Genomic DNA, 922,746 nt, shown 5'->3' with positions numbered 1-922,746 from the left:
CGGTGCGAGAGGTATTCTCTTCAAAGTCGAGTACACCGTCGAAATTAATGTCAGGCGTGTCCTCAAACTCACCAATAAAGCTAATATTTAGGTTGGCATCAAACGCGCCTTTTGACCACGTTGTAGCAAATAACCAGCGATGTTCTGGGTAGCCGTATTCTCCTGTGAAATCTAGATTGTTTCGCTCAAAGTTGTTCAGATAAGACCAATCTAGGCTGAAACGTACATTGCCATACTCGTTCATATCCATACTGTAGTTAGCATTGAAATCTATGCCCGATGCTTCTTGCGATGATACGTTTTGGTATGTGTTAAATATTTTTTGGATTACGCCGAGAGACTCTCCTTGCTGAGGCGCAAGGCGCACACAAACCGTACTGTTCTGATTATTACATTCAGCGTCGTACACTAGGCCGAATTGCTGCTCATCAATCTTGTTGTCTTGCGTAATACTCCAAACATCAATACTTAAGCCCAATTCTTGAATGGGTGCATAAATGACACCTACGTTCCACGATTCAGATTCTTCGGCATCAAGATTTGGGTTACCCCCAAACTCAATGTTGTAGTCGAGTGAATCACAATCTTGTCCTGTGGCATCACAACGATATTGGTCAACAAAGAAAACACTTTTTTGTGAAGGACCTAGGCCAATCTGTGCCAATGACGGCGCACGGAAACCCTGTGCCCATGAACCTCGAACAGTAACTTGATCACTGGGTGCCCAACGAAGTGCAATTTTAGGGTTGGTGGTGCTACCAAAGTCACTAAAGTGGTCGTAGCGACCCGCTAGTTGTAACTCAAGTTGTTCGGCGAGCGGAATTGAAAGTTCTAGATACGCAGCGTATTGATCTCTCTCTGCTGCGGCAGATACAGATTCAGTACCAAAGATTAGCCCGCGTTGAAATTGAATGTCTGGTACATCAGACACTTCTTCTTCTCTATATTCTACACCTGCCGCCATCATGACGACGTCGTCGCCAAAATCGAAAGCCTCACCCGAGATATGCGCATCGAAACTCGTCATGCGCGACTCGCCGCGACGAACTAGGCTAGTCGTAATTTCATCAATAACACTTTGTGGGTTGGTCACGCCACCAAAAGGGTTGTAGTTGCCAAGATTGATTTGTTCTTGGAGCCAGTCTACACGAACCCAGCCTTGTGATTGGTCACCGCTTTGTTCTGAGCGGCTACGCCCTTTTTGCACTGATGCTTCCCAGTCGTAATCTGCAATTTGGCCACGAAGACCCGCCACAAGTCGAAGGGTGTCTGACTCTATATCCCAGCGACGAGGACCCGCATCTACCGGACGATAGCGACCAATATCAATGTCTTGCCCGAACGGGTTATTAGGATGAGACCCCGGCACTGTCAAACCTGCATCTTCATCTAGAGGTGTGGCTGCACCACCTGCTTCTGATGTGTTGTGTTGCATGGCAACTTCTAAAAATGCTGTGGTATCAGAAGAAATTTTATAGTCGAATTGCCCGATAAAACCAACGCGTTCAGAAGCTGGGATCGTCAATCCAAATGGGCCATAGTCAAATAAACAACTGCCCGATGCAGTTGCATTTTCAGGTGGACAATCTGGGTCGATAGTTTTCACGCCATCTACATAAAAATAACCTGGGTAGCCTCGTGATGAACGAAAGTCCATACCGCCATAAGGTGACTGGTTGGCCGTACCAAATCGGCCCATCTCATCAGCACCTAATGTACTATTATTAAAATAGTCGATGATTACTGTCGCACTGCTTTTTTCGCTTTGCGAACCCCATAGAATACTGGCTGTCGTTTCATCATAGTTCGGGCCTGTTGTACCGCCGTAACCGGCATTGAGTTCAAGGCCGTCAAAGTCTTTCTTAAGCACAATATTCACAACGCCTGCTACCGCGTCAGAGCCGTAAATAGCGGAAGCGCCATCTTTTAATATATCAATACGCTCAATAGCTGCTACAGGAATTGAGTTAATATCAACAAATGAATTGGTGATACTTTCTGCAAAAGAGCTTATCGCGACGCGACGTCCGTTGATAAGTACCAGTGTTGCATCTGGCCCCATACCGCGAAGCGATACCGCCGCAGCACCATTAGCCGTTGAGTCTTGACTGTTATTTCGTGTTGAGAATGTACCTGCGCCAGTCGCAGGCATACGCTCAAGAAGTTGTTGGAGGTTTTCATAGCCCATGCTATCAATCATGCCAGCATCAATAGATTGAACAGGCGATGGGCCTTCCATATCAGTGCGCTTAATGCGCGAGCCTGTAACCGCAATACGTTCTAAATTATCTGCTTCTTCGTCAGCTTGTTGCGCGTAGGCAGGTGTCAGTGTAGTTAATCCCGAAAATGCCAATCCCACTGCGATGGCACTTATTTTACAACCATGTTTCATTATTATTTCCTTATTTCCATTTACTTGTTGTGTGTTTGCAAGCAGTGTTCTGTTGCAAATTTATGAATAGCATTGGTTACACTTAAGTTGCAATAGTGAAAATAAGGAAAGATGTGACACTTAGTTACAAAGTGTGTAAACCATGTAGTACTAAGTAGAAGGAAAGAAAGTATTTGAGTAGAAAATAGCAGGAGTAACGAAGGTTACTCCAATGCAACGAAAAAGCGTTCTTTACGCGGTAGGTAAGCATTTTCTTTGTCTACGGAAAAGGCGATTGAAGTGGCTTTACCCCTAATCTCTGAAAGTGGAATAAAGCCATAATAGCGAGAGTCTACACTGTTATTTCTATTGTCTCCCATTGCCACTACATAACCTTCAGGCACAATAACGTCGTCGAAACTTGAAGCAGGACTGTTAATTGGGCTTAAGGCAATGGTACGGGAACTTGCCAGGATGTCCTCGCGAAATACGTGTTCATTAAGCGGTGTAAGCTTCGATTTCTCTCCATTTATATGAAGCACATTATCATGCAAAGCGATATTGTCTCCTTGTACTGCAACCACGCGCTTAATCAAACGAGTTTGTGCTGCTTCACTGTCAATAATGATAATGTCGCCACGTTTCACTGAGCCAGTATTTGCAACGCTGATGTCAGTAAAGGGAATATCAAGTGTATACGCCATTTTGTCTACCACGACGCGATCGCCTACTTGGATAGTGGGCTCCATTGAACCTGACGGAACGTGATACCAATCTGCAACACTGCTTCTAAAGGAGAACATCAAAACAATAAACAATATAAAGGTGAGGTTTTCTTTTACGTATTTTTTTACGTTCAACATTTAAATGCAGCCTTGTGTAATAGGTAATCTCGATGTACGACGTCAATTGTGTTTATCAGTTCATAGCAAAATGTAAGGATATGTTTCGTGTCAATGTCCCCAGCTGTCTTTAAAATGACAGCTATAAACGTACCAAGAAAGTTAAAATCTCATTGAAACAATGGGTTAATGATGGAGTCTTTAGTGAATATCGGTTCGAACGTGTATAGGAGAGTGGCTTAATCATTATTGTCAATGTAGCTTGCTACAAGGCTTTGTGGTAATTCTTAACGCTTTTATGGACAAAAGAAGCGGAACCATGTTTAAACGCTCAAAAATTTTTACCGGGCTAGCGGCTGTTGCATTAGTAGCGTCAATAGCTGGCTGTAGTCACTCAAATACCTCTAAACCATTAACCTCTGATCAATCACGGTCTAAAACCACAACCTCGCAAGTGGACACCACCGTTGAAAGTTCAGCGACGTTCAATGTCGAGTTTGAACGATTTACTCTTGATAATGGCTTAACTGTACTTCTACACGTTGACCGTTCTGATCCTGTCGCAGCCGTGGCATTAACGGCGCATGTAGGCTCTGCTAGAGAAAAAGAGGGAAGAACGGGGTTTGCACACTTGTTTGAGCATCTGTTGTTCTTGGAGTCAGAAAATTTAGGAAAAGGCGGACTAGATAAACTAAGTGCGCGCATTGGCGGTTCTGGTGCTAACGGGTCGACTAGTAGGGACAGCACTAACTATTATCAAACTGTGCCTATTGATGCCTTAGAAAAAATGATTTGGGCAGAAGCCGATAAGCTTGGTTATTTCATTAATACCGTGACAGAGCCTGTACTTGCGAAAGAAAAACAGGTGGTCAAAAATGAAAAACGTCAAAGTGTTGATAACCGTCCTTACGGCCACAATCAATATGTCATTGATAAAAACTTGTACCCCAAAGGTCATCCGTACAGTTGGCAGGTCATTGGTTCGCTAGAAGACCTTCAAAACGCCACGCTAGCTGATGTGAAAGAATTCTTTAATCAATGGTATGTGCCCAATAATGTAGTGCTAACCATTGCTGGGGATATAGATATTGCTCAGACCAAGGCGTGGGTAGAGCATTATTTTGGTGAAATTCCTGCTGGCAATAGTATTAAGCCCTTAGCACAGCAACCTGCTGCGTTAACTCAAACAGTGAAACGCTTTCACGTCGACAACTTTGCCCAAGCGCCAATGCTAACTATGGTGTGGCCAACGGTGCCAGAATATCACCCTGATTATTATGCATTAGAAGTCCTATCCGAGTACTTAGCGCAGGGGAAAAACGCGCCGTTAAACAAGGTGCTAATTGATGAGAAAAAACTCACCAGCAATGTTTATATGTATGGCTATGATTCTGAAATAGCAGGTCAAATGCAGCTACAAGTCATGGCGTTCAATGACACTGACTTGAATAAGGTTGCTGAGGCGATTAACCATGCATTTGCAGCGTTTGAAAAAGACGGTATTGCTGAAAAAGATTTAGCTCGTATCAAAGCTGGGCAAGAAACTGGGTTCTATCAGGGGCTATCAAGTGTTCTTGGTAAGGGATTCCAACTGGCCCAATACGAAATTTTTGCAGGTGGGGCACAGTACATCAGTGAAGATGTGCAGAAGATATTGTCAGTAAGTGCTGACGATGTTATGCGTGTTTACAGCACATATATAAAAGATAAGCCGTTTGTTGCAACAAGCTTTGTACCAAAAGGCCAAGAATCTCTGGTGCTTAATAACTCGTTAGAAGCGGCAGTGGTTGAAGAGCAAATTGTGGCAGGTGCAGAAGAGAGCTTTGATGCGTCTATCACTGCTGACTACGAACGTACCCCTTCTAGTTTCGACAGAAGTAAAGAGCCGCCATATGGTGAGCAAGTTACCATTACACCGCCGGTGGTGTGGCAAACTACGCTAGACTCTGGCATTCACGTAGCGGGCATAGAAAACGATGAAGTGCCGCTGGTTGCGTTCGAGCTTAAGATTGATGGCGGCATGCTGCTTGACCCACAAGATAAAACAGGCGTCGCTAATCTACTGTCTGGTATTTTGCTTAAAGGTACACAAAGCAAGGCACCTGAAGTGTTAGAGCAGGAAATAGAGATGCTTGGCGCTTCACTTGACGCACAAGCGACCGATGACGCCATTGTTATCAGCGGTACTTCACTGTCAAAGCACTTTGATAAAGTGATGGATATTGTTTCTCAAGTCATACTTACCCCACGATTCGACGCGACAGAGTTCGATCTTGCCAAAGATGATGTCATCAATGAGATTAAACAGATTAAAGCAAATCCAGGTGCAATCGCGTCGGTGGAGTTTGGTGAGCTTCTCTATGGTGAAGAGCATCCATTGGCGCAACCTGTTATTGGTTCAGTCGAAAGCGTAACCGCCATTGAGGTGAGTGATTTAAAGCAGTACTTTGAGCGAAACTTTACGCCTACTTTAGCCAAGCTTCATGTAGCTGGGGATATTTCCCAGTCGAAGGTAAGCAGTGCACTGGCTAAATTAAACACAAATTGGAAGGCAAAAGCGGTAACGTTACCTGAAGTATCTCAAGTTGCGCTAGCTGAAAAAGCCAAGATTTATTTTTATGACGTGCCCGATGCAAAGCAGTCAGTGCTATATTTTGGTCATCCAGCACCACCTGTGTCTCACCCAGATAGTTATGTTGCCAGTGTCATGAACTACCGCTTAGGCGGTGGTGGTTTTGCCTCTCAACTAATGCAGGAATTACGTGAAAACAAAGGGTATACCTACGGAATCTATTCTGGATTCTCTAGTGATAAGAATACAGGCGTATTTGCATTAAGAAGCAATGTACGCTCAAACGTAACGTTGGAAGCCATTGAAGCCATACGCGATATTTTGTTGTCTTTCGGAAACAACTATTCAGCAGAAGATTTGTCTGTGACAAAGGGCTTTACGCTTAAGTCTAACGCGCGTGCCTTTGAAACATTGGGGGCAAAACTAAATGTAGTGGGTAACATTAGCGACCTTGGGTTTGCTGACGATTACGTAATGCAGCGCGAGCAGCAAGTTAAAGCGTTGACGGTTGACGATATGAAGCGTTTGTATCAAACCTATATCCACCCAGATAACATGATTTATTTGGTGGTTGGAGATAAGGCTACACAATTTGAGCGTCTGAAGGCACTCGGATTAGGAGAGCCTGTATTGCTAAACGAAACTGAAGAGTAAAAGAGCATATAAGGGCTTGCTCAATAACTGCACTTTAGCACATGTCGCAATTGTGCACGTTTAATTGAAGTTGCAAGCCTTTGCTTAGCCAGAGCGTGTTGACCACTGCAAAAACGTATTGCAAAGGGCAACACGCTGTTCCTTCAATGGGCAGGTAGGCCCATTTCGTGTTGCCACATCTTCCTTTTTAGCCAATTGCAGAAAAGCGTTATGCGTTTGTGCTTAGAAGAGTGTTCAAGATAAATGATGTGTGATTTCCACCTGACCGGGTGAGGTATATCGACAGGCACAATAAGTTGGCCAGACTTGATGTATTGCCCAATCATCATATCAGAAGCCAACATAACGCCTTGGCTCGACAGTGCTGCACTCAGCGCCAGATCACTTGAAGAGACCTCGGTTTTGTTGAGAGGCTTGTTCATTGTATCTACTTGAACGTGTTCAAAATACGTCTCCCAATTTACCTTGTCACTCATGGGCAACGCCAGCAAACGCGTTTTTACTAAGTCTTCAGTGCTATGTATTTGCTTGTCTTTTGCAAATGACGGAGAGCAAACTGGAACGACGCCATTCTCACCAATTTTCTCAACAATTAACCCTTCTTTCTGAAGTGCCGAAGTAGAAGTGCTAAATCGAATGGCGACATCGACGTTACCTTCATGTAAGTCTTCACATAGATTTGACGCTTGCACGTTGATGTTAATTTCGGGGTGAATGTTAAAAAAGTCGTAAAGATTAGGCAGTAACCACAACGCGCAATAGGCTTGTGTTGAGCTTATGGTCAGGCTCCCTTGAATAGGCTCTTCCTGAACTTGGTTTAACCCATTAACAATTTCTGAAAAGCCCGCCTGACAGGCGTGAAGTAATGTCTTACCTTGTGAGGTAAGTACCATTTTTCGTCCTTGTCGTCTAAATAAAGCCGCGCCAATATTTTCCTCGAGCAAGCGCATTTGTTGACTTACTGCGGCTTGAGAGACAAAGAGTTCTTCAGCGGCTTTACTGTAACTTTGATGCCGCGCTGCTACTTCAAAGCACAGTAAATTGTTTAACCATCGTAGACGTTTGTCCATATGAGTTTTTATATAAGTTAATCTTATATAAAAGGTTAGGTTTTATCGTTGGTGAAGTAAAGACAAATCAAGGATGCTGAGCACTCGATGAACAGGCAAAAGGTAGGTGTGACAATGTTAACTAGTGTGCTGAGTGGTATGAAAAGGAAGGTAGGCGGGTTTAAAGGTGCTAAGCGTTTTATTGCGCTTGTGAGCGCGCAAAGAATTAAAGTTAGACAGCGTATGAGTGATTATTTAGCTCATATTGGAAATAAGCTAAACTTATCTATGTGGAGTGCGTTTAAATAATGCTGCGGGTAACGTTGTTAGCACAACCCTGTAAAGGCCATCGTATATGCTTACCATATGGCTGTACAAGGTTGTGCTAGGTTAAGCCTTTATTTATGACGCTCGCGAAGCACATTAAGTGCATCGTTTAGCGACATATCGCTAGCTTGAAGTAGCACGGTTAGGTGATACAGCAAATCGGCGGCTTCGTTTTTCAGTTCTTCTTTGTCGTGTACGGTGGCAGCCAATGCGGTTTCGACGCCTTCTTCACCCACTTTCTGTGCTATTCGCTTAATGCCTTTGTTGTATAGGCTTGCGGTGTAGCTGCTTTTGGGGTCGGCATCTTTGCGGGCAGCCAATACTCGCTCTAAGTCTGCAAGAAAGGTAAATGCCGGAGTGTTCCCGTCAAACCAGCAGCTTTCAACGCCAGTGTGGCATGTTGGGCCATTAGGGTTAGCAAGTACCAACAGTGAATCTTGGTCGCAGTCGCAGGCAACGCTCACTAAATCTAGCGTGTTACCTGACGTTTCACCCTTTGTCCAAAGGCGCTGCTTTGAGCGGCTGAAAAAGGTCACTTTACCTGTCTCAAGGGTTTTTGCTAGGGCGTCTTGGTCCATATAACCCTGCATCAATACCTTGCCTGATAGTGCGTCTTGCACAATGGCAGGCAACAGGTTATCCATTTTGTCCCACGCTAGCTTATTGCTATTGTCATCAGTAATGATCACGGGTTTACTCCTTCTGCTTGCGCCGTTAATCCGTGACGCTTACGCATGGCAACGCCATTGCTGGTTAATTCTGCTTTTAGCTCATCAATATTGATAATGCCTTTGTGAAATACCGATGCCGCTAGTGCGCCATCTACGTCAGCTTGTTGAAACACATCAGTAAAGTGGGCAATTTCACCTGCACCACCTGATGCAATTAGCGGCACTTCACATACATCGCGTACGGCTTTCAGCTGCTTTACGTCGTAGCCTTTGCGCACGCCGTCTTGATTCATGCAGTTAAGCACAATTTCACCTGCACCGCGTGACTGTACTTCTTTAATCCAATCGATGGTTTGCCATTGGCTTTTTTGTGTACGGGCTTCATCGCCGGTGAATTTGTACACTTCGTATTGGTCTGTGGCTTCGTTGTAAAAGCTGTCGATGCCAATCACTACGCACTGTTGACCGTAAACATCGTGCAGTTGGTTAATAAGGTCTGGGTTGTTAAGGGCAGGGGAGTTAATCGAAATCTTATCTGCACCCATTTCCAAAATGCGCCCAGCGTCTTCGATGCTCTTAATGCCGCCTGCAACGCAAAACGGAATATCAATAACCTGTGCAATACGGCTTACCCAGCTTTTATCCACTACGCGGGCATCAGAGCTTGCAGTAATATCGTAAAATACCAGTTCGTCGGCCCCCGCTTTTGCGTATTGCTCGGCAAGAGGCACAATGTCGCCAATGATTTCGTGGTTTCTAAACTGAACGCCCTTAACGACTTTGCCGTCGCGTACGTCTAAACACGGTATTATGCGCTTTGCCAGCATGCGATAGCCTCCTTAACTGTAAACTTTCCCTCAAGCAATGCGCGGCCTAAAATAACGCCGCCAACGTTTGTGGGTTTGAGCGCTTCAATGTCAGCGATGCTACCAATACCGCCCGACGCTTGCCAGCTAACATGTGGGAAGCGCGCTGCCATTTCTTGATATAGCTTGGTGTTGGCGCCTTGAAGCGTACCGTCGCGGCTGATGTCGGTGCACAGTACGTGCTTTGCGCCAACTGATGCGAAGTTTTCTAATAAGCCTTCAAGGGCGACACCAGAGTTTTCTTGCCAGCCGTGCGTGGCAATAAGCTTTTCGCCGTTGTCGCTAATATTTATATCAAGGGCCAATACAATGTGCTCTGGGCCATATTTTTCTACCCAAGACTTCACTAGCTCAGGCTGTTTCACCGCCAATGAGCCAATAACCACACGGCTTACGCCAGTCTCGAGCAGTTGCGCTACTTCCTCTTCGCTACGAATGCCGCCGCCTGCCTGAAACTGCATGCGCTTGGTGTCGACCATAGACTTGATAAGTGAAAGTTGGCGTTTAGTTGTGTCTTTAGCGCCAGTTAGGTCAACAATGTGCAACCAGGTTGCACCTTGGTCAGCATAGTCGTGAACCACATCTACTGGGTCCAGTTCGTATTGGGTTTTCTGCTCGTAGTCCCCTTGATAAAGGCGCACTACGTGTCCGTCAATAAGATCAATCGCTGGAATAATCATTATAGGTTCACAAAGTTAGTCAGTAGTTGTGCTCCGGCTTCGCCAGAACGCTCTGGGTGAAATTGCACCCCGTAAAAATTGTCTTTATTTATGGCGGCTGAAAATGCGTTGCCGTAAGTACAGCTTGCAAGCGTGTGCTCGTACTCAGGTACAGCAAAGCTATGCACAAAATAAAAGTACGTATCTTTTGGGATGCCTTTGAACAAGCTTTCATTGTTATGCGTCACCGTGTTCCAACCCATATGCGGTAAGCGCACGCCTTTCGATTCCATGCGCGCTACGTGCCCGGGCATTAGGTTTAAACAGTCGATGTTGCCTGTACCTTGAAAGCCACCTTCGGCGCTGGTTTCAACCATAAGCTGCATGCCTAAACATACGCCTAGTACAGGTTGGGTCAGCGATTGAAGAGTTTCCACTAACGCTTTTTGTTTAATGCTTGCCATGGCAGCAGCGGCGGTACCTACGCCGGGTAAAAACACTTTGTCAGCGTTTTTTATTACGTTTACATCGTCAGATACCTCTACTTCAACACCCAAGCGTTCAAGCGCAAAGCGTACAGATGAAATGTTGGCGCAGCCGGTATTCACTATAACGATTTTTTGTCGCTGGCTGGTATTTACCACTGACATTACAGTGCTCCTTTACTGCTTGGTAGTGCATCGCCTTGGCGTGTAATAGCTTGACGAAGTGCGCGGCCAAATACTTTAAATAAGCTTTCTACCTGGTGGTGTGCATTGCCTTCGCTGGTGGAAAGATGCAGCGATAACCCCATGCTTTGCGCAAGCGAGTAGAAGAAGTGAGGCACCATTTCTGTGGCCATTTCGCCTACTTGGTCGCGGCTAAATTCAGCATCGAATTTAAGGTGAGGGCGGTTAGAAATATCCATGATACATTCCGCACGACACTCATCCATTGGCAGAGCAAATCCAAAGCGACCAATACCTCGTTTGTCGCCCAAAGCTTTTTTTAGCGCCTCACCTAGTGCAAGCGCGGTATCTTCTACGCTGTGGTGGTCATCAATGTGCAAATCGCCATTAGTAGTCAGATTTAACTCGAAACCACCGTGGGTAGCAATTTGGTCAAGCATGTGGTCAAAAAAGCCCATGCCGGTTTGAATTGTCGACTTAGCTTGCGAGTCCAAATCTACGCGAACGCGAATATCGGTTTCAGAGGTGGTACGCACGACCTCTGCAATGCGTGAAGACGCAAGCAAACTTTTCTGAATATCGTTCCAGTTCAAGCTCTCACGGTTGTACTGGAAGCTGCGAATACCCATGTTTTCGGCAAGCTGAACGTCGGTAATTCTGTCACCAATCACAAATGAACGAGTGAAATCCACCTTGCCCTGTTGCAAGTATTCTTGCACTAGGCCGAGCTTCGGCTTGCGGCATGTGCAGTTGTCTTCGTCAAAATGCGGGCAAATTAACACGTCGTCAAACACGACGCCTTGGCTTTCAAATACGGCCATCATGGCGTTGTGAGGCTTGTCGAAATCTTCCTGTGGGAAGCTGTCTGTGCCCAACCCGTCTTGATTACTTACCATCACAAGTTTAAACCCAGCTGCTTTAAGCTTAAGCAGCACAGGAATAACGTTTGGTTCGAAAACAAGCTTTTCTAAACTATCTAACTGCTTATCTACTGGCGGCTCTTCAACAAGTGTGCCGTCGCGGTCTATAAATAAAATGGCTTGCTGACTCATGCCGCGTCCTCATTATTTTTAAATTCGTTAATTAGCTGCATTAAACGCTGGTTTTGCTCTTCAGTGCCGATGCTTACGCGTAAACAGTTTTGTAAGTTAAGCTGTTTTGATTGGTCGCGAATCAGCATGCCTTGGCTTACTAGGTATTGCATTAAAGCCGGCGCCTTTTCATAGCGGAACAAAATGAAATTCGCTCTTCTATCACCTACCAATTCAATGCCATCTACAGCTTGAAGTGCTTCTGCTAGCGCTTCTTTTTCACGATTAATAGTAGCGACTTGAAGTTCAAGTAACGCTAGTGATTCTTTTGAAAGCGCTTGGGCGGCAATTTGCGCGACTGGCTCTGGAATAGGGTAGGGTGCAATTACCTTTAAAAGCGCTTGAATAACCGGTGCTTGGGCAAGCGTAAATCCGCAGCGAAGGCCAGCTAATGCAAATGCTTTAGACAGCGTGCGAAGCACTACTAGGTTCGGGTAATTGTTTATTTCATTTGCCCACGTATTATCTGCATCGAACTCAATGTATGCTTCATCCACCACAACCAATGCTTTATCGGCAAAATGATTGAGCACGGCTTTAATGTCTTCGCGAGCAACAGGCGTACCGGTTGGATTATTGGGCGCGCAGATAAAAATAACGTTAACGTCTTCTTCAGCGCAAACTGCATTTACGTTAAGGCTAAAGTCGTCATTAAGCGGTACTTTTTTGATGCCGATATCACAGGTTTCAGCACTGATTGCATACATGCCATAGGTTGGCGGGCAGATAAGAATGTTATCTTTACCCGGCGTACAGAAGGTACGAATTAGCAGTTCAATCCCTTCATCAGCGCCGCGGGTAACAATAAGTTGTGACTTATCAAGCCCAGCATAGCTTGCGTAGCCATTGACTACCGCTTCAGGCTGACACGATGGATAACGGTTAAAGTTACTGCTATGCACACTGTAATCGTTTGCATAGGGTGACTCGTTGGCATTAAGCCAGTCTTGACCACCAGAGAACAAGCGACGTGCCGACTCATAGGGCTTTAAAGGCACCAAGTTGTCGTTAATAAGGTTATCGATAAGCGTCGACATTAGGCGTCTCCTTGCTTAAGCGCTTGCATTCGAAGTGCAACGGCCTGTTCGTGTGCGTCTAAGCCTTCTGCTGCAGCGAGTGCCATGATCGCAGGGCCTAAATTACGCATACCATCTGCACTTAGCTCTTGAATTGTGTAACGGCGCATAAAGTCCAAAAGGCCTAGGCTAGAATAATTCTTCGCATAGCCGTAGGTGGGCAGCACGTGGTTTGTACCTGATGCATAATCGCCGGCAGATTCAGGTGACCAAGGACCTAAGAAAATAGAACCTGCGTATTTGATTTTGGGCAAATAATCGCGAGCGTTTTCTATCTGCACAATCAAGTGCTCAGCGGCATAAGCGTTACTTGCTTCAATGGCTTGTTCAACAGAGTCGGCTAATATATAACGCGCATTTTGCATAGCTGGGCGTGCAATCTCTGCTCGTGAGAGCGTTGACAATTGACGTTCAACGGCAGCTTTGGCTTCTTCAATAAGCTTGGCACTGTTTGATACCAAAATCGCTTGTGAGTCTGGACCATGCTCAGCTTGAGAGAGCAGATCAGCTGCCACAAATTCTGGGTTTGCGTTGTCGTCAGCAAGTACCAGCACTTCTGATGGGCCCGCCGGCATATCAATAGCGGCACCATCAGCGCGCTGGCTTACTTGTTGTTTAGCTTCTGTTACAAAGCTATTACCAGGGCCAAAAATCTTATCGACCTGAGGAATGGTCTCTGTACCAAGAGCCATAGCGGCAACGGCCTGAGCGCCACCACACAAAAATATCTTGTCAATACCGCACTTTCTTGCCGCATAAGCAATTTCAGGCGCGATAAGCTGCTCTTTGTTTGGCGGAGTGCACAGCAGTTTATTTTCACAACCCGCCACCAATGCAGGCACGCCTAGCATTAATACTGTAGACGGTAATGGCGCGCTTCCGCCTGGAATATAAAGTCCTACGGCATCAAGAGCCGTAAAGCGAAGCTCGCATTTAACGCCTGGTGTCGTGGTTAATGCGATGTCACTTGGCATCTGTGCTTCGTGAAACGTTTTTATGTTGTTAAACGCTGTGTCGATGGCGCCTGCTACCTCAGGTGTCACCTTAGCAGCAAGGGCATCAATATTATCTTGCGAAAGCACCAAGCTGGTGAGTTCTGGGCAGTCAAATTTGCGCGTGTAATCAAGTACAGCTGCATCGCCTTCTGCTTCAACGCGGGCGATGATGTCGCCCACGGTTTGCTTTAACTGTTGGCTATTGGCCATAGCCGGGCGGGCTAGCGCCTGTTTTTTCTCATTTGCTGAAAGAGATGACCAAGTAATCATAATTGCCTGCCTTTTAGCCCATCATTTTTTCGATTGGCATTACAAGAATCGAGCTACAACCAAGGGACTTAAGCTTTTCCATGGTTTCCCAGAATAACGTTTCTGTAGACACCACGTGGATAGCCACTTGTTCGTCATTTCCAGCAAGAGGTAATACGGTTGGGTTTTCAGCTCCTGGAAGTAAGCTTTTTACCTGCTCCAAATAGGCTTTTGGTGCGTGTAGCATGATGTACTTGCTTTCTTTTGCTAGCAATACACCGTCAACACGCGGCATTAACCGATTAACCAGCGTTTCTTTTTCGTCGCTTAGTTCGCCGTCAGCGCGTTTAATTAATACTGCTTTACTGCGGAAAATAACGTCTTTCTCAACAAGGCCGTTCGCTTCTAGCGTTGCGCCTGTTGATACCAAGTCACAGATAGCGTCAGCTACACCAGCACGCGGAGCAACTTCTACAGAACCTTGAAGCATGACGGCTTTGGCATTAATACCCTGATCTTTGAAATAGCGCTCAAGTAGGTAAGGGTAGGTGGTGGCCACTTTTTTGCCCTCTAAAGACTGAATGCCTTCATATTCCATTTCATTAGGTACCGCAATTGATAGTCGGCAGCCGCCGTAATCTAAGCGACGTAGTACTTCATACTCAAATGGCTTGCCGGCTGCTTTACGTTCGAGCATTTTTTCTTCAAGCTCGTTTTCGCCGATAAAACCAAGGTCAACAACGCCATCCATAACAAGGCCTGGAATATCGTCGTCACGCACGCGAAGTAAATCGATAGGCTGGTTCGTTGAATGCGCAATCAGCAGGCGATCACGAATGTTTAATTTGATGCCAATAGCTTTCAGTAAAGCGATGCTGTCATCGCTTAAACGGCCTGATTTCTGTACGGCAATTCGAAGTCTTTTGCTGTTACTCATTGAAACGTTCCTTACACGTTGTATTTAAACTTTTGATTGCGCCTTAAACGAAAAAACCCTCGGAAGTTTCCTTCCGAGGGTCGAGAATTTGTTCTATCTGCGCCACTGGAAGGAGTCATAGACCTTCCAGCACGAACCTGAAAGGTTATGCTTTGTGGTGATGGTGATGAATCGCTGCGCAGTTAATCATTTCTAAAAAAATTACTTCCTAATTCTGAACGGCTGAAACATTATCGTTTTGACATACGATTTGCAAGGCTAAAGTGAACTCTTTTTAGTCAATGGGTCTAAATAAAAGTATATATAGTAAAACTTTTCGATATGAATGATTGTGATTCTAATGTTTTTGAGCTATTCAGCAGATATAAAGATTAGGTTAAAAGGTCCCATTTAACGTTGAGGAATGTATGAGTAACGATCTTTTGTTTCCAATTTTACCGCGCAACACCAAGGTGCCTGTTGAAGTTGATGAGCGCGTGAAAAAAGTGCAGAAAACAAAAAAGTCTGACCATCTTTCAGAAGAAGATCGCGATCAACCCCAAGATGTGAAGCATGCTGAAGCCATAGAGAGAACCTCTAAAAAATCGTATGACAGCGAAAGCTCGCAGAACGAAGACGGTAGCGGGCTTAAACATATCGATATTGACGTTTAGCGACTGGTATATAGCTCCTCAAAAAGTGCGGCGATCTGATTACTGACCTTATGATTGGGCAAGTATAAAGGCAGAGGAATGCGTTTAGAATGTGACTCTTTTATTTTTACAGTCGCGCTTATGTAATTTTCCAATACCGGCAGACCTTGCTCTTTTAACTGGTTAACTAACTGGGTGGGCAAATTGGCTTGGCTGTTGAATTGGTTTATTATCACACCTTGAAATATAAGCTCTGGATTGTGATCACTTTTCAATTCCATCACGTTTTCTAGCAAGCGATGGATAGCTTGTGCTGAAAAGTCATCGCAATCAAACGGGACGCAGAAACCATCCGCCGCAATTAGTGCTGCTTTAGAGTAAAAATTAAAATTGGGCGGCGTATCAATAAATATGTAGTCAAATTTGCTTCGCAATTCTTTAAGTGCATCGCGAAGCTTAAAAATCTTGTAGCGTGTTTCAAGCTCTCTCTCTACTTCCGCCAGCGCGGGTGAAGAGGGCATTACGTACAAGTTATCAAATGCCGAGGAGTGAACAAATTCTATTGGTTTCTTAGGTGTTCTAAAAATACCAACGACTTGCTTGAACATATCCGTGACAGTCAACGTGTTTTCGCTGACATCAACCCCCACATAGTGTGTGCTATTGCCTTGGGCGTCTAGGTCTACCAGTAGGGTTTTGTAACCCAGTTTGGCACTTTGTGCGGCCAAGTTCGTACTAATCGTTGACTTGCCTACACCACCTTTCTGATTGAACACTACACTTATCATACGAAGTCCTTTTAGCCGTGTAGTATAAAATATGCCCAAGTAACTAATGATATGCAAAAGAAAAATGGCGCAAAAATAAGCGCCATTTATCGTGAGTATCAATTTAGTTCTTTATCTACCCAAAATTTCGTGCCTTTTACCGTTGCTTGTAGTGCAAGGCCGCTTTCGGTCATGGTGTAAACGGTGACATTGCCAAGGTAGCCTTCACCTTCCGCTGATGCACCTTTGTTACCCGCCTTTGCTGCGGCGTCAGCGTTGCCGCCCACTGTCCAGCCATTTTCTATGAAATAACGCATCGCCTGCGGAGTGTGGAAGACCATTACAATACGATAATCTTTTGCACCCAATCCAAGGCCTACACCACCTTCTGCCATGTTCATGTAGGTTTTGGCACCCGTTGTATTATTATTAACGACGCCGTATCCCGTGCCTGCCGCAAAGAAAATGACATTAACGTTGGCATTAGTGAAAACGGCATAACCGGCTGCGTCTCTAATCTGCGAGCGGGTGTCTGGTTTTTCGGTGTAAAGTCGCGCTAACGCATTATCTTGCATATCAAGGATAGCTTGTCGTTTTTCTGCGACAGTGCCGTTGCCCATAGATGCACACGCAGCAAGTGTAAGAACCGCTGCTACGAAAAGTGTTTTTATTGCTAACTTGCTATTTTTCATGCATTTCTCCTTAGCATGTGAAGTAAGTCTATGGCATAGCATTTTGCTCTGTTGATGCGATGGCCATGCCCAAACTGTTGCTTTCTTAAGGATATACGCAATAAACGTGCAAATTAGTTTTGTTGGCAATGAAATTACGTCAATGTAAATGCAGATTTGCTACCATTCAATTTCAAGGTCCAAAGGACTTGGCCGCTCGTGTTGACCAACCATTTCTTCGTAAGGTGTATTTTGGCGAAGCCAAACATGATCGAATGACTCGCTGTCGAAATGCGCTCGAATTTCATTAAGACAATGAAATGTCTTTGGCTGTGCTTTATTGTCTCTCACTAAAGTACGCGTTGCGCCCATTCCGGTAGATGCTAAATAGTTACCACCTTCTAGCGATTCAATATATAAATTCATGGTTGTGCCCTCATTAGTCCCACTTACATTTTTAGTTCAATGGCGAGGAAATGATCATTAATTTTGTGTCATGCATGCCCGCTTAGCCATTCCACCATTTGTTTTTGCACACCATAATCCCTGCCTCAGAGAAGTGATGCTGTAATAGTGATTTGTCTTTTTCGTTCAAAAACGCACCTATTTCACACTTCGCCTGGGTTGTGGAAAAGACCAGTTTGGGTGTACGCCTGTTGTGAATATCTTCGATGAAAAACAAAGAGGTCTGAACTCGCTGAAACACAAGTTGCGTGCCCTTTGAATTTATGATTCTTATCGTGTCTTTATTAATGACAACCTCTTCCCACTGGTAAGTCGCTCTTGATACTAAGTACATAATGAGTGACAGTGCTAACACTTCGAGGCCCGCAAAAGGAAGAATGACCCATGCGCCTACAAGCGTCCAAGCTACTGCGATAGAAACAACAAAGCAGGTAAAGCCAAGCATTAGTAGCTTGGTCTGTTTCCATGTCGCGGAGCGGTTTGGTGATAATCGAAGCTGAGTGCTATCGTCAAATGTTGATATTTCTATCATCTTAGCTCTTTAAAAAAGCGTAGTATAAATAGTGAGCCATCAGCGACTTTACTGTGCATTAGAAGCTCACTTCTTGGTACCCTTAAACATAGTATTGACCTTATACGAATGATAGGTCGCAAAAAGATTGAAAATTACTCAGTGTTAGCATTGAGTGAAATAGCAAAGAGGACGTTGAGTGGCACTAGTTGTAAAGCACTTATCGAAGAAGTCGGTAACCATATTACTGGTATTAGTTTGGGCGAGTGTGTGGCTTTTCCAGTCCAGCCCTCTCGATTTGGCGAAGGGTTATGGGCTTTTTTCTCTACTTGGTATTCTTGGTGCTATTTTTGCCAACTCTACTGGCGCGGGTGGGGGGGTTATTTTCGTTCCTTTTTTTAACTATTTGTCATTCTCCCCACAAGCCATAGTCGCCACAAGTTTCGCAATACAGTGTTGCGGTATGACTGCGGGAGCAATTACCTGGTGGCATTACTATCGAAGCCAACATCAGTTTGATGGATATTGGAAAGCACTGCCTAGCACCTTAGTGCTTTCTATTCCTGCTTCTATTATCGGTATTTTGTTTTCGCAATTTTCAACGCAAGGCAAGGCGGTACTTAACAACTTATTGGGTGGCGCAAGCAATTTGCATATGTTGTTTGGCAGCTTTTCCGTACTTCTGGCGGTCGCCATATTCGCCTCGATCCCAATGATGAAACGGTCTCATTTTAAAAAAGATATCACACGTAAAGATGTTCTCGTTCTTCCTGCAATAGCTTTTATTGGTGGCGTTATCACAGCGTGGCTTTCTGTAGGGGTAGGCGAACTGGTCGCCGTATACCTGATAATTCGAGGTTTCAACGTTACTATGTCTATCGCTGTTGCCGTCATTTTATCTGCGTTTACCGTTTGCTCGGCTCTGCCATATCACGCTCTCATAAGTGATACCGTTGTATGGGAAGTGGTGTTATTTGCTGGCATCGGCGCTATCGTTGGAGGGATGTTAGCGAAATATTTAGTCCTCGCATTTTCTGTACAACGACTGAAACTATTCTTCGGTTTCTGGGTATTAATACTAGGCATATCTAGCTTACCCGTATTTTAAATTCAACCGCACTTCGCGTGCGCACGCCATTCTTTACATCAAAACGATAAAGGAGCGCTTATGCAGGCACAGTCGATAGAACCTCAAAATCTCTATTCCATTAAGCAACCGTCGTGGTCGTCACATAGCGTTATTTATCAAGTAAATACAAGACAATTTTCAGCATCAGGCTCCTTCTCAGGCGTTACCGAACAACTTGAGAGAATTAAGGCGTTAGGGGCAGATATACTGTGGTTGATGCCTATTCACCCAATTGGTGAAAAAAATAAAAAGGGTAAATTAGGTAGCCCTTACGCTGTAAAAGATTATCTCGCCATCAATCCCGAATTTGGTAATGAAGAAGACTTTCGAACATTGATCAAAAAGGCGCATGAACTTTCACTTAAAGTCATTATAGATTGGGTTCCCAATCATAGCGCGTGGGATAATCCGCTAGTGGAATCAAATCCCCAATGGTACGCCAAAGACTACAAGGGCGATTTCAGGCCATCTCCCTGGTGGGACTGGAGCGATATTATCGAGTTTGATTACGGTCAAGTTGGGTTGCGCGAATACATGATTGACGCAATGAAGTACTGGGTCGAAACGTTTGATATCGATGGTTTTCGCTGTGATGTGGCAGGTTATGTTCCCAATGATTTCTGGCAACAGGCAAGAACTGCACTCGATTCGGTAAAGCCTGTGTTCATGCTAGCTGAGTGGGAAAATAGAGACCTTCATGAAAAAGCGTTCAATATGACATACGCGTGGAGCTGGAATGAAACCCTTCACGAGCTAGCCCATGGGAAATGTTCACTAGATAGGCTGCGCAAATATTATTCGTGGAACGAGCGCAGTTGGCCCTTAAATGCCTACCGTATGACGTTTGTAAGTAATCACGATAAAAATGCGTGGGATGGTACCCAGCGAGAACAATTTGGCGATGCTCTTGAAGCTTGTATCGCGCTGTCGGTAATCGGTGAGGGTATGCCGCTCATTCATAATGGCCAAGAAGCTGGCGAGACCAAACGCTTGGCGTTTTTCGAGCGTGATCCAATCAATTGGCAAGAGCATGCCATAGGCACTTTGTACCGCAAACTGATATCGCTTAAACGGTCTAAAACCGTATTAGGGAATGGCGAGTATGGAGCAAGAATGATTCAAATACCCAATTCAGATATGGATAGAGTATTTAGTTTTGTGCGCCATAACGAGAAAGAGAAAGTGTTTGTTGTCATTAATTTCTCGAGTGACCACGTAGAGGTAGCGTTTGAAGAGCCATTGTTTGAAGGTGAGTATACGCAATGGGCCAATAATGAAAGTAGGGTGTTTAGCGCAGGCAGCGTGTCTAAACTAGCGCCTTGGCAGTTTGAAATTTGGGTTAGGTGAATCCTAAGTTGAAGTTACACCTTTAATTGATTGTTAATTCTTTATTAAAATATATTTAATCTTTTGTACAGGTCCTTCGTACCAACTCGTTAATAGGTGGAGTTTAAAAGTGTAACTGTGAACTGATTTATTGTTACGAACGAAGGATTGGCAATGAAAAAGCGAAATGTATGGATAGTTAAGGGCATAATGGCGGTGCTTTTTATTGCCGCAGTTATTCTGTTGTGGAAATATGCGGTCACCCGAGAGCAAGTGTCAGAGGCTGTGGACTATATCCGATCATTTGGCGTTTGGTCTGTCATTGTTTATTTCTTCGCTTATACAGTTCTGGTGGCACTCTCTTTCCCTTCTACAATTCTAAATATTGCTTCAGGTATCTTGTTTGGGCTTATTGCAGCAATGACCGTCTCAATATTAGCGGCTTTTAGCGGCGCGTGTATTACTTTTTTATTTGCAAGGTATTGGTTAAAGGAACGTGTCAAACACAAACTGGAACGCTATGAGAGCAGTAAGGAAGTGCTGTCTTTGGCCAAAGACAGTGAGTGGCGGCTCGTTGTTTTACTCAGACTTAACCCATTTATTCCTGCCGTATTAAAAAACTACGGCTTCGGCATAACAGAAATTTCTTTTAAGCAATATGCGTGGGCTACTTTAATTGGGCAACTACCTTTAGTTAGCCTCTACACATATCTTGGTTGGGTTGGCGGAAACTCCATGTTGAACAGCGATGCTCATCCGCCCACTTATCAATGGGCGATCCTAGGAGGCGGTTTGCTCGTTAGTATAATAGTAACTTACGTTGCATACAGGCATACAAAGAAGAAGCAGCGTGCCTCGGCAACACCTGCATAAGGAGCAATACAGGTGAATGTGAAAAGCTTTATAAAGCCCGATATAACTATGGTGCTAGGCGGATTAATACTCGCGGGATGCCTATGGGCATTTTTGGAATTAGCAGGAATGGTGGTTAGTGGTGGCACCGCAGCAGTTGATGAAAAGCTATTATTGTTGTTTCGAACCGCTGATGATCTCTCTGACCCTGTAGGTGCGCATTGGGTTGAAGAACTGATGAGAGACATCACAGGTTTAGGCGGGGTCGGTATTCTCACCTTTTTTACGCTGGCGTCAGCTGCCTATTTGTTGTTAATTAAGAAGCCAAAAATGGCGCTTTTTATTGTGGTGGCCATAGTCTCGGGTACTTTGCTGAGTTTTGCGCTTAAATATGGTTTTGATCGCCCACGTCCCGACCTTGTGCCACATGGCAGCTATGTATACACCCACAGTTTTCCGAGCGGACACTCGCTTATGTCGGCATTAGTCTACTTTACCTTGGGTACTTTACTTTCACGCATTGAAGGCAGAAAGCGCGTAAAAGTATTTTTGATGTCTGTCGCTGCTCTTCTTACTGTCAGTATTGGTATTAGCCGTGTTTATTTGGGGGTGCATTGGCCGTCGGATGTACTTGCAGGCTGGACGGTAGGGATATTCTGGTCAATCTTATCGCTTATGATAGCCGCTTCCTTGCAATCTTCCGGCACTATTGAGCAAGAAACTGATGACAATGATATGTCTCACGACAAGTCGGCGTTGCACAACATTTGAATGGCAACGCGTCTTGTTGCACTTTCAAAAAAGTGCTTTTTTGCGGCGAGCTTGGTGAGTAGAGAGGAAAATGGAACGCGAGATAAAAGGGCAAGTATTTCAACGTCTCACTGGCAAACTAACCAACATTTTCCGATAATCATAGTTTTACGCTATTTGAATTTATCATGGAAACTCGACTTCCTTTATATAAGAAATTGTTGGTCATGTATCGCATAGAACCTGGATGTCTTGGTCCACAAGGCGCAGACTTTGTGGAAGACTTTTGTGTGTTTGCAAAACAAAAGCTTAAAGACACACATGGTCACTGTTTGCGCTGGACAATTAAACCGCGGTATGACAAATCGCTGCCGGAGCTTGAATTTCAGATAAAAAACGCAGTGGTGTCTCGTGAAAATGCAACTAAGTACATGGGAAGTTTTGATATTGATATTGATGCCTTCGAAGAAAGCTTAGATGAGACATTGGCCGATTTGGCGGATGCGTATTTCGAAAGATAGAGAGACCTTGCCAAGCAAAGGCAAGGTCTCTACTCATTAAGTATTTTCTAGTCAATAGAGGTTAATTTTGCGTAGCCCTCTGATTCTAGCTCGTCATTTACGCACTCTAAAATAAATGCCTTTATCGGCTTGCCTTGCGTACCTTCATCTTCAGCAACTTCTGCACAATATTGCTTTAGTTCAGCAATCAGCTCAGCCGGGGCTTTCTCAGATTCGGTTGCCAATACCGAAAACGTCAGTGCGCTTAAACCAATCAACAACAAACCTTTCATAACCACCTCTTACATTGAGTTAACGATTAACATTTACGCGCTGAATATTGCGCCTAGTTGCTGATATTAAAAAGCTAATTTTTTTGTTCTAGAAGACAAATTCTTTTCATCATTGCGTATCGCTCAATGGGTATAAACTGAATGCTCTTGAGGGAAATGCAAACCTTTAATGGGCATTCAAAGCGCTTTTTGGCATAATGCGCGACCCTAAGTAAAAAGAAATAACAGCATTAAGCCATGCCCACAATCAACAATGTTTTCTCATCAGACGGTCTACTTGCTAGTGCCATCAAGGGATTCGTGCCGCGTGAAGCACAAACCGAAATGGCAAAAGCTGTAAAGCGTGCCATTGACACGACCGGTAGCCTGATTGTTGAAGCGGGAACAGGTACTGGAAAAACCTTTGCCTATCTTGCACCTGCGCTATTAAGCGATGGCAAAGCAATTGTTTCAACCGGAACGAAAAACCTTCAAGAGCAATTGTTTCATCGAGATCTGCCTTTGGTAAAAAAAGCGCTAGGCAGTAAGCGTAAAACGGCGTTGCTAAAAGGGCGAGCAAACTATCTGTGTTTACACCGCTTAGCACAGCATGGTGGTAACTCTACACTGGTGGAGAAAGATGTTTTAGGTCAGTTATCCGAAGTGAAACGCTGGTCTAGTACCACGAAAACAGGCGATATGGGGGAACTTAAAATGCTGCCAGAAGATGCGCGCGTTTTACCTATGGTTACGTCAACGGTTGATAATTGCCTTGGGCGAGATTGTCCAGATTATGAGGACTGTTATCTGGTGAAAGCGCGCCGTAAAGCGCTTGATGCTGATATTATCGTTGTTAACCATCATTTATTTTTTGCCGACATGGCACTAAAAGATACAGGGTTTGGTGAGCTAATTCCTGAGGCTGATGCCATTATCTTCGATGAGGCACATCAAATTCCTGACATCGCTAGTGATTACTTTGGCGAGTCTTTGTCTACACGCCAAATTCACGATATGGCAAAAGATATAACACTGCTATTTAGAACTGTGCTCAAAGATGCTGGACAGCTTGATAAAGCAGCGGACAAATGCCGCATGATAGCGTCTGACCTGCGCTTGCTGTTTCCTGATAATCCTGAACGTGGCAATTGGGCTGAAGCCCTTGATAGAGATGATGTGAGGTTGCAAGTTGGCAAGCTTGCAGAAGCCTTGGGTGTGCTTCACGAGGTGTGTAAGCTGCATATCGGTCGTGATAAAGACTTAGATAATATGTATGAGCGCGTGGTAGCCGCGCGAGAGCAGCTTGATGCGCTGAGTGATAACCAACAAGAAAATGTTAGCCTGTGGTATGAAACTACGCAGCGTCATCTGATTATGCACTTAACGCCACTATCAATTGCGGCAAAGTTCAGACGTTTTGTATCATCTCCCCCACGAGGTTGGATTTTCACCTCAGCAACGTTAATGGTGAATGGTGGCTTTGAGCATTTCCAGCGACGTATGGGGCTAGAAGAGGCAGAAACGCTAGGGCTCGATAGCCCGTTTAATTACCCTGAGCAAGCCATGCTATGTGTACCACGTTACTTGCCAGAGCCTAACAGCTTTAAGATGCGAGAAACGCTTTTAGAGACCGCTAAGCGTTTAATCAAAGCCAGTCGCGGACGTTGCTTTTTGCTATTTACTAGCCACGCGATGCTCCGTGAGATTGCTGAAAGGCTTGAAAATGAGGTTGATAACCCTTTACTGGTGCAAGGAACTACCACAAAACAAGCGCTGCTTGATGCCTACCTTGCTGATGAAAAAGCCGTACTCATGGGCACTGGCGCGTTTTGGGAAGGCGTAGATGTGCGCGGCAATGACTTGGTTTGTGTGATGATTGATAAGTTGCCCTTTGCTTCTCCTGATGATCCATTGCTGCAAGCACGCATGGAAGATGTAAAAAAGCGCGGAGCAAATCCTTTTGGCGTCATTCAGATCCCACAAGCAGTAATTACGTTAAAGCAGGGCGCAGGACGATTAATACGAGACCCGTCGGATAAGGGCGTGTTGGTTATCTGTGATAATCGCCTTGTGACTAAGCCCTACGCAAAAACATTTATTGGTAGTTTGCCAGATATGAAGCGTACAAGAAGCCTCGACGAGGTAGAACGCTTCCTTGCTAACATCGATGAAGACTAATTTTGTAAGAGAAAATTATGAAAATTCTAGCTATTGATACAGCTACAGAAGCATGTTCAGTTGCTCTGCAACACAACGATGTTGTTACATCGCGATTTGAGGTGTGTCCTCAGCAGCACAGCCAACGTCTACTTCCTATGGTAGACGAGGTGCTAAAAGAGGCGGGCGTGGCGCTAGGCGAATTGGATCTACTTGCATTTGGGCGCGGGCCGGGCAGTTTTACTGGCGTTAGGATCGCAACGGGCATGATTCAAGGGTTAGCGCTTGGAAGTGGCCACAAAGTTGCTGGCGTGAGTACGTTAGAAGCCATGGCGCACGAAACTGCCACAATAAATAGCATCGACAACCTAAATGCAAATAAAGACTACTACATAGCGGTGGCTTCAGATGCGCGTATGGATGAGGTTTATTTCGCGGTGTATAAGTATTCAGGCAATGCCATTTCGTTAGTGATAGAAGAGCAGGTGTGTCCACCTAATGTTGCCATTGAACAATTAGATGCACTTGATGACGCTAACGATGTTGTTGCAGCAGGAACTGGCTGGACGGCATATGAAGAATTGACGCATTGGCTAAAAGACAATTCGAGTCAGGAGATGGCGACGGTGACGTTACCCAATGCACGCTTTATGCTTGAGCTTGCTGCCGTCGCGTTTGAACAAGGCAATGTGTCAGATGCCGTTGCGGTTGAGCCAGTCTATTTACGCGATAAAGTCACATGGAAAAAATTGCCTGGTAGAGAGTAGTAATATCGATTCACAGCGTCGTAACAGCGGCGCTGGTATAAATATTGCGTAGCCATACCTTGTATGAACATAACTAATAACTTCTCTATACCGTCATCAGGCTCTGAACAAGGGCGTGTTGGCAGGATAAGCAAAGACCCGCAGCAACAAGAAAAGGGGCAAGAACAGTCGTCATTAAAGGCGATGGTTGTTGCGCCTGACGAACAAGGCACAGACAACGCCAAAGCCTATCAGCAGTTCATCAGAGAAGATGGGAATGCGTATTCTCAGCAGGCTATTGCCTCTTATACGAGCTTCGAGAAGCTCAAGCAGCGAGAATCTATTCAATCTATGTTTGGTGTGGATATTTACGCATAATTACGTTCTGCGCGGTATATTGCCATTTGATGGTGAACAATTTCTCTATATTGTGCTCTAACATCCATGCGGCACTCTCTATTACAAGTGATTGTTGAAGTTCTAAAACCTAAAGCCATTTTACGAGACGTTCAAGTGAGCTCGGCTATGTAAATTATCGTTTTGTAATAGAACGTTAGTGGTGGTTGTCGCGTAAAAATGCTACTGTCAGTAAACTGAATTGGCGCGTTGTTTTGCATTACCTCGCATTACCTCTTGATAGGTGCCAATGAAACGGACAAGCATATGATGTTGTTTTAGGGAATTCTTAGGAGCAGTAAAATGTCTCGATTCTTGTTGCTACTCGCGGTTGTTGTTTTTTCTGGTTGTGCCATCGTTCCAGAGAGTATTGATGTACCTGAGGGTACTCAACTTGTTAGCTATTCAAAAGCAGTAACCTCAGGAGCCAACGCGCAAGGGCAGAAAGCGCGATGGGGTGGACTTATCGTAGGTGTCGAGAATAAGCCCAATTTAACCTTGATTGAGTTAGCTCAATTTCCGCTTAATCACTACGGTAAACCCAATACAGGTGGCGAAACTGCCGGGCGCTTTAAAGTACAGATTGATGGATTTGTTGATCCCATTGTATTTGAAGAAGGGCGAGCTGCGACGTTTTTAGGTACCTTAACGGCGCCAACGGCAGGGATGGTTGGTGAGCAGCCTTATATATATCCGACTATCGTTGCTGATGACTACCACATGTGGCGAAAGCGAGATGTTTACGAGGTAGATACCTTCTTTTTTAATTATCATACAGGTTGGTACTCACCATTTTATGGGTTTTACAGCCCGTTTTATCATCCTTGGGGACATCCCGGTTTTAACCGCACACGAGTCATAAGATATCGAAGCGCACCAAGTAAATCCGCAATGCCGAGCCGTTCTCAAGGTAGAATTATGCAAAGCAATGATGCCGGTCGCTCTGGCGAGCAATCAAACTACAAACGAAAATAACAGCAAATAAAAGAAGGCGGCATATAATTGCCGCCTTCTTCGTATGTCATGGCAATAATTGGTCGTTGTTATATGCTAATAGTTGCCGCAAAAGGAACTGCCAATGTTGGAAACAGAATTTAATGCTGGACCGTTGCAACTCGCTGCATTAGATAATCAAGGAAGTGGACCTGTTGTTGTTGGTCTTCATGGCTATCTAGATAATGCCGAGAGCTTGCGCCCTCTTTCTCCCTATTTGCAATCGTACCGATTTATTGCCTTAGATCTTGCTGGACATGGCCGTTCACAGCATCGGCCGATCGGTGCTCAGTATAATCAAGCTGACTATATTCAAGATTTGTATGCGCTTATTGAGGAAAATGGATGGGAGTCGGTCATACTATTAGGGCATTCATTGGGGGGAATATTGGCAACGATGTTCGCAGCTTTATTCCCAGAAAAAGTGTCAGCAGTAATCAGCATCGATGCGTGCGGCCCGCTCACTCAGCCTGTAACTACGACCTCTGAGCAAATGCGTGAGGCTGTGCTAAGTCGACACACAAAACGCCGTAACAAATTGCGAATTGTAGATTTGGACGAGGCGGTGAAGGCGCGATGCAAAGTCTCTGACATTCCACCTGACCACGCGCGAGTGATACTCTCACGTAATCTTACGCAAGATGCGGGTGGACATTGTTTTTGGTCCTCTGATCCAAGATTAAGAACTAAGTCGGTGCTGCGTCTTACTGAAGACCAAGCTGAAAACTTAATGAGAGAGATTCGATGCCCTGTACTATTTATCGGAGCATCGAACAGTTTTAAGCATTTAGAGACTGTTTTTCCTAAAAGAGCCCCGTGGTTCAAAAATGCACAATATGTGCAATTCGTAGGCGGTCACCATATTCATATGGAAAATACTGACGATGTAGGCCTACTAATTCGGCAATTTGTTGAGCAATTGTAAATTGGGCCGTTTATTTTTTTTTACACATCCTATACTATTCGCAAGTTATCAGACCAGTTATATGAGACGCGGTCTCTTTGCGCTCATAAAAGTAGTATAAGAATAAAGTAGAGGAGGTTTTGGTGGAAAAAACCTGGCTTAAGCATTATGACCCTCGTGTATCCGCAGAAATTGATGCAGATCGCTATGCGTCTGTTGTAGACATTTTCGAGCAGTCGGTTAAAAAGTTTAAAAATAAAGAAGCCTTCATTAACATGGGGCATTCTATTACCTTTGAAGAACTCGATACGTTGTCGGCGCAGTTTGCGGCTTATTTGCAAGCAAGTGGATTAAAGCGTGGCGATGCTGTGGCAATCATGATGCCAAACCTTCTTCAGTATCCTGTGGCTATGTTCGGGATTTTGCGTGCAGGTATGGTGGTTGTTAACGTAAACCCGCTTTACACTGCCCGCGAATTAAAACACCAACTTAACGATGCAAATGCAAAAGCCATCGTTATTGTTGAAAACTTCGCGTGTACATTAGAAGAAGTTATCGCAGAGACTAATCTACAAGAAGTCTTTCTTACTGCACTAGGTGACATGTTACCAGCGCCAAAACGCTGGATTGTTAATGCCGTAGTGAAGTACGTGAAAAAGATGGTTCCTGCTTTCAACTTGCCAGAGACTACATCTTTCACTGCTGCCGTTAAGAAAGGACAGTCGCTGGAATACAAGCGCCCTGAAATTGCAAATACTGACTTAGCATTTTTGCAATATACCGGTGGTACAACTGGCGTTTCAAAAGGCGCAATGTTGACGCATCGCAACATGGTAGCAAACCTTGAACAGGTTTCGGGTATTCTAGAAACAGTTATCGAGGAAGGGGAAGACTTTGTTGTTACGGCCCTGCCTCTTTATCATATATTCGCTTTGCTCGCGAACTGCCTAATGTTCGTAAAGTATGGTTGTCGCAACCTACTTATTACTAATCCGCGCGATATGCCAGGGTTTGTAAGCGAACTGAGCAAATACCCATTCACCATTTTGCCAGGTGTAAACACATTATTTAATGGCTTGTTAAACACCCCAGGGTTTGACGAACTTGATTTTAGCAAATTTAAGTTTGGTCTTGGCGGCGGTATGGCAGTCCAGCGCCCTGTGGCTGAAAAATGGGAAAAGGTTACCGGAACGGTATTGCTTGAAGGTTACGGCTTGACTGAGTGCTCTCCTGTTGTGGCGGTAAACCCTCCACAAATAGAAGCGTACAAAGGCGCTATTGGCATGCCTGTACCGTCAACGGATATTAAGCTGCTTGATGACGACGGAAACCCTGTTGAAAAAGGTGAGCCAGGCGAAATGTGGGTGAAAGGCCCACAAGTAATGAAAGGCTACCTGAATCGCCCTGAAGCAACAGAGGAAGTGTTGAAAGACGGTTGGCTGGCAACTGGTGACATTGCAACGATTGATGATGAAGGTTATCTGTATATTGTTGACCGTAAAAAGGATATGATCCTCGTATCGGGCTTTAACGTGTTCCCTAACGAAATAGAAGAAGTGGCTGCCATGCATGAAAGCATTGTAGAAGCTGCTGCAGTTGGGGTTCCACACGAAGTAAGTGGTGAAGTTGTTAAGTTATTTGTAGTACGCAACAATGAATCACTGACTGAAAAAGAGGTAATTGCGCACTGCCGTAATCACCTAACAGGTTACAAAGTACCTAAACAAGTTGTTTTCAAAGATGACTTACCTAAAACCAATGTAGGAAAAATTCTGCGTCGGGAGCTTAGAGACTAATCAACTATTTTTAGAATTAGTTTTTTAAAGCCGGCGTGAGCCGGCTTTTTTATTACTGTGCAAAACTATGCAATATCAATTAATAACGACATTTGAACAACTAGAAAAAGTATGTACTACAGCGCAGCGTCAAGAAGCAATAGCCCTTGATACCGAGTTTGTAAGAACACGTACACTTACTCCCCACTTAGGACTCATTCAACTGTATGACGGCCATCAGTTGGTGTTAATCGACCCGATCGCTATTGAAAATATGCAGCCATTTGTTGCGCTGCTTGAAAATACTGATGTTGTTAAGGTATTGCATTCGTGTTCCGAAGACTTAGAAACGTTCTTAACTGCATTTGATACTATTCCAACCCCCATTTTTGACACGCAATTCGCCGCAAGCGTACTTGGAAAAGGGCCAACGCTGGGTTACGCAAAGCTCGTTGAAATGCTTTGTGACGTAGAGCTGGACAAAGGAGAGTCTCGAACAGACTGGTTAGCCCGTCCGCTGCGAGAAGCGCAACTAAGCTACGCAGCTAATGATGTACTGTATCTACTGCCGTGTTATCAGCAGTTAGCCAGTGAAATACAGGCAGTAGGTAAAGCAGACTGGGTGTTTGAAGAAATCGCGTTGCTAGGTGCAAAAAAACGAGCGCAAATGCCTGAAGACTTCGCATACCTACAAATTAAAAATAGCTGGCGTTTAAATGCAGAGCAGTTAACGGTTTTACAAGCGTTAGCTGCATGGCGCTTGAATACTGCAAGAAAGAAAGACTTAGCGCTTAACTTTGTGTTTAAAGAAGGGCACTTATTTGAAGCGGCACAGCGTTTGTCAGATAGCAAATCTGCATTATCTCGAATCAATGGTGTTAATCATCAATCGGTGCGCCGTTATGGCGATACCATTGTTGCAATTATTGAAGAAGCCCGTACTAAATTCGCGCAAACGCCTGAAAAGTTCAGGTTGCCTGTTGTACTGCGTCTAATTGATATTCCTAAATATAAAAAGACGCTGGCTGAGTTAAAGAGTGTTTCTGAGCAAATTGCTGATGAAAATGGTGTAAGTAGCGACGTTATTGCCTCTAAAAAGCAGTTAAATCAATTGCTAAAATGGTACTGGTTTCAAGTTGATGAAACGCGAGTGCAGGGGCTTAAGCCTGACGTGTTGTCTACGTGGCGAGCGCCGTTATTTCAACCTTATGTATCAAAACTGTTGGGCGATGCCCCATAACAACGAATAAAATTTACCTCTAACACAAGGCGAGACGTATTATGCTATGTGCGGTATATAAAACCCGAAGAAAAGAAGGTATGTATTTATACGTACCTAAAAAAGGTGACTTTAGCGATGTGCCAGAGCCTTTGATGGCGCGCTTTGGTTCACCAGAATTGGTGACCATATTAGCGTTGGAAAAGCGCGAACGTTTGGGTCTTGTAGATAAACAGAAGTTGATCGATGAGCTCAATGACAAAGGTTTCTATTTACAAATGCCGCCCAAAGAAGACAACTTGTTAGAGCAGTATCGCGAGTCACTTGGCCTGTCTAAAACGCCTGACAAAAAGTTCTAAGTTATCCATGTTACATTATCTAATTACCAGTCTTAAACGCTGGCAAAGTGCATTGTGTGCAAAGCAAGTACATCATTATTCAGGTGCAGGGGTATGCATTTTTGTCACTCTGCTTACCACTTTCTCTGTCAGTGCCTATGCGCTAGACGATAGCGCGGAAACCGAGGCTGCGTTTGCCAATTATGTTTCGGCTTTAAAGAGTGAGGCTGCTACCAAAGGCTTTGACCCTGCTATTGTAAACGCCGCATTTGCAGACATTCGTTTTCGTCCAACTGTGGTGAAATCAGACAAGAATCAGCCTGAACGAAAAATTACCTTAGACAGTTATCTTGCTACCCGTGTGCCGGATTGGAAGGTTAATCAAGCTGTCACACTTTATCGTGAAAACAAAACACTGCTCGATAACATAGCTAAAGAGTATGGCGTACAAGCTCGCTTTATCGTGGCATTATGGGGTAATGAATCTAACTTCGGCAAAATTCAGGGCAACTACAGCGTGTTATCGGCCCTTGCGTCACTGGCATTTGAAGGTAGAAGAGAAAAGCTTTTCAAAGACAACTTCTTTGCAGCACTGAAAATACTTAATGAGGGCCATGCCGATGTGACTGCTTTTAAAGGGTCGTGGGCGGGCGCGATGGGGCAAACACAGTTTATGCCTGTCTCTTTTCTCAACTATGCTGTCGATTATGACGGCGACGGCAAAAAGGATATTTGGCAAACGAAAGCTGATGTATTTGCCTCTATTGCGAATTATCTTTCGTCAGAGGGCTGGAATGATCAAGGCACCTGGGGACGACAGGTCAAACTGACTCAACCGGTAAAAATATCAGGCCTGTCAAAAGCAAATATGAAACCCTTGTCATTTTGGCGCGACCAGGGAGTAACGCGATACGACGGTCGAGATTTACCCAATGCCGATGTCAATGCGTCACTCATTATGCCCGATGGTGAGAATGGCCGGGTGTACTTGGTCTACGACAACTTTCATACACTCATGAAGTGGAATCGTTCTTCTTACTTTGGTGTGTCAGTGGGCTATCTTTCTGAGCGTATAAAGCGAGGTTATTAATGACTTATCAACATATTGACAATCACGGTAAGCCTATTGCACTTCCAGTAAACAAGGTGGTGTGCATTGGTAGAAATTATCTCGACCACATCAATGAGATGAACTCGACAATTTCAGAAGCACCGTTGTTGTTTATGAAGCCAAAAGCGGCAATGTGTAATATTGCAAACGACATCGCTATTCCTACTACACTAGGTCCTTGTCATAACGAACTTGAAGTATCGGTGCTACTGAAAAAAGGACTGAAAAATGCCACTGAGCAAGAAGCTGCTGAAGCCATTTGGGGTATAGGCTTAGGCCTTGACTTAACGCTTCGCGAGGTACAAGGGGCACTTAAAAACGATGGTCAGCCTTGGGAGAGAGCAAAATCGTTTGACAATAGTGCTCCATTGTCTCAATTCATTCCAATTGATGCGTTTGGTGATTTGGACGACCTTAAGTTTACACTTACGATAAATAACGAAGTGCGTCAAAGCGGGCATACAGCATTAATGCTACACAAAATTATCCCGTTAATCGCTCATATGTCGACTATATTTACGTTAGATGCTGGTGATGTTGTACTCACTGGCACACCCAAAGGCGTTGGTCCACTGTTTGAAGGTGACATTGTGTCTATCTCATTACATGACTATTTTACACTAGAAACAAAGGTAACCGGGGAATGACGACCGCTTTTTGGGAAACTAAATCATTAGAAGAAATGACTCAAAGCGAATGGGAGTCTTTGTGTGATGGTTGTGCAAAATGCTGCCTTCACAAGTTTATTGATGATGAAAGCGCAGAAGATTATTCGCCTACCGATCACATTAATACCAATGAACAAATTCATTACACGAACATTGTATGTTCATACCTGAATACCAAAAAGTGCGAGTGTACTCAATATGCTAAGCGTACAGAGCTTGTGCCAGACTGCGTAAAGCTAACAAAAGACAATCTGAAAGATATCTTCTTTATGCCCCCCAGTTGTGCTTACAGACGGTTACACGAGGGAAGAGGGTTACCCTCATGGCACCCACTTTTGAACAAAGGGAAAAAGCACGCTATGCATGCAGCGGGCATGTCGGTGCGCAACAAGACGGTATTTGAAACCGATGTCGACTTAAATGATTTTGAAGATTACATTGCAGTTTGGCCGCTTGAAGACTTGGATTAGTCTTGCATTAAACGCTATTTTTAGTCGTTGACGATAGCGTAGAGTAGGGCATCTCTGCCGAATACACGTTTACGGCATAGCCCTTCTTTATTACCGCCAATACGTTCGGCAACTCGAATGCTAGCCTTGTTATTAGGCTCAACAAAGCATTCTAAACGGTGTAAGTTCATCTGAGAGAATGCGAGCTTCTTAAGGGCTTCGCAAATAGCGGTTGCTAAACCTCTACCACACGCATCAGGCCTAAGCCAGTAGCCAAGGTTTGCAGTTAGGTGGGTGTGGTTGATGTAATTAATAATCCCCATCCCCAAACACTTTTCATCGTGCATAAGAAGGTAGGTCAAGCCATAACCTGTGTCCCGCGCCTTTTCCATATTCTCGATACATTGTTTTGCCAGCGCCGGAGTTACCGGACAAGTCGATGCACCAAACCACGGTTTGACGTGGTGAATAGAGTGTTGACCAGCTTCACACAACGCATTGCAATGTTTGTGTGCAATGCGTTGGATAGTGACAGGCCCTTGCTCGGTGTGAATGGGCGGGAGCCTAGAAGGAAGTATGGACAGGTCAATCAAAAGGGTTTCTTATCCAACAAGCGGCTGCAAAAAACAACAACGAAAACGACAAAGTAGGCCGCAAAGATAATTTGCATCCACTCAGCCATGCCCATTGATAAAAATTGCCAACTGTCTTCTAGGCAGTCGCCTTCAGCGGCAAATACAGCAGGTATCCACTCGTGAAGCTGTAACCAAGACGGAAAGTTCGGCACAATTTCGCAGGTAGCAAAAAATGGATTGGCTGCGTTTAAAATACCGATATGCTCTTTAGCAATTAAAAAGCCCCATGCACTAGACACTGCCCAACCTGCAAAGCCCACCATACGAGTGAGTCCATTGTTTTTAATCAAAACAACAAGAGCAGATATAACAATGCCATACATTGCCGTACGCTGATAAATACACATAATACAAGGCTTAAGCCCCATACCATATTGAAAATACAGCGCGGCTATTTCGAGGGCCAGCGAGGTGGCGAAAAGCACAAGCCACGATGACTTATGCTCTGCCCACTGACTAATATTGTGAATAAGTGAACGCATGGCTTAGTGGCTTACCGTACCAGTGCCAACATCCGTCACACTGTGATGTTCAATCAAGTGCATGTCGTATAACCATTGCGTTGCATCTGCCAGACCAAGGTAAGTGGCAAGCAAACCTACAATTGTAAGTACAATAGTGTAGGGTAATGCCATCATTACCATCTTGCCGTAAGACAAACGAAGCAAAGGCGCTATTGCCGAGGTTAGCAGGAATAGGAATGCGGCTTGTCCATTTGGTGTTGCTACACTTGGTAAGTTAGTACCCGTGTTAATGGCAACGGCAAGCATATCATATTGGTCACGGGTGATTTGCCCAGACTGTAGAGCAGCAGTGACTTCTGTAATGTACACTGAGCCTACAAACACGTTGTCACTCACCATAGAGAGCACACCGTTTGCGAGGTAGAACATTACCATTTGTGTTTCGCCCTCGAACGACAGAACCCAGTGGATAACTGGTTGGAACAATCCTTGGTCGATAATAACTGCAACCACGCCAAAGAATACGCACAACAGCGCTGTAAACGGTAGGGCCTCTTCAAATGCTTTGCCAAGGGCGTGCTCTTCAATTACACCACTCATTGAGGTCGCAAGAACGATAACTGATAAGCCGATAAGGCCCACTGATGCCATGTGAGTCGCTAGACCAACAATTAACCACACGCCAATCAGTGCCTGAACAACAAGCTTAGCGGATTCTCGCTTGCTGCGCCCTTTGTCCATGTGGTCGTTGTAATCTACAAGAATCTGACGCACTGCAGAAGGCAGCTTGGCGCCGTAAGAGAATAGACCGGTTTTTTCAAGCACTACGGTGGTCAGTAGGCCACAAACAAACACTGGGATAGTTACCGGGGCCATGCGGATGAAAAACTCAACAAAGTTCCAGCCTGCTTTATCAGCGATAATCAGGTTTTGTGGTTCACCTACCATTGTCATTACGCCGCCCAGTGCTGTACCAACAGCTGAGTGCATCATTAGGTTACGCAGAAACGCCCTAAAATCTTCCAAATCGTGGCTACCAAGCTCATCGTCGCTGGTGTGGTCATGGTCAGAGTGAAATTCTTTGCCCGATGCGACCTTGTGGTAAATTGAGTAAAAACCCAAGCCCACGCTGATGATTACTGCAACTACCGTTAATGCGTCGAGAAACGCTGATAGGAACGCTGAGGCAAAAATAAATGAAAGCGACAATACCAGTTTATTTTGCACCTTGATCACAAGCTTTGTGAAAAGGTACATCAACAGGTCTTTCATGAAGTAGATGCCAGCCACCATGAAGACTAGGAGTAACAGTACTTCAAGGTTGACTTCGATTTCGTGCATCATATGTCCCGGCGATGTCATACCGATGAACATGGCTTCAATCAGTAACAAACCTCCAGGCTGTAAGGGGTAACACTTAAGTGCCATAGCCAGCGTGAATATGAACTGAATAACAAGCGTCCAGCCTGCAATGTAAGGGTCCACCATAAAGAGGACGGGGTTTACAATGAGAAAGGCAATAATCGTTTTTTTATACCAGTCGGGCGCGTGTCCCAGGAAGTTCTTATAGATCGCCGCGATCATTGAGGTTTGCATGAGTTCCTGTTCCTTTTACAACAAAGCGCACGTTTTTGCGCACTTTCATACTGTGTAGTTCCGGGTATTGCATACATAAACTGCTGTTAGCGAAAGAGGTTCTCACTCGCTTTGCGGTTTTGCTGCTGTCATTATAGTCGGAAATTAAGCGTACATGATATTAACGCCTTGAGAAAGCAAATCACAGACCCCACCCTGTGAAAGTCACTGAATATTTATCGATTTTTCCTTGATGTTTATTATTTAAATTCAAAATAGAACAATGTTGCTGGTTTTGTGAGCAGCGGTTTGTTCTTTTGCTCCTGCTAGCGGTCATTTTTTAATAAGTTGTTAAAAGCTTTACTGGACGCGGCATATTTCAGTGTGATAATAAATGAGCATCTGGTACAATCAGTTACAAAATAACAATAACGTGCAGGCGATTAGTTATGATTTATAAGGCTCAGAGTCCAGCTGGATTCGCCGAAGAATATATTGTTGAATCAATTTGGAGTGGACGTTTTCCACCAGGCACTATTCTGCCTGCAGAAAGAGAACTTTCTGAGCTTATCGGTGTGACAAGAACCACACTACGAGAAGTGCTTCAGCGTCTAGCGCGCGACGGTTGGTTAACAATTCAGCACGGTAAACCCACCAAAGTGAATAACTTTTGGGAAACGTGTGGTTTGAACATTCTTGAGACACTAGCTCGACTCGATCAAGAGGGTATTCCTGAGTTAGTTGATAATTTGTTAGCAGCGAGAACGAATCTTAGTGCCGTGTTTATCAGAGGTGCGATCCGTAACAACCCTCAAGAGTCAGCAGAGATTATTGCTCGATACAAAAACGTTGAGCAAGAAGGTTTAGCATTTGCTCAATTTGACTATCAAATGTCGCATGACCTTGCATTAGCTTCTAACAATAATGTGTTTGTATTGATGATGAATGGCTTTAGAGGTTTGTATTCGCGAATTGGTGGCTTTTTCTTCTCTTATCAACAAGCCCGTGACGTTGCAAATAAGTACTACGCAGACTTATTAGAAGTCGCTGAAAAAGGTGAGTACGACCGCGTGCCGGTTGTTGTGAGAAAATACGGTATTGAAAGTGGTAAGGTGTGGCAAGAAATTCGAGATGAAATGCCAAAAGACTTAGTAGACTAAGTCAGTACTCATCGCCCTCAAGTAACAAAAAAGCGCCGTTAAGGCGCTTTTTTGTTACTTGAGTCATAGAAGCAGAGCCTCAGTCAAATATCTTGTAACACTTTTCACATACTTTGCCCCGTGCGCAATCACATAGCGTGTAGACCAAAAATTCCAATTGGATATACTCAATAGGTTGATAAAAACAAACCTTACAATTGGGAATAAGAATGAAATATGTATGGATTGCACTAGCTGCAGGTGGCCTATTATCGGGTTGCAGTGCCGATAGCGAGGTAGCAAAAACGCCGATGGAAAAACCACAAAGTACGGCATCTAGCGTGGTATTAAATACGCAAGCGCAAGCGCCGGTCGCCAAAAAAGTGCCTTACGAGATGACAGCGCACGGCGTCACACGAACCGATAACTACTATTGGATGCGCGACGATTCGCGCACCGATGAAGCCATCCTAGGTCATCTAGAAAAAGAGAATGACTATGTTGAAACGGTATTAGCGCCGCTTAAAGAAACCCGTGAAAAGCTGTATGAAGAATTAATAGCGCGTATTGAAAAAGATGACTCTACTGTTCCGGCTTTTTCAAATGGCTATTGGTATTACACGAGCTTCTCAGGCGAGAACGAATACCCAATTTATTTGCGTAAACCGTCGTTAGACGCTCAGCCTGAAGTGTTGCTAAACGCGAATGTTATGTCTGAAGGGCATGAATATTTCAGCATTGGTGACTATGAAGTTAGTACGAATAACAATCTTATTGCTTACTCGGTAGATACCTTGAGTCGTCGCATTTACACCATCAACATCAAGAACCTAAAAACAGGTGAAATGCTTGCTGATGAGCTAGAAGGTACGTCGGGACAAGTGGTGTGGGCGAATGACAATCAACACCTTTTTTATGTGAAAAAAGATCCACAAACGCTTCTGGGCTATCAAGTTTATCGCCACAAGCTGGGTTCACAGCAAAGTGAAGACGTGTTGATGTATGAAGAAACTGACCCTACGTTTTACACCTTTATCGGGAAAAGTAAGGATCATGAAGACATCTACATTTACCACAGCAACACTGATAAGAAAGGCGTAACACTGATTGACGCAAACGAACCTACAAGCGGTACAAATGTCTTTCTACCGCTTCAAGACGGTCAAGAATACAGTGTTGAAAAGTTAGGTAATGCTTACTTCGTCTTAACGAATATTGATGCAAAGAACTTTAAGGTAATGAAAGCTCCAGCTGACGCTACCGATGATGTTTCAAAATGGGAAGAGGTGGTTCCGCACCGCCCAGATGTATTTGTTCAAGACATTGAAGTGATGAACAACCATTTGGTTGTAAAAGAAAAAGAGAACGGCATGTTGCGTCTTGTGGTTCATAACTTAACTACGGGCGAGCAAAAAGTTTTACCTACACAAGATCCCATTTACGGCGCATTTTTTACAGGTAACACACAGATAGATACCAACAAGCTGCGTCTTTACTACAGTTCTTTGACCACGCCAGCGTCTATCATTGACGTAAACCTTGATACCTTCGAAACTGAAGTTATGAAGCAAACGAAAGTATCTGAGACATTTTCATCTGCTGATTATGCGTCTGAGCGCGTTATGATTGAAGCGCGCGATGGTACTGAAGTCCCTGTTTCGTTGGTATACCGCAAAAGCCAGTTTAAGAAAGACGGTACGAATCCACTTTATCAATATGCCTATGGCTCTTACGGCGCAACTATTGACCCCACTTTCAGAAGTAGCTGGATTTCGTTGTTAGACAGAGGATTCGTTGTGGCTATCGCACACATTCGCGGCGGTCAGATGATGGGTAGAGAGTGGTATGAAGACGGTAAAATGGATAACAAAGTGAATACTTTCACCGACTTCATTGATGTAACCAAAGGCCTAGTTGCAAAAAATTATGCTGACGAGTCACGTGTTTTTGCTATGGGTGGAAGCGCTGGCGGTTTATTAATGGGGGCTATCGTCAATATGGCACCAGAGCTCTATAGAGGTGTAAGTGCACACGTCCCATTTGTTGATGTGGTCACTACTATGAGTGACGCCTCTATTCCTCTAACTACTGGTGAGTATACCGAATGGGGAAATCCAGCCAATAAAGCTGAATTTGAATACATGTTGTCATACTCACCTTACGACCAAGTAGAGGCGAAAGCATACCCCAACATGCTTGTTACAACAGGTCTACATGACTCACAAGTACAGTACTTTGAGCCAATGAAGTGGGTGGCGAAGCTAAGAGAAATGAAAACAGATGACAACCTCCTGCTTTTCAAAACTGACATGGAGGCTGGTCACGGAGGCGCTTCGGGTCGCTTTAAGCGCTTTGAGTCTACCGCTTTAGAGTACGCATTTGTACTGCATTTAGCAGGAGTTTCACTGTAGCGAATACAATGTTTGCTAGAGCGTAAAACCTCACATCAATACAAAAGCCCGACATTGTTTCGGGCTTTTTTTATTTTTTTTAGTTTTTAGTATGCGGTTTCTAATTGTTGAGCGTAAATTGAACTCATGGTGTTGAAGATACACTCACATTTAGCATTCATAGGAGCTGAAAATGACTACTACAGATACAATTAAAGGCAAAATCAACGAAGCTGAAGAAATGGCTCGTAAAATTTGGTTAGCGGGTCTTGGCGCTTATGGAAAAAGCGTAGAAGAGGCACAAGGTCGTTACGAAAAGCTTAGCGAAGAAGCGAGCAAAATGTTCGACGAACTTGTAAGCAAAGGTGAAACACTAGAAGACGATGCGCGCAGCAAGTTCAAGTCTACTACTAATGATGTTGAAAACCGTGTTGCTGACGTTCGTAAAAAGCTAGGTTTAGACTCAGAGCCAGCTGACCAGCGTATCGAAGAGCTATCTGCAAAAATTGATGCACTAACTGAAGCGGTAGCTAAATTAGCTGCAAGCAAGTAAACGTTGGCGTATAGCAAGTTTACAACAACTGCGTTAGTGACATCATATAACACATCAACACTTGATGTGTTGGGACTAGGGCCAAAAACGATACACGTTTGGCCCTTGACCATTCCTACAAAAATCTCCTCACAAGGAGGCATCATGAGTAACAAAAATACGCCAACAACGACAAATACTGGCGAAACCGTGACAGAGAATCCTCTCGTTACGATTAACGGTACTTCATCCTCTTCATTAAAATCGTCACCGCTCTTCGGATGGTTGTTCGCAGGTTCTGACTTGCTTTCAGCAAAACTAGACCAAGCAGCTGGCATGGTGAGTCAAAAAATAGACGACACACATGAGACTATTATGGCGATGCAAGCAAAGGGCATGGAAGTGGAAAGTGAATTGAAACGCACACTTAATCCGTTTTCGCTCGTTGATACCGCGCAAAAGCTTGTTACCGCCAATCCGATATTTAGCGTACTTTCGGGTGGTCAAAAAAGACAGCAAAAAGAGCAACAACTCGCGTTGCTAAATGCAAAAGTAGATTTATTGGTCGAGCAAGTGGCATTACTTGCGGCGAAAGAAGCGGCGGCTAAGGTCGAGAAGTCAACGACAAAAGAAGAAGCGCCGAAAGCGTCTGCTACAAAGCGTGCACCGGCTAAAGCCAAGACGACAACTCGCACAAGGGCGACGGCAGCCAAAGCGGCTACGCCTAAAGCGAGCACAAAAACAGCTGCGTCGAAAGCGTCTACTAGTACATCTACAACAAAGCGAAAAGCACCCGCAGCTAAAGCGGCGCCGTCAACAACTGCTACAACGAAAACGTCAAAAAGTGCTGACACTAAGACGGTTTCAAAGGACAGTGAAGACAATTAATGCGTTAGCCTAGCGTCCTTATCAAATAAAAAAGCAAACAGAGGTTTGCTTTTTTTATTTATTCTTCGCCCAAATGTTTTGGTGGTTTTTAAAACTGAAGAAGTCGTAAGGTTCCCAATAGCTAGGAACAAGATCGTCAAGTGCATCGGGTGTGAAATCGCTGGAGAGTTCTCTCATGATCTCCATTAGCCGCTCCTTACCAATACGCATTAGCTTCTTTCTGTTTGCGGGGAAATATAAATTGCGGCTTTTAGGGACAACTTCATTGCTTCCACTGGAGATATACGTCAAATTTCGAGTAACCACTCTACACAAAGGTTCAGCAGGGTTGGACGGGTTCAGCCCTGTCACAACGGCGCATTCATACTGATCTTTCTCTTGGTCATTTTCGTTGGTAGGAATGAAGGTAATGCCAAAGCCTTGTGGAAAATAGCCAACAATACTCAAAAAGTCTTCAGCAAGCTGTTTGTTCAAGCTGCCTTTTTTGGCCAGTTGCTCAATGAGCATATACCCTTTGGGCAAGCTTAATCTAGAGTAGTCAGACTTTGTGGAAAACACGATTGAGGCGTAAATCTGCGGTATTTTAATGACTTCCCCTAAACCTGTTTTTGAGATGAAGGCATCTTTAACCAGCTGAAGTATAAATGCGTTGGCGTCACGGTGAGTTTGCACAAACTTATCACGTTCTAAACGGTCATTACCTACATATTTAGGCAGCCCCAAGCCTTCAGATAAATACTTTAGCGTGTGGTGATAATTAAGTTTAAGTAAATCTTTTCGTTGAGATTCTTCTAAAAGTCTAAATTCATCTTCATCGCCATTATCGCCTTTTAAAATGCGCAATGCAGCAGGGCACTGTAATCCAATATCCTGTAACAGCGAGGCCGTAATTAACGGAACGCCTAACTCAACTTTCCATTTCTCGCGCCAGTATTTATCGTTCTGAAAACGCGCCGACGACTCACGGTACTTAGACAAATACTTATGCGCGATAGTGTCGTGCTCTAGTAATTTGTCAACTAGTCTTAGCGTAAGTACTGCTTTGTAAATTGGCTTGAATCTTTGATGGATACGCGGCGATTTACGACCAGAACCCGGCGTCAACAACATAAGCGTACCCAAAAGTTTACCACTTAAATGCTGAGTTTCTTGCCAGTTTTCACCTTCGCACAGTTCAATAAGTTTTTCGCTGACTTGTTGTAAGCGCTCTAGGCGAGACAACCGTTCTTCTTCTAGTTTTTCTCGGTTGTTTTTGATTTGGTCAGCAAGCTGCTCAGCCAGTGTTTCTTTATTTTTTTGCGCTTTAATCTTGTCGAGTTGCGCAACGAGGTCAAGTGTATGCTTTTCAAGCGACGGAGTAAGGCTAAAATAATGATTAGCATCCTCAAAAACAGAGCCGTAGCCTATTTCGTGAGGATAAACCATGTTTATCAGTTGTTTTACTTGCTGCGTGTAAATGCTGTCGGGGTTTGGGCTTTTTGCGCTCACCGTCGTCCTTACCAATCTAACTGGGCGTTACCGTCTAGCTTTAACCATTCTTACGATAACTAGGGGCGATGAGTTTGCTTTTTGGGCTAACGAACAAGGTGTCCTAATTCCACCGCCTCGCGTTTTTTCAATTGTGCCAGATGATACCTCAAATTTTCACTTATTTTGGTATTTCTTTTTATAACGTGCAGTTGTGGCCACGAAGCGCGTTCACCACTCGCTATGAGTTGTTGAATACTTTGTAAAGTCGGGTTAGACAATACCTGTGACAAGTTTCTAATTTGTCGCTTAGGGAGTATGTTGATATTGCCAACATATTGCTGATCAATAATAGAGCGTACTTTATGGATTGCCAATTTAGCCGCTTTATTTCCAGTTAAGCGTTCAATGATATCTATGGCAAAAATGCTATTAGTCTTAGCAAGTTGACCAATGTGGCGTGCAGACATGTCCCACAAGGAATTAGGATCAATGCGATTAGATGAAATAAACGGAACCGCAAGCGGGTTAGTTTGACTCACAATGCTATGGTTAACGCCATAAAGCCTTGCGAGACGGTCAAATGGTAAGTCTGCCATAAGTGAACCATCTGCGAAGCGTCTGTTCGGAATGTAAGGCACCACCTCACCACTTAGTGTCTTTGCACGTAATTGAACTGGGCTAAAAATAATTGGCACGGCGCACGAGGCGCGAACCGCTTGGGTAATAATGGCATTTGGCGATGTTTTAGCATTGAGCAAACGCGAATGTTGATGAAGGTCGGCAGGTGATACCGTGATGGTGATGTGGCGACCCGTCTTTTTAAAGGCCTCCTCGAAGGTGGTTAAGTCGAACAGTTCGATAAGTGCGTTCTCTAGCACTGAACTGTCGAATAAACTCTTTTTGCCGAGCCCAGCAAAGCTGCGCCAGTGTTTAAAGGTCTCGTAAATAAATTCGGCGCTTAACGACTCAAGTAATTCGTCGTGATCGCGCGTGCCAAGCATAGCGGCAATAATAGAACCCGCACTTGCCCCTGACACTACAGTGGGCAGTAAATTTTTCTCGTTAAGCGATTTCACCACGCCGGCGTGAAAAAAGCCAAGGCCTGCACCGCCTGATAGCATTAGACAACTGCGACCAAACGCATGAGCTGTTTCTTCAAAGAATGATAGCTTTTCGTAGAAATCGACGTCGTTTTCGTCGGCGTGATAAATTTGCTCTAGCGCAGTGATAACCTCATCAATAAACTGCTCTATCAGGTATTTCGTACCGATTTTGCACTTACTAATTAGTACGGGGTTGGCGATATTGCCCAGATTGCCATGGAGCCCTTCGTGAAGAATTGACATAAGCGCATGTATGTCTCCTTTGCCGCGGGCTAGCTGCAAACGTTGAACACGCTTTCTAATTAATTTGTAATCGTAGTCGTCACAGGCATCTTTCGCTTTCCATTCTTCGGCACCAGAAAGGGCATCATGTGCAAGACATGCTGCTTCGTATTCATCACTACTACTAGCATGCTCAATGTCATGTTCTAGTTTTTTTAAACGCAAATCGAATACTGCCATGGCAACTACCTATTCAGTTTGAAAGACTGAGCAACGCGCTTTTTAACCAGCAGACACGCTACTTTTATGTCAACATAGTTCAGTGTAAGTCTGAATTTTAGAATCTACTACCTAGAAAATCAGAATTTGTTGAGTGTGTATATATTCCACTTTTTAGCCGCACATTCACTTGTTTTCAATCAACAATTAGCACTAAATGTCACTTTTACATTGACCAAATCCTATGCACTCAGTAGCCTGAGAAAGAAAATAATAAATCGGACCACTTACTCGCAGTATGGAATGGAATTTTGAAACGCTCACTCTGCTATCTATCCCGCTGATAAGCGCCATAGTAGGCTGGCTAACAAACTATTTAGCGGTAAAAATGATGTTTTACCCTATAGAGTTTGTTGGCATTAAACCTATATTTGGATGGCAGGGACTAATACCCGCCAAACGCCGCCAAATGGCAGAGATTGAAGTTGAATTGGTGTTGGGTAAGCTACTAAGCGTTGAAGAATTAGCGCAGCGTTTAGACCCCGACGAGCTCACTAAGGCAATGGAGCGTCGCTTAAGCCAAGTGATACGAAAAGTCGTCAATAATGTGATGGCTGAGTCTGCCCCTCAGCTTTGGGCAGCGTTGCCTGTACAAGGCAAAAATTTGGTATACCAGCGAATCGAGAATGACATACCTAATGTGGTTCACAAAATGGTGGACGACTTTCAGCACAATGTGTCTGAAATTTTGGACATTAAAGAACTTGTTGTTGAACAACTGGTTAATTCTCCTGAACTGATTAATGAAATCTTTTTGACCGCCGGCAGTAAAGAATTTCCGTTTATCGTTCGCTCGGGTTTTTATTTTGGTTTTCTGTTTGGTTTGCCAACCATGCTGTTGTGGTATTTCTATCAGGCATGGTGGATATTGCCGTTAGGCGGGCTCCTGGTAGGGTATGCGACGAATTGGATTGCCATCAAAATTATCTTTGAGCCGAAGCGCCCCAGAAAACTCGGCCCTATGACCATACAAGGCATGTTTCTCAAACGGCAAAAGGAAGTGTCTGAGGTCTATTCATCAATTATCGAAGAAAAGCTGATAACCCCTAAAAACATTACTAATATTATTTTACATGGCTCTGGTTCAGCACAACTGCTTGAGCTTATTGAGCTGCATGTTAACGATGCCATCGAGCGTTATGTTGCCATAGCTCAGCCGTATTTTGCCCTTGGGGTAGGGTCGGAAAATTACCATAAAATGAAAGCATTGGCCGTGCAGCAAATCTTTGACAATTCAGACAAGTATCTTATGTATGCGTTTGACTATGCCAATGGTGCTTTGCACGTAGGTCAAGACTTGAGTGAGCGCATGCAGGCACTTTCTGCTGAAGAGTTTGAAGGCGTACTGCGCCCAGCTTACCAGCAAGATGAATGGAAGCTCATTGTAACAGGTGCAATATTGGGCATGGTGGCAGGCTTCGCGCAGTTGTACTTTGTTTTTATGTGATAGTGAGAAGTTGAGCATCCAAGCGAGATAAGTTAGCGGTACGATTGGATGAATAAACACAAGTAAAAAAGCCTCCTATGAGGTGCAATAGGTGTTGAATTTGTATATATGAAAACCGCACAAAGGATTTTATTGACGGCTCTTACCCTGTTTAACGAACATGGTGAGAATACCGTAACCAGTGTTGATATTGCCGTTGAGCTGGACATCAGTCCGGGCAATTTATATTACCACTTTAAGGGCAAGGATAGCCTTGTGACAGCGCTAATGAAAATGCACGAACAGCAAATGCAAAAGCTGCTTGTGAAAGACAAGCTCGACACCTTGCACGCTGAAGATATTATGTATTACCTGTATTTGCTGGTGGATAGTATTCATGTGTTTCGGTTTTTCTATCGCAGTCCAGCAGATTTGGTTGAGAAATACCCCTCAATTATTCGCTCCCGCAAAAACATTCTATCGAGTTTACGCTCGCAGCTTACTTACCTTTTCGATTCGCTTCGCCTGCGTGAAGTATTACTAGCGAACAAATCCGACAGTACGTTACTTGTAGACTTGGTTGCTCTTATCATCACGCAATCTTGCCAATTTGATGAGCTTAGCAGTCATCTTGATGACACCTTACAGAAGTATCACGCTTTGTCATTAATGATGGTAGCCATTTTGCCAAGGTTAGCGTTAAGTGACGATGAAAAGCTGAAGTTGGAGCAAACGCTCAACTCGCACGATTTTGTAAAAGATTTCAAAACCCAGTCGCCCCTCGACTTTGCTTAAAGGAATAATGATGGCAAAAACGCTCAGTTTCTTAGATAAGTCTTTTTGGATAACCGAGTCTGATGAGAACCCAAAACACGTTGCATGTTTGCAGCTACTTGCCATGCCGAAAGGGGCCAAAAGCACTGAATACGTACCTGAACTCTTTCAGGAAATTCGAGGGTTTGCCCGTGCGACATCGCCGTTCAATTGTGCCATTAAAACCGTACTTGGCTACCCGGTTGGCTTCTCGCCAGTTAAAAAACTCAACATGGATTACCATGTGCAAATTCACAAAGTGGCTGATGTGACTAACCGCGAAGCGCTGGATGCTTTTGTTGCACGTTTGCACGCTTCACGCCTTGACCCTGATAAGCCACTCTGGCAGTACCACTTTATCTTCGACGAAAATAGCGACACATTTGCCATTTATGCGCGGGTTCATCACATGTATGGCGATGGTGCGACATTGGTGCGATGGTTTCAATCAGGCTATGTGCCGCACTCTCACGACACCAAATTTACGCCTGTGTGGGCCGTTAAACGCCTAAGACATAAAAAGCGCGACCCAATCAGTTTTTATAAACGTTTGGTGGGCGTGGGGTATGCGCTAAAAACCGTACTTGATTTGTGTATTATCTTTTTGCGGATATTCATGAAACTTCTTAGAGTTAACCCTCACTATATGCCAATTCCCTTTACCGGCACGAAAACGGTGCTTACAGGGCAAGTTAAAGCAGGCAGGGCAGTCGCCACGATGGACTTAGACTTTACACGTGTAAAACAGTTAGCCCGCCGTACGCGCTCTACAGCCAACGAAGTGCTGCTTTGCGCGTTTGATATTGGGGTGCACAAGTTGTTGCAAGACCATGGACAAGTGTTCAAAAAAGCCCTTTTTACCAACATGCCTATTAACTTAAGAAAACCTGGCGAGAAAACCACAGGCAATAAAATTGCCATTGTGCCAGTCCAGTTAGCCCATGGCGAAACCGACCCGTATCTGCGTTTGCGACAAATAGTGGTAAATCACCGTATAGTGAAACACGCAGCGCAACACGCAAGGCCTGCTGCGTTTAGTGGCTATACTATTGCCATTCAGTCATTGGCCCTTGTATTTGAGTGGCTTAGGCTATCAAGTGTGGTTAAGCCTATCGCCAATATTCTGATATCTAATGTACCAGGGCCTAAAGATACCCGTTACTTGAAAGATGCAGAGTTACTTGCGTGTTATCCCATATCAACCATGACGCCCGGAGGCGGTGTTAACATTACCCTTATGACCTATGCTGGCACGGCTAATGTAGGTTTGGTGTGTTGTAATAAGAATATTGAGTCTTTGCAGCCTCTAGCTAAATACGTTAGTGAAGCATTCGATATGCTTGAAGCCAGTGTTGATGATCCTCGATTAAATATAGAGGACATTGGTGAACAAGTAGAGGTGATGCCGGTATCTATTGTGAGTGATCATTAAGGTAAAAACGAAGCACGTTGTCTTCGACGCGCACGTTTTTACCCAGGCGAGCAAACAAGACTTCTCGCCATTGGGTATCTCGCATGCGGTGGCTTAAATCGTCTTGAGTGAGCTGTCGTGTAATGGCGTTATCTATTTGTGGTTTGTGGTAATCAAGAATAGCTTGTTTTGACCCTGAAAGATAAAGCTTTAAATACTCTGATGCCATATCTGACGTACCTGCCGTAAACAATGATAGGGCAGAGCGCAAAGGTTTGCCCAATAGCGAGTTTAAGCTTTTTGGAAAAAACTTAGACAACAGAAATTGCGTATCACGAATAAACGCATAGTCGTCGTTAATTAACGTGAGCGTGTCCGTAGTTAAATTAGTGAGGTACAGGGTTTCAGCATTAGCGTCGTAGTGCGGAGTAGCACTTAATGCAAATACGATGTGGGCACGATAAATAGTGCTTGCAGCCACTTCAATATGAACGGCAGCTAAGCATTGCAACCCAACGCGATTGGCGGCGTTATCCAGAGTCACTTTGCCTTCAAGCACATTTACTGTACCTACGCCAACTGGAATATCGAAAGTGAATTGGTAAGGAAAGGCTTCTTCGATGAGTGCTTGAAGCTCAGGTTGGGTAAAGTCGTCGTGATTGAGTTTTCCAAATTTTACCAACCATGTGGCGATAAAGAGTGTTATGCGGTCTTTAAGCGTTAATTGCGTTGTTATCATAGTTATTTTGACCGCTGTCCGTCACGAGGTTGTATATAAGAGGGTAAGTTGAAACGTTACCAATGTACTACATAAGAGCTACATAAGAGCACGTATACTTAATAGTTCATTTTTTTGAACGTATAGCTTCTAAATTACCAAGATTATTAGATTTTTTAAAACTTACAATATAAAACTTTTCTCGCTGTAGTGTTATTTGGTAATCTGGTCGTACCACAACATTTTATTAACAAGTTGATGCCCTAAGTATATCACTACTATTTAGTGGCAAGGAGTAAGCGTAATGAGTGAAGTACTAAATAAATACGATTACATCATCGTAGGCGGCGGCTCAGCCGGCGCAGTACTTGCCACGCGACTATCTGAGAATCCAGCGCTAGATATTCTGCTTCTTGAGGCTGGTTCAAAAGACACCAACCCGTTTATTCATATTCCCTTTGGCCTATCATTGCTTAGCCGCTTTGAAGGTATTGGGTGGGGTTATCATACCGCACCACAAAAAGAGATGTATGACCGTGAGCTGTTCTGGCCGCGTGGAAAAACCCTTGGCGGTAGTAGTTCCGTTAACGCTATGTGCTACATACGGGGTCAAAAAGAAGACTATGACCGGTGGGCAAATGAAGAAGGGGCGACGGGATGGTCATTTGATGAAGTCTTGCCGTACTTTAAGCGTGCTGAAAATTTCGAAGAAGGCGCTGATGAATATCATGGTACAGGTGGCCCTTTAAATGTCAGCAAATTACGCCATACCAGTGTGCTGTCAGATGCCTTTGTGAATTCAGCGTCGTTTGCAGGGTACCGACAACTTGATGATTTCAACAGAGATGACCGGGAAGGGCTGGGCTATTACCACGTAACTCAGGTTAACGGTCAGCGTTGTTCAACTGCAAAAGGGTATTTGACCCAAGCTAAACATCGCAACAACTTAACGGTACTTACCAAGGTAGCCGCTGAAAAAGTTCTGCTGAAAGAAGGTAGGGCAATTGGTGTTCAGGTAAGAGAAAAAGGCGCTGTTAACCGCTATTTTGTCAAAAGCGAAGTGATATTGTGCGGAGGCGCTATCAATTCACCGCAACTTTTAATGCTATCTGGCATTGGTCCACGTGCCGAATTAGAAGAAAAGGGGATCTTTGTACAACAAGATTTGCCGGGCGTAGGCCAAAACTTACAAGACCATCTAGACGCGATTGTCCAATACACCTGTAAAGCCCGCGAAGGGTACGCAGTTGCAGCGGGTGCACTACCGTCTTATGTTAAGGCTACGGCTGATTATGCCTTTAAGCGCAAAGGTATATTCTCTTCAAACATTGCCGAGTCTGGCGGGTTTGTGAGTTCTAGTCTTGCAACACAAGGGCCGGATATTCAGTTCCATTTCTTGCCCGCTATTTTAAATGATCACGGGCGACAACTGGCCTTTGGGTATGGATACGGGTTACACGTGTGCTGCTTGTACCCCAAAAGTCGCGGCACAATTTTGCTGCAGAGTAACCATCCTGCAGATCAAGCTTTGATTGACCCTAATTACCTTTCTGCTGAGGAAGATCAGCAGGTAATGATTGAAGGTGTGAGAATTGCCCGAAAGTTACTTTCAGCGCCAGATTTTGAGAAATTTGGTGGCAGTGAACTGTATCCCGGTGAAGACGCGCAAACCGATGAAGAGATTCTCGACTTTTTGCGAGAGCGTGCAGAGACGATTTATCACCCCATAGGCACATGCAAAATGGGCAGCAGTGATGATCCAATGGCGGTTGTGGATAATCAATTAAATGTGCGAGGCGTAAAAGGGCTTCGTGTAGTGGATGCCTCTGTCATGCCAAGCTTGATTGGTGGCAACACCAACGCGCCTACCATCATGATTGCTGAGCGCGCCGCTGAATTTATTAAAGCGGCACACGAAGGGCAACCAATACCCATCGCAAGCTAAGGTGTGAAAAACTCACTGCAAAAAGCGCTAGGGTTTTTGCATAAACAGATCGGCGGCACAGTCACACATTTCTTCAATGTGACTGTTGTCGGCGTAAATACCATCTATAAGAAGTCGCGCAATACCGTGTAACGTGCCCCAGGTTACCTGGGCCAATCGCAAGGCATCTTTATTATCTGGCAACAAGCCTTTTTCTTGCCAGTAGCGTGTCATGGTGACCTGGAATTGAAAGCACGGAAAAGCCACCTCTTTTAAATCATCTGTCGCAGCGTTGTTGCGCCAGATGGTGCGACCAAACATCAATTCGTACATTTCAGGATTATCTGCCGCATACCCGACATATTCGTGTACAAACTCTCTAAAACGCGCCTGTGGTGTTTTGTCTTCTTGTTCAAAAATGCGTTTTGCAGCGTTATGCCAATCACTAAAGCCTTTGGCGGCTATTGCGCTTAGCAAAGCACTTTTGTCTTTAAAGTGATGATAAGGCGCCGTGCGTGAAACGCCTGCATCTTCAGCAAGTTTTCTCAATGAAAGACTGTCTACGCCTTGGTGTGCAAGGCGCTTTGTTGCAACCTCTAGAAGTGTGCTGCGCAAATCACCGTGGTGATAAGTTTGTACTGCTGATGCCATAAGTAAACACGAATTCCGAAAACATTGACTACACTATTGAGTCCATAGGCAGTGTTGCGACTACCCTAGGTGCACGGACAATGCCTCTTAAAAAGCACAAGGTCAATACACCGCACCCCAATACCTTACTTTTTATCTTGACACTGTCAACATAGCCTTTTATCTTGACGCTGTCTAGTTTGCAAAATTGTTAATAGGAATTCGCCATGGAGACAGCGCAAACCATGCATTACTCTACGTTAGAGATTACAACCGAAGGTCATATTGCCCATATTGTGTTAAACCGCCCAGAAGCGATGAACAGTATGAACCCTGCTTTTTGGACCGAATTACCGGCTGCGGTGCGGGCCATTGACGATGCCGCCGAGGCAAGAGTTATTGTGATTTCCTCTACAGGAAAGCATTTCTCAGCGGGTATGGATCTATCCGTCTTTTTGAATATGAAAGAGGATTTCAAAGGCGATCCCTCACGTCGCGCGGAACGCATGCGCCGCATGGTTATGCTGCTTCAAGATAGCTTTACTGCCATAGAGCAAGCGCGTATGCCCGTTATCGGTGCTGTGCAAGGTGGTGCAATTGGCGGTGCGGTAGATTTACTGAGCGCTTGCGATATGCGCTACTGCACTAACGATGCGTTCTTTACAATCAAAGAGACTCAGCTTGGTATGACCGCGGATGTAGGGACGTTACAACGCCTTCCAAAACTTATTCCCATCGGCATCGTAAAAGAATTAGCGTACACCGGGCGCAACTTTGGTGCACAGGAAGCGCAGCAACTGGGGTTTGTTAATCGTGTCTTTGACGACCAAGCCAGCATGCTTGAAGAAGTCATGACCATTGCTAAGCAAATTGCGGCCAATTCGCCACTCGCCGTATCGGGTACCAAAACTATGATTAACTATGCGGTAGAGCACACCGTGGCAGAAAGTCTCAATTACATGGCGACATGGCAAGCGGGCATGTTTCAAATGGAAGACGTATTTAAGGCCATGGAAGCACAAAAGACAAAAGTGTTACCCGATTACCCACCGCTACATGGCGCGGTAAAAAAAATGAATTCATAACAATAAATATTAACGTTGTCGCGTTAAAGCGACATCACATTTAAAAATACAACGTTATAAAATTATCAGGTATTTCTCATGAACCAGACCGTTACTGACCACTCTGTTTATCCGCATTTATTTCGTCCACTCGATCTAGGTTTTACGACGCTTAAAAATCGCGTGTTAATGGGCTCTATGCACACAGGCTTAGAAGAATTGCCAGACGGCCATAAGCGAATGGCGGCATTCTATGGTGAACGTGCCAGAGGTGGTGTTGGCCTTATCGTTACCGGTGGTATCGGCCCCAATGAAGAGGGCGCTACGCACCCTTCTACATTTCGATTAGATACTGACGAAGCAGTAAAAAATCACAAAGAAGTGACCGATGCCGTGCATATTGCTGGCGGCAAAATTTGCATGCAAATACTGCATACCGGTCGTTATGCGTACAGCCCAAAACTGGTTGCACCATCTGCAGTACAGGCGCCGATAAACCCATTTAAGCCTAAAGCACTTGAAGCAGACGAGATTGAAAAGCAAATTAAAGATTTCATTACTGCAGCGACTCAAGCGCAGCGCGCGGGTTACGACGGCGTTGAGATCATGGGCTCAGAAGGGTACTTCCTAAACCAGTTTATTGCTAAGCGCACCAACCACCGTGATGATGAATGGGGTGGTGAATATGAAAACCGTATTCGACTGCCTATCGAAGTGGTTCGCCGTGTACGCGAAGCGGTAGGTAAAAACTTTATCATTATTTATCGCCTATCAATGCTGGACTTGGTAGAAGGGGGCTCGACGTATGAAGAAGTGGTTCAGTTAGGTAAAGAGATTGAGCAAGCGGGTGCAACTATTATCAACACGGGTATTGGCTGGCATGAAGCGCGAATTCCTACTATTGCGACCAAGGTACCTCGTGCGGCCTTTACATGGGTAACGGCGAAATTTAGAGAAGCACTGTCTATCCCCGTAATTACGTCTAATCGTATTAACACGCCGGAGGTGGCTGAAGAAGTACTTGCCCGCGGCGATGCAGATATGGTTTCAATGGCGCGCCCTTTCTTAGCCGACCCAGAGTTTGTGCGCAAAGCGCAGCAAAATAAAGCAGATGAAATTAACACGTGTATCGGCTGTAACCAAGCCTGCTTAGATCACGTATTTAACGGCAAAATGACAAGCTGTTTGGTTAATCCTCGCGCCTGTCATGAGTTAGAAATTAACATTAAGCCTGCTGAAACGAAAAAGCGTGTCGCGGTTGTCGGTGCTGGACCTGCGGGGCTAGCGGCAGCAGTGACTTCAGCCCAGCGAGGCCATGACGTTGTTGTTTATGATGCAGCCAGTGAAATTGGTGGCCAATTTAATGTGGCTAAACAAATTCCAGGTAAAGAAGAGTTTTATGAGACGCTGCGTTATTTTGCCCGTCAGATAGAGCTTCACAAAAATATTACGCTTAAGCTCAATACCTATGTCGATGCCGCTGCGCTAAATGATGAAGGGTTTGACGAGGTGATGGTTGCAACAGGCATTAAACCACGTACGCCTGCTATCGAAGGTATCGAGCACGAAAAAGTACTGACTTACCTTGATGTATTAAAAGACAAAAAGCCGGTAGGCAACAAGGTAGCTATTATTGGCGCTGGTGGCATAGGGTTTGATACCGCTGAGTATTTATCTCACGGAAAAGAAACGCCAAGCCAAGATATTCCTGCGTTTATGAAAGAGTGGGGTATTGATATGACATTCTCTGCTCGTGCGGGAATTGAAGGTGTTAAACCTCAGCCAGAACCATCGCCACGAGAGATTTTCTTATTACAGCGTAAATCATCAAAAGTAGGCGCTGGGCTTGGTAAGACAACCGGATGGGCGCATCGCGCAGGATTATTGGCGAAAGGCGTTACTATGATCCCAGGTGTGTCGTACGACAAGATTGATGATGAAGGCTTACATATTACGGTAGATGGCAATAGCCAAGTATTACCCGTAGACAACATCATCATTTGTGCGGGTCAAGAACCAATGCGAGACATTGTTGAAGGCCTTAACATGCCATACCACTTGATAGGTGGGGCTGACGAAGCACTAGAGCTTGATGCTAAGCGCGCTATCGATCAAGGCACGCGAGTGTGCGCAGCGGTTTAATTGCCTAGTGCAAACGTGCGGTTAGAAATATAAGCGCCTTATCAATAGGTGCTTCAGCTTCATTGTAAACCCCTCTTTTTCGGAGGGGGTTATTTTATCTAGCAGCCGAAGGCTACTATTTTCTATGAAAATAACGAAACCAGACTTGTTTCAGTCTGTGATGGCAGCTTAGACCTGCTATTATCGTTTATTTTTGAGATAAACATGTCATACAGCAACACCCAAGACTTAGTTCAAGCAGTTACTAATTCCCCAGATACTATCGAATTTAACGATGTTGTTGCGCTTATCGATAGCGCATTTACTTTCACGCCCACTACTTTCACAAATGGTGATGTGTCAAACGAAGCAAACCAGAACAACGGCTCTTGCAAACTGCTCGCACTGGGTCAGCATTTAAACCTAAACCAAGCGCAAACGCTGGCCTTATTTGGACGTTTTTATCGATAAGATGTACTCAGTAACCCTAACGGCGACGACCATGCTAATATCCGCAACTTTATGAAAACGGGTCATGAAGGGGGGGCTTTTGAGACGTTTCCCTTAAAGGATGAGTAGTTATGACTACAACGCTTCACACACCAAAACAATAGACGCTTAAAAAGAATCACGTCAAACACCGCATATATTTCTTTGTGATTTGTTAAAAAAAGAAAACCATATCAGTGCAAATGTAAATTTGATGTATACATATGATGTTTGTTTATGTAGTATCAATTCGGTGTTTTTGAACTTGATAAATTGATGTACGTCGGCGCGCAGCATTTTGCAAATGAGGCTTAGCCAACGTGCTGTTAACCTGGGACTACATTATGAAACGTCAGTTTAAGGTTGCCGCTCTGGCTCCACTTATAATGATTGGTGCCGCGTGCACGCAGATAGAAATTACAGAAAGCAGTACTTCTTCAGTAAATCTAAGTCAGCAAGAGGGGGCAAAAAGCTCACTTGAAGCGACAGCTCGCGGCAAAATTAACGTACTTCAAACAATGATGGACGAAGCAAAGTCAAAAGGCATAGATGTAACGCGGGAAGAAGCCGTTGTTTGGTTTTCTAATGAGTTCCTAAAATTTGCAAATTGGGACGAAGCAAATCCTGAGGCTATAGAAGCTGCTTTTGGTTATGAACGACATTTTGCTCCTAATAAAGCACAGCTAGCAGCAGAACTTCCAGATTTCGAGCGCAGAAAGGTGATAGATATTCTTGACGCTGGCATAGAAGAATTAGGCAAAGAGCTTCGTGGCGAAATAAAACGTCGCCCAGTTGTTAAAGTTGACTGGCAAAACACTAAAGCTACTGAAGATATGTTTGTGAGCAACGGCAAGCCTATATTCTTATACGACTACTTTTCTAAGTCTGTAGGTCAGCCTTTGGGGCAGCCTGATATCTATAACGACTATTTAGGTGCACTTTATCACGGTGGCGAAAATCTTTATCCCGTTGATCATGACCGCGCTATCAACTCTTTTTTAGTTAAGGAAGACGGTACGTTTGATGAAGCTTTGCTAAAGGAACTTACAGACATTCCCGATGACAATATTGGCTACTTAGTTGCATGGCTGATGGGCATTCCTGAGTGGGTAGAAGCAAAAGAACCAGAAATTAGAAAAGGGCGATCGCTTTTTCAGGGGTTTGATTTGGATAACCCACTTGCCCGGGAAGTATGGAGCAAGATTCTTCGTAAAGCCTCCGAAGTGACCAAAGACAAAAAAGTCATTGAGCTAGGTTTTGTGCTTGCCAATGAGCCTCATTGGTATTCAGAAGCAGGCCACTGGACAGGTAACTACAAGGAAATGCAAGGAATCTCATCATACACGTTAGCTGAATTCCAAAAATGGCTCAATAAAAAATATAAAGGCAACGTAGCACAGCTCAACGATAACTGGGGAACTGAGTTTGCTAGCATCGACGATGTTGAGATAGAAATCCCTATCAATGCAGAGTTACGCGGAAAACCAATTTGGTTTGATTGGAATCGCTACAATATGCATCGAGCAACATCTTGGTTCACATTTATGCAAAATGAACTACATGCAGTAAACCCTGATGCAAACACCCACATAAAAATTTTTCCGCGTACGTTTTACGAAGATTCTCGCTCGCACGGTATAGACTTAGAAGCCTTAACCGAACTTACTACTATGATTGGGCATGATGCTAAAGCACTAGGGAGCCCAAGTATAAGACCACATATTTCCTCAGACTGGTGGGAAAAATACACTTATAAATGGGATGGTATGAGTATGATCCACGACTTTACAGAGTCGGTGTCGCCAAACAAAATCAACGTAAATTCAGAATCTCATTTCTTGTCGTCTGGTCAGTGGAAGGTAATGGACCCACGTGAAAGTTACGTGAGAAACGTATATTGGTTAGCCACGCTACAAGGGATGGATGCGAACATGGGCTGGTTTTGGATGCGCGATCCAGATGGTTCCCCCGAAGATCGTTTAGAAGGTGAACTTAACTTTTTCGACCCTGGTTTAGCGGGCGCGTTCGCAGGTTCAATTAATATGCAGCCTCACGTTTCTAACGAAGTAACGCAGGTCATGTTCGACTTAAATACCTACTCTGAAGAAATTATGGCGCTTAGAAAGCAGAATAGGCCGATACGTCTGTTCTACTCAGAAACGTCTGCTATCAACGTTAGTGACTACATGAGTACGCAAAGTAGGCTCTATAAGTCTATGTTTTTTGAGGGCTTCCCGCTTGGCTATGCCACTCAAAACATAATTGCAAAGCAAGATAACTCTGCGTGGGATACTATAGTGGTATACAAAACGCCAAACGTTACCGATGACGAGTTTGACGCGTTACAAGGATACTTAAATGCGGGGGGCTCTGTGGTAATAGATAGGCAGTCTCTTCGTTTTAATGAGTACGGGCAGCTTCGAAAAAACACCTTGAAGGCACATAAAGGTAGGCTAATAATACTTGATAAAGACGCTGACATAGAAAAGCTTCGTCAAACTGCATTAGCTGAAATAAAACTGAATAGTGAAAGAGATATTAAGTTTAAAATTGATAGCCCAGTTGAGCATAAGACTACAATCACGAGGGTGGTGAAAACAGACGACAATAAATACCTCGTAAATTTATTAAGCGTGGGTCATGAAGCTGTTCAAATTGGCCTTTCACATGAAAGTGGGAACAAGCTAAAGGTAACAGATTTGATAACAAGTAAAAGTATGAACAGCGTTTTTGAGCTAGGCTCGGAAGAAGTGTTATTACTTGAAGTTGAAGTAAAATAACCGCCTAGCTGTACTAACTCAACCTAGCGCCATATAAAGAAGCTGGTCAATTGACCGGCTTCTTTATTTAGTTCACCAACACCTCCTCAAATTTTTACATAAATATAAATTTACATCTTGTTAAAATAAACATCATATGTTTATATACATCCAACTTGATTTGTTAACGCAGTGTTGGAGATAGGTATGAAAGGTGTTTCTATAAAAGATGCGCTTTTATTTGCGGGATTTTCTCTGAGCCTAGTTGCTCAGTCAGTTAGTGCACAAGAAACGGTGCAGTCTGAAAAAGAAGAGAAAGATGTTGAGGTGATTTTGGTATCGGCACAGAAGCGTGAGCAAGCGCTTAAAGAAGTTCCTGTATCAATTGAAGTTATTCAAGGAGACCTGTTAGAGCGTTATAACGTTCAAGATGGTTTTGATCTTATCAAATACCTCCCTGGTTTCGGCATCGATGATAGCACTGAAATTCGTACTACAACATTGAAAACCCGTGGTATAGGCACTTTCACCAACTCTATCGGCCTGCAGTCTTCTAACCTTGTTGTTATTGATGGGGAAGTGTTACCTCGCCAATCAATGTTAAACCTTAGCGTTTCTGACCTACAGCGTGTAGAGGCTTTGCGTGGCCCGCAAGGCACGCTTTTTGGCCAGAATACCTCTACAGGCCTTTTGCACTATGTAACTAAAAAGCCTAACCTTGCAGAATTTGGGGGGAAGGCAAGGTTAGAAATAACCCAAGACAATGGAGTAGAAGTTAGCGGGCACGTTAACGCACCGATAAACGACAATTGGGCAATGCGTGTAAATGCGCAATATGAAACCATCGACGGATGGATTGAAAATACGATGCCTGGCGCCGAAGATTACGATATCGGTGAAGTCGATGCTTATGGGCTTAGAGGCCAGCTTTTGTATGACAACGGTTTAGATCTAGAAGTCTTGTTGAGAACAGAATATTCAGAACGAGAGACTAACTGCTGTGCCTTTACTCGAATTGGAGGAATAAATCCTGACTTCGGTCCACGGCCAATTATCAATGTTCGCGATGATGGTACTATTGAAGGAACCACTTACAACCGCGTGAATCCAGAGTCTTTTTTTGAAGAGGCTGGGAACCCCGTGACAGCGCGTAATCCTGAAGCCAACTATGGAGAGACTACTAATGCTGGCGCTTCTATAGAGGTTAATTATGATATAAGTGAAGACAAGACACTTTCTTATATAGGCTCATATCGCGACTTCGAGCTTTTCAATAGCTCTGGCTTCTTCACTGTTAACTTTCCTGTGGAGCGTTCTGCGTTTGGTGGAAATGAATCCGTTGAAGTCATTCAACAAGAAATTCGCCTGAGTTCGTTCGGTAACGAAAAGCTCGACTGGATAGTTGGTCTTTTCTTTCATGATACAAAGGGCCAGCGTTCTGAAACCCGAGACGGTTGTATCGCAGGTCGTCGAGGGTTAATCGAAAATGGTGTACTTGCAGGTTGCTACTCAGGTCCGTCAACCAATGCGTTTTTAGCTAATTATGCTGAAACAGGCATAGATGACCGATCATTATTGGAGCCTAGTCGATTGCTAAATGGTGGTGACTTCACGACTCAATTCACCAACTACGCTATTTTTGGTCAGCTAGAATATCAAATAACAGATGAATTGGACGCTACTTTCGGTTTTAGAGCTCTGAAAGAAGAAGGTGAAGCTAGCTTCTCTCGAACTGACCTAAGGACTCCCCAAGATGGTGTTGGTCTCGATACCTATGAAGAAGTTTTTGTTCGTGCACTACAAGATGAAAGCTTGTTTATAAACCGTACAGAGCCGACTAAGTTTTCCGACTCTGACACCCATGTTATATATAAAGCGGTATTGGGGTATGATTTTTCCGATGATTTCCGTGGTTATGTAAATTATTCAACAGGTTATAAAGGTTCATCGTATTTCGTTACCAGTAATACTAACCCAGACGATGTAGATAATTTCCCTACTAAGCCTGAGCAGTCTACCAACTTCGAAATTGGCGTAAGATCAAGTTTCTTGGACAATCGTTTGTTGTTCAACTTAACCTATTTCGATATGCGTGTTGAGGACTATCAAGTTCGTGCCGTAAGGATTCTCGACGAAGACGAAGGCAATACTTTTGCAGGCTATGTAAATGCAGAAGAGGCTCGATCTCATGGTTTTGAGGCAGATATGATTTTGGATATCACCGAGTCGCTTCGCTTTATTACTAGCTACGCTAATTACGAAGCGGTTTATGAAGATTTTTCCAATGCGCCGGTAAATTGTCCTCGTAGCGGGACCGATCGCTCCGGTGGTAATTTAGCCGACCGTTGTTCTGAGGTAGCAGGTGCTCCGCGCTTAGATTTGAGTGGCTTACCGTTCCCGAACAACGCCGAAGAGCAATTTTTAGGTACGCTTGAGCAAAAATACGAGCTAGGTAGTTGGGATGGAAATGTTCGTATTGTTTATCGGTATGAAGGTGAAGCAACGCAGACAGTCAACGAACTTGCTTTTGATCAACGCTCAAATCCATCGTACGGCATATGGGATGCGTTTGTTGGTATTGGAAAAGATAATTTACGGTTCAACGTTTTCGTGAGAAACGTACTTGATAAAGAATACACAACCCGCAGAAACACAAACACTGAAGGCTTTGGTAGCGGGTTCTATCCTCGTGATTACTCTCGCTTTATCGGTGGAAGCGTGACCTATACTTTCTAGTAGATAAAAAACAACGAAAAAAGCCTGATTCATCAGGCTTTTTCGCTCTATAAGAGATTACTTTTTAAAGATGTTAGGTGAGAGTGGTCAACTGGACTGTCGTTTTACTAGCGTTGGCCGAAAATCACGAGTACGTATTTTCCCTTTTCCTATTCGATACACTACTTCGTTCAACATTTGGTTGAATGGGTATTGAACTGTGGTTAACTTCGGGTAGCTCAAAGTAGATATCATATGGTTGCCGAAACCTATTACTGATATCTCGTGAGGAATCCTGAGTCCCATCGTTTTGAGGGCGTTAATTACACCATAGGCCGCAAAGTCGTTCTCAGTGATAATGAAGTCGGCCCTTTTGAATAAAGCATCATTTTCAGTAACTAAGTCGAAAGCACTATCTATGTCAGACTTTGTTAAAGACAAGGTTTCAACTTCCAATGGTCCTTTGTGACTACTAAGAGTTCCGATAATCCCAGAAAAGCGCTGGGCACTGGCATGATTGAACAGTACTGAATAGACAACTATTCCAAATCGCCCACCATTTCTAAGGGCTTCTTCAGCTTGTAGTATACCTGCGTCTAAATGATTAAAGTTAACACTCTGAAAGGACGAAGAGGCCAATTGACGGTCAATACAATAAAGATAGGGTAGCTTTTTCACCCAGTAATTGAGCTTTTGCGCAGAACTTCTAGAATGGCAAAGCACAATCCCAGGGCATCCGAGAGCGTCTAATTCTTCAATTCGCGCTTTTTCTTCATCTTCCGAATGTGCCGTTTGTGCTAAGTAGGGTGGGAGTGGGGGGCCATTATTGGCTTGACTTAAACCATTGAACTCATGACAGTCAAACGAGAAATGCGGATAAATAACACCTATTGATGAAGCACGACTTTTCACCAAATCTCTGGCATACGCATTCGGTTTAAAGTTCAAACTGTCTATTAGTTGTTGGATTTTAGTCTTGGTCGAGCTTTTTACTTTTCCATTTTCATTGATAACCCGAGAAACTGTTGCAATCGAAACGTTTGCTAGTTTCGCTATGTCTTTAATAGTTACGGGGTGGGTAATCATATACATCTACCTTTCAAAAGCACTGATCATTAAAACATAATACAAAACGGTATATCCACTTAGTTAACATGCACTGAAGTCGCTAAAAGAAGCGCTAGCACTTCTTTGTTTACATTAATTTAACAACCAGATTCATATAGAAGCAAACATATTATGTTATAGAATATATTATGTATTGGAGCAAGATCTTTAAAGCCCCTATACCGAAATTGCTTGAGGACTTTTTCTTTCATAGACGCGAATTAGCCTGTGGCGTCGTAGCAATAAGCATTAACCGTTGCGTCACGTAGCATTATGAAAAACGAAACGTTAACAAAACGTTTATATTCAGGTTGCAGAAACCCTGGTTTAAACATACTATGTTTATATTGGTAGTATATTTTGAATGAGGAAGTTGTGAGGTTACCCATTAGATTTAGCTCATCGAGCGTGAATGTTTCTTTTTTCGCCCTTGTTGCCGCATTTGGTGGCTTCGTATTTGGGCTTGATGCAGCAAATATATCAGGCGCACTCAGGTTTGTAAGCGCAGAGTTTGAATTAGATTCAATGCAACAAGGTACGCTTGTAGGCTGTGCACTGCTTGGTGTTATTCTCGCTCTTTTCTTTACAGGCACACTGTGTGAAAAGTTCGGGAGAGCAAGAATATTGCTCGCTATCGGTTTTACCTACTCGCTGTCTTCTCTGTTGTCTGCATTCGCGGTGAGTTATGAAATGCTTCTTGTGGGCCGTTTTATAGGCGGAGTGGCGTTCGCATCAATCACGGTTTCTGCCATGTATATTGGAGAAATTGCTCCTGCGCACCAACGAGGCAAATTCGTTTCAATTAATCAGTTTATGATTGGACTCGGTCTGCTATGTGCCTTTGTAGTTAACTACATTCTTGTTAAATCACTTCCTACATCTACTTGGTTAACTAACGAAAATATTTGGCGCGTTATGTTGGGCGCTGAGCTGATTGCCAACGCGATTTGGATTGCCCTAATTTGGTGTATTCCTGAGTCGCCTCGATGGCTAGCTAAAAAGGGAAAAGACAACGAAGCATTGTTTGTTTTCGAAGTTATTGCCTCTGGTGAAAAGGCGACAGCGTTATTAAAAGATGTAAAGCGTTCACTTACTAGCAATAGTGAACTAGACACCCTTTCTCAACTTAAAGCGCTCTTTAGTCCTGGGCTTCGTTTTGTCGTATTTATCGCAGTTGCGTACGCATTCGTTCAAGGGGCGACTGGCATGAACGCAGTACTGTTCTTCGCGCCAATGGTGTTTGAACAAATTGGTATGAGTGTCGAAGATACTTTCATGCAAACTATTTCTACAGGTGTAGTAGGGCTTGCTGCAACGCTTGTTGCTATTGGGTTTGTTGAAAAGCTTGGTAGAAGGACACTTACCATAGCGGGTCTTTTACTCGTAGTTGTTGCTCACGGTTCAACGTTCTTAGGGTTTAAACAAGCAAGCTATGAATTTAGCGAGACTGCTATGGCTGAGCTTACGTCACATTTTGAGCAAAATGCTTTACCCGTAATGTCGCTATTGCCGTTTACCGGAGAAAGTTTCGATAGCGATGTGGAATTGAAAACTGAACTAACCAAACACTTTGATAAAAAGACACTGCCGTTGGTAAGTGGCACTATTATCGAAAAAACAATTATCGGTGTTAATGCACCACTCGTCTTATTCGGTATTTTTGCATTCCTTGCTGCATTTAATTTATCAATAGGACCCATTATGTGGGTGATATTCTCAGAGATTTTTCCTAATAAGGTACGTAGTGTGGCGCTACCTTTCGCTGCACTTGTTCAAACTATTTCATCGTGGTCAATTCAACAGTTTTTCCCTTGGCAACTAGATAACATGGGCGTAGCAAACATCTTTTTACTGTATGCCGGTATTGGTTTATTTGGCCTAGTGGTTATGTACCTTTATCTACCTGAGACAAAGGGGAAAACGATAGAAGCGCTAGAACTCGAGCTAACAAATCAAAATGTGTTAGGGGCTAAGTGATTTAGATGAACAACAACAGCATAGCCACGTTTGTCGTCGACTGGGGCACAAGTAACTTCCGGCTTTTTGGATTAGATAGTAATGGGGCATTAATTGACACCATAGAGGCGCCTTTGGGCCTTCTACAAATAAAAGAGGGTAAGTTCGCTGAAGCATTAGAGCCGAAATTAAAAGCAATGACATCAAGCTACCATCATATCCCAGTACTAATGGCCGGGATGGTTGGCTCTGCGTCGGGATGGAAAGAAGTGCCTTATGTTGCAGCACCAGCATCAGTATCTGATGTTGCGCATAATGCGGTTCGTTTTGAGCTACCCTGGGGGGCGCTAGCTAGAATTTTACCTGGAGTGAGCTATAGGTCAGCTGAACTCTATTGCGACGTTATGCGTGGTGAGGAAGTCCAGGTGTTTGGTTTACCACTGCTTACCGATTCAAACAATATGCGCGTTGTACTGCCGGGTACTCACAGTAAGCATGTCGATATTAAAAGCGGTGCTATCTCAAGCTTTTCTACATATTTCACAGGTGAGCTTTACGCTTTACTAAGTCACTATTCATCAGTAAAGCCGCCATTACCAGCACAGGAAGTTATTAATGAAGGTGCATTTATAAAGGGGGTGAAAAGGACTGCTGAGGGGGCTTTGCTCAATGACATCTTTTCTGCCCGAGCGCTTAGGCTATTTGGAGAATTAGCCGATCACGAAGTGGCTGATTACCTGTCTGGAATTTTGATTGGTAATGAACTTCACAGCTCGACACAAAGAAATATCTACTTGGTCGGCGGCAAAGCATTGTGTGCACGGTATGAGTTGGCTGCTAGAGAGTTGCAAATAGAAACATACACGTTTTCTGGGAACAACTGCTTCCTTAATGGCATAGCAAGAATTATCAAGGAGATTGAGAATGAACAGTGAAAAGGCCGCTGAAGTACCTCTTATTGCCATTTTGCGGGGCGTAACACCTCAGAAAATTTTGGATGTCGCAAACGTACTCGTGACGACAGGATTTACCAAAATAGAAGTTCCCTTGAACAGCCCTAATGCGCTTGAAAGTATACGTTTACTTATTAATGAGTACGGTACTAAAAACTTCGAATTAGGTGCAGGAACGGTAACGAGATTGGATTTGGTTGAACAAGTGTTAGATACCGGTGCAAATCTTGTAGTAACACCGAATTGCAATGTAGAAGTCATTAAAACAGCTGTTGATGCTGGGTGTGTTACCTATCCTGGTGTTATAACCCCTACCGAAGCATTTAACGCTGTGCATGCAGGGGCAACCAATTTGAAATTATTTCCAATCTCCATGGTAGGCTTGGGGGGGATGAGCGCGATAAAAAGCGTTTTGCCGCCAAATATATCGTTGTTTCCCGTTGGCGGTATTGACGCAACTTCTGAGTCCATGTCTCCTTATTTGAGCTGCGGAGCTAAAGGTTTTGGTTTAGGTTCACAGCTTTATAAGCCGTCTATGGCTTTAGAGGAAGTTAGACAGAAAGCGAAAATGTTCGTGAAAACATATAAAGCACTGTCAAGCGAACAAGGCGCTTAAATCTCTGCTTAATTGCATTTCCTTACGCTAGGACATTTTTTCGGTAGTGAGTTACGATAATACACTTGGTCTTTGCAGTAGTTTAATATAATGTTGAGGAGATATACGCATATCGTAGTGGTCTAGAGAATTTGCCTTGCGGTGGATGCTAAAGGTTAACCTAAGAGTTCATTGGCTACAACAATAAGCTGGCGTAAATACAACTGATGGCTCAAAGACCCTAGCGCAATGGCGTGACTCAACTAAAGGTGTTATGATTTAGATTGTCATATGTTTAATGTAATCGGGTTCGATTAAATGAATGAATTAGTTTATTACGACTTAAAACGCGCTGCTAAAATGACGCCAAGCCTGTCTGTGCAAGTGGCGAAAGAAATTGGCCGTCGTATCGTTGCTGGTTCTCTAGAGCCAGGTACTTTGTTAGAAGAGGAAAACTCGCTTGCAGAGCGTTATCAGGTTAGCCGCGTAGTTATTCGCGATGCGGTAAAGATTCTGGTTGGCAAAGGGCTTTTGGATGTCAGACGTGGGATTGGCACTAAAGTTCGCCCGCGTAGCGAGTGGATATTGTTAGATGATGACGTGCTTGCTTGGCATATCACAGCGCCACCTAATGAACACTTCATTAGTCAGTTAATGGATGTAAGGCTAGCATTTGAGCCTAAAGCCGCGCGTTGGGCTGCTGAACGTGCTGACCCTGAAGCACTTAAAGAAATTGAAGATGCTGTTATTCGGATGGAGCAAGAGTCAGGTTCTTTAGAAAAGTTCATTGTTGCTGATGCTTTATTTCACCAAGCGGTATTACGTGCTGCACACAATGAGTTTTTGACCGCTATGGAGGGTATGATTTACTCGGCCCTGCTAGTAAGTGTTCGCATTACTAACCAAGATCCTCGTAAAAACAGCGACTCAGTTAAATTTCATAGAGATGTTTATGAAATGATTGCAAGCGGGGACGGAGAGGGTGCAGAGGCCCTTACAGAGAAACTTCTCAAAGATGCTATTAGAAGGTTGAAAGAGGCTTTCGGCGATAGCTTCAGAGAAGAATAAGGAAATTAAAATTGATAAAACCAGTGCCTATTTTCTATAGCCACTGGTTTTCTGTTTTAAAGGGCTATAAAAGCCGTAGTTAACCTCATTAAATCTAGCCACACTCTCGCTTTCAAATATAATGCTCAAATAACATACTAAGTTATGCGCGCTATCTCATTCCAGCTTCACTTTAAGTAACTTTTCATTAACAAGCGCTCAAGTTTGCTTTACATTTAAACATAATATGTTTAAATTCGTTATACTATTTAGTGCGTTCATTCGAATTCGCGTAGATTAGGTAACTATTTTGGAATTAACTGTGTGATGTGATTCAAAGCAAAATGTCTGGTTAGTAGTGATAAATGCGCTTTAGAAAGCAAGCTAACACATAGCATTCTCCGGAGGTTGTCCAAGCGGATATGGGCAAATGCAATCAATTGATATCAGCATTCAAAGAGGTGAAGTAAATGCCACTATCAACACTCTTTAAAAAAACAATGTGTGTGGTCTTAGGCAGCATGCTTGGTTTTAGTGTGAGTCAAAGCGCAGTAGGCGCATCTTCAATGAAAACTATACCCGTTACAGAAGTAACCGGCACTGAGAAGCGTGCCAACGTGCTTGTCTTGATGTTCGATGATATGCGTTTCGATACGTTTTCTTACAGAGGAGGGCCGGTGGATACGCCTAATATTGACGCGCTGGCAGCTGAAAGTACCCGTTTCGATAATGCGATGTCGACTACGGGTCTTTGTTCACCTTCTCGTGCTGCGTTTTATACAGGGAAATGGGGACACAAAACTGGTCTTGATGACAACGTAGAGCTTTATCATACCCGTTTAGCAGAGTTAGATTTAAACGAAGGTGGGCTCATCAAAAAAGCATCTGAGGCAGGATATCTTGTCGGCCACGTAGGAAAGTGGCACCTCGGTGCACGAGGTACTGAGCTTCGCGGTGCTGAAATAGACTTGGCACACGGCCATGAACCAAGGGAACGTTTTACACGAGTTTTTACGCCTAGAGGAAAAGTTAAGCAAGTTGAGGGTTATTATGAAGGTAAACTCGATTCAAACGGCGAAAAACATGAGTATTACAGAACTCTTCTTGGTTCCTATGAGGATACTGAAGCCTATAAAAAAGTGGTAGCAGGTAAGAAAATGCTTTCGCAAATGGCAAATGATGAACGTCCGTTTTTCGGTGTTATCAGTTTCAATCAACCTCATCCTGCCTATCGCGTACCTGAACCTTACGCCAGTATGTTTAACCCATCAGAACTCGAGCTTCCAAGTAATCATCTCGTCAAACGCATTAACAAGCCTATGGCGCAAGGTGCAGTCTGGTGGCCTTGGCATGATGTGGGTCATATGAGTGATATGGACTGGCGAAAAGCACGCGCGCATTATTACGGTGCTATCGCCATGGTGGATCGGATTATTGGTGAGTTAATTCAACAGGCGAAAGAAGAAGGCATTTACGATGACCTACACATTGTATTGTTGGGCGATCAAGGTTCTATGCTTGGTGAGCATACGCTTTATGACAAAGGGCCCTATGCTTATGACGAGCTCATGCGAATGCCGCTTCTCATTAAGGACCCTGATATTGCACCTAGGGTGGTTAAGCGCCAAGTATCGCTGATAGATGTAACGCCAACCTTAACTGAAATGATGCATTTGGAAACAGAAGAAGACTACGATGGTCATAGCTTAATTCCGCTCATGTTAGAAGGTGATAAAGCGGAAGAAGGGCAGGCTGATACAGCACTTTACGCCTATGAGTGGTACAACGGGTCATGGTTCGGTATACGTGCAATTCGCACACCCGAATACAAATTTGTATGGAACCCTGGTGAAAATCTAGATGAACTTTACGACCTTAAAAAAGACCCTGGTGAGGTCGCCAACCTTATCAACGATCAGCGTTATGCGAACGTGCGCTCAGATATGGTTAAGCTACTGATTTCGGAACTAAAGCGCACTGAAGACCCAGCATTAACAAAATTAGAATATCACGCTAATCACTATTTAAAGGACGCCAGATATGAAAAAACAAGTCACTAAGCTTTTAGCGGCACTGAGCTTCTTATCCGCGCTGCCTGCTGTAGCGATAGAAGCAGAAAGGCCAAATATTTTGGTTATTATAACCGACGACCAAGGTTACGCTGATGTTGGTTATCACGGCTTCGACAATGACGTTAAAACCCCCAGTTTGGATACCCTTGCCAACGAAGGAGTGCGGTTCAGTTCAGGTTATGTAGCACACCCATTTTGTGGACCAAGTAGAACTGCGCTTATGACAGGGCGCTACCCTCATAAAATTGGTGCTGATTTCAATCTTCCGGTCGATGGTTCGAGTACGGGAATTGATACTAATGAAATATTTATTAGTAAAGCATTGCAGCAGGTTGGTTATCATACAGGCGCCATTGGTAAGTGGCATCTAGGTGAGGAAGCACCTTATCAGCCAAATAGTAGAGGCTTCGACGAGTTTTATGGTTTTTTAGGTGGTGGTCATAAGTTCTTCCCAGATCAATATCGTGCTCAATATGAAAAGGCCAAAGCATCGGGTGTTAAACGTTTTAACGATTACATTACGCCACTAATGCGTAACACAAAAGAAGTGCGAGAAACCGAATACTTGACCGATGCATTTACTCGAGAAGCAGTTGATTTTATTGATAGGTCGGGACAGAACAAGCAGCAGCCTTTCTTTTTGTATTTAGCGTACAACGCGCCGCACGTACCGTTAGAAGCGAAAGAAGAAGACCTCGCTCTCTTTTCGCATATTAAAGATAAAAAGCGTCGTACGTATCTGGCCATGGTTTACGCCGTAGACCGCGGGATTGCGGAAATAGTGGAAACACTTAAAAAGACAAAACAATATGACAATACGCTGATCGTCTTTGTCAGTGACAACGGTGGTAAGCGCAAATGGGGAGGGGTCAATCTACCCTTGCAAGAAGGAAAAGGTAGTGCAAGAGAAGGCGGGCATCGCGTACCTATGTTTTTTCACTGGCCAAAAGGTTTGAAAGGCGGTAAACAGTACGATGCACCAGTTTCAACGTTAGATTACTACCCAACATTTCTGGCGCTTGCTCAAAGTGAGGCTCCAAGAAGTAAAAAGCTCGATGGTAAAAACATTCTTCCCCACATTATTGATAACACAAGTGCTCGCGAAGGGGAGAGTTTGTTTATAATGCGACACCGTAAAGGTGCGCACGATGTTTCTGTTCGTCGTGATGACTTCAAAGCGGTTCGCACTACCTCAACGGGAGGTTGGAAACTGTTTGATGTTGCTAAAGATATTGGCGAAACCAATGACTTAAGTGCGCAATACCCGCAGCTTTTAGCTGATATGGTTAAAGATGCTGGTCATTGGGCATGGTCGAACAAACCTCCCCAATGGTTCCATATTCATAAGGAAGGAGACGAGTGGCGCAGTGAAGATATGCCGCGTTACGGTGAAACCTTTGAGTTAGATTAACGTTTTTAATGTTTGCCCAACCAAAAAACAGACGTCTAGATACGTCTGTTTTTTGGTGCACTCGATTTGCAAAACGTTTACAACATTTATTTTATTGCGAGTGATTCGTATATGAATCTAGCGACAAAGTTACTGGCCCGGCTTTTCGTTTGAATTATTTGGTAGCCAAAATGAAAAGTTAATTTCTACTAGCTTCAGCTGAAACTACTTTGGGAACGCAAGTGAGAGAAGAGGTTCTAGAACGGCTAATGCAACAAGCATAGAGTCGAGTGCCTCTGAAAAAGTTGAGCTATAAGGACAAGTATATTGCATAGCAATAAATACGTTTTTGAAAACTACAGAAGATTAGTTATTGGTAAGTAAAAAAGCCTGCGAATCATACACATCGCAGACTTTATTTCCTATACAGTGCTTACTGCTGCCAAATAACCGGTAAGAACACGCTCATTTCAGCTTCACCGCGGTTACTCCACACAAAGTAGGGTACGAATTGTGTATGCATGCTTTCAAAATCTGGCTGCGTAACATCGCGATACATACCCTTACCTTTGTCTTTGCGCAAAAGTACCTCACCGTCGATGGTTGTGACACCACCTAAGAATGAAGGCTTCCTATTTACCGTTAAGTTGGATTCACTTGGTAAATACACATCAGTAATGCTCGCTGACTCAGGCAAATCAGGAGACTCAACGCAATAAACTATCGGGCCGCGCTTAACGGCTACCTGATTGCGTACTTCCTCAATACGCTCATGACCTTCAATTAATTTAATATGCATTGGCATATCTAGTTCAATCACATCACCGGCTTTCCATTGTCGAGTAATTGTCGCGAATTCACCTGGAACAAGCGCAATATCGAGGGTTTCACCGTTAATTTTCAACGTGTTTTCTTTCGACCACTCCGGAATGCGTAGCATGATGTCAAAAGCGTCTTCTTTGCACGCATCAATAGTGATTTTTACCAAGCCTTCCCAGGGATACTCAGTGCTTTGAGTAAGCTTAAGTTCTGTGCCGTCGAGTAGTGTAGTTTCTAATGTGTTACCGCCATATAGATTCACTGATATGCCGTTGTCTGAACGGTTGTAGGCCCATAATGAAGACTTTGCAACAGTTCTCACCAAGTTAGGAGGGCAGCAGAAGCAGAACAGATAGGGCTCGCGATCTGGCGATTCTGTATTCATATTTTCGTAGTCGCGGGCATCGTTAATTTTACGCAGAGGGTTAGCGTAGTAGTACTTGGTACCACATACACTAATACCAGACATCATAGAATTGTGCATAACTAACTCCATAATGTCAGCGTATTTTGACTCGCCGTGAATACCCAGCATTCTTTGGCTAAACATGGCGTTGCAGATGTTCGCACAGGTTTCGTTGTAAGCGGTTAAGTTAGGCATCATATATTCGTCAATGAAACCTTCTTCAATCATATCCCTACGCGGAGACGCACCGTAGTGGGTTTGCCCTACGGCGCCGGTGGCGTACATTTTCTTCTGCGTGACATTTACCCACAGACGATCTAAGGCATCAATAAGCGCTTTTTCACCTGTCTCTGCGTAAACATCGGCTGCACCAGCGTAGTAATAAAGCGCCAATACAGCATGACCAGCAGCTTCAGTTTCTTCGCGAAGTGGTACGCGCTCTTGCACCATATCGCCGATAGGATAGCCAATAGTTGTTGAGTCATGCACCATTTCTGCCTGGCCGCGATTGTTGATAAATTGCTCAGCAAGCTTAAGGTAATCTCCATTCCCTACAGTTCGATAAAGCTCAACAAGACCCATAATTTGGGTTTGATTAAAACCAAAACGACGTAACTCAGGTGGGTTAGGGCCGAACTTTGATACCAGCAAATTAGCATTTTTAAGGGCAATATCTAAAAAGTTAGTTTTACCCGTCATTCGATAATGAATACATGCAGCGGTATAAAGGTGACCACAGTTGTACATTTCGTGATACTTGCGGTTTGAAAAATGTTCAATGCCATGGATTTGAATATAGGCATGAAGGTAACCGTCATCTTCTTGTGCTTTAGCAATGGTGGCTATAATTTCGTCCATTTCTTGCAGAAGCTTTTGGTCATTGTTCAATCCATACATGTAGCAGGCTGCTTCCATCCATTTAAAGAAGTCAGCGTCATGCCAGTACTCACCATCGAACTCGCCATCAAAATCTCCCGTTACGATTTTGAAGTTATTTAGAGCATGGCCAATTTCACCGGTAAGTAGGCTTCCCATATACGGAATCATAGATTCTTCACAAAGCTTAGTTTTTTCGGCCCAAAAACCGTCCTTCCATTTACATTCGCCCATGGATATAGGTTTGAGCTTTACGTTAGGGCTTTTAGACGTATCAACTTCTGTCTTATTGCGCGTTAAATTCTCTGGCATGGAAAACCTCACTACCGATAACTAAATTCATCATAAAAAAACCAGCGCATTTAGCGCTATAAAACATGCGCTTACCAAGCACTGTTTACTCTATGTTTTACTTTTTTTGTTTCGTATCTTTTCGCTGTCTTGTCATTCTCTTTTTAGCTCTATGTACTTTCTAATTGTGAAAACAGAACATGGGAGAATTAAAGTAGTGGCTCAGATATAACAACCACAGCGTTACTGACAACACAGTTTTCAACTGAGATCAATGTAAACATATGATGTTTGAGCTTTCAAGAAATATTAACATATTCACTGTTATATTTTCAGGTCTGATAGGCGTAATCCCGGAGAAGATGCGCGGGTGGTTACATATCACAAATCCTATGTTCAACTATTTCTTGTTACAAATCTGTAAATGTAGTTGAAATGCAAACATCATATGTTTATATTTGTTAGATAATTTGGTGGCGACTCAGAGTATGCCACTATGGCTGTCGTGAAAATTGAGTCTTAAAATGAAAATTGAATGTATTAAAACCTACCATCTTCGGTGTCATCTCGAGCAGCCTTTCGGTTTTTCTCAATGGTTTTACAATCAACGAAATGTACTTGTCATAGAAATCATTACTGATGACGGTATCAGCGGTTGGGGAGAATGTTATGGCCCGGCGGATGTTATTCAGGCAGCAGTAGAGAAATTCTACGCGCCTCGCATTATTGGACGGGAAGCACTTTCAACAGACGCATTGTGGCATTATATGTGGCGCGCTTCTCTAGACTTCGCAAGAGCTGGCGTTATGACAGCAGCAATGTCAGGAATTGATATGGCGCTTTGGGATTTAAAAGGCAAAGCGTTAGGCCAGAGTGTAAGTACATTAATGGGCGGAAAATGCCGAGATAAAGTACCTTGCTATGCCACGGGCATGTATTACATCAATTTACCCGAAGATAAACTACTTCCTCATCTGCTCGAAGAGGCCCAAGGCTATGTAGATGAAGGTTATAAAGCATTAAAAATTAAAGTGGGAAAGAACCCTGACTTTGATATATCTTTTATTCGCGCACTTCGCAAGCGTTTTCCTGATACGATTTTAGCCGCGGATTCAAACCATGCATTTGATTTAAGCGAAGCTATTAAAGTGGGGCAGGTTCTAGATGAGTGCAATTATGCTTGGTTTGAAGAGCCTCTATCCCCCGAACATGCGGCTCAATTCAGACAGCTAAGCGATAAATGTGTAACGCCTATTGCTACTGGTGAATGCGAGCAAACCCGCTTCGGTTTTCAAAAGCTACTCAGCGCCGGTGGCGTACAGCTAGTGCAAGCCGACTTAGGTTATTGTGGTGGACCAAGTGAAGCGCTTAAAATCAGAACATTAGCGTCGTCGCAAGGGCTTAATATGATCCCTCATGTTTGGGGAACACAGCTTAATCTAGCTAGCGCTTGTCACTTCCTTGCTACTGCTTATCACGAGCCAGGTCGAGCTGAAGAGAAGCCACTTTTTTTAGAATACGATCGCACTGAAAATCCTTTACGCGACGATATATTTTCACAAAAAGTAATTGTGGAAAATGGCGACGCTTACGTGCCTTCTGGAAATGGTTTAGGTGTTGAAATCAATTTAGACGCAATGAAACCTTATGTGTTTTGCGAAACGGAGACAAAATGAACCATACATTTAAGATGCTAATTAATGGCGAGTTAACTGGCGCAGATAAAACTTTTCCGGTATTTAACCCCTCAACTGGAGACGTGATTACCGAAGTGCCGGATATTTCAGAAAATCAAGTAATTGAAGCGTTGGGCTTTGCTAATGACGGTTTTAAACAGTGGTCTTCTACGCCGCTGGCTAAGCGCGCTGAACTTATTCTAGACTATGCTACGCTTCTTGAAGAAAACGCGGAAGATATTATTGCAATACTTATTGAGGAAACGGGGAAGCCTCGAGACAATGCAGAGTATGATTTCGGTATGCTCACGAATTGTCTTCGCTTTTTTGTTGAGGAAGCTAAGCGTATTGAGCAGCCCGTTATTGTTGATCCTGACGAGCGTTTTCACCATTTCATTCAACGTCAGTCCTTAGGCGTAGTGGTGGGGTATCTAGCGTGGAATTTTCCACTTCTTAATTTAGGTTACAAGCTAGCTCCGTCTTTAGCCTCTGGCTGCAGCTGTATTATTAAACCTTCACAAGTGACACCACTTGCCACTCTTAAGTGCGCAGAACTTGCTCATCAAGTTGGTTTCCCAGCAGGTGTTATTAATATTATTACCAGCAATAACTATGATAATACTAATCCGCTGCTGACAAGCGACACAACCGCATTGTTCACTATGATCGGCTCTACCCGGGCTGGCGTTAATGCAATGAAGACAGCGTGCACCAGCGTTAAACATTTCTCGGTAGAACTTGGTGGCAATGCTCCTGTAGTGGTTTATGATGATGCAGACTTAGATAAAGCCGTGACTGATATCGTTAACCTTAAATACGGTAATTCTGGCCAAGTCTGTGTATCACCCAACCGTTGCTTTGTTCATGAATCACGAGTCGCCGAGTTTATTAACAAGGCAGTTGCCCATGCAAGTGGCATTCAGTTAGGTACAGGTGATGACGCAGAACGTCTCATGGGCCCGCTAAGTAGCGAAAAAGAACGTGGTCGTATCCTCAAATTAATTGAAGATGCGGTAAATGATGGCGCGGAAATTGTTTTAGGCGGTGGCGTTCCTAGTGACAGAACCTCAGGTTTTTACATGGAACCGACTATTCTTACTAACGTAAAAGAAAAAATGGAAGTAGCGCGTACTGAAGTTTTCGGTCCCGTACTGTCCATTATTCCGTTCTCCGAAACTGATGACATCATTGCTAAAGCCAATGATACTGAGTTTGGTCTAGCGGCGTACGTCTATACAACGAACTTAAGCAGAGCATTTAGCGCAGCTAAAGGCATTCAGGCTGGCAGTGTGTGCATTAACGAAGCGCACTATTCTGTGCAATTACCCCATGGTGGTCTTAAGCAAAGTGGCGTGGGTAAAGACTGTTCGAAATACAGTTTGCAAGAGTTTTACACGACCAAGCGCGTCTCTATACTTATGAGTTAACCCTTGCGTAGAGAGTAAAAACCTTAAGCACGGAATTGACATGAAAACCTCCTATTTAGGAGGTTTTTTGTTATGTAGATTACTTAGAAACGTTAGCGCTAGATATGCCATTTCCTTCAACGCATTGTCCGCTTTTCAGCCTCTATAACTGATAGCTAACCTTTCACGGATTAAAGTTAGTTATTTATTGGTCCAGGGGACAGGCGACTGCGTTGAACTTTATTTCAAAGTGCTAGGCTTAACAAGAAGGAAAAAGACTCAAGTCTTTAGGACAAGCCGTATTTCCTTTTTCTGTCTCATATAACTATTCTTCCCCCAAGTTTCAGATCTCAGCGAGCTGGTGGAGCAGAAGAAGGCACTGCACTAATGTTACTTTTGATAGATACAAAAACGCGGCCCTGTGGCCGCGTTAATATCAAACAAATGTTTTGGTTTTATTGAACCTCTACCGATGAGTATTCATCAATGAGTACTTTAGCGCCCACAGGGAACCCAAGAAATTCATAGAATACAAATACATCAGTTACCACAGTCCAGTTTTCAGGGACTGACCATTCCCGATTGCCAGTAGCATCGTCGATGAACTCAACAAGCTGCCACTCAGTTGTAGGTCGAAGTGTGGACGTGAATATTCCTGCTGCTTCCAGCCTTCTGTCAAAACCTGGTCCTGTGGGGCCGTCTTGGTAAGCAAAAGGAAGCACAACGTGTCGAAGCTGAACTTCTGTTTCTGGTATTTCCTGCAATTTAACCCACATGGCAAATTTATAGGTTTTACCCACACTCGCCCCACCAAGTCCATAGGTAGAGCTATGCCAGTTGCGCTGCTTATTAAAGACTTGCTGCAAAATACGAGTAAACCCGTTATTTACATTCGTCATGGTCACTTCCAGAGCCCTTCCTGACAAGGAGTCGTCCACAGTAGATACTATGCCATCAGGTTTCCAGGGCGCGCCTTCACCATCTAGATTAAAGTCGGTGTTGAACCCTGCTGGGTGTGCCGATGTTCCTGGGTCACACATCAAGTTCTTTTCGATAATAACAGTAGCGCTTTTACTCTCTACCTCATCGCTAGGGAAAGAACCGGTATCGCCAGATAAATAGGCAACGCTTGCCTCAAATTGTGAACCTTCATTGTTTATATCGCCCGTGCTAAAGCGACCAATCCCATCTTCACCGAAATGTATTGCTTCGGCTAGAGGAAAATCAATTTCGTTAGCTGAAGACCACTCATAGGTATATTCCCCAGTAAGCGCTTCGCCTGAAGCTGGCTGTGGCTCAACATATAAACCTGCAGAAACACAAGATGGGGTAGTCTTAAAGTCGGTTGTTAAACCATTTTCATCAATGTCTTTGTTCGATAGGTTTAATGTGAACTCAGAAAACACTTCCAAGGTTACGGTTGTCGACAGCTCTGGATTGCTTAAACTTGTTACGGTTACCGTAGTTTCCCCTATGGCTAGGGTGGTGATATTGCCGTTGTCATCTATCGTCGCAATATTATTATCCGCTACGCTATAGGATAAACGTTGGTCGCACGCCTTTTGGGGCAGTACGGTGGCAAATAACGTGCCTTCTTTACCAAGAGAAACTCTAATGGGTTCCGCTGTAACGCTTTCTACGTCATCAAAAATAGCGTTCACTGTTAGCTCAAGCGTTCGTCGAGGTAAAGCTTCCCCTGGCTGCAAGTTAAAACCATTATCTACGGCAAAATCGATGGTATAGGTGACCGACGGTGGGTTATCTAAAAGGCCGTCTGGTTCAGAGCCTGGTGTCGAACCGAAGTTGTCACTGGTATCGCATGTGCTTAATCGATCAGCAAATAAATCCGTATCTACAACTAAGTTTCTACCATCTATAGTAAAAGGGGAAATGGTTTGATTGGGCTGACCTATAGAAGGGGATTGAGGGGTTCTATATAAGGGGGTAGTGCTGAACTGTAAGTCAGAAATATTGACATTCCCCTGTACTGGTTGGCCATCAACTGTCACACCTTCCACTAAGTCGATAGTTTGTTCACCCGACTCTTCTGTCATTTCTGCCATTAACACCGGCATAGATATTACAAGGGGGGAGTCTGCACTAAACTTGGGGTCAAAGCCTTCGTCCGTTCCACCACCACATCCTGTGAGTGCAACTGTTACTGTAGCAGCAAGAGCAGATATTTGTAGTAAGTTTTTCTTCATCTTACTTCTCCGAAATATGAAATTGGCCAGAATTGAATCTGGCCCAATAAGTTAAATGATTAGAATGTACCGCGAAGACCGACTCGGAATTGACGACCGAATTTAAATAACGATGCTGTACGCTCTTGAGGAATACTGCTGTCTTCGTAGACGCTGCCTTCATCAAGTACAATTTCATTGCTATTAACATTATTTGGATTGATGGCGTTTGCAGCGGTTACAAAATTTCTTCTTGTATCGTCTGTAATATTCAGCGCGTTAAACGTGACAGTCAGGTTTTTGTTGATCGCATATGAAGCACTGAAATCCAATCTATGAGAATCATCTTGCCAAAGCGATACACCCGACAACCCGCGGTTGACGAGTTGTTGGCCGGTGTAACGATGAGCTAGCCTTAACTGAATTCCATCTTTCTCATAAAACAGCGTTGCGTTTGCCGAGTGCCTAGGTGTAAAAGGTTGGGGCAGTGGTTTTAGGAAACGTCCAGAATTGCCAATTTCTACTGGGTCAGATTCTGACTTCTGGTAGGTATAGTTAATCGTTGCACCAAAACCAGACCAAATTCCAGGTAGAAAATCGTAGTTCTGAGTATAACCAAGCTCTAAGCCTTCGATAGTGGCACCTGAACCATTCTTTGATGTGTTGATATTGGCAACGTCACACTCAATTCTCCACTGTTCGAAAAATCCGGCTGCAAGTCGAAGTGGGTGGCAGTCATCTTCTCCTCCAGGGGTACGGTTTTCATCAAAATCAAGAAGAAGGTCAGAGCTTTGAAGATCAATTTCATCTCTCACGTCACGATAATGGAACGGGGTAACCACGGTTTCTTCAAAATTATCCATATCTTTGTAGAAAATAGCTGCTGACAGCAATCCAGTATTGCTGAAGTACCACTCGTAAGATAAGTCAATGTTATTTGACGTAAGCGGTCTAAGTGCCGTATTACCGGCGTTGCCCGATGCTAACCCGAACTGATTTTCACGGATAAAAGCAGAAGGATTTAGGGAGTCAAATCGCGGACGCGTCATGGTTTTAGTTAATGCGAATCGTACGATAGTGTCTTCGTTCAGCGCATAATTTAAAGTCAAGCTAGGTAGCCAAATGGAGTTTGATGCTTCATCTGACACTGGCGCGGTTCTAACTTGAACTTCTTGGCCGGTACCATTTGGACCTGTGAACGATGTACTTCTATCCAAGAAAGGCCATACAAAGCCTGTTCGGTTAAATCTCGCCCAACTGGCGGCGTTAGTTGGTACTAGATTCCCGTTTGAGTCGTAAATTTGGCCAGGTAACTCGTTAAAAACAAAGTTGCCATTTTCATCTTGAAATACCAGTCGGTTGACGTCTAGGCCTGTTTGACCGTCAGGGCCTACAACAAGAAATTGACCCGTGTTTACGTCGAACGGTATGGTCGCTGCGTTATTAAAATTGTATCCATGGGTCAACTGCCATGCCCAACAGTTACTTAATTCCGCTTCGTTTTGCGGCGCGTAACGGGTATCGCCATTGGCGATGGGTACGCCTAGAGGGCAAGGTGCAAGACTAGTGTTACCTAGATCTCTCTCCACAAATAAGTTGTACGGGTCGATAACTTGAGGGGCTCTTATATAGTTGATGCCGCCAATACCAGACGCTTCGTTTTCATCTTTTACGTAACGAATACCAATATTTCCGGTGAGACGGCCGTCCATAAATTCAAAATTAGCCTTGAAGTAGGCCGCCATAGTTTCAGTGGTGATTTCGCGAGTGCCTTGGTCGCTGAAACGCACACCAACTTCAGACGCGTCTTTACCGGAAAGTAGTTCTAATGCTTTTTGAGCGTCAAGTAATGGCCAACCTCCCCAAAACGCATTATCCCGATTAGCTTGCAAATCCTCACCGTAATTGTCATAAGGAAAAGCGTCTCCAGACAACATATCAGCAACGCGGATAGATGCTAAGCCTCTCACTTCAAATTCAGCATCAGGATCATCGAGTGCAATAAGGTCTTCACCGTTAGTAATAGCAGTATTTTTTATCGAAACGTCACGGTTTCTATGGGCATATTTTCCGCCAAATTCTATGCTTGTAATGTGATCATTGTTGAGAGCATAATCAAAGTCGATGAACAGCGACTTATTCGTATCTTCAAATTTATTTTCTCTGAATGCTAAATTTCCAAGGTGATTGTGTTGTAAATCAAACGGGTTGAAACGACTCGTAACACTGTTAGCACTCCCGTCAAAGGCATCGAACTCCGCTGGTGTACTTCCAGTAAAATATTCGCAGTCTGACAGAGAACCTTGAGTACAATCGTAGCCTACGAGTTCAAGAATATCCGACGGCATGGCCTCAACAACATTCCGACCGGCAGTTCCCCATGTTGCTGTGCCAATCGTAAAAAATGCGTCTGGATCAGCTCTATCAGGAGTTTCATCTTCAGAACCGGAATAACCCGCTCTTAGGTTCATGGTTAAATCGTCGGTAATGCTGTGAAATAGATCTAACGTAATTACATTAGTTGTAAGTTCCCGTAAGCCCTTTGCTCTATTGAAACCACCTGTAATCGAGCGACTAGTCGAGCGTTGTAATGTATTAGTTGAAAGGTCAACGACATTCAATGCGACGTTATTGTCTTCAGGGTGAATAAGAGGAGTTAACGGCGCGATGTTCATAAACATGCGATGGTTATCGGTAAACACTTTCTGGTTCGTATGTGTAATATCAACCTGAAGCATAGTGTCGTCACTTACTTCATACTGAATGCCTGTGGAAATAGAAAGTCTGTCGCGCTGGTCGGTATTTAAGTTGTAATTGATAAATTCACGACCCATCACAAATAAATCACCTTCAACCAAGGTCTGGGTTGAAGGGTCGTAGTTTAAAAGGCTCTCTATCGGGTTCAATAGTGGCTGGCCGTCTTCGCCAAGGATAAGCTCACCACTGTTGTCTCGCTGATAGCCAAGAACGCGAATTGGTTGGCCTGTTGCTAAATCCGTGGCTGGACGAGCTCGGCTGCCTTCATCAAATGCATCTGCTATTTGTATAGCTTGATTTGCCCAATCTGTGTCTATTCTGTCAACGCGAGTGTTTTGTCTATCTTTTGTGGCAGTAATAATGAAACCCAAACGGTCATTAAATAACTTCTCTGAAAAGCTTCCCACAATTCGATAGTCTTCATCGTCAGCAAATTCGTTATGCCTCCCTTCGAAAGTAAAAGAGCGACGGGGTTTGTTTAACGATAAGGGACGTACGGTTTTTAGTTCGATATTAGCACCAAGAGAACCTTCGTCTTGGTCGGCCGCAGCTGTTTTTACAACATCAATAGAGGATAGAATATCTGCCGAGAAGGAACTCAAGTCAACACTGTTATTATTAACACCATTGCCTCCACCTCCGCTCAAACCGCCTGTTAAGGCCACACCGTTAATAGACACTTGGTTTAAAGAAGGGCCAGCACCGCGTACCGATATTCTGGTACCTTCTCCCGCTTCTTCTTGTACAGTAACACCAGTAACGCGAGAAAGGGCATCCGCTATATTTTGGTCAGTTGATTTACCCACATCTTCTGCATGTATCGAATCAGAAACGCTGTCGTTAAAACGTTTAGAGTTGACCGATTTCTGTAAACTTCCTTTTATCCCCTGAACTTCTATAACTTCAATATCAGACTCTTCGTCTTTAGTTACGGCACGTTCAACCAATTCTTCGTCCGACTCTTTGGGGGCTTCTTGTGCCCACAAAGGCTGACTCAAACAAGACGCGACCACCACACTTGTGATCGCATTAAGCTTAAATTTTCTATACATATGGTTTCTACCTAGTTTGAGCGTTCCAATTTTTATCGAACTAACAACAGTCAAGTTCCCCAGATTATCTCTTCGCGTACCGCTGCTTGGAAATACAACGTCATTGTGAAGCTGAACGGGCCTGAAGACTTGATCGGTACCCCTTCGCACCTTCAGGTTCTAACTATCGCTAGATGTTACTAGTTTAAACATATGATGTTTAATATTTCAATTTTAGTTCACAATTTATTAACCGTTTTTTTAGTTGGACTATTTATCGTTCTGATAAATATAGAAATTAATTTTTTTATGGAAAGACGGTTTGATGATGGTTTTGTTAAGTAAAAACGTAAGAGCAAGCATTTGGGCAAAGTGACAACGTAATTCTTTAACCCTAAAACGAAAAATCATGTCAGTTACTTGTTGAAAAAATGTTAAACAAATGATTATATCAAACATGATATGTTTAAGTTGGGTTACTCAAAAAAGGAAAAAATATGCTGAATAAAAAACAAACCACAGTGGTGTACTGGTGTTGTATCACCCTATTAATGCTCGCCTTATCTCTTTCAAGTAAAGCTTCAGCCACGCTGATAAATAGCAATTTCGACAATGCGCTTGACGGATGGCAAGGGCAAGTCGACATTTTCGATGGGGCAAATGAATTGTTTTTCGTTGATATAAATAATTTTTCCGATTTTTCTAATAACTTCTCTTCGAATGCAGGCACGCTCTCTCTATCGACGGACTTTCAAGGAGCCGATGAAATTTTTGGAGTGTACCTTTTTCAGTCATTCACGGTAAGCGCTTCAACGCACTCACTCTCACTGGCATTCAGCGCAGCTGCTGATTTCTTTCAGGTTGCATTGTTCGACAGTAGTAGCAATCTTCTGCATGACTTCAATACCGATGGAGCAACTGCTGATTTATCAGTGCTGCGTGGACAACAGGTTTCTCTAGAGTTTGCAGTGGGTGACACGAACTTTTCATTAGGTGATACGCTAACTGTTTCTAATATTCAACTGGCTGATTCCTCAGTAGCAGTTTCAGAGCCGGTTAGCTTCTCCCTATTGCTAATAGCCTTCGCTGGGCTGTGGGTTCGCCGCAACTTTGTGACATCGACTTGGGTGGAAATAAAAAAAGAACTTCGAGTCAAACACTTCGCTAATTTGTATCAGGGAAAATACCATGTTTAATCAACAGCCAACTCTTAGCAACATTGTGTCTAAGAAGCTAAGTATTTTTAATAAAAAACTTATACAAAACTTCATTGGTAGATCTCTTTACCACGCCTCCTCACGTTCAACACTGTCTTTGTTAAGTGCTATACCCGCGTTATTAACGTTAAATGTCGCGCAAGCCCAAGTGGCGGAAGTCATGCAGTGGGAAGTTATAAGTGACATCGTTGTGGAACAAAGTGACCGATATGTTGAGCGAGGTGTAGGTTATTTTACTGAAAACACCTTTACTTTATCAGGGGCGGTTAGCCAAAGTGATACGTTACGCTTGGTCGTCACGCAAAGTAGCCATGAGGTGATAGAGCCAGACGGATACAACAACCTCAATCAACCATACTTTCGTATAACGGGTGCTCAGAACAGCCACACTATTTATTTTGGCCCAGCCCGGAAAGCGTTTTCCTATGACGTTGAGCTTCAACAACAAATTCAACCGAGTAATGCTCTGACATTTGCCTACGATTTTAATATTGACCAAGTACAGCTTGAAAATAACAACTGGGAGGGTTGGGTGTATCCCACGCGTAACCGAGGTGAAATGGTATTTGAGGCTGAAATTGGAAAAGATCAAACAGGAGCAATTAGCTATACAGACACAAGTACTAATGTAAATATCACACAAAATGGCATTAGATTTAACAACCGTACAAATCAACCCAATATCAATCCATGGACTACCTTACTGGAAGGTGGCATAGGGAAAAATATCAATTCAGTCTCGCTGTGGGTGAAGGTTGCAAAAGCGCAACCTGGCAATGTAACGGTAAGGCACAATCTTATTCCCTTTCCCGTGATTGATGACAAGAAAGGACCAACCATTAATGCAGGTTTAGATATCGGCCCACAATACGAAATGATTATTCCGGGTTCCGAAAATGGCAACTGGGTGCAAGTTGAATTTATTGATACTAAAACCGGCTTACGTAGTTTTACTATTCCTGATACGTGGCGTCACTTTGATGGCGAGTCATCTATTCAGGTTTATCCTCAGTTTTTGTTTGACGGATTAGATGTGGGTGACAAAGTCACCATAGACAACTACGCAATAAACGAAGTGCCTTTGGAGGAGGCTTGCTGTGAACCAGTGAATGATAGTGACAGCGGTAATGGTGAAGGCGACTCTTCAGGAGGAAGTGGTAGTACACCAGACACTAACGAGCCAGATTATCAACTCGGAGATATGCTTAACTTTAACTATACGTTTGATGAGAATAACTTGGCGCCAAACCAAGGTAGTCAAGGCTGGGTATATTCTGTTATCGACAGAGGAGCACTTAGTTTTGCCGATGGAGAAGGGAGAAATGGCGCAGCGCTTGTCTATGAAGATACAAGTGAAAATGTGAATCCAGAGCAGAACGGTTTTTACCTTCAGCAATGGAATAATAGTCCGTTTACCGCCAGGTTTGATAACCACGGTCACATATTAAAAGAAGTGTCTTTGTGGGTAAAAACTGACTTAGTGTCTGAAAAGGACATTGAACTTATTCACTACCTCCTTCCTTATGGGTTGGTTTCAGGTAATAAGCGTAATAATTATCCTGCTGCAGTTGAAGCGGCGCCACGTTATACAGGGACTATTCCAGCGAACAGCAGGGGCTGGGTTCAGTTAACATTAACGCTCACTTCCGATTCAGAAGGCGATTTTATTATTCCATCCACGTGGTCGGGCTATGAAGGGGACGAGTTCAATATTTACCCTGAATTTAAATTTGCTGGCACCGAAGTAGGGGATAGAGTTTATCTAGATGACTATTTTGTTTTATCAGAAGTCGGCGAACCGCTACCCATCCCCACAGATTTCACTATTGCATACGACTTTGAAGAGGCAACAGTTAGCCAAACCAACGGATGGGGTTTTGTACTTGCCGATTTTGGTAGTATTAGCCTAGAAGATAATGGTGGTGTGAATAGCAGTAGTGCTATCAGTTATACCGATACCAGTGTCAACACAGATATTGTTAATCAGTCTTTATTGTGGCACAAATGGGGCAGCGCTAACCCGTGGAGTCAGGCTTTAGGTGGTGGGGCTGTTGACACAGAAATTCAGTCTGTAAGTTTAAATGTAAAAGTCGTAAAAGGCGTAGGCAATTCTAGTATAACCCCAGTAACGGTAAAGCATCACTTGTTACCGTGGAATGTAACGTTAAGCGGCGGCAAGTCGGGCAAAGTTGCTGCGGCGCAGGCTATAACCGCTGACTACACTGCGACGGTTGAACCTGAGGATTTCGGTGACTGGGTAACAATAACCTTTATAAATGCGAACAATAATGAACCTAGCTTCTCTGTTCCGGAAAGCTGGATCCTCACTACGGGTAAAGATATTACTGACGTTCTTCCATCCTTCTATTTTGGTGGGTTAGAAGAAGGGGATAAGATAATTATCGACGATTATCTGCTAGTGGGTGACAACGCGCTAGCCAGAAGCGGTGAAATTGAAAATGACGTCCCGTTGCCTGAATACGGCTATCATGATGGTAGCGGCACTTACACGGTAACCCCCAGACCTGAACCTATCAGCTTTGAAGACTCTAGATTCTTTACGCCGCCATCAGCAATAGGTGTTCAGCGTGATTTGCTAATTGATTATGCAGTTAATAATCAGGATTCAATTGATGATACTCAGGTTCTGCAGGAAGCGCTTGATGACATAAGTAACAATTTAGGTGGAGGTACACTCTTAATTCCTGCCGGCGACTATTACTTTAGAAGTGTACATCTACGGTCAAATGTTCAAATTGAGGTACATGAAGATGCACGTTTCTATATGGCACCTGGTGGTGGCTACAACACTTGGATGTTCGAAATGGGGTTTGGGGACCAGGGTAAAGCAGAAAATGTGAGCATGGTTGGCCTTGGCGAAGGTTTTACTATCGATTTGTCTATCGACAGAACGCCAGAACCCAATGAGCGCATCGCTGTATTTAGAATGGGTGACATAGAAAACTTCAGGTTTGCTAATTTTACAATTGAAGATAACAAGACTATCTTCGCTTCCTTCTTGGTTGGCGTAACACAGCGAGATAACGACCTCCACTGGCCTGTAAACGGTATTATTGAAGACATCACTCAGCACAACTCATTGTTCGGTTACGGGCTAGTTCAGACTTATGCTGCCGATAATATTCTGTTCAGGAATCTTCATAGCGAAGGCGGTATTACGCTAAGAATGGAAACAGATAACTTAAGTATGAAGGACTTCGGTAAAGGCGGTATTCGAGATATTTTTGCTGAAAATATTCAAGGAACAGATTGTTTAGCCCCCGTTATGTTTGGCCCTCATTTCCAAGAAAATGGGTCGGTACAGGTCAATGGTGTTGTCTCCAACGGTTGTGGTTTTGCCGTAAGGGTAGACGAAGGGTTCGTTGAACTGTTTAGCCCTCAAGGTGAAAGTTATACAAGGAACCAATGGCGCGATGAAGTTAACGCTACTTATGGTGATGGCTGCGCTGATGTGACTTATGCTCGTGGTGCAAACCAATGGGCTACCCGAATTACGCCAACCAAAGTGTGTTTAGATGCAGTGCATAATCGAACTAAACTCAAACCAGGGTGGTTTGAAGAGTCTTATGTTTATAACGTTACGGCTAATTTCGATATCAATGCTCACTTGAAGCTAGATAACTTAAATTTCATAGCTAACTGCGACAATATCTGTATTGCTTCGCCTGAGCAATGGTCGAGAAGAGGACAAATTTTCCTCGGAGATTCTGTCGCCGCTATCGTAAACGAGCAAAAAGAAGGTGTGGATTATAATTTCAATATTAATATTGATGACCCCTCATTTAACGGCTTTCCTAATGCGCATTACGAAAAGCTAGACAGCCTTTCTGTGCCGTTATCTTCGTGTCGTTCTAATTACCAAACCGCATTATCAAACTGTAGTGATGTAAGGTGGTATTAAAAGATAACCACTTAACAAATGAAATAGACAAGGGGGCTTAATTGCCCCCTCTTTTTATATTGAACAAGCATAAATGTTTAAAAATACTTAACATTCATAAAACATATGATGTATATTAAGGTCGTATTTTATCCGTGGTGGCGGTGGGTTCTTTTCATCGCAACGCATCTCATAGAGAAGAAGATAAATGTTTGTTAAAAGTCAATTCATCAGCACTGCTATAGGCGGCGAGTACTATAAAAACAAAATATCTAAAGTGCTCTTAGCTGTACTGACTACTAGCGCTTTCGCATGTGCAAATGGTGTGGAGCAAACCAAGGTAGGCTTTAATAGCGAAAATATTAGTAATGAGCGCATCTTATTTAAGCAGGAGGGAAAACATCTACCTCTAACAAACAGCAGTTTGCGCAAGTGGGATGTAGCTACAGTAGCTGACCTTGACCAAGATGGGTTTCCTGATCTTTTGCTAAATGACCATGGTTTTAGCTTAAAAGTGTTGTGGAACAACAATGGCCGGTTTGCAAAACCGTATGACCTAATAATGGGGGATATGCACGGTATTACAGCAGGTGATTTTGATAAAGACGGCAGTATCGAAATAGCTGTTTCCAGAGGCGGAGGTTCAGGGAGTAACGCCAGAAATACCAAGCTTTTTCGGGTAGAGAAAAACCGTGAAATTACAACGGTGCCAAATTTAGAACAACCCATGCCTTTTATGCGTGGGCGAACGGTGAAGTTTGTCGACTTAAACCAAGATGGGTGGCTAGATTTACTTAACTTTGCATTTCCTTCTCGAGAGATGCAGGGAAAAAGTGAAAGCTATATATTTAAAAATATCCAGAATGGCCAGTTTGTTGAGGAAACAAAACTGCCCGCGGTAAGAGGCGATGGTCAGAAAACACTCATCACTGACTTCAATAACGACGGGTTACCCGATTTAATTGTATACGGTAACGATGAAGCCAGAGCTTATCAAGCGAATGATGCGTTCGAATACAAAGATGTGACGAGCAGCGCTTTTCCTGTTTCGATAAGTAATGTCACAAGTATCAACGAATTTGATTTTGATAATGATGGCGACTTTGACCTATTTGTAACCCGCTCAGTCGAGTATCAACCAGGGCAAACATTTTACGATAAAAAACTTCAATTATTAGGCTACTACTGGTTGCGAGGAGCACATAAGTTTCCTCCTTTTCATGCAGGTCCAGTAATCGAATTACTTAACTTTCAAAGTCAGTGGCCAACTAAAGACCTATTTATTGGAGAGTCAGCTTACCCCTTTGCGTTTGAAGGTGAGACCCACATTGGACGAGACGTTCGTCTTGTAAATAGCGATGCACTTGGGTTCCCAGATATATTAGACAAAAAGGGCGCTTATATTGGCTACATTGGGAATGGGCAATGGCAGTTCGCCACGGCAACGTTTTCAATTTCTACTGGGGTAATTAAAGGGGTTACCGCTTACCCTGAAATGCCAAAGCCAGAAGCGTTAAGCGATATGCTGCTTTTAAATACCGGCGGTACATTTGTTGATAACTCAGCACAAGCGGGAATTACCTATCAAGAAAATACGGTTTCGTCAGCGGTAGCAGATATCAATAATGATGGCTACAGCGACCTTGTTATAGCTAAAAAAGGCGACCTCATTCACTCTAATAATGCGCTCACTTTTCTTAATGAAAAAGGAAAAGGTTTCCAGGCTATTACTGCTCACGGTATTACCAGTGAAGAACTAGGTGCACTAGGTCTTGGAATTGAGCCATTAGACTACGACTTAGATGGTGCTGTTGACCTAATAATAGGTAATGAGCGTGGCAAGTGGCACCTATTGCGCAACACCAAACCACACAATAACTACATTGGTATACACGTTCCACCCTCGCCAAAAACAAACGCTAATTCAGGAGGTGCGGTAGTAGAAATAGAGGCATGCGGAAATAAGCAGAAAAAGAAAGTAGGGCAAACCTCAGCAGCATATTCTTTGAGTTCAAACACGGCGTTACACTTCGGTTTAGGTAAGTGCACTGGACCGGTTAAAGCAAAGATTTCATGGAGCAACAATGAGCAATCTACACGAACCTTTACCACGGCAAATACCTATGTTGGTTGGTGAATTCTAAATACGGCATGGAAAATAGCTTGACTAAATTATTACGCTTATCGCGAATCAATTAAAGGCATCGTTATAATGGATAAAAAGAAACATATTCTGATTACGGGAGCCTCATCGGGGATTGGACAAGCGCTAGCCCAACAGATAGCAAACGAGTCTTTCTTATTAAGTTTGTGTGGTCGGAATGAAGAAAAACTACAGAAATCGCTAGCTGCGTTGCCAGATAAACGCATATACAGTGAGAGTTTTTGCCTAACAAATAAAAAGCAAACAGAAGGTTTTATTAAACGGGCTATCAAAACACACGGCGATATAGATGTTTTGGTTAACTGTGCCGGACTGAACAATGTTAGAAAGACCGGAATTGAGACAGAGCTTTCAGAGCTAGATTGGTTGATGGAAGTTAATTGTTATGCGCCTATTCATTGTATGCAAACCGTCGTTCCTGTTATGCAATCTCGTAAACTTGGAACAGTAATTAACGTACTTTCTACCGCCTGTCATTTTTCAAATCCAGGCATAGCCGCTTATACGGCGAGTAAAGCCGCTCTTGATGCCTATACAAAGGTAATGCGTAAAGAGCTTCGAAAAGACAACATTAAGATGTTATCCGTCTATCCCGGCGGTGTCGATACTCCATTTAGAGAAGCTGAACGCCCTGAATATCTAAAAGCCGAAGACGTAGCTAAGGCTATTTTTAATTTAATGCTGACTGCCGAACATGCTCACGTGCATGAACTCATTATCCGCCCGCAGTCAGAAGAGAATTTTTCTTAACGTTTTATATGCATATTTTTGTTTAAAAAGGACAGCGAAATGGCGTCGCGAAATCATAAAACTCTTAATGTATTGGTATCGTTTTTATTAATGATTACCTTGGCATCACTTGCCCATGGTACTGAATCGAAAGAGGGAAGGCCCTCAAAGGAACATAAAAAACCGAATATCGTTTTTATCTTTTCTGACGATGCAGGCTATGGTGATTTTGGCTTTAACGGTAGTAAGGTAATGAAAACGCCCAACCTTGATCAATTAGCTGCCGAGGGAGTTCGGTTTGAACAGGGCTATGTTTCAGACCCCACGTGCGGACCTTCTAGAGCAGGCTTACTGACGGGGCGCTATCAACAACGTTTTGGTTTTGAAGAAAACAACGTTCCTGGCTATATGAGTAAAAATTCTGCGCTGGATGGCGATCAAATGGGCGTTCCTGTTGAAGAAAAAATGATGTCTGACTACCTAAAAGATCAAGGCTATACATCTGCCTATTATGGGAAATGGCACTTAGGTGGGGCAGACAAATTCCATCCCCTCAATCGCGGCTTTGATGAGTTCTATGGTTTCCGAGGTGGCGCGCGCAGTTATTTTGCTTATGAAGAAGGCAAAGCGCCTTCAAAGCTAGAATTGATGGAGCGCAACTTTGCCCAATACCAAGAGCCTGAAGGGTATTTAACGGACGAACTTGCCGATGAAGCGATAGATTTTATCGAGCGTAGTACAAAAGCGGACAAGCCATTTTTTGTTTTCCTTTCGTTTAACGCGCCTCACACACCGATGGAAGCAACAAAAGAAGACTTAGCTAAATTTCCTAACTTAACGGGCAAACGCAAAACGGTTGCAGCCATGATGTATGCTATGGATCGGGCATCTGGAAAGGTACTAGACACGCTGGAACGCTTAGGTATTGAAGATAACACCTTGGTAGTTTTTACCAATGATAACGGCGGCCCAACAGATATGAATGCTTCGGACAATTTCCCGTTTAGTGGAACGAAATCTAATCATTTGGAAGGTGGTGTAAGAGTCCCATACGTTATGAAGTGGCCAGGCATATTCGAACAAGGTACTAAGTATCCACATCCGGTTAGTACCTTAGACTTACTTCCTACGTTCTATGCTGCTGGTGGTGGCGATACATCAACATTAGAAAATATAGACGGCGTTAACTTAATCCCTTTTGTTAAAGGCAACTTGCAAGAGCCCCCGCATGAGTTCCTTTATTGGAAAAAAGACACGCGGGCAACTGTTCGGGCTGGGAACTGGAAATTAATGCGCTTTCCTGACCGCCCCGCAGAGCTTTACTACATCAATAACGATGAAAAAGAGTTCAAAGACGTGGCGAGTGAAAACCCAGAACTAGTGAAAATGCTGTTTAAGAAAATATTCGAATGGGAATCTACGTTAGAGCGACCTCGTTGGTTACTTGAGCGCAAATTCGAAAATTACGATATCGATCGCATGGACCATTACTGGCACAAGCCAACTGACGAAAATGAGTCAGAAGGTAAGCTGTTAATTCGCCCCGCATCTGCGCACTAGAGGTAAATATGAGCAAGGCACATTGGTACAAGGAAGCAACACTGAAGCGTTTTGCCGGTTTGATGCTGTGTGCAATCGCTATTTTGGGTTGCACACAACTAAAAACAACGCCAAAGCTCTCCAATTTCGAGAATAACAATACGCTTTTTGCTAGAACTAGCGACGTAATCCCTTTCACTACGTCTCTTCAAAGAAAGTGGGGCGCTGCGGTTACCGCAGATGTCGACCAAGACGGGTGGGATGATGTAATAACAACGCAACACGGTACGAATGCACTTATTTATTGGAATAATGAGGGAAAATTTTCCGAACCTGTTGTATTAGTAACAGGCGACACACATGGCTTGGGAGTGTCGGATTACGATGGCGACGGCAATATAGATATTGTTGTATCTCCCGGTGGTGGCGATGGGGGAAATCCTAGGCGACCTGTATACTTTAGTGTGGATACGCAGCGAAATATCACTAAAGGTGGCACGTTCTCACACTTTAGTGCCAGCAGAGGGCGAGCTATTAAGTTTTTAGAAGCCAATAGCGATAACAAGTTGGACTTATTCACAACGGGTTTCGCGCCCAAACGGGTGAAGTCGTTAACCACTAATCAACTGTATCTGAATTCAGGGACAAGCTTTTCACACCCATTAACCTTGCCTATCCCTCATGATGCGCTTTCGGTAAAAGCGCTCGTTACTGATGTAAATAACGACAATATTTCCGATGTCATTACCTTCGGAGGTAAAGACATGACGCTATCTGTAGGCCAAGGAGACGGAAACTATGTCGATAAAACAAAGGAAGCTTTAGGTGATTTGGCTAATACCGACAATGTGATCAATATTGCAGAAATAGACTATGACAACGATGGGGACTTTGACCTATTTCTCGCACGCAGTCCTTATCAATTTCAACAAGAATCTTACTATGACCCTAAAGCTAAAAACTTTGCGTTTTTTGTGTTCAGGGACAGCTTTATGTTTGAAGATATCACCATTGAAGATGAAAACCTTATCCTGGAAAACATCCAAGAAACCTATGCAACTTATGATATTCAACTAGGCAGCGAACGGAAGGTTGTTGAAGCAGAGCGTACTGCGCACTATATGGATGGACGCCTTGAGATTACACCTAGCGATGCGATGGGGTGGCCAGAACATGAAGTACTTAAGGGTATGCATATTGGCTATATGGGAAACGGTAAATGGCGTGTTGGTGGCGTAGTTAAGTCCCGCTTGTCGGCGGTAATAAAAAATGTTGTTGATCACCCTGGGGAGATTAAGCGAAAGCCTATGCCAGCACTTTTACTCGAGAATCGTAGCGGTAAATTTGTGGATGTTACTGATAGTTTAGGTATTGATATCCAAGAACAAACTACGAGTGTTGCTGCGGCCGATTTCAACAATGATGGCTTCATGGATTTAGCCATAACACCCTATGGGAACATGGCGCTGCCCGTTGAGCATTACGTATTGATGAATAAGCAAGGTAAAGGGTTTAAAAAGCTCCTACATGTTGGTTTAACCTCTGATGAAGTTGGTGCTACAGGTGTTGGAGTAACCGCCTTTGACTACGACCAAGACGGCCGTATGGACTTGGTTTACGGCAATGAAAGAGGGCGCTGGTATTTAGCTCAAAATCAGATGCCGGAAAATGCTTTGGGTAACTTTATCAAAGTAGAAGTGGGGCCATCTGCCATCCAACAAGCTCAGCCAACAGGTGCAAAAGTAACTATTATGGCTTGTGGGAATCAGCAAACTCAACGTGTAGGTGCCACTGGGGATGGCTTCCACCATATGCTAAATAGCAAAATGCATTTTGGTATTGGTGAATGTAATGGTGTTGATAATGTGCATGCCATCTGGGCGAATGGTGAGAAAAAGTCAGTAGGAAACATCGAAGCCGGAACAAATATTAAGCTTTAGAGAATGGCGTACATACCTTCAATAACTTGAACAGCTATAAAAGATAAAGTTAACGGTATTTCATAGTAGGTAAAAGTGAATGTTTGAGCTGCTTTGGATAAAAGGGTATTCAAAGCAGCTGCAGAGTTTTATCCACTAATAAATATCTTCAGGCTTTTGCCATACGCGAATATACTCAATTTCAAAATCTACCACACCATCATGCTTTTTGCCTTCAGGGCTGTTCCTTTCTAAATCCTCTAGACTATTTGGGTAACCATGCCATGGGAAGGTTTCCATATCGAGCCACAAATTAATAGGCCGGGTGGCAACGTATCCATTATAGTCATCAGGAAGGCCTTCTCGGTTTTGCTTAGCCCATGCAGTCGCTTGTTCTGGCGTCACAGATGAAAATAGCTCTCCATCAATATAGTAATTTATGCCGTCCTCGCTCCATTCAATACCGTAAACATGAAAGTCATCAGCCATTCTAAAGCCGAGTTGTTTTCGTTCTGTGTAGCTGGGTTTGCCGCCGACAGGTTTTTCCCAGTCGCGAATAGACCACCATAGTTCGCTGTCTAAATGGTCTTTGTTAGGGTCTTCTCGGCTGTCGCCAAACGACTCGAAAAAGTCGAACTCCATTTTTGGTCCCATAGACCAAAACGCACTGGTGACTTCCGCATCGGCAGACTTACTCTTAATTTCAATATAGCCATAGGTGAATGAACGGCGACCTATAAAACACGGTGTGGTGATATTTTCGTGCTTCATGGGTTCACCAAACGTTGGCTTTCTAATCTCGTCAGTAAATGGGAAGTCAGGCTCCCAGCGCGCTTCAAGCATCAGCTTGCCATCTTCTAAGCGATAGTTACGGCCTGAAAACTGTGAAGGAGCCCGACCTTTCCACACCCATTTATCTGGGTCGTCAGGATGAACATATTGTGGTTTACCGTCTTTAAATTTGCCAACAATAAACCATCTGTCTTCATCTACTTTATCAGCATCAAATTCATCACTTACTTCTTTATTTAGTACCCAACCCCCTTTGTTCATAGGGTCGGAAAGGGGGAGTACGGTGTTTGCATTTGTGCTGCAAGTGACACCTGAACTTAACAGACATATGCTTAAAAAAGTGATTTTGATATTTTTAGTTTTCATTAATGGGCTTCCTGCAATTAGCGCTTTATCTATTCTTTCGGTTCAAAGAAACGAACATAGTCAACTTGTACTTGCTCGGGTAGAGCGCTGTCGTCTATGGCGGGAGTATTGCCTAGAAAAGTGCCTAAGCCAGTGAGCCAAATGTGCACGTCATTATGCTTATAGCGAGCAGCAGGAAACTGGGTTTCACTTACCATTTTTCCGTCAAAATAGTAACGAACATGGGTTTCTGTAAACTCCATGCCATAAATATGAAAGTCGGTAAGTAATGTGCCTTCGTTGAAGCGTATTTGTTTAGTGCCTACTTTATTCTGAGTACGGCCTTCATCTTCGGTACCTGGCTCAGGTTTCCATTGGTGTGCATCCGTTTGGTAATGCTTAGGATCGATAGAGTCATTCTCGAAAGGATCGAGCTCGATATGGCTCTTAAGGGTCGGGTCATCCAATGGATTGAACGCAAGACTGTCGCTATTTTCATGATTTTGGAGATATTGCATCATCCAAAAAGAGGTATGCCAACCTGCTCCACTTGGAGTTTTCAAGCGTGCTTCATAAAAGCCGTAGCGAAAAATGCGTTTAGAAATTATGCCTCCGCCCGTGTATTGCACGACTTCAGCAGGTGCCTCACCTTTCTTTTGTCCAGGTTGAAGCCATTTATTGCCGGGGCATTCTACGCGCTCCTTCTTTAGTAAAATACGGTAAATCCCATCAGACACTACATTGTTTGCTTTTTCTTGTTTACTCCAATGTTTGCAATCTAAGCGGTATTGCCATTTACTTTCATCAATTGCGTTACCACTGAATTCGTCATGCCAAACTAATTGGTAGGCACGGACTCTATTCTCGTTGAGAATAGGAGAGACCTCAGGCGCATGTTCAATTGAGCAGGCATTGCAGAAGCCTGCTACTACGATTAAAGAAGCAATTCTATTTTTTTTCAGCACCACCACCTCCGAGGTCACTAGGACTACACTTTTGATTGAAATAAAAACAATTCTATTTAAACATAATATGTTTGTGTTTGTAATATTATTTTAACAGAAATGCACACGAGGCAAGAAAAGTTACTTTCTAATCGCAACGTGTTTTGAAAAGCTGTGATGGATGAATCTAGCGTAAGGAACAGAGCGTTTAGTAATTAGCGAGAGATCTGAAATATGCGAACGAGTTTCTATCCCCTAATTTTTGGGAAAAGGACATACCTAATTCAATTAGTCTTCTCTCTTTTACATAAGAAAGACCTTCTTTTAGGACGGTAATTGCGCGGTGTGTTTTACCTATATTGTCAAGAGCAAGGGCATAAATGTACCAGTTTTGAGTATTCGTCGGTGCTAACTCAGAAGCTTTTTTAAATAATTCAACTGCAGCAGGTTTGTTCTGCTGGCGAATATTAAGCATTCCAAGTGAGTAGTACACGATATCACTAGTAGGAACAGCCTTTACCGCATCTTCCAGGGTTTGTTTTTCAAGCTTTGCTTTATTTTGGCTGCGGTACAGTTCGGCAAGATTAATGTAATTAGCTTCAAAGAAGGGGTCTACTTCAATACCTTGTTTTAAAAGCGCCTCTGCTTCTTGTGCGTTCCCTAGCTGGTATTCAACTAAACTCTGATTGAGATTACCTTCGCCACGCCACTGATTAATAGCGTTAGATGCATTAAGTTCGTCGAGCGCTTTTTGAAACGCAGCCGAATCGATCCCAAGGCCAATTAAATTATTAACCGCGGCAACGCGAACACTTTTATATTTATCGTTTAGTAAACCTTTAAAGGATTTCAGCCGTTCGCCTGTTGGAAGAGCCCTGCCAGCTTGGGCCGCTGCAAGTCGCAGTAACGGTTCTTTATTTCTAATAAATGGTCTAAGATCTTTATCGCTCAGCGTCTCAATACGACTAGGTAGCATTGTGACCACTGTCGCACGCTTTATAACGGGCAGCGTTTTAGCATGGGCAAGTCTTAGCACTTCGTTTTTACTCATACCCTCGCCATGCATAAAAGCAATGTATTTTTCCTCATCACTATTTAATGTTGAATCTCTGCCGTACCACCTATTTAATTGCTTTGATACCCAATTATTGTCGTTTTTATGGCAGTTAAGGCAGGCGTTGGGCGCGCCCGTTTGTTCTGATACATGTGGGGTAGGTATGCTAAAGCTGTGGTCCCGTCTGGCGTCCACGCCCATATAGGTGCGCGTCGGCATGTGGCAATTTACACACTGGCTTGCTTCACTGTCACTAGGATGTTTGGTGTGCTTTTCACCTTCGTATGCTTGTGCAGAGTGGCACTGCAAACACAGCCCGTTACCTTCTACTTTCAGCTTCATTGTGTGTGGATTGTGGCAGTCAATACAATTTACTCCTGCTTCATACATCCGGCTTTGAAGAAAAGAGCCATACACATACACTTCTTCCTTTATTTGCCCGTCAGCAAAGTAAAGTGGGGAAATGAGTAACGAGGGTGTGAACTGATCTAGAAAATGGTGCTCAGGATTTATGCCGTCAGTTAAAGGAGAGCGCAACGAGTGGCAGCCAAAACAAGTATCCATAAAACTATTGTCTCGTTTCGCTGGAGTATACTTGCCATTTTCTAGCTTTTGCCACTTTGCAATTTTGTCGCCTTTTTTGAGAAGCCATTGACCGATTGCCTGCTGCTCACTAGGTGACAACGAGCTATGAGAATGTTCTTTGCTAGAGTTGACTTCCGACGATTCAGAGTCATGCGAAGGATAATGGTCCGCCATATTGCCGTGGCATGAAGCACATGACACGTCTATCGTATCAAAATGACTGCTAAAGCTTCTAGAATCTACGTCGAAGTTTCGCTTTAAACCTGTAGAATGGCAGTCAGCACACATACCATTCCAGTTTTGCATAGGTTGTTTCCAGTGCAATCTGTCGTTAATACCTATATCTTCTTGATAATTTGCGTACCAGCGCTGTCCACCTTCTAGTTTACTCCTCGAGTCCCACGCAAATGGCAATACTTGAAACTCCCCTTGTTTTGTTTCAACGAGGTACTGTTGTAGAGGGTAGTGGCCAAAAACGTAGACTACTTGATACTGGGTTGTCGTATTGTTTTCTTCAAGTGAAACAAAATAGTTATTGTCTTGCGTTAAAAAGTGAGCAGTTTGAGAAAAATGTTGAGCAACAACGCCATCAAAGTCACCTAAAACTGTACTTGAGTTTGCATAGTCCATCGCTTTGCCATGATCAGATGCTTCCCAATTTTTAACCTCATATTCATGGCATATTGTGCAGCGCGCATCATTGATTTGTGAAGCGTGTACAAATTGAAAGACAGTTATCAATAAAAGGGTAAGGGTTCTGAACATGGCAACCATTTGTTAGACAGTAATCTGTTTAAGCGCTAGCATATCGCAAACTCCATATATTAACACTTTAAACATGATATGTTTAAAGTGTTATTCATTGATTGTTTCGTTTCGACAGCCAAAGCTCGCTAGATTGTGGCTTAATGGAGAAGTCGAATTCGCCCAATACATTCATACCTAGTAAACCATCGGTGTCAGGCAGTGCCGCTTCTGGTAAAACGATGGCTGATACGTTTTCAAATTCATAACCTGCAAAGTAAAAGCGCGGTATTTGCACTAAGGGGGCTTCAATGGTGCCCGATGCCGTACCAACGTTAAAGATACCTAAAAAGGTAAGCCTGCGCGTACGGCCTAGTCGCGCGTACAACCTTGATGAAATTGCGGTTGTCGTGGCGCCTGTATCTAAAATCATCACCGCTTTCTGATTCAGCGCTTTTGCCTGAACACGGTATTGGTCACCTACGCGAGTGAGAGCAATGCGTTTTTCACTGCCTTGCATGGATGGCGTTTTAAAAGGTGACGCTTGTTCAGGCTCTTTATTGTTTGTGGCATAAGCTAAATCTCGAATGGCCTCTGCTTGAGCGTCAAAGCTAGGTAACGCGGCAAGCGCGTCTTCCATTAGCGTAAGTTTTTGTTGATGAGCGTAAGCCTCGGCCAGATTAAGCGCAAAAAGACGGACATCAGGTAAACGTTGGAACAAAGGCTCATTGAGCATGGCCACAAGCTCCCACTGGGCTTCTTTACTTAACTGCGCTTGGGCTTGTTGGTACAGCTGTGTCACTTTTGCTCTTATGTCGTCTTGAGCTTCAAGTGAAAGGGGAAGTTCCAGTAGGTCGTAGTAGTGAACCAATGCCGTCGGTAGCGGTTTGGTGAGCTTGATAAGCTCAGCTTCCATTAGCAATAGCGATTCGTCAAAAGGGGAGGCTTTTAGCTGTTCTGTTAGGTATTGAGACAACTGTTCGTAGTCGCCGTCATTCAGCAGCGTTTGCATCCATTGCTTTTCATTTATTTGTCTTGTCGTTGTGGCTACGTCTGTCTGCCAACTCGTTTCACCACTATTGTTGTTTACTTCTCGAGGTATCGTCGGAGCGGTGCTATTTTCTGTATGCTTTGAGGTGGGTAGACGCGAGATACTGTCACTTTGATTTAATGCAAACCATAAATAAACGTTAAGCCCAAGTGATAGCACCAAAAGACCGATAAGTAGCACTGCCAGCGTGGCCCTCATTAAGGCTGCTCCACATGGATACAAGCCTTGCCGTAGGCCTCGGTAAATTGTGCAGGCATACGCTTGGGGGCGCCCGTATCTAAACTTACACATACAAATGTGGTAACCGCGTCAAACACGGTTTTCATACGCTTGGGGCAAATAAATTGAAATTGTCGTTTAAGGGTTAGTTTTGAATCACAGTGCACAATCCACGTTGCACAATATAAGCTATCGCCTAAATGGGTGGGCAAGTGATAATTCAGTTCGTGGCGCTTAATCACCATGCCGCGATTGAGTGACTGGTAGTCTGAAAAGTGAAGGCCGAGCGCGTTTGAATGAGCCCACGCGAGTTTTTCAAGTTGCGTTAAATAGGCCACATTATTCACGTGCTGATAGTGATCAATATGGGTCTCATCTATATGCCACTGCTCGATAAATGGCGCATCATGCATCCAAGGTAACGCTAGATCGGTCAATGTGATTCCTTAAGGTTATAAAACGTCAGGCAGCGGATTGTCATCCGGCAGCGTTATTGTGTCATCAAACAAGCGGTGCATTAGCGCGCTTTCACGTTCAAGCACAGGTTGAATAAAACTCTGCACATCGCCAATGGCTTTAAACGCATTAAACCCTCTTTCGAGAAACTCGTGAAGTGCTAGCAAGCCTGCCAGCTTTGCCGGTCGGCGAGACAACGAAATCAGCATACCAATTCCTCGAATCTTGATGACATCGGCGAGTTGGTCACCAAGGTGTGAGATAATTTCAATTTGATGTTGTCGGTCATCGCGTCTGCCTACATGGCGATACGCTTCGGCGTAGCTGTGTCTATTTATTGGTTGGTCTGCAAAATGCGCATTGAGATATTGCGCCATTGCCATATCAAGGTCGAACGACAGGGCATTTAACGACAGTGCATCGTCCATGGCGTTCATAGCTTTGTCGGGCAATACTTTGGCTAATTTGGGGATAACACGCACTAGATCAGCATCTCGTTGACTGAAATCTTTTGGCCCATATAACTCTTCAACAAAAAACGCCATGGCTTTTTGATATCGCTTTTGTTGGGCTAAATCATCATGACTAACCAACAGTCTCTGGCACTGCCAATGCTGTAATTCATGAATCTTGTGCATCACATCTAACTTAGTGGCAAGGTCGCGAAGTGCATTCACTCTGTGGATGTGTTTTATGATTTCTTGTGCCAAAAATAAGCTCCGACGTGAAAAAGAGTAAACCTAGATTGACCCAACCAGCTTTTGCTTTCAAGGGACAAGTTTAATCCCTTTGGCTTTTACTGGTATACTTCGCGCCCAATCTTAAGCAGTACATTGATAAGGTTAACACCACGTAATATGGAACCAATAGGTAGTTCGTCATTGCAAAGCAGCATTAGTAATAGCATTGGTATTGATAACGGGCCAATGGAAGTAGACCGTGACGTCCCCGCGCTTATTTCGCTATTCAATGATACGTTTTCAGACTTTAATACGCGCTTAGTATTGGGAAGCGACGAACCTATTTATCTGCCTGCTAACGAGACATGTGCCTATAACCAAATTGTGTTCGCTCATGGGTTTTTCTCAAGTGCGCTTCATGAAATTTCGCATTGGTGTATTGCTGGAGAAGCGCGTCGTAAGCTAGAAGACTATGGATATTGGTACTGTCCTGATGGACGCGACGAACAGCAGCAGGCCGATTTTGAGAAAGTGGAAATAAAGCCACAGGCTATCGAGTGGGCTATGACAGAAGCGGCTGGGCGTACCTTCCAAGTCAGCACCGATAACTTAAACGGCGCAGAGCCTGACAGAGAAGGGTTCACACGCAACGTAGCTGCGCAGTTGCAACGTTATAAAGCCGAAGGATTTCCACCGCGAGCGGCGCGCTTTATCCGCGCATTAGAACAAACATTCTTATCTAAAGCGCCTCACCACGCTCAAGACTCCGCACCTAATCAACATACAAGCACGCCAGTAGGAGGGAATGCTGCATGACTCAACCCTTGTTTCGACTAGGTATTATTGTCAATCCTTTTGCGGGCATTGGCGGTGCACTAGCACTTAAAGGCAGTGACGGGGCCGAAATAAGAGAAAAAGCCTTAGCGATGGGCGCTGAAAAAAAAGCCAACGAAAAAATGGCGCGCGCATTAAGCATACTTGATGCATTGTCTGGGCAGTTTACCGTTGTCACCGCTGCCGGCGACATGGGCGCAAGTGTTTGTGAGTCGTTGGGTATTCCGTTTGAGGTCATTTACGCGCCAGAGCAGGAGCAAACTGAAGGGGAAGATTCAGAACGCGCGGCCAAGGCGATGGTTGAGGCTCGTGTCGACTTACTGCTATTTGCGGGCGGCGATGGCACTGCGCGTAATATATGCCGTATGGTAGGCAACGACGTACCCGTGTTAGGCGTGCCAGCCGGCTGTAAAATTCACTCGGGCGTTTATTGTGTTTCTCCCTCTGCGGCTGGGCAGGTCGTTAGTCAAATGATTGCGGGTGAACTGGTCAGCGAAATGGATGCTGAGGTGAGAGACATTGATGAAGACGCATTTAGAAACGGCAAAGTCATTGCAAAACACTATGGTGAAATGCGCGTCCCTGCCGAACTCAGTTACGTACAAGCCGTTAAAATGGGCGGCAAAGAAGATGAAGCCTTGGTACTTGACGATATTGCAGCGTACATTAGCGAAATAATGGACGATGAGCCAGACACCTACTTTGTAATGGGCTCTGGGTCGACGGTTGGCGCTGTGATGGAATTCCTTGGGTTTGATAATACATTGCTGGGTGTCGATATTGTCAAAGGCGGCGAACTTGTGGCCAGTGACGTTACGGCGCAGGCACTTATTGATATTACTAAAGGCCATCCAACAAAAGTGGTATTGACCGTCATTGGGGGGCAAGGACATGTGCTAGGCCGCGGCAACCAGCAGTTAAGCCCCGCATTTATTCGCCAAATTGGCAAACCAAACATGCTTGTGGTTGCCACCAAACAAAAAATTCAGGCGCTTCAAGGAAAGCCTTTACGTCTAGATTCTGGTGACGGTCAGTTAGATGAAAACCTTGCCGGTGCCTTCACCATTATCACGGGTTACAAAGACAAAGTGCTTTATAACGCGGTTTAGCCACAAGCACCTTATTAAATTGTTTAAAAAGAAGAGTTAGGAGAAAACCTTGTTACCACCTGCTGCTGCGCCACAAGACGTGGTTGATGCTATTGCAAAAGTTGAAGCACTTCTTGACGACGTCGTTAACCACGGCAACGATGACGAGCTCTTTATCGCCAGCTATTTGCAAGGTCACTTTGCTGTTGAGGCGCGTCAATTAGAAATGGTTGAAGGAGCAAGTTTGTCGATGCTAAACGACAAGATGACTGACAGTCTTCAGCGGGCTTTTGACAACAACGAGCTTGACCCGCAAGACGCAGAGTTAGTTAAAGCGCTGTGGAGTAGGCTTTTCGAAGGGGCTAACTAAGTTCTTACTTACTAATCCCCTAAATTATAAACGGCAACTTCCATACGCTTTGTCAGTGAGTTGCCGTTGGTACCTCTAGGATAAAAAATGCGTTACCATGCAACAAGTTATTAACATGTTGCGAGTGAGTTATGCTAAATCGTGCGTCTAAGCCATTTGTTAAGTTAGTCGAGCGCTATCTACCTGACCCTTTCATTTTTGTTCTCATTTTAACACTGGTCACACTCGTCGCTGCAGTCATTGTCGAGCAGCAATCGCCCGTTACGGTTATAGAGCAATGGGGCAGTGGCATCTGGGGACTACTTACCTTTTCGATGCAGATGCTGCTTGTGTTGGTCACAGGCTTTATGCTCGCCAATACGCCGTTGATGAAAGCGCTTTTGTCGCGACTTGCTATGCTGGGCAATACGCCCGGCAAGGCAATAGTGCTTGTCACTATAGTGTCGCTTACCGCGAGTTGGATAAACTGGGGTTTTGGGCTTGTCGTGGGGGCATTATTCGCAAAAGCATTAGCGCGTAATACTCGAGTTGACTACCGTTTGCTGGTGGCAAGCGCCTATTCTGGGTTTGTGGTTTGGCATGGTGGCCTGGCAGGTTCTGTTCCTCTTACTATCGCGACCGAGGGGCATTTTGCCCAAGCTCAAATAGGCGTTATCTCTACCAGTGAGACGATTTTTAGTGCATTTAATCTGTCTTTGCTGGCGATTTTGTTTGTGGTTATTCCGCTGGTTAATAGGCTAATGCTACCCACTGAGCATGACAGTGTATTTGTTGATACAGACAAGCTAAGCGAAACACAAGCACCTGTTACAACCAACCAAAGGCCCGCAGACAAATTAGAAACCAGTAGAGCGCTTTCTTTGTTAGTGGGAGCGTTGGGGCTTTTTTATTTGGTCAGCTATTTTATTCAAGAGGGCGGGCTAAACTTAAACATTGTCAATATGCTCTTCTTGTTTTTAGCTATTGTGTTACACGGTACACCAAGAAGTTTGCTGCACAGCTTACAGCAGGCAGTACAAGGCGGTAGCGGCATTATCATTCAGTTTCCGTTTTACGCTGGCATTATGGCGGTTATGGTGCAATCTGGTTTGGCACAATCAATGTCGCAATGGTTGATTAGCATGGCAAGTGCTGACTCTTTGCCAGTGTGGAGTTTTATCAGTGCAGGCATTGTTAATATCTTCGTGCCTTCTGGAGGCGGGCAGTGGGCAGTTCAGGCCCCCGTTGTTTTGCCTGCGGCCATGGAGCTTGGCGCTGATGTTTCTCGCGTTGCTATGGCGGTCGCCTGGGGAGACGCATGGACAAACTTGATTCAACCCTTCTGGGCATTGCCTGTTTTGGCTATCGCTGGGCTTAAAGCCAAAGACATCATGGGATTTTGCCTATTACAGCTAGTTATAACAGGTGTGATCATTGCGTTGGTGCTTAGATTTGTTTAAAGCTGTTAAACAAAAACGGCTTACGCTGCTGTTAAGGCAGCGTAAGCCAGTGGATAACATTACATAAACGGTTTTAGTGCCTCAACCTCTTTTAATTGTGGCATCACGCTTTCAGTGTCGCCAACAATGGTCAAGTGCATTTTATTCACGTCCAGGTATTTCGCGGTGACCGCTTTTATCTCTTCTGGTGTGATAGCGTAAATGGTTTTCACATAGTCAGCTAAATAACTCTCGTCCAAACCATGTAGCTCTGTAAACGCAAGTTGAGAGATAATGGCAGTACGTGATGAGTTTCTTAGCACAAAAATACCAGCCATGTAGTTTTTGATCCCTTCGAGCTCTTCAGCAGTCGGTGCTTCGGTTGCGAGTAGATTGATCTCTTTAATGATCTCGTCAAGTGCAGCGCCTGTTGACTCTGCCGTAACATCGGCTGCTTCATACCAAACACCCGTACCAACGCGGTCTACCATTGAAGAACGAGGAGAGTAAGTGTAACCCTTATCTTCGCGGATATTTGATGTAATACGGCTTGAAAATGCGCCGCCAAGTAACGTATTCATCAGGCTCATTTTCATATAGTCGTCGTGCGCGGGTGAAAGTGTTGCTAGACCAAGTCTCAATGTTGACTGCGGCGCACCTTCGCGCGCGAGTATCTCAAAAGACGGCCCAGTTTGCGTCAACACCGTCTTGCGCTCAACGGTTTCACCTTTCTCCCATTGACCAAATGAAGCTTCTACCGCCTTAGCCACTTCATTTTTATTAAACACGCCTGACACATAAAGGTGGCTGCGATTAGGTACAATATTTGTCTTAACGAAATCGGCTGTATTTTGTGCTGTAAGTCCAGAAATACTCTCGCTTGTAGGGTAAAGTCGACCGTATGGATGATTACCAAAAACCGAGTTATAGAATGCTTCATTTGCAATTGAAGAGGGGTTTGAAAGTGAAACGGTTAGACGTCGCTGAGTATCTGTTTTAATGCGCTCAAGGTCATTGGTTTCAAACTTGGCATTCATAACCATATCAGCAATTAATGCCACAGCGTCGTCACCAAATTCAGATAGTACACTCATACCGATGAAGCTTGAATCCATACCCACTGAAGTATTTACTTCACCCCCCATGCTCGCTACTGACTCTGCTAATTGTTTTGCTGTGTAAGTATGGGTGCCTTGGCGCAGCATTTCATAGCTGATATCTGAAAGCCATATGCTTTCGCCATCGTCAATGTTGCCCGTGCCGGTGCGTAACTGCAATGTCACTTTGGGCGTTTTACCATAAGGAATAAAGGTAACTTTTAAACCATTATTGAGTGTTACTGTATCGGTTTCGGGCACAACAAAATCTTTGGGCTGCCCACCTACAGGCGGTGTCTCTTTTGCTATAGTTGAAAATGCGCTCAACGTGCACAATGCTGTCACCGCGGTGACGAGAAGTTTTCTCTTAAATTTCATGGTTACTCTCCTTGTTCCGCGGCGTCAGTTGTCGTTTCAGGTTTGGCTCTAGGGTCTTCACCTGGCGTGACGGTTAAAATGGTACGGTTCGTAGGGCGAAGATACTCTTTAACCGTTTTAGCAATGATTTCGGGCGTTACTTTCTTAAAGTTTGCTTCTAATTCATTAATTTTACTTGGGGCATTATCAAACAAGGCAAAACTTGCTAACAGATCTGCGCGACCAAAACCATAAAATCCGTCTACTGCATCAAATAGGCTAGAGCGTATCTTAACAATTGCGCGCTCCATTTCTTCTTCACTCAGTGGCGTTTCTTGCAGTTTGTTAACGACCTTGTCGATGGCTGCAGTGATGGTATCGCGGCTAACGGTATCGTCATGGGTAAACGAACTCATCCAAAGCATGGGCCCGTTATAGTTGAACATGTTGCCAAGCAAGTAGTTGATACCACCATTTACACTTCCCGTGATTTGCTGATTTTTAACAAGTTCTTGATACAACAAACTGTCTTCACCTTGCACTAAAATTTGGTCAATGATGCCCATTGCATAGTATTCTGGTGTGTTTCTCGGTGGCATTTTATAAGCAAAAGCATACGCAGGTTTTGGTGCAAGCTTGTCGAACTTATTAAACACCTTTTCTTTTTCTTGGCGAAGTTCGGTAAGGTCAGGTTGAGGGGCTAGTTCAGTCGACGGTATTGCAGCAAAGTATTTTTCGACCAATTGCTTAGCTTGTGCAACATCAATGTCGCCAACTACGGCTAATACCGCATTGTTAGGAGCGTAGTACATATTAAAAAACGCGTCTACGTCTTCAAGGTTTGCAGCGTCCAAATCGGCAAGGTCGCCGTAAAAATTGTGCGCATTGTACCAGTTGTTAAACGCGTATTGAGGCATATCAAGCCATGGGAAACCACCGTAAGGTCGGTTAAGCACGTTAACTTTAACTTCGTTTTTAACCACACCTTGCTGATTTGTTAAATTTTCTTGCGTTATTGCGAGCCCTTTCATTCTGTCGGCTTCGGCCCAAAGAAATGTTTCTAATTTATGCGCTGGAATAATTTCAAAGTAGTTAGTGAAATCAAACCGTGTCGAGCCGTTTAAAACGCCGCCATTGTCATTGACCAACTTAATAAATTCCATCTTTCCTAAGTTTTCAGAGCCTTGAAACATCATGTGCTCAAAAAGGTGGGCAAAGCCTGTGCGGTCTTTAGGCTCATTTCTAAAGCCAATATTGTAATAAACAGCCACAGTGACCACAGGCGCAGTGTCATCTTTTGATAAAACGACCTTAAGTCCATTGTCTAACGTGAAGTATTCGACGGGCACGTTATAGCCAACGTCCATTTCAACGTTACTTGCAGCCTCAACTATTTTTGAGGTTTGATCGACCGAGGTTTCTGATTGTGAGCGCGTGTCTTGACCACAGCCACTCAACAATACCGACAGAACACCTGCCGCAATTAAGGAAAGTTTTTTCATCGTTCTCTCATTCTTTTATCTAGGTGATACCGTGCACATCAACATCCTTGCCGACCAAACACCAAACGGAGCGTGTAAAGATGGGATACGGTGTGAGTGGCGCGCTCTTTGACATTCAAAATAAGAAAAGAGGGCACCTTAACTTAGAATGCAGGGAGGTATTAAAAGGGTCAACAGAAATTCGTAACACTTTGTTAATTGCTCAGACTGTTGAGAGAATAGGTCCGTAGTCTTGCATATTCAATCTGTTGGGAATGCTTGGTAGGCACTCATCCTCGTGATGTGTCACATATAGCACCGTACTTGTTTTTGCGTTAGCGACTATATCGATGAACTTCAGTATTTTTTGCCGATTAAATTCATCTAGTCCGTTACACGGCTCATCGAGAATGAGTAGTGTGGGGTGTTTAACCATTGCTCTTGCGAGTAGTACTAACCGCTGGTCGCCAAAAGAGAGCGACTGAAATGGAGTATGCTTCTTATCTTCCATACCCAATACGGCCAGCCATTCTGCGGCGCAGGTTTTCTCTTCTTGGCTTGCTTTCGCATAAAGGCCAATACTGTCGTAAAAGCCAGAAAGTATCACATGTTCTAGGCTTGCATTTACCTTGTATTGCATATGCAGCGCATTGGACATTATGCCAATGTGCTTTTTAATATCCCAAATGCTTTCACCCGTTCCTCGTTTTATGCCGAAAAGGGTCAGTTCGTTGGTGTAACAATGAGGATTATCGCCTGTTATCATTTGTAGCAAACACGTTTTACCAGAGCCGTTAGGGCCAACAATTTGCCAGTGGGTATGTTGTGTTACCGTAAAATCGAGATTTTCAAATATGGTTCTGCCGTCGTATCTCACATAGCCCTTTTTAAGGGAAATAAGTACCTGAGGTGACGCCTTGTCTTCCACTGTATTTGAGGTAGTGATTTGATGAGAAAGCAGCGCCTGCGGTAGCGACACCGCATTGTTGCTTAATGCAAACCATGTGCTGAGCTCGTCAATGATACTCTCATAACTGATGGCTTTTTCAGAACGCCACGTCACCGCGAGATTTTCCATAACGATGACATAGGCGAGTATTCCCTGAGGAATATCGCTCAGTTTGTTGGCAGTTATTACAAGTGTGGCTTGTTGTTGAGAGGTGAGAAACTGACTAAACGCTTTTGCAGAATCAATATCTAGCCCTTCGAAAGGTTCATCGAGCACGATAAGTTTGGCATTGCTAAGCCATGCCATAACGATAATGACTTTGCGTGTCTCGCCAGTCGATAATGCAAGAAACTCGGCATCCAGCAAATGTTCAATGCGAAGTATTGTGACTAATGTGTTGAAAAAAGGGTGGTTGATATAGTCGGTATTAGTGCGAGTAAAAAGCTCTCTGACTCTAGTTGGTGTAGCTATAACATCAAGTATATCAGCGCTGTCTTTTCGTCTCTCTTCCTCGATCAACGCTTGTTGTGCGGCTATCGACACTTGCGCTACTTCTGAGTCGAACTCCCGTTTTCCAGCTACGGTTTTACCATCGCCAGCAATAGCAGATAATAACAGTGATTTTCCGGCCCCATTTCTGCCCGCTACAATATAGTGAGTTGGCTTTTCGTGACCGCAGGGGGTCTGAATATCGATTGAGAAAGCGGGTGTTTTAAACCCTGAAGGCAACGAAAGAGCAAATTCAAAAAGCGATAGCATGTGATGATAAATGAAAGCTAATATGTCGCCTCATTGTGAGTGAAAATATGCCGCTGTCAATGGCGCAACGAAAAGTGTGTCACAGTCACTGCGCTTGGATGGGAAAAGGATTGCGCTTAGGCGGCAAACCTATTCCGCATTTTGTAGAATATAAGACAAGTTCTTTTGCGATGGGTAGCGCTTCTGTAGGTTAAGCTTAAGAAACTACTTTGTGGTGCAATTATTGCAGTGTTGAGCGTAATAACACAAGTATGGGTGATTTTTTGACCCACGTCGTCGGTTTGATGGCACTTCAACTAGCATAAAACTGTCAGCCGAATTTTTGTGTGACTTCACATTCAATAATGACGGACTGTATTTGGAATCGAAAAATGAATGGCGCTCAGTGTAAACCTAATTCGAAATCGTTGACTATCGCTGTTAGGTGGTTAGCAGGTATTGCCGCAGCAATAAGTGTGATGACAGGGTGTACTGCTTCACAAGAAACGCAAAGCCAACTTGCTCAAACTAATTCATCAACGATAAATGCCCTTGGCAACGTTGAATATTATACCTATTTGCTTGCCAATGAGCTTTTTGCTGATGCGGGCCCATCACGCCAGTCTCGTTATGCAGTAGTGGGCTTTGTACCCGCTGATACAATGAAATTTGATGCTAATCATCAGCATCCACTGATGCTGCTTGGCCATCAACTAGAGCAGGGCATGATTACTGAGGCGACAAAACGGGGTTTTTCTACTCAAGAATTTAAGCTATCAGACGATATTATTGTTAGTGACGAAAGTGACAGAATACTGACGCGTGAAATTGAACGACTGTCTAATATTGAGCGTGTCGATTTTTATATTACTGGCACTATGGTGTATCAGGAATCTGGAGCAGTGGTAAATGCACGTATTATCAACGCGCGAAACAAAGATATTGTTGCCGCTGCCACGCGTTTTTTTCCAGCAGAATTGTTTTGGCAAGAAGAGCGCGTAACCACGCGTAACGGCAAGTTATACAGAACCGAGAGTTTGAGGTAATTCATGACAACTAAATATAAATTGGCAGGGCTCATGCTATCGGCTTCACTACTTACGATAAGTGGTTGCTCGATGATGATGGAAGAAGAACAGGTAGCCGAGCAAGCTCCTCAGCGTCCAGCAATGAATGTGATAGACGTTACCGCTCAAGATCGTGCCCCGAGCAGACCTCAAGTGACAGAAGATGAACAAGAAGTGAGGGGAATGGATGCGTATGGAGCAATTGGGCAACCGCCATTATATTCAAGCGTTCAAGGGGCATATAAGGGCAGGCCGCTAACCAAACATATTGGCGATTATGTGAAAAACATGACGCAAGACCTCATTGCTAACATGGAATATGTTAATGACAAAACGCCTATCGGCGTAACACATTTCGCGTTACTAGATACCAACTTACAAAAAACTGATTTGCTCGGCAGGCAAATGGCGGAATCGTTTGTTCACGAACTTCATAAGTTTCGTGTGCCTGTTATTGATTTCAAGGCGACAGAGTACATTCGTATTACCGAAGACGGTGACTTCGTGTTAAGTCGAGATTACTTGGAGTTAAGCAGCAGTCTTCCTATCGAGTATGTACTGACAGGTACAATGACAAAGCACCAAGGTGGCGTTTTGGTAAATGCGCGAATATTGGGTATGGAATCACGCGCGGTTGTTGCTAGTGCACAAATGCTTGTACCATTTTATGTCGTAGATGCACTCATACCGAGTGATGGCAGTGAACAAAATGGTATGCGCGACGGTGTAAAACTAAGCCGAGGTTAAGAGGTCTCTCATGCTAAAACAGTTTCCATTACGCGCGTGTTCTCTTTTGGTAGCGGGCGTAGTTGTGATGACATTGAGCGGGTGCACAAGCACAGATTCTATTGGCTCTTTTTGGCTTGGTGAAGATGGTGAAATTACCCATGACGCAGAGCCTGTTCCAGTGCCAAGGCGTTCAGGTTTAGTGTACACACCAGATTCAAGAGACCGCGAGTATCAACAACACGTTGCGGTGGAGCCTGGCTATAAAGATCCACTACACCAAGGCTTTTTCCCTTCACAAACCCATAAAAGGCTGAACGATTATGCGTCTCAGCTGGCAATGAAATTAATGGACAATGCAACGCGACTGACCCATCAAGATATGGTCGGGGTCGCCAGTTTTGTGCGTCTAAATCATTCGCTTAATGAAAGTACTGTGCTTGGTAATCAACTATCAGAGTACTTAATTGCTGAACTACAAGATTTTGGGTTAGCCATTGTCGACTTCAAGCTGGCCGGTGGAATTACCGTTACGCCAGTGGGGGATTTTGTACTTACGCGCAGTGGAAAAGCGCTTGCAAAGCAAGTAGAAATGGACCATGTGGTTACAGGAACTATTATCGAAGATGACAGGGGCGTGCGAGTTAACGCACGCATTGTGTCACTTGAAAATAAACAGGTGGTGGCGAGTGCCGATGTTTATATACCCGCTTTTATCGTAATGGACCTGAACAAAATGGCCAGCGTACGCACGCCTTAATTCGTCTAAATACCGCGAATAGCCTCTCGAGTCATAAAGCGGCTGGTATTAACCGCATTTAGCAAGTCGTTGCTCATTGGAAGGGGTTGATTACACAAGCTACTGACTAATACTTCAGCCATCAAGGGTGCAGTGGTCAATCCTCGTGACCCCAAGCACGTTAAAGCAGATACTGCGCTAGCAGGCAGTGTGGGTACTGTTTCCAAAGGTCTACCGACACCGAGATCGCTGTAATGTGCTTTCAATAGTGTAAAGTCATGAAGTGCACCCACCACAGGCTGATGATCCGGTGAGCCCAATCGTGTAGCTGCCCTTGCCATGCCGTCATGTTTGAGTTGGCCGACAATGTCTGTGTTGGCTAGTGCTTGGGAGTGGGTAGCCAAATTTGTATCGGTTTCTTCACCACGTATATCTGTTGCCATATCATTTTTAACATAGGTTGAGCCAAGTGCATGTCGTTCATTTAAGCTAGGCGTCATATAGCCTTTGTGACAAAGCACTGTTTGTAGTGATGCAATGGGGGCTTGCGTCGGTATGGCTTCAACCTGGCCGCGAACTGGTCTAAGCGATAAGCTATCAAACTCGGATAAACCAACCGCGCCAGCACCTGGAGCTAATATTATGTGGCTGGCGCTTTGTGTGGTTTCACTCGTGTCATGAATAAAATGTGCATTAACGCTTTCTGTAACGCTTTTGGGGGTGTCGACTACGCTGTGACCCACATAGCGATGTCCTGCTTTAATCGTGAGATTACCCGTCTTTTTAGCTTGGCGTACCATGGCATCAACGAGATGCGGGGGAGACAGCCAACCACCTTCTTTTATTAATAAACCTGAGTATGGAAGCGCGATATTGGCTATTTCACTAACCGTGTTGCTGTCAATCTTTGCTACCAAGTCTTCGGGCCACACGTCTGAATCTGCGAGCTTATTTTGACGCTCGGCTACCTTATCGTTAAAGCTAAGCTGAATAACGCCACAAAATTCATGTGCTACCTGCGGGTATTCTTGGACTATGTGTTCATAACACTGCTTGGCATATAAAAAACTATGGGCTTGAATTCGGCTGGCAATGCTTGCTTCACTATGTAACTGAGGGTAGAAGCCGCCTTGTGGATTGCCGGAGGCGCCCGCGGCCAATTCTGCCTCTTCAAAATACAAGGTTGTCGCAATACCTCGGTTGGCAAGCGATAAACATACACTTGCAGCGGCTAGCCCAGAGCCTACAACAATCACGGAACTTTCTGTTGTTAACGTTGTGTTGCCGTAGCGATAAAAAGGCCCTTGGGGCTGCCGAAGCTTATGGGGAACGTTTTCGCTCACCTCACTGAAAACACCGGTTAACATATCGCGCTTGCGCCCAAACCCGTTCCTTTTTGCGATGGTGAACCCTACATTTGCTAAACCTCTTTTTACGATACCCGCTGCAGTAAAAGTGCCAAACGTGGTGCCTGTTTTTGATAATCGAGCCATTTGACTGAACAAGGCGTCAGTCCACATATCAGGGTTCTTACTTGGCGCGAAGCCATCTAGAAACCATGCATCCACCAATCCGTTTCGAGGAGAGTGCCACTGGGGTAGAAGCGTGTGAACATCGCCAATCCACAAATCCAGTGTGGTCGAAAATGTATCGAACTGAAGTCGGTGACAGCCTTCTAGACCCATAGGATACACATCAGCTAACGCAGTGGCTTCACTAAGTAGCGCGGGAAATGCCGCTAATGCTCGTTGCATATCTGACTGCGGAAGAGGGTATTTTTCGGTTGTTAAGAATACGAGGCGCTTTAGAGGGTGACTCGGATTTGCTTCTCGAAACTTTTGAAATTCGTGCATCGCAACTAAAAAATTTAAGCCTGTCCCAAACCCCGTTTCTGCAATAACAAACGTGTATTCAGTCCAGTTTTGCCAACGCGTTTTAAGGTCGTTACCATCAACGAAAACGTGTTGAGTTTCATCTATACCACTGTCATTGGAAAAATAAACATCGTCAAAATGATCGGCCACAGGTGTACCGCTGTCATTAAAATGTACCTGTGCGTGCTTAGATTTCAATTTTTCTGGTTCTCCGCTTAGCTCAACTTTTCACTACCAATGCGCTATAACGCGCTGTGACACCGTTTGACCACTCATCATACCGCCAATGGTAACCCATCGGCCTTTAATTTGGATGAGTCCTCGGTGATCCATCGTCGGTGTTGGGGAAGTCGTGATAGACCATTTACCGGTAGCGATATTATATACCCAAATATCAGCACTGGGCTCGGATGGTTTGCCGTTATACCCGATGCCGTTATAGTTGTAAGGATTGTTAGAGCCGCCAACGAAATGTATACGGTTCGACTCCGTATCACCTGCACTTGCCATGCGATACCGAGCTGTTCCTGTTGGGTGCTGAACAATCCTCCAGTCTATTTTTAAATGGTTGGCAGTATCGATAACGCCCTTATAACAGGCTGTTTCTGCGTGAAAAGAACGACGCTTATCTTCGTTTGGGAGCACGGCTACGCCGTCGCATACAAGCATAGTATTTTGAACTAGGCCGCCAGCGTGACCGAACACAGGTTTACCTAAAAATGGACTAGCTTGATGCCACGTATTGGTTTGCGTATCGAATACTTGCACTAAGTTTACGTTGCCGTCATTGTGCCAACCAGAAATCAAATACACGTAGCGAGATTGGTACACAAGGGCAACGGCGTCATCCACAGGAATTGGCATAGGGGGTAACAGTGTATATTTCTTCTCGACAGGACTGTATTTGTACACATCCGGTGTGCTTATTTCAGTGTGATCTTCCGCTACTGTGTAGCCACCAAAAATGTAAACCGCATCATTAACACCAACGGCAACGGACGCTAATCGCCCTTTAAGCGGCAAGCTGGACGGTACGCCAGGTATTGCTTGCCATTGACCAACATCGCCATTAACTATCTCTATCTGCCATGCGTTGTTATGAACATCGTTGTGAGTTTTTCCATTACTCAAGCCCATAAAGCTAAACAAATACACGATGTCATCAATATTTAACGTTGCCACCGCATTGTTAGATGTGCCTTCGGGTAAAGAGGGGATTGTTATAGAAGAATGCGCGGCATTCGCTTTCTCTGTAACTACGCTTGTTTCATTAGCACTCGCGCTCATTGGCTTTGATTGTGCGCTCATGGGCTCTGATTGTGCGCTCATGGCTGTCACACAGGCAAGCAAAACGATAGCTATGATGCGAAGGCGGCGGGGAAAATGAGCGTACTGTTTTTGTGTATTGAAAGTAGTTGGCATATTTTTCGCTGCTTTCTCTAATTAGGTATCACAATGTTTGGATAATAAAGGGGGCATTGTAGCGATCATTAAGCATGTTTGCTTGGGAAAGTCGGCAGAAGCGTATTTTGCCTTATGGCGCGTTTTCTCAAACGGCATCTCCATGACATCACATATGCCAAAAAAGCGTTGTGCTATTGCACCAAATAGTGGGTGGTCCAAGCACACTTTGGGGTCATTGATTTTGTTTGCTTACACGTGTACGCTGAGTTGAAATAATTATATAAATTGCCGTTGTGCAATGATTTAGTGGAAACGCATTTTGAGATATGCGCTAAGCAGACCACTTTATGATTCAAAATCGTTACCATAAGCCGCACTAACGCAAAGGGTAAACTATGAGAAGAGCAGTCATCACCGGTCTTGGCATTGTATCAAGCATCGGCGTAAATAAAGAAGACGTACTCGCTTCACTAAAAGCGGGCAAGTCTGGTATTACATTTTCAGAACAGTTCGCCGAAATGGGCCTAAGAAGCCAAGTTTGGGGCGATATTAATATTGATTTGAAAGACCACATCGATCGTAAAGCAATGCGCTTTATGGGGGATGCGGCAGGCTACGCTTATGTTGCAATGCAACAAGCTATCGTAGACTCAGGCTTAGAAGAAAAAGATATTTCTAACGAGCGGACTGGTATTATTGCAGGTTCTGGTGGTGCGTCCTCTGAAAACCAAGTGTTATCAGCTGACATTCTTCGCGAAAAAGGCGTTAAACGTGTTGGCCCATATATGGTACCTCGCTGCATGGCGTCAACCGTATCGGCTTGTTTAGCGACACCGTTTAAAATACGTGGCGTTAATTACTCTATTGCCTCAGCATGTGCTACAAGCGCACACTGTATCGGTAACGCTCTAGAGCTTATCCAGTTAGGTAAGCAAGACGTTGTTTTTGCGGGTGGCGGTGAAGAACTGCATTGGTCGCTATCTAGCCAGTTCGATGCGATGGGTGCGTTGAGCTCGAAATATAACGACAACCCATCAGTTGCGTCTCGTACGTACGATGCAGCACGTGATGGATTTGTCAGCTCTGGCGGTGGCGGTATGGTTGTCGTTGAAGAGCTTGAGCACGCATTAGCTCGCGGTGCCAAAATCTATGGTGAAGTTGTTGGCTATGGCGCAACGTCTGACGGTTACGACATGGTAGCACCGTCGGGTGAGGGCGCTATTCGTTGTATGCAAATGGCGATGCAAAACGTTAATGGCCCGATTGATTACCTCAACACACACGGCACATCAACGCCTGTGGGGGATGTCAAAGAGTTAGCTGCTATCCAAGAGGTGTTTGGTCAATCAGGCGTGCCAATTAGTGCAACTAAGTCTCTAACAGGTCACGCACTGGGAGCTGCGGGTGTAAACGAAGCAGTTTATAGCCTGCTAATGATGGAAAACAGTTTTATCGCGCCATCGATTAACATCGATACATTAGATGAGGCGGCTCAAGGCCTAGATATTGTAACTGAAGCACGCGATGCTGAATTAAACACTATTATGTCTAATAGCTTCGGTTTTGGTGGTACTAACGCAACGTTAGTAATGCAAAAATACAAGGGCTAGCGATGCCTGATTAGGTAGGCAACGATGTTTGTCTAAATAGTCATACATTGAAACTAAAAGCGCGCAATGCTTCTGCATTTCGCGCTTTTTTGTATTAGTTGTACTAGAGCGTTATATAAATTGATACTGACGAAACAGGAGGTCAGGGTCAGGAATGGTGAGTTTCCCATAATGACGCTTAAGAAGTCCCTCTTCCTGAAGCTCACCCAGAAGCTGGTTCACTGTCTGACGACTACTATTGATCATCTGCGCGAGAGATTCTTGGGAAAGCGTGAGTGTAATGGTGTCATGCCGCGGCAAGTGCTGACCGTAGCTGGTAGTTAGCATAAGTAAGCGTTTCACTAGCTGGTGCTTTAAACTCAATCCAGCACTTGAGTCGATAAATTGAAATGCACTGCGCACCCGTGTGCAGAGTAAACGTGTGAAATGTGGGTATAATTCAGGGTGTTTTTCCAACAAGGCCTTGAAGGGCTTCTTTTGAATTATTGCTACGGTACAATCGGTCTCGCAAAAGTTATCATGGGTGCGAGGAAGATCATCAAACATGGATATTTCACCAAACCACGTGCCTGGCCCCAATAGCGCAAACAGCATTTCTCTTCCATCTATGCCAACCGAAACAACCCTAAGTCGTCCTTCGCAAACACCGTAAAAGCCCACGCCTTGTTCGCCTTTTGCGTGCAATTGTTGGCCCGCTTTAAGGTGCTTTATTCGCATGTTGTCAAACATGGCTTGTTGCAATTTTTCTGGTATGTCACTAAACCAGATGGAACTGGCAAGGATTTCTTTATAGTTGCTCATTTAACAAATTCATTACATTGTCGGATATCCGACAGTGTATAGTAGTTGTAACGCGTATTGTAGCTTCATAATTGATGTTAAATGATAAAAGTGGAGTGGGTTATGACACAGTCTGTAAAGTCGCAAGTTAGTGAACAGGAATGGCAAACACGAGTCGATCTTGCCGCATGTTATCGTGCCGTAGCCATGTATGGCTGGGACGATCTCATTTTTACACATATTTCAGCCCGTATTCCTGGGCCTGAACATCACTTTCTGATTAACCCCTACGGCATGATGTTCGACGAAGTAACTGCCTCAAGCTTGGTAAAAGTAGACCTAAATGGCAACAAGGTGATGGACAGTGAGTTTGACATTAATCCTGCGGGTTTTACAATTCACAGCGCCGTGCACGAGGCAAGGGATGACGCCAAGTGTGTGCTGCACTTACACACGGCAGAAGGCGTTGCTGTCTCCATCTTAGAAGATGGTTTGCAACCCTATTCCCAACAGTCTTTGTTCCCTCTTGCATCGCTTTCGTACCATGCCTATGAAGGCGTAGCGCTGAATCCTGAAGAAAAAGCGCGCTTGGTAAGAGATTTAGGTGATACTCAGTTTATGATTTTGCGAAATCATGGCCTACTAACCTGTGCTGATAATATTGCCGATGCATTTTTGTTTATGTTTATTTTACAGCGCGCATGTGAAATCCAACTGAAAGCACAAGCGACTGGTCAGCCACTTATTCCAATTCATTCTGCAATACTGCAAGGCATTCAAGCACAAGCTTCTGAGGTAACAAAACAGGCCGGTGGTGCGTTGGCGTGGCCGGGTATCAAGCGTCGTCTTGAACGCCGCTTTCCTGGCTTTGATCAATAACACTGTCTAATTTTAAACAATCTGATTGGCGCTAGGTTACTCATCGCGTAAGTTGCGGTACACTTAGCGCCATGAAAATACTCCTCGAAGATACTATTCCATTTGGTAGTGATTACCTCAACGACCTTGCTGAGGTAACCACTTATGCGTGGCAATCATTGCAGCCAGAGATGCTAAGCGATATTGATATCTTAGCGTTGCGCTCGACAACAAAAGTCACACCTCAGCTACTTCAGTATGCAAATAAACTCAAGTTTGTGACCACTGCTACAGCGGGCACTAATCATTTGGATAAAACATTTCTTGATAGTGCAGGCATTAAGCATAGCTCAGCCGCGGGGTGTAATGCAGTAGCGGTTGCCGAATACGTATTGAGCGTATTATTACATGCACACAAAAACCAAAAAATATCACTGGCCGATGTGACGGTTGGCATAGTGGGCGCAGGTAATGTGGGGAGTGCGCTTTCGGCCATCCTGAAAACACTTAATATCAACTATAAGTTGTGCGACCCGCCCCTTGCTAAGTCAGGCGACTCACGCGATTTTGTATCAATGGGTGAAATTGCACAGTGCGACGTTATTTCGCTGCACGTGCCATTTATAAAGAGCGGGCCTTTCGCCACAGAAACGCTTATAGATAACGCTTTTCTTGAGCAGTTAAATGCAAATCAACTACTCATAAACGCATGCCGCGGTGAAGTAATCGACGAAAATGCTTTAGTCACAATGCTAAACGGCAACAATGCGCCAACTGTTGTGCTCGATGTATTTGACAATGAACCGAACATTAACACCGCGCTTTTTGAACACGCGTGGTTTGTGACGCCTCATATTGCAGGTCATTCTGTTGAAGGTAAAGTGCGTGGCACGCAAATGATCTACGAACAGATTTGTGAGGTACTGGGAAAGCCTGTAGAAAAGCGATTAAGCGATTTTCTCTCGCCAACACAACCCATTAAGATAACGCTTAAACAACCACAAGCACGTTCTCTTTCATATGATGATTTAGCCACAATTTTTCTGAAGGTCTACGATGTGGCGATAGATGATGCTAAAACGCGAGAGACACTACTTCCCAAAAAAGGGGGAAGTGGCAAATTAAGTGAAGCTGATGTCGGCGATAGGTTTGCGCAACTTCGTAAACAATATCGAATTCGAAGAGAGTGTAGTGCATACACGTTGCATACAACGCAAGAAGTTAGCACTCAGGTAGCGCAAACTTTAAGGCAGTTGGGCTTTACTATCAAACACGCAGACAAAATATTGGAGCAGTGAGATAGGCTGTGAAAGGTTGGCACAGTAAATTTACTCGCTACTTGAATCTTTAAGAAGTAATACAACCATAGATGAGAAGTTTAAAAGCAATGTATTCTCATTTTTTTAATTAGGAGCACAAAACATTATGTCACAAGCGTTTGACGTCGCGGTACTTGGCGCCACTGGTTTAGTGGGGCAAACCATGATTGAACTATTAGAAGAGCGCGATTTTCCAGTTAATAAGCTGTATCCGCTTGCCAGTAAACGTTCAGCAGGGAGCACCGTTTCGTTTAAAGGTGAAGACATTGAAGTGTTAGACGCCGATGAGTTTGACTGGTCACTCGTTCAGTTTGGTTTTTTCTCAGCTGGCGGCAGTATATCCGAAAAGTTTGCGCCACTTGCCGCAGACGAAGGGTGTATTGTTATCGACAATACTTCTCACTTTAGATATGAGCCAGACATTCCGTTGGTTGTACCCGAAGTTAATGCTCATGCGCTGGCCGATTTTCGCAATCGAAATATTATTGCAAACCCAAATTGTTCGACCATTCAAATGTTGGTTGCATTAAAGCCTATTCAAGATGCAGTAGGTATTGATCGTATCAATGTGTGCACGTATCAATCTGTATCAGGTGCAGGCAAAGAGGCGATGGAAGAACTCGCGAAACAAACCGCTGGCTTACTGAATGCACGTGAAGTTAAAGCAGAAGCATTCACGCGCCAAATTGCATTTAACGCTATCCCACAAATCGATGTTTTCCAAGACAACGATTACACTAAAGAAGAAATGAAAATGTTGTGGGAAACACAGAAAATAATGGGTGACCAAAGTATTTTAGTTAATGCAACAGCGGTAAGAGTACCTGTTTTTTACGGTCACGCAGAGGCTATACACCTAGAAACGCGTTCACCCATAGATGCGCAACAGGTCAAAGAGTTACTTGCCAATGCGCCTGGAGTGACAGTGTACGAAGGCAATGAGCAATTCCCTACGCAAGTTGGTAACGCAAGTGGTAATGACATAGTTCATGTTGGCAGAATTCGAAATGACATTACGCATCCTCGTGGCCTTAACCTTTGGGTTGTTTCTGACAATATCCGAAAAGGGGCGGCAACAAACAGTATTCAAATAGCAGAAACGCTTATACGCGACTATTTGTAAGCAAAACAGCTGTTGGTATTGAATGCGGTAAGCACAGAAAAAGTAAACATATTTCTGTGCTTGCCGATAGAAATGATAGTTGGCGAAAAGCGTAAATCGATGACACAAACTAGATTGCCTACCACAACTGGTTTATAGTTTGTGTAACGCTATTGTTTTATTGCTTGTGGTATTTGAAAAAATAACCAGAGGTCAGTGGTTTATCTAGTTTAAAAACAACAAAAGAACACGTATCGCGTACGTGTTGCACTGACCACAATTGTCACCGCAAAATGTTAGGAATGCGGGTGATTTAAGAACAAAAATAAAAGCCAATAAAGTTATCATAATAAAGATTGGCTCAAAATCCGCTTCGACGTCACAAGCGGTAAAGACGCTTGAGGGCATATAGGACTGCTATGAAATTGCATTTGACGGGCTTACTTTTACTTACACTTTGTTTGTCTGCCCCTATCGTTTCTGTCGATGCACAGGAGCGTTCCACGCTATTAAAGGGCCCCAAAGACGCCAGTAATCAATATTCTGGATTGGAATATGGTCCAATAGACTCTAGCGATACCTTATGGCGCATAGCGGAGCGTTACCGCCAAAATAATAACCTGTCTGTTTATCAGGTTATGACCGCTATCTATGAACTCAATCCAAATGCCTTTGAAAATGGCAACCTCAATTTGCTCGTTGATGGCGCGGTTCTCAAACTTCCCTCAGAGCGCTATATCGCGCGTATTGATAAACAAAAAGCGCAAATGCGTGCAGAGCAAGATGATAGAGCGTTTGCGGAGCTTCTCAACAAACCTGGTAGCAGTGTAAGAAATATTAAGCCAGCTTCACCGCTGGTGAATCAAAATGATCTTACACAGACCCAAAGCGATATCGAACAGAAAATTACACGTTTAGACGAAGAGCAGACGCGCCAGTTCGATGAACTTCGCATGCAATTTGCGGCGTCACTTGAAAACGTGCAAGCCATACTGGATGAAAATCGACGCCTATACGAGCGCGTTGAAGCCGTAAACGGTGAGCTTGAGACCTTGCGCGGTCAAGTTGAAGGTGATGTTAAGTCTCAATTGGATATGCAGGTAGCGCTTCAGCAAGAATTGCTCGATATGATCAGAGCCGAACAAGCGCAAAGAGAAGCTGAAAAGCAGGACTCCATTTTAAACGCATTAACCAGCCCAATGAGTCTAATTATAGGCACGGGCGTTCTCACGTTACTTTTAGTGGGCGGTCTAATTACTTGGCTATTAAAGCGCAATAGCAGCACTGAAGAAGCACCAGTAACTACACCACCTATTACCTCGACTACTGACGACGTACCGGTTCCTGATGAAGATATTGGAGACCTCTCTAGCGCGCTAGCACCAGATTTGGGTGAGCAAACGGAATTGTCAGATGATGATTTGTTTAACGATGATGATCTTCTAGATGACGTACTCACTTCTGATCTTGAAGATACCCTTGATGACGAATTAGACACATTTGCCGATCTTGAAGATGACATGCTGGTGCCAGACGAAGGCACAGATGATCTTTTCGAAGAGGGTGCTGATGAACTGGACCAAGATGAATTAGATAGCCTTTTCGACGATGACGACCTGTCTGATAAGGTACTGAGTGAGGGTGAAACTGATGACCTCGAAGGTTTCGATTTATCTGGTGATGATGATGTTTTTGAAGAAACTGAAGATACCACAGATAGTGAGACGAGCGAACAAGCACTAGACGAAGTTTCAGATGATGATTTTGATATTGACGACTTACTCGACGATGTTCAAAGTCAGGGCGACGCTGAAAGTGAGGATGAAGAGACACTGGGCACAAATGAAGATATTGGTGCACCCGACGATAATGTTGATGACGATGATATAGATGCTCTGTTGGCCGGTGCATCGCTTGATGATGCTGAAGAAGAAAGTGAGGATACTTCTCCTAGCTTGCCTGCGGTAGAAGATGATGATGACACGCCAGAAATCAGTATTGACGATTTATTAGAAGAACACGGCGTAGATGCTGGGTTGACTGATGAGCTTGACAGCAATGATGATCTCATCAATGAAGAAATGCTGGAAAAACTCGACGACGAAATAAACCAGCAAAATAAAGAAATAAACAAGATTACAGACGATTTGCTTAATGAAATAGAGCAAATTGAAATGATGGGTGGTTTAGGCGACGAGTTCGCTGAAGACGACGAAATAGAAGATGAAATTACAACAACACCATCACCTTCGCCACAGTCTATTCAAAGCTTAGATGACATTGCCGATGATTTGGATGACATCGATGTTGGCGAAGACGTTGATGGCGTAGCTGATTTTTCTGACCCGTTATCTGATGATCTTATTGCTGAGTTGCAAGCTGAAGATGAAAGTGAATCCTTTGATAGTACTAGCGAAGTAGATGAAGAACTAGCTGCTGTTGAAGAAGCTGAGGACAGCGAACCGTCTAGCGAAATTGAATCAAGTGAAGATTTTGAAGATCCGTTTACCGACGAATTATTAGCTGAACTTGAAGCTGATTTAGAAGTAGAGCCAGAAGAGCCTGAATCAGTACAAGAAACCAACGAACTTCAAGATGAAGAAGACTTCAGTGATCCCCTTACTGATGAGCTTCTTGCTGAGCTGGAAGCTGAGGAAACTGACTCCGCAACCGACGCTGATTTATTAGCAGACGAGCTGCTATCGGAGCTTGAGGCGGAAATCGAAAACGAGTCAGAAATAGATCAAGTCGACGATATCAATGATGCTTCGCCTAGTGATGATGATGAGCTAGCACAAGAAAATGTTGAGCAAGGTGCTGATTTAGATGAAGAAAATCTTGACATCGAAAGTGCTCTAGATGACGCTCTTGCAGAAGCAGAAGCAGAAGCAGAAGCAGAAGCAGAAGCAGAAGCAGAAGCAGAAGCAGAAGCAGAAGCAGAAGCAGAAGCAGAAGCAGAAGCAGAAGCAGAAGCAGAAGCAGAAGCAGAAGCAGAAGCAGAAGCAGAAGCAGAAGCAGAAGCAGAAGCAGAAGCAGAAGCAGAAGCAGAAGCAGAAGCAGAAGCAGAAGCAGAAGCAGAAGCAGAAGCAGAAGCAGAAGCAGAAGCAGAAGCAGAAGCAGAAGCAGAAGCAGAAGCAGAAGCAGAAGCAGAAGCAGAAGACCCTTCTTCCGATCCGTTGGATGATGCCATTGAGGATTTCGATCAACAAATGATGGACGATATTCCATCGTTTGGTGAAGTAGATACAGACGCGCAGCCGTCTGAAGCACAAGCTCAGTCCGATGACGATTTCGATGACAGCATTCTCGACGAAGCCTTTGATGACGTAGACAACTTTGAACTAGAGCAGGAAGTCGACGGCGTCGACGCATCTGAAAGCCAAAGCGAAGAAAATCAAACTAAGGCCAACGAAGAATCAGATATCGACGAGTTGGACGATGTTCCTGGTTTAGATGACTGGTTATCGAGCAGTGATGACGAGGGGAACGACAGTCACGCAATCCTCAATGATTTGGACAGCGCTGAATTTGATGAACTTTTACAGAGTTTAGAGTCTGAAGAACCTGTAGATACAAGTGAGCTAGAACCTGTCTCTGAAAGCGAACAATCAAGTGAAGAAAATACAAACTCTGACGAAGCCGACGAAGCCGACGAATCCGACGAAGCCGACGAATCCGACGAAGCCGATGATGATGTATTTGAACTTGATGACGCAGAGGAAGTGGAAGAAGAAACAACTGTTGCAGATGCTTCAGATAACGACGAATCTTCCTTTGCACAAGACGACGACTTTGAACTAGAAGATGACGACCTAGAATCATTTTTTGAGTTAGGCGATGAAGATGAGTTAGAAGACACGTTTTCGTTGGAAGAAGACGATGCCCCTCTAGACAATGTTCCTCTAGAAGAAGCAACGCTAGTTGATACTGAGCATAAAGATTCAGACGATGAACACAATGAATCTGTATCTTCAAGCGCTGCAAGCGACGTAGCCAAAGAGGAGTCGCTTCAACTGGATAACCCTGATTTGGATTTGGCGGCGCTTTTAAATGATGGTAGTAACGATGCTTCTAGCGATGACCTAACACCGCCTGAAGATTTTCTTGATGTCGAGGCGCTTATGGATGACGGAGACGACACCATTGACCCAGATAGCCAAGAACTCGACTTAGACGTCAGTTTGTCTGAGTTCACGGGAGTTACTGACGAAGATACGGTTATTGATATCGACAAGGATGCTGGCCAAAACGCCAATTTAGATCTTGCTCGTGCCTATATCGAAATGGATGATGTAGACGCTGCAAAAGAGCTGCTTGAAGAGGTTATGGTTGAAGGTAGCGATGAGCAGAAAGCAGAGGCGGAATCGATATTGAAATCTATTCGCTAATTGCATGTTGGGTGTGACATGACTACACTTAGCGCCTTTTAGCATAGAGGTATCACAGAGATGGGGCGAATTGCCTTAGGCATAGAATACGATGGCGCTGCGGTTTATGGCTGGCAACGTCAGCGTGAAGTACCTAGTGTCCAAGAACATCTAGAAAAAGCACTTTCTACAGTAGCTAATGAGCCTATAGAAGTTCAGTGTGCTGGTCGAACAGATGCGGGTGTTCACGCGACAGGACAAGTCGTTCACTTTAACTGCGATGCGCCAAGAAATGAACGAGCATGGACATTAGGCGTAAACGCTAATCTTCCTGACTCGGTAGCTGTAACCTGGGCAAAGGTCGTGCCTGAAGATTTTCATGCTCGTTTCTCTGCCACACATCGACGCTATCGTTATGTGATACACAATTCGAAAATGCGTCCTGCTATTTTGCATCATGGCGTCACCCACATTCATCGCCCGCTTGATGAAGCAAAAATGCATGAAGCGGCTCAAGCACTTCTAGGCGAGCAAGATTTTACTTCATTTAGGGCGGCACTTTGTCAAAGTAATACGCCGTTTCGAAACGTAACTGACGTGAGTGTATATCGCCAAGGGCGTTATGTTGTTATCGACATACGTGCCAACGCCTTCTTACATCATATGGTACGGAACATTACTGGCGCACTTGTAGAAATTGGTGCGGGAGAACAGGGTGTGGATTGGATTGCATACCTTTTAAGCCTTAAAGACCGCAGTCAATCTGCCGCGACTGCCAAACCAAATGGTTTGTACTTAGTTGATGTAACCTATCCCGACACTTATGGCTTGCCAAAGCCGCCATTAGGTCCTTTATTCTTGCCTGACCTATAGCGAAGCATGTTGACAAACACGGTCTGAACTTATTCCACTTTCGGGTTCCACTTTCGGGCCGTTTGCGACGTTTTAACGAAAATACTGCAATTTAACCACTCTTTTATTTGATAACACGAAGTTGTTTTCTATATTTAAGATACAGGGTTAATTGAATGCTATGAGGTTTTTGTTTAGGGAAGTCGATTATGGTGACAGTGAAAGCATGCCTTAAGCAGGGAGCGCTTTTTATAGCGAGCCTGTCAGTTTTTTGCACTCTGATTACTCATTCTGTAGCCTCTCCAACTCAAGTGCGTTTTGCCATAAATGCACCGGGTTCACCACCATACCTTTTTTATGACAAGCTTTCACAGAGCTATCGCGGCGTAGTTGTAGACTTCTTTTCGTTTGTAGAGGCACGCGGCGACTACGTTGTGTCGTATTTAGATTCAAACCGAGTGCGCAGCGAAAACTTCTTGCTGCAAGGCGAGGCGGATGTCTTTTTATCTGCTGTTGAGTGGCTTAATAATCCCGAATCATTTGTGCTTAGCGATACCTTCATGAAGCATGCTAGTTATATGTATTCAACGTCGGCGTTTTATGGGCCTTTTGTGCCCGCTGATAATCCAAATGCCAGTATTTGCACGCGCTATGGATTTATTTATCCGGTACTGCAAGAGTTCTTTTACAAAAATAGTGGCGGATTAGTCAGAGTAAACTCGAACAGTCAAACCACCATGGCCATGATGTTGGCTCGCGGAAGGTGTGATTTTACAATTATGAGCGAGCAGAACGCGTTGTCGATTATGTTTGAGGAGCAATTTTGCGACACAGCCTTTTACCAATCATCAAATGTTATTAGCGATGTTGAACTGGTTTTTGTAATACGCCCTGAGCTTGCAGCGCTTCGCGACATTATCAAACTAGAGTTGAAAAATTTTACTGATAGTGGTGCGCTTCAAGAGTCTATCAACCGGCATTCGGGTATCCATCGATTCCCCAAGCATAAATGTCCAGCGTAATGTAGCAATGCGGTATTTTGCTATCATTGCTGCGAGCCTCATGCGGTTTTACCCGTTGCTAATTTGGAATAACCAAACCACCTAAGTCGTTCATAGCCTGATACTCGCTTGGCGTGGACGAAAAGTGTACCGCAAAGATCAACACGCTTTGGTCTGTCCTAACTTCTTAGACCAGTTTTGTTTTTTCCATTTCGTTGTATTGTGGTCTAATAGCGCGCTATATTAGGTAGCTGTTCTACTGAATTACGACTTTTTTCTTGGTAATTCAGTATGAAACTTAAAAAATTAATGTGTGACTGGCCATCATGTGAACAAATATCAAAAACAATGGCGAGTAACCAAAAACAAAGGATTCAATTTCCATGAGCTGGATTCAAAAGATTCTTCCGCGTACGCAAACATCGACCAAGGGCAATGTGCCAGAAGGTATCTGGACAAAGTGTGGTTCTTGTCAGGCGGTTTTGTATAAGAGCGAGTTGGAAAAGCTTCAGGAGGTTTGCCCTAAGTGCGACCACCATATGCGTATTACTGCACGTCGCCGCATCGACGCATTTTTGGATGATGGTGATCGCGTTGAATTAGGCGCTGAACACGAACCGCAAGATATTCTTAAATTTAAAGACTCTAAGCGTTATAAAGACCGTATTGTAGCTGCACAAAAGCTAACAAATGAAAAAGATGCGCTAGTTGTAATGCAGGGTAAACTTAAAGGTATGCCTGTCGTTGTGGCGTGCTTCGAATTTGCTTTCATGGGCGGTTCAATGGCGTCTGTAGTTGGCGCTCGCTTTGTGGCTGCAGTCAATGCGTGCCTTGAAAACAACACGCCGCTTATTTGTTTTTCAGCAAGTGGCGGTGCGCGTATGCAAGAAGCGCTTATGTCTTTGATGCAAATGGCAAAAACATCAGCTGCTTTGGCCAAGATGAGCAAGAAAGGACTACCTTATATCTCGGTGTTAACTGACCCTACAATGGGCGGTGTTTCAGCGAGCCTTGCAATGCTAGGTGACGTCAATGTGGCAGAGCCTAAAGCACTTATTGGCTTCGCTGGTCCTCGTGTTATTGAGCAAACTGTTCGTGAAAAACTACCAGAGGGCTTTCAGCGTAGCGAATTCTTAGTAGAAAAGGGCGCAATAGATATGATTGTTGACCGCAGAGAAATGCGTGATAGATTACATAGCCTGTTGGTTAAGTTACATAATAAGAATTAGTGAATAACAAAAATACTACTACCATCGGCTCAGAAAGTGCGCCTGCACTATCCCCTAAGAGTCTGAGCCAATGGCTATCTTACCTCGAATCTATTCATCCTAACGCCATCGATATGGGGTTAGACAGAGTGAAAGCGGTGGCAAATGCCATGTCACTCGACCTAAACGAATCTTTGGTCATTACCGTTGCCGGTACAAATGGTAAAGGCACTACGTGCCGTTTACTTGAGCAAGTATTTCTGCGTCAAGGCAAACAAGTTGCGGTTTACAGCTCTCCTCATCTAACAGATTACCGTGAGCGCGTTAGACACAATGGTGAACTCGCGTCAGAAAAGGCGTTTGTTGAAGCCTTTGAGTTTGTGGAAGCGTCACGTGGTGATATTACTTTGACCTATTTCGAGTTTGGCACTTTAGCGGCAATGAAGATGATGCAGCAGTGGGGTGTTGACGTTGCTATTTTAGAAGTAGGTTTGGGTGGAAGGTTAGATGCCACTAACATCATTGATGCTGACCTTGCCGTGATTACCACTATCGACCTTGATCACCAAGATTGGTTGGGTAATACGCGCGAAAAAATTGCCCGTGAAAAAGCAGGTATCATGCGCAAAAAGGGGAGCGCTATCATCGGCGAACTGTTCCCTCCTTCGTCACTTTACGATGTGGCAAACGAACTATCTGTTAATGCCCTATGGGCAACACAAGATTTCAGTGCTGTAGTGGCAGATAACAATCAATCGTGGTCTTGGAAAGGCAAGCGGAACGAATTTACAGATTTACCTTATCCACGTATTCCATTGCAAAATGCCAGCACCGCATTGGCGGCGCTAGAGTATCTTGACGCGCTACCTGAATCTGAGGTGTTAAGCGAAATATTGTCGAACACAACGATGCCTGGGCGTCAGCAGACTATCAGTACTAATCCGTTAGTGGTGGTTGATGTTGCGCATAACCCGCAGGCAACTGAAGCGATGAAAGCATGGCTTTCGCGCTATGACGTTAATAAAATTCGCGTTGTTGTTGGCATGCTAAAAGACAAGTCTATTGCACAGACCTTGGCACCATTAAGTGCATTAAATGCAACGTGGTATACCGCTACTACATCTGGCCCTAGAGGGTGTAAAGCTGAAGTTCTTGAAAATGCACTTGTTAATGCAGGCACAAGTATAGAGAATATAGCGACTTACGACGACGTAAAAGCAGCTTATCAACGCGCGCTTGCAGATTATCAAGACGGTGAACTCGTTTTAGTGTTTGGTTCATTTGTTACCGTAGCAGACGTGCTTGACGCATAGTAATCAGATACTCATAAACGAGTAGTAACGCATTTCAAGCAGGAGAGAATAGTGACATCGGCATTAAAGAATAGACTGGTTGGGACCATTATCGTGGTCGCCCTTGCCGTTATTTTTTTACCAGACTTTCTTGATGGCAAGAAACAAACGAACAGAGAGCCATTTGTTTCTGTTCCTGCCAATCCGCCTAAGAAGCCTATCGTTGAGCCTGAACCATTTCCGAGTGAGCGTGTCGCTAAAGCGGCGGTACCCGCTGTGGAAATTGAAGACGAGCCTGCGCTCGATGATGTGTTAACTTCGAAAACGCCGAAAGAGACCTCGGTAGAAGATACTTCAACAGCAGCTGTCGCTCAGCGAGAGGAAAAAGATGACCTTGCTAGTCAAACCGTTGTAGAGGCAAAAAGCGAAGCGGCTGATGATGCAGGGTGGGTGATTCAACTTGGTAGTTTTAGGCACGAGAAAAACGTAAAAGTGCTCTTGGCGAAACTAGAAAAAGCCGGTTATCGAGCGTTTAGCCGTAAAATTCAAACCAGTTCAGGCCCACTTAATAAAGTATTTATTGGTCCGGATTTGGAAAAACAAAAATTGGATGCCGCACTTCCACACCTAAAAGAGCTTACTGGCCTTAAAGGTAAAGTAACGACATTTAAAGTGGAATAAAGGAGCGTTTTCGCTCCTTTTTTATAAGTACGAAGGCAACACAAATTTATTACGCACTAGTAATATTTTTAGCTTCTGTTAGAATGCGCGCCATCTCGCCAAAGGCTCGTTGCTTTTATTTTTTAAGCAGCACTAACGCAACAAAGAGACGATGAACTGGGTAGACTTTTCCATACTGGGTATCATTGCGGTATCTACCTTAATAAGCCTAATAAGAGGGTTTGTTAAAGAAGCCATTTCTTTAGTGGTATGGTTCGCTGCACTCTTCATTTCAAGCAACTTCTACGCTGATCTCGCAATCTACTTTACAGCCATTGACGATCCCTATTTAAAAAATGGCGCAGCTATTGCGGCATTGTTTGTCACTACGCTTATACTTGGTGGCATGATCAACTTTGCAATAAGCCAGTTGGTTCAAGCCACTGGCCTGTCAGGTACAGACCGAGCGCTCGGTATAGTTTTCGGTGCATTGCGCGGCGTATTAATAGTCAGTGCATTGCTCTTTTTTATGGACACCTTTACTGGCGCGGCTTCCGCTGCTTGGTGGCAAGCGTCGGTACTCATACCTGAATTTGGTGTCATTATTGAGTGGTTTTTCAGCTATGTGAAAGACTCCTCCAGTTTCTTAAATCCCGCTTGAAATAGGTAACGCACATGTGTGGTATTGTCGGAATAGTTGGTAAAACGCCCGTAGCTCAGTCTCTGTACGACGGTCTAACGGTTATTCAACACCGTGGACAGGATGCTGCAGGCATAATGACTATCGACCAAAATATGTTTAATTTGCGTAAAGCAAATGGTTTGGTTCGAGATGTTTTCCATACGCGTCATATGAAAAGGCTCTCTGGTAATATGGGCATTGGTCACGTTCGCTATCCAACAGCGGGTACGTCGAGCTCGGCAGAGGCGCAGCCTTTTTATGTTAACTCACCGTTTGGTATTGCTTTCGCGCACAACGGAAACTTAACTAACGCACATGAGCTGCAAGAAGAAGTATTTCGCATTGCTCGTCGTCATATTAATACCACCTCAGATTCTGAGTTACTGCTAAATATTCTTGCTCATGAGCTTCAGCAAGTAGCGGGTCTTAGCGTAAGCGCTGAGCATATCTTTGAAGTCGTTACCAAAGTTCACAAAAAAATTCGCGGCGCATATGCTGTTGTAGCGGCCATTATCGGTCAGGGCATTGTAGCGTTTCGTGACCCCCACGGCATTCGCCCACTAGCGCTAGGTAAGCGTATGACGGAGCTTGGTGAAGAGTGGATGGTAGCATCAGAAAGCGTGGCACTCGACGCGGTAGGCTTCCAATTTGTACGAGACGTAGCGCCAGGTGAAGCCGTATTTATCACCGAAGAAGGTCAATTGCATACGCGTCAGTGTGCTGAGAACCCGGTGACGTCACCATGTATATTTGAGTTCGTTTATTTCGCTCGTCCTGATAGCTTTATTGATGGCATTTCAGTATATGCTTCACGAGTAAATATGGGCCGTAAACTCGGTGAGAAAATTAAACGCGAGTGGTCTGATTTAGATATTGATGTTGTGATTCCTATTCCAGAAACGTCGATGGATGTAGCACTTCAAATTGCCAATACGCTTGACTTACCATACCGCCAAGGCTTTGTTAAGAACCGCTATATTGGTCGTACTTTCATCATGCCTGGTCAAACCATGCGTAAAAAGTCTGTTCGTCGTAAGTTGAACGCGATATCGTCAGAATTTAAGGGCAAGAGCGTGCTACTCGTTGATGACTCTATCGTTCGTGGTACAACATCAGGTCAGATTATAGAAATGGCACGTGAATCTGGCGCGAAGAAAGTGTACTTTGCTTCAGCCGCACCAGAGATTCGTTTCCCGAATGTATACGGTATTGATATGCCATCGGCTAACGAACTCATTGCGTATGGCCGAGAAATAGACCAGATTGCAGAACTTATTCAAGCCGACGGTCTTATCTTCCAAGATATTTCAGACTTAGTTGAAGCGGTTCGAGAAGAAAATGAATCTATCCAACGATTTGAAACATCTGTATTTGACGGTAATTACATTACTGCGGATATCGATCAAGAGTACTTAGAGCGCATCGATATGTCTCGCGGTGAGAAGTCGCGCACGGCACCTGTTGTTCAGGCTGAATTGAGCAATCTTGATGTTCATAACATTGGCGCTGCAGACGATTAATACGTAATAGGTCAGATTGAAACAAAAAGCCGCTTCGAGAGCGGCTTTTTTTATGTTTAATTGCTATGTACTTAAGTGTATTGACCTTAGCTGCAAAAATGCACAGCAAACGTATACAGTCTAATGTTAGTGAACAAAAACGGGACCACCGTACAATCCCCATACTAAAACAGAGCCTGTCATAAGGATAACAAGTAGAACCAAGCCGCAAGTCACTACTGAGCTAGAATAAATAAACCCCTTATCTTCTGGCATATGCAGCATAATAGGCACACCAGAATAAAGCAGATAAACCGAGTAGCTAATACCAACAAGCAGTGCGGTCATTACAACCCAAAGTTCAGGGTAAAGTCCGGCAAACCCCACCATAAATAAAGGTGTTGCAGTATAAGCGGCCAGTTCAAGCGATTGCGTATAGGTAGGGGACGCTTCAAACGCTTTCGCAAGTTCGTGAATCAGTACAGCAAGTGCAATCACACCAGCAACAAGCCCAAAGTACATACCTACACCCATCATGACGGCGCTTGTTTCGCTCAGTCTTATTACATCGCCTGCGCCAATGCTCCAGCCGGTATGAGCGCTAGAGTAATAGGCAACCAATGACGGGATCAGTGCAATGAAAGCGATATGAGTTAGCGCGTAGAAATAGGTTTCATGTTTGATATCTATAGTTTGCCACTCTTCTTTAGGGTGCGTATAGATACCAATCAAATGGTTTAAAATCATAAAATCCTGCCTTATATAACCATGGTTATTTGTTGTTATGGATATATTGTTCTAGGCAGTGAAAACACGAGGAAACGCTTAGTTTGCAAAAAATGACACAGTTATTTGCGCAACTATAACGATAAAAGCAAAGATGCATAGCATCACAGAACTGCCGTTAACAATATCTTTACAATTTGAGTGTGCAGTAATAACTATGATGCGTCAATAAATTTGATTAAATAATGATCTGTTAACGTAAGTGCCACTTGCACTCATGCGGCAACAGGTGAGCCAGAATGGAAACGAAAGGTATCATCATGACTTTGAATAAGCGTTTTTTCCACCGCGCCAAAGTGTGCAACCCGTTCAGAAATATCTACGGGTGATATTGCAGCAGCAAGGGTTAAATAGTCTTCAAAATGGCGAGCCTCAGAACGCAACAAAGACACATAAAATTTGCCGAGAGCTTCTGAAACGTGAGGCGCAAGCTTTGCAAAACGTTCACATGAGCGAGCCTCAATGTAGGCACCACAAATCAGTTTGTCTACTAGCTTTTCTGGCTCATAGGTTCGTACGTGTTTAAGCAGCCCATTAGCATAGCGGCTAGAGGTCACCGACTTATAGTCAAAACCAAGTTCATACATAATTTCCAGCACTTGGTAAAAGTGGTGCAGTTCTTCTTTTATTAACATCACCATTTTATCAAGCATGTCTTTTTTGAACGGGTCTAGCCCTTCAACATTGAACACATTTTTAGAAAGGTGTTTAGTATTTAGTGATTGCCAATCACCTTCATGGCGATAGGTGAAATCTTCGTAAGGTTTTAACCAACCCAGCAGTACTTTACTGGTTTGTTCATCTGCTACATAACGGCGTAACAAATACATGGCGCTTTGTGCTGCTTTTAGCTCACAAATAAGGTGATCGGTTAGCAAAATTCGCAGATTTTCTTCTTTTCTTGCTTCATCTATCCAAGCTTGTGGGGTCTCAGAGTGCAAAAAGGCATTGATAGGTTGAAGAAGAGAACTGACTTCAGAAGAAGAAATGACTGACATTGTGTTACTTATCCCAAAATTTTTTGTAAGCTTGCGGTGTGCGTTATAAACGCGGCGGCAATACTACCTGATAGGTGATGTGGCATACAACTTAAAAAACTAACAGGCAACCCAATATGAATTACCTCGCACATTTGTTCTTTGCTCAAGCCACCGAAGATTCACATTTTGGCAATTTGCTGGGTGATTTTAGGCGAGGCACAGCAACGTCGCAGTTTTCAGATGCGGTTCAAAGAGGGCTTGCCAATCACTATGAGGTTGACAAATTTACCGATGCACACCGAAGTGTAAGAGAAGCCAAACAGCTTTTTGCCTCAAGTCGACGTCGGTTTGCACCTGTCGCACTTGATATCTACTTTGACCATTTACTCATAAAGCACTGGTCGCGATTTACGCAAGAAACTTTTGACGCGTTTACCACGCGAAGCTTCACGCTTTTAGAGCGACGTTTGCCCTACATGCCACGTTCGATGCAACACAGTATTGGCCATATGATTACCCATAATTGGTTTGATGATTACGCTAAAGAAGAGGGTATTGCAAAAGCCATTTCAGTAGTGGCAAAGCGGATACGATTTAAGAATAACTTTCATCAAGCGGTGGATGATATTGAGAATAACCAATGCGCCATTGAAGCGCACTTTCTAACGTTCTTTCCAGAACTCCAGCAACACATAAACCAATATGGTCCTGAGAATGTGTTTTTACAACGCTAAACGATTTACACACAGCGAAAATGGTAAAGGTGAGCATGAATGTCGACGATTATCGAAGAAATTCGTTAGTTTATCGCGCAATTTTCAGAGAGTCGCAGAGTGGCGGTATAGTGTACAACGTAAACACCATGTTAATTACAAATAACTAGAAAGACTTTAAAAATGATAAAACCACGCTTAATTTCAAGGAAAGGCGCAGCATCATTGGCATTAATAGCTTCGTTATCATTAACGTTGATAGGTGTCCCCGCTTTCGCTGATACTAACTCAAGTGCCCACAATCGCAGTATACCAATAGACAGCAATGTGATTACACAGCACGAGACGAAAATTCTCGGCAAGCGCGTAAAATATAGCGCAACCACAGGTACACAGCCCGTATGGAACAGCGAAGACGAAGCTGTGGCTACGTTGTTTTACACTTACTATCAACGCACTGACATTAAAGATAATGCCAGCCGCCCGTTAATAATATCTTTTAATGGTGGGCCTGGCTCTGCCTCAGTGTGGATGCATGTTGCTTACACTGGCCCTCGCATTCTTAATATTGATAGTGAAGGTTTTCCTGTTCAACCTTACGGTGTGCAAACCAACCCGTATTCTATCTTAGATGTTGCTGACATCGTTTTTGTTAACCCGGTCAATACGGGTTATAGCCGAGTTTTAGAAGATGCAGATGGCAAAATGCCGTCAAAAGACGAGCAGCAGAAAATGTTTTTTGGTGTTAACGCTGATATCAAATATCTAGCTGATTGGGTAAACACCTTTGTTACCCGCAACAATCGCTGGCGTTCACCTAAATATTTAATCGGTGAGAGTTACGGTACAACTCGAGTCTCTGGTCTAGCCTTAGAATTACAAAGTCGCCAGTGGATGTACCTTAATGGCGTGGTACTGGTATCGCCAACTGATATTGGTATTGAACGCGATGGTCCAGTGAAAGCAGCAAACCGCCTGCCATACTTTGCAGCCACTGCGTGGTATCACAAAAAGCTGGACAGTGAATTGCAGAATAAAGACCTTACTGAGCTGCTCCCCGAGGTAGAAGATTTTACCATTAACACCCTCATTCCAGCGTTAGCGAAAGGGGGCTTTATTGGGCTTAAGGAAAAGCGTGAAGTGCTTGCTAAAATGGCTCGCTACTCTGGTTTGTCTGAAGAAGCCATTGCTCAAAATAATCTTGATGTTAGTACCTCTTTCTTCTGGAAAGAACTGTTAAGAGAAGAAGGTAAAACCCTTGGTCGACTTGATAGCCGCTATTTGGGTATGGATGAAAAACAAAGTGGCGATCGAACCGATTATTATGCAGAGCTGACTTCGTGGCTTCACTCATTTACGCCTGCTATTAACTATTACTTACGTGAAGAACTTAACTACAAAACTGATACCAAGTACAACATGTTTGGCAATGTCCATCCTTGGGACAGAACCAACAACAAAACCGGTGAGAATTTACGTCTAGCGATGGCTCAAAACCCGTATTTGAATGTGATGGTTCAAGCAGGTTACTACGATGGTGCAACTAATTATTTCGATGCTAAGTATACTATGTGGCAGCTGGATCAAAGCGGCAATATGAAAGATAGATTGAGCTTCAAAGGGTATAGAAGTGGTCACATGATGTATCTACGTCGCGACGATTTAAAACAGTCGAACCAAGACTTACGCGAGTTTATAAAATCTAGCACGCCTGAAAAAGGTGAGCCTGCAATGTATCGGCGCTAGGCACAAGGCAATATAGTAAAAACATCACACTTAATAATGGCGGTTTTACCGCCATTATCTTTTGAATCATCCGCCTTCTTATACTTTTAAACTACTTTTCATACAGAAAGATCGCTTAATGTCTTAATTACGACTACGCTTTCAAAGAGCAGTGGTACGCCTGTTTTCTGCGATAGCTCGTCTTACTCGCAACAACATCCTCAGCAGGAACTTAAGGAAAGGGAATGGCCACAAAATTACGTGAAAACCCACTTCAAGCCGCTAACACGCATACCCAGTCAAAAACCTGTTACGCCGTATGGAGCGCTGGCAATGGTGAATCCATTGCTGCTGCAGAGTCAGGAACTTTCTTTCATATTAACGATAGTGCGGTTAAACCAATAAAAGTGAATTCAACTTCAGACTTTTATGATGTTCATGGATTTGCGCCTGATGACGTGTGGGCAGTAGGCACGTTCGGTGCAATCTGGCATTTTGATGGTAATGAATGGACCGAAGTAGAGAATAATCCCACAAAGAATACCTATGACCCTACATGGTTTGAAGCGGTGTGGGGAAACAGTTCAAATGATCTGTATGTATGTGGCGATAACTCTGAAATATTGCATTTCGATGGTAATAAATGGACCTACCTAATGAAATGGGACCGTATTAGCCATAACCCTTATCCCGATAGATGGTACTCGCTAGCGGGATTAGAGGACGGCACTATCTATGCGGTAGGCAGTCCCTATAAAGCAAACGGCGTCTTCAAAGGCGGGGTGGTGCGTATTCAGCCCGGTCAAGCGCCTGAGCTACTCGATGCACCAACAAAAACACCATTTATTAATGCAATAGCCAAAATTCCAAACACTAACGAATTACTACTTTGTGGCGGCGACGGTACGCTTTGTCGAATCGTTGGAAATAAAATTACCAAAGAAGCAACAGATGTTGTGAAGAAAAATGACAAGTTCTATGCCATCCACGCCATTGACGAAAAAAATATCATTGTTGTTGGCTGGAGTACGCTTCTTCAATTTAAAGACGGGCAATGGTCACGGCTTTATGTCGCGGGAAGGCCCTTTCTTGAAGGTATTGCCTATAGCGGAAACAATCAGCTAGTTGCAGTGGGGTGGATGGGGAAAATACTCAATTATGACATATCGCAAAAGAGGTGGTCGTGTTTGCACAATGGCAGAGTAGATGAAACCCTTACCATTGCAAGGTCGAACAATGGCGGCTTGATTGCCTCATGTGATGGAGGAAATTTGATAGTCGCCTCGCCAAGTGGAACTTTTAGCCAACATTTGCCTTGCAGAAGTGATGTTAAACTGTCATTTGGCCTGTCTAATGGAAATATTGTGCTTGCAGGAGGAAGCGGATATATCGCCGAAGTCATCGTGCAAGAAGATGGCGACTTACACTATCACTTTGAAAATCAGAACAGTGCAGACTGGAGCGCTGAATGTGGCGTTTCAAAACACAATGAAGTGTATTTAGGGTGTAGTGATTTGGCCGTTAGAAAATGGTCAAACGGTAACTTGTCTGAAATTGAGGGTGTTGACGCTTTACTCGAGGCAACTGACAGGGGTGAAAGGTTAAGCTTTGAAGCCATTTTTATTGTTAGCCATACACAATTCTTAGTGAGACTAAGTAGTGGTTACCCCAAAGTGCTTAAATCCTATTTTGTCGATCTTGAAGAAAATACGGCTGAACGTTTGGATATATCCGTTGATGAATTAGTCGCGGTGTCAGAAGACGAAATATTCGTTATTGATCTTGCGTCTGTCTATCGGGTGACAGATCTCTTTAAGCGATATTCGTGGACTAAGATTGCGGATATTAAAGACCATTGGGTTTCCTCTGATGAGACAGCCAGCAGTGCATTATTTTCTGATGGTAAAATTATAGTAGGGGGCAGTCGAGGTAGTGTACTGCTTTGCGATAAAGATAAGACTGTGTCCACGCATCATACGGGTTCGTATAGCAAAGTAACGTGCTTTTCTACGCTTGATGACGGTGTACTTCACGTGGGTCACCGGTGGGGACGGATCAAGAAAATTAAGCTTACCTGTAGCGAAGTATCAGGTTATTCCATTTCTGCACCAACGTGGTGGAGTGCTTTGGCCATAGAGTCAGGCACATTAATGTGTGGTCAGGATGGTGCAATAGGGTTACTTGAAAAAAGCAGTGTAACCGCCGACATAAAACCCAATAGTCACCAAAAAGACTATTTGTGCAGCGTAGAAATTGACGCCGAATTAGTATGTTTAGCAGGGGTAGAAAGCATAGTACTGTGGCGTAAGGCAGAAGAAACACCGGTTACGTTTGCAATTGCTAACTATGTTTTTACAACGGCTAATTTTCATGACTCGCGCCTTTACCTTGGCACCAGCGGGGGAGAGGTACTCGTCATTGAATCTACCCAGCTACAGTCAAGGCAATTGACAAAGCGAGCCATTTCTAAGCTATTTGAAAAACCGCTACCTTCGCCGGTCGTTGATTTATCCATACTGGAAGGTGGTGTACGCATTGTGTGCGAAAATGGAAAGGTTTATTTTTCAAATAGTAGCACGTCGCTACTGTTTGATTTTCACGGTGTTCTTAAGCGTGGGGCTATTTCGCAAAACTGCGAAGCAGCGTATTTTGCTGGGTATTTAATTCGTACTTTCTCTACCCCCCCATACGATAGAATGGTGGTTGTGAAATTTAATTCTATTTACGATGTTGATGAGTTGGAATTTCCCACCGGATATAATGGCAAGTTATTAACTCGCGAAGTTAGCGCCTATGCTCCTGACGATAAAAACGGTTTTTGGTTTGGTGGGCAATCAGGGGAACTCGTGATTACTGTCGATGGGAACTGGTATCAGGTATCAACAGGTATAGGAAACCACTTGCAAAGCGTAACGTCCAAGCATGATCGCTTAGTTGTGTGTGGCCGGTTTGGGGCTGTACGCTTTGGCGATATGACAATATTTAGAGCCCGAATAGAAGAACTAAACCAACATGTCGAACTGCTTGCTGAAGTAGCTGCTACTGTTGCTATAAAGCCAGCGTCCAACTTGGGCGTAGTAGAAAGACGGGTTTACGATATGCTTGAGCAAGACGAAGTTGAAATGCATTGCCTTCCCATTGAGTAGGCAATGGCTCATATTTGCTTTTCGTTGATAATGCCTTGTGTCACCAATGACGAAAGGAGCATCTCACAGCGTGTTTTTAGCATATCTCGCAACAAACGCACTGCGGGTGTAATAGATTGGCGGCTTGGGCAAATTAGCCATAGTTGGGTGGGTTTTGGCGTGTAATCAGGCAAAAATGTTACTAACCGGCCATTTAAAATATCGTCACATGTATCCAGACTGGACTTTACCGCCACACCTTTACCTGCAACTGCCCACTTTCGCACAACTTCACCGTCATTGGCGGTGCGGTTTCCCTGCATCTTAATTTTCAGCTGTTTCTCTTGATGTAAGAACTCCCATTCTTTGTACACTTTATCGTGCAATTGATAAAAAAGCCCATTGCAGTCGCGCAGTTCATCGATGTTTGACGGCGTGCCGTTATTTGCCAAAAAAGACGGGGAGGCCACCAGTAAACGAGGAACTTCGCAAATTTTGAAGCCGTATACGCTGGCGTCGTCGGGCGATCCATAGCGCAAGGCTAGGTCGATAGGGTCACGATAAAAGTCTACATTGCTGTCACTAAAGTGAAGCTTCACGCTCACCTTTTCATGTTCTTCCATAAACGAGTCCAGCCATGGAACGATTATGTTTCTTCCTAAGTCAGACGATAATCCCAGACGCAATTCACCTTCTATTTCCCCTGTTTCACCTTTAAGGTGATGTTGAGCGTTGACTAATAACCCCATTGCTTCTTCACAAACAGGAATAAAGCGTTCACCCGCCGCAGACAAACGTAATGAACGTGTAGTTCTCACAAATAATTCTGCCCCTAGGTGCTGTTCCACGCGCTTAATGGCAGCACTCGCAGTAGCACTGCGCATATTTAAGTGAGTAGCCGCTGCGGTAATATTGCGAAACTCCGCTACCTTTAAAACAACATTAAAATCGTCTAGTAACATGATTTTCAAATTTAAGTTGATAATGTTTCTTTGATTGTGCTGTTTATCTCAAATTAATCAAGCGTATGATAGCGATAACGTTGAAGAGGAGAGCTAAAAATGAAAGCTGTTGGATATACCCAGTCACTAGCAATTAATGAGAATGATGCACTAATTGATGTAGATATTGAAAAGCCGTCTGCATCCGGACGCGACTTATTGGTGAAAGTAAACGCGATTGCGGTTAATCCAGTAGATTATAAAATTCGTCAGCGCGTCAATCCTGAAGCGGGCACTCCCAAGATACTAGGGTGGGACGCTGTTGGAGAAGTTGTTGAGATAGGTGCTGATGTCTCTGAGTTCGCTGTCGGTGATCGAGTGTATTATGCAGGAGATCTCACACGCCAAGGTACGAATGCTGAATACCAGTTGGTGGACGAGCGCATTGTAGGACATGCGCCTAAAACTCTGTCAGATAGCGAAGCTGCAGCCCTACCTTTAACAACTATTACGGCGTATGAATTATTGTTTGACCATTTGGCGCTAGTACAACAGCAAGAAAAAAGTGACGAAGTGGTTTTGGTCGTTGGGGCTGCTGGTGGCGTTGGTTCAATAATGCTTCAGCTACTAAAAACGCTAACAGGGGCAACAGTTATCGCGACAGCCTCTCGCCAAAGTTCAAAAGACTGGGTGGTCTCATTAGGTGCTGATTACGTTGTTGATCACAGCAAACCGATGGCGCAGCAAATTGAAGCACTCAACATTGGGCAAGTTACCCACGTAGCTAGCTTAAATAACACGGGGGCCTACGTTGAAGCCTTTGTTGAAGTCATGAAGCCTAAAGGTAAACTTGCCCTAATTGATGATCCTGAGTCTTTAGATGTGAGCAAACTCAAGCAGAAGAGTTTATCGTTACACTGGGAGTTCATGTTTACACGCTCGATGTTTGAAACAGACGATATAGTTGAACAAAGTCACTTGCTAAATCACGTTGCTAATCTAATTGATGAAGGCAAAGTGAAAACCACAGTGGGAAAACACCTGGGCAAGATAAATGCGGCTAATTTGAAAAAAGCCCACCAAATATTGGAAGAGGGTAGTGCTATTGGCAAGCTAGTGCTTGAAGGCTTTTAAGTTAATAGCGCGGACAGAATACAACTACTGTGCTAGTGCTTTTTGGCCTTAGCATTATGATGGTTTTGGACGTGTGTGGAAACTAAAATATCAAGCTCCTCTTTCCAGTGAGGAGGAGTTTCATTGATAATATATGAACGGATAGCAGCTTCATCGTTTTTATCAGGTAAATCAAGCGCTGCCGATGCGTTAATCCAGAGATATGACTTTGCAAGAAAGCGTTCATTTTCTTGTTGGCTCGTGGTGTACAATTCCCAGTATAGTGCTGCTAAGGGTAGATAGGCTTCGCCCAGTCCCTGTGCGGCCGCTATTTCATACCAATAAGCAGCTTGCTTAACGTCTTGTTGTACACCATCACCCTCATCAAACATCTTGGCTATATAAAGTGCAGCAGTGGGTTGTTTGTCAGGAGACGCAAGCTGGAACAGTTTGATTGCAAGAATAGGGTTTCTATCTACAATTTCGTCGCTGTAATAAAGTTCCCCAAGAAAAAGAGCGGCTTCTATACTGCCTTTTTCAGCTGATATTCTGCAAAGATCCAATCCTTGTTCAATGTCTTTCCTGCTGTCTTTGCTATTTTCAATAAGCAGTTTACCCGCTGAACAAGCAGACTCGTAAATACCGTTTTGAAAAGCCATTTGATACCAATACAACGCGACGTCACCATCACTTGGTGCAGTAATGCCTTCATTTAAACAATCTGCATATTTCTGCATTGCCAATGGCATATTATTTTTGGCTGCCCGCTCATACCACAAACACGCATTTGCTTGGTTGCGTTTGCGAGACCAGCCTAAATCGTGGTGTAGCGCCAAATTAAATTGCGCTAAGCCATTCCCTTTGTTTGCAGGTTCGCGCATTAACTCGTAAGCACGTACGTATTCACCTTTGCTCTGCAATTCGATAGCCTTAAGCAAAGGTGCAGCCCAATCTTCTGTTTTCGCATTTACTGACGTACTGGGCAAAATTGCCCAGTAAGCCATTAATAAAAATACAATACGCATACCGTTAGCTTCGAGAAGGGAATATTCCCTGTGTAGCAACTAGCCAATTCATACCTAAATAGGGGCTGCGTATATTAAATGGAACCGACCCGCCCGCTGGCAACACCGTGGTAGTCGCATTGCTGCTTACTGATACTTGCACATCTAACACGATAGCATCGGCACTCATATCGACGTTAGGCGTTCCTGAATTATATATATTTTCTCTTCTCGGGCTGTTCGCGAGTACACTCCCTGTTGGTACGTTGGTATCTGCATTTGCCGCCAGCGCTCGCAATGTGGCGGAACTGGCTGACGAGTCAACATTGTTCACAATTGTTGTAGACGCTGCGTGATTATGAGAAGGCATTTCTAAAACGCTGAGAGTATGAGTTGTAGACCCACCACGCTGTCCTAGTCTAATGGTATCCAGACCAGGACCCGTTCCTTGTCCTATGGGAGATCGGCCGCGTAGGTCAGGGAGCGCAAATGTTGTTCTTCCATCGCCGCCATAGGTGGTACCGAACAACGAAAACAGAGCGGTGTTTTGACTTATAGGGAGTAATTGCCCTTGGGCAGAAGCATAACCTCTAATTGTAAAATTACCACCGAATAGGCAAAGCGTTCCCAAGTATACATCGGTTGAGCATGCGCTAGCGGTAGTGGGAAGTAACATTGAGCTTAACGCTAAACTTGAGATAGCAACTAATTGACGTTTATTTGGCTGTTTCATTTCTTATTCCTTTATCTTTTTTGTCTTACAGCGAAGTACATCATTACTAAAATCAAGACGGTTAATGTTGGGGGGGCCGGCACTTTGTTCACCGGGGGAGTGAGATTCTCGGTACCGACAACTCGAATAAATGCAGATGTATCAGCAGAAAATGAGCCGCTTCCATCAAAATCTATTCCTTCGAGTTTAATCTCTGTGGTGAATGAGTTACTGCTGTTTGCTGCAAGAATAAAGTTGAATAAGAAAGTACCAGAATCGCTTAGCGTCGCGCCTTGCGTTGGGAGTCCGCTTCCATTTTTTTCGTCACCAAAAAGCGTGTCAGATGTCAAATCAGAAAAGAACAACTCATTGTTGAGTTCATCCTCAAGTATTATCTCAGCATCAGCATAAGCGTCAGCACCGCTTGCAGAGGTTGTATTAGTAAAAACAAGCTCAAAGAATATTTGAAAGCTATCTGTCAACGACGTATTTGTCATAGAAAACAGAAAATCAAAAAAGAAACCTTCAGTGCTGCCGCCTGCGCTTCCTGATATAGAAGCGTCTGCGCCTACACCATCATTAGTGTTGAGCATAAGCCCACCTAACGGATTCGCGCCGGTAACCGTCAAGCCACTTACTGTAGTAATGCTGGAACTGCCACCCAAAACGCTCTCTAGTGTTGCAGTTTGTGATGCATTACCTGATGCGGAGACTGAGTCAACGCCAAAAGAGACGTTTCCAGTTACTTCCAAATCGCTAGGGATCAGCGCTGCAGAAGCGTGGAATGATACAAAAGTTATTAATAGGATTGCGAATGAAACTGTGCTGACGTACTTCGTTTGGTCCTTCATGATGTACTCTTGTTGTTTATTTTGATTGGTTAATTTTTAAGCATCTACTGCGCCAAGTTAAATAAACGCCTAAAAAACAAGAGTATAAAAATTTGCAATATTTATGTTGGAGGAATGTGTAAATTTTGTTGACGTTTTTTGGGCAATCAATGTGCTCTAAACTTATTACTTGCCAGTTTTGTTTTCTCGTTTCTCTTCTATTGCTTTTTTGGCTTCTCGCCACTTTGCCAGTTTTTCATAATATACATCCCAAATGCATGGACAACATGAACCGCCTCCACAGCAATCGTCTCGCAATGGCTTCTCTGGCTCTGGAGGGAGTGCTTGGCCTTCTTGGGTTGTGGTATTAGTCATGTCATCAATGTCAGTCTATTACTTCAAGCAAATACTAACCAGTGAGGGGGCACTATTCAAATAGTTCACGTGTATGGCGTTTATAGTGCTATTTCACGGGTGTTTCACATACGCCCAGCTATCGTGCCTTCTATCGTTAATCAATACGGTCTACACCCTTGAGAATACCTTTTTTTCACTCGCCATTTTCTACCCGTGTAATAGGATTGGCGCTACTTGCTCCTTGTAACGCACTGGGTGTCGACGAGGTGACCAAAAGCGAGTTTTCACCTTTGCCTGATAATTACAAAAAGGCGATAGCAGAGGCTATTACCAACTTTGAAAATACACCGATTAACCAATGGGCATATCGCGTGACGCGCTACGAAAATGAGGAAGGCAAAGTAACGAGCAGCGTAGAAGCGTACTCGCCAAATGAGATGGGCTCTGCTCAATGGACGTTACTGCAAAAAAATAAACAAGTGCCAAGTCAGAAAGCGCTAAAGGCATTTGAAAAACAAAAACAAAAACAAAAGCAAAACACAAATATTGCATTGAAACTCAGCGAGCTCATTAAATTAGATAGCCTTTTAATGTCGTCTGCCAGTGAAAGTGAGGTATTGGCAAATTTTGATGTGAATTTTGAAAAGCTCGGTGAAGATGCGTCAAAGCTTCTAAATGGGCAGCTCACTTATAATGTCACCAATAAGTTTATCAAGAAGATAACTATTACTAATACGGAGAGCTTCTCACCAGTGTTTGCTGCGACCATTAACACACTGAAGGTTGATATGACATTTTTTAAAAATGGCGAAGCGATACTGCCTGAAAGCATCACTATGACCATGCAAGGGCGCTTTGCTGTATTTAGTGAGATTAACGAGGTGTCTTCTGATACGTATTCTCACTTTCGCTATGTCGGCAGTACGTCAGATTCACACAAAGGTCTTAATGAAAGCGCAAAGTGATTTCTGTGCCAGCAGTATCAGAAGGGCTGCAAACGGTCAGCGCAAGGCCTTGATGTTCACAAAGTCGTTTTACAATCGATAAACCAAAGCCAAGCCCTGTACTTTGTTCGCCCTTCACGCCCCGTTGGGTAACCAAATGAGCGATATCTTGTTGAATTCCCGGGCCAGTATCTTTGATATAAAGAGTACCGTTTTTTACCGTAAACAGCACACTACCTTGAAGCGTGTATTTGAACGCGTTACTCACAATGTTATCAAGAATAACTTTTAGCACATTGGGCTCTGCAGTTACGTCAGTGTTACAACTGTCATTAATTTCTACTTCGACAGGTTTATGTTCAAGTAGCAAGCGGTTATCTAATATCGATTGTTCTAAAAGTGGCATTAGTTTCACAGAAGTGCTGCTAGATGGAGTGTGCTCCTCACGCGCTAACATCAGAAGGGTTTCTACAGTTCTTTCCATCTGCTCAGCGGCATTGGCAATGCGCTCGAGCACCTGCTCATTGTGAACAGTTTTATTGCTGCTTTGCTTCAATTGAGCCACTTCTACAGCATTTTTAATAACCGCGAGGGGCGTTCTTAACTCGTGACTCACATCTCGAGTAAAACTTTGTTCACGCTCCATCGCCATTGCAATGCGTTTTAGCGTTCTATCAAAAGCGCGAGCCAATATGCCAACCTCGTTGTTGGGGTAGTGGTTTACATCGGTATAGGAAGAACGCTGTTCAGCAAACTGTGTTGATAGTGTGGTGATATCTACGCCATCTACTGCGCTTGCCAGTTCATTAAGTGGACGCGTGGTGCGACGCCCGATTAGCCAAGCGATCAAACAGGCAATCACGGTTACTGTCGCAGCGCTTATCACTAGAAACTGAATGACGCCACCACGTATTGGGCGTACAAGTAATTGTTTGCTTACTTCGGCAACAAGATATGTACCGGGGTGATCATTAAAGCGATACAAATGATAGTGACGTCCATTTTGACCAAAGAATTCTTTCCTTTGAGGCTCTTCAATTGCAAGGGCTCTAATGTCGTCAGGAAGGTCGCTTTCAGAAAACACCAGTTGCATGTCAGGTGTTCTTGGTGAAGGCCACTGACCCGTGGTGCCAAATTGTGCGTTTAGATAGTCAGCTTCTTGTGCCACGCCTCGTTCAATGAAGCTATCCTCTATCGTATACATCAAAGACAGCGTAATAAGACCGTAAATAGATGAAATGATGAGCGTGAACAAGCAAAAGCGCCAAATAATACGACGGCTTAAGCTGTGAAATTTACGTTTAGCGAGTTTCATAAGTACTGATCACCCCTTACACTGCGTTGTTATCATCAACGGACAAAGCAAAGCCTGCACCAAATACGGTTTTAATTAAGGGCGAGGAAAAGGGTTTATCGACCACATTGCGCAACTGGTAGATGTGAGAACGCAACGCATCAGATTCGGTAGGTTCATCACCCCACAGTTGCTGTGTTAACTGGGAACGACTTACCACTTGTGGATGGGCTTCGGCTAAAATTTGTAAGATCCTAAATCCCATTGAACTTAATGATAGAGACTGCCCATCACGACTCGCAGTTTTGCTTTTACGGTCAATGGTTAGCGGCCCAAGTTCAATTTTATCGGTAGTTTGAAGTAAGTGGCGTTTTGATAATGCAATACAACGTACTTCAAGCTCTTGTAACGAGAATGGCTTAGTAAGGTAGTCGTCTGTCCCAACGTGAAACCCTGACACTTTGTCATCAATACTGTCACGAGCGGTAAGCATTAGAATTGGAACATGGCGTTCAGACTTTTCACGAATTGTTTGGCAAACATTCAGTCCGTCCATGCTAGGCAGGTTTAAATCAAGGATGACAACGTCATAGTAGGCATTGAGTGCTAAATCGAGCCCTTGGTCGCCACGTACCGCAAAATCAAGTACATGCCCTTTGTGCTCCATGTATTGTGCAATGTTTTTTGCAATACTGACTTCGTCTTCTATTAACAGTATGTGCAAGCCTTTAGACATTGTCATCTGAGATTTCCTTATTGCGAAATTGTCGCTAACAATTGCTGCGCAGGCTCAAAATCTGGATGCTGCTTAAGCGTTTGCGCCAACGTTTGCCTACTTGCCATAGTATCACCCAGTTGATATTGAGTTTTAGCAATTTGCACATCTAACGCAGGATTATTAATTGCCTCTTGTGCGAGTAACATTAGGGCCAGGGCTTGGCGTTGCTTGTGCTCGGTAGGGGCAAGCTGAAGATAGTAATAGCCGTACATTCCCACAAGGGCCATATGGTGCGTTTCCGGTGACGTGGTAATGTGTTGTAGCGCAGCGTCGTCACCATCAAGGTAAGCAGCAATTTGCGCAAGGGTGCGGTCATCCTTATACACGGTAGTTGGCTTTACTTTGATATTAAGCGCCTCAAGCATGGCATTCGCCACGCCTATGGTAGACGAAGGATTTTGTCCAGTCACCAGGTTGCCATCTACGGCAACATGTTCAAGCATAATATCCGAGGACTGAAATTTTGCGCCATTGGCAATGAGTTTATCTTCAAGCATGAAATCGAATTGCGGTGCCCACTTTTTACCAAATAGTTGTTCTTCATCATTAGTAAAGCCGTTTATGGTTTTGCCTGCAATAAGGTATTCACCGTTAGACAGCTTTACGTTTACCAGCGCAGCTGGCCCGTGACAAACTGCCGCTACCACACCTTGTTTTTCGTAGATGCTTGCAATGAGGTTTTGCAGTGGCTCATTGTAGGGAAGGTCGAACATAGCACCTTTGCCACCCACGACAAAAATACCTGAGTATTGCGCTGCGCTATGGTCACTAAGGTCACGAAGGGCTAGCGTGTTATTGAGCTTGCGCATAATTGCGTCATCAGCCAATACTTCACGATTATACGCTTTGTTCGGGTCGTATTGGTCGGCCTCAACAGCGCCACCATTTGGGCTGGCTATATCCACCATTATGCCGTTAGCTCTGAATACCAAAAAAGCCTTGGCAAATTCATCAAACTCAAATCCGGGCTTCTCTTTGCCCTGAGCTTGTCCATAGCCGCTGACAACCATCAATATACGAGTCTGCGCATCACTACTCGACGCTAAAGCCGATGATACTGCGCTACACAAAAACACAATCGAAAAAATTCGAGTTAATATACGTTGCATAAAGTGTCTCCTTTAAAATTACATGGTCACTTTATGCAACTCAACGTGAAACGAATGTGAAATGGTACTAATCGGTAAGTAACTCTCGAATTGTGCTTGAAAGACTGCGCTTACTTGCAAGGTAGCCTATAAGTACAACGGTTAAAACGATTATACAAAGCGTTGTAGCTAGCCAGCCAAAATCGGGTTGATAAGTCATAGAAAACTGCGACTGATAAATGAGGACTCCCGCCAACCACGTACCGAACATAGCGCCGAAAGCTGCAATGGAGCCAGTTATTACCCACTCTATAAGATTAAGCGTAAGGCATAACCTTCGCGGTAAGCCAAAGCTCATGATCACACTATTTTTCTTGCGTTCTCTTTGTTCATAGGTAAGCACTGAAGACACAATAACGATACAGGCCAAACATACAATAATAAGCGCAAAACCGCTGATGATTTTTGTCACAAGGGCAAGGGTGTCATCAAAACGCTGGGTCATTTCTCGAATTGAAATCATACGTAGTGAAGGGTGTTGTTTGTACAATATGCCGAGCGAAGCTAAGTTAGCTTCGCTCACTTCTAGGCTCGCCATAACGTAGTGAGGAGCCACAATGTGTGACATAGCTGACGCAGGCATTTGCACCCAAAACGTCATAGAGCCGGCCCCTGGAATGTAGGCATGACTTGCGGCGATGGTAAATTCAACTGCCCGCCCTGCAATAGCAAATGTGAGTACGTCACCGATGTTAAGTCCAAGATCTGTTAATACCTCCTGCTCAACAGAGACTTGTTGCCACTGCTGTGCGTCATCGCTCCACCACTGGCCGCTGATAACCTTATTGTTTGCAGGTAGGTTGTCTGTCCAATGTAGCCGTATTGCTTGTTTGAAGGTTGCTAAGCTCTCGCTTGGTCTGGTTGCAAAATCGTCTAGGCGCTGTTGGTTAATGCGAGTTAGTGTGGCGTATACAAAAGGCTTTCGTTGACGTAGTTGCGCGTCATGCGCGTTTGCCCATTGCATTACAGAATCCATCTGTTTTTCGTTCGCTTGCGAAATCACTAAGTTGCCATCGAACTGGCGGTTATATGAGTGCATCGTATTGCCAAGGTCACGCAGCAACATCAACGTAAACAACAGCAAAAATGCGCACAATCCCACACCCATAATTTGTGTAGATTTGCTAACCAACCGTTTTCTCATCATGAATGTCGTGAAGGGAATAAGACCTGAATATCGTTTTGTGATTACTTCGCCTAGTGCGAGGCTTAACCAGCTGACAATTGCGATAAGGAAAATACAGCTCGCCATAGAACCTAATACCATAGTGGTTAATAGGCCGTTGTCTGAGTATGAAAACGCAACAAAGGTAATGGCAACGAGAGTACACAGAACACCTAAAAAACTGCGCTTTTTAGTGGGAAGATTAAAAACAAGTTGTCTAACAGAGGCGTGTTTTAACGATAGCCAAACGGGTAGCTGAAATAATGCTACAAGTAACGCACAGCCTATAAAGGAAAAAACGGTTGTTGCGATATTAGGCTTCCAGAGTAAAGACGGCAACGAATCAGAGAGCCAACTTACCAACGCCCAATGACTCCACGTAGCGACAATTAACACTACTGGAAACAATAGAAGTAGGTGAAGTACCCACTTAACCAAAGATATATAAAAGCCTTGTGCTCGCGAAGCGCCTACGCTCATGCACACGGCAGCGAAGAATTGCTCTTTTTTTATTTGAAGGCGAGATATTTGAAAGATAGCGATAGACGCCATAAACAGTAATAGCACCGATGCTAAGCCTATGAAATTCTCGGTGCGTTGCCAAAAAAGGGCTAATGGATGCACGCCATTACGATGGCGTAACTGAGCACTTAATAAGGTGCTATTTTGATATGCGACAATACGTTTAAGCTGTGCATCGTTGGCATTCATCTGATAGCGATACTCAATATTGTCATCACTGAACCCCAGTTTATTAAAGTCGTCTTTGTGAAGTAGCGCACGCATATCCACATTGTGATCCTCTAAAAGTCTGTCGGGCTCATGCTGCACTATATGTGAAACGACTAACGACAACCGGCTGATGGATAAGCGTTCTCCAACGTCAACGCCTAGACTTGAAGCTAGACGAGAGTCAATCCATAGGGTTCCAGGCGTTGGAGGTGAAAGCGAAGGATAGGGGGCTTGAGCCAAAGCGTCAGATACTTGTAATTGCCCCTTAAGTGGATAGCTATTACCTACTGCTTTAAGCGTTACTGACTGCCAGCGCTCTTTATAGGTTAACGTTGTCTTTATACTTTGGGTGAAAATGAACGCATTGCTCTGTGCTTTCAACTGTTCAATGTGTGAATCTGGCAGTGCACCAAACGTTGATATGACTGCATCTGCACCAAGTAAGTTAGCCATGTTGAGTGACAAATGGTTTTGCACTGATTCACTGGCTAAGGTTAGGGTGATAATAAACACCATCATTATTGCTTGGGTCATCTGTAGCAAACGGTAATGCGATGATGCGATATCGTCTAAAAATAGGCGCCATGCTAGAGGAAAAGTGAGTTTACGCACAATGCTCTCCTTGTATTAAAGGATTTTTCCATGAGCATTTGCCTTCATTAAACTGCAGTTGATGCATAGCCTTATCGGCTAACTGCCCACTGTGCGTTACCAATATCAAGCTTGCGCCATTGTCTTTACAACACGCAAAGAGTAGATCTGCGATTTCCTTTGCACTTTGTGAGTCTAAGTTTCCTGTAGGCTCGTCAGCAAAAATAAATTTAGGCGAGAATGCTAACGCTCGCGCTATTGCAACACGCTGTTGCTCGCCACCACTCAGTTGAGAAGGCTTGTGAGTCGATCTGTGTGCTAGTCCTACTTTTTCCAGCCATTGTTTAGCAATGTCGGTTGCCGCTTTATTGCCTCTAAGTTTAAGCGGAAGGGCCACGTTTGTAAGCGCATCAAGTTCAGGAAGTAGGTGAAATTGTTGAAAAATAAAGCCAATTTCTGAACGCAGTTCATTTATGGAGTAGGTCTTGGTTTCACTGCAGCCTACCACGCTTCCTTTGGTAGGTGTCTCAAGTCCTGAAGCCAGCATCAACAAACTTGACTTTCCTGAACCTGATGGGCCAGTGATGGCATACGACTCGCCTTGTCGGATGCACAGATTTATATTTTTAAACAGAACAATGTTTCGCGATTCGGCGCGAAACGATTGTGAAACGTCTCGCAGTTCAATCCATGAGTTGTTGTGCTTTGACATAATATCTACCCCAATCAATTTTGACGTTAGGGTAAACGGGTAAGCGTGAAATGGATGTGAAAGCACACATACTGGCATTTCACATTTGCTTCACAGCTAAATTGGTAGCGTTAGGGCACGGTAACGAAATAAATGGTTATTATCATGTTCAATAAAACTAAACGCTCTATAGTGTGTATCGCACTGCTATGTTCCAGTCTCTCTGGCTGCCATGTTTTTAACTCACTTCGAATGATGCAGATTAACGACGATGTTGAACCTGTTTACACTGCACAGTCAAAAATTACGCTAGATGCAGAATATGCGGGGGAAAAACCTTACGTCTATGCAACTGTTAATGGAGAGAAGCTATTATTCTTGTTAGATACAGGCGCGCGCTTTCTTATCTTAATGGACACCCCAAAAGTTCAGCAGCTCAATTTGCCTCGCGGATTTGACCTGGCGCTTACTGGATGGGGCGAAGAAGGCAATAGTCAAGCTTATCAAACGGATATTGAGCGCATCGATTTAGGTGGGGTGTATTTCGATAATATGAAAGCGGCTATGATCCCCGTATCCCAGACACATTATTATCTGCGAGAGGATGAAGCCATTTACGATGGCGTGATAGGACACGATATGATGCGTCATTTCACATGGGAATTTGACGCAAACGCAAATACTATTGTGTTGTCACAAAACGCTTACCAGCCCAGTGAAAAGGCGACTCGATTAGACATGAGCAGCTTTTTAAATAAGATCTCTGTAGATGGCGAGCTTGCATTTAATGACACTGTGAGGGTAAACGAGCCCTTCATCATTGATACTGGCAGCCGTCACTATGTAAAACTTAGTACCGCCTATGTTGAGTCTAATGACATCAGTATTACTTCAAGGCGCGTGCGAGCCGCTGATTTTGGCTTAAGTGGTAAGGTAGAACACGATAGAGTAACGTTACCGCAACTAGCGCTTGGCAATATCAAGATAGATAACGTTAAGGTGAATCTTATTCCAAGCGATGATGAAGATGACTGGTGGGTATTAGGTAATGCGCTAATGAACCAATTTAAAACAGTTATTGATTACAACAACAACGCGTTTTACTTAGAGCCACAAAAGCCATTTGTTACCGACTACAATTTACTGGGGTTAGAGTTACGAAAAATACGCAGTGGCGATTTTGTAGTGCGCTACGTGTTCCCAAATTTACCTGCTAGTGAAACTGATTTGCTGGTGGGGGACATCGTAACCCATATTGATGAGAAAGCGGCTGCTTCAATTTCGCTTAGTGACTACAACGACCTTGCGTCGATGTCTGGTGCGCATCAGGTGTGTATTTCGCGCGATAGCGCTTGCTTTACTATTCAAGCTACATCTATTGCTGGTTACTCCACTGAGCATTAGTTGAATGTATACCCGCGCCTTAACCAAATAAGAAAGCCCCTACAAAAGGGGCTTTCTTGGTTTCCTACTATGCGTTTTAGTTACTCGGCAGGAGCCTCATCTTTTGATGAATTGCCGTTTAAGTGCATAGGTTCTGTGCTTACTGGCTTAGGAGCAACATTGGTGGTGCGAGTAATAATGTCACTCTTGCCGGTAACCAAGTCTTCCAATGTACCGTTTTCTGCATCAACCAAACCTACTTCGCGAAGCATGGAGTCAACTAAAGGCGCATTTGCGCGGTAGTTGAGGGCCGCTTGCGTAACTTGGTCAGCAAGTCCCGTTCCAGCACTTGCAACGCTGTGCTCACCGTTAGCTGAGCCGCCAGTGCCATAGCCTTGCAGAATCTTGATACCTTCAATGTTTTCGATAGGTTTAACCGCTTGGGCCACAAGTTCAGGCAATACTTTAAGCATTGCCAATGCTTTTTGTAGCTCAATTTGCTCATTCTTAAGCGTATTTTCGGCTTCGTATAGCGCCTGTTTACCTTGTGCTTCAACGGCTAATACTTTTTCATCAGCTTCTGCTTGTAGCATTTTTGCATCAGCAGATGCTTTTGCTTCGGTCAAAATGGCCGCTGCAGAGTTTTCTGCCGCTTCTTTCTTCGCCTGTGCTTCAACTGTAATACCTACCGCTTCACGCTCAGCTTCTTTGCGGGCATCAATAACTTCAATTTGTTTTCTACGCTCTGCTTCTGCCACCGAGCGCGCTGTTTTAACCGCTTCTTCCTTTTCTACTTTTTGCTTTTCGGCATCAGCCGCTTTGGCGCGTGCAGCAGACTCTTCTTCTGACTTAACGGCAACGGCAATTTGTTTCACCTGTTCAGATACTTCAACTTCTTGCTGTTGGCGTATACGTGCTTGTTCTAGGGCCTGACGCTTCGCAATTTCTTGAGTTTCAATTTCACGAGATTTCTCGATTTCTGCCGCTTCGATAGCGCGGTTTTTCGCTATTTCAGCTTCGCGCTCTTCACGCTCTTTCATTTCACGCTGTTTCGCAATTTCTGCTTTCTGCTCTTGGCGCTTAAATGCCAACACTTGTTCTTGCGTTAGGCGAGCTTCTTCTTCATCACGTTTCACTTCAAGCGACTGCTTTTCTGCAGCAAGATTACGTTGTTCAATAAGAATACGGTTTTCTTGTTGAATATCGTTGGTTTCTTTGCGCTTTTCTTCAATAATTTTAGCAAGACGGGCACGACCCTCTGCGTCGAATGCGTTGTTTTCATTGAAAAATTGTAGGTCTGTTTGGTCAAATCCAGTCAAGCTTACTGATTCAAGCTCCAAGCCATTCTTTTCCAAATCGTTAGCGACACTTTGTTGTACTTTTTGCACAAAATCAGCACGCTGTTCGTGCATTTCTGTCATGCTCATTTCTGCTGCTACTGCGCGTAGAACGTCAACAAACTTCGACTCCATCAGTTTTTTAACTTCTTCTGCACGTGTAGTCCGAGTACCTAACGTTTGAGCGGCCATCGAAATACCATTGGTATTAGGCGCTACGCGCAGGTAAAAGTCCGCTTTTACATCAACGCGCATTCTGTCTTTGGTAATAAGCGCATCTTTTTGAATTTTCTCAACTTCAATACGCAAGGTATTCATGTTAACCGGAATAATTTCATGCACTACTGGCAGTACAAGTGCACCGCCATCTTTAATGACTTTCTCGCCGCCTAAACCCGTTCTTACAAAGGCAGTTTCCTTTGTTGCGCGTTTGTACAATTTGGCAAAAATAAGCCCAATAACAATAAGGCCTATTACAATGGCACCGGCAATAAAGAGTATTGACGGCAAGCTAGATGTTTGAAGAGTATCCATACTTTTATCTCTTTTTAGGTTATTGGTAGCGCGTTGCTAACCAGCTTCGTTCATTTTTTTGAACAAGAATGACACGCTCGCCTTGTGCAAAGAGCTCTTTTTCTTCAAAAGGTTCAACAAGCACAAAATGAGGCTGTGAATAGTTATCTGTAAATTTTGCTTCTGCGGGGTTTCCTCGTGAAGCACGGCCAATAGTGATCTCGGCAACCGCGCCAACAAATTCGTCACTGCTAATTGCGCTCGATTCGATAGAAGGGAGGATGTGAGCAATAACTAATACGGTTTTTGATGTCACTAACAAGCTCAACACCAAAGATACTGGAACAGAAATAAACCCCGGTAACGCGGAGGATATGAGTAGTGACGTTACGCCATTTAGAATGAAGCCTACAAGGCTGAATAAGGTTAACAGTACAATTAACCACACCAGAAAAGGAACGCGATTTATGTTCAGCCAACTTGCGAATTCAGAGCCCAGTACACTGTCGCTATCCATTTCGCCTAAATCGTCGCCCATACCTAATAAGCTTATGCCAAAGAGCATACTGACAAGCTCGAGAAACAGGACGATAAGCACTGCACACAGCGCAATACTGAACCAAAAGTTAGCGGGGGAAAGAAGGATATCTGTCATTTACACCGTCCGTGATGTGCAACATTGAAGCTCTTTTATACCACAGACAGATATTTTAGCCAGTGATAAACTTTAGAACTTTAGCATTGTATTCGCGCACATCTTACCAACTGTTTAGCCTACAAAAATAAAAAGCAGCAAGATTAAATGCTGCTTAATATTTAGGTTTGTACGTACAGGTTCTTGTATGCAAACACTGCATTTACTAAGTTAATTTAACCGCTCACAATAAATCAATGAGTATGTGCTTCGCCGATAGCATGGCCATCCGTGTCGTAGTAGCCACTAGCTCCCGCTTCAATAAAGCCTTGGTTTACCATATTTGTTAAAAATGGATCGGTGTGATCATCGCCAATGTCGGCATAGTCAGTTGACTGGTATGCGTCTCTTTTGGCAAAAAACGCAGCAGCATCGATGTTGTAATCCACTGTTTCTAATGACCACGTTCGCGTGCTGCGCTGCGAGGCTACCGAAAAGTGCTTAATCAATTTTTGATGAGGTAACCATGAGAGTGAATATACCGTTTGCCCTTGTTCAAGGGTATAGTGTTGTACTGTGTTACAGCCTTTTTCGTCTGTTTTGGTTAGCGTCATTTTTTCTATAAGGGTGTCGCTAATAAGCTGGTAGCGGTACGAAAAGTCATTTTCTCGCACACCGTGAATGGTTTCACCGCTTTGATATTCGATGGCACGCTCGTGTGCATCAAAGAAGCGGGTTGGTTTTATTAACTTGTTGCGCACGAGTGTCCAAGACTCTGTAATTTTTGTCGCGGGGTACTCGTGTGCTACCTTGTTGTCATTACGCCACAGCTTCATGCTTGTTGTGCGAGGGAACTTATTCACTTGCTCAAAGTTAATGTTGTAAGTCGCCATGAGATTTTTCATGTCGTTTTCACAAGACAATGATGTTGCGTTAGCAAATAATAGTGTTTGAATGGTTAAAAGCGCCAATGAAACGATAAGTGCTTTCATAGATTACTCCAAGGGAAAGGGGCAATTGGTATTGCCCCTTGGTCTTACTGTTGTGCGGCCTACTTACCGCTAAAACACGTAATGAATGTGTTTATTCCATTGCTTCTTCAGCTTTTGATACAAAGTCGCCGGCAAAATCCATGACATGGAAAATAACACTTTGCTCGTTCGTACCATTCACTAGGAATGCGCCAGGGCCTTTCGCATAAATACCAACGTCTTCACCCGAGTGGGTTTCAGAACCTAGTGGTATAAGTGCTTCTTGGTGATAACCTGGTGTAGTGGTATCGACATCGGTGATGTCTTTACGACCAGTATCAGGGCCATCAAGATACGAGGCGTCAGAGTTGGTAACATCACCTAGGTTTCTAAAGCCCAAACCATTGGTATAACCCAACGTTGTATAAGGAGTACCGTCTGCCGCCGTCGCTGCTTCATCTGCACCTACGTTAACGACTTTACCCAAAATTGGGTTACCGCGCTTAGGGTAGCCTGCGATAGTAAATACGTGACCGTGGTCAGCAGTAACAATAATCAGCGTATCTTCATCATTGGTGAGTGCGTCTGCCGCAGCAATTGCTTCAGCAAAAGCAATGGTATCGTGCAGCGCACCGTAGGCGTTACCGGCATGGTGTGCGTGATCAATACGTCCAGACTCAACCATCAAGAAGAAGCCTTCATCGTTGTTATCAAGGATGTTTATAGCAGCACTTGTCATCTCTGCAATTGAAGGTTCACCTGCAATGTCGTTCTCACGATCTGCAGCGTATTGCATGTGAGATTCGTTAAACAAAGCGAATACCCGTTCTGTGGTTTCTGTATCAATACCATCAAAACCACTTTGGTCGTAAACATAAACACCATTGGTGTACATTGCTTGCCACTCTGCCGTAAGGTCACGTCCATCAGTACGATCACCTTCAACAGTGCTTGCTGCATCAGGGCTATTAAATGCGGCATCTTTGGGTAAGAAGTGACGACGTCCACCACCCATAACAACTTCGATTCCATCTACATCAAGGCCTTCAAAGTTTGCTTCTAGATTCGCTTCAAAATTAACAAGCTGGTCTGCGATATCGGTGCAACCCGCAGTAACCGCAGCTTCCGGCATATCTGAAACGTCTTCCCAGTTGCGATCGGCCGATTTCGCATAGGTTGCCGCAGGCGTTGCATGAGTGATACGTGCAGTTGAAATTATCCCAGTTGATTTGCCCGCGATTTCAGCCAATTCAAGTGCAGTTACCAACTCATTACCTGCAACCGTGCTGCAATCGCCACGTTCAATATCTTCATCTACACCGATAACGCCTACATCGGTTTTGATACCACTCATCATCGCGGTCATCGTGCCAGCAGAGTCAGGTGTTTGCGCATCAACGTTGTAGGTTTTTGATAGTCCAGAGAATGGGAAGCGGTCAAAACTAAGTTGGTTTTCTTCACCCGCCAGACCTTTCATTTGACCATCTAAAATGCGTGCGGCAGTAACGGTTGAAACACCCATGCCGTCACCCACGAAAAGAATAACGTTTTTCGCTGTACCGCGAAGGTTTTCAACCATTGCGTTTAGTTCTTGTTGTGAACTTACCGTTGCTACCTCAACGTTTGACGAAGCCGATGCGCTACCTGAGGTTGCATTCATCCAAACTTGCTTATTGTTTTCAACTTCAGTTTGCGCCGCCACGAACCAATCGTTGTTCAAGCTGGTCAGTAGTTCACTGCTACTCACGCTGCTTACGCCCGGTACACATACATAGCTTGTTGCAGTGATTTCCGCTTCTGCCAATGTACCATCGCTATCTGAATCAACACCAGAATCAATGCGAAGACCGCTGTTAGGGCAGTTGGCATCGCCAACAGCAAGTTCAGTTTGTACAGTTAGACTGGTTAAGCCGTTTGTACCGTCAACACCATTTTGGCCATCTACGCCATCTTTACCGTCATCGCCTTCAAGAAAGCAACCAGAAAGACCCGCTACCGCAACTGCAATTACACTTAATTTAAATACATTCATTGTTCTTCTCCACTTACTCGTTCACAAGGCCAAGCGCTTGATTAATTAAGTGGAAAACAACATTTTGCTCTACCACGCCTTGCGCAAGTTGGCTGCCAGGTCCTGTAGCATGTAACGCTATATCTTCACCCGAGTGGGTTTCTGAACTTAGCGGAATAAGTGCTTCTTGGTGATATCCTGGTGCGGTTGTATCAACATTTGTTAAATCTACGCGTCCCGCTGCGTTGTCTAAACCATAGGTAACGTCTGAATTCGTTTCGTCGCCAAAATCACGAAAGCCCAAACCATTGGTGTAACCTAGTGTTGTATAAGGTGTGCCATCAGATGCAGTAGCAGGTTCTTCTGAGCCTACATTCACCACTTTGCCTAAAATGGGGTTACCACGTTTTGGATAGCCAGCGATAGTGAATACGTGACCGTGGTCGGCGGTAACAAGAATTAAGGTTTCTGATGGATCTGTGTTTTCTACCGCAGCCATTACTGCTTGTTCAAACGCTAGGGTATCGGTAAGTGCACCGGCAGCATTACCAGCGTGGTGCGCATGGTCAATACGGCCAGATTCAACCATAAGGAAAAAACCGTTTTCGTTGTTATCAAGAATGTTGATAGCGGCTTCGGTCATTTCGGCTACTGACGGTTCACCAGCAATGTCATTAGCGCGGTCAGCTTCGTATTGCATGTGAGATTCGTTAAACAAACCAAAAACACGCTCTGTGGTTTCAGTGTCAATTGCATCGAAACCGGCTTGGTCGTAGATATACACGCCGTTTTCGTACATGTCTTGCCATTCAGCTGTGAGGTCGCGAGAGTCGGTACGATCGCCTTCTACATCGCTTTGTGCATCTGGACTGTTAAATGCTTCGTCTTTAGGAAGGAAGTGACGACGGCCTCCACCCATTACGACTTCTATGCCATCTACATCTACGCCTGTGTAACGCTGTTCAAGGTAGCTTTCAAAGTTCACTAGCTGGTCAGCAATATCTTTACAGCCGCCAGTTACTGCTTCTTCAGGCATGTCTGAAACATCTTCCCAGTTACGGTCGGCTGATTTTGCGTAAGTTGCAGCAGGTGTTGCGTGAGTTATACGTGCTGTAGAAACAACTCCCGTTGACAAGCCTTTAATTTCAGCAAGCTCTAGAGCTGTAATAACTTCGTTACCCGCAACGGTTGCGCAATTCCCGCGCTCAATGTCTTCATCAACACCAATTACGCCTACGTCAGTCTTAAGACCAGACATCATCGCAGTCATTGTGCCCGCTGAGTCTGGTGTTTGCGCATCTACGTTATAGGTTTTTACCAGAGCAGTGTGAGGGAAAGTTTCGAAGCTCAAGTAACCTTCTTCACCAGGGTTACCCGCAAGCTGACCTTTGTGAATTCGCGCTGAAGTAAGGGTTGAGATCCCCATACCATCACCGACAAAAAGAATAACGTTTTTGGCTTTAAATTTATTATTGGTTGCTAATTTCTGCGTAATTTTTGTTTGCGCGTCTGTGAACCAAGCGCTATTGGTTTGATGCTCGGGTAACACTGAGGCTTGCAGCCCAGCTGATACCGCAAAAGCAACTGCGGTGCATGCCACTTTCCAGTTACGATTCATGATTGTTTCCTACACGTTTTTATTAAAATCGGATATGGGTATGTCTAGACGTAGGTTTCTAGCTAAGTGCATTCGTTATCCGTGAAGCCTCAACTACAAAACGACAAAGAGCGTAGGGAGATGTGGTGACACTTCTTTGACAGATATATTGCTAAACTGTCACAAATGTCACATAAGTGTAAAACTATAACGTGTTTTTATTGATTGCCTGTTCAATAAAGCTAGTAAATTAAGGACTTAGCGTTATGGTGAGTGATAGGACGAACACATTCAATTGTCATAAAAAAGTGGTCTAACCTGTTGTAAGTGTCAGATTTTCTTACGTAAAATTGTGATGTTGTAACATAACTTCTGAGGGAGTGACCTTCAATACACTGCCTTGATCATACCAATCGCCTAATACAATACGAGACGCAGGCTTTCCATTGGCCGTGAGTGAATGAATATTTGGACGGTGAGTATGTCCGTGGATCATGCGCTGAACCCCCCATTTTTCCATTACTTTAATTACTTCTTCTGGCGTAACATCCATAATCTCAGGCTTGAGGTTCTTTTGGTTGGCTTTACTTTCGGCGCGCCCATTATCGGCAACACGTTGTCGATACCATAAAGGTAGGGCTAGCATTAATCTAGGCCACCACCAACCACGGGACTTCTTGCGAAACTTTTGATAGGCCACATCTTTTGTGCACAATTCGTCACCGTGAGTAAGTAGTGTAGGCGTGCCATAAAGGTCTATAACTTCTTGCTCATTAAGTAACGTCATGCCTGCTTTATTCAGCCATGTTTCGCGTATCGCAAAATCGCGGTTACCGTGAATAAAGTAGATAGGGCAGTGGGCACTTACCTTCTTAAATGCAGCTGCAATTTCGGTGTTAAACGGTGTAACGTTGTCGTCTCCAATCCATACTTCAAATAAATCACCCAGTACATAAAGTGCGTCACCATTAATGGCATCTTCACGTAAAAAACGCATTAAGCATTCGGTTATATCCGGGCGGTCAGCACTTAAATGTAAATCGGCGATAAAGTAGGTAAACGACATAGAAATTCTTTAACTGATCAGATTTTACTAAAGACGAAAAAGCCGTATCCATTGATACGGCTTGTATACTACGTATGGGCAGTGAATTATTCAGATACTGTTGCAGATTCGATTACAACAGGTTCTACCGGTACGTCTTGATGATAACCGTGGTTGCCAGTCTTCACTGCTTTAATTTTTTCTACAACGTCCATGCCTTCTACTACTTTACCAAATGCACAGTAGCCCCATCCGTTAACACTCTTGCTTGAATGGTTTAGGAAGTCGTTGTTATTTACGTTAATAAAGAACTGTGCCGTCGCTGAATGTGGGTCTTGCGTACGTGCCATTGCAATAGTACCTACTTCATTAGCAACACCGTTGTCTGCTTCATTTTCAATAGGTGCTTTAGTGTCTTTTTGATCCATGTCAGGGGTGAAACCGCCACCTTGGATCATGAAGTTATTGATAACGCGATGGAAAATAGTGTTATCGAAAAAGCCGTCTTCTACATAAGAGATAAAGTTAGCCACTGTTTTAGGCGCTTTATCTTCGAATAGCTCAAGTTTGATGTCACCAAAGTTTGTTTTTAGTGTAACCATTTTGGTTTGTCCTGTGTGTAAATGTAAAAGTGTGCGTAATAGTATCGTAAAAAGTACTGTAAAGAGTAGCGCAAAAGCGAACATAGGGGTAAAAGGCTTGCCATTTGCAATACCATTTATATACCGACAGTGCTAAACTTTGCGCCCCAAAACGACATATACAGGAAATATAGACATGCTACATCTTTACAATACCCGAACCCGTGAAAAAGCGAAGTTTGTTCCGCTTGAAGAAGGGAAAGTGGGTTTGTATGTGTGTGGTATCACCGTATATGACGTGTGTCACATGGGTCATGCAAGAACGTATTTAAGCTTCGATACGCTAGTGCGTTACATGCGCCACTTAGGGCTTGACGTTAAATACGTACGAAACATTACTGATATTGACGACAAAATTATTGCGCGTGCCAATGAAAATGGTGAGAGCTTTGAAGCATTAACTAAGCGCACCATTGCAATGATGCACGAAGACTTTGCAGCCATTAACTTGCTGGAGCCCGATGTTGAGCCAACAGTGAGTGGCCATATGGATGAAATTATCGCGGTTATTGAGCGTTTGGTTGATAAAGGCTATGCGTACCAAGCAAAAAGCGGCGATGTGCTTTTCGATGTAAGTAAGTTTGATGATTACGGAAAGTTGAGCAAGCAAGACCTTGAACAGTTAAATGCTGGCGCGCGCGTTGAAGTTGCTGCAGGCAAAGATGATCCATTAGATTTCGTATTGTGGAAATCGACGAAACCAGGTGAACCCGCGTGGGCATCACCATGGGGAGAAGGCCGTCCTGGCTGGCATATCGAATGTTCTGCGATGAATCACAAGCATTTGGGCGCGCACTTCGATATTCACGGTGGAGGTTCTGACCTTATCTTCCCACACCATGAAAATGAAGTTGCACAGTCATGCTGCGCGTATGACACGCCGTACGTGAACGTGTGGATGCACACAGGCATGGTGCAAGTTAACGACGAGAAAATGTCAAAGTCGTTAGGTAACTTTTTTACATTAAGAGATGTGTTAAAAGAGCATGACTCAGAAACGTTGCGTTTCTTTTTGATGTCTGCACACTATCGCAGTCAGTTAAGTTACTCGCAAGACAACATTACGCAGGCGAAAGCTGCCCTAGAACGCTTGTATACGGCATTGCGTGGCGTAGACATTGATGACACGACTGATTTGTCTTATGGCGGTTATTTAGCCCGCTTCGAGGCGGCAATGAATGATGACCTGAACGTGCCAGAAGCCTTTTCAGTGTTGTTTGAAGTGGCCCGTGAGCTTAATCGTCAGAAAGATAACCAGAGTGAAGCTGGCAAGTTGGCTGCTGTATTAAAAGGCTTGGGTGCAATTTTGGGCATGCTACAAAGCGACCCTGATGCGTTCTTGAAAGGCGGTGAAGGTAACGACGACGAAGTGGCAGAAATTGAAGCGCTTATCAAGCAGCGCAACGATGCACGTGCGGCAAAAGATTGGGCTGCTGCTGACGCTGCGCGTGATGCGCTAACAGCGAAAGGCGTTGTATTAGAAGACGGCCCAAGCGGAACAACGTGGCGAAAAGCGTAGCAATAGTTGTTGTATTTTGAGTCGAGAAAGCCCACTTATTGTGGGCTTTCTTATTTTATACTTTAAAGTTATTGGTTTACGATGTTCACACATTGCAATTAGTGCGGTACGGGCGTTTATGTTGAAGGTGAATGCCAGCCACCATGCAACGAACAGAGCCTCCTCCCATTTCAATAGTAGGAACAGCGATGGGGAGTAGAGTAAGAGCACCAGGTAGTAATGCTAATTGCGCTTCATTCAATGAATCGAAAGCAGTTTTTGACAGAAGTAATAAGCGTTTTCCACTGCTATTCAAAAGTTCTAAGCAATTTCCTGCAAAACTATTCACTTGTTCTTCGCTGATATCGATAACTATTTTACCTGTCTTCTTAAGCGTTGAAAGCACCATATGTTTGTCGTTTTTTTCTATCATGCTGGTAGCAACAATGGCAAAGTCGCTGCCCACACACATTATTACGTTGGTGTGGTAAACAGCCGTACCCAAAGTATCAAACGCTTTAAAACATATGGGCGTTAAGCCAATGGCTTCACAAGCCAATGTTACAGCTGTTTTATTGGCGCGCTGGGAGAGGCAAGCATAGGCTAGCGCGTTTACGTGATCGATAACCATCGCCCCTGTGCCCTCAACAATGTGTCCGTCTTTTTCAAGAAAAGACAAATCTATAGCTTGCTGCACGTTGTAGTGCTGATGCAGATAACTGACAATATCGTCACGACGCTCTGCTCTGCGGTTTTCACAGTGCATTGGATACGTAATTAATAAACCATTGGGGTGAGTGCTAAGCCAGTTATTCGGAAATACCGAATCAGGCGTATTTTTTTCTTCGCTATCAAAAACCTCTACGTTTATACCATTTCTACGTAAGGTGCTTACCATGTCGTCAAATTCTCGCTTCGCATCTTTTGAAATTTTCGACGTGTTCGCATTCACTATATCAAGAGGCGCCTGAAAGCTATTGTCTTTAGCCGTTTGCTCGTTGGGGCGGAAGGCGTTAGGGCGCACCATTAGTACAGTGTTCGGTATAATTGACTTGGTAGATACGGCGTAATTGGTTTGCATAAATTTCTAATGGCCTTAATAACTTGTCTACTACATAGCTTGGCTATTTTATGCTTTGAAGTACGATTTCAGCCATGGTCAACGTGTTACAATCTGATATTTAAGTTGAGCATATTGTACAAATTGAATTACATTGTGCGTAGTTTATGGTTCTGTATTGTTAAGCATGTGTTTTCCATAGTGTGAGGTTAGTCGTGTTTGTTGATTTGGACGCAAAAGATAGAGAGCTACTTGATATATTAAAACGGGATGCTCGTACGCCTGTGACGGTGCTTGCTGAAGTATTATCTCTTTCGCGAAATACAGTACAAAAACGTATAGACAGGTTAGTTAATACGGGCGTGATCGAAGCATTCACAGTGCGTGTTAACGAGCAGTTGCAGCCTGACAAAATAAAAGCACTAATGTCGGTCGAACTAGAAGGGCTAAGCACCACTAAGCTCATTAGCAAGTTAAGAACGTTAGATGGTGTAGAGCGTTTTCACACCACAAATGGCAATTGGGATGTGTTAATTGTAATTACCGCCGAAAGCCTGGCACACCTAGATAGTATTCTAAAACAAGTGCGTGACACTGGCGGCGTGTTAAACAGTGAAACCAGTATTATTCTGTCTACCACACAGAGATAGGCTACCTAATTAATATCAGGCTTATCTGTTGGAATTGCTGATTCTTTCTGCATAAGATGCGATTTCCAGCGCTGTTGGGCGACATGAGCTTTGACCAATTCCAAGCATTCATTCACCACGCTCAGCACTTCTTTATCTAGTGCATCTGCAGAAGGGGTGTAGTCACGCATACCCACTGAAATAAAGTGATCAATGCGTTCTGAGTCTAAATCGCTGAGTAAATTGACTAACGATGATGTCACTATGTCCGTTACCGATTCTTCTAAGGTGTTTTCAATAGTTCGCCCAATCACAGGAAGATAATTCAGCGTCGACACCTGTGCATTCGCACGTACCGCTTTGCCAACACTTTTTCTAACATGCTCTCTAATAGCTTCGCCATGCTCATCACTGCTTATCGAGTTGCCTAAGTGATTAACGACGCCCGCAAGCCACTGTGTAATAACAGGGCGTCGTGGGGCGAGTACCTGTTCATTAATATCGTCTAGCAGAGGAGAGCCTGCTGAGATATCTTTTTGTGCATCGCTTAATACTTTCACTACAATCCGATCACTCAGTTCTTCTACAAAAACATCGGCGTAGAAGGCGAAAAAGCGAAAAATCGCGGTTTGGTTAAGGTCGATAATCTTAAACTTATGCAGGCGATGCAGTATCGAAAATATACGTAGGAAACGAAATAGTCGGGTGGCACCTGTAGGTATTAGGCCGATAATGTCGTACCAGTGTAAGAACGGAAAAAAATACCAGCGCAGGTGCTCTTTTCGTACGATGGCCACTATCCATCTGAAGCAAAACTCAGTGAAGAAAATGCCTATGAATACTAGGTCTACTAGCAGGAAATTGTGGTGAATGGGATCGTATGCGCTAATGAGGGCAGGGAAGTAAACTCCCAGCTGGCTATAAACAAAATCAGTGGCATACAGAGAATCAAAGATGAGCCATGCTAAGTTGACAAAAAGCACACCTAGCATGACTAAATCTAAAATTAACCAAGGGGTTTCATGGCTGTTGCGCAAATTTGCTCGGTTAATTTTTAGCATGTCCGTATCCAGTTTTAACGTTATGGTTGGCGTTTAGCCTGAAGAGTTTAAACGTGTTACATCAACGTAGAGCTTAAGCTTTTGACCCGGTTGTAAGTAACGCTTTGCATTCAAGCCATTCCACTTACTAATATCGGCGACCTTAATATTGAACTTGCTCGCAATGCGTGACAGTGAATCTCCGTTTCGAACGGTATAAGTTAACTGCTTTGTAATACCACCGTCAGATTTTCCTTCAAGCCATACTACCAGTGTTTTGCCCGGGTGCAGCATGTCACCTGGCGCCATGCCGTTCCATTTGGCCAGTTGCTTCGTACCGACTTTATACTTACGCGCAATATCCCAAAGCGTATCACCTGATTGAACCGTATGACGAACCTTTTGTTTTGACGATGAGCTATTTTGCAAGCTTGCCAAGCGTTGCTCTTGAGATAAAGAGTAGCTATCAAGTTCTTGCAGAGCCACAGGCACCATAATGGCTTGCCCAACACGGATCATCGAGCCATCGAGTTCATTGACTTGCTTAATCACCTTAACCGTGGTGTGGTATTGCTTTGCGATTTTTATAAGGCTATCGCCGGATTTCACAGTGTGACGAACCCAATTGAGACGTTCTTTTTGGTCTATTTTGGCAAGTGCCTGAGAGAACGCGTCAGCCTTATCAAGGGGCAGCACAAGACGGTGAGGGCCTTCTGGTGAGGTAGCCCAGCGGTTAAAACCAGGGTTCAAACCGTGAAGTTCTTTTAGCGAAAGGCCCGCTAGGTCAGCCGCAAATGCTAAGTCGACTTGTGAACCAATATCCACAACTTTAATAACGGCAACATTTTCAACTTCGGGCCATGCAAAAGCATATTCTTCTTTGTGCTTTAAAATATCGGCAAGCGCGAGCAACTTAGGAACGTAAGCGCGAGTTTCTCTTGGAAGGCTTAAGTTCCAAAAGTCAGTAGGCTTACCGGCACGCTTATTACTTTTAATCGCGCGCATAACTCGGCCTTCACCACTGTTATAGGCCGCTAAGGCATGTAACCAGTCGCCGTCAAACATCTTGTTAAGATAAGTGAGATAGTCAAGGGCACCTTGCGTAGATGCAATTACATCGCGTCTACCGTCATACCACCAGGTTTGATCCATACCAAAGCGCTTGCCTGTTGCGGGGACAAACTGCCACATACCTGCGGCTCGACCATGTGAATAGGCAAATGGATCGAATGCGCTTTCTACAATGGGTAGCAGTACCAACTCCATTGGCATGTCGCGTTTTTCAATTTCTTCAACAATGTAGTACAAAAATGGCTTGGCGCGTTTTACTACACGAGACATATATTCAGGGTGTTTCAAATACCACTTTTTCTGTGCTGTGACGCGAGCATCATCGGGAATAGTAAGTGCGAACTTTGCACTGGCACGCTCCCATACGTCTGTGATCACCACTTCAGTGATTATCTCGGGAGTTTCAGTGGCATCAGCCACGTCTTCTAATACGTCGTCGTTTGGATGGACGACATCAATAACGCCATCGCGTGCAACTTCACAATCGGCAATTGCATCTTCGGTGGTGTGGAGGACCGAACAGGCTTCTAGCGCCGCTTTTTCGTTGCTTTCTAATTGTGCGTTTTCAGCGTCATTGTTAGTTAGCTGACAACCCGTTAAACCTAACGCCAACAACAAAGGCGAAAGCGGAAAAAACTTCAACTGCATAAATGAAGAAACCTCTTGGAGCACTGCAAACCTGCCATATTACGGCAACTAGCTTGCTTTTGCATCAAAACTCATCTTTCCAGCGACGAACTGCAGCAAATACGGCAACATCATCAGCTAGGCTATTTTCGCAATACGCTTCGGCTGCTGTTTTTACAGAAAGTTCATGAGAACGCAAAAAAGGATTAATGGCCTTTTGTTCTTTAAGCGTTGAAGGAAGTGTGGGTTTGTTCTTATCTCGGGTAGCTTGTACCCACTGGGCATAATTCACAAGTGCGCTATTATCTGGCTCTACCGCAAGCGCAAAACTCACGTTAGCTTGCGTGTATTCATGCGTGCAATACACCTTTGTGTTATCAGGAAGGCGTTTTAATTTATTGAGCGAATGCAGCATTTGTTCTGGCGAGCCTTCAAATAACCTGCCGCAGCCCGCTGAAAACAGCGTGTCGCCACAAAATACAAGGCCGTGACCAAAAAAGGCAATATGATCTAATGTATGCCCTGGGACTTCCATTACCTGTAGCGCCATTTTTAGCACCGGTAAAGTGACGGTATCACCCTGTGAAACCGACTTGGTTAAGCCGCGAATATGCCCGCCTCTTGGACCAATAACGGGGAGTTCTGGGTGTGCCGACACCAATTTGGCAATACCGCCAGTGTGGTCTCGATGATGGTGAGTAATAAGCACCGCAGACAGTGTTAACCCATTGGCTTTTACATATTCTAGCACTGGCTGTGCATCGCCCGGGTCAACCACCACAGCATTTGATTTATTGTGTATACACCAAATGTAATTGTCGGTAAAAGCGGGAATGGGGTGAATTGTTAAACCTGACGGTAAGGTGTCTTGGGTCATGATGTACCTGCTTGTGTAGGTAGAATTATGCGTTACTATAGGAGCTTGTGAACAGCAGAGCAACAAAAGAGCGCGCTAAGTGATTATCAAATCGGCGTTTAAAGCCAAGCCTTTGCGCTACCCAAATAGCTGGGAAGATTTTCCAGCAGGGGAGCATATACAACACGCCGTTAGCGCGGTGTGTAATGATTATGCTGAGCGCATTTTCGGGTATCACTTTGCCAAACTAGGTACGTTAAGCTCTGCCATTACGTTAGATAGAAGCCCCATCCGTCATCATATTAATCACGTCCCTACCTTGCCTGCGGATAAGGCTGGCATATCATTACATTCTAACCTCGTTGTGGGGCAGTCTCATTGCCTGCCATTTTCTGAGAACAGTATTGATGGCTTTTTGTTAGCAAATGAGTTGGATTTTGCGCAAGATCCGCACGAAATATTGCGTGAAGTTGATAGAGTTATTACCCATAGTGGCTATGTCATTATCAGCGGATTTAACCCACTTAGTTTGGCCGGAATCGCAAAATTCTTACCGGTAAAAAGAGGCAATGTGTTGCACGATGCGCGTTTTTTTACCAGCTATCGAATAAAAGATTGGTTGCAGTTGTTGGGCTTTGAAATTGTAGAGCAGCGGCAAGTACTGTTTTCGACCCTATTTTTTCAGCAAAAATGGAAAGGTGCAGCAAAGTTACAGCAATACCTGTCTTCTTACCTTCCTTGGTGCAGTGCGGTTTACGTGATATTAGCGAAAAAACGTGTGTTTCCGATGACTGCTATCAAGCCTAAGCGAAAACTCAAGCCACAGTTCTCGGCCGTCGGCGCTAGCGCTCGAACATCTGCACTAAGTCGGTATAGTAGTGAGTAGGCAAGCAATAATGAACGTGGCTAAATGCCGACTGAAATGCGAATTACTCACTGAAGTATACAAAAAAGCCATGATAGGTTTCCCTGTCATGGCTTTTGCATTTTTTGCACTAATGATATGCGTGTTACTTAACGCGCATACCAGGCTTAGCACCTTCATGCGGCTCTAAAATATAAAGTTCATCACCACCAGGACCGGCGGCTAGTACCATACCTTCACTCATGCCGAAACGCATTTTACGTGGCGCAAGGTTTGCTACCATTACGGTGTGTTTATCGATAAGTGCTTCAGGCGAGTAGGCCGACTTGATACCAGCAAAAACTTGCTTGGTTTCGCCGCCTAAATCTAGCTCTAGGCGTAAAAGCTTGTCAGCTTTCTCTACATGTTCAGCCTTAGCAATACGCGCAATACGTAAATCTACCTTGGCGAACTCGTCAAACGAGATAGTGTCGCTGATAGGATCTTTTGCAAGCGGGCTATCTGGGTCGATTGCCGGTGCAGCTGGCGCTAGGCTTTCTTTTGAATCTTCAACCATGGCGTCGATTTTCTCCATTTCTACACGCTGCATCATTGGCTTAAATTTGTTGATGGCGTGGCCTTTTAATAGGGTTTGCAGTGAATTCCAGTCGAACGTGTCATTTAAGAATTCTTCAGCTTTTACTGCTAGCACAGGAAGTACTGGCTTTAAGTAAATAACCAATAGACGGAACATGTTGATACCTAGCGAGCACACATCGTGCGTGAACTGCTGTTTAGTTTCGTCTTTAATAGTTACCCAAGGTGCGTTGTTGTCGATAAACTGGTTGGCTTTATCAGCAAGGGCCATAATTTCGCGCACAGCTTGGTGATACTTACGTTTCTCAAAAAGTGCAGCAATGCTGTCTGACGCATTTTGGAACTCAGCAATAAGCTCTGGCTCAATCACGTTGTCTGATAGCTTGCCGTCGAAACGCTTGGTAATAAAGCTTGCACAGCGGCTAGCGATGTTTACTACTTTACCCACTAGGTCTGAATTCACCTTTTGAGCAAAGTCAGTAAAGTTAAGGTCGATATCTGTAACACCATCACTTAACTTAGACGCGAAGTAGTAGCGTAGGTATTCTGGGTTCAGGTGGTCTAGGTAAGTTCGGCCCTTGATAAACGTACCGCGAGACTTAGACATTTTCGCGCCATTTACCGTTACAAAACCGTGAATGTTTACGCCAGTCGGCTTACGGTATCCCGCACCTTCTAGCATCGCAGGCCAAAATAGGCAGTGGAAATACGTAATGTCTTTACCAATAAAGTGGTAAAGCTCAGCGTCTGAGTCTGCTTTCCAGAAATCGTCGAATTCTAGGTTGTTTTGATCGCAGAAATTTTTGAAACTTGCCATGTAGCCAACAGGTGCATCTACCCACACGTAGAAAAACTTGTTAGGAGCACCTGGAATTTCAAAACCGAAATACGGCGCGTCACGGCTGATGTCCCACTGCTGAAGACCTTCAGTGAACCACTCTTGTAACTTGTTTGCCATTTCTTCTTGAAGAGCGCCAGAACGGATCCATTCTTTTAGCATGCCTTCAAACTTTGGCAGGTCGAAGAAGAAGTGCTCAGACTCTTTAAGTACCGGGGTTGCACCAGATACAACGCTGCGCGGGTTCTTTACTTCTGTTGGGCTGTAGGTTGCGCCGCACACATCACAGCTGTCGCCGTTTTGGTCTTCTGCGCCACAACTTGGGCATGTGCCTTTTACGAAACGATCCGGCAGGAACATTTCTTTTTCAGGGTCGAAAAGCTGATTGATGGTGCGCTTACTGATGTAACCGGCGTTGTCTAAACGCGTGTAAATTTCTTCACACAGCGCTTTGTTTTCAGGTGAATGGGTTACATAGTAGTTGTCGTAATCAACGTGAAAATCAACAAGGTCTTGGTGATGTTCAGCGCGGGTTCTTGCCACCATTTCTTCTGGTGTAATGCCAAGCTCTTGAGCTTTAAGCATAACCGGAGTGCCGTGTGCATCATCGGCGCAAACACTGTAACATTCGTTTCCGCGAAGGCGCTGAAAACGAGTCCAGATGTCGGTTTGAATATGTTCTAGCAAATGCCCTAAATGAATAGAGCCATTTGCGTATGGCAACGCACTGGTTACCAGAATTCGGCGTTTTTCTGACATAATGACGTTATTGATTCTTTGCGTTTCAAAATGGGTGCAAATACTAGCGGAAAACCGCGTTTTTTGCATTACGTAATTCACACAATTGTACTACTAGTAAGGCTTTTTATGTTCTTTTCTCGCAAAGCAGAGCCGGTAACGCACAAAGTTGCTGCTATTTTGGCCACGTATTTTTCGCTCGATGTGGAAGATACCTTGCCTTGGTGTGCTTTTAGCCAGCCTGAAAACGAAGATGCGGGTGTGACGGTAACCTTACCGTTTTGTATCGCCACGCAATTACAAGTGCTTAAAGAAGAAGTCATTAAACAACTTAAAGGTAAGCTTGATGATGCCACGCTTAGCTTTAAACAACATATTGCCAGCGGTGAAACTGAGGTTGCGCCCGTTACCAATATTAAAAATATTATTGCCATTGCCTCAGGCAAAGGTGGGGTAGGTAAGTCTACTACTAGTATTAATCTTGCATTTGCACTTATGCAGGAAGGCGCCAAAGTGGGTATTTTAGATGCCGATATTTACGGGCCCTCTGTTCCTATCATGTTGGGTAACCCTGACGCACACCCTGAAAGTGAAGACAACAAGCACATGCAGCCACTAAATGCGCATGGCTTGGTGGCGAACTCCATTGGTTATTTAGTGCCACAAGAAGATGCAGCAGTATGGCGTGGACCTATGGCGAGTAGGGCGCTTAAACAGCTATTAGACGAAACCTTATGGCCAGTGCTCGACTACCTCATTGTAGATATGCCGCCAGGGACAGGTGATATCCAGTTAACTATGGCACAGCAGGTGCCGTTAACTGCGTCAATTGTGGTGACTACGCCGCAAGATTTAGCGCTCGCCGACGCGCAAAAAGGTATAAGCATGTTTGAAAAGGTCAATGTGCCTGTGCTTGGCCTAATCGAGAACATGAGCTATTACCAGTGCAGAGCCTGCGGTACAAAAGACTATGTGTTTGCTAAAGATGGTGGTGAGGCGCTTGCCGAACGTCATGGCTTACCGCTTTTAGGTCAACTGCCTCTTGATATTCATATACGCGAGCATGGCGATGCCGGTACGCCGTTATTGGTGGAAACACCTGATAGTCCGCTGAGCGAAAGCTATCGAGAGGCTGCCCGCGCCCTTTCTATGCAATTAGCGTTGTCGGTTGCTCCTCGAAAAGGGGGTGTTAGCCATATCAAAGGAGAGCCCATTGGAATTGTTGGAAAGTCTGATTGATGCTTTGCACTGATAAATAGTTAACCACTTCGCCATAAATAGGGTGAAAAGCGCATAAAACCTTGCGTTGCACAGTTGATTGGGACTAACGACATACGCATAATAGCGGCCTACAAAATAGAGGAATACACCATGCGTTTGTGCGATCGCGACATTTATCAATATTTACAAGACGGCAAAATCAATATCGACCCAGCTCCAAGTTATGACCAAATAAGCGGTGTTACGGTAGATATTCGTCTTGGTAACAAGTTTCGCGTGTTTGAAGACCACCAAGCGCCGTTTATCGACCTAAGTGGACCAAAGGCACAAGTGCAAGAGGCCCTTGACCATGTAATGAGCGATGAAATTGAACTGGAAGAGGGTAAAGCATTTTTCTTACACCCTGGTGAGCTTGCTCTGGCAATCACGCACGAATCAGTAACGCTGCCAGATAACATTGTTGGCTGGTTAGATGGACGTTCGTCTCTTGCGCGCCTTGGCCTTATGGTACACGTTACCGCGCACCGAATCGATCCAGGTTGGTCTGGCAACATCGTATTGGAATTTTACAACAGCGGTAAACTACCTTTAGCACTTCGCCCAAAAATGAAAATTGGAGCACTGAGCTTTGAGGTGTTATCGGCACCAGCTGAAAAACCCTACAACGCTCGTGTAGATGCTAAATACAAAGGCCAAGCTGGCGCAGTAGCCAGCCGTATTTCATCGGATGACGAGAACAAATAAATTTCCAATTGCCTAGTGCGTTTTCCCTTCATTACTGGTAGAAAATATAAGTTAAAACAATAACAACTTATAAACGCTATCAGTAAAGGGAAGCGCGATGCAATCTCACTCTCAAACGCATGCGGCTATGCCAAGCAAGCCACCAACACGCAAAAACAGCATTATTCTTTTCGCGTTTATTGTGTCGGTATTAAGTGGCCTAGGGCTTTGGGCTGTAGGACAACCCAGCGACATATTTTTTACCGCATCCATAACACTATTTGTTGCCATTTTGTGGGTAACCGAAGCACTCCCTATACCCGCTACCTCACTTTTACCTTTTGCATTATTTCCCTTGTTCGGTGTGCTGTCGCACAGTGAAGCTGCGTCGTCGTTAGGTAGCCATGTCATTATTTTACTTATGGCCGCCTTTATGTTGTCGAAAGCGTTAGAAAGGGCCAATTTGCACAAGCGATTCGCCATATACATGCTGCGGTTAACAGGGAGTGGAAGCCCCCTTAAGCTTGTGCTTGGCTTTATGTTAACTACCGCTGTTCTAAGTATGTGGATTAGCAATACCGCCACAATACTCATGATGTTACCTATGGCAATTGCCATTATTAATGCCGTAGATAACCCTCGATTTGGTGTTGCACTTATTCTTGGCATTGCGTATTCAGCAAGTTTAGGAGGCGTTGGCACACCTATAGGCACACCACCCAACATTATCTTTATGAGTGTTTATGAAGAAACGCAAGGTGTTGAATACAGCTTTATAGAATGGATGAAAACGGGCGTACCTATCGTCATGATCGGCGTGCCGATAATGGCACTTTGGCTTGCCCGTGGTATTAAAGAAGTCGGTAATATTAATTTACCTGTACCTGGGGTGTGGAGCGTGGCTGAAAAGCGCGTATTGATGATTTTTGGTACTGTGGCAATGGCATGGATATTCCGCCCATTTTGGACCGCGTGGATTGGCGTGACTACCATTAGTGACAGTACTATTGCTGTGGCCGGCGTTGCAGCAATGTTTTTGACTAATAGCGGTAATGATAACGGCCAAGTTGATGCCAAGGGCAACAACGACAAGCTCCTTGATTGGAAGACAGCCAATGATATTCCATGGGGCATGCTTTTGCTATTTGCTGGCGGTATATGCATTGCGAAAGCTTTCACTGCGTCGGGCTTAAGTGTATTAATGGGTACATGGCTAACAGGCCTTTCGACACTTCCTGTGATATTACTTGTGTTGGGTATTTGCTTGTTTGTTACTTTCTTAACTGAAATTACGTCGAACACCGCAACATCAACACTATTAATGCCTATTTTGGCTGCGGCAGGCTTGGCAGTAGGCGTAGATCCTAAACTGCTAATGATACCCGCGGCAATCAGTGCCAGCTGTGCTTTCATGTTACCCGTCGCAACAGCGCCGAATGCTATAGCCTATTCAACAGAAAAGTTTGATATAAAAACCATGGCGAGAGAAGGCATTGTACTGAATGTATTGGTAGCGTTGGTGGTTACAAGTGTGTGTTATTTAACGTTAACGTAGTAAAAGAGCCGGTAAAACTTTAAGAACTGGTTAGCAATTAAGCGCTTAAGTAAGCTAATTGCTAATTCTCGTTGCAAAGTGAATAAATTTAAGTAGACTTACTCGCTCTTTCGGTCGGTGTGTAGCGCAGCCTGGTAGCGCACTGTCATGGGGTGTCAGGGGTCGGAGGTTCAAATCCTCTCACACCGACCAATTCCTCATCCCATAAAATCAAATGTTTATGTCCATTCTTCGAATAGTCCATGCAACTTTGCACGCAGAGTTATTGTAAATTACCAACACCAACCCAACACATAATTTCGGCTCTTTTACAGTTAGCAAAGCTGTCTTTCTTAATTGTTTTAATCGTTGCGAACTCTTTCAGTTTGGGATGACTGTCCACTTTGAGCGAATGCGGAATTTAGAGCGAAAGATTACCTTTGTCCGCAAAAGACAAAGCGGACATTCAACGCTGCTTAGTTAGCTCTTCTCTATTGCTGCGAATCTTACTTCGGGCAAGGAATCAAGTTTAGCTTCACCTATTACTCTTTCAAGTTCACCATGAGTTGAAACATCGTTTAAACTTCGTGCCAGTTTTACAACCTCAGCTCTTAACAAAGATACGTTTGTTAATTCATTTAAAGTAAGTCTCTCAATGTTATAATTACAATTGTCAAACAGTGTTGGTATAACTTCCTTAAGCAAAATGACTTGATTATCAAGTAGGTAGTTGTCCTGCAATAGGCGATTGATACTCGATAGAACACTTATAGCGCTAGATTCCCTGTTTAACGTGACCATTGTAATCAGTGTTGCAATTAGATTTTCGTTTGATTTACATCTATATAATTTTCGCCATTCTAAAATAGAGAACGCGGAATATGTAACACTCTCATTGTTTGAGCTATGAAGAGATATTCTGAGAATTTTCTCCAAATCGCCCTCAAGGGCTGAATTATGTTGTGCAAAGTAAGGCAACGAGATTAAAGCTTGATTACAGTGAGTCTCATTAACGAAAGCATTTACTTTATAATAATTTAACTCGGTCAAATCATTTTTACTTAATGCCGGAACAATACAACGGCTCAATGCTTCAGCAATATATGGCCCGATTAAGCCATCGTTACTAGTTCTAAAGAAGTCTAACTCGTCAACTCTTTCTACTTGGGGAGACCAACTAACAAGCTTTTCAAAGCACTTTATTGCTTCTTCTTGTGAAGGCGATACGTCTACAAACCTACAGTTAATTATGTCCAACAAACGGGTTTCACTAAAAAAGTCCGTAGCTTCTGTATCGAAGACATGCTCTTTGAATTTAGTGATCAGCATATCAGGATTATTGGAAGGCAACTCTAGCGTAACCCAATTAAGTAGTCCTGTTACTGGTAAACTTTTGTTAGCTGTATCATGTTCCCAAATTTGCTTTCGTAATTTTTCTTTTTCACTCTCCTTTAGAAAATTGCACTGTAAAAGAGGCAATAATCTTTGTATCCCAAAGCGGGATGTACTCGAGTTTGGCTTCACCTGGTCAAGTATTTGGTCTATCCTATGGCTTAACTGATAGTTATCGGTCCTTTTCAGTGTCCCTCGAATAACAGGGTTTGGCCACTCAAAAGAATTTGTTTGCTCAGAAGGTTCTAACTCTGTAAATAAAGGGAACTTTAGAGCATCCAGAAGAAGTTCACCCTGCTCAGAGCAAGGAACTGTACTCAAAGAGTAATTTATCAAGTGCTTGAGTGAGTTCCTCAACCAAATATGCCTAAACATTCGGTTATGTCCCCAAGCCATAGCTAATTGGAAAATTCGCTTTGCGTTTGTCGTTGATGCTCTCACAGATAACCTTGCAAGGATTTCGACTAGAACTCTTGTTTTTGTCAATGCAGTTATAAAATGAGCACCAGAATTATTGGAGAGTTTTTCACTCCAAAACGAAATTGCATCGATACACCATTCAATTAACTTTTCACAATAGTCATTTGGCAACTTGGCCAATTGAATTCTTGAGAATGTCTTTTCAAGAATACTGTCGTTCTCGCTATTTGCAGTAACAACAGTTAAATAAAGTCGATGGTGAAAATCTAGATCTTGTAGTTGAAGCAACTTAGTCGCTGCGTTACCCATGATGTTGAAGTTGTCCCAACGTACAGGGATACCAATTTCGCTTGTCATTTCATAAAATGTAACTAAAGGGTGGACATCATTTCTGAAACTTTGTTTTGCTGAGTTATCTCTGTATTTTCCAGGCTCGAATAGAACCTCTATACCAGTATGGCTTTCTTGACTCTCAATCCTCTCTTGAACGATGTTTCTAAAAGCTTCTATATGCCTCCAAAAGTCGCATTTTCTTACTCTTGATACCTCACCTAATATATTTGTGTCGACACGTCGGAGCTCCATGGTTCCTAACAAACTGTCAACCAAACTTAGTCTAGATAGCACGTAAACGGAGTTCTCGTCTGTTCTATACTTTTCGAGTAAATATCGTCGAGCATCGGATAATAACTTTTTACCCTCATCATATTGGCCGAGTTCACCACATAAAGATGCTTTCTTAATTTTCCCATCAGGAGAGTTAGCTTTAATTTTAGGTATTAACAGTTCTAGCTCTGAATAGTTTAGATTTATCTTGGCTTCAGTTGCTTCGCAAAAAATTAACGTGTCTTCATATTCTGGCCAGAACTTTACATTTTCTTCTATGAAGGATTTAGCATGGCTTTTTAATATACACCCCTCTTCGCCATACCAGCGACTTACTTTTAAAACGTAAGCAGCGACCTCTAATCTTTGCTTTTTAGATAGAGGGTTGACCTGCGGATGTATCGCGTTAGTTAGCATTTCATTAGCTATCCATTCTGGAGCTAAGCAAAATGATACGTTGTAGTGCCACGCTACTTCGTAAAGCAGCATTGCAAGTTGGTCTTTTGGGAGGCTATCAATAGCCTTTTTGTTAAGTAATTTATGATCAAAGCGTGAATGAACGAAAAACCTTAAATCGGAGGGGCAAATAATCCACCCAGGATAATCTTCACGATCTTGTTTTAATGCTTCCAGCTGAGACTCAAAAGGCTCATCACGCTCCGATAGCTTTGGGAACCATTCCCAACTTGGTTTAGGTTTCAATTCATGCAATGCACTAAGAAATAGTTCAGTTGCCTTTTGATGCTTCAAATCTGGATCTTCGTACTCTTCAACTAAGATTGCCAAGTCAATTGGTGCTACGTTAATCGATTCTAGATACTTCCTTTTTGCCGCATTTAAGCCTAACGCGCCAACCAAATAGATACGCCTTGCACTTGTAGATAAGTGATCTCTAACCCATCCTGCCCACTGCAGAAAGTTGGGATCGTCTCCAGAAAAACCTAGTAAACAAAGCTCATTTTCAATGAATACTTGACGAGCAAAATTTACAAATGCAGCGTGCCTCACTGGGAAAGTTCGGTAATCCTCCTGAGTGAAGGTAAGATCATTAGTAACATTCAAAGTACCGTGTAACTTAACAACTCTAGGGGAACAAGCATGAGATAGATCCTCTTGTTTATAGACCACACTGTAAAATGCTTCATGTATCTTCTCAGAAGCTCTTTCCAATAAAGTATCCCAATTTGTAGTCAAAACTTCAGTCCAAGGAAGGCGAAGTAGCAAACTATGGAGCTCTCCAGGCTCCCAATTGGCATCATTAATCTCTTTTTTGATTAATTCATTGAGGGCCTGTCTGCCAAAGTAGGCGGTATATTCCTCTGCTATGCGAAGTGGATCCGTATTTCCTTTAGTTCCAAGTTCGTTTTGTAAAGTATTCGAAAAATTACTCCATAATGGCAGTTTCTTACTAGAGTCAGCCGTTGTAGAAGAACAACGACTAAAGCCTGCACCAACCATTATGGCTGCTCCATGATATGAGTTATCTTGTTTCCAAAGTACAGAAGCAAATCTTTGCAGTGTAGGAAAATCTGAGATTACCCGAATACAGTCTAAAGCGGGGGTTTTTGACATATTCAAATTAATTCATGGGCTTATGTATCAGACTATACTCCTTCAAACTCTACTGTAAATCAATCCCTGCAATTTACTTAACAGCCAGTAAGTGTAAAAGCGGCTACTCATTCTCAGTTGTCGCTGAGCCGATAACTATAGAATAGCTGTTTCTTTTGCTAGCAGTATACAAAGTGGTCAATGGCCGGAATGGCTGTAGTGCGGCAATCTAAGTTAAGGGGTTTGATGGTCCGTATTACTTACAAACCAGCCATTGATATACAAATGACTAGTTGTCCGCTACTGTTTGAAAGCAGTCTTTGCTGTTTTATAAGAATGTTGAGACTTCTTGCTCTTTTGATGCGCCTAATTTTTTCTCAGAGTTCCGTTCAAAATCATCGTTTGCCAACTCGTCGAGATATTCTGAAGCCATAACCTTGTGTCGATTCGATTTCATGTTTCGAGCTAATAAGTCTAGTCGTGAGGCTTTATTAGAAAATTTTTCACTTTCAGATTTTCCGCATTGTGCATCTAGCTCTTGGCCATTGACAAAAAACCATGCCTTGTCTTTAGCACGAGAGCCTTCAACGTAGCTGGCAGATCTGTCCATGGCTGTGCTGTAGTACGTGAAGGTATCACCGTCAATTGTAGTTCCCTGGGCACTGTAGACTGTAGAAGCATAGGCTTGCACCACATGAAATCGCTTCTCATCATCACAGTATTCGGACTGTTTAATAGTGACGGTGCGCCCGTCATCTAGAGCAATGGTTAGAAGCACATCTTCCTTTAGCTTCTAATCTCCAATTCTTTCGTTTAGATGTGCAAGTAAATAGTCTGCAAATACTTTTACCGATTTAGGTTGGCCTTTGCGCGAGGGCATCATCAAACTCAATTGGGCTTTTCCTGTCGTCCAATCAGGCAACACCCTTACCAGTGAGCCTTCAGCAATTTCCTGACGGCATACGTAGGCTGGTAGGCTCACTAAACCGAGCCCTTCTATTGCCGCTTGTTTTAACGAGCCCATATCGTCACTGCAATATTGGGGAGAGAAGGGAACCGTAGTTTTTACACCTTCTTTATTTTGCAAAGTCCAATGGCCCGTTGCAGGCTGCCAACCCACTTTCAAACTGCGCCGCTTAAACAGATCGTACGGCGACTTAGGAACTCCTGCCTTCGACAAATACGCTGGGCTTGCAAACAAGTGCCAAGAAACCTTGGCCAAATGTCTTTGAATGATGCTTGAGTCGGGTAAGGCGTCGATATGCCCCCTTATTGCTAAGTCGATGCCCGATGACACTAGGTCGATGGCTTCGTTAGTGACTTGTTGTATTACCTCAACGTTGGGATTTTCATCTAAGAATTCGAGCATTAAATCTCTTATTGCAAACTGTGCAACACCTACAGAACAACTTAACGTAACCCGCCCACTTAACGATGCACTTCTTGTTTGAATAGCAGCTTCAGCCGCTTCCATTTCATCGATAAGTGCGCGCGCGTGCCGATAAAAAATTTGACCTGCTTCTGTGACGTTAAACTGACGTGACGTTCTTTGAATTAACTTTGTAGAAAGCCTTTCTTCTAACTTTGCAACATGACGGCTTAGGCGCGATTTCGGCATGTTGAGTGCCGCTGCAGCCGGTGAAAATCCACGTTTTTCGACCACGTGAACAAAGTAAAAGTAATCATTTAAATCAATCATACAACATTTTTCTAAAGGCTTTATTGTTCTAATTATAGAACGCTGATTTCAAATTATGCCACTACAAGAGTTAATCGTTCTACTGCTAGTATCTAAATCGTGATAGCACAACACCAATCTGGAGATAGCGCAATGACCACACAGATGTCCACAGTAGTAACAGGCAATACGTTTAAAATTGGAAATGCTTTTAGTGCATTAGCTTTTAGAGAAAAGGACTTCTTTGGCGCAATGGACCCACTTGTAATGGTTGATCATTACACGATGACACAGCCGACTTTTGGTGCTCACCCTCACGCAGGGCTATCAGCAGTATCTATTCTTTTTGAAGATAGTGTGGGGGAGTTCCATAACCAAGACTCACTAGGAAACGATTTCGCGCTTATGCCAGGCGACCTGTATTGGTTGAATGCCGGTTCAGGTGTTGTACACGATGAAGCGCCACGCAATAGCGCGCGTATTCACGGGTTACAAGTGTTCGTTAATTTACCTGCGTCACTTAAAAGAAATACCCCCTCAGCACTTCATGTTAAGTCAAGCACCATGCCCGTGTATGAAAATCAAGGTACACGAGTTCGTATTGTTCTAGGCGAAAGTAACGGCCTAACGGGGCAAAGCGCACCTACATTACCAATGACAATACTGGATGGTAAGTTAGCGCAACAAAGTACTTTCTCTCATCAGTTAAACGAACGTGAAAGTGCGTGGGTGTATGCCATTAAAGGTGAGCTTACATTGAGTATCAATGACGAACAAATCACGCTTTCTGAAGGTCAAGCGATAGCAGTATCTCAGTTGAATAACAAAGCACTCAGCCAACTTTTGCTAACGAATACGTCCGCCAAGCCAGCACATTTTGCACTTTTCGCAGGTGAACCTGTAAAAGAGCCTTTTGTTCAAAAAGGGCCCTTTGTGATGAATTCTCAAGCCGAGATCGAAAAAGTAGAAGCTGAATTTGCATCGGGCAAATTTGGAAGCCTTGAATAGTTTGCTATCCCCATTAATCGTTCAATCTAACCATTCGTAAGGAATAATCTATGAAAATTCTCGCCATTCCCGCAAGTAACAGTAAGAAGTCAATTAACAAAGCGCTCATTAACTACGCTGCTTCATTGCTTCCTCAGCATGATATTGAAGTGATAGATATTAATGATTATGAAATGCCTATTTACAGTGTCGATCTAGAAGAGGCTTACGGGGTACCTGACGCAGCGTCGCAGTTTTATCAAAAAATAGAGCAAGCTGACGCCCTAATTATCTCTTATGCTGAGCACAATGGTAACTACACCGTAGCTTACAAAAATCTTTTTGATTGGACTTCGCGGGTTAATATGAAAGTTTATCAGGGCAAGCCTGTTGTGATGTTGTCTACTTCACCTGGTCCGGGCGGCGCAGCAAGCGTATTGAAATTGGCGGTAGAGTCGGCCCACTTTTTCGATGGGCACGTAAAAGCGTCACTTTCAATACCGAGTTTTTATGACAATTTCGACCAAGAAAAAGGGGAGCTAAGCCACCCAGAATTGATCGCCAAGCTAAAAGCCGCCTTGTCAGAAATAGAAACCAATTAACCGATATTCACAACAAAGAGAAGTGCGAAGTATGACTATTGGCATACGCGAGCTTCTCTTAATTGCACAGCCTGCACAATATTTTGTACGTAGGGTCAAGCAACCACCGCGCTGGCGGTGATACCTTCTTTCCCCCGAATAACTATGTAGCAATTCACAGGTGTCGGGGTGAATGTTACTGGTCTAATGCTCACTACTAAGAGGTAAATTCATGGCGTTACAACGAGACAAGTCTGGTCTGTTAGAGGTCACGATTTTTGTGGTATTTGCACTTACAACTAAGGCTTTGGCGCTGCAATGGACCCCGAAATATGCTGGCCCCGTAACGTTACTTCTTACTTTGGCATTACTGACAGGCTATCTGCATCGGCAAGGCAAAACGTGGAAGCACTACGGACTAAAACCGTTAACGGGTTTAAAAGCAAAATTGCTCGTGTTGCCTCAAGCGATATTGGTTTCTATCTGTTTTGCTATATCGGTGGGGTCAGTAATAGCGTTGGCAAATGCCTTTGAAATAAGCGCGCTGCTACAGGTTTCAGAAGGTGTTGAATCGCGCTTTGGCGGGGTGAGGGGGAATTTACCTAACTTTATAATGTGGTTAGGTATTATTTGGGTCTCTGCTGCGTTTGGTGAAGAAATGTTTTTCCGTGGATATCTGGTTACAAGGCTACAAGAAGTTTTGCCCAGCACGCGACTAGCAACCGTTATGGCTGTGTTAATTCCCGCACTAATTTTCGGCTATGGACACTATGACTATCAAGGAATAAGAGGCCTTGTTATGACGGGAATGATTGGAATTGCCTTTGGCGCTTCGTACCTTTTATTGAAAAAAAGCCTGTGGCCAATCATTTTGGTGCATGGAGCGATGGACTCAATAGCATTCACGGCCTTGTATATTGGGGCTGATTAGGCAGGATAAGTTATGCAGAGTGCGCTTATGATTCAGGTGTAGACGGTAGCTAACCAACCTCTTTTGGGCTATCTTTTAGCCATCGACCTTTTGCAGTCTTGACACGAAAACGATTATGAAATGGATTTTAAGTCTACTATTTTTTGTTATGTATGCGACGTCAGTATTCGCTAGCACGTCCGTTGATACTAGCGGAGCCCCCACGATTGAACGTCATATCGCGAATAAGAGCGAAAGCAACCTAATTAGCGCAACTTCAATTAACAACGCTGAGCATAGAAACGCTTTTGAAGGCATGGATGGTGAGCGCGTAGAAAGAATAGAAGTGCTTGGTGCTAAACCTTTACGTTTTTTGTATAAAATACGTGAAGAAAAGCGATTCGCCTTTATGGAGGAGTTTAACAACGCAATCAAAGATACTGACTTGCACTTTAAGTGTAAAAACCAAACTGCCACGGGTTCTCATGTAAGAAAAAACGTGTGTAGAAATCAATTTGATTGGCGAATAATACAAGAAATCGTAGAGGACGAAGTTCGCCGAGGAAATATGGTGGGTGCTTATGCCATTGCTCTTATGGGAAATAAAGAGCAAAGAGATAGAAGAGAAGATTTATTGGAAACGATAAACCAGCTTATCGTAGAAAACGAAAGTTTCGCTGAACTGTATGGCGAGTTTAACGAAGCTAATACTGCTTACAAAAAGGCCCACGCTAAAAAGTTTGGTGTGTTCAGTCAGTACAAAGAGTAGTCGCCAAGTATTTCAATATTCGCTTTTTGCAACGAAGGTTGACAAAAATGCTGCAGGTTATATTTTAAGCTATAGGTCAAAATATAATCGGTTGGGATATGTTCTTAAAAAGGATTTTGGTTTTATTCTTGTTAGTTGTTTTCGTGCATTCGGCATACGCTCAAGTTTCCATAGAAATACCTGTGGATGCCTTTTCTGAGAACTATGCAGAGAATGTAGAGGTAAGCGGCTCAATTTTAGCTTCCTCTTCAGTAAAGGGAAGCTTGAAATTCGTCGCCCCTGAAATGCTCTTTGTCTTTGTGCCGCGTCCTACCTCCACTCTACAAATTGTACTGTCGAGCATTGATGGAAAATACAGTGCAGATGCTTCAATAGAATTAAGTGAAGACCAGGTTGGCTGGGTTCAGTTGAAAGTGCCTACCAAATATCAATCTGAGTTTATTAAATACCTTCCTAACCGATTAGTTGCGTTTGTGTTTGTCGACAGCCAAGATATGTTTGGTAACTATGTTCAAGAAGTCTACCCGACATCTTGGGGTGAACCCGTAGAAAACCAGATTAAATTGTTCGTAAACACTTCGGGTGGAAACCCTAATATTACTTACAAAATAGCTTCAGGTGATGTCGTGTCACGAGATTGTGCAGCGCTAGACGACAAATACACTCGCGTTTACAACCACAGGTGTGAATTTGGCAGCGATGACATTGCAAGTAATTTAATAGTAACTATTAGTCCAGAGTACGACAGTTTAGGGAAGAATTACGTTATTTGGACTCCAGATGAACAGTGAGCAAGATAGCGTTTCGCTAACTGATAAAATACTAAAACACCTTACCGCTAAGCGTTTAGTTGGTCCTGCAATATTTTTAGGTTGTATAGCGTCACTCATATTCGTTCTCCTTTTGATAGCGCTAGCTCATGCGACACTCGCAAAACTGGATGCGAATACCGAGTATGCCATTAAAGCAACGACTCAAGTTGTCAGGTACCTACCTAATACGTCTTCGATACCCGTCGTAAATTTAGCAGAGTTTCATGTGGTGAGAGAGGTCAATAGTTGCCCACAATTGAAGCGTGCTAAATGGCAAAAACACGGTGAATTGAAGTTCTATGACAATGCTATTGTGACCACTCGGCTGATGGATAAGTCCCTAATTCAAATAAATATACAGCCAATAGTAAAAGAAAAGAGAGTTGCTGAATTTATATTTTCGGCAGGGCGCTGCGTGCTAAAAGAAAAAACAGTATTCAACATAAGACTGAGTGCCGACCATCCAGACTTCATGATGATTTTAGTGGGCGACGTAACAATTGGTAAACAGTTGAGTTACGACACTCGGACAATGCCACTACTACTTCAATCTGGGCAGATACGAATTAAAGATAAGAGCTTTTGGTTTGAAGATACTATTTCTTTGCCCGATGTTGAGCTAAGCATGGGAGATACGGTAATTATTCCGGCTGATGACTCAAATGCAACCAATGGACTGCTGACAGTAACGCTTGGTGATACTGCTTTTGACGGCGTTTTCTACAAAAAAGGGGGGCAGTTAAGAATCGTCAAACCTTTTGCTGATAACGACGGAGACCCGATTGAAATCAGCTTTTTTGAACGCCTATATAGCGACAATGCTTTAGCGATAGCAATAAGTGCAAGTTTCATCATTATTCAGCTACTGATGTATGTAGTTAACACATTAATCAGGTTGACACTAATTCCTAAACCGCCAGCTATTGGGGTTAGCGATTCATTAAGTCAAAAGAAAGAGCAAACTGAAAAACACTCAGCAATGCAGCCCGACGCGACGACTAAAAAGGATACTAACAATGCTTAATTTAAAAGGAATAACAGTAACGTTGCTTTGTGTTCTAGTGTGTAAATTTAGTAATGCGTCTGACGCCTACGTTAGAACTGTCCATCAGGAAGGACAGGGGATTCTTAGACCCATTGGTGAGTCGTGCTTTTTGTATACACCTGCACATGTGGTTACGAAGTCGCAAGGGGTGTTAGTAGAAACTCGTTTGAGAAAAAACTTAAGAGGGGAACTTATCAACACGTACCCGCAAGATCTCGCATTGGTGAAACTTGATGATAGCTCTGCATGTCAGGAAAGTAGTTGGAAAGATGGCGGTGAAAGAGTAGAGGCTATAATCAGTGTGATTTCTAGTGGTCGCATGAACTATAAGCATCAACAGGGCCGCACTGAAGTATATGATGTCGAAATAACAGACAAGGCAGTAGACAGCACTTTTTCATTAAAATTGAAAGATGGAAAGAAATTCCGCAAAGGGATGAGCGGCTCAATCGTAACTGTTGGAGATTACCCAATAGGAATGCTGCTATCTGTTGAAGGTGACACAGGCACAGTACTAAGAATGGATACCATGGCCGACTTATCTAGGCGGGTAATTTTGCGATATGCCACAGATAAAGAACGCATTGAACTGGGCGATCTTAGCAATAGGGAAAGCCAAGTCTCGAATACTGAAGCGAACACTAAACCTTTATTGAAGACTAATGGCCCAGCGCCAAGTATTCAAAACACGAGTAATGAGTTCAAAGGCTCATTGTCCGAAGGAATGAGTGTAGACCACGTGTTTCTGGCGCGTGGTAACACTGCGTATCGAATAACTAGCGAGCCTCAGCGCGATAAAGTGCAGTATATTGCGCGTATTTTTGATGATGCTGGCAACGAATTGTTTAGTACGGGCTACAAGTGGTCTAGCAATAAGCTCGATTGGGGGGTAGGAGTTACTCAACCAGGTGAATACATATTAAAAGTTTCGGGAACAAAAGGAAGCGGAAAGTATCAGTTTACGATGCACACTATTGCAGCACCTGAAGAACTGACTTCTAACAGTAATATTATTGGAACAAACGACACGATTTCAGGATATTTATCAGATGGAACTTTTGCTGAGTATAAATTTCTAGCGCGCGGAAACACTGCATATCGTGTAACGAGTGAGTCTCAGAGAGATAAAGTGCAATACATTGCACGTATATACGATGATGCTGGAAATGAGTTGTATAGTACCGGTTATCAGTGGTCCAACAACAAACTAGATTGGGGCGTAGGTGTCACGCAGCCAGGGGAGTATACCTTATTAATTTCTGGTACAAAGGGCGCTGGGAAGTATCAGTTTACAATGAATACGATTGCGACACCTGAGGAGCTTGCTTCGGACAGTAATATTATTGGAGTCAATAGTGCGGTTTCAGGTTATTTGTCAGATGGAACGTATGCCGAATACAAATTTTTAGCTCGTGGAAATACAGCTTACCGTATCACAGGAAAGCCTCAGCGCGATAAAGTACAGTACATAGCAAGGATTTTTGATGATGCTGGTACCGAGATGTTTAGCACAGGTTATAAGTGGTCTAACAAAAAACTAGACTGGGGAGTGGGGGTCACACAGCCAGGGGAATACACCCTAAAAGTCACAGGTACAAAGAGTGCTGGTAAATACCAGTTAACAATAAATACCATAGCGACACCCGAAGAGCTTGCCTCTGATAGCAATATTGCTAGCGTCAATGATGTTATTTCGGGTGACTTATCAGATGGAACATTTGCCGAATACAAGCTTCTGGTGAGCGGTAATACTGCCTATCGTATTACTAGTGAACCTCAACGCGACAAGGTGCAGTACATTGCGCGGATTTTCGATCAGGAAGGCAACGAATTGTTTAGCTCAGGTTATAAATGGTCGAATAAGAAATTAGACTGGGGGGTGGGCTTTTCACAAACTGACGAGTATTTCTTAAGAATATATGGCACGAGAGGTGCGGGTAAATTCAGTCTGCAACTTTTGGAGGAGTAGAGGGCCATAACATAAAACGCGTCAGTTGGTTGAATGAGAGTTTACTTGTACATTAAATCTCCCTTGTTGGTGCCCACTAAACGCTACTACATGCGTAACGTTTCCTAACAATTAAACCACTATCGACGTACTGATTTTGTGATATAACATGCTAAGAACATTGTTGTATTAACATCCTAGGAGTACGTAAATGGAATTAGAAACACTACTCGATTACGTGTTTTCGTATCAGATTATCCTGCTAGTGCTGATTGTTATTGGCCTTAAATCGTCTATTAACTTTGTTCCGCAAAACCGCGCATTCATTATTGAGCGCTTTGGCAAATACAATACAACCCTTGAAGCAGGTTTAAACTTTATAGTGCCGTTTATCGATACCGTTGCGGCGGATCGTTCGCTTAAAGAGCAAGCGGGTGACGTACCAGAACAATCTGCAATTACCAAAGACAATATTACGCTAAGCGTCGATGGCGTGTTGTATTTCAAAGTTGTCGACCCTTATAAAGCAACTTACGGTGTTGAAGATTACGTGTTTGCTGTTACACAACTGGCTCAAACCACCATGCGTTCTGAATTGGGTAAAATGGAGTTGGATAAAACCTTTGAAGAACGAGATTTGTTGAATACTAATATTGTGTCGGCATTAAACGAAGCGGCAGCGCCGTGGGGCGTGCAAGTATTGCGTTACGAATTAAAGGATATTAATCCACCTAACTCTGTTCTAGATGCGATGGAACAGCAAATGAAAGCGGAACGTTTAAAGCGTGCACAAATCCTAGAATCAGAGGGTGATCGTCAAGCGGCAATTAACCGTGCAGAGGGTGACAAACAAGCCATAGTATTGGCCGCTGAGGCAGATAGAGAGCAACAAATACTTAAAGCTGATGGTGAAGCCCAGGCCATTATTCGCGTTGCAAAAGCCGAAGCCGAAGCTATTGAAACAGTGGGTAAGGCAGCAGCGACCAGTGAAGGTCAAAAGGCTGTTCAGTTAGATTTAGCAAAAGGCGCTATTCAGGCTAAAGAGAAGATTGCAAAAGAATCTTCTGTGGTGTTGTTACCGGATAGCAGTACCGAAATTGGTAGTGTTGTTGCACAAGCAATGACCATCGCGAATACCATCGGCAAAAAGGGCTAGCTATGGATAATATGCTAACCAATCTACCTCATTTTTTACTTGGCGTGGGGTTGGTGCTCCTCATTCTTGAAGTGGTGATGGGGTTTACGACTATATTGCTGTTGACGCTAGGCATATCAATGATGATAACGTCGGGGCTGATGTATAGTGGCATTCTTGATGAGTCGTTACTGTCAGCATTTGTGGTAATTGCGGTTGTGGATGCACTACTTACCCTAATAGTGTGGCGACCGTTAAAAATGTTACAGCGAGACCGCTCTCCGAAAGAAGTGAAGTCAGACTGGATAGGCACCACGTTCGATGTTGAAACGGATATTACTCCAGGCACCCCCGGTTCTGCGCGTTTCTCAGGTGTAATGTGGAAGGTGAAGTCCACCACAACAATACCGCAAGGGACAACGGTGGAAGTGATTAGAGTTGAGGTTGGCATTTTACATGTTCAACCTACCAACTAACCTTCTATGTAGAAGTTGGGTTTAAAAAGCACCTAGTTGGCGCTTTTTTGCCAGATGTTTAGTGAAACAATACAAACGCTAAATTAAGCATTTGGCTTTGCTTATTTTGCTTTAAAATAGGTAAGCTCAAAGAGGGGTTCAAACCCTAAACTGCGATATAGCGGCAGGCCCATCTCAGACGCTTGTAACACCATGTATTCTGATTGCTGCTTTGCGCGGTTAAGCAGGAAATGCATAGTCTTTTTGGCTAGTCCTTGCCCTTGGAAGGCCTTGCTAACCCCCATTTGATGGAGGCCCGTCACATTTCCCGTTTTGAAAAGTAGAGCGCTAAGTGCAGGTTTACCATCCACTTTTCCAATGTAGATTTCGATATCGGTATCATGTAGCAGAGGTGTAAACACCTTTTCATCTATGCTGTACTTAAATGCTTCGCTACTTATCACTAGCCAATCATTAAGCTGCATTGGATTAGTCACTCGCTCGATAACAAAGCTTGGATGTTGGGTATCAGGTTCCTGATAGGAAGAAAGAGGTATGCTCATGGCAGTTTGTTCAAACTCTACCAGCCAATGCTTTTTGAGTTGTTCTAGAGCTTCTGCGTTTTCGTTGTCTTTGGTAACTTCAAACCAAGTACACAAACGATGTGTTTGTGGTGTGTGCTTTAACTGGAGCTCAAGATTTGATTTGCCCTCAACCCAAGCGCGATATGGCCAGCTTTTCGATACCATTAAGCGACTATTTTTTTCACCTGCCACAACATCTGCGCCATATTTTTTCCACAACGAAGTAAGGTTATGAATGTTCAATTGATTAATGTGCATCTGCTGTGCCTCCGTTAATAAAAATGATACCCAATACCATGGCTAACAATCCAACTATTGTTTTCATCGTAATGGGTTTGATGGGCTGTTCAAACCAGCCAAAATGACCTGCAATTACCGCTAATATTAATTGCCCAGACAGGGCAAAAGACATCAGGCTACCCACGCCCATTTTGGGAATGAGGTAGTAGTAACTGCCTACACCGAACGCACTTAATATTCCGCCAAACCAAAGATAGGTGGGCACTGCCTTGATATCGCTCGCGATGGGTAGTTGTCTATGCGTTGCCACCATAAATATCAGCGTAAAAATACACGCCAACAAAAAAGCGATGGCGGTAGCAAGCAGTGGATTTTTAAACAAGACACCAAGCTGCGCATTCATACCAGCTTGAAGTGTAATGGCAGCACCTGCAAATACGGCAAGTATAGGAAAGGCCCACATGTTACTGCTCCATCACAAGGTGGTTTTTATCAAAACGGACTTTTTCGTAATGTCCATACTTATCGCTTGGATCTCGCCTGCCAATAGGACAGATCACTGTTGTGGTGAGTTGTTGCGCTTCTAGTCCCAGTACGCGGTCGAATGCGTCTGGCTCAAAACCGCCAATAGGGCAGGTATCTATTTCCATCATAGCCGCACTGGTTAGCATGTTCCCTAGCGCGACAAATGTTTGTTGTTGGGCCCACTGTTCGCGTTGTGCTTTGGTCATGCCGTTTATTGCACTTTTGGCCATTTCAGCGTATCCGGCTAGCGAGTCAGGTGATGCTCCCTTCTTCGTTGAGGCAAGGGATACATACTCATCAACAAGCGAGGTATTGATATCAGTTCGTGTAGCAAAAACTAAAAGGTGTGAGCTCGATGATACCTGCTGTTGGCTAAAAGCGAACGGTACCAAACGTTCTCTTAAAGTTTGTGAGCTAATCACTAGAATTTTATAAGGTTGCAAGCCATAGGACGATGGGCTCAACCTCGTTGCCTCAAGCAGCTCATCTAACTGCCACTGACTTAACTTGTGGTCTGAGAACTGTTTTACTGAATAGCGCCAATTAAGTGCTTTAATGACATGCATAATTCTACCTCGATAGTTCGTGTTTGCCTTACGTTGGTTACAGATTATCGAGATGAAAGCGTCGCTTCCTTAACATAGGTTGATTTTCAAAAGAATCTTTGCCACGTTTTCAAGGTGTGGCGAGTTTTGCGCGTATTCGACTTAGTTGTGTGGGTGTTATGCCAAGATGTGAAGCAATGTGGTATAGGGGCAACCTATTAACTAGTAGGGGAAAATCTTTGGTGAATTGTAGGTAGCGCAGTGAGGCATCGTCTTGAACCAGCTCTATTTCTCTTGCATCTTTGTGAAGTAACCAGTTCTTTTCTAAATAATGGATTTGGAACTTCATTAATTCGTGATTAGAAAATAACAGCTTTCGAAAGCCGGCAAACTCTATTTCCACCAGTAACGTGTTTTCAATCGTTTCGAAGGCTAAGCGAGAGGGGGATGCTGTGAGTAGGGCGGTCATTGGACCTGGAAACTGTCCTTCACAGAAAAAATTCTTGTTGTACTCATGACCACTCTCATTGCAAGTAAACCCTCTTACTAGGCCCTGTACGATAAAAGAGAAACTGGTTGGCATTTCACCCAATTTATATAAGTAGGTATTTTTTGGAATGTATCGTTGCGTGCAAAAGGGTAAAAACGCATTCCACGTTTCGTCGGAAAGCGGGAAATAAGTCGCCATAGTAGCCCTTAATGCAGAATAGCTATTTTCTTTATTTTCATTTTCCATTTTTTGCTTTCCGATAAAGTTGGCGTATAGGGGCCTCTATTTATACACTAAATTAACACTGGCTTTTATAAGAGCCGATAGGGCAAATTATTGCCGTTTTATTCATCGCACCATATGGCTTGTTTTTGTCACCCGATTTTATTGTTCGAACCTGTCTGTTATTTACTAAACCACACGTCCTAATTTTTTAAAGCTATTTATTTTTATCTCTACGTCTGACATCGCCTTGGTCGTACTCAGTACAAGCTTTCATAAAATTTTGTATTTAGATCAGTGCTATACCAAACGTCCATATTATTCAATTGTCACGCTGATATGAGATGGAATGGTACATCAATTGTAATACAGGCATGAACCTTTATGAATGAACGCGCAATCTCATGGACAGCTTATGAATATTACAGCAACAACTCCTCTTACTTACTCAGCTCTTTACCCGACTACATCCGGTAACGGACATGTACAGGCTACCCACGCTAATAATAATGGCATCCCAATTAGCGAAGGAGAGAGTCTTATGCACTTGGTCGATTTACAGAACTCCAGAAAATTTGCTCCAGCTCCGTTAAAAGAACAGCTCCAACTCTCTTCGCCAGAAAGTATTCGAAAATTTCACGAAGAAAATGGCAACCAGCGAGACACAACCGCCATTGTATACCTTGATGATGCACCGATTATGCTTGTGGGGAAATTCACGACTTCTCGCAATAGTCTCGGTGATATTATGGCTCGTCACAACGGTGACGCACAGCGCGCTATTTCTGAATTGGAAGCGCGTTATGGAAATAGAGTTCAGGTAGAGAGGTTCTCAGACAACAACCGTCCAACTAATGCAGAAGCTTATGAACTTTTTCATAAGAAATCTTACGCAGAATTTATCGCTGACAGTTACGCATCTATGGTTGCATCGCAAGCTCAGCAAGAAAGAGAATCCTTAGCCTTTAAACAGCAGCAATTAGCGTACGCGAATGCGCCAATTGAACATGTGTATAAAGTTGAAGGCAAAATTATAGCCAGTCAAGGCAGTGATGGGATCGCCGAGTTTCAATTGGGAAATTTGCTATCAACATTGGATCAGCTGAACATTAGTAGAGATGAGGCAAAATCCTTGTTTACCGAAACTGTTGGTAAATCGGTATCGCACGACGAATTTAACGCAATGCTTAAAGAGGTTGTTGGAGAGGGGGTTACCACTGATAGCTTTAGTGGCGATGAACGTCCAACAAGACAACATGTCTCGGCCACTGCACGTGTACAATATCAAGCTCACGCCAACTATTTGTAGCAACTCGCTTATTGTAGTTTCAGGCAATGAGCTTTAACGCCAATTGCTGTGGTCATCACAGTGACGTGAAGACCACAATAACGTGATGACCAAAGATTAATGGAAACTCATGGTTGAAGGCGCAAGTCGTGTTGCACGGTTAAATCACTAACGTGATTAGAACCCCAAACCCTTTGCTATTCGATTCCAGCTGTTAATTTGCAATATAACCGTTGTTAACGCCATAAAGCGCTGCTCGCCAAAGGCTTCTAGAGTGTCTTTGTATTCATCGGCTATATTATTGTTTTCGTGCAAAAGGGTTAGGGTTTTAGTCCATAAAAGCGCCTGTTTCTCTTGCTCGGTAAAAAGCAGGCAGCTTTTCCATGTGGGTAGCGCATCTATTCGTTGTAGAGTATCACCGTCTTTCAGCGCTTCTTGAATGTGCATGTTTTGGCAGAACTCACAGTTATTTATCTGTGATGCGAGTAATCTAACTAGGTGTATGAGCTTAGACGGGAGTGCGTCACTGGTGTGTTCGCTCACCAAGCTTGTTAGGCTGGTGGGAATGTTGGGGTAATGCTGGTACAAATAATTAGGTGTAAGTGCGTTAGTCATTGGGCTCTCCTTATTTCAGCTAAGAAAAGCATAAATCAACACCCGCAACCTTAATTGGAAATTTGCGACAATTTTCGTTTGCGGTACCGTTGTGGCGTTTCTAACGTACTAGCGCTAAATGCATTGGTAAAATGTGATTGGTCGTAATAGCCGCATTGTAACGCAATATCGCTTAGGCTATTGCTGCTTACAATAAGTAGCTTTCTTGCTGTGCTAATTTGAGAAAACTGCAAGAGCTGATGTGGCGTTACATCAAAGTATTTACGAATGTATCGTTCTAATGTCCGTCTACTCATGGTAGCGTCGTAAGCCATTTGTTGTGGCGATAATAAGCGCTGGTTTACTCGTTGTATAAGGGGTAACCACGATAAGCTGTTGTTGTCTGCTTGAGCGAATATATTAACTAACCAGTACTGAATTTCACGTAGCTGTCTATCGACGTTGTTTCCTAATTGTGCGCTTTCTGAAAACGGAATGTCAGCTATCATATCGCATAAATGGTTAAACGAGTCGTAGTGTAAAAAGTGCTGTTGTCGAAGGCTGAAAGGTACACATTCCTCACACTCTATAGTCTCCCCAAACAGCGCTTTTGCGGCACCGGGCTTTAACACAACACTGATATAGTTAGCATCTAACCGCCAGTGTTTACTTACAACGCGGCGATGTTGCAGTATGCTGGCTGTGCAACCATTGTCACTAATACGAAAAGTTAAACTGCAACCCGCATCAGGGTACAGTTTTTCGGTAAACTCGGTCAGGTTCGGCTTTTCATTAGTCATATACCAAATAGCCTGAACGTAAGGCTGCAATTCAGCTGTCACGGTGATAAAGCGAATATCAACATGGTCAAAGCTGGCCGCCGGAATGATGTTGCAGCGCTTAGCGAGTATGTCATTTTTATTGTCTACCCTTTGAGTATTCGCAGCTAAATGTTCGCATCTACTCATTGGCGCCACTTTCTCTTTCACAATGCGTATTTGTTTCCAAGTAGCGCTTCATTTCCACATAATAAGGCATGGCTTGCTCGGCAACCTGGTTTAATGCATCGTTTAGTATAGGTAACGGTTTTTGCGGTGAAGCGATAAGGCCAGTGCTTTTCCAAACCGACTCATACCAGTGCGGAGCCCATGCGCCATCGGCTGCATTGCCTCCAGCAGGCCACGACAACATACTAGGTTGAAAGTCGATACCTATTGCGCAGCATAGTTCGCGTAGCGCCTCTTTTGGGTTTTCAAGCAATCGGTCGCTATCAACAACAATAGGCGTTTGCCCCAAGTTATCTCGCACATAACGCAATAGCCGTAGCTGTTGAATAAAACCTATATCCTCAAGAGTAGGATTTTCTCGTTTGGCTTGATAACTCGCTACCACGCGCGCGGGGTGACGTATCAGAAATACGTTGGTTAGTTCACTCAGCCAATCAAGTTCAATGGTTTCAAGCATGTGATGGGTCATGTGCTTCTGATAAAAATGTGGCTTGTTGTTAGGAGTGTCGCCCAAACACTGTTTGATAACATCCTTTGCATTGCAGGGCTGAGAATCTAATATGGCTTGCTGCATAGGATGAACAAGTCCGGTCTCAGTCAAATAGGTTGCATAAAAAGGCTCATCGATAACCGCACAATCGCTACGCGCGGAAAATGCGTACATCATCGCGGTAGACAAATTTCTGGGCCCAGACCACATTGCAATGCGCATTACAAATTCCTTGTTTATTCAGTTTGGTTAACGAGTTCGAAATACCACTGCCTTATTCGTGTGGTCATGGGGCCAGGGTGAGACGTGCCAATTTGTCGTCCGTCGATATGCGATACCGGTGTTTGCGCCCCAAAAGTTCCGGTCAAAAACGCTTCATCGGCGCCATAGGTTTCTACTAGCGAATAATTTTTTTCTCGCACCGTTATGCCATTTGCTCTGCAAACCTCAATCACTTTTTGCCGTGTGATACCATTCATGCAGTAATCGCCAGTCGACGTCCACACTTCATCATTTCGCACAATAAAGAAATTGCAGGCGTTAGTGGTATTTACAAACCCATTAATATCTAACATAAGCGCTTCGTCGGCACCGCACTTTTCTGCTGCAATACAGGCCAAAATACAATTTAACTTACTGTGGCTATTAAGTTTAGGGTCTTGCGTCATTGGTAGCCCTCGTAGATGGGGCACGGTAGCAAGTTTTATTGGTCTTGAGATTGCGGCCTTTGAATGTTCGCAAATAATAACCAGTGTCGGGCCTTGTTGCGAAAGCGCAGGGTGTTGAAATGGCTTACTTTTCACGCCGCGCGTGAACATTAAACGTGCATGTACATTGTCATGCATGTCATTCGCTATACGAGTTTGCTCTAAGGCTGCTATCACGTCTTGTTTAGACATACCCAAGTCTAAATCAATGGCTAACGAGGCTTCAAATAACCGGTTAATGTGCTCTTCTAAAAATGCCCATTTGCCATCGTATAAGCGCAGGCCTTCCCAAATGCCATCGCCTAACATAAAGCCGCTGTCATATACCGAAACCTTGGCGCTGTCGCGATGCACAATATCGCCGTTAACGTATATGAGGATATCGCTGTTTCGTGGGTCTTCAAGCGCAGTATGCGTACTTACGTCTTCCATAACCATCTCTTATTAATTGTTATTGTGTTAACACACCATGTGAACAGCTTGCTGTTGATAAAGTAAGCTGATTGCATTGTTATGGTATTCGATTGGGGATGTCAACTTACGCAGTAATTTGGAATAAGCACCGATATACACGTACCTTTATTGACATCTGATGACAAAGAAACGTCACCTCTGAGTTTTTGCGTAACAAGGTTGTACAAAATATTAAGGCCTAGACCTGTTCCACCTTGTTCACGTGCGGTTGTGAAGAAGGGTTCAAACACCTTTCGCTGCAAGTCTTTGGGGATCCCTCTACCGTTGTCTTTAACACTAAGCTGAATACCAGTTTCAACTCGCTTGCATTCAACGTTTACGGCGTTCTGTTTATTATCTACACCATCACCGAATGCATGGCGCTGCGAATTAGAAATGAGGTTAGTTAATAGTTGCGCGATTATGCCGGGGCAGGTTTCAACACGTAAATGCGGCGTTATGTCCAATGACAGTTCGATGTTTTCTTTGCGCAGCATCGGCTTGAGGGGGTTACAGATTCTAGGGATGTATTCATCCAGATCAAACTCTTCAACTTCCATCGTGGTTTGATCGGCCGATGTTCGCTTAAAATCTTGAATTAACTGTGCCGCGCGCGAGAGGCTTGATTCAGCTAGATGAAGTCCTTCAGCGCAAACATGGGTGAAGTCCTTGAAGCCTTGCTCGGTTAAACTTTGATTTTCGAAGTCTCGATTTATCGCTTTGAGCTCTTCCTGACAATTACTTACCGAAGTCAATGCGATGCCAAGAGGCGTATTCACTTCATGAGCAATACCTGCAACCAAGTTACCCAACGCTGCCATTTTCTCTGACTCGACGAGCTTTTCTTGGGCGGTTTTGAGTGTGCTTAGCGTTATTTCTAGCTCTTGAGTACGTTCTTGTACGTTTTGCTCTAATGTTTGATTTGCCTTTAGCAACTGAGCTTCATAATCGGCACGCTCTTTCGCACTTACAGCCCGCCCGTATAAGTCGGCTAGTGATGCGGCAAATACTATTTCATCACCCAGCCAATGCCTAGGTGCGCCTTGATGTTCACAGCAAATAATGCCAATCATTTTTCCTCTGTGGCGAATGGGAACATCTAGCATTGAGCTTATGCCTAATGGACGTAAATAAACATCGGTAAATTCAAATGTTGCGGGGTGAGTATGCGCATCATCCGCTGCAATACTGCGTTCTGTATCAAGGGCCTCAAAATAATGAGGAAAGTCTTTTTTACTAAGTTTTAGACTTTCATCATCTAAATCATTACCCTTATCTATCAATAGCTTGCAGATAATCAGCGACTGGGTCTCATCATATAGCCAAATACCAGCACGTGTAATCGCCAACCCTTCACATACTGAGTTAATGATAAGGCGCGATGCAATTGATAATTCGCCTTTATCAATATCGGCGCTTTGACTAACCCGCAGTAATATCAACTCTAGTGCATCTTTCATTCTTCACAGTCCGGAGCTTGATTGCGTAGTTCTAAGATACGGTCAAAGTTTTCTAACATGATATGAGTGATAACGGGGTCAAATTGCTTTCCTGCATTCTCGCGCATGTAAGATTTGACCTCTTCAACCGTCCACGGGGTCTTGTAACAACGTTTAGATAGCAATGCATCCACAACATCCACAATGGCCATGATCCTACCTTCAATAGGAATATCATCACCTGCAAGGCCTTCAGGGTATCCTGAGCCATCCCATTTTTCATGGTGGGTTTTGGCAATAACGGCGCCCATTTTGGCAACAATACGATCAGTCCCTGAAAGTAAGTCATAGCCCTTTTGGGCGTGCGTTTTCATGACTTCCCACTCATCCTCTGTGAGTTTACCTGGTTTGTGCAATATGGTTTCAGGAATACTAATTTTACCTACGTCGTGTAGTGCGGCTGCGTAGCGAATGGTTTCAATGAACTCTTGGCTCATAAAGAGCTTTTCCGACAAGAACTCAGTCATTAAAATGACGCGTTTTACGTGGCCACCCGTTTCTTTACTTCTCATTTCAATGGCGTCGCTAAGCACCATAATGAGCTCTTTTTGAGTCTGTTGAATGTCCTCTTTTTGCGTCAAGTTTTCAAAAATAACCGACACGTTTGACGCAAACATTTCCAATGTTTTGCGTTGTAAATCATCCAACGGGCCGTCTAACTCAATGTACAAAATATTGTGACTTACTTTGCCTGTAGGGTAGTAACCAATAAAGCGATTTTCTGATTGATAATGAGCTTTGCTTTTAAGTACTTTTTTTACTTCATCTTCAATGGGTTTGGGTATCTCTGCTGAAATCCCCGGCGTGCAAAGCCCTACTAGGTCGCCGCTTGCTCCTAGTACGGTCATTTTGGTGTCACCGTAAAGGTCAGTATGTTGTGTGGAAAGATAAAGCACTGAGCTATTTAAATTCAGCAGTGTGAGTATTTGTTTAAGCACAGCTGAACCAAACTGTGCTAGAGACTGGCTTTCAAGCACAGAGGACGATGACTTCAATACGTCCTCCATTCCCTGTTTACTTTTCTCTATCGTTTTTATGTCTCGGTATGAACGTATAGCGGTATAAACGCACGATTTGAGCTTCATGGAAGATAGCTCAGTTTTCGCTTTGTAATCGTTAATATCGTATTGCCTGATAACTTCTTCTTCGGGGGCTTGGCCAGGCTGACCTGTACGAAGAATAAGTCGTGTACTGTGGTTGTTTAGCTCATTTCTAATTTGGTCTATGAGCTTTAGCCCCGCATCATCAGTTTCCATGACCACATCCACGAAAGCGAGGGCGATGTCAGGGTGTTCCTTAAAAAGCGCTAATCCTTCCTTTGCGCTATATGCTGAAACGAAGGTAACACCACGTCTTTCAAAATTAAATTTTCTTAGCGTGAGTATGGTGACATCGTGTACACCGCTTTCATCATCAATTATGGCAATCTTCCACGGCGCTAGATTTGACTGTGTTGTACTGCCATCTGACTTCTTAAAAAGTGACATAGAAAACAAATGCTAAATAAACAGGTTAATTAAAACGTATGCCACAAAATGAAAAGGCGCAAATTCAGGAGTCGAGTTTTTTGTTACCTATTAAAAAAGCCTTACTGCCCACTCAATGGGCAATAAGGCTTTACTTGATGCCATTATTCTGGATTAGTTATCTTCTATTGGGGTATTTTCCGTAATTGGAACTGTGTTTACATCTGTATCAAGAGACTCTACTGCGTTTCTCACACCTGCAGCATATTCCGAGGAAACTTTTTCCAAAACAGCGTACCATCTCTCTTTAACGCTATCTGAACATGGTCCCATAGCGGCTGCGTAGTTTTTATATAATCGCTGCTTTTGCTCGTCAGAAAAAAGATTAAACAACTTTCTTGGCTGAACATAATCAACGTCAGCGTCTTCTTGATTGTATCGGTTGGCATCGCCATCAATGCTTAGCGGAGGCTCTTTTACGGAAAAGTCGGCGACAGGCCCATTGTGCTGATTGGGCTCATAATAGGCGTCCGGGTTTCCAAAATCATTGGTAAAGAAACGCATTGCACCGTCTTTGTGGTAATGATTTACATCGCTTTTCTTTGGAGCGTTAGCGGGCAGGGCTTCATAGTGCGTACCTAATCGATAGCGATGGGCATCTGCGTATGAAAATATACGCGCTTGTAACATCTTGTCAGGACTAAATCCGATACCTGGAACCACATTAGACGGGCTAAAAGCGGCGTTCTCTACCATTTGAAAGTAGTTGTCTGGATTGCGATTCATCTCTAGTTCGCCCACTTCTATTAGTGGGTAATCGTCATGAGGCCACACTTTAGTTAAATCAAAAGGGTTGTATTCCTGTTTTCCTGCCTCTTCTTCAGGCATAGCTTGAATATACATGGTCCACTTTGGGAAATTGCCTTCATCAATTGCACTGTAAAGCTCTTCTTGGTACTTCTCTCTGGTGCTACCGATGATTTTTTCAGACGTTTCATTGGTGTAATTTTTGATGCCTTGCTGCGTTTTAAAGTGAAATTTAACCCAATGACGCTTTCCGTCCTTATTCCACATACTAAAGGTATGGCTGCCGTACCCATTCATGTGCATTGGCGAGACCGGAATGCCTCGGTCTGACATTAAGATAGTTACTTGATGTACACTCTCAGGTTGTGCGGCCCAAAAATCGAACATGGCTTCCGGTGAGCGTAGGTTAGTTTTTGGATGACGTTTTTGGGTACGGATAAAATCGGGGAACTTGTAGCCATCGCGAATGAAGAATATAGGCGTATTGTTACCAACCATATCCCAATTGCCTTGCTCCGTGTAAAACTTCAAACTAAACCCACGAACATCGCGTTCTGTATCCGCGGCACCTGATTCACCCGCAACGGTAGACCAACGGCTGAGTACTTCTGTTTGCTTGCCCACTTCACTGAAAAGGTCTGCACACGTATATTGAGTAATGTCGTGTGTTACTGTAAATGTGCCTTGTGCACCCCAGCCTTTAGCATGTACAACGCGTTCTGGAATGCGTTCTCGGTTTTGGTGTGCGAGTTTCTCGATAAGTTGATAGTCTTGTAGCAGGGCTGGTCCTCGTTCACCCGCCGTTTTTGTGGTTTCGTTACTGACCAGTGGGGCACCTGCTGAGGTGGTTAGTTGTGGTTTCTTCGCCATTGTAAACTCCATTCGCGCGCTCTGAATTCAAGCCAAATTCCATTAACTACATGTGTGTTTGACTCATGTGTAGCCATTGCTACGGCAGCGGCAAGTAAAGGGTTTAGTTCGCGCTATACATATCTATAAAAACAAACAATCCTAATAGTACACGATGCACATTGCATCAAAGAAGGGGGCTGTTTACTCTACGTTAACAATTGAAGTTAAAAGACATTAGGAAAGGATATGAATTTTGCTGAGTTTGCCGCTTCGCGTAAAAGTGTTCGTGGATTTACCGACCAACCCGTTACAAAAGATACGGTAGAAGCCATCATCAATGCCGCAAAATGGGCACCGTCTTCATACAATACACAAACTTGGAAAATTCACGTTGTAACCGGAGATGTACTAGACAACATCAGAAAAGGGAACACTGAAAACACCCTAGCCGGTAAGCCACATGTTCGAGACTTCCCATATAAAGAAGATTATCAAGGTATACATCGTCAGCGCCAAATAGATGTGGCAATTCAGCTTTTTGACGTAATGGGAATAGGGCGAGAAGACAAAGAAAAACGCATGGATTGGATGATGCGAGGCTTTCGGCAATTCGATGCTCCGGTGTCACTTGTACTTACATACGATAAATCACTGGAACCTGCAGGCATCACACAGTTTGGGTTGGGCTCGCTTGCCTATGGCATAGTATTGGCTGCATGGGATTTAGGATTAGGTTGCGTAATTAATGGGCAAGGAATCATGCAGTCTGAGGTAGTACATAAATACGCAAATATTCCCGATGATGAAGCTATTATGATTTGTATTGCACTAGGTTATCCCGATCCTGAATTTCCCGCTAACGACGTTCGTTCAACACGCGCTGACAATAGTGAATTTGTTACTTATCACGGCTTTTAGCAGGCTGGTGGGTTAACGCGCTCTTTAATGAAGTTATTCACTATTAGCGATAAGTAGTGCTGCCATTTCGTCGCCAGGTATTGGTTTACTCCAGTAATAGCCTTGACCAATATGGCAGCCTAATTCAATCAGCTTGCTCAAAGCAGCCTCATTTTCGATACCTTCGGCCACGGTAACCATACCTAAGCTTTCGGCCATGTTAATAATGGCCGATACAAGGGGTTCCTCACTTTCATTTACGCCTAAAGTACTAACAAAGATACGGTCTATCTTCAGTTTTTTAGCGCTAAATGTACGCAGATAATTTAGGTTTGAATAACCAGTACCGAAATCATCAATGGCGAACTGTACTCCTAGCTGTTTGATCGCTTGTAATTGCTGTGCAACGTTATTTGTCGACTCTGCTAAGATGCTTTCGGTTAACTCTAACTCAAGGCATTCAGCCGCCAAGCCACTATTTTCTAGCGCCTGAGAGACCACTTCGGGCAAGCTCCCGTCTTTAAACTGTGCAAAAGATAAATTCACCGCAATACTTAAATCTGTATTGCCTAACCGATGTTGTTCTGCACAAAAATGACAAGCTTGGCGTAATACCCATTCTCCTAGCGGTGCGATAAGACCGCTGCTTTCCGCTATTGGAATAAACTTATTGGGAAAAATCATGCTGCCATCTGCTTGGGGCCAGCGCACAAGCGCTTCCATAGCGCAGATTTTTCCCGTGGTTAAATTCACGAGTGGTTGATAATAAACGTCCAACTTATTGTTATTGATGGCTGGTCGAAGCTGTTGAATAAGCTTGAATTTCTCATCGCTCTCTTCATCAAGTTTGGCATCGTAGTATTCAAAGCGATTACGCCCATTGCGTTTTGCCTCATACATTGCAATGTCAGCTTTTCGGCAAAGCTGCTTAAACTTAACACCATCAAAGGGAGCTTGGGAGATACCGATAGAACAAGACACGACTATTTTGGTCTGTAAAACTTCAAATTCTGAAGAGCACCATGTAATAAGGTTGTCACAAAGTTTATCTAACTGCTTTTTATCGTGTATTTCAGACGCCAATACAATGAACTCATCACCACCAAAGCGAATTAGATTCTCCTTAGCAGTTAGGTTGTCGGTAATAGTTTGCGAAATTTTCTGAAGAAAGCGATCGCCAGCTGCGTGGCCTAAAGCGTCGTTTACAGGTTTGAAGTTGTCCAAATCAATAAACAACAAAGCCAATTGAAGTCCTTTTTCTTCACACTCTTCGAGCTTTTGAACGAATAGTCTTTCTCCCAGTATTCGATTGGGCAAATTAGTAAGTGGGTCGTGATGAGCAAGGTGCTGGATGTGAATGCGGTTCTGTTCTACTTTGGCGTTTTCTTGCTGCAACGACTGCATCAAGCGGCGAATATCCTGCACCAGCACATACACACCAAATCCGGTAACGCAGAAAATCACCATAATAAAAACAAGATGAGTCCAGCTTAGATAGGGGCTTTTAGGTGCTATAGTGCCGCTCATGATTAACCACGTCATGAGTGCACATAGGGCTAATATTAAAGAGAGTACGCCTATAAATAGGCCACGTCCGCCAAGAAGAGCTGCGAAAATAATAATGCCGGGGTAGCCCAACATTGCCATGTCGAAGACACCCGCACCAGTAGCTGCTAGAGCGAACAACATGGAAGACAGTGAGCCCAGTAGTACGTAACTACTCAAGGCCATTACTTTCTTATGGGCCAGAAAAGCTGCAATGAGAATACAAAAAAGACTGATCGCGAAGATATCAAACGTTATGCCACGAGAAACAAACAAACACGCAATTAGACCTAAGCTCGTTACATTGCTTATTTGAAATATCCGCTTTCTACGCAATTCACTAAGCTCATCGCGTTTTGAAGAGGGAAGCACAGATTCACTATCCAGCATACGTTACTCTTACCGCAGTGTTTAGAAAACCATACCGCCACTTTGGAAAAAAGCAAGTTATCGCATTGAACTAAAAAAAACGACTTCATAGTGAAGTCGTTTTTCTAAAGTGTAACACCATCAGTAACTGTCGTTCATCGGATGCGTAAAACAACAGCGCTAATGTGCACATGTCACCGATTACTATTGCCCAAAATGGAAAAGTAATCGGCATTTAGCAACGGGGCTTATGCCGCGAGAGTCAGAATTTGGCGAGCTTTAGCGAGGTCAATATCGCCATGTTCGCCCAATGCAGTTAACCCATTGCGTTCCAAGTTGCCAATTAGGCCATCAATTTCAGACTTCTCGATACCGTGATCTGAAAGTCTTGTCTTCACTTGCATTGTTTCAAAGAAGTCTTGAACCGCTTTTATGGTCAAGTCGATTGCTTTTTCTTTGTCGCTCTCTGTGATACCAAAAACGCGCTCGCCAAGCTGAAGAATTTTCTCTTGCTTTTTGTCGCGTTGAACAAACATTAACGACGGCAATACGATAGCGAGTGTGACGGCATGATCGAGCCCGTGCAAAGCAGTTAGCTCGTGCCCAATCATGTGTGTAGCCCAATCTTGCGGTACACCTTTACCAATTAGACCATTCAGTGCCATTGTCGCTGACCACATAACATTGGCGCGAACATCATAATCTTGTGGTGTCGCTAGCGCTTTTGGCCCTTCTTGAACTAGCGTTTGCAAAATACCTTCTGCAAATCGGTCTTGCAGCGGCGCATTAACTGAATACGTTAGGTATTGTTCAATTACATGTACAAACGCATCTACTACACCATTTGATACTTGTCTTGGCGGTAGCGAGAACGTGAACTCTGGGTCCAGAACAGCAAAAACAGGCTGCACAGTTTCAGACGAGAATGCACGCTTCTGCTGCGTTTCTTTGCGATTTACTACTGAGTTACCATTGCTCTCCGAACCTGTTGCAGGAAGCGTTAGAACGGCACCAATAGGTAGCGGATTGCTAAATGCTGCTCCCTTGATAAGAATATCCCAAGGATCGCCCTCAAAATTAACCGCAGCAGCCACAAATTTGGCACCGTCAATTACGCTACCGCCGCCCACAGCAAGGATGAAGTTAACCTTATTGTTACGCGCTACTTCTACTGCTTTCATCAGCGTATCGAATTCAGGGTTTGGCTCCACACCTGAAAACTCGATCACATCTGCACCTTCTAGTGACGTTACGACTTTTTCGTAAATACCATTTTTCTTAATAGAGCCACCGCCATATAGAAACAGCACTTTCGCATCTTGGGGTAAGCGAGATGAGACTTCGCTTAGTTGGCCTTTACCAAATAAAATTTCGGTTTGGTTTTTAAACGTAAAATTAAGCATAGTTATTTCGCCTGTCCTTATTGAGTTATAGCGTTAAGTTGTTGAATCAATTTTTCTGCCAACAAGTCGTCTGAAAAAGGGTTCTGGCCCGTGATGAGTTCGCGATCCACTACTACATTGGGGGCCCACATCGCTTTGTACTGCATGTTGCCTCCGGCGCTAGCCATCGCATCTGCCGGATAGTAGAGCAGTGTTGCATCATCAAGCGTACTCTCAAAATACTCTTCTTCTGGTGTTGAGAAGATGGTCATTCTATATCCATCATAAATCCATTCTTGTGATGTGGCTTTGTCACCGTTTTTCAATGCTAACTCAAAAGATTGTGGGTTGAGTTGAGCAGAAAGTAAGGCGATTGGACCATGACATATCGCTGCCGTTGGTTTTACCGTCGCATCAAATTGTGCAAGCATCGTAAGGGATTTGGTTTGAAGGCAGAAGTCAGATAAGTTTGCATTAGTCATCAAAAATCTGATGGGTTGAAGAAATGTCCTACCTAACACAACTTAAAACATTCGTTGAGGTATATCGCAGCGGCAACATAACCCGCGCAGCCTCTCGACTTCATATGTCACAACCCGCGGTAACGTCGCATATCCAAGCGATGGAAGCTATTGTGGGTAAAGAACTCTTTGTAAGAAAGGCAAGAGGCGTTGAGCCCACACCGATTGCAGATGACCTAGCGTTGCAGGTAGCGGGTCACATTGATGTTTTAGAGCAAAAAGTCGCTTCAATTCGAAGTCGGGCGTCAACAGACCATGGCACTTTACATCTAGCGGGTCCTGCCGAATATTTGAGTGTTGTTGCTGGTCCTGCGTTGGCTAATTTACTGCAAGCAGATAAAGTGAATTTAGTTATGCATATAGGTAACAAGACAAGCACCTATAGTCTGCTAGAGGATGACGTTGTTGAACTTGCTATCACCGCATCAGAGCCTAGCGATGCACAATATGAATATTTAAAGTTAGATCGCGAGCGTCTTGTTTTAGTGATGAATAGAGTGCAGGGAAAACTTTTAGGCGAACGGGAAATTACTGCGCATTTGCTTAATCAATATAAGGTTGTTACATATGATGAGCAGCTGCCACTTATAAGGCGTTACTTCTCAGAAGTTTTCAATGCACCGTGCGAATCGCCAGTAGCTGCCGTGTGTCCAGATATTCGAGCCATTAGCACCATAATCAAAGCGGGAATAGGGTACTCGGTCTTGCCTGATTATTTATGTAAAGAGAGTATTGCAAAAGGCGAGCTAATTCCCTTAGGGCCACTAGGGCCTGAAAATGATATTTATTTAGTATGGAAAAAAGGCGCGCTGCGCAACCCTCGAGTGGACTTTGCCAAAGACGTAATCATGGCCTTTGCCAATCTCAATTATTTATCAGCACTGCCCGATTAATGCTTAAATAGAAAAGGAGGGCATAGGCCCTCCTTTCTATCCGGTAATTAATATGGCTAATTTGATTGCTTATCCATAGTTTTTAAAAGCTACCGACAACTTTTACTGAATCATTCACCAAACTTTCGTCTACAAACCCAATGGTATTGGGATTAGTGCCTACAAGTTTCACCATCTCCTCTTGAGAAGCTACCATTTCCGGTGGTGTACCACGTCCAGTAAAAACAAGTTTCGACCAAAACGCAGAGTATTGGCTTTCAGATTTACCTAAAACAGAATTATTAAAGGCTTCTCGCGTTCCATCTCCTTGTTCGTAAGTAAGAGGAAGTGCTTTACTGCCATCGGGAAACGCTTTTAACTTGCCAAGATATATACGCTGAATAGTATCCATATCAGTGGCAGACGCATTGTTAGCGTTGACGATAACAACATTGGCTGCGCTCACCGGCATTGCAAGTACAAGGCATAAAAGTGCTAGTTTTTTCATAATCATCACGCCTTAAAATACGAGGTCTAAAGAAATCGCCACAGCGGTAGCGTCAGTATCACCGTCTTGGTCTTCATCAATATAAACCGCTGCATCACCATCATCATTGAAATCAGTAATTTCAAATTTTAATGCTGTACGCGGATTTATATTGTATCGCACGCCTATGCCAATTGAATTATAGTCGTCATCTAGCGACCCTGTAGCACCATCTTCAAAGCCTGCTGATATACCGCCTGGCGCAATGAATCTGAATTCACCTTCGAAGTTCGAATAGAATACATAGGGTGTCCAATCACCAAATGTTTTGGCTAACGATGTAAACCACGATGTATAAATATTGTCGTACTCGTTCCATTCAGCAATAAAGAACCAATTGTCATAATCGATAGATGTAGACACATCGATAAATTGTGTGTCTACCCACTCGTTACCAAACAATGGTGTGGAAGGGTAATCGCCCTCTGCGTAAAACGTGAAGTTTTCTTTACCTTCCAGATATGAAAGGCGAAGGTTAAACCAATCAATTTGGGTGTCTACAACAATACCCTTCATGTCTTCGTAATCTTTGGTAGTTCGGATACCGCGCACGCCGCGAAAACCACCGTTCTCGTTATACAATTGCTCAGTTTTATATTGCTCAATGGTGGTAATTAGATCGTTTGGATCTGTGTCTTGTTGACCGCCATAAAGCAAGAAGTTAGTAGTACCTGCATCCCAATCGAGCATATAGCGTAAGCTAATGCCGTGATAATTAGTAACTGCAAGTGAATAAGCATCAGATGGGACACGCAACCACGGGTAAGCAATACCCACGTCCATATAATCTGAAAAGTGATAAACGGGCAGGCGCATGCGGCCAGCGTTAAGCTCTAAACTTGGGGTGATTTCATACGATGCGTAAAGCCACTCTAAAGTCGGTTCAAAATCGTTGATGCCTCTAAATATGGCTTGTGCCGTCAATGAGAGTTTGTCGCTAGCCTGATAACGCCCTTGTAAGCCTAGTCGCGACTCGGTCTGAAACTCTAAACCCGTGTCGTATTGACCCGCTGCCTCGGGAAGTCGCGCCCAGTAACCGTCTCCATCAATAACAGTGCCGCCAACCAGAGAAGCGAAACCTGAGATACGAAAATCATCATTTGCATGTACAAATGTAGGCAGACCGGTTAGCACAGCAGCCGCCGTACAATATGTTGCCAGTTTTTTCATGTGTGTTTCCTTAGACATTAATTACAATGAATGAGCTTTGTTGTAATAGTACTTTTGGTTAAGCTATTGCCCTTTAAAAGAAGTCGATGCATTAAAAATTGTCAAGATTTCAGGCATGTGACACTGATTAAATTTAATTTTTTTGAAAATTTTGTAAATCTCAGCAAGGAGTACTATGGCGAAGCCAAATGCCAAAGGGCCTGTCAAAACGGTACAGATTTTTTGTGCTAGATGTCGATGCCAACTTTACAAATACCGCAAAGGAGGCAAAGGGGCGCTGGTCAAATGCTTCAAGTCCCGAATTGTCGAAGATTACACTGATGAAGAAGGCATCTGCCCTTCATGCAATAGTCAGTTTGCGCGAAGCGCAATGATAAGGGGCGAACCTTCTTTAAAAATTGTGGGTGGAAAAGTGCATATGAAATAAGTACTAAAAGTTGCGCTTGTGTTTTTTTGACCTAAATTTATTGCTAAGGGATCCTCCACCTAATCACATGGCTGTGCTGGCGATATTACACTTGTTGAGTTAGTGAGTAGAGTACATGTCAATCCAGCGTAAATTTCTAATATCAGTGACCGCAGTTATTACGTTTTTTGCTGTAATAATCGCTGTCATTACTGTCTTTACAACCTCTTCATCTGTAAATGAAAAAATACAAACGCAGAAAAAAGAAACTGCTGACCGCCTTTCAAATATTCTCACTGTGACTGACGCCATTATGCTTGAAAGAGTAAAAAGTAGTATGGCTTTGCTAAAGCAACGAGGGGCAGAACTGGGCGCACCAAGTCAGGCTTCAAGCGTCATGGTCAAATCAACGCCAGCTACTCAGTTACTATTGGGAAATACACCGCAGGCTAATAATTTTACACTAGTAGATGGACTCACACAGGTAATGGGGGGCACCGCCACCTTATTTAGCAAGACAGGTGATGACTACATTCGCGTGAGTACCAACGTGATTAAAAATGGCGAAAGGGCCATAGGCACTAAATTAGCCCCCTCAGGTAAAGCCATTAAACAAATTCAAAATAAAAATGCCTATTACGGCGCCGTAGACATTCTGGGAAGCCCATACTTGACAGGGTACGAGCCCATGTTTGATTCATCTGGAAACGTCATTGGAATTTGGTATGTAGGGTATTCTGCAGACCTAAAGGTTCTTGAAGAAGCCATATTGCAAAGCCATTTACTAGAAGATGGTTTTGTCGCTCTTAGAGACGCGAAAGGGAATATTCGAATGCACTCTTCTCATGTGAGCGACGCCATTGTGCAAGAGGCGCTTGCCAATGACAAAGACTGGTTAGTGACCGTAACGCCATTCGCGCCATGGGGTTATGACATTATTTTAGCTGCATCTTCCTCTGAAAAGTCGGCGCTGATTGGTCAAGCGGTGTTCGCAGTATTTATAAAAATTGTGCTGGCAAGTGCAGGAATACTTTTAACTATTTGGTTGCTTGTTAAGCATATTGTTGGCAAACCATTAGATGAGTTTATAGGTGTTGTTAGTAACTTATCCTCAGGCGAAGGAGATTTAACGTTTCGGTTTGAAGCAGCAAGAAGTGACGAGTTCGGAACAATGGCGAAAGCATTCAATCGCCTTTTAGGACAGTTACAAGAAACATTGCAGTGCGTAGATGAAGCCACAGACAGAATGTTGGCCAAGTCTGAAACATTAAACACAACAGCAGGTAAATCTAAGGCGACCGTTGCTGAACTGGCGAAAGAAACTCAAAACATCGACGATGCAATTGTGCTGCTTCAACAAAACGCAGACACAGTGTCGGGCACTATTCAAAGTTCGAGTGAGGCGGCTAAGGTGGCAGACTCTGACACGCGAAACAGTGTGAATGTGTTAGCGCAAACTATTCACGATATTGAACTACAGGCCAACGATGTTGATACGTCTGTGAAAGTTATTTCAGAACTTGCGCAAGCCAGTGAAGAGATTAGCGGCGTAATGGAAGTTATTAGAACCATAGCTGAGCAAACGAATTTACTAGCACTTAACGCAGCCATCGAAGCTGCGCGCGCTGGCGAGCAGGGCAGAGGGTTTGCAGTGGTTGCCGATGAAGTCCGGTCGTTAGCCAGCCGGACACAATCATCGACTGAAGAAATTAGAAATATGATTGAGCGTCTACAACACGGTAGCCGTGTAGCGTCTGAAAAAATGCAGCAAAATAAAGACACTGCCTTCAAGACGGTCGACATTACTCAGAAAGCGGGTGATTCACTTCATCAGGCTTTAAATGCTGTAGCGCGCATCACTACACTTAATCAAGATGCAGCCACTATGGCGGAAGGGCAAAAAGGCGTTGCCGATGGCGTTAAAAAAGGGCTGGCGACCATCCACGAAGTAGGCAAGGCCAATACAGATTACGCCAATAATGTCGCAATAAGTTGTGGAGCATTAGTAGAAGAGATTAAGCAAATGCAGATGCAACTTCGCCGATATCACTTCTGATTTTGTGTTTTTTATACGCGATAGGCTGATTTTGAAATGATTAGTAACAATTTGTGTGGGCGACAATTGCCCGCTTCATTGCCATAGCACGCAGACCTATTTATCCTTATCCGTGGATAAAAATAGGGATTATTTCCCACTCTACGGATAAAAAACACCATGAAACGACTTACTGCGCTCTATGGAGCGGTGGTGACGCTGTTTACCTTTGCGTCGCTGCTTGGCACATCTGCATACGCAGCAGATGTTGACTATCGATTACCTAAATCTGTTACACCGACTTTCCAAAAAATTCACCTTAACATCGATCCAGATAACCCTGCCTATTCAGGAACCACTGAAATAAACGTCACAGTAAACACAGAAACAAATAAAGTTGGGTTTTATCAGCAAGATTTGACCGTGACTTCAGCCGTGTTGATTGCTGGTGGTAATGAAATTGCTCTGGATGTAACCGTTGGTGAATATGATATCAATTGGGGCATGGCAAAAGAGGCTATTGAGCCGGGCAAGTACACGTTGCGGATCGCGTTTGAGGGCAAAGTGAATACCTCATCAGACGGCATGTATCTGTCACGCTTTGAAGACAGAAATTATATTTTTACGCAGTTTGAAGACATGCATGCTCGTAAGGCTTTTCCTAGCTTCGACGAACCCATTTTTAAAATCTCGTATCAGATGTCTATTAGCGCACCTGAGCATCAAGTTATTGTAGGTAACACGCCTGTTGAGAAGCAATCTGTAGAGGCGGGCGTAAAGACTGTTTTATTCGAAAAAACAAAACCTATGCCGACCTACTTGATCGCATACACAGTAGGACCATTTGATAGTGCAGAAATGACAGGCCTTCCTGTTCCTGGTCGCATCTATGTGCCAAAAGGGTACGCGGATAAAACCAAATTTGTTATCAAGCATACGCCAGAGATTTTGGCATCGCTTGAAAACTTCTTCGACATTAAATATCCATACAAAAAAATGGACTTTGTTGCTGTGCCAAACTTTACTCACGGCGCTATGGAAAATGTGGGGTTAATTACTTATCGCGACAGTTTGTTGTTACTTGAAGACAACCCTAGTGTGACAGAGCGTTCACGCCCATTAAATGTTATTGCGCATGAGCTTGCACACCAATGGTTCGGAAACCTAGTTACTATGGCGTGGTGGGACGATTTATGGCTAAACGAAGCTTTTGCTTCTTGGGCAGCAAGTCATACTATGAAAGAGCTGTATCCTGAACTTAATTATGCAGATCGCATTGTGCAAGAAGGTGCGTTTGGCGCAGATGCAAGCCCTACAGTGAAGCCCGTTAAGAAAGTAGTAAAGAGCCAGCCTGACGTGATGGATGGTCTTGGACTTAATTACTCTAAAGGCGAGTCAATTTTGCAAATGATTGAGTCTTTAATTGGTACGGAAAAGTTCCGTGAAGGCGTGCGCAATTACATGAATAAGCACGCATGGGGAAATACTGTGGCTGACGATTTATGGGCTGCACTTGACGGCGTATCAGACTTCAACCTTAGTGCTATGATGAAAGCCTATTTAGAGCAGCCGGGCTATCCTCTAATTCATATTAGCAAAGATGGCAAAGTAACTCAGACTCGATTCCATTTGGCAGGTGCGGAAGTAGAGCAGCAAACGTGGGCTATACCACTTAAACTGACCTATCAAGTTAACGGGAAAATCAAAGATGACGTTGTCTTTATTGACAAGAAAACCACTTCACTACCGCAACTAGCAGAAGCACAGTGGGTATTCCCGAATGATAACGCAACAGGTTACTTCCGTTGGTCAATTGAGTCTGGGCAACTCAATGCATTGTTAAATAATATTGATGCGTTGAACAAACGTGAAAAGAAAAACTTACTATACAACTACCAAGCACTGCTTAATGCAAATGAGGTTGGCGTTGATAGCGTAATGAAAGTGTTGAATGCCTTGGCGAAAGATAATGACGCTGAAGTGATTCGCGCTGCTGTGGGTGTATTAGCTGAATTTGATTATTTGGTCAATGAGGGCAATAAAGCGCAATTTGCGGCATTGCTAAATCAAGATTATCTACCACTACTTAACAAGTTATCGCTTGAGCAAAGTGGGAGCGACTCGACCGACGTGATCCGCTTGCGTAACCAGTTGTACACGTTGTTAGGCATGCACGCTAATAACAGCACGCTTGTTGAGCAAAGTGAAGCCATTGCGAAGCGTTACATTAAAGATACTACTAGTGTGCCATCAGGCATAGCGGGGACCGCAATTGCAATAGCAACTAAAAATAGCCAAGGCGCAAACAATGCAAAATGGTTTGAAAGCTTAGAAAAAGCGTTCAATGAAGCTCAGTTGCCGAACGTGAAAAATACGCTTATTTATTCAATGCATTTTAGCGATAAAGAGACGGTGTTTAAGATGCTTGATTTGGCGCTGACCGACAGCATTACGCCTGCTAACACGCTATATATGGTAGTGCGAGTAGCGCGTAATTTAGACGACCATACAATGTTGTATGAGTGGCTGTCGAACAACAAGACAGCTTTGATAGCAAAAATGCCTGATTATCATGTATCTCGCATGCCTGAGTTTGTCTCAGTAACCTGCTCAGCGGATAACCTCAAGTTAGCGACTAACTTCTACGCCACTATAGCAGATGACCATCAGGGTATGCCTCGCGGCGTAGAAATAATGAAAGATGAGTCTATGCAATGTATGCGGTTGAAGGAGGCGTTTCAAGCTGACTTTGATGCGTTTTTAGCAAGCTACGCGCAATAACGCGCAATAAGGTACCGATTAGGTAAATAAAAAGAGCACCATTTGGTGCTCTTTTTTTGTGCAGAAGTAAATCGCGCAGCACCATCTTAGGTCGCTAAACACCTTCTATTTTTCTTCAAAACACAAGCAACCGCGCTATGTGACAACTCAACTTTCCCTGACCCGAAGTACAGTGGAGTTAATTAATAAATAAACTTATTTTAAAGCTGTAAGTTGCTGATTAATAAGAAGTGTGACGTTTATATTATTATTTTCGTTAAGTGCTTGCTGTGTATACGTATGTATAAGATTTTATACCTTCCTATAAATCGGAAGATTAAAATAATGACTATCCAGAATAACACACACAACCTCTCACTGAGAAAGACGGCAAAAGTCGTCAATGCGCTTCTCACCGGCGCTTTTTCACTCAGTGTTCTCTCTTTTAACGCCGCGGCTACCACGCTATGGGAAGAAAACTTTGAAGCCGCTGAACTTCAGGGTAAAGGAGCAACAGGCCCAATTCCTGTAGGCCAAAATGTTGTAGTTGACGGTGTTGAACGTTGGTCAATTGACGTTAGCGGCGCACAAATTACCGCTACAAGCGATTGGTTCAAAGTAAACAACAATGCTATGCAGGCACGTGATGTTGACGGTGACGTTGTATGGCAGACCGAGACAATTGATATTAGTGGTCAGGGCGACATTACGTTAGAAGTAGCGCTTTCTCAAAGTGGTACTTTTGAAAATGCTGATTACATCGACGTGTCGTACGCGATAGACGGTGGCGCTTTTGAATTAGTAACCTTAAACGAAGGCGACAGCAGAACAGTATTCGATGATTTTGGTAGTGCATTAGTAACTGCCAACATAGGTTCTGGCGCTTCACTCGTAATCAAAGTCGCTATGGCAAACAATGCTGGTAGCGAATATTCAAACCTAGACAGCGTTAAAGTAACAGCGTCAGGTTCAACTGGGGGCGATACTGGTGGTGATACGCCTGATGAGGGTGATAGCCCATCAAATGAGCTTCTTTTCTTGTCTGGCACGTGCTTCAATTGCCCCGATTTACAAGCAATTAATTTAGCCAGCGATTATGTTGAGTCAGACTATTATGCAGCGCTAGAAACTGCAATTGCTAATAATGAGAATGCGGTCACTCTTAAAGCAGCGGCTCACGATATTATTGAAAACGGTCATCGCACACTTAGCTATTCTGAAGTATGGACAGCACTTACTTATACCGATGAAGACCCTGCAAATACCGATAATGTTGTGTTGTTCTATAAGGGTGTTTCTCAAGCTAAGTCAACAAATGGAAGCGGTACACAAAGCTCAAATCCAGACAATTGGAACCGCGAACATGTGTGGGCGAAAAGCCATGGTTTCTCTAGCTCGAGCCTAACGGCGTACACAGATATTCTACATTTGCGTCCTACTGACATTTCGGTCAATAGTTCTCGTGGTAATCTCGATTTTGATTTCAGTGATAGTCCGTTAAGCGAAGCGCCAGCTAACCGCGTTGACAATGATTCTTTTGAACCTCGTGATGCGGTGAAAGGGGATGTTGCCCGTTCAATGCTTTATATGGATGTGCGCTATGATGGAAATACGGCTGGCGATACTGAGGAAGACCTCGTACTTCTAAACCGTTTAACTACGACGGAAGAAGCCGCTTTCGGTAAATTGTGCGTGTTACTACAATGGCATGAAAGTGATCCTGTAGATGACTTTGAGCGACGTCGTAACGAGCGCGTTTTCGAATTCCAAGGAAACCGCAACCCATTTATTGATAAACCTGAGCTTGCATCGCTTATATATAATGAGAGCTGTGATGGCAGCGGTACTGATACAGGTGGCGACACTGGCGGTGATACTGGCGTTGATACTGGCGGCGACACAGGTGGCGATACTGGCGGTGACACAGGTGGCGATACTGGTGGAAATACACCGCCTTCATCTCACAGTGTTTACATTTCTGAGTACATCGAGGGAAGTAGTTTCAACAAAGCGATTGAACTGTTCAATAGCAGTGCTGAAGCTGTCGACCTTTCTGGTTACTCGTTAGTACTGTTTTCAAACGGCGCCTCAGGTGAAAATGACGGCAAAGTACTTGCCTTAGAAGGCTCAATACCGTCAGGTGGCGTGGCGACATTTGCTAACAGCCAGGCTGATGCATCACTTACTTCTGGCTCGACCATTAGTGATTTTGTTATCAATTTTAACGGCGATGACTACATAGAGTTGACGTACAACGGCGACGTTGTGGACTCTCTAGGGACGTTTGGCGTTAGAACTAATTGGGGTAAAGACGTAACGTTAGTGCGTAAAAGCACTGTAACCGGCGGTAACACGTCGCGTAGTGGAAGCTTCGATGCAAGTGTTGAGTGGGACAGCTTCGCGCAAAATACATTCAGCAATTTTGGTGCCCATAACGGTAATGTTAGCGGTCCAACAGACCCAACAGACCCAACAGACCCAACAGATCCTACTGACCCAGTACCTGAAGTAGTGCTTATCAGCGCTATCCAGGGAGCGTCTGCAGCGTCTGAGCTAGTTGGAAGCGACGTAGTTGTAGAGGCAGTAGTTACTAAAGTTGTACCAGGTATGGATGGCTTCTTTGTACAAGAAGAAGCCAGTGACTCTGATGACAATACCGCTACTTCAGAAGGTGTTTTCGTTTACGTCGGCGCATACAACGAGATGCCACAAGCTGGCGATGCAGTTCGCTTAAATGCGACAGTTGGCGAGCGCTATGGTGTTACTCAATTAACGCTTACTGCAAATGCCGAGGTACTGGGCGCTGGTGAAAGCGTACTGTATTCAACGTTGTCATTGCCACTGAACGCAGAAGTGGATCTGGAAGCCTTTGAAGGTATGCAAATTAGCTTCGAGCAAACTCTAAAGGTTTCAGATATATACAACTTAGGCCGTTACGGTCAATTCACTGTTTCATCGCAGCGTTTAATGATCCCAACAAACCAATATGAAGCAAATTCTGAAGCGGCGCTGGCATTGGCTGCGCAAAACGCAGTAGATTCACTTTTGGTTGACGATGGATACAGCTCGCAAAACCGCGATGGTCTTGAATTCCCGGTGGGTGGTCTTTCTCATACTAATTCGCTTCGTTTAGGTGATAGCGTTGAAAGCTTAGAAGGCGTACTACACTACGCGTTCGGTGCGTATAATCTTATCCCTGTAGGTGATTTGCAGACCACCCGCACTAATCCAAGAACACGCGCGCCAATTTTACGTGCACAAGGCGACGTGAAAGTAGCAAGCTTTAACGTGCTTAACTACTTCAATGGCCCAGAGTTCCCAACGTCTCGCGGTGCTGATAGTGAGCTAGAGTTCAACCGTCAAAATGCGAAAACGGTTGCCGCTATTGTTGCTATGAACGCTGATGTTTTAGGTCTTGTTGAGATTGAAAACGACGGTTATGGCAATGACTCAGCGATAGCGACACTTGTCGATAGCGTAAATGCCGAGTTGGGTAGTGATGAATATGCTTATGTGGCACTTGAGTCGCTATTAGGTGGCGATGCTATTGCGGTAGGCATGCTATACAAGCAAGCGGTCGTTACGCCTGTCGGTAATCCAATTACCTCAAATGCTGCGCCTTTTGATTACGGCAATAGACAACCACTTATTCAAAACTTCAGCGTAAACAGTAACGGCGAAAGCTTTGCTTTTGCTATCAACCACTTTAAGTCGAAAGGAAGCTGTGGCAGCGCTACAGGTGACAACGCCGATTTAGGTGATGGTCAAGGTTGCTGGAATGCACTTCGTACCGAAGCAGCACAAGGTTTATTGGCACTTATTGAAGCAAACAGCGAAGTGCTTTCAGACCGCGTACTGATTATGGGCGATTTGAATGCTTACGCGAAAGAGTCTCCAATTTTGGCATTGGAAGCAGCAGGTTATACCAACGTTGTTAATCAGTTTGTAGGCGCTAATGCTTACTCGTATAGCTTTGGCGGTGAAATGGGTTACCTAGACCATGCACTAACAAGCGGCACGCTAACTGAGTATGTCGTTGACACATCAGTGTGGCATATCAATGCTGATGAGCCTCGCGTATTTGACTACAACGTTGAATTTAAATCGGAAACGCAACTTGCTAGCTACTACGGCGCGGACGCTTATCGCTCTTCTGATCACGACCCTGTAGTGGTAGTGATGAACTTCCCTGAAGAGGTAGTAGTGGGTGATTTAGATGGTGATAACGACGTTGATTACAACGACATTATGGCGTTTTACCAAGCCTTCTTATCTGGTCAAGCGACTGATGCGAGCTACGATTTTAACGGCGACGGTATGGTTAACTTCTTTGATATTCAAGCGCTGATGGGCATGTGCTCGCGCGCTGGTTGTGCAATTTAATTTTTGGAAAAACATAATGAAAAAGCTTATTTTAGTATTTTTGGCAGCAATGACATTTAATGCAAACGCTGCATTTATCACACTGACTACTGACAAAACTGAATATAACGTGGGTGACACCATTAGCGTGACAGTGAGTTTGACTGGCTTAGTTGAAAACGGCACGCAAACATTCTTTTCGTCATATGTAACGGCATTCAACTTTGATTCAAGTGTACTCAGTGCAGTTGAGCCAAGCCTAACTAGTTTAATGGCGTTTGGCCCTTCTATGGCGCCTGGCATATTTCCATCTGAGCTATTTGCCGGTAGCGTTACAGGGAATATGGTATCAGGTTCTTCAATTGCTTCTCCGATGGCAAATCCGTTTTTCCAATCGGGTATGACAACGGTAGGCTTGTATACGTTACAGTTTATTGCTACTGCTGCGGGCGATAACATCGACGCGTTTAGTTTTACGCAAAGCGATTTTTTTGATGCTGCTTTGGGCTCTACTCAAACTGCTGATGTTGAAACTGCGCGCTTTACTGTAAGTCAGGTTCCTGCGCCAAGCACAGGAATACTGGCACTGCTAGGTTTGGCTGCATTGGTGTATAGCCGTAAGCAAAATGCAAAATAAATAAACTTGCAGTGTAGTGGTAGCCCGGTGGCTTGATAACAAGCACCGGGCTTTTTTTTAAGCTGATAAACGCTAAGAAAATGTGCGCCAAGTTGAAAACCACTATTTACATACGACTTAAAATAAACCACACTGAAGAAAAACAACCAGCGCTTTGTATGTTAGATTCAATTTCATTTTCACAACGCCAGCGTTTGGCGTATATCGATTTTTGCCTTTTGTTTAAAGGTGCTATCCATCGTCAGGATCTCATCAACCGGTTTCAAGTAGGGTTATCTGCGGGGTCGCGAGATTTCACACTATACAAAGAATTAGCACCGGATAACCTGATTTATGATCCGCGAGAGAAACGGTATTTTCAAACCGAGACTTACTCTCCCTTATTTGAACATGACGCTAGGCGTACGCTCGTTAAGCTGGCTAATGATATATCGGATGGTTTCGACGCTATCGGTGATATTCACTTTCCTGTGGAGAGCGCGTCGTCATTAAACGTACCAGACATTTTTGTTGTTGCTAAGGTTGTTCAGGCCATAGTTAATCAAAAGGCTATTAGCATTATCTATACGTCACTTTCCAGTGGTAGCGGCGCACGAGAGATAGTTCCTCACAGCATTGTTGATAACGGACAACGGTGGCATGTTAGAGCATTTGATAGAAAATCGCAGAGCTTTAGAGATTTTGTATTAACGCGCATCAGTAAAGTTACCGTTAAATCCGCGCCAGAGCCTCATGAATGTATTGACTGTGATGAGCAGTGGCAGCGCTTAATTCCACTAGAAATTGTACCGCACCCCAAGAATATAAAATTTCCTACGGCGATAGAATTAGATTATGCGATGGAAGAGGGGGTATTGACTTTGCAAGTACGTGCTGCAATGGCGGGATACCTATTACGCCGTTGGAATGTAGACTGTACCAAACACGCCAGCTTGAAAACGGGGGAGTATCAGCTGTGGTTGCGCAATCAGAGCTCGCTTGCTAACACAGATAATTTGGCCATTGCACCTGGCTATATCGGGCAACAGGTGCCGTTTCAATAAGAGTTTGCTATTGACTAGTGCTTGGTGTGCTTGTTAATACAAGCGAGTAAAGTTGCTTTGTCTAGTGGTTTGGTAAGGAAGTCATTCATGCCAGCGGCTAGACATTCCTCTTTATCTTCCAAAAAAGCATTGGCAGTAAGCGCAGCTATTGGAGTGTTAATACTCAGTGTATTTCTTAATATACTCGATGCTTCAAGGCCATCCATAATTGGCATATTGCAATCCATCAGGATGAGGTCAAAGGTATGTTGTTTACAGGCATCTACAGCGTCCTTTCCATTCTTTACGTGTAAGCATTTGTAACCTGCACTTTTCAGCATTGTTTTCACTACTTCAGCGTTAATCTCATTGTCTTCGGCCAGAAGAATACGCACATTGTCATTACGCGTGTGAGCAGTATCGTTTTTATTGTCTTGAACCTGAATGAGCGATGTTAAGTCGTTTTCTAGTTCGCGTCGATTTATAGGCTTAGCATGTGTCTTCCAAATCAAAGAAGAAACGTCGTCTTCGTATTCTAATCGCTCGAGTTCCGCAGATATGAGAATGACGCGAGGAAAGTTGATGGGCTCTTGGTTTCTTAGTTCCCGAAGCAACTGAGGCCCGCTCATTTCAGGCATAGCGATATCGAGAATAATAACATCGAATGAAAGTGGATCATCAGCGAGAAATGACTTAGCGCTGTAGTAGCACGCGCTTTCAATCTGTAAGGAAGAGACCACGTGATTGATATATTCTCTGCTAGTTTGTAGGTCATCTACAATTGCACACCGAATGCTGGAATTAGGTTTAACAGTTAATACTGGAAGCGTCGACTCTTCAACTTGAATGGAAAAAGTAAACGTGCTTCCTTTGCCATACGTTGATCGCACAGAAATGTCACCTTTCATAAGTTGGGCAAGTTGCTTGGCTATACTTAACCCCAATCCAGTACCACCATATGAACGGGTTGTTGAATTGTCTGCCTGCTCAAACTTGTTAAAAATATGCGCCAATTGCTTTTCTTCAATGCCAATTCCTGTATCGGTAATTTCAATAGAAAGCACATTGGATTTCGACTTGCGAAGGTACGACACTTGAAAGGTCACACTACCTTTTTCGGTAAACTTAATCGCATTGCTGAGTAAGTTATGTAACACCTGAGATAATCGAGTGATATCTCCGGTTATAACATGCGGTAAAGACGGATCTTTATAATAATGAAACGTTAGCCCCTTGCGCTGACATGCCACGCGCTGTAGCGACACAACGTCATCGAGAACTTGTAAAATATCCACAGGCGCTTGCTCAACAATTATTTTGCCAGCTTCAATTTTCGATATATCCAGAATATCGTTTATTAACACGAGGAGCTGGCGACCAGATGCCCGTGCTTTCTTTAGGTAAACATCGCTTTTACTTGGATTGTCTAGCGCCAATTCAATCATGCCAAACAAACCATTCATTGGGGTGCGTAGTTCATGACTCATGCTAGAAAGAAATTCGGACTTTGCCTTACTGGCTTTCTCAGCTTGCCGAGCTAATGCTTGTGCCTCGTTTCTGAGTATAATTTGCTTATCAAAAGCGGCTTTAATTGTTTTTTCCAGAGGCCAAAAAATAACAAAAGCTTCAATCGTCAGTAATAGCAAAGTGGCTAGCCAAATAAATATTTCAATCTGAGCGACATCACTAACGCGCGTTGAAGCTTCTTGCTCGAAGAAATTAACGACATTGTCTAATGCAGTGAGTAAATCGGTGACTTGCTCAATAGACAAACTCAAACCCTTTTCGCACATTGGGCTTTCCAGTATATTTTGCGCTTCGTTGATGTAGTTTCTTACGTGCTCGTCAAGTTGGCCATTACCAAAATAAGCGTCTTTTACATTAACAGGAAGGTTAGGGAGTGAGGTAAGTCTGTAATGATTTACTTTAAAGGTTTCTAGTGTTGCCTCTAGGTATGTCTCTTCTAATGAGCCTCTACACGCAGCGCCTGTAGAGCTCAATAACGCAATACGCTGCGATAGCATGCGTTGTTGCCCTGCAATATTGATGATTTCTGCGTCGTATTTTTGCTCATCAATCAGACTGTAAATAATAAAAAAGGACAGTGTGACAAGCGTTGCTGTTAGCAATAACGCGACGATGTATCGAAAGCGTAATGACATATATGTGAGCATGAGTTAGCACTCATCTCAAGATAATAGATGCCACGGCGTAACGCAAACGCCTAACGGTGTAATTGAAACATTTATTGCGGATTAAGCAATGGGTTCAAGAGCCCTCTTGGAAGTGGGTGAAATAGTGACTTCGTTCTGAGCAGTATGGTGAAACTTTTTGAAACGGGCACGCTTTTCTTTTGATGAGGATCGCATCTCTTCCTCTGAAGGAAGATGTTTTACATGCAGTCCCTGAGTTTCGAAGTCATTATTAATGTAGCCTAGTGCCGCATAGCGTTTTAGCACCGCGTTGCAAGGGTAGAATCCCCATTTGTGGTGAAATCGCTGCGCGTTAGAAACAAAATCCAACAAGTGATTTAGTGGACATCGGTAAGTGAGTCTTTCTGGTACAAAGGTGACTGTCTCTAGCTGCACAAGCTGCAGTCTGAGATGTCGACATGTGGTGAAAAAGTCTTCGTCGTTTAATCCGAAACCTGTGTAACTTTCATCGAAACCGCCGGTTTTTTCAAAGTCTGTCTTACGAATAAAAAACACTGTAGAACAAATACTATCGTTACTAAACTTTCCATAGTTAATTTCCTGATTTTGTTGATTGCCAATTACGTTTTCAAGGAATGTCATGTCATCATTGCTCGAGCGGTCGCCCGTTGATAGTGCAATATGGCTGCGCTTGAGCTGGTTGTACGAGCTTCGACATAAATCCTCAGGTACACATTTTACTGACGTAAAAACAATACTGTTTGATGCCAATTTACGTACACCATCACCCACTAACGTTGGCGCGATAATAGCCTCAACATTTACATACAAAATCGTGTCATATGTTGCGGCTAACATGCCTTTGTTTCTTGCTCTTGCAATGGGTAATGTCTGTTGCGTTGTGAACTTATGGACAATGTCGAAGTGATCACTTTTCATCAAAGAAAGTTCAGACGGTGGTGCCATCCAAACTACAATCAACTCCGAAGGCTTGTCGGTGCCTGCCTCTAATTGCGAAATAAGACGGCAAAGCTTATCGGTACGATTTTTGACAATAGTCACTACACTCACTGGCATGTGCATGAAGGCCTCCCTCGCATGTCGCTGTCTCAACATTCACTTGTACGACGCATAACTTTTGATAGCTATTAAGCAAAAAATAGTCCTAATTGATTAACTATCTGTTTAATAATGTTTTTTATTGTTTGGTGAACGTGGGTGACAGTGTGTGTCGTTGCTCATTGGGTAGATAGGCTATGACAGTGAGAAAGAGTTACACGCGTAGCCAAACGTTTCTACTATGCGCCAGGTTAGAGATTTGATATTCTTACCTTCAGTAATATAACTCTTTGTATTGTAAAGGTTCACATCGAGTGTTCTTCGGTGTTCCGCAATGTGAACTTTGGTCTAAAATGTGGATGAATTGCATGCCACACTCTGCAATATGTACTATGCTCGTTAATGTGAGTCCATGGCTTTACTTTAACCGTATAAGTTGTTGGTTATTAAATTTTCAAGTGGTGTAAAGGCTGTGTCAGTACAATCTTCAGTAGTCGTTCGTCAATATGACAAACAGTCGTTAAAAACAGTCGACGTTATCTCCGGTATCTCTCCAAACGCAATGAGGCGGGTATTTGGCGGCTGGATATTTTTCGCTGCAGTAGTGGGTATCATTGTGGCAGTAGCGCCAGACTTGAGCGCTCAGTTCATCGGATTAACGCTTTTTGTGTTGGTCGCGTTTACATTGGTAATGTTTGGCCAAAGCCGTATCTCGGAAGGTTGGCCAGCTATTATCTGCGACCAGAACTTCATTGGCGTTGTAAGAGATCCAGTTGCTCGAGAGTACATATGCGTCGACTCTTCATTAGTCGTCGATGCAAAGCCAACACTTATCAAACCCAATAAAAAAGCTGTTGAGATTCAATTGGACTATGAGAAGCTTTCAGAGCAAGACATAGCGCTACTCAAGCAAGCAGTTTGGCCGTACAGCGACAAATTGGTGGGGTTAGCCCATTTCAAAAAGCGCGAAGAGGCATGTGAGAGCGTTATGTGGTGCGTTCAGCATCGTTCATCTCATTAACTAGGGCGTATTAATCCCGGTTGGGTGGTGCAACAAGTGCTAATTGAGTGAAAAGAGGGTAATGGTCAGAGCCAATATCACTTAGTCTCTCAATACGTACTAATGAAAAGTGCTTCGAGTGAAATACGTGGTCAAGCGGCCACTTCACAAGTGGATAGTGTGCATGGAAGGTGTTAAAAAATCCTCGTCCCTCTCGCGGGTCAAGCAGGCCACTTATCTTTTTAAAATGGCGCGTGGTGGGTGACCAGGCAACATCATTTAGATCTCCTGCAACAATAACAGGGCCGCTTTGCTTCGAAATTTCCTTTCCAACCACATGTAGTTCAACATCTCTCGGTTTTGCATATTCGTTTTCGGTTGGACTTGGTGGTTTAGGGTGTAAAAAGTATAAGGTTACTTTTTGCCCATCAACATTAATCGTTGCTCTAATCGACGGTACGTCATCCTCAATCAAAAAGCGTAAGGTCACATTTTCAAAAGCATACTTGCTGTAAACATGCATGCCGTATAAGTTCTCTAATGGGCAAAATTTCTGATGGGGGTAATCTTTTTCAAGCTCACTGAGGTGATCTTGCCATTTTTTATTGGACTCAAGGGTAACTAAAAAATCAGGTTGGGTGGTATGCACATGGGATAGTAGCTTTTGATAACCGTCGTTCGGCATATAAACATTGCTTGATAGGATGCTCAATGTTTCTTTAGGCTCAGCCGCTACACGACGTACCTCGCGCTTGTAAAGTGGCGTATAAGGGATAATCCACATGCATTGATAAAGCAAACTGACGGCAAGCCCTAGCACTAATACAACATCAAATGCTGATAAAGTGTAAGAGATTGCTTTCACTGTATAGGCCACAAGTAACACTGCAAGCAAAGTCGCTATTTGTAATCTAGGAAATTCCCATACTCTAATTGTCCAATGCGACGAGGGAAGTAATGGAATAAAAGATATCGCTATGAAGATTACAGAAAAAACCGACAACACTATTTCCATTTAGATAGCCTCCCTGAGCCATAGAACTCGCCATTAAGCCTAGCGAGCAGTTTTATTACGGTTACGCGGTTAAGAATTGTTAATGATTACGCCGGCGAGAAGAGAATAGTTTAGATTCAATGTAGATGTGCTAAATAAGAATTATTATTCTTTGGCGAGTAAAAATTGCTGCAAAGCAAGCAAACTTTTCATCTTAAACATTGCTTGTAGTGTGAAGTTTTTAATATTTTATACTTAAATCAGTACGTTATGCCGTTGGCATTATTTTGGCATTACCCCATTTGAGTTTCGACAAAGGAGAAATGTTATGAAACGCACACTACTTTCTATGATTGTTGCTACATCGTTGACTACTGCAGCTTATGCAGGTGATATGAACTCTGACAACAAGTGGGAAAAGGGCGCCAAAGACGCATGGATTGATGGCAAAGCTGAAGCTACGCTGTTGTTCAATGGCAACCTAGATTCATTCGATATTAACACCGATGTTTCAAACGGCAATGTTGTTCTTACTGGTAAGGTGGATAACTCTGTTGAGAAGAAGCTGGCTGAAGAGCTAGTGTCTAACATCGATGGCGTAAAGTCGGTAGACAACAAACTAACGGTTGTTGCAAGAGCTGACATGGATTCTGATATGTCAGAAGACATGGAAGAGACGTACGACGAAGGTACGAGTGAGTTAACTGACGCGAAAATCGCTACCGTAATTAAAACTCGCCTTCTCATGGATACGGATATCTCTGGTTTTGACATTGATGTCGATGTAGAAAACGGCAATGTAACCCTAACGGGCGATGTCGATTCTGATGCTGAGCGTGACCTTGCGATTGAGATTGCAAAAAATGCATCTGATGTAAAAGATGTCGAAGATAACTTACGTGTGGTGACTGAAACAGCAATGAACTAATTGCGTTTAATCACTGATAGAAAAAGGGGCCTCGAGCCCCTTTTTTGTTTTAATCGACAACTTGTTTTCAACCTCATTTCCCAAACTCTGCTCGACAAACACATCTTTGTTTTGTCGTAGCGTGAAATATTCAAAGCGCTGTGTACAAAATTCCCAACCTTCATTATCAATAAATAGCTAAAATTGCATATATCATTGTTTTATATGGATTTTATTGTTGGCTCGATAACTGCAATCTATCATTAACTAGACGCTTCAAGGAGAGTGGCATGAATATTTTACGCTGGGTTGTTTCGGGATTGGTTGTATCTTTTTTTGTAGTTATCGTTGGAATGGCGAGTAACGGTAGTACTTTTGTGAGTCAAGCGACAGCGGATGATCAAGAGCGTGAGCTTCATCCAGATATTGTGAAAATAGAAGGCACGTATTCGCAAGTTAAATTCGATTTAAGTAGAAAGTCTCATTTGCTACGCAAGATGCGTATGGACCATTACATTGCACAAGCAAAACAAGCTGACTTGCGTGGGTGGGACCATGAGCGCAAAGATTTGATTGAACGCGCTGAAAACATTTTGTCGCATCATTTAACCCAATATGCGGTTAGTGTTCAAAACGATGCAGAATCGTATTCTGTATCTTCAATCTAAATAAAAAAAGCGAAGCCTGACGTCAGGCTTCGCTTTTATTCTTTTAGCGCTCTATGCCATTCTTTAAATTATTAGTCTTACTCTACATCGACAATTTTAAGCGTATTGGTTGCACCTACTTTTTCCATCTCGTCACCGTAGGTCAAAATAATGCTGTCACCGCTTTTCACTAAGCCTTTCTCTTTAAGTGAAGCAATAACGTCATACTTCAAGCGACCTGGCTCACTTTGTGATGAGTCAAAGTAAACCGGCTTGACGCCGCGGCAAAGCGCCATCGTATTTAGTGTTGTTTCGTGACGTGACATTGCAATTATTGGCAACGATGTCGTGATGCGTGACATCAGCGTTGGCGTGCTTCCGCTTTCGGTCAAACCAACAATTGCCTTAACACTTGGCAGGTGGTTTGCTGCGTAAACTGCTGAAAGTGCAATTGACTCACTGGTAGACGAGAATTGTTCGTCCATGCGGTGCTTTGAAATTTTAACACTTGGATGTGTTTCTGCACCTTCACAAACGCGCGCCATAGCCGCAACCGTTTCAATAGGGTAGTTACCCGCGGCTGTTTCAGCAGACAACATCACCGCATCGGTACCGTCAAGCACTGCGTTAGCTACATCCATAACCTCTGCGCGCGTTGGCATTGGGCTATCAATCATCGACTCCATCATTTGCGTTGCGGTAATGACCACTTTGTTAAGCTGACGAGAGCGCGCGATAAGCTTCTTCTGTACACCTACAAGCTCGGCATCGCCAATTTCAACCCCTAAATCACCACGAGCAACCATTACGGCATCCGATGCACTAATGATATCTGTCATAGCTTCGTCAGTTGCAACGGTTTCAGCGCGTTCTACTTTGGCACAAATTTTTGCGTAGCAACCTGCTGCTTCAGCCAGTTCGCGAGCATAATTTAGATCTGCGCCGCTGCGTGGGAACGATACGGCAAGGTAATCTACGCCAATCTTAGCGGCTGTTTTGATATCTTCTTTGTCTTTTTCAGTCAACGCATCGGCAGAAAGGCCACCACCTTGGCGGTTGATGCCTTTATTGTTTGATAGCTTACCACCTACAGTTACTTCGGTGATGACTTTACGACCTTCTACACCAGTCACTTTAAGCTGAATACGGCCGTCGTCTAGCAATAATATATCACCCGCAGAAACGTCGTCTGGCAGAGCTTTGTAGTCGATACCCACTTGCTGGTCGTTACCTTCGTCACGTCCAAGCTCTGCATCTAAAACGAATTTAGCGCCAATCTCTAGATGAACAGAACCTTGTGCAAAACGTGCAACGCGAATTTTAGGGCCTTGGAGATCGCCTAAAATTGCAACGTATTTGCCTAAGTTTTTGGCCGCCTGACGAACGCGTTTAGCGCGTTCAATATGGTCTTCTGCTTGACCGTGAGAAAAATTCATTCGTACTGTATTTGCGCCTGCGGCAATCAGTGCTTGAATTTTTTCTAATGAGTCGGTTGCTGGACCTAAGGTGGCAAGAATTTTCGTTCTTCTAGTCATGAGATTCCGTCGCTGTTTCTGTAGTTAGAAATGACAAAGAGTGTTAGGTGAATATTATTAAAATAGTCACCTGTAATCGCTTTACGTAATTTTATTACAGAATAGTAGTTGAATTTGACAAAAATGTGAATGAAAGAAAGAAAAAGTCATAACTGGCTCGACCAGTTAAGCGGCTTTAACTTACAATGTGAACAAATAATAGACTAAGTAAGGTGTGGTTGCTTAATAACAAACGCGGTTTTCTGGTATTGGGGTCAAATTATCAAGTGAAGGCAAGCGAATGATGAAATCAACTCGCTTGCCCTGTTGCAGCTGTTAGTCGTTGCGTTTCTCATACCGAGAACCGCGAAGGGTATCTTTAACGCGCTTCAGGTTTTCTCTGAATTTGTTTCCGCGGCGCAGTGTAAAGCCAGTAGCTAACACGTCTATAAGCGTAAGCTGTGCAATACGCGATGCCATTGGCATGTACATGTCGGTATCTTCAGGTACTTCAAGCGATAAAACGTAACTGCACTCTTGTGCCAACGGGCTATCTGCCGATGTTATTCCAACGACAGTAGCGTCATTCATTCGCGCTATTTGTGCAATCTCTACCAAGCTCTTTGTGCGACCGGTGTGGCTTATAAGCACTACAACGTCACCATCTGAGCAATTCATACAACTCATGCGTTGCATCAAGATGTCTTCAAAATAAACAACGGGTACGTTAAAACGGAAGAATTTATTTAGTGCATCGTGAGCGACCGACGCTGATGCGCCGAGTCCGAAAAATGAGATCTTCTGTGCTTGTGTAAGCAAATCTACCACGCGATTGACGACATTGACATCGACAGACTGTCGCGCAACCTCAAGTGACGCCATGGTAGATTCAAAAATTTTATTGGTGTATTCGTCTGGGCTATCGTTCTCGTCAACATGGCGATTAACGTATGGCGTACCATTGGCAAGGCTTTGCGCTAAATGTAATTTGAAATCGGGGAAGCCTTTGGTGTCTAGTCTTCTGCAGAAGCGGTTAACCGTTGGCTCACTTACATCCGACATTTTAGCAAGTGTTGCTATACTCGAATGAATGGCTGTTTGAGGGTTCGCAAGAATAACCTCTGCCACCTTTTTCTCAGATTTGCTAAACGCCGCTTTATTTTGTGTAATTTTTTCTAAAATGTTCATACAGATATAGCAATTAAATAACGCAAGTTGTTGTAAGGTACATCTGTAATAGTACCCAATGTGACGACTGTGACAAGAAAAATGTAATTTTTTGACATTTTTTATTGTTTTGGCGAGGTTAAATCAGGGTAAACTGAGGGAAACAACAAAGATTCAGATCCTGTAGTTGGTTCAAGTTGTAATTTTACTACATTTGGTGTTAACTATACGGTAAAAATAGTCGTTAGTGTTGTAAATAACTGTACAATACGCCGCGGACACATACATTTAAAAGGTCGACGAATATGGTATTGGATAATTCCTACGATCCCTGTGATTTTGTACTTTTCGGTACATTGGGTGATCTTTCACGACGCAAGTTATTGCCTTCATTATATCAGCTTGAAAAAGCAAACCTGATGCATCCAGACACCACTATTGTGGGTGTTGCGCGTCAGGAAATGTCTTTAGATGAGTACGTTGAAGAAGTTCACACAAACCTTATTAAATTTGGTGAAAAGAACTTATGTGAAGAAACATGGGCACGCATGAAAGCGCGTTTACATTATGCTTGTGTTGATATGAAAGACGTAGAGAGCTATTGCGTTCTTGATGACCATGTTGACCCTACGCGCACCATGGTGTGTTACCTTGCTACACCACCGGCGATTTACGGTGATATTTGTCGTGGTTTGCACAGCTGCAAGATTATCGACTCAAGCGTGCGTGTAGTGCTTGAAAAGCCAATCGGACACGATTTGGCATCGTCAAAAGTTATTAATGAGCAAGTTGCTGAATACTTCGACGAAAAACAAATCTATCGAATTGACCACTACCTTGGCAAAGAAACAGTACTTAACCTGGTTTCATTGCGTTTTGCGAACTCAATTTTTGCGACGAACTGGGATCATAATTGCATCGATCACGTTCAAATTTCAGTTGCTGAATCGGTTGGTATTGAAGGGCGCTGGGGTTATTTTGATGACGCAGGTCAAATGCGCGATATGGTGCAAAACCACTTGCTACAAATCCTTAGCTTGGTCGCAATGGAGCCGCCGACAACACTTGACGCTGACAGCATTCGCGATGAAAAACTGAAGGTACTTAAAGCGCTGCGTCCTATTAACTCATTCAACATCAACGATAGTACCGTGCGCGGTCAGTACACATCGGGATTTGTTAAAGGTGAAGAAGTGCCTGGTTACCTTGAAGAAGAGGGCGCTAATACACAAAGCAGAACGGAAACGTTTGTGGCTATCAAGGCTGAGATTGACAACTGGCGTTGGGCTGGTGTGCCATTCTACCTTCGTACAGGTAAGCGCATGCCAACCAAGGTCAGTGAGGTTGTTATTTACTTTAAGCGTCAGCCTCACAACTTATTTGGCGACAGCTTCAAGAACCTTCCACCTAATAAGTTAGTAATCCGCTTACAGCCTGATGAGGGTGTTGAAATCACGGTAATGAACAAAGTACCGGGTCTTACGAGTTCAGGTTCTATGGATTTGCAAAAATCTAAGCTTAACTTGAGTTTCTCTGAGGCATTTGCAGACGAGAGAATCCCTGATGCCTATGAAAAGCTATTACTAGAAGTCATGTTGGGTAACCAAGCGCTATTCGTTCGCCGCGATGAAATTGAACAGGCGTGGACGTGGGTAGACTCTATTCTTGAAGCGTGGAAGCAATCAAGCGAGCCACCAGAGCCGTATCAAGCTGGTACATGGGGACCTGTAGATTCAATTGGTTTGCTAGCGCGTGAAAACCGTAGCTGGTATGAAAGCAAAACAGCGAAGAAGAAATAAGATGGCGTTAACAACACTTTCATTTGAAACTCCTGATGCGCTGACCAATGCGTTTGCAGAAGACTTAGTAAGTATCCTTAAAACGGGCATTAAAACCCGTGGTCGCGCTTCACTTGTGGTCAGTGGTGGACGTACTCCATTGGCGTTATTCAAGCAACTCAGCGAAACCGACCTAGAGTGGGATAAAGTTGATATTACATTAGCTGACGAGCGCTGGGTTGAAGAAAGCCATGAGGCGAGTAATACCAGCTTAGTAAAGCAGAACTTAATTCAAAATAAAGCCGCGGCAGCTCGTTTTATCGAGTTAAAAAGCGAAGCAGAAGATGCAAAAGACGGTGTGAGCATTGCAGAGAAAAACCTTGAAGCAATGTCTCAGCCTTTCGATGCGTTAATTCTAGGAATGGGTGAAGATGGCCATACGGCGTCACTTTTTCCATGCTCAGAGCAAGTGCTAGACGGCTTAAATATGGACAGCGGCAGAACGTGCATTGCTGTTCAACCTACAACAGCACCTCACCAACGTATTTCATTGACGCTACCAGCGTTGCTCAATAGCCGTAATATCTTTTTGCACCTTACAGGTGAAAAGAAGAAGCATGTCTTGCTAGACGCTATTGAAAATGCCACCGAAGCGCAAAAGCCCATCACTGCCGTTGTGAATAGAGCACCGGTAACTTTGATGTGGGCGCCATAGGAGACGATTATGAACCCCAAAATTGCTGAAGTTACGCAACGAATCATCGAGCGTAGTAAAGAAACCCGTAAGGCGTACCTAGAGAAAATTGAACATGCACGACGTCAAGGTCCGCACCGTGGCGCATTGTCATGCGGTAACTTAGCCCACGGCTTTGCTGCCTGTGGTACAAGTGAAAAAGCAGATCTTCGCTCTATGACAAAAGCCAACGTGGCGATTGTTTCTGCATATAACGACATGCTTTCAGCTCACCAGCCTTATGAAACTTATCCAGCGCTTATCAAAGAAGCGGTGAAAGAAGTTGGTAGTGTAGCACAGTTCGCTGGTGGTGTTCCGGCAATGTGTGATGGCGTAACGCAAGGTCAATCAGGTATGGATTTAAGCCTGATGAGCCGCGATAACATTGCGCAGGGCGCAGCTATTGCGTTGTCTCATAACATGTTTGATAGCGCGTTGATGTTGGGTATCTGTGACAAAATCGTACCAGGGCTACTAATTGGTTCTTTGACATTTGGCCACCTTCCAACAGTTTTCGTTCCAGCAGGCCCAATGCCTTCTGGTTTGCCGAACAAAGAAAAGGCACGCGTACGTCAGCAGTTTGCGGAAGGCAAAGTAGGTCGCGACGCATTGCTAGAAGCTGAGTCGCAGTCTTATCACTCAGCGGGAACCTGTACGTTCTACGGTACAGCTAACTCTAACCAGTTAGTGGTAGAAATGATGGGCTTACACCTGCCTGGCTCGTCGTTTGTAAACCCAGGCACGCCATTACGTGATGCATTAACAAAAGCCGCTGCAGTGCAAGCAACACGCTTAACTGATTTGGGTGATAATTACACGCCAATTGGCCACATTGTAGACGCGAAAGCGATTGTAAACGGACTCGTAGGCTTGTTAGCTACAGGTGGTTCAACAAACCACACTATGCACTTGATTGCCGTTGCTCGTGCTGCTGGTTATATCGTGAACTGGGATGATTTTTCAGACATTTCAAACGCAGTGCCACTACTTACGCGCATTTACCCCAACGGGTCTGCTGATATCAACCACTTCGTTGCCGCAGGCGGTATGTCTCTCTTAATTAGACAACTACTTGATGCCGGTCTACTGCACAACGATGTGAAAACCATTTGCGGTGAAGGCTTAGACTTCTATACCAAAGAGCCAGTGCTTATTGATGGCGAGCTTGAGTGGCGTGATGGTCCTACTGAATCATTAGACAAAGACGTATTGGCAACCGTGGAAGCGCCATTTAAACCAGACGGTGGTTTGAGCGTTCTTGACGGTAATTTAGGGCGTGGCGTAATTAAGACATCTGCACTTCGTACGCCTCACTGCACCCTCAAAGCGCCTGCAGTTGTATTTGAAGACCAGTTTGAACTTGACGAAGCATTTAAATCTGGTGCGCTCGATAAAGATTGTATCGTAGTAGTTCGCTTCCAAGGGCCTTCTGCCATTGGTATGCCTGAGCTACACCGATTAACACCGCCACTTGGTGTACTTCAAGATCGCGGCTTTAAAGTTGCATTGGTGACAGACGGCAGAATGTCTGGTGCATCGGGTAAAGTACCAGCTGCAATTCATGTTACGCCAGAAGCTTACAAAGGCGGTTTGCTTGCAAAAGTACACGACGGCGACTTAATAGAATTAAACACCGTGACTGGCGAATTAACACTACATGTTGATGATGCGACATTAGCGGCACGTGAAGCGCAACCTGCCAATCTTGCAAAGCATCATGTCGGTATGGGACGTGAAATGTTTGCAGGAATGCGCGCGATGCTAACGGGTGCAGAAGAAGGTGCATGTTCACTGTTCTACACACAGGAGCAAGCATAATGGGGCAGAAATTTGTCGCAGATGTAGGCGGGACTAATATACGTCTAGCGCGTGTGACCGAATCTGGTGTGGCTGATATCAAAAAATACATGTGTAATGACTTTGCCAGTATCGATTTGGCAATAGCACAGTATTTTGCTGATATGCCCGAATATGCTTTTACCGAAGGGTGTATTGCTATCGCGTGCCCGGTACTTGGCGATCAGGTAGAAATGACCAACCACAGTTGGGCATTTTCACAAAACGCGCTTCGTTCTCAATTAAAGTTGAACGCACTGTATGTCATCAATGATTTTACTGCAGTGGCGCACTCATTGCCTGTGCTTGGTGACGAGCAAGTTGTCCAAATAGGTGAGGGTAACGCAAAACCTAACGGTAATATTGCGGTATTTGGCCCAGGTACAGGGCTTGGCGTTGAACATATCACAATGACAACGTCAGGTTGGCAAACCTTAGACGGTGAGGGCGGTCATGTGGACTTTGCCCCTGTTGATGAGACCGACATCATTGTTTGGCGCCATCTACAGTCAACGTTTGGTCGAGCTTCTGCTGAAGAAGTTATGTCTGGTCGAGGCCTACATAATATCTATACTGCACTCGCTAAACATGCCGGTGAGCCGGTGACGTTCACCGAGCCTGCGCAAATCACTGAAGCGGCATTGTCGGGAAGCTGTAAATTAGCTGAAGCCACATTGACCCAATTTTGCCGCATTATGGGTAGTTTTGCGGGTAATCTGGCGTTGAACATGGCGACAACGGGCGGCATCTTTATTGGTGGCGGTATCGCAAATCGTTTCCCTGAGTTTATCCAAAACAGTGACTTTAGAGCACGTTTTGAAGCAAAAGGGCAAATGAAACATTACGTCAAAGACATTCCTACCTATTTGATAGCAGAGCCTGACCATGGTCTTCTTGGTGCTGCTGCTTATCTGAACCAAAATACAGCGAGCTAAATTATGACAACGAAATGGAAATACTCACCAGAGGAAATTTTTGCAGCCGGTCCTGTGGTACCTGTATTGGTTATCAACGATGTTGAAAAAGCTGTACCTTTGGCAAAAGCGCTAATGGAAGGTGGAATTAAAGTACTGGAAGTGACACTGCGTACGCCTGCTGCAATAGATGTGATTAAACGCATTGCACAAGAGGTGCCAGATTCACTTATCGGAGCAGGCACGGTAACCAATGCTCAGCAGTTGAAAGCAGTCGTAGAAGCAGGAGCGAAGTTTGCAATCAGCCCTGGTATGACAGCTGACTTATTGAAAGCGGGTATGGATGCTGAAATTCCGCTTATTCCAGGTATTTCATCTACGTCTGATCTAATGAAAGGCAAAGATGCAGGCTACACACATATGAAATTCTTCCCAGCAGAAGCGTCAGGTGGTGTGAAAGCCATAAAGTCAATCAGCGGTCCTTTCCCTGATGTGACATTCTGCCCAACGGGTGGTATTGGTCCAAATAACTACAACGATTACTTAGCACTAAATAACGTTAAGTGTGTGGGCGGTTCGTGGTTAGCACCAGATGATGCCATTGAAGCGGGTGATTGGGCACGTATAACGCAATTGGCAAAAGAAGCGGTTGCTGGCGCTGCTAAGTAATATCAGGTGTACTGATTTTCAAAAAAACCTGCCATTTGGCAGGTTTTTTTATTCCTATAAAAAGAGTGGATTTGCTTAGAGGGGAACGATAACTTGCGTCAGCGCGTGGCGCTCACCAGGGGCAAGCGTTTTTCCTTTTGTAATCGCCGATTCTACGCATAGCATATGCTTGTAACCAAATGGATCCATATCTGAGATAGAGGCTGCGCCTTGCCATGGATTCCATACCACGACAGAGTCATTGCCTTGAGAATTTACCGACGTAAATGCTTGATTGCTCACTTCAATCGTTGCATTCTCAATCGCCTCTACATGGATACGATCTGTTTCCCCTGTAATTAGATAGGGCGAGGGCGTAGGTTTAAGCCCCCAATCATCCAACTTATCTTTAAATTCTCCATGCATACCTGTTAACTGAGTGTCCTGAATGTGGTCAACATGGAAATAAGTATGCAGTGCACAGTTGTAGTCAAAGGGCACTACACCTGTGTTCTGAGTTTCCAAAGAGACGCTTAGGGTGTCACCAACCTGTATAACAAGTTGTACCGCACAGTCATATTCAAAGCCTTCTGCACGTGAAAAACTTGGAGAAAGTGTAATTTCAGTACCTGATTCAGTATCTCTAGAATCAATTAATTTCCATACTTGTGTACGCAAGAAACCGTGAGCGGGCAGGGCGCCTTTTTCTCTACCGTGGTCGTCGCTAAACCATGGCCAGCAAACAGGAATACCGCCGCGAATCGGGCGCTCTCCATTCAAGTAAGCGTGAGGGCTCACCCATAAACGTTCTTTGTTGTCCTTTTTAGGTACATACGACAGCACATGACCGCCAAATAAACTAATTCGGGCTACAGCGTTACTATTTTCAATATCTAAAAAAGTCAGTCCGTTAGACTCACTAACGTTCACTGAATTAACGGGCGGCATAAACCCTCCTTGGACAAACGTTTTTAAAAACGAAGTGACAGAGCACAAGTGATTGTCACGGAAACAAAAGGCGCTAGCGTTACTTTATATTATAGAAAACTAATAAGTATTTAGCGCTCGGAAAACAAAAAAGGTGCAAGCTTATTGCTTACACCTTTTAGATTAACTCAACTTTACAACAAGTTAATTAAATATTTGTTCTAAATGATACTTTTTATTTAGAAATATGGGCAACTAGGTCTAATACCTTGTTTGAATAACCCCATTCGTTGTCGTACCACGATACTAATTTAACAAAAGTATCAGTTAGCGCGATACCAGCTGTTGCGTCGAATACCGATGTGCGAGCGTCACCAATAAAGTCATTAGAAACTACCGCATCTTCGGTGTAACCCATAATGCCCTTTAGTTCGCCTTCAGACGCTGCCTTCATCGCCGCACAGATATCTTCGTAGCTTGTCGGTGTTGCAAGGTTAACCGTTAGGTCTACCACTGAAACATTAGGCGTAGGTACGCGGAATGCCATACCCGTTAATTTACCATTAAGCGCTGGAATTACTTTGCCAACAGCTTTCGCTGCACCTGTTGAAGAAGGAATGATGTTTTGACCTGCACCGCGACCGCCGCGCCAATCTTTCATTGATGGACCATCAACGGTTTTTTGCGTTGCTGTTGTAGCGTGCACTGTTGTCATTAGGCCATCAACAATACCAAATTTGTCATTCAATACTTTTGCCAGTGGTGCAAGACAGTTCGTTGTGCACGACGCATTAGAAACAATTGTTTCGCCAGCGTAGCTATCTTGGTTAACACCCATAACAAACATTGGGGTGTCGTCTTTAGAAGGTGCTGACATAACAACTTTCTTGGCACCTGCTTCAATATGCTTAGCAGCCGTTTCTTTGGTAAGGAACAAACCTGTAGATTCAACAACTACATCTACGTTCACTTCGTCCCATTTTAGTGCTGCTGGGTCTCTTTCAGACGTAATGCGGATAGTCTTGCCATTTACAACAAGGTTATTGTTGTCTACGGTTACATCACCGTCGAATAATCCGTGTGTCGAGTCGTACTTCAATAGATAAGCAATGTAGTCCGTGTCTAGTAAGTCGTTAATAGCTACAACTTCAATGTCCTGACGCTCTGCTGCTGCGCGCATTACTAAACGTCCAATACGGCCAAAACCATTGATACCGATGCGAATTGTCATAACGTACCCCGATTATTTAAATAAAATGAAAATAAATTACGTAAAGTATGGATCAAAATGCCATAATTAGCAAAATAAAAAGCTAAAGTGTTGCAAAATTACGAACAATGGCTTTTGCAATCGTATTCAGATTTCGCCAAAGCCTTGTTTCTAGAATAATGTTAAAAAATTGTTTGTAGACGCACTATGCTTTCTCTTTGATGCGTTTTTCACCGAATAACAGGAATGACACACAATGACACAACAACTTCTGCAGCAACTGGTTGAAATGCGGGGAATCGAAACCCAATATGTTGACGCATGGGGTAAACCTGCAACCATCGCAGAATCAAGCAAAGCTAAGTTGCTTAACGTATTAGGTTATGACACCTCAAGTGACGAACAAATTCAGTCTCAAATTGCCAAAGACATTCAATCAGTCTGGCTTTCTGTGCTTAATCCTGTTCAAGTCGTTCGTGCTCACGAAGACATTAACCTTGCAGTTCGACTTCCAATTGAATTAGTTAATGACGAACATGTGCTTGTTGTGACTTGTGAAAACGGTGATGTACTTGAACATCGTTTTACGCCGGTTGACCAAGAAATGACGACAATGGCACACATAGACGACGTAGAGTTTCATGAATACGTTGTAACCCTGCCTTTGGATTTACCACTCGGTTACCACGATGTTGTGTTGATGGCTGATGATGACCAGTTAGGGACATCACGCATAATTCGTGCACCACAGGCGTGTTACACCCCACAAGAAATTAAAGACGGCAAAAAAATTTGGGGCCTTAGCGTTCAGCTTTATTGTGTGCGTAGTGAGAAAAATTGGGGTATTGGTGATTTTTCTGACTTAGCATTGCTTATCGAAAAAGCAGCAAGCGTTGGTGCAGACTTTATTGGCCTTAATCCCATCCATGCATTGTATCCTGCTAACCCAAATGCCTGCTCACCTTATGGTCCAAGTTCACGCCGCTGGTTAAACTATTTGTATATCGATGTAACCGCAGTTGAAGGTTATGACGATAAATCGGTGCAGGATGTCGTGACAGGCGATGACTTTAACGCAACGCTTGCCCATGCTCGAAATGTTGAGCATGTTGACTACGAAGCCGTTGCTCAATTAAAACTTGCTGCACTTAAAGCAGTATTCGATGTTTATGATGCCAAATATCTACGCAAAAACACAAAGCAAAACAAAGCGTTTAAAGCGTTTGTTGAAGCAGGTGGCGAGAGCCTAGACATGTTGGCAGTGTACGACGCGCTGCAGTCTCACCTAAAAGCAGAAGGCAAAGAAAGTTGGGGTTGGCCAGTATTTCCAAAAGAATACAAAGACTACCACAACCCAGCGGTTGCTAAATTCAAGAAGGCCAACGAGCAAGACGTTAAATTTTATTTGTTCTTGCAATGGATTGCTGCACAGCAGCTCGAGGCTGCTAGCAACAAGGCTTCTGAAGCTGGCATGACCATTGGTCTGTACCGCGACCTTGCGGTAGGGGTAAGCGAAGGCAGCGCTGAAATTTGGGGCAATAAAGATTTGTATTGTACAGATGCAAGTGTTGGTGCACCGCCTGATATTCTTGGCCCTCTAGGTCAAAATTGGGGCCTACCTCCGATGGACCCTCGCAAGCTTTACGAGCAAGGCTATCAACCCATTATCGACCTCTTTGCTTCAAATATGGCATCGTCCGGATCACTTCGTATCGATCACGTAATGGCACTTTTGCGCTTGTGGTGGGTTGTGAAGGGCGACAACGCTAAAGACGGTGGCTATGTTTATTATCCGGTAGACGATCTTCTGGGAATTTTGGCGCTTGAAAGCGTGCGCAATGAAAGTTTAGTCATTGGAGAAGACCTCGGAACAGTACCAGAAGAGATTCGTAGTAAGCTGGCTGAAAACGGTGTTTACTCTTACCGTGTATTCTTTTTCGAACAAGCGGAAGATGGCGGTTTCTTCTCGCCAAGTCATTACCCAGTACAATCAATGTCTACATTGACCACGCATGACATGCCGACATTAATTGGGTATTGGCATTGCCTAGACTTAGAGTTAGGCAAAGAAATTGGGCTTTATCCAACAGAAGAAATTTTGCAGACACTTTACGCAGATCGACATGAAAACAAACAAGCCATTCTTGACACGCTTCATGGACACGGTTCTGTAGCAGAACATGTAGGTCGCGATGTGAATTACACCGGCATGAACCGAGAGCTTAATAACGGAATGCAAGTTCACATGGCGGGAGGTTCAAGTGCGCTGTTGAGTTTACAACTTGAAGATTGGCTTGAGATGGATAAGCCTGTAAATATTCCAGGTACGTTCGATGAGTATCCTAACTGGCGCAGAAAGCTTACTGAAAACATCGAATCGATGTTCAACAGAGATGACATTAACGATTTGGCATCTAAGCTTACACACGCTAGAAAGCAGGCGAGCGGCAACAAGTAGCGCGTCTTAAGGCCGGTAAAAATTAAGGAGTGACGAAAGACTTCTTAATCGAGTAAGATAAAGCGTCACTATTGACACTTTACTAAAACAAACCCGCTTTAGTGCGGGTTTTTAATAGGAGTAGCGAATGCAATTAGCGCAGCAGTTAGAACAGGCATTATGTTCACAGCCGTTTTCTCAACTAGGTGTTTTAGAAGACAAAGGAGAGTACTTACTTCGCGTTTATCGTCCAGACGCAAAGTCGGTGACAGTCAAGTGGGAAAGTGCAGCGCTAGCAGACGTTACTCTGCAATCTAACGGTGGTGGTCTTTACGAAGGGCGTATTTCACAGCTACAAGCGAAGACCCTGTATCGCGTTTTTGTCGACAGTGACAACGCGCAATTCGATTATGTCGATCCTTATCAATTTACTGACAATGCCTTTCATGCTGTTCATTATATCGATGCTAGTCCCGCAAACTTGTATCAACAAGCTGGTGCACAGCTAATCTCGCTTGGTGACGAACAGGGCACCACGGTAGCCGGTGTCAGATTTTGTGTGTTTGCGCCAAATGCCTCATCGGTATCTGTTATTGGTGACTTTAATGGCTGGGACGGGCGCTTACACCCAATGGAAAAAACCTCAATGGGTTACTGGGTTTTATGTGTTCCAGAGCTAGCTGAAGGTGAGCGGTATAAATACCAAATTAAGGATGCGAGGGGCCATGACCTACCGCACAAAGCTGACCCGTTAGGGTTTAGCGCTGAGCAGTATCCCTCACACGCGTCAAAAGTGTACAACCACAACAATTATGAGTGGGGTGACAGCACTTGGATGTCAAAGCGTAGCGTTAATAAGTACGAAACGCCAATGAGTGTTTATGAAGTGCATTTGGGGTCGTGGAAGCGTCCTGGTGATGACAGTGACGCGCGCTATCTCTCTTATCGCGAACTCGCTGACGATCTCATTGGTTATGTCAGTGATATGGGATATACCCATTTAGAATTACTCCCTATTTCTGAGTTCCCTTTTGACGGTTCTTGGGGCTACCAACCCGTGGGTATGTTTGCACCTACAAGTCGCTTCGGTAATCCAGACGAATTTAAGTACTTTGTTGACCGATGTCACCAAGCCGGTATCGGCGTTATCATAGATTGGGTGCCTGCGCATTTTCCAGAAGATGGTCACGGTCTTGCTCGCTTTGATGGTTCGTGTGTTTATGAGTATGAAGATCCTCGCAAGGGATGGCATCCCGATTGGAACTCGTGTATTTACGACTTTGGAAAAGACACCGTCCGTCAATTTTTAGTCGCTAATGCGCTGTATTGGTTGGATAAATTCCACGTAGATGGTTTGCGTGTCGACGCAGTCGCTTCAATGCTATATCTGGATTATTCACGTAATGACGGCGAGTGGATCCCGAATGTAGATGGCGGCAACGAAAACTACGAAGCGATTAGTTTACTTAAGTGGATGAATGAAGAAGTGTACAAGCATTTCCCTGATGCAATGACCATTGCGGAAGAGTCCACTTCTTTTCCTAAAGTATCCCGTCCTGTATTCGACGGTGGGTTAGGGTTCGGTTTCAAATGGAATATGGGGTGGATGCACGACTCCCTTCACTATATCGCCAAAGACCCTGCTTATCGCAACTATCATCATGGCGACATTACGTTCAGCATGGTGTATGCCTTTGACGAAAATTTTGTGCTGCCCATTTCTCACGATGAAGTCGTTCATGGAAAGGGGAGTATGTTGCGTAAAATGCCTGGTGACGAGTGGCAACAAGCCGCAAACCTTCGCTGCTACGCAGGCTTCATGTTCGGTCATCCAGGTAAAAAACTCAATTTCATGGGCAATGAGCTTGGACAATCACGCGAATGGAATCATGATGCGAGTTTAGATTGGCACTTACTTGACTTTGATAAGCACGCGGGAATACAAGCACTTTACAGAGCGCTAAATCATCTCTACAAAAATACTCCAGCGCTATATGAACAGGACCATAATCCTGCAGGGTTTGCGTGGATTGATCACAATAATGCAGAGCAGAGCGTAGTCTCTTTTGTCCGCTCTGCGAAAAACGGCCGTCAAAAGGTATACGTAGTATCGAATTTCACGCCGGTGCCACGCAACAATTTTAGAATTGGCGTGGATGATGCTTGCCGTTTGACGTTAGCACTTAATACTGATGATAGTGCTTATTGGGGGAGCGGCTACGCGGTTGTGGAACACGTAACATCGACACCAACACCGTGGAACGAAAGACAGCATTCAGTAGAGATTAATTTGCCGCCGCTTTCTACTGTGTTTTATGTCACAGACGCTCAATAAATTTCACACAATCACATAGTTTAAGAGAGACAAGTGAACGAACATCGCAAAAATTTGCTTGCTGCAGAACATAGTGTGGGTGAGGCGTTTCCTCTTGGAGCAACGCCGACACCTGATGGATGCAATTTTGCAGTTTATGCGCCCGATGCGAAGGCCGTTATACTGTGCTTTTTTAACAAAGATACTGAAGAAGCGACCGTTGAGCATGTACTGCCTGAGAAAACCGGTGACATCTGGCACGGCTATTTTAGCGGTGTAAAAGCAGGGCAATATTATGGGTATCGCGTAGAGCGTGGCGAGGGCGGTCTTCATGCTGCAAACACGCATAAACTGCTCATCGATCCTTATGCTAAAAAGCTTAGTCGCCCGATAAAGTGGGATGCCAGACAATACAAGCATGATTCTCAATTTATGATACCTAAGTGTATCGTTATTGATGATGAAAACTATGCCAAGCCAGTCATAACCTCACCTAAGGTACCCAAGCACAAGCGTATTGTTTATGAAGCGCATGTCAAAGGACTTACAAAGCTACACCCGGACGTACCAAAAGCGCACCAAGGCAAGTTTCTAGGCGCTGCTCATCCCAGTGTTATTAAGCACTTGAAGGCATTAGGTATAACAACAGTGCAGTTCATGCCACTTTGTTCGTTCATGCCTGAGCCCTTTATTACCGAGAAAGGATTAACCAACTACTGGGGATATAACCCAGTAAACTTCTTTGCTCCAGAGCCGCGCTATGGCGTCAGCGACGCATTAGCTGAATTGCAAGAGATGGTGGCAGCATATCACCGCGCTGGGCTAGAGGTTATTGTGGACGTTGTGTTTAATCACACCGCTGAAGCAGGGAAGGGAGGGCCGATACTGTCATACAAAGGCTTTTGCCCTTATCAAGCTTATCTCCTAGAGCAAACTAAAACGGGTGAGTTGGTTTATTCGAATCATTCAGGCTGTGGCAATACAATTAACACCGCACAACCTTTTATGATGGGACTGATTTTAGATGCAATGCGCCATTGGGTATCGGTTATAGGCGTAGACGGTTTTCGCTTTGACCTTGCTGTAAGCCTAGGGCGTGAACCTCAGCAATACAATAAAAAATCCGGACTATTGCGTGCTATTAGCAGTGACCCTGTGCTGAAAAATAAAGTGTTGTTGGCTGAGCCTTGGGATATTGGACCAGGTGGATACCAGGTTGGCAATTTCCCTTCTCCATGGCTTGAGGTGAATGATAAATATCGCGACACCGTGAGAGCGTTTTGGCGTGGTGACGACGGCGTAACAGCTGACTTTGCGACAAGGTTGATGGGGTCGCGGGATATCTTTCATAAAGGTCATCGCCATATCAGCACGTCAGTAAATAATATCTCGTACCACGATGGTTTTACACTTCACGACATGGTGACCTACGCAGAGCGTCATAACCTGGACAATTTGGAAGAAAATCGCGATGGGCACGGGCACAACCTGTCAGCCAATTATGGTGTTGAAGGGGAAACATCAAACCCAGACATTATTGCCATGCGCGAGAGACAAAAACGCAATTTGTTTGCCACACTGATTTTCTCTCAAGGTACGCCGCACGTTCTTGGTGGGGATGAACTAAGTCGTACGCAAAAAGGTAACAACAATGCTTATTGTCAAGATAATCCCATTAGTTGGTTTAACTGGGAGCTTAATAAGCGAAAGCAGGATTTCTTGCGTTTTTGCCAGTATGTCATTCGATTGCGGCAATCGTCGTCTTTATTAAGCGAGCTCAAGTTACACGATGATACTTATCATTTGTCGCGAAACGTTAAGGAAATAAATTGGTATAAACCAGACGGCTCCGATAAAGCGTCAGAAGACTGGAATGCTTTGCACAATAAAGCGTTTGGTGTAGAGATTAAAGGGTGTGCTTCGGGAACACAAAAGCCAGAGCATTGGTTTTTATGCGTCAATGCGAGCGAAAATGATGTACGCTTTCACTTACCGTCTGTTTTACCACGAGGTGGATGGACGATGCATTTAGATACGCGTTATGCGTCACTTGAAGAGCAGCCTTCAATTTGTATCCAGAAAGTATTTCTTCAGGCGAGTTCGTCGTTGACATTGTTCAGTTTCGCCAGCTTTGACGCATAGCACCAAGCTTAATTACGCACCGTTTTAGGTATGACATACCTAAAAATAGTAAAAAACGTGGCGAATACATTTACCATTGGCGACAAATACGGCATACCGTACTAAATTGTTGATGTTTGGCTGTTCTTTATTAGTTCAGGTGGTATCATGCGCTCCCATCTGAAATGTGAGGGTGTTCCTATGCAAAATAAAGGTGGTAATTCGCACGATGATAATGCGTGCGACATTGGTTTTATCGGTTTGGGGGTGATGGGTAGCAACCTAACCATGAACCTCGTTGATCACGGATACCGCGTAGCGTGTTTCGATTTAGATCAAAACAAAGTTGAATCCATTCTAGCAAAAGACGCAAGTGAAAGAGGTGAGGACACTGAGCCTCGCGTTGAAGGCTGCAGTTCTTACACCGAGCTTTTGAGCAAATTAAAAGCCCCTCATCTTATCATTATTTCTGTGCCAGCGGGCGACCCGGTAGATCATGTTTGCAACCACCTAATTGATGCGGGCATTCACGCTGATGACATTGTCGTAGATACCGGCAACAGCTTATGGACAGACTCTGTTGCACGTGAAGAGCAATATAAGGGTAAGTTTATTTTCTTCTCTACCGCTGTTTCGGGTGGCGAAGTAGGTGCACGTTTCGGTCCTTCATTAATGCCGTCGGGCAACCCGTATGCCTGGACACGCATTGAACCCGTTTTAAAGTCAATTGCCGCTAAAGTTGATCCTGAAACAGGCAAACCTTTAGAAAGTCACACACCAGGAAAGCCGGTGTTAGAAGGCGAGGCATGTGCAACATACATAGGGCCTGTTGGTGCGGGACACTATGTGAAAATGGTACACAACGGCATTGAATATGCTGACATGCAGCTTATTTGTGAAACGTACCACGTAATGCGCCAAGCATTACACATGGCGCCTGCTGAAATAGCTGAAGTTTTCCGTCGTTGGAATGAAGGCAAACTAAATAGCTACCTAATGGAAATTAGCGCCGAAGTTCTTGAGCAACTTGATCCAGAAACCAAGCAGCCCCTTGTTGATGTTATTCTCGATAGAGCCGGGCAGAAAGGCACAGGGCTGTGGACCGCAGTGAGTGCGCTTCAAGTTGGTAGCCCTGCGCAAACCATTACCTCTGCTGTATTTGCTCGTAGCATCTCAAGTTTAAAAGAGGAGCGCATAGCGGCAAGCAAAGTACTAGCTGGTCCTGATGCCCCAGTGTTCAATGATGAACAGAAAATGTCTATCATTAACAAGCTTGAACAAGCGTTATACTGCTCTAAAATTTGTGCCTATGCTCAAGGTTTCCAGCTTATGGCAATGGCAGGCAAAGAGCACGGCTGGACGTTGGAGTTTGGTGAAATCGCAAAAATTTGGCGCGCTGGTTGTATTATTCGCGCCGTATTTCTTCAGTCGATCTCTAAAGCGTACGAAAACAATGAAGACTTGGCCAACCTGCTTATGGATCCGTATTTTGCAGAGCAAATCACTCAATACCAAGCAGACTGGCGTGAATCAATAGCACAAGCAACGCTAGCTGGAGTGCCGTGCCCATCGATGATGTCGGCGTTGAGCTACTACGATTCATATCGTACTGCTGTGTTACCCGCTAATTTGCTGCAAGGGCAGCGTGATTATTTCGGCGCGCATACTTATCAACGTATAGACAAGCCAGCTGGTAAGAAGTATCACATCGAATGGAGTGATCCTTCACGTCCACAAACTGCTATTAAAAAATAGTACTCGAGCTTGAAACAAGTGACGCGCTTAGATAATGAATTTTAGGCGTAACAAGACCATTAAAAGGTGTATTTGGCAGCAAGTACACCTTTTTTCATTGTAAGAGGTAATGTATGTCAAAAACGAATACCCAATGGCGTGACACGCTCAGTGAAGAAGAATACCGTGTATGCAGAGAGGCGGGCACAGAGCGACCATTTACGGGCGCGCTGCTTGATGAAACGCGAAATGGCCTATATGTGTGTAAGTGTTGCGAGGCACCATTGTTTCCGTCGGATACCAAGTTTGATGCTGGTTGTGGTTGGCCATCTTTTTACAAACAGTTAGAAGATGGAAATGTTGATTATCGAGAGGACTTATCTCATGGCATGCGACGAGTAGAAATTTTCTGTAAGCAATGCGGTTCGCATTTAGGTCACGTTTTTCCGGACGGTCCTGAGCCAACGGGGCAACGTTACTGTGTGAATTCAGTCTCAATGACCTTTAAGGGTGAAAATAACACCGTAGTAAAAGGCTAGCGCCACACAGCCTGAACAGAAATAAGGTAAACATCTGGTTAAAAAGTGAGCGCTTTTCGTAGCCACTTTCAAAATGATATAAAAAACCGCCTATAAAAGGCGGTTTTTTTGTTTTTGGTAATGAATTTTTGTGAAAGTTACTTTCAGAAATTAGAGTTTATTTAGCTTAAGTTTTTCGGCATTGAACGTGTTGCTGTTTAACGCGCTTGTGATGTCATCAATAATGTTGTTCAGAATATCAACAGGGAGATCATAAGTTTTGCCTAGTTGTTCGCGCTGAATACTCGGTAATGCATCATCAAACTCTTCTGCAACGCCATACCATACGTAAGCCAATCGATAGTTTTCGCTATCCATGCCAATGCTTGCTAGTGAATGGTAAATGCCGATATCAATATTGTCGCTGTCAGTGTATAGACCTAGCGCTCGATACAGGGTTGTTAAGGCACGCTGTTGATCAGTTTTAATTTGCACAGAGGCAAGAGAAACTAATAGTTCGGGGTCGGTCACGCGGTCACTCGCGGCAAAGCGCTCAAAGCGATGAAACGCATCTTGGTCGTTATATCGTGTCCAGTGGTAATAAGAAAGGTAAGGGTCAAGGGAGGTTTTAGTCTCTCTGCTTAACCGTTTTATTTCGTTGCGTGCGGTAATAACGCCTTTTAAGCGTGTGGCTTCTTTACCTTTGCGTTTAACATGTTCTATATGCTGTACCTCTTCGACACATTCTAAATACTCTTCAAAATGCAATAACAGAGGATACTTATAGGCATCGTCTTTATTGTCTTGATTGTAATAGCGAAGGCGAATGATATCGGCACGCTCAAAACGGCACCGTGCATCTAAGCTTAAGTCTAAGCATAGCTCACTGTGCGTTTCGCAAATCTCGCTGATTGTCGGTTCAAATAAATCACCGCACCCCGCTAAAAGGGGCACTGTTAAAATACCTGCCAACACCGTTCTTATTTTATTGCGCCAGTTTGTTGGAAACTTACTAAATAATGCAGCGTTCAACGCGCTTTTTATGGGCATTATGAAACTTATCAACAATTTGGTCATCCTTGTGTGTTTATTTAAGATACTGCTCGTCACCGTCAGACGAAACCTCACCTAGTGTACCCTAAAAATAATAAAAAGCTGACGTGCAACTAACGCAATTTTTTATCGATGAAGGCAGAAGCATGAATCAACAGTTTGAGCAGGAATTACAAAGCAGCTGGCAAGAGCGTCAGGAATACGCGGAAATGATGTTGCCCCTTATTGGTAAGTTATACCGAAATAAGGCAGTAGAAATTTCAGTTTATGGCCGCTCGCTACTTAACGCTAGTGCCATTGATGTTATTAAAGCGCATCGTAAAGTGCGCCTGCACGAAGGTATTAAACTACGTTTACGTGAAAGCTACCCAATTTTAGAAGCATTAAGCAATATGCAACTTGCGCCAGCGCAAATTGATATTGGCAAATTAGCCTTCGATTTCCATTATGGTTCTGCGGTTGACAACAACGACCTTACGGCCTACCTCAACGAAAAACTAAATGACGTTGCCGGTAAAGAGGACGATCAGAAGCCTCAAGACGTTGTACTATATGGTTTTGGCCGTATAGGTCGTTTATTAGCGCGTTTGTTAATTGAGCGCCAGGGTAAAAATAATAAACTTCGTTTGCGCGCTATCGTAGTGCGCGGCGGTCGCGATGGCGATCTTGAAAAGCGTGCAAGTTTACTGCGTCGCGATTCTGTACATGGTCCATTCAACGGCAGCATCACTATTGATCACGAGCGCAACGCACTTAAAGCAAACGGCTCGTACATTCAGGTGATCTACGCTAACAGCCCTGATGAAGTAGACTACACGCAATATGGAATTGATAATGCAATCATTATTGATAATACAGGTATCTGGCGTGACCGCGATGGTCTAGGTCTTCACCTAAAAGCGAAAGGCGCTGCAAAAGCAATTTTGACTGCCCCGGGCAAAGGTGACATTAAAAACATCGTTCACGGTGTAAACGACGAGGAAGTTACAGCTGAAGACACCATTGTTTCTGCTGCGAGCTGTACAACCAATGCTATTACGCCAGTGCTTAAAGCGCTTGACGAAGAGTACGGTATAGACAACGGTCACGTTGAAACCGTGCACTCTTACACTAACGACCAAAACCTTATCGATAATTATCACAAAGGTGACCGTCGTGGTCGCAGTGCGCCATTAAACATGGTTATCACTGAAACAGGGGCGGCAAAAGCTGTGGCGAAAGCGTACCCTAAGTTGGCAGGAAAGCTAACGGGTAATGCCATTCGCGTACCTACCCCTAATGTGTCATTGGCTATCCTTAACTTGAACCTTAAGACATCAGTAGACCGCGTTGCAGTCAACGAGTTCTTGCGCGATACGGCGTTGTTCTCAAAACTTCAACACCAGATTGACTACACTGCAAGTAAAGAGATTGTATCAACAGACTTGGTTGGCTCTCGCGCTGCATCGGTAGTTGATTCTCAAGCAACAATCGCAGCAGATAACCGCCTTACACTTTACGTGTGGTATGACAATGAATTTGGTTATAGCTGTCAGGTACTGCGCGTTGTGCGCGATATGGCTGGACTAAGCTTTCCTACACTGCCACTTTAAGCAGCAAAAGGGTTCACCCAACGCGGTTGTAAACCACTAAATTGTTCAAAAAACCGACCCAATAGGTCGGTTTTTTATTGGTGTAAACAATTTGTTTACTTTTAGTGTGATAAAACCCTCTTGTCCGCGTGGTATTTGTATTGGTGTCTATGCTAAATTAGCGCACAAATAATGAGGAAAACGACAGTCTATGCATATCTCAAGTCAATTCGACAGCGGCAACATTGAAGTTGTTAAGGCGCAATCACCAGAAGACATTCGTCTTGCTATTCCCAAAGACAATCAGTCAGAGTTTGCTCAGTGGTTCCATTTTCGTTTAGTCGGTGAAACCTTTGTTACTCACACAATGACAATCGAAAATCTAGCGAAATCTGCTTACCCTGAAGGTTGGAAGGGGTATAACGTTCTTGCATCTTACGACCGTCAAACATGGTTTAGAATTCCAAGTGATTTTGACGGCGACAATCTTTCATTCTCACTAACGTTAGAACAGCCTAGTGTCTACTTTGCGTATTTTATTCCGTATAGCTACGAGCGTCACTTAGACCTTGTGCACGATGCGCAAATGTCACTGTTATGTGAACATCGATTCTTAGGTCTTACGCTCGATGGCCGCGACATGTCATTGCTTGTGATTGGAGAAGAAACACCTGAAAAGAAAAAGGTGTGGATCACTGCGCGTCAGCATCCCGGTGAAACAATGGCTGAGTGGTGCGCGGAGGGCATTATCTATCGCTTGCTCGACGAGCAAGATGGTTTGGCGCGACAGTTGCTTGATAACGCTGTATTTTACATTGTGCCGAACATGAACCCTGATGGAAGCGCGCGAGGTCACCTTCGTACTAATGCTGTAGGCACTAATCTAAACCGTGAATGGGCAACGCCGAGTGCAGAAAAAAGCCCAGAAGTTCTTTATGTGCTAAATGCTATGTCTGAAATTGGTGTAGATATGTACCTAGATTTGCACGGTGATGAGGCATTGCCGTACAACTTTGTTGCGGGCAGCGAGGGGAACCCTAGTTACAACGACGATATTAAAGCGCTAGAAGACACCTTCAAATCAGCACTGTTAAATGCTACGCCTGAATTCCAAGATGAATTTGGTTATGACAAAGATGAGCCGGGTAAGGCAAACCTTACCGTGGCGTCAAATGCGGTTGGTGAAAAGTTCAAATGTATGGCATATACCGTTGAAATGCCATTTAAAGATAACGCTGATGTACCGGATGATGTTTACGGCTGGTCTGTTCAGCGCAGTCGACAGTTAGGTGAAGATTTACTTATTGGCGTTAATGCGGTAGTAAAAAAGCTGAAAGGCTAAGAAAGTATAGTTAGAAGCACGAGCTTCTGTTAAAAAGGCCTCTTTAAGAGGCCTTTTAGTGCGTTCAAAGTCGCTTTTTGTATTGCAGTTGGGTTGCCCTAAACGCTCTCGAATCAAAAAGCTACGACAATAATCACAATAAATAAGTAATCATAATAAAAAAGGGGAAGTACCTTGGAAGGGTTATACGGTTTTCTAACGATGTTAGATGGCTTTCTAGGAGGCGCGTTTTGGTTTCCTTACGTGCTATTAGGCGTCGGTCTATTTTTCACTATCTATCTTAAGTTTCCACAAATTCGTTTCTTCAAGCACGCGTGGCAAGTTGTTACGGGTAAATTCGACAAAGAGAGCGATCCAGGTGACACCACGCATTTTCGTGCGCTAACCACGGCATTATCAGGCACGGTAGGAACCGGTAATATTTCTGGCGTAGCTTTCGCTATCTTTTTAGGTGGCCCAGCAGCATTATTCTGGATGTGGGTTACTGCATTTTTAGGTATGACGACCAAATTTGTTGAGGTTACGCTTTCCCATAAATATCGTGTGAAAACAGAAGATGGCACTATGGCTGGTGGCCCTATGTATTACATGGACCGTCGCTTAAACATGAAATGGCTAGCGGTTGCATTTGCCATCGCTACGGTTGTTAGCTCTTTTGGTACGGGTAACCTTCCTCAAAGTAATGGTATTGCGCAAAGTATTGAGGCGACATTTGGCTTTGAGCCTTGGATGGTAGGGAGCGTGCTAGGTATTCTACTGGCGCTGGTTATTCTTGGTGGTATTCAGCGTATTGCCGCGTTTACCGCGCGAGTTGTGCCTGTGATGGCAGTGATTTACCTAATTGGTGCGCTGGCCGTTATCTTAGCGAATTTAGAAAATATTGGTCCTTCGTTCGCAAGTGTAATTGGTGATGCGTTTACTGGGTCCGCAGCTGCGGGTGGCTTTTTAGGTGCGTCTCTAGCTTACGCATTTAATCGTGGTGTAAACCGTGGTCTGTTTTCTAACGAAGCGGGTCAGGGTTCAGCGCCAATTGCTCACGCAGCCGCAAAAACCAAAGAGCCAGCCTCTGAAGGTATGGTGTCGTTGCTTGAGCCTTTCATCGATACGATTTTGATTTGTACTGTAACGGGCCTTGTTATTTTGTCTTCTGGCGTGTGGAAAGAAAAACACGAGAATGTCTTTGACCGCTCGGATATGTTCTTTGTAGCGGGTCAGTATGATGACACCAAGCAGGCCGACGTCGATAAGCTATACGGTTACCTTAATGAAGTTGAGGGCAATGCAGTAGAAGCTTATACGGGGTCAATTACCGTAGTTAATGGCACAGCAGTAAGCGATGGCTTTACGTTGCTAAATTCTCGTTCAGTAGCTGAAGATGTAAAATATTCTGTCGGTAGTGAAGATCTTTTCACGGGTACGTTGAAGATTGTCGATGGAAAGCCAGTTAAAGAGAACTTAGAAGTAAGCGGTAAGTCTCTGGTACATTCTGCTGCGTTGACTACTATCGCGTTTACTCGCGGTTTCTTTGGCGATTTTGGGCAGTACATTGTGTCAATCGGCTTAATGTTGTTTGCGTTCTCAACGGCTATTGCTTGGTCTTATTACGGTGATCGCGCTATGACTTACCTACTAGGGCCGCGTTCAGTTATGCCATATCGCGTCATTTATGTTGCCGGTTTCGTTTGGGCAGCGTTCTCTGATACTACCCTTGTGTGGGCGTTGTCTGCTGTTGCTATTGTGGTAATGACCCTACCGAACCTTTTTGGCATTATGCTACTGTGCAAAGAAATGAAAGAAACGGTAAACGATTACTGGAGCAGACATAAGAAGTAGATTGTCTATACAGTAAAGGGCATTTGCCCTTGCTAAATGCGTGTTCAAGCCTTCGATTCTGTTGTGCTTAGCACGCATTTTTTGTTTTTAAAACGGTGTAATCGACTTCATTGTTGCCATTAAGTTAAGTATGATACCCGTCCGCGTAAAAACGAAGAGTGCTAGGCACAACGCGTTTATCTCTCGCACCTAACAAACAGGAGCAACATATGGCATTAGTTGACTGTCCTTCATGTAATAAGAAAACGTCTGATAAGGCGAAAACATGTCCTCATTGTGGTTTTAAGATTGGTGATGCAACATCTGAAGATATAGAGCGCAAACAAAGCTTACAGCGATTTCAGAAGTTACAAAGCATTCAAAACCAGTCGCTACTTGCAATGTTAATTTTTGTAGCGAGTTTCGGTTTTATGTATTGGGGTGGAACCCGCCCTGGTGATCTGCAACACAACCTAGCAATTTTAGGTGCGGTAGTGGGCTTTGTATGGTACCTCGTTAACCGCGCACGTATTGTTTACATTAAGCGTTTTTCCTAAATGAATATAGATGCATTATTAGCCAGCATGACGCCTGAGATTTTCGAGCGTTTGCGCAGTGCCGTGGAAACTGGAAAGTGGCCTGATGGCACGCCACTAAGTGAAGAGCAAAAGGCAAGCAGCATGCAAGCTGTCATGCTTTACCAGTCAAAAGTTGAGAAGTCTTCTGAGCATATGACCGTAGGTGAGAGTGGTGAAATTGTCCATAAAAGTAAGTCGGACTTTAAGCGCTCTTTAAATGAACCTCAAGATGATAAAAATACTATAGCGCGGTTTAAACAGGATGATATTTAGTCGACTATTTGCGCCTGCACATGCAAGCTCAAAGCCTGAGAAAAGGATTCAGGCCATAGAAAGCCTTTCACCAGAAAGGGCAACAGAGAAAACAATTCTTCATGAGTTGGCATTTAACGATGATAATGCCGACGTAAGTTTAGCAGCGCTTAACAAGCTAAATGTGTTTGCACTTTGGCTGAAAATGTCGCAAATCGCTAGATCACCAAAGGTAAAGCGAGTTTGTGAGCAAAAAGTGAACGACGCTATTTTGGGGCAAAGTGACATCGCCCTTCGAGCTGATGAAAAGGCCAGTTTCCTTACAGAGTCAGCCAATAGTGAACTTATTATTCAGATTGTACAGCGCGATCCCAGTTTGTTAGATGACGATGAATTGTCTAAACAACTGATGACTAAAATCAGTAAGCCTTCGTTCACGCAGTTCGTGTTTTCAAACACAAGCAGCGAAGCACTTCGCCAACATATCGTTAACGAAGAATCTGATGTAAATGTGCTTCAAAAGTTAACTAAGAAGGTACACGACGAATCCATACGAGCGCAGATAGAAGCACGTATAGACGCTATCAGATTGGCTGAGCAAAAACCTGTAGAGCTAAAAAAGCAGCTCACATTATGCTTGTCCAAATATCAGGCGTTACTGGATAAACCTGATGTGCAATTTGTTATTGAACAACAGGCACATTTGGAGAGTGAGCTCAAAGGCCTCATGTCTCAATGTGATGTGCTTGATACCCAAGACAAAGCGTTATTTGAAGAAAAGCAGGCACGCATTGCAGATCAAGTCGAGCGCTATCTAGCGCGAATACGTCCAGCATGGGAAGAACAGCAAAAAGCGTTAGAGATAGCCAATACAAAAGCGTTATGTGACCAACAACTTGACTACGCCACGCAGCAAGTGAATTGGCTTTTCCAAGAGCGTTTATGTGATGCAACGTTAGCTGATGTGGCGACCGTAAACGAGAGCGTTCGTGGACTTGAGGCAACCATTGAGCAATTGGGACGTTTAATGGAGGGCGGTATTAGCGATAAACGCCTTCGTGCATACAGTGATGTTGTTGCAGGGCTCAATGAAAAGCTCGATAGCTTTTCAATGCAACAGCAATATGGACAAAAATTGCTAGTCCGCTTGCAAAGTTTAGAGGAACTTGCTTCGAAGATAGATGCACAAGACGGTGACGTTGAATCGACACTCTTGAATGAATTTAATGAATCCAAACAAGGTTATAACGAAGTAAAAAGCGCGCTTATACAACTGCCAAACACGTTTGCACAGCGATTTAATACAGCGAATAAACGCGTAAACGCCAAAGCGAAAGCGTTTAAAGCAAAACAGGCATCGTCGATCAATGCCATTAAAAAGCAGCTAACACTTATCGATAACTTGATTGCGCAAGGCAAGTTTCGCGTTGCTATGGCAAAGTTCAACAAGTTAAAAGTGAGTTTTGAAACCTTGTCAGAAAGTGCAAAGGGGTCATTGGAGAAGCGTTATCAAAAAACCTGTGAAGATGTCTCTCGTTTAGCTGGTTGGCAAGATTACCTAGCAGCACCTAGGAAGCCCGCTTTGGTTGAAGAAGCGAAAGCACTGGCTGAGACACCTGCCGAGAACATCAAAGCCCGCAGTGATGCAATCAAGTATCTTCGCCAGCAATGGTTGTCGCTTACCAGCATTCAGAGCGAAAACAGTGAAGATGACACGCTTCAGCAAGCGTTTGATAATGCGCTAGAGCAAGCATTTGAACCGTGTCGTGTATACTATGCAGAGCTAGATGCGAAGCGCAGTGAAGCACTAGAAACACGCCAACGTATAATTGAAGCGGCACAAGCGCTTGACGTTGAAATGCCAGCAGCGGAGCTTGCCAAAGCGTATGACAAATTATCAAAGCAGTGGCATTCGGCAGGACAAGTTGAGCGTACTGCGTATGAAAACCTAAAACACGAATGGAAAGCAGTTTCCTCAGTGTTGGTTGATAAGGTCAACGCGTGGCAGCGCGATAATCAACAGCAAAAGCGCGCGCTAATTTCAAGTGTAAAGGTGCTGTTGGACAATGAAGACATGGCTAATGCAGCGACTGAAGCGCAACAACTTCAGGCTCAGTGGAAGCAAGTTGGTCATGCGGGTAAACGCGAAGAGAGTAGGCTCTGGGCTGAGTTTAAAGCGGTTAATGATGCTGTTTTTGAAAAGTTGAAAGCACAGCGACAATCGCAAAGCAGTGCGTTTGATAAACAAGCCAGCGAATTGGATGCAGCCATTGCTGTAATTGACATCCACGCCCATGACTTTGACGAGAGAATTCATGCGTTGTCAGAAAATGCGCAGTCGCTGCCTAAAGCGCTGCGTACTAAGCTAGAAAAGAAGATCGCGCGCCTTGAGACTAATCGTGACGAAGCAGAGCTAAATAAGCAAGAGCAAGTGCTCAAGCAAAAAGTGAATGCACTTGTCTCACTGGTACAATCGAAAGTAACTGATTTAAGTGAAGATGAAGCGTCACTTAAAGCCACGTTAGGTAAACGATGGACTTCCCTATTAGAACAATCTACTCAAGTGGATGACACATCGAACACTTTGCATGACAGGCAGTGGCTTACTGTTGCGTTAGAAGTGAGTACAGATATGCCTAGCCCTGAACAAGATGCCTCTATACGTTCGAGTGTACAGCTTAAGATGATGACAGCAAAACTTGAACAAGGTGTGTCTTCAACGGCGTCCGACATTTTAGCCGATTGGTTAACGGTGGCGACGATAACCGAATCTGATAAACCGTTTATACAACGATTAAGTGCTGTGCTGAATGCGCATCCAGAGGTGCTGGCATAAATGGAAAATACGGTAGAGTTTGAATTCGAAAGCGAAATGTCAGCGTACCGATTTCTCAATACTGTAAAGCATATCGATGCTGAAGGGTTAAAAGTGAAATTTGGTCGCAGCGATCACCACGTGAGTGTTAAGTATCGCTATATACTCGGGCAGTTTGATATTACGTTAAGCACCTTAGATGATCTCGCACGAGAATTAGGCGGTCAGGAAGTGTAGTGGAAGCTTGCTTTACAGACAGGAACAAAAAAGCCAGACAATGTCTGGCTTTTTCATCGGTGATTGTCTAGCAATCTTTATCTTCAGCGTCTACGCCTTCTTTCACATCTTCACAAGCGTCTTCTACTGCGTTACCTGCATCAGTAACGATTTCGTCTAGCTCTTCACCTGCGTCTTCTGCTTCACCATCACCACATGCGGCGAGTGAAAGAGCAAAAGCTGAAGCAACTAGTACCTTTGACAAATTTTTAAATGAAAACATATCCTTACTCCTTTTCCTTGAATTAAATCTTATCTAGACCTTAGGCGATCGACCACGTAGCGCATTTGCGATAAGTGAAATTACTAGCAGCGCGATAAACACAAAGAATAGAAACTGTGCGATACCTGTTGCTGCACCTGCGATGCCTCCAAAGCCAAAAACTGCTGCAATAATGGCGATAATAAAAAATGTAATTGCCCAACCTAACATAGCTAATTCCTCTTATTGCTTCCGTTACATTCACAATAGGTAATGCTAACTTTGTGCCTCTTTGCTATCTGTATGTTTTATAAGTAAAAACTTGAGTTTCTATTTTTTTAAGTACGTGTTGTTGTCTCCAAAGCTATTCGGCTTTACAGTATTTTTTGCACTTTTTACACAGCTCACTTAACGTAGTAGTTTTACAGGTGAACGTGGTAATAATAATCACGACAAGGAGCGCGCTATGGCAAATACACACTCAGCTTTTATTGGTTTGATGCAACGAGCGAAAAACGTAAAGCGTTGGCCGCTAATGGCGCAATTCCAAGACGAGATGCTTTCTACCCACATTTACGAGGCATCTGTCGTTGCGCATATGTTGGGCGCGATTGCGTGTGATGTGTTTGGTGAAGACATAAATCCTGATCGCGTGGCGGCGATGGCGATTTTTCATGAGGGAAGCGAAATTGCAGGAATGAGTGATATACCAAGCCCCGTCAAGTATCACGATCCAGAAACTACAGCTGCAATAAAAAAGCTTGAGCGCCGTTTTGAAGCGATGTTAATAAAAACCTTACCCGAAGCATTACAGGCTAGATACACACCGCTAATTGAGCAAGACAAGGACGATGAGCATGTTGTACTTGCAAAAGCCGCTGATGTGCTTTGTGCTTATCTTAAATGTGATTATGAACTTGCAAAATCGAACTGTGAATTTTCCAATGCTATGCAAGAAATGGAAGTACAGTTAAAGGGCTATAGAGATCGGTTAAAAGCCGTAGATTACTTTTGCCAAATCTTCTTAGAAGATGCTAAGGGCACGCTCGACGAACAGACCAAAGACCTTGAGTGGATTGAACGGGCGAATACACTACATTTAGACAGTAATTAGCGCTGTTTTTTGTTACCGCTGGAACACCGCTATTTCACGATGTTCCAGCGGTCGCAACGCATTATGCTCAGATTCATTGCTCAGATTAATTTGAAGCGGGGTTGTAGGGTAAAGACGATTGGTGAGCAACGATACGCAAATCTCCATCGCTGTCTTTCACATAAGCAAAGGTATACTCAACCTTAGTCTCACCGCCAGAGGTGTCAGTAAAAAAATAATTGCCCATGGCTACTGCCATACGACAGCTATTATTGATAATGCCCACATTATCAAACTTAACATTGGTATAGGGCTTAATTGCAAAACCTTTGTCTTCAGCATATGCATCGTTGCCCCCAACAAAGTAAGAGAGTGCTGCGTCGAAACTAGAGCGAAACTGATCATTAGCTGCCAATGTAGGTTTAAATAGTACGCTGCTTAGATCGTATCCGTACATGTCTTGAATAAAATCAGCGGCCTCTAGGGCATAATCCCCGTTGTTTGAATATACGCTACCGATCCTAACAATACCGTTGCCCCACATTTTTTGTGCATTAACGACTTCTCTTTCCGTAATACACTCATCTGAGTAGAGAAGCGCATTATCTATTGCCTTTGCTTGTAAGGTTGAATTTTTATTTAACTTGGAATCAGCTACCTGAGTCTTAGCCACCGCACTGCATCCCGTTGTCACGCATACTGTTGTCATTACCAAGGCTATTTTCGTAAATTGTGTTGATAGTGTTTTCATCGCTGGACTCCTTAAGTCTGCAAATACGTAAAACCTACTTCACTACCAACTCTTTAAGAAAGGAAGAATCGTAGTGACATGCTTTAAGGATATACAGCGTTGATGACATGCGCTTTCATGCAAGATTAAAAGCAGATTAACAGCGCATGAACCCACTTTTAGCTAGAGCCTGTCAATAAGTGATAAAAAAAGCGCGATTTCACAAGTGAAACGCGCTTTACAACACAAGAAATTGGTTTAATTTAACGGTGCTAGTTTTTCGGTTTGAGAGGTTTTGCAAGTAGCTCAGATACACTTAATGCGTTTTTGTGAAGCTCATTGGGACTATTTGCCATTTCTATAGTAATTGTGTAGTAAATGTTATTTATCTGAGTTTTCACTACGTCGTTGGACGTTGCGCCAGCCATGGGCTGGGCGACGTTGTCACAGCCAGACATAGTGCATTGTTTGTCATTTGGTAAAACTACAGGTTTATCATTAGTAGCCACAATTTCTCTTGCGAGAACAGGTTTTTTGTCAACGTTAGTTTTTTGTACCGCAAGGAATGTAAACCCTTCTTGCTGGGCAATTTCTGCCGCGCGATGTAAGGCGTATTGCTGAACCAAGTCTGCCGGGGTTTTGTCTGTTGCTTTAAATCGCACTTGATAGGTATTGCCTGAAATCTTCTCACTTGAATAGCCATAGCCGCCCTTAGTTGTCGAAGCTTTATAAGGGGTAGGGGCTGCCACAGGCGTTGATGAGCATGCTGCGAGTCCTCCCAATACAAAAACGCTCGCGCAAAGTGCGCAGGCTCGCTTAGTGAAATTACGTTTTCTAGTGACATTGCTCATCAGACAAATTCCTTGTACTTCGTGCTGATTTTATTGAAATAGCGATAGTAGCGCCGTGCGGCTAATCGCCATAAGTGCTTGATTTCGTCTTGCTTTAGGTTTTGCATCGCTGGCGCCTTTGTACGCGCCAACACCCGCGATACCTATGATTGTTTCGGGTTTACCCATTAATAGTTTACATTGCCTCTTTGCTTGGGTAAGTGCAACCTCGGCATTGTGTTTTTGTACAAAGTAAGTATGTTCCTTTTCGGCAATTTCGCGAATATTTGACTTGATAAAAACATTCATTTTTCACTCCTTACTATAGTTAAGCAGTTTATTTGGCCTTTTGTGCTTGCAGCACCAAAGCATTACTTAGTGCCTACTACTCGCTCTAAAAGCTTTATAACACGAGAAAAACTTAAGTATCCGTATGCGTTCTTTGCTAAGCGAAATAGGCCCCAGGCGGTGACCGCATTAAGCAGCAGTAAAATAAGAGAACTAGCAATAAAGTGAATGCCGAGTTCGTGAAAAATAGCAGCCAATGCAATGTTGAATATGAGCCAACAAACGGTTCCTACAGCAAATGCAGAAAGTGCGGCAAAAACAGTGACGAAAAACGACTTTTTAACGAGCACAAGCTCGCTGTTGACAAGTTCACAAAAAGCAAAGTATTGAGACTTTTTCTGATTCAGGGCGTTTTGCAATGAATCGAAAACATCGTTAAACGTAGGGTCAGGATAGGGCTGATTAATCCTATCTTCAGTTTCCGCCTCTTTCTCTTCAGCGAAAAAGAGCGTGCTCGCCCTCGGAGCAGTTAACTGATATGGATTTGCCGGGCTCAATATAAATTGAGCCCGGCGGAAGTCAGGTGCAAAGGCCATGACTATTTTTTGCGTAGTAGAGACGTTACTAGCATACCTGCGGCAAATGCAATACCCGCAGTTGCTACTGGGTTTTCAATCGCATATGCACGGACCTTAGACGCATGCCATTTTTTCTCTGCAAGGCGTTTTCGCGCAGACATGTTCTCTGCAGAAGACGCTGCGGTCTTGCGAATATTCTCTTCAGCGATACCTGCGCTGTCAGCTAATTTATCCACCGACGCATGTAGTGTCGCTTGTAGACTATCTGTCACCGGATGTGCAGGCTCTTTAATGCCATTTGTCTGCGCTGCACCGTTTGATTTACCTGCATGAGAGCGAGTAGAAGTTTGCGTAGCCATAATATTCTCCTTAAAATTTATGGGTTCACAGTAGGTGCTGCAACGCTTGTACCAAGCTTTTGTTGTATTTAAGTGTTTGAATTATATGGGGTATGTCTTTTCGTAAGGAGCGGGGAGGGCGTCGCTTTGAAACAGTCACACAGTTTTGTTTCATATCTCTGTAATATTTTCTCACTCTATAACGACCCGCCAAGCGTGAAAAAAGCGGGCCTTAATGTTCTACTTTTATCTCCATTAACATCTTTTTACTTTAATACTGATGCGAGGTCATCTTTTGTCACTGGTTTTAACAGTGCACTGTCAATGCCTATTGATTTCATACGGCCCTCATTAGCTTCATGACCGCTGACAATGGTGATTGTCGCCTCTGGTACCGCTTTTCTAATTAACCCAGCCAATTCATAGCCGTCATAATCTGGAAGTGTCAGGTCCATCAATACATGGTCAAACTGCTTATCGTTAATTAACTGCAGCGCATCAGCCCCGCAGTATTCTACGTGAACTTGATTTCCCAAGTGAGTTAGGAAGAGTTGGAGTAACTCAGCAGCATCTTCGTCGTCTTCAATAACAAGCACACTTTTCGCTTTATCGCTTACTTCTTCTTTGCTTGATGGCGACGATTTAATTGGCGCTTTAGAGCACTCAGTGAAGCGAACATCTTCAGGCACATAAGGTTTTTTAATTGGCATGTTACTTACATGCTTCTCTACATTAGAAAAGGTATCTGGATGGCTACCTGACAGGTACTTACCTAAAAGCTTAGCTAACGCGAGCTTATCGATAGGCTTGCCAATAACATCATTAAAGCCTTCGTCTATTAGAGAGTCTCTAAGTCCTTTGCGACTAGCCGCTGTAACTGCAACCACGGGTAGCTTTTGACCGTGGCGTCGTAGCGCATGCAATGCTTCAATGCCATTCATAACCGGCATGTGTATATCCATCAGAACCAAGTCAAATGGCGTGTCACTTTCATCGGCTTGAAGTACAGCTTCTAGTGCTTTAACACCATTTTCAGCGAAACTAATATCAGCTTGAGACTGACTAACCAGGTGCCCTGTAAGTCGGCGTATTTCTCGCAAATCATCTACAATGAGTACACGTCCGCTAAGTTGTAAATTTATTTGTCCTGATTCAACAGGCGCGATTTGCCCCAAAATGAGTTCAACTTTCGGCTGTAATGAGATATCGCCTGGGTCTATATCAAACACAAAGGTGCTGCCTTCACCAAGCTTAGAGCTAACGGCTATGTCACCACCTAGTTTTGTGACCAGTTCCTTGCAGATAGCTAGCCCAAGCCCTGCGCCGCCGTGATTAGCTCTCATCACATCTTCAATTTGCTCAAATGGCTGGAAGATATTTCTAAGCTTATCGGGTGGCATGCCTATCCCCGTGTCTGTAACCGAAAAGCGCAGCTTAGCGTTTGATTGTGCATCGCTTTCGTCTAACGAAACAGTCAGCGTAATACTCCCTTTATCAGTAAACTTAACTGCATTAGAGATTAGGTTTAGCAATACTTGACGCAAACGAGTAGGGTCTGTTTTTATAAATTCAGGGACTCGAGTATCTGACACAAGGTCGAGAAAAACACCTTTGTCTTTGGCGTTGAGTCGCATGAGCGAGTGGATGTCGGTCAGAAATGCCGTTAAATTGACATCTTTTACATTTAGTTCCAATTTTTCGGCCATAATTCGCGACATATCCAACAGATCGTTTAACAAACTAAGTAGATGTTTGCCGTTGGAATGAATAATCGAGAGTTCTTGTTGTATCCCTTGATTTTTTGCGTCGTCTATCAGCAGTTCTGTATAACCAAGGATAGACGTGAGTGGAGTGCGCAATTCGTGGCCTAGATGGGCCAAAAACTTGTCTTTCGCTTTGTTCTTTTGCTCAATTTTATTGCGTTCAAGACGCTCGTTTTCAATATCTCTACGCACCATAGCGTAGCGAATAGTGCGCATAAATCTCGGAGTTTCAATTTCTGACTTCTGTAAATAGTCAGCAGCCCCTGCACGCATGACCATTTCGTCAACGGCGGTATCCGACTGGCCAGTTAATATAACAACGGGTAAATTAATTTGATTAGATTTTAACGCGCCAAGTACATCAATGGCATTTTCCGCACCTAGTAGGTAGTCTAACAAGCACAAATCGAAGCTGTGAGTCTTAAGCACGTCAAGTGCATCAGCGCTGTTTGTCACCCAAGTTAACTCAAACTTAGGCGACTCACAATTTGCTAGATAATCAGAGGTTAAGAAGTAATCATCTTCGTCATCCTCAACTAACAGAATTTTTATAACCTCTGCCATCTAGAACCTCTTTACTCGTGTGGCAACTCTACAAACTCTATCCAGTAACGTCCGAGTGCCTGCATTAGTTCAACAAGGCCTTCAAAATTTACTGGTTTAGTAATATACGATGCACAACCTAAATCGTAACCTCTCAACATGTCTTCCTCTTCTTTCGACGTGGTAAGAATAACAACCGGAATACTGCGCAACTTAGGGTCGTTCTTTAACTCTTGCAACGCTTCGCGACCATCTTTTCTTGGCATATTTAAATCAAGTAAGATTAAAGAGGGGCGAGGTGCTGCCGCAGGGTCAGTATATTTCCCTTCGTGTCTTAGAAACTCTAAAAGCTCGACACCGTCTTCAACACAAAAAAGGTTATTTAAAACGCGGCTTTCTTTTAGTGCATCAACTGTTAGTAGGCGATCGTCCTCGTCATCATCAGCCATAAGAATATTTATTGGTTGGGTCTGTTTACGCGTCATTGTGCTTTTCTCCGTTATTATTAGAGCCAAAAGGCTCGCTGTCTTTCGGTACTAGGATGGTGAATGTAGCTCCTTCTCCTTGTACGCTCTGTGCGGTAATTTGGCCGTTATGTCTTTCTACTATGCGTCGACATACCGCTAAACCAATACCCGTCCCTTTATATTCAGTTCTTCCGTGTAAGCGCTGAAATGGCGCGAATATTTTTTCAGCAAATGACTGGTCAAAACCAATGCCATTGTCAGCTACCTTAATCTTCACCCAGTCAAACTCATCTGACATGACAATCTCGGCCAGCTCTGCTTCATCAGGCACTGAGCACGTCACGTTTACCTCAGGCGCTACGCCTTCGGGCTGAAATTTGAGTGCGTTGGAAATTAAATTCAAAAATAATTGTTCTATCTGAGTTCGGTCGCCGCGAATGATTGGCAATTGGTCCATGTTGACCTTTGCTGACTTCTCATCAATGGCAATTTCCAAATCACTTAGCACGCTGCTAAGTGCCTTATTTAAATCAACGTCGCCAAAGTCTTTGCCTCTTGTCGATACGCGTGAAAATGCCAGTAGGTCTGAAATGAGCATAGACATTCGCTCTGCTGCGTTTAGCATCCGAGCGAGAAAATCTTTACCTCTTTCGTCAATAACATCGGCGTATCCCGACTCTAACCGGTTGCCGAATGCGCGGATTTTACGCAACGGTTCTTGTAGGTCATGAGAGGCCACAAACGCAAAGTCTTCAAGCTCTCTATTACTGCGAGAAAGCTCATCTGAATATATTTTCAGCTCTTGCGTACGCACTTCAATGCGAGATTCTAGCTGCTCATTAACTTTTTCTAGGTCATCGAGGTACTTTTCGTGCTCACGAGTATTGATTTTGAGTAGGAGAAACACTGTAATGATTAACAAGAGCGTGGTTGCTGACGAAATTATCAGTGTATTGACTGAGTCTCTGCGTAAACTCATCAAATTTGCTAAATGCGTACCCTGCATGTCTCGTTCAGAGTCATCGATTTGCCTAAACAAGGCTTCAAAGCGTTTGTAGAGCTTAAAGCCTTTATCACTATTAACTAGCGCCAGTGCTTGGGTGTTGGCACCGGACTTAGTCAATTCAACCGCTTCAATCATTTCATTGATTTTTAGTCGCGTAAGCTCAAGAAGTTCTGATATACGTGCAGGTTGTTCTTCAATATCGGATGAGAAGGCGCTAACCTCAACCTCATCAATAAGTTCGGTTAACACACTCAACGTTTCGGTGTAATCGGTTAGATAGTCTTCATTGTCCGTTAGCATATAGCCACGTTGGCCGGATTCCACTCGCAGAACGGCAACGTGTAATCTGTTAACGGCATTTATCACTCTGTTAGTAGTAAATAAGCGAGCTTCAAGTGCTGACAAGTCATTTAGCGTACTAACCACGTAAAACGAGTTTGCGGTCATCACAACAATCACAAGTACAACGATAATAATCCAACTGTACAAGGATGAGAGTAATTTGGTGATCATCCATTTATTCCGAAATGTTCACACTCATCGCTGAAGTAAGTTCAGCAAGAGTGTGACTGCAGTCTTTCGCACTGCTTATAATTTTATCTAACGCGGCTAGCGCTTTTTCTGTCGGCACTTCGCCATTAAGTGCCATTTTTACAAGCTCTGCTTGCATAGAAATACGATTTAAGGGTTTACGCGCATCGTGTACGAAAACACTAAGTTGAGAAAACTCGTCATTAGTCATACTGATTACCCCTTGGTAACGGTTAATGCTCTAATCATCTTTGCTTAAGTCGCCGTAGGCGTGTAAACGGTTGTACAACGTTTTAGTACTGATCCCTAGCATTTCTGCTGCCATGGTTTTGTTGCCGTTTACTTTATCGAGCGTCGCATAAATCAACTCTTTTTCAACGTCTTCAATTGTCCGTCCTGCTTGCAGTGCTGGTGTAGTGCTTTGCTTTTGTGCAAAAGGTGACTCTATGGTTTTTGGCAGTTCTACGTTTTGCTTTTCCGGGTCACTCATGATGGCGGCACGGTGAACAAAATGGCGTAATTCTCGAACATTGCCTGGCCAATCGTAGGCTTGAAGCGTATCTAATTGAGACTCTTCCCATTTAAAATTGGCACCATTGTCTTTGTTAAACTCTTCGATAAAGGTTTTAGCTAGCAACGGGATATCTTCTTTGCGCTCTCGTAATGGTGGAATAGTGATAGGAAATACGGCAAGTCTGAAGTAAATATCTTCGCGCAGCACCTTACTTTGGGCAATTTCTTCCATTGTTCGGTTTGTCGCTGAAACGACCCTACAATTTACTGGTATAGTTTTTGTTCCACCCACGCGAATGACAACCTTATTTTCTAACACTCGCAACAAGTTAGGCTGCATATCAATTGGCATTTCAGTGATTTCATCGAGAAATAATGTCCCGCCTTCTGCTTGTTCAAACACGCCTTCCTTTCGACCGACTGCGCCAGTAAACGCGCCTTTCTCGTGCCCGAACAATTCGCTTCCAATCAGTTCCTTTGAAAATGCACCGCAGTTGGTAGCAATGTAAGGCCCCTCACTTTCTGAAGCGCGATGTATGGCGGCTGCAACCACTTCTTTACCTACACCACTTTCACCTAATAGCATTACGTTTGCACTGGTTTTACTCACTCGAGAGATCAGTTTGTACAGTTCCTTCATAACTGGCGACTCACCAATTAGAAGGTCAAAATGCTTCTCTATTTTATCTTCTGGTTTTACTTGAGCTTTGGGTTTTTGGCTTAGAACTGCTTCTATTTCTTCGCGCTGAATGGGTTTGACGAGATAATCGATATTTGGGCCGCACAACCCTTTGATTACACCTTTAACAGAAGGGTGGCCGGTGATTAGCGTTACGCGTGGACGCTTCGGCAACGCGTCAAGTTCATTAAACAAGTGTGCGCCGCTACCGTCGGGCAGCATAAAGTCGAGCAGAATGTGGTCGAAGGTTTCTTTTTCTAACCAACTGCGCGCCTCTTCGAGCGTAGCAGCAGTCAGTACTTCGTGACCAAGAAATTCAATTATCGTACATGCCACTTCAGTAAATTCAGCGTCATCATCAACGAGTAAGATAGTTAGCACTTGGATGTCCTTCTCTTTTTATTCCATACATAAAAATTATGGAACAATATCAACAAATTATTCTTATCATACGCTAACACAATCCGGTGGGTTAACGTATTTTATATTTAGCGTTTGACACTCTTGCCTAGCGAAAGAAAGGTAATATAAACCACTTTTTTGCCATGATTTTACGATTGTTTGCCGCCAAAACGCGCTAGGCTCTAGTTTTATTGTAGGCACTATTAGCCAGAATTAGTTATTGCAATTAGCATTTTCCATTTCTAGTCTTTAGCGCTTACCTTTAGCAATTTAGCAATTACCATTCCTACTGTTGTACGAAAGAGTAAATTAAGCAAATGGCATATTTTTCGCACAATTAATTCAAATGTTAATGAGTACCTGTTCAAAGGATGCAATGAGATAAATACTCGAAAAGGGGAGACGGTAGTGTCTTAAATGTCTCATCTAGTGCCATTTTACAGGTGTGACTATACTCAAAGGAATTGAATATGTGGGCGAAAACAGCAGTAAGATCAATGACGTTGTACGAGATGCTTGGAAAAATGCAGCCTCGTCGCAAACAAGACGTTTTTGAGTTTGGCGAATTTTGGGACGTGATGGAAAAGCGTGGATTCGGTCCAATGCTTGCGCTGCCATCTTTTATCGCGTGTACACCTATTGGCGCCATCCCCGGTGTCCCGTCAATCGCAGGTGTGACAATCTTACTCATCTCTTTGCAAATATTACTTGGTCGGCGTCATCCATGGTTACCACAAAAAGTAATGGAGCTAGAGTGTGAGGCAGATCAATTGCGGGTTATTGTTGAAAAAGTAAAACCGTATGCCGTCAGAGTAGATAGATTCTTAGTTCCTCGGTGCTTTTTTATGCGTCAGACCGTTTTCCGCTCGCTAATTGCTTTATGCTGCGTAGGTTGTGGTTTAGTAATGATTCCTCTGGAACTCATTCCATTTATGGGGCTAATACCTGCATTTGCGGTATTTATAATGGCAATTGGTATGGCCGCAGACGACGGTGCGGTGGCCCTTATTGGTGTATCAATATCGCTATTTGGTTTCGTTTTGGGCGGCGAGCAGCTCGCTGCTATCATCGCATAGTGATTCAAGCGTGCCACAAATATACGTACGCACATCCATACAGTATTAAACCTAGAAGTCGCAAGTACGTGGTTATTGGTCGCCAGTTAATATGTTCATGTGTCGTGAATGAAATCACTAGACGGAAGATTCATGGTCTGATAACGAAGTTCACCCATAAATGCCCTTGCTGCGGGGCCTAGCGAGTCACCGTCCTCAAATGACAGGTACAGCAACGCTTTGCGCAGTGCCGCGTTATTGTCTAGGGGGAGGGGTAACAAGGTTCCGTTGTCCAACTCTTCTTGAATAATAGCGATAGGGAGCCAAGCAAATCCCAAGCCTTGTGCAATGATATCAAGAGACGTTCGAACATGGCCTACCGTCCAGCGTTGCTCGGCACCCAACCAGCCCACATCAGCTTTGCGTTCAGCAGACGAATCTCGAACTACAATTTGTCTGTGTGCTTTTAAATCTTCCAAAGTCAGTGTTCTATTGAGCTGGTGCAGTGGGTGGTCGACATGCGCGACAGCAACAAATTCTATTTCACACAAGTCTTCGCTAAACCCTGTGGGAAAAACAAATGGTGAGATCCCTAAGTCAACTTTGCCATCATTAAGCAGTGCATTTGCGCCACTTAACACAGTTTCTTCAATCTCAATTCTGAGCAAAGGAAATTCAGCTGATACCTTCGCTAGCACGTTATACAAAAGCTCAGAAGGGAAAATAATGTCAACTGCAATACGCAATGTTGTTTCAGTACCCGATTGCAGACTACTGGCAACTGCTTCAAGTTTTTGCGCTTCATTCAGTAAAAACGAGGCGCGGCGATACATGAGTTCGCCCTGAGGGGACAGTTTGACCTTTCTTCCTTCATTTTCAAACAGCACAACACCTATGGCGTTTTCTAGTTTTTGTACGGCATGGTGCACACTAGACTGGCTCTTGTGTACTTCTGCTGCAGCTTGGTTAAACCCTCCGGCATCAACCACTGCTTTGAACATGCGCCATTGCTCTAACGTTGACTTAAGCATGAGTGACCTTTTTTCAATTTGCTATTATCGCACTACATTAATGGGTCTTATAGCACAGCCTTAAATCAAATGTCAGCTTGGTTGATGTCTGTGATAGGGCATGTCACAACACTCACATTCTCATAACCAATATTAATTAGTTGCTCTGCTGCCAGCTTAGCGCGCATACCCGATGCACAATGAAGATATATTGGTGTTGACGCTTCTTTGACTTGTTCTAGCATTTTCATTTCAAGCACGCCTCGAGGAATATTGATGGCAGCTGAAACTGGCTGGCTGCTGACTTCGCCGGGTTCCCTCACATCTATCAATAGTCCTTTGTTTTGCTGTATTTCTTGCGAAGCTTGTTGTGCAGTGACCATTCTTAAGTCGTATTCAATGTTCTCAATACGTGATTTCAAATCTATTAGCATGTTGATTCCTTAATGGATAGCATAAATATACATTAGTTCATCCTAATGTATATTTGAGACATTTCCAAAACAATATAAACTATGGTTTTTCGTCGTATATATTGGCAACTTAGCAGATTGTCTTATACTTTAGTATAATAAGTGGCTAAGTTGAGCCGAGTTCACACAAATTGAGAGTGATTATGTCCGAGGATAGGGTTATTGGTTCAGACAATATGATGGAGCATGCATCAGAAGCTGAGATTTTTCTTAAGCAATTCGCCAACAAAACACGTTTAATGGTGTTGTGCTCTTTGCTTAAGGAAGAAAAGTCGGTCACGGAGTTACTTGATGTGGTTAGCGTGTCTCAACCTGTCATCTCCCAGCACCTAGCATTGCTTCGTGAATCAAAAATGGTGGCGACCAGAAGAGACGGTCAAACCATCTACTACCGTTTAGCCGATGAGCGGGTTAAGCGTCTTATCGCACTTATGTATGAATTTTTCTGCGAATAAAAAGGAGAGTATCAACAACTCTCCTTTATTCTTGTCTCTTTTTACTGAGAGACATTGCTTATCTCTTTGCACAGTGCATCAATATAACCTGTCTCTGCCAACCTATCTTGATCGATCTCTGGCCTTTCGAGTAGTTCGTCATGGGTAAGTGAAACAGAAACATGATGTGCAGCCCAGTCAATTTCGTTGATATCTTTCGGTAGTAGTGCAAGGTGTTTACCACCGGGCAGCCAATTATTGGTATCAACTACAATAGCGACAATTTTCCAACTAGCGTTGTCAATAATGAAATTGCTTATGTGACCTACATTGTCGCTTTTGGTAGCCACCTCATAACCAACAACTTCGCCACATGCTCTTAGATGATTCTCTTGTTTTTCGCTCTGTTGCTGTTGTTCTTCAGCGTGTTGCAGTTCAACCAGTTCATTTGGATGAGCAAACTCTCCCCATGCGCCTGGGCCAATCCAATAATAGCCGTAACCAAAATACTTAAAGAGGTTTTCTTCATACTCTCTTGAAACGGGCTTGTGCTCGTCGATAGAGGGACTATTCTTTAGCGTTTCTACTGTCATATCGATATACACACTATTGTTTTCTGTATCGAGATTGACAACTGATATTGGTGAGATAACAACTTTTCGGCTAAGGGGAAGCCAAGTGTTTGTATCTGCGACGAGATATCTTACGGTGTATGTTTCATCATCGAAAAGTATGTCGCGTACTCCGCCAATTTTGTCATCAGTGGCATGGATAGCGTAATGGGTAAGTTGTTTTGAACTGGTGATCATGCTGGCAGTCTCCTTTACGTGACTTTTCATACAAGAGAGTGATGCTCTATGACAAGACAGCCACTTATACTTCACTCAGGCAAACACAGTCGCGCTGAATATAAGTGATAAGCAAACACACTCTAAGTGTAGACTTTCCTTAAGTTTTCACCATTTTGTTCGTGTTAGTTTGTGATATAGATCATAATCCCACAAACAAAAACGCCCACAAAACTGTGGGCGTTTTTTTGAATTGTTGTCGTTGCAACGCATAGCTTCCGTTGCTTAAAACGGGGCGTCCAACGCTTACTTTTTATTAATCAAGCCACATCAAACTCTTCATCTGTATAATCATCATCAAAATCAGACTGATTACTTGCGCTACTGTGAAGCGTGTAAAAATGCTTTTTGCCTCTAGCAAGGCGAACATACTTCGTCCATGCTTTTTCTACACTATTCTCAGCGGGGACTTTACCGCTTATAAAGTCAACGAAATGACTTTCGTCGTCGCTTTCAGGACTAAGTTCTCCACTTTCAAGGCCCAATAAGGTTTTTCCATATTTCGTTAGCAAGTCTGCTTCTGTAATACTAAAGTCACCAGACTTTCGAAAGCCATAAGGGAACTTAAGACGATCGATAAATGGTTTTACTGAGAGTCGAATAGCTAAACTTTTCATGATGTACCCAACGTGATTGAATGTTCAGCGCACTTTTAAGTGAAATCCCAACGAAGATAAAACAAAAGATTTTTCTCTTATCAATAAAAAATTTTTAACTGTTTAATTTCTATCAATATTGTGTAGTTAATCGCGTTGAGTTGACCGATGTGTAGGCATTTCGCTTGCTTGATAAGCGGTATGAATTTTTGCTCGAACACCACAATTAAAATTTCTTATCGCTACGATGATTAAAATTCGTTTTCTATTTTTTTCGTTAGGTCAATAATTGAGAGGTGTTTACAACCCTTACCAATTAGAGAAATCAATGAGCAAAGACTATCGTTACCAGCGTGATGAATGGGACTCGGTAGAAGAGGACGACCTCCACGCTAAAAAGCCTAATGCAAAGCGTCAAAGCAGTGTGAAGGCAAAGCAGAAAAGAGATTTGCAACGCCGTGATAAGCAGCGTCGTCTGCACCAAGAAGAGTACTAATTAGCCGACTTGGTGAAATTTTGATTAAGCGTACCGTTTATGACGGTGCGCTTCTGTGCTTTTGTGTTTACTTGCCGTATCATCTGTGTCACTTTAAAAGTACCTTGATTCGGTTGTTATACAAGCATGGATATACGCTTTCTCACCACCTTTATAGAGGTGGCTAAAACTCGTCATTTTGGCAAAGCCGCTGAAAATTTATATCTTACTCAATCTGCGGTAAGTGCAAGAATTAAACTTCTTGAAGAGTACTTTCATACTACGCTATTTATTCGACAGCGAAACAGTATTCAACTGACTCAGTCGGGTGAGAAGTTACTCCCTTATGCAAAACAACTTTGTTCGACATTAAATGAGGCAAAACAAGAGCTTCAAATTCAGTCGTCTGAATATGTGGTGTGTGGTGCTACACAGTTAGCTAGTGAGTTGCTTCTTCCTAAAATGCTAAGCCACCTTCACAGTCGCTTTCCAGATTGGTCAGTCAAAGCTGAAGTACTCACGTTAGACTCCTTGTCTAGACAATTGCACGAGCGTGTAACTGATATTGCGTTTTCTAGTGAGCCGTTAAAATCCGAAGAAGTTAACAGCGAGGTCATGCTAGAAAAAACACTTGCGCTTTATCGAGTAGGCGAAGTATCGAGTGAAGTGGAAGCGCAAGATTTTGTCGCTATAGATTGGGGGACCAAAGCGCGTGATTGGCTCTTAACTGCCTATCCCCAGTTAAGAGATGCTAAGTTGCGCACTAACTCTTTAAACTTGGCTATCAATAACTTGACGAGTGAGGGCGGTGTAGCTGTGCTGCCGGTGGGGGTAGAGTCTCAATTTCCAAAAAATGCGAAAGTTACTTTACTGCAAACACTAGACAGCATTTCATTTAGTGTCTATGTACATACCATGAAACAAGTAAGGCGAGTTGGATTGCCTGAAATCATTGAAAGCGTTACCCAACATCATTAATAGGAATTCTATGTCTGATTTACACCCGTTGCTTGAAAAGAATGCGTTTCAGCGTTTGGAAGCGAGCTTGGCGACTATCAAAAAAGAACAAAAGTTATTTATCCTTAAAGACGAGCATGGCTGCGTCATGCTTACAACAGACGAAGAAGATGGTGTGCCGGTATGGCCAGATGCTGAACTGGCTCTACTATGGGCGACGGATGATTGGGAACATTGCGAGGCCATGGAGCTTTCTAGTGAGGAATTTCTTACTAAGTGGGTTCCCGGTATGACTCAAGACGAGCTTATGGTTATCGTCTGCCCAGTTCCTGCTGAAGAAGGTGAGGTGATAACCCCCGAAGAATTCGCAGAATATTTGTAAGGTGATCCCGATGACGTGGACGGCGTTTAAAACAAGGTCTACGTTATCGTTTAAACTAAACGGTAGACATTGAGAACCCGTTCAAAACGGAGCTGACTAGTGTTTACTGAGCCACCATCGATGAATAGTCTTTTTGCACTCAAACCCAAGCCGCATTCCTTAAGCAAGCCATTGACGAAGATGCTGATTGGGCCGAGATTATTGATCAACTTAATGCTCAACTGCATGCCGAATAAGTCACTACGATGTCGCACGTTTAATGATTTTGTGAAAATGGAGTAATTAAGGCTTGTTGTCCCCCAGCGCTGATGATTTGTGGTTTGTTCCACTTGGTGGAACAGGTGAGATTGGTATGAATCTCAATTTATACGGTCATAACGACAGTTGGTTGATGGTGGATTGTGGCGTGTCATTTGACGAACCGCTAACACCTAAACGCACAAATGATAATGTGACCTCAAGTCATCAAAGTACAACGTCCAGTCAGGTCACGCATAGAGTAGTAGCACCCGATCCGAGTTTCATTGCCAATCAGAAAGACTCACTTGCTGGCATTGTTATTACCCATGCCCATGAAGACCACGTGGGGGCAATACCCTATTTGTGGCAGCGATTTCAAAAACCTATTTATACCACAGCGTTTACCGCTGAAGTGCTACGACGAAAGCTTGCGCGCAGTAAACTCGCCAACAAGATACCAATCGTTGAGGTGAGTGCCAACGAGACGGTTAATATAGGACCGTTTTCCGTTACATGGTTAGCCATTACCCACTCGTTACCAGAGCCATTTGCACTTAAGATCAACACGACGGCGGGTACGGTATTGCACACTGCTGATTGGAAAATTGATGCCAATCCCATTACCGGGGAGCCTTTTGATGCAACGCTCTATAAGCAACTTGGTAAAGAACGCATGTTAGCACTAGTCGGCGATTCTACTAACGCACCTAAGCCTGGCTTCTCTGTTTCTGAACGTAGTTGCTATGATGGTCTGTTAAGTACTATATCAGCGAAAAAAGGAAGGGTAATTGTAGGCTGCTTTGCAAGTAATGTCGCAAGGCTTATTTCTCTAGCCCGCGTTGCACAAAAAACAAACCGGTACCTCGGTCTATATGGCCGCTCATTATTGAACATGTACGCAATAGCAAAGCTTCAGGGTATTTGGCCCGACGATCTTTCTATTGCAGATCCTCAACATCTTGGCTATTTACCCGCCAATGAAGTGCTTGGCGTGGCCACGGGGAGTCAGGGCGAAAAAAATGCCGCATTGGCACGATTAGCCAAGGATAACCACCCTCATTTGCAATTGGAAAAGGGCGATACGGTGATATTCTCATCAATTGTCATCCCGGGGAATGAGGAAACAGTGGGCCGTCTTACCGCGCTTCTTGAAACTAAGGGCGTTGAGGTGATTCACAGTGAAAACAGTACCTTGCCAATTCATGCAAGTGGTCACCCTTGTGCTGAAGAAATAAAGTTAATGTATCATTGGGTGAAACCTGAAATAGCGATACCCGTTCACGGAGAGCACGAGCACTTACAGGCGCATGCTAATATTGCTCGCGAATGCGGTATACAAAAACATTACGTAGGGCGTAACGGCGACCTTTACAGACTTGCTCCGCAACCCAGCATTCGAAGACAAGTAATTAAAACAGGAAGGATCCCTCTTGCCCAAGACTAAGTTGGGAACTTGCGAGTTTACGCGACAGGAGGGCAGGCGTTATTTACAATAAATCGCTAGCAATCATAGAGTTAAACTTACTATATGCTGCGTAATTTTGATTGCTTTCTTTTCTGCCCAAGTCAAAAACATTCTGTTACACTTGTACGCATAATAACAATTCAATTACGTCGACTTTTGGTATGAGCCGTTTTATCTACCTAATTCTTTTACTTTTTTTAGTTGTTCTTAGTGCTGAGGCATCGCCGCGGCTGTCAAACCCTGTCTTTCAATCTTTATCGACTAAAAACGGTTTGCCACAAGATGTGGTGAACGACATCGTGGTAGATGATGACGGCTTCGTTTGGATAGCGACGGAAGGAGGCGCTGTAAGATGGGATGGCGTTAGAACGAAAAGAATAAAAGGGCCTAATAATACGCTTATCGACTCATCTATTTATAAACTCACGTTGCAAGGTGACAAAGCGCTATGGTTTAGCGTTTACGGACAAGGTGTTTTTTACTTAGATCTTAAAACACAAGACATCGTTCAAATTGAACCTAAATCATACCAAGAACTAGAAGAGTTTATTCAGCACGCTGAGTTTTTTCATTGGCAAGATGAAAACAATCTCATCATTTCTTTGGGGGAAGAGGTCCAGCGTTTTAATACGAAAACTAAAACTGTCGAGACTATTGCAAAACTCAGCAGTACTGCCATTGAAAACTACCATAGCATCAGAGCAGCCATCACTCTCGACAATACATTGTTAGTTGCTACTACAACGGGACTATTTAGTAACGACTTAACCAATCCAGATTTAACCTTAGTACCAGTAGAATATCTCAATGGTATTTCCCCAACATTGGATAATGAAAACGCTAAATTTCTGATGTTAGATAGCAGTGAGCGCGTGTGGCTTACTACCGTTGAAAACGTGTTTGTGGCTGATAAAAAAGCATTGCTTGAGCAAATTAATGAAGGTCAAAACAACGCATTTGAACTCGTTATCGATCAGCTGAACGTGTGGACGATGGAGCAAGCTAAAGACGACAGCTTTTGGCTTGGGACTAACAGGGGGCTATATTCACTTACCAAGACAGCGAGTGGATGGGAGCAAGTTCATATTTTAGAGCCACACAATGGTTCAACATCTATTTCAGATAAAAAGATTACGTCGATCGCAAAAGACGAGACAGGTAATATTTGGTTGAGTTCTATCTATGCTGGCGCGCTCTACTTTGGCGTAAAAAGCGCAGATATTTTTACTATTCAAAATGAGCGTCATGCAAAAGAGCAATTGCTAACCAGTCACGTTACTTGGGCGTTTGCGGAAACTGAGCCAAATAAATTGTGGATTGGTACCTCCAACGGTTTAAATCACTACGACTTCGCTACTGGCAAGTCAAAGCAATACTTAACGAGTGACTCTCCTTTAAGTTATATAGGGGAAGGCTCAGTTGAGCGAATTATCCCGACAACTGACGATAAGCTATTTTTACAAACTTATGACGGAATACGCCTGTTTGACCCTTCAACGGGCGAGTCGCAGCGCCCACAGGTGTTAAGTGGTGGCGAAGAAGAGGTTTTTGATGCTTACAGTGCGGGAACGACACTAGCAAGCGACGGAACTCTGTATTTTGTGGGCAACGAAGACTTTTTGGCCTACGACACAGCGTTAAAGTCGTTGCGCGACATGGAGTTAGACCCTCGTGTTTTTGATATAAACTTTACACAGGGCTTTTTGGGCGAGTCAGTTTATCACGGCGGCAGATTGTTCTTATCAACCGAAGGGGGGTTGTGGCTTATTGATCCCAATACCTCTTCCCATGAACTCGTTTATCGTTTTCCTGAATCACAACGTGGGCGTGACCGCTCTATATCATCATGGGTAATTGATGACACTGGTGTATTGTGGCTTGCCTATAATAGCGTTGGATTAGTAGGACTTGATGTCGATACATTTGAGCCGCTTTATAACCTAAACGATAGCAACCTTTTATTATCCAACATTGTATATGGGTTACAAAAAGACGACGGTGGAAATATTTGGTTCAGTTCGCACAAAGGACTTCACAAATATGACCCTGCCACAGGTCAAATTAAGAACTTTATCTATGGTCGCGAACTCAGTGTGTCTGAGTTCAACCAAGGTGCGTCGCTTAAGCTGAACGATGGGCGTTTGGCGTATGGCTCAACCAGCGGTGTTGTGGTGTTTTCGCCTGCACAACTAGAAAGCATTGAAGCCAGCCGAGGCCTTATTAACAAGCAAACCGCCATTACGCAAGTTTCGGTAGATAATCGAGAACTAAGGCAACCGCTATTGAATTTGAATGGACATCACTTCGACCTTGAACACGAAGATTTTGGGCTTACTATTCATTTCTCATCCCTTGCAATGTCGGGAATTGGAAAGGTAAAGTACTATTATAAATTGCTTAAAGATCAGCGGATTGTAACTGAAGGTATTACAGAAGACGCTAAAATTACATTTGCGAATATTGAACCAGGCGACTATGTCTTCTCAGTGTCACCGACACCGGGCAGTTTCGATTTTACCGTGCTTCCCGCCGAAATTTCAGTGTCTATGCCTTACGCACCGCTTCGTTCTCCTTTGGCTTACGGAATTTATACCGCGCTATTAGTTGGGCTGTTCGTAGCGTATTTATTATCCCGTCAGCGTCAACTATTCAGACTTCACAAAGCCCAACATCAAGCCACATTATTTAGCGATGCGTTTAGGCAGACCCGAGATTGGGTGTTAATTTTCGATGCCGAGAAGCGTTTGGTTGCGGCTAACCCAGCATTCGAGCAAGTATTTGGTTTCAACAAAAAAGAGCCATTACCTAAACAACTTGCAAAACTCTATTTGCGATATCCTACGCTTAATCGCCAACTATCAGCCAAGCTACCGGATTTACAAGGTGGCGACTTCTGGAAAGATGAAGGCGTCATCGATGGTGCAGATGGCAAGCGCTATGATGTATTAATTGATATCACCGCAGTAAGTGGTGAAAGTAATGTGCCAGAGCACTATTTAATTGTTATCTCGGATATTACTGAACAAAAGAATGCAGAGCGTAAGCTACTTAAAATAGCGACTTATGACAGTTTAACTGGATTGGTCAATCGTACTTTACTATTAGACCGGCTTGAACATGCTATCGCGCTGGCTCGCCATCACGAGCATCGCGTTGCGGTCATGTTTGTAGACTTGGATAGATTCAAGGGCATAAACGATTCTCTTGGTCACGATTATGGCGACAAATTACTGCGAATTGTGGCAAACCGAATGCGTAATTTAGTCGCTGACTCCGGTACCGTCGCGCGTTTAGGTGGCGACGAATTTGTTATCGTTATCGAAGAAGTAACCAACGAAGATGACTTGAGTTCTTTCGTTGGGCAAATTATAGAGTCAGTAGAGACACCTATTTCACTTGCTGAAGAGGTGCTGCGCGTATCTTGTAGTATTGGTGTTGCGTTTTACCCTGACGATGCATCTGAACCAGCAGAGCTGATTAAGCAGGCTGATGTGGCGATGTACACAGCCAAAAAAGATGCATTGAGTGGGTTTACTTACTTTACGCGAGATATGAATGAGCGTGCAAAAACACGTCTGCAGTTGGAAAATAAAGTAAAGCGCGCGTATTCAGACGATACTTTTTACAATCATTATCAGCCTATTGTCGATGCACGCACGAACAAAACGGTAGGGGTAGAACTTCTCTTACGGGGAAGGTTGGACGATGAGCCGTTGTTCCCTGACCAGTTTATTCCCGTGCTTGAAGAGCTAAAGTATATAATTGAAGTGACTCGCAAAGCCATGCGTCGTGCAGCCAGTGATTTATCACAGTGGTATTCAAGTGGTTTTGATGGGTATGTTTCAATCAATCTTTCGGCCATGCACTTCAAGACCGAGTTTGATTTAAATAGTGTCTTTGGATTGTTGCAGGAATTTGACTTACCTAAAGAAGCGTTTCGTTTTGAGATCACCGAAGGTGTATTGATGGATGACACTGACAATGCGCTTAGGCAAATCCAGCGTTTCGTTGATGAAGGATTTATATTGGCACTTGATGATTTTGGGACGGGATATTCCTCGTTGAGTTATCTCAAGCGCTATCCGCTTTCGGTACTAAAAATAGATAAAAGCTTCGTAAATGAAATGGCACCGGGTAATGCCAATGAAGCACTTGTAGCAACAACTATTTCGTTAGCGAGCAGTTTAAATATGAGTTGCGTAGCGGAAGGCGTTGAGTCGAAAGACCAAGTTGAGGCGCTTTTGCGTAAAGATTGTTACTTCCATCAGGGCTATTTTTATGCGAAACCCTGCTCGGCAGAAGACGTCACGCCTCTACTGTTTAAGCAGTGGACTTGAGTAAGCCACAAGGGTGAATCAAGTGATAAGACCATCATGAAACAAAAGCCGAAACTATAAAAAATTTAAATTCTAGCCGTTAAGCCACGTTATTCGTCGCATAGAATGTAAACGCTTGTTTAAAAAGCTTGTCATTCAAAGAAAAATAAGGCTTATTAGAAGTCTGTGAAATCATTGTAAAAATGAGCTACATTATAACAACAAATGAGTGACCTATGCCGCTAGATATGACAGCAAATGCCAACAGCACGGAAGTAATTAAATCGCCATTGACTATGTTGTACCACTGGGAACAAACCCGTGGTGACGACGTCTTCTTAACACAGCCCATAAAGGGCGAGTATCATGACTTTACATGGAAGCAGGTAGCAGAGCAGGCACGCACAGTCGCGGCACGTTTGCGTGAAATGGCATTTCCTGCTGGAAGCCGTATAGGGATTTTCTCGAAGAACTGCGCAGAGTGGTTCATTACTGACCTTGGTATCATGATGGCAGGTCACGTTTCTGTACCTATTTTCTCTACAGCCGGTCCTGACACAGTGCAATATGTGTTGAAACACGCTGACGTGAAATTATTGTTTGTGGGTAAATTAGATAACACTGCAGAACAAGTCGCTTCAATTCCATCTGAATATTTAACCGTTGCTTTCCCTTATCCGAATATTGCTACAAAGCAGCAGTGGGACGAGTTTATGGCTATCGCGCCTATCACTGACTCGCCGGTGCAAGATATGGATGACATCATGACCATTATCTACACCTCGGGCAGCACTGGTCAGCCTAAAGGTGTAGTCCATAGCTATAATACGGCATGTTGGGCAGCACGACGTTCGTTAGACCAACTGGGTATCAATGAAAGCGACCGCACTATGAGTTATTTGCCGCTAGCGCATATTACCGAGCGTGTGTTGGTTGAACTGTCGAGTTACTACAGCGGCGGTAAAATCCATTTTGTAGAAGACTTGTCGACGTTCCAGCGTGATGTTGGTCATTGCCAGCCAACGCTATTTATTTCTGTACCGCGTTTATGGACGAAGTTCCAAATGGGTGTATTGGCGAAGATGCCACAGAAAAAATTAGATACGCTGCTTAAAATTCCATTTCTTAACAAGATTGTAGCGAAGAAAATTCGTAATGGGCTTGGGATTAACAATGCTCGCTTATGGGCAAGTGGTTCTGCGCCACTAGCGCCAGCGGTTATCGAGTGGTTTGCAAAAATCGGTATTAATATCTCAGAAGGGTGGGGTATGACTGAAAATAGCGCCTATGGTACCGGCAGCGTTCCGTTTAGACACGACAAAATAGGCTGCATTGGCAGACCTTATGACGGCGTTGATATTCGCACGTCTGAAGAGGGCGAAATTCAAGTTAAGTCTCCGTGTAACATGCTTGAGTATTACTTAGAGCCAGAAAAGACAGCAGAAGTCTTTACCGAAGATGGCTACCTTCGCACTGGGGATAAAGGTGTTATTGATGCTGACGGGTATGTGAAAATAACGGGTCGTCTTAAAGATATCTTTAAAACGGCAAAGGGCAAATACGTGACGCCAGCGCCTATCGAAGCTAAGTTTATGGAAAACCCAGTTGTTGAGCAGGTGTGTGTAACCGGTACTAACCTACCTCAGCCTGTCGCATTACTTGTGCTAAGTGAGGAAGCGCAGAAGAAGGACAAGGCTGAAATTGAAGCGAGCCTGAAGAAAACATTTGAGGCAATAAACGCTAAACTCGAAAGTCACCAAGTTATGGACCGCGTTGTGGTAATGAAAAATGAATGGAGCATTGAAAATGATCTACTCACTCCAACGCTTAAAGTTAAGCGACACGTGCTTGAAGAGCGCTTTGAAGACATTATTCAAGGAACATACAGCGACAAGTTAGTTTGGGTTGACGCCTAACACAGTACTTTGGTTAAAAAAGGCTCTACAAATGTAGAGCCTTTTTTTTGACTAAGCAGTTAGGGTTTAAGCCGCAGGGTAGCGAGACTTCAGCCCTTCGTAAACCAGGTCGCTAAATTCAGCCTTAGACAAGTCCAATTCATCCATCACTTCAACAAGGTGTTCGTTGTCCTCTCTGCCTTGCCAAACTTTAATATAACTTCCCTCTTTATAGCCGTTGTCTTGGCGGAAGAAGTTCAACACGTTTTTACCCACGTATTGACGATAAAGTTCGTCAGCAGACATGTCGCATTGACCAACGATAAACATAAAAAGAGGAACACTAAAACGTTTAGCAGCACACAAGCCAGTCATTAGCTCTAGGTTATCAAGCAACGATTGGTTCGATGCATCGTAGTCTTTACCATCAAACGTGACAGTGGTATTGCCACTTGCTAACTGGGCAGCAATGCTCTGTGCTGAAGCCGAAATGTCACCTTTGTATTCTATGATGCAAGCGCTTAATGCGAAATGCCAGATATCAACAAGTTCCATCTGAAGTTGTGGCAAATCTTTTTGCTGCGCCTTCCACCATTTCCAACCGTGATGTTCTATTGCTTCTACAGACTCCACCATTGCGGCACGCAGATACCCATATCCTGCGTTCAGCCAATCAGGATTGACTTTAGAATTCATTTTATCTTGTAGGTTTAACATTGTCGCAAGCTGTTGTGCGGTTAACATCGAAACTCCTGAGTTGATGGTTAGAGCAAATTAATAAAAGCAATTGTACTGTAATGGTCGCGTTGGCAAAAGCGCTTTGCCCAACCCATGTCGATTCCATGTTCAAAGAGTGATTCTAAATGGTGCACTTGCACCAAAGCAAATGAGAAAAGGCTTTCTTTAAATAAAAGGGTGGATGTAAGTTATTGATAATTAATTCTTTTAATGTTGGCATTGTTACTGCAAAACCTTTTTTGTTAACTGTGCTGAGTAGTAGCGCTAACGTGAATGAGTGCCAGGCAACGCTTATTCACGTTGTTACTGGGCAGCCCGTAAACCTTACCCATACAGATTTTTCGTGTCCTGAGGTCTGTGTGGGTTTTTTTTGTCTGTATCCTAGAGCGTGATGATGTAACTGTGCCCGTCATTGCGATACACTCATAGTCCTATAACTGTGTCGATATAAAAGCTCGATTTATAAAGGATTTTGAGATTGCTTGCCCTTTACCCATCAAACAAACTAGAGCATTTAAGTTTTCTTCTTACCACATTGCTTCAGCAGCAACCCAATGGCGTGTTTACGCCTGAAACTATTTTGGTTGAAAGTCCTGGTATGCAGCACTGGGTTAGCATGCAGCTAGCCCATGCTCAGGGCGTGGCAATGAACATCGACTTTCCCTTACCAGTACGTTTTATGTGGAATACAGCTCGCACCGTACTCGGGAGTGATAAAGTCCCCAAGCAATCACCTTATCGTCGTGAAGTACTTACTTGGCGAATTGACAATTTGTTGCAAGACGCTTCGCTTATGGAAACAAGTGCATTTGAACAGGTTAACAAATACTGGCGTAGTGCTGGTAATGAGTTAGAGCAGGGCGCACAACGCTTGCAACTAGCTACCGCGCTTGCGGATGTATACGAACAGTACTTGCTTTATCGCCCTGACTGGCTGTTTGCTTGGGAGCAAAATCAGCGCGTCGTTTTTGATGATATGGAAATATGGCAAAGTGAAATTTGGCGGCTTTTGGTAAAAGAAGAGGCTCTTCACCCTGCAAGGTTGCATCAGCTTACGTTGCAAGCGCTGTCAGAAGGACAAAGTACAAGCGCTCTTCCTTCTCGAATTATCGTATTTGCCATTAACACTATGGCGCCGCAGTTGATATCGTTTTTCGATGCCCTCGCTGAGCATATTGATATTCACATATTTCATTTGAACCCCAGTGTGAATTACTGGGGCGACGCAAAAAGTGGTAGTGAGCAAGCGAAACAGTTGCGTATGGAGGGCCTTGAGAAATGGATGAGTCAGGAGCAACCAAACCCATTACTGGGAAATTTAGGTAAGCAGGGAAGAGAGCTATTTAACCTGCTAACCGAGCTTGATACCTTTGAAATAAGTGCATTTGATTCCCCAAAAATTCCAGACATAGCCTCAATAGAGAGTGCTGAAAAGGCTGCTATGGACAGTGAGCAAAGCGCGGAAGAAACCTACTCTCTGCTTGATTACATTCATAACGATATTCTCAAAGCAGAAGCGCCGTCTACCCTTTGCAAACAAAGTGAGCACCACACTATTAAACGCGAAGATGACAGCGTTACTATTATGTGCACGCACTCGGCGCTGCGTGAAGTTCAGGTGTTGCACGACCATTTATTGCATTGGCTCTCGCAGGATAAAACCCGTACGCCTTCCGATATTCTGGTGATGTGTCCTGCTATCGAAAATTACGCGCCTTTTGTTGATGCTGTGTTTCATCGTGTGGGCACGAAAGCGATGATAGATAATGGACCTGTCAGGTTACCTTGCTCTATCGCAGATAGAAGTCCCATGGACGCTGAGCCACTCATAGCGGCGTATATGGCATTATTGCAACTACCAGATAGTCGCTTTGGTGTATCTGATATTATGGATTACCTGCAGCTGGATGCGGTGCAAAAGCGCTTTTCGGTAAGCCAGGATGATATTGACCAAATGGTTGTGTGGTTGAAACAGGCGCATATACATTGGGGACTTAATAGTACGCATAAAAATGTGGTGTCAGAAGGTGTTACAGACCAAGATACTTACAGTTGGTGGTGGGGTATTCGACGGCTATTAATGGGTATGTTAGCACCTGATCACGAGATGGTTGTTGACAACCTTCTCACTATTCCCGATGTGGAAGGGCAACGGGTACTTACCTTAGGCAAACTCATTGAGGTCATTGAATTACTGGGTAACTACGCTCGCGAGCTTACGCTACCAAGAACGCCTCAAGAATGGGCAAAGGACCTGATAGCACTTAGAGATGCGTGTTTTACGCCAACGCGAGATCAAGAGCAAAGCTGGGACCTTATTGCTAAAGTCGCTGCAGATTTATCTGCACGTTGTGATGAAGCCAACTATTTCCACGAACTGAGTTTGCGCCAGATAAGGGAGTTGTTGCTCAACCGTTTTTCTTCCCCGGATGCTGGCAACCACTTTATGACAGGGCAAGTAACAGTGTGCTCTATGCTGCCAATGCGCAGTATCCCTTTTAAGAAGGTGTGTATTTTAGGCCTTAATGACAGTGAATTTCCACGTAAGTCGACACCGCTTGGACTCGATTTAATGGCTGGGCCTGAGCGGCGAATAGGTGATCGCTCTCGTCGTCTAGAAGACCGCTATTTATTTTTAGAAGCGATTATATCCACTCGTGAAAGCTTATATCTTAGCTATCAAGGGAATGACGTGACCAATAATAGTGAGCGGCAGCCAAGTCTAGTCCTCGCTGAGTTTATGGATATGCTGTCAGTGGGCTATGGTGTGCCACTTTCTGACTATGTTATACAGGCACCGCTTCACCCATTTAGCGAAAGCGGCTTTACTGGTATGTTGCCAAGTTATGAAACGGGATGGTTGAGACTTGCTGATGCATTAAGGCGCACGCGCATTGAAAACGTCAACGATAGTGATGACGTTTCTAAAGACACGCAGACACAGTCACCGCACAATGAAGCCTTAACAATCGACATGCCCCGCTCACAAAATGGCACATCAGATGTGGCAGAAATGCGACTATCTGCCATGCAAGTTGCAAGGGCATTTAGCGATCCATTAGCCTTTTTCTCGATACAGCGCTTAGGTGTGAACTTAACCCAATCATTCACGCTGTTAGAAAATAGCGAACCGTTTGAAACTAACGCGCTTGTTCGCTATCAAGTGCTCGACGCTATTTTCTCGTCACCTGAAAGGGCTCAAGCAACAAACGATGAATTGAGCACCCAAGCTTATAGCCAACAAGTCATTGAATTTGCAGCGCTTAGAGGAGATATTCCCGATAACCCAGTCGCAAGAGAAGAGCTTGAAATGTGGAAGGCCGGTGCGCTAGCCTTAAATCAAGCCATGGGACCTCATGACGCCGAACCCAAAACAGCCAGTTTTAAGGGACGCCATCTTACGTTTACCGCCTCGGCTTTTGAAGCAAGTGGCGCGCTTGTTGAACTGTGTGCGGGGAAAATTAACGATATTCGTGCCCTTGGCTTTTTTATCTCGCAACTCGTTTTTTCCAGCAGTGATGAAGCGACAACGTATTCACAGTACCCATTGGATATTTTCTATTGCGATTGGGAAAAGGGCGAAACAACGCTGATAAAAAGGCGTTTTGCAGCGCTAGAAAAAGAAACCGCACAGCAGCTTCTGTTGTTCATTGAATCGCTGTTTGTCACTATTTACACAGCACCTACACCACTTTATGCAAGTTTGATTGCTGAACTAGTGCCAGGTAAACGCAAGTCAGATTCTGCCGCTATTGTTAGTCAGGCTAAGCCAGAATATTTCAACGAGATCGCCAGTGCGCTGTTAGCATGCGCTGAAGAATCAAGTTCAACGAGTGAGCATGTAACCAAACTCATTGTTGAGGCAACAAAGCTCTTTGATGGCCCTGAAGGCCAACGTGCGATAAGAAACTGGCAACAGTCTTCGGGCCCTTTTAGTGCCGATATGGCTAACAATCCTTATCTTAAGTGGTTATTTCCACAAGGTGTTTCTTGGCGTGATATTCCTAATGTGCAAGGCCTTTTGTTGTTTTCGATGGTAGCCAATGCCAGTGTGGAGGAAAAACTATGACCACACAATTATTAGATGTCGTAGCCATGCCGCTTTATGGCAGGCATCTCATTGAAGCGAGTGCAGGTACAGGAAAGACGTTCAATATAACGCGTCTTTACCTACGGTTCTTACTTGAGAAAAAGCTTACTGTTAAAGATATTCTGGTAATGACCTTTACCAAGGCGGCAACCGAAGAAATTAAGGGCAGGGTAGCAAAAACGCTGCGGGAGGCTACGCAAATATGGCAACACGCTAAAGACAATGGCGGCGTAATTGCAGATGATTGCGATCCTGTCTACATCCACTTATTTAACAACAACGATGTCGATGAAAGTCTTGCACGTCTGAAAGCTGCGCAATTAGAGCTTGATGAAGCGTCGGTATTCACCATACATGGTTTTTGTCAGCACGTTATTGCTCAGCTGGCCTTTAATAGCGGATTTGCAATGTCATTGAATTTAGGCAATGACACCAGTGAACTTTACCTGCAAGCGGCCGAGGATTACATTCGAAAAGTCTCTGTGAACGAAGACGACTTTCTGCTACTCGCGCAGTCTGGATGGCATGTTCCTGAACGGTTGTTGTCAGAATTTAATACTAGCGTGAGAAGTACGCTAACGCCGTTATTGTTAGATGAAGACGCCATCGAAGACGCATTCATCAATACATTACAAGATAGTGATGAAACCGCGTTATCCCAATTTGCTTTTCATTTTCGTCAGATAGAAGACAATGAAGAACTACTGGTTGAGCAGTTAATAAAAACACCTGCCCATAAAAAAGAGCGACCACAAGAACTGGCCGCACTGAAAGCGTGGCTGCGTAGTGTTATTGACGAAAAGATTTATGTGGCAGCACCGCCCCAAGCGCAGGCGTTTTTGGATGGCAGGCGTTATGCGCGAAACAAGTCAGGGGTTAAAGAAATACTTAGTCCCATTAAGGATTTAGCCAGAGCGATTGACGAAGCGGTGGCTGACAAAGAAGCGGCCATTGCACAAATACCGGTTTTTCGCTTAATTGAAGACGCTATTGGTTTTATCAAAACACGTGTGGCACAACAGAAAAAGCAATTAGGTATTATCGACTTCGATGATTTAATCCGTATGTTAGCCGAAGAGGTGATCAAACCCAACAACACGCTGGTGCCTGAATTGCGAAGGCGCTTTCCTGTTGCCTTAATCGACGAGTTTCAAGACACTGACGCTAAACAATACGCAATCCTTGATGCGGTCTATCCAAACGCCAATGCAATGCAAGTAAACCTGGATGAAGGAGTAGAAAAAATTGAGGCGTCCGCGTCTTTAAAAGTCGATAGCGCGCTATTGATGATAGGCGACCCTAAACAGGCTATTTATCGCTTTCGAGGCGGTGACATATTCACCTACCTTAAAGCGGGAAGGCAAGCGGATTTTCGCTGGGTAATGAATACCAATTGGCGTTCGGTAGAGGGTATGGTTAAAGCGTATAATCGTCTGTTTTATGGTGCACCTGTGGCTACCGGTGAACCTAGTGATGTGTTTGGTTTTGGCATTAATTACAACCCAGTGGAATTCACACCTAAAGCAAGTGCAGCCAATACTCCGTTATTTGACCCTTTGAGTGACGGTAACTCACCACAAAGCGCGACGCGAAGTGCGATGAATTACGTCAGTATGCACATGGACGACAAGCAGGACGCCACCTCTATGCGTCGTAATATGGCCAGTTGGATAGCGCAAGAAATTTACCGCTTGCTAAACGAAGCGTATTTCGTAGAGGGGGCTTGTCAGCGCACAGTAAGACCAGCAGATATCGCCATTTTGGTGAAAGATAGAACAGAAGCAAATATTGTTAAGTATGTGCTCGGTCAAAAAGGGATCGCCAGTGTTTACCTCAGCGACAGAAGTAACTTATTTGCAACGCCAGAAGCCAAAGATGTCTTGCGCTTATTAAGTGGCATCTGGCACGCAACAGACAATAACAAAGTGGCTTCGAGTTTAGCGTCGCCATTATGGGGTTATAGTCCACAGACACTTATTGAACTGCTTTATCATGAGAACGATACATTGTGGGATCGCGCGTTCGACAAGGTAATGACGCTGCGCGAGATGTGGCTGCAAAAAGGTTGTATGAGTGTGCTGCTGTATCTAATGCAATCTAGCTACCAGCCCTTTGGTAGTGATGTAGAGCGCGCACTTACCAATTATCAACATCTTGCCGAAGTGCTTGAAAAAGCCAGTACCACCCACCAACGTCCTGAGCAGCTTTTAGATTGGTTGAACCATCAAATACACCAGCCTGATAGCGACGAAGAACTAACGCTGCGCTTAGAGAGTGATAGTCAGCTTATACGACTTATCACCCAGCACGGGTCTAAAGGGTTAGAGTATCCTATTGTATTTATTCCTTTCGCTACAGGGTATAAAGATGCCGCACGAAATGGTAAATCCATGTCGAACATCTTTACTTACTATGATGAGCAAAAAGAAGATTTGCAGTTGCAATTAGGGCAAACCAAACAGGCTATTTCACGGGTGCGCGCAGAAGGCGCGGCCGAAGATATGCGGTTAGCCTATGTAGCGGTAACCCGTGCTGCACATCGCTGTTACATGGGAATATTGCCATTAGATGGCAATGAAAAAAGTGCTTTGGCCCGAGCGATGAATATTGATAATGGGCAGCTGAACTGGCGAGATGCGCTTGAAGGTATTGCCAAAGAAAATGAAGCGTTTGCTTGTCATATTAACGGTGATGATGCCGTGGAAACCTACACAGCGGTCAGTAATAATGACGTGGCACCTGAGCTGTATGCACTACAGTTTACTGGCATCAGTAGCGAAGAGTGGCGGTTATATTCATTTTCAGCACTAAGCCGTTTAACAACTTATATCAATACCCAAGGTCAACATCCTAGCAACATTGATAACGGCATAAGCATGCCAAGTATTCCCGTGATGCAAACGGTACGCGACGAAGAAGTAGTTACAGAAAACACGCTATCCAGTTTTGATATTGACGTACATGAACCCGATACACTTTTAGATACAAATGCCTTGCGATTTACGTTAGCTAAAGGAGCAAGTGCTGGTAACTTACTGCACGATTTACTAGAGCAAAATGATTTTAGTGAACCGCAGTGGGAAGAAACAGGCACAGAAATGATTGCGCGTTTTGGTCTAGATGAATCGCAGACGCCGGCGCTTTATGAATGGCTTGATGAAGTTTTGCAGACGCCCTTATTTCCTAACGTGCAACTTTCGCTGTGCGATTTGACCTTACAACAAACCCTGCGAGAGGCTGAATTTTATTTTCCATTGGCAAAGAGCCAATGGAGCGCGTTGCAAGATATCCTTACCCAGCATCGCCATTCAGTTTTTGAAAAAATAGGCGGGCAAGCGCACGCAGTCCCTTCACTAATTACTGAGCAGCTCGAAGGCATGATGCATGGTTTTATCGATCTTATTTTCGAGCATGAAGGTAAATTTTATGTCGCTGATTATAAGTCAACGTGGCTAGGTGACAGCGTCTCTCATTATAAACCTGAGGCGCTGTTCGAGAACAACCAACACCATTTGTACGACTTACAGTATCTTATCTATTGTCTTGCGCTGCACCGATACCTAGGTAATACCCTTAACAACTATGAACCAAGCGAACACTTCGGCGGTGTGTATTACCTCTATTTGCGTGGGATGCACCCCGGCAATAGCGCGGGGGAGGGCGTCTTTTACTGCGAAATTAGTACTGAGCTATTACTGAGATTAGACGCCGTATTCGGTGCAGTTACCGATAGTGTCACAGACAAAAACGACACCAGTGCAGCGTTATTAGACGAGCCAGATCATTCTGCTCGCGACAAAAGTGCAAGCCAAACGGTGTCAGCTCAACAGCAATTTAGCTTCGACGATGATTGGGAGTAGTACATGAGTCATCTTCAAACGGTACAGGACGTGCTAGAACAACTCGCAGGTATCGAGGCAATCGATAAATTCATTGCAAGAGAGTTCGGTGTTATTGAAGGACTGGATGAAAGCGACGTAAAGGTTTGGACGGGGTTGTTGGTATGCCTTTCGTTTATGCAGCGCAATGGGCATAGCTGTGTATCTCTTGCTGATATTGCCAATCAACGACTATTTGAGCACGTATCTGCGACAGACGAAGAAAGGAAAGAGGGGCAAGATAAACATGGCATCCATTTTCCTTCGCTAACACCGCTGCTGCGCATAGTGAAAAAAGCATTTGAGAATGAGCGAGTTGCTCAGCTATTTGTTTATGATAATGGCCGTTTTTACAGTAAAAGGTATTTTGAGTTTGAACAAGAAATTGCCAAAAGTGTGGTTCAAAGAACCGCTTTTGACGCGCTTGATGAGCATGCAATAGCAAGAGTAAAGGCCATTTGGCCGGCTTTGTTTGATGTGCAATCTGTGCAAGAGCAAGATTGGCAGCAAGTGGCAGTGGCAAAAAGCCTAGTACAGAGGTTTGGTGTTATTAACGGCGGGCCGGGTACGGGTAAGACCTATACTGTGCTGCGCTTGTTACTTGCACTACAAGCGGTAGATAGCTCGCTAAATATTGTGTTAGCCGCGCCAACGGGTAAAGCTCAACAGCGAATGACAGAGTCAATTGCTAACAGCATTGAAGCACTTCGAAATAAGATTGACGATGAGATATTGTCAAGGGTGCCAACGAATGCAGTAACGATTCACCGACTGTTGGGACTTAGAGAGTATACTGTAAGCACGCAATACCATAGACATCACCCATTAAATGCCGACGTACTTATTGTTGATGAAGCAAGTATGGTCGACTTAGCACTTATGGCTCGTATTATTCGAGCGCTCCCGCCTACAGCAAGGCTTTACTTTATTGGTGATGCTGACCAGTTACCTGCCGTGGAGTTAGGTAACGTCCTTGAACAACTTGTACAACGTGAACACACATTGAATGATGATACAACGACACTAGGGGCTGTGCCCACAATCATGCGACAACATGTCGCTACCTTGTGTCCTCATCTACCGCTTTTACCACTTGATGAGAAAGCAAAATCTTGGGTTGCTACGCTACAAGCACCGCAGCGTTTTAAAGGACAAGTGGCAGAGGTAGCAACAGCTATTAAATGTGGCGACGCTGATAAAGCAATACAGGCCATGGACCTGTTTGCACTAGATGTTAGCGCGGATGGTAAGAATGAGAAAACCGGCTTCTTACATGAAGGTGTTCATTTGTTTGACGCTCCTGTACTTCGCAAACAGGATGTGATCGCACTTGCCAAGGAGTGTTTTATACCGCTTTTAGAGGCATCTGATGTTGCCTCTGCTATGGCACAGTTAAACCATGTTCGGTGGCTAACGCCTATTCGAAAAGGTGACTTGGGCGTAGAAGGGCTCAATGAGCGAGTCTTTGATGCAATAAAGCATAAAATAAGGCGTAGAGAAGGGCGTTTTTATCAAGGTCAGCCCATTATGATCCTTAAAAACCATCACCCACAGCGTCTTTCTAATGGTGAAGTAGGCATTATTTGGCCCGATAGTACTGGTAAGCTTTACGCGTGGTTTGATTCGCAAGAAGGCGGGTATAGAAGTCTCGCATTATCGCGTATTCCTCAGTTTGAAACCGTGTTTGCGATGACTATTCACAAATCTCAGGGCTCAGAGTTTTCTCAAGTTGTGCTGATCCTACCTAAACCTGAAAGCGAAAAGGCGGCAAACTTGTTTCACCGCGGATTGGTTTACACCGGCCTTACCAGGGCGAAATCAGGGTGTTTGATTATTTCTGATGTTCCCACGTTTAATGACATGGTTGGGAAGGTTGATAAACGTTTTTCTGGTTTATCGTCTGCAATAGATTACTTATCAAATTAGTAGGCGCTAAACCCTTCTTTTGAAGCATTTGTTCAATAGCAAATATTACAGCGGAGAGAAAAAACACAATCCATGCTTATGTATGTCAATTGGATTTCTCGCTATGAGGTAAATTCGTGTATCACTACACACACGTAAAATGCCACCATCGTTGTTCAAGAATTGAGAAGGCAGAAGTGTTGATGTGGCGACATCTGAGGAGTCAGTTGGGCCATTGCTCACGCAGAAATATGATAGGCCTCCATGATCTAGCCAACCAATAATGTTATCAGGTTTCGCAATAAAGCTAGCGTGGGTCAATACGCTCTCATGAAAGGTAATGTTGGCGCCAAATACAGGCTTAGTTTCTACCGCTATCTGTGTATCAGGCTTGATGTACAACCTATAAAGTCCGTGTTCTTCTGGATGAATGTCATCATTGGTATTGGTGTTGTTTACGAGGGTGAGCATACGCAAATTCATACACAAGTTTAGATGACTTTATTGTGGGCAAAGCCATGCCGGTATGCGTTGATGTGGATCAAGAGGTTTTTAGATAGTTATACCAATCCACATAGGAGTTTACCCTCCAAGAGTGGGTAAACTTCTGCGCAGTCTGGTTGTATTTCATGTCGTATTTGTAACGTTTTTTGTTATAGTAACACCATGAAATTATAATAAGTATAAGATAATTAATGATTTATGCTGCTCTGGTTGTTGTGCTGAGTCTGCTTGGCGCCTTCACGTTTTTTCCGCGATTCAAACCTACAATTGAACGCTATCAAACAGGGATAAATTTTTTTCTGACGTTGCTTGCTACCTTGATAGGCGTCATTCTGGCGATTTCTATTTCAGAATATGAGGCTAAGCAAACAGAGAAGGAAAAAGTGATAAAGCTGCTAAGTGCAGCAGTGTCGTCGGTACAACAAAGTCGTCAGTATACGTCTGAAATTATACGTTACTTTGATTCACTATCTGACGAAAAACCAGACGAAGAGACGTTTTATGAAAGAAATAGGCCGCCTTTTCCTGAGTATCTCGATGTGTTTGTGTCTTATGAAATAGTCAGTACAAACTTGTCAGGCACAACGTTGAGTGATTTAAACGAAAACCTGATTAACTTAAAACGCAGTCAGTCAATAGATGCCCACGTCTATTTAGATGTGCTTGATAAAACCCAGCGTTTACTTTTATTGGAAATAGATTTTCAAAAAGGTGCAATTAGCGCGCTTAAATTAGAACGCGAGGCCGACAAGTTAACTGAGAGTATAAAAGCGGGTAAATAACGCTTACGCTGGAACCTAAAAAAGCACAAACGCACTTGCACGCCTAGCGCGTTTGATTAATGCAATTTCTTTAAGTTTTCAGCGACTTTATTAATATTCCTAGCTGCTTAATGGCGTCGCTTCGTTGCGCCGATGTACCGTCGATAAAATTAAACCTAAGGCAATGGCGATACTTTCCGGTTGCTGAGAATAGCTGCCCCGGCGCAATGAAAATACCGTATGACTTTGCATTCTCTGCCAGCTTTACACAATCGTATTTTGCATTGAGCTCTACCCACAATACATAGCCTCCCTCGGGATAGCTAACACAGGTGTCTGCTGGAAAATACTGTTTGATATCTTTGAGGAGTGCATCCCGGGCTAGGCGATAATCTTGACGCATTGCGCGCAAATGACGGTCGTATCCACCCTGTTCAATAAAATCTGCAATGGCAAGTTGGGGTAGTGTGGGGCACATTGAGCTTGTCACATATTTTACGTGTAGCACTTTGTTTCGAAAACTCCCTGGAGCAATCCATCCTACGCGAAAACCAGGTGCGAGAGTTTTTGAAAATGAAGAGCAAAGGAGTACGCGGCCATCTTCATCAAAAGATTTAATAGTGCGAGGCCGAGGGTAGGAATAAGCAATGTCACCATAGATATCGTCTTCTATAATCGCGATGTCATATTCTCGGGCCAATGCATACAGCGCTTTTTTCTTTTCATCCGGCATTACAAAGCCCTGAGGATTGTTTACCGTAGGTGTGACAAGAATGGCTTTTACCGGCCACTGATCGACGGCAAGCTTCAACGCCTCTAAACTCAGTCCCGTATGTGAGTCGGTAGGTATTTCCAATGCTTTTAAGTTGGCGCCTTTAATCGCCTGCATAGCCCCATAAAAACCCGGTGACTCAACGGCAATGATATCGCCAGCCTCGGCAACTGCACGAAGGCACACTGACAATGCTTCCTGGCATCCTGAAGTCACAACAAATTCATCAAAATGCAGGTGGCAACCAGACGCTGCTACAACGCGGCTAAGTTGCTTTCTAAGTGCCACATCGCCTTTAACATCGCCGTATATCATGCCGTCCAGAGCTCTATTCTTATTTAGCTCATAAAGGCGCTTAGTTAGTGGTTTCAGTGTTTTGGCATGCATGTTTGGCATAGCGTGTTGAAACTGACAACGAACGTCAATATCACTGTCTTTGGAAAACGTATTAAGTAGTATGTCTAACACATCTTCCCATTGAGAGACATCCATAGGGCGCTGAGGTGGTTTGGTCATTTTAGGAAGGTTTTCACCCGGCATGGTAGCGGGCACAAAATAGCCAGATTTAGGCTTTGCTTGTGCATAAAGCTCGGCTTCTAATACGCGATAGGCCTCTTGTACCGTAGCAATGCTTACATTGTGCTCCTTAGACAACTGCCGGACTGAGGGTAACTTGTCGCCCGCGGTAAAACGTCCGAGGTTGATCTGAGCTTTAAGGTGTTCTGCTAAGTCTATATATAACGCCATCAGTATTACGCCTGTCCTATTTAAACGGCCTTTTTTGAGCGATTATATTCGCTGTGTAATGTGCCTTACACATGAGTATATCCTGCAAGTTTTGGTTATGTAACCATACAGATTGGATGGGTTTTGACCATACAGTTGCACTTTCATGATAACTGTATGGATTTATATTGTGCTTTGTGAGTATGTTTAATACAGATTGAGTGCGTTACCTTTATCTGCAATGTCATCATATTTATTTAAAGGGGGCTCAATCTTATGGAATTCTCGATTCTTTTGGCACTTTGTACGTTTGCATTTATTAGCACAGTAACGCCTGGTCCAAACAACATGATGTTGTTGGCATCAGGTGCCCAGTATGGTTATGTGAGATCGTTGCCACACATGTTCGGAATAGTTGTTGGGGTGGCGGGTCTAATGATCAGTACACTGCTTGGCATTGGTGCGCTATTTACCGTGTTTCCAGCACTGTATACCATACTAAAAGTATTAGGTATTGCTTATCTTCTATGGCTGGCGTTTAAAATAGCTACGGCGCCCGTTACTGAACTGGAAGTGCAAAAAGCAAGTACAAAAGGCCCACTAGCGTGGTGGCAAGGTGCATTGTTTCAACTCGTCAATCCTAAAGCATGGATGATGGCCCTTGCCAGTGTAGGTACGTTTTCATCGCCCACAGAGCATTATTTTGAATCTGGCGTTGCCATTGTTGTCGCGTTTGCTGTAATAGGATTCCCATGCATTTCAATATGGGCAGCTGCAGGCGCAAAAATGCGTGTGTGGTTGAGCTCTCCATCGCGGCGCAAGACATTTAATTTAACCATGGGCGCGGCGACTGCTGCTACCTTATTTCTTATTGTGTAAAGCCAATCTGCCTTTATTGTTGATCTTTGCGGGAATTTTGCAAAAACAGTTTGTAGCAAAGGTCAACACGTGCCCAAAAGTGCGTTATTATTTTCAGCGCACTCATGCATGAAAGGAATCCACGATGGAACTCAATCAAATTACGCTGCCGGTTGATAATATGGAAAAAGCGGTGTCGTTTTACCTCGCACTGGGGTTTACCCAAATTGTCGATACACCACATTACGCGCGTTTTAGTTGTCCGGTGGGAAATGCCACATTTTCACTTTCATTAGAAGATGAAAAGGTAAGTAATGGGTCTGTGATCTATTTTGAACACGAGGAGTTGGACTTACTGTATGACACTTTAGTGCAACAGGGAATTGAATTTGAACAAGCCCCTACACTTGAGCGCTACTTGTGGAAAGAAGCTATATTACGAGACCCTTCTGGCAATAAAATTAAGCTGTACTGGGCTGGAGAGAACAGGCTTAACCCTCCTTGGCGAGTAAATGTAACTAAAGCGTGTTGAGCTTTGCTGTGAAAACGTACGGCAAAGGTTAACGTGCTCTAAAGACAATTAATGTAAAAATAAGGCTTATTTGTTGTGAAAACGCCACATGTAAAAGTCAGCTTTCGTTTGCTTAATTTAGATATGATGCAAGCTTACACACTGAAAAAAGAGATAGCTGGGGCAAGCTTCTATCCTAGCAATAATCAAGGCGTCTTTATCGGAGAAGTACCGCTTGAAGAGTCTTTATTCGACGAACTGAATGATTATTTCATTCGCCAGCAAATAAAATACGATGAGTGTGATATTTTCGTGCGCGCGCATACTGATGGTGGCATTCAAGAGGTCTCAGTACCCAGAGTGGTCAATAAAATATTAAAGTACATTGATTGTAAACTTACCTATGCCTTTGATGTTAATTGAGACGAGGAATTTAAATTGGTTACCCTTCGTGCCTTTTCAATGGACGACATCCCCCAACTGGTAAGTATACTGAACGACAGTGATGTGACTCGTTACTTGTCTACCAAAATACCCATGCCATACACCGAGTTAGATGCAAAATGGTGGGTTGAAGAGGGCTGTCAGCAAGGGCTGGTGCGTGCCCTAGTAGTAAACAATAAGTGCGTTGGTTGTATAGGCGTGATGCCAGGAGAGTTCGAATATTCCCGTTCTGGCGAGATTGGCTATTGGTTGGCTAAATCAGCATGGCGTCAGGGTTTTATGGCAGAGGCTATCGAACAGTTATGTTGTGAAGTATTTGATACAACAGACATTGTGCGTATTCATGCCGCTGTGTTTTCGGGTAACGTTGCCTCTATGCGCCTATTAGAAAAGTGTGGCTTTTCACAAGAAGCTGTACTTAAGCGTGCTATCGTTAAAGCGGATGTGTTTTACGATAAATTTGTCTATGCGCTTTTAAAAAAAGACGAATAGAAGTGTACGCGTGCTAACTAATAGCACGCGTTACGCTTATGCCTAAGCGGTTCGCTAGGCGCGCTAAATTGGCTCTGTCTAAATTAAGTCGTTTGGCCGCTCGCGTCCAATTTCCTTGCTCTTCGGTTAATATTTGCCTGATGATATTGCGCTGAAAGTTATCTACCTCTTCTCTTAGTACAAGTTCACTTGCTAAACGAGACGGTTGCGAACTGCTTTCACTTTCATCATGCTTAGAGGTAGCTTGGCCCTCAGCAAGTGCCTCGCAGTCATCCAGTTTAATGGTGATGATATAACTGTTTTTCTCAGATGACGCCTTTATTGCGGCCCTGGTCAAAAAGTGCTCTAGCTCTCGAACGTTACCAGGCCAATTGTAGCGCTCCATACTCTCAAGCACCGGTTGTTCAACACGCAATTGCCTAAGCCCTAACTTGCGCCGAAGCTTTTCAATAAAAAATCCAGTGAGTAGTACAATATCACCGTTACGTTGTGAAAGGCGCGGGATCGCCAGCGGGTAAACATTTAGTCGGTGGAACAGGTCGGCGCGAAATTGGCCTGCTTCAACCTCTTTTTCTAACTGACGATTGGTCGCTGCGATGACGCGCACATTAACTTGCTCAATTTTGTCTTGCCCCAATGGTTGGATTTCTTGGCTTTGTAATACTCGAAGCAGCTTTGCTTGAGATGCCATAGGGAGTTCACCTATTTCATCAAGAAACAGCGTGCCGCCATCAGCAATTTTAAATTTACCCGCTCGGTAGCTTTGTGCACCAGTGAAAGCACCTTTGACGTGACCAAAGAGTTCACTCTCTATAAGATTTTCGGGTAGTGCAGCACAGTTGACGTAAATTAAAGGTTCAGCATTTCGGTTGGATAGCCTATGAATTTCATGGGCAACGAGCTCCTTCCCTGTACCACTTTCTCCAACGATAAGTACTGCAAAGTCAGTGGCCGCCACCATCGCTATCTCTTTTTTTAATGCCTGCATTTGGCGGCTTTGCCCTACGAACTCATTGACGTCTGTTAAGTTTTCGGGGCGACTTAGCGCTGCTTTAAGTTGTGCAGAATGCTTAACTTGAATTTTTAAAGTATGCAACTGCATGTCAGCGATGAAAAATCCGGTTAATGCAGTAACCAGAATTTCAAGCAACCTTTCATCAATAGCGTCAAAAGCACCTTGGTTTAGGCTGTCAAACGTTACGACACCAATCAAGGTTTCATTGTGTCGAATGGCAAATCCCATACACGAATGCACGGGAAGATTGCCTTCTCGACCTAATAAAAGACCGTCGAATGGATCGGGCAATTCACATTCATCAGGAAACTTTACAAACGTCGAGGCATGGACGATTTGTGAAAAACGGGGATGAGATGAGATATGGAATTGACGGCCCATAGTATCAAGGCTCAGTCCTTTCATCGCTGCTGGTATTAATACATCTCCTTGGCGCTTTAGAAAAGCAATAGTGTGGCAGCTAAGTAATAACGATAATCGTTCTATACAGTCTTGATAACAGGCAGGCGTTCCTAAAAGAGCTGGTAACTCTGCACAGAAAGTGAGTAGGTCGCGTTGTGAAAGCGCCATAAAGAACTCTCCTTAATTCACAGTGTAAAAGCCACTGTAACGCAAGTTGGGTCATATTGCATGTAATGTGTCATAAAGACCTAATTTAAAGGTGTGTCGTATTGACTTCTTTGTTTGTGTTTGTTTCGTAAGCTTCTGATTTATATAAATATAAAAAGTGGCATTTAACTTGATTTGTCTAGTTGTAAACGTGGTCGCAACAAGGCGGTTAACGTTAATTAAAAGAAGGAGTCGCATCGTGTATCAACCTATCAATCAGACAGAAAACTGTAGCATACTCACCGTCACTCAAGCCCATAAGTGTGTAACTGCTGGCAACATCTTGCTGGCGGTCAACTTAGTAATATTTTTGGGGTGCATAGTGTTGGCGTATGGCGTAGAAGAACACTTTTCGTTGTTCTATCAGGTGCTTGCACACATGCTAACCATTATTACCGCGGGCTTTTTTAAAGTGGGCTATGTCGTGCGCTGTATCGGTATGCACAGCCTGGGCAAAGAGACGTTTTAAGCATACTCCCTTCTCTTAATTATCGCGCCGTATTTACGACATTCATTGCACATTACATCATTCTACAACTTTAAAAGGAGCACGTTATGCTTTCTCAGCAAGACATAACAATTGTGAAGAGCACTATCCCCGTTCTAAATGCTGCGGGCACTGCAGTTACCGAACATTTCTATGCACGTATGTTTAAACACAACCCAGAGTTAAAACATACATTTAATATGACCAATCAAAAAACAGGGAAGCAAAAAACAGCACTGTTTGACGCTATTGTGGCCTATGCAAATCACTTAGATAATGTTGCTGTTCTAGAGCATGCTGTTAACCGTATTTCAAATAAACACGCGAGTTTACATATTCAGCCCGGTGACTACGACATAGTGGGACATCATTTGATAGAGACATTTCGCGAGCTGCTAGGTGCTGACTTCACACCTGAAATTGAAAGTGCATGGGCCAACGCATACATCCAGTTAGCTAATTTGTTTGTTGATAAAGAAGCTACCTTGTATGAATCTACCGCGCAACAAGAAGGCGGTTGGAAAGGTAAACGCCCCTTTGTGGTATCAAGAAAGCAAGATGAATCTTCGTTGGTCACAAGTTTCGAACTGTCACCAAAAGATGGCTTGCCCATTATAGGTTTTAAAGCGGGGCAATATATCGCTGTGGAAGTTGAGCCAAAAGATAATGAATACCGTGAAATTAGACAGTACTCGCTTTCAGATGCTATGCGCACATCACACTATCGCATTTCAGTTAAGCGAGAGTCTGTCCCTTTTTGTGGCGTAGTATCGACTCACCTTCATGACAACGTTAGTGTAGGCGATACAGTAATGCTGTATGCACCAAGGGGAGACTTTTTCTTATCAGAAGATGATAAGCCAGTAGTGCTTATTTCTGCTGGTGTGGGAGTCACACCCATGATGGCAATGTTGGAAACACTGCATCTAAAGAACAATACTTGTGCTGTAACCTTTATACATGCCTGTGAAAACCGCTCTCAGCATTCGTTCGTTGAGCGTGTTTCCGCTATTTGTAATGAACATCAGTGGCCTAATTTCACTTGGTATCAACACAAAGAAAGCAATGACAGTGAACGGGTTAAAGCTGGCCTTGTTGACTTGAGCACCATTACACTACCGTTTGAAGAAGCGAACTTTTATGTTTGTGGTCCAGTTGGGTTTATGGCTTTTATAAAGTCGCAACTGCATGCAAACGGCGTTTGCGATTCACGTATTCATTACGAAGTGTTCGGACCCCATGAAGGGCTCTAGCTAACGTGTATTGAAAGTATAAGAAGGGCATCTCTCAAATGAGTGCCCCGTTATTGCGTGTTATTACGAACTCGTCTATTACTAATAGGTGTTAAAAAACAAAAACGATTAAGGATAATTGCGATGCGTAAATGCGTTCAGGTTACTTTGGCCTCATCACTGTTTATGTTTTTTGGTGCCGCGCTTGCCCATGAACACGGAGCTAAATCACCTCAGTACACACCCAAGTTTTCGCAGCTAGGAGAGGGAAGGTCAGTAGATTACAACGGCAGGCCCATTTACCACCACGTGTCTAATGATGATCTTCCTTCGAATGTGGCTCTTTTCGAAGAAGTGTTGCCTGCAAAGAGTTTAGGGGCACCACCTCATACACATGAAAATGAAGACGAAATATTTGTTGTTTTAGATGGTACGGTGCATTTCCTTAACGGAAAACAAGAGGTTGTGGCAAAAAGCGGTACAGTAGCGTCGTTACCACGTATGAACCAACATGGCTTTTGGAACCCTTATGATGAGCCTGCTCATCTACTTGTGTTCGTCGCACCGGGACATTTTAGTACGTTTTTTGAAGCAGTCCAAACTGCAGTAATGGATGCGAATGGAGCCACACCAGAAGAGGTGGGGGGGATTATCGCTCAAGAGGCTGAAAAACTTGGCGTGGAAATCGATATGAGTCAGCTACCAGCATCAGCACTTTCCTTACTCCAGCCGAACCCTTAAAAAATTAAAAGGGACAAGAAAAGCTTGTCCCTTTTGGTCTAGTTGGAACTTAGTTTTCAACTTTAAAGGTTAAACCTGCGTTGGCTTCTAAGCGACTTATTAATTTGTCGCCTAACGCCGAAGCAGGGGTATAGAAACCGCCTTTTAAATCAACGTCTTTACATAAACACAGTGCTGACTCAGCAATCATTTTGCTGGTAGAGCCGTAGCCAGGATCTTTGTCGCCTTTTACCGATACTGATAGCATCTCGCCGTTGACCGCAGTGCCCACGAATACAACATCATAAAAACCCGCTTCTCGCTCTTCTTTGCTGGGGCCTTCACCAGGTTTTGGGCCATCATCGCTAGCAAGTGACTTGTCTTGTGCGACATGCTTGGCCATGGCTTCACCTTTTTCGCCCGGACCTGTCATCATCATCTCATCATATTGGAACGACTTACCATAGGCGTATTGGCTCAAGTAGTTAGAGCGGTGTACATTTTTGGTATTAATAGCGGCCATGATGAAAGGAGCAACCCACGTACCAAGTTGCTCATCGAAATAGGGTTTGTTGCCATCGGGTTGAGGTTGAATTGCCTCGTTGCCCGCCAATGAAAATGGGTTGATAAGTGCAGCCATAATTGACTTGTCTTTGTGAGCGGCCGCCATTGTCGCTTTAAGGCTTGCCGCTGTACCGCCAGAAAAGGTGCCTTTCATTGCACGCACACGGCCTTTGACGTAGTTAATCACGTCGCCGGTTTTTGCCTTAGCATGCGATTGTAAAAAGTGAACACCTAAATCAAAAGGCACTGAATCAAAACCACACGAAAAGACAATGTTGGCGCCACTTGCTTTTGCCTTGTCTTCGTACTTGTTAATCATCTGGTGCATCCAAGCAGGCTCTCCACATAAATCAGTATAACCAGTGCCGTTGTCAACACAGGCACTGAGTAATTTCTCGCCGTAAATTTGATAAGGGCCGACAGTAGTTAGTACCACTTGAGTACGCTTAGTCATGGCAGCTAACCCTTGGGCATCGTCGCCATCAACTATAATACTCGCTACACTGTCACCTATGCCTAGTTCTTTTTTGACATCATTAAGCTTGCTTTCATTTCGCCCAGCGACTGCCCATTTTACGTTGTTATTATTGCCATACTGCGATTGAAAGTATTCCGCCACTAACTTGCCGGTGAAGCCAGTCGCACCGAAAATAACGACATCAAATTCACGCTCATTACTCATTGTTTTGTCCTGTTTTTCTCAACGTTCTTTCAATATACGCACAAGCGCGTTTGTGTATCATTTTTTTAGGTAATGTTTGTGTATTCATGAAACCGTTTCAAGGCGACTGACAAACGCTGAGATTCTGCGCAATCCTTCGGTCAATTGGCATTCCTTGGTGGCAAAAGACAAGCGTACATAGCTATCGGCGCGGTGGTTGCCGAAATCATTGCCAGGGGTTAATGCTACGTGAAAATCTGCCAGTAATTGGTTACAAAATGCGGTGGCCTTAAGGCCTGTTTTTTCGATATTAATATAGGCATAAAATGCACCTTCTGGTATGGCATCAATTGCTAAGCCCATGTTTTCAATAGCCGAAAAGACCAGACGAGCACGCGCACTAAGCGTCGCGCGATTTGCTTCACATTGAACAAGAGCTTGCGGAGTAAAGCACGCGAGCGCCGCTTTTTGCGACAATGTAGATGGGCATATAAATAAATTCTGCGCTAATCGCTCCATTATTGGCAGCATAGCAGGCGGGACAACACACCATCCTAAACGCCACCCCGTCATGCCAAAGTATTTCGAGAAGCTGTTTACCACAATCACAGTGTCTCGAAAATCTGTGTGCTTAAGAATGGTTTGGAGACCTTCCTTAGGGGACGCATTAGTAACACTTCCCGACTGCTCAAGTGCTAAATCAAGGTAGATTTCATCGACAATCAAAAAACCATCGTGCTGTTGGCAGTAGCGCGCTATGGCCGCGAGTTCATCACTTTTAATTGCTGTGCCGGTTGGGTTTGCCGGGGTCGCAATGAGCACACCTTTTGTGTTGGACTTCCAATATGATTGAACGTCTTTAAGAGTTAGTTGGAAATTATCCTCAGCGCGGGTGGGGACGAGGGTGACATCGCCACCAAATGCATTTAAAAAACGACGATTGCACGGATATGAGGGGTCGCCCAATAGAATATTGTCACCTTCTTCTACAAGGGCTGCACTGGCAAGGAGAAGCGCGCCCGACGCCCCCGCTGTTACGACAATTGTATCTGGGCAAACAGTGCATTGATGTTTCTCAAGATAAAAGTTACTGATCGCTTGACGGAGTTGTGGCAAGCCAAGGGCCGACGTATACGGATAGTCTGGTTTGTCTAACGATGTGCTTAAAGCGTCAAGTACTGCGTCTGGCGCACCAAAGTCAGGCTCGCCAAGATTAAGACGTATAACGTTATGACCTTGTTGTTCAAGCTCTGTTGCTTTTTCGCCGTAGGCCATGGCGAGAAAGGGAGATATGGCAGTAGCGCGTGTTGCAAATTTCACGTTTATTCCTTAATGCGGAAAGTTAATCGCTACTGCACAGACTACCACGAGCCCGAGTCGTTATTTCAACTTTTGGTATAGCACGTCTTTTAGCGCGGCTCTGTCGTGTTTTAAGGCGTGAAGATGCTCATCGGTTGTTGGCGAGCCTAATTCTTCAAGCTGCCTGATTTCCTCATCTAACGCATGATAGCGTTTTGCCTGCTCAGCAAACTCATTATCTGTAGCATTAAGTTGATTAATGGTGTCTTTGTGCTGAGGAAAGTCGAACATAAGAGAGTGGTTTTCGCCTAACATAATAAGCTCCTGAACTGTTGTAAATACATGAGTTAAGACCTTATTTAAACTAGCAGTTTATGATTTTTTGAAAATGATGATTGTGATTGATGGAGTTTCACTTTTTTATTGATAATCGTTGCGATGAATGGTCATAGGCAAATGGCATATCTTGGGTTAGGCTAAAGCAGGTGTTAATACAAACTGACTCAACTTGTTGTTTAACAATGTCAAATTGACGTTTTGAAAGAAGAGTGGAGTAGATGTACGTTAATGCTTTAGCGTTTAAAAAAAAACTATAAGGAACCTACTAATGCTGCATATAAAGCATGCTTTTAGTCCTACAAACCGCATGCTGTTACCCATAAGGCGTCTGTTACAGCTATTTACGGTAATGCTGGTTTGTATGTTTTCTCTTCTACCTAAGGCGTATGCACAAACGCCAACTATCGCTGAATTCACTGAAGGCATGACTGAAAAAAGTGGGTTGATCCCCCTTTATTACAGTAGCAATGAAGACAAAATCTACCTAGCCGTGCCCAATAATAACGCGCAATTTCTTTTCCAAAGTAGTATGCCTTATGGTGTTGGGTCTAATGATATTGGATTAGATCGCGGACAGTTAGGGCAAACGCGGTTGATTAGCTTTGAGCGCTTTGGTAATAAAGTATTGCTCAAACAACACAACACGGAGTTTCGCGCAACGCGTGGTAGTGAGGCGGAAAAGCAAAGTATCGATGAAGCGTTTGCCGATTCAGTTATTGCCGGCTTTACGATAGTGGCTAAAAACGACTCAGCTAACTTGATTGATTACACCCCATTTTTACTGAGCGATGTTCATGGTATCTCAAACCGTTTGGCAGGTACTAATCAAGGCAACTTTAGCGTGGATAAAACGCGCAGTGGCGTTTATTTGCCAAAGACGAAAGGTTTTGTAAAAAACACAGAGCTTGAAGCATTAGTCACTTTTGCTGGGAAGTCACCGGGTGATTATTTGCAGCAGGTAACGCCGGATGCAGAGAGTGTAACGGTGCATCTTCACCATTCTTTTGTGGCCTTGCCAGATGATAATTACACGCCGCGTGTATATCATCCTTACTCTGGCTATTGGAAGTTTAGGTACTTTGATTACTCAACGCCTATTAGCGAAGCTACTGAGCAGCGCTTTATTACTCGCCATCGTTTACACAAAAAGTCACCGCATGCGGCAATGAGCGAGGCCGTTGAGCCAATCGTGTACTACCTCGACCCAGGTATTCCCGAGCCGGTTATGTCGTCACTAAAAGAAGGCGCGAGCTGGTGGAATCAGGCTTTTGAAGCAGCAGGCTATAAAGATGCGTTCCAGGTAAAAGTTCTTCCTGAAGGTGCTGACCCAATGGATGTACGCTATAACGTGATTAATTGGGTGCACCGGGCGACGCGTGGTTGGTCATATGGCTCATCAGTAGTCGACCCTAGAACGGGGGAAATCATTAAAGGTCATGTCACATTGGGGTCGCTGCGAGTGCGGCAGGACTACTTAATTGCACTCGGTCTCATGAGTCCATTTAGCGACGGTAATACTGACACCTCAGTACAACAGGCCATGGCGCTTGATAGAATAAAGCAACTTTCTGCTCACGAAGTAGGGCATACATTAGGTATTGCACATAACTTTGCCGCCAGTGAAAACGACCGTGCATCTGTAATGGATTATCCCCATCCCAAAATTAGTTTAGTTGACGGAAAAGTGTCACTTGTCGATGCCTATGATAAAGGCATAGGTGTTTGGGATAAACATGCTGTTGCATATGGCTACCAAGACTTTGGAAGCAGCAACGCTCAGGATGCCGTTGAAGTTGAGGGCCTTGCAAAACTGATTGTACAAGCGCGAAATAAAGGGCTTAAGTTTAAATCAGACTCTGATACTCGTAGTTCACGCCACGGTTCATCTAACGGACACATGTGGGAAAATGGCAGCGATCCATTAACGGCATTTGACGAAATTTCAGCTATTCGCCGCGTTGCATTGTCTAACTTGGGGCTTAATACCTTACCTGAAGGCAGCAGTCTTTCATCGCTTGAAAATGCTTTGGTACCTATCTATTTGCTCCATCGCTACCAATTAGAAGCTGTGGCAAAACAAGTGGGTGGTCTGCACTATGAATACGAAAGAAAAGGTGATTACACCACACCACAAGGGCAGCAGTTTGTAGCGCCTTCTGTGCAACAGCGTGCCATGGAACAACTTATTAACGCTTCAACATCGCAGTACTTGGAGTTGCCGCAATCGGTGTTAAACCTTATTCCACCTAGCGCCTACGGTGACGATATTACGCGTGAGCACTTTAAAGGCAAGATGGGGTTGATGCTAGATCCTGTGTCTGCAGCTGGTTCTGCGGCCAACTTTGCGCTTGAGTTACTGCTTCACCCAGAGCGATTAAATAGGCTGCAATGGCAAGCGCATAACAGTAAAGACCGTCGTCGAAAGGTGGATGTCACATTGTTGGTAAAACAAATTTTGACCGTTCACTGGTATAAGTCATCATCGGCGAGTCCGTTGGACGAACGTCTCAAATTAGTCGCGCTAAATGCAATAATGCGCGCGGTTGAAGATAAAGCGCTTGCCCCTGAAGTGAAGTTGGCTGCACAAGATGCACTAGTCGAGTTTACTCAGTGGCTAGAAAATGAAGCTGATGACGGGCGTTATGAAGTGATCTACGACCAATTTAAAACCTACTGGAAGTACGGAGAATACAATGGTGGGTTTGACGTAGAGCCATTACCACCGGGGTCGCCTATTTGATAAGCGTCATTCGGTTAGTGTACCAATCGTTATAAGAACATGCCGCTAGAGTTACTAGCGGCATGTTGCCATTGTCTATTCGTTAAAGCTCGACATAATTGGTGAACACTTTATACAGCTGTGTACCACTTAACACAGACGCTGAAGGGAAATGCAAAATGGGGATAAGATCGCAGGGGGCATACAATGTCCTACTGCCCTCATCTGTATCCAAGTCGTCTATGTTAAGCACTTGCGCTAACGGCTCGCCTTTTTTGACAATTTGACCTGGCTTGGCAATGTATTCAACCATGCCCCCCCAGTCAGTGAACATGGTTTTGTAATCTTTCAAGTAAACGCCTAACCGAGGCATGGGTTTAGGCGATATGTCACATTCGTGCAGCACCCCTTTAGCGTTTAAATAGCTAAGGATACTGGTGGCATCAATATCACCCTCTTTAAAATCGATGACTTCTTGGCTTCCCATTTCAAGGGTAAAGGCTTCAACGCTGAAATTAACGTCACGACCAAGGTTTTCACTAATGCAGTCTTGCAAAGTCCACCATGGACAGAAGGTGGCTTCATCTAACGCACCAGCAAAAACGTTTGGAATAAAAATGCAATGGGGAATATTAAACAGACTGGCGCTTTCTTTCGCATATTCAGGGATATAAACGTGTCTTGTCGAAACCGGACCATTGTGTAAGTCGAGCACATAATCGGCATTAACCGCCATTTGTTGCAACTTCAAGTTGAGCTGCTGTGCAAGACCTAGTCCCCACGGTTGCGCAAGCTTGTTGTCAATGGCGCGGCTTAAATGAGCACGGAAGCGTTGCTTAATACCATCGATTGACTCTTCTCGTGTCACCGTTTTAGCAAAATGTGCAACGGCCTCCTTGTCAAAAAAATAGCCGCGATTCCAATTTGTACCGTTTACTGGGTCGAAGCGACCGAGAGTATATTCACCCGCTTTGATGTTGGTCCCGATGGGATTACAGTTGGGGACCAATATTATTTCACCACAGATATCCATCTGCTTTAGGCGTTGTATCAAATGATAGATTACAACGTTGCCCTGAACTTCCGCTCCGTGAATAGAACTTTGAATATAAACCGTAGGGCCGGGCCTTGTACCTTTCATTCTGTAGATAGGTACGTTCATATTACGACCCGAGGCGTTTTGCGCCACGACCATGTGTTTTTTAACTACTTGCGTTGTCATGAATTAAACCTGAATTCTGTCGTTTTATTAAAATTCTGTTTACGCATTATTAGCGTGGCTTACATAGCTCGCATGATAAATTATCCGGTAACGTCCATTGTTGCCACTGGTGCTGCAAACCATCAAAGGTAATAAGTTGATTGATGGGAATATCCTCAAATTGCATGACAATTTGCATGGCGAGCATGGCTTGGTATGTACCTATGATATTCACAACTGGCGAGAAAATTCCGGCTTCTACACAGCTTAAATCTGGCGAAGCAAAGAGCGTGCGTAAGCAGCCGTAGCAACGGCTTTTACCCGGGATTGCAACAAACAGCTGCCCCTCAAAACGAATGGCTGAACCTGAAACTAATGGGGTATTGTGTCTAAAACACATCGTATTGATAAGATCTCGACTATCGGTGTTATCAGTACAATCTAATACAATGTCTGCATTTATAATGCAGTCTTGGTGTGCCTCAGAAAATGGTGATTCTACAGTGGTAATATTGCACTCACTGTTAAGTGACAATAAGCGGGCTTTGGCAGCAACCGCTTTATTCTCTCCCACATTCGCTTCACTAAATAGCGTCTGACGGTGCAAATTGGTGTTTTCCACTTTATCAAAATCGATAAGAGTAATGTTGCCTATTCCACTTGCACATAAACTGGTTGCTGCGGCGGTGCCTAATCCGCCAACACCGACAATACAAACATGTGCATTTAGCAGTGCTTCTTGACCGTCTAAATCAATTTTAGGCAGAACAATGTGACGATTGTATCGCATTGCCTGATGATGAGATATTGACTGTGACATAGGTTATGCCAACTTAAATGTTGAATTCATGGTATGCACCCCTATAAAGTGGTAACCAATAAGTATTTTGTGCGGGTACTTTAGCAAAACCTGTCAAAATGTCGCATATCAAATTAGGATTTTATATGTCAGTTGTTAGCCAACCTCTCAATATCGCTGTTCTTACTATTTCGGACACCCGAACGCTAGACACCGATAAATCAGGTGATTATCTGCAAAATGCTCTAGTGACAGCAGGTCACACGCTTAAAGATCGTGCATTAGTTAAAGACGACATATATCAGCAAAGAGCCGTTGTTTCGCAGTGGATTACTGATAGCGAAGTTCACGCAATATTAATTACTGGCGGAACAGGTTTTACGCATCGCGACTCAACACCAGAAGCAATTAGTGTGCTTTTCGATAAGGAAGTGGATGGTTTTGGTGAGCTCTTTCGTCACATTAGCTTTCAAGAGATTGGAACGTCGACTATCCAGTCTCGTGCAATTGCTGGTTTTGCAAACAATACCGTTATATTTTGCCTGCCTGGTTCCACTGGCGCCTGCAAAACAGCGTGGGAGAAGATCATTGCCAGCCAGCTCGACGCTGACTTTAAGCCCTGTAATTTTGTAAAACATCTGGTGCAAGCATGAGTACCTTTAGCCACTTGAATGCTGGCGGCGAGGCCAATATGGTTGACGTCAGTGATAAGGCTGTTACTAAACGAGAAGCAACTGCAGAAGGTTATTTGTATGTCAATGCGTCAGTAATCACGCAAATCAGCGAAGCGACAATTGCTAAAGGGGATGTGTTCGCCGTGGCTCGTGTTGCAGGCATTCAGGGCGCGAAGCGATGTAGCGATTTAATACCCTTGTGTCACCCTCTAGCGTTGTCGAAGGTCGATATCAATTTTGATGTGGATAGCCAAAATAACCGTATAAAAGCGACTTGCTATTGCAAGTTAAGTGGCAAGACGGGTGTGGAAATGGAAGCGTTGACGGGGGTCAACGTGGCCTTGTTAACCTTGTTCGATATGTGCAAGGCGATTGACCCGTCGATGCACATGGAAGGCATTCGTGTGCTAGACAAAAAAGGTGGCAAAACTGGTCACTGGACCAACGAACAATAGCTAACGAGTAGAACATGCACATTACCGTAAAAACCTTTGCACAAACTCGTGAAATAACCAACGAAGACAGTATTGCGCTTTCGTTGGATAAGGGCGTTACCATTGGCGAACTCATTATGATGTTGAGCCAACGAAGCGAAAAATGGGATTTAGCGTTATCTGGCAGCGTACTAACCGCACGAAACCAACAATTGTGCGATGCTAGTACTGTAATTGAACATGGTGATGAAATTGCACTATTCCCACCGGTTACAGGAGGCTAGCGGTGTTTGCACGCGTTCAGCAAGATAACTTCGCCTTTGACGAGCTGTACAATGAACTCGTTGAACATTCTTTCACAATTGCGCCTGGTAACACGGGAGCCATTGTTACCTTTACTGGTTTAGTGCGCGATTTTAACAATAGTGGCGATATTGAAGGCATTGAACTAGAACATTATCCAGGTATGACTGAAAAGGCATTGTTATCGCTTGTTGAACAAGCCTGTGAACGTTTTTCGTTAAACGGTGCAGGCGCGGTGCATAGGGTCGGACGTTTGTATAATAATGAACAAATTGTCTGGGTAGGGGCTGCTGCACCGCATAGACAAGCAGCGTTTGAAGCGGCTAACTTTTTAATGGACATGCTCAAGCAGTCGGTTCCACTGTGGAAAAAGGAGTTTAAAGGTGATTCTGCGACATGGGTTGAAGCTAAGGCGTCTGATGATAAAGCCGCGTTGAAATGGATGCGTGAAACCCCGCGAGCAAATGAAAAGTAATGAGTCGCTTTTTAACCGCAGTCATTTTTCTAACCACTATTTTGGCAGTGCTATTACTGGGTAAGCCTGCTTTGTCAGCAGAAGAGCGTAGTGTAGATACACTCAATGTGGCGGTAGCTGCTAACTTCGCTAAGCCACTGCAGTTCTTTGCTAACCAGTTTTCACAGATAACTGGTATTGAAACGCGGATTACCGTGTCATCGAGTGGAACGCTTTACGCACAACTGCAACACGGTGCACAGTTTGATGTTTTTTTATCTGCAGACAGGCAGCGCCCTATCGCTCTAGCTGAAAGTGGGGTGGTGCATACAGAAAATGTTGTTAATTACGCACAGGGGCAGCTTGCTTTTGTGTATCGAACGTCTGATTTTACACAAGTGCCAGATGCATTGTCTGAGTTAGTATTGTCAGCCATGTCTATGGGGAAAGTGGCTATGGCTAACCCAAAACTTGCACCCTATGGCGATGCAGCAAAAGACGTATTAAACGCCCTGAATCTCTACAATGATATGCAAACGCACCGTGTAATAGGTAAAAATGTACTTCAAACTTATCAGTTTTTTACCACGAATAACGTAAGCGGGGCCTTTGTTGCATACTCGCTGACACCAGTCGTGATGCAGGAGCAAGATGAAAATATAGGTACATTTTTAGTACCGTCTTCATTGCACAAGCCCATTGTGCAGTCATTAGCAATAAACAGTAGGGTAAAAGCACAACTTGTCCCGAATAGGTTTAACGAGCAACCTTTCAATAAAATTGACGCGCTAATGAGTGTGTCTGCTAGTAATTTATTTGTTCAATACCTTTTGTCTGACAAAGTACAAGCGCAGCTAAATGAATGGGGATATTTGCCCGCAAAGAAGACCGACATTGTAGGCCCTCCTGAAGTAGAGCTAGTACAAAAATGACTGAAGTATTGGACTATTTTACACCCTCAATGTTGGATGCTATCGCGTTAACGCTCAAGCTTGCATTAGTAACAAGTGTCATCTTGTTGCTTTTGACTTTGCCTATGGCTTGGTGGCTAGCCAACTGGCAAGGCCGAGTTAAACCATTGTTTATGGCAATTTTTGCCTTGCCTCTGGTGTTGCCACCCACAGTCCTTGGGTTCTATTTGTTGATCGCATTCTCACCTCAGGGTGGGCTTGGACAAACTTGGCAAGCATTAACTGGGCAAACCCTTGCATTTAGCTTTGAAGGCTTAGTGTTAGGCTCGCTTATTTACTCTTTACCTTTCGCTCTACAACCTTTGTATAGCGGATTTACTCAGTTAGATAAACGCTATTTGGAAGTAGCGACAACGATGGGTTTTTCTCCGCTATCATGTTTTATCAAAATTGTAGTGCCTATGTGTAAGACGCCAATATTGGTCGCCTTCGCATTAAGTTTTGCACACACCATTGGTGAATTTGGGGTGGTGTTGATGATTGGTGGCAACATACCGGGCGAAACTCAGGTTTTGTCAATTGCCTTGTATGAGCATGTGGAGTCGCTGGCGTATCAGCAGGCCCATGTGCTTTCGTTTAGTCTGTTAGTCTTTTCGTTTTTATTGCTCGCTGCTCTTTATCGCTTAAACGGCGACAAACTTGGTGGTTTCAATAATAACGCGCAATCGACGTCTCGGTATAAGCCTCGCTAGCATGGAATTTTCCGTAACACTACCTTCGCGAATTACTGCAGACGTCTCGTTTAATGAAACGGTACGTTTTGTTGGTATTACAGGACCCTCTGGCGCAGGAAAAAGTAGCTTGTTGCGCGCGCTAGCAGGTGTTGAGCCAAAGTCTGATGTTGTCGTAGATTGGGGCGGGCGTACTAGCAAAATAGGTATAGTATTCCAGCAGCCCATGCTGTTTCCCCACGTTAATGTTAGGGGGAATTTTGCGTTGGCAACGCGCTACGCCTCAGATAATGCTATGCAGATAACTGAAGCGCTAAAGGGTTGTTGTTGTGAGCATTTAATTGACAAAGATGTGTCAACGCTATCTGGTGGGGAAGCGCAACGAGTGGCCATAGCCCGCGCGCTTGTTAATGGGCCTGATGTCTTGTTGCTAGATGAATCGTTAAGTGCCATCGATGTCAATACTCGCCGGAAAATCTATCGTTTCCTTAAATCGCTTTGCGACAAGCAAGACTTGATCTGTATGGTCATTTCTCACGACCTCGATGATTTGGCCCTGTTTAGTGACGAAATGCTCTATGTTGCCGACGGTGCAATTGCTGCTCAAGGTAATATAAACGCGCTAATTGAACACAATGTGTCAAAAGGCGAAGTCGAGAGTTCTACTGCGATGTTATGTGGGGTGCTGGCCGACGACCTCTGTGATAATGCTACAAACGGCGCGTTTGATACTGGTATTGTAGGCGTTGAACTGGGTGACACAGTAGTTTACGTATGTCGCGACAATATTGCGCCTGGAAATGCGCTTGATCACCGAGAGAAGCCTAGTGACAAAAAGTGGCCCAGTGACAAAAGGTGGGTTCGTTTTGCTGTTAAAGCCTGCGATGTGAGTGTTGATACTAATACGCAGGCAATCGACAAAAACACGACTTCCAGTATACTCAATGCGCTTAAATGCACTATCACCGCTATAACAGAAACGCCAAATGCTGAAGCGCCAAACGAAAGTGCAATGAAAAAGGGGAAGGTACTACTTACCTTGGCTATTGACGAAAATAGCCACCCCACTTCATATAACAGCGACGTGACTCAGTTTATTTATGCAAGTATTAGCGTAATGTCTTTGAAGCGCCTAAATTTAGCTGTGGGCACGCAGGTAATCGCACGCTTTAAACTGGCTTAGTATCAAATAGCCTTAGAATACCGCGTCAGCACAGCATCTGTATTCAAATAAGCATCGAAGCGCGCGCAAATCGCACGTATGTAAATGCGAGCATGCTCGGGCACATAAATACATTCACTGCCTAATTCAATGAGTCCGTCTTTTTCTAAGGGTAATAGGTTTTCCAATGCATCAGCAAAATAGTTATCAAAACTAATTGCATATTTGTCTTCGACAGCGCGCTTATTTAAAACAAGATTACACATTAAGCTTGAGATAATATCGCGGCGAATCAGGTCGTCTAGACTCAGTGTTAACCCTATGGTGGCAGCTGGTAGGTTAGCCTCTAACCGTTCATAATATTCTTTTAATGCTTTGGGGTTTTGGGCAAACGCATTACCTATTGTACTTATTGACGATACACCTAGACCAAGTAAATCGCTACCACCGTGGGTAGTGTATCCTTGAAAGTTTCTGTGCAGCTCCCCTTTATTTTTGGCGATTGCCAGGGTGTCGCTCGACTTTGCAAAGTGGTCTAGTCCAATCATCTCATAGCCTACGCTTTTAAAGCTATCTACTGCAAAGTTGTACAGCTCTGCTTTCAGTTCTGCGCTTGGGAGTATTTCGTCGCCAAACTTGCGTTGAGCTGCAAAACGTTCTGGTAAGTGCGCGTAGCTAAACAGCGATATCCTATCTGGCTGCATGGCTTTAGTTGCCGCAATGGTGGTTTTAAAGGTATCGCGGGTTTGGTTGGGCAAACCGTAAATTAAGTCGAGGTTTATGGACTTAAAACCCAGTGTTCGTGCTTCAAAGACTAAATCGGCAATATGAGCAGTACTTTGCACACGATTGATTGTATGTTGTACTTTATAGTCAGTATCCTGCAAGCCAAAACTTAATCGCGTGTACCCGAGATTTTTAAGTGTTTTTAGATAAGCGGCGTCTACGTTTCTAGGATCTAATTCAATAGAGAGTTCCGCGTCAGCGGAAAAAGCATAATGCTTTTTCAATATGTACATCAAAAACGTATGTTGTGTCGCGCTTAGAAAACTGGGGGAGCCGCCGCCGAGGTGAAGTGCAACCACCTTTTTGTTGGCAGAAATTACCTGTTTTGCGACCATTTCTTTTTCTAAATAAGCCAGATAGTCGTCAGCTTTTTCATTATGGCGAGTGACTAACTTATTACAGCCACAGTAATAGCAAAGCGTTTTACAAAAAGGGATATGAACATACAAACTTAATTCATCTGTAGTGCTTGAGTCACTTGCAAGTGTCAAAAGGTCACTGTCGATGGGCTCAAATTTTAATGCGGTAGGATATGAAGTATACCGTGGCGCATGTTGAGCATATTTCGTAATAAAAGATTGAGTATTGTCTTTGTGTTGTAGTGTTGTCATCTTAGTAATCTTTTTGCACTTGGTAATAGGGTAGGCGAGGCACAGGGTCAAACCTGTGAATAGTGTATACAAATAATGGAGAGGGGCTTTGATCTACTTCAACGTTTTGGTGTTAAACGCATTCATTTTACTGCTGATGCCAATTCTTGGGATACAAGCGATATGGGTGAGAAAAAAGGCACTTCGTTTACCCGAACCTGAAGGACAGCGTGAGTATGATTTTAACACTGACTTGCTGCACTGTACTGACTCAATGGCCAAGAGAACGTTAATGATTGTGGGCGATTCCGCAGCAGCCGGCGTAGGCGCAAAATCTCAAGATGAAGCGCTCAGTGGCCGTATTTCACATCTAGCGCCCAAAGGGCTGCTTTCACGAGTGTCATTACACGCAACCACTGGGCTAACCAGTGGCGATGTCGTTAATTTGTTAACACAGATTCCAGCAAAGTCTTATTGCACAGCACTGGTGTCAATGGGCGTAAATGATGTGACTAAATTTGTCTCTTTAAACGCGTGGCGAATAAACATAGAAAGTATGGCATCGTTGCTTAAGCACAAGTTCAATTGCCAAAATATTATTTTCACCGCTTTACCGCCGATGCATTTGTTTCCAGTTATTCCGCAACCTCTGCGCACAATATTAGGGATTCGTGCCTACCTTTTTAACAAAGTGTTACAACGCTATATTGCGAAAAGTGATAGCGCACAAATTTTGCGTATCAACATAATGGAACAAGGCTCGACAGCAAGGTCGATGAAAGACAGTGGGGTGATGGCAGAAGACGGCTTCCATCCATCGAGTAAAGGTTACGCCGTTTGGGCAAATCAAGTGGTGCAGTTGATGATTAAAGATGAAAGTGGGGCGTAAAAGTAAATAAGGGTAAATTTGCCCCGTACTTTGTACTATTTGTCGCTGAATGCCTCGAAACACTTGAAGTTTCTTTTTGTAACCTTATGTTGTGATGTAGTACAGTTTGCGATGTTTAGCTTTTTCTAAAGCTGAGCAAACGCGGTGAATTCATACCACGTATAATGCGTTGGTTTCCAATAAGTGAGTGAGCATGCAAAAAGTAACGGTTAATATGGTGTCGGATGTGGTGTGCCCATGGTGTATCGTGGGTTATGAACGTCTGCAAAAGGCCATAAAACTTGTCGACGGCATAGAAGTAGACATCAAGTTTCATCCCTTTGAGTTAAACCCCAATATGGACCAAGCAGGGCAAAACTTGCGTGAACACATAATGGAAAAGTACGGCATCAGTGAGCAGCAAAGCGCAGACAACAGAGCAAGGTTAGTGCAAGCGGGTGAAGCATTGGGCTTTGCATTTAACTTTTCTGACGACAGTCGAATGCAAAACACGTTTAAAGCGCATCAACTTATTCATTTTGCGGCATCGCTAGGCGCCGAAGAGGCGATGAAACTGCGCTTGTTTAAAGCGTATTTTACCGAGGGTAAAAATATTAACGATATTGATGTGTTGGTTGAAGAAGCTACTCAAGTTGGGATAGAACCAGCCAGCGCACGAGAAGTATTAATGTTAGAACAGTATGCACAACAAGTGCGACAAGAAGAGAATTTGTGGCTTCAACGCGGTGTGCAGAGCGTACCTACATTTGTTATTGGCAATCAAGGTGTAGCTGGCGCGCAAGAACCTGAAACGCTTGCTGCGTTTATTAAACAAGCGGCAAACGCACAGTAATATTTGACAGGGCGTGTATGAGTAATCACATAAATCACTTACTTAACCAGTGGGCTGCGCTTAAAGACAAGCATAAATGGGTGTTGGGCTTTATCTATAAAACAGAGGGCTCTTGCTATCGCAAAGCGGGCGCTATGATGTTATTTAGTGACGCTGGCCATCAGTTAGGCATACTAAGCGGCGGCTGCTTGGAAAGTGATATTGTAAAAAAAGCTCACCGTGTAATGACTGATGGCGTTAGCCGAACAGCAGTTTATGACGATGAAGATGAAGAGGATATTGCTTTTAAGCTTGGCGTTGGTTGCGGCGGTGTGGTCTATCTAGCACTTGTTCCGCTTAACGCATCAAATGGCTATCTTGCCTTGGATGAGGTTAATAAACGACTTTGTGCTGGTCTGCATTGTCAATGGCAAACGAATGTAGCGGGCACTAAAGGCGTATGTATTGCCTTTGAACAAGACGACGAATTGCCAAGTAAAGCGGTGTTGAATGACGAACACGTGTTGAGTGTGCCTATGCAACCGCCTGTTCACTTGTTAGTTATTGGTGGTGGGTATGACGCTACATTTATGGCACAACTTGCTAATCATCAAGGTTGGCTAGTGAGCTTATGGGATCCAAGGCCAGCACAGGCGCGAGTGGAACACTTCCCAACTGTGAACTATCTCATCGACGATACCAGTGCAGAGGGCTTGTCATTACATATGGCTGAGCACAATATTCAGGCCGCAGTGCTTATGTCGCATCACAGAGAAGTTGATGCTAAAGCACTCAAAGTATTGAGTGGGCATCAACTTACTTATGTGGCTATGCTCGGACCATTACACAGAAAACAAGAGATAATTGATCTCGCCGAGATAGAAAATACGGATTTTTGTCACCATTTCGCCAGCCCAGCAGGCTTTGATATTGGTGGTGAACTGCCCGAGCATATAGCGCTGTCGGTAGTGTCCCAATGCCATGCTGTGTTTCATGGTAAACCAGCGAATTTAATGAAGTCGTAAATGTGCCAACACCATTTCAGAAAGCGCGTTTAAAAGCGCTTTCTGAACGTGACACCAACACTTTTAGGTGCACCCGGATAAGCCATTATTTTTCCTGTTTGCACAGGCACATCAAATCCGCTTCTGGCGACATACTCTTCGTCAAACACGTTTCGTGCCCACGCAATAATTTCACTATCCCATTGTGGAATTTGCATGCTTAATCGAGCATTGAACAACCCATAAGAACCCGCATATTTGTATGGATCATTGGCATCGTCTAAAAACACATCGCCCGTATATTGATAATCAACACTTGCTACGAACAGTAAACTGTCATAGGAAAAATGGTGATTTAGCATAATGGCCAATGTATTTTCAGGTTCAAAACCCACGCGGTCGCCTTTGCGAGAACAGAAAGGAGCACTAGGGGTTTGACGACCCGGATCATCGATTTCAGTATGCCATGTATAAGCCACCCAACATGTACCTTTTTCAAATTCATCAAACCGTGCGAGGGTACGTGCCGCATTAATATGAAGCTCTGTATCGCTTGTAATAAGCCACGTAGTCTCAACTTCAAGACCTTTTATTACAATATCCCCCGCGTTTTGCAGATTAAAGCCACTCCCTGTGAACGTTGTCGCTTGAAAATCACTAATGCGCGTGTAGTGAGCGGCTGCATTTATGCGCAGACCATACTGCGGAAAATCGTGTTTTATGCCTATTTCAACACTACGCGATTTTTCCGCATCAAATAACGGGTCGAGCGATGGCAAAATACGGTCTGTATTTGTACCTCCCGCTTTGTAACCTGTCGCCACGCTTGTGTAGGTGAGTATGTTCTCATAAGGCGTGTAAGCAAGTTTGAGCGTACCGGTTAATTGATCATCTTCTATACGCGCATCCAGTGCAGGTCGAGGTAGCACCGCTGCAGATCCCAAAAAGAAATACCCCCATCCGGCTTGCTGAAAAGGTTCAATAGTTGATAATGCGTCGCTAGACGGTATGTTACCACTCAAGAGTGCGTTACCAATTGCGTCAAGGCCCTGTATTGCTAATGGTACGTTAGGCCACAGAGCAGGGTCTTGTGGTAGCCCATTTATTTCAGGGCCTTGCTCAAAGTACTCGCCGTCAATGCGCTTTTCTTCGTGCGTGAAGCGAAGCCCGGTAGTGAGTGTAAATTCATCTGTAATTGTCCAGTCTGTTTGGGCGAATAAAGCAATGCTATCTTGCTCTTGGTCAGCATTATGCCTAAATGCAGTATTCGCAGGTGCAGGCATAGCTGCTGGCGCAATTAAGCCACCACTTAAGTTACTTAATTGATTGATAGCGTTAGCTAAAGGTAATAGTTCGTTGCCAACAGCATTAAAAAATGATGGGAAATCACTTTGGGTTGTAGTGTCGAAGGTGAGGTCGAGGTTTTGTGTAAAATAGTATGCGCCTAGTATTGCTTGTAAAGCATCACTTTTAAAATGTAATCGCAATTCTTGAGAAAATGATTGCTGCCTTGCATCATTCGTCGCGGTAAGTAAGTCGGCGTTAGAAAAATCAGTATCAACGGTATCTAGGCTATCAAAAGCCCGATAGGCAGAAATACTGACAACATCCCATTTTTCATCTAACTCAACATCAACTTGCAATGAAATGCCTTTGTCTTCCATTTTAGATAAAGGCGTTTGCGATAACGATGTTTTATAGTCAAAGAATTGGTTCTTACTGTAAATCGTTGCGTTAAACGGTGGTTGAGATAATAGGGCATCGGTGCCAAATTTGCCTGTGACATCGTTTGCTTGAAGGTTATTTTGATAAGTAAGCGCACCACAGCACCGCTCGTCTAACTCTCCATAATCAGCAATTAGCCGCATACTAATAGTGTTGCTAGGGGTATAAAGCACTTGGGCTTTAATAGCTGAACGGTTGCGATTATTGAGCGGTTGGCCAGATACCTCTTCTTGGATAAAACCGTCACTTTGGGTAGTAAAGCCTGAGAAACGCAGCGCCAACACATCGTCGACCAACGAAAACGACGAGGCAGCACTTAGTCTTAGCAAATCATCATTACCCAACATGACTTCCGCAAAGCCGTTGTGCCCATCATGGCTTGGAGCAACAGAGGTTACTGTCATAGCACCAGCAGCTGTGTTCTTGCCAAAGAGGGTGCCTTGTGGTCCCCTCAGTATCTCTACCGCACTTATGTCAACTAAGTCATTTATTAACGCATTTTGTCTTGAACGATACACCCCATCTACATAAAGTCCGACAGACGATTCAAAGCCGAAATTCTGTGCCGATGTTCCAATGCCGCGTATAGAGAAACCAGAATTAGTCACACTTTGGCTTTGAAAAGCGGCAAATGCTGGAACGTAATTTTGCAAGTCAAAAATGTCCCGAGATGCTGTTTGTACTAGGTCCTCGTTTGAGAGTGCGGTAACGGCCACGGGAATAGCTTGTAGATTTTGTGGCGTTTTCTGCGCTTGAACTACTATGCGTTCAAGCGTAGCGGTTTCATCGATATTTTGTTGTTGAGCTGCACTTGGTAGTGAGAGTAAGCAGCATGAAAGCGTGCCAAATATTACTGTAGGGTGAGTCGATAACTTCATTGTTTTTCTTTTTAATTTGCATAACCGTTCACGCCTTAGATTCGCGACCGAGTACGCCTTTTCCATAAGTAAAATCGTGGGAATTTCACGAAAACCAGTTTGTGTGCGCAGTAAATATACATTAGGCGCTATCCTTATTGCACGAATTTGACGCAAACATGTCAAATTTTGTACGTATCGTGTCGAATACAACAACAAGTAACCGATGAATCGCGACTTTCATAGTTTCACATGATGCACACCTATTCAAAATATCAATTAAACTTATATTTCAACTTTCCTTAGTATGGTTTTATTACTTAACAAATTGATAACATCAGGGCGTTGAATGACAGATATCTATTTGGTGCGCCACGGCCAAGCCTCTTTTGGAAAAGAAAATTACGACAAACTCAGTGAGTTAGGCGCTCAGCAAGCGCACTGGCTTGGCGACTATTTCAAACACCGTGACGTTACTTTTGATGCGGTGTTCATGGGGGACATGGTTCGCCATCAAGAAACAAAAGAGGGGATAGCTGCAGGTATTGCTTCTGATTCTCATAAACTGCCAGAAGCAATCGTAAATAGTGGGTTGAATGAATTTAATTTTCAAGCAGTTGCAAAGGCATACTTGCATCGCTTTCCTGACGAAAAAGTGCCAGAAGGGGCTTCGTCTTCTGAATATTACCGTTTACTAAAAAAAGCAATGCTAGCGTGGTCTCAGGATGCCCTAGAACATGCCCACCTTGATGAAACATGGAAAGCATTTGAGCAGCGGGTAAGTAACGTATTAGGCGCACTTCAGCAGTTGGATGCGAAGCGTATATTGGTTGTCAGTTCCGGTGGCGCTATTGCCATGATGTTAAAACAAATATTGGGCTACAGCGATGCGAAAGTCGTTGATATGAATTTGCAGATCCGCAACGCCAGCTTTTCACAATGCTTCGCTAATCCGCGAGGTATACATCTAAATAACTTCAACAGTGTACCTCACTTAGATGTGATAGACAGGTTACACGCCATTACCTATAGCTAAATGGGGCCGTTATGAATTTTGAATACAACGAAAAGACACAAGCGCTCTTAGACAAATTGAGAGCTTTCATGGAGCAGGAAGTATATCCCATCGAAAAGGAATATATTCATGCGGTAGAGAATGCCAGTGGCGAAGCGCGCTGGAAAACACCTGAAATGATGCAAACGCTAAAGCAAAAAGCGAAAGATGCAGGGTTATGGAATTTATTCTTACCTGAAGAGTATAAGCCGTATGGCGCGGGTTTAACCAATGCTGAGTATGCGCCACTGTGTGAAGAAATGGGGCGTGTGTTGTTTAGTTCAGAAATTTTCAACTGTAGTGCACCAGATACCGGCAATATGGAAGTGCTTGCAAAATATGGTAGCGATGCACACAAAAAGCAGTGGCTAGAGCCTTTATTAAACGGCGAGATACGTTCAGCGTTTGCAATGACCGAGCCTGCTGTTGCGTCAAGCGATGCAACGAATATTGAAACGTCAATAAAGCGTGATGGTGATGAATACGTTATCAACGGGCGTAAATGGTATACCAGTGGTGCAATGAATGAGAACTGCAAAATCATGGTGGTGATGGGTAAAACTGACTTCGATGCACCCCGCCATCAACAGCAGTCGCAAATATTAGTCCCTATGGATACAAAAGGCGTGACCATTGTGCGACCTATGTCTGCAATGGGATATTACGACGAGCCAATCGGGCACGCAGAAGTGCTGTTTGAAGATGTACGCGTGCCTGCTGAAAATCTACTGTTAGGTGAAGGTCGCGGTTTTGAGATTGCGCAGGGTCGTTTAGGACCGGGTCGTATTCATCACTGTATGCGTCTTATTGGCTGTGCACAACGCGCGCTTGATATGGCGTGTGAACGTGTTGAAAAACGCGTTGCCTTTGGTAAACCATTAAGCAAGCAGCAGTCTGTAAGAGAAAGCATTGCCAAAATGTATTGTGACATTGAGCAAGCAAGGCTACTTACGTTAAAAGCGGCAGATAAAATGGACCGCTATGGCAACAAGATATCTCGCGACTTAATTGCAGCCATTAAAATTGTTGCGCCCACCATGGCCTGCAATGTTATTGATGAAGCTATTCAAATGCACGGTGCAGCAGGTACAAGTCAGGACTTTGTATTATCGGCGATGTACGCCTATGCTCGTACCATAAAGCTGGCAGATGGCCCTGACCAAGTGCATATGATGCAGTTAGGCCGTAACCTGATTGCAGAAAAGAACGCATAAGGAGAAGGTGTGTCTAAGGAAACCGCAAAAGCGGCGCATGCCATTGATTTATCTGCGCTGAACGAATACTTATCAACGGCGTGCCCAGAGGTGGGGCACGCTACAGCCGCCGACAAGTTTGCTGGCGGCCAGTCAAACCCAACGTTTAAACTTACGACCGACAAGGGCGTGTTTGTTTTACGCCGTCAGCCGCCGGGCAAGCTGCTTAAGTCTGCCCATGCGGTTGACAGAGAGTTTCGTGTTATTAACGCGCTGCAGGGAAGTGATGTCCCCGTACCTAAAGCGTATCACTTGTGCGAAGACACCAATGTAATAGGCAGTATGTTTTATATTATGGCCTTTGTTGATGGGGCCATTTATTGGAATAGTGCGCTGCCGGAAATTGAATCAACACAGACGCGCACAGCAATGTACGATGAAATGAACCGGGTGTTGGCAGCACTGCACAGTGTTGATATTGAAAAGGCGGGTCTGTCAGATTACGGCAAGCCGGGAAGCTACTTTGAGCGTCAGTTAAGTCGTTGGACTAAGCAATATCGCGCTTCAGAACTTGAGCATATCGAAGAGATTGAATCGCTTATTACCTATCTAGAGAACAACTTGCCACAAGACGATGGTCAGGTGTCGTTGGTACATGGCGATTTCCGTCTAGACAATATGATGTTTGACATGAGCGATGCACTTCACCCGCATGTTGTTGCCGTACTCGACTGGGAGCTTTCTACGTTGGGTCACCCCTATGCCGACCTTGCTTATCAATGTATGCAGCTACGCTTGCCCAGTGATATTGCTCATGCCGCTGGGCTAGGTGGGTTAGACAGGGCTGCGTTAGGCATTCCAAGCGAAAAGGCGTATATCGAAAGTTATTGCCAGCGAAGAGGTATCGTTGGCATTGAAAATTGGACGTTTTATCTTGCCTTTAGCTTTTTCCGTTTAGCGGCTATTTTGCAGGGCGTGGTAAAGCGCGCCCATGACGGAAATGCATCGAGTGAAAAGGCAATGCAATTAGGTGCAATGGTGCGCCCACTGGCGCAAATAGCGAATCAAACCATACATCAAGATGCATAACAGAATATGAGCGCAATTAGCGCATTAAATTTGTAGGGAGAAAACATGAAAGCAATCGTATGTGAAGCCTTTGGCCCAATTGATGAACTTCAATGTAAAGATGTACCTGATCCGGTAGTTAAGAAAGGCCATGTTGTTGTTAACGTGCAAGCGGCAGGTGTTAACTTTCCCGATGGCCTTTTGGTACAAGGCTTGTATCAAATGCAGCCTGACTTCCCGTTTATACCCGGCAACGAAGTAGCCGGTACCATCGCTGAAGTAGGTGAAGGCGTCTCACATTTAGCAGAAGGGCAGCGAGTCATCGCGTTATCCAATCTAGGAGGATACGCACAAAAAGCATTAATTCCTGCCACACACGTAATGCCGTTACCCGATCCCATTGATGTTACTGAGGGCGCGGCGCTAGTTACTGCCCATGCAACTGCGCACCACGCGTTAAAGCAAAGAGCCAAGCTTCAGCCAGGCGAAACCTTAGTAGTTACTGGTGCCGCTGGTGGCACGGGTCTGGCTGCGGTGCAAATTGGCAAAATTATGGGAGCCAAGGTTATCGCGGTGTGTTCAACAGAAGAAAAGTTGGCTTTGGCGAAAGAACACGGCGCAGATATCCTAATTAACTACAAAGAGAAAGACTTAAAAGAGACGCTTAAGGAAGTGACTGGCGGTAAAGGTGCTGATGTGGTGTATGAGTGTGTGGGCGGTGACACGTTCCATGCATGTAGCCGCAGTATGGCATGGGAAGGACGTTTACTTGTTGTAGGCTTTGCTGGTGGCGAAATACCTAAATTCCCTGTCAACCTAGCGCTAGTAAAAGGTTATTCGGTAATGGGTGTTTTTTGGGGTTCATTCACTCAGCACGACCCAAAAGGGTTTGCTGACAATATGAAAGAACTGCTGACATGGTACGTGCAGGGCAAAGTGAAAGTTGTCGTTGACGAAGCCCTACCTCTTGAACAGGCCACAAAAGCCATGGCAAAAGTCATGAACCGCGAAGTGAAAGGCAAGATGGTGATATTGCCGTAGAAAGAGCACCTTAGAAAGAGCACCGTAGAAACAGTGCCCTAAAACGCTGAGCAAGTGTGAAAAACAAGAAAGCCCGATGTGAATAATTTCCATCGGGCTTTTTTCTGCTGAGCTCAGCGTGAGTTATTCCATAAGCCACATGCGCGCACTGCGTCCGGGAACATAAAACTTGTGCCATTGGCTTGTAATGGTTTGTACGTCATTGCTTAACGTGTCACGGTAGTTTCTGTACCACCAAAGGTTATCGGTCGCCGTGTTAACCCATACGTCTTGTCCACTGCCGCATTTATTAATGCCTACCACACCTTTGTGATCGCGCTTGAACAAGATTAGACAGTCATTGTAATTAATGACCTGCATACCGCTTCCCTGTGTTCCATTATGAAACTTGATCATGCCTTTAATATCATCACGCTCATACAAATCGACCCAGCGGTTATCACCACTTTCATTGTTGTCAGAGTACATCAGAGGCACACCGCCATTTCGACCAAGCACGTACGCATTGGCAAGAAACTCATCGGTTGGATCCATTAATTGATAACGAAAACCATCGTTTAAGGGAATGTCATGGGTAATGCTAAAAGTAATGGCTTTATCACCCGCGAGAGCCTGTCCGTATGCGCCAGGGTCGACCAGTGAATTCATAGAACCGCCGAAACTAAAAGCATTCCTGATTTGTGCAAACAACGGAAAGTCGTACGCAGAGTGTCCAGTGTCAGATAGGTAGGGGGCAAGAAAGTTATCGTATTCGCTACTGCCAGCACCACCTGTTGTTATTATTTCGCCAAAAACATGGACGCCGTTTTTGATAGTGCTGTCGAATACGGCATTAATGTGATAATTCGTCATGTGTTTTGCGGCGTCGACACGAAAACCAGTGACGCCCATATTTTTTAGCATCTGCAAATAAGCCTTCTGCTGACTTACTACCCAGTTGTTTGGGTCTAAATCAGGTAGACCTGGATCAGGTGGGGCGCCGCAAAGACGGTTGTATTGTACATCGCCTACGTCACTGTAATTACTGATACATTTGGGGCCACCTTGGTCGAATGTGCCGTGAAAGTCACCCCCACCAAACAGGCCATTACTTACGTCACCAAATAAGGTAATGCTATCATAGTATGTCTCGTTGGCAGCATATTGGGCCAGCACTTCACTACCAGGGTAGTTTAAATCTGAACGTTTCCACGCTTCATTTGCCATATGGTTAAATACAATGTCAGCGTATGTTTCGACGCCAACTGCTTTTAGCGCATTGACCATATCGCGAAAATCATCCGTGTCACCCAATGGGTTGTCGATAACGCGGTAGTCTTGTGGCTGATACCGTGCCCACCATTGATCGCCTGTCGATTTATAAGCCGGTGAGACTAGAACTTTTTTATAGCCTAAATCAGCAATTTCTTGGGCTCTTGCGGCAACGTCATCATATTGCCAGTTAAAGGCGTGCAAAATGACATCTGCACTGCTTTGGAAACTAAGGGTACTTAATAGCAAACTGGCGGCAAGCGCACTTGGTGAGCATGTTTTGATACGTTCAATGTTCATTGATGTGTCCTGTTGAAGTAAAAATTACATCAACATAATGTTTACATTCTGTTTTCAAATTTGAAACGCAGTGCATACGTATTCAATAAAATTAGTAAGCGTATATGCAAAAAGGATGAAGAAAAATGAAGTGAAAGTTTTCGGCGGCATGCGTTTGATGAATTTTAGTCTAATCTCATGATTTTTTTTAGGGTATTCATGTCAATGTTGCTATACCTATAGGTTGAAGCGTTAAAAACGAGTGTTGTAATAAGTCTCTAAACCGAGGTGTAGAATGTTCTCACTACTAAAGCGAAAAAACGAATCGGGCTTTAACTCTGATAGGGCGTTAACTCAGGCAATTAATCGCTCTCAAGCAGTAATTGAGTTTACTGCACAGGGCGATATCGTTAATGCAAATAAGAACTTTCTTGACGCTATGGGATATACACTTGCAGACATAAAGGGCAAACATCACAGAATGTTTGTCGAACTCAGTGAACAATCATCATCGTCGTACGCTGAGTTTTGGCAAGAGCTCTCCAAGGGCGAATTTAGGGAAGGCGAGTTCTGTCGGCTTGATAAAAATGGCAAGTCAGTTTGGCTTCGCGCTACGTACAATCCCATATATGACAAAGATGGCCACGTAATTGGGGTGGTAAAATTCGCTATTGATATCACCAAAGAAAAAGAATTAAGTATTGAGGCCCAAGGAATGGTAGACGCCATCAATGAGTCTCAGGCTGTTATAACACTTGATACCGCCGGTCACATTTTAAATGCAAATAGAAACTTTCTGGATGTCATGGGGTACCGACTTGATGAAATCGTCGGTAAACACCATTCGATGTTTGTTTCTGAAGAAACACGTAAAAGCGATGATTATGCTGATTTTTGGAAAAAACTACGTTCTGGCGAGTTCCAACAGGCTCAATATCTCCGGTATGGTAAAAACAACAAAATTGTGTGGGTTGAAGCGGTCTATAACCCAGTAAGAGATGCACAAGGGAAGGTTTACAAAGTTATAAAAATTGCTAGCGATATTACGGCTCAGGTTCTAAAAAATAAAGAGTTTGAAGTACTCTCTTTAGTGGCAAATAACACCGACAATTCGGTGATCATTGCAGATAAAGACGGAGCAATTGAGTATGTTAATAACGGCTTCACGCAATTGACTGGCTACAGTTCAGAAGAAGCCATGGGGAAAAAGCCTGGCGCTTTATTACAAGGAAAGCACACATCAAAAGAGACAGTTCAGCGCATTTCGCGCAAGCTCAAAGAGAAAAAAAGATTATACGAAGAGATTCTTAATTACGATAAACAGGGTCACTCTTATTGGGTAAGTCTAGTTATCAATCCCATTTTAGATAAATCGGGCAATGTCGCTCGTTTTGTGTCGATACAATCGAATATCGATAAAGTTAAAAAGCGATCTCTGGAAGACTCTGTGCGACTAAACGCTATTAATCAAGGTAATGTGGTTATGGAGTTTAACGCGAATGGTCAACTTGAACTTGTCAACGAACTAGCAAAGAAAGCGTTTAAAACGGATAGTGTTGAGCACATAAGTGAGCTGTTTGGCTCCCTATTTCACAAGCTAAGTGAAAACGAGATAAATGGTGTCTCTCAAGGTGAGGTCATTGAGAAGGAAATGCGATGTACGCTTCACCAAGGTGACGGGGAACTGCGTTTATCTATGCACATTACAGGTATACGAGACGACGATGGGGCACTCAAAAAATTTATCGCCTATGGCAGTGACGTCACACAGAGAAATGCAGTAATCGCTGACACGCACACTGCAATGTCTCAGGTACTCGATAGAATCAATAGCATAATCCAATCCATCAATGGCATTTCCGATCAAACTAATTTATTGGCTCTTAATGCTGCAATTGAGTCTGCAAGAGCGGGTGAAGCAGGAAGAGGGTTTGCTGTTGTCGCTGACGAAGTTCGCACGTTAGCGGGTAGGACGACCGATTCTGCAAAAGAGATCAGTGATATGATTGTCGAAACAAAAGAGTACGTAGAGCGATTGTCAGCTTTTATGTCAAATGATTAGAGAAGACTCTGTGCGTCTATTTCACAATGCCCGTTCGCGTACCAAACTCTGCCCGCCCAAGAGATAAGCCATGATTTAGCAAGGCGTGTAAAGCTACAATTATTGAGCCGCTGTTTGCTCGTTAGGAAGCATCGAGTGAACAAGACGAACGGTATTGCCTGTGCTCGAAAGTGATAATTGAGAATTGCGCTTGGAAACTACCAAAGAAGACATTCTGTCGTTACGTGCTTTTTTGATAGTGTGCTTTGATTTCAATGTTTTGACGTCGCTATTGTGTTTAACTTCTTCAGCAATAACACCGGTTGGAGCGACCGCCAGCCCGAATGAGCACACCAATGCATAAAAAAGTGGTTTTGCGTTTTTCATGCCGTTCACCTCATAATGCTTGTGTTAGAGAAGTTAAGATGATTGAGGCGGTTGCACTCGCCTCGTTCATCGGTTTTGTTTGTTCCTGCTCATTACACCGAATGTAACCTGTGAACAAAACATGCCATCTCATACAAGGGTATGAAGGTTTATACCTTTAGAGTTACCAGGCTGTCACACCGCCGTCGACAGCGATGGTTTGACCATTCATGTAGCTGTTTCCAGGGGATAAAAGCAGCATCATTGTATTGACGATTTCCTGTGGTTCACCCAATCGCTTCATTGGGCTTCCTTGTCCTAATTGCTCTCTCGCCTCGGGCGTATTATAGCCGTCCACGTTTAAAATGTTGGTAGGGCTATAGAATGGGCAGATTGCATTCACGCGCACGTTTTTCCTGCCGTATTCCACAGCCGCTGTGCGAGTTATTCCCGACACAGCATGTTTTGCTGCAGCGTAAGCGCCACCCTTAGGTGCACCGCCTAACCCTGCGAGTGAACTAACGTTGAGAATGTGACCTTGTTTTTGTGCCAGCATCACGGGTACTTGATACTTCATGCCGAACATAACACCTTTTACGTTTACCGCAAATTGCGTATCCATTATCTCTTCTGTCATTTGGTGCACGGGAGCAGGGTTGTGGGCAATACCTGCATTATTTACCGCAATATCCAAGCGGCCGAAGGTATCCATTGCCAGTTCGACGAGTTTTTGATTGAGTGCTTCGCTAGCAATATTACCTGCAAGCGATACGACGTCAGTAAGGCTACTAACGTCATTTTTTGTTGCTTCTAGGGCTGATTCATTGATATCGGTAATCACAAGCTTAGCCCCACGATTGGCAAGACCAAGTGACAAAAGTCGTCCGAAGCCGCTTCCTGCCCCCGTTATTAATACTACATTGCCGGTAAAATCTAAAAGTGCATCCATTGGTCAGTTCCTATAAATTATGCGTGTCTCTAATGAAATGTTTAAGCAATTCGGCCAGCTCTTCGCCTTTATCTTCTTGAATAAAATGGCCACCGCCTTTGATAGTGACATGCTCAATGCCTTGGCAGCCGGGAATGAGTTTTTGGAAAATGCGGTCTCCTCCTGCAGTTACAGGGTCGCTATCCCCAAAAGCAGTCATAAAGGGCGCGCCAAATTGCTTCAAACTTTCCCATGCGTTTCTGTTTGCCTGCGCTTCAGGGTTGTCAGAGCTCGCTGGAACCAACAGAGGGAAGATGCGTGCTCCTGCTTTGTACTCTTCGTCAGGAAAGGGCGCATCGTAAGCATCCAGTGTCTGTTGCGATAACTCAGTAACGGTGGCGCCTTGTATAATGCTTGATGTCGGGAATACCGGGACGTCTTGGGAAAAGCGGCGCCATTTAATGAAAGCATCGCTTGGTGTTTGATCCCCTGTAGGGAGGCCCGTGTTTGATACCATAACGCCGGCAAAACGTTCGGGCATATCTGCCACAAGTCGAAGGCCAAGCAGTCCCCCCCAGTCTTGGCAAAACAAAGTAACAGAACCTTTTACAACCTGATTGAACCACTCTTTTACCCAAATAACATGACGCGCGTACGTATAGTCCTCTCGTCTTGTAGGCTTGTCAGAGCGTCCAAATCCAATGAGGTCGGGGACCAATACATTAAATCCTGCGTCAGCCAAAACCGGCATCATCTTTCGGTACAAATAGGCCCAAGTGGGCTCTCCATGCATAAGTAAAATAGTATGACCGTCTTCGGGGCCAGCTTGGTAGTAAGCCATGGCAATCTCACTACTCACCGTATCTGTCACATGAACATATTGAGGCGAATAGGGGAAATCAACGATTTTGGAAAAAGCACTTTCAGGCGTTTTTAACACTTGCATAGCAAAATGTCCTTTGTAAGCAAAATGTAAATATTTGTATGGTTCAGTTAACAAAAACACTGGTTGGATTGGGTGTCAAATATTCGTTAGCCGAGGGAGGGCGCAGTGTTCAAGTGAAAATGAGGTGTTGAAAGGCTTTGCGGTCAATATTAAATATTGTGATAAATGTCTATAACACCAATAAACTTGGATGATTGACAACACTGCAATAACATCCGATTAACGTGATAAACAGGACATGGTTATGACACAGACGGAAAATCAAGCAGTGGCGTACAGCGTACAAGAAGGCGTAGCTACGCTGATGATGCAAAGCGCGCCAGTTAATGCCTTATCTCGCGCACTACGCGTTGGTCTTATTGACGGAATTGAGCAAGCGCTAAACGATGATAGCGTTAGCGCTATTGTGATTTCTTCATCATTACCCATTTTTTCAGGCGGGGCCGATATCAGTGAATTCTCTGGCGGTGATCTATCGCCCATGCTCCCCGAAGTGTTAGATAAAATTGAAAACGCGACAAAGCCTGTTGTAGCTGTTCTTCCCGGGCCTGCGTTTGGTGGCGGCTTAGAAGTGGCATTAGCGTGTCATCACCGCATTACGTTTGCTGAAAACAAAGTGGGTTTACCCGAAGTTAACCTAGGTATTTTACCTGGTGCGGGTGGAACACAGCGTTTACCACGACTGGCTGATGCACAAACGGCGCTTACCATGATCGCAAGTGGTAAGCCGACGTCGGTACTAAAGCTACCAAACGTTTTTGATAAGATTTCAGACAAACCAGAACACTTGCTTGAAGACACCAAAGCATATTTAGCGTCGTTAACGCCAAGTAATGCCATTAAGCGCACCTGCGATATCACACTGTCTATGACCGATGAGGTTCAAGCGGTTTTTGACGCTGTCACAGCGCAAACGAAAAAAGCAGCAAGAGGCTTTTTTGCACCTCTGAAATGCATTGAAGCTGTGCATGGTGCTTACACGCTAGATTTCGATGCTGGCCTGAAAAATGAAGGTAAGCTTTTTATGGAGTGTATGAATACTCCACAAGCACGTGCTCAACAACATTTCTTCTTCGCCGAGCGCGCCGCAGGTCACGTCAGTGATTTCGACAAATCAACGCCTGAACGTAGTATCGAGAAAGTCGCTATTATCGGTGCAGGAACCATGGGCGGTGGTATCGCCATGAATTTTGCCAACGCTGGCATTCCTGTCACTATGCTGGAGCTAAAAGAAGAGGCGCTTGAGAAAGGCTTGGCGCTAATTCGCAAAAATTACGAAAACTCAGCTAAGAAAGGAAAACTAACGCAAGAACAAGTAGAAGCGCGTATGTCGCTTCTGACAGGGACTACATCGTATGACGATCTTGCTGATGTGGATTTGGTCATTGAAGCTGTGTTTGAAAAGATGGAAGTGAAAAAAACAGTCTTCTCAACGCTAGACAAGGTATGTAAACCGGGCGCGATTTTAGCGTCGAATACATCAACGCTCGATATCGATGAGATTGCCACGGCGATATCACGCCCTGAGGATGTCATTGGCTTGCACTTCTTCTCACCTGCAAACGTCATGCGCTTGCTTGAAGTGGTAAAAGCAGACAAGACGTCACCTGAAGTCATCAAGACATGCATGAAAATGGCGAAGCGAATTAAGAAAGTCGCAGTACTCGTTGGCGTATGCTTTGGCTTTGTCGGTAACCGTATGATTGAGCCATACGGCCGCGAGGCAAACAGATTACTACTTGAAGGTGCAACGCCAGAGCAGGTTGACAGAGTTCTCACTGAATTTGGCATGCCAATGGGGCCATTCACCATGGGTGATATGGCAGGCTTAGATATTGGTTACTATGTGCGCCAGTCTAGACAAGAGCACATTGCTCACGACCCTGCCTATGGCGCGGTAGCAGACCGCCTTGTTGAGAAAGGGCGTAATGGTCTTAAAACGGGGCGTGGTGCATATAACTACGAGCCTGGCAGCCGTGTACCCATACCTGATCCTGAAGTACTTGAAATTGCTAAGCATGAAGCTGAGCGATTAGGAGTAGTTCAGCGCAAAGACATTAGCGACGAAGAGATTTTGGTGCGCGTAATGTACTCACTTATTAACGAAGGTGCAGCCATTCTTGAGGAAGGTATTGCCGCTAAATCAAGTGATATTGACGTGATTTATGTGTATGGCTATGGCTTCCCAGTGTACCGCGGTGGCCCAATGCAATATGCCGACGAAGTGGGGTTGGGCACCATTTTAGACAAGCTGACGACTTATCGTGATCAGCTTGGAGACTACGGCAAAATGTGGTTAGAGCCGAGTGAGTTATTGGTGAAACTGGCGCAAGACGGCGGCAGCTTTAAACATTATAAAAAATAAGCTAACGAAAAGGATAAACCCTATGCGTGATGCAGTTATTGTAAGTACCGCTAGAACGCCAATTGGCCGCGCTTATAAAGGCGCACTAAATAATTTACCAGCCCCATCTTTGGGTGGTCATGCGATTGAGCATGCCGTTGCACGTGCCGGTGTTGACCCAGCAAGTATTGATGACGTCATCATGGGCGCCGCGCTAACGCAAGGTAGTGGCGGCATGAACATCGGTCGTCTTGCGGGACTTGCTGGTGGTTTACCAGTCACTGTGGCGGGTATGACGCTAGATAGACAATGCAGTTCAGGTATGTACGCTATTGCCACCGCAGCGAATGCCATAAGAACCGGCGACACCAACATTATGGTTGCTGGCGGTTTAGATTCAATCTCGCTTGTTCAAAACAAAAACATGAATATGTTTCGCGCGGTAGACCCAGCTTTGGTGGCTAAGCATAAAGATATTTACATGCCTATGCTTCAAACTGCTGAGGTAGTCGGCAAGCGCTACAACATTAGCCGTGATGTGCAAGACGAATATGGATACCAAAGCCAGATGCGCACAGCAGCCGCGCAACAAGCAGGCAAGTTCGATGATGAAATTGTGCCTATTACTGCCGTACAAGCTGTATTCAACAAAGAGACCGGCGAAACTAGTGAGCGCGAAGTAACCCTATCAAAAGACGAGGGTAACCGCCCCGAAACTACCTTGGAAGGGCTAAAAGGCCTTAACCCAGTAATTGAGGGTGGTTGCATTACCGCGGGCAATGCAAGTCAACTCTCTGATGGCGCAAGCGCTACGGTAATCATGGACGAGCAATCAGCCGCGAAGGGCAGTGTGCAACCACTTGGTATTTATCGCGGTATTGCGGTAGCAGGTTGTGAGCCAGATGAAATGGGCATTGGCCCAGTGTTCGCTATTCCTAAATTATTAAAACAACATGGATTGACCATGGACGATATTGGTCTGTGGGAACTCAATGAAGCGTTTGCAGTACAGGTATTGTACTGTCGCGATAAGTTGGGCATTCCAGATGAATTATTAAACGTAAACGGCGGGGCTATTTCAATTGGTCACCCCTATGGCATGAGCGGTGCTCGTATGGTGGGTCATGCACTCATCGAAGGTAAACGACGCGGTGCGAAATATGTAGTTTGCACCATGTGTATCGGCGGCGGTATGGGCGCTGCTGGTCTATTTGAAGTTATATAGTAGGTATTAGTATGGAAGGTTATAAAGCGCCTCAACGTGACGCTATGTTCGTTACGCATGAGTTACTAGATTATCAAAGTCACTATCAAAAACTGGGCTTCGATGAAGCCTCTGAAGACTTAGTGACAGCAATTTTCGCAGAAGCCGCTAAGTTTTCTGAGAATACCTTAGCGCCAATTAACGCCTCTGGTGATGAAGAAGGCTGTAAGTGGGTAGATGGCGAAGTCACCACGCCCAAAGGCTTTAAAGAAGCATACCAGACGTACGTGGAAGGCGGCTGGCCTAGCATGTCTCATCCTGAAGACTTCGGTGGTCAGGCGCTCCCTTACTCGCTCTCGTCAATAATCGCTGAATGGTTCTCGGGTGCTAACCACTCGTGGGCAATGTATCCGGGCCTCAGCCAAGGTTGTATGGAAACGTTGAAAGCGCACGGTACTGAGCTTCAACAAAATATGTTTCTACCCAAGCTAATTAGCGGAGAGTGGACAGGTACAATGTGCTTAACTGAATCGCACTGTGGTTCAGACCTAGGTATGTTGAAATGCCGTGCAGAGCCTCAGGAAGATGGCAGCTATAGCCTAACCGGTACAAAGATTTTCATCTCTGCCGGTGAACACGATATGTCAGATAACATCGTCCACATTGTGCTTGCGCGTTTACCTGATGCGCCAGAAGGCACAAAAGGCATTTCCTTGTTTGTTGTACCTAAGTTTAACGTAAGTGAAGACGGCGAGAAGCAAGACAGAAATGCAGTAGCGTGCGGCAGCATTGAACACAAAATGGGTATCAAAGCGAGCGCGACGTGTGTAATCAATTTCGACGGCGCAAAAGGTTACTTGATTGGTCCCCCAAACCGTGGTCTTAACTGCATGTTCACGTTTATGAATACTGCGCGTATCGGAACTGGCCTTGAAGGTTTGGCTGCGTCAGAAGCATCTTTCCAAGGTGCCCTGCGCTATGCAAAAGATCGCATTCAGTTTCGCTCACTAACAGGTCGTAAAAATCCAGAAGGTCCGGCTGACCCTATTATCGTTCATCCTGACGTGCGCCGTATGCTTCTAACGCAAAAGGCGTTTGCAGAAGGTAACCGAGCGCTTGCGGCATATTGCATGAAGCTTGTCGATGTAACGCTTTATGGTGATGATGCAGCAGAAAAACAGCACGCGGAAGCAAAGCTTGCATTCCTGACGCCTATTGTTAAAGCGTTTTTGACTGAGACTGCGCAAGAGTCAACCAGCTATGGTATGCAGGTGTATGGTGGTCACGGCTTTATTAAAGAGTGGGGCATGGAACAACTTGCTCGCGATACGCGTATTTGTACTATGTATGAGGGCACAACAGGTATCCAGGCTGTTGATTTGCTTGGCCGCAAGGTAATGGGTTCTAACGGCGAGTTGCTTAACGTGTTTGTACAAGAAGTGCGTGATTATTGTAATTCACTTCGCGACAACGCGCAGTTTAGCGCTTGGACGAATGCATTGAGTTCTCATCTTGATGAGTGGCAACAGATAACAATGGATATCGGTAAGGCCGCCGCGTCTAACCCAGATGAAATTGGTGCAGCGTCTGTTGATTATCTGATGTACTCTGGCTACGTGACAGTGGCATACTTCTGGCTGAAAATGGCAGTTAAAGCGCAAGAGCAGCTTGATGCAGGAAGCACAGAAACTGAGTTCTATAAGAGCAAAATTTTGACAACAGGTTTTTATTTCGACCGCTTATTAACTCGCACTCGTTCACTTGTATCTGCAATGCAATCAGGTGCTGACAACCTTATGTCTATGCCAGAGAGTATGTTTGCAATTGAGTAATTGCCAATTACACAAATAACGCACTTGTGTGTATAAGCGCGTGAATAAGCCGGGCTGCTGACGATGTTTTGTCTTAAGCGCTCGGCTTTTTTTGTATCTTGAATTTACTTGTTTCTGTAGTACGGAAACATTTATATGGGAAAGCGGCATATGGAAAAGCGAAAATTATACGATCATTTCTTAGAAGTTCAGGGCCATAGTATTCATTATCTCAGTAATACCTATGAAAATGCTGTCGACACTGAAAGTACGCGCCCCTTATTAGTTTTTTTACATGGCTTCCCCGAAAACGCACATGCTTGGGAGGAGCTTATTGCGCATCTTCCTAAGCGTTTCGATGTCGTTGCACCAGATTTACCTGGTTACTACAAATCTGAACCACTTTCCTCCATAGAAGACTATAGCGTTCCCATGCTGCTAACGCGCATTGCTGCTTTCGTTGAATTAGTTGGGCGTAAAAGACAAGTTGTGCTTGTAGGTCATGACTGGGGCGGCGCCATTGCATGGCCTTTAGCCGCTTTTCATTCACAGTTGTTTTCGAAACTTATCATTATGAATGCCGCACACCCTTCTACATTTACATCACTTTTAAAAACAAGTAGAACGCAGCGACTAAAAAGTCAGTATATACAACAACTTATTGCTGATGATGCTCATGAAACGCTAGTGCAGTCAGATTTTTCGTTGTTACGAAACATGCTAGGCGATGCCTTGTTTTCAAGCGACAAACGCTATGCTGATACATTGTTATCTGGCTGGAAAAACAGCGATACGTTAAGAGCAATGCTCAATTACTACAAAAATATGCCGCAAGCTATTCCATCAACTGATGCTGATGACAATGAGCTTGCTGCTTTACGTGTTCCGAATATTAGGATTGTGATACCGACGCTGGTGTTGTGGGGCAAAAACGACGACGCATTCGATATAAGCATTCTTGATGGTTTACCCAACTATGTGGAAGAACTTACTGTTCACCAACACAATGAAGCAACGCATTGGATCCATCGGGAGCAGGCACAGTGGGCTGCAGGTCATATTAATAAATTTGTTGTTTAGAGAAATGTACAAAGAAGGGGCGAGAAAGCTAGAAAAGGGAGAGGCCTCCGAAGAGGCCTCAGAGCGGCATCCTGCCGCTACCATGTTGAACTGGTGTATCACATGGCGTGACAATACATATACTATTTCTTAGATTCGGCCGTTAAGTTCTGCCGCAATCGGTGAGCCCTGTAGACCCTGCTCGTCAATCCAAGCAGATAATGTTTTGCCATCTGCTTCAGGTGCTTGTAAATCTTTACTTGGCATCTTCTTAACCAAAAGTGTACCAACTTCTACTGCGTTGCTTGACAGCGCTGTGCGGATCAAGCTTTGACCGTTGCATGAAATGCCAGAGTAGTAATCGCGTAGTTTCATTTTATAGTCAGACTGTACGCTACGCATTTTCTTACGAAGCTCGCCTTTGTCATCTGCTTGAACGATGGTGCAGATATTTGCTAGTGCTTCGTTGATGTCATTGGCCTGCGCCGCGTTAGAAAAAGCTAAAGATGATGCTGCAATTACTAGAGAAGTTTTAACGATTTTCAACATGGTTAAATTCCTTCGGTTGTTAAGAGGTTGTGTTTGTTCGTTGAGATGTATTAAACACCAACCGAACAATGTGAAAAACATGCGTTAAGATAATGGGGTATGTGAACGAATACCTATTGCTGTGTAGGAGAGCTGCAGAGTTAAATTTAGGATGCTTTGTTTTAGTATTAACTTTTTGAAATAATTGCAAATAATTTGTATTTAATAATGTTTTACACTTTTGAGATAACGGAAAAAATTATCAATAGTAAGATAAGGATAATCACAAAAAAATCGCTTTTAATTGCAAATGCTGCAATAACATTTGAGAAACTTTGATTGAGAGTTGTCAGTCATCACGCGAAATAGAGCTTTTGTGTTGTAAATGAGTAAACGAGGATTGCATGAAGGGAAGATGTCATTGTAATGCAGTGAAGTTCACAATTTCAAAAAATATTAAGACCATTCTAAATTGCCACTGTGATCTTTGTAGAAAGGCGAACGGAAGTGCATTTTCAACTTATGTCGTGGTCGCCAGTAATGAGTTTGTAAAGGAATGTGGTGATCTGAAAGCGATTCAGCTTTCTGACAATGCTAGTAAACACGTGTGCTTAAATTGTGCTACGCCTATTTTTAACGAAAATCCTAAGTATGCTGGTCTTAAGATCGTTTATTTAGGTGCGTTGGATAAGGCAAACCAATTAGTACCCTTAGTTGATACCTATTGCGAATCGCAACTCAAATGGCTAAGTGAGTTAGGAAGCTTGAGAAAAATGGAGAAGGGTTTCGGATAGCATTTTGTGGTGTTTTTCTGCTTACATATATAAGGCTGACAGTAAAGTGGAGCTGCAACACAAAATAGGTTTGCATACCGGTTTTATCCGTAAAAAAGAAAAAGGCCCCTAGAAGGGGCCTTTAGTGCAGCTTTCGCTGCCACCATGTTGAAAAGGTTCACATGGTTATGTGAATACGTTTTAGATACGCTCGTTCAGTTCCGCTGAAATTGGCGAAGACTGAAGTCCTTGCTCAGCAATCCAGGCTGATAATGTTTTGCCGTCAGCTTCAGGCGCTTGTAAATCTTTGCTCGGCATTTTCTTAACGAGAAGTGTGCCTACTTCAACTGCATTGTTTGACAGCGCAGTCCTAATAAGGCTTTGGCCACCACATGAAATGCCTGAATAGTAATCGCGAAGTTTCAATTTAAAATCCGACTGTACACTACGCATTTTCTTGCGCAGTTCACCTTTGTCATCTGCTTGTACGATAGTACAAATGTTAGCTAATGCTTCGTTAATGTCGTTAGCTTGCGCTGCGTTAGAGAAAGCTAAAGTAGATGCTGCAATTACTAGAGAAGTTTTAACGATTTTCAACATGGTTAAATTCCTTCGGTTAATTTATCTGTCTGTTCGAGATGTATTAAAAAACAAAAATGCTGTGCGAAAAACATGCAGTGGAATAACAGGGTATTGGTTTTAATACGGATAGTGTTAAGTAGTGACGATAACAAAACTAGACCAAAGTGCAGTTTATTGCGCTGTAATTCAGAGTTGATTTGGTGTGTAATATAGTGTCTTTAGACTATACAAAAAAACAACCTTGTATTGATAGACCGAGACAATTGCTATGGATGCTTCTGTTTATTTTGAATTAAATGGATTTACTTTTAATCGAGTTGAAAACACGATTGAAAAAAGTGGGGCGGTCGTAAAACTAACCAACAAAGTTTCAGAAGTACTTGCATTGTTGTTAAACGCCAATGATGGGGTGGTTACGCGAGATAAATTGCTAGAGGAAGTTTGGCCTCAAAGGTTCGGCGCTGATGAGTCGCTCTCTAGGGTTATTTCTGATCTCAGAAAAAAACTTGAGTCATTAGAGCCAGGTTTGAGCTCTGCTGTTGAAACTATTCCTAAGCGAGGCTACAAATTCAATACTTCAGTTATCAATCCAACGCAGTGTAAAACTGTTATTGCGAAGAAGCCTACTTCATTAGAGTGGCTTCGCTACACAGCGTATATTGTAACTACGTTTCTCATAGTAACTTTACTGAGTGTCTATTTTTATCACGAAACTAAAGAACCTGAACTAGCGCTTGATGGTGTTGCGGTGCTCACGTTTGATGACCTTTCAAATGACCCTAATTTAAAGAGTCTACCGATTGGGATTACAGAGGAAATACTTCATATACTCGCGAATGAGACTGGCTTGCGCGTCATAGCTCGAAAATCATCGCACTACTTTTCGGAAAAATCATTACCTGTCAATGAGATAGCTAGAGAGTTGAGGGTGCGCTTTATAGTGCAAGGGACCATTCAGTACCAAGACAATATTGTGAAAATATCAACAAGAATAATTGATGGTAAAAATGGAGAACTCATATCCAATGCGGGCTTTTCATTTAATGGTACGAACATCTTCAATATTCAACGTGATGTCGCCCGAAGTATTGCGATGACAACATCGTCATTATCGATCGCAGCTCAGCAGACAAATGAACAATACAATATTGAATATAATGACCAACTGCAATTTTTGTCATTGAAGGCCAGCCTTCTTAACTTAGCACCTGAAAACCTTGAAGCTTTACAAAACGATGTTCAGCAATTGGTAAACAGAAATCCTGATTTCCAAGATGCACAATTTTTACTGTCTAGTATTCTTAGCATACGCGCTAACTGGGTACAGATTGAAGAAGCTGTCGCGCATGAGGTGTCATCAACAATTTTAAAAGGTAAAGAAGAGTCAAATGAGTTAAATGCACTTTTTTGGTTTGCCAAAGCCATGATGATTAGCCCAAGGGCCACAACGCCAAGAAGTGGAGATGCTAAGCAAGCACTCAAGTATTTTGACAAAGCCTATCGTTTAGAACCACATGATACCCTTATTTTGGAATGGTACATACTAATACTGCATATGGCAGGACAAGCGGATTACGCTAAACAACTCGCTGAAGATAAACTAGAACGCGATCCGTTCAACAGCACACTGCTAGATGGGCTTGCAATGTATCACTACGCACATGGGCAGTATGATTTATCTAGAAAGTACGCATTGCGATTAAGTGCCGTTGACCAGCTAAGCCCAGAGGGTCCAAATCGGTTGGCCTATATCCATATAGTGAAAAATGAAATCGTTGATGCAGATGTTCAAGCACAAGAGTGTCTTGAGCGCAGTATACGATTCATGAATTGTTGGGTACACAAAGCAGAAGTTCATGAAAATGCCGGTGAAAAGCAAATTCTCAATCAAATTTACGAAGTAATGAAAAAACTCGCACCACCGGTAACAAAAGCAATGACTTTGCATCAGCTCAATCACAGTGAGTCAGTAGATAAAATCAAGCGTATTGAAGCGTATTTAAGTAGTGTTAAAGAATACGACTTCAATGTTGGCTTCTTTTCTCAAGTATATCTTTATGCGTTAACACAAGTTCCTAATGGACAACAAGCTCGCTATGTTGACCTTGCTTTGTCAAAAGTATCAGGCGGTCAAGCGCTCTTGTTCAGAAGACTACTTTATCCTAATGATGTCAGCAATGAATTACCGATAGTCGAAGAGGTTACGCGAGCGTTGGAAAACAAGCAACGAAGTCGCTATTACGACTATTACTTAGCGCAGCTTTATACTCAGATGGGCCAATATGATGATGCGCTTAACATATTGGCAAACTTGATAAACAACAGCGCTGTTCCTGCGAGTTTTGAACGTTTTTATGGTATCGAGAGCGACCCGTTCTTAAAAAGAATGAAAGAAATACCGAGGTTTAGAATGCTCTTAGAAAAACAAGAAGAAAATAAACTCGCACTGAAGCTGGCTATCTCAGATACCAATAAAACGACTAACCTTATAGAACGCGCCAAGGCACTATAAAGCGTATTATTTAATAGCGCTATGCTGGCTGATTTGTCTACTCGTTAGCCCTAAAAATTTCGCAGCGTTATTATAAAAAATGTCGGCTTTTTGCTGAAGCGATAGCGCTTTACTCTCGTTTATTGTTGCTATTGCATCATCAATGATATCGGGCCACACCATCTGATCACTCCCGTACAAGATACGGTTTCCAAAACCCGCATCAGTTAGTGCTGTTATATAATTAATAACTTCTTTTTCTGGAAGGATCCAATTAACAACAGCAATATCAACATAAACGTTGGGGTGCATGTATAACAGTGACTTTAAGTCTTCAATAAAGGGCCAACCTCCGTGCATTATGTACAGCTTTAATTTCGGGTAGGCCACTAACAATTTTTCTATTTGCTTTGGAGATGCATTAAATGCACGCATACCTTCTAGCATTTCGGGTAAATAGTGCAAGCCAAAGTTAGGACCTCCAGGAAAAATATGCACTCCAATTGGAATACCAAGCGCTTCTGCAAGTTTGAAATAACCCTCAAGTGAAGGATGGTCCAGTCTTTTGCCCTCATAAAACGGTGCTACTTCAGCGATAACATCCAAATAACCAAGCTCATGCTGTTTCTTTAATATTGAAATTGGTTTTGCAGCATTAGCAACCAAGATAGTATCTGGTGCATCGCCTAACCACAGTTCACCTGAAGTCACAATTGCTTTTACGATATTGTATTTATGAAATCGCTTCAGTACCTCTTGTTTGAGGTGTAAAGCGCTTTTAGCTGGTTGGTAGGTTTTGCCTCGGAGCGTAGGAGGGTGTTGTAAGTCAAACAACGGGCTGCCGTCCTCATAGGCGTGAATATGTACATCAATGATAGGTCCCGTATATTGTTGTGAAGAAAATACTGATAACGGAAACATAGTGAGTGTTAAGGCGGTCACCAATTTTATACGAAGAGTAGTCATAGACTTTCATCCAAATAGGTTTTACTAGAGAGAAGATGTACAAATGAGCTTTGAGACGATCTATTTCATCGTCTCGAAAGCATTTTAGAATCTGTATGCTATTGAAGCCGACCAAGTCGACAAATCAACTTCACCAGTACCGCCCCAATCTCCATTAGAATATTGGAAGTACTCAAGTCCAACCATGAAGTCCTTAGATAAATTCCAGTTTACTCCTGCACCATATGAGAGCTCATTACTGTAATTTTCCCTTCTAAACTCAGGACCATCAGGCATAAATGCTGTTAAAACAATATTTGTAGTTGTGCCCAGCATTACATAGGGCGAAAGTGTTTGATCAGCAAAGAATCGATAGCCAATGGAAGCGTTAGTTAACCCATCAAGTTCTATGTCCAGGCCCCTTGTTGTTTCACCACCTCGTGGTGTTACTTTACTTTCCGACTTTGAAAATCCCATTCCATGACGAAATTCGACAAAAATGCCATTGTCGAAAACGTAACGCAATTGAGCTATCGCCAAATCGATATCTACCTCTGCTTCAATATCGGTTACTGCTCCGTCAGTTGCGCATGCGCATTGATCGTAATTCTTGGGTTTGCTTGTACCTAAAGTTAGCCCTATTTCTACGTCTGCTAGAACATCAAAAGAAGAAAGCGCTGTAAAAGCAAATAACGTAGTAAATGTTTTGTTGAGTAAAGTTTTCATTTTAATCTCCATGAATGAATTAGCCGTAAAGGCAACAAAATCATGGATGCTAGCGACTACGAAAACCTTCGCTTTTGCGGAATAAAATATGAGTTAAAGCTGATTTACTTCTGATAGATAAAGAAAAAGGCCCCTAGAAGGGGCCTTTAGTGCAGCTTTCGCTGCCACCATGTTGAAAAGGTTCACATGGTTATGTGAATACGTTTTAGATACGCTCGTTCAGTTCCGCTGAAATTGGCGAAGACTGAAGTCCTTGCTCAGCAATCCAGGCTGATAATGTTTTGCCGTCAGCTTCAGGCGCTTGTAAATCTTTGCTCGGCATTTTCTTAACGAGAAGTGTGCCTACTTCAACTGCATTGTTTGACAGCGCAGTCCTAATAAGGCTTTGGCCACCACATGAAATGCCTGAATAGTAATCGCGAAGTTTCAATTTAAAATCCGACTGTACACTACGCATTTTCTTGCGCAGTTCACCTTTGTCATCTGCTTGTACGATAGTACAAATGTTAGCTAATGCTTCGTTAATGTCGTTAGCTTGCGCTGCGTTAGAGAAAGCTAAAGTAGATGCTGCAATTACTAGAGAAGTTTTAACGATTTTCAACATGGTTAAATTCCTTCGGTTAATTTGTTTGTCTGTTCGGGATGTATTTAAAAACAAAAATGCAGTGCGAAAAACATGCAGTGGAATAACAGCGTATCGGTTTTAATACTTTTGAGCCTTTCTAACCCAGTGGTATGGCTGGCTAGCCTATATTAAACAAGGTGTTAGGCGAAGTTTTAGTGTTTTGATGGATAGGTATTATTTGTTTGTTTTATGAGTGAATTGATAAGAACTCTTCAGAGATGCGTTGTCCTTTGCACGTAATTTAACCCAAAAATAATGGCAATTTTTGTGCTTTTGAACATAAATAGATGGTGAGGGTTTCCTTTAATTGCGGTGGGGGAGTGATGTGATAGACCCGTTTACAGAATTAAGTATGACATTGGCTAATCCTGATGTTGCATTACCTGATTTTTTAAAAGCAGTATGTCTGGCGGTAAAAAAAGCGATCCCCAACGCTGACCGTGTTAGCCTTTGGCAATTCAACGAAGGAAACGAAAGTATTTCTTGTTTGGCCTTATTAAACGCTGGAGGCTTTTCTCAACCCACAAATTTAGTCTATCAGCGCAGCGATTATCCTGCTTATTTCGATGCAATTTTGGAAAAACTCTCTATTTTGGCACTTGATGCAAGAAACCATCCCGACACTTCTTGTTTCGCAGAGGGGTACTTTGAGGAAGAGTCAGTTCATTCAATGATGGACTATGTATTTGACAATGCCTTTTCTCCATTTGGCATAATATGTTGTGAGTCAACGGGGCAATGTGCATTGTGGGGCGATGAAGAGGTAAATGAGCTCAAACGTATAGCGCGTATTGTTTCCATCTTTTCAAACATTCGTCACTTAAGTAATTAAAATAAAAAAGCGACCCGGAGGTCGCTATTTGTCACTGCAGATTAACCTGCAACCATGTTGAATCCGCTCACATGGCTATGTGAATTTCGTTTTAGATTCGCTCGTTTAACTCAGCTGAAATTGGCGACGATTGTAAACCTTGCTCTGCAATCCACGCTTGTAGTGTCTTACCGTCAGATTCAGGCTCTTGAAGATCTTTACTCGGCATTTTTTTAACAAGAAGTGTTCCTACTTCAACGGCATTGTTAGTTAATGCTGTTCTTATCAGGCTTTGACCGCCACATGAAATGCCAGTGTAGTAATCGCGTAATTTCAACTTGAAGTCTGACTGTACACGACGCATTTTTTTGCGTAATTCACCTTTGTCGTCTGCTTGTACGATGGTGCAAATGTTTGCTAGTGCCTCGTTAATGTCATCAGCTTGTGCTGCATTAGAAAAAGCTAGAGTAGAAGCGGCGATTACTAGAGAAGTTTTAACGATTTTCAACATGGTTAAAGTTCCTTCGGTTGTGATTAATTTGTCTGTTCGCAATTAATTAAAGAATAACTAATGTGTTTAAAAAACATGCTGAAGGATAACTGCGTATTTTATTTGATACGTTTTTGTGGGGTTAATATACAGTGTTTTGTTATTAACCTATTGTTTTTATTGATTTATATAGGGATTTTGCGGGTTCTTTGGCAGGTTGAAAAATAAGCAAATAAAGCGCAAAAAATGTGCTTTATTTGCTTCTGTTCAAGTTTTTTTCTTTTGAAAGTCTTAAGTTTTGTTGCCTTTCTTTGTCTTCCAGTTGCTCATTAATGCGTCAATAAATAAGTTATCTTTACCTGTTGAAGAGTAAACATAGAGTAAGAAATCGCTGTCGTCTTCTCGTACTATTTTTATAGTGGTGACTTCAAGCTTATCGTCGGAATAGTCTACCTCGATGTCTTTAATATCTTTGTAGGATGCAAATTCTGATACTAAGCCCACTTCGTCATCAATCCAGTAAGAAAAGACTTTTTTGTCGGTATAACCATTTCCATCTAATTGGTTTAAAAGTATTGCGTCACTATAAAAATACTGAATTTGCTCTGTTCCCTCGATAAGATTTTCGCGATACATAAAGGCGATATCGTGAGACCATAAATCACTTCCTTCAACAACATCACCTGAAGGGAGAATATTCAATAATTGCCCCATGCTAAGCATAAGAAATGGAAAGCATATAGCGCTAATCAACACATGCCTAAAACCTATTTTGGCTCCGTTTTTACAGTCTTGGTTGTGTGATGCGTATACTTTGTTGATATAGCGAATATAAGGTACGAAAGGTAAGGGAAGCAGCATTGATAAAATGATACTGACGCTGAGTAGGTCTGTCTCAAGTATAACCGCTCCAGCTGCGTCTATCGTATTTACTGTAAAATACATAACAAAATAGAGCGCCGCTGTAAGTATGCCAATATGAGTTGGAAACAATGATGGTGAATCTGACTCGTTATCAGCATGTTGTTTCAGTTTACAGTAAAGAGGATATAGCCAAAACGGTGCAAATATCCCTCGAGCAATTGGCCAGGTGCCTTTGTTATCTTGTTTTTCTATTAAAAACCAATTCCTATAAACCCAATAGTGACAATATAAGCCAAACGTAAATATGCCCATTAGCAAAAATTTGGGAAGTGGAACGACTTGAAACCGCAAGTGCTCACTGTCATTGCGAGATGTGGCTGCTAAACGCCAATCAATAAGCATTAAAATGAAAAGTACAATAAGCGCGATGGCGAGGTAGCCTAAGAATGCAAACTCATCAAAGGTGTTTGTGTTTTCAATGGTTGAAGAGGGCGCTGTGTCGGAAGAACTGTTACGCTTATACCAAATAATACTATAGCTTGAGTAGTCTCTAGCTCGGTCTCTCGCTGCGAGATATTCTTCTATTTCATCGGCAGGAACGTGGTCTTTTTTAGCACTGTACTGATACGAAAGCGTAAGGGTTTTATCTTTGTAAGTTGCACTGTATTGATAATTAAAGTACGGATTATCTTCAGAGAATTCCTCGTCATCAAATGCCCACGAGTCGTCAGCGAATTGTAATTTTATCGTATTAGCAACGTCCATTGGAAATGAGCGAGCGTAGGGAGCGTTGCGGTTTATCACTTTAGGTTTAGTCAGTTGATTACGCACGTCGGTTGCGTAAAAATCCATTTCGAAACCATGTTCACTTTCTGTAAAAGCGTTTTCAATTACATAGTGCTCATTGAGCGTCGCCCTACCGTTTTCGGCGTTGACAACCAAAGAAAGTGGCGTTGCCACGGCTGCGTTAGGAAATGCACGTTGATAGTACTCAAGATATTGCTTTTCTAGGCTTGCTGCACCGTCTTCCTCATAATTAGAAACAATGCGCTGCGCTTGCCAGCCTAAATACTGTGACTTTACATATAATTGTGCGTTCTCTTTGATGTCTTTTGGAATAACGTAGGTCTCTATAACATCAATATTTGAAATGCTTGTGGCATTCATTTGTGTGAGTGATTTTTCATTTTCTCTCACTACCAATGCGTACCCAAAGTCAGGTTGATAGAGGTTATCTAATGGCCCGAATTGATCTGTCATTGTTGGGTCGAGCCAAAGTGATTTATCGTCAATAATTGCGTTGACAATAACATGGTCAAAGCGCGTCACTGCAGGGGGGAGCGTATCGAGGGACTTACCTATTTCGGTGTTAACCAATGCAGGGAATCCAGTAATACCAAGCTCACGCATAATGGCAAGAAGCAATACTGACTTGTCTTTGCAGTCGCCATATTTTAGACGTAATGTGTCCTTCGATGGTGTCGGTATGTGAGAATTTGCACCTATCTCTATTCCTACGTAGCGTATGTTGTTTTGAACGTAGCTCAGCGCTTTTGCTAATTGCGCTTCTGTGGATGCAGTCTGGTTTTTAATGTCTTGTGCGATTGCTTTGACAGAGTCGTCCACACCTAAATCTTGATACAAGGTCATGGCCCACTCATTAACGGCTTGCCAGCTGGGCATCTCGGTATAATTTATTTGATGGCGCGGTAAAAACCAATCAGGTGACTGGTTGTCGAATTGCTGTGGAGGCACCATTTCGATATGTACGCTGTAATCGGTGAAACCGTCGCTTTGCGTTTTCGTAACTGGGGTCTGTCCGTTTCGCTGGCTTACGTAGAGAGGGGAGGATTTACCCCACAAAACACGATGGTATTGGTCTTCTACCGGAATATTCCATACTAGTGTGCGGCCAGTTGAAAAAATACCTCGATAGACGGGGTTACTGCCAATAATTGAATAGCTAAAGTCAACCGTATCGCCAACTAAAACATCGTCTAAAATTGCATTGTAAGTGATTGTGCCATCGTAGATGCGACGCTCAAAATCTTGCTCGCTGTTGAATAAAGAAATATCAGCACTTTCTAATCGACTAACACGTTCACCGTCTCTTACAACGCTAATATCGTGGATCAAAAGTGATTCATAAGTGGGATCAAAGTGAATTTCAATCTGCGAACTGCCATCCAACCCTTTTGCGTTAGCGACTGTTTGTGCAATTCGCGTGTAGTATTGCTTTTCTCCCTCGCTTGTTACCTTTATTTGATCGTCAACCACACGATAGAAAACGCCGCTAGAAATAAGGTCCACAGGAATTGGCGTGGTGGTGTCAAGCACGCGTTTTTTTACCCAGTCTGGGGTAGGGGTATTGCGATAACCTTCAGTTTCTGCGCTTAACGCCCCAAACGAGAATAAACCAACAACAATAACAACAAAGGTAAAGACTGATTTCATAAAATCCATTTCACACAGTAAATTCAACCAAGCAATATACCTAAAATATGACTTGAGTTTTAGTAATAATTAGTCGCAATGATTGGAGCAAATTAGGCATCATAACACAAAGAAAAAAGCGGCCCGTGGGCCGCTTCTTGAAGTGCAGATTGCTCTGCAACCATGTTGAACTGATTTCACATGGCGTGAATATGTTTATAGACGGTCGTTAATTACCGCTGCAATTGGGCTGTCTTGCAAGCCATTTTCAGCCACCCATGCTTGTAGTGTTTTGCCATCTGCTTCAGGTGCAGCTAGGTCGCTTTTAGGCATCTTTTTAACAAGCAGTTCACCTGCTTCTACTGCGTTGCTCAGTAGAGCCGTACGGATAAGGCTGTTACCTCCGCAGCTTACGCCTGAATAATAGTCTCGCAGCTTCAAACGATAGTCCGACTCTACAGCACGCATTTTTTTACGTAGTTCGCCTTTGTCGTCTGCTTGAACGATAGTGCAAATGTTGGCTAGTGCTTCGTTTACATCTGCTTGTGCCATACCTGACACACCTAGTGTTGCTGCAATAACAAGAGAAGTTTTAACAATTTTCAACATGGTTAAATTCCTTCAAAATTTGGTTAACGGATACTTACTCGACCCCTGTATTAAAGTAAAAGATTGGCCACAGAAAAACATGGAAGGTGATAACCGCGTATTCGATTTAATACGTTAAAGACGTTATGTATTTGATAGGTTGAAAAAAAACCGTCTTTTTGTTGATGCTATTTCAAGCTAAATGAGAAATTTGACAGAGTGAAAAAATAAAAAGCGACCCGAAGGTCGCTTCTTACCGTGCAGAGATACCCCTGCAACCATGTTGAATTGACTTCACATGGCGTGAAAATTATTACAGACGAGCGCTGATAACTGCCGCGATTGGACTATCTTGAAGACCATTCTCCACTACCCACGCTTGTAGCGTTTTGCCATCAGCTTCAGGTGCTTCTAAATCGCCTTTTGGCATCTTTTTAACAAGTAGTTCGCCCGTTTCAACTGCGTTACTTAACATCGCAGTGCGGATCAGGCTATTGCCGCTACAACTGATACCTGAATAATAATCGCCCAGTTTTAAGCGATAGTCGGCTTCTACTGCACGCATCTTCTTGCGCAATTCGCCTTTGTCATCTGCTTGCACAATAGTACAAATATTTGCTAACGCTTCGCTTACATCGGCATGAGCAAAATTAGAAAGTGCTAATGCACCAACAACAACTGAAGTTTTTACGATTTTCAACATGGTCAATATCCTACAATCAGCATAAGAACGATTCTTTGCTTGATAATAATTAAACGTTAAAATTCGAGGGTAGAAAATAATCAGGGTAATACACAGGTATTAAAGTGGATACTAATTAAGAGGTTTTTTTGCTGAAAAATCTATAATAATCAAAGTCTTGGTTTGGTTGTTGGCGGTGCGCGCTATGACGGCAAAGCGATACTAAAAGGCGCCTTGTAAGGTGTGTCACTACAAGGCAACCGTTAACATTTTAGTGTGGCTTGAAGTTGCTGGCGACTTCCATAATTTGTTCACGCATCCACATATGCGCGTAATCGTGGTCTGCACTTACGTGCCAGTAAAGGAAGTACTCAACAGGTTGAAGGTCAAACGGCATCTCGTAGATTGCCAGGTCGTAGTGTTTCGCTAAATGAAACGGTAAGCAAGCGATAAGGTCAGTCTTCACTATAGTACTGGGAACCGTTAAGAAATGTTGGCCTCGCATTACTTCTTTTCTACGTTTACCCATTTTATCCAATGCGATATCGATTGGACCCGCTCCAGATTTACGTTGAGATACATTGATATGGCCTAACCGTAAAAAAGTGTCTAAGTCGAGGCCATTTTTAAGTGCTGGGTGATTTTTTCTTGCAAGGACAACAAATCTGTCTTGAGCGATTTTTTCTTTGCACAGGTGTGGGTCTGTGAACGTTGAGGCATCAGCAAAAAAGTCGAGCGTGCCAGCTGCCATTGCCGAAACCACCTGGCTCCTTGGAATTTCATAGTTGGTCAAAGCAATATTGGGTGCCAAGTTTTGTAGTCGCGCAACCAGACGAGGCATGATACTCGCTTCTAACAAATCTCGGCTTGCAAAATTAAATGACTTTTCTGCAGTAAGGGGGTCGAAAGTATGGCTTTCTTGTACGCTTTTTCTCAAAAGCGCTAACGCTTGTCTAGCAGGGACGATAATGTTTTGCGCAACGGGTGTTGGCGTCATGCTATGCCCGGTGCGAACAAATAGCGGATCGTTGAGCATTTCTCTTAGTCTCGCTAACGAATTGCTTACCGCAGGCTGAGTAATACACAATACGTCAGCGGCTTTCGTGAGACTGCCTGCTGTATAAATAGCGTCAAATACCGCGAAGAGATTTAAATCGATTCTATTGAGATTCATAACTAATCCTTTAAGCGCGAGTGCTCTGAATAAGCCAATAGACACTGAAGCTTTGGCGCTCGCCTAAATGCTACATAGCTTCTACGAATAATTTACGTTAGTGTAACAAGAATATTTATAAATACCTATTATTAAAAGTTAATTGAAACATTCAAGCTAATAATAGTAGTTTTGTCTTAGATTAATGTTCATTGGACTGAAATATGAAAACTCTCATAGATTTAGCTGTAGGGGATGTGCTTACACAGCCCGACTGGTTAGAAGTAACGCAAAATATGATTAATCAATTTGCTGATGCGACAGGTGATCATCAGTGGATTCATCTCGATAGTGAGCGATGCAAAAGCGAAAGTCCTTTTGGCACTACGATAGCGCATGGCTTTTTGACCGCTAGTCTTATGCCAAAAGCATTTGGTGAAGTTATCGCGCCAAGCGAAAAAGTGGCTTCTATGATCAACTATGGAATTGATAAACTGCGCTTTTTAGAGCCTGTCAAAAGTGGTGATGCAGTGAAATACACATTCACGCTAAGTGAGACTGTGGAAAAACCACAGGGGAAACTATTTAAAGTTGATGGCAAGTGTATATTGAAATCGTCGGGCAACGCTGCGCTTGTGGGAAGTTTTTTAATGTTGGCAGTGCTTAGACCTTAAATTTATCATGCTGAGAAACTAAGAGACCAAAAGAAACGTGATGCCTCTTTTGGTCTTTAAAATGACGGCGATAAATGTGAAGTCTAAATTAATTAGAAGCTTCTTCTGCACCTTCTTCAATGGCTTCGCCTGCACTTTGTATGTCTTTTCCTGCACCTTCTACAGTAGCGCATCCGCCTAAACCACCAAGACCGCTAGCAAGTACCAACATAAAAAATACATTCTTTAGTTTTGACATCTTAATTAACTCCATGTGTTGCTCCTTTTATTACTCTATTGTTTAGTCATTCATTTGGTGCGAAAGCAGTTCTACATTCATGACATTCACACTTTTTATTCCTGCACAGTAGATGCTTTTCCACCGTTTCCATCTTGATGGGAGCGTTCTGCAGCAGAGGATTGCTTATTGCTATTGCTCTCAGAATCAGATGTACTGTTTTCTGATTTAGCTAACATAGCATTGAGTTTGTCACCACCCTTGGCATTAAAGTCCAGCGTTCTGATGGGGAATGGGATTAATATGTCGTTCTCTTCCAGCACGGTTTTTACTGTATTGATTGCATCGTGGCGAACAAACATAAAGCCGGGATCACCGGGATAGCGGATCCAAAACCATAATAATAAGTTAATTGAAGAGTCTCCGAACGACTCTGCATATACCGCCGTTTCATCTTTCTTGATAACGTAGTCTTTGTCGTTCATGGCATCAGTAATAACGCTTGCCGCAGTTTCGATGTCGTCAGCGTAGGAAATACCAACTGGTATTTCTATTCTGCGATAACCTAAATACGAATAGTTGGTAAGGATATTTCTAAAAAGGATCTTGTTCGGAATAACTTCTAATTGACCATAGAAGGTTTCAACTAATGTATTACGCAGATTTATTTCTTTAACGTTACCGAATACGCCTTCAGCTTCAATAACATCTCCGATATCAAAGGGCTTGCGAATGCCCATAGCGACGCCGGCAATAAAATTTTCGGTCATGTCTTGGAAGGCAAAGCCAATTGCCAATCCCACAATACCTGCACCTGCTAATAAAGAGGTGACGGTTCCTTTAAGCCCAACAAAATCAAGCGCGATAAAAATACCCGCTACAATGATTATTGTTTTAATGATTGAGGTTAGTAGCCCCGCTATTTGCCGTGACTCAAAAGTACGTCGCATGAGTTTTCCAACGACATTGCCTATGATCTTAGCGAGTACGCCGAATACAATTGCAATCAAAAATGCGACAACAATATTCGGCAAAGTCGTTATTGCACTCTCTACCCAAGTTTCGAGCTTTTCACTCAACAGCTTGTAAATCTCATCAACTTTGGGAAATTCCATAAACACCTTAATGCAATGACTTATTCAATGAGTAAGGGTAATCAAGAACTATTCCTGCCTTTAATGAGTTTTAAGTTGCTGAAAATATTGTCTATTTATGTTTATTAAGTGCATTGGTAAACCGACCGATGGGAAGATATTTCATGGTTTTGGCAACATATTCACAGTAACAAGAGTTACTGAACGCGTGTTTAGCATTACTTCACCATAAGTATGTCTGGTCTGACCATGTGTAAAATTGATGTAAACATATTATTCACAATAAATTTACAAACTTAAATTTCAAGCATAGTATCAATTGTGTAGGTTTCCGATGAGCGGTGCCTCACACAATAACAACACGAAATCGAATAGCCTGTTACTAGCGGAGCGTGTGTGTAGTAAAGCCGGTAGTGATAAGCCCAGATTTGGAATCACACTATGAAATTGAAAACGCGTAAGACCGCAGTTGCTGCAATGGTTGGCACTGCACTGTTTTGTTCTCCTTTTCTTGCAACGGCTCAGGATGCTGATACAGAAAGCGAGAAAGAAGCGAAAAAGGATGTAGAGCTTATTCTCGTTACCGGCAGTTTCGTACGCCGTAGCGAAAACTTTGAATCTCCTTCACCACTTGCTGTGGTAGACAGCGTGGCGATTGATGCCATTGGTGCTAAAAATATCGCTGATATCACACAAACACTCACAATTAATACTGGTGCTGAGAATAACCCTGATGCGTTTACGCAAAACGCAACCGCTGGTACATCTAATATTAACCTTAGGGGCTTGGGTGTAGCATCAACGTTAGTACTGCTGAACAACAAACGCCAAGTAGTTAATGCACAGCCGACTAATGAAGGCTTAAACTTTGTTGACACCAGTTCACTTGTGCCAATGATTGCCATTGACCGAATGGAAGTTGTTAAAGACGGTGCTTCAGCGCTGTATGGTTCAGATGCCGTTGCTGGGGTTGTTAACTTTATCACCAAGCGCAATTACGACGGTGCCATGGTTAGCGTTGATTATCAAGATGGCGCGCATGGCGATAACAAAGAGTACATTCTTCAAGGTCTTTGGGGAGCAACGGGAGACAAGGGGAACGTAATTGCTGCGATAAGCTACACAAACCGCTCACCGTTGTTTATAAATGATAGACGTTTAAGTCGTCCCCAAGACGACACGAGTGCACTAGGTAATCCAGCGAGCTTCTTTATTGCACCAGGCGTTCCCGTAATTGACCCATATGGATGTGAAGAATTTGGGGGCTATCCACAAGTGCTTGCGCCAGAGGGTACGGTTCCTGGTCTTGATGTTGGTTTGTGTGGATTTGATTTTGGTCCATATTATTCATATGTTCCTGACGAAAGTCGTATAAACGCGTATACACGTGCAGAATACGAATTTACCGACGATATTACGTGGACAACTGAAATAGGCATGGCAAGAAACCGTGCTGAGCGTGGTGGTGCACCAAGTTTTCCAATTCTTACTGCGCCTGTCGTACCTGATTATCACCCACAAAATCCATTTGGTCGTTCAGTAGCGTTTTTTGGACGTGCTGAAGGTAACGGTCAACCTGGTGATGCAGCAAATACCGAATCGGATACGTTCCGTTTTAGTACTAATTTGCAAGGTGTCACTGACTCAGGTTTCTGGGAAGTGAGCTACACTCGCGCGGTGAACGACTTCTTATTCTCGGTACCTGATGTGCTTAACACTGAGTTCCAGTTAGCGTTACTAGGATTTGGCGGTTCAGACTGTAATCCGGTATTAGGTGCGCCTGGTCAAGGAAGCTGTGAATTCTTTAATCCTTTTGCAACCTCATATACAAGCGCGCCGAACTCTGACTATGTAATTAGTTCATTCACGGGTAAGCAAGTTATCGATTCGAAAGCCGATCTTGAAGTGTTCGAGGCATTTACGTCATTTGATACGTTTGAAATGGGTGGGGGCTATGCAGCACTGGCACTTGGTATTCAGTATCGAGAAAATAAGTTGTCGCAAGATTACGACGAACTGTCTAACCAAGATAGCTTCACCTTTGTTATCGGTAACCCTGATTTAGATGGAAGCCAAGATGTATGGGCTGCTTTCGGTGAATTAGCGTTGCCAATAAACGATGAATTAGATGTGCAAGTTGCTGTCCGCTATGAAGATTATGGCGGCAATATTGGCAGCACAGTAGACCCTAAACTTGCGGTTTCTTGGCGCGCATCAGATGAATTCTCGCTACGTGGTTCAATATCAACGTCGTTTAGAGCGCCAACGGTATTCCTTGCACAGGGGGGAGCCACGTCATTACAGCAGGTGGTTGACCCTGTTCAGGGGGCACAAGCTTTTGTGGCGGTTCGCACGGTGGGTAATGAGGATCTGAAGCCAGAAGAGTCTACGGCATATAACATTGGCTTCTCTTACGAGCCATTTAGAGACTTGTCGGTAGAGGTTGACTATTGGAACTTTGAATTCGAAGATTTGATCATCCAAGAAAATGCACAAGCACTGCTTAATGCAGACCCAACAGATACCGACAGAATTGTTCGTGCTGGCGACCCAGTAAGTGGTCCTGTACTTCAAATTAACAATACTTATGTAAATGCAAGTTCACTTGAAACGTCAGGTATTGACTTTGTCACTAGCTACAAGATGGAAACAGAGTTAGGTAACTTTACGCCGTCAATACACGCAACGTATATCACTAAGTATGACTTGATGGATCCACAAGCGGGTAATGTTGACGGTGCCGGTCGCCGTAACTTCAATAACATCGGTGTATCGTCACCAGAGTTGCGAATGAACATTGGTTTGGCTTGGCAACATGATGTACACGCTGCAAATCTATTTGTGCGATACATTTCTTCGTACGATGATGATCAAAACTGCGCAGATGGCACATCCAACACAGGCGGTTGCGCGAATGGTTTCTATGAAATTGACAGCATAGTTACCGTTGATGCGCAGTATAATATCGACTTGGGCAGTGTGTTTAATACTGAGCAAAGCTATGTATTAACTGTGGGCGGTATAAACTTGTTTGATGAAGAGCCACCGCAAGTATTTACTAACAGTGGTTTTGACTCAAAAGTTCACGACCCTCGTGGACGCCAGATATATGCACGACTGGCTGTAGAGTTCTAAAACGCTTTCACTCTAGTGTTTGTAAGATAAAACCGACCTTAATGATAAGGTCGGTTTTTTTGTAAACTTTAATCACCACAGGATTTTTTGTTTTATTCTTTCTGCTGCTTTTAATCTTTTCTGTATCTATTAGAGTAACCACAAATAACAGTAATAGGGGATCTCATATGCCAGATAAGTTGTCTAATGCAGAAATTCAAACCAAGCTTCAAGCATTGAACGCCATGATTAGTGATGACGTAAAATGGGAGCAAGACGGTGATGCTATTAAAAAGACGTTTACGTTCAAAAGTTTTATTAGGGCTTTCGGGTGGATGTCTCAAATTGCCATTTGGGCGGAAAAGCTTAAACATCATCCAGAATGGTTCAATGTATATAACAAAGTGGAAGTTCGATTAACCACTCATGACGCTGATGGCCTTAGCGAATTGGATTTTTCCTTAGCAGAAAAGATGGAAAAATTTAAATAATTGGTTAGCCCATATTTCGCTTTTCGTCACAATTAGGGGCTAATTCGTATTAACTTTGTACACATTGGTTAAATTAACCGCGAACAGTCAGAAATTTGAAATATTTCGGTGTTAAGCACTTGTGTTAGTAAAGTCCCTATGTATAATACGCACCACGTTGAAGCGAGGCACTAAACGAATCGCTTTGAACGGTAATTTTCTGGCGCGGGATGGAGCAGTCTGGTAGCTCGTCGGGCTCATAACCCGAAGGTCGTAGGTTCAAATCCTGCTCCCGCAACCACAGAAAATTAGGTGAATTTTTTAAATGTGTAAACAACACGTTTAAACGTACAGACGCGGGATGGAGCAGTCTGGTAGCTCGTCGGGCTCATAACCCGAAGGTCGTAGGTTCAAATCCTGCTCCCGCAACCACATTAAGAACCCAGCATTTGCTGGGTTTTTTTGTTTCTGCCATTTACTCAATCTAACTGCACTTGTAGCCAATTCCATATACCGCGTGGATAAGTTCAACACCGTCGGTCGCCTGTGAAACTTTGTGGCGCAGGTTTTTCATATGACTGTCTATGGTACGTGCACTGACAATGCGCTGGTCTTCATAACAGATGTGCATGAGTTGATTCCGCGACAATACCCGTTCAGGCTTTGCGACAAGGGCCGTCAACAACTTGAATTCAACCGGCGTAAGAACCATTTCATGGTCATTGATGGTGCATTGATGCCGGTCTAAGTCGATAGAAACGTTTTTGTACCTGAGCACATTGTCTGTGTCGGGGTCTTTGTTTTGTGTTCGGCGCAGAATAGTTGATACACGCAACACTACTTCCCGTGCAGAAAATGGCTTGCATACATAGTCATCTGCGCCAAAACCCAGACCCATCAATCGATCGATTTCCTCGACTTTTGCTGTCAGCAAAAGAATGGGAACATCAGAAAACTGACGGATCTCTTTGCAAAGTGTTAAGCCATCTTTATTTGGCAACATCACGTCGAGGATCACAAAGTCGGGTCGGGCAGTTTTTACGGTATCGATAACATGGATACCGTCATGCAGGACCTTGGTCGCATAGCCTTCAGTGGAGAAGAAATCGACCAATATCTGCGCAATTTTGGGTTCGTCTTCAACGATGAGAATGCTGGTATCTTTTTGCATTAATGCACCTTCGTTAAGGGAATGACAACTAACATCGCGATGCCACCGAAATCACTTGGTTGAGCGGTAATACTTCCCTGATGAGCTTCAACAATGTTTTTACATATTGCTAAACCTAAACCAGCTCCACTGCCTTGACGTGTACGGGCCCGATTTCCACGAAAAAGAGGCTCAAACAGCTGGTCATAATCATCTTTAGCTACTGCAGGAGCCGTATCTTCAATCGTAAAGTGAATCGCTTCTTTTTGTTTTTCCAAGGCAACGTATACATCACCTGGGCTGTCGGTATACAACAGAGCATTGGTAAGCAGATTGAGAAATAACTGAGATAAACGATTGGCATCTACTTCGAATACGATGGACGTTGCAATGTTCTGATGCAAGCGAATATTCTTGTCGGCATATCGTTGTGCCACAGATTCGCATGATTGCACTAAAACCTCACTGACATTGGTATCGGTAAACTGGTAACTCAGTCCACCCATATCAGAGAGCGACAACTGGTAGAGGTCATTGATAAGGTGCTCCAGCAACGCGATCTCTTGATTTAATGAAATCAAGCTTGCCTGATCAAACGGGCGAATCCCTGCGTCTAGCACTTCTAACTCGCCTTTTAAAACGGTTAACGGGGTGCGAAGCTCATGCGAAATAGCGGCGAACCACTGGTTTTTGGCTTCACGGGTTTTATCCAGAGTATCGGCCAATTGTTCAACGTTTTGCATCAACTGGCCCATCTCATCGTTTCGCAGGGGCGACTTCTCAACCTTATATTCGCCCTTCGTCAAGGTAACCACCTTGTCATGAATCAGCCGAATAGGCCGAATCAGTTGCTTCGTTAACATCCAGGCTGCAATGATTGCCAACAGTAAGCAACCCAGTCCAATTAAGATGCTTTGATTGAGCTGTTTTGCGATGAAATCATTGGCAACGCTATTTGCTGCCACCGGAGACGGCCAACTGCGTAATTCTGCGACCAGGTTTCCGTTATCGTAAATCGCATAGCTAAACTGATGGCGCGCTTCACCTTGCCAGGGAACACCACCGATTAGGGTACCATCAACAGAATAAAGAGCGGTAGGCGGTGAATTTTGGCGACCAGCGCGGTCTGGATGTCTGGGCATACCCGGCGGCGGTCGTCGACCTTGCTGCTTTAACCTGTCAGGTGGCCTGCGAAATTCCAGAGGTTGCCCTTTCAAAAATTCCCAATTATTTCCATTGGCCTGATAATCAGCCAATATTGACTCTGCCAAAACGCTCATGCGTTTTTGTTCCAGATCGGCAATAAAATCCAGGAAGCCTTGCTGAAAGCTCCATCTTACCAGTATCAAGGTAATCAGCAGAATTAACGCTGTCAAACCTGTCAGGGTCAAAAATAGTTTGGTTGAAATTTTCATTCGGTGATTCTAGCTAATGTCAGACATCAACACTATATCTGCGCTCTAAATCCTGCCAATATGCAGCAAAACTCCACCAAAACTGCACATTTCATCGATAACCTGAAGCTCACAAATTATTGTTCAGGTGAGGAAAGATGGTTTTGAAAAAGATCTCCCAGTGTTTGTTATTTTGTGGATTATTATCAACAGGTTTTGCGAGTTTCGGAGCGGAAGAAGATGTGCATCGCCCACGAAAGCCCCCTAAGGAAGCGATAGAGGCATGCACAGATAGAGCAGAAAATGACACCGTTACCTTCATAGGACGCTTTGGCGAAGAGCTTTCCGCGTCATGTCGATATATCGATGAAATGCTCATTGCTGTACCTAATGCTCAGCCTGGAGGCGGCAAAAAACAACAAGGATGAATTACTAGGAGGAAGGTTTTTACCTTCCTTTTTTCGTTTTGCCTTGTTGGAAGTGAGGCATCTGCTTTATTCCTAGACTTTCCGGATGACATTTTTATCAGAGCTAAAAACCTGCAAAAACTACGTTTTTTCTCCACCGCTTCTGCACATTTCATTCGTACTATGCCCATAAGTTCAACATTTACTGACTAGATAGTGGCGGTACTCCATGACTCAACTTCGTTTTTTCTCCGGTTCTTTGTGTGTGCTTGCGGTGTGTACGTTATTAAATGCTTGCGGTGGCGACTCTTCAGAAGATGTGGTTGTTTCAAACGAACAACCCACAACCGATCCTGTCTCAAGTGAACCATGTGTAAACCCAGTTACATCGCTTCCCCCAATTTTTCTGGAGTTTAATTATTCTCCCAATGTGACAGCTGTGCTTTCTTCGGATGGATGTTCGGTGGTCATAGAATCAAATGGTAAGCCCGATCACACCTCATCCTATTGGGATGCTGACAATGCCAGTGGCCTTTATGTGGCTCCTGAAAACCCTGAGTTATTCACCCAGCAGCGCTCGCCAGGCGACATTGAAGATTACATTAATGTGTACGAACTGACCGTTCCAATTGAGCCTGAGCTGGCAACAAACTCTTCTGCAACCCCTCTTGGGGCGATAGGTATCGCTACAAGTGGGGCGCCTATTTTTAATGATTCCGAAGGCAACGGAGATGTCTCACTAGGTGTTATTCAAGGGTTTGATCGAAATGGTGCGCACACGGGACCTGAAACATACCACTATCACTTGGAGCCACGCGCTATTTCATATGATGATGACAAACTCGTAGGCATTATGTCTGACGGATTTTTTATTTACGGCAGGCGCTGTTATTCAAGTGATGGATATCCAGAAGGTCTAGATGCTTCAAATGGGCATATCGCCGTAACTCAGTTTACAGACTCATCTACAACGGATGGTGAGTATCATTACCATGTGTCGGCTGAACAATATCTTAATGGCGATTACTACTTGATTTTTCCTGGCAACTTTCAAGGTACACCCAGCGGTGTTAACTGATGCAAGTCATGCGGCGTAAATTTACATTTTTTGGCTTGCTTTTATTGGTTTGCCTGGTGTTTTTATTCAGAGGTGAAGTGTCGCGCGTTGACTCATCGGAAATCTCAGTCAATAGCGCCGGTTTGAGGGTTTACAATCATACCCCATTTACAGGCGAAGTCATTTCGTATCACAGCAATGGAAACGTATCGTCACGGGAAGATTTCGTTGAAGGGCGCCGTCAAGGGGTGGCCCGCAAGTGGTTTGCCGATGGCACCTTGGCATATGAGGCACATTACCAAAATGGCATTAGAGAAGGCTACACCCGCAGCTGGTGGTTTAATGGAAATCAGCGTTCAGAAACCTTTTATGAAAGCGGTAAAACCCAAGGTCAGGCCTGGTTGTGGTACCGGAACGGCAACAAATTCAAACGTTTTAATTTCGAGGCCGGCCAACCCTCCGGATTGCAGCAAGCATGGCGTCTAAACGGTATATTATTTAGCAATTTTGAATACAAGAATGGTCGAATTTTCGGCCTCAGAAAATTGAACAATTGTGTGGGATTAGAAGATGAAAAAATTTCAGTGGATTATTATCGCAATCAGGCTGGCAACTCTTAGCATTGTATGCCTCAGCAGTAATGCCGTTAGTGAAGAGTTGCCTTATTATCAAGACCCTTCATTTGCACCTTACTGGTTGTCGGAAAACACCGTCAATCTGGAAACGTTTCATAAGATTCCAGCGTTCAGTTTTACCGATCAAAGCGGTACAAACATTACTGAAAAAGATGTTGAGGACAAGATCTATGTCGCAGGCTTTTTCTTCAGTACCTGTCCAGGTATCTGCCCGGCCATCCGTTCAAAACTGATTAAAGTTCAGGAGACGTTTTTAAACGACAGCGACGTAAAGATATTGCAGCACTCGATTCGTCCATCAACCGACACCATTGAGGTGTTGCAGGCCTACGCTGACAAAAATGGCATCGACAACCAACACTGGATGTTACTCACCGGGGATAAAGAAGCGATTTACTCCATCGCAAAACAAGCCTATTTTGCCAGTGAAGATCTTGGCAATGTGCAGAAAAATAAGGATTTTCTGCATACTGAAAGCCTTCTTCTTATCGATAAAAACCGGCACATTCGAGGTATTTACAATGGGCTGAATGCCGCCTCGGTTGATTACCTTATTGAGGATATCAAAACATTGAAAAAGCAAAGCATGAATTGAATTGAACAGACAATCCACATGCACTCATCTGAACTAGTCTCTATATTTCTTCACAACATCCTTGATTTCAATGTGTATATACGAGGTGTTGCGCGCTCCCGCAACCACATTAAGAACCCAGCATTTGCTGGGTTTTTTCTTTTCAGCGTGAAAATAAGCTTACGTATCTCATTACCCTCGAAGGTAGTATGTATTTACGAATATACTTCGTGCACTTCACAACACTCCACCACTTTGTAAGTATCGCACCACGCTTCGTATAGCTTTTGTATAGTTAAATCACATTGCAACTTGTGCTAATTTGGGTATATCGAAGTAATGATGTATACGATAAAGCGCAATATGCTTCGTCTATTATTGCGTGCCCAAAAGACAAAAATTTATATGTTTGTGTGCAGTCTACTGAGTAACTAAGGCTTAAATATGGTGTCTCAATATTTTAATTTTGAAGAACAAGCTAGGCTCATAGAAGGATTCTATAACTTACCTCTGGTGCTTTTATCATTGATTGTCGCCATTTTTGCGTCATTCATGGCATTTAATGTGGCGGGGCAAGCCGCGGTAACAGAAGAGAAAAGTCGCAAAAACATTTTACTGGGTACGGGAAGTTTAGCCTTAGGCGGCGGTATTTGGTCGATGCACTTTCTGGGTATGACTGCCTTCGACCTATGCCTCCCCGTCGACTACAACGTTTCTATTACTGCACTGTCTGCCTTGCCCGGTATTGCCGCTGCGTGGGTCGCGTTAAATTTACTGATAAGAAGCAAAATAACAGTTCATGAAATTGTCATTGGAGGGATTCTGGTTGGCGCAGGTATAGGTACCATGCACTACAGCGGAATGGCCGCAATGGAAATGGCACCTCTATTGCGTTATGACCTCCCTATATTTTTATTGTCAATTGTTGTGGCGGTTGCGTTGGCCATGCTGTCGTTATGGATAAAGTTTGGCATTACAGCAGCAACTAGATCAAAAGACCTGTTGGGTAAACACGTTGTTTTGGCCAGTGTTGTCATGGGCTTAGCCATTGCAGGAATGCATTATACGGGCATGGCAGCTGCACGTTTTGTATTACCTCCGGGCTTAGAAACTTCAAATCAGACGTCCGAAGTTGCGGCTGTTCTGGCAATTTCCATTGCAATTTTTACAGTAACGTTAATTGCCATTGTGTTGGGTATAACACTGCTCTTTAAATATAAAGATGTAATGTTGCGCGCGGTCGAAAGTGAGAGGATCCAAAGTGCTATTACCGACACCGCGGTGGATGCCATTCTTACAGTAGATAATAAAGGGATTGTACGCACGGCAAATCCTGCAGTTGCCGATATCTATGGATACACACAGAGCGAGATTATTGGTATGCATGCATCTGCTCTCGTTCCGCCCGAGCGTCGGCACATGTACAATGATGATTTTTTTAACCAGCGCGTCGTTCCGACTGAACAAATCATTGGTGCGGGACGGGAAGTTGAAATATTACGCAAAGATGGAACGCGGATACCTGCTCGAGTCGGAATAGGGTATACAAAGGTAGATGATAAACCTGTTTTTGTTTCTTTTGCTTCAGATTTACGTGCGCGCAAAAAAATGGAAGACGCGCTTAGGGAAAGTGAAGCAAAATTTAGAAGCTTAATTGCTAACATTCCAGGTGCTGCTTATCGAGCGCTATGTAAAGACGGTTGGCCAATGGTATTTATTAGCAACGCCATTAAAGAGATAACCGGCTATCCTCCCGAAGATTTTGTATTGCCTAACCCCAAGCGACACTTTTCAGAACTTTATCACCCTGACGATGCGGCTGCATTAAGCGATATATCGTCATTTCAAGACACCTTTACCATTGAATACCGTTTAATTGATAAAGCGGGAAATACTCGCTGGGTTATTGAACAAGGTACGTGCGTAAAAGCTGATGACGGTGAATTACTGTACATAGATGGCTTTATTACCGACATTACCAAGCGTCGTCAGATGGAAGAAGAGTTAAAAATCGCAAAAAATAATGCGGAGCAGGCAGCAGCAGCAAGAACGGCGTTTCTTGCCAATATGAGTCATGAGATCCGAACACCAATGAACGCCATTATTGGATTTAGTGATCTCATGCTTACAGAGGCACTTCGAGAGGAACAGAAGTCTCATCTCACAACGATTAATCGCTCAGCGCGCTCTTTATTGCATTTGCTCAATGATATCTTAGACAGCGCCAAATTAGACAAAGGTAAACTAGAACTAGATTATCGAGATTTTTGCTTACGAGAGGAACTGGATTTAGTTATTTCAACATTCTGGTTGGAAGCAAAACGCAAAAAAGTGACGCTATCTTTAGACGTTGATGAATCTGTTGCAAAAGGCTATCACGGTGTCCCGGAAAGGCTAAGGCAAGTCCTAAATAATTTAATCGGTAATGCCGTTAAATTCACTCATGAGGGTGAAGTGCAAGTGCGCGTGCACAGCGATGGTAAACAGGTTTATTTCGAAGTTTCTGATACAGGAATTGGTATGACGCCTGAACAGGTGGAAAAGGTGTTTGATCCATTTTCTCAAGCGGATGCGTCAATGAGCCGAAAATACGGTGGTACAGGGCTGGGGACGACTATATCCAAACAATTAGTGGAGTTAATGGGCGGAAATATTTTTGCCCAAAGCGTTATAAATCAAGGAACAACGTTTACCTTTAGACTTCCACTCGAACCTGTTGAATTGAAAAGTAGAAGTGAGGCTGAAAAAGTGCATCACAATGTATCATCGCTTTCGCCACTTCGCGTATTGGTGGTTGACGATGTACATCAAAATATCGAGTTGTTGTCATTGCTGCTGAAGCGAACTGGGCACAGTGTTGACAGTGCCTCTGACGGTGAAATTGCTTTACAGAAAATGCAAGATTGCAGTTTCGATGTAGTGCTAATGGATTTGCAAATGCCGAAAATGGATGGCCTCGAAGCTGCAAAGCAAAGGCGTGCCTATGAAAAAGCTGAAGGCTTGTCTCCACTGCCGATAATCGCACTTACTGCTAGTGTGCTCATACAAGACAAGCATGCTGCGCAAAATGCGGGAATGGAAGGATTTGCAAATAAGCCTGTAGATTTCCCTTCGTTAATGGAAGAAGTTGCCAGAGTGCTTAATATTAGTACTAGTGTAATAACGGGCAATGACCTTGTTGAAAAGGCTAACGTACTTGACGATAACGAAACAGACAATGACACAGCTGTTATATACGATTCCCATATCATTAATATGAATAAAGCGGTTGCATTGTGGGGGAGTGAACTTGTTGTATTACAAGAGATTGATAAGTTTGTCGTTGACAGTAAAGAAAAAATTGACGATTTAATGAGTGCACTTATCGCAGAAGACTATAATAAGGTAGTTGCTGTTACGCATAATTTGAAAGGTACGTCAGGTAACTTGTGTTTAACCGCATTCTTTAAAACGACATTATTGCTAGAAGCCGACGCTATTAAAGAAGAAGTCGATATAGAACAAGTGAACCAATTGCGTAATGCTATTGAAGCGATAGAGCAGATGTTAAGTGAATCGCCACTGTATGGTGAACAAGCGATAAACGAAAGTATTGATAGCGACTTATTACTTGCGCACTTAAAACAAATGCTAAAAAGTGTCGAGCAGAATATGCTGGATGAAGAAGAATTGACATTCTTGCGTGACATTGGTTTAAGCAAGTTTAAGGATGATGTCGCCCAAATTTTGTTAGATGTTGATGATTTTGAATTTGAATCTGCGCAGCATGGAATAAAAGCGCTGATAGATGAGTTGGAGCAAGTGCGAGCGTAGTCATGTTAGATAGTGAAGTAACAAAACCTACATTGTTATTGGTCGACGATGAACCCGTCAACTTACGCGTTTTAAAGCAGTTGCTCGCTGCTGATTATCAACTGATCTTCGCTAAAAATGGTGAAGAGGCCCTGAAATTAGCGCCCGCTAGAAAACCAAACCTGATTCTTTTGGATGTAATGATGCCCGGTATTACGGGGTTTGAAGTGTGTCGACAACTTAAAGGTTTGCCTGAAACAAAGCATATCCCTATTATTTTTGTGACTGCGCTAAATGATGATCACGATGAAGCGGAAGGTTTTGATGCCGGTGCCGTCGATTACATTATTAAGCCCATATCACCCGCTGTAGTAAAAGCCAGGGTGAAAACGCATTTAAGTTTGGTGCAAGCCGATGAGTTACTCGAAAGCCGATTACAAGTTGTGCAGCGTTTAGGGCGAGCAGCTGAGTACAAAGATAACGAAACGGGCATGCATGTAATGCGCATGAGCCATTATTCAAAGGTATTGGCAGTTGCATATGGGCTATCGGATAAACAGGCAGAAATATTACTGCATGCTGCTCCAATGCACGATATTGGTAAAATCGGTATTGCCGATAGCATTATGCTTAAACCCGGCAAACTAACCGAAGAAGAGTTTGCGTTAATGAAGCATCACCCTGAAATTGGTGCTGAAATCATTGGTGATTGCGGCGACTCTTTGTTACTTAATGTGGCAAAGTCGGTGTCACTGACTCATCATGAGAAATGGGATGGCAGTGGCTACCCCCGTGGCTTGTCAGGGGAAGATATTCCTATCGAAGGGCGAATTTGTGCTATTGCCGATGTTTTTGATGCATTAACCAGTAAGCGACCATACAAAGAAGCTTGGAGTATAGAAAAAACAGTCGATTTCCTTAAAGAGCAAAAGGGAAAACATTTCGAGCCCAAGTTGGTTGATTTGCTTATCGAGAATTTACAGCAAATTCTAGAAATCAAAGCTACGTTTAAAGACGAAGAGTAATAGAATACACTCTCGCGGCTATTGGCTGTTGCTTAATGCACCGCCTATCAGTATAATGTGCGCATTCAATGATGAGCGCGGGCTCCCTCAGTGTTTAGGAAAGTAACGCACTCGTTGTTAGCAAGCTATCACCTTGTGGTGGTTTTACCCATAGGCTTGCAACTGCCCTTGTTGGCAGGTATGGGTTCAGAATTTTAATAAAAGCCCCGCTAGTCCGGGGCTTTTTGTTGTATTAAAACCTGGAGTCAGCCTCGCTGAGCCGGGTGATGACAGGTGGGCTTTAGGCCCTTTTTTCGTTTTTGGAGGTTTGCATTGGCAAAACTTGAAGAGAAACTAACCGAAATGCTAGAGCCAGGCGTTGAAGCGCTTGGTTTTGAGTTGGTTGGCATCGAGTTTGTACGAGCGGGGAAACATTCGATTCTTCGCGTTTTTATTGATCATGAAAACGGTATTACCGTAGATGATTGTGCAGATGTAAGTCATCAGGTTAGCGCAATTTTGGACGTTGAAGATCCAATTAGCACTGAATACAACTTGGAAGTGTCATCACCAGGTATGGACAGACCGCTTTTCAAAGAAAAGCACTACATTGAGTCTGTGGGTGAAGTGGTTCAAATTCGTTTGTCTATGCCGATGGGCGACAGACGTAATTTTAAAGGCAAAGTACTCGCGTGCGAAAATGGCATGGTAAGTATTGAAGTGGATGGCCAGCAGTTCCAGTTAGCTGTGGCGAATATCGAAAAAGGTAACGTTGTTCCCACGTTCGATTAACGGAACAGCTCTGCTTTCATCGACGAAAGCAAAAGAGAGGCGAAAATGAATAAAGAAATTTTGTTAGTGGCGGAAGCCGTTTCAAATGAAAAACAAGTGCCTAGAGAGAAGATTTTTGAAGCGCTAGAGTTCGCAATTGCTAGTGCAACCAAAAAGAAAAACGAAGGCGAAATTGAAGTTCGTGTAAGCATCGACAGAACGTCGGGTGACTTTGATACATTCCGTCGCTGGCTAGTAATTCCTGACGATCAAGAGCAGGAGAATCCATTTGCTGAAATTACTTGGTCTGCGGCACAAGTTGACGAACCAGAGATTCAACTAGGCGATTATGTGGAAGAGCAGATTGAATCTATCAAATTCGACCGCATAACTACGCAAACCGCTAAGCAAGTTATCGTACAAAAAGTACGTGAAGCTGAGCGTCAGCAAATGATTGCTGAATACGAAGACAAAGTGGGTGAGCTGGTTACAGGTACAGTTAAGAAAGTTAACCGCGACAATATAATCATCGATTTAGGTAACAACGCTGAAGGCGTTATCTACCGCGACGATATGCTTCCTCGTGAAACTTTCCGTCCGGGCGATAGAGTACGTGGTCTTCTTTACGTTATCCGTCCAGAAGCGCGTGGCGCACAGCTATTTATTAGCCGTACTCACCCAGACATGCTCGTTGAGCTATTCCGTTTAGAAGTTCCAGAAATCGCGGAAGAAACACTAGAAATTAAATCTGCGGCTCGCGATCCAGGCTCACGCGCAAAGATTGCGGTTAAAACTAATGATAAGCGCTTAGACCCAGTGGGTGCTTGTGTTGGTATGCGTGGTTCTCGCGTACAAGCAGTATCTGGTGAACTTGGCGGCGAGCGTGTTGATATCGTGCTTTGGGATGAAAACCCAGCGCAGTTCGTTATCAATGCAATGGCACCTGCTGAAGTTGCGTCAATTGTTGTTGATGAAGACAGCAACAGCATGGATGTAGCGGTTGAAGCTGACAACTTAGCACAAGCAATTGGCCGTAGTGGTCAAAACGTCCGCCTAGCTAGCCAGCTTACTGGCTGGGAACTTAACGTGATGACAGTTGACGACCTCAACAAGAAGCACGAAGAAGAAAATGCGAAGGTACTTGATCTGTTTACTGCAGGTCTTGATATTGACGAAGAGTTTGCATCTGTACTTGTAGATGAAGGCTTCACCACACTTGAAGAAGTGGCATACGTGCCGGCAAGCGAACTTCTTGCGGTTGAAGGATTAGATGAAGAAACCGTAGAAGAGTTGCGCAACAGAGCGCGCGCTTATCTTACTACTCGAGCGCTAGCAAACGAAGAGTCGCTTGAAGGTGCAGAACCTACAGAAGCCTTATTAAATCTTGAAGGTATGAGTAAACACGTGGCGTATGTGTTGGCCAGCCGCGGTGTTACCGACCTTGAAGAATTAGCAGAACAAGGTACCGATGATATCAGTGATATCGATGAGCTGGACGAAGAAACTGCAGGCGCCCTTATTATGGCTGCCCGTAATATCGTTTGGTTCAGTGAAGAAGAGTAAGGTCAACAGGGGGAAAATTACGTAATGGCAGATGTATCTATTGAAAAGCTCGCCAGCGACATTGGTACGACCGTTGACCGATTGGTTGGCCAGTTTAAAGACGCGGGTATCACAAAGAGTGCCGGCGATCAGGTAAACGAAGACGAGAAACAAAAACTATTGGATCATTTAAGTAAGCAACACGGCAGTGCAGCCGAACCGACGCGTATGACACTTAAGCGCAAAACGACAAGCACACTAAGCGTGGGCAAGTCGAAAGAAGTTAAAGTAGAAGTACGTAAAAAACGCACTTACGTGAAGCGCAGCGATATTGAAGAACAGCAGCGTCAAGCGGAAGAAGAGGCGAAGCGTCTTGAAGAAGAAGCACGTCTTAAGCGCGAAGCGGAAGAAAAAGCAGCTGCAGAAGCGAAAAAAGCGGCTGAAGAAAAAGCGCGTAAAGCTGCAGAAGCGAAAAAAGCAGCTGACGAAGAGCGTGCCCGTCGCGCTGAGCAAGCAAAGAAAGAAGCTGAAGCACGCAAAGCAGACGAGCCTGAAATGACAGAAGCTGAAAAAGCGGAAGCCGAAGCGGCGCGTCAAGAAGAAGAGCGTCTTCGTAAAGCGCAAGAAGAAGAAGCGCAGAAAAAGCTTGAAGAAGAAGCGAAAAAAGCAGCTGATGAAGCGCGCAAACTAGCTGAAGAAAACGAGCGTCGCTGGAAAGAAGAAGAAGAGCGTCGTAAGAAAGCGGAAGCCGAAGAAGTCCACTTGCACTCAAACCGTTATGCTCAAGAAGCAGAAGACGAAGAAGATATGCAGGTTGAGCGTTCATCGCGTCGTCGTCGCAAGTCGAAGAAAAACGCGGGTGAGCACCTTAAGCAAGGCTTTAACAAGCCTGCTGCACCTGTAGAGCGTGTAGTTAAGCTTGGCGCAACCATCACCGTTGGCGAACTTGCAAGTAAGCTTGCAATTAAGTCTAACGAAGTTATCAAAACGATGATGAAGATGGGTGAAATGGCAACCATTAACCAAGTACTAGACCAAGATACTGCGGTACTAGTGATTGAAGAAATGGGCCATAAATACGAGCTTGTAAACGACAACGCACTTGAAGATGAGTTGTTGGCAGATGGCACTGGCGGTGAAAGAACCACGCGTGCACCTGTTGTAACCATTATGGGTCACGTTGATCACGGTAAAACGTCATTGCTTGACTACATTCGCCGCGCGAAAGTAGCTGACGGTGAAGCCGGTGGTATTACCCAGCACATTGGTGCTTACAAAGTTCAAACAGATAACGGTGAAATCACGTTCCTAGATACACCTGGACACGCCGCGTTTACTGCAATGCGTGCTCGTGGTGCTACTGCGACGGATATCGTTATTCTTGTAGTTGCTGCAGATGACGGCGTAATGCCTCAAACGAAAGAAGCGGTACAGCATGCTCGCGCTGCTGGCGTACCTCTTATCGTTGCAGTGAACAAAATGGATAAGGAAACTGCAGACCCAGACCGCGTTAAAACTGAGCTATCTCAATTAGAAGTTATCTCAGAAGAGTGGGGCGGTGAACATCAATTCTGTAACGTGTCTGCCAAAACAGGTATGGGTGTAGACGAACTACTTGAAGCTATCGTTCTTCAAGCTGAAGTTCTTGACCTTAAAGCCGTTGCTGAAGGCCCGGGTCGTGGTATCGTTATTGAATCTCGCCTTGATAAAGGCCGCGGTCCTGTTGCTTCTGTACTTGTACAGGAAGGTGAACTACGCGCTGGCGATATTCTACTTTGTGGTGAAGAGTACGGCCGTGTTCGTGCTATGCGCGACGAAAACGGTAAAGAAATGAAGATTGCTGGACCTTCGACACCTGTTGAAGTACTTGGTCTGTCTGGTGTTCCTGTAGCGGGTGAAGATGCTGCCGTGGTTAAAGACGAGCGTAAAGCGCGTGAAGTTGCCGCTAAGCGTCACCAGAAGAAACGTGAACTTAAACTTGCTCGTCAGCAAAAAGCGAAACTTGAAAACATGTTTGCTAACATGGAATCAGGTGACGTTAGCGAACTAAATATCGTACTTAAAGCTGACGTACAGGGCTCTGTAGAAGCGATTTCTGAATCACTTGTTAAACTTTCAACGTCTGAAGTAAAAGTGAACATTGTAGGTAGTGGTGTAGGTGGTATCACTGAAACTGACGCAACCCTTGCGGCTGCATCAGGCGCTATCGTACTAGGCTTTAACGTTCGTGCCGATGCAACAGCGCGTCGTGTATTGGAAGCAGAAGAAATTGATCTGCGTTACTACAGCGTAATCTATAACCTCATTGATGAAGTGAAAGCGGCCATGAGTGGTATGCTTGCACCTGAATTTAAACAGGAAATTATCGGTCTTGCAGAAGTTCGTGACGTGTTTAAGTCACCGAAACTGGGTGCAATTGCAGGCTGTATGGTTACTGAAGGTGTTGTTAAGCGTAGTAATCCAATCCGTGTTCTACGTGATAACGTAGTAATTTACGAAGGTGAGCTAGAATCACTGCGTCGCTTTAAAGACGACGTACAAGAAGTACGTAACGGTATGGAATGTGGAATTGGCGTTAAGAACTACAACGATGTGAAAGTAGGCGACCAAATCGAGGTCTTCGAAATCGTTGAGGTTAAGCGCGAAATTTAATTGCCTTAGTTAATTCGGCATGTGAAAAACGGGGGCCGAGTGCTCCCGTTTTTGTCTGTATTTAGTCAATAAAATTAAAACATGCTCGACGTTTAAATAAGGAAAGGAGAGTACAATGGCCCGTGAATTTTCACGTACCGACAGAGTCGCTCAGCAAGTTCATAAAGAAGTGGCGAGCATTCTGCAAAACGAATACAAGCATCGCGTTGGCGATATGCCTTTGATCACAGTGTCAGATGTAGATGTATCGCGAGATTTGGCGCATGCAAAAATCTTTGTGACCATATACAACAGCACCGAGGAAGAAGGCAAGTTACAGATTAAACAACTTGTGGAATACAAGAAGTTCATTCGTAGTATATTAGCGAAGCGCCTTCGTATGCGTTCAGTACCAGACCTTCACTTCTTTGAAGATAAGTCGATTGTCGAAGGTATGCGTATTTCTAATCTTGTGTCACAGACTATCGCTAAAGATGAGTCAAAGCGTGATAAAGACGACCCACAAGAGCAGGAGTAGATGGCAAGACGTCGTAAAGGCCGTGATATAAACGGCATAGTGTTGCTTGATAAACCGCTAGGTGGTTCATCAAATCAGCTATTGCAAAAAGTGCGCTGGCTGTATAAAGCAGCCAAAGCAGGTCATACAGGTGCACTTGACCCACTTGCAAGTGGCATGCTTCCACTTTGTTTGGGTGAAGCAACTAAGTTTTCTCAGTTTCTCCTTGATGCGGAAAAAACCTATGAGGTTACTGCAAAACTTGGTATTCGCACCACAACTTCTGACGCGGACGGTGAAGTAGTTGAAGAAAAGCCTGTTGAAGTAAGCGAAGAACAAGTACGTGATGCGTGTTTGGCGTTCTTGGGTAAGAGCAAACAAATACCATCCATGTTCTCAGCGCTTAAACACCAAGGTAAACCGCTTTATCATTATGCCCGTCAAGGGATAGAGATTGAGCGAGAGCCCCGTGACATAGAAGTCTACGAGCTTGACGTGTTACGCATTGAACTTCCTTATGTCGATATGCGCATAAAGTGTAGTAAAGGAACTTATATTCGTTCTATTGTCGATGACTTAGGCCAGAATCTTGGGTGTGGTGCATATGTAACGCGCTTACATCGCACTGAGGTCGCCGATTACCCTACTGATAAGATGGTGTCTCTAGAAAGGTTAATTGAACTTCAAGAGTCGTTAGAAGAGGGAGACTTTGATGCCCTTGATGCACTGCTGATTCCAATGGACACTGCAGTGAGTCGCTTACCGTTTGTTACTATCAACGATGAGGAACGTAGTCGGTTTGACAATGGCCAATCGGTGAAAGGAACCTGCAATGTCGCGTTAGAAACGGGTGTAGCGTATCGCGTTTATCATGGGACAGACACTTCTGGCCTATTTTTAGGCGTTGGGGAAGGCGTTCTTGATCCGAAAGATCAAGGTACACCTAAGAACGAAGTATTCTTGAACCCCAAAAGGCGAGTCGTTTACGCTTAACGCTTTACAAAGCTCGCTTGTACGTGTGAGCGAGCTTTTCATCTTTTACTATCTCTGATAATTTACATTTCATTAATGGCTAATTGAAAAACGTGAGCCATTACGTGTACTGCTTAACTCATCACACTCACTAAACGCTGTGTAAGCAAGGATGGTTACATGAAGAAACGTTATATTCCCCTCTGGTTAGCAAGCCTTTGCATGGCATTTTTCCTCGGCATGTTGTTTAAAAACGACGGCACTGGTTTACAGATTTATCCTATTAACACAGAAGTATCGCTTGAACAGCAGGAACACGAACGTGCCATTTCGCAAGATGACATACGCGAAAAGAATGGCGGGGGCGATTCAACGCAATATGCTGAAATAGACAAAGAGTCTGTCCAAGACCCAAAACAATGGCAGCGGTTGAGTTCACAACAGTTACGAGGTACTGAACAGCTTAGTGAGATGATTGCACTTATTGTAGATGCAGACACTACAACGTTAAAAAGCATAATCGATAATTGGAAAATGGAAGATAGCGACCTTATTGGGCAGATGATTGTTTTTGCTGCGGCAGTAAGGTTTTCAGAGATTGAGCCTGAATCCGCCCTTGAATACTTAAATAGAGGACAAGAAGACGATGGATATAAGTATTTTCTTTCCGTTTCCGCACTTGAGAGCTGGGCTGCCCGAGAGCCCGATGCAGCTATTGATTGGTATTTGGCACAAACAGAAAACGAAGAGAGTGAAGTCAATAGCTCTCACTACGTAACCCGGATTTTCGCGAGCTTGTCTCAAATAGGGGTAGATAAGGCGCTTGATGCACTCGTGCGTATAACGTCAGAAGACGACAGAGCAAGTGCTATTTTTCAAATTACGCAATCGCTCAATTCACCAGACGATTTTGAGCAAATGTTGTATGTCATAAATTCACAGAACAACACCAGCGTTGACCACACTTTTTTCGCTCACTGGGCAAATAAGGATTTAACAGCGGCATTAGATTGGTATGCCCTTTCTGCCGAAGGCGAGCGAAAGCAAAATGCCCGTAGCGCTATTTTTAATACCTATATATACACTAACCCCGAACAAGCTGCCGTTTGGTATGTTGACGGCGCATCTGCCGAGAATTATGAGAGCGCTGTTAATGAAGTAGTTCAGCGCTGGGCAGGGCAAGATACCGAAGCAACTCTGCTATGGGTGAAAGAGCAAAGTGGTATCAATACCGATGAAGCGGTTTTTAGAACCTTAGAGCAAGGCGCTTTTCATTCGCCGGATTTTGTAGAGCAACAATTGAGCACCATAACCAACCAAGAAAAAAAAGAGAAGTTGGCACTTTACGTGTACCGAGGCTACCTGATGAGCACGGAAGGTGATATTAGCGCACAAAAATTTCTAGAGCGCCTACCTTACAGTGATGCGATAGAAAAACGGTTGGCAGAGGAAGAAAATTATATCGATGATTTTTGCTATTAAAATACTTTGCAGAGATCCTTGCTAAGTACGCAAACGTCATTATAATACGCGGCTCATTCCGCTTTGCTGAATTAGTGATCGGCGAAGCATTAATTAAGGAGAATGATATGTCACTAACTAAAGCAGAAACCGCACAAATCATTGCTGAGTATGGCGTTAAAGAAGGCGACACTGGTTCACCAGAAGTTCAAGTTGCTTTGCTAACTCACAACATCAACAAGCTTCAAGGTCACTTTGCTGATCACAAGAAAGATCACCACTCACGTCGTGGTCTTCTACGTATGGTTAGCCAACGTCGTAAGCTTCTAGACTACCTTAAAGGCAAGAACGCTCAGCGTTACCTTGACCTTATCAAGCGTCTAGGTCTACGTCGCTAAGACTAGGTTTCAAGAAAAGCGCCCAATGGGCGCTTTTTTTATGCGCGAGATAGCGGTTAGCTTGGTTGCTATGTTATCTAACTTTTGCGCCTGACACGCCTTTATATTCAAACATTCTTTCGTCAGCTATTCGAATGAGCTCATCTAAGTTTGACGCTTCATCTGGGTAGGACGCATAGCCTATACTTGTGCCAATATTTACGAAGCCGATACTGGTATAGATAGGTTGCTTTATGGTGTTTTGTGCTCTGTTCATAAGCTCAGAAAGCGAAAAATGCGCATCTACATCGGTCACGATAATAACAAATTCATCACCACCAACCCGTGCTGCTAGGTCAGATACTCTGCACAACTTTTTCAGTCGTCGAGCAACTTCAATTAATACTTCATCACCTACATTGTGACCATGCAAGTCGTTAATAGGTTTGAATTTATTCAAATCAAAGTATAGACAAACACACTTCATGAATGTGCGTTCTATACGCAGAAACTCTTGTCTTACGAAAGATGACAATGCATGTCTGTTTGCCAAGCCTGTAAGGGTATCGTGATTAGCCAGTTCGGTAATTCTTAGCTCTGCTTCTACTTGCTCAGTAATGTCGACGTTAATGCCAAACATTTTATTGCCTTCTATGCGACCGTCAGCGCGAATATGCCTTACCACATCCATGGTTAACCTGATCCTAAATTGGGCATGAAACTCTGTGTGATTTTTTATGGCATAGTCTATTTTTGCTCGAACAGCAGCAAAGTCATCTGGGTGCACAGTGTCAGCCCACACTGAGTAGTTATCCTCAAACTCATCTTTTGGGATACTGTATATCCTATGCATCCAGTCATCCCAAATTAGCTCATTAGTGTCTAAATTCCATTCCCACACACCAATGTGCGCGGCATCGGCAGCCATGGACATTCGCTTGTTTAGTGATTCTAGTTTATGTTGAGTTCGTCGTAGCTCAGTGACGTCTTCCGATAGTGATAATATATAGCGAGGTTCATCATTCGCATCGTTTATAACCACTTTCTTAGTTTGTAAATAACGCTCCTCACCATTGATTGTGAACTGATGCTCATCACAGCTTTCTTTCTTATCTTGGGTCAAAATGTTGAGATCAGAGGCGATAATTCTCTCTGCTGCATCGCGTTCAAAAATGTCAAAGTCGGTAAGTCCAACTAATTTTGATTTTGCAATTCCCAGTACTTTGCTACCCATGTCGTTCACGTGGGTAAATGAAAGATCTTTGGCATCTTTTACGAACAACATATCTGGCAATGTGTCGAAAACCGTTTGAGCAAACACTTCCTGATTGCGCACGTCAGAAAGGTCTTTTACAGTGCAGACGAACGCTTTGTGGTTACCAGGCAATTTGTTGACCAACAAAGATAGCGCAAATGTGGTCCCATCTTTCTTTAAGCCTTCTATGCGAATGGGAGAATTGCGTGGTTCACTCGAGTTTGTCGCTTTGATTACTTCATTGAGCAGAGTCGATAGACCATCTTTATTAGGGCTGACAAGTTCACTCGCGCGCTTGTCTTTTACTTCGGCTCTGCTATATCCAAACATTGCAAGTGCGGCTGGGTTAACAAATTCAAGTCGACCATCAGTATCAAAGGTAAATACGCCTTCTTGAACGGTGTTAAGTACCGCTGTAAAGCGGTCAGAAGACAGTGTTCTCGCTCGTAACTCAAAGAGTAAAATAAAAATGATAGAGAAAAACGCTACCATAAATACAACGAGGTAAGCGAGGTCTTCATGATGAGGGTTATCAGAGTACACCGTAGAGGAAATAGGAAAAACATGCATGGACACCATACCGGTATAATGCATTCCAGCAATGGCACAACCCATCGCGATGGCTGGAAGTAACTGTTTAGCAATACCGAGTTGCCTACGCATAACATTGTGATGTATATGTAGAGAAATGCCAGATAAGACTACGGCCACAACGACAGATAGAAGAAAGAGCCAGCCGTTGTAAACCATAGCCGCTTCCATTTGCATAGCCATCATGCCGATATAGTGCATACTCCCTATAGCTAAGCCCATTAAAATACTATTTAACCAAAGCTTTTTTTGTTTTTTGGGGTGATAAGCAATTACCACCAGGCTACCCAGAATAGCGGGTACAATAGAGAGAACGGTAATCGTGGGATCGTAGGTTACTTCAATAGGCAGCCGATAGGCGAGCATCCCTACAAAATGCATTGCCCAAATACCAAAACCGAGAAAGCAGGAAGAGGCGATAGACCAAAATACGCGCTCATTTTTAAAGTCTGCTTTTGCGGTACGCGCAGACAGTGAAAAGGAGACGAGCGAGGCGCCTACCGCAATCAAAATTGAGATGACGACAAAGGTTATCTCGTAAGAAGCCAGTACTTCTGTATTGGCATCGTAGTGCGATAGTGAAAATGAATGATAACTATGGTCCACAAGAAAAAGTGATAATGGTGGCTACATACTATAAATGTAGTCTATCGCTCCACTACCAACAAATAATCAGTGATTTTCAATGCACTCAAAGAGCAATGCGAGCCGCAATAAAGCTCACATTCTCTGATAATCTAAGCGGTTTTGCTGGAGTGCCGAACGGCATTTTGCAATGTTGTAAGTTCTTTTTCCGTTAGATTGCGCCACTGGCCAGGCCGCAATCCACTCAATTCTAAGTGCATTATGCGCGTGCGCTTTAGTTTTGTGACTTCGTAACCCAAGAATTCACACATTCTGCGTATTTGTCTATTGAGACCTTGAGTCAAAATAATAGTAAATTTGTTTTTCCCTGTAGGTTTGACCACACACGGTTTAGTTACTGTACCAAGAATGGGAACACCGCGTGACATGCGCTTAACAAACCTCTCACTAATGGGTTGATTGACCGTTACTTCGTATTCTTTGTCATGAGCATTTTCTGCACGAAGTATCTTGTTAACGATATCACCATCACTAGTGAGAATAATGAGTCCTTCAGATGGCTTATCGAGTCTACCTACTGGAAATATGCGGGATTTATGAGCAATAGCATCTATGATGTTACCTTTTACATGACGCTCGGTAGTGCATGTAATTCCTATGGGCTTATTATAGACAATGTAAACGCGGTCCGATTTATCAGCGGCCACTGCACCGATAACTTTCCCGTCTACTTTTACTTTGTCATCGGGGCCTACTTTAGTGCCAAGCTCAGGGGCTTTGTCGTTGATGGTAACGCGGTTTTGCTCAATAAGTTTGTCAGCTTCTCGGCGAGAACAAAGGCCTGTATCACTAATATATTTATTTAAACGCTTGAGCGTGTTTTCACTCATTGAGCAAAGTGTCCTTGGGAATTAAGAAAATTGTTGTGAGATGGTAACACGACAATAAGAAAGGGGCGATAAGCCCCTTTTTATTTTATTCGTTATTTGTAGTTTCATATATAAACTACGGATTACTCACGGCTGAGGGCGATGAAGGCGTTGAGCCAGCGCCACTTGTACCTGAACTACGAGAGACGACCTTTGTTGCTATGTCGCGGATCTCATTTTCAAGGCTGGTAATTCTACCTGAAAGCGTTGTGTTGCGCTGTTCAAGAACCGACAATTTATCACTCAGGTTTCTTACGCTTTGCTGGGCATTCTGCTTGTCGTTAAGCGCTTGTTCAAGTTGAACGTTTACCGCAAGAAGTTCATCTGCGAGCGATGCTAGCTGGTTTTTCAGCGAGCCAATCACAGCCGTTTGCGATTTCACATCATTGGCGACGGTATCAATATTCTTGTTGAGAGCCGTTTGGACATTACCTACGCGATCACCCAGGTCAGCAATTTCTTTTTGATTTCTGCGCCACGCTGAAGCCCATAGCTTATCCATTTGCTCCCACAACTCATTGGTTTTATTGCTAAGTTCAGTCACTTTGACTTGCAAGGCAACAGTCGATTCACCAATTTCTTCGCCGGTGGCAGACAGTTTGTTTTCGAGTTGCAATATACGCTTGTCTGCTTCTTGAGCGATAACTTTTTGTTGCTCCAATAAGGTATACAGATAGTAACAACCACCACACGCGGTCAGGGCGACAAGCGCAACCAACGTTATCCAAATACCATTACCACTGCTGCTAGCGCTAGTGTTTGAGGTATGAGAAGTTTGTGAAGATGAAGAGGGGGGCGTGCTAGTTACAGACGCCTGCCTTTTTGTTTGATAGTCGCGACGGTCTTCTTCATCCAATCGAATGGTCGGGAACTCGTCGTTTTTTGAATTGTTTGCCATAGCTAATCGGTATTCTCGTTTGGTGGTTTTTCGCGTATTTCATGCACTTGTTTGCACGGTTCAATCAACGCTAGATGTCACTTACACCTGTGACAGATAACAAGACGTTGCGGTAAGAAAAACCTTTTTTATTTTCGCGCAACGCCATGTTATCGCTAATTGGTAGCAAATGCCAAATGTAATCTATTCGACTAGCTATCTCCTAGCCATTCTACGCGATATAAGTCTCTTCTACGGTCCAGGTAATTTCTTACCGAACCTTCATTTTGCAATTTTGTGAGCTTGTCTAAGTCTAAATCGACAATGAGTGTCATTTCCGTATTTGGCGTGGTTTCAGACACGATGGCATCATGTGGAAACGCAAAATCACTTGGCGAGAAAACGGCTGTTTGGCCGTACTGAATATCGACATTGTCTACTTTGGGAAGATTGCCGACACTTCCGGCAATGGCGACATAGCATTCGTTCTCGATGGCACGCGCCTGCGCGCAGCGTCGAACACGTAAGTAACCATTTTTGGTGTCAGTCCAAAACGGTACGAAAAGTATTTGCATCTCTTGGTCAGACAGCACGCGTGCAAGTTCAGGAAACTCAACATCGTAGCAAATTAGCACACCAATTTTTCCGAAGTCGGTATCAAAGACTTTTAAGCTGTTACCACCTTTCATGATCCAATCTTCTTTCTCGTGAGGGGTAGGGTGCAACTTGTACTGGCTTTCAATGGTGCCATCTCTGTTGCATATATAACTGACGTTAAACAGTTCTTCCCCTTCAACGACAGGCATTGAACCTGCGATAATGGTGATATTGTATGACACGGCTAGGTGCGATATCGAAGTAAGAATTTCATCGGTATAAGTGGCCAGATGCCAAATTGCGTCGATTGATGAGTCAGACGGGCTCAACCCCATCAAGGGAGCATTAAAAAACTCAGGAAAAAGTGCTACATCACACGAATAATCTGAAAGTGCATCTACAAAGTATTCCACCTGTTGAAGTAGCTCTTCTACGTTGTTGAAGTAACGCATTTGCCACTGAATACAGCCAATGCGAGCACTCGATTTGCGACTGGCAATAAGCGAAGGGGTACCGGGCTCATAATAGATATTGTGCCACTGAAGCAACGTTGCGTAGCCTTTTGAAGCTTCATCTTCTGGTAAATAGGCCGACATGACCTGCTTCACCTCAAATCCATTAGAGAGTTGGAACGTTAAGATAGGGTCGTATATATCTTTAGATTTTACTTGCTCAATATACTCGTATGGCGATATTTCTTCGGCATAATTTTTGTAGTTGGGAATACGTCCGCCAGCCATAATTGATTTTAGATTCAAATTACGACACAGTTCTTTGCGCGCTTCGTAAAGACGACGTCCTAGCCTAAGTCCACGATATTCTGGCGAGACAATAACTTCAACACCGTACAAAACATCGCCATTTGGATCATGAGTCGTGAGATATGCATCACCTGTAATTTCATCATAAGAATGTTTGTCACCAAATTGGTCATAATCAACAATTACTGAGATAGCAAAAGCAACGACCTTGCCTTTATCTTCAATACATATCTGGCCATCGGGGAATGTAGTCACTTGTGCTTTGTAGTTGGTATATGGCCATGCGCCCCCTACATTCACGTAAACTTCGTCCATCAATGCTTTTACGTCGCTGTAATCGTCTAAGCGAAGGTTTCTCAAATCTAAATGGTGTTCGGTTTCTTCTATCTGTGTCTGATCTTGGCTCATGAATTACTCGCTACTTTATTTTTGTTTACGCTTGTTGCGGAACAAAGGTCACTTGTTTTTATAAAATTTACTGCTTATCACACACTTGCGCGTGCTTACGTTGTTTTTAGATAAGTATAGTTAAGCAAAAAATATGCGACTTTTTATGTGATGAATATTTTTTCTTATCTCGACAAAAAAATAGCGGTGATTGGAAAGCCTAAAGATATTGCGACTCCATACTTCAAGCGGTATAACCCTTTCAAATTTTGTTAAAACCCAATTTTATCTAGGCACCACTTAATACAATGAATCGAGACCTCTTAGCTTTACATCAACCGCTGCATGTTTTTGACGAAGCATTATTTGAAAGTGTTGTGACTGATTTGGTAGAAAAAGGGTTTTCTATTCAAGAGAATGGCTTGCCTCAGTTCGTCGTCGACGCACTTATCACGTGCCAGAACACGCTGAATAGCCGTGAATATAAAACCGCAGGCATAGGAAGGGCTGACGATTTTCAACACGCTAAATCGGTTAGAGGAGATCAGATATGCTGGATTACTGGTTCATCTGAAGAAGGTGCATTGTGGCTTTCTTGGTGTGAAGCTATGCAACAGTACGTAAATCGCTCTCTTTTTATGGGGTTGTTTTCTTTTGAAAGTCACTTTGCATGTTACGAACCAGGTAAATTTTACAAACGCCATGTAGATGCGTTCAGAGGACAAAGTAATCGTGTTCTTTCTTTAGTTGCCTATTTAAATGACGAGTGGCAGCAATCTGAAGGGGGAGAACTCGTTTTATATCGTGATGAACTTGATGATGAGGGTATTTCAATACTGCCTAAAAAAGGGACGTTCGTGGTTTTTCTTAGTGAACAGTTTCCCCATGAAGTGCTTCCTGCAACGCGCGCTCGTCACTCAGTTGCAGGATGGTTTAGGGTCAACGGCAGTGTGAACGATCATATCGATCCCCCTAAGTAACCCTAGCGTTCTAAGGCGACTAAGTGCTACTATTTAAAAAGCAGGATTTAAAGTAATAATAAAAGTCGCCTGTATGCACGCTAGTATCAACTAACACCTTATCTGTAGCGGTGTGCTAGCCTTCCTTTAGCGTGCAGTTAAGCTTATGGGGTCTGAAATTTTCTGATTTCAGTAACAGAGGCTTCGGGAAGACGCATAAAGTGATTGGTAAATGTCGCAAAGAATACCTAGTCCCACTCCACGGGAAGACCTTCATGTATTGGTTATTGATAACCAAGGATTAGTGCATGAAGTGATAACATCAGCATTACATCAAATTGGCATAAAGCACGTTCGCAGTGCATTTAATGCATTTCATGCAAAAAGAATGTGTGAAGAGCGTCAGTTTGACTTTGTACTTCTAGCGTTCAATGTCAGCCATGACAAAGATGGTTTTCATTTGTTTGAAGAACTCAAGCACCTCAATCACATTAGTGATACCACCACGGTTATTTTCTTAAGCGCTGAAACCTCGCCAGAACTGGTTAACTGTATTGTCGAATTGCAACCTGACGACTTCTGGGTTAAGCCTTTACAGCGAAACAAAATAGAAACGCGCTTTGAACACTTGCTTCAAATTCGATACAAGCTGCATAAAATGCTGTATTGCATGCAAACGTCTGACTATTCAACGGCAATGTACTATGCAGAACGACAACTAAAAGATATGTCGTTAGTAGAATATCATCCTCGCATAAAGCGTCTTATTGGCGACTGTTTACTGCAGTTACGAGACTACGAAACGGCAGAAAACTATTTTCGCGAGTTGCTACAATGCATGGACCACGCGTGGGTTCATATAGGTTTAACTAGAGCGTTGCTAAGGCAAGACGAGCTTGAGGAAGCGCAGCTACTCGTTGATGATTTGCTAAAGCGACATGATACGCGTTTTCCTACTTACGATTTGCTTGCACAATATTTTATTGAAAAAGAGCAGTTTGACGTGGCCTATGAGCAAATGAAAGAAGCGAGTAGGTTAGCGCCGCGTAACATAGAGCGAAACAAGCGTTTATGGGATTTGGCGCGCCTGAATCACGACAAAACAGGGCAATTAGCCGCCGTCCAAAATATGGCAAAATACGCCAAAAATTCTATACATGATTCTCCCCAATTGGTACTCAATGTTATTCGTTCAACGATAGATCTGGCGACGAGTTTAGGTGGCGCCGAAGGCGAGAAGTTTATTAAACGCGCCGAGTCGGAGCTTGAAGAACTGCGTGTGCAGAAGGGTATTCAAGGCCAGTTAGATAGCCAAATGGATGTCATAAAAGCAAGAGTGCTTTGCTTGAAGGATGATAAACGGGCAGCAGAAACGCTAATGAAAGCGCAGAAGGTGTCCATAGATGGTTTGTCATTAGAAGACAGCTTAGACAAAATGAAAGCATTTCACGAGCTTGGGATGCGTGAGCACTGCGTTAAAATTCTAGATAAACTTAGGATGCAAATTGAAGGTGATACGTTCACTTCTCAGGTGGTTAATGAGTACCTGAATCAAGAGTCAATTGAGCGTAGTGAGATTCAATTCACAACAAAAGAATTGAAGCATATGGCAACGGTAAATTACAAAGAAAACCGCTTGCTGCCCGCTTTTAATAACCTGCGTCAAGCATTCACATTGTCTCCAAAAGATAAGCAAATAGCGCTTAGCCTATTGAAAGTCGTAGCCCAAATACATCTAGCTGATGATCTAACCGATGATCAAATAGAATGCGCTCAACGCGCTGCAAAGGTATTGATGCAAAGTACTTTATCACCTACTCAAACGAGCAAGCGCGACCAGTATATTAAACGAATTGGCATTGAAGTAGATGAATCTGACGTGTCTGACTTAGTGGGTGTGGTCGCCGCAAAAGCGTAAGCAATTCTGTGACCTTGCTCTAAAGTACAAAGGCCCACTCAAGATAATGCGTGGGCCTTTTGCTTACTACCTTTTTGTTATTAAGTCGCTAGATACTAGAGAAGTGCCTTGTTATCTTGCCCTACCTTATGTCTGTAGCAAGATATGATTAATTATTGTTACTACTTAAATGAAAAGTGGCTATGAACGGGTCATGATCTGAACTTCTATAGGGGCCAACCTCGGAAAAGGCGTATCCTTTTTCGTTACTAAAATAACGCAACGCTTGGTTGTATTGTAGCTGGTAAGCTTCAACCGAGTTAATGTTCCAATGTGTAGCATCTATAGCATGTTTTGCCATTGAGCTACTGACAAGAACGTGATCAAGGCTGCCTACTTGCTCTGAACCATAAAACCAATAAGAGAACCCATTTTTATCATACCTATCAGCGAGATTAATAAAGTGGTAAGCCTTGTTAATAGCTACTGCTTTACCTGAATTTAAGTGCGTATTTGTAGCGGTTTTTATTGGATACCCGCGAGTTTCGCTAGAATAGTCAGTCAGCACTGCAATTGGATCCTCAGCGCTATAAGCATTGAAATCGCCCATTATTATCTGCCGCAAGGGCAGAGTACTATCTCTCATTGCTTCGCCTAAAGTAACTGCGGCTGAATTACGCAGTGCATTGCAGCTACCTTGAATAATATCTTGCTGAGAAACCTGCGAAGATAAATCTTCGGCGCACTTTGACCCTTTCGACTTAAAGTGATTTACCGCAACGACAAAATCAATGTTCGAATCAATGTGTGTAAAGCTTTGAAGGAGAGTGGGGCGCATGCGCGCGAACTTTGTAGCATTAATCTGCTGTTCTGGCATGGGTATCACTTGGGCCGTCCCCGAAGGCAGTACCACTGATTCTCTATAAAGTAGCCCCACGGTTATTGCATCCGTACCAACAGGTGTTCCGTCAGTTGTACTAATAAATCGATAGTGTTTGTCGCCATCTAGTTGTGCGTTAATTTCATGGGTCAGTGAGGCAATAGCACTATCGGCTGCAAATCCATCATTTTCAACTTCCATCAACCCTATTACATCAGCGTTCAATGCAATGATGGCGTTTACGATTCGGGCTTGTTGTAATAGAAACGCACTATAGTCTTTCGCACCACGATTGCCGTCATAATTGAAATTAACATTGCCCTCTTGGTCTCGTTCACCGTTAAAATAATTCAGTACATTGAATGTTGCCACCGATAGGTTGCCCCGCTCAATAGTTGGCAGCGCTTCTCGCGTTGAGTTAATTTTAATTGGTTCAATCGGATTTATTCGAAAACTTCCGTTAGCTTCGTTTACTGTCCCAACAACGTCGAGGGAATCACCAATACGAATTGGATTATCATAACTAAATGCCGGATAGAAACTTAAAGAGCTAGGGTGCTTAGCATCGCTGTTGTCTTCAATGATAATTATATTGTCAGCAGACTGTTGTTTTGCCGCGAGATAAGCTTCACTGAGTGGAATGGCTGTATCAGAGGGCTGTCGTTTGAGAGTGTTACTCACAGCAAGCTCACCAAAGCGCCATAAGTTATTAGTATTCACCACAGTTGCACTCTTGATTTTGACTTTCATGCCCTCGACCGTCTCCAAATCGAGGGTCAAAGGCATATCCAAAAAGATAGGTTTAATGGAAATGCCAGTGCCGCAGTCTATGACATCATCTACACTCGACATAAGCGTAGTCATACCGCTTAGTTCATTTACCACTCCCTTAACCATGACTCGATGACCAATGGGAACTTTAAGTGGGGCAATGACAAATAACCCTTCGGAGGTCGTTGCGTCATTATCAATGGTACTTTCTGCTTGCTGAATGAAAAAGCCATTCTCACGTTGTGCAGTAACAATTGCATCGACGATATGTTGATTGCCAACCTCGGATGAGCGATTGCCGGTTCCTTGAATTTTGTTAATTGACGTTACATAAGCTTGACTGTTGTTACACGTTAAGCCTGGTGGCAATTTCTTATCTTCGCTGGCAGTGCTTGTGATATCTCTAGCATCGCTGGTGTTTATTAGAAGGCTAGCGAGCAAAGTTGTCGCTAAAAGCGTAAAAATACCTTTCACGTTTGTCATTCCTTTATCTCGTTTGTTCATATCGCCATCAAACGATGTGTTTCAGTGCAGATTATCGCGAGATAATAAATCGCTTTTTATCGGATAGACATGACTTAACGCTATTCAGTATGTTTTAGTAATTATTTATATAAAACAATAGGATAGATTTTACAGGTAATTTTATTCATAGGGTTAAGTCACAAAAGATACATGCTTTATATATTTACTGATCACTACTTAGACTTAATTGCGTCGACAAACCAGTTGTAATCCTCAATAACTTGGTTTGCATAGATGTTTGCGCTGCTTACTAAGCTGTTTTTGTTTCTATCTAGATAGTTAACGGATGCCGCTGCGAATCGCGTACTTCTTCTGTCGCCACGGCAATGAGCCAGTGCAAGTGTATAACCACAAAGTTCAGCGAAATAAACAAAGCCTCCAGCGACGGCTTTTTTTCCTGTCGCAATATCTTCTGGGTCAATCCCCACTTTCGCATGATGGCGAGAACGAATAAGGTAGTGTGCATCCTCAAAGCGAGCTTCATCCAAGATAAGGTCAGGATTTCGCTGCATGCGTCGCTGACTGCGGGCGGTGAGGTGCGCTGCATTAAGTCTATTTACTGGGTTAAGCGATGGAAAATAGTGCAAGGGAGCCGCGTCACGTTGTTGTTTCACCTCAACAATATGGCAAGAAGCAAAGTGAGTTTCGTTGTGTGGCTTTGTTGGCCCAACTAGAAAGTAGTAACGCGCTAAATTAACCGAGCCAGTACCCGCATTGATGCGTTGAACGATGTCGACAACGTTGTCATCCATGTAGGGCGCAAACGCAGCATAGAGGTTTTTGTAGCTATCAGGCGAGAGGGGCGTAAATTTGCTTCTATTTTCTCTAAACGCTAGCGTACCATCATTAAGCTGGACTGCTCTTGCCAGAGCACTCTTGGAAGTAAAAGCTGAACCGCTTGCACTGCGCGCAACGGCTTTGTCAAAAAGTTTAGCTAGTTTGCTTGGCGTTTTATCGGGACGAGTATCCTGCGCTTCTCTGATAACTGATGGTGCTAATAGTACTCGACGACAAGTGTCTACATATTGGTCTAAAAATGCAGACTGTGCTCGTAACACATCAGCGGTGTTGATCACAGGCTTCAAACGCACGTCCTCATCTACGTGACTAATGTTCTCGCTTGGCGTTTTGCAATGCTCGTACACTAGATGTAGCGACGTCATAAAACGTAGGATATCCCAGTAACTGCGTCCTACACAGGCATCGTCAAAATCGTTAGGAGCGAAAATTACTGTATCACCGTGAGAGCCTTCTTCAGTAAGAAAGCCGAAGTTAGCAGCATGGCAATCGCCAACAACACTGGTTAAAGGAATTTTATCCAGTTCACTAGGTTGCGTGATGACGCCATTTCTTAAGTCGGCGTAAAATAATTGAGCCGTACCGCGATAAAATACAAAAGGGCTCGTTGCCATTTTGGCGTGCTTACCTGTTGAGGAAAGCGGTGGTGTACCGTCAACTCTCGCTATTTCTGATGCTAAAATATGTTCACGCATAAGTACCTCGATGATAAAAATTAATCGTTCGATTCAATAACCTGATTAAGCGATTCATTTTTACCAATTAGTTTTTTCTACAAGCCCACGCTATTCTTATTTCCAGTTTCAAAAGACAAAATTTTGCACGTAGTGATAACCGTCACTTAAATGTAAAACCAAGTCTTGATAATGACCGTACAGTCTATATTCGTATGCGTGCCGCTTGCGAATTTAATTTAAAAACCATAAATGGAGAATTAAACATGGCATTGATTAATACTGCTATCAAACCTTTTAAAGCAACAGCGTTTAAAGACGGCGAGTTTGTAGACGTAAGCAGCGAAGACATTAAAGGTAAATGGGCAGTTTTCGTATTCTATCCAGCTGATTTCACGTTTGTTTGCCCAACTGAGCTTGGCGATATTGCTGATAAGTACGAAGAACTTCAATCGCGCGGCGTAGAGGTATTTTCAGTATCTACAGACACGCACTTTACACATAAAGCATGGCACGATTCTTCAGACACAATCAACAAGATTAAGTTTGCAATGATCGGCGACCCTACAGGCGAAATTACACGCAACTTCGATTGCATGCGTGAGAACATGGGTCTTGCTGACCGTGCAACGTTTGTTGTTGACCCTGAAGGTATCATCCAAGCGATGGAAATTACCTCTGAAGGTATTGGTCGTGACGCAGATGACTTAGTGCGTAAAGTTAAAGCTGCACAATATGTCGCGAACAACCCAGGCGAAGTATGCCCAGCTAAATGGAAAGAAGGCGAAGCAACGCTAGCGCCTTCACTTGACCTTGTAGGTAAAATCTAAGCGACAGGCTTAACATGCCTCACGCATAGTTTATCTCATTGTCGTGAGGCATATTCCATACTAGGAGCGGGTATCCGCTCCTTCATTAATCAATCCCAATTTCCGCTTTGTTGTTGACCACAATTTGGTTGGCGGGGATCGGCGTGTCGAAAATAAGGCAGAACAACCGTGTTAACTAAAGAAATTTTACAGGCATTGAAAGGTTATACCGAAACAATGCAAAAAAACGTGACCTTTGTCGTACAGACCGGTGAACATAGCAAGCGCGCAGAGCTTGTGAAGTTTCTGTCCGACATCGCAGGTGTAAGCGACAAACTCAGCGTTGAAGAGCGTGAAACAAACGGCGAACTTCGCAGTGCAATTAGCTTTTTAATTGAAGCTGACGGCGAAGATACAGGAATCCGCTTTTCGGGTATTCCTGGCGGTCACGAATTCAACTCACTCATTTTAGCAATGCTTCATAGTGCTGGCACTGAACTTAAACTTGATGACAGTGTAAAAGCCATGGTGAAAGCTGTTAATGAACCGCTTAATTTCGAAGTGTTCATTAGCTTGAGCTGCCATAACTGTCCTGAAGTTGTTCAGGCGTTGAACCAGTTTGCATTGCTTAATCCGAACATCAAAACAGAGATGATCGATGGCGGTCTGTATCAGAATTTGATTACAGAACGAGACATCCAAGGTGTGCCAAGTCTTTATCTCAATGGCGAACTGTTCGCAAACGGTAAAGTGGACGCATCGGTACTTATCAATAAATTGCTAGAGCGCGATCCAAGTTTAAAATCTGCCAATAAAGGTGATGCTTTGCCGTTGCAAGATGTAACTGTCATCGGTGGTGGCCCAGCAGGGGTTGCGTCGGCTATTTACAGCGCGAGAAAAGGCTTGAAAGTCGCGATTGTAGCAGAGACATTCGGTGGTCAGGTTAAAGACACTATGGGTATCGAAAACCTAATTTCTGTGCCGAAAACCACTGGTCCAGAACTTGTTGGCAATCTGATGGAGCACGTTCGCGATTACGATATTACGTTAAAAGAGCACGTACGTGTCGATAGCATCGAAAAAGGTAATGTTAAGACTATTACGCTGTCATCCGGTGAACAAATTAAGACCCGTTCTATCATTGTGGCCACTGGTGCACGTTGGAGAGAACTTGGCGTTCCTGGTGAACGTGAGAACATAGGTAACGGTGTAGCGTACTGCCCACACTGTGATGGTCCTTTCTTTAAAGGAAAAGATGTTGCGGTTATCGGTGGTGGTAACTCAGGTATTGAAGCCGCGCTTGATTTGGCGGGGATCGTTAAGTCAGTTACAGTATTCGAGTTTATGCCTGAGCTCAAGGCTGACCAAGTGCTGATTGACCAAGCTGAAAAGCGCGACAACATCACCATTATCAAAAATGCGGCAACCCGTCAGATAACGGCCGAGAATGGCAAAGTAAATGCGATTGAATATCAAGACCGCGCTACTAACGAGATTCACACTCGCGAGTTGGCAGGAGTGTTTGTTCAAATCGGTTTAGTACCTAATAGCCAGTTTATGGAAGATACTGTAGAAATGACACCTTATGGCGAAATTGTCATCGACAGCAAGTGTCATACATCAGAACCAGGCATCTTCGCCGCGGGAGACGTAACCACAGTGCCATACAAGCAGATTGTGATTTCAATGGGCGAGGGGGCTAAGGCATCACTGGCAGCTTTCGAATATCTGCTAAGTCACGATGTTGGCGAAACTGAGAGTGAATCAGAAGCTGCGTAATAACAGCGGTATCAAGAAAAAAAGAAAAGCCGAGTGTTTAACCGCACTCGGTTTTTTTATGTTTCTTTATTGCTAATCTTTAATTTTAGTGTCAGTAAAATTTACACACTGTTGAGAGTTTTATAAAAACTATAATTAAATCAATTTGTTAATTTTTGGCTAGATTTGTGCTTACGAATCACTCGAGAAATGAAAGGACTTAAGTCTCCGCTTAATTCATAAAGGGATATATAAATGAAACTAGCAAAGTTATTCATCACAGCATTCGCGTTGATAGCATCGGCTACAGCAAACGCGTCCATCATTACATTTCAAGGTTCAAGCGTTCAAAACAACGGCGTCACTATGACGTTGGCAGAAGCGCGCGCAGCATGGGAAGCAGCCTTGTATTCTTTCACGGTAGACACTATTGACGGCGCCACAGGCACGGGCGCTACCGGAATTACCACTGCTGCGGGAAATACTTACTCAAATGTAGGTAATGGTAGTTCAATTAGTATAAGTTCTAACTCTGTTCTCGGTAGTGCTCCAGCAATTGGTGGTGACAGAAACTCTGCGTCACTAATTAGCTTCGACGTTGATTTTGCATCACCTGTAAATGCGGTTGGTTTTGATGTTTACGATAATGATGGTGGCGGTATGCAGCTAATATTGACCAATGCGGATACTGGCGTTGAAACAACGTTTGATTTCAATTCATCATCTGGTACGGGCCATTCAGAGTTTTTTGGTATCGTTTTTGACCCAACAGTATTCGTTTCATCGTTGCGCGTTGGTGGCACTGATCCAGGTGGCATCACTACATGGGATAACTTTTCTTTTGGTATAGGTCAGCAAGCGGTTGATATATGCGTACAAGACCCTTCTCTTCCTCAGTGTAGTGCGATTCAAGCATCAGAACCGGCGTCACTTGGCGTGCTGAGTCTGCTTTTCGCTGGCTTGATTGCGGGTCGTAGAGTAAAAAAGTAAACCAACACAATCACTACACTGATAAATGAAAAAAAGTGGCAACTAGCCTTTCAGCTCTCAAACAAAACCCACTCCTTGTAGTGGGTTTTTTATTAGCTAGTCCTAGTTTATAAAATACAAATGATAAGGGTTATCATTTGTATTGTGTTTTGTTAGGATACTGGTCTATTAATCAATGACAGATCATTAATTAGCCTTTATGAACACACAAGCATTAACGTTGCGAGCACTGACAAAAGCCATCTCCGCTACTTCATCTATAAAGGTGAACGAACAAGATGGCACAATCGAAGTAGAAAAAACTCCTATCGAAAAAGTAGGCATTGCCACAAGACACTCGCTTTTTGGTGTTAGGCGAACAGTCAATGCATCTTTGACTTACTCTTTCTAGGAACTTTCATGCTAATTGTTTCAGCTATTGTTTTTACTTTTTTTGCCATTGCTTTGCTCTATAAAAGCTGGCGTGCTCAATCGACTACTCATTTTGTAGTAGCCCTACTGATATGGATAGCATCAGGCGTAATGTGGTCTTATGCGCTAGGGTGGGAGTTTGGTGTATTTTACACCTTATGTTTACCTGGCATATTGGTATGGCCTTTCATTGCCAGAAATCAGGTTATATTGCCGGCACCGAGAAATATTCCTCAACCTAGGCCCATTAATTTAAACCTTCGAAGCACCGCAACTCATATTGGCCACACAGTAGTGGTACTTGTTTTGTTAATGCTTGCGAGTGTCCTCGTAACCCTTGCTTTGTGCGCCATTTTTCCGTTTTCTATTGCAGGAAAGTTAGGCCTAGGTGTTGTTCTTCTTCCCTTGTTGTGGGGAGCTGCAATTTATCATTATCTGGCTACAGCGAATAAAGGCGTAGCGTTAGGCATTTATGCTCTCGCATCATGTCTTAGTGTGCCTGTTCTTTTTCTTTTACCCATGTAGGGAAAGGTGTAATAAAAATAATGGATAAGATGACTAAACAAAGCGCACTTCAAGCACACAGCTGGGCAGGCATATTTTTAAGTGTTCTACTATTTCTCGTGTGTTTATCAGGCACCATTGCGGTATTCCACTTGGAATTCGAACGATGGGAGCAGCCGCATATTCAAGAGATGGAGAATGTAACTCCAAGCGCCATAGAAAAAGCGATGGACAGTTTCTTGGAAAACAATACGCAAGAGACTCATCACTTGTATGTCGTTTTGCCTACGTCGGATATTCCTCGTTTAGTGGTAGAGAACGATCATATAGCGTTTTTTGCAGATACAGAGGGAAACTTACTTGAGAAAGAAGATGTGGGATTTACCCAAATGTTGGTCGACCTTCACCTGTATCTTAATTTGCCGCATAGCTGGGGAATGATACTGGTGAGTGCGCTCGGCGCGGTGATTTGCGCGTTGATATTCTCAGGTATTGTGGCACACAAGCGGATAACGAAAGACGCTTTTAAATTGCGCCGCAAAGGTAACGGACAGCAGGCACAAATCGATTTACACAACCGCTTTGGGTTGTGGGCGGCACCATTTCATTTGCTCATTGGTGTAACGGGTGCCTATTTCGGTATGGCAGGAATCATTCTTGTTACAGTCGCTACTATTAGTTATGAAGGAGACCGCGAAGCAGTTATCGATCAGATATTTACGCCTGATCCAGTGTTATCACCCCAAGAAGGGAAGCCAGCCATTGGCAAAGCGTTTGCGCAAATGACGACGTTAGCACCTGAAAAGTCTCCTATATTTCTTACTGTGCACGAAGTCGGAGAGCCTGAACAGTTTATTGAAATATATGCAAAAGCGCCAAATAGAATGATTTATGCCGAAGGCTACCGGTTTGATACTGCAGGAAATTATATTGGCGTTGCGGGTTACGAGCATGGAGAGTGGGGTAAGCAACTAGCTTGGTCTATGTATCGACTTCATTTCGGTGACTTTGCAGGTCTTGTCAGCAAATGGCTCTACTTTGTGCTTGGTGTAATGCTCACTATGCTTTGTGTCTCGGGAGTGGAAATATGGCTAGCTAAAAAAGCACATCCACCTTTAGCGTCGCGTTTGTGGTATGCCACCGTATGGGGAAGTGTGAGTGCATTGGCCTTTACTGCCATAGCCGATATGCTGTCTGCATCGTCGTTGATTGGCATATTCTGGGGGATAATGGTACTTAATGTTGTTCTGACAATCCTAATCAAAGGCTTATCGAAAGCCATATGGCTGCTATTGTCAGGCATTAGCGTTTTACTTTTGCTCATTACTTACGCCGTAGTGCATGCAGAAGCATTCTTCACCGTATCTGCGCTCCAGCTCAATGGTCCCATGGCCGTATTTGTACTGTGGAGTTTTTGGCGAGCCAATCGCTTGATTAAATTCGAAGACACAGTGCGTCAACACAGCGACGCTACACAGCATAATGCGCCGCAACCAGTGACACAGGCTTAGTTACGTTTCTTTTGCTTCCAAGTACCACCATAAACATAGTTTGGGTGGTGCTTGGCATTGGATTGGCAAGACTTACACACAATGAGCCAGCCATCTCCTACATTTATTCGATATTGAACGGATGCCAACACGCCACAACTGTCACATGCTCTTGCTTCTTTAAGCCTTTCTTTCTTTCCCATACGCCTCGTTTGTATTTCTATCCAACGCCAAAACCTTATTACTGTTATACGGTAAAAAGACTAAGCACCGCCGCACGGTAAACAGAAGCTAAACAAAACGTAATGAAACGAAATCGATATCAGGCAGGTCATAATTAAGAGTTCAACCAGCAATAAAGCGTTACGCTTTGCTCTAGCGTAAACACATTTAGAAACATTTTAGCTAAAAGCTAAGTAGAAGCGTCAAATTCCCTGTGGCACTATCTGGCAAGATTTATGGTATTGACGAGTGTGTGTCATTCAGTAACAAAACATTAAGGACGTTTTCAAATGATAAAAGTGTGCAAGCTTTCTTCAGTCGCACTGGCGGTAACGGTTTCTCTTCTCGCGGGATGCGGAGGAGGCGGTGGCAGTAGTTCTACAACGCCTACCACTCCGACAACGCCAACCACTCCTACAACGCCAACCACACCCGAAACCGGTGAGTGGGAAGCAGGTGTTTACGAAAGCCAGTCAAACTTCATTGCAAAATGCGCGTCACCAAGAACTGGCATCGACCCGTTTTCTGGCGAACCATATCCTGATACTCAAGGCACAGCCATGGATGAAAAACTGTGGCTACGCTCGTGGACCAATGACACATATCTTTGGTATGACGAAGTTCCAGACAACAACCCTGAAAACTTCTCTGTACTTGGCTATTTTGACCAGTTAAAAACCACTGAGTTAACGCCAAGCAATACGCCAAAAGACAATTTCCATTTTTCTCAGGCTACTGACGAATATAATCAGCTGTCACAATCGGGCGTTTCTTCAGGTTATGGTTTTGACTGGGAATTTGTAAACAATACGCCACCGCGTGAGCTTGTAGTGAGATATACCGAAGATAATTCACCAGCAGCACAAGCTGGTGTGCCCCGCGGTGCCAAGTTAACGCGTGTTAATGGCGTTGATTTTGTGAACGATAATACCCAGTCTGGCGTGAACCTTATAAATGCTGGGTTGTTTCCTGAAAATGCTGGCACAACCGTAAGTTTCGAGTTTGAATTGCAAGACGGTTCGACCTTGTCTACTGAGATTACATCAGGTGATATAGTGGTTTCTCCAGTACAAAACGTAAAAGTGCTGGATACCGCCTCAGGCAAAATGGGCTATTTTCAATTCAATACCTTTATTCGGACTGCACAAGAAGGGTTGATAGGGGCTTTCAATCAATTTGTTGATGAGAACGTAACAGAACTTGTCATTGACTTACGTTATAACGGTGGTGGTTTATTGGCTTTGGCATCTCAGATGTCGTATATGGTTGCAGGCCCTAGTCAAACTAATAACGCCACTTTTGAAACCTTAAGATTTAATGATAAGAATCCGACAAGAAATCCTGTGACGGGAAGCACTATTAGACCCACGCCTTTCTACTCAAACGAAATTGATTACGTGGAAGGCGTGTTAACTGATAACGTACTACCTAGTTTATCGTTAACTCGTGTTTACGTTATTACCACTGGCGCCACATGCTCTGCCAGTGAGGCGGTTATGAATGCGCTAAGTGGAATAGATGTTGAAGTGGTTCAAATTGGTTCAACGACATGTGGTAAGCCCTACGGTTTCTATCCCACTGATAACTGTGGTGAAACCTACTTTACCATTCAGTTTCAGGGCGTGAATAATAAGGGCTTTGGCGACTATGCCGACGGCTTTATGCCCACAACTACGCCTAACTTTGGTTTTGAACTACCTGGATGTGAAGTGCAAGACGATTTCACTAAAGGTTTAGGCGATCCTGAAGAAGGGATGTTATCTGCGGCGTTACAATACTCAGAAACAGGTACATGTCCAGTAGTGGCAACGTCGGTCCAGCCAATTGAACAGCGTGCTTCAAGTCATTTTCAGGCAGAAAGTTTATTGTCAATACAAACGCCTGATGAAAGAAAAGAAGCCTTGTTTTTACACAACAAAATTAACGAGCCAATTATTTCGGAGCCCAAGTAATGAGATACGCAGCATACGTTGGAGCATCGCTACTTACGTTATCGTTAATGGGAGGATGTATGCTGACGCAATCTGATGAGGCAACTCCTGCAACGCTTACCTCGGTTTCGTTATCGCAAAAGGCAGGTATCGCAGAGGTTATTAGCGCTTGGTATGGCGGTATTGATATCACGCTTGCTGATAATGTCTTCACAGAATCCTCTGAACTTTCTATCGAACGAAAAGTGCATAAAGATGATAGGGGGCTGCCAATAGAAGGGCGTCACGATAATCCTGTGTTTACATTTAGTTTGCTAAAACAGGGTGAAAAATGTGTTTTGCGCAATAACCAAACGGGTGAAACGCAAGTTATTGAAGGGCTTTCTTGTAAAAGCAGTGATGTTTGAGCGCGCCTTTTGATAAGCTGGAAACAACACCAAGCCCCATAAAAAAGCGCCTCAACGGCGCTTTTTTTATCAAATGTTGGACTAGCCAAAGTAACGTTGGGGTTTTTCTAATGTTTGTTACTCGGCTGTTTTGGTCTTGAAGTGTTGCTTCTAGATGCAGAAGTCCCTGACCGGCCATTCTTATTGGCTTGCCCCGCACTATTGCGATTTTGTTTTGACCCGTTCCTGCCTTTATTCGTATTTTTGCGTTGAAACGACGGCGGAAGGCCAGTGTGTTTAGTTAGCGCACGTTCACCACGTCGACCTCGAGATGCTTTTTGGCGCTTCTCATCGGCTGTCTCTGGTGGCACAAGGTGTTGCGAGCCGCGGCCAATTAAGTCTTCACGTCCCATTTTTATCAAAGCCTCACGTATTTGAGCGAAGTTCTTCGGGTCGTGATAACGCAGCATCGCCTTGTGTAGTCTTCGGTGAATTTCCCCTTTAGCAGAGGGCACTTCTTCGCTGTCTTTGGTGACCTTACGCAACGAATTCACTTCGGTATGGTACATAGTGGTCGCAGTAGCCATAGGTGACGGATAGAAGTTCTGTACCTGATCTAGCTTGAATTTATTTTCTTTTAGCCAAATGGCCAGACTCAGCATATCTTCATCGGTTGTTCCCGGATGAGAAGCAATGAAGTAAGGAATAAGATACTGCTTTTTACCTGCTTCTTGTGAGTATTTATCAAACAACTCTTTAAAGCGATAGTAGCTGCCCATTCCTGGCTTCATCATCTTAGAAAGCGGCCCTTCCTCAGTATGTTCTGGTGCAATCTTCAAATAGCCGCCTACGTGATGAAGCGCAAGCTCTTTCACATATTCAGGGTCTTCCACGGCAAGGTCATAGCGTACACCCGATGCAATAAGTATTTTTTTGATACCTGGCAGGTTACGCGCTCGGCGATACAAGTCGATGGTAGGCTTGTGATCAGTATCCATATGCGCACAGATACTGGGGTAAACACAAGACGGGCGCCTGCAGGTTGCTTCGGCCTTCGGGCTCTTACAGCGCAATCGATACATGTTTGCCGTTGGGCCACCTAAATCAGAGATAACACCAGTAAAACCAGGCACAGTGTCGCGAATTTGCTCAATCTCTCGAATAATAGAATCTTCAGAGCGGCTTTGAATAATACGACCTTCGTGCTCGGTAATAGAGCAGAATGTGCACCCGCCATAACAGCCACGCATAATATTGATACTAAAACGTATCATGTCGTAGGCAGGAATTTTTGCATCGCCATAAACAGGGTGAGGTACGCGTTGATAGGGTAAGTCAAACACCGCGTCCATTTCATCTGTTTCAAGTGGCATGGCCGGCGGGTTGATCCAAATATGTCTATCGCCGTGGCGCTGCATCAAGGCTCTTGCACAGCCAGGGTTGGTTTCTTGGTGTAAGATGCGCGACGTATGGGCGTAAAGTACCTTGTTATCTTTTACTGTCTCATAGGCTGGTAGTTTTACGTAGACGTTTTCCCACGGCTTGCGTTTCTCTTTTTCCTTTTGAGCAGGTTGAATGACAATAGGCGTGGCTTCTGGCGCTTCACTGCTTTTAGCGTCTTTGTCTTGAGAGTCGCATTCAGGTTCCATTTGATACGGACTAGGGATCGGATCTATTTTTCCGGGCCTATCTAATGATGTCGAATCAACTCCTTGCCACTCTGGCAATGCTTCTTTTACGATAATGGCCGTGCCGCGAATGTCTCGTAAATCGGCAATATTTTCGCCTGCTGCTAATCGGTGTGTAACTTCAACAAGCGGGCGTTCGGCATTACCGAAAAATAGCATATCGGCCTTTGAATCAAATAACACTGAGCGGCGTACTTTCTCGCTCCAATAGTCATAGTGAGCAATACGTCTTAAGCTTGCTTCGATACCGCCAACGATAACAGGTACGCCCTTAAATGCTTCCCGACAGCGTTGTGAGTAAACAGTTACCGCGCGGTCTGGTCGTTTACCGCCAACATTCCCCGGTGTGTAGGCGTCATCATGGCGCAACTTTTTATCTGATGTATAGCGGTTGATCATTGAGTCCATATTGCCCGCAGTGACACCGAAATACAGGTTGGGTTTACCCAACTTCATAAAGTCATCTTTACTGGTCCAGTCGGGCTGAGAGATGATGCCTACGCGAAAACCATGTGCCTCAAGTACCCGACCAATAACAGCCATTCCAAAGCTTGGATGGTCAACATACGCATCGCCGGTAACCAAAATTACGTCACAACTGTCCCAACCTAGAGCGTCCATCTCTTCCTTCGACATTGGTAAGAAAGGCGCTGTCCCGAGGCAGTGCGGCCAATATTTTGGGTAAGAAAACAGACCGCGGTCGGCTTTTATGGTGGCTTGCATAGTATTCACATCTAGATAAAACAGAAAATGGCTGAAATGCGCGTGAGCAGAATTCAGATTTGAGGGGTAATTATAACAGTCTTATTGGATAGACGGTATAGCACTGTCATTAAATTACAGCGCTTTGTTTGCCAGAATGCTTTCACATTTACGCTAGATTTTGTTTACCATAAACTCGTTTAGGAAGTGAATGAGGCGTGTGATTTGGTTATTCCAAATAAACACCGAGTAAAGTAGCATGTATCGTGTAGACCTACCATGTTGTTGAAACGTATCACAAAAGGTCGACACGCAAGAAAAATTATAATGTCTTGAATGCATTCTAAGGCTGACAGAACGATTTTCGCTTAACACACTTTTTATCACTGGGGCTATTATGGCTTATTGGTTATTCAAAACAGAACCTGACGCGTTTTCCATTGACGATTTGGCCAATAGAGAAAACCAGACCGAACCATGGGACGGTGTGCGAAACTATCAAGCCAGAAACTTTTTACGCGATGATGTGGCGCTTGGTGATCGCGTGTTTATTTACCACTCTAGCTGTAAACACGTTGGTATTGCGGGTGTCGCTGAAGTTGTTAAAGCAGGTTATCCAGACGCCACGCAATTTGACCCTGAGTCTAATTATTACGATCCCAAATCACAGCCAGAGTCACCACGCTGGTTTCGCGTAGATGTAAAATTTGTCGAAAAATTTCACGAGGTATTGCCTTTGGCAGAAATAAAGGCGATGCCTGCTATTGTTGAATTGCCGTTAGTTAAGAAAGGTGGCCGTTTAAGTATCATGCCGGTGAGCGAGAACGAATGGCAGCAGCTCTATGCCGCTGCCAAATAGCGTAATCGCATTATTTTATTTTGAAAGTGTAAAGCGGGTATCAGCATCGCGAAGTAGATAAAGGGCAAAGCACGCACCCCACATCGGCCATGCAGCGAAAAATAACAAGTTATTGAATGCATCAATGTATTGTGGGAATGACGATAACGTTGACCCACCGTGAAGCAGAAATATAAGGCCGTAAGTGTAACGTTTAGCAACGCCTGCTAAAAATGCCAATACAAGGGCTAGCTGAAGTGCCCCCATAATGTAAACGGCCGTTTCAGCTAAACCACCAATGCCGTAAAAGTGTTCAAAAATTTTCATGCTATGAGCAGGGTTAACGAATTTATCGAGTGTCCAGACAAACATGACAATGAAAATGGTGATGCGCAGTGACAGTAGCGCCCAGCCTAAACGATTAGAAATATCTGATTGAGTGTTTTGCATAATAGCTCCGAGTTTTAATTATGTGACACAATAGAACGAGTGTTCAAAAAAATAATTTCAAAAAGTTTTTTGTTATTGAAAATAAATATGTGCTGAAATTTTTCAGAGTACGTATCGGTCTTGTCGAACAAGAAATAAAAAATTGGATTGGTAAATGAGAAAAGTAATTGGCGTAGCCGCTAGTGCATTAGCGCTTGCTGTAAGTCAGGGAATTGCGGCGCAACAAATATCAGATATTGAAGTGGTTGAAGTGAAAGGTGATAAGCAATCACTTGATACGCTCTACCCAGGTGACAATACCTTAAAAGGGCTATTTGGCAATGGTTTAACCGCAGCAGAAACACCGCGTTCAGTGACCTCATTATCTGCAGAGGCTATAGAAGCGCTCAACATCAACGACTTGCATGATATTGTGAAAGCTGCGCCAAATGCCTATGCTTCTAGCGGTTTTGGTACGCCTAGCTTGCCTAGTATCCGCGGACAGTTGGGAGAGCTATTTCAAGACGGAGTGCGTCGACAAGCGGGTAATAATGGTTTTGGTTTACCACTATCGTTTAACAGTGTTGAACAAATTGACGTTGTAAAAGGTCCTTCACCTGTGTTGTTTGGTAGCACGCAGCGCAACGGCGGCTTTGTTAATTTACAAACCAAGGTAGCGCCCACTGCAGAAAGTCAGGGCAAAGTAACGCTGCGCGCTGGACGCTGGGACCAATACTCTGCACAGGTTGATTATGGCACTGCCCTAGAGGAAGGTAAAAGTGGGGTTCGCGTAAGTGCTGAGTACCTAGACCATGGTAGTTTCTATGACTTTGCAAATCGCGAAAGTACCAATGTGTTTGTAGCCTATCGCTATACGCCAAGTGACGTGCTGACGTGGGACGTTAGCGCAGAATTTTATGACACTGATTACCCAGACAATGCTGGTATTAACCGCCCAACACAAGATTTAATCGATAACGGTATTTATATTACTGGGCAGGGCGTACAAGCCAACGGTAGCAGTGTCCCTGGAGCTGGCGCTATTATTTCACCTACCGGCGAAGTGGTTATCCCTAGAAATCGCGTTTTTACTAATCCAAACGATATCAATGGTGCTGAAACGACCATTTTGCGCAGTAACGTCGAGTATCAATATTCTGAGCAAATAGCAGTGCGCAATGTGTCATATTATCAGTATCTAGAGCGCGAAGAAATTGCACAAAATAGCTTTGTAGAGATTATTGATGGTGCGGACACTTTTGAAAACCGCACTGAAGTGGATGTAAAGTGGGATAATTCGCAACTTACGACATTTGGTTTGGCTATTCGCTACAACGATGTGCTTGGCTACAGTCAATTTACAACTGAAGCTGACAACCCGATTGATTTAACAGGGCCGCTATCTAATCGTGTTATTGAGCTCACCGATGCGCAAAAAGCCCGTTTGGTAGAGTTGCGTCCGGGCGTGTTTGTATCACCTGGTGCGCAATACGATCTTGATGGGGATGGGGCTGGCGATTTTAATCTTTCAGATACAACCGATTCCACAGCATGGCAAACAGGTTTAGCGTTGCAGCAACGCTCAACGTGGACCGACAGGTTCTCGACAATTGCTGGTGTTCGCATAGATTACTACGATGTTGAAGCACGTGATCCTCTGGCGCCAGAAGGGGTAGAAGCGGCGTCAGACAGCTATAGTGATACCCTCACTAGTTACCAAATAAGCGCATTATATAAGCTCAACAATGCCGTAAATGTTTATGCTGCTTTCTCAGAGAATGACGCTACGTCTAATAGTATGGCGGGCGGAACTGTGCTTGGCGGCAACAACGAAATAAATCCGTTGAACTTTGCTACTGAAAATACCCTGTACGAGGTTGGCATTAAATACGCCCCGAGTAACAATTGGTATGCCGAGGCGTCTGTTTTTGACCAAACACGTAGCTTGCGAAATCGTGACGGCAGTAATAGCGGCGTCAAAACACAAGGGGTAGAACTACAACTGTTCTATCAAGCAGATGATTATTGGGTTAATGCTGCGTACAGCTATCTTGATGCACGTTTTGATAATTCAGCGGCATTTCAAGGTACTTCACAAGTTGCCGATGCGTTTGACAACAGTCGCCCTGATATAATTGAAGGCAATGCTGTTGGATCGCCGTCATTTACGGCATTCGCACCATCTAGTTCACGTGTACAGGGAATTCCTCCGCAAATTGTGTCTATCAATGCTGGGTGGCAGGTAAGTGATGACGTGCGTGTAGGAGCAAGTGCTTTGTATACCAAGTCATTCCCGCTTGATTTCTTACAAACTGTTAAAATACGCGACCAATATACAATAGACTTAAATGCAGACTATTTTGTGAACGACGATTTGCGCCTGCGTTTAGACATTATTAATGTCACTGACGAAGAGAACTGGCAACCATTGTTCGAAGGCGGCTATTTTGGCGCTACCTTGGTAATGCCGAATGTGCCAAGACATGCACAAGTTACCATGCAGTATGCGTTTTAAGGGGTAAGAATCACAATGTTTAAAAAAATAGCGCTTTTGGCAGTGATTGCTGCCGCTATCACAGGCTTCTTCTATTTCGACTTAAATAGTTATTTAACCTTGGAAGGTATGAAGGGATCGCTGACTACTTTTCAACGTGAAATAGAAGCGAACCCAGTAGTCAGCATTGGCGTATTTTTCGCAGTTTACGTGGCTGTGACTGCGCTGTCTTTACCAGGAGCTGCTATTTTGACTCTTGCGGCTGGCGCGTTGTTTGGTCTAGCGCAAGGGCTTGTCATTGTCTCATTTGCCTCAAGCATTGGTGCTACACTTGCTTTTCTGGTGTCGCGTTTCATATTGCGAGATACGGTGCGCAATAAGTTTAAGGACAAACTTAACAAGATTGATGAAGGCGTTGAAAAGCAGGGCGCTTTTTACTTATTTACGTTGCGCTTAGTACCAGTATTCCCTTTCTTTCTTATCAACTTATTAATGGGTCTTACCTCACTTAAGACATGGACATTCTATTGGGTTAGCCAAGTGGGTATGCTTGCGGGGACCGCAGTGTATGTGAATGCCGGAACGCAGTTGGCGCAAATTGATAGCTTAGCTGGCATTGTCTCTCCGGGTCTTATCTTTTCTTTCGTGTTGCTCGGTATTTTTCCCTGGATTGCGAAAGCTATTGTTGCGGTTGTAAATCGTCGTCGCGTTTATAAAGGCTACACCAAACCAAAGAGCTTCGATCGCAACTTGGTTGTGATTGGTGCAGGCGCGGGTGGCTTGGTGACAAGTTATATTGCAGCGGCAGTAAAAGCAAAAGTAACCCTTGTTGAAGCTGGCGAAATGGGCGGCGATTGCCTTAATTATGGCTGTGTGCCAAGTAAAGCTATTATTAAATCTGCAAAAGTTGCTACTCAAATGCGAAATGCAGACAGCTATGGTCTAGATGCGGTCACGCCCACGATGTCTTTTAAAAATGTTATGGCTAGGGTCCACGACGTTATTGCGGCTATTGCGCCAAATGACAGTGTTGAGCGCTACACTAATCTGGGCGTCGATGTAGTTAAAGGCTACGCCAAAATTATCGACCCTTGGACGGTAGAAATTAAGAAAAATGATGGTGGTATTCAAACCCTAACAACGAAGAATATTGTTGTAGCTACGGGGGCCGCGCCTTTTGTACCTGATTTGCCGGGGATTAAAGACAGTGGGTATGTAACTTCTGACACACTTTGGGCAAAATTTGCTGACAAAGAAGATGCGCCTAAAAAGCTTATTGTGCTTGGCGGTGGGCCGATCGGTTGTGAATTAGCACAAGCATTTTCTCGTTTAGGAAGTGACGTTACACAAGTTGAGCTGGCGCCACGATTGATGGGTCGAGAAGATGCTGACGTTGCCGAATATGCAGAGTCAGTGCTGCGAGAGAGCGGTGTAAATGTGCTTACATCGCATAAAGCACTTCGATTTGAACACGATGACGGTGTGAAAGTACTTATCGCTGAAAAAGAAGGGCAAGAACTGGCTATCGAATATGATGAAGTCATTGTGGCGGTTGGTCGCAAAGCAAGGCTCACGGGCTTTGGCCTTGAAGATTTAGGTATTCAGTTTGACCGTACCATAGAAACTGACGAGTACTTACAAACATTAATGCCAAACATTTTTGCAGCTGGTGACGTGGTAGGCCCTTATCAATTCACTCATGTTGCAGCGCACCAAGCATGGTATGCAGCGGTAAATGCTCTGTTTGGCACCTTTAAGAAGTTTAAAGTCGACTACCGCGTAATTCCATGGACAACATTTATTGACCCTGAGGTGGCGCGTGTGGGTCTTAACGAGCGTGATGCTAAAGAACAAGGTATAGATGTTGAAGTAACGCGCTATGAATTTGCCGAATTAGATAGAGCGGTTGCCGAGAGTGCGCGCAAGGGCTTCATTAAAGTGCTCACGCCACCAGGTAAAGATAAAATTCTAGGTGTAACGATTGTCTCTGAACACGCTGGGGATTTACTTGCTGAGTTTGTCATTGCTATGAAATACGATCTGGGTCTTAATAAAATTCTTGGTACCATTCACGCGTATCCTACATGGGCTGAGGGCGCGAAATATGCAGCTGGCAATTGGAAGCGCGCTAACGCGCCGGAAAAGCTACTAAATTACGTAGAAAAGTATCACACGTGGCGTCGCGGATAATTCCTATGGTTCATGCCGCGGTTGGTTTGAGTTAATGGAAGTTCTGGTTAAAACTTGGCTAACTGCGGTTGCTGTGTGTTTTTTATATACGTGTAGCGCAAGTGTGGCGGCACAAGATACTAATCTTGTAACTCACTCATTAGCGCGAAAAGGTAACAGCGAAAAACAAGATACCGAAACCGTGCACTTTTATGCATGGGGCGGTAGTGCTCAGGTAAATAGCTATTTGCAGTGGGTAAGCGAGCAAGTTTCGCAACAGTACAATATTCGCTTTCAGCATGTGAAACTTGCTGATACAAGTGATGCAGTATCACGCGTATTGGCAGAAAAAGCCGCGGGAAATCATACAAACGGCAGTGTAGACCTTATTTGGATCAACGGTGAAAACTTTGCTGCAATGAAAGAGCATGAGTTATTAACCAAAAACTGGGTATCATCACTTAGATATTTCCCTTTGACCAACCCACACGAAAATACAGCAATGGTGACGGATTTCGGGGAATCAACACTCGGAATGGAAGCGCCTTGGGGTAAAGCATCATTAGTCTTTTATTATCGCCAGCAACACTTACAACACTTAGCAATTCCACCACCACAAACTATTCATGAGCTGCTTGATTTTGCGCAACGGTCCCCCGGACGATTTACTTATCCTGTACCCAGTGACTACCTTGGAATTACTTTTCTTAAATATGCCATCATTGCCCTAAACGAAGATAGACAAAATGTGTTCTATCAACCCGTTAGTGAAAGTGCGCTTAAAAGCGTACTTCCCGCACTTTGGCAGTACTTAGACGCGTTGCACCCTGTCATGTGGCGACGTGGTGAAACCATGCTAAGGCAAGCATCGCAGCTACAACGGTTAATGGGCTCTGGCGAGTTGTCGATAGCATTTTCATTCACTGCGGCTGAGATCCCAAGTGCAGTAGAACGCTTTGATCTTCCTAAAGACATACGCACCTATGTTATGCATGACGGCAGTCTTGCCAACGTACATTTTGTAGGGTTGACTTACAACTCTTCAGTAAAAACCGCGGCGAAGACCGTAGTAGATTTTTTATTATCACCCAAGGCACAAGCGCAAAAACAAAAACTAAAGGTGTGGGGAGATGAGTCTGTGCTTGATTTATCGCTACTTAGCCCAAGCGATAGGGCTTTGTTTGACCAAGAGGGGGGGCACCCTTCAGCACTGGATAAATCACAGAAGGTTAAGCTGATAGCAGAGCCTCATTCAAGTTGGGCCGACGCTATTCGTAATGCTTGGTATGAGCGCTACGGAGTGCGCTACTGATGTTTACCTCTTTCACCGTTACCGCTAGGTGGCTTTTGTTATGCATTTTGTGTGTGCCGGTTGTGGGTGGCTTTGTGGGCGTTGTATTTCCAGCTTTAGGCTATTTCCCTGCAATAGGCGCAACGCAATTCAGCGCTCAACCGTTTGCAACCTTGTTCGCAACAACCGGTATTGCCAAAATGATGTTGCTATCGCTATTCACCGGCCTTGGCTCTACATTGTTAGCCTTTATTGGCGCGTGTTGTCTTCTCGCGTGGTGCTATCAAACTCGCTTTGTCGAAAAATTGCAGGCATTGCTAAGTCCATTTTTAGTCTTTCCTCATGCAGCAGCGGCCATTGCATTGCTTTTTGTGTTGAGTCCATCGGGCTTTTTCGCCCGTTTATTCACTACCGACAACGATATTTTGGTGACAACGTCAGCACATAGCTTTCCCCACGACCCTTATGGTTTAAGCGTGTTGTTTGCGCTTGCACTTAAAGAATTACCGTTTATTTTGCTGATGGCGCTTGGGGTGATGTCTCAGCCGATTGTGGCCAAAAAAATATCTGGGTACAGCAAGGTAGGCGCATCGCTAGGTTATTCCAGCGTAGCGCGGTTCTTTTTGTTGGTCCTGCCAACCATTTTTCCTCAAATTCGATTACCATTGCTTGCGGTATTAGTATTTGCAACTTCAAACGTAGAAATTCCATTGATTTTGGGGCCGAATAATCCAAGCACGCTTGCCGTAGCCGTTCTACATTGGTTCAATCATATTGATTTGTCGATGCGATTGTTAGGTTCTGCGGGTGCTGTTCTGCAGGTCGGTATATCAAGCGCAGCACTGGGGCTATTTGTTGTTGGTGAGCGTATTGTTGTGGTACTAGGGCGAGCGCTTTTAGTAAATGGTAATCGCCGCTTGTTTGATAATGCCGTAGTGGTAACCGGCGTGTCTATATTCGCTGTTTATATGGTGCTAATAGGCACCATCATGTATAGCACTTTTGCTTATTCAGTGGCGTCCTACTGGGTATTTCCGAATTTACTCCCTGAAGATACGACATGGTTGCATTGGCAAACAGTAGTTAACGCTATTGAAAAGCCATTAAGCAACACACTCGTTCTTGGTGGTCTAGTAAGTACTTCGTCTGTGTTACTGGTGTTGTTTGCACTGGAAAGCCAGATGCTAAAACCGACAAAGCGTGTAATGTCATTCGTCTTTTCCGTTTCAGTGTTTTTACCACTGCTTGTTCCAGGCGTTGCGTTTTTGTACGGGTTAGTATGGTTGCAACAGTTAGTGCTTCAATCTGCCACATGGTTTCATACGTACATAGCCCATATGGTTTACGTTGTGCCGTACGTTTATTTGTCGCTTGCGGTAGCGTATCGTAAATTTGACGCTCGCTATATTGTGGTAGCACAAAGCCTTGGTAAGTCACCGTGGCAAGTATTTGTGTATATCAAATTACCATTGATGCTGGGAGCTATCCTTATTGCGTGGGCTTTAGGCCTTGCTATCAGTTTCAGCCAATACTTACCAACATTATTGGCATCGGGTGGCGTTATTCCTACAGTAACTACTGAGGCAGTAGCATCGGCATCAGGCAGCAGTACACGTCTTAGCGCTGTTTACGTCATCATTCAAGCCACATTACCACTAATAGGGTTTGTATTAGCGTGGACCTTGCCTCGTTTCATGTTCAACCCCAAACAAGGTGTTTCATGAGTATCAACAATGATGGTCGCATAAAAAGGGTGAGCGATGTCAAAGGATAAAAACGTGCTTGACCTACAACAATTAGTTATCTCAAATGGTGACGCTGAATTAGTAAAGTTAAGTGCGCGCGTGAATGCAGGTGAAGTGTTGACAGTAATGGGTCCAAGTGGCTCTGGGAAATCAACGCTATTACAAGCCATAGCGGGGCAACTGTCTGCGCCGTTTGATTTTACTGGGCGTATCTTGCTTAGCGGCGAGGACATTACACACAAACCTGCGCATCGTCGACACATTGGGGTGATGTTTCAGGATGCATTGTTATTTGAGCATATGACCGTTGAAGAAAATATTGCCTTTGCCATGCCAAAAGGTAGGTTTGCCAATAAACAAGCACGAATGAATGCTATTGAAGTTATGCTTGAAACGTTCGAGCTTAACGGCATGCAAAAAAGATCGGTGAGCGCTCTGTCGGGTGGTCAGCAGGCGAGGATATCGTTGTTGCGAACCCTAAGTTCACAACCAAAGGCAGTGCTGCTCGATGAGCCTTTTAGTAAATTAGATGCTAGCCTGCGTGAGCACATTCGTACATGGACGTTTGAGCAGTTAAAAATTCATAATATACCTGCGGTTTTGGTCACTCATGACAAAGAAGACGCCATTGCAGCAGGTGGCGAAATAATAGAGTTATCAAAATGCTAGACGCCAAAATTACGCCTTTTATTAAACCTGTACTAAGGCCTTTAATTGTAGGCCTAGATAAAATTGGGATAACGCCGAATCAAATAACTGTCGCGGGCTTCTTGATAGGCTTATGCGCCGTTCCCTTTATTATTCTTAACTGGTGGGGGGCCGCGCTGGGTTGCATTATAGGAAATAGGATTTTTGACGGTATTGATGGTGAACTTGCTCGTTATCAAAAAAGCAGTAGTAGCGCGGGTGGTTTCCTTGATATCTGCCTGGACTTTTTATTTTATGCCGCTATCCCTCTGGCATTCGGAATAGCAAACCCCGCGTTGTGGGGTGTACCTGCAATGGTATTGCTGGCAACTTTTATAGGGACAGGTAGTAGCTTCTTGGCGTTTGCCATCGCAGCTGAGAAGTTTCAAATAGACCGACCTCAGTTTCAAAATAAGAGTTTTTACTATATGCAGGGGCTAACTGAGGGAAGCGAGACCATCGTTGTCTTCTTAGCATTTTGTATATGGCCAAGCTACTTTCCAGTATTGGCTTATTTGTTCGCAGCAGCGTGTTTAATTACGTTAGTTACTCGTATTGTTGGGGGCTTTTTCACACTTAAGCGGGTAGAGTCAGAAAACGGTAGTAGGTAACGTTTATCATGGATAATACGTCAATTATTAGACTAGGTGTGTTTTTAGGGGTTTTCACTGTTATGGCAGTGCTTGAAGCCTACAAACCTGCACGGCAGGCGGTGTTAAATAGAAAGACCCGCTGGGTAGGTAACCTTGCTATGGTGGTATTCGGTGCCGTCGCTGCAAGAGTGCTTTTACCTACTACATTAATAGGCGTGTCAGCGTGGGCTCAAACCAATGAAATTGGCCTATTTAACGTTGTTAATACACTTCCTGCTACATTGGTAGTAGTGCTTTGCGTGGTTGTGCAAGATGTGATTATTTATTGGCAGCACAGACTGTTTCATTCCATACCCTTGTTGTGGCGAGTGCACAAGATGCATCATGCCGATAGCCATGTGGATACCACCACGGGCCTTCGTTTTCATCCTATCGAAATTGCAATTAGTTTGGGGGTAAAAGCCGCTGCGGTAGTGGCATTTGGCATACCTGCAATGGCGATTGTTATATTTGAGGTAGCGCTCAACGGATTCGCGCTTTTTAATCACGCTAATATTCGTTTGCCACAAAAGTGGGACGACAGAGTAGGGCTAATCCTTATCACACAGCGATTGCATCGAATTCATCATAGTCAGACCAAGTCTGAGTCTAATTCTAATTTTGGCTTCAGTGTGACTTGGTGGGACAGACTATTTAACAGCTTCAAACCGCGCGCCGCGCACAGCGATGAAACCATACCTATTGGACAGCAAGATGTGCCTGCGCTAAAAGAAAATGCAAGCGTTATAGCATTATTGCGGCAACCTTTTAGACGTGGTGGATAAGACTACGCCACGTTCATGACATTATCTTGCAGTAAGCGTTTTAAAAAGCGTAAAGCACAAGGTAATTTACGTCTGCAATACGAAAAAGATTACATTTGTTTTAGGTTGGTGTAATTGCTCAACTAGATAAGACTAATCTAGCGTCAACACCAATTTGCCAGTGTGTTTTTTCAATTCGAAATCTTGCTGAGCCTGCTTTATCTCTTTCAATGGATACGTTGCAGCGACAATCGGCTTAATGCTTCCGCGCTCAATGTGTTTAACGAGACTGGCAAAAACGCCTTCTTGCAATACAGTACAACCTATCAGTTGTAAGTCCTTTAAGTACAACGTTCTAACATCTAATATAACGTCGTGCCCACCAATAGCGCCAGAGGTAGCGTATCGCCCAAATGTTGAGAGTAACTCTAGTAAGTCTGGCCAACGCGCGCCTGCGACCAGGTCAATCACAACATTGAACGGTTTGTTTTTATAAAGTGATTTCCAGTCTGCATCTCGGGTAACAGTTTCGTCAGCGCCCAAAGCGTTCACTTCGCCTTGCTTTTCTTTACTGGTTACCGCCACTACATACGCGCCGCGTGCCTTAGCTAGTTGTACTGCCGCTGAACCAACACCACCAGAAGCGCCTGTAATAAATACGCGTTCGCCTTTTTGAACATTTGCTCTATGCAAAAGGTTTTCCGCGGTCGAATAGGAGCATGGAAAAGAAGCAAGTTCAGTATCTGTATACGATGATTTTACGGCGTATGCATGCTTACTCGCTACTTTGGTGAATTGAGCAAACCCGCCGTCGCACTCACTACCAAAGTACCAGGGTGATGGTAGACGTTGGCTGTCCGCCTCAGTTAAGCATGGTTCAATAAGTACTCTTTCTCCAATTCGTGATGACGATACATTTTTTCCAACCGCGACAATGTAACCACAAACATCAGCACCTTGAATACGGGGAAATACCAGCGCAGAGCCTGCCCAGCTCGCATCATTGGCATTGTTTCCCTCTTTTGAATACCACCCTTTACGTGTATTTAAATCAGTATTGTTAACACCAGCCGCCGCAACTTTAACAAGTACATCATTGTCGGTGAGATAGGGCAGTGCGATCTGCTCATTAAAGACAAGGGAATCGATGTCGCCATGCTTGGTAAGTTGTACACCTTTCATGGTTTTGGGTAACTGATTCATTCTTACTCCTAGTTGGGTTTGTTTGTAAAGTAGCGTCATCACCTTTTCTAAGGTCAGTTGTAGGCCTACTTTTGGGTTAACTGCTCGACCAGTATGGAAATAGCTTGATGTGCTGCTTTTAAAGCAGCATGTTGAGAGCTAGGCCATGCGGACGCCATGCCTTCATGTAAAATAAAAATGGTTTCTACAAAGTCTTTTTTGGAAGCAGCAGTTGCTATTGTGAGATCGTTAAAATTTTCAGTCAGCCATTGTTTGACCTCTAATTTATGTGATTGAACTGCATTTTGGATTTTTTCATTATTGGGGTAGCAGGCGAGTGCTTGAAGAGACATACAACCCCGTGGAGCATAGGTTTCAAGCCATAGTGCTAGACGTGTGAAAATATGCAGCAACAATGTGTTTGCGTCGTGTACTGACGTGATTTTGTGATTTATAGGGCTATCTTGCTCTAAAAACGCGATGTACCGCTTATGTCGGTAGTGTAGTGCGCCTATGACCATGGCTTCTTTCGAAGGGAAATATTTGTAAAGCGTTTTTAGTGTTGTGCCTGAATGCTCTTTAAGCGTTGCCACGTTTGGCGTCGCAAACCCATATATAGCGAAGGCTTGTTCAAGTTTTTGTGCAATGGCGTCGTGGGTAGCACTAGGCGTAGCTGTCGAAGTTTTTATTAGCTCTTTGGTCACCAAAACCTCATTAATACCGTGGTAGAACAAATGTTCTACCTTAGGGTAGAGTAAATATTCTACCCTGACAAGTGCTTCGTGTGACCAGCATAGCTATACCTGCGTCAATACTTTCTATTTTGTTACTATTTTTAATCACATTTAGGAATGTGATTATTTTTGGTGTTATTTCGAATTGTGTGTATATTATGTAACTTATGCGGGTTATTGTAGGCAAGCAAATACATTGAGTCATTGAGCATTGCATAGACTCAATATTGTGTGCGAGGAAGCAATTCATATGAGTAGACAAAGGGGAAACGTTGAAGAGTGCAATGCTGCTGTCATAACCGGTGACATTGTCAAATCACAGTCGTTATCGGATGAAGATTTTAGTCGCATTATCCAAGCGTTAAAGGCCCAGTTGACGACCTATGCACGTTCATATGACGGGCATTTCGACGTTTTTCGCGGTGATGCTTTTCAGTTTGTGACATCGCATTCGCAGAACGTAATGCACATAGCACTGGGCATTCGCTTGGCCTTAAAAGCGATGACTCCCAGTAGCGATATCAGAGTGAGCTGCGCAGTCGGTGAGGTAACCTTTAGACCGTCTGAGGTAAAAACCGGTACGGGGCAGGCATTCGTATTGTCAGGAAGAGGGCTTGATGAATTGAAAGGACAATATGTGTCGTTTCAGTGTGAATATGGGTCATTGGCTCGACATACTTCTTTACTTACTCGATTTGCCGATTCACATATAGCAGGGTTAACTCAGACACAATCTGAAACCGTACTAGCCTACTTAGTTTCAGAAGATAAGAACCATGACGCTGTGGCGACATCTTTGGGCAAAACAAGAAGTAACGTGACGCGCATTTTGAACGCAAGCAATTACAGGTTGATAGCCGAGTACTTAGCGTTTATGGAGCAAGAAATAAGTACAGTACTAAGTGGAACTACTATTTAAGGAAAAACATGCAGGAACTTGTGTTTAAGGAAACCTTACTACTTGTCGCATTGTTGCTAGCGCATTTACTCGCAGATTTCTATTTTCAACCTTATTCGTGGGTGGAAAGTCGCAACAAACGGCACGTTCTAGCACCACATTTGTACCTACATGCGCTGCTGCACGGCTTACTTGCAGGCATTGCTATACTTGTTTTCGCTAGTGATCTTCAGGGCATGACGGTACTTTGTGGTAGCGCGATTATCGCCGTAACTCATTTTAAAATTGACGTTATTAAGTCTTATTGCCCGCAAACCACCACTTCTTTTATCGTTGATCAGTTGGCACATGTGCTGGTCATTATTGCTGTATTTCTTTTTATGACCAGCCAGTTCAATACATTTATAACTGTCTTAAAAGCAATTAATGTACAACACCTTACTATTGTCTTAGCGTATTTAGCTGTTTTAAAGCCAAGTTCAATCATAATTAAGCAGCTACTTTCTCCGTGGAGTGCAGAAGTGACTTCTGAGCGCCCTAAACATTCCCATGCAAACGACGCGTTAACTCTTAGCCTAGAAGCCCAACAAACATTGGCGTTGGCGGGGCAGCGTATTGGCTACCTTGAGCGGACACTCATGCTTACTTTTGTCTTGCTTAACCAATTTGCTGCTATTGGCTTTTTGATTGCCGCTAAGTCTATTTTTAGGTTTGGTGATTTAACAAAACATCAAGATAGAAAGCTTACCGAGTACGTCCTGTTAGGCACATTCTCAAGCGTTGTTATTACACTTCTCATCGGATTAGCTTGCGCCTATTTATTAGGAGAGTTTCCTATTAAGCGTTAGTAAACTGCTTAGGCGTGACCCCAACATGCTGCTTAAATACGCGATTAAAGTGAGACTGGTCATTAAAACCCATTTGATGGGCTATCTCACTAAGTGACAACGAACTTGTCAGCAATAACCGTTTGCTTTGTTCAATACGATGATGGGTTATGTATTGATAAGGCGTTTCACCTACACTTTTTTTAAATTCTCTCAAAAAGTAATACTTACTACAAAACACCAGGTCTGCCAAGGCTTCTATGGTAATGGCATTGCCGATATTGCGTTGTATGTAGTCATCAATCTTGGCGAGATCAGATTGTCCAAATTTGGCATTAGCCGCCGTATTTCCTTTGACGTCTTCATAGTTTGAATAATTCTGAATGTAGTGGGCCGACAATGCCGACACTAAGTTTTGCAAATACGGTTTGCCGTTGCGCCCATTAGCTTGAGTCTCTAGCAGCAATAGCTCAATTATGCCTTTGATGGTCTCATCTTCAACGTTGTAATTATTCAGAAATTCAAGTTGGGTTGCTTCAACCTTATAGGGGCAGGCATCAAAGAGAACATGTTCTTCAATGGCCAAAATAACGAAATAGCAAGGCTCAGATATATTATGAGTAAACGGAGTTTTTGGCGGATTTATCCATATATTGCCCGGTGCGGTTTTTAAGGCAATCAGTTCGTTATCAGCTTTTACAGACCAACTGAGATCTTTGTCTAGCGCCAACGCGAAATAGAAGTAGGGCGTGTATACCTGTTTGGGGTAGAAATACTCAGAGGAGCCTTTTTCAAGGATGATGCCTTGCCAATCCAATGCTTCGTTTGAAAATGTAATATCCAGCACATTGCCACAACTTGACGGCTTATGCGTTTGATAGTCAAAAAAAGCCAGTCTTGATTTCACATTATTCCTTACTTTTAAGCGTCATTGATCTCAGTAGTTCAAAACAAAGGTAAGCGCAATTTCATACAATAAATACAGCAGTTATCTTCAATATTTTGATGCTGTTGCTTTCTATTATGTCGCTACTGACTTCAATTGGTAAAGGACAACATAACTATGCAAACACTTAAAGCACTCAGCGTAGCGGTACCTCTAGTATTTCCTTCATTAACCGTTTCAGCGCTCCCAAACGACATAGAAACGCTTAAAACGGTTATGCCACAGTCAACGCAAACACCAAACTTTAATTATCAAATCGAGCAACAGCATGCAAAGGAGATCACTATGCAGTCTATGACATTAAATACACAGGTAGGTCAAATCGCGGCAAACCTTTATTTACCAGAAGGTAATAATCAGGTGCCTTTAATTGTCGTCACTGGCGCTTGGACATCGGTTAAAGAGCAAATGCCCGCAGTCTATGCAAAAGCATTGGCAGACAAGGGTTATGCGGCGCTGACTTTTGACTTTAGAGGGTGGGGAGAAACCCAACGAATCCACAGTCAAACTCAGCCCTTTGTTGAAGACCCAGCTATTAAAACACAAGACATTATAGCTGTTTTACAAGCAGCAAACCGGCTTGAAGGCGTTGACACCTCACGTATTGGAGGCCTTGCTATATGCGCTTCAGCAGGCTACATGCTTGATGCTGCGCTTGAATCATCACACTTGCAAAGTGTAGCTGTCGTCGCGCCATGGCTACATGATAAAGCGATGGCGGCAGAGATTTATGGTGGAGAAGAAAGCACATCGCGCTTAATAGCATTGGCGCGCGAAGCAAGACAGCAAAATGAGCCGCAACTTATAGAGGCCGCTAGCTTAGAAAATGATAATGCTCTGATGTATCAAGTGCCTTATTACACCGAAAATAATCGCGGTCTAGTGAAGGAATATGATAACCAATTCAATGTAGCTTCATGGGAGCAATGGCTTACCTACGACGCTCAACAAAGTGCCTTAAAACAAGAAAAGCCTGTGCTTATGGTAGCTTCAGAGGCGATGGCTTTACCGCAAGGTGCTCACCAATACTTATCAAACGCAGGTGACAATGTTAAAGCCATATGACTTGAAGGCATTACCCAATTTGATTTTTACGACCAGCCAAAGGCCGTTAATTCAGCAGTTCAAGCTGTTAGCGAGCACTTCAATCATCACCTTTAGAAATAGAAGGACAAAGCGCCGCGCTAACAGTTCTACGATGGATTAATTGGGTGTTTTTCAATTAAAAAGTCGATGAACGCCCGCACTCGTTGGGCCTTTTGACTGTGCTGTTGAAAATAGAGGTAAAGGCCGGAATACGGATACCAGTGCGGCATTAAAACGGGTACTAACTCTTTAGAGGCAAAGTACTTATCCACTATAGGCGCGACAATACGCCCAATACCTAGGCCACGTTTTGCTGCATCAATCATCAGATCTGTATCATTAACAACAAGTGCGTGGGGCATTGAAACGCTTATCGATTCTCCTTTTTGCCATAGTGTAAGCGGCGCGAGTTTGTTTGACGTCATAAAGCGATATTGAATCAGCTTATGATTTTTAAGGCTCTCAATATTCTCGGGAATACCATAACGCTCGGCATATTCAGGTGAACAAAACAGACATTCGCGCGTAGGGGAGGTAAGTTGTTTCGCAACCATACCGTCTTCCACTCGATCACCAAATCTCACACCTACATCCATACCCTCGGTAACAAGGTTAACTGTTGCATCGTTAATCGAAATCTCAAGCTGAATGTCAGGGTAACGTTGACAAAACTCTTGGTAATAAGGGGATATAAGCTGTTGAAATGCGAATCGAGGAGTAGTCACTTTAACTACACCAGTAGGCATATGGCTTAATGCATTGACTTCCTCAAATGCAACATTCAGCGTGCCTATGGCTTCACGAGTTTGCCGTTGAAGTAATCGTCCCGCCTCGGTAAGTTCAACACGCCTAGTGGTTCTGCTGAAAAGCGGAACGTTCAATAACTGTTCTAATAACTTTAATGCGTGGCTCACCGACGGTGAGGTCATTTCCAATTTTCTTGCTGCGCCGCTAATACTGCCTTCGTCAGCAATAGCATGAAAAACAATAAGTTGTTGGAACGAAGGCCCAGAAACGGACGAAGATGATGTATTTTTCATATAACCAGCGCTTATTGTTAGTTTTAATCTAATAATTTATGAGAAAAGTGTGGTCTAAAACTAATTATCTATCAAGCGTAAAGTATCCGTGTTTTCTTAATAAACAACGCAAAGGTAGCAAAATGAGCAATGTACTTATTATTTCGGGTCATCCAAATCTGGACGAATCAAATGCTAATAGCACAATGTTAAAAAGTATTGCTGAACGTTTAAAAGGTGTGTCAGTGCGCCGTTTAGATACGCTTTATACCGCAAATCCTATTGATGTAGAGGCGGAACAAGCTGCACTACTTGAAGCTGATGTAATTGTGCTTCAATTTCCATTTTATTGGTATTCAGTGCCTGCGCTGCTTAAGCGTTGGATTGACCAAGTGTTTACCTACAACTTCGCATTTGGCCCTAAAGGCGATAAATTGGCTAACAAGCATTTTATGTTGTCTATTTCAGTGGGTGGCCCTCAAGAATCATATGGTCCACTGGGTTACAATCACTTTAGTGTTGAGGAGTTTCTTAGACCTCTTGAGCAACTAGCCTATTTGGCAAAAATGCAATATCACCCGCCTGTGTACACCCACAGAATGGTCTACATCGAAGGCGTTTACAATGAATTGTCAGACGTACAAGCGCGTGCTGAAGAACATGGAGAACGCGTAGCAAAGGCCATCGATGATTTGTTCGCATCGCCTGAGCTGAAGATAAAGCGGTTTGTGCAAGCATGGTTTGACCGCTTTGACGCAATGCCAGCGTCCAGCGATGGATTTTTACCTCATTTGAGTAAGGAGGTTCTCTGGCAGTCACCAGAGGGAGAGTTTCGCGGTCACGCGGGGTTCAACGATTGGTATGCATGGGCGCGCAAGACGTTTAAACCAGGTTGTGAGCACCGAATAGATCAAGTCGATATCACAGGTAGCGAACGTGGCTTTGAGGTTTCATTGCGTATAAACCTAAGAGCTGAAACGTTCAGAGATTCAGACTTTTTTGGTGAACACGTTGAAGTGCAAGTAAATGAACGCTGGCAGGTACACATTGAAGCAACGGGCAACGTGGTTATCGATGAATATGTGGTAATTCCGTTAGACAACTAACACGTATAACCTCAATAAAAGCAAAAAAGCGCAGCATTATGCTGCGCTTTTTCTGACATTTTTCGCTTTGCTTATTTAATACTAAGCGGTGCGTTAGTGCGAACATACAAGGTTACGTCACTGTCGCTGGAATTTTTGATATGGTGCACCGATGGCGCGTCCGACTCAATATAACTGCCAGGGAGCAGTGATTTTACGCCGTTACGCTTCTCTTTCAGCGATACTTCACCTTGAATAACCACGCTGCGAAACTCATTGCCGGTGCTTTCAAGTACACCATCAAAACCTTCTGGTAGTTTTATCATAGTGCCGTATTTAGCTTGCGTGTCACCCCAAAGATATACGGCTTTCACACCGTCACTCTCAACGTTTATGAGGTCAGTGTTGTGAAGCCAAACTTGGTTGTCTCGATGCAAGTTGATTGGGCGTTCACCGTTATCAAAGTGTTCCGAAGACGGCTTTACCAAGTAAGGTCCTTCATCTATTTCAAGGTAAATCATATTAGCTTTTTGATTAGCCGCGGTAATGTGCACTTCACCTGCTGGCTGTGTCCAATACGAATTTACTGGCATCCACATGGCTTTGGCATCGGGGTCGTCGTTATGCATTTCACCATCGATAACAATACCGCGATATGTGATGTTATGAATATGTGGAGGCGAAGAAAAACCTTCTTTGAAGCGCACGAGCATGCCGGTAGCTGTGTTTTTAGTGCGGTCTCCCCATAGGTCTGCCGCTCCAGGGCTCTTATCGCCTCGCGCTGGATTTAAATACCCCCAGTTTACTTCATCAGCGGTAATGACTTTGGTTGCCGCCTGAAGACTAAATGATGATGAGACAAATGATAGGGCGATTAAACCAAGAAACGTTGAATGCGTGTACTTCTTTAAAGCCATAGTGGCTGGCGCTCCTTTTCTACAATGCTTGACCACTCATATACATCATGGCGCGTACTGTAGCGCTAGCATATGACATTTGTCTTTAGTCTATAGAGGGCAGGGGAGTTTAAAAAGCACAGCGCCGTTGAGACTCTTTATAGAAAATATTGATAATAAAAAGGCTCGCAACGTAAAACGAGCGAGCCTTTTGTGCTAAAGAATAAGCGATTAGGGCTTAGAAGCTGTAAGCCGCTGTAAGCCTAAAGCGTTGAGGTGCACCTGGCTCTACCCATACATCAGCAAAGGAGTTGGTGTAGAATTCTTTGTCAAAAAGGTTATCTACCGCAACGCGCACAGTTAAGTTGTTAACTGGCTCAATCTCAGCGAACGCGCGAACAGTGGTGTAACTTGGTAAGAAGAAGTCTGTACCTGTTTGTCCAAGACGCTCATCAACATACAACAAGCCAGATCCAATACGCACAGGCATATTAGACACTGAAAGTCCTTTACTAAGCTGTATGCTCAACTGGTTTTCTGGCACGCTGATAAGTGGGTCGCCCGCTTCGATAGCGGCAACAAAATTTGGATCAGACGTGTTGTTTGTGCTTTCTGCATCAACAAATGAATATGACACCCAAAGCTGAATGTCATTTTCGAATTCTGCATTTACGTCTAGCTCCACCCCTTGGCTACGCGCTTCACCTGCTGGGGTTAAGAAAAAGCCATCGGCGGCCTCAGGGCTATCGTCAAATACAAGAATATTGCTTTGTTCAATGTGGAAGATAGAGAACGTGATGTCACCACGAACATTATCAAACATTGACGTTAGGTCAGCTTTAATACCAATTTCAGTCGACTCAGACTGGTTTGGTTCAAAAGGGTTGCCTGCAAAGTCAGACCCAGTAAGTTGGCGGAAGCCTTCGCCATAAGTAGCGTAAATGCTAGTGCTGTCGTTGAACAAGTATACAGCACCTACCTGCGGTGAAAAGCGTGTATCGTCTTGCTTGGTGGTGCTAACTGGATCAGCTCTGCGGTTATCTATTTCCTGCTCAAACTTGTCAAAACGCCCGCCTAAGCGAAGTTGGAACTTGTCTGTAATGTTAATTTGGTCTTGAAAATACACGCCCCAAGCCTCTTGTACTTCCAACCTGTCGAGGTTGTCAGAGAGCGGTACATCAGGCAGAGGGGAATAATCTGGGTTGAAAATATCAACCACAAGATACTGGTCTAGGTCCAAATCATTAATGTCGGTATCTGCCGAGAAAAACGGCGGGCGATAGCGCAAAATAACTTGGTCGTTTTCAAATTTGTCGTAATCTGCGCCAACAATAACGCGGTGTGTTAGTGAGCCGGTATTGAATTGGCCCGCAATTTCACCGCGCAGTACAAGGTAATCTGTTTCAAAGTTACGGTAGCGCTTAAAGCGCGACAGTAGCGCTTGGTCAGGGTCGATGAAAAGTGTTTGTCGGCCACCGAAATTGTTCTCAAGTGCATTACCTTCAAACGTGGTGTCGCGAAGGCCTGCACCTAACAAAAGATTCCAATCTTCACTTAGGCTGTGTGAAATTTCTAACTGGTGACCAACTACTTCTGTGTCAATGGTGTCGCCATTGGGATCGCCGGTAAAGGTCTCAATAGGTTGATGACCCAATTGGCCGTCGATAGCGACAACGCCGCGGTCAAAAGGAATTTTTTGTTCAGTGTACTCAAGCTCATATGTCACTCTAGTATCATCTGATGCTTCCCACGTTACAGAAGGGTAGAAACCAAAGCGTTCTGTCTCTACCGTATCACGAAAGCTCTCAGCATCCTCATAGAAACCGACTAATCGTACGCCAACATTTTCTGATCCACCGGTAACGGTTTGTACATCAGCTTCTAAACGTACTTGTTCCCAGCTGCCGTAGGTAGCCTTGACTTCGCCACCTTCGCGAAACTGTGGTCGCTTAGTCACTAAGTTAACTGCACCACCTGGTTCGCCACGACCAAATAAAGCTGCTTTTGGACCTTTCAATACCTCTACATGATCAATACCAGAAAGGTCACGAGGACCACCAAAACCTCTACCTGCGTTAAACCCGTTTACCAAGAAACCACTTGGCAGGTTTTCGTCACCCGCAAAACCGCGGATAGCAAAGCTGTTCCACAAACCGCCAAAGTTGTTTTGTCTGGCGACTGACGCTGATAAATCAAGCGCATCGTTAAGGTTGATGGCTCCCGCATCGCTAATTAAGCCCAAATCGATGTCTTGTGCTGCGGCAGGCACTTCTTTGTACTCAAAGGCGCCCTGATACGCTCGGTGCATACCGTGTACAGTGATTTTTTCAACGTCCGCTTCTTTATCACTGTCACTGCCTTGCGCCATTGCTGGAGCGTGCAAAAGTGTAGCAATACTGATTGCGAGGGTAGACTTTACCCAATTAGTTTTCATCGGTGTGTTCCTGTGATGTTGTCTTTATTGTTGGTGTAAATTGCGGTAATTGATCAAAGCGCGTGGGTGAAAACTCAGGCGTTTTGAAAAACAAGGGATAGTAAAACTGGCGTAATGAAGCATGAAATTCGCGCACGCGATTTTCATAGCCCACCATGGCATCGACGTTGGTATCAGCGATATCTGAGAGTAACCGTTGTGTAAGCAGTGACGGAGACAAAAGGGCGATGTAGCCTGCAAGTTCATCTTTTTGACGCGTAGCGCGCTGGTAATCGCGAGATAGCGCTTCGGCCATTTGGTCGCCAACTTGTTGAAAAGCGTAGTACCATTTCCAATTAAACGAACTATCGCGTTTAGGGTCGTATTCTGTGTAATCAGCCCATTGAGGGTGCGTTGCCACAAAGGGCGCCCACGTATCGTATACAGGTTTGTCCCACGCGCTATTCACCGCCTCACGCTGTGTAAGCACAATATCACCACCTTGTGGCGTTTCTACTGTATTGTTCACCACCGTGTGTCCTACAACGGGAACCATTACGGTACTTAACAACCAAATACCCAACATGATTGACGCTAAATGGGTTGCGCTAAATGAAGCAAAACGAGATGCTGCACCTATCATAAGTACAATAACAGTCCACACAATCACGTTACCTAGAACAACGCCGCAGGCCGCTAACACTGCGCCCCAAGAGGCACTATTTATTGCGGCAAAAACGACGAAGGGCACCAAAGTGGCAAGCACAACTGGTACCAGGGTTACCAATACACGGGTTGTCCATACCGCGTGGCTGTCTGGGGCCGTGACGTTGAGCAACTCAAAGCGCTTGGCTTCTCGTTCTTTTGCTTTTAAATCATAAAGAAGCAATATGATGAAAAGTGGAAGTAGGACGCTAACTACAAACGCAAAATCAAAACGCCCCAAAAACGCGAGCTCAGGGTTGTCGGTATCGCTTTCGTAAATTTGTCCTTCAAGCGCGAGCATGCGAATGCGGTGCTTCCATGGAAATACATCACGCTCACCAATAGCTGCAAACGCAAGGGGGGATGGTGGCGCATAGGTAAGATGGAACGTGTAATAGGCTGCACTACCAAAGTCTTTTTGGTGGGCAAGTGCGGCCTCGCGCTCTACACGGTCTTTTTCTAACAAACGTTCAATAGTGGCGCGTTGTTCCTGCATTTCAGCATGACCAGACCACAACGCTGCTGTGCTTAGCAATAATATTACCACTAGTGTAGAGATAAACTGCCTATGTCCAAATACAAAACGAGTTTCGCGTTTAATGTCTCTCAAACGGATCATGGGTGCAGCCTCCTTACCGCCAACTGAAGAAGCGCAAAGGATAAACCGAGCCAAAGTAGCAGCTGAAAACCATATAATGTTGCGCTGTGGATGCGTGCACTCGGGCTTTCAGGTTCAAATTGAAAAGAGGATAAAATGGCCCAGTTACTAGCATTTACCACCGCTTTATCAGCAGCTTCTTCGCTTTTATTGCGATTCATATCAAGTTTAAAATCGAGTTTTTCAGCGTGAATTTTGTTTAGCCCTTGAACGAACTCAAGGCGTAGCGCTTCTGCTTCACGCAAAAATCGGTGGTGAGTTTCTATACTGGTACCAGCAAGTAAGGTAGAGAACGCGCGAAGGGCGACAGTAGGAGATAACCAACCAAATTGACGAGCAATTTGCGCTTGGTCTAGTTCTTCTTGCATACGCTTTTCAGCAAATTCATTGAGCACTTTAGCCTGACGACCTTCAGAGTATTGGGCCACTATCCCTCTGAAGTTAACAGGAAGTTCGTCTACAGAAGAAACGTTATACTTAGCGAGTAAGTCGCTGTGAAGTTTCTTAAAGGCTGGGTCGTTGACATCGTGGCCATCGCCTAAGCTGCGTAGCTTTTCCTCAACCTTAAAGTCAGACTCAAGCTTCCCAAGTGAAGGTACCGCGTTAGTTGCCACGCTGCTACCTAAGCGTGGAAGCAGCACACATGTCGCCATCCACACCACAATGAGCACGGTAAAGCTTACATTACTGCGGCTGAAAATAGCGGAAGATGCCGTTACCAATGAAGCCCAAAAAAGAAAATAAAGCACATAGCCCACGCAAAACAGCGCAACAACAGCTGCACTTTCGCTGGAAACGGCAACATACAAACTTGCAACAAGCAGCGGAAGAAGTAATGCGGCATTGGCTAGCGTAAGGGCAATAAGTTTTCCGAAAACTAACTGTTGACGCGTGGCGCCTTGTGACAGCAATAATGTAAGCGTACCGGCTTCACGTTCGCGAGATACGCTGCCATAACCAATAAGAATGATAAAAAGGGGCGCGAGTACCAAAGCCAAGAAGCTAGGTGTAAGACTGCTAAAGCGCGTTAGGCCCGCTGACTGACGTTGTTCAGCAAACATTGCACTGTTTTGTCTGTGCCCTTCAAGAAAAATGGCGTTGCCGGTATAGGTGTCGACACCGGGCTCAATCACGCTAAGCGCAGTAGGTGTGCGAAAAACATAGTGCCCATAGTGAACCATTCTATGCGGATGTTTATCTGGCTGAGACAAAAAACGCTGTTCTGCCTCTTGCTGCAGATGTTCTCTGGCATGGGTAGTTTCATGAATATGAAACGCATTTACGACTAACGCTGCTAAGGTCAAAATAGCACCGAACAAGAGAACGGTGGTGGCCACTTTTGTTCTAAGCCAATAGCGCCATTGGTCGGCGCAAATCGTTGTTACTACGCTGTTGCTCATTGTGCGCGCCCCGCAAAAGCAGCATGTACTGCCTCTGTATCGATAGGCGTATTACCTTCGCGTTCAAACGAGCCAGTCAGCGCACCATTACTTAACAACACAATGCGGTGAGCAACTTGGCAGGCACCGTATACGTCATGGGTCACCATAAAAATGGTGGCGCCGTTATTGGATAACTCTGACACTAAGTTATTAAACTCATCAATGGCGGCTGGATCTAAACCCGATGTAGGCTCATCCAAAAACAGCACGGGCGCATTGCGTAGTATGGCAAGGGCAATCGCTGTTTTTTGACGCATACCTTTCGAGTAATTACTAAGGTGAGAATGCCATGCATTTTCTTGTAGTTTTACTTTCTTTAATGCATCAAAAATTGATGTGTCGTCCCTTTCCATACCTGCAACAGACAAGAAGTAACGTATGTTTTCTACGCCAGATAAGTGACCGTAAAGCGTTACCGATTCGGGCAGGTAAGCCACTGATTTACGAACATCGTTAATGTTCTTGGTAACGTCAAAGCCCATTACTGATGCTTGTCCGTTACTTGGCTTCATAAGCCCTAAAAACGTTTTGAGTGTAGTTGATTTACCCGCACCATTACCGCCTAGCAAAGCAAACACTTCGCCTTTGTTTACGTCAAAGCAGAGGTTGTTCAAAAGGAGCCGTTCATCTATTGCGACAGTAAGATTTTTTGCGCTTATTACTTGGGGATTTGTCATAGCTTATTGTATTTTCTTGGTATGTTATATTATATCATTTAGCTAATGTTATAATATAACAATTGGGATTGGAATGGCTGGTTCTACATTTTCTTGCAAAGTGGGGTCGTTAAAAAGTGATGTCGTTAAAACGGTGGTGATGAAACAGAGAACTAGCGTGTTGATCAAGCATCGAACACAAAAAAGCCGCTTGCGCGGCTTTCAGGCTTAATACAGATTATTCGTCAGAATCTGTCATTGAGATACTTTTAAATTTCGAGTATTCAACGCGAGAGATAAGCTCATCATCGTTCATATCAATTTTGTCGAAGTCTTCAGTAACGCCGCTTCGAGATGCTTCTGCCTTGGTTAACGCACCGTCATTGTTCATATCCATTAGATCGAACTTACTCTTTGCGATAACCGTTTTTTCAGTTTTTACTTTCACTTCCTTCTCAACCACTTTTTCGCTGGTTTGCGCGTTTGCCTTTGCATGGAGCTCGTGCGTTAGCTTTTTATCTTTTACTGGCACTGCAGTAGTGTCTTGTGGCTCACTCATGCTGTGCTGCATTGACTTAACTGAAGCAACCACATCTCCGTCAAAATGCTGCGGGTATTTAGTTACATGGTCATTGAACTCTTTGATTGACAGACGCACATCTGAATTCACGTCAATTTTAGAGAAATGCGCAAATACCTCATCATCGTCAGCTTCTTCACGTGAAATGTAACCATTGTCATCGTTATCTAAATCGGCGAATGTCGTATCAATTTTCTCTAAACCTTCGCTTGCAAATGCACTTGCTGATAGAGCTGTACCAATTAACGATGCTAAAAATAACTTTTTCATATCAAACTCCTTGATGTGTATACCTCTGTACAACCTTTAACAGAGGTGTGGATTCACTACTACCTTTACATTTCACATGCCATTGTTTAAAAGTCTATGATTTACAAATACTTAAGTGTTTTTTGTGAATATGGACAAGAAGTGAGATGTGAGTTATCTATAGAAAAATATGCAAATGTTACGCAATGTTTTTAGTAATGCTCAGATAAAAAATAATTACTTGAACCTGTTTATTCCGATTATGAAATTCAAAGCCAACGATATTATCTATTGGCAAATTTGGCTGAACAAATGTGCATTCATTATTTTCTAATTTCTCTAGTGCTTGCCTTGCGCTTTATACAATGTCGTGCGGTATAGAAAACAAAACATAAATGCTCAAATCTATACGCAACCACTACGTATTGGTAATGGTTATGTGCGAGAATAATACTTTTACCGTTGTGACGGATCACCCGTGATTTCTTTAATGATGTTTTTAGTGTTTGCGTCTTTGACGGTAAACATTGCAGTAGGTTGTTATTTTTTTGCACTTGCCAAGAGTCAAATTGAAAGCCGTGTATTTTCTCTTTGGGCGGCATCCTGCTTTACATACAGCTTGGGAATGGCCTTTAATGTAACAGGCCTATTATCTGATATAGCGAGCCTGTTTTATTTCGTTGCCAGCTTTCTACTGCTAGACGGTTTTCTTTTACTTAATGATAGTGCTATTGCAGCGCGATTGAAGGTGATGAGTCGTTATGCACTGGGTGTAGGCACAGTCGCCATTGTGCTGGCGATACTTTTTTCTCGACATCATCAAGCGGTAGCGTCTTTCGCTATTTCTATAATGTTTCTATTGTCATCAGTTAGCTTTAGCGTGCAGCAAGGACAGACATTGCACGCGGTTCGCAGGTTTTTTAAAGCGCTACTGATGGTTCACGCCATCGTTATGGTATGTCAATCTGGATTGCTTGCTTTTGGTGAAAGGGTCGTTATAGAAAGTACGCTTCATGAAATTACCGGGGTTGGTATTGCAGCGCACATTGCGCTTTGCATTATAACGTCAGTGGTTCTGCCGTTTATTGTTGTGTTGCAACAAAAAGAAAAGTGGCAGAACTTAGCCAACTACGACGGTTTGACAGGCCTATATGGTAGACGAGCATTCATTAGGCAAGCACTTGAACAACTAGCACAGCGAGATGAAAGCCCCTGTACGCTTATGGTCATTGATGTTGACCACTTCAAAACAATTAATGACAAATACGGTCATCCTACAGGTGATAGGGTGCTGAAGGTTATTGCTAATGAATTAAGAAATGAAGTGGAAGACACACATATTGTTGGTCGGCTAGGGGGGGAGGAGTTCGCCATATTGGTTTCAAATGTATCGAAGCTCCAAACATTTAAGCTGGCCGATGTGTTACGGAGAAAGGTTGAAGCGCTGGAAATAGCAGCAGATAATGAAATCATAACGGTAACTATTAGTATAGGTATGACGTTTTCAAGTAATGTAGAGGAAACATGGCATACCTTATTTAACCGCGCAGACACTGAGTTGTACAACGCTAAAGCCCGCGGGAGAAACCAGATATCCCCTAGGCTTCAAGTGGTGGCATAAAGAAAAACCCCATACCTTGCGGTACGGGGCTCTTTAGGAATTGGTGGAGCTGGCGGGATTTGAACCCGCGTCCAGAAAATGTCTACCTTTGGTACTACATGCTTAGTTTGTCATTTATTTAACTGCTTGGAACTCCGACAAACAGGATTTCCTTGCAGCTGGCCTGATACTGTTTCGCGGTTCACCCTCAGACAAGGTTCCCTCGCTATCCTACTTGGATGACCTTCCGAATCCCCGCTAGCAGGAGAAGACTAGGGTGGAAGGGCCTATGCCGGTTATTAAGCGGCTAGTGCGTAAGTTTCGTCGTTTGCGACTATTTAAATGCGGCTTTTTAAAGAGGCAAACCGCACCTCTGCATGCACCTCCGGCTTCCTAGATCCTGTCGAATCCTAATCAGCCCCGAGTGTGAGAGCGGATTATACCACAACTCTTTATTTGTTAAACGTTTCTTTTATATTTTGCTTTCAAAAGATGCATTTATGCGCAATAACGATTAAAGTACACGCCATCATGAATAGGCTTGTTGTGTAAATGTCTTCAGATTCCATTTTGTATTCTCCTTATACCTTGCCGTGTGGCGTAACTGTGCGTAATCGCTTAGTAAAAGCTGCTATGGAAGAAAATATGTCTAGTCTTGGGAATGTACCCGGCGAGTCACTGTATTCTCTATACCGGTATTGGGCACATGGTAATTTGGGCATGATCATTACAGGTAACGTAATGGTTGATAAAGGCGCCATGACAGGGCCCGGTGGCGTGGCGCTTGAAAAAGGCACAGACTTAGCTCCATTCAAAAAGTGGGCGAAAATCATCAAATCAAATGGTGCGCTTGGAATTTTGCAAATAAACCACCCAGGACGGCAGGTTTTTAAGGCCATGAAGGGCAAAGCGATTGCTCCTTCAGCAGTGCCTTTAGATATGGGTAAGCACTCAAAGCTGTTTGCTCAACCAAAAGAAATGACGTGTCAGGACATTCACGATGTATGCAAGCGCTTTGTAGAAACCGCCAAGCAAGCTGAGTTGGCGGGGTTTGATGGCGTGGAAATTCATGCAGCTCACGGTTATTTGCTTACTCAGTTTCTTTCGCCGCTAACTAACCAACGTCAAGACGAGTGGGGCGGCTCTATAATTAATCGCGCACGTTTGTTAATCAATATCGTTAGCCAAATACGAGCAGTCTGTGCCAAAGACTTTATTGTTATGGTGAAGCTAAACTCAGCAGACTTTCAAAAGAATGGCTTTTCATTTGATGATGCTTGTGAAGTGGTCAATCGACTGGAAGCACTGGGTGTGGATGTGGTTGAACTGTCAGGCGGTAGTTATGAAGCGCCCGCTATGCAAGGGCAAACACGTGATAACACCACGCTTGCGCGCGAGGCTTATTTTCTAGAGTTTGCTAATGTACTTGAAAGTAAAACCGACATTCCGCTGATGACAACCGGTGGTATAAAGCGCGCAGAAGTGGCAGAACGGGTTATTGAACAAGGCTGTGTTCTCGTTGGGCTTGCCAGTGCACTGGCAGTTACTCCAGATCTCGCGAAGAAATGGCAACAAGAATGGACTTACTCCGGTGTTATCCCACATTGTACTTGGAAAGATAAATCGTTGGCGAGTCTGGCCAATATGGCAATGGTTAGGAGGCAACTACGCCGATTGGGCAATAATTTAACGACGCTGCGTAATCCGTCGCCATTGTGGAGTCTACTTTTAGATATGATGCACCGCAATAAAATGACAAAGCGGGATGTGGGTTAAGAACACAGCGCTACACGCTGTGTTTCATCATTCTTTCTTTCTGGCGCTGCCAATCTTTGTCTTTCAAGGTATCACGCTTATCGTGGGCGTGTTTACCCTTCGCTAAGTGAATTTCAAGTTTCACCCAGCATTTTTTCCAATACATCGACGTAGCCACAATAGAGTAACCTTGACGGTCTCTTGCACCCATTAGCCTGTCTATTTCGCGTTTGTTCAGCAACAACTTACGCGCACGTTCAGGCGCAGCGATAACATGTGTAGATGCTTGATTCAGCGGGCTTATGCGACAACCTACCAAATACGCTTCGGCATTTTGAATAATAATGTACGCATCGGTAATGTTTACTTTACCAGCGCGAATACTTTTAATTTCCCACCCCTGAAGCTCAAGGCCCGCTTCGAACTTGTCTTCTAAGAAATAGTCGTGACGCGCCTTTTTGTTTTGCGCGATATTTCCCGAGGTGTTTTTGTTTGCTTTATTCTTTTTCATACTCGCTATTATACTGATAGTGTGGAGAAATGTCTTTATGCGCATCGCACAATTTCGCACTTCGTCGGTGCTTTTTGTTAATAGCACTAATATGTGGACGAATTAGCAAAAAGCGAATAGAAGCGAGCTAAATTTTCTGTGTTACAATGCACGGTAAGAGTAATTGTTATAGTGGAATAAATGCCAAGTATTCATCGAAGTGCGCTGGTCGCTCACAGTGCAGAAGCCATGTTTAACTTAGTCAACGATGTTGCATCTTATCCAGAGTTTTTACCTGGCTGTACCGACAGTAAAATTCTTGATTCTTCAGCGCAAAGCATGAAAGCGTCATTGCTGGTAGCAAAAGCGGGTATCAAGCAGTGGTTCACAACGCACAATGCACTGATCCCCGGTCAGCGTATTGATATGCAATTAGTCGATGGCCCATTTCGCTCTTTAACTGGCGGGTGGACGTTTTCGGCGTTGTCTGAAGATGCGTGTAAGATTGAGCTTAATTTAGAATTTGAGTTTACTAACAAGCTAGCTGAAATGGCATTTGGGAAAGTATTCAATAGTTTGGCAAGCAGCATGGTAGCAGCGTTTACAGAGCGAGCCAGGAGTGTATATGCATGAGTGAAAAACTCATTAATATTGAAGTTGCCTATGCACTACCCACCAAGCAAACCATCGTTGATATTGCGATAAAAGAAGGGACGACGGTTGAAGATGCAATTAAGGCATCTAATATTTTAGAGCAATTTCCCGACATAGATTTGAATTCAACCAAAGTGGGTATATGGAGTCGCGTGGTTAAATTGCGCGATACACTTAACGATGGTGATCGTATAGAAATTTATCGTCCACTTATTGCCGATCCGAAAGAAATTAGAAAACGTCGAGCGGAAAAAGCCAAAGAAGAAGGGCGGGCCGATAAGATAACGGGTGGTAAGCCAAATCCGTTGAAAGCGAAAGAGTGACTACACAAGCGTATTTAGAAAATAGCAACTCGCATTAACAATAAAAAAACGGCCTATGAAACGGCCGTTTTTTATTAAAGGTTTGTATAGGCTGTAAACACATCCCAAAACACCTTTATATGTTTTTGTCAGAGATACTTCCTAACTCTAAAAAGGGTGAAGCGTCGATATCTTCAGCATCCATCATACTAGCGATACGCTGCACTGTAGCAACCATTTGACTTTGTTCCCATTCCTTTAGCTGAGAAAAGCGCTCAACAAAATGCTCTTGTAAAGGTCTAGGAGCATCAACCACCGCTTCTTTGCCGCGCTCTGTAAGAAATACACCTACCTTACGCTTATCTTGAGTACTTCGAATTCGCGTCGCTAGGTCGCGAGATTCAAGGCGGTCAAGAATATTGGTGACGGTAGCGGGGCTCAAATTAATGTTCTCTGCGATTTCTCGCACCATTATGCCCGGGCGCTCTTCAATATTTTGCATAACCAACAATTGCGGGCCAGTAAGGCCCACATGTTTGCTAAGTTGCTTGCTGCGTAGGTCTACGGCGCGAATAACGCGTCGCAATGCCACTAATAGTTCTTCTTCTTTTCGCATTCTTATTCCAACAAACGCGTAACGCGTACGCTATTTAAGCAAATGAATAAAATGTTGGTGTTTGTGATAGTGATCTATCACGTCATTAATCACCGAAATTTTAGACCAGCCCATAATATCATAGTTTTGACCACCCTCACTGAGGTGTACTTCGGCGCGATAGTACGTGGCCTTTTCGTTTTCGTCCAGTGCTTGTGTTTCACTTGGGCCAAATTCTGGTTGTTCCGTTGGCATAGGGTACACTGCATATACAAAATCAGGATCGTTCCCCATGCCCACCGTAAGTATTAATGCTTCATTTTCTTCATTAATGTCCACATCAAACTGTTGTGCTTTGAATTCTTCACCCACTTCGGTTACTGCAGCTTTTACCACTTTGCCAATGTAACGCTTAACGGCGTTTTCATCGGGGAACGTGACTATGTTCTCAAGGCGTTCTTTCCAATTTTTGTCTGAGTCGTTGTGCTGAGGCGTGCCAGCGAGTACTTGAAGGCTCTCGCGTTTGTAAGCTTCTACACGTAATGCCTTTAGCAGGCCCGATATTGCAATAAGTAAGACGATTGCAAAAGGCAGTGCAGCAGCAATTGTCATGGTTTGAAGTGCGCCAAGCCCCCCTGCATAAAGCAGAACCGAACTCACAACGCCGACGCCCACTGCCCAATACACTCGTTGCCAAAGCGGCGTATCATTATTACCGTGTGAACACAGCATATCCACCACCATGGCACCTGAATCACACGAAGTCACAAAAAATACTACAACCATCAGCACTGCAATAAAACTCAGTACTGAAGAAAAGGGAAATTGCTCTAAGAAAACAAATAACGCTACTGAGGTATCTTCATTCACCATATTGGCAAGTACATCTTTTCCTTGCACTAATACTTGATCAATCGCACCGTTTCCAAATACCGTCATCCAGAAAAGTGTAAATGCTGAAGGAATAAGTAATACACCTAGTACGAATTCACGAATTGTACGTCCATATGATATACGAGCGATGAAAAGGCCGACAAAAGGTGCCCACGCTAGCCACCAGCCCCAGTAAAAAATTGTCCACCCACCAATCCAGTCGGTTTTTTCATAGGCAAAAAGGTTGAACGTGTTGCGCACCAAATCAGACAAATAAGCGCCTGTATTTTGCATAAACGCTTGAAGCAAGAAAACGGTAGGGCCAAGTACTAGCACAATAAGTAGTAATAGTACTGCCAGTATCATATTGGTTTCAGATAAACGTCGAATGCCTTTTTCTAGTCCAGTAGTGACCGATATCACGGCAAGACCTACCACACCAGCCATAATGGCAATTTGTACACCAGTGTTTGACGGTAGACCGAATAAGTAATTAAAACCAGCGTTTACCTGCGAAGCACCAAATCCCAAAGAGGTAGAAACGCCGAAAACGGTAGACGTTACCGCGAAAATATCGACTACGTGTCCAGGCCACCCATAAATCTTGTCACCGATAAGAGGGTATAGAGCTGAGCGCAAGGTTAATGGGAGATTTTGTCTGTAAGCAAAGTAGCCAAGAATGAGTGCCACTACAGCGTAAATTGCCCAAGCGTGAACGCCCCAATGGAAAAACGTGGTTTTCATTGCTTCGCGAACCGCGTCGATGCTTTCAGCCTGTGCAGTGGGCGGTGCTAAAAAGTGCATAAGTGGTTCAGCAACACCAAAAAACATAAGTCCAATGCCCATACCAGCAGCAAATAGCATGCTCAGCCACGTTCCAAAGGTAAATTCAGGCGATGCGTGGTCCGGCCCAAGCTTTATCTCGCCATAGCGAGACATTCCTAGAAACACCACAAAGACAACAATAACGGCAACAGTAAACACGTAGAACCAACTGCCGTTGGTTACGATTGCGCTTTGGAGCTTCTGAAAAATAGCATCAGCGGTTTCGGGAACACCTGCTGCGAATATAAGCAAGCACAGGATTAATGCTGATGATGTGTAAAACACCGGTTTATTCAAAGGTGACGAATTTTGACTTTCACTCACGCAGTTGACTTCCTTTCACTAAATTGAACAGGTTTTAATACGTAGAAATATACCTTATGGAGCATTTTTTATAAACATCAGCTGAAATAATTAGAAATGTTCGTGGTTATTGTGGGTTGTAAGTGGTTTTTATGTTTTTTAATTCGTATGTGTGTTGATTATATTGGTATTATTAGTTCGTTTTAATTCATTTGTTCAATAGTTAATCGTTTGAGTAGTAATTATTTTTTCATGGTGTATCGTTATATATGATCCTTTTGATATGTATTTAGAGTAAATACTGTCCAAAGAATAAAAAACCAAATAAAGGAAACACACAAAATGCGAAAAACTCAGCTTAGCTGTGCGATTGTCGCTGCATTGGCGTCTTCTTCTTTGCTCGCACAGGAAAACGACACTCCCGCGAAATTTGAAAATATCGAAGTTACTGCCACCAAACGTGCTGAATCAATTCAAGACGTACCTGTTGCCGTAACGGCGCTAAATGGTAAAGCCCTTGAAAACCTTGGGATTGATAACTTCCAAGACTATGTAGAATTCCTTCCAAATGTAGTATTCCAAGGTACTGGTCCCGGCCAAAACGAAATTTATATTCGCGGTGCTGCGACAACGCAATCGAACATCATGCTTTCGTCAGTTCAAGCACTGCAGCCATCTGTTGCCTTTTATTTAGATGAGATGCCAGTATCTATGGCGGGGCGTAACTTAGATGTATACGCCACAGACGTTCAACGCGTGGAAGTTCTACCTGGACCACAAGGTACATTGTTTGGTGCAAGTTCTCAGGCGGGTACCATTCGTTTAATTACCAATAAACCAGAGCACCTTAGTTTTGCTGCTGGATTCGATACCAATATTGGCTTCACTAAAGATGGTGAGATGAGTAATGCTGTAGAAGCTTATTTCAATATGCCGCTTTCAGACAGCCTTGCAGTGCGCGTTGCCGCATACAATGATAAGCAAGGTGGCTGGATAGACAACGTCATGAACGTACCTGGCGAAGGTGGCTATATCGGTAGTGCGGTTGTTATTGATAGGATATCAGGTGGCCCACTTGCCGATCCTGTCGCGATGGATGCAAATCGCATCACTAACCCAAATATATCTTCTAATACAGAAGCGGCGGTGGTTTCACCTCAAAATGATGCATTAGTTGAAGAGGATTTTAACGATGCTACATACACGGGGGCCCGTTTTGGCTTGTCTTATTTGATTAATGACGATTGGGAATTACTTGTACAGCATACTCAACAAACGCTCGACACAGAAGGTGTTTTTGCTTATGACCCGACGTTAGACGGTGAAAGTTCAGCACTTCGTTTTCAACAAGAAGAAAACAAAGACGAATTCGGTTTGACTACGTGGACCGTTGAAGGGCGTCTTGAAAAGCTCGATGTTGTTTACACGGGTGGTTACCTAGACCGCGAGATTGATACTTTGGCCGATTATACCGGGTATACGAATGGTGGCTTGTTTTCAGCGTATTACGTGTGTAACCACTACGACACACCAGACAATGCAGCCGATGAACGCTGCTTAGACCCTACTAAATATTACAAAGAAGATACCTCAACCACCCGTAATACTCACGAGATACGATTCAACACAACCATGGATACACCGTGGCGAGTTACTGCAGGGTTGTTTTACGACGAGCAAGAGGTGTCTACAGTAGGTCAGTTCAAGATCGCTAACACCGAAATGACAACGTTTGGGTTTGATAATCTTCAGCGTACGCTTGTGGGTAACGAAGGTATAAACAGTGACGGTGGGCCATTCCCATCAGAAGTAAGTTTTATTAACGATATTACCCACACCATCGAACAGATTGCAGTATTTGGGCAGTTCGAATACGACATTACCGACACGCTAACAGCTAGCATTGGTGCTCGTTGGTATGAAATTGACGATATTTACGTTGGTTCTACATCGACGGTAGATGTTACAAGGCGTATTCGCGCATTCGGTACGCAGGACCCTGACGAACTCGCTGCTGTGGGTCTGGACCCCGATGCGGTTGCAGCCGCCATTCAAAGCGGTCAGCTTGAAGTCGATTTGTTAGCCGACAACGGCGTGTTAACCGTAGACGATACCATTTTCAAATTCTCAATTGATTGGAAAGTTACCGACGATGTATTGCTGTTTGCGAATTATTCCGAGGGTTTCCGTCCGCCAGTTACTAACCGTGTAGGCGGTGGCTTGGCTACCAACCAATCAGGTAAATTTGAAAACTTCCGTATTCCAGTGTACTCAACAACAGATACGTTGGATAACTACGAGCTCGGCTTGAAGGGTGATTTCTTTGATGGTCAGGTGCGCGTTAATGCAACCGCCTATTACTCTGAAATAGAAGAGTTACAAACATCGCGATTTGACCCAACGAATATCTCATTCTTGGTGTTCACAGATAACGTTGGTGACGCAGAAATAAAAGGTGTTGATGCAGACCTAACATGGCTAGCAACTGACGATCTTGTTATCAACGCTGCCTTTAGTCTTTTAGATACTGAACTAACGCGAATTAATTCAGAACTAGAGGGTATTGCGGCAGGTGTTGGCTCTGAGCTTCCTTATTCTGCTAAGTTTTCAGGCAATGTTAACGCACGTTATTTCTTCGAGCTTGAAGGTGATAAGCGCGGTTATGTAAACGGCTCAGTCAGTTACACGGGTGACCGATTTGCAGGCATGATCATGGATGCCTACGTGATGGAAGATGCCACACAGCTGATTTACGGTACGGGCTCAGGTTTGAAAATTGAGCAAGAGGCCGCCGTGTATGAAGGTGTGACATATACCGATTCGAATGGTGATACATTCCGTGGTGGTCGTTACGTACAAGAGTCTTACGTATTGGCTAATTTAGCGGTGGGTGTGACTAACGATGTGTGGAAAGCTGAGCTGTATATTGATAACGTATTTGATGAGCGCGCAACGCTTAACATTGATACACAGCAGTTTACGCCTAAAGTTGTGACAAACAGGCCTCGTACAATCGGCTTCCGTTTCTCATACGACTATTATTAACACTAGACGGCTTCTCGGTTTTTCGGAGCCTATCGTTTAGTTAAGAAAACGGCGAACTCGCAGGGTTTGCCGTTTTTTATGCCTTATGTAGTAACAAGTAATTAATAGATGAATTCACAAGTACAACAGCAGCTTCAAAATGCAAAACAGTTGCTGATGCAATCGCAGCATCAAGCAGCTATTAGCCAATGTAACCAGATAATTAACGCACTTAATGAGCAGCAGGTGAATTCTGAAATAGGGCGGGAGGCACAGTACTTAAAAGCGGTTGCCTATCGACTTAAAGGTGATTCTGTTCAAGCGATTGGCGTGCTTAATGCTTTGCTTAGCCAGTTCCCAGATTATGCCCGTGGGTATCAGGAGTTAGGTTATTGCTGTGCTGATACCGATAAACAAAAATCTGCGCACAACTTTTATCAGGCTACACGCTTCAATCCAGCGTTATTGAGTGCTTGGCAACAATTAGAGCGCGTGTACAAACAAGATGACCAACACCAAGCACTTGTACTTTGCCAGCAGCAATTAACCTTTTTACGCTCATTACCAAAGCCCATTTTAGGTGCAACAGATTTAATGCATGAGGGGCATTTGCACAAAGCTGAGCAAATCTGTCGGCAGTTTCTTGCCAACAACAAACATCACCCAGAAGGTATGATGTTGTTGGCGGAAATTGGCGTTCAACTTAAAGTTTATAGCGACGCGGAATTTCTATTAGAAAGTTGCGTTGCACTCTATCCAGATAACGATCGCGCCGCTGCTTCCTATCAAAGCTTATTGGCCAAATTAGGCAAATTTCCTCAGGCTGTTGAGGTGGCAAAGCAAAGGCTTAGTCATAACCCTGACAATTTTACTGTGAGGGTAGGGTTAGCACATGCATTAGTAGGCGTTGGTGATTTGGATGATGCTATTCGCATTTACAAAGATTTGCTGGAAGAAAATGAAGATAGGCCGGCCATTTGGGTTGCCTTAGGCCACGCATTGAAAGCCAAGGGGGATACTAATGATGCTGTTTCGGCATACAAAAGAGCGACGTATTTCTCGCCAGATTTTGGTGATGCTTATTGGAGTTTGGCTAATACAAAAACTCATCGATTCGAAGATAGCATGCTCACTACCATGCAGAAGTATGCTGACTTAAGCACAACAAAATTAGAAGACATAATTCACCTTTGTTTTGCATTAGGAAAAGGCTTTGAAGATAAGGGGGAAGCAGATACAGCGTTTAAGTATTATCAAAAAGGCAACAAATTAAAAAAACAAACCCTAAAATTTGATATCGCGCGCACTGAAACCGCATTAAAGGCACAACAAACCGCTTTTACACAGTCTAGCTTCGACAGAGCGAAAGGGTGCCAAGCACCAGATCCTATTTTTATCGTCGGTTTACCTCGAGCGGGTTCTACGCTACTTGAGCAAATACTGGCATCACATTCACAAGTAGATGGCACGATGGAGCTCCACGATATTTTGGGGATAGCGTCGTCATTAAGTCATGCTAAAACGGCTTATCCATTCAACGTGGACAAATTGGACGACAGTGCATTACTCGCACTTGGTGAGCAATACTTATCGCAAACTGCGGCCTACCGCCAAGGTGCGCCGTATTTTATCGATAAAATGCCTAATAATTTTATTCACATCGGCTTAATTAAAAAGATATTACCCAACGCAAAGATTATAGATGCACGCCGAGCCCCGCTGGATTGTTGCTTCAGCGGCTACAAGCAATTATTTGGTGAAGGGCAAGAGTTCAGTTACGGTCTAGCTGATATAGGTCGCTACTATAACGCCTATGTTGAATTAATGTCGCATTGGCACAGTGTGTTGCCAGGTGAAATTCTCACTGTGCAGCATGAAGATGTATTAGACGACTTGGAAGGGCAAGTCAGGCGAATACTTGCCTTTTGTGGACTTCCCTTTGAAGCGCAGTGTCTTAATTTTCATCAAACAAAGCGTGTAATAAAAACGCCTAGCTCTGAACAAGTAAGGCAACCTATTTACAAAACGGGTATGGCCCAATGGAAACCGTTTGAAGCGCACTTAGATGAGCTTAAAGCGATAGTTGCTCAGCATCGGTAAAATCTGTTGTCGTGTTGCTAATTTAACTATTCGGCTAATAGCGACTTACGCTAGCAATAGGGTATACTCCACCGCAAACCGTCATTATTGCTTAAAATTACAAAAAAGATGCAATACGCTTTGCTTAAAATGCCGTGGATTTGGCTTTTTCTTACATTGTTATCAGTACGTGCTTATAGCACTGACTTTGATACATTGTGCAACCAAAATCCCACCTCTTGCCTTACGCTACTAGATGAAGAGCAAAGTCAGCTTGCTGTTGGTTCTGATGCGTGGTGGCAGTTAGAAACGGTTCGACTTACCTGGCTTTTCGAATTTCATCGCGTCGATGATTTATATGCTGCGCTTCGTCCTTGGGTTAATAATCCAACGGTGCCTTCGGCGCACCAGCCATTCATTGCCATGCTTCATGGAAAGTGGCTGATTATCAAAGGACGCACTGAAGAAGCAAAAACGACGTTTACTCAAGCCTTTGAAGGGTATCTCGCTGCCTATTCAAAGTCACCAACACAACATACGGCGCTTAAGGTATTAAACCTTTTAGTTGCGCTTAATCAGCTTAAGCCTGCCGAAGACTTCGTTGAACAAGTGGTAGAGCAGGATTACGATGACCCTGCGTTCTACAGAGAAGTGTACGCAGAATTAGGTCATATAGCGCATAGAACTGATGACCATATTAAGCATGTAGAATATCGGTTGGCCTCGCTCAATTGGGCAAAGCAAGTTGATGATGAACAGCAAATTGGTGTGGCGCTGAATAATTACGGTGTTGCGTTACGTAACAGTGGGGATTACAAAAAGGCACGTGAAGCCTTTCTTAACGGATTAGAACGCGCTGAAATTGCATCTGATACTGTGAGAATTCATCTACTTCATTTGCGACTGGCCGAGGTGGCCTTCAAAGAAGGTGATTTAGAGCAAACCTTTAGCTGGTTGAACAAAACCGATATTAATCAACTTCCCGCTGCCGAGTTTAAGCGCTTGCGGTCGCTCACTGATAGTGTCAGGCAAGCAAAACAAGACTCAGGAACAAGTAAATAGCGCGTTAAATACATTGCTGTTCTGGTTGCCAGTTTCTGAAACCAAAACAGCAACGCGTTACATAATTAGTATTTACGACGTTTCAAACCGGTTTCAGCTAAGATCTTCGCTGATATTTCTTCAATTGAATATTTTGTGCTGTTTAAAAAAGGTATCTTTTCTTTTCGATAAAGATTTTCTACTTCTCTTAGTTCCATTCTACATTGAGGTAAAGACGCATATTTACTATTAGCACGACGTTCAGAGCGAATCTGGTGTAACCGGTCTGCTGCGATGGTTAAGCCAAACAATTTGTTTTTGTAACGTCGAAGTGCTGGGGGAAGTTTTAGCATGTCACCCATGTCTTCTTCAGTAAATGGGTAATTGGCCGCTTTTATACCGTATTGAAGAGCAAGATAAAGACTGGTTGGTGTTTTACCTGAGCGCGACACACCCGTAAGAATGATATCGGCTTCATCATAGTCTTTTAAATTCGAACCGTCGTCATTGGCAAGTGCATAGTTCACCGCTTCGATACGAATATCGTAAGTGGTTTCATGGATACTATGTGTGCGATGCTTTTCTGGTTTAGACGGTACACCCAACACTTTTTCAAGTGGTGCCACGAATTGGTCGAGAAAATTGTAATTAATGCCGACCGATTTAGAGATAATTTTGCGAATATCTACATTCACAATTGTATAAAAAACGAGCGGCCTCTCTCCTGTGTCTTGAAAACTTTCAGAAATTTGCTCTAGAACTCGGTGTGCTTGTTCCTCAGTTTCAACAAACGGAATTGTGTTGTGATTGAAAGAAACGGGGAACAAAGAAAGCAGGGCGTGGCCAAACACCTCTGCAGTGATGGCTGTACCATCTGAAATATAAAAAGCTGTACGCACAACATATCCTTAACATTGTTGTAATTTTATTACAAAAGTAATAAAGAGTTTACTTTCTGAATTTCCCCATTCTAAGATGATTTCGTCGAAAAGCTATACGGTTCTTGTGATTGGCAGTAATTAGCTATACTTAGCTGTCAAACGTAATGGACAACAATGAAAGTGGTAACGTCCACAAATCGACATAAATTTGATGTGTTTCAGGTAATAATTAGCACAAACCTGAAACGTACCTCATACCCTACACATAAAAAAAGCTGGAGGCTTGGGCTGTGCAAGAATACGTACTTTGGTATCAAGAACTGGGCATGCATGATGTGGGTCGCGTAGGCGGCAAAAATGCATCATTAGGCGAGATGATTTCAAACCTGGCTAACGCCGGTGTGCAGGTGCCAGGTGGTTTTGCTACCACCGCCGAAGCATTTAACGAATTTTTAGAGCAAAGTGGGCTAGAAGCTAAAATACATGACGTATTAGATTCTTTGGACGTTGATGATGTAAATGCACTTGCCGAAGCGGGCAAGGATATTCGTCAATGGATCATCGATACGCCTTTTCAACCGCAACTAGAAGACGCTATCAAAGAGGCGTTTGTTACCTTACAGGGTGATGCAGGTGAAGAAGCGTCTTTTGCAGTACGTTCATCGGCAACAGCAGAAGACATGCCTGATGCTTCGTTTGCAGGCCAACAAGAAACATTTCTTAACGTTAAAGGCTACGATGCGGTATTGATAGCCATTAAACACGTATTCGCTTCATTATTTAACGACCGCGCCATTTCATATCGTGTACACCAAGGTTATGACCACAAAGGTGTAGCCTTGTCTGCAGGTATTCAGCGCATGGTACGCAGTGACATCGCGTCGTCTGGCGTTATGTTTACCATCGACACCGAGTCAGGTTTCGAAGACGTTGTGTTTATTACCAGCTCGTACGGTTTGGGTGAAATGGTTGTGCAAGGGGCAGTAAACCCTGATGAGTTTTATGTGCACAAGCCAACCTTAGACAAAGGCCTACCGGCTATCGTGCGCCGCAACTTAGGCAGCAAGCTAACTAAGATGGTGTACTCAGACGATGAGTCACATGGCAAGCAAGTGTCAATTGTGGATATTGATGTGGCTGACAGCAAAACTTTCTCGTTAACTGACGAGGAAGTAATGGAGTTGGCAAAACAAGCGCAAATTATCGAAAATCACTACAAACGCCCGATGGACATTGAGTGGGCGAAAGATGGCGCTGACGGTAAACTTTACATTGTGCAAGCACGTCCAGAAACCGTGCGTAGCCGTGAAGACTCGCAAAGCATCGAGCGTTTCCAACTGAAAGGGCAGAGCAACATTGTTTGTGAAGGTCGCGCAATTGGTCACAAGATTGGTGCTGGAGTTGCAAAGGTACTTGGTTCAATTGAAGAAATGGACAAGATCCAAGCAGGGGATGTACTGGTAACAGACATGACTGACCCTGATTGGGAGCCAATCATGAAAAAGGCATCTGCGATTGTAACTAATCGTGGCGGTCGTACTTGTCACGCGGCGATTATTGCTCGTGAATTGGGTATTCCTGCAGTGGTGGGCTGTGGTAATGCAACAGACAGCATTGCGACTGGCGACAAGATTACCGTATCTTGTGCCGAAGGTGACACAGGCTATATTTACGGTGACGAGCTTGAATTTGACGTAGTGACGTCGCGTATTGATTCTATGCCTGATCTTCCACTAAAAGTAATGATGAACGTGGGCAATCCAGATCGCGCTTTCGACTTTGCTCGACTGCCTAATGCTGGTGTGGGTCTTGCTCGTCTTGAGTTTATCATCAACCGTATGATTGGTGTTCACCCTAAAGCGCTGCTTAACTTTGATAGTCAGCCTGAAGAGTTGAAAGAAGAAATCAGCGATATGATCGCTGGTTACGAGTCGCCAACAGAGTTCTATATTGAAAAATTAGTCGAAGGCATTTCAACAATTGGGTCGGCTTTCTCGCCAGAGAAAGTAATTGTTCGTATGTCTGACTTTAAATCTAACGAGTATTTCAACCTCGTTGGTGGCTATCAATATGAACCTGATGAAGAAAACCCAATGTTAGGTTTCCGTGGCGCTAGCCGTTATATTTCTGAAGATTTCCGCGACTGTTTTGCCCTTGAATGCGAAGCTATTAAACGTGTTCGAAACAAAATGGGCTTAACTAATGTTGAAATCATGATCCCATTTGTACGTACCCTTGAAGAAGGCCGTAAAGTCATTGAGTTGCTAGAAGAGCAGGGCCTCAAGAAAGGTGAAAATGGTCTACGTATCATTATGATGTGTGAGTTACCGTCTAATGCATTGCTTGCCGATCAGTTCCTCGACATTTTCGATGGCTTCTCAATTGGTTCGAACGATCTTACCCAACTTACCCTAGGTCTTGATCGTGACAGTGGCCTAATTGCGCACTTGTTTGACGAGCGCGATGAAGCAGTAAAAGCGCTGTTGTCGATGGCTATTCAAGCCGCTAAGAAACGAGGGAAGTACGTAGGAATATGTGGTCAAGGCCCGTCTGATCATGAAGACTTTGCAGCGTGGTTAGTTGCTGAAGGTATTGATTCAGTGTCGCTTAACCCTGACACGGTGGTCGAAACCTGGCTATACCTTGCTGAGAAACACGGCTAACTGATAGTTTGTTTTTCACTTAATTGGTAAAAAGAGACCTAAAAGGTCTCTTTTTTTGTTTATAACAGTTATGTGATTAAACCGTAAAAAAGTAACTCTGTGTATTGTCTACAATATTTGCCAAATACATAGTGATTATTGAGCGTATGAAATGACTTTGTGTAATTAAAAGTGTAATATTACAGGGTAGGTTGCAAAATGATTTCATTACTCACGACTAGCACGGTTGAATTATTATGGCACATAACGATAATACTGTTTCGGTAAATAATAGCGAAGAAAATACACTTCAGCAGCGCTCTGTGGTAGAGCAGCTGGCGGATGCGCAAAAAGAGATACTTGATCTTAAAATGAAGTTGATGTGGATGGAACGCAATTACGAATAGTAAAACATAATGCGCGACGCCTTTTGTAAATAGTAATATTGGCGTTTTTAATTTGTAATATTACAAAGTAACTTTCAAATTGTCGTGCTAGTTTATAGATAAAAAAGGGAGGCCTCTAAGCCTCCCTTTTCATTTCATCCAACAGCTATTTGCTCTCAGTCTGTTAGCGCCTTGTACACCATTATGCTTTGAGCTGATTGCCAATGGGTAGTTGTCTAATGCGCTTACCACATGCGGCAAAAATGGCATTGCATAACGCCGGCGCGTACACCGGGGTGGCGGGCTCACCAACACCCGCTGGGGGCGCATCGCTTTTAATTATTTCCACATCCACCTCTAGCGGAGAGTCACTCATTCTTGGTACGCGGTAGTTGTGAAAGTTACTTTGTTGAACACGGCCTTTATCAAACGTAATACCGTCGCTAATTGCTGTGGTAATACCGTAAATCGAACCACCTTGGGTTTGATTTTTTACCGTGTCAGTATTAACAACGGTCCCTGCATCAATGGCAACCCATGACTTAATGACGTCCAAATCACCCGTTTCTGATACTTCAACTTCAACTACTGTGGCTACATAAGTTAAGAAACTGCGGTGAGCCGCTATCCCTAAACCTCGACCTTTTGGCATACTGCGACCCCAGTTTGCCATTTTGGCTACCGTCTCAATAGTATTGCGCAAACGTCCAGTATCGAGTGGGTACACCGCTTTGTCTCCCCAGTAATTCAAATACTCAGCATTTTGCTCCGTTACATCAACAATGCGATCTGGACCAATGACTTCAAGCAAGTAGTCTTTACTGTCTTTGCCTGCCTTGTGAGCAGCTTCATTAATAAATGACTGAACTGCAAACGCGTGAAAAATATTCGATACTGAGCGCATCCAGCCAATACGCGCTCTGGCTGGCGCTTCTCCGCGCTCTAATTTCATATTGGGTGTTAATATTGGATTGTCCGTAAAGCCTAAGTCTAGTTCAAAGCTAAACGGTGCATTAGCACCTTCTTGGAATGTTGAGGCAATTGGAGAAAAGGCTGTTCTGTGGAGATACGCATCAATTTTGCCATCATCACCTAACGCCGCTTCAACGTGCTGCGCGGAAACTGCGTGATAAAAACCGTGTTGAATATCGTCTTCTCGCGTCCACTGAACGCGAATGGGTTCGCCTGTCTTCATTGAAAGAAAAGCAGCTTCGGCAGAAAAGTCTGGTTTTGATTTTCGTCCAAAAGCGCCGCCTAACATCGTAACGTGAACATTAATGTTGGCTTTATCCATGCCTACCATAGCACCCACTGTTTCCATGTCGGCTTGCGGATTTTGCGTTGCTGCCCATACGTCTACACGGTCTTGGTAGTACATTGCTGTTGCGCAAGGGGGTTCCATTGGCGCCTGTGCTAAATGGGGAACATAATAGTCAGCCACCAGCTTATCGGTAGCCTTTGAAAGCGCCGCTATGGCGTCGCCTTTTTCACGCACATGAGCTTGTGGCGCGTTTACCGTAGCAATTAACTGCGCTTTAAATTCTTCGGAATTGTAACTGGCATTTGCGCCGTCATCCCAAGTGACATTAAGCGCTTTTCTACCTTGCCACGCAGCCCACGTGTTCTTAGCAATAACTGCAACGCCACCTTTAGGCTGAAATTGCGGAGCACCTTTAGGCGATGGAATTTCAATAACGTCCACAACACCTTTTATGGCCTTTGCCGCAGTCGCGTCAACACTTTCAACTTTTCCACCTACAACAGGAGGGCGCTCAATAATGGCAATTAGTGCTTTGGGTTCACGAACATCAGCGGCGAACGTGGCTTTTCCAGTTACTATGTCTTTAAGGTCGACATGGGCCATGCCTGTATTGATGTAACGCCAATCGCTACGGGCTTTGAGCGATAACTCAGCAGCTGGTGGGGGTGTTATGCTCAGTGCATCTGAGATTAGGTCTTTGTAGTCTAATGTTTTTCCAGAGCTATGTGTGACAACATGTTGCTTGGCAACGCAAGTGTCGGCATCTACTCCCCAGCGTTTTGCTGCGGCATGTTGCATCATATAGCGCACGCTCGCACCCATTTCTCTGAGGCGTTGCATGTTGAAACGGATACTGCGCGAACCGTCGGTATTCTGATCTCCATAAGCAGGGTCACCTTTGCCTTGGATGACAATAACCTTGTCCCATGCTGCTTCCATTTCATCTGCAACAATTTGTGCGATGGCAGTACGAATTTGTTGTCCCATTTCTGAGCGGTGGCAGGTTATTTCAACCATACCATCAGGACGCAAGGCAACAAACAGGTTCGCTCGCACAGCATTGTCAGATGACTTAGTTAATACACCCGCCATAGCCCGCGATGTGCTGCCCATAAAGTAAGTGCCCAACACAAGCGCGCCAGCCGCCGCGCTGGACTTTAAAAAGCCACGACGATTCATGTCAAAGTAAGCGGTGGTAGTCTTCATACTTCTTCTCTCGCACGTTGTGGTGTGAAGTAGTGAACTCCTGCGTTCGCAGACATAGATTTAGCTGCCGATTTTATCGCTTTATGGATACGCGGATAGGTACCGCAGCGGCAAATATTACCCGACATGTTCTGCACAATTTCTTTGTCGGTTGGGTTTGGATTTGACGCTAGCAGACTTGCGGCTTGCATTATTTGGCCGCATTGACAAAAACCACATTGAGGGACTTGGTGCTCTATCCATGCTTGTTGAACAGGGTGATCACCGCCTTCGCTTAACCCTTCTATAGTAGTAATGTTTCTGCCTTGAACCGCAGAAACGGGTAATACACAGGAGCGCTGGGCCACGCCGTCAATATGTACGGTGCATGCGCCGCACTGGGCCATACCACATCCAAACTTGGGGCCTGTTAAATTGAGTTCGTCGCGCAGGTACCACAATACTGGTGTGGACGAATCACCAGAAAACTCGTGTTTGATGCCATTTACGGTAAACGTGATCATGGTCTTGTCTCCATAGGTAATCGATAGTTCATGACCTACTCAAGCTGCACAACAATATTGTGCGCCATGCGCTAAAGACTACATTTGCCTGTTTTTGCTTGATGCACTCATGGTGCAGGAGCCACTATTATTGTTATTTAAGGCTTCACATTAACTAAAGCGTTTTAATCGTTGTTTTAATAAGCGTATCGCAAAGGTCAACACAGTTTAGCGTTTATTTACGTTAACATGTGAAACAGCCATGTGCATTGACTTAAGCTTAAATGCTTAACAGCTGCGACGGTTTTTGGTTTAACGCCTTGTGCGATGATGATGGAGTATTATGAATGTGACTGTATTGTGCTGGAACTAATTCCAATAGAGCAATGTTTGCATTGAAGTGCAAGCCCTGTCAAAAACAAGGCCTTTGGAATTAGCGTAGTTTTCTCATCAATAAGAAACGGTCTAATTTTCGTGCGCCTGTTGTCATCGTTCGTTGGCTATACTTGAGCCAAGTGCGGGCTCTTGGCCAATCGTAACTAAGCAGTACTAGGCCGCTAATGACCAGTAAAATTGAACCGGGAAGCAGTGTTAAAACAATACCGCTAACGAGCAAAAGTGCACCTAATGTTAGTCTAATTGTTCGCATTGTTATCTTGCCTCTTATACTGTTGTTACTTGTTAAAGGTATTCGATACTACATAGTCAGTGTTATATATTCGATGCTATATATTCGATACTTCAGCGCGCTGGTTTTGGTGTAAACGTCTTTACTTACGAGCAAGGACCTCTAAGTATAATGGTTGAATGTTGCGATAAAACCAACTTTTAAAATGTAAAAATTTGTCTATGCATGCGGTTTTCGATGCAATCGTATTGCAAAGGGGCAATAAAACAAAGTATTTAACCCCGCACTTTTTTGACTATCAGCGTATTGATGAATAATTGTGCATTCGGCGTGTGTAATTACCGTCTTTTCTGTTTATCGCTAGATCAGCGCTTCGAAATGAAGTACAAAGACAGTAAGCAAATTTAGCGCAGTTGTATCGATTCTGTTCAAGAATACCGAAAGAAATAGCGCTATCTAAAATATAGAGCAATTGCTCAAATGTATAACTATAAGAAAGAGAGTGGACATGGCAGAACCTCAAAACCAACAAATTAGCGAAGAGCAACGTGCCGAGTGGGTGAGAGAGCAGTTTCAGCGTGCTAACAAACACCTCGCCGAAAATGGCGTTTTATTTGATACTGTTGTGGCCTCTGAAAGTCGCTACCTTGTTCCTTACGTAGCGGTATGGAAAATTAAGGCACAAGACAATAAAAAGTATTGGGTAATGAGCGGCGATTTGCCGGCTGACTTTACGCAAGAGGGCAATGCGCCAAACGCACGAGAAGCCATTAAGTACTTTTCTATGATGTGGCAAATGAAAGCCGCTAACCTACGCGCAAGTTCTCCTACAGATAAAGCAGCGAATGATCTGGCGACAATGCTAGAAACCCGCGCTGAAGGCCTTTATCGTATTCAAAGCTACGATGAGTTATGGGCTGCTCAAGAGCAAGTATAGTTCACTTTTTGTAAGCGTCAGTGAAGTTGTGTTACGTCGGGTAGAGGAAAACGCTCGGCGGAACACTTTAAACGCTGGCGTGGCACGCCAGCGTCCATAAATACTTGTCCGTCTGGAATAAACCCGATGGAACGGTGGTAAGAAACGCTATCTAAGTTACAAATGACTTTTATGGTAGGGACATCATTTTGTTTTGCAGCGCTAAGAAGTGCGGCGAATAAGGCGCGGTAGACCGGAAGCGTTCTATGATTGCGTTTTACTGCAATTCGTCCCAGTTCGCCTTTTTTGGTCAAGCGACCTGTAGCAATGGGTTCATCGTTATCACTTAAAATAAGTATGTGACAAGCAGAATCATCCTGCTCGTCAAATTCGCTGGCCTCAGGCACTCGCCATTCTAAGACGAAAACATGCTCCCTCAGTGCTTTAAGTCGATGTTTATCCTTTTCCCAGTCGACCCTTATGACCGTGAACGCCATAGGCTATAACTATTCCTCAAACCATTCCCAATAACCGTTATTTATGAGTGTAGTCAAGGTTTCTAAAAATGTAAAAGAGGGGGCTTCTTCACAAACGGTAGCGTTCAATACGTCACCACTTGCAAGCGCTTCAAACCACTCTCGATCTGAACTGGAAAAGTCAAACTGCGTACCATTTACGAATAATGCCTTTGGCATGCCTTGCTTACCATAACTCACCAATGCCCTTACTCCGGCAGCAGGCACAAAGCTAATGCCGGCAGCAAACTCATTAGATACTTGTTCAAGAGATACTTCTGGCTCTAGCGGATATTCGGGTATACCTTGCTCGCTCATTGCTTCTAGCAAGCTTCTCGTAAAGCCTTCGCTGTTGATTGCTTCAATGAGTTGTAGCTTTAGTGCAGCCACATCGTGAGGTGACACAACGAAAGGTGCTGATTGCGTTGCTCGATTGGGATCAGAAAAGCGAATGTTATGCTCACCTTTGTCTAACATCATCGCTAAGCTTTCGGCGAGTTGAAGGTTATCAGGTGCGCGATAGCCTACAGAATAGGTCAAACTGTCTTCAATGGTTTGTCCGTCATGAGGCCAGCCTGGTGGTATATAAACTACATCGCCTGGCTCAACAACAACATTGATAATGGGATCGAAACCTTCAATTTGCCGCAATTTAGGATGAGGAAACACTTCTTCATAATTGTCGGGCTTACCCACGCGCCAGCGTCGCTTACCCTTACCTTGTACTAAAAATACATCGTATTGATCAATATGCGCACCAACGCCAGCGCCTTCTATCGCATAGCTCACCATTAAATCGTCTAGTCGCCAGTGAGGAATAAAAGAAAAGGGCGTAAGAATTGGCGCTACATCTTGTATATATTTATCAACGCCTTGTACCAGAAGCGTCCATTTCCCTTTGCATAGGCGCTCAAAGTCATCTATCGGGCCCTGTTCTACGTGCCAGTTCCCACTAATGTTGTTCACAATACGAGAATCAACATCGGCTTCTTGGGCTAAACCAGCTAGGTCATTTTCATCGATCGGATCTTCAAACGCCTCAAAGAATCGTTTTAGTACTACAGGCTTTTGCTGCCAGTATTCTGCGAGAAAACGTTCTGCGTTGAAATGGTCAAGATAATATTCGTTCATGTAGTCTCAAAGGTGGGCTCGATAAGCGATGTATTATCAGTGATACACGCGGTATTTTCCAGTCATGCAAGGTCTACATTTAGTGGTTGAGTCATTGGCAGCTTTACCTAAAATGTTTTTTATATCAATGTTTGAGGGAGAAGGGGCTTCAACGTGTTGGTAGCAGTAGGCTGTTACTGTGCCAATCTTGGTGTTTAGCTGGGTTTCATTAAGCTCAACAGATTGAACGCAGGGTAGCGATGCCATCGCGCGCTTATCTAAAGCCGTTGAATTTACTTGTGTATGCCGCTCCAACATAGCGGCACGATTAACCGTATTTCCCCATATGTCTATAGCGCCTGCACTAAGAAAGCTTTCACTCAGTAAAACATTGCCTTGGGCGATGCCTATTCTTAAACCGCAATTTAGATTGGTTAAATGTACGTGCTCGCTTGAAATGGACAGCATTGATTTTGCAAATAATAGCGCGCGTTCACTTCCTTTTTGCTTTTGCTCAATTCCTGTCTGTGTAACGAACGGACCTTCAGCGTACGAGTTTAAGCAAAGCCCAATGAATTGATCACCGTTGGTTTTAACTGGCTGAACATGGTAGAAACGAGCAATTCGTTCAAATTTTGAAAATAAGGTCGTGACAATAGCAAATGTACTTTCGTCGCCATAGCGTAAATTAAGCCCCTGAAAACCTGATATATCGCAAAAGATGACGACGGCATTACTGAGGTGAAAATAGCGTTTGTGTGACTGCTCGGTATTCCTTGTTTCTTGCCATACCATAACCCATTTCCTTTTGCGTTAAATCAATCATTTGTTCTTCACCTGTTCTGGTGCAACATTTTCTGCACATATAAAAAAACGCGGCTCAATGACCGCGTTTTTAATGTACTAATATTACGTTGGCTTTATAACTGATCTACCAGCCTAATTGCATCGCCAATGTAGCTTGCTGGTGTAAGCGCTTTAAGTTCTGTCTTTGCCGCTTCAGGCATATCAAGATTATCGATAAATTCAGCAACGATTTCTGCGTTTACTTTTTTACCACGCGTCAATTCTTTCAGCTTTTCGTATGGCTTTTCAATCCCATAACGACGCATAACGGTTTGGATTGGCTCTGCAAGCAGCTCCCAGTTGTTATCTAGCTCGTCTAGAAGGCTCTTTTCATTAACTTCAAGCTTGCTAATACCTTTTAAAGTAGCTTGATACGCGATTACCGCATAACCAACACCTACGCCCAAATTGCGCAGTACAGTTGAATCGGTAAGGTCACGCTGCCAGCGAGAAACCGGTAGTTTTGCCGCAAGGTGGTCAAATATGGCATTAGCCAGACCCAGGTTGCCTTCAGAGTTTTCAAAGTCAATCGGGTTAACCTTGTGTGGCATGGTTGAAGAACCAATCTCGCCAGCAACGGTTTTTTGCTTGAAGTGACCAAGCGCAATATAGCCCCATACATCGCGATCAAAGTCGATAAGAATGGTGTTGAAGCGCGCGATGGCATCAAACATTTCGGCAATATAATCGTGCGGCTCAATTTGTGTGGTAAACGGGTTCCACGTTAGGCCTAGTGAGGTGACAAAACGCTCTGAAACGCCGTGCCAGTCAATATCTTTGTAAGCAGATAGATGGGCATTATAGTTACCGACTGCACCGTTAATTTTACCAAGTAGTTCTACGTTGGCAATTTGACTGCGCTGACGCTTAAGGCGAATAGCCACGTTAGCCATTTCTTTACCCATTGTGGTAGGAGAAGCCGGCTGGCCGTGGGTACGCGCCATCATAGGCACGTTTTGATAACGCTTTGCAAGTTCAATCAATGCGTCAATCAGCTTGTCACAATATGGTAGAATTACTGTCTCACGTGCTTCGCGAAGCATTAATCCGTGTGAAAGATTGTTAATATCTTCAGACGTACATGCGAAATGAATAAATTCGTTTACCGCTGACAGTTCGCTGTTATCAGCTACTTTTTCTTTAAGGAAATATTCTACGGCTTTAACGTCGTGGTTAGTTGTACGCTCAATTTCTTTGATGCGCATTGCATCGTCGACGCTGAACTCACTTACAATGCTGTCTAATAGCGCATTTGAGGTATCAGAAAAGGCAGGAACTTCTTCAATTTGTGGGTTAGTAGAGAGCATTTGTAACCAACGTACTTCTACTTCTACACGGTATTTAAGTAAGCCGTACTCGCTGAAAATGCTACGTAATTCTACGCTCTTGCCAGCATATCGACCATCGACAGGGGAAATTGCAGTTAACTGACTCAGTTCCACCTTAAAGCTCCTCACTAGTTTATTAATCGTAGCGCCTTAACGGCACTGTTTAGAATGTGTTTGCGTTTAAAAAGAATATTTCTTCGTTTGCCGCCCATTTGACGCCACATCACCGCCGCTCTTACGCCAGCTAAAAGTATAGCGCGTACTTTGTGTTGCGTTGCGGGTTGGCTGAGATAGTCAGGATTACCTGCTACCTGAATGCGAGGGGCAAGAGGACTAATAATGTCGCTGTAAATACTTGCAAGAGATGACACTATTTGTGGGTTTTGAAAATCGATATGGGCGAGTTGGCGTTGTACATGCGAGATGCGTTCAGCGAGTTCTTGCATGGCCTTTGGCTTTTTCGCTAATTTTCGTTCTAACCCCAATATGCTTGCGACATACCGAGTAAGCTCGGTATCTTTTGTTGCTTGCTTGTCAGATAGTTGCGTGGCAAGGGTAGTGTACCCAAGTTTAAGATTATCCAGTTTACCAAAGACTTGCTGAGGTGTTTCAGGGTCGGTTACCAGAATGCTCGACAGGCTTGCTTCTATTGCTTCATTATCTGCACTACCTCGGCGTGCAAGCTGCTGAACTAAAGCGGCAGCTTGGCATACACCAGCAAGTGCTAAATTGTTTTCAATGTCTGCGTCTAACATCAACGGATATAGCTCTCTATGATACCGCCACCTAGGCAAACTTCATCTGCATAAAATACTGCAGATTGCCCTGGGGTTACTGCTTTTTGAGGCTCGTCGAAAATCACTTCGATTGTGTCCTCGCCAGTTGGCGAAATAGTACACGGAATATCAGCCTGACGGTAACGGGTTTTAACAACGGCGCGCATTGGTTCAGTAATGGTTTGTCTGTCGACCCAATGCAGTTGTTTTGCCACCAAGCCTTTTGAGTATAAGCGCGGGTGGTCAGCACCTTGACCTACGATAAGTACATTTCGTGCAACGTCTTTATCAACCACATACCATGGCTCGTCACCGTATTTGGCAAGGCCACCAATGTGCAGTCCTTTACGTTGTCCCAGCGTGTGGTACATTAGGCCTTCGTGTTGACCAATTTCTTCGCCTTCCGCCGTTTCAATGACTCCCGGCTGAGCAGGAAGATAACGGGCTAAAAAGTCTTTAAACTTACGTTCACCGATAAAACAGATACCTGTTGAGTCTTTCTTATCGTGGGTGATTAGACCTTGCTCTTCAGCAATTTTACGTACTAGTGGTTTTTCGATATCACCCACGGGGAATAGCGTTTTAGCAACATGCTCTTCACCCAGCGTATACAAGAAATAGCTTTGGTCTTTGTTGTTATCTAAACCACGTAGCATTTGCCATTTGCCATCTACTTCACGACGACGTACATAGTGACCCGTCGCAATGTAGTCAGCGCCTAAATCTTCGGCAGCAAATTCTAAAAATGCCTTAAATTTAATTTCTTTATTACACATGATATCTGGGTTTGGCGTGCGTCCGGCTTTATACTCTTCTAAGAAGTATTCGAACACGTTGTCCCAGTATTCTGCGGCAAAATTAATAGTGTGTAGCTCGATACCAAGCTTGTCGGCAACGGCTTGAGCATCTTTTAAATCTTCCGCAGCAGCACAGTATTCATCATTGTCGTCTTCTTCCCAGTTTTTCATGAAAAGACCTTCAACCTGGTAACCCTGTTGTTGTAACAGATAGGCTGAAACAGACGAATCGACGCCGCCGGACATACCGACGATTACTTTCTTGCTTGCGTTAGAATCAATATCACTCACTACGTATTGCACACTCATTAAATTAAAAGGAATTGAGAAGTAAGGGCCAAACTAGCATTTTCAAGTCACAAAAAAGCCTACTAACGATTAACGTTTTAAGTGTTTTGGCTAGCGCCCGTTTTGAGGTCGCGGATTTTAACAGATTACGCGGGGTAATTCACATGTTATCTCTTTACTTAAAAAGAAATGTATTTTCCATTTTCAATTCCGTCGATCGTCCAGTTTCCTACGCGGTAGCGAATCAAACGCAAAGTGGGGTAGCCCACGTGCGCGGTCATTCTGCGTACTTGCCTATTTCGACCTTCGCTTATTGTGATGGAAAGCCAGCTTGTAGGAATTGACTGTCTAAATCTTACTGGAGGATTGCGCTCCCAAACGGCGGGTTCGTCCATGCGTTTAACTTTGGCTGGGCGGGTCATACCGTCTTTGAGTTCAACACCATTTCTAAGGGCGTTTATTGCCGCATCATCAGCAATGCCCTCGACTTGAACCCAGTAAGTCTTGCTCGTTTTCGCTTTCGGGTGGGCCAACTTGTGCTGAAGTTTACCGTCATTAGTTAAAACCAACAGGCCCTCAGAATCTCTGTCTAACCGTCCAGCAGCATATACATCAGGCACATCAATGTAGTCTTTCAACGTTTCTCTGCCGTCTGCATCGGTGAACTGAGAGAGCACTTGAAAAGGCTTATTAAACAAAATTACTGTGGAAGGTGAAGCCATTTAAATTACCGAATATTAACCAAGAACGTACCTATTTTAACATGCACTCATGAGTTTTTGCGCACAGAAATCTGACGGCTTGCAGAAGTCGCAAAATGCAGAGTTTGTCGATAAATTCGGTGATCTTATATGTTAAGACAATGGTATGACTTGTAACTGAAACTTTCGACCCTATACTAATGGACGCAGTCGATACTATAAGGCTGAGCATTCGTACGTTTATTAAGCAGTTATCGGTAGGGAACCACGTTTCACGCGCCAGAATTGGCACACATGAGACGTGAAGCAGCGATAGAATGGAGCGTAGTAAAGTACGACGACGAAAACAGCAAGTGGCTAGGTACTGAGGGTTTAAACACCAAAGGTATTTAGTGGAAAGCATCAATTACGTATCGCAATGACTATGGGCGCAATATAAATATATTGCGAGTTGTTGCGACCCAATGGACTAAAAACGGTAGTACGCTGCCGACAAAATTGAGGTATATAATGACCAAGTCTAAGATCATCTACACGAAGACTGATGAAGCGCCAATGCTGGCGACTTATTCATTGCTTCCTATTATCCAGAAGTTTGCTGCAGCCGCAGATATTGACGTTGAACTAAGCGATATCTCGCTAGCTGCACGTGTATTGGCAAATTTCCCTGAGTATCTTTCTGAAGAACAAAGAGTGCCAGACGCGCTAGCTGAACTGGGTGAGATGACCCAAGACCCAAATGCTAACATCATCAAGCTTCCAAACATCAGTGCCTCAATACCTCAGCTTCGCGCAACAATTAAAGAATTAAACGCCAAAGGCTTTAACGTTCCTGCGTTCCCTGATTCACCAAAAACTGCTGAAGAAGAAGACATTCGCGAACGTTACGGTAAGGTACTAGGTAGTGCGGTTAACCCTGTACTGCGTGAAGGTAACTCAGACCGTCGTGCACCGACAGCGGTTAAGAACTATGCCCGTAAGCACCCGCATTCAATGGGTGAGTGGTCTCAAGCGTCTCGTTCGCACGTAGCGCACATGCGCGGTGGCGATTTCTACTCTGGTGAGAAATCTGTGACGGTTGAGAAAGACGGTCACGTTAGCATCGAATTTACGGGTAAAGATGGAAGCAAGAAAACGCTTAAACCGCGTGTAGATTTACTCGCTGGCGAAGTTATCGACGGCATGTTCATGAGCAAAAAAGCGCTTTGCGAGTTCTTCGAAGAGCAAATCGAAGATGCGAAGAACACCGGCGTTCTATTCTCATTACACGTAAAAGCGACCATGATGAAGGTGTCTCACCCAATCGTATTCGGTCACTGTGTAAAAGTATTCTATAAAGACCTATTCAACAAATGGGGTGACCTGTTTGAAGAGCTTGGTGTAAATCCAAACAATGGTCTTGGCAGTGTTTACGACAAAATCGCAAGTCTGCCTGAAAGTCAGCGTTCTGAAATTCAAAAAGATATCAACGCATGTTATGCAGACCGTCCGCCAATTGCGATGGTTAACTCTGACAAAGGTATCTCTAACCTTCACGTACCAAGTGACGTAATTGTTGATGCATCTATGCCAGCAATGATCCGTAACTCTGGTCAGATGTGGGGTCCAGATGGTAAAGCGCACGATACCAAAGCGGTAATTCCTGAAAGTACGTATGCAACCATTTATCAAGAAGTTATCAACTTCTGTAAAACACACGGTGCGTTTGACCCAACCACTATGGGTACGGTACCTAACGTTGGTCTAATGGCGCAAAAAGCAGAAGAGTACGGCTCGCATGACAAAACGTTTGAGTTAGAAGCAGATGGTACAGTGTCAATTGTTGACCAAGACGGGAACGTACTTATTTCTCACGATGTTGAAGAAGGTGATATCTGGCGTATGTGTCAGGTGAAAGATGCACCTATTCAAGATTGGGTTAAGCTAGCGGTAACACGTTCACGTCAATCTGGTATGCCTGCAGTATTTTGGCTAGACGACGAGCGTGCTCACGATGCGCAACTTATCAAGAAAGTTGAAAAGTACCTTCAAGACCACGATACAAATGGTCTAGACATTCAAATTATGTCTCCTGTTCGTGCTATTCGTTACAGTATGGAACGTGCAATTCGCGGTCTAGATACTATTTCAGTAACCGGTAACGTACTTCGTGACTACCTGACTGACTTGTTCCCAATTCTAGAGCTTGGTACAAGCGCTAAAATGCTGTCAATTGTTCCATTGATGGCGGGCGGCGGCCTTTATGAGACAGGTGCAGGTGGTAGTGCTCCTAAGCACGTTCAGCAATTTGTAGAGGAAGGTCACCTGCGTTGGGATTCACTGGGTGAATTCCTTGCACTAGCGGTATCGCTTGAAGATGTTGCTATTAAACACAGCAATACAAAAGCAAAAGTGATTGCTACAGCGCTTGATAAAGCTACAGAAAAACTGCTTAACAACGGTAAATCGCCGCTTCGTAAAGCTGGTCAGCTAGATAACCGTGGTAGCCACGTTTACCTAGGTTTGTATTGGGCTGAAGAAGTGGCCAACCAAACGGTAGATGCAGACCTAGCTGCGCAGTTTAAGCCTATGTTTGATGAGTTATCAGCGAAGGTTGATGACATCCTGGCTGAGATTGATGCAACACAAGGTAGTGCGCAAGAAATTGGTGGTTATTACTACCCAGATGAAGACAAGCTTTTCGCTACTATGTCTCCAAGCAAGACATTAAAAGCTATTCTTGAAGCTTAATGGTTACTGAGTTCATGACTACCTTAACGTAGTCATGCTCATTGCAAGGTAGTTATTGCAAAGTAGCTATTGCAAAAAAACTATGAAAACCCTGCGGTTGAAAAACTGCAGGGTTTTTTATTTCCAACAAAAACCTTTGATAACTTATATAAAAATATACGCACACGTGATTAGAACGCACTGTAATTGCAGTAAACGCTTTATCTAACGTTACTTATTTTGGTTGAGTTGTGTGCTTTTTTTGAGCGACATTAGGTAATGATAAACAAATTTGTACCATTAAATTAAATTTAATAACTACCGAAATGGGCATCGATGCAGATAATGCTGATAGGGAAATTTAGAACAAACAAAACCTATGGCACTTAAAAACGCCATAAATAGGGTGACAGAAAAGCAAAAGCCCGGCTTAGAAAGCCAGGCCTTTAAAATTCTTTCTTAACGCTCAGGTTCTTCTTTGAAGCCAATGTTCTCAGCATGCAGCCCTTTAGGGCCTTGCTGTACTTCGAACGTTACTTCCTGACCTGCTTTCAACGAACGGTAACCTTCCATTTGAATCGTTGAGTAATGAGCAAAAATATCTTCACCACCGTCCTCTGGTACGATAAACCCAAAACCTTTCGCGTTGTTAAACCATTTAACTTTGCCAACCGCCATACTTCGACTTCCTCTTAATCCTTGAACTCACACGTATATGCCCCCATTATAGATCCAGAGACACAGTGGCCAGACCGTTTATGAAAATTCATACTCAAGGCCACTATCAAAATGTAGATTTTTTAACCATATTATGTCAAGGACAAATGTGAATAAATTTATTCAAAAGTTTGTACACATATCTGTCATGAAACCACTATTATTAAGTTATGAGTAAAGACAACGCTATTAGTATCGAAAAGGAAAAACAGAAAGACGCGCAGCGACAAAAGCCGCAGCCGCCTCCCATGTATAAAGTGTTGTTGAACAATGACGACTATACACCAATGGATTTTGTCATTGAGGTACTCATGCAGTTTTTCAATATGGACGCTGAGAAAGCCAACCAACTTATGCTGACCGTTCATTATCAAGGAAAAGCCGTGTGCGGCATTTTCACTGCTGAGATAGCAGAGACGAAAGTAATGCAGGTAAATCAATATGCACGCAAGCATCAGCACCCGCTGATGTGTACGATGGAGCAGGCATAAGGTATTTTGTAGAGGGCGAGCAATATGTTAAATAAAGAATTAGAACAAACGCTAAATAGTGCGTTTGTATTTGCCAGAGAGCACCGTCATGAGTTTATGACGGTTGAGCACTTGTTGTTGGCACTGCTTGATAACTCAGCTGCTCGTGATGCACTCAAAGCTTGTGGTGCGGATATAGAAGCGATTAAAAGTGAGCTTCTCTCTTTCGTGAAAGATACCACGCCACTGATTCTAGATGACCAGATTAACGAGCGTGAAACACAGCCAACGTTAGGTTTTCAGCGCGTACTTCAGCGTGCTGTATTCCATGTACAGTCGTCAGGCAAAGATGAAGTAACGGGTGCTAACGTACTTGTTGCTATCTTTAGCGAGCAAGAATCGCAAGCGGTATACATTCTCAAAAAAGCGGATGTTACTCGTTTGGATGTTGTTAACTTTATTAGCCACGGTGTAAGTAAAGCCGACGATGATGAACCTGTAAATCCAGAAGCCTCTGAAGAGGGCGAAGCTGGCGAAGAAAGTGGTTCAGCGCTTAGCAAATACGCCACTGACCTTAATCGATATGCTAAAGATGGAAAAATTGATCCGCTCATTGGCAGAGATTCTGAAGTGGAGCGTACTATCCAAATTTTATGTCGCCGACGGAAAAATAACCCGCTATTGGTGGGTGAAGCCGGTGTGGGTAAAACGGCTATCGCCGAAGGGTTAGCGTATCGTATCGTCAATGACGATGTGCCAGAAGTTATTGCAGAAAGTACAGTGTACTCACTGGACTTGGGCGGTCTGTTAGCGGGTACAAAATATCGCGGTGACTTTGAGAAACGTCTTAAAGCTATTTTGAAAGAGTTGGGCAAAGACAAAAACGCTATTTTGTTTATTGATGAAATCCATACCATTATTGGTGCTGGTGCCGCATCGGGCGGTGTAATGGACGCATCGAACTTGCTTAAACCGAAACTTTCTAGTGGCGAATTGCGCTGTATTGGTTCAACGACTTATCAAGAGTATCAAGGTATATTTGAGAAAGATCGCGCACTCGCTCGTCGCTTCCAAAAAGTGGACGTGACTGAGCCAAGTGTTAGCGATACGACGAAAATTTTGTTAGGACTAAAAAGTCGCTACGAAGAGCACCATAATGTGCGTTTCACACAAAAGGCGATTCAAGCTGCTGCTGAATTGTCAGCTAAATACATCAATGAGCGTCACCTCCCTGATAAAGCAATAGATGTTATGGATGAAGCGGGTGCCAGTCAGCGCTTGTTGCCGCCGTCAAAGCGCAAGAAGACAATTGGGGTAGGCGACATTGAGCAGATCATAGCTAAAATGGCGAGAATTCCAGAGAAGTCTGTATCGGCGTCTGACAAAGAGGTACTTAAGAACCTAGGGCGTAACCTTAAAATGGTGGTATTTGGCCAAGACAAGGCCATTGAGACCCTTAACGATGCAATTTTATTGTCTCGCTCTGGTCTTGGTACAGAAACTAAGCCTATAGGTAGCTTCTTGTTTGCAGGTCCAACGGGTGTGGGTAAAACCGAGGTCACACAGCAGCTCGCTAAAATCATGGGCGTGGAGCTCGTTCGCTTTGATATGTCTGAGTACATGGAGCGTCATGCGGTGAGCCGCTTAATAGGTGCGCCTCCTGGCTACGTAGGATTTGATCAAGGTGGTTTGTTGACGGATGCAGTCATTAAAAACCCGTATTCTGTGGTGCTTCTAGATGAAATTGAGAAAGCGCATAGCGATATTTACAATATTCTTCTTCAAGTTATGGACCATGGTACGTTAACCGACAATAACGGCCGAAAAGTGGACTTCAGAAACGTAGTGCTTGTTATGACTACCAATGCTGGTGTTCAGGAAACCGTACGCAAGTCTATTGGCTTTAAACAACAAGATCATAGCCACGATGCAATGAGCGAAATCAACAAGGTATTTACCCCTGAGTTCAGGAACCGCTTGGACGGTATTATTTGGTTTAATCACCTTGACTCAGAGGTTATCCTGCAGGTTGTAGATAAGTTCATTATTGAGCTACAGGCGCAGTTAGATGCTAAAGGCGTGTCGTTTGAAGTAAGCAGTGCAGCAAGAGCTTACCTTGCTGAAAAAGGCTACGACAAAGCGATGGGCGCAAGACCTATGGCGCGTCTAATTAAAGATGAGCTTAAGAAGGAACTGGCCAACGAGTTATTGTTTGGTGAACTGGCGAAAGGCGGAAACGTTAAAGTTGATTGTGTAGAAGACAAACTGACGTTTGAATACGCAGGTGTGGATGCTACTTCAGAAGAACCTGAGCCGAGTTAATCGCCACAGCAATGCAAATGTATAAAAGGGGCTAGCGTTTGCTAGCCCCTTTTTTGTGCATTTCACTATGCACAAAAAAGCCCGGCAATAGACCGGGCTTTTAACAATGCGTTACCGCTTCAATGGCTCATTATCTTGCGCGATAAACGATACGACCTTTGGTCAAATCGTAAGGAGTCATCTCAACGGTGACCTTATCGCCAGTAAGAATTCGGATATAGTTCTTACGCATTTTACCAGAGATGTGCGCAGTCACTACGTGACCGTTTTCTAGTTCAACGCGGAACATAGTGTTAGGTAGTGTGTCTAACACAGTACCTTCCATTTCAATACAATCTTCTTTTGCCATGTAAAGCAGTTACCTCAGTAATTCAAAATTTTTGCCGCGCAGACCTTACCCAATCTTGGGTTCAGTGTAAAGTAATTAATGTATTTTCAGCTAAATAGTTTAGAAAAGCACACTAATCCGCGCTTGGTCAGGGTTATGGGTTTGTTGTTGAAATAAGCTGCCATTGATTATCAACAAATTGCTCAAATGGCAGAAACTTGTGTTTGTACGACATTTTTTGGCAACCTTCCACGTAATATCCTAGATAAAGATACTGATGCCCCAACAATTGCGCCTGTTCAATTTGCTGCAATATCATCCAGGTACCTAACGAATGTCGCTCGTAATCAGGGTCGAAAAATGTGTACAGTGCCGATAATGCCAGTAGTTGATTGTTTTCGTCGATAACGTCGGTCACAGCAACGGCAATAAGCTTGTCTCCATCATACGCTTCTAGAAAGTGCGTCTTCATCCAATCACACAACACGAAATTGTCGAACTGGTCCTGCGAAGGAGGGTACATACTTCCGTCAGCGTGACGCTCGGTGATATAGCGTTCATACAGCGGATAATATGATGCTGCTGGTGTGTTGGCGAACTTAACCGAAAATGGTTTGTTGCTTTTCAGTATGCGCTTTTGACTGCGAGAGGGGGTAAATGCATCTACTGGAATTCGCACTGATTTACATGCTTTGCAGCTAGGGCAATGTGGCCGGTAAATTTGTTCACCGCTGCGTCTAAACCCCGCTTGAATAAGTTGAGCATACCGCCACGATTGAAAATCATTGTTTTCAGCATACACAAGTAATTGTTCTTGCTCTTCAGGCAAGTAACTACACGTAAATGAATGTGTAATACCGAACTTCATGGCGTAATAACCTTTGGTTGCCACCTTGCTAGGTAATCAGGCGATAGTGCGCCTTCTTCAGTTAAAGTGTGGTTGTTCTTCTGCAGTTTTTCAACAAACTGACCCCGCGAAACACTTTTTGCACCCAAAGACATCAAATGCTCCGTTGGCAACTGACAATCTATAAATGCCATGTTCTGCTGTTTCATATGTTCAACTAAGGCTAGCATGGCCAACTTAGACGTATTGCTCTTTGCATGGAACATTGACTCACCACAAAAGACTTTGCCTATTCCTACGCCGTATAAGCCACCGACCAGATCATCGCCATCCCATACTTCTACAGAATGCGCTAAACCCAAAGTGTGTAAATGCTTATACGCATCCACCATATCCTCTGTAATCCACGTGTCGGTTGATAACCCATCATTATTAGGGCTTTTGCGTGAAATAGACGAACACGCTTCAATCACTTCTTCGAAAGCATGATTGAGCGTCACAGGATATTGTTGCTTACGAGCCAGTTTTCGCAGACTCTTACTAGCAATGAAATCATCCAAGTCAATGATTGCCCTTGGATCGGGCGACCACCACAAAAGTGGTTCATCATCGCTAAACCAAGGAAATATGCCTTGAGAGTATGCTGAAAACAACCGAGGGGGACTAAGGTCCGCACCAAACGCTAGCAAGCCATTTGGATCGCTCAAAGCAGTGTCTACAGGAGGGAAGGGAGCACCTTCTTCAATATAATGTAAAGCGATCATAAGTCGGTAGGGGCCCTGCAAACTACAGGGCCAAATTACAGTTTTTAACCTTGTTCTGGCATAAATCCATCAAGGAATTTTTCTGCGTCAAGCGCGGCCATACAGCCCGTTCCCGCAGATGTTATTGCTTGGCGGTAAATGTGATCACTCACGTCACCAGCGGCAAATACGCCCTCTACACTGGTTTGCGTTGCATTACCGTTTGTACCGCTGTTAACCACGATATAACCGTCTTTCATCTCAAGCTGACCATCGAAAATGTCGGTGTTCGGCTTGTGACCAATCGCTATGAAAAGACCCATTACATCAAGTTCTTCAGTGGCATCGCTGTTTGTGTCTTTAATGCGGATCTTGGTTACGCCCATTTCATCACCAAGTACTTCGTCAAGGGTGCGATTAAGGTGTAAAACAACGTTACCGTTCTCAGCTTTGTCACGAAGACGCTGCTCAAGAATTTTCTCACTTCTAAAGCTATCTCTTCTGTGGATCACATGAACTTCAGAGGCAATGTTTGATAAATAAAGCGCTTCTTCTACCGCTGTATTCCCACCGCCCACAACGGCTACTTTTTGATTGCGATAGAAGAATCCATCACACGTTGCACATGCAGACACACCTTTGCCCATGAACGCTTGCTCTGACTCCATACCAAGGTATTTCGCCGAAGCACCTGTTGCGATGATAAGCGCATCACACGTATACGTACCACTGTCACCGTACAAGGTGAATGGACGTTTGGTTAGGTCAGTCTTGTTGATGTGGTCAAAAATGATTTCGGTATCAAATTTTTCGGCGTGCTTTTGCATGCGCACCATTAGGTCTGGACCAGTAAGTCCTTCCGGGTCGCCTGGCCAGTTCTCCACTTCAGTAGTGGTAGTAAGCTGTCCGCCTTGTTGAATACCAGTTAGAAGTACAGGTTCTAAGTTAGCGCGTGCCGCGTAAACTGCAGCTGAATAACCCGCAGGGCCTGAACCCAAGATAAGTAGACGGACGTGTCTGCTTTCTGCCATTTTCGTCTCCAAATAATTCACCCAAGCGGGCTACTTTATTAAATCTCTTAGAACGCTAGGTAAGGGCAATCATGATTAAATCAACCTTATCACTACGTTTCTTTTTGTTGTTATACATTAAAGGCAGCTATGATGCCTTTTAGCGATGAAAATGTCACTCAAAGAGTAGTTTCTCTTTTAGAGCAAGTTAGTCTTTGATGTATGCTTTTTTGCTAAAACAATTACCATTGCCCTTATTTTTACGACGAACAAACGGCGTTAAATGATACGCTCACCAATGAAATTAAACTTCTGTTAGGTTTCTGTGTCTTAAGATAAGTAGGCGTATAAAACCCACAAACAGTCTTGTATTAGCCCAAAAGACGATTACAATTTGACTTAGGAATGGTGATAATAAATTACGCATTCTTTTTGGTTATGCATGATTTTAGGCGCAGAGGTGAAGCATGTCTCAATCGGTGATGACGTTGTTAAAAGATGGACAGCAATACATGAAGACATGGCCTGTAAAGAAGGAGCTATACGCTTACTTCCCTGAGTGTCGAGTGATTGCAGCAACCAAGTTTGCCATTAAAACCATGCCGCCGGTTGCCATTGTGTCCTGTGCGTTACTATTGCAAAATCTTGGTGTGGAGTATTTGCCGCAGACAATCGCGATTGGTGCGTTTTTTCTAAGTCTTCCCATGCAAGGATTGTTGTGGCTTGGGCACCGTTCAGACCAGTATCTACCGCCCCAGCTTAAAAGTTGGTATCAGGATATTCATTCCAAAATGCGATCTCAGGGATGTAATGTTGCATCAATTAAGTCTAAGCCAAAGTATAAAGAGCTGGCTCACCTGCTAAAAACGGCGTTTAACGACTTAGACAGTGTATTCACTAAACACTGGTTCAGCTAAAGCGCTCAACAATGGCCAATATGGTTAATTGTGTGTCGCTTTAAATGCGCGTTTATCAGGCGCTCGTGCGCTTAAGTATACCGTTGCATTTTTTACAACGATACTGAGCACCCTTAAGAATCTTATTATGCCTTCTAATAGTAAGCGCGTAGTTATCGCATAAGCAGTGGTATTTTACTGTATTGGTTGTGTTTCCTATATCAAAACTATGCGTCGTATTTGGCATGCACCCGAAAACCTGCTTCATGATAGCTTGCCACTCGATGCCGTGAGGTTTAACTTTTCCATATAATTGCCAAGTTAACAAATGGCTTACTTCGTGAGGAACAACATCGCGCAAAAAAGCGCTGGTATTGTCTTTGTAAAGTAGTGGGTGAAAGTTAATTCTGTTTTGCTGTAAAAACGCGGTACCTGCGTTCTTTCCAGAGCGTCGATAGCTAATCGATGGGCGAGGGAAGTGTTTGTCGAAGAATCGTTCTGCACGCTCGTAACAAACAAAAACAGCGTCTTGTATATCTTGACGCTGCTCTGGTGATAAATCATGTGTTGCGATGTTTTTTTACTCTACAGATTAGGTCTATTGGGTAACCGCTAGCTGATAAAAGCTTAACGGTTACCCTTTTTAAGGCGCTATTTTACATCGCAAGGCAAGCAAAGCACATAGGTACCTTTCGGATCGTTTAATTTGGTCACTGTGCTTACTTCATTGAGAACGCGTTTTAGTTCATTGACCAACGCAGTGTCTGTATTTGCAAACTGCCATTTACCGACTACTGCCATTGCTTGTCCGAAAAATTCTTTCCAGAATATTTCCTGAGCAGAAAGAGTACGCTGTACATAGAAAGTATCGAAGTTTTCAAGTTCAGCCATTTCTGCAGCGGCGGTAACGGCATCATCTAAAGTGCCTAGTTGATCGACAAGTCCTAAGTCAATGGCATCACTACCAATCCATACGCGGCCTTGTGCTACCTTATCAACCTCTTCAACAGGCATATTGCGTGCGTTTGATACCAGTGATAAGAAATTGCCATAGGTGTTCTCGACATTGCGCTGAAGTATTTGACCAAACTCTGGCGCAAGGGGGCGGGCCGCAGAAAAACCAGTAAGTTCTGTAGAGCCTACGCCATCACTGTGGATACCTAAGTAATCCAGTGAATTTTCGTAAGTCATAAACATGCCAAACACACCAATTGAACCGGTAATGGTGCTAGGACTAGCGATAATGCGATCGGCACTTGCTGCAATCCAATAACCACCTGATGCTGCGTAGGTGCTCATTGAAGCAATAACCGGTTTGCCAGCACGCTGAAGCTCAAGTACTTCCTGACGTATAATCTCAGAAGCAAACGCGCTGCCTCCCGGCGAATCGATTTGTAGTACGACAGCTTTAACATTGTCGTCAAAACGCGCTTTGCGCAATAACTTCGCCGTGCTGTCACCACCTACCGTGCCCGCTTTTTGGTTACCATCTAAAATAGTACCTTTGGCGACGACAATCGCGACTTTATCGATATCGTTGTTAACCACTGGCATCGGTGGGTTAACCACCTTCAAGTACGTGTTGAACGCGGTGTAGTTAATACCAAGTTGATTTTCATCCTTGCCAACTAACTCAACAAGTTCTTGGCGTACTTCTTCACGGGTTTTAAGTGCATCTACCCAGTTGTATTCAAGCGCGTACTGAGCAAAGTCGCCGCCGGCCGCTTCGAATTTATCCAACAAGCCTTGTAGCGTTTCGTCAAAGTTAGCCTCGTCGATACCACGAGCTTTCGCAACGTCTGCTTTATACTGTGCCCAGTAGCCGTCTAGCCACTGCTTTTCGGCACGCTTAGCGTCTTCTGACATGTCGTTACGCATTATTGGCTCTACTGCCGACTTATAAGTTCCTACACGGAAAATGTGTGTAGTAACCTTGAGTTTTTCCAGCATATCTTTGAAATACATGCCATAACGACCGTAGCCTTCAAACATGAGACCACCCATAGGATTTAAATAGATATGGTCGGCGTGGGCAGCAAGATAGTATTGGTCCTGAGAAAAGTAATCACCAATTGCATACACTGGTTTCTCAGACGTTTTAAATTCATCTATAGCGTTGGCAACAGTGCGCAATTTATCTAAACCACCGCCACGAAGACCCTGAAGGTCAAGCACTAACGCTTTAATACGGCGGTCTTTCTGTGCATTTTCTAGTACTTTTACTACATCGCGTACGAGTACTTCCGGGTTTTCAGGTTGGTCACCCAACGACTCTTGAATGAATTGCTCGAAAGGGTCAACGCTTTCTTTTTCAATTACCAATTGGCCATTGAGTGTTAGAAATAGCGCGCTGTTTGATTTCACGGTGAGTTGATCACCATCTTGGCTAGTAATGGCGATGATAAGACCAACAAAAATAACCAAAAAGATGATGTTAAAAAACAGTTTGCGGGTAAAGTTTAGCACCGTCCACAAGCCAATAAACAAGGATTTCGTCCAACTTCCTTTGGCTGCCATAAATCACTACCTTTTCTAAATTTAATCAATGAACTCTTGCTGCTTTGGCGCAACGCGTTCAGCGTATAAACGTATATAAGCCTATTATGTTACCGAAAACGAGTAAGATCGCGAATTTAATTGTAACTTTTTATTTGGCGCTATTACTTTTCTCTCTTTTATCCTCAATCCATTTGGCGATGAGTTGTGCAATACGTTTGTGGTCGTTTTCGCTTAGCGTTAACAATAGGTTACCTGATGTTTTTTTATATCCTGTTTTTTTGTGACCTTTTTGCATTATTCGCAAAAACGGTGAATGCTTATCGTTTTGAGATGAAAGATTTTTCATAAACCACCGTTCTTTTAAAGTATAAATACTTATAAGGATAACAATAATGATAGGCCTATATACACGAGTAGTTAAAAGTTTACGACACGCAGACGGTATACCACTCCTTTTGTTGCGACTTTATTTAGCACCAGTAATGATTCAAGCGGGTTGGAATAAAGCTTCAAGCTTTGAAAGTATTGTAGAGTGGTTCGGCAATGAGGACTATGGTTTGGGCCTGCCTTTTCCAATGGTGTTAGCATTTTTGGCCACAGCTGCTGAACTTGTAGGTGGCGTGCTAATTTTATTTGGTGCATTAACACGATTAGTCTCTATCCCTTTAATGATAACGATGGTTGTTGCCATGGTGAGTGTGCACGCAGAAAACGGCTGGTTAGCAATTGCTGATGCGTCGTCGTGGCTTGCTGACGGTACCATTCTTCACAGCGAAAGTATTTTATCTGCACCCGAAAAACTCGCGGCGGCCAAGTCATTGCTTCAAGAATACGGAAATTATGACTGGCTGACTTCCAGTGGTAACTTTGTAGTGCTAAATAACGGGATTGAGTTTGCTGCAACATATTTTGTCATGCTGCTTGTTTTGTTTTTCTACGGTGGCGGTAGGTACGTTAGTGTTGATTACTTTTTTACACCACCTAATAGCGAACGCTTCGAATAGATAAACCTTGATAAAGACCGGAAATTTCTGGTCTTTTTTATTGTGCAGTCGTAGGATCATTACAGCTAGCGCGAGTAAACCTTTGCGGTACGTCCTTAACGCAAAGCCCAACATTCGCGAATTTAAATTACACTATTTTACAGCTGGAGGTTGCACGTGGATGCATTAACCCTACTACTTAACAGAAGCTCTCAGCCCAGATTGTCAGCACCAGCACCGAGCGGTGATGAACTTGAAAATATTATGCAGGCAGCGCTTAGAGCGCCTGATCATGCGTGTTTAACGCCGTGGCGATTTATTGTCTGTGAAGGAAAAGGGTTAGACAAGTTAGGTGCGCTCTACGAGCAATCTGCTATTGAAAACGGAAAGTCACAAAAAGAAATTGATAGGGCTGTTCAGTTACCTCATCGTGCACCTATGGTGATAGTGGCTATTGCTAAGTATCACGAGCATGAAAAAGTACCTCGCGTCGAGCAGATAGCATCGGCCAGTTGCAGCGTAATGGCAATGCAAATGGCAGCTGTAGCGCAAGGTTTTAATGGCATGTGGCGCACAGGTAGCTACGCGCAATGCGATACCGTAAAGAACGGTTTTGGTTTGGCAGAAGACGATGAAATAGTTGGGTTTTTATACCTAGGTACGCCAGCATTTGAGCCTGCCCCTAAGCCACAACGAAATACACAAGACTATTTTGAATATTGGCGTTAAGTTTTTTTACATGTAGTTTTAGTTGCAAAGTGCGCCGCTCTTAAGCGGCGTGTTTTTTACTGTCACGTTCTATTAAGAAATTTTCTTAAATCGACTCGGCATAATGGCGTAAATGACCGAACATATTGTTATTACAATGAACGAATGAATAATAAGGCCTACTGAATTTAACGCGTCAGGCTCACATTGTGTTTTAAGGACAGAGCAGAAAAGAAACTCCACAGTAAACGTAGACATGATAGCTAATCCGACTATCGCTAAGTAGCTGAACAACTCTCTTAATTTTAGGGTCACGATGACTAATAAAATGACTATTACTGGCACACCCATAATTAATAATGTTTGCATCTTCTTTCCTTAGCTTGTTATTTCACCGGCATTCCATAAGCTTTTGATATTAACTTTTTATATTCTTCCAATGAAGGTAGCCCAACTTCGGCTCTTCTACTGTCTACGTTATCAATATCGTAAATTGGGTCAAACACTAACTCACCATTTTCAATATTTAACTGAGTACCATACATTTGTTGTTTGTCTTGATGAACCAAAACTCGGTCTGTTAAAAGCGCAAGCTCTTGACCTGAAATGCCTTCACCATTTAAGTATGAACGTTTTATCAGAGGGAGCATTTCTTCTTGAAAAGCAAAATCAGGCGAGTGTTGAACAATCAGAAAAGCAGCGTTAACGCCATCTTTGCCTACTGATTTCTCAGTTACCCATGAGTGCTTTTTAACGATAGCTTTTAGTCTTGCGGTGTTTTTGCTGTCAACTGAGCGCATCTTTTCGAGTAGCTCAAAAGGTGCATTTTCCCACCCTATGCGAGTTATCTCGTTCCTCACTGTTTTATCTGCTCTGGCCATGGATTGAAGTTCTTTTTGCAATGGAACATTCAATGCACCTAAACAATTAAATGAGAAAAAAAGAGTGAGAAGAAAGATACGCATTGCTAAAGTCCTTTTTTAGTACGTCGTTAATCGGTCGGCTACACAATGCACAAAAGAAAGAAGAAAGGGAAACTTTGTTTAGTCGTACAATCAAAAAGCGAGGTAATGGCGGTCACATAAAACCTCGCTTTTCTTGTTAGCATGTTAGCGTAGCGTTGTAGCCAGCAAACTTTCTAATGTTAATAACTCTATCGTTATCAAGTAGCCAGTATTGGCCTTTTATGCCTTTTAATACACCTGAAAAGCTTGGATCTTTGTCCAGGTTAAGTGATTTAATTTTTACCGGATAATCATTAACAGGGTAGTGAATATCATGGGTAGTGGTTGTCACTTCGCTAACAGCTTGTAAACCTTTCTCTTGCTTTAGTGCGTCTAAATTGGTAGCAATTTTTTCAAGTAATTCTTGTTTTACTTGCAGCAAATCTACATCTTCCGGCTTACCTTTTAGCATTGTTCGCCAGTTTGTTTTATCTGCAATATGCTCTTTACACAGCGTCTCAACAAGCCCGCTGGTTAATCTGTCAGGTACGCGTAACATTACTGTTGCCTGTGTTGCGCCTTGGTCCATCCAGCGGGTCGATACACCATCGGTGATTTGTCGCGTAATTCCTACTTTAACCGTGCCAGTATTCGCCAAATAGACAAAATGCTCGTTAAAACAGTGTGCTTCGCCCCATTCAGGTTCACGGCATGTTCCTTCATGATAGTGGCATTTCTCAGGCTTGATGATGCAACTGTCGCATTGTGCGAGTGAAATTAGGCAAGGGTAACAATAGCCTTGGTTGAAGCTTTTTTTGGTCTTGCGGTTGCAATGTACACAGTTTATTTCGCCGTTGTACGTGAGTGATATTTCATTGCCTATTAGTGCATTAATATCAACATTCTCATCGCCTATGGGCAGTGTATAGTGCACGTTATTATTATCGTCTGCGTGAGTGTGCATTTTACGCAATACGCCAGTATAGGTTGTTGTCACAGTATTACCTTCGTTATTCGCTTAGCTCGCCGCGCAAGTTTTGCGTGAGCTTTTCAATGATTTCTTCAAAAGACAAGCCTTTGCTGAGTAAGTAATGCAGCTTCGCCAATGCTGCCTCTGGTGTCATATCGCTGCCTGACAATACGCCGACTTCTTGTAATCCATGACCCGTAGCATATCCCCCCATATTTACGCGACCACGCATACATTGGGTGCAGTTAAGTACAGGTATTTCGCGCGCTTTCGCATACTTTAGCTGTGCAATCAACTCAGGGTTTTGTGGTGCATTGCCTACACCATAACTCAGTAAAATGAGTGCATTGACAGGTTGCTGCAGCGTATTTTTAATTACCTCTGGAGCAATGCCCGGGTAAAGACTTACCATTCCAATCGGTTGTGCTTTAACGTTAGACACCGTGAGTGAATTGGATGGGGTAGTGGCTAGCTTTCCCGATTTAATGCGAATGTTAATACCAGCCTCGAGCAATGGTGGGAAGTTAGGTGAGTCAAATGCACTAAATCCATCGGCGTCCACCTTTCTACTGCGGTTTCCGCGTAGTAAACGATTGTTAAAAAATAGACCGACCTCAGCAATAGGGTAGTTCGCTGCGACATAAAGCGCGTTTAATAAATTAACCTGACCATCTGAACGCAGTTCGGCAAGTGGTATTTGCGAGCCTGTCACAATAACCGGTTTTGAAAGGTCTTCTAGCATGAAACTGAGCGCCGATGCGGTATATGCCATGGTGTCAGTACCATGCAAAATGATAAAGCCGTCATAGGCATCATAGTTTTGCGCTATGTCATCGGCAATACGCTGCCAATCGGACGGGTCCATATCAGACGAGTCTATGAGATTGTCATACTCATGAAGCGTAAACAACGGCATTTCTGGGCGATGGAATTCAGGCATGTTTTTAAGAGTATCTGCCAAAAAGCCAGCAGCAGGGACGTACCCTTGCTTCGAAGGCTTCATACCGATGGTACCGCCAGTATAAGCAATGTATATGTGTTTGCGCATTGAATGCCCTTAGCGTTAACGAGGGAATAAACTTTTAAGACGGGCATTCTAACAACCCGAATTAGTTTGTCACGCTAATAGCGTTAATTTCGACAATCGAAGTAATCCGATTTAAAGACACAAAAAAAGCGGTGATAGCACCGCTTCTTAATTAAACACATACCGCAAAGGCAATCATAGTAAAGAAAATGACTTACTTAACTTCTTTACCTGCTGCTTGTTGGTCTGCATGATAACTTGAACGAACCATGGGGCCACATGCTGCATGGGTAAAACCAATTTCTTTCGCATAGTCACCTAGTGCGTCAAACTCTTTCGGGTGCACATAACGCTTCACAGGATAATGGTGACGGCTTGGCTGAAGGTATTGACCAAGGGTTAACATGTCTACGTCATGTGCCCGTAGGTCACGAAGTACGCCTTCAATTTCTTCATTTTCTTCGCCCATACCCATCATTAGACCTGATTTCGTCATCACATCCGGGTGTTGCGCTTTAAACTTCTTAAGTAAATCTAGCGACCACTGATAATTAGCCCCTGGACGACATTCACGGTACAAACGTGGAATGGTTTCAAGGTTGTGATTGAACACATCAGGAACACCATTTTTGAAAATCTCTAGCGCACGGTCCATACGACCGCGGAAATCAGGCACTAGCACTTCAATGGTGGTCGATGGACTATGTTCACGAATAGCATTAATACAATCAACAAAGTGTTGAGCACCGCCATCGCGTAAGTCATCGCGGTCCACAGAGGTGATAACCACGTAACGAAGATTCATTTCAGCAATCGTTTTAGCGAGTTTTTCAGGCTCTTCTGCACTTGGTGGTAACGGTTTACCATGGGCAACGTCGCAAAACGGGCAGCGGCGAGTACATATGTCACCCAAAATCATGAAGGTTGCAGTGCCGTGATTAAAGCATTCTGCTAGGTTAGGGCAGCTTGCTTCTTCACATACTGAATGCAGATTGTTTTTGCGAAGTGTTTTCTTGATGTGATCAATTTTTTCAGTTGTTCGAGGCAACTTAATTTTGATCCACTCCGGTTTACGCAGCATTTCTTCCTTTTCAGTAGGAATAATGGTGACGGGAATATGTTTTACTTTTTCATCATCACGGAGCTTGACCCCCGCTTGTGGTCGTGCGTTACTCATCAAAACCTTCTTTGTAAGTTGTTTGGGTAATGGACAGCGCTTCTAACAATAAGTCAGTTAGCTCACTACCCGCTATTTCAAGCGACGTGGGGCCGTTTAGACGAGCAGTATCAATCATTTCCATACCTGCATATCCACACGGATTAATTCGCTGAAACGGCGATAAATCCATATTAACATTTAACGCCAAGCCATGAAATGAGCAGCCATTACGTATTCTTAAGCCAAGGGAGCAAACTTTTTTCTCATCCACGTACACGCCAGGTGCGTCGGGCTTCGGGTAAGCTTTTACACCATATTTTGCAAGTAATCCGACCACTGCTTCTTCCATCGCAGTGACTAAATGACGTACACCTAACTTTCTGCGTTTGATGTTTAGCATTAAATAAATAACTTGCTGACCTGGGCCGTGATAAGTTACCTGACCACCGCGATCCACTTGGACTACTGGGATATCACCGGGCATAAGAATATGTTCAGCTTTTCCCGCTTGTCCTTGGGTGAATACAGCGTCGTGTTCCACTAGCCAAATTTCATCTTCAGTGTCAGCGGTTCGCTCATCAGTGAAGCGTTGCATAGCCTTAAAGATAGGCTCATATGATTGTCGGCCTAACTGACGAATAATCACGTTGTGATCACTGCTGATAGTTGACTGCTCGTTCACTTATAGTACAACCCTAACTAGCTCAAGCTTTGCCAGTTCTGTATAAATGGTTTCCATATGCTCTTTGCTGGTAACACGCACGCTAACAGAGATAGAGTGATAGCTACCTTTGCTGCTTGGTTTAACCGTTGGCGAGTAGTCGCCAGGGGCATGTTGTTGTAGACACGTTACCACTTGCTCAGGCAAGTCTTCATGAGCAACGCCCATTACCTTAAACGTTTGGTGTGTCGGAAAATCAAGTAATTCGTCGAAACGGGTATCCATGCGATATCCTCGGTACAGTAAATCTCATATAAAAAAACGGCCAGATTGTAACAAATCTGGCCGCTTCACCACTAGGTTTTTGACGTATTTTATACGTCGCTACTCATCATCAAAGCCTAGCTGAAGCATTATGTAGTCTTTCATGCGGTTGAAGAAGCTGCCTTCTTGCACTTCCTGAAGTGTCACAAGCGGGTAACTCGCTACATCTTCTCCTTCAAGTTGAAGATAAAGTTTACCAACTACTTGGCCCTTCGCCAGTGGTGCCTCGAGCTTTTTGTCTAGCTCAAAGTTAGCTTCTAGGTTAGCCGCTTGACCGCGTGGAATAGTAATGGGGGTAGATTGGTTAATTCCAAGGTCTACTGTTTCTCTGTCACCCATGTAAATACGGTGAGCAACAAAGCTGTGTCCAGCCTCATAAGGAGTCAATGTTTCGTAGAAGCGGAAGCCATATTTTAACAACTTCTTGTTTTCTACTTTTCGTGCGCGTTCGCTGTCTGTACCCATCACTACCGAGATTAAGCGCATGCCGCCTTGTTCTGCTGAAGTAATTAAGCTGTAACCCGCATCAGACGTGTGGCCAGTCTTAATACCGTCAACGTTTAGGCTCTTGTCCCACAACAGACTATTGCGGTTGTACTGCTTAATACCGTTGTAGGTGAATTCTTTTTCGCTGTAAATCTTGTACATTTCAGGCGTCTCTGAAATAAGTGCGCGAGAAAGCGTGGCCATATCACGTGGAGTGGTGTAATGGTCTGGGTCGTGTAAACCATGTGCATTCACCCAATGAGAGCCAGTTAAACCAAGCGAAGCTGAATGCGCGTTCATCATGCTAGCGAACGCAGATTCTGAACCTGCAACGTGTTCGGCCATTGCTACACAAGCGTCATTACCCGATTGCACTACAATGCCGCGTAGAAGGTCGCGTACTGATACTTGAGTACCAACTTCAATAAACATTTTTGAAGAGTCAGGAAACTTCTTAGCCCACGCATTTTCTGAAATGGTAACTTCGTCGTCTAAGCTAATATTACCAGCTTGCAACTCTTTGCCGATAACATAGATGGTCATGATTTTGGTCAAACTTGCTGGCGCAAGCTGCATGTCTTCGTTTTTAGACGCGATAATATGACCGGTTTCAAAGTCGGTAAGAAGAAAGCCTTCTGCCGCAACGGTTGGCGCTGGTGGTGTTACCACTGCAGCGTTAGCCATTTGCATTAATGCGCCAAGCATTAAAAAGGCAAAGGTGAGGAATGACGGTTTAGCGCGTTTAATTGTTTTTAGCATGGTTCTAATTTCTTTGACCGTTGTGTCCGTGTATTTGTGAAGCTTACTCTAACAGGTATTGAACTACCTAAAGAGCGACCCAATTTTAGCTTTTCTGTTCAACACCGTTTTTTTAGTGTTGATACTGTTATTATGATCCTATCGAAAGGCTTAGTAGAAAGCTAGCGATATAAGAATTCTAGCGATTTGCATTCATCGCTCAGCGATAAGACTAGGTTTTATCAAAAAAGTTTAGTGAAGAGTAGGGACAAGGCGAAGAAATACGGATATTGCCTGTTGAATGACACATTGTTGCCACATTTGCGCTGGATAAATCACCAATATATGTCGTGCTAGCTACAAAGTTTGAGTAACCGTGTATGCGTTGGGATAGCCATTTTGTTTTAACTGCTCAAGTACTTCTGCTGCAACTGCTTCTTCAAAGATAGGACCTAATTGCAATTTGTAGATATTGTTCGACATAGGTAGATGGGCTGGAATTTGATAAAGCGCCGACAATACATTCGAAATAGACTTGGCTTTCTGTGCGTCAGAAAGTGCTGCAACTTGGATATAAATTCCATTTGCATCATTTGCCGTTGTTTTGGCTAGTTGTTTATCTCCGCCCAATTCTTCTGCCTCAAGATGCTCACTGTGCGGGGGACTTGCTATTTGCGGGGAAGGTACAACTGCGATACCAAGATACTCATCGTACGAAACCGTAGGTTTATTACCCACTGTCACGTTGTTGTTTTCATCAAAGTGAATAACTTCGAGTTTTACTTTAGCTGTCCCTTTGCTGTGATAACCCAGTTTTACCGCTGCGGCATACGATAAATCAATTATGCGATTGTCGTGGAAAGGCCCTCTATCATTTACTCGCACAATAGCTTGTTTGTTATTTTCAAGGTTTGTCACGCGCACATATGACGGCAATGGTAGGGTCTTATGTGCAGCACTCATCGCGAACATATTGTACGTTTCGCCATTTGACGTTAAGTGCCCATGAAATTTTTGACCGTACCAGCTAGCGTAGCCTTCTTCTTCGTAGCCTTTGCCCGTGCTCATAGGGGTGTAGTGCTTGCCTAATACCTTGTAAGGTCTACTGTTAAACATGCGGTAGGCCTCGTATTTTGGCACTGCATCTAACGTTTCAGGCGTTTTGGCAACATGACGCGGGGCAGAGTCTTGTTTTTGTGTATAGCGGCTTGGTGCAGTGCTACTACAGCTAAACAAACACAAAGTAACCAGCGCGGCTAATAGCGCGTTTAAATACGTCTTTGACAAAGACGCAATGTGTGTAGGCTTCTTAATTAGACCATAGCGCATAGTGTTACCGGGACATCAGCCTTTTCTGTGTAGCAATTGACATAAGAATGCCAAAACCTGCCATCAAAGTCACCATAGAGGTGCCACCATAACTTACAAGAGGTAAAGGTACGCCTACCACGGGTAACAAGCCAGACACCATTCCCATGTTTACAAAGACGTATACAAAAAAGGTTAGGGTAATACTGCCACCTAATAATTTGGCGTAAGCATCCTGTGCGCGGCTAGAAATAATTAAGCCACGTAAAATGATAAAAACGTAGATAGCGAGAAGACCAACAACGCCAGTTAACCCAAATTCTTCACTGAAGACCGAAAAGATAAAATCGGTATGACGTTCAGGTAAAAACTCTAATTGTGACTGGGTTCCCTGAAGCCATCCTTTTCCGTCTACGCCACCCGAGCCGATGGCTATTTTAGATTGAATGATGTGGTAGCCAGATCCAAGCGGGTCGCTTTCTGGATTTAAAAACGTTAACACACGTTGTTTTTGATAATCCTTCATAAGGAAAAACCACATTACCGGCGCAAAAGCGCCCACCATAGCGCCGACAATTGAAATTAATCGCCAACTCATCCCGGCAAGAAAAATGGCAAAAATTCCTGAGCTTGCAATAAGCAAAGACGTACCTAAATCGGGCTGTTTGGCAATAAGAATTGTGGGCACAACAACAAGAGCGAAACCCACTACAATATGTGTTGTGTTGGGCGGCATGGTGTACTTGCTAATGTACCAGGCTACCATCATAGGTACAGCAAGTTTCATTAGTTCAGAAGGTTGAAAGCGCACAAATCCCAAATCTAACCAACGCTGGGCACCTTTACCCATGTCGCCAAAAAGCAGTACTGCTACCAGCATCAGCAAGCCCACTACATAAGCATAAGTGGAAAGGCGTCGATAGAATCCAGGAGGGAGTTGGGCTAGCACTAACATAACAAAAAAGCTCAAGCCCAAGCGGATAAACTGGCGCTGCATTTGCCCCATATCTTGTCCTGACGCAGAGTATAGCGTAAATAGACCAACGCCACTTAGTACCAGTAGGCCAACCAACAGCCATCCGTCAATATGAATTCGCTGAAGAAAGCTTATTTTGTTTGGGTTTAGCGTGGTCCGTTTCATGGTTGGGTCGTATTTACCTGATTTTGTGCTATTTCGGTATCGTTAGTCACCGTCTCGAAGACGCGATCTCTAAAGTAGAAATCCATAATTTGTCTGGCAACAGGGGCGGCATTTTTACTACCGCCACCCACGTTTTCAAGCACTACCGTTACCGATATTTCAGGGTCGTTAAATGGAGCAAAACCTACGTACATAGCATTGTCACGTAAACGCTCGTCAATTTTAGTGGCGTCGTATTTTTCGTTTTGCCCAACAGAGAACAACTGCGCCGTACCTGTCTTACCTGCTGAATCGTAATTTGTATCAGCAAATGCGTGTCGCGCACCACCTTCTTCACCGCTCACCACATCGTGCATAGCGTTTAAAATAACGTCTAAGTTCTCTTCGTTTTTAATTTCAATGGGACGTAACGATTTAAGGGGAATAAGATCTACTGAGCTATCTACATTCATGTAACCTCGAATAATTTGAGGTATATAGCGTTCACCACGGTTAATCAGTGCATTCACTGAATGATTTAACTGAATAGGGGTAGTTGTCCAAAAGCTTTGACCGATTCCTACAGGAATTGTATCTCCGATATACCACGGCTGATTAAAGCGAGCTCGTTTCCATCCGCGACTGGGCATGTTGGCATCAGACTCTTCATACAAATCTATTCCCGTAAAGTCACCAAAACCGAATTCGTACATGGCTTCACTGATTTTGTCGATTCCTAATTTATAAGCCAGTTCGTAATAAAACGTGTCGCACGATACTTCGATAGCCTTAGATACGTTAACTTTACCGTGGCCCCAACTGCGCCAGTCGCGCCATACGTGATTAACATTGGGCAACCGGTAGCGACCCGTATCATTAATGGTATAGTCGGCAGTTATTGTGCCTTCTTCAAGACCAAGTAAGCCCAAATGAGGCTTGACCGTTGACGCGGGCGGATATTGCCCTTGTGTTGCTCTGTTGATAAGTGGTCTGTCAGGAGAATTTAATAGGGCAGAATAATTCTTACTACTTATACCGTGAACAAACAAATTGGGGTCATAACTTGGATTTGAATACAGGGCTAATACGCCACCTGTTTTTACATCGGTGACCACAATGGCGCCCCGAATGCCTTCTATAATACGTTGAGCTTCAAGCTGTAACTCAAGGTCAAGGTTTAAAACAATGTCTTTACCCGGCGTTGGTGGTTCAACGTTGAGAACGCGTATTATTCGCCCCTGATTATTTACTTCTACTTGTTGGTAACCCACTTTACCGTGCAGTATTTCTTCGTGGTATTTCTCAATACCTAGCTTACCAATGTCATGAGTTGCAGCGTAATTGTCTTCAAGGCCTGCTTCTACTAACTTTTGTAGGTCTCGCTTATTAATGCGAGCAACATAACCTAAAGCGTGGGTAAGGGTTTCTTTATAAGGGTAATAGCGAGCAAGACGCGCTTCTATTTGAACGCCTGGGAATTTGTGTTTACTGGCAGAGAAAAGCGCAACGTCTTCTTCGCTTAACTGTGTACGTAGTGCCACAGGCTTAAAACGACGAGTTCCTTTCAAGGTTGATTGGAAGCGTTCAATCTCGTCACTTGTTATACCCATTAACTGCGTGAGTTGCGCTAATGTGGCGTCAATGTCTTCAACCTGTTCTGGGATAATCTCAAGACTAAACACAGGACGATTTTCGGCCAGTAAAATACCGTTTCTGTCGTAAATTAAACCGCGATTGGGCGCAACCGGTAGCACTTTGATGCGGTTGCCATTGCTGCGGGTTTGATAGTCTTCATATTGTGTCACCTGCAATGAATGCAGGTTGTTGAGCACTATACCCAGCATGGCAATTACAATGATAAACGCAATTGTTGCTCTTCGAGCAAACAAGTTCGCTTCAGCAGAGTGGTCGCGAATTGCTTGGCGTTTTCGGTGCATTGACGTTCTTTGCATAGTCCAGTTTACGCGCTATTCGCGATGGTATGGATGATTTTGGGTAACAGACCACGCGCGGTATAAACTCTCGGTGAGAATAATACGCACAAGTGGGTGAGGTAATGTTAAAGCAGAAAGCGACCATTTTTGTTCAGAAGCCGCAATGCATTCTGGGGCTAGGCCTTCTGGACCGCCGATAAGTAAACTAACGTCTCGTCCGTCCATCTTCCAATTGTCTAGCTGTTTGGCAAGAGTAGGGGTATCCCACGCCTTCCCTGTAACTTCTAACGTTACAATTCGGTTCCCTTTTGGAATTGCCGCCAGCATCAGCTCGCCTTCTTTTTCTAAAATACGCTTGATATCAGCGTTTTTGCCGCGTTTCCCTGCTGGTATTTCGGTAAAGCTTACTGGCATGTCGCTTGGAAAGCGTCGAATAAATTCGTCGACTCCCGTATTAACCCAAGCGGGCATCTTAGTACCAACGGCGACAATTTGTATACGCACTGCGCTTTCCTTACTGCTTATTCACTTTTAAACGGCTGAATATCTTGCGATATCCAGCCGTTTAAAGACGTTACAAAAATATTTACTCGTTGGCTATTAAGACCACAACTTTTCTAGTTGGTAGAAGTCGCGTGTTTCATCTTGCATAACATGCAAAATAACATCACCGAAATCAACCAATACCCATTCACCGGTCTCTTTACCTTCCACACTGCTTGGCGCGTGTCCCGCATTCTTTGCTTCAACCATTACATTCTCAGCAATAGATGAAACATGGCGCTTTGAGTTACCAGAGCAAATGATCATAATATCAGTGATGGTAGATTTGCCGCGAACATCTAATTCAATGACGTCGCGTGCTTTCATATCGTCAATTTTGTCTTTAACAAACTGTTTGAGCTGTTGACTCTCCAAGAGTTTTCCTCGCTTACTTAACTTTTATATAACTGGTTCGCATTAATGTAGTCTAGCACCCGACGAGGAACCCATTCATTAATCATGGACATGGCATGCGTCGAGTTGCTGCTTTTTCTTACACACAATGCGTTACGAATATCAGTGGATGAAACGGGATAGAGTGGGGTGTTTATCAGTATTACTGCACCGTGAGACTGCTTGTGAATTACACTCATGTCTTGAGTAACATGTTTGTTCAGCCAATTCCTTATTTCACTACCTGGCGTAAAGTTTTCGCCATCGCGTCGCATTACCACAAGGTGGCAGTAGTTTAACAGTTGGTCCCACTCGAACCATTTGTTGAGATTATACAGGGAATCCGCACCAATGAAAAAACAGATTGTGTGTTCTGATTTTTCTTTAAGCTCGCTAAGTGTTTTGACCGTGTACGATGGAGAAGGCAGTGATAATTCTATGAGCTCTGGTACAAGACGAGATTGTCCCTCACAACAAAGCTCTATCATGCGTACGCGATGGTCTTCTGATACTTCAACAGGCTTATGCGGTGGCACTTTACTTGGCATAAGATGTACGGTTTCAATACCTAATTCACTTGCTGCACTAAGTGCCGCATTAATATGCCCCATATGAGGTGGATTGAACGTGCCGCCTAAAATAGCTTTAATGGGAGTGCAACGGGCTGAACTCGGCACTGCTAGGCCTCCAAATAGGGCACAGCGCGAAGATCAATTCCCATAAACATCATGCACAAATGGCAAAGTTCAATGTAAGGCCGTGCAATCACATTTTGTTTAAAAGCGTGGTCAGCCTTAGTCAGTGCGTGTTGGATTTCTTCTAATTGCTCAAGACTTAGTCGGTTTAATGCGTTTTGATAAAAACCTTGTCTATTGCGCCATATCCCAAACTTTTGCCACTGAATGGGCTCGCGATTGACAAGCGCCGACTTCAACTTCCATAGTTGTTCCCACTCGCGTATTAGAGCCCAAATTACGATGTTGGGTTCTAACCCTTCACTTTCTAGTCGATATAGCATTTTGATACAGCGCGTGCTCTCACCGTTTAGCATAACGTCAACTAACTGGAACACGTTATAGCGGGATTGATCCACCATGGCTTGCTCAATCTGCTCCTCAGAGACTGATTGATTGGGGTACAACAGCGCTAACTTATCAATCTCTTGTTTTGCGGCGAGCATATTGCCCTCGCAAAAATCAGAAATCATTTTAACACCACCAGGTGTGACGCTTAATTGATGAGACTGGAGTTGTTGGTTTATCCACGTATTTAGCTGCTTACCTTCTAGAGGATAGCAGAGCACGGATACACCTAGGTCGTCGAGAACTTTAAACCACTTTCCACGTTGAACATCTTTGCCAATTTTAGGGCCGTGGACCAACAGCAATATGTCGGGGTTGAGTGATGCGGCAACTTCTTGAAGCATTTTGCTACCTTCCGTGCCGGGCTTTCCTGTTGGCAGTTCTAGTTCAATAAACTGTTGGCTAGAGAACAACGACATACTTTGCGTTGCTTCAATTAACTGATTCCAAGAAAATCCAGTTTCTGCAACAAGTACAGTGCGCTCTTCAAATCCATTGGCTTTTGCTGTTGCACGAATTTGCTCAATTACATCAAACTTTTGTTGAGGCTCGTCACCAAAAACCAAGTAGCAGGGACGTAAGCCCTTTTTGATATCTTGAGAAAACTGATTGGGATAGATTTGCATAGCCGTTTTACTGAGCGTCTTGTGCCGCTACAGCTTGGCTTGAAAGTCGTCTTACTATGATATCAGCCGCTTCGTTACGCATTTCATCTAGCATCAATTCGAGCTCCCGCGATTTAGCTAGTACTTGGTCTGGGTCGTCTTGATAATCGCGCACCACTTCAAACTGGGCCATTAGAGGCTCTTTATCTGGGAATTGGACACGGTAGCGCACGATATAGATAAGCTCGTATTCGGCAACTTGTCCAGAAGGGTAGACTGAGAGCAGTTGGCGCTCTAATTGCTCGGGCAACAGATAAATATGGATGTTTTGACCCGAATCTCGAGCGCCTTGTGACACACCTTTTAAGCCGTAAACATTAAGACTGTCATCCAGCGCACGCGCCAGCGGCGCGTGTGCTCTCGCACTTTCAATAGCAACCGTGTTGATGTCGTTAGGCAAGCTTGGGCCACTACGCAAGTGAAAGCCACAGCTTGCAACTAACAGCGGGCCAATCAAAACAATCGCTATTTGAAAGTACTTTTTCATGCCGTTTTACCTAGTTCGCTACAATATTAACAAGCTTGCCAGGTACAACGATTACCTTGCGGATCGTTTTACCATCAATAAATTGTTGTACATTTTGTTGGCCTTTTGCCGCTTCCTCAATGGCTTCTTTTGAGGCATCCGCTGCAATAGTCATTTTTGCACGAACCTTGCCATTCACTTGTACAATGATGAGTTTTTCATCTTCTACTAGCGCAGCTTTGTCAGCCGTTGGCCAAGGTGCCACATCAATGTCTTGTTCATGGCCAAGCACTTTCCACAGCTCATGGGCAATGTGAGGAGTAATTGGGTTAAGAAGCAACAATACTGACTCTACGGCTTCACGCATAATTGCGACGTCTTGCTCGTTTTCTTGTGGCGCTTTTTGAAGATGGTTCAATAACTCCATAATTGCGGCTACTGCAGTATTGAAAGTTTGGCGACGACCAAGGTCATCTGACACTTTTTCAATAGTCTTGTGTACTTCTCGACGTAGTGCTTGCTGGTCTTTTGACAGCGCTTTAACGTCAAGCGCTACAGGCGCACCTTTTTCAACATGTTCAGTAACAAGCTTCCAAATACGACGCAAGAAGCGGTTTGCTCCTTCAACACCTGAGTCAACCCACTCAAGCGTTTGCTCTGGTGGTGCTGCAAACATAGTAAATAGACGCACTGTGTCGGCACCGTATTGGTCGATAACCTCTTGTGGGTCAATACCGTTATTCTTTGACTTTGACATTTTTGTCATACCGCCGTGAATAACTTCTTCACCGTCGGCAGTTAGCCACGCTTTTACAATGCGACCTTTGTCATCTTTTTCAGTACTAACTTCGGTCGGTGAGTACCATGTTTTCTTACCAGAAGCGTCTTCACGATAATACGAATCTGCTAATACCATGCCTTGACACAATAAGCGCTTAAATGGCTCATCTGAGTTCACAAGGCCTTCATCGCGAAGTAGTTTGTGGAAGAAACGCGAATACAACAAGTGCAAGATAGCATGCTCAATACCGCCAATATATTGGTCAACCGGCAACCAATAGTTAGCCGATTTTGGATCAAGCATCGCGTCGTTATTTGTTGCACAGGCATAGCGTGCATAATACCAAGACGACTCCATGAACGTATCGAAGGTATCAGTTTCGCGAAGCGCAGCTTCACCGTTGTACGTGGTCTTTGCCCACTCAGGGTCAGCTTTAATAGGCGAAGTAACGCCGTCCATCTCCACGTCTTCTGGTAACACAACAGGTAGTTGATCTGCCGGAACAGGTACAGATTCACCGTTTTCCAAATTAAGCATTGGAATAGGTGCGCCCCAGTAACGCTGACGGCTTACACCCCAGTCGCGTAAGCGATAGTTCACTTTACGCTTACCACAACCTTTACCTTCAAGCTCGTCGGCGATACCGTTGAATGCCGCATCAAAATCTGCGCCATCAAACTTATCAGAGTTAATTAGGCTACCTTTTTCCGTATAGGCAGAAGACGTTAGATCACACTTGTCTTCGTCACCCGGTATAGGTGCAATAACTTGTTTAATAGGTAAATCGTACTTTGTCGCAAATTCCCAGTCGCGTTGGTCGTGCCCAGGAACAGCCATAACTGCACCAGAGCCATAATCCATTAGTACGAAGTTGGCTACCCAGATAGGTAATGTTTCGCCAGTAAGCGGGTGAACAACTTCAAAACCAGTCGCACAGCCTTTTTTCTCCATTGTTGCTAGTTCAGCTTCTGCAACTTTGGTGTTTTTGCATTCTTCTATAAACGCGGCAAGCTCTGGATTCGACCGAGCAGCAAATTCAGCAAGAGGGTGCTGTGCAGCAACCGCCACATAGGTAACACCATAGAAGGTATCTGGGCGAGTGGTGTATACTGTCAAGTCATTGATATCATTGACCGGTGCTGAAAGGTTAAAAGTAATTTCTACACCTTCAGAACGACCAATCCAATTTGCCTGCATGGCACGCACTTGATCAGGCCACTCTTCAAGCTGTTCTAAGTCTTTCAACAACTCTTCAGCATAATCAGTGATTTTGATAAACCACTGAGGAATTTCTTTCTGTTCAACTAAGGCACCCGAGCGCCAACCACGACCGTCGATAACCTGTTCGTTTGCAAGTACAGTTTGGTCAACAGGATCCCAGTTAACCGTTGAATTTTTCTTGTAAACGAGACCTTTCTCGTACAAACGTGTGAAGAACCATTGCTCCCAGCGGTAGTAGTCAGATTTACAGGTAGTAACCTCACGGTCCCAATCATAACCAAAACCCAAAGAACGAAGCTGGTTCTTCATGTAATCAATATTTGAATACGTCCATTTGGCAGGTGCAGTATTGTTATTAATTGCAGCATTTTCTGCCGGTAGGCCAAAAGCATCCCAACCCATAGGCTGCATCACGTTTTTACCCTGCATGCGCTGGAAGCGGCTAATTACATCGCCGATAGTGTAGTTGCGCACGTGACCCATATGGAGACGGCCACTTGGGTAAGGGAACATCGACAGGCAATAAAATTTCTCTTTGCCTTCTTCATCATTTGCTTTGAAAGATTGATTGTCTTCCCAGTATTGCTGAACGCGTTGTTCTATATCTTTAGGGTTGTACTGATTATCGGCCATGAAACTTAGGCTTCCGCATTAAGAGTTAAAACGTTTTTATATCGATGGTCTTTAAGCACTTTGCAGCATTTTATGCTGAAATGTTGGCGCAATGACCCGATTGAACATATACATAGCCCATTAGAATACCCCAGCGCGAAGCCATGCCTCAATAGCTTAACACTAGGTTAGGACATTTTTATTGTTAGTTGCTGGAAAAGTAACCATGTTTGCGTGTGTCGGCTTAGTTTTTGTCACTAAATGACGTTAAGGCGCTGAGTTGTTGTGCTTGGACTTGGTCTACAACCTTTACCAAACCCTTTGCTTCGTCTAATGATGCGGGTTTGCCGTTAAAATGAATATGCCCTGACGCGGTGTATGTGAGAGTCACTTTTGTTCCTTCACCGTTTTCTTGCTCATCGAACTGCCAAGTCAGCGCGCCGAACATGCCCATTTCCTGAAGTGGGCCCAGTCCCCCGGTCAAAACCACTTTTTTGTTGGGCTCTATGTAGCTTACTTGCATGTGCTGGGCACTCGCGTTGTCTTTCTTTTCACAAAAGCAGCCGCCTGCGCGCTCATCAATGCTAAGTGTACCTTTCCACCAGGTATGATCTTTAGGCCACCACATGTCAATGTGCTGCACAAAATGTGAATACACGGCCTCAATAGGCGCGCTGCTCTCGCTCACATTAGTGATTGAGAAACCTGTTTCAGTAGCAAATTTGACGTCAGCATGGACATTACTACTACAAGCTAGGAATAATGAACCTACCAGTACCGAGCGTAAAACGGCCGATTTTAAGAATGTTGGACTGCAAGGGGCACGGCGCGCGATGAGTTGAGAAGTAAAGTCTGGTGTTGTCATAGTTTGCAATCCTTTTTTTGTTGTTAGTGAGTTATTCGTAAAACGTTGCTTTTCCATACTAGTGTGATTTAACGCTAATCACCATAGCGCTTCGGCCTTTAGTAACAAGTTGTGCTCGATTCTTGCGCAGTTGAGTGCAATAAAGGGGGATATGAAGGATAAGCGTTTGACACAATTGTTAATTAGGGGTTCACTTACTTTAAAGCAACAACGATAGAAAAGCATGTCTGTAGACACTACCTTGTACGCGTTAGACGTTGACGCATTAACGCCTACCATAAATCGCCGAGCCATCAACAGTGCGTTGAAAGACAATGAAGCACTGAATGCCACTTTTATTGGACAGGAGCGCGCGCGCGAGGCGCTAACCTTTGGCTTAGGTATTAATACAAAAGGTTACAACCTTTATGTGATGGGCGAACCCGCCACAGGTCGATTCACGCTAGTAAAAGATTATATTGAGCGTCAAGTGGCTCAATTGCCGGCACCGGACGATTGGTGCTACATCAATAATTTTGATGAAGAACGCGAGCCGATCGTGTTGCGTTTCCCGCCGGGCGGTGGCAAGGCATTTCATAAAGATATGGCAGCATTGATTGATGATGTGTTGGACTCCTTACCCATTGCTTTTGATAATCCGGGTTACCAACGCAGACGCACATCGATTTCTCGAGAGTTTGAACAAAAATACGATGCTGCTATCGATGCTGTAGAGCGTTATGCGCAAGCAAATAATGTGGCGCTGTATGAGGAAGGTGGCTCAATAACGTTTTCGCCCATTATTGACGGTAAACCAATAAGCGATAACGATTTTGCCAGTTTAAGCGACAGTGAACGAGAAGGTTTCTATGCGCTTATAGATGAACTTGAAAACAGGCTTAGCGAAAATTTGTTGAGCTTACCTACGTGGAAACGTGAAAATTCAGAGCGACTGCGTGAATTAGACAAAACAACGGCAGAGCAGGGCATAAAACCGCTTATCAAGGTACTCGAGCACAAGTATTCGTCAGACCTTGGTGTTATGAAGTTCTTAAAGCAACTAAAAACGGCTTTAGTCAATGCCGTGTTAGTTATCCATAGTGAAGAGCAAAAAGAAGAAAAAAGCGACGACTTTGATAAAAAGATCTTCCTAGAAGAACAGTTTCTTCCGAACGTACTTGTATCAAACAAACTTGATGATGCTGCGCCTGTTATCTATGAACCCAACCCTACTTACCAAAACCTGTTTGGCAAAATTGAGTATACCAATATTCACGGTAGCGTTTTCACTAACTATCGCATGATTCAAGCTGGGGCATTGCACCGTGCTAATGGTGGCTATTTGTTGCTTGATGTTGACCAACTTATTGAACAGCCGTATGTGTGGGACGCCTTAAAGCTGGCGATAAAGTCTACGCGCTTACGCATGGATTTGCCTCAACAAGACGTTGGTATGGTAAATAACATTACGCTGAACCCGCAACCTATCGATTTAAACGTGAAGATAGTGCTGCTTGGTTCGCGAGACTTGTATTACACACTGCAAGACTACGATGATGAATTTGATGAGCTTTTTCGGGTACTGGTTGATTTTGATTTAGAAATTCCGGTGACGAGACAGGCGTTATTTGATTTTGTGGGCAAAGTCAGAGCGCATTTGCATACGTTGGGCCTAGAGGGCATAACCGCAAATGCCATGTGCCGTTTAGTAGAATACTCATTAAGAATGGCAGAGCACAAAGAAAAACTGTCTGCGCATTTTGCTGAAGTGATTGAACTGGTGAACGAGGCATTTTACTTTTGCCAAAAGTCAAACGCGCAAATGTTAGAACTTGACCATCTTAAAACCGCGCTAAGCGCGAAGAAGCGTCGTACAGGCAGGGTAAGTCAGACGTTACTTAACGATATTAAAGAAGGTCATGTGCTTATTGCCACTGAAGGGAAAGCAGTGGGTAAAGTAAATGGTCTAACGGTATTAGATATTGGTGACACAGCCTTTGGTACACCTGCACGTATTACATCTACCGTGTTCGCTGGCGCGAGCGGTGTTGTGGATATTGAGCGCGAGGTAGAACTTGGCCAGCCAATTCACTCAAAGGGCGTTATGTTGCTAAACGGATATTTGGGCAATAAGTATGCGCAACACTTTCCACTTACGCTTTCAGCAAACATTGCCCTTGAACAGTCGTACGGACACATCGATGGTGATAGTGCGTCGTTAGGTGAATTGGTCGCACTCATTTCGGCACTTACTGAAATTCCTTGTCTACAAACACTGGCTATCACTGGCTCAATTAACCAATATGGTGAAGTACAAGCTGTTGGAGGCGTAAACGAAAAAATAGAGGGCTTTTTTGACCTTTGTCAGCATCGCGGATTAACCGGTACGCAAGGGGTCATTATTCCCAAATCAAATGCGATCAATTTAGTGCTAGATACAACCGTAGTAGATGCCGTTAAGAAAGGTTTGTTTCATATCTACACCGTCGAAACGGTTGACGATGCGTTAACTATTTTGATGGAACAGGAAGCGGGTAAAATTAGCTCTAAGGGGCGCTACCCTAAAAACTCTATCAATTACCATGCAGTAAATCGCTTATATAACATTGCGTTAATTGTTAATGGTGGCGATGGCGAATAGCTAAGCCGTAAAACTCAAAGTGCGTATTATTGCACAATGTAATGTGTGCAAAAGTAAGAATAATTTTCTGCTTTGATAATTTCTTAATTTTAGCTTTATGACGTAAGTGATTGATTTTTAAGGACGGCATTGGGTTTGCATTAAACATTGTTGAATGGATAACAAATATGCCTTTAAGGAGGTCACAATGTTTAACGCTAAACAAACAATTACGGCAACAATGGTTTCAGTAGCAATGATGGGGTCATCGGCGGTAGCTAATACCACAGTTGACGACCACAAGGTGGCTAAGATGCAAGCATCATCTAAGTCAGTGCAGCCAACTTCTCGAACTTCGCTTCCGGGTAATACATGGATAACGTTGACGGGAGAAGTAACCGCGGTAGATTCTCAATTCTTTACGCTTGACTACGGCGATGGGCAAATTTTTGTTGAGCTAAGAGACACCGATCTGGATACGAAAGCGTATGCCGAAATGGATGGTGAAGATGTGATGGTAACCGCACGTCTGGGCGAAGGCATGTTCTCTAACGAGAGATTAGTAGCGCAGAGCGTGATTGTGGAAGATATGGACACCGTATATTTAGCAGATTCAGTTGACCAAGCATCTGCAGATTTATATTTGAGTACGGCAAGCAACATCGAATTTGATGACGAAGAAATGGTGCTAGTTGGTACAGTGAAATCAATCGGTAAAGAAGCGTTACAAATTGAAGTTGGCGACGCCACGCTGACAGTCGAACTTGACGAGCTAGAGAATGCCCCTGTTGATGAAGGCGGTTATCTTTCGCTTATGAAAGGCGAGCGTGTTCGCATTACCGGTGAATTAGAAGATGACTTCTTTAACCGCTTTACGGTAGAAGCTGACACATTGATGAAGATGAAAAGCTAAAGTCATTCTAGATTAATTATGTAAAACCCGCCAGATGGCGGGTTTTTTATTTTACGATATTATTTAGGCGGCATGCGCAGGCCACCGTCTAAACGAATGGTTTCGCCATTTAAATAACTGTTGTTGGCCATGTGAATAACGAGTTTCGCAAATTCTTCAGGGAAGCCTAAGCGTTTTGGAAATTGAACATTGGCAGACAGTGCATCTTGCACTTTTTCTGGCATCGCTAATAGCATAGGCGTGCCCATTACCCCTGGGGCTATCGTGTTTACTCTAATGCCGAGAGGCGCTAGATCGCGTGCCATGGGAAGCGTAAGACCGATTATTCCACCTTTACTTGCCGCATACGCAGTTTGACCAATTTGCCCTTCGTATCCCGCAACTGATGCCGTATTGATAATAAGACCGCGCTCACCTTCGTCGTTAATGGGCGATTGCTTAGCCATTGTTGCTGCAACTAAACGAGCTACGTTGAAGCTACCAACTAAATTAATATCGATGGTTTTTTGAAAATCGCCAAGTGGGGCAGGGTTGCCTTCACGATCTAATAAACGCTTGGCGGGCGCTATACCGGCACAGTTGACGACCAATGAGATTGTGCCAAATGCCGCTGTTGTAGCGTCGATTGCGTTTTGAACTTGTTGTTCGTCGCGCACATCAACTTTTGTGAAAAGTGTGTGGTCTTTGCCTAGTTCTTCAACGCGCTGTGCGCCTAGCTCTTCATTTAAATCAAAAAGACTCACCTTGGCGCCTGCATCGCGAAGTGCAATTGCAGTGGCATGACCAAGTCCAGAGCATCCGCCTGTTACAATAGCGGTAAGATTGGTTAGCGTCATAGTTAATTCTTACTCCCGTAGTATTCACTTTATTAATGTGATGTTAACGGGAAGTAAGAAGAAACACTACGGTGCCGCAGGTTATCGACACCTAATGAGTAACTATTTTGGCAACTGAATTTTACAGTCTTCGCTTTGACGATAGATTATTAGCGTGTGGCCGATAACCTGAAGCTTAACTGAGTTTGTTTCACGAACAATGGCATCCATGATTAGCGCTTTCTCTTCGCGATCATCGGTTGGCACCTTAACTTTAATTAATTCGTGATGGTTAAGGGCGTTGTCAATTTCTGCTACTACCCCTTCTGTAAGGCCGTTTGCGCCTAGTTGCACAACGGGTTTCAGTGGGTGTGCAAGGCCTTTAAGAAATTGTTTCTGTTTATTTGAAAGTTTCATGAAGTAATAATTCTTACAATTAATCTGTTAGTTTATGCTTGAAATAACGTATTCTAACGCCATCTCGTCTACAATCCTAATGACATTGTATTGGAATGACAAAAAAGAAACACTCTGCCAGTAGTAAACGCTGGTTACAAGAACACGTCAGCGACCATTATGTGCAAAAAGCACAGAAGGAAGGTTGGCGCTCGCGAGCTATCTACAAACTGGAAGAAATCCAGAAAAAAGATAAGCTTATAAAACCCGGTATGACACTTGTGGACCTTGGGGCTGCGCCTGGTGGCTGGTCTCAGTTGGCTGCACAACTGGTTGGTGACAATGGTCAAGTTATCGCATGCGATATATTGCCCATGGACCCTATAGTTGGCGTAGACTTTCTGCAAGGTGATTTTCGAGAAGATGCCGTTCTCGAAGCACTATTGAACAGAATTGGTGGGAACACCGTAGATATAGTGTTGTCTGATATGGCACCAAATTTAGCGGGTAATGCTTCTGTTGACCAATCGCGCTCGATGTATCTTTGTGAACTCGCGCTCGATATGTGTCATCAAGTATTAAAACCAGGAGGGGCTTTTGTTATAAAAGTCTTTCAAGGGGAAGGTTTTGTTGAGTACATGAACGCACTTAAACAATCTTTCACCACCATAAAGACACGCAAGCCAGACTCGTCCAGATCACGTTCTCGTGAGGTGTATTTGGTGGCTTGTGGGTATAAAGTGTAGTAGGCTTTGGGATAAGCGGTTTTCGTTGCGAACGAGTTTGGTTGTTCAATAATCAAAGTGTTGAATATCCCAGCAGTTCGGGTTTATAGAGGTTAGTAGCATTGAGCGATATGGCAAAAAATTTAATCTTATGGTTAGTCATCGCCGTTGTTTTAATGTCGGTTTTTCAGAGCTTTTCACCTAGTGAATCAGCTCGTTCACAAACCGACTACACAACGTTTTTGAGAGAAGCAGAACAGGGAAATATTCGTGAAGTTCGCATCAATAATAATGGCGAAATTCGCGGTACAAAGCGTTCAGGCGACACTTTTCAAACTTTCGTACCTTACTTCGACGACAAGTTGATTTCTGACTTGGTTAAGAATGACGTAAGAGTGTACGGCGAACCACCTGAAGAGCAGTCTCTTCTTACATCTATTTTTATTTCATGGTTCCCCATGTTGTTGCTTATTGGTGTGTGGATTTTCTTCATGCGTCAAATGCAAGGCGGTGGTGGCCGTGGTGCAATGTCATTTGGTAAGAGCAAAGCGCGCTTACTGGGTGAAGACCAAATTAAGACAACATTTGCTGATGTCGCTGGTTGTGACGAAGCCAAAGAAGACGTGTCTGAACTGGTAGATTTCTTGCGCGACCCATCTAAGTTCCAAAAACTTGGCGGTAAGATCCCGAAAGGCGTATTAATGGTGGGGCCTCCTGGTACAGGTAAAACCCTACTTGCAAAAGCAATTGCTGGTGAAGCAAAAGTGCCTTTCTTTACCATCTCAGGTTCTGACTTTGTCGAAATGTTCGTTGGTGTTGGTGCATCGCGTGTGCGTGACATGTTCGAACAAGCAAAGAAAGCAGCCCCATGTATCATTTTCATCGATGAGATTGATGCAGTGGGTCGTCAGCGTGGCGCAGGTTTAGGTGGTGGTCACGATGAGCGTGAGCAAACCCTTAACCAAATGCTAGTTGAAATGGATGGCTTCGAAGGTCACGAAGGTATTATCGTTATTGCTGCGACAAACCGTCCAGATGTCCTTGACCCTGCATTACTTCGTCCGGGTCGTTTTGACCGTCAGGTAGTGGTAGGTTTGCCAGACATTCGCGGTCGTGAACAAATACTTAAGGTGCACATTCGCAAGGTGCCAGTGGCTGAAAACGTAGAACCTTCTGTTATTGCCCGTGGTACACCAGGTTTCTCTGGTGCAGACTTAGCGAACCTTGTAAACGAGGCTGCACTCTTTGCTGCTCGCGGTAACAAACGTCTTGTTTCTATGGAAGAGTTTGAAAAAGCCAAAGACAAAATCATGATGGGCTCTGAGCGTAAGTCAATGGTTATGTCTGAGCCTGAAAAAGAAATGACAGCGTATCACGAAGCGGGTCACGCTATTGTGGGTCGTTTAGTACCAGAGCATGATCCTGTTTATAAGGTATCTATTATCCCTCGTGGTCGCGCGTTAGGTGTTACCATGTATTTGCCTGAGCAGGACCGCGTAAGCCACTCTAAACAGCACTTAGAAAGTATGATCTCTAGTTTGTTTGGTGGCCGTATTGCTGAAGCCATTATTTATGGTGACGATAAAGTAACTACCGGAGCGTCTAACGATATTGAACGTGCAACTGAAATTGCGCGCAAGATGGTAACGCAGTGGGGCTTATCGAGCAAAATGGGTCCAATGCTTTACGCTGAAGATGAAGGTGAAGTTTTCCTTGGTAAGTCTATGTCAAAGGCAACAAATATGTCTGATGACACAGCGCGTGCCATTGATGCGGAAATTAAGTCTTTAATTGACCGTAACTATGACCGTGCTCAGAAGATCCTTGAAGAAAACATCGATATCTTGCATTCAATGAAAGACGCACTGATGAAGTACGAAACCATTGATGCTAAACAAATCGATGATTTAATGAATCGCACTGACGTACGTCCTCCTGCAGATTGGGACGACAGCAGACCTTCTGACGGCGGTAAACCAAGTGGTGGTGCACCTGTTCGCGAAGGCGAGATTAAAAATGATGGCGTTGATAAGCCGTCTGTAGGTAAGCCTGGAGATATTCCAAGCTAACCACACCTAAATAGTGAAAAACGCCAGTTTATCTGGCGTTTTTTATTTGTACTGAATTAGGTAGACTACACCTAGTGAAACCACGTTCTTTGACTTTCTTAGTTTGAACATCGGTATTCTACCTGAGCCACTTTTTTAACGATGAGCCTATCATGCAGTTCGGTAATCATTTTATTAGTCTTTCTCAGCCCCACGTAATGGGCATATTGAATGTCACTCCTGACTCATTTTCAGATGGTGGTAAACACGCTTCTGTTGAAAAAGCACTGAAGCGCGCGCTTGAAATGGTTGAACAGGGCGCAACCTTCATCGACATTGGTGGTGAGTCCACGCGACCGGGTGCGCCAGACGTTTCGTTGCAAGAAGAATTAGATAGAACAATTCCCGTTATTGAAGCCGTAGCCCGTAATAGCGACTGCGTAATTTCTATTGATACAAGCAAAGCTCAAGTGATGACTGAAGCGGTAAAAGCGGGGGCGGGCCTGATAAACGATGTTCGTGCACTTCAAGAACCTAATGCACTTGAAGCCGCAGCAAATGCGAAAGTGCCTGTATGTTTGATGCACATGCAAGGTCAGCCACGCACAATGCAAAACAATCCAAGTTACAATGATGTTGTCGCAGATGTAAGCGCCTTTTTAAGCGAACGCGTTAAAGCGTGTGAAGCTAAAGGGATTGTAAAAGAACGGGTGTTACTTGACCCGGGTTATGGCTTTGGTAAGTCACTTGAGCACAATTATGCATTAGTAAAACATTTGCCAGAAATTATGGAACTGGGCTATCCGGTGTTAGTCGGCATGTCACGAAAGTCTATGATCGGCAATCTTCTTAACAGAAAAGTAGATGAGCGCTTGGCTGGAAGCATAAGCCTCGCTACAATTGTTGCCCAAATGGGCGCACATATCATTCGCGTACACGATGTTGCCGAGACTGCTGATGCAGTAAACATCGTAAAAATGCTGAATACAATCGAATAAGGAATAATAATGACTCAGCGCAAATACTTCGGTACGGATGGCATCCGCGGTAAAGTAGGTGAAAGTAACATCAACCCTGAATTTGTCACCAAGCTTGGTTGGGCCGCAGGTAAAGTACTTGCAGGAAGAGGGACAAACAAGGTACTTATTGGTAAAGATACACGTATATCGGGGTATATGCTTGAATCGTGTCTTGAAGCAGGATTGTCTGCAGCGGGTATCGACATTGGTTTACTTGGACCTATGCCAACACCGGCGATTGCTTACCTTACCAAAACCTTCCGTTCAGAAGCGGGTATTGTGATTAGTGCATCACACAACCCGTTTTATGACAATGGTATAAAGTTCTTTTCTGCTCAAGGTTTTAAGTTAGATGATGACATTGAGCTTGCTATTGAAGATATGCTTGACCGACCGATGACCTGTGTTGCGTCAGACAAACTGGGTAAAGCAGTACGTATTAACGACGCGGCTGGGCGTTATATTGAGTTTTGTAAGGGCACATTCCCATCAGAGCTTTCACTAACTGGCCTGAAGATTGTTGTGGATTGCGCACACGGCGCGACTTATCACATTGCGCCAAACGTACTGCGCGAGCTAGGTGCGACCGTAATAGAATTGGGTACGGCACCTAATGGCTTGAACATCAATGAAGGGGTAGGCGCTACCTCGATGGACAGTATTGTTGAAAAAGTAAAAGAAACGGGCGCTGATTTAGGCTTTGCATTAGATGGTGACGGTGACCGCATTATGATGGTTGACCATTTAGGCAATGTGCTAGATGGAGACCAAATTGTTTACATCATTGCTCGCGATGCGCTAAAAAATGGAAAAATGCAAGGTGGTGTTGTTGGCACACTAATGAGTAACTTGGGTCTTGAAAATGCATTAAGTAAGCTTGGTGTTCCTTTCGCACGCAGCAATGTTGGTGATCGCTATGTAATGGAATTACTTCAACAAAAGGGTTGGAGTATTGGTGGCGAAAACTCAGGTCACGTACTTAACCTAAACATGTGCTCGACAGGTGATGGTATTGTTGCCGGGTTACAAGTGCTTGCAGCTATGTTGCGCTCTGATATGGATCTCAACAAGTTGGCAAGTGGCTTTGAAATGTATCCGCAAACGCTAGTAAATGTTCGTTACGCCAATCAAGATGAAGATTATCTCGCCCATGAGCAAGTGCAGGCAGCTAAGCTTGAAGCTGAAGCTGGTCTGGGTAAAAACGGGCGTGTTCTTCTGAGAAAAAGTGGTACAGAGCCTTTAATCCGTGTGATGGTTGAGTCTAACGATGAGCAGCAATCAGCGAAATGGGCAGAGCACATCGCTGAAACTGTTCGTAAACTCGCCAATTAGTTGGCGTAGCAGGATTTTTCACTTTTTGTGCTTGTATCTTACCGATTAAATAGTTAATATCACGCCCGCTTGAAAGACAGGGCTAAGGTCTGCGTTGTGAGTAAAATAGAAAGACAGCCATTTGTGGCTGGAAACTGGAAAATGAACGGAAGTTTGTCGCTTGTAGCAGACTTCAACAAAAAGCTCGCTGAAGTGAAGTGTGATGCACAAGTCGTTGTTTGTGCGCCATCAGTTCTACTTCACGGATTTGAAAAGGTTGGTTTTTCAATTGGTGCTCAAAACGTCAGCCATCTTGATAACGGCGCTCATACTGGTGAACTATCAGTAGAGATGTTAAAAGAAGCAGGGTGTGATTATGTAATTGTAGGTCACTCTGAACGTCGTGAAGATCAAGGTGAGTCGAATGCTTTGGTTGCGCAAAAAGCGCAAAAAAGCATAGCGGCAGGTCTTACTCCTATTATCTGCGTAGGCGAATCGCTTGACGTTAGAGAAGCTGGAGACGTAGAGTCTTTTGTTGCTGAGCAGTTAAATGCGCTAACATCACTGATGACAGTTGATGAGCTTAAGCGAAGTGTTATTGCCTACGAGCCAATTTGGGCTATCGGAACAGGTAAAACAGCAAGCCCTGAACAGGCACAAGAAGTTCACGAATTTATCCGCGGTTACTTTAGTAAAGTAGACGCAGAATTGGCGCAAGGCCTTCGTATATTGTACGGTGGTAGTGTTAAGCCTGATAATGCGGCAACCTTGTTTTCGCAGCAAGATGTCGATGGTGGCTTAATTGGCGGTGCCAGTTTAAAAGCTGAAGATTTTATTTCAATTTGCCAAGCGGCAAACTGACGAGGTATTTATGATTTACGAAGTGCTATTAGTAGCATACCTTATCGTTGCACTTTTATTGATTGGATTTGTACTTATCCAACAAGGTAAAGGCGCAGACATGGGCGCTTCATTTGGTTCAGGTGGTTCAAACACTGTGTTTGGATCAACAGGTTCAGGTAACTTTATGACGCGTACAACTGCTATTTTGGCAGGTTTGTTCTTCTTTATTAGCCTTATGCTAGGTGCATTGTCTGCAAACCGCGAAAGTGCGGAAGACGAGTGGAACAACCTTGAGGTACCTGCGGCAGTTGAAGCGCCTGTAGAAATACCTGCTGACCAAGATGTTCCAGTAGCAGACGACGCTAGTCAGTCGGATGTACCTGATACAGACGGTAGCAACTAAATAATCTAATTCGCGGAAGTGGTGGAATTGGTAGACACGCCATCTTGAGGGGGTGGTGAGCATAGCTCGTGCGGGTTCAAGTCCCGCTTTCCGCACCAATTAAAAAACCGTAGCTAATGCTACGGTTTTTTTGTTTGTTGATAAACTAGCAATACAACAATACTTCACTGCTGTTGTCACTTTAGTTTCGCTTCTACTTCTACTTCTGCTTCTGCTTGTGCTTCTTCTTTTCCGATATCCCCACACTAACGATTTGAGGGCTGACGCCCAAAGCCCAATGCCCAACCTAAAGCGCGACTAAAAAGCTACCATACACTGTCTAATAGGAGCGTGTGATTGACCTTATTATGTGTGATTTATGCAACGTTCAGAGTATATTGCGCTGCTATGAAGAAGATAGTTAGAAAGCCACTACTTTTTAAATAGTGTCGCTCTGTTTCTTCCATTTCGCTTAGACTCGTAAAGCGCCATATCTGCGTTAGCTAAGTGTTTAGAAAGTTGAAGCGATGTAGAGCCTGCTGTCACACCAAAACTCGCAGTAAATGTAATAGTGTGGGTGCCGTGTTTTACGTTACCGCGTTCTACTTCACGGCGCGCTTTTTCAACGAGCGCCATACAGTTTTGAGCGGTTATTTCAGGGATAAGTAATACAAATTCCTCTCCGCCCCAGCGGCATACTGTATCCCCGTTGCGAAGTATATTAGTTAAAACGTTTGCTGCTGTGCGCAGTACTTCGTCACCTGCACCGTGACCGTATTGGTCGTTAATCTGCTTAAAATGGTCTAGGTCGACCATGACAATACAAATATTAGCGGAACGCTTTCTTAACTGCTGATAACGACGTTGCAAATAGCTACGATTGGCAAGCCCTGTAAGCGCATCTGTTTCCATACGCTTTTCTAGTTTGCGCTTATAGCTAATAAATACAGCGAAAATACCAGATATAACAATGATGATAACCGATGAAGCAAGTAAAGCGTTTATCGCAAAGGTTTTTGTTAATTGTGCTTGCCTTGTCTCCAATGGCGTTAGAAGTAACAAGCGCCAATTAAGTTGTGGAATACTTATTTCTGAAATTAAAACTTCTTTGTCATCATTCTCTACAATGACATTGCTTAAATCATTGAGGTTTACAGTGGCATCGTCGAACCATGGCAAGCTTTTAAGATCAGGTACGTAATCATCGGTTACTACATAATCTGGCACAGATGACAGAAGCACTTGATTGCGCTCATTAACAAATAGAAAATCGTAACCGTATTGCGCTTTGTATTTGTTAAGTGACTCAATAAAAGATTTGATGGGCTTGCCGACGCCGACAAAGCCTAAAAATTCGTCGTTATCGCTGTATATTTTCACATCAAAAAAGAGATGGACATTACCCACTTGGCCTAGGTCAGCGAGGATACGTTCTTTGGTGTCTAGCGCTTCAAAATACCAGTAAACTTCACCCTCAATCAGATCGAAACTGCGTCCATCTGACATGAGCTGTCTACGTTGTTTTTCTAACGCGACAAAAAAAATTAAGCCTAGCCTTTCTTCCATTCTCGCTAATTGCGCAAGGAGAAACGATTCATCAACGTCGTTCTTGAGAATTTGTTCAAACGTGATTGTTTCCGCGAATGTCTCTGCAATATGAAGGGGTTTTAGCAACTCGCGATTAACGAGTGAGTAGACGGGGCTGACGGCTTGTTGTTGAATGCGACTTTGTTCTGAGACAATATTGTTAATGGCGACATAACCTGTAACCGCGAACACGGATAACAGAGTAATGAGTATTAATATAAGCAAACTTTGATAATGCTTGCCCACTAACGCCTTGAACATTAATACCTCTTTACAGCCCGATCGGTCATTGGATGCGAATAGTACCAGATATTATTGCGTATTTGTTTAACTATTGCAGGTATCAATTCGGCTATATTAGGTCCTTACAAATTTTAAGCTGACCGTTTGAGTCTCTAGGGCTAATTTGTAACAAACATTTAAATTTGTGGAAATACAGCGTCTTACTACTGTCAGAAAAAGTGAGAATCAGCTATTCTTTAGTCGAAAGGTAGTAGTGGTTGTGTTAGCGAAATACAATAAGATGCATCGAGAGGCGCTATAGTGCAGAAAACGCTAAGTCAAAGCTTGTTCCAAACCCTGTTTTTGGGAATTGTAATAGCATCATTGTTAATTATTGGCGCGGTTTGGAAATCTGCTAATTCGTTAGTCGTCGAGAGCATTGACAAAGATATTGCATTAGCAGAAAAAGTGTTTGATAAAGTTGTAGATGACCGCCAAGAAGTCATACGCAGCGTTTCAAATGTTTTATCTCGCTCATTTGATTTTAGAAGGGCAGTGGGCACAGAAGATCTTCCTTCCATAACTGCGGCATTTACCAGCTACGCTCAACGACTTAACACTAATATAATAGCGCTAGTCGGTCTCGACCATACCGTTGTCGTGTCTCACTCATCCTTATTTGAAGAAGGGCAACAACTCGACAGTACACTTCAGTTAGCGGCAAAAGGCGTAGATAGCGGTTTTTTCGTTGTCGATGGCAAGCTAGTGCAGTTGAACCTTTATCGTGTAGAAATTCCCACACTACGCTACTACATGATTATCGGTATCGAATTCGACCAAACGTTGTTAGATGAATTAAAAACACTTGTTGATGCTGAAATCATAATCTCTGAAAAGCAGTCAAAACAGGTGTTGACCACAACGCTTGATGAACCTGTTGCTAATTCTATCTTAGCGCTCGAAGATGACCCCTCGTGGTTAGAAGTGACATTTGGCAGTGAACACCACTATTTCGCTCGCAAAGTGAATATCTCATCTGAGACTAGCTTGCCCGTTAATATAACCTTAGCGTTGGACACCTCTGACTCGTTTAATGCGTTTACGAGTATTCAAATAACAATTCTTGCCTTTACAGTAATCGCAATTTTTATTGCATTAGCGCTTTCCATGCTGCTGTCACGTAATGTAAGCCAACCCGTTTCTAATTTGGTTGCGGCGGTGAATAAAGTGGCGTCGGGTAATTACGGTGCCACCCTTGAAAAACCCTCGAAACTTAAAGAAATTTCTGAACTCGCCAATGCCGTTGATAGCATGCAAGCCAGCATTAAAAGTCGTGAAAAGCACATTCGTTATCAGGCACAGCACGACGTACTTACCGGATTGTACAATCGCAATTTCGTAGAAGATTATTTTGAAAATCAAATGGCCGAGAAAAAATCTGTTCAGGTTATTGCTATCACGGTGCTAGGTTTTCGAACGATCAATGATTTGTACGGCTATTCAAATGGGGATAATACGCTTAAAACATTGGCTATTAGGTTGCAGCGTTGGCCAGGTACCTCAGCGCGTTTGGCAGGCGGCGAGATCTTATATATCACTGAACAGCACCTAACCGAAGACCAGCTCAATACATTAAGACATATTTTAGAACAGCCGGTTGAAAGTAACCTTATTGCAATTCCAGTCAAGGTAGCGATGGCTATTATCAATTGTCCTCAAGATGCCTCTACCTCTGAAGAATTGTTCAGAAAGATGAACATTGTTACTGACGAAGCGATTCATTCGGGGAATTGGTGTGTTAATTATCGCGCTGAGCTTGAGGACAAATACTCAAGAAGGCTTTCGATAACGACGGAACTTAAACGCGCGCTTTCAAGCCAACAAGATGAACTTTCGATGGTGTATCAGCCTAAAGTTGACCTAGCTAGCATGAGAGTTTCCAGTATGGAAGCGCTGATAAGGTGGAACAACAGTGTACTAGGATTTGTTCCGCCAGATGAGTTTATTACTATTGCAGAGCAAGCCGGTCTTATTGAACAGGTTACGACATGGGTAATGCAACAAACTATCACCGACTTGGCGTACTTTAGGAGTAAAGGATATCACTTTACTGTTGCAATGAATCTTTCGACTCAAGATATTCAAAACAAAGTTTTGCTGAATAAATTGGTTCAGAAGCTCAATGATGAAGGCTTGTCTCCTGAAGCCCTTGAGCTTGAAATAACAGAAAGTGACTTAGTTGCAGATGCGTCGTTGGCTATTGAAAACTTGTCTGAGCTCACTGCACGAGGGTTTCATTTTGCAATCGACGATTTTGGAACAGGGTATTCCTCACTTGCCTACCTTAAGAACTTACCTGTTAAAACCATTAAAATTGATAAGAGCTTTATATTATCGCTGGCAAGTGACGAAAACGATCAACAGATCGTCCATACTGTACTGCGCTTAGCCAGTGCGTTTCATCTAAAGGTAGTGGCAGAAGGTGTAGAAGACAAAGCCTCACTAGAAATTTTGAAAGAGTGGGGATGTGATGTGGTTCAAGGTTACTTTATTAGTCGCCCGCTAAATAAAAATGATTTGGAAGCGTGGTTGCAACACACGCCGTTTGGCGCTTAGTCTCTTTTATTGATACCCGAATGTATTACATTTACGAATAAAAAGTAGTAAGTTCATGGTTGTATGTTCGTTTTCAGTTGTCTTTGTCGACATAAGTGGCACTTAATGTGCAGTAAAAACAGCGTAATAAATAAAGACGTGAATTGTGCCAGTAGATGCATTACATAATCACTAAAGTGTGACAATTTTGCTCACTAGATAGTGAAAATAATTCAACAACAAGGAATTTACTATGGATATTATTCGTATTTTATTGTCGATTTTGCTTCCGCCGCTCGGTGTATTTTTGCAGGTAGGAATTGGTGCTCACTTTTGGATAAATATTCTTTTAACGATCTTAGGGTATTTTCCTGGTGTAATTCATGCGGTATACATCATCGCTAAAAAATAGGTGAACATTACAGGCGTTGTTTTTCTTTACTGCAAAAACGCAGTGTCGAAGTCGACGCCTTTCACGATTTTGATTATAAAAAAATGCCAGTGTTTAGCTGGCATTTTTGTATTCAATTCGCGCAGTGCCACTTTTTTGGGGCTAGGGTTAATTGACGTTCCGTGTATTGTTTGCCGACTCACCATTAAGCGGCAGTGGTTGCTGATTCCACCGCTAGTTTCATTTCTTCACGGTATTCATCGGCAAGCTTTGATTTCTGGCGGTCATTAAGTACTTTACCCGCTACTTGAAAGAATTCCTGTTCTTCATCAGCAAGGTGATGCTCTACTTTATCTTGCAGGTTTTTTAGGTGACGCAACCAACCTGGTGAACTCATGTCGGTTTCGTCCAGTTTTTCCAGTAGTTCATCAATTTCATGATGTTCCGCTATGCCATGTCGAGTTAAATCCACAGTGGCATCTTTCTCAAGTAACTGTGAATAGAAATGACGTTCTTCCGCTACTGCGTGACTTTCTAGCTGTACTTTCAATTCTTCATAGTACTCTCGTCTAGCAGCAGTGTTTCCACTGGTTTCAGCAAGGATCTTCAATAGTAGACGTTGTTTTTCATGATCTTGACGTAGTGCTTCAAAAATTTGCATATTATTTTCCTCAGGTAGTTTCGAACGCTTTTACTAATGCGAGAACTATTCCAATCGGGAAAACAATGCTTACTCTATGTTTTTATGGGCTTTTTTTGTCTATGCCATGCGAGGGTGTTAGAGGTAAATATAAAGCGAAGAAAAAATTACATAACTCTTGGAAAAATAGTGCTCACCCTTGTGGTGCAAGGTGCTAAACACCTTGCGCCACTATTGCGTCAGCGAGCTTTCTAAAAGCGGCGACATTAGCGCCTTTCATGTAGTTGATGTAAGTTTCGCCGTCGTGCTTACCTTCGGTAACACAAAGGTTGTGAATATGGTTCATAATGGTTTGTAACTGCTCATCTAAGGTGTCTGCGTTACGTTGACTAAACATTGCATTTTGCGACATCTCAAGACCAGAGAGCGCGACTCCACCTGCATTAGATGCCTTTCCTGGAACGTAAGTCACTTTGGCATCAAAAAATACTTTTTGTGCTTTGTCAGTACAGGGCATATTTGCACCTTCTAAAATCATTGTGCAGCCTTTCTCTATGAGCTTGCGAGCATCGCTCTCGTCTAACTCATTTTGCGTAGCGCAGGGCAGAGCAATATCGCACTTGATATGCCATGGGGTTGCATCGGGTTGCCATTTACCCATCCCTTCATCTGCCATATCAAGTAAAATGTTATCGCGCTGGTTATGATTTTCGATGGCCCAAGTTATGTCGGCTTCGCTTAGACCTTGCTCGTTATACAAAAGGCCACGACTATTAGAAAGCGTCACTACTTTAGCGCCTTTTTCACTGGCCTTAAGTGCAGCGTGAAGCGCGACATTACCAGCGCCAGAAATAATTACGGTCTTACCTTCAACAAAGCTATCCTGAGCGCGGCAAACAGCCTCTAAAAAATAGATGAGACCAAAGCCCGTGGCTTCAGTTCTTACGTAGCTACCACCGAATTCTAGTCCTTTACCCGTTAGTACACCTTCAAACCTGTTATTAAGTCGTCGGTATTCACCATAGAGATAACCTATTTCTCTTGCACCTACGTTAATGTCTCCTGCTGGCACATCAGTATTTGCTCCAATATGGCGTTGGAGCTCTCGCATGAAAGCTTGGCAAAAAAGCATGATATCTCTATCACTTCTTCCTTTGGGGTTAAAATCCGCACCTCCTTTACCTCCTCCCATGGGGAGGCCAGTAAGGGCATTTTTAAAGCACTGTTCAAAGGCAAGAAATTTTAGTACTGATAAGTTCACAGTTGGGTGAAACCTCAAGCCGCCTTTGTAGGGCCCCATTGCTGAGTTGTGTTGAACCCGCCAACCTTGGTTTACCTCGATATCACCATCACTGTTCATCCATGAAATTGTGAAGTAGATAATGCGCTCAGGCATACAAAGCCGCCGTATTACGTCCAAAGATTTGTATGCTTCGTTAGCATTGTAGATAGGCACTATATCTTGAAGCACTTCATGTACGGCCTGAAGATACTCTTTTTCATTTTCAAAGCGCTTATGCAAAAATTGATATATTTCATCAAAGTTACTAAGTTGTGGCATTCGCTTAACGCTCCTTTTTTTCGAAATTGGTCAGTACCGTCAAACTGCGAGGACGGGATGTGATCACAAGTTTGTCACTTTCATAAATCTCACCGTCGACGGCGTAGGGGGTAACACTGTCGAAGTGCAGTGTTATTTCGCTACCTTGCTTATGCTGAATTGAGTCACTTTGCTTTTTTGCCTGTGCGGGGCTAAGCACAAGCTCTGCAAGCGAAAGAAACTGTCTATCTGAATTCGTTTGCGGTGTTAGCCATGTTAAATCGAGCTTTCCGTCAGTGATATCGGGGGGCTCAGAACCCTGGGCAAGTGCTGTTGTCATCGGCGCGGCATTGGCAATAACTAAACTTGGGGTTTCTAATGTTGTTTGCTGTTCATCGTCTATAGTCATAGAGAAAGCCATATTTTCGTTGTTGGATATGGCATTCCAAAGGCCTTTTAGGTAGGCAAACTGACCGCCCATATTCTTTTGTTCACGGTCTGCTGCAGAAATCATTTTTTCCTCAAAGCCTACAGCTGCAACCAGTAACATGACGTGGTCGTTACATGTTGCTGTATCGATAGCCATGGTATCGCCCGCTATAATGACATCACACGCGGTACTGATAGGCATTACCTTGCTCAAGTAACCATGCAGCACTTGGCTTAGCGCATTTGCGGTGCCGAAGGGAATTATACCCATCACCACATCACTATTTATCAATGCACTTGCAACTTCAGTTAGCGTGCCGTCACCGCCACACGCTACAACAATTTTTGCCCCTTTATTACGCGCTTCTTCGGCAAGTGTTTTACCATTGATATCTGGCGTGGTTTCTTTCACTGTAACGCTAAACTTTTCATTAAGCCTTGAAAGTACTTCGTCTCTATATTCATCCCACTTTCCACCGCCTGCAACAGGGTTCACAATGAGGGTTAATTTTTGTTGCAAAGACAGTAGACCACCTTCTTTTACTTTCTCAAGTGCCGCCAATTGGCGCTTGTTGAGTCTAGCGGTTTGGCGAATATCATTAATTTGAGAAAGTGCTTCATTTACTGAAAGGCTAGGTTTTTTCGCGAGTAAAAATGCGGCCACGACTAACACAGAACGCCCACGCCCTAACGCACAATGCACTACAACATTCTTGTTTTCGTCTATTTGCTGTTGTAGCCAGTTTATTGCCATTACAAGTTGCTCTGGCGTGGGACTGGTGTGATCAAGCACAGGAATATTCAGATAGCGGAAGTCTTCTTGGTAAGCGGTCCAATCTAGACCGTCAAATTCGGCCGTGACATCTAAAATGGCATCGATATTATTGTCGTTTAATATTTCTACGTGCTTCGATGACATGCGACATGCCAGAAAAAGCTGAGGCTCAATTTGTTGAAGAGGAGGGACTTTATCAGTTCTTCTTGCATACTCGTTATATAACCAAGAGCCCAACAAAAAAGGAATAAAAATCCACCGAATGTAAAAAGGAATTGACCCATCTTCACGTTTGCGAAATAAGCTTGGATAGTTCAGCAGATAAGCACTGCTTACAGCAATTAAAGAAAATGCGGTCCATGCAAAAAGCACCGCTAATAGCACATTAGGTGCCCACACCGTAAGCAGTAGAGCAATAATAGCGCCAAGCACGTAGTATTTAACCATTTTCACGTAAAACATATCCTTTGCTACTTTCTATATGCTTCTATACGTGTTGTCCTTCATTTCGATTACTTTCATACCCGTCGCACCGCATCAGTGGGAATGTTTCTTAAAATGAACTTACTTAAAATTGGAGACGTACTCCAATTGTATAAACGCGTGCAACATGTTGATTTAAGAATATGTGTATCTGCACGTATTGCTGTTTAAAAGAGTAGGGCTGATGAACCGAAGTACCGTTATCAAAGTAGGCAATTTCGTCTGGTTTCAAACTATCTGGTGGTTAGTTATTCTTTTTCAGAATGACGCGGTAATGCCCGTTATGTTACTGATTTTGGCATGGATATCGGTGTCTCCTAAGCGCCTTGAAGATGCCAAACTGATGGGTACGTTATTCTTACTGGGAACAATAGTTGATGCTGCTTTGACAAACGTAGGGCTTTTTATCTTCAATGAAACAGAAGTCTTATTGCCTGGTTGGCCCATACCTATCTGGCTCAGTCTGCTGTGGGCAGCTTTTGCGGGTACTGTTTATCACAGCATGACGATGTTTCAAGGCCGGGTGTTGTTGGCCGCGGCGGGCGGGGCAATCTTTGCGCCGCTAAGTTATATAGCCGGTGCTAAGTTTGGCGCCGTTGAACTAGGTCTAAGTATGACGTGGGCGTACGCGGCGATAGCAGTAGTTTGGAGCGTAGTATTTCCGTTTAGCTTTTTCTTATCGACAAAACTTGATCGACAGCCAATATAAACGTACTTGCAAGGAGTGTTAATACAATGACAAAAAATGTCTTAGTAACAGGTGGAAATCGTGGTATCGGCTTAGAAGTAGTAAAGGGCCTTTTGCAAGAGGGTTATAAAGTCTTGCTGGCTTGTAGAGACGAAGAGTCTGGTTTAGAGGCCAAAAAGGATATTGTTGGTGGCGACCTTCACGTTATAGAAATGCCGCTAGACAACGAAACCGCGATTGTTGATGCGTTTGTAAGAGCTGAAGCGGTTTTTGGGCCAATAGATATCTTGGTGAACAATGCTGGCGTGCTTGATGATACATACTGGCGCGATGTCAGTGCAGAACAATTCGCCAAATCGATGCAAGTAAACGTGAATGCACCGCTTACGTTGATACAGCAAGCACTACCGCAAATGATCGAGCGCAAATTTGGCCGAGTTATTAATGTGAGTTCTAGTTACGGAAGCTTTAATGATCAGTTACAAGGGCCATTGTGCTACGCCATCTCCAAAGCTGCGTTAAACGCATTAACGGTGAAAATGGCCGCTGTGGTAGACGAAGCTGCTAAAGACGATGATATTGACGTTATGGTAAATAGTATGACGCCAGGTTGGGTTCATACTCGTATGGGGGGGGCTGATGCACCGAAAACACCAGAAGAGGGGGCCGATACCATTATTTGGTTAGCTATGCACAAAAAAGGAGGCCCCAATGGAAAGTTCTTCAAAGACAGAAAAGCAATTAATTGGTAATTTTACAGTGAAAAGCGCTCTCTAAGAAAGCGTGCAATGCCATCTTCATCATGATGACCGATAACTGATGTTGCGGCTTCTTTAATCATTTGCTTCGCGTTAGATGGCGCATAAGCTTCATCAGCAAATTGAAACATGCTGATATCATTGTCGCTATCGCCGAAGCATATAATATTAGTAGCACCCAATTGAGATTTTAGAATTTCAACCGCACTGCCTTTATTCGCTAACTTATGGTGCACGTCCATCCAGCGATACTCTTCGCCTTCTATTGCCGGTCCTGAATAAGCGATAAGGCCTTCTGTAGCGTTTAGCTGCTGATACATCTCATAAATTACTTTGGCATCTCCAATCATGCTTATGTTGGTAATGTGAGCATGAAGCGGGAGGCGTTCTGCACTTTCTAGTACCGCCTTAGTACGCGAAAAATACTTGTCGATGAGTTCACGCTCGACGCGATGCATTGGTGCAGAATGGTAAATAACGTGTTCGTGATTATCACTCGCCAAATCAACGGTGTTGATAAAAGGCGTAATATTGTTTTCCTTTGCACAGGATAAAATAGTATTTACTTCGTTCGGAGCCAGCAAATTTTCGAGAGTAAGTGCCTTGCCAGTTGGGTCCCAAATGGCAACACCATTATTATAGATGTGAGGCAATACAAACGGCGTATCTTGAATAACATGCTGAGCAGAGTGCATGGTTCTACCTGTTGCAACGGTATATGCAATATCATTTTCAGCAAGTAGCCCAAGGGTGTCTTTTGTGTATGACGAAATTTGCGAAGACTTATTGAGTAATGTTCCGTCTAAGTCGAAAAATATAAGGTCCATGATGTGCCCAACCAACTTCAAAAAAAGGGCCAATAGAAACGGCCAGAAAATAAAACGGCAATTAAGCATAATACGCAATTATTGCCGTTTTGTTTACATTCCTTTTATGATGTCGTACCAGAACCAACCGTTATAATCAGTAGTACCGAAAAATGCTCGGTAGATTACTTTTATCTAACCGACTCAACAACATTGCCGGCATGTCTATCTAATACAGTGATCACATCATCAGATGATTGTGATTTGCGCATATTTATCACCATGGCGACTTTGCCGTAGCGTATCGCATGTTTGACTGACTGAATGAGATGGTCTCTATCAGGGCGCAACCCCATCAACCCTGCAATAAATAGCCCTACAAATATTCCTGGACTGATAAGTGCGATATAAGTGAAGAGGACATTTTGCTGCGTAAGTGCAGGGCCAAACTGCGTAAGCAAGAACGCGGCAAACATTCCAAAAAGAAAGCCAACGCTACCAAGCAACAAATGTGAAGACCACAAACTGCGCCCAATTTTATTGCTGCTTTTTTCAAGTTTTTCGCTAAAGTAAGGATCACCCGCATCAATCAATTCGATTTGCGACGGCTCAACCTCAGTATTATCGCGAACAATCTCAACCATTTGTTGAGCACGTTGTTTTGACTCGAAAATAGCAGCCACTTGTAGCTTGTTACTTGAAATAACCGCCCCTCGCAAATTATTGTGATTTGAAAATGTAGTAGACATCTTAGCACCCTAAATATCCGTGTTTGACTCAACGAGAAATACGTTTCTCTAATCTATGGTAAAAGTGTATTCAAGTTACGTTCCGACCCCATTTGGGCACTACAGAATTTGGAAGTATGGCGTATCCCAAGCTCGTTATTTAGTTTTTATGTCATTGAATTTTATAGAGTAGTGGCGGTCATTACACCTGTTTAATCTTCTTTCAACCACCAGCTATTATTAAAAAAGAGGCAATATTTAAAACGACCTTAGTAATAGCAGCTATCCCCCGGACTTACATGGTGTGTGTAATTTACGCATACCTTGCGAAAGCCTTACAGACCCTGCTTTGTATCAATAATGGTGATCATTGTTGAGGTGTTGTCTGTAATCAATAGGGAATTGAAGCGCGATAATGGAGTGTTGCAGTGGAAAAAGTGGGGTTGTGTTATCACTACGGCGACGACAAGCACCTGTCAATAAGCAGAATAAAGTGCGGTAAAAAACGCTTTTATTACCGCTATGCAAGTGGCAGAAAAGTAAATAGTAAGCGTGTGCTCAATCGTATTAAGGGTTTGGCCGTGCCGCCAAACTGGCATGACACGAAAATTAGTAAAGACAGTAAAGCGAGTATTCAAGCAATTGGAATAGATGAAAAGGGACGAAAGCAATACATCTATCATCAACACTGGCATGAGCATCAGCAAGCGGTAAAGTTTTCTCGCTTGTTGGAATTTGGAAAACAGCTTCCTCAGTTTCGGCAGCGCTGCTTGGAGCTGGTTGAAAAAGAGGCATGGAACTACGAGAGGGCTTGCGCGCTGGTTTGTCTTTTACTCGACTACACAGGTGCACGTGTCGGTAACGTACAATACAGCAAGCAGAATAATACGTTTGGACTTACAACCCTACGTCGTAAACATCTTCAAAGTTTTTGTGAAGATGGTGTGGCGCTCTCTTACATTGGTAAGCATGGTAAAACACGTAATCTGAGTATTGACGACCCTGAACTAGCTAAGCTTATTTGCGAAAGTGCGCAGCAACAAGGCTACAGCCTATTTCGATACAAAGATGAGTCATCACGATGGCACGATATAACCAGTGAAGATGTTAATGCGTTTATTCACGACAAAATGAGTGAAGACTTTAGTTGCAAAGATTTTCGAACATGGGCAGCAAGTCGCTTTGCGTTAATGTGCTTAGGTGATACATACCGCGAAATACAAGAGTCAACAAATAAGAAATGGCAGAGCACATTAAGTAAACGCGTTGCTGCTGAAATAGGAAACACGCCCAGCGTCTGTCGCCAGTATTACATTCACCCGAAGCTATTATGTTTGGATGACGCCCCTCAACAGCTTCAAGATACGCTTTCCAAAATCGACTCATTTTCTCTTGATGCCGAATACAACCTTGAGGCTCTTTCACCTGTTGAAAAGGTTCTTATGGACATTATTTCGCCTCAATGAGTTAAATAATGCTTTCTTTTTCAAAATGATTTTAAAAGCACTTACTTTGCATAAAATATAGTTCTTTGTACCGTTTTAATTGTGTTTCACGAATCTTTTGGTTGTGCCTTTGTTATTGATATCAATATAAAATATTTTAATTTAAACGCCGTTTCTTCGTGTGAAACAAGAATGGTTAATAATTCGTATTAAAGCGGTTTAAGACCTGTTTGAACAATAATTGAACTTGAAATAAATTATAAAACCTTTATATTGTTAGAGCTCTAATGATTATTGCTCTACTTAAATAGTGCTTATTATATGAAGTTCTGTGAAGAGATAAGAGCTTGCATGACGGATTCGTGAGATCAGTCGTGTGTACATTTAAGAACGCTTGAATGTCGAGAACAGTAATCGTTACTACTATGAGCAAAAGAGGATTAGTTCTACGTTATGCCATTAGAAAGTTACTTGTCGCTATCGGTTTATTTTATAGCGATGCTTGGGATAGGTCTTTTCGCCTACCGCCAGTCCACAAGTGATATTTCGGGTTATATTTTGGGCGGCCGACAAGTAGGTCCGCACGTCACCGCGCTATCAGCTGGCGCGTCAGATATGTCTGGTTGGATGTTGATGGGGCTACCAGGTGCAATGTTCGTATCGGGGTTTGATGCGGTATACATTGCGATAGGCTTAGTGGCTGGTGCCCTTGCCAATTATTTATTAGTAGCGCCAAAACTGCGTGTTTACACTGAAATCGCAGATGACGCACTTACGGTACCTGAATTTTTTGCAAAACGATTCAATACGCCAAATGCTAGTTTACGCATAGTGTCAGCTGCCATCATCGTTATGTTTTTTACGCTGTATACATCTGCAGGGCTGGTAGCAGGCGGGAAGTTGTTTGAAAGCGCATTTTCAGTTGATTACCAGTTGGGGCTTTTCATCACACTCGGTGTAGTTGTTTCTTATACCTTGTTAGGTGGCTTTCTTGCGGTAAGTCTTACTGACTTTGTACAAGGCTGCATTATGTTTATCGCGCTTGTTCTGGTTCCTATCGTTGCCTTCAGTGAGTTCGATAGTGTGACCCAAATGACGTCGGCAGCGTATAAATCCGTGCCGAGTTTTTCAGAATCGTTAGAAACACTAACGGTTGTAGGTTTACTGTCGAGTTTGGGGTGGGGCCTTGGGTATTTTGGTCAGCCTCACATTATTGTTCGATTTATGGCGATACGTTCAGTGAATGCTGTCAGTACGGCCCGAAATATCGGTATGTCGTGGATGACTGTGACTATTATTGGCGCGTTAGCGACAGGCTTTGTTGGTATTGCATACGCTAATCAATTTAATTTGGCAGTGGATGATCCAGAAACAATATTTATCGTTTTTTCACAATTATTGTTTCACCCGCTCATTAGCGGTTTTCTAATGGCAGCTATTTTGGCAGCCATAATGAGTACGATTTCGTCACAATTGTTAGTGAGTGCAAGTTCACTTACGGAAGACATTTATCGTGTAGTGACGAAAAAAGAAGTAAGCGAAAAGCAAACAGTGACCATCGGTCGTTACGGCGTAGCAGGCGTTGCAATTGTAGCTCTGCTACTGGCGTTGGATGCCTCTAACACGATTTTGTCACTGGTCAGTAATGCGTGGGCTGGATTTGGCGCAGCATTCGGGCCGTTAGTACTCTTTTGTTTATATAAGAAGGATCTTACCGCAAAAGCGGCACTTGCAGGGATGATGGGCGGTGCAATCACCGTTTTATTTTGGATTTACGCTCCGGTGCTTGATGGCGGTGAAACGTTGAGCAGCGTGGTATATGAAATTATTCCTGGTTTTGCAGTGAGCACATTGTTGCTTTATGGGGTAAGTCGATTGGATGAAAGCCCTTCATTAAGTGTTCAACAAACATTTATGCAAGCCAGTAAAGAATTAGCGAATCAACAATCTTAAGGTTTAAAAGTTTATTATGAGTAACCCTAATTGGAAACGTGTAGTGATAAAGGTAGGTAGTGCACTGATATCGCCCAATCAACAAGGGTGCAGTAGTCATTATCTATTGAGTATTGCTCAATTTATCGTACGTTGCAGAGCGAATGGTACCCAAGTGGTGTTAGTTTCTTCTGGTTCGGTAGCTGCAGGCGCACACCTGTTTCCAGAGCAAGAAAAATCAGACATAGCGGTTAAAAAAGCAATGGCTGCCGCAGGTCAGACTGAAATGATAGCGACGTGGGATAGACTGTTTGATTTTCCTTCGGCGCAGATGCTACTTACACACGCGGACTTGCGTGATCGTGAGCGTTACGTAAGTATTCGCGAAACAATTTTCAGTCTGTTGGATAACAATATCCTACCTATCGTTAATGAGAACGATACGGTAACAACCGATAAATTAAAGGTTGGAGACAACGATAACTTGTCTGCAATGGTGGCATCGGCCGCAGAAGCAGACGCACTGATTATCTGTTCAGACATCGATGGACTGTACGACAAGAATCCGCATGAACATGATGATGCGACCTTGCTGAAAACAGTAGATCACATTGATGAGTCTATATATGCCATGGCAGGTGGTGCAGTGAAAGGTGGTGTGGGTACTGGTGGTATGCGCACTAAAATAGAAGCGGCTGAAAAAGCTGTTTCGCATGGTATAGACACATATATTATTAACGGCTTTACTGAGCTGTCGTTTAATATGCTGCTAAATGGTGAAAACCCAGGCACGCACTTCAAGCCCCACGCGAAACCGATGCAAGAAAATGTGCATTGGATGCGACATACGTCGAACGCGCAGGGCGAGGTAATTGTAGAAGGTGACTTCGATGCCTCACTCGACAGCAATGCAGACCAACTTACCAGTAGCGAGATCGTTGACGTAAAAGGTGAGTTTTCGGTAGGCGATACCATTTTGGTTCGTAAAGAAGATGGAACCAAGTTAGTGAAAGCTAAATCGAATTACAGTAGCTGTTTATTGAATTTTATTGCTAATCAGGAAAATGAAGAGTTCGCCAACGAATTCGAAGAGAAAACAGGACCGATTATTTCTGATCAGCACATAGCAAATCTGGAGAAAGAATGAGTATTATTACAGAGTTAGCACAACAGGCAAAACAAGCTGCACGTACATTGGCTATTTTAAGTGAAAGCCAAAAAAACGCGGTGTTAACTGACATGGCGGCAGCTATTCGCGCAAACAAAGACAAAATCATTGCGGTTAATGAGAAAGAAGTAGCACGAGCAAAAGAAAACAACCTTGATGCTGCCATGGTAGACCGCTTGATTTTGAACGACGAGCGTATTGAATCTATGGCCGAAGGTATCGAAGTTATTGTTGAACTTGACGATCCGGTTGGTAAAGAGCGTGTTATTGGCACTCGCCCTAATGGGATAGAAATTAAGAAGATGCGTATTCCATTAGGGGTTGTGTGTATGATTTATGAAGCACGACCTAATGTTACCGCAGACGCTGGCGCGCTGTGTTTCAAGTCTGGTAATGCGGTTATTTTACGTGGTGGTAAAGAAGCGTTAGACACAAGTTTAGCGATTGCTGAGCTTATGCAGGATGTACTTGAAAAGCACAATCTACCAAAAGCATTGGTCACTGTAGTGCCAAATCCAGATCGCACACTAATGCAAGAGCTTATGGAGCAACGCGATTACATTGACGTAATTATTCCGCGCGGTGGCGAAGGGTTAATTAACTACGTTACCGATAACGCGAAGGTGCCGGTTATCCAGCACTTTAAAGGTGTGTGTCACTTGTATGTAGACCAAGACGCTGACCTTGATAAGGCAATGGGTTTATTACTTAACGGTAAAACGCAACGCACAGGTGTATGTAACGCCCTTGAAGGGTTAGTGGTTCATTCTGCTGTTGCAGGTGATTTCCTTCCTAAAGTAGCTGAGGCGTTTAAAGAGAAAGGCGTTAAGGTACATGTAAATGAAAAGGGCAGTGCCTATTTCACTGATGCTGACATCATCGCGGAAGACGCTTACGGTGAAGAGTATCTAGGGCTTGAAATTGCTATTCGCGTTGTTGATGACTTCGATGCCGCAATCGATCATATTGCGCAATTTGGTAGTAACCATACCGAAGTTATTTGTACCGAAGACGCAGAAAAGGGCAAATTGTTCCAGCGTGCTGTTGACGCAAGTGTGGTAATGGTTAACGCGTCATCGCGTTTTTCTGACGGTAGCCAACTTGGACTCGGTGCAGAAATTGGTATTGCCACAACCAAGTTACATGCGTATGGCCCAATGGGACTCGAGTCGCTGACATCTGAGAAATATTTAGTCAATGGCGAAGGTCAAATTCGCGAATAACGTGATTGGCTTATAAATGAGGCTGCACACTAATTACCCGGTCTAACTGGTCGGGATTGTGCCTCAAGTCTTCATGCTTCATAATGCAAAGCGCTGACAGTAGTCGGCGCTTTTTTATGTTTTATCATAAGTTTATTGTTACGCATCACTAACAATAACTGCACTTCGCAACAAGATGGAGCCGACATGGAGATAGTGATAGACCCAGCGCAGTTGTGGCAACAACTCATTGCATTTGCCAATGAGTATAAGCTGCTCACATCTTTGGTGCTTTTGGTCATTCTGCACTACATCAAGAAAGGCATTTTGCGCCTTATCAAACGGCGAAGTTCTCGTCGCGGTGAAGACCGCCGCAATCAAATAAACATCCTCGAACAGCTCGGCAACGCATTCATTATTATTTTGTTGATGATGGTGTGGTCGTCAGAAATTCAAACCTTAGCTATCTCTATTGCGGCGTTCATGGTAGCAATTGTACTGGCCACCAGAGAATTTATTCAGTGCTTTATGGGGTTCATTTACTATTTGGGGGCAAGGCCTTTCAGGGTAGGTGATTGGATCCAAATGAACAACGTGATTGGTGAAGTGGTTGAAATGGACTGGGCCAAAACCGCGTTGCTAGAAGTTGATGCAGAGACATTCAATTACACAGGTAAGCACGTATATGTGCCAAATAGCCAATTGGTGACCCAGACGGTAAGAAACTTAAACTTTATGCGTCGCTACCGATTACATTCGTTTGAAATTGTGAACGAGCCAACCGTTAATGCTTATAGCTTGTTACCTGCCTTCCATGCAAGAGCACAAGCCCATTGTGAGTATTTTCGTGATGTGGCAGAGCGCTATAAAGGCTTGATAGAACGCCACTTAGAACAAGAGTTTATTCGAATCGATCCTGAAGTAGAAATAAAGACCAACGAACTTGCCAAAGTGGTAGTTAAAGTTAGTCTGTTTTGCCCAACTGCTGAGGCTCACGAGTTAGAGCACAAAATGTGTTCCGATTGGCTAAGCCTATGGTTTAAAGCAATGAAAGAAGAGCAAAAGCAGATTGAATCGCAACAGGTTGACCAATCAGCAGCGCAACTTCCTCACAGTGTTACAGCCAGCAATAGTAGCCTTTAAACATTGCAGGCCCAGCGGCGATTGCTGGTAAAGTGACTTTGCAAAAATGCCATTTGGTCAGCCAGTATTCGCCTGTTCATAAGGTAAAAGCGTTCATAAACGTTGGGTCTAAATGGTACGGCAAGCAATGGCATGTTTGCTTCTTCTGGGGTTTTTGCGCCTTTGGCGTGATTACAGCGCTGACAAGCCGTTGCTACATTCGTCCACGTATCTTTGCCACCTCGTGAGCGGGGAATAATGTGGTCGCGAGTTAATTGTTTTGGCGTGAATTGATGGCCACAGTACAAACAAAGGTAACTGTCTCTTCGAAACAGATATCGATTGGTAAGTGCCACTTTGCCAGAAAGATCAGTTACCTTGCCATCACACGCGATTATGCTCGACAGTGTAAGTTGGCTTTGAAGGCCCTGATGATTCCAGCCACCTTTCAAGGTAATAGCATCACTGCCTAGCTCAAACAATACCTTATCTTGGCTATAGAGCTTTGCAGCTTGTTCAACATCTATCCACTCTTGTGGCATGCCTGCTTTATTTAATCGAAGTACCAACATGGTAACCCCCTTAGCACACTTATTTTTAGACGTTCTTTTTGACTTGTTTTCGCTTTTGTTTACTTGTGAAAAGTGAAGACGACTTGTTTCCTTTTTGTTCTAGCATACGCTTTTTTGTGTCAGTATGATGAAAATATAGTCAATAATTGAAATTTCACAGATATTTCATATAGTCATGGTGCGATAGAGCATTACGATAAAACACCCAATAACACGACAAATTCTTCGCGGGGCTGCATTTGACCATGGTATTAATTCCACTTCATGGCTATACTATGCGCCGCGTTTAAAAGCGATAAATAAAGATTGAAATTAAAGGACAAATAGTGACTCCTATTACTAAATCATTTCAGTATGGACAGCATACTGTAACTCTAGAGACGGGTGTAATTGCTCGTCAGGCAACAGCTGCGGTTCTTGCGAGCATGGACGACACGTCTGTACTGGTAACAGTAGTTGGTAAAAAAGAAGCCAAAGCAGATCAAGACTTCTTCCCACTAACTGTTAACTACCAAGAAAAAGCGTACGCTGCGGGTAAAATCCCAGGTGGTTTCTTCAAGCGTGAAGGTCGTCCATCTGAAGGCGAAACCTTGATTGCACGTCTTATCGACCGTCCAATCCGCCCTTTATTCCCAGAAGGTTTCAAAAACGAAGTACAGGTTGTTGTTACTGTAATGTCTGCTAACCCAGATATCCCTACAGACATCATCTCTATGATTGGTACTTCTGCAGCCCTTGCTATTTCTGGTATTCCATTCAACGGCCCAATTGGTGCGGCACGTGTTGGTTTCAGCAACGGCGAATACATTCTAAATACACGCAACGAAGAGCAAGCTGAAAGCGAACTTGACCTTGTTGTTGCGGGTACAGAAGGCGCAGTACTTATGGTTGAATCAGAAGCAAGCGTGCTTTCTGAAGATACTATGCTAGGTGCGGTTATGTTCGGTCACGAGCAAATGCAAACAGTAGTTAACGCGGTCAACGAATTTGCAGCCGAAGTTGGCACTGAGAAGTGGGACTGGGCGCCAGAAGCAGAAAACACTGCACTTAAAGATAAAGTTAAAGCACTAGCTGAAGCAGAAATGACTGCGGCTTACCAGATTTCTGACAAGTTGGAGCGTAAAGACGCGGTAACTGCAGCAACTGAAAAAGCTCTTGAAGCTATCCTTGCTGAAGACGAAGATCAAGACAAGAAAGAAGTTCTAGACCTTCTTCATGACCTTGAGTCTGACGTAGTACGTTCACGCATTCTATCTGGAGCGCCACGTATTGATGGTCGTGACCCAGCAATGATTCGTGCACTAGACGTAGCGACAGGTATTCTTCCGCGTACTCACGGTTCTGCACTATTCACTCGTGGTGAAACGCAGGCACTTGTAGCTGCTACGCTTGGTACAGAGCGTGACGCACAGATGATTGACGAGCTTCAAGGTAAGCGCGACAGCCGTTTCATGCTTCACTACAACTTCCCTCCATACTGTGTTGGTGAAACCGGTATGATTGGTTCGCCTAAGCGTCGTGAAATTGGTCACGGTCGTCTAGCGAAGCGTGGTATTCAAGCAGTAATGCCAAGTGAAGAAGAATTCCCGTATGTAGTTCGTGTGGTTTCTGAAATCACAGAATCAAACGGTTCTTCATCAATGGCCTCTGTTTGTGGTACTTCACTAGCGCTTATGGATGCAGGTGTACCAATTAAAGCGTCTGTTGCGGGTATCGCAATGGGTCTTGTTAAGAGCGACGACAATTTTGTTGTACTTTCAGACATCCTTGGTGACGAAGATCACCTTGGCGACATGGACTTCAAAGTAGCAGGTACTACCGAAGGTATTACTGCACTTCAAATGGACATCAAGATTGAAGGTATCACTAAAGAAATCATGCAAATTGCGCTTAAACAAGCAAAAGAAGCACGTTTGCACATTCTTAAGACCATGGACGAAGCCATTGGCGGTCACCGTGAAGAGCTAAGTGAATTTGCGCCACGCATCTACACAATGAAGATTGACCAAGACAAGATCCGTGACGTTATCGGTAAAGGCGGCGCGATGATCCGTCAAATTACTGAAGAGTCTGACACTAACATTGAGATTGAAGACGACGGTACTATCAAAATCTTCGCGACAGAGCGTGCGAAAGCAGACATCGCTATTAGCAAGATTGAGCAAGTAACGGCTGAAATTGAAGTCGGTAAGACTTACAACGGTAAGATTACACGTATTGTAGACTTCGGTGCGTTTGTAGAAGTACTTCCAGGTAAAGAGGGTCTTGTTCACATTTCACAAATCGCTCACGAGCGTGTGAACAAAGTAACTGACTACCTAGAAGAAGGCCAAATGGTTGACGTTAAGGTTATGGAAATTGATCGCCAAAACCGTGTACGTTTAAGCATTAAAGAGCTTCTAGAAAAGCCTGCGCCTAAGTCTGACGACGCAGAATAATGGCAATTAGGTTTTAAACCTAGTTAGTCACATATAAGTAAAAAGGGAGCTTGGCTCCCTTTTTTCGTTTTTGGGTTTAAAGAAATAATAACGGGTTGGGTTTTACCCGTTTACCCACACTTTTAAGCCATAACGAAAGCGCTTTTTAAGAGGTAATTAATAATGGATAAGCAAACGCAAACTGAAGTAGAAGCCGCGGTATTCCGCCGTTTAGTAGAGCACTTAGACGCGAACAAAGACGTTCAGAACATCGACCTGATGATTTTGGCGGATTTCTGCCGTAACTGCTTGGCAAAATGGTATTCTGCGGCTGCAAGCGAGCAGGGCGCCGATATAGACTACGAGGCTGCACGCGAAGTGGTATACAAAATGCCGTATTCAGAATGGAAAGAAAAGCACCAGCTTCCTGCCACTGACGAGCAGCTTGAAAAGCTTGCTGCTAGACAGAAAAAGTAACAGTTGCTATGTGTTTAAGAAGCCAGCGAAAGCTGGCTTTTTTGTGTTTGGCTGCGTGAAATACACCAAAATCACCTAAACACCGATTTGTTGTTTTTAATATATGAGCGAAAAACGACAACACGGTTTTTGCTTTATTTCTCTGTCGGTTGTGGTTTAAAGTAGTGAGCAATTAAATGAGCAAATACCCTAAAGTGGTGTGGATTAGCATGACGGTTTGGGGACGAGTAAGTTGTTAGCTGCAAATATGGAAACATTAATCTCAACAGTTGTTTTAATTTCTATTCCGTCTTTTTTTGCTGTGCGTCATTTCAACGAATATGGCACTTTTGACGACCCCAAGATTTGGGGGAGGGCTGAAAAAATAGCCTCTTTATTATTTGCGCTTTATTTGGGAATGATTTTAGTTTTGGGTAAATCAGGCATTTATTCCTTCTATGAACCAGTTTCGACTATTCGCGATCCCCGCTTTATGTTTTTCTTTTTGTTTCCAAGCATTGGCTTCGGTATTGCTATGTTTCCACGTGTAGCAGCAGAGTTCAGTCAAAACTACTTGCCTATGTTGCAATCTGATATGCTCAAGTACTTTAGTATTTACGGTTGGCTAATTATTGTCTGTTTAACATTAATAATTGCGGTTTAATCAGCATGTGCAGCTAACAAACAACTGTTGGCGCTCACTGCGTTCGCTGGGACACAAACACATGGGCTCCCTCGCTTCGCTCGTTATTTTAGCCCATGTATTTGTGCCCCAAAGTTGGGGCGTTATACACCACCCATTCTTTAGTAAAAGTCAGGCCGAAGTTCATTACTTTTTTACAACGGCTTTGGAGGTTCGTTTTGGTTTTCGGTCAGCATCGAAGGAAGCTTGAAAGCACCGCTTTTCAACTCAAGCAGCTCTCTTCTTTGGCAGCAAGTAAAAGCTAAAAACGTTGGTTGTTTTATTCAGTACTTTTACCCTATTTTCTTCAACATGCTGGCAGTTAACATACGGTTTGTGTATAACAAAAAAATTAAGTCGTGGGCTAAAGCCCACTGGGACGCTAACACGCAGGGCCGCTTCGCTATTATGCCCTACGCGTTATCGCCCCTTATTTAAAAGTTAGGTGCTTTGAGGTAAATGGATGGATCTATACATTGGCAAAGGAATAGACTCACTTTTATTCGGTATCACTGAAAACGAAGCTCAAAAACTTTTGGGGAGCCCAGATAAAAGTTACTTTACCGATAGTGGCTGTAAGCGTATTCAATACAACGAACTGGAAATTGAGTTGTCATTTGAACCAGACAGTGACAATCGACTTGGGTGGCTAGAAGTTCATAATAAAGAGGCCAAACTGTTTGGTAGTAGTCTCATCGGGCTAAGTGAAAAAACTGCTGTTGAACTTCTAAGTTCAATGCTTAACTCCAAACCAAAATATGATGATTTTGGTGGCTTTACGTCAATCAATTATGAAGATGAGTGGCTGGAGTTACAGGTTCAGTTTGGTATCGTTAAATGCATTAATTTTGGCGTTTTGTTTAGAGAAAACGGTGCTCCATCTTGGCCACGCACCTAACAATCGCATAAACTCGCTCGCAAGCTCGCTGGGACAAAAACACGTAGGCTCCCTTCGCTTCGCTCGGTATTATAGCCTACGTATTTTTGCCCGTTATGCGGGCCGTTAGGTGCTACAAGTGAAATGTCAGTGTCAAAGCATGGATATAAGAGTTATTGGTTGGAGAAATGATAGTTACTTCAATTCAATGCCTGAAATGCAAAGTTATGGGAATGGTTGGCAATCTATTCTCAAATGTTCAACTTGTTCTCAACATTGGTTAGTTGATCACTTCGACAAAGTACAGTCACTATTTGCTGTGAAAATTGACTCTCCAACTGATGTCAGCAAAGATCATCTATTGAGGAAACACGTAAGTGCGTTACTTAAAAAGTACAATGGTTATTCAACTAACAATTGTCAATTTGCTGACTGTAATGAATTGGCATTAAAAGGTAAGGCTTTTTGCCCTAGATGCTTGATTACAAAGCAAGGGGTCTATGAATAAGCTCGCACCTAACAAAAAAATTAAGTCACTCACTTCGTTCGCTGGGACGCATACACGTGGGCTGCTTCGCATTATAGCCCACATGTCTGCGCCCCTTATTTAAAAGTTAGAAGGCGTCAGCCTAAACTTCGTTTGGCTCTATAAATTTATCAGTGCAACTACCCTTACCTGTCTTCAATAGCATCGCTCTGGCTTTTGGTAGTTTTAATGTCGCCGCATTAAATTCAAAGGTTGCGCATTAGGCGCTTTAACACCAAGTTCTTATTTTCAGCCAGCAAGCGCCAATGCGTTTGTTAGTTCAAATGGCGGCTTGCTTCAGTTAAATCAAAAGCATCATCGCGCTGTCGTTTCTCTTGTTTGCGTTAACAATCAATCGTATGCTGGCTTCATTAGTTTTTAAAAAGGCCAACGGAACAGGTTCTGCTTCTAACAAAGCGCTAAAGTCGTTCCCTTCGGTCACTGGGACGCTTACACGCGGGGCCACTTCGTTATTATGCCCCACGTGCAATCGCCCCTTAGCTTAGCGTTAGGTAGCAAGATGGAATTTGAAACTTGGGAATCTCCTTTTGAAGAAGGAACTGCTTGGATCGTTGATGTATCGTGGAGTATCGATAAATGGTCACTGACAAAATCTTCTGGCGCAAAAGTTGAAATTCTCGGCAATCCCAAACATAAGCACATCGACTTGATCGCTCGTATTTTCCATGAAGAAACAGAAACGCTTTACGAGTTAGCCTTTGAAACGGTTAATGCATATCGTTTATTAGATGAGCATGGTCTTCTATATCTGTGGTCATCTGAACGCCCTAAAAAGAATACTTTTAAGCTAAAAGGTCACCCATGGCACGAAGAGAGTCCGCTTTCATTCGCTATGGGAAACAGTCAGGAGTGGTCACATATGCTGGTAACAAACGATGAATGCTTGGAAGTCATCTGTAGTGAAAGTCCCAAGATTACGAAAGTTGAAAATGTCCATTTTTCCAGCAATGCTACCTAACAAAAAAATTAAGTCACTCACTTCGTTCGCTGGGACGCATACACGCGGGGCGGCTTCGCCATTATGCCCCACATGCCTGCGCCCCTTATTTAAAAGTTATAAGCCAAAAGGAATTTGAATTTGCTCTTCGATTGGTTCAACTCTGAAAAGCCAAATGTATACTTAGGTTCATTGGCTGTAGTTAATGACAGCAACATATCTAAAATAGAGTCGTTCTTTTCTATAAGTGGAAATTCACTACAAGATCATATGCGTAAAAAACTCGAAGAGATTTTTTGCCTCCACAGTATTTCTAACATTAATGAACCGAAGAAATCTGACATTGGCTTGGATGTCGTTATAGTCACACTACACGGTGGCGAAGCTTTTACCGTTAATCTAGGAACTTCTGGCATACCAATATTTTGGCGTCCAAAAATTAAGTTAGTTTCGCGGCTATACAACATTAATCACGGTAAGACCGTAAAAACATTCAGTGTGTCTAAATCTGTAACATGGCATGAATTCATTGCAAAGCAATTTAGTCTCAGAGGGCTATTCCGCTGGGGACCTCTTTACCATAATGAGGACATGGAAATCTTGCTTTATCAGGCATGTCTTGAGTTAATAGATAAAATGCGTAAGGCTATTTAAACAGTGGCTTATAACAAACGACTATGGTGTCAACTTAAACATTAAGCCGCTTTTTCTTCCCACATAACGCCATTTCTAACCATTGAGTTTAGTATGACAACCATCTTCCTCACACAGGCAATGATGGCGACTTTCTTAGGCTTACCAGCGGCAACCAACCTCTCATAGGTGGCTTTAAACTTAGCGTTACACTGCATCGCCGACATCATGGCCATAAACAAAACCGTTCGGACTTGGTGACGTCCTCCTTGAGTCACTTGCTTACCTTTGTATCGGCCACTTTCTTTGTTCATGGGGGCTACGCCAACAAGGGCGGCTACCTGTTTGCTATTCATCAAACCAAGTTCTGGTAAATAGCTGATGAGGGCCGCAGCCGACACCTTGCCAATGCCCGGCATACTTTGAACCAGTTCACTTTTTGCCTGGTATTCTGGGCAGCTTTGAATTAAATCGGCTAATTCGTCGTCCATCTTTTGAATTTGCTTTTTTAACACGGTGAGCATTGCCTTTATACTTGATTGAACAGTTTTTGGCATAATTTGAAGGCGGTTTTTCTCACGGGTCTGCATCTCTAAAAGCTGATTTCTGCGGGCTACCGCGTCAGCCATCTTCTGAATGTTCTCGGGTTTTAGTGTCGACAAGGCAGGTTGAATTACCTCACTAAAATGCGCTATCAACGCCGCATCAAGTTTGTCCGTTTTAGCTTTACGGCCAATCGCACCAGCGAAGCGTTTAACATGAACAGGATTGACGACACTAAAAGGTAATGCTGCTTTCGCGCAAGCAGATACAAACGCCATTTCATAGCGGCCTGTCGCTTCAATAACAATGCGCTCAACCGTTAATTGCCTTAACCTTTTTAACGCTTCACCTATCCCTTTCTTGTCGTTGCTTACTTTTAAATATTCCTCCAACGGACGAATATGTATATCGAGACAATCTTTGCCTACATCTACACCCACGTTTATGTTTTGCACTACTGATTTTTTCATAATAAGCTAACTCTGGTTTGCTAAATGCGAGCTCGGGGCCCAGTCGACTATTCGAGTATGTTGCTTGGAGCACTGCGTGGTGTTCATGTTTGTTATCGGTCTCTCAATTGAGGAGCCTGCACTAAATCGAACTGCCACACAGCCAACTTTGGTTGCAGCCAAAGTCTGGGCCTCACTTTACCCATCTTTGAAAAGGAAATGTGGTGTATTTAGGGAAAAATTATCCATACAAACCACTGTAGCTATTCGCAGGCTCGGTGTGACAGTAACACGTGGGCTCTGTCGCTTCGCTTGGATTTTAGCCCATGCGTTACTGCCCCTTATGTGGGTAAGACCAACTTCGAGGATAGATATGAGAAGGTTTATACTTCTAACGTTAATAGCATTATCAATGAGGTCGTTTGCAACAGAACAAATTCCCGAGCTATTCGTTATAAACGGTCAGGAGTACGAGATTAACTCCTATCCACTTGAAGCCCTATACGGATATGAAGAAATAATCCTAATGCTAGATAACAATATGCGTTGCAGTGCGAACTGGAGAGGCTACAGGGGAGTTTGGGAGTTAGTTGACAAAGAATTAACATTAAATTCATTGGTGAATGGTGCATGTGATGCAAATGCGCCTTCAGTGAACCCTGAGTACTTTTTTGGAGAAAAATCATTCCCAGTTAAGTTCGTCTGGTTCAGCGGCAAAATTGAAGTTAGAACATCAGAACGAATTCCTATTTCAAAAATAAACTCCGAATCTGGAAAACAAGCTCACGGCGAAAAATACCAAGCTACTGTATATGTGTTTGTCTCCGGCGAGCTTATTTCAAATTCAGAAGAAGAGATTGAGCATTGGTGGTATTGAAGCATAGCAAGGCGCTTAACACGTGTGCCACTGGGTGCCACGCTGTCACAGTAACGCAGCGGCGCATCGCGATTATGCAGCTACGTCACTGTCGTTAGCTTAGCGTAAGGCATCGTTTTGAAATCACTTATCCTTTTCTTTCCTATTTTACTCGCTGGTTGCGATAAGCAAGTCTTACCTTCGGGTTCATATGAGTTAAACTTTGTATCTTCTGTTTGGAAAAAATCAGAATCTGCCAAATGGAGAGAAGGAGAAGATTCAGTCAGACAACAGATGCTTGGAAGCCTAATAAATGAAAATCTCGCCGGCAAAAGCAGAGAGCAAATAATTAATTTGCTAGGTTCGCCCTCTACAAAAATGGACCCTGACGGAGAAGGTCCGAGTTTGTCCTACCCAACGGGCCCGCAAAGAGAAAGTTACTTTGCTGTTGACTACGAATGGTTAATAATTCAATTTGATTCTAAAAATAACTATAAAAGCTATTATCTGGCATCTGATTAAGATGTCGAACGATATGCTTGAGTCGCAAACCGTTGGTGCAACCTGCTTGGACACAAGCATGCAGGCTGCTTCGCATTTTAGCCTACATGTTTCTGCCCCTGTTATTGGAAAGTTATATGCCTATGCAAAGATTACTTCTTCTATTTATCTTGGCGTGCTCGTCGTACTTTACACAAGCAGATCAAGTTATCTATGAGCTTGGTTCTTATCGGGATAAATCGCTACTTACTTATTCTGAAAGCTCGCTAAAACTCACTACTATCAAAGATGGAAGTGAATCAGTTCTTTGTTCTAGTGTAATTTCAGAAGATACGCTTGCTCACTCATTAGAGTTTTTCAAAGAGGCGGGTATCATTAGCTGGGAACCAACGTATTTTTCGGAAAGTAAAATGGATGGCGTAGTATTTAAACTATCGGTCGAAATTAATAACGTTAGTATTTCAAGTATGGGGCATTTAGACAGTGCCCCAAAAAAACACTGGCAACTAATGCGGTATTTTAATCAATTATTGGTTGTAAATAGCTGCTCAAAAAGCATATAACAATCAAATTAAGTCGTGTGCCAGAGCGCACTGGGTCACAATTACGCGGGCGGCTTCGCAATTTTCGCCCTCGTGTCTGCGCCCCTTAACTTGACGTTAGCCGCCAAATCAATTGATAAGGAAATTCTATGCATATTATTTTAGGAGTTTTAGGTGTCGTCGTTACGATTCTCGTGTTGCTTAATCGACTTCAAGAGGGTGGTATCGATATTGGTTGGCTAAATCCATTCAGTTGGCATCGTAGAATAAAGTTCAGGCTGCAATACGAAACCCCTCCTGCTTACTCACTTGATTCCCCAATGGATGTGGTAGCATTATTTATGCTCGCTATTGCCAAAAGCGACGGAGAACTCACAAAGGAGCAGAAAGAAACGCTCCTCGGGTTATTTCAATCAGATTTTAAGTTGTCCGCGTCTGAAGCTAAGAACTTACTCGGTTCAAGTTCGCATATATTAGGAAATGGACAAGATGTAAGAGCTAATCCAAAATCCGTTTTAGCTAAAAGCATCGACTCGTTTACTGACGCGCAAATTTTCTCAACAAAATCACTTTTGGAACAAGCTGCAAGAATAGAAGGTGAACCTTCAAATGAACAAACTAAACTCTTAAATTCAATCATCGCAGCGCTGCCTTCTTCGAGTAAACAAGAGTGGTAGCGTTCTACATTGGGCTATGTCAGTCCATATGAATACGAAACGGCGTACGCTTAACATGAATATCCGCTTTTAGTGGGGAAGACCAATTTCTCGAAAAGTATGCGTAAAATTTTAGTTGGGATTTTATTATCAATAAGCTGGAATGCTATGGCTTCTTATAGTCTATATATTGAGCGCGATAACCCGATTTCTGTAAGAGAATGGTTAACGATTTGCGAAAGCGATTCTTCATTAACTGTGCAGCACGCTGCTAAAGTAATGAACCCGGAAACGGGTGAAACCATTGAAATCCAAACTCCAAATGGTTGCGTTTGGACTAGTCCAATTTTACGCAGAAAATATTATTTCACATTCTCAAATGGCAGCATTACTTCCGGTAGCAACAAGGCCCAAATAAGGAAAGCCAAAAAGTTAGCTAAATTACTTGGGGCCAGACTTGTAGGGGATGAGGGTGAGGAGTATTAGAAACATAACAAGCCAAGCAAGAGGGACAATTACATGTGGGCTCCCGTCGCTTCGCTCCGTATTTTAGCCCACAAGTAATTGCCCCTTCTTGGGGTGTTAGGCTTCTAAAGAACATGAAAAAATCATTTCTATTTTTCACATTAATATTTTTGCAAATTTCCGGCTGTGACAGTTCTAGCAAATATTTTGATGTACGTGAAGGCGAGGATATCAGCACCAATATATCACCGAACGAGAATTACAATGCATTAATTAGAAAGGTAGATATAAGCGGTTCCGTTATGGTTTCTCAACCGTACCAAGTTATCGTCGAAGATAAATTTGGGAATAGTCAGGTTATACTCTTAGCTGACAAAACGCCGGGCGTAACTATTAAGTGGGTAGACCTCAAAACTTTAAGTATTTGCTATGAAAAAGAAACCAAAATTAGAGAATTTCGGAATTCATTTGGCTTTTATCGTGAAAATGCTCCCTATGTCGAGGGCGAGGTTATCCTGAATAGAAAAGAGCTCTTCGAGGAATGCAGTGAAGCCTAACAAAGCGCTGTTGGCGTTCGATTTCGCTCACTGGGACGCATACACGTGGGCTGCTTCGCATTATAGCCCACGCGCCTGCGCCCCTTATTTAAAAGTTATATTGCATAGAATGAACAGACTCCAAGCACTAAATGAAATCATCAATTTTGGCTCGAATTTAGAGCTTGCTGCAATTAAGATCCATGAGTTTCCCTTTGATACAGATGAAGAACTAATAACAATCAATCGGCACCATGTAGAAAAAGTCCTGAAAATGTTTATCAGTGGCGAAATATCTGATGAACAAGTAGAACAGTGGGCAAATTTCATTGAAGGACGCGAGGATTTAGATTACGACGTATTCGGAAACCTAATATATATCCTTGCAAACCCTGTCTTAGAAGGTAAGTTAAGTATCAGTAAAGCAAGGAAGTTTTTAGATGCAATATAACAAACCGCTGTAGACGCAAGCGGTGCATGTTGGGACAAAAACACGTGGGCTGTCCTTGCTTCGCTCGTTTTTATAGCCCACTTATTTTTGCCCCTAAGCGGGGTGTTAAGAGCAAAGCATGGACAAAGCCAAAATCAAAAAAACAGCTAGTACAATCTCTTTGGTGTTATTTTGTGTGCTACTAAACTGGTATCTAACGGGGAGCAGGAAAGCACTAGAATATAAAGACTATATAGAAATAGTTGAGGCAATAGGAAAGGCTAGTTTTGAGAGTAATTGTATTATAGATCTAAAAATCAAAACTGAAAGGCCATGGGGTTGGACTCCTACGAGTACTGAACTGTCAATTGTGAAGGATGGAGTTACTGTAACTACTTCTACAAGTAAATATTTCAAATCTGATCGAATTGAGCAATCACATGGAACATTCTATCACTACTTCGATTGGTCCAAAGATACTAGTAGAGGCCTAGTGGCTTCATATTTAGAGTTAGAGATCTCCCGAGATAATAAGCTAAATTGGATAAAGGTCGGCGAGTGTATGCCAATTAACAGAAATGAGTATTTTCCTAAAACCTATAAAGGTTGTAAGAATATAGAGCACCGTGCGGTAAAGTGCTCTTAACAAAGCCATCAAAAAATGCGTTTTCAACGCTGGACTCGCAACAAGTTGCTCGCCTTTTATGGCGGCGTTAGGGCTCCCGAGAAATGAGCATGAATAAACTGAAAAGCAAGAATACTGAATACTTAAGCTCAATTGGCATTGAAGTGCCTGAGCATTTACCTCAGATCGAAAGCCTAGATGAGGTAAATCCTAGAACAGCTCAGGATATCGCTGGCAGATTATGCGCCTTGGCATACGTTATTGGTTTGGGATTCGACGCAAATGGCAAGGAGCTACTCAAGCAACTTAATAAATACGATTTGATGCCTTATGTCAGCGGGTATGAGAATGGCTTGCTTAACCAAGACATAATCGGAGACCAAGATAAAATAAATATGTCGTGGTTAACCGAATGTGCTCAGGCGTTAGCTTGGTGCATTGGTTTAGTGGGGCTGGATCACTTTAGGCATTGTGATAATGATCTGGCCCACAAGATACCTTTTAAAGCTGACCCTAAAGATTTCATTCAAAAGGCCAAGCTTCGCCCGATTTGCGAGATCCAAGAACAGTCCGACCTTTTGTATAGAATGCACTGGTATGCAAGAAACTGTGGTTTAACTGGGCAAGAATGCGAGTTAAGCGAGGGTATTGTTTCAGAGCGTAGAAAAGCAATTGATTGGGCGTATGGTGTAGAGGAGGACTGGGATACAGTACCAATGGATACCTAGCCCTAACAATTGGCGCAACGCAGCTGTCTCCCATGACGCATGAGTAAGGATTCATCGTAGTGCGACTATTTATTTTTATATTATTAACGTTTTTTTCTAACATTTCCTATTCAGAGATAAGCATGGAACAATCGTCAGATTCATGGATTATGATAGAAGTTGATGACTTCTTCTTGTCATCTAGTGAATTAGAAATCGAAGAAAAAGTTATTGAATTAGTAGAGTCGAATAATCTAGGAGAATTCGACGGGCATTCTAGTGGTCAGTATCAGTTTGATATGAACTTATACGATGTACCGGTTTTCGAAGAAGCTAAAACTCAAATCTCAAGAATGCTTAAAGCTGAATACCCGAAGTTGAATTTCATAATATCTGATGAATACGAAACAATATTTGATAGTGTAGAGTAAAATGCCTAACAAACAGCACTACGCGCAGCAGCATAGCTACTTGGACCTCCGTTACGCAGCAGTTTCACTTCCGCTCGACTCCTCCGGCCCGTGAGCTCAGCGTTAGTTGCCTAAGAAAAACCAAAGGAAGAGCATGAAACAACAAAACCGAGTTCAACTAAGCTTTACTTCTATACTAAAAATCTTTGGTATTTATGCACTTGCTCTCAACGTGTTTTTCACAATCATGTTTTTACTGTTCTTTCTTATGGGTATAGAAACACCAACTCCTTCAAATTTCATAGTTTCGATGATTGTTAGCCCATTCTTATTTGTTCTCTTTGCCGTGTTTGGATATCCATTCTTTGCCTTATTCAATCGTGTTCGTGGTGGACTACTATTAAAAGTTGTTCGAGGTAGTGTTAAGAATGTCAACTAACAAGGCGTTTAAGGCGCTCACTTCGTTAGCTGAGGCGCAAGCACATTGGGCCGCTTCGCTATTATGCCCTACGTGCTTGCGCCCCAAAGCTTAGCGTTAGGCACAGGAATAAATATGAATCCCATACAGCAAGCATTTAATTACGATAAGATTGCAGAGCATTGGAATAGCGATCGCTTTAATAGAGAAAATGGTAATTCAGAGCATAAAAGAGCGCTTAACTTTGCTCCGAAGACTGGGAAAGCTATTGATGTAGGTTGCGGCAGCAGCGGACGTATAATCGATTTATTATTAAAGTATGGATATGATGTTGAGGGGCTGGACCTTTCAACCGAAATGCTAAGGCTTGCAAAAATAAGGCATCCTAAAGTCGTATTCCATCACGCAGATATTTGCAACTGGGTTCCAAGTAAAAAATATGCGTTCATATCGGCCTGGGATAGTATTTGGCATGTTCCCCTCGAAAACCAAGAAAGTGTAATTGGTAAACTCCTAGAGCATCTGGAAGTGAATGGTGTAATAATTTTTACAAGTGGGGCGGTCGATGAAAAGGGGGATGGTAGCAACCCATTTTTGGGCCAAGACTTATACCATGCAGCTCTTGGTATTCCAGCAATTTTAAAGTTATTGGAAAGTCACAATTGCGTGTGTCGGCACTTGGAAAACGATGACTTTCCAAACAAACATTTATACGTGGTCGCACAAAAACGTGCCTAACAAAACACGGTTGGCACTCCCCTCGGTCCCAAAGCTTAGCGTTATGAACAGGACTTAAGGGAAATAAGGAAATTCATATGAGTAAGTGGGAAACAATTGGAATATGGGTCATGATAGTTGTTGCCACAGTTGTTATAGCTAGGGCCATATTTACTTTAGGCTCAATAATGGGGAGCGTTTTTATTGAGGGTTCTGCTGAATTCTCGTTTCTTCAATTTGGAATTATCGGTGGTGGCATTGCTTCTACCTTTTTACTCGTTCGCAACGCAAATCAACTAAAAAACAGTGCTGACCATGCACGGCCATAACAAGCTGCTTCGCGTTTAAGCCCACATGCCCGCGCCCTTTACTTAAAAGTTAGCGACAAGGAGAAGTTATTGAGCAAGCCGAATTTCTCAAGCTATTCAATTGAAGAATTGCTGGACTGTAAACAGAATATTGATAAAGATAGGTATCCTGGACGCTATAAAGAAATTCTTGATTTAATTGCCCTACGTACCCAAGACCCCAACATTAAACGCTCTCACGATGAGATTGTTTTCATAGAGTTTTGTGAAGCACTTAGAGATGACTTAAGAATTACATTAGACGATAACTTTTGGCCCATCCTTAAGTTATTTTCAAAGCGATTGAGAGATAGCGTACCAAGTACCTTTCAAGAACAAGTTTGTCCAGTATGCTCAGGGGATTTACACATTACTCAACGGTTTAGCGCTTGGGATGTTGAGTGCCAAACCTGCGATATGGTTTATTCTGTAGTTGAAAGATATTCGTCATTTTAAGCTTTGCAGATAACAAGCTACTAAGAGCGCTCGCGCTGCGTGCTGGGAAGTTAGGGGATAAAGGAATATGAGCTTCGAAAGATTTCATCAACATCGACATATCGTAGGTGGGAATTCAGTTTGCTTTTCCTACGACCGTTTTAAGACTAAATTTGAAGTCAAGGTGGGAGACTCTATTACTTATTCAAAGTACTTGTTATTCTGGCCTAAGCATAAAGCAACTGTCCAAATCGGATCTAGTTCATATGGCCTCTGCGTGTACTCGTTTTTAATATGGAGATCATATTTAAAAAAAGACAATTCAGTGGTTGTAAAAGAGCTACTTCCAAAACGTCGTAGACGCTCGCTAATACTCTTCGGCTATGGTGTTTTTATTGGTTTACTTCGGGCTGCATTTGTTGTTTTTAAACCGTAGAATCTAACAAAAAACTGTAGTCGTTCGCTAGCGCTCAACGGGACAATAACACGTAGGCTCAGTCGCTTCGCTCCCATTTAAGCCTACGTGTTATTGCCGCTTATTTGTGAGTTAACTCAACAGTATGTTCCGACACATTTCAACCTATAAGGATATTAAAATGAATAAAATGATCGGGTTAAGCCTACTTACAATAGGCTGTTTTATTTCAACAACATCTTTGGCTAACCAGCTATCTTCTGATTTTCTAAAAAATGAAATTGAATTAGCCCACACTCAATACCTGAACGGCTCACCTGAAAGTGGGCTTTACGCACTTCAAGCCTTAGCAAGAATGCTTGAGTCAGATGATTCTAGTTCCAGTCTAGGCCCAAATAATTTGTCATTTACTTACCTAAGAATAGGTTTGCTATACGAACAGGCAGGTAGCCAAGCTAAAGCAAACGCGTATTTCAACAAAGCGTTAAGTGCTTATATCGGTGAAGATATTGAAATTGCTCACTTGAAAGAAGCTGTTTCCAAATTAGACGAAAAGCGCAGCTAACAAGTTTCTCTAGTTCGTTCGCAAACTCACCGGGTTAATTAACAGTGGGCTAGGTGCTTCGCACAAGTATATCCAACTGCAATTTGCCCCCTTGATATAACTTATTAACACCGATGATGGCTCATGAGGAAGCTTTATGAATGAAGCAGAGATTAAGATTATGGAAAACATTTCAACGTACGGTTGCCATGTCACCTCTGTGTTTGACCCTAAACAACAAGATCCTAATTTCACATATACTACCGGTATAAATAGGCAGGAAAGTCGTCCAGAATTGATCATTGTTGGACTAAGAAGTGAATTATCTTCGTTGATAGCAAATGAATATAATCGTCGTATCCAAGAAGGTGAAGTTTTAATGGAAGATGGTTTTTATGAAGGGTTTCTCGATGGGTTTGAAGTTTGCTTTAAACCTGTAGCAAATAGATTTAAAGAAGAGTTTATGCTTTCTTGCAATTGGTTATATGAGGGAACCACTTACCCAGCGCTGCAGCTAGTCTATCCCACAGTAGATGGCATCTGGCCATGGGAAGCAAAAGCATCAGATAGCTTCAAACTATTACAACCAAGTTTTCAGGAAACGTCGGCATGGTAAGCTCCAACAAAGCGCCGGTAGCGTCAATGAATATTTAAATGGTGTTTTAATTTTGAACAACTCACAAAACTTCACAGGTCCTTGGTCCCTTTCACCAAAAAGTACGGTTGTTATTCAGGCAAACAAGTTATGAAGAAAATATCAACATCTCCATTCTTTTTCAAAACACTCTTTCCCACATTTTGGTTCGGTTTTCTAGCCATATTTTTTGTAATTGGCGTTTCGTTTGGCGCATATGAGCAGTCCATAATGTTTTTAATCATGCCAATAATAATGATTGTTTTTGGTTTCTTCTTATTCAAAAACTTCGCATGGGATTTGGCCGATGAGGTTTTGGATAATGGAAATGAATTATTGGTTACCCGAAACAATCAGAATATTCGGATTGAATTAAAAGATATAGTAAACATAAATCATCAAAAATCATCGCCGGAACGAGTTGTTTTAACAATACGAAACAAAGATATTTGGGGTGGGGAAATAGCTTTTATTCCGCCGTTTAGGTTTAACGTGTTATCAAAGAATAAGTATGTAGAGGACTTAATTGGGCGAGTGGACAAAGCAAGGAACACCTGACAAAACGTTGTGTTACTCGCTGGGGATTAAACACGTCGGTGGCTTCGGCGTTAGTGCAGTATTATTTGCGCTGCATATTTATAGTTTTAATCCTTATTGTCGCGCGCTTTTGTGCTCTATTAAAAATCAAGGAAAATAGATGAATAAAATTATATGCGGATTACTATTTTTGATATTGGCAGGCCACAGTAATAGTTGGGCGCTATCAGCGTTACCCATTGCACAAGAACTGGCGATTGATAGTACTGTGCTTGGTGAAAAGCGTGATTTAGTTATTTACTTGCCTGCTGGGTATAAATCTAGTCAGGCTCATTATCCGGTTTTGTATCTCACCGATGGTGATATTCAGGGGCCTCATACCGCTGGCACAATAGATTATCTGGCTAAGTTTGAGCAGATGCCGCAAATGATTGTCGTCGGTATTGTAAACCCAACAAAAACACGTGTTAGAGATTTAACAATTACCCCTCTAGAGAAGCTAATGCCAAATCAACATGAAAATGCGGATAGATTTTTAGATTTTGTTGAGAATGAAGTTATTCCCCTTGTGAAAAAGCGCTACCGAACTCTGGACTATCAAGTTCTATCTGGAACGTCGCATGGAGGGCAGTTTGCTATTAATGCCATGGTTAGGCGCCCAAACTTGTTTGAGGGAATCATCGCCATCAGCCCGTCGTTATATTGGAACAACAAGCAACTGTTGGTATTAGCCAAGCAGGCTTTAGAAAGTAAACAGTTACAAGGGCATTTGTATGTGTCTATTGCTAACGAAGAGCCAACTATGACAGACGCGTATCAAGAATTTCTAGATTTGCTTTCTGGGTATTCAGTTAACGGACTAGTGGTCAAGTCTGAGACCTTTAGTAATGAAACACACAACACAACTGTGCTTCAAGGGCAGTATGCTGGTTTGAAAAACTTGTTTTCCGAATGGCCTATTCCAGAAGGTGAACCTAAAACTTTAGGTGACTTGCAGGCGAAATTTGCCAGTCGCTCGGCTTTACTTAATACAGAAATGAAAATTCCGGAAGATAAAGCAAACGGATACGCACAGTGGTTACAATATTTGAATCGTCAAGATGACGCGCTTGATCTACTCAAATGGAATCGAGAAAATTATCCTCAATCTTTAAGTGCTCATTCCGCATTAATCAAAGCATATGTGAATTTCAATATGGCAGAAGAAGCACAGTCAGCGCTTCAATACGCACTGAAGTCAATTGACAAGCTTACCCCACAACAAAAAACACAGCTAAATAGCTTGTTTATATAGCTACCACATACGCTAAAAGTAACAGCAAGCGAAATTAAAAAAAAGGCGGGGAAACACACATGGAAGTAACCAAGGCAAGTCTGCAACGAGCAGTATCAAGCGGCATAATTTCTCAACATCAAGCAGAGTCTCTTCACCACTTTTTTCAAGCCGACATCGCTCAAACACCTAAATTTAGTTTTACTCATATTCTTTATTATCTCGGTGGGCTCATTGCGATAGGGGCTATGACATTATTTATGACATTGGGATGGGAAGAGTTTGGTGGTGCGGGTATCGTGTTGATTGCTTGTATTTATGCAATTGTGGGTATCATGCTAGCCAATAGAATGGCTAACAAAAACTTACCGATCCCCGCAGGAATTTGTGCCACGTTTGTTATATGCATTACACCCATTGCAACCTACGGCATTCAGCAATGGCTGGGTGTGTGGCCTGAAGAGGAGGTGGTGTATAAGCAATATCATTTATATGTGAAGTGGCATTGGTTGTACATAGAACTTGCAACATTGGTGGTTGGTATAGTGCTGGCGTGGTTGTATCGTTACCCCTTCATGGTAATGCCTATTGCAGTAACGTTGTGGTATCTCACAATGGACTTAACGTCAGTGTTAGAACCGAACGGCTACACGTGGGAGCTTCGCTCACTTGTCTCTATGTATTTGGGCTTGCTAATGACGCTACTTGCGTTTTGGACTGATATACGTTCTAGAACATCAGCTGATTATGCATTCTGGCTTTATCTATTTGGGGTTATCGCGTTTTGGGGCGGGCTCTCTAGCCAAGACTCAGACAGTGAATGGTCAAAGTTCATGTATTTCACTATCAACATGGTAATGATAGGTGTTGGCGCGTTATTAGTGCGGCGAGTATTTGTTATCTTCGGCGGTATTGGATGCTGTATTTATCTGGGTCACTTAGCTTCAAATGTATTTAAGGACAGTTGGTTGTTTCCATTTGCACTTACCGCGATAGGGCTATTAGTCGTATACCTGGGCATTCTGTGGCAAAAGCATGAGTCTGTTATTACGCGAAAAGCGAGGTCAATTATGCCAACAGCGTTACGTGAATTGCTGGATGCCAAACAATAGTGTTCGAATGATTGTGCTTTCTTTATATAAATCAAAATGTGGGGCGGTAAATGTTAACACTGCGTAAGGTGAATGAAGACGATGTGTCGTTCCTGGTTGAACTTCGGCTGTCTACTATGGATGAACACATGATTAATGCTGGCTTAGTGCTATCTGTCGATGAGCACAAAGAGCGCGTACTTTATCAATATGAGCGTTTCCATTTAGTGCTTGATAACAAGAGTGTCATTGGCGCTGTGAAGTTTGAAGATACAGACTTGTGTCTTTACATACATCAGATACAAGTTATGCCAACGCAGCAAGGCAAAGGCTATGGAAGACAAATAATTAGCCAATTGATACAAGGGACCGTGCACGATACCGTAGAACTTAAAGTGCTTAAACAAAACCCCGCATTTAGACTCTATACTGCCATCGGTTTTGAAGTAATAGGCGAGGACGAATTTGAATATCATTTACGCAAAGAATTGATGATATAGATGGATATTGTAATTGTTAGTGATATTTTCGGGAAAACACCTGCGCTTGAAGTACTGGGGGCATCACTTGATGGCAATGTGTTTATTATCGACCCTTATGACGGCATGAACATGCAGTTTGTGAGTGAATCAGAGGCGTACGACCATTTTACTCAAAACGTGTCTCTAGATAGCTATCAGGAACTAGTGAGTTCTTTCGTGAACAATCTCTCAGCCCCCGTCGTCGTAATTGGTTTTAGCGCTGGAGCATCAGCTGCGTGGTTGGCGTCTGCTAGTTTCGGGCAACATGTTGTTTGTGTTTACGGTGTGTATAGTTCGCAAATAAGGCATCATTTGTGGGTAACGCCAGTGGTGCCAACGTATTTAGTGTTTCCCAAACAGGAGAAACACTTCAACGTAAACACGGTAATGAATGAACTTGAAGGCAAACCAAATATAACGCTTATTCACACAACCTATCTTCACGGTTTTATGAACAAGTTGTCAGTAAATTTCAATCAGCAAGGTTACGATTGGTTCAAAGGGCTTATAAACCATCATTTAGCAGAATTAAGATCATTGTAGATGGTTAAGCACATAAATGTAGTGGAGCAATAGGTTGCAGTAAGTCGTACTTAAGTGATCGGTATTAAATACTTTGATGGTATAAATCACAGTGGTATGGATGTATTTATGTGCAACGCAACGTAAAGGACTTAATATGAATTTCTTATTTAATGTTTTGATGTGGGTCGGCGTGGTGATTTTCGTTATTTTTATCGTGGGTTTCATGGCCGCAGCCAAAATGAATAGGCGACAAGACAGCGCGCGCGACAAAAAATAAATTTTTCATTTTATTTCACCCCTTTTGTATTTTTCCCTCGTTAAGTAGAAAAACGGGAGAAAAAACATGCAAACCATATCAATTACAAACCCGCTACTTCACAGCCAATCGTCATCGCAGTGGTTAACGCCAGTAAAAAAAGCAGGGAAGGCCACCTTGTTGCTGGGGGCTGGTGCCATAGTAACTTCAAGTTTGTTTGTTATGATGGCAGAACTGATAAAGCAGGACCAAGTTCAGGTTACTAGCACGCCAGTAGTTACAATAGACCCAATTATTTACCAAGGTGAAGAAGAGAAAACCATTGTAAGGCCCAAGATAAAGCCAATTGAAAAGGTGATTAAGACGCCGCCGACAAAGGTTGAGCCGCTTGAGCCGAACAATAATAGTACGGGAAATGAATACACGTTTAATACAACCGTACCTTCAAACGAATTAAATGTAGAGATTAATCTGAACTCAACCCAAGGCGATATGCAAGCAACGCCACAATTTAGAGTAGACCCAACATATCCAGTGGAAGCAAGCAGAGACGGTATAGAAGGGTGGGTTAAACTAGGGTTCAGTGTTACTGCTAGTGGCTCAGTGACTGACATTAGCATTATTGATTCAAAGCCTTCGAATGTGTTCAACCGAGCAGCCCGCAGAGCATTGAAAAAGTGGAAGTACAAGCCGCAAATAGTGGATGGCAAGCCTGTTGCTCAAACTAACATGGTAGTAGTATTAGATTTCAAGCTAGAACAATAAGGAATAGCCTATGAGTATAGGCGCAAGCTTACAGGGTATTTTTCGACGTTCAGTAAGAAGCGTTAATAACAAAGAAAAAAGCGCATCGAATAACGTAGTTAATGTCGATTGTAGTAGTGAACAAAATCAAATTGGTTTAAGCGAGCGTCTTATGCTTCAGTATCGCGATACGGCGAGTGATCAGGCGCTCTCCTCACTGTTTGATTTGCACAGCACAAAGCTGTATTACTTTTTAATGGTAATGTCAGATAAACAAACTGCTGAAGATATCGCGCAGCGAACCTGGATATTGGTTATCGAGAAAAGAGCCAGTTTTACTCATGCAAATAATTTTCAGGCATGGTTGTTTACTATAGGACGCAGAGCGCTTATTGACGAGTTTAGACGTACTTCAAAAATGACTTATGACAGTGAAGCAATAGATAATACCGCTACCTGTGATAATTCCAGTCAGCAACGAGACTATGATGAAGAGGATTTGGGGCGTTTGTTGTGCCAGTTACCGTACAAGCAAAAAGAAGTGCTTTCACTTCAGCTTGAAGGGTTCTCGTTAATGCAAATTAGCGAAATTTGTCGAGTGCCACAGGAAACGGTAAAAACGCGACTGCGCTATGCCCGTGATAACCTTAAATCATTAGTGGAGCGTGCATAATATGTCTATGTCAGATAAAGAGCTGCAAGACGCCTACAAGCAAAGCCAGCAGCGTCATGCGTTAAATAGCGATATGAAACAGCGTATTTTACAGCATAACGCTTTACACAAAACCCAAAGCGATTGGGGCATAAGCATCGAGAAATTTATAGCGTTGTTTGACTCGTCTGCGTTTAAGTTTAGTGCCGTTGCTTTTGCACTGATCGTTATGTTTGGCGTTTACAACGTAGGTAAATGGCAAACACAGCGCTTGGATACGCAAGGCACAGGAGACTTGGTGGTAAGTATTGTCAATTACCACGGGTTTGAGGGAGAGGGAGCGCAATACCGCACTGATAAGCATCGCGCTAAGTTTAATACCTACACCCAGAACTACTACGCCAGCCGCAGTTTGGCGCAAGCGGTAAGCGTGCAAGGTGCAACACTTTATGCCGATGATGGCAATTGGTTACTGATAAATTGTAAAGATGAGCAGGTGGTTGTTTCCGAAGGTCTTTTGGCGTCATTAAATACGCTAAAACGTATTGAAGGGGATATTAAAATTGGAACGCAAGTCGCTTTAGCGTTTGACGCTCAAGGCAAAATACTGGGTATTCGCCCGGCAACTAAGTCATTGATGTGTTGAAGATAAGGAAAGGAAAAACAAGGTGATAGCAAATATCACCTTGTTTCTCTTAAGCTAAGACCGTATTTGGCTAAGGCTGTATTTGGTCAACCGCTTTTTTTAAATTCGCGACTTGTTGGGCTACAGCCTTTTTGTTTAAGAAGTAACTTGTTAACTGCTGGCGCTTTCGATGCCAAAAGCGGCCAGATTTTTCTACCTTTCTATCAGCTATAGTGCTTTGATACGACAAGTCTTGTGCTACCGGATAGGGAAGTAGCGACAATACATTGACTCCGGTCTCCCAAAAATGCTGTATATCAACGTCAACCGGTCTACCGAAAGACTCAGATGACTGCAGCAATTTTTTGGCTGCCTCTTTTGTAATAGCAGATGCAGCGCAACCCGTCATTGGCTTAGTGTGAACCGTTAGGTTAAATTCATGACTAACCTTGACACTAAAGGCTTCTTTTCGTTGACGATCTTTATAAGCTGATAATTTTATGACGTCCCAATCAATGGGTAAATTATTAAGTGTGTCTATAGCAAGGTTTAAGTCACCAACCAGTTTAATGTCATCTTCTAACACAATGCCATAAGGTGCATCGCCCGACGCAATTTTCTCCCACGCTTTACGGTGACTTAAATAGCAGCCTATCTCGCAATCAGACAGTGCATGATGGTACTGCTCGTGGTTTAACGGTGTACTGTAATGTTTTTGCTTTGCCGCTTCAGATAGATCACTACCATACACTGCTGAAAGTCGCGTAAGTGTAAGATTTTGTTCGTTTAATCGACTTGTGCAGTTGTTTAAACGTTCTGTGCATTTATCCAAATTGATAAGGTAAATTGGCGGTTGTGAATTGGTTTCACTCATATGAGTTCCGTTTTTATTATTGTAATACTCAAAGTTATCGTTCATGGAAAAGTGTTCTGCGCTGCTTTTGCCGATGTACTACTTTTCTAAATCATGGGCTCTAAATGCATTGGGCAGTAGTTCCCCAATGGTGGTTTCGTGAACTTCACCACTTTGAGTAACCATGGTTACTTGCGTTTCATCGGGGGCAAATTCTGCTATTTTTTGTCGGCAACCACCACAAGGAAAGCAAAAATCTTCATTTGGGCTTGCAATTACAATGTGACTAATGCGTTTGTGACCATTGCTAACCATATTTCCAATAGCTGTTGCTTCGGCACACTGACCTAATGGGAACGCTGCGCTTTCTACATTACAGCCGGAAAAAACGTCGCCCGTTGGGGTAATAAGCGCTGCACCAACTTTAAAGTTAGAGTAGGGCGAGTGGGAGTTTTTTTGGGCTTGAAATGCGAGTTGAGAAAGTGAGTTGATATTATTTTTTGTCATAGCTACCTTGTGAACCACCTATTACGCTTTACTTTTATCATTAAATGCGAGAAGGTTGGCGGCATTCGAGCCGCGACACGCGTATACTTTGTAGTCAGGCGGTTTTTCTTTTTCTATAGAATACATTTTTTACCATGTGCAGAAACGTTAGTCTCATCTTTTTTTTCTTATTTGTTGCTATTTTGACCGGTTGTGCGCAAACACCGTCAATTGCCGAGCGTCCCCAAATGGGGAATTTGCTTTTAGCTGAACCAGCACCCATAAACCCCCGTTCAGAAATGGCAATTGCGCGCTACAATCAAGTATTGATGAGCCCAGCGCTTTCAGATACAGACAAGGCTGAACTGCATTTTCAACGAGGCATGCTGTATGACAGTGTAGGGCTCTCTGGATTGGCTCAGTTCGATTACACCCAAGCAATCAATCTTAAGCCCGATTTAGCAGAAGCGTATAATTCGATAGGCATACATTACATTCAGCAAAACGACTTCATTCAGGCGTACGAAGCGTTTGACTCTACCTTAGAAATTAATCCAGATTACGACTTCGCCTTTTTAAATCGCGGTATTGCGTTGTATTACGGCGGTCGCTCTGAACTGGCAACTTCTGATCTAGACACGTTTTTTTCCAAAGACGAAACAGACCCGTTTAGAGCACTATGGGCTTACTTTGCGCATCACGACATGTCAGATGAAATGGGAATGACATACCTTGCTACGGTTCGTCCTTCTCTTGATAACGAACATTGGGCAACCAGTATTGTGGATTTGTTCTTAGGTACTGTTGATGAAAATACGGTACTAAACTCGCTGCTTGATGGGGTCAGAAGTCAAAAAGGGCTAACAGACAGGTTGTGCGAGGCCTATTTCTATTTGGGCAAATATCATTCTCAAATGGGTAACAGAGGGATCGCGTCTAACTACTTCAAATTGGCCCTTAGCACTAACGTGTATGACTATGTTGAACATCGTTACGCCAGATTAGAGCTTAATCGTCTTCGTGAGCAAGCTAACGACGTGTCTAGCGACGACGAGTAAGCTTTAAGTCTTATGCGTGGTTTAGTATTGGCAGTTTTAGCACTGCTCATTGTTGCGGGGGATAGCGGTCGCTATGCCCCGCAATTAGTTTCTAATGGCTTAAGTGTTTTTGAGCCCCATGATGCTATTGACAGCAGCACACTCAAACATAGCGCTGGTCATGTCAATGCCGCCTTATCGCTATTGTGGGACGCATCTAATCAGGGAAATGAAAACGCCCAACAAGCCTTCCTTAATTTATTCAACAACGCATTCGAAAGCGATTTCTCAAACGGTACGGTAGAAAAAGATACCGCGACATATTGGCTTGAAAAGCTAGTAAAAATTGAAAATGCCGATGCGGCGTGGTTGTTGTATCAGATTTTGGGTGAAGAAGGCGCGTCGCAGCGTTTTATGCGCCTGGCGGCGATTGGTGACGTAGCGGAAGCGCAGCTCGCATTCGCAATGTCGAGCGAATCACCCGTAAAGCGTGAAAAATGGCTGGTGCGTGCAGCGTCGCAAGGTTATGTCCCTGCACAGGCGGCACTGGCCGACTGGTATTTACTGCACGGCCAGCAAGAGCTAGCTAAACCGTTACTTGAAGCTACTGCTACGCTCGATATGCAAAGCGCGTTTAAATACGGTCGCTTGTTGTGGGGTGAAGGCGCATACGCCGAGGCTAAAGTGCATATAACGCGAGCCGCGACACTTGGCCATGCACAAGCTAAACGAGCCGTGCATGTAATAGAAAAGTACAAACCAATATCTACAGATGAAGCAACCCGATATTCTTGGCAGCGAGCGAGCGCCAGTTCTAAGGCTTGCTTACAACGAATACAGCCGTTTGCGACGAGTTTAGCCACTATTATTCGCGCAGACTCGATATATGCAGATTTCACGAAAGACAACAGGCTAGATAACTTATCGTTGTGCGTAGCACCGCCTATCTGGTTAGCGCAAAATGTACTCGATTGCGACAAAAACTATAAAAGCAGTGGTGTATTAGGCTGTGATATCACGCCTTTGGCAACCATGGCGAAAACGCGAGAATTCAGTCACGCGGTGGTTTTTGCAGAGCAAGGTAAAGCCAATGTACAAAATGGTGTTATGTATCTTGATATTAGTGATGCTTACTCGGTGTTTGTTCATGAGTTAGCGCATTTTGCTGGCTTTGCTGATGAATATCCAATGGGTAGACGCATGGCTAATCGTTTGTGTGACGCACGTCAGATTGAGGATTTTGCGCCGCCAAATGTTGTTGTTGATAGCGAGTATTGGTATGCACCGCACAACACCGTGGCTAATTGGCTTGAGATCGATCCTGCTACTATCATAGCACCAGCTAAAACGTGTCTAGTTAGTGGTAAACAAGCTTACAAGCCTAGCCGACGTATTACGTTTATGGAGCACCACGACAGTGGGGTAATACCACCGCTTTACATTGTGCTTTGGGAGCAACAACTCAATAAGCAAAATGTGCAGCGTCCCATCTCGATGAACTTCTTTCAAGCGTTCCACAAAAGTGGTAATCAAGTGGAAGCGGCGCATTGGCTTTCAGAGTATGAAGCATACGTAAATGGTAGCCAAGCGGGCGATGAGACGGCAGATGCTGACTGAGATGAGGCTCTCTAGGCATCCGTAAACAACGGACTCAATACACTGATTGAGTCCGCTTGAAGTTGTTGACCAAAGTCTTCTACATGTAAGTGTGCAGAACTAAATGCTTTTGCAGAAAGTACCAAAAGTTAGCGCTGCTGATGTAATGTTGGTTTTAATTCATTTACCCACATCGCCGTTGCGCCGCATATGGCGACCGGCATCACAATGAAATTCACCACCGGGATAAGTGAAAAAACATTTACCATCATCCCAAATGTCATCGCCTTACCTTTGTGCTGGCCAAGGTGTAAGCGCATTTTAGTGAAGTCAACCTTATAATTGTCATAGGGGTAATCGCAGTATTGTATTGCCATCATCCATGCGTTAAAAAGAAACCACAGTATCTGGCCAATAACAGGCAAAAAGAAAAATAACAGTAAAAAGCCAATTGCCCGTGGCAAATACCAAACGAGTTTGGTGAGCTCTCTGCCAATGGTTCTGGGAATATCTTTCACCAGCGCCATCACGCCCTCGTCACCTAAATCTTGGCCTGTAAGGTGTCTCTCTACTTTTTCTGAAAGCACACCATTAAATGGGGCTGCTATCCAATTGGCTAGCGTGCCGAATATTAGCGCGAAAATGAGTAATACACTAATGACAGCAAGGGGCCAAAGGAAGAAACTAATGGCGGTTTTTACCCAACCCAACCATTCAGGCACAAGATCTATCACGTAGGCGATAGCCAATTCAATTTGACCAAACAGAAAATAAAACGCTAACGAAAACAGGATCAGGTTGATGGCAAGCGGCACAAAAACAAAACGCTTCAGGCCTTTTGTCTTAATCAATGAAAAGCCTTCGAAAAAATAATGTACACCACCTTGACTCATGCGCTCTCCCTACAAAGAATTGGTTAGTTATTGGGTGCTTTTTATCCCATTTTACGTTGACTGCGTCAGACACTGAAATGGTAATTGTTACAAGCTGTTAGATTTGGTACAGTCAAACGCATAATAACAAAAGAATAACCCCCGTGATTGTATCATTTTCAATTCGTTACCAAACACGCAGAAAAGCAAACGCTTATTTATTAAGGCGGGTTTGTGCGACTTAAAAAGATCAAATTGGCTGGCTTTAAATCCTTCGTCGAGCCAACTTCAATTCCTTTTCCTGGTGAAATGACCGCTATTGTCGGTCCAAATGGCTGTGGCAAGTCCAATGTGATCGACGCTGTGCGTTGGGTACTTGGTGAGAGTTCTGCAAAGAATTTGCGCGGCGATGCGATGACAGACGTTATTTTTAATGGCTCATCTTCTCGCAAACCGGTTGGACAGTGCAGTGTGGAGTTGGTATTTGATAATAGCGCGGGGCGAATAGCTGGTGAGTTTGCCAACTATAATGAGTTGTCGGTGAAGCGTCTTGTTACACGCGACGCGCAATCTACTTATTTCCTAAATGGCACAAAATGTCGTCGTCGTGATGTGACCGATTTGTTTTTAGGTACGGGCCTTGGCCCTCGTTCTTATGCCATCATAGAACAGGGCATGATATCGCGACTTATAGAGTCTAAACCGCAAGAGTTACGCGTGTTCATTGAAGAAGCGGCGGGTATTTCAAAGTATAAAGAACGGCGTCGCGAGACTGAGAATCGCATAAAGCATACCCATGACAACTTAGAGCGTTTAAACGATGTTCGCGATGAACTTGGTAAACAATTAGAGAAACTTCAGCGTCAAGCTGCAGCAGCAACTCGGTATAAAACGCTGCGTGCTCAGGCCAGAGAGCTTAAGGGACAATTAGCGGCTATTCGTTTTTTGAAAAACAGCGAACATATAGAGGCGCTACAAAAGCAGCAAAGCGCACTTCAGTTAGAAGTCGATGGGTTAGTGGCCCGCTTACAGGGTGATGAAGCTGGGTTAGAACAGTATAAAACCAAGCAAGTTGAAACTAAGCAAACCATCGATGATCTGCAACAACAGTTGTTCAATACTGGTACCGCAATAACTCGCTTAGAGCAAAATGCACTGCATGCAAAGCAACGCAAAAGTCAGATTGAACAAGAATTGGCAAGAGTTGATGAACAGCAGCAACTACTTAATGACTCTCTTAAGGAAGCGTCAGAGGCGTTAGCGGTATCGCGTGCAGAGTTAGACAATATTGAGCCGGAGCTGGAATTAAAAACTGCTGAACTTGAGCATGCAAGAGAGCGGTTTGAGGATGCAGAGCAAGAACTTCGAGAGTTTAACAGCCAAGCCCGCGACCAAGAGCAGGCGTATCATCAGCTAAAAAGTAACGTGCAACAATGCCATAGCCAAATTCAATCAACCATGAGCATGCAGCTACGTACATCTCAGCGAATAGGTGAGTTACAAGAAGAGCGCAATCAGCTAAATGAAGAAGATATCGTAGGCGACATTGAGCTTCTTGAAGAACAGTTCAATGAAGCTGAGTTGCAGGTTTTGGCGCAACAGGAAGCCGTCAGTAAGATAACAGATTCCCTTGCGTTACAGACCGAACGGGTTAAATCGCTTGAGAAAAACGCATTGGCCACACAGGGTGAATATCAGACCGCTCAATCCACCATTAAGGCCTTAAAAGCTCTGCAACTTGATGCAGCACAACAAGACGATGTGCGATTAGTTAATGTAGAAAGGCTATGGCAAAGTATTAATTCACCGTCGCATCTCGCACCTTGTGTTGAAGCAATTCTTACACATTTACATCAACCTTATGTGAGTGCGGTTCATTCGGCAGGTGATTTGCTTTCGCATTTAACTGCTATGCCAAGTGGAAGTCGTGTTTATGCGCAAAGCGCTTTTATCAATGAAGCACAGCCAGAAACCCTTGCGCATGCGCTACTAGAACATAATGCGTCTGTCCCTGCATTTTTTGATGAAATTGTCCTTTGTGAAAATGATGAAGCACTTACTCAAGTCATCGAAGGAGAACTTGAAAATACAAGTAGTTCCGGCGCGTCAACATGTAAAAGTGCGATTTCGTTTACCGGGCTTTGGGCAAGCACACAGTGGGTAGTAAGACCGGGTGCATTGAATGACGGTGTACTTCAGCGTAGCAATAAAATTGCCTTGCTAGAGTCTGAATTAGAAGAGTTAGAAACGCAAAAAGAAGACATTGAACAACAGCTCGATAGCGCAAAAGCTGCGCTTAAGCAATGTGAAGAGCAAAGAGGGGCTGCTCTGCGTGCACTTAGTGATGCTGAGAGCGGGCGCGATCAACTTCGAAACAAGCTTTCGCTTTTACAGATGCAACGACAACAGCAATCTCAACGAGCGCATAAAATTGATGAAGAGCTTGAAAAGCAAAACGCACTATTATCCAAAGAAGAAACACAACTTGCACAACTTTCAGAAAAGCTGGAGTTTCAGGAAGCGCAAATATTAGAGCATGAAGTACACATTGACGAAGTCAATGATAAGCGTGAATACAAAGAGCGGCAGGTTGGTGAATTACGTGCTTTGGTAGAATCATTAACCACCAAAAATCATGAGCTTGCGCTTAAAAAGCAACAATTAGAAAACCACCAGAATCTTTATGGTCAACAGGTTACGCGTAACGGTCAGCAGCAGGAAGAATACGGTAATGCCAAGATTCGTCTTACACAAGAACTTGCCCAAATAACGTCACCGCAAGAAATGCAGAATGCTGAGTTACAAGCAATGCTAGAAACCAAAGCTGAGCTTGAACAACGTAAAAGCGAGCTGCAAATTGTGCTTGAAGATATTGAGCAATGGCTTAGAGAGGCAGAGAAAGGCCATCAATCATTAGGTAAAGATATACAAGCAAGACAAACCAATATCGACAAACTCAATATTGATATTGAAGGCTACCGCGTTAGAGCGAATACCATTCTAGAGCAGCTAGATGAAACGCAGCAGTCGCTTAAGTCAATTTTAGAAACACTGCCCGAACATGCAGAAGAGAAACAGTGGCAAGAAGATTTAGAAAAGACACAGTCAAGTTTGCAACGTTTAGGTGCAGTAAACCTAGCTGCAGTGGAAGAGTTTGAAACGCAATCAGAGCGCAAGTCTCATCTTGATACGCAACACAACGATTTAACTGAGGCACTTGAAACGCTTCAATCGGCTATACGCAAAATAGATAAAGAAACGCGCACGCGGTTTTCAAGTACATTTGAACAGGTGAATGAAGACCTCAAAGCATTGTTTCCAAAAGTATTTGGTGGTGGTTCTGCGTATTTAGCGTTAACCGATGATGACTTGTTAGAAACAGGTGTTACCATTATGGCAAGACCACCTGGTAAGAAAAATAGCACTATTCACCTCTTAAGCGGTGGAGAAAAAGCATTAACCGCTTTATCATTGGTATTTGCTATTTTTAGATTAAATCCAGCGCCATTTTGTCTGTTGGATGAAGTAGATGCACCATTGGATGATGCAAATGTAGGGCGCTTTTGTAACTTGGTGTCAGAAATGTCACAAACAGTGCAGTTTATTTATATCACCCACAATAAAATAGCGATGGAGATGGCAAGCCATCTGACCGGTGTCACAATGGCGGAACCTGGCGTTTCGCGCATGGTCGCGGTAGATGTCGACGAGGCTGTAGCCTTCGCAGAAGCATAACAAAGGGCGAAAGAAATTAAATGGAAGATGAATTACGTCTATTTTTACTCCTTGGCGGTACCGTTTTTATCATTGGTGTTCTCGCCCACGGTATTTGGAAAATTCGCAAAAACAGCAAACCAGAAGAAAAAACACGTTTAGAGCCTAGGCAATGGCAAGAAGATGACGTGTCTTCTGAACAAGGGAATAGCGAAGGATTTGATGAGTTAGGCCTTGGTGAAGTACGTGTTGTAAATCGCACACCTGCAAGTGAAGTGTCGTATGACAACGACGAGCTTGTAGAAAGTGATATCGAAAACGTTGAGAAAGACAGCGATAATGCAACGATAAAAGAAGGGGCAGAAGGGCAAGCTGTTTCAAATAACAGCGGCGGCGATGATAGCCAATTGCACCGTGCGGATGAAAGCGATGTGCAGGCGAAACCCACTCCTGAACCAAGCCCTGAACCTAAATTGTACGGTTCTGTCGTATCTAACCCTAAGCCACATATGGCGGGTAACGCACGAAACGTAAACGACGCGGGGTCTTCTTCTAGTAATGTTGCAGAATTTCCAGAGCCGCCAGGGTTCCTGCTAAAAGAAGGTATTGACGAAGAGACACAAGAATCTCGTAGTGCTGGCGCCCCAGATGAAGGTGAATCGCGTCAAGAGCCCAAACTTTATGTAGATCCAACATCGCAGGCAAGCGTTGACGAACAGAGCGATGCACAAGTACGCGAAGTTGCCGACTTTAGCTTAGATGCACCACAGCAACCAGAACGTGTTGAGTTAGAAACACCTGATAGCCATCAAAAGCGTTTTTCTCGAACAAAGCGCACCAAGCCTGCATCGCGTAAGCGTGAAGAGCCTAATTTCGGCGACGATCAAATGCGCATCGATTTCGATGAAAGCGGTGAGGATGCGTTTAGTGCAAGCGATGATACAGGTTCGAATAAATCACCTCAGGCTAACATCGAACCAGAGGTGTTAGTGTTGAATGTGCGTGCGCCAGAAGATGCGCCAATTGCCGGAGCAGCGTTGTTACCAATGCTTTTAACACTTGGGTTTAAATTTGGCGATCAAGATATCTTCCATCGACATGTAAACTCAAATGGTAAAGGCCCCGTTTTGTTTAGCTTAGCTAATATGTTTAAGCCGGGTGTATTTGATATCGACAACTTGGAGAATTTTGAAACTCAAGGTGTGTCGTTATTTATGATTTTGCCTATTGAGGGTGATCCACATCAAGTGTTCAACATGATGCATAACGCTGCCCGTAAACTCGCAGACGAGTTTAATGCACAAGTACTTGATGGTCGCCGCAGTGTACTTACCAAGCAGGGGCTTCAACAGTACGTCGAAAAAATACGTGAATTTGAACGCAAGCGGATGATTGCGCGTAGTTAAACCTATAGGTAAACACGCTCAAACAGTAACGAACCTTTTTGTTAGCAGCGCGTTATCCTTTTATCATCAAAGGGACGTAGCACGATACCGAACGGAGGACTTGGCTTAGCCAGGTCCTTTTTAGTTTACTAACGACCACAGTAAACTGAAGAAAGTGAAGCGCTTGTGTGACCAACGTATTCAATATTTATTTTATCTTTAAAAACCAATTAGCGTGAAAGAGACTCTATGTCTGATAATTTAGAACAAGCTAAGCAGCAAGTAGCTGCGCTACGCAAAACCATTAATGACTACAACTATCAGTACTATGTGCTGGATGACCCAACAGTGCCTGATGCGGTTTATGACCGCGATATGCAAACGTTAATTGCGCTTGAAAAACAGTATCCAGAACTTCAAAGCCCCAATTCACCCAGTCAGAAGGTTGGCGGCGAGGCACTTTCGGCGTTCGAGCAAGTGTCGCATGAAGTGCCGATGCTATCGTTAGACAATGCGTTTGATGAAGCATCATTATTAGCGTTTGAAAAAAGGGTAAAAGATAGATTAAACGACACATCTACGCTCACGTTTGGTTGTGAACCCAAACTAGACGGTCTCGCGGTAAGTATTCTATACGAAGATGGAGAATTAGTGCGCGCAGCCACGCGTGGTGACGGTCAGGTTGGCGAGAACATTACGGCTAATGTTAGAACAATAATGAATGTACCGCTTACGCTTCGCGGAGATAGCTACCCTCAGCGTGTTGAGGTACGTGGTGAAGTCTTTATGCCTCGTGAAGGGTTTGAAAAGCTTAATGCGTATCAGCGAGAAAATGGCGGCAAAGTATTTGCGAATCCGAGGAATGCCGCTGCAGGAAGTCTTCGTCAACTCGACTCTAAAATTACTGCCAAAAGACCGTTAATGTTCTATGCCTATTCTCTTGGTGTGGTGCAACCAGAGTCTTTTGATTTACCAGAAACCCACAGTGAACGTCTTGCACAACTCGGTGAATGGGGATTGCCACTGTGTCCAGAAATGGATATTGCGCAAGGCGGTGAAGGATGTCTGGCTTACTACAACCGCATTTTAGACGTTCGCGATAACTTACCTTATGACATCGATGGCGTTGTGTTTAAAGTTAATCGCATTGACCTACAACGTCGACTTGGTTTTGTTGCACGTGCACCACGCTGGGCGATAGCTCAAAAATTTCCTGCTCAGGAAGAGGTTACTCGGTTACTAGATGTCGAGTTTCAAGTAGGTCGTACTGGTGCTATTACCCCTGTTGCTCGATTGGAACCGGTGTTTGTTGGTGGTGTTACTGTCTCAAACGCGACCCTTCACAACCAAGATGAGATAAACCGACTAGGCGTGAAAGTGGGCGATACTGTCGTCATTCGTCGTGCGGGTGATGTGATCCCACAAGTTGTATCAGTGGTTGAAGCAAACCGTACGGGCGATGAGACCCAGATAGTATTTCCGGTTCAATGTCCGGTTTGTGACTCACAGGTAGAGAAATTAGAAGATGAAGCTGTAGCGCGCTGCACAGGCGGACTTATTTGTGCAGCTCAGCGTAAACAGGCGCTTAAGCACTTCGCATCGCGTAAGGCATTCGACATTGATGGCTTGGGCGATAAACTGGTCGATCAACTGGTTGATGCAGACTTAGTGCATAGTCCGGCAGATTTCTTTACCTTATCGTTAGGCGAACTCATTGGCCTTGAAAGAATGGCGGAGAAGTCAGCAAGTAAGTTGTTGGCATCACTAGAAAGTGCCAAAACCACTACGTTAGCCAAGTTTCTCTATGCTTTGGGTATTAGGGAAGTGGGAGAGGCAACCGCTGCTAATCTTGCCGCGCATTTTGAAACACTCGATGCCATTCGCGAAGCTTCATTAGAGGCACTAGTCGATGTACAAGATGTAGGTGAGGTCGTTGCTGCTCATATTTTCAATTTCTTCAATGAAAGCCATAATACGGATGTGATAGACGCATTACTTCGAGAAGGTGTGAATTGGCCAGCCATTGAAAAACCGAATGCTGACAATTTACCACTAGAAGGCAAAACCTGTGTTATCACAGGTACACTCAGTGAAATGGGCCGCTCTGATGCAAAAGCGCGCTTGCAATTGTTGGGTGCGAAAGTCGCAGGCTCGGTAAGTAAGAATACCGATTTTTTAGTGGCAGGTGAAAAAGCAGGCTCTAAGCTGACCAAAGCACAAGAATTAGACGTAGAAGTGTGGGATGAAGCGGCGTTATTGGCCTTTCTTTCAGAACATGAGCGTTAATTAGGTTCGCTATCTAGGGCGAGCCAGCTTAATCAAAAAAAGCGTATCATTTTAAATGGTACGCTTTTTTATTTCTGCTGTTTTCTTTCTATTTATTGGGCTGTTTTCATACGCAGTTGTCTTCTGCGTTCCCACGCCTTTCTTACTTGGAATCGCCACACCCAGTTAAGTGAAAAATAGCCTAATAGACCAAAGAATACTGAGCAAATTCCACACCCGACAAGAAATGCTGGGCCGATGGTGTTAATGCTCTCTACCACCCACTGCCAACTGAATTGGAATTCAAAATGTTCAGGTTTGGTCCCAAGTACAGTAGTGCCGACCTTGTAGGCCCCATAGAATATTGGAGGAATAGTAAAGGGGTTTGTTACCCACACGGTTGCAACAGATAAGGGTAAATTAACGCGAAATGGAATTGCCATACCTGCTGACAGCCACATTTGAAAAGGTACCGGCCAAAAGGCAAAAAATAGTCCAATACCAAAGGCGCCAGCTGCCGAACGACGATTGAGATGCCATAAATTGGGTTCGTGGAGTACGCTTCCGAAAATCTTTAAGGCTTTGTTTTGCTTAATGCTTTGGTGATCTGGCAAAAAGCGGCGAATAAATTTTTTAGGCATAAATCTCAATGCATATCGACGATAAAAACAAAAAGGCATTCAACACAATTCCTGTGTTTCTGCCCACATAATTACCTATTGCTACGTAACAACATGAGTAATCGTATCACAATTTGGCTTACTTGTTTTTGCGCTAGCGCAATCAGTGCAGTGTTTTGGCCGTCATTGCCCAGTCAAGCGAGTATGGCCGTTTTGCTGGCGATAATCGTGATCCTTAGTGCAATATTATTATGTAAAACACGCTGCGACTACCTGTCTGGATATCTACACCGGCTTGCGTTGCCATACGTAATAGCGCACGGGGTGTTGGCAGGAGTGCTATGGCTGGCGAGTGTAGGGCATTTACACTACGCTTGGCAACTGCCAACAAGTAAAATTCAACAAGATGTCACAATTTTTGCGCGGGTATTGAGCGGTGGCTGCATACTAAATGCCAATGGCAAAGCGAATGCATTTTCAGCTGAACATAAAACTCACACTTACACAGTCGAAATAATACGCATAGAGCGTCAGTCACCAATTCAATTTATTTTTGGTGGTAAGGCTCCATATACAGTTGAGCAATTTACAACACCAAGGGCTCGCTTAACCCAATCTTTTATTACTTACGATGGCGACGCGCATACTATAGACACTGTTAAGTGCCTACAAGACAACGATGTATTTTCTGCTCGGGTTAAACTAAAACCCGCTTACGGCGTGTTAAACCCAGTGGGATTTAACCAGCAACAAATGCTCGTGAGTCAGAACATTCATTTCACTGGCTATATAAAAAAGGGCAGTGTTGAGGGAGTCGTGTCTTCCCCTTCAATTAGAAGTACACTTGCAAACGCGTTAGTGTCACTAGAGCTTGTGAACACCAAATGGTGGTTAGCACTATTATTAGGAATAAGAAACGAGTTACTGCCTGAAGATTGGACTATGCTTCAACACACAGGAACAGGGCACTTATTTAGTATTTCGGGTATGCATTTAGGCGTTATTGCCGCCAGTACATTTTTACTCTGTCATGTTGCCGTATTTTTGCTTAAATGGCTTCACTCGACCATTACTAACCTGCTGCGTCGAAGCATTGATGTTGGCGAGTTAAATCTGACTTCACATCTCATTGCAACAGAAAAGACCAGCAAAGTAAGCCACGTAGTTGCGCCTATTCGAGTCGTTGTTATTTTTATCGTTCTATTGTGCGCGTTTGGGTATACGTGCTTAAGTGGGATGTCACTACCTGTTGTCAGGGCGTTCGTATTGGTCTGTATTGTTGCGGCATTTTCCACGTTTAAATGGTCTGTGCGGCCCGTTCATGTCGGACTTGTCATGGTGGCAATGTCGATTGTGCTTTTCCCTTTGAGCATATTAAGCGCAAGTTTTTACTTAAGCATCTTTGCTGTATTGGTTATTTGGTATGTGGTCGTACGGTTTAACCTTTCCGCAAAGCCGCGATATGCTGCCGCTTTTCAACTGCAATTTATTTTATCCATAGTGATGGTGCCGCTTACGGTATTGTGGTTTGAAAGTGCGAGTATTATCAGCATAGTGGCAAACTTGGTCGCTGTACCTGTTATTACATGCTTGCTACCACTTTGTCTTTTAGCGCTTATTGCAGTGGCGGTTACCCAATATACTCACCCCAGTATTATTCATCTAGCCCAACAGATTTTATTGTATGCTGACCAGTGTCTATCTTACTTGCTTGAACTATTACGTTGGCTATCAGCACAACATTTTGCATTTGTTAACGTCACCTTTTCGACGCCACAAGCATGGTGTTGTGTGTTGTTGACAGCGATAGTCTTAGCGCCACACTTTCGTTTTAAAACTGTCTACGTTGTTGTACTTACTTTTTCGCTGTTGTCTCGTTTTTTCCCCACACACCCATCCATGTGGCAGCTACATGTACTTGATGCTGGACAGGCCTCGGCAATAGTAATAACAAAGGGCAATAGGGCGGTAGTGATAGACTCAGGTGCATCTTTCAATGGCAACGCAAGAACGGCTGAAAATGTACTTTTACCACTACTTGATCAATACAACATTAATGCAATCGATCATGTAGTGCATACCCACAGTGACAACGATCATGCCGGAGGACAGCAAGTTATTGAACGTTCGCTTGTTGCAATAGATGCCATATACTATTCACCGCGTACGGGTTGTGAGCGCGGAAAAGTTATTTATTGGCAATCGCTAACAATCAGGTTCTTATGGCCGCTACCCGGGAATCAAGAAGACTCTAATGCTCAGTCCTGTGTGGTGCGTATCAGTGATAACCGTAACCATGTGTTAATCGCAGGTGATATAGAGCGCGCTTCAGAATACGCGCTTTTGACCTTGCATAAAGCATCACAGACTTTGCCATTACTTAAGGCCAATGTGCTCGTTGCTCCGCATCACGGTAGCAACACATCTTCTACCGATGTATTTATAAAAGCTGTTTCACCAAATGTGGTTATTTTTACTCAAGGCTATGAAAATAGATGGGCATTCCCAGATGAAAACGTGGTGACGCGCTACCGTGATAATGATGTATCACAGTACTTAACCAGTACGCATGGGTATATAAACGTTGAATTTGATAGCCACGATAGTGCGCTTTGTCAAAGCAAGAGCGATAACGTCCATTGTGCCAGTCAATGGACGATGGAAACCCAAAGAATGCACAGACAAAAGCGATGGTATTTACCGGCTTATCATCCTAGTCACCTTTCTTTGTTATCTTTAAAATCAGATTAAGTGACCCCACTTACTCACATCGGCATTTTATTCTTTCAACTAGCCACATAACCCAGACGCGCTTATATAATAATTAGCGAGTGAATTTTGCCACGCTGGTGTTCATTGACGAAAGATATCGATGCCATGGTGAAACTATAAGCAATTTTGTTGCTATATTAGTGAATTAGCGTTTTTACGAGTACAATAACCGTGTACTGCTTGTTGTCATTTTGTATTACAGATGGTTACTAACAATGACAGCGGGCCACACGCACCACGTGGTCGTGCACAAGATTAAACAGGTTAAAAATTCATGCAGCAAGCCGACAATTCGGACTTACAAATTAAACGCTTTTTAGAATATCTAAAAGCGTACAAGATGCCTTTCTTATGTGCCATTATCGGCATGATCGGCTATTCAGCAGTTGATACTTTTGTGTTTGCACAGTTGCAACCGATGATTGATGAATCGTTAGGTAAGAATGACCACGAATACCTACGTCTTGCGGCCTATGCCATTGTGCCGTTATTTCTACTGCGCGGCTTTTTCAATTTTATGGGAAGTTACACCCTTAGCTGGATTGGTGCGCAGGTAGTGATGCGTATGCGTCAGCAATTATTTGATAAATACATTCACTTGCCCGTTGCGTTTCACGACAACCACGCAGTAGGTGGATTAATTAGTAAAGTGACTTACGACACCGAACAAGTGGCAAACGCCTCTGGAAAGGCGCTATTGACCTTAGTGCGAGAAGGCGCATTAGTGATCGGACTTTTGTGTGTTATGTTTTATTACTCGTGGCAACTGTCATTGATCTTTCTTTTAATCGGACCTCTTGTCGCAATTATTGTTTCCTTTGTTAGCAAACGATTTCGCGTTGTCAGCAAAAACATTCAGCAATCTATGGGCAACCTGACTTCATCTGTCGAGCAAGCGGTGAGAGGACATAAAGTTGTCATTATGTTTGGTGGCCAAGAGATTGAACGTGAGCGATTTAAACAAAAGAATAATCACAATCGCCAGCAGACTATGAAGCTGAATGTCACCTCTATCTTAAGTGTTTCTTCTATCCAAGTTATTGCCTCTATTGCGCTAGCTGTAGTGCTTTATATCGCAAGTACGCCAGGTATGCTTGAAGAACTGACCGCGGGTGTGTTCATAAACGTTGTGTTTTGTATGGTTATGCTATTAAAGCCGCTAAAACAATTGACGACTATCAACAATCAGTTCCAAAAAGGTATGGCAGCATGCGCGAGTATTTTTGAGATACTTGATGAGCACGATGAAGTGGATAAAGGTCAACAGACCTTTACGCGTGCCAAAGGTCATATTGAGTTTGATGATGTTACCTTTTCATACCCGGGTAAACAGAGTCCAGCGTTAAGCAACGTTACCTTTAATGCCAAGCCGGGCCAATCGATCGCATTAGTAGGGCGCTCTGGTAGCGGCAAGTCGACAATTTCGTCGTTGTTAACGCGCTTTTATGTGCCGCAGCAGGGGGAAATTCGACTTGATGGCGCTGCGCTGAACAGTATAGATCTTAAATCGTTAAGAGCACAGTTTGCTGTAGTGTCTCAAAATGTCACTTTGTTTAACGATAGCATCGCAAATAATATCGCCTACGGTGCCAAACAACATGTTTCAAGAGAACAAATCGAAGAGGCGGCTAAAATGGCACATGTGGAAGAGTTCTTAGCCAATCTTCCCGACGGCCTAGATACGGTAATTGGCGAGAACGGCCTTATGTTATCGGGTGGTCAGCGCCAACGTATAGCTATTGCACGCGCTATTTTGGCACAGGCGCCAATACTCATTCTGGATGAAGCCACATCTGCCCTTGATACGGAGTCGGAGCGACTCATTCAAGATGCCCTAGAGACACTACAAAAGCGTTGTACCAGTATTGTCGTTGCGCACCGCTTATCGACTATTGAAAATGCTGATTGCATTATGGTGGTTGAACAGGGGCGAATTATTGAGCAGGGCAAACATGGCGAGTTACTTGAAAAAGGTGGCCATTACGCACAGTTACACGCGTTACAATTTGGTGAGGCTAAGTGACAGACAAGCGCGAACAAACCGTTCACGATAAATGGTACAACGGTCATGCGCTAGTGTGGTTGCTAGCGCCATTGGCGTTGCTGTTTTTCTTTTTGTCTGGCGTGCGTCGACTTCTTTTTAAAAGCGGTATTAAAAAGCGCTTCAAGGCATCTGTACCTGTCATTGTGGTAGGCAACATTTCAGTTGGTGGTAACGGAAAAACGCCGGTCGTACTTGCACTGGCTGAGTACTACAAAAGTCGCGGTTTGAAAGTAGGGATTTTAAGTCGAGGTTATGGTGCTAAATCGCCGCAGTACCCTCGTGTGGTAACACATAATGATCCTGCTAACGAAGTGGGTGACGAGCCTCGATTACTAGCAGGCCGCAGTGGTTGTATTGTTGTTATCGATCCGGTTCGTTCGCGCGGTGCAGCAATGTTACAAAATGAATGTGGCTGCGACCTGATAATATGCGATGACGGGCTGCAACATTACGCATTACATCGTGATGTAGAGCTAGTGGTAATGGATGAACGGCTTGTGGGTAGTGGTTATTTGCTGCCGATGGGCCCGCTACGAGAAGGGCAGTGGCGTCTCGCTAACGTTGATGCCATTGTGCACAATGCACGCTCTCTGCCTTCATTTGACCAGTCGGTATCGCCACAATTTTTAATGTCACTCGAACCAAGTGATTTTGTGAACGTTGCCGATAGTAATAAAACAGCGACCAGAAATGAAATAAGTACACAAAACTGCAAGGCGATGGCGGGAATAGGCGACCCAAAGCGATTTTTCAATCAGTTAAAAGCAATGGGGATTACGTTAAACGAAGAACGTGCATTAGCCGACCATTTTGCTTTTTCAAGTAGTGACATACCATCAGGTAGAGTGCTTATGACTGAAAAAGATGCGGTTAAAGCAAGGGCGTTTGCTCATGATGATTGCTGGTATTTGCCAGTTACAGCCCGATTGTCTCCCGACTTTTACCAATTAGTAGACGCAAAACTGTTACGCGCAGGTTTAGCGTTAGACAATAACCAATAAGGAATAATAATGGCTTTTGATAAAAAGTTGCTAGAGGTACTTGCGTGCCCTGTATGTAAGGGAAAGCTGGTTCTAGACGATAATAACAACACATTGATCTGCCGATTTGACCGTTTAGCCTATGATATTAAAGATGGTATTCCGGTATTAATTGAAAGCAAAGCCAGCACGTTGTCTTTAGATGACGTAGACGCTACTCGATAGGTACAACTATGTCTTTTACTGTTGTCATTCCCGCACGATTTGGCTCAAGTCGTTTCCCAGGAAAGCCATTAGCCATGATTAATGGCAAACCCATGATACAGCATGTGGTGGAAAGGGCTGAAGAAGCAGGTGCCGATAAGATTATTGTCGCCACTGATGATTCGCGTATTCAGAATGCGGTGAGCGAGTTTGCATGTGTGTGTATGACATCACCTGATCATCAATCAGGTACAGAGCGCATTGCCGAAGTGTTGCAAAAAGAAAAGGTGGCGCCGGCGAGTATCGTCGTTAATGTGCAGGGAGATGAACCTTTTATTCCCGCCCAAAACATCAAACAAGTGGCTGATAATTTGGCGAGAGCAACTCAGTGCCAAATGGCAACGCTATCGACGCCGATAAATGACGCACAGGACGTATTTAATCCTAATATTGTTAAGGTTGTTGTAAACAGCCTTGGTGAGTCTATTTATTTTTCACGTTCGCCAATACCCTTTGAGCGAGACAGAATGATGGCTGAACCAACGTCGGCAAATACAGCATTATATCAACGACATATTGGCATTTATGCGTATCGCGCTCAGTATGTGCAGCAATATGTTGACTACACACCCAGTGCATTAGAACAAATAGAGTCATTGGAGCAGCTACGCGCTATTTGGTATGGCGATAAAATTCATTGTGAAACTGCGATTGCGCCACCTCCAATTGGAATTGATACACCTGAAGATCTAGAACGTCTTCTCAGCACTATAAATTAACAAAGCGTAATGTTGGTTTTTGGCCATTTTTTAAAAGGGTAAAGACCGGCTTAAACGAGTAACAAGGGAATCGTTATGAATGTTGTTATTACTGGCGGCAATCGCGGAATTGGTTTAGCACTAACCAAGCAGTACAAAGCGCGTGGGGCAAAAGTTTTTGCTACGTGTCGAAATAGCTGTGATGAGCTCAACAGTGCCGGCGTCACTATTGTGAAGGGGGTTGATGTATCACAGCCTGATACGCTTGCTGAAAAGTTAGCGCCATTAATGGACATTAATATTGATATACTCATCAATAATGCAGGCGTGCTGGGCAGAGAGAATATCGAAGATTGGGATCCCAACACTATAGACTATCAGTTCCGTGTGAATGCACTTGGACCGCTATTGGTGACACAAACACTATTACCTAGACTGGCCGAACAGAGCAAAGTTGCACTGATTTCAAGCCGTATGGGCTCGATGGAAGATAATGGGTCGGGGGGCTATTACGGATATAGAATGTCAAAAGCAGCACTAAACGCAGCAGGGGTATCAATGGCGAACGATTTAAGGCCTAAAGGTATCGCGGTAGGTGTTTTTCACCCAGGCTTTGTTCAAACTGAAATGGTCAATGGCGCGGGCGACATTGACGCCGATACATGCGCTGAACGTTTAGTGGCACGTATAGACGAGTTGAATATTGAAAACGCTGGGCGCTTTATTCATTCCAACGGTGATGTTTTACCGTGGTAGATGGTTTGTCCAAATAAAAATAAAAAAGAGGCGCTTTCTAGCGCCTCTTTCCGTTTACTATTGTTGTTCTTCGTCGTCTTGATCTTCAGATAATACGGCCCATACGTCATGCTCGTTTGCATGAATGACTTCCGCCCAGACACGATCTCCCGGTTTTACATCATAAACACCATTTAAGTGCACCACACCATCGACTTCTGGCGCATCGGCATAAGTGCGTCCAACAGCGCCTTCGGCATCAACTGAGTCGATTACTACCTGATACTCATTTCCTATACGGGCTTTCAAACGTGCTGCACTAATTTCACCTTGTACTTCCATGAAGCGTGCTAAACGCGCTTGTTTAATATCTTCTGGTACTGGATCTGGCAGTTCATTGGCTTTTGCACCTTCAACTGGCGAATAGGCAAATGCACCTACGCGATCGAGTTGTGCTTCACGCAAGAAGTCGAGGAGTTCTTCGAATTCTTCTTCAGTTTCACCCGGGAATCCGACAATAAAAGTAGAACGGATCACCAGTGATGGACACTGCTCACGCCATTTCTTAACACGCTCAAGAACACGCTCTGATGAGCCTGGACGTTTCATTAATCGCAATATACGCTTACTGGCATGTTGGAATGGAATATCCAGATAAGGTAGTATTTTCCCCTCATTCATTAATGGAATGAGGTCGTCTACATGTGGGTAAGGGTAAACATAATGTAGGCGCACCCAAATACCCATTTCGCCTAACTTTTCACACAGTTGTTGCATGTGTGTTTTAACTGGCATGCCATTCCAAAAACCTGTTCTATGTTTAAGGTCGACGCCATAGGCGCTGGTATCTTGAGAAATGACGAGCAACTCTTTCACGCCCGCGTCTTTTAATCGTTTAGCCTCATCCAATACATTGCCTACAGGGCGGCTTACTAAATCACCACGCATCGATGGAATAATGCAGAACGTGCAACGGTGATTACAGCCCTCTGATATTTTCAGGTAGGCATAGTGTCTAGGTGTAAGTTTGACGCCATGATCAGGAATAAGGTCTTCAAAGGGATTGTGGCTAGGCTTAGGAAGATGGTCGTGAACTTGTTCAACAACGGTTTCATAGGCATGAGGCCCAGTGATAGCAAGTACATTCGGGTGAAGTTCTCGAATTTCGTCTTCTTTAACCCCAAGGCAACCGGTGACGATAACTTTGCCATTTTCTTTGAGTGCTTCACCAATAGTGTCTAGTGATTCTTCGACGGCGGCATCAATAAAGCCACAGGTATTAACAATAACTAAGTCTGCGTCATTATAGGTGGGTACTACATCGTAACCTTCAGTGCGCAGTTGAGTTAAAATACGCTCAGAATCCACAAGGTTTTTGGGACAGCCCAAGCTAACAAAGCCAATTCTATTTCCATTACTGGTGCTTGCATTTTGGTTTTCGCTAAGCACTTTCACTGGCGTTTCTAAGGTAGTCGTTTTGTTGGCTACTTTCTTCGGATCAAAGGTTTCAACTGTCATCTAAAATATCACCCGTAAATGACTGTGCATAAAATGGCCGCGGATTATACAGTAACTAGAGATATTTCGCAGTAGTTTACTTTAAGTATTTATCGAATAGAAATGTGAGGGTCGCAGGGGCACCACCTATTTCTCGAACAAGATTTTGCACACTCTCTATCTTTATTCGCTAGTAAATTGGATGAAATTTCATCATACTTTTATGTTGTTGCTCTCTGATGTCGTTTTAACTATCACTGTAGGTCAATGAAATTTTTCTCTTTAGCCCTTTTAATACGCTTTGTTAAGTGGTGCTTACTAAGCGCTGTAGTAATGTTATCTGGCTGTGGGAATACCAGTCGTTACTTTGATGCCATCCCAAATAGCTTGACGTTATCAGTGAACCAGTCTCCTCAGTTTGTCACAGATTTTTCTCACAAATCTACGGATGACCTTTATAACTACTGCTTAGGTGTGGTTCCACAAAGCACAGAGCGACTTGTAAATAGTATAGTGTGTACACATGCGCTGTTGGCGCGCGACGACGTTTCACTTTCTCAACGCCAATTTGCTCTGGGAAGACATCGCAATGCATTGATGCGATTGCTTATTTTAAAGCTTGAAGGGTTAGAGGATCGTGCACACCTTCATACTGGAATAGACTTAAATGTCCCCATCATCTTTGCTTCCCGAATAAAAGCGCGAGAACCTTCACTACAGCCAAAAGTGTTGGGTGACTATGGTATTGCGGTAGTAGTACGTAAAAATGATCTTCATCAACAAGTAGACTCAACAGACAATACCTTAAAGGGCTATTATCCGCAGGAAGGGGAGTTCCGTAGTTACACATTGATGTTCGATGGTATAAAAGTTGATGGCAAAGAAGTACTCATAAAAATCAGCAAACAGCCAATTAATGAAAGGACCACCATAAGGGTGGGGCGCAACGCTTACCTTGCACGTTACTCACCTTCAGCTGCTTATGTAGCACTACTTAATAACTCCACTATTGATGCGATGAGTTGGAAAGGCTTTGTTGGATCTGACCTTGCCGAGGAAAGGCGAGGTGTATACGCAATTGGTCCGCTTTCAGATACCAAAATACCACTTATCATGATCCATGGTTTGAATTCTGACCCGCTTGTTTGGCGCTATTTGTCAGTAGCTATTTTAAATGACGAGTGGTTGAACGAGCGATATCAACTATGGCATGTGCTTTACCCTACAGGCCAACCACCTTTTTATAATGCAATGAAAGTGCGCCGCGAATTAAACGAATTGCTCGATAGATTGGAGAATCCACTGTTAAAAAGGGAAGCGGTTTACATAGGGCATAGTATGGGGGGACTAATCTCTAAGCTTCTGACCACCGAATCGGGAAGTGATTTTTGGCAGGCAACCTTTGCGGTATCTAAATCAGACTATGAACGATATAGCACGGCAGATATTGATGAGTTGTTTTTCTTCTCGCCATTATTTGAGCGAAACACGGTATTTTTTCTTGATACTCCACATAAAGGTTCCGCGTTGGCTACCTCTACGATAGGTTATATTGGCAACAAGTTAGTTAGCTTGCCAGTATCATTGACCCACCTTTTTGATGGTATAGTCAGCGCTCTTGGCAACGACATTTTCACTCCCAGTATGCGCCCCTACATTGAAAACACGCGCTTTAAAAGTTTAGATGTACTCGCGCCAGGACATCCACTTATGGATGTTCTTTACAATAAACGCGTTCAAGGAGATGCCTATGCTGTTATAGGGTCAAGCTCTGAAATAGAATGCGACACACCAACGCTTTGTTCACTTATCAATGATGGTGTTGTTAACTATGACAGTGCATTTACACCTGATGCGTTAGAGACCATTATTGTCAATTCTCGCCACAATTCTTTTAAATCACCTCAAGCGGTAGATTTTATTGTGGAGCATCTTCGCAATTAATACCTTTAAAACGGTTTAATTGCCCCCACACTAACAGACCTTAATACGATTAAAACTTAGAACGCCATGTTAAAGCTGCCGCTTAAATACTACGATGAATCGGGTCGAATACTTCCCCCAAGTTGGTTATACAGCTTGCTCATCTTGCTTTGTATTGACTGGCTTGCGTTTATATTTTCACTAGCCTCACGAAGCCAAACCGACGCTTTGTTGCACTTCTTTTACCCTCAAAAAGAGAGTTTGGGATTGGGCTTAGCAGCAAGCCTACCCGTACTGGCGAGTTTGTTACTGGTTAGCCAGCGTGAACGTTTGTGGAAAAGAGAACTTATTGTATGGCGAAAGTCGGTTATCCCACTTTCTCAGCTTGGCATTATCTCACTGCTAGCCGTTCAGTTGTTCTATGCAATGCATCATCATTGGGGATTTGAATATGTGACAGGGGTGAAACTACTGATTTACAGCATTTCGCTGTATGCAATAACACGCAGTCGTCACCTTAAATGGATGATAGAGGATTGGGCAAATCCTCACCCCAAAGATGACGATGTGTCGTCTTAATTGGCGTTAGTGTTGTAACGATTTATGGTTATTTAGCGCTTGTTCATAATAGGCAAAGACGCTTACTTGACTATCGTTGACTAGACGTTCATAACAAATGCCTGCAAAGGCATAAGTGTTTTCACCTACCTTCAGAAACACCGTTGGTGCGTTAGGGTTAGATTGGTCGTACACCCATTCTCCCCCAATTTGTGTTTTAAGTACTTCACCGATATACGCGCCAAAGATGTTACAAATGGTGAATACGGCTTCGTCTTCAAGTGCTTGGTCGTGATATTTATCAATAAAACTCAGTAAAATGTCATCGACTAAGCGCACACTGTCAGGAGAATTGTCTAAGGTAATATCAAATTCCGTTGAAGAAGCGACTACAGCATCTTTAGCGCAATCGGACATGAGTTTATTTAGCTCTTCAGGTGACATTGTTCTTCTCCTTTTTCACCGTTGTTGGGTGTATCGAAATACTGCGAAAAAAGTATGCCAATACAGCTTGTTATCTTATTGTGCGCAACTTATTGGCTGATGTCTATTTTTGTCCGGTTAATCGGTTGATAACACTGGCGGCTGCAAACATACCAAAAGTGGCAGTTACGGTAACAACGGCACCAAAACCACCGGCACAATCTAACCTTGTTCCGCCTTCCATAGCTGATTTATTGTAACAAACAGAGCCGTCTGGCTGAGGGTAACGCAATTGCTCAGTAGAATAGATACATTCAACACCGAAACGTCGCTTCGGGTTTTTGCTGAAGTTATAATTGCGTCTTAACTCACTGCGCAGTTTAGCTGCTAGCGGGTCTTGTGTAGTTTTCGCTAAGTCGCCTTTTGTTACTTGGGTAGGGTCAATTTGACCACCCGCTCCACCGACAGTAACAATTGGAATTTTATTGCGCTTGCAGTGTGCGATCATTGCAGCTTTGGCGCGAATACTGTCAGTTGCGTCTACCACAGCGCTATGTTGCGAAGTAAAAAGTTCTGTTACGTTGTCCGGTGTAACAAAATCTTCAACGCAATGTACAGTACAGTTGGGGTTAATGAGTGCAATTCGCTTGGCGATGGCATCAACTTTGGCTTCGCCGATGGTATCTGACAACGCGTGTATTTGTCGGTTGGTGTTAGTAACGCAAACGTCATCTAAATCAATAAGCGTTAATGTGCCAACACCTGAACGAGCAAGCGCTTCAGCAGTCCAGCTACCCACACCACCAATACCAGCAATTACAACATGGCTATTGGCGAGGTTATTGGTTTGTTCAGCACCATACAAGCGTACAATGCCCCCTAAACGCGGATCATCTGACATGTGATATTCAATACTCTTAAGCTAAATCGGTTCTATGCAGGATACAACTGCGAGTTTGCGGCGCATGATCGCAAAAATCGCTAATAATGCAAGTTTTACTGTTGTAGTCTACAACGCTAGATGTGAGGGATAGTGTTTATAGTTAACAAATTGGGGCATTAATGCGAAAACATTATGATTTGGTGATAGTGGGCGCGGGAATAGTAGGGGCCGCCACGCTTAAGCATTTTGTGCAAGTCAATCCAACAAAAACGGTGTTGATGATAGAGAAAGAAGCACGCAGTGCACAACATCAGACTGGTAGAAACTCAGGCGTGATCCACGCCGGAGTGTATTACCCTCCGAATTCTTTAAAAGCCCAATATTGTGTGGCAGGCTTGCATGACACAATAGCGTGGTGTGCAAAAGCCAAGTTACCCTTTGAACAATGCGGAAAACTCATTGTGGCTACAAAAGAGAGTGAGCTTGAGCGATTGGAAACACTGTTTCACAATTGCACCCAGAATGGGCTTTCACCAGAGCGGGTGAATCAAGCGACACTGCATCGCCTTGAGCCAAACATCGTTGGTAAAGAAGCCATTTGGGTGAAGCTAACAGGAATAACCGATTACACGGCAGTATGCCGCAGCTTTATAAACGCAGCATTAGAAACCAACAATGTGGATGCTCACTATTCTACACGTGTTGCTCATATCAACGAAACACCCAACAACGTGCAAATCGGCCTTGCCCAGTGTGCTGACAAGAATTCTGAGCGCGTTACGCGATACGATGTCAGTTGTGATCAGCTGGTGTGTTGTGCGGGGGCGTACGCTGATACGCTAATTCGTGCTCAGGGTTTAACGCCTGATTTCAAGATTATGCCTTTTAAAGGTGTTTACTATCGCCTAAGTGAACAGTTCAATAATATAAGCGAGCGCCTGATTTACCCCGTACCAAATCCTGAAATGCCATTTCTTGGCGTTCACTTAACGAAAATGATAGGGGGATATACCACGGTTGGTCCTAATGCAGTATTAGCATTAGGAAGGGAGGCGTATACAAGCTTTCCCTCGTTTTCTGAAATGTACCGCACGCTATCTTATCGCGGTTTGCATAAGCTACTTTGGCAGTATCGCAAAAGTGTCGTTGATGAGATTCAAACCTCTGTTAGTAAAAAGCGTTATGCAAAACTAGTTAAGCAGTATTGTCCAGATGTATCACACGAACACTTTAGCTTTTATCGGCCGGGTATTCGTGCGCAAGCAGTAACGGACGATGGCAAGTTATTGCATGACTTTAAATTCGTACAAACCGATCGTGTATTACACGTGGGCAATGCTCCCTCGCCAGCGGCTACCAGTGCTATGCCGATAGCTCGCGCAATCGTTGAACAACTTTAGCCTAAGGCGCTACTAGTTTTATAGATTTTATAGAATGGTAAATCCGTTTAAAAGCAACATACGTTCTAGTTACTACATGCTTTAATTAACCGAGTAAATTTTAGTGAAAGGTGAGAGGAATAGCGGACATGGGCTTACTAGTAGACGGAAAATGGCAAGATAAATGGTACGACACCAGTAAAAACGGCGGAAAGTTTGAACGGCAAGCTTCACAATTTCGCTCAACTATTTCAACAGAGCAAGGTGCCGAATTCCCTGTAGAGTCTGGGCGATATCACCTCTACGTTTCATTGGCGTGTCCATGGGCCCATCGCGCGCTAATTTTTAGAAAATTAAAAGGGTTAGAGTCACATATCGAGGTGTCTGTGGTGTCTCCTGACATGCTGGACAAGGGCTGGGAATTTGATGAATACCCCGGCGCGACGGGCGATAAACTTTATGGTTTCGATTACGCGCATCAGTTGTACACCAAAGTAAAGCCTGACATTACCTCACGGGTTACTGTGCCAATTTTGTGGGATAAAAAAACGCAGTCGATTGTTAATAACGAGTCAGCTGAAATTATTCGCATTTTCAACACAAGCTTCAATGAACTAACGCGAAATGACGATGACTATTATCCAGAGGCATTACGTGAAGAAATTGACGCGATTAATGACATGGTTTACCACAACATCAACAATGGGGTGTACAAATCAGGATTTGCTACCTCGCAAGACGCGTATGAAGAAGCAGTAGAAGCGCTTTTTAACGCGTTAGATACAATAGAAGAACGATTGGGTAAGCAGCGTTACCTTGTAGGAAGTACACTAACTGAAGCTGACTGGCGGCTATTCACTACACTTATCAGATTTGACCCAGTTTACCATGGCCATTTTAAGTGCAATATAAAGCAAATTGCAGACTATCCGAATTTATTCGGTTACATGAAAGAGTTGTATCAACACCCGGGTATTGCACAAACGGTCAACTTTGATCACATCAAACGCCATTACTATTACAGTCACACAATGATAAACCCTACGCAGGTTGTGCCTGTTGGGCCGCAACAGGACTTGATGTCTCCTCACGGCAGAGACAAACAGTACTAAGGGGAAATGATAATGAGCGCAAAGGTAGTTAACAAAACTCTGAGCAAAAAAGTAAAAGGTATCGCAACAAGTGATGGGGCAGGTGTGTCGCTAACACGCATCATCGGACAACCCGCTTTACCGCGCTTAGATCCATTCCTCATGCTCGATTTTTTTGGCTCTGATAAGCCGGGTGAATATATTGCTGGTTTTCCCGCTCACCCACACCGAGGCTTTCAAACTGTAACTTATATGCTCGCAGGGAAAATGCGTCATAAAGACTCGGTGGGTAACGAAGGTGTTATTGAAGCGGGTGGTATTCAATGGATGAATGCAGGTAAGGGCATAATTCATGAGGAAATGCCTGAACAACAAGAAGGGCTGCTGCAAGGTTTTCAGTTATGGGTAAATCTACCCGCAGCTGAAAAAATGTCGAGTCCAAATTATCAAGACATACCACCGCTTACGGTTCCGACAGTGAATGTGGGTGATGCATCGATAAAAGTATTAGCCGGTGTATTAGGTGACGTAGTAGGGCCCGTTAAAACCACAGCAGTTGCACCTACGTTTATTGATGTGACCTTACATAAAGGCGGTGTCACTATACCCATACAACAAAGTCACGTAGGTTTTATTTACGTGTATGAGGGGGCGATAGTGCTTAATGGTGGAGAAAACAAAACCGTATTAGGAGCCTTAGAACTTGGCGTGCTAAGTAGTGAAGGCGAATTACTCGATATTACGGCTAGCGACAACGCAAAGTTTATTGTTGTGACAGGTAAGCCCATAAACGAGCCTATTGTGCAATACGGACCATTTGTAATGAATACACAGTCAGAAATTGTTCAAGCATTTAATGATTATCAAAATGGAACGTTAACCGCGTAACAGTGTTGATATTAGTTGGTGAAAGACAGTGCAATGGTGTCGTGCTACCATTTAGTAACGCATCCTAAGGAAAGGCATGGCACCTATGCACTTTGAACGCATTGACCCAAAGCACGTACTTTCGCTTTTAGATTTTGAAAATCGTAACAGGCATTTTTTCGAAACTTACATTGCCCCGCGTGATAACGCATTCTATTCCCTTGATGGTGTAGGAAACCATATCAGCGAACTTCAATACCTTGCCAAGTGCAATCGCGCACTAAGTTTTGTCTTGATTGAAAATAATCGTATTGTCGCACGCGCAAATCTTAAAAATATAGAGAGTAAATGCGCTGAAATTGGCTATCGCGTGTCTGAAGAGGCAACTGGTAAAGGGGTGGCGTCTTTATGCGTTGAATTCCTTATTAGTGAAGCTAAGCGTAACGGTATCATAAGCATTAAAGCTGAGGTCATGGACAATAATAGAGCTTCAGACAAAGTCCTGTTGAAAAACAACTTCGTACCTACGCTTTGCTACTTAAAAAAGTACCTTCACAATAATATTCCTGTTAACAGCGTACTTTATGAATTTTATGTAGAGCAATGTGTAGAGTAAAAAGAACAAAACGCCTTATTCGCTTGTTTAGCGCTTTTGCTTGCGCGTCTTCGCACTATATTCCTGTGCTATGTTCATGTCTTATTTTGTAGTGTTTAGCGAAGGGCGAATTAACAACACGCCCTTTCTATTCGATTAACAAGTTTTAATGTTTGTTATATTAAAATCAATTACTTGGTATGGTTATGCGTAACTTTAAGGTGGGTTTATTAGCTTGAAATCAGCCATATCATCCAAGCATGTGTAGCCACAACAACAGTGGTAAGTGCCATACGCAGACTTATGTAGCTGACAATCTGATCTTTTGACATGCTGAGCGTGAATTTATCGTAGAGCAGAATCCCAACATAACTTAACGATAAGATACCTAACACTTTTGCGTCGTAAGCGAAGACTAAACATAACCAACCTATAATCGTTGGTAACATCGCTATGTACATTTGCTTGTCATAACGTTGGTTACTTATCGCATCCCACCAATGAATGCCACCAAAAAACGATAACAAGACTGCTGAGTATTGGACGAAATACGCGACACTTTGGGCAAGTGACATTAGGTCTAACTTATACGCTATAGGCAGCCCAACAAATGGGATAAGACCCGCTACTCCTAAAATAACGACTGAATAGGGCATTGATACTCCTCAAACAAAAATAGCGCCAGTCAGGCGCTATTTTTACTACCAATAATAATACTTAGTTCAGTATTACTTAATCGGGCTATATTTACGCTGGTTATGACCAGTGTAAAGCTGACGAGGACGACCGATTTTTTGCTTCGGATCGCTCATCATTTCATGCCAATGTGAAATCCAGCCTACTGTACGAGACAGTGCGAAGATACACGTGAACATGTTGGTAGGAATACCAATCGCTTTAAGTACGATACCAGAGTAGAAGTCAACGTTCGGGAACAGCTTCTTCTCTGCGAAGTACGGGTCGCTTAGCGCGATTTTTTCTAGTTCCATTGCAACTTCAAGAAGTGGATCTTTAACGTTTAGTTCGCTAAGCACTTCATGGCAGCTTTCACGCATTACTGTAGCACGTGGATCGTGGTTCTTGTAAACGCGGTGACCGAAGCCCATAAGACGGAATGGGTCGCTCTTGTCTTTAGCACGTGCAATAAACTCAGGAATACGGTCAACTGTGCCGATTTCTTCAAGCATATTTAGACATGCTTCGTTTGCACCACCGTGCGCAGGGCCCCAAAGTGATGCTACACCCGCTGCGATACACGCATAAGGGTTAGCACCTGAAGAGCCTGCTAGACGTACTGTAGACGTTGATGCGTTTTGCTCATGGTCAGCGTGAAGCGTAAAGATACGGTCCATAGCGCGTTCAACAGCTGGGCTGATTTGGTATTCTTCTGCAGGAACAGAGAACATCATGTTCAGGAAGTTAGCTGCATAGCTTAGGTCGTTTCTTGGATATACAAACGGCTGACCGATGTTGTATTTGTAGCACATAGCAACAAGCGTTGGCATTTTCGCAATTAAGCGATGTGCGCTGCGAATGCGTTGTTCTTCGTTTGATACGTCAAGATCGCTATGATAGAAAGACGACATTGCGCCAACAGTACCGCAAAGCATCGCCATAGGGTGGGCGTCGTTGCGGAAACCATGGAAGAACATGTTAATTTGCTCATGTACCATGGTGTGACGTGTGATAGTGTCTTTAAATTCTGCGTACTGCTCTTTCGTTGGTGCGTCACCGTGAAGTAGCATGTGGCATACTTCTAAGTAGTCAGCGTCGCGTGCAAGTTCTTCAATAGGGAACCCGCGGTGTAGAAGTACACCTTGTGCGCCATCGATATAGGTAATTGCTGACTCGCAAGATCCTGTCGCCATAAAACCTGGGTCGTACGTGAAATAGCCGTGTTGGCCAAGCGTACGAACATCAATTACATCTTGTCCTTCGGTGCCAGACAAGATAGGAAGCTCGATTTCCTTACCGCCGGCTTTAAGAATGGCTTTCTGATCTGCCATAAAATGCTCTCCTCAGAATGGTTCTGTTTGCAGCGAAAACGGACGAAAATATCCGCTTCGTTGGGAAAAGTGGGCGTATTTGTACTTTATTATGCACTAACAAGTCAATTTAATTGCATATTTGCACAATAAATATTCCGAATTGCTGAAAAAAATAATTAGCAATCGGATAACGATTTTTTAACGCGTTGGGAATTCACTTTGCCCGATACGGTGCAATTATCAATGGCTTTTCGACAAAGGTAAACCACCGAACGATAATTATATTAGCACCTCAGTTTAAAAAGTAACCTTTTGATGTGGAATAATTACCCATCCAGATTAAAAGTCGTTAATTTCTGATGTATTCGCATAGTTATTAGTTTTGCGTACTGGTAAACTGCGCCCACTGTTTACACTGTCGAATACGTGAGATGTAGGCAATATTGATCTCTTTTTAGTCAATATTATTACAATATTGTGTTTACTGAGACTAAAGTCTTACTACGGCACAAAAAATTGTAATTATATACTACGCTGGATATACTCAGCGGTGCTTTGAATACGGAATAATTATTCTGTTAGAGGCATTAAAGAATAATTCACAAATTGTTAACAACTCAATGGATGAGGCAATTAACAGGTTAAAAATCGAATTGACTTACTCAGGACATAATAAGGTAAGAAATTCATTATCCCCTACGGATTAAACAGGCATACATTGTGAAAAAGCAAAGACCAGTAAATTTAGAACTCAATACTATTAAATTTCCGCCCTCTGCTATTTCGTCAATTCTCCACCGTGTTACCGGTGTTGCTATGTTCTTCGCGTTACTTTTTGTAATTTGGGCTTGGGCAGTATCTGTTCACTCGCCTGAAGGTTTCGCGAACGTGCAAGCAATCATGGACGGTTTCCTTGGAAAATTTGTCGCAATTGGCACAGCTTCAGCGCTGACATATCACATTCTAGGCGGCCTAAGACACGTTGTTATGGATTTAGGTCACTGGGAAGAATTAGAGTCAGGTAACACAAGTGCAAAAGCAGTAATCGCACTTTGGGTTGTTCTGACCGTAGTATTGGGAGTTGCACTATGGTAACCAACCAAGCAAGCATTAAGCGCGATGGCGTTCAAGATTACGTTTCATTACGCGCTACCGCAGCAATTATTTTCGCGTACTCGGTATTCATGGCGTGGTTTTTCATTACCACCGATAACCTAACCTTTATCGAATGGCGAGGGTTGTTCTCTGGCCTGGCTATGAAAGTTTTCACATTGGCAGCACTTATTGCAGTGATGATCCACGTACGTATCGGCCTATGGCAGGTACTAACAGACTACGTTAAAGCGGCAGGTCTACGTGCAGTATTACAATATGTTCTAAATATCATCGCGTTTGGCTACGTTGCTGTCGGCCTATTCGTATTGTGGGGAGTGTAAGATGAGTTTACCCGTTCACGAGTTTGATGCAGTAGTAATTGGTGCTGGTGGTGCAGGTATGCGCGCCGCACTACAGATTTCACAATCTGGTAAATCATGTGCACTACTATCAAAAGTTTTTCCAACCCGTTCTCATACTGTGTCTGCACAGGGTGGTATTACCGTAGCGCTTGGTAATTCGCACGAAGATAACTGGGAATGGCACATGTACGATACCGTTAAGGGTTCTGATTACATCGGTGACCAAGACGCTATCGAGTATATGTGTAAAACAGGCCCTGAAGCGATCATTGAAATGGAAAACATGGGTCTTCCTTTCTCTCGTTTCGAAAACGGTAAAATTTACCAGCGTCCTTTCGGTGGCCAGTCAAAGAACTTCGGCGGCGAGCAGGGCGCTCGTACGGCAGCGGCTGCTGACCGTACTGGTCATGCACTTTTGCACCTTCTTTATCAGCAAAACGTAAAGAACAAAACAAAAGTTTTCTCTGAGTGGTACGCACTAGATTTAGTGAAGAACCAAGACGGTGACGTTGTGGGTTGTACAGCAATCGACATCGAAACTGGCGAAGTAGTTTACTTTAAATCACGTGCTGTTGTTCTTGCAACAGGTGGTGCAGGCCGTATCTATGCATCTACAACTAATGCTCACATCAACACTGGTGACGGCGTTGGTATGGCACTACGTGCCGGCGTTGCGGTTCAAGATATGGAAATGTGGCAGTTCCACCCGACGGGTATTGCTGGCGCAGGTACCTTGGTAACAGAAGGTTGCCGTGGTGAAGGTGGTTACCTTCTAAATAAAGACGGTGAACGTTTCATGGAGCGCTATGCACCTAACGCGAAAGACCTAGCAGGTCGTGACGTTGTTGCGCGTTCAATGATGACAGAAATTCGTGAAGGTCGTGGTTGTGAAGGCCCGTGGGGTACTCACATTAAGCTTAAGCTTGACCACCTTGGTAAAGACGTACTTGAATCACGTCTTCCGGGCATCCTTGAGCTTTCACGTACATTTGCGCACGTTGACCCAGTGAAAGAGCCAATTCCAGTAATTCCTACTTGTCACTATATGATGGGTGGTATTCCTACAAATGTTGATGGCCAATGTCTAACCGTTGATGAGAACGGCAATGACAAGGTTGTTAACGGTCTATTCGCTTGTGGTGAGATTGCGTGTGTATCGGTACACGGTGCGAACCGTCTTGGCGGTAACTCACTACTTGACCTTGTTGTATTCGGTCGTGCGACTGGTTTACACCTTGGTAAGACTTTGTCTGAAATGGCACCAACACGTGACGCATCAGAATCTGATCTTGAAGCTTCAATGACGCGTTTCAATCGTTGGGAAAATTCAGAGAAAGGTAAGGGCGAAGACCCAGTACAAATTAAGAAAGACTTGCAGAAATGCATGCAGCTTAACTTCTCAGTTTTCCGTGAAGGTGAAGCAATGGCAGAAGGGCTTAAAGAGCTTAGCGAAATTCGCGAGCGTCTTAAGCATGCACGCCTTGACGACAAGAGCGCAGACTTCAATACCCAGCGTATTGAGTGTCTAGAGCTAGATAACCTTATGGAAACCGCGTACAGCACAGCAGTAGCAGCTAACTTCAGAACGGAAAGCCGTGGCGCGCACAGCCGCTTCGACTTCCCAGATCGTGATGATGAGAACTGGTTATGCCACAGCATCTACGATCCAAACACTGATAAAATGCTTAAACGTGAAGTGAATATGGCGCCAAAGCTTAGGGAAGCATTCCCACCTAAAGTGCGTTCATATTAAGAGAGGCAACGATCATGCAATTAACTTTTTCGATTTATCGTTACAACCCTGAAGTAGACGCAAAGCCTCGCATGCAAGACTACACTCTAGAAGTAGAGGAAGGTCAAGACATGATGGTGCTAGACGCGCTACTTGCACTTAAAGAGCAGGATCCGACGCTTTCTTTCCGTCGCTCGTGCCGTGAAGGTGTATGTGGTTCAGACGGTGTGAACATGAATGGTAAAAATGGCCTAGCATGTATTACTCCGCTTTCTGCACTGGGCAAAGGTAAAATAGTAGTTCGTCCACTTCCAGGTCTACCAGTAGTACGTGACCTTGTTGTTGATATGACGCAGTTCTACACACAGTACGAGAAGATTAAGCCATTCTTAATCAACGACAGCAAACAGCCGCCAGCACGCGAGCACCTTCAGTCACCTGAAGAGCGCGCGAAATTAGACGGTTTGTACGAATGTATTCTGTGTGCGTGTTGTTCTACATCATGTCCGTCGTTCTGGTGGAATCCAGACAAGTTTATCGGTCCTGCAGGTCTACTTCACGCTTATCGTTTCCTTATCGATAGCCGTGACACTGCAACAGAAGAGCGTCTTAACGACCTTGATGATGCGTTCAGCGTATTCCGCTGTCACGGTATCATGAACTGTGTAAGTGTTTGTCCTAAGGGCTTGAACCCAACGAAAGCGATTGGCCAAATTAAGTCAATGCTTTTACAACGGGCTGTTTAGTACTATATTCTGATAACTTCTTTTAGTTACAGATAGCGATGCTCTAAATAGCCATCCAACAGGATGGCTATTTTTTTATATATTCGTTGTTATAACACTTGGTTATGCTGAGAATAACCTTATAATACATATTGATTGTTAACTAGATTTTATAAAACGTAGCAAGGCAAATTAAATGCAAGAAAGCGTGATGAAAGCGTGGTGGGATTCCTCGCACATGGCAGGTGCCAACGCTGCCTATGTTGAAGAGTTGTATGAAGCATATTTAGAAGACCCTCAAAGTGTCTCTGAAACTTGGCGACAAATCTTCGATAACCTCCCCAAAGTCGATGGCGTAGAGTTAGAAACCAATCATACAGCAATTAAAAATCAGTTTAGGCAACTTGCTGCGTTAGGGCCTACTGCCCGTATGTCTAGTCCATCAGTGCCTTCAGCAAATGTTTCTGATGACAGGCAAGTTAAAGTTCTTCAGTTAATCAATGCTTTCCGTTTCCGCGGTCATCAAAATGCTAACCTTGATCCATTAGGTCTTTGGAAGCAAGAGCGTGTTCGTGACATTGAACTATCTCATCACAACCTTTCTGAGCAAGATTTCGATTCAGTATTTAACGTAGGTTCTTATGCCATCGGCAAAGACTCTATGTCTCTAGGTGAGTTGTTTAAGTCGCTTAATAGAACATATTGTGGGTCAATCGGTGCTGAGTATATGCACATCACCGATACTGACCAAAAGCGTTGGTTACAACAAAAAATTGAATCAGTGCAGGCAAAACCTGAAATCTCACGCGATGAGAAGCTAAGCATTTTGAAAGGTTTGACTGCTGCTGATGGCATGGAAAAATACTTGGGTTCTAAGTTCCCAGGTGCAAAGCGTTTCTCACTAGAAGGTGGTGATGCGTTAATTCCAATGCTTAAAGGTTTGATTACCAAAGCCGGAACCGCAGGTACGAAAGAAGTGGTTATCGGTATGGCCCACCGTGGTCGTTTGAATGTGTTAGTTAACGTTCTGGGTAAAAACCCATCAGTGTTATTTGATGAGTTCTCTGGTAAGCACGACGACTCGCTGGGCGCGGGTGACGTGAAATACCACGCAGGCTTCTCGTCAGACTTTGCGACACCAGGTGGTAATGTTCACCTAGCGCTAGCATTTAACCCGTCTCACCTTGAAATTGTAAATCCAGTGGTGATGGGGTCAGTTCGTGCGCGTCTAGCTCGACGTAATAACGACACCAATACTGTGTTACCGATTACTATTCACGGTGACTCGGCAATCGCTGGTCAAGGCGTGGTACAAGAAACCTTCAATATGTCACAAACTCGCGGCTTTGCTGTGGGTGGTACCGTACGTATCGTGGTAAACAACCAAGTTGGTTTTACTACATCTAAGACAGAAGACACACGCTCAACGCAATACTGTACTGACATTGCGAAAATGGTGCAGGCACCTATTTTCCACGTTAACTCTGACGACCCAGAAGCTGTTGCATTCGTAACTCAGCTTGCGCTTGAATATCGCAACAAATTCAAAAAAGATGTGGTAATCGACTTAGTATGTTACCGCCGACACGGTCACAACGAAGCTGATGAGCCAAATGCAACTCAGCCGTTGATGTACCAAAAAATTAAAAAACACCCAGTACCTCGCGCTATCTATGCTGACCAACTTATTGCGGAAGGCGTAATAGAGCAGCGTGATGCTGACCGCTATATTGAAGAATATCGCGCAGCGCTTGATCACGGTGCGTGTGTGGTAGAAGAATGGCGTCCAATGACTGAGCACAGTGTAGACTGGTCTCCGTACCTTGGTCACGACTGGGATACACCATATGATGGTGCTGTTAGCGTTGAAAAACTAAAAGCACTCGGTGAGTCAATTACAACAATTCCTGAAGAGCACAAGCTTCAATCGCGCGTTAACAAGCTTTACCAAGATCGTAAAGCAATGGTTGCTGGCGAGAAGCTACTCGATTGGGGTATGGCTGAAAACTTAGCCTATGCCACTATTGTTGATGCTGGCGAAGACATTCGTATTACTGGCCAAGACTCTGGCCGTGGTACTTTCTTCCACCGTCACGCTGTACTGCATAATCAAAAAGACGCTTCTACTTATATGCCGCTTCAGCACATTCGTGAAGGTCAGGGTGAAATTGAAATATATGACTCTGTACTTTCAGAAGAAGCGGTTATGGCATTTGAATACGGTTTCGCAACGGCAGAGCCAACGTGCTTAACTATTTGGGAAGCACAATTTGGTGACTTCGCTAACGGTGCGCAAGTAGTATTCGACCAATTCTTAAGCTCAGGTGAAGCAAAGTGGGGCCGTTTGTGTGGTCTTACCGTTTTACTTCCACACGGTTACGAAGGTCAAGGTCCAGAGCACAGCTCTGCACGTCTTGAGCGTTTCCTTCAAATGTGTGCTGATCACAACTGGCAAGTGTGTGTACCATCAACACCTGCACAGGTTTACAACATGCTTCGTCGCCAGGTTGTGCGTCCAATGCGTAAACCTCTTATTGTGATGTCACCTAAGTCATTGTTACGTCACCCGCTTGCTGTATCTTCAATGGAAGAATTGGCGGAAGGTAAATTCCACAATGTTATCGGTGAAATTGACGATATTGATCCGAAGAACGTTAAGCGCGTGGTGATGTGCTCAGGTAAGGTTTACTACGATTTGTTAGATCAGCGCCGTAAAAATGAGCAAACAGACGTTGCAATCATACGTTTAGAGCAACTTTATCCATTCCCACAAGAAGAATGCGCTAAAGTTGTGGCACAATACAGCCATGTTAAAGATTGGGTTTGGTGCCAAGAAGAGCCTCAAAACCAAGGTGCTTGGTATTGTAGCCAACACCACTTCTGGCAAGCAATTCCAGATGGTGCAAAATTAACATATGCGGGCCGTGATGCATCCTCGTCGCCTGCAGTAGGTTATGTTTCCGTTCACAACCAGCAACAGAAAGCCCTGGTTGAAGACGCACTCACAATTAAATAAGGAACAGTAATGACAATTGAGATAAAAGTTCCGGTTCTACCTGAGTCAGTTGCCGATGCCACCATTGCAACCTGGCACGTTAAAGCCGGTGACGCAGTTAAACGAGACCAGAACCTGGTTGATATTGAAACTGATAAAGTGGTTTTAGAAGTTGTGGCGCCAGCGGACGGTACAATGGGTGAAATCCTAAATGAAGAGGGTGCGACTGTTTTAGGCGAGCAAGTCATTGCTAAGTTAGAAGAGGGTAGCGCTGCTGCTCCTGCTGCGTCTAAATCTGACGAGTCAAAAGAAGAATCAAAAGCTTCTGCACCGGCTGCATCAGGCAAAGCGTCTGACGTAAAAGTGCCTGTACTTCCAGAGTCGGTTGCTGATGCCACCATTGCTACATGGCACGTTGCTGTAGGTGAACCAGTATCACGCGACCAAAACTTAGTAGATATCGAGACAGACAAAGTTGTTCTTGAAGTTGTAGCGCCTGCTGACGGTTCATTAAGCGAAATCATTGCAGAAGAAGGTGCAACGGTAACGGCTGAAGAAGTGATTGCAAAGTTTGTTGAAGGCGCAGCAAGCGGTGGATCTGCACCTGCGGCATCTGCAGAGTCTGACGACAACGACGACAGCAGTGATGCACTAAGTCCTTCAGTACGCCGTCTACTTGCTGAAAAAGGCGTAGATGCGGCGAAAGTGAAAGGTACAGGTAAAAATGGCCGCATCACTAAAGAAGATGTAGAAAAGTATCTTAAAGGCGGCGACAGCTCAGCTAAGGCAGCGCCTGCAGCAGCTGAAGCACCAGTGTCAGAATTGCCAACGGGTAACCGTACTGAAAAGCGTGTTCCTATGACACGTCTTCGTAAGACTATTGCAAACCGTCTTCTTGAAGCGAAGAACTCTACTGCAATGCTAACTACGTTTAACGAAGTTAACATGAAGCCTATCATGGACCTTCGTAAGCAGTATCAAGAGAGCTTCGAAAAACGTCACGGCATTCGTTTAGGCTTTATGTCGTTCTACGTTAAAGCGGTTACTGAAGCACTTAAGCGCTTCCCAGAAGTTAACGCGTCAATCGACGGTGATGACATTGTTTATCACAACTACTTCGACGTATCGATTGCCGTTTCTACACCACGTGGTCTTGTGACGCCAGTACTTAAAGATACTGACACGCTCGGCATGGCAGGTGTTGAAAAAGGAATTAAGGAACTAGCACTTAAAGGTCGTGACGGAAAACTGTCATTGGCTGAACTACAAGGTGGTAACTTCACAATCACCAACGGTGGTGTGTTTGGTTCACTAATGTCTACACCAATCATTAACCCGCCACAAAGCGCTATCTTGGGCATGCACAAAATCCAAGATCGTCCAATGGCAGTTAATGGCAAAGTAGAAATTCTACCAATGATGTACCTAGCACTTTCTTATGACCACCGCATTATCGATGGTAAAGAGTCAGTTGGGTTCTTGGTAACAGTTAAAGAGATGCTAGAAGATCCAACACGTCTACTACTAGACGTGTAAGACTTTCGTCTCACTTAATTGTGGTTGGGCGCTTTGCTTGTGTTATCTTGCATAGCGCCTAACGCAACGCTGATATTTACCCTATAATATCAGTCTAAATAATCAAGTCGCATATGCGGCTTTTGTCTTACTAAAAATCGGATAGAAACACCATGAATTTGCATGAATACCAAGGTAAGCAGCTATTCAAAGAATACGGTTTGCCTGTTTCTGAAGGATACGCAGCAGACACTGCTCAAGGTGCTGTAGAAGCCGCTGACCGAATCGGCGGAGAAGAGTGGGTAGTTAAGTGTCAGGTACACGCGGGCGGTCGCGGTAAAGCTGGCGGTGTAAAGCTAGTTAAAAACAAAGACGACATTCGCGCTTTCGCTGAAAACTGGCTTGGCAAAAATTTGGTGACTTTCCAGACTGACGAAAATGGTCAGCCTGTGAGCAAAATCCTTGTTGAATCTTGCACAGATATCGCTAACGAGCTTTACCTTGGTGCAGTAGTCGACCGTACAACCCGTCGCGTTGTATTTATGGCATCTACTGAAGGTGGCGTTGAGATTGAAACTGTTGCAGAAGAGACTCCAGAAAAAATTCTTAAAGCTGAAATCGACCCAATTGTAGGTCCTCAGCCTTACCAAGCACGCGAAATGGCGTTTGCTCTTGGTCTTTCTGGCGTTCAAATTAAGCAATTTACTCAAATCTTCCTTGGCCTAGCTAAGATGTTTGAAGAGCTTGACGTTGCGCTTATCGAAATTAACCCGCTAGTAATCAAAACTGACGGTAACCTACACTGCCTAGACGCAAAAGTAGGTATCGACGGTAACGCACTATATCGTCAGCCTAAGCTGAAAGATATGCAAGATCCTTCACAAGAAGACGCGCGTGAAGCACACGCGGCTCAGTGGGAGCTAAACTATGTTGCACTAGACGGTAACGTAGGTTGTATGGTTAACGGTGCAGGCCTAGCAATGGGTACTATGGACATCGTAAACCTACACGGCGGCAAGCCAGCTAACTTCCTAGATGTTGGTGGCGGCGCGACTAAAGAGCGTGTAGCTGAAGCATTTAAAATCATCCTTTCTGATGACAATGTTAAAGCGGTATTGGTTAACATCTTCGGTGGTATCGTACGCTGTGACATGATTGCAGAAGGTATTATCGGTGCGGTTAAAGAAGTAGGCGTAGAAGTACCAGTAGTTGTACGTCTAGAAGGTACCAATGCAGAGCTTGGCCGTGACGTTCTAGCGAACTCTGGTCTTGATATCATCGCTGCTGAATCGCTAACTGATGCAGCACAGAAAGTTGTTGCTGCAGCGGAGGGCAAATAATGTCTGTATTAATTAATAAAGATACTAAAGTAATTTGTCAGGGTTTCACTGGCGGTCAGGGTACATTCCACTCTGAACAAGCAATTGCTTACGGTACGCAAATGGTTGGTGGTGTTACACCAGGCAAAGGCGGTACTGAGCACCTAGGTCTTCCAGTATTTAATACTGTACGTGAAGCGGTAGAAGCAACTGGTGCAACTGCAACAGTTATCTACGTACCAGCACCTTTCTGTAAAGATTCAATTGTTGAAGCTGCAGATGCGGGTATCGAGCTAATCGTATGTATCACTGAAGGTATCCCAACGCTTGATATGCTTTACGTTAAAGAATACGTAGAAGCAAAAGGCGTTCGCATGATTGGTCCAAACTGCCCAGGTGTTATCACTCCTGGAGAGTGTAAAATTGGTATCATGCCTGGTCACATTCACAAGCCTGGTAAAGTAGGTATTGTTTCTCGCTCTGGTACACTTACGTACGAAGCGGTTAAGCAAACTACTGACGAAGGTTTCGGCCAGTCTACCTGTGTTGGTATCGGTGGCGACCCAATTCCTGGTTCAAACTTCATCGACATCCTTCAGATGTTCCAAGACGATCCACAAACAGAAGCTATCGTAATGATCGGTGAGATCGGCGGTACAGCTGAAGAAGAAGCGGCTGCATTCATCAAAGCGAATGTAACTAAGCCTGTTGTTTCCTACATTGCAGGTGTAACGGCTCCTCCAGGTAAGCGTATGGGTCACGCTGGTGCAATCATCGCAGGCGGTAAAGGTACTGCTGATGAGAAATTTAAAGCACTAGAAGACGCAGGCGTTAAGACTGTACGTTCACTAGCTGACATCGGTAAAGCACTACGCGAAACTACCGGTTGGTAATAAACGTTAGCAAGCAAGATGTTAAAAGCCCGCTTTAAGCGGGCTTTTTTGTAGGCATGGTGATGCCATATGCAAACGTATTCAGTTTGTAAATATAAGGTTTGTTAGTACCATGACATTAAAATTTTTCGTTAAAAAAGTATAAAGACAATGATAAAGAAAACGGCCGTTGCTTGCTTTGCCTCTTTTATTGCCTGCGCATCATTTGCCGATGAATACTTAACCTTTTTCATGGCTGGCCAATCAAATATGGACGGGTATGGCTACGTTTCAGACTTACCCAAAACACTTAATGGACAGCAAGATGTCATGATATTTCATGGAAATGGCGTTTTTGACAACCAAACAGGCGGCGGTGAAGGCGTTTGGGATTTACTTACCCCTGGTCACGGTACGGGCTTTTCATCAAATGGTAAGGACAACACGCTTTCCAACCGTTTTGGCTCTGAGCTGTCATTTGCTCAGCGAATTCAGGCGTTATATCCAAACAAGAAAATTGCGATAATAAAGTACGCGGTAGGAGGCACCGGATTGGCGCCTAATACTGGTTATAGCAATTGGTACCCAAACTTCAATGAGGGAAAAGGCCTAAATCAATATGACTTTGCGCTTCGAACTATTACAAATGCCTATGCTCATCACGATATCAATAATGATGGTAATCCAGATACATTGAAACCTATGGGTATTATTTGGATGCAAGGTGAAGCTGACGCGCATGCCAGTCCAGAATCTGCAAATTCTTATCTTAATAACTTAACGGCTTTAATGAACCTATTTCGCGCAGCGCTTAGAGTTGATGACTTACCTGTCGTTATTGGAAAAATTACTGATTCTGAACTCGGTGAAGAGGATATTATGCCTTACATAAGTAGAGTGCACCTCGCACAACAACTCTTTGTGGCCAAAGACACCTGTGCATTTTATATGACTAACTCGGACAGTTATACCTACGGTGATGATCCATGGCACTACACGAGTAAGAGCTTTATTGAAATGGGTAACGACTTTGCAAATGCTTATCACACACTAGCAAAACAGTGCAGTGTGGAAGGTAAGTAATATGTCTAAGAAAACCACTACATCGTATTTACTCATACCAGTATTAAGCCTTTTTGTAGCATTTTCGAGCTTTGCGTCTAAAGAAGTCCCTTATCAAAACGATTGGTTAAAAGCGCATTACCAGCACCGATTAGCGCTTTTCTCGACGCAGCCGGTAAATCAAGGCGATATTGTTTTTATTGGTGATAGCCTTACGGAGTTAGGTGCAAATTGGGCAGTCCGATTCGAGAACTTGAAAGTTCGTAATAGAGGAATACGTGGTGACACGACTTATGGTGTTTTAGCGAGATTGGATGAGTTAAAACAAAGCAAGCCGTCAGCTGTTTTCCTGTTGATCGGCATAAATGATATTTTCAATATAGTTTATGAAAATCAAATTGAGAAGTTATCGGATACTGCAACAAACATAAATAAAATAGCTAAGCAGTTGAAATCGTCTCTCCCTAACACTCAAATCTTCGTACTTGGCCTGCTTCCTGACCACCGCGACTTTATTACTGTGATGGCGAAAGAAGTAAATAATCAACTATCTTCACAGGAAAGTGAAAATTTCACCTTTATCAACTTCCATGATTTACTTTCCGTTGATGGGACAATGAATGCAAAACTAACGACAGACGGAACTCACCTAAACGAGGAGGGTTACAAAATTTGGAAGAAAGCTCTTCAACCTTATTTGGATAATCTAAAATGAAAGCTCACACAGTTTTGTTCATTGCATTGGCTTCATGTTTTCAAGAAGCCGGAGCCGACGTAACTTATCCAGATGGAAGTAAAAAGGCGGTAATTTTTAGTTTTGACGATGGGCTAGAACAAGACAAAAGGTTAGTAGAACTACTTAATCAATACGGCCTTGTTGGAACATTTAACTTGAGTTCTGGGTTATTTGCCCAAAACGCGCTCTGGTTAACAGATTTCCTCGGTGAACCTAGTCAGTATGTTGCTCGCGAACAGGTCGCATCATTGTATGTAAAACATGAGATTGCTAGCCATAGCCATACTCATCCTGTCCTTCCAAACCTAAAACATAGCGATGCAAAATATCAGGTTGAGAAAGACAAGACGTTATTGTCTGAATTAGCTTCGTATCCAGTCGTTTCCTTTGCATACCCGCTAGGTGCTTATGATGAAGCTACTATTGAAGTTGTTAAAGCCGCCGGATTTACAAATGCTCGAACGGTACAGAGTACAAACAGCTTTACTTTGCCAAGTAATTTATTCGAGTGGCATCCGACCGTTCACCACAGTGAAGCACTATCATTTGCAAAAGAGTATGTTGAATTGAATGAGGACGAGCTCACGGTTTTTATGGTGTGGGGGCATTCTTGGGAGTTTGATCAAAACCTACCAAAAAATAATTGGGATTACTTCGAAACTGTTTTACAAACGCTAGCCGGCAAGGACGATATTTGGTATACCACGGCAGGAGAGTTTGCTCTGTTTTACAATGCCAATTAGAGACTAGATACGAAGTTGGCCCTATAAACTTGCTAACACTTCTGTAACCTTCCTTCCTATATTTGTCAAAAATGTTACTCATCATTTATGTAATAAAATTTCATAAATGCGTGTGTTTAGTGGGTTTTGCACTTATTTTGTAAATTTCATTCAATTTAAAAGATCGGATTGTTAAATTGGTGTTGCATAAAATTTATTGAATACGTATGCAGGCAATTGTGCAAAAGGTAGGTCCTCTATAGCATTATCCCGACGAGATGTATTGTCATTTAATTGTCATAAGAACAACAAAAAGACAACAACTATAACCGTATGGGACACCCGTTTTATGAAACAATTTAAACCCAACTTAATTAAAGCTGCGCTTATTTCAGGCGGTGTAGCACTTGCTTCTACACCTGCTTTTGCACAAGAAGCAAATACTGATGCAGTTGATGAAGAAAACCTTGAAGTTATTCAAGTGAGTGGTATTCGTGGTAGCTTACAACGCGCCCAGGCGATCAAAATGGACAACACGTCTATTGTTGAAGCGCTTTCTGCAGAAGACATTGGTAAGTTACCAGATACAAGTATCGCAGAGTCAATTGCTCGTCTTCCTGGTCTAGCCGGTGAGCGTCGTAATGGCCGTACTAGCGGACTTTCAGTTCGTGGTTTCAATGAAAACTACGTTGGTACAACACTAAACGGTCGCGAATTATTAGGTATGGGCGATAACCGTGGGGTTGAGTTTGATCTTTATCCAACGGAAATTGTTTCTAACATTCTAGTTTATAAAACGCCTGAAGCGGGTCTTATGACTCAAGGCATCGGTGGTACTGTTGACATTCAAACGGTAAGCCCACTAAGTGCTCAGAAAACCGTTGCTATTAACGGTTCATACGAAAAGAACCAAGAAGACTCAGGCAACCCTGACTTCGATAATAATGGTCACCGCCTTTCATTTAACTATGTTGATCAGTTTGCTGATGACAAGATTGGTGTAGCGCTAGCGATTGCTGATATGGAATCGCCTCGTCAGGCTCAACATTTCCGCGGTTGGGGTTATGCGAATGCTAATCCAGCTAATGCTGCTGAGGGTGTTGAAGTACCAGAAGGCACAGTTATTCTTGGTGGTCACGATTCATTCACACGTTCAGCTATGCTAGAGCGTACGTCGATTGCCGGTGTTATTGAATATGCACCATCTGATAATCTCAAAGTTCAATTTGATGCTTTGTACATCGACTTCGAAGAAAACGACGTTCGTCGTGGTGTTGAAGAAGGTGGTGCAGAGTGGGGTACTGGTGCCTACACAATCACTGGCGTAGAAGACGGCCTTGTAACCTCTGGTTACTACGATGGCTTCTTATCAGTAATTCGTAACGATTCTCGTCAACAAAAAGCAGAATTGACCACTTTTGGTCTTAACGTTGAATATGTAATCAACGACAACTGGACAGCGACGTTAGATGTGTCGACAGGTGAAGTTGATAAAACAATCACTGATATCGAAAGTTATTCAGGTGTGGGTCGAGCTGGTATTGATGGTCGTCCACTTACGCCACGCGCTTGGACAATGACGTCTACTGGTGCGGTATATAGCGATCACCCTTCGCTAGATAGTGTTGATCTTGGCGACCCTAATTCAATCTATCTTGCAGGCCCACAAGCATGGGGTGGTTCACTTACTCCAGTAGAGCGCTTCCAAGGCGTAGAAGGTTTTGGTCCTGACACTGCACAAGATGGTTTCGTTAACGAACCTATTTTCGACGAGTCATTAGATGCTATTCGTCTAGACCTAGAAGGTTTTGTTGAGTGGGGTATCTTCACTAAACTAACTGCTGGTGTTAATTATCAAGAACGTGAAAAAACTAAGGACAACAATGGTGCTTACCTAACTGCACCTACTTGGCCTGACCAAGAGCTAGTGCCAAACCCAATTGGTACAGCTGATTTGAGCTTTATTGGTATCGACGGCGTAATTGCTTACGATGGTCTTGGTCTATATCAAAGTGGCTATTATATTGAAACGCCTGCTGAATTATTTGAAAACGGTCGTTTCGGTGACTCATATACCATTAAGGAAGATATTTTAACTGCATTTGCAAAATTAGATATCGAAACTGAAATTGGTGATGTTTTAGTATTTGGTAACCTTGGCCTACAAGTTGTAAATGTTGATCAGACTGGTTCTGGTTTCAATACAACGACTGGACCTACTGGTTTTACCGCAGTAACACCAATCACTGATGGTGATTCATATACTGACGTACTACCAACACTTAACTTAAGCTTTGAAATTGCTGAAAACCAGTTTATTCGTACTGCACTAGGCAAAGTAATTAGCCGCCCACGTATGGACGATATGCGCCCAAATAATACGGTAAGCTTTACGTTTAACGACCAGCAAATCATCTCTAGCGATATTGCAAATGGCCCTTGGTCAGCGAGCTCGGGTAATGCGCGTCTTAAGCCTTTAGAAGCCAATCAGTTTGATATTGCTTACGAAAACTATTTCGCAGATTCTGGTTACTTTGCTGTTAGCTTCTTCTACAAAGATTTAACTAACTGGCACGTAGCGGGTCAAACAGTAGGTGACTTTAGTGATTCTTATATTGAAGGTTTCCACCAGACTTCAGGTCAAACCGACATCAACGGTGATGGTGTACTAGATGCAAACGACATTGTACCGCCGGCAACGTTTAACGGTGTAGTAAGCTTCCGTGAAGACGGTCTTGAAGGGTTCGTTCGTGGTTGGGAACTACAAGGTAGCCTACCATTTGACATGATTCACGAGTCGCTAGAAGGCTTTGGTATGTTCGCAAGTGCAACATTCCTTGATGGTCAGCTAGATAACGGTGATGCTGTGCCAGGTCTGTCTGAAGAGACCTACTCACTAACTGCTTTCTATGAAAGCAATGGTTTTGAGTTCCGTATTTCTGGTACTAAACGTGACGCATTTGCTACTGAAACGCGTGCTATCAGTCTTTCACTAGCTCAAATTCAAGATTTGGGTGTGAAGCAAGTTGACGCACAAATTGGTTACGATTTTGATGAGTCGGGTATTGAAGCGCTTAAAGGCCTTCGCGTAACCCTTCAAGGCCAAAACCTAACTGATGAGCCTACAATTCAAGCGAACCCTGGCGATGGCCGTCAGATCACGCAATACGAAACGTACGGACGTAACTTCCTTCTAGGTTTCAACTACACATTCTAATAAGTGCTTTCGGCTTGGTGAAATCAAGCGTTAGTTTAAGAATGTTGTAACAGAAACACTAGTAAACATTATGTAGTATCAAAGCCCCAAGACAGTAAAACGTATTGGGGCTTTTTTGTTGTATAGCAATTCAGGTCATGTTATCTAAGTGTAGTAAGTCAGCCGTATAAAGTGATGACAAAAATATGAAAAACAAAACGGTAAAAAATGTAGTAATCGTTGGTGGTGGCACTGCTGGATGGATTTCAGCGGCAGTAATTAAGCGACTCATTGGTCATGGCGTAAATGTAAACCTTATAGAGTCTGAAGAGATTGGTACAGTAGGGGTAGGTGAAGCAACTATTCCTCCCATCATTACCCTCAACAATGTGTTAGGCCTCGACGAAAAAGAGTTCATTCGTGAAACCAACGCTACCATGAAGCTTGCCATTAAGTTTGAAAATTGGCGGGTAGAGGGAGAAAGTTACTTTCATACCTTCGGTGCACCGGGAAAAAGCTACGCGTTTTGCCATTTTCACCATTACTTTAAACGCGCTCAAGAATTAGGTGTAAAAGATTCCATTTGGGATTACGACCTTAATTATTTAGCTTGTCAGGCTGGCAAGTTTGCGCATATTAAATCACCCGATCCAATCATTGAAATGCCTTATGCCTATCATTTTGATGCTTCGCTTTATGCACGTTTTCTACGAAAAAAATGTGAAGAAATGGGCGTGGTGCGCACTGAAGGTATGATCACCAGTGTTCAACAAAATCAAGAAGATGGTTTCATTAGCGGTGTAACACTAAGCGATGGTCGCGAAATAAAAGGCGATTTGTTTATAGATTGTTCGGGCTTTAAAGGCTTGCTAACACAGCAAACATTGAACACGGGGTATGAAGATTGGTCCCATTGGCTACCGTGTGATCGCGCTGTTGCTATGCCCTCTGAGCGTTTAGAAAACACATTGCCGTATACGCGTTCAATAGCGCATTCTGCGGGTTGGCAGTGGCGTATTCCTTTGCAACACCGCAATGGTAATGGATTAGTGTACAGCAGCAACTACTATTCCGATGATCAGGCACTCGATATCCTTGCTTCTAATTTAGATACAAAACCGTTAGCTGAACCAAATTTCATCAAATTTAGAACCGGGCGAAGACGCAAGCAGTGGAATAAAAATGTGATTGCAGTAGGGCTATCTAGTGGTTTTCTAGAACCATTAGAATCCACCAGTATTCACCTTATACAGTCTGCGGTGGTAAGGCTTATTCATTTATTTCCTCATGAAGGCATTAAGCAAAAACAAGTTGACGAATACAACAAGCAATCACAACTTGAGTTTGAACAGATCCGCGACTTCATTATTCTTCATTATCATGTGAATGAACGTGATGATTCACATTTCTGGAAAGACCTAAGAGAAATGGAAGTGCCTGAAAGTTTAACTCATAAAATTGAACTGTTTAGAGAATCAGGCAATTTATTCAGAGAGCAAAATGATTTGTTTCTGGAAAGTTCGTGGTTGCAGGTGTTGATGGGCCAAGGTGTAACGCAGCGCGACTATCATCCGTTGGCCAAGTCGCTATCTGAGCAAAAAATACTAGACTTAATGCACAATATAAAACGCATTAAAAATGAACCCATTGGCAAAATTTCCAGTCATGATGACTTCTTAAAGCAGTATTGCGGTAATTAACACGTTATGGATAAACCAAAGCACATTGTGATTGCCGGCGGTGGTACTGCTGGATGGATGGCGGCGAACTACTTTGCCCACAAATGGCAAAGTGACGTTGTAAAAGTAACGTTAGTTGAATCGCCTGATATTGGCATCATTGGTGTAGGTGAGGGCTCAACACCTACACTTAAGCGCTTTTTTCACGAACTAGGTATTCACGAGAGCGATTGGATGGGGCGTTGCAACGCTACTTATAAGGTCAGTATTCAATTTAACGATTGGAGCCCTGCCTCAGGGGTAGACAGTTATCGTCATCCGTTCATTTCACAAACCGATACCTTTACGCAACGGGCGTTTGAAGTAAATTGTCGTACGCGCAGATTAGGTTTAGACACGCACGTTAAGGGAGAAGACTTCTTAATAAACGGTGTACTGGCCCAGCAACACAAAGCGCCAATTACCCCCGATAATTTTCCTTTTAGAATGGAATATGGCTATCATTTTGATAGTGCACTACTGGGTAGTTATCTGCGCGATCTTGCCGTAAGTCGAAACGTCAACCACGTTAGTGCAAACATCACTGATGTTGTATTACACGGAAACGGTGATATCCAGCAACTTATCACTGACAAGGGCAATATTGAGGGCGACTTTTTTATAGACTGCACCGGGTTCTCTTCAATGCTTTTGCAGCAAACCCTAGGCGTACGCTTTAATAGCTACAGCGATAATTTGTTTAATGATTCTGCGGTTGTTCTTCCTACCGACGTTCAGTCAACGATATCTGTAGAAACACAATCTACAGCACTCCGCAATGGTTGGTGCTGGACAATACCACTTCAAAGCCGCACTGGTAACGGGTATGTGTATAGCTCCGCACATTGCAGCAGTGATGAAGCGGAAGTGGAACTTCGCCAATTCTTAGGGCTTACAAACTCAGATGTTGATGCTAGACATCTAAAAATGAAAGTGGGTCAGGTTGAAAAGCATTGGTATAGGAATTGTCTTGCATTGGGGCTATCTCAAGGTTTTATTGAGCCATTGGAGGCAACAGCGCTACACCTTGTACAAATTTGTATTGAGCACTTTGCTGATCTCTATGAAAAAGGGCAGTTCACTAACGCGCAGCAGCATGATTTCAATACCTTCGCTAAAGAGCGCTTTGACCGGGTGCGCGATTATATTGTAGCGCACTACAAATTAAATACGCGCGATGATAGTGAGTATTGGCGCGATAATAGAAACAACACTAACTTGTCGCCATCACTGATGAAAATACTGCAATGTTGGTTTAATAGGGAAGATCTTAGCGAAGAGATAAAGCGGCAAAATATAGGAATGCACTGGGATTCTGTTTCTTGGCACTGCTTGTTAGCGGGCTATGGTGCATTTCCCGCGCTAGCGGCAAATCAACCGGGGAAGGGGGATCTTTATACCGAGCAAAATGTCGCGCAGTTTGTTCAAGGTTGTGCACTCAATTTTAAAACACATGAAGATGTACTCAAACGGTGATCGTGCATTTCTAAGCCTTTTTATACAGCGTATTTAACGATATGAATACGCCGGTTTACTTAGCAACGCCAATGGTTTTAATGTTGCTAATGCTCTCCTCGTCAGGCTTCCCACTTACTTAGTTAGCCTTCTCTTTATCAAATTCAAAACGACATTTTGTTATATTTATGTTTGCATAATGTTAATGAATACGTATGCAGTGCGTTGCTCTCTTTTTGTACAAAACTGTACTATTTGGTGTGAAACAAAAGTGACATTTTTGGGTGTGGTATTCCTGAAAGTGTTGATAATAAACAAAAAGTGGGACACCAATGAAAACATTCAAACCCAGCACTATCATGGCAGCGCTTGTCAGTAGTGGAGTGGCGTTCGCACCATTCTCGCTGTATGCGCAAGAATCTCCCGAGATAACCGTCGACGAAGTAGAAGTTGACAATATCGAACAAGACGCGGTTGAACGTATTGAAGTAAGAGGTTTCAGTACGAGCTTAATTCAGTCGTTAAATCAAAAACGCTTTTCAGATACGGTCTCTGAACAGATATCCGCCGATGACCTAGGTGGGTTACCAGATGTGTCGATGGCCGACGCACTTACTCGGCTACCAGGCATATCAGCCGTACGCACTGGCGGTCAAGCTGCGCAAATTAACATTCGTGGTTTGTCGGGAGACTTTGTGTTCTCTACGCTAAATGGGCGGGAACAGGTATCAACCAGTGGCAGTCGTGCCATAGAGTTTGACCAGTATCCTTCTGAATTAATAAGCGAGGCTGCGGTGTATAAATCACCCAAAGCGTCACTTATTGAAGGTGGTATCGCGGGTACCGTTGAGCTAAGAACGGCATCGCCACTTGCTATTGAAGAGCAGCACAAATTTAGTGCCAATGTACGTGGAATGTACAATGACAGGGCGTCAGAGATTAGTGATGCCAAAGAATATGGCCATCGAATCAGTTTTTCATACCAAGGTAAGTTTCTCGACGACACGCTAGGTGTTTCCCTTGGTTATGCGCGTTTGTTTCAACCAAGTGTGTCAACGCAGTTCATTGGCTTAGCGTATAACGGCTTAGTTGATGTTGATGGCGTTGAAGGTGATGTTCAAGGTCCTGAGTCTTGCCCTGAGTGTGAGTACATTTCTGAAGGTTTCGAAATGCAGCATAAAGGCGGTGAAGAGACCCGTGATGGTTATGTTGCGGCGTTTGAATGGGCCCCTATAGAGACCTTCACACTTAAAGCCGATGCCTTCATATCTAAATTTGACTCTGAAGCATTTGCACGTGGTTTCCGCGTAAAGCTCGGAGGAATTAACGCAGGTATCACTAACCCTGTAGTTGTTAACAACAGCGTAATAGGCGGTACCTTCTCGCGTACGGATAACAGCTTTACCCGCGTTGAGCTCGTTAACGATGATAACCAAGACTTCGACAGCGTAACGAATGTTGGCGTTAATGCGCATTGGGAAATTACGCCTGATTTGGCTGTTCAGTTTGATGTTTCACGTTCTAGCGCAGAGAGTGACTTTCGCAATGGGCTTCTTTGGTCTTTAGTTGGAGATGATGCCAACGCAGCCAACCCTGTATTTGATGAGAATGTACAAATCTCTTATTTATTAAATGGCTTGGACCTGCCTGATCTTGGTTTCAATCAAATGGCTGCCTTTACTGACCTAGACCGTGTAATGGTGAGTAAATACGGTATTTACCCTTATGAAAACAAAGATGAATTAGATGCCTATCGCGTAGATTTTCAATACTACGTTGATACACCTATTATTTCGGGTTTTGAGTTTGGTTATCGCTACTCTGATAGAGAGTACAACAATGACCGTTCTGTTTTTGAGTACGGAAACGATAGCGCGTTTTCAGTTAGCCAGCCTCCACTTAGACTCACAGAGGACATGGTGGAACAAATCGACTGGTCAGGCGATTTTGGATACTTCCCAAGTTATTTATCTATCAATCTAAACAGTGCCTTGAATGCGTGGTTTCCCGATGGCCGACCTATGCCGGTTCAAACATGGGGGCCTGGTGCAGCTGGTGTAATAAATGGTCCAGGTACTGGGCCCGCAACAGCATGGACACTTCAAGAAAGTGGCGATGTATTTGAAACAGTTAATTCAGCCTATTTGATGGCCAATATTAATACTGAAATTGGCGATCTTCCTATTACAGGTAATATTGGTGTTCGTTATGTTAAGAGCAAACAGAGTTCTACGACATTACAGCGTGCTACGCAACTCATTACTGACCCCGAGTCAGGTGTTACCGTTGAGCTTAGTGACCCAACTGCAGGTGCTCAAAACATTGCTGATGAAGTTGGGCTTATCAACAATTTTTATCGCCCGACGGTCATAAGTCACGAATACAACGACGTTTTGCCATCAATAAACTTAAACTTCAAATTGACCGATGACACACAACTTCGTGTCGCGGCGGCTAAAGTTATGGGGCGTGCTCCAATAAATCGTTTTGCGGCGAATGCATCAACAAATGTTGAAGTGGTAACAGCATTTCAAGATAGAGACTCTGGCGAAATTACGCTTTCAACACCTACCGCAAGAGTAAACGGAAGTGCCAGGAATAGCCCTTATCTAGAGCCGTTTTACGCGACGCAGTATGACGTCTCATGGGAATACTACTTTTCAGAAACCGAAGGTGCTTTGGTTATTGCTGGTTTTTACAAAGACATTGAGTCCTTTGTAGAAGACATTGAAATAGACCCTTACGATTTTGAAGCAAATGGCATTGTTACGCCTGACTCTGTTCAAGTGCCTGTATTTCTAACGCCTGAGTTCTCAGGACAAGAAGCTGAGTTAGCAAGGGATGAAAATGGCGATCCAATCTTTGTTACCGTACCAACGGAAAATGGAAGCTACAGCACCGCTGTTAACAATGCAGAGGGTGGTTATATTCGCGGTTTAGAAATTGCGTATACCCAAATATATAGCATGTTGCCAGGCATGCTCTCTGGATTAGGTGTTAGCGCAAGCTACTCCTATACAGAGAGTGAAATACAGCGAACGCTAGGTGATGGTGTTTACGCCGCTAACTTACCTGGCTTGTCGGAAAACGTGGCCACTCTCACCGTTTTCTGGGAATACGAAGGATTTGAAACCCGCGTATCGAGTCGCTATCGCGATGCTTTTGTATCTCAACAAGTTGCGGTTAATGACCAAGTAGTTAATTTCGATTCTGAGTTAGTTATCGATTATCAGGCGTCTTACGAAATTAACGATAACTGGAGTGTACTGTTTCAAGTCAATAACCTGACCGACGAACCAACTAAAAGCTATTTCTCATCGCCAGAGCAGACCGGCACCATCCAATACTTCGGTACGCAATACTTCTTGGGGATGACATATCAACTATGAAAAATCTTACCTTAAGAACAAAGCGCAATGGCGAATGTACCGAATTTAGCAGTTTTAGTCTGGAGAATACTATGTTTACTAAAATGAGACTTTGGCGGGCAGCCTTTCTCGTAGTAGGCGGTTTAACACTAGCAGGTTGTGGTGGTTCTGGCGTTGAGTCTGGAACTAACGAACTGCTTACCTGTGATGTACCTAACGTACCAAATGAGTCGGGTACGGCTTGTGTTCCACCACCACCCATTCAGTGTGATGCACCAACCGTACCTAATGAAACGAATGATGCGTGTGTAGTGGGTGCAGACCCAGCCCTGCCAGCCCCTGTTTTTACACCATCTGGCAACCAAGCGGTCTTATATTATAACCGCGCATCAGTTGATGCAGATAATTCAAGTGGCGACCCAGCTTATGAAGGATGGCGCCTACACACCTGGAATAATGATACCTGTGATGCTTATGCTGACCCAGATACTGACTGGGCGAATGGTCGTGTGCATACAGGCGTTGATCCGAACTATGGCGCTTACTGGGTACTAGACTTAAAAGACGGATACGGTGATTGTCATAACTTTATTATTCATAAAGGTACTGATGATGCGGGCAAAGAGATGGGAGGTGGTGACTTTAAAGGTTCATTAATACAGGACGATGAGACCTTTACGCGCATGAACTTCACGTTGTCAGGCGAGCCCACTGTCTTTGAATTTCCCATTCTTTCATTGGGTCCACAAGCAGTCGATATTGAGGGTTTTGGTGCACATTGGTTAGACAGCAATACGATTTTATGGGACGTTCCTGAGTCAGTGGTGGACGTTAAACTTCACTATTCCGCACAAGCCGACCTAGAAACGTCGCTCGATGATGGTATCAATGGCACATCAATAGAGCTTGTTGAAACGAGCTTAAGTGAAGCTCAAGCAGCGAGAGCGCCGCATTTAAGCGCAATGACTGCCTGGCAAGGTGACTGGTCAACAGATGATGCGAAGACAGTATTGACTACGCAAGCCGTCGTTGGCGGTTATGACGCAGAGGGGACTCTTGTCGCGGCCACTGGAATACAGATAGCGAATGCGTTAGATGCATTGTATACAAGTGGTGACAACGACGCCGATGAAGCCATGTTTGGCGCGATTTATACTGACAGTGGTATTACTGTAGCACTATGGGCGCCCACAGCATCAAACGTTGACTTATTATTGTATAACGCAAGTAAAAGTCTAACCGAGCGTCTTGAAATGACGCGAGATGATGCGTCAGGTGTGTGGCGTTATGAAGGGGACATGTCCCTTGATAGACAGCTATATCGCTATGAGATAACCGTTTATCACCCGGTTACCGGAAACATTGAAACGCTTTTAGTTACTGACCCTTATTCAGTTTCGCTAAGTACCAATGGCCGTTTTTCACGATTTGTCAATCTTGCTGATGAGGACTTAAAGCCTGAAGGGTGGGACACGCACGATATACCCACTATCGAAAACCCAGAAGATGCTGTTATTTATGAAGGACACATTCGCGATTTCAGCGTAAGAGATATGTCTACAAGCGAGGCAAATCGCGGTAAATATTTGGCGTTTACAGAAGAGGGAACGGCACCTGTAGAGCATCTTCAGAAACTTGTTGATGCGGGTCTTAATTACTTCCACATATTGCCTGCTAATGACATTGCGACCATCGATGAAAGCCCAAGTAATACCATAGACTTGTACGATACCGTTGGTGCGCTTTGTCGATTAAATAGTAGTGCGGCTGTTTGTGAAGAAGAAAATGCTTCTACGTTACTTATTGATGTTTACAATTCTTACGACCCATTAGCACAAGCTGCGAAAGCACAGGCGTTAACCAATGATCTTCGCGGTGTAGATACGTTCAACTGGGGTTACGATCCTCACCATTTCAATGCGCCAGAAGGAAGCTACGCATCGAGCGCGGAAGGGGTTGAAAGAATCATCGAAATGAGAGCAATGATTCAAGCTTTGCACGAAATGGGTCTTCGTGTCGCACTAGATGTCGTATACAACCATACTAATGCGTCGGGCGTATTTTCAAAGTCAGTATTAGATAAGGTAGTACCTGGGTATTATCACCGCTATGAAACAGACACAGGTGCTATTGTAAGAGAGACCTGCTGTGACGATACAGAGCCGCGCAACATCATGATGGAAAAGTTCATGGAAGATTCGCTGCTTATCTGGACTGAGCATTACAAGTATGACGCCTTCAGGTTCGACATCATGAGCCAAGCAACAAAAGATACGATGATTCGCTTACGCGACTCTGTACAAATGCTTGATGAAGATAATTATTTCTATGGCGAAGGCTGGACGAAAATTGATCGTGGTTACGAGCAAGCTAATCAGCTAAACATGGCTGGCACTGAAATTGGGACGTTTAACGACCGCATTCGTGAAGCAATTCGTCAAGGCAATATCTTTAACCCTGAATCAGATTCGCTGCTTTACGACCAAGACCGCGTAAAAATGGGAATGATAGGCACTCTAAAAGACTACGTGCTAGAAACTTCAGCAGGTAGTGCCGGTGCAACAAGTAATCTCGGCGGCTACGCCGAAGACCCCGCTGATATTATTAATTATGTATCTAAGCATGATAATGAAACCTTGTGGGATCAGCTCAATTATACCTTACCTCAAGACATAAGCTTGCAAGAACGCGTTCGAGCGCAAAACGTTGCAATGGGTATCAACTTAGTGTCACAAGGTATCCCGTTCTTACAGATGGGGGGGGACATGCTGCGTTCTAAGTCAATGGATCGCAACACATACGACTCTGGCGACTGGTTCAACTACGTTGATTTTACTTACCAGACCAATAACTGGAATGTAGGGCTCCCGTTAGCACAAGACAACGAAGGTCGTTGGGCTGAGATGGGAGAGTTTATCTACGACCCAGAACGTGCAGCGAGTATGGCAGACATTACGTTTGCTTCAGACGTTTTTGCAGAATTGCTCGCTACTCGTATGTCTAGCCCGCTTTTCAGGTTGACCAGCAGTGAACAAATTATTGACCGCATCGGGTTTCACAATATTGGCGCACGCCAACAGCGTGGACTGATAGCCATGAGCATTGACGATGGTTTAGCTTCAGAGGGAGAAACACCTCGTGAAGACTTAGACATGCTGAATGACGCAGTAATGGTTCTGGTTAATACTGGCTATGAAGAAAAATCCATCACAGTAAATACTGCAACAGGTTTTACGCTTCACGCTATGCAGATGAGTTCTGTTGATGAAGTTGTTCGCAGCGCTTCCTTTACTGAAGGCGAAGACGGAAACGGGATTTTTACCGTTCCTGCTATGACTATAGCTGTTTTTGTTAAACCTCAAACTGGTGCACAAGGTTACGGCTTATCAGCATTTGCAACATCAGGTGCACCAGATGTTGTGCCATATGGTGATACTACTGCGTATCTGCGCGGCGACATGAATGGCTGGTCGACTGACGATGCATTTACCTACCGCGGCAATGGTATTTATCAAGTTGCAGTAACACTTGAAGCAAGTACCACATACGCATTTAAGTTCGCATCTGAAAACTGGGATACCATTAACTTTGGTGCGGCTGACGGCGACAGTGGAGTGGTCGTTGAAAATGAAGAGAAAGTGTTAGCGCGTACCAATACTAACCTGTCATTCACACCAAGCATTGGTGCAACCTACTTGTTTATAGTAGACGCATCAGATAATGAAGCGCCAATTTTAACCATTGAAAACGAAGAGCCCTATGTTGGTACGTCTGTGTTCCTTCGCGGTGCAATGAATGGATGGGGCACTGACGAAGAGTTTGTGTATCAAGGTACTCGGATATACACCTTTGCGCGTGTTTTATCTCCAGGCACTTACGAGTTTAAAGTAGCGTCGGAGGACTGGAGCACGGTCAATTTTGGAGCACTTTCAAACGATGATGCAGACCGAAATATTGCGCCAGGACAAACACTTTCATTAGGTCGTACTAATGACAATATGGTGTTAACTATTGAAGAAGAAGACCGCTATGTATTTGTCTTCGATGTTGATGACCCTGATTCACCAACAATAGGCGTATTTAAAGAAGCTTATTGGGGCGACACTGATGTATATGTTCGAGGTGGCATGAACGGTTGGGGCGCTGTAGATAGGTTTAGTTATCAGGGGGACGGTATTTATACTGCTGAATTGGAGCTTAGTGCCGGAAGCGTTGAATTCAAAGTTGCTTCAGAAGATTGGTCGACTGTTAATTTAGGTAACCCAAATGATGCTGACTCTAATGTTGTCACAATTGGCGAAACTAAGATATTAGGCGCTAGCAACAATAACTTGATGCTTGAAGTCGCTGAAGCGGGCCTGTATGAATTTAAGGTAACAGGCCCCGATGGTAATTCTCCAATGTTGTCAGTGACCAAGCAGTAATATGTGCTATTAATACTGACTATAAAAACCGCGGTCTTTACCGCGGTTTTTTTTGGTATGTAATTTGATTGCGTTTTTAATTTGATTGTTAATTTTATTCGATTGTGCAATTTGATTATGTAATGAGTCAGTGAGATTAAAGCAACTTAAGGAGAAGTTATGAAAAAGGCACTGGTTGTGGAGGGAGGGGCGATGCGTGGTATTTTTGCTGCGGGTGTGCTTGATAAGCTTATGGAAGACGAAATCTATGACTTTGATTTTGCGATCGGCGTTTCAGCGGGGGCTACAAACCTCTCCACTTATGTTTCTCGTATGCCAGGACTGAGTAAAACAATCATTACTCAGTTTGCAACAAAACGTGAATTTTTTAGCCCTTTGCGATTTATTAAAGGCGGCCACATGACGGATGTGCACTGGTTGTGGCACTACGGAAAAAAGGCACTTTCGATACCCAGTATCAATGATCAGCAAACCATCCCTCTATTTGTGGGGGTTACTAATATAGCCAGTGGTGAATGTGAATATTATCGCGCTACAGCAGATAATGTTGACGAACTCATGGTAGCGTCTTGTGCTATTCCAACTGCATACCGAGAGTCCTCTTTAGTGAATGGTGTAGCCTATGTGGATGGTGGTGTAGCAGATCCGATACCTGTCAAAAAGGCTTACGACATGGGGGCAAGAGAAATTACCGTTATTCTCTCGCAGCCTTACGGATTTACTAAGCCTGAACTTAAATCTACGTGGTTACTTGAGAAGATGTACGCAAATACACCAGCACTTTTGGATAAAATGCTTAAACGTGCACATATCTACAATGAAACCCTTTCCTTTATAACTAACCCGCCTGCAGATTGTGAGATTAAGTTAATAGCGCCAAACAATGCGTTTGACGTGAAGCGACTCACCATGAACAAAAGAAAGCTACTAAAAGGGTATGCGCAAGGAAAACGAATGGGTAGAAGATATACCAAGTTTTCTAAACAGGAGTCGATACAAAGAAGTGCATAGTGAAGCGTGTAGAAACGTGTTGTGATGGGTGTAGCGATACGGCAACAAAACACGTTTACCGACATTTATTTACAGTGAATCGACCTGGTCATTTAAAAAATGCAATTATTTCAAGTGCATGCGGTGTTCCAAATCGCAGACGGTTAATTCCTCTGACGACATTGTTATACATCGAAGATGCATAACAAATTAAAATCATGGTTACGTGTAACTGATTTGTCTTTATTTGGAGATTATGGATAAAGAGATATTGATAATGGTGTTTTGATTGTAACTTACTGTATCTAGTGGATTTATATTGTCTCATTAACCTTCCATATCATCTCCCGTGTAAAAAAGGCACAACATCATCAATGTCGTGAAAATTTTACACAATGTTGGCCCTTTCTTTGCACAGAGTCTTCCCTAGCAATCAGTGCTTTTGGTAAATGCGCCGATAAACAAAATACTAGCGTTCGAACACCGCTATTGTGTTGCTCGACTAGAGACGTCCGTAGAGCCTGAAGCTGAATTATAAAAGTTAATAAAACTATCTGACTACTATCCGATATTAAAAAAGTGCAAGGAAAGCAATAAAACCTTGCCGCAATGGTAGATACAGATGTCATTAAATGGCAATATCGCTAACCATTATAAAAAGCATACATTCATTTACGTGCAAATTTTGAATCAGAGAGTATCAATAGGCTTAGTTAACCCTAAAAATCCGGTTAATGTGGCGTCAATTCTTCGTGCTGCAGGGTGCTATGGTGTCGCCAGTGTATTTTACACAGGTCAACGTTATCGTTTTGCTAAAGACTTTAACGCTGATACAAAGGCGTTTCATAAAAAAATACCGACAATTGGCGTAGATAATTTGAAAGATGTGATACCGAAAGGAGCATCTGTTGTAGCGGTTGAATTGGTTGAGGGTGCGACACCGTTGCCTGAGTTTAGTCACCCAGCCAACGCGTTCTATATGCTTGGACCAGAAGATGGCAGTATATCTGAAGAAATACTGCAATGGTGTGATCATGTAGTTTATGTACCCACATATTCCTGCATGAATTTAGCCGCTACGGCGAACGTACTGCTGTACGATAGGTTGTGTAAATCGGATTTTCAAAAGGGCGATGCGCTAATTAGAAGTAGCCGTGATAATAATAACAAAACAACAATTAAATCGAACTAAGGTGTTATTCAGACTAGGAAGTTACCCAAACGCCTAAAAATAATTAAATCAGGGGAACTTACATTGAAGCATAGAACAATAAGCGCTATCAAAGTGCTAAATAGTGTCGTGTCTAAAAAACTAAAAGAGTTACCATCTGGGTTTTCACCATTTAAAAAGAAGTTGTCGTTAGATCAGGCAATTACTCGGTTTTTCTTCAGCCGATATGAGTTGGTAGTAGCTAATGATAACGCTGATAAAGCAGTGAGCTACAAAACGCGTCATAAAGTTTATTGTGAGGAAATGAAGTTTGAACAAGAAAACCCTCAAGCTATCGAAAAAGACAAATTCGATGACCGCGCAATTAACTGCTACATAAAACATCTTCCGACAGGCGAATGTGCGGGTACCATACGGTTGGTTTTGCCCACAGAGCAGGGTTTGCTATTACCACTTGAAGAAAAATGTAGCGATGCCATCAAAGATGATGGATTACTACCTTCTAATTTAGTGCCAGACAGTGTATGTGAAATATCCCGCTTGGCGATACCTCGTGAATTTAGGGAACGTCAGTTGCGTACTAGCGTTTTTAAATTAAACAAGACTTCGTCGAAGTTCAAAGGCAGAACAAAATCGTCAAGTATGGACCAGCTACCGTACCTTTCTGTTGCGCTTTATTTAATGGCGCTAAGCCTTTGCTTGAAACTAGATATTAAGCACGCATATGTTCTTATGGAGCCCAAATTGGCCAGAAGACTAAGGTCGTTTGGTATCAACTTCACGTCTGTTGGCGACGAAGTTGAGTTTAATGGAAAGCGAGTTCCCTACAGAATATCTGCATCAAAATTAGTTGATAGTCTGACCAAGCCTCTAAACGGTTTCTATCGCGAAATAGACAATGAGTTACAAAAAGTTGCCGACTCAATTAGGGTTCCAAAAGCGCCAGCAAGAAATAACGTAGTGAAGATTGCTAAAGCCGCATAAGGGGCGTAAAAACAACAATTTGTAGCCTTTAGATTTTGTTACAAAAAATTTATTTTTTGTTCATAAAAGGCGCAATGCCCTGAAAATAAAGGGGCAAATTTACAATTCTTTACACTTTGCTAGCAATTAATTGAATTAAAAAGTGTTAAAGGATTGAATGCTGAAAAACATAGGGTTATCTTTTCTTAGCTTACACTCGTAAGCGAAAAATAATAAAAGGGAAACCACATGTTTAATAAAAGCTTAGTCAATACAGCTGTCCGAAACGCAACGCTTTTCGGATTAGTTGGTACTCTTGCTTTCCCGGTAATGGCACAACAGCCAACTGAATCCGAGGAAGAAGCGGTAGAAAAAATTCAGGTCACTGGCTCTCGTATTAAGAGATCAGAGCTTTCTACTCCTGCACCAATCGTTTCTGTTAGCGCAGAAGAAATCCAACGTTTTGGTACGCCTGACCTAGGTAGTATTCTTGCTGAATTACCTGCTATTGCGGCGGGCTCAACGCTAATTGGTAACAACAACAGCAATGCCAACGCAGGTTTGAGTTCTCCTGACCTACGTTCACTTGGTGAAAACCGTACACTGACCCTAGTTAACGGTAAGCGCCACGTTGCAGGTTCTCCATTCTCTAATGCAGTAGATACGGGTTCAATTCCAGCTGCAATGATTGAGCGAATTGAAGTAATCACAGGTGGTGCATCTGCGATTTACGGTTCTGACGCTGTTTCTGGTGTAATCAACGTAATTCTTCGCGATGACTATGAAGGCGTTGAATTGAACTTTGACGGTTCTGCAGATCTTGAAGATGTGGGTGCGCGCTCAAACAACTACAGTGCATTGGTTGGTGCAAGTACTGAAGATGGCCGTGGTAACGTAACCTTCTTCGCAGAAATGAACAACATCGCAGAAGTAATGGAGCCTGATCTTCAACAAGCAGAAGCGTGGGGCACTATCGTAAACCCAGATAACACGGGTGAAGATGATGGTATTCCAGACCGTCTTCGTCGTCGCTATGTTGGTTCAGAAATGATCAATGGCTTTGGTGTAATTAACCCATTTGGTGGTGGTCCGCGTATTACCTTTACGCCTGACGGCACGCCAATTGACCAAGTAGAACGTATCGGTACAAACAGCTTCGCGTTTGGTAATTTCGATCAGCGCTACGATACGGTATTCTTTGGTGAAGATTATCGTAACTATGTGCCTGACCAAGAAACATTGACGTTAGCCAGTACTTTCCGCTACGACATTACTGATAACATCCGCTTCTATGGTGATATCAAGTATGTAGACAAGAAAATTGAGCAGCAATTCCAGCCTTCGTTCCGTTTTGGCAACGTTTCAATCAACGTAGAAGACAACGCTTACCTTGATGATGTAACACGTGCACGTTTGCTTGACGGTGGTCAGTCTGTAGTTGGTTTCTCTCGTTTCTTCGACGATATTGGTAACCGTTCTGCATCGAACGACCGTAAGCTATGGCGCTTTGTTGGTGGTTTCCAAGGTTTCTTCACACTTAGTGATACAGACTTTGATTACGACTTGTATTACACCCGTGGTGAGGTTTCTAACAAACGTCGTACGTTAAACGACTTGATCCCAACCAACTTTGTAGCTGCGCTTGATTCTGTCATCGACCCAGCAACAGGTGAAGCTGCATGTCGTAGTCAAGTGCCTGATGCACAGGGCGATGATTACGAAGATCCAGCAGCAGTAAACGGTCAAAATTGTGTACCGTTTAACCCGTTTGGTTTTGGTCAAGCGAGTGCTGAAGCAGTAGATTTCGTATCTGGTGATGTTCAGCGTGAAGACGAAATCACACAACAAATGTTCGGTGGTACTGTTTCATTCGACTCTACAGAGTGGTTCGAGCTACCTGGTGGTCCAGTAGGTATCGCATTGGGTTACGAATACCGTGAAGAAGACGTAGTCACAACTACCGATGAATTCACTAAGCAAGGTTTCTTCACTAACGCGGCGACACCTGATTCATTCGGTGGTTACGACGTAGAAGAATTCTTCATCGAATTACGTCTACCGCTACTTGCTGATGTAGCATTTGCAAAAGAGCTATCAATTGACGCTGCATACCGTGCTGCTGACTATTCACACGCGGGTAGTGCTGATGCATGGCAAGTAGGCTTCATGTGGGCACCAATTGAAGACTTGAGAATTCGTGGTACGGTTGGCGAAGCGGTACGTGCGCCTAACGTAGATGAAGCTTTCTCGCCATTGTCTCCTGGTTTTGCTCGCGTAAGCGATCCATGTGACGCTGATAACATTGATGATGATCCGGATCGTCGCGCTAACTGTGCTGCGTTGGGTATCCCAGAAGGTTTTGAAGCGAACGATAACGTAAGTATCGAGATCCTGTCTGGTGGTAACCCTGACCTATTCTCTGAAACAAGTGAATCGAGAACAGTGGGCGTAGTGTGGACTCCTGAGTTCATTGAAAATCTATCGGTTACTGTCGATTTCTATGACATTGAAATCGAAGACGCAATCACAGAAGTTACTGCGCAAGATATTGCAGATAACTGTGTTGATGCGACAGGTGGTCCAGATGCGGGCTTCTGTGCGCAAATCGACCGTGGTGCTGATTTTGATATCGACCTAGTTCGTTCTGGCTTTATCAACGCGTCAGCAATCAATACAGCGGGTGTGGAATTCCAAATCCGTTACACAACTGAACTAACAGAGTTTGACCTTCCTGGTGAAATTCGCTTGAACCTACAAGGTAACAAAGTGAATGAGCTTGAAGTGTTTGAATTCCAAGACCGTCCAGATGAAATCAACGTTGAAGTAGGTGAGCTTGGCGACCCTGAGTACCAGTTCCGTACTATTGTTGATTACCGTATTGATGAGTGGAACTTTAACTACACTAGCCGTTATATCGACCGTGTAGCAACGTTTGACGTTTCACCAGGTGGTGGTTCTCCAGAAGATACTGATCCAGGTTTCGTAGGAAGCATCTGGACTCACGACTTCAGTGTTGAATATATGTATAGCGAAAACGTAGACATGTATGTTGGTCTTCGTAACGCGTTCAACAAACTGCCTCCAGGTTACACATTCGACCCACTTTACGACTTGTTGGGTAGACGTGTTACTGCTGGTGTAACAGTACGTTTTGACTAAGTCCATTCTCCCCGGACACAGCCACCTCATTTGAGGTGGCTTTTTTGTTTCTTGAATACGTATGCATGTTTTTTAACAATCGTTTAACGCGTATCCTGTTAAAACCTTGAATCAACAAAATGTATCCATGCGTACACTAAAGCATTCTTTTCGGTTTAAACCATTTACGCTTGCTATGCTATCTATAGGATTATTAGCATGCACCGACTCTTCAACTATGAACACCAACAAAGCTGAATCTGCGCCAGTAGCACAAAGCGTTGAACTAACCAATGACGATACTGTGCAGCACATAAGCGATGAAAGAATTGGTAAGCCTGTTGTGTATCAGGTGTTTACGAGGCTATTTGGTAACACCAATACGACCAACAAAGCATGGGGCACACTAGAAGAAAACGGCGTGGGTAAATTTGAAGACTTTACCCCACAAGCTCTTGCCGCTATTAAAGCGCTAGGTACAAGTCACATTTGGTACACTGGTGTTCCACATCATGCATTAGTAACAGACTATACTGAGTATGGTATTTCACAAGATGATCCTGATGTCATTAAGGGCAGGGCTGGCTCTCCCTATGCTGTAAAAGACTATTACAACGTCAACCCTGACCTAGCAACTGACCCAGCAAGGCGTTTAGAGGAGTTTGAAGCGCTTATCAAGCGTACTCATGACGCGGGTATGAAAGTGATTATCGATATAGTGCCAAACCACGTCGCTAGAGACTATCGTTCGCTTTCAGCACCAGAAGGTGTCGCTGATTTCGGTAAAAACGACGATACGTCTGTGGAGTATGCTAAGAATAACAATTTTTATTATGTCGTTGGCGAAGGTTTTAAAGTACCTACATCGGAAAGCTATAAAGTGTTGGGGGGCGAGCCACACCCGTTAAGTGATCAAAAATTTGATGAGTTCCCTGCAAAATGGACGGGAAATGGCGCGCGAGCTGCCAAGCCCGATATCAATGATTGGTATGAAACCGTAAAGGTAAATTATGGTGTAAGGCCAGACGGCACTTATGATTTTCCGTTATTACCAGCGAATTATGCTAACCAAGGTATCGAACAGCACGCTCAATTTTGGGAAGAAAAAGCACTACCAGATTCTTGGTATAAGTTTAGAGATATTGCGCACTATTGGTTAGATAAAGGTGTTGACGGTTTTCGCTACGATATGGCTGAAATGGTGCCTGTTGAATTTTGGTCATTCTTAAATAGCAGCATTAAACAAAAAAATCCTGATGCATTCCTATTAGCTGAAGTGTATCAGCCTGACAAATATCGAGATTACATTCATAAAGGGAAGATGGACTATCTTTACGATAAAGTAGGCTTTTACGATACGTTAAAGAAGATAATGCAAGGAAAGGGGAAAGTTAGTGAGTTGGTTTCAATTCACTCTGAGGTCAGTGACATTGCGCCTCATATGCTACATTTTCTTGAAAATCACGACGAACAGCGCATCGCGAGCCCAGATTTTGCTGGAACTGCAGAAAAAGGCAAGCCGGCACTAGCGGTAAGTGCACTTATAAGTGCATCACCTACGCTACTGTATTTTGGTCAAGATGTTGGTGAAGATGGCAGTGAAGAGACCGGCTTTGGTGATCCTACTAGAACATCTATTTTTGACTATGTAGGTGTTCCTGCCCATCAACGTTTTATGAATAACGGTAAGTTTGATGGCGGTGGCTCTACCAATGACGAGTTGGCACTACGTGAATTTTACGAAGACGTGATGGCTATCGTTTCTTCTAACTCAGCAATAAAAGGGGACTTCGTTAACCTTCACGACCTAAACCTTAGTGTCGAAGGTTCAGCTTATAGCGAACAGCAGTTTGCGTTTGCGCGAATAAACGAGCAAAAAGGGTTTGTGGTTGTTGCTAATTTCGAAGAGAGAGAGGTTAATAACATTACATTATCTATTCCCAAAACCCTAATCTCTGAGACGGCGCCCTCGCAAGTGCTAACAGCATTACTTCGCCACGAAGACGTTGTTATAAACGATAGCGGTAAGCACTTTACTGCTGAGCTAACCCTTAAAGGGCTTGAAACTAAGGTGTTTGCGTTTTAACACCACTTTCACTTTTAAAATGATTCGGTCAAGGCCAGGTAATTACCTGGCCTTTTCAATGAAGCCTTATAAATTCTACTCGCTGTGACTATAGGCTTGCTGCTTAGCACCGTGAATACGTATGCAGTGCATTGGTCTTACTTGAGAACAAAGGTAGTATCAACGTACCTTCATCTGCTTAACGTATTTTTAACTAGAGGTCACAGTGGCAGCCATAAATTTAAAAAAAGCTAACTTAATAAGCCGAGATAATCGTTTTTCCTCATCGGCGTGTTTATTGGTGATGACAAGTTTAGCGTTTCCCACGCTTGCCAATGAACTCACGGTTTCGCCGCCAAACTGGTGGGTAGATATGGCAGCTAGTGACGTAGAGTTGATGGTTTATGGCGATGATATAGCAGACGATACCGTAACGGTTTCAAAAGGCGCTGTAAGTATTACGAAAACCCAAGCACTAGATAGCGAAAACTATTTATTTGTAACGTTAAATACCGAAAAAGCCAAAGCAGGCGAAGTCATATTAACCTTTACCGACAGTGATGGAACGGTTCGCGAAAAATCATATTCTTTGCTTAAACGAAAAGCGGGTTCAGCACAGCGACAGGGCTTTAGTCCCAAAGATGCAATTTATCTAATAGCGCCAGATCGATTTGCTAATGGTGACCCGTCAAATGACAACGTCGAGGGCTATAAGGACACAGTCGATAGGGCAGAAAAAGGCGGTCGACATGGCGGTGATATCAAAGGAATAATAGATAACCTCGATTACGTTAAAGAGATGGGCTTTACCCAAATTTGGACGATGCCTTTACTTGAAAATGCGATGGATAATTACAGCTATCACGGCTATTCAACAACAGATTATTATCAAGTAGATCCGCGCTTTGGTTCCAACCAAGATTATGTCGAGCTTAGCGAAAAAGCGAGTGAAGCGGGTATCGGTATTATTATGGATATGGTCTTAAACCATATAGGCAGCACTCACCAATGGATGAAGGACAAGCCTTCGCAAGATTGGATTAACAATAATGGTATATTTGTCGGTACGACGCATAAGCGTGAATCGCTGCATGACCCTCACGCCGTAGAAAGCGATAAAATTGGGTTTAGCGATGGCTGGTTTGTTCCCACAATGCCAGACCTAAACCAGCGCAATCCTCATCTTGCTAACTACCTTATTCAAAACGCTATATGGTGGGTTGAGTTCGCAAATTTAAGTGGTATCCGCGTAGATACATACTCTTATCCTGATAAAGACTTTCTTAGCCAGTGGACTACACGTGTTATTGAGGAGTATCCAAACCTTAATATTGTCGGTGAAGAATGGTCAGTAAACCCTGCTATAACCGCATACTGGCAACGGGGCAGTCACAAACATGACGACTACGTCAGCGCCTTACCATCGGTCATGGATTTTCCATTACAAACTGCTCTGGTAAAAGCACTTGATAGTGCAGAGAGTTGGAATTCAGGTTTCATCAGTGTTTATGAAACACTGGCAACTGACTTTTTGTATGCTGAGCCAAATAATCTTGTTGTCTTTGCTGACAATCACGATATGAGCCGCGTGTTTACTCAACTTGGACATGATGTGCGTAAGTGGAATATGGCGATGACGTTTTTCTTAACAACGCGCGGTATACCTCAGGTATTTTACGGCACAGAAATCTTAATGCAAAACAAGGGGACAACAGACCACGGCGTTATTCGTACTGACTTCCCGGGGGGATGGAAAGAGGACACGGATAAAAACGCGTTCAGTGGTAAAGGTCTGTCTGAAGATGAGCGCTGGGCACAGCAACGAACAAAATCGCTGCTTTCACTACGCCGCGAATACCCAGCACTATTTGAAGGCGAGTTGAAACATTATGCACCAAAGGATGGCGTGTACACCTACTTTAGAGTGAATGAAAACGACAAATCTCGCGCATTGATGGTCATTTTAAATAAAGAAGAAACCGATGTTGCTTTAAGTCAGTACAGCGAACTGTTAGGACGCTACACAAAAATTACACGATTAGACGATGGCAAAGTTATGCGCACTTCAGATGTGCTATCTTTACCAGCGATGTCTGCCACTGTCTTTATTGCACAATAACTCGCAGTTTTAATATTAACAATAAATAGAGCAAACTATGCAAACAACACAACCTCGCCTGTCTTTTTGGCAAATTTGGAATGTCAGCTTTGGCTTTTTAGGTGTTCAATTTGGTTTTGCACTGCAAAACGCGAATGTCAGTCGAATCTTGTCAGATTTAGGTGCAGATCTACATTCACTGTCTTTGTTTTGGTTAGTCGCGCCTATTATGGGCCTAATTGTACAACCTATAGTGGGTTCAGCTTCTGATAGAACATGGAATAGGTTAGGGCGACGACGTCCGTTTATATTAGCGGGGGCGATTGCTGCGGTAATTGGTATGATCCTGTTGCCAAACGCGCCAATCTTTGTTGCCTTTTTAGCGCCTATGCTAATGGGAGCATTGATGGTGGCACTAATGGATGCGTCATTTAATGTATGTTTTCAACCATTCCGTTCGCTTGTATCAGATATGGTGCCTCCTTCGCAGCGCAATGTCGGATATTCGATTCAATCGCTCTTAATCAACATTGGCGCGGTTATTGGCTCTATTCTTCCGTTTGTGTTAACGAACGTAATCGGTCTTGAAAACACTGCTCAAATGGGAGAGGTTGCTCCTTCAGTAATGTGGGCGTTCTATATTGGAGCTACTGTTTTACTTGGTACCGTTATTTGGACGGTCATTCGCACTAAAGAGTATGCACCAGATGAGTACAATCGCTACAAGGGCTTAAGCGATGCCGATGTGGCTGAAATGTCTAAAGAAAAGGCACCACTTTTGAAGCGTTTGGGCGAGTTCTTTGACCTTGTTGTTAATATGCCCAAGACTATGAAGCAACTTGCTGTAGTGCAGTTCTTTTCGTGGTTTGCACTTTTTATTATGTGGGTTTACACCACACCTGCTATTACGCAGCATATTTGGAACGTGGATAAGCAGTGGTTTGACCCTGCGTTTATTGCTGCTGCACCTGTAGTGCCAGAAACTATCACAATGGCGAAAGGCGCTGCCGGTGATTGGGTGGGCATTCTCTTTGCTGCTTATTCAGTATTCGCGGCTATCTTCTCAATTTTTCTTGCGCGTTTAGCCGATAAATTTGGCCGAAAAATGGTTTATGCGGGGGCACTGGCGCTCGGTGGTATAAGCTACGTTAGTTTCTTGTTATTCCAAGATCTGACTATGGTTAACGTAAACTTACTTATCACTGAGGTTACTGTTCCTCTAGGCGCCGTAAAATTACTTATCCCAATGATAGGCGTAGGTATAGCTTGGGCCGCTATTTTAGCGATGCCTTATGCCATGTTGGCGGGGGCGCTACCAGCGAATAAAACAGGTGTGTACATGGGGATATTTAACTTTACCGTTGCAGCACCTCAAATTGTATCGGGTTTAACCGCAGGCTGGATCTTAAGCAGCGTATTTGAAAATGATGCAAAATACATCATCGTAGTTGCGGGTATCTCAATGTTAATTGGCGCAATAGCAGTATTCTTTGTGAAAGAAGCAGATACAAGCGCATTACAAGAAGCAAAAGGAGAGTAGCGCGATGTCTTTCAAGCTAAAAGCACTTGCAGTAACCTTGACCTCGCTATTAACTGGCGCGTGTTCAACGCAACATGTGCACAACGACAGCCAGTTACAAACTAATGAAACGGCAATTGTTGGAACTACTGTGCCTTTTGCCAGCGAAGCGGTTTATTTTGTCGTTACCGACCGATTTGTTGATGGTGATCCTAGCAACAACCATGAAGACCAGGGGGGCGACCATCCAACTTGGCAGCTACCACTTGAAGGGCCCGACGGAAAAAAAGCCTATGTGGGTTATATGGGCGGCGATCTTAAAGGCATTTTGAATAATGCAGATTATATAGCCGATTTAGGTTTCACCGCTGTATGGATGACACCAGTAGTAGATAATCCCGATTATGCATTCAATGGTGATGAGCCTATTACTTATGGTGGCGCTTTTAAAGATGGTGGTAAAACAGGTTACCACGGCTACTGGGCCACTAATTTTTACAAAGCCGATGAACACCTGGTAAGTGATGATCTCAGTGTAAAAGATTACACAACACAAATGCGCGAAAAACACGGTCTTAAATCGGTATTCGACATTGTTGCCAATCATGGCAGCCCTAGTTTTACCATGGAAAAAGATCTACCGGGATACGGAGAGCTGTATGATGCTCAGGGGAAATTGGTGGCAGATCATGGAAATTTAGCACCTGAAGAACTGGACCCAGAAAATAATCCACTACACGCTTTTTTTCATAACTACCCAGACCTAGTAAAGCTTTCTAACTTAGACGATGAAAATCCATTGGTAAGAGACTATTTGATTAATAGTTATCTGTATTGGATATCGCAAGGTGCTGATGCGTTTAGGATAGATACTATTCGCCATGTCCCACATTCATTTTGGCGAGAAGCTTCAGACCGAATCCGTGCAGAAAACCCTGACTTCTTTATGTTTGGCGAAAGCTTTGACTATGAAGCGAATAATATTTCGCAGCATACACTGAAGAAAAATGGTGGCGTAAGTGTTCTAGACTTCCCAATGCAAAAAGCGATGGTTTCAGTGTTTGAAAAGCCACTTGAAAGTGATTTTTCAGCACTTGAAAAGGTGCTATATCTTACGCACGGCCCTTATCAAAACCCTTATGAACTTACTACGTTTTACGACAACCACGATATGGCGCGTATGAATGCTACTGATGAGGGATTTATTAACGCACACAACTGGTTGTTTACGGTGCGTGGAATACCTGTTGTATATATGGGGTCAGAGGTAGGTTACATGCGTGGTACGGCTGAACATGCTGGTAACCGAAACTACGTGGGGCAAGATGTACTCGATAGTGCTATGTCTCACCCCATAGGTATCGCGCTAAAACGCATTGCAAACGTGCGAAAGACAACACCAGCGTTGCAGCGTGGCATTCAAGTTAATGTGGAATTAAATGGCCACAAAGCAATATTTTACCGCGTACTGCAAAATCAAGATAACGCACAAACAGCATTGGTGCTGTTGAATAAAAGTGACCAAGCAGACAATTTCACCGTGAGCAACTATTTGCAAGAAGGCGAATGGGTTGAGCGCCTAAGCGGTGAAAAACGCACTATAGAACAAGGACAAGCGTTGCAATCTCAAGTTGCACCTAATGGCGTACAAGTGTGGGTGTTAGAGGGGGCACCTTCTAATGAAGCATTACTAGAAGCTGTGCGCTTTCAGTTATCAAGACAATAACGAGAGCGTTACAAATATACCGGAAACTAAAAAGCGCCTAATTAATGGCGCTTTTTTTATTGATTATTGGTTTTTAGTTGCCTTGTGCTCTAAAGCTCTACTGCTTTATCGCTGCCGCAAGATTGTCGGATAATAATATCTGCTGGCATCAAGTAATCTTCCACGGCTTCATTATTAATTGCTTTTAGCAACGTGTTGACCAGTAGCTCTCCTGCAAGCTTGGTATTTTGTTGGACGGTGGTTAGCGCGGGCGTAGTATACGCAGACACAGCAATATTATCGTAACCCACCACAGCGACTTGTTCGGGGACATTAATTTTAGCTTGTCGCAGCGCTCGAAGGGCACCCATCGCAATAAGGTCTGAGGCGCACACGATAGCTTCTGGCAACTCATTGCTTTCAATAAGCGACTTCACTGCCAACGCCCCTGCATCTTCTGTAGAGATTGCATTGCGCTGTACACTGCGATGGCTTAACTTATTGGCACTTAGTGCGTGGTAATATCCATCAAAACGCGCTTTAAATTCAGGTGCGTGCTCCCCATTATCTCCTAGGAAGGCAAATGAAGTTTTGCCCAACGAAAGTAGATGCTCAGTAATACTTTGCCCACCTTGGAAATTGTCGCACCCAATACTCACCCCTGGATGAGCTTCATCTGGCGCGCCCCAGCGAACAAAATGGGTTCCCTGTGACTCTAGTTGAGCAACTTTTGTTTGGTAATCGGTATAGTCGCCGTAGCCGAGTAAAATAATGCCATCGGCTTTATTAGAATCCTCGTATTCTGCGTGCCAATCGTCCTCTAGGTTTTGAAACGAAACCAAAAGGTCATAATTTGCATGCGCACAGGCACGTGTAATACTTCCTAGCATCGCCAGAAAGAACGGATTAATCATTGAGTCATCAGAAGTAGGGTCTTCAAACAACAACAAGGCAATGGTACTGCTTTTTTGTTTCCTCAAGTTACTCGCGTTTTTATCTACTTTATAGTTAAGCTCGCGAGCAATTCGCTGCACACGGTCTCGTGTTTCTTGATTTACGAGCGGACTATTATTTAGTGCTCTTGAAACCGTAGACTGTGATACGCCTGCTAAGTGCGCTATATCGAATGAGGTTGCTTTTTCTTTCATAAACACCATATTTTGCTGCTACGACAGTGTTATCGCACGAATTAGATTACCACAGTTTTTTATTGTTACCTGTATTTTGATGTGTTTTACAAACGTTTCAGACCATTAGTGACCAATTTGTTACAACTTGTGCTCTTTATTCCATCAGTTGTTAGGCTTTACTTAATAAAACATGGTTGATCTAATTGTGACAGTGTTATACTGCAAAAAATTTTATAGATTTATTAGTGCATAAGGGGAACATGCGAATGGCCGAGACTGAACATCGTCCGACCAACTTTATCCGTCAAATAATTGATAAAGACCTAGCCAGTGGGTTACATGACGCTATCAAAACGCGATTTCCACCAGAGCCAAATGGTTTTCTTCACATCGGCCACGCAAAGTCGATCTGCCTGAATTTTGGTATTGCACAAGACTATACCGGTACATGTAATTTGCGTTTCGACGATACCAACCCAGCAAAAGAAGACATTACTTTTGTTAACTCAATTAAACAAGATGTTGAGTGGCTTGGGTTTACGTGGGATGGTGAGGAACGGTATTCATCAAACTATTTCGATCAGTTACACGCATATGCTAACGAACTTATCGATAAGGGCTTGGCATACGTCGATTTTTCTTCGCAAGATGTTATGCGTGAAATGCGCGGTACGCTAAAAGAGCCAGGAAAAAACAGTCCATATCGCGACACCGATGTTGAAACAAATAAGCGTGAATTTGCCAAAATGACGGCGGGCGACTACCAAGAAGGCGAGTGTAGTTTGCGAGCCAAAATTGATATGGCTTCACCATTTATGTGTATGCGCGACCCTGTGATTTATCGCGTTAAGCACGCACACCATCACCAAACGGGTGATAAATGGTGTGTTTACCCTATGTACGATTTTACGCACTGTATTTCTGATGCTATCGAAGGAATTACACATTCATTGTGTACCCTGGAATTCCAAGATAACCGAAGACTGTACGACTGGGTGATTGAGAACATTAGCATTGACTGCACACCGCGTCAGTACGAGTTTTCACGTCTTAACCTCGAGTACACAGTACTCAGTAAACGTCGTTTAATTCAGTTAGTTGATGAACAACACGTAAGCGGTTGGGACGATCCACGTATGCCCACAATCGCCGGTTTGCGCCGTCGAGGCTATACCCCAGGTTCAATTGTTGAGTTTTGTAAGCGAATCGGTGTAACCAAGATGGATAACATGGTTGAAATGTCCATGCTTGAAGCTTGCATTAGAGATGACCTCAATGTAAATGCTCCACGCGCGATGGCCGTACTCGACCCAATCAAGCTTGTTATTGAAAACTATGATGAAGACAAGCATGAAACTTTGGTTGCGCCAAATCATCCGAATGATGACGCAATGGGCACGCGTAATATTGGTTTTAGTCGCGAAGTGTTTATTGAAGCAGAGGACTTCCGTGAATCTGCTAATAAAAAATTCAAACGTTTGGTATTAGACAAAGAAGTACGTCTTCGCAATGCATACGTTGTTAAAGCCAATCGCGTCGAAAAAGATGCAGAGGGCAATGTTACAACTGTGTACTGTACGTATGACCCAGACACGTTAGGTAAAGACCCAGCGGATGGCCGCAAGGTTAAAGGGGTGATTCATTGGGTTGACGCAGCAACTGCACAGGCAGCGGAATTCAGATTATACGACCGTTTGTTTAATGTTCCTAACCCAGCAGCTGAAGACAACTTCACCGATGCGATAAACCCAGATTCTCTTGAGATTAAACAAGGTTGGGTAGAAGCAGGGCTTGTTAATAATGTACCTGAGGTAGGTGCATGGCAGTTTGAACGCACGGGTTACTTCTGTGTCGATAAGGACAGCACGGACGATAAACCTGTATTCAATCGCACAGTTGGTTTGCGCGATACTTGGGCCAAAATAGGCGAGTAGGGCAGCGTCAATTGCGTTAAAAATCAAAAAGCCGCTATTTTATTAGCGGCTTTTTATTGTGCGGCACTTTAAACTTCTTTTGCTTTAGTCTTCTACTTAGGTTGGCAATCTAAAGATTGGCCATTTACATTCACACTCTCGTTACCCATTAAATATAAATACATTGGCATAATGTCTTTTGGTGTTTTCAACGTTTCTGGATTCTCAGCTGGGAATGCTTGAGCGCGCATATGTGTGCGTGTGCCACCAGGATTAATACAGTTAAAACGCAGTGATTTGTTTTGATATTCGTCTGCCAGCGTTTGCATAACACCTTCTGTTGCAAACTTTGAAACTGCGTAGGTGCCCCAAAACGCGCGGCCTTTTCTACCAACACTCGATGTAGTAAAAATTACCGATGCGTTATCGGCTTTTTCAAGCGCAGGGATAAGCGCCTGCGTCATGTAAACCATACCATTGAGGTTCACTTGCATAACATCCTGCCATTCTTGGGCATCGATGTCTTTAAACGCACTTAAGTGACCGAGAATAGATGCATTGTGTAACACCCCATCAAGGCGACCGAATTGATCGATGATAGTTTGCGTCATTTGTTGGTAATGACTTGGCGTTGCACCTTTTAAATCTAACGGCACAATCGCTGGCTCTTCGCCACCCGCGGTGACTATTTCATCGTAAACAGCTTCAAGTTTAGCGACAGTTCGGCCCAATAGAATGCAAGTTGCACCATGAGCAGCATATGTACGTGCAGCTTCTGCACCGATACCATCTCCTGCACCAGTCACTAAAATAATTTTGCCCTTAAGTAAATCTTGCGGTGCATTATAGTCGTTCATGATTGTCCTTCGAATACATAGTATTAACCCGCGAATGTTTCGCGCTTTATATTGCACGAGATCATACTCAGACTGAGTCACAAGTAAAACATTCAATGAAAAATCTTAGTAAACGTAAAAAAAGTTAACAAAACTGGTTAACAAAACTTTGCAAAGTTGCAACAAAGTCAATAAGATTGAGGAAGATACAACTGGTCTAACATGTTTAAAGCACTTTTCTACGCTCGCAGGAACGAGGTAGAGAGAGCCAATTATCAAAGGCTTAGTTTTAGACAAAGAATAACAACAATGCTTGTAGGGAGTAGAGATGAGAAAACTCGTATTAAGTTCCAGTGTGGCCCTTGCGCTGGGTCTAGCAGGCTGTGGTGGCTCCGATGAAACCCTTTCTGACATTCAGGCCGAAACAGAAGTCCAAACGCCATTTTCACGTATCGTTTTTGATCCAGCTGCTGGCAACTTAAACGTTCCTAATGACCTTCTAATGCTTCCGGGCGATGATGGTTTCTTCGATTACACACTTAACATTCCTGTGGCTGATCCTACGGATTTTGGTGACCCTCAAAACGCACTGAACGTTTTGGACGGTTGGTCAACACAGCATCCATTTGTCATTGATGTACAAACGCCTCCTGGTACTTCATTAGACGCATCTTCACTTTCTGCGGGTGTGTTATTATTCGAAGCAACATTAGGTCTTGATCAGTCTGACCCTGACTGTGCACAGATTACTACACCATCTGCTGGTTGTAAGTTGGGCGATCAACTTACTTTTGGTGTTGACTACGTTTTGAGCCTAGTCGATAGCAATACTATTTCTGTTGTGCCGTTAAAGCCACTTAAGCCTGCTAAGGGTCACATGTTGGTTATGACAACGGCACTAAAAGATTCGTCAGGTAAATCTGTACAGGGTTCTACTACATGGGATTCTGTTCGCCAAGATATCAATACCAACCCACTTTCAAGTGATGCACAACTGTCACTACAAGGTTTAGTAAATTCATTGGTTAACCCGCTCATTGGCGCAGGTTATGCTCGCGAAGAAATTACTTATGTATCAGCGTTTACAACACAATCAGTTGCCAATTCACTGGATACCATCAAAAAAGTAATGGTAAGTGAATTTGCTATGCGTGCAGCTGCAGGTGATCAAACCGCAGGACAGGCACTTCCGGCCATTGTTGTTGGTGATGTTGATGTCGCGCCAACTGCAATGGAAGCACTTGGTCTAGTCAGCGCTGAAGCTGTTGCTGGTGCTATAGCACTTGGCAAACAGAACCTACCACCTGAAGCTGCGCCTCTAATCCCACTTATTGATGCAACTGATTTCAGTGCATTACAAACATGTGCTGGATTAACAGGTACGGTCACGGGCCAATTGGCTGGACAATGGGGTTTAGTAAACGACTTCGCAGTGGCGGTTTCAACCGGTATTCTTGCGCAAGCAGGCCCATTCTGTGCGGCACAGCGTTACGAGGGTAACATTGCACTACCTTATTTCTTGGGTGTACCAAGCGCTGAGAACCCTCTTGCCCCGGTAAATACTTTCTGGAAAGCAGCATGTGACAGCGGTATTGTGTTAGCAGGTACGCCACAAGAAGTACTGGCGAGCGAATCTACAACTGCAGGTCCCAATGCCGTATTGTGTTCAGGTTTAGGCTTAGCCGATGTCCGTGTAAACGGTGAAATGCTAGACAGTGCACGAAATATTACTAAGTTCAATCCTTTCCCTCAGCCAAATGGCGGGAACATGGGCAACGAGACTTTAGATGTGCAGGTAACGGTACCAAACCCAGCTGTTGCTGGTGCGCTTGGATTCCCAATTGCAATGCCTGAAGCGGGATGGCCAGTTGTTATCCTTGCTCACGGTATTACTAGCCAAAAAGAAGACATGCTTGCTATTACAGGAACCTTGTCTCTTGCTGGTATCGCAACAATTGCTATTGACCAACCGCTTCACGGCAGTCGTGGTTTTGATTTAAATGGCGATGGTATTGATGAGCTTAACGCAACGACAGTAAGTGCAACGCATTATATGAACCTTGCAAGCTTGCCAACTGCTCGAGACAACCTGCGTCAGAGCGTTTCTGATTTGCTTGGTTTGCGTTTAGGTCTAAACGCAGTGGTTGATACTACCGCAGCGCAAAACGTGAAGTTTGATACTAGTCGCGTTTCAATTATGGGTGTGTCGCTAGGTGCAATAACTGGTGGTAATTTCGCAGCGGTTGCTAATACGTCGATGGGTGGTGACCTAGCGGCGTTAGACGGCATGTTTGCTGTTAAGCAAGCATCGCTTGAATCACCTGGAGGTGGTATTGCACAGTTCCTTCTTGAGTCACCAGCATTTGGCCCACTTATTAAAGGCTTGTTGCTTTCTCAAGCGTCTGAAGACTTTGTTGCTCTACTAAATCAACTATATGGTACGACAGACGTATCAGAAGCGGAATTGGCGTCTGCGGTAGCAACGTTTGAAGCTAATTTAACGGCTGAGCAAGCGGCAGCGGTAAACGCAGTGTTCTCTCAATTCGCCTTTGCAGCTCAATCGGTGATGGATGCAGGGGACCCGACTAACTATGCCACTACACTGGGTGAGACAACTCCAGTTCACATGATGACTGTTGTCGGTGATGGTAGTGAGGCAAACCTACCTGATCAGGTAATTCCTGTAAGCACAGCGTTACCACTAGCAGGTCAGTTACCATTGGCACAGACAATCGGTCTAGAGCAAGTTACTACTACTCAGGGCCCGGGCACAGATCCTATCAGTGCGTTGGTGTTGTTTAATAGTGGCGCTCACGCGTCAAGCTTAAACCCTGCATCAAATGCTGCAGTAACAACTGAAATGCAAAAAGAGGTTGCGGGTTACTTGGCCTCTGATGCACTAGCACTACCAATCTCTGATGAGTCAGTAGTCGCTAATTAAAAGAAATATTAGTGTAAATTAAAAGCCGGCGTTTGCCGGCTTTTTTGTACGTAAATTATGATGTTGTTTGAATGTTTTATTATGTTAATGTAGTGTAAATTGGTCGGATCTGTTTGTGGTTAAGCCGCTTAAATATCGAGCGGTTTGCAGTGTTTGCAAAGGGAACGGCAAGTACATATTCATCTTTTAGGGACTATTTTTGATGAGAAAAAATAATAATTTCGCACCTATTCCAAGCGTATTAGCGCTTTCTATAACAGCACTACTCAGTGGCTGTGGTGACAACGATAATGATTTCAGCAATGTAACGCCAGTAACTCCTGAGCCTCCACCTACGGTAGCGCCCGCACCAACACCTATTCCTGCTTTCGACACTGATGGCACGCTAACAGCAGATATTCGATGGACCACTTATGGTGTACCACATGTAACAGGTGACAACTTAGAAAGTATGGCTTATGGCGTTGGCTACGCGTTTGCTCGCGACAATATGTGTGTATTGGCGGATCAAATTGTAAAATATAACTCTCAGCGCGCAAAATACTTCGGTCCAGACTTAGTACCTGGCAGTGGTGACTCGGCACACGTAATTAACGACTTTGGCTATCTTACGCTTGGCATCCGAGAAATTGCTGAAAACAATTTAGCCAAAATGTCGGTAAATTCGCGTGCTATGTTTCAAGGATACACGGCAGGCTATAACCGTTATCTGAGCGATACACCCGTAGAAGAACAAGACCCCAGCTGTGCTGGCCAGCCATGGGTAAGCGACATTGATAGTGTAGACTTGTTAACTTACTCATTAGGTGTAGCGCTTTTGCCTGGCGCTTCTAACTTCTTAGGTCCAATGTTTCTGGCAGCGCCAGAGGGACAAAGCTATTTACCTACTGCGGCTGAGTCTGTGCCGGATGCGGTTGCTTCATCACTTAAGTTTAACCCTACAGTAACGATGCCCGAAAGAAACCCACAAGAAATGGGCTCAAATGGATGGGGCCTTGGCAGCGACAAAACAACTAATGGCAAGGGTATGGTGTTGGGTAATCCACATTTTCCGCATACTGGAAATCTGCGTTTTTGGAATTTTCACGCACAAGTTCCTGATTATATGAATGTTACGGGAAGTTCGTTGGTTGGCCTTCCTGGTGCTGTTAATATTGGATTTAACGAAAACGTTGCGTGGACACACACGTTTTCAACCGCGGAACATTTCGTGGTGTATCAACTGACGCTCGATGAAGATGATGCAAGCGGCCTCACTCACATGGTTGATGGCAATCGACGCACGATTTATGAAAAGCCTATGCAAATTGATGTTGCGGTTGCGCGTGGGCAAACAATTAAGCTCAATAAAACGGCGTATTACACCAACTATGGCCCAATGATTGAAGTACCCGGTAATTTTGAGTGGGATACTACCAATGCTTTTGCGATAAAAGATGCGAACTTACCTAATCTAGATATTGTTGACCACTGGCTAGCTATGAATATGGCCACATCAATGGATGAGTTTAAACAAGCCTTTAAAGATTACGACGGTGTGATCTTTAACAATACAATGGCAGCGTCAAGTGATGGCCAAGTGTTTTACATAGATGATTCAACGGTGCCTAACTTGACTGAAACGGCAATTGAACAACTAACGACTAACCCGCTACTGATACAAATAAAGGCTGCGGCCGGATTTACTGTATTGCCAGGTAATATTTCGCAGTTTGATTTTGATGGACCAGTGCCATACGAAGAAGCGCCAAAATACGAAGGGACAGATTCGGTTCAAAACTCTAATGACAGCTATTGGCTCACCAACCTTTCATCGCCTATACGTGTAGCTAACCCAATGTACGGTAACGTCGACTACCAGCAAACGCTTCGTTCTCGAATGGGACAGAAGTTCATAGAGACTGAAGCGGGTAGTGATGGTACTTTTACACCAGAAGAAGTTGAATCACTGTTACTCAATAACAGAAGCTACCTTGCTGAAGATATATTGCCTGATTTACTTCAAGCGTGTGCAGCACAGGGCGACACACCAGTAAACGTTGACGGTACTGATGTGTCTATTGCACAAGCGTGTGATGCGTTGGCAGATTGGGATGGAACAATGAATACTTCAAGCACAGGTGCACATGTATTCAGAGAGTTTGCTTTCCAATTCAACCAGGCTCCACAGTGGGAAGTACCATTCTCTCTTGAAGAACCTGTAACCACGCCATCAGGCTTGGTTCAAAACACGGCTACGCTTGAACAAATGGCGCGAGCAGTACAAGTTATTGAACAGGCAGGTGTAGACTTTGATGCACCATTTGGCGAAGTTCAGTTTGTTGAAAGAAGTTTGCCAAACGGAACTGCTTCTGGCGAGAAATTACCATGGGGTGGGGCACACAATATAGAGGGTGGCTTTAACGTCTTTGATAGTATTCGCAGTCGAGACGAAACCTTGTTGCCAAGACACAGTTATAACACCATCAATAACAACACAATTATGAGTGCTGAAGCGCAGGGCTATCATATCAACTATGGAACCAGTTGGGCGATGGTTATTAACTTTACTGATGAGGGCCCGAAAGGAAGAGGAATACTGACGTATTCTCAGTCACGCAAGTTTGGTAGTGAGCATTATACCGACCAGACTCGACTGTATTCTCAGCAACCGACGTTGCGTGACATTTACTTCACTGAGCAAGAAATAGACGACAATACGATAGAACAAGTATCACTATCGTCACAGCAGTAACAAAGCTGGTATCATTACGTAAATGCATCAGTAACCTGGATAAGCCATGTCGCTTAACCAGGTTACTTTTTACGTATAGTCGCTTATTGTTGTAAGCGTTGTAGTTTACTAGGAGTAGAGTTTGGAGTTTTTGTACGAATATGGTTTGTTCGTTGCCAAGGCAGTAACACTTGTTGTGGCTTTTGTCGTAGTTGTTTCAACGATTGTGGGCGTTGCGAGCAAACAAAAACCAGGAAAAGGGCAGCTTGAGATAACGTCAATTTCAGAGCAGTTGAAAGATGTAACGCAGTACGCAAAAGAAGTGTTACTCGATAAAGATGCGCTTAAAAAGCTTGCGAAAAATCAAAAGAAAGAAGATAAAGCAAAAGCGAAAAACAAGTCTGGTGAATCTCCTCAACCTCGTTTATTTGTCATTGATTTTAAAGGCTCAATGGATGCGTCTGAGGTAGAACACTTACGAGAAGAGATCACCGCTATCCTTTGTGTTGCTGAGCAAGATGATGAAGTGTTGGTGCGCCTTGAAAGCGGTGGTGGTGTTGTTCATGGGTATGGATTAGCCGCTTCGCAACTTCAACGAATTAAAGAAAAAGGTCTTAAACTTACCATCGCAGTAGATAAAGTAGCGGCAAGTGGCGGATACATGATGGCATGCGTTGCTGATAACCTTATCGCTTCCCAATTCGCTTATATTGGAAGCATCGGCGTGTTAGCACAGTTACCAAATTTCAACAAACTTCTCAAAAAGAATGATATTGAATTCGAGCAGCATACGGCTGGCGAATTCAAACGTACGTTGACCATATTTGGTGAAAACAATGACGAAGGCCGAGCGAAATTTAAAGAAGAGATTGAAGAAATTCATGTCCTTTTCAAAGATTTTGTTCATAGCCAACGACCAGAGATGGATATAGACAAAGTTGCAACGGGCGAATATTGGCCTGGTGTTAAGGCAAAAGCCTTAGGTTTAATAGACAATATTTCTACATCAGACGATTACATTTTGGCTCAGTACCCACAGCGTGAAATCTTTAGTGTTAAGTATTCAATTAAAAAGAATGTTGCTGAGAAACTGGGAATGGCCGCTGCAAAAGTGTCAGAGCGAGTAATAATGAAAACGTGGAGCAAAGCGCGCCACTGGTTTTAATTAGAGTTGAGCGGAAGCCTTACCGCTCGTTCTCGAAAACAACAATGATAATAAGAGAATTATGGCACGGCACACTAAGACAGACATTTTAGATGCTGCGGAATTCTTGTTTTCTCAACAAGGATTTACGCAGACCTCTATGCGAGAAATCACGACCAAGGCTGAAGTTAACTTGGCATCAGTTAATTATCATTTTGGTAGTAAGAAAAACTTAATTCAGGCTGTCTTCAAGCGCTATTTCGATCATCTTATGCCAAAAGTTGAGCATAGTATTGATGAAATAGTTTTGAAGGAAGGGGCAGAAGGCATTGAGGCGTTGTTGTATGCGCTGATCCCTCCAATGCTTACACTTAACACGTTATCGCAGCATGGCACAGCGACGTTTGTTAAGTTATTAGGTAGAGGTTACAACGAAACGCAAGGGCACCTTAGACGTTTTATTATGAACGACTACGGCACATGTATCCGCTCATTGGTTAGTGCAATACGCCATTGCTTGCCGCAATTGCCTGAAGAGGAATTGTTCTGGCGAATGCACTTCGCGATGGGAAGTTTTGTTTTTTCCATGGCATCGAGCCAAGCGCTTACCGAAATTGCAGAGTCTGATTTTCACAAACATGTCGATATTGAAGAAGTAATGCGCCATCTTGTTCCCTTCGTAGCACAAGGTATGGCAGGCAGACTATCGCAGCCAATTCCAGCATAAAAAAACGCACCTGTTAGGTGCGTTTCTTACATTTTATATCAATACTCTTATTAACGAGGCAAAGTGGCGCCGGGCGCTTTGTTCTTAAGCTGTTCGGCATAAAAGGCTTTCACTGAGAAACCAGACTTTGCGTTTGATTTAGTGGCCTTTGCTTTTGGTGATTTTTTCTCGTTTGGCTTTGCACTTTTTGTTTCGCTTTTTGCTTTAACAGGCTCGCTTTTGGCGGTTTCATTTTTGTTACCTGATAGGTCTGCTGTCATTTCTTGTAGCTGTGCCAAGCGTACATTTTTGCCACCATCAACGCTGTACCATCCGCTCTTTGCCTCAATAGAAGGCGCTTTACCATTTGCTTGCGTATAAGCCTTTGTGAATTCAGCGATTACTTGATCTTTGTCTAGGTTTGCCATGCTTTTTGCTCTTTATTTAATTTAGATGACGAACGCCTTGCTTCAACCCTTATATGTACATTACACAGGTGTACGTGTATTCGGCTTCTATTTAGCCAATAGTCATTGCAATTAACGCCTAACAATACGGCGTATTGCACACGTTCACTGAATTAAAAGGTATAATAGTTAACGTTCGCGTGTTTTTATAACGTTTTTTGACCAATTTGTCTAACTTTCAACCGGAGGCGTCGTGTCAGTCACTAATTACGAATTAAAAAATTACCTTGATGGCATTTTACGAGTTAATGAGATAGGTGACTATTGTCCGAATGGTTTACAAGTTGAAGGGAAATCGGTAATTCAAAAAGTAGTGACAGGCGTAACAGCGTCTCAAGCATTGCTCGATGCTGCCGTTACGGCGAAAGCAGATGCCATTTTGGTCCATCATGGCTATTTTTGGAAAGGCGAGCCCTCACAGATTACCGGTATGAAAAAGAACCGATTAAAAACATTACTCAGCCACGACATTAACCTCCTTGCTTATCATTTGCCGTTAGATGTCCATCCAGAATTGGGGAACAATCGCCAACTAGGAAATCTATTAGGCGTCGATGAAATAACCGCGGCAAGCGGTGTTAAACCAACAGGCGTTTTGATGCATGGCAACTTGCCAGAGGCACAGACAGCAAGCGAACTTAGTGACCGCTTAAGTTCATTGCTTGAACGCAAGATTTTGGTTGAAGGACCAACGGATAAGCCCATAAAACGTATTGCATGGTGCACTGGCGGTGGTCAAAGTTTTATTGAGCAAGCTGTTGAGCTTGGTGTAGACGCGTTTGTTACCGGTGAAGTTTCGGAGCAAACGGTGCACACTGCAAGAGAGATGGGAATTACGTTTTTTGCTGCGGGCCATCACGCCACTGAGCGCTATGGTGTTAAATCATTAGGCGAGCATCTAGCCCAGCAATTTGATGTCGATGTCGAGTTTATTGATATTGATAACCCAGCCTAACAGGTTATCAAAGATGAAGAACGATCGAATATTTGATGGCATAGCAGACACATTTTCAAAAAATATCTATGGCACCACTAAAGGACGCCTGCGTCATACCATCTTATGTGACGTATTAGCGCCTTTTGTGGCTAAGCCACTTAAAGCGATTGACGTTGGTGGGGGGACAGGTGTGATGGCTGCACATCTTGCTTCGCAAGGGCATGATGTAGTGCTCACTGATGCATCGAAAGACGTGTTGCAGCAAGCAGAAGAAAATCTGAAGCTTTTAGAAGGGGTGACTATACGCCATCAGTACCTTCAAGAAATTGACGACTTGAACCACTTCGATCTGGTGTTGTGCCATGCAGTACTTGAATGGTTAGATGCTCCATTTGATGCAATTACTCACCTTTTCAACAATATGCGGAACGGGGCAACACTGAGTCTCAGTTTTTTCAATCAAGATGCCAATTTATTTGCCAACGCGATTTATGGAAATTTTGACTATATTGCCAAAGGCTTAAAAGCAAAAAAGCAAGTGCGCTTAAACCCAAAGCAACCGTTAAGTGCAATGAAGGTAGTGGGTTTTTGTGAATCTCTTGGCTTTAAGGTTAAAGCCAAAGCGGGTATTCGGTGTTTCCACGATTATATGCGTGATATCAGCCATCAAGACAGTAAATATGAAGAACTGCTCAATCTTGAACGTCAGTATTGCATGTCAGAGCCTTATATGTGGCTCGGTAAATATTTTCATATCGTTTTAGAAAAATAGCGTTAAGTTAGAGGCACTAAATTGTCGTTGTTGATTATGTTACCGACCGTGACCGTGGCAATTTCATTAAGTGCTTCTTGAGTGAAAAAGCCCTGATGCCCAGTGATCAATACATTGGGAAATGTAGTCAGTCGTTGGAATATATCGTCTTGAATAATATCGCCAGAGTGATCGGCAAAAAAGAGTTCTGATTCCCGTTCGTAAACATCAAGTCCTAAGTGTCCAATTTTCCCGCTTTTGAGGCCTTTAATTATCGCGTTATCATCAATTAGTCCGCCTCGTGAGGTATTGATTAACATTACACCATCGCGCATTAATGAAAGTGATGCTGGATTAATTATATGGTGGCTGTCATTGTTTAAAGGGCAGTGTAGGGTAACGATGTTGCTATTATTCAATAGTTCTTCAAGGGAAACGTAATGCGCTCCCATGTTCACGATGTCGTCATCGTGAAAAGGATCGTAACACAGTATTTTGCACCCGAAGCCATTGAGTATTCTAATAACTGCCTTGCCGATTCGGCCGGTGCCGATGACGCCAACCGTCTTATTGTGAAGTGTAAAACCCAACAAACCATCAAGCGCGAAGTTTCCCTCCCGAACGCGATTATAGGCTTTGTGAGTCTTTCTATTTAACGTCAGTATTAACGCAAGGGTATGCTCAGCTACAGTCTCAGGACTATAAGCTGGCACACGACTTACACTAATTCCACACTCATGCGCCTGTTCAACATCTACATTGTTAAAACCGGCACAGCGCAACGCAATATGCTTCACACCACATTCGTGTAAAACTTTTATAGTACTTGCACAGACATCGTCGTTGACGAAAACAACAACGACATCAATGCCATGACATAATCGCGCGGTATCATTGTTTAATGCATGTTCATAGTAGTTAACATTAAAGGTAACTCCGCACCCATGCTTTTTCTCAAATAGGGGGGCAAAGACACGGCGCTCATACATTCGCGTACTAAAAAATGCGACGTTAAAGTGAGTGTTACTATTCGGTAGTGTAGTACGCATTCCAATGCCTCCCCGTAGCGTTTTAAGATGCTATTGCGGCAAAAGAGCCGCTATATCTTTTTCTATTTCGGATGGTTTCGCGGTTGGCGCGTAGCGTTTGACTACCGTACCGTTAGCGTCGACCAAAAACTTTGTGAAATTCCATTTAATACGCTTACTGCCAAGTAACCCCGGTGCTTTTTCTTTGAGTTCATTGTAGAGTGGCAAGGTATCTGGGCCGTTAACGTCTATTTTTTTAGACAACGGGAAGGTTACACCAAAATTCAGTGTGCAGAACTGCGCAATGTCTTCATCACTTCCGGGTTCTTGATGACCAAACTGATCACATGGAAAGCCGAGGATTTCTAAGCCATTTTCTTTGTGTGTTTTGTATAGCGCCTCGAGCCCTTCGTATTGTGGAGTAAAGCCACATTTACTTGCGGTGTTTACGATCAGTAGCACCTTACCTTTGTACTCGTCTAATGAAATGTCGCGGCCGTCATTTAACGTAATGCCATATTCGTAAATACTCACGTTTGTTTCCTTTTTTCTATTGTTATTGTGTAGAGCGCTTTAGTGCTTATTGGTGTTTGTGTTACATTCGAACCACATCGTAATGCTGCATCAATAAGACAATTACAAGAGTATATTTAGAATGACAGATTTAAAAGTAAGTTTTCTTGGGTTGGGCGTAATGGGCTACCCAATGGCCGGTCATTTAGTTAACGCAGGCTTAAATGTCACGGTGTACAACCGCACTTTTAAAAAAGCACAAGATTGGGCTAACGAATACAACGGACGTGCTGTCAGCACGCCTGAAGAAGCTGCAGAGGGTGCTGATATTGTTTTGATGTGCGTGGGTGACGACAATGATGTTCGTGAAGTGGCCAATCGTGCCCTTTCGGCTATGAAATCTGGCGCCATTTTAGTCGACCACACTACCGCTTCTGCCGATGTGGCAAGAGAACTACATGCATTATGTATGGCCAAACAAATAGGATTTCTTGATGCACCAGTCTCTGGAGGTCAAGCTGGCGCGCAAAATGGCCAACTTACTATCATGGTGGGTGGTGATAGCGATGTTTATGAAAAGGCTGAGCCAGTATTACAGATTTACGCACGTCATAGCCAGTTACTTGGCACATGTGGAAGTGGCCAATTAGCTAAAATGATGAACCAAATCTGTATCGCTGGAATTGTTCAGGGACTTGCCGAGGCGTTACATTTTGGGCAAAAGGCAGGCCTTGATTGTAATGCTGTTATTGATGTTATTAGCAAAGGCGCTGCCCAGTCATGGCAGATGGAAAATCGCGCTTCTACAATGTTGGATAATAGTTTTGACTTTGGTTTTGCTGTCGATTGGATGCGAAAAGACCTTAATATCGCACTAGATGAAGCTAGAAAAAATGGCTCTACACTTGCGCTGACTGCTCTTGTCGACCAGTACTATGCCGACGTTCAAAAACTGGGTGGTGGAAGATGGGATACGTCGAGTCTGTTAACTCGATTAAAGTAAAACCGCAACAAACACATGCTCTGGACATCAGGTATGTGTTTGAACCCTTGCTAGTTCAGATAACTGCGCCAAACGCGCTTTGTTTGGCGCTGATAACACATCATTGTGAAGGGTTTCGAATAGTTGGTCTAAGTCGTATTTGCGATACACCCTAGTGTCTGACTCAATCATACTTTGTAGTAAGTTCAGTCCAAAAGCCGCGGTTTCTGGCGATAAGTGATAGGCGTCGTAAAAGTGTTTCATTGCAGCGTCTAAATCGCCTTCTAAAAAGAGTTGCGTGCCTGTCTCGTTAATGGCGACAGCTTGTTCATGATTTAAACCGAGCGACTGGCCACCGCTGAATATTAACGCGTCATTGGTTACTTGTTCTGAAATAGCTTGTAACTCTTGATTTTTGTCTTTTGCCATAAGTAATAGTTCACCGGCTTTTCGTTCGTCACCCAAGCCGTGATGTACTTTAGCGGCTACAACAAGGGTGGATGGCTCTGTTCGCAAGTAATTGTCGATATATTCTGCTTCTAACAAATGGCTGGCTTTATCTACGTCATTATCTAATATGGCAGAATAAGCGAGTAGGTAGTCACGCTTTTGCAGTACCTGAGGATCACCTTGGCTTCGACCCGCGATGCCCACGAGCTTTCTTGCTTGAGACAAACTTTCTGATCTATTGGTCTCTGGTGCAGTTTCTGCCAGCATGAGGTAAAACTCGGCAAGTTCAAAAGTAAAGTCGTTAAATTGGTCTTTGGCACTTCTGTGCATTGCACGCTTTTTTTGCAGTAAATCAATGGCGTCAATGACTTTGTCTTGCTTTTGAAACGCCATACTTTTGAGCTTTGCGGCGGGTAAACTTAATTCACTGAATTTTATTTGATCAAGGTACTTCTCGACATCATCAAAAGCACTTTGTTCGAAAGACAAAGACGCTAACCATTCGAATGCTTTATCACGCGCTAAGCTTGAATTGACCATCTCATCCAACTGGGTTTTGCATTGTGACCAATAACCAGCCGTATATTGGCACTTAATTTTTCCCCACTGAGCCCACAATACTTTATCGGAATGCGTAAGGACGTCTTCGTAAATTTTTAACGAACGAAGAGGTTCACCATTTTCAAACAACAACCTAGCGTATAGTCGTCTAATATCTGCTACGAGGCGGGTAGGCACCCCTTCTTTTATTTTTCCATGAATAATACTGATGGCACGTTCAGTCTCTTTGTTGTCGAGTGCGTGTAACACATTCTTAACGTAGTCTCTGTATTGGAGATACTGCTTAATTTGCCGTGAAAGCGAAGCAATAGTGTAAGGCTTAATAAGGAGCACATCAGGCTGAATATCCATAATACGACCAATGGTCTGTGGAGCGCCATCAGAGGTAAGAAAAATGATCCCAGTACTTGGTTTTATATAACCAGATTCACGCAAGGTGTGGATCCACTCGACACCGCTTTTACCCGCTCCGAGATGGTAGTCCATAAGCAATAACTCAAAATTTTGCTTTTTGAGCGCTGACTTGAGTTCATATCCTGAAGCGAAACTGCTTACCGATAAATTGGCAATAGACATAAGGTGGCCACGCAAGGCAGTGCGCGCAGTTGCGTTGTCTTCGACAATGGCAATTCTAAATTCCAAGATATCACAGCCGTCTATTGGGAGTATTATAAGCTTACCAGTCGCGTTGTAGAGTTTCACTATTCAAAGTGATAACTGATGAAATTTTAAAATACCTTTGGCATCAAACCGCAAAGTGACAACGCTAAAAACACTGCAAGCGCCAATACGTCACAAAATATTTACGTTATTCAACACTTGTTTTTAACAAAATAGTGCCTTTACGTTTACGTAAGGGGTAACTATTGGGTAATGTGTTAACACTTACATTGATACAACAGACTATAGGTAAGCTTTATGAACTTTGAGTTAACCGACGATCAATTAGCATTTGAAGAAACCGCTAGACAGTTCGCGCAGCAAGAACTTGCGCCAAACGCAGCAATGTGGGATCGCGAACACCATTTTCCAGTAGAAGCAATTAAGAAAGCGGGTGAACTCGGCTTTTGTGGATTATACGCGCCAGAAGAGGCGGGCGGCCTTGGACTATCACGTTTAGACTCATCAATTATTTTTGAACAGCTATCAATGGGGTGTACCACTACCACTGCGATGCTGACCATACATAATATGGCAACCTGGATGATTGCTACTTGGGGAAGTGAATCCTGTAAGGCGATGTGGTGCGATCAGTTAGTAACAGGTGACAAGCTTGCTTCATATTGTCTAACCGAGCCTGGTGCGGGTTCTGATGCCGCGTCGTTAAAAACAAAGGCGACAAAAAACGATAAAGGCTATGTGCTAAACGGTTCAAAAGTATTTATCTCTGGTGCGGGTAGTACCGACGTACTTGTCGTGATGGCACGAACAGGTGGCGATGGCCCTAGCGGTGTGTCAGCATTTGCTGTTCCGGCTAATCTAGATGGTATCGAATATGGTAAAGCCGAAGAGAAAATGGGGTGGAACGCTCAACCTACTCGTATGATCACTTTCGACAATGTTCAAGTTGAAGAAAGCTGGCGTTTAGGTGAGGAAGGACAAGGCTTTAAAATGGCCATGCAAGGTCTTGACGGAGGGCGTATCAATATTGCTACTTGTTCTGTCGGTACTGCTCAGCAAGCCCTTAACACTGCGCGAGCCTATATGACAGAACGCGAACAATTTGGTAAGCCAATTGCGGGCTTTCAGGCATTGCAATTTAAGTTGGCAGACATGGCGACAGAATTGGTAGCAGCACGTCAAATGGTACGCATGGCTGCGTGTAAACTTGATAACAATGATGCTGATAAAACAACGTATTGTGCCATGGCGAAACGTTTTGCTACCGATGTTGGCTTTAATGTGTGCAATGATGCCTTACAACTTCACGGCGGATATGGTTACATAAAGGAGTATCCGCTAGAGCGTCACTTCAGAGACGTGCGCGTTCACCAAATTCTTGAAGGCACTAATGAAATAATGCGTGTCATCATTGGTCGACGATTATTAGCGGACGAGCGCAACGTACTGTAATCAAGGAGTACCTATGAGCCAAATGGAGCCAGTCGTCATCGTCGATGAGTTAAAGACCGCTTGCCAAGCATATGCCATTGGAAGACTAACATTAAATAAAGAAAAAGCGCTAAATGCACTTGATTTAGAGATGGCAAAGATCATGCTGGACGCGCTTCAAGCATGGCAGAGTCGAAGCGATATAGTCGCTGTAGTGGTAGATGCTGCGGGTGAAAAAGCATTTTGTGCAGGTGGCGATATTGTGTCGATGTACAAAGCCATGGTGGAAAGTCACGGAGAAATCCCAGCATTTCTTGAAGACTTTTTTAAGACTGAATACACCCTAGACTATACCATTCACAACTACGATAAGCCTATTGTGGTATGGGGCAGTGGCATTGTAATGGGTGGTGGTATGGGACTGCTTTGCGGTGCCAGTCATCGAGTTGTTACTGAAACGTCGCGTTTAGCAATGCCAGAAATAACTATTGGTCTGTACCCCGATGTGGGCGGTAGCTACTTTTTGCCACGATTACCCGGAAAGTCAGGGGTGTTTCTTGGGCTAACTGGCGGGCAAATGAATGCCAGTGATGCGTGTTATGTCGGGTTAGCTGACCACTGTGTTGCTAGCAATCAAAAGCAAGCTATGCTCCGTGCTTTGATTTCGCATAGTTGGGCTGATTGTCAAGCGTTGTCTGACGACGTATCAATGCTGCTCAACAATCTTGAAAAACCTGAGAGTGTAATAGCAGGCAATGTTGAGCCTAATATGTCGCTTATTGACGATTTGTGTCGCTTCGATAATGTTGAAGATGTTGTTAGCGCAATATTGGGTGCCGATATGCAAGGTGACAAATGGTTATCCAGAGCACAGGCGACGTTGGCTAAAGGCTCGCCTATAACCATGCATTTGGTATTTGAACAGTGCAAGCGCGGTGCGTCTATGAGTTTGGCTGAATGCTTTAAAATGGAAGCGGATATGTCATGTCGCTGTGGTGAAAGCGGTGAATTCCAAGAGGGCGTGCGTGCTTTGTTAATTGATAAAGACATGAAACCAAAGTGGAAATACCCATCGGTGAGCGATGTACCAAAAGAAGTCATTGAGCACTTTTTTACTTCACCTTGGACAGAAGACGCTCATCCGTTAAAAGCACTATAACAACATTTAACTGTGGAACTGTTATCTTTATCGGTTAGATAAGGACTAAAGCCCTAGCTGTCACTAGGGCTTTGTTTTTGGTAGACTCACACTCAAATTTTGGTAACCAAAGACGACATTGTTATGTGGCTATGCCCACTGTGTAAATCGGCTATCTCTTTGCATAGCAAGGCCATAAAATGTGAAAACAATCACAGTTTTGATAAGGCCAAATCCGGGTACGTTAACTTACTACCAGTGCAGTTCAAAAAGTCGAAAGTGCCTGGTGACGATAAAGCGATGGTAAAAGCCCGCCGTGAGTTTCATGAACTCAATGCCTACAAACCACTTAAAGATAGGCTTGTTCAACGCCTAGCACAGCACCTAATACCTTCAAATGATACCGCTTCTCGTGTTGCGGTTTACGATGCTGGATGTGGCGAGGGTAGCTATCTTGATACGGTGATTAATGGCCTAAAGCAGTTAGGCTATAACTGTAGTGGAGCGGGTAGTGATATTTCGAAAATTGCGGTGGAGATAGCTTCAAAGGCCTTCAAGACACATCAATTTGTTGTAGCAAGTAGTTTTGATTTGCCGCTTGAGGATGCATCACAAGATGTCATGATCCAAGTGTTTGCTCCGGGAAACAACAGCGAATATGTACGTGCACTAAAATCTGATGGTTTATTACTTACGGTCGACCCTAGTGCTGATCATTTGTATGAAATAAAGTCACAAATTTACGATAATCCAAAAAAGCACGCATCAAAAGATACGCATAGGGAGAACTTACGCACTGTATTGTCTGAGAGATTAACTTTTCCTATTGCCCTTACATCGAAAGCGCACGCGCTAGCACTTATTAAAATGACCCCTTTCTATTGGAAATTACCTCAGGGTCGCATTGACGATATTGTAGAGGCATTGAGTGTAGTGACTGCTGATTTTCATATTCAACTGTGGCAGAAAGCAGAATGAAAAAAGCCCTCTTTTTAGACCGTGACGGTGTAATTAATGTCGATCACGGCTATGTAGGACACTATGCAGATTTTCAATACATAGAAGGCATTTTCGCATTAATCCGTCGCTACCAAGACAGCGGGTTTGTTCCCGTTATTGTCACTAATCAAAGTGGTATTGCACGGGGCTATTACACTGAATCAGATTTCTGTTTGCTTATGGAGCGTGTGCAGCAAGATTTTAGCGAACATGGTATAAACCAAGTACGCGTATATCATTGCCCACACCACGAACAGGGGAGTGTAGCTCAATTCGCTAGGCCGTGTGACTGCAGAAAGCCAGCTCCAGGTATGTTGATTAAGGCACAGCAAGAGCTAAAGATTGACGTGGCACGTAGCGTAATGATTGGTGATAGCTGGCGCGACATTGTGGCGGCAGATGCAGCGGGTGTGCGCCGCAGCTTTTACCTAACTAATGGCTCGATTACTCAAGAAATGTTAAAGGAACTTGATGAAAAGCATAGTGTGAATCAAGTGGCCACACTTGCAGAAATACGTGATATAGAAGCAGGAAGGTAAAAGCAATTCCGCGTTACGCGTAACGTAAATTGATAATAAAAAAGGCGCCGGTGTTGGCGCCTATTTTTTAGTTTTGTTTTGAAAAGCGAGATAGATGTTTTATAGCTTGAGAGAGTAAATCTACATTTAATGCGTCATTACTTCTCTTGCCAGTTCTCATATCGCTTATCTCATAACTACCGTTACTTAATACATCAGTGCGCTTGTTGTCGTGGAACACAACAATACGCTCACCAGATGTACTAACCAGCCATGAACGAGAAGGTGACAGTAAATTTTGGCCAGTTGAATAATACGTTGCTGGCGCTGAGCAACCTAGGGCATTGAGAATTGTTGGCGCTAAATCCTCAGTGCTCGCAAGTGACGCTTTTAAGGGTAAATTACTTAAAAGGTGCCCTTTGCCAAATTCACTTGAAAACCCAGTTGCTACAATAACGTCGTGCCCTCGAGATAGTGCATCTGACGCATAGCGATTGATGTCATCGCCATTAAGAAATGCAATATGTAAACCCTGATGATTATTAGTAAGCGGTTGTATATAGCCTGACAGTTGAGGAAGCGGCAATGCAACTTCACTGTGAATAGAAACAGGCATGCCTGAGCCAAGCGGCAACGCTAAAAGAACAGGGCGTTTTTGAGACAACGCGTCTTGGTATATTTCAGGTACACCGAACAACGTGGTCGTAATCAGCCCCTCAATACTACTTGCCGTTGAATAATAGTCACCAATAACATTTAATGACGTATCTGCAAATTCGGGTAATGGACTACTATCGGTTTGCACAACCACAGTAAGATTCTTACTGGTTTCTATAGAACAGTACACAGGTTCCGCAGGGTAGGTAATGCTGTGAATGTCTGGGTTGAATTGAAGCTGCTTACGCTCTTCGTAGGCGGCTAAGTCTAATAACCCATAACGAGACATCGTGGTTTTTGCTGTAGCAGGGTAAGACAATGGAAACATGTTGTCTTGTTTAATGATTGGCTGGTACAACTTAGCATCTGCCCATACATGAATAGCATGACTGGTTACAAAACAACTTACAAAGAACGTTGTGACCGGTATGCCGATTTTATAGCGTGAAAATCGTTCTACTCGCTTCCATATTGCATTGGCAAGCACAAGCTGAAAACCTAACCACACGATAAATAGCAAGAACAAAAACGCCCACTGTTGCCAGTTCTCCATTGCAATTTGGGATTGCGCTTGGTTTTTAAGCAAGTCAGCGGCATAAAAGCTGATGTGAAAACCTGTGCGATTGAACAACAGGGCATCGAACGCCAACAATGCTAATCCCACTGCAGCGATAATGGAGGCGCTTGCTTTTATGACTCTTTGGTTACTGACTAAATAGCACAAAGGCAAGATAAAAATAACAAAGCCAAAGAAGGTCATAAAGCCGATATGACCGAACCAATTAGCTAAAAGGTAAAGGGTGCCGACACCCGTACCAGGCATAGGCGACGAGAAGACGAAAATTGACGCTATCACAATGGCAATTATGATATTGGCTAAAGCAAACCAATGGCCCCAATTGACGAGTTTTGTCACACGCTGGCGACGAGGTGATTCGGCAAGTATCATGCGAAACCCCTAGTTGCTCTTGACGCTTTTTTTCAAAACATCGGCAAACTGTGTGGCCATTGCCTCGCGGTTCTCTGGGCTTACTTGCGTATTCAATATATGGGTAATGACATTACCTAACACCATAAGTGAAAGGTCGCGATTTGCACCACCTTCTTCAAGTGTTAAAATAACTTTGTTCATTAGCGCTTCGAATTCGTCGTTGCTGTAACGGCTGGTTTGGGGCATTGCTACGCCTCTTTTTTATGATTTCTTTGATAAAAAGAATGGTTTTACTCGTAAAATGATTATAATCGTTGTTTGAGTGAGTACAATCATTCATTCTAAAATCCCGCAAATCTTTGGATATTTCTGACACTTTTTAAGCAACAGGACACCCGATAATCTATGAGTGCACTGATTCATCACTTCGTTGTTCATCGTTTAATCGTTAACAAAGAAGAGAAAATAGAGGCAATTCCTCGCGAAAAATGCTTGGCCGTTACGCCTGAAATTGAGCTTCTTGCCCATCAAATTAATCACAGCTTTAATACAAAGCCAGGTAAAGGGGTAGGTCATTTTATAACTGAAGTGACGCGTGCCACCGAAGTTGAAAACGACGACGGTGAAAAAACGACCCAAGAAAGCACTCAGGATGTATCTGAGTTTGCTGTTGCGTTAAAGCAATACATGGATATCCACAAAGCGGCAGGCGATAATGTCGAAGACGCTTTTCATGGATTTTCAGTCGAAGCAACCAAGCGCCTTGTAAAAACGTTGGCGGATACAGGGACAGTCGAAACCGGCTTTCTCATTTTCTGTCAGTACGAGTACTTAGCCACACAATATCTGATGATTACACTGCTTAACACACGTTCTCACGTTGAGGTGACCAATTCATTAGACTTGTCTGCAAGAGAGCACTTGGACCTAGCGAAAATGCAATTGGCCGTTCGCTTTGATTTAACGCAGTGGGAAATTCAACCAGAACAACAGCGCTACGTCAGCTTTATAAAGGGGCGTATGGGTAGAAAAGTGTCTGATTTCTTTATGCAGTTTGTGGGCTGCGAAGAGTTAGTTGATGTTAAGCAGCAAAATAAACAGCTTATTTCAACGGTAGACGCATATTTAGCCAGTGAGTCATTAGATCCTCAAGAGCAACATCAGCATCGCGAAGAAGTAAAAACCTACTTCAAAGAAAAAATTGATGCTGGCGAGAGCCTCTCTGTTGATGAATTAGCCAATCGTTTACCCAGTAATGAAGATACCAGCGAGAACTTCTCTTCATTTACGCAGTCATTAGAGGTACCGCTTGAAAAAGAGATTCAACCAGATCCAGCGGCCCTTAAGCAATTAGCTAAATTTACTGGGCAAGGTGGCGGTGTTTCAATTAGTTTTGAACGAAAATTGATGGGTGAACGCGTATTTTACGATCCGTCAACGGATACCTTAACCATACGTGGTATTCCGCCAAATTTAAAAGATCAGTTGAATCGTCAATCTTCTATGGACTAATCACTGCGCGCAGTGAATAAAAAAAGTATACTAGTAACAGAATATAAACTCGTTCCAAGGGTGTTATGCAATTATTTGTTAATGATCTGACAGTAATGGATTTCTCTTATCTGTGCCCCAAGCGCGGCATGGTAGGTGAAAGCTGGATTGTCGATGTGGTGTTGGACGGTGAGCTCAACGAAGAGAGCATGGTTCAGGACTTTGGTCACGTCAAAAAAAACCTAAAGCGGTTAATAGACGAATATGTTGATCACAAACTTCTCGTACCTGCTGAATACAGTGGAGCAGAAGTCATTCACGATGACGTAAGCGAGCAAGTTGAAGTTAGATTTACTTGTGAAGACGCGCGCAGCATTATGCTGCATTGTCCGGCTGAGGCGTACGCTTTTGTGTATAGCGATGTCATAGACATGGAATCGGTTGGCGTGTATCTAAAAGAGGTACTTGCTACACATTTACCTGAAAACGTAGACAACATTACGTTGAATTTGCGTGCAGAAGTCATTAATACGCCGTTCTACCATTATACTCACGGGCTTAAAAAGCACGATGGTAATTGCCAGCGCATCGCACACGGCCACCGTTCTAAAATTGATATTATTATCGATGGTAAGCCGTGCATGGAAAGCCAAGCATACTGGGCAAAGCGGTGGGAAGATATCTACATAGCTACGCGCGAAGATGAAATTGACTATCAAAAGCGCCAGCTTCAAGGGACAGTTGCATCGCCTTCTGATTATTATTGCTTTGCCTATGAGTCGTCACAAGGCTATTTTGAGTTACTTATGCCAAAAGCTGATTGTGAAGTGATTGACACTGATTCAACGGTAGAATGTCTTGCTCAGTACCTGTTGCAAGAGCAAAAAAAGCGCACACCTGATGGTATCTGCCAAGTTATCGCTTATGAAGGTGTAGGAAAAGGCGCGACAGTTAAAGGCTAAACGGTAGCATCGGATAGTGTAAGGACAAAGTAATGTTGAACTTGGCTAAGCGTAATCTTGTAAATGTGTTCGGTGCTGCGTTATTCACATTAGGTATAGGCTCTTTTGCGGTAATTGCAGTAACTGCAGTAGGTATACCAGCAGCATTTGCTAGTGACTCTATAGATAATTCTGCTCAAGACGCACTGGTACTCAATGGTAAACTAACACAGGGAGCACTTGTACGCGGCCAAGTTCCCGCTGGTGCCACGGTATTTCTAAATGATGCAAAGGTGGAAACTAACCGCGCTGGAAAGTTTGTTATTGGCTTTGAGCGCGAGGCCCCCTTGTCGCATCAATTACGCGTTGAATTACCCACTGGCGAGGCAATAACACGAACACTTACACTACAAAAGCGTGAATATAATATTCAACGTATTGATGGTCTTGAACAAAAAATGGTGACACCGCCCGCTGAGGTCACCGCTCGCATTAAACGTGACAACATTAATGTCGCTAACGCCCGAAGTTCTAATACTGACATTGATGCACTGTTTACGCGTTTTGAATGGCCTGCAACGGGTCCGATCTCTGGTGTTTATGGCAGTCAACGAATACTAAATGGCGTTCCTAAATGGCCGCATTATGGCGTTGATATAGCGGGCCCTACCGGCACACCGGTATATGCACCTGTTGATGGTATTGTGACGTTAGCAGATGATCTTTATTACTCTGGTAATACCTTAATTTTAGATCATGGGATGACGGTGTTTTCTACCTTTCTTCATCTTGACACTATCACCGTAAGCGTTGGTGATAAGGTTAAACAGGGCGAACAAATTGGAACCATTGGTTCAACTGGCCGTTCAACTGGGCCGCACTTAGATTGGCGTATTAACTTAGGCAAAGTGCGCTTAGACCCTCAAACTGTTGTTACAGGTTCGCCAGAATCGTCTGAAAACTAGTACAACACGGGGCGCTATGTGCTAAAAGGCGTTTCACCAATTGGCAAAATTACGTAATAAAATACGAAAAACGTAAAAGAAAGGGGCTAAATATAAGCCCCTTTCTTTATACCTTTTCAAAAGCCAGATGATAACTAGTTAACAGCTAGCCAGTGTGCCAACTTTTCACTATCGACAATTTCAAAATATGCCATTTCTTGACGCGCAGGTATAATTGGCAAGTCTAGTGTTAATAATCTACCGTCGCGTATTACAGTCACATTCACGCAATCATCTTTAGTGGTATCGAGAATCCTCTGTAACTTCTGTGCGTTTACTACATGTTGGTTAACCGCAATGATAATATCATTCACCAAGATGCCGGCCTGCTGTGCGGCTAGGCCTTCGAAGACTTGCATTACCGTTAAACCAAGTTGTTCAGCTTTTAGTGTGGCACCTAATTGATGGTGAATTGGTTTTTGCGTTGTTAATCCACCTTTATCATCACCAGAAACCCGCGCTCGCGTTTTGTATTCAACGCCCATTCGAGTAACAATTTCATGTAAAGCCACATCTTGTGTACCGTAAACAACCGCGTCTAAATAGTGACTTACATCTATATCAAAATGTGTTTTACACAGTTTTTGTATTACATCGTCAGGTGTACCAATTTCACCTTTTCCGTAGTGTTCCCACATCAGCTTCATCAGGCTGTCGATGTTATATGCGCCGTTACTTTCACTTCGAAGGAGTAAGTCTAAACCAAGGGCGATAATGCCACCTTTTGTGTAGTAACTTACAATATTGTTGGGTGCACTGGCATCCTGTTTATAAAACTTGGTCCATGCGTCAAAGCTACTTTCTGCCGCACTTTGCTTATGTCTACCTTCGTTTTGTAATAAGCGACTGACATTTTGAGCCACAATGTCGAGGTATTTTTGATCGCTAATCACACCGGTTCGTGCAAGCGTTACATCGTCGTAAAAACTGGTGAAACCTTCGTATATCCACAATTGATTAGTATAGGTTTCACGCGATAAATCTGGTGTAACCATGACTTCTGGTTTAATGCGCTTTACATGCCAAGTATGAAAAAATTCATGGCTGCAAAGGCTCAAAAAGGTAATGTAACCATCCGTTTTTGTTTCACTTTCGCCTATTAAAGGTAAATCAAAACGAGGATAAAGGAGTGCTGTAGAATATTTGTGCTCAAGTCCGCCAAAGCCATTATCTGCCAGCAAAGTCATAAACAAATAATCTTTTATGGGGTGTGGCTCACCAAATAAATTAAGATGGTGGCGACAAATTGGCGTGAGATCACAGGCTATCCGCGCGTAATCAATATTATTGTCGCCAGAAAATAATAAGGTAAAGTCAACACCGTCAACCGTGAAGGTATAGGTGTCAGCTTCGCCAACATAGATGGGATGGTCGATAAACTCTAAGTAATTCTCTGCACAAAAATACCATGTTGTTGCGACATCATCTGAGCTTATTGCACCGTTTGCCGGCATTGATGTGTAGGCTTTCCAGTTTGCAAGGTGAGCATCGCTCTTGGGCACGATTACCTCTAAAGTGCATGGAGCATTAGGTAATTCATCAACACTTAAAAAGGCACTAGTGCCATTTATGAATGCGTATTCATCATTAATAAACGCAGAACGAATAGATAAATCATTTGCGTGAATCACGTAGGAAATTTGGCAAGGCTTACCTTGCGTGTGGACTCGCCATGTCTGCTTATCCTGTTTATCTATAGTGAGCGCCGTGTCTGCATTCGTCGCATTAATTGTTACTACGCTTTTTGCAAAATCACGGACCATATAACTACCTGGTATCCAACTAGGCAGGGAAAGTGTAATGAGTTTGTGGTCATGCTCAGGAATGCTTAACTTTACAGAAAACTCATTGGCACGCCAATTTGAAAGCGAGAGGGCGTAATGCAATGTTGAAGAGGCCATAAAACAACCTTTACGTGTGGATAATACTGATTACCCATACTATACAATGTATTAGCACCGTCTTAAATCAATTAACCATGATGCACATCAACCTAGGTCTATGAACATTTTGTCACTCACCGTAAAACAGGTTACATTGGTGTTATATCGTATAAACGTAAGAAAAATAGTCATAAAATGCCTGAGCAGATGCAAAGTAAACTGATAAGTTCTGAAGGTCTAGCATCCCTTAAAACCCTTGACCCGGGTGATGTAGTTGACTTGCAGATAGCCATGCCAGCTGCACCGAAACGAGTAAAAACAGAGTACGTTGGCATGCTAGTGGACGAATGTTTGTTGTTTCACATTCCTAATTCTGCGAAGTGGATCACTGTTCGAGATGCGCTGACTGTTGGTAATGATGTAGTAGTGCGCTCTGTATTAGAAGGTGACACCGGGCAGGTGATTGCGTTTCGTGTAAAAGTACTAAAACTGATGTCTAAGCCGTCTGGTCTGCTAGTGACGACGTTTCCTCGCCGTATTGAAAGCATTGGCCTTCGCTCAGCGAAAAGGGTGCAGTTGGGTATTTCCGTATCATTAAAGTCAGAGGTTTACCCTGATGATGAAACTGTGTCGGGCATAATTGTCGATATATCACCTAAAGGTTGTAAAGTTGCGCTTCAGGTAAAGCCAAACTGGGAAATCATGATAGATGAGTCAAAGGTTTTTCTTAACTATGCACTAGATTCAGAAGAAGTGTCGCTACAAGCTAAGGTAAAAAATCATAAGCTTGAGAAAGATATCGTGTACTACGGTCTTGCTTTTGATTGTGACGAAAAACTTGTGAACACGTTACTTTCACGGCATACGTTAATAAGCTAAGCACAGATGAATTTGCTTTTTTGCTTCGTGTTAATTCACGAGCACCCTGTAACTTAAAATAAAAACAGACAGAAATGGGGAGTGATTTATGAGAAGTATCGAACGACTACTGCTGCAATACGGTGAAAGCCATCAAAATAAAACAAATGTACTCATTCATGCTATCGCGGTACCAAGCATTTATTTCGTTACATTAGGCCTTTTGTGGAGCGTGCCGGTACCTGATTTTATTGCACAGTTTTCAGTGACATGGGCACACATTCTCGCCGTACCTGTATTGTATTATTACTTTTCACTGTCTGGTCCTATTGGCGCTGCCATGACCCTATTAACTCTTGCCTGTTTTGGCGGTGTTAACTTATTAGTGTGGCTAAACATTTCGGTGTGGAAGTTCTGTTTGACTTTATTTGTTGTAATGTGGATTCTGCAATTCATCGGTCACAAGATAGAAGGGAAAAAACCGTCATTTTTTGAGGATTTACGGTTTCTGTTAGTCGGCCCTGCATGGTGGTGGGTTCATTGGCTCAAGCGACTAAATATTAGCTACTAGGTCAATACGCCCTCGTAATATCTCGCAGGTAAATGACAAAGATTGTCATTTACCTGCGACCAGTCGCATAGCATGCACGACCAAGGCGCTATGGGGATATCATTGCTTGCGTATAATCATCTATATAAGTTTCTAAATTGGTAATTTTGTGAGTCGCTTTCAGCGTGTAATCGAAAGTAATGAACGTTTGTTTTGGACTTTGCACAGTGCAGGCTGGGCAGGGTTCGCGATCATTTATTATATCGGGTCGTTTCTTCACGACGTTCGGCCTATTTGGGTCTTTATCATATTACTCAATGCATATGCAGGGTGGTTGCTAACCATTCCGTTGCGGTACGTTTATCGCTGGGCGCGTAAGCAGTCGCCACTGAATATGATAATCATCGTTATCATTTCATGTTATTTAATTGCCTTACTTTGGGCAGTAGTTAAGAACATCAATTATTGGGAAATTTATAAACACGGCTACCGTCCTGACGAGTGGTACATGTATTTTACCAATACTATCAACTCACTCATTATGGTGGGGTGTTGGAGTGGTGTTTACTTTGGCATCAAGAACTTCCAAATGCTTCAAAAAGAGAAGCAAAATGCGCTTAAAGCCAGCACCATGGCGCATCAAGCGCATATCAAAATGCTTCGTTATCAGCTGAATCCTCATTTCCTGTTTAATACGCTCAACGCGATATCTACGTTGGTATTACTTAAGGAAAATGATACTGCCGAAGCGATGGTTTCCCGTTTAAGCGACTTCTTGCGTTATTCATTGGATAATGACCCCATAAAACGCGTGCCATTAGGTCAAGAAATTAAAGCGCTTAGACTATACTTAGAAATCGAAAAAGTGCGCTTTGACGATCGTTTAGAAGTGGTGTGGGATATAGACGAGCAGTGTGATGGAGCATTAGTTCCTAGCATGATACTGCAACCCATCATTGAGAACGCGATAAAACACGCGATTTCAAAAATGGAAAATGGCGGCCGTATTTCGATTACTGCGCGTACCTTCGGCAATGACCTACTAATGGATGTTGCTGATAACGGTCCAGGCGCCGATATTAAAGATGGACAGCTTAGCCGTGAAAATGGTGTGGGTCTTGCCAACATCAGAGAGCGCCTGCAGTCGTTGTATCACCGTAATTTCGCATTTTCAATTGAACACAATCAGCCGTCTGGTGTACGTGTAAGAATACGCATACCATACGAAGTAAAGGACGTATAACATGACAAAGCGAGTAATAAAAACCATTGTAGTGGATGATGAACCTTTAGCACGCAGAGGTTTGCGCGCTAGATTGGAACGTCATGACGATGTACAGGTGCTTGCTGAATGTCAAAATGGTTTAGAAGCCGTTAGCAGTATCTCTCAACACAGACCAGACTTAGTATTTTTGGATATTCAAATGCCAGGGCTCAATGGCTTCCAAGTAATTCATAAGTTACGTGAGTTAAAACAACCTATTCCAATGATTGTTTTTGTCACGGCTTATGACAGCTACGCAATTAAAGCATTTGATATACATGCGTTAGATTACTTACTAAAACCCGCTGATGATGAGCGTTTGGGCGCAGCACTGGATAAAGTACGTGAATATTTCTCTACTCAGCACCAAGATGAACAGTCGCAAAAACTGGTCAGCTTGGTGGCTGAATTAACCGGTGACGACTGTGAGGAAATTCTTCGAAAGCTTGCCAATGGCGAGCCAGTTGAAACTAACCCATATCCAGATGTATTAGCCATTAAGGATGGTTCCGAGGTAACACGGGTAAACGTACAAGATATTCAATGGATTGATGCCGCAGGTGACTATATGTGTGTTCATGCGCTTGATGGCATGCATATTATGCGCAAAACAATGAAAGAGCTGGAACAAGAACTCAATCCGCAGTTTTTCGTGCGAGTGCATCGCTCGGCCATTGCCAATATACGTTTCGTGAAGAAGTTAGTGAGCCATATTAGTGGTGAGTATCATCTTATTTTACAAAACGATACTGAGCTTAAAGTAAGCCGTAGTCACAGAGATAAAGTTAAAGCTGCAATGAAAATGTAGCGGTTATCTAGAGTTGATAATATCAAAAGCGTGCTTCTCAAAAGTACGTTTTTTTTGCATAAAATTAGCCTTATGGGTTGATAGTACTCTAAATTCCTTTGTTTTATACTTAAACGACTAAGCCGTTGTACTCAAAATAGTAGTGTAATGGACTACAGAATAATAAATGGAGATTGCTAATGAAAAATATGGCTGCGGTATCGGGCTTATTGCTTGGCGTTTTAGCGTTATCGTCGTGTGCTACCCTTGATAAGGATGAGTGCATGTCGGCTGACTGGTACTCAATAGGTTTTGAAGATGGCTCGAAAGGGCGCGCCGAAAATTATCTTTCAAAACACAGAAAGGCGTGTGCAAAACATGGTGTAACGCCTGATTTTAACCAATATAGCCAGGGCCATAACAGAGGAACCGATAGTTTTTGTACACCTGATAGGGCGCTGCGTATGGCGGCCGATGGTAGTCAGTTTCCCCAAGGTTGTGCAACTGACACTTATGAAGCGTTTGCTGTTGCCTTTGGTCAAGGTGAGCAAGTTTACGCGGCGAAGTTGGCAGTAGAAGCTGTAGAGCAAGCGCTACATGATGTCGAATACACAGTAGAAGAATTACAGCAACAAATCGCAGAAAATGAAGCGGCTATTGTGTCTGATGCCACAACTCAAGAAGCACGTAGACACTTATTGGACGACAATAGAGCACTGCAATTAGAGATTGACGCGCTATATGCTGAGCATGCTTTGCTATTAGAACACTTACATGAAAAGGATATCGAGCTAAGGCAGCTCCTTAGTTACTATGGCCTTTCTGGACTTAAATAGCCCTCGATAGGGAAGCTGTAATAGTCGTGAATCGCAAGCACTAGCGGGCAGCTAAACGCTTAACGAGTGCTTGCGATTAAATATTCGATTAATATCGTTCGTTCATTAATGACTTCATTGCACAAATTTGAGCGTCGTTTAAAGGCTTAGCGTGTTTCCATGTTTCTTCTAATGGCACAATGACAGGTCGTTGGTTAACTTCCCCTACCATAATGTTGGTGTGATTAGTTCCCACTAAACTAATAGCAAACTCACCGAGGGTTGTTGCTAGCAGCCTGTCTTGGCTAACGGGTGAGCCGCCGCGCTGTACGTGCCCCAAGGTCACTGGCCTGACATCATCAATTCCTTTATTGTTAAGCGCATTGCTTAGCCCCAAAAGCCCTTCTGGCCAAACGTTTTCGGCAACCACAATAATGAAACTTAGAGCGCCTTGTTGTTCGCGGCGTGCTTTAATCTGTTTTACTATCCTATTAAGCTCATCATCTGTGGTTTTAAAAAACTCTGGCACAATGACATAGTCAGCAGCCGAGGCTATCGCTGCATTTAACGCTAAAAAACCCGCATGTCGACCCATAACTTCCACTAAAAATATCCGTTCAAATGCATCTGCGGTATCGCGTACTTTATCGATAGAACTCATTGCGGTATCGATAGCGGTGTAATAGCCAATAGTGGCGTCTGTACCTGCTATATCATTGTCAATTGTGCCTGGGATCCCAATAATTTGTCCGTCCCAAAACTGGCTGAGGTGAGCCGCGCCTTTAAACGAACCATCGCCACCAATTACAACAAGGGTGTCTACTTTTGCCTTCCTTAGATTGTTCGCGGCTTGCTTTGCACCAGCGTCAGTCTTGAATGATTTACAGCGAGCGCTGCGTAAAATGGTGCCACCTTGTTGAATAAGGTTATGGGTTGTGTCGAAGCTAAGCGAAATAAACTCTTGCTCAAGCAATCCATTGTAGCCGTGTTTGTATCCCAGTAGTTCGTAACCTTCACATTTGCACTTAATAATTGCAGCACGCAAGCAAGCATTCATACCGGGTGCATCACCACCTGAAGTGAGTATCGCGACACGTTTTGACACAAATAAATCCTTCTAAAAAGACGTAAGTAGCTCGTAATCTAATGTTAGTACGTAGTAGTAAAGTAGATCATGCCGCCATTAAGGTAAAGTGTTACTAAATAAAACTTTTTTGGCACTTTTGGAACTTTTGTTGTCTACATGCTAACTCATTACAGGGTGTTAGATGTTGACCCACATCACAGTTGGATAACCAACCGTTTAAGGAAAAGCGTTATGCGTTTGTTTGTTGTCGTTGTTTTTGTATCACTAATTTCTGCATGTAGCTCAAAGTTTGCCTACGATAATTTAGATTGGTGGGTGTACTGGTATCTTGATGACTATATTGAACTAAATAATAAGCAAGAAGAGCAATTTGATAGCTATTTACAGAAGTGGCTTAGTTGGCATAAGCAATCAGAATTAACTCGCTACAAAGCGCACCTGCAGCAAGTCAAATCGCAAGTGATTAACAATGAGATGGATTACGACACAATCTACGCGCACATTGATATGGCTAAGGCTCACTGGGAGAGAGTGAGAGATGAAATTAGTCCTCAACTTGCAATACTTGCAAAAGAGTTAAGTGATGATCAAGTCGTACAGTTGTTTGCGGCACTTGAAAAAGATAACAAAGAAGAAGAAAAAGAGCGTAAAGAGAAGTTAGAGGAGAGTGCAGCCAAGCGCCTTGAGTTACGCATAGAGCGCATGGAAGAAAGCGTAGAAGAGCGAATTGGCAAGCTATCACAACCCCAAAAACAGATAATAGCCAGTTATGCGCAGCAGTTTGTCTCTACATCTGAAGAGTGGCTGAAATACCAAAGAGACATTCAAAATGCTGCAAGGCGTATTTTTGTAACCAGAAGCACAAATACCAACTTTGCAAATGACTTAACAACCCTGATGCAAAATCCAGAGCAATATCGCAGTGACGCGTTTAAACAAGCAAGTGCGCATAATACCAAGCTAACAGCAACAATGATGGCTGAACTCTTTACGACACTAAGTGCAAAACAAAAAGAAAAGCTAGTTAATGAATTAGACGAGTTAATCGATACCGTGGCTAAATTTCAGCGGTAGTGTAGTGGGTCTGCATAAATTCGAGTGAACTTTGTTAGCTAGATTTTTCAGACCCTTTCGTTGTGAACTGGCTTTAATGTAAGGAATATTGCCTATAGCCGTACCTTGAACTCACACACGCTAAAAGTGCGGAATAGGCAAGAGGCTTATCCCGATTGGACTGTTAGTTTGGTTAATTCTATGTTCTCTCACATGAAAGTTAAGGTTTTATACACAACGTCGAAATGACATTTCAGGCAATCAGTTCGTTGTTTTAGGCAAACATTCTTATCGCTCACTTACTAAACTTAATCCTGTAGCAAATGCTGATGGAACAATAAGTCGGTTCAGCATCAACAGGTGTTTTTAGTTAAGGAGCGTTTAACATGAAAAAAGTCAACTTCCCGAATACAAATGGTCTTGATATTACGATGGCTGGAATGGTCTTTTTTCCGAAAGACTTTGATGAGTCTCAGACTTATCCAGCAGTTGTTGTTTCACACCCAGGGGGTGGTGTAAAAGAGCAAACTGCAGGTACTTATGCAGAAAAAATAGCTGAAAATGGCTTCATCGCACTTGCATATGATGCCTCTTACCAAGGTGAGAGTGGAGGCATACCGCGTCAACTAGAAAACCCTCATGTACGTACCGAAGACGTGAGTGCAGCAATTGATTATTTAACGACATTGCCCTATGTGGACAACAACCGCATCGGTGCTATGGGCATTTGTGCTGGTGCGGGCTATACCGCTAATGCAGCAATCAATGATAGACGTATAAAAGCCATCGGCACAGTTAGTATGGTAAATATTGGCCAAATGTTCAGAAACGGTTGGGACAACAACGTGAAAGACAGTGATGCATTGCCATATTTACAGGCCGGTTCTGACTCAAGAACGTCAGACGCAAGTGGTAATGACACCGCCACCATGCCAATGGCTCCGCTGAAAGAGGAAGATGCGCCAAACGAGGAACTCCGTCAGGCATGGGAGTATTACCACACCGACCGAGCGGCCTATTGCACTGCGCCTGGTTACGGTACAGCCCGAAGTCTAACGCAACTGATCAGTTACGATGCTTTCTTTAAAGCAGAAGCATTTCTTACTCAGCCGTTATTAACCGTTGTTGGTTCCGATGCCGGTAGTAAATGGATGAGTGATAATCTAATGGAGCGTGCGGCATCAACAGACAAAACAATGCATATCGTTGACGGTGCAAACCACATGGACTTGTACGATGGTCAAGACGAAATAGAGAGTGCTATCAGTGCACTAGCACCTTTCTTCACCCGTACCTTAGGTTAATTTTTAGCTTATAGGAGGCACTCGTTGCCTCTTATAAGCAGAGAAGTATGATGAACAGTCATTAGTTTTCCTTAAAGGAAATGCGTATAAGTATGTTCAAAAATATCAGAGAGTATTCAATGAATCCTGAGCAGAAATCGGTTGCAAGCAATGAGCTTTTTCAACTGTTAGAATCGTTCGCCAGAAAAGAAGGGGACTTTGAATCGGGCATACAAGGTCTTACGGTACATGTACGCAATGCCCCAACGGAACCCTTACATTGCATCTATACACTTAGCCTGGCAGTTGTACTGCAAGGCGGCAAAGAAATTCTGCAAGATAATGAAGTTACCCACTGCACAGCGGGGCAGGCAATGTTGACTACTTTTGATCTTCCAGTTGTCTCACATGTTTCTAGCGCCTCTCGACACTCGCCTTTTTTAGCATTGATATTGAAAATGGATTACTCACTTATTATGCAAACTTGCGCGGAGTTAAAACTATCAAAACCACCTAAAGATATACGATTTAAAGCACTGACATCATATGACGTCGATGAAGGTCTTTTAGATGCATTGAAGCGAATGCTGACCCTTGAGAAACAATCAACAATTAAAGCAGGCATATTACCGCTCATTCAAAAGGAGATTGTGCTGCGCCTACTAGATAGTCCTCATGGTATGCATCTTCGCCATTTGGCGGCGCTAGGCTCACCAAATGGGAATGTTTTGAAAGCTGTAACGTGGTTAAAACAGAACTTTGCTCAGGGCATCGGCATGAATGATTTGGCTGAAAAAGCACACATGAGTGCATCGGCATTCAGGCAACATTTTAAGGCTCTAACTGGAACCAGTCCATTGCAGTATCAGAAAACTCTTCGTCTTCAAGAAGCGAGGGATCAGATGCTTATGAATGGGCTTGATGCAACACAAGCTAGTTCTGCTGTAGGCTATGAAAGTTCTACACAATTCAGTCGTGAGTACAGCAGGCTATTTGGCTTACCTCCTCAAAAGGACATACAGCGATTGAAGAACATTTAAAAATAGTAATTTAACCAGCAAATAAAAATCACAGTTGAAAAAAAACAATTACCGCTTAAAACCCAATATATTTAGACAACTCTTCTCTTAGATTAATGTATTTTTCTTGGTAGGGAGGCTTCAAATTCATATCATCAATCAGCTTAAAAAGGCGTTTACATTCGTTGATGATTTTCATTTCGACTTTGTCTTGCGTTTTGGCGATTTGCAGTAAGCATTGCAGCAGGTTTAGCGATACGCCAGTATTAACAGGGGCATAGCCTTGGGCTAGAGCAAACGATGCTTTGGCTCTTTCATAATCTTGTTTCTGATAATGCTGAATACCTTCTCTATTGAACTGTTGATAATTAGCGAGGTTTTGTTGCGCTTTCTTTTCTTGCTCGCTAAGCATAGAGCTACTATTGGCATCTAGCTTGTCTTGTCTACCTTCTAATATCTTAGACAGTTCAAGTGCGTCATCATATTCGCCAAGCTTGTACATTACATTAATGCTATCTGGAATAAACGCAGTCGGTAGTTCAGGGTATTTGTTTTCAAGTGCTATTTGAGAGTCTGATAAATGTCGTTTGGCATCAATGAGTTTTCCATCAATTGCGCTGACTCTTGCATTTACAATCTTTCCGAATATTTCAACATCGAATTCCCTGTCTATACGTTGTAAATGTTCATCAAATTTACCGCGTTGTAGAGTAAGAAGTGCTTCTTGTTGGTACTTGTTTCGCTGTTTCTTATCGTCGAAAAATTCTGCAACATCTAGCATTGCGCGGATAATACCGCACCAATGAAGGCTATTTTGATACACAGTACGTTTTGATAAATCCCATATCGCTTGGCTTGAACTTGCTGCTAATACCAAATCTTGATTGGCCCGCGCTATATTGCAGGCTTGAAAGTGGCGCGTAAGCGAGAAAGGCGATAACTTTATGGCTTCTTTAATTGCTTCTATAGCCGCTTCGCCTTGCTTTAGCGCTTGATTTGCCTGAGCGATGATATCGTGGGCATCTGCATTAAAGCGGTTCTTCTTTATAATGCGTTTTGCTATGGAAATAGCTTTCTCGTTTTGCTCAAGTTGTAGATACGTTTTACCTAGTGCTACCTGAGCCCACAGAACGGGTTTTCCATTTATATAGTCTTGTAACACATCAAGTGCTTTAGATGGTTCGTTTATTTGCCAATAAAGTTCGATAAGCAGTTGTTCACAATGACCTTTGTAATGTGATGGAGAGGCTAGCAGTTCTTCAATATGGTCTATTGCTGCATTATATTCTTGTTGTTCTATTAGGCGATAAGCCTCTTTAAGAAACTGACGCTTTTGCCAGGCTCTTATGATGCGAGACTTAAGTTGAACCTGAGAAAAAGGTTTAATCAAAAAGTCATCGGGACGTCTGTCAATTGAACCTAAAACCACAGGTCTTGCGCTATCTGCACTAATCAGTACAAAAACGGATGTTGGGTTAATCAGTCGTCTTGTGCGCAGTTCTTCTATAAGTTCATAGCCATTCTTGTTGTCGGCACCAAGGTGAAGATCACAAACAATGATGTCGAATTTATGCTTCTTACATAGGGAAACGGCTTGTTCTGCAGACGATTTTGTAACGACATCGGATACACCCATAGAATGCATGAGCCCTTTTAACAACAGCAGGAATGGGCGTTGATCTTCAACAATCAAAACTTGTTTGTTACTAAATTGCATTTCCAATCCATGAATGGGTATCGCTCATAGCAGTATGATTATCTATTACGCGATAGAGAGCAATAATAAGCTCAAGAAAAACATTATCTTGCCGACAACCTAAGTATAAGTTTGTACGTGATAAACGCCAGATATAATGTCAGCAGAAGAGTTAAAGACAAATAACACACCCCCAATAGACCCAAGTCTATTTTGGGAGTCTAGCGGTATTCTGTCTAAGGCGACTTCCCAAGGCGCTCTATTTTCACTTTATTTAGCCATGCAACAACACGCATTGGCAGAACCCATTCACATCAATAGTGCCGATACACTTAACGACAATAAACGCGGTAGTATCGATTCAACGCTTGAAGCTTTAAATCATTACCCAAAAGCTAAACTTGAGGCAACGCCAAGTGATTGGAAAAACATGTCTGTTTTGTCGGAATTAATGAAAACAGACATTGCAACCGCAAGGTTGTTTCACGTTATGAACCCTCAACCACTTGCGCAAACCAACAACAAATTGCGACTACCAGATGATGTAATAGATAACTGTAGCTATGGTACTCAAAAGCGAGTAGCTAAAGCGTACTCTAGTACAATAGATGAAGATAACACGATGCTGTTTGATGTTGTCGAACAAAGTCATGCGTTTAATGACAACTTAACGTCCCGCCGCTGGGATGAATCTGTTGTTGCATAAGTTGTTGCATAAAATATCATCTACCCATCATTACTTTGACTGATGCTAATTGCAAAAAGGCATAAACCAGCACTGCCGTAGATTTGTAACTGTGAATCTGCTATATTGCGCGCCGCATTTTTGCACTGGTCTTACGCTCCAATCAGCAAAGGTTTAAAAACATGTCAAAATATATTGTATGTGCGATGTATAAATTCGTTGCACTTGAAAATTTCAAAGAAATGCGTCAGCCGCTTCTAGAGGCGATGGAAAGTAACGGTATTAAAGGTACGTTGTTACTTGCTCATGAAGGTATCAATGGCACAGTATCTGGTACGCGTGAAGGTATTGATGCGCTACTTGCGTATTTAAACAATGATACTCGAATTAATCCTATTTCTTTTAAAGAATCACTTCACGATGAACAGCCGTTTTATCGTACTAAGGTAAAACTGAAAAAAGAAATCGTAACCATGGGTGTTGAAGGTATCGATCCACGCAAAACGGTGGGTACCTACGTGAAGCCAAAAGATTGGAATGCGCTTATCAGCGATCCAGACGTTACCGTTATTGATACACGTAACGGTTATGAAATTGAAATTGGTACATTCAAAAACGCCATTGACCCGAAAACGGAAACATTTAGAGAGTTCCCTGAGTACGTGTCAAAAGAACTTGACCCAGCGAAAAATAAGAAAGTTGCCATGTTCTGTACAGGCGGTATTCGCTGTGAAAAATCTACTGCCTATCTAAAAGAGCAGGGGTTTGAAGAGGTTTATCATCTTGAAGGTGGAATTCTTCAGTATCTTGAAGACGTGCCAAAAGAAGAATCTATGTGGGAAGGCGACTGCTTTGTTTTTGATAATCGCGTTGCGGTTAATCACGACTTAGAAAAAAGCCACTATGAGCAGTGCTATGCTTGCCGTCTGCCCATTACTGAAGAAGACAAAGAAAGCGATAAGTATGAAGCTGGCGTAAGCTGTCCACACTGTTATGGCACTCATACAGACGAACAACTTGAGCGTTTCCGTGAGCGTGAAAAGCAGGTACAACTTGCTAAGTCACGTAAGCAAGAACACGTGGGTACTGAAGCGCGTTTAACCATGGAACAAAAACGTCAAGAGAAAGCGCAAGCCCAGCGATTACGTGCACTGAAAGCAAAAGAAAATCAGGCATAGACAGTAAGTTAGAAGGGCGTTACACTCGTGTTTATTGCAGTTGAAATAAGGAACGCGAGTGAGCACTCAACTTTCAGAATCTAAAATTGAAGAAATTAGAAAAGACTTCAGCTTTTTTGACCGCGATGGAAATGGTCAAATCGATTTGCCTGAATTCATCGAACTTCTTACGGTGATCTCACCAAAGACAAAAGCGAGCCACGTACAAGAAGGCTTTAAGCTCATCGACAGCAATGATGATGGCTTTATCGACTTCGAAGAATTTTTAGAGTGGTGGCAAGAGTGCTGGTGGGAATACTAATTTGAGTATTTTCCAGTAGCAATATAGAACTAAAAAGCGAGTTCAGGGCTCGCTTTTTTATTAATTTTTTACGCTAATCACTGCTTGTTAGTGGTTTTCGTTATTAGCGCTTATCAAGTAGCCCACGAGTTACTCTTCGTCAGCGGTATCTGTGTCGTCTTCCAGTGGCTTTCTTGGTTTGCGTTTTATCGGAACCATACCCACATCTTCACCGCCCATCGTATCGATACGCTTTTTATGCTGTTGTTTAATCGGTTTTGCTACCCGTTTTTTACCTTGCGCACCAGCTTGTTTGGATGCCTTTTTCTTTGCTGGAGCAAAGCCTTTAAAAGTAGCGGCATGTTTTGGGTGAGCACTGCACTCTAACGCGTATTGCAAATGGTTTTTAAGTGCTTCAAAGCTCTTCCAATCGCGCGGCCCAACTAAGGAAAATGCTTCGCCTTTTTGTCCTGCGCGGCCAGTACGGCCAATACGATGAATATATTCATCGGCGTTTTTAGGAAGATCAAAATTGACTACTAAGCCTACCTTAGAGAGATCAAGCCCACGTGATGCTAGGTCTGTTGTAACTAAGATACTGTGTTGACCACGCGCAAATGAACTCATGATTGCGGCGCGCTGGTTTTGTGGTAGATCGCCGCGAAGCGCAATAGCCTCTAAACCGTCTTCGTTGAGCAATGCTGCAATGCGGTCAGTATCTTCACGTGTAGCGGTAAATACAATGGCTTGATTGTAAGAACGGTTCGTTAACTCAGCGTGCAATATGGCATCTTTGTTATCGACGTTATCTGCAAAGAAACATCGCTGTTCTATATCACCGTGCTGGGCAGTCGCATCACCCACAGCAACGCGCACAGCACTTTTCGTTAATTGCCCCGTCATGTGCTTCAACTCAATATTATCGAGTGTGGCAGAGAACAGCATAGTTTGGCGTTTTCGGTGGTCTGCGTAATCGTTTATCATTTTAAGCTGTGCAGCAAACCCCAAATCAAGCATGCGGTCAGCTTCGTCAAAAATCAGCAGCTCCAGACCGTTTAGATATACGCTTTTATCGAGTAGATGGTCAGCTACACGACCCGCTGTGCCAACGATGATATGTGGGTTACGGCGCAGTGCTTTTACTTGATCATTATAATTTTCACCGCCAACAATTAGCGAGCAAGTAAGGTTCAACCCTGTGCACATCGACTTAGCTTCAATAAACACCTGTTTCGCTAATTCGCGAGTTGGCGCTAATATCAACGCGCGCGGGTCTTGACGACTAAGCGCTTTTTGCGACATTAAACGATTGATTGCTGGAACTAAAAAAGCGAAGGTTTTACCTGAGCCTGTTTTTGAAGACGCAATAATATCTTTACCTTGAATAGCCGGTAACATAGTGCGTTCTTGAATTTCGGTGAGCGTTGAAATGTTTTTAGTTTCAAGCTTAGAAATGATTTTATGGTGGACAGGTAAATCGGTAACTTGCAAAGGGATGCCTCTTAAAATAACGAATCGGCGCATTATCCCTTAATGATAGACATAATGAAAGAAGAGGGCATAAAGATGCCCTCTAAAATATGATTAAAGTGACATTTCTACCACATTGTCTGGAACAATAAGCTTGCCCGCTGTTTTTTCTTTAATCTCGTCAATACTAACGCCCGGCGCACGCTCTTGTAGTATAAACGCGCCGTCCTGCACGCTAAGTACTGCCAAGTCAGTGATAATCCTTGTGATACAATTAACGCCAGTTAACGGTAAAGTACATTCAGGCAGTAGTTTTGAATTGCCATGCTTGTCAGTGTGAGTCATGGTAACAATGATGTTTTTAGCGCCAGCTACAAGGTCCATAGCTCCGCCCATACCTTTAACCAGTTTACCAGGTATCATCCACGAAGCGATGTTACCGGAAACGTCCACCTCAAACGCGCCAAGTACCGTAAAATCAACGTGGCCACCACGGATCATGGCGAAGCTTTCAGCACTGTTGAAAATGGAGGCGCCGGTAATTGCTGTTACCGTTTCCTTGCCTGCATTTATCATGTCTGCATCTACTTCTTCTTCAGTAGGGTAACGGCCCATACCTAAAAGGCCATTCTCTGATTGCAACATAACGCTAATATCGTCAGGCACATAGTTGGCGGCCAATGTAGGAATACCTATACCCAAGTTTACGTAGTCGCCATCTTTGAACTCTTGCGCTACGCGCATGGCAATTTGCTCTCTAGTTAGCATTATACTGCCTCCTTACTTACGATACGTCGTTCAATGCGTTTTTCGAATGAGCCTTTTATAACGCGGTTCACGTAAATTCCCGGCGTGTGAATTTCACTGGGAGATAACTCTCCAGGTTCTACAATTTCCTCTGCTTCTACGATGGTAATTTTACCTGCAGTAGCTGCCATTGGATTGAAGTTTTGCGCAGTGTGGCGATATACACAGTTACCAAATTTATCGGCTTTCCACGCCTTAACAATGGCAAAGTCGCCAGTGATAGCGTGCTCTAGAATATAAGGGCGGCCATTAAATTCCTTTACCTCTTTACCTTCGCCAACAGGTGTACCGTAGCCAGTTGCTGTATAAAACGCTGGAATGCCTGCACCACCTGCTCGCATTTTTTCGGCAAGGGTTCCTTGTGGAGTAAGTTCTACCTCTAACTCACCATTTAATAACTGTTTTTCAAACAAGGCATTCTCGCCCACGTAAGAAGACACCATTTTTGCTATTTGCTTATCTTCAAGCAATAAACCAAGCCCAAAACCGTCTACGCCGCAGTTGTTAGAAACTACGGTTAGACCACTGACGCCCATTGTCTTTATTTGTGCAATTAAGCCTTCTGGAATGCCGCAAAGGCCAAAACCGCCGGCAATGACAGTCATGCCATCTTGTAAACCTTTCATTGCTTCATCATATGAAGAAACGACTTTGTTGAAACCTGCCATTCACTCTCTCCAATTTGAATTGTTAACACTAAGTATCAACATTGTTGCTTATTATGTAAAATCGAATTAATCTTACGATTAATAAATTATATTAATTAATGAGTATGGATATTTCCTATCGTCAATTACGCGCGTTTATAGAGGTTGCTAAGTCATCTACGTTCGCCGAAGCCGCTGTAAACTTACATCTAACACAGCCAGCGTTGTCGTCGTCAATTAAAAAAATGGAGCAACAATTAGGTGGCAGGTTGTTTGAACGCAATACCCGCAACGTAAGCCTTACACCAGAAGGTGAATTGCTATTACCTAATGCCATTAGGTTACTTCGAGATTGGGACAATACGTTCTCTGATATGCAGAATTTATTCGCGATGGCAAAAGGACAATTGTCTGTGTGTGCTATGCCGTCTTTTGCAGAGTCGCACTTGCCGATATTGCTAGCCCAGTTTCACCGTGCAGCACCGAACGTAAACATACGCGTTATTGACATCGTTATGGAACAAGTGATCAATGAAGTAACAACTGGCCGTTGTGAACTAGGTTTTTCTTTTGAACCCGAGCGTAAAGACGGTCTTATTTTTGAAAGCCTATTTCAAGACCGATTTGTGGTAGTCGCCAACAAAGAGCAAGCCGCAAAACTTAGCCAAGTGCCACTGTGGCGCGAATGTCTGTCACTGCCACTCGTTATGATGAACCGTGGGTCTGCGGTAAGGTCATGGACACAAAATAAGCTACTGCAATATGGCGATATTAATATCGTGGCTGAAACAGGGCAATTGTCTACCCTAGGCAAGCTTATTAAACATGGGCTTGGGATTTCGATTATGCCGTCATTGTGTGAAACGCAAATGAAAAGCTTGGGCTTAGTGGTACTGCCTATTGAAACAGATCCATTGATAAAACGTATTGGGCTTATCCGAAATGCCAGAAAGGGATTGTCGGTTTCGGCTCAAAAACTGTGGGATTTGTGTGTAGCTTATTACGGAGATTAGTTAAGAGGCTTAATGAAAAAGCTCAATCTTAGTGCATCAAGTTTAAATACATCGACAAATACTCTCGTTACTCTTCTAACAATTGCCTTTCAAGCCATTTGTTTTTGTAATGCTCTATGGCTAATTCTACTTCTCCATTGTCGACCTTAAGCTGTAAACGTTTATCAAATTCATCGATTATTGCGGTGCAAGCAGAGCGCTTGCTAAAACCGTGATGTACGACGGCATTGTTAGTTTCGAACACTATTTCAAACTGAGAGAGCATTTTGTTAGTCTGAAGAAACGCGTTCGCAGTTTGCTTGCCAATAACAAAATAATCGGTTCTGCCTCGTGCAAGAAGCTCGAAATTTTCCCGTAGCCCTTTAACCTCAACGACATCTTGAACCGACAAGAATGCATCAATGTGCTCGCCGTGATTATCTCCAGCATTTACAGAGCCAATCAATCCATCCAACGCGTCGAGGGAGTGTACAGGTTGAGTGTCTGGTGTTGCTTTTTGGTAAATAGCAACAGGGTTGCTGTAGAAATGGGCGTTTGTGTAGTGAAGGAACTGCTCACGTTCGTTGGTTTTTTTTAACGCGGGTATTAGGTCGATATGACCAGCATAGGCGTGTTGGAGTACACGTTTCCAAGGCCCAACATAGTCCGAACGCCACGCTATACCCATCTCGTTTAGAATTTGCCCGGTAATGTCGATAGAGGCGCCTATAATCTCGCCGTCTTGCTCCCAGTGAAAAGGCGCATAATCAGGATGGGCTGAAATGATGACTTCATCACAAGCATTGCTGAGGTGCTCGCTATCAATTAGTGCAACTGTCTTAAAGGTGCAAAAGAATAGAGGAAGCAGTAAAAAGAGGCGAGGGGGTAATGCAGAACCAATTAAGTGTTTATACATATCGGCGTCCTTACCCCTTACAAAATTAGCGTTACGCTACCATTTCTTTTTCGGTGCGAAGAGTTCGTCTAATTCGTCGCGCTCTTCTGCTTGTTTCTTAGCGCGATCTTTTTCATTAACACTTTTAAGATTGCTTTGTATCTCATAGAGCCATTCTTTTATCGTCGCCAGTCGTGAACTTGAATATTCATCTTGAGGTGTCTGATTTTCTAACGCCGCTTTGGCTTTTTCAAAATACTGCCTAGCAGAACCTAGCATATTAGTTTGAAGGGCAGCTCTACCGCGTTTCACCAGGGTTTCCACATTCACTTTAAGCTGAAGCTTTTCTAAATGCTTGTCTTCGTCTAAAAAAACTTTCGAATCAATTTGCCCTTTACTGTGTTCGGCTCGAATGATGACCCTCAGTTTTTTCACAGCCTGTATATATTGAATAATAACTTTATCGTTGTCGGGAAGCGCGAATTCAGTCGACGCCGGAGAATTGTCAGAGAGCGCCGTAGCAGCTGCTTGCTCAGTACTTGATATGCGCTGCTTTAACTCTGCTGTACTTGCCAATTCGTTCATTGTTTTCAATGAATTAAGAATGCGATTGTGAAGAATTCCCATAAGGCGAGACGACACTGGCATATTCACGCTAGCCGCAATAACATTTTCTGTCTCATCTACAATCGTGCGTTGCTTGGCTAGCTCAGCACGGCGCTCAGCTTCCTGTTTTTGCCTATGTTGCTGCATTGCGTTAATAAATATTGCTGCAATAAGCAAAACAACAATCAGGATTATGATAATCACGTACATGCGCGTGTTCCGTCTCTTTTATGCTTTTATTATAACGTTCATAGAAGTATGTGCGTAAAACGTTATTTTGTCTTCATTTATTATTATCGGTCAATACTACGGTATTTTTACTTCAAATACACTTCCACCGTAAATCCCTCCGTTACTTAGTGCTATCGTGCCTGCTTTATCACCTTGAGAATGTGCTTTGGCGATTAATTTGGCAAAAAACAGGCCTAGTCCAGTGCGGCCTTGACTCAACTCAAAATCGGCCAATTGCTCGTGGCTTCTTGTCAGCATATCACTAGGGTATCCGCTACCATCGTCTTCAACTTTTAGCTGTAGAAAGCCATCATAATCAGCAGCAGACACTTTTATCTTTGATGTACCGTAACGCATGGCGTTAATAATTGCGTCATTAAGCAAAAGGTAAATTAATTCTTCATCAAGATACCAACGTAACTCTGATTCTATTTCTATCTCGATATTTATGTGTTTTTGATTTGTATAAAGCGTATTAGAACCAATAACGTCTTCAACGAGATCTTGGATGAAACACTCATCGACCGTGATAGGTAAACTTTCGAGCTCTGCTCGATACAACGACAGAATTTGTACTAGATTGGTATTAAGTCTAGACGCTTCGTAATGCACGTTAGCTACTTGTTCTTGCGCTTCAGTGTTATCTACAGGAAGAACATGGCTAAGTGCTTCAATAGATTGAATAAGTAGAAATAGTGAGTTCTTCATATCATGTACAGCGGCAGCTAGTACCGAAGAGAAGTCGATAGTTGAAGTGACCTGCTTGCTACTCATGATGGTTAATATTATTTCCTGTGCCGTGTACTTTTTATAATGTCTAAGATTACATAAAAAGGCGAATGATACTGCGATAAAATATTGAGTTTGTGCATATTTTCTACTTTATTATGCAGATTTTGTAATATCAACTAGCAAAAATAAGTGGTTTTGGTTATAACGATGGGAGTATAGTGATAATCCGGCGCAGTAAATGGTGTTTAAAATATGAAACTACAACAACTACGGTATATCGTAGAAGTCCTTAATAATAATCTGAATGTCTCTGCGACAGCTGAAAGTTTGTATACTTCTCAGCCAGGTATTAGCAAGCAAGTAAGAATGCTAGAAGATGAACTTGGCGTTCAGATATTTGGTCGTAGTGGGAAGCACCTAACACACGTTACTGATGCAGGTAATGATGTAATCAATATAGCGCGTGAAATTCTAGCAAAAGTTGAGAGCATTAAGGCAGTTGCGCGAGAGCACACTTTACCAGACCAAGGTAAACTCAATATAGCAACAACGCATACCCAAGCGCGTTACGCGTTACCTGATGTGATCCAAGGCTTCATGGGTAAATACCCTAAAGTATCGTTACATATGCACCAAGGCACGCCGTCTCAGATAAGTGACCTAGCCGCTAAAGGCGAGGCCGATTTCGCTATTGCAACTGAAGCACTGCATCTTTACAACGACTTAGTCATGTTGCCATGCTATCACTGGAATAGAAGTGTCATTGTAAATAAAGATCATCCACTGTCGAAAAAAGGCACGATAGATATTAGTGATATTGCCAAATATCCACTGGTTACTTACGTATTTGGGTTTACTGGGCGTTCGGAGCTGGACCAAGCATTTGAGCGCGCTGGGCTTACGCCTAAAATAGTGTTTACTGCCACCGATGCCGACGTTATCAAAACTTACGTACGTTTAGGTGTTGGCATTGGCGTTATTGCGTCAATGGCAGTAAGTGAAGAACTTGATGATGATTTAGTTAAAATCGATGCGAGTCATTTGTTCGATTACAGCACGACTAAGATTGGATTTAGAAAAGGCTCGTTTTTACGCAGTTACATGTATGACTTTATTGAGCGTTTTGCGCCACATTTGACCAAAGATAAAGTGGAAAAAGCGATGATGCTAAAAAATAACGAAGAAGTAGAAAAGATGTTTAAAGGTGTAACGCTACCCGTTAAATAACGATAAAATTTAGATTATAAAAAAGGGGCTTAATTGCCCCTTTTTTATAATTTTGGTGGGGACAATTCCCTTAACACTCGATTATGTTTACCGCGAGGCCGCCACGCGCGGTTTCTTTATACTTGGTCTTCATGTCGTTACCGGTATCTCGCATCGTCTTGATAACTTTATCTAGCGATACTTTTTGTTCGCCTGTACCACGTAACGCCAAGCGCGACGCGTTAATTGCCTTAATGGCTCCCATGGCATTTCGCTCAATACAAGGTACTTGTACAAGTCCACCAACTGGGTCACAGGTTAACCCTAAATTGTGCTCCATGCCTATTTCTGCCGCGTTCTCGACCGACGCCGCAGTGCCGCCCATAATTTCAGCAAGAGCTCCAGCTGCCATAGAGCAAGCTACACCTACTTCGCCTTGACAACCTACCTCGGCACCTGAGATAGATGCGTTTTCTTTATACAAAATACCAATCGCACCTGCAGTGAGAAGGAAGCGGCTAGCAACTTCTTCATCGACTGGGCGAATAAATTTGTCGACGTACTGTAAAACCGCGGGAATTATACCCGCTGCACCATTGGTAGGAGCTGTCACAACACGCCCGCCTGCGGCATTTTCTTCATTAACGGCAAGTGCAAACAAGTTTACCCAATCCATGGTTTGCATAGGATCATTGGTGTGTTCAGTTTGAAGCCTTCTATACAGCCCAGGAGCTCGACGTACGACCTTCAGACCACCAGGAAGAATACCTTCACTTTCGATGCCGCGCTGTATACAGGCTTTCATAACAAGCCAAATATTGTGTAGCTCTTGTTTTACTTCGTGCTTAGGCCTGAATGTAGATTCATTACGTAGCATAAGTGAGCTAATGCTAAGGCCATTTGTTTTACAAAGTGCTAGCAATTCTCCAGCCGTTTTAAATGGGAACGGAACTGATGCTTGCAGACTTGCTGCGTGTGCCTTGGTGGCATCGAAGTCTTCATCTTTAATGATAAAACCACCACCAATGCTGTAATAGGTCTGCTCGGCCAGCAATTCATCTTTGTGATAAACATAAAACGTTAGCGCGTTGGCATGTTTTGGTAGTGTTTTACGACGGTGAAATACAATAGCATTTTTGTTTGGAAAACGAACGGGCTTAGTACCATTTAGCGACAGCATTTCACTGTTGCGCACTTCTTCAAGCTTTGCGTCAATAGTGTCAACGTCTACTTGGTCAGGCAATTCACCTAATAGACCTAAAATTACTGCTTTACCGGTGCCGTGACCAATACCGGTTTGTCCAAGAGAACCAAAAAGCTCTACTTTAACGTGGTCAATTTTATTAAATAGTTCTGGCTGTTGCGCCAACTCACTGGCAAATTCTGCGCCCGCTTTCATAGGGCCGACAGTGTGTGAACTTGAAGGGCCTATACCCACACTGAACATGTCAAATACACTGATCATAGTATTTTCATCATTAAAACGAATTAATAGTAAGATCATGCATCTGAGTGCAAACAACTACAATACAGAAATGCTAATAGTGTGATTAGTTTTGCTAATACGCTGTAAACATTTATTTATAGTGCAGCAATTGGGCGCTATGCCACTAGGGATGAATATGGTGTGAAAGATTGCGAAGCAATGCAGCTGTTGCGCCCCAAATCATTTTGTCTTGCCATGGTATGAAATAAATAGGAAAGGTTTTGTTATTTCTGTGGGTTGTGTGAATCAAGTGATTCTTTCTATTTAAAAGGTGAGCTAGCGGTACTTCAAATGCACTTTCCACTTCGTTTCTGTCTAGTTTGGGCTCAAAGTCTGGGTTAACAAACCCAACAACAGGCGCGATTTCATATCCGCTAATAGTGCGATAGCGAGGCAACATACCGACAATATCTACATTTTTGGGCGGTAAACCAATTTCTTCGTCGGCTTCTCTTAGCGCAGCGTCAAATAGGCTAGCATCGCTATACTCAACAGCACCACCCGGAAAGCTTATTTGTCCAGGGTGATGTTTTAGGTGGTAGGCTCGCTCTGTGAGCAAAACACTTAACTTATCACCATAGTCGACAAGGGGAATCAGAACGGCGGCCGGACGACCCGCTTTTCGAAGAGGGTAATCGGGCTCTATGCGCGGAACACGCAAATGGTGAAACTGTGCAATAAATTCTGTTCTTGTCATGTTTTAAGTTACATGTATTAAGCTAATTAGTATTAAGCGACTCTAACACTGGTATTATCTTAGACACTTTATCGAATGTCTCTTGATATTCTTCTTGCGCCACAGAGTCAAGCACAATGCCGCCTCCAGCCCAACAATATAGTGTATTTTTTTCAGCCAGCAATGTACGAATACAGATACTAGAGTCCATATCTTCACGAAAGCCCATATAAAATATACTTCCGCAATAAATGTGTCTTCTATGTGGCTCGAGTTCGTCAATCACTTCCATTGCTCTAATTTTGGGGGCACCGGTAATCGAGCCACCGGGAAAAGCTGATTTAAGTAAAGTTAATGGAGACGTTGACTCATCAAGTTCACCGACCACTGTACTTACTAAGTGGTGTACAGCTTGGTAACTTTCAAGTGCAAACAACGCAGGCACGTTAACAGAGTGTGGTTTACAGTGCTTTGAGATATCGTTACGTAGCAAGTCAACAATCATAAGGTTTTCAGCGCGATCTTTTTCAGCAGATAGCAAACTTTCAGCACTTCGCTTGTCTTTACTTGGGTCGCTAAAACGCGGTCTGGTACCTTTGATTGGCTTTGTCTCGACAACACCATCTTTTACACGCAAGAACCGTTCTGGCGATATTGATGCGATGCTGCCAGATGATGAATTGTAATAGGCTGAAAAGGGCGCGCAGTTTTGTGCTCTTAACTCTTTATACGCATTCCAAAAGCTACCTGTATATGTTGCTGAAAAGCGCTGTGCCATATTCACTTGATAGCAATCGCCAGCACGCAGGTAATCATTGATTTGTGACAAACACTGTGTGTATGCCGATTTTGAAAGGTTAGATTCAAATGGTGATGTCAGCGAAAAGTCAGCGCGGTTGTGTTGTGCTCTAACAAGTTCTTCAATGTTTGGACTTGTACTTCCGTCGCAAGAACAGTAATAAAATGCCCCTGTTTTGGTATCTTCAATGAGCGATTGCAAATAAAGACCGACAGAAAAATCAGCGCTTTGGTAATCTGATTGTGAGATTGAAGGAAGATTTTCATAATAGCGACCCGTGTCATAACCCGCCATGCCTGCCACGCCAATGATAAATGGCAACTCGCTTATGTCTTCAGAAGTGTCAACAGTTACACCGTCTAGCTGGCTATGGAGGTACTTTTCTACAGCCTCAAACGGTTTTTCATCCACTATTGTGTTTATATTGCGAATTGGATCGAGAAGTGAAACTACACACTTTTTGGCTTCTACTACCAAAGAGGGGGAGTAGGCCATAATGTTATAGCGTCCGTCACTTTGCGTAGAGCCAGAAGTATCAAGTAACAACGCCCATGGTGTGTGCGATATTTTCTGAAATATGTCAGTAAAGCATTCAAATTCTGCTGTTTCTGGTATCAGCGAGCATAATTCTTGTTTGGATAAACGAGTAACCTTGATGGTAAACGGCGTGTGTTGCATAAAATGTATTATTTACTTCTTGTCTTTGTTATTCGGTGCTTGTGAAGCGTATATACTGTGTCTATTACTAGCACTCACATTTCACACTGGCCAGATAAAACCATTACTCTGACAAATAGTTAGAATTACGGTTACGCCATTCGTTTTACGTGGTGCGATGTCGCCAGATGCGCTAGTATACGCTTTTTTAGCTAGCTAAGACCACGAAAGCCAAATAAAAAGAGGATGTCATGACCGTTATTCGTCAACAAGACTTCATTGACAGCATTGAAGATGCCCTACAGTTTATTTCTTACTATCACCCTCTAGACTACGTTAAGGCAGTAGAAGAGGCTTACAACAAAGAGCAAAGCCAAGCAGCAAAAGACGCGATGGCACAAATTCTCATTAACTCTCGCATGTCAGCAGAAGGCAAGCGCCCTCTATGCCAAGACACAGGTATTGTTACTTGTTTTGTAAAAGTAGGTATGGGTGTGACATGGGATAAGACCGACATGACTGTGCAAGAAATGGTCGATGAAGGTACACGTCGCGCTTATCTTAATCCAGACAACCCGCTTCGCGCGTCAATCGTTGCAGACCCAGCAGGTGCACGTAAAAATACAAAAGACAATACGCCAGCAGTTGTACACATTGACATGGTAGCGGGCGAAAAGATTGAAGTGATGATCGCGGCCAAAGGTGGTGGTTCAGAAAATAAATCTAAAATGGTAATGCTTAACCCAAGCGACGATATTGCTGATTGGGTGGTAAAAACGTTACCTACTATGGGAGCAGGTTGGTGCCCACCAGGCATGCTGGGAATAGGTATCGGTGGTACTGCAGAAAAAGCAGCAGTGCTGGCTAAAGAAAGCTTAATGGACCCTGTTGATATTCAAGAACTCATTGAACGCGGTCCACAAACTACAGACGAAAAGCTACGTCTTGAGATCTTCGATCGCGTTAACAAGCTTGGTATCGGCGCGCAAGGGCTAGGCGGCCTCACTACCGTTGTTGATGTAAAAATTAAATCGCTTCCTACACACGCTGCGTCTAAGCCTGTCGCGATGATCCCCAATTGTGCAGCGACTCGCCATGCACATTTCTACTTAGATGGATCTGGTCCTGCTGAATTAACTCCGCCTAAGTTAGAAGATTGGCCAGAAGTGACATGGGAAGTTAGCGAAAATACTCGTCGCGTAAACCTTGACGATGTCACAAAAGAAGATATTCAAGAGTGGCAAGTGGGTGAGACTGTTTTGCTATCTGGCAAAATGTTAACAGGCCGCGACGCAGCGCATAAACGCATTCAAACTATGATGGAAAATGGTGAAGGTCTCCCTGATGGCGTTGATCTTACCAATCGCTTTATCTACTACGTAGGTCCAGTAGATGCAGTAGGTGATGAAGTTGTAGGGCCAGCAGGTCCAACAACCGCGACACGCATGGATAAGTTTACCGATATGATGCTTGAGAAAACAGGCCTAATTGGCATGATTGGTAAGGCTGAGCGCGGACCTGCAACGGTAGATTCTATAGCGAAACACAAAGCAGTTTATTTGATGGCTGTTGGTGGAGCTGCTTATCTTGTTTCTAAGGCAATCAAAAAATCGCGTGTAGTGGCTTTTGAAGACTTAGGTATGGAAGCAATTTACGAATTTGAAGTAGAAGATATGCCAGTAACAGTCGCAGTAGATAGCACTGGTGCAAATGCCCATAAAAATGGCCCAGCAATTTGGAAGGCAAAAATCGAAGATTTAGATAAATCGTTATCTAAATAACAGTTTATTTACCAGCTATTTAACGTGGCTGTTGAAATAGATTATAAACAGGTACCTTGAGTACCTGTTTTTATTTGTGTTTTTTGTTTATATTGCTGTACAGAATAACAGTATATCGTTGGCGCTATGATTTTCGAACTTATTCAGTCTTCACCATTAACCATTCTAATTACGCTAGTTGTACTAGTCTTTTTCGGTACTTTTCTGTTGCTACAAAATGTGCGACTAGAGAAAAAAAATACTGATAAACAAACAACCATTGATAGCTTATCTACTGAATTAATCACATTTCGAGAAAAGCAAGCTTTGTTATCGCAACAAGCAGAGCAGGTGATCACACTTCAACAGGCCAATGAAGAGTTAAAAGATACACTAAACAAAGAGCGTATTTCATTAGCTAAAGCGCATGCACAAAATGATGCGCACCAAAATAGAATACATGCACTGATGGAAGCGCATGAAGATAAGCTTGCAGCGATGACGGCATCAGAGCAGCGCTTACAAACTCAATTTGAAAACTTGGCGAATAGAATTTTTGAAGAAAAGCAACAGCGTTATACCCAGCAAACGAAGCACAATATTGAATCGGTACTCGCGCCATTTAAATCTGAATTAGACAGTTTTAAACGCCAGATTTCTGAGCAACACATTAGAGAAGGGCAAGAGCGAGCGTCGCTTAAAACGGAAATTTTGAGTTTAAAAGCCTTGAACCAAAAGATTACCGAAGAAGCGGCCGCTTTAACCAACGCGCTCAAAGGGGATAATAAAAAGCAAGGCAATTGGGGAGAAGTGGTACTACAACGAATCTTGCAGGAATCAGGTTTAAGAGAAGGGCATGAATTTGATACGCAAGTGGCAGCCACTTCACAAGAAGGGCGCAGATATCAACCTGATGTTGTCGTTCATTTGCCAAATGAAAAAGACGTTATTATCGACTCAAAAGTTAGCCTTGCCGCGTATGAGCGATTTTATAACTGCGAAGACGAAGCACAGCGCGACATTTACCTAACTCAACATGTTGCTTCAATTAAAGGGCATATAAAGGGGTTAGGTTCAAAAGACTACCAATCACTTAAAGGCATTAAGACCCTCGATTATGTGTTGCTATTTATTCCGATTGAGCCTGCTTTCTTATTGGCCGTTGAAGAAGAGCCTGACCTAGTCACGCTAGCGCTTAACAACAACATCATGCTTGTAAGTCCTACCAATTTATTAGTTGCGCTGCGCACAATTAATAATATTTGGCAGTATGAATATCAAAACCAAAACGCCCAACTTATCGCTGAACAAGCGGCTAAGTTATACGATAAGTTTGTGGGCTTTATCACTGATATGGAAAAGGTAGGTAAGGCTTTAGATGGTGCACAATCAAGTTTTGACAGCGCAATGAATAAGCTAAGTAGCGGGCGGGGAAATATTGTAAAACAAATTGAAAAGTTCAGAGAGCTTGGCGTTCAACCTAACAAAAAGTTAACTGAGAATATTCAGTCTTTAATCAATAAAAACGATGATTAATCGCAACCCATATTTGAGCTTACTCACTCCAAGCGAGTAATGCCTATATGTTTGGTGTGGTTTGACACAAAAAACAGGTTGAAAAAAAAGGCCGCAGTTGCGGCCCTTTTAGTAGCTAAGCGTTATGCATTAAGCACGTTTAGCACGTCTACGTAGGTAGATAGCTGGCGCTAGAAGCAATGCTATCCAGCCCATTGAACCACCGTTTTTGTCTTTTACTTGAATAGTAACGGTCTCGGTTACTGTGTCGATACCGTCTGTTGCAGTCACTGTTACCGCAATGCTAGAGGCTTGCTCATGGCTTGGTGCAGTGTCTGTAATCTTCGTAGTTTGAAGACCATTCATAGTAATAGTAACGTCATCACCGTCAGCGTCTGTAGCAGAAGCGGTAACAGTAAATGTCTTACCTTCATCTACACTTGCTGGTGCGCTGATTGAAATTACTGGCGCGTCTTGTACACCTGCAACTGAAACTGCAACAGTACCTTCACCAATAGTTTCACCTTGTACTACTTCATCATCATCGTTAGTCGTACCCATTACACGTACAGTGTACGTAAATGAATCTTCACCGAAGAAATCAGCGTTAGGCGTATAAGTAACCGTACCATCATCGTTCACTGTTACAGTGCCGTTTTCAGCAGCCGTAACAACCTCAACTGTTGATGGGTCTAGCTCTTCTTTGTCGATTTCGATCGGCGTATAAGTTCTGAAGTTACCTGATAGCGATTCCATTTCGAAAGTGTTGAAAACAACATCGTCCATTTCATTCGCTAGGATGTTTGCAGTAATAGAAGCGTCTTCGTTTACAGCAAGCATGTCATCCATTAATTCGCCTGCAGGCTTGATAGTACCACTATAGCTTACAGAGATTTCATCACCTGGAATGGTGACAATGCTAAACTCATCACCTTCAACTGGTAGAGAGCCGTAAACATCTGATGACAATTGTGCCGCATGTGTAAAGCCAACAGTACCTGACGCATCTTCAAAACCAACTACAGCAGCAGTGTTATTTGCGCTCATTGGTCCATATGCAAACGAGAAGGTTTCAGCGCTTTGGTCGTACCAAATTTGGAAATTAACACTAGTGCCTTCTTCTCCCCACAACATTGCATTTTGCCACTCAACGACAAAATAGCTGTTTGTGCTTGTGCTTACTGTTGCTGCGTACATTAGACCAGTACCCGTGTCGTCAGCAGCGGTGCCGTCAAGATCAAGATCTGTCCAGTAAGGTGCAATAACGTTATTCGGCTCTTGTGCACCAGGTAACTCATGTGGTCTATACTCAGTAACACTGCCTGAAGAAGTACCTATAGAAACAAATCCATTTGAAGATACTTGAACGTCAGTATACGTTTGCCCCATGTACTGAAGGTCTATAAGCGATGTAACGGTTATTGCTGCATCGTCACATGTTTCGGTACAAACTAGTGGTGCTACACCAATGTTAGAAAGCGAGAAGTAACCAAAAGGTGAAGGTTCGTTGCTAAGTTCTAGAGTCGCTGTATTAAGCGCGCCTTCCCAACGAATTTCGCGATTCTCTGCATCGTACGTTACTGGCTCTTGGTTACCATTCTTAACCGCTGAGATAGTTGATGGATCGATGTCATACTTTTCATCAACGGTAGAAGTGATACCGATAAGACCCGTAACATTCTGGTTAGTAGCAGATGCGCGAGTAATAACTTCTTCACCTTCAGCTGCGAAATCATTGCTTACTGAGCTGCTGAACAGTTCTGGCTCATCAGTGTTTACAGGGTAGATTGCAACAGGAATGAAATAATCAGTCGTGTCGTCATTGCCATCTGTCCAGTTAATACCACCAAATGACCATTCACCTGATGAAGCAAGTGAAACGTTAGCAGAAATCATGATTTCTGCAGATGCACCTGCAGGTAACGTGGCCATATCAGGGGTAACAGTAACTTCGATATTTTCGTCATCGAACATTGCTGTTGCGTCAACATTAACGTCTGCATCACTGTTATTAGTAACTGTGATAGACATATCACATGTGATGTAACAGTGTGAAGAAACAAGACTGATATCGCTATAAGTCAGTTCAACTGAAGTTGCACGAGGTAAGTCAAGACGACCAGCCCCCATATCAAAATTATCAGCAGGAGTTAGTGCATCATCTTTAAGTACGTCACGAATTGATGAAGTGACAAGTGCACTCTTAATTTGCTGTGCAGACCAATCTGGGTGCATTTGCTTCAATAGTGCCGCCGCACCTGCTACGTGAGGCGAAGCCATTGAAGTACCACCTTTGAACGAGAAATTCTCGTCTTCGTGTCCTGGTGCATCTGGAGACTCACCTGAGAAAATTCTAACACCTGGTGCCGCGATATTCGGTTTCAAGAAAGTCGCATCACCACCTGGTCCACGTGAACTAAAATCAGCAACGATGTCAGCCAAGCTATCAGAGACAACACGTACAATTTCAGCGCCAATAGTCACATTCACAGCTTCATCAGTTTCAGATACTAATGTAGCAAGAGCTTGTCCAGGCGTTGCAGGGATCATCAAAGAAGGGATAGTTTGCTCTGGGCTTAGACCACCCATCAGAATTGGAGCTTCACCACGACCATCTACGTTATGTACTAGTACTGCAACTGCACCTGCTGCCTCGGCATTTGCAATTTTGGTCACAAAGCCACAAGTACCACGACTAACAAGTGCAATTGCACCATCAAAAGCAGAGTCATCAGCAAATGGCTCACAGGCTTCTGCATTGGTTTCAACAACTTCACCTGCGAATACAACTGGCGCTGTAATAGCAGTGTCAAAAACGATGTCCGGATTACCTACAGAATAAAGCGCAGGAATTGCACCAATTGTTGTGTCACCTTCGATAGTTACTTCGTTTGCGAAAAGACGACCTGTTGTTGTTGCTGCAACAGTGATTACATCTTCGTCACAGCCAGGGCAGCCGATAGTACCAGGGTTAGGGCCATCGTTACCTGCAGCAAATACTGTCACAACACCAGCGTCGTTCATTGCATCAAAAACGCCCGCGTAGAAGCTGCTTGGCATACCGCCTGCGCCACCACCCCAAGAGTTATTTACAATGTCAGCACCGTCTTCAAGTGACGCTTCAAGCATTGAAAGAAGCATCGAAGATGCACCACTTGAACTTGCTGGATTTGCAGGCGTTGCATAAAGGCCTTTATACACCATTAGATATGCAGCAGGTGCAACACCTGAAATTTCAGCTTCTGCGCCATCACGCTCAGCCATAACGCCGTAGTTACCAACAGCTGTACCCGCAACGTGAGTACCATGACCGTTAAAACCTAGTGGGCTCTCATATTCCTCTTCAACTACGCTGAAGCCTTCAACAATCTCTGCTGCACGCGCAACAATAAGCTTGTTGTTACAGAAATCTTCAACTTCTGAACAGTAATCATCTGTCGGTAGAGTAGCTGCATCAGGTGCTGTGAAGTTTTCACCGCTAAACAATGGGTTTTCAGGGCGAATACCACTGTCGATGATGGCCACTTTTACGCCAGCACCTGCAGATTCTTTACCGCCAAACTGTTCCCATGTTTCAATTGCACCAATAAGGTCTAAGCTCGCATCCATTTGTGCATGGTGGATTACGTCTGGATATACCGCTTTAACCGTTGAAAGTGACTCTAATTTATCAAGCGCATCTTTTGAGATGATACCTGCAAAGCCGTTAAATGCAGTTGTATAAGTAAGGTCCGCTTTAAATGAAGCATCAAAAGACTTAATGCTTTGAATCACTGATTGCTGCTTTGATTCTAGAAACGATTTGTATTCTTTCGCAGCATTTGATTTGAAGTTAATTTTTTGACCTTTATGTGCTGATGCACTGCTAAGGTTTGGGTTAACACCGCTAAATTGTGCCATTGGCACATCGTTAAGTTGAACAATAACACGAACGCTGTTTTCGTTTGCTTGAATAGCGTTGGCTAGGATGTTTTTCTTATCGAAAGAAGCTTCAACGGCGTTTCTCTGCTCAACGCTGAAACCTTTTAGTGATGAAGAGTCTGACGTTGCTAATGCACCAAAAGCAGATCCTGCCAGTGCGGCAGCAACTACCGTACTTATTAATGTTTTTTTCATAATTATTCTCGTGTGAATAGTTCCCTGGAGTCCAGCTTTTAAACTTGTCGTCCGCAATAAAGGTCATTCGCCTCTTTATTTATGCGGATTATCGCTGTGACTCAGTATTTCTAGCACACTTTTTTACGTTTTGTAATGTGTATTTCTGAATGAAACAAATTACATATTTTGTTACAAATGGTAAGAAATATTCATTTGATATAAGTCTTATTCTTCTTCATTTAATTGATTAAAAATTAATCCAATGATGGTTTTTTGTGCGTTTTCAATGTTATAGATGCGTCGCTTGATAGAAACATATGTTATGAAACAACGCGTTTCATTTATAGATAGAGATGTGATGTTTATCCTATCTATTTATCATATATTTTACATATGCTTTACCTTTTTAGGACGTATATCCTCATTTTTTAACATGCCGTAGTCGTTACATTTCTACTAAGTTCAAAAATACCTATGAATGAGAAGGACACTCCTTCACTTCCTCTACTAGCATAGTGGCATCGAAATCATTTGTTTCAGCCCTCATTTATAAGGGGATAAAAAGTGAAAGACAGAAATCATTTGGCCGCAGTAAAAACAACAACTAAGGTCAACATTATCGAGAAAGGGGTAGTTGATATCCCAATGCTACAGATACTTTCTTCAGAGGGTACATTGCTTGACGATGCCGTTGAGCCAGAACTCAACCAAGAAGAAGCATTAAAAATTTACAACACAATGGAATACATTCGTGTTCTTGATGAACGAATGGTTGGTGCGCAGCGCCAAGGTAGAATTAGTTTTTACCTTGCCAGTACTGGGGAAGAAGCTGCATCAGTTGCTAGTGCTGCAGCGCTTTCTGATGACGATATGATTATGTCACAGTACCGCGAGCAGGGGGCACTAGCTTATCGAGGCTACACGACTGACCAATTCATGAATCAAATGTTCAGCAATGAGGCAGATCCTAACAAGGGCCGCCAAATGCCAATTCACTACGGTGATAAGCCGCTTAACTTCATGACAATTTCGTCGCCATTAGGTACACAAATTCCACAAGCGTCTGGCTACGCTTACGGTCAGAAAATGTCAGGCAAAGATGTTGTCACCATATGTTACTTTGGCGAAGGCGCAGCATCTGAGGGCGATTTTCACGCCGGGCTAAATATGGCTGCGGTACTTAATTGCCCTGTTATTTTCTTTTGCCGAAACAACGGTTACGCTATTTCTACGCCTGCTGAAGAGCAATTCGCAGGTGATGGTATTGCATCTCGTGGTCTTGGCTATGGCATTAAAACCATACGGGTTGACGGTAATGACGCGCTTGCGATATATGCCGCTACAAAAGAAGCGCGCCGCATTGCGATAGAGGAAAAATGCCCGGTATTAATTGAAGCTATGACCTACAGGTTAGCTGCGCACTCAACTTCAGATGACCCGACAGGTTACCGTTCACGTGAAGAGGAAGATAAATGGCGTGCTAAAGATCCTATCGCTCGTATGGCTAAATGGTTGAGCGAAAAAGGGTGGTTTGATGAGAAAGACAATAAAGCCAAAGTTGAGAAAGCACGTCAAGACGTACTGGCTTCACTAAAAAGTTGCGAAAAAACAGATGTATGTCCGATAGAAGATATAATTGAAGACGTATATGACACACCGCCTTGGCACTTAAAAGAGCAACTTTCCAACCTTAAAGCACATATCAAAAAGTACCCACAGATGTACCCTAAAACAGCAGGGAGAGTGAAGTAATGGCTAAAATGAATCTATTACAAGCGATCAACAACGCCCTTATTACCGCGATGACTGAAGACGAAAAAGTCATGGTGTTTGGTGAAGATGTTGGGCATTTTGGTGGTGTATTTCGTGCAACAAGTCACCTACAGGAAAAGTTCGGTAAGTCGCGCTGTTTTAATACACCATTGACTGAACAAGGTATTATCGGTTTCGCAAATGGTCTAGCGTCGCAAGGCTCAGTGCCGGTTGCAGAAATTCAGTTTGGTGATTATATCTTTCCCGCCTTTGACCAAATCGTAAATGAAACCGCTAAGTGGCGGTACCGTTCAGGTGGTCAATTTGACGTAGGCACATTAACTATCCGTACACCTTATGGTGGCGGAATCGCTGGCGGGCATTACCATAGCCAGTCACCAGAGGCTTTTTTCGCTCATTGCCCAGGTTTAAAAATCGTCATTCCTCGCGACCCGTATCAAGCTAAAGGTTTGTTGTTGGCCTCTATCCGCGACAAAAACCCGGTTCTTTTCATGGAGCCCAAAAGATTGTATCGCGCCTCTGTGGCCGATGTGCCTGAAGACGATTATGAATTGCCACTAGGTAAGGCAGATGTTGTTCAAGAAGGTAATGACATTACGTTACTTGGATGGGGCGCTCAAATCGAAATACTTCAAAAAGCCGCTGAGATGGCATTAGAAGATGGTGTGTCTTGCGAGATCATAGATTTACGCAGCATTCTTCCTTGGGATGTTGAGTCTGTAATGCAATCAGTTATGAAAACGGGGCGTTTACTTATAAACCATGAAGCACCGCTAACAGGCGGCTTTGCAAGTGAAATTGCTGCTACTATTCAAGAGCGTTGCTTTTTGTACTTAGAAGCGCCCATTGCACGTGTGTGTGGGCTAGATACCCCATATCCATTGGCGCATGAGAAAGAATACATGCCTGATGAAACTAAAACATACGAAGCTATCAAGCGTACGTTGCATTACTAAGTCAGGGAGAAAGTATTATGACAATAGAATTCATTCTTCCCGATATCGGTGAAGGCATTGTTGAGTGTGAGCTACTTGAATGGCTCGTAGCTGAAGGCGAGCACATTGAAGAGGATCAACCGGTTGCCGAAGTAATGACAGATAAGGCAACGGTGCAAATTCCCGCAATGCATGCTGGTGTAGTTGAGAAATTGCACTATGCAGTGGGCGACATTGCAAAGGTTCATGCACCTCTATTTTCAATGACACCAGACGATGCTGTTGAGCAAGGTTCCGAGCAAAATACAAAAGAAGCAGATGAAGCGGTTGTATCGCTAGCAAATGAAGATAGTCAACAACTGACGGGTCAACTTGAAAGTGCCATTGAAGATTTTATTTTGCCCGATATCGGAGAAGGTATTGTCGAGTGCGAGATAGTTAAGTGGAATGTTGCTGAAGGCGATCAAATTGAAGAAGACCAAGCTGTTGTCGAAGTAATGACAGACAAAGCTGTGGTTGAAATTCCAGCAAAAAACGCTGGTGTTGTACATAAGCTTTACTATGCACAAGGTGATATTGCGAAAGTACACAGCCCGCTTTTTGCTCTAGCGGTAGAAGGTGATGTTCAACAGATAAATACCTCGTTTGAACAACCAGCAACGCCAAATAATAAGGACAGCGCTGCAAAATGCGATAACAGTGCTGTTGATACTAGCACGCCTTCGGCTAAGGCGGCCTTACCAGCAGACAATGCAAAATTTAAAGACGGTGAATTTGAGCCACCAATTGCTATACCAGGAAAGGTACTCGCTAGCCCAGCCGTGCGTCGTATTGCTCGCGAGCAAGGTATTGATTTGCTGAAGATAACGGGCAGCGGTAAAAAAGGCCGCATCCTAAAAACGGACGTTATTGAGTACGTTAGTCAAGCCGGTTCATCTGTAAAGAGTAAAGAAGGGCAGCCAAGTGATACACCTGTAACGTCAAAAGGCGTTGGCATGGCTTCGAGTCAAGCAACGGGTGGTGTAAAAACCGAAAAAGTGCGCGGAATACAGGCCGCAATGGCTAAGCAAATGTCTGCATCAGTTTATACCATTCCGCATTTCACGGTTAGTGATGAAGTAGTAATGGACAACCTAATGGCACTTCGTCAGGCCCTTAAGCCAGACTTCGAAGCAAGGGATGTAAAACTTAGCTTCATGCCATTCTTTGTAAAAGCGATGTCTTTGGCGTTAACAGAATTTCCGGTTATCAATAGTCAGTTAAACGACGACGCCACAGAAATAAGTTACTTCGAAGACCACAACATCGGTTTTGCAGTTGATTCTAAAATTGGCTTGCTTGTACCAAATATTAAAGGTGTTCAGCACTTGTCGTTGTTTGAAATAGCAACACAAATGCAGGATATTATTAATCAAGCGAGGGAAGGGCGAGTGTCTGGTGAACACCTTAAAGGCGGCACTATTAGCATTTCAAATATTGGTGCTATTGGCGGTATTACTGCAACGCCTGTTATCAACAAACCCGAAGCTGCAATTGTCGCGTTAGGCAAAACACAAAAACTGCCTCGTTTTGATGATAACGGGAATGTTTTTGCACAGCATATTATGGCGGTTAACTGGTCTGGCGATCATAGGATCATCGACGGTGCGACTATGGTGCGCTTTAACAATCTTTGGATGAGTTATCTGACTCAGCCAGAAAAAATGTTGATGCACCTGCGCTAGCGAAGCAATACTGAAATACGTAAAGGCTAATGACATTGGTTATTAGCCTTTTTTTGTATACCAACACCAAATCCTATCGATGCACTATCACAATATAATGAAAGGCATGGTTCACCTTTAGCGTAACTATTTGTGTATTGGCTCATATGGTAACTGATGTGCATATCGGGGTAAGATAGCAGCTTTATCTATTATCGCGTTTTATCGAGGTTTTGTGCTTAGTTATCAACATGCATTCCACGCAGGCAACCATGCTGATGTTATAAAACACCTTTGTTGGTTAGGTGTCATTAATTCACTTAAAAAGAAAGATAAACCTTTCACGCTTTTTGATTCACATGCAGGGGCAGGTTGTTACGACTTTAGTGACGCGATGTCGTCAAAAAATAAAGAGTATGAGACAGGTATTAGTCGAATCCAAAATGTACATGCAGATTCGGCGCTACTAAAAGATTATCTTGCGCTTTGCGGCACATTCTTAACACACAATAACTATCCAGGCTCGCCGGCAATAAGTGCAGTAGCGAAGCGCGAAGGGGATACGCTACATGCGATGGAACTCCATCCTGCGGAGTTCGAAAAGCTCAGTACAAATTTGTATCGATTAAAGTCCGCTAATACCCATGTGCACAAGCGCGACGGATATGAAGGGTTACGAGCGCTTACGCCACCAAAGCCGAATAGAGGTGCAATTTTAATTGACCCACCGTATGAACGTGCAAGTGAATATTCTGATGTCATCAAAGGCGTAGAGCAGGTCCTCAAACGTTGGAAACAAGCTCAGATTGTTATTTGGTATCCACTTTTGTCTGCTCGCGCAGGTGCTAAACAAGGTGCTAGTGAGGTTATGGTAGATAAGCTGGCTCAAACTGGATTGCCATGTTTTAAAGCTGAGATAAAAATAGCACCGAGCTCAGAAGATGTAGGCATGTATGGTTCGGGCGTTTTGGTTATCAACCCTCCTTGGCAGCTCGACTTGCAACTAAGCACTGCACTAGACGATGTCATCAAAGACATGGGTGAAGCATCGACTGCTGAATTGACTTGGATAAACCAAGACACGTAACGTCGTGCCATAGGTAAATTAGTATGACCCAGCTAAAAGGTTTAAAGCATTTCTATATCCCTGACGAACAGTCAATTTACCTATTGTCTCATGCTGATGCGAAAAAGTTAAAAGACTGGGTAAACCTGTGCATTAAACAGTTGCGAAACCTAGGCTATGGCCAAATCGAATTACTAGGTAAAGGGGCGTTTGGTTTCGCGTTTGCGGGCATAGCGCCAGAAGGTGAAGAGCGTGTATTTAAGTTTTCTAGGATAACGCTCCCTCAACATGTGCAAGACCGTTTGGAAGAGGAAGCCTTTATGCTTTCACATGTCCACCATCAATATGTACCTCGCTTTATTGAGTATCAGCAAGTTAGAAAACAGTCTATTTTGGTAATGGCACGTGCTCCAGGTGAAGATTTAGAAAAGGTCAGCCTAAAGCACGGCCCATTGCCACCACGTGTTATTGTAAAAATTGCGGTTCAAGTGGGTGAATTATTGGCTAATTTTCGCCAATACAGTGAACACGGTGAAATCAAGCCCATCGTTCACGGCGACATCAAACCGTCTAACCTTGTTTGGGATGATAAAAACGAAGTCGTTGGATTGATTGACTGGGGATCATCTGTATTTGCCCAAACTGATATCAACGGCCAATATGTGGGCAATAACGTGATGGACTTGATGTCAGGCGAACTGCATCAGACAAATGCTCGCCTTGGAGATGTCTATTTTATCGGGGAAGAGCAACTAAATGGTGCACTATCAAGTCCACGGTTTGACGAGCAAGGTCTAGCGAGTACGTTATATGCTCTGGCGTCTGGCCAATCTTGTCGTTATGGTAGCAAAGTTATCACACCATCATCGTTAGGCTTACCAAAGATGTTGGCCAATATTTTGGACTATATGCTAAGTGATGACGCTGAGAAAAGACGTCAAGGCGGCGACTATCTTTTTAACCACTTACATGTTTTAAAAAACATGGTTTTTACAGAAGATAGAGATTATCAATACCAACCACTTATACCCACATGGGTGTCGCATCAAAGAACAAGTATTGAAACTGTTGTTTATAGCTCGAGGAAGTCATACCTAAGGCAACAAGCCATACTGGGTGAAAAGGACGCACAAGATTTACGTTACATTGATGATGCGCAGTTTGATCGTTACTACAAGAATTATCTTCAAGGTATGGGTGATACTGAAAAGGCCTTTGTATCAGCCATTAGTCGCTTAGGTAAGTATCCAGTTGTAGGCGGGATGGCTGTTCGTTGGGAGCCGGAAGGAATATACGTCGACTCAAGTCTAAATCTTTATGATGAGTCGCTAAAAACCGCGTTCGAATTAGCGGTAAATAACGTAATCAACTTAGCCAGAGCAATTCACAAACCTGCGGTATTCAAGTGTTGTATGTTCAACGCAAAGAACACCCTTCATATCGATAGAGAAAGTGAGGAAGACGAGTTCATTCCTGCACATGATTTAATTATCCCCTATGAGCTATCTCGGGTCTCTTCACATAAAGATGACTCTCGCACACATTCTTATTTTGAAGATGGTGACGACCCTGACGAGTTACTCAAGTTGCCAGACGGCATAATTGAAACGATTAGGCAGCTTAATGCTATTCACCATACAGGTTGCATTATTTTTGAAGCGTTGCCTACCCATTTAAAAATTCATAATTATTATACGTTGCTTGATCACAGCCAAGAAAAGAATTTCAGAGAGTTATTATTAACATTGGTCAAGCAAATACCATCAATAAAAGGTTTAGGTATTTCAGGCTTTATGAAGTTACCCTATAAAGATACTCGCTTTTTTGAGCACAAAGCTAAGTTGCCAGAAAAGTACTATCCCAGAAATCCTAAAGCCGTAGTAGAAGAGAGCAATCACAATGTCTGAGATAAAACTATCATCTTTATTTGAGTTAGAAACCGTTGAAGCGGGCATTTATCGTGGGCAGAGCTGGGACCTTGGGTTTCGTGCACTATTCGGAGGGCAGGTTTTAGGTCAAGCGCTAGCTGCCGCCTATGAAACCGTAGAATCGGACCGAATTGCTCATTCGTTTCATACTTACTTTTTGTTACCCGGCGATGCAAAAAAACCGGTCGTTTATGATGTAGAAATTGTGAGAGATGGAAGAAGCTTTTCAGCACGACGGGTTAAGGCTATCCAAGACGGGCGCAATATATTTTATATGACAGCATCTTTCCAAGTACCACAAGAGGGTATGGAACACCAGCAACCTGTCATGCCGAATGTACCGCCCCCGCAAGAAGTTCAGTCTGATCTTGAATTTTATCAGGCCCATTTCGATAAAATTGCTCGCCCCATGCGAGAGGCACTTAGCTATCATGAACCAGTGGATATCCGAACCGTTGATGCTGCAAATTCATACCAGCCAGTAAAGCGAGAACCTACGCGCTACATATGGATGAAAGCGCGTAATCATTTGGCAGGGTCGTTATCAATGCATCAAGCTGCACTTGCCTATGCGTCCGACTATCATTTTTTAAGTACTTCTCTTCAGCCACACGGTGTCGCAGTTACAGATAAGTCATTGCGTATCGCTACAATTGATCACGCTATGTGGTTTCACCGCCCAATAGATATGAATGAATGGTTGTTATATGCAATGGAAAGTCCGTTTAGCGGAGGTTCAAGAGGATTAGTGCGCGGTCAAATTTTCAATCAGAAAGGCGAACTAGTTGCATCAACAACACAAGAAGGCCTGATGCGCAAAGTTGATTAATTCGTAAGGGAGAACACCATGATTTACAAACTAGAAAGTCAAATTCCTCAAATGGCTGATAATACGTATGTTGCACCCGGTGCTCATGTTATTGGAAATGTTGAATTAAAAACTGGCAGCAGCGTATGGTTTAATGCAGTGCTACGCGGTGACATGGACAAAATAACGATAGGCGAGAACACCAATATTCAAGACGGTAGTGTTTTACATACTGACGAGGGGATTCCATTGACGCTAGGTACTGGTGTTACAGTAGGACATAAGGTGATGTTACATGGATGTGAGATCGGCGATTATTCACTTATAGGAATAAATGCAGTGGTCCTCAACGGGGCTAAAATTGGTAAGTTTTGCATTATTGGGGCGAATGCGTTGATTACTGAAAATATGGACATTCCAGATTATAGCTTGGTGGTTGGCTCGCCAGGTAAGGTTGTGAAAACGCTAGATGCCAGTGTAGAGCCCAAATTAAAAGCATCAGCAGCGCATTACGCAAACAATGCTCAGCAATACGCCAACAAACTTGAATCACTCGTTTAGCTAACTGCTCGATTAGCTAAGAGCCTGGCGAGTATCTTTATATTACCTGTGAAAACTTCCCCATAAAAAATGCCCAGAACAAACGTTCCGGGCCTAGGGGAATGGCTCATTGCTGAGCCGTGCGCTAACTTTTACAGGGAGAGTGTATGTAAAATCCTTCAAACGGACAATGATTATAGAATACATTTGGTTATTTTATAAACACAATGTGTGTGAATTTTATCTTACAATTCTCTTAACTCAGCAATTATTCAATTTACTCCCATAATTTCAATCAGATAGAAACTGGTCGGATCTTTACATAAAGGTGAATATATTTTATACAGACTTTGCGCACTTTATGTACACAACTTATCCACTTTGATGTCATGTATGCATGACGCACTTGCCATTCATATTATTTATGTTCGCTACAGATGGTTGTGCACACATGCTTTCCTTGTACTATGTCTGATAACACCATTTTACAGAACAAAATAAGGATGGAATCATGCAATCGCTTTCTACTTTTCTTCCCCCTGAACGCACACTAATGGGACCAGGACCATCCGACGTTAACCCTCGAATTCTCAATGCAATGGCTAGACCCACACTAGGGCATTTGGACCCACTATTCATCGAGCTAATGGATGAGACGAAGTCACTTCTACAATATGCATTCAAAACAGAAAACGCACTCACAATGCCCATTTCTGCGCCAGGTTCTGCTGGTATGGAAGCATGCTTTGTCAACTTGCTTGAGCCCGGTGACAAAGCGCTGGTTTGTATTAACGGCGTGTTTGGTCTTCGAATGGTTGAAAATGTTGAACGCTGCGGTGCGGTGGCAGTGACCGTAAATAACACGTGGGGTGAACAAACAGACCTAAATGCAGTTGAAGACGCGCTTAAAGCTAACCCAGATATTAAAGTACTCGCCTTTGTGCACGCCGAAACATCAACGGGTGTGCGTAATGAAGCGAAATTACTCTGTGAGCTCGCTAAAAAATATGATTGTTTGACAATCGTTGATGCAGTGACATCTTTAGGTGGTATTGAGCTAGATGTTGACGGTTGGAATATTGATGCGATCTATTCAGGTTCGCAAAAATGCCTTAGTTGCGTTCCCGGTATTTCGCCTGTCTCGTTTAGTGAAAAGGCCGTAAGCGTAATACAAAACCGCAACACAAAAGTACAAAGCTGGTTCTTAGACATGAACCTTATCGTGGGTTATTGGGGGCAGGGGGCTAAGCGCGCTTATCACCACACAGCCCCAGTAAACAGTATGTATGCCATGTACGAAGCCTTATTGATCCTAAAAGAAGAAGGATTAGAAAACGCATGGAAACGCCATGCAAATGGCTATGCAAAGCTTGCCGAAGGGCTAGCTGATTTGGGCTTAGAGTTAACCGTTGATAGTGCCTATCGCTTACCACAACTTAACGTAGTTAAAATTCCTGATGGCGTAGACGACGCGGCGATACGTAAACAATTACTTGATGAATTCAATTTAGAAATTGGTGCAGGTCTTGGGGAACACGCAGGAAAAGTGTGGAGAATAGGGCTTATGGGATACGCTTGTAAGCCTCGCAATATAGACCATTGCCTTGCAGCGTTGCGCAGCGTTTTAAAATAATAATCGCACAGTATGATTATTTTTAAGCCAGCCTAGATGCTGGCTTTTTTAATGGCCTTAAAAATACCACCACTCACCTCAAAAGTGATCTACCTAAACAACCTAAATGCGTAAAGTATAAATATCCGTTTTAATGCAATTTGTGCCACACTACAGCGATAGGCTTCGTTCATAGTGCGTTCATCACACGTTGATAAGGTATTTATCATCCAGAACTAATTGAAAGGACTTTTATGACTTTTTATCGCAATAAATCACGAATTTTTGGGCTGTTTGCTGTTTTACTCACTGGGTTTTCGCAGTCAGTTTTAGCGAATGAGGCAGTAATTAATGTTCAAGGAAGTGGTGCAATTGAGGTCACACCTAATGCTTATTCAGTGACTTTTGTCGTTGAAGAAGAGGGGGATACTGTCAGCAAGCTAAATAGTCAGTTAAATGCTGACTTACGCCAAGTGGTGCAGTTTCTATTGAGTCAGGGCATAGCGGAAAAGCATATACAAAGCATGCAGGTAAGGTTGCAACCGCGATATGTCAATACGCCTCAAGGTAGAGTTCAACAAGGCTTTAGTTTGTCGCGTGATATTATTGTCACATCTACAGATCTTGATACTTACGATAGTGTATTAGATGGCGTGTTAAAACGCGGAGTGGATAGAATACAACAATTTAATTTTATCGCACTGAGTGAACAAAATGCCTACGAACTTGCCCTTGTCGCGGCGGTGAAAGATGCAAAGCAACGTGCACAGCTTCTTGCTAAAGAATTGGGAATAGAAGTAGGCGAAGTTGTTGCAATCTCTGAAAGTGGTGGCAATATGCCGATTCCGGTTATGCGCGCCGAAGCAATGGCCAAAGATATGTCTATGTCTTTACCAGGGCAACAACGTGTTGAAGCGCGAATTAACGTAACGTTTAAAATTGTTCAATGACAGGATTTACGATTGAAAGAACAACTCTATAACCAGTTAGTCAGCCAAGCGCAAAGCTTGGTTTCTGGTGAGCATGACCTCATTGCAAATATGGCCAATATTAGTGCACTTCTTTTTAACCAACTGGAAGATGTCAATTGGGCAGGCTTTTACTTGTACAAAGAAGAACAGCTTGTACTTGGTCCGTTTCAAGGGCAACCAGCGTGTATCAGAATTCCTATGGGCAAAGGTGTGTGCGGAACAAGTGCTGAAACACGTACAGTTCAACGAATTGCCGATGTGCATCAGTTCAAAGGACACATTGCATGTGATGCAGCGTCTAATTCCGAAATCGTTATTCCTTTGGTGCTAAATAACGAATTAGTCGGTGTATTGGATATCGATAGCCCCATTCACGACCGTTTTAGTGAAGAGGATGAGGTAGGATTAGTAAAAATTGCCAACATCCTAATGGAATCTCAGCAATAATTATGAAAACGAGTGTTGATATACATGTTGTTCTGTCGACGTTTGAAGATATGGAAGACTTTCACGATGACCCAGATGAGGCATCAGAACGTTTAAATTTTATTCTTCACGCAATTTACGACGCCGCAGAAGAAGATATAGAAACGCAGCGATTAGAGCAAATTTTGCACTACGCATGGGAATCTTGGCAACAAGATAAGCATTTATTAGAAATAGATGACGACGAATTGCTTGATTGGGTTGACCACACGCTGGCAACTTGGGATGATGCAAGTAACGATGAAATCTCCTGAATAATTTAGAAAGTTAATGGAATCACCAGAGAAGTTTACAACCAGTAAGGAAGTTATTGCTTTCCTTGCAGAGACCTTTCCGAAATGTTTTAGCATTGAAGGCGAGGCCCGCCCACTTAAGATTGGCATTTTTCAAGATTTAGCCACTCGTTTAGAAGACGACGAACGTGTAAGTAAAACACTTCTGCGTTCTACGCTACGTCACTACACCAATAGCTGGCGCTACTTGTATAGCATCAAAGAGGGTGCTAACCGCGTAGATCTAGATGGTGTTGAAGGCGATACAATCGAGAAAGAACACGCCGATCACGCGCAACAACAATTGGAAGAGAGTAAAGCTAAGGCCGCTGAAAAGCGTAAAGCTAAGCAAGCTCAACAACCAAAGCGCAAAGAAAAACGTCAATTTAATCGCCCGAAAGGTGAAAAATCTGAAAAATCGGACCATGCTGATAGTAAGCGCGGAACTAAACCGAAAAATAACAGACCAAACAATACACCACCTGCAAAATTGACTGAAAGCGATTTGCAACAGGGAACGCAAGTTACCGTTAAACTAGGTAAGGCTCCTATGCCTGCAGTTATTACTGAAGTAGCGAAGGACGGCATTCACGTTCAGCTCGATTCAGGTATGGTGGTAAAAGTAAACGCAGACGCTTTACGTTTGGTACGCTCCAAGAGGTCGTAAATATGAAAGACATCCTTCGAATTTCCATTGCTAGCGCATTTCTTACCGTAGGGGTAGGTGCTGGCGCCGTTACTTCAACTCCAGAAGTTGATGAGCTTCCCATTCTTCAACAGGAATCTCAGCACAGTGTTGCAGCAAAACGCGTAAGCGCGCTTTTCACAAGGGCGCATTACAAGGAAATTTCGTTGGATGATGCTCTTTCTGCACGTGTTTATCAGCGCTTCGTCGACTCTTTAGACCACAATAAGCAAGTTCTTTTGCTTTCTGATGTTGTAAGTTTCGAAAAGTATCGCGGTTTGTTTGATGATGCATTGAGCAAAGGCAACTTATCGATTGCTTATGACATGTACAACGTGAGTGCAAAGCGCCGAATTGAGCGTTATGAGTACGCGTTGGCATTGTTAGAGTCGGGCCCATTCGACTTCGAAAAAGAAGGCGATAAGTTCTTTTATGATAGAGAAGATGCTGAATGGCCGACATCTACCGCCGAGTTAGACGAAATTTGGCGCCAGCGTGTTAAGTACGATGCACTGAATCTAGTTTTGGCCGACAAAACATGGGAAGAAGCCAAAGAGCTTCTTACCAAGCGTTACACTCGAGCAATCAAGCGCACCAAGCAAGCGAAAAGCGAAGACGTTTTTCAAACAGCTATGAATGCATTTGCGCGCACAATTGAAGCACATACAAGCTATCTATCGCCACGCAACGCAGATCGCTTCCAAATGGAAATGAATTTATCCTTTGAAGGGATTGGCGCTGTATTACAAAGCGAAGATGACTATACCGTTATCAAAAGCATAGTGCCTGGTGGCCCTGCCGATGAGTCAGGCGCAATTAAACCTGAAGATAAAATCGTTGGTGTTGCACAAGAAGATGAAGAGTTTGTTGATGTCATTGGATGGCGCTTAGATGAAGTTGTCGAATTAATCAAAGGCCCTAAAGGCAGTACTGTACGCTTACAAGTAGAGAAAGGCGCAAGTGATGCAAAAACCACTTCTGTCGTTAGTTTAACTCGCGACAAAATTAAACTTGAAGATCGCGCAGCAAAATCTGAAGTGTACGTGCCAGAAACAGGCCCTCACGCTGGTGAGCCGCTAGGTGTAATCACCATACCTAGCTTTTACAACAACTTAAGTGTTGATGTGGCAAAAGAGATAGAAAGTCTAAAATCGCAAAATGTAAAAGGCGTAATAGTTGATTTACGTGGTAACGGTGGCGGCTCTCTAACTGAAGCTACGTTGCTAACAGGCTTGTTTATTGAAAAAGGGCCTGTGGTACAAATTCGTTACGGACAAACCAAAGTAAGCGTGAATCGCGATACTGACGGCGAAGTAGCCTACGATGGACCACTTACTGTATTGGTTGACCGTTATAGCGCTTCGGCATCAGAAATTTTTGCCGCAGCAATGCAAGACTACAATCGTGCGCTAATTGTAGGTGAGCAGACCTTTGGTAAAGGTACCGTGCAGCAACACCGTGGCCTAGGTAAAATTTACGACCTTTACGATAACCCGTTAGGAAGCGTTCAATTTACTATTGCTAAGTTCTATCGCATCAATGGTGGTAGTACTCAACACAAAGGTGTTATTCCAGATATTCTTTATCCTTCGGCAATAGAGCCTGCAGAGTGGGGTGAAAGTCAGGCGGAAAATGCGTTGCCTTGGGATAGCATCAACCGTGCTAATTATACAACTTTTGCAGACGGCACCGCTGCACTTGATGTATTAACTGCAAAGCACAATAAACGCATTCTACAAAACCCTGAATTCTCTTATATTCAACAAGACATTTCGGAATATAAAGAGAACAAAGATAAAAACTATATCTCATTAGTTAAGTCAGTTCGTGAAGCAGAAAAGAAAGAAGCGGAAACTAAATCCCTTGCACGTGCTAACGAACGTTTACAGCGTATGGGATTAGAAACCGTCGCAACATTGGACGACCTACCTGAAGATATGGAAGAATTGGACCCATTCTTAGATGAAGCAGCCAATATCACATTCGACATGATTGAAACTGGCCGTTACGCAATTACAAGAAATTAGTGGTGACGGAGAAAGGGCTGGTCTATGGCCAGCCCTTTTTTTGTGTCTATAAAATACTAAAACAATAATAAAGGGAAATAACATGGCTATCAGAGGCGAATTTTCCTCTCGTATAGGATTCGTGCTAGCAGCAGCAGGTTCAGCAGTAGGACTCGGAAACATTTGGGGCTTTCCTACGAAAGTTGCCAGCAACGGTGGTGCCGCATTTGTACTTGTGTATCTTCTATTAGCGTTTGTCTTAGCATACCCAGTGTTAATGGCAGAACTTATTATAGGGCGAAGCTCACGCTCAAATATGGTCGATGCATTAGGTAAAATTTCAGGTAATTTCATTGGCCGCGCAACGGGGATTTGGGGTTGCATAACGGTGTCTTTGATATTGGCATTTTATGCAATTGTTGGTGGCTGGATGCTGGTCTATTTTGCAGATGCCGCCGTTCGTATCTTCGGTTTAACTGCAGCGAGCGACTGGCTACTTACCTCTTCGGTTACGCGTAACATTATTTTTTGTTTGTTTTTCATGGCATTAACTGCATTTATAGTAGTAGGTGGCGTTAAAGCGGGTATAGAAAAATGGTCAGTGCGCTTAATGCCAACATTGGTTATTTTAATTCTTGCACTGATTGTATACGTTAGCTTGCAACCTGGTGCGGTAGAAGGATGGAGTGCATACTTGGTTCCAGACTTCTCTCGTGTACTCGATCCAGAACTCTTAATTAATGCCATGGGTCAGGCCTTCTTCTCTATGTCGTTGGGTGTTGGCACCATGCTGGTATATGGCTCTTATTTAAGTAAGTCTGAAAACCTTCCAACAATTGGTGCGTCTGTCGCGCTGGTTGACATTGGCGTAGCGGTTATCGCGGGCATGTTGATAATTCCTGCCATGTACGTTGCTCTTAATAATGGTGTCGAAATATTTACCCCCGATGGTGCGCTCATTCAAGGTGACACCCTTATTTTTAAAGTATTGCCCGCACTCTTTGACACTATTGGTTCAGTAGGTGTATTCGTTGCTTTTGCTTTCTTTGCGCTAATGGCCATTGCGGCAGTGACCTCATCTATTTCTATGCTTGAAGTTCCGGTAGCTTACATGGTTGAAAGTAAGGGGCTCAAGAGAAAGAAAGCTGTTGTGTTTATGGCTGCGCTTATATTCACGTTAAGTTGCATTATCATTCTTAACTTTGACAGCCTGTTCGGTTTTGTCATTGCGCTTACTACAGAATACAGTCAGCCTCTACTTGGTTTCGCTCTGTGTATTTTTGCTGGATGGGTTTGGAAACGCGATGCAATTTTAGCGGAGTTGAAAGAAGGCAATGCAAATGCGGAACATGGTTTGTTCTGGAAGATATGGCCGTGGTACGTGCGCTTTGTATGCCCTGTAATTATCGCGCTAATGTTCTATCGCTCGGTTTTTTAACACCGGAAGAAGTATAAAAATAAGGTTTTAAAATTAAAAACAATGACGACTAAAGAATTAAAAACACCGTCTTTACTGGATGCGCTTATCCCGATTGTAGCATTGGTTGTAATGATGGGCAGTGCAGTGTACTTGTTCGAAGACAACTCATCATATGGCCCTAACCAAATTGCATTACTTCTTGCAATGGGTCTCGCTGCCATTATCGGCATGAAAAACGGGTTTAGTTGGAAAACAATCGAGAAGGGCATTGTAGACGGTATTTCAATGTCTCTTGGTGCGTGTCTAATTCTGTTGGCAGTTGGCTCGCTAATTGGTACTTGGATGTTAGCAGGTACCGTTCCTACACTCATTTATTTTGGCTTGGAACTACTTAACCCTTCGTTCTTTTATTCAGCTGCTTGCTTGATTTGCGCAGTGGTGGCAATGAGTATCGGGAGTTCTTGGACTACCGCCGCTACCGTAGGTGTCGCATTGATGGGCGTGTCTGCGGGCATGGAAATGTCTGCAGCGATAACAGCTGGCGCGGTGGTATCAGGTGCTTACTTTGGTGACAAAATTTCTCCATTGTCAGAAACAACAAATCTAGCACCCGCAGTAGCAGGAACAGATTTGTTTGAACATATTCGTTATATGCTTTGGACTACCATTCCAAGTTTTGTCATTGCACTTATTCTTTTCACCATATTGGGCTTCAGTGAAGTTGGTGAGGCAAAGGCTGAACGTATTGAACAAATGCAAACATTGCTGAATGACTCTTTTGATTTGGGGTGGCATCTTCTTATCCCTCTTGTGGTATTGCTTACGCTTGCCGTTAAAAAAATGCCTGCATTCCCAGCAGTCTTTATTGGTGCGCTTCTTGGTGGTGTATGGGCGGTTGTTTTCCAATGGGACGTGGTTACTGCGATGGCAAGTGCCGACGACTCTAAAAATATTGGCGCGTTAAAAGTTGTTTGGACAGCATTATTTGATGGCGTAAGCTTTTCAACACCGGACGAAAACTTAAATAGCCTATTGTCACGTGGTGGTATGTCTTCAATGCTTAATACTATTTGGTTAATCATATGCGCGATGTCGTTCGGTGCTGTATTAGAACGTGTTGGGCTACTTAAACGCGCAGTGTCAGCAATTTTGCTCGGTGCGAAGTCGGCAGGAGATATGGTAAGCCGCACAATTTTGACTTGTTTTGGTACTAACTTGGTAACCGCTGACCAGTACATTTCAATTGTTATGCCTGGCCGCATGTATAAAGAAGAGTTCAAAAAGCGCGGACTCGACCAACTCAATCTATCACGTAGTTTGGAAGACGGCGGTACGTTGACATCGCCTCTTATTCCTTGGAACACCTGTGGTGCATATATGCACAGCGTGTTGCTTGTAAATCCGTTCGACTACATTTTTTACGCATTCTTCAATGTAATCAATCCGATCCTTGCTGTTATTTATGCGTACTTAGGTATCAAGATATTGCGCATTACACCACCAACTGTAGCCGTAGACAGTCAAGGTAATCAGTAATTTAACGTAGGCTTTCTTTTAGGAGGATCTATGTCAGTTCAAGCTAAGCGCCGGGCGGATTATAAACCGCCCGCTTTTTCAATAGCGACAGTTGACTTACACATCACACTTCACCCCACTGAAACACAAGTTTGCAGTAAACTCGCCATATCACGCGAAGGCAAACATAATGAGCTTCTTGTTTTAGATGGAGATAATTTGCCTGTTAATTCACTTAAAATTAACGGGCAGACTATTGGCACAGATAAGTCAGCATCAAGCTACTATGTATTAACTGACGCCACGCTTTCTATCTACACTGAGCTGAATGAATTTAGTGTAGAAATTGAGACCACAATCGCGCCAGAGAACAATAAAGCGCTGGAAGGCTTATACCTTTCAGGAGGGGCATATTGTACACAGTGTGAAGCAGAAGGTTTTAGGCGTATAACGTTTTTTATGGACCGGCCTGATGTGCTTTCTGTTTATACCGTTACTGTTGTAGCCGATACTTCAGTGCCTATGTTACTCGCAAACGGTAACCCTATAGATAAAGGTGAGTTATCAGGCAACAAGCACTTTGTAAAATGGCATGATCCACACCCTAAACCCTGTTACTTATTTGCATTAGTTGCTGGTGATTTTGATTTACTAAGTGACACCTACACCACAATGAGCGGTAAAGACGTTGCGCTAGAATTATATGTTGACAAGGGCAAGAAAGAACAAGGGCAATTTGCGCTTGAGTCTTTGAAACGCGCGATGAAGTGGGACGAAGATGTATTCGGTCTTGAATACGATTTAGACATTTACATGATTGTAGCCGTCGACTTTTTCAATATGGGTGCAATGGAGAACAAAGGGCTCAATGTCTTTAATAGCAAATTTGTTTTGGCTGATCAGAATTCAGCAACAGATGATGATTTCTTCAATGTAGAATCTGTCATTGCACATGAGTACTTCCATAACTGGACCGGTAATCGTGTGACTTGTCGTGATTGGTTTCAACTAAGTCTTAAAGAAGGGCTTACTGTATTTAGAGATCAACAATTTAGTGCCGATATGACATCTGCGCTAAGTAACCGAATTAAGCACGTACGTGTTATGCGAGAGCATCAGTTTGCAGAAGACGCCAGTGCAATGAGTCACCCCATACGTCCTGAAGAAGTCATTGAGATGAATAACTTCTACACGGTGACCGTTTATGACAAAGGGGCTGAAGTTATTCGTATGTTCCATACGCTTTTAGGACCGGATGGCTTTAGAAGAGGCATGGATGAGTACTTCAAACGACATGATGGTCAAGCAGTTACCTGTGATGACTTTGTATCAGCAATGCAGTCTGCAACGTCGTTAGACTTAACGCAATTTGCAAGGTGGTATAGTCAGTCAGGCACACCAACGGTAACAATGCATCATAAAGCACTAGATGGATGTCATACTTTTACGCTTTCACAGCACACAGAGCCGACCGCTGATCAAACAGATAAGTTGCCACTGTATATGCCTATCAATATCGAAATAATTGATCAGGATGGGCATGCGTATACAGATAACGAAGGCCTTATCAATGAGGGAATGCTAATACTAAGTAAACCGTCAGTGACCTTTACCGTCACTGCACCTAATAAAATGCTAACACCGGTTATTCTTGGCAATTTTTCAGCCCCTGTTAAAGTGGATAACGCACTCGATACATTGTCTCTACTGACAATCTTTAAGCACGCTAAAGACCCATTTAACCGATGGGATGCTATGCAAACCTTGTACGACAGATGTATTCAACAACTGGAGTCGTCACCTGGTAGTGCAATTAGCAATGACATATGGGATGGTATAAAAGAGGCGATTGCTCAAGAGCGTAGCAATGTTGAATTACTTGGCGAGTGCCTAGTGATCCCATCATTTGAAACCCTGTGTCAGACAAGAAACAACATTAAGGTCGATGCTTTAATGTCGGCAAGAAACGCATTTTGTCGCCAGTTTTCTATCGCGTTGGAGCAGGAACTATTAAATGTATTTAACGGAATAGAAAGTGTCGAGTATTGTTATGCCCAATCGGCGGTTAATGAACGTCGTTGTAAAAATGTTGTATTGGCGCACTTGGCACGACTTCCACAATATGAATCGCTGGTACTAACGCATTTTGAAAATGCTGATAACATGACAGATACGTTGGGCGCTTTAAAAAGTGCTCAGTACTGTGATAAGTCTACATTCGACAAGCTCATGGCTGCCTTTGAGTCTAAGTGGAGTCACGACCCGCTTGTTCTAGACAAGTGGTTTGCTTTGCATGCAACGCAACCATCAGACGACATATTTGCCACGATTACCATGCTTTGTGAACATCCGCAGTTTACAATGAGTAATCCGAATCGTGTTAGAGCAGTGATGGGGAGTTTCGCTTTTTACAATAGTGAAAAATTCCATGCAATAGATGGTAGTGGGTACAAATTTGTTACTGATTATCTGTTAAAGCTTGATGGAGTAAACCCGCAAGTGGCTTCACGCATAGTAACGCCGCTAACCCAGTGGCAACGTTTTGCAACGGAGCATCAAGTACTGATGAAGCAACAATTAGGACGACTACTTAATCACAAAGGGTTAAGTAAAGACGTGTTTGAAAAGGTCAGTAAAAGTCTGGCATATGACAAGCACTAGTCGTACAGACACCACGTTTTATTTTTCTATTAATGTGCCTTACAGCCAGTGTGAGGCACTTTACGCGCCATCAATTCCCAATGTTGTTATGTTGAGCGAATCGGGTCTCAACGTCCAGATTCCAACCAACCGTTTGCGCCAATTCGTAACATCAATTGGCGTAAGAGGGCGCTTTCGCATGATCGTAAGTGCCGACAACAAAATTAAATCTTTTGAACGCATTCGGTAACGCTCAATCATCTTTCCATTTCTATTTGACAAGCGGTTAAAAAATCTACGCAATTAGTGCAATTAATCAGCATGCTCATAAATGAATTTTATACTCGTGATAATCCATTAACTATTTGATACGGTTAATGTTGTAAAAATTGTTAACTGGTAGGATTAGTTCTTGCGGTTCTGGCAAAATGATGTAATGATTTTGTTAATCGTAATGGTTGGTCATGACGTCACGCAATCATTCGCGTCGACTTGGGAGTATAAAAATATGAAAAACAGGCCTAGCGCTTTTAAAATGTCACCGGTAGCAGCAGGAGTTCTCTCGCTGTTAGGTGCTGCCGCACTACCTGCACACGCTGCGAATTGGCAAGTGGGTGATGTAAGTATTTCTCTAGATTCTACATTCACGCTCGCCACAAGTATCCGTACAGAAGCAAGGGATTATGATCTTATTGGTAACAGTAACCATCCACAATTTGACTGGACTGGTTATCACGCAGCTTTCAACCCTTTATACCCAAGCGGTGACGTATGGGCGCTTGCTGACGGTGGCTATTCTACCAATGGCGACCTTGGTAACCTAGCTCACGATCCAGGTGATGCGTTTGCAACACAGGTTTCAGGTACTCATGAATTAGACATCAACTTTGGTGACTACGGCTTCTTCGCGCGTGGTTTCTGGTTCTATGATTTCGAACAAATGGACGGTGACCGACCTTATTCGAATCCAATTACGGGTAATCAGTACGACCTATGTCAGGACCCAGAAGCAGAAGATTTGCTATGTACTGATATCCGTTTATACGATGCATTTTTCTATGGCGACTGGTGGCTTGGTGAAAAGCCGCTAACAGTACGTATCGGTCGTCAAGTTATCAGTTGGGGTGAGAGTACCTTCATTCAACACGGTATTAATACAACAAACCCAGTGGACGTTACACGTGCGCGCGCGCCAGGTGCAGAACTGCGTGAAGTATTTCTTCCTGTAGGTATGGTTTACGCATCACTTGGTCTTTCTGACACTGTGAGCATTTCAGGGTATTACCAGTACGAATGGCAGCGCAGCTGGCTACCTGTTTCGGGTAGTTACTTTGCAGGTAACGACTTTGCTGGCGACGGTGGTCAGCGTCAGAATATTCAGTTGGGTTTCAGTGGTAACCCAGACATTGATTTGGACCACCTACTAACTGCATTAAATGGCTATGGCGATCTGCTTCGTTCTGGGGCTGACGCGGCTGACATTTCTCAGGCTTATTTAGCGTATCCAACTAAAGTGGCCATTCGTGGTTTTGGTGATTCAGCGCATAATGACGCAGACGATCAAGGTCAGTACGGTTTGCGCCTAACATGGTTCGCTGAGAACCTAAATGAAACAGAGTTTAGTTTCTATCACATTAATTATCATAGCCAACGTCCACTTATTTCAGGTAAAACATCTGACTTTACCGCTGCAGGTATTGGTGCAGATTTGGCATTCCTAGCTCAAAACACTGTTACACGTGACAACATCACGCAGTTAGGTGCTTTTACTCAGTCAGAATTCTTCTATCCAGAAGATATCAAACTTTACGGTATGAGCTTTAACACCAACATTGGTACTACAGCACTTGCGGGTGAGTTTGCATATCGCGTAGACGAGCCGCTACAAATTGATGATGTTGAGTTGCTTTACATGGGTATGCCTGAGCAGCTAGCTAACGCGGGTCTTCGTCCAGATTTAGAAGGCATTTCACAGCTTAACAATATTGGTCGCGCAGTAGGACCAGGTGAAACTGCACAAGGTTACTTGTTCTCTGATACATGGCAGCTTCAGTTCACTGCGTCTCACGTATTTGGACCTAAGTTTGGTGCTGACAACTTTGTACTATTAGGCGAAGCGGGCTACGTAAATATTGTAGACATGCCAGATCCAAATGTTATTCGTTTGAATGCGCCGGGTACAGCACGTACACCTTCGCTTGAGCCAACACCTACTGGTAACCCTCGTCAGGGTTTACATCAAGCACTATCTGATGGACCAGAAACTAACCCATTTGCAACTGATGATGCGTGGGGCTATCGTTTATTGGCTGTTGCTGATTACAACTCAATTTTTGCAGGAATGAATTTGCGCGTTCGCGGTACGTTCTCTCACGATGTGGAAGGTACTACGCCTGATCCTTTATTCCTTTTCACAGAAGATGTTAAGTCTGCTGCGCTTTCATTTACGTTTGACTACTTAAGTAAGTGGTCTGCTACGGCATCTTATAGCGCATTCTGGGGCGGCATTGGTACAACCAACGCGCTTTCAGACCGAGACTTCATTTCGTTTAACATCAAATATGCTATCTAAAGAGTGGTTTTTATGATTAGAAAAGTAGGAATTATCGCTGCGGCGTTATCGCTAGCCCTAACCGGCGCAAACGCTATGGCAAAAGTATCTGATGCAGAAGCCAACAAGCTGGGCAATGAACTAACTCCACTTGGTGCTGAAAAGGCAGCAAATGCTGATGGTAGTATCCCTGCGTGGACGGGCGGTATTACAGCGGCTCCAGCCGGATATACTGTAGGCGATCACCATGCAGATCCGTATCCAGAAGACAAAGTTTTGTTTGAGATCACTGCACAAAACTATAAAGAGTACTCAGAGTTTTTATCTGAAGGTCAAAAGAAATTATTTGAAGCGTATCCAGATACGTTCCGTATGCCGGTATATCAAACGCGCCGTTCGGCCTCTAACCCGCAAGCTATTTACGATGCAACGAAGGTTAATGCGACTCGCGCTGAACTACTTGACGACGGTAACGGTATAAAAGGTGCGGTGTTAGGTATTCCATTCCCAATTCCACAAAACGGACTTGAAGCAATTTGGAACCATATACTTCGCTATCGTGGTGAAGCGGTACAGCGTAATGGTGGACAAGCAGCTGTTACAACAGGTGGTGACTACAACGTTATTGGCTTTGATGAACAGCTACTTATTAAGTACGCGGAAGAGGGAGCTACACCTGAAAAGCTTACTGATGAAAACGTACTTTTCATGTTTAAGCAAAAGGTAACTAAGCCGGCTCGTTTGGCTGGTACAGCACTACTTGTTCATGAAACGGTTGACCAAGTTAAAGAGCCACGTAAAGCGTGGACATATAACACCGGTCAGCGTCGTGTGCGCCTTGCGCCTAACATCGCTTACGACACACCAGGAACGGCAGCTGATGGTCTGCGTACAACCGACGACTTCGATATGTTTAATGGTTCTCCAAACCGTTACAACTGGAAGCTAGTGGGTAAGAAAGAAATGTATGTTGCGTACAATAACTATGCACTACATTCAGACAACGCTAAGTATGAAGATATTTTAAAGCCTAACCACGTAAACCCTGATTTAACACGTTGGGAAAAACACCGTGTTTGGGTTGTTGAAGCCACACTTAAAGAAGGCTTCCGCCATATTTATCAAAAACGTGTTTTCTTCATTGACGAAGACAGCTGGCAGATCCAAGTTGCTGATATGTATGATAACCGTGGCGAACTTTACCGCGTTAGTGTAGCGTATGGTGTGAACTATTATGAAGTTCCTACTCAGTGGTCTACGCTTGATGCGTACTACGACTTAAACTCTCGTCGCTATCTAGCAATTGGTTTAGATAACGAGGAAGAAATGTATGACTTCACCGTACGCCCTCGAGACGTAGAATTTACGCCTCAAGCGTTACGACGAGAAGGTATGCGCTAATCGCCTTGAACAACAAACGGTTGGCACTTGCCAACCGTTTTTGTATACAGACAATTATAAATAGGGGGAATGGTTAATTATGAAAAAAACCATTGCAGCGTGCATTGCCGCCACCTTTGCAGTTAATTATTCAACTACTGCATTTGCCGAAGAAGCATTCATGGCACCTTTGGTTGAGCAATCTGTTCTTTTGGACATAGACGCTGATAAATTTGTCGTTATTGTCGGTGAACGGGGTCACGTTTTAGTTTCTGAAGATGGTCAGACTTTTAACCAAAAAGCTGTACCTACGCATTCAACACTCACAGCAACGACGGTCGTTGGTGAGCACATTTGGGCAGTCGGACACGACGCTGTCATTCTTCATTCATCTGATAAAGGCGAAACATGGGAAGTTCAAAACTATCAGCCTGAATTAGAGCGTCCATTCTTAGATGTTTTATTTTTCGACGAAAAGCACGGTATAGCGGCCGGTGCTTACGGACTTTTTTATCGTACTACTGATGGCGGACAAAACTGGTCTGCTGAGCGCCATGCCAGTCTTCTTGACCCCATGGACAGAGAATATCTTGAAGAAATTCGAAAAGAAGACGAAGCCTTCTATCAACAAGAATTAGAGTCTATCCTGCCTCACTTAAATAGAGTGACGTTAGATGGGAATACGCTTTACCTTGCAGGTGAGGCGGGTTTGCTGGCTAAAAGTGAGAATATGGGTGAGTCGTGGGAACGCTACTACGTAGACTACACGGGTTCATTTTTTGATATCAAGCCGCTTGACGCTCGCACTGTGTTGGCGGTTGGTTTACGTGGCAATATTTTTGTTAGTCGCGATGAAGGAGAGTGGGAATATGTTCAAACTTGCTCGACAAGTACATTAAATTCCATTTTGGTTGGCTCTGAATCCAAAGTTTATGCGTTGGGCAACAACGGTATGATGATCAGTGCTCAGCGGCCACTTCCAACCAGTATGCGCGATCCCTATGCTAACCCTACAGACTGCAAAGCAGACGAAGGGATAGAAGTAACACAGATAAAAGATAAAGCCGCATTGTTAAATGCCACACAGTTTAAGGGCAATAGTATTGCCGTGACTGCTAATGGCATAAAAACATTAGCGCTAAAATAGGGCAGTATAAGAACAATGACCCAATTTCTAGAAAGACTTGTCTTTGGTAACCGAAAACTTGTAGTGGCACTTTTCGCTTTAGCTACGGTATTTCTAGGCTACCAAGCTTCACAAATGCGCCTTGACGCGGGATTTGAAAAGAATATTCCACTTAACCACGAGTACATGAAAACCTATATTGAGCATCGTCAAGATTTTGGTGGTGCTAATAACATATTGGTTTCAGTGTGTGACAAAGAAGGCAATATATATAACCAAAACTTTTTCGATACGCTAAAAAACGTTCACGACCAATTGTTTTTTATTAATGGCGTAAATCGTTCATTGGTTATTTCGTTGTTTTCACCTTCAACCCGCTTTACTGAAATTGTAGAAGGCGGTTTTGCAGGCGGCCCAGTTATTCCAGCTGACTTTAATTCTTCAAACCAAGAAGCACTTGACCTTGTTGCGGCTAACGTAGAAAAAGCAAACATAGTTGGGCGGCAGGTTTCTAGTGATTACAGCTGTGCCATGGTTACCGCGCAATTACTTGATATAGACCCGCAAACAGGTGAGCCTCTCAATACTTTAGCGTTAGCGGCTGAGTTAGAAGAGCAGCTTCGGGGTCAATACGAGAATGACAAGACCTCCGTTCATATTATCGGTTTCGCTAAGATGATTGGTGACGTAGCGGACGGTGCAAAAGATGTTTTAGTCTTCTTCGCTATTGCTATCGCTATCACAGCAGTAATGGTGTATTTCTTCTCGCGCAGTTTCATGCTAACGCTACTCCCACTAGTATGTTCAATTATTGCAGTTATCTGGCAGCTTGGGTTACTCACATCGATTGGATTTGGGATGGACCCAATGTCGATTCTTGTCCCATTCTTGGTATTCGCTATTGGTGTTAGTCACGGCGTTCAGATGATAAACGCCGTAGAGAAACAAGCAGTAACAGGAATCGGCGCAAAACGCGCTTCAATGGCGGCATTCAGAAACCTACTTGTGCCAGGCGGAATTGCGCTGTTATCTGACACGGTAGGCTTTATGACGTTGTTGGTTATCGATATCGGCATAATTCGCGAACTTGCCATTACAGCGAGTATGGGTGTTGCCGTCATCATTTTAACTAATTTGCTGTTGCTTCCGGTATTAATGAGCTTCCTAAAGCTTGACCAAAAATATATGGACAAGTTTGCAGGGAAAGAGAATGCAAACGCGAAGTTTTGGGAAGTTATAGCGGCGTGTTCACGTAAAAAGCCTGCGGCTATTATTCTTGCCATTACGGCTGTGCTATTCGTACTTGGCCATTTCCAAGCACAGAATATGAAGATTGGTGATTTACATGCTGGTGCGCCAGCTCTCCATGAAACGTCACGCTATAACCAAGATACTTTCTTGATTACCGACAAATATGAAGTAACCGTAGATTATATTTCTATTTTGGTTGAAACCACGCCTGAAGCCTGTACATCGCACAGTGTGATGAAGGCAATGGATGACTTCCAGTGGAAAATGGAAAACGTGCAAGGCGTTCAATCTGCTGTTTCGCTAGCATCAGTTGCTAAAATTGTTAACGCGGGATACAACGAGGGTAACGTAAAGTGGCAAGTACTACCGCGTAACCAACAAACACTGGTACAAGCGATTTCGCGCGTTCCTACCTCGTCAGGTTTGTTAAACAGTAACTGTTCTGTAATGCCAATTATCCTATTTATGGAAGATCACAAAGCAGAAACTATCTCTCGTGTGGTTGATGCGGTTAAACAGTATAGAACCGACTATGAAACCGACGACATGAAGTTTAGCTTGGCATCAGGTCCAGTTGGCGTTATGGCCGCGACGAATGAGGCAGTAAGCGCAGCACAAGACCCAATGATGCTTTATGTTTTTGGCGCAGTTATCGCGTTGTGCTTAATAAGCTTCCGTTCAGTAAGAGCAACGTTAGTCGTTGTTATTCCACTGTACGTTGTATCGGTATTGGCACAGGCACTGATGACGTATCTTCAAATAGGGCTCACCGTATCCACTTTGCCAGTTATCGCACTTGGCGTGGGTATCGGCGTAGACTATGGTATTTATATCCTTTCGACGAAGAGCCTAATGTTGAAACAGGGAGCGACGGTTCAAGAAGCGTATTTTGCAGCGCTTAAAGAACGCGGTAGTGCAGTATTGTTCACAGGTATTACCTTGGCTATTGGTGTGAGTACTTGGGTATTCTCATCGCTAAAATTCCAAATGGACATGGGTATTTTGCTTACCTTTATGTTCGTAGTGAACATGCTTGGTGCAATAATTGTACTGCCAGCACTGGCTAGGTTCCTATGGTGGAATAAGTGTGACCCTGGTGCATAAATTATTTTTGCATAGCTACGCATAAAAAAGGGCCTTTAGGCCCTTTTTTTTGGTGTTTTTTGCATACTTATCTATCCTGTTAAATTAAGGTTAAAATTGGGCTTTCAATAGCGTCATTTATTAGAGAAAATAGTTAGGTACTCGGCACTTATACCAATGAGACTGGTATTACCACTTTAAAAAAAGGTTAACAAATGACAGTCACCTCACAGCGACACTCAGTACTGCTAGATAACGTATTTGCATTGATAGACAAGAAAGTAGATACCAAGCAGAAGTCTCTTGTGCAGCAATTCGGACGTCTGTTGTATAAAAATATATCTAGCGATGATTTAGAAAATCGCAACGACAGCGACCTTTATGGTGCAACACTTAGTTTATGGAACGGATTAGCAAAGTTCGATAACGCGTCACCCTACATTCGTGTATTTAATCCAGAGATTGCAAAACATGGTTGGCACTCAAGTCATACCATCGTTGAAATCATCGTCTCTGATATGCCGTTTTTGGTTGACTCAGTGCGTATGTTGCTGAACCGTCTTAATATTACATCGCATCTGTTCTTACATAGCCCCATTGGCATAAAGCGAAATGACGCTAACAAAGTAGAAGCGTTTGCAGAACCAGGGCAGGCGCTAGATGGCGCGAAAAAAGAGACTGTCATCTTTATTGAGATAGATAGACAGACATCGAAAAAGGATATTGAAGCGCTCACACAAGAGCTTCACTCTGTAGTTGATGAAGTTTCGCTTGCAGTTCAAGACTGGCAAGACATGACAAATACGTTGCAAGACGTGATTAAAGGCAGCGCTAAGTACAACTGGCCTGTGTCTGCTGATACGAAGAAACAAACAAAAGCGTATTTAGAATGGCTGGGCGACCACAACTTTACAATGATGGGTTACCGTTATTATGAGGTTAAAGCTATTGAAGGTGATCACCGCTGGATCCCTCAAAATGATACAAGCTTGGGTTTGTTGAAAAATTCAATTAACGATCGCGAGCGTTTACTGTCGAAGCTGCCAGCGTCTGCGCGTGCTGAAGCACTTAGTCAAAACCCATTGATTTTGACTAAAACAAATTCGCGAGCGCGTGTACATCGTCCAGCTTACATGGATTATGTTGGCGTTAAGGTATTTAACAAAGAAGGGCAAGTTGTAGGCGAGCATCGTTTCTTAGGCTTGTACTCAGCCTCTTTCTACAATAATAGTGTTACGCAGTTACCTATTTTACGCGAAAAAATTAACCGTATTTGTGAGCTTTCAGGTTTTGAACCTGGTACACATGCATTTAAAGCGTTCACAAATATCATTGAAACATACCCACGTGACGAGCTACTGCAAACGCCAGCAGAAGAGCTTGCTCAAATTGTTATGGGTATCTTCCAGATGCAAGAGCGCGGCATATCGCGTTTGTTTATACGCAAAGACATCTTTGGTCGTTTCTTCTCGTGTATGGTGTTTGTACCAAGAGAGCGTTACAACACACAACTTCGTAAAGAAACACAAGCATTATTGAAAGCTTCTTTAGGCGCTACTGAAGAAGTCGAGTTCACCACATTCTTCTCTGAGTCTGTGTATGCACGTACGCATTACATTGCCCGAGTCAACGACAACAACGCGGAATTTGACGTGAAGGAAATAGAACAAAATATTATTGAGTTGACCAAAACGTGGAACGACCGCCTGGCTTCAGCTATCAGTGCCGCTCATGGTGAAGCATCGGGTAAAGCGCTAGAACGCAAATACAATAACGCGTTTTCTCGCAGTTACATGGAACATAACCTACCATCAGCTGCGCTTGTTGATATCGGTAAGCTAGAGATGCTAGACGACAACCATACGCTTGATATGTTGTTCTACCGACCTCAAGAAGAAGATGCAGACAGCCAAGTAGTTAAGCTTAAGCTGTTTCATAGAGCAGAGCCTATTCACTTATCTGATGTTCTACCTATGCTGGAGAACTTTGGACTACGTGTTATTGATGAGAGCCCCTACAAAATTACCTGCTCAGAAGGTGAGCGTAATTGGGTGATGGACTTCACCATGTTGCATAAAAGTGGACAACACTTTGACATGGAAAATGCACAAATCTTGTTCCAAGATGCATTTGCTAAAGTATGGTACAAGACTCTCGAAGACGATGCATTTAACCGCTTAATCTTGGGTGCCAATATGACAGGCCGTAAGGTTACTGTGTTGCGTGCCTATGCAAAATACATGCGTCAAACAGGCAGTTCATTCAGCCGAGATTACATTGCCAATACGTTGGCCAATTACCCTGATATTGCACGTTTGTTAGTCGATTTCTTTGACCAGCGCTTTAACCCTAAGAAAAAGCGTAACGAGAAGAAAGAAGAAGCGCTATTAGAGACAATAAAAGCGCAACTAGATAACGTTAGCAACCTTGATGATGACCGAATCATTCGCCGTTATCTCGATATGATGTGTGCGACATTGCGTACCAACTTCTATCAGACAGACGATGCAGGTAATGAAAAGTCTTACGTTTCATTCAAGATGATGCCTGAATTGATCCCTGAAATGCCGCTTCCGCTGCCTAAGTTCGAAATCTTCGTATATAGCCCGCGTGTTGAAGGCGTTCACTTACGTGGTGGTAAAGTGGCACGTGGTGGTCTTCGTTGGTCAGACAGACAAGAAGATTTCCGCACAGAAGTATTAGGCCTTGTTAAAGCACAGCAGGTAAAAAATACCGTTATCGTACCCGTTGGCGCAAAAGGTGGTTTCGTATGTAAAAACTTGCCAGTTGGGCAGGGCAGAGAAGCCATCCAAGCTGAAGGTCAAGCGTGTTACCGTACTTTCATAACAAGCTTACTTGATATTACTGATAACATTGTAAACGGTGAAATTGTTCCGCCAAAAGACGTTGTTCGTTTAGATGATGACGACCCTTACCTAGTTGTTGCAGCAGACAAAGGTACTGCTACATTCTCTGATATTGCCAATGGCATTGCTGAAGAGTTTGGTTTCTGGTTAGGCGATGCATTTGCATCTGGCGGTAGTATCGGTTACGACCATAAGAAAATGGGCATTACGGCCCGTGGTGGTTGGGAATCTGTTAAGCGTCATTTCCGTGAAATTGGTATCGACTGTCAAACCACAGATTTCACCTGTGCGGGTGTTGGTGATATGGCAGGGGATGTATTTGGTAACGGTATGTTGTTATCAAAGCACACACGCTTAATTGCCGCGTTTAACCATTTGCACATTTTCTTCGACCCGAATCCAGATGCGGCGGCAAGCTATGAAGAGCGTAAGCGCCTATTCGAAAATCCAAGTCTGAGTTGGGAAGACTACGACAGCAAATTGATTTCAAAGGGCGGCGGTGTATTTAATCGTTCTGCTAAGTCTATAAAACTGACGCCAGAAATGAAGAAGTGGTTGGGTACACGTCAGTTAACGATGACACCTAACGAGTTGATCCACAACATTCTTAAAATGCCAGTTGACCTGCTATGGAATGGTGGAATCGGTACCTACATTAAGAGTAAAAAGGAATCGCACTCAGAAGTGGGCGACCGTGCAAATGATGACTTACGCGTTAACGGTCGTGACGTACAAGCGAAAATCGTTGGTGAAGGCGGTAACTTGGGCCTTACCCAACTAGGTCGTATTGAATATGCGTCTAATGGTGGTCGTGTTAATACCGACTTCATCGATAACGTGGGTGGCGTAGATTGCTCAGATAACGAAGTTAATATCAAAATCTTGCTTAACAGCCTAGTAAACGATGGTGAACTTACGCTTAAACAGCGCAACAAGTTGTTATACGACATGACTGATGATGTGTCGCGCATTGTACTTAAAGACTGTTATCGCCAGACCCAATCTATTTCAATAACCGAAATGGCAGGCGTTAAGCAACTTAAAGAACAACTGCGATTTATTCACGGACTTGAGCGTGAAGGGCAACTTAACCGTGAGCTAGAGTTTATTCCAAGTGATGATGAAATTTCTGATCGCGTTGCTACCGATCAAGGCTTCACTCGACCTGAGTTAAGTGTGTTGATTGCCTATGGCAAAATGGTGCTAAAAGACGCGCTCAATATTCCTGAGATCACTGATAATCCGTATCACGGTAAATTGTTAGTAGAAGCGTTCCCAGAAGTGTTGCGTAAAAAGTTTGCTGATCACATGCAACAACACCCTCTACGCAGTGAAATTATTGCCACTAAGTTAACCAACAACATGGTTAACGATATGGGTCTTAATTTTGTATTCAGAATGCAAGAGGAAACCGGTGCTAGTGTTAGTGAGATTGCCGATGCATACGCTATTGTGCATGGTATCTTTAATATGAAGACGCTATGGGAGCGTATCGAGCAACTTGATAACGTTATTCCTGCTCAGCTTCAACTCAAGATGCTAGATGAAGCCAGACGTATTATGCGCCGTGCTTCGCGTTGGTACATTCGTCACGGTAACAAAGCTCAGTCTATTGATGAAGCGATTGCGAGTTACCGCGGTACTTTTGATACGCTGTCTACCAATCTTCAACATTATTTGGTTGAAAGTGAGTATGCACAGCTTGAAAAAGCAACGCAGAAATACATTAATGAGGGCGTACCACAAGATATCGCATATCAAGTGGCTAGCTTCTCAAATATGTTCTCAAGTTTCGACCTGGCACAAATTGTTGAATCAGATAAGCACGATACCGATGTGGTTGCGAAATTGTATTATCAACTAGGTTCTAAACTTGAACTGCACTGGTTCTTAGATCAAATCAACAATCAAACAGTAACTAACCACTGGCAAGCTTTGGCACGCGCGTCCTATCGAGAAGAGCTTGATTGGCAGCAACGTTCTATAACTGCTAACTTGCTTGCATCTCGTGAAGATTCCAAAGATGCAAATCAAATACTGGATGAGTGGATTGATAGCAATCAAGTGTTGTTAAAGCGTTGGTATCACATGATGTCTGAGTTTAAGACAAGCAGTACGCATGAATTTGCTAAATTTTCTGTCGCTTTACGTGAATTGATGCTTTTAAGCGTGAAGTCTAACCATTAGAATACACGCACCTTAATAATTTAAGCCCTGTTGAACAGGGCTTTTTTATATTTGTGAGCGTTTATTACTGTCATGCAATCCTTAGTGCAAAAATTCTTACTTCAGTGCGAGCCTGAAAAAAGTCACGATTTCACCATTAACTGGTTGAATAAGACCCAACATACACCGCTGAAATGGATGTACAGCACACCCACAATCAAAAAGCCCGTCACCATTGCGGGTATGACATTTGACAACCCTGTAGGTTTAGCTGCTGGTCTTGACAAAAATGGCGACTGTATTGATGCGTTTTCTAGCATGGGGTTTGGCTTTGTTGAAATAGGCACAGTGACGCCACGACCACAACCGGGCAACCCAAAACCACGCTTATTCCGCATTCCTGAGAAGCATGCCATTATTAATCGTATGGGCTTTAACAATAAAGGTGTAGACCATCTTGTTGAACAGGTTAAAAAGGCACAATTTAAAGGTCCTATTGGAATAAATATTGGTAAAAACAAAGATACTGAAGAAAGTAAAGCGCTTGACGATTACTTGATTTGTTTAAATAAGGTTTACCCTTATGCAAGTTACGTCACCATCAATATTTCTTCGCCTAACACCCCTGGGCTTCGAAATCTACAATACGGTGAAGCGTTAGATAAATTGCTCGCAGGCCTTAAAGCAGCACAAGAAACCCTAACGCAAACACACGGTAAATACGTACCTTTGTTTATTAAAATAGCACCAGATTTAAGTGACGTTGAAATCGAAAGTATCGCCCAATCGTTAATAAAAACGAAAATGGACGGTGTAATTGCCACTAATACCACCTTATCTCGTGACGCTGTTCAAGGTTTACCGCATTGTGATGAAATGGGCGGCCTAAGTGGTTCTGTAATGACAGACATGAGCTTAGCGGTCACCCGCAAGCTAGCCAAAGCGCTAGAGCGTTCTATGCCCATAATAGGCGTTGGCGGTATTGACTCTCCTGAGGCGGCCAAAGCGAGGTTAGATGCCGGCGCATCATTGGTTCAGGTATATTCTGCTTTTATCTACCAAGGCCCGTCACTCGTTAAACGCATTGTAAACGCGTTATAATACATCTGAAACAATCTACTTTGGGTGCGTGAGGTTTCTTGCGCCCCTATCAAAACAGGTACATGAATGAATACAATTCTGGTGACGACCAGTCGCGGTCTTGACGAACTTCTCAAGCAAGAAGTGTTATCACTTTGTCCCGACGCCCAAATAAAACAAGGGCCCGGTACTATTCAGTTTGAAGGAAGCAAGGAAGACGCCTACAAACTTTGCTTGTGGTCTCGTCTTGCCAACCGCGTAATTTGGGTGTTAGCGACAGGGAAGGCAGGTGATGCCGAGGCACTCTATAACACCGCTATGAGCATAGATTGGCAGATGCACATGGGTTCTCGTCATACGTTATCAGTACAGTTCATTGGTACCAACTTTGCCATTAAAAACACGCAATTTGGTGCTGTTCGCGTAAAGGACGCCATCGTTGATTCTTTTGTCGAGCAAGGATTAGCACGTCCTTCTGTTGAAAGAAAGTCACCTGATATTTCGGTGTACGCTAGGTTACATCGCGATAACGTGATTTTAGGTATTGATTTGGCTGGCGCGAGCTTGCACCAGCGCGCATACCGTCAACAAACGGGAGATGCACCACTTAAAGAACATATCGCAAGTGCGATGCTTATTCGAAGTGGATGGACAGAAAACCAAGACGCGCCATTGGTCGACCTAATGTGTGGTTCAGGCACAATTGCCATAGAAGCGGCGTATATTGCACGTAATATTGCCCCAGGTATTAAACGTAGCTATTGGGGTTTTACGAAGTGGTTAGGTCACGAGCAGCCGGTTTGGGAAAAATTATTGAATAGTGCCATCGAGGCACAAAAACCGTCATGTGCGGGCATTTATGCAGGTGACTTTAGCCGTAAAATGGTGGCCATTGCAAAAGCAAACGCTGACTTTGCCGGCGTGTTTAACGATATTCAGTTTAGTCAGCAAGATGCGACAAAATCATCTCCACCTGTTTCGACACCTGGCTATGTAGTATCCAACCCTCCTTACGGTGAACGCTTGGGTGAACTCACGTCATTAATACCGCTATTCAATGATTGGGGTAAGCGCTTTAAAGAAGCGTGGAAGGGATGGCATGTTTCACTGTTAAGTAGCAATCGGGATCTGTTGCGTGTATTGAAGCTTCGCGCTACCAAAGATTACGCGATGAACAACGGAAAGTTAGAGTGTCGCCTCGCAAATTATGTACTTGATGAAGAAAATACGGTGCAATTTGGTGAAGATGCCAGTAACCACGAATTTGCAAATCGTCTTAAAAAGAACTTAAAGCGAATGAAAGGCTGGATTAAGACGGCCAATACTAATTGCTACCGCATCTATGATGCAGATTTGCCAGACTATAACGTCGCGGTTGATCGCTATGGTGATTGGCTTGTGGTGCAAGAGTATGCGCCACCGAAGACGGTATCTGAAGAAAAAGCCCGCAAGCGCCTGCAAGAGGTATTGTTACATCTGCCTGCTGTAACAGGTGTTTCACCCAAACAAATAGCGCTTAAAGTGCGTAGTCAGCAGAAAGGTACAAAACAGTACGAAAAGATAAATCAGTCTGGTGAGATGATGGAAGTGTTTGAAAACGGCGCTCGTTTTCTCGTTAACCTAACTGACTACCTTGATACCGGACTCTTTTTAGATCACCGTAATACTCGTCAAAAAGTCATGCAGATGGCTAAAGATAAAGACGTACTGAATTTGTTTTCTTACACTGGCAGCGTGTCTGTTTTTGCAGCCAAAGGCGGAGCAAAGTCAGTTACAACAGTAGATATGTCTAATACGTATCTCGACTGGGCTAAGAAAAACGTAGCACTTAACAAGTTGTCAGGTCCACATGCTTTCATTCAAGCAGACTGCACAACATGGTTAGCGTCGCATAAGGGCAAATACGACCTCATATTTATTGACCCTCCATCGTTTTCAAATTCTAAACGCATGCAAAATACATGGGATGTACAGCGTGACCACGTCAACATGCTAAGTGATGCGAAACAGTGTTTAAAAGAGGGCGGTACCATAATTTTCTCAAATAATAAACGCGGTTTTAAACTGGATGAAACAGCTATTAGTGAGCTTGGCTTATCAATAGAGAATATTACCAAGCAAACAATACCAGAAGACTTTGCTCGAAAAGGTAATATTCATCAGTGCTGGATACTGACATCATGAAGATTTTTTTCTATACCGGGCCACAGTGCAGTTTGTGTGATTTAGCAGATATTGAATTAAAAAACACCTCTTCGTTTAAAGCCCTAGAAGTAGAGAAGGTCAATATTCGCCAGAGCACTGAGCTTTACCATTTGTACGGTGCCCGCATACCTGTGTTTAAACGAGAAGATAATAACAAAGAAATCGGCTGGCCCTTTTCAAGAGAAGACTTAGAGGAGTTTCTTCAGTGAGTATTCTGCAGTTAAAAGATATCACTGTGATTTACGGTAACCCACCACTGCTTGATGGCGTTGAGTTGGTAGTGCAACCTAAAGAAAGGGTTTGCCTAGTTGGCCGAAATGGAAGTGGCAAGTCTACTTTGATGAAAGTCATTGCTGGCGATGTTATCGCTGACGATGGGCAGCGTATTATTGAAAACAATACAGTCATCGCAAGATTGGAACAAGACCCGCCCCAGACCACAGATGTAACCCTATTTGATTATGTGGCAGAGGGCTTGTCAGATGTGGGTGAAACACTTAAAGCCTATTTTCATCAAACAAAACTGGTTGGTGAAGACCCAAGCGAAGCCAATCTAAACAAACTTCAGCGTTTACAAGAAACCTTAGAGGCGCGGGATGCATGGCAATTTGAACAGCAAATTGAACAAACGCTAACCATGCTCAAACTCGACCCAGATATATCGCTATCTACTTTATCAGGTGGGTGGCGCCGTAAAGCTGCTCTTGCTCGCGCGCTAGTTCGCTCACCGGATTTGTTATTGCTAGATGAACCGACTAACCACCTTGATATTGAAATGATTCGTTGGCTCGAATCTAGTTTGAGCAACTATAAAGGTGCAATTGTATTCGTTAGCCACGACCGTGCATTTATTCGCGCAATGGCCACGCGCATAGTCGATTTAGACCGTGGAACCGTAACAAGCTACCCAGGCAATTACGAAACTTACCTTGAGAAAAAGCAGCACGACTTAGAAGTTGAAGCGTCGCAAAACGCTGAGTTTGATAAAAAGTTAGCGCAAGAAGAGGTGTGGATACGACAAGGGATCAAAGCAAGACGTACTCGCAATGAGGGTCGAGTTCGTGCACTTAAAAAGCTCCGTGAAGAGCGCAAAGCTCGTCGAGCGGTGCAGGGCAGTGCAGTTGTACACCAACACCAAGGCGGTCGCTCAGGCAAAATGGTATTTGAGGTTAAGGACCTCAGTTATAGCATTGAAGGTAAGCCAATTGTAAAAGGCCTTAACCTCAATGTATTACGTGGCGATAAGCTAGCGCTTATTGGACCTAACGGCAGTGGCAAAAGTACACTTATCAAATTATTACTTGGCGAATTGACACCTGATTCGGGTAATTGCAAACAAGGGACAAACCTTGAAGTGGCGTATTTTGATCAACATCGCCATGGCCTTGACCTAGAAAAGTCAGTGATTGATGCCGTTGGTGACGGCAAGCGCGATCTAATGGTCAACGGTCACCCTCGTCATGTTATCAGTTACCTGCAAGATTATTTGTTTACGCCAGAACGTGTTAATGCGCCCGTCAAATCGTTATCAGGTGGTGAAAAGAACCGCTTGATGCTCGCAAAATTAATGCTTAAACCGAGTAACGTATTAGTACTCGATGAACCGACAAACGACCTTGATGTTGAAACACTCGAAATGTTGGAGACCTTACTCAATGAGTATACGGGAACGGTATTACTAGTGAGTCACGATAGGGAATTTGTTGATAATGTTGCCAATAGCAGCCTTGTATTTGAAGGCAACGGGAAACTCAGAGAGTTTATCGGGGGTTTCACTGACGTTGAAAACTGGTATAAAGAGCAGCAGGAGAAGCGTCAGCAGATTGAAAAAGAAGAAAAAGCCAAGGTAAAGAATGAAACTAATTTAACTTCAAGCAGTCCTAGTGCTAAGTCTTCTCCCCGCAAGACGAAAAAGCTATCATATAAGGATCAGCGAGAGCTTGAATCATTGCCTCAAGAATTAGAGTCTTTAGAGGCTGAGCTTGAAGCTATGCAAGAACAGGTAAACGACCCTGATTTCTTCAAACAAGATAGTGATACCACCGCTAAGGCCCTAGCCGCATTAGCAGAAAAAGAAGAATTACTTTCCCAGAAGTATGCGCGCTGGGATGAACTAGAAAGTATGCTGGAAGATAATCAGCAGTAAATAGGATTTTAAATGAAACGAACTCAGCTTGCCGCCGCCGTTCTGTTGGCAACAGGAAGTGTTTCGGCAATGGCCGCGACCTATTCAGTGACGCCTCTTCCTTTACAGGATACCGCAGTAAACAACTTTGCCCGCTCAATAGACAACTCAGGCAAAATGTTAACTGTCGTTCAGCGCGAATTTAATCCGCCTGTCGATGTAGACCAGTTAGAAAATGACACTACATTTTTTACCCAGTTTGGTGCAGCACTAGAAAATGAAGATGACGCATTACAAGGCGTATTCACTGATGCTGACTACACACTTATCGTTAACTATCTGCTTTCAAACGTAGGGGCCACGCAAGGGCAAAAACTCGCGGAATACAGAACCTACATCACCGATACTCAAGATTTTTCATTAGTCCCCGGGTTAGATCAAGTTACTGATAAATTTGACGATTATACCTTTTCAGTAGAAGCTACTGGTCGCGATAGTTTAAACGGTGACTTTATCGTAGGTGACTCTGCAGGTCTTGTTGTACTTGATCCGTATGAGAACGAAGATGGCGATACCATTAACTACACCTACGCAGAATCTACTCAGCAAGCATTTGTGCAGGTAGCTGGAAATACTACAAAACTACCTCCGGTGGATGACACGTTGGGCGGATATGCCTCTGCGCAAAGTGTTAACGAGAACCTGCAAGTTGCCGGATATAGCTCAGTGAGTTTCTTAGATGTGGTTAATGATGCAATTGACAATTGTGCTGACCCCGAGGCGCGCACCGACATTTCAGAAGGCCGTTGTCGCTCGAACGTTTATTCAGGCTCATTTGTTGTACCGCGCATTGACACCTACTTTATCAACGCAAGTACACGCACAAGAGCATTGGCAAGTTTTGTACTCGCTGCTGAAGTAAATGCGACTATCTGGCAGTTAGACGCTACTGGTGATGTCATCAGTACACAAACCTTCCCGCTATTGTTCGAACGCGAAGAAGATGACACCAATCACTACTATAGTTACGCATTTAGCATAAACAATCAGGGGATTGCGGTTGGTGAAGCATTAACTGGTGACAGAGTTTCTGTAACCCGCCCTAATAGCTCAGCGTTGTTGGAGAGTGAACGTGTTGCAACCGTGTATCGCGATGGCGAGACAATTGAACTCCTACCCAGAGACGAGAATATCTTAAGCCAAGCAATAGATATTAATGACAACAACTGGGTGGCTGGGGCAGTCTTGCGTTCGCGCAGCGATATAGCGCGTTCACGATTATTCGCGTATAACCTAGATACTCAAGAACAGTACTATCCTGATGGTTTCTTTACGAGTTCAGGTGTTACCCCAAATGCCATTAACAACAACAATATTATTGTTGGTAAAGCAGATTCAGTTATAAGCAATGATTCCATCCGTCAAACAGCGGCGTTTATGTATAACATTGAAACGCAAGAGTTTACTGATTTGAACGATCTCATTGCATGTGACAGTGATTATGAGTTAGTTGAAGCGGTTGATATCAACGACAACAACGAAATAATTGCAAATGCCCGTGTTAAGAACACCAACCGTTATGCAACGGGTGTAGATATTATTAATAGTGATGGCGAAACAGAGCTAGTTGATAATATTATTGCTGTAAAACTCTCTCCGCTAAGTAATGGCGACATTGAAGAATGCGAGATACCTGACGATGAACAACCCTATGAACGCCAGGGTGCGTCAATGGGTTGGCTAAGTGTGTTAGCACTTCTTGGTGTAGCGCTAATGCGCAGACGCATTAAAAAGTAATCACATTGATTGTGTAAAAAACCGCATCTTGATGCGGTTTTTTTTTATGCCTTTGAGATGTAAAAACTGAAATATTTATGCATAAAAAATGTAATAAATATTTCATTTAAACTTCATCAATTTAAAGATTGTCAAGACCTTTAATTTTTTATTTTTCTTGAACCAATTGGTCAATTGCACTATCAAAGTAGTGTACGCAAAATTTTTCCGGCACTATCGACCTAAGATGATGTAGAGCGCTCGCGAAATGTTTTGTTGTGCACCCAACAAACAAAAGAGGCTAATCAATGAAAAGACAAAAAAGAGATAAACTGACTCGCGCACATGCAAAAGGCTATCAAGCTGGTATCAGCGGTCGTTCGAAAGAAAATTGTCCATTTCAGCAAAACGATGCACGTTCACAGTGGTTAGGTGGATGGCGCGAAGCGGTAGAAGATAGACACTTAGGTTTAAGTGTTAAGTAACACTTTCTCTTTTATGAACTGATTAAGCAAAAGGAAGAGCCCCTGCAAAGGGGCTTTTTTCTGTCTTAAATCCCTAAAGATTAAAACTAGAAATTGGACGTATCTTGAAATAGGCCTACTTTAAGATCTTTGGCTACATAAATTTCGCGACCATCAACTTCTACAACGCCATCTGCCATGCCCATAAACAATTTGCGCTTAATAACACGCTTCATTGTAATCTTGTAGGTAACTTTTTTCGCAGTAGGCAAAATCTGCCCTGTGAATTTAACTTCGCCAACACCTAATGCACGGCCTTTACCGGGGCCTCCGCTCCAACCTAAGAAAAAGCCAACGAGTTGCCACATAGCATCTAACCCTAGACAGCCAGGCATCACAGGGTCGCCAGGGAAGTGACACTCAAAAAACCACAGGTCAGGGTTAATGTCGAGTTCTGCAATTATTTCACCCTTGCCGTGCTCACCACCATCTTCAGTGATTGAAACAACACGATCCATCATTAACATGTTCGGCGCTGGTAATTGACTGTTACCTGGACCAAACATTTCACCACGACTACATGCAAGTAAATCTTCTTTGTTAAAGCTATTTTTCTTCTCTGACATTCCCAGCTCGTTATTGTTGAATAATTTCGTTGCTAATTTAGCGAACACTTGTACGCCAAACAACTCTGAACAGTCATTTTTCTGAAGAAAAACGCGTGTTAGACTAAACGTAACGCAAAATTATGTGATTACTATGACAGATAAAAAAGCAAAAAAACGCAGCGAGAAAAGCCCTTCAGAGAAAGCTAAGGCTAATGCGGATAAACAACGTCGGTTTAGAGAGCGACAAAAAGAGGCCGGTAAAAAGCTTGTTCGCGGGTATGTAACCCCTGAAGCGAAAGCTTGTTATGATGAAATTCGCGAAAAAACAGACTGGACTGACAGCGAAGCCATGTCTAATGCGATGCGCTTAATGTACGCGGCCTACAAGTGCGGACAAATAAAGCTATTAAATGAGTGGCTCAGAAAAAATAATCGCTAGTAGAACATCTACGCATACATCGTTACGGTTTCGCTTCTGCCTAATGTGATGCTTGTTTTTGTTTAAGCCATGTGCGGCTTGGACTATTTTGCATTGAATGTCGTTCTACAATGCGTTTGGCATGTTTAATAACATCATCGCGTTCGCGATAGTCCCATAAACGTTTTGCCGTAAGTTTACTGAGCGCAGCTATATCGATTATTGGTTCTACGTAGTCTCGTGTTAAGTCAAAATCGAGCATTTGAGCTTCTAGGGGAGGGAGCAGGTGTGGTGCATGCACTGCGTCATCAGGGAGTTTCCTTATCTCGGGAACCCATTTTTTTATAAACACGCCTGACGGATCTAGCTTTTTTGATTGTGTGAGTGGGTTATACAGCCTGACAGTGTGTATACCTGTTATGCTGGCTTGCATCTGTATTTGGGGGTAGTGTATTCCGGGTTCGAAGTCTAAAAACTGCGTTGCAAGATAGTGGGCGGCTTTAAGCCAATGCACGTTTAAGTGATGACATAAAAAACTCGTTACCATAGCGCGCATTCTAAAATTAAGGTAGCCCGTTTGCGCGAGTGCGCGCATGCATGCATCGACCAATGGATAACCCGTTTTCCCCGTTTTCCAGAGGTAAAATCGGCGTTCGCATTCAGGACCCTCAATATAAGGAAAGTGCGCGTAACCATCGTTCATTGCCCTAAATTCAATGCTATGTTCACTTTCAAATTTCTGAATGAAATGGCAGTGCCAATGAAGGCGTGTAGTGAGAGCGTTTAATGCTCTTAGCCATTGAGCTTTTTGCTCGCCTTGTAAACGCCGCTTGTCACGCTTGTGATTTATAACTGCGTGGTAGGCTTGTCTTATAGATAAATTACCCCACGCAAGATAAGGGCTTATACGTGTACATGCTTCACGAGACGCTTCTGGTTGTGAAATATGTTTGTGGTAATTTATGCCGCGCGCTTCGAAAAAGTGTTTTAACGCTTGCCATGCTCTGCGTTCACCGCCTTGTTGCATCTTGGAATTATGTGCTACTGATGGATTAATTGTTTGGTAATCACAATATTGTGCGAAGAGTTTTTCGTTGCCTTGCCAGTGCACCCATTTTGCATCATCAATAGGAAAATCGAACGTATTTTTGGCGAATTGTACTTCCCAATTAGCTTGCCAACGCGTCCTATTTGGTAAACCTCTTATTACCGCACCGTACTGACATTCTATAAATGATATATTGCTATTTTTCAGATAGTTAGAAATGCTCACATCACGGTTATACGTAACCTTCAAACCTATTTCCTGGTGACTCCTAACCGTGTTAATGCGGTATTGTTGAGCAATAAGGCTGATAGCGTCAGCGGCTTCCATATAAAGTTGCAACACACGCTTGTTATTTGGCAATTGTGCATCGATGTCAGCAAGGCTTTGACTTACAAATCGCCAATGTCGCTCATCCATATGAGGGTCACATAATAGCGATGGCTCCCAACAATAAAGAAGTAAGATATTTTCGTTATTGTTGTATGCACTAAATAGGGGCTCATGATCGCGCAAGCGTAAATCCCGCTTAAACCAAACTACTGTGATAGTGTCATTTGATGACTTCATTACCAGCATCAACCGCAATTTCTATGTAGGCTTGAGCCATTTGGCGCGAAAGCTACCGTCAGTGTCGTAGATTTCAGTCTGTTTTTGTAGATTGAATTGTCTATGGCCTCTTGGGTCGCTACCTACACCTGCAAGGTACAGCCAATTGCCCCAATTGCTGCCTACGTCATAGTCTACTAATTGTTGCTCAAACCACGCCGCACCATAACGCCAATCTAGTCCGAGTTCATGCACGAAACAACTGGCTACAAGTTGCCTTCCACGGTTAGACATGTATCCGGTGTGAAGCAATTGGCGCATACACGCATCAACAATAGGGTAGCCTGTTGTGCCATTACACCACTTTTCAAAGGTTTCTTGATCATGCCGGGTGTTCGGTGTTTTATTTTGAATTCCAGAAAATGCGAACCACTGACTGTGATATTTTCGTTGTAGCCAATAAAAAAACTCTCTCCACAACAATTCAAAGTATATCCAATAGGTTGAATCATTCTTTTCAACAGTCTGCTCAAAATGCGTAACTTGTCTTACAACCTCTCTTGCCGAAAGTGAGCCATTTGCAAGCCATGCTGATAGTTTCGTACTGTGTCGCCATGTATCCAAAGCGTTTCTAGTTTCTTTGTATGATGAAGCGACCTGCCATTCAAATAAGTAGTTTTGTAAATGAGCGAGAGCAGCGGTTTCTCCACCAATAAATTTTCCTTCTTCGTAAGAAAAACTATTACTCGTTGTAATGTCGTCAAATACCTCTGGCAATCGGCTTGGTAAGTGCTTTGGTGTGTAGCTCAATGGGAAATCTTGAGGTATCTCACAAATAGTACGCGGCGTTGACGCTTTTTCAATTTTGCGCCTAAACGGGCTGAATACGTCTGGCATGCTATTTATGCTAAAAGGCAGGTCATTCTCATTAAAAAGACCAAAGGTTTCTTGCGCTACAAATTCAACAGCGAAGAGTTTTTTTCTTAACTCATCTTCCTCACAACGCTCGTACCAACCATTGTGTACACTCATGCCAACATGTGTAAAAAACTCACTGTCGACAAGAGACGCTACGCAGCTAACAGGGTCGCCAGAGTAAATGTGAAGTTTGTGACCCAGTTTGAGTAAATTATTGGATAAATCCCACAGCGACTGTTTTAAAAAACTTAAACGATGAGCGCCAATCCGTGACAGACCCATTTTATCTGTATTAAGTAGTTTCTCATCAAATATATAGATAAATGTAATCTCATCGACACTTTCACACATCACTTTCAATACTTCATTGTCGTGTAGCCGTAGGTCGTTCCTAAACCAATAAAGCCCTCGTTTTGTTTGTTTTTTATCACACTGATTAATTGGTTGATTTACCATATATTTTCACTATTAGTTTTTTAATTTTCTAACGGATCCTGAACCGAAGGAACATCGTAGTAAGTGAAATACGTAACCGACTAAAAAATAGAACAACGAAAAAAGGAAAAATAGTGACCGTTCCTGTTAGCATCATGTGGTTCAGACAAGACTTACGCGTTAAAGACAATCCTGCGCTTAACGCTGCCTGTGATATGGGAAAAATTGTACCCATTTATATTTATGACGAGGCAACACCTGATGGAAGGATCCCTGGTGGGGCGAGTCAATGGTGGCTACACCACTCTTTAGCTTCATTAAATGAACGCCTCAATGGACACCTTCAAATCTTTAAGGGCGATCCAAAGCAACTTATTCCTAAATTGTTAAAAGAATTCAGCGCCAAATCTATATTTTGGAATCGCTGCTATGAGCCATGGCAAAAAAATCGTGACACGGGTATAAAAAAAGCCCTTGTAAACGACGGATTCGACGCACAGAGCTATAACGGAAGTTTGCTCTGGGAGCCTATGAAGGTACTCAAGAAGGATGGTACGCCGTACAGAGTGTTTACGCCTTATTATCGAAAAGGCTGTTTGCAAATTGATGAACCCAGATACCCTAAAGCACCACCTGCGAGGATCACTTACGCCGATGTAAAGGATATTGGCGATGGGCTCGAAGCATTAGATTTGCTTCCAACAATAGCGTGGGATGAAACCATTAAGTCTAGTTGGAAGCCTGGCGAAGAGGGCGCAGCTGACAACCTATCGAGTTTCATCGAAAACGCGGCACGAAATTATAAAGAAGACAGAGACATTCCTTCTGTAAAGGGAACATCTCGGCTATCGCCACATCTCCATTTTGGTGAAGTCTCTCCTAATCAAGTGTGGTACGCCATAAAAGATAAATTTGGAAATAGCGAAGATAAGAGTATTGATACCTACTTAAGCGAATTAGGCTGGCGCGAATTTAGCTATTACTTGCTGTATCATTTTCCCACATTGCCGAATAAAAATTTCAACGAAAAGTTCGATAAGTTCCCATGGCGAACTGATGCTAAAGCGCTCAAAGCGTGGCAAACGGGCAACACTGGCATTCCTATCGTCGACGCTGGCATGCGCGAACTATGGCAAACCGGTTATATGCACAACCGAGTACGAATGATTGTGGGGTCGTTTTTAGTGAAGAACTTGTTGCTGAGCTGGCATGAAGGCGAGCGATGGTTTTGGGATACCTTGCTCGATGCTGACCTTGCGAGCAACAGTGCCAGTTGGCAATGGGTCGCGGGCTCAGGTGCAGACGCAGCACCGTACTTTAGAATCTTTAACCCTATTTTACAGGGAGAAAAATTCGATAAAAAAGGCAACTATGTGCGTCGATATTGCCCGGAGCTTAAAAACTTGCCAGACAAGTACATCCACAAACCATGGGAAGCCCCAGGAATCATTGCGAAGGACGCAGGTATTGAACTAGGTAAGGACTACCCTAAGCCAATTGTAGATTTAAAAGCGTCACGCCAACGAGCGCTCGACGCGTTTCAAGAGATAAAAGAGTAGGGTATGTCTTCACTCATATTAGTACTTGGCGATCAGCTAACTGAAACGCTTCCGGCTATTGCTAACGCGCGCAAAACCAAAGATACAATACTAATGGCTGAAGTTCGCGAAGAAGCTACTTACGTAAAACATCATAAGAAAAAAATCGCGTTTTTGTTCAGCGCCATGCGTCATTTTGCTAAAGCGCTGAAAGATGATAATTATCGTGTGGACTATGTGTCCTACCTTGATGACAACAATCAAGGTAGCTTGCTTGGTCAAGTTAGGTATGCGCTAGATAATGACGACTTTGAACGCGTGGTATGCACAACGCCTGGTGAACACAGGCTGCTTAAAAGTATGCAGCAGTGGGAGAACGAGTTAGGTGTTCCGGTTGAAATCTGCGAAGACAACCGCTTTCTGTCTACTCCTCAAGAGTTTAGTGACTGGGCTCACGGTAAAAAACAGCTTCGTATGGAGTTTTTTTACCGAGAAATGAGACGGAAACACCACGTGCTGATGGACGGTAAAAACCCCATAGGTGGGAAATGGAACTACGATTCACAAAACCGCGAGTCCATGCCTGAGACACACAAGGTCCCCAAGCACACCACGTTTGATATTGACAATATTACGCAAGATGTAATTAAGCTTGTAGAGAGTGAGTTTGAGCATCATTTTGGTGAGCTAGATAATTTCTTTTTTGCTGTCACGCGCAAAGATGCGCTTAAAGTGCTTGATACATTTATTGAAGAGCGACTACATAACTTTGGTCAATATCAAGATGCCATGGTTGAAGGCAAACCATGGATGTATCACTCACATATTGCCTTTTATTTAAACTGCGGTTTGCTTACTCCTAAAGAAGCCATTGACGCCGCTGAACGGGCTTATCACGCCGGTCAGGTTCCACTCAATTCTGCCGAAGGGTTTATTCGTCAAATTCTGGGTTGGAGAGAGTATGTCAGAGGGTTCTATTGGCACTTTATGCCTGGCCTCAAAACGGACAACTATTTTGGAAACACGCGCTCATTGCCATCTTTCTTTTGGGATGCCCAAACCAATATGAACTGTATGCGCCAGTGCATAAAAGAAACTGAGCAAAATGCGTATGCGCACCATATTCAACGTCTTATGGTAATTGGGAACTTTAGCCTGCTGACTGAACTTAGCCCAGAAGAAGTTCAGGCTTGGTACCTATTAGTCTATGCAGACGCCTATGAGTGGGTTGAACTGCCTAACGTTGCGGGCATGATTCTATACAGTGATGGCGGCAATTTGGCCAGCAAGCCTTACGTGGCAAGTGGTAGCTACATCAATAAAATGTCCAATTACTGTAAGAATTGTGGCTATCAAGTATCCAAAAAAACAGGACCCAAAGCCTGTCCTTTTAACTACCTCTATTGGCACTTTATTGATAAACACAAAGAAAAGCTAAGTAACAACAATCGTATGGCAATGATCTATAAAACGTATTCACGTATGAAAGAAGAGAATATTGATGCGATGAAAGATGATGCTACGATATTTTTGACCAAGCTAACTAAGAATGAAGAAGTCTAACTTACCCTCCAAAATCTGCCCAGTTTGTGACCGTCCTTTTACTTGGCGAAAAAAATGGGAACGAGATTGGGAAAACGTAAAGTACTGCTCTAAGCGCTGCGCGTCGTCTAAAAAACAGAAGGTGGTGTAGTGTTTGCTCAGCATCCATATTGTGTAATGGATGCTGAGATTAGCGGTGCAGTATTAGATTAATGAAGTATTGAATTAATAAACTAGTGCACCAATTTTGTTATAGATGGCTAAAATGATGGCTTAAATTAGAACTGATATTCCACGTTCAATCTAATATCTCTACCTGGCTCTAAATGGCTTGCAAAGCCCTCAAAAACCTCACTGTAATCAGCAAAACTCGAGTGGTCTCGGTAGGCTTCGTCAAACGCGTTTTTCACCATAAGTCTTGCAGTTAAGTTTTCGCTGACTTGATAAACTGCAAAAAAGTCGTGCGTTGCATATGACGGTTTTGTCAACGTGAAGATATCTGAAGTGTCACCCGTCGCCGCAGCATTTTGCAGCGTCGTGATACCACCTAAACTATCGACATACGTAAAGAACCAACCAAGTTCTAGCGCATCGGTAACATAGTAGGAAGCGTTAATGGTATAAGTGTCACCACGAGAGTTACCCAGCGCACGCTGTTCGTAGCCTTCCACTTTTATCCCGTTGTAAATGAGCGGTTCGCCGTCAACCAGCGCAGGCGCATCTATTTTAGCAACATCGAACGCATTAAAATCAGCGCTATATGATGACAGGTTTACAATTGGCGCACCATTAGCGTCTAACGCGATAGTTGATGTGTTGGGTTGATAATTATATAGCTCTGTTGTGTTGTGCACGTAACTAGCAATAACACTATAGTTTTCGGTAATATACCCGAGTTTAATTTCAACACCATCAGACTCAATATCACCGATATTGCGAACGTTAGTACCACCAATTTCAAGGTTCATGGCATTATCAAGACGCGATTGATAGGCCGCTACGCGCGCCAATAATCCATCTTTGTTGTATTCAATACCAATTTCAGCGTTTTCAGCATCTTCAGCTTGAATGTCTGGCTCTACGCCGTTGTAATCGATAGTGAATGTATCACCCACTTCTTTTCCACGAAGTGCTTGAGCATAACCTGCTGTAAGATTTACCGCGTCGTTTAATTGATACGCAACACCAATGTTTGCACTAAATCCGTCACTATCAACGGTGACATCTTCCGATGTGCGCGACAACGTATTGAAGGTTCCATTTGGCCCGACTACTTGACCCAGTGGCGTCAGGGTAGAGAAATCAGCAATAACAAAGAAGCCTGCGTCTGCAACGGTAGGCACTTGTGCTGCTACTTGCGCAAAGGTCACCTCAGACTCAGCATAGAATTTGTGCGTTGTATCTAACTCGTAATCGTCATAACGCACACCAAAACTTAGCATTAAGTCTGGCGTGATATCCCAGTGATCTTGCACATAAATGCCCAGCACTTTACCCGTTTCTTCACCGCTAAGGGGCTGACCAATTGAGCCTGCTTCTGACGTTTGGTCGCGATACTCAACGCCGTATGTTAGCGTATGCGCAGCAACATATGATGTGTTACGTAGGTCACCACCAATGGTTTGAATATTACCTTGATACGGGTGCCATGCGCGATCACCTCGAACAATTAGCTCTTGCTCAGTGTTGTATAAGGTAAATTCCAGATTGAGCATAGGGCTAGCTAGCCATTGGTAATTAAATACCGTTGTATTACGCTCAGTTTCGATGGGATAGATAGGGTTTCTTGCTGAAATCGGAAAGTTAGGTCTAGACGGGAAGTTACCTGACTCTTCGCGAATTTCATGACTAAGCGATACAAATTGATTGTCGCCAAATTCGCCATTCAGTTTTACGAAGCTTAACTCTTGCTCTGTGTCTGTGGTTTCGCGAACAAGGTTTCCGTTTTCGTCAGTATACTCAAAAGCAATCTCATTGCCGTTACCATCTTCATAACTGTCTGTATCGATACGCACGTGTGATGCGAGTACGCTCCAGTTATCAGTTAATTTGCCATATCCTGTTGCGCTGTACTTAACGAAATCATTGGTACCGCCACCAACTTTAACAATACCGCCAAACTGCTCGTTGTCTGCAAGTAAGTCGTTTGCCGTTTTGGTTTTGAATCGAATGGCACCACCGATGGCTCCCGAACCTGCTGTTGCCTCACCGGCACCAGCCTGTACCTGAACACTTTTCAAGAGCTCAGGCTCAATTGACAATCGGCCGATATGGTGGAATAGGGTACCTGTCTGCGGAGCGCCATCAACAGTGACATTCAACATCGTATCTTCAAAGCCGCGAACAAACACAAGTTGCGTAATACCAAGACCACCACCGCCAACGGTAACTGATGGCTCTAAACGAAAGATATCATTCAAGTCATTAGCCTGAATTTTCTGAATATCTTCAGCGGTTACCTCTAAATTTGTGGCTGACCCGACAATTTCAACGCGTTCAATCTCGTCTTCCTTAACGTTTTTGTTACTCTCTGCTGCAAAAGCATATGTCCCTGATAGCGCCACTCCTATGGCAATAGACAGTGAAGCTAACCTTGTGTTGTTCATGTGTTTCATCGTGACCTTGTTACTTGCATCTAAATGTGAATTATTATCATTTGCGTATTATCAACATAGATCACTAAAAAGAAATAGATTTTACAACTGTTACAATTCAGCTTTGTTCAGAAGTAACAAGTAGTTAACAAACGTCTCAAATGTAACCTTGATTGAATGACGGCAATAAGCCACTTAGGATTATTCGTCTACTGTATTTGAGAAGCTATAATGTCTCTACAAACAAAAGAAGAAATCCTATCGCGTCCTGTATTAACCACGTTCTTTAAACATACTTTTGTGTCGCTTATTGGCCTGATGGCTCTTACAACGGCAAACGTGGTGGATGGCATTTTTATTGGTAAATATGTTGGTGCACAGGGGCTTGCAGCAATATCACTACTTCTTCCTTATGTTACGCTGCTTGTAGCGCTTTCATTAATGTTAGCTATAGGCGCTAGCGTTTCTATAGGTACCTTCATGGGGAAGGGAGATACCGAGTCTTCCAGTGCGTTGTTTACGCAAGTACTTATCGTTACAGTCGCACTAAATACATGTCTTGCTTTGGTGAGCTACATTGCAGAGCCGGTTTTATTTTGGTTACTGTATATTCCCGCTGATATTGTGCCCCTTGCCCGAGAGTATTTTTCAATAATCAGGTGGGTTTTTATTCTTCAATTTCCTTGTATGGTTCTTTATTACTTAGTGCGGGCCGATGGCTACACCAAACTTGCCACTGTGGCTTTGGTCGTTGGCGCTCTGGTAAACATCGTGTTGGATATGGCGTTTGTGGGTTACCTAGACTACGGAATTTCCGGCGCAGCTTATGCGACAGCATTGGCACAAGGTACACAGTGCTTATTGCTGCTTATGTACTTTAGAGACAAAGACCGTGTATTAACGCTCTCTATGTTCAATAAGCCTTGGCGGCGTATCGCTCGGGTCGTTAAAAATGGACTTTCAGAATTTACAAATGAAGTATCAGTGGGCGTGCTTTTTCTCGTCATCAATACATTAATGGTGATGCGTGCTGGCAGTGAAGGTGTTGCCGCTTACAGCGTTGTTAATTACCTTATCTTTTTAAGCGTTATGGTGAGTTTCGGCATTGCAGATGCTATGCATTTGTTGGTGAGTTACAACCGAGGGGCAAAAAACAACGACAGAGTAAGTGACTTTTTATCAGTGGCATTGGGTACCTCAATACTTCTAGGCCTTGTAGTCTCAGCTTGTCTTGTGTTTTACGGTGAAGTCATCGTTGGTGTCTTTTTAGATTCATCCGATCATCAAACCGCTTATTTTGCCATAAACATAATGGCTATTATGTGGCCGCTGTTCCTTGTCAATGGGTGCAATATTTTACTTAGTGTATTTTTAACCGCTATTGAAAAACCCTTTGAGTCGGCGGCAATCGCATTGTGTAGAAGTGTTGTGTTACCTGTAGGCTTGTTAGCCGCAACATTTCATTTTGTATGGTCAGTCAGCTTATTTGGCGATATTGAGCCAACAATATCATTTCTCATTGCGCTACCCGCTGCAGAGTGGCTCACATTGTGTTTTGCGGTGTTTCTTATACGCAAAAGTTACAAATCAAACCAAGGCTTCGAAGACGGCTTTGATAAAGGTCAAAACGTAAAACTCTGAATTAGACTATCAAAGTGAGCGTGAAAATTGTGCACATGTAACAAATGTAAAAACGGTTGCTAATGAAAACCATTCTCAATAGATTGGCGCGGTAATTTGATCCTTTTACAAAGGTCTTTGCATGACTTCAGCCGCAAAAACACAAGCTAACAATGCGTCGTTTCAAGCTTTCGCAAACGCATATTTGAAAGAAATTGATTCTGGTGTGTGGCACACCAATGAAGAATGGGTCGTAAGAACAGGGATCCCATTACATCAACGCGACAAACACGCAGTAGAACTCTATCTTACGTCAAGTAACACAAGAGTGTGTTTTGCAGCATCATACCGCTCTGTGGTGGGACGCCACACGTTTACTACCGTGTATAAGCAACTGCCAAATAGCTTTAAATGGCAAGAAGTTTCATTGATGAACGCTATTTTATTGCTCATCGATGAAATTTATAGCGCAACTAATACGCGCACTAAAGGCGACGAACATCAATCAGAACACAGGCTAGAGCTGTCAGAGCGCCAGCTAGAACTGTACGCGAGAACGATTGAAAGTCACCAGATAATGTCGCTCTATTTAGAGAATAGAGAAGGGGACGAAGCGCTTAACAGTAATAAGTTTATTGATACAGAGCAGGCAATTTTGTTTGGCCACTGGCTTCACCCTACGCCAAAGTCGCGACAGGGAATGCATCGTTGGCAGCATGAAGCTTATACACCAGAGTTACAAGGCAAATTTAAACTGCACTATTTCGCTGCAAAGCTAGCGCTAACCGTTTCAAATAGCGCAACCGATACCTGTGCATTTGACATTCTTGAGAATATCGCACTTAGCGATGGTGATTCATCAACAAAATCAACGATTGAGACATTGCGTCAACAAAATCTAAAACTAATTGCAGTACATCCATTACAGGCAGCATGGTTACTATCCAGCGAGCATATAAAAACGCTACTCTCCGAAGGGTCATTGATTGACCTTGGTGAATTTGGGCCAGCATTCAAGCCTACGTCGTCCGTAAGAACGGTCTATAACGAAGACCTGGATTATATGGTTAAACTGTCTATCCCGGTAAAAGTCACCAATTCGCTTAGAAAGAATATGCATCATGAGCTAGAAGCAGGTGTCACGCTATGTAGATTGCTTAAGCGACTCGGCTTTTCTTCGATATTTCCCAGTTTTAAATTCATTGATGACCCAGCATACATCTCACTTGACCTTGGAAACGGTGGTGAAAGTGGGTTTGAACTCATCCTAAGGGACAACCCGTTTACGACCCAAAATGAGAATGTTGGCCTTGGTGGTACACAGTCTATTGCGGCACTGGTACAAGAGCCGTTATTTGATGGCGATAACTCTAAACTCGCCGAAGTAATACACCTGCTGGCGCAGCGCGAACAGACGTCACCACAGACAGTGACAGAAACATGGTTTAATCGGTATTTAGACTGTGCAATAGAGCCCGCAATTCGGTTGTTTGATCAATGCGGCATCGCATTGGAAGCCCACCAGCAAAACTCGTTACTCGACTTAACAAAGGGATACCCGTCGGCATATTACTACCGAGACAATCAAGGCTTTTACCTATCGAAGGAACGACAACAAATTCTGGAAACCATGGAACCTCACTTAACGGCATGTAAAGACTTGTTCTATGGCGAAGAAATGATTATCAACCGCTTTACTTATTACCTGTTTTTCAACCAATTGTTTGCAGTAGTAAATCGACTTGGCATCGACCAACTCGCCAGTGAATCGTCATTACTTCAAGTCGTTCACAAACGATTGTCTTCGATATTGCCAACGCTTGGCGCACAAGGCAGTGCACTTGTACGTTCGGTACTACAGCGCGAAAAGCTGCCCTTTAAGGCCAATTTGCTTACGCGAGTTGAAGACGTGGATGAATTGGAGGCTGAAGACGAACTAGCGGTATATGTATGGGTAAACAACCCGCTGCTACCTTTGTCAAAGACCACACACTGTCTGCCTTCACATGCTGAAAAAGCGCAAAGCAAATCAAGAAAGGTAACTGAAAATGCCTTTTAACAATCTTAATGAAAAGCGCATACCAGGGTTTTGTGATGCTGGGTCGGCGTCTGAGCCAGCCATCATTGACTTAGCTATCTGTGACGACGAAAAAAGAGTGGTAAGACAGTTCGTAGAAGCGCTGCTTTTCGAAAAACTCGTTAATTTTACATTTGAAGATAGTACTTTCACGGTAGAAATAAAAAATATGACGTTGCGCGCAAAGGGAAAGTACACCTTTTTTAGCCGCGTGCGATTAGAAGACAACACGCTCTACCTCAATGAAAGACCTCTTACGCTAAAGGATGTAGCGCGCATTATTCGTTGTCTACCTTATGATGATGCCAAGCGAACAAAACTATTTGATGAACTCGTCCACACACTAACGCTTTGTCAATGGAACCGCAATAACGTTGCACCCGTCATTAGCAGAAGAGCACTTAGCCACATTCGTTTAGAGTCTGCCCTTTTCGAAGGGCATCCTTATCACCCGTGCTTCAAATCAAGAAGCGGATTTAGTGTTAAGGATCATGAAGCTTATGGCCCAGAATGTGGAAAAACGTTTAAATTGCAATGGTTAGCAATAAAACATGAGTTTTTAGCCTCTCATTATGATGGTGAAAGTGAACAGTCTTTTTGGAAGAGGGAGTTAGGGGCTTCAACCTTTAAGTTACTGTTCGACTTAATGCGCGAAAAAGGGATTTCGTCTTCACATTTTGGGTTGCTGCCTATACATCCATGGCAATGGAATTACGTGAAAGCGTCTCTCATACAGCCACTAAAAAATGGCGATGTATTCTGGCTTGGTTCAGCCGGCGACGATTATCAGGCAAGTATTTCGCTTAGAACCTTACTTAATACAAGTAACGTAAACAAAGCCAGTATCAAACTACCGCTTAATGTGGTGAACACATCATCATTGCGCACGGTAGAGCCACATTCAGTGTGCACTGCGCCCCATCTCTCAAATTGGCTTCACGACCTTATTGAAAATGATGCATGGCTTCAAAAACGCAACGTGTTGTCTATTCAAAAAGAGTACGCAGGTATTGTAGTCGTTAAGCCGGACAGTGGTGACACTGTTGATGAAGGTAATAAACAGCATTGGGCTACAACACTTTCACCCAGCCTTAGTGCCATTTTTCGCGATGCGAGTGTGCTAAACGAGCCAGGTGTTCACACCGTACCGTTTGCTGCTTTGGCAGCGACAGAGTGGGACGGTAAACCTTTTGTTGCTCGCTGGATAGAGAAGTTTGGCGTGGATGTTTGGCTTGATGCACTCATTAATACCGCCATTATTCCCGTTTGGCATCTTCTTGCTTTTCATGGCATTGCCGTAGAAGCCCATGCACAAAATATGTCACTGGTGCTAAGAGATGGGTTACCAACAAAAGTGATTTTAAGAGATTTCCATGAAAGTTTAGAGTACGTGCCTGACTTTTTAAACAATCGCGCAACAGCACCAGACTTTAACAGCATTCATGGCGATTACGTCAACGCACCGGCCAATCATTACTATTGGATGGACAATACCGAAGCGCTACGCGAATTATTTGTCGATACCGTCTTTGTATACAACTTAACTGAACTATCTACTCTCTTTGCTTTGCACAACTACTGTGACGAAACGCACTTTTGGTCAAAGGTGTACGCCGCTATAGCAAGCTACAACAACAGCGGGGTGACTGCCACCGCACGCTTAAACAAAATTAACTTGTTTGAGAAAAGTATTATTACCGAGTCACTTCTAAAGAAAAAGCTTAGTGCTAACAAAGCGCTAGACGAATTTCATCACACCATCGACAACCCGTTAGCAACCTTTTTCGAACACGCTTGTGGAGAATCACATGCTTAGTATTGATGAACACGTCATCACCGCACAACAGATAAATTCAAAATTTGAACGCTTTAGCAACGCCCTACACCTTGATCCCGAAAAAGGCAGTGTGGCGGTTTGTATAGAAAGTACCGTAGATTGGCTCTCACTGTGTTTTTATGCAAAAGAGCATGGCCTTACCGTTATGCCAATACACGCGAGTACCCCCGAAAGCTTGGCCCGTAAATATGCCGAAAAAGCGGGCTGCTATACACTGTTATACGGGACATTGGAGAATGTTATCTGTATACCAGAAAACGAACAACAAGATACCGCACCGGGTTTAATACAAATGAGCTCAGGAACTACTGGCGAGCCAAAAAGTATTAAACGTTCTTGGCGCAGCATTGACCAAGAAGTGGCAGCGTATGTGGCTCATTTTACCGCGCCCAATTCGATGTCTCCCGTGATCGCTTGCCCAATTACGCATTCATATGGGCTTATCTGCGGCATTTTTGTTGGCCTTGCAAGAGGTAAACACCCGAGAGTATTTACAAGCATTAACCCTAAACACTTACTAAAAACACTGTTAACACTAGACAAACCTTTATTGTACTCTTCACCGTCTATGATAGACACAGTATGTATGCTGTGGCCTAAAAACAGTAAATTGCATGCTGTAATGACATCTGGAACGTTAATGTCAGCACCGGTGTTCTTGCGTGCCAAAGCCAAGGTTAACCATTTCTTCCAACAATACGGGTGTTCCGAAGCAGGGTGTGTGGCTGTTAGTGAATATGTTGATAACACTAATACGATAGGAGAGGTGCTCGGCCATCTTGAAGTCGAGGCAGGCGAGAGCCTAGCAGCGCCCGCTGAGATAGTGATTAACGTAAAGCAACCTCTTGATGGCCAGTGCGCTAAAATCCACACCAACGACCTAGGGTATTTTGACAATAGAAAGGGTAAAAAACAGCTGCATTTTGTAGCGAGGCAAGATGACACCATCATTGTCTCGGGACTCAATGTTTACCCTAAAGACGTTGAAGACGTGGTGCTAACGCATCCTGATATCAACGATGCGGTATTGTTCAAAATGCCCGATAAGCACGCTGGTTACCGCGCTTACTTGCAGTATTGTGCAAACCATCAGTTTACAGCCGAAGATAAAGCGTCGTTTAAAGTATGGTGTCATAAGCACCTTGCTGCCTATCAAGTGCCTTTTGACTTTATACAAGTCGATTCAATTACGCGTTTACCTAATGGCAAAGTAAATAGAAAAGCGATTGCCAACGCATACCTTTCGAAAATCGATACCCTCGGTATGCAGCAGAAGACTAAACAGGTAACAGTGTCTGCACCTGATAAGGCGCTATCTGAAAAGGTGCCATCATGAACATAGAAAGCATTGTTAACGCGATTAAACATATACTTATCAATGACATTGAATGCCAGTATATGTCTGTTTTCTCTAAGGATGCACGCTTGAATGAAGACTTGTACATAGACTCAGTCATTCTTATGCAAGTGCTTATCCATTTAGAGCTCTCGCATGATATCGATGTACCTGAAAGCGCAATATCACAAGAAGATGTGCAAACGGTGGGCAGTCTCGCGCGCTTCTTAATAAATCAACAACAAGTAGACAACGCAAGTGCTGAAGATGATGTGTTAGAAACGCCTTTTGAAGACATCAAGGTACATTGCTTTGTTAGCTGTTTGTGCGAGTGCATCAAAGCGTCATCAGCGGTTGATCATCGACCTTTTTACTTTGGTGTTTGGGATGCTGACGTGGCGATAACGTCTGCAAATGCACTGGCCTATCACGATGAATGCATTAGCCATGATTTTTTCATCAAGTGGTATAAGGCACTCTATGGTGTTCAGTTAACGTCTTGGTATGACAAAGCAAAGTCTAAAGCCGACAACGTTAAGACATTGGAAATGCAGCTCGACACTGCTTCACCAACACAAAACGTCATGGTTATGTTGGACATGTATTTATTGCCCGAGCGAGAAAACAAATTTAACCAAAACCCTTTTCCTCATTACGTTATGTTGAAGAAAACGCAGGATGCATCACGCTGGCTTATGCTCGATCCTGATTTTAGGTGGGAAGGTGAGATTGCTCGAGAAGATATTATCAATGCGATTTCCTCCAAGCACGTTGAGGGTGGCTACGTCTTTGATAGTAATGACATTAAGCCCTCTTCACTCACTCAAGTTGCCGAGTATTTTAATACTGCATTTTACGCTGATCGCAATGTGTTAACCGATGCAATACGACACATTGTATTGGCGCACAGAGATGATGCTAAATCCCCCCCGTCATTGTTAGGCGACGCGTTAAAACAAATACCCGTACTCGCTATCAGAAAATACGCATACGAACACGGTTTTGCCTATTTCTGGCGAGATATCGGATTCCCAGAAGTTACCTTTGAAATGTGGTGTGATGAGATAGAAAACTTAGTCTCGACATACAAAACCATTCAATACCGCTGCTTAAAGCTTGCTGAATTAGCGAAAGATAATATGGATACGTCTGACTTATTCACTGAAGTGCTAGCGTTATTAGACAAACAAGATATGACTGAGCAAAAGATTAAACAAAAACTTCATAGCGTTTTCCTTCAATGGCTAGCGTTTCATCAACTTGACAACGCTTGCACTGAAAAAGCGCTATTGGAGACAGCGATATGAACCTATCAGTGTGTACGATTACCTTCAGGCATCAATTAATTTCAATTGCAGAAATAGCAAAGTGGTCTGTAAGCAATGGATTTCAAGGCATTGAGCTATGGGGCGCTCACGCGACTAACCTTGAAGAACAGCCAGAATACAGTAAAGACTGGATAGCCAACTACGGCCTCAGAGTAACAATGCTAAGCGACTACTTGCCGCTTTTTGACAGTAACGACGCACTGTATTTTAAGGTACATCGTTTGTGTCGATTGGCCAAACACTGGGGGGCTAGCAAAATTCGTACGTTTGCGAGTAATGAAGCCAGTGCCGGAATGAATGAGCAACGTAAAGCTTTGTTGTTTCAGCGTTTACAAACCGTATGCGATTGGCTGGCCGAATACGATTTAAATTTGGTGATAGAAACTCATCCCAACACGTACGCCGACTCGGTAAGTTCAACCGTCGAAATGTTTAATGCTGTTCAAAGGCAAAACCTGCAATTGAACTATGACGTCCTGCACGTATGGGAAGCCGGTGAGGATGTAGTAAACGCTTGTGAGCAACTGTCGCCGTACATTAATCATTTCCATTTCAAAAACATAAGCAGCAGTGAACACCTAAATGTATTCGCCCCAGACAATGTTTATGCTGCTGCGGGCTCCAGAGAGGGCATGGTGCCTATCTTTGAAGGGATTGTGGATTACAAAAAGTTTATCGAATATCTCTATTCGAACTCCGCGCTTCGCAATATCGATTCTTCACTAGAGTGGTTTGGCAACAATGCCAAAAACATTCTTAGTCAAGATCGATACAAACTTCAAAAAATAAGCCAGTCATTGGCCATTGCTGAAGCAATGTAAAACAATATTTATAAGGATATAACCAGGCGATGACCGTATTTTTACTCACAAAACTCGTTGCGTATGAAGCGTTATGGGGAGGATGTGCTGCGCTTTACTTCTCTTCCCCTCATCAAAGAAGTACCGCTTCCCCCATGTCCAAACCAGTATCACTCACACTATTTATCGGCGCTATCTTACTAAGCGGAGTGTTGTTAAGTACTCAGCTTAATGTGTGGGCTACGTGCTTTGCCATTATTACCATTGTAATGATGAACTTTGTATTGGTAACACTGGTTTCAGCCCACGAAAAAAGCCGCCTGATGGTTATCACCTATGGCGCAGTTTTGGCATTTTTCCTGGCATTTGTAGTGGGTTTGGTTGGCGTAGTGGGAGGTCACTATGTGGCGTAAAACGCTATCCTCGTTTTTTATAGGGTTGCTCCTAAGTACAAGCCTCATTCTCAATGTTAATCATTTCATCCCGCTAGATGTGGATGTTAAGTTGCTTGTGGGTTATGTAGCAGGTTTTATCACCTGGTCTGCGCTAATGACCTATTTCTTTTGTTTTGAATCGGTGAAAAGACCACTCATTCAATGCGCCTGTGTTTTACTAGTATCTGTTGCGCTTAACGTGGTAATAAAGTTAGGGGCGCTATCATGAAGGCCAGTGTTATTCGCTCTGCATTAGAAGGGCACGGATGGATAGGCTTGTTTATCGCCATTCCTTTGTTCGTCGTTTTTTGGGCTGGTTCATTAACGTTATTTTATCCAGAGATTAAGGCGTGGTCTGTGTTACCACACACTGATGTAGCAACTGCGACACCCGCGCTGCCAACCAGCGATATCATTGCAAAACAGTTTGAACAGTACGATATAAATGCCGAAGAAAGGATGTTTATTGTGCTGCCCACGGACGTTCAGCCGCTTTATGAACTGTATTTGCCATTGAATGGAGAGAGCGCTCCCAAAGGTGAACTCACATCAATTTATGTTGACCCAACCAACGGCGAGACGGTTGCATCCATAGACAGTTTTCACTTAGCTGACTTCCTTTACGGCCTTCACATAGATTTAAACTTACCATTCGGCGACCACATCGTCGGGGTTATAACTCTATTTTTTATGGTTGTTATTTTTACCGGTATTGTTGTTCAGTTTAAGAAACTTATTACGCATTTTTTCTTTTACCGAGGTTCGCAGTCGACGATGCGCTATCAACTTACCGACATGCACAATGTGGTAGGGGTAATGAGTTTACCTTATACCTTTATGTATGCGTTGACTGGGCTGATGTTTAACCTGGGGCTTATTTCACAAGTCGTCACTTTGTTGTTTGTTTATAATGGCGACAGAACGGCGTTACTCAACGATTCTGGATTTCCTAGAATAACGGAGGTACATGCAGGTGTAGAGCGTGAAATGCCGGACTTGAACGCGATTATCACTACGTTTGAAACTGAGCAGAACGCTAAAGCATCTTCGTTACGCCTAACCAATTATGGTGATGAGAACGCGTTAATTAGAATTATCGGTCAGCATAATGATAATTTCGCACAACGCATAGACATGACCTATCGCGTTAAGGATAAGGGCTTTTCAAAAGATATAAACCCAGAAGAAAGAAATGCCTTTGCTGATGGAACACGCTTTCTCTATGCGTTGCATTTTGGGCACTTTGCCGGTGTCGATGTGCGTATTATCTTTTTTATTCTTGGCCTTAGCGTATGCGGGTTAATCATTGTAGGCAATATGTTGTGGCTCAACAAATTCCACAATAACAAAAACATTTCAACCCGTTTAAAGCGAACCATGTCAGCGCTAACACTAGGTGGGTGCGCTGGCATCATACCTGCTACGGCCTTTGCATTTTTGCTAGAGAGAGCCTTGAGTACAACCATAGAAAGCAGAGCACTTTTTGTAGAGGCCTCCTTTTTCGCTGTATACAGCATCACTGTGCTAGCCGCATTTTACACGAAAACCGTGTTAACTATGATTTCGCGGTTCTCCTTGATGAGTGCCTTGGTACTCACGCTGCTTTTGACATTCGAAGGTATAGGATTCGGAAAGTCGGTATTTAACTACCTTAACAATGGCTACAGCAGTCCATTTTCGTTGTCTTTCACACTGTTCTGCTTTACCTGTCTCTTATTTTGGCTAGGCGCGAACTTGTCTGAAAAATCAAAGACCATTCAGTGATGAATATCCATTTACCTGTTAACGATAAGAAGAAACACACGCTATGAAGCTTTTTTTTATTCCAGAAAACGCAAAACCTCTGCTCGCTCGTCGAGAATCGACATTTGATGTTGCAAAGGGCCTTGCCGTGCTGCTCATGGTAATGATCCATGTGCTGGATTTTTACGGCTTACCCGAGGTTCGTTTTGGTTTCTTTGGTACTGTGGTTAAATTTGCGTTGGGGTGGCCAGCGGCGTCCATGTTTGTTTTTATCATGGGAATCTTTGTTGGATTTTCGGGTACAGAACGTTTTGGCGTAGAAATAAAAAGGGCGCTAATGCTGTTTGCACTTGGTTACGCACTTAATCTTTTACGTGGTACCGTTCCTATGTGGCTTTCTATCCAACTAGGGCTTGTCACTTATGATGATGTAGCACCGCACACGCCGCTTACTGAATTTCTTATTGGTGACGTGTTTCAGTTCGCAGGTATAGCGTTAATAATCTGTGCTGTGTTGAAAAAGCTAAGCAATCAGGTGCTTGTATGGATAGCGTTTGCGCTTGTGGTTATATTTTCATCTCACTTTGCATGGGATAAGTACACAACATCAGCGATGTTCAATGAATTTTGGAAATTATTTATTGGTGATGAGGATGCGGGAACCATGTTTCCGATATTTCCATGGTTAGCTTATCCAGTTCTTGGCATGGCTTTTGGTCGATTTGTAAAACAACCACACGCTGCAACACTAGATTTCCTATGGTGCTTTAAACTGGGTATGGTTTGCTTCATGCTTGGTGTGGCATTAACACTGACAAACCCGGACTACCATATTGTCACTAATTTGCGAAGTGGGCCTGGCATTGTGGTGTTAATGACAGGAATAGTCTTATTGTTTCTTTATGGCATACACCTTATTGTGAGTCGGTTTCAACACACTTCAGTTGTGACCCTATTGGCATTTTGGGGTAAATACGTGACTGCGCTATACGTTGTGCAATGGGTATCAATTGGTTGGGGGCTTATGCTGGTGGGCCTGCAGCAGCTATCTATGCTACCCACGCTGCTTGCCATGGCCATTATTCTGTTGCTTTGTCATTATCTGGTATTGCCGTGGCACCAATATAGCGTTGGAAACAAAGACAATAATAGGGTGAGCCAATCTATGGTTGAAGGGCAAAACGGTACCGTAGCATCAAACACATAGGGGTATTACATAGGTATTAGCTACACAACGCCCCCATAAGCAGCGTATATAGCGAAAAATTACGCTGCTTACATACGCTAAAAAATAATCGCTAAAAAGTATTCGCATAAAATGCGCTTAAAAAGGAAAACAAGATAATGTGTTTTCCTTCTTTATCTTCAGTTCGCCTCGCCATTATGTGAAAAATATTCATGCAAATATGAATTTATACCATTTTTTTTCATAATTAATCGCATGTATAACTATGCCATACCGTACTAACAGTAAGATACTCTTATGGCACAGGACATCACTTTTTCTCTAAGTCGTTTACGTTTTGATGAAAACTACGAACCCTCACAGCACACGCGCATTACAACAAACTTCGCTAACCTTGCTAGAGGCGATAAGCGAAAAAGCAATGTAAGCAATGCGTTAACCATGATTGATAATCGCTTTAACGCCTTGGCCTACTGGGATAATCAGACCGCGGACCGATACACTGTTGAACTAAATATTATATCGGTAGACGTTGAAATTGCTGGGCAGGGTACTGCGTTTCCTAACATCGAAGTATTACAAACTGTTATTGTGGACAAGGTAACAGGCAAGCGCCATGACGGCATTGTGGGTAACAATTTTTCTTCGTATGTACGCGATTATGATTTCAGCGTCGTTTTGGCACAGCACAACAAGGACAAACAAGGGTTTAGTGTTCCTTCTGACTTTGGCGAACTTCATGGTTCCTTGTTTAAGCAATTCGTTAATTCGTCTACGTATCAAAACGCATTTTCGAAAAAGCCCGTCATATGTTTAAGCGTGTCAGACAGCAAGACATATTATCGCACGGAAAATGAGCACCCGGTGTTGGGTTATGAATATCAGCCAAATGAGTCGTCTTTAACCGAACAGTACTTTAAAAAAATGGGGTTAAGCGTACGCTATTTTATGCCGCCGAATAGTGCTGCGCCATTCGCTTTCTATTTCTTTGGTGACTTACTAAACGACTATACCAATTTAGAACTGGTAAGCACCATCAGTACCATGGAAACATTCCAAAAGATTTATCGACCTGAAATCTACAACGCCAATGCACCTGCGGGAAGGTGCTTTAGACCCAGTCTTAAAAACCCCGACCATTCGCTTACGCAGATTACGTATGACCGCGAAGAGCGCACGCAGCTTGCCGTAGAGCAGGGCAAATTTGTCGAAGAAAGGTTTATCAAACCTTACAAATCACTGTTGCAAACCTATTCAACTCAATGCGCTTAAGGCAAAAGAAGTAACGTTATGAAAACACTTATTCCAACCTCTATCGCTGGCAGCTTGCCAAAACCATCATGGCTAGCACAACCTGAAACACTGTGGTCACCTTGGAAGCTTGAAGGTAGCGAACTTGTCGACGGCAAAAATGACGCACTTCGACTTTCACTTCAAGACCAAGCGCTTGCTGGTATCGATATAATCAGTGACGGTGAACAATCAAGGCAACATTTTGTCACCACCTTTATTGAGCATTTAAGTGGCGTTGATTTTGAAAATAAAAGAACCGTTAAAATTCGTGATAGATATGAGGCAAGCGTCCCCGTAGTGACCGGCAGCGTTAGCAGGGTTAAACCCGTTTTTGTGGACGACGCAAAATATCTACGGGCGCAAACGGATAAACCAATTAAATGGGCGCTACCGGGCCCTATGACGATGGTTGATACCTTGTATGACGACCACTACAAGAGCCGCGAGCAGTTAGCATGGGAATTCGCAAAAATATTAAACCAAGAAGCGAAGGAACTTGAGGCGGCGGGTGTTGACGTTATCCAGTTTGATGAGCCTGCCTTTAACGTATTTTTTGACGAGGTGAATGACTGGGGTGTAGCAGCACTAGAGCGCGCAATAGAAGGGCTACAGTGTAAAACTGTTGTACATATTTGTTATGGTTATGGCATTAAAGCCAATACGGATTGGAAGAAGACGTTAGGGGCGCAGTGGCGTCAATACGAAGAAGTTTTTCCAAAACTACAAGCTTCTAAAATAGATGCGGTGTCACTTGAATGTCATAACTCGCGCGTGCCCATAGAATTGATCAAACTGCTTGACGGCAAAGAAGTCTTAGTGGGAGCGATTGATGTGGCAACCAATGAAGTTGAAACGCCAGAAGAAGTGGCAGCAACACTTCGAGAGGCACTGAAATACGTCGAGCCAGATAAACTTATTGCCTGTACTAACTGCGGAATGGCGCCGCTGGCGAGTGACGTTGCCAATGCAAAATTAAAAGCACTTGCCGAGGGTGCTGCAATTGTCAGAAACGAACTTGCTAAAAAAATTACCAGTATAACTTAGCTTTCCATTTCTCCAGTCAACCAATGTGTTACCGCTAGCGCGGTAACACGATGTCTATTTCTAGACCAGTCAATTCGCCTTGCGCATGATTTCGTGCGCTAATTTTACCGCCAACCGCTGTAACTTGGCGTTGTGCCAACGCTAGTCCCAAACCAAAACCACCGCGTTTTTGCCCAATCACGTGGGTTCCATGGGATTTATCCACTCTAAAAAAGGGTTTAAAAATGTCACCCAACATACTCTCTGGTACACCATGACCAAAATCTAATACAGAAAGCGCGTAGTGAGTCGCGTGGCATACAAGGTTAACTTCAATACGACTGTGTTCTGGTGTGTATTTTAATGCGTTGCGAATAATATTCTCGATAGCCTGTCCCAGTGCTTGCTGGCTACTTTGCTCGATGGGCGCACATTCTGGCAGTGTTAAATTAATTGTTCTGTCTGGGTATTCAAATGCCGCGTCATCACATATGACTTGTATAAGTTCTGAAAGATCAAACGACTCGTTATTAAGCGCTGGCGATTCATTGTTCAGCCATGCCAGCGTTAATGCGTCTTCAACTAAGGCGCGCATATTCTGAGATTCATAGCGTAGGCGCGCCAACGTATTTTTGTTATCGATATCGTTCTCAAGCATATCAATTGCCATATCAACGCGGGTTAGCGGCGTTCTTAGTTCATGGGATAAATCTGAGAGTAATTCACGCTGGTTGTAAATAAGCTTTCCAATGCGTTCAGCCATACCGTCAAAATGCACAGCAAGCGTATAAAGTTCATCGTTACGATTGCTTAAAGAGTCACTAACACGAACATCAAACTTACCTTTACTAAATGCGGTTGTTGCGGTTTCCAGCTTTTTAAGTGGTGTCATAACATGGCGATAAAGGACAAAGCTGACAGCGCACAAAATCACGAAAGGCAATGCTATTTGAAGCAATATATCGATATAGGTGAGGTAAGTACCTGGCCGCATCCTTTGTGGTAATTGAATTAAAAAATGCGATTTTGAGTCTAGAAAAGGGACTTCCATAATAGGGTTGTAGTCAAAATAAAGATGTATTTTCCACTCGACACTTCGTCCAATCCTAAACTCATCAATATAGGTTTGAGGGATTTTACTGTCGGCAAGGGGCTTAATGTTTGAAGTAACAATGGCGGCCCAGGTTTTTTCCTTCTTTTGAAAGGTACTAAGCCATGTCGCTAGCGCCGCTTCGCCTTCTTCCAAATATACGCGTTCGGCTTCTTTTCCATAATTATTGAGCTGTTGTTGGTGTTCAATTGACAAGTGGCTCATTGTGGTTTCAGTTTGCGTTGTTAGCCAATCAACAACCCAAATCAAGGCAACAGTGCCAACCGCAATGGTTGCACAGAGCTTCCAAAACAGTTTCTTTTTCATGAAAACAAATAGCCTTTGCCATGTTGAGTGGCAAGGCGAGTAGGGGACATACCGGCTTCCACCAGTTTTTTACGTACTCTACTCATGTGCATATCAAGGCTTCTATCATAACGACTGAACGTTCTATCAAGCACCGTTTGATAAAGAAGCGGTTTGCTCATTACTTCGTCTTTATTTTCAAGCATTACCCACAACAGCTTAAATTGGATAGGTGTTAAACCAAGGTCTTTTTCAGCGAAACAGGCTTTCAGCGTTTTTTTATCCAACGCTATTTCGTCAACGTTAAGCACATTGACAACCGTTTCCTGTTTTTGAGACGTGAATGAACGACGTAATAACGCCTCGATACGCAGCATCATCTCGACAAAGCTGAATGGTTTAGGCATATAGTCATCGGCGCCGTTACTATAACCCTTGATACGTTCTTGCTCAGCACCACAGGCGGTAACCATCATAACGGGTGTCTGCTTTTGCTTTCTAAGCTGACTCAAAAGGGAAAAGCCATTCATCTTAGGCAATAACACGTCTAGCAATATGAGGTCGAACCGCTCTTGAAGCGCAGTCGCCAAACCCTGATCTCCATCATGGCATTGACGGGCTTCAAAGCCTTTGTCTGTCAATAGTGTAGCGATTTGTTGACTTAACGTTACGTCATCTTCAATGATAAGTATTTTTGCAGTGTCCATATGTCCATAGCATGCGTCCAATTGAAATCGCATACACATTAACTCTATTGATAATGATTATCAATTAGATTGAGTATTTATACACTCAAAATTTTAAATAGAGACATAAAACGTAAACGAATCTAATGAATTACCCGTATATAAAATTAACAAGCATCTTGAGAGTTATGAATGGAAGCGCCAATTACGGTAGATAGATTGCGATTTTTAGTCTACCACTTTAAAGAAAAACTATGGGTAAAGCCTTTAGCCTTCTGCCTATTGTCTTTTATGTCTGTATTTGTTGCTAAAGTTGCCGACGGTACGTCATTGCATGAACATATCCCTGAAATAAAACCTGAATCCGTAGAGACGCTACTTTCCATTATGGCGTCAAGCATGATGGTGATAGCAACGTTCTCTGCAGGCACTATGGTTAACGCCTACGCGTCAGCAAGTCAGTCTTCAACGCCAAGAAGTTTAAGCTTAATAATTTCAGACGACGTGTCTCAAAACGCTTTGTCTGTTTTTATTGGGGCATTTATCTATAGCGCAGTAGCGCTTACAGTTATGAACAATGCGTTTTTCGGTAAATCAGGCACATTTATTTTATTTGCGTTAACTTGCTTTGCGTTTGTCATGGTTATTTTAACGTTTATTCGATGGGTAGATAGCGTTGCTCGACTAGGCCGTGTAGGCTCGACCGTGCTTAAAGTAGAAGCTGCTACAAAACGCGCGATAGAAAATAGAATTTCACGTCCATGTTTAGGTGCAGTACCGGCGAGCCAAGCAGCAGTGCAGGGGACCCATACCATATATAGTAAGCGAGTAGGGTACATACAGCTTATCGATATCGCTAAGCTTCAATATTATGCAAAACAAAACGATGTGTTTATTAATGTCGCCATGCTTCCCGGTGAATTTGTTACGCCCGAGAAGCCTATTGCTTATACAACACAACCAGTAAAAGACAATGACATTGAATGTGCATTTTCAATTAGTGAAACACGTTCATTTGAAGCTGACCCCAGATTTGGATTTATTGTGCTAGCAGAAATTGCATGTCGCGCACTTTCACCCTCCGTTAACGATCACGGAACCGCTATAACCATACTGAGCAGCATTACTCGATTGTTGTTAACTTGGGAGTACGATAACGAATGTGCCCCTGAAGAAAGAAGTGACACTCTAAAAAATGAATCAGTAAAGTACGACCGTGTGTCTGTGCCTGAACTGGTTGTTGAGGATATCTTTGACGACGCCTATACCAGTATTGCAAGAGATGGAGCTGATAAAATTGAAGTAGCAATCCGCATATTAAAGTCACTCATTACTGTGCACACAACATATCGTTCAAAAGATAAAAACTTTGAGAACGCGGCAAACAAATATTTATCGGTAAGTTTCCAAAGAGCTAAAGAAACATTGTCTTTTGAAGAAGATATAAAACGCCTTGAAGAAGTATTTAGTCGTAGTAAGTAAAAATAGCGAATCGTTTGAATGTTGAAGTTATAAAACTCTCTGACTAGAAACATTGCAAAGAATTCGACACCTCATGAGTTATTTCTAAAACTCCTATCTAGGTCACGTAATCTACGTTGTAAAACGCCTTCATATGCATTTCAAAATTTAAATTACGTCGAATTCCTTATCGTGCTCTACGTAAAATCTGACGACATATACCTCTAAACTTATTTCAGATTTTACGTAGCGCACGATTAAATTTAATACGCCTAAATCAAATCATCTGAGCCACTTTAAATTAAAAACACAGCTTTAAGCATAAAGTTCACACACAGGCCTGTATACCAACAACGCTGTCATGCCAAAAGGTCTGTAAGCAATCACAGCCAACAAACCAACCGAATAGAGTGACATCAGCCCCCTAATCTTCCACATACTTAATTACGCATAATGTATATTATGTTAAATAAGATATCAAAGTAACTGGATAGAGAGTGTATTATTGCTCTTTAAATTAACGTCCCTTTTGCTCTCTTAGTTTTTTAAAAAGCGTCTTTATTAAGGATGCTATTCAGAAATGAAAATTAGAATGTTATTTTCCATATATGTTGATTGATGTTGGATTAACCGGATAAAAATTAGATGCTAATTCGATGTGCAATTATATTTAAATTATTTATTTCAAGCGCTATTTAATCAAAGCAGTTTAATGTTTTACCGCAATTAATAAGGATTGGAGTTAATAAATTCAGCTTTACACAAAAGGCTTACTTAAACTAATTAACTGATGTGGTTCTCATTAAAATGATAGCTTTTAGATATTTTGTCTAACAGCCAATTAGAAAACTAAAGTATTGTTAGCTTACTTTATTTAACTTAGTAATTTTAAATCATTTAACACCTTAGCGATTTTCTAGCTATTTTTATCTAGCATAACCCAGCTACTTACACCCCCAGCAAACTCATCTAACTCCATTTATCCCGTTGTGCCTATCTACTAACTCTTTGAACAAAGATACGAGCTTAAACACGTGTGAGCTAGGTTGTGAAAATTTTAATATTTGTTGATGTTTTTAGTGGTCAATTATTAGGCGACGCTACGTAAAATCTGAATAGAATTGAGCAGCTGTATCCTGCAGATTTTACGTAGCGTTAGTATAAATATTCGTTCAATTATCACGATTTATATAGTGGAAAGGTATACATTCTATTGGTTTTGGTTGCCATAACACGTCAGCACTGTATATATAAACAGTTTTTGTGCTAGTATGCGCAATCAGGTTAATACCTGAAATCTTTTAGACGTTAAGTACCAGTCTTTTGACCGTTCACGCATGATAATTACAGTTATCATGCGTGAATATGCCTTAAAAACAATAATATAGCTGCATTTACACCAATGTCAGAGAAACCGATTTATAATCTATTAGCCAACCACGTTCAAGGTGCATTAAATTCGCAAGCAGTTAGCAATCAAAACGCTAAAGTGAGTGACTATTATAGAGATATCTTTTCAAAGCTTCCTTTTAACACACAAAGAGCTTACATCAGCGATTACAATGAGTTTTCACTTTACTGCTCACAACAAGGCTTACCAGGTTTAACGAATGACTTTAATAGCAATGAGTATTGTATTAAGAGTTACGTAAGCACGCTGTGTGAATCACCACTCGCCTATCGAACGATAAAACGTAGACTTTCTGCCCTCAGTAAATTTATGGGAATAGCCAACTTACCTAATCCCATCATACGATCGGTTTATCTTAGAGACTTCATAAGGCTCTCACTCATTGAGAACCAAAAGTATAGAATGTCACATCAACAGGCCGTCCCGCTAACAATTGATATGGTAGAACACATCAACAATGTCGTTATTCCGGACTCTTTACTTGAACTCCGAGACCTGGCAATCATTAACATGATGTTTGACGCGTTGTTACGGGCCGATGAGTTGGTAAGAGTTCGACTCGAGGATATTTCTGCGCGTAATAATACAGTGTTGATAATTACGTCTAAGAGTGATCAAAGTGGTCAAGGTCAATATCGTTTTATATCGTCTAGCACGTTAACAATGGTCAATGAGTATATTACAGAAGCAAACACAGACCCTAGTAGCAAGCTTCCACGTCATAGTAGTGATACAAGGAGCTTAAGAAAAGGTATCTTGTTTAGACGTGTAAATAATCATAAGACCGCATTACTTCCTTTTGATGAGCACGTACCTTCTCATCGAGCAAATGTGCTTAATTATTCTAGTGTCTATCGAATTTGGAAACGAATTGCTGTACGCGCCAACATCTCTGAAAACATTACACCACACAGTGGCCGCGTCGGAGGTGCTGTTTCGTTAGCCGAAGATGGAGCGTCACTTCCCGAACTACAGCTTGCTGGAGGTTGGAACTCTCCTGAAATGCCAGGTCATTATACGCGACAAGCTAATGTTAAACGTGGCGGTATGGCAAAGTTATCTAAAAAAAGAAAAAGGTAATATAATCAATTCCATAACCCATTTCAGATGCGTTACGCGTAACTTATAAAAGTTTTTTTTGAACATGATTTGGGTTAATAACTATCTTCAAAATGGTCATGTCCCCTGCTCTATTCATGAGTTCCCTTTAAATTTAGTTTTTGTTCGCTGTACTGAGTCGAACTTAAAACGAAGATGCCCCGTATATATCACAGTTAAGCAAAAAGAGATTACAGGAGTTTTTAATGAGTAGTGGAATTGAACCTAAACACGGCAAGTTATTGGCAGAGATGATTGTTCCCTCGTCACATTGGCAATTACAACCTGAAAAACAAGATCCATTCACAAGCAAGGAAGCAGCGATAACCTATTTAAACAGTCATAATGAACCATTGTATATTCACGTGCCTTACGTTCAAGATGATATCAGCGAAGATAGAAATAACGGAGCGCGTATAACGGTAACTTCACGAGAAGACGACGTCGTTTTTACCATAAATGATATAAATAACGGTGGTGAGACCGCGTTGCATTTTTCTCACCTAAAAAACCTCGATAGTTCGCTGCGTACCCTGGTAGAGAGTTGCTGCGATAAAATAGTAGCACTCTAGCTAAATCGAGGCAGTAGTATTAAACACCACGTAAAGATTGCCAGTGTCAGACTTACGAATACTGCAGCCGAGCCAATATCTTTGGCTCGGCCTATTAATACGTGAATATCTGTACTCACGTGGTCACATAACTTTTCTACCGCGGTATTAAGCAACTCTGTGATAAGCACTATAAATAACGACATAACAAGGAGTATGCGCTCTACATGAGTAACATCTAAATAGAATGCGACTGGTACTAAAATCACCATTGCTACCAGTTCTTGTCTAACAGCAGCTTCACTTTTAAATGCAGCTTTTAAACCTTTCATCGAATAATACGTTGCAAAAAGCAAACGTGAAAAACCAGTGCGTTTCGTTATCATTGTATTCCTAGTTCCATCTCTAGAATTACATTTATAGAATAACTGTTCACGCTATCTTATTAAGATGACAATCACGTTACCAAAAGTCTAAAACAACGATAGCTTTCATATATTTATAAAAACTAAGCAGAGCGTTTTAAACCATTAACGTTATTATACCTTTACAGCCAAAACGTCCGTTTTAACACCATGTAATACTGCGTTTGCCGTCGAACCAAGCAACAAGCGTAAACCGCTTTGACCGTGAGTTCCCACAACGATAAGGTCTGCACCAATTTTTTCTGCCATATGATGAATTTCATCTGACGGATTACCTATTTCTACATTTACGTGGGTATAGGGAATGTCGTGTCGCTGTGCGATATCTTTTAGCTCGCGCAAGGCCTGCTCTCTGACCTCTTCTGAGAAATCACGTTCCAAAAAAAGGCCATAGGGTTCCATGGTACTTTGCGGATAAGCGACGTACAGTAAATGTATTTTGTGACTATTGCCCGCTATTGCAAGTGCCTTTTGAACAACAAGGTCGTAGTCTGAGTAAACATCAACCGGAACTAAGATAGTTTCATATCCTTGCATCACATTCCCCTTTTTAGGTTCAATTTGTACATAAATACTATAGTTAAGGATTCAGAGGCTATTGTTGCGCTAGGTCAATATCTCGCCGATTTTTTACGTCATAATTAAGAAACAATTAAACAGCACGTAATGAGGGATAACATGTATAAAATGATAACAATCCTATGCATCACTATGTTTTTGACGGCCTGTGAACAAGGCGCGGACTCGCCCCGAGGTTTTAGTTTACCTGAAGGGGATATGGAAAAAGGTTTTGAGGTATTTAAAAAATACCAATGCCAAGATTGCCATAGAATAGCGGGTGAAAAAGAGCGGGATGACGCGACATACTTGTTAGTTAAGCCTATACCATTAGGTGGCAGCAGTGGAAGAATTAAGACTTATGCTGAACTAGTAACAAGTATTATTAACCCTTCGCATAAGCTTACCCCTCGCCAGCCTGCTAGTTTTACGAGTGAAGACGGAGTGTCATTCATGAGGATTGTCAATGACGAATTAACGGTGACAGAACTTATTGATTTAGTCGCGTATTTGCAACCTAAATACAAAGTAACGCCATACCGTACCAGTGACTACCGCCTTTACCAACTCCGTATACCAGACAAAGCTGAATAGTACATAAAGCTTGAAAACTAGCGGTGTCTTAGGACACCGCTTTTGTTTCTTCTTCAATTTGCGCAAGTTGGCTACATGGCATAAAACTATTAGAGTTCGCCTCATTAAAATGCAGTTTAAAGCGTTCTGGTATGTCGTCAGTTAAGAAGCTTCCCGTTTTTACCAATGGAAATATTTCGTCATAACGCGCAATGCAACTCTGGTCTACCCGACGAAATATGTGTGTACGATTTAACTCGCTCGTTTTTATATGACCAGTAGAAGATAATATATCCATTAGCGCGTGAACGGTTTTTTTATGGAAGCGATAAACTCGCTCATATTTGTCTTGTACATTCAAACCGGCTGCAAGTTTTGGATCTTGCGTAGCAACGCCTGTTGGGCATTTGTTAGTGTTGCACGATAAAGACTGAACGCACCCTAAGGCCAACATCATCCCCCTAGCACTATTGCATATATCAGCACCTAAGCTCAGGTTCTTTGCTAATTGAAAAGCTGTAATTATCTTACCTGATGCGATGATTTTTATTTGATCTCTTATTGCGAAGCCAGTCAGACAATCATCAACGAACGCCAGCGCTTCACGAAGGGGAAAACCTATAGAATTAGTATACTCAAGTGGTGCCGCTCCAGTACCACCCTCGCCTCCATCAACGGTAATAAAATCTGGTGTAACACCTTTTTCAACCATTGCCTTACACATCGCAATGAATTCACTTTTGCGTCCTAAAGCGAGTTTTATACCTATGGGCTTGTAGCCACTGAGCTCTCTTAGTTGTGTGATAAAATCAATCATTTCAATAGGTGTAGAAAATGCTTTGTGTCTAGGTGGAGAGTCGACTTGCGTACCTGGTTCAACGCCTCTGATTTTCGCAATCTCTGGCGTGTTTTTGTGTGCGGGAAGAATACCACCGTGACCTGGTTTTGCACCTTGGCTCAGCTTTATCTCAATCATTTTAACGTTGTCTAAAGCGGCTTTTTCTTTAAAGAGCTCACTATCAAAACCACCGTCTTTGTTGCGGCAACCAAAGTAACCGGTACCGATTTGCCACACAATATCGCCACCATTTTCAAGATGGTATGGTGTTAAACCGCCCTCTCCGGTGTTGTGATAAAAGCCACCTTTTGCAGCACCTTTATTAAGCGCCTGTATAGCGTTTTTCGATAAACTGCCAAAACTCATTGCACTAATGTTCAACACACTCGCTTTGTAGGGCTTTTTACATAACGGCCCACCCACTGTGACTTTGGGGTTCGCTTCCATATCTTGTATATCACGGGCTGATAACGAGTGACCTATCCATTCGTATCCGTCTTTGTAGGTGTCTAGCTGAGTACCGAATGGAATGGTCTCGCGGCTATTCTTAGCACGTTGATAAACAATTGACCGAAACATGCGCGAGATTGGGGCACCACCAGTGTCTGTTTCAATAATATATTGCTGGATGTAAGGTCTAAGCGATTCAACAGTCCATCTTACCCGGCCGATAAGCGGAAAGTTTCTTAAAATAGCATGCTTAGTTTGGAAGACATCATATATTGCAAAGCACAGAAGCGTTGCCGACAAGAGCAAAAACCACCATATTGGACTCCACAAGAAACCAATAACAACGTTAACTATAACGAGTAAGACCAATACAGATAAAATGGTGGTCCGCATAAGATATCCCTATTAAAGTGCAGTAACTTATACTTACATAAATTGCCACGTTTTAGTTTGTTTATACAACGAAACGTCCATATTCTTGCACCACTTCCTGCCTTTTCTGGTTACGCATAACCATGAGGCGCCAAATTTAGCCATTCAAAACTGACTAACAGATGCCTCACGTTGGCATTACATGCTAGTCTAATTAAACGGTAATTCCTCAAATTATGATGTACTTGTGCTACGTTGCAGTGCTTGTGCGTTAATGAATGTTATATAGATAGCGAGTGAAAGAGTTTTCATGGAGTATGCATTTCTTCTTTTTGCCTTCGTTTGTGGGCTAACAGTTAAACTAATTGGTATTCCGCCACTTGTAGGGTATTTGCTTGCTGGTTTTTTACTAAACTTTGCGGGCTATGGTCTGACTGATGAACTCACCCAAATTGCAAATTTGGGTATCACCATCATGCTTTTCACTATCGGCCTCAAGCTAAACATTCGCGACCTTAGTCGACGTGAAGTGTGGGCGGGAAGCGTGTCACACACTGCGTTGTGGGTAGGTGTCATTACCTGCGTGGTTTATGGCGTTAGCGCGCTAGCGGCAAGTTACATAGATGGCTTAACATGGCAAAGCGCAGCACTAGTAGCATTTGCTTTGAGCTTTAGCAGTACGGTGTGCGTTGTAAAAGTACTTGAGGAAAGCGGAGAAAGTAAGACAAGGCATGGCCGACTGGCAATTGGTATTTTAGTCATGCAGGATGTTTTTGCAGTTGTTTTCCTTGTTGTTGCTACAGGCAAGTTGCCTACCGTATGGGCCCTAGCGCTACTTGCACTCTTTCCTGCCATGCCGCTTATCAAGAAAATGATTAATAAATCGGGACACGGTGAATTACTGCCACTCACGGGGTTTATCTTGGCGTTAGGTGGTTATCATTTATTTGAACTGGTAAACATTAAAGGTGATTTGGGCGCGCTAATTTTCGGAATAATGCTGGCACAACATGAAAAAGCCTCGGAACTCGCTAAGTCACTATTAAGTTTCAAAGATCTATTTCTAATCGGCTTTTTCCTAACTATTGGTCTGACAGCACTGCCCGACATTACGATGATGTTGATGGCACTGGTGTTTTGCTTGCTTATTCCAATTAAAGCATTGCTGTTCTTCGGCCTATTTACCTCTTTGCGCTTAAGAGGACGCACCTCGTATCTCAGTAGTCTAGTGCTATCTAATTATAGTGAGTTTGGCCTTATTGTTGGCACGCTCGCTGTGTCACTTGGGCTTTTGGGCAATACATGGCTAGTTGTTATAGCGCTTTCTGTATCAATTTCATTTGTTATTACCAGTATTTTATATCGCACCTCACACTCTCTATACCATCGTTACAAAGAAAAAATTAAACGGTTTGAGAAAAACAGACGTTTAAAAGAAGACATTTACCCTACATTACATAATGCTGAGTTTTTGGTACTGGGCATGGGACGTGTTGGACGCGGCGCGTTCAATGCTTTATCTAAACTGACTGATGTAAACGTATGGGGCATGGATGCTGATAGAGTAAAAATTAAAGAACTTGCAGACGAAGGTCTCAATGTCATTTGTGGTGACGGCGAAGATATCGATCTTTGGGATAATTTAGATATTAAGGATGTTCAACTTGTGTTACTTGCCTTGCCATCAATTCAAGACTCTATCAATATTACACGCCAATTGAAAAACGCAGGCTACACTGGAAAAGTAGCAGCAATTGCACGCTACGAAGACGAAGTATCCTCTTTGTTAGAAAATGGAGTGGATAAGGTCTTTAACTTCTTCACTGAAGCAGGTCTCGGCTTTGCAGAGGAAAGTTTGGCCTATGCTCATTCGCAACGGTAATGCAGTTCTAAATGCGAACAATGGATGAATTGAGAAACGTTATCGTTTATAAATATATGTTTTATATGGTTTTTTTGACATTCGCCATTTTAAGCACTAGACTTAACGCAAATAATGACTAAGGGTTTACACAATGCAAGGTGATAAACAAGTTGTAGCGAAATTAAACGAAGTACTGACAAGTGAACTTACCTCTATAAATCAGTACTTTCTGCACGCGCGCATGTTCAAGAACTGGGGTTTTTCAGAATTAAACGAGAAAAACTATAAAAAGTCGATTAAGGACATGAAGCAAGCGGATGACCTTATCGAACGAATTTTGTTTCTTGAAGGGCTGCCTAATTTGCAGGCATTAGGAAAGCTGTACATTGGTGAAGATACGCTAGAGATGTTGTCATGCAATTCGCGATTCCAAAAAGAACAGTTGCCTCTTCTTAGAGACGCAATCGCGTTATGTGAAGAAAAGCAAGATTATGTATCTCGCGATCTGCTAGAAGACATTCTTGAATATGAAGAAGAGCATTTAGACTGGATAGAAACGCAAGAATATCAAATTGATGCAATGGGTATTGAAAACTACCTACAAGCGCAAGTAATGGGAGATGACTAATGAAAGGTAACCAAGCAATCATTAACGGCTTAAACGAGCTACTCTCTTATGAGCTTGCTGCAATGGATCAATATTTTATTCATTCGCAAATGTACTTAGATTGGGGTCTCAATAAGTTGTACGAGCGAATTGATCATGAATTTGATGATGAGCGCGGTCATGCAACAAAGTTGATTGAACGCATGCTGTTTCTTGAAGGCACGCCAGACATGACCAAACGCACTGGCTTTAAGGTCGGTAAAGACGTGCCAGAGATGCTCGAAAGTGACCTACGCGTTGAGTACGAAGTTGATGCAAAATTGCGTGAAGTTATCGCATTATGTGAAACCGAAAAAGACTACGTAACGCGTGATATGCTTATTGTGTTGCTAGACGACACAGAGATGGACCATGCACACTGGCTAGAACAGCAATTGGGATTAATTAAGCGCATTGGTCTTGCAAACTACTTACAATCTCAAATGTAAATTGGTGAGCGCAGAATAAATGAAAAACGGTTAGCATAGGCTAGCCGTTTTTTTAACACGTTATAACTACTGCTGCGTAACAAAATAAAGATAGTTAGGTTTGTTTTGCCCTTTTACATTTAACCTTAGTTGCCAACGCATTACGGGTTCGCTACAACTACCCAACATAAACCAACCGGACCATTTGGTATCACTGTCAGAATCTAAAAGGACGGGTATTTTACCCATATACATGTTCACGCCTTCAATCCAGGCACTTTCAATTTCAACACCCGATGGAACGGTCAAAGAAAGCGTAATCGACTCTTCTGGAACAGGCTTGACAGAAAAATGGGCTATAGCAATACGGTCATCAATATTAAATTCGCACGTTTCATTAACGAAATTACAGCTATTTCTGATTCCATTGACTACATTAGTATCTGTATACGCGGTTGATTGAAACTTATGTGCTAAATACACACATCCTGCCACGACTAATATCGTGAGAAGTGGCAGTTGCAAATGTAAAAAATTTGATCGTTTCTTGTTATCGTTATTTAGCATTTCTTAAATTTTATGTATTTCTTCATTGACTGAGATCAAGCTTAGTTAGTTTATGGTATCTTTTTGTAATTAAAAACCTTATCATCCGCGTACCAACTGGCTTGGAGACAATAATTATTACTCTTTCCAAGCTCGGTGTGAAGCGCTAATCCTATTTTAATAGGCGTCATACCGCACTATTTTGGCAGTTGGAAACCATAGTTCATTTGAAGTGGAAGATTCATTAAAATGAGTGAAATAAGCCAAGCACAACCTGACTACAATTATAAAGTAGTTAGGCAATTTACCATCATGACAATAGTCTGGGGTATCATTGGTATGGGCCTAGGGGTATTTATTGCTGCGCAATTATTTGCACCTATGCTTAACTTTGACACACCATGGCTAACATTCTCACGTTTGCGTCCGTTGCACACTAACGCCGTTATTTTTGCCTTCGGCGGCTGTGCGCTATTTGCAACGTCGTACTACATCGTTCAGCGTACCTGCCAGGTAAGACTGTTCAGTGACAAACTTGCCGCATTTACCTTCTGGGGTTGGCAAGCCGTTATCGTTTTAGCTGTTGTAACCCTTCCATTTGGTTTAACCAGCTCAAAAGAATACGCTGAACTAGAATGGCCAATCGATATTCTTTTGGCACTGGTCTGGATCGCTTATATCATCAACTTTTTCGGAACCCTAGTAATCCGTAAAGTTTCGCACATTTACGTTGCGAACTGGTTCCTAGGTGCCTTTATGCTTACCGTTGCAGTTCTGCACATTGGTAATAGCATGGCTATTCCGGTTTCTTTCACTAAATCGTATTCATTGTATGCTGGTGCTGTAGACGCCATGATGCAGTGGTGGTACGGCCACAACGCGGTAGGTTTCTTCCTGACTGCTGGCTTCCTAGGGATGATGTATTACTTTGTTCCTAAGCAAGCGGGTCGCCCGGTTTATTCATACAGACTTTCAATCGTTCACTTCTGGGCGTTGATTTCTCTGTATATCTGGGCAGGTCCTCACCACCTTCACTACACTGCTCTACCTGATTGGACACAGTCTCTCGGTATGGTGATGTCAGTTATTCTATTCGTTCCGTCTTGGGGTGGTATGATTAACGGTATTATGACGCTTTCAGGTGCATGGCATAAACTGCGTACTGACCCTGTATTGCGTTTCCTTATTGTTTCATTGTCTTTCTACGGTATGTCTACCTTTGAAGGTCCAATGATGGCAATCAAAACCGTTAACGCTCTGTCTCACTATACAGACTGGACTATCGGCCACGTACACTCTGGTGCATTGGGTTGGGTTGCAATGGTATCAATTGGTTCTATCTACCACTTAATTCCAGTGCTATTCGGTCAGCCTGCAATGTACAGCACCCGTTTGGTAAACGTACATTTCTGGTTGGCAACAATCGGTGTAGTACTTTACATCGTAGCAATGTGGATGTCTGGTGTACTTCAAGGTCTAATGTGGCGTGCAGTTAACGCAGACGGTACGCTAACGTACAGTTTTGTTGAGTCATTAGAAGCCTCTAAGCCGTTTTACGTGGTTCGCTTCATTGGTGGTTGTTTCGTTGTTGCGGGTATGCTTGTTATGGCCTACAACACTTGGAAAACCGTTCGTGCCCCTAAAGGCAGTATCGCTGCAGATCCAGCGACTCAGCCAGCGTAATTAAGGAGACGAATAATGAAAAATCCACATGAGTTAATTGAAAAGAACGTTGGCCTACTAACTGTTTTGATTCTTATTGCAATCAGCTTTGGTGCCATGGTTCAAATTACGCCGTTGATGTTTCAACAACAAACAATGGAACCGGTACAAGGCTTACGTCCATACACTGCACTGGAACTTGAAGGTCGCGACATCTATATCCGTGAAGGATGTGTTGGTTGTCACAGCCAGATGATTCGTCCGTTCCGTGCTGAGACAGAACGTTATGGTCACTACAGTGTTGCTGGTGAATCAGTATGGGAACACCCTTTTCTATGGGGTTCTAAGCGTACTGGTCCTGACCTTGCACGTGTAGGCGGTCGTTACAGTGATGAGTGGCATCGTGTTCACCTGCTAAACCCGCGTAACGTAGTACCAGAGTCGAATATGCCAGGTTTCCCTTGGCTAGCGGAAAACACGCTTGATGGCGAGTTAACAGCTGACAAAATGGAAGTATTCCGTGGGTTCGGCGTTCCGTATACCGACGAAGATATTGCGGGAGCAAAAGCGGCAGTACAGGGTAAAACGGAAATGGAAGCCCTTATTGCTTATCTACAGTCTCTTGGCACACACTTGAAATAGTATGGATCAGGGAATTGTAGGCAGCATTTTTACTGTCATCGTCTTTGTTTGCTTCATCGGCATTGTGTGGTGGGCGTTCAGCAGCCACAACAAGAAAAAGTTCGATGAAGCCGCAAACCTAGTGTTTGCAGACGAAGAAAAAGAAAAATCAAAAGAAGATTAGCAGGAGTCTTGAACTCATGAGTATGTTTTGGACAATTTGGATTTCAGTGATAACCCTAGGGTTAATCATTGGTTGCTACTTCCTTCTGCGCTGGTGCTTATCGAATCAGACAGGCGTGCCAGAAGGTGAGTCAATGGGGCACGAATTTGATGGTATCGAGGAGTTGAACAACCAACTTCCTCGTTGGTGGACAATTATGTTCTACATGACCATCGTTTGGGGTTTCCTATACCTATTACTTTACCCTGGTTTGGGTGCGTGGGAAGGCGTACTGGGCTGGAGAAGCTCTAACCAAAACGTGCAGTCGATTGAAGAATCGGTACAAGCGCGTATTGAAGCGAAAGAGCAAGGTAAACTGGTTGAGTACGACCGCGAGTTAGATTTTGCTGCTGAGAAGTTCGACCCGATCTTCGAAGCCTATGCGAAAGTTCCGGTTGAAGAACTGGCTAAAGATCCTGAAGCAAACAAAGTAGGTCAGCGTTTATTCCTACAAAATTGCTCTCAGTGTCACGGTTCTGATGCCCGCGGTCAAAACGGCGGCTTCCCTAACCTCACTGACAATGACTGGTTGTACGGTGGTTCGGGTGCGAAAATTGTTGAAACTCTTACGCTTGGTCGTAAAGCAGCAATGCCAGCATGGCTTGATGCAATGGGTGAAGACGGTATTGAAGAAGTCGTAAACTACGTACTTAGCCTAAGTGGTCGTGAAGTAGATCAGCAACTTGCTGACGCAGGTAAGGCCCGCTTTGCGGCCTGTGCAGCGTGTCACGGTATGGACGGTAAAGGCAACCAAATGCTTGGTGCTCCTAACTTAACAGATAATATCTGGCTATACGGCGGAAGCCACAGAGCGGTTACAGAGACACTAACTTACGGTCGTAATGGTGTAATGCCTTCGTTCAAGAAAACCTTGGGTGATGACAAAATTCACGTAGTTGCGGCATACGTTTACAGCCTATCGAACGATTAATGATTTAAATCATTAAATATCGCAAAAAGCCTCGTTACCACGAGGCTTTTTTTATGAGAAAATACAGAGATATAAAAAGCATATTTACAGGTGTTTCCCGTTGTTTTTTGTTCAATTGAAAATGCCAATGAATATGTTGTTTAGCAGTAAATACGAGAACCTTTATCAATGAACAGACCTTGGTATAAAGAATTCTGGCCGTGGTTTCTTATCGCCGTGCCTATCGTCACTCTTATTATGGGAGGTGTACTTCTAAAACTTGCTATCTCAACAGAAGATAGTTTGGTTGTTGACGATTACTACAAAGAAGGTAAAGCCATTAACGCAACGCTAGATAAAGAAGCGTTAGCTAGAAAGCGTAATATCACTACAGACTTAACTATTGATAACGGAAGTATCGCCCTTAAGTTTCATTCTGGTATACCGCAAGAAGGCAATGCGTTAAAGCTCAGTTTTTATCACGTAACGTTGGAAGAAAGAGACATAAGTGTATTACTAAGTCGAGATGCTAGTGGTATTTACCGCGGTTTTATTGAGCAAAACATGGATGGTAAGTGGCGCGTTTCACTTACACCTTTTGATGAGAGCTGGAAAATTCAAAATACGCTTAACCTACCCTATTCTGGCACTATAAAGTTTAATCCATAATGTCACAGCACGACTGTTATCACTGCGGCTTGCCTATAGCAAGTTCCGATCAAGGCCAGTTTAATACTGTTATATTGGGGCAAACACGCGATATGTGTTGTCCCGGATGTCTGGCGGTGTCAGAAGCTATTGTAAACAATGGCTTAGAAGACTATTACCAATTTAGAACCGAGCCGGCAAAGAAATCTGACAATAGCATCCTCGATACCCTTGATAAGTTAAACGTATATGACGATCCTTCACTTCAGGAGGAGTTTGTCTATGACGAAGGGCAACATAAACAAATTCAGTTAACACTAGAGGGGATTACCTGCGCAGCATGCGGCTGGCTAATTGAAAAGCAGCTTTCAAAAGTAGAAGGCATTAAACAGGTTGCGGTTAACGTGCAAGAGCGCCGAGCGTTGATCACCTGGTCACCACTGGAAATTAAGCTCAGTCAAATTTTAACTACATTGAAGCGCATTGGTTATGTCGGGTCTCCTTTTCACCCTGATGACCACGAGGCCAGTTACAAGCGAGAGCAAAAGACCTTTCTAAAAAAACTTGGTCTTGCAGGTATTATGACCATGCAGGTTATGATGCTTATGACTGGCCTTTATTTCGACTGGTTTGGCGCAATAGAGTTGGAAACCAGGCAGTATTTTTATTGGGTAGCACTGACACTAACCACCCCCGTTGTGCTTTATTCGGGCAGCACATTTTACATAGGTGCAGTTAAAGCGCTTAGTGCAAAAACGGTAAACATGGATGTGCCTGTCACCCTAGCTGTTTTTGGTACTTATTTCGCAGGTATTCGTTCTACTTTGCAAGAACAAGGTGAAGTGTATTTTGAATCTATCTGTATGTTTATTTTTCTGCTATTACTTAGCCGATTTTTAGAACATAGAAGCCGTCACCGTGCTGCGCAAATATCCGCGAATATGATGCAGTATGTACCTGTGTCGGCTACCAAAGTAAATTCAGACGGTTCAATAAGTGAATGTCTCGCCAAGCAACTTGCTGTAGGCGATGTTGTACTAGTAAAACCCGGTGAAACAGTGCCTATTGACGGTACCGTAGTCGACGGTATGGCATCGGTAGATGAATCTATGCTTACCGGCGAGTTTAATCCTGTCTCAAAAAGTGAAAAAAGCACCGTGTATGGAGGTACCGTTTGCCAAGATGGCACTCTCACGGTTACCGTTTCTCAAACACTCAAAAATGCATTGGTGAATCAAATTGTTCGCCTTCAAGCGAGTGCGATGGCAAGCAAACCCAAAGCTGCGCAATTAGCCGATAATTTCTCGCGCTATTTTGTTAGCGCTGTACTGGTTATTGCAGGTTTAACTTACGGCTACTGGAGTTTGCAAGGTAGCGAAGATGCATTTTGGATAACAATATCTGTACTAGTAGCAACCTGCCCTTGCGCATTAGGGCTTGCGACACCGTCAGCGCTTACCTGCGCAATGGCGAAACTAAACCGCCAAGGTATATTGTTAAAACGCGCCGATGCACTTGAGCAAATCACCACAATCGACACCATAGCCCTTGATAAAACAGGTACGCTTACAGAAGGTAAATTTACGCTCACCCAACGCTGGTTTGCTGATGGTGTTGATGAAAACAGCGTTATGAACATTGCAATGGCACTAGAAATGCGTTCGGAGCACCCGATAGCCAAAGCATTTATTACCACGAGCGAACCAGGTGGCCAACCGCCTCATCAAGTTGAACAATTTACTGTTACACCAGGGGGTGGTATCACCGGTGTGATAAATAACGCACAATTTATGATGGGAAGTGCATCATTTGTAGCAGTCGACACTGCGCTTGTTCCAATAAACGCAAACGTGTATCTCACTGTTAACGGGAAGCTTTTAGGGGCATTTGAGGTCAGTGATACGTTACGAAAAGACACCAAAACCACCCTTAATGCCCTTGGGAAGCATAACTCACTTATTGTGCTTAGCGGTGATACCCAACACAATGTAGATACCCTATCACAGCACCTCCCCATACAGCTTGCGAAAGGTGGTCTTACTCCTGAAGATAAGTTTCACGAAGTACAGGCAATGCAAGCCAGCGGAAAAAAAGTGATGATGATGGGGGATGGTATAAATGATGCACCAGTATTAGCTAGCGCCGATGTTGCTATAGCGGTGGGTAATGCAACGGATGTAGCAAAAACCGCCGCCGATGTTATCTTACTTGGCGATCAATTACTTTCTGTTCCAGAGTTAATTACCACCGCCAAGCAAGTAAAACAAAAAATTAGGCAAAATATTGGCTGGTCTGTAGGTTACAACATTCTGATTCTACCATTTGCTGTATCTGGTTTGCTTTCACCTTGGATGGCTGTGGTAGGCATGTCACTAAGTTCTATTATTGTGGTGACAAACTCAACCCGACTATTGAGTAAGTAGCATGAGCATTATTTACGTCCTTATACCCATCGCCATCATTATCGTGGCCGTCGCTATCGTTATTTTCTTTTGGGCTGTAAAGTCCAATCAGTTTGAAGACCTCGACCGTCAAGGCTACAGTATTTTGTTTGATGATGATCTGTCGCCAGAGGAAAAACAACTTGCAGAACAACGTAAGAAACTGCAAGAAAAAGAAGAAATAACTCACTTATCTAGACACACGAACACAGCGAAAACATCAGTCAATCAACCTGAAAACGAGACTCATGGAAGGCATTAATTACTTCTCTGCCTTTCTCATTGGGCTCGCAGGCGGCGTTCACTGTGTAGGAATGTGTGGGGGTATTGTCACCGCACTACGAATGGTTACCCCAAAAGGCGTTTCACCCTTCCCCTATACCCTGACTTATAATATTGGGCGCATTGTCAGTTATACCATCGCAGGCGGTATAACTGGTTTTTTTGGAAAAATTGCCGCAGATTATATTCCCCTCGCGAATTATGCACTTTCACTGATTAGCGGCATCATGCTGCTGCTGTTGGCATGCTATCTCGGGCAGTGGTATACAGGCTTAACCAAACTAGAACGGTTGGGCAACGGGATATTTAAAAAAATACAGCCTTACTCTAAACGTTTTTTACCATTTAGAACGCCGCTGAGCGCCTTTCCCTACGGCTTCATTTGGGGATGGTTACCGTGCGGGTTAGTCTATTCAACTTTAACATGGTCATTGGCTTCTGGCAGTGCCTTGCAAGGTAGCGCAATTATGTTCTTCTTTGGATTAGGCACCTTGCCCACGCTGATTGCGACAAGTTTGGGTAGCCAATGGTTGATCTCAGGATTTAAAAACACATTGGTTAGACAAGGGATCGCGAGCATAATGGCTATATATGCTGTTTATCTGATTTATCGCGCAATCGCCTAAATCTTGCGGTATCATAATAAAGTAAACCCTGTAATTTGTGAGTTAGCATTTATGAGCAAAGGAAGCCAATTCTCTATACATTGTCAAAACTGCAGTTTCAGTCATTTATGTCTACCAGTGGCATTGAATAAGACAGAAATTGAGTCTCTTGATGACATCATTGAGCGTAAAAAACCACTCCATAAGGGCGATACGCTTATCCAAACTGGCGATACCTTTCGTTCACTCTTTGCTGTTCGCACAGGCTCTTTCAAATCTTTTGTTACAAACAAAGAAGGTGAAGAGCAGATTACAGGTTTTCACTTTCCCGGCGATATCATAGGCTTTGATGCACTACGTGAAAATCAGCATCAAAGCTACACGCAGGCTCTTGAAACCGCAATGGTGTGCGAACTCCCCTACGAAACGTTAGATGAAATGTCAGTACAATTTCCAAAACTTCGTCACCAGATTATGAGCTTCATGAGTGCGGAAATTAAGCAAGATCACGATATGATTATGCTGTTAAATAAACGCACAGCCGAAGAGCGTCTCTTATATTTCATCTCGCATTTGTCTCAACGTTTTGAAGAACGTGGTTTTTCACACAGAGAGTTTCACTTAACAATGACACGTAATGAAATAGGTAACTATTTAGGTTTGACCATCGAAACGATAAGTCGACTGTTAAGTCGCTTCCAAAAAGACGGTATTATCAAGGTAGATGGCAAGCTTATTACTATTTTAGATTTTGATCGACTTAGTACAAAACTAGAAGCGCTTAACGGTCCCAGCGTTGTGTGTAACGGTTAGGAACCCTAATCAGCAACTGATAACAAGATTAAGATTGGCGCTTTGTAAGCGCCTTTTTTATTTATTGATCTAAAACAACTAACGTTTTTAGTATTGTCGTTTACACTTACCTTAAGCGTCCAACTTATTTATAAAACTAAATACTAAGCTTTTGTTTATAAGGGGTAGTTATGATTGAGTACAAACGCATCCTTGCTGTTGTTGATGCCGAGCGAGACACCCAACCTGCCTTAAGCAGGGCCTACGAATTAGCGTCAAAATTGGGCGCTTCAGTAACAGCCATGATGGTGGTATACGATCTCTCTTATGACATGACCACTATGCTTAGCCCTGATGAAAGAGAGTCAATGCGCGACGCGGTCACTAACGAACACGCCAAATGGCTATCAGGAGAGCTTCACAAGCAAGGCTATGGAGAAACTGATATTGTTGTTGAGTGGAATAATCGCGCCTATGAATCAATTATTCATTATGCCTTGGACAATCAAATCGATTTAGTGGTTAAAGCAACTAAGAAACATGATGACTTGGCATCCGTTATATTTACGCCCACAGACTGGCACCTGATGCGTAAATGCCCTCGTCCAGTATTATTGGTAAAAGAGCACGATTGGCCAGAAGGTGGCGAAATTATTGCTGCTGTAAACGTAGGTACTGAAGACGACGAACATGCCGCGCTCAATGATAAAATTACCGTTATTGCCAACGACTATGCGTCGCTTTTAAAAGGGAATGTCAATCTTGTTAACAGCTACCCTTCAACTCCGCTAAATATTGCTATTGAAGTCCCTGAGTTCGACCCTGACACTTATCATGATGCGGTTAAGCAGCACCATCAGAAAGAAATGCGCGCCCACGCGCTTAAATATGGTGTACCTGATAATAAATGCGTGGTTAAAGAAGGATTACCAGAAAAGGTTATTCCCATGGTTGCAAAAGACATTGATGCAGAACTCGTTATCATCGGCACAGTTGGCAGAGTTGGCATTTCAGCCGCTTTGATTGGTAATACTGCAGAACATGTTATCGATGAACTGAACTGCGATGTGTTGGCACTCAAGCCCGACGGTTTTATATCACCGTTGGCAAACTAACTGCTGTGCAAAGTAGGACGTCAATATGCTAACCGAACAAGAGCTCTGAACGAACAAGAGCTCTGAGTAAACAATAGCGAATAAATTACCGCACGCAGGCATGGTTTCGAAAAGGTGCTTTATTGTATAATGTGCCTTTTATTACAAACCAAGCTAGTTAATTATGAGTCTAGGCACAAATGGTGCTGATGCGGCGCCTTTAAATGCGACGCAAAGTAAGCAAAAGTACAACTTCAACAAACTTCAAAAACGCCTTCGCCGGAATGTGGGTAAAGCCATTGGCGATTTTGGAATGATTGAAAATAATGACAAGGTAATGGTGTGCTTATCAGGCGGTAAAGACAGTTACACCATGCTCGACATTCTTTTATTTTTAAAGAAGATTGCGCCTATTCACTTTGATATTGTTGCCGTAAACCTAGACCAGAAACAGCCCGGTTTCCCGGAGCATATTTTACCTGAGTATCTAGATAGCATTGGTGTCGATTACAAAATCGTCGAAGAGGACACCTATTCAATTGTTAAAGATAAAATTCCTGAAGGTAAAACAACCTGCTCTCTTTGCTCCCGTTTGCGTCGCGGTATTTTGTATCGCACTGCGAAAGAATTAGGAGCAACTAAAATTGCACTAGGCCATCACCGTGATGACATGCTAGAAACCTTCTTTTTAAATATGTTTCATGGCGGTAAACTAAAATCGATGCCACCAAAGCTTGTTAGCGACAACGGTGAACACATTGTTATTCGCCCACTAGCCTATTGCACTGAAAAAGATATCGAAAAATATTCTCAGGCAGCAGAGTTTCCTATCATTCCGTGTAACCTATGCGGTTCACAAGAGAACCTACAGCGCCAGAATATTAAAGCCATGTTGCAAGATTGGAATCGTCGCTTTCCAGGTCGTATCGAATCTATGTTCCGGGCGCTGCAAAACGTGGCACCTTCACACTTGGTAGACAGCAATTTATACGATTTTAAATCAATTACCACGCAAGATGGCCCGGTAGAAGATGGCGATATCGGTTTTGATCAACCCTCTTTTAATACAAGTGCAGATGAGAGCGCACTAGATAATGACAACACTATCGAAGTAGTCAATATAATGGAACCGCGATAAATGAAAATAGGACTTGCGTTAGGTGCTGGTGCAGCAAGAGGCTGGACCCATATCGGTATTATAAAAGCACTGGAAAAACTCGGTGTTAAGATAGATGTCGTTGCAGGTTGCTCTATTGGCGCATACGTCGGTGCTGCCTACGCAAGTGGAAAATTGGATGAGTTACAAGAATGGGCGTGCTCGTTAAGTGACTGGCAAGTGTTGGCGCTAATGGGTGTAGGCCTTCGACGTGGTGGAATTGCCAGCGGTCAAAAGGTGTTTGATAAGCTGTCTAACGAGTTTTGTGTTGAGAACTACGAAGATATGCTAAAACCTTTCGCCGCGGTCGCAACCGATTTATATTCGGGCCGCGAAGTCGTGTTTAACTCTGGTCCCATTGGCGACACAATTCAGGCTTCATGTGCAATTCCCGCCCTGTTTGCGCCCGTTGCGCATGGCGATCGCTGGCTTGTTGACGGCGCTGTTGTGAATCCAGTTCCTGTCAATCTGTGCCGACAGTTAGGTGCGGATTTTGTTATTGCGGTAAACCTCAATGCAGATTTTCGTCCGTTAATGATTGAAAAGTTACGTCATGATCATGAAGAAAATCAACGTAAAACAGAAGACTTTTTTACCAAAAGTCAAAATGTGTTGAAGCAATGGTTTTCACCCGATAGTAAGCAAGAAGAAAAAGAGCCAACTGTTGTCACTGATGAATCAATAGCTTCAGAAGTTATTGAAAAAATTGAAGAAGAAGTGACTGAAGTGCCCGCAAAAGCAAAGAAAAGTAACCCACCAGGTATCATGAGTGTGATGAGTAGCTCGCTTGATATCCTTCAAGCACGCGTTACACGTTCGCGTTTAGCAGGCGATCCACCCGATATACTTATTGAGCCTCAACTTACCGATGTGGGGATCATGGAATTTCATCGTGCACAAGAGTTATGCACAAAGGGCGAAGAAACTATCGCCCGAATAGCAGAACAAATTAGGTATCAGCTTCTAACTTGAAGCCATAGCGGTAATTCTTAACGGCGCTTCAGGCAGCGTAAGGTCTTTAGCGTCTTTTAGCCATTCCTCATCTAACTGCATAATACCATTATTAACCTTAACACCTTGTGGAGTAACGAAATCTAGGTGTTTATCGTTAAATTGCACCATTAACCCTTTAACTGAGGGCATCATAAACGACAGGAAACTTCCCATTTCGTTAAAAAAAGCAGCATACTGTTCGTAGAGGAAGTCGAGCTCATCTTTGGTGTAATACTGTTTCAAATATTCAGGCTTAGTTTCCAACTGCACTGACATATCGCACACATTAGCCCGTTCTTCTAGTGAAATTCTAACCAGCGCATTAGCCAACTTTAGTGCTTTTTCAGCTGGCACAGTAAAGCGGCCTTCTTCGCTCACATCCAGCGGCATTTTTTTCTTGTCGGTGACAATCTCAGCTTGCTCAATTCCGCATAAGCGACCTTCACCAACTCGGATAAAACCAAAAGCGAACTGTAACGCTTGGGTATCCTCGTTATCTAATTTCTTAATATGGCTGTAAAAACGGCTATATTCAACATCAATGGTTTCGCTGAAAGTAAAGCCTGATACAAGTGATGAAGCCAGTAATAGTGCGGCGCGTATCATTCGGTTAAAAACTCCTCGTTAAATCGGATCATAGTTTGAAGCTCTTCGACGTAAGCGGCTCCACGCTCTGAGTAATTCATCAACCCTTCGGCTAACGCAACACCAGTAATAGGAATTTGGTTAGCTCGTAATCGGCTTCTAATTTCGCGTAAATCTTCATAGGCATCATGACGGTTCAAATTACGCATGTAGGTATACGTAGCGCGAGAAAGACTGTCGAATTTGGCAACTTCATGAGATGCACCATCGTTTCGTTGACTAGGCACAAAGCCACAGCCTTTCGAAAAACACCACAGTCCGTAAAAATTATACCCCTTGCGAGCAAAGCGACTCGTTCCCCAAGCTGACTCATTAGCAGCTTGTACGAGAACAAGTTCAACGGGTAACACGTCTATTTTTTGTAAAAGGGCTAACAGTTTCGTCTTTAGCGGTTGGTTAGATTTAACGCGGTATTCTTCTTCTAACCATACTATACGCGCTTCATCATCATCGCTTAAAGGCTCATTGGCGAGCGCTTTGCGATAAAGTGTTTGAACGTAGTGCCTTAACGTTAACAAGTAGGCATTTTGCTTTTCGACTTCTGGTCGTAAATAAGAAAAAAAAGCCGCCTTTTTTTCCTTAACATCGGTGTATTGAGAAAAATCTGGTACCGGCTTTTTTGCCTCTACAGATTGGGGCACGTCGAGAATATCAGGCTCATCTTCAGTAAAAATTATGGCGTTTATCACAATAACGGCAAGAACACCGAGAGTGATAAGTACAATTTTTAATGTTTCACGTTTATGCATCGAAGCTAGACTCATTCACATCATTTTCTGATGCGTCCGTGCGTTGGCCCTGCTCCCCAATCAGTTCCTGATAGAGCAAGCCCATCATACTAAAATAAAAAGGCAAAACCCATATAAGCGAGAATCCCAACGTAAGTGGTGCCGTTATGAATAGTAGTGTAAACACAACAAAAACAGCAGCAATCTGAGACCAATAGGCATTAAATACGCGACACGACAAAATAATTGCGCTTATGGGCGTCATTTTTCTATCGGCAACCAACATAAGCGCAAACGATGATGCTATATAGAAATAGATCCCTGGTAGCAGGAGTAACACCAAACCAAGTTGTACCAGAATACTGTTTACAAGTTGCGTCAACGCTAACAAAAACAATAAAGGGAAATACTGAAAAATAGTAAAAACCGAGGTTTTAAGACCACGCGCTTGGGTAACACCTATCATGTATAGACCCGTCAGTAGTGGCGCGACGATACATATAGCGGCAATTTCAATAATAGATTGGTGCTCGAAGATGTACGTTCCATCATCATGGACAGTAATGTATTGCTGTGCAAAAACACCAAGTACAACAAAGGTTAGAAACAGCACTACACTGCCCTGCAGTAAGGTTCCAAAATTGCTTTTCGTCAAGCGCGCAGCTTTTGACAAAAGTGCTTTAATGTCGAACTCATAGGCTTTTGCTAACGTTTGACTAAGACGGTCTGGATGTACTTCTTTCACACAACTCTCTTTAGCGAACTTGTTAAAACCGTTGGATTATATCAACTTACGGTGATAATTGCCCGTCTGCCTTTTATCAACCAATGATTAACTTAGCGGCCAATCCAACAAGGAGTACGCCCATGGCACGGTCTAGCCAATACCCCTTTTTACCGATTAGCTCTGCCACTTTGCTTGTACTGAACAAGTAGGAAAGGAAGCAAAACCATAAACCTGTCGCAATAGACAAATAGATGCCATAACCAAGTTTTACGCCAAATGGTGTATCGATACTAATTATTGCAGTGAACAATGATAAGAAAAACAGTGTCGCTTTTGGGTTCAGTCCATTTGTTAAAAAGCCCATCCATAAGGCCTTTTTGGCAGAAATTTGCGTTTTCCCCTTCACTTCAACGGTAATCTCATCATCTTTGGGAGGGCCACTTCTAAGCGCGCCAATGGCGAGATACAACAAATAGGCCGCGGCAAGATAACTAAACGTTGTAAACAACCACGGTGTGGTGGCTATCACTACACTAAGGCCAACGAGTGAATACGCCACGTGCAATAAAATGGCAGCACCAATACCTATACTGGTATACATGGCAATTCGACGTCCATACGCCACGCTGTTTCTAACAACAATCGCAAAATCAGGCCCTGGGCTTGCCACCGCAACAAGGTGAACTAAGGCGATAGTTAAAAACTCGTTCATGTACTGCATGTAATGCGCCTCCTACAGCGCGAATTAATTAAATTGTGCAATGAGATCGTCAACGAGCTTTGGTACTACTTCTGTAGCCAGCCCCTGTCGCGACTCATCAAAAAGTGCATTGGTAGCGCCAAAAGCTAAATTAGCTTCTATGGTAAAAGCCCCCGCCTCTTTTGCGACTTGTACGAAGCCCGCCGCGGGATAGACATTTCCTGACGTCCCTATTGAAATAAAAATATCAGCCATCGCTAAAGCATCATAGATACTATCCATGTGCATCGGCATTTCGCCAAACCACACAATATCAGGTCTAAGCGTATTTCTACCACAGCAGGGACAAGCCGTTGTACCATCAAAATCATCAAGCCATTCAAAACGCTTACCAGAATCACCACACCGTGCCGACTTTAACTCGCCGTGCATGTGCACTACGTTTTGAGATCCGCCACGCTCGTGTAGGTCGTCTACATTCTGAGTAACTAATAACAAATTTTTCCCAATGTGCGCTTCTAGTTTTGATAATGCCTTATGACCGGCATTTGGTTTAACACTAGCTTGTTGAAGTTGTGTACGACGTGCATTGTAAAAACGATAGACTAAATCGGGGTTAGCATGAAAAGCTTCAGGGGTAGCTACCTCTTCTATCCGGTGGTTTTCCCATAAACCATCATTATCTCTAAACGTTTTAATTCCAGACTCTGCGGAAATACCGGCGCCTGTTAACACGACTATGTTGGGCTTTGTCATTTTTGTGTTCACTGGATACTGTATTGGGTCGCTAATACTATTTTTTGCTATCTTTCGCACGTTGCAGGGTATTGGGCATTAGCCCCCCACTCTGACCACGAGCCATCATAAACTGAAACTTGAGTCGCACCACATAGTAACGCAGCAGTACCAATGATACAGGCGGTTATACCTGAACCACAGGTACAAATAATGGGTTTAGTCAAATCGACGCCTGTTGAAGCAAATATGGCTTTTAACTCGTCAACCGGCGCAAAATGGCCATTTTTCAATAAACAGGTGAAGGGCAAATTGAACGCGCCTGGCATGTGGCCAGAGCGAAGCCCCTTTCGAGGCTCTAAAACCTCACCATAAAACCTAGGTTCGCTTCTGGCGTCTACAAGTTGAACATCCGTATCAAGGGCTTCTAATACTGCGTCAGAACCTACGAACCAACCAGGTCGTGCATAGCCTTGATAGGAAAAGTTACCGTATTGTCTCTGTTCCGATAGAGGCAGGCCAGCGTGTTTCCACGCAGGCTGTCCTCCGTCTAATAAACTAACATCTTGATGACCGATAGCTTTTAACATCCACCACACTCTCGGTGCGCTGTATGTCCCTCTGGTATCGTAAACGACTAACGGCGTATTGTTTGTAATACCGAGATTACCTAAATAAATGCTGAGCTGTTCTGTAGATGGCATACTGTGAGGAAAACCCGTGGCATGATCGCTACCCTCACCATCAAGATCAAAATCTACAGAAGCAGGAAGCACCATAGCATCACGTGCATCAGGTGTCTGTGTTACAGGGTCATCCATAACAGCTCTAACGAGTGTCATTGGTTTTTCTTGCATTAACGAGGCAAGTTCTCCAACTTGCAATAACACTGACATTAGTCGCTCTCCTGCTTGGTAATTTCCTGCTTTAAAAACAATGTACTACAGCGCTGCTATTGCCGCTTCATAATTTGGTTCTTCAGTGGTTTCTGCAACTTGTTCCGTATACACCACTTTACCTTCACCGTTTATTACCACTACACAGCGAGATAACAGTCCAGCCAGAGGAGCTGATGTAAATGTAACACCATAATCATCGCCAAAGCTTGAACGGAACGTAGAGCCCGTTATGACATTGTCGATCCCTTCTGCTCCACAAAAACGACCAGCAGCAAACGGCAAATCTGCTGAAACACAAATAACCGTAGTATTATCCAACCCAGCTGCTTGCTCGTTGAACTTACGTACTGACATTGCACACGTACCCGTATCAATTGACGGGAAGATATTTAAGACAACGTTTTTCCCTGCAAGTGATGATAGTGATATTTCACTGAGATCAGCTTTGACCAAGGTAAAGTCTGGTGCATTGCTTCCAACACTTGGTAATTCACCAACGGTTAATACTTCATTGCCTTGAAATGTAATTGAAGCCATATTCTTTTCCTTTAAGTTACGTTGAAATAGTGGTATCCAAACAACAATATCGCAAACAAAAGTTACTTTTTTACTACCTGTTCTTTTACTTGCGAAGACGCAAACGCCAATTTGTGCTGCAAATGGGGCTTGCCCTTTAAATACTCTCGCCTAAAAATACTAAAATAATGTGATAGTGTATTAGCACCCTCTTGTTGCCCTGCTAATTCGAGCACGCTTATACCAACCTCAGCAGTACAGTGTTGAAACGCATGTGTAGATTCTCTAAGTAAATAATCCGAATCGCGTTGTGTACTTAACCCTAATACAGGAAGCTGGTGTAAGTAAGGGCTTTTGACAAACATTTTTTTTGCCTCGCGCCATGTGCCGTCCAAAAAAATAAACAGAAGTTTTTTGTCACAGGGCGTTGGCGGCGTTGTGATACAACGGGATGGTTCAGCGTATTCATGTGGAAACACGACAATGGGAAAATAACGCGGGTCGTTAATCAAATTAAGTAACGCTGATTCAGGCTCTGTCCGCTTCCATAAGAATGCATGGTTATCTTCTACTACATCTGCAATTAGTCGGCCTGTATTGGTAGGCTTGTAGTACTCCCCTTTATACATCAAAAACAAAACCGCGATATCAGTGCCGGGTGTAGGCTTATGTGCGCAAATGCAATTCAATTTCGGTAATAGACACGCCTCGCAACGTATTACTTTACTACCACGGGCGTGAAACGGGCGTACTGCGCTTTCCAATTCTGCAGCACGCAAAGACATAATAGAGTTCAAAGTAGTATGTATTAATCAGTAAAGTATATCCGTAATTTAACACAAAAAACTAGCGCGCTATAACAATTCACCTTCAAGAGAGCTGTAAGCGAACCAAGTAGACTTCTACATCGTAATGATTACGTCACAATTTGGAGAGCGTAAATATGTACTGTGCTGACTGTGAGACTATAGATGATTACTTTTTTCAAAGGACAACCTTTTGGCTTTTTGTCCCAACTGTAGAAACCTTTGGAAAAGTCGCGAGTCTTTGTGGATCGATGCAATTACCCGCTAAGCAAGAGTCCTCACATTGCATATCTTGTGAAGTGGAACGCTCTGCAATTTCAAGTTTCATTACCTCATTAAATGGTGCTCTTGAAGTCAAAGAGCTTGAAAACACCAAGGTTACTACCTCACAGACTCAAGACGTTCCTGGAATTGATGAGATGGGTAGAATGACAACCTTAGCCATCCTAATCTATCGCTTTCAGGCGAAGTGGCTGATTGAAAGCGTTGAAAAAGAGCGATATGAAACCTGGTATCAGCCAATCGTTAATGCAAGCGATAAAAGCCTGTTTGCCTATGAGGGATTGTTTCGTATTCGCGATGATCACGATGCAATCGTGCCGCCTAGCTTAGCATTTAAATTAGCGGAACAGTCAGACCTGTTATTTTCGCTTGACCTTGTAGCTAGAAGATCAGCGGTTGAGTGTGCCGCAAAGGCAAAGCTCGATGGAAAGTTGTTCATTAATTTTAACCCTTCCAGCATTTACGACCCATCCTATTGCCTAAGAGCAACTGCAGCTTCAATTAATGAAATTGGTATGAAACCTGAAGATGTTGTATTTGAAGTGACTGAAACGCACCGTGCGAACGACTTAAATCAGTTAAAGGGTATTCTGGCATTTTATCGTAACGCAGGTTTTCAGGTTGCCTTGGATGACATTGGTTCAGGATGGTCCGGATTAAACTTACTTCAATCATTACGGCCTGATTATGTGAAAATTGATATGGAATTGGTTCGAAATGTCCACATTGATGAATACAAACAGAATATAGTCACTAACCTCATTAAGATTGCTAAAACAAATCACATTGAAGTTATTGCCGAAGGAATTGAATGCGAAGAAGAAGCTCAGTGGTTAACTATGGCCGACGCAGACTACCTTCAAGGATACTTTTATGGAAAACCACAACCGATGAAGCCTAAACTGACCGAAGAAGATGCTCAAAAAGTCGAGTCGTCACTTAAACCACTCGACAAGGCTGCGCATGTTTAGCCGACGCCGAGGGACCTGACACGTTAGTTCAATGTTGAGATAGCAAGCGTTGCAACATATGGTGAAAGCGGTGGTAATGATGTGACAACCAATTTTTTATCGAAGTAGCCAAATCTTCATTGCAGCTTAATTCTACGAAACGATATCCTACACTAGGTATCGTTTCTATCCGCCACATCCGCTTTTTATCTATTTTTTTTATTTGTGCGCGCAACCGCGATACTGTGTGATTTATATTGTCATCGCACACATGCCTTCCACGCCATACGCTTTGTTTTATGGCCTCACGACTTACCACTTTATTTGCATTTTGTTTTAGTAAAGAGAGAAGTGATGAGCATTGCGGTGACAACAATGTTTCCCTTCCGTCACTTGTTCGCAACAGATGAGATGAGCTATCGAATGTAAGGGTTATCGTTGATTTGTCCATGCTGAATAATCGCACGCAACAACAAAGTAATAGACTTTAGTCTAGTTCATAATCATGAAACCCGCGTTCATAAACATGACAAACCGCAGCTTAAATGCGACAAAACGATGAATTACCGCGTAAAATTTTTTCATTAAATTTGTCGGCAAAATTCATCGAAAAGCATCTCCTCGAGACCTAGCATTTAAAGCACCTTATGAAGTAGTTGGGTCAATACAAACAAATTATTCGAGGGATTTTGTAATGAATGTATTTAATAAAAAACTAGTCACTATACTAATGAGTGCACCGCTTCTAATAACATTTAATGCCGTTGGCGATAGTGGTTATGATAAAGCAATCGAAGATGACTTAATTTCGGTATGCAAAAGCGCAGCACTAAACGACAAACACGGCGTGAGAAAATCGGCTTACAGTATTTTTCCCAACACAAAACACATGTCGAATTCATTAAGAACCCTTTCTCAAGGTTTAGTGTGTAATGGAATGCAAGTGACAGAGTTTGCTAGAGTTTATGGTGCTGATGATACTTATGCCATGTTCAAGCGCTATTCACCGCAACGTACGAAAGTTGAAATTAAAGATATTGAAGTTTCGTATCAACGAGAAAACTTAAGCAACATTACAGCAGTACTTAAATAGGCAATTCAATAAAAATGGTAGATAAATGGTGCCCGGGGCCGGACTTGAACCGGCACGCTGTTACCAGCGAGGGATTTTAAATCCCTTGTGTCTACCAATTTCACCACCCGGGCATCGGGTTGCTTTTCAGCAAGGTGTCAGGCGTAGAACCTGATGCTGCGTTGCAGCTTTGTGGAGGCGGAACCCGGAGTCGAACCGAGATAGACGGATTTGCAATCCGCTGCATAGCCATTCTGCCATTCCGCCAGTGCGACTGGCGCTGATTAAGTTATCTCATTAAGAGATTGGAGCGGGAAACGAGATTCGAACTCGCGACCCCGACCTTGGCAAGGTCGTGCTCTACCAACTGAGCTATTCCCGCATACCTTAATCGTACATTTCGTTTCGGTGATGTCCTCTCGAAATGTGGGGTGCATTCTACCTACCCATTCAGAACTGTCAATACGAAAAAACGTTTAAATTGAGATAAATGCGTATTTTTATGATCGTTTGCTATTTTTTTATTCACTTTGATTAATGTACGATCAATTTCCTTTTAACGCGCCACCTTTAAGGTGAGGCCACGCAGCTTTTGTATAAACAATCATTGACCAAATTGACAGCACTGCAGCAATATAAAGAAGAATATAACCCAGTGTCACCCAATAAATTGGAAAGCCCATAAACGTTTCTAGACCAGAAAGTAATCCAATTAGCGCTAACATTTGTGCTGTTGTTTTGGCTTTTCCTATAAACGATACTTTTACCGCTTCACGAACACCATTTGAGCCCATCCATTCTCTTAATGCCGACACATAGATTTCTCTCACTAACAATGCAATTGCAGGTAATGTAATCCATAAGGTGGCGTAACTATGTGTGATCATTAATAGTGCTGCCCCTACAATTAACTTATCTGCTACGGGGTCAAGAAATGCGCCGAAGGGCGTAGATTGTTGTAATTTTCGTGCAAGGTAACCATCAAACCAATCAGTAATCGCAGCAAGCCAAAATATAAAAGCGCCCGCTTCATGCGCCCAACGCCAATCAAGAAAATAAACAACCACGAATACAGGAATAAGAATTACTCGAAATAAAGTAATACAGTTTGGAACAGTCCACATAAAAAATACGTCTCAGTTTTGTGCCTCTATGGGCGTTTAGCGCAGCTTTATCGCTTTCATTTTTGTAACACATTACCCTAAAATCGCGTGTAATGCTTGTGTGCATGCGTTTTATTGGTGAAGGTGATCGTAAATAGTCTCCGCCAATTCTTGACTTATGCCAGGTACACTTGCAATTTCATCTCTACTGGCTTTCTTAAGCCCTTGTAGACCTCCCATAAATTTAAGCAGTTGTTGTCTACGTTTTGCACCAATTCCAGGAATACTTTCAAGACTTGAGGTGGTTTTTACTTTTTGGCGTCGGTTTCTATGTCCTGTGATAGCGAAGCGGTGAGATTCATCACGGATGTGCTGAACCAAGTGCAGCCCCGGAGAATGACTTTCCATCGACACCACATCATGACTACCTGCAAGTATTAGCGTTTCAAGGCCGGGCTTACGCGTTACACCTTTAGCTACGCCCAGTAGCATTGGTTTTTTATCGTGCGGCCAATCTTCGAAAAACGCTTCAGCTTGTGCAAGTTGCCCTTTACCACCATCAATCAACAGTAAATCGGGGATCTTTTGCACTTCTTTAACCGACTTATAACGGCGTTTAAGCGCTTGCGCCATAGCGGCATAATCATCGCCAGGCGTGATACCTTCGATGTTATATCGACGGTAGTCACTTTTTAGTGGCCCTTCACGGTTGAACACTACACACGACGCTACCGTCTGCTGGCCTGATGTATGACTAATATCAAAGCACTCCATACGCTGAAGCGGCACATCGATATCAAGGGCATCTTCCAAATCCAAGTAACGGGCAAAAACGGACTTCTGTTGACCGTACTGCGCTTCAAGTGCAGTTTGCGCATTGGCTTGTGCTAGTGCTAAATATTTGCGTTTTTCTTCCCTAGCCCCTTTGAAAAAAGTAACTTTATGCCCTGCTTCGCTGGCGAGCACCTCAGCAATGGCGTCTTGATCACCTAGTGTTTGAGCTAACACAATTTGCTTTGGAATGACTTTATTGCCCGCTAAATAAAATTGAAGAAAGAAAGATTCAAATACCTCTTGCTCGTCGGCTGTATTGGGAACTTTTGGAAAAAATGCTTTGCTCCCGAGCAATTGACCATCGCGAATAAACATGACTTGGATACAAGCCATGTTGCCTTTAAACGCAAAGCCAAAAACATCCATTTCGTCTTGAGTACCTGCTACCCACTGCCGTTCCTGTACCTTTCTTAACGCATTTATTTGATCGCGATATCGAGCAGCGGCTTCAAAGTTTAGGCTTTCACTGGCTTTTTCCATTTTCTCTACAAGGCTTCCAATCACTTGCTGATTTTTCCCCTTTAGAAAAAGACGCGCAAAATTGACCTGCTCTTTATATTCTTCATCAGTGACATAGCCTTCAACGCAGGGGGCGCTGCAACGTTGCATTTGATACTGCAGACAAGGCCTGCTTCGAGCACGATAGTAACTGTCTTCACATTGTCTTACGGGAAAAATGCGTTGCATTGAGCGCAAGCTTTCACGTACCGACCACGCACTGGGATAAGGGCCAAAATATTCACCCTTTTTCTTCTGAGGGCCGCGGTGGAACGATAAACGAGGATGCTGATGATCAGACAAAAATATAAACGGATACGACTTATCATCACGCATAACCACGTTATAACGCGGCTTATATTTCTTGATGAAGTTATTTTCAAGTAGAAATGCTTCCGTTTCACTGTTAACCACAGTGACGTCCATTTTAGCTATTTGACTGACCAGAGAACGCGTTTTGGCGTTGTCTAGATTCGCACGAAAATAACTGGAAACGCGCTTTTTAAGATTCTTCGCTTTACCAACATAAATAACCTCATCCTGACTGTTGTACATTCTGTACACGCCAGGTTGAGAGGTTAAGTTTTTTAGGAATGCCGCTGAGTCGAAATCTGAAGGTTGTCGCTTTGACATAATGCGCAGGTTAACGCCTATAATAAATTGGGGTCGATAAGCTTATGGCGCAGAGCGAGATGTGTTAGCTCAACGTCGGATGTCACGCCCAACTTATCAAACATACGGTAGCGATAGGTATTAACTGTTTTTGCGTTAATACTCAGTTCACTCGCGATATCTGTTACGCGCTGGCCTTTTGTTAACCGTAGCGCAATGTTAAGTTCTCTACTCGATAAATCGTTAAATGGATTATCTGAATTCGGCGAAAGTTTTCCTATTGCAATGCTATTGGCTACTTCGCTATCAACATACTTTTGACCACCCACAACTTTGTGAATTGCTAATATTACTTCACTCGGTTCTGCGTCTTTAGTGAGAAAACCGTATGCACCCGCTTCCATAACTTGCATTGGAATAGGACTTTCTTTGTGCATCGACAAGCATATTACACGCGTATTTTCAGACATGCGGACAATTTTTCGGGTAGCTTCTAAGCCACCTATACCAGGCATGTTCACGTCCATGAGTACCACATCTGGAGCGTCTTTTCGGCACAATTGTACCGCGTCTTCACCGTTTCTTGCTTCACCAAGAATTGTGAAATCGTCTACGTCTTCCAGAATTCGGCGTATCCCTGTTCTGACCAAATCATGGTCATCTGCTAGGACTATTTTTATCACTCTAGTATCTCACTGACTTCAGTTTAAGGTAACTACTGAACTAAGGGCTGTTCGCTGTACTTTACCGATACAAACAAACCGCCCCAAAATCACTCGTCCGTCATCATACCATGAGTTACGCTTACGTGAAGTGCAGATACACATTTTGTAAATAAATTATTGATATAAAGCAATTTTGCAATGTTAACTTGGCAAGTTAAACCAAAGTGCAACCAGGTCATTGCTCGCAACAATATCAATAGTGTCGCTTTCAAAAACACCCACTGCATCACCGTGGCTAAGAAGGAGTATTTCTTCTTCGCTACCCACTTTCACTTGCGCGTTACCACTTATAATATGCAAGTAGCCTTTGCGTTTACCGGTTTCAAGTGAAAGTTGCTCGCTTGCGTTTAATTGTAGTCGGCTAATTGATGCATCTTGCTTTATCTTAAGTGAGTCATCTTTACCGTCACTGCTTACGAGTAACTCTAGTTGAGCGTCGCTACCAAAGGTTTTTTGCGCATAACCCGGCTCGCCACCTTTTTCACTAGGTACAATCCATATTTGTAAGAAGTTAACCGGTTCATCACTCGATGGATTAAACTCCGAATGCATTATGCCTTTGCCCGCACTCATCACTTGCACGTCGCCCGCCGGGACCACATATTCATTGCCTGTACTGTCTTTGTGCTTCAGCGCGCCATCGACAACGTAGGAAATGATTTCCATGTCTCTGTGACCGTGGGTTTCAAATCCTCTACCAGCCTGAACAACATCATCGTTAATTACACGAAGTGCAGAAAACCCCATATGCTTTGGGTCGTAGTAGTGACCGAACGAAAAACTATGCTGACTTTGCAACCAACCGAAATCTACTTTGCCACGGGTATGTGCTTTTCTAAGATAAACCATAAACCTTCTCCTCAAGATAATGGTTACCCGCAACTTGAATGTAGTATTGTCCTGAACGACAACCACATGCTGAAAATAAAGTATGCGGGTAACTTCACAATGGAGAACATTATACGACCTAAATGATAGGATAAAATTTTATATAATTGCCTTTATCGTTCTACATAACAGAATTTAAGATAATTAGTTGGCAGAGAAAAACAGACGGTTTAGGGCTTGTTCAATATGTATAGGGTGACAGGCAAGATTCATTCTAATGAAGCCATTGGCACCAAACTGTGCGCCGTCGTTAACAATAACACCGCGGGCTATGCATTGGTTGATGTCTACAGCGGGCTTAAAAACGTGGTTAGATGCTGGTTTAGTTAATTTGGTCTTGCGTAAATTTAACCACAAAAAATACGTTGCTTGACCCATTGTGTAGTCTGCATCAATACCGTAATGCGCAAAATAAGTGTTGACCAATTTGCGATTAAACCCAATGGCGGCGCGCATTGTTTGAAGCCAACCTGACCCATAGTGATAGGCACTGATTAATGCAGCTTTAGCAACTGACCCAGCCTCTAAGTGACGTTGACTCAGTGAGCGCTTAAGCGCAACTCTTTTTTGTTCATGTGCAATGATGGCATAAGACGCCCCCGGCATGCTTGATAAGTTAAATGCTTTATTAACGCTGTTCACATGTACTATGTTTTGAGACTGCGCTAACCCCGCAGAGCCCCCAAACAATGGAATAGCATTAGGGCTATCTTGTTCAACAAATCCTAGTTCTGCGTGTACCGCATCGATGATCAAAACAATATTATGTTGTTCGCAAAAATGAATAATATCGACCTGATTTACGTGCGTCAGTACAGTGCCATCAGGGTTATTGGGGTGACATAATACAAATGCTTTCGCGTTTTCATTGAGTGAATTTACATGTATTTGGTTATCTGACACGTAAACAGGACTGGGCCGCATATTATTAAGAGTAATAACGTCAGTTAAAGGTCCGTAAGTAGGCGATAACACCATCACTTCATCGCCTACATCACAAAACGCTCTTAATGCGCTATCAACAGCACTGATCACACTTGGCACTTCAATTACATGGTGCGCTTTGACATCACCGTTAACACCTAACGAGTCCCCTACCCGGTTATGCCAATCAGCAACTGCATCTGCAAATGGCAATGACTGATATCCATACTGCTCACTAATCTGCGACACAAGGGTGTCAATAACACATTGTGGTGGTTCTGCGTCCATATCGGCAATCCACATCGCAATATAGTCGTCAGGCGCACTTGGGAAACGCGCTGATACGCCAGCAAATTTTAAGCGCGTTGAGCCGCGCTTATCTGCAGGTTGTTTTTGCCACACATGTTGGTATGGCAAAAACGCTGACGCAAGGCCGTTGAAAACAGGGGTTGTATTAACTTCCATGTACCTTAGGTCACTTCACTTTTTGAAAAACATTAAACTCAGATAGCGTGTGCTGGAATTTGCGCTTGGTTTCCCTAATTACAAAAGGAATTGACTCCGGCTCGCCAATGCGAACAAAAGCAGAACCTAAACTTTGTTCAAGTGCCTGTGTGGAACTTAACGTTTCACCGTTCTCGTCTTTATATCCACCCAACCACTCTTTGCGTTCTGTGTATTCCTCTAACCAAGTAAACGGACTTGCAACTATAAGCAATCCACCCGCATTTAAACGCTTTTGCATTTCGCTAAGTACTTTGCGTGGGCTGTACACCCTATCAATTAAGTTTCCAAGGAAAATAAGGTCATACCCAGTAAACTGGGGTTTTAAGTTACAAGCATCGCCTTGCGCAAAGGCCACTTTAGACGTTACATCACTCAGTCCAAGAGATGATAACTTGCGTGAGTGGAAGGACGTTAACTCGCCCTCTTCGATAAGGTGGTAGCGAATTTCTTGACGTTCCTGCATATCAAAAGCCGTTTTGATAAAGCGCGCAGAAAAATCGACGCCGTCTACGTGGTCGAAGAAAGTAGCCAACTCAAATGAAGAGCGACCAACAGCACAGCCAAGGTCGAGCGCTTTTCCATTGCCGCCCTTGCCCACTTCAACCATTTTTGCGATACAAAACTCAGCACTTGCCTTAGCAAAGTTCGGGATACCATAGTACTGGTCTCCGTAATGAAATTCGCTGTATTGAGAAACCTGTGTATCGCTTTCATAGTCAAAATCGTTCACGTTAATTACGCTCTCACTTTGAACATATCTAAAACCTGCATGTTGGAAAAAATGACGTCTAAACGCATAACGGCTGTCTTTCATTGCCTCATTACCCGTTGAGATCCAACTGCCCCCTTTAAACAAATTGTGTTTATTGTCATAAGTCGGTGTAGTGAAGTCATCGTATAGAGGGTGTACTTTAAAGCCATCGAAAGGATAAATGGGGGTTTCTGTCCACTGCCAAACGTTACCTACGACATCAAAAAAATCCCCTGATTGATTAACGTTAACCGGTTCACTGGACGCGTATTTCTGAAGTGCAATATTAAATCCGTTATCATATATCGACTGGGTAACGCCAGCATAGTCGCGTAAAGCAAACCACTCATTTTCTGTAGGTAAACGAAAAGTCTTACCCAGTTGTTTACTTTTGTAATTACAAAATGCTTTCGCTTCGTGATAGTTGACGTCTACGGGCCAGTCCAATGGCAGATCGTGTTCCTCTAGCATACTGCGATAGCGGTATCCTGACGCTGTTTTCACCCAAAAGACGGGATGAGTGGCCTGCGTGTACTCACGCCATTTGTTGCCCTCATCTTCCCAATAATCAGCATTGGTATAACCACCGTCCTCGACGAACGCGAGAAACTCGCCATTGCTTACAAGGTACTTTGCCGCACTAAACGCTTTTACTTTTTCTTGTTGATTACCGTATTCGTTGTCCCAACCATAGTATTCACTGTCCCACGACTTCGAACTTGTGACTGTTGTCGCGGGCACGTTTATCAAACCATTTTCAGGCGTGCTATTGGTTGTAAAGGTTATACACCTAGGCCAATTTTCACTTTGCTTTACCGAACTAACTGGAAGTTGTCTAATTAACACCGATGAGGTTTCAAGGTGTATACGCTCATGTTCAATGCCCATAATTACTGGCCACATGGGGCTTTCCCAGTTAATAGGCATACTGAATGATAATGTGTCGATAAGGTCGCAAACCAGTGTTCTCACTTGACTTCGGTATGTACGTACCGCTTCAACACTTGGCCAATCATAATTGTCATCGTTCAAGTCGTCCCAACTCATTTCATCGACGCCTATTGCGAACAATGATTCGAATTTTGGATTAATCCGCTCGTTTATCGCTTTAGCCAAAACTAATTTATTTATGAAAAACGTAGCGGTATGTCCAAAGTAGAAAATAAGTGGGTGCCTTAGCTTTTCTGGCCGCTCGTAAAAGGCATCGTCATTGGCCAAACATGAAAAAAGTGATTCGTAGGTATCGAATGAATCAAGAAAATACGCTTTAATTTCAGCGCGCTTTTGATCTACGGTTCCCTTCCTTAGGTTGAGCGTGGGCATTGCTTGCATACTATCCTCTCGGGTTCTCTGATTTTCTTACTGCTGATCACGCCGAAAACCAAAGATTAACAGCGGATAGGAAGAATTAGTCTCAGCAGTACGGTTTAACTAGTAGCAAATCTATTTATTTTTATCAGGCTTCAGTGAATAAAACACTATATATACATAGACTTTATGATGAAATGCAGTTTAGTTACAAAATAGAGACAGGATGAGATCAAATTTTATTTCACATGAAAGCTAAAACCTTAAGGTCTGGTGGGCTAGCAATGGGCTTCTCACCCTCACTCATTCATACTTTTCTTAACGTATAAAAAAACCCGCAACAATGTGCGGGTTTCTCGAAAATGGCGGAGAGTGAGGGATTCACTCGCGCCGTCCATGGCGCTCGCCCTACGGGCAACCTTCGGTTGTGCAAAACGGCATTCCTGCCGTTTTGTCGAACAACGGGGTTTCTCACCCTCACTCATTCATACTTTTCTTAGAGTATAAAAAAAACCCGCAACAGTGTGCGGGTTTTTAGGATATGGCGGAGAGTGAGGGATTCGAACCCCCGGTGGGTTTGACCCCACGTCTGATTTCAAGTCAGGTGCATTAAACCGGGCTCTGCCAACTCTCCTGAAGTGGTGTGTATAATAATGAATTTATTCACTCTGTAAAGCACAAATTCAATAAAATCAATCAAGTGGTTAAAAATTTAGCATAAAAAAACCCGCAACATTGTGCGGGTTTCTTAAATATGGCGGAGAGTGAGGGATTCACTCGCGCCATCCATGGCGCTCGCCCTACGGGCAACCTTCGGTTGTGCAAAACGGCATTCCTGCCGTTTTGTCGAACAACGGGGTTTCTCACCCTCACTCATTCATACTTTTCTTAGAGTATAAAAAAAACCCGCAACAGTGTGCGGGTTTTTAGGATATGGCGGAGAGTGAGGGATTCGAACCCCCGGTGGGTTTGACCCCACGTCTGATTTCAAGTCAGGTGCATTAAACCGGGCTCTGCCAACTCTCCTGAAGTGCTGCGTATAATAATGAAAAAAATATGTGTGTAAAGCGCTAATTACTTTAAATCTAATCAAGTGCTGATTTGATAAACAATATGCTCAATATTTGGCTTTAAAACACTTAAAATTCGCAGTATACGCTAGCTATGTTGCCACAGAAACATGCTTGCAGGCTTGTCTAATAACGTTAGACGATAAAATTTATCTGCTGAGCGTTGATTTGCCCCATAGCACACATGAAGTGGTAACAAATGCTCTTCTCTGGGATGGGCAAATGTAGCCTCAGGTGCATCTTGCCAATGAATTAATGCATCAAGGCGATGTTCATTCTCTAAAAACTTAGTAGTCATGGTTTCTTGCAGCCACAAATCAAATTGCGCTGCGCGCTCATAAAGCGATTGCTCGCGTATAAAGAAAGCACTCATATTGTGAAACGATGAACCTGAACCCAATAAAAGAACAGTATCGATACCGCTTTTTAGTATGGCCTCACGTAAAACATTACCCAATGTGAGATGAAACTTAGGCTCAAGGGTTTGTTTAAGTGAAACTTGAATACACGGGATATCAGCGTTTGGATACATTATTTTTAGTGGTACAAACATTCCATGATCGTAGCCCCGCTCCCCTTCTAGCTGCGATGCAATACCATTTTGACTAATCGTCTCACAAATGTGTTCAGCAACATGTGTATTACCTTTCGCAGGATAGGCAATTTTATATGCCTTATCAGGGAAACCATAGTAATCGTAATACAACTCGGGGGTTGCATTTGACTGTACAGAAACAAACGGTGCTTCCCAATGCGCACTAACAACAATAATCAAATCAGGCTTATCCATATCGCTAACAAGCTGCTGTAATGTAGTCACCATTTCAGTGTGACTGCTGTCACCTAGCAGTGGCAATGGCCCCCCTCCATGAGAAATATAAGCGGTTGTTAATTTTGTCATAACACACCCTCCACTATCGCTTATTGTTACAAACGTAGATACAAAAAAGCGGTAGAGACAATCGTTCTACCGCTTTACACACTGATCTCTTTATTCAAATTTACTTGCGATAGCTTTATCGACAGAGAACCTTCCGCCGCCTTGTATAGCAAGGGCAACGGTAATGGCAAGCAACGACAACGCGAACTCGTAACCGTTGTTACTCATAAACAAACCATTGCTAAAGTGAACACTGAAAATAGCGATTACCATAGTAAAAGCACTAACGATAGCGGCTGGTCGAGTGAGTAAACCTAAAATCAGCGCTATACCTCCGAAGAATTCCGCACTGCCCGCCAGCAAAGCCATCAAGAAGCCTGGTGCCAAACCAATGCTTTCCATCCATTGACCAGTACCTTCTAAACCGTAACCACCAAACCAAGCGAATAATTTTTGCGCGCCGTGCGCAGCTAAAATAATACCCGTAGGTACACGTAGTACAAGGTTCGCTAGGCTGTCGTTAGTTGTAAATAGTTTATTTAGTAGTTGCTTGTTCATGATCGTTTCCTCAATATTTCGATTTCATTTCACGTGTTAGCGGGGATGGCTAACGGTATGGATATAGAATAGTTTCCAATATGATTTGAATAAAGACGCCAAATATTGAATGATTACCAACAAAACGTTTGCAATTGGGTGAGATACAATGGACAGAATTGATCTTTTAAAAACATTTCTCGTTGTGGCGACTGAAGGTAGTTTTACGAGAGCTTCAATAAAACTTAATACCTCTAATCAGTTAGTCAGCAAATACATTGCCCAATTGGAGAAACAATTAGATGTAAGGTTATTTAACCGAACCACACGAAAAATCCACCTAACTGAAGCTGGGCAACAGTGCTTACAACACGCTAGGCACATAGTTGAAAGTATGGATGACATGCAGGGTCAGTTGGGCTTACTCAACACCCAAGCAAAAGGCATTTTGCACGTTAGTGCACCTGTATCATTTTCCACACTTCATTTGTCATCTTGTTTGGGGGCGTTCCAACAGGCACATCCGCAGGTATCGGTAAACCTTCAATTAAACGATAGAAAGGTCGATGTAGTAGATGAAGGCTTTGACGTTGCGCTTAGAGCCGGACAACTAGCTAGCTCGTCGCTGGTGGCGATAAAAATAACGACAATAAAGTTAACTCTCTGCGCGTCACCGGCTTATTTGAAACAGTACGGTACACCTTCTCATCCATCTGAGCTACACCCAGATCACTACCTTGAATACGCTTTTGTTAATTACGACAACGACGACTCTGAATTAATACAAGCGCTCAAAGCTAATGCGCAAAAACGTACTCCACGCTTAACAGCAAATAATGGAGAGGTACTTACCGACGTTGCAAAACATGGGCTCTGTTACGTATTACAGCCAACCTTTATTGCATACAACGCCATAAAAAATGGTGAGCTTGTGCCAATATTAGAAGACTTCGTTCCACAATCTATCGCGCTTTATGCCGTTTACCCCCACAGAAAGTTGGTTTCCAATAAACTGCGTGTTTTTATCGACTTTTTAAAAGCTTATTTTGCAGACACGCCGTATTGGGACGAGTGATTATTCAATAGAGCTGCATTGAAAATCACTGTCCACAACACACTATTCATTGTGTTAAATCAAGTAGTCACTATGTCCTGAATGTCTCCATAATGGCTGGAACCCCAGGAAACATGCCAATAAGTGCCATCACCATACAAAGTACAACAAAGGTAACACCGGGTATTAGCCACCGCCCTCGTTTACCTAGTTCTTCGGCTCGGTCTTTACATCCAACCAAACCTAAATTATCTAATAACATGGTAAATGACCAACCAAATACAGGGTTAACAAGTACCGACGAAATAACGACTAATGCCGCAGACTGGGTAGTTTTGCCCTCACGTGTCATCTGCATGCCAGCTTCCATAAGGGGGAGAAAAACCCCTACAATTAAAGCCACACACAGCACAGGTGGCCAAATCGCTAAATCCATTGGATATCCCCACAATGCGGCAATGATGCATAGTATACCTGTAACCAATGCGCCACCTGGTATTGGTCGGCGAGCAATGGATGCAGGAATTATGTATGTCCCCCAAGACGAAGCAATATTTCCACCACCGAGTATACTTCCTACCGCCTGCCTACCAGACGCTGCGATCATGGTGTCATCAATGTCCATTAACGCTCTTTCACTCTTTTTAGGATAACTGAGTTTTTGAAAGACTTGGTGTCCTAGGAAATCGGGTGACCACATAGCAACGGCTAATACTGCAAAAGGAAGCACAGCGATAAAGTGTGAAAGACTAGGAAGCCCAAGTTGCCACCCACTTGACTCACCCCACCAATACGAAGGGTTTAAATGAGGAATGCCTGGCGCTGTAGTGAATTCAAAAGGTGCGCCTAATGCAAGTGCTAGCACTGCGGCCATGGCTGCGCCTAAAGGAATGGCTAGCCATCGTTTTTGAATGTGCTCTAACCATGCATACATTAATATGGTGGCAATAAGCACAACAAAAGCAAGATATGCCATATCGAAAGATTCAGCCCATGCAAATAACTTCTTAACCTGGCCGGTAATTCCAATAAACCCCAAATACAGCAGTAGACCGCCGCACACACCATTACTGGTTAGCTTAGCAAGCGCACTTCCACCTTTTGTAAGACCCAACAATAAACCAAAAACACCAATTAGAAGGCCAAGCGCCATTGGATGACCGCCAGAGGCCACAATGATTGGAATAAGCGGTAGTAGCGGACCATGTGTACCAGCCAAATTGGCAGAGGGGTTGAGGAAACCAGAGACAAAGATTACAAAAAGCACCGCTGCAATAAGCAGTTCAAATCTTACATTTTCTATTACAAAATCAGCGGACAAGCCTAGTGGCGCAGCAAAGGCCCCTACGACAGCGGCAACCATAACAATTTTACCAATGGTGGCGGCAACACCCGGTACGAGATCTTCCCACTCAATACCGTAGTCTTTAAAGGGTAAGTTAGGACGCCACCGCTTCGGTGATAATACTTGCAGTTCATGATTGAGGTAATCTTCTCGATTATTGAAGCTTGAACTGCCTTTGTGAAGAGATTGATAGCTGGGTTGTTCGTTTGACACTTAACACCTTCGTACTGCGCGAAAAAACGCAAAGCCTAAAGGTGTCGGCTACAGGTCACAATGCGACTCTGGTCGTATACTTTAGTATAAAGCCATCAATCGGTCTCACAGTTTTGCTGCCCTTCGATGCAAATTAAGCCGACTATCTTGGTATCGTTCTGATCAACTTTTGTATCTGTCATATCACTTATAAAATCTGTCAATAACGCTTCGTTAATCATAGCCATCATCTGAATATGGCTCAGCGACGAGTACTGCCTTACAACAATATCGCTTTCTTTCCTGAGCAATTCCGGTAGCTCTATGTTACTGCCTACAATCTCATCTTTAAATGACATGTAAATCCGTGTTTTGTGTGCTCTAGTAAGCGCTAGATTTTGGGATTTGCAATTCGATGGGCAATATACGACGCGCAACCGCTAAGTGCAGCGAGCGCTATAGCCAATACTCCAAGACGAACTACTGAGAGTAAAAAGGTGTGACTTGTCCAATTCATCAACTACCCGCCCTATCATGAAGACGAGCAATAGTAGTAAACGTTTCAAGCGACTTTTTCACTTGGCTTTTAGAAACGGGCGTAATGCCGGCTAGCCAGCAATTATTTTCGTGCGCGATATCAAGCTTTAGCGCTATCTTCATGACCGATGTCGTTAAAGTATGTGCAAATTGGCCAACGCCTAGTTGTTTTATTTGATCACTAAACGAAGGTACTTCTTGAGTCACCCTTGACGACTTGATTTCTGTCATAATTTTTTCATGAATACACGCCGCTAACTGTCTATGCGTGATAGGGGTGTCTAAGGGATATGTGCACGCCAGAAGGGCTTTATCGTTTTGACTCACTGATGTGTCTAAAGGCACCCAGAAACCAAAGGCACGTTGAGTTGAATTGGCGCTATTTACAATATTCGTGTCGTCTTGCATGGTGTCTTCCTTGAACCTAACGCAAACGAAACCGTATTATAAAAGTCTTTAAAGTTCAAATACTAAAAAGCAAAAAAAAACCGCAACAGTGTGCGGGTTTTTAGGATATGGCGGAGGGATGTGCTCGGGTACATCCTGTACCCGACCCTTCGGGCGCATTCGGCGGCACCAATCGTTCCCGACGATTGGTCGAACCCGCGGGATTCTTATCAAGTCCGCATTTTCCTTCAGACAAAACAAAAACGCCCCACATTACTGTGAGGCGTTTTTGTTTAATATGGCGGAGAGTGAGGGATTCACTCGCGCCGTCCATGGCGCTCGCCCTACGGGCAACCTTCGGTTGTGCAAAACGGCATTCCTGCCGTTTTGTCGAACAACGGGGTTTCTCACCCTCACTCATTCATACTTTTCTTAGAGTATAAAAAAAACCCGCAACAGTGTGCGGGTTTTTAGGATATGGCGGAGAGTGAGGGATTCGAACCCCCGGTGGGTTTGACCCCACGTCTGATTTCAAGTCAGGTGCATTAAACCGGGCTCTGCCAACTCTCCTGAAGTGCTGCGTATCTTAATGATATTTTTATGACTGTAAAGTGAAAAATGAAAAAAGTTGTTTAAGTGCTGACATTTCAATCAAATACATCAAAACTTACACATTTAAGCTGGTTTTATCATCATCTAACATCAAATTCATATGAAACCACTTGAAAATGGGAACTAAAAGCCATACAACATACACTAAATAATTGTGTACCATTTCGGTCATATAAGTCCTATTGGAGGAAACAATGGATCAACGTTCGATGTATTCAAGTGCATCTCAACCATCGGTATTGCAAACGAACAAGGTTCTACGCAATACCTATATGCTGCTTGCGATGACACTAGCGTTTAGTGCGGTTTGTGCTGGTATAGCGATGGCGGTAGGCATTTCTCCTATGATGTCCCTTGTTATGACTATTGGCGCATTCATTACGCTTTTCGTAGTGCAGAAGAAAGCAGATTCTGCATCTGGTATTTACTGGGTATTCGCCTTTACTGGCTTAATGGGCGCTTCTCTTGGCTATACACTGCAATATTATCTTGCTTTCGCTGGTCCAGGACTAATTATGGAAGCCCTAGGTGCAACAGCGTTGGTATTCTTTGCATTATCAGGCTATGCATTAACCACTAAGAAAGACTTTTCGTTTATGGGCGGCTTCTTAGTAGTTGGCCTTGTAGTTGTTCTGGTTGCTGCTATCGCAAACATCTTCTTTGCTGTTCCTGCAGTTAGCCTAGCGATTAGTGCTGCTATCGTATTTATTATGTCTGGATTCATTCTGTTTGACACTAGCCGCATAATTCACGGTGGTGAAACTAACTATATTCGTGCGACAGTTGGGTTATACTTAAATATCTACAACTTGTTCACGTCAATCCTTCACCTACTAGGTGCTTTTGGCGGCGACGATTAATTGCACGTTTAAGGTTTGATAATAAACACCCCTTAATCGGGGTGTTTTTGTTTGTATGGCAGAATATTCAGTACTTATTACCACATCACCGTTTCATGGCGATAGCGCTATGCGCGCCCTCGCCTTCATAGAAGGTGTAATTGCCAATGGTGATACCATTAACAATATTTTCTTTTATGGCGATGGTGTGTATCACACCAATAACCTTATGTTACAAACTGGCGACTCACATTTCGCACATGGCGATTGGAAACAACTCGCCATCAACCATGATATTCAATTACTGGTTTGCATAACGGCCGCAGTTAAACGCGGTATCGTCAGCCAACAAGAAGCACACGAAAATGGCATTGGCTTTGCCAATTTACACGCGCCGTTTGAACAGGCCGGTCTTGGCGAGTTTTTTACCGCCCTTCACGAATGTAACCGACTGGTACAGTTTTAATGGCTACGTTACTTATACGCTTCACACAAAGCCCCTACGGCAGCACAACAAGCCAAGATGGATTAGACTTCGCGCTAGCCGCAACTAATTATGGCCATGATGTAAAGGTGCTTTTTGAAAATAACGCTGTACTTCAGTTAACTAAAGCCGATTCAATAAAAGGGTTAAAAAATCATAGCAAGCGCTTAGCGTCTATGCCTTTTTTTGATATTGAAGATTGTTATGTGTGTAAGGACAGTGCTACTGCACTGAATATTGATCACACGCTAAATAATGTCGCATTGTTTGAAGAACTCGACTGTCAGTGGATTTCAGCCGATGACAAGCTAGCGCTGATAAACAGTGTGGACCATGTGGTGACATTTTAATGCTTATTTTGATTACTCATCCTCACCTTTCTTCAGCAGACAAGTCACTTTTGAGCGCCACAATTAAACAGTCTACGTTTGTGGCTGTAGTTTGTATTGGCGACGGTGTTTACGCCCCCATGTTAAACCATGCTCTTTTTGAAGCGTTATTGACCTCTACCACTGGCAATATTGAATTGTGTGCGCTCAAAGATGACATGGCGACGCGTGGCGCTAATTCAGTACAAGGTATAAAACCAATTTCAAATCAAGATTTCGCTGTACTTTCGTCAGCACATCAACAATGGGTAACACTGTAATGACGCAAGAAACTTTTAGCTTTTCTTACAATGGCAAAGATATCGCAACGGACAAAGCGGGTTATCTATTGGACTACACACAGTGGGACGAAGGAATGGTTGAAGTATTAGCTCAAGAAGAGAATATTGAGCTTACTGAAGCCCATTGGGAAGTTGTACGGTTTGTACGTACGTTTTACGAAGAGTATGAAACGAGCCCAGCTATTCGGGCATTAGTTAAAGCAATGGCAAACAAATTTGGTCCTGAAAAAGGTAACAGCCGCTATCTACAAAAACTGTTCAAACGCGGTCCTGCCAAACAAGCCACTAAACTTGCCGGACTTCCGAAGCCAGCTAAGTGCTTGTAGTTGAATAATATTCTCGTTGATAAACATCTTATTAGTAAACATGAAAAAGGTTACGCATAACCAATTGGTTACGAATAACCTTTTTTCGTATCTCGAATGCTTATGACGCATTTAATGGAAAAGACTCACCTAATGGCTCAGCGCTTTTAAAGGTTTTAACTCTCGTCACTTTAAGGTCAGTATAAATTTTCGGGGTTGCGAGAAGCTGCTCTACCTCATAGTTTGCATCCCCATGAAGCCATGCTTCTATTACGCTTTTATTGTGTGGTAGAAAGCACGGGATAGACTTCTCGTGAAACTGGCTAAACCCTTCTACAGGCGGGCGCGTGATTACGGCACATGAATACAAACCATTACTGAAAATACGATATACTGCGCCAAGCAGAAACGCGCCGTTTTTAGGTTCTATCAAATAGTGGGATTTACCTTTACCCGAAGAACTAGGGTTAGATTCACCAATAGCGGTCGCAACCACAACGCCTCTACGATGCGTTATTGCCTTTTTCCAAAATGGGCTATCGATATTCCTAGCGTTAAACGTAGTCCGTTCACCTATTTCTAATTCCTGCCCATGAGGCTTTGCGTCAAACCACCATGTAGCGTCTATGGTCTTTGATGGGCTTACAATAAGGTTGGTAATACGTTTGCTTGCGATTTTCCCAAACGCCGGATAGAAGTTGATGACGTTGCCGTCTGTCTTTTCATTCTCAAAAAACGGAATAGTTTGCTGTAACCCTACTTCTTCCAGTAACGCAATAACGGCCGGAGAGTCTGTAACACGCTGAATAAACCCACACATATTGCCCCCATACGCTCACAGCTAAGCCTTTAGTACCACTCGCCAGTTAGCAATAAATGCGTGATGTCTTGACGCTAAATCGTTGATCCAGAAAATGGTGATATCCATATTTTTTTCAAAAAGATAACTGCCTACTCTAAGCCTACAAGAACGCGTTTCTTGACCGTCTGTTTGTTTTATTTTTGTATACGTGCTTGGCGCTGATTTCAAAAGGTCGGACGTCAATGCAGAAAGCGTATGCTCATCATCAAAATGTATATCGTATTCAAGAGTGTGAAAAGCGCTTACATCGACACCAGTATCTGCCAGAAGAGATACTTTTGATAGAACATCTTCTGTATTCAACACGTTGCGCATAAACCTGTGTGCACCTAATTTGATTGTTCGGACTTTGTATAGACTGATTAAAACACACTTTGCATAAAGACATAATAAGAATTATATGTCAGAAGTATGACGTACTGAGTATTTACAACCCGAGGTTAAAAGTGAAACCGACGGGTAAGCGAAGTATCGCACTCAGGTTACTTCGCTATCCTTATGATCGTGTTTATAAATACTAGTCGCAGCGGTAAGAATCGAGTTCAGTCTTTTTCACAATGCGACAAATTGTAAAAGTTGATTTTGGCTTCAGATCCATAGTGCTGCCTTTAGTACCGTCAAACACGTATGCATAGTTTTGACTATCATAAATAGCAACTTCCCACTTTTTTCCTTTAGGCCTTGTTAAAAAAGACACACTATTGGGCATACCAATTTTTTCTCTTAATTCTATAAATGAGTCACCAATTTCGGGATCACTATCAGATGCTAGGGTAAAGGGAAGATAAAAGATGCCTATTAATGCGAGATATCGTGCTTTTTTCATAAGTAACATTCCTTGTTTAACTGCGCACAGACTTTAGCAATTGAATATTTGGGTGTCAAAGCACAGGCTTCGCCATCAACCATTTTGTGGTAAAGCCCGCGCTGGTAAAGAGCGCCACTACTCCACATAACCATGGTAAGGCTCCTTCCCAACCGCTCCATTTCATTTGAGCAAACCCGAATACGAAGATATACGCGACCAGTGCCCATACCAATACTACACTAATTAAATTTCCTATTTGTAATGTCATGAAAATCCCTTACAAGTTGTTTCCTATAGACGCTACGCTAATTACAAGCCCGTAGCGCCTAAACTGTTGTTACACAACACAGCTATGCTTGCGAACGCGAGGCACCGATTAGTCTTTTTTTGCTCGTGTGCTCCCATGATACATTGATTACTAACAACAAAAAGCCAGCAAGAAAGCTCAATCCGCCAAAGTCTAAATAGCGAAAGTTTCCGTGTAATTCATACTGTTGGTCAAAGTTTGCCCCTTTCAATGTGGGGATAAGAATATCAACAATCCATAGTCCAAAAAACACACTGGATAGCGCAAAAGCAACCAGCCAAGCGTATTTGATAATAAAGCCTAAACTCATGTTTTCAAATGTACTAACGGTTTGTAATTCTAGGGGCGTAACGCCAAACACAGAAGATAGTGCTTTTGTCGTTTCTAGTGAGGCGACCCCGCTTTTTTCAACTCGCTGTATAGTTCTAACGCTCAAGCCACTAGCTGATGCCAGCTCCTCCTGACTCCAGCAATTACTCGTTCTCAACGTTAAAATTTTTTTCGTGTTAAGTTTCACTTCGTTACTCATTTTATAAACCCACTTATTGTAAAAAGTGAGGTAATTTTAACTAATACTTCGAGCAGCCCCCTGACATTAACTCGACACGCCCATGCCATTGTCATGACATTAGCACGACAGTAACGTGACGATACCGAAAATATGAGATTTATTCTCCACCACCACCGCCGCCATCAGAAAAACTACCGCCATCACTACTGCCCATTGAAAACCCACCACTGTCGTTTGCTGCCATAGCTTCAAGTGATGTAAAGCTAAAATCGTTTGTGTTGTTAAAACACACAAGCGCAATTTCTTCGCGTAGCGACGCGTAATCACACGACGTATTTAATTCGTTTTGAATGTCAGAAAATGCTAAGGGGCTGCAAAACATTGCATAAGCATAAAGAAATTCATTGGACGACATTGATGAGTTGCGATATTTACTAAACCTGTCCTTAAGCGCACGATCTACTTGTCCTTTTGAATAGCACTCGTTTTTACCAAACAATGCCACAAGCGTTTTCGGTAGTTTTCTAGCAAATTTTTTTATCTTCCGTTTTCGTTTGAAATTCTCGAACATTTTTAATTCCTTCTAAGGTAACTATTCAATCTATTTTACCGCGCAATAAACCCAGCATTGCACTATGGAAGCGACTAATCAACATACAAAATTCTAACGCGCGTAACGCAATTAGCGATGCAAACAAAAAAGGCCCAGCGGTGTAACCGCTGAGCCTTTAACATCTAGCATCAAATTGAAACTTGACGCAACAGTAACAAGGTTACTGCGCTTTGATAACCTCTTGGCCATTCATGTAAGGCACAAGCGCTTTAGGTACAGTCACACTACCGTCTGCTTGTTGGTTGTTTTCCAGTATCGCAACTAATGTACGACCAACCGCAAGACCAGAGCCGTTAAGTGTATGCAGCAATTCTGGTTTGTTTGTCTCTGGGTTACGGAAACGCGCTTGCATACGACGCGCCTGGAAATCCAACATGTTTGAACATGATGAAATTTCACGATAGGTATCTTGGGCAGGCAACCACACTTCTAAGTCGTATGTTTTACACGCGCCAAATCCCATATCACCAGTACATAACAACACTTTGCGGTAAGGCAATTCAAGTTTCTGAAGAATAACTTCTGCATGGCCTGTTAGTGCTTCAAGGGCATCAAAACTGTCTTCAGGCTTAACCAACTGTACCAATTCAACCTTGTCAAACTGGTGTTGACGAATAAGTCCACGAGTATCTCGACCATATGAACCTGCTTCAGAACGGAAGCACGGTGTGTGCGCCGTCATTTTCACAGGCAATGATTTGGCATCAAGAATTTCGTCACGCGCGATATTTGTAAGTGGCACTTCAGCGGTCGGGATAAGGCTTAGGCCTTGGCCTTCTTCTGTTGCGGGTTTTGTGTGAAACAGATCTTCACCAAATTTTGGCAACTGGCCTGTACCGTAAAGGCTGTCGGCATTAACCAAGTAAGGCACATACATTTCTTGATAACCGTGCTCTTGGGTATGCGTGTCTAACATAAACTGCGCAATAGCGCGGTTTAAACGCGCGATATCGCCACGCATAACCACAAAGCGACTACCCGTTAACTTGCTAGCAGTGGCAAAATCCAAACCATTGTTAAGGCCTTCCGCTATATCAACATGGTCTTTAACTTCAAAATCGAATGTACGAGGCTCACCCCAACGAGAAATTTCAACATTGTCGTCCTCGTCCTTACCTTCTGGTACAGACTCGTCGGGCAAGTTAGGAATGCCTTGCGTAAAGGTATTAATTTCTTCTAGTAACGCGTTAAGCTCTGCCTTTGCCGCATCCAACTCATCGCCAAGCTTACCCACCTCAGCAAGTAAAGGCGCAATATCTTCACCTTGCGCTTTTGCTTTACCAATGGATTTACTTCGTACATTGCGTTCGTTTTGCAGATCCTGTGTTCTGGACTGAAGTGTTTTTCTTTTTTCTTCAAGCGAACTGAAAGCTGCTACGTCGAGGTCAAAACCACGGGCAGCCAATCGCTTGGCTGTTTGTTCTATATCGCTTCGCAAACACTTTGGATCTAACATGTGTTTCTAATTATCCTTTCATTAATTCAATTGCTAGCCACCCTGCTAACAAGCAGGCACCAACGTTAAGAAATACATTTGCTATCGCTCTTTGCCATAGCCCATTTTCTAATAAAGTTAACGTTTCTACAGAAAACGTTGAGAATGTGGTAAACGCGCCAAGTAATCCAACACCAATTAACGCTCTATAAGGTGAATCGGCCAAATCATGGCGCTCTATAAAGCCGTACAAAATCGCCAAAGCGAATGACCCTACAACATTCACGGTTAGTGTACCAAACGGCAGGTGTTTTCCAAATAAGGAATCTACCGTAGTTGTAACAAAATACCGCAAACAAGCGCCTGTTGCGCCGCCTGCGGCAATAAAACAGTACAACGCTATCCCTTGAGGCACGATGTCACTCCCAATCTTCTCAATTTTTGTTTATTTATTAGGCACTAAAGTGCACGAGCGTGCAATGCCTTTTGACAACACTTTACCGTTTATTCCTACTTTGTGCATTAAGTGAATCAAGATAGTCACGTTTTGCTTTTAGTGCTTTTTCTAAACCGCGCTCGTTGGGGGTGTAAAAGCGCTGTGGACCGATAGATTCAGGAAAGTAGGTTTCACCTGCAGCAAACGCATTAGGCTCATTGTGTGCGTAGCGATAACCATCGCCATGGCCTAGCTCTTTCATCAATTTCGTAGGCGCATTTCTTAAATGCATAGGAACTGGGGCATCTGACGTTTTTCTCGCCAGTGCTTTAGCATCATTAAACGCCATGTAAACGGCGTTGCTTTTTGCTGCAAGTGCACAGTATACCGCAGCCTGTGCAATAGCTCGCTCCCCCTCAGCAGGTCCAACGCGGTGAAACGTGTCCCAGGCATTGATACACAGTTGCATAGCACGAGGGTCAGCATTACCAATGTCTTCTGACGCAATAGCAAGAAGTCGCCTTCCAACATATAACGCATCACCGCCACCGTCGAGGATCCTAGCGTACCAGTAAAGCGCTGCATCAGGGTCAGAACCGCGCACTGACTTATGAAAAGCTGAGATCAAATCGTAAAAGGTGTCGCCCTTATTGTCGTAGCTTGCCACCTTTTGACCAACGGCCTGCTCAATATCACCGATTGATATACTTGCGCCATTAGTAAAATCAGCAGAAAGCTCCAAATAGGTCAATAAGCGCCTTGCGTCACCACCACTTAGCTCGATTAACGCTGCTTTTGCATTCTCTTCAATACTAAGACCTCGCTGTCCTAGCCCTTTGTTTTCATCTTTTAAAGCCCGTTCTACTAATGTTTCCAGAGCTTCTTGCTCAAGGGGCTTGAGCACATACACCCTCACACGCGATAACAATGCGTTATTAAGTTCAAAAGACGGGTTTTCAGTAGTAGCACCAATGAAAGTCACTACCCCCGACTCCACAAACGGCAAAAACGCATCTTGCTGGCTCTTATTGAACCTGTGTACTTCGTCAACGAACAATAGTGTGCGTCGATTGTACCTCGCATTTTCTTCAGCAGTGTCCATCGCCGCTCGAATGTCTTTCACACCTGAGGTCACTGCCGAAATACGCAAGACTGATGCGTTTGTGTATTGTGCAATCAGTTCCGCAAGCGTAGTTTTACCGGTACCCGGAGGCCCCCATAAAATCATTGAGTGACAATGACCCGCTTCAAGCATCTTCCGCAAAGGCTTGTCTTTGCCCAAAAGGTGAGCTTGGCCGCTGTATTCTTCGATTGAGGTAGGTCGCATTCGCGCTGCAAGCGGCGCAAATGCCTGATTAGCTTGATTCATTAGCGAAGAGAACTACCGTTGATCATCCACAATATAACTGTCGGGTATGTTTACTGAGAACGTGTCTGCAGCTAGTGGAAAACGCGTTTCAATATTATTGAAAACTAACGTACTAATTTGCTGTTGGGCGTCCAACATATTAAGCGCAGCCAGTTTGTTGTCTTGGTTAAAAGTAAGGGTCAGTGTTTCAATCTGCCCGCCTACTTCTTTAGGCGTTATTTGATAACTACTTAGCATCTGGGCAGCCGCTTCGCCCTCAACACTAGATGTATCAACTTTGCGAATTGTAAACTTATTCCACGTTTCTGCATCACTGGCTGTTAAGAGCACGATAGGATTATCTTTAACTGCTTGATCTTGTGAAATAACCGTAACTTGCTCGACAAATGAATCGACATTCCATACTGCACTGCCATCAGCTATCAATAGAGTTTCGTCAGGAAATGTGGTTTCCCAACGCAGTTTATTAGGGCGAGTCATAGTCAGCACGCCCTGCGCCTCATGAACAATGTTCTGCTCAGCATCAACAACGGTTTGTTCAAAACCTGCGCGGAATTGTTTCATGTCCCGTAATAGTACTTGCAAGCTGTCACCGTCTGGACTGCTACTTGTAGCTACCGCACTAACCTGTTCTTCAACATCGCTTGAAGGAGTAATTGCATGTTCATCGCTAATCTCGTAAGCGCTATACGCGTTATTCGAGCACGCTAATGCTAAAGCACTTACAAAATACACTGATACGGCTTGTTTCATCGTTCTACTCCGTGACTACTCTTTGTGGACAGGTGGCGCGAGTACCTCGCGATTACCGTTATGTCCCTGTGCACTTACGACCCCACTCATCTCCATTTGTTCCACTAAGCGCGCTGCTCTGTTGTAACCAATTCTAAATTTACGCTGTACGCTACTGACGCTAGCGCGTCTTGTTTCAGTCACAAAAGCCACGGCTTCATCATAAAACGCATCAAACTCTTGATCTTCACCTTCAGGTTGCTCACCCGGCAATAGCACCTCTGCAGAGGCTTCGCCGTTTAGAATCTCATCGATGTACTCTGGCTCTCCACGCTTTTGCCAGTCAGCTACTACAGCATGTACTTCATGATCGTCAACAAACGCGCCATGTACACGCGTAGGTACTGGGCTTCCAGGTGGTAGATAAAGCATATCTCCCATTCCTAGTAGGGTCTCTGCGCCTTGCTGATCTAATATAGTTCGAGAGTCTATTTTACTTGAAACCTGAAACGCGATACGAGTTGGAATGTTTGCTTTAATTAAGCCCGTGATGACGTCAACAGACGGTCTTTGTGTTGCAAGAATTAAGTGAATACCCGCTGCACGCGCTTTTTGAGCAATACGCGCAATAAGTTCTTCTACTTTTTTACCCACAATCATCATCATGTCGGCAAACTCATCAACCACAACGACAATCGCTGGAAGTTTCTCTAAGTCGGGCGCCTCTGCGTCCATACTTTCTTCACTCTTCCATAGCGGATCTTTAATTGGCGTGCCGTTGGCAATGGCTTCGGTCACTTTGGCGTTGTAGCCTTTTAGATTTCGCACACCAAGGGCACTCATCAAACGGTAGCGTCGTTCCATTTCTCCGACACACCAACGAAGCGCATTAGCCGCTTCTTTCATATCCGTTACAACTTCGGCCAACAAATGCGGAATACCTTCATATACAGAAAGCTCAAGCATTTTAGGGTCAATCATGATCATGCGAACGTCTTCTGGCGTGCTCTTATAAAGCAAACTCAGGATCATCACGTTCACGCCCACTGATTTACCAGACCCCGTAGTACCTGCAACTAACAGGTGTGGCATTTTCGCTAAATCAACTACTACTGGTTTACCGGAGATATCAGCGCCTAGGACCATCGTTAATGGTGACTTATTAGATTGGAATGTGTCACAGCTAATGACTTCGCTTAAACGCACCATTTCTCGTTTCTTGTTTGGAAGTTCAAGCCCAATGACCGACTTACCGGGAATGACCTCTACAACGCGAACGGATATCGCCGACATGGCGCGCGCCAAATCCTTCGACAGCCCTGTTATTTTGCTCACTTTAACACCCGGTGCTAGGTCAAGCTCAAAACGTGTAATCACTGGGCCCGGGAATACGCCCACAACGGTAGCTTCAATATTAAAGTCAGCAAGCTTTTCTTCTACTAGTCGCGAAATACCTTCAATTTCTTCAGGCGTTAACGGGTTTTCGTGTTTATCAGCTCGCTCTAGAAGGTCAAATGAAGGCATTGGCGGTAAATCAGGGTCGATCTCCCCTGCCCTCGCTTTAACCGGTTTTGCACCAAGCGCCGCAGGCGCAAAATTCTGTTCAACAGGCGTGGTTGGCGCAACGTGCTGCTCGGTGGGCTTAATCTCTTTTTCCACATAATTAGCATCGTCATGATGCTGGGCAGGTTGCGTTGAAACTTCGGGTTTTGTTCCGGTTTCGTACGGCATATCTTCATCAAATTCTGCCAAGTCGTCAAAATTGATATGAGGGCTTTGCTGCGCGTTTACATTTTTTTCCGCCTCATCCGCGTGGACTGGTTCATTAGTTTTACCAAGACCGACCTTGTCTTTGATGCCGCCTGTTACCGCTTCACGCATACTTGCAAACGAAAAGCTCGCTTTCTTTGGAGCATCACCTTCGTTGTGATCATCAGCCTCATCGCTTGTCGATGAAGACGCATTTGTTTCATCATCAAATGCGTAGAACGGTGGTTCTTCAATAGCGCTTTCAACTGAAAATGTAGGCTCACTTCGAACAGCGTTGCGTTCTGTCTTTTTGGGTTGCTGCTGCGCTTCGCTCACATCTTCTTCTGGCGGCTCGGCGCGCATTGACGTTATATCTAGTTCGCTAGGCGAATGTTGCTCTTCATTCTTGTTCGCCAATGCTAACTTTGGCATCTCAAGCGCAAGTAAGCTCTGTGGGGCGCTAATGAGTTTCTTCGATACCCAAAGTGTTCCTTCTCCTACCTTGTCTACTATTGTTAACCAACTGATCCCGGTTAACAGCGTAAACCCAGTGCAAAAGAAACACAAAAGGAGCAAAATAGTGCCGGCCGTGTTGAAATACGGGACCAATGCAGAGCTAATTACGTCACCAACAAAACCGCCTGCTGAGAAATTAAATACATCGTTAAAATTAATGCTCGCGATACCTGTTGTGCCTAGCGCCATCAACAAGCCGCCCACAATACGAAGGCCAATAGTTAAATAATCAAATTCGTCCAACTCTTTGATGTGTTGAAACAGGAACCAGCCTAGAAAGGCTGCGCCGAATGGCAATAAATACGCAAGATAGCCAAATGTGAACAATAGTAAATCAGCTATCCAAGCTCCCGTTGCACCAACCCAATTGTGGACATCGAGTTGTAATCCTGCCTGACTCCAGCCTGGATCGCCTGGATGAAAAGATGCAAGTGCCAGCAATAAGAAAAAAGCGAAAACACAGGCTATTATCATGCCTGCTTCCCACACTCGCTGAACTCCTGTTAATCGCGCCATAACCCTAAAAACCTTCAATTAACGGGGTACTTGTCAATATGGTAACCAGACAAGTAACCTAAACACAGTGACAAAAGGCTTAGCGAACCTTCTGTGTTCCTTACTTATTATTATCGTATTGCTCTTTTATTAAGCTTTAATGTGTCTTGTATAGCCGGCCTTATCCTTAGGCGAAATACAAACACTGTATTTTTGCACAGCCTACCACAAAACGTAATAGTTCAGCCATGCTTTCGTTACTTCAAGTTAATACGCAAAGACGACGTACTCTTAACTTCTTCCATTACAACATAGGTTCTAGATTCGCTCACTCCCGGTAAGCGCAACAAGGTGTCACCTAGCAACTTGCGATAGCTACCCATGTCAGCAACACGTGCTTTCAATAAAAAGTCGAAATCGCCAGACACAAGATGACATTCTTGGATGTCGTCGTGTAACTTAACCGCAGCAGAAAATTCTGCAAAGATATCGACAGATGTTTTCGTCAGCGTAATTTCAACAAAAACCAGCATTGCAGCACCAAGCTTTTCGGGGTCAACTACAGCATGATAGCCCTTAATATAGCCTTGGCTTTCCAATCGCTTAACCCTTTCAAGACAAGGACTAGGACTCAATCCTACTTCTTTTGCCAGTTCTACGTTTGAAATGCGGCCGTTTTTTTGTAGTTGAACCAAGATATTTCTGTCTATTCGGTCAAGGTGTTTTGGCGTTTTCACCAACATATAAAATTTCCTTAAATAGCACTTATTCCAAATTATATTCTAATAAGTGGCATTCTTCAGCAGATAGTTCGTTTTTTATTGTCGTATACTCGCCGACATAACGCCCTTGTTATTAATGCGGTTGTTTCTTGTCCTTTATAGATTAAAGGCCAGAGCTCAACTAGCCTTTACATGACATTTAATCAATACGAGCCATTAAGAAGCTCACGCAATAAAAGAGGATTACGCATGTTAGTTGGTGTACCAAAAGAGATTAAAAATCACGAGTATCGTGTTGGCTTAACGCCTGCAGCCGTAAAAGAATTTGTTAGCCACGGCCACAATGTACTTGTAGAAACTAAGGCAGGTGATGCAATTGGTTTCACTGACGAAATGTATGTTGAAGCAGGCGCTGCAATTGCATCTACTGCTGAGCAAGTATTTGCTGAAGCTGAAATGATTGTAAAAGTGAAAGAGCCTCAGCCAAACGAATGTAAAATGTTGCGTAAAGGCCAAACGCTTTATACCTATCTACACTTAGCACCAGACCCAACGCAAACAAAGTTGCTTGTTGAATCGGGTGCAACGTGTATTGCTTATGAAACGGTAACCGACGATCGCGGTGGTCTTCCACTACTTGCTCCAATGAGTGAAGTAGCAGGTCGTATGTCTGTTCAAGCCGGAGCTCATTACCTAGAAAAAGCGCACGGTGGTAGCGGAACACTATTAGGAGGCGTACCGGGCGTAGCTCCGGGTAAAGTATTGGTTATTGGTGGTGGTGTTGTAGGTATTAACGCAGCGAAAATGGCTCTTGGCCTAGGCGCTGATGTAACTCTACTTGACCGTTCACTACCAAGACTTCGTCAACTAGACGATATTTTCAATGGTCAGGTTAAAACAGTTTACTCAACGGTAGACGCCATTGAGCACTATTCTTCAAAAGCTGACCTAGTCGTTGGTGCGGTACTGATCCCTGGTGCAGCAGCACCGAAACTATTAACGCGCGAACACATTGCAGCTATGAAGCCTGGTTCTGTATTGGTCGACGTTGCTATTGACCAAGGTGGCTGCTTTGAAACATCAAAAGCAACTACGCACCAAGATCCAGTTTACATGGTTGATGATGTTGTACATTACTGTGTTGCCAATATGCCAGGTGGCGTTGCACGCACATCAACAATGGCGCTTAACAATGCAACCTTACCCTTTGGTCTAGCCCTTGCGAATAAGGGACCAGTTAAAGCAATGCTTGAAGACAAGCATTTACTTAATGGTCTGAACGTTCACGAAGGTAAAGTGACGTACAAAGCTGTTGTGGATGCACTAGGCGCAGAACTAGGTCTTACATATACGCCAGCTGAAGCAGCACTTAAAGGCGAATAACGCCTGCTTAACGTGATGTAACATAGCTAGACGTTACTCAACTAAAAAAAAGCTCGGATATGTTTTCACATTCCGAGCTTTTTTTATGTGGTTAAAAGATTTGCTATGCGCTTATAGAGGCATTTACTGCTTTTAACACGGCAATGGGATCTTCAGCTTTAGTAATGGGTCTTCCCATTACTAGGTAATTCACGCCTGCTTTTATTGCGTCAGGCGGCGTCATTACTCTTTTTTGATCGCCCACATCAGCACCAAGTGGGCGAATACCTGGCGTAACAAGCAGAAAGTCGTCGCTGTGTTTTGTTCGCAATGCCTGTGCTTCTTGCGCTGAACAAACAATACCATCCAGGCCCGCTTGCGCAGTTAAGTTTGCTAACCGCAGTACTTGCTCTTCTGGTGTCACATTGCTTATTACATCGGCTAATTGCGACTCGTCCATACTGGTAAGTACGGTCACAGCGATAAGCTTCGTTGATGGGTGACTACTATTAGCAATCGCTTCTTTAGCGGCTTGCATCATAGGAATACCACCAGATGCATGAACATTCACCATCCAAACACCCAACTCTGCGGCTGCCTTACACGCTTTTGCCACTGTGTTGGGGATGTCGTGAAATTTAAGATCGAGAAAAACATCAAAGCCCTTAGCAATAAGTGCTTTAACAAATTCAGGACCGAATAATGTGAACATTTCCTTGCCCACTTTCAATTTGCATAAGCTAGGATCTAGCTTATCTACAAAAGCAAATGCAGAGTCTTTGTTGTCATAGTCTAAAGCAACAATAACGCGTGGGTCGTGCATGTTTAATTATTCTCCGTCTAGCCCTTTAATTGGTTTCACTACGCCCCACTTTTTGCAACTGGGGCATAGCCAGTATAGTTTACGACCGGAAAAGCCACAGCTGTTACAACGGTACTTGGGGCGCTGTAACATTTGTTTTTCAACCAGTTCTTTTAACAACCGCAAGCTGTCTGCTGTCGTTTGATCTGACAGTTGATCGATGTATAAGCCCATTAGCGTTTTGAAGCCACGCATGGTAGGACGCTTGCGCAACTGTTCAAGTAAATATTCTGCCGCTTGTGCCGTGTCGCCACGTTTAAGTAATACATCAACCATTGCCAAATAGGATGTTGCGCACTCTTGCCAGTGTGCTTCCAGGTTTTGTTGAAACGCTTCCCAGTCTCCAGTTTCTTCAGCGATTTTTTCGAGACTAGGTACTGCTTCGCTGAACCAATTAATATCCCTTTCTGCCACTTGTGTGAAATACGCGTTGGCATCGGTATAGCGTTTCTGGTTAAGTGAGATTTCGCCCAGCATAAGCCACGGCCTTACGGCATGTTCGTCTGCATTCACGGCTTTTTGCAGTAAGGTCAATGCAGCGCCTTGGCTTTCATTTTTAAGCTCAACCGCAGCCTGCTCACAATAAAAATGAGCTAAACGCTCACAAACCTCATCATTGTCGCCATGACATTGAACCATACGCTCAGCTAGCTCTATTGCGCGCTCCCATTCTTTGGTGGTTTGGTAGATACTGAATAGTTGCTGCTGTGCGACAAGGTAATGCTTTTCACTATTAAGTAATTGTAGAAATGCATTTTCAGCGCGCTCGAGAAATCCGGCTTGCGTGTAATCGTGCCCCAATTCTCTTAATGCATTTTCACGTTGTGCAGGTTGAAGCTCATCGCGGCTCACAAGATTTTGATGCACTTTAATCGCGCGGTCTATTTCCCCTCGATGACGAAAGAAACTGCCCATCGCAATATGGGTTTCGACCGTGTCGCTATTGACATTGATCATTTTAATGAGTGTATCAACAGCTTTATCGGGCTGGTCAGATAAAAGAAAATTCAGCCCTTTATAATAGTGTTTAGAGAGAATACTTGACTGTTTTCTTTGCGCTTGGCGGACACTATTTCGGCCCATTATCCAACCGTATCCAGCCGCAACAGGCAAAAGTAGAAACAGCAGTTCAAGCATTAGTGTTGTTGTTCCAATCGCTGAATTTTATTTTGTGCTGCCATAAGTTGTACACGCAAACGCAGCCAACCTACCAGCATAACCAGAACACCAATTGCCACCCCAATCGCTAGGGTGATAGCAATTAACGTAGACATACGTAAATTCGCTTGAGCGATAAGATAATTTACGGTTACTTGAGATTCATTTAGTGCGCCAATAACAAATGCAAACGTCAATAGCACTAAAATGAGTATGAATGTCAGGATCCCTTTCAACACTAAACCCTTTTTATTGATTTATTGATAAGAATAGCAAATTGCTCAAAGAGATAATAGGAAAAAGCGAGGGTGAAGGTTCATCTCATTACACTAGATACGTAACAAGCCAGCACGAGCTATGCCGCCCCTTCTCTCTCGGTGTCTGGTCTTTGCGCTTTTGCTATTAGGTTATCAACAACCAAATCGTGATGTAATGCCGACATATTAGTGATAAAGATGCAATGAGTATAACCTGCTTGCATTGTCTCAAGTTTGTCGTACATGGCTTTATCGAGTTTAGAAAGTTGTGCTAGTCGCTTTTTCGTCAATGGCGTTGTAGCGCCATGGCAGCGCACTGCGGTAACATCCGTGGCACTGAGTTGGATTTTACTCTCATCAAGTTGATTTTTGATTTGTGTCCGCAGCTTTGAATAAAGGAAGTCACGTTCTTTGATATAAACTAGTCTGCTATCACTTTTTCTAACGCAGTGAACAACAAGTGCTTGCTCAGAGGTTTCTTTAAACATTGCCTCTAATATTTGAGATTTTGGTTTGGCTTGCCCTTTGTCTGCGAAAAAACCATGAAGCGGGATAATGTTTTGCGTGCGAGAGAACGGATATAAATCGTCTGATGCGTCGCTTTGATAAACCGTTTTTAATCTATCTAGAGTAAACCGGTTCATTACGCACAATACCGATAGCGAAGGCATATGCCTAACGGCCAGCTCCCAGATAAAACGGTGGGTGAGGCGCTGTGTACGCGCAATATCGTTTAGCTTGAAATAGGCAGAGTTCTCTTCGACCATAGAATCAACACTGGAGCTCACTTTGGCTTTGCGCGCGTCTTCCGTTAAGCACAAACGAACAACGCCATTATCAGCGTCATAGTGCACTACCTTATACTTTTCACCTTTGATCTTAAGGTCTGGTATTGTTACGCGAATTTCTTGCTGCACATCGCTGTTAGGCGCTACTTTTAACTTCATGCCACTTGCACTTAAGTCAGAGACACGGGCATCGATTGATGACAACAACCCTGTTTTAATTGACGCAGCCTTATCCATTAAATATCGCGTTTCGCAGCGCCTATCTAAGTCTTCCTCCATAACATAATCAATTTGCCAGTTCTTGCCACTGGCTTTAAGTGTCTTGGACAAAGGCTTAAAATCACATTTAGCGAGCAATGATAAATTACTGAGATAGTTTGTGACATCTTTACAATAAAGCACGTGAGTAATTTGTGCTAAATGCTCGAATTCCTTGCTTGAGATGTCGTGAATAGCGAAAGCTTTAATTTTATCCTGTTTACTCACTTCATCTAATCGACAATGAGTACAAATAAAATCCTCGCTTTTTGCCAACAAATACACGAGCGCGTTTAATTGACCGAGCGCGAGTAGTTGACGATGCGTGGCGGTGATTTGAATATTGCCACTTTTTGTCTTGATATTACCGTGAAATACATACGCTTCGTTGTATTTTCTCAGTTCTTCAACCAAGGTCGCAAAAATGGGCTTATCTTGCAGACTTGCCAGCACTTTGGTCGAGTTATTGTGTTCCACGTTAGCTTTAGTATAAAGCGCAATAACTGGCTTTAACGATGTTTTGTTCGGTGCTAGAAAAACCGGAAGCCATGGGCTATTTTCTAAAATGCGATCGCGCTCTAGTTCTTGCATGGCGCGCTCAATTTCTAAATCACGCTGCAATGGTTGCTTGTAAGCCGTAATACTGACGTAGCGCTTTAACGCGGTAACTAGCGAAGGGTCAAGATCATCAGGAAAAACAAAACTCGACTCATACTTACCTAAATGCTTGTTGTATTTAACCGACTCTAACTCAAGCGTTACGTCTGTTTGTTCTTTTGTAAGTCCAGCTATTTCGGGCAAGGTAAAGGTAAGCTTATCGCCAGTGCTTGCATTAGGTGGGCGCTTGGTCTCTAGGGAGAACCCTTTGTATGACAGCGAGCTTATTGCACAGTGCCTGCCCTTTTCGAATTGAGCTGACGCAAGCGTAAAATTCGGACGAATCGCGATATCATCACCAAAATCAATATCGGTGAATGATTGGCTTTCAACATTAAATGCATCGACAATCTTTTTGAATTGCTCTTTCTTTATCTGCGACTGGTAAAAGTCAGAATTCATCACCGATTCAAAAACACCTACGGTGTATCTGTCTTGATAAAGTGATGTTTCGTTTTTAAGTATTTGAGCCCCTACTTTGTCTAAGCGCATCTGAACACCAAAGTGCTTAAACTTCATTACAGGGAATTGTGCAAAGGCAGAGTTATCAGCAGGCGCATCAGTAAGTGACGTTAACCGTACCACTTCCTCTTTAACAACTTTCCTTACGCTACTTGGGAGTCTTTTTGAGAATTTGTTTATCCCCTCTAGCAGTCTGTTTTGCTGTTCATAGGGGATTAAAGCACGTATGAGCGGCTGATATTGCTTAATTATTGATTGTTCGTCGCCGGCTGACATTACTTCTACTAATACCGTTTTATTATTATCTGGATAATATATAACCGTATTAATCTACCCGTCAATAGACAAAGTCAACTAAACAAAAGTATAAAAAGCAACCAAGATGATGTTTTGATGGAAAATTAATGTTAATAAAATAATAAAGCCGCGTTATTTTCACGCTGCTATTGGATGTTAGATTGGACTTGGATGTATTAAAAAAGCCGCTTTTCAGCGGCTTTCAAATTTTTTATGCAATTGACGCATCTACTCTTTCACGAAGCTCTTTCCCTGGCTTAAAGTGCGGTACATATTTACCGTCAAGCTTTACTGTTTCACCCGTTTTCGGGTTTCTACCTACGCGTGGCGCACGGTAGTGAAGAGAAAAGCTGCCAAAACCTCTAATTTCGATACGCTCACCTTTTTGTAAAGTTTGCGCCATCTGCTCTAAAAGTTCTTTAATGGCCAGTTCAAGTTCCTTCGCAGGAATATGACGCGCTTGATCCGCGAGCCGTTCAATTAATTCAGACTTGGTCATGCTTAACCTCATTGTCAATATTATTGTTTAAACAGCTATCGCGAACTGGGTGTGCATTTGCACACCCACAAAAGCATTATTCGCCTTTAGCAGCTTTAAATGCTTCTGCCATCGCGTTAGCGAAACCAACATCTTCTTGTTGGTTAACTTTATCGATAGCTTCTTTTTCGTCAGCCTGATCTTTCGCTTTAACAGATAGGTTAACAGTGCGGTTCTTACGGTCAACGCCCATGAACTTCGCTTCAATGCTATCACCAACGCTTGCTACTTCTGTTGCGTCTTCAACACGCTCTACAGCAAGATCTGCAACGCGGATGTAGCCGTCAACTTCTTCAGCTAGGTTTACAGTAACGCCTTTCGCATCAACTGCTGTTACTGTACCAGTAACGATAGCACCTTTCTTGTTATCTGTCAGATACTTGTTGAAAGGATCTTCTTCGATTTGCTTAACGCCAAGAGAGATACGCTCACGCTCTGGGTCGACTTGTAGTACGACTGCAGAGATTTCATCGCCTTTCTTGTAGTCGCGAACCGCGTCTTCACCAGACTTGTTCCAGCTGATGTCAGAAAGGTGAACTAGACCGTCGATGCCGCCGTCAAGGCCGATGAAGATACCGAAGTCAGTGATTGACTTGATCTTACCAGACACTTTGTCACCTTTTTCGTGTGACTCAGCAAAAGTTTCCCAAGGGTTAGCAATGCACTGCTTAAGACCTAGAGAAATACGACGACGCTCTTCGTCGATTTCAAGAACCATTACATCTACAGTGTCACCTAGGTTAACAACTTTAGATGGGTGGATGTTCTTGTTAGTCCAATCCATTTCAGAAACGTGTACAAGACCTTCAACGCCGTCTTCGATTTCAACGAAGCAGCCGTAGTCAGTAAGGTTAGTAACCTGACCGTTGATCTTAGTACCTTCTGGGTAACGAGAAGCAATTTCTTGCCATGGATCGTTGCCCATTTGCTTCATACCAAGAGAAACACGTTGCTTCTCTTTGTCGAACTTAAGTACTTTAACGTTGATTTCGTCACCAACATTCACGATTTCACTTGGGTGCTTAACGCGCTTCCAAGCCATATCAGTGATGTGTAGTAGACCGTCTACGCCACCAAGGTCAACGAACGCACCGTAGTCAGTAAGGTTCTTAACGATACCCTTGATTTCGTGACCTTCTTCAAGGTTAGCAAGAAGTGATTCACGCTCTTGGCTGCTTTCAGCTTCGATAACTGCACGACGAGAAACAACAACGTTGTTACGCTTAGCGTCAAGCTTGATAACTTTAAATTCAAGCTCTTTGCCTTCTAGGTGAGTAGTGTCACGTACAGGGCGTACGTCTACTAGTGAACCAGGAAGGAACGCGCGTACACTGTTAACTTCAACAGTGAAACCGCCTTTAACTTTACCGTTGATAACGCCCTTGATAGTAACTTTATCTTCGTAAGCTTTTTCCAGCTCAACCCACGCTTCGTGACGCTTCGCTTTTTCGCGAGATAGGATAGTTTCACCGAAACCATCTTCAACTGCATCTAGTGCTACGTCTACTTCGTCACCGATAGCGATTTCTAGTTCGCCTTCAGCGTTCTTAAATTGGTCTGCTGGGATAGCACTTTCTGATTTCAAGCCCGCGTCAACAAGAACGATGTCTTTGTCGATAGAAACAACAGTACCTTTTACAATTGAACCAGGACGTGTTTCTAGTTCTTGTAAGCTTTCTTCAAAAAGTTGTGCAAAATTTTCAGTCATAAGTCTCAAATAAACTTTTAAGTTGATATCCACGCTTCTAATCCGGATAACGTGGGGTTATTAAAATTAGTCGCCACTTCCTGTAGCAACACTGCTTTGGATGCGATCAGCTCTCGTCTGTTAAAGGCGTGAGGAAATAATATCCATCGCTTTTTCAAAGACTTGGTCAATATCCAAGTCCGTTGAATCAATAATTACAGCATCTTGTGCCGGTACCAAAGGGGCAACCGCGCGTTGTGTATCACGCTCGTCTCTTGCCTTGATATCGGTTAAAAGGCGCGCAATATTAACATCCATGCCCTTAGCTTTCAACTGGCTATAGCGACGCTCAGCACGGGCTTCAGCGCTTGCGGTAAGAAAAATCTTAACCGGCGCATCTGGGAAAACCACCGTACCCATGTCGCGACCATCTGCCACCAAACCAGGGTCTTGTTGGAATGCACGCTGCCTACGAAGCAGTGCTTCACGCACTCTTGGTAGTGCTGCTACTTTTGAAGCCACTGCGCCTACATCTTCAGTGCGAATATCGTCAGTGACATCTTCGCCTTCTAAAATGATGCGCGTTGCTTCTTCATTCGTCTCAAAACTTACGTCGAGACCGGTTGCAAGAGGAACAACACATTCTTCATCATCACACGGAAGGTCGTGGTGTAGTGCGGCAACTGCTAGTACGCGGTATATTGCTCCGCTATCTAAAAAGTGCCACCCTAATTTCTTTGCTAATAAGCTACTTAACGTACCCTTACCAGCACCACTAGGACCGTCAACCGTGACTACGGGTGTGGAATGCATACCTGCTCCATCATCTAATTACAAAAATCGCGCGCAATTATACGCTTTACTTCAAGATAAGCAATGCCACCTGAACAAGGTGGCATTGTACATTTGACTAATTTTGATACAGAGTCACACTGAAATGCGCTTATATTAGCGCTATTCGGGTGCCCTAGTAGCGACGTTACGCACTGTAAAGCGTCTTAAATCGAGTGAAGTAGTCAGGGAACGTCTTGCGCGTGCAGCCTGGGTCGTTAATAGTCACCGGCGTATCACTTAGTGCCACTAACGAGAAGCACATTGCAATGCGATGGTCATTATACGTATCGATTTCTGCATGCTTAAGTTGGTCAGTTGGCCATACTGTTATGTAATCGTGCCCTTCTTCAACCTTGGCACCTAACTTTTGAAGTTCTGTCGCCATGGCATTTAGTCGGTCTGTTTCTTTAACGCGCCAGTTGTAGATGTTTGTCATGGTCGTTGGACCTTCTGCAAACAAAGCTGTTGTAGCAATGGTCATGGCCGCATCTGGAATATGGTTCATGTCCATATTAACCCCTTTAAGTGGTGCGCCCGTCACTTCAACGTATTCATCGTGCCACACTACCTTTGCGCCCATCGCTTCAAGCACATCAGCGAAACGAATGTCACCTTGTATGCTATTTTGGCCTATACCAGTTACGCGTACCGTGCCACCTTTAATTGCGCCAGCGGCTAGAAAATAAGACGCTGATGATGCATCACCTTCAACCATAAATTTACCGGGCGCAACGTACTTTGCATCGCCCGATATGGTAAATGTCTGGTAATTATCGTTATCTACCGACACACCGAATTTGGCCATCGTATCTAATGTGATATCAATATAAGGCTTAGAGACAAGTTCACCTTTGATACGAATAACCACGTCACCAGTGAAAAGTGGCGCAGCCATCAACAGTGCTGTCAAAAACTGGCTTGAAACACTTCCGTCAACTGACATTTCGCCGCCGCTTAGTGTTTTACCTTTTATTTGAAGTGGCGGAAAACCATCATTTTTCAAATAAGTAATATCGGCATTGGCCTCGCGTAGTGCATCAACCAAATCACCAATCGGGCGTTCTTCCATGCGAGGCTCACCAGTAAGCACAGTATCAACATTACTTGCCGCGAGTGCCGCACATAGGGGGCGCATTGCTGTACCCGCATTGCCCAAAAATAACTCAAGGGGTTCTGCAACGTCAAAAGCCCCATTGTTACCTTGTACGACACAACGTGTTTTGTCTTCATTCAGCTCATAGCTTACACCAAGCTTGGTCAGGGCATTCAGCATATGTGAAATGTCATCACTGTCTAACAGGTTCGTTAGTTCAGTTTGTCCTTCCGCCAATGCCGCAAGTAACAATGCACGATTAGACAAGCTTTTTGAGCCAGGTACATTGACCTCTCCCGATACCTTTGCAATCGGGTCTAATGTTAACTGCTCCATTTTATCCATTCACTCTTTCAAATTCGCGCATAAATTCAACTAGCGCCACAATGCCTTCAACCGGCATTGCATTATAAATACTGGCACGCATGCCCCCTACCGAACGGTGCCCTTTAAGCGCGAGCAGCCCAGCGTCTTGAGATTGCGCTAAAAATAGCTTATCGAGCTCAGGATCTGCCAAATGGAAAGGCACATTCATCTTCGAACGATTGTCTGGGTGAACTTTACTTGAATAAAAATCAGAGCTATCAATGGCTGAATACAGCAACGCCGCTTTTTCGCTGTTGCGTTTGGCCATTGCGTCTACACCGCCCATGTCTTTTAGCCATTCAAATACAAGGCCTGCCAAATACCACGAAAATGTCGGTGGTGTGTTGTACATGGAGTCTGATTTTGCAGCTAGCGCATAATCGAAAATAGACGGTGTTTCCTTACGTGCTTTGCCTACCAGATCGTCGCGAACAATAACCACAGATAAACCACTAGGCCCAATGTTTTTTTGCGCACCTGCGTAAATAACACCGTGTTTCGCCACATCAATAGGTTGCGATAGTATAGTAGATGACATATCAGACACTAACGGTACATCGCCTGCTTCAGGTAGCCAATCAAAGGCAATACCGTCTACAGTTTCATTAGGGCAAAAATGATAATAGGCTGCGGTTTGGTCAATATCACTTAGTGAAGGGTTAGCAACGTACTGTAGGCCATCTTTGTCGGTAACATTACCTACCACCACTGCATTGTTGTACTTCTCAGCTTCTTCAACTGCGCCTTTTGACCAAGAGCCACTTACTAAATGTAAGCTAGTGTCGCTTGTACTGGAAAGGTTTAGCGGCACAGCAGCAAATTGACCACGACCGCCACCATGCGTGAACAGTACGTGATAATTAGATGGCACTGACAATAGGTCACGAAGATCTTGCTCCGCCTTTGCCGCTATTTCAATGAAGTCTTTGCCACGGTGGCTTACTTCCATTACAGAGCAGCCTAAGTCGCGCCAGTTTGTGAATTCAGCTTGGGCTTTTTGCATCACTTCCTTTGGAAGCATTGCAGGGCCTGCGCAAAAGTTAAAAACCTCTTTCATTGCGTTTTTCAACACCTGTAAAAATAACAAGCGGCTTAAGCCGCTTGTTTGAAAGAACACTGATAATGCGCGTACGTTAATGTCGCGCGCTACCCCTACTCTTCTGTCGTTGAGCTATCGCCGTCTTGTGCGGCGTTTTCTTGCTCTTGAACAGCAGTTTCTGCTTGTTCAGATGCATCTTCAGAAATTATCGGGTTACCGTCTTCATCAAACTCTTGTAACTCCTCAACCTCTTCAATGCGCTGTAGACCAACCACATGCTCACCTTCTACGGTACGTATTAGACGAACACCTTGTGTATTACGGCCTACAACCGATACTTCGCTTACGCGGGTACGCACTAGTGTACCCTGGTCACTGATAAGCATAATTTCGTTGCTTTCGTCCACTTGCACAGCGCCAACAACTTTACCATTACGCTCAGAGACTTTAATCGATACTACACCTTGTGTCGCACGACTCTTCGCTGGGTAATCTTCTAGCGGCGTACGCTTACCAAAACCGTTTTCAGTGGCCGTTAAGATTGGACCATCGCCTTTCGGCACGATAAGAGAAACCACTTTCTGACCGTCTTGAAGCTTAATACCACGCACACCGGTTGCCGTTCTGCCCATTGGGCGTAGCGCTTGAAGCTCTTCACCTGTTTCAGGATCGCGCTTCACTTCGCCAGTTTCGCTATCGCGAAGCTTTTCGTTGAAGCGAACCACTTTACCCGCGTCAGAGAACAACATAATGTCGTCGTCACCGTGGGTGATGTCTACACCAATTAGCTCATCGCCTTCATTAAGGTTAACTGCAATGATACCGCTTGAACGTGGGCGAGAATATAGGCTTAGATCTGTTTTCTTCACGGTACCGTTAGCCGTAGCCATCAGTACAAACTTACCTTCTTCAAACTCTTTGATTGGAAGAATAGCAGTAATACGTTCGTTTTCTTCAAGTGGAAGAATGTTCACGATTGGGCGTCCGCGCGCATTTCTGCTTGCAAACGGCAACTGATACACTTTTAACCAATACAAACGACCGCGTGTAGAGAAACACAAAATGTGGTCGTGCGTATTTGCAACAAGTAATCGCTCGATGAAATCTTCATCTTTCATCTTCGTCGCCGACTTACCACGACCACCGCGACGCTGCGCTTCGTAATCAGTTAATTTCTGATACTTAACATAGCCTTCGCGAGACAGTGTAACCACTACATCTTCTTGTTCGATAAGATCTTCAATATCAATATCGTGGCTTGCAGCAGTAATTTCTGTGCGGCGTTCATCACCAAATTCATCGCGAACTTTTTCAAGTTCTTCTTGAATTACTTCCATCAAACGCTCAGGGCTGTTTAGGATATGAAGTAGTTCAGCGATGATTTCTAGAAGTTGCTTATATTCTTCTAGGATCTTTTCATGTTCAAGGCCAGTTAATTTGTGCAGGCGTAGATCAAGAATAGCTTGTGCTTGTTGCTCAGTAAGGTAGTACTTGCCGTCGCGAATACCAAATTCAGGCATTAGCCAATCAGGACGGGCTGCATCATCGCCAGCACGCTCTAGCATTTGCGCTACGTCGCCTAAATCCCAACCCTGTGCAACAAGTGATTTCTTCGCATCTGCTGGACTTTGCGATGCTTTAATCAACTCAATAATTGGGTCGATATTAGCAAGTGCGATTGCAAGACCTTCTAAGATGTGTGCACGGTCACGGGCTTTACGCAGTTCAAACACAGTACGGCGAGTAACCACTTCACGACGGTGAAGGATAAACGCTTCAAGTGTTTCTTTAAGGTTAAATACCTTGGGCTGACCGTTATCTAGCGCAACCATGTTGATGCCGAATACTGTTTGCAACTGTGTATTGGCATATAAATGGTTAAGCAGTACTTCAGCAGATTCGTTGCGTTTGACTTCAATAACAATGCGCATACCGTCTTTATCAGACTCGTCGCGCAGTGCAGAAACGCCTTCGATACGCTTTTCTTTTACCAGTTCAGCAATTTTTTCAATAAGACGCGCTTTGTTAACTTGGTAAGGAATTTCGTTTACAACAATGGTTTCTTTTCCATTATTGTCAGTCTCAATTTCTGCTTTAGCACGTAGATAGATTTTACCACGACCGGTGCGGTATGCATCTTCAATACCTTTACGGCCGCTGATCATCGCAGCTGTTGGGAAATCTGGACCTGGAATATACGTCATCAAATCATCAATGGTAATTGATGGGTCTTGGATAAGCGCAACACAGCCATTGATAACTTCAGTCAGGTTGTGAGGCGGAATATTTGTCGCCATACCAACCGCAATACCAGATGAACCATTTACTAACAGGTTTGGTACCTTAGTAGGCAATACTTCTGGGATATGTTCTGTGCCGTCATAGTTTGGCACAAAATCAACAGTTTCTTTGTCGAGATCGGCTAGCAGTTCATGAGCGATTTTTGCCATGCGTACTTCGGTGTAACGCATTGCAGCTGCCGAGTCACCATCAACTGAACCAAAGTTACCCTGACCGTCTACAAGCATGTAGCGCAGTGAGAAAGGCTGCGCCATACGAACAATAGTGTCGTATACAGCAGAATCACCATGAGGGTGGTATTTACCGATAACATCACCTACCACACGGGCAGATTTTTTATACGGCTTGTTAAAGTCGTTTTTCAGTTCGTTCATAGCGAACAGCACACGACGGTGCACTGGCTTCAAGCCATCTCTTACATCAGGCAATGCTCGCCCGACAATAACGCTCATCGCGTAATCGAGGTACGAGTTTTTTAACTCTTCCTCAATATTAACGGGGAGGATTTCTTTAGCGTTATCAGACATAAACTGCTTAATCCCTTTATCTTAGTTTGTTCTGCGTTATCCATTGCAGCCACTTTACAGCAATTGTGAAAGCGGCTCTTGGGCGCGCATGGTTATTATTATGTGGGTCATAATGTTGCTTCGAGTGTACCACTTGATGACAGAATTATGTAGCGCTTAATTACGCTTATTAATCAACAAAAAGGCAAGCGATTATTTTTCGTTCAGCCAGATACAGAAAAAGCAGTTTTATAACTAAAAACAGTAAAACACGCCGCCAAATTGCGATATGTTAATAAGAGAGAAGTTAAGGATTGTTTTACCTATGACAAACGTCGACCAACAAGAGATTAATAAATTTTCTGAGCTCGCCTCTCGCTGGTGGGATCCCGAAGGCGAATTTAAACCGCTTCATTTAATTAACCCGCTTCGACTTGATTTCATCAATCAACACAGTGAGGGTTTGTTTGGTAAACAGGTTATCGATATTGGTTGCGGTGGCGGTATCCTTGCCGAATCAATGGCTAAAGCGGGTGCTACCGTAACAGGTCTTGATATGGCTGAGGCGTCATTAGAAGTCGCTAAGCTTCATGGTTTAGAATCGGGAATAAAAGTAGATTACGTTTGTTCAACCGCTGAACAGTTCGCGCAGGATAATGCTGGTAAATTTGATGTTGTCACTTGTATGGAAATGCTAGAACACGTACCCGACCCCGCTTCAGTTGTTATGGCATGCGCAAAGTTAGTTAAGCCAGGTGGTCATGTGTTCTTTTCTACACTCAATAGAAACCTGAAGTCTTATTTAATGGGGATCCTTGGTGCAGAATATATTCTTAAACTCGTCCCTAAAGGCACCCACGAACACAGCAAATTTATTAAACCATCAGAGCTTATGGCGATGACAGATCAGGCAGGCCTTTTGCCTCGCGATATGACAGGGCTTCATATGGATCCGATCTCTCAAGGTTTTTATCTTTCTGCCAACAATGTAGACGTAAACTACTTACTGTATACCGTTGCACAAGATTAGACGTATGCAAGGGTACAAATAATAGTAGATGCACATCGTTGTGCACCTACTATATACAGTGTATTTAAAATAAATTAACACAACATATTGGGTCGTGGCGATATTTTAAACACCATATATCGTGTTTTTATAAAAACGAGTTTCTAAGAATAAATTAATTTTTTTCGAAATCAATTTAGCAAAAACGCTTGCATTCCCGATATTTTACGCTTGTAGAACGCTAAAAAGTTAGTTGTTACTAACGTAAATTTCATGCCAGTTTGAGTGCTTGAAATACCACCAGATATTGGGTTGCAATCGAGGCAAAACCTCACTATCTTGTGTTTAATTCAGCACGTGATCCCAAGATCAATTAACGGGATCAAAACAGATCGCGCAGAGATGCGCCATTCGACTCCGCTGAAATAAACAAGCAATACAAGAAATATATAAGCAGTCTCTACTTCATATCTTTATTCGGTATTAGTCTAGGCCGCTTTTGTGTGTGCTTTTGTTAGATCTGTAAAAACCAGACCAACAGCATGCGCATTAAAAAATTAATTATAAATGATAATGGGCAGCATAGCCCACGCATCAAGCGCTAACAGACATACGGCCAGTAACATGAACAACAACTTATTTGTCACCAAACGAAATGGTGAAAAAGAGTCCATCGACTTAGAGAAAATCCACAAAGTCGTCACATGGGCGGCAAAAGGACTAAATAATGTTTCTGTTTCACAAGTTGAAATAAAAGCACAAATTCAGTTCTTTGACGGTATCAACACCAGTGAAATCCACGAAACGCTAATTAAGTCTGCCGCAGATCTTATCTCTACTGATGCGCCTGATTACCAATATTTAGCGGCTCGCCTAGCGATTTTCCATCTACGTAAAAAAGCTTATGGACAGTTCGAGCCACCAGCGCTTTTCGATCATGTTGCCAAAATGGTTGATGCCGGCAAATACGACAAACACTTGTTAGAAGATTACACTGCTGAAGAGTTTGCTGAGATGGATACGTATATCGATCATTGGCGTGATATGAACTTCAGCTATGCAGCCGTAAAACAGCTGGAAGGTAAATACCTCGTTCAAAACCGCGTTACTGGCGAGATCTATGAGAGTGCTCAGTTCCTGTACATTCTTGTAGCGGCATGTTTGTTTGCAAATTATGATAAAGACGTACGTATGGACTACATTCGCCGTTTTTACGATGCCGCATCAACATTCAAATTGTCACTACCAACGCCTATTATGGCGGGTGTTCGTACCCCTACTCGTCAGTTCAGCTCATGCGTATTGATTGAGACAGGTGACAGCCTTGACTCAATTAATGCAACAGCAAGTGCTATTGTAAAATACGTGAGCCAGCGCGCAGGTATCGGTGTTAACGCAGGTCGCATTCGTGCGCTAGGCAGCCCTATCCGTGGTGGTGAAGCCTTCCATACTGGCTGTATTCCTTTTTATAAGTACTTCCAAACAGCGGTTAAAAGCTGCTCTCAAGGCGGTGTTCGTGGTGGCGCTGCTACCTTGTTCTACCCTATTTGGCATATGGAAGTTGAATCACTATTGGTACTTAAGAACAACCGCGGTGTTGAAGAAAACCGTGTGCGTCACCTAGATTATGGTGTTCAGTTCAACAAACTCATGTATCAGCGCATGATGAAAGACGGCTACATTTCATTGTTTAGCCCATCAGACGTACCAGGCCTGTACGATGCGTTCTTCGCTGACCAAGACAAGTTCGAAGAGCTTTACGTTAAATACGAAAACGACGACAGCATTCGTAAAAAGCAAATTAAAGCAATGGAACTGTTTAGCTTGTTCATGCAAGAGCGTGCTAGCACAGGTCGCATTTATCTTCAAAACGTTGACCACTGTAATACACACAGCCCGTTCAACCCAGAAGTTGCCCCTGTTCGTCAAAGTAACCTTTGTCTTGAAATTGCACTACCTACTAAGCCGCTTCAGCATGTTAACGATGAAAACGGTGAAATTGCACTGTGTACGCTATCAGCATTTAACTTAGGTGCTATCGAATCGTTAGACGAATTCGAAGAACTAGCAGACCTGGCGGTACGTGCACTTGATAACTTATTAGATTACCAAGACTATCCTGTACCAGCTGCATATAATGCAACAATGGGAAGACGTACATTAGGCGTAGGTGTAATTAACTTCGCGTACTACCTAGCTAAAAACGGTGTTAAATACTCTGATCACAGTGCTAATGGTCTGGTTCACCGCACGTTTGAAGCAATGCAGTATTACCTACTCAAAGCATCAAACAATCTTGCGAAAGAAAAAGGTGCGTGTCCTAAGTTTAATGAAACAACGTACTCGCAAGGCATTATGCCAATCGACAGCTACAAGAAAGACCTTGATAGCGTGTGTAATGAGCCACTTCATTACGATTGGGACGCGCTTCGTGAAGACGTTAAGACACATGGCTTACGTAACTCTACGTTGTCTGCGCTTATGCCGTCTGAAACATCGTCTCAAATTTCTAATGCAACAAACGGTATTGAGCCACCACGTGGTTTCATCAGCATTAAGTCAAGTAAAGACGGTGTACTTAAGCAAGTTGTACCTGAGTACGAAACGCTTAAGGATCAGTACGAACTGCTTTGGGACATTCCATCGAACGATGGTTACCTACAGCTTGTAGGTATTATGCAGAAGTTTATCGACCAAACTATCTCTGCTAATACAAACTACGACCCAAGCCGTTATGAAGGTAACAAGGTGCCAATGAAGCTCCTTCTTAAAGACCTTCTTACAACGTATAAACTGGGTGTTAAAACGCTTTACTACCATAACACTCGTGACGGTGCGTCAGACACTTCAGCACTTGATGCTAAAGCCAATGTACCTATGCCACGTCAAGAAGAAGTGGTCGTAGAGGAAGACGATGATTGTGCAGGCGGTGCGTGTAAAATATAAATAACAATGCACCACCTGTTAGATGGCAAGCGCGGCAATAATGCCAACTTGCCATCTATAGTTTCGCAGCAAGAACACAAATAATAATACGCGTTAATCATTAAGTTTTTAGTTAGGCCATCATGAAATACACTACGTTTAATCAGCAAAGTACAAATCCATTGGTTGAGCCAATGTTTTTCGGTAACCCCGTAAACGTTGCGCGCTACGACCAGCAAAAGCATGCCATTTTCGAGAAACTTATTGAGAAACAAATAAGCTTCTTTTGGCGTCCAGAAGAAGTAGACGTTTCGCGCGATCGCGTTGACTTTCAAAAGTTAACCGACCCAGAGAAGCATATCTTCATTTCAAATTTGAAATACCAAACGCTGCTAGATTCTGTACAAGGTCGCAGTCCTAACATTGCTTTTCTACCTATCATCTCATTACCAGAATTAGAGACATGGGTAGAAACATGGTCGTTCTTCGAGACAATTCACTCTCGTTCGTACACACACATTCTGCGCAACCTGTTCTCTGATCCTAGTGAGATTTTTGAAGATATCGTTGTTAACGAAGAAATTAAACGCCGCGCGGCTGATATTTCGAAATACTACGACGACCTTATTTTTGCTACGCAGCTTTGGCAAACACAAGGCGAAGGTGTTCACACTGTAAACGGCACTGCTTACACCGTTAATATGTACGAATTAAAGAAAAAGCTTTATTTGTGCATGAACTCAGTAAACGCACTAGAAGCCATTCGTTTCTATGTTTCGTTTGCCTGTACCTTTGCATTTGCGGAACGTAAGCTAATGGAAGGCAACTCAAAGATCATTCGTTTGATTGCACGAGACGAGAACCTTCACCTTTCATCTACCCAGCACATTCTTAATTTATGGGCGAAAGGTAAAGATGATCCAGAAATGGCACAAATCGCCGAAGAGTGTAAAGACGAAGCGCGCGCAATCTTTATGAACGCGGTAGAACAAGAAAAGCAATGGGCTGATTATTTGTTCCAAAACGGCTCAATGATAGGGTTAAACAAAGAAATTCTGTGTCAGTACGTAGAATACATTGCCAACCAGCGCATGACAGCAATTGGCCTTGATGCACCGTTTGACATTAGCAGTAACCCACTCCCGTGGATGAATAACTATCTGAACTCAGACAATGTGCAAGTTGCTCCTCAAGAGTCTGAGATTAGTTCCTACTTAGTTGGTCAAATAGACTCTGCAGTAAGCGAAGACGATTTCGCTGATTTTGAGCTGTAATCTTACAGCTTAATGAGCAGTGAAAAAACGAGGCTTCGCATCGATGTAGTCGATGTGGGGCCTATTGACGCCCCTGTCGATAAAACAATTTTAAGTGCTTTAGAAGCAAGTGATGTTCATATTCACTACCATTGCCGTGAGGGCTTTTGTGGTGCTTGTAGAACAAAGCTTTTGGAGGGAGAAGTAGAATATACTACAGACCCGCTTGCGTTTATTGATGACGACGAAATACTTCCCTGCTGTTGCATAGCCAAATCGCCCCTTAAAATAAAAGTGCCTTTGTAAGCAACTACACCTCTTTTTCTATGGCATACAAATCTTCATCTATCGATTCGAGACGCGCTTCAAACACCGCTCTGGCATCGCGCAACCCACAGTTGTAAAACACGCCGCCCATTTCTTTTGCTATAAATTCAAGAAGAAATTCACCATCAAATTGACCAAGCTCAACCCCCAGTTCATTGTTAAAATACCGTTGTAATTTATCAACTAACGCAGATTTTTCTTCGCTACTAAATGTAATGTCGCTCATATTCTATCCTTAAAAATTAAACGTTTTCTGCTGACTTCTTGGGTTCAACAGCATTTTTGTATTAGTGTATTCATGCTAACCATTGTCGAGAAATAGCCCTTCACATAATTTCCCTAGCGTATCAACAAACCACTTCATGGACGCAGATTGGCCAAGCTTTCTATTAAAAATCGCGTGAGTTTTTGTGTAATCGACATTTGATTCAAAAGGAAGCTCGACGATAGCCAAGTCGTACTTGCTTTTATACTTGTTTGCAATATGCCGAGGTAAAGTAACGAGTAAATCAGATGTAGAAATAATATCTGGTGCAGGCGAAAACTGGTTAATAATTAATGCTACGTGCCTTTTAAGTCCCAGTGGCATTAACATATCGTCTACAAAGCCACGTACGTCTCCTTTTGGACTGATTAACAAATGACGACCTTCCACGTAACGTTGTAGCGTTAACTCATCATAGTGTGAAAGTGGGTGGCCTCCCCTCATTACACACACATAATCGTCTTCTATTAAGGTGACTTTTTCAATTCGCTCAGGCAAATCACCAAATGCACTAATGGCTATATCAATTTGCTGATCATCAAGCAGTTCTATCGCTCTTCCTTCCATAGGTCTTGTTGTTATAGACATATTGGGCGCATGTAAACTGAGGTAATGGGCAAGCTTAGGCATTGCAAGTGCAACAAAATAATCGTGCGTTGCTAAACGAATCGTAACCTCAGATGTGCTTGGATCGAATGTCGCAGGCGCTAATGCTTGCGAGAGCTCAGCTAACGCTTTGCTCACCGCAGGTGCGATGTCCAACGCTCTAGACGTTGGCTTCATACCATTTGGGCTTTTCACGAACAATTCATCATTCAATGCATGCCTTAACCTGCTTAGCGCATGACTTGCTGCAGGTTGGGAAAGGTACAGTGCATCAGCTGCTTTCGAGACGTTTCTGTAACGCATCACTGCGTCAAAGACACGTAGCAAGTTTAGGTCAAATGCATTTAAATTCATATTGTGCATAACACTTATACTGTTAATTCATTTCAAACATTAACCGGGAGTTACTAGGATATCAATACCGCTTAGGTATTTAACATCAATTGGAGATTTGAAATGACAACACTAAACGACAAAGTAGCAGTAATTACAGGTGGTAATAGTGGTATTGGACTAGCCGCAGCAACACTTTTTATTGAGCAAGGCGCACGTGTGGTCTTGTTCGGAAGAAATCAAACTTCGTTAGATGAAGCAGTGTCAAAACTTGGCCCTCGCGCTGTTGGCGTTCAAGGTGACGTCACGAATTTAGACGACCTTGAAACCCTTAAGAATGAAACCACCATGCGATTCGGGCAAATAGATATTCTTTTTGCAAACGCTGGGCTTGGTGTTTTTTCACCTATCGAAAATATTGACGAAGCTAGCTACGACAAACAGTTTGATATTAATGTAAAAGGCGCATTTTTTACCGTGCAGAAAATGCTACCGCTATTAAAAAATGGCAGCAGTGTCATACTTACTGGGTCAGCCGTGCATGAGAAAGGTGTAGCAACGGGCAGCTTATACTTCGCAACAAAAGCGGCAGTGCGTTCGCTTAGCCGTACACTTGCGTCCGAACTCGCGCCAAAAGGCATTCGTGTTAACACGTTAAGTCCAGGTATCGTTAGAACAAACTTTGCAGAAAACACTAACATCGCGTCTGACGATTTTGAGGGCTTTGTAGGTATGGTGGCTTCACAAGCGCCGTTACAAAGACCAGGCACTATGCAAGAAATTGCGAATGCCGCACGTTTCTTAGCAAGTGATGAGTCGTCCTATATGACCGCCGCAGATCTCGTTGTCGACGGTGGTTGGATGAACGTATAGGATAGCGATGCCCATTTTCTGGTCTTCAATATTGGTTTATAAGATCATGTCGTTTGAAGGCCAGAAACGCTTATCTCGCATACTATTTTAGACCCTTACATTCAAAAAGCAGATGGCGGTCGCCCGTAGTAATTGACAAATGCGCGACGAAAATTTGTAGGCTCAGTATAGCCCAATTGATACGCAGTTTGTTTCACACTTAGCCGCTTTACAAACAACAAGTCCAAAGCTTTGCGCATCAGCGTTTTTTCCCGTTCTTTTCGAAAGCTTGTGTTCTCTTTTTCCAATTGCCTATGCAAGGTTCTTTTGCTTATACACAGCGCGTCGGCAGCGTTCTCAAGTGAAGGTATCGTTGCATTATGCTGCCGTAAGAAATGCCTAAGTTTTTCAGTAGCATTGTTTACTACCAGCGCTTCGTACTCCATTTCACAAAGCTTTACGGCATAATCAAAACTTACTTTGTCACTATTAACGAGTGGTTGATGGGCCTTTGATTTGTCCAATACAATCGCACAATACGGTTGGTCATACAGCCTTTCAATGTCTGGTTCACTACACTCTGAGTGAAGATGTTGACGATGGCTCTTACAACCATGCTTATCCATTGAATAATCAAAAACTACTCGGGATATTACTGGGCTGTTTCCCTCGCTAACAAGGCTACTATGTAAATTGAGCAATGCTGAGGTAAGTGCATCTATAAAAAATTGATGTACATGTTCTCGCCAATATAGGTCGTGCACGGTTACGACTATATCGTTATGCTTCTCAATAATGTGTAGCTCCAGTCCGGGCACTCGCATTGCAATAAAACGTTCAAACAGCGAAATAATATCGATTACAGTTGGGCTATTCATTATGGCAAGCCCAAAGGGGCCGTGATGGATTAACTGTAACGCTTCTCCTAATAGTACACCTGGTCTTTTTATGCCGTGGCCTTCAACAAGAGTATTAACCAGTATGATAAAGTGTTCAGCAGCCATCTTTGCACCGGCTTGCTTGAACTGTTCATAGTGAAGTCCCTGCTCATTTAAACAAGATGCCAATGCCACGCCCTCTCGCGCGAGCACTTTTTCAAGTTGCATAATATAAAATGTAGGCACGCTGCTTACATCATTACCTGTAATTTCTTGGTTGCTGCCCATGCTTACACATTGTCGTCACAGTGGATCACGCGAAAATGTTAAATTACTGTAAGCACCTTGGCAATAAATGATTCCCCTTTGTCAATTTACGCACTCTTTGGCACAGCTAATCTAAGGCAAACTTCTAGACATTGTTAATGTATGGGTGGTTATCATGCTGCATTATTTTAAATTCTTTAACTTTTACTTCGCTGTGCTGTTTGGCCTGATTGCTATTTGGTTTGGTGGCAACACTATTTACCTAGGCTTTGTTGTATATATTGCATTTTATGTATTAGGCGATGCGTTGTTGGGCGATGACTTATCTGAGCCCCCATTGCTTAATGCGGGGTTACTGAAAGTCATGCTTTATAGTGCCCTTCCTCTATCTTGTTGCATTTTAGCTACAGCACTAGCGCTTGTATCAACGCCTAGCGCCCCACTTCCCCATTTACTATATGCGCAGTTCAATATCGACATCAACGCTTTCACGCCGCATGCAACCACAATGCAAACTATCGTAGCAATTCCTTTTTTAGCACTTATGCTAGGTGGAGTAGCAACAGTTGTCGCCCATGAGTTAGTTCACCGTGTTGGCAATCCTGTGGCGGTGTGCATTGGACGATGGCTGCTTGCTTTTAGTTTCGACGCTAACTTTTCAATTGAGCATGTCTATAACCACCATGTAAAAGTTGCAACGCAAGATGATCCTGCTACTGCACCTCGTGGGCGTGATGTTTATACCCATTTTGTCATTGCCTTTATGGGTACCCAACAAGCTGGCTGGCACATCGAATGTAAACGGCTAGATCGAAATAAGTTGCCCAAAATCAGTCTACATAATAAATGTATAAGGGGTTGGTTAATGAGCGCCTTTCTAGCCATGGTGGCATTTAGCATCGCAGGTATTAATGGCATCGCAATGTTTGTTGCCCTTGGTATTAGTACAAAATTTACACTTGAAATTGTAAATTATATGGAACATTACGGACTCGTCCGTTGCCCGCGCCAGCCTGTTAGACCAAGGCACTCATGGAATTCAAATCGACGCATCAGTTGTTGGACTATGTTTAATCTGCCGAGACACAGTCATCATCATGCACAAGGCGCAGTGCCATTTGAGAAACTAAAAGCCCTGCAAGACTCTCCCCAAATGGTAAGCGGGTACATATCAACTATGGTGCTCGCACTTATTCCCCCGCTTTGGTTTCGAATAATGGAAAAGAAATTGGCCCATTGGGATGAACACTTTGCAAGTGATAGAGAGAAAGAAATTATTGCTAAGCAATTTAAATGATTTCAATACAGAAGGTCATGAAATAGTGTTGGCCTGGATATGGCATAAGGTTATAGAGACAAAAAACGAGGAAGTACTCTATGAAATACCGAAATTTAATTGCCTCTGTAACAGTGAGCAGCGTACTTGTGATTTCTCCTTCAGTTTTTGCCAAAAATGGTGACAAGGATAAATCACTTCCACCGGGTTTGGAGAAAAAGCTTCAACGTACCGGTGAATTACCCCCTGGATGGCAAAAGAAGCTCGCTGTCGGTAATGTAATGGAAACCAGAGTTTATGAACATTCTCGCGTCGTCGTGCCTGTTGATAGAAAAGGCGTGATAACCGTTCAAGTAGAAGATCGTGTTGTCAGGCTTATTCAGGCGACCCGTGAAATAGTTGAAATACTCGACTAAACCATTCGCTTATAAGGCACTATCACTAATACGAAATTGACTTACTATTGGGTGAGATTACTATTTCTTGCAACTAAGCAACTGACTGTTTTAAGGAATAGTAATGACCACTCCCCTTTTTACACCCTATACAAGCGAAAAATTAACCTTAAGTAATCGCATTGTAATGGCGCCGATGACCCGCCAATTTTCACCTAATGGTATTCCAACTAACGACGTTGCTGATTACTATCAAAGACGCGCACAAGGTGGTACCGGACTAATTATTACCGAAGGTACTACGGTAAATGACAACGTCGCGACAATGGACGCTAACATTCCACAATTTCACGGTGAACAAGCTCTCGCTGGTTGGAAACGTGTGGTTGAAAAGGTACACAGTGAAAATGGGAAGATCATGCCTCAACTATGGCATGTGGGAATGGCACGAGTAGCAGAAAAGGCGCCTTTTCCTGAACTACCCAGTGCAGGACCTTCGGGACTATTTAAGCCCGGAAAGCAAGGTGCAGAACCGATGACTGTTGCGCATATTGAAGCGGTCATAGAGGCGTTTGCACAAGCGGCCTCTGATGCTCAAACTATAGGAATGGATGGCGTTGAAATACACGGCGCGCATGGTTACCTGATTGACCAGTTTTTTTGGGAAGGCACTAATCAGCGCTCTGATAGTTGGGGCGGTAACATGGAAAACCGTAGTCGTTTTGCCGTTGAAATCATTAAAGCCATTCGTGCAGCTACGTCTCCCGACTTCCCAATTATTCTTCGCTATTCACAGTGGAAGCAACAAGACTACACCGCACGTCTTGCCCACACGCCACAAGAACTTGAGCAATTCTTGCTCCCACTAAGTGACGCAGGCGTGGACATTTTCCATTGCTCGCAGCGCCGTTATTGGGAAAATGAATTTGAAGGCAGTGAGTTAAACCTTGCGGGCTGGACTAAAAAACTCACAGGCAAACCGACAATAACCGTCGGTTCGGTTGGTCTTAATGATGACTTCTTCGGTGCATTTAAGGGCCAAGATTCCAGCACGCGCTCTGTTGATGACTTACTGGAACGACTTGGCGCTGGTGAGTTTGATTTAGTCGCGGTTGGCAGAGCGTTGCTTCAAGATCCTAACTGGGCCAACAAAATAAAAGAAAATCGTATGGATGAACTAGAGCAATATTCTGGAAAGGCCTTAGCGTCACTATCCTAGTGTAAGATCGTATGGATTGCCTTATTACCATACGGTTATTTTGATAAAAAACGTTCAGCGGGGCTTATGGAAGTTATCCATTAACCCCGCTTTATTCTGAGCCCTTATTCTCTTAGCCTTTTTCGTGGCGCTTGATTAACAGTGCTTCAAAATCGGACTTAGATAATGGCTTTGCGAAAAAGTATCCTTGACCATAGTCACAACCCATCGATTTTAAGATCTCTAATTGCTCTTGCGTTTCTATTCCTTCAGCGACCACCTGTATCCCCAGTTTTTTCGCCATAACGATGATAGCTTCACACAACACTTTGTCGTTACTTACCTCTGTCATAGAATGCACAAAGCTTCGATCAATCTTTATATAATCAGTTGGAAATTTTTTAAGGTACGATATTGAAGAAAAGCCAGTACCGAAGTCGTCTAGCGCAATGCTGACGCCTGCTTGTCGGAATTGGAACAATTTTTTGGTGACCTGAGAGTTAGCATCCATGAGCAAGTTTTCGGTGATTTCAAGCGATACAGCATTGGGTGATAACTCATTGTCCAAAAGCTTCAGCAACCATTCCATAATATTGGGGTCACGATGAAAATAGTGATTTGGTGAGGTATTAATACTTAATTGTAAATCAGGGCACAGCGATTCCCGCCACTTAATGGCATCTTGGCAAACTTGATCAAATACCCAATTGCTAATTTCAATAATAGTGCCTGACTCTTCTGCAACCGGTATAAATTCATCAGGTCTTATCAAACCTCTATCTGGGTGCTGCCATCTTAATAATGCCTCTGCTTTAGACAGTCGATTTGATTGAATATCGATAATAGGTTGGTACTCAATATAAAACTCACAGTTATTTAGTGCATTGCGTAAATCATTTTTATACGACAACCGTTTCAATGCCGACTCTTGCATTTCCTTTGAGTAAAATTGATGACTGTTTTTTCCCTGAGCCTTAGCGCCATACATGGCTTGATCAGCGTTTTTGAGTAACGCTGTCACATCGTCACCATCATCTGGATACAAAGTAACACCAATACTCACACTAGTATGAATATGCCGTTGTTGCAGAACATAAGGTTCGGATATGTCTTTAAGCAGTTTTTGGATAATGTTATCTAAATCACGCGAACGGGTTATGCCACCGAGTAAGATTACAAATTCGTCGCCGCCTAACCTCGAGGCTGTATCCTCTTGTCGTATGCACTTTTGAATACGTGCAGCACACTCAATCAGTAACATATCGCCCACATCGTGGCCGAGGGTGTCATTTACGTCCTTGAAATTGTCTAAATCTAGGAAAAGTACCGCAACTTTCGTTTTGTCTCGTTTAGCTTGTGAGAGCAGATGCTTTAATTGTTCTTCCATCAAATTGCGATTTGGCAGAGATGTAAGCACATCAAAGTTGGCTTGGCGCCAAATTAATTGGTTAGCTCTTTCTCTTTCAATTGCAATACTGGCTATATGTGCAAATTGTTCAATAAGAACAAGTGCATCAGCGCTTGGTTTGGATGATGAACGATGGTATATCGCAAACGTGCCTAAAACACTGTTGTCGGCCCCTCGAATTGGCTGAGACCAACAGGACCCGAGATTTGCCTGTTTAGCCAGTTCTGACCATGCCGACCAGTAAGGATGTGTCGCAATATCTTCAACAACGGTCAGTGCGTTAGTAAATGCCGTATTGCCGCACGAACAAACCCCAGGCCCTATCTCAACCCCATCAATGGCGTCGTTGTAGAAATCGGGTAATGAGGGTGCAGCCCCCATAACTAAACGATTACCTTCCAGAAGAAGAATACTGCACATCTGGCCTTTGTATTCTTTTTCGATTGCAGCCACAATTTCCGCTAAGACAGATTCAAGCGATTTAGAGGTAACGACCTTTTCTAATATGGTACTTCTTACCCTAGCAAGCTTTTGAGACTCCTCGGCGGTGGCTTGATATTGCTTTACTTGCTTTAAGAGCTTTTGCTGATTTTCTCGCAGTAATTCGGTTTCTACTATTTTGCCTAAATCAGCAAGTTGTTTGATTTGGTCTTTATTAAAAGTCTTGGGCGTACTATCAAAAACACATAGGGTTCCGACAGGCAAACCTTCAATCATGATATTCACCCCTGCGTAGAAACGAACTTTTGGTTCGTCAGTTACAAAGGGGTTATTAGCAAAACGTTTATCTTTTAATGTATCTGATACTACGAGATAGTGTGATTCTGCAATTGTGTGCGCACAAAATGCCTGATCTCTAGGCGTTTCTTCCATGTCGACGTTTACCGTCGACTTAAACCACTGACGATCCGCATCTATTAAGGATATAGTTGAAAACTTGCACTGAAGTAATTGTGTCGTAAGGCGTGTTATTCTATCAAATCGCTCTTCACGCTCAGTATCAAGCACGTTAAGACGATTCAGCGCTTCTAGCCTTTCCAACTCATTGGCAAGTTTAGGGGGAATGATCAAGGTTGTACCTCAAGCTGTCTCAACGAGTACAACGCGTACCGCTTTTAAAACACACTGTGTAACTATATAAACTTTACGCCATATTACAAAAAAAGTTCAATATTTAACTAACCTGAAACGCAGTATCAATGACGATTCTGACGCTTTATCACCAGATAAATGCCTAACAATGTCATGGTTGAAGCGATCACAATTTGAATGGTTAATAACTCTGCGAGGAATAACCAGCCCATCGCTGTGGCTATGATCGGCACACTCAATTGTACTGTTGCAGCAGTGGTCGCTTTGAGCAGTGGCAATGCGCTATACCAAATAGCGTAACCACATGCTGATGCAATAACACCAGACATTATAGCCAACACAACGCCTGTCTCATCCCATGTAAAACTATTCGGATAAAAAACGACAACGCTCAGTGCAAATGGTAGGCAAAGAATGCTGGCATATACAAAATTTCCACTTGTGCTTAAGAGTGCTGAATGGCTTTGTCTACCCTTAATCGAATACATGCCCCAGGCTATGCCGGAGATAATCATTAGCGCACCAGAAAATATGGAAGGTGCCACTGACGAGGGCAACATCAATACTATCAACCCCGAGAAAGCCAGTAAAAACCCTCCCCACTGAACAAAGGAAAACCGCTCGCCGTTAATAAATCCGAAACCTATCATGGTAATTTGTACAGAACCGAAAAGTAACAAAGCACCACTGCCTGTAGACATACCGATATAGGCAAATGAAAAACAGACTGCATATAAAAATAGCGCGATACCGCCTCGAAAACTGGCGTTTTTTTTAAGTGCACTAAAAAGCGTGCTGATTTTATTTTTACTAGGATCGCCAGTTAGCGTTAGCAGTGACAATAGTAGAAGCGATATTGCACCACTGGTTAGCCTGATCACAGTGAATAAGGTTGGATCAATAGTCGTATTACTCAATGCCATTCGGCACAAAAGTGAGTTAGCCGCAAAGGCCAACATCGCTAACGAAACCAGCAACAATGTTTTATACAAAATTAAGCCTTAAATCACGATTTGATGTCACACATCATTAAATGGAAATAATTATAGAAACAAAAAGAGGACCGCTATGGTCCTCTTTTCAATTCGATTATTTGTGCAGCCGTTAAAGCGAAAGCCCTAAGCGTTCTGCCACTTCAATGTAGGTTTCAACGACTGAACCTAACCCCTGTCTGAAACGGTCTTTATCCATTTTCTTACGGGTTTCTTTGTCCCACAAACGACAGCCGTCTGGCGTGAATTCATCGCCGAGTACAATATTGCCATCTTTATCAACGCCAAACTCAAGTTTATAGTCAACAAGAAGCATACCTGCATCATCAAACAACTGCTTAAGTACACTGTTTACTTTAAAGGTTAATGCCTTCATTTCAGCAATTTGTGCTTCAGTTGCCCAACCAAATGACAAAATATGATAGTCATTGACCATAGGATCATGAAGTGCATCGTTTTTGAGGAAAAACTCGAAAATAGGTGGGTTAAGCTCTTTGCCTTCTTCCACACCAAGTCTGCGGACAAGTGAACCAGCAGACAAGTTTCTCACTACACACTCAACTGGGATCATGTCGAGCTTCTTAACCAAAGACTCAGTATCAGAAACAAGCGCTTCAACTTGCGTTGCAATGCCAGCCTCTTCAAGCTTAGTCATAATAAAGTGATTAAACTTGTTGTTTACTTCACCCTTACGCTCAAGCTGCTCAATTTTCTCACCATCAAACGCCGACGTATCGTTGCGAAAGTGAAGAATTAGCTTGTCGCTATCATCAGTGTAATAAACAGTTTTTGCTTTACCGCGGTAAAGCTCATCGCGTTTTTCCATTCTCAGTCTCAGTTATATATCAAGGTTATCTTCTGACATGACCTCAGCAAATGCACTGTAAAGGTCGGAAACCTGATTTGCTTCAAACGGTACACTTTCATTGTTCATGAAAGTTACTGAAGTGCGCTCTGCACCTGCTTGAGCAACTTTCAAACGATAATCGCCTTTCTTAAGTAGCTTTTTATCGCCTGAAAATAAACCGTCCCACCAGCTGCCTTGATCACCATTATAGGTCACAAACAACAGGCCGTTCGATTTATCTAAATCTTTAACGTCAAAACCGAGCTTTCTTAGCACCAACAGCATTCTAGGCCATACAACATCGTATTTGGCGTCAACGACATACGCTGCATCACCATCGGCGTTAAAGCCCATTTCGGTGTTGATACCCTGACGAATTCTTGCAATTCGGCGAGTTTCAGCCAACTGGATTTGATACTCGTAGTGACCGATAACTTGGTTTAGTACTTCAACTTCTTCACGACGCTCTTGCATTGAAGACACATCTGCAACTACGTCGTTGCCTAGTGTTTGCATATAGTCTTTAAGCTTTACCGTTAGTGCAGCACTGCGCCCATGTGGTTTAACGTCTAGACTAAACTCGAATCGACGTCCAATTTCACTTTCTTCGTCAATAAAACTATACCAAGGACCATCTATTTCTTTGGTAATGATCATCCAGTCTGTGATCAGTAGTTTTTCTTCTGGGCTGAAGCTGTCAACACCAATGCCTTCTTCGTCGAGAAAACTTAAAAGTGAATTCCAAATAGCCTGACTTAGCGGCTGGCTGTCATCAACTTGGTCGAACCAAATTGTTGCAGAGTTCTTACCTTCTTCGACATGAGAGCCTGTCACTAATGGCAACACCAAAGCAGGAGACTGTACTGCTAGTGTTTTACCAACAAGCGTGGCATCAGCGTCTTTACCTAAAGGTGGTAAAGCGAATTCATCAGAAAAATTAGGAGAATCTAAATCGGCAGGTACCTGTAAAACTTTTTGTTCTTGAGTTTTTAAATATTCATAGCTACCCGACGCGGTCTTTCTATCTGTTTGGCTTGAACAACCTGCAAGTGCAACCATCGCCACTGAACTTGCTATAGCCAGCGTTCTATTCATCTGTGTTCCTTATTAACCAGAAATCAATGCGTATTTTTTTAGTAGTTTTTCGATACGTTTTTGGCTTGATAGTTCCGGTAAAACCATAGGTAATCGCATAACTGCGCTTTCCATCATGCCCATTTTATATAATGCCCATTTGGGCATTACTGGATTTGGCTCGATAAATAGCTCGCTATGAAGCAACGAAATCGTGCTGTCAATATCGCGGCATTTATCAAAATCTTTATTAAGTGCAGCTTCACACATTTGTGCAATCGCCTTCGGCACTATATTAGCCGTAACGGAAATGACCCCATGTCCACCTTCACACATAAATTCTGCGCTTGTGCCATCGTCGCCACTTAGTAGCACGAAATCATCGGGAACAAGAGGTTGTGTTTCTTTAAGGCGAGCAATACTGCCTGTTGCGTCTTTAAGGCCCACTATATTTTTGTGGTTTGCCAGTTCTGCAACAGTTTCTGGCAGCATATCGGCAACGGTTCTGCCTGGGACGTTATATAGAAGAACGGGAAGATCGCTTGCATCTGCAATAGCGTTAAAGTGCGCTATCATTCCGGCTTGTTGTGGCTTGTTGTAATATGGCACTACACTTAGAAAGCCATCAATACCTACCGAACCTAACTGTTCAGTAAGAAAAATCGCTTCAGCGGTAGAATTAGCACCACTTCCTGCAATTACCGGAATTGCACCAGAGGCCATCGCCACCGTTTCTTTAACCACATTTACGTGTTCATCAAAAGGAAGTGTCGCAGATTCGCCAGTTGTCCCAACAGATACAATGCCGTGGGTACCCTGCTCAACATGAAACTTTACAAGTTTCTCTAGAGACTTGTAATCAATATCGCCGTTTTGAAACATCGGCGTGACGAGTGCTACGTAACTACCAGTAAACATAATCTCTCCGCAAAATGTGAGCGCACATGTTAAATACGTCAGTGCTTAAACACAAGTGATAGCGTGCGTAAAATGACAAGTATTTGACAATATCTTATTCAAAGCGTTGAAAAAGGCACTGACTTATAAAAAAACTCTGTGCTAACATCTTGCTAGTTAGGGAATTTAACGGGTGTTGTTTAAAATTCATCCCCTTGTTAACTGCAGCCCATTTGGCAGATATAACAAGTCGGGGGATTTTATAGCGAATTTGCTATCGGCAGCTGGTTAAACCAACCAACGTATAAAATTTTACGTGTGCAATTTGTCAAAAAACGATTGGCGCTACACCGTGCTTTTACATAAAAAACACAGACTTTGCCAGTCGCCGATGTTAGGTGGATATCTGACAATTTACACGCTTTTAAAACAGCAGCGGCCATTGTGCCTTAGAGCTTGAAGAATACTAGATGTCAAAACACCAACTTATTGTCACTATTCTGGGAACAGACAAGAGTGGCATTCTCAGCGAAATAGCCAGCACGGTTTCTGAGGCGCAATGTAATATTCTCGATAGCCGACAGGCAATTTACGGACGCGAGTTCTCGCTTACAATGATAATCGAGGGAACACAAAGTGCAATTACAAAGGCAGAGTGTATACTGCCAGCGTTGTTTCAGCGCCTTGATCTATTGTCGATGATGAAGCGCACGAGCCACCACGAAAAACAAAATTTAGAACACTTATTTAATGTAGAGTTTAGCGGCGAAGATGCAGCAGGCTTGATTAAGTCTGTTACGGGCTTTTTTGCCGAGCGCCATGCCATGATTAGCGCGTTTAGACAGCGCACATTTAAAGATAAATTGACCGGCAAAGACAACATGCGATGCAAATTTGTGGTGTCTTTACCCGCATCGGATAACTTAGATGCCTTAGAATCTGATCTAATGGCCCTGTTTGCTACGTTAAATGTCACAGGTAAAGTTGTCGATAAACAGAAAAAGGATCCTAATGAAAACGTTACAGGCTGGTGATAAAGCACCACAATTCTCATTGCAAAACCAAAATGACGAAACGGTCTCGTTAGCAGATTTTGCTGGAAAAAAAGTACTTGTTTATTTTTATCCAAAAGCAATGACACCAGGATGCACAGTCCAAGCGCAGGGCTTACGCGATATCAACAATGAGTTGACTTCGAAAAATGTCGTGGTTTTAGGGATAAGCCCTGATGCCGTAAAACGACTGCCTAAATTTATCGAAAAAGAGAGCTTAAACTTTACGCTGCTTTCCGATGAAGACCATGCTGTTGCAGATGCGTTTGGCGTATGGGGCCCTAAAAAGTTCATGGGTAAGGAATATGACGGGATTCACCGTTTAACGTTTTTGATTGACGAGAACGGTGACATTGAACATGTGTTTAATAAATTTAAAACGAAAGAACACCACATTGTTGTTTTGGACTACTTGAATAACTAAATAATTCTAAGCACTGTGTATTAAAAGCCCCTCGTTTAAAGGGGCTTTTTTTTAGCTACGCTCCAAAGCTCACGTTTTCGTTTCACCTTTTGTACTATCGGTTTATTTAATCAAAACAACTTGGTTAACATTGCTATTCGATTCAATTTTTGAAACAACAATTGTTGCATTTGAAAGCTATGTTCAAACCCCATTATCTCTATTTTTTAGTTCTTGCTATTACTGGCTGCACTAGTGCTCAGGCTCCCGCTTACCAAGAAGACAGAGCGCCAGAGAATAGAACCGAATATAACGGCCTGCGCGGTGTTGTACAGCAACAACGCGACCAAAACTATCTGATGAGCAAAACACTATCTGAAAAATGTAATAACGCGAAAGTCGACCTTGTTGTAGCGCAATCGAAAGAAAATAAGGAAGACATGGAAACACAAAAACGCATCATCAAGGAAACATGTAGATAGTGCGACGCGCAGTGATATCGGCGCTCTATTTTACCGCTTTTTTTACCGGCTAGAATAACTCGAACTGTAATTATCAGCGTGTTTTCTTTGCGTAATAAAATATAAGAGCCCTACGTACGCATCTTGTAAGAAATGCAGGATAATAACCACATAAAGAGAGCCACTTAAAACGTAAATTATCGACAATACCGCGCCGACAAGCGCTGTCCGCAATACATTGTTCCAACCTTGATAGACATGGCACAAGCCAAATAAAGCACTCGATACTACGACTGATAAAGGTAAACCAATATATTCATCCAACGCGTGCAATAGATAGCCTCTAAAAAGTAGTTCCTCACAAACACCTGCACACACAGAGACACCACCGATAAACCATCTTGCTTCATTTACATTACTTGGAAGTAAATAGTGGAACCCGTTGAGTTGTTTCGCAATTTTGGCTAGTTCCCTCTCATTATCAACCACGCTACGAAAACTTATTAATAGATAACCAACGATCACAACTACCCCTAAAAAAGCAAGGCATTGTGATACGTTAAAATCTATGACCAATCCCAACTCATGCGCCGATACGTCACCCAGAGCCATTAAAGTGAAAAGCAACGAGGTGGGCACAAGCAATAGTAATATCGTTTCTTGATAAGCCCGCACCTTGGTTATTTTGCCGGTTGTTATTCTTTGCTTCGTGCTCCCTGAATCAATAAGTTCAATGGCTGGTAATAATGCAAAACACAATAACAAGAGTACTTCGATAAACATCATAGTGTAGTTCGCCTAAATGGGTAATCGTTGCCTATGATATTGACCAATCATATTAAATAAATAATATTCTATTTTATGATAACTAAACTAAAAGTTTACTATGATAAAGATTGAGCTCATCGATTCTTTTTTGCTGGTAGCTAAACTGGGTGGAATATCAAAGGCCGCGGACAAAAAATCCTTATCCGCAATGGCCCTAAGTAAACAAATGCGATCGTTAGAAGAACGCGTCAGGCATCCTTTGTTTATCCGCACTGGACGACGTATAGCGCTAACAGAGTTTGGCTACAAGTTTAAAAATGAAGCAGAGAAACTAGCGCAAAGCCAAGCATCATTGCTTAACTGGCTTGACGAAGTATCAGGCACTGTAAGTGGAACACTTCGGGTATTGTTTCAATCACCGATGTTGTGTGACGAGACAATCGTTCCTTGGTTACCACTATTCCTCGATACATACCCCAATATAAATGTCGAGCTTGATGTCAAAGAATCGCTTATTGATATTGCAGAAGACGATTACGATATTTTTTGGGGGATAGGCGAGTATTTAGGCGAGCAATGCCCTAACCTAAAACGCAGAGATTTGTGGACTTCACGCTATGGCGTTTATGCCTCACCACATTACATTGCAAAACGTGGCCTACCGTCTCACCCTGATGATTTAGACTCACACGACATTGTAGGTTACCTTCATAATCAGCCATCAAACGTATTAGTGCTGCAAGAGCGTGGGAGCCCTATTTACCGTACGCTGAACCAACGCGTTGCCAGCGTAACTGGAATGGTAGAGTTAGCCATAGCAGGGCTTGGTTTAGTTAATGCCGGTGACGATGTTAAACAAATCGACGATGCCGTTAAGGCAAAGCAACTTATTCCAGTACTAGAGGATTATTGGTGGCAAGAAGCGAAAGTCTTTATTTATTATCACAACGTAAGGCACCATCAGCCAAAAGTGAAAGCATTCATTGACTTTTTCTTAGCTAAGCGGGATATATGGGCAAACGCTTAACACCACTAAAAAAGGGGCTCATTGCCCCTTTTTTATTCCGTTGCCGTTATGATTCTACCGGTTCAGTGACCACAACAGGGTTACTCGACCAAGCAGTGACCACGGCTTTAACAAGCGTTGCCAATGGAATGGCAAAAAATACACCCCAGAACCCCCACAACCCACCAAATACCAAAACGGCGATGATGATGTAAAGCGGGTGTAAGCTTACCGCTTCTGAAAATAATAATGGTACCAATAAATTACCATCAAGGGCCTGAATGATGCCGTAGGCTATCATCAAATACCAAAACTCTGGGGTTATCCCCCACTGAAACATAGCCACTACCGCTACAGGAATGGTGACAACCGCGGCGCCGATATAGGGAATTAATACCGAAAACCCTACCAACACACCCAGCAATATGGCGTATCGTAAGTCCATTAAGACAAAGGTGACACAACTCACCACGCCTACAATGATGATTTCAATAACCTTTCCACGGATATAATTGGCAATCTGAGAATTCATCTCATGGCCAACTTGCGTAATAAGGCGACGTTCTTTGGGTAGAAGGCGTGAAATACTGTCGAGGAAAAACAGTTTATCCTTCAGCATAAAGAAAACCATGAGAGGCACTAAAATCACGTATACCAATAGCGCTGCCAAATTTGCGATATTGCTAAAAGACGCAGAGATCAATGTCTCACCCACCTCTACCAATTTATCATTCAGACCTTCCATCATTTGATGAATTTGATACACCTGCACATAGTCAGGATATTTATCAGGTAAGGTTAAGATCCATTCCTGTGCTTTTTGCCATATTAATGGTGTTTCCTGAATAAGATTTACGCTTTGCTTTGAAATAATCGGCACTAGACCTATGAGGGTGAATATCGTTAGGGTGATAAAGCCCATCAAAACAACGGCACAAGATAAAGTGCGGCTTACACCTATATTGACCAGTCGTGTCACCGGCCAGTCGAGCAGATAGGCAATGACTGCCGCTACCAGTACTGGCATGATTAGTTCGCCCCACAGCAATAAAATTGCAGTGGTGAAAAGGATCAGTATTAGCAGCATTGCTGCATCAGGATCGGAAAATTTGCGTCGGTACCATCGACCAAAAACGCTAATCATAATGTCGCCTAGATAAACCAAAGAATAGGACAGGCATCATAGTTTATTGCGCTAGTTGTTAGCAATACGAAGAGTGTAAGAATCTTTGAAAATCAAACTGGTATGATGTTATTCAAAGTCTGTTTTAACGCGGTAAATCTCACGTAAATTGTCGATGAGCGTGTTACTAAATAGGTCTGATAGTGGTATAACTGTGTTAATCACGAGTAAATGTACAAAAGAAACGATAAAAATTGAAACTGTTTAACAACTTAGCGCTCTAAGTAGTTAGCAATATAACGTGTTCAGAATTTGTAGGTTCATGATAAAAAAGATTTCAACATCTCTGGTTGCTCTTTCTTTTGCGCTTACTGCAAGCCTAACGGCCATAGCGCAAGACGCCAATTACAGCAATAAAAATGCACTCCCAGAAATAGGTGTTGTAGCATCTGATGCTATATCGCTTGATAAGGAAATGATCGTTGGAGATGCGGTAATGCGTCAAATGCGCGGTCAAAGCCCCCTTATTTCAGACCCTGTACTTGATGAGTATTTGCAAGACTTGGGCAACCGCCTTGTAGTGCATGCCGAGAATGCTAAATTTCCCTTTGAGTTTTTTTGGGTAAACAATGATGCTATTAATGCGTTTGCATTTTTTGGTGGTCACATTGGCGTGCACACGGGTTTAATGCGTCGAGCGGAAAATGAAAGCGAGCTGGCATCTGTACTTGCTCACGAAATTTCACACGTAACCCAGCGCCATATTGCGCGACGAATGCAAGCGCAACAACGCTCATCACCTTTGGCTATTGCGTCTATGATTGGCGGTATCTTGATAGCAATGGCAAACCCAGAAGCGGGTATTGCCGCAATGCAAGCTGGCTCAGCGGCGTCTGCTCAACTGCAGATTGACTATACGCGCACCAACGAACAAGAGGCCGATAGAATTGGAATTACCATGCTGGCACGGGCGGGATTTGATCCAAGAGCCGCAGCAAGCTTTTTCTCGACAATGGCGGAAGAGTACCGCATGGTGTCAAGACCACCTGCACGCCTGCTCACTCACCCATTAACCGAAACGCGTATTGCTGATGCAAGAAATCGTGCAGACGATTATCCGCGCCGCAACTTACCGATAAATAAGCAGTTTGAGCTAGCGAAAGCACGTATCAAAGCACGCTATTCATTTGATGCCGATTACGCCGTTGAATATTTTCAAGCATCCGTTGAACAAAAGGTTCAGCGCAGCAAAGAAGCCAGTTTGTATGGCCTGGCGCTTGCCTACCTGCGTGCTGAAGAAACCGAAAAAGCGCAAGACATTATGGTGAAACTACTCGCCAATGATTCAAGTAATTTGTTTTATCTAGACGCGATGACCGATATCTATATCTCACTCGGCGAGCCGCTTAAAGCCGTGCAAATGCTTGAACCCCATGTTACGCATAACCCTCGAAATCAAGTACTGGCGTTAAATCAGGCTAATGCACTTATTAGCGCTCAGAAATATGATGCCGCAATAGAGTTACTTAAAGATTTTCTATTAGTGAAAAAAGACTATCAAATTGCCCATCAATTAATGAGTGAAGCGTATCAAAAAGCCAAACGCTTTTCTCAGATGCATCAAAGCAAAGCGGAGGTCTACGCCCTTTACGGTGCCTATAATCGTGCGGTAGACGAATTGCAGTATGCCTATAACTTTGCCGGTGATGACCACCTACAAAAACAACGCATTCGAGCGCGCATAAAGCAATTTAGGGATCAAGAAGAACGCTTACAACGTCTGTAATATGCGCGTTACTTGCTTATGGTGACAACGCCGCTCTGCATTTCTGTAAGGCGGCGTTTTATTTCCTTGGATGTTACCTCTCCCATTATCGTGTCTGCTACTTTTCCATCAGGCCCAATAATAAATGTTGCTGGCAGGTAAGAAGGCTTTTGCATAGGTAAAACGGTACTATCCTCTGCAACGATAATGGGGATATGAATATTGAACTTCTCTGCCATCTCGTTAAGGTCGCTCTCACTCTTTCTATCGTAATTAATTGCGAACAAAAGCGTATTCTCTGGCAATTGTCTATTAAACGCGTTTAATTCCGGCATTTCTCGTAAACATGGTGCGCACCAAGGGGCAAAGTAATTAATAACAACCCAGTGTTCGGTTAAATCGCCCCATGTGTATTTTTGACCACTTAGAATACGAAAGTCATGCTGTATTTTATTTTGTTGCGGCGCGATTAAGAGCTGATAGCTCATTACTCCAGCAACGCCAGCACATAGTAAAAGCGCCAACACACCGAGCTTTTTAACCAATTTGTTCACACATACACCCTTGTATTCATTTCGTGATGACGACACATCGCATCACTCATTTCATTCATATTGCCAGATGCATTTAGTTAAAAACAACTATTTAAATATAGGTATACTATGTGGCATCAAGGTTGACTAAATCAACAACTTAACAAATCAACGTGTTAAACAAGACTAACGATGAGAATAACCATGACAGATGTTTCTATTATTCATAACCCGCGATGCTCTAAAAGCAGACAAACCCTTGCGCTACTAGAAGAAAAAGGCGTCACGCCCGTTATCGTTGAGTACCTCAAAGCCCCCTTATCGGAGTCGGAAATTAAGGACATATTTAAAAAACTTAATCTTGAATCAGTTCGCCAGATGATGCGTACCAAAGAAGACGAGTACAAAGCGGCCAATTTAGGTGATAGTAACGTGACTGACCAGCAGCTGTTTGCGGCGATGGCGACAACACCAAAGCTCATCGAACGACCTATTGTAATTAATGGCGATGCCGCCAGAATTGGCCGCCCACCAGAATCAGTACTGGATATTTTATAATGTCACCTGTTCTCGTGCTTTACTACAGCCGAAATGGCAGTACAAAGCGCCTTGCCGACGCCATAGCACAAGGCGTGAGCGCGCTTGATGTGCCTGTTATTGTACGTACTGTGCCAAGCTTAAACCCAAGCGAAGACGATGATCGCTCACCCGTTGCAACAGTGACATTACAAGAGCTGGAACAATGCAGCGCATTGGCATTAGGGAGTCCAACTCGGTTTGGTAATATGGCCGCGCCAATGAAGCACTTTCTCGACTCAACAAGCAGTTTGTGGCTTAAAGGCGCGCTAATTGATAAGCCAGCATGTGTATTTACGTCATCATCATCGATGCACGGTGGTCAAGAATCTACGCTGTTATCTATGATGCTACCGCTAATTCACCATGGCATGGTAGTGTGTGGTTTACCTTATAGTGAACCCGAGCTACATAGTACAACGACAGGTGGCAGCCCTTACGGCGTTAGTCATGTGGCACACCATGATTTTGCCAACCCGCAACAATTGAGCGACGACGAAAAAGCGTTGTGTATGGCACAAGGTAAACGGCTAGCGCGCTTTGCAAAAGCACTTAGCCAACAAGCACCCTCGGAGAAATAATATGGCACCCGATACGCGTTTCTTTCGCTATCTCGCATTAGTTAGTCACACATTACTTATCGTTTGGATAACATTGTGGCAATTTACTTTTACTAAGGAGCACACCTACTCACCTATTTTTATTGCTCTGTTTTACATACTACCGCTACTGCTTCCATATTGGGGCGTGCTTAAAGGTAAACCCTACACACACGCATGGGCAAACTTTGTCGTTTTGTTTTATCTTATTCACGGGTGCACTGTTGCCTACGCTGTTCCCGCCGAATTTTGGTATGCGATCATAGAGATTGTTTTGTGTACTGGTATGTTTGTGGGCTGTAGCGCTTTTGCACGTAAGCGCGGTAGAGAACTTGGTTTAGGACTCAAGAAACTCAAAGAAGAAATGAAAGAAGAGAAAGCCTACTTTGAGGGCCAACAATAGAGGTAGAGTTATGAAAAGCTGGCGTTTTTACCTTGCTGCGGGGTTTGGACTTGTTTTTATCGCCGCATGTGGTGGCTCGGGTTCAGATTCGCCAGCTTCTCCACCTGTAACAGACTCACCGACAGGCATTACTATAGATGGCCCAACTGATGCTCGCGTCGGTGATAGTGTCGATTTTGCTGTAGTAGCCCCATCAGGGCGACAGATTACTGCTATTGCCTGGCAAGTAACAAACCTAGATTCACCGCCGCTCGGTGCACATACCCAAGCTGTGGGTTTTGACGCACAACGTGCAGGCGACTACGTAGTAAGTGTTGAATTAACCTTAGACGATGGACGCCGGTTAGATGATGTACTTACATTATCAGTAACCAATTCGAATGAACCTATGGCGGTGTTACGCCTAGGTCATGAAGCCACTGAAGGCGGCCGTGTTTCTTTATCAGTAAATACCCAAAACCTTAACGGTCTTACCGTTACCGCCATTGATTGGACACAAACTCGCGGACCACAAGTTAACGGGTTTTCATTCGATGACGGTGATTTAAGCCATAACATCTATTTTCAAGCACCGCGTGTTAGTGCAGACAGTATTATTACCATAAACGCGACCCTAACATTATCAAACGGGACCCAACTCAGTGATAGTGCCTCAGTGGTAGTCAAGAACGTTGATGTTGACCTTGACGGTTTCTTTGTCGATAACGACACGAATGAAACGGTAAGCAGCCATATGCAACCGTATAGGCCTGATAGCCCTTATGCATCAGCACTTAGCCAATGCGTTTACAATAACCAAGTAAAAAGTAGCTGTCGTTTCTCAACTCTCCCGCTAATTGGTCAAGAAACAGAGTCTCCTTCTGTTGAAGATATCTTAGATAGAACCTATGTGTCGCATCCTTGGATGGGTGACGCATTTAAACGCTTTTTAGAAACATCGCAAAGCAAAGAGGATATGCTTAAACTGCTTAGAGCAACAACGGCAGTAGTTATATCTTACGATATTAGGCCTTCATACTATTGGGTTGCTACTGGGGCAATTTATTTAGACGCAAACAACTTTTGGCGCACACCGCAAGAGCGCGACACCATCAATACACGCCCAGATTATCGCAGCGGATTTGGTAGCGACTTAGATTTTACGAGTAGTTGGCGTTATACAAAGGAGGGAGAGTATTACTTTCCCATTCTAACAAGCTTTAACGCTGCTGATAGACTCTCACGAAGTGATAGTGAAGTTGAAGCTGCACTGACATGGCTGTTATATCACGAACTTGGACACGCCAATGACTTCTTTGATTACACAGAATGGGACAACCTAGCCCCTAGCGAGAGCCCACTTTCCGCTTACAATGATGCCGCACCGATTTCTACATCGCTATCTAATGCGTTGCCACTCACCTCATCGCAACTACATGCTGTTGCGCAAGTTCGCTATGGAGGCCAAACAGCCACAGCAGCACAGCGTAATTACACCGCATTACAGATAGCCAATTGGTTCGAAACTGACGGCGCAGTATCGTTTTATTCTTACTATACTGAGCGCGAAGACATCGCCACCCTCTTTGAGCGGTTCATGATGTTGTATCGGTTGGGTGTCAGTGCCGACCTTGGATTATTTGCTCAAGAGCGTATTGATGATGGTAGCTTTACCATTACATGGGGTCAGCGTAACCGGGTAAGTGACGATAACGTAAAACCGAGAGTAGACTACGCAGTGAGCCGCATACTGCCCAATCTCAATGTACCTGACATTCAAGCGAGCCTACCCTCACCTATTATGCTTCCAACTGATAGATCATGGCGTGAGACCGTGTCGTTTGGTGTGTCATCAAATAACAAGACTGATGTTGTTGAAAGTAACGCATCTCACAATCAACAAGACGGATCGAACACACTTACGGTAAGTGATGAATTAGAAATGATAAGACGCATTGATAACGGCAAATATCAGTAAGCAATGTAATGAGGGGTTAAATAAGGCCTAGTTCACGTTTAACCATTGCCACTGACAAGCGTTTTTGTTCTTGCAACGAGCGTGTATCAAGTCTTGCCAATAAGGCCATTAGGCTCTTTAAGTCGCGCTCACTGTGATTCAGCAAAAATTGTAGCGCTTGATTCGACAGTTTAAGCCCTCTTTCGGCCGCTCTCAGTCGCACGGCTTCTTCACGCCCTGCGTCATCAAGGTGATTAACGTGGTAAATAACACCCCACGCCAGCCTAGAACGCAGATCTGGCAGTGTAAATGCAGGGTTTGATGGTCCTAAATGACTGGTACATATTACCAGCGTATGCTGTGTTTCACTCACGCGATTTAACAGGTCAAAGAGTGCTTCTTCCCATCTTTCATCACCCGCAATGGCATGGACATTATCAAGGGCAAGTACTGATAAATTCTCGAGCCCTTCGAAAATATCGTAAGACCAAGCCTGAAAATCATTCATATTAAGATACAAGTGATTAACTGATTTTTCAGCGAGTTGATGGCATGTAGCAAACAACAAATGACTTTTACCAATAGCCGACGCACCGAGCAAAGTAACTAGGGGAAGTTTGAGTGTAGACAAATGCCCTAGCCCTTGTGCATGACGCCAGTCAGGGAGCGCTATAACGATGTTCTCTAGTAGCGCCACCACTTCTTCATTACCTATATTGACGAAACTATCAAAGTTTTCGTCGATAGGCAGTGTCACTGGCAAAGGTAATTGCATGCTTTTCTAATTACTCCAGTAAAAGCTGTGCCCTTCCACTGATTCGCCATGTGCATCAGTGACTGGCCGCAATTTCGTCTCAAGTCGAACACTATTTAATAGGTCGTCAACCGTACCTACTAATGTGAGCGCAAAAGTCGCTACCGTGCCTGATTGCTCAATTAATGTCGCGCTTTCGATAACACTCAAACTGTTTAGATAGGCTTTAACACTCGCATAACTGCCAATGGTTCCTACATTTGCGATAGACACGGTTAGCACTTCGCGCTCCGAGGCATCTATACCCACAACAGCATACAAAGAGGATAGATAATTTGAATACGCATCGACAAGTTCACTGGCAAGTAATTCAGGTGTGTCGCCATAGATACTGCCATAACTCACTTTGCCACCACCTATAAACACCCAATCCAATGCAAAATCACCCTCGTCTGCACGTTTCGCATAGTGAGTAAATTCGTCCATCGTAAACGGGGCCAGCGGTTGCGCTTGTGTATTAGCATTCGTTGAAGCCATACCCAACGCTGAATTGTCGCCTATTTCAGTTTCCTTCATGACGTCGCTGTCGGCACTGATATCATTATTGCTGTTGGTAACACCCTCTGGCGTATCACGTTCAATATTTTGATCAGACATACGCGCAGGTTCACTGTCGAGCACGTCCTCTAACGCGTCGACCGTGCCAGAAGCAACAACAGTTTCTGGTAACTCGGGTATTACGGTAGGATCGTTCTTATACACCCGTGCACCAATGATGTTATCAATGCCATAGCGCACTGAGGCCGATTGCAAAGGTTCAACAAATCGTCCCCACACGTCATATGTAGTGATATTCACATTGTCGGTGAGATCCATTAACGGCAAGCTAAGTGGAATGCCGCGTTCTTTAGCTGTCTGCTTTAACGTGAGAGTAAGTTCTGATTGTGAAGATTCTTCAAGAATAACGCGTTTATCTTCATCAGATACATCCTGCGCTATCCAGACAATAGTTTCTGGGCGACGGTCTCCCCACAGCGGTAACATTTCACGCTGAAGCAGCTCTGTTAGCTTAGTGTTATCAAATTCGGCAACGTAATATGTGCGATTCCCGTCAAAGTCGAAACGATAAGAACGTAACATCGCTTGGGGTGTACGCAGTGCCGCTTTTACGCCTGCATTGTCGAGAACCGCAGTGCTTCCAGACATTTTTACGAACACCTGTTTAAGCGCTTCCTTTAATGCGGCTTGTTGTGTGCGCTGGCTTTGGTCGCTTACTTCAATGTGCGCTTCATTGACAATGACACGTTGTGCAGCGAAAACACTGGGCACAGCGTTTAACGTCAACAATGCACACACACCTGCGATCCTTGCGCCCTTAAATACGCGACTAACATAATGACTAGCGTTGCGCTTAACCATTGTTAACATCCAATCTCCATTCGTTTTTAAAACCAAACCGTTACCTTTAACACCTTATGAATTTAACTTCATCATTACGTTACACAAGGCTAATACGCTTAAGATTTCTATTCTCTTTTATATTGGGGCTAATTTCATCCTTAAAATGAAAAAGATTGTGACACATTGTTTTTCGATACCAGCAATTTAGCACTAACCTTTTGGTCAACATCTGTTTTAAATAGGCAAAACCTAGAAAAACTTCTGCAAAAAAAAGACCATAAAAACCCTGTGACAAATTGGACTTGTGTCTACTTACTGGTAGAATCCGCGTTTTTCTACCTCTTAGTTCCAGGGCCCAAACGTGAGCGAAAATAAAACCTCTTTAAGTTACAAAGATGCAGGCGTAGATATCGACGCAGGAAATCAACTTGTTGAACGTATTAAATCTGTTACCAAAAAAACACACCGCCCCGAGGTGAAAGGTAATTTAGGAGGCTTTGGTGCGTTATGCGAGCTCCCTACTAAATATAAAAAGCCGCTTCTTGTATCTGGCACCGATGGTGTTGGTACAAAACTAAGAGTTGCAATGGACGCCAACCGTCATGATGGTGTGGGAATCGACCTTGTTGCAATGTGCGTAAACGACCTGATTGTTCAAGGCGCCGAACCTTTGTTCTTCCTTGATTATTACGCCACTGGCAAGCTTGACGTTGATGTTGCAGCATCAGTGGTAACTGGTATTGGCGCAGGTTGTCAACAAGCAGGCTGTGCCTTGATTGGTGGTGAAACAGCTGAAATGCCTGGAATGTACCATGACGGCGACTATGACATAGCCGGCTTCTGTGTGGGTGTTGTTGAAGCTGACAAGGTTATCGATGGCACAAATGTTAAACCTGGCCAAAAGCTCATTGCATTAGGTTCATCTGGTCCGCATTCAAATGGTTATTCATTGGTTCGTAAAATCATTGAGGTAAGCGGTGCTAACGTTAATGAGAACCTTAACGACAAACCAATTATTGACCAGTTGCTTGAACCAACGCGTATTTACGTCAAGTCGGTGTTAGCCCTATTAGAAGAAGTAGAAGTTAGCGCAATCTCTCACATCACGGGCGGTGGTTTCTGGGAAAATATCCCTCGCGTACTACCTGAAGATGCCAAAGTCGTTATTAACGAATCTACATGGGAATGGCCTGCCATTTTCTCTTGGTTGCAAGAGAACGGTAACGTGACGCGCCACGAAATGTACCGTACTTTTAACTGTGGTGTTGGCCTTGTTATTGTTGTTGACGAAGCAGACGTAGACAACGCGTTGTCTATCCTTAAACAGCACGGCGAAAACGCGTGGGTAATTGGTGACATTGAATCCAAAGACGGCGAAGAGCAAGTAGAGATCAACGCGTGAGTGAAGCTGTGACTAAGTTATGTGTATTAATTTCGGGTAATGGTAGTAATTTACAAGCTATTATTGATGAAATAAAAGCACACCGTTTGAATGCACAAATTAGTGGTGTGATCAGTAATCGTCCAAATGCCTACGGTTTAGAGCGTGCAAAAGAAGCAGGCATTGAAGCAGTATGTATTGATCATACGCAATATGAAGACCGCATCGATTACGATAACGCCTTGAAAGCACAAATCGACGCATTTGGTGCCGATTGTGTTGTGCTTGCAGGCTTCATGCGTATTCTAACACCTGAGTTTGTAAACTATTTTTCTGGAAAATTAGTGAACATTCATCCATCTTTGTTGCCAAAGTACAAAGGGTTGAATACGCATCAGCGCGCTATTGATAACTCAGACACTGAACACGGTGTTAGCGTTCATTTTGTAACACCCGAGTTAGATGGTGGTCCTGTCATTATTCAAAGCCGAGTACCGGTGTTTGAAGATGATACAGCAAGCGATTTAGCCGAGCGTGTTCAAGAGCAGGAGCGCCGCATTTATCCACTTGTGCTATCTTGGTACAGCGCGGGTCGACTTAAAATGCGAAACAATAAGGCTGTTTTAGATGATCAAGAACTTCCAGAATCTGGTTATGCGAGCGAGTAAAGGGCTTGTAAGTTGCACATTGCTGACACTGTCTTTGTCAGCAATGGCACAAGATTCCCAAAGCGACACACTGTCGCTTACGCCCTACAAGGCAACCTATACCGCGTATAAATGGGACGATGATGTTGGCGAAGCCAGCATAGAGTTATCTAAATTAGGTAACAATCAGTATTCGCTGCTATATACGTCAAAGGTATCTAAGTTTTTCCTGTCTGATAAACGCAGTGAACACTCGATTTTTACTGTAAGTGATAACACTGTTGTGCCATCACAGTACTTTTACGATCGTTCTGGTACTGGGCCAGATAAAGCATTAAAAGTCACGTTTAGTCATCAGGGTAACGGTAAAATTAATGTCGAAAATGGCGATACTTTTGATTGGAACGGTGAGTTTGATAATCAAATATACCGTCTAGACCTTGCTAAGCAGCTGGCAGAAGGAAAAACTTCACTCTCTTATGACTTCGTAAACTACCGTGGTGAGTTGCGTCATTACGGCGTTGAAGTTGTAGATAATGAAACACTGTCCCTGCCCTATGGCAAGATTGAGGCAGTGAAGGTGAAGCTTATTCGAGACTCAAAAAAACGTGAGACGTTTGCATGGTTTGCCCCTTCGTTAAACTATGCACTTGTGCGTTTACAACAGTTTAAAGAAGGCGATGAACAAGGTGACATAAAGCTTAAGTCATTCACTGAGCTGTAGTCGATTTTGGTATCGTCTTTTTTCATCGTATTAACTCTGCCGAGTTTAACATCTTGTTAAACTCGGCAGTTTGTTTTAAGCACAACATTAGTGCGTTTATATTGTGCATTAATGTTGCCATCCACAAATATTAAATTCTTTTCAAATACCGCTATTTATCTGCATGTTGAATAGCGATCTATAAGCAACAGCTATACTAATAGATGCACCCTATTATTTATGCAGTTATTAATACAATATTCATGTAAAAATCTTGATCTTTGCCCTATTAAATAATAGGTTTACAGCATGCTGGTCTGACCTCAATTTGCACTGGTGCATTGTGAAGTGCTCACCCCAATTGAGCAGCGACCTGTATAATGTTCAACGCCTTTCAGGAGTGAAGTATGGCAGATTTTATATGGTTTTTACTGGTGGTTTTGACACTAGCGGTTGCTAGCTATAAACGCACCAGCTTGGTAACGGCAGTTGCCATGGGCGCAGGTGTCATGATTTTAGGCACCCTCTTTGGCGATATCGGCCTTTTAGGCTGGGTGGTATACCTAGCATTAACACTTCCTTTCACGCTATCGAACATCAGACAGCAATACATTTCAACTAAACTACTTGCGTTCTATCGCAAAGTGATGCCTGAAATGTCAAGCACAGAACAAGAAGCTATTGATGCTGGTACTGTATGGTGGGACGGTGATATTTTCAGCGGTAAGCCAGACTGGGATAAGTTACACCGCATCCCTAAAGGGCGTCTGACTGCTGAAGAGCAAGCGTTTCTAGACGGTCCGTGTGACACGGTATGCTCTATGGTAGACGAGTGGCAAATCAATCACAAAGATGCCGATCTACCTCCTGAGATTTGGCAGTATCTAAAAGATCATAAGTTCTTCGCTATGATCATTAAGAAGCAATACGGTGGTTTAGAGTTTTCTGCCTATGCGCAATCTCGTGTACTACAAAAGTTGGCCGGTGTCAGCGCTGTATTATCGAGCACTGTTGGTGTTCCTAACTCATTAGGCCCAGGTGAACTACTTCAGCACTACGGTACCAAAGAGCAACAAGACCACTATCTACCGCGTCTTGCAGCAGGTGAAGAAATTCCTTGTTTCGCGCTTACCGGCCCTGAAGCAGGTTCAGATGCGGGTGCGATCCCTGATGTGGGTGTGGTTTGCAAAGGCGAATTCAACGGTGAAGAAGTATTGGGTATGCGCCTTACGTTCAACAAGCGCTACATCACTCTTGCGCCGGTTGCGACGGTTATTGGACTCGCGTTTAAGCTTCAAGATCCAGACGGTCTTCTTAGCGACAATAAAGAGCCAGGTATTACGTGTGCCCTTATTCCGCGTGACACCAAAGGTTTGGAAATTGGCCGCCGCCACTTCCCACTTAATACGCCATTCCAAAACGGTCCAATTAAGGGTGAAGATATCTTTGTGCCTATCGACTATATCATCGGTGGTCCGAAAATGGCGGGTCGCGGCTGGCGTATGCTTGTAGAGTGTTTGTCAGTGGGTCGTTGTATAACTCTTCCTTCATCAGCAGCAGGTGGCGCTAAGTCGGTATCACTGGCAACTGGTGCGTATGCTCGTATTCGTCGTCAATTCCGTATGCCTGTAGGTCATATGGAAGGGGTTGAAGAGATGCTGGCTCGCATCGGCGGTAACGCTTACTTGATGGATGGTGTGACGCGCTTCTCAACCGTTGGTGTTGACCTTGGCGAAAAACCTTCGGTAATTTCGGCAATCTGTAAATACCACCTAACTGAAAAAATGCGTCAAGTTATCAACGATGCAATGGATGTTCACGGTGGTAAAGGCGTAATGCTTGGGCCAAATAACTACCTTGGTCGTGGTTATCAAGGTGTGCCTGTTTCTATTACCGTTGAAGGTGCAAATATCCTTACGCGAAACATGATGATCTTTGGTCAAGGCGCAATGCGCTGTCACCCGTTTGTTCTTAAGGAAATTGAAGCAGCTTCAATTGAAGATAGAAAAGAAGCGCTGAAAGCCTTTGATAAAGCGGTATTTGGTCATATTGGTTTTGCCGTAGCGAACACTGTACGCAGCGTCTGGTTCTCGTTAACTAACGGCGCGTTTAGCAGTGCACCATTTACTGATGAAACAGCTCGCTACTACAAGCTTCTACAGGGTTATAGTGCAAACTTAGCATTGCTTACTGACGTATCAATGGGTGTACTTGGCGGTGATTTAAAACGTCGTGAACGCTTATCTGCGCGTTTAGGCGATATTCTAAGTGGCCTTTACTTAGGCAGTACAACACTTAAGCGTTTCGACGAAGAAGGTCGCTTAAAAGAAGACTTACCTCTTCTTCATTGGGCAATGCAAACTACCCTACACGACATTGAAACCGCTATTGATGACTTCTTGGCGAACTTCCCGAATAAAGCCATTGCAGTCGTTATGCGCGCTATGGTTATTCCATTTGGCCGTCGTGTTGGCAAGCCATCTGATAAAACAGAGCATGCCATTGCGCAAATGCTACAAACGCCTTGCTCTGCACGTAGCCGTTTAGGCTATGGCCAGTACTTAACTCGCGAAGAAGGCAGCTTAATGGGTGACCTTGAGCAGACGCTTGATGACGTTTTGGCAAGCGAGCCAATTTTCGAGCGTATTTGTAAGCATAAGAAAGCTAAGTTGCCATTCACGCAACTTGAAAAGCTTGCTGATGAAGCGCTTGCAGAAGGCGTTATCAACGAAGACGAAGCGAATCTGCTGCGTAAAACTGAAGCGGGTCGTTTGCGTACCATCAACGTTGACGATTTCGACCACGAAGAATTGGTAGCAAAGATAAACTCGTCTAGTGCATCGACTAAAAAGCGTGGTGGCAAGGCAGCGTAAGCGCGTTGACCATTACACGTTTCTAACTAAAAAGGCCGCTTAATAGCGGCCTTTCTTATTTGGTTAGTCTGTTAATCTGACATAAAAAAACCGGAATAAACTCCGGTTTTTTTAATCAATTTACAAATACTAGCTAAGCTGAAGTTTGTCCATTAATAGAACTGCCTGAGTTCGGGTATTAATTTCTAGTTTACGCAGTATGGCGCTGATATGTGCCTTAATGGTTGCTTCGGTAACATTCATCTCATGTGCAATTTGTTTATTCATCAGACCTGCACGTAAATACGACAATACTTGAATTTGCTTAGGGGTTAACTCGCGGAATCGCTGAAGTAGGACCTTCAGTTCGTCATCAACTTTATCGAGTTCTTCTTCCATTCCCTCTGGTAGCCATTTTTTACCCGCGATTATATCTACAATCGCTTGCGCTATTTCGCGCGTTGCAGATACTTTAGGTATGAAACCCTGTGCGCCAAGACTCATAACCTGAGCAACAACTTCAACGCTATCACTACCTGAAATTACGCCAACGGGAATATCAGGGTATTGCTCACGAAGTGTAATTAGGCCGTTAAAGTACTCTCCACCAGGCATATTTAAATCAAGAAGAACCAGTTCGACGCCATCGAATTCATTTAATTTTTCAAGTGCTGATTCAAGACTTCCTGCCTCGATGATTTGCGAATTTTCAAAGTAGGGTTCTAACGCGCCGCTTAAAGCTTCGCGAAACAATGGGTGATCGTCTGCTACTAGAATTCTCGTCATTAGCGTTACTGCTTCCTTATTGTATTTGTTGATAGATTAATACTTTCGTTTAGTAACGAAAAGCCCTAAACCTTAAAAATAGACTAAATTTCAAGAAAATTGGTGTTTTAGATTGGCATTTTCAATTCAAACGTTAAAATTGCGGCCCAAATTACGAAATGAAGGCCTATTGTGAAGAAGCACGACAACATTTATGCAAACCCGCTCAGTAAAGTAGCCGACTTTAAATTTGACGAGTCTGTGGTAGATGTGTTTCCCGATATGATCCAACGTTCCGTACCGGGATACGAAACGATTATTCACACTATCGGTGAACTGGCCAAAAGCGCGGTAAGCGATAATTCTAATGTATACGACTTAGGGTGCTCTTTGGGGGCTGCAAGTTTGTCTATAGCAAGAGCAACTCAAGACAAAACGTTTAACATCATAGGCGTCGATAGTAGTGAGGCAATGGTTGAACGTTGTAAACGTGTTGTACAAGCATTTACACTGACAAACCCTATCACCATTGAGCAAGCCTATGCTCAAGAGGTCGAGATTACAAATGCATCAATGGTGGTGATGAATTTCACCCTACAGTTTATACCTCCAGCCGATCGCGCTGCGCTATTATCTAAGATATACGAAGGGTTGAATCCTGGTGGTATTTTAGTGCTGTCAGAGAAAATTCGACATCCGACCCTAAGAGGAAACGAACTGCTTATCGACTTACATCACCAGTTCAAACGCGACAACGGTTATAGCGAGTTAGAAGTGAGTCAAAAACGCGCAGCGTTGGAAAAAGTGATGCTAACCGACACATTCGAAGAACATGAAACTCGCTTAAAAAATGCAGGCTTCAGCGATGTAGTAATGTGGTACAAATGCTACAACTTCACGTCTTTGATTGCGGTTAAAGCTTAAGCCGACATACTAGGAACAACATGAGTAAACTAGAAAACATTTGGTTTAACGACTGCTATAAATCGTTATTAGACAGCCCACTTGCCCACTGGCTACAAACACTTCCTGCATTAATGGACGAATGGCAGCGCAACGGAAAACACGGTGAATTTGATAAGTGGTGTAGGTTACTCAATAAATTGCCCAAACCCGCCTGCAGCACCATCGATTTGAAAAATACTGTGACTATAGGAAGCGAAAAAGACGTTGATACCTATACGCAAAAACAAATTGAAGGCTTACTAAAACAATTTATGCCATGGAGAAAAGGTCCATATCATGTGCACGGCATTCACATAGACACGGAATGGCGCTCGGACTGGAAGTGGGACCGTGTTGTACCTCACATAGCGTCACTAGAAAACCGGCACGTATTAGACGTGGGCTGCGGAAGTGGATATCACATGTGGCGCATGCTCGGCGAAGGTGCCTCTCGCGTTATTGGCGTCGACCCAACGCAACTATTCTTCATTCAGTTTCACGCCATAAAGCACTTCATGCATAACGAAAATGTTGCCACAAACAATATCCATTTTCTTCCTATGGGCATTGAAGACATGCAGCCGCTGAAGGCTTTCGATACCGTATTCTCTATGGGCGTGCTGTATCACAGAAAAGACCCTATGGCGTTTTTAACACAGCTTAAAGACCAACTTCGCAAAGGCGGCGAGTTGGTGCTTGAAACGCTAGTAGTGGACGGTGATGAAAATACCGTACTAATGGCGGGCGAGCGTTACGCTCAAATGCGTAATGTCTGGTTTTTACCTAGCACTGCGGCACTTACCGTTTGGCTATCACGCCTAGGCTTTGAAAATATTCGCGTGGTGGATGTGAATCACACGACATTAGACGAGCAACGCTCAACGCCTTGGATGGACACGCAATCTTTGAAAGATTTTCTCGATCCAGAAGATATTACCCGCACCATTGAAGGCTACCCTGCACCACAACGAGCCGTTATTGTAGCCAACAAGAAGTAAAGACCTTTCCTGAACCAACGACTCTGTGTTGGCATAAATGTTGTAACCCTAATCTGCTAAAGTGTAAGTAATCTGCATTGATTAGGGTGACAACATGGACATACATGGCTTTCTAGCAACACATCAATTGCCAAGTAGCTATGCAGAGATTGCACAAAAATGGTTCACTCCATTATGTGAACGGCTACTCAAGCACCAAGAAGGTGCATCAAAACCTTTCGTTGTGGGCATCAATGGATGTCAAGGTTCTGGAAAATCCACATTAACCAGTTTTATTGAAGCCTTTTTAACGTCAGTACATGGCAAACGCGTTGTGTCTTTGTCTATCGATGACTTCTATCTTGACCAATCACAGCGTAACGCGTTGGCTATAAAGGTACATCCACTGCTGAAGACTCGCGGAGTACCTGGTACACACGATACGGCTTTGGCGCTCACTACACTTCGACAACTTGAAAGTGGTCAGCCCACTGCTCTCCCCCGGTTTAATAAAGCAACTGACAATCCGCAGCCCAAAGCGCAGTGGCCTGTGGTAAGCGAATCACCGGACTTCGTTATTCTTGAAGGCTGGTGTGTTGGTGTGCCTGCACAATCTGCTGATGATGTTAAGCGCCCGATTAATCATCTTGAAGAAGTAGACGATCCGCTTGGTATTTGGCGATCTTTTGTCAATACTGAATTAGCAGGTGAATACCAAGCGCTGTTTAACAAGATCAACTATAGCGTAATGCTGAAAGCGCCCTCGTTTGATTGTGTTTACCAATGGCGTCTAGAGCAAGAACACAAACTAGCCGCTTCTGTGCAGGGCAAAGGCGCTGGCATTATGAGTGACGAAGAAGTGGCAAACTTTGTGCAACACTATCAACGCATTACAGAGCACGCACTTGATTGCTTGCCCGACAGATGCGACACGGTTTTTATATTAGATTCAACAAGAACGATAACAGAACAGGATGTAAAACAATGACGAAAACGCTTGTTTTCACCGATATGGACGGCACGCTGTTAGACCACCATACCTACTCTTTTGAGGCGGCGAAACCGGCTTTAGCGGCATTAAAACAAAAAGACATTCCCGTAATACCCACTACCAGCAAAACCTTTGCTGAATTGGAGCCATTGCGAGAGCGGATAGGATTGGATGGCCCTTTTATTATCGAAAATGGTGCTGCGATATTTATTCCTCATGGCTTTTTTAAGCAAAAACCTAGTGGCACAGTGTGGGTAGATGGCTATTGGTGTAAAGCCTTTATCTCAAATAAGAACTACTGGATTAAGTTGCTTGAGAAGATGGGCAGCGACTTTGATAGTAAGTACAAACAATTTTCAAAAATGTCACTAGATGAAATTCAAGAATGTACTGACCTTGACGAACACTCCGCATCGCTTGCAGCTAAACGGCAATTTGGTGAACCCATTTTGTGGCTAGGAAGCGATGATGAAAAGCAGCGCTTTTTAAAAGCGGTGAAAGACAGAGGCGCCTTCCCACTAGAAGGAGGCCGATTCATTCACGTCTCAGGCAACTGTGATAAAGGTCAAGCGCTTAAGTGGCTTGCCAGTGAATACCAAAAACAGCACGTGACCAAAGTGAACACAGTAGCCCTTGGTGACGGTAAAAACGACGTGGCGATGCTAGAGGCAGCGCATACCCCTATAAGAATATTATCACCGGTAAATCCTCCACCCGAAGTACAAAAAGAAGAGGTATATACCAGCACCCTAACCGGCCCTGAAGGCTGGAATGAAATGCTAACACAACTATTATCCCTTTGATCAGGAGGACACATGGCTGATTTTTATCAAAATGGTGTGGTAACAACGTTACATAACTTGGCTCGTCGTCCAACCGAAGAGCTTGAAGCAGAGCTTCTTCAATTTTCACAAAAGCGTCCAATGGCGCTAATTCTTCCCTCTCTTTTTTCAGAGCTTGAAGGCGACGCGCTTCCGCATATCGTTAATGAACTCACTGAAGTTCCATACTTGTCTGAAGTTGTTATTGGTTTAGATAGAGCCAATCAAGAACAATACAAACACGCGCTTAAATTCTTTGGAAAACTACCACAGCACCACCGCATATTATGGAACGATGGCCCTAGGCTTAAAGCGTTAGATGAAGAGCTTCAAGCCCAAGGCCTTGCGCCTAAAGAGTTGGGTAAAGGGCGAAACGTATGGTACTGCATGGGCTATGTACTGGCGTCGAACCGAGCTGAATCGGTAGCACTGCATGATTGTGATATCGTGACTTACGAGAAAGATTTACTTGCCCGCCTCATCTACCCGGTGGCTAACCCGCAGTTTAACTATGAATTCTGTAAAGGCTATTACGCGCGTGTCGCTAATGGCAAAATTAACGGCCGTGTTTCTCGTTTACTCGTAACGCCCCTCTTGCGCGCACTTAAACGCATTATGGGTGACAACGAGTACCTTGAGTTTATGGACAGCTTTCGCTATCCACTAGCGGGAGAATTCTCGTTTAGACGCGACGTGCTTAACGATATTCGCATTCCTAGCGACTGGGGTTTGGAAATTGGCGTACTGTCTGAAATGCACCGCAACTATTCTCACAACAGACTGTGTCAGGCAGATATTTGTGACATTTACGACCACAAGCACCAAGATTTATCGCTTAACAACGACCAAGGTGGTTTGTCGAAAATGTCTATCGACATTACCAAAGCCATTTTCAGAAAGTTGGCAACACAAGGCTATACTTTCAGTAATGAAATGTTTCGCTCGATTAAAGCAACCTATTTCCGCATTGCGCTAGACTTTATTGAGACCTATCACAACGACGCCGTCATGAACGGGCTTAGCCTTGACATTCACAGCGAAGAAAAAGCGGTAGAAATGTTTGCCAGCAACATTATGAAAGCGGGTCAAAACTTTTTAGAAAACCCCATGGAAACGCCGTTTATACCGAGCTGGAACCGCGTAACCAGTGCGGTACCCGATATTTTAGAGCGTCTTTTAGAGGCGGTTGAAGCTGATACTGCAGAATTTATGGAGTAAGTAATATGGCATGGGACCTTCTCCATGACAAAGTAAAACACCATCTTGAAAGTATTTATGCCGATGTAGCGCTTAACGTCTCGTATGAGACGTTAGCGACCGACTTAATGAATACTATTGGCATCAAGTCAGATGCCGATATAGCCTCGCCTCAATCTCATCACAATTATTGGGATGAGGAAGACGTCGTGATGATCACCTATGGCGACAGCGTGATAGATGATGACGAGCGCCCGCTTGTGACGCTTAACCGCTTTCTTCACCGCTACTGCAAAAATACGATAAACAACGTACATATACTGCCGTTCTTTCCGTATAGCTCTGACGATGGCTTTTCGGTTATTGATTATTCGACAGTTAACGAAGCGCTTGGCTCGTGGGACGATGTTGAAGACATAGCCAAAGACTACGGGTTAATGGCTGATCTTGTGATAAATCACTGTTCAGCAAGAAGCGTGTGGTTTGATAATTTCATTAAAGGTGAAGGGCCGGGTTCTGACTACTTTTTTACAGCGGATCCGACTGATGATTTGTCGATGGTAACCCGACCTCGGGTTTCGCCATTGTTGCGTGAAACTGAAACGGCTAACGGCACCAAGCACGTATGGTGTACGTTTAGTCACGATCAGGTAGATTTTGATTTTAGAAACCCTAAGGTTTTACTGGCTTTTGTTGATATTATTCGCCTATACATCGACAAAGGCTCGAAGTTGTTTCGACTAGATGCCGTCGCCTTCCTATGGAAAATTGTGGGCACGAATTGCATTAACTTGCCGCAAACGCACGAAGTTATTCGCTTGTTGCGCACTTTGATTGAACATGTCGACCCTTCAATCATTATTATTACTGAAACCAATATTCCCAACCGCGAAAACCTAACCTATTTTGGTAACGCCAATGAAGCGCACGCCATTTATAATTTTTCATTACCGCCACTATTGGTAAATACCTTGGTAACAGGCGACTGCACCTATTTGAAAAGTTGGATGATGAGCATGCCTCCTGCACAAAATGGTACTGCGTACTTCAACTTTATTGCTTCGCATGACGGTATTGGGCTTAGGCCTGCTGAGGGTTTGCTAAGTGAAGAAGAAATATCGGAGTTGGTGCATACGATGCAACACTTTGGGGGTAAAATTTCATGGCGTGCGTCTGATCACGGTCAGCAAAAGCCTTATGAAATAAACATTACCTTGTTTGATGCACTTCAAGGCACCACTAAGGGCCCAGATAAATATCAAGTAGATCGCTTTATTTGCGCTCATGCAATCATGCTGGGTATGGAAGGGATCCCAGGGCTATACATTCACAGTTTGTTGGGCACCTCAAACGACTATGAGAAAGTCGCCAATACAGGCCAAAACCGTTCTATAAACCGACGTCGCTGGGACTTAAAAGAACTAGAAGCATTACTTGATTCGCCTTTCTCGCAGCATCACAAAGTACTAACCCGTTTGTCGCAGCTTATTCGCATAAGAAAAGCACAACCGGCGTTTCACCCTAACGCTACACAGTTTACGCTGCAGTTAGGTACACAGCTATTTGGTTACTGGCGACAAAGTCTAGATAGAAAACAAAGCGTATTCTGCATAAGTAACATTAGCGATGAAGACCAAACCGTATTGTTGTCAGATATTAACTTAATTGGCACCGATAACTGGATTGATCTTATCTCTCGAGATGAAATTGCGTTAGCAAGTGGCAGTTTGCAGATGAAGCCTTACCAAACGCTTTGGATTAGTAACCAAGACTTTGAGTAAATAGTACTTGCGCTAGTAAACAAAAAGCCGGCGCACAAACAAACACTGACCGCGGAAGGGAAGCTGCGGTATTATACTTTTCGAAGTTCCATCAACACATAAGGTAGTAATGCAACCTATTTCCACATTTATCTTTGACCTAGACGGCACCTTAGTCGACTCAGTACCCGACCTCGCTCACGCACTAAACGCTACGCTTCATGACATGGGCTTACCGACGTACCCTGAAACCACAATAAGGCATTGGGTTGGTAATGGTGCGCGAATGCTGGTTGAGCGAGGGCTAAGTGGAAGTACAAGCATTTCCCATGGCCAAAGTAGTGCACAAGTAGACGCGGCGCTTGATAAATTTTTAGCGCATTACCGCGTATTGGTATGCCAATATTCCACATTGTACAAAGGGGTATTCGACACACTAGCAACGCTTAAATGTAAGCAGTACAACCTGGCGCTGGTAACTAATAAACCCGAGGAATTTATTCCACCAATTCTTAACGCGTATTCATTAAATGACATGTTTTTGGTAACGGTTGGCGGCGACTCTTTACCTGAGAAAAAACCATCTCCCCTGCCCTTATTACACGTTAGCGATACCCTGAACGTGATGCCAGAGACGTGTATAATGGTGGGCGATTCAAAAAATGATATACAGGCGGCCAAGGCCGCTAATATGAGGTGTGTCGGGTTAACTTACGGTTACAACTACGGCGAAGATATTGCCATTCATGAACCCGACTGGGTGTTTGATTGTTTTACCCAGTTATTGACGTTGTAAAAGACTAAAATATCCCGTGATGCTCATTCCAACAGAACAAAGTGACGTTCTTAATGGGTAATCAACTTTCCATCCTTTCACGCGGTTTCACAAAACCCCGGTTAAAACCTACATTAATCTTTGGTATAACGTTGGTTTTTCTGTAACATCCGCTGTTCATTAATATACAGAACAACAGTTTATAAGGTGGTTGGTATGTCATCTAAATGGCTTTCGTTAGAAGAAGCGTTGTCTAAAGCACTCGATGCCGCTTCGCCTATTAGCGAGACTGAACAAATAAGTATTTTTGATGCCACCAACCGCATACTGGCCGATGATGTTGTGGCCAATGTAGACGTACCGCCTTGGGACAATTCCGCTATGGACGGATACGCCGTTAATACCGCGTCGCTTAACGGCGAAACGCCTCTTAACGTGCAAGGTGTAATTACCGCAGGCATGGAAGCAAGCACACCACTACTAGCGGGCCATGCGTTTAAGATAATGACAGGCGCCCCTATACCACCACAGGCCGACGCCGTGGTAATGATTGAAAACACCGACGGTGGCAAAGACAACGTTTGCATTACGAAAGCGCCCTCGTCTGGTGAGAATATTCGTAAAAAAGCCAACGATATTGCCGTTGGCGATGTGCTAGTAAAACAAGGTACGCAGCTGTGCGCAGAGCACCTTATGTTATTGTCTTCGCAAGGCAAAAGCGACGTTACGGTGTACCGTAAACTTCGCGTTGGCGTGGTAGCCACTGGGTCTGAATTGGCGTACCCTGGCAGCGAGCGCGCCAACACACAAATTTACGAGTCGAACCGCGTGGGCGTAAGCAGTATTTTGCGCAACGAAAACGTGGATATTATCGATTTTGGTATTGTTGAAGATGACGAAGCCTCACTACGCGCGCTTTTCACTGAAGCTAGCACCAAAGTAGATGTAATGGTAAGCAGTGGCGGCGTATCGGTTGGCGATGCTGACTATGTAAAAGATATTATAAGCGAACTAGGCAACATTGATTTTTGGAAGATTGCGGTTAAACCGGGTAAGCCATTTGCCCTTGGGAAGATAGGCAACACCTTATTTTGCGGTTTGCCTGGCAACCCAGTGTCATCATTTGTTACGGCAAAGCTGTTAGTAGTGCCCGTAATTAAGAAGCTGCAGGGACAAACCGGTAACTACGAACCACTTTACATCAACGCTAACATTACCCGAGATGTAAAACGCCGTGCGGGACGACGAGATTTTCAGCGTGCAACCATGGTGAAAAACGCAAAAGGCGAATGGGAAGTAACACCGTTTAAATCGCAGAGCTCTGGTGTAATGACTTCAATTACCTCGGCCAACTGTTTAATGGTGATCCACGAAGATATTGCCACTCTGAACAAAGGCGACAGTGTACCGGTGATGCCCTTTCACCTATAAAGAACGAATTAGCCGCAGTGACTGCGTTTAAAAGCGCGCGGCAGCATACAAACATAAAGCGTGTTGCAGCACATTGTGCGCACACGACGACTACTTGAGACAACACACTCGTGAACAAGAAACGCTTCCTACTGGAAGGTAGAGATATATTAAAACTGGCGTGGCCTTTATTGGTTGCGCAAATTACACAAATGCTAATGGGCGTAAGCGATACCATTATGGCGGGGCGTTACAGCGCAACCGACATGGCTGCTGTTGCCCTTGGTTTTAGCATTACTGTACCGCTTTTGTGCTTTATTCAAGGTATTGCGCTGGCTTTGCCGCCTATTATTTCGCGCTTGCAAGGTAACAAGAACATAGAAGGCATTGCCGATGCGTCGCAGCAGGCTGGCTACTTGGTATTTTTTGTAGGTGTAGTGGTTACCGCGCTATTACCGTTTACCAAAAGCATAGTATCGCTATTTCCCATGGCACCAGAGCTATTCACCATTACCGTAGACTACGTTACCTATGTGCTACTGGCCATGCCAGGCTTTGCGCTATACCAATGGCTACGTAACTATTGTGAAGGTTTGGGTAAAACTAAACCCACCATGACGATTACTGTTATTGGATTGCTGGCTAACATTGTAGGCAACTACATGTTTATTTACGGTGCAGGGCCAATACCCGCAATGGGTGGCGCAGGTTGTGGCGTGGCTACTGCCATCGTTATTTACACCATGCTTATTGCAACATTTGTGTACGTGCGTTTTGCCCCTGCCCTTAAAAAGTACAACCTATTTGGCAAGGTATATAAGCCTAATTTCACTACCATAAACCGTACGTTTAAAATGGGCCTACCCATTGCTATGACTATTTTATTTGAAGTAACGCTATTTTCATTAGTGGCACTGCTACTGGCCCCATTTGGTGCCAATACAGTAGCCGCGCACCAGGTAGCACTTAACTTCTCGGCGTTAATGTTTATGTTTCCGATGAGCATTGGTATGGCTGCAGCAATTCGTATTGGTTATCGCATAGGTCAAAACAACGGGCGACAAGCGAAAATTGCAGCACGCACTGCCATTTTAATTGGCTTTTGTACCGCAGCGTGCACCGCTACGTTCACCTTGCTAGCAAAGGGCTTTATTATTGGCCTTTATACCAGTGATGAAGCCGTATATACCCTAGCTAATGCGCTGCTGATTTACGCAGCATTGTTTCAGCTGTCTGACGCTGTGCAGGTTATTTCGGCCAATGCGCTTCGCGGTTATAAAGATACGACAGCGATGTTTATCATTACGTTTGTGTCGTACTGGTTAATTGGCTTACCCACGGGCGTGATCTTGGGCAGAACCAACTGGGTAACTGCCGAGCCCATGGCAGCTGCCGGCTTCTGGATTGGGTTTATTGTAGGGCTAAGTGCAGCCGCTGTGATGTTGGGTGCACGTTTGCTTTATATTCAGCGCCCCGGTGCGACGTTGCGCGCTTAGTATCGGTATTGCCACATTATCGGTATTGCCACAACGCGCGTGCACAGCGTTAAAATAACCTAGAAGCGCCGCTACACGCAGATTAATCTGCCAGCGGCGTCCAGTCTTGAGGGGTGTCTATATCAAATTGCGCATTAGGTATAGACACCGCAGTTACCTTCCCTACTTTTTCATAGCCTTTAATAACTGGCTTTGCACCCACATCGCCCGTTAAGGCCAATAATGCTTTAAACGCTGTCGCAGGGAATATGGCTGGAACCGTAAGCTTTGGCTTTGCACTAATAGAGCTAGAGCCACTACTATCATCACTCCATTTACTACACACAATATGCGTTGGATTAGCACAAGAAGCCGCGACCAAATCGGCTAAGTCGTGGGCCGTTAATCGGGGTAAGTCTGCAAGGGTAATGAGTATATGGCTGGGGTTTGCCTGGCTAGCTTCAAGTCTTGGTGATGCGCTACCTACAAGGTGTTTAACGCCCTCGCGGATACTTGACGCAATGCCCTCTTGCCACAGGCTGTTAGTAACCAGACTGACGGGGACATGCGCTAGTGCTTCACGCACACTAAGATCCCATTTGCCCGTGACCACGACAGGTTGAGGTAAGTAATGGATCGCGTCTGTGTGTGTTACGAGGGTAGCGTGGGAATTTGTCACACTGGGCAGTTCCAGCAGCTGCTGGGCACTATGCGCCACTAACGGTTTGTTAGATACTGGGTGAACCGACATCAGCTTGTTACTGCCAAAGCGGGCACTTTGCCCGCCTGCCAGTAAAATGCAGCCTAATCGATAGCTCATCGGCTGCGACTTAACCCTTTAATTGCGTCGGTTAACCCTTCTAAGGTTAAACCGTACATCCTGTCTTCCATGATTTCACGAATGATCTTAATAGACGAATAATACGGCCAATAGTTTTCAGCCTGCGGGTTTAGCCATACCGCGTTATTGAAGTGATTAAGCAAACGTTGCAGCCATACGCTGCCCGGCTCTTCATTCCAGTGCTCTACACTGCCGCCTGGGTAGGTAATTTCATACGGCCCCATGGTGGCATCGCCAACAAAAATGACTTTATAGTCTTTACCGTAGCGATGAATGATATCCCAAATAGGAATGCGCTCTTTATTGCGGCGTAAGTTGTCTTTCCATACCTCTTCATACACACAGTTGTGAAAATAAAAATACTCTAAGTATTTAAACTCTGACTGTACGGCAGAAAACAATTCTTGGGTGCTTTTTACGTGAGGGTCCATAGAGCCACCCACATCAAAAAACATCAACACCTTTACCGCGTTATGGCGTTCTGGCGCCATATGAATATCTAACAAACCGCCCTTTTTCGCCGTTTCACCAATGGTGGTTGGCACATCAAGCTGTTCGCTGGCGCCAGTGCGTGCAAACTTTCTAAGCTTGCGCAGGGCTATTTTTATGTTACGCGTACCCAGTTCCACGTCAGAACTTAAGTTTTTAAACTCGCGCTTATCCCACACCTTAACCGCAGAGAACTTTCTATTGCCTTTTTGGCCAATACGCACGCCTTCTGGGTTATCACCATAGGCGCCAAACGGCGATGTACCGCCCGTACCAACCCATTTATTTCCACCTTGGTGGCGCTTTTCTTGTTCTTCCAAGCGTTTTTTCAAGGTTTCCATTAGCGCGTCAAGGCCGCCTGCTTTACGAAGCGCCTCGCGCTCTTCGGGGCTTAGATTTTTCTCTATTTCTTTGCGAAGCCATTCTTCTGGAATGTCTTTACCAAACAAATCGACCGACTCTACCCCTTCAAAGTACTCGGCAAACGCCCTATCGAACTTATCGTACTGGGTTTCGTCTTTCACCATGATGGTACGCGCTAGGCTATAGAACGACTCAATATCGGCGTACACCACATGCTTTTCCAGAGCTCTGAGTAAATCAAGTAACTCGCGAAGCGTGGTTTTAACCTGATACTTTCGTAGCGTGAAAAAGAACTGAATAAGCATTAGCGACGCGCCATAAAGACCAGTTTTTCAAACAAGTGAATGTCTTGTTCGTTTTTAAGTAGTGCACCGTAAAGCGGCGGAATGGCTGCTTTGCCGTCTTTCGAGTGAAGCGCCTCTGGCGGAATGTCTTCTGCAACTAACAGTTTAAGCCAGTCGATAAGCTCAGAGGTAGATGGCTTTTTCTTAAGCCCAGGCACGTCACGAATTTCAAAAAACGCTTTTAATGCTTCATCAAGCAGCTTTTTCTTTAAATCAGGGAAATGCACATTCACGATTTCCTGCATTTCGTCAGGGTTCGGGAACTGAATATAATGGAAGAAACAGCGGCGCAAAAATGCATCAGGCAGTTCTTTTTCATTGTTCGACGTTATAATAACAATAGGACGCTGCTTTGCCACAACGCGCTCTTGTGTTTCATACACAAAGAACTCCATTTTATCGAGCTCTAGTAACAAGTCGTTTGGAAACTCAATATCTGCTTTGTCTATTTCATCTATCAAAAGTACCGGGCGTTTTTCGGCACTAAACGCCTCCCAAAGTTTACCTTTTACAATGTAATTGCCAATGTCGTGTACGCGATCATCACCTAGCTGCGAGTCGCGCAAACGCGATACGGCGTCATATTCATACAAACCCTGCTGCGCTTTGGTGGTTGACTTAATGTGCCATTGAATAAGCTCGGTGCCTAAACTTTCAGCCAGTTCCTCGGCTAACATTGTTTTACCTGTGCCTGGCTCGCCCTTAATTAATAGCGGGCGCTCTAGCGTAATGGCGGCATTAACCGCTAATTGTAAGTCTTTGGTTGCGATGTAATTAGACGTGCCACTAAAAGCCATGGATGTTGTACTCCGTATAATTCTTCGTCTTCATGTATTTTAACAATAACATATAGCTAAAAAACACTTTGCATTTTTGCGTTTGGGACCAATGATATAGGGGTATGACGAAATCCCCTAATTCACGCTATGAATTATTAACTATTAAAAAGGTCGTACAGATCACGACAGAACGGGGTTTCCTAGAAATTAAGGAACGAGGTAAGGATTGAAAATGAACGTATTTGAAGATAATTCCCTATCGATTGGCCGCACGCCACTCGTTAAACTTAATCGCGTAACATCAGGTAATGTGTACGCGAAAATTGAGTCGCGCAACCCAAGCTTCAGCGTTAAGTGCCGTATTGGTGCCAACATGATTTGGGACGCGGAAAAACGCGGTGTCCTTACTGAAGGTAAAGAAATTGTAGAGCCTACCAGTGGTAACACAGGTATTGCCCTTGCGTTTGTTGCTGCATCACGTGGATACAAGCTAACGCTTACCATGCCTAGCAGCATGAGCCTTGAGCGCCGTAAACTACTTAAAGCGCTAGGTGCAAACCTAGTACTTACTGAAGCACCAAAAGGTATGAAAGGTGCAGTAGCGGCAGCACAAGAAATTGTGAACTCTGACCCAGACAAATACGTGCTGCTTCAGCAGTTTGATAACCCAGCAAACCCAGCTATTCACGAAAAAACCACTGGCCCAGAAATTTGGGAAGACACAGATGGTAAAGTAGACGCGTTTGTAGCAGGTGTAGGTACAGGCGGCACAATTACTGGTGTTAGCCGTTACCTTAAAAACACCAAAGGTAAGGCAATTACTTCTGTTGCGGTTGAGCCTACTGACTCACCAGTAATTACGCAGGCGCTTGCGGGTGAAGAACTAACTCCTGGCCCGCACAAAATTCAAGGTATTGGTGCAGGCTTTATTCCTGGCAACCTAGACCTAGATTTAATCGACGAAGTTGAGCAAGTGACCAACGAAGAATGTATGGAAATGGCGCGCAAGCTAATGACCGACGAAGGTATTCTTGCGGGTATTTCATCTGGTGCAGCAGTAGTTGCCGCTAAGCGTTTTGCTGAGCGACCAGAAAACAAAGATAAGGTTGTTGTAGTACTTCTAGCGAGTGGTACAGAGCGTTACCTAAGTAGCCCACTGTTCGCTGGCGCGTTCGACGAGCAAGAGGAAGTGCAGTAAGCACCTATTGTGATTGAATTGAAAAACGAGGCTTAGGCCTCGTTTTTTGTTTGTGGGAACAAAAATATAAAACTGTATTTAAATACAGACCTCTGCAATTTCGGCAAGCGAAAAAATAGAAAAGATATTTTCCACCTTTCGCCTCCTCCATTTACACTAAATGTTGTAAGACGTTGATGTGGATTTATTTACGTGAGAAAGTTAAAGAATTATTTGAGTGATAGATGGATAAAGTCCGCATTGTAAAAAGGATTTTTTCCGTACACTAAATTGTTATACACCACCCATTTTTTAGTAAAGAGTAAGTCAAAGTTCAGCGCTTTTTTACAACGGCTTTGGGGGTTCGTTTTAGTTTTTGGCTAGCCTCGAAGGTAACTCAAAAGTTCTGCTTTTCAACTCAAGCAGCTCCCTTCTTTGGCGACTAATAGAAGTCAGAATCGCTAGTTGTTTTATTCGGTGCTTTTACTCTATTTTCTTCAACATGCTGGCAGTTAACAGACGGTTTGTGTATAACAAAAAAATTAAGTCGTGCGCTGGTGCGCACTGGGACGCATACACGTGGGCTGCTTCGCATATTAGCCCACGTGAATGCGCCCCTTATTTAAAAGTTATGTGCTTTAAAGGTAAAAATGGAATTAAAAGACCAAAAAATACTGCTTATAACATTTGTTCTCGTTAATGCAATTGTCCTTATTCCGTTAACATTACTGGGTACAAGTATCCTTATACTTGGACCACCCACTGAGCTCGGAGCTTTTCTTTTAATTTTTGGTTGTGTTTTGGGGCTTATAAGTATCTCTATCGGAATCTATTCTTCTTTTAAATTTCCAAATGTCTCCAAACTAAGCGCAGCAAACTTTTGCATTGGCTATGCCTTGTTAATCTCAGTAGGTTTTATAATTTCGTTTGGCTTACCTTTGTTAGTGTCCCTAGCTTCGTTTTCAATATGTGGCATTATCATTCTTAGGCAGTTTCATGCACGCACATAACAAAAAAATTAAGTCACTCACTTCGTTCGCTGGGACGCATACACGTGGGCTGCTTCGCATTGTAGCCCACGCGTCTGCGCCCCTTATTTAAAAGTTAGGCACCAAGGATTGAGCCATGAAGAAAAACTGCAACAACTGCCACTTCTTCGCTAAAAGTGTTCTGTTAAAAGAAGACAGGTCAACAAGTTCTGTTTCAGCAAAAGAGCGAGCTGTAATATTACAAACTAAAACAAAGCCTGACTTACAGATGTATAGCTGGTTTAGGTGCTATATGGGAGTTTGGGATGAAGGAATACGAAAAGACGAAGACTTTTATAAAACCGTTGTTGGAGCATGTCGAAAGAACTGTTTTTATTACCCAGTACAAAAAAGCATGATGTTTTCTGCGGCAGAGATACTTCAAAAAAGAAACGCTGAGTACGCGGCCATAAAAAAGTCAAACAAATACACTAGGATTAGCTTATGGCTTGCAGCTGGCGCCTTATTAATCAACGCTTTGGTAGGTGTAATTAGACTAGCGAATGGCGCCTAACAAAAAAATTAAGTCGCCTGCTGCGCAGGCTGGGACGCATACACGTGGGCTGCTTCGCATTTTAGCCCACATGCCTGCGCCCCTTAGCTTAGCGTTAGGTGCTTCTAAGGATTGGAAATGAATAATTCAGAAAAGTTTAAATCGTATCTTCTTAGCTATCAAAACAAAGATATCGAAGCGGTTTCAAAACTCTTTGCACCCGATATTCATTTAAGAGATTGGAAAATCTCTGTTCATGGTAAAGCTATCGCCATATCAGAAACTCAGAAGAATTTTAACAATGCTTCAAGTTTGGAAATCGAAATCTTAAATATTATGGAAAACGAGAACTCAGTCTCTGGAGAGCTCAAGATTATAGTTAACCAGACAGAAGTACTTTACGTTGTAGACGTTGTAACATTCAATAACGCAGGTTTAATTTCATCAATCAGGGCTTACCTTGGCAGGGAAAACTAGGATGTATCTACACGCACCTAACAAAAAAATTAAGGCACTCACTGCGTTCGTTGGGACGCATACACGTGGGCTGCTTCGCATTTTAGCCCACGCGCCTGCGCCCCTTATTTAAAAGTTATACCTACAGGGTGTTTAATTGAGAGCTTACCTAGTTATTTTTCTTTTATTGTTCAGTGGTCCGGCATTTTCCGACAATGTTAAGGATATTTCGAATAAGAGACTCAACGAGTATTTTAAAAGTGATCTAGACTACGAAGCTTTCTTCTTAAATTTAAAATCAAGCTTGTTATCGGGTGATAAGCAACAGGTAGCGTCGCTAAACTTGTATCCAATACGAGTTAATTATCCTAGCGGTAGCGTTTATTACGATACCATAGAACAATTCATTGAAAACTACGACAGCATTGTTACACCGGAAATGCTGACAAGGGTTAAAGAGCAGCAATTTAAAAACTTATTTTATAATTACAACGGACTAAATATAGGGTTTGGAGATATTTGGTTTAGTGGCATTTGCATGGATGGTGCTCTTTGCAAAGAACTTAAAATAAATGTTTGGGCTTACAGTGTGCTCTCTGTAAGTAAACAGTAGGTATAACACATATGAGCCCAACTCCCGTCAATAGATAATAGTATTTCTCTGGCTGCGTTAGCAGCCAGTCCAAATCTCTGGGCTAAATCTCCTAGCTTCATCTGTCATTGTTGCCGTAAGGCATCGCCTGCGGCAAACACATATAGAGGCTCTCTTAGTGCGATCTCATCGCTGCCTGTTACCATGGAATCCATTACGAGTACAGGGGCACTAGACATTCATCGGTTAACCTGATGCTGGCACTATTCAAACGTAGTGGCTGATTTATGTCGCCAGTTAGGGGCAGGCTCAGTTCAGGCGCAAGCGATTTAGCACAGAGTGTTGATGCGCAACAGACGGATGTCTAATCAAAGCGTAGTGGCTGTGGACACTGGTATAGTTCATGTTGAACAGGCTCTTTTCCCTAAATCATCATGAACACAATACTCGCCATTCGACCAGTTAGGCGGTCAGCTCATCCGTCTGTGCGACTTACCCCGCTAAAAAGCGCTCACTGTCAAACACCGTTTGATTCTTCAACATAAAGTACATACAACGACCAAGTTTATGTGCCAATGCAGAGAGCGCTTTAGCTTTGCTCATGCGCTTCTGTAATTTTGCGAGATAAGCTTGCGCCGGAGGATTACCCTTCAAAAACAGCACTGCGGCTTCAGAGAACGCCCATTTAAGGTGCGCATTACCAATTTTATTACCCTGTGTACCGTAGGCTTTACCGGCTGATTCCGCTTTGCATTTGACTAGCCGAGAATAAGACGCAAACTTCTGAACACTGTCAAAGCGCTTAATAGTGCCAATCTCATAAAGAATGGTAAGGGCCAATACTCGCCCGACACCAGGCAATGAACGCAGCAGATAGTAGTCTCTACCATTATCATGCTTAGTGAGCTTTTCTACATAACATTCAATACTGCTGACTTCATGGTCGTAAACTTCTATCAATCGTAGATTCATATCAATACTGCGTTGAACCTGTGGATTAGGGAAGTGTCCACGCATTGCATCGCGACCGGTGGTGTAGCTTAGGTCTGACTTTTCAGGTACTGGCAGGTTGTATTGTGACAACGCATTCTTTATGAATGCTTTCAACTCGGCACTATGGCGCATGGCGTGCGTTCGTCTACGCAATAAATCTCGAATAGCACGTTTTTCCTTTGGATAAACATAAGCCAAAGGAAAATTACCACCTCGTATTAACTTGGCAATCTTGTACGCATCAATTTTATCGTTCTTCGTCTTACCGCCATGAATAGCTTTCATGTAGAGAGCGTGGCCAAGGATAAAATCAATATTATGATGTTCACAAAAATCACTAAGCCAGTACCAGCAGTGCATACATTCTGCGCCCACCACAATATTCCCGATGTAGGGTGAAAGAAGGTTTAAAAGCTGCTCGGGAGAATCTTTTATCTTCTTATGAACCAGTATCTCGCCGCGTTCATCTAGGATGCACACATAAAGCATTCGTGCATGAAGATCGATTCCGCAGTAAAAAGGATGTAAGTTAGTATAGAATTGCATTGAGTCTTCTCCATTTTGGGTTTGGTCGCCTTCCAGCTTAGCCAATAAAATTGGATAAGCTGGGGAGAAGGCTCAATAAGTATCAAACCACTCAAGGCACTCGCTTCGCTCGCTGGGACGCTAACACATGGGCTGCGTCACTTCGTTCCTAATTTTAGCCCATGTGTTATCGCCCCTTAGTTGGGCGTTGGTATGACTCCCTTTGTCAACCCTGAACGAGCGCTTCCCTGACACTCTTTCAGCCCATAATTAGTATTCTTTATTACTCAAAATAAATGAGCTAACGCACCGGATGAGGCAGTAATGTCGTCGGTTATCATGCTGGTATTCGTGGGTTATTCATTAATTATAATGAACAGCGCCTACCTTACTCACTCCGCCGTGGTCACCTTCTCATCAGTCTATGCTCGTGGATCAATAACCGTTAAGTTATCGCCATCATAACGCCCTCGTAGGTTGTGCCACATCCCGCGGCCTGATCCAAATGCGTTAGCTCAAACTCGTTTATCATGCAGGTACTCGGCTCAATCTTAGTTTTGGATTAACCGGCGTAAGTACCACTTCCTTTGCAATAGCCCAAATATAAGCAGCCATTTCTCTGGCAATCGCGGTAACGATTAAATTGTAGTGTTTACCCTTTTTACTCATGCGCTGATAGCGTTTGCACAAGCGAAGCTGTGCTTTCCAAGCGATATCGACGATGTCTTTAGGTAAGCCTTCCTGCCTTAACTGTAATTCAGTAGAGACGTTAGCCGGATAACGGTAGCTGTGCGCCCCCTCAATCAGTAAACGCCGTGCTCGGCCATTTCCTGCTTTTGTAATGGCTCCTAAGTGTCGCTTTCCGCCTGATGATTGTTCGCTGGGGACTAAACCTAAATACGCCATGAGTTTTCTTGGATGGTCAAAACGCTGTAAATCACCAAGCTCTGCCACCACTCCAACAGCAACGAGCAATCGAACACCTCGCATCGCCTGAACGGCTTTCACTACCGGATAATAACGCCATTGGTGTACATGGTGGGTTAACTCATTGTCGAGCCTTTCCAGTCGCCGGATACGCTCTTCTATGGTTTGCAATTGTTCTTGTAAGACAATTTGCTGGGCCGGGTGAGGCAATATCAATTCCGTGAGCCAGCGAAGGTGTTTCTTCGACCAGTTGGCCGTACCTTCATAGCGTATGTTGTTTCGCAATAGTAAAGCTTTAAGCTGGTACTTCGCTTCTTTTAAATCCTTCATTGCTGCTTCTCGAGCTCGAGATAAATCCCGCACAGCTTCATCTTCCGGCTCGGGCACATAGATGGGTGTAAGGTCTTCAGACTTTAGTGACCTAACGAGCTTAAGCGCATCTCGTCGGTCGGTTTTAATTCGCTCTCCTGGCTTTTTCGGGATAAGAGACGGTGCCACAACATAGCAACAGTGTCCCAAGCTCGTTATCAGACGATAAATCCAATAGCCACAAGGGCCAGCCTCATAAACAACGTGAAGTGTTGCACCAGGATATTTAGATTCAAACTGGCGAATAAGCTTTTTGACACAGACCTTAGAGGAGGGAATACGACCATAATGAACGGGCGACGCGCCACGCTGTTCTTCACAATAAGCAACTTCGTGAAACTCTTTATGCGTATCCAATCCGATAAAAATCATGCTATGTTTGTTCATGCTAGCCTCCAAATTGATTTAGTATTGAACAAACTAATTATGGCTCTGGCTGAAAAGTTAACCCACGAGAATGCGGAGGCTAGCATTTCACAGGGAGTCATTGTGTCTAGGTACTTATGAATATTCCGAAGGTAGACACATGGTTTTTCGAAAAGGCAGAGTTCCATCACCCTAGTGTGCTTAGCATCAAACTGGTTGAGGGTGTTAAGTCAAATGAGCGAGAAATGGTGTTGTCTGATACTGGTACTCCGATCGGGCCTTATTTCCCTGTTAAAGTTTTGGAAACGAGTCGAAGTCTACGAGTCATCTTTAACGAAGTGGTTTCGTTCCATATAATTGATGAGTCTTACTCTTCACCTACAGAAAAATTAGATATTACCCATGAATTCGGCCCTGTAAAAAAGTGCAATGGCCTCGAATATCAAAAGTATGTGCAGTCAGACAGTATTGTTGATCAAACTGGGCCTGATGAAATTTTGGGGTATTATATCTGGACAGAAGATCAGACGGTGTTTGTTCTTGCAACCGCTGACCCAGAAGTCCTAATTAGTGACGAGAAGTCTAATACCTCCATAGTGCGAGGAGATACCTATTTTAGTCAGTAGAACGTACCTAACAATCACATTAAGCCGCTCGTAGGCTCGCTGGGACAGTAACACGTGGGCTCTGTCGCTTCGTTCGGATTTTAGCCCACGCATTACTGCTCCTTAGCTTAAAGTTAGGTGTTCCAAGGATGACAAATAAAGATGGTGGAGATACTGAGCTAGCATTTATCGGAGCATTAAGTCTCTGGTTGTTAGTATCTCTATTTAGCTGGGTTGCTTCTCATTTCTATTACGCATGGCAAAGCAATGAACCAATCGAATTTACTTCACGAGGTTTAAGGTTTATGAATTTACTTCCGGCTAGCATTCAATTTGCGATTAGCGTTTCTGTTGTAGCATTCTTTACATATGAGGCTGCAAAGCAATCAGTTAAGTTTGTAAAGCTGTTGCGTGGTTAGCCCGTTGCTATTTCGGCGCACACCTAACAAACAAACTCAGTCACTCACTTCGTTCGCTGGGACGCATACACGTGGGCTGCTTCGCATTTTAGCCCACGTGCCTGCGCCCCTTATTTAGAAGTTAGCCATTAAGGAGGAACATGGAACTTCCTAAGTTTAAATATCATTCTGATCCGTTAAAGTCAGGGTCAATCATTGAGTCAGATGCAGTTTGCCTGTGCTGTGGTAAAGCCACCGGATATATCTATGGTGGGCTGCCCTATTCTGAAGTCGAATTAGAAGACTCAATATGTCCTTGGTGTATCGCAGATGGTACTGCCCACAAGAAATTTGATGCGGAGTTTACAGATTACGACGGTATAGGTGGATATGGTGATTGGGACGACGTGGCTTCATCAGTCAAGGAAGAAATAACCTATTTAACTCCTGGTTTTACTGGTTGGCAACAGGAAAAGTGGTGGACGCATTGTAATGACGGTACAGATTTTCTTGGTTGTGCCGGATTCAGGGAGATAAATGAATACGGTCAGGATTTAGAAGTCAGTTTAAAATCCGAGGCAACCGCGACGTACGGTCTAAAAGACGGAGAATGGGAAGGCTTCTTTCAGTCACTCGATGCTGATGGGTCACCAAGTGCTTACATATTTAAATGTATTCATTGCGGTAAACTTGGCGGCTACATTGACTTTGATTAACATGATTGCTAACAAAAAATAAAATCGTGGGCTAGTGCCCACTGAGACGCAAACACGCAGGGCCGCTTCGCTATAACGCCCCACGCGTCATCGCCTCTTATTGAAAAGTTAGCAGCCAAGAGAAATGAATAAGTATCTGTCAGGTATAAGAAGTTCAATATTAACAATTTCTTGTGTGGCATTAGCGATTTCGTATTTCACACAATCAAGTTTACTCTTTGCCGTTGAGTGTATTTGTGTTGTTATTGCTGTGACTCAATTAGTACATATGCCAGATGAATTGCCAAGTGGTTACGACAATCCGGATGGTGAAGAAATACACCCTAAATGGCTTATTTTGTTTTCGCTTGGGTTGGCTCTTTTATTATTTTTTGTTGGCTGGTTGATTCCAACTCTGTGGGAGTACGTGGCATTTAGCAGCTAACAACCCAATCAACACATTCACTGCGTTCGCTGGGACACATACACGCGGGGCGGCTTCGCCATTATGCCCTACGTGCCTGCGCCCGTTATTGAAAAGTCATGTTTCATATTAAGGAAGTCAAAATGAATAATCAGGAGACCCAACTTCGAATCTTGGCACTTGCCATTTACGAGCTCAAAGGACTATTGGGTAATCATCTAGGCAGTACAACTAACGAAGTGACCAGTGAAAAAATATCTGCGCACCTTGCATTTTCACTCCACAATGAAGCTCTTGCCATCATAGAAAACAAACCGGAACAATTTGATATAGAAGCTTTACTATCTAAAATCACAGCAATCGATAGAATGTTTAAAACTGATTTCGCGAAACTATTCGCTAAGACAATCAATGCAAAAGAAACATAACGCTCAAGTCGCAACCCGCTGCGCGGGTTGCTGGGATAAAAATCACGTGGGCTGTCATCGCTTCGATCGTTTTTATAGCCCATGTATTTTGCCCCTTAGCCGGGTGTTAAACGTCAGGAGGACACATGAAACACTTAATCACAACAACTCTAGTTTTATTTTCTTTTTTCGCAGTTGGCGGTGGATATTACAGCCCGAGTATTGATCAATATGATCCGGTGACTGGCTTATACTTTAAGAGTGTAAAACTAGAAAAAGAATCAAGCTTCTTAAGCAGCAGTGACGAAGCTATTGTGAATATTTTTATATATGACCCCTCCAAAGACTCCGGCTATTATTTGTTTCCCGAAAATCACGAAAAACAAATAGTTGCTTTATCTTTTGAAACAGCTCTGAAAGACGGAGTAGTCGAGTTTAATAACAGTTATTCATCTCCGGTCAAAAATAATACCGGCATCATTGACAGACAGCCAAAACCGACAATGTTAGTTGTAACAAGAGACAGTAAAAAACAGACTGATACATTTTTCATTGCAAATAAAATCACAGGTAACCCCAAGGAAATTGGGAAAATTCACTCAAAAAGCAATTGGCATATAGACGTTAAGAATTCAAAGATTAGAGTTGTTAGGCAGGTGGGCAATAAAATTGAATTGGAGAGCCTGGCATGGTGACGTATTACAAAGTACTTGCTTCGCTCGGTGAAAAACAAACATATGGGCTGCTACGCATTTTAGCCCATGCGTATGCGCCCCATATTTAAAAGTTAGGGTAACCGGAAAAAGGAATTTTCAGATGAAGTTTTTAGTTTTATTTTTTCTTTGTTGCTTCGCGGTCAATGCAGAAGACGACTTGTTCACGCGGCTTGTATTCGAAAAACAGGAAATTGGCTCGAACGTCCTGCAAAGTTATAACACCGGAGTACTTGCGGACTTTAATTCCTCGAACACCCTTAAAATCTCAAATCTATATCAAATTGTGATGACCAATAGAGTCATAGAAGATGGTGAGGTAAATATATATTTTTCACTCAAGGATACGTCTACAGGCAAGCCATACAACGTTGGCGCTGATGCTAGAGACTTCACAATTGGACAACAAGAATCATTTGAGTTTATCAACAATGGGTATATTTATACCCTTAGTATCGATACATCTTTCGGCAAGCTACCCTGACAAAAAAGTTAAGTTGTCTGCTGGCGCCGGCTGGTGCGTATACACGTGAGCTACTTCGCATTATCGCCCGCGCGCCTGCGCCCTTATTAAAAAGTTATGCACTTTATAGGAAATTTATGAAAAGGAATTTTTGGTTTACTTTAGTTTTACTTTTTTTACTAGCAAACGAATATCTCTCTAAATTTTTGCTTGCTGTTTTTGTAGGGCACTTAGAGTTTAATTCAGCTGTCGAGCGAACGTTTCAATATTCAACTTTTAATAGTTATCTATTTTCTGCAGGCTTTAGAGCTATTCCATTCATCGTTTTAGGTCTTTTTGCTGCTAAATCAAAGTTGAGTTCTACTACATTTGGCCGAATTGGCATTTGGATTATATTGCTACTCAACACTTCATTTATTCTGCACGGCTATTGGGGAATGCAGCACTCGTTATTCACTGACGCACATACTTCCTCGACATCTGCTTTGGCTATACTTTGGATTCCAATCTGGGCATCTTTTTTCACAATTATCGGATGCATGGTTTTGGTTGTTATAAGTAAAATATTTAGGTCGTTTCATGCACGAGCATAACAAAAAAATTACTTCGCTCGCTGAGTTGCATACATGCGGGCTACTTCGCATTATAGACCACGTGCCTGCGCGCCTTACTTAGAGTTAGGTGCTAGAAGGATTGAGCTACTTATGTTTAAAAGGATTTTGTTGCTTGCTGGTCTTTTGTTTTTTTATTTTCTTGCGTCTGTTCTGATTCATGAAGCTGGCCATGCTTTTTCGGGAGTAGTCTTCGGGCTTGGAACACCAATTATCAATATCTGGCCCGGTATTGAACTGTTCCCGAGTATTGGCGCAACCGTTTCAACTACAGCCTGGCCTGGGAGTTCGGTTGCCTATGTCAGCTTTATTCCAGAAACACCTAGGTTTGTAATTGAATTTCCTGAGTCCGCCCAATCTTTAAAACTCAAGCCTGAGCTTAAAGTAGTTACAAAGAATACCTCCCAAGACGGTGCCTTGCTGCCAATAGTCGGTCTCATGGGAAGTGGTACCACTTATCTAGTTTCTCTTTTTTGTACACTGTACCTCTACTTCATAAAGCCAAAGGGCGTTTATAGAGCACTTGCAGCGTGTGGCACATTTTTGTTCTACGACATACTTTGCTATACAGTGTTTCCCGTCTTTTTCGGAATGCCGCATCTCATATTTATAGGCGGGATTCACCCTGAGCCAATAATTTGCCTTGTTGGCATCGGTTATTCTTATGAAATCGCGATCGCATTAGTTTTAGGTATCTGTGCCGCTCAAATTATGGCACTTTATTATTTATCGAGAAAAGAAGGTTTTTTTAAACTAAAACGCACCTAACGAAACGCTAAAGGCGTTTGGGGCGTTTATTGCCGGTCGCCCTTATCGGTGTTTTGGTCTTTGCGCTAATCTCTTTAGGCAATCTGCAATTCACTTCACGTCAAAAATGGACCTTACTATTGTTTCAAATATTTACGATGGTTAGCTATTTAGTGTATTTTTATTTGGTACTTCAGTACGGTGGGCCTCATTGATGCAATTGGCAACTAACAAACAAATATAGCCGCTCACTACGTTCGCTGGGATGCATACACGCGGGACGGCTTCGCCATTATGCCCCACATGTCTCATCCCGTTATTGGAAAGTCAGGCATACGGAATATGAATCGAGTTAAATCTTACATTGTTGCAACCCTGCTTCTTTCAACCATTGGGTGTAAATCAACTCTAGCAAAAGAAGATGAAGGTCTTGCTCTACGAAAATCAACGCCAATCCAGTTGTTCATGGGAACGTGTGTAGTCGGTCGTCAAAGCCCTGCGGCTTTAGAGCAATCAGCCAAAAGAAAAGGATTCGTAATTGCACCTGAGCAAATTTCTCAAAGTTACCTAAAAGGTAACGCAGGCAAAGCTTGGTACTTGAAGAATGATGAGGGTAATTTCGGACTTGCATTACTAGAAAATGGACTTTGTTCTGTATACATACACCAAGGTGAGCCAAATACAATTCAAGCAAGTTTGGAAGCTTGGTTACCTCCCAAAGACAGCGGGTTTACTTATAAAAAAGAGTTAGTTTCGCAATCTGGTAGTCTAACTACAACTTCATATACATTGTATCAAGGTAGTAGTTTTCTAGAACAATGGGTTATAACAGTAAATAGTGCCAAACCTAGTAACTTAGTTGCGGTGATGTCATACCAAGGCGCCTAGTGCGCGTAATAAGTTCATCAAGAAAGGACGCAAATGAATGTTGCAGTTAAAAAGGATATTTTTGTTTATCCCTCTATCAATCCTTTTCCCTGTTGTAGGCGTTGCATTATTGGTTTTAGTATTTGGAATGTTTAAAGTGCCTGTGCCAGATGTTATGTTCATTACAACATCGTACCTTGTGAGTGGCATTTTAACTTTTGTAGTTTTTTGGTGGTTTGCTAGCGGATTAAATTCAAAACCATACCAGCACGCCATTATCCTTTTTATTTGCAGTTGTTTAATCTCGACTGTTTTATATACACTCGTTATGGGCGAACTATATCTTTCAACCACATTCGCTTTTGAGGCATTTATTTCGTGTGTGGTTGTATTCGTAGCAACAAAAGTAGGATTCAAAAACAAGGAGATATTAAAGAATGTCTCCTAACAACTGTAGTCGTTCGCTGCCATTTTCTGGGACGCCAACACATGGGCTTCATTGCATTACTGCCCACGCGTCTGCGTCCCTTATTTAAAAGTTAGCTACTAGGGGCTATATGAGAAGTCTTCAATTACTTAGCTTATTATTTTTATTAGTATCGGTCTGTTTATCGTATTTGATATTAATTCCAATAGAACCTGACTCAAGTGGGGCATCTGCGGGGGCTGCAGGCCTTTTATTAATGTTTACAGTGCTTCCACTATTTTGTTGCTCTGCTTTGGGCTCTATCACTTCGACAATTGCGCTATTAAGCCCTAAAATACGAAAGATTTTTAACTTTACAGGTGTGTTTTGGCTCTTGATTTGGTTTCTCAATGCCATTTTATCTCTAGGCTATATCGCGTTTGGCCTACATGTGTCATATATTAATATTTTTAACTAAGGCAACTAAAACTAAAGGCACTCGCGCTGCTCGCTGGGACGCTATATTCCTGTAATAGCGAAGTCTATTGCATCTATCAGCAGTTCTCTGGATTGCGCCAATGTACCAACGCGATCATTGAGCACGTCTTCGGGTATGGAACTTAGTTGTTGGGCTAAAAATAAGTATATTGAGCCTTCGAATTCTATCGAAGGAGTCAATTTTTTCATGTAAAGACTGTTTCTAGTATCGCTATTTGTTAACGGTACAACCAGCCTTGTTGCCAACTAATCAATTACAGAGTTTTGAACATCAACAAGAAAAGGGTAAGCTTTATTCGTTTTCTTACTTGGGTTTCTGTAAACATCAAACTGCGCCATTAGAAGTTTCGGTACTCATCACCTATACAACCGTTCTCAGCAACAAATTCATTGTATGCAGCAATGGCAGCTTTGTTTTCTTTTTTCCACTTCTCTGCTTCAACATTTTTTAGCTTGTCTTTAAGTGCTTGCTCTAAGGTTGCAGACAGGTTAACTTTTAAATCTCGAGCTTTTTGCAGTAAATCGCTGTTCAAGCTTAAATTTGTCGCTTTCTTTGGGGCATGGATGTCATATAAATCTTGCATTTTTATTGCTCCAACTAATATCACCACCAAATATACGCATGCGATTGCGCATTGCAAAGCATGGGTTGAATACATTAAACGCATTAAATCGCTCGCAATCTCGCTGTGACGCATACACGTGGGCTGCTTCGAGTTTTAGCCTGCGCGTAAGTGCCCGTTGTAAAAAGTAAGGTACCTAGAGCAAACTATGGCCACACCAATACATAGCAAACTTATCAATAAAGCTGCTAGGGAAATTCTGAAGCCTGTAGGGTTAGTTAGAAAAGGCCAGTCTAGAGTTTGGCTAGACGATAACGGCTGGTGGCTAACTATGATCGAATTTCAGCCATCTAGTTGGTCTAAAGGCACTTATCTAAATGTAGGCATATCATGGTTGTGGTACCCGAAAGAATATCTTTCTTTCGATATTGGATATAGAGAAAACTCATTCATAGAATTTAAACACGAGGAGTCTTTTTTCTTTGAAGCGGTCGCGTTGGCAGAGAAAGCAAAGGTCAAAGCCCTTGCTCATCGTCAATCAATGTCGTCTCCAGACCTTGCAAAAGAATATGTATTAACGAACACTGCGGGTGACAAGCAAAATATTTGGGCTTGCCTAAACAAAGGCTTGGTTTGTTTGCATGCTTCAGATTTTCAAAACGCAAATATATATTTAGAGAATGTATTGGAATGCGACGATGACCGAGATTGGGCTATTTCAGTGAAAGACTTTGCTCAATCACTGCTAAAACTTAAACCAAGCGATCAACTTCTGGCTATACACGATGCAATTGTTCATTCTCGCAAGCTAAAAAAGCTGCCAGAAATGAAGGTTATATTTGGCAAATAGATAGCAGTACTGCTCAATCTAGGAGGATAAGAATGATAAAAACAACCACTCTGCGCTTTATCTCGGTTTGCATTAGCTTAGTTGCGGGCTTCGCGATGGCCAGTGATATAAATACACTAGAAGGTGTATGGAAACACGCTAGTAAACCGGCCTATATTGAATTCAATTTAGATTCGGGTATCGCTAGTGTTAAAGAGCACCTGACACACAAAGAAAACACTGGCTTAACCGTCATCAAAAACATTGTTAAGTCGGAATCATCAAATGCTAAGTGGGTTGGAGACATGTTCGATGGTTACAAAGATCAATACGTACCCGTAACTATCATATTAGGTGACCGATCTGTTTCAATATTCGATTCAGATAACAACGAAATTCTCACCCTACTAAAAGGATAGTGTTGCACATAACAAGGAATACTATGAAATTTCTCGCTTTATTAGTAAGTTTTTAGTTTTAATTGGCTACTAAACAATACCCAAAGTCGAGAAAGGCTTCGTAAATGAAGACCAAAAATTAAGGAAAATTCAGTGAAAACGGCATTTTCAATTTTAATGTTTTACTTTGTATCTATGACTGCCCTATCAGCAGAACCGCTTGACGAGTCGAAGCTAAGGGAGTTAACGAAGCAATTTATAGAAGCAAAAAACCTACGCCAGCAACCTAATTCGGATGAAAAGGACGTTGATCACTTTTTGTCATTCCTTGCAGATGACTTCAAGGATGAGCACGTAAAATTTAATGTGACTGTTACAAATAAGGACGAGTTGCGTTCTGCAATGATCGCAAAACTAGAAGACAAAATATATTTTAGCAACATAAACATTTTAGACATTATGGTAGGTCGCAATGTTACGTTTGTTAAGTTTAAAGAGCATGCCAAAGGACATCCCAGCCATATGAATAAACCTATTGAATACACTGCGATTAACATTATGTCGCTGGAGTTCAACGAACATGGAAAAATTAAGCACATAAGACGACACCATGGCCTGTAATTAGGGTTAGCTTCGTACCTGATTTTCAGTGCTCTATTCAAATTGCAGCTACGTTCAATGAATAAGTTAGTCGAGCCAAGGAGTTGTTAGTGTTAAATAAACAATTGCTTATAGCGGTCTTCACGTTATCACTGTCACATGTTACGCAGGCCAATATTGACCAAGAAGACATTAAAAAAGAAGTACTGGATTCTTTCAATAGCCTTGTAGAGGCTTCAAAAAAGCTAGATGCTAACGCGTATTTTGAACATTTTGATTCCGATAAATTTGTGGGTTTAAACAGTGACGGTACAAACTGGAACGATCTAAATGAACTTACTCCAGTTGTAGATGCAGGGTTTAACTCGATACAAAAAGTTACATCGCTTGAGTTCCCCAATGTGAAGATTTCAGTTATTGATAACAACACTGTCATTTTGGTAAATGAGTTTACGCAAACTGTTTTACTCAAAAATGGCACAACGCACACTGCCTCAGGCGGTGGTACACAAGTATGGTCTAAACATAGCGGCCAATGGAAATTAGTGAGTGTGTCAGCTAGCATTAAACCTACAACGAGGTGATGACAGAAACTGAAACGAATACCTATATTAATTGTACTAGCATGGCGTAGGCTTATTGCAATGTAATATAAAAAGTGGTCATTTAAAGGACTAAATATGCATCAGATTTTTGAAAACAGGGAAAAGGTTGCCAAACTATTATTCGGTTTATGCTTAGTTGTTTGGGTTGTTACTTGGCTTTACTCAATAGCGTTTGAAGAATGGGGGCTGATCGCAGGTTTTTTTAAAGGTTTGGTTTATGGTGGAATCTTGGCCATCATTCCGTTTATTGTTGCTTGCTATGATGGCGTTCAATCAAAATTCAAGTCGCCCTCCCTTGTTAATCTACTTTTCATCTCCGGAATATGGATTATTGCAGTGGGGCTTCTGTATTGGGCATAGTAATTCACAAACAGGTCAACTCACTTGATTATTCATACCGTACACTTTGGGTGGCTTCGCTACTGTAGCTAAGTAGTATTTGCTCAATCACGAAACAGATGCACTATGGACGCTTTGAACTACTTACAGAAAATGATTGGTTTGGCATCTGAAGGAGAGCTTCAGGGTATATGGTTTTGGGCGTCATTATACATGCTTGTGGTTTGTTCGTTCTCCACCTACTTCCAAATTAGAACGCGGTTTTGGGCTTCAACTCAGGGGAAATTGCACAAGCTTGGCATTGAAACTTTCGGAAATACAAACGAACTATCCGAACAACAGTATCAGGGCAAAGCGCTTTATTCGTATACTGTTGACGGAAAAACCTATCAGGGAAAGCGCATTTCGCCTTGGGTGATTGTGACTAATTACAATGCAAGAGCGCTACTTGCAAAACAAACATCAGGCGTTCACGTAACCTCTCAAAACGAAGTAACTGTTTTCTACAACCCCAAAAAGCCAGAAAAAAGTTTTTTACTTAAGGCCAACAAGCTTGGCATAGTAGTAACATTCGTTACGGCAATAGCGCCCTTGTTAAGCTACCTTGCCCGATTTCATACTTAACGTGAATAAAACGCTTTGCCATTATATCCCAAACACCTATGCCCTTTCGTACTATAAGGAAGCCCCATGCGTCGTTTTTTTGCACTTGTACTGTCAGGTCTTTTATCGCATTCGGTATTAGCTGAAGCATTAAATGAACACAAAAACATCGAACGAGCAGTTCTCGATTACATCGAGTCGCAACATCAATCGAAACCCGAATTAATGGAAAGAGGGCTAGATAAAAAATTAGCAAAGCGAACATATTGGGAATCTAAAGAGGGGTCAGAATACATTATGGAAACTGACTTCGACACCATGGTTTGGGTGGCTGAAAACTACAACAAAGAAGGTGATAAATTTCCCTCTTCTCCGATGGTTGACATAAAAATTTTAGATATCGATAACCGAGCGGCATCTGTGAAGCTAACTGTTGACGAATGGATTGACTACATGCATTTATATAAGAACGAAAATGATGACTGGAAAATCATTAATGTTCTGTGGCAATACCACGATGCCACTAGGCATTCGAGTAAGCAGTAAATAAATGATATTAACCAATCATTAAATAATAACGCGCAGCCTAATTATTGGGATACAAAAACAGTTACAGTTTTTTGTTTCATTCTGCGCGACTTCGTTGCTATGTTGGCATAGTGCAATTAAAGCTGTCGATCATGGAGAGATCATGAAAAATGTTTACTTGTTCATTCTTGTATTGCTGTTATCCAGCTGCTCAAGCATTCCAATATCAACAATGTTAAAGTTTCGCAGCTTTAGCGAGCAAAGTTTCGTCGCGTTGAATGGCTCTGAAATACGCTCAAAAATAATCGTGTCACAACCCTTCACTCTTGATTTAGAAAAAATCAAACTGAGCCTAACGTTAGACAATGACAAAGGTGTGAGGAATTTCACCTACCCTCTTGATCTTGACATGCAAAAGACTATTGCCGCACAAGATGGCTTTTTCACGTCAACACCAGCGAAAACTGAATACACTTTCAAGCTTTCCGAACTCGCAGTTAAGAATTTTAAAGAGACACAAAATCTAATTTCAGACCAGTTCAAGGGAGAAACGTCTTTTTCAATTGCAGCAGGCTTCAATGAAGAGCCTACCGAAGGCCAGTTAGTAACGCTCTCAATTTTGCTGCAACTTGATGAGGAAGATGGTTACTTTACACTTATCGACAACGCCGACATCGACGTTGGCAATGAAGATTAACAGGAAATGGAAATAGACATGAAGCACAAACTGAATGCAAGACAATGATGTTTGGGTTCATAGTTAAACTGCTCAGCATAGAGTTCAACACGAACACCGTTAGATAATTTCCGGTACAAGGAGGTTTTATGAAGTTTCTCGCCACAATTCTTTTAGCTATATACCCATTAAGTCTTATTGCCAGTGTACCAAATGACAGGCATATCGTTGTTGAAGGTCAGTCAAAAATTACCGCTGCTCCTGATATGGTCATTGTCACTTTTGAAACAGAGTCGCAAAATATCACTAGCCTGAACGCAAAGCAAAGTGTCGATAAAAGGATTAATAACCTATTAGCAGGGCTAGAGAGATTTAGTGTCGACGACCAGAATGTTACTGCGTCCAGCATAACTACATACGCAAATTACATTTACACCGACGATGATAAAAAAGTGCTAGACGGTTATATTGCGAGTCGCACTGTAAAAGTAACACTCAAAGAAATTAGTATGCTGAACGACTTTATGAATTTTGCACTTGAAATAGGCGTCAGTGAAATAAAAAATATTGAATTCCAATCCTCTCGACAAGAAGCGCTCAGGCAAGAGGCGGTTGCTAATGCTGTAGAGGATGCCAAGCATCAGGGCCGTACGATGGCTAGTGCGTTTGGCGCAAAATTAGGTAATGTTTATAGCATCAACTCAGCGACACAAAACCATTATGATAGATATGGTTTTAATGATGCCATTGAGACAATACAAGTTACAGGTTCAAGAATTGAAGCCGAAGAATTCGAGCCAGGTCGCTATTTACAAGAAAACATTGTGTTTAGCGCCACTGTACATGTGGTATTCGATTTAAAGGTCGATTAATTAGAGCAAAATCATGGCAGCATTGCTGTCTAAGCATCAACGGAAGCACATAAATTAGCTAAAAGGATTTTTATGACATTTATCCCCTTTTCAACTATCAAAACACAGAATCTAACGTTACTTCTAGTTACCGCAAGGGTGATTGCTTACCTTGCAGCCGTGTTGTTTGGGCTTGGCTGTCTACTTATTCTTGTGAATTTGATAATAAGTGTTATGCCGCCCGCTGAAGTTGAAGTAGCAGGTACTAAAACCTTGATGCAAAGTAATGGCTTTGGTATGGCGTTGGGCGGGGCTGTCGTAGTTGCAGCATCGCTTGTTACCTTTGCAATTTCAGGTGCATGTGCTGCGCTCGTGAGTTGGGAATACAACAGAGCTAAATAAGGAAGAACAATATGAAACTTTTACCCTATGTCGTTGCTGTACCATTATTGATGTTTTCTTTTACCTGTAATGCGGTAAGCGAAAAAGAGCAGCTTGAGCAACAAGTAAATGAATATAAAAAGCTCGGTTTGCTTGCGAATAAGTGTAATGAATCGGGCAAAACATCCTCAGCGGCGTGCCGAACGTTTATAGGTATGTTCAATGAAGGCGAAATTGCTGAAGTGTTAGACTCATTTAGCAAAAATTTGGCTACGCACATTTCAATAGACCAAGATTTAGCTTTCGAAGGGCTTGATGCATTTACCGACATAATAGATACCCTCAACTTTTTGTTTGACGAAGAGTTGAAGAACACAACTCGACTGTAAGCTGATAGATTATTTAGCTTTTTTTCGAAGTGCATATCCATTTTTTGCCACAAAGTTAGTTGAAATACAGTGGAAAATCGTTGATTATGCATCTATCGACTACTAAAAATTAGAAATGGAATTCAGCAAAAAGGTCTCACAATGAAAACAGGTAAGTGGTACGCCCTATTCGGGCTTTTTACATTATTGTTTTTAGCTGCATGTGATAAAAAACAAGATGACGGCCTTGGTCGATATGGAATGTTGGACGAGAGTACGCCGGAATACACAACTGTAACGTTTCTAAGAAGTGTATATGAAGACGATAACCTCGACCGTGCTATCGCGCTGTCGAGCGAAAAAATGTCTCGTATTCTCACTCGCTACCACTCAAATAGAAACGTACAGCGCCACCTACTTAACTTGCGCTACGACACCGTAATTATTACCCCTCAAAATTCAGGTGGCGTTGGCCGCTCTGAGTTCTCAGAAACATCTACTATCACCGTATTCTTAAGTGGAATGTATGGTGATGACAAAATTGAAGACCTACGCAGCATCGATCTGGTGAAAGAAGATGGTGAGTGGAAGGTTAACAAAATTCACCCCGATACTTATCTATAAAAGAAACACGTTTTCTATGCAATGGCTCTGAATTTAGGAAGTTGAGAGCCATTTCATGTTCTTAAAAAAACACACTTAGCAACAACAATAAAAAAATGGAGTTATGATGGAATCAAGACTAATTAAGCTTGGATTATTTGGTGCACTACTACATTGCGGGGCTGCGTTTGCTGATGATGACGCAACACTGCTTAAGTCGTTTCACGACTATGGCATTACCAAATGCGATAGCTTTATTCTTGAGAATAGTCGATTGCAGGGCAACTGGAACTATTACATTAATAAACACGCTAATGGCATGGACGGTATCGCTACTGAAGTTACCATTACGCGGATCTGGGGAACAAAGGGTGACACGGTTAAGACTGAAGATACCTATATTCAAACAGCTAAAAACTGTTATCTACGTAATACTTGGACAGTGACTTATCCTGGTACATGTAGTGAAAATGTTGATGGGAATTTTTGGTACGTTTCTACAGAAATGCCAAATAAAGACTACACCACATACAAAAATGCGGGTGGTATAGAGTTACATGCAAAAGAAATCGCAATGGGTAACTTTAAAGCGTGTGTGCAAGAGGGATCTAAGCGTTCTTCACAGCCTCATGGCTAAGTAATCTAAGATTAAACTGCTATTGCACAGGTTTATGTAAGTAGGCCTGTGCGAAAACTTTCGCTTCCCTGCTTTTCAGCATTTCTATTTGATTTTCTTGCTTACCGTTTCTTGGTAGCGTTTATTACTTTTTTCGCAACGAATGACAACTGCTTAGCCAAGACATGATCAGGTAAATTATTCACTATTTCTAAGAACTTCGCATATAATCGGGGCATTATGTAAGCAAGCCGATTGCTATAGGTAATCACCCTAGAGATTATGTGGAAACACGAATGAAGCTAGCAATAAAAGTTATAGATGCATTTACAGATAAGCAATTCAGAGGAAACTCCGCCGCTGTAATAGTACTTGATAGATGGTTGCCAGATGCGCTCATGCAGTCTATTGCAATTGAAAACAATTTGTCAGAAACCGCATTCTTACTAAAGGAAGAAAACGTAACTGAAGACACCTTGGTTTATCATATTCGCTGGTTTTCGCCGGTAACAGAAATAGACTTTTGCGGTCATGCTACATTGGCCTCAGCACATGTTGTTTTTGGTCTTTTTCCCGATAGTCACGAGATAGAATTTGTTGCCGATGCAGTTGGCGTAATGCGAGTGGAAAAGAAAGCCGACGGTTTTATACAAATGAATTTCCCCTCGCGTGCTCCTCAAAAACCTGATTATATCCCCTCAGCATTACTTGACGGCTTATCTATCGCCCCTAGTGCAATATTGCAAAACGATCAGGCATATTTTGCGATCTATGATAACGAAGATGATGTAATGCTAGTTGAACAAGATACCTCACAGATCAAAAAGCTTGCCCCTTACGATGTGGTAGTTACCGCGCCGAGTAAGCATTTTGACTTTGTTTCGCGTTATTTTTGGCCTGCCAATGGTGGTGACGAAGACCCCGTTACGGGCTCTATTCATACAGGACTAGCCCCCTATTGGTCTCAACAACTTGGCAAAAAAGAACTGGACGCCTACCAAGCGTCTAAACGCGGAGGTGTACTAAAGTGCGTGATAGCGGGTGACAGAGTTTTAGTTTCAGGGCAGACCGTACAATACTTATCGGGTGAAATTATTATTAGGTAAAAACGGGAAGTCGTTTTAAAAGCAACTTCCCATTCCTTACAGTCTAATGGCACCGCTTTAGAGCTACTTACCTACAGCAATACCTTCTCTGCGCGGGTCAGCACCACCAATAAGCTTACCCGATTTGAACTGTATTCCGTGCAGACCGCTGTTTAAATCTACCACCTTCACGTTGTGGCCAAGTTCCGTCAACGCGCCTTCTAAGTTGGCGATAGGTGTCCCCTTTTCAAGTGCAGTATAATCGTTGCGGTTTGTAATTTTGGGCATATTAATCGCTTGCTGTATATCAAGGTCAAAATCGATAACCCCAATAAGCGTTTGCGCCACATAACTCACGATTCGAGAGCCGCCAGGCGACCCTACTACCACTTCTAAGTTGCCTTCTTTATCGAACACCATAGTGGGACTCATGGCACTTCTTGGACGCTTTCCTGGCTCAACACGGTTGGGCACGGGGAATCTATCTTTTGTTGGTGAAAATGAGAAATCGGTTAGTTGGTTGTTCAACAGAAAGCCTTCAACCATTATGCCTGAGCCAAACATAAATTCGATGCTAGTGGTCATCGATACCGCATTGCCCTCTTTATCAACAATAGACACATGTGATGTATTAGGCAGCTCCATTGACGTACCTAATGCAACGTTTGCCTCTGCATACGGGTTGCCTGCACGAGCTCGACGCCACTTTTTGTCCACATCGATACTCTGTGCTCGGCGTTCTAGGTAAGCTGTGTTGATCATGGCTGCAAACGGCAAATTGGTGAAATCGCTGTCTGCTATGAATTTTTCTCGATCAGCGTAAGACATAGCGCTCGCCTGAGTATACAAATTCGCAAACTCGACCGAGTCAGGTGAGTATTTACTTAAATCAAACCCTTCTAGCATTTTAAGAATTTGATAAACATTAACACCGCCAGAGCTTGGTGGGGCCATGCCGCAAATACGCTTCTCGTGGTATAAACCACAAACAGGCTCGCGTTTTACTGGCTCGTAACTCGCTAAATCTTCAAGTGTCATTTGCCCTGGATTAATTTCCGCGCTATTCACCGCATCAACAATTTTCTGCGCAACTTCTCCTTTTAAAAGGTAATCACTGCCTTTGTCTGCAATGCCCCTTAATGTTTTGGCAAGCTTTCGGTTTTTCTTGATCACGCCTTCTTGCAAAGGATTACCAGCAGGGAAAAAATACACTGAACTAGCAGGGAACGTTTTCAGTCCCGGGTGGTAATCTAGTGCAACTAATTTTGCTAAGCGTGGGGATACCTTGAATCCCTCTTCGGCTGTGGCTATTGTGTCGTCAAACAGGGTATTCCAAGGCAACTTACCAAACTCGCTTTGAGCCATTTCAAGCGCTTTAACTGCCCCTGGTACGCCAACTGATTTGCCGCCCACAACCGCATCAATCCATCGCATAGGGCTATTGCCTTTCATGAACCAATGAGAATTCACTGAGGTAGGTGCTGTCTCGCGACCGTCAAAGGTGTGTAGTACCTTATTCTTGTTATCCCAATAAAGAATAAACGCGCCGCCACCAATGCCTGAAGACTGAGGCTCAACAAGCGACAGCATAGCCTGTACAGCAACCGCGGCATCTATCGCGCTCCCGCCCTTTTCAAGAATGTTTTTTCCCGCCCAAGACGCATAAGGATTAGCTGCAACAACCATGTACTCTTGTGCTTCAAAGGCCTTTTTCTCAATATAACCTGTTGCGGCTTCTGGCTCCCCTACTTCACGCGTTTGTTTAGCATCAACACCAAAAACAAAACTGGTAGATAACGCCAGGGTAATAACGGAGGCTTTTAGAAAAACATTGCGTCTCAAAATACGGATTCCTCTTATCTGAATTTTTCAGGGTTTATGGGGCGTTTTTTCAAAAAGGCATCAAAGGCTTCTTGTGCAGCTGTCGTACCTAGTGCTTCGAGAAATATATCAAACTCTTCGTTCATCTGAAGCGTAATGCGCTCACCATCACCTTTTAACAGCGATTTAGTTTGCATAAGAGAGAACGTTGGCTTTTCTACGAGCTTTTGGGCGGTATCTTTAACAACCTGCGAAATCGAATTAGCATCTACAATCTTAGTGAGTAAACCAAATTGATAGGCCTCTTCGGCACTAAACGGTTCACCCAACATCAACCATTCTGCCGCTTTTATATGCCCTGCTACTTTGGGTAGAAGATAACTTGATGCATATTCGGGAACAAGCCCTAAATTGATGAATGGTAGAACAAATCGGCTATCTGGTGTGGCATAAACAAAATCGCAATGAAGAAGTAACGTGGTACCAATGCCTACCGCAACACCATGTACTTGGGCAATTACTGGCACTTTACATTCAGCAAGCGCCCGCATAAACGATGCCGTTTCAGGTACGTGAGCATTGTCTTGTTGCTCTGCAAAATCGCTAATATCATTGCCAGCGGTAAAACAATCACCTGCACCTTTAATAATAATTGCTTTAATGGTTTTATCTTCTTTTATGTCAAATATTGCATCAGCCATGGCTTGATACATTTCTCGAGTAAGCGCGTTTTTCTTTTCAACTCTATTAATGACAATAGATAAACAATGATTATTCACTTCAGTAATAATATGAGACATAAGCGTTCCTTTACTCTTGAATTTTCGAACAATTAACGAGGTTCGGTTTTAACCTCTCGGGCAACTTCTGTATCATAGCCAGCAATTTCTATTATAAAAAATAACTAACACTAATGATGTCACTGCCGTTTTCCTTTAAGTATAGTGCTGGCCCCCTAATTGTCGCAGTTTGTGCCACAATTGCATTTTTCTTTGAGCCTACATCAGGTAATTATTTAGCTTACGACCGTTATGCTATTCAAGGTCTTGAAACGTGGAGACTAGTAACCGGCAACCTCGTGCATACGAATGGCTTTCATCTATTACTAAATTTGGCAGGACTCGCGTTGTTATGGGCGCTTCACAAAGAGCACTATCGCATTGGCTTATTTTTAAAGGTGTTTGTTTGGTGTTGTATTGGAACAAGCGCTGGTCTTTACTTCTATTCGCCTGATCTTATCTGGTATGCCGGGCTTTCTGGGGCACTTCACGGGCTATTTGCATGGGGAGCATGCATGGATATAAAAGAGAAGGTGCGTTCTGGTTGGTTACTATTGTTAGGGCTTGCCATCAAGGTGGGTTATGAACAATTTGATGGCAGTAGCGCACAAGTTGCTGCGCTTATCGACGCAAAAGTTGCTGTTGATGCTCACTTATTTGGGGCATGTGGAGGTCTTATCATCTTCGCGCTCATGCTTTTGACCGCAAGAAGACGCTAGCCATTTCGTTTATCTTAATTTAGAGAATCCCATAAAAAAAAGTGCGGTACGCTTTAGAAGCCTACCGCACAACACTCAGCCTTATTAATTGCTAATTCAAGGAACTATAAGTTCTCTTCAAACAACTTATAAATACGGCGGTATTCATCTAACCACGAGCTGGGTTGCACAAACCCGTGAGGCTCTACCGGATAAATTGCTGTTTCAAAGTTTTCTTTTTCAAGCTCAATCAAACGCTGAACTAATCGAACTGTGTCGTGGAAAAACACATTATCATCAACCATAGGCGCATTGATTAACAGAGGCTTCTGTAATCCTTCGGCGAAATAGATTGGTGAACTGCGCTCATATGCGATTGGATCGATATCAGGGGTATTTAAAATATTCGCAGTATATGGCGTATTATAGTGCGCCCAATCAGTAACAGGTCTCAGCGCCGCGCCAGCAGCAAACAAATCTGGTGCTGTAAACATCGACATAAATGTTAAGAAGCCACCATACGAACCACCATAGGTACCAATGCGCGCGCGATCCACATTTGCATTATCCACCAGCCAATTCACACCATCGCGTAAATCTTGTACTTCAGGCGTTCCCATTTGACGGTAAATAGCGGTACGCCAATCTCTACCGTAACCAGCACTTGCGCGGTAATCCATATCAAGCACAACGTAACCTTGTTGAACAAGCATACTGTGGAACATGTACTCTCTAAAATAGCCCGACCAACCAAGGTGTGCGTTCTGAAGGTAACCCGCACCGTGATTGAACACTACCGCTTTGTTGGACGTTTCACTGTCGTAATTTTCAGGCAAGTAAACACGCGCATAAATGGGTGCATCAGTGTGCGACGATGGAATTGCCACTACTTTCGGCACAGCCCATGGTAATGCGTTAAAGGTGTCGCTGGTACTTTGTGTAATCTGCGCAGCAGCAACAGCTTCCTGCGCTGGTTTAACATACAATTCGGCAGGTTTATTCACTTTACTGTGGCTCAACACCAACTGCGAACCATCGGGACTCAGCACATAATCCGTCATACCGTTTAAATCGGTCATCGTCTCTATGCTTTTGTCTGACAAGTCCGCGCGGTAGATCTCGTAAAGCCCTGGATGTTCAATATTGGCTTTGAAATACAGATAGTTATCATCCGGCGACAACGTAATATCATCAACGATATACTGACCGCTGGTCAATGCTACAGGTTTTTCGCCGGGCGTTTGTAGGTACAAATGTGCATAACCACTATGTTCTGACTGGAAGTAAAGTGTTTCACTATTGTTTAACCAATCAAATGCATTGAATCGATAATTTACCCATGCGTCGTCATGCAGGCGATGTTGGTTTTCTAACGACTTATTCTCTAAGTTTACCGTGGCTATCCAACGGTCTTTGTTATCCCACGCTTCAAGCATCACAGCGACGGCTTCACCGTTTTTGTGCCAACGTATAGAAGGCTTAGTCCAATACCAGCTTTGTAACAGTGTAATGGGTCGCGGCAAGCGATTCACTTCATAGCTTTCGCCATTTGCTTTTGCATTTTCCGTTTTTACGCTGGCAAGTACATCATCGTTATAGCCCGGCAGACTAAAGTAATTTAGCGCACTCTTTTCACCAGTTTTTAAGTTCAGTAGCCATAATTCGTGGTTTACTGGCTCTGCATCCGCCACACGTTGCCTCACTGATTTAGCTGCAATACGGCTATCTTCCTGAATGTAGTGCGGCATTATATCGCTATCATCGCGGCTCGGTTTACTCTCCGTTGTCGCCACAACTGCGTAGTTCCCAGCAGGTGATACACTAATACCAGCTAGTCGATGAGATTTATCGAAATAAAACGGTGCAGGTGCTACGCTAATGTTACTTTGCGCCAACGCTTGCTCGGCGTCTTCTTTCTCTTGTCGGTTCTTGCGCTGAAGAGCGATATACTGAATGAGTGTGTGTTGCTCTTGTGCAATATAATCCTTTGCTGGCTCAACGGCCTTGGGTTCATCAGCGAATTCCCAGCTTAATAGCTCTTCTCGTGTACCCGTTTCTAAATTAATAGCGACAAAACGATTACCGCTTAGTGCCATCAAACGTCCATCAGTCATAAATGAAAGATTGGATAGCGAGTTGCCACCGCGTGTTAGCTGTACCGTTTTACCATTAGTAAACTGAATAAACACGCTATCTTCAAAAGCAAAAGCGATGACGCCGTCGTTTCGCACCACGCGCTCGTCAAAGCGGTATTTGTGCAAGTCAGATAAAGGCGCCTTTACAGCCTCGTTGGGCGTGTTGATATCGGCGATATAAACGTCCGACAATGCACTGTCTTGTTTTTCTCTTTCAAAAACAATTTTACTACCGTCAACTGACCAGCCCATATCTGTTGGTAGTGCACCAATCCACTGAGGATCTGCCATTACTTGTTTAAGCGTGATTTTGCCATTTTGCACTGCCATCGGCATTTCAACCTCAGGTGTAACGGCTTGTTGGACCGAACGCGCAGGAGACGCTGTCGCCGTAGTGGAGGTATTATCCGTTGTACTAGCACAACCACCCAACGCGAAAGTAACGCTGGCAGCGAGAAATAAAGTAGAATATTTTTTCATTATTTTAAGTCGTTATAGGTGAAACTCGACAACATTATACGCAGAGCCAACCTTATATAGTCAACGTTCATCGTTATGGTTTGTGAACCAAACGTATTCATATTCCGTTTTGCTATTAGATTTACGTCATTATTTATTCAATGAGATAACAGAGAAACAACGATCAGAGGGTGTAATAGATGAAAGTAACAAAAGTGGTTGCAACATTAGCAGCAGTACTAGCGATGTCGAGTGTCCCCGCTGCCGCTAGTGAGTGCCCTAGTGTGTTGAAATTTATGAAACGTAAACTTAACTCGCAGGAAACCGTGAATTTATGTGATGAGTATGGCGGTAAAACACTGTTGGTTGTTAACACTGCTAGTTATTGCGGATATACACCACAGTTTGAAGGCCTTGAAACCCTTTACAGTGATTATAAAGACAAAGACTTTGTGGTACTGGGCTTTCCCTCGCACGATTTTAATCAAGAGGATAATGATGAAGGTAAAACGGCTGAGCTTTGTGAGCTAACCTACGGCGTTAAATTTCCGATGTTTGAGCCAACCTCTGTTACAGGTGAAGACGCCGACCCAATGTATCGCATGCTTAAAGCCGCAACAGGTAAAGCGCCATCGTGGAATTTCAACAAGTATCTCATCGATGCCTCTGGCAAAAAAATTACTCACTACCCTAGCTCAACAAAACCTACTGACGCGTCTTTTATCGCCGATGTTGAAGCATTGCTAAACAAATAAATTTTTTATTTAGGCAAAAAAAAGCCCCGCGATATTCGCGGGGCAACAAGCACACTCAACTTGGAACACACTATTAGCTCAAACAACTTCCAACGTTTTTGCTAACTGCATATAGTTAGTCTGCGAGTTATTCAGATAGTTCAATAATTTTTTCACTGGCTGCTGAAAATGCATTTTTCGCTTGCTCCTCGCCCATTGCAAGCCCTTCTGCATAAACAAAGTTTACATTGCTAATACCCACAAAACCCAAGAAGTGTTGAAGATATGGAGTTTGTGTATCAAAGTCAGTACCTGCATAAATACCACCGCGCGCAGCAAATACAGTTGCACTCTTGTTCTCTAGCAATCCTACTGGACCATTCTCAGTGTATTTAAAGGTAATTCCAGCACGCGCAACACGATCAAAGTACGCCTTTAGACTTGATGGAATGCCAAAGTTGTACATTGGTACCGCCAATACAATTTCATCGGCTTGCTTTACAGATTCCACGATTGAGTCTGAACGATTTGCTAGTACATGTTGCGCTTCGCTTCGTTCTGCAGGCGCAGTCATCCACGCCTGCATTTCCTCGCTAGATAGATGAGGAAGCTCCATAGTCGATAAATCAACGCGCTTAATAGACACGTCACCTTTGGCTTCTAGCTTTGCTAAATACTCATTTGCAAGCTTTGATGAATTACCTTGTTCGCCGTTTAGACTTGAATAAATTGCTAATACTGTTTTCATGACTGATCTCCTGTAGTGAGTACGTTTACTTTAGTGCAGGCATGCAAACAGTAAAATTAGTATAAATGAACCAAATTATTCTATTTTTTAGAACATTAAAGTGCCAGGTTACTCACGTTTATTCATTTTTAACAATAATGACCTTTCGGTTTTAGTTCACTTATTAAACAAGCTTAATGTTAGTCATTTGCTTAAACTTTTGGCTAATTGGCGGCGTAATGGTTGTGCAGCAATTGTTAATAAAAAGGAAATAAGATATGAATCTGAAACTCAAAGCCGCATTGCTCGTTGTGCCGCTCACACTCACAGGCTGTTGGCTAGATGACGATGATGATGACGCCCCAGCCCCCCAACCCATGCCCGATCCAACGTTTGCTAATGTAAGAGTGATCCACAGTGCATCAGATGCTCCATTGGTCAATATTACTGCCAACGATGCCATTTTGAACGGGTTAGAGAATGTTGACTATCAGGTGGCTTCATCACGCTTTGAGGTTGCTACGGGTACATACGATATAGGCGTTACCGCCGTTTTACCCGGTGATGATGCTGAGGTGCTCCAAGCTGATGTTACGCTAGAAGAAGATATCAATTATGACATTTTTGCTGTTGGAAACGTCAGCGACGAAACACTGGCCTTTTTAACGGTAACAAGTGCTGAAACACCGGTAGAAGCGGGTAATGCACAAGTACAAATTGTTCACGCTGCATCAATGGCCCCCACCGTAGACATTTATGTTACTGCCCCTGGCACTGATATAAGTGCAGAACAACCGCTTGTTACGGCATCGTTTACTGATTTCACTGACCTACTGCAAGTTCCAGCAGGCGACTATCAGGTTCGTATAACACCTGCAGGTGAAACGACTGTAGTTTATGACTCTGGCACGGTTAATCTTGCTGATGGTGCTGATTTACTCATCGCAGCAACCAATAACGTAGGTACTGGCGACTCCCCAGTGACTCTGCTTGCCGCCGATGGAACAGAAAGTTTCAAAATTTGGGACTCAAGCGCCACCTCAGATGTGCGGGTAGTACACGGTATTAGTGATGCACCAGCAGTCGATGTTATCGCAAATAACGAAGTTCTACTCGTAGACGGCATACAGTTTCCTCGCACGACTGACTATGTTTCTGTCGCGCCTGGCGACTATGTTATCGACGTAGTCGCAGACGCTGACAATAGTGTTGTGGCCATTGATGATGCGCCGTTGTCACTTGAGATTGGCATGAGATATACCGCTATTGCGAATAACACATTAGCAATGCCAGAACTTGACGTGCTTGTAGATATGCCTCGCGCCATTGCGACTGAAGCGAAAGTGCGTATTGTTCACGCTTCGCCAAGTGCAGGCAACGTGGATATTTATGTTACCGCAGACGGTGAAATAGATGCTGTTGATCCAGCATTTAGCGATATTCCCTACTCGACAGACGATTTAGCGGAAACAGGTTATGTTGGCCTAGCCGAAGGTGACTATGTCGTTACTGTGACGCCTACAGGCACTAAAACAGCGGCAATTGAAACTGGCGTGCTTTCGCTAGAGAACGGTGGTGTGTATACCGCAATTGCACTAGACGGTGCAATGGACGGTGATTTACCTCAACTAGCATTGCTAGACGACCTAGCACCACCCCCTCCGCCGTTTAACGCCGATATGACATATAATGTATCGCTAAGTGGTTCTCAAGAAGTACCAGCGGTTACTACAATGTCGTCGGCCTCGGCTGTGGTTGAGATTGATGAAGACCTGCCAGCGTTTAGCGTAAGTGTTGATGTATCAGGTTTAACTGACGTGACAGGCGTACATGTTCACGATGGTGGCATTGGAATGAATGGTCCGGTAGCATTTCCATTAACGGACGCCGGTGATGGTACGTATGTATTGGCTGAAACGACAATTTCACCGAGCAATCTGGCTGCGTTAACCAACGGCGAGTGGTACTTAAACGTACATACAGAAGCTAACCCTAGTGGCGAAGTGCGAGGTCAAATAGTTGCTGACACTACCGCGGTTGTTACCTTTCCATTAAGTGGCAATCAGTCTGTACCCGCGGTAGACACAATGGCGTCTGGATCAGGTTATGCCTTGTTTGATACGACCGATAATTCAGTGTCACTGGTTGCAGTAACAACGCTAGAAAATGCAACCATGGCTCACATACACAGTGGGTTCGCAGGCGAAACTGGTGGCGTAGTAGTGACCCTTGTTGAAAGTGATGAAACAGCAGGTGTATGGATGACTGACGGCAGTGTCAGTTTAGACATGGCGACTGCTACGCAATTACTGTCGGGCGGTCACTATGTTAATGTGCATACAGAAGCCAACCCTAGTGGTGAGATCCGCGGTCAAATAACCCCGGATAATATTCAGGTGTATGGCATTACCGCAACTGGGGCTCAAGAAGTTCCAGCGGTGACAACTGATGCAACGGGTAGCGGTGCGTTTACACTAAATACCACGACAGGCGCACTTTCAGGCTCAGTAACAATTGCAGGAATGACTGCCACCATGGCGCATATTCACGAAGGTGAAGCTGGCGTAAACGGCGGTGTTGTAATTGCACTCACTGAGGGAATGGATGGTATGTGGTCTGTACCTGCCGACACAACACTTACTGAAGCACAAATGACAACAATGGAAGCCGGTGGCTATTACACTAACTTTCATTCGGCAGCGTTCACAAGCGGAGAGATCCGCGGCCAAGTGACACTTGGTTTCGAGTAACTTGCTCTCTAATTAGTCACAAATGAGTTGCAAAGCATAAAAAAGGGGCATACGCCCCTTTTTTATTTTTTACAATGTGGCTAACGCTCTATCAAAGTCGGCTATTAAATCAGCGGTATCTTCAATGCCCACAGAAAGTCGCAGCATTGAATCAGAAATCCCCATTTTTTGACGTTCCTGTGCCGTGTTCTCAAAATAGATCGTTGGTGCTACCGGCAATGCCAGAGTGCGATTATCCCCTAAGTGGGTCGCACAGATTACAAGCTCCATCTGATTAAGAAATGCAACGGGGTCGGCTCCTTCCACTAAGTCAAAACTTAGAATAGCGCCATAGCCATTGTTCAAGTGCTCTCGGGCAGTAAAGTGCTGTGGATGATCGGCTAAGCCAGGATAAAACACTTTAGCGACTTTTGCGTGGTTGTCTAAGAATGTTGCTAACTGCATTGCATTGTACTGACTGCGCGCCATACGCAGTTCGAGGGTTTCCATTCCTAGCGCAATCGCGCTGGCCGATTGCGGCGCAAGCGTTGCCCCAAGGTCACGAAGCCCTTTTTTCTTAATCTGGGTCAGCCCCCATTGAGAGACATCGTCAACCTGATAAGCCGGCTTTATATTGCTAAATTGTTGCCAATCAAACACGCCAGTATCAATAACGGCACCGCCTAACACATTACCGTGGCCGGCGATATATTTGGTTAACGAGCAAAAAATCAAAGATGCTTTAACCTCTTTTGCATAAAACAGCGGCGGTGGTGTCATGGTGTTATCCACCATAAACAGAATACATTTCTCTTCACAGAACTGACCAATACCACGTAAATCCGCAACTTGGGTGACTGGGTTAGCAACTGTTTCGGTGTAAACGCCTTTAGTATTGGGCTGATAAGCCGCTTTTATGTGTTCAATATCAGTAACATCAGTAAACGTAACCTGTACACCAAAGTCCTGAATCGTTTCAAAGAAGCTACGGGTATTACCGAACAAGTATTGACTGACAATTAAGTGATCGCCTGACTTTACTAGTGCAAAAAGAGCACTGCTAATAGCTGCCATCCCCGTTGCAAAACACAGCGCTCCTACCCCACCTTCAAGGTCGTTGAGCATATTTTGTAGTGCCGCGACAGAAGGCGAAGATGAACGAGAATATACGTGTGCAGCACGTTTGCCTTGAAACGCATCGATAATGCCCTTTGCGTCTTTAAATTCAAACAACACTGAGTTTGAAGTACTGGTATGAACACCACCGTGCTCTGGTGCGTTTAACATGCGATCAGCATGAACCTGACGGGTTGTAAATCCCTGTTTTGTCACGTGTTAAGCTCCGAATATGATGAAAGCGACTTGGATTATCACGACTTTACTAGCGCCAATTATCTCTGCGATAGAATTGGCTTACGACCGTGTTATGCAATTTTTTGGATATTTTGCGCAAACAGTATCATAAAACGCATAAATAGTTTGCATTTGTTCATCTATGTTAGTCACTTTCTGAATAATCGGGCCCAATACAATGGCCTTTTTAGCATAGTCGATCCCAATAACTTGAATCGGAATTTCAGCTTCACGCGCTATATGCATAAACCCCGTTTTCCAAGGAAATATCGGACTACGTGTACCCTCTGGTGCCAACGCAAGAATAAGATCATCAGCTTGCTTAATTTGAGTTGCGATAACACTAACCACACCATGAGCCTTACTGCGCTCGATGGGAATTCCCCCCAATCGGCGAACGACAGCTCCAAGTGGCGGCTTGAAAATTGTGTGCTTACCAAAAAAGTTTAAGTTTAACCTAAATGAAAAAACCACAAATAAGCCAATGAAAAAGTCCCAGTTAGATGTATGTGGTGCCACGGCAATAATAGCTTTTCGTTCATTGATAAACTCACCTTCTACAACCCATCCCCGCTTAGTAAGTAGCCATGTTGCAAATCGCGATAGCCATCGCGGCCATTTGCGAGATACCAATTTACCAATATTAACCTGTGATAAAGGGCGACGATGTGACTGTGTTTGTGAACCGGTATTCATTATTGTTATTCTCTTACTACTGCCCTGCATAATCGATGTAGCCATGTTTGTCGATAATGCGGAGAAAGGTGCGGCGAATGATGCGGCACAAAATGACGTGCTTATCCCCGATCATAATTGATGTTTCTTCATTGTAAACATTTAGTTAACATTTTAGCGCTTGTATGCGTATTTTCAGTAGTGAGACCTTTATGTGTATCTTGTTTATCGCTAATAAAATGCGACGGGACTTCCCACTTATCATCGCGGCAAATCGCGATGAGTTTTACGCTCGACCTACTGCCCCCTCTGAATTTTGGAATTCACATCCCACGGTGCTCGCTGGTCGAGATTTGGAAGCAGGAGGAACATGGATGGGCGTTACGCGTAACGGGATGATTTCTGCATTAACGAATGTACGAGAGCCGCACAACCTCAAGCAAAATGCGATATCTAGAGGAGAGCTCGTTGCTAACTGGCTTTCATTGAACGCAAGTACATCAAAAAATAAAGTGGAAAACGATAGCCAGCATTACCTTAGCCGGATACGTGAAAACAGGCACCACTACAACGGCTACAATTTGCTGTTTGGAAATATTAATAAATTGCGTGTTTACAATAATGTGAACGACACCACGCACACTATTGAAAAAGGCGTGTATGGGCTTTCAAATGCAGATATCGCCACCCCCTGGCCAAAAGTAACTCAAGGTGTAACAGCGCTTAACCACTACGTAAACAATGCAAAACTTATTGACCATGAATCATTGTTCGAATTGTTAGCGCAAGATAACAAAGCTGAAGACGACGCATTGCCCGATACCGGTATTGGTTACGAATGGGAAAAAGCACTATCGTCGATTTTTATTCACACGCCTAACTACGGTACGCGCACATCCACTTTACTGTTAGTCGATTTGAACAATAAAATAACCTGGTTGGAGAGACGCTTCGACGAACACGGCAAAGCACAAGAAACACGCGCTTTCACATTGTAAGTTATCAAGGCTTACTCCTTTGTACACTCAGATAGTCAATCAATTAGCGCGTGATATAACCGATAATTGAAGCGAACAAGTCAATACACTTTAATGGCCCACAGTTGAAATAAATTGTTCGTTTACAGCTTTACACTTAGCTAAATTGAAATATTTTCAACCAATAGGGGTCGTTTTTTCTACCATCGGTGGCATAATGCCTGCCTGCTATTATTTGCATACCAACGTGAGGACATATCGTGTTTGAAGTATTACCCCATCTCGCCCCAGATCCAATTCTTGGCCTGTCAGCTGCTTATCGCGAAGATACCAACCCAAATAAAATCGATTTAGGTGTTGGCGTATATAAAGATGAGCAAGGTAATACCCCTATTCTTTCAAGTGTTGCGAAAGCACAGAAGGTGCTTCTAGACACAGAGAAAAGCAAAACCTACATTACGCCACAAGGCAACCAAGGTTTTATCGACGGCATGTTGTCTTTGTTGTTAGGTAAAGGTAGCCCTGTTTTATTATCTGATCGTGTAGCAGCGGTTCAAGCGCCAGGTGGTTGTGGCGCACTGCGTATTTTGTCTGAGCTACTTGCGCGCTGTAATGAAAACGCAAAGGTATGGGTAAGCGACCCGACTTGGGCTAATCACATCCCGCTTATCGGTTCGGCCGGTCTTCAGATTGAGACCTATCCGTACTTCGACAAAGCGTCGGCCAGCATTCGCTTTGATGCCATGATGGACACCCTTCGCAATGTTGAAAAAGGCGACATCGTGTTGCTTCACGGTTGTTGTCACAACCCAACGGGTGCTGATTTGACTAATGCGCAGTGGGATGAAGTATTGGCAGTTGCTAAAGAACGTGAGTTCCTGCCATTTATTGACGTTGCTTATCTAGGCTTTGGTGAAGGTTTGGACGAAGATGCCTATGGCATGCGTTTATTGGTAGAAAACCTGCCAGAAGTTATTGTGGCAGCATCATGCTCTAAAAACTTTGGTCTTTACCGTGAACGAGTTGGCCTAGCGGCAATTATCACTGCCGATACCGCAACCCGTAAAATCGCGCAAGGACAAATTCAGTCAATTGCCCGCGGCATTTACTCGATGCCACCTAGCTACGGCGGCGCACTCGTTGACATTATCCTATCAGATGAAACGCTTAATAATGAGTGGGTTTCAGAAGTAAATGAAATGCGCGACCGTATGAAGTCTCTACGCGCAATGCTTGTGCAAAACCTTCATGATAACGGCTCGCCAAAGGACTTCAGTTTTGTGAATGATCAAAAGGGTATGTTCTCATTCTTGTGTATTACCCCTGAACAAGTTCGCGAAGTTCGTGAAAAACACAGTGTTTATTTTGTTGACTCAAGCCGCGTAAACATTGCAGGTATTAACCAAGAAAACGTTGAAACCTTAGCAAAGGCACTTGTTTCAGTACTATAACGCTTCCGGTTTATGCTAAAAGCCATCACCTTTGACGCGTGATGGCTTTTTAATTGGACCACCAAGGCCAATGTGCTTACCTGTCTATTTCTTAATTTCTTTTGCTTCAACTTGTCATAAAGCCGTTTGGTTAACTACGCTTATTAGATTCGTAAAAATCTTATATACGTAAGCCTATGCGCAAACTTACTGCTTTGCCCGTCCAAGCACTCTTGTGCTGCGCTTTCACTTCATTTTGTTATGCTGATGTGTCTATCACCACCACGCTGGTATCAGACTATTTATTTAATGGTTTGTCCCAAACTAACGACGAAGCCACGTTGCAAGGCTCTTTAGATTGGTGGAATGACTCGGGTTGGTATGCGGGAAGTTTTGCATCGGGTGTTGATTATGGTCAAGGTACCGATTACGAAGTTGATTTTTATGCCGGTCATACAGGAAACCTAAATGAAAGCTTGGTGTACGATGTAGGCGTTGCCCGCTATTTATACTTAGGTGGTGATGAGAGCAGTGAATTTAACTATACCGAGTTCTATGCTGCTCTCAATTATAATGAAACTCGCGTTCAAGTTTGGTACACCGATGACTATTTTGGTGTGGGTGCTCGGCATTACATTGTCGCGCTTTCTCAAGGCTATCAAATCAACGATAGTGTGTATTTAACGTTTCAGATAGATCGCTCCACAAGCTTGGATCCCGACATATACAGTTGGGACACTAATGATGACGACTATATTCACTTAAAGGCCGAAGCGGCTTTTGAGTTATTCGGTTTGGCCTGTAGTTTAGGCTTAGAAAAAACCGACTTAGATTATGATGACGATGTCAAACTACTCGCTACAGTTGGATATACGTTTACGTTCTAAATCAACACCACATTCACATCTATACGTTAGTACGGGGTAGCCCATGTTTTTTGAAGGGAAAAGTTTATCGCTAAAATTGCTTCTTGTTGTCGGCGCACTCTTTGTCATTATGTCTACCTGCTACATTGCCGTGAGTATTTATTCACTCAATAAAACCGAATCGGTGATTGTTAATGAAGTCAGTGACGAAGTCTCTGCTCAAATTGAAGATACCGTTCGGTCAAGAGCAAATACTATTGCCGCACAAATAGGAAATCTGTTTGAAAAGTCATTTTCGGTTCCAAAGGGAATTGCTACACAAATAAAAAGTAATATTGAAGGCGATATTCAAGCACCACTTACACGTGAACAGGTAGAATCGATGGTGGGAAATGCGCTTGCAGCGGCCGATGTATCGTCGCTATATGCACAGTTTGAAGACAATCAATTTGATGGTCGCGACAGTCAATTTACCAGTGGTTATTCTCATTCGGTGGATGGACGAGGCACATTTGAGGTGTACTTTGTGAAAGAAGACAGTGGTGCCATTTCACAGGAGCCTATTGAGGATGCCGAAGAAAAACATGACACTACGCTAGACGAATATGGCTTCAGAGCAGCGGAATGGTACCTCTGTTCTGCAGATTCGTTAAAACCCTGCGCCTCTAACCCTTATAACTATGAAATACGACCCGGCTATAGCGAATTGATGACAAGTTTAGCCGTGCCTGTTGTGGCACAAGGAAGGTTTAGAGGCGTGGTGGGCGCAGATCTAAACCTACCGATACTTCAGCAGCTTGCCAGTAACCTTAAGGCATCGTTATATGGTGGCAACGCTAAAGTATACATCGTTAGCCATAAAGGCTTTTTAGCGGCGGCAACGGACCATGAAGATAGTTTAGCTAAACCGTTTAGTAGTGTTTTTGATAAAAGCAAAGCGTTATTAGATACATCGGGGAAAGATGTCACTACGACCATAGGCAATTTTTTGTATGTCGTACAACCGATTATTATAGAAAGCGCCGGTGTTAGTTGGGAGTTAGTGGTAGGTATTAACGTTGATACTGCCATGCAGCCCGTGACGAATGTATCAGAGATGATTTCAGATGAAATCACCAGCATTTTATCAAACACCTTTATCATAGCCGTTGTACTTACCATTGCTGCACTTGTGCTGATTCAGCTTTTTACACGAAGCATTATTCGTCCTGTGGAAATGGTGTCGGACCGCATGACAGAACTTGCCGGTCAAGGTGGAGATTTAACGCAGTCTATTAACGTCCACTCTCACGCCGAGCTTATCAACTTAAGCAATGGATTTAATCAGTTCAGAGAGACCGTTAGAGAGTTATTAGACGCTGCTAAACAAGCAGGCATACAAGTTATTGACCAAAGCGAAATCAGTAAAGAGAATGCCCAAAAAGCACACCAGCAAATTTCTATTCAACAAGCTGAAGTTGAAACTATTGTAACGGCGATTACAGAGATGTCCTCTACCGCACAAGAAGTCGCCAATACAGCGTCTTCTGCCGCTGATAATACAAACGCAGCAACGCAGTCAGTGAAAGATACAGAAGCAGAAGTATCAATTGCGTCACAGCAAGCTTCACAATTATCCAGTGAAATTAGCGGAGCGTCTGATGCGGTAAAAGCGGTATCTCAACGAAGTGAAAACATTAGAAAGATACTTGATGTTATTGGCTCAATTGCAGAACAAACAAACTTGTTAGCGCTTAATGCGGCCATTGAAGCAGCACGCGCTGGTGATCACGGGCGAGGCTTTAGTGTCGTTGCCGATGAAGTACGCGCCCTCGCGTCAAAAACTGCAGAATCGGTAGGTGAGATTTCTCAAGTTATTACCGCCCTTCAAAACGAAGTGTCACATACCGTAAACATTATTGAGCGAGGTACGCATAAAGCCGAGGATGCCGCTTCTCGTGCTAATGCAGCATTTGAAAAAATGAAAGAAACCGTGAAGCAAATTGAAGAAATTAATCATCGAATAATCCAAATTGCAGCAGCGGCTGAAGAGCAAAGCCAAGTATCGGAAGAATTGAATAAAAATATGGTTGTGATCGGTGACTCTACTAAAGAAATTGCATCGCTCTCGCAAATGTCAGAGGCTAGCGCCGAAAATATCTACGAGTCGTCACATAAATTAATAGAGCAACTGAATAAGTTGAAGACAAGCTAACGCATAAAGCCACGTGAGTATTACTAAGAGGCTTCACTTCAGCGTGAAGCCTCTTAGTAAAACAATTTAATAGGAATCTGGATTAAATACGCCGTTGTAACGACGCTTATCATCTCGCTTCCAAAACTCTATGGCAGGGACTTGGTTTTCCCACACATCAGTTGCATTCCACGTATATTCATTCTTGAAGCGCAAGTGGAAGAACTCTAAGTCGTATTGGCTTTCGTTTCTGCACTCTTGAAAGAAAAGATTGGATTTTTTAGAAATGATAAATTCAGCTTGGCTTAAAAACTGAATTTGTCTGCGCGTGATGATTTTGCATATTGGTTCATCAACATCAACAGGATATAAAGACGACACAATCGCTTTTTCTATTTGCCCTGATTCTTGTTGGATAACATACAAGCCAGAGCCTAGCGGAAAACGGCCGACCATCTTTAAAAACGCATTTACATGCTCTGCGCGGTACTGTTTGTCAACTCGCCCCTGATCTAAAATATCGTACGCGCGATAAATTTGCTGATAATCAAAATCTTCTTTTGTCGACAACAAAAACGACGCGTAAGTCATAGGGATACGAAGTAAATCACCTAATTCGTGACGCTCTGCTTTCAGCGACTCCAGCATTTTGAGCATAAAAGCAAGTTGCCTACGTTCATGGGTAACGAACGTGTCTTTATGTTCTTTACTGGTATATTTAATAGTTGGGATACCCACACCTAACTTAAGGTAATCCGCCGTTTTCTTCTCAATGATAGCCAATAGCTTAGTGCGTTCACTTTGACTGAGCTTACGATAGCGATCATCACCTAATACCTGGTTAGCTTCTGGGCTATGCATGCCTATTGATTGCAGTAATGCTGCTTTTGCGATGGGCTTTAATACGTTTTCGCGATAGGCCATTTTGATGTCGGCAGGCATTGGCTTAAATGTATGATTACTTGCATCATCACTTATCCCTTTATCTACCATCAAACTAAAATGCTCACCTTGTGGAAATAGCTTGTTGAGTTCTTCTTTTAAAAACGGCGTTTCAAATTTGGATTTAAGGCGCAACTCTTCAAACAACGCAATGGTTAACGCCGTAATATAAATCGGCTTGTAACGTTCATTTCTGATATGGCGTACTTTTTCTTTCGGCGACGGCGTTGAAAGTGCAATTGTACCTAAAAATTGGCTAAATGTTCTTTCACCATTAAGTAGGTTGAGCATGTAATCAGTAAGGTGGTCAAGGTGTTCATAGCGCTTGTTACTCTGCACGCGTAGTTTGTCTTCTAACGCGCGCAGTTCATTATCGCTGTTTGTTTGCTGTGCAACCAAGCGCGCCATATAACGCTGCGCCGAAGGTTGACCTTTTATCGACGGGTACTTCCCTTTTTCCTTGCGATAGTTTTCTATATACTCAATTTGATCTTGGTAAGTATTTACCTTGTGCTTGAGTACGGTGAGTCGCCGATAGTCCTGAGGATACTCTTCAAAAAAGACTTCTGCATCCCTCACGAGCTCGCGATAACTTTGTCGATACTCTGATATTTTGCGTGAAATATCACTCACCATAGTGGGAATTTGAGACAGTTTGTCCTCCGCCCACGACGGTTTGTTATTTTTCGATTTGCTATCAATCAGCATCTATATTCACACTTATGATTCAGTGATCGTTTACGTCACTCGTTATTATTATTGCCAGTCTACGGCGTATAGTTTCACGGTTAGCGCATTACGTGAACCGCCCAAAATAGACTAAAGTCCTACATATTTCAGAATAAACACAATATCGGAACTATTCAATAGGTTAGGTGAATACACTACTTTTCGCTAGTGATATGCGATAAGCCTATTACTTACACACCTGGTTCGCTACTTAGTTTGTGCTCTTAAACCTTGCGTGAGTAACCTATCTAATGCATTAGCGAAGTTTTGTTTATCGCGCTGAGAAAAGGCTTTAGGCCCCCCTGTGTGTTCACCACTTGATCGCATAGTATCCATAAAATCTCGCATGGTCAGCGCTGCGCGTATCGAAGACTTATCGTATTCATCACCACGTGTATTAAGCGCCATTGCGCTTTTTGAGAGGACGTCTGCTGCCAGTGGAATATCGGAGGTAATCACTAAATCTCCAGCTTGACATTTTTCTACAATGAAATCGTCAGCTGCATCAAAGCCTGAGGGCACCAACGTTAAAGTAATATGCTTATCTGGTGGGACAGACATAGCGTGATTAGCCACCAAAGACAAAGGCAGACCGGTACGTCGGGCTGCCTTAAATAGGATCTCTTTGATAACTGCAGGGCACGCGTCAGCGTCTACCCATATATGCATAGTAGTATCTCTTTAGCGAACAATTACGCTAGCATACCACCATCAACAACCACTGTCGTGCCTGTGGTGTAGCTAGATGCATCGCTTACTAAATATAATACAGTGCCCGCCATTTCATCGGGGTCAGCAACACGGCCAAGCGGAATGACTTTAAGTGCATGCTTTAGGATCTGTTCATTAGTAGTTAGCGCAGAAGCAAACTTAGTGTCAGTTAAACCTGGCAGCAATGCGTTAACGCGAATGTTTAGTTTACCGCATTCCTTAGCAAATGATTTTGTCATGCTAATAACAGCTGCTTTCGTAATCGAGTAGATGCCCTGCATGTCGCCAGGGGTTACACCATTTACAGACGCCGTATTAAGAATGACACCACCGCCCTGCTCTTTCATCATTTTGCCGGCTTCAATTGACATAAAGAAGTAACCACGAATATTTACATCAACGGTCTTATTATACGCGCCAAGGTCGGTATCAAGGATGTGACCAAAAAAGGGATTTGCTGCGGCATTATTCACAAGAATATCGAGCTTGCCGAAATCACGTTTAATTGTATCGAATGTGTCTGTAATTTGCTCCATTTCACCTACATGGCAAGCAAGAGCTGTAGCTTTACCACCCGCATCACGAATAGATGACGCTACAGCCTCGCAACCGTCTATTTTACGACTGGAAACGATCACGTGTGCACCATATTGTGCTAATAAGCGCGCAATTGATTCGCCGATCCCACGGCTTGCCCCAGTCACCAACGCCACTTTTCCTGTTAAATCGAAGAGATCTTTCATTATAGAGTCCTTGTAATCTTTATATTTAGGGTAGTTAGTTTCACCAACATTGTCGCACGTACGTTAGGCGAGCATGCCGCCATCTAATACTACCGATTGACCTGTCATAAACGATGATTCATCGCTGCAAAGCCAGGCGATGGCGTTAGCGATTTCCTCTGGCTTTCCTAACCGTTTCATTGGGTTAGCGCCGACTAAACCTTTTTGTCCACGCTCGTCGAGTTTGGCAAGAACGCCTTGAACCATAGGCGTATCGACAAAACTTGGACAAACAGCATTAACGCGAATATTGGCGCGTGCGTATTCGACTGCGGCAGATTTAGTTAAGCCGATAACGCCGTGTTTTGATGCGCTGTACGCGCTAATCATAGGCGCAGATCGTAAACCTGCTACAGAGGCAATATTTATAATGTGTCCACCACCCTTTGCCGTCATATGGTTAAGCGCATTTTTCATGCAATACCATACACCTGCTAAGTTAACCTGTATGTTTTTCATAAACATAGCATCATCAACTTCGGTTAACGGCGCGGGGAAATGGTCGATACCCGCGTTATTGATGATAACGTCGAGTTTTTCAGCCTGTGAAAGCGCTACGTTAAACATTGCTTTCACTTGCTCAGGGTCAGTAACATCGACCGCGACCGAGTACGCATTGCCACCTGATGCTTTAATCGACGACACCAACGATATTGCGTTGTCTTCATTGAGATCGGCAACACCCACTAAGGCGCCTCTTGCGGCAAGCACTTTTGCAGATGCTGCGCCAATTCCTGAGCCACCACCTGTAATAAGAATATGCTTGCCTTCAACGTTTGCTGCAACGTTCATATAGTTTGCTCCGCTTCTGGTGCTTGTTTGGCGTAATCCACCACACAAACCTTATTTATTAGTTATTGTTGTCTTTTAAGTTGTGACCGCAGTGCGTTTTAACCGCACCGCGACTTTAGCTGTACCCACCTTTCGCTTACCCGCCTAGTCTAAAAGTAACTGGCTTTTACTTTGTTACAGGTCGCGTCACTTGACGACAATACTTCGATATCACGAGACACCAGCGGTAGTTCCCAATTCACAAAATATTCCGCCGCGGCGAGTTTTCCTTCATAAAAATCGACATCTTGTTCACCGGCGCCTTTAACAAGAGACTGTTCTGCAACATTTGCTTGGCGAAGCCAAATCCAGCTCACGACACAAGCCGAAAATACGTTTAGGAAACAGCTTGCATTGGTGAGCAGTACCGACTGTTTGTCTGAGCGCAAATCACCCGCGGCTTGTTGGATTAATGCACCCAGTTTATCTAGATAAGGTTTTAACTTTGCAGATAGCGCTTGTGCTCGAGGTGTTTCAGCGCGTTTCATGTCTGACGTTACCCGAGATAACAATACTTGTAATCCTTTCCCCTCGTGCTGCCATAGCTTTCTGCCCAGTAAATCGAGCGCCTGTATGCCATTGGTACCTTCGTGAATTGGATTTAAACGATTGTCACGCCAACATTGTTCCACTGGGTATTCACGGGTATACCCTGCTCCACCGAGGATCTGAATCGCCAAATCATTTGCCTTCGGCCCAAATTCTGACGGCCACGCTTTAAATACCGGGGTAAGTAAATCAAGTAATTGCGATAGCTCCGTGCGCTTGTCTGAATCAGTCTCTGTTTCAAGCTCATCAATAAGCATGCTGCCATAAAGGCATAATGACATACCGCCTTCACAATAGGCTTTTTGCGCAAGTAACATGCGACGTACATCACCATGATTAATAATTGGCGTAGGATCATCCTCTGGCGCTAGATTCGGAGCTGCTCGACCTTGTGTTCTATCTTTTGCATATTCCAATGAATAGCGATAACCGCGATAGCCTATCATTGCCGCACCATAGCCCACACCTATCCGCGCTTCATTCATCATCATGAACATATAGCGTAGGCCTTGATGGGGCTCACCAATAAGATAACCGTGACAATCTCCATTCTCGCCAAAGGTTAGAGCCGTTGACGTTGTGCCTCGATAGCCCATCTTGTGAATAAGACCCGCTAGGGTTACATCGTTGCGCGTCTGTGGATTGCCGTCGCTGTCTAATCTAAATTTCGGTACAGCAAACAACGAAATGCCCTTAACGCCAGCCGGGCCACCAGGTATTTTGGCTAGCACCAGATGCACGATGTTATCTGACAACTCATGCTCACCACCTGATATATAAATTTTGCTACCTTTAATACGGTACGTACCATCGTCTTGGGGTTTAGCAGAAGTACGAATGTCGGCTAGCGACGACCCTGCATGAGGCTCTGTTAATGCCATAGTACCGGTAAATTCACCAGCTAACATTTTTGCAAGAAATGCTTCTTTTATGTCACTTGATGCGAAGTGCTTAATAACGTTAGCCGCAGCAGCGGTTAAAAATGGATAAGCCGTTGTAGAAGGGTTTGCAGCAAGAAAATATCCCGCACAGGCATTCATCACGGTCACTGGCAATTGCATACCACCGTCTTCGAAATCGAAATGGCCAGCGATGAAACCGGATTCTCGATACGTATCAAACGCTATTTTAACGTCATCAATCATGGAAACCTTATGACCATCAAACGTAGGCTCGTCTTTATCGGCCACTGCGTTATGTGGCAAAAATAACTCTTCTGCCATTTTCTCAGCCATATCGATAACGGCATTGAAGGTTTCTACGTTGTGTTCTTCGAAACGTGATTTATCGCAAAGCGAAGCCGTATTGAGTACTTCGTACAATTGAAACTGCATTTCACGACGGGGAATAAGTTGATCTGCCATGGTGTCCTCCACGAAAACTTGTTAACACATTGTGTCACATTCGTTACCATGCCATTATTGTCATTAATGACACAATTATGGTGATTAACGCCAACTATCACTACACCTTATTATTTGAAATAAAATAAATTATTTTTATGAATAAAACACCCCACACTGTCACCGTCTTAGGATTTAACCATGCACTAGCCTCTGCCATTACTGGCGCACTAGATGTGTTCGCTTTTGCTGGAGTTAGTTGGCAGCGTATACATCAGTTACCTACTACACCGAAATTTCACGTGCAATTGGCCAGTGCCCATGGTCAACCGTTCCAATGTTCCAATCAAATTACGTTAAATCCCAACATTGCTATAGAAGATGTGTCTCAAACGGATATTTTGCTTATACCCACAATTGGAGGCGACATAGACACTGCATTGCGCGATATTCAACCGCAGCTTGTGCACATTAAGCGCTTACAAAAAATGGGAGCAGATATTGCGGCTAATTGCACAGGCACATTTATACTAGCGGAAACGGGATTATTGCAGGGGAAGGTAGCCACTACTCACTGGGGCTATGCTGATAAGTTCAAACAACACTATCCAGACGTACTATTGCGGCCCGACAAAATGGTGACTGAACACGACAATATTTATTGCGCTGGTGGTGGGATGGCGTGGATTGATTTATCTATTTTGCTTATTGAACGATATTGTGGACATCAAGTTGCAACCGATACGGCCAAATCTCATGTGCTTGATGTTTCGAGGACGAGTCAAACTATTTATGCCAGTAGCCGCCAACGTCACTTTCATTCAGATAAGGATATCAGTGCGGTTCAGTCGTTCTTAGAAGGTCATTTACACGTTAAGTTATCGCTTGAAGAAGTTGCCCACAAACATAATATGACCGAGCGCACCCTACTTCGCCGTTTCAAAAATGCATGTGATACAACGCCATGGCAATATCTTCAAAGCTTGCGCATTGAACATGCGCGAAAACTCTTAGAAACCACCAATATGCAACTTGAAAAAATAGTTAATGCCGTTGGATATGAAGATATGAGTTCATTTACTCGGCTTTTCAAAAAAATCACTGGCTTATCACCGTCACAATACCGAGCAAAATTCAAACGCTTGTGATAGATATCTTGCACTAAAAACGCTCAAAGTGGTTCAATTGGTCAGTTTATGGGCAACCTCTAGCCCGCAAAAAATAAAGCGTTCAAACGATCGACGCACATTTTGCACAAAAATGGGGTTTTTATAGGAAAGTTTGTGTAAAATGCAGCGCCAAGCATGAAGTAATATTTTTTATGCCTAAAACACTACAAAAGTATAATGTTACAAAACATCTTGGTGGAAACATGAGAACACATAAAATCGCCACGCTAGCACTGGCTGTTAGTGCTGCGTTCAGCTCATCAGTTCTTGCACAAGAGGCCGAAACGACACAAAAAAAAGAAGCCTCACTTGAACAAATTACCGTAACTGCACAAAAGCGTACGCAATCAATTCAAGAAGTACCTATTTCTGTTGCAACACTTAGCGGTGAAAAATTCGAAAGCCTTTTCTCAGGCGGTGAAGACATTCTTGCCCTAGCCGTTCGTGTACCGGGCCTATACGCTGAGTCATCAAACGGTCGTGTCGCACCACGTTTCTATATCCGTGGTCTAGGCAACACTGACTTTGACCTAGCGGCATCTCAGCCGGTTTCTATTATCATGGACGAAGTGGTAATGGAAAACGTGGTACTAAAAAGCTTCCCACTTTTTGACGTTCAGCAAGTAGAAGTACTTCGCGGTCCTCAGGGTACGCTTTTCGGTCGTAACACAACAGCAGGTATCATTAAGTTTGATACCGTTAAGCCTACTCAAGATGTAGAAGGTTACGGAAAAGTTGGTTTCGGTTCATTCGGCACAATGAACATTGAAGGCGCAATCAGCGGCGGTTTAACAGACAACTTGTCAGCGCGTCTTTCTGTACTTTCACAAGAGCGCGATGATTACATCGACAACGCTTTCACAGGTGAAAACGATGCAATTGGTGGCTACGATGAAAAAGCCTACCGTCTTCAACTACTTTGGGAACCTTCAGCGGACTTCTCAGCCCTTCTAAATGTTCACGGACGTGATCTAGAGGGTACAGCATCTATTTTCCGTGCTAACGTTTTCGATAAAGGTAGCAACGATCTTAACGCTAACTACGATCGTGAAACCGTATATTACGATGGCGACCTAACGGGTGACGGCATCGACAACAACCCGCAAGAGTACGACGGTTTTGGTACATCACTAAAACTTGAATACGACATGGACACTGTGACGTTCACGTCAATCTCTGCGCTTGAAACCGCAGAAGGCTCTAGCCTTGGTGATATCGATGGCGGTTTCAACCGTGCTGATGGTACATCTGGCCCAGGCTTTATTCCTTTCTCAGCGGTAACACAAGATCGTCTTAACGACCTTGAGCAATATACTCAAGAATTCCGTCTTGCAAGCAACACCCGTGATGCAATGAACTGGCAAGTGGGCGCGTTCTACTATGACGCATCATTCAACGTAACCAGTATCGATGGCTTCTTCGGCGCAACTACTGTATTCCACGATAACCAAACGTGGGCCGTGTTTGGTCAAAGCTCATACCAAGTAAATGACAAGCTAAACGTAACTGGTGGTATCCGCTATACACACGACTCTAAGAGTCTTGTAGTTGGCGATCAGAACGTAAACGGCTTTGCGTTGGTTATTGGTGCTGCAAGTGTTCAAGACTACGACGATATCGACGTTGACGACGGACAAACTAGCTTCGAACTTAGCGCAAACTACCGTGTAACAGACGATATGTCAGTGTTTGCACGCTATGCAAATGGCTTCCGAGCTCAAACGATCCAAGGTCGTGACGTTGCATTTGAAGGTGCTCCTTCTGTGGCTGACGCTGAGACAATCAACTCGTTTGAAGTGGGTATTAAGTCTGATTTACTTGATGACACTTTACGCTTAAACGCTGCTGCATTCTTCTACACTGTAGACGATATGCAATTCTCAGCAATTGGTGGCGGCAATAACTTCACTGCGTTAGTAAATGCTGATAAAGGCGAAGCGTATGGTTTCGAAGTTGACGCTCAGTGGCTAGCAACTGATGAATTAACATTCACAGCAGGTTACAGCTACAACCACACAGAAATCAAAGATGATTCATTGACAGTATCACCTTGTGGAACTAACGCTGGTTCAGGTTTTACAGGTAACTGTACTGTAACTGATCCGCGTCCAGATGGTTTTGTTGCATCAATTGATGGCAACCCTTTCCCACAAGCGCCTGAGTCAATCTTTAACTTCACCGCGCGTTATGCAATTCCTATGGGTGATGATGGCGAGTTCTTCGTATTCACCGACTGGGCATTCCAGGGCGAAACTAACATCTTCCTATATGAAGCTGTTGAGTTTACTACCGATGATAACTTCGAAGGTGGTTTACGCATTGGTTATGAAAACTTTGCACACAACTACACTGTTGCTCTATTCGGTCGTAACATTACAGACGAAGACAACGTTAAAGGTGCTATCGACTTTAACAACCTAACCGGCATCGTTAACGAGCCTCGTGTTTGGGGTGTAGAGTTCAAATACACTTACTTCTAAAAAGTAATCACAATTCAATGTAGCTGTCGGCTACATTGGCTTGCATAGAAAGCGGTGGTGTTTTTAAACACTACCGCTTTTTTTATGCGGCTAATTGAATATGCTCTGCATGTTTTTGCACAAGTTGCTGAAGCTTTCGGCATACCTTTACCCAGCGGCTTACTTTTTGGTAATACACTTGCTCGATAAGCGCACCTTTCTCGTCAAACAAAAAGCTCGCTAATTTGCCCTTGTTGCCCGGCATATAAAAATGGTGAACGGTAAAATTGCGCGAAAGTGGCGCACTCACTACTTTTTGGTACATACAAAAAGGTAGCGTATTGGCGCGTTCGTCACCGCCTGTAAGTCGCGCTCGTCTTTGAAACGTGTCGTAGCCTAGGTCAGCCATAATACCGTGCTTGGATATAAGCTGATCTACCGCTTTCATTCCTGTTTGCATAATGCCTGCTCCAAAATCAATTAGACTCAAAATAAACCATACTGATATTTATACAGTATATGACCATTTGTACAAATTGCAAACAAAAAAAAGCCGCTCAATAGAGCGGCTTTTAAATTACGGCACCGTAGTGTTAATTAGCTTGGGCTGTTTACCTGAGTATCATTCGCTAGTTGCGTATGTTTTCTGCCTTTAAACACATTTTTGATGTCATTTAAAATGAGATAAAGCGCAGGTACAAGTAGTAGTGTAATGATAGTGGCAAACAGAATACCGAACGCCAATGAAATCGCCATCGGTATTACTATCTGTGCTTGTAAGCTTCGTTCAAATACGATTGGCATCAACCCCATAAAGGTTGTTAATGACGTTAAAATAATTGCTCTAAAACGCTGAGTACCAGCACTGATTGCCGCATCCATTAACGAAAGCCCTTCTTTTCTGGCTCTGTTAACGAAATCAACCATGATCAAACTGTCGTTTACAACAACACCTGACAACGCGATGATACCGCAAATCGACAATACACTGACCGCCATTCCCAGCACTAAGTGACCAATAATTGCGCCCACAATACCAAATGGGATCACCGACATAATAATGAAAGGTTGGCTGTATGATTTAAGCGGAATAGCGAGCAATGTGTAGATGGCAAATAGTGCAAACAACAAGCCCTGCATCAAACTAAACATCGCATCGGCTTGCTCTTTGGAGTTTCCTTGTAGCTGAAATTCTACACGCGGGTAACGGTCTAGCAAATCTGGCATCACATTTTCGATGACATCATTAGTGATTTCTGAGGGATCCATCAATGCTTTATCTACTACACCGGTTACCGTCACAGAGCGCTTTCCATCAACACGAATGATTGAGTCAAAACCCTGACCTACTGTAAAGGTAGCAACCTGTTCAAACGGTATCTCTTGACCACCTGGCGCACGGATACGCATATTTTCTAAATGTTCAATTGAGCTACGTTCATTTTTTGGATAACGCACCATCACTTTAATTTCTTCGTCATCACGCTGAATACGCTGAACTTCAGCCCCGTAGAAACCAAAGCGCACTTGTTGTCCTAACTGCTGCAACGTTATACCCAACGCATCGGCCTGAGGTTTAAGCGCCAATTGAATCTCTTCACTGCCCCCAGAAAAAGTATCGTTTATATCCGTGACGCCTTCATAAGCATTTAGCTTGTCTTTCAATTCATCACTAATTGCCCGCAGCGCTTTGATATCGCTTGAGCTAAATTCAAAACTCAAGTCTGCACCACCACCAGGGCCACCCGGCGAACTGATATTAAGTACTTTTACGCCAGGAATTTCAGGTAACTCTTCACGCCACATCTCTTGAATTTCAAAGTCAGTAAGTGTGCGGGTTTCTCCCTTCGTTAATTCGGCAAAAATTTCACCACCTAAGTTGCCATTATCGTAAGCAACGGCGTGTTTAATAACATTTTCACCCGTATCTTTAGCAACTTTATCGTCCATTCGATGCATCGCCGCTCTAAGCGTATTCAATACGTCGTCTCGTTGCTCCAAAGATGAACCAGGTTCAAGCTCAAAGCTCGCTATCATAAAGTCACTAGGGATACTTGGGAAAAATACAAAGCGCACTATACCGCCGCCAAACATGCCAACAGTAAGAATTAGCATTGCCATGAACACCGACACTGTGGTGTAGCGATTACGAACGGCTTTCGCTAAAAATGGGGCATATTTGTTATGTATAAAGGTTTTGATCCCTTCACTAAAAAAGTCTCTGAAGCGCTGAAATGCATTAGCTTTTTCGGGATCATAAGGCTTAAGTTTCATGTGCACTAAGTGAGCCGGCAAAATAAGCTTAGACTCAATAAGCGAGAAAATAAGGCATACAATAACCACCATGCCAATGGTTTTCCAAATGATACCAAATGGGCCAGATACCATTAACATGGGCGAGAAAGCAGCAATGGTAGTCAGTACGCCGAAGGTAGCCGGCATTGCAACCTTTTTAACACCAGCAATAACGTTATCAGTGCTATGCCCTTTTTTGTCTATTTCAGAATAGGCTGACTCTCCCATAATGATGGCGTCATCAACCACAATCCCTAATACAAGGATAAATGCAAACAGGCTCAGCATATTGATAGAAACGCCAACCATATCCAATGGCATTACTAGCAAAGTGCCTAAGAAACAAACCGGTAGACCTACAATTACCCAAAACGCCAGTTTAATTTTCAAAAATAATGACAATACGAGGAATACCAATAGCGCACCAAAGAACATGTTTTCAAGCATCATGTTTAAGCGGTCTGCCAGATAAAATGAGCTATCGCCCCACGTGTCTGCGGTAATGTGTGCAGGGAATTCTGCTTTTTTAGTATCGACGTAATTGTTAACCTGCTCAGATATCTCCAATGCGTTTTGGTCACCAACTGCTCTTACTCGAAGGCTAACAGCAGGCTTATCGTCAAACATTGCGTATTGGTTGTTCTCGATAAAACCGTCATTGATGTAGGCAACGTCGCCTAACGTAACGCGAGTACCATTGGCATTGGTCACCAACACTATTTGAGAGAAATCCCAACCGGTGTACGCCTGCCCTTTGGTTCTAAGTAATATATCGCCATTCTCGGTGCGAATCGATCCACCAGGTAAGTCGATACTAGTTTGACTTAAACGAGCTACCACATCAGCAAACGTTAAGTTGTACTTCTGTAAATCAACCTCAGAGAGCTCGACAGAGATTTCATAGTCGCGGGCACCTACAACTTGTACACTCGAGATGCCGGGTAAATTAGCGATATCATCTCGCAAATCTTTTGCAAATTCTTTTAATTCACGCTCAGACGCATCACCGTAAACCGACAACCAAATTACGTCCTGTTGAATTTTCTGGCGATAAATAACCGGCTTTTCCGTGTCAGCGGGAAAACGAGGAATAGCGTCTACTTGTACTTTCACTTCATCAAGAAGCGACTGCACATCGTAGTCCTCTTCCACTTGAATACTCACCGTTCCCATGCCTTCTACCGCAGTGGAATTGAGCTGTTTAATACCTTCTAAGTCCTTAACCGCTTCCTCTATTTTTAATAGAACACCCTCTTCTACCTCTTGAGGAGCAGCACCAAGGTAAGGCACACGTACATTGATAACGTTAATTTCGAAGTTTGGAAAAACCTGTTTTTGAATATTTGCCGCGCCAAACAAACCGCCAACAATTAAAAGCCACATCAGCAAGTTTGCCGCCACATTGTTGCGTGCAAACCATGCGATTAGGCCGCTTTGCGTATCGATGCGACTCATTATTGGCCTCCGCCAGCGGTTGTGGTTTCAATAGCGGTATCATCACTTCCCTTGTCAGATTCAGCTTCGTCTGACAAGACTGGCTCATCACCTGGCAAACGTACTTTCATACCGTTATAAGGGTTTGGAACCGCTGAGGTTACCACTAAAGTACCTTCTGCAATGCCATCGCGAATGAACACTTCTTTTGCCGTAGTTCGCGCTACATCAACGTGTTTAATTTCAATTTCTCTATTGTCATTAACCGTCAGAATTGTGTTGTCTAAACGCAAAATACTGCGAGGTAACACCATAAGGTTTTCGTTTTGGCGCGAGGTTATCTCTGCTTCAACAAATTGACCGAATCGCAATGGCGCTTTATGTGACGCGTTTACATTGTAAGGGTCTTGCACCTCAACAATGGCATAAACAACACGACTTCCTGTATCAAGCACGCCTTCTGAACGCACTAATTTGCCCTGCCACGATTGTTTAGTACCACCTACAGATGCAGTGAGAGACACGGGCGCTCCGTCGCTTGACTGACCCGCAATGTTTACAAACATTAAATCACTGTCGGTAATAGGCAATCTGACTTCAGCGGTATCAGTTGAATACACTGTGCCAATTGGTGAGCCCGTTGCGACAAACTGGCCTAAATCGATACTGCGCTCAACCACAATGCCATTATAAGGTGCAGTAATTTTTGTTCTTTGCAAATTGCGCTTCGCGCGTTCAAGTTTAGCTTCAGCAGCCTTCACATTGGCTTGTTCTTTGGCCAATTGTGGTTTACGTAAGCCAAGCTCAGGCGGTGCAACACTATTGACCGAGCGCCACTCTTGCTCTGCAACTTTCCCTCGTGCGATTTCTTCTTGAAGCGCAGCTTGGGCCTGCGCAAGTTCAGCTTCTGCTAGCTTTAAATCTGTTTTGTAATCGTCTTGCTCTAATGTGGCTAACACGTCGCCCTTCTTAAAGGTGCCGCCAGCAATAAAGTTGTCAGAAAGGCTAATCACTTGCCCACTAACTTGCGCGCTTAATGAAGTCTTATTACGCGGTACAACATTGCCCTGCGATTTCACGATAAAGTTTACGGGTTCAGAAGTAGTGGTCTTTGCATCGACAAGAAATGCAGGCACCTCGACCGGCACTTGCTCGGGCGGTTTGCGAGAACTAATCATGATGGCTGCAGCAATAAATGCCACAATGATAATGCCAAGTGGAATGCCACTTTTCATTAAAACAGAGTTTTTCATTTACTATCCCTAGGAACACTTGCATGGAAAATCAGCATCTTAGGACGCTGATTGAAAGGCTAAAGAGTCGCTACACCACGCCAAGTAAAATTAAATTATTATTGTGTCGTTAATAGTTTACTGATTTTACGAGCCATATGCTCAATTAAGTTTGTTAAATTTTGTGTATTGATTGTGACGTAAACTTCGCTATTGAGTGAGTATTTTTCATACACATTGTTAATAGGTTGTATACCTTGCTCAATTGGCTGTGGCTAATATAAAAAAATGCCAAAAGATTACAATCGAAGATTGATAAATACGCATTTTTCGCTGATTATTTAACCACTCATAGTTTATGAGTTAACCGAAAACTGTTTCACTTAACGTTTTGTAGCGTTGCAGTTTCGGAATTTGAAATTTCGCTACGTTGAAGGGAAAACACATTATGAGTCTTAAGAAACAATATCTTAAATCTAAACCTCTGTGCAAAGTGACGTTTCGACTTGACGCCGAAGCCGCACGGGATGCCAAAGAGGCAGAACTTTGTGGAGACTTTACAGATTGGAAAGCACAGCCGCTTACCATGAAGAAGTTAAAAAGTGGCGATTTTACACTTACTGTCAACCTCGAGACAGATCACGAGTATCAGTTCCGCTATTTGCTTGACGGTGAAAAGTGGGAAAACGATTGGGACGCCGATGCCTACATTCCCTCCCCAGTGAGTGTGGAAGATAACTCGGTTGTTCGCGTTTAACTGACTTTTAAATAATAAATCCATTCCCTACAAAAAAGGCTGCCATCTTGATGAAGGCAGCCTTTCGTCTTTTTAGGTTTTTATGTCACTGCTTTTGGTTTTACAGTGAACCTTCCAGTTCAGGCAGAACGTCAAACAAGTCACCCACCAAACCATAATCAGCAACTTGGAAGATTGGGGCTTCTTCGTCTTTGTTAATAGCTACAATGACTTTAGAGTCTTTCATACCCGCAAGATGCTGAATAGCACCTGAGATACCTACTGCGATATAAAGCTGAGGCGCAACAATTTTACCTGTTTGACCTACTTGCATATCGTTAGGTACGAAACCAGCGTCAACCGCTGCACGCGATGCACCAATAGCAGCGCCTAACTTGTCAGCGATACCTTCAAGTAGTTTAAAGTTGTCGCCGTTTTGCATACCGCGGCCACCAGAAATTACCACTTCTGCTGCAGTTAGTTCAGGACGCTCTGATTCTGTAAGCTCTGCTGATACAAAATCAGACTTTTCACTGCCCTTAACCACATCAATGGCAGTCACTTCTGCACTTCCACCTGTAGCAGCGGCGTCAAATGACGCTGCGCGAACGGTGATAACTTTCTTCGCATCAGACGATTGAACTGTTGCAATAGCATTACCTGCGTAGATAGGGCGAACAAACGTGTCTTCGCTTTCTACACCAATAATGTCAGAAATTTGTGCAACATCTAATAACGCCGCTACGCGAGGCATGAAGTTTTTACCTGTTGTTGTTGCCGCTGCAACAACATGGCTGTAATCGCTAGCAAGCTCTACCACTAGGTCAGCAGTATTTTCAGCTAACTGGTGCTTATAAGCAGCGTTATCTGCAACGATAACTTTTGCTACGCCTTCGATTTGCGCCGCGGCTTCAGCAACTGCTTGGCAACCTTCACCAGCAACAAGTACATGGATGTCGCCACCCATTTTTTGTGCTGCGTTTACAAGCTTGTGCGTTTCCGTTTTTAAGCTTGCATTATCGTGTTCTGCATATACGAGTACGCTCATGAGATCACCTTTGCTTCATTCTTTAACTTGTCTACTAGCTCAGCAACGTCTGCTACTTTAATACCACCCTCACGCTGTGGTGGAGGCGTTACTTTTAGTACTTTAACATTTGACTCAAGTGCTACGCCAAAATCAGCAGCCGCTTTAACGTCAAGCGGCTTGCGCTTCGCCTTCATAATATTAGGAAGAGACGCATAACGCGGCTCGTTTAAGCGAAGGTCTGTGGTCACAACAGCAGGTAGTGACAATGCCACAGTCTGAAGGCCGCCGTCGATTTCACGCGTTACATTAACTTTTTCGCCATCGACAACCACTTCTGAGGCGAAAGTACCTTGCGGCATGCCAGTAAGTGCCGCAAGCATTTGACCCGTTTGGTTATTATCAGAGTCGATACTTTGCTTACCTAGAATTACAAGCTGAGGTTGCTCTTCTTCAACAACTTTTGCTAAAAGCTTTGCCACTTGAAGAGAATCAAGGTTTTGGTCGGTATCGATTTGGATACCACGATCAGCACCTAGGGCAAGTGCTGTACGAATTTGTTCTTGGCAGCTTTTATCACCAATTGAAACAACAACGATTTCAGTGGCTACGCCTTTCTCTTTTAATCGAACGGCTTCTTCAACCGCAATTTCACAAAAAGGGTTAATGGCCATTTTCGCGTTAGTAAGGTCTACGCCAGATTCGTCTGCCTTCACTCTTACCTTCACGTTGTAGTCGATCGCGCGTTTGACCGGTACGAGTATTTTCATATTTACCTCAATTGTTGAGTTCGTCGGTGTCTATTACGTTTTACTAATAATTAACTATTAAAAATTAAAAACGTATTACATCACCACGCGTTTTGAAACTTTAACAATGTACTCTACGTTAAAAAAGAAACCGTGGAACGTACGTTTTATATAGGCTAGCTTTAAAACGCCATTAACACCACGTTCGCGAACATATATAATGTGTCGCCAGTTAACGTTAACGTAAACTGCTCTGCAATGTACTTACTGTTGACGTAAACGTCAACCTGCATTACCTTTCAGAGCGACATTTAATTTACATGTTTTTGACACATCGCATTATTTGTTTCATCAATAGTGCACTATAAAAATACGAACATAAGGAGCCTCCCGTGGAACGAGAATCGATGGAGTTTGACGTAGTCATCGTCGGTGCCGGCCCAGCTGGATTATCAACTGCTTGCAAACTTATGCAGCTTGCCAATGAAAAAGACCAAGAACTCATGGTTTGTGTGGTCGAAAAAGGCTCCGAAGTAGGTGCACATATTCTATCAGGTGCTGTATTTGAGCCCCGTGCGCTTAACGAACTGTTTCCTGATTGGAAAGAGAAAGGCGCGCCTCTTAATACCCCTGTTACTGAAGACCACATCTATTTACTTAAAGATGAAACCAGTGCGAAAAAGCTACCAAACGGTATCACCCCAAAAACTATGCACAACGACGGCAACTATATTGTGTCTATGGGTAATGTTACGCGCTGGTTAGCTGAGCAAGCTGAGCAACTTGGCGTAGAAGTATTTCCGGGCTTTGCCGCCTCTGAAGTTATCTACAACGACGATGGTAGCGTTGGTGGCGTGATTACTGGCGACATGGGTGTAGGTGAAAATGGCGAGCCTAAAGACGGGTACATGCCGGGTATGGAGCTTCGCGCGAAATACACCGTGTTTGCAGAAGGTTGTCGAGGACACCTTGGTAAAGAGCTGATTTCACACTTCGAGCTTGATAAAGAAAGCTCACCTCAGCATTATGCTATTGGTTTTAAAGAGATTTGGGATATCGACCCAGCTAAACATCAACCAGGACTCGTTGTTCACAGTGCAGGCTGGCCGCTTGATGATGCAACGGGTGGTAGCTACTTATATCACGCAGAAGATAACCAAGTATTTGTTGGCTTAATCGTCGATTTGAATTATGACAATCCTTATTTGAGCCCATTTGACGAATTCCAACGCCTTAAACATCACCCAGTATTTAAGCAATATCTAGAGGGCGGAAAGCGCGTCTCTTATGGTGCTAGAGCTATCGCAAAAGGCGGGTTTAACTCGTTGCCTAAAATGACATTTCCAGGCGGATTACTTGTCGGTTGCGACGCGGGCACACTAAATTTTGCCAAAATTAAAGGCAATCACACTGCCATGAAATCGGGTATGTTGGCAGCGGAAAGTATTTTTGAAGCAATTAGCGAAAATGCAGAGACGCCAGTTAAAGAATTAACCAGCTTTACAGAGAAATTTAAATCGTCTTGGTTATACGATGAATTATTCCGTTCACGTAATTTTGGTCCTGCCATTCACAAATTAGGTAATTTCTGGGGTGGCGCCTTTAATACACTTGAGCAAAACTTCTTTAACGGTAATTTGTTTTTTACCATGAAAGATGAGCACAAGGATTACGCGCAACTCAAAGAAGCTAAAGATGCCAAAGATATCGCGTACCCTAAGCCAGACGGTGTGCTAAGTTTTGACAAGCTATCTTCTGTATTTCTGTCGAATACTAACCACGAAGAAGACCAGCCGTGTCACCTTCAACTAAAAGATCCAAGTATTCCACTTCAAGTGAACTTGCCCAAATATGCTGAGCCTGCGCAGCGCTACTGCCCTGCCGGCGTGTATGAAGTCATCGAAGAAGAAGGCGAAAAGCGTTTCCAAATTAATGCCCAGAACTGTGTTCACTGCAAAACCTGCGATATTAAAGATCCAAGTCAAAATATTCGCTGGGTTGTGCCAGAGGGCGCCGGCGGTCCAAATTACCCAAATATGTAATTCGATAGCCACTAGAGCGTGTTATTTTTAAAAGCGAGCATTGCTCGCTTTTTTTTTGTGCTAAATTTATTTACTATCCAACATAATTAATAAGTTAAACGTAATTAAGGTTAATTAATGAGCGAGTTTCTAGATATTTTAACCCATGGAAGACGTTTGCAAGGTGCTGTTAAGGAATTAAGCATTAATGAACTTGAAGCAATTCAAGAAAAACTTGGCAGCATAATTGAGAAGCGCAAAGAAAAAGCGCAGGCTTTAGAAAAAGCCGAACAAGAAAAAAGAGAAAAACTCGCTGCCATAAAAAAACAAATGGAAGAAGCAGGTTTAAATGTTGAAGATTTAAAAGCGCTTTCGTTACAACCGAATAAGAAAACCGGCAAAAAGCGCCCTGTTAAATACAAATTGGTCGATGAACAAGGCAACGAGCATCTATGGACAGGAATAGGACGCATGCCGCGTGTATACAAAGATGCATTGGATAGTGGTAAGTCACTAGACACATTTTCTGTAAACTAACATCCTTGTATTTAAGTAATAAAAGAATAAGGTCTGTTTTTACAGGCCTTATTTTATTTTTAGTTAGCTAAGTAACAGGTCTATTGTGAATTTAAACTATAAGCTTTCAAAAAATGACGACACTTCACCCTGGCTAGTGTTAATTCATGGCTTGTTTGGTAATGCCGATAATTTAGCAGGTATTAAGCGCCATTTTGAATCACATTTTAATGTAATAAGTGTGGATTTACCTGATCATGGTGAGTCACCATGGACTGCGGGATTTGATATTTCAGACGCTGCAAAGAGCATTTACGAAATACTCCAATCACTGTCTATCACCACCACAGCTGTTTTAGGACATTCCTTAGGTGGAAAAGTAGCGATGCGACTTGCCCTTGACCACCCAGACAGTGTTTCGCACCTTATAGTAGCGGATATAGCCCCAGTGTCTTATCAACATAGTCACCAAGCGGTTTTTGACGGTCTCAACGCGGTTCCGCTTGAGACCATCACTAGCCGAAAAGATGCTGAAAGTGCCATGGCACAGCATGTTAAGGAACCTGGTGTCCGTCAGTTTTTACTTAAGAGTTTGTACCAAAAAGAAAATGGCGATTGGGCATGGCGATTCAATGTGAGAGGCCTCTATGACAGTTATCAACACATTATTGATTGGGAACAAACCAGTCAGCAATTCAATGGGATAACCTTGTTTATCAAAGGCGCGGAATCAGACTATATCACCGCTGCACATCGCGATGCGATTGCGCGTTATTTCCCCAATGCGAAAGCGCACATTATCGAAGGCACTGGCCACTGGTTGCATGCCGAGAAGCCTGCGGCTTTCAATACGGTAGTAGAGCGTACTTTATCGAAATAATAGAGGGTGGGTATAATAGTTGTCTAAGTCGTGTGAACCGACTGCCTTTCTTTAGATGAGAACGACAACTATTACATAATTTTGAACGTTTTGTTCTCTGACACGCGTTCAAGGTGTGATATAGTTGCGCCAGATTTTTTTTAGTATCAAAACTATGCTTGCAGAAAACTACGAACTCATTGAGTCCATCATGTTGTACGGCGGGTTATTCATCTTATTTTTATTGATGGGTTTCGCAGTTCACGATGTATTACGTAAGAACGACGTGCCACTTATTGGACGAGTGGTAACTTACGGTGTACTAGGTTTAGGTGCACTAGGCTTTCTTGCGAAAGGTATCATTGAATGGTTCTGGCTTAGCTCAGGCGTTTAATTTGTAACGGTTAATAGAGGTTATATATGGCAAGTGTTGGCCTATTTTTCGGAAGTGACACGGGTAATACCGAACATGTTGCGAAAATGATCCAAAAGGAATTGGGTAAACAGCTAATTGATGTTAAAGACATTGCCAAGAGCAGTAAAGAAGACATCGCTGAATTTGATTTACTCATATTCGGTATCCCAACATGGTATTACGGTGAAGCGCAATGTGACTGGGACGATTTCTTCCCTGAGCTTGAGCAAATTGATTTCACAGATAAGTTAGTGGCCATCTTTGGCTGCGGTGACCAAGAAGATTACGCAGAGTACTTCCTTGATGCGATGGGAATGGTGCGCGATATCGTTGAAGCGAAAGGTGCTATCCTCGTTGGTCAGTGGTCAACTGAAGGTTACGATTTTGAAGCGTCGAAAGGCATGGCAGATGACAACCATTTTGTTGGCCTAGGCATCGATGAAGACCGTCAGCCTGAATTAACTGACTCTCGTGTTAAAGCATGGTGTAAGCAAATTCACGATGAATTGTGTCTTGCTGAATTAGCGTAAGTCTACCGACTATTATAAAAAAACCGCTCTTTTGAGCGGTTTTTTTATTGCTGGCCATCTCTTTGTTAGAGCTGGGCCACTATTAGAGCTGGAAGCGCTCAACTGCTTTTCGCAAGCTTTCCGTCTGTGCATCAAGCATCATGGTAGACTCGTTTGACTGGCGCGTACTTTGTGCGCTTGCATCAGCAAGGGCAACAATTTTATTTAAGCTCTCTGCGACATCACCTAACAACACGTCTTGTTGCTGTGTATCGGATACAATATGTTCATTGATATTACTCAAACGCTTAATGATGGCGCGCACACTTTCAACTTGCTCTGAAACTTGTTGGGTAATTTGAACCCCTTCTTGCGCTTGTTCACGCCCAGATTTAATCGCCTTAACAGCTTCGGCAGCATCTTTTTGTAAGTTGCCAATCATTTGCTCAATCTCTTCAGTAGAGTCATGCGTACGATTAGCTAGCGTTCTCACTTCATCGGCAACAACAGCAAACCCCCTTCCCTGCTCACCGGCACGCGCAGCCTCGATAGCCGCATTTAGCGCAAGCAAATTGGTTTGTTCCGCAATGGTTTTGATTACATCAAGAATGCTGCCAATATTGCGTGAATTTTCATCTAAACGACCGATTATCTGCGCTGAATTATCTGCCTGCTTAGCCTGACTTTCAACCTGCTGACGATTGCGTTCCACCAAATGGCCGATATCGGTACTTTGCTGTGTGATATCCTTCAACGCGTGCATGGCGTCGTTTATTTGCGCTAAATTGCTTCGGCTCTTGTCTTGAACGTCTTTTGTATTAGCTGATGTAACGGTTACCTGCTCGCGCTGTTTATCAACTTCAGCCAAGCTTTTATCGCCAAGCTCAACGCTTTCTTTTGTTATCTCAATCAAGCGTTTTTCTTGCGCTAAAATGTTGCCAACCAATTCACGTAGGCTCTCCGTTAAGCTATTCACTTTCGCTGAAAGCGCAGAAAACTCATCATTGCCCTCTTCAGGCAATTTGGTACTTAAGTTTCCTCGGCTTAGTTGAGAGAGCCCACGATTTATGCGCCCAAGGGGTTTTGAAATACTGCGCGTTACGATCACAGCAAGACCAATGGCGGCAATCATGCCTACAATAGCGACAATAATATTGCGGACTAAGTTGGCCTGAACCGACTCTAAAATTGCATTTTGCCCGTTGAGCGACTGTGTTTGCACTGATTCGAACAAGGCATTGATGTCAGCCAACGCGGTATTTAACGAGTCATTTGCACGCTTCTGCGCTTGCGCTGCATTTTCAATTTGAGCGAGCTTTTCTTGCTGAAGGGCAATCAAACCATCGTTTCCATTTACCGCGTTAAGTAACAGCTCGTATTGCTCATTAAATGCTGCCACTGTACCGCCGTCATCAACAGTTGTGGCTAATCTATTCACGTAATCTTTATCGACTTGTAAATTGCTTAGCTGATACTTCAAATCTTCAATAATATTTGCACTTTGTTCAGCACTAACTGACTCAGCCAATTCAACAAATGAGTCGTTCATCGTAAGTAGTTTGTTATCAATAGCAGTACCAGCACCAATAAGGGTTTCTATGCTGGGGTCATTGCCCTCTAAATACGATAAGTCGAGCATAAGCGCACTGGCTTCATCGGCCACCATTAACACTCTCTCTAACTGGCTTTTCAGCGCAGTTTCAATTTGCATCCGCTTGGCAATTGCAGTGTACATTGCGTTGCTGTTACTTACATAATCAGCACTCACTTCTACTGCATTACTCGCCATCGAATTGCCCGGCATGAGTGCTTTCAAGGTTGATAAGTCTTGGGAGAATGCGTCTGACAAATCGTCGAAGGTTGCTTTATTTTCACGTAATTCAGCGTCTGTCTCTACATGATAACCGTTTGCTGTAATGACCGATAAAGACAGTATTTCTGTCTTTACTTTTACCATGCTAGTTTGCACCGGCATTTTTTGCTCAACAACATCTAACGCAGAGTCTTTAATACTGCTAAGACCGAAATAAGAAAGAATACTAGTAAGTAATAAAAGACAGCCAAATAGGCCAAAGCCGAGTGTAATTTTATTTATTATTGTTAACTGCATGGGTACTTCCAACGAAAAAACATGCTAAATATCCAAGGCAAAATTCCCTGATTTAAGTTTAGTTTAACAGGATGTTAATTCAATTCATCAAAAGTTTAATTTATTTTGCATATTTGTTAGGGTTATCTTGCACTTACTGGCTGGTCAGGCCAGAAGTTACGCGGTCTGTAGCGAATTAATTTTTTTCACATCTTTTAGGCTGCGGACGAAATCTATTCACACTTTGAAACTTTCCACGGTTTTTCTTTTAAAATGCTTCAAGTTACCTATAATAACCCCAAAATAGATATTCACTCGTTCTTAGTAGGTTGTAATGGATCAAAATAAAGAATTGAAAAAAGCAGGGCTTAAAGTCACTCTGCCTCGCCTTAAAATTTTACAAATTCTGCAAGAGCCAGAAAACCAGCATATCAGTGCTGAAGACGTCTATAAGATCCTCATTGAACAGGGTGAAGAAATTGGCTTGGCAACGGTATATCGCGTGCTCAACCAATTCGACGATGCTGGTATCTTAAATCGCCATCACTTTGAAGGCGGTAAGTCAGTGTTTGAAATAAGCCATAAAGATCATCACGACCATCTTGTGTGCTTAAAGTGTGGCAAGGTCATCGAGTTTGAAGACGACATCATTGAAGAGCGTCAAGAAATGATTGCTAAGCAACACAACATGAAGCTTACGCACCACAGCCTTTACCTTTACGGTGAATGCACTGATGGCAATTGCGATAACGCGCCTGATTAAGCCCACTTAATCAATAAAAAAGCTAATCAACAAAAAAGCCTGCTTGCGCAGGCTTTTTTTATGCATCGAATTTATAGGCGTGATAAGCGTTAATGGCCCGTTCCCAAATATCACCTACCTGCCCATTACCAATGGGCTTGCCATCAACTTCAGTCACTGGTGCAACCTCTTTACTCGATGACGTTAACCATACTTCATCAGCGTTTAGTAATTGCTCTTTGCTGAACCATGCTTCAGCTACATTTAGACCTGCTCGGTTGAACGCTTCTATTGCAATAGCACGCGTTATACCGGGCAACAACTCATTATTTAGTGGCGGTGTAGTAATTACGCCATCTTTTACGATAAATACATTACATGAGCTTGCCTCTGTAACCATTTTGTCGCGGTTATACAAGATGGTTTCGTTGACGCCAGCCTCAACGCCTGATTGAAAGTGCATAACGTTTCCTAACAGCGACGTAGATTTTATGTGACATCGTTGCCAACGTTTGTCTTGCTCTAGCGCCACCTTAAACGGCTTTGCTAGCGCTTTTTCGGTTGGTTGAGGCGGGGCTATCTCAAACGCAAAACCAAATACTGTAGGCGCAATATCTTTAGGGTAGGCATGAAAACGCTTTACGTCAGCTCCCCTACTAATATGAAAGTACACCCCAATATTGCCGCTTGTGAAAATGTGTTGGTTTTCATCAACTAATTGCGAAAGAATGTTGCCCCATTTGTCAGTTGAATAGGGATTAGCAATGTCTATAGCACTCAACCCGTTTGCCATACGTGCCATATGACCGTTGAATCCCACCGCTTTACCCGCATAGGTAGGTATGACTTCATAAATCCCATCACCGAATAAAAAACCTCTATCCATAGGAGATATCTTAGCTTCAGAAAGCGGTAAAAACTCGCCATTTAAAAATGCAATAGTCACAGTAATTCTCCTTGTAATTGGCGTCGACGACACAGTGACAATAAGTTGTCTGCCCTCGCCGCCTCATGATTCTGATAGGTAAAACTAACCTTCTCTCCCGGCACGGCCTGGGCTAATCTGTTTATATCTAATGGATTCACACACCCCAACTTGGGGTAGCCCCCCAAGGTTTGTCTATCTCTCATCATAACGATGGGTTGCCCGTCAGGAGGCACCTGTACAGCGCCAATGTGGACTGCCTCAGAGCGAAGCCTATTATGGCTACAGGCTATGTCAGGGCCTTGCAGTCGGTAGCCCATGCGATCAATAGACGACGTAACCGTGTAGTCACTCGTTACAAAGATACGCTGTGCGACACCACTAAACTGTTCAAACTGATATCCTGGTATCAGTCTAATTGGCGCCTCTAAGCTATAATTAACACGTTTTTCAAATGCCAAACTACGTACTGTTGCACTCTTAACTTTTGAAAGCGTATTTTCATTTACAATAAAGCTATCGCCATTGGCAAGCGCACTGCCGTTACCGTGCAGCCCCCCCAATGATTCTCGTGTTACCGTACATGCACTATTGGCAAAGAGTGGCGTGTCCCAACTACCACAAATTGCTAAATATGCTTTACTTCCCATATATTCACTGCCAAAGGTAACTTCATCGCCAGCAGTAACATATATACTTTCATAACTTGGCTGTTCGTGACCGTTTATTGTCACCTTAACTGCCCTTCCTGTTACGGCAATTATGCAATGACTACTAACGCGAGCGGTTAATGTACCCATGGCCTCAATACAAGGTGTATTGTCTAAATTAAACGCAAGAAAATTGGCCCATGAAAATGCGTCTTCATCCATTGGACCAGATTGACTAAATCCATCCCTTTGTCGCCCTACGCGAC

The 922,746-nt window shown here is 43.5% G+C and carries 801 protein-coding genes, 10 tRNA genes, 1 other RNA gene, 4 pseudogenes and 1 other annotated feature (2 of these 817 cut by a window edge); of the genes and pseudogenes, 480 read left to right on the top strand and 336 right to left on the bottom strand.

Annotation, left to right across the window (positions count from 1 at the left end; all coding sequences use genetic code 11):
* On the bottom strand, nt 1–2,392 hold the 5' portion of the coding sequence (locus JN178_RS13080; protein WP_202261947.1) for a TonB-dependent receptor. 203 nt of this gene lie to the left of the window's left edge; only the first 2,392 of its 2,595 coding nucleotides appear in the window; it begins with the start codon at nt 2,390–2,392; its stop codon lies off the left edge, out of view.
* 203 nt (nt 2,393–2,595) lie between these two features.
* Nucleotides 2,596–3,234: a signal peptidase I gene (gene lepB, locus JN178_RS13075; protein ID WP_202261946.1), complete on the bottom strand. Its 639-nt coding sequence runs from the start codon at nt 3,232–3,234 to the stop codon at nt 2,596–2,598.
* A gap of 298 nt (nt 3,235–3,532) precedes the next feature.
* On the opposite strand from lepB, the gene JN178_RS13070 reads away from it, so the two are divergent.
* Nucleotides 3,533–6,439, top strand: coding sequence for a M16 family metallopeptidase (locus JN178_RS13070; RefSeq protein ID WP_202261945.1), 2,907 nt, complete (start codon nt 3,533–3,535; stop codon nt 6,437–6,439).
* 143 nt (nt 6,440–6,582) lie between these two features.
* On the opposite strand, the gene JN178_RS13065 is transcribed toward JN178_RS13070, so the two are convergent.
* From JN178_RS13065 to hisG, 9 genes are all read right to left on the bottom strand, one after another.
* Entirely contained in the window at nt 6,583–7,509 is a 927-nt protein-coding gene (locus JN178_RS13065) for a LysR substrate-binding domain-containing protein (protein WP_202261944.1), read from the bottom strand.
* Nucleotides 7,510–7,886: 377 nt separating this feature from the next.
* On the bottom strand, nt 7,887–8,504 hold the full coding sequence (gene hisIE / locus JN178_RS13060) for a bifunctional phosphoribosyl-AMP cyclohydrolase/phosphoribosyl-ATP diphosphatase HisIE (protein WP_202261943.1): 618 nt from the start codon (nt 8,502–8,504) through the stop codon (nt 7,887–7,889).
* Complete coding sequence (gene hisF / locus JN178_RS13055; RefSeq protein ID WP_014950033.1) at nt 8,501–9,313, bottom strand: imidazole glycerol phosphate synthase subunit HisF; 813 nt, start codon at nt 9,311–9,313, stop codon at nt 8,501–8,503. Before hisF ends, hisIE begins: the two co-directional genes overlap by 4 nt.
* Nucleotides 9,295–10,032, bottom strand: coding sequence for a 1-(5-phosphoribosyl)-5-[(5-phosphoribosylamino)methylideneamino]imidazole-4-carboxamide isomerase (gene hisA / locus JN178_RS13050; RefSeq protein ID WP_202261942.1), 738 nt, complete (start codon nt 10,030–10,032; stop codon nt 9,295–9,297). Before hisA ends, hisF begins: the two co-directional genes overlap by 19 nt.
* Nucleotides 10,032–10,661, bottom strand: coding sequence for an imidazole glycerol phosphate synthase subunit HisH (gene hisH / locus JN178_RS13045; RefSeq protein WP_202261941.1), 630 nt, complete (start codon nt 10,659–10,661; stop codon nt 10,032–10,034). The genes hisA and hisH overlap by 1 nt, the downstream gene beginning before the upstream one ends.
* A complete protein-coding gene (gene hisB / locus JN178_RS13040) occupies nt 10,661–11,731 on the bottom strand; it encodes a bifunctional histidinol-phosphatase/imidazoleglycerol-phosphate dehydratase HisB (RefSeq protein ID WP_202261940.1) in 1,071 nt (356 codons plus the stop codon). The genes hisH and hisB overlap by 1 nt, the downstream gene beginning before the upstream one ends.
* Nucleotides 11,728–12,807, bottom strand: a complete 1,080-nt coding sequence (gene hisC, locus JN178_RS13035; protein WP_202261939.1) for a histidinol-phosphate transaminase — start codon at nt 12,805–12,807, stop codon at nt 11,728–11,730. The genes hisB and hisC overlap by 4 nt, the downstream gene beginning before the upstream one ends.
* Nucleotides 12,807–14,111 (bottom strand): histidinol dehydrogenase, encoded by a 1,305-nt coding sequence (gene hisD, locus JN178_RS13030; RefSeq protein ID WP_202261938.1) that lies wholly within the window; start codon nt 14,109–14,111, stop codon nt 12,807–12,809. The genes hisC and hisD overlap by 1 nt, the downstream gene beginning before the upstream one ends.
* A gap of 13 nt (nt 14,112–14,124) precedes the next feature.
* On the bottom strand, nt 14,125–15,027 hold the full coding sequence (gene hisG / locus JN178_RS13025; RefSeq protein WP_159626310.1) for an ATP phosphoribosyltransferase: 903 nt from the start codon (nt 15,025–15,027) through the stop codon (nt 14,125–14,127).
* A 51-nt stretch (nt 15,028–15,078) separates the two neighbouring features.
* Nucleotides 15,079–15,197: a sequence feature (His leader region), on the bottom strand.
* Nucleotides 15,198–15,434: 237 nt separating this feature from the next.
* Between hisG and JN178_RS13020 the strand changes: the two genes are divergently transcribed.
* A complete protein-coding gene (locus tag JN178_RS13020; RefSeq protein WP_202261937.1) occupies nt 15,435–15,680 on the top strand; it encodes a hypothetical protein in 246 nt (81 codons plus the stop codon).
* On the opposite strand, the gene JN178_RS13015 is transcribed toward JN178_RS13020, so the two are convergent.
* From JN178_RS13015 to JN178_RS13000, 4 genes are all read right to left on the bottom strand, one after another.
* Nucleotides 15,677–16,447, bottom strand: coding sequence for a ParA family protein (locus JN178_RS13015; protein WP_202261936.1), 771 nt, complete (start codon nt 16,445–16,447; stop codon nt 15,677–15,679). The genes JN178_RS13020 and JN178_RS13015 overlap by 4 nt on opposite strands.
* Before the next feature lie 98 nt (nt 16,448–16,545).
* Entirely contained in the window at nt 16,546–17,118 is a 573-nt protein-coding gene (locus JN178_RS13010) for a YSC84-related protein (protein WP_202261935.1), read from the bottom strand.
* A 159-nt stretch (nt 17,119–17,277) separates the two neighbouring features.
* Complete coding sequence (locus JN178_RS13005) at nt 17,278–17,523, bottom strand: DUF6482 family protein (RefSeq protein WP_159626303.1); 246 nt, start codon at nt 17,521–17,523, stop codon at nt 17,278–17,280.
* An 82-nt stretch (nt 17,524–17,605) separates the two neighbouring features.
* Nucleotides 17,606–18,094 carry a DUF2244 domain-containing protein gene (locus JN178_RS13000; protein WP_202261934.1) on the bottom strand — a complete coding sequence of 163 codons (489 nt, stop codon included), beginning with the start codon at nt 18,092–18,094 and terminating at the stop codon, nt 17,606–17,608.
* A 247-nt stretch (nt 18,095–18,341) separates the two neighbouring features.
* On the opposite strand from JN178_RS13000, the gene JN178_RS12995 reads away from it, so the two are divergent.
* From JN178_RS12995 to JN178_RS12975, 5 genes are all read left to right on the top strand, one after another.
* On the top strand, nt 18,342–19,181 hold the full coding sequence (locus JN178_RS12995; RefSeq protein ID WP_442859707.1) for a sulfite exporter TauE/SafE family protein: 840 nt from the start codon (nt 18,342–18,344) through the stop codon (nt 19,179–19,181).
* A gap of 60 nt (nt 19,182–19,241) precedes the next feature.
* Nucleotides 19,242–20,549 carry an alpha-amylase family glycosyl hydrolase gene (locus tag JN178_RS12990; protein WP_202261932.1) on the top strand — a complete coding sequence of 436 codons (1,308 nt, stop codon included), beginning with the start codon at nt 19,242–19,244 and terminating at the stop codon, nt 20,547–20,549.
* A gap of 153 nt (nt 20,550–20,702) precedes the next feature.
* Nucleotides 20,703–21,401 (top strand): TVP38/TMEM64 family protein, encoded by a 699-nt coding sequence (locus JN178_RS12985; protein WP_202261931.1) that lies wholly within the window; start codon nt 20,703–20,705, stop codon nt 21,399–21,401.
* Nucleotides 21,402–21,413: 12 nt separating this feature from the next.
* The gene (locus JN178_RS12980; protein WP_202261930.1) at nt 21,414–22,151 is read left to right on the top strand and encodes a phosphatase PAP2 family protein; all 738 of its coding nucleotides are present in this window, start codon (nt 21,414–21,416) and stop codon (nt 22,149–22,151) included.
* Nucleotides 22,152–22,318: 167 nt separating this feature from the next.
* On the top strand, nt 22,319–22,651 hold the full coding sequence (locus JN178_RS12975) for a hypothetical protein (protein WP_202261929.1): 333 nt from the start codon (nt 22,319–22,321) through the stop codon (nt 22,649–22,651).
* Nucleotides 22,652–22,698: 47 nt separating this feature from the next.
* Here the strand turns inward: JN178_RS12975 and JN178_RS12970 are convergent, their stop codons facing one another.
* Nucleotides 22,699–22,923 (bottom strand): hypothetical protein, encoded by a 225-nt coding sequence (locus JN178_RS12970; RefSeq protein WP_202261928.1) that lies wholly within the window; start codon nt 22,921–22,923, stop codon nt 22,699–22,701.
* Between the two features lie 237 nt (nt 22,924–23,160).
* On the opposite strand from JN178_RS12970, the gene JN178_RS12965 reads away from it, so the two are divergent.
* From JN178_RS12965 to JN178_RS12915, 11 genes are all read left to right on the top strand, one after another.
* Complete coding sequence (locus JN178_RS12965) at nt 23,161–25,080, top strand: ATP-dependent DNA helicase (RefSeq protein WP_202261927.1); 1,920 nt, start codon at nt 23,161–23,163, stop codon at nt 25,078–25,080.
* 17 nt (nt 25,081–25,097) lie between these two features.
* Nucleotides 25,098–25,826 (top strand): tRNA (adenosine(37)-N6)-threonylcarbamoyltransferase complex dimerization subunit type 1 TsaB, encoded by a 729-nt coding sequence (gene tsaB, locus JN178_RS12960; RefSeq protein WP_202261926.1) that lies wholly within the window; start codon nt 25,098–25,100, stop codon nt 25,824–25,826.
* A 63-nt stretch (nt 25,827–25,889) separates the two neighbouring features.
* Nucleotides 25,890–26,183: a hypothetical protein gene (locus tag JN178_RS12955; protein ID WP_159626283.1), complete on the top strand. Its 294-nt coding sequence runs from the start codon at nt 25,890–25,892 to the stop codon at nt 26,181–26,183.
* Nucleotides 26,184–26,504: 321 nt separating this feature from the next.
* Entirely contained in the window at nt 26,505–27,176 is a 672-nt protein-coding gene (locus JN178_RS12950) for a Slp family lipoprotein (RefSeq protein ID WP_159626281.1), read from the top strand.
* A gap of 103 nt (nt 27,177–27,279) precedes the next feature.
* Nucleotides 27,280–28,119 (top strand): alpha/beta fold hydrolase, encoded by an 840-nt coding sequence (locus tag JN178_RS12945; RefSeq protein ID WP_202261925.1) that lies wholly within the window; start codon nt 27,280–27,282, stop codon nt 28,117–28,119.
* A 122-nt stretch (nt 28,120–28,241) separates the two neighbouring features.
* The gene (fadD, locus tag JN178_RS12940) at nt 28,242–29,894 is read left to right on the top strand and encodes a long-chain-fatty-acid--CoA ligase FadD (RefSeq protein ID WP_159626277.1); all 1,653 of its coding nucleotides are present in this window, start codon (nt 28,242–28,244) and stop codon (nt 29,892–29,894) included.
* Between the two features lie 67 nt (nt 29,895–29,961).
* Nucleotides 29,962–31,113, top strand: a complete 1,152-nt coding sequence (gene rnd, locus JN178_RS12935; RefSeq protein ID WP_202261924.1) for a ribonuclease D — start codon at nt 29,962–29,964, stop codon at nt 31,111–31,113.
* Nucleotides 31,114–31,154: 41 nt separating this feature from the next.
* Entirely contained in the window at nt 31,155–31,451 is a 297-nt protein-coding gene (locus tag JN178_RS12930; RefSeq protein WP_202261923.1) for a YcgL domain-containing protein, read from the top strand.
* A gap of 7 nt (nt 31,452–31,458) precedes the next feature.
* Complete coding sequence (locus tag JN178_RS12925; RefSeq protein ID WP_202261922.1) at nt 31,459–32,520, top strand: lytic murein transglycosylase; 1,062 nt, start codon at nt 31,459–31,461, stop codon at nt 32,518–32,520.
* Complete coding sequence (locus tag JN178_RS12920) at nt 32,520–33,188, top strand: fumarylacetoacetate hydrolase family protein (protein ID WP_202261921.1); 669 nt, start codon at nt 32,520–32,522, stop codon at nt 33,186–33,188. The genes JN178_RS12925 and JN178_RS12920 overlap by 1 nt, the downstream gene beginning before the upstream one ends.
* Nucleotides 33,185–33,679, top strand: coding sequence for a YcgN family cysteine cluster protein (locus JN178_RS12915; RefSeq protein ID WP_202261920.1), 495 nt, complete (start codon nt 33,185–33,187; stop codon nt 33,677–33,679). The genes JN178_RS12920 and JN178_RS12915 overlap by 4 nt, the downstream gene beginning before the upstream one ends.
* Nucleotides 33,680–33,699: 20 nt before the next feature.
* On the opposite strand, the gene JN178_RS12910 is transcribed toward JN178_RS12915, so the two are convergent.
* The 3 genes from JN178_RS12910 to nhaB are packed head-to-tail and all read right to left on the bottom strand — an operon-like array spanning nt 33,700 to nt 36,353.
* Nucleotides 33,700–34,251: a GNAT family N-acetyltransferase gene (locus tag JN178_RS12910; protein ID WP_202261919.1), complete on the bottom strand. Its 552-nt coding sequence runs from the start codon at nt 34,249–34,251 to the stop codon at nt 33,700–33,702.
* On the bottom strand, nt 34,248–34,775 hold the full coding sequence (gene dsbB / locus JN178_RS12905; protein WP_159626264.1) for a disulfide bond formation protein DsbB: 528 nt from the start codon (nt 34,773–34,775) through the stop codon (nt 34,248–34,250). Before dsbB ends, JN178_RS12910 begins: the two co-directional genes overlap by 4 nt.
* Before the next feature lie 3 nt (nt 34,776–34,778).
* Nucleotides 34,779–36,353 carry a sodium/proton antiporter NhaB gene (gene nhaB / locus JN178_RS12900; protein ID WP_159626262.1) on the bottom strand — a complete coding sequence of 525 codons (1,575 nt, stop codon included), beginning with the start codon at nt 36,351–36,353 and terminating at the stop codon, nt 34,779–34,781.
* Between the two features lie 428 nt (nt 36,354–36,781).
* On the opposite strand from nhaB, the gene fadR reads away from it, so the two are divergent.
* From fadR to JN178_RS12880, 4 genes are all read left to right on the top strand, one after another.
* Nucleotides 36,782–37,492: a fatty acid metabolism transcriptional regulator FadR gene (gene fadR, locus JN178_RS12895; protein WP_159626260.1), complete on the top strand. Its 711-nt coding sequence runs from the start codon at nt 36,782–36,784 to the stop codon at nt 37,490–37,492.
* Between the two features lie 209 nt (nt 37,493–37,701).
* Complete coding sequence (locus JN178_RS12890) at nt 37,702–39,882, top strand: S9 family peptidase (RefSeq protein WP_202261918.1); 2,181 nt, start codon at nt 37,702–37,704, stop codon at nt 39,880–39,882.
* Nucleotides 39,883–40,054: 172 nt separating this feature from the next.
* Nucleotides 40,055–40,414 carry a phasin-related domain-containing protein gene (locus JN178_RS12885; protein WP_159626257.1) on the top strand — a complete coding sequence of 120 codons (360 nt, stop codon included), beginning with the start codon at nt 40,055–40,057 and terminating at the stop codon, nt 40,412–40,414.
* A 144-nt stretch (nt 40,415–40,558) separates the two neighbouring features.
* Entirely contained in the window at nt 40,559–41,281 is a 723-nt protein-coding gene (locus tag JN178_RS12880; RefSeq protein WP_202261917.1) for a hypothetical protein, read from the top strand.
* A 54-nt stretch (nt 41,282–41,335) separates the two neighbouring features.
* Here JN178_RS12880 and JN178_RS12875 read toward each other — a convergent pair whose 3' ends face one another.
* The gene (locus JN178_RS12875; protein ID WP_202261916.1) at nt 41,336–42,769 is read right to left on the bottom strand and encodes a hypothetical protein; all 1,434 of its coding nucleotides are present in this window, start codon (nt 42,767–42,769) and stop codon (nt 41,336–41,338) included.
* A gap of 86 nt (nt 42,770–42,855) precedes the next feature.
* A complete protein-coding gene (locus JN178_RS12870) occupies nt 42,856–44,316 on the bottom strand; it encodes a DUF3336 domain-containing protein (protein ID WP_202261915.1) in 1,461 nt (486 codons plus the stop codon).
* A 277-nt stretch (nt 44,317–44,593) separates the two neighbouring features.
* Here JN178_RS12870 and JN178_RS12865 point away from each other — a divergent pair, with 277 nt between their 5' ends.
* From JN178_RS12865 to JN178_RS12855, 3 genes are all read left to right on the top strand, one after another.
* The gene (locus tag JN178_RS12865) at nt 44,594–45,802 is read left to right on the top strand and encodes a DUF445 domain-containing protein (protein WP_202261914.1); all 1,209 of its coding nucleotides are present in this window, start codon (nt 44,594–44,596) and stop codon (nt 45,800–45,802) included.
* Between the two features lie 108 nt (nt 45,803–45,910).
* Nucleotides 45,911–46,576 (top strand): TetR/AcrR family transcriptional regulator, encoded by a 666-nt coding sequence (locus tag JN178_RS12860; RefSeq protein WP_202261913.1) that lies wholly within the window; start codon nt 45,911–45,913, stop codon nt 46,574–46,576.
* A 10-nt stretch (nt 46,577–46,586) separates the two neighbouring features.
* Nucleotides 46,587–48,026 carry a wax ester/triacylglycerol synthase domain-containing protein gene (locus JN178_RS12855; protein ID WP_202261912.1) on the top strand — a complete coding sequence of 480 codons (1,440 nt, stop codon included), beginning with the start codon at nt 46,587–46,589 and terminating at the stop codon, nt 48,024–48,026.
* Here the strand turns inward: JN178_RS12855 and JN178_RS12850 are convergent.
* On the bottom strand, nt 48,007–48,744 hold the full coding sequence (locus JN178_RS12850; RefSeq protein WP_232369568.1) for a DUF1439 domain-containing protein: 738 nt from the start codon (nt 48,742–48,744) through the stop codon (nt 48,007–48,009). The genes JN178_RS12855 and JN178_RS12850 overlap by 20 nt on opposite strands.
* A gap of 283 nt (nt 48,745–49,027) precedes the next feature.
* Between JN178_RS12850 and JN178_RS12845 the strand changes: the two genes are divergently transcribed.
* Nucleotides 49,028–50,668, top strand: coding sequence for a GMC family oxidoreductase (locus JN178_RS12845; protein ID WP_202261911.1), 1,641 nt, complete (start codon nt 49,028–49,030; stop codon nt 50,666–50,668).
* Between the two features lie 27 nt (nt 50,669–50,695).
* On the opposite strand, the gene JN178_RS12840 is transcribed toward JN178_RS12845, so the two are convergent.
* Entirely contained in the window at nt 50,696–51,298 is a 603-nt protein-coding gene (locus tag JN178_RS12840) for a TetR/AcrR family transcriptional regulator (RefSeq protein WP_202261910.1), read from the bottom strand.
* A gap of 224 nt (nt 51,299–51,522) precedes the next feature.
* Between JN178_RS12840 and JN178_RS12835 the strand changes: the two genes are divergently transcribed.
* The 5 genes and pseudogenes from JN178_RS12835 to JN178_RS12815 all read left to right on the top strand — a co-directional run bounded on the left by JN178_RS12835 (nt 51,523) and on the right by JN178_RS12815 (nt 60,446).
* Nucleotides 51,523–52,362, top strand: coding sequence for a crotonase/enoyl-CoA hydratase family protein (locus tag JN178_RS12835; RefSeq protein ID WP_202266065.1), 840 nt, complete (start codon nt 51,523–51,525; stop codon nt 52,360–52,362).
* A gap of 78 nt (nt 52,363–52,440) precedes the next feature.
* Nucleotides 52,441–54,483, top strand: coding sequence for an NADPH-dependent 2,4-dienoyl-CoA reductase (locus JN178_RS12830; protein WP_202261909.1), 2,043 nt, complete (start codon nt 52,441–52,443; stop codon nt 54,481–54,483).
* Nucleotides 54,484–54,687: 204 nt separating this feature from the next.
* A pseudogene (locus JN178_RS12825) lies at nt 54,688–55,041 on the top strand (HopJ type III effector protein).
* Nucleotides 55,042–55,295: 254 nt separating this feature from the next.
* Nucleotides 55,296–57,731, top strand: a complete 2,436-nt coding sequence (locus tag JN178_RS12820; RefSeq protein WP_202261908.1) for a glycoside hydrolase family 42 — start codon at nt 55,296–55,298, stop codon at nt 57,729–57,731.
* Nucleotides 57,732–57,917: 186 nt separating this feature from the next.
* Entirely contained in the window at nt 57,918–60,446 is a 2,529-nt protein-coding gene (locus JN178_RS12815; RefSeq protein WP_202261907.1) for a TonB-dependent receptor, read from the top strand.
* 87 nt (nt 60,447–60,533) lie between these two features.
* On the opposite strand, the gene JN178_RS12810 is transcribed toward JN178_RS12815, so the two are convergent.
* Nucleotides 60,534–61,511, bottom strand: coding sequence for a LacI family DNA-binding transcriptional regulator (locus JN178_RS12810; protein WP_202261906.1), 978 nt, complete (start codon nt 61,509–61,511; stop codon nt 60,534–60,536).
* Nucleotides 61,512–61,940: 429 nt separating this feature from the next.
* Here JN178_RS12810 and JN178_RS12805 point away from each other — a divergent pair, with 429 nt between their 5' ends.
* The 6 genes from JN178_RS12805 to JN178_RS12780 all read left to right on the top strand — a co-directional run bounded on the left by JN178_RS12805 (nt 61,941) and on the right by JN178_RS12780 (nt 69,566).
* Nucleotides 61,941–63,509, top strand: coding sequence for an MFS transporter (locus JN178_RS12805; protein WP_232369567.1), 1,569 nt, complete (start codon nt 61,941–61,943; stop codon nt 63,507–63,509).
* 5 nt (nt 63,510–63,514) lie between these two features.
* Nucleotides 63,515–64,423, top strand: coding sequence for a 2-dehydro-3-deoxygalactonokinase (locus JN178_RS12800; protein ID WP_202261905.1), 909 nt, complete (start codon nt 63,515–63,517; stop codon nt 64,421–64,423).
* Nucleotides 64,413–65,057, top strand: a complete 645-nt coding sequence (locus JN178_RS12795) for a 2-dehydro-3-deoxy-6-phosphogalactonate aldolase (protein ID WP_202261904.1) — start codon at nt 64,413–64,415, stop codon at nt 65,055–65,057. Before JN178_RS12800 ends, JN178_RS12795 begins: the two co-directional genes overlap by 11 nt.
* 297 nt (nt 65,058–65,354) lie before the next feature.
* Nucleotides 65,355–66,104, top strand: a complete 750-nt coding sequence (locus JN178_RS12790) for a FadR/GntR family transcriptional regulator (RefSeq protein ID WP_202261903.1) — start codon at nt 65,355–65,357, stop codon at nt 66,102–66,104.
* A 449-nt stretch (nt 66,105–66,553) separates the two neighbouring features.
* Nucleotides 66,554–68,143 (top strand): sulfatase-like hydrolase/transferase, encoded by a 1,590-nt coding sequence (locus JN178_RS12785; protein ID WP_232369566.1) that lies wholly within the window; start codon nt 66,554–66,556, stop codon nt 68,141–68,143.
* On the top strand, nt 68,124–69,566 hold the full coding sequence (locus JN178_RS12780) for a sulfatase-like hydrolase/transferase (protein WP_202261902.1): 1,443 nt from the start codon (nt 68,124–68,126) through the stop codon (nt 69,564–69,566). The genes JN178_RS12785 and JN178_RS12780 overlap by 20 nt, the downstream gene beginning before the upstream one ends.
* Before the next feature lie 412 nt (nt 69,567–69,978).
* Here JN178_RS12780 and JN178_RS12775 read toward each other — a convergent pair whose 3' ends face one another.
* The gene (locus JN178_RS12775; RefSeq protein WP_202261901.1) at nt 69,979–71,958 is read right to left on the bottom strand and encodes a glycoside hydrolase family 127 protein; all 1,980 of its coding nucleotides are present in this window, start codon (nt 71,956–71,958) and stop codon (nt 69,979–69,981) included.
* Between the two features lie 503 nt (nt 71,959–72,461).
* On the opposite strand from JN178_RS12775, the gene JN178_RS12770 reads away from it, so the two are divergent.
* Nucleotides 72,462–73,613: a mandelate racemase/muconate lactonizing enzyme family protein gene (locus tag JN178_RS12770; RefSeq protein ID WP_202261900.1), complete on the top strand. Its 1,152-nt coding sequence runs from the start codon at nt 72,462–72,464 to the stop codon at nt 73,611–73,613.
* The gene (locus tag JN178_RS12765) at nt 73,610–75,040 is read left to right on the top strand and encodes an aldehyde dehydrogenase family protein (protein ID WP_202261899.1); all 1,431 of its coding nucleotides are present in this window, start codon (nt 73,610–73,612) and stop codon (nt 75,038–75,040) included. Before JN178_RS12770 ends, JN178_RS12765 begins: the two co-directional genes overlap by 4 nt.
* 434 nt (nt 75,041–75,474) lie before the next feature.
* On the opposite strand, the gene JN178_RS12760 is transcribed toward JN178_RS12765, so the two are convergent.
* Together JN178_RS12760 and JN178_RS12755 are read right to left on the bottom strand one after the other, a co-directional pair.
* Entirely contained in the window at nt 75,475–77,223 is a 1,749-nt protein-coding gene (locus JN178_RS12760; protein WP_202261898.1) for an Ig-like domain-containing protein, read from the bottom strand.
* A 59-nt stretch (nt 77,224–77,282) separates the two neighbouring features.
* A complete protein-coding gene (locus tag JN178_RS12755) occupies nt 77,283–81,011 on the bottom strand; it encodes a TonB-dependent receptor domain-containing protein (protein WP_202261897.1) in 3,729 nt (1,242 codons plus the stop codon).
* Between the two features lie 476 nt (nt 81,012–81,487).
* Between JN178_RS12755 and JN178_RS12750 the strand changes: the two genes are divergently transcribed.
* From JN178_RS12750 to JN178_RS12725, 6 genes are all read left to right on the top strand, one after another.
* Nucleotides 81,488–82,186 (top strand): hypothetical protein, encoded by a 699-nt coding sequence (locus JN178_RS12750; RefSeq protein WP_202261896.1) that lies wholly within the window; start codon nt 81,488–81,490, stop codon nt 82,184–82,186.
* Nucleotides 82,179–86,129, top strand: coding sequence for a hypothetical protein (locus JN178_RS12745; protein WP_202261895.1), 3,951 nt, complete (start codon nt 82,179–82,181; stop codon nt 86,127–86,129). The genes JN178_RS12750 and JN178_RS12745 overlap by 8 nt, the downstream gene beginning before the upstream one ends.
* Before the next feature lie 187 nt (nt 86,130–86,316).
* The gene (locus JN178_RS12740) at nt 86,317–88,245 is read left to right on the top strand and encodes a CRTAC1 family protein (protein ID WP_202261894.1); all 1,929 of its coding nucleotides are present in this window, start codon (nt 86,317–86,319) and stop codon (nt 88,243–88,245) included.
* Nucleotides 88,246–88,320: 75 nt separating this feature from the next.
* Complete coding sequence (locus tag JN178_RS12735; protein ID WP_202261893.1) at nt 88,321–89,022, top strand: SDR family oxidoreductase; 702 nt, start codon at nt 88,321–88,323, stop codon at nt 89,020–89,022.
* Nucleotides 89,023–89,061: 39 nt separating this feature from the next.
* Nucleotides 89,062–90,561, top strand: a complete 1,500-nt coding sequence (locus JN178_RS12730; protein ID WP_232369565.1) for a sulfatase-like hydrolase/transferase — start codon at nt 89,062–89,064, stop codon at nt 90,559–90,561.
* 8 nt (nt 90,562–90,569) lie between these two features.
* The gene (locus JN178_RS12725) at nt 90,570–92,480 is read left to right on the top strand and encodes a CRTAC1 family protein (protein ID WP_232369564.1); all 1,911 of its coding nucleotides are present in this window, start codon (nt 90,570–90,572) and stop codon (nt 92,478–92,480) included.
* A gap of 135 nt (nt 92,481–92,615) precedes the next feature.
* Here the strand turns inward: JN178_RS12725 and JN178_RS12720 are convergent, their stop codons facing one another.
* From JN178_RS12720 to JN178_RS12695, 6 genes are all read right to left on the bottom strand, one after another.
* The gene (locus tag JN178_RS12720) at nt 92,616–93,617 is read right to left on the bottom strand and encodes a family 16 glycosylhydrolase (protein ID WP_202261892.1); all 1,002 of its coding nucleotides are present in this window, start codon (nt 93,615–93,617) and stop codon (nt 92,616–92,618) included.
* 29 nt (nt 93,618–93,646) lie between these two features.
* Nucleotides 93,647–94,561, bottom strand: a complete 915-nt coding sequence (locus tag JN178_RS12715) for a glycoside hydrolase family 16 protein (protein ID WP_202261891.1) — start codon at nt 94,559–94,561, stop codon at nt 93,647–93,649.
* A 187-nt stretch (nt 94,562–94,748) separates the two neighbouring features.
* Entirely contained in the window at nt 94,749–96,944 is a 2,196-nt protein-coding gene (locus tag JN178_RS12710) for a multiheme c-type cytochrome (RefSeq protein WP_202261890.1), read from the bottom strand.
* 94 nt (nt 96,945–97,038) lie between these two features.
* The gene (locus JN178_RS12705; RefSeq protein ID WP_202261889.1) at nt 97,039–98,172 is read right to left on the bottom strand and encodes a retropepsin-like aspartic protease family protein; all 1,134 of its coding nucleotides are present in this window, start codon (nt 98,170–98,172) and stop codon (nt 97,039–97,041) included.
* Entirely contained in the window at nt 98,172–98,606 is a 435-nt protein-coding gene (locus JN178_RS12700; RefSeq protein ID WP_202266060.1) for an acyl-CoA thioesterase, read from the bottom strand. Before JN178_RS12700 ends, JN178_RS12705 begins: the two co-directional genes overlap by 1 nt.
* A gap of 39 nt (nt 98,607–98,645) precedes the next feature.
* Entirely contained in the window at nt 98,646–99,359 is a 714-nt protein-coding gene (locus tag JN178_RS12695; protein ID WP_202261888.1) for an FFLEELY motif protein, read from the bottom strand.
* 216 nt (nt 99,360–99,575) lie between these two features.
* Here JN178_RS12695 and JN178_RS12690 point away from each other — a divergent pair, with 216 nt between their 5' ends.
* The 4 genes from JN178_RS12690 to JN178_RS12675 all read left to right on the top strand — a co-directional run bounded on the left by JN178_RS12690 (nt 99,576) and on the right by JN178_RS12675 (nt 103,060).
* The gene (locus tag JN178_RS12690) at nt 99,576–100,145 is read left to right on the top strand and encodes an elongation factor P hydroxylase (RefSeq protein WP_232369771.1); all 570 of its coding nucleotides are present in this window, start codon (nt 99,576–99,578) and stop codon (nt 100,143–100,145) included.
* Entirely contained in the window at nt 100,142–101,272 is a 1,131-nt protein-coding gene (locus JN178_RS12685) for an ATP-NAD kinase family protein (protein ID WP_202261886.1), read from the top strand. The genes JN178_RS12690 and JN178_RS12685 overlap by 4 nt, the downstream gene beginning before the upstream one ends.
* 49 nt (nt 101,273–101,321) lie before the next feature.
* On the top strand, nt 101,322–101,621 hold the full coding sequence (locus JN178_RS12680) for a YfcL family protein (RefSeq protein ID WP_202261885.1): 300 nt from the start codon (nt 101,322–101,324) through the stop codon (nt 101,619–101,621).
* A gap of 131 nt (nt 101,622–101,752) precedes the next feature.
* A complete protein-coding gene (locus tag JN178_RS12675; RefSeq protein WP_202261884.1) occupies nt 101,753–103,060 on the top strand; it encodes a short-chain fatty acid transporter in 1,308 nt (435 codons plus the stop codon).
* Nucleotides 103,061–103,119: 59 nt separating this feature from the next.
* Here the strand turns inward: JN178_RS12675 and JN178_RS12670 are convergent, their stop codons facing one another.
* From JN178_RS12670 to JN178_RS12660, 3 genes are all read right to left on the bottom strand, one after another.
* Nucleotides 103,120–104,514: a M16 family metallopeptidase gene (locus tag JN178_RS12670; RefSeq protein WP_202261883.1), complete on the bottom strand. Its 1,395-nt coding sequence runs from the start codon at nt 104,512–104,514 to the stop codon at nt 103,120–103,122.
* Nucleotides 104,515–104,516: 2 nt separating this feature from the next.
* A complete protein-coding gene (locus tag JN178_RS12665) occupies nt 104,517–105,995 on the bottom strand; it encodes a M16 family metallopeptidase (RefSeq protein ID WP_202261882.1) in 1,479 nt (492 codons plus the stop codon).
* 202 nt (nt 105,996–106,197) lie between these two features.
* Nucleotides 106,198–107,682, bottom strand: coding sequence for an ATP-binding cassette domain-containing protein (locus JN178_RS12660; protein WP_202261881.1), 1,485 nt, complete (start codon nt 107,680–107,682; stop codon nt 106,198–106,200).
* Nucleotides 107,683–108,140: 458 nt separating this feature from the next.
* On the opposite strand from JN178_RS12660, the gene JN178_RS12655 reads away from it, so the two are divergent.
* The 3 genes from JN178_RS12655 (at nt 108,141) to JN178_RS12645 (ending at nt 110,214) form a co-directional block, all read left to right on the top strand.
* The gene (locus JN178_RS12655; RefSeq protein WP_332460858.1) at nt 108,141–108,707 is read left to right on the top strand and encodes a FlgO family outer membrane protein; all 567 of its coding nucleotides are present in this window, start codon (nt 108,141–108,143) and stop codon (nt 108,705–108,707) included.
* A 3-nt stretch (nt 108,708–108,710) separates the two neighbouring features.
* Nucleotides 108,711–109,475 carry a FlgO family outer membrane protein gene (locus JN178_RS12650; protein ID WP_202261879.1) on the top strand — a complete coding sequence of 255 codons (765 nt, stop codon included), beginning with the start codon at nt 108,711–108,713 and terminating at the stop codon, nt 109,473–109,475.
* A gap of 67 nt (nt 109,476–109,542) precedes the next feature.
* The gene (locus JN178_RS12645; protein WP_442859706.1) at nt 109,543–110,214 is read left to right on the top strand and encodes a FlgO family outer membrane protein; all 672 of its coding nucleotides are present in this window, start codon (nt 109,543–109,545) and stop codon (nt 110,212–110,214) included.
* Between the two features lie 5 nt (nt 110,215–110,219).
* Here JN178_RS12645 and mnmC read toward each other — a convergent pair whose 3' ends face one another.
* Entirely contained in the window at nt 110,220–112,265 is a 2,046-nt protein-coding gene (mnmC, locus tag JN178_RS12640) for a bifunctional tRNA (5-methylaminomethyl-2-thiouridine)(34)-methyltransferase MnmD/FAD-dependent 5-carboxymethylaminomethyl-2-thiouridine(34) oxidoreductase MnmC (RefSeq protein ID WP_202261877.1), read from the bottom strand.
* 33 nt (nt 112,266–112,298) lie between these two features.
* Nucleotides 112,299–113,375 (bottom strand): Kelch repeat-containing protein, encoded by a 1,077-nt coding sequence (locus JN178_RS12635; RefSeq protein ID WP_202266059.1) that lies wholly within the window; start codon nt 113,373–113,375, stop codon nt 112,299–112,301.
* Between the two features lie 491 nt (nt 113,376–113,866).
* Here JN178_RS12635 and fabB point away from each other — a divergent pair, with 491 nt between their 5' ends.
* A complete protein-coding gene (gene fabB, locus JN178_RS12630; RefSeq protein ID WP_202261876.1) occupies nt 113,867–115,081 on the top strand; it encodes a beta-ketoacyl-ACP synthase I in 1,215 nt (404 codons plus the stop codon).
* A gap of 111 nt (nt 115,082–115,192) precedes the next feature.
* Here the strand turns inward: fabB and JN178_RS12625 are convergent, their stop codons facing one another.
* Nucleotides 115,193–115,882, bottom strand: coding sequence for a Crp/Fnr family transcriptional regulator (locus JN178_RS12625; protein WP_159626223.1), 690 nt, complete (start codon nt 115,880–115,882; stop codon nt 115,193–115,195).
* Between the two features lie 102 nt (nt 115,883–115,984).
* Between JN178_RS12625 and JN178_RS12620 the strand changes: the two genes are divergently transcribed.
* The 11 genes from JN178_RS12620 to purF all read left to right on the top strand — a co-directional run bounded on the left by JN178_RS12620 (nt 115,985) and on the right by purF (nt 130,722).
* Entirely contained in the window at nt 115,985–116,740 is a 756-nt protein-coding gene (locus JN178_RS12620) for a class II aldolase/adducin family protein (RefSeq protein ID WP_159626221.1), read from the top strand.
* Between the two features lie 71 nt (nt 116,741–116,811).
* Entirely contained in the window at nt 116,812–118,017 is a 1,206-nt protein-coding gene (locus JN178_RS12615; protein WP_202261875.1) for a 4-phosphoerythronate dehydrogenase, read from the top strand.
* Between the two features lie 127 nt (nt 118,018–118,144).
* A complete protein-coding gene (locus JN178_RS12610; RefSeq protein ID WP_202261874.1) occupies nt 118,145–119,161 on the top strand; it encodes an aspartate-semialdehyde dehydrogenase in 1,017 nt (338 codons plus the stop codon).
* A 398-nt stretch (nt 119,162–119,559) separates the two neighbouring features.
* Nucleotides 119,560–123,528, top strand: a complete 3,969-nt coding sequence (locus JN178_RS12605; protein ID WP_202261873.1) for a FimV/HubP family polar landmark protein — start codon at nt 119,560–119,562, stop codon at nt 123,526–123,528.
* A gap of 60 nt (nt 123,529–123,588) precedes the next feature.
* Nucleotides 123,589–124,380, top strand: a complete 792-nt coding sequence (truA, locus tag JN178_RS12600; protein WP_202261872.1) for a tRNA pseudouridine(38-40) synthase TruA — start codon at nt 123,589–123,591, stop codon at nt 124,378–124,380.
* 188 nt (nt 124,381–124,568) lie between these two features.
* Complete coding sequence (locus tag JN178_RS12595) at nt 124,569–125,381, top strand: substrate-binding periplasmic protein (protein ID WP_202261871.1); 813 nt, start codon at nt 124,569–124,571, stop codon at nt 125,379–125,381.
* Between the two features lie 362 nt (nt 125,382–125,743).
* Nucleotides 125,744–126,589, top strand: a complete 846-nt coding sequence (accD, locus tag JN178_RS12590; RefSeq protein WP_159626210.1) for an acetyl-CoA carboxylase, carboxyltransferase subunit beta — start codon at nt 125,744–125,746, stop codon at nt 126,587–126,589.
* Nucleotides 126,589–127,881, top strand: a complete 1,293-nt coding sequence (gene folC, locus JN178_RS12585) for a bifunctional tetrahydrofolate synthase/dihydrofolate synthase (protein WP_202261870.1) — start codon at nt 126,589–126,591, stop codon at nt 127,879–127,881. Before accD ends, folC begins: the two co-directional genes overlap by 1 nt.
* Nucleotides 127,882–127,932: 51 nt before the next feature.
* Nucleotides 127,933–128,541, top strand: a complete 609-nt coding sequence (locus JN178_RS12580) for an SPOR domain-containing protein (protein WP_202261869.1) — start codon at nt 127,933–127,935, stop codon at nt 128,539–128,541.
* A gap of 151 nt (nt 128,542–128,692) precedes the next feature.
* A complete protein-coding gene (locus tag JN178_RS12575; protein WP_159626204.1) occupies nt 128,693–129,181 on the top strand; it encodes a CvpA family protein in 489 nt (162 codons plus the stop codon).
* A gap of 14 nt (nt 129,182–129,195) precedes the next feature.
* A complete protein-coding gene (purF, locus tag JN178_RS12570) occupies nt 129,196–130,722 on the top strand; it encodes an amidophosphoribosyltransferase (RefSeq protein ID WP_159626202.1) in 1,527 nt (508 codons plus the stop codon).
* A 126-nt stretch (nt 130,723–130,848) separates the two neighbouring features.
* Here purF and JN178_RS12565 read toward each other — a convergent pair whose 3' ends face one another.
* Nucleotides 130,849–131,448 carry a Yip1 family protein gene (locus JN178_RS12565; RefSeq protein ID WP_159626200.1) on the bottom strand — a complete coding sequence of 200 codons (600 nt, stop codon included), beginning with the start codon at nt 131,446–131,448 and terminating at the stop codon, nt 130,849–130,851.
* A 254-nt stretch (nt 131,449–131,702) separates the two neighbouring features.
* Nucleotides 131,703–132,485, bottom strand: a complete 783-nt coding sequence (miaE, locus tag JN178_RS12560) for a tRNA isopentenyl-2-thiomethyl-A-37 hydroxylase MiaE (RefSeq protein WP_202261868.1) — start codon at nt 132,483–132,485, stop codon at nt 131,703–131,705.
* A gap of 116 nt (nt 132,486–132,601) precedes the next feature.
* Here miaE and JN178_RS12555 point away from each other — a divergent pair, with 116 nt between their 5' ends.
* The 3 genes from JN178_RS12555 to JN178_RS12545 all read left to right on the top strand — a co-directional run bounded on the left by JN178_RS12555 (nt 132,602) and on the right by JN178_RS12545 (nt 138,051).
* A complete protein-coding gene (locus JN178_RS12555; protein ID WP_202261867.1) occupies nt 132,602–133,201 on the top strand; it encodes an acyl carrier protein phosphodiesterase in 600 nt (199 codons plus the stop codon).
* A gap of 162 nt (nt 133,202–133,363) precedes the next feature.
* On the top strand, nt 133,364–134,926 hold the full coding sequence (locus tag JN178_RS12550) for a S10 family peptidase (RefSeq protein ID WP_202261866.1): 1,563 nt from the start codon (nt 133,364–133,366) through the stop codon (nt 134,924–134,926).
* A 224-nt stretch (nt 134,927–135,150) separates the two neighbouring features.
* Nucleotides 135,151–138,051, top strand: coding sequence for a hypothetical protein (locus JN178_RS12545; RefSeq protein WP_202261865.1), 2,901 nt, complete (start codon nt 135,151–135,153; stop codon nt 138,049–138,051).
* An 8-nt stretch (nt 138,052–138,059) separates the two neighbouring features.
* On the opposite strand, the gene JN178_RS12540 is transcribed toward JN178_RS12545, so the two are convergent.
* Nucleotides 138,060–138,992: a LysR family transcriptional regulator gene (locus tag JN178_RS12540; protein WP_202261864.1), complete on the bottom strand. Its 933-nt coding sequence runs from the start codon at nt 138,990–138,992 to the stop codon at nt 138,060–138,062.
* Nucleotides 138,993–139,091: 99 nt separating this feature from the next.
* Between JN178_RS12540 and JN178_RS12535 the strand changes: the two genes are divergently transcribed.
* A complete protein-coding gene (locus JN178_RS12535) occupies nt 139,092–140,105 on the top strand; it encodes a zinc-binding alcohol dehydrogenase family protein (protein WP_202261863.1) in 1,014 nt (337 codons plus the stop codon).
* Between the two features lie 32 nt (nt 140,106–140,137).
* Here JN178_RS12535 and JN178_RS12530 read toward each other — a convergent pair whose 3' ends face one another.
* From JN178_RS12530 to JN178_RS12515, 4 genes are all read right to left on the bottom strand, one after another.
* On the bottom strand, nt 140,138–141,109 hold the full coding sequence (locus JN178_RS12530; protein ID WP_202261862.1) for a tetratricopeptide repeat protein: 972 nt from the start codon (nt 141,107–141,109) through the stop codon (nt 140,138–140,140).
* A gap of 4 nt (nt 141,110–141,113) precedes the next feature.
* Nucleotides 141,114–141,821: a phage tail protein gene (locus JN178_RS12525; RefSeq protein ID WP_232369562.1), complete on the bottom strand. Its 708-nt coding sequence runs from the start codon at nt 141,819–141,821 to the stop codon at nt 141,114–141,116.
* Between the two features lie 11 nt (nt 141,822–141,832).
* Nucleotides 141,833–142,651 carry a hypothetical protein gene (locus JN178_RS12520; protein WP_202261861.1) on the bottom strand — a complete coding sequence of 273 codons (819 nt, stop codon included), beginning with the start codon at nt 142,649–142,651 and terminating at the stop codon, nt 141,833–141,835.
* A 165-nt stretch (nt 142,652–142,816) separates the two neighbouring features.
* Nucleotides 142,817–143,005 carry an oxidoreductase-like domain-containing protein gene (locus JN178_RS12515; RefSeq protein ID WP_202261860.1) on the bottom strand — a complete coding sequence of 63 codons (189 nt, stop codon included), beginning with the start codon at nt 143,003–143,005 and terminating at the stop codon, nt 142,817–142,819.
* Nucleotides 143,006–143,163: 158 nt separating this feature from the next.
* Here JN178_RS12515 and JN178_RS12510 point away from each other — a divergent pair, with 158 nt between their 5' ends.
* Nucleotides 143,164–143,952, top strand: a complete 789-nt coding sequence (locus tag JN178_RS12510; protein ID WP_202261859.1) for a hypothetical protein — start codon at nt 143,164–143,166, stop codon at nt 143,950–143,952.
* Here the strand turns inward: JN178_RS12510 and JN178_RS12505 are convergent.
* From JN178_RS12505 to JN178_RS12485, 5 genes are all read right to left on the bottom strand, one after another.
* Nucleotides 143,933–145,246, bottom strand: coding sequence for a sensor histidine kinase (locus JN178_RS12505; RefSeq protein WP_202261858.1), 1,314 nt, complete (start codon nt 145,244–145,246; stop codon nt 143,933–143,935). The genes JN178_RS12510 and JN178_RS12505 overlap by 20 nt on opposite strands.
* A 16-nt stretch (nt 145,247–145,262) precedes the next feature.
* A complete protein-coding gene (locus JN178_RS12500) occupies nt 145,263–145,967 on the bottom strand; it encodes a response regulator transcription factor (protein ID WP_202261857.1) in 705 nt (234 codons plus the stop codon).
* 11 nt (nt 145,968–145,978) lie between these two features.
* Nucleotides 145,979–147,112 (bottom strand): type 1 glutamine amidotransferase domain-containing protein, encoded by a 1,134-nt coding sequence (locus tag JN178_RS12495; protein ID WP_202261856.1) that lies wholly within the window; start codon nt 147,110–147,112, stop codon nt 145,979–145,981.
* Nucleotides 147,113–147,179: 67 nt separating this feature from the next.
* Nucleotides 147,180–149,660, bottom strand: a complete 2,481-nt coding sequence (locus tag JN178_RS12490; protein ID WP_202261855.1) for an ABC transporter permease — start codon at nt 149,658–149,660, stop codon at nt 147,180–147,182.
* On the bottom strand, nt 149,653–150,351 hold the full coding sequence (locus tag JN178_RS12485; RefSeq protein ID WP_202261854.1) for an ABC transporter ATP-binding protein: 699 nt from the start codon (nt 150,349–150,351) through the stop codon (nt 149,653–149,655). The genes JN178_RS12490 and JN178_RS12485 overlap by 8 nt, the downstream gene beginning before the upstream one ends.
* A 144-nt stretch (nt 150,352–150,495) precedes the next feature.
* On the opposite strand from JN178_RS12485, the gene JN178_RS12480 reads away from it, so the two are divergent.
* The gene (locus tag JN178_RS12480) at nt 150,496–151,734 is read left to right on the top strand and encodes an aspartyl protease family protein (RefSeq protein ID WP_202261853.1); all 1,239 of its coding nucleotides are present in this window, start codon (nt 150,496–150,498) and stop codon (nt 151,732–151,734) included.
* Nucleotides 151,735–151,814: 80 nt separating this feature from the next.
* Here the strand turns inward: JN178_RS12480 and JN178_RS12475 are convergent, their stop codons facing one another.
* The 8 genes and pseudogenes from JN178_RS12475 to JN178_RS12445 form a co-directional block, all read right to left on the bottom strand.
* The gene (locus JN178_RS12475) at nt 151,815–153,584 is read right to left on the bottom strand and encodes a flotillin family protein (RefSeq protein ID WP_202261852.1); all 1,770 of its coding nucleotides are present in this window, start codon (nt 153,582–153,584) and stop codon (nt 151,815–151,817) included.
* Nucleotides 153,585–153,603: 19 nt separating this feature from the next.
* Nucleotides 153,604–154,218 (bottom strand): OB-fold-containig protein, encoded by a 615-nt coding sequence (locus tag JN178_RS12470; RefSeq protein ID WP_202261851.1) that lies wholly within the window; start codon nt 154,216–154,218, stop codon nt 153,604–153,606.
* 233 nt (nt 154,219–154,451) lie between these two features.
* Entirely contained in the window at nt 154,452–155,189 is a 738-nt protein-coding gene (locus tag JN178_RS12465) for a hypothetical protein (protein ID WP_232369561.1), read from the bottom strand.
* A 91-nt stretch (nt 155,190–155,280) separates the two neighbouring features.
* On the bottom strand, nt 155,281–156,747 hold the full coding sequence (locus tag JN178_RS12460; protein ID WP_442859705.1) for an alkaline phosphatase: 1,467 nt from the start codon (nt 156,745–156,747) through the stop codon (nt 155,281–155,283).
* Nucleotides 156,748–156,993: 246 nt separating this feature from the next.
* Nucleotides 156,994–157,200: pseudogene (locus JN178_RS20330) on the bottom strand (alkaline phosphatase); the annotation flags it as partial.
* A 13-nt stretch (nt 157,201–157,213) separates the two neighbouring features.
* Nucleotides 157,214–158,797, bottom strand: coding sequence for an alkaline phosphatase (locus JN178_RS12455; protein WP_202261849.1), 1,584 nt, complete (start codon nt 158,795–158,797; stop codon nt 157,214–157,216).
* 319 nt (nt 158,798–159,116) lie between these two features.
* Nucleotides 159,117–159,842: a UDP-2,3-diacylglucosamine diphosphatase gene (gene lpxH / locus JN178_RS12450; protein ID WP_202261848.1), complete on the bottom strand. Its 726-nt coding sequence runs from the start codon at nt 159,840–159,842 to the stop codon at nt 159,117–159,119.
* Between the two features lie 86 nt (nt 159,843–159,928).
* Complete coding sequence (locus tag JN178_RS12445; RefSeq protein WP_202261847.1) at nt 159,929–160,423, bottom strand: peptidylprolyl isomerase; 495 nt, start codon at nt 160,421–160,423, stop codon at nt 159,929–159,931.
* Between the two features lie 175 nt (nt 160,424–160,598).
* Between JN178_RS12445 and cysS the strand changes: the two genes are divergently transcribed.
* The gene (cysS, locus tag JN178_RS12440) at nt 160,599–161,981 is read left to right on the top strand and encodes a cysteine--tRNA ligase (protein ID WP_202261846.1); all 1,383 of its coding nucleotides are present in this window, start codon (nt 160,599–160,601) and stop codon (nt 161,979–161,981) included.
* A gap of 85 nt (nt 161,982–162,066) precedes the next feature.
* Here the strand turns inward: cysS and ctlX are convergent, their stop codons facing one another.
* Entirely contained in the window at nt 162,067–163,041 is a 975-nt protein-coding gene (gene ctlX / locus JN178_RS12435) for a citrulline utilization hydrolase CtlX (RefSeq protein WP_202261845.1), read from the bottom strand.
* Nucleotides 163,042–163,235: 194 nt separating this feature from the next.
* Here ctlX and JN178_RS12430 point away from each other — a divergent pair, with 194 nt between their 5' ends.
* Entirely contained in the window at nt 163,236–163,670 is a 435-nt protein-coding gene (locus JN178_RS12430) for an Lrp/AsnC family transcriptional regulator (RefSeq protein ID WP_202261844.1), read from the top strand.
* 5 nt (nt 163,671–163,675) lie between these two features.
* On the opposite strand, the gene JN178_RS12425 is transcribed toward JN178_RS12430, so the two are convergent.
* The 3 genes from JN178_RS12425 to gloB form a co-directional block, all read right to left on the bottom strand.
* Nucleotides 163,676–164,710, bottom strand: a complete 1,035-nt coding sequence (locus JN178_RS12425; protein WP_202261843.1) for an ion transporter — start codon at nt 164,708–164,710, stop codon at nt 163,676–163,678.
* Between the two features lie 33 nt (nt 164,711–164,743).
* Nucleotides 164,744–166,408, bottom strand: a complete 1,665-nt coding sequence (locus JN178_RS12420; RefSeq protein WP_202261842.1) for a lytic transglycosylase — start codon at nt 166,406–166,408, stop codon at nt 164,744–164,746.
* Between the two features lie 64 nt (nt 166,409–166,472).
* A complete protein-coding gene (gene gloB, locus JN178_RS12415; RefSeq protein WP_202261841.1) occupies nt 166,473–167,264 on the bottom strand; it encodes a hydroxyacylglutathione hydrolase in 792 nt (263 codons plus the stop codon).
* Nucleotides 167,265–167,349: 85 nt separating this feature from the next.
* On the opposite strand from gloB, the gene JN178_RS12410 reads away from it, so the two are divergent.
* Nucleotides 167,350–168,129, top strand: a complete 780-nt coding sequence (locus tag JN178_RS12410; RefSeq protein ID WP_202266056.1) for a class I SAM-dependent methyltransferase — start codon at nt 167,350–167,352, stop codon at nt 168,127–168,129.
* 124 nt (nt 168,130–168,253) lie between these two features.
* On the opposite strand, the gene metG is transcribed toward JN178_RS12410, so the two are convergent.
* Nucleotides 168,254–170,281, bottom strand: a complete 2,028-nt coding sequence (gene metG, locus JN178_RS12405; protein ID WP_202261840.1) for a methionine--tRNA ligase — start codon at nt 170,279–170,281, stop codon at nt 168,254–168,256.
* A gap of 108 nt (nt 170,282–170,389) precedes the next feature.
* Between metG and apbC the strand changes: the two genes are divergently transcribed.
* The 4 genes from apbC (at nt 170,390) to JN178_RS12385 (ending at nt 173,951) form a co-directional block, all read left to right on the top strand.
* Nucleotides 170,390–171,499, top strand: a complete 1,110-nt coding sequence (apbC, locus tag JN178_RS12400; protein WP_202261839.1) for an iron-sulfur cluster carrier protein ApbC — start codon at nt 170,390–170,392, stop codon at nt 171,497–171,499.
* A gap of 132 nt (nt 171,500–171,631) precedes the next feature.
* Nucleotides 171,632–172,225: a dCTP deaminase gene (gene dcd, locus JN178_RS12395; RefSeq protein WP_159626125.1), complete on the top strand. Its 594-nt coding sequence runs from the start codon at nt 171,632–171,634 to the stop codon at nt 172,223–172,225.
* 97 nt (nt 172,226–172,322) lie between these two features.
* Nucleotides 172,323–173,759: an SLC13 family permease gene (locus tag JN178_RS12390; RefSeq protein ID WP_202261838.1), complete on the top strand. Its 1,437-nt coding sequence runs from the start codon at nt 172,323–172,325 to the stop codon at nt 173,757–173,759.
* A 115-nt stretch (nt 173,760–173,874) separates the two neighbouring features.
* Nucleotides 173,875–173,951, top strand: a tRNA-Pro gene (locus JN178_RS12385).
* Nucleotides 173,952–174,218: 267 nt separating this feature from the next.
* On the opposite strand, the gene JN178_RS12380 is transcribed toward JN178_RS12385, so the two are convergent.
* From JN178_RS12380 to JN178_RS12370, 3 genes are all read right to left on the bottom strand, one after another.
* Nucleotides 174,219–177,728, bottom strand: coding sequence for an SIR2 family NAD-dependent protein deacylase (locus tag JN178_RS12380; RefSeq protein ID WP_202261837.1), 3,510 nt, complete (start codon nt 177,726–177,728; stop codon nt 174,219–174,221).
* A 307-nt stretch (nt 177,729–178,035) separates the two neighbouring features.
* Complete coding sequence (locus tag JN178_RS12375; RefSeq protein WP_202261836.1) at nt 178,036–178,485, bottom strand: hypothetical protein; 450 nt, start codon at nt 178,483–178,485, stop codon at nt 178,036–178,038.
* 15 nt (nt 178,486–178,500) lie between these two features.
* Nucleotides 178,501–179,406 (bottom strand): LysR substrate-binding domain-containing protein, encoded by a 906-nt coding sequence (locus tag JN178_RS12370; RefSeq protein ID WP_232369559.1) that lies wholly within the window; start codon nt 179,404–179,406, stop codon nt 178,501–178,503.
* Between the two features lie 132 nt (nt 179,407–179,538).
* Between JN178_RS12370 and JN178_RS12365 the strand changes: the two genes are divergently transcribed.
* From JN178_RS12365 to JN178_RS12325, 9 genes are all read left to right on the top strand, one after another.
* The gene (locus JN178_RS12365) at nt 179,539–180,393 is read left to right on the top strand and encodes a pirin family protein (RefSeq protein ID WP_202261835.1); all 855 of its coding nucleotides are present in this window, start codon (nt 179,539–179,541) and stop codon (nt 180,391–180,393) included.
* 50 nt (nt 180,394–180,443) lie between these two features.
* Nucleotides 180,444–180,974 carry an NADPH-dependent FMN reductase gene (locus JN178_RS12360; protein WP_202261834.1) on the top strand — a complete coding sequence of 177 codons (531 nt, stop codon included), beginning with the start codon at nt 180,444–180,446 and terminating at the stop codon, nt 180,972–180,974.
* A gap of 211 nt (nt 180,975–181,185) precedes the next feature.
* Nucleotides 181,186–181,884, top strand: coding sequence for a CPBP family intramembrane glutamic endopeptidase (locus JN178_RS12355; protein ID WP_202261833.1), 699 nt, complete (start codon nt 181,186–181,188; stop codon nt 181,882–181,884).
* 115 nt (nt 181,885–181,999) lie between these two features.
* Complete coding sequence (locus tag JN178_RS12350) at nt 182,000–182,632, top strand: hypothetical protein (protein WP_202261832.1); 633 nt, start codon at nt 182,000–182,002, stop codon at nt 182,630–182,632.
* Between the two features lie 143 nt (nt 182,633–182,775).
* Nucleotides 182,776–183,423: a hypothetical protein gene (locus tag JN178_RS12345; protein ID WP_202261831.1), complete on the top strand. Its 648-nt coding sequence runs from the start codon at nt 182,776–182,778 to the stop codon at nt 183,421–183,423.
* Nucleotides 183,413–184,468 carry a hypothetical protein gene (locus JN178_RS12340; RefSeq protein ID WP_202261830.1) on the top strand — a complete coding sequence of 352 codons (1,056 nt, stop codon included), beginning with the start codon at nt 183,413–183,415 and terminating at the stop codon, nt 184,466–184,468. The genes JN178_RS12345 and JN178_RS12340 overlap by 11 nt, the downstream gene beginning before the upstream one ends.
* The gene (locus JN178_RS12335; protein ID WP_202261829.1) at nt 184,461–186,458 is read left to right on the top strand and encodes a hypothetical protein; all 1,998 of its coding nucleotides are present in this window, start codon (nt 184,461–184,463) and stop codon (nt 186,456–186,458) included. Before JN178_RS12340 ends, JN178_RS12335 begins: the two co-directional genes overlap by 8 nt.
* Nucleotides 186,459–186,648: 190 nt before the next feature.
* A complete protein-coding gene (locus tag JN178_RS12330) occupies nt 186,649–187,593 on the top strand; it encodes an SPFH domain-containing protein (protein WP_202261828.1) in 945 nt (314 codons plus the stop codon).
* 2 nt (nt 187,594–187,595) lie between these two features.
* Entirely contained in the window at nt 187,596–188,048 is a 453-nt protein-coding gene (locus tag JN178_RS12325; RefSeq protein ID WP_202261827.1) for an NfeD family protein, read from the top strand.
* 101 nt (nt 188,049–188,149) lie between these two features.
* Here JN178_RS12325 and JN178_RS12320 read toward each other — a convergent pair whose 3' ends face one another.
* The 4 genes from JN178_RS12320 to JN178_RS12305 all read right to left on the bottom strand — a co-directional run bounded on the left by JN178_RS12320 (nt 188,150) and on the right by JN178_RS12305 (nt 190,657).
* Nucleotides 188,150–188,869 (bottom strand): GNAT family N-acetyltransferase, encoded by a 720-nt coding sequence (locus JN178_RS12320; RefSeq protein ID WP_202261826.1) that lies wholly within the window; start codon nt 188,867–188,869, stop codon nt 188,150–188,152.
* The gene (locus tag JN178_RS12315) at nt 188,859–189,314 is read right to left on the bottom strand and encodes a DMT family transporter (protein ID WP_202261825.1); all 456 of its coding nucleotides are present in this window, start codon (nt 189,312–189,314) and stop codon (nt 188,859–188,861) included. The genes JN178_RS12320 and JN178_RS12315 overlap by 11 nt, the downstream gene beginning before the upstream one ends.
* A gap of 1 nt (nt 189,315) precedes the next feature.
* The gene (locus JN178_RS12310; protein ID WP_202261824.1) at nt 189,316–189,942 is read right to left on the bottom strand and encodes an NAD(P)H-dependent oxidoreductase; all 627 of its coding nucleotides are present in this window, start codon (nt 189,940–189,942) and stop codon (nt 189,316–189,318) included.
* A gap of 109 nt (nt 189,943–190,051) precedes the next feature.
* Complete coding sequence (locus JN178_RS12305) at nt 190,052–190,657, bottom strand: Crp/Fnr family transcriptional regulator (RefSeq protein WP_202261823.1); 606 nt, start codon at nt 190,655–190,657, stop codon at nt 190,052–190,054.
* 391 nt (nt 190,658–191,048) lie between these two features.
* On the opposite strand from JN178_RS12305, the gene JN178_RS12300 reads away from it, so the two are divergent.
* Nucleotides 191,049–191,942 (top strand): hypothetical protein, encoded by an 894-nt coding sequence (locus JN178_RS12300; protein ID WP_202261822.1) that lies wholly within the window; start codon nt 191,049–191,051, stop codon nt 191,940–191,942.
* A 156-nt stretch (nt 191,943–192,098) separates the two neighbouring features.
* Here the strand turns inward: JN178_RS12300 and JN178_RS12295 are convergent, their stop codons facing one another.
* The 7 genes from JN178_RS12295 to JN178_RS12265 form a co-directional block, all read right to left on the bottom strand.
* Nucleotides 192,099–192,536 carry a carboxymuconolactone decarboxylase family protein gene (locus JN178_RS12295; protein ID WP_202261821.1) on the bottom strand — a complete coding sequence of 146 codons (438 nt, stop codon included), beginning with the start codon at nt 192,534–192,536 and terminating at the stop codon, nt 192,099–192,101.
* Between the two features lie 50 nt (nt 192,537–192,586).
* Nucleotides 192,587–193,483 (bottom strand): helix-turn-helix domain-containing protein, encoded by an 897-nt coding sequence (locus JN178_RS12290; RefSeq protein ID WP_202261820.1) that lies wholly within the window; start codon nt 193,481–193,483, stop codon nt 192,587–192,589.
* Nucleotides 193,476–194,234 (bottom strand): HAD family hydrolase, encoded by a 759-nt coding sequence (locus JN178_RS12285; protein ID WP_202261819.1) that lies wholly within the window; start codon nt 194,232–194,234, stop codon nt 193,476–193,478. Before JN178_RS12285 ends, JN178_RS12290 begins: the two co-directional genes overlap by 8 nt.
* Before the next feature lie 14 nt (nt 194,235–194,248).
* A complete protein-coding gene (locus tag JN178_RS12280; protein ID WP_232369558.1) occupies nt 194,249–195,151 on the bottom strand; it encodes an aminotransferase class IV in 903 nt (300 codons plus the stop codon).
* A gap of 101 nt (nt 195,152–195,252) precedes the next feature.
* Nucleotides 195,253–196,632: a sensor histidine kinase gene (locus JN178_RS12275; RefSeq protein ID WP_202261817.1), complete on the bottom strand. Its 1,380-nt coding sequence runs from the start codon at nt 196,630–196,632 to the stop codon at nt 195,253–195,255.
* A complete protein-coding gene (locus JN178_RS12270) occupies nt 196,629–198,158 on the bottom strand; it encodes a DUF3369 domain-containing protein (protein WP_202261816.1) in 1,530 nt (509 codons plus the stop codon). Before JN178_RS12270 ends, JN178_RS12275 begins: the two co-directional genes overlap by 4 nt.
* Nucleotides 198,159–198,311: 153 nt before the next feature.
* Nucleotides 198,312–199,814 carry a catalase gene (locus JN178_RS12265; protein ID WP_202261815.1) on the bottom strand — a complete coding sequence of 501 codons (1,503 nt, stop codon included), beginning with the start codon at nt 199,812–199,814 and terminating at the stop codon, nt 198,312–198,314.
* A gap of 228 nt (nt 199,815–200,042) precedes the next feature.
* On the opposite strand from JN178_RS12265, the gene JN178_RS12260 reads away from it, so the two are divergent.
* Nucleotides 200,043–200,714, top strand: a complete 672-nt coding sequence (locus tag JN178_RS12260) for a nitroreductase (protein WP_159626098.1) — start codon at nt 200,043–200,045, stop codon at nt 200,712–200,714.
* 33 nt (nt 200,715–200,747) lie between these two features.
* Here JN178_RS12260 and JN178_RS12255 read toward each other — a convergent pair whose 3' ends face one another.
* The 3 genes from JN178_RS12255 to JN178_RS12245 form a co-directional block, all read right to left on the bottom strand.
* Complete coding sequence (locus JN178_RS12255; protein ID WP_202261814.1) at nt 200,748–202,628, bottom strand: putative bifunctional diguanylate cyclase/phosphodiesterase; 1,881 nt, start codon at nt 202,626–202,628, stop codon at nt 200,748–200,750.
* A 227-nt stretch (nt 202,629–202,855) separates the two neighbouring features.
* A complete protein-coding gene (locus JN178_RS12250; RefSeq protein ID WP_202261813.1) occupies nt 202,856–204,010 on the bottom strand; it encodes an iron-containing alcohol dehydrogenase in 1,155 nt (384 codons plus the stop codon).
* Nucleotides 204,011–204,027: 17 nt separating this feature from the next.
* A complete protein-coding gene (locus JN178_RS12245) occupies nt 204,028–204,471 on the bottom strand; it encodes a hypothetical protein (RefSeq protein WP_232369557.1) in 444 nt (147 codons plus the stop codon).
* Between the two features lie 23 nt (nt 204,472–204,494).
* Between JN178_RS12245 and JN178_RS12240 the strand changes: the two genes are divergently transcribed.
* A complete protein-coding gene (locus JN178_RS12240; protein WP_202261812.1) occupies nt 204,495–205,403 on the top strand; it encodes a LysR family transcriptional regulator in 909 nt (302 codons plus the stop codon).
* A gap of 82 nt (nt 205,404–205,485) precedes the next feature.
* Here the strand turns inward: JN178_RS12240 and JN178_RS12235 are convergent, their stop codons facing one another.
* Together JN178_RS12235 and JN178_RS12230 are read right to left on the bottom strand one after the other, a co-directional pair.
* Entirely contained in the window at nt 205,486–205,890 is a 405-nt protein-coding gene (locus JN178_RS12235; RefSeq protein WP_202261811.1) for a phosphate ABC transporter substrate-binding protein, read from the bottom strand.
* Between the two features lie 12 nt (nt 205,891–205,902).
* A complete protein-coding gene (locus tag JN178_RS12230; RefSeq protein ID WP_202261810.1) occupies nt 205,903–207,099 on the bottom strand; it encodes a porin in 1,197 nt (398 codons plus the stop codon).
* Nucleotides 207,100–207,274: 175 nt separating this feature from the next.
* Between JN178_RS12230 and JN178_RS12225 the strand changes: the two genes are divergently transcribed.
* From JN178_RS12225 to JN178_RS12200, 6 genes are all read left to right on the top strand, one after another.
* Nucleotides 207,275–207,526, top strand: a complete 252-nt coding sequence (locus JN178_RS12225) for a hypothetical protein (protein ID WP_202261809.1) — start codon at nt 207,275–207,277, stop codon at nt 207,524–207,526.
* 115 nt (nt 207,527–207,641) lie between these two features.
* The gene (locus tag JN178_RS12220) at nt 207,642–209,561 is read left to right on the top strand and encodes a methyl-accepting chemotaxis protein (protein ID WP_202261808.1); all 1,920 of its coding nucleotides are present in this window, start codon (nt 207,642–207,644) and stop codon (nt 209,559–209,561) included.
* A gap of 159 nt (nt 209,562–209,720) precedes the next feature.
* On the top strand, nt 209,721–212,321 hold the full coding sequence (locus JN178_RS12215; protein WP_202261807.1) for a M1 family metallopeptidase: 2,601 nt from the start codon (nt 209,721–209,723) through the stop codon (nt 212,319–212,321).
* 324 nt (nt 212,322–212,645) lie between these two features.
* Nucleotides 212,646–216,683: an ExeM/NucH family extracellular endonuclease gene (locus JN178_RS12210; RefSeq protein ID WP_202261806.1), complete on the top strand. Its 4,038-nt coding sequence runs from the start codon at nt 212,646–212,648 to the stop codon at nt 216,681–216,683.
* Between the two features lie 16 nt (nt 216,684–216,699).
* Complete coding sequence (locus JN178_RS12205; protein ID WP_202261805.1) at nt 216,700–217,299, top strand: hypothetical protein; 600 nt, start codon at nt 216,700–216,702, stop codon at nt 217,297–217,299.
* Between the two features lie 158 nt (nt 217,300–217,457).
* Complete coding sequence (locus JN178_RS12200; RefSeq protein WP_202261804.1) at nt 217,458–218,342, top strand: WYL domain-containing protein; 885 nt, start codon at nt 217,458–217,460, stop codon at nt 218,340–218,342.
* A gap of 14 nt (nt 218,343–218,356) precedes the next feature.
* On the opposite strand, the gene JN178_RS12195 is transcribed toward JN178_RS12200, so the two are convergent.
* Both JN178_RS12195 and JN178_RS12190 read right to left on the bottom strand, forming a co-directional pair.
* Entirely contained in the window at nt 218,357–220,483 is a 2,127-nt protein-coding gene (locus JN178_RS12195; RefSeq protein ID WP_202266053.1) for a response regulator, read from the bottom strand.
* A 93-nt stretch (nt 220,484–220,576) separates the two neighbouring features.
* Nucleotides 220,577–221,557, bottom strand: coding sequence for a glycosyltransferase family 2 protein (locus JN178_RS12190; protein ID WP_202261803.1), 981 nt, complete (start codon nt 221,555–221,557; stop codon nt 220,577–220,579).
* A 448-nt stretch (nt 221,558–222,005) separates the two neighbouring features.
* Here JN178_RS12190 and JN178_RS12185 point away from each other — a divergent pair, with 448 nt between their 5' ends.
* Nucleotides 222,006–222,554, top strand: a complete 549-nt coding sequence (locus JN178_RS12185; protein WP_202261802.1) for a hypothetical protein — start codon at nt 222,006–222,008, stop codon at nt 222,552–222,554.
* A gap of 10 nt (nt 222,555–222,564) precedes the next feature.
* Here JN178_RS12185 and JN178_RS12180 read toward each other — a convergent pair whose 3' ends face one another.
* Nucleotides 222,565–223,548 carry an endonuclease/exonuclease/phosphatase family protein gene (locus JN178_RS12180; RefSeq protein ID WP_202261801.1) on the bottom strand — a complete coding sequence of 328 codons (984 nt, stop codon included), beginning with the start codon at nt 223,546–223,548 and terminating at the stop codon, nt 222,565–222,567.
* Nucleotides 223,549–223,855: 307 nt separating this feature from the next.
* Between JN178_RS12180 and JN178_RS12175 the strand changes: the two genes are divergently transcribed.
* Together JN178_RS12175 and JN178_RS12170 are read left to right on the top strand one after the other, a co-directional pair.
* A complete protein-coding gene (locus JN178_RS12175; protein WP_202261800.1) occupies nt 223,856–224,455 on the top strand; it encodes a BON domain-containing protein in 600 nt (199 codons plus the stop codon).
* A 269-nt stretch (nt 224,456–224,724) separates the two neighbouring features.
* Nucleotides 224,725–225,102 (top strand): hypothetical protein, encoded by a 378-nt coding sequence (locus tag JN178_RS12170; RefSeq protein ID WP_202261799.1) that lies wholly within the window; start codon nt 224,725–224,727, stop codon nt 225,100–225,102.
* A gap of 77 nt (nt 225,103–225,179) precedes the next feature.
* Here JN178_RS12170 and pyk read toward each other — a convergent pair whose 3' ends face one another.
* Nucleotides 225,180–226,616: a pyruvate kinase gene (gene pyk / locus JN178_RS12165; RefSeq protein WP_202261798.1), complete on the bottom strand. Its 1,437-nt coding sequence runs from the start codon at nt 226,614–226,616 to the stop codon at nt 225,180–225,182.
* Between the two features lie 315 nt (nt 226,617–226,931).
* Complete coding sequence (locus JN178_RS12160) at nt 226,932–227,783, bottom strand: MurR/RpiR family transcriptional regulator (RefSeq protein WP_159626062.1); 852 nt, start codon at nt 227,781–227,783, stop codon at nt 226,932–226,934.
* A gap of 284 nt (nt 227,784–228,067) precedes the next feature.
* Here JN178_RS12160 and zwf point away from each other — a divergent pair, with 284 nt between their 5' ends.
* The 5 genes from zwf to JN178_RS12135 are packed head-to-tail and all read left to right on the top strand — an operon-like array spanning nt 228,068 to nt 233,692.
* On the top strand, nt 228,068–229,561 hold the full coding sequence (gene zwf / locus JN178_RS12155) for a glucose-6-phosphate dehydrogenase (protein WP_202261797.1): 1,494 nt from the start codon (nt 228,068–228,070) through the stop codon (nt 229,559–229,561).
* Nucleotide 229,562: 1 nt separating this feature from the next.
* Nucleotides 229,563–230,255, top strand: coding sequence for a 6-phosphogluconolactonase (gene pgl / locus JN178_RS12150; RefSeq protein ID WP_202261796.1), 693 nt, complete (start codon nt 229,563–229,565; stop codon nt 230,253–230,255).
* A gap of 9 nt (nt 230,256–230,264) precedes the next feature.
* The gene (edd, locus tag JN178_RS12145; RefSeq protein WP_159626056.1) at nt 230,265–232,091 is read left to right on the top strand and encodes a phosphogluconate dehydratase; all 1,827 of its coding nucleotides are present in this window, start codon (nt 230,265–230,267) and stop codon (nt 232,089–232,091) included.
* Nucleotides 232,091–233,044 carry a glucokinase gene (locus tag JN178_RS12140; RefSeq protein WP_202261795.1) on the top strand — a complete coding sequence of 318 codons (954 nt, stop codon included), beginning with the start codon at nt 232,091–232,093 and terminating at the stop codon, nt 233,042–233,044. The genes edd and JN178_RS12140 overlap by 1 nt, the downstream gene beginning before the upstream one ends.
* Before the next feature lie 3 nt (nt 233,045–233,047).
* On the top strand, nt 233,048–233,692 hold the full coding sequence (locus JN178_RS12135) for a bifunctional 4-hydroxy-2-oxoglutarate aldolase/2-dehydro-3-deoxy-phosphogluconate aldolase (RefSeq protein ID WP_159626052.1): 645 nt from the start codon (nt 233,048–233,050) through the stop codon (nt 233,690–233,692).
* 75 nt (nt 233,693–233,767) lie between these two features.
* Here JN178_RS12135 and JN178_RS12130 read toward each other — a convergent pair whose 3' ends face one another.
* Nucleotides 233,768–234,619 (bottom strand): D-hexose-6-phosphate mutarotase, encoded by an 852-nt coding sequence (locus JN178_RS12130; protein WP_202261794.1) that lies wholly within the window; start codon nt 234,617–234,619, stop codon nt 233,768–233,770.
* Between the two features lie 214 nt (nt 234,620–234,833).
* Nucleotides 234,834–235,829, bottom strand: a complete 996-nt coding sequence (gene gap / locus JN178_RS12125) for a type I glyceraldehyde-3-phosphate dehydrogenase (RefSeq protein WP_159626048.1) — start codon at nt 235,827–235,829, stop codon at nt 234,834–234,836.
* A 235-nt stretch (nt 235,830–236,064) separates the two neighbouring features.
* Here gap and malQ point away from each other — a divergent pair, with 235 nt between their 5' ends.
* The 5 genes from malQ (at nt 236,065) to msrB (ending at nt 244,953) form a co-directional block, all read left to right on the top strand.
* Nucleotides 236,065–238,266, top strand: coding sequence for a 4-alpha-glucanotransferase (malQ, locus tag JN178_RS12120; RefSeq protein WP_202261793.1), 2,202 nt, complete (start codon nt 236,065–236,067; stop codon nt 238,264–238,266).
* Between the two features lie 127 nt (nt 238,267–238,393).
* Complete coding sequence (glgB, locus tag JN178_RS12115) at nt 238,394–240,580, top strand: 1,4-alpha-glucan branching protein GlgB (protein WP_202261792.1); 2,187 nt, start codon at nt 238,394–238,396, stop codon at nt 240,578–240,580.
* Nucleotides 240,581–240,613: 33 nt separating this feature from the next.
* A complete protein-coding gene (gene glgX / locus JN178_RS12110) occupies nt 240,614–242,701 on the top strand; it encodes a glycogen debranching protein GlgX (RefSeq protein WP_232369556.1) in 2,088 nt (695 codons plus the stop codon).
* 180 nt (nt 242,702–242,881) lie between these two features.
* Nucleotides 242,882–244,435: an NADP-dependent phosphogluconate dehydrogenase gene (gene gndA / locus JN178_RS12105; protein ID WP_202261791.1), complete on the top strand. Its 1,554-nt coding sequence runs from the start codon at nt 242,882–242,884 to the stop codon at nt 244,433–244,435.
* 113 nt (nt 244,436–244,548) lie between these two features.
* Complete coding sequence (msrB, locus tag JN178_RS12100) at nt 244,549–244,953, top strand: peptide-methionine (R)-S-oxide reductase MsrB (protein WP_159626038.1); 405 nt, start codon at nt 244,549–244,551, stop codon at nt 244,951–244,953.
* 150 nt (nt 244,954–245,103) lie between these two features.
* Here msrB and JN178_RS12095 read toward each other — a convergent pair whose 3' ends face one another.
* On the bottom strand, nt 245,104–245,982 hold the full coding sequence (locus tag JN178_RS12095; protein ID WP_201283894.1) for a DUF2989 domain-containing protein: 879 nt from the start codon (nt 245,980–245,982) through the stop codon (nt 245,104–245,106).
* A 149-nt stretch (nt 245,983–246,131) separates the two neighbouring features.
* Between JN178_RS12095 and JN178_RS12090 the strand changes: the two genes are divergently transcribed.
* The 7 genes from JN178_RS12090 to JN178_RS12060 all read left to right on the top strand — a co-directional run bounded on the left by JN178_RS12090 (nt 246,132) and on the right by JN178_RS12060 (nt 254,592).
* Nucleotides 246,132–247,577, top strand: coding sequence for a glyceraldehyde-3-phosphate dehydrogenase (locus tag JN178_RS12090; RefSeq protein WP_159626034.1), 1,446 nt, complete (start codon nt 246,132–246,134; stop codon nt 247,575–247,577).
* A gap of 190 nt (nt 247,578–247,767) precedes the next feature.
* Nucleotides 247,768–248,898, top strand: coding sequence for a M14 family metallopeptidase (locus JN178_RS12085; RefSeq protein WP_202261790.1), 1,131 nt, complete (start codon nt 247,768–247,770; stop codon nt 248,896–248,898).
* 174 nt (nt 248,899–249,072) lie between these two features.
* Nucleotides 249,073–250,731 (top strand): alanine/glycine:cation symporter family protein, encoded by a 1,659-nt coding sequence (locus JN178_RS12080; protein WP_202261789.1) that lies wholly within the window; start codon nt 249,073–249,075, stop codon nt 250,729–250,731.
* Nucleotides 250,732–250,940: 209 nt separating this feature from the next.
* A complete protein-coding gene (locus JN178_RS12075; RefSeq protein ID WP_202261788.1) occupies nt 250,941–251,267 on the top strand; it encodes a zinc-ribbon domain-containing protein in 327 nt (108 codons plus the stop codon).
* Entirely contained in the window at nt 251,268–251,561 is a 294-nt protein-coding gene (locus tag JN178_RS12070) for a YeaC family protein (protein WP_159626026.1), read from the top strand.
* Nucleotides 251,551–254,376, top strand: a complete 2,826-nt coding sequence (locus JN178_RS12065) for a DUF349 domain-containing protein (RefSeq protein WP_202261787.1) — start codon at nt 251,551–251,553, stop codon at nt 254,374–254,376. The genes JN178_RS12070 and JN178_RS12065 overlap by 11 nt, the downstream gene beginning before the upstream one ends.
* Nucleotides 254,377–254,592, top strand: a complete 216-nt coding sequence (locus JN178_RS12060) for a hypothetical protein (RefSeq protein WP_202261786.1) — start codon at nt 254,377–254,379, stop codon at nt 254,590–254,592. It abuts the gene before it with no gap.
* Between the two features lie 67 nt (nt 254,593–254,659).
* Here JN178_RS12060 and JN178_RS12055 read toward each other — a convergent pair whose 3' ends face one another.
* Together JN178_RS12055 and JN178_RS12050 are read right to left on the bottom strand one after the other, a co-directional pair.
* The gene (locus JN178_RS12055; protein WP_014949833.1) at nt 254,660–254,854 is read right to left on the bottom strand and encodes a hypothetical protein; all 195 of its coding nucleotides are present in this window, start codon (nt 254,852–254,854) and stop codon (nt 254,660–254,662) included.
* Nucleotides 254,855–254,887: 33 nt separating this feature from the next.
* On the bottom strand, nt 254,888–255,064 hold the full coding sequence (locus JN178_RS12050) for a DUF1328 domain-containing protein (RefSeq protein ID WP_159626020.1): 177 nt from the start codon (nt 255,062–255,064) through the stop codon (nt 254,888–254,890).
* Between the two features lie 235 nt (nt 255,065–255,299).
* On the opposite strand from JN178_RS12050, the gene yfbR reads away from it, so the two are divergent.
* Nucleotides 255,300–255,947, top strand: a complete 648-nt coding sequence (gene yfbR / locus JN178_RS12045) for a 5'-deoxynucleotidase (protein ID WP_159626018.1) — start codon at nt 255,300–255,302, stop codon at nt 255,945–255,947.
* Between the two features lie 85 nt (nt 255,948–256,032).
* On the opposite strand, the gene JN178_RS12040 is transcribed toward yfbR, so the two are convergent.
* The 10 genes from JN178_RS12040 to JN178_RS11995 all read right to left on the bottom strand — a co-directional run bounded on the left by JN178_RS12040 (nt 256,033) and on the right by JN178_RS11995 (nt 264,573).
* Nucleotides 256,033–256,677 carry a phosphoribosyl-AMP cyclohydrolase gene (locus tag JN178_RS12040; RefSeq protein ID WP_202261785.1) on the bottom strand — a complete coding sequence of 215 codons (645 nt, stop codon included), beginning with the start codon at nt 256,675–256,677 and terminating at the stop codon, nt 256,033–256,035.
* 251 nt (nt 256,678–256,928) lie between these two features.
* Complete coding sequence (locus JN178_RS12035; RefSeq protein WP_202261784.1) at nt 256,929–257,507, bottom strand: CC0125/CC1285 family lipoprotein; 579 nt, start codon at nt 257,505–257,507, stop codon at nt 256,929–256,931.
* A gap of 30 nt (nt 257,508–257,537) precedes the next feature.
* Entirely contained in the window at nt 257,538–257,795 is a 258-nt protein-coding gene (locus JN178_RS12030) for a hypothetical protein (protein WP_202261783.1), read from the bottom strand.
* Nucleotides 257,796–257,857: 62 nt separating this feature from the next.
* The gene (locus JN178_RS12025; protein ID WP_202261782.1) at nt 257,858–258,370 is read right to left on the bottom strand and encodes a hypothetical protein; all 513 of its coding nucleotides are present in this window, start codon (nt 258,368–258,370) and stop codon (nt 257,858–257,860) included.
* 2 nt (nt 258,371–258,372) lie between these two features.
* The gene (locus tag JN178_RS12020; RefSeq protein WP_159626010.1) at nt 258,373–258,711 is read right to left on the bottom strand and encodes a DUF883 domain-containing protein; all 339 of its coding nucleotides are present in this window, start codon (nt 258,709–258,711) and stop codon (nt 258,373–258,375) included.
* Nucleotides 258,712–258,956: 245 nt separating this feature from the next.
* Complete coding sequence (locus tag JN178_RS12015) at nt 258,957–261,017, bottom strand: response regulator (protein WP_202261781.1); 2,061 nt, start codon at nt 261,015–261,017, stop codon at nt 258,957–258,959.
* 11 nt (nt 261,018–261,028) lie between these two features.
* On the bottom strand, nt 261,029–261,481 hold the full coding sequence (locus JN178_RS12010) for a response regulator (RefSeq protein WP_202261780.1): 453 nt from the start codon (nt 261,479–261,481) through the stop codon (nt 261,029–261,031).
* Entirely contained in the window at nt 261,471–262,982 is a 1,512-nt protein-coding gene (locus tag JN178_RS12005; protein ID WP_202261779.1) for a sensor histidine kinase, read from the bottom strand. Before JN178_RS12005 ends, JN178_RS12010 begins: the two co-directional genes overlap by 11 nt.
* Before the next feature lie 4 nt (nt 262,983–262,986).
* The gene (locus tag JN178_RS12000; protein ID WP_202261778.1) at nt 262,987–263,211 is read right to left on the bottom strand and encodes a hypothetical protein; all 225 of its coding nucleotides are present in this window, start codon (nt 263,209–263,211) and stop codon (nt 262,987–262,989) included.
* Between the two features lie 30 nt (nt 263,212–263,241).
* Entirely contained in the window at nt 263,242–264,573 is a 1,332-nt protein-coding gene (locus JN178_RS11995) for a sigma-54-dependent transcriptional regulator (RefSeq protein ID WP_202261777.1), read from the bottom strand.
* 491 nt (nt 264,574–265,064) lie between these two features.
* Here JN178_RS11995 and JN178_RS11990 point away from each other — a divergent pair, with 491 nt between their 5' ends.
* Complete coding sequence (locus JN178_RS11990; RefSeq protein WP_202261776.1) at nt 265,065–265,670, top strand: exopolysaccharide biosynthesis protein; 606 nt, start codon at nt 265,065–265,067, stop codon at nt 265,668–265,670.
* Between the two features lie 95 nt (nt 265,671–265,765).
* Here JN178_RS11990 and JN178_RS11985 read toward each other — a convergent pair whose 3' ends face one another.
* Together JN178_RS11985 and JN178_RS11980 are read right to left on the bottom strand one after the other, a co-directional pair.
* Nucleotides 265,766–266,680, bottom strand: a complete 915-nt coding sequence (locus JN178_RS11985; RefSeq protein ID WP_159626002.1) for a LysR family transcriptional regulator — start codon at nt 266,678–266,680, stop codon at nt 265,766–265,768.
* Between the two features lie 65 nt (nt 266,681–266,745).
* The gene (locus JN178_RS11980) at nt 266,746–267,093 is read right to left on the bottom strand and encodes a rhodanese-like domain-containing protein (RefSeq protein ID WP_202261775.1); all 348 of its coding nucleotides are present in this window, start codon (nt 267,091–267,093) and stop codon (nt 266,746–266,748) included.
* A 182-nt stretch (nt 267,094–267,275) separates the two neighbouring features.
* Here JN178_RS11980 and JN178_RS11975 point away from each other — a divergent pair, with 182 nt between their 5' ends.
* A complete protein-coding gene (locus JN178_RS11975) occupies nt 267,276–267,587 on the top strand; it encodes an ArsR/SmtB family transcription factor (RefSeq protein ID WP_202261774.1) in 312 nt (103 codons plus the stop codon).
* 41 nt (nt 267,588–267,628) lie between these two features.
* Here the strand turns inward: JN178_RS11975 and JN178_RS11970 are convergent, their stop codons facing one another.
* Both JN178_RS11970 and maoP read right to left on the bottom strand, forming a co-directional pair.
* Nucleotides 267,629–268,375: a PRC-barrel domain-containing protein gene (locus tag JN178_RS11970; RefSeq protein WP_202261773.1), complete on the bottom strand. Its 747-nt coding sequence runs from the start codon at nt 268,373–268,375 to the stop codon at nt 267,629–267,631.
* Nucleotides 268,376–268,674: 299 nt separating this feature from the next.
* Nucleotides 268,675–269,031 carry a DUF413 domain-containing protein gene (maoP, locus tag JN178_RS11965; protein ID WP_202261772.1) on the bottom strand — a complete coding sequence of 119 codons (357 nt, stop codon included), beginning with the start codon at nt 269,029–269,031 and terminating at the stop codon, nt 268,675–268,677.
* A gap of 307 nt (nt 269,032–269,338) precedes the next feature.
* Here maoP and JN178_RS11960 point away from each other — a divergent pair, with 307 nt between their 5' ends.
* The 7 genes and pseudogenes from JN178_RS11960 (at nt 269,339) to JN178_RS11930 (ending at nt 278,761) form a co-directional block, all read left to right on the top strand.
* The gene (locus JN178_RS11960) at nt 269,339–269,506 is read left to right on the top strand and encodes a hypothetical protein (protein WP_202261771.1); all 168 of its coding nucleotides are present in this window, start codon (nt 269,339–269,341) and stop codon (nt 269,504–269,506) included.
* A gap of 126 nt (nt 269,507–269,632) precedes the next feature.
* On the top strand, nt 269,633–270,463 hold the full coding sequence (locus JN178_RS11955; protein ID WP_202261770.1) for a LysR family transcriptional regulator: 831 nt from the start codon (nt 269,633–269,635) through the stop codon (nt 270,461–270,463).
* A gap of 10 nt (nt 270,464–270,473) precedes the next feature.
* Nucleotides 270,474–270,824, top strand: coding sequence for a DUF2750 domain-containing protein (locus tag JN178_RS11950; RefSeq protein ID WP_202261769.1), 351 nt, complete (start codon nt 270,474–270,476; stop codon nt 270,822–270,824).
* 146 nt (nt 270,825–270,970) lie between these two features.
* A pseudogene (locus JN178_RS20325) lies at nt 270,971–271,060 on the top strand (DUF2789 family protein); the annotation flags it as partial.
* A gap of 53 nt (nt 271,061–271,113) precedes the next feature.
* Nucleotides 271,114–272,508, top strand: a complete 1,395-nt coding sequence (locus JN178_RS11940) for a ribonuclease J (RefSeq protein ID WP_202261768.1) — start codon at nt 271,114–271,116, stop codon at nt 272,506–272,508.
* Nucleotides 272,509–272,690: 182 nt separating this feature from the next.
* Entirely contained in the window at nt 272,691–276,866 is a 4,176-nt protein-coding gene (locus JN178_RS11935) for an EAL domain-containing protein (RefSeq protein WP_202261767.1), read from the top strand.
* Between the two features lie 215 nt (nt 276,867–277,081).
* Nucleotides 277,082–278,761: an AMP-binding protein gene (locus tag JN178_RS11930; RefSeq protein ID WP_202261766.1), complete on the top strand. Its 1,680-nt coding sequence runs from the start codon at nt 277,082–277,084 to the stop codon at nt 278,759–278,761.
* 66 nt (nt 278,762–278,827) lie between these two features.
* On the opposite strand, the gene JN178_RS11925 is transcribed toward JN178_RS11930, so the two are convergent.
* Nucleotides 278,828–279,484 (bottom strand): dUTP diphosphatase, encoded by a 657-nt coding sequence (locus JN178_RS11925; protein ID WP_202261765.1) that lies wholly within the window; start codon nt 279,482–279,484, stop codon nt 278,828–278,830.
* Between the two features lie 472 nt (nt 279,485–279,956).
* On the opposite strand from JN178_RS11925, the gene recC reads away from it, so the two are divergent.
* From recC to recD, 3 genes are read left to right on the top strand one after another with little or no spacing between them, the layout of a single operon-like run.
* Entirely contained in the window at nt 279,957–283,547 is a 3,591-nt protein-coding gene (recC, locus tag JN178_RS11920; RefSeq protein ID WP_202261764.1) for an exodeoxyribonuclease V subunit gamma, read from the top strand.
* Nucleotides 283,544–287,428: an exodeoxyribonuclease V subunit beta gene (gene recB, locus JN178_RS11915; protein ID WP_202261763.1), complete on the top strand. Its 3,885-nt coding sequence runs from the start codon at nt 283,544–283,546 to the stop codon at nt 287,426–287,428. Before recC ends, recB begins: the two co-directional genes overlap by 4 nt.
* A 3-nt stretch (nt 287,429–287,431) precedes the next feature.
* Nucleotides 287,432–289,372 carry an exodeoxyribonuclease V subunit alpha gene (gene recD, locus JN178_RS11910; RefSeq protein ID WP_202261762.1) on the top strand — a complete coding sequence of 647 codons (1,941 nt, stop codon included), beginning with the start codon at nt 287,432–287,434 and terminating at the stop codon, nt 289,370–289,372.
* 45 nt (nt 289,373–289,417) lie between these two features.
* On the opposite strand, the gene JN178_RS11905 is transcribed toward recD, so the two are convergent.
* Entirely contained in the window at nt 289,418–289,822 is a 405-nt protein-coding gene (locus JN178_RS11905; protein WP_202261761.1) for a hypothetical protein, read from the bottom strand.
* A 224-nt stretch (nt 289,823–290,046) separates the two neighbouring features.
* On the opposite strand from JN178_RS11905, the gene JN178_RS11900 reads away from it, so the two are divergent.
* Nucleotides 290,047–290,637, top strand: coding sequence for a hypothetical protein (locus tag JN178_RS11900; protein ID WP_202261760.1), 591 nt, complete (start codon nt 290,047–290,049; stop codon nt 290,635–290,637).
* Nucleotides 290,638–290,707: 70 nt separating this feature from the next.
* Here the strand turns inward: JN178_RS11900 and JN178_RS11895 are convergent, their stop codons facing one another.
* Nucleotides 290,708–292,135 (bottom strand): aminotransferase-like domain-containing protein, encoded by a 1,428-nt coding sequence (locus JN178_RS11895; RefSeq protein ID WP_202261759.1) that lies wholly within the window; start codon nt 292,133–292,135, stop codon nt 290,708–290,710.
* Between the two features lie 255 nt (nt 292,136–292,390).
* Between JN178_RS11895 and JN178_RS11890 the strand changes: the two genes are divergently transcribed.
* The 4 genes from JN178_RS11890 (at nt 292,391) to JN178_RS11875 (ending at nt 294,419) form a co-directional block, all read left to right on the top strand.
* Entirely contained in the window at nt 292,391–292,993 is a 603-nt protein-coding gene (locus JN178_RS11890) for a LysE family translocator (RefSeq protein WP_202261758.1), read from the top strand.
* A gap of 124 nt (nt 292,994–293,117) precedes the next feature.
* Nucleotides 293,118–293,504: a VOC family protein gene (locus tag JN178_RS11885; RefSeq protein WP_202261757.1), complete on the top strand. Its 387-nt coding sequence runs from the start codon at nt 293,118–293,120 to the stop codon at nt 293,502–293,504.
* Nucleotides 293,505–293,579: 75 nt separating this feature from the next.
* Nucleotides 293,580–293,906 (top strand): hypothetical protein, encoded by a 327-nt coding sequence (locus JN178_RS11880; RefSeq protein ID WP_232369555.1) that lies wholly within the window; start codon nt 293,580–293,582, stop codon nt 293,904–293,906.
* Nucleotides 293,907–293,921: 15 nt separating this feature from the next.
* A complete protein-coding gene (locus tag JN178_RS11875) occupies nt 293,922–294,419 on the top strand; it encodes a GNAT family N-acetyltransferase (RefSeq protein ID WP_202261756.1) in 498 nt (165 codons plus the stop codon).
* Between the two features lie 13 nt (nt 294,420–294,432).
* Here the strand turns inward: JN178_RS11875 and norR are convergent, their stop codons facing one another.
* Nucleotides 294,433–296,004, bottom strand: coding sequence for a nitric oxide reductase transcriptional regulator NorR (norR, locus tag JN178_RS11870; protein ID WP_202261755.1), 1,572 nt, complete (start codon nt 296,002–296,004; stop codon nt 294,433–294,435).
* Nucleotides 296,005–296,242: 238 nt separating this feature from the next.
* On the opposite strand from norR, the gene JN178_RS11865 reads away from it, so the two are divergent.
* The 3 genes from JN178_RS11865 (at nt 296,243) to JN178_RS11855 (ending at nt 298,503) form a co-directional block, all read left to right on the top strand.
* Nucleotides 296,243–296,512, top strand: coding sequence for a hypothetical protein (locus tag JN178_RS11865; protein ID WP_202261754.1), 270 nt, complete (start codon nt 296,243–296,245; stop codon nt 296,510–296,512).
* 86 nt (nt 296,513–296,598) lie between these two features.
* A complete protein-coding gene (gene hmpA, locus JN178_RS11860; RefSeq protein WP_202261753.1) occupies nt 296,599–297,783 on the top strand; it encodes an NO-inducible flavohemoprotein in 1,185 nt (394 codons plus the stop codon).
* A 123-nt stretch (nt 297,784–297,906) separates the two neighbouring features.
* Entirely contained in the window at nt 297,907–298,503 is a 597-nt protein-coding gene (locus tag JN178_RS11855) for a cupin domain-containing protein (RefSeq protein WP_202261752.1), read from the top strand.
* 49 nt (nt 298,504–298,552) lie between these two features.
* Here the strand turns inward: JN178_RS11855 and JN178_RS11850 are convergent, their stop codons facing one another.
* From JN178_RS11850 to JN178_RS11840, 3 genes are all read right to left on the bottom strand, one after another.
* Nucleotides 298,553–299,728 (bottom strand): saccharopine dehydrogenase family protein, encoded by a 1,176-nt coding sequence (locus tag JN178_RS11850; RefSeq protein ID WP_202261751.1) that lies wholly within the window; start codon nt 299,726–299,728, stop codon nt 298,553–298,555.
* 84 nt (nt 299,729–299,812) lie between these two features.
* On the bottom strand, nt 299,813–301,027 hold the full coding sequence (locus JN178_RS11845; protein ID WP_202261750.1) for an aminotransferase class I/II-fold pyridoxal phosphate-dependent enzyme: 1,215 nt from the start codon (nt 301,025–301,027) through the stop codon (nt 299,813–299,815).
* 60 nt (nt 301,028–301,087) lie between these two features.
* The gene (locus tag JN178_RS11840; protein WP_202261749.1) at nt 301,088–301,321 is read right to left on the bottom strand and encodes a YdcH family protein; all 234 of its coding nucleotides are present in this window, start codon (nt 301,319–301,321) and stop codon (nt 301,088–301,090) included.
* Between the two features lie 373 nt (nt 301,322–301,694).
* Here JN178_RS11840 and JN178_RS11835 point away from each other — a divergent pair, with 373 nt between their 5' ends.
* Nucleotides 301,695–304,085 (top strand): zinc-dependent metalloprotease, encoded by a 2,391-nt coding sequence (locus JN178_RS11835; RefSeq protein WP_442859704.1) that lies wholly within the window; start codon nt 301,695–301,697, stop codon nt 304,083–304,085.
* 82 nt (nt 304,086–304,167) lie between these two features.
* On the opposite strand, the gene JN178_RS11830 is transcribed toward JN178_RS11835, so the two are convergent.
* Nucleotides 304,168–305,286, bottom strand: coding sequence for a succinylglutamate desuccinylase/aspartoacylase domain-containing protein (locus tag JN178_RS11830; RefSeq protein ID WP_202261748.1), 1,119 nt, complete (start codon nt 305,284–305,286; stop codon nt 304,168–304,170).
* Between the two features lie 49 nt (nt 305,287–305,335).
* Nucleotides 305,336–306,085 carry a HesA/MoeB/ThiF family protein gene (locus JN178_RS11825; RefSeq protein WP_202261747.1) on the bottom strand — a complete coding sequence of 250 codons (750 nt, stop codon included), beginning with the start codon at nt 306,083–306,085 and terminating at the stop codon, nt 305,336–305,338.
* 125 nt (nt 306,086–306,210) lie between these two features.
* Between JN178_RS11825 and moaB the strand changes: the two genes are divergently transcribed.
* The 7 genes from moaB to JN178_RS11790 are packed head-to-tail and all read left to right on the top strand — an operon-like array spanning nt 306,211 to nt 310,754.
* On the top strand, nt 306,211–306,717 hold the full coding sequence (gene moaB, locus JN178_RS11820; protein ID WP_202261746.1) for a molybdenum cofactor biosynthesis protein B: 507 nt from the start codon (nt 306,211–306,213) through the stop codon (nt 306,715–306,717).
* A complete protein-coding gene (gene moaC, locus JN178_RS11815) occupies nt 306,714–307,193 on the top strand; it encodes a cyclic pyranopterin monophosphate synthase MoaC (protein ID WP_202261745.1) in 480 nt (159 codons plus the stop codon). The genes moaB and moaC overlap by 4 nt, the downstream gene beginning before the upstream one ends.
* Nucleotides 307,194–307,207: 14 nt before the next feature.
* Nucleotides 307,208–307,456 (top strand): MoaD/ThiS family protein, encoded by a 249-nt coding sequence (locus tag JN178_RS11810; protein ID WP_202261744.1) that lies wholly within the window; start codon nt 307,208–307,210, stop codon nt 307,454–307,456.
* 2 nt (nt 307,457–307,458) lie between these two features.
* Nucleotides 307,459–307,950, top strand: a complete 492-nt coding sequence (locus JN178_RS11805; protein ID WP_202261743.1) for a molybdenum cofactor biosynthesis protein MoaE — start codon at nt 307,459–307,461, stop codon at nt 307,948–307,950.
* A complete protein-coding gene (gene modA, locus JN178_RS11800) occupies nt 307,950–308,861 on the top strand; it encodes a molybdate ABC transporter substrate-binding protein (protein ID WP_202261742.1) in 912 nt (303 codons plus the stop codon). The genes JN178_RS11805 and modA overlap by 1 nt, the downstream gene beginning before the upstream one ends.
* Nucleotides 308,858–309,592: a molybdate ABC transporter permease subunit gene (modB, locus tag JN178_RS11795; protein WP_232369553.1), complete on the top strand. Its 735-nt coding sequence runs from the start codon at nt 308,858–308,860 to the stop codon at nt 309,590–309,592. Before modA ends, modB begins: the two co-directional genes overlap by 4 nt.
* A 1-nt stretch (nt 309,593) precedes the next feature.
* Nucleotides 309,594–310,754, top strand: a complete 1,161-nt coding sequence (locus tag JN178_RS11790) for an ATP-binding cassette domain-containing protein (protein WP_202261741.1) — start codon at nt 309,594–309,596, stop codon at nt 310,752–310,754.
* 2 nt (nt 310,755–310,756) lie between these two features.
* On the opposite strand, the gene hemN is transcribed toward JN178_RS11790, so the two are convergent.
* Entirely contained in the window at nt 310,757–312,130 is a 1,374-nt protein-coding gene (hemN, locus tag JN178_RS11785) for an oxygen-independent coproporphyrinogen III oxidase (RefSeq protein ID WP_202261740.1), read from the bottom strand.
* 88 nt (nt 312,131–312,218) lie between these two features.
* On the opposite strand from hemN, the gene JN178_RS11780 reads away from it, so the two are divergent.
* The 3 genes from JN178_RS11780 (at nt 312,219) to JN178_RS11770 (ending at nt 314,834) form a co-directional block, all read left to right on the top strand.
* Nucleotides 312,219–312,998, top strand: coding sequence for an SGNH/GDSL hydrolase family protein (locus tag JN178_RS11780; RefSeq protein WP_202261739.1), 780 nt, complete (start codon nt 312,219–312,221; stop codon nt 312,996–312,998).
* Nucleotides 312,999–313,191: 193 nt separating this feature from the next.
* Nucleotides 313,192–313,830, top strand: coding sequence for a DsbA family oxidoreductase (locus tag JN178_RS11775; protein ID WP_202261738.1), 639 nt, complete (start codon nt 313,192–313,194; stop codon nt 313,828–313,830).
* Nucleotides 313,831–313,847: 17 nt separating this feature from the next.
* Entirely contained in the window at nt 313,848–314,834 is a 987-nt protein-coding gene (locus tag JN178_RS11770) for an XdhC family protein (RefSeq protein WP_202261737.1), read from the top strand.
* Nucleotides 314,835–314,863: 29 nt separating this feature from the next.
* Here JN178_RS11770 and JN178_RS11765 read toward each other — a convergent pair whose 3' ends face one another.
* Nucleotides 314,864–317,416 (bottom strand): TonB-dependent receptor, encoded by a 2,553-nt coding sequence (locus JN178_RS11765; protein WP_202261736.1) that lies wholly within the window; start codon nt 317,414–317,416, stop codon nt 314,864–314,866.
* A 328-nt stretch (nt 317,417–317,744) separates the two neighbouring features.
* Here JN178_RS11765 and JN178_RS11760 point away from each other — a divergent pair, with 328 nt between their 5' ends.
* The 4 genes from JN178_RS11760 to JN178_RS11745 are packed head-to-tail and all read left to right on the top strand — an operon-like array spanning nt 317,745 to nt 321,751.
* The gene (locus tag JN178_RS11760; protein WP_202261735.1) at nt 317,745–318,431 is read left to right on the top strand and encodes a histidine phosphatase family protein; all 687 of its coding nucleotides are present in this window, start codon (nt 317,745–317,747) and stop codon (nt 318,429–318,431) included.
* Between the two features lie 11 nt (nt 318,432–318,442).
* Nucleotides 318,443–319,663, top strand: coding sequence for an acyl-CoA dehydrogenase family protein (locus JN178_RS11755; RefSeq protein WP_202261734.1), 1,221 nt, complete (start codon nt 318,443–318,445; stop codon nt 319,661–319,663).
* A gap of 9 nt (nt 319,664–319,672) precedes the next feature.
* Nucleotides 319,673–320,731, top strand: a complete 1,059-nt coding sequence (locus JN178_RS11750) for a phosphotransferase family protein (RefSeq protein WP_202261733.1) — start codon at nt 319,673–319,675, stop codon at nt 320,729–320,731.
* 45 nt (nt 320,732–320,776) lie between these two features.
* Nucleotides 320,777–321,751, top strand: a complete 975-nt coding sequence (locus tag JN178_RS11745) for an NADPH:quinone oxidoreductase family protein (RefSeq protein ID WP_159625957.1) — start codon at nt 320,777–320,779, stop codon at nt 321,749–321,751.
* Between the two features lie 123 nt (nt 321,752–321,874).
* Here JN178_RS11745 and JN178_RS11740 read toward each other — a convergent pair whose 3' ends face one another.
* Nucleotides 321,875–323,302, bottom strand: a complete 1,428-nt coding sequence (locus JN178_RS11740) for an alpha-amylase family protein (protein WP_202261732.1) — start codon at nt 323,300–323,302, stop codon at nt 321,875–321,877.
* 274 nt (nt 323,303–323,576) lie between these two features.
* On the opposite strand from JN178_RS11740, the gene JN178_RS20270 reads away from it, so the two are divergent.
* The gene (locus JN178_RS20270; protein WP_202261731.1) at nt 323,577–325,343 is read left to right on the top strand and encodes a methyl-accepting chemotaxis protein; all 1,767 of its coding nucleotides are present in this window, start codon (nt 323,577–323,579) and stop codon (nt 325,341–325,343) included.
* A 99-nt stretch (nt 325,344–325,442) separates the two neighbouring features.
* Here JN178_RS20270 and JN178_RS11730 read toward each other — a convergent pair whose 3' ends face one another.
* The 3 genes from JN178_RS11730 to JN178_RS11720 form a co-directional block, all read right to left on the bottom strand.
* A complete protein-coding gene (locus JN178_RS11730) occupies nt 325,443–325,709 on the bottom strand; it encodes a hypothetical protein (protein WP_202261730.1) in 267 nt (88 codons plus the stop codon).
* 163 nt (nt 325,710–325,872) lie between these two features.
* Nucleotides 325,873–326,637: an SDR family NAD(P)-dependent oxidoreductase gene (locus tag JN178_RS11725; protein WP_202261729.1), complete on the bottom strand. Its 765-nt coding sequence runs from the start codon at nt 326,635–326,637 to the stop codon at nt 325,873–325,875.
* 10 nt (nt 326,638–326,647) lie between these two features.
* Entirely contained in the window at nt 326,648–327,562 is a 915-nt protein-coding gene (locus JN178_RS11720) for a haloalkane dehalogenase (protein WP_202261728.1), read from the bottom strand.
* A 244-nt stretch (nt 327,563–327,806) separates the two neighbouring features.
* Here JN178_RS11720 and JN178_RS11715 point away from each other — a divergent pair, with 244 nt between their 5' ends.
* The 4 genes from JN178_RS11715 to JN178_RS11700 all read left to right on the top strand — a co-directional run bounded on the left by JN178_RS11715 (nt 327,807) and on the right by JN178_RS11700 (nt 334,001).
* Nucleotides 327,807–329,927 carry a 3-hydroxyacyl-CoA dehydrogenase NAD-binding domain-containing protein gene (locus JN178_RS11715; protein ID WP_202261727.1) on the top strand — a complete coding sequence of 707 codons (2,121 nt, stop codon included), beginning with the start codon at nt 327,807–327,809 and terminating at the stop codon, nt 329,925–329,927.
* A 22-nt stretch (nt 329,928–329,949) separates the two neighbouring features.
* Complete coding sequence (locus JN178_RS11710) at nt 329,950–331,131, top strand: acetyl-CoA C-acyltransferase (RefSeq protein ID WP_202261726.1); 1,182 nt, start codon at nt 329,950–329,952, stop codon at nt 331,129–331,131.
* A gap of 11 nt (nt 331,132–331,142) precedes the next feature.
* On the top strand, nt 331,143–332,942 hold the full coding sequence (locus tag JN178_RS11705; RefSeq protein WP_202261725.1) for an acyl-CoA dehydrogenase C-terminal domain-containing protein: 1,800 nt from the start codon (nt 331,143–331,145) through the stop codon (nt 332,940–332,942).
* A 150-nt stretch (nt 332,943–333,092) separates the two neighbouring features.
* Complete coding sequence (locus tag JN178_RS11700; protein WP_202261724.1) at nt 333,093–334,001, top strand: alpha/beta fold hydrolase; 909 nt, start codon at nt 333,093–333,095, stop codon at nt 333,999–334,001.
* 129 nt (nt 334,002–334,130) lie between these two features.
* Here the strand turns inward: JN178_RS11700 and JN178_RS11695 are convergent, their stop codons facing one another.
* The gene (locus JN178_RS11695; protein WP_159625947.1) at nt 334,131–334,529 is read right to left on the bottom strand and encodes a DUF3718 domain-containing protein; all 399 of its coding nucleotides are present in this window, start codon (nt 334,527–334,529) and stop codon (nt 334,131–334,133) included.
* Between the two features lie 383 nt (nt 334,530–334,912).
* On the opposite strand from JN178_RS11695, the gene JN178_RS20320 reads away from it, so the two are divergent.
* Nucleotides 334,913–335,302: a GFA family protein gene (locus tag JN178_RS20320; RefSeq protein ID WP_226433565.1), complete on the top strand. Its 390-nt coding sequence runs from the start codon at nt 334,913–334,915 to the stop codon at nt 335,300–335,302.
* A 180-nt stretch (nt 335,303–335,482) separates the two neighbouring features.
* On the opposite strand, the gene JN178_RS11685 is transcribed toward JN178_RS20320, so the two are convergent.
* Nucleotides 335,483–335,881, bottom strand: a complete 399-nt coding sequence (locus JN178_RS11685; RefSeq protein WP_159625945.1) for a DUF3718 domain-containing protein — start codon at nt 335,879–335,881, stop codon at nt 335,483–335,485.
* Nucleotides 335,882–336,131: 250 nt separating this feature from the next.
* On the opposite strand from JN178_RS11685, the gene JN178_RS11680 reads away from it, so the two are divergent.
* On the top strand, nt 336,132–338,375 hold the full coding sequence (locus JN178_RS11680) for a winged helix-turn-helix domain-containing protein (RefSeq protein ID WP_202261722.1): 2,244 nt from the start codon (nt 336,132–336,134) through the stop codon (nt 338,373–338,375).
* A gap of 6 nt (nt 338,376–338,381) precedes the next feature.
* On the opposite strand, the gene JN178_RS11675 is transcribed toward JN178_RS11680, so the two are convergent.
* From JN178_RS11675 to JN178_RS11665, 3 genes are all read right to left on the bottom strand, one after another.
* Entirely contained in the window at nt 338,382–339,320 is a 939-nt protein-coding gene (locus JN178_RS11675; protein WP_202261721.1) for an amidohydrolase family protein, read from the bottom strand.
* An 84-nt stretch (nt 339,321–339,404) separates the two neighbouring features.
* A complete protein-coding gene (locus JN178_RS11670; RefSeq protein ID WP_202261720.1) occupies nt 339,405–340,025 on the bottom strand; it encodes an outer membrane beta-barrel protein in 621 nt (206 codons plus the stop codon).
* 205 nt (nt 340,026–340,230) lie between these two features.
* Nucleotides 340,231–340,629, bottom strand: coding sequence for a DUF3718 domain-containing protein (locus JN178_RS11665; protein ID WP_159625945.1), 399 nt, complete (start codon nt 340,627–340,629; stop codon nt 340,231–340,233).
* 346 nt (nt 340,630–340,975) lie between these two features.
* On the opposite strand from JN178_RS11665, the gene JN178_RS11660 reads away from it, so the two are divergent.
* Entirely contained in the window at nt 340,976–341,482 is a 507-nt protein-coding gene (locus JN178_RS11660; RefSeq protein WP_202261719.1) for a GAF domain-containing protein, read from the top strand.
* A gap of 91 nt (nt 341,483–341,573) precedes the next feature.
* Here the strand turns inward: JN178_RS11660 and JN178_RS11655 are convergent, their stop codons facing one another.
* From JN178_RS11655 to JN178_RS11635, 5 genes are all read right to left on the bottom strand, one after another.
* Nucleotides 341,574–341,972, bottom strand: coding sequence for a DUF3718 domain-containing protein (locus JN178_RS11655; protein WP_202261718.1), 399 nt, complete (start codon nt 341,970–341,972; stop codon nt 341,574–341,576).
* A gap of 270 nt (nt 341,973–342,242) precedes the next feature.
* A complete protein-coding gene (locus JN178_RS11650; protein WP_202261717.1) occupies nt 342,243–345,269 on the bottom strand; it encodes a DUF3857 domain-containing transglutaminase family protein in 3,027 nt (1,008 codons plus the stop codon).
* Nucleotides 345,270–345,464: 195 nt separating this feature from the next.
* On the bottom strand, nt 345,465–345,857 hold the full coding sequence (locus JN178_RS11645; protein ID WP_159625939.1) for a DUF3718 domain-containing protein: 393 nt from the start codon (nt 345,855–345,857) through the stop codon (nt 345,465–345,467).
* Nucleotides 345,858–346,149: 292 nt separating this feature from the next.
* Nucleotides 346,150–346,539 carry a DUF3718 domain-containing protein gene (locus JN178_RS11640; protein ID WP_202261716.1) on the bottom strand — a complete coding sequence of 130 codons (390 nt, stop codon included), beginning with the start codon at nt 346,537–346,539 and terminating at the stop codon, nt 346,150–346,152.
* Between the two features lie 250 nt (nt 346,540–346,789).
* A complete protein-coding gene (locus tag JN178_RS11635) occupies nt 346,790–347,692 on the bottom strand; it encodes a LysR family transcriptional regulator (RefSeq protein WP_159625935.1) in 903 nt (300 codons plus the stop codon).
* Between the two features lie 203 nt (nt 347,693–347,895).
* On the opposite strand from JN178_RS11635, the gene JN178_RS11630 reads away from it, so the two are divergent.
* Nucleotides 347,896–348,345 carry a MaoC family dehydratase gene (locus tag JN178_RS11630; protein ID WP_202261715.1) on the top strand — a complete coding sequence of 150 codons (450 nt, stop codon included), beginning with the start codon at nt 347,896–347,898 and terminating at the stop codon, nt 348,343–348,345.
* Between the two features lie 88 nt (nt 348,346–348,433).
* On the opposite strand, the gene JN178_RS11625 is transcribed toward JN178_RS11630, so the two are convergent.
* Entirely contained in the window at nt 348,434–348,556 is a 123-nt protein-coding gene (locus JN178_RS11625; protein ID WP_413228899.1) for an entericidin A/B family lipoprotein, read from the bottom strand.
* Nucleotides 348,557–348,678: 122 nt separating this feature from the next.
* Nucleotides 348,679–349,677: a mechanosensitive ion channel family protein gene (locus JN178_RS11620; protein ID WP_202261714.1), complete on the bottom strand. Its 999-nt coding sequence runs from the start codon at nt 349,675–349,677 to the stop codon at nt 348,679–348,681.
* 420 nt (nt 349,678–350,097) lie between these two features.
* On the opposite strand from JN178_RS11620, the gene JN178_RS11615 reads away from it, so the two are divergent.
* The 4 genes from JN178_RS11615 (at nt 350,098) to JN178_RS11600 (ending at nt 353,672) form a co-directional block, all read left to right on the top strand.
* The gene (locus JN178_RS11615; protein WP_202261713.1) at nt 350,098–352,791 is read left to right on the top strand and encodes a TonB-dependent receptor plug domain-containing protein; all 2,694 of its coding nucleotides are present in this window, start codon (nt 350,098–350,100) and stop codon (nt 352,789–352,791) included.
* A 167-nt stretch (nt 352,792–352,958) separates the two neighbouring features.
* On the top strand, nt 352,959–353,261 hold the full coding sequence (locus tag JN178_RS11610; protein ID WP_202261712.1) for a 4a-hydroxytetrahydrobiopterin dehydratase: 303 nt from the start codon (nt 352,959–352,961) through the stop codon (nt 353,259–353,261).
* 203 nt (nt 353,262–353,464) lie between these two features.
* Nucleotides 353,465–353,541, top strand: a tRNA-Met gene (locus tag JN178_RS11605).
* A gap of 54 nt (nt 353,542–353,595) precedes the next feature.
* Nucleotides 353,596–353,672 (top strand) — tRNA-Met (locus JN178_RS11600).
* Nucleotides 353,673–353,724: 52 nt separating this feature from the next.
* Here JN178_RS11600 and JN178_RS11595 read toward each other — a convergent pair.
* Both JN178_RS11595 and JN178_RS11590 read right to left on the bottom strand, forming a co-directional pair.
* A complete protein-coding gene (locus JN178_RS11595; RefSeq protein WP_202261711.1) occupies nt 353,725–354,411 on the bottom strand; it encodes a response regulator in 687 nt (228 codons plus the stop codon).
* Nucleotides 354,411–355,805: an ATP-binding protein gene (locus JN178_RS11590; protein ID WP_202261710.1), complete on the bottom strand. Its 1,395-nt coding sequence runs from the start codon at nt 355,803–355,805 to the stop codon at nt 354,411–354,413. Before JN178_RS11590 ends, JN178_RS11595 begins: the two co-directional genes overlap by 1 nt.
* A gap of 143 nt (nt 355,806–355,948) precedes the next feature.
* Here JN178_RS11590 and JN178_RS11585 point away from each other — a divergent pair, with 143 nt between their 5' ends.
* From JN178_RS11585 to rpsO, 13 genes are all read left to right on the top strand, one after another.
* Entirely contained in the window at nt 355,949–356,212 is a 264-nt protein-coding gene (locus tag JN178_RS11585) for a hypothetical protein (RefSeq protein WP_202261709.1), read from the top strand.
* Nucleotides 356,213–356,420: 208 nt separating this feature from the next.
* On the top strand, nt 356,421–357,269 hold the full coding sequence (locus JN178_RS11580; RefSeq protein WP_202261708.1) for a YHYH protein: 849 nt from the start codon (nt 356,421–356,423) through the stop codon (nt 357,267–357,269).
* Nucleotides 357,269–357,868 (top strand): toxin-antitoxin system YwqK family antitoxin, encoded by a 600-nt coding sequence (locus JN178_RS11575; RefSeq protein ID WP_202261707.1) that lies wholly within the window; start codon nt 357,269–357,271, stop codon nt 357,866–357,868. Before JN178_RS11580 ends, JN178_RS11575 begins: the two co-directional genes overlap by 1 nt.
* Complete coding sequence (locus JN178_RS11570; RefSeq protein ID WP_202261706.1) at nt 357,819–358,478, top strand: SCO family protein; 660 nt, start codon at nt 357,819–357,821, stop codon at nt 358,476–358,478. The genes JN178_RS11575 and JN178_RS11570 overlap by 50 nt, the downstream gene beginning before the upstream one ends.
* Nucleotides 358,479–358,901: 423 nt before the next feature.
* A complete protein-coding gene (locus JN178_RS11565) occupies nt 358,902–362,270 on the top strand; it encodes an MHYT domain-containing protein (protein WP_202261705.1) in 3,369 nt (1,122 codons plus the stop codon).
* A gap of 2 nt (nt 362,271–362,272) precedes the next feature.
* Nucleotides 362,273–363,274 carry a response regulator gene (locus JN178_RS11560; RefSeq protein WP_202261704.1) on the top strand — a complete coding sequence of 334 codons (1,002 nt, stop codon included), beginning with the start codon at nt 362,273–362,275 and terminating at the stop codon, nt 363,272–363,274.
* A gap of 312 nt (nt 363,275–363,586) precedes the next feature.
* Nucleotides 363,587–364,045: a ribosome maturation factor RimP gene (gene rimP / locus JN178_RS11555; protein ID WP_159625919.1), complete on the top strand. Its 459-nt coding sequence runs from the start codon at nt 363,587–363,589 to the stop codon at nt 364,043–364,045.
* 45 nt (nt 364,046–364,090) lie between these two features.
* Nucleotides 364,091–365,587, top strand: coding sequence for a transcription termination factor NusA (nusA, locus tag JN178_RS11550; RefSeq protein WP_202261703.1), 1,497 nt, complete (start codon nt 364,091–364,093; stop codon nt 365,585–365,587).
* A gap of 24 nt (nt 365,588–365,611) precedes the next feature.
* Nucleotides 365,612–368,218 (top strand): translation initiation factor IF-2, encoded by a 2,607-nt coding sequence (infB, locus tag JN178_RS11545; protein ID WP_202261702.1) that lies wholly within the window; start codon nt 365,612–365,614, stop codon nt 368,216–368,218.
* Between the two features lie 115 nt (nt 368,219–368,333).
* Nucleotides 368,334–368,735: a 30S ribosome-binding factor RbfA gene (rbfA, locus tag JN178_RS11540; protein WP_159625913.1), complete on the top strand. Its 402-nt coding sequence runs from the start codon at nt 368,334–368,336 to the stop codon at nt 368,733–368,735.
* Complete coding sequence (truB, locus tag JN178_RS11535; RefSeq protein ID WP_202261701.1) at nt 368,736–369,707, top strand: tRNA pseudouridine(55) synthase TruB; 972 nt, start codon at nt 368,736–368,738, stop codon at nt 369,705–369,707. It begins immediately after the preceding gene.
* A gap of 159 nt (nt 369,708–369,866) precedes the next feature.
* On the top strand, nt 369,867–371,168 hold the full coding sequence (locus JN178_RS11530; protein ID WP_202261700.1) for a hypothetical protein: 1,302 nt from the start codon (nt 369,867–369,869) through the stop codon (nt 371,166–371,168).
* Nucleotides 371,169–371,275: 107 nt separating this feature from the next.
* The gene (gene rpsO / locus JN178_RS11525; RefSeq protein ID WP_202261699.1) at nt 371,276–371,545 is read left to right on the top strand and encodes a 30S ribosomal protein S15; all 270 of its coding nucleotides are present in this window, start codon (nt 371,276–371,278) and stop codon (nt 371,543–371,545) included.
* Nucleotides 371,546–371,618: 73 nt separating this feature from the next.
* On the opposite strand, the gene JN178_RS11520 is transcribed toward rpsO, so the two are convergent.
* From JN178_RS11520 to JN178_RS11505, 4 genes are all read right to left on the bottom strand, one after another.
* Nucleotides 371,619–373,976, bottom strand: a complete 2,358-nt coding sequence (locus tag JN178_RS11520; protein WP_232369552.1) for an MHYT domain-containing protein — start codon at nt 373,974–373,976, stop codon at nt 371,619–371,621.
* A gap of 131 nt (nt 373,977–374,107) precedes the next feature.
* On the bottom strand, nt 374,108–374,845 hold the full coding sequence (gene rluF, locus JN178_RS11515; protein WP_202261698.1) for a 23S rRNA pseudouridine(2604) synthase RluF: 738 nt from the start codon (nt 374,843–374,845) through the stop codon (nt 374,108–374,110).
* A gap of 115 nt (nt 374,846–374,960) precedes the next feature.
* Nucleotides 374,961–375,782, bottom strand: coding sequence for a hypothetical protein (locus JN178_RS11510; protein ID WP_202261697.1), 822 nt, complete (start codon nt 375,780–375,782; stop codon nt 374,961–374,963).
* A 191-nt stretch (nt 375,783–375,973) separates the two neighbouring features.
* Entirely contained in the window at nt 375,974–377,527 is a 1,554-nt protein-coding gene (locus JN178_RS11505) for a bifunctional GNAT family N-acetyltransferase/carbon-nitrogen hydrolase family protein (protein ID WP_202261696.1), read from the bottom strand.
* A 287-nt stretch (nt 377,528–377,814) separates the two neighbouring features.
* Between JN178_RS11505 and JN178_RS11500 the strand changes: the two genes are divergently transcribed.
* Nucleotides 377,815–378,486: a 2OG-Fe(II) oxygenase gene (locus JN178_RS11500; protein ID WP_202261695.1), complete on the top strand. Its 672-nt coding sequence runs from the start codon at nt 377,815–377,817 to the stop codon at nt 378,484–378,486.
* Nucleotides 378,487–378,697: 211 nt separating this feature from the next.
* Nucleotides 378,698–380,383, top strand: a complete 1,686-nt coding sequence (locus tag JN178_RS11495; protein ID WP_202261694.1) for a response regulator — start codon at nt 378,698–378,700, stop codon at nt 380,381–380,383.
* 148 nt (nt 380,384–380,531) lie between these two features.
* On the opposite strand, the gene JN178_RS11490 is transcribed toward JN178_RS11495, so the two are convergent.
* Nucleotides 380,532–382,496: an ExeM/NucH family extracellular endonuclease gene (locus JN178_RS11490; protein ID WP_202261693.1), complete on the bottom strand. Its 1,965-nt coding sequence runs from the start codon at nt 382,494–382,496 to the stop codon at nt 380,532–380,534.
* 215 nt (nt 382,497–382,711) lie between these two features.
* Nucleotides 382,712–384,031 carry a DUF2252 family protein gene (locus JN178_RS11485; protein ID WP_202261692.1) on the bottom strand — a complete coding sequence of 440 codons (1,320 nt, stop codon included), beginning with the start codon at nt 384,029–384,031 and terminating at the stop codon, nt 382,712–382,714.
* A gap of 251 nt (nt 384,032–384,282) precedes the next feature.
* On the opposite strand from JN178_RS11485, the gene ahpC reads away from it, so the two are divergent.
* The 6 genes from ahpC (at nt 384,283) to JN178_RS11455 (ending at nt 389,993) form a co-directional block, all read left to right on the top strand.
* A complete protein-coding gene (gene ahpC, locus JN178_RS11480; protein ID WP_431189800.1) occupies nt 384,283–384,840 on the top strand; it encodes an alkyl hydroperoxide reductase subunit C in 558 nt (185 codons plus the stop codon).
* 168 nt (nt 384,841–385,008) lie between these two features.
* Complete coding sequence (gene ahpF, locus JN178_RS11475; protein ID WP_202261691.1) at nt 385,009–386,598, top strand: alkyl hydroperoxide reductase subunit F; 1,590 nt, start codon at nt 385,009–385,011, stop codon at nt 386,596–386,598.
* A gap of 234 nt (nt 386,599–386,832) precedes the next feature.
* The gene (locus JN178_RS11470) at nt 386,833–387,567 is read left to right on the top strand and encodes a hypothetical protein (protein WP_202261690.1); all 735 of its coding nucleotides are present in this window, start codon (nt 386,833–386,835) and stop codon (nt 387,565–387,567) included.
* A 199-nt stretch (nt 387,568–387,766) separates the two neighbouring features.
* The gene (locus tag JN178_RS11465; RefSeq protein WP_202261689.1) at nt 387,767–387,958 is read left to right on the top strand and encodes a hypothetical protein; all 192 of its coding nucleotides are present in this window, start codon (nt 387,767–387,769) and stop codon (nt 387,956–387,958) included.
* An 8-nt stretch (nt 387,959–387,966) separates the two neighbouring features.
* Nucleotides 387,967–388,503: a hypothetical protein gene (locus JN178_RS11460; RefSeq protein WP_202261688.1), complete on the top strand. Its 537-nt coding sequence runs from the start codon at nt 387,967–387,969 to the stop codon at nt 388,501–388,503.
* Between the two features lie 20 nt (nt 388,504–388,523).
* On the top strand, nt 388,524–389,993 hold the full coding sequence (locus tag JN178_RS11455; RefSeq protein ID WP_202261687.1) for a PepSY-associated TM helix domain-containing protein: 1,470 nt from the start codon (nt 388,524–388,526) through the stop codon (nt 389,991–389,993).
* Here JN178_RS11455 and JN178_RS11450 read toward each other — a convergent pair.
* Nucleotides 389,990–390,175, bottom strand: a complete 186-nt coding sequence (locus tag JN178_RS11450; RefSeq protein WP_202261686.1) for a hypothetical protein — start codon at nt 390,173–390,175, stop codon at nt 389,990–389,992. The genes JN178_RS11455 and JN178_RS11450 overlap by 4 nt on opposite strands.
* 309 nt (nt 390,176–390,484) lie before the next feature.
* Between JN178_RS11450 and JN178_RS11445 the strand changes: the two genes are divergently transcribed.
* Together JN178_RS11445 and JN178_RS11440 are read left to right on the top strand one after the other, a co-directional pair.
* Nucleotides 390,485–392,146 carry a S41 family peptidase gene (locus JN178_RS11445; RefSeq protein WP_202261685.1) on the top strand — a complete coding sequence of 554 codons (1,662 nt, stop codon included), beginning with the start codon at nt 390,485–390,487 and terminating at the stop codon, nt 392,144–392,146.
* Nucleotides 392,146–392,532, top strand: coding sequence for a hypothetical protein (locus JN178_RS11440; protein ID WP_202261684.1), 387 nt, complete (start codon nt 392,146–392,148; stop codon nt 392,530–392,532). The genes JN178_RS11445 and JN178_RS11440 overlap by 1 nt, the downstream gene beginning before the upstream one ends.
* 107 nt (nt 392,533–392,639) lie before the next feature.
* Here the strand turns inward: JN178_RS11440 and JN178_RS11435 are convergent, their stop codons facing one another.
* Nucleotides 392,640–394,922 carry a YgiQ family radical SAM protein gene (locus tag JN178_RS11435; protein WP_202261683.1) on the bottom strand — a complete coding sequence of 761 codons (2,283 nt, stop codon included), beginning with the start codon at nt 394,920–394,922 and terminating at the stop codon, nt 392,640–392,642.
* Nucleotides 394,923–395,298: 376 nt separating this feature from the next.
* Between JN178_RS11435 and JN178_RS11430 the strand changes: the two genes are divergently transcribed.
* Nucleotides 395,299–395,760, top strand: coding sequence for an EVE domain-containing protein (locus tag JN178_RS11430; RefSeq protein WP_202261682.1), 462 nt, complete (start codon nt 395,299–395,301; stop codon nt 395,758–395,760).
* Nucleotides 395,761–395,775: 15 nt separating this feature from the next.
* On the opposite strand, the gene JN178_RS11425 is transcribed toward JN178_RS11430, so the two are convergent.
* Nucleotides 395,776–396,189: a hypothetical protein gene (locus JN178_RS11425; RefSeq protein ID WP_202261681.1), complete on the bottom strand. Its 414-nt coding sequence runs from the start codon at nt 396,187–396,189 to the stop codon at nt 395,776–395,778.
* Nucleotides 396,190–396,343: 154 nt separating this feature from the next.
* On the opposite strand from JN178_RS11425, the gene JN178_RS11420 reads away from it, so the two are divergent.
* From JN178_RS11420 to JN178_RS11390, 7 genes are read left to right on the top strand one after another with little or no spacing between them, the layout of a single operon-like run.
* Nucleotides 396,344–398,683: a TonB-dependent receptor gene (locus JN178_RS11420; RefSeq protein ID WP_202261680.1), complete on the top strand. Its 2,340-nt coding sequence runs from the start codon at nt 396,344–396,346 to the stop codon at nt 398,681–398,683.
* 15 nt (nt 398,684–398,698) lie between these two features.
* Nucleotides 398,699–400,852: an FAD-dependent oxidoreductase gene (locus JN178_RS11415; protein ID WP_202261679.1), complete on the top strand. Its 2,154-nt coding sequence runs from the start codon at nt 398,699–398,701 to the stop codon at nt 400,850–400,852.
* A gap of 34 nt (nt 400,853–400,886) precedes the next feature.
* Complete coding sequence (locus JN178_RS11410) at nt 400,887–402,143, top strand: ABC transporter substrate-binding protein (RefSeq protein WP_202261678.1); 1,257 nt, start codon at nt 400,887–400,889, stop codon at nt 402,141–402,143.
* The gene (locus tag JN178_RS11405; RefSeq protein ID WP_202261677.1) at nt 402,143–403,846 is read left to right on the top strand and encodes an ABC transporter permease; all 1,704 of its coding nucleotides are present in this window, start codon (nt 402,143–402,145) and stop codon (nt 403,844–403,846) included. Before JN178_RS11410 ends, JN178_RS11405 begins: the two co-directional genes overlap by 1 nt.
* Nucleotides 403,847–403,882: 36 nt before the next feature.
* Nucleotides 403,883–404,536 carry an ATP-binding cassette domain-containing protein gene (locus JN178_RS11400; RefSeq protein WP_202261676.1) on the top strand — a complete coding sequence of 218 codons (654 nt, stop codon included), beginning with the start codon at nt 403,883–403,885 and terminating at the stop codon, nt 404,534–404,536.
* Nucleotides 404,530–405,165 (top strand): CDP-alcohol phosphatidyltransferase family protein, encoded by a 636-nt coding sequence (locus JN178_RS11395; protein WP_202261675.1) that lies wholly within the window; start codon nt 404,530–404,532, stop codon nt 405,163–405,165. The genes JN178_RS11400 and JN178_RS11395 overlap by 7 nt, the downstream gene beginning before the upstream one ends.
* A gap of 8 nt (nt 405,166–405,173) precedes the next feature.
* On the top strand, nt 405,174–405,971 hold the full coding sequence (locus tag JN178_RS11390) for a sterol desaturase family protein (RefSeq protein ID WP_202261674.1): 798 nt from the start codon (nt 405,174–405,176) through the stop codon (nt 405,969–405,971).
* Nucleotides 405,972–406,103: 132 nt separating this feature from the next.
* Here JN178_RS11390 and JN178_RS11385 read toward each other — a convergent pair whose 3' ends face one another.
* Together JN178_RS11385 and JN178_RS11380 are read right to left on the bottom strand one after the other, a co-directional pair.
* The gene (locus JN178_RS11385) at nt 406,104–407,153 is read right to left on the bottom strand and encodes an alcohol dehydrogenase family protein (RefSeq protein ID WP_202261673.1); all 1,050 of its coding nucleotides are present in this window, start codon (nt 407,151–407,153) and stop codon (nt 406,104–406,106) included.
* Between the two features lie 65 nt (nt 407,154–407,218).
* Nucleotides 407,219–407,836, bottom strand: coding sequence for a TetR/AcrR family transcriptional regulator (locus JN178_RS11380; protein WP_232369551.1), 618 nt, complete (start codon nt 407,834–407,836; stop codon nt 407,219–407,221).
* 280 nt (nt 407,837–408,116) lie between these two features.
* Between JN178_RS11380 and JN178_RS11375 the strand changes: the two genes are divergently transcribed.
* Nucleotides 408,117–408,785, top strand: a complete 669-nt coding sequence (locus JN178_RS11375) for a hypothetical protein (protein WP_202261672.1) — start codon at nt 408,117–408,119, stop codon at nt 408,783–408,785.
* A gap of 8 nt (nt 408,786–408,793) precedes the next feature.
* Nucleotides 408,794–409,612, top strand: coding sequence for a DUF3307 domain-containing protein (locus tag JN178_RS11370; protein WP_202261671.1), 819 nt, complete (start codon nt 408,794–408,796; stop codon nt 409,610–409,612).
* Here JN178_RS11370 and JN178_RS11365 read toward each other — a convergent pair.
* Nucleotides 409,602–410,498 (bottom strand): helix-turn-helix transcriptional regulator, encoded by an 897-nt coding sequence (locus tag JN178_RS11365; protein ID WP_202261670.1) that lies wholly within the window; start codon nt 410,496–410,498, stop codon nt 409,602–409,604. The genes JN178_RS11370 and JN178_RS11365 overlap by 11 nt on opposite strands.
* Before the next feature lie 156 nt (nt 410,499–410,654).
* Here JN178_RS11365 and JN178_RS11360 point away from each other — a divergent pair, with 156 nt between their 5' ends.
* Nucleotides 410,655–411,602, top strand: coding sequence for an alpha/beta hydrolase (locus tag JN178_RS11360; RefSeq protein ID WP_232369550.1), 948 nt, complete (start codon nt 410,655–410,657; stop codon nt 411,600–411,602).
* Between the two features lie 128 nt (nt 411,603–411,730).
* On the opposite strand, the gene JN178_RS11355 is transcribed toward JN178_RS11360, so the two are convergent.
* The gene (locus JN178_RS11355) at nt 411,731–412,663 is read right to left on the bottom strand and encodes a LysR family transcriptional regulator (RefSeq protein ID WP_202261669.1); all 933 of its coding nucleotides are present in this window, start codon (nt 412,661–412,663) and stop codon (nt 411,731–411,733) included.
* Nucleotides 412,664–412,785: 122 nt separating this feature from the next.
* On the opposite strand from JN178_RS11355, the gene JN178_RS11350 reads away from it, so the two are divergent.
* A complete protein-coding gene (locus JN178_RS11350; protein WP_202261668.1) occupies nt 412,786–413,748 on the top strand; it encodes an NAD(P)H-dependent oxidoreductase in 963 nt (320 codons plus the stop codon).
* Between the two features lie 71 nt (nt 413,749–413,819).
* Here JN178_RS11350 and JN178_RS11345 read toward each other — a convergent pair whose 3' ends face one another.
* The 6 genes from JN178_RS11345 to JN178_RS11320 form a co-directional block, all read right to left on the bottom strand.
* The gene (locus JN178_RS11345) at nt 413,820–414,644 is read right to left on the bottom strand and encodes a DUF4437 domain-containing protein (RefSeq protein ID WP_202261667.1); all 825 of its coding nucleotides are present in this window, start codon (nt 414,642–414,644) and stop codon (nt 413,820–413,822) included.
* Between the two features lie 217 nt (nt 414,645–414,861).
* Nucleotides 414,862–417,057 carry a TonB-dependent siderophore receptor gene (locus JN178_RS11340; protein ID WP_202261666.1) on the bottom strand — a complete coding sequence of 732 codons (2,196 nt, stop codon included), beginning with the start codon at nt 417,055–417,057 and terminating at the stop codon, nt 414,862–414,864.
* Entirely contained in the window at nt 417,047–418,360 is a 1,314-nt protein-coding gene (locus JN178_RS11335; protein ID WP_202261665.1) for a DUF3526 domain-containing protein, read from the bottom strand. Before JN178_RS11335 ends, JN178_RS11340 begins: the two co-directional genes overlap by 11 nt.
* Nucleotides 418,357–419,799 (bottom strand): DUF3526 domain-containing protein, encoded by a 1,443-nt coding sequence (locus JN178_RS11330; protein WP_202261664.1) that lies wholly within the window; start codon nt 419,797–419,799, stop codon nt 418,357–418,359. Before JN178_RS11330 ends, JN178_RS11335 begins: the two co-directional genes overlap by 4 nt.
* Nucleotides 419,796–420,518, bottom strand: coding sequence for an ABC transporter ATP-binding protein (locus JN178_RS11325; RefSeq protein WP_202261663.1), 723 nt, complete (start codon nt 420,516–420,518; stop codon nt 419,796–419,798). The genes JN178_RS11330 and JN178_RS11325 overlap by 4 nt, the downstream gene beginning before the upstream one ends.
* Nucleotides 420,519–420,735: 217 nt before the next feature.
* Nucleotides 420,736–421,347 carry an EF-hand domain-containing protein gene (locus tag JN178_RS11320; protein ID WP_202261662.1) on the bottom strand — a complete coding sequence of 204 codons (612 nt, stop codon included), beginning with the start codon at nt 421,345–421,347 and terminating at the stop codon, nt 420,736–420,738.
* Between the two features lie 457 nt (nt 421,348–421,804).
* Here JN178_RS11320 and JN178_RS11315 point away from each other — a divergent pair, with 457 nt between their 5' ends.
* Entirely contained in the window at nt 421,805–422,947 is a 1,143-nt protein-coding gene (locus tag JN178_RS11315; protein ID WP_202261661.1) for a GGDEF domain-containing protein, read from the top strand.
* A 41-nt stretch (nt 422,948–422,988) separates the two neighbouring features.
* Here the strand turns inward: JN178_RS11315 and ssrA are convergent.
* Nucleotides 422,989–423,348: a transfer-messenger RNA gene (ssrA, locus tag JN178_RS11310) on the bottom strand.
* 130 nt (nt 423,349–423,478) lie between these two features.
* On the opposite strand from ssrA, the gene JN178_RS11305 reads away from it, so the two are divergent.
* Nucleotides 423,479–424,702 (top strand): NADH:flavin oxidoreductase/NADH oxidase family protein, encoded by a 1,224-nt coding sequence (locus tag JN178_RS11305; RefSeq protein WP_202261660.1) that lies wholly within the window; start codon nt 423,479–423,481, stop codon nt 424,700–424,702.
* A 10-nt stretch (nt 424,703–424,712) separates the two neighbouring features.
* Here the strand turns inward: JN178_RS11305 and smpB are convergent, their stop codons facing one another.
* On the bottom strand, nt 424,713–425,192 hold the full coding sequence (smpB, locus tag JN178_RS11300; protein WP_159625845.1) for an SsrA-binding protein SmpB: 480 nt from the start codon (nt 425,190–425,192) through the stop codon (nt 424,713–424,715).
* Nucleotides 425,193–425,372: 180 nt separating this feature from the next.
* On the opposite strand from smpB, the gene JN178_RS11295 reads away from it, so the two are divergent.
* Both JN178_RS11295 and JN178_RS11290 read left to right on the top strand, forming a co-directional pair.
* The gene (locus tag JN178_RS11295) at nt 425,373–425,804 is read left to right on the top strand and encodes a type II toxin-antitoxin system RatA family toxin (RefSeq protein ID WP_159625843.1); all 432 of its coding nucleotides are present in this window, start codon (nt 425,373–425,375) and stop codon (nt 425,802–425,804) included.
* A complete protein-coding gene (locus tag JN178_RS11290; RefSeq protein WP_202261659.1) occupies nt 425,801–426,148 on the top strand; it encodes an RnfH family protein in 348 nt (115 codons plus the stop codon). The genes JN178_RS11295 and JN178_RS11290 overlap by 4 nt, the downstream gene beginning before the upstream one ends.
* Nucleotides 426,149–426,263: 115 nt before the next feature.
* Here JN178_RS11290 and JN178_RS11285 read toward each other — a convergent pair whose 3' ends face one another.
* Together JN178_RS11285 and JN178_RS11280 are read right to left on the bottom strand one after the other, a co-directional pair.
* Complete coding sequence (locus JN178_RS11285) at nt 426,264–426,743, bottom strand: MarR family winged helix-turn-helix transcriptional regulator (protein WP_159625839.1); 480 nt, start codon at nt 426,741–426,743, stop codon at nt 426,264–426,266.
* A 30-nt stretch (nt 426,744–426,773) separates the two neighbouring features.
* Entirely contained in the window at nt 426,774–428,744 is a 1,971-nt protein-coding gene (locus JN178_RS11280) for a BCCT family transporter (RefSeq protein WP_159625838.1), read from the bottom strand.
* Between the two features lie 321 nt (nt 428,745–429,065).
* Here JN178_RS11280 and JN178_RS11275 point away from each other — a divergent pair, with 321 nt between their 5' ends.
* The 3 genes from JN178_RS11275 to JN178_RS11265 all read left to right on the top strand — a co-directional run bounded on the left by JN178_RS11275 (nt 429,066) and on the right by JN178_RS11265 (nt 434,888).
* Nucleotides 429,066–431,768: a TonB-dependent receptor gene (locus tag JN178_RS11275; protein WP_202261658.1), complete on the top strand. Its 2,703-nt coding sequence runs from the start codon at nt 429,066–429,068 to the stop codon at nt 431,766–431,768.
* Between the two features lie 108 nt (nt 431,769–431,876).
* The gene (locus tag JN178_RS11270) at nt 431,877–433,847 is read left to right on the top strand and encodes a tetratricopeptide repeat-containing sulfotransferase family protein (RefSeq protein ID WP_202261657.1); all 1,971 of its coding nucleotides are present in this window, start codon (nt 431,877–431,879) and stop codon (nt 433,845–433,847) included.
* A 108-nt stretch (nt 433,848–433,955) separates the two neighbouring features.
* The gene (locus tag JN178_RS11265; protein WP_202261656.1) at nt 433,956–434,888 is read left to right on the top strand and encodes a tetratricopeptide repeat protein; all 933 of its coding nucleotides are present in this window, start codon (nt 433,956–433,958) and stop codon (nt 434,886–434,888) included.
* A 65-nt stretch (nt 434,889–434,953) separates the two neighbouring features.
* On the opposite strand, the gene ppsR is transcribed toward JN178_RS11265, so the two are convergent.
* Nucleotides 434,954–435,766: a posphoenolpyruvate synthetase regulatory kinase/phosphorylase PpsR gene (ppsR, locus tag JN178_RS11260; RefSeq protein WP_159625830.1), complete on the bottom strand. Its 813-nt coding sequence runs from the start codon at nt 435,764–435,766 to the stop codon at nt 434,954–434,956.
* A gap of 272 nt (nt 435,767–436,038) precedes the next feature.
* Between ppsR and ppsA the strand changes: the two genes are divergently transcribed.
* On the top strand, nt 436,039–438,411 hold the full coding sequence (gene ppsA, locus JN178_RS11255; RefSeq protein ID WP_202261655.1) for a phosphoenolpyruvate synthase: 2,373 nt from the start codon (nt 436,039–436,041) through the stop codon (nt 438,409–438,411).
* A gap of 236 nt (nt 438,412–438,647) precedes the next feature.
* Nucleotides 438,648–438,797: a hypothetical protein gene (locus JN178_RS11250; protein ID WP_202261654.1), complete on the top strand. Its 150-nt coding sequence runs from the start codon at nt 438,648–438,650 to the stop codon at nt 438,795–438,797.
* A gap of 181 nt (nt 438,798–438,978) precedes the next feature.
* On the opposite strand, the gene JN178_RS11245 is transcribed toward JN178_RS11250, so the two are convergent.
* The 3 genes from JN178_RS11245 to JN178_RS11235 form a co-directional block, all read right to left on the bottom strand.
* Nucleotides 438,979–441,243, bottom strand: a complete 2,265-nt coding sequence (locus JN178_RS11245; RefSeq protein WP_202261653.1) for a xanthine dehydrogenase family protein molybdopterin-binding subunit — start codon at nt 441,241–441,243, stop codon at nt 438,979–438,981.
* A complete protein-coding gene (locus JN178_RS11240) occupies nt 441,240–441,746 on the bottom strand; it encodes a (2Fe-2S)-binding protein (RefSeq protein ID WP_202261652.1) in 507 nt (168 codons plus the stop codon). Before JN178_RS11240 ends, JN178_RS11245 begins: the two co-directional genes overlap by 4 nt.
* A gap of 412 nt (nt 441,747–442,158) precedes the next feature.
* The gene (locus JN178_RS11235) at nt 442,159–442,374 is read right to left on the bottom strand and encodes a PGPGW domain-containing protein (protein WP_159625820.1); all 216 of its coding nucleotides are present in this window, start codon (nt 442,372–442,374) and stop codon (nt 442,159–442,161) included.
* 487 nt (nt 442,375–442,861) lie between these two features.
* Between JN178_RS11235 and JN178_RS11230 the strand changes: the two genes are divergently transcribed.
* On the top strand, nt 442,862–443,290 hold the full coding sequence (locus tag JN178_RS11230; protein ID WP_159625818.1) for a DUF4826 family protein: 429 nt from the start codon (nt 442,862–442,864) through the stop codon (nt 443,288–443,290).
* A 17-nt stretch (nt 443,291–443,307) separates the two neighbouring features.
* Here the strand turns inward: JN178_RS11230 and JN178_RS11225 are convergent, their stop codons facing one another.
* The 7 genes from JN178_RS11225 to JN178_RS11195 form a co-directional block, all read right to left on the bottom strand.
* The gene (locus tag JN178_RS11225; protein WP_202261651.1) at nt 443,308–443,766 is read right to left on the bottom strand and encodes a GNAT family N-acetyltransferase; all 459 of its coding nucleotides are present in this window, start codon (nt 443,764–443,766) and stop codon (nt 443,308–443,310) included.
* A gap of 9 nt (nt 443,767–443,775) precedes the next feature.
* Complete coding sequence (locus JN178_RS11220) at nt 443,776–444,915, bottom strand: cupin domain-containing protein (RefSeq protein WP_202261650.1); 1,140 nt, start codon at nt 444,913–444,915, stop codon at nt 443,776–443,778.
* Between the two features lie 36 nt (nt 444,916–444,951).
* Complete coding sequence (locus tag JN178_RS11215; RefSeq protein ID WP_202261649.1) at nt 444,952–445,689, bottom strand: adenylate/guanylate cyclase domain-containing protein; 738 nt, start codon at nt 445,687–445,689, stop codon at nt 444,952–444,954.
* A 125-nt stretch (nt 445,690–445,814) separates the two neighbouring features.
* A complete protein-coding gene (purB, locus tag JN178_RS11210; RefSeq protein ID WP_202261648.1) occupies nt 445,815–447,182 on the bottom strand; it encodes an adenylosuccinate lyase in 1,368 nt (455 codons plus the stop codon).
* A gap of 14 nt (nt 447,183–447,196) precedes the next feature.
* The gene (gene hflD, locus JN178_RS11205; protein WP_202261647.1) at nt 447,197–447,823 is read right to left on the bottom strand and encodes a high frequency lysogenization protein HflD; all 627 of its coding nucleotides are present in this window, start codon (nt 447,821–447,823) and stop codon (nt 447,197–447,199) included.
* The gene (gene mnmA, locus JN178_RS11200; protein ID WP_269752163.1) at nt 447,823–448,932 is read right to left on the bottom strand and encodes a tRNA 2-thiouridine(34) synthase MnmA; all 1,110 of its coding nucleotides are present in this window, start codon (nt 448,930–448,932) and stop codon (nt 447,823–447,825) included. The genes hflD and mnmA overlap by 1 nt, the downstream gene beginning before the upstream one ends.
* A 176-nt stretch (nt 448,933–449,108) precedes the next feature.
* Entirely contained in the window at nt 449,109–449,651 is a 543-nt protein-coding gene (locus JN178_RS11195; RefSeq protein WP_202261646.1) for an rRNA large subunit pseudouridine synthase E, read from the bottom strand.
* A gap of 489 nt (nt 449,652–450,140) precedes the next feature.
* Between JN178_RS11195 and JN178_RS11190 the strand changes: the two genes are divergently transcribed.
* Nucleotides 450,141–452,360: an NADP-dependent isocitrate dehydrogenase gene (locus tag JN178_RS11190; protein WP_202261645.1), complete on the top strand. Its 2,220-nt coding sequence runs from the start codon at nt 450,141–450,143 to the stop codon at nt 452,358–452,360.
* A gap of 438 nt (nt 452,361–452,798) precedes the next feature.
* Here JN178_RS11190 and cspD read toward each other — a convergent pair whose 3' ends face one another.
* Entirely contained in the window at nt 452,799–453,017 is a 219-nt protein-coding gene (cspD, locus tag JN178_RS11185; RefSeq protein ID WP_014949330.1) for a cold shock domain-containing protein CspD, read from the bottom strand.
* 209 nt (nt 453,018–453,226) lie between these two features.
* Between cspD and clpS the strand changes: the two genes are divergently transcribed.
* Both clpS and clpA read left to right on the top strand, forming a co-directional pair.
* Nucleotides 453,227–453,547 carry an ATP-dependent Clp protease adapter ClpS gene (clpS, locus tag JN178_RS11180; protein ID WP_014949331.1) on the top strand — a complete coding sequence of 107 codons (321 nt, stop codon included), beginning with the start codon at nt 453,227–453,229 and terminating at the stop codon, nt 453,545–453,547.
* Between the two features lie 24 nt (nt 453,548–453,571).
* Nucleotides 453,572–455,848, top strand: a complete 2,277-nt coding sequence (clpA, locus tag JN178_RS11175; protein ID WP_202261644.1) for an ATP-dependent Clp protease ATP-binding subunit ClpA — start codon at nt 453,572–453,574, stop codon at nt 455,846–455,848.
* Between the two features lie 130 nt (nt 455,849–455,978).
* Here the strand turns inward: clpA and infA are convergent, their stop codons facing one another.
* The 4 genes from infA to trxB all read right to left on the bottom strand — a co-directional run bounded on the left by infA (nt 455,979) and on the right by trxB (nt 458,797).
* On the bottom strand, nt 455,979–456,197 hold the full coding sequence (gene infA, locus JN178_RS11170; RefSeq protein WP_014949333.1) for a translation initiation factor IF-1: 219 nt from the start codon (nt 456,195–456,197) through the stop codon (nt 455,979–455,981).
* 133 nt (nt 456,198–456,330) lie between these two features.
* Nucleotides 456,331–457,044 (bottom strand): arginyltransferase, encoded by a 714-nt coding sequence (locus JN178_RS11165; RefSeq protein ID WP_202261643.1) that lies wholly within the window; start codon nt 457,042–457,044, stop codon nt 456,331–456,333.
* Nucleotides 457,041–457,787 (bottom strand): leucyl/phenylalanyl-tRNA--protein transferase, encoded by a 747-nt coding sequence (aat, locus tag JN178_RS11160; protein WP_202261642.1) that lies wholly within the window; start codon nt 457,785–457,787, stop codon nt 457,041–457,043. Before aat ends, JN178_RS11165 begins: the two co-directional genes overlap by 4 nt.
* Nucleotides 457,788–457,831: 44 nt before the next feature.
* Nucleotides 457,832–458,797, bottom strand: coding sequence for a thioredoxin-disulfide reductase (gene trxB / locus JN178_RS11155; RefSeq protein ID WP_159625795.1), 966 nt, complete (start codon nt 458,795–458,797; stop codon nt 457,832–457,834).
* 446 nt (nt 458,798–459,243) lie between these two features.
* Here trxB and yfbV point away from each other — a divergent pair, with 446 nt between their 5' ends.
* Nucleotides 459,244–459,693 (top strand): terminus macrodomain insulation protein YfbV, encoded by a 450-nt coding sequence (yfbV, locus tag JN178_RS11150; RefSeq protein ID WP_202261641.1) that lies wholly within the window; start codon nt 459,244–459,246, stop codon nt 459,691–459,693.
* A 55-nt stretch (nt 459,694–459,748) separates the two neighbouring features.
* Here the strand turns inward: yfbV and JN178_RS11145 are convergent, their stop codons facing one another.
* From JN178_RS11145 to JN178_RS11135, 3 genes are all read right to left on the bottom strand, one after another.
* The gene (locus JN178_RS11145) at nt 459,749–460,207 is read right to left on the bottom strand and encodes a SprT family zinc-dependent metalloprotease (RefSeq protein ID WP_202266040.1); all 459 of its coding nucleotides are present in this window, start codon (nt 460,205–460,207) and stop codon (nt 459,749–459,751) included.
* 116 nt (nt 460,208–460,323) lie between these two features.
* Complete coding sequence (gene sppA, locus JN178_RS11140; protein WP_202261640.1) at nt 460,324–462,189, bottom strand: signal peptide peptidase SppA; 1,866 nt, start codon at nt 462,187–462,189, stop codon at nt 460,324–460,326.
* 130 nt (nt 462,190–462,319) lie between these two features.
* Entirely contained in the window at nt 462,320–462,517 is a 198-nt protein-coding gene (locus tag JN178_RS11135) for a hypothetical protein (RefSeq protein ID WP_202261639.1), read from the bottom strand.
* Nucleotides 462,518–462,563: 46 nt separating this feature from the next.
* On the opposite strand from JN178_RS11135, the gene JN178_RS11130 reads away from it, so the two are divergent.
* Together JN178_RS11130 and JN178_RS11125 are read left to right on the top strand one after the other, a co-directional pair.
* Nucleotides 462,564–463,175 carry an HvfX family Cu-binding RiPP maturation protein gene (locus JN178_RS11130; RefSeq protein WP_202261638.1) on the top strand — a complete coding sequence of 204 codons (612 nt, stop codon included), beginning with the start codon at nt 462,564–462,566 and terminating at the stop codon, nt 463,173–463,175.
* Nucleotides 463,176–463,331: 156 nt separating this feature from the next.
* Nucleotides 463,332–463,883 carry an NAD(P)H nitroreductase gene (locus JN178_RS11125; RefSeq protein ID WP_202261637.1) on the top strand — a complete coding sequence of 184 codons (552 nt, stop codon included), beginning with the start codon at nt 463,332–463,334 and terminating at the stop codon, nt 463,881–463,883.
* A 72-nt stretch (nt 463,884–463,955) separates the two neighbouring features.
* On the opposite strand, the gene JN178_RS11120 is transcribed toward JN178_RS11125, so the two are convergent.
* The 18 genes from JN178_RS11120 to JN178_RS11035 form a co-directional block, all read right to left on the bottom strand.
* A complete protein-coding gene (locus JN178_RS11120) occupies nt 463,956–464,231 on the bottom strand; it encodes a hypothetical protein (RefSeq protein ID WP_202261636.1) in 276 nt (91 codons plus the stop codon).
* Between the two features lie 17 nt (nt 464,232–464,248).
* Nucleotides 464,249–464,827, bottom strand: a complete 579-nt coding sequence (locus JN178_RS11115; protein WP_202261635.1) for a DUF6624 domain-containing protein — start codon at nt 464,825–464,827, stop codon at nt 464,249–464,251.
* A 136-nt stretch (nt 464,828–464,963) separates the two neighbouring features.
* Complete coding sequence (locus JN178_RS11110; RefSeq protein ID WP_202261634.1) at nt 464,964–465,803, bottom strand: DUF2797 domain-containing protein; 840 nt, start codon at nt 465,801–465,803, stop codon at nt 464,964–464,966.
* A 13-nt stretch (nt 465,804–465,816) separates the two neighbouring features.
* The gene (ansA, locus tag JN178_RS11105) at nt 465,817–466,824 is read right to left on the bottom strand and encodes an asparaginase (RefSeq protein ID WP_202261633.1); all 1,008 of its coding nucleotides are present in this window, start codon (nt 466,822–466,824) and stop codon (nt 465,817–465,819) included.
* Nucleotides 466,825–467,017: 193 nt separating this feature from the next.
* Nucleotides 467,018–467,980 (bottom strand): lipoyl synthase, encoded by a 963-nt coding sequence (gene lipA, locus JN178_RS11100; RefSeq protein ID WP_202261632.1) that lies wholly within the window; start codon nt 467,978–467,980, stop codon nt 467,018–467,020.
* On the bottom strand, nt 467,973–468,644 hold the full coding sequence (gene lipB / locus JN178_RS11095) for a lipoyl(octanoyl) transferase LipB (protein ID WP_202261631.1): 672 nt from the start codon (nt 468,642–468,644) through the stop codon (nt 467,973–467,975). The genes lipA and lipB overlap by 8 nt, the downstream gene beginning before the upstream one ends.
* Entirely contained in the window at nt 468,645–468,908 is a 264-nt protein-coding gene (gene ybeD, locus JN178_RS11090) for a DUF493 family protein YbeD (protein ID WP_159625775.1), read from the bottom strand.
* Nucleotides 468,909–469,007: 99 nt separating this feature from the next.
* Complete coding sequence (locus JN178_RS11085) at nt 469,008–470,192, bottom strand: D-alanyl-D-alanine carboxypeptidase family protein (RefSeq protein ID WP_202261630.1); 1,185 nt, start codon at nt 470,190–470,192, stop codon at nt 469,008–469,010.
* Between the two features lie 336 nt (nt 470,193–470,528).
* Entirely contained in the window at nt 470,529–471,500 is a 972-nt protein-coding gene (locus JN178_RS11080) for a septal ring lytic transglycosylase RlpA family protein (protein WP_202261629.1), read from the bottom strand.
* 4 nt (nt 471,501–471,504) lie between these two features.
* Nucleotides 471,505–472,620, bottom strand: a complete 1,116-nt coding sequence (gene rodA, locus JN178_RS11075) for a rod shape-determining protein RodA (protein ID WP_202261628.1) — start codon at nt 472,618–472,620, stop codon at nt 471,505–471,507.
* A complete protein-coding gene (gene mrdA, locus JN178_RS11070) occupies nt 472,617–474,536 on the bottom strand; it encodes a penicillin-binding protein 2 (RefSeq protein WP_202261627.1) in 1,920 nt (639 codons plus the stop codon). The genes rodA and mrdA overlap by 4 nt, the downstream gene beginning before the upstream one ends.
* Before the next feature lie 30 nt (nt 474,537–474,566).
* On the bottom strand, nt 474,567–475,037 hold the full coding sequence (rlmH, locus tag JN178_RS11065) for a 23S rRNA (pseudouridine(1915)-N(3))-methyltransferase RlmH (protein WP_202261626.1): 471 nt from the start codon (nt 475,035–475,037) through the stop codon (nt 474,567–474,569).
* A 96-nt stretch (nt 475,038–475,133) separates the two neighbouring features.
* Nucleotides 475,134–475,451 carry a ribosome silencing factor gene (gene rsfS, locus JN178_RS11060; RefSeq protein WP_202261625.1) on the bottom strand — a complete coding sequence of 106 codons (318 nt, stop codon included), beginning with the start codon at nt 475,449–475,451 and terminating at the stop codon, nt 475,134–475,136.
* A gap of 17 nt (nt 475,452–475,468) precedes the next feature.
* Nucleotides 475,469–476,146: a nicotinate (nicotinamide) nucleotide adenylyltransferase gene (gene nadD / locus JN178_RS11055; protein ID WP_232369549.1), complete on the bottom strand. Its 678-nt coding sequence runs from the start codon at nt 476,144–476,146 to the stop codon at nt 475,469–475,471.
* A gap of 2 nt (nt 476,147–476,148) precedes the next feature.
* On the bottom strand, nt 476,149–477,177 hold the full coding sequence (gene holA / locus JN178_RS11050; protein WP_202261624.1) for a DNA polymerase III subunit delta: 1,029 nt from the start codon (nt 477,175–477,177) through the stop codon (nt 476,149–476,151).
* A 7-nt stretch (nt 477,178–477,184) separates the two neighbouring features.
* Nucleotides 477,185–477,703, bottom strand: coding sequence for an LPS-assembly lipoprotein LptE (locus tag JN178_RS11045; RefSeq protein ID WP_159625759.1), 519 nt, complete (start codon nt 477,701–477,703; stop codon nt 477,185–477,187).
* 10 nt (nt 477,704–477,713) lie between these two features.
* Nucleotides 477,714–480,317, bottom strand: coding sequence for a leucine--tRNA ligase (leuS, locus tag JN178_RS11040; RefSeq protein ID WP_202261623.1), 2,604 nt, complete (start codon nt 480,315–480,317; stop codon nt 477,714–477,716).
* A gap of 223 nt (nt 480,318–480,540) precedes the next feature.
* Nucleotides 480,541–481,161 carry an SRPBCC family protein gene (locus JN178_RS11035; protein WP_202261622.1) on the bottom strand — a complete coding sequence of 207 codons (621 nt, stop codon included), beginning with the start codon at nt 481,159–481,161 and terminating at the stop codon, nt 480,541–480,543.
* Nucleotides 481,162–481,384: 223 nt separating this feature from the next.
* On the opposite strand from JN178_RS11035, the gene JN178_RS11030 reads away from it, so the two are divergent.
* Nucleotides 481,385–483,781, top strand: a complete 2,397-nt coding sequence (locus JN178_RS11030) for a Lon protease family protein (protein WP_202261621.1) — start codon at nt 481,385–481,387, stop codon at nt 483,779–483,781.
* Between the two features lie 187 nt (nt 483,782–483,968).
* Nucleotides 483,969–484,673 (top strand): hypothetical protein, encoded by a 705-nt coding sequence (locus JN178_RS11025; protein ID WP_202261620.1) that lies wholly within the window; start codon nt 483,969–483,971, stop codon nt 484,671–484,673.
* A 59-nt stretch (nt 484,674–484,732) separates the two neighbouring features.
* Here the strand turns inward: JN178_RS11025 and JN178_RS11020 are convergent, their stop codons facing one another.
* Together JN178_RS11020 and yhbY are read right to left on the bottom strand one after the other, a co-directional pair.
* Nucleotides 484,733–485,509: a 3-hydroxyacyl-CoA dehydrogenase gene (locus tag JN178_RS11020; protein ID WP_202261619.1), complete on the bottom strand. Its 777-nt coding sequence runs from the start codon at nt 485,507–485,509 to the stop codon at nt 484,733–484,735.
* A 102-nt stretch (nt 485,510–485,611) separates the two neighbouring features.
* The gene (gene yhbY, locus JN178_RS11015) at nt 485,612–485,905 is read right to left on the bottom strand and encodes a ribosome assembly RNA-binding protein YhbY (protein ID WP_159625746.1); all 294 of its coding nucleotides are present in this window, start codon (nt 485,903–485,905) and stop codon (nt 485,612–485,614) included.
* A 95-nt stretch (nt 485,906–486,000) separates the two neighbouring features.
* Here yhbY and rlmE point away from each other — a divergent pair, with 95 nt between their 5' ends.
* From rlmE to JN178_RS10980, 7 genes are all read left to right on the top strand, one after another.
* Nucleotides 486,001–486,630, top strand: coding sequence for a 23S rRNA (uridine(2552)-2'-O)-methyltransferase RlmE (gene rlmE / locus JN178_RS11010; RefSeq protein WP_202261618.1), 630 nt, complete (start codon nt 486,001–486,003; stop codon nt 486,628–486,630).
* A 101-nt stretch (nt 486,631–486,731) separates the two neighbouring features.
* Entirely contained in the window at nt 486,732–488,678 is a 1,947-nt protein-coding gene (gene ftsH, locus JN178_RS11005) for an ATP-dependent zinc metalloprotease FtsH (protein ID WP_159625742.1), read from the top strand.
* Nucleotides 488,679–488,830: 152 nt separating this feature from the next.
* Nucleotides 488,831–489,655 carry a dihydropteroate synthase gene (gene folP / locus JN178_RS11000; RefSeq protein WP_202261617.1) on the top strand — a complete coding sequence of 275 codons (825 nt, stop codon included), beginning with the start codon at nt 488,831–488,833 and terminating at the stop codon, nt 489,653–489,655.
* Between the two features lie 9 nt (nt 489,656–489,664).
* A complete protein-coding gene (gene glmM / locus JN178_RS10995) occupies nt 489,665–491,008 on the top strand; it encodes a phosphoglucosamine mutase (protein ID WP_202261616.1) in 1,344 nt (447 codons plus the stop codon).
* 96 nt (nt 491,009–491,104) lie between these two features.
* Nucleotides 491,105–491,848, top strand: coding sequence for a triose-phosphate isomerase (gene tpiA, locus JN178_RS10990; protein WP_202261615.1), 744 nt, complete (start codon nt 491,105–491,107; stop codon nt 491,846–491,848).
* 10 nt (nt 491,849–491,858) lie between these two features.
* Entirely contained in the window at nt 491,859–492,233 is a 375-nt protein-coding gene (gene secG, locus JN178_RS10985) for a preprotein translocase subunit SecG (protein WP_202261614.1), read from the top strand.
* Between the two features lie 12 nt (nt 492,234–492,245).
* Nucleotides 492,246–492,331: transfer RNA gene (locus JN178_RS10980), tRNA-Leu, on the top strand.
* A gap of 313 nt (nt 492,332–492,644) precedes the next feature.
* Here the strand turns inward: JN178_RS10980 and JN178_RS10975 are convergent.
* A complete protein-coding gene (locus JN178_RS10975; RefSeq protein ID WP_202261613.1) occupies nt 492,645–494,060 on the bottom strand; it encodes a sensor domain-containing diguanylate cyclase in 1,416 nt (471 codons plus the stop codon).
* A gap of 282 nt (nt 494,061–494,342) precedes the next feature.
* On the opposite strand from JN178_RS10975, the gene JN178_RS10970 reads away from it, so the two are divergent.
* Both JN178_RS10970 and JN178_RS10965 read left to right on the top strand, forming a co-directional pair.
* Nucleotides 494,343–496,637, top strand: coding sequence for a GGDEF domain-containing phosphodiesterase (locus JN178_RS10970; protein ID WP_202261612.1), 2,295 nt, complete (start codon nt 494,343–494,345; stop codon nt 496,635–496,637).
* 232 nt (nt 496,638–496,869) lie between these two features.
* A complete protein-coding gene (locus JN178_RS10965) occupies nt 496,870–497,028 on the top strand; it encodes a YqaE/Pmp3 family membrane protein (protein ID WP_014949371.1) in 159 nt (52 codons plus the stop codon).
* A gap of 184 nt (nt 497,029–497,212) precedes the next feature.
* Here the strand turns inward: JN178_RS10965 and JN178_RS10960 are convergent, their stop codons facing one another.
* From JN178_RS10960 to JN178_RS10950, 3 genes are all read right to left on the bottom strand, one after another.
* Entirely contained in the window at nt 497,213–497,668 is a 456-nt protein-coding gene (locus JN178_RS10960; protein ID WP_159625729.1) for a hemerythrin domain-containing protein, read from the bottom strand.
* Between the two features lie 193 nt (nt 497,669–497,861).
* Nucleotides 497,862–499,208 (bottom strand): NADP-specific glutamate dehydrogenase, encoded by a 1,347-nt coding sequence (gene gdhA, locus JN178_RS10955; protein WP_202261611.1) that lies wholly within the window; start codon nt 499,206–499,208, stop codon nt 497,862–497,864.
* A 4-nt stretch (nt 499,209–499,212) separates the two neighbouring features.
* Nucleotides 499,213–500,844: a diacylglycerol kinase family protein gene (locus JN178_RS10950; RefSeq protein WP_202266036.1), complete on the bottom strand. Its 1,632-nt coding sequence runs from the start codon at nt 500,842–500,844 to the stop codon at nt 499,213–499,215.
* 214 nt (nt 500,845–501,058) lie between these two features.
* On the opposite strand from JN178_RS10950, the gene JN178_RS10945 reads away from it, so the two are divergent.
* Together JN178_RS10945 and JN178_RS10940 are read left to right on the top strand one after the other, a co-directional pair.
* A complete protein-coding gene (locus tag JN178_RS10945) occupies nt 501,059–501,583 on the top strand; it encodes a DUF2878 domain-containing protein (RefSeq protein ID WP_202261610.1) in 525 nt (174 codons plus the stop codon).
* Between the two features lie 26 nt (nt 501,584–501,609).
* Nucleotides 501,610–502,314 (top strand): SDR family NAD(P)-dependent oxidoreductase, encoded by a 705-nt coding sequence (locus JN178_RS10940; protein ID WP_202261609.1) that lies wholly within the window; start codon nt 501,610–501,612, stop codon nt 502,312–502,314.
* Nucleotides 502,315–502,316: 2 nt separating this feature from the next.
* Here the strand turns inward: JN178_RS10940 and JN178_RS10935 are convergent, their stop codons facing one another.
* Both JN178_RS10935 and JN178_RS10930 read right to left on the bottom strand, forming a co-directional pair.
* On the bottom strand, nt 502,317–503,147 hold the full coding sequence (locus tag JN178_RS10935; protein WP_159625720.1) for an HAD family hydrolase: 831 nt from the start codon (nt 503,145–503,147) through the stop codon (nt 502,317–502,319).
* Nucleotides 503,148–503,317: 170 nt separating this feature from the next.
* A complete protein-coding gene (locus JN178_RS10930) occupies nt 503,318–503,875 on the bottom strand; it encodes a hypothetical protein (RefSeq protein WP_202261608.1) in 558 nt (185 codons plus the stop codon).
* Between the two features lie 407 nt (nt 503,876–504,282).
* On the opposite strand from JN178_RS10930, the gene JN178_RS10925 reads away from it, so the two are divergent.
* From JN178_RS10925 to JN178_RS10905, 5 genes are all read left to right on the top strand, one after another.
* Nucleotides 504,283–505,320: a DNA topoisomerase IB gene (locus JN178_RS10925; RefSeq protein WP_202261607.1), complete on the top strand. Its 1,038-nt coding sequence runs from the start codon at nt 504,283–504,285 to the stop codon at nt 505,318–505,320.
* Nucleotides 505,321–505,752: 432 nt separating this feature from the next.
* Entirely contained in the window at nt 505,753–507,252 is a 1,500-nt protein-coding gene (gene putP, locus JN178_RS10920; RefSeq protein ID WP_202261606.1) for a sodium/proline symporter PutP, read from the top strand.
* A 16-nt stretch (nt 507,253–507,268) separates the two neighbouring features.
* Nucleotides 507,269–508,378 (top strand): glutamate 5-kinase, encoded by a 1,110-nt coding sequence (proB, locus tag JN178_RS10915; protein WP_202261605.1) that lies wholly within the window; start codon nt 507,269–507,271, stop codon nt 508,376–508,378.
* The gene (locus JN178_RS10910) at nt 508,375–509,622 is read left to right on the top strand and encodes a glutamate-5-semialdehyde dehydrogenase (protein WP_202261604.1); all 1,248 of its coding nucleotides are present in this window, start codon (nt 508,375–508,377) and stop codon (nt 509,620–509,622) included. Before proB ends, JN178_RS10910 begins: the two co-directional genes overlap by 4 nt.
* A gap of 186 nt (nt 509,623–509,808) precedes the next feature.
* The gene (locus tag JN178_RS10905; RefSeq protein ID WP_202261603.1) at nt 509,809–510,744 is read left to right on the top strand and encodes a mechanosensitive ion channel family protein; all 936 of its coding nucleotides are present in this window, start codon (nt 509,809–509,811) and stop codon (nt 510,742–510,744) included.
* Here JN178_RS10905 and JN178_RS10900 read toward each other — a convergent pair.
* Entirely contained in the window at nt 510,741–511,295 is a 555-nt protein-coding gene (locus tag JN178_RS10900; RefSeq protein ID WP_202261602.1) for an HNH endonuclease, read from the bottom strand. The two genes, JN178_RS10905 and JN178_RS10900, sit on opposite strands and share 4 nt — an antisense overlap.
* Nucleotides 511,296–511,621: 326 nt before the next feature.
* Here JN178_RS10900 and pnp point away from each other — a divergent pair, with 326 nt between their 5' ends.
* The 7 genes from pnp (at nt 511,622) to JN178_RS10865 (ending at nt 517,865) form a co-directional block, all read left to right on the top strand.
* On the top strand, nt 511,622–513,733 hold the full coding sequence (gene pnp, locus JN178_RS10895) for a polyribonucleotide nucleotidyltransferase (RefSeq protein WP_202261601.1): 2,112 nt from the start codon (nt 511,622–511,624) through the stop codon (nt 513,731–513,733).
* Nucleotides 513,734–513,895: 162 nt separating this feature from the next.
* Nucleotides 513,896–514,189, top strand: a complete 294-nt coding sequence (locus JN178_RS10890) for a DUF1244 domain-containing protein (protein ID WP_061485818.1) — start codon at nt 513,896–513,898, stop codon at nt 514,187–514,189.
* A gap of 247 nt (nt 514,190–514,436) precedes the next feature.
* Nucleotides 514,437–514,832: a hypothetical protein gene (locus JN178_RS10885; protein WP_202261600.1), complete on the top strand. Its 396-nt coding sequence runs from the start codon at nt 514,437–514,439 to the stop codon at nt 514,830–514,832.
* A gap of 481 nt (nt 514,833–515,313) precedes the next feature.
* Nucleotides 515,314–515,748 (top strand): hypothetical protein, encoded by a 435-nt coding sequence (locus tag JN178_RS10880; protein WP_202261599.1) that lies wholly within the window; start codon nt 515,314–515,316, stop codon nt 515,746–515,748.
* A gap of 139 nt (nt 515,749–515,887) precedes the next feature.
* Entirely contained in the window at nt 515,888–516,235 is a 348-nt protein-coding gene (locus tag JN178_RS10875) for a hypothetical protein (RefSeq protein WP_202261598.1), read from the top strand.
* A 538-nt stretch (nt 516,236–516,773) separates the two neighbouring features.
* The gene (locus JN178_RS10870; RefSeq protein ID WP_202261597.1) at nt 516,774–517,232 is read left to right on the top strand and encodes a hypothetical protein; all 459 of its coding nucleotides are present in this window, start codon (nt 516,774–516,776) and stop codon (nt 517,230–517,232) included.
* A gap of 120 nt (nt 517,233–517,352) precedes the next feature.
* Nucleotides 517,353–517,865, top strand: coding sequence for a hypothetical protein (locus JN178_RS10865; RefSeq protein WP_202261596.1), 513 nt, complete (start codon nt 517,353–517,355; stop codon nt 517,863–517,865).
* A 41-nt stretch (nt 517,866–517,906) separates the two neighbouring features.
* On the opposite strand, the gene JN178_RS10860 is transcribed toward JN178_RS10865, so the two are convergent.
* Nucleotides 517,907–518,857, bottom strand: a complete 951-nt coding sequence (locus JN178_RS10860; RefSeq protein WP_202261595.1) for an IS110 family transposase — start codon at nt 518,855–518,857, stop codon at nt 517,907–517,909.
* A 76-nt stretch (nt 518,858–518,933) separates the two neighbouring features.
* On the opposite strand from JN178_RS10860, the gene JN178_RS10855 reads away from it, so the two are divergent.
* The 21 genes from JN178_RS10855 (at nt 518,934) to JN178_RS10755 (ending at nt 532,039) form a co-directional block, all read left to right on the top strand.
* Nucleotides 518,934–519,713: a hypothetical protein gene (locus JN178_RS10855; RefSeq protein WP_202261594.1), complete on the top strand. Its 780-nt coding sequence runs from the start codon at nt 518,934–518,936 to the stop codon at nt 519,711–519,713.
* A gap of 117 nt (nt 519,714–519,830) precedes the next feature.
* Nucleotides 519,831–520,214, top strand: coding sequence for a hypothetical protein (locus tag JN178_RS10850; RefSeq protein ID WP_202261593.1), 384 nt, complete (start codon nt 519,831–519,833; stop codon nt 520,212–520,214).
* A 116-nt stretch (nt 520,215–520,330) separates the two neighbouring features.
* The gene (locus JN178_RS10845; RefSeq protein WP_202261592.1) at nt 520,331–520,756 is read left to right on the top strand and encodes a hypothetical protein; all 426 of its coding nucleotides are present in this window, start codon (nt 520,331–520,333) and stop codon (nt 520,754–520,756) included.
* A gap of 128 nt (nt 520,757–520,884) precedes the next feature.
* A complete protein-coding gene (locus tag JN178_RS10840; protein WP_202261591.1) occupies nt 520,885–521,412 on the top strand; it encodes a tellurite resistance TerB family protein in 528 nt (175 codons plus the stop codon).
* A 99-nt stretch (nt 521,413–521,511) separates the two neighbouring features.
* A complete protein-coding gene (locus tag JN178_RS10835) occupies nt 521,512–521,877 on the top strand; it encodes a hypothetical protein (protein WP_202261590.1) in 366 nt (121 codons plus the stop codon).
* A gap of 113 nt (nt 521,878–521,990) precedes the next feature.
* On the top strand, nt 521,991–522,413 hold the full coding sequence (locus tag JN178_RS10830) for a hypothetical protein (RefSeq protein ID WP_202261589.1): 423 nt from the start codon (nt 521,991–521,993) through the stop codon (nt 522,411–522,413).
* 109 nt (nt 522,414–522,522) lie between these two features.
* Nucleotides 522,523–522,843, top strand: a complete 321-nt coding sequence (locus tag JN178_RS10825; RefSeq protein WP_202261588.1) for a hypothetical protein — start codon at nt 522,523–522,525, stop codon at nt 522,841–522,843.
* Between the two features lie 118 nt (nt 522,844–522,961).
* Nucleotides 522,962–523,468: a hypothetical protein gene (locus JN178_RS10820; protein ID WP_202261587.1), complete on the top strand. Its 507-nt coding sequence runs from the start codon at nt 522,962–522,964 to the stop codon at nt 523,466–523,468.
* Nucleotides 523,469–523,557: 89 nt separating this feature from the next.
* Nucleotides 523,558–524,175: a DUF4272 domain-containing protein gene (locus JN178_RS10815; RefSeq protein WP_202261586.1), complete on the top strand. Its 618-nt coding sequence runs from the start codon at nt 523,558–523,560 to the stop codon at nt 524,173–524,175.
* Nucleotides 524,176–524,297: 122 nt separating this feature from the next.
* Nucleotides 524,298–524,585 carry a hypothetical protein gene (locus JN178_RS10810; protein WP_202261585.1) on the top strand — a complete coding sequence of 96 codons (288 nt, stop codon included), beginning with the start codon at nt 524,298–524,300 and terminating at the stop codon, nt 524,583–524,585.
* 133 nt (nt 524,586–524,718) lie between these two features.
* Nucleotides 524,719–525,003 (top strand): hypothetical protein, encoded by a 285-nt coding sequence (locus JN178_RS10805; RefSeq protein WP_202261584.1) that lies wholly within the window; start codon nt 524,719–524,721, stop codon nt 525,001–525,003.
* Nucleotides 525,004–525,117: 114 nt separating this feature from the next.
* Nucleotides 525,118–525,720 (top strand): class I SAM-dependent DNA methyltransferase, encoded by a 603-nt coding sequence (locus JN178_RS10800; RefSeq protein ID WP_202261583.1) that lies wholly within the window; start codon nt 525,118–525,120, stop codon nt 525,718–525,720.
* Between the two features lie 77 nt (nt 525,721–525,797).
* On the top strand, nt 525,798–526,028 hold the full coding sequence (locus JN178_RS10795; RefSeq protein WP_202261582.1) for a hypothetical protein: 231 nt from the start codon (nt 525,798–525,800) through the stop codon (nt 526,026–526,028).
* A 69-nt stretch (nt 526,029–526,097) separates the two neighbouring features.
* Nucleotides 526,098–526,502 (top strand): hypothetical protein, encoded by a 405-nt coding sequence (locus JN178_RS10790; RefSeq protein WP_202261581.1) that lies wholly within the window; start codon nt 526,098–526,100, stop codon nt 526,500–526,502.
* Nucleotides 526,503–527,077: 575 nt separating this feature from the next.
* On the top strand, nt 527,078–527,461 hold the full coding sequence (locus tag JN178_RS10785) for a hypothetical protein (RefSeq protein WP_202261580.1): 384 nt from the start codon (nt 527,078–527,080) through the stop codon (nt 527,459–527,461).
* A gap of 136 nt (nt 527,462–527,597) precedes the next feature.
* Nucleotides 527,598–528,056 carry a DUF4262 domain-containing protein gene (locus tag JN178_RS10780; RefSeq protein ID WP_202261579.1) on the top strand — a complete coding sequence of 153 codons (459 nt, stop codon included), beginning with the start codon at nt 527,598–527,600 and terminating at the stop codon, nt 528,054–528,056.
* A gap of 129 nt (nt 528,057–528,185) precedes the next feature.
* The gene (locus JN178_RS10775; RefSeq protein WP_202261578.1) at nt 528,186–528,632 is read left to right on the top strand and encodes a hypothetical protein; all 447 of its coding nucleotides are present in this window, start codon (nt 528,186–528,188) and stop codon (nt 528,630–528,632) included.
* A 139-nt stretch (nt 528,633–528,771) separates the two neighbouring features.
* The gene (locus JN178_RS10770; RefSeq protein ID WP_202261577.1) at nt 528,772–529,905 is read left to right on the top strand and encodes an alpha/beta hydrolase; all 1,134 of its coding nucleotides are present in this window, start codon (nt 528,772–528,774) and stop codon (nt 529,903–529,905) included.
* Between the two features lie 59 nt (nt 529,906–529,964).
* The gene (locus JN178_RS10765; RefSeq protein ID WP_202261576.1) at nt 529,965–530,996 is read left to right on the top strand and encodes a DUF2157 domain-containing protein; all 1,032 of its coding nucleotides are present in this window, start codon (nt 529,965–529,967) and stop codon (nt 530,994–530,996) included.
* A 50-nt stretch (nt 530,997–531,046) separates the two neighbouring features.
* A complete protein-coding gene (locus JN178_RS10760; RefSeq protein WP_202261575.1) occupies nt 531,047–531,475 on the top strand; it encodes a GNAT family N-acetyltransferase in 429 nt (142 codons plus the stop codon).
* On the top strand, nt 531,476–532,039 hold the full coding sequence (locus tag JN178_RS10755) for a hypothetical protein (RefSeq protein ID WP_202261574.1): 564 nt from the start codon (nt 531,476–531,478) through the stop codon (nt 532,037–532,039).
* Between the two features lie 145 nt (nt 532,040–532,184).
* Here JN178_RS10755 and JN178_RS20265 read toward each other — a convergent pair whose 3' ends face one another.
* Complete coding sequence (locus JN178_RS20265) at nt 532,185–532,307, bottom strand: hypothetical protein (protein ID WP_269752143.1); 123 nt, start codon at nt 532,305–532,307, stop codon at nt 532,185–532,187.
* 57 nt (nt 532,308–532,364) lie between these two features.
* Here JN178_RS20265 and JN178_RS10750 point away from each other — a divergent pair, with 57 nt between their 5' ends.
* Genes JN178_RS10750 through JN178_RS10740 form a run of 3 tightly spaced genes read left to right on the top strand, consistent with a single transcriptional unit; the run spans nt 532,365 to nt 534,319 of the window.
* Nucleotides 532,365–533,042, top strand: a complete 678-nt coding sequence (locus tag JN178_RS10750) for a TonB family protein (RefSeq protein WP_202261573.1) — start codon at nt 532,365–532,367, stop codon at nt 533,040–533,042.
* Between the two features lie 10 nt (nt 533,043–533,052).
* Nucleotides 533,053–533,694: an RNA polymerase sigma factor gene (locus tag JN178_RS10745; protein ID WP_202261572.1), complete on the top strand. Its 642-nt coding sequence runs from the start codon at nt 533,053–533,055 to the stop codon at nt 533,692–533,694.
* A gap of 1 nt (nt 533,695) precedes the next feature.
* On the top strand, nt 533,696–534,319 hold the full coding sequence (locus JN178_RS10740) for a hypothetical protein (RefSeq protein WP_202261571.1): 624 nt from the start codon (nt 533,696–533,698) through the stop codon (nt 534,317–534,319).
* A 70-nt stretch (nt 534,320–534,389) separates the two neighbouring features.
* Here JN178_RS10740 and JN178_RS10735 read toward each other — a convergent pair whose 3' ends face one another.
* A complete protein-coding gene (locus JN178_RS10735) occupies nt 534,390–535,172 on the bottom strand; it encodes a glycosyltransferase family 25 protein (protein ID WP_202261570.1) in 783 nt (260 codons plus the stop codon).
* A gap of 78 nt (nt 535,173–535,250) precedes the next feature.
* On the bottom strand, nt 535,251–535,658 hold the full coding sequence (gene cdd / locus JN178_RS10730; RefSeq protein WP_202261569.1) for a cytidine deaminase: 408 nt from the start codon (nt 535,656–535,658) through the stop codon (nt 535,251–535,253).
* Between the two features lie 134 nt (nt 535,659–535,792).
* On the opposite strand from cdd, the gene nlpI reads away from it, so the two are divergent.
* Together nlpI and JN178_RS10720 are read left to right on the top strand one after the other, a co-directional pair.
* Nucleotides 535,793–536,695 carry a lipoprotein NlpI gene (nlpI, locus tag JN178_RS10725; protein ID WP_202261568.1) on the top strand — a complete coding sequence of 301 codons (903 nt, stop codon included), beginning with the start codon at nt 535,793–535,795 and terminating at the stop codon, nt 536,693–536,695.
* Nucleotides 536,696–536,707: 12 nt separating this feature from the next.
* Complete coding sequence (locus JN178_RS10720) at nt 536,708–538,291, top strand: sel1 repeat family protein (RefSeq protein ID WP_202261567.1); 1,584 nt, start codon at nt 536,708–536,710, stop codon at nt 538,289–538,291.
* 128 nt (nt 538,292–538,419) lie between these two features.
* Here the strand turns inward: JN178_RS10720 and cysZ are convergent, their stop codons facing one another.
* On the bottom strand, nt 538,420–539,163 hold the full coding sequence (cysZ, locus tag JN178_RS10715; protein WP_202261566.1) for a sulfate transporter CysZ: 744 nt from the start codon (nt 539,161–539,163) through the stop codon (nt 538,420–538,422).
* 213 nt (nt 539,164–539,376) lie between these two features.
* On the opposite strand from cysZ, the gene smc reads away from it, so the two are divergent.
* From smc to ligA, 3 genes are all read left to right on the top strand, one after another.
* Nucleotides 539,377–542,877, top strand: a complete 3,501-nt coding sequence (gene smc / locus JN178_RS10710) for a chromosome segregation protein SMC (RefSeq protein WP_202261565.1) — start codon at nt 539,377–539,379, stop codon at nt 542,875–542,877.
* 20 nt (nt 542,878–542,897) lie between these two features.
* Nucleotides 542,898–544,262: a cell division protein ZipA gene (zipA, locus tag JN178_RS10705; RefSeq protein WP_202261564.1), complete on the top strand. Its 1,365-nt coding sequence runs from the start codon at nt 542,898–542,900 to the stop codon at nt 544,260–544,262.
* Between the two features lie 228 nt (nt 544,263–544,490).
* Nucleotides 544,491–546,527 carry an NAD-dependent DNA ligase LigA gene (gene ligA, locus JN178_RS10700; protein WP_202261563.1) on the top strand — a complete coding sequence of 679 codons (2,037 nt, stop codon included), beginning with the start codon at nt 544,491–544,493 and terminating at the stop codon, nt 546,525–546,527.
* 92 nt (nt 546,528–546,619) lie between these two features.
* Here the strand turns inward: ligA and JN178_RS10695 are convergent, their stop codons facing one another.
* Nucleotides 546,620–547,147 (bottom strand): DUF2062 domain-containing protein, encoded by a 528-nt coding sequence (locus tag JN178_RS10695; RefSeq protein ID WP_159624292.1) that lies wholly within the window; start codon nt 547,145–547,147, stop codon nt 546,620–546,622.
* A 93-nt stretch (nt 547,148–547,240) separates the two neighbouring features.
* On the opposite strand from JN178_RS10695, the gene JN178_RS10690 reads away from it, so the two are divergent.
* The 6 genes from JN178_RS10690 to JN178_RS10665 all read left to right on the top strand — a co-directional run bounded on the left by JN178_RS10690 (nt 547,241) and on the right by JN178_RS10665 (nt 554,640).
* Nucleotides 547,241–549,877, top strand: a complete 2,637-nt coding sequence (locus JN178_RS10690; RefSeq protein WP_202261562.1) for a DNA internalization-related competence protein ComEC/Rec2 — start codon at nt 547,241–547,243, stop codon at nt 549,875–549,877.
* Between the two features lie 295 nt (nt 549,878–550,172).
* Complete coding sequence (msbA, locus tag JN178_RS10685) at nt 550,173–551,921, top strand: lipid A export permease/ATP-binding protein MsbA (RefSeq protein WP_202261561.1); 1,749 nt, start codon at nt 550,173–550,175, stop codon at nt 551,919–551,921.
* Nucleotides 551,918–552,943: a tetraacyldisaccharide 4'-kinase gene (gene lpxK / locus JN178_RS10680; RefSeq protein WP_202261560.1), complete on the top strand. Its 1,026-nt coding sequence runs from the start codon at nt 551,918–551,920 to the stop codon at nt 552,941–552,943. The genes msbA and lpxK overlap by 4 nt, the downstream gene beginning before the upstream one ends.
* A 9-nt stretch (nt 552,944–552,952) precedes the next feature.
* Nucleotides 552,953–553,147 (top strand): Trm112 family protein, encoded by a 195-nt coding sequence (locus JN178_RS10675; protein WP_159624300.1) that lies wholly within the window; start codon nt 552,953–552,955, stop codon nt 553,145–553,147.
* Between the two features lie 8 nt (nt 553,148–553,155).
* Nucleotides 553,156–553,905 carry a 3-deoxy-manno-octulosonate cytidylyltransferase gene (gene kdsB / locus JN178_RS10670; RefSeq protein WP_202261559.1) on the top strand — a complete coding sequence of 250 codons (750 nt, stop codon included), beginning with the start codon at nt 553,156–553,158 and terminating at the stop codon, nt 553,903–553,905.
* Nucleotides 553,906–553,980: 75 nt separating this feature from the next.
* Nucleotides 553,981–554,640 carry an SDR family oxidoreductase gene (locus tag JN178_RS10665; RefSeq protein WP_202261558.1) on the top strand — a complete coding sequence of 220 codons (660 nt, stop codon included), beginning with the start codon at nt 553,981–553,983 and terminating at the stop codon, nt 554,638–554,640.
* Nucleotides 554,641–554,697: 57 nt separating this feature from the next.
* Here the strand turns inward: JN178_RS10665 and rimO are convergent, their stop codons facing one another.
* On the bottom strand, nt 554,698–556,137 hold the full coding sequence (gene rimO, locus JN178_RS10660; RefSeq protein WP_159624306.1) for a 30S ribosomal protein S12 methylthiotransferase RimO: 1,440 nt from the start codon (nt 556,135–556,137) through the stop codon (nt 554,698–554,700).
* Between the two features lie 246 nt (nt 556,138–556,383).
* On the opposite strand from rimO, the gene JN178_RS10655 reads away from it, so the two are divergent.
* Together JN178_RS10655 and JN178_RS10650 are read left to right on the top strand one after the other, a co-directional pair.
* On the top strand, nt 556,384–558,060 hold the full coding sequence (locus JN178_RS10655) for an esterase/lipase family protein (RefSeq protein WP_202261557.1): 1,677 nt from the start codon (nt 556,384–556,386) through the stop codon (nt 558,058–558,060).
* Nucleotides 558,061–558,126: 66 nt separating this feature from the next.
* Nucleotides 558,127–558,618 carry a DUF2919 family protein gene (locus JN178_RS10650; RefSeq protein WP_159624310.1) on the top strand — a complete coding sequence of 164 codons (492 nt, stop codon included), beginning with the start codon at nt 558,127–558,129 and terminating at the stop codon, nt 558,616–558,618.
* A gap of 6 nt (nt 558,619–558,624) precedes the next feature.
* Here the strand turns inward: JN178_RS10650 and JN178_RS10645 are convergent, their stop codons facing one another.
* Nucleotides 558,625–559,041 carry a hypothetical protein gene (locus tag JN178_RS10645; protein ID WP_159624312.1) on the bottom strand — a complete coding sequence of 139 codons (417 nt, stop codon included), beginning with the start codon at nt 559,039–559,041 and terminating at the stop codon, nt 558,625–558,627.
* A gap of 103 nt (nt 559,042–559,144) precedes the next feature.
* On the bottom strand, nt 559,145–559,921 hold the full coding sequence (gene tcdA, locus JN178_RS10640) for a tRNA cyclic N6-threonylcarbamoyladenosine(37) synthase TcdA (protein WP_202261556.1): 777 nt from the start codon (nt 559,919–559,921) through the stop codon (nt 559,145–559,147).
* Between the two features lie 161 nt (nt 559,922–560,082).
* Here tcdA and lhgO point away from each other — a divergent pair, with 161 nt between their 5' ends.
* The 4 genes from lhgO (at nt 560,083) to JN178_RS10620 (ending at nt 563,856) form a co-directional block, all read left to right on the top strand.
* Complete coding sequence (gene lhgO, locus JN178_RS10635; RefSeq protein ID WP_202261555.1) at nt 560,083–561,303, top strand: L-2-hydroxyglutarate oxidase; 1,221 nt, start codon at nt 560,083–560,085, stop codon at nt 561,301–561,303.
* 128 nt (nt 561,304–561,431) lie between these two features.
* Complete coding sequence (locus tag JN178_RS10630) at nt 561,432–562,394, top strand: glutathione S-transferase family protein (RefSeq protein ID WP_202261554.1); 963 nt, start codon at nt 561,432–561,434, stop codon at nt 562,392–562,394.
* A 12-nt stretch (nt 562,395–562,406) separates the two neighbouring features.
* Nucleotides 562,407–563,261 (top strand): pirin family protein, encoded by an 855-nt coding sequence (locus tag JN178_RS10625; RefSeq protein WP_202261553.1) that lies wholly within the window; start codon nt 562,407–562,409, stop codon nt 563,259–563,261.
* 76 nt (nt 563,262–563,337) lie between these two features.
* Nucleotides 563,338–563,856 carry a GNAT family N-acetyltransferase gene (locus JN178_RS10620; protein ID WP_232369548.1) on the top strand — a complete coding sequence of 173 codons (519 nt, stop codon included), beginning with the start codon at nt 563,338–563,340 and terminating at the stop codon, nt 563,854–563,856.
* A 209-nt stretch (nt 563,857–564,065) separates the two neighbouring features.
* Here the strand turns inward: JN178_RS10620 and JN178_RS10615 are convergent, their stop codons facing one another.
* Nucleotides 564,066–564,491, bottom strand: coding sequence for a DUF3429 domain-containing protein (locus JN178_RS10615; protein WP_202261552.1), 426 nt, complete (start codon nt 564,489–564,491; stop codon nt 564,066–564,068).
* 72 nt (nt 564,492–564,563) lie between these two features.
* A complete protein-coding gene (locus tag JN178_RS10610; protein WP_159624323.1) occupies nt 564,564–565,841 on the bottom strand; it encodes a citrate synthase in 1,278 nt (425 codons plus the stop codon).
* A gap of 702 nt (nt 565,842–566,543) precedes the next feature.
* Between JN178_RS10610 and sdhC the strand changes: the two genes are divergently transcribed.
* The 24 genes from sdhC (at nt 566,544) to JN178_RS10490 (ending at nt 606,789) form a co-directional block, all read left to right on the top strand.
* Nucleotides 566,544–566,918 carry a succinate dehydrogenase, cytochrome b556 subunit gene (gene sdhC, locus JN178_RS10605; protein WP_071814724.1) on the top strand — a complete coding sequence of 125 codons (375 nt, stop codon included), beginning with the start codon at nt 566,544–566,546 and terminating at the stop codon, nt 566,916–566,918.
* The gene (gene sdhD, locus JN178_RS10600; RefSeq protein WP_159624325.1) at nt 566,912–567,259 is read left to right on the top strand and encodes a succinate dehydrogenase, hydrophobic membrane anchor protein; all 348 of its coding nucleotides are present in this window, start codon (nt 566,912–566,914) and stop codon (nt 567,257–567,259) included. The genes sdhC and sdhD overlap by 7 nt, the downstream gene beginning before the upstream one ends.
* 1 nt (nt 567,260) lies before the next feature.
* The gene (gene sdhA, locus JN178_RS10595) at nt 567,261–569,033 is read left to right on the top strand and encodes a succinate dehydrogenase flavoprotein subunit (protein WP_159624327.1); all 1,773 of its coding nucleotides are present in this window, start codon (nt 567,261–567,263) and stop codon (nt 569,031–569,033) included.
* Between the two features lie 14 nt (nt 569,034–569,047).
* Nucleotides 569,048–569,758, top strand: coding sequence for a succinate dehydrogenase iron-sulfur subunit (locus JN178_RS10590; RefSeq protein ID WP_012518362.1), 711 nt, complete (start codon nt 569,048–569,050; stop codon nt 569,756–569,758).
* 175 nt (nt 569,759–569,933) lie between these two features.
* Nucleotides 569,934–572,753 carry a 2-oxoglutarate dehydrogenase E1 component gene (gene sucA / locus JN178_RS10585; RefSeq protein ID WP_202261551.1) on the top strand — a complete coding sequence of 940 codons (2,820 nt, stop codon included), beginning with the start codon at nt 569,934–569,936 and terminating at the stop codon, nt 572,751–572,753.
* A gap of 9 nt (nt 572,754–572,762) precedes the next feature.
* Entirely contained in the window at nt 572,763–574,268 is a 1,506-nt protein-coding gene (odhB, locus tag JN178_RS10580; protein ID WP_202261550.1) for a 2-oxoglutarate dehydrogenase complex dihydrolipoyllysine-residue succinyltransferase, read from the top strand.
* A 152-nt stretch (nt 574,269–574,420) separates the two neighbouring features.
* Nucleotides 574,421–575,587 carry an ADP-forming succinate--CoA ligase subunit beta gene (gene sucC, locus JN178_RS10575; RefSeq protein WP_025255208.1) on the top strand — a complete coding sequence of 389 codons (1,167 nt, stop codon included), beginning with the start codon at nt 574,421–574,423 and terminating at the stop codon, nt 575,585–575,587.
* Entirely contained in the window at nt 575,587–576,459 is an 873-nt protein-coding gene (gene sucD / locus JN178_RS10570) for a succinate--CoA ligase subunit alpha (protein WP_014998326.1), read from the top strand. Before sucC ends, sucD begins: the two co-directional genes overlap by 1 nt.
* A gap of 150 nt (nt 576,460–576,609) precedes the next feature.
* A complete protein-coding gene (locus JN178_RS10565) occupies nt 576,610–577,521 on the top strand; it encodes a sialate O-acetylesterase (protein ID WP_202261549.1) in 912 nt (303 codons plus the stop codon).
* A 1-nt stretch (nt 577,522) separates the two neighbouring features.
* A complete protein-coding gene (locus tag JN178_RS10560; RefSeq protein WP_202261548.1) occupies nt 577,523–578,215 on the top strand; it encodes a GDSL-type esterase/lipase family protein in 693 nt (230 codons plus the stop codon).
* Nucleotides 578,212–578,979 carry a polysaccharide deacetylase family protein gene (locus JN178_RS10555; RefSeq protein ID WP_202261547.1) on the top strand — a complete coding sequence of 256 codons (768 nt, stop codon included), beginning with the start codon at nt 578,212–578,214 and terminating at the stop codon, nt 578,977–578,979. The genes JN178_RS10560 and JN178_RS10555 overlap by 4 nt, the downstream gene beginning before the upstream one ends.
* 328 nt (nt 578,980–579,307) lie before the next feature.
* Nucleotides 579,308–582,175 (top strand): TonB-dependent receptor, encoded by a 2,868-nt coding sequence (locus tag JN178_RS10550; protein WP_202261546.1) that lies wholly within the window; start codon nt 579,308–579,310, stop codon nt 582,173–582,175.
* Between the two features lie 185 nt (nt 582,176–582,360).
* Nucleotides 582,361–583,854 (top strand): tryptophan halogenase family protein, encoded by a 1,494-nt coding sequence (locus tag JN178_RS10545; RefSeq protein ID WP_202261545.1) that lies wholly within the window; start codon nt 582,361–582,363, stop codon nt 583,852–583,854.
* Between the two features lie 6 nt (nt 583,855–583,860).
* On the top strand, nt 583,861–585,348 hold the full coding sequence (locus tag JN178_RS10540) for a tryptophan halogenase family protein (protein ID WP_202261544.1): 1,488 nt from the start codon (nt 583,861–583,863) through the stop codon (nt 585,346–585,348).
* Nucleotides 585,349–585,659: 311 nt separating this feature from the next.
* Nucleotides 585,660–588,716: a TonB-dependent receptor gene (locus JN178_RS10535; protein WP_202261543.1), complete on the top strand. Its 3,057-nt coding sequence runs from the start codon at nt 585,660–585,662 to the stop codon at nt 588,714–588,716.
* A 71-nt stretch (nt 588,717–588,787) separates the two neighbouring features.
* A complete protein-coding gene (locus JN178_RS10530) occupies nt 588,788–593,119 on the top strand; it encodes an alpha-1,6-glucosidase domain-containing protein (RefSeq protein WP_202261542.1) in 4,332 nt (1,443 codons plus the stop codon).
* Between the two features lie 159 nt (nt 593,120–593,278).
* Nucleotides 593,279–594,130 carry a patatin-like phospholipase family protein gene (locus tag JN178_RS10525; RefSeq protein ID WP_202261541.1) on the top strand — a complete coding sequence of 284 codons (852 nt, stop codon included), beginning with the start codon at nt 593,279–593,281 and terminating at the stop codon, nt 594,128–594,130.
* 655 nt (nt 594,131–594,785) lie between these two features.
* Nucleotides 594,786–595,301: an RNA methyltransferase gene (locus tag JN178_RS10520; protein ID WP_232369770.1), complete on the top strand. Its 516-nt coding sequence runs from the start codon at nt 594,786–594,788 to the stop codon at nt 595,299–595,301.
* 63 nt (nt 595,302–595,364) lie between these two features.
* A complete protein-coding gene (locus JN178_RS10515) occupies nt 595,365–596,264 on the top strand; it encodes a PEP-CTERM/exosortase system-associated acyltransferase (protein WP_232369547.1) in 900 nt (299 codons plus the stop codon).
* Between the two features lie 228 nt (nt 596,265–596,492).
* Nucleotides 596,493–599,402 carry a TonB-dependent receptor plug domain-containing protein gene (locus tag JN178_RS10510; RefSeq protein ID WP_202261539.1) on the top strand — a complete coding sequence of 970 codons (2,910 nt, stop codon included), beginning with the start codon at nt 596,493–596,495 and terminating at the stop codon, nt 599,400–599,402.
* Between the two features lie 217 nt (nt 599,403–599,619).
* Entirely contained in the window at nt 599,620–601,467 is a 1,848-nt protein-coding gene (locus JN178_RS10505) for an alpha-amylase family protein (RefSeq protein ID WP_232369546.1), read from the top strand.
* A gap of 283 nt (nt 601,468–601,750) precedes the next feature.
* Nucleotides 601,751–603,565, top strand: coding sequence for a glycoside hydrolase family 13 protein (locus JN178_RS10500; RefSeq protein WP_202266030.1), 1,815 nt, complete (start codon nt 601,751–601,753; stop codon nt 603,563–603,565).
* 37 nt (nt 603,566–603,602) lie between these two features.
* The gene (locus JN178_RS10495; RefSeq protein ID WP_159624353.1) at nt 603,603–605,084 is read left to right on the top strand and encodes an MFS transporter; all 1,482 of its coding nucleotides are present in this window, start codon (nt 603,603–603,605) and stop codon (nt 605,082–605,084) included.
* A gap of 4 nt (nt 605,085–605,088) precedes the next feature.
* Nucleotides 605,089–606,789 (top strand): alpha-amylase family glycosyl hydrolase, encoded by a 1,701-nt coding sequence (locus JN178_RS10490; protein WP_202261537.1) that lies wholly within the window; start codon nt 605,089–605,091, stop codon nt 606,787–606,789.
* An 89-nt stretch (nt 606,790–606,878) separates the two neighbouring features.
* Here JN178_RS10490 and JN178_RS10485 read toward each other — a convergent pair whose 3' ends face one another.
* A complete protein-coding gene (locus tag JN178_RS10485; RefSeq protein ID WP_202261536.1) occupies nt 606,879–607,916 on the bottom strand; it encodes a LacI family DNA-binding transcriptional regulator in 1,038 nt (345 codons plus the stop codon).
* A 248-nt stretch (nt 607,917–608,164) separates the two neighbouring features.
* Here JN178_RS10485 and glnS point away from each other — a divergent pair, with 248 nt between their 5' ends.
* Nucleotides 608,165–609,832, top strand: coding sequence for a glutamine--tRNA ligase (glnS, locus tag JN178_RS10480; protein ID WP_202261535.1), 1,668 nt, complete (start codon nt 608,165–608,167; stop codon nt 609,830–609,832).
* A 92-nt stretch (nt 609,833–609,924) separates the two neighbouring features.
* Here glnS and JN178_RS10475 read toward each other — a convergent pair whose 3' ends face one another.
* Complete coding sequence (locus JN178_RS10475; protein ID WP_202261534.1) at nt 609,925–610,668, bottom strand: YciK family oxidoreductase; 744 nt, start codon at nt 610,666–610,668, stop codon at nt 609,925–609,927.
* Between the two features lie 307 nt (nt 610,669–610,975).
* Here JN178_RS10475 and JN178_RS10470 point away from each other — a divergent pair, with 307 nt between their 5' ends.
* The 4 genes from JN178_RS10470 to JN178_RS10455 all read left to right on the top strand — a co-directional run bounded on the left by JN178_RS10470 (nt 610,976) and on the right by JN178_RS10455 (nt 618,172).
* Entirely contained in the window at nt 610,976–613,588 is a 2,613-nt protein-coding gene (locus JN178_RS10470) for a VolA/Pla-1 family phospholipase (RefSeq protein WP_202261533.1), read from the top strand.
* A 202-nt stretch (nt 613,589–613,790) separates the two neighbouring features.
* Entirely contained in the window at nt 613,791–616,322 is a 2,532-nt protein-coding gene (locus JN178_RS10465) for an acylase (protein WP_202261532.1), read from the top strand.
* 121 nt (nt 616,323–616,443) lie between these two features.
* Nucleotides 616,444–617,466: a protease SohB gene (gene sohB, locus JN178_RS10460; RefSeq protein WP_202261531.1), complete on the top strand. Its 1,023-nt coding sequence runs from the start codon at nt 616,444–616,446 to the stop codon at nt 617,464–617,466.
* Nucleotides 617,467–617,527: 61 nt separating this feature from the next.
* Nucleotides 617,528–618,172 (top strand): TetR/AcrR family transcriptional regulator, encoded by a 645-nt coding sequence (locus JN178_RS10455; RefSeq protein WP_202261530.1) that lies wholly within the window; start codon nt 617,528–617,530, stop codon nt 618,170–618,172.
* Nucleotides 618,173–618,222: 50 nt separating this feature from the next.
* Here the strand turns inward: JN178_RS10455 and JN178_RS10450 are convergent, their stop codons facing one another.
* The gene (locus JN178_RS10450; RefSeq protein WP_202261529.1) at nt 618,223–618,579 is read right to left on the bottom strand and encodes a hypothetical protein; all 357 of its coding nucleotides are present in this window, start codon (nt 618,577–618,579) and stop codon (nt 618,223–618,225) included.
* Between the two features lie 232 nt (nt 618,580–618,811).
* Between JN178_RS10450 and JN178_RS10445 the strand changes: the two genes are divergently transcribed.
* Together JN178_RS10445 and JN178_RS10440 are read left to right on the top strand one after the other, a co-directional pair.
* Complete coding sequence (locus JN178_RS10445) at nt 618,812–619,573, top strand: Nif3-like dinuclear metal center hexameric protein (protein WP_202261528.1); 762 nt, start codon at nt 618,812–618,814, stop codon at nt 619,571–619,573.
* Nucleotides 619,574–619,586: 13 nt separating this feature from the next.
* Entirely contained in the window at nt 619,587–620,327 is a 741-nt protein-coding gene (locus tag JN178_RS10440; RefSeq protein WP_202261516.1) for a methyltransferase, read from the top strand.
* Nucleotides 620,328–620,329: 2 nt separating this feature from the next.
* Here JN178_RS10440 and JN178_RS10435 read toward each other — a convergent pair whose 3' ends face one another.
* Both JN178_RS10435 and JN178_RS10430 read right to left on the bottom strand, forming a co-directional pair.
* On the bottom strand, nt 620,330–621,355 hold the full coding sequence (locus tag JN178_RS10435) for a 2-hydroxyacid dehydrogenase (RefSeq protein ID WP_202261514.1): 1,026 nt from the start codon (nt 621,353–621,355) through the stop codon (nt 620,330–620,332).
* Nucleotides 621,356–621,385: 30 nt separating this feature from the next.
* Nucleotides 621,386–621,868 carry a glutathione peroxidase gene (locus tag JN178_RS10430; protein ID WP_202261512.1) on the bottom strand — a complete coding sequence of 161 codons (483 nt, stop codon included), beginning with the start codon at nt 621,866–621,868 and terminating at the stop codon, nt 621,386–621,388.
* 121 nt (nt 621,869–621,989) lie between these two features.
* On the opposite strand from JN178_RS10430, the gene JN178_RS10425 reads away from it, so the two are divergent.
* On the top strand, nt 621,990–622,850 hold the full coding sequence (locus JN178_RS10425) for an NAD(P)-dependent oxidoreductase (protein ID WP_202261510.1): 861 nt from the start codon (nt 621,990–621,992) through the stop codon (nt 622,848–622,850).
* A gap of 27 nt (nt 622,851–622,877) precedes the next feature.
* Here JN178_RS10425 and JN178_RS10420 read toward each other — a convergent pair whose 3' ends face one another.
* Nucleotides 622,878–624,416, bottom strand: coding sequence for a response regulator (locus JN178_RS10420; RefSeq protein ID WP_332460856.1), 1,539 nt, complete (start codon nt 624,414–624,416; stop codon nt 622,878–622,880).
* Between the two features lie 342 nt (nt 624,417–624,758).
* Between JN178_RS10420 and JN178_RS10415 the strand changes: the two genes are divergently transcribed.
* The 4 genes from JN178_RS10415 (at nt 624,759) to JN178_RS10400 (ending at nt 628,568) form a co-directional block, all read left to right on the top strand.
* Nucleotides 624,759–625,913 carry an acyl-CoA dehydrogenase family protein gene (locus JN178_RS10415; protein WP_202261506.1) on the top strand — a complete coding sequence of 385 codons (1,155 nt, stop codon included), beginning with the start codon at nt 624,759–624,761 and terminating at the stop codon, nt 625,911–625,913.
* Between the two features lie 13 nt (nt 625,914–625,926).
* A complete protein-coding gene (locus tag JN178_RS10410; protein ID WP_202261505.1) occupies nt 625,927–627,051 on the top strand; it encodes an enoyl-CoA hydratase/isomerase family protein in 1,125 nt (374 codons plus the stop codon).
* Nucleotides 627,052–627,174: 123 nt separating this feature from the next.
* Entirely contained in the window at nt 627,175–628,008 is an 834-nt protein-coding gene (locus tag JN178_RS10405; RefSeq protein WP_202261504.1) for a putative RNA methyltransferase, read from the top strand.
* Nucleotides 628,005–628,568 (top strand): D-glycero-alpha-D-manno-heptose-1,7-bisphosphate 7-phosphatase, encoded by a 564-nt coding sequence (locus JN178_RS10400; protein ID WP_202261503.1) that lies wholly within the window; start codon nt 628,005–628,007, stop codon nt 628,566–628,568. The genes JN178_RS10405 and JN178_RS10400 overlap by 4 nt, the downstream gene beginning before the upstream one ends.
* A 67-nt stretch (nt 628,569–628,635) precedes the next feature.
* Here JN178_RS10400 and JN178_RS10395 read toward each other — a convergent pair whose 3' ends face one another.
* Together JN178_RS10395 and JN178_RS10390 are read right to left on the bottom strand one after the other, a co-directional pair.
* A complete protein-coding gene (locus JN178_RS10395; RefSeq protein WP_202261502.1) occupies nt 628,636–630,153 on the bottom strand; it encodes a DUF3413 domain-containing protein in 1,518 nt (505 codons plus the stop codon).
* Between the two features lie 9 nt (nt 630,154–630,162).
* A complete protein-coding gene (locus JN178_RS10390; RefSeq protein ID WP_202261501.1) occupies nt 630,163–630,381 on the bottom strand; it encodes a DUF1414 domain-containing protein in 219 nt (72 codons plus the stop codon).
* A gap of 159 nt (nt 630,382–630,540) precedes the next feature.
* Between JN178_RS10390 and yejK the strand changes: the two genes are divergently transcribed.
* From yejK to JN178_RS10375, 3 genes are all read left to right on the top strand, one after another.
* The gene (gene yejK / locus JN178_RS10385; RefSeq protein WP_202261500.1) at nt 630,541–631,647 is read left to right on the top strand and encodes a nucleoid-associated protein YejK; all 1,107 of its coding nucleotides are present in this window, start codon (nt 630,541–630,543) and stop codon (nt 631,645–631,647) included.
* A 65-nt stretch (nt 631,648–631,712) separates the two neighbouring features.
* Complete coding sequence (locus JN178_RS10380; RefSeq protein ID WP_159624398.1) at nt 631,713–632,588, top strand: 6-carboxytetrahydropterin synthase; 876 nt, start codon at nt 631,713–631,715, stop codon at nt 632,586–632,588.
* A 32-nt stretch (nt 632,589–632,620) separates the two neighbouring features.
* Complete coding sequence (locus JN178_RS10375) at nt 632,621–633,532, top strand: M23 family metallopeptidase (RefSeq protein WP_202261499.1); 912 nt, start codon at nt 632,621–632,623, stop codon at nt 633,530–633,532.
* A gap of 134 nt (nt 633,533–633,666) precedes the next feature.
* Here the strand turns inward: JN178_RS10375 and JN178_RS10370 are convergent, their stop codons facing one another.
* Nucleotides 633,667–635,472 (bottom strand): M61 family metallopeptidase, encoded by a 1,806-nt coding sequence (locus tag JN178_RS10370; RefSeq protein ID WP_202261498.1) that lies wholly within the window; start codon nt 635,470–635,472, stop codon nt 633,667–633,669.
* 177 nt (nt 635,473–635,649) lie between these two features.
* On the opposite strand from JN178_RS10370, the gene JN178_RS10365 reads away from it, so the two are divergent.
* The 5 genes from JN178_RS10365 to JN178_RS10345 all read left to right on the top strand — a co-directional run bounded on the left by JN178_RS10365 (nt 635,650) and on the right by JN178_RS10345 (nt 639,749).
* Complete coding sequence (locus JN178_RS10365) at nt 635,650–636,333, top strand: PilZ domain-containing protein (protein ID WP_202261497.1); 684 nt, start codon at nt 635,650–635,652, stop codon at nt 636,331–636,333.
* Between the two features lie 88 nt (nt 636,334–636,421).
* Nucleotides 636,422–636,883, top strand: coding sequence for an Mpo1 family 2-hydroxy fatty acid dioxygenase (locus tag JN178_RS10360; protein ID WP_202261495.1), 462 nt, complete (start codon nt 636,422–636,424; stop codon nt 636,881–636,883).
* Nucleotides 636,884–637,031: 148 nt separating this feature from the next.
* Nucleotides 637,032–638,105, top strand: coding sequence for a sensor histidine kinase (locus JN178_RS10355; RefSeq protein ID WP_159624407.1), 1,074 nt, complete (start codon nt 637,032–637,034; stop codon nt 638,103–638,105).
* 1 nt (nt 638,106) lies between these two features.
* A complete protein-coding gene (locus tag JN178_RS10350; protein ID WP_159624409.1) occupies nt 638,107–638,934 on the top strand; it encodes a LytR/AlgR family response regulator transcription factor in 828 nt (275 codons plus the stop codon).
* A gap of 179 nt (nt 638,935–639,113) precedes the next feature.
* Nucleotides 639,114–639,749 carry a DUF2799 domain-containing protein gene (locus JN178_RS10345; RefSeq protein ID WP_202261493.1) on the top strand — a complete coding sequence of 212 codons (636 nt, stop codon included), beginning with the start codon at nt 639,114–639,116 and terminating at the stop codon, nt 639,747–639,749.
* Nucleotides 639,750–639,837: 88 nt separating this feature from the next.
* On the opposite strand, the gene JN178_RS10340 is transcribed toward JN178_RS10345, so the two are convergent.
* Nucleotides 639,838–640,833, bottom strand: a complete 996-nt coding sequence (locus tag JN178_RS10340) for an ATP-dependent 6-phosphofructokinase (protein WP_202261491.1) — start codon at nt 640,831–640,833, stop codon at nt 639,838–639,840.
* A gap of 213 nt (nt 640,834–641,046) precedes the next feature.
* Between JN178_RS10340 and JN178_RS10335 the strand changes: the two genes are divergently transcribed.
* The 3 genes from JN178_RS10335 to JN178_RS10325 all read left to right on the top strand — a co-directional run bounded on the left by JN178_RS10335 (nt 641,047) and on the right by JN178_RS10325 (nt 644,191).
* Complete coding sequence (locus JN178_RS10335) at nt 641,047–641,889, top strand: DUF6279 family lipoprotein (protein ID WP_202261489.1); 843 nt, start codon at nt 641,047–641,049, stop codon at nt 641,887–641,889.
* Between the two features lie 365 nt (nt 641,890–642,254).
* A complete protein-coding gene (locus JN178_RS10330) occupies nt 642,255–643,172 on the top strand; it encodes an alpha/beta hydrolase (protein ID WP_202261487.1) in 918 nt (305 codons plus the stop codon).
* A 119-nt stretch (nt 643,173–643,291) separates the two neighbouring features.
* The gene (locus tag JN178_RS10325) at nt 643,292–644,191 is read left to right on the top strand and encodes an AraC family transcriptional regulator (RefSeq protein WP_202261485.1); all 900 of its coding nucleotides are present in this window, start codon (nt 643,292–643,294) and stop codon (nt 644,189–644,191) included.
* 55 nt (nt 644,192–644,246) lie between these two features.
* On the opposite strand, the gene JN178_RS10320 is transcribed toward JN178_RS10325, so the two are convergent.
* Nucleotides 644,247–645,887, bottom strand: a complete 1,641-nt coding sequence (locus tag JN178_RS10320; RefSeq protein WP_202261483.1) for a tetratricopeptide repeat-containing response regulator — start codon at nt 645,885–645,887, stop codon at nt 644,247–644,249.
* A 136-nt stretch (nt 645,888–646,023) separates the two neighbouring features.
* On the opposite strand from JN178_RS10320, the gene JN178_RS10315 reads away from it, so the two are divergent.
* The 3 genes from JN178_RS10315 to JN178_RS10305 all read left to right on the top strand — a co-directional run bounded on the left by JN178_RS10315 (nt 646,024) and on the right by JN178_RS10305 (nt 648,030).
* Entirely contained in the window at nt 646,024–646,572 is a 549-nt protein-coding gene (locus JN178_RS10315; RefSeq protein WP_202261480.1) for a VC2046/SO_2500 family protein, read from the top strand.
* A 161-nt stretch (nt 646,573–646,733) separates the two neighbouring features.
* Nucleotides 646,734–647,729, top strand: a complete 996-nt coding sequence (gene trhO / locus JN178_RS10310) for an oxygen-dependent tRNA uridine(34) hydroxylase TrhO (RefSeq protein ID WP_202261478.1) — start codon at nt 646,734–646,736, stop codon at nt 647,727–647,729.
* A gap of 58 nt (nt 647,730–647,787) precedes the next feature.
* Nucleotides 647,788–648,030 (top strand): EF-hand domain-containing protein, encoded by a 243-nt coding sequence (locus tag JN178_RS10305; RefSeq protein WP_159624429.1) that lies wholly within the window; start codon nt 647,788–647,790, stop codon nt 648,028–648,030.
* Nucleotides 648,031–648,159: 129 nt separating this feature from the next.
* Here the strand turns inward: JN178_RS10305 and JN178_RS10300 are convergent, their stop codons facing one another.
* From JN178_RS10300 to JN178_RS10290, 3 genes are all read right to left on the bottom strand, one after another.
* Nucleotides 648,160–649,500 carry a DEAD/DEAH box helicase gene (locus JN178_RS10300; RefSeq protein ID WP_202261476.1) on the bottom strand — a complete coding sequence of 447 codons (1,341 nt, stop codon included), beginning with the start codon at nt 649,498–649,500 and terminating at the stop codon, nt 648,160–648,162.
* Between the two features lie 93 nt (nt 649,501–649,593).
* Entirely contained in the window at nt 649,594–650,247 is a 654-nt protein-coding gene (locus JN178_RS10295; protein WP_202261474.1) for a CoA transferase subunit B, read from the bottom strand.
* On the bottom strand, nt 650,247–650,954 hold the full coding sequence (locus JN178_RS10290; RefSeq protein ID WP_159624431.1) for a CoA transferase subunit A: 708 nt from the start codon (nt 650,952–650,954) through the stop codon (nt 650,247–650,249). Before JN178_RS10290 ends, JN178_RS10295 begins: the two co-directional genes overlap by 1 nt.
* Nucleotides 650,955–651,058: 104 nt before the next feature.
* Between JN178_RS10290 and JN178_RS10285 the strand changes: the two genes are divergently transcribed.
* Nucleotides 651,059–651,946, top strand: coding sequence for a LysR family transcriptional regulator (locus JN178_RS10285; protein WP_202261472.1), 888 nt, complete (start codon nt 651,059–651,061; stop codon nt 651,944–651,946).
* 67 nt (nt 651,947–652,013) lie between these two features.
* On the opposite strand, the gene JN178_RS10280 is transcribed toward JN178_RS10285, so the two are convergent.
* From JN178_RS10280 to JN178_RS10270, 3 genes are all read right to left on the bottom strand, one after another.
* Nucleotides 652,014–652,841, bottom strand: coding sequence for a substrate-binding periplasmic protein (locus JN178_RS10280; RefSeq protein ID WP_202261470.1), 828 nt, complete (start codon nt 652,839–652,841; stop codon nt 652,014–652,016).
* A gap of 36 nt (nt 652,842–652,877) precedes the next feature.
* On the bottom strand, nt 652,878–653,636 hold the full coding sequence (locus JN178_RS10275) for a hypothetical protein (protein ID WP_202261468.1): 759 nt from the start codon (nt 653,634–653,636) through the stop codon (nt 652,878–652,880).
* A 96-nt stretch (nt 653,637–653,732) separates the two neighbouring features.
* Complete coding sequence (locus tag JN178_RS10270; RefSeq protein ID WP_202266028.1) at nt 653,733–654,434, bottom strand: sensor histidine kinase; 702 nt, start codon at nt 654,432–654,434, stop codon at nt 653,733–653,735.
* A gap of 207 nt (nt 654,435–654,641) precedes the next feature.
* Between JN178_RS10270 and cysB the strand changes: the two genes are divergently transcribed.
* Entirely contained in the window at nt 654,642–655,616 is a 975-nt protein-coding gene (gene cysB, locus JN178_RS10265) for an HTH-type transcriptional regulator CysB (RefSeq protein WP_039220248.1), read from the top strand.
* Nucleotides 655,617–655,686: 70 nt separating this feature from the next.
* Here the strand turns inward: cysB and JN178_RS10260 are convergent, their stop codons facing one another.
* From JN178_RS10260 to pabB, 3 genes are all read right to left on the bottom strand, one after another.
* Nucleotides 655,687–657,060 carry an L-serine ammonia-lyase gene (locus JN178_RS10260; RefSeq protein ID WP_202261465.1) on the bottom strand — a complete coding sequence of 458 codons (1,374 nt, stop codon included), beginning with the start codon at nt 657,058–657,060 and terminating at the stop codon, nt 655,687–655,689.
* A gap of 145 nt (nt 657,061–657,205) precedes the next feature.
* Nucleotides 657,206–657,778, bottom strand: coding sequence for a CoA pyrophosphatase (locus tag JN178_RS10255; RefSeq protein ID WP_202261464.1), 573 nt, complete (start codon nt 657,776–657,778; stop codon nt 657,206–657,208).
* A 22-nt stretch (nt 657,779–657,800) separates the two neighbouring features.
* Nucleotides 657,801–659,234, bottom strand: a complete 1,434-nt coding sequence (gene pabB / locus JN178_RS10250) for an aminodeoxychorismate synthase component I (protein WP_202261462.1) — start codon at nt 659,232–659,234, stop codon at nt 657,801–657,803.
* 230 nt (nt 659,235–659,464) lie between these two features.
* On the opposite strand from pabB, the gene JN178_RS10245 reads away from it, so the two are divergent.
* Nucleotides 659,465–660,994 carry a fumarate hydratase gene (locus JN178_RS10245; RefSeq protein WP_202265810.1) on the top strand — a complete coding sequence of 510 codons (1,530 nt, stop codon included), beginning with the start codon at nt 659,465–659,467 and terminating at the stop codon, nt 660,992–660,994.
* 126 nt (nt 660,995–661,120) lie between these two features.
* Nucleotides 661,121–662,509, top strand: a complete 1,389-nt coding sequence (rmuC, locus tag JN178_RS10240) for a DNA recombination protein RmuC (protein ID WP_232369747.1) — start codon at nt 661,121–661,123, stop codon at nt 662,507–662,509.
* Between the two features lie 129 nt (nt 662,510–662,638).
* On the opposite strand, the gene JN178_RS10235 is transcribed toward rmuC, so the two are convergent.
* A complete protein-coding gene (locus JN178_RS10235; protein ID WP_202265808.1) occupies nt 662,639–666,604 on the bottom strand; it encodes a S8 family serine peptidase in 3,966 nt (1,321 codons plus the stop codon).
* Between the two features lie 546 nt (nt 666,605–667,150).
* Between JN178_RS10235 and JN178_RS10230 the strand changes: the two genes are divergently transcribed.
* The 28 genes from JN178_RS10230 (at nt 667,151) to rmf (ending at nt 707,041) form a co-directional block, all read left to right on the top strand.
* Nucleotides 667,151–668,338 carry a thiamine pyrophosphate-dependent dehydrogenase E1 component subunit alpha gene (locus JN178_RS10230; RefSeq protein ID WP_202265806.1) on the top strand — a complete coding sequence of 396 codons (1,188 nt, stop codon included), beginning with the start codon at nt 667,151–667,153 and terminating at the stop codon, nt 668,336–668,338.
* Entirely contained in the window at nt 668,338–669,315 is a 978-nt protein-coding gene (locus tag JN178_RS10225; protein ID WP_202265804.1) for an alpha-ketoacid dehydrogenase subunit beta, read from the top strand. Before JN178_RS10230 ends, JN178_RS10225 begins: the two co-directional genes overlap by 1 nt.
* 17 nt (nt 669,316–669,332) lie before the next feature.
* Nucleotides 669,333–671,018: a dihydrolipoyllysine-residue acetyltransferase gene (locus tag JN178_RS10220; RefSeq protein WP_202265802.1), complete on the top strand. Its 1,686-nt coding sequence runs from the start codon at nt 669,333–669,335 to the stop codon at nt 671,016–671,018.
* Between the two features lie 214 nt (nt 671,019–671,232).
* A complete protein-coding gene (locus tag JN178_RS10215) occupies nt 671,233–672,084 on the top strand; it encodes a 23S rRNA (adenine(2030)-N(6))-methyltransferase RlmJ (RefSeq protein WP_202265800.1) in 852 nt (283 codons plus the stop codon).
* A gap of 23 nt (nt 672,085–672,107) precedes the next feature.
* Entirely contained in the window at nt 672,108–673,970 is a 1,863-nt protein-coding gene (locus tag JN178_RS10210) for a serine/threonine protein kinase (protein WP_202265798.1), read from the top strand.
* Complete coding sequence (gene tesB / locus JN178_RS10205) at nt 673,963–674,820, top strand: acyl-CoA thioesterase II (RefSeq protein ID WP_159624460.1); 858 nt, start codon at nt 673,963–673,965, stop codon at nt 674,818–674,820. The genes JN178_RS10210 and tesB overlap by 8 nt, the downstream gene beginning before the upstream one ends.
* An 18-nt stretch (nt 674,821–674,838) precedes the next feature.
* Nucleotides 674,839–675,360 (top strand): gamma carbonic anhydrase family protein, encoded by a 522-nt coding sequence (locus tag JN178_RS10200; RefSeq protein ID WP_202265796.1) that lies wholly within the window; start codon nt 674,839–674,841, stop codon nt 675,358–675,360.
* A 490-nt stretch (nt 675,361–675,850) separates the two neighbouring features.
* Nucleotides 675,851–676,972: a pyridoxal-phosphate-dependent aminotransferase family protein gene (locus JN178_RS10195; protein WP_202265794.1), complete on the top strand. Its 1,122-nt coding sequence runs from the start codon at nt 675,851–675,853 to the stop codon at nt 676,970–676,972.
* A gap of 233 nt (nt 676,973–677,205) precedes the next feature.
* On the top strand, nt 677,206–677,901 hold the full coding sequence (locus tag JN178_RS10190; RefSeq protein WP_202265791.1) for an SIMPL domain-containing protein: 696 nt from the start codon (nt 677,206–677,208) through the stop codon (nt 677,899–677,901).
* Nucleotides 677,902–677,913: 12 nt separating this feature from the next.
* Nucleotides 677,914–678,369, top strand: a complete 456-nt coding sequence (locus JN178_RS10185) for a GAF domain-containing protein (protein ID WP_232369746.1) — start codon at nt 677,914–677,916, stop codon at nt 678,367–678,369.
* Between the two features lie 2 nt (nt 678,370–678,371).
* A complete protein-coding gene (locus JN178_RS10180; protein WP_159624468.1) occupies nt 678,372–678,662 on the top strand; it encodes a hypothetical protein in 291 nt (96 codons plus the stop codon).
* A gap of 16 nt (nt 678,663–678,678) precedes the next feature.
* Nucleotides 678,679–679,347, top strand: a complete 669-nt coding sequence (gene proQ / locus JN178_RS10175; RefSeq protein ID WP_202265789.1) for an RNA chaperone ProQ — start codon at nt 678,679–678,681, stop codon at nt 679,345–679,347.
* 2 nt (nt 679,348–679,349) lie between these two features.
* On the top strand, nt 679,350–681,392 hold the full coding sequence (prc, locus tag JN178_RS10170; protein WP_202265787.1) for a carboxy terminal-processing peptidase: 2,043 nt from the start codon (nt 679,350–679,352) through the stop codon (nt 681,390–681,392).
* An 82-nt stretch (nt 681,393–681,474) separates the two neighbouring features.
* Entirely contained in the window at nt 681,475–682,809 is a 1,335-nt protein-coding gene (locus JN178_RS10165) for a sodium-dependent transporter (RefSeq protein ID WP_202265785.1), read from the top strand.
* Between the two features lie 42 nt (nt 682,810–682,851).
* Nucleotides 682,852–684,327 (top strand): Na+/H+ antiporter NhaC, encoded by a 1,476-nt coding sequence (gene nhaC / locus JN178_RS10160; protein ID WP_202265783.1) that lies wholly within the window; start codon nt 682,852–682,854, stop codon nt 684,325–684,327.
* A 30-nt stretch (nt 684,328–684,357) separates the two neighbouring features.
* Nucleotides 684,358–686,967, top strand: a complete 2,610-nt coding sequence (pepN, locus tag JN178_RS10155; RefSeq protein WP_202265781.1) for an aminopeptidase N — start codon at nt 684,358–684,360, stop codon at nt 686,965–686,967.
* Complete coding sequence (locus tag JN178_RS10150; RefSeq protein WP_202265779.1) at nt 686,954–687,196, top strand: DUF2835 family protein; 243 nt, start codon at nt 686,954–686,956, stop codon at nt 687,194–687,196. Before pepN ends, JN178_RS10150 begins: the two co-directional genes overlap by 14 nt.
* Nucleotides 687,197–687,454: 258 nt before the next feature.
* Nucleotides 687,455–689,518, top strand: coding sequence for a DUF1302 domain-containing protein (locus tag JN178_RS10145; protein ID WP_202265777.1), 2,064 nt, complete (start codon nt 687,455–687,457; stop codon nt 689,516–689,518).
* A 12-nt stretch (nt 689,519–689,530) separates the two neighbouring features.
* Nucleotides 689,531–690,898 (top strand): DUF1329 domain-containing protein, encoded by a 1,368-nt coding sequence (locus JN178_RS10140; protein ID WP_202265775.1) that lies wholly within the window; start codon nt 689,531–689,533, stop codon nt 690,896–690,898.
* 79 nt (nt 690,899–690,977) lie between these two features.
* Complete coding sequence (locus tag JN178_RS10135; protein ID WP_202265773.1) at nt 690,978–692,024, top strand: WD40/YVTN/BNR-like repeat-containing protein; 1,047 nt, start codon at nt 690,978–690,980, stop codon at nt 692,022–692,024.
* Between the two features lie 15 nt (nt 692,025–692,039).
* Nucleotides 692,040–694,358 (top strand): efflux RND transporter permease subunit, encoded by a 2,319-nt coding sequence (locus JN178_RS10130; protein ID WP_202265771.1) that lies wholly within the window; start codon nt 692,040–692,042, stop codon nt 694,356–694,358.
* Nucleotides 694,359–694,552: 194 nt separating this feature from the next.
* Complete coding sequence (locus JN178_RS10125; protein ID WP_202265769.1) at nt 694,553–699,391, top strand: NAD-glutamate dehydrogenase; 4,839 nt, start codon at nt 694,553–694,555, stop codon at nt 699,389–699,391.
* 72 nt (nt 699,392–699,463) lie between these two features.
* A complete protein-coding gene (gene pyrD / locus JN178_RS10120; protein ID WP_202265767.1) occupies nt 699,464–700,471 on the top strand; it encodes a quinone-dependent dihydroorotate dehydrogenase in 1,008 nt (335 codons plus the stop codon).
* Between the two features lie 66 nt (nt 700,472–700,537).
* Nucleotides 700,538–702,634: a bifunctional 23S rRNA (guanine(2069)-N(7))-methyltransferase RlmK/23S rRNA (guanine(2445)-N(2))-methyltransferase RlmL gene (rlmKL, locus tag JN178_RS10115; protein ID WP_202265765.1), complete on the top strand. Its 2,097-nt coding sequence runs from the start codon at nt 700,538–700,540 to the stop codon at nt 702,632–702,634.
* On the top strand, nt 702,631–702,864 hold the full coding sequence (locus tag JN178_RS10110; RefSeq protein ID WP_202265762.1) for a glutaredoxin family protein: 234 nt from the start codon (nt 702,631–702,633) through the stop codon (nt 702,862–702,864). The genes rlmKL and JN178_RS10110 overlap by 4 nt, the downstream gene beginning before the upstream one ends.
* Complete coding sequence (gene uup, locus JN178_RS10105) at nt 702,861–704,801, top strand: ATP-binding cassette ATPase Uup (protein WP_202265760.1); 1,941 nt, start codon at nt 702,861–702,863, stop codon at nt 704,799–704,801. The genes JN178_RS10110 and uup overlap by 4 nt, the downstream gene beginning before the upstream one ends.
* Nucleotides 704,802–704,813: 12 nt before the next feature.
* On the top strand, nt 704,814–706,577 hold the full coding sequence (locus JN178_RS10100; RefSeq protein WP_202265758.1) for a DUF3466 family protein: 1,764 nt from the start codon (nt 704,814–704,816) through the stop codon (nt 706,575–706,577).
* A 287-nt stretch (nt 706,578–706,864) separates the two neighbouring features.
* Nucleotides 706,865–707,041: a ribosome modulation factor gene (rmf, locus tag JN178_RS10095; RefSeq protein WP_159624501.1), complete on the top strand. Its 177-nt coding sequence runs from the start codon at nt 706,865–706,867 to the stop codon at nt 707,039–707,041.
* Between the two features lie 86 nt (nt 707,042–707,127).
* Here rmf and fabA read toward each other — a convergent pair whose 3' ends face one another.
* Complete coding sequence (fabA, locus tag JN178_RS10090; protein ID WP_202265756.1) at nt 707,128–707,646, bottom strand: bifunctional 3-hydroxydecanoyl-ACP dehydratase/trans-2-decenoyl-ACP isomerase; 519 nt, start codon at nt 707,644–707,646, stop codon at nt 707,128–707,130.
* A 133-nt stretch (nt 707,647–707,779) separates the two neighbouring features.
* On the opposite strand from fabA, the gene JN178_RS10085 reads away from it, so the two are divergent.
* Nucleotides 707,780–708,067 carry a hypothetical protein gene (locus tag JN178_RS10085; RefSeq protein ID WP_202265754.1) on the top strand — a complete coding sequence of 96 codons (288 nt, stop codon included), beginning with the start codon at nt 707,780–707,782 and terminating at the stop codon, nt 708,065–708,067.
* 40 nt (nt 708,068–708,107) lie between these two features.
* Here the strand turns inward: JN178_RS10085 and JN178_RS10080 are convergent, their stop codons facing one another.
* Nucleotides 708,108–709,661 carry a cryptochrome/deoxyribodipyrimidine photo-lyase family protein gene (locus JN178_RS10080; protein ID WP_202265752.1) on the bottom strand — a complete coding sequence of 518 codons (1,554 nt, stop codon included), beginning with the start codon at nt 709,659–709,661 and terminating at the stop codon, nt 708,108–708,110.
* Nucleotides 709,662–709,682: 21 nt separating this feature from the next.
* Entirely contained in the window at nt 709,683–711,014 is a 1,332-nt protein-coding gene (locus JN178_RS10075) for a DASH family cryptochrome (RefSeq protein WP_202265750.1), read from the bottom strand.
* A gap of 113 nt (nt 711,015–711,127) precedes the next feature.
* On the opposite strand from JN178_RS10075, the gene JN178_RS10070 reads away from it, so the two are divergent.
* The 3 genes from JN178_RS10070 to JN178_RS10060 are packed head-to-tail and all read left to right on the top strand — an operon-like array spanning nt 711,128 to nt 714,224.
* Complete coding sequence (locus tag JN178_RS10070) at nt 711,128–712,552, top strand: cryptochrome/photolyase family protein (protein WP_202265748.1); 1,425 nt, start codon at nt 711,128–711,130, stop codon at nt 712,550–712,552.
* 3 nt (nt 712,553–712,555) lie between these two features.
* Complete coding sequence (locus tag JN178_RS10065) at nt 712,556–714,094, top strand: cryptochrome/photolyase family protein (protein ID WP_202265746.1); 1,539 nt, start codon at nt 712,556–712,558, stop codon at nt 714,092–714,094.
* Nucleotides 714,081–714,224 carry a DUF2256 domain-containing protein gene (locus tag JN178_RS10060; RefSeq protein WP_202265744.1) on the top strand — a complete coding sequence of 48 codons (144 nt, stop codon included), beginning with the start codon at nt 714,081–714,083 and terminating at the stop codon, nt 714,222–714,224. The genes JN178_RS10065 and JN178_RS10060 overlap by 14 nt, the downstream gene beginning before the upstream one ends.
* 127 nt (nt 714,225–714,351) lie before the next feature.
* Here the strand turns inward: JN178_RS10060 and JN178_RS10055 are convergent, their stop codons facing one another.
* Nucleotides 714,352–716,679, bottom strand: coding sequence for a TonB-dependent receptor domain-containing protein (locus JN178_RS10055; RefSeq protein WP_202265742.1), 2,328 nt, complete (start codon nt 716,677–716,679; stop codon nt 714,352–714,354).
* Nucleotides 716,680–716,898: 219 nt separating this feature from the next.
* On the opposite strand from JN178_RS10055, the gene JN178_RS10050 reads away from it, so the two are divergent.
* The 11 genes from JN178_RS10050 (at nt 716,899) to JN178_RS10000 (ending at nt 731,365) form a co-directional block, all read left to right on the top strand.
* Nucleotides 716,899–718,308: an MATE family efflux transporter gene (locus JN178_RS10050; RefSeq protein WP_202265740.1), complete on the top strand. Its 1,410-nt coding sequence runs from the start codon at nt 716,899–716,901 to the stop codon at nt 718,306–718,308.
* Nucleotides 718,309–718,429: 121 nt separating this feature from the next.
* Nucleotides 718,430–720,346, top strand: coding sequence for an IucA/IucC family protein (locus tag JN178_RS10045; RefSeq protein WP_202265738.1), 1,917 nt, complete (start codon nt 718,430–718,432; stop codon nt 720,344–720,346).
* Nucleotides 720,336–722,180: an IucA/IucC family protein gene (locus tag JN178_RS10040; RefSeq protein WP_202265737.1), complete on the top strand. Its 1,845-nt coding sequence runs from the start codon at nt 720,336–720,338 to the stop codon at nt 722,178–722,180. Before JN178_RS10045 ends, JN178_RS10040 begins: the two co-directional genes overlap by 11 nt.
* Nucleotides 722,173–723,537: an AMP-binding protein gene (locus JN178_RS10035; protein WP_202265735.1), complete on the top strand. Its 1,365-nt coding sequence runs from the start codon at nt 722,173–722,175 to the stop codon at nt 723,535–723,537. Before JN178_RS10040 ends, JN178_RS10035 begins: the two co-directional genes overlap by 8 nt.
* Nucleotides 723,534–724,844 (top strand): DUF6005 family protein, encoded by a 1,311-nt coding sequence (locus JN178_RS10030; protein ID WP_202265733.1) that lies wholly within the window; start codon nt 723,534–723,536, stop codon nt 724,842–724,844. Before JN178_RS10035 ends, JN178_RS10030 begins: the two co-directional genes overlap by 4 nt.
* Nucleotides 724,841–725,686, top strand: a complete 846-nt coding sequence (locus tag JN178_RS10025; protein WP_202265731.1) for a sugar phosphate isomerase/epimerase family protein — start codon at nt 724,841–724,843, stop codon at nt 725,684–725,686. Before JN178_RS10030 ends, JN178_RS10025 begins: the two co-directional genes overlap by 4 nt.
* Before the next feature lie 29 nt (nt 725,687–725,715).
* A complete protein-coding gene (locus JN178_RS10020; protein WP_202265729.1) occupies nt 725,716–726,078 on the top strand; it encodes a hypothetical protein in 363 nt (120 codons plus the stop codon).
* Nucleotides 726,079–726,324: 246 nt separating this feature from the next.
* Nucleotides 726,325–727,863, top strand: coding sequence for a PepSY-associated TM helix domain-containing protein (locus JN178_RS10015; RefSeq protein WP_202265727.1), 1,539 nt, complete (start codon nt 726,325–726,327; stop codon nt 727,861–727,863).
* 43 nt (nt 727,864–727,906) lie between these two features.
* Nucleotides 727,907–729,049: a heparan-alpha-glucosaminide N-acetyltransferase domain-containing protein gene (locus JN178_RS10010; RefSeq protein ID WP_202265726.1), complete on the top strand. Its 1,143-nt coding sequence runs from the start codon at nt 727,907–727,909 to the stop codon at nt 729,047–729,049.
* 276 nt (nt 729,050–729,325) lie between these two features.
* A complete protein-coding gene (locus JN178_RS10005; RefSeq protein WP_202265725.1) occupies nt 729,326–730,300 on the top strand; it encodes a DUF1852 domain-containing protein in 975 nt (324 codons plus the stop codon).
* Between the two features lie 18 nt (nt 730,301–730,318).
* Nucleotides 730,319–731,365, top strand: coding sequence for a methionine synthase (locus tag JN178_RS10000; RefSeq protein ID WP_202265723.1), 1,047 nt, complete (start codon nt 730,319–730,321; stop codon nt 731,363–731,365).
* A gap of 34 nt (nt 731,366–731,399) precedes the next feature.
* Here the strand turns inward: JN178_RS10000 and JN178_RS09995 are convergent, their stop codons facing one another.
* Together JN178_RS09995 and JN178_RS09990 are read right to left on the bottom strand one after the other, a co-directional pair.
* Nucleotides 731,400–732,761, bottom strand: a complete 1,362-nt coding sequence (locus JN178_RS09995; protein WP_202265721.1) for a sensor histidine kinase — start codon at nt 732,759–732,761, stop codon at nt 731,400–731,402.
* Entirely contained in the window at nt 732,758–733,447 is a 690-nt protein-coding gene (locus JN178_RS09990; protein ID WP_202266022.1) for a response regulator transcription factor, read from the bottom strand. The genes JN178_RS09995 and JN178_RS09990 overlap by 4 nt, the downstream gene beginning before the upstream one ends.
* A gap of 171 nt (nt 733,448–733,618) precedes the next feature.
* Between JN178_RS09990 and JN178_RS09985 the strand changes: the two genes are divergently transcribed.
* The 3 genes from JN178_RS09985 (at nt 733,619) to JN178_RS09975 (ending at nt 737,968) form a co-directional block, all read left to right on the top strand.
* Nucleotides 733,619–734,908: a DUF2254 domain-containing protein gene (locus JN178_RS09985; protein WP_202265719.1), complete on the top strand. Its 1,290-nt coding sequence runs from the start codon at nt 733,619–733,621 to the stop codon at nt 734,906–734,908.
* A 1,381-nt stretch (nt 734,909–736,289) separates the two neighbouring features.
* A complete protein-coding gene (locus JN178_RS09980; protein ID WP_202265717.1) occupies nt 736,290–737,378 on the top strand; it encodes a tyrosine-type recombinase/integrase in 1,089 nt (362 codons plus the stop codon).
* Between the two features lie 224 nt (nt 737,379–737,602).
* The gene (locus JN178_RS09975) at nt 737,603–737,968 is read left to right on the top strand and encodes a hypothetical protein (RefSeq protein WP_202265715.1); all 366 of its coding nucleotides are present in this window, start codon (nt 737,603–737,605) and stop codon (nt 737,966–737,968) included.
* Here the strand turns inward: JN178_RS09975 and JN178_RS09970 are convergent.
* Together JN178_RS09970 and JN178_RS09965 are read right to left on the bottom strand one after the other, a co-directional pair.
* Nucleotides 737,965–738,333 (bottom strand): diacylglycerol kinase, encoded by a 369-nt coding sequence (locus JN178_RS09970; protein WP_202265713.1) that lies wholly within the window; start codon nt 738,331–738,333, stop codon nt 737,965–737,967. The two genes, JN178_RS09975 and JN178_RS09970, sit on opposite strands and share 4 nt — an antisense overlap.
* A gap of 153 nt (nt 738,334–738,486) precedes the next feature.
* Entirely contained in the window at nt 738,487–738,909 is a 423-nt protein-coding gene (locus JN178_RS09965) for a universal stress protein (RefSeq protein ID WP_202265711.1), read from the bottom strand.
* A gap of 150 nt (nt 738,910–739,059) precedes the next feature.
* Here JN178_RS09965 and JN178_RS09960 point away from each other — a divergent pair, with 150 nt between their 5' ends.
* Nucleotides 739,060–739,524, top strand: a complete 465-nt coding sequence (locus tag JN178_RS09960; protein ID WP_442859681.1) for a c-type cytochrome — start codon at nt 739,060–739,062, stop codon at nt 739,522–739,524.
* A gap of 28 nt (nt 739,525–739,552) precedes the next feature.
* Here the strand turns inward: JN178_RS09960 and JN178_RS09955 are convergent, their stop codons facing one another.
* A complete protein-coding gene (locus JN178_RS09955) occupies nt 739,553–741,184 on the bottom strand; it encodes an FMN-binding glutamate synthase family protein (protein ID WP_202265707.1) in 1,632 nt (543 codons plus the stop codon).
* A 289-nt stretch (nt 741,185–741,473) separates the two neighbouring features.
* Here JN178_RS09955 and JN178_RS09950 point away from each other — a divergent pair, with 289 nt between their 5' ends.
* From JN178_RS09950 to bfr (JN178_RS09940), 3 genes are all read left to right on the top strand, one after another.
* Nucleotides 741,474–743,045: a cation:proton antiporter family protein gene (locus tag JN178_RS09950; protein ID WP_202265705.1), complete on the top strand. Its 1,572-nt coding sequence runs from the start codon at nt 741,474–741,476 to the stop codon at nt 743,043–743,045.
* Nucleotides 743,046–743,178: 133 nt separating this feature from the next.
* Nucleotides 743,179–743,655, top strand: coding sequence for a bacterioferritin (gene bfr, locus JN178_RS09945; protein ID WP_202265703.1), 477 nt, complete (start codon nt 743,179–743,181; stop codon nt 743,653–743,655).
* A complete protein-coding gene (bfr, locus tag JN178_RS09940) occupies nt 743,655–744,122 on the top strand; it encodes a bacterioferritin (protein ID WP_159624557.1) in 468 nt (155 codons plus the stop codon). The genes bfr (JN178_RS09945) and bfr (JN178_RS09940) overlap by 1 nt, the downstream gene beginning before the upstream one ends.
* A gap of 66 nt (nt 744,123–744,188) precedes the next feature.
* On the opposite strand, the gene JN178_RS09935 is transcribed toward bfr (JN178_RS09940), so the two are convergent.
* Nucleotides 744,189–744,584 (bottom strand): hypothetical protein, encoded by a 396-nt coding sequence (locus tag JN178_RS09935; RefSeq protein ID WP_232369744.1) that lies wholly within the window; start codon nt 744,582–744,584, stop codon nt 744,189–744,191.
* Nucleotides 744,585–744,896: 312 nt separating this feature from the next.
* Here JN178_RS09935 and ccoN point away from each other — a divergent pair, with 312 nt between their 5' ends.
* From ccoN to JN178_RS09875, 12 genes are all read left to right on the top strand, one after another.
* Complete coding sequence (gene ccoN / locus JN178_RS09930; protein ID WP_159624561.1) at nt 744,897–746,330, top strand: cytochrome-c oxidase, cbb3-type subunit I; 1,434 nt, start codon at nt 744,897–744,899, stop codon at nt 746,328–746,330.
* Nucleotides 746,331–746,345: 15 nt separating this feature from the next.
* Nucleotides 746,346–746,951 (top strand): cytochrome-c oxidase, cbb3-type subunit II, encoded by a 606-nt coding sequence (gene ccoO / locus JN178_RS09925; RefSeq protein WP_159624563.1) that lies wholly within the window; start codon nt 746,346–746,348, stop codon nt 746,949–746,951.
* A 1-nt stretch (nt 746,952) separates the two neighbouring features.
* A complete protein-coding gene (locus JN178_RS09920; RefSeq protein WP_131094652.1) occupies nt 746,953–747,114 on the top strand; it encodes a cbb3-type cytochrome oxidase subunit 3 in 162 nt (53 codons plus the stop codon).
* Between the two features lie 16 nt (nt 747,115–747,130).
* On the top strand, nt 747,131–748,084 hold the full coding sequence (ccoP, locus tag JN178_RS09915; protein ID WP_202265699.1) for a cytochrome-c oxidase, cbb3-type subunit III: 954 nt from the start codon (nt 747,131–747,133) through the stop codon (nt 748,082–748,084).
* 168 nt (nt 748,085–748,252) lie between these two features.
* The gene (locus JN178_RS09910) at nt 748,253–748,732 is read left to right on the top strand and encodes a FixH family protein (RefSeq protein ID WP_159624567.1); all 480 of its coding nucleotides are present in this window, start codon (nt 748,253–748,255) and stop codon (nt 748,730–748,732) included.
* The gene (locus JN178_RS09905) at nt 748,732–751,134 is read left to right on the top strand and encodes a heavy metal translocating P-type ATPase (RefSeq protein ID WP_202265697.1); all 2,403 of its coding nucleotides are present in this window, start codon (nt 748,732–748,734) and stop codon (nt 751,132–751,134) included. The genes JN178_RS09910 and JN178_RS09905 overlap by 1 nt, the downstream gene beginning before the upstream one ends.
* A 1-nt stretch (nt 751,135) precedes the next feature.
* Entirely contained in the window at nt 751,136–751,414 is a 279-nt protein-coding gene (ccoS, locus tag JN178_RS09900; protein ID WP_232369743.1) for a cbb3-type cytochrome oxidase assembly protein CcoS, read from the top strand.
* Complete coding sequence (locus JN178_RS09895; RefSeq protein WP_202265695.1) at nt 751,401–752,060, top strand: sulfite exporter TauE/SafE family protein; 660 nt, start codon at nt 751,401–751,403, stop codon at nt 752,058–752,060. The genes ccoS and JN178_RS09895 overlap by 14 nt, the downstream gene beginning before the upstream one ends.
* 51 nt (nt 752,061–752,111) lie before the next feature.
* The gene (gene fnr, locus JN178_RS09890; RefSeq protein ID WP_159624573.1) at nt 752,112–752,852 is read left to right on the top strand and encodes a fumarate/nitrate reduction transcriptional regulator Fnr; all 741 of its coding nucleotides are present in this window, start codon (nt 752,112–752,114) and stop codon (nt 752,850–752,852) included.
* 170 nt (nt 752,853–753,022) lie between these two features.
* Nucleotides 753,023–753,946 carry a universal stress protein UspE gene (uspE, locus tag JN178_RS09885; RefSeq protein ID WP_202265693.1) on the top strand — a complete coding sequence of 308 codons (924 nt, stop codon included), beginning with the start codon at nt 753,023–753,025 and terminating at the stop codon, nt 753,944–753,946.
* 163 nt (nt 753,947–754,109) lie between these two features.
* The gene (gene ttcA / locus JN178_RS09880; protein WP_159624577.1) at nt 754,110–755,063 is read left to right on the top strand and encodes a tRNA 2-thiocytidine(32) synthetase TtcA; all 954 of its coding nucleotides are present in this window, start codon (nt 754,110–754,112) and stop codon (nt 755,061–755,063) included.
* Nucleotides 755,064–756,053, top strand: a complete 990-nt coding sequence (locus JN178_RS09875; protein ID WP_159624579.1) for a patatin-like phospholipase family protein — start codon at nt 755,064–755,066, stop codon at nt 756,051–756,053.
* Here JN178_RS09875 and JN178_RS09870 read toward each other — a convergent pair.
* The 8 genes from JN178_RS09870 to JN178_RS09835 all read right to left on the bottom strand — a co-directional run bounded on the left by JN178_RS09870 (nt 756,045) and on the right by JN178_RS09835 (nt 761,809).
* The gene (locus JN178_RS09870; protein ID WP_202265691.1) at nt 756,045–756,680 is read right to left on the bottom strand and encodes a DUF2987 domain-containing protein; all 636 of its coding nucleotides are present in this window, start codon (nt 756,678–756,680) and stop codon (nt 756,045–756,047) included. The two genes, JN178_RS09875 and JN178_RS09870, sit on opposite strands and share 9 nt — an antisense overlap.
* A complete protein-coding gene (locus JN178_RS09865; protein ID WP_159624582.1) occupies nt 756,677–757,468 on the bottom strand; it encodes a glucosaminidase domain-containing protein in 792 nt (263 codons plus the stop codon). The genes JN178_RS09870 and JN178_RS09865 overlap by 4 nt, the downstream gene beginning before the upstream one ends.
* Nucleotides 757,461–758,192 carry a stress protein gene (locus tag JN178_RS09860; RefSeq protein ID WP_202265689.1) on the bottom strand — a complete coding sequence of 244 codons (732 nt, stop codon included), beginning with the start codon at nt 758,190–758,192 and terminating at the stop codon, nt 757,461–757,463. Before JN178_RS09860 ends, JN178_RS09865 begins: the two co-directional genes overlap by 8 nt.
* A gap of 76 nt (nt 758,193–758,268) precedes the next feature.
* A complete protein-coding gene (locus JN178_RS09855; protein WP_202265687.1) occupies nt 758,269–758,895 on the bottom strand; it encodes a LysE family translocator in 627 nt (208 codons plus the stop codon).
* A gap of 24 nt (nt 758,896–758,919) precedes the next feature.
* Nucleotides 758,920–759,630: a Sir2 family NAD+-dependent deacetylase gene (gene cobB / locus JN178_RS09850; protein ID WP_202265686.1), complete on the bottom strand. Its 711-nt coding sequence runs from the start codon at nt 759,628–759,630 to the stop codon at nt 758,920–758,922.
* Between the two features lie 47 nt (nt 759,631–759,677).
* Nucleotides 759,678–760,505 (bottom strand): sulfurtransferase, encoded by an 828-nt coding sequence (locus JN178_RS09845; protein WP_202265684.1) that lies wholly within the window; start codon nt 760,503–760,505, stop codon nt 759,678–759,680.
* A 45-nt stretch (nt 760,506–760,550) separates the two neighbouring features.
* The gene (gene tpx / locus JN178_RS09840; protein ID WP_159624591.1) at nt 760,551–761,045 is read right to left on the bottom strand and encodes a thiol peroxidase; all 495 of its coding nucleotides are present in this window, start codon (nt 761,043–761,045) and stop codon (nt 760,551–760,553) included.
* Nucleotides 761,046–761,107: 62 nt separating this feature from the next.
* Complete coding sequence (locus JN178_RS09835; protein WP_202265682.1) at nt 761,108–761,809, bottom strand: tRNA-uridine aminocarboxypropyltransferase; 702 nt, start codon at nt 761,807–761,809, stop codon at nt 761,108–761,110.
* Nucleotides 761,810–762,081: 272 nt separating this feature from the next.
* Here JN178_RS09835 and JN178_RS09830 point away from each other — a divergent pair, with 272 nt between their 5' ends.
* Nucleotides 762,082–763,083, top strand: a complete 1,002-nt coding sequence (locus JN178_RS09830) for an EAL domain-containing protein (protein ID WP_232369742.1) — start codon at nt 762,082–762,084, stop codon at nt 763,081–763,083.
* 28 nt (nt 763,084–763,111) lie between these two features.
* On the opposite strand, the gene JN178_RS20315 is transcribed toward JN178_RS09830, so the two are convergent.
* On the bottom strand, nt 763,112–763,513 hold the full coding sequence (locus tag JN178_RS20315; RefSeq protein ID WP_202265678.1) for a winged helix-turn-helix domain-containing protein: 402 nt from the start codon (nt 763,511–763,513) through the stop codon (nt 763,112–763,114).
* Nucleotides 763,514–763,756: 243 nt separating this feature from the next.
* On the opposite strand from JN178_RS20315, the gene JN178_RS09820 reads away from it, so the two are divergent.
* Nucleotides 763,757–764,155, top strand: coding sequence for a DUF3718 domain-containing protein (locus JN178_RS09820; protein WP_159624597.1), 399 nt, complete (start codon nt 763,757–763,759; stop codon nt 764,153–764,155).
* A 26-nt stretch (nt 764,156–764,181) separates the two neighbouring features.
* On the opposite strand, the gene JN178_RS09815 is transcribed toward JN178_RS09820, so the two are convergent.
* The 13 genes from JN178_RS09815 to JN178_RS09755 form a co-directional block, all read right to left on the bottom strand.
* Nucleotides 764,182–764,268 (bottom strand) — tRNA-Leu (locus tag JN178_RS09815).
* Between the two features lie 59 nt (nt 764,269–764,327).
* A tRNA-Cys gene (locus tag JN178_RS09810) sits at nt 764,328–764,401 on the bottom strand.
* A 39-nt stretch (nt 764,402–764,440) separates the two neighbouring features.
* A tRNA-Gly gene (locus tag JN178_RS09805) sits at nt 764,441–764,516 on the bottom strand.
* Nucleotides 764,517–764,679: 163 nt separating this feature from the next.
* A complete protein-coding gene (gene pgsA / locus JN178_RS09800) occupies nt 764,680–765,258 on the bottom strand; it encodes a CDP-diacylglycerol--glycerol-3-phosphate 3-phosphatidyltransferase (protein ID WP_159624618.1) in 579 nt (192 codons plus the stop codon).
* 111 nt (nt 765,259–765,369) lie between these two features.
* The gene (gene uvrC / locus JN178_RS09795) at nt 765,370–767,202 is read right to left on the bottom strand and encodes an excinuclease ABC subunit UvrC (RefSeq protein WP_202265676.1); all 1,833 of its coding nucleotides are present in this window, start codon (nt 767,200–767,202) and stop codon (nt 765,370–765,372) included.
* A 17-nt stretch (nt 767,203–767,219) separates the two neighbouring features.
* Entirely contained in the window at nt 767,220–767,864 is a 645-nt protein-coding gene (uvrY, locus tag JN178_RS09790) for a UvrY/SirA/GacA family response regulator transcription factor (protein ID WP_202265674.1), read from the bottom strand.
* 183 nt (nt 767,865–768,047) lie between these two features.
* On the bottom strand, nt 768,048–768,755 hold the full coding sequence (locus tag JN178_RS09785; protein ID WP_202265672.1) for a pirin family protein: 708 nt from the start codon (nt 768,753–768,755) through the stop codon (nt 768,048–768,050).
* A gap of 183 nt (nt 768,756–768,938) precedes the next feature.
* Nucleotides 768,939–770,183 (bottom strand): aminotransferase class I/II-fold pyridoxal phosphate-dependent enzyme, encoded by a 1,245-nt coding sequence (locus JN178_RS09780; protein ID WP_232369741.1) that lies wholly within the window; start codon nt 770,181–770,183, stop codon nt 768,939–768,941.
* Between the two features lie 10 nt (nt 770,184–770,193).
* Entirely contained in the window at nt 770,194–772,308 is a 2,115-nt protein-coding gene (gene ovoA / locus JN178_RS09775; protein WP_202265670.1) for a 5-histidylcysteine sulfoxide synthase, read from the bottom strand.
* A 518-nt stretch (nt 772,309–772,826) separates the two neighbouring features.
* Nucleotides 772,827–772,918, bottom strand: a tRNA-Ser gene (locus tag JN178_RS09770).
* 300 nt (nt 772,919–773,218) lie between these two features.
* Nucleotides 773,219–773,310 (bottom strand) — tRNA-Ser (locus JN178_RS09765).
* 132 nt (nt 773,311–773,442) lie between these two features.
* On the bottom strand, nt 773,443–774,255 hold the full coding sequence (locus tag JN178_RS09760) for a dioxygenase family protein (protein WP_202265668.1): 813 nt from the start codon (nt 774,253–774,255) through the stop codon (nt 773,443–773,445).
* Nucleotides 774,256–774,345: 90 nt separating this feature from the next.
* Nucleotides 774,346–774,792, bottom strand: coding sequence for a DoxX family protein (locus JN178_RS09755; RefSeq protein WP_202265666.1), 447 nt, complete (start codon nt 774,790–774,792; stop codon nt 774,346–774,348).
* A 148-nt stretch (nt 774,793–774,940) separates the two neighbouring features.
* Between JN178_RS09755 and JN178_RS09750 the strand changes: the two genes are divergently transcribed.
* A complete protein-coding gene (locus JN178_RS09750; RefSeq protein ID WP_202265664.1) occupies nt 774,941–775,846 on the top strand; it encodes a LysR family transcriptional regulator in 906 nt (301 codons plus the stop codon).
* 70 nt (nt 775,847–775,916) lie between these two features.
* Here JN178_RS09750 and JN178_RS09745 read toward each other — a convergent pair whose 3' ends face one another.
* The 4 genes from JN178_RS09745 to JN178_RS09730 form a co-directional block, all read right to left on the bottom strand.
* On the bottom strand, nt 775,917–777,383 hold the full coding sequence (locus tag JN178_RS09745) for a DUF3360 family protein (RefSeq protein ID WP_202265662.1): 1,467 nt from the start codon (nt 777,381–777,383) through the stop codon (nt 775,917–775,919).
* Nucleotides 777,384–777,478: 95 nt separating this feature from the next.
* Nucleotides 777,479–777,721 carry a hypothetical protein gene (locus JN178_RS09740; protein WP_202265660.1) on the bottom strand — a complete coding sequence of 81 codons (243 nt, stop codon included), beginning with the start codon at nt 777,719–777,721 and terminating at the stop codon, nt 777,479–777,481.
* A 157-nt stretch (nt 777,722–777,878) separates the two neighbouring features.
* Nucleotides 777,879–778,307 carry a hypothetical protein gene (locus JN178_RS09735; protein WP_202265658.1) on the bottom strand — a complete coding sequence of 143 codons (429 nt, stop codon included), beginning with the start codon at nt 778,305–778,307 and terminating at the stop codon, nt 777,879–777,881.
* A gap of 457 nt (nt 778,308–778,764) precedes the next feature.
* Nucleotides 778,765–778,856 (bottom strand) — tRNA-Ser (locus JN178_RS09730).
* 236 nt (nt 778,857–779,092) lie between these two features.
* On the opposite strand from JN178_RS09730, the gene JN178_RS09725 reads away from it, so the two are divergent.
* The 5 genes from JN178_RS09725 to JN178_RS09705 are packed head-to-tail and all read left to right on the top strand — an operon-like array spanning nt 779,093 to nt 781,217.
* Entirely contained in the window at nt 779,093–779,758 is a 666-nt protein-coding gene (locus tag JN178_RS09725) for a Bax inhibitor-1/YccA family protein (protein WP_202265656.1), read from the top strand.
* Between the two features lie 55 nt (nt 779,759–779,813).
* Nucleotides 779,814–780,203 (top strand): sulfurtransferase complex subunit TusD, encoded by a 390-nt coding sequence (tusD, locus tag JN178_RS09720; RefSeq protein WP_202265654.1) that lies wholly within the window; start codon nt 779,814–779,816, stop codon nt 780,201–780,203.
* Nucleotides 780,203–780,571: a DsrE family protein gene (locus JN178_RS09715; RefSeq protein WP_202265652.1), complete on the top strand. Its 369-nt coding sequence runs from the start codon at nt 780,203–780,205 to the stop codon at nt 780,569–780,571. The genes tusD and JN178_RS09715 overlap by 1 nt, the downstream gene beginning before the upstream one ends.
* Entirely contained in the window at nt 780,571–780,870 is a 300-nt protein-coding gene (locus JN178_RS09710; protein ID WP_202265650.1) for a DsrH/TusB family sulfur metabolism protein, read from the top strand. The genes JN178_RS09715 and JN178_RS09710 overlap by 1 nt, the downstream gene beginning before the upstream one ends.
* The gene (locus JN178_RS09705; protein ID WP_202265648.1) at nt 780,870–781,217 is read left to right on the top strand and encodes a TusE/DsrC/DsvC family sulfur relay protein; all 348 of its coding nucleotides are present in this window, start codon (nt 780,870–780,872) and stop codon (nt 781,215–781,217) included. The genes JN178_RS09710 and JN178_RS09705 overlap by 1 nt, the downstream gene beginning before the upstream one ends.
* A gap of 100 nt (nt 781,218–781,317) precedes the next feature.
* On the opposite strand, the gene JN178_RS09700 is transcribed toward JN178_RS09705, so the two are convergent.
* The 12 genes from JN178_RS09700 to lrp form a co-directional block, all read right to left on the bottom strand.
* On the bottom strand, nt 781,318–782,016 hold the full coding sequence (locus JN178_RS09700) for an SOS response-associated peptidase family protein (protein WP_202265646.1): 699 nt from the start codon (nt 782,014–782,016) through the stop codon (nt 781,318–781,320).
* A gap of 21 nt (nt 782,017–782,037) precedes the next feature.
* A complete protein-coding gene (locus JN178_RS09695) occupies nt 782,038–782,373 on the bottom strand; it encodes a hypothetical protein (protein WP_202265644.1) in 336 nt (111 codons plus the stop codon).
* Nucleotides 782,374–782,575: 202 nt separating this feature from the next.
* Nucleotides 782,576–782,884 carry a hypothetical protein gene (locus tag JN178_RS09690; protein ID WP_202265642.1) on the bottom strand — a complete coding sequence of 103 codons (309 nt, stop codon included), beginning with the start codon at nt 782,882–782,884 and terminating at the stop codon, nt 782,576–782,578.
* 55 nt (nt 782,885–782,939) lie between these two features.
* A complete protein-coding gene (locus JN178_RS09685) occupies nt 782,940–783,134 on the bottom strand; it encodes a hypothetical protein (RefSeq protein ID WP_202265640.1) in 195 nt (64 codons plus the stop codon).
* Nucleotides 783,135–783,216: 82 nt separating this feature from the next.
* On the bottom strand, nt 783,217–783,702 hold the full coding sequence (locus JN178_RS09680) for a helix-turn-helix domain-containing protein (RefSeq protein ID WP_202265638.1): 486 nt from the start codon (nt 783,700–783,702) through the stop codon (nt 783,217–783,219).
* 139 nt (nt 783,703–783,841) lie between these two features.
* Nucleotides 783,842–784,255 carry a DUF6559 family protein gene (locus JN178_RS09675; RefSeq protein WP_159624659.1) on the bottom strand — a complete coding sequence of 138 codons (414 nt, stop codon included), beginning with the start codon at nt 784,253–784,255 and terminating at the stop codon, nt 783,842–783,844.
* A gap of 202 nt (nt 784,256–784,457) precedes the next feature.
* Nucleotides 784,458–785,753, bottom strand: coding sequence for a serine--tRNA ligase (serS, locus tag JN178_RS09670; protein WP_202265636.1), 1,296 nt, complete (start codon nt 785,751–785,753; stop codon nt 784,458–784,460).
* A gap of 10 nt (nt 785,754–785,763) precedes the next feature.
* Nucleotides 785,764–786,147, bottom strand: coding sequence for a fluoride efflux transporter CrcB (gene crcB, locus JN178_RS09665; RefSeq protein ID WP_202265634.1), 384 nt, complete (start codon nt 786,145–786,147; stop codon nt 785,764–785,766).
* A gap of 82 nt (nt 786,148–786,229) precedes the next feature.
* Nucleotides 786,230–787,537 carry a replication-associated recombination protein A gene (locus tag JN178_RS09660; protein WP_202265632.1) on the bottom strand — a complete coding sequence of 436 codons (1,308 nt, stop codon included), beginning with the start codon at nt 787,535–787,537 and terminating at the stop codon, nt 786,230–786,232.
* Between the two features lie 12 nt (nt 787,538–787,549).
* Nucleotides 787,550–788,290, bottom strand: coding sequence for an outer membrane lipoprotein chaperone LolA (gene lolA / locus JN178_RS09655; protein WP_202265630.1), 741 nt, complete (start codon nt 788,288–788,290; stop codon nt 787,550–787,552).
* A gap of 15 nt (nt 788,291–788,305) precedes the next feature.
* The gene (locus JN178_RS20290; RefSeq protein WP_202265628.1) at nt 788,306–791,050 is read right to left on the bottom strand and encodes a DNA translocase FtsK; all 2,745 of its coding nucleotides are present in this window, start codon (nt 791,048–791,050) and stop codon (nt 788,306–788,308) included.
* 236 nt (nt 791,051–791,286) lie between these two features.
* A complete protein-coding gene (gene lrp, locus JN178_RS09645; protein ID WP_131093305.1) occupies nt 791,287–791,772 on the bottom strand; it encodes a leucine-responsive transcriptional regulator Lrp in 486 nt (161 codons plus the stop codon).
* 228 nt (nt 791,773–792,000) lie between these two features.
* Between lrp and ald the strand changes: the two genes are divergently transcribed.
* Nucleotides 792,001–793,134 carry an alanine dehydrogenase gene (gene ald, locus JN178_RS09640; RefSeq protein ID WP_159624671.1) on the top strand — a complete coding sequence of 378 codons (1,134 nt, stop codon included), beginning with the start codon at nt 792,001–792,003 and terminating at the stop codon, nt 793,132–793,134.
* 103 nt (nt 793,135–793,237) lie between these two features.
* On the opposite strand, the gene pyrF is transcribed toward ald, so the two are convergent.
* The 10 genes from pyrF to gyrA form a co-directional block, all read right to left on the bottom strand.
* Nucleotides 793,238–793,936, bottom strand: coding sequence for an orotidine-5'-phosphate decarboxylase (gene pyrF / locus JN178_RS09635; protein ID WP_202265626.1), 699 nt, complete (start codon nt 793,934–793,936; stop codon nt 793,238–793,240).
* Nucleotides 793,937–793,942: 6 nt separating this feature from the next.
* Nucleotides 793,943–795,112: a lipopolysaccharide assembly protein LapB gene (lapB, locus tag JN178_RS09630; RefSeq protein ID WP_159624674.1), complete on the bottom strand. Its 1,170-nt coding sequence runs from the start codon at nt 795,110–795,112 to the stop codon at nt 793,943–793,945.
* Nucleotides 795,112–795,372: a LapA family protein gene (locus JN178_RS09625; protein WP_232369740.1), complete on the bottom strand. Its 261-nt coding sequence runs from the start codon at nt 795,370–795,372 to the stop codon at nt 795,112–795,114. Before JN178_RS09625 ends, lapB begins: the two co-directional genes overlap by 1 nt.
* Nucleotides 795,373–795,488: 116 nt before the next feature.
* Nucleotides 795,489–797,831 carry a PilZ domain-containing protein gene (locus JN178_RS09620; protein WP_202265622.1) on the bottom strand — a complete coding sequence of 781 codons (2,343 nt, stop codon included), beginning with the start codon at nt 797,829–797,831 and terminating at the stop codon, nt 795,489–795,491.
* Nucleotides 797,832–798,063: 232 nt separating this feature from the next.
* The gene (gene ihfB, locus JN178_RS09615; RefSeq protein ID WP_014949641.1) at nt 798,064–798,351 is read right to left on the bottom strand and encodes an integration host factor subunit beta; all 288 of its coding nucleotides are present in this window, start codon (nt 798,349–798,351) and stop codon (nt 798,064–798,066) included.
* A gap of 76 nt (nt 798,352–798,427) precedes the next feature.
* A complete protein-coding gene (rpsA, locus tag JN178_RS09610; protein WP_159624680.1) occupies nt 798,428–800,098 on the bottom strand; it encodes a 30S ribosomal protein S1 in 1,671 nt (556 codons plus the stop codon).
* A gap of 120 nt (nt 800,099–800,218) precedes the next feature.
* Nucleotides 800,219–800,890, bottom strand: a complete 672-nt coding sequence (cmk, locus tag JN178_RS09605; RefSeq protein WP_159624682.1) for a (d)CMP kinase — start codon at nt 800,888–800,890, stop codon at nt 800,219–800,221.
* A gap of 166 nt (nt 800,891–801,056) precedes the next feature.
* On the bottom strand, nt 801,057–802,340 hold the full coding sequence (gene aroA / locus JN178_RS09600; protein WP_202265620.1) for a 3-phosphoshikimate 1-carboxyvinyltransferase: 1,284 nt from the start codon (nt 802,338–802,340) through the stop codon (nt 801,057–801,059).
* A 1-nt stretch (nt 802,341) separates the two neighbouring features.
* Nucleotides 802,342–803,427 (bottom strand): 3-phosphoserine/phosphohydroxythreonine transaminase, encoded by a 1,086-nt coding sequence (gene serC / locus JN178_RS09595; RefSeq protein WP_202265618.1) that lies wholly within the window; start codon nt 803,425–803,427, stop codon nt 802,342–802,344.
* 95 nt (nt 803,428–803,522) lie between these two features.
* Nucleotides 803,523–806,237 (bottom strand): DNA topoisomerase (ATP-hydrolyzing) subunit A, encoded by a 2,715-nt coding sequence (gyrA, locus tag JN178_RS09590; protein ID WP_202265616.1) that lies wholly within the window; start codon nt 806,235–806,237, stop codon nt 803,523–803,525.
* A gap of 304 nt (nt 806,238–806,541) precedes the next feature.
* Here gyrA and ubiG point away from each other — a divergent pair, with 304 nt between their 5' ends.
* From ubiG to yfaE, 4 genes are all read left to right on the top strand, one after another.
* Nucleotides 806,542–807,246 carry a bifunctional 2-polyprenyl-6-hydroxyphenol methylase/3-demethylubiquinol 3-O-methyltransferase UbiG gene (gene ubiG, locus JN178_RS09585; RefSeq protein ID WP_202265614.1) on the top strand — a complete coding sequence of 235 codons (705 nt, stop codon included), beginning with the start codon at nt 806,542–806,544 and terminating at the stop codon, nt 807,244–807,246.
* A 603-nt stretch (nt 807,247–807,849) separates the two neighbouring features.
* The gene (nrdA, locus tag JN178_RS09580; protein ID WP_202265612.1) at nt 807,850–810,171 is read left to right on the top strand and encodes a class 1a ribonucleoside-diphosphate reductase subunit alpha; all 2,322 of its coding nucleotides are present in this window, start codon (nt 807,850–807,852) and stop codon (nt 810,169–810,171) included.
* 122 nt (nt 810,172–810,293) lie between these two features.
* A complete protein-coding gene (nrdB, locus tag JN178_RS09575) occupies nt 810,294–811,424 on the top strand; it encodes a class Ia ribonucleoside-diphosphate reductase subunit beta (RefSeq protein ID WP_159624692.1) in 1,131 nt (376 codons plus the stop codon).
* Nucleotides 811,425–811,436: 12 nt separating this feature from the next.
* Nucleotides 811,437–811,709, top strand: coding sequence for a class I ribonucleotide reductase maintenance protein YfaE (yfaE, locus tag JN178_RS09570; protein ID WP_202265610.1), 273 nt, complete (start codon nt 811,437–811,439; stop codon nt 811,707–811,709).
* A 4-nt stretch (nt 811,710–811,713) separates the two neighbouring features.
* Here the strand turns inward: yfaE and JN178_RS09565 are convergent, their stop codons facing one another.
* Both JN178_RS09565 and JN178_RS09560 read right to left on the bottom strand, forming a co-directional pair.
* The gene (locus JN178_RS09565; RefSeq protein WP_202265608.1) at nt 811,714–811,956 is read right to left on the bottom strand and encodes a DUF2164 domain-containing protein; all 243 of its coding nucleotides are present in this window, start codon (nt 811,954–811,956) and stop codon (nt 811,714–811,716) included.
* A gap of 75 nt (nt 811,957–812,031) precedes the next feature.
* Nucleotides 812,032–812,964, bottom strand: a complete 933-nt coding sequence (locus tag JN178_RS09560; RefSeq protein ID WP_202265606.1) for a LysR family transcriptional regulator — start codon at nt 812,962–812,964, stop codon at nt 812,032–812,034.
* A 93-nt stretch (nt 812,965–813,057) separates the two neighbouring features.
* Here JN178_RS09560 and JN178_RS09555 point away from each other — a divergent pair, with 93 nt between their 5' ends.
* Nucleotides 813,058–813,807, top strand: a complete 750-nt coding sequence (locus tag JN178_RS09555) for an SDR family NAD(P)-dependent oxidoreductase (RefSeq protein WP_202265604.1) — start codon at nt 813,058–813,060, stop codon at nt 813,805–813,807.
* Between the two features lie 101 nt (nt 813,808–813,908).
* Here the strand turns inward: JN178_RS09555 and JN178_RS09550 are convergent, their stop codons facing one another.
* Nucleotides 813,909–814,952, bottom strand: coding sequence for a helix-turn-helix domain-containing protein (locus JN178_RS09550; RefSeq protein WP_202265602.1), 1,044 nt, complete (start codon nt 814,950–814,952; stop codon nt 813,909–813,911).
* A gap of 154 nt (nt 814,953–815,106) precedes the next feature.
* On the opposite strand from JN178_RS09550, the gene JN178_RS09545 reads away from it, so the two are divergent.
* The 3 genes from JN178_RS09545 to JN178_RS09535 all read left to right on the top strand — a co-directional run bounded on the left by JN178_RS09545 (nt 815,107) and on the right by JN178_RS09535 (nt 817,821).
* Nucleotides 815,107–816,228, top strand: a complete 1,122-nt coding sequence (locus JN178_RS09545) for an alkane 1-monooxygenase (protein ID WP_202265600.1) — start codon at nt 815,107–815,109, stop codon at nt 816,226–816,228.
* Between the two features lie 80 nt (nt 816,229–816,308).
* Nucleotides 816,309–816,623, top strand: a complete 315-nt coding sequence (locus JN178_RS09540; protein ID WP_202265598.1) for a hypothetical protein — start codon at nt 816,309–816,311, stop codon at nt 816,621–816,623.
* A gap of 103 nt (nt 816,624–816,726) precedes the next feature.
* Entirely contained in the window at nt 816,727–817,821 is a 1,095-nt protein-coding gene (locus JN178_RS09535; RefSeq protein ID WP_202265596.1) for an NADH:flavin oxidoreductase, read from the top strand.
* Nucleotides 817,822–817,933: 112 nt separating this feature from the next.
* Here JN178_RS09535 and JN178_RS09530 read toward each other — a convergent pair whose 3' ends face one another.
* From JN178_RS09530 to dapA, 5 genes are all read right to left on the bottom strand, one after another.
* On the bottom strand, nt 817,934–820,279 hold the full coding sequence (locus tag JN178_RS09530; RefSeq protein WP_202265594.1) for a bifunctional diguanylate cyclase/phosphodiesterase: 2,346 nt from the start codon (nt 820,277–820,279) through the stop codon (nt 817,934–817,936).
* A 125-nt stretch (nt 820,280–820,404) separates the two neighbouring features.
* On the bottom strand, nt 820,405–821,292 hold the full coding sequence (locus JN178_RS09525) for a DMT family transporter (protein WP_202265592.1): 888 nt from the start codon (nt 821,290–821,292) through the stop codon (nt 820,405–820,407).
* Nucleotides 821,293–821,404: 112 nt separating this feature from the next.
* Entirely contained in the window at nt 821,405–822,118 is a 714-nt protein-coding gene (purC, locus tag JN178_RS09520; RefSeq protein ID WP_202265590.1) for a phosphoribosylaminoimidazolesuccinocarboxamide synthase, read from the bottom strand.
* A gap of 12 nt (nt 822,119–822,130) precedes the next feature.
* Nucleotides 822,131–823,234 carry an outer membrane protein assembly factor BamC gene (gene bamC / locus JN178_RS09515; RefSeq protein WP_202265588.1) on the bottom strand — a complete coding sequence of 368 codons (1,104 nt, stop codon included), beginning with the start codon at nt 823,232–823,234 and terminating at the stop codon, nt 822,131–822,133.
* Nucleotides 823,235–823,246: 12 nt separating this feature from the next.
* Nucleotides 823,247–824,131 carry a 4-hydroxy-tetrahydrodipicolinate synthase gene (gene dapA, locus JN178_RS09510; RefSeq protein ID WP_202265586.1) on the bottom strand — a complete coding sequence of 295 codons (885 nt, stop codon included), beginning with the start codon at nt 824,129–824,131 and terminating at the stop codon, nt 823,247–823,249.
* 449 nt (nt 824,132–824,580) lie between these two features.
* Here dapA and JN178_RS09505 point away from each other — a divergent pair, with 449 nt between their 5' ends.
* The 3 genes from JN178_RS09505 to JN178_RS09495 all read left to right on the top strand — a co-directional run bounded on the left by JN178_RS09505 (nt 824,581) and on the right by JN178_RS09495 (nt 826,047).
* Nucleotides 824,581–825,144, top strand: coding sequence for a glycine cleavage system protein R (locus JN178_RS09505; protein ID WP_202265584.1), 564 nt, complete (start codon nt 824,581–824,583; stop codon nt 825,142–825,144).
* Nucleotides 825,122–825,586: a thioredoxin-dependent thiol peroxidase gene (gene bcp / locus JN178_RS09500; protein ID WP_159624719.1), complete on the top strand. Its 465-nt coding sequence runs from the start codon at nt 825,122–825,124 to the stop codon at nt 825,584–825,586. Before JN178_RS09505 ends, bcp begins: the two co-directional genes overlap by 23 nt.
* A 179-nt stretch (nt 825,587–825,765) precedes the next feature.
* The gene (locus tag JN178_RS09495; RefSeq protein WP_202265582.1) at nt 825,766–826,047 is read left to right on the top strand and encodes a hypothetical protein; all 282 of its coding nucleotides are present in this window, start codon (nt 825,766–825,768) and stop codon (nt 826,045–826,047) included.
* Between the two features lie 42 nt (nt 826,048–826,089).
* Here JN178_RS09495 and JN178_RS09490 read toward each other — a convergent pair whose 3' ends face one another.
* Nucleotides 826,090–826,812, bottom strand: coding sequence for a CPBP family intramembrane glutamic endopeptidase (locus tag JN178_RS09490; protein WP_202265580.1), 723 nt, complete (start codon nt 826,810–826,812; stop codon nt 826,090–826,092).
* Between the two features lie 100 nt (nt 826,813–826,912).
* Here JN178_RS09490 and JN178_RS09485 point away from each other — a divergent pair, with 100 nt between their 5' ends.
* Nucleotides 826,913–827,821 (top strand): LysR family transcriptional regulator, encoded by a 909-nt coding sequence (locus JN178_RS09485; RefSeq protein WP_202265578.1) that lies wholly within the window; start codon nt 826,913–826,915, stop codon nt 827,819–827,821.
* Between the two features lie 46 nt (nt 827,822–827,867).
* Here the strand turns inward: JN178_RS09485 and JN178_RS09480 are convergent, their stop codons facing one another.
* Entirely contained in the window at nt 827,868–828,944 is a 1,077-nt protein-coding gene (locus JN178_RS09480) for an AI-2E family transporter (RefSeq protein WP_159624725.1), read from the bottom strand.
* A 301-nt stretch (nt 828,945–829,245) separates the two neighbouring features.
* On the opposite strand from JN178_RS09480, the gene JN178_RS09475 reads away from it, so the two are divergent.
* Nucleotides 829,246–830,709, top strand: a complete 1,464-nt coding sequence (locus JN178_RS09475) for a M48 family metalloprotease (protein ID WP_202265576.1) — start codon at nt 829,246–829,248, stop codon at nt 830,707–830,709.
* An 8-nt stretch (nt 830,710–830,717) separates the two neighbouring features.
* Here JN178_RS09475 and JN178_RS09470 read toward each other — a convergent pair whose 3' ends face one another.
* Nucleotides 830,718–831,242, bottom strand: coding sequence for a TlpA disulfide reductase family protein (locus tag JN178_RS09470; RefSeq protein WP_232369739.1), 525 nt, complete (start codon nt 831,240–831,242; stop codon nt 830,718–830,720).
* Between the two features lie 183 nt (nt 831,243–831,425).
* Here JN178_RS09470 and arsC point away from each other — a divergent pair, with 183 nt between their 5' ends.
* Genes arsC through JN178_RS09450 form a run of 4 tightly spaced genes read left to right on the top strand, consistent with a single transcriptional unit; the run spans nt 831,426 to nt 834,756 of the window.
* Nucleotides 831,426–831,779 carry an arsenate reductase (glutaredoxin) gene (arsC, locus tag JN178_RS09465; RefSeq protein WP_159624731.1) on the top strand — a complete coding sequence of 118 codons (354 nt, stop codon included), beginning with the start codon at nt 831,426–831,428 and terminating at the stop codon, nt 831,777–831,779.
* Nucleotides 831,779–832,378 (top strand): NAD(P)H:quinone oxidoreductase, encoded by a 600-nt coding sequence (gene wrbA / locus JN178_RS09460; protein ID WP_202265574.1) that lies wholly within the window; start codon nt 831,779–831,781, stop codon nt 832,376–832,378. The genes arsC and wrbA overlap by 1 nt, the downstream gene beginning before the upstream one ends.
* A gap of 1 nt (nt 832,379) precedes the next feature.
* Nucleotides 832,380–832,799: a DUF2069 domain-containing protein gene (locus JN178_RS09455; RefSeq protein ID WP_159624735.1), complete on the top strand. Its 420-nt coding sequence runs from the start codon at nt 832,380–832,382 to the stop codon at nt 832,797–832,799.
* 10 nt (nt 832,800–832,809) lie between these two features.
* On the top strand, nt 832,810–834,756 hold the full coding sequence (locus JN178_RS09450; protein ID WP_202265572.1) for a hypothetical protein: 1,947 nt from the start codon (nt 832,810–832,812) through the stop codon (nt 834,754–834,756).
* A 16-nt stretch (nt 834,757–834,772) separates the two neighbouring features.
* On the opposite strand, the gene hda is transcribed toward JN178_RS09450, so the two are convergent.
* A complete protein-coding gene (hda, locus tag JN178_RS09445; protein ID WP_202265570.1) occupies nt 834,773–835,510 on the bottom strand; it encodes a DnaA regulatory inactivator Hda in 738 nt (245 codons plus the stop codon).
* Nucleotides 835,511–835,516: 6 nt separating this feature from the next.
* The gene (locus JN178_RS09440) at nt 835,517–836,917 is read right to left on the bottom strand and encodes a DUF2066 domain-containing protein (protein ID WP_202265568.1); all 1,401 of its coding nucleotides are present in this window, start codon (nt 836,915–836,917) and stop codon (nt 835,517–835,519) included.
* A gap of 334 nt (nt 836,918–837,251) precedes the next feature.
* Here JN178_RS09440 and purM point away from each other — a divergent pair, with 334 nt between their 5' ends.
* The 4 genes from purM to fadE all read left to right on the top strand — a co-directional run bounded on the left by purM (nt 837,252) and on the right by fadE (nt 842,494).
* Complete coding sequence (purM, locus tag JN178_RS09435) at nt 837,252–838,292, top strand: phosphoribosylformylglycinamidine cyclo-ligase (RefSeq protein WP_202265566.1); 1,041 nt, start codon at nt 837,252–837,254, stop codon at nt 838,290–838,292.
* Entirely contained in the window at nt 838,289–838,939 is a 651-nt protein-coding gene (gene purN / locus JN178_RS09430; RefSeq protein WP_159624744.1) for a phosphoribosylglycinamide formyltransferase, read from the top strand. The genes purM and purN overlap by 4 nt, the downstream gene beginning before the upstream one ends.
* Nucleotides 838,899–839,642, top strand: coding sequence for a DUF3108 domain-containing protein (locus tag JN178_RS09425; RefSeq protein ID WP_202265564.1), 744 nt, complete (start codon nt 838,899–838,901; stop codon nt 839,640–839,642). Before purN ends, JN178_RS09425 begins: the two co-directional genes overlap by 41 nt.
* Before the next feature lie 386 nt (nt 839,643–840,028).
* Complete coding sequence (gene fadE / locus JN178_RS09420; protein ID WP_202265562.1) at nt 840,029–842,494, top strand: acyl-CoA dehydrogenase FadE; 2,466 nt, start codon at nt 840,029–840,031, stop codon at nt 842,492–842,494.
* A 129-nt stretch (nt 842,495–842,623) separates the two neighbouring features.
* On the opposite strand, the gene JN178_RS09415 is transcribed toward fadE, so the two are convergent.
* Nucleotides 842,624–843,259 carry a response regulator gene (locus JN178_RS09415; RefSeq protein ID WP_202265560.1) on the bottom strand — a complete coding sequence of 212 codons (636 nt, stop codon included), beginning with the start codon at nt 843,257–843,259 and terminating at the stop codon, nt 842,624–842,626.
* A gap of 171 nt (nt 843,260–843,430) precedes the next feature.
* On the opposite strand from JN178_RS09415, the gene cmoA reads away from it, so the two are divergent.
* From cmoA to JN178_RS09370, 9 genes are all read left to right on the top strand, one after another.
* A complete protein-coding gene (cmoA, locus tag JN178_RS09410; RefSeq protein WP_202265558.1) occupies nt 843,431–844,162 on the top strand; it encodes a carboxy-S-adenosyl-L-methionine synthase CmoA in 732 nt (243 codons plus the stop codon).
* Nucleotides 844,163–844,182: 20 nt separating this feature from the next.
* Entirely contained in the window at nt 844,183–845,181 is a 999-nt protein-coding gene (cmoB, locus tag JN178_RS09405; RefSeq protein WP_202265556.1) for a tRNA 5-methoxyuridine(34)/uridine 5-oxyacetic acid(34) synthase CmoB, read from the top strand.
* 94 nt (nt 845,182–845,275) lie between these two features.
* Complete coding sequence (locus JN178_RS09400) at nt 845,276–846,148, top strand: kinase (protein WP_202265554.1); 873 nt, start codon at nt 845,276–845,278, stop codon at nt 846,146–846,148.
* Complete coding sequence (locus JN178_RS09395) at nt 846,145–846,954, top strand: HAD-IIB family hydrolase (protein ID WP_202265552.1); 810 nt, start codon at nt 846,145–846,147, stop codon at nt 846,952–846,954. Before JN178_RS09400 ends, JN178_RS09395 begins: the two co-directional genes overlap by 4 nt.
* Nucleotides 846,955–846,966: 12 nt before the next feature.
* Nucleotides 846,967–848,190 (top strand): glycosyl transferase, encoded by a 1,224-nt coding sequence (locus tag JN178_RS09390; RefSeq protein WP_202265550.1) that lies wholly within the window; start codon nt 846,967–846,969, stop codon nt 848,188–848,190.
* Between the two features lie 5 nt (nt 848,191–848,195).
* Nucleotides 848,196–849,950 (top strand): sugar phosphorylase, encoded by a 1,755-nt coding sequence (locus JN178_RS09385; RefSeq protein ID WP_202265548.1) that lies wholly within the window; start codon nt 848,196–848,198, stop codon nt 849,948–849,950.
* Nucleotides 849,951–850,059: 109 nt separating this feature from the next.
* Nucleotides 850,060–850,725, top strand: a complete 666-nt coding sequence (locus tag JN178_RS09380; protein ID WP_202265546.1) for a phosphoglycolate phosphatase — start codon at nt 850,060–850,062, stop codon at nt 850,723–850,725.
* 195 nt (nt 850,726–850,920) lie between these two features.
* Nucleotides 850,921–852,135, top strand: coding sequence for a molybdopterin molybdotransferase MoeA (gene moeA / locus JN178_RS09375; RefSeq protein ID WP_202265544.1), 1,215 nt, complete (start codon nt 850,921–850,923; stop codon nt 852,133–852,135).
* A 110-nt stretch (nt 852,136–852,245) separates the two neighbouring features.
* On the top strand, nt 852,246–853,610 hold the full coding sequence (locus JN178_RS09370; protein ID WP_202265542.1) for an MATE family efflux transporter: 1,365 nt from the start codon (nt 852,246–852,248) through the stop codon (nt 853,608–853,610).
* An 82-nt stretch (nt 853,611–853,692) separates the two neighbouring features.
* On the opposite strand, the gene JN178_RS09365 is transcribed toward JN178_RS09370, so the two are convergent.
* From JN178_RS09365 to JN178_RS09355, 3 genes are read right to left on the bottom strand one after another with little or no spacing between them, the layout of a single operon-like run.
* Nucleotides 853,693–854,409 (bottom strand): nucleotidyltransferase family protein, encoded by a 717-nt coding sequence (locus tag JN178_RS09365; protein ID WP_202265527.1) that lies wholly within the window; start codon nt 854,407–854,409, stop codon nt 853,693–853,695.
* Nucleotides 854,406–855,587 (bottom strand): vWA domain-containing protein, encoded by a 1,182-nt coding sequence (locus JN178_RS09360; protein ID WP_202265525.1) that lies wholly within the window; start codon nt 855,585–855,587, stop codon nt 854,406–854,408. The genes JN178_RS09365 and JN178_RS09360 overlap by 4 nt, the downstream gene beginning before the upstream one ends.
* Nucleotides 855,587–856,423, bottom strand: a complete 837-nt coding sequence (locus tag JN178_RS09355; protein ID WP_025255415.1) for an AAA family ATPase — start codon at nt 856,421–856,423, stop codon at nt 855,587–855,589. Before JN178_RS09355 ends, JN178_RS09360 begins: the two co-directional genes overlap by 1 nt.
* Before the next feature lie 214 nt (nt 856,424–856,637).
* Here JN178_RS09355 and cysK point away from each other — a divergent pair, with 214 nt between their 5' ends.
* The 3 genes from cysK (at nt 856,638) to JN178_RS09340 (ending at nt 860,172) form a co-directional block, all read left to right on the top strand.
* Nucleotides 856,638–857,603: a cysteine synthase A gene (gene cysK, locus JN178_RS09350; RefSeq protein WP_202265523.1), complete on the top strand. Its 966-nt coding sequence runs from the start codon at nt 856,638–856,640 to the stop codon at nt 857,601–857,603.
* 1,638 nt (nt 857,604–859,241) lie between these two features.
* Nucleotides 859,242–859,580 carry a nuclear transport factor 2 family protein gene (locus JN178_RS09345; RefSeq protein WP_202265521.1) on the top strand — a complete coding sequence of 113 codons (339 nt, stop codon included), beginning with the start codon at nt 859,242–859,244 and terminating at the stop codon, nt 859,578–859,580.
* A 136-nt stretch (nt 859,581–859,716) separates the two neighbouring features.
* Nucleotides 859,717–860,172 carry a hypothetical protein gene (locus JN178_RS09340; protein WP_202265519.1) on the top strand — a complete coding sequence of 152 codons (456 nt, stop codon included), beginning with the start codon at nt 859,717–859,719 and terminating at the stop codon, nt 860,170–860,172.
* A 471-nt stretch (nt 860,173–860,643) separates the two neighbouring features.
* Here JN178_RS09340 and JN178_RS09335 read toward each other — a convergent pair whose 3' ends face one another.
* Together JN178_RS09335 and JN178_RS09330 are read right to left on the bottom strand one after the other, a co-directional pair.
* Nucleotides 860,644–861,690, bottom strand: a complete 1,047-nt coding sequence (locus tag JN178_RS09335) for an IS110 family transposase (RefSeq protein WP_202263406.1) — start codon at nt 861,688–861,690, stop codon at nt 860,644–860,646.
* A 507-nt stretch (nt 861,691–862,197) separates the two neighbouring features.
* Nucleotides 862,198–863,352: an IS110 family transposase gene (locus tag JN178_RS09330; RefSeq protein ID WP_202263408.1), complete on the bottom strand. Its 1,155-nt coding sequence runs from the start codon at nt 863,350–863,352 to the stop codon at nt 862,198–862,200.
* 116 nt (nt 863,353–863,468) lie between these two features.
* On the opposite strand from JN178_RS09330, the gene JN178_RS09325 reads away from it, so the two are divergent.
* The 11 genes from JN178_RS09325 to JN178_RS09275 all read left to right on the top strand — a co-directional run bounded on the left by JN178_RS09325 (nt 863,469) and on the right by JN178_RS09275 (nt 869,709).
* Nucleotides 863,469–863,957 carry a hypothetical protein gene (locus tag JN178_RS09325; RefSeq protein ID WP_202265517.1) on the top strand — a complete coding sequence of 163 codons (489 nt, stop codon included), beginning with the start codon at nt 863,469–863,471 and terminating at the stop codon, nt 863,955–863,957.
* A 128-nt stretch (nt 863,958–864,085) separates the two neighbouring features.
* Complete coding sequence (locus JN178_RS09320; protein ID WP_202265515.1) at nt 864,086–864,355, top strand: hypothetical protein; 270 nt, start codon at nt 864,086–864,088, stop codon at nt 864,353–864,355.
* A gap of 140 nt (nt 864,356–864,495) precedes the next feature.
* A complete protein-coding gene (locus tag JN178_RS09315) occupies nt 864,496–865,050 on the top strand; it encodes a CbrC family protein (protein WP_202265513.1) in 555 nt (184 codons plus the stop codon).
* 124 nt (nt 865,051–865,174) lie between these two features.
* Complete coding sequence (locus JN178_RS09310; RefSeq protein ID WP_202265511.1) at nt 865,175–865,474, top strand: hypothetical protein; 300 nt, start codon at nt 865,175–865,177, stop codon at nt 865,472–865,474.
* A gap of 122 nt (nt 865,475–865,596) precedes the next feature.
* Entirely contained in the window at nt 865,597–865,881 is a 285-nt protein-coding gene (locus tag JN178_RS09305; protein WP_202265509.1) for a hypothetical protein, read from the top strand.
* A 125-nt stretch (nt 865,882–866,006) separates the two neighbouring features.
* Nucleotides 866,007–866,555, top strand: coding sequence for a hypothetical protein (locus JN178_RS09300; RefSeq protein WP_202265507.1), 549 nt, complete (start codon nt 866,007–866,009; stop codon nt 866,553–866,555).
* Nucleotides 866,556–866,676: 121 nt separating this feature from the next.
* Complete coding sequence (locus JN178_RS09295; protein WP_202265505.1) at nt 866,677–867,057, top strand: hypothetical protein; 381 nt, start codon at nt 866,677–866,679, stop codon at nt 867,055–867,057.
* Nucleotides 867,058–867,173: 116 nt separating this feature from the next.
* The gene (locus JN178_RS09290; protein WP_202265503.1) at nt 867,174–867,629 is read left to right on the top strand and encodes a hypothetical protein; all 456 of its coding nucleotides are present in this window, start codon (nt 867,174–867,176) and stop codon (nt 867,627–867,629) included.
* A gap of 111 nt (nt 867,630–867,740) precedes the next feature.
* On the top strand, nt 867,741–868,415 hold the full coding sequence (locus JN178_RS09285; protein WP_202265501.1) for a hypothetical protein: 675 nt from the start codon (nt 867,741–867,743) through the stop codon (nt 868,413–868,415).
* Nucleotides 868,416–868,736: 321 nt separating this feature from the next.
* Nucleotides 868,737–869,282, top strand: a complete 546-nt coding sequence (locus JN178_RS09280) for an NMCC_0638 family (lipo)protein (protein WP_202265499.1) — start codon at nt 868,737–868,739, stop codon at nt 869,280–869,282.
* A 37-nt stretch (nt 869,283–869,319) separates the two neighbouring features.
* Nucleotides 869,320–869,709 carry a hypothetical protein gene (locus tag JN178_RS09275; RefSeq protein ID WP_202265497.1) on the top strand — a complete coding sequence of 130 codons (390 nt, stop codon included), beginning with the start codon at nt 869,320–869,322 and terminating at the stop codon, nt 869,707–869,709.
* 120 nt (nt 869,710–869,829) lie between these two features.
* On the opposite strand, the gene JN178_RS09270 is transcribed toward JN178_RS09275, so the two are convergent.
* The 3 genes and pseudogenes from JN178_RS09270 to JN178_RS09260 all read right to left on the bottom strand — a co-directional run bounded on the left by JN178_RS09270 (nt 869,830) and on the right by JN178_RS09260 (nt 870,749).
* Nucleotides 869,830–870,084 carry a hypothetical protein gene (locus tag JN178_RS09270; protein WP_202265495.1) on the bottom strand — a complete coding sequence of 85 codons (255 nt, stop codon included), beginning with the start codon at nt 870,082–870,084 and terminating at the stop codon, nt 869,830–869,832.
* 102 nt (nt 870,085–870,186) lie between these two features.
* Nucleotides 870,187–870,504, bottom strand: a pseudogene (locus tag JN178_RS09265) (CcdB family protein).
* Complete coding sequence (locus tag JN178_RS09260) at nt 870,504–870,749, bottom strand: type II toxin-antitoxin system CcdA family antitoxin (protein ID WP_202265493.1); 246 nt, start codon at nt 870,747–870,749, stop codon at nt 870,504–870,506. Before JN178_RS09260 ends, JN178_RS09265 begins: the two are co-directional and overlap by 1 nt.
* A 187-nt stretch (nt 870,750–870,936) precedes the next feature.
* Between JN178_RS09260 and JN178_RS09255 the strand changes: the two genes are divergently transcribed.
* The 14 genes from JN178_RS09255 (at nt 870,937) to JN178_RS09190 (ending at nt 879,231) form a co-directional block, all read left to right on the top strand.
* Complete coding sequence (locus JN178_RS09255; protein ID WP_202265491.1) at nt 870,937–871,578, top strand: hypothetical protein; 642 nt, start codon at nt 870,937–870,939, stop codon at nt 871,576–871,578.
* A gap of 32 nt (nt 871,579–871,610) precedes the next feature.
* Nucleotides 871,611–871,976, top strand: a complete 366-nt coding sequence (locus tag JN178_RS09250; protein WP_202265490.1) for a hypothetical protein — start codon at nt 871,611–871,613, stop codon at nt 871,974–871,976.
* A gap of 132 nt (nt 871,977–872,108) precedes the next feature.
* Complete coding sequence (locus tag JN178_RS09245) at nt 872,109–872,576, top strand: nuclear transport factor 2 family protein (RefSeq protein WP_202265489.1); 468 nt, start codon at nt 872,109–872,111, stop codon at nt 872,574–872,576.
* A gap of 89 nt (nt 872,577–872,665) precedes the next feature.
* Nucleotides 872,666–873,139: a nuclear transport factor 2 family protein gene (locus JN178_RS09240; protein ID WP_202265488.1), complete on the top strand. Its 474-nt coding sequence runs from the start codon at nt 872,666–872,668 to the stop codon at nt 873,137–873,139.
* A 96-nt stretch (nt 873,140–873,235) separates the two neighbouring features.
* On the top strand, nt 873,236–873,520 hold the full coding sequence (locus JN178_RS09235) for a hypothetical protein (RefSeq protein WP_202265487.1): 285 nt from the start codon (nt 873,236–873,238) through the stop codon (nt 873,518–873,520).
* A 105-nt stretch (nt 873,521–873,625) separates the two neighbouring features.
* Nucleotides 873,626–874,123 (top strand): DUF3592 domain-containing protein, encoded by a 498-nt coding sequence (locus JN178_RS09230; protein WP_202265486.1) that lies wholly within the window; start codon nt 873,626–873,628, stop codon nt 874,121–874,123.
* 66 nt (nt 874,124–874,189) lie between these two features.
* Nucleotides 874,190–874,648 carry a nuclear transport factor 2 family protein gene (locus JN178_RS09225; RefSeq protein ID WP_202265485.1) on the top strand — a complete coding sequence of 153 codons (459 nt, stop codon included), beginning with the start codon at nt 874,190–874,192 and terminating at the stop codon, nt 874,646–874,648.
* A 145-nt stretch (nt 874,649–874,793) separates the two neighbouring features.
* Complete coding sequence (locus JN178_RS09220; protein ID WP_202265484.1) at nt 874,794–875,327, top strand: hypothetical protein; 534 nt, start codon at nt 874,794–874,796, stop codon at nt 875,325–875,327.
* A gap of 128 nt (nt 875,328–875,455) precedes the next feature.
* Nucleotides 875,456–876,178, top strand: a complete 723-nt coding sequence (locus JN178_RS09215) for an SIMPL domain-containing protein (protein WP_202265483.1) — start codon at nt 875,456–875,458, stop codon at nt 876,176–876,178.
* A gap of 72 nt (nt 876,179–876,250) precedes the next feature.
* Nucleotides 876,251–876,559 carry a hypothetical protein gene (locus JN178_RS09210; RefSeq protein ID WP_202265481.1) on the top strand — a complete coding sequence of 103 codons (309 nt, stop codon included), beginning with the start codon at nt 876,251–876,253 and terminating at the stop codon, nt 876,557–876,559.
* Between the two features lie 11 nt (nt 876,560–876,570).
* On the top strand, nt 876,571–876,927 hold the full coding sequence (locus JN178_RS09205) for a hypothetical protein (protein ID WP_202265479.1): 357 nt from the start codon (nt 876,571–876,573) through the stop codon (nt 876,925–876,927).
* 141 nt (nt 876,928–877,068) lie between these two features.
* Nucleotides 877,069–877,530, top strand: a complete 462-nt coding sequence (locus JN178_RS09200; protein ID WP_159624813.1) for a hypothetical protein — start codon at nt 877,069–877,071, stop codon at nt 877,528–877,530.
* 106 nt (nt 877,531–877,636) lie between these two features.
* Nucleotides 877,637–878,146 (top strand): hypothetical protein, encoded by a 510-nt coding sequence (locus tag JN178_RS09195; protein ID WP_202265477.1) that lies wholly within the window; start codon nt 877,637–877,639, stop codon nt 878,144–878,146.
* A gap of 275 nt (nt 878,147–878,421) precedes the next feature.
* Complete coding sequence (locus tag JN178_RS09190) at nt 878,422–879,231, top strand: PhzF family phenazine biosynthesis protein (protein WP_202265475.1); 810 nt, start codon at nt 878,422–878,424, stop codon at nt 879,229–879,231.
* 63 nt (nt 879,232–879,294) lie between these two features.
* On the opposite strand, the gene ggt is transcribed toward JN178_RS09190, so the two are convergent.
* A complete protein-coding gene (gene ggt, locus JN178_RS09185) occupies nt 879,295–881,052 on the bottom strand; it encodes a gamma-glutamyltransferase (protein WP_202265473.1) in 1,758 nt (585 codons plus the stop codon).
* A 14-nt stretch (nt 881,053–881,066) separates the two neighbouring features.
* On the bottom strand, nt 881,067–881,831 hold the full coding sequence (locus JN178_RS09180; protein WP_202265471.1) for an enoyl-CoA hydratase: 765 nt from the start codon (nt 881,829–881,831) through the stop codon (nt 881,067–881,069).
* A gap of 113 nt (nt 881,832–881,944) precedes the next feature.
* Here JN178_RS09180 and rrtA point away from each other — a divergent pair, with 113 nt between their 5' ends.
* Entirely contained in the window at nt 881,945–882,529 is a 585-nt protein-coding gene (gene rrtA / locus JN178_RS09175; RefSeq protein WP_202265469.1) for a rhombosortase, read from the top strand.
* A 104-nt stretch (nt 882,530–882,633) separates the two neighbouring features.
* Here rrtA and JN178_RS09170 read toward each other — a convergent pair whose 3' ends face one another.
* Complete coding sequence (locus JN178_RS09170; RefSeq protein WP_202265467.1) at nt 882,634–885,123, bottom strand: S9 family peptidase; 2,490 nt, start codon at nt 885,121–885,123, stop codon at nt 882,634–882,636.
* Nucleotides 885,124–885,347: 224 nt separating this feature from the next.
* Between JN178_RS09170 and JN178_RS09165 the strand changes: the two genes are divergently transcribed.
* Entirely contained in the window at nt 885,348–885,857 is a 510-nt protein-coding gene (locus JN178_RS09165; protein WP_202266016.1) for a glutathione peroxidase, read from the top strand.
* Nucleotides 885,858–885,984: 127 nt separating this feature from the next.
* Here JN178_RS09165 and JN178_RS09160 read toward each other — a convergent pair whose 3' ends face one another.
* Nucleotides 885,985–886,584, bottom strand: coding sequence for an FMN-dependent NADH-azoreductase (locus JN178_RS09160; RefSeq protein ID WP_159624829.1), 600 nt, complete (start codon nt 886,582–886,584; stop codon nt 885,985–885,987).
* 257 nt (nt 886,585–886,841) lie between these two features.
* On the opposite strand from JN178_RS09160, the gene JN178_RS09155 reads away from it, so the two are divergent.
* Entirely contained in the window at nt 886,842–889,313 is a 2,472-nt protein-coding gene (locus JN178_RS09155; protein WP_232369738.1) for a CHRD domain-containing protein, read from the top strand.
* 69 nt (nt 889,314–889,382) lie between these two features.
* On the opposite strand, the gene JN178_RS09150 is transcribed toward JN178_RS09155, so the two are convergent.
* Entirely contained in the window at nt 889,383–890,624 is a 1,242-nt protein-coding gene (locus JN178_RS09150) for a cystathionine gamma-synthase family protein (RefSeq protein WP_202265465.1), read from the bottom strand.
* Nucleotides 890,625–890,705: 81 nt separating this feature from the next.
* Nucleotides 890,706–891,341, bottom strand: coding sequence for a 1-acyl-sn-glycerol-3-phosphate acyltransferase (locus JN178_RS09145; RefSeq protein WP_202265463.1), 636 nt, complete (start codon nt 891,339–891,341; stop codon nt 890,706–890,708).
* Between the two features lie 191 nt (nt 891,342–891,532).
* Here JN178_RS09145 and JN178_RS09140 point away from each other — a divergent pair, with 191 nt between their 5' ends.
* The 4 genes from JN178_RS09140 (at nt 891,533) to JN178_RS09125 (ending at nt 896,787) form a co-directional block, all read left to right on the top strand.
* On the top strand, nt 891,533–892,318 hold the full coding sequence (locus JN178_RS09140; protein ID WP_202266012.1) for an NRDE family protein: 786 nt from the start codon (nt 891,533–891,535) through the stop codon (nt 892,316–892,318).
* Nucleotides 892,319–892,557: 239 nt separating this feature from the next.
* Nucleotides 892,558–893,748 carry an amino acid aminotransferase gene (locus JN178_RS09135; RefSeq protein WP_202265461.1) on the top strand — a complete coding sequence of 397 codons (1,191 nt, stop codon included), beginning with the start codon at nt 892,558–892,560 and terminating at the stop codon, nt 893,746–893,748.
* Nucleotides 893,749–893,924: 176 nt separating this feature from the next.
* Entirely contained in the window at nt 893,925–894,614 is a 690-nt protein-coding gene (locus tag JN178_RS09130; RefSeq protein ID WP_202265459.1) for a TorF family putative porin, read from the top strand.
* 43 nt (nt 894,615–894,657) lie between these two features.
* On the top strand, nt 894,658–896,787 hold the full coding sequence (locus tag JN178_RS09125) for a methyl-accepting chemotaxis protein (protein WP_202265457.1): 2,130 nt from the start codon (nt 894,658–894,660) through the stop codon (nt 896,785–896,787).
* A gap of 66 nt (nt 896,788–896,853) precedes the next feature.
* Here JN178_RS09125 and JN178_RS09120 read toward each other — a convergent pair whose 3' ends face one another.
* From JN178_RS09120 to JN178_RS09100, 5 genes are all read right to left on the bottom strand, one after another.
* A complete protein-coding gene (locus JN178_RS09120) occupies nt 896,854–898,416 on the bottom strand; it encodes a hypothetical protein (RefSeq protein ID WP_202265455.1) in 1,563 nt (520 codons plus the stop codon).
* A gap of 228 nt (nt 898,417–898,644) precedes the next feature.
* Nucleotides 898,645–899,106, bottom strand: coding sequence for a YaiI/YqxD family protein (locus JN178_RS09115; protein ID WP_202265453.1), 462 nt, complete (start codon nt 899,104–899,106; stop codon nt 898,645–898,647).
* A 23-nt stretch (nt 899,107–899,129) separates the two neighbouring features.
* Nucleotides 899,130–899,891, bottom strand: coding sequence for an SDR family oxidoreductase (locus JN178_RS09110; protein WP_202265451.1), 762 nt, complete (start codon nt 899,889–899,891; stop codon nt 899,130–899,132).
* A gap of 63 nt (nt 899,892–899,954) precedes the next feature.
* Nucleotides 899,955–900,722, bottom strand: a complete 768-nt coding sequence (locus JN178_RS09105; RefSeq protein WP_202265449.1) for an SDR family NAD(P)-dependent oxidoreductase — start codon at nt 900,720–900,722, stop codon at nt 899,955–899,957.
* A 149-nt stretch (nt 900,723–900,871) separates the two neighbouring features.
* A complete protein-coding gene (locus JN178_RS09100) occupies nt 900,872–902,674 on the bottom strand; it encodes an acyl-CoA dehydrogenase (RefSeq protein WP_202265447.1) in 1,803 nt (600 codons plus the stop codon).
* 137 nt (nt 902,675–902,811) lie between these two features.
* Here JN178_RS09100 and JN178_RS09095 point away from each other — a divergent pair, with 137 nt between their 5' ends.
* Nucleotides 902,812–903,801, top strand: a complete 990-nt coding sequence (locus JN178_RS09095) for a GlxA family transcriptional regulator (RefSeq protein WP_202265445.1) — start codon at nt 902,812–902,814, stop codon at nt 903,799–903,801.
* 224 nt (nt 903,802–904,025) lie between these two features.
* Nucleotides 904,026–906,302 carry a TonB-dependent receptor gene (locus JN178_RS09090; RefSeq protein WP_202265443.1) on the top strand — a complete coding sequence of 759 codons (2,277 nt, stop codon included), beginning with the start codon at nt 904,026–904,028 and terminating at the stop codon, nt 906,300–906,302.
* An 82-nt stretch (nt 906,303–906,384) separates the two neighbouring features.
* On the opposite strand, the gene JN178_RS09085 is transcribed toward JN178_RS09090, so the two are convergent.
* The 3 genes from JN178_RS09085 to JN178_RS09075 all read right to left on the bottom strand — a co-directional run bounded on the left by JN178_RS09085 (nt 906,385) and on the right by JN178_RS09075 (nt 911,263).
* Nucleotides 906,385–906,741, bottom strand: coding sequence for a hypothetical protein (locus JN178_RS09085; RefSeq protein ID WP_202265441.1), 357 nt, complete (start codon nt 906,739–906,741; stop codon nt 906,385–906,387).
* 137 nt (nt 906,742–906,878) lie between these two features.
* Nucleotides 906,879–910,031, bottom strand: a complete 3,153-nt coding sequence (locus JN178_RS09080) for an efflux RND transporter permease subunit (protein ID WP_202265439.1) — start codon at nt 910,029–910,031, stop codon at nt 906,879–906,881.
* Nucleotides 910,031–911,263, bottom strand: coding sequence for an efflux RND transporter periplasmic adaptor subunit (locus tag JN178_RS09075; protein ID WP_202265437.1), 1,233 nt, complete (start codon nt 911,261–911,263; stop codon nt 910,031–910,033). Before JN178_RS09075 ends, JN178_RS09080 begins: the two co-directional genes overlap by 1 nt.
* A gap of 427 nt (nt 911,264–911,690) precedes the next feature.
* On the opposite strand from JN178_RS09075, the gene JN178_RS09070 reads away from it, so the two are divergent.
* A complete protein-coding gene (locus JN178_RS09070) occupies nt 911,691–911,999 on the top strand; it encodes an isoamylase early set domain-containing protein (protein ID WP_159624863.1) in 309 nt (102 codons plus the stop codon).
* Between the two features lie 100 nt (nt 912,000–912,099).
* On the opposite strand, the gene JN178_RS09065 is transcribed toward JN178_RS09070, so the two are convergent.
* Nucleotides 912,100–913,026, bottom strand: coding sequence for an electron transfer flavoprotein subunit alpha/FixB family protein (locus JN178_RS09065; RefSeq protein WP_202265435.1), 927 nt, complete (start codon nt 913,024–913,026; stop codon nt 912,100–912,102).
* On the bottom strand, nt 913,023–913,775 hold the full coding sequence (locus JN178_RS09060; RefSeq protein ID WP_039216447.1) for an electron transfer flavoprotein subunit beta/FixA family protein: 753 nt from the start codon (nt 913,773–913,775) through the stop codon (nt 913,023–913,025). The genes JN178_RS09065 and JN178_RS09060 overlap by 4 nt, the downstream gene beginning before the upstream one ends.
* A 371-nt stretch (nt 913,776–914,146) precedes the next feature.
* Between JN178_RS09060 and JN178_RS09055 the strand changes: the two genes are divergently transcribed.
* From JN178_RS09055 to fldA, 5 genes are all read left to right on the top strand, one after another.
* Nucleotides 914,147–915,796, top strand: a complete 1,650-nt coding sequence (locus tag JN178_RS09055; RefSeq protein ID WP_202265433.1) for an electron transfer flavoprotein-ubiquinone oxidoreductase — start codon at nt 914,147–914,149, stop codon at nt 915,794–915,796.
* 117 nt (nt 915,797–915,913) lie between these two features.
* Nucleotides 915,914–916,312, top strand: a complete 399-nt coding sequence (locus JN178_RS09050; protein ID WP_202265431.1) for an H-NS histone family protein — start codon at nt 915,914–915,916, stop codon at nt 916,310–916,312.
* An 85-nt stretch (nt 916,313–916,397) separates the two neighbouring features.
* On the top strand, nt 916,398–917,171 hold the full coding sequence (locus JN178_RS09045) for an alpha/beta fold hydrolase (RefSeq protein ID WP_202265429.1): 774 nt from the start codon (nt 916,398–916,400) through the stop codon (nt 917,169–917,171).
* A 154-nt stretch (nt 917,172–917,325) separates the two neighbouring features.
* Nucleotides 917,326–917,544, top strand: coding sequence for a DUF2788 domain-containing protein (locus tag JN178_RS09040; RefSeq protein ID WP_159624996.1), 219 nt, complete (start codon nt 917,326–917,328; stop codon nt 917,542–917,544).
* A gap of 26 nt (nt 917,545–917,570) precedes the next feature.
* Complete coding sequence (gene fldA / locus JN178_RS09035; protein WP_202265427.1) at nt 917,571–918,095, top strand: flavodoxin FldA; 525 nt, start codon at nt 917,571–917,573, stop codon at nt 918,093–918,095.
* An 82-nt stretch (nt 918,096–918,177) separates the two neighbouring features.
* Here fldA and JN178_RS09030 read toward each other — a convergent pair whose 3' ends face one another.
* Complete coding sequence (locus JN178_RS09030; protein ID WP_202265425.1) at nt 918,178–920,184, bottom strand: methyl-accepting chemotaxis protein; 2,007 nt, start codon at nt 920,182–920,184, stop codon at nt 918,178–918,180.
* A gap of 313 nt (nt 920,185–920,497) precedes the next feature.
* Between JN178_RS09030 and fur the strand changes: the two genes are divergently transcribed.
* Nucleotides 920,498–920,926, top strand: coding sequence for a ferric iron uptake transcriptional regulator (gene fur / locus JN178_RS09025; protein WP_159624877.1), 429 nt, complete (start codon nt 920,498–920,500; stop codon nt 920,924–920,926).
* Nucleotides 920,927–920,984: 58 nt separating this feature from the next.
* Here the strand turns inward: fur and JN178_RS09020 are convergent, their stop codons facing one another.
* Entirely contained in the window at nt 920,985–921,851 is an 867-nt protein-coding gene (locus JN178_RS09020; RefSeq protein ID WP_202265423.1) for a D-amino acid aminotransferase, read from the bottom strand.
* Nucleotides 921,848–922,746, bottom strand: the 3' portion of a protein-coding gene (locus tag JN178_RS09015; RefSeq protein ID WP_202265421.1) for a biotin-dependent carboxyltransferase family protein. The gene runs 52 nt beyond the window's last position; 899 of the gene's 951 nt are visible here — the last part of the coding sequence; its start codon lies beyond the right edge, outside the window; the stop codon is at nt 921,848–921,850. The genes JN178_RS09020 and JN178_RS09015 overlap by 4 nt, the downstream gene beginning before the upstream one ends.

This window comes from Alteromonas sp. KC3 (assembly GCF_016756315.1).
GTDB lineage: Bacteria > Pseudomonadota > Gammaproteobacteria > Enterobacterales > Alteromonadaceae > Alteromonas.
This window is presented reverse-complemented; position numbering and strand designations above follow the sequence as displayed.

Coding starts and splice junctions, on each gene's coding strand:
- JN178_RS10395 (WP_202261502.1), bottom strand. CDS start 630,153: ATGATACTTGCCGAATCACCTCGTCGCCAGCGTGTGACAAAACTCGTC.
- pgl (WP_202261796.1), top strand. CDS start 229,563: ATGGCGTTAACAACACTTTCATTTGAAACTCCTGATGCGCTGACCAAT.
- rnd (WP_202261924.1), top strand. CDS start 29,962: ATGCAATATCAATTAATAACGACATTTGAACAACTAGAAAAAGTATGT.
- JN178_RS12130 (WP_202261794.1), bottom strand. CDS start 234,619: ATGCCGCCCGTTAATTCAGTGAACGTTAGTGAGTCTAACGGACTGACT.
- JN178_RS11270 (WP_202261657.1), top strand. CDS start 431,877: ATGAATTCACAAGTACAACAGCAGCTTCAAAATGCAAAACAGTTGCTG.
- JN178_RS11335 (WP_202261665.1), bottom strand. CDS start 418,360: ATGATCCGTTTGAGAGACATTAAACGCGAAACTCGTTTTGTATTTGGA.
- JN178_RS11460 (WP_202261688.1), top strand. CDS start 387,967: ATGCTAATTGTTTCAGCTATTGTTTTTACTTTTTTTGCCATTGCTTTG.
- holA (WP_202261624.1), bottom strand. CDS start 477,177: ATGCAAATCTATCCCAATCAGTTTTCTCAAGATATCAAAAAGGGCTTA.
- JN178_RS10295 (WP_202261474.1), bottom strand. CDS start 650,247: ATGCTAACTAGAGAGCAAATTGCCATGCGCGTAGCGCAAGAGTTCAAA.
- recB (WP_202261763.1), top strand. CDS start 283,544: ATGACCACACAATTATTAGATGTCGTAGCCATGCCGCTTTATGGCAGG.
- lpxH (WP_202261848.1), bottom strand. CDS start 159,842: ATGTCGTTTACCTACTTTATCGCCGATTTACATTTAAGTGCTGACCGC.
- JN178_RS09305 (WP_202265509.1), top strand. CDS start 865,597: ATGAATAATCAGGAGACCCAACTTCGAATCTTGGCACTTGCCATTTAC.
- JN178_RS12455 (WP_202261849.1), bottom strand. CDS start 158,797: ATGAATCGTAACTGGAAAGTGGCATGCACCGCAGTTGCTTTTGCGGTA.
- JN178_RS11760 (WP_202261735.1), top strand. CDS start 317,745: ATGACAGATATCTATTTGGTGCGCCACGGCCAAGCCTCTTTTGGAAAA.
- infB (WP_202261702.1), top strand. CDS start 365,612: ATGGCAGATGTATCTATTGAAAAGCTCGCCAGCGACATTGGTACGACC.
- JN178_RS12530 (WP_202261862.1), bottom strand. CDS start 141,109: ATGCGTATTGTATTTTTATTAATGGCTTACTGGGCAATTTTGCCCAGT.
- JN178_RS11485 (WP_202261692.1), bottom strand. CDS start 384,031: ATGCGTGAACATATTTTAGCATCAGAAATAGCGAGAGTTGACGGTACA.
- JN178_RS09990 (WP_202266022.1), bottom strand. CDS start 733,447: ATGGACACTGCAAAAATACTTATCATTGAAGATGACGTAACGTTAAGT.
- JN178_RS10805 (WP_202261584.1), top strand. CDS start 524,719: ATGAAACAACAAAACCGAGTTCAACTAAGCTTTACTTCTATACTAAAA.
- JN178_RS11295 (WP_159625843.1), top strand. CDS start 425,373: ATGCCAAGTATTCATCGAAGTGCGCTGGTCGCTCACAGTGCAGAAGCC.
- hemN (WP_202261740.1), bottom strand. CDS start 312,130: ATGACAACACTACAACACAAAGACAATACTCAATCTTTTATTACGAAA.
- sppA (WP_202261640.1), bottom strand. CDS start 462,189: ATGGCAGCCAAAGGAAGTTGGACGAAATCCTTGTTTATTGGCTTGTGG.
- JN178_RS11195 (WP_202261646.1), bottom strand. CDS start 449,651: ATGGCTTCACCTTCCACAGTAATTTTGTTTAATAAGCCTTTTCAAGTG.
- sdhD (WP_159624325.1), top strand. CDS start 566,912: ATGGTAACCAACCAAGCAAGCATTAAGCGCGATGGCGTTCAAGATTAC.
- JN178_RS09385 (WP_202265548.1), top strand. CDS start 848,196: ATGGCATGGGACCTTCTCCATGACAAAGTAAAACACCATCTTGAAAGT.
- JN178_RS12200 (WP_202261804.1), top strand. CDS start 217,458: ATGTTAGATTCAATTTCATTTTCACAACGCCAGCGTTTGGCGTATATC.
- modB (WP_232369553.1), top strand. CDS start 308,858: ATGACTGAAGTATTGGACTATTTTACACCCTCAATGTTGGATGCTATC.
- JN178_RS10220 (WP_202265802.1), top strand. CDS start 669,333: ATGACAATAGAATTCATTCTTCCCGATATCGGTGAAGGCATTGTTGAG.
- JN178_RS09475 (WP_202265576.1), top strand. CDS start 829,246: ATGATAAAAAAGATTTCAACATCTCTGGTTGCTCTTTCTTTTGCGCTT.
- JN178_RS10370 (WP_202261498.1), bottom strand. CDS start 635,472: ATGGCCTCTTCAACATTGCATTACGCCCTCTCGCTTTCAAATTGGCGT.
- JN178_RS12655 (WP_332460858.1), top strand. CDS start 108,141: ATGACAGGGTGTACTGCTTCACAAGAAACGCAAAGCCAACTTGCTCAA.
- JN178_RS10365 (WP_202261497.1), top strand. CDS start 635,650: ATGCCTGAGCAGATGCAAAGTAAACTGATAAGTTCTGAAGGTCTAGCA.
- JN178_RS11360 (WP_232369550.1), top strand. CDS start 410,655: ATGCAAACACTTAAAGCACTCAGCGTAGCGGTACCTCTAGTATTTCCT.
- pgsA (WP_159624618.1), bottom strand. CDS start 765,258: ATGTGGACTGTTCCAAACTGTATTACTTTATTTCGAGTAATTCTTATT.
- JN178_RS12210 (WP_202261806.1), top strand. CDS start 212,646: ATGACTATCCAGAATAACACACACAACCTCTCACTGAGAAAGACGGCA.
- JN178_RS09455 (WP_159624735.1), top strand. CDS start 832,380: ATGGCACCCGATACGCGTTTCTTTCGCTATCTCGCATTAGTTAGTCAC.
- JN178_RS10320 (WP_202261483.1), bottom strand. CDS start 645,887: ATGCAATTTAGTAACAAACAAGTTTTGATTGTTGAAGATCAACGCCCA.
- JN178_RS11575 (WP_202261707.1), top strand. CDS start 357,269: ATGCAAGTCATGCGGCGTAAATTTACATTTTTTGGCTTGCTTTTATTG.
- JN178_RS11955 (WP_202261770.1), top strand. CDS start 269,633: ATGGATATACGCTTTCTCACCACCTTTATAGAGGTGGCTAAAACTCGT.
- JN178_RS10470 (WP_202261533.1), top strand. CDS start 610,976: ATGAGAAAACTCGTATTAAGTTCCAGTGTGGCCCTTGCGCTGGGTCTA.
- JN178_RS10145 (WP_202265777.1), top strand. CDS start 687,455: ATGAAAAACAGGCCTAGCGCTTTTAAAATGTCACCGGTAGCAGCAGGA.
- JN178_RS09905 (WP_202265697.1), top strand. CDS start 748,732: ATGTCACAGCACGACTGTTATCACTGCGGCTTGCCTATAGCAAGTTCC.
- JN178_RS11385 (WP_202261673.1), bottom strand. CDS start 407,153: ATGAATCAGTTACCCAAAACCATGAAAGGTGTACAACTTACCAAGCAT.
- lolA (WP_202265630.1), bottom strand. CDS start 788,290: ATGAAACAAGCCGTATCAGTGTATTTTGTAAGTGCTTTAGCATTAGCG.
- cmoB (WP_202265556.1), top strand. CDS start 844,183: ATGAGTAAACTAGAAAACATTTGGTTTAACGACTGCTATAAATCGTTA.
- JN178_RS09755 (WP_202265666.1), bottom strand. CDS start 774,792: ATGAACAAGCAACTACTAAATAAACTATTTACAACTAACGACAGCCTA.
- fabB (WP_202261876.1), top strand. CDS start 113,867: ATGAGAAGAGCAGTCATCACCGGTCTTGGCATTGTATCAAGCATCGGC.
- trxB (WP_159625795.1), bottom strand. CDS start 458,797: ATGGCAGAAAGCAGACACGTCCGTCTACTTATCTTGGGTTCAGGCCCT.
- JN178_RS12040 (WP_202261785.1), bottom strand. CDS start 256,677: ATGAAAACACTATCAACACAATTTACGAAAATAGCCTTGGTAATGACA.
- JN178_RS09170 (WP_202265467.1), bottom strand. CDS start 885,123: ATGAAAAAATATTCTACTTTATTTCTCGCTGCCAGCGTTACTTTCGCG.
- JN178_RS09540 (WP_202265598.1), top strand. CDS start 816,309: ATGAAATACCGAAATTTAATTGCCTCTGTAACAGTGAGCAGCGTACTT.
- JN178_RS09095 (WP_202265445.1), top strand. CDS start 902,812: ATGAATAAAACACCCCACACTGTCACCGTCTTAGGATTTAACCATGCA.
- glnS (WP_202261535.1), top strand. CDS start 608,165: ATGGCCGAGACTGAACATCGTCCGACCAACTTTATCCGTCAAATAATT.
- zwf (WP_202261797.1), top strand. CDS start 228,068: ATGGTATTGGATAATTCCTACGATCCCTGTGATTTTGTACTTTTCGGT.
- ihfB (WP_014949641.1), bottom strand. CDS start 798,351: ATGACCAAGTCTGAATTAATTGAACGGCTCGCGGATCAAGCGCGTCAT.
- JN178_RS10035 (WP_202265735.1), top strand. CDS start 722,173: ATGCTTAGTATTGATGAACACGTCATCACCGCACAACAGATAAATTCA.
- JN178_RS11900 (WP_202261760.1), top strand. CDS start 290,047: ATGATTTATGCTGCTCTGGTTGTTGTGCTGAGTCTGCTTGGCGCCTTC.
- JN178_RS12820 (WP_202261908.1), top strand. CDS start 55,296: ATGAAACGTCAGTTTAAGGTTGCCGCTCTGGCTCCACTTATAATGATT.
- JN178_RS09155 (WP_232369738.1), top strand. CDS start 886,842: ATGAATCTGAAACTCAAAGCCGCATTGCTCGTTGTGCCGCTCACACTC.
- JN178_RS12610 (WP_202261874.1), top strand. CDS start 118,145: ATGTCACAAGCGTTTGACGTCGCGGTACTTGGCGCCACTGGTTTAGTG.
- JN178_RS12020 (WP_159626010.1), bottom strand. CDS start 258,711: ATGGCTACGCAAACTTCTACTCGCTCTCATGCAGGTAAATCAAACGGT.
- JN178_RS11275 (WP_202261658.1), top strand. CDS start 429,066: ATGCGAAAAACTCAGCTTAGCTGTGCGATTGTCGCTGCATTGGCGTCT.
- JN178_RS10795 (WP_202261582.1), top strand. CDS start 525,798: ATGAGTAAGTGGGAAACAATTGGAATATGGGTCATGATAGTTGTTGCC.
- tesB (WP_159624460.1), top strand. CDS start 673,963: ATGTCTGAGATAAAACTATCATCTTTATTTGAGTTAGAAACCGTTGAA.
- JN178_RS11135 (WP_202261639.1), bottom strand. CDS start 462,517: ATGAAAAATCTTTCATCTCAAAACGATAAGCATTCACCGTTTTTGCGA.
- JN178_RS10195 (WP_202265794.1), top strand. CDS start 675,851: ATGCAATCGCTTTCTACTTTTCTTCCCCCTGAACGCACACTAATGGGA.
- JN178_RS12595 (WP_202261871.1), top strand. CDS start 124,569: ATGGTGACAGTGAAAGCATGCCTTAAGCAGGGAGCGCTTTTTATAGCG.
- JN178_RS10420 (WP_332460856.1), bottom strand. CDS start 624,416: ATGTCTATTGCCAATTTATCGGTAAGCAGTTTCGCTTCAGGATATGAA.
- nhaC (WP_202265783.1), top strand. CDS start 682,852: ATGACGACTAAAGAATTAAAAACACCGTCTTTACTGGATGCGCTTATC.
- JN178_RS12685 (WP_202261886.1), top strand. CDS start 100,142: ATGACTCAACCCTTGTTTCGACTAGGTATTATTGTCAATCCTTTTGCG.
- JN178_RS12700 (WP_202266060.1), bottom strand. CDS start 98,606: ATGCATGATGCGCCATTTATCGAGCAGTGGCATATAGATGAGACCCAT.
- JN178_RS10750 (WP_202261573.1), top strand. CDS start 532,365: ATGCAAACCATATCAATTACAAACCCGCTACTTCACAGCCAATCGTCA.
- gap (WP_159626048.1), bottom strand. CDS start 235,829: ATGACAATTCGCATCGGTATCAATGGTTTTGGCCGTATTGGACGTTTA.
- yfaE (WP_202265610.1), top strand. CDS start 811,437: ATGAGCAGTGAAAAAACGAGGCTTCGCATCGATGTAGTCGATGTGGGG.
- JN178_RS12160 (WP_159626062.1), bottom strand. CDS start 227,783: ATGAACATTTTAGAAAAAATTACACAAAATAAAGCGGCGTTTAGCAAA.
- JN178_RS10100 (WP_202265758.1), top strand. CDS start 704,814: ATGAAACGAACTCAGCTTGCCGCCGCCGTTCTGTTGGCAACAGGAAGT.
- JN178_RS12330 (WP_202261828.1), top strand. CDS start 186,649: ATGGAATTAGAAACACTACTCGATTACGTGTTTTCGTATCAGATTATC.
- JN178_RS10235 (WP_202265808.1), bottom strand. CDS start 666,604: ATGAAAAAAACATTAATAAGTACGGTAGTTGCTGCCGCACTGGCAGGA.
- dcd (WP_159626125.1), top strand. CDS start 171,632: ATGCGTTTGTGCGATCGCGACATTTATCAATATTTACAAGACGGCAAA.
- ansA (WP_202261633.1), bottom strand. CDS start 466,824: ATGCGCAAACACATATACATTGCTTATACTGGCGGTACCATCGGTATG.
- JN178_RS09705 (WP_202265648.1), top strand. CDS start 780,870: ATGACGCAAGAAACTTTTAGCTTTTCTTACAATGGCAAAGATATCGCA.
- JN178_RS12750 (WP_202261896.1), top strand. CDS start 81,488: ATGCTGAATAAAAAACAAACCACAGTGGTGTACTGGTGTTGTATCACC.
- JN178_RS12520 (WP_202261861.1), bottom strand. CDS start 142,651: ATGAAGGACCAAACGAAGTACGTCAGCACAGTTTCATTCGCAATCCTA.
- JN178_RS10825 (WP_202261588.1), top strand. CDS start 522,523: ATGAACAGACTCCAAGCACTAAATGAAATCATCAATTTTGGCTCGAAT.
- JN178_RS12745 (WP_202261895.1), top strand. CDS start 82,179: ATGTTTAATCAACAGCCAACTCTTAGCAACATTGTGTCTAAGAAGCTA.
- putP (WP_202261606.1), top strand. CDS start 505,753: ATGCCATTAGAAAGTTACTTGTCGCTATCGGTTTATTTTATAGCGATG.
- JN178_RS12070 (WP_159626026.1), top strand. CDS start 251,268: ATGAATATAGATGCATTATTAGCCAGCATGACGCCTGAGATTTTCGAG.
- JN178_RS10845 (WP_202261592.1), top strand. CDS start 520,331: ATGCCTATGCAAAGATTACTTCTTCTATTTATCTTGGCGTGCTCGTCG.
- JN178_RS09820 (WP_159624597.1), top strand. CDS start 763,757: ATGAATGTATTTAATAAAAAACTAGTCACTATACTAATGAGTGCACCG.
- JN178_RS10870 (WP_202261597.1), top strand. CDS start 516,774: ATGGAATTTGAAACTTGGGAATCTCCTTTTGAAGAAGGAACTGCTTGG.
- JN178_RS09545 (WP_202265600.1), top strand. CDS start 815,107: ATGCTGCATTATTTTAAATTCTTTAACTTTTACTTCGCTGTGCTGTTT.
- wrbA (WP_202265574.1), top strand. CDS start 831,779: ATGTCACCTGTTCTCGTGCTTTACTACAGCCGAAATGGCAGTACAAAG.
- JN178_RS11730 (WP_202261730.1), bottom strand. CDS start 325,709: ATGAAAAACGCAAAACCACTTTTTTATGCATTGGTGTGCTCATTCGGG.
- uspE (WP_202265693.1), top strand. CDS start 753,023: ATGATTGAGTACAAACGCATCCTTGCTGTTGTTGATGCCGAGCGAGAC.
- JN178_RS12365 (WP_202261835.1), top strand. CDS start 179,539: ATGACCACACAGATGTCCACAGTAGTAACAGGCAATACGTTTAAAATT.
- JN178_RS11630 (WP_202261715.1), top strand. CDS start 347,896: ATGAAAACTCTCATAGATTTAGCTGTAGGGGATGTGCTTACACAGCCC.
- JN178_RS12860 (WP_202261913.1), top strand. CDS start 45,911: ATGAAAACCGCACAAAGGATTTTATTGACGGCTCTTACCCTGTTTAAC.
- hda (WP_202265570.1), bottom strand. CDS start 835,510: ATGCAATTACCTTTGCCAGTGACACTGCCTATCGACGAAAACTTTGAT.
- JN178_RS10140 (WP_202265775.1), top strand. CDS start 689,531: ATGATTAGAAAAGTAGGAATTATCGCTGCGGCGTTATCGCTAGCCCTA.
- serS (WP_202265636.1), bottom strand. CDS start 785,753: ATGTTAGATCCAAAGTGTTTGCGAAGCGATATAGAACAAACAGCCAAG.
- JN178_RS10930 (WP_202261608.1), bottom strand. CDS start 503,875: ATGTCTACTACATTTTCAAATCACAATAATTTGCGAGGGGCGGTTATT.
- JN178_RS09680 (WP_202265638.1), bottom strand. CDS start 783,702: ATGAGTAACGAAGTGAAACTTAACACGAAAAAAATTTTAACGTTGAGA.
- JN178_RS09200 (WP_159624813.1), top strand. CDS start 877,069: ATGAAAACAGGTAAGTGGTACGCCCTATTCGGGCTTTTTACATTATTG.
- edd (WP_159626056.1), top strand. CDS start 230,265: ATGAACCCCAAAATTGCTGAAGTTACGCAACGAATCATCGAGCGTAGT.
- JN178_RS09780 (WP_232369741.1), bottom strand. CDS start 770,183: ATGGAAGTTAATACAACCCCTGTTTTCAACGGCCTTGCGTCAGCGTTT.
- JN178_RS10130 (WP_202265771.1), top strand. CDS start 692,040: ATGACCCAATTTCTAGAAAGACTTGTCTTTGGTAACCGAAAACTTGTA.
- JN178_RS10345 (WP_202261493.1), top strand. CDS start 639,114: ATGAAAAATATGGCTGCGGTATCGGGCTTATTGCTTGGCGTTTTAGCG.
- proB (WP_202261605.1), top strand. CDS start 507,269: ATGAGTAACCCTAATTGGAAACGTGTAGTGATAAAGGTAGGTAGTGCA.
- JN178_RS10775 (WP_202261578.1), top strand. CDS start 528,186: ATGAAGAAAATATCAACATCTCCATTCTTTTTCAAAACACTCTTTCCC.
- rpsO (WP_202261699.1), top strand. CDS start 371,276: ATGTCACTAACTAAAGCAGAAACCGCACAAATCATTGCTGAGTATGGC.
- bfr (WP_202265703.1), top strand. CDS start 743,179: ATGCAAGGTGATAAACAAGTTGTAGCGAAATTAAACGAAGTACTGACA.
- JN178_RS11810 (WP_202261744.1), top strand. CDS start 307,208: ATGCACATTACCGTAAAAACCTTTGCACAAACTCGTGAAATAACCAAC.
- rmuC (WP_232369747.1), top strand. CDS start 661,121: ATGATTTTCGAACTTATTCAGTCTTCACCATTAACCATTCTAATTACG.
- maoP (WP_202261772.1), bottom strand. CDS start 269,031: ATGAAAAGTTTAGCTATTCGACTCTCAGTAAAACCATTTATCGATCGT.
- JN178_RS10590 (WP_012518362.1), top strand. CDS start 569,048: ATGCAATTAACTTTTTCGATTTATCGTTACAACCCTGAAGTAGACGCA.
- JN178_RS09750 (WP_202265664.1), top strand. CDS start 774,941: ATGGACAGAATTGATCTTTTAAAAACATTTCTCGTTGTGGCGACTGAA.
- JN178_RS11685 (WP_159625945.1), bottom strand. CDS start 335,881: ATGTTGAAAATCGTTAAAACTTCTCTAGTAATTGCAGCATCTACTTTA.
- JN178_RS10675 (WP_159624300.1), top strand. CDS start 552,953: ATGGCTTTTGATAAAAAGTTGCTAGAGGTACTTGCGTGCCCTGTATGT.
- JN178_RS10375 (WP_202261499.1), top strand. CDS start 632,621: ATGTTGAACTTGGCTAAGCGTAATCTTGTAAATGTGTTCGGTGCTGCG.
- hmpA (WP_202261753.1), top strand. CDS start 296,599: ATGCTTTCTCAGCAAGACATAACAATTGTGAAGAGCACTATCCCCGTT.
- JN178_RS10390 (WP_202261501.1), bottom strand. CDS start 630,381: ATGCCCCAAACCAGCCGTTACAGCAACGACGAATTCGAAGCGCTAATG.
- JN178_RS10740 (WP_202261571.1), top strand. CDS start 533,696: ATGTCTATGTCAGATAAAGAGCTGCAAGACGCCTACAAGCAAAGCCAG.
- JN178_RS11085 (WP_202261630.1), bottom strand. CDS start 470,192: ATGCTAAAAACAATTAAACGCGCTAAACCGTCATTCCTCACCTTTGCC.
- JN178_RS10005 (WP_202265725.1), top strand. CDS start 729,326: ATGGCACAGGACATCACTTTTTCTCTAAGTCGTTTACGTTTTGATGAA.
- JN178_RS11990 (WP_202261776.1), top strand. CDS start 265,065: ATGTGGGCGAAAACAGCAGTAAGATCAATGACGTTGTACGAGATGCTT.
- JN178_RS12240 (WP_202261812.1), top strand. CDS start 204,495: ATGTCCTACCTAACACAACTTAAAACATTCGTTGAGGTATATCGCAGC.
- lhgO (WP_202261555.1), top strand. CDS start 560,083: ATGCGAAAACATTATGATTTGGTGATAGTGGGCGCGGGAATAGTAGGG.
- gdhA (WP_202261611.1), bottom strand. CDS start 499,208: ATGCCACAACTTAGTAACTTTGATGAAATATATCAATTTTTGCATAAG.
- JN178_RS09070 (WP_159624863.1), top strand. CDS start 911,691: ATGAGTCTTAAGAAACAATATCTTAAATCTAAACCTCTGTGCAAAGTG.
- truB (WP_202261701.1), top strand. CDS start 368,736: ATGGCAAGACGTCGTAAAGGCCGTGATATAAACGGCATAGTGTTGCTT.
- JN178_RS09065 (WP_202265435.1), bottom strand. CDS start 913,026: ATGAGCGTACTCGTATATGCAGAACACGATAATGCAAGCTTAAAAACG.
- JN178_RS09140 (WP_202266012.1), top strand. CDS start 891,533: ATGTGTATCTTGTTTATCGCTAATAAAATGCGACGGGACTTCCCACTT.
- JN178_RS12425 (WP_202261843.1), bottom strand. CDS start 164,710: ATGCTAAAAATTAACCGAGCAAATTTGCGCAACAGCCATGAAACCCCT.
- smpB (WP_159625845.1), bottom strand. CDS start 425,192: ATGAAAAAGAATAAAGCAAACAAAAACACCTCGGGAAATATCGCGCAA.
- JN178_RS12770 (WP_202261900.1), top strand. CDS start 72,462: ATGAAAATTGAATGTATTAAAACCTACCATCTTCGGTGTCATCTCGAG.
- JN178_RS09180 (WP_202265471.1), bottom strand. CDS start 881,831: ATGTCTCATATTATTACTGAAGTGAATAATCATTGTTTATCTATTGTC.
- JN178_RS10415 (WP_202261506.1), top strand. CDS start 624,759: ATGAACTTTGAGTTAACCGACGATCAATTAGCATTTGAAGAAACCGCT.
- JN178_RS10820 (WP_202261587.1), top strand. CDS start 522,962: ATGGACAAAGCCAAAATCAAAAAAACAGCTAGTACAATCTCTTTGGTG.
- JN178_RS11655 (WP_202261718.1), bottom strand. CDS start 341,972: ATGTTGAAAATCGTTAAAACTTCTCTAGTAATCGCCGCTTCTACTCTA.
- JN178_RS10010 (WP_202265726.1), top strand. CDS start 727,907: ATGAAGCTTTTTTTTATTCCAGAAAACGCAAAACCTCTGCTCGCTCGT.
- JN178_RS12170 (WP_202261799.1), top strand. CDS start 224,725: ATGAATATTTTACGCTGGGTTGTTTCGGGATTGGTTGTATCTTTTTTT.
- JN178_RS11975 (WP_202261774.1), top strand. CDS start 267,276: ATGTCCGAGGATAGGGTTATTGGTTCAGACAATATGATGGAGCATGCA.
- JN178_RS12790 (WP_202261903.1), top strand. CDS start 65,355: ATGAATGAATTAGTTTATTACGACTTAAAACGCGCTGCTAAAATGACG.
- JN178_RS09400 (WP_202265554.1), top strand. CDS start 845,276: ATGGACATACATGGCTTTCTAGCAACACATCAATTGCCAAGTAGCTAT.
- JN178_RS10475 (WP_202261534.1), bottom strand. CDS start 610,668: ATGAACGACTATAATGCACCGCAAGATTTACTTAAGGGCAAAATTATT.
- JN178_RS10765 (WP_202261576.1), top strand. CDS start 529,965: ATGGAAGTAACCAAGGCAAGTCTGCAACGAGCAGTATCAAGCGGCATA.
- JN178_RS11430 (WP_202261682.1), top strand. CDS start 395,299: ATGGCTTATTGGTTATTCAAAACAGAACCTGACGCGTTTTCCATTGAC.
- JN178_RS12815 (WP_202261907.1), top strand. CDS start 57,918: ATGAAAGGTGTTTCTATAAAAGATGCGCTTTTATTTGCGGGATTTTCT.
- JN178_RS09695 (WP_202265644.1), bottom strand. CDS start 782,373: ATGCGCAACGTGTTGAATACAGAAGATGTTCTATCAAAAGTATCTCTT.
- JN178_RS09565 (WP_202265608.1), bottom strand. CDS start 811,956: ATGAGCGACATTACATTTAGTAGCGAAGAAAAATCTGCGTTAGTTGAT.
- JN178_RS11625 (WP_413228899.1), bottom strand. CDS start 348,556: ATGTTGGTACTTGCTAGCGGTCTTGGTGGTTTAGGCGGATGCGCTACT.
- JN178_RS10535 (WP_202261543.1), top strand. CDS start 585,660: ATGAAAACATTCAAACCCAGCACTATCATGGCAGCGCTTGTCAGTAGT.
- JN178_RS12180 (WP_202261801.1), bottom strand. CDS start 223,548: ATGGAAATAGTGTTGTCGGTTTTTTCTGTAATCTTCATAGCGATATCT.
- bcp (WP_159624719.1), top strand. CDS start 825,122: ATGAAAACGTTACAGGCTGGTGATAAAGCACCACAATTCTCATTGCAA.
- sucC (WP_025255208.1), top strand. CDS start 574,421: ATGAATTTGCATGAATACCAAGGTAAGCAGCTATTCAAAGAATACGGT.
- tcdA (WP_202261556.1), bottom strand. CDS start 559,921: ATGTCAGATGATCCGCGTTTAGGGGGCATTGTACGCTTGTATGGTGCT.
- JN178_RS11855 (WP_202261752.1), top strand. CDS start 297,907: ATGCGTAAATGCGTTCAGGTTACTTTGGCCTCATCACTGTTTATGTTT.
- JN178_RS11930 (WP_202261766.1), top strand. CDS start 277,082: ATGCCGCTAGATATGACAGCAAATGCCAACAGCACGGAAGTAATTAAA.
- JN178_RS12065 (WP_202261787.1), top strand. CDS start 251,551: ATGATATTTAGTCGACTATTTGCGCCTGCACATGCAAGCTCAAAGCCT.
- rlmKL (WP_202265765.1), top strand. CDS start 700,538: ATGAATACAATTCTGGTGACGACCAGTCGCGGTCTTGACGAACTTCTC.
- JN178_RS12465 (WP_232369561.1), bottom strand. CDS start 155,189: ATGAAAGCACTTATCGTTTCATTGGCGCTTTTAACCATTCAAACACTA.
- cdd (WP_202261569.1), bottom strand. CDS start 535,658: ATGACAAAAAATAATATCAACTCACTTTCTCAACTCGCATTTCAAGCC.
- JN178_RS12340 (WP_202261830.1), top strand. CDS start 183,413: ATGAACAGTGAGCAAGATAGCGTTTCGCTAACTGATAAAATACTAAAA.
- JN178_RS20320 (WP_226433565.1), top strand. CDS start 334,913: ATGAAGGGAAGATGTCATTGTAATGCAGTGAAGTTCACAATTTCAAAA.
- JN178_RS11505 (WP_202261696.1), bottom strand. CDS start 377,527: ATGAGCCAAGATCAGACACAGATAGAAGAAACCGAACACCATTTAGAT.
- JN178_RS11825 (WP_202261747.1), bottom strand. CDS start 306,085: ATGTCACAGTCAATATCTCATCATCAGGCAATGCGATACAATCGTCAC.
- JN178_RS10945 (WP_202261610.1), top strand. CDS start 501,059: ATGAACCGAAGTACCGTTATCAAAGTAGGCAATTTCGTCTGGTTTCAA.
- JN178_RS11680 (WP_202261722.1), top strand. CDS start 336,132: ATGGATGCTTCTGTTTATTTTGAATTAAATGGATTTACTTTTAATCGA.
- JN178_RS12175 (WP_202261800.1), top strand. CDS start 223,856: ATGAAACGCACACTACTTTCTATGATTGTTGCTACATCGTTGACTACT.
- JN178_RS10780 (WP_202261579.1), top strand. CDS start 527,598: ATGAATGAAGCAGAGATTAAGATTATGGAAAACATTTCAACGTACGGT.
- cysB (WP_039220248.1), top strand. CDS start 654,642: ATGAAACTACAACAACTACGGTATATCGTAGAAGTCCTTAATAATAAT.
- glgB (WP_202261792.1), top strand. CDS start 238,394: ATGCAATTAGCGCAGCAGTTAGAACAGGCATTATGTTCACAGCCGTTT.
- JN178_RS11950 (WP_202261769.1), top strand. CDS start 270,474: ATGTCTGATTTACACCCGTTGCTTGAAAAGAATGCGTTTCAGCGTTTG.
- JN178_RS12220 (WP_202261808.1), top strand. CDS start 207,642: ATGTCAATCCAGCGTAAATTTCTAATATCAGTGACCGCAGTTATTACG.
- JN178_RS11425 (WP_202261681.1), bottom strand. CDS start 396,189: ATGCAAAACACTCAATCAGATATTTCTAATCGTTTAGGCTGGGCGCTA.
- JN178_RS11445 (WP_202261685.1), top strand. CDS start 390,485: ATGATAAAAGTGTGCAAGCTTTCTTCAGTCGCACTGGCGGTAACGGTT.
- JN178_RS11080 (WP_202261629.1), bottom strand. CDS start 471,500: ATGCGCTATGGTCTAATTAAGAAGCCTACACACATTGCGTCTTTGTCA.
- norR (WP_202261755.1), bottom strand. CDS start 296,004: ATGGCGCTTTCACAACGCGACCTACTCACTTTCTGTGCAGAGTTACCA.
- JN178_RS09985 (WP_202265719.1), top strand. CDS start 733,619: ATGGAAGCGCCAATTACGGTAGATAGATTGCGATTTTTAGTCTACCAC.
- JN178_RS09785 (WP_202265672.1), bottom strand. CDS start 768,755: ATGGTTTATCTTAGAAAAGCACATACCCGTGGCAAAGTAGATTTCGGT.
- JN178_RS09760 (WP_202265668.1), bottom strand. CDS start 774,255: ATGACAAAATTAACAACCGCTTATATTTCTCATGGAGGGGGGCCATTG.
- ccoN (WP_159624561.1), top strand. CDS start 744,897: ATGAGTGAAATAAGCCAAGCACAACCTGACTACAATTATAAAGTAGTT.
- JN178_RS09560 (WP_202265606.1), bottom strand. CDS start 812,964: ATGCACAATATGAATTTAAATGCATTTGACCTAAACTTGCTACGTGTC.
- proQ (WP_202265789.1), top strand. CDS start 678,679: ATGGAATCACCAGAGAAGTTTACAACCAGTAAGGAAGTTATTGCTTTC.
- moaC (WP_202261745.1), top strand. CDS start 306,714: ATGAGTACCTTTAGCCACTTGAATGCTGGCGGCGAGGCCAATATGGTT.
- gndA (WP_202261791.1), top strand. CDS start 242,882: ATGCAAAATAAAGGTGGTAATTCGCACGATGATAATGCGTGCGACATT.
- JN178_RS11320 (WP_202261662.1), bottom strand. CDS start 421,347: ATGAAAAAGTTATTTTTAGCATCGTTAATTGGTACAGCTCTATCAGCA.
- JN178_RS12295 (WP_202261821.1), bottom strand. CDS start 192,536: ATGACTAACGCACTTACACCTAATTATTTGTACCAGCATTACCCCAAC.
- JN178_RS12720 (WP_202261892.1), bottom strand. CDS start 93,617: ATGAAAACTAAAAATATCAAAATCACTTTTTTAAGCATATGTCTGTTA.
- JN178_RS10835 (WP_202261590.1), top strand. CDS start 521,512: ATGCGTAAAATTTTAGTTGGGATTTTATTATCAATAAGCTGGAATGCT.
- JN178_RS10500 (WP_202266030.1), top strand. CDS start 601,751: ATGACAAGTTTAGCGTTTCCCACGCTTGCCAATGAACTCACGGTTTCG.
- JN178_RS10350 (WP_159624409.1), top strand. CDS start 638,107: ATGACAAAGCGAGTAATAAAAACCATTGTAGTGGATGATGAACCTTTA.
- JN178_RS12310 (WP_202261824.1), bottom strand. CDS start 189,942: ATGCATGTCATTAAAGCACTTAATTGGCGCTATTCAGTAAAACAGTTC.
- dapA (WP_202265586.1), bottom strand. CDS start 824,131: ATGTTTACTGGTAGTTACGTAGCACTCGTCACGCCGATGTTTCAAAAC.
- dsbB (WP_159626264.1), bottom strand. CDS start 34,775: ATGCGTTCACTTATTCACAATATTAGTCAGTGGGCAGAGCATAAGTCA.
- JN178_RS11635 (WP_159625935.1), bottom strand. CDS start 347,692: ATGAATCTCAATAGAATCGATTTAAATCTCTTCGCGGTATTTGACGCT.
- JN178_RS12325 (WP_202261827.1), top strand. CDS start 187,596: ATGGATAATATGCTAACCAATCTACCTCATTTTTTACTTGGCGTGGGG.
- JN178_RS10085 (WP_202265754.1), top strand. CDS start 707,780: ATGACAGATAAAAAAGCAAAAAAACGCAGCGAGAAAAGCCCTTCAGAG.
- JN178_RS10020 (WP_202265729.1), top strand. CDS start 725,716: ATGACCGTATTTTTACTCACAAAACTCGTTGCGTATGAAGCGTTATGG.
- JN178_RS09225 (WP_202265485.1), top strand. CDS start 874,190: ATGCGTCGTTTTTTTGCACTTGTACTGTCAGGTCTTTTATCGCATTCG.
- JN178_RS11375 (WP_202261672.1), top strand. CDS start 408,117: ATGAGTAGACAAAGGGGAAACGTTGAAGAGTGCAATGCTGCTGTCATA.
- JN178_RS11695 (WP_159625947.1), bottom strand. CDS start 334,529: ATGTTGAAAATCGTTAAAACTTCTCTAGTAATTGCAGCATCATCTTTA.
- JN178_RS11245 (WP_202261653.1), bottom strand. CDS start 441,243: ATGAAGACTACCACCGCTTACTTTGACATGAATCGTCGTGGCTTTTTA.
- JN178_RS12140 (WP_202261795.1), top strand. CDS start 232,091: ATGGGGCAGAAATTTGTCGCAGATGTAGGCGGGACTAATATACGTCTA.
- JN178_RS12005 (WP_202261779.1), bottom strand. CDS start 262,982: ATGATCACCAAATTACTCTCATCCTTGTACAGTTGGATTATTATCGTT.
- JN178_RS09365 (WP_202265527.1), bottom strand. CDS start 854,409: ATGAGCTATCGATTAGGCTGCATTTTACTGGCAGGCGGGCAAAGTGCC.
- JN178_RS09550 (WP_202265602.1), bottom strand. CDS start 814,952: ATGGGCAGCAACCAAGAAATTACAGGTAATGATGTAAGCAGCGTGCCT.
- JN178_RS20315 (WP_202265678.1), bottom strand. CDS start 763,513: ATGGACAAATCAACGATAACCCTTACATTCGATAGCTCATCTCATCTG.
- JN178_RS10485 (WP_202261536.1), bottom strand. CDS start 607,916: ATGAAAGAAAAAGCAACCTCATTCGATATAGCGCACTTAGCAGGCGTA.
- cobB (WP_202265686.1), bottom strand. CDS start 759,630: ATGACAAAGCCCAACATAGTCGTGTTAACAGGCGCCGGTATTTCCGCA.
- purF (WP_159626202.1), top strand. CDS start 129,196: ATGTGTGGTATTGTCGGAATAGTTGGTAAAACGCCCGTAGCTCAGTCT.
- JN178_RS10245 (WP_202265810.1), top strand. CDS start 659,465: ATGACCGTTATTCGTCAACAAGACTTCATTGACAGCATTGAAGATGCC.
- JN178_RS12060 (WP_202261786.1), top strand. CDS start 254,377: ATGGAAAATACGGTAGAGTTTGAATTCGAAAGCGAAATGTCAGCGTAC.
- JN178_RS10080 (WP_202265752.1), bottom strand. CDS start 709,661: ATGAAGTCATCAAATGACACTATCACAGTAGTTTGGTTTAAGCGGGAT.
- JN178_RS12230 (WP_202261810.1), bottom strand. CDS start 207,099: ATGAAAAAACTGGCAACATATTGTACGGCGGCTGCTGTGCTAACCGGT.
- JN178_RS12445 (WP_202261847.1), bottom strand. CDS start 160,423: ATGGTTACACTAAAAACAAACTTTGGTGACATCAAACTTGAGCTATTC.
- JN178_RS20290 (WP_202265628.1), bottom strand. CDS start 791,050: ATGGCGCGATTAACAGGAGTTCAGCGAGTGTGGGAAGCAGGCATGATA.
- JN178_RS10000 (WP_202265723.1), top strand. CDS start 730,319: ATGAAAACACTTATTCCAACCTCTATCGCTGGCAGCTTGCCAAAACCA.
- JN178_RS12665 (WP_202261882.1), bottom strand. CDS start 105,995: ATGAAAAAACTTTCCTTAATTGCGGCAGGTGTTCTGTCGGTATTGTTG.
- JN178_RS10490 (WP_202261537.1), top strand. CDS start 605,089: ATGTCTTTCAAGCTAAAAGCACTTGCAGTAACCTTGACCTCGCTATTA.
- JN178_RS10275 (WP_202261468.1), bottom strand. CDS start 653,636: ATGTACGTGATTATCATAATCCTGATTGTTGTTTTGCTTATTGCAGCA.
- JN178_RS12030 (WP_202261783.1), bottom strand. CDS start 257,795: ATGAATGTTTTTATCAAGTCAAATATTCGCGAAATTGCCGAAAAGGAA.
- JN178_RS10655 (WP_202261557.1), top strand. CDS start 556,384: ATGAAATTTTTCTCTTTAGCCCTTTTAATACGCTTTGTTAAGTGGTGC.
- JN178_RS09740 (WP_202265660.1), bottom strand. CDS start 777,721: ATGTCATTTAAAGATGAGATTGTAGGCAGTAACATAGAGCTACCGGAA.
- JN178_RS12355 (WP_202261833.1), top strand. CDS start 181,186: ATGGCGTTACAACGAGACAAGTCTGGTCTGTTAGAGGTCACGATTTTT.
- JN178_RS10690 (WP_202261562.1), top strand. CDS start 547,241: ATGAGTAATCGTATCACAATTTGGCTTACTTGTTTTTGCGCTAGCGCA.
- JN178_RS10890 (WP_061485818.1), top strand. CDS start 513,896: ATGGATAAGCAAACGCAAACTGAAGTAGAAGCCGCGGTATTCCGCCGT.
- JN178_RS09125 (WP_202265457.1), top strand. CDS start 894,658: ATGTTTTTTGAAGGGAAAAGTTTATCGCTAAAATTGCTTCTTGTTGTC.
- JN178_RS10285 (WP_202261472.1), top strand. CDS start 651,059: ATGGATATTTCCTATCGTCAATTACGCGCGTTTATAGAGGTTGCTAAG.
- pepN (WP_202265781.1), top strand. CDS start 684,358: ATGTCAGTTCAAGCTAAGCGCCGGGCGGATTATAAACCGCCCGCTTTT.
- JN178_RS11330 (WP_202261664.1), bottom strand. CDS start 419,799: ATGAGCAACAGCGTAGTAACAACGATTTGCGCCGACCAATGGCGCTAT.
- JN178_RS10745 (WP_202261572.1), top strand. CDS start 533,053: ATGAGTATAGGCGCAAGCTTACAGGGTATTTTTCGACGTTCAGTAAGA.
- JN178_RS12835 (WP_202266065.1), top strand. CDS start 51,523: ATGCATTACTCTACGTTAGAGATTACAACCGAAGGTCATATTGCCCAT.
- gloB (WP_202261841.1), bottom strand. CDS start 167,264: ATGACCCAAGACACCTTACCGTCAGGTTTAACAATTCACCCCATTCCC.
- JN178_RS10410 (WP_202261505.1), top strand. CDS start 625,927: ATGAGCCAAATGGAGCCAGTCGTCATCGTCGATGAGTTAAAGACCGCT.
- JN178_RS10190 (WP_202265791.1), top strand. CDS start 677,206: ATGACTTTTTATCGCAATAAATCACGAATTTTTGGGCTGTTTGCTGTT.
- JN178_RS11510 (WP_202261697.1), bottom strand. CDS start 375,782: ATGGCAAACAATTCAAAAAACGACGAGTTCCCGACCATTCGATTGGAT.
- JN178_RS10505 (WP_232369546.1), top strand. CDS start 599,620: ATGAACACCAACAAAGCTGAATCTGCGCCAGTAGCACAAAGCGTTGAA.
- JN178_RS12545 (WP_202261865.1), top strand. CDS start 135,151: ATGGCCACAAAATTACGTGAAAACCCACTTCAAGCCGCTAACACGCAT.
- JN178_RS12945 (WP_202261925.1), top strand. CDS start 27,280: ATGTTGGAAACAGAATTTAATGCTGGACCGTTGCAACTCGCTGCATTA.
- JN178_RS10565 (WP_202261549.1), top strand. CDS start 576,610: ATGATAAAGAAAACGGCCGTTGCTTGCTTTGCCTCTTTTATTGCCTGC.
- JN178_RS11500 (WP_202261695.1), top strand. CDS start 377,815: ATGAATCGAGACCTCTTAGCTTTACATCAACCGCTGCATGTTTTTGAC.
- yfbV (WP_202261641.1), top strand. CDS start 459,244: ATGTCTCAATCGGTGATGACGTTGTTAAAAGATGGACAGCAATACATG.
- ubiG (WP_202265614.1), top strand. CDS start 806,542: ATGACAAACGTCGACCAACAAGAGATTAATAAATTTTCTGAGCTCGCC.
- hisF (WP_014950033.1), bottom strand. CDS start 9,313: ATGCTGGCAAAGCGCATAATACCGTGTTTAGACGTACGCGACGGCAAA.
- JN178_RS09080 (WP_202265439.1), bottom strand. CDS start 910,031: ATGAGTCGCATCGATACGCAAAGCGGCCTAATCGCATGGTTTGCACGC.
- JN178_RS10325 (WP_202261485.1), top strand. CDS start 643,292: ATGAATCCTGAGCAGAAATCGGTTGCAAGCAATGAGCTTTTTCAACTG.
- JN178_RS09685 (WP_202265640.1), bottom strand. CDS start 783,134: ATGACATTACAAATAGGAAATTTAATTAGTGTAGTATTGGTATGGGCA.
- JN178_RS09660 (WP_202265632.1), bottom strand. CDS start 787,537: ATGAATCAAGCTAATCAGGCATTTGCGCCGCTTGCAGCGCGAATGCGA.
- cysZ (WP_202261566.1), bottom strand. CDS start 539,163: ATGAGTCAAGGTGGTGTACATTATTTTTTCGAAGGCTTTTCATTGATT.
- JN178_RS10810 (WP_202261585.1), top strand. CDS start 524,298: ATGGAACAATCGTCAGATTCATGGATTATGATAGAAGTTGATGACTTC.
- JN178_RS10065 (WP_202265746.1), top strand. CDS start 712,556: ATGTCTTCACTCATATTAGTACTTGGCGATCAGCTAACTGAAACGCTT.
- JN178_RS11045 (WP_159625759.1), bottom strand. CDS start 477,703: ATGAAAAAGTACTTTCAAATAGCGATTGTTTTGATTGGCCCGCTGTTA.
- JN178_RS13005 (WP_159626303.1), bottom strand. CDS start 17,523: ATGAATTTATATATTGAATCGCTAGAAGGTGGTAACTATTTAGCATCT.
- JN178_RS09995 (WP_202265721.1), bottom strand. CDS start 732,761: ATGAAAAAGAAACTGTTTTGGAAGCTCTGTGCAACCATTGCGGTTGGC.
- mrdA (WP_202261627.1), bottom strand. CDS start 474,536: ATGCACCGAAAACGCCAAGCAATTCGCGACCACTCTGCTGAAGCGAAC.
- JN178_RS11435 (WP_202261683.1), bottom strand. CDS start 394,922: ATGCAAGCCACCATAAAAGCCGACCGCGGTCTGTTTTCTTACCCAAAA.
- JN178_RS11115 (WP_202261635.1), bottom strand. CDS start 464,827: ATGCGTATCTTTCTTCTCACTCTTTTTTTCTCATTTAATTGTTTAGGT.
- nhaB (WP_159626262.1), bottom strand. CDS start 36,353: ATGCAAACCTCAATGATCGCGGCGATCTATAAGAACTTCCTGGGACAC.
- rbfA (WP_159625913.1), top strand. CDS start 368,334: ATGGCCCGTGAATTTTCACGTACCGACAGAGTCGCTCAGCAAGTTCAT.
- nusA (WP_202261703.1), top strand. CDS start 364,091: ATGAATAAAGAAATTTTGTTAGTGGCGGAAGCCGTTTCAAATGAAAAA.
- JN178_RS09865 (WP_159624582.1), bottom strand. CDS start 757,468: ATGCATAAACGTGAAACATTAAAAATTGTACTTATCACTCTCGGTGTT.
- secG (WP_202261614.1), top strand. CDS start 491,859: ATGATTTACGAAGTGCTATTAGTAGCATACCTTATCGTTGCACTTTTA.
- JN178_RS09920 (WP_131094652.1), top strand. CDS start 746,953: ATGGATCAGGGAATTGTAGGCAGCATTTTTACTGTCATCGTCTTTGTT.
- JN178_RS09295 (WP_202265505.1), top strand. CDS start 866,677: ATGAAGTTTTTAGTTTTATTTTTTCTTTGTTGCTTCGCGGTCAATGCA.
- JN178_RS12855 (WP_202261912.1), top strand. CDS start 46,587: ATGGCAAAAACGCTCAGTTTCTTAGATAAGTCTTTTTGGATAACCGAG.
- JN178_RS10075 (WP_202265750.1), bottom strand. CDS start 711,014: ATGGTAAATCAACCAATTAATCAGTGTGATAAAAAACAAACAAAACGA.
- JN178_RS12460 (WP_442859705.1), bottom strand. CDS start 156,747: ATGGTTGAAAACCTTCGCGGTACAGCGAAAAACGTTATTCTTTTCGTG.
- JN178_RS12255 (WP_202261814.1), bottom strand. CDS start 202,628: ATGCTGGATAGTGAATCTGTGCTTCCCTCTTCAAAACGCGATGAGCTT.
- JN178_RS10125 (WP_202265769.1), top strand. CDS start 694,553: ATGACAGTCACCTCACAGCGACACTCAGTACTGCTAGATAACGTATTT.
- JN178_RS09895 (WP_202265695.1), top strand. CDS start 751,401: ATGGAAGGCATTAATTACTTCTCTGCCTTTCTCATTGGGCTCGCAGGC.
- serC (WP_202265618.1), bottom strand. CDS start 803,427: ATGAAAGAGGTTTTTAACTTTTGCGCAGGCCCTGCAATGCTTCCAAAG.
- JN178_RS12625 (WP_159626223.1), bottom strand. CDS start 115,882: ATGAGCAACTATAAAGAAATCCTTGCCAGTTCCATCTGGTTTAGTGAC.
- JN178_RS11895 (WP_202261759.1), bottom strand. CDS start 292,135: ATGGCGTTATATATAGACTTAGCAGAACACCTTAAAGCTCAGATCAAC.
- JN178_RS10625 (WP_202261553.1), top strand. CDS start 562,407: ATGAGCGCAAAGGTAGTTAACAAAACTCTGAGCAAAAAAGTAAAAGGT.
- JN178_RS12645 (WP_442859706.1), top strand. CDS start 109,543: ATGACATTGAGCGGGTGCACAAGCACAGATTCTATTGGCTCTTTTTGG.
- JN178_RS09320 (WP_202265515.1), top strand. CDS start 864,086: ATGACAAATAAAGATGGTGGAGATACTGAGCTAGCATTTATCGGAGCA.
- JN178_RS11665 (WP_159625945.1), bottom strand. CDS start 340,629: ATGTTGAAAATCGTTAAAACTTCTCTAGTAATTGCAGCATCTACTTTA.
- JN178_RS12205 (WP_202261805.1), top strand. CDS start 216,700: ATGAAAAAGCTTATTTTAGTATTTTTGGCAGCAATGACATTTAATGCA.
- JN178_RS12795 (WP_202261904.1), top strand. CDS start 64,413: ATGAACAGTGAAAAGGCCGCTGAAGTACCTCTTATTGCCATTTTGCGG.
- JN178_RS10015 (WP_202265727.1), top strand. CDS start 726,325: ATGAAGGCCAGTGTTATTCGCTCTGCATTAGAAGGGCACGGATGGATA.
- JN178_RS10055 (WP_202265742.1), bottom strand. CDS start 716,679: ATGAACAACACAAGGTTAGCTTCACTGTCTATTGCCATAGGAGTGGCG.
- JN178_RS09145 (WP_202265463.1), bottom strand. CDS start 891,341: ATGAATACCGGTTCACAAACACAGTCACATCGTCGCCCTTTATCACAG.
- JN178_RS12285 (WP_202261819.1), bottom strand. CDS start 194,234: ATGCGCATTGCAATGTGGTCTGGGCCCAGAAATTTGTCTACCGCGATG.
- clpA (WP_202261644.1), top strand. CDS start 453,572: ATGTTAAATAAAGAATTAGAACAAACGCTAAATAGTGCGTTTGTATTT.
- JN178_RS09955 (WP_202265707.1), bottom strand. CDS start 741,184: ATGCGGACCACCATTTTATCTGTATTGGTCTTACTCGTTATAGTTAAC.
- JN178_RS09700 (WP_202265646.1), bottom strand. CDS start 782,016: ATGTGTGGGTTTATTCAGCGTGTTACAGACTCTCCGGCCGTTATTGCG.
- pyrF (WP_202265626.1), bottom strand. CDS start 793,936: ATGCACGACCCACGCGTTATTGTTGCTTTAGACTATGACAACAAAGAC.
- ttcA (WP_159624577.1), top strand. CDS start 754,110: ATGAGTCTAGGCACAAATGGTGCTGATGCGGCGCCTTTAAATGCGACG.
- rimO (WP_159624306.1), bottom strand. CDS start 556,137: ATGACAGTTGAAACCTTTGATCCGAAGAAAGTAGCCAACAAAACGACT.
- JN178_RS10255 (WP_202261464.1), bottom strand. CDS start 657,778: ATGACAAGAACAGAATTTATTGCACAGTTTCACCATTTGCGTGTTCCG.
- bfr (WP_159624557.1), top strand. CDS start 743,655: ATGAAAGGTAACCAAGCAATCATTAACGGCTTAAACGAGCTACTCTCT.
- rpsA (WP_159624680.1), bottom strand. CDS start 800,098: ATGACTGAAAATTTTGCACAACTTTTTGAAGAAAGCTTACAAGAACTA.
- JN178_RS12195 (WP_202266053.1), bottom strand. CDS start 220,483: ATGTCATTACGCTTTCGATACATCGTCGCGTTATTGCTAACAGCAACG.
- JN178_RS12775 (WP_202261901.1), bottom strand. CDS start 71,958: ATGCCAGAGAATTTAACGCGCAATAAGACAGAAGTTGATACGTCTAAA.
- JN178_RS09440 (WP_202265568.1), bottom strand. CDS start 836,917: ATGTTAACAATGGTTAAGCGCAACGCTAGTCATTATGTTAGTCGCGTA.
- JN178_RS09415 (WP_202265560.1), bottom strand. CDS start 843,259: ATGACGAGAATTCTAGTAGCAGACGATCACCCATTGTTTCGCGAAGCT.
- JN178_RS10135 (WP_202265773.1), top strand. CDS start 690,978: ATGAAAAAAACCATTGCAGCGTGCATTGCCGCCACCTTTGCAGTTAAT.
- JN178_RS10455 (WP_202261530.1), top strand. CDS start 617,528: ATGGCACGGCACACTAAGACAGACATTTTAGATGCTGCGGAATTCTTG.
- JN178_RS09835 (WP_202265682.1), bottom strand. CDS start 761,809: ATGTCTTTGCGTGCTGCAGAATTGGAAAGCGCAGTACGCCCGTTTCAC.
- tusD (WP_202265654.1), top strand. CDS start 779,814: ATGGCAGAATATTCAGTACTTATTACCACATCACCGTTTCATGGCGAT.
- JN178_RS11455 (WP_202261687.1), top strand. CDS start 388,524: ATGGATAAGATGACTAAACAAAGCGCACTTCAAGCACACAGCTGGGCA.
- arsC (WP_159624731.1), top strand. CDS start 831,426: ATGACAGATGTTTCTATTATTCATAACCCGCGATGCTCTAAAAGCAGA.
- uvrC (WP_202265676.1), bottom strand. CDS start 767,202: ATGTCAAAGCGACAACCTTCAGATTTCGACTCAGCGGCATTCCTAAAA.
- prc (WP_202265787.1), top strand. CDS start 679,350: ATGAAAGACATCCTTCGAATTTCCATTGCTAGCGCATTTCTTACCGTA.
- JN178_RS11830 (WP_202261748.1), bottom strand. CDS start 305,286: ATGACAACGCAAGTAGTTAAAAAACACATGGTCGTGGCGCAAAACGCC.
- JN178_RS10525 (WP_202261541.1), top strand. CDS start 593,279: ATGAAAAAGGCACTGGTTGTGGAGGGAGGGGCGATGCGTGGTATTTTT.
- JN178_RS12235 (WP_202261811.1), bottom strand. CDS start 205,890: ATGAAAAAACTAGCACTTTTATGCCTTGTACTTGCAATGCCGGTGAGC.
- JN178_RS12725 (WP_232369564.1), top strand. CDS start 90,570: ATGAGCAAGGCACATTGGTACAAGGAAGCAACACTGAAGCGTTTTGCC.
- JN178_RS09165 (WP_202266016.1), top strand. CDS start 885,348: ATGTCGAGTGTCCCCGCTGCCGCTAGTGAGTGCCCTAGTGTGTTGAAA.
- leuS (WP_202261623.1), bottom strand. CDS start 480,317: ATGGCCGATAATCAGTACAACCCTAAAGATATAGAACAACGCGTTCAG.
- JN178_RS12390 (WP_202261838.1), top strand. CDS start 172,323: ATGCAATCTCACTCTCAAACGCATGCGGCTATGCCAAGCAAGCCACCA.
- JN178_RS10550 (WP_202261546.1), top strand. CDS start 579,308: ATGAAACAATTTAAACCCAACTTAATTAAAGCTGCGCTTATTTCAGGC.
- rrtA (WP_202265469.1), top strand. CDS start 881,945: ATGATGTCACTGCCGTTTTCCTTTAAGTATAGTGCTGGCCCCCTAATT.
- JN178_RS09205 (WP_202265479.1), top strand. CDS start 876,571: ATGAAACTTTTACCCTATGTCGTTGCTGTACCATTATTGATGTTTTCT.
- JN178_RS11715 (WP_202261727.1), top strand. CDS start 327,807: ATGACACAGACGGAAAATCAAGCAGTGGCGTACAGCGTACAAGAAGGC.
- JN178_RS10360 (WP_202261495.1), top strand. CDS start 636,422: ATGAGAAGTATCGAACGACTACTGCTGCAATACGGTGAAAGCCATCAA.
- JN178_RS10610 (WP_159624323.1), bottom strand. CDS start 565,841: ATGGCAGATCAGAAAGCCATTCTTAAAGCCGGCGGTAAGGAAATCGAG.
- JN178_RS09690 (WP_202265642.1), bottom strand. CDS start 782,884: ATGAAAAAAGCACGATATCTCGCATTAATAGGCATCTTTTATCTTCCC.
- JN178_RS12865 (WP_202261914.1), top strand. CDS start 44,594: ATGGAATGGAATTTTGAAACGCTCACTCTGCTATCTATCCCGCTGATA.
- JN178_RS12690 (WP_232369771.1), top strand. CDS start 99,576: ATGGAAGTAGACCGTGACGTCCCCGCGCTTATTTCGCTATTCAATGAT.
- zipA (WP_202261564.1), top strand. CDS start 542,898: ATGGAAGATGAATTACGTCTATTTTTACTCCTTGGCGGTACCGTTTTT.
- JN178_RS09710 (WP_202265650.1), top strand. CDS start 780,571: ATGCTTATTTTGATTACTCATCCTCACCTTTCTTCAGCAGACAAGTCA.
- JN178_RS10060 (WP_202265744.1), top strand. CDS start 714,081: ATGAAGAAGTCTAACTTACCCTCCAAAATCTGCCCAGTTTGTGACCGT.
- JN178_RS09960 (WP_442859681.1), top strand. CDS start 739,060: ATGATAACAATCCTATGCATCACTATGTTTTTGACGGCCTGTGAACAA.
- JN178_RS11985 (WP_159626002.1), bottom strand. CDS start 266,680: ATGCTTAAGTCAACGTTAGAGCAATGGCGCATGTTCAAAGCAGTGGTT.
- JN178_RS11905 (WP_202261761.1), bottom strand. CDS start 289,822: ATGCTCACCCTCGTAAACAACACCAATACCAATGATGACATTCATCCA.
- clpS (WP_014949331.1), top strand. CDS start 453,227: ATGAGTAAAGACAACGCTATTAGTATCGAAAAGGAAAAACAGAAAGAC.
- JN178_RS12925 (WP_202261922.1), top strand. CDS start 31,459: ATGTTACATTATCTAATTACCAGTCTTAAACGCTGGCAAAGTGCATTG.
- JN178_RS09380 (WP_202265546.1), top strand. CDS start 850,060: ATGCAACCTATTTCCACATTTATCTTTGACCTAGACGGCACCTTAGTC.
- apbC (WP_202261839.1), top strand. CDS start 170,390: ATGTTCTTTTCTCGCAAAGCAGAGCCGGTAACGCACAAAGTTGCTGCT.
- infA (WP_014949333.1), bottom strand. CDS start 456,197: ATGGCAAAAGAAGATTGTATTGAAATGGAAGGTACTGTGTTAGACACA.
- JN178_RS12735 (WP_202261893.1), top strand. CDS start 88,321: ATGGATAAAAAGAAACATATTCTGATTACGGGAGCCTCATCGGGGATT.
- pabB (WP_202261462.1), bottom strand. CDS start 659,234: ATGCAACACACGCCGTTTACCATCAAGGTTACTCGTTTATCCAAACAA.
- JN178_RS12360 (WP_202261834.1), top strand. CDS start 180,444: ATGAAAATTCTCGCCATTCCCGCAAGTAACAGTAAGAAGTCAATTAAC.
- JN178_RS12930 (WP_202261923.1), top strand. CDS start 31,155: ATGCTATGTGCGGTATATAAAACCCGAAGAAAAGAAGGTATGTATTTA.
- JN178_RS11770 (WP_202261737.1), top strand. CDS start 313,848: ATGAGTAATCACATAAATCACTTACTTAACCAGTGGGCTGCGCTTAAA.
- JN178_RS11700 (WP_202261724.1), top strand. CDS start 333,093: ATGGAAAAGCGAAAATTATACGATCATTTCTTAGAAGTTCAGGGCCAT.
- lapB (WP_159624674.1), bottom strand. CDS start 795,112: ATGCTTGAACTGCTGTTTCTACTTTTGCCTGTTGCGGCTGGATACGGT.
- fldA (WP_202265427.1), top strand. CDS start 917,571: ATGGCAAGTGTTGGCCTATTTTTCGGAAGTGACACGGGTAATACCGAA.
- JN178_RS11885 (WP_202261757.1), top strand. CDS start 293,118: ATGGAACTCAATCAAATTACGCTGCCGGTTGATAATATGGAAAAAGCG.
- JN178_RS12850 (WP_232369568.1), bottom strand. CDS start 48,744: ATGATAACAACGCAATTAACGCTTAAAGACCGCATAACACTCTTTATC.
- JN178_RS09725 (WP_202265656.1), top strand. CDS start 779,093: ATGGATCAACGTTCGATGTATTCAAGTGCATCTCAACCATCGGTATTG.
- recD (WP_202261762.1), top strand. CDS start 287,432: ATGAGTCATCTTCAAACGGTACAGGACGTGCTAGAACAACTCGCAGGT.
- JN178_RS09505 (WP_202265584.1), top strand. CDS start 824,581: ATGTCAAAACACCAACTTATTGTCACTATTCTGGGAACAGACAAGAGT.
- JN178_RS10495 (WP_159624353.1), top strand. CDS start 603,603: ATGCAAACAACACAACCTCGCCTGTCTTTTTGGCAAATTTGGAATGTC.
- JN178_RS12785 (WP_232369566.1), top strand. CDS start 66,554: ATGCCACTATCAACACTCTTTAAAAAAACAATGTGTGTGGTCTTAGGC.
- JN178_RS10045 (WP_202265738.1), top strand. CDS start 718,430: ATGACTTCAGCCGCAAAAACACAAGCTAACAATGCGTCGTTTCAAGCT.
- JN178_RS10965 (WP_014949371.1), top strand. CDS start 496,870: ATGGATATTATTCGTATTTTATTGTCGATTTTGCTTCCGCCGCTCGGT.
- JN178_RS12675 (WP_202261884.1), top strand. CDS start 101,753: ATGCTAAATCGTGCGTCTAAGCCATTTGTTAAGTTAGTCGAGCGCTAT.
- lepB (WP_202261946.1), bottom strand. CDS start 3,234: ATGTTGAACGTAAAAAAATACGTAAAAGAAAACCTCACCTTTATATTG.
- JN178_RS10695 (WP_159624292.1), bottom strand. CDS start 547,147: ATGCCTAAAAAATTTATTCGCCGCTTTTTGCCAGATCACCAAAGCATT.
- JN178_RS12840 (WP_202261910.1), bottom strand. CDS start 51,298: ATGGCATCAGCAGTACAAACTTATCACCACGGTGATTTGCGCAGCACA.
- JN178_RS12755 (WP_202261897.1), bottom strand. CDS start 81,011: ATGTATAGAAAATTTAAGCTTAATGCGATCACAAGTGTGGTGGTCGCG.
- JN178_RS12920 (WP_202261921.1), top strand. CDS start 32,520: ATGACTTATCAACATATTGACAATCACGGTAAGCCTATTGCACTTCCA.
- JN178_RS10290 (WP_159624431.1), bottom strand. CDS start 650,954: ATGGCAGGTTTCAACAAAGTCGTTTCTTCATATGATGAAGCAATGAAA.
- JN178_RS12500 (WP_202261857.1), bottom strand. CDS start 145,967: ATGACAATGTCTAAAGGCTTGCACATACTGTTAATAGAAGACGAAGTC.
- nrdB (WP_159624692.1), top strand. CDS start 810,294: ATGAAATACACTACGTTTAATCAGCAAAGTACAAATCCATTGGTTGAG.
- JN178_RS12075 (WP_202261788.1), top strand. CDS start 250,941: ATGGCATTAGTTGACTGTCCTTCATGTAATAAGAAAACGTCTGATAAG.
- JN178_RS09315 (WP_202265513.1), top strand. CDS start 864,496: ATGGAACTTCCTAAGTTTAAATATCATTCTGATCCGTTAAAGTCAGGG.
- JN178_RS09390 (WP_202265550.1), top strand. CDS start 846,967: ATGGCTGATTTTTATCAAAATGGTGTGGTAACAACGTTACATAACTTG.
- msbA (WP_202261561.1), top strand. CDS start 550,173: ATGCAGCAAGCCGACAATTCGGACTTACAAATTAAACGCTTTTTAGAA.
- JN178_RS09735 (WP_202265658.1), bottom strand. CDS start 778,307: ATGCAAGACGACACGAATATTGTAAATAGCGCCAATTCAACTCAACGT.
- JN178_RS09675 (WP_159624659.1), bottom strand. CDS start 784,255: ATGTTCGAGAATTTCAAACGAAAACGGAAGATAAAAAAATTTGCTAGA.
- bamC (WP_202265588.1), bottom strand. CDS start 823,234: ATGAATAGAACGCTGGCTATAGCAAGTTCAGTGGCGATGGTTGCACTT.
- ccoP (WP_202265699.1), top strand. CDS start 747,131: ATGAGTATGTTTTGGACAATTTGGATTTCAGTGATAACCCTAGGGTTA.
- JN178_RS12300 (WP_202261822.1), top strand. CDS start 191,049: ATGAATATTACAGCAACAACTCCTCTTACTTACTCAGCTCTTTACCCG.
- JN178_RS11675 (WP_202261721.1), bottom strand. CDS start 339,320: ATGACTACTCTTCGTATAAAATTGGTGACCGCCTTAACACTCACTATG.
- JN178_RS10770 (WP_202261577.1), top strand. CDS start 528,772: ATGAATAAAATTATATGCGGATTACTATTTTTGATATTGGCAGGCCAC.
- JN178_RS12010 (WP_202261780.1), bottom strand. CDS start 261,481: ATGACGCGTAAACAGACCCAACCAATAAATATTCTTATGGCTGATGAT.
- JN178_RS09115 (WP_202265453.1), bottom strand. CDS start 899,106: ATGCATATATGGGTAGACGCTGACGCGTGCCCTGCAGTTATCAAAGAG.
- JN178_RS09235 (WP_202265487.1), top strand. CDS start 873,236: ATGCATCAGATTTTTGAAAACAGGGAAAAGGTTGCCAAACTATTATTC.
- JN178_RS10225 (WP_202265804.1), top strand. CDS start 668,338: ATGGCTAAAATGAATCTATTACAAGCGATCAACAACGCCCTTATTACC.
- JN178_RS11560 (WP_202261704.1), top strand. CDS start 362,273: ATGTTAGATAGTGAAGTAACAAAACCTACATTGTTATTGGTCGACGAT.
- JN178_RS12880 (WP_202261917.1), top strand. CDS start 40,559: ATGAGTAACAAAAATACGCCAACAACGACAAATACTGGCGAAACCGTG.
- pyrD (WP_202265767.1), top strand. CDS start 699,464: ATGCAATCCTTAGTGCAAAAATTCTTACTTCAGTGCGAGCCTGAAAAA.
- JN178_RS11765 (WP_202261736.1), bottom strand. CDS start 317,416: ATGAAGTTATCGACTCACCCTACAGTAATATTTGGCACGCTTTCATGC.
- JN178_RS11835 (WP_442859704.1), top strand. CDS start 301,695: ATGCTGGTTTGTATGTTTTCTCTTCTACCTAAGGCGTATGCACAAACG.
- JN178_RS11355 (WP_202261669.1), bottom strand. CDS start 412,663: ATGAAAAATACATCATCTTCGTCCGTTTCTGGGCCTTCGTTCCAACAA.
- JN178_RS10880 (WP_202261599.1), top strand. CDS start 515,314: ATGGATCTATACATTGGCAAAGGAATAGACTCACTTTTATTCGGTATC.
- JN178_RS12540 (WP_202261864.1), bottom strand. CDS start 138,992: ATGTTACTAGACGATTTTAATGTTGTTTTAAAGGTAGCGGAGTTTCGC.
- sucA (WP_202261551.1), top strand. CDS start 569,934: ATGCAAGAAAGCGTGATGAAAGCGTGGTGGGATTCCTCGCACATGGCA.
- JN178_RS11130 (WP_202261638.1), top strand. CDS start 462,564: ATGATAGGCCTATATACACGAGTAGTTAAAAGTTTACGACACGCAGAC.
- JN178_RS12000 (WP_202261778.1), bottom strand. CDS start 263,211: ATGACTAATGACGAGTTTTCTCAACTTAGTGTTTTCGTACACGATGCG.
- hisC (WP_202261939.1), bottom strand. CDS start 12,807: ATGTCGACGCTTATCGATAACCTTATTAACGACAACTTGGTGCCTTTA.
- JN178_RS11530 (WP_202261700.1), top strand. CDS start 369,867: ATGAAGAAACGTTATATTCCCCTCTGGTTAGCAAGCCTTTGCATGGCA.
- JN178_RS09335 (WP_202263406.1), bottom strand. CDS start 861,690: ATGCAATTCTATACTAACTTACATCCTTTTTACTGCGGAATCGATCTT.
- JN178_RS09300 (WP_202265507.1), top strand. CDS start 866,007: ATGAAACACTTAATCACAACAACTCTAGTTTTATTTTCTTTTTTCGCA.
- JN178_RS12705 (WP_202261889.1), bottom strand. CDS start 98,172: ATGAGGGCCACGCTGGCAGTGCTACTTATCGGTCTTTTGGTGCTATCA.
- JN178_RS11790 (WP_202261741.1), top strand. CDS start 309,594: ATGGAATTTTCCGTAACACTACCTTCGCGAATTACTGCAGACGTCTCG.
- JN178_RS09110 (WP_202265451.1), bottom strand. CDS start 899,891: ATGAAAGATCTCTTCGATTTAACAGGAAAAGTGGCGTTGGTGACTGGG.
- JN178_RS12810 (WP_202261906.1), bottom strand. CDS start 61,511: ATGATTACCCACCCCGTAACTATTAAAGACATAGCGAAACTAGCAAAC.
- miaE (WP_202261868.1), bottom strand. CDS start 132,485: ATGTCAGTCATTTCTTCTTCTGAAGTCAGTTCTCTTCTTCAACCTATC.
- JN178_RS11020 (WP_202261619.1), bottom strand. CDS start 485,509: ATGACGCTAACCAATCTTACCGCTATTGTAACAGGCGGATGCTCTGGA.
- JN178_RS10465 (WP_202261532.1), top strand. CDS start 613,791: ATGAGAAAAAATAATAATTTCGCACCTATTCCAAGCGTATTAGCGCTT.
- hisA (WP_202261942.1), bottom strand. CDS start 10,032: ATGATTATTCCAGCGATTGATCTTATTGACGGACACGTAGTGCGCCTT.
- JN178_RS12550 (WP_202261866.1), top strand. CDS start 133,364: ATGATAAAACCACGCTTAATTTCAAGGAAAGGCGCAGCATCATTGGCA.
- JN178_RS12420 (WP_202261842.1), bottom strand. CDS start 166,408: ATGCAGTTGAAGTTTTTTCCGCTTTCGCCTTTGTTGTTGGCGTTAGGT.
- JN178_RS11325 (WP_202261663.1), bottom strand. CDS start 420,518: ATGACAAATCCCCAAGTAATAAGCGCAAAAAATCTTACTGTCGCAATA.
- JN178_RS11850 (WP_202261751.1), bottom strand. CDS start 299,728: ATGAGTAATGAGCGTGAATTTGATGTCGTTATTTTCGGTGCGACTGGC.
- ovoA (WP_202265670.1), bottom strand. CDS start 772,308: ATGCAAGCAATGCCCACGCTCAACCTAAGGAAGGGAACCGTAGATCAA.
- tsaB (WP_202261926.1), top strand. CDS start 25,098: ATGAAAATTCTAGCTATTGATACAGCTACAGAAGCATGTTCAGTTGCT.
- JN178_RS12495 (WP_202261856.1), bottom strand. CDS start 147,112: ATGCAACGTATATTAACTCGAATTTTTTCGATTGTGTTTTTGTGTAGC.
- odhB (WP_202261550.1), top strand. CDS start 572,763: ATGACAATTGAGATAAAAGTTCCGGTTCTACCTGAGTCAGTTGCCGAT.
- JN178_RS11290 (WP_202261659.1), top strand. CDS start 425,801: ATGAGTGAAAAACTCATTAATATTGAAGTTGCCTATGCACTACCCACC.
- JN178_RS12525 (WP_232369562.1), bottom strand. CDS start 141,821: ATGAAACAGCCAAATAAACGTCAATTAGTTGCTATCTCAAGTTTAGCG.
- JN178_RS10545 (WP_202261545.1), top strand. CDS start 582,361: ATGAAAAACAAAACGGTAAAAAATGTAGTAATCGTTGGTGGTGGCACT.
- JN178_RS11250 (WP_202261654.1), top strand. CDS start 438,648: ATGGCACATAACGATAATACTGTTTCGGTAAATAATAGCGAAGAAAAT.
- JN178_RS10315 (WP_202261480.1), top strand. CDS start 646,024: ATGTCAGCAGAAGAGTTAAAGACAAATAACACACCCCCAATAGACCCA.
- nrdA (WP_202265612.1), top strand. CDS start 807,850: ATGAACAACAACTTATTTGTCACCAAACGAAATGGTGAAAAAGAGTCC.
- JN178_RS12050 (WP_159626020.1), bottom strand. CDS start 255,064: ATGTTAGGTTGGGCAATTACATTTTTTATTATCGCCATTATTGCAGCA.
- JN178_RS12515 (WP_202261860.1), bottom strand. CDS start 143,005: ATGACTAATACCACAACCCAAGAAGGCCAAGCACTCCCTCCAGAGCCA.
- JN178_RS11640 (WP_202261716.1), bottom strand. CDS start 346,539: ATGTTGAAAATCGTAAAAACTTCAGTTGTTGTTGGTGCATTAGCACTT.
- lrp (WP_131093305.1), bottom strand. CDS start 791,772: ATGTTGGTGAAAACGCCAAAACACCTTGACCGAATAGACAGAAATATC.
- JN178_RS09965 (WP_202265711.1), bottom strand. CDS start 738,909: ATGCAAGGATATGAAACTATCTTAGTTCCGGTTGATGTTTACTCAGAC.
- JN178_RS12095 (WP_201283894.1), bottom strand. CDS start 245,982: ATGCCCATAAAAAGCGCGTTGAACGCTGCATTATTTAGTAAGTTTCCA.
- JN178_RS11220 (WP_202261650.1), bottom strand. CDS start 444,915: ATGAACGAATATTATCTTGACCATTTCAACGCAGAACGTTTTCTCGCA.
- hisH (WP_202261941.1), bottom strand. CDS start 10,661: ATGTCAGTGGTAAATACCAGCCAGCGACAAAAAATCGTTATAGTGAAT.
- JN178_RS20265 (WP_269752143.1), bottom strand. CDS start 532,307: ATGAAAAATTTATTTTTTGTCGCGCGCGCTGTCTTGTCGCCTATTCAT.
- JN178_RS09075 (WP_202265437.1), bottom strand. CDS start 911,263: ATGAAAAACTCTGTTTTAATGAAAAGTGGCATTCCACTTGGCATTATC.
- JN178_RS10150 (WP_202265779.1), top strand. CDS start 686,954: ATGACAAGCACTAGTCGTACAGACACCACGTTTTATTTTTCTATTAAT.
- JN178_RS11565 (WP_202261705.1), top strand. CDS start 358,902: ATGGTGTCTCAATATTTTAATTTTGAAGAACAAGCTAGGCTCATAGAA.
- trhO (WP_202261478.1), top strand. CDS start 646,734: ATGTCAAAATATATTGTATGTGCGATGTATAAATTCGTTGCACTTGAA.
- JN178_RS09485 (WP_202265578.1), top strand. CDS start 826,913: ATGATAAAGATTGAGCTCATCGATTCTTTTTTGCTGGTAGCTAAACTG.
- JN178_RS09230 (WP_202265486.1), top strand. CDS start 873,626: ATGGACGCTTTGAACTACTTACAGAAAATGATTGGTTTGGCATCTGAA.
- JN178_RS12800 (WP_202261905.1), top strand. CDS start 63,515: ATGAACAACAACAGCATAGCCACGTTTGTCGTCGACTGGGGCACAAGT.
- JN178_RS11710 (WP_202261726.1), top strand. CDS start 329,950: ATGCGTGATGCAGTTATTGTAAGTACCGCTAGAACGCCAATTGGCCGC.
- JN178_RS09250 (WP_202265490.1), top strand. CDS start 871,611: ATGATAAAAACAACCACTCTGCGCTTTATCTCGGTTTGCATTAGCTTA.
- JN178_RS12650 (WP_202261879.1), top strand. CDS start 108,711: ATGACAACTAAATATAAATTGGCAGGGCTCATGCTATCGGCTTCACTA.
- nlpI (WP_202261568.1), top strand. CDS start 535,793: ATGTGCAGAAACGTTAGTCTCATCTTTTTTTTCTTATTTGTTGCTATT.
- JN178_RS10720 (WP_202261567.1), top strand. CDS start 536,708: ATGCGTGGTTTAGTATTGGCAGTTTTAGCACTGCTCATTGTTGCGGGG.
- JN178_RS12215 (WP_202261807.1), top strand. CDS start 209,721: ATGAAACGACTTACTGCGCTCTATGGAGCGGTGGTGACGCTGTTTACC.
- JN178_RS09270 (WP_202265495.1), bottom strand. CDS start 870,084: ATGGCATTGAGAAACCAAATCAAGAGCCAAAACACACCTGTAAAGTTA.
- folP (WP_202261617.1), top strand. CDS start 488,831: ATGCAGTTCGGTAATCATTTTATTAGTCTTTCTCAGCCCCACGTAATG.
- JN178_RS12620 (WP_159626221.1), top strand. CDS start 115,985: ATGACACAGTCTGTAAAGTCGCAAGTTAGTGAACAGGAATGGCAAACA.
- JN178_RS09355 (WP_025255415.1), bottom strand. CDS start 856,423: ATGGCTTTTAGTGGCACGTCTAATTACATCGCAACCAAAGACTTACAA.
- lipA (WP_202261632.1), bottom strand. CDS start 467,980: ATGAGTAACGCACGACCACAAGCGGGGGTCAAGCTCCGTGATGATGAA.
- JN178_RS09160 (WP_159624829.1), bottom strand. CDS start 886,584: ATGAAAACAGTATTAGCAATTTATTCAAGTCTAAACGGCGAACAAGGT.
- JN178_RS12965 (WP_202261927.1), top strand. CDS start 23,161: ATGCCCACAATCAACAATGTTTTCTCATCAGACGGTCTACTTGCTAGT.
- JN178_RS10510 (WP_202261539.1), top strand. CDS start 596,493: ATGTTTAATAAAAGCTTAGTCAATACAGCTGTCCGAAACGCAACGCTT.
- JN178_RS09845 (WP_202265684.1), bottom strand. CDS start 760,505: ATGTCAGTGTTATTGCAAGTTGGAGAACTTGCCTCGTTAATGCAAGAA.
- JN178_RS12265 (WP_202261815.1), bottom strand. CDS start 199,814: ATGGCGAAGAAACCACAACTAACCACCTCAGCAGGTGCCCCACTGGTC.
- JN178_RS11420 (WP_202261680.1), top strand. CDS start 396,344: ATGAGAAAAGTAATTGGCGTAGCCGCTAGTGCATTAGCGCTTGCTGTA.
- JN178_RS09285 (WP_202265501.1), top strand. CDS start 867,741: ATGTTTAAAAGGATTTTGTTGCTTGCTGGTCTTTTGTTTTTTTATTTT.
- JN178_RS11265 (WP_202261656.1), top strand. CDS start 433,956: ATGCAATACGCTTTGCTTAAAATGCCGTGGATTTGGCTTTTTCTTACA.
- JN178_RS10755 (WP_202261574.1), top strand. CDS start 531,476: ATGGATATTGTAATTGTTAGTGATATTTTCGGGAAAACACCTGCGCTT.
- JN178_RS09480 (WP_159624725.1), bottom strand. CDS start 828,944: ATGATTAGCGTTTTTGGTCGATGGTACCGACGCAAATTTTCCGATCCT.
- JN178_RS11035 (WP_202261622.1), bottom strand. CDS start 481,161: ATGACAACACCAGACTTTACTTCTCAACTCATCGCGCGCCGTGCCCCT.
- JN178_RS10440 (WP_202261516.1), top strand. CDS start 619,587: ATGAAGAACGATCGAATATTTGATGGCATAGCAGACACATTTTCAAAA.
- JN178_RS11590 (WP_202261710.1), bottom strand. CDS start 355,805: ATGAAAATTTCAACCAAACTATTTTTGACCCTGACAGGTTTGACAGCG.
- JN178_RS11395 (WP_202261675.1), top strand. CDS start 404,530: ATGCTAGACGCCAAAATTACGCCTTTTATTAAACCTGTACTAAGGCCT.
- JN178_RS12505 (WP_202261858.1), bottom strand. CDS start 145,246: ATGAAACTCGCTAAACGTAAATTTCACAGCTTAAGCCGTCGTATTATT.
- aroA (WP_202265620.1), bottom strand. CDS start 802,340: ATGGAGCAGTTAACATTAGACCCGATTGCAAAGGTATCGGGAGAGGTC.
- JN178_RS10405 (WP_202261504.1), top strand. CDS start 627,175: ATGTGGCTATGCCCACTGTGTAAATCGGCTATCTCTTTGCATAGCAAG.
- JN178_RS11025 (WP_202261620.1), top strand. CDS start 483,969: ATGTTTAACGCTAAACAAACAATTACGGCAACAATGGTTTCAGTAGCA.
- hflD (WP_202261647.1), bottom strand. CDS start 447,823: ATGTTAGACGCAGACATTGAAAACAATTTAGCACTTGCTGGTGTATGC.
- JN178_RS12970 (WP_202261928.1), bottom strand. CDS start 22,923: ATGAAAGGTTTGTTGTTGATTGGTTTAAGCGCACTGACGTTTTCGGTA.
- JN178_RS11720 (WP_202261728.1), bottom strand. CDS start 327,562: ATGCAAGTGTTAAAAACGCCTGAAAGTGCTTTTTCCAAAATCGTTGAT.
- JN178_RS12950 (WP_159626281.1), top strand. CDS start 26,505: ATGTCTCGATTCTTGTTGCTACTCGCGGTTGTTGTTTTTTCTGGTTGT.
- ccoS (WP_232369743.1), top strand. CDS start 751,136: ATGAGCATTATTTACGTCCTTATACCCATCGCCATCATTATCGTGGCC.
- JN178_RS12975 (WP_202261929.1), top strand. CDS start 22,319: ATGGAAACTCGACTTCCTTTATATAAGAAATTGTTGGTCATGTATCGC.
- JN178_RS11340 (WP_202261666.1), bottom strand. CDS start 417,057: ATGAAAACTAATTGGGTAAAGTCTACCCTCGCAATCAGTATTGCTACA.
- JN178_RS13010 (WP_202261935.1), bottom strand. CDS start 17,118: ATGAAAAATAGCAAGTTAGCAATAAAAACACTTTTCGTAGCAGCGGTT.
- JN178_RS12565 (WP_159626200.1), bottom strand. CDS start 131,448: ATGATTTTAAACCATTTGATTGGTATCTATACGCACCCTAAAGAAGAG.
- JN178_RS11960 (WP_202261771.1), top strand. CDS start 269,339: ATGAGCAAAGACTATCGTTACCAGCGTGATGAATGGGACTCGGTAGAA.
- JN178_RS11030 (WP_202261621.1), top strand. CDS start 481,385: ATGTCTGTAGACACTACCTTGTACGCGTTAGACGTTGACGCATTAACG.
- JN178_RS11165 (WP_202261643.1), bottom strand. CDS start 457,044: ATGAAGTTCGGTATTACACATTCATTTACGTGTAGTTACTTGCCTGAA.
- JN178_RS12025 (WP_202261782.1), bottom strand. CDS start 258,370: ATGGCCTTTGCACCTGACTTCCGCCGGGCTCAATTTATATTGAGCCCG.
- JN178_RS12370 (WP_232369559.1), bottom strand. CDS start 179,406: ATGATTGATTTAAATGATTACTTTTACTTTGTTCACGTGGTCGAAAAA.
- JN178_RS13015 (WP_202261936.1), bottom strand. CDS start 16,447: ATGATAAGTGTAGTGTTCAATCAGAAAGGTGGTGTAGGCAAGTCAACG.
- JN178_RS11465 (WP_202261689.1), top strand. CDS start 387,767: ATGAACACACAAGCATTAACGTTGCGAGCACTGACAAAAGCCATCTCC.
- truA (WP_202261872.1), top strand. CDS start 123,589: ATGGGGCGAATTGCCTTAGGCATAGAATACGATGGCGCTGCGGTTTAT.
- JN178_RS12740 (WP_202261894.1), top strand. CDS start 86,317: ATGTTTGTTAAAAGTCAATTCATCAGCACTGCTATAGGCGGCGAGTAC.
- JN178_RS11350 (WP_202261668.1), top strand. CDS start 412,786: ATGAGCAATGTACTTATTATTTCGGGTCATCCAAATCTGGACGAATCA.
- JN178_RS11740 (WP_202261732.1), bottom strand. CDS start 323,302: ATGAACATTGAACGTATCAAAACATGCTCACCAAGTGCGCTTGCCGCC.
- purC (WP_202265590.1), bottom strand. CDS start 822,118: ATGGAAAAACGCGATGAGCTTTACCGCGGTAAAGCAAAAACTGTTTAT.
- JN178_RS12135 (WP_159626052.1), top strand. CDS start 233,048: ATGACAACGAAATGGAAATACTCACCAGAGGAAATTTTTGCAGCCGGT.
- rodA (WP_202261628.1), bottom strand. CDS start 472,620: ATGAAACGGACCACGCTAAACCCAAACAAAATAAGCTTTCTTCAGCGA.
- pyk (WP_202261798.1), bottom strand. CDS start 226,616: ATGACTAGAAGAACGAAAATTCTTGCCACCTTAGGTCCAGCAACCGAC.
- JN178_RS10260 (WP_202261465.1), bottom strand. CDS start 657,060: ATGATCAGTGTATTTGACATGTTCAGTGTGGGTATAGGCCCTTCAAGT.
- ctlX (WP_202261845.1), bottom strand. CDS start 163,041: ATGCAAACCAATTACGCCGTATCTACCAAGTCAATTATACCGAACACT.
- JN178_RS12730 (WP_232369565.1), top strand. CDS start 89,062: ATGGCGTCGCGAAATCATAAAACTCTTAATGTATTGGTATCGTTTTTA.
- JN178_RS12615 (WP_202261875.1), top strand. CDS start 116,812: ATGAAAATACTCCTCGAAGATACTATTCCATTTGGTAGTGATTACCTC.
- JN178_RS12260 (WP_159626098.1), top strand. CDS start 200,043: ATGAATTTTGCTGAGTTTGCCGCTTCGCGTAAAAGTGTTCGTGGATTT.
- JN178_RS09105 (WP_202265449.1), bottom strand. CDS start 900,722: ATGAACGTTGCAGCAAACGTTGAAGGCAAGCATATTCTTATTACAGGT.
- JN178_RS09040 (WP_159624996.1), top strand. CDS start 917,326: ATGCTTGCAGAAAACTACGAACTCATTGAGTCCATCATGTTGTACGGC.
- JN178_RS09325 (WP_202265517.1), top strand. CDS start 863,469: ATGAATATTCCGAAGGTAGACACATGGTTTTTCGAAAAGGCAGAGTTC.
- JN178_RS10425 (WP_202261510.1), top strand. CDS start 621,990: ATGACAGATTTAAAAGTAAGTTTTCTTGGGTTGGGCGTAATGGGCTAC.
- glmM (WP_202261616.1), top strand. CDS start 489,665: ATGACTCAGCGCAAATACTTCGGTACGGATGGCATCCGCGGTAAAGTA.
- metG (WP_202261840.1), bottom strand. CDS start 170,281: ATGTCAGAAAAACGCCGAATTCTGGTAACCAGTGCGTTGCCATACGCA.
- JN178_RS10530 (WP_202261542.1), top strand. CDS start 588,788: ATGTTTACTAAAATGAGACTTTGGCGGGCAGCCTTTCTCGTAGTAGGC.
- JN178_RS09100 (WP_202265447.1), bottom strand. CDS start 902,674: ATGGCAGATCAACTTATTCCCCGTCGTGAAATGCAGTTTCAATTGTAC.
- JN178_RS09555 (WP_202265604.1), top strand. CDS start 813,058: ATGACAACACTAAACGACAAAGTAGCAGTAATTACAGGTGGTAATAGT.
- JN178_RS13065 (WP_202261944.1), bottom strand. CDS start 7,509: ATGGACAAACGTCTACGATGGTTAAACAATTTACTGTGCTTTGAAGTA.
- JN178_RS09450 (WP_202265572.1), top strand. CDS start 832,810: ATGAAAAGCTGGCGTTTTTACCTTGCTGCGGGGTTTGGACTTGTTTTT.
- JN178_RS10860 (WP_202261595.1), bottom strand. CDS start 518,857: ATGAAAAAATCAGTAGTGCAAAACATAAACGTGGGTGTAGATGTAGGC.
- ccoO (WP_159624563.1), top strand. CDS start 746,346: ATGAAAAATCCACATGAGTTAATTGAAAAGAACGTTGGCCTACTAACT.
- JN178_RS12765 (WP_202261899.1), top strand. CDS start 73,610: ATGAACCATACATTTAAGATGCTAATTAATGGCGAGTTAACTGGCGCA.
- JN178_RS10905 (WP_202261603.1), top strand. CDS start 509,809: ATGGAGATAGTGATAGACCCAGCGCAGTTGTGGCAACAACTCATTGCA.
- JN178_RS10830 (WP_202261589.1), top strand. CDS start 521,991: ATGAAAAAATCATTTCTATTTTTCACATTAATATTTTTGCAAATTTCC.
- JN178_RS10200 (WP_202265796.1), top strand. CDS start 674,839: ATGATTTACAAACTAGAAAGTCAAATTCCTCAAATGGCTGATAATACG.
- JN178_RS12350 (WP_202261832.1), top strand. CDS start 182,000: ATGAAATGGATTTTAAGTCTACTATTTTTTGTTATGTATGCGACGTCA.
- JN178_RS10960 (WP_159625729.1), bottom strand. CDS start 497,668: ATGCAAATTTTTGAAGCACTACGTCAAGATCATGAAAAACAACGTCTA.
- JN178_RS12780 (WP_202261902.1), top strand. CDS start 68,124: ATGAAAAAACAAGTCACTAAGCTTTTAGCGGCACTGAGCTTCTTATCC.
- JN178_RS10840 (WP_202261591.1), top strand. CDS start 520,885: ATGCATATTATTTTAGGAGTTTTAGGTGTCGTCGTTACGATTCTCGTG.
- JN178_RS10025 (WP_202265731.1), top strand. CDS start 724,841: ATGAACCTATCAGTGTGTACGATTACCTTCAGGCATCAATTAATTTCA.
- cysK (WP_202265523.1), top strand. CDS start 856,638: ATGAACGTATTTGAAGATAATTCCCTATCGATTGGCCGCACGCCACTC.
- JN178_RS12890 (WP_202261918.1), top strand. CDS start 37,702: ATGAAATATGTATGGATTGCACTAGCTGCAGGTGGCCTATTATCGGGT.
- JN178_RS11490 (WP_202261693.1), bottom strand. CDS start 382,496: ATGACAAACGTGAAAGGTATTTTTACGCTTTTAGCGACAACTTTGCTC.
- JN178_RS11450 (WP_202261686.1), bottom strand. CDS start 390,175: ATGGGAAAGAAAGAAAGGCTTAAAGAAGCAAGAGCATGTGACAGTTGT.
- JN178_RS11925 (WP_202261765.1), bottom strand. CDS start 279,484: ATGTTAACCGCACAACAGCTTGCGACAATGTTAAACCTACAAGATAAA.
- rmf (WP_159624501.1), top strand. CDS start 706,865: ATGAAAAGACAAAAAAGAGATAAACTGACTCGCGCACATGCAAAAGGC.
- JN178_RS11595 (WP_202261711.1), bottom strand. CDS start 354,411: ATGCAAAAAGATACCAGCATTCTCATCGTTGAAGACGAACCCAAAATT.
- JN178_RS09215 (WP_202265483.1), top strand. CDS start 875,456: ATGAAGTTTCTCGCCACAATTCTTTTAGCTATATACCCATTAAGTCTT.
- JN178_RS11225 (WP_202261651.1), bottom strand. CDS start 443,766: ATGGCGTTCACGGTCATAAGGGTCGACTGGGAAAAGGATAAACATCGA.
- JN178_RS12485 (WP_202261854.1), bottom strand. CDS start 150,351: ATGTCAAAGCACAACAACTCATGGATTGAACTGCGAGACGTTTCACAA.
- JN178_RS12190 (WP_202261803.1), bottom strand. CDS start 221,557: ATGCACATGCCAGTGAGTGTAGTGACTATTGTCAAAAATCGTACCGAT.
- kdsB (WP_202261559.1), top strand. CDS start 553,156: ATGTCTTTTACTGTTGTCATTCCCGCACGATTTGGCTCAAGTCGTTTC.
- JN178_RS09870 (WP_202265691.1), bottom strand. CDS start 756,680: ATGATACGCGCCGCACTATTACTGGCTTCATCACTTGTATCAGGCTTT.
- JN178_RS10800 (WP_202261583.1), top strand. CDS start 525,118: ATGAATCCCATACAGCAAGCATTTAATTACGATAAGATTGCAGAGCAT.
- gyrA (WP_202265616.1), bottom strand. CDS start 806,237: ATGTCTGATAACGCTAAAGAAATCCTCCCCGTTAATATTGAGGAAGAG.
- JN178_RS12315 (WP_202261825.1), bottom strand. CDS start 189,314: ATGTGGGCCTTTCCTATACTTGCCGTATTTGCAGGTGCTGCCATTACA.
- JN178_RS12015 (WP_202261781.1), bottom strand. CDS start 261,017: ATGGCAGAGGTTATAAAAATTCTGTTAGTTGAGGATGACGAAGATGAT.
- JN178_RS09875 (WP_159624579.1), top strand. CDS start 755,064: ATGAAAATAGGACTTGCGTTAGGTGCTGGTGCAGCAAGAGGCTGGACC.
- JN178_RS09950 (WP_202265705.1), top strand. CDS start 741,474: ATGGAGTATGCATTTCTTCTTTTTGCCTTCGTTTGTGGGCTAACAGTT.
- JN178_RS12885 (WP_159626257.1), top strand. CDS start 40,055: ATGACTACTACAGATACAATTAAAGGCAAAATCAACGAAGCTGAAGAA.
- JN178_RS11370 (WP_202261671.1), top strand. CDS start 408,794: ATGCAGGAACTTGTGTTTAAGGAAACCTTACTACTTGTCGCATTGTTG.
- JN178_RS12915 (WP_202261920.1), top strand. CDS start 33,185: ATGACGACCGCTTTTTGGGAAACTAAATCATTAGAAGAAATGACTCAA.
- JN178_RS09290 (WP_202265503.1), top strand. CDS start 867,174: ATGAAAAGGAATTTTTGGTTTACTTTAGTTTTACTTTTTTTACTAGCA.
- JN178_RS09220 (WP_202265484.1), top strand. CDS start 874,794: ATGAAAAATGTTTACTTGTTCATTCTTGTATTGCTGTTATCCAGCTGC.
- rlmE (WP_202261618.1), top strand. CDS start 486,001: ATGACAAAAAAGAAACACTCTGCCAGTAGTAAACGCTGGTTACAAGAA.
- JN178_RS12090 (WP_159626034.1), top strand. CDS start 246,132: ATGAATCAACAGTTTGAGCAGGAATTACAAAGCAGCTGGCAAGAGCGT.
- JN178_RS10815 (WP_202261586.1), top strand. CDS start 523,558: ATGAATAAACTGAAAAGCAAGAATACTGAATACTTAAGCTCAATTGGC.
- JN178_RS11725 (WP_202261729.1), bottom strand. CDS start 326,637: ATGGATGCACTTTTAGATTTTACCGGCAATGTAGTATTAATAACGGGG.
- JN178_RS09085 (WP_202265441.1), bottom strand. CDS start 906,741: ATGCAAACAGGAATGAAAGCGGTAGATCAGCTTATATCCAAGCACGGT.
- JN178_RS10110 (WP_202265762.1), top strand. CDS start 702,631: ATGAAGATTTTTTTCTATACCGGGCCACAGTGCAGTTTGTGTGATTTA.
- JN178_RS09830 (WP_232369742.1), top strand. CDS start 762,082: ATGCAATTACCCGCTAAGCAAGAGTCCTCACATTGCATATCTTGTGAA.
- JN178_RS10400 (WP_202261503.1), top strand. CDS start 628,005: ATGAAAAAAGCCCTCTTTTTAGACCGTGACGGTGTAATTAATGTCGAT.
- JN178_RS10785 (WP_202261580.1), top strand. CDS start 527,078: ATGAATAAAATGATCGGGTTAAGCCTACTTACAATAGGCTGTTTTATT.
- ald (WP_159624671.1), top strand. CDS start 792,001: ATGTTAGTTGGTGTACCAAAAGAGATTAAAAATCACGAGTATCGTGTT.
- JN178_RS11620 (WP_202261714.1), bottom strand. CDS start 349,677: ATGGAATTTCCCAAAGTTGATGAGATTTACAAGCTGTTGAGTGAAAAG.
- JN178_RS09425 (WP_202265564.1), top strand. CDS start 838,899: ATGATCAAGAACTTCCAGAATCTGGTTATGCGAGCGAGTAAAGGGCTT.
- JN178_RS09620 (WP_202265622.1), bottom strand. CDS start 797,831: ATGTCAGCCGGCGACGAACAATCAATAATTAAGCAATATCAGCCGCTC.
- ybeD (WP_159625775.1), bottom strand. CDS start 468,908: ATGGATACCCGTTTCGACGAATTACTTGATTTTCCGACACACCAAACG.
- JN178_RS12870 (WP_202261915.1), bottom strand. CDS start 44,316: ATGGCAGTATTCGATTTGCGTTTAAAAAAACTAGAACATGACATTGAG.
- JN178_RS09495 (WP_202265582.1), top strand. CDS start 825,766: ATGTTCAAACCCCATTATCTCTATTTTTTAGTTCTTGCTATTACTGGC.
- JN178_RS10210 (WP_202265798.1), top strand. CDS start 672,108: ATGACCCAGCTAAAAGGTTTAAAGCATTTCTATATCCCTGACGAACAG.
- cysS (WP_202261846.1), top strand. CDS start 160,599: ATGCTACATCTTTACAATACCCGAACCCGTGAAAAAGCGAAGTTTGTT.
- JN178_RS11400 (WP_202261676.1), top strand. CDS start 403,883: ATGTCAAAGGATAAAAACGTGCTTGACCTACAACAATTAGTTATCTCA.
- JN178_RS09345 (WP_202265521.1), top strand. CDS start 859,242: ATGAATAATTCAGAAAAGTTTAAATCGTATCTTCTTAGCTATCAAAAC.
- JN178_RS09310 (WP_202265511.1), top strand. CDS start 865,175: ATGAATAAGTATCTGTCAGGTATAAGAAGTTCAATATTAACAATTTCT.
- JN178_RS10335 (WP_202261489.1), top strand. CDS start 641,047: ATGCGTTTGTTTGTTGTCGTTGTTTTTGTATCACTAATTTCTGCATGT.
- JN178_RS11580 (WP_202261708.1), top strand. CDS start 356,421: ATGACTCAACTTCGTTTTTTCTCCGGTTCTTTGTGTGTGCTTGCGGTG.
- JN178_RS12305 (WP_202261823.1), bottom strand. CDS start 190,657: ATGGAAAATGAAAATAAAGAAAATAGCTATTCTGCATTAAGGGCTACT.
- tpx (WP_159624591.1), bottom strand. CDS start 761,045: ATGGCTTCAATTACATTTCAAGGCAATGAAGTATTAACCGTTGGTGAA.
- JN178_RS11345 (WP_202261667.1), bottom strand. CDS start 414,644: ATGGCTTTAAAGAAGTACACGCATTCAACGTTTCTTGGTTTAATCGCC.
- JN178_RS09195 (WP_202265477.1), top strand. CDS start 877,637: ATGGAATCAAGACTAATTAAGCTTGGATTATTTGGTGCACTACTACAT.
- rluF (WP_202261698.1), bottom strand. CDS start 374,845: ATGAGTGAAAACACGCTCAAGCGTTTAAATAAATATATTAGTGATACA.
- JN178_RS10900 (WP_202261602.1), bottom strand. CDS start 511,295: ATGTTGGTACTTCGATTAAATAAAGCAGGCATGCCACAAGAGTGGATA.
- sucD (WP_014998326.1), top strand. CDS start 575,587: ATGTCTGTATTAATTAATAAAGATACTAAAGTAATTTGTCAGGGTTTC.
- JN178_RS12605 (WP_202261873.1), top strand. CDS start 119,560: ATGAAATTGCATTTGACGGGCTTACTTTTACTTACACTTTGTTTGTCT.
- JN178_RS09060 (WP_039216447.1), bottom strand. CDS start 913,775: ATGAAAATACTCGTACCGGTCAAACGCGCGATCGACTACAACGTGAAG.
- JN178_RS10330 (WP_202261487.1), top strand. CDS start 642,255: ATGAAAAAAGTCAACTTCCCGAATACAAATGGTCTTGATATTACGATG.
- JN178_RS12830 (WP_202261909.1), top strand. CDS start 52,441: ATGAACCAGACCGTTACTGACCACTCTGTTTATCCGCATTTATTTCGT.
- JN178_RS10435 (WP_202261514.1), bottom strand. CDS start 621,355: ATGCGTACTACACTACCGAATAGTAACACTCACTTTAACGTCGCATTT.
- JN178_RS10665 (WP_202261558.1), top strand. CDS start 553,981: ATGAATGTTGTTATTACTGGCGGCAATCGCGGAATTGGTTTAGCACTA.
- JN178_RS11670 (WP_202261720.1), bottom strand. CDS start 340,025: ATGAAAACTTTACTCAACAAAACATTTACTACGTTATTTGCTTTTACA.
- JN178_RS11980 (WP_202261775.1), bottom strand. CDS start 267,093: ATGCTAATAGATTTGAAATCACGTATTGAGAACATTGAATACGACTTA.
- JN178_RS11615 (WP_202261713.1), top strand. CDS start 350,098: ATGAAATTGAAAACGCGTAAGACCGCAGTTGCTGCAATGGTTGGCACT.
- msrB (WP_159626038.1), top strand. CDS start 244,549: ATGTCAAAAACGAATACCCAATGGCGTGACACGCTCAGTGAAGAAGAA.
- JN178_RS09330 (WP_202263408.1), bottom strand. CDS start 863,352: ATGAACAAACATAGCATGATTTTTATCGGATTGGATACGCATAAAGAG.
- JN178_RS10030 (WP_202265733.1), top strand. CDS start 723,534: ATGAACATAGAAAGCATTGTTAACGCGATTAAACATATACTTATCAAT.
- JN178_RS12055 (WP_014949833.1), bottom strand. CDS start 254,854: ATGTTTTCATTTAAAAATTTGTCAAAGGTACTAGTTGCTTCAGCTTTT.
- JN178_RS11470 (WP_202261690.1), top strand. CDS start 386,833: ATGAAACTAGCAAAGTTATTCATCACAGCATTCGCGTTGATAGCATCG.
- JN178_RS11705 (WP_202261725.1), top strand. CDS start 331,143: ATGGAAGGTTATAAAGCGCCTCAACGTGACGCTATGTTCGTTACGCAT.
- JN178_RS10620 (WP_232369548.1), top strand. CDS start 563,338: ATGGCACCTATGCACTTTGAACGCATTGACCCAAAGCACGTACTTTCG.
- JN178_RS11755 (WP_202261734.1), top strand. CDS start 318,443: ATGAATTTTGAATACAACGAAAAGACACAAGCGCTCTTAGACAAATTG.
- JN178_RS09030 (WP_202265425.1), bottom strand. CDS start 920,184: ATGCAGTTAACAATAATAAATAAAATTACACTCGGCTTTGGCCTATTT.
- JN178_RS09855 (WP_202265687.1), bottom strand. CDS start 758,895: ATGCAGTACATGAACGAGTTTTTAACTATCGCCTTAGTTCACCTTGTT.
- JN178_RS11230 (WP_159625818.1), top strand. CDS start 442,862: ATGGCAGAACCTCAAAACCAACAAATTAGCGAAGAGCAACGTGCCGAG.
- JN178_RS20270 (WP_202261731.1), top strand. CDS start 323,577: ATGTTCTCACTACTAAAGCGAAAAAACGAATCGGGCTTTAACTCTGAT.
- JN178_RS12660 (WP_202261881.1), bottom strand. CDS start 107,682: ATGCTATCGCTTTTTGAATTTGCTCTTTCGTTGCCTTCAGGGTTTAAA.
- JN178_RS09980 (WP_202265717.1), top strand. CDS start 736,290: ATGTCAGAGAAACCGATTTATAATCTATTAGCCAACCACGTTCAAGGT.
- JN178_RS09050 (WP_202265431.1), top strand. CDS start 915,914: ATGAGCGAGTTTCTAGATATTTTAACCCATGGAAGACGTTTGCAAGGT.
- JN178_RS12635 (WP_202266059.1), bottom strand. CDS start 113,375: ATGAGCGCACAATCAAAGCCAATGAGCGCGAGTGCTAATGAAACAAGC.
- JN178_RS11120 (WP_202261636.1), bottom strand. CDS start 464,231: ATGCAAACATTATTAATTATGGGTGTGCCAGTAATAGTCATTTTATTA.
- JN178_RS10650 (WP_159624310.1), top strand. CDS start 558,127: ATGTTAAAGCTGCCGCTTAAATACTACGATGAATCGGGTCGAATACTT.
- JN178_RS09970 (WP_202265713.1), bottom strand. CDS start 738,333: ATGATAACGAAACGCACTGGTTTTTCACGTTTGCTTTTTGCAACGTAT.
- JN178_RS12270 (WP_202261816.1), bottom strand. CDS start 198,158: ATGTCACTTTTTAAGAAGTCAGATGGCAGTACAACACAGTCAAATCTA.
- JN178_RS12475 (WP_202261852.1), bottom strand. CDS start 153,584: ATGGATACTCTTCAAACATCTAGCTTGCCGTCAATACTCTTTATTGCC.
- JN178_RS10180 (WP_159624468.1), top strand. CDS start 678,372: ATGAAAACGAGTGTTGATATACATGTTGTTCTGTCGACGTTTGAAGAT.
- JN178_RS11645 (WP_159625939.1), bottom strand. CDS start 345,857: ATGTTGAAAATTGTTAAAACTTCTCTTGTTATTGCAGCAACACTAGGT.
- JN178_RS10735 (WP_202261570.1), bottom strand. CDS start 535,172: ATGAGTGAAACCAATTCACAACCGCCAATTTACCTTATCAATTTGGAT.
- JN178_RS12555 (WP_202261867.1), top strand. CDS start 132,602: ATGAATTACCTCGCACATTTGTTCTTTGCTCAAGCCACCGAAGATTCA.
- JN178_RS09090 (WP_202265443.1), top strand. CDS start 904,026: ATGAGAACACATAAAATCGCCACGCTAGCACTGGCTGTTAGTGCTGCG.
- JN178_RS10380 (WP_159624398.1), top strand. CDS start 631,713: ATGCAATTATTTGTTAATGATCTGACAGTAATGGATTTCTCTTATCTG.
- JN178_RS10630 (WP_202261554.1), top strand. CDS start 561,432: ATGGGCTTACTAGTAGACGGAAAATGGCAAGATAAATGGTACGACACC.
- hisD (WP_202261938.1), bottom strand. CDS start 14,111: ATGATTACTTGGTCATCTCTTTCAGCAAATGAGAAAAAACAGGCGCTA.
- JN178_RS11235 (WP_159625820.1), bottom strand. CDS start 442,374: ATGCGAACAATTAGACTAACATTAGGTGCACTTTTGCTCGTTAGCGGT.
- JN178_RS10555 (WP_202261547.1), top strand. CDS start 578,212: ATGAAAGCTCACACAGTTTTGTTCATTGCATTGGCTTCATGTTTTCAA.
- JN178_RS10540 (WP_202261544.1), top strand. CDS start 583,861: ATGGATAAACCAAAGCACATTGTGATTGCCGGCGGTGGTACTGCTGGA.
- JN178_RS12380 (WP_202261837.1), bottom strand. CDS start 177,728: ATGTCAAAAACCCCCGCTTTAGACTGTATTCGGGTAATCTCAGATTTT.
- JN178_RS12955 (WP_159626283.1), top strand. CDS start 25,890: ATGAACATAACTAATAACTTCTCTATACCGTCATCAGGCTCTGAACAA.
- JN178_RS09210 (WP_202265481.1), top strand. CDS start 876,251: ATGACATTTATCCCCTTTTCAACTATCAAAACACAGAATCTAACGTTA.
- aat (WP_202261642.1), bottom strand. CDS start 457,787: ATGATCGCTTTACATTATATTGAAGAAGGTGCTCCCTTCCCTCCTGTA.
- JN178_RS11440 (WP_202261684.1), top strand. CDS start 392,146: ATGAGATACGCAGCATACGTTGGAGCATCGCTACTTACGTTATCGTTA.
- fabA (WP_202265756.1), bottom strand. CDS start 707,646: ATGTCAGAGAAGAAAAATAGCTTTAACAAAGAAGATTTACTTGCATGT.
- JN178_RS13000 (WP_202261934.1), bottom strand. CDS start 18,094: ATGATAGAAATATCAACATTTGACGATAGCACTCAGCTTCGATTATCA.
- JN178_RS11775 (WP_202261738.1), top strand. CDS start 313,192: ATGCAAAAAGTAACGGTTAATATGGTGTCGGATGTGGTGTGCCCATGG.
- moeA (WP_202265544.1), top strand. CDS start 850,921: ATGTCATCTAAATGGCTTTCGTTAGAAGAAGCGTTGTCTAAAGCACTC.
- JN178_RS12470 (WP_202261851.1), bottom strand. CDS start 154,218: ATGACAGATATCCTTCTTTCCCCCGCTAACTTTTGGTTCAGTATTGCG.
- JN178_RS11305 (WP_202261660.1), top strand. CDS start 423,479: ATGTCTTCAGATTCCATTTTGTATTCTCCTTATACCTTGCCGTGTGGC.
- JN178_RS12985 (WP_202261931.1), top strand. CDS start 20,703: ATGAAAAAGCGAAATGTATGGATAGTTAAGGGCATAATGGCGGTGCTT.
- JN178_RS12670 (WP_202261883.1), bottom strand. CDS start 104,514: ATGAAATTTAAGAGAAAACTTCTCGTCACCGCGGTGACAGCATTGTGC.
- malQ (WP_202261793.1), top strand. CDS start 236,065: ATGACACAACAACTTCTGCAGCAACTGGTTGAAATGCGGGGAATCGAA.
- JN178_RS12035 (WP_202261784.1), bottom strand. CDS start 257,507: ATGAGCAATGTCACTAGAAAACGTAATTTCACTAAGCGAGCCTGCGCA.
- JN178_RS11215 (WP_202261649.1), bottom strand. CDS start 445,689: ATGGTATGGCAAGAAACAAGGAATACCGAGCAGTCACACAAACGCTAT.
- hisG (WP_159626310.1), bottom strand. CDS start 15,027: ATGAGTAACAGCAAAAGACTTCGAATTGCCGTACAGAAATCAGGCCGT.
- JN178_RS11240 (WP_202261652.1), bottom strand. CDS start 441,746: ATGATCACGTTTACCGTAAATGGCATCAAACACGAGTTTTCTGGTGAT.
- JN178_RS09275 (WP_202265497.1), top strand. CDS start 869,320: ATGTTGCAGTTAAAAAGGATATTTTTGTTTATCCCTCTATCAATCCTT.
- JN178_RS12250 (WP_202261813.1), bottom strand. CDS start 204,010: ATGCTTAATTTTACGTTTAAAAACCAAACCGAAATTTTATTTGGTAAA.
- JN178_RS09490 (WP_202265580.1), bottom strand. CDS start 826,812: ATGATGTTTATCGAAGTACTCTTGTTATTGTGTTTTGCATTATTACCA.
- JN178_RS10560 (WP_202261548.1), top strand. CDS start 577,523: ATGTCTAAGAAAACCACTACATCGTATTTACTCATACCAGTATTAAGC.
- JN178_RS10875 (WP_202261598.1), top strand. CDS start 515,888: ATGGATATAAGAGTTATTGGTTGGAGAAATGATAGTTACTTCAATTCA.
- JN178_RS12710 (WP_202261890.1), bottom strand. CDS start 96,944: ATGTTCAGAACCCTTACCCTTTTATTGATAACTGTCTTTCAATTTGTA.
- cspD (WP_014949330.1), bottom strand. CDS start 453,017: ATGGCGGTTGGCAAAGTTAAATGGTTTAACAACGCGAAAGGTTTTGGG.
- JN178_RS09910 (WP_159624567.1), top strand. CDS start 748,253: ATGAACAGACCTTGGTATAAAGAATTCTGGCCGTGGTTTCTTATCGCC.
- JN178_RS10040 (WP_202265737.1), top strand. CDS start 720,336: ATGCCTTTTAACAATCTTAATGAAAAGCGCATACCAGGGTTTTGTGAT.
- JN178_RS10910 (WP_202261604.1), top strand. CDS start 508,375: ATGAGTATTATTACAGAGTTAGCACAACAGGCAAAACAAGCTGCACGT.
- JN178_RS12320 (WP_202261826.1), bottom strand. CDS start 188,869: ATGCACATTAATCAATTGAACATTCATAACCTTACTTCGTTGTGGAAA.
- JN178_RS10615 (WP_202261552.1), bottom strand. CDS start 564,491: ATGCCCTATTCAGTCGTTATTTTAGGAGTAGCGGGTCTTATCCCATTT.
- JN178_RS11570 (WP_202261706.1), top strand. CDS start 357,819: ATGAAAAAATTTCAGTGGATTATTATCGCAATCAGGCTGGCAACTCTT.
- JN178_RS10280 (WP_202261470.1), bottom strand. CDS start 652,841: ATGTATAAACACTTAATTGGTTCTGCATTACCCCCTCGCCTCTTTTTA.
- cmk (WP_159624682.1), bottom strand. CDS start 800,890: ATGCATTCCACACCCGTAGTCACGGTTGACGGTCCTAGTGGTGCTGGT.
- JN178_RS12225 (WP_202261809.1), top strand. CDS start 207,275: ATGGCGAAGCCAAATGCCAAAGGGCCTGTCAAAACGGTACAGATTTTT.
- JN178_RS12245 (WP_232369557.1), bottom strand. CDS start 204,471: ATGACTAATGCAAACTTATCTGACTTCTGCCTTCAAACCAAATCCCTT.
- JN178_RS10975 (WP_202261613.1), bottom strand. CDS start 494,060: ATGTTCAAGGCGTTAGTGGGCAAGCATTATCAAAGTTTGCTTATATTA.
- JN178_RS11405 (WP_202261677.1), top strand. CDS start 402,143: ATGTTTACCTCTTTCACCGTTACCGCTAGGTGGCTTTTGTTATGCATT.
- JN178_RS09190 (WP_202265475.1), top strand. CDS start 878,422: ATGAAGCTAGCAATAAAAGTTATAGATGCATTTACAGATAAGCAATTC.
- fnr (WP_159624573.1), top strand. CDS start 752,112: ATGAGCAAAGGAAGCCAATTCTCTATACATTGTCAAAACTGCAGTTTC.
- JN178_RS09280 (WP_202265499.1), top strand. CDS start 868,737: ATGAATCGAGTTAAATCTTACATTGTTGCAACCCTGCTTCTTTCAACC.
- yhbY (WP_159625746.1), bottom strand. CDS start 485,905: ATGAAACTTTCAAATAAACAGAAACAATTTCTTAAAGGCCTTGCACAC.
- JN178_RS09360 (WP_202265525.1), bottom strand. CDS start 855,587: ATGCTTATTCAGTTCTTTTTCACGCTACGAAAGTATCAGGTTAAAACC.
- sdhA (WP_159624327.1), top strand. CDS start 567,261: ATGAGTTTACCCGTTCACGAGTTTGATGCAGTAGTAATTGGTGCTGGT.
- hisB (WP_202261940.1), bottom strand. CDS start 11,731: ATGAGTCAGCAAGCCATTTTATTTATAGACCGCGACGGCACACTTGTT.
- JN178_RS10450 (WP_202261529.1), bottom strand. CDS start 618,579: ATGGCAAACCTAGACAAAGATCAAGTAATCGCTGAATTCACAAAGGCT.
- JN178_RS09535 (WP_202265596.1), top strand. CDS start 816,727: ATGACCACTCCCCTTTTTACACCCTATACAAGCGAAAAATTAACCTTA.
- accD (WP_159626210.1), top strand. CDS start 125,744: ATGAGCTGGATTCAAAAGATTCTTCCGCGTACGCAAACATCGACCAAG.
- JN178_RS12535 (WP_202261863.1), top strand. CDS start 139,092: ATGAAAGCTGTTGGATATACCCAGTCACTAGCAATTAATGAGAATGAT.
- JN178_RS09260 (WP_202265493.1), bottom strand. CDS start 870,749: ATGCAAGATTTATATGACATCCATGCCCCAAAGAAAGCGACAAATTTA.
- JN178_RS12575 (WP_159626204.1), top strand. CDS start 128,693: ATGAACTGGGTAGACTTTTCCATACTGGGTATCATTGCGGTATCTACC.
- JN178_RS11285 (WP_159625839.1), bottom strand. CDS start 426,743: ATGCGAAAAGAAGAAGAACTATTAGTGGCATTGCGACGCGTTATTCGC.
- moaB (WP_202261746.1), top strand. CDS start 306,211: ATGTCAGTTGTTAGCCAACCTCTCAATATCGCTGTTCTTACTATTTCG.
- JN178_RS11410 (WP_202261678.1), top strand. CDS start 400,887: ATGGAAGTTCTGGTTAAAACTTGGCTAACTGCGGTTGCTGTGTGTTTT.
- JN178_RS13020 (WP_202261937.1), top strand. CDS start 15,435: ATGAGTAACGATCTTTTGTTTCCAATTTTACCGCGCAACACCAAGGTG.
- JN178_RS11650 (WP_202261717.1), bottom strand. CDS start 345,269: ATGAAATCAGTCTTTACCTTTGTTGTTATTGTTGTTGGTTTATTCTCG.
- fadR (WP_159626260.1), top strand. CDS start 36,782: ATGATTTATAAGGCTCAGAGTCCAGCTGGATTCGCCGAAGAATATATT.
- JN178_RS10165 (WP_202265785.1), top strand. CDS start 681,475: ATGGCTATCAGAGGCGAATTTTCCTCTCGTATAGGATTCGTGCTAGCA.
- JN178_RS09130 (WP_202265459.1), top strand. CDS start 893,925: ATGCGCAAACTTACTGCTTTGCCCGTCCAAGCACTCTTGTGCTGCGCT.
- JN178_RS12280 (WP_232369558.1), bottom strand. CDS start 195,151: ATGGAAGACGTAAGTACGCATACTGCGCTTGAAGACCCACGAAACAGC.
- fadE (WP_202265562.1), top strand. CDS start 840,029: ATGGCAGATTTTATATGGTTTTTACTGGTGGTTTTGACACTAGCGGTT.
- JN178_RS12290 (WP_202261820.1), bottom strand. CDS start 193,483: ATGAGTAGATGCGAACATTTAGCTGCGAATACTCAAAGGGTAGACAAT.
- JN178_RS11890 (WP_202261758.1), top strand. CDS start 292,391: ATGGAATTCTCGATTCTTTTGGCACTTTGTACGTTTGCATTTATTAGC.
- JN178_RS12990 (WP_202261932.1), top strand. CDS start 19,242: ATGCAGGCACAGTCGATAGAACCTCAAAATCTCTATTCCATTAAGCAA.
- JN178_RS09395 (WP_202265552.1), top strand. CDS start 846,145: ATGACGAAAACGCTTGTTTTCACCGATATGGACGGCACGCTGTTAGAC.
- JN178_RS10935 (WP_159625720.1), bottom strand. CDS start 503,147: ATGGACCTTATATTTTTCGACTTAGACGGAACATTACTCAATAAGTCT.
- JN178_RS11745 (WP_159625957.1), top strand. CDS start 320,777: ATGAAAGCAATCGTATGTGAAGCCTTTGGCCCAATTGATGAACTTCAA.
- JN178_RS12085 (WP_202261790.1), top strand. CDS start 247,768: ATGCATATCTCAAGTCAATTCGACAGCGGCAACATTGAAGTTGTTAAG.
- JN178_RS10760 (WP_202261575.1), top strand. CDS start 531,047: ATGTTAACACTGCGTAAGGTGAATGAAGACGATGTGTCGTTCCTGGTT.
- JN178_RS11415 (WP_202261679.1), top strand. CDS start 398,699: ATGTTTAAAAAAATAGCGCTTTTGGCAGTGATTGCTGCCGCTATCACA.
- JN178_RS11190 (WP_202261645.1), top strand. CDS start 450,141: ATGACCAAGTCTAAGATCATCTACACGAAGACTGATGAAGCGCCAATG.
- JN178_RS12760 (WP_202261898.1), bottom strand. CDS start 77,223: ATGAAGAAAAACTTACTACAAATATCTGCTCTTGCTGCTACAGTAACA.
- JN178_RS09975 (WP_202265715.1), top strand. CDS start 737,603: ATGAGTAGTGGAATTGAACCTAAACACGGCAAGTTATTGGCAGAGATG.
- JN178_RS11970 (WP_202261773.1), bottom strand. CDS start 268,375: ATGATCACCAGTTCAAAACAACTTACCCATTACGCTATCCATGCCACT.
- JN178_RS10050 (WP_202265740.1), top strand. CDS start 716,899: ATGTCTCTACAAACAAAAGAAGAAATCCTATCGCGTCCTGTATTAACC.
- JN178_RS10885 (WP_202261600.1), top strand. CDS start 514,437: ATGGAAACATTAATCTCAACAGTTGTTTTAATTTCTATTCCGTCTTTT.
- JN178_RS12845 (WP_202261911.1), top strand. CDS start 49,028: ATGAGTGAAGTACTAAATAAATACGATTACATCATCGTAGGCGGCGGC.
- ligA (WP_202261563.1), top strand. CDS start 544,491: ATGTCTGATAATTTAGAACAAGCTAAGCAGCAAGTAGCTGCGCTACGC.
- modA (WP_202261742.1), top strand. CDS start 307,950: ATGAGTCGCTTTTTAACCGCAGTCATTTTTCTAACCACTATTTTGGCA.
- JN178_RS09255 (WP_202265491.1), top strand. CDS start 870,937: ATGGCCACACCAATACATAGCAAACTTATCAATAAAGCTGCTAGGGAA.
- JN178_RS11495 (WP_202261694.1), top strand. CDS start 378,698: ATGTCGCAAAGAATACCTAGTCCCACTCCACGGGAAGACCTTCATGTA.
- JN178_RS09715 (WP_202265652.1), top strand. CDS start 780,203: ATGGCTACGTTACTTATACGCTTCACACAAAGCCCCTACGGCAGCACA.
- JN178_RS12335 (WP_202261829.1), top strand. CDS start 184,461: ATGCTTAATTTAAAAGGAATAACAGTAACGTTGCTTTGTGTTCTAGTG.
- JN178_RS12275 (WP_202261817.1), bottom strand. CDS start 196,632: ATGAAAGATGCACTAGAGTTGATATTACTGCGGGTTAGTCAAAGCGCC.
- yejK (WP_202261500.1), top strand. CDS start 630,541: ATGAGTGCACTGATTCATCACTTCGTTGTTCATCGTTTAATCGTTAAC.
- JN178_RS11840 (WP_202261749.1), bottom strand. CDS start 301,321: ATGTTAGGCGAAAACCACTCTCTTATGTTCGACTTTCCTCAGCACAAA.
- JN178_RS12480 (WP_202261853.1), top strand. CDS start 150,496: ATGTTCAATAAAACTAAACGCTCTATAGTGTGTATCGCACTGCTATGT.
- JN178_RS09120 (WP_202265455.1), bottom strand. CDS start 898,416: ATGCTGATTGATAGCAAATCGAAAAATAACAAACCGTCGTGGGCGGAG.
- JN178_RS13070 (WP_202261945.1), top strand. CDS start 3,533: ATGTTTAAACGCTCAAAAATTTTTACCGGGCTAGCGGCTGTTGCATTA.
- yfbR (WP_159626018.1), top strand. CDS start 255,300: ATGGCAAATACACACTCAGCTTTTATTGGTTTGATGCAACGAGCGAAA.
- JN178_RS10645 (WP_159624312.1), bottom strand. CDS start 559,041: ATGTCACCTGAAGAGCTAAATAAACTCATGTCCGATTGCGCTAAAGAT.
- JN178_RS11935 (WP_202261767.1), top strand. CDS start 272,691: ATGAGCCGTTTTATCTACCTAATTCTTTTACTTTTTTTAGTTGTTCTT.
- fur (WP_159624877.1), top strand. CDS start 920,498: ATGGATCAAAATAAAGAATTGAAAAAAGCAGGGCTTAAAGTCACTCTG.
- JN178_RS11390 (WP_202261674.1), top strand. CDS start 405,174: ATGGATAATACGTCAATTATTAGACTAGGTGTGTTTTTAGGGGTTTTC.
- JN178_RS10940 (WP_202261609.1), top strand. CDS start 501,610: ATGACAAAAAATGTCTTAGTAACAGGTGGAAATCGTGGTATCGGCTTA.
- JN178_RS11610 (WP_202261712.1), top strand. CDS start 352,959: ATGCCAGATAAGTTGTCTAATGCAGAAATTCAAACCAAGCTTCAAGCA.